Annotated in this window: 829 protein-coding genes, 12 tRNA genes, 16 pseudogenes and 2 riboswitches (2 of these 859 only partly in view); of the genes and pseudogenes, 475 read left to right on the top strand and 382 right to left on the bottom strand. The window is 65.5% G+C overall.

The features are described from left to right. Positions 1-309: the final stretch of a dipeptidase gene (locus LK459_RS06820; RefSeq protein ID WP_227922338.1), read on the top strand. Its footprint begins 1053 nt before the window's first position; 309 of the gene's 1362 nt are visible here — the last part of the coding sequence; its start codon lies off the left edge, out of view; the stop codon is at positions 307-309. A 4-nt stretch (positions 310-313) separates the two neighbouring features. Here the strand turns inward: LK459_RS06820 and mdlC are convergent, their stop codons facing one another. The 4 genes from mdlC to LK459_RS06800 form a co-directional block, all read right to left on the bottom strand. Next, positions 314-1948 (bottom strand): benzoylformate decarboxylase, encoded by a 1635-nt coding sequence (gene mdlC / locus LK459_RS06815; protein WP_007238567.1) that lies wholly within the window; start codon positions 1946-1948, stop codon positions 314-316. Between the two features lie 59 nt (positions 1949-2007). Beyond that, a complete protein-coding gene (locus LK459_RS06810; RefSeq protein ID WP_007238566.1) occupies positions 2008-3060 on the bottom strand; it encodes an acyl-CoA dehydrogenase family protein in 1053 nt (350 codons plus the stop codon). Positions 3061-3124: 64 nt separating this feature from the next. Next, positions 3125-3757, bottom strand: a complete 633-nt coding sequence (locus LK459_RS06805) for a lipocalin family protein (RefSeq protein WP_007238565.1) — start codon at positions 3755-3757, stop codon at positions 3125-3127. A gap of 179 nt (positions 3758-3936) precedes the next feature. Continuing rightward, complete coding sequence (locus LK459_RS06800) at positions 3937-4344, bottom strand: DUF7144 family membrane protein (protein ID WP_007238564.1); 408 nt, start codon at positions 4342-4344, stop codon at positions 3937-3939. A gap of 317 nt (positions 4345-4661) precedes the next feature. On the opposite strand from LK459_RS06800, the gene LK459_RS06795 reads away from it, so the two are divergent. Next, positions 4662-4735: transfer RNA gene (locus LK459_RS06795), tRNA-Pro, on the top strand. Positions 4736-4872: 137 nt separating this feature from the next. Here LK459_RS06795 and LK459_RS06790 read toward each other — a convergent pair. Next, on the bottom strand, positions 4873-5898 hold the full coding sequence (locus LK459_RS06790) for a metallophosphoesterase (protein WP_007238563.1): 1026 nt from the start codon (positions 5896-5898) through the stop codon (positions 4873-4875). Positions 5899-5978: 80 nt separating this feature from the next. Continuing rightward, a complete protein-coding gene (locus tag LK459_RS06785) occupies positions 5979-8432 on the bottom strand; it encodes a penicillin-binding protein (protein ID WP_039993910.1) in 2454 nt (817 codons plus the stop codon). Positions 8433-8823: 391 nt separating this feature from the next. Between LK459_RS06785 and LK459_RS06780 the strand changes: the two genes are divergently transcribed. After that, the gene (locus tag LK459_RS06780) at positions 8824-9135 is read left to right on the top strand and encodes a WhiB family transcriptional regulator (protein ID WP_039993908.1); all 312 of its coding nucleotides are present in this window, start codon (positions 8824-8826) and stop codon (positions 9133-9135) included. Positions 9136-9204: 69 nt separating this feature from the next. Here the strand turns inward: LK459_RS06780 and LK459_RS06775 are convergent, their stop codons facing one another. Together LK459_RS06775 and LK459_RS06770 are read right to left on the bottom strand one after the other, a co-directional pair. Further along, complete coding sequence (locus LK459_RS06775) at positions 9205-10308, bottom strand: ArsA family ATPase (protein WP_039993911.1); 1104 nt, start codon at positions 10306-10308, stop codon at positions 9205-9207. Beyond that, a complete protein-coding gene (locus LK459_RS06770; protein WP_007238559.1) occupies positions 10308-11351 on the bottom strand; it encodes an ArsA family ATPase in 1044 nt (347 codons plus the stop codon). Before LK459_RS06770 ends, LK459_RS06775 begins: the two co-directional genes overlap by 1 nt. A gap of 43 nt (positions 11352-11394) precedes the next feature. Here LK459_RS06770 and LK459_RS06765 point away from each other — a divergent pair, with 43 nt between their 5' ends. The 6 genes from LK459_RS06765 (at position 11395) to LK459_RS06740 (ending at position 15265) form a co-directional block, all read left to right on the top strand. Next, entirely contained in the window at positions 11395-11559 is a 165-nt protein-coding gene (locus LK459_RS06765; protein ID WP_005208255.1) for a DUF4177 domain-containing protein, read from the top strand. A gap of 10 nt (positions 11560-11569) precedes the next feature. Continuing rightward, a complete protein-coding gene (locus LK459_RS06760; RefSeq protein ID WP_007238558.1) occupies positions 11570-12046 on the top strand; it encodes a RidA family protein in 477 nt (158 codons plus the stop codon). 43 nt (positions 12047-12089) lie between these two features. After that, complete coding sequence (locus tag LK459_RS06755) at positions 12090-12854, top strand: sulfite exporter TauE/SafE family protein (protein ID WP_007238557.1); 765 nt, start codon at positions 12090-12092, stop codon at positions 12852-12854. A 71-nt stretch (positions 12855-12925) separates the two neighbouring features. Beyond that, a complete protein-coding gene (locus LK459_RS06750) occupies positions 12926-13144 on the top strand; it encodes a hypothetical protein (protein WP_007238556.1) in 219 nt (72 codons plus the stop codon). Positions 13145-13236: 92 nt separating this feature from the next. Beyond that, positions 13237-14358 carry a flotillin family protein gene (locus LK459_RS06745; protein WP_007238555.1) on the top strand — a complete coding sequence of 374 codons (1122 nt, stop codon included), beginning with the start codon at positions 13237-13239 and terminating at the stop codon, positions 14356-14358. A gap of 58 nt (positions 14359-14416) precedes the next feature. Next, complete coding sequence (locus LK459_RS06740; protein ID WP_227922337.1) at positions 14417-15265, top strand: MBL fold metallo-hydrolase; 849 nt, start codon at positions 14417-14419, stop codon at positions 15263-15265. Here LK459_RS06740 and LK459_RS06735 read toward each other — a convergent pair. The 4 genes from LK459_RS06735 to LK459_RS06720 form a co-directional block, all read right to left on the bottom strand. Continuing rightward, positions 15231-17645: a tetratricopeptide repeat protein gene (locus tag LK459_RS06735; protein WP_227922336.1), complete on the bottom strand. Its 2415-nt coding sequence runs from the start codon at positions 17643-17645 to the stop codon at positions 15231-15233. The two genes, LK459_RS06740 and LK459_RS06735, sit on opposite strands and share 35 nt — an antisense overlap. Continuing rightward, a complete protein-coding gene (locus LK459_RS06730) occupies positions 17642-18769 on the bottom strand; it encodes an AAA family ATPase (protein WP_007240065.1) in 1128 nt (375 codons plus the stop codon). Before LK459_RS06730 ends, LK459_RS06735 begins: the two co-directional genes overlap by 4 nt. Positions 18770-18901: 132 nt before the next feature. Next, entirely contained in the window at positions 18902-19576 is a 675-nt protein-coding gene (locus tag LK459_RS06725) for a Crp/Fnr family transcriptional regulator (protein WP_005171581.1), read from the bottom strand. Positions 19577-19824: 248 nt separating this feature from the next. Then, complete coding sequence (locus tag LK459_RS06720; RefSeq protein ID WP_005171585.1) at positions 19825-20037, bottom strand: hypothetical protein; 213 nt, start codon at positions 20035-20037, stop codon at positions 19825-19827. A gap of 279 nt (positions 20038-20316) precedes the next feature. On the opposite strand from LK459_RS06720, the gene nth reads away from it, so the two are divergent. The 4 genes from nth to LK459_RS06700 are packed head-to-tail and all read left to right on the top strand — an operon-like array spanning position 20317 to position 23802. Beyond that, positions 20317-21003 (top strand): endonuclease III, encoded by a 687-nt coding sequence (nth, locus tag LK459_RS06715; protein ID WP_007240066.1) that lies wholly within the window; start codon positions 20317-20319, stop codon positions 21001-21003. Continuing rightward, a complete protein-coding gene (locus tag LK459_RS06710) occupies positions 21003-21749 on the top strand; it encodes a TlpA family protein disulfide reductase (protein WP_227922335.1) in 747 nt (248 codons plus the stop codon). The genes nth and LK459_RS06710 overlap by 1 nt, the downstream gene beginning before the upstream one ends. Beyond that, the gene (locus tag LK459_RS06705; RefSeq protein WP_227922333.1) at positions 21746-22603 is read left to right on the top strand and encodes an NUDIX hydrolase; all 858 of its coding nucleotides are present in this window, start codon (positions 21746-21748) and stop codon (positions 22601-22603) included. The genes LK459_RS06710 and LK459_RS06705 overlap by 4 nt, the downstream gene beginning before the upstream one ends. Next, positions 22600-23802, top strand: coding sequence for a MarP family serine protease (locus tag LK459_RS06700; RefSeq protein WP_007237549.1), 1203 nt, complete (start codon positions 22600-22602; stop codon positions 23800-23802). The genes LK459_RS06705 and LK459_RS06700 overlap by 4 nt, the downstream gene beginning before the upstream one ends. Positions 23803-23818: 16 nt before the next feature. Here the strand turns inward: LK459_RS06700 and LK459_RS06695 are convergent, their stop codons facing one another. From LK459_RS06695 to acs, 5 genes are all read right to left on the bottom strand, one after another. After that, a complete protein-coding gene (locus tag LK459_RS06695; protein WP_007237550.1) occupies positions 23819-24775 on the bottom strand; it encodes an alpha/beta fold hydrolase in 957 nt (318 codons plus the stop codon). A gap of 3 nt (positions 24776-24778) precedes the next feature. Next, positions 24779-25300, bottom strand: a complete 522-nt coding sequence (locus LK459_RS06690) for a phage holin family protein (protein WP_007237551.1) — start codon at positions 25298-25300, stop codon at positions 24779-24781. Positions 25301-25407: 107 nt separating this feature from the next. Further along, positions 25408-26427: a HEAT repeat domain-containing protein gene (locus LK459_RS06685; RefSeq protein WP_007237552.1), complete on the bottom strand. Its 1020-nt coding sequence runs from the start codon at positions 26425-26427 to the stop codon at positions 25408-25410. Further along, entirely contained in the window at positions 26414-27079 is a 666-nt protein-coding gene (locus tag LK459_RS06680; RefSeq protein WP_007237553.1) for a HEAT repeat domain-containing protein, read from the bottom strand. The genes LK459_RS06685 and LK459_RS06680 overlap by 14 nt, the downstream gene beginning before the upstream one ends. 213 nt (positions 27080-27292) lie before the next feature. Beyond that, the gene (acs, locus tag LK459_RS06675) at positions 27293-29245 is read right to left on the bottom strand and encodes an acetate--CoA ligase (protein WP_007237554.1); all 1953 of its coding nucleotides are present in this window, start codon (positions 29243-29245) and stop codon (positions 27293-27295) included. Positions 29246-29495: 250 nt separating this feature from the next. On the opposite strand from acs, the gene LK459_RS06670 reads away from it, so the two are divergent. Beyond that, positions 29496-30251 (top strand): oxidoreductase, encoded by a 756-nt coding sequence (locus LK459_RS06670; protein WP_227922331.1) that lies wholly within the window; start codon positions 29496-29498, stop codon positions 30249-30251. Between the two features lie 462 nt (positions 30252-30713). Here LK459_RS06670 and LK459_RS06665 read toward each other — a convergent pair whose 3' ends face one another. After that, positions 30714-30908 carry a hypothetical protein gene (locus LK459_RS06665; RefSeq protein ID WP_138985175.1) on the bottom strand — a complete coding sequence of 65 codons (195 nt, stop codon included), beginning with the start codon at positions 30906-30908 and terminating at the stop codon, positions 30714-30716. A 676-nt stretch (positions 30909-31584) separates the two neighbouring features. Between LK459_RS06665 and ssd the strand changes: the two genes are divergently transcribed. The 7 genes and pseudogenes from ssd to LK459_RS06630 all read left to right on the top strand — a co-directional run bounded on the left by ssd (position 31585) and on the right by LK459_RS06630 (position 36477). Then, on the top strand, positions 31585-32646 hold the full coding sequence (gene ssd, locus LK459_RS06660; RefSeq protein WP_039993504.1) for a septum site-determining protein Ssd: 1062 nt from the start codon (positions 31585-31587) through the stop codon (positions 32644-32646). Then, positions 32643-33857 carry a TadA family conjugal transfer-associated ATPase gene (locus LK459_RS06655; protein ID WP_227922330.1) on the top strand — a complete coding sequence of 405 codons (1215 nt, stop codon included), beginning with the start codon at positions 32643-32645 and terminating at the stop codon, positions 33855-33857. The genes ssd and LK459_RS06655 overlap by 4 nt, the downstream gene beginning before the upstream one ends. Before the next feature lie 556 nt (positions 33858-34413). After that, on the top strand, positions 34414-34692 hold the full coding sequence (locus tag LK459_RS23220) for a hypothetical protein (protein ID WP_007237867.1): 279 nt from the start codon (positions 34414-34416) through the stop codon (positions 34690-34692). Further along, the gene (locus LK459_RS06645) at positions 34689-35306 is read left to right on the top strand and encodes a type II secretion system F family protein (protein WP_007237866.1); all 618 of its coding nucleotides are present in this window, start codon (positions 34689-34691) and stop codon (positions 35304-35306) included. Before LK459_RS23220 ends, LK459_RS06645 begins: the two co-directional genes overlap by 4 nt. Positions 35307-35422: 116 nt before the next feature. Next, positions 35423-35656: a DUF4244 domain-containing protein gene (locus tag LK459_RS06640; RefSeq protein WP_007237865.1), complete on the top strand. Its 234-nt coding sequence runs from the start codon at positions 35423-35425 to the stop codon at positions 35654-35656. A gap of 1 nt (position 35657) precedes the next feature. Further along, positions 35658-36034: pseudogene (locus LK459_RS06635) on the top strand (TadE family type IV pilus minor pilin). A gap of 41 nt (positions 36035-36075) precedes the next feature. Continuing rightward, positions 36076-36477: an Rv3654c family TadE-like protein gene (locus LK459_RS06630; protein ID WP_227922329.1), complete on the top strand. Its 402-nt coding sequence runs from the start codon at positions 36076-36078 to the stop codon at positions 36475-36477. An 86-nt stretch (positions 36478-36563) separates the two neighbouring features. Here the strand turns inward: LK459_RS06630 and LK459_RS06625 are convergent, their stop codons facing one another. Beyond that, positions 36564-37097 carry a hypothetical protein gene (locus LK459_RS06625; protein ID WP_007237862.1) on the bottom strand — a complete coding sequence of 178 codons (534 nt, stop codon included), beginning with the start codon at positions 37095-37097 and terminating at the stop codon, positions 36564-36566. 322 nt (positions 37098-37419) lie between these two features. On the opposite strand from LK459_RS06625, the gene LK459_RS06620 reads away from it, so the two are divergent. Beyond that, on the top strand, positions 37420-40293 hold the full coding sequence (locus tag LK459_RS06620; RefSeq protein ID WP_233425440.1) for a helix-turn-helix transcriptional regulator: 2874 nt from the start codon (positions 37420-37422) through the stop codon (positions 40291-40293). Positions 40294-40348: 55 nt separating this feature from the next. Here LK459_RS06620 and LK459_RS06615 read toward each other — a convergent pair whose 3' ends face one another. Then, the gene (locus LK459_RS06615; RefSeq protein WP_007237859.1) at positions 40349-42676 is read right to left on the bottom strand and encodes a LuxR family transcriptional regulator; all 2328 of its coding nucleotides are present in this window, start codon (positions 42674-42676) and stop codon (positions 40349-40351) included. Positions 42677-43004: 328 nt separating this feature from the next. On the opposite strand from LK459_RS06615, the gene LK459_RS06610 reads away from it, so the two are divergent. Then, complete coding sequence (locus tag LK459_RS06610) at positions 43005-44024, top strand: IS481 family transposase (protein WP_039993135.1); 1020 nt, start codon at positions 43005-43007, stop codon at positions 44022-44024. 1863 nt (positions 44025-45887) lie between these two features. Here LK459_RS06610 and LK459_RS06605 read toward each other — a convergent pair. Next, positions 45888-47510, bottom strand: a complete 1623-nt coding sequence (locus LK459_RS06605) for a hypothetical protein (RefSeq protein ID WP_138985202.1) — start codon at positions 47508-47510, stop codon at positions 45888-45890. A gap of 164 nt (positions 47511-47674) precedes the next feature. Then, a complete protein-coding gene (locus LK459_RS06600) occupies positions 47675-50050 on the bottom strand; it encodes a DEAD/DEAH box helicase (RefSeq protein ID WP_039993691.1) in 2376 nt (791 codons plus the stop codon). A gap of 402 nt (positions 50051-50452) precedes the next feature. Between LK459_RS06600 and LK459_RS06595 the strand changes: the two genes are divergently transcribed. From LK459_RS06595 to topA, 3 genes are all read left to right on the top strand, one after another. Further along, a complete protein-coding gene (locus LK459_RS06595) occupies positions 50453-50656 on the top strand; it encodes a cold-shock protein (protein WP_005171662.1) in 204 nt (67 codons plus the stop codon). Between the two features lie 159 nt (positions 50657-50815). Next, a complete protein-coding gene (locus LK459_RS06590) occupies positions 50816-51418 on the top strand; it encodes a hypothetical protein (RefSeq protein WP_007237855.1) in 603 nt (200 codons plus the stop codon). Between the two features lie 210 nt (positions 51419-51628). Beyond that, complete coding sequence (gene topA, locus LK459_RS06585) at positions 51629-54763, top strand: type I DNA topoisomerase (protein ID WP_227922328.1); 3135 nt, start codon at positions 51629-51631, stop codon at positions 54761-54763. Between the two features lie 117 nt (positions 54764-54880). On the opposite strand, the gene LK459_RS06580 is transcribed toward topA, so the two are convergent. After that, positions 54881-56425 (bottom strand): adenylate/guanylate cyclase domain-containing protein, encoded by a 1545-nt coding sequence (locus LK459_RS06580; RefSeq protein ID WP_227922327.1) that lies wholly within the window; start codon positions 56423-56425, stop codon positions 54881-54883. Positions 56426-56509: 84 nt separating this feature from the next. Between LK459_RS06580 and LK459_RS06575 the strand changes: the two genes are divergently transcribed. The 5 genes from LK459_RS06575 (at position 56510) to LK459_RS06555 (ending at position 61601) form a co-directional block, all read left to right on the top strand. After that, a complete protein-coding gene (locus LK459_RS06575) occupies positions 56510-57778 on the top strand; it encodes a DNA polymerase III subunit delta' (protein WP_007236727.1) in 1269 nt (422 codons plus the stop codon). 88 nt (positions 57779-57866) lie between these two features. Continuing rightward, complete coding sequence (locus tag LK459_RS06570) at positions 57867-58769, top strand: ABC transporter ATP-binding protein (protein ID WP_007236728.1); 903 nt, start codon at positions 57867-57869, stop codon at positions 58767-58769. Further along, on the top strand, positions 58762-59571 hold the full coding sequence (locus LK459_RS06565; RefSeq protein ID WP_007236729.1) for an ABC transporter permease: 810 nt from the start codon (positions 58762-58764) through the stop codon (positions 59569-59571). The genes LK459_RS06570 and LK459_RS06565 overlap by 8 nt, the downstream gene beginning before the upstream one ends. Next, positions 59568-60455: an ABC transporter permease gene (locus tag LK459_RS06560; RefSeq protein WP_227922326.1), complete on the top strand. Its 888-nt coding sequence runs from the start codon at positions 59568-59570 to the stop codon at positions 60453-60455. Before LK459_RS06565 ends, LK459_RS06560 begins: the two co-directional genes overlap by 4 nt. A gap of 66 nt (positions 60456-60521) precedes the next feature. After that, positions 60522-61601 carry an ABC transporter substrate-binding protein gene (locus LK459_RS06555; RefSeq protein ID WP_007236731.1) on the top strand — a complete coding sequence of 360 codons (1080 nt, stop codon included), beginning with the start codon at positions 60522-60524 and terminating at the stop codon, positions 61599-61601. 87 nt (positions 61602-61688) lie between these two features. On the opposite strand, the gene LK459_RS06550 is transcribed toward LK459_RS06555, so the two are convergent. Beyond that, positions 61689-62867, bottom strand: coding sequence for an NAD(P)/FAD-dependent oxidoreductase (locus LK459_RS06550; protein WP_007236732.1), 1179 nt, complete (start codon positions 62865-62867; stop codon positions 61689-61691). A 47-nt stretch (positions 62868-62914) separates the two neighbouring features. Next, positions 62915-63109 carry a ferredoxin gene (locus tag LK459_RS06545; RefSeq protein ID WP_007236733.1) on the bottom strand — a complete coding sequence of 65 codons (195 nt, stop codon included), beginning with the start codon at positions 63107-63109 and terminating at the stop codon, positions 62915-62917. Between the two features lie 138 nt (positions 63110-63247). Between LK459_RS06545 and LK459_RS06540 the strand changes: the two genes are divergently transcribed. Next, the gene (locus LK459_RS06540; protein WP_007236734.1) at positions 63248-64450 is read left to right on the top strand and encodes a PucR family transcriptional regulator; all 1203 of its coding nucleotides are present in this window, start codon (positions 63248-63250) and stop codon (positions 64448-64450) included. A 27-nt stretch (positions 64451-64477) separates the two neighbouring features. Here the strand turns inward: LK459_RS06540 and LK459_RS23215 are convergent, their stop codons facing one another. Continuing rightward, positions 64478-65890, bottom strand: coding sequence for a fatty acid desaturase (locus LK459_RS23215; RefSeq protein ID WP_007236735.1), 1413 nt, complete (start codon positions 65888-65890; stop codon positions 64478-64480). Between the two features lie 118 nt (positions 65891-66008). Continuing rightward, positions 66009-66911 carry a LysR family transcriptional regulator gene (locus LK459_RS06525; protein WP_007236736.1) on the bottom strand — a complete coding sequence of 301 codons (903 nt, stop codon included), beginning with the start codon at positions 66909-66911 and terminating at the stop codon, positions 66009-66011. A 127-nt stretch (positions 66912-67038) separates the two neighbouring features. Here LK459_RS06525 and LK459_RS06520 point away from each other — a divergent pair, with 127 nt between their 5' ends. Then, positions 67039-67248, top strand: a complete 210-nt coding sequence (locus LK459_RS06520) for a hypothetical protein (protein WP_007236737.1) — start codon at positions 67039-67041, stop codon at positions 67246-67248. A 32-nt stretch (positions 67249-67280) separates the two neighbouring features. On the opposite strand, the gene LK459_RS06515 is transcribed toward LK459_RS06520, so the two are convergent. Genes LK459_RS06515 through LK459_RS06500 form a run of 4 tightly spaced genes read right to left on the bottom strand, consistent with a single transcriptional unit; the run spans position 67281 to position 72466 of the window. Then, entirely contained in the window at positions 67281-68978 is a 1698-nt protein-coding gene (locus LK459_RS06515; RefSeq protein WP_227922325.1) for a dipeptide ABC transporter ATP-binding protein, read from the bottom strand. A 1-nt stretch (position 68979) separates the two neighbouring features. Next, positions 68980-69900: an ABC transporter permease gene (locus LK459_RS06510; protein ID WP_007236739.1), complete on the bottom strand. Its 921-nt coding sequence runs from the start codon at positions 69898-69900 to the stop codon at positions 68980-68982. 14 nt (positions 69901-69914) lie between these two features. Continuing rightward, positions 69915-70874, bottom strand: a complete 960-nt coding sequence (locus LK459_RS06505) for an ABC transporter permease (protein WP_007236740.1) — start codon at positions 70872-70874, stop codon at positions 69915-69917. Beyond that, entirely contained in the window at positions 70874-72466 is a 1593-nt protein-coding gene (locus LK459_RS06500) for an ABC transporter substrate-binding protein (protein ID WP_007236741.1), read from the bottom strand. The genes LK459_RS06505 and LK459_RS06500 overlap by 1 nt, the downstream gene beginning before the upstream one ends. 267 nt (positions 72467-72733) lie before the next feature. On the opposite strand from LK459_RS06500, the gene LK459_RS06495 reads away from it, so the two are divergent. The 3 genes from LK459_RS06495 to LK459_RS06485 all read left to right on the top strand — a co-directional run bounded on the left by LK459_RS06495 (position 72734) and on the right by LK459_RS06485 (position 76728). Continuing rightward, positions 72734-75076 carry a sulfatase-like hydrolase/transferase gene (locus LK459_RS06495; protein ID WP_007236742.1) on the top strand — a complete coding sequence of 781 codons (2343 nt, stop codon included), beginning with the start codon at positions 72734-72736 and terminating at the stop codon, positions 75074-75076. A 96-nt stretch (positions 75077-75172) separates the two neighbouring features. After that, entirely contained in the window at positions 75173-76156 is a 984-nt protein-coding gene (locus LK459_RS06490; protein WP_007236743.1) for a TauD/TfdA dioxygenase family protein, read from the top strand. A gap of 146 nt (positions 76157-76302) precedes the next feature. Next, on the top strand, positions 76303-76728 hold the full coding sequence (locus LK459_RS06485) for a hypothetical protein (RefSeq protein ID WP_007236744.1): 426 nt from the start codon (positions 76303-76305) through the stop codon (positions 76726-76728). Between the two features lie 31 nt (positions 76729-76759). Here LK459_RS06485 and LK459_RS06480 read toward each other — a convergent pair. Both LK459_RS06480 and LK459_RS06475 read right to left on the bottom strand, forming a co-directional pair. Further along, a tRNA-Thr gene (locus tag LK459_RS06480) sits at positions 76760-76832 on the bottom strand. Between the two features lie 87 nt (positions 76833-76919). Continuing rightward, positions 76920-77744 (bottom strand): esterase/lipase family protein, encoded by an 825-nt coding sequence (locus tag LK459_RS06475; protein WP_007236745.1) that lies wholly within the window; start codon positions 77742-77744, stop codon positions 76920-76922. 131 nt (positions 77745-77875) lie between these two features. Between LK459_RS06475 and LK459_RS06470 the strand changes: the two genes are divergently transcribed. The 3 genes from LK459_RS06470 (at position 77876) to LK459_RS06460 (ending at position 80693) form a co-directional block, all read left to right on the top strand. Further along, positions 77876-78577, top strand: coding sequence for a VOC family protein (locus LK459_RS06470; RefSeq protein WP_007236746.1), 702 nt, complete (start codon positions 77876-77878; stop codon positions 78575-78577). Positions 78578-78726: 149 nt separating this feature from the next. Next, a complete protein-coding gene (locus tag LK459_RS06465) occupies positions 78727-79431 on the top strand; it encodes a GntR family transcriptional regulator (protein ID WP_007236747.1) in 705 nt (234 codons plus the stop codon). Beyond that, positions 79428-80693 (top strand): MFS transporter, encoded by a 1266-nt coding sequence (locus LK459_RS06460; protein WP_007236748.1) that lies wholly within the window; start codon positions 79428-79430, stop codon positions 80691-80693. Before LK459_RS06465 ends, LK459_RS06460 begins: the two co-directional genes overlap by 4 nt. 34 nt (positions 80694-80727) lie before the next feature. Here the strand turns inward: LK459_RS06460 and LK459_RS06455 are convergent, their stop codons facing one another. Next, positions 80728-81198 (bottom strand): MarR family winged helix-turn-helix transcriptional regulator, encoded by a 471-nt coding sequence (locus LK459_RS06455; protein ID WP_007236749.1) that lies wholly within the window; start codon positions 81196-81198, stop codon positions 80728-80730. Beyond that, entirely contained in the window at positions 81191-82594 is a 1404-nt protein-coding gene (locus tag LK459_RS06450) for an MFS transporter (RefSeq protein WP_007236750.1), read from the bottom strand. Before LK459_RS06450 ends, LK459_RS06455 begins: the two co-directional genes overlap by 8 nt. Before the next feature lie 228 nt (positions 82595-82822). Here LK459_RS06450 and LK459_RS06445 point away from each other — a divergent pair, with 228 nt between their 5' ends. Together LK459_RS06445 and LK459_RS06440 are read left to right on the top strand one after the other, a co-directional pair. Then, positions 82823-84886 carry a DUF6541 family protein gene (locus LK459_RS06445; RefSeq protein WP_007236751.1) on the top strand — a complete coding sequence of 688 codons (2064 nt, stop codon included), beginning with the start codon at positions 82823-82825 and terminating at the stop codon, positions 84884-84886. 710 nt (positions 84887-85596) lie between these two features. Beyond that, positions 85597-86988, top strand: coding sequence for an IS256 family transposase (locus LK459_RS06440; protein WP_005180727.1), 1392 nt, complete (start codon positions 85597-85599; stop codon positions 86986-86988). Between the two features lie 177 nt (positions 86989-87165). On the opposite strand, the gene galE is transcribed toward LK459_RS06440, so the two are convergent. From galE to rfbB, 3 genes are all read right to left on the bottom strand, one after another. Next, positions 87166-88185 carry a UDP-glucose 4-epimerase GalE gene (galE, locus tag LK459_RS06435; protein ID WP_039993073.1) on the bottom strand — a complete coding sequence of 340 codons (1020 nt, stop codon included), beginning with the start codon at positions 88183-88185 and terminating at the stop codon, positions 87166-87168. 322 nt (positions 88186-88507) lie between these two features. Beyond that, the gene (locus LK459_RS06430; protein ID WP_227922324.1) at positions 88508-89005 is read right to left on the bottom strand and encodes a hypothetical protein; all 498 of its coding nucleotides are present in this window, start codon (positions 89003-89005) and stop codon (positions 88508-88510) included. A gap of 241 nt (positions 89006-89246) precedes the next feature. Further along, positions 89247-90251: a dTDP-glucose 4,6-dehydratase gene (gene rfbB, locus LK459_RS06425; RefSeq protein ID WP_227922321.1), complete on the bottom strand. Its 1005-nt coding sequence runs from the start codon at positions 90249-90251 to the stop codon at positions 89247-89249. A gap of 72 nt (positions 90252-90323) precedes the next feature. On the opposite strand from rfbB, the gene rfbA reads away from it, so the two are divergent. Both rfbA and LK459_RS06415 read left to right on the top strand, forming a co-directional pair. Further along, complete coding sequence (gene rfbA, locus LK459_RS06420) at positions 90324-91202, top strand: glucose-1-phosphate thymidylyltransferase RfbA (RefSeq protein ID WP_007236755.1); 879 nt, start codon at positions 90324-90326, stop codon at positions 91200-91202. Positions 91203-91324: 122 nt separating this feature from the next. Further along, positions 91325-91951: a dTDP-4-dehydrorhamnose 3,5-epimerase family protein gene (locus LK459_RS06415; protein ID WP_007236756.1), complete on the top strand. Its 627-nt coding sequence runs from the start codon at positions 91325-91327 to the stop codon at positions 91949-91951. A 73-nt stretch (positions 91952-92024) separates the two neighbouring features. On the opposite strand, the gene LK459_RS06410 is transcribed toward LK459_RS06415, so the two are convergent. Both LK459_RS06410 and LK459_RS06405 read right to left on the bottom strand, forming a co-directional pair. Continuing rightward, positions 92025-92369 (bottom strand): DUF2304 domain-containing protein, encoded by a 345-nt coding sequence (locus LK459_RS06410; protein ID WP_007236757.1) that lies wholly within the window; start codon positions 92367-92369, stop codon positions 92025-92027. Positions 92370-92372: 3 nt separating this feature from the next. Next, complete coding sequence (locus LK459_RS06405) at positions 92373-93125, bottom strand: glycosyltransferase family 2 protein (RefSeq protein WP_007236758.1); 753 nt, start codon at positions 93123-93125, stop codon at positions 92373-92375. Here LK459_RS06405 and LK459_RS23150 point away from each other — a divergent pair. Together LK459_RS23150 and LK459_RS06400 are read left to right on the top strand one after the other, a co-directional pair. After that, positions 93124-93252, top strand: a complete 129-nt coding sequence (locus LK459_RS23150) for a hypothetical protein (protein WP_265416858.1) — start codon at positions 93124-93126, stop codon at positions 93250-93252. The two genes, LK459_RS06405 and LK459_RS23150, sit on opposite strands and share 2 nt — an antisense overlap. Before the next feature lie 9 nt (positions 93253-93261). Beyond that, a complete protein-coding gene (locus LK459_RS06400) occupies positions 93262-94134 on the top strand; it encodes a glycosyltransferase family 2 protein (RefSeq protein WP_007236759.1) in 873 nt (290 codons plus the stop codon). On the opposite strand, the gene LK459_RS06395 is transcribed toward LK459_RS06400, so the two are convergent. Together LK459_RS06395 and LK459_RS06390 are read right to left on the bottom strand one after the other, a co-directional pair. Beyond that, positions 94107-95342, bottom strand: a complete 1236-nt coding sequence (locus tag LK459_RS06395; protein WP_007236760.1) for a polysaccharide biosynthesis protein — start codon at positions 95340-95342, stop codon at positions 94107-94109. The genes LK459_RS06400 and LK459_RS06395 overlap by 28 nt on opposite strands. Before the next feature lie 21 nt (positions 95343-95363). Then, positions 95364-96719 (bottom strand): M1 family metallopeptidase, encoded by a 1356-nt coding sequence (locus LK459_RS06390; RefSeq protein WP_007236761.1) that lies wholly within the window; start codon positions 96717-96719, stop codon positions 95364-95366. Between the two features lie 227 nt (positions 96720-96946). On the opposite strand from LK459_RS06390, the gene LK459_RS06385 reads away from it, so the two are divergent. Then, a complete protein-coding gene (locus tag LK459_RS06385; protein WP_007236762.1) occupies positions 96947-97366 on the top strand; it encodes a DoxX family protein in 420 nt (139 codons plus the stop codon). 23 nt (positions 97367-97389) lie between these two features. Here the strand turns inward: LK459_RS06385 and LK459_RS06380 are convergent, their stop codons facing one another. Further along, entirely contained in the window at positions 97390-97947 is a 558-nt protein-coding gene (locus LK459_RS06380; RefSeq protein ID WP_007236763.1) for a hypothetical protein, read from the bottom strand. Between the two features lie 92 nt (positions 97948-98039). On the opposite strand from LK459_RS06380, the gene LK459_RS06375 reads away from it, so the two are divergent. The 3 genes from LK459_RS06375 to egtD all read left to right on the top strand — a co-directional run bounded on the left by LK459_RS06375 (position 98040) and on the right by egtD (position 101066). After that, positions 98040-98570: a DUF5709 domain-containing protein gene (locus tag LK459_RS06375; protein WP_007236764.1), complete on the top strand. Its 531-nt coding sequence runs from the start codon at positions 98040-98042 to the stop codon at positions 98568-98570. Between the two features lie 217 nt (positions 98571-98787). Continuing rightward, positions 98788-100110: an ergothioneine biosynthesis protein EgtB gene (gene egtB, locus LK459_RS06370; RefSeq protein WP_007236765.1), complete on the top strand. Its 1323-nt coding sequence runs from the start codon at positions 98788-98790 to the stop codon at positions 100108-100110. Further along, entirely contained in the window at positions 100107-101066 is a 960-nt protein-coding gene (gene egtD, locus LK459_RS06365) for an L-histidine N(alpha)-methyltransferase (RefSeq protein ID WP_227922316.1), read from the top strand. The genes egtB and egtD overlap by 4 nt, the downstream gene beginning before the upstream one ends. A gap of 53 nt (positions 101067-101119) precedes the next feature. Here egtD and LK459_RS06360 read toward each other — a convergent pair whose 3' ends face one another. Next, a complete protein-coding gene (locus LK459_RS06360; RefSeq protein WP_227923592.1) occupies positions 101120-102154 on the bottom strand; it encodes an LLM class flavin-dependent oxidoreductase in 1035 nt (344 codons plus the stop codon). Between the two features lie 121 nt (positions 102155-102275). Here LK459_RS06360 and LK459_RS06355 point away from each other — a divergent pair, with 121 nt between their 5' ends. Then, entirely contained in the window at positions 102276-102662 is a 387-nt protein-coding gene (locus tag LK459_RS06355) for an SHOCT domain-containing protein (RefSeq protein ID WP_007236768.1), read from the top strand. Positions 102663-102760: 98 nt separating this feature from the next. Here LK459_RS06355 and LK459_RS06350 read toward each other — a convergent pair whose 3' ends face one another. The 4 genes from LK459_RS06350 to thiC form a co-directional block, all read right to left on the bottom strand. Then, a complete protein-coding gene (locus LK459_RS06350) occupies positions 102761-103780 on the bottom strand; it encodes an IS481 family transposase (protein ID WP_039993135.1) in 1020 nt (339 codons plus the stop codon). A 114-nt stretch (positions 103781-103894) separates the two neighbouring features. Further along, on the bottom strand, positions 103895-104701 hold the full coding sequence (locus LK459_RS06345) for an HAD-IIA family hydrolase (protein ID WP_007237343.1): 807 nt from the start codon (positions 104699-104701) through the stop codon (positions 103895-103897). Between the two features lie 93 nt (positions 104702-104794). Further along, entirely contained in the window at positions 104795-105664 is an 870-nt protein-coding gene (gene thiD / locus LK459_RS06340; RefSeq protein WP_007237342.1) for a bifunctional hydroxymethylpyrimidine kinase/phosphomethylpyrimidine kinase, read from the bottom strand. Beyond that, positions 105661-107346 carry a phosphomethylpyrimidine synthase ThiC gene (gene thiC, locus LK459_RS06335; RefSeq protein ID WP_227922314.1) on the bottom strand — a complete coding sequence of 562 codons (1686 nt, stop codon included), beginning with the start codon at positions 107344-107346 and terminating at the stop codon, positions 105661-105663. Before thiC ends, thiD begins: the two co-directional genes overlap by 4 nt. Then, positions 107340-107450: riboswitch (TPP riboswitch) on the bottom strand. Its footprint overlaps the gene before it by 7 nt. A 58-nt stretch (positions 107451-107508) precedes the next feature. On the opposite strand from thiC, the gene LK459_RS06330 reads away from it, so the two are divergent. The 3 genes from LK459_RS06330 (at position 107509) to LK459_RS06320 (ending at position 108695) form a co-directional block, all read left to right on the top strand. Beyond that, positions 107509-107838: a hypothetical protein gene (locus LK459_RS06330; protein WP_007237340.1), complete on the top strand. Its 330-nt coding sequence runs from the start codon at positions 107509-107511 to the stop codon at positions 107836-107838. Next, positions 107835-108008: a hypothetical protein gene (locus LK459_RS06325; RefSeq protein WP_007237339.1), complete on the top strand. Its 174-nt coding sequence runs from the start codon at positions 107835-107837 to the stop codon at positions 108006-108008. The genes LK459_RS06330 and LK459_RS06325 overlap by 4 nt, the downstream gene beginning before the upstream one ends. Positions 108009-108347: 339 nt before the next feature. After that, positions 108348-108695 carry a GNAT family N-acetyltransferase gene (locus LK459_RS06320; protein ID WP_007237338.1) on the top strand — a complete coding sequence of 116 codons (348 nt, stop codon included), beginning with the start codon at positions 108348-108350 and terminating at the stop codon, positions 108693-108695. Between the two features lie 104 nt (positions 108696-108799). On the opposite strand, the gene LK459_RS06315 is transcribed toward LK459_RS06320, so the two are convergent. The 5 genes from LK459_RS06315 to LK459_RS06295 all read right to left on the bottom strand — a co-directional run bounded on the left by LK459_RS06315 (position 108800) and on the right by LK459_RS06295 (position 112011). Further along, positions 108800-109102 carry a GlsB/YeaQ/YmgE family stress response membrane protein gene (locus LK459_RS06315; RefSeq protein ID WP_007237337.1) on the bottom strand — a complete coding sequence of 101 codons (303 nt, stop codon included), beginning with the start codon at positions 109100-109102 and terminating at the stop codon, positions 108800-108802. A 219-nt stretch (positions 109103-109321) separates the two neighbouring features. After that, a complete protein-coding gene (locus tag LK459_RS06310; protein WP_007237336.1) occupies positions 109322-109870 on the bottom strand; it encodes a barstar family protein in 549 nt (182 codons plus the stop codon). Next, positions 109867-110337 (bottom strand): ribonuclease domain-containing protein, encoded by a 471-nt coding sequence (locus tag LK459_RS06305; protein ID WP_039993366.1) that lies wholly within the window; start codon positions 110335-110337, stop codon positions 109867-109869. The genes LK459_RS06310 and LK459_RS06305 overlap by 4 nt, the downstream gene beginning before the upstream one ends. Beyond that, positions 110337-111383 carry an N-acetylglutamate synthase, CG3035 family gene (locus LK459_RS06300; protein ID WP_227922311.1) on the bottom strand — a complete coding sequence of 349 codons (1047 nt, stop codon included), beginning with the start codon at positions 111381-111383 and terminating at the stop codon, positions 110337-110339. The genes LK459_RS06305 and LK459_RS06300 overlap by 1 nt, the downstream gene beginning before the upstream one ends. Before the next feature lie 19 nt (positions 111384-111402). Continuing rightward, a complete protein-coding gene (locus LK459_RS06295; protein ID WP_227922309.1) occupies positions 111403-112011 on the bottom strand; it encodes a peptide deformylase in 609 nt (202 codons plus the stop codon). 249 nt (positions 112012-112260) lie between these two features. Here LK459_RS06295 and LK459_RS06290 point away from each other — a divergent pair, with 249 nt between their 5' ends. The 5 genes from LK459_RS06290 (at position 112261) to LK459_RS06270 (ending at position 115986) form a co-directional block, all read left to right on the top strand. Continuing rightward, on the top strand, positions 112261-112626 hold the full coding sequence (locus LK459_RS06290) for a DUF3263 domain-containing protein (RefSeq protein ID WP_007240192.1): 366 nt from the start codon (positions 112261-112263) through the stop codon (positions 112624-112626). Positions 112627-112671: 45 nt separating this feature from the next. Further along, positions 112672-113151 carry a LytR C-terminal domain-containing protein gene (locus tag LK459_RS06285; protein ID WP_227922308.1) on the top strand — a complete coding sequence of 160 codons (480 nt, stop codon included), beginning with the start codon at positions 112672-112674 and terminating at the stop codon, positions 113149-113151. Positions 113152-113208: 57 nt separating this feature from the next. After that, positions 113209-113880: a superoxide dismutase[Cu-Zn] gene (gene sodC, locus LK459_RS06280; RefSeq protein ID WP_007240190.1), complete on the top strand. Its 672-nt coding sequence runs from the start codon at positions 113209-113211 to the stop codon at positions 113878-113880. Between the two features lie 80 nt (positions 113881-113960). Further along, positions 113961-115082 carry a glutamate--cysteine ligase gene (locus tag LK459_RS06275; protein WP_039994347.1) on the top strand — a complete coding sequence of 374 codons (1122 nt, stop codon included), beginning with the start codon at positions 113961-113963 and terminating at the stop codon, positions 115080-115082. A 166-nt stretch (positions 115083-115248) separates the two neighbouring features. Further along, the gene (locus tag LK459_RS06270; protein WP_007240188.1) at positions 115249-115986 is read left to right on the top strand and encodes a hypothetical protein; all 738 of its coding nucleotides are present in this window, start codon (positions 115249-115251) and stop codon (positions 115984-115986) included. Between the two features lie 81 nt (positions 115987-116067). On the opposite strand, the gene LK459_RS06265 is transcribed toward LK459_RS06270, so the two are convergent. From LK459_RS06265 to LK459_RS06235, 7 genes are all read right to left on the bottom strand, one after another. Then, a complete protein-coding gene (locus LK459_RS06265; protein ID WP_007240187.1) occupies positions 116068-118368 on the bottom strand; it encodes a diguanylate cyclase in 2301 nt (766 codons plus the stop codon). Positions 118369-118513: 145 nt separating this feature from the next. Beyond that, the gene (gene mnhG, locus LK459_RS06260) at positions 118514-118846 is read right to left on the bottom strand and encodes a monovalent cation/H(+) antiporter subunit G (RefSeq protein WP_007240186.1); all 333 of its coding nucleotides are present in this window, start codon (positions 118844-118846) and stop codon (positions 118514-118516) included. Between the two features lie 13 nt (positions 118847-118859). Next, positions 118860-119123, bottom strand: coding sequence for a monovalent cation/H+ antiporter complex subunit F (locus LK459_RS06255; RefSeq protein ID WP_007240185.1), 264 nt, complete (start codon positions 119121-119123; stop codon positions 118860-118862). Beyond that, entirely contained in the window at positions 119120-119908 is a 789-nt protein-coding gene (locus LK459_RS06250; RefSeq protein ID WP_039994338.1) for a Na+/H+ antiporter subunit E, read from the bottom strand. Before LK459_RS06250 ends, LK459_RS06255 begins: the two co-directional genes overlap by 4 nt. Next, positions 119908-121515 carry a Na+/H+ antiporter subunit D gene (locus LK459_RS06245; protein WP_007240183.1) on the bottom strand — a complete coding sequence of 536 codons (1608 nt, stop codon included), beginning with the start codon at positions 121513-121515 and terminating at the stop codon, positions 119908-119910. Before LK459_RS06245 ends, LK459_RS06250 begins: the two co-directional genes overlap by 1 nt. Then, positions 121512-122249 carry a Na(+)/H(+) antiporter subunit C gene (locus tag LK459_RS06240; protein ID WP_227922305.1) on the bottom strand — a complete coding sequence of 246 codons (738 nt, stop codon included), beginning with the start codon at positions 122247-122249 and terminating at the stop codon, positions 121512-121514. The genes LK459_RS06245 and LK459_RS06240 overlap by 4 nt, the downstream gene beginning before the upstream one ends. Next, on the bottom strand, positions 122246-125164 hold the full coding sequence (locus LK459_RS06235; RefSeq protein WP_227922303.1) for a Na+/H+ antiporter subunit A: 2919 nt from the start codon (positions 125162-125164) through the stop codon (positions 122246-122248). Before LK459_RS06235 ends, LK459_RS06240 begins: the two co-directional genes overlap by 4 nt. A 75-nt stretch (positions 125165-125239) precedes the next feature. Between LK459_RS06235 and LK459_RS06230 the strand changes: the two genes are divergently transcribed. Next, the gene (locus LK459_RS06230; protein WP_007240180.1) at positions 125240-125656 is read left to right on the top strand and encodes a hypothetical protein; all 417 of its coding nucleotides are present in this window, start codon (positions 125240-125242) and stop codon (positions 125654-125656) included. Between the two features lie 142 nt (positions 125657-125798). After that, the gene (locus LK459_RS06225) at positions 125799-126389 is read left to right on the top strand and encodes a hypothetical protein (RefSeq protein WP_174299158.1); all 591 of its coding nucleotides are present in this window, start codon (positions 125799-125801) and stop codon (positions 126387-126389) included. A gap of 37 nt (positions 126390-126426) precedes the next feature. Here the strand turns inward: LK459_RS06225 and LK459_RS06220 are convergent, their stop codons facing one another. The 4 genes from LK459_RS06220 to moeA all read right to left on the bottom strand — a co-directional run bounded on the left by LK459_RS06220 (position 126427) and on the right by moeA (position 131970). After that, on the bottom strand, positions 126427-128760 hold the full coding sequence (locus LK459_RS06220; protein WP_227922301.1) for an AAA family ATPase: 2334 nt from the start codon (positions 128758-128760) through the stop codon (positions 126427-126429). Then, the gene (locus LK459_RS06215; RefSeq protein ID WP_007240177.1) at positions 128757-129818 is read right to left on the bottom strand and encodes a CDP-alcohol phosphatidyltransferase family protein; all 1062 of its coding nucleotides are present in this window, start codon (positions 129816-129818) and stop codon (positions 128757-128759) included. Before LK459_RS06215 ends, LK459_RS06220 begins: the two co-directional genes overlap by 4 nt. Position 129819: 1 nt before the next feature. Continuing rightward, positions 129820-130632 (bottom strand): phosphatidylserine decarboxylase, encoded by an 813-nt coding sequence (locus LK459_RS06210; RefSeq protein WP_007240176.1) that lies wholly within the window; start codon positions 130630-130632, stop codon positions 129820-129822. 93 nt (positions 130633-130725) lie between these two features. Beyond that, positions 130726-131970 (bottom strand): molybdopterin molybdotransferase MoeA, encoded by a 1245-nt coding sequence (gene moeA, locus LK459_RS06205; protein WP_227922299.1) that lies wholly within the window; start codon positions 131968-131970, stop codon positions 130726-130728. Between the two features lie 100 nt (positions 131971-132070). Between moeA and LK459_RS06200 the strand changes: the two genes are divergently transcribed. Further along, the gene (locus tag LK459_RS06200) at positions 132071-132871 is read left to right on the top strand and encodes an HAD-IIA family hydrolase (protein ID WP_007240174.1); all 801 of its coding nucleotides are present in this window, start codon (positions 132071-132073) and stop codon (positions 132869-132871) included. Positions 132872-133014: 143 nt separating this feature from the next. Here LK459_RS06200 and LK459_RS06195 read toward each other — a convergent pair whose 3' ends face one another. The 4 genes from LK459_RS06195 to LK459_RS06180 form a co-directional block, all read right to left on the bottom strand. Next, entirely contained in the window at positions 133015-133494 is a 480-nt protein-coding gene (locus LK459_RS06195; protein ID WP_007240173.1) for an SRPBCC family protein, read from the bottom strand. A gap of 107 nt (positions 133495-133601) precedes the next feature. Then, the gene (locus LK459_RS06190) at positions 133602-133982 is read right to left on the bottom strand and encodes a DUF350 domain-containing protein (RefSeq protein ID WP_407648784.1); all 381 of its coding nucleotides are present in this window, start codon (positions 133980-133982) and stop codon (positions 133602-133604) included. 129 nt (positions 133983-134111) lie between these two features. Then, positions 134112-135455 carry an NtaA/DmoA family FMN-dependent monooxygenase gene (locus tag LK459_RS06185; protein WP_227922296.1) on the bottom strand — a complete coding sequence of 448 codons (1344 nt, stop codon included), beginning with the start codon at positions 135453-135455 and terminating at the stop codon, positions 134112-134114. After that, positions 135452-136657: an LLM class flavin-dependent oxidoreductase gene (locus LK459_RS06180; RefSeq protein ID WP_227922294.1), complete on the bottom strand. Its 1206-nt coding sequence runs from the start codon at positions 136655-136657 to the stop codon at positions 135452-135454. Before LK459_RS06180 ends, LK459_RS06185 begins: the two co-directional genes overlap by 4 nt. 169 nt (positions 136658-136826) lie before the next feature. Between LK459_RS06180 and LK459_RS06175 the strand changes: the two genes are divergently transcribed. After that, a complete protein-coding gene (locus LK459_RS06175; RefSeq protein ID WP_083835955.1) occupies positions 136827-137033 on the top strand; it encodes a hypothetical protein in 207 nt (68 codons plus the stop codon). Then, positions 137030-138181 carry an LLM class flavin-dependent oxidoreductase gene (locus LK459_RS06170; protein WP_007240168.1) on the top strand — a complete coding sequence of 384 codons (1152 nt, stop codon included), beginning with the start codon at positions 137030-137032 and terminating at the stop codon, positions 138179-138181. Before LK459_RS06175 ends, LK459_RS06170 begins: the two co-directional genes overlap by 4 nt. A gap of 31 nt (positions 138182-138212) precedes the next feature. Here the strand turns inward: LK459_RS06170 and LK459_RS06165 are convergent, their stop codons facing one another. From LK459_RS06165 to LK459_RS06145, 5 genes are all read right to left on the bottom strand, one after another. Next, positions 138213-139337: an acyl-CoA dehydrogenase family protein gene (locus LK459_RS06165; protein WP_007240167.1), complete on the bottom strand. Its 1125-nt coding sequence runs from the start codon at positions 139335-139337 to the stop codon at positions 138213-138215. A 28-nt stretch (positions 139338-139365) separates the two neighbouring features. Then, on the bottom strand, positions 139366-140535 hold the full coding sequence (locus LK459_RS06160) for an acyl-CoA dehydrogenase family protein (protein WP_007240166.1): 1170 nt from the start codon (positions 140533-140535) through the stop codon (positions 139366-139368). 70 nt (positions 140536-140605) lie between these two features. Continuing rightward, entirely contained in the window at positions 140606-141925 is a 1320-nt protein-coding gene (locus LK459_RS06155; protein ID WP_007240165.1) for an acyltransferase family protein, read from the bottom strand. After that, positions 141922-143991 (bottom strand): glycosyltransferase family 2 protein, encoded by a 2070-nt coding sequence (locus tag LK459_RS06150; protein WP_169315830.1) that lies wholly within the window; start codon positions 143989-143991, stop codon positions 141922-141924. Before LK459_RS06150 ends, LK459_RS06155 begins: the two co-directional genes overlap by 4 nt. 509 nt (positions 143992-144500) lie before the next feature. After that, entirely contained in the window at positions 144501-145748 is a 1248-nt protein-coding gene (locus tag LK459_RS06145) for an MFS transporter (RefSeq protein WP_039994337.1), read from the bottom strand. A gap of 87 nt (positions 145749-145835) precedes the next feature. Here LK459_RS06145 and LK459_RS06140 point away from each other — a divergent pair, with 87 nt between their 5' ends. Both LK459_RS06140 and LK459_RS06135 read left to right on the top strand, forming a co-directional pair. Continuing rightward, on the top strand, positions 145836-146417 hold the full coding sequence (locus LK459_RS06140) for a TetR-like C-terminal domain-containing protein (protein WP_007240162.1): 582 nt from the start codon (positions 145836-145838) through the stop codon (positions 146415-146417). A gap of 70 nt (positions 146418-146487) precedes the next feature. After that, positions 146488-147903 (top strand): amidase, encoded by a 1416-nt coding sequence (locus LK459_RS06135; RefSeq protein WP_227922292.1) that lies wholly within the window; start codon positions 146488-146490, stop codon positions 147901-147903. A 90-nt stretch (positions 147904-147993) separates the two neighbouring features. Here LK459_RS06135 and LK459_RS06130 read toward each other — a convergent pair whose 3' ends face one another. The 6 genes and pseudogenes from LK459_RS06130 to LK459_RS06105 form a co-directional block, all read right to left on the bottom strand. Next, positions 147994-149637: a solute symporter family protein gene (locus LK459_RS06130; RefSeq protein ID WP_227922289.1), complete on the bottom strand. Its 1644-nt coding sequence runs from the start codon at positions 149635-149637 to the stop codon at positions 147994-147996. Further along, the gene (locus LK459_RS06125; RefSeq protein ID WP_039994280.1) at positions 149634-150005 is read right to left on the bottom strand and encodes a DUF485 domain-containing protein; all 372 of its coding nucleotides are present in this window, start codon (positions 150003-150005) and stop codon (positions 149634-149636) included. The genes LK459_RS06130 and LK459_RS06125 overlap by 4 nt, the downstream gene beginning before the upstream one ends. 257 nt (positions 150006-150262) lie before the next feature. Then, positions 150263-152011: a sodium/solute symporter gene (locus tag LK459_RS06120; RefSeq protein WP_007239867.1), complete on the bottom strand. Its 1749-nt coding sequence runs from the start codon at positions 152009-152011 to the stop codon at positions 150263-150265. Continuing rightward, positions 152008-152442 (bottom strand): hypothetical protein, encoded by a 435-nt coding sequence (locus tag LK459_RS06115; protein ID WP_007239866.1) that lies wholly within the window; start codon positions 152440-152442, stop codon positions 152008-152010. Before LK459_RS06115 ends, LK459_RS06120 begins: the two co-directional genes overlap by 4 nt. Beyond that, positions 152439-153215 (bottom strand): LytR/AlgR family response regulator transcription factor, encoded by a 777-nt coding sequence (locus tag LK459_RS06110; RefSeq protein WP_007239865.1) that lies wholly within the window; start codon positions 153213-153215, stop codon positions 152439-152441. The genes LK459_RS06115 and LK459_RS06110 overlap by 4 nt, the downstream gene beginning before the upstream one ends. Then, positions 153212-154490, bottom strand: a pseudogene (locus LK459_RS06105) (sensor histidine kinase). Before LK459_RS06105 ends, LK459_RS06110 begins: the two are co-directional and overlap by 4 nt. Before the next feature lie 95 nt (positions 154491-154585). Between LK459_RS06105 and LK459_RS06100 the strand changes: the two are divergent. Together LK459_RS06100 and LK459_RS06095 are read left to right on the top strand one after the other, a co-directional pair. Then, entirely contained in the window at positions 154586-155533 is a 948-nt protein-coding gene (locus LK459_RS06100) for a dipeptidase (RefSeq protein ID WP_007239863.1), read from the top strand. Positions 155534-155761: 228 nt separating this feature from the next. Then, a complete protein-coding gene (locus LK459_RS06095) occupies positions 155762-156610 on the top strand; it encodes an SDR family oxidoreductase (protein ID WP_227922286.1) in 849 nt (282 codons plus the stop codon). 12 nt (positions 156611-156622) lie between these two features. Here LK459_RS06095 and LK459_RS06090 read toward each other — a convergent pair whose 3' ends face one another. The 6 genes from LK459_RS06090 to LK459_RS06065 all read right to left on the bottom strand — a co-directional run bounded on the left by LK459_RS06090 (position 156623) and on the right by LK459_RS06065 (position 162045). Continuing rightward, positions 156623-158257, bottom strand: coding sequence for a polyamine aminopropyltransferase (locus LK459_RS06090; RefSeq protein WP_007239860.1), 1635 nt, complete (start codon positions 158255-158257; stop codon positions 156623-156625). Further along, complete coding sequence (locus LK459_RS06085) at positions 158254-158685, bottom strand: DUF350 domain-containing protein (RefSeq protein ID WP_007239859.1); 432 nt, start codon at positions 158683-158685, stop codon at positions 158254-158256. The genes LK459_RS06090 and LK459_RS06085 overlap by 4 nt, the downstream gene beginning before the upstream one ends. Before the next feature lie 57 nt (positions 158686-158742). Further along, positions 158743-159222, bottom strand: coding sequence for a DUF4247 domain-containing protein (locus LK459_RS06080; RefSeq protein ID WP_039994276.1), 480 nt, complete (start codon positions 159220-159222; stop codon positions 158743-158745). 218 nt (positions 159223-159440) lie between these two features. After that, positions 159441-159968 carry a DUF2617 family protein gene (locus LK459_RS06075; RefSeq protein ID WP_007238094.1) on the bottom strand — a complete coding sequence of 176 codons (528 nt, stop codon included), beginning with the start codon at positions 159966-159968 and terminating at the stop codon, positions 159441-159443. Further along, positions 159965-160600, bottom strand: coding sequence for a DUF4178 domain-containing protein (locus LK459_RS06070; RefSeq protein WP_007238093.1), 636 nt, complete (start codon positions 160598-160600; stop codon positions 159965-159967). The genes LK459_RS06075 and LK459_RS06070 overlap by 4 nt, the downstream gene beginning before the upstream one ends. 245 nt (positions 160601-160845) lie before the next feature. Further along, positions 160846-162045, bottom strand: a complete 1200-nt coding sequence (locus LK459_RS06065; RefSeq protein WP_007238092.1) for a hypothetical protein — start codon at positions 162043-162045, stop codon at positions 160846-160848. A gap of 329 nt (positions 162046-162374) precedes the next feature. On the opposite strand from LK459_RS06065, the gene LK459_RS06060 reads away from it, so the two are divergent. The 9 genes from LK459_RS06060 (at position 162375) to LK459_RS06020 (ending at position 170822) form a co-directional block, all read left to right on the top strand. Further along, on the top strand, positions 162375-163151 hold the full coding sequence (locus LK459_RS06060; RefSeq protein WP_007238091.1) for an ABC transporter ATP-binding protein: 777 nt from the start codon (positions 162375-162377) through the stop codon (positions 163149-163151). Next, entirely contained in the window at positions 163151-164071 is a 921-nt protein-coding gene (locus LK459_RS06055; protein ID WP_227922284.1) for an ABC transporter permease, read from the top strand. The genes LK459_RS06060 and LK459_RS06055 overlap by 1 nt, the downstream gene beginning before the upstream one ends. A gap of 32 nt (positions 164072-164103) precedes the next feature. Continuing rightward, complete coding sequence (locus LK459_RS06050) at positions 164104-165147, top strand: isopenicillin N synthase family dioxygenase (protein ID WP_007238089.1); 1044 nt, start codon at positions 164104-164106, stop codon at positions 165145-165147. 13 nt (positions 165148-165160) lie between these two features. Further along, positions 165161-165817 (top strand): GntR family transcriptional regulator, encoded by a 657-nt coding sequence (locus tag LK459_RS06045; protein WP_007238088.1) that lies wholly within the window; start codon positions 165161-165163, stop codon positions 165815-165817. Continuing rightward, a complete protein-coding gene (locus LK459_RS06040) occupies positions 165814-167010 on the top strand; it encodes an alkaline phosphatase family protein (protein ID WP_007238087.1) in 1197 nt (398 codons plus the stop codon). Before LK459_RS06045 ends, LK459_RS06040 begins: the two co-directional genes overlap by 4 nt. 181 nt (positions 167011-167191) lie before the next feature. Then, positions 167192-168817 (top strand): chaperonin GroEL, encoded by a 1626-nt coding sequence (groL, locus tag LK459_RS06035; protein ID WP_007238086.1) that lies wholly within the window; start codon positions 167192-167194, stop codon positions 168815-168817. A gap of 203 nt (positions 168818-169020) precedes the next feature. Beyond that, positions 169021-169431 (top strand): hypothetical protein, encoded by a 411-nt coding sequence (locus LK459_RS06030; protein WP_007238085.1) that lies wholly within the window; start codon positions 169021-169023, stop codon positions 169429-169431. Between the two features lie 48 nt (positions 169432-169479). Continuing rightward, positions 169480-170157 (top strand): DsbA family oxidoreductase, encoded by a 678-nt coding sequence (locus LK459_RS06025; RefSeq protein ID WP_039993764.1) that lies wholly within the window; start codon positions 169480-169482, stop codon positions 170155-170157. 149 nt (positions 170158-170306) lie between these two features. Beyond that, complete coding sequence (locus tag LK459_RS06020; protein WP_007238083.1) at positions 170307-170822, top strand: hypothetical protein; 516 nt, start codon at positions 170307-170309, stop codon at positions 170820-170822. 6 nt (positions 170823-170828) lie between these two features. Here the strand turns inward: LK459_RS06020 and LK459_RS06015 are convergent, their stop codons facing one another. After that, positions 170829-171581, bottom strand: a complete 753-nt coding sequence (locus LK459_RS06015) for an esterase/lipase family protein (protein WP_007238082.1) — start codon at positions 171579-171581, stop codon at positions 170829-170831. A gap of 162 nt (positions 171582-171743) precedes the next feature. Between LK459_RS06015 and LK459_RS06010 the strand changes: the two genes are divergently transcribed. Together LK459_RS06010 and LK459_RS06005 are read left to right on the top strand one after the other, a co-directional pair. Further along, the gene (locus tag LK459_RS06010; RefSeq protein ID WP_007238081.1) at positions 171744-172880 is read left to right on the top strand and encodes a DUF4331 family protein; all 1137 of its coding nucleotides are present in this window, start codon (positions 171744-171746) and stop codon (positions 172878-172880) included. A 91-nt stretch (positions 172881-172971) separates the two neighbouring features. Beyond that, the gene (locus tag LK459_RS06005; protein ID WP_227922282.1) at positions 172972-173784 is read left to right on the top strand and encodes a tyrosine-protein phosphatase; all 813 of its coding nucleotides are present in this window, start codon (positions 172972-172974) and stop codon (positions 173782-173784) included. Positions 173785-173821: 37 nt separating this feature from the next. Here the strand turns inward: LK459_RS06005 and LK459_RS06000 are convergent, their stop codons facing one another. After that, positions 173822-174313: a PaaI family thioesterase gene (locus tag LK459_RS06000; protein ID WP_007238079.1), complete on the bottom strand. Its 492-nt coding sequence runs from the start codon at positions 174311-174313 to the stop codon at positions 173822-173824. A 147-nt stretch (positions 174314-174460) separates the two neighbouring features. Here LK459_RS06000 and LK459_RS05995 point away from each other — a divergent pair, with 147 nt between their 5' ends. The 8 genes from LK459_RS05995 to LK459_RS05960 all read left to right on the top strand — a co-directional run bounded on the left by LK459_RS05995 (position 174461) and on the right by LK459_RS05960 (position 180790). Continuing rightward, a complete protein-coding gene (locus LK459_RS05995) occupies positions 174461-175066 on the top strand; it encodes a TetR/AcrR family transcriptional regulator (protein WP_227922274.1) in 606 nt (201 codons plus the stop codon). A gap of 154 nt (positions 175067-175220) precedes the next feature. Continuing rightward, positions 175221-175898 carry a DUF4166 domain-containing protein gene (locus LK459_RS05990; RefSeq protein ID WP_039994333.1) on the top strand — a complete coding sequence of 226 codons (678 nt, stop codon included), beginning with the start codon at positions 175221-175223 and terminating at the stop codon, positions 175896-175898. A gap of 52 nt (positions 175899-175950) precedes the next feature. Continuing rightward, positions 175951-176391, top strand: a complete 441-nt coding sequence (locus tag LK459_RS05985; RefSeq protein ID WP_007240131.1) for an SRPBCC family protein — start codon at positions 175951-175953, stop codon at positions 176389-176391. Positions 176392-176578: 187 nt separating this feature from the next. Next, positions 176579-177097 (top strand): DUF6764 family protein, encoded by a 519-nt coding sequence (locus tag LK459_RS05980; RefSeq protein ID WP_007240132.1) that lies wholly within the window; start codon positions 176579-176581, stop codon positions 177095-177097. A 171-nt stretch (positions 177098-177268) separates the two neighbouring features. Continuing rightward, a complete protein-coding gene (gene ppk2, locus LK459_RS05975; RefSeq protein ID WP_007240133.1) occupies positions 177269-178216 on the top strand; it encodes a polyphosphate kinase 2 in 948 nt (315 codons plus the stop codon). A gap of 52 nt (positions 178217-178268) precedes the next feature. Beyond that, positions 178269-179081, top strand: coding sequence for a hypothetical protein (locus LK459_RS05970; RefSeq protein ID WP_007240134.1), 813 nt, complete (start codon positions 178269-178271; stop codon positions 179079-179081). A gap of 55 nt (positions 179082-179136) precedes the next feature. After that, on the top strand, positions 179137-180033 hold the full coding sequence (locus tag LK459_RS05965) for an alpha/beta fold hydrolase (RefSeq protein WP_227922272.1): 897 nt from the start codon (positions 179137-179139) through the stop codon (positions 180031-180033). Between the two features lie 73 nt (positions 180034-180106). Then, on the top strand, positions 180107-180790 hold the full coding sequence (locus LK459_RS05960; RefSeq protein WP_227922270.1) for a rhomboid-like protein: 684 nt from the start codon (positions 180107-180109) through the stop codon (positions 180788-180790). Here LK459_RS05960 and LK459_RS05955 read toward each other — a convergent pair. Further along, the gene (locus LK459_RS05955) at positions 180729-182792 is read right to left on the bottom strand and encodes a prolyl oligopeptidase family serine peptidase (RefSeq protein ID WP_007238707.1); all 2064 of its coding nucleotides are present in this window, start codon (positions 182790-182792) and stop codon (positions 180729-180731) included. The two genes, LK459_RS05960 and LK459_RS05955, sit on opposite strands and share 62 nt — an antisense overlap. Positions 182793-182915: 123 nt before the next feature. Here LK459_RS05955 and LK459_RS05950 point away from each other — a divergent pair, with 123 nt between their 5' ends. Further along, positions 182916-185465: an excinuclease ABC subunit UvrA gene (locus LK459_RS05950; protein WP_007238706.1), complete on the top strand. Its 2550-nt coding sequence runs from the start codon at positions 182916-182918 to the stop codon at positions 185463-185465. Position 185466: 1 nt separating this feature from the next. On the opposite strand, the gene LK459_RS05945 is transcribed toward LK459_RS05950, so the two are convergent. Beyond that, positions 185467-186675, bottom strand: a complete 1209-nt coding sequence (locus tag LK459_RS05945) for an oxidoreductase (protein WP_007238705.1) — start codon at positions 186673-186675, stop codon at positions 185467-185469. A gap of 232 nt (positions 186676-186907) precedes the next feature. Here LK459_RS05945 and lpdA point away from each other — a divergent pair, with 232 nt between their 5' ends. Then, positions 186908-188293, top strand: coding sequence for a dihydrolipoyl dehydrogenase (gene lpdA / locus LK459_RS05940; protein WP_227922269.1), 1386 nt, complete (start codon positions 186908-186910; stop codon positions 188291-188293). A 62-nt stretch (positions 188294-188355) separates the two neighbouring features. On the opposite strand, the gene LK459_RS05935 is transcribed toward lpdA, so the two are convergent. The 3 genes from LK459_RS05935 to LK459_RS05925 all read right to left on the bottom strand — a co-directional run bounded on the left by LK459_RS05935 (position 188356) and on the right by LK459_RS05925 (position 191807). After that, positions 188356-189210 (bottom strand): universal stress protein, encoded by an 855-nt coding sequence (locus tag LK459_RS05935; protein ID WP_007239136.1) that lies wholly within the window; start codon positions 189208-189210, stop codon positions 188356-188358. A 90-nt stretch (positions 189211-189300) separates the two neighbouring features. Further along, a complete protein-coding gene (locus LK459_RS05930) occupies positions 189301-190668 on the bottom strand; it encodes an FAD-binding oxidoreductase (RefSeq protein WP_007239137.1) in 1368 nt (455 codons plus the stop codon). 104 nt (positions 190669-190772) lie between these two features. After that, positions 190773-191807 (bottom strand): linear amide C-N hydrolase, encoded by a 1035-nt coding sequence (locus LK459_RS05925; protein WP_007239138.1) that lies wholly within the window; start codon positions 191805-191807, stop codon positions 190773-190775. Positions 191808-192026: 219 nt separating this feature from the next. Here LK459_RS05925 and LK459_RS05920 point away from each other — a divergent pair, with 219 nt between their 5' ends. Continuing rightward, positions 192027-192911 (top strand): DNA-3-methyladenine glycosylase family protein, encoded by an 885-nt coding sequence (locus LK459_RS05920; protein WP_007239139.1) that lies wholly within the window; start codon positions 192027-192029, stop codon positions 192909-192911. A gap of 71 nt (positions 192912-192982) precedes the next feature. Here LK459_RS05920 and LK459_RS05915 read toward each other — a convergent pair whose 3' ends face one another. Continuing rightward, the gene (locus LK459_RS05915) at positions 192983-193543 is read right to left on the bottom strand and encodes a carboxymuconolactone decarboxylase family protein (RefSeq protein WP_007239140.1); all 561 of its coding nucleotides are present in this window, start codon (positions 193541-193543) and stop codon (positions 192983-192985) included. 26 nt (positions 193544-193569) lie between these two features. Between LK459_RS05915 and LK459_RS05910 the strand changes: the two genes are divergently transcribed. Further along, entirely contained in the window at positions 193570-194037 is a 468-nt protein-coding gene (locus tag LK459_RS05910; protein ID WP_007239141.1) for a MaoC family dehydratase, read from the top strand. A gap of 29 nt (positions 194038-194066) precedes the next feature. On the opposite strand, the gene ramB is transcribed toward LK459_RS05910, so the two are convergent. After that, a complete protein-coding gene (gene ramB / locus LK459_RS05905; protein WP_007239142.1) occupies positions 194067-195485 on the bottom strand; it encodes an acetate metabolism transcriptional regulator RamB in 1419 nt (472 codons plus the stop codon). A gap of 78 nt (positions 195486-195563) precedes the next feature. Between ramB and LK459_RS05900 the strand changes: the two genes are divergently transcribed. The 4 genes from LK459_RS05900 to LK459_RS05885 all read left to right on the top strand — a co-directional run bounded on the left by LK459_RS05900 (position 195564) and on the right by LK459_RS05885 (position 200342). Beyond that, positions 195564-196334, top strand: coding sequence for a hypothetical protein (locus LK459_RS05900; RefSeq protein WP_039994098.1), 771 nt, complete (start codon positions 195564-195566; stop codon positions 196332-196334). Positions 196335-196908: 574 nt separating this feature from the next. Then, positions 196909-198195 (top strand): isocitrate lyase, encoded by a 1287-nt coding sequence (gene aceA, locus LK459_RS05895; protein ID WP_007239144.1) that lies wholly within the window; start codon positions 196909-196911, stop codon positions 198193-198195. Positions 198196-198412: 217 nt separating this feature from the next. After that, positions 198413-199303, top strand: a complete 891-nt coding sequence (locus LK459_RS05890; RefSeq protein ID WP_007239145.1) for a 3-hydroxybutyryl-CoA dehydrogenase — start codon at positions 198413-198415, stop codon at positions 199301-199303. Positions 199304-199505: 202 nt separating this feature from the next. Continuing rightward, positions 199506-200342, top strand: coding sequence for a prolipoprotein diacylglyceryl transferase (locus LK459_RS05885; RefSeq protein ID WP_007239146.1), 837 nt, complete (start codon positions 199506-199508; stop codon positions 200340-200342). A 142-nt stretch (positions 200343-200484) separates the two neighbouring features. Here LK459_RS05885 and LK459_RS05880 read toward each other — a convergent pair whose 3' ends face one another. After that, entirely contained in the window at positions 200485-201021 is a 537-nt protein-coding gene (locus LK459_RS05880; RefSeq protein WP_007239147.1) for a helix-turn-helix domain-containing protein, read from the bottom strand. A 72-nt stretch (positions 201022-201093) separates the two neighbouring features. Between LK459_RS05880 and LK459_RS05875 the strand changes: the two genes are divergently transcribed. Beyond that, the gene (locus LK459_RS05875) at positions 201094-202296 is read left to right on the top strand and encodes a benzoate/H(+) symporter BenE family transporter (protein WP_007239148.1); all 1203 of its coding nucleotides are present in this window, start codon (positions 201094-201096) and stop codon (positions 202294-202296) included. A 14-nt stretch (positions 202297-202310) separates the two neighbouring features. On the opposite strand, the gene LK459_RS05870 is transcribed toward LK459_RS05875, so the two are convergent. Beyond that, on the bottom strand, positions 202311-203177 hold the full coding sequence (locus tag LK459_RS05870; protein ID WP_007239149.1) for a PPK2 family polyphosphate kinase: 867 nt from the start codon (positions 203175-203177) through the stop codon (positions 202311-202313). After that, positions 203170-203967: a TetR/AcrR family transcriptional regulator gene (locus LK459_RS05865; protein WP_174299139.1), complete on the bottom strand. Its 798-nt coding sequence runs from the start codon at positions 203965-203967 to the stop codon at positions 203170-203172. The genes LK459_RS05870 and LK459_RS05865 overlap by 8 nt, the downstream gene beginning before the upstream one ends. A gap of 43 nt (positions 203968-204010) precedes the next feature. Between LK459_RS05865 and LK459_RS05860 the strand changes: the two genes are divergently transcribed. From LK459_RS05860 to LK459_RS05840, 5 genes are all read left to right on the top strand, one after another. Beyond that, the gene (locus LK459_RS05860) at positions 204011-205360 is read left to right on the top strand and encodes a DUF445 domain-containing protein (protein ID WP_407648733.1); all 1350 of its coding nucleotides are present in this window, start codon (positions 204011-204013) and stop codon (positions 205358-205360) included. Between the two features lie 110 nt (positions 205361-205470). After that, entirely contained in the window at positions 205471-205968 is a 498-nt protein-coding gene (locus LK459_RS05855; protein ID WP_227922267.1) for a helix-turn-helix domain-containing protein, read from the top strand. 10 nt (positions 205969-205978) lie between these two features. Continuing rightward, the gene (locus LK459_RS05850; RefSeq protein ID WP_007239153.1) at positions 205979-206293 is read left to right on the top strand and encodes a DUF2516 family protein; all 315 of its coding nucleotides are present in this window, start codon (positions 205979-205981) and stop codon (positions 206291-206293) included. 90 nt (positions 206294-206383) lie between these two features. Continuing rightward, positions 206384-207295, top strand: a complete 912-nt coding sequence (locus LK459_RS05845; RefSeq protein WP_007239154.1) for a MerR family transcriptional regulator — start codon at positions 206384-206386, stop codon at positions 207293-207295. 74 nt (positions 207296-207369) lie between these two features. Then, on the top strand, positions 207370-208470 hold the full coding sequence (locus LK459_RS05840) for an alpha/beta fold hydrolase (RefSeq protein ID WP_227922265.1): 1101 nt from the start codon (positions 207370-207372) through the stop codon (positions 208468-208470). A 2-nt stretch (positions 208471-208472) separates the two neighbouring features. Here the strand turns inward: LK459_RS05840 and LK459_RS05835 are convergent, their stop codons facing one another. Continuing rightward, the gene (locus LK459_RS05835) at positions 208473-209627 is read right to left on the bottom strand and encodes a UDP-N-acetylmuramate dehydrogenase (protein WP_373279025.1); all 1155 of its coding nucleotides are present in this window, start codon (positions 209625-209627) and stop codon (positions 208473-208475) included. On the opposite strand from LK459_RS05835, the gene LK459_RS05830 reads away from it, so the two are divergent. The 6 genes from LK459_RS05830 to LK459_RS05805 all read left to right on the top strand — a co-directional run bounded on the left by LK459_RS05830 (position 209626) and on the right by LK459_RS05805 (position 214657). Continuing rightward, positions 209626-210120, top strand: coding sequence for a DUF2505 domain-containing protein (locus LK459_RS05830; protein WP_007239157.1), 495 nt, complete (start codon positions 209626-209628; stop codon positions 210118-210120). The two genes, LK459_RS05835 and LK459_RS05830, sit on opposite strands and share 2 nt — an antisense overlap. A gap of 92 nt (positions 210121-210212) precedes the next feature. After that, on the top strand, positions 210213-210722 hold the full coding sequence (locus LK459_RS05825) for a DUF2505 domain-containing protein (protein WP_007239158.1): 510 nt from the start codon (positions 210213-210215) through the stop codon (positions 210720-210722). 93 nt (positions 210723-210815) lie between these two features. Continuing rightward, positions 210816-211517 (top strand): hypothetical protein, encoded by a 702-nt coding sequence (locus LK459_RS05820; RefSeq protein ID WP_007239159.1) that lies wholly within the window; start codon positions 210816-210818, stop codon positions 211515-211517. 76 nt (positions 211518-211593) lie between these two features. Further along, positions 211594-212388 carry a carbon-nitrogen hydrolase family protein gene (locus LK459_RS05815; RefSeq protein WP_007239160.1) on the top strand — a complete coding sequence of 265 codons (795 nt, stop codon included), beginning with the start codon at positions 211594-211596 and terminating at the stop codon, positions 212386-212388. Between the two features lie 59 nt (positions 212389-212447). Next, positions 212448-213722, top strand: coding sequence for an LmeA family phospholipid-binding protein (locus LK459_RS05810; RefSeq protein ID WP_007239161.1), 1275 nt, complete (start codon positions 212448-212450; stop codon positions 213720-213722). Between the two features lie 110 nt (positions 213723-213832). After that, a complete protein-coding gene (locus LK459_RS05805) occupies positions 213833-214657 on the top strand; it encodes a hypothetical protein (protein ID WP_007239162.1) in 825 nt (274 codons plus the stop codon). 82 nt (positions 214658-214739) lie between these two features. Here the strand turns inward: LK459_RS05805 and purU are convergent, their stop codons facing one another. Further along, the gene (gene purU, locus LK459_RS05800; protein WP_138985281.1) at positions 214740-215618 is read right to left on the bottom strand and encodes a formyltetrahydrofolate deformylase; all 879 of its coding nucleotides are present in this window, start codon (positions 215616-215618) and stop codon (positions 214740-214742) included. A gap of 27 nt (positions 215619-215645) precedes the next feature. On the opposite strand from purU, the gene deoC reads away from it, so the two are divergent. Continuing rightward, complete coding sequence (deoC, locus tag LK459_RS05795; RefSeq protein ID WP_007239164.1) at positions 215646-216323, top strand: deoxyribose-phosphate aldolase; 678 nt, start codon at positions 215646-215648, stop codon at positions 216321-216323. Positions 216324-216357: 34 nt separating this feature from the next. Here deoC and LK459_RS05790 read toward each other — a convergent pair whose 3' ends face one another. The 3 genes from LK459_RS05790 to LK459_RS05780 all read right to left on the bottom strand — a co-directional run bounded on the left by LK459_RS05790 (position 216358) and on the right by LK459_RS05780 (position 218904). Beyond that, positions 216358-217332, bottom strand: a complete 975-nt coding sequence (locus LK459_RS05790) for an NAD(P)/FAD-dependent oxidoreductase (RefSeq protein ID WP_039994100.1) — start codon at positions 217330-217332, stop codon at positions 216358-216360. Continuing rightward, complete coding sequence (locus tag LK459_RS05785; protein ID WP_227922263.1) at positions 217329-218204, bottom strand: class I SAM-dependent methyltransferase; 876 nt, start codon at positions 218202-218204, stop codon at positions 217329-217331. The genes LK459_RS05790 and LK459_RS05785 overlap by 4 nt, the downstream gene beginning before the upstream one ends. Positions 218205-218277: 73 nt before the next feature. After that, complete coding sequence (locus LK459_RS05780; RefSeq protein WP_039994109.1) at positions 218278-218904, bottom strand: TetR/AcrR family transcriptional regulator; 627 nt, start codon at positions 218902-218904, stop codon at positions 218278-218280. Between the two features lie 326 nt (positions 218905-219230). Between LK459_RS05780 and LK459_RS05775 the strand changes: the two genes are divergently transcribed. The 11 genes from LK459_RS05775 to LK459_RS05725 all read left to right on the top strand — a co-directional run bounded on the left by LK459_RS05775 (position 219231) and on the right by LK459_RS05725 (position 229905). Further along, a complete protein-coding gene (locus tag LK459_RS05775; RefSeq protein ID WP_051997974.1) occupies positions 219231-219944 on the top strand; it encodes an MlaE family ABC transporter permease in 714 nt (237 codons plus the stop codon). After that, the gene (locus LK459_RS05770) at positions 219941-220792 is read left to right on the top strand and encodes an ABC transporter permease (RefSeq protein ID WP_007239169.1); all 852 of its coding nucleotides are present in this window, start codon (positions 219941-219943) and stop codon (positions 220790-220792) included. The genes LK459_RS05775 and LK459_RS05770 overlap by 4 nt, the downstream gene beginning before the upstream one ends. 5 nt (positions 220793-220797) lie before the next feature. Next, positions 220798-221970: an MCE family protein gene (locus tag LK459_RS05765; RefSeq protein WP_007239170.1), complete on the top strand. Its 1173-nt coding sequence runs from the start codon at positions 220798-220800 to the stop codon at positions 221968-221970. After that, the gene (locus tag LK459_RS05760) at positions 221967-223001 is read left to right on the top strand and encodes an MCE family protein (protein WP_227922261.1); all 1035 of its coding nucleotides are present in this window, start codon (positions 221967-221969) and stop codon (positions 222999-223001) included. The genes LK459_RS05765 and LK459_RS05760 overlap by 4 nt, the downstream gene beginning before the upstream one ends. After that, a complete protein-coding gene (locus LK459_RS05755) occupies positions 222998-224050 on the top strand; it encodes an MCE family protein (protein ID WP_007239172.1) in 1053 nt (350 codons plus the stop codon). The genes LK459_RS05760 and LK459_RS05755 overlap by 4 nt, the downstream gene beginning before the upstream one ends. Continuing rightward, the gene (locus LK459_RS05750; RefSeq protein WP_007239173.1) at positions 224047-225288 is read left to right on the top strand and encodes an MCE family protein; all 1242 of its coding nucleotides are present in this window, start codon (positions 224047-224049) and stop codon (positions 225286-225288) included. Before LK459_RS05755 ends, LK459_RS05750 begins: the two co-directional genes overlap by 4 nt. Further along, a complete protein-coding gene (locus LK459_RS05745; protein WP_227922260.1) occupies positions 225285-226466 on the top strand; it encodes an MCE family protein in 1182 nt (393 codons plus the stop codon). Before LK459_RS05750 ends, LK459_RS05745 begins: the two co-directional genes overlap by 4 nt. Before the next feature lies 1 nt (position 226467). Continuing rightward, positions 226468-227829 carry an MCE family protein gene (locus tag LK459_RS05740; protein ID WP_007239175.1) on the top strand — a complete coding sequence of 454 codons (1362 nt, stop codon included), beginning with the start codon at positions 226468-226470 and terminating at the stop codon, positions 227827-227829. Next, positions 227796-228581 carry a hypothetical protein gene (locus LK459_RS05735; RefSeq protein ID WP_007239176.1) on the top strand — a complete coding sequence of 262 codons (786 nt, stop codon included), beginning with the start codon at positions 227796-227798 and terminating at the stop codon, positions 228579-228581. The genes LK459_RS05740 and LK459_RS05735 overlap by 34 nt, the downstream gene beginning before the upstream one ends. After that, positions 228578-229312: a hypothetical protein gene (locus tag LK459_RS05730; protein WP_007239177.1), complete on the top strand. Its 735-nt coding sequence runs from the start codon at positions 228578-228580 to the stop codon at positions 229310-229312. Before LK459_RS05735 ends, LK459_RS05730 begins: the two co-directional genes overlap by 4 nt. A gap of 74 nt (positions 229313-229386) precedes the next feature. After that, positions 229387-229905: a MarR family winged helix-turn-helix transcriptional regulator gene (locus LK459_RS05725; protein WP_227922258.1), complete on the top strand. Its 519-nt coding sequence runs from the start codon at positions 229387-229389 to the stop codon at positions 229903-229905. A gap of 27 nt (positions 229906-229932) precedes the next feature. On the opposite strand, the gene LK459_RS05720 is transcribed toward LK459_RS05725, so the two are convergent. The 5 genes from LK459_RS05720 to LK459_RS05700 all read right to left on the bottom strand — a co-directional run bounded on the left by LK459_RS05720 (position 229933) and on the right by LK459_RS05700 (position 235828). Continuing rightward, on the bottom strand, positions 229933-230787 hold the full coding sequence (locus LK459_RS05720) for an SDR family NAD(P)-dependent oxidoreductase (protein ID WP_007239179.1): 855 nt from the start codon (positions 230785-230787) through the stop codon (positions 229933-229935). A 6-nt stretch (positions 230788-230793) separates the two neighbouring features. Next, positions 230794-231888 carry an LLM class flavin-dependent oxidoreductase gene (locus LK459_RS05715; protein ID WP_007239180.1) on the bottom strand — a complete coding sequence of 365 codons (1095 nt, stop codon included), beginning with the start codon at positions 231886-231888 and terminating at the stop codon, positions 230794-230796. Positions 231889-231951: 63 nt separating this feature from the next. Continuing rightward, positions 231952-233352, bottom strand: a complete 1401-nt coding sequence (locus tag LK459_RS05710) for an acyl-CoA reductase (protein WP_227922257.1) — start codon at positions 233350-233352, stop codon at positions 231952-231954. Further along, positions 233352-234497 carry an NAD(P)H-dependent amine dehydrogenase family protein gene (locus tag LK459_RS05705; RefSeq protein WP_007239182.1) on the bottom strand — a complete coding sequence of 382 codons (1146 nt, stop codon included), beginning with the start codon at positions 234495-234497 and terminating at the stop codon, positions 233352-233354. The genes LK459_RS05710 and LK459_RS05705 overlap by 1 nt, the downstream gene beginning before the upstream one ends. Continuing rightward, the gene (locus LK459_RS05700) at positions 234494-235828 is read right to left on the bottom strand and encodes a hypothetical protein (RefSeq protein ID WP_007239183.1); all 1335 of its coding nucleotides are present in this window, start codon (positions 235826-235828) and stop codon (positions 234494-234496) included. Before LK459_RS05700 ends, LK459_RS05705 begins: the two co-directional genes overlap by 4 nt. Before the next feature lie 370 nt (positions 235829-236198). Between LK459_RS05700 and LK459_RS05695 the strand changes: the two genes are divergently transcribed. From LK459_RS05695 to LK459_RS05670, 6 genes are all read left to right on the top strand, one after another. Beyond that, positions 236199-237113: a hypothetical protein gene (locus LK459_RS05695; protein ID WP_007239184.1), complete on the top strand. Its 915-nt coding sequence runs from the start codon at positions 236199-236201 to the stop codon at positions 237111-237113. 63 nt (positions 237114-237176) lie between these two features. Next, positions 237177-238031, top strand: coding sequence for a mycofactocin-coupled SDR family oxidoreductase (locus LK459_RS05690; protein WP_007239185.1), 855 nt, complete (start codon positions 237177-237179; stop codon positions 238029-238031). 72 nt (positions 238032-238103) lie between these two features. Further along, positions 238104-239231 (top strand): NDMA-dependent alcohol dehydrogenase, encoded by a 1128-nt coding sequence (locus tag LK459_RS05685; RefSeq protein ID WP_227922255.1) that lies wholly within the window; start codon positions 238104-238106, stop codon positions 239229-239231. Next, a complete protein-coding gene (locus LK459_RS05680; RefSeq protein WP_007239187.1) occupies positions 239228-240106 on the top strand; it encodes an SDR family oxidoreductase in 879 nt (292 codons plus the stop codon). Before LK459_RS05685 ends, LK459_RS05680 begins: the two co-directional genes overlap by 4 nt. A 39-nt stretch (positions 240107-240145) precedes the next feature. Next, positions 240146-240763 (top strand): helix-turn-helix domain-containing protein, encoded by a 618-nt coding sequence (locus LK459_RS05675; protein ID WP_039994101.1) that lies wholly within the window; start codon positions 240146-240148, stop codon positions 240761-240763. A 72-nt stretch (positions 240764-240835) separates the two neighbouring features. Continuing rightward, positions 240836-242080 carry a L,D-transpeptidase gene (locus LK459_RS05670; RefSeq protein WP_007239189.1) on the top strand — a complete coding sequence of 415 codons (1245 nt, stop codon included), beginning with the start codon at positions 240836-240838 and terminating at the stop codon, positions 242078-242080. 39 nt (positions 242081-242119) lie between these two features. Here the strand turns inward: LK459_RS05670 and LK459_RS05665 are convergent, their stop codons facing one another. Then, complete coding sequence (locus tag LK459_RS05665; protein WP_227922253.1) at positions 242120-242929, bottom strand: SDR family NAD(P)-dependent oxidoreductase; 810 nt, start codon at positions 242927-242929, stop codon at positions 242120-242122. Between the two features lie 91 nt (positions 242930-243020). On the opposite strand from LK459_RS05665, the gene LK459_RS05660 reads away from it, so the two are divergent. The 3 genes from LK459_RS05660 (at position 243021) to LK459_RS05650 (ending at position 246212) form a co-directional block, all read left to right on the top strand. Then, positions 243021-244139: an ROK family transcriptional regulator gene (locus tag LK459_RS05660; protein ID WP_039994102.1), complete on the top strand. Its 1119-nt coding sequence runs from the start codon at positions 243021-243023 to the stop codon at positions 244137-244139. 131 nt (positions 244140-244270) lie between these two features. Beyond that, the gene (locus LK459_RS05655) at positions 244271-245095 is read left to right on the top strand and encodes a transglutaminase-like domain-containing protein (protein ID WP_007239192.1); all 825 of its coding nucleotides are present in this window, start codon (positions 244271-244273) and stop codon (positions 245093-245095) included. Positions 245096-245099: 4 nt separating this feature from the next. Further along, on the top strand, positions 245100-246212 hold the full coding sequence (locus LK459_RS05650) for a zinc-binding metallopeptidase family protein (protein WP_227922251.1): 1113 nt from the start codon (positions 245100-245102) through the stop codon (positions 246210-246212). Positions 246213-246230: 18 nt separating this feature from the next. Here the strand turns inward: LK459_RS05650 and otsB are convergent, their stop codons facing one another. The 4 genes from otsB to LK459_RS05630 form a co-directional block, all read right to left on the bottom strand. Further along, positions 246231-247010 carry a trehalose-phosphatase gene (gene otsB / locus LK459_RS05645; protein ID WP_007239194.1) on the bottom strand — a complete coding sequence of 260 codons (780 nt, stop codon included), beginning with the start codon at positions 247008-247010 and terminating at the stop codon, positions 246231-246233. Then, positions 247007-248572, bottom strand: coding sequence for an alpha,alpha-trehalose-phosphate synthase (UDP-forming) (locus LK459_RS05640; protein WP_051997975.1), 1566 nt, complete (start codon positions 248570-248572; stop codon positions 247007-247009). The genes otsB and LK459_RS05640 overlap by 4 nt, the downstream gene beginning before the upstream one ends. Before the next feature lie 198 nt (positions 248573-248770). Then, the gene (locus LK459_RS05635; RefSeq protein ID WP_227922249.1) at positions 248771-248932 is read right to left on the bottom strand and encodes a hypothetical protein; all 162 of its coding nucleotides are present in this window, start codon (positions 248930-248932) and stop codon (positions 248771-248773) included. 152 nt (positions 248933-249084) lie between these two features. Beyond that, positions 249085-250524, bottom strand: coding sequence for a threonine/serine exporter family protein (locus LK459_RS05630; protein ID WP_227922247.1), 1440 nt, complete (start codon positions 250522-250524; stop codon positions 249085-249087). A 4-nt stretch (positions 250525-250528) separates the two neighbouring features. Between LK459_RS05630 and LK459_RS05625 the strand changes: the two genes are divergently transcribed. The 8 genes from LK459_RS05625 (at position 250529) to LK459_RS05590 (ending at position 259394) form a co-directional block, all read left to right on the top strand. Next, positions 250529-250600: transfer RNA gene (locus LK459_RS05625), tRNA-Thr, on the top strand. Positions 250601-250771: 171 nt separating this feature from the next. Then, positions 250772-252346 (top strand): carboxylesterase/lipase family protein, encoded by a 1575-nt coding sequence (locus LK459_RS05620; protein ID WP_051997835.1) that lies wholly within the window; start codon positions 250772-250774, stop codon positions 252344-252346. 136 nt (positions 252347-252482) lie between these two features. After that, on the top strand, positions 252483-253739 hold the full coding sequence (locus LK459_RS05615) for a hypothetical protein (protein ID WP_007236873.1): 1257 nt from the start codon (positions 252483-252485) through the stop codon (positions 253737-253739). After that, a complete protein-coding gene (locus tag LK459_RS05610) occupies positions 253736-255109 on the top strand; it encodes a lipase family protein (protein WP_051997836.1) in 1374 nt (457 codons plus the stop codon). Before LK459_RS05615 ends, LK459_RS05610 begins: the two co-directional genes overlap by 4 nt. A 132-nt stretch (positions 255110-255241) precedes the next feature. Continuing rightward, on the top strand, positions 255242-255643 hold the full coding sequence (locus LK459_RS05605) for a RidA family protein (protein ID WP_039993158.1): 402 nt from the start codon (positions 255242-255244) through the stop codon (positions 255641-255643). Between the two features lie 10 nt (positions 255644-255653). Beyond that, positions 255654-256847, top strand: coding sequence for a winged helix DNA-binding domain-containing protein (locus LK459_RS05600; RefSeq protein WP_007236876.1), 1194 nt, complete (start codon positions 255654-255656; stop codon positions 256845-256847). 295 nt (positions 256848-257142) lie between these two features. Then, positions 257143-257877, top strand: a complete 735-nt coding sequence (locus LK459_RS05595; RefSeq protein WP_051997837.1) for a response regulator transcription factor — start codon at positions 257143-257145, stop codon at positions 257875-257877. Beyond that, positions 257877-259394: a sensor histidine kinase gene (locus tag LK459_RS05590; protein ID WP_007236878.1), complete on the top strand. Its 1518-nt coding sequence runs from the start codon at positions 257877-257879 to the stop codon at positions 259392-259394. The genes LK459_RS05595 and LK459_RS05590 overlap by 1 nt, the downstream gene beginning before the upstream one ends. A 147-nt stretch (positions 259395-259541) precedes the next feature. Here LK459_RS05590 and LK459_RS05585 read toward each other — a convergent pair whose 3' ends face one another. Together LK459_RS05585 and LK459_RS05580 are read right to left on the bottom strand one after the other, a co-directional pair. Then, positions 259542-260381 (bottom strand): hypothetical protein, encoded by an 840-nt coding sequence (locus LK459_RS05585; protein ID WP_007236879.1) that lies wholly within the window; start codon positions 260379-260381, stop codon positions 259542-259544. Positions 260382-260397: 16 nt separating this feature from the next. Further along, a complete protein-coding gene (locus LK459_RS05580) occupies positions 260398-261537 on the bottom strand; it encodes a DNA adenine methylase (RefSeq protein ID WP_227922245.1) in 1140 nt (379 codons plus the stop codon). 80 nt (positions 261538-261617) lie between these two features. On the opposite strand from LK459_RS05580, the gene LK459_RS05575 reads away from it, so the two are divergent. Next, positions 261618-262043, top strand: a complete 426-nt coding sequence (locus LK459_RS05575; RefSeq protein ID WP_005207423.1) for an HIT family protein — start codon at positions 261618-261620, stop codon at positions 262041-262043. A gap of 417 nt (positions 262044-262460) precedes the next feature. On the opposite strand, the gene LK459_RS05570 is transcribed toward LK459_RS05575, so the two are convergent. After that, on the bottom strand, positions 262461-263693 hold the full coding sequence (locus tag LK459_RS05570) for an HNH endonuclease (protein WP_227922243.1): 1233 nt from the start codon (positions 263691-263693) through the stop codon (positions 262461-262463). Between the two features lie 673 nt (positions 263694-264366). Then, a complete protein-coding gene (locus LK459_RS05565) occupies positions 264367-266568 on the bottom strand; it encodes a DEAD/DEAH box helicase (protein WP_227922241.1) in 2202 nt (733 codons plus the stop codon). A gap of 115 nt (positions 266569-266683) precedes the next feature. Here LK459_RS05565 and LK459_RS05560 point away from each other — a divergent pair, with 115 nt between their 5' ends. From LK459_RS05560 to purD, 4 genes and pseudogenes are all read left to right on the top strand, one after another. Then, positions 266684-267949 (top strand): bifunctional glycosyltransferase family 2/GtrA family protein, encoded by a 1266-nt coding sequence (locus LK459_RS05560; protein WP_007236884.1) that lies wholly within the window; start codon positions 266684-266686, stop codon positions 267947-267949. 76 nt (positions 267950-268025) lie between these two features. After that, positions 268026-270244, top strand: a pseudogene (locus LK459_RS05555) (ArnT family glycosyltransferase). A gap of 140 nt (positions 270245-270384) precedes the next feature. Further along, positions 270385-271598: pseudogene (locus tag LK459_RS05550) on the top strand (low temperature requirement protein A). A gap of 54 nt (positions 271599-271652) precedes the next feature. Beyond that, entirely contained in the window at positions 271653-272906 is a 1254-nt protein-coding gene (purD, locus tag LK459_RS05545; protein WP_227922239.1) for a phosphoribosylamine--glycine ligase, read from the top strand. Positions 272907-272918: 12 nt separating this feature from the next. On the opposite strand, the gene LK459_RS05540 is transcribed toward purD, so the two are convergent. The 3 genes from LK459_RS05540 to LK459_RS05530 are packed head-to-tail and all read right to left on the bottom strand — an operon-like array spanning position 272919 to position 274600. Next, positions 272919-273878, bottom strand: a complete 960-nt coding sequence (locus LK459_RS05540; RefSeq protein WP_227922238.1) for an alpha/beta hydrolase — start codon at positions 273876-273878, stop codon at positions 272919-272921. Positions 273879-273904: 26 nt separating this feature from the next. After that, the gene (locus LK459_RS05535) at positions 273905-274297 is read right to left on the bottom strand and encodes a DUF302 domain-containing protein (RefSeq protein ID WP_227922236.1); all 393 of its coding nucleotides are present in this window, start codon (positions 274295-274297) and stop codon (positions 273905-273907) included. 36 nt (positions 274298-274333) lie between these two features. Continuing rightward, complete coding sequence (locus LK459_RS05530) at positions 274334-274600, bottom strand: metal-sensitive transcriptional regulator (RefSeq protein WP_005207431.1); 267 nt, start codon at positions 274598-274600, stop codon at positions 274334-274336. Positions 274601-274751: 151 nt separating this feature from the next. On the opposite strand from LK459_RS05530, the gene LK459_RS05525 reads away from it, so the two are divergent. From LK459_RS05525 to purB, 3 genes are all read left to right on the top strand, one after another. Then, the gene (locus LK459_RS05525) at positions 274752-275363 is read left to right on the top strand and encodes a TetR/AcrR family transcriptional regulator (protein ID WP_227922232.1); all 612 of its coding nucleotides are present in this window, start codon (positions 274752-274754) and stop codon (positions 275361-275363) included. Between the two features lie 94 nt (positions 275364-275457). Beyond that, positions 275458-275847, top strand: coding sequence for a hypothetical protein (locus tag LK459_RS05520; RefSeq protein ID WP_007236891.1), 390 nt, complete (start codon positions 275458-275460; stop codon positions 275845-275847). Positions 275848-275910: 63 nt separating this feature from the next. Then, positions 275911-277338 (top strand): adenylosuccinate lyase, encoded by a 1428-nt coding sequence (gene purB / locus LK459_RS05515; protein WP_227922224.1) that lies wholly within the window; start codon positions 275911-275913, stop codon positions 277336-277338. A gap of 25 nt (positions 277339-277363) precedes the next feature. Here the strand turns inward: purB and LK459_RS05510 are convergent, their stop codons facing one another. After that, entirely contained in the window at positions 277364-277642 is a 279-nt protein-coding gene (locus LK459_RS05510) for a SelT/SelW/SelH family protein (protein ID WP_007236893.1), read from the bottom strand. Positions 277643-277696: 54 nt separating this feature from the next. On the opposite strand from LK459_RS05510, the gene LK459_RS05505 reads away from it, so the two are divergent. Then, positions 277697-278587, top strand: a complete 891-nt coding sequence (locus tag LK459_RS05505) for a phosphoribosylaminoimidazolesuccinocarboxamide synthase (RefSeq protein WP_227922222.1) — start codon at positions 277697-277699, stop codon at positions 278585-278587. A 7-nt stretch (positions 278588-278594) separates the two neighbouring features. After that, on the top strand, positions 278595-280769 hold the full coding sequence (locus LK459_RS05500; protein ID WP_227922221.1) for a S9 family peptidase: 2175 nt from the start codon (positions 278595-278597) through the stop codon (positions 280767-280769). A 74-nt stretch (positions 280770-280843) separates the two neighbouring features. On the opposite strand, the gene LK459_RS05495 is transcribed toward LK459_RS05500, so the two are convergent. Both LK459_RS05495 and LK459_RS05490 read right to left on the bottom strand, forming a co-directional pair. Further along, positions 280844-282403, bottom strand: coding sequence for a DHA2 family efflux MFS transporter permease subunit (locus tag LK459_RS05495; protein WP_227922217.1), 1560 nt, complete (start codon positions 282401-282403; stop codon positions 280844-280846). Further along, entirely contained in the window at positions 282400-282981 is a 582-nt protein-coding gene (locus LK459_RS05490) for a MarR family winged helix-turn-helix transcriptional regulator (RefSeq protein ID WP_227922215.1), read from the bottom strand. The genes LK459_RS05495 and LK459_RS05490 overlap by 4 nt, the downstream gene beginning before the upstream one ends. A 128-nt stretch (positions 282982-283109) precedes the next feature. Here LK459_RS05490 and LK459_RS05485 point away from each other — a divergent pair, with 128 nt between their 5' ends. The 4 genes from LK459_RS05485 (at position 283110) to LK459_RS05470 (ending at position 285977) form a co-directional block, all read left to right on the top strand. After that, positions 283110-283598 carry a glutathione peroxidase gene (locus LK459_RS05485; protein ID WP_227922214.1) on the top strand — a complete coding sequence of 163 codons (489 nt, stop codon included), beginning with the start codon at positions 283110-283112 and terminating at the stop codon, positions 283596-283598. A gap of 116 nt (positions 283599-283714) precedes the next feature. After that, the gene (gene purS, locus LK459_RS05480; protein ID WP_007240141.1) at positions 283715-283954 is read left to right on the top strand and encodes a phosphoribosylformylglycinamidine synthase subunit PurS; all 240 of its coding nucleotides are present in this window, start codon (positions 283715-283717) and stop codon (positions 283952-283954) included. 29 nt (positions 283955-283983) lie between these two features. Beyond that, a complete protein-coding gene (gene purQ / locus LK459_RS05475) occupies positions 283984-284664 on the top strand; it encodes a phosphoribosylformylglycinamidine synthase subunit PurQ (protein ID WP_227922213.1) in 681 nt (226 codons plus the stop codon). Between the two features lie 5 nt (positions 284665-284669). After that, on the top strand, positions 284670-285977 hold the full coding sequence (locus LK459_RS05470; RefSeq protein ID WP_227922212.1) for a M18 family aminopeptidase: 1308 nt from the start codon (positions 284670-284672) through the stop codon (positions 285975-285977). 66 nt (positions 285978-286043) lie between these two features. On the opposite strand, the gene LK459_RS05465 is transcribed toward LK459_RS05470, so the two are convergent. From LK459_RS05465 to LK459_RS05445, 5 genes are all read right to left on the bottom strand, one after another. After that, the gene (locus tag LK459_RS05465) at positions 286044-286859 is read right to left on the bottom strand and encodes a lytic transglycosylase domain-containing protein (RefSeq protein ID WP_227922211.1); all 816 of its coding nucleotides are present in this window, start codon (positions 286857-286859) and stop codon (positions 286044-286046) included. A gap of 197 nt (positions 286860-287056) precedes the next feature. After that, a complete protein-coding gene (locus tag LK459_RS05460) occupies positions 287057-288361 on the bottom strand; it encodes a hypothetical protein (RefSeq protein WP_227922210.1) in 1305 nt (434 codons plus the stop codon). A gap of 96 nt (positions 288362-288457) precedes the next feature. Next, positions 288458-289801 (bottom strand): VOC family protein, encoded by a 1344-nt coding sequence (locus tag LK459_RS05455; protein ID WP_227922208.1) that lies wholly within the window; start codon positions 289799-289801, stop codon positions 288458-288460. Further along, the gene (locus tag LK459_RS05450; RefSeq protein ID WP_007240147.1) at positions 289798-290313 is read right to left on the bottom strand and encodes an RNA polymerase sigma factor; all 516 of its coding nucleotides are present in this window, start codon (positions 290311-290313) and stop codon (positions 289798-289800) included. The genes LK459_RS05455 and LK459_RS05450 overlap by 4 nt, the downstream gene beginning before the upstream one ends. Positions 290314-290475: 162 nt before the next feature. Next, positions 290476-291030, bottom strand: coding sequence for an LppP/LprE family lipoprotein (locus LK459_RS05445; RefSeq protein ID WP_227922206.1), 555 nt, complete (start codon positions 291028-291030; stop codon positions 290476-290478). Positions 291031-291197: 167 nt separating this feature from the next. Between LK459_RS05445 and LK459_RS05440 the strand changes: the two genes are divergently transcribed. The 9 genes from LK459_RS05440 (at position 291198) to LK459_RS05400 (ending at position 300315) form a co-directional block, all read left to right on the top strand. Continuing rightward, positions 291198-291968, top strand: coding sequence for a VOC family protein (locus tag LK459_RS05440; protein ID WP_227922205.1), 771 nt, complete (start codon positions 291198-291200; stop codon positions 291966-291968). Between the two features lie 41 nt (positions 291969-292009). Then, positions 292010-292603: a dihydrofolate reductase family protein gene (locus LK459_RS05435; RefSeq protein ID WP_227922203.1), complete on the top strand. Its 594-nt coding sequence runs from the start codon at positions 292010-292012 to the stop codon at positions 292601-292603. Positions 292604-292859: 256 nt separating this feature from the next. Further along, positions 292860-295406 carry an ATP-dependent Clp protease ATP-binding subunit gene (locus LK459_RS05430; protein ID WP_007240151.1) on the top strand — a complete coding sequence of 849 codons (2547 nt, stop codon included), beginning with the start codon at positions 292860-292862 and terminating at the stop codon, positions 295404-295406. Positions 295407-295654: 248 nt separating this feature from the next. After that, on the top strand, positions 295655-295990 hold the full coding sequence (locus LK459_RS05425; protein ID WP_007240152.1) for a hypothetical protein: 336 nt from the start codon (positions 295655-295657) through the stop codon (positions 295988-295990). Between the two features lie 37 nt (positions 295991-296027). After that, complete coding sequence (locus LK459_RS05420) at positions 296028-296963, top strand: aldo/keto reductase (protein ID WP_227922201.1); 936 nt, start codon at positions 296028-296030, stop codon at positions 296961-296963. Positions 296964-297074: 111 nt separating this feature from the next. Continuing rightward, positions 297075-298163 carry an enoyl-CoA hydratase/isomerase family protein gene (locus LK459_RS05415; RefSeq protein WP_227922200.1) on the top strand — a complete coding sequence of 363 codons (1089 nt, stop codon included), beginning with the start codon at positions 297075-297077 and terminating at the stop codon, positions 298161-298163. Continuing rightward, positions 298156-298932 (top strand): enoyl-CoA hydratase, encoded by a 777-nt coding sequence (locus LK459_RS05410; RefSeq protein WP_007240155.1) that lies wholly within the window; start codon positions 298156-298158, stop codon positions 298930-298932. Before LK459_RS05415 ends, LK459_RS05410 begins: the two co-directional genes overlap by 8 nt. Before the next feature lie 84 nt (positions 298933-299016). Next, positions 299017-299937, top strand: coding sequence for an SGNH/GDSL hydrolase family protein (locus LK459_RS05405; protein WP_039994336.1), 921 nt, complete (start codon positions 299017-299019; stop codon positions 299935-299937). Between the two features lie 174 nt (positions 299938-300111). Continuing rightward, positions 300112-300315, top strand: a complete 204-nt coding sequence (locus LK459_RS05400; RefSeq protein WP_005172335.1) for a cold-shock protein — start codon at positions 300112-300114, stop codon at positions 300313-300315. 70 nt (positions 300316-300385) lie between these two features. On the opposite strand, the gene LK459_RS05395 is transcribed toward LK459_RS05400, so the two are convergent. The 4 genes from LK459_RS05395 to LK459_RS05380 form a co-directional block, all read right to left on the bottom strand. Continuing rightward, complete coding sequence (locus LK459_RS05395; protein WP_227922198.1) at positions 300386-301717, bottom strand: acyltransferase; 1332 nt, start codon at positions 301715-301717, stop codon at positions 300386-300388. A gap of 294 nt (positions 301718-302011) precedes the next feature. Next, entirely contained in the window at positions 302012-303283 is a 1272-nt protein-coding gene (locus tag LK459_RS05390; protein ID WP_007240158.1) for an MFS transporter, read from the bottom strand. 31 nt (positions 303284-303314) lie between these two features. Then, complete coding sequence (locus tag LK459_RS05385; RefSeq protein ID WP_227922196.1) at positions 303315-303791, bottom strand: TspO/MBR family protein; 477 nt, start codon at positions 303789-303791, stop codon at positions 303315-303317. Between the two features lie 10 nt (positions 303792-303801). After that, positions 303802-304467, bottom strand: coding sequence for a TIGR03086 family metal-binding protein (locus LK459_RS05380; protein WP_227922194.1), 666 nt, complete (start codon positions 304465-304467; stop codon positions 303802-303804). Between the two features lie 106 nt (positions 304468-304573). On the opposite strand from LK459_RS05380, the pseudogene LK459_RS05375 reads away from it, so the two are divergent. The 3 genes and pseudogenes from LK459_RS05375 (at position 304574) to LK459_RS05365 (ending at position 306746) form a co-directional block, all read left to right on the top strand. Further along, positions 304574-305555 (top strand): annotated as a pseudogene (locus LK459_RS05375) (helix-turn-helix transcriptional regulator). A gap of 14 nt (positions 305556-305569) precedes the next feature. Continuing rightward, on the top strand, positions 305570-306229 hold the full coding sequence (locus LK459_RS05370) for a GntR family transcriptional regulator (RefSeq protein WP_227922192.1): 660 nt from the start codon (positions 305570-305572) through the stop codon (positions 306227-306229). An 88-nt stretch (positions 306230-306317) separates the two neighbouring features. Then, positions 306318-306746: a MarR family winged helix-turn-helix transcriptional regulator gene (locus LK459_RS05365; protein ID WP_227922191.1), complete on the top strand. Its 429-nt coding sequence runs from the start codon at positions 306318-306320 to the stop codon at positions 306744-306746. Here LK459_RS05365 and LK459_RS05360 read toward each other — a convergent pair. The 5 genes and pseudogenes from LK459_RS05360 to LK459_RS05340 form a co-directional block, all read right to left on the bottom strand. Next, entirely contained in the window at positions 306743-307594 is an 852-nt protein-coding gene (locus LK459_RS05360) for an alpha/beta fold hydrolase (RefSeq protein WP_227922189.1), read from the bottom strand. The two genes, LK459_RS05365 and LK459_RS05360, sit on opposite strands and share 4 nt — an antisense overlap. Then, positions 307591-308397 carry an HpcH/HpaI aldolase/citrate lyase family protein gene (locus LK459_RS05355; protein ID WP_227922188.1) on the bottom strand — a complete coding sequence of 269 codons (807 nt, stop codon included), beginning with the start codon at positions 308395-308397 and terminating at the stop codon, positions 307591-307593. The genes LK459_RS05360 and LK459_RS05355 overlap by 4 nt, the downstream gene beginning before the upstream one ends. Next, a complete protein-coding gene (locus LK459_RS05350; protein ID WP_227922187.1) occupies positions 308394-309260 on the bottom strand; it encodes an FAS1-like dehydratase domain-containing protein in 867 nt (288 codons plus the stop codon). The genes LK459_RS05355 and LK459_RS05350 overlap by 4 nt, the downstream gene beginning before the upstream one ends. A gap of 103 nt (positions 309261-309363) precedes the next feature. Further along, a pseudogene (locus LK459_RS05345) lies at positions 309364-310503 on the bottom strand (CaiB/BaiF CoA transferase family protein); the annotation flags it as partial. A gap of 31 nt (positions 310504-310534) precedes the next feature. Continuing rightward, complete coding sequence (locus LK459_RS05340; RefSeq protein ID WP_227922186.1) at positions 310535-311692, bottom strand: acyl-CoA dehydrogenase family protein; 1158 nt, start codon at positions 311690-311692, stop codon at positions 310535-310537. A gap of 201 nt (positions 311693-311893) precedes the next feature. On the opposite strand from LK459_RS05340, the gene LK459_RS05335 reads away from it, so the two are divergent. The 11 genes from LK459_RS05335 to LK459_RS05285 all read left to right on the top strand — a co-directional run bounded on the left by LK459_RS05335 (position 311894) and on the right by LK459_RS05285 (position 327716). Further along, a complete protein-coding gene (locus LK459_RS05335; protein ID WP_227922185.1) occupies positions 311894-312976 on the top strand; it encodes an alpha/beta hydrolase in 1083 nt (360 codons plus the stop codon). Positions 312977-313191: 215 nt separating this feature from the next. Continuing rightward, the gene (locus tag LK459_RS05330; RefSeq protein ID WP_227922184.1) at positions 313192-314676 is read left to right on the top strand and encodes an MFS transporter; all 1485 of its coding nucleotides are present in this window, start codon (positions 313192-313194) and stop codon (positions 314674-314676) included. Beyond that, positions 314673-317237, top strand: a complete 2565-nt coding sequence (nirB, locus tag LK459_RS05325) for a nitrite reductase large subunit NirB (protein ID WP_227922183.1) — start codon at positions 314673-314675, stop codon at positions 317235-317237. Before LK459_RS05330 ends, nirB (LK459_RS05325) begins: the two co-directional genes overlap by 4 nt. Next, the gene (gene nirD / locus LK459_RS05320; protein ID WP_227922181.1) at positions 317234-317617 is read left to right on the top strand and encodes a nitrite reductase small subunit NirD; all 384 of its coding nucleotides are present in this window, start codon (positions 317234-317236) and stop codon (positions 317615-317617) included. Before nirB (LK459_RS05325) ends, nirD begins: the two co-directional genes overlap by 4 nt. Continuing rightward, complete coding sequence (locus tag LK459_RS05315; RefSeq protein WP_007241129.1) at positions 317617-318819, top strand: uroporphyrinogen-III synthase; 1203 nt, start codon at positions 317617-317619, stop codon at positions 318817-318819. The genes nirD and LK459_RS05315 overlap by 1 nt, the downstream gene beginning before the upstream one ends. Then, complete coding sequence (locus LK459_RS05310; protein ID WP_227922179.1) at positions 318809-319543, top strand: sirohydrochlorin chelatase; 735 nt, start codon at positions 318809-318811, stop codon at positions 319541-319543. Before LK459_RS05315 ends, LK459_RS05310 begins: the two co-directional genes overlap by 11 nt. Before the next feature lie 56 nt (positions 319544-319599). Further along, positions 319600-323727, top strand: a complete 4128-nt coding sequence (locus tag LK459_RS05305) for a bifunctional nitrate reductase/sulfite reductase flavoprotein subunit alpha (RefSeq protein WP_227922178.1) — start codon at positions 319600-319602, stop codon at positions 323725-323727. A 52-nt stretch (positions 323728-323779) separates the two neighbouring features. Next, positions 323780-324133 (top strand): hypothetical protein, encoded by a 354-nt coding sequence (locus LK459_RS05300; RefSeq protein WP_007241126.1) that lies wholly within the window; start codon positions 323780-323782, stop codon positions 324131-324133. Next, complete coding sequence (gene nirB, locus LK459_RS05295; protein ID WP_227922177.1) at positions 324133-326604, top strand: nitrite reductase large subunit NirB; 2472 nt, start codon at positions 324133-324135, stop codon at positions 326602-326604. The genes LK459_RS05300 and nirB (LK459_RS05295) overlap by 1 nt, the downstream gene beginning before the upstream one ends. Continuing rightward, positions 326601-326912 carry a Rieske (2Fe-2S) protein gene (locus LK459_RS05290; protein WP_007241124.1) on the top strand — a complete coding sequence of 104 codons (312 nt, stop codon included), beginning with the start codon at positions 326601-326603 and terminating at the stop codon, positions 326910-326912. The genes nirB (LK459_RS05295) and LK459_RS05290 overlap by 4 nt, the downstream gene beginning before the upstream one ends. Positions 326913-327065: 153 nt before the next feature. Beyond that, a complete protein-coding gene (locus LK459_RS05285) occupies positions 327066-327716 on the top strand; it encodes a LysM peptidoglycan-binding domain-containing protein (RefSeq protein WP_227922175.1) in 651 nt (216 codons plus the stop codon). A 39-nt stretch (positions 327717-327755) separates the two neighbouring features. Here the strand turns inward: LK459_RS05285 and kstR are convergent, their stop codons facing one another. Beyond that, positions 327756-328478: a cholesterol catabolism transcriptional regulator KstR gene (kstR, locus tag LK459_RS05280; RefSeq protein ID WP_227922173.1), complete on the bottom strand. Its 723-nt coding sequence runs from the start codon at positions 328476-328478 to the stop codon at positions 327756-327758. Positions 328479-328609: 131 nt separating this feature from the next. Here kstR and LK459_RS05275 point away from each other — a divergent pair, with 131 nt between their 5' ends. The 8 genes from LK459_RS05275 to LK459_RS05240 all read left to right on the top strand — a co-directional run bounded on the left by LK459_RS05275 (position 328610) and on the right by LK459_RS05240 (position 338930). Further along, a complete protein-coding gene (locus tag LK459_RS05275) occupies positions 328610-330802 on the top strand; it encodes an acyl-CoA dehydrogenase (RefSeq protein ID WP_227922171.1) in 2193 nt (730 codons plus the stop codon). Between the two features lie 117 nt (positions 330803-330919). Continuing rightward, positions 330920-332014: an acyl-CoA dehydrogenase family protein gene (locus tag LK459_RS05270; RefSeq protein WP_227922169.1), complete on the top strand. Its 1095-nt coding sequence runs from the start codon at positions 330920-330922 to the stop codon at positions 332012-332014. A gap of 67 nt (positions 332015-332081) precedes the next feature. Then, positions 332082-333245, top strand: a complete 1164-nt coding sequence (locus LK459_RS05265; protein ID WP_227922167.1) for an acyl-CoA dehydrogenase family protein — start codon at positions 332082-332084, stop codon at positions 333243-333245. Between the two features lie 11 nt (positions 333246-333256). Then, positions 333257-334333, top strand: a complete 1077-nt coding sequence (locus LK459_RS05260; RefSeq protein ID WP_322590815.1) for a bifunctional MaoC family dehydratase N-terminal/OB-fold nucleic acid binding domain-containing protein — start codon at positions 333257-333259, stop codon at positions 334331-334333. Next, entirely contained in the window at positions 334330-334740 is a 411-nt protein-coding gene (locus LK459_RS05255; protein ID WP_007241117.1) for a MaoC family dehydratase, read from the top strand. Before LK459_RS05260 ends, LK459_RS05255 begins: the two co-directional genes overlap by 4 nt. Further along, entirely contained in the window at positions 334740-335915 is a 1176-nt protein-coding gene (locus tag LK459_RS05250) for a lipid-transfer protein (protein ID WP_227922165.1), read from the top strand. Before LK459_RS05255 ends, LK459_RS05250 begins: the two co-directional genes overlap by 1 nt. Before the next feature lie 95 nt (positions 335916-336010). Continuing rightward, positions 336011-337657, top strand: a complete 1647-nt coding sequence (locus LK459_RS05245) for an AMP-binding protein (RefSeq protein WP_227922163.1) — start codon at positions 336011-336013, stop codon at positions 337655-337657. A 67-nt stretch (positions 337658-337724) separates the two neighbouring features. After that, a complete protein-coding gene (locus LK459_RS05240; RefSeq protein WP_227923589.1) occupies positions 337725-338930 on the top strand; it encodes an alpha/beta hydrolase family protein in 1206 nt (401 codons plus the stop codon). A gap of 15 nt (positions 338931-338945) precedes the next feature. On the opposite strand, the gene LK459_RS05235 is transcribed toward LK459_RS05240, so the two are convergent. Continuing rightward, entirely contained in the window at positions 338946-340271 is a 1326-nt protein-coding gene (locus tag LK459_RS05235) for an SLC13 family permease (RefSeq protein WP_227922162.1), read from the bottom strand. 20 nt (positions 340272-340291) lie between these two features. Beyond that, positions 340292-341980 carry an MFS transporter gene (locus LK459_RS05230; protein ID WP_227922157.1) on the bottom strand — a complete coding sequence of 563 codons (1689 nt, stop codon included), beginning with the start codon at positions 341978-341980 and terminating at the stop codon, positions 340292-340294. Between the two features lie 159 nt (positions 341981-342139). Between LK459_RS05230 and LK459_RS05225 the strand changes: the two genes are divergently transcribed. Beyond that, complete coding sequence (locus LK459_RS05225) at positions 342140-342280, top strand: hypothetical protein (protein ID WP_169315823.1); 141 nt, start codon at positions 342140-342142, stop codon at positions 342278-342280. A gap of 22 nt (positions 342281-342302) precedes the next feature. On the opposite strand, the gene LK459_RS05220 is transcribed toward LK459_RS05225, so the two are convergent. The 3 genes from LK459_RS05220 to kstD form a co-directional block, all read right to left on the bottom strand. Continuing rightward, on the bottom strand, positions 342303-342734 hold the full coding sequence (locus tag LK459_RS05220; protein ID WP_007239709.1) for a DUF6918 family protein: 432 nt from the start codon (positions 342732-342734) through the stop codon (positions 342303-342305). Positions 342735-342875: 141 nt separating this feature from the next. Further along, positions 342876-343739 (bottom strand): MaoC/PaaZ C-terminal domain-containing protein, encoded by an 864-nt coding sequence (locus tag LK459_RS05215; RefSeq protein WP_227922155.1) that lies wholly within the window; start codon positions 343737-343739, stop codon positions 342876-342878. A 3-nt stretch (positions 343740-343742) separates the two neighbouring features. Beyond that, on the bottom strand, positions 343743-345479 hold the full coding sequence (gene kstD / locus LK459_RS05210) for a 3-oxosteroid 1-dehydrogenase (protein WP_227922153.1): 1737 nt from the start codon (positions 345477-345479) through the stop codon (positions 343743-343745). A gap of 246 nt (positions 345480-345725) precedes the next feature. Here kstD and LK459_RS05205 point away from each other — a divergent pair, with 246 nt between their 5' ends. Then, the gene (locus LK459_RS05205) at positions 345726-346526 is read left to right on the top strand and encodes a mycofactocin-coupled SDR family oxidoreductase (protein ID WP_227922151.1); all 801 of its coding nucleotides are present in this window, start codon (positions 345726-345728) and stop codon (positions 346524-346526) included. Next, positions 346523-347353, top strand: a complete 831-nt coding sequence (locus tag LK459_RS05200; protein WP_227922149.1) for a mycofactocin-coupled SDR family oxidoreductase — start codon at positions 346523-346525, stop codon at positions 347351-347353. Before LK459_RS05205 ends, LK459_RS05200 begins: the two co-directional genes overlap by 4 nt. Before the next feature lie 85 nt (positions 347354-347438). Here the strand turns inward: LK459_RS05200 and LK459_RS05195 are convergent, their stop codons facing one another. From LK459_RS05195 to LK459_RS05185, 3 genes are read right to left on the bottom strand one after another with little or no spacing between them, the layout of a single operon-like run. Continuing rightward, positions 347439-349118 carry an FAD-binding protein gene (locus tag LK459_RS05195; protein ID WP_227922147.1) on the bottom strand — a complete coding sequence of 560 codons (1680 nt, stop codon included), beginning with the start codon at positions 349116-349118 and terminating at the stop codon, positions 347439-347441. Next, a complete protein-coding gene (locus LK459_RS05190) occupies positions 349118-349507 on the bottom strand; it encodes a nuclear transport factor 2 family protein (protein ID WP_227922146.1) in 390 nt (129 codons plus the stop codon). The genes LK459_RS05195 and LK459_RS05190 overlap by 1 nt, the downstream gene beginning before the upstream one ends. A gap of 49 nt (positions 349508-349556) precedes the next feature. Next, positions 349557-351092, bottom strand: coding sequence for an FAD-binding protein (locus LK459_RS05185; protein ID WP_227922144.1), 1536 nt, complete (start codon positions 351090-351092; stop codon positions 349557-349559). Positions 351093-351287: 195 nt separating this feature from the next. Between LK459_RS05185 and LK459_RS05180 the strand changes: the two genes are divergently transcribed. Both LK459_RS05180 and LK459_RS05175 read left to right on the top strand, forming a co-directional pair. Further along, positions 351288-352925, top strand: a complete 1638-nt coding sequence (locus LK459_RS05180) for a flavin-containing monooxygenase (RefSeq protein WP_227922142.1) — start codon at positions 351288-351290, stop codon at positions 352923-352925. Between the two features lie 12 nt (positions 352926-352937). Next, positions 352938-353606, top strand: a complete 669-nt coding sequence (locus tag LK459_RS05175; protein WP_407648730.1) for a PadR family transcriptional regulator — start codon at positions 352938-352940, stop codon at positions 353604-353606. 13 nt (positions 353607-353619) lie between these two features. Here LK459_RS05175 and LK459_RS05170 read toward each other — a convergent pair whose 3' ends face one another. From LK459_RS05170 to LK459_RS23255, 5 genes and pseudogenes are all read right to left on the bottom strand, one after another. Next, positions 353620-354483: an IclR family transcriptional regulator gene (locus LK459_RS05170; protein ID WP_227922139.1), complete on the bottom strand. Its 864-nt coding sequence runs from the start codon at positions 354481-354483 to the stop codon at positions 353620-353622. 178 nt (positions 354484-354661) lie between these two features. Continuing rightward, positions 354662-355567, bottom strand: a complete 906-nt coding sequence (gene bphC, locus LK459_RS05165; RefSeq protein ID WP_227922137.1) for a biphenyl-2,3-diol 1,2-dioxygenase — start codon at positions 355565-355567, stop codon at positions 354662-354664. 35 nt (positions 355568-355602) lie between these two features. Then, on the bottom strand, positions 355603-356784 hold the full coding sequence (locus LK459_RS05160; protein WP_227922135.1) for an acyl-CoA dehydrogenase family protein: 1182 nt from the start codon (positions 356782-356784) through the stop codon (positions 355603-355605). 21 nt (positions 356785-356805) lie between these two features. Continuing rightward, positions 356806-357597: pseudogene (locus LK459_RS23145) on the bottom strand (3-ketosteroid-9-alpha-hydroxylase); the annotation flags it as partial. A gap of 8 nt (positions 357598-357605) precedes the next feature. Continuing rightward, a pseudogene (locus LK459_RS23255) lies at positions 357606-358118 on the bottom strand (Rieske 2Fe-2S domain-containing protein); the annotation flags it as partial. Between the two features lie 299 nt (positions 358119-358417). Between LK459_RS23255 and LK459_RS05150 the strand changes: the two are divergent. The 8 genes from LK459_RS05150 (at position 358418) to dmpG (ending at position 366271) form a co-directional block, all read left to right on the top strand. Then, entirely contained in the window at positions 358418-359536 is a 1119-nt protein-coding gene (locus LK459_RS05150; protein ID WP_227922129.1) for a ferredoxin--NADP reductase, read from the top strand. Positions 359537-359565: 29 nt separating this feature from the next. Beyond that, the gene (locus LK459_RS05145; protein WP_227922122.1) at positions 359566-360540 is read left to right on the top strand and encodes an alpha/beta hydrolase; all 975 of its coding nucleotides are present in this window, start codon (positions 359566-359568) and stop codon (positions 360538-360540) included. Between the two features lie 94 nt (positions 360541-360634). Next, a complete protein-coding gene (locus tag LK459_RS05140; RefSeq protein WP_227922116.1) occupies positions 360635-361168 on the top strand; it encodes a flavin reductase family protein in 534 nt (177 codons plus the stop codon). A gap of 368 nt (positions 361169-361536) precedes the next feature. Next, positions 361537-362376 carry an alpha/beta fold hydrolase gene (locus tag LK459_RS05135; RefSeq protein WP_227923587.1) on the top strand — a complete coding sequence of 280 codons (840 nt, stop codon included), beginning with the start codon at positions 361537-361539 and terminating at the stop codon, positions 362374-362376. 19 nt (positions 362377-362395) lie between these two features. Next, complete coding sequence (locus tag LK459_RS05130; protein ID WP_227922115.1) at positions 362396-363268, top strand: SDR family NAD(P)-dependent oxidoreductase; 873 nt, start codon at positions 362396-362398, stop codon at positions 363266-363268. Positions 363269-363408: 140 nt separating this feature from the next. Beyond that, entirely contained in the window at positions 363409-364197 is a 789-nt protein-coding gene (locus LK459_RS05125; RefSeq protein WP_227922113.1) for a 2-keto-4-pentenoate hydratase, read from the top strand. 50 nt (positions 364198-364247) lie between these two features. Further along, the gene (locus LK459_RS05120) at positions 364248-365168 is read left to right on the top strand and encodes an acetaldehyde dehydrogenase (acetylating) (protein ID WP_007239704.1); all 921 of its coding nucleotides are present in this window, start codon (positions 364248-364250) and stop codon (positions 365166-365168) included. Further along, positions 365165-366271, top strand: coding sequence for a 4-hydroxy-2-oxovalerate aldolase (gene dmpG, locus LK459_RS05115; protein WP_227922111.1), 1107 nt, complete (start codon positions 365165-365167; stop codon positions 366269-366271). The genes LK459_RS05120 and dmpG overlap by 4 nt, the downstream gene beginning before the upstream one ends. 108 nt (positions 366272-366379) lie before the next feature. On the opposite strand, the gene LK459_RS05110 is transcribed toward dmpG, so the two are convergent. From LK459_RS05110 to LK459_RS05105, 3 genes are all read right to left on the bottom strand, one after another. Then, a complete protein-coding gene (locus LK459_RS05110) occupies positions 366380-367126 on the bottom strand; it encodes a hypothetical protein (protein ID WP_322590814.1) in 747 nt (248 codons plus the stop codon). Then, positions 367123-367302 (bottom strand): hypothetical protein, encoded by a 180-nt coding sequence (locus LK459_RS23210; protein ID WP_322590813.1) that lies wholly within the window; start codon positions 367300-367302, stop codon positions 367123-367125. The genes LK459_RS05110 and LK459_RS23210 overlap by 4 nt, the downstream gene beginning before the upstream one ends. 146 nt (positions 367303-367448) lie before the next feature. After that, on the bottom strand, positions 367449-368252 hold the full coding sequence (locus LK459_RS05105) for a VOC family protein (RefSeq protein ID WP_227922110.1): 804 nt from the start codon (positions 368250-368252) through the stop codon (positions 367449-367451). Between the two features lie 131 nt (positions 368253-368383). Here LK459_RS05105 and LK459_RS05100 point away from each other — a divergent pair, with 131 nt between their 5' ends. Then, positions 368384-368950, top strand: a complete 567-nt coding sequence (locus LK459_RS05100) for a hypothetical protein (protein ID WP_227922108.1) — start codon at positions 368384-368386, stop codon at positions 368948-368950. Here LK459_RS05100 and LK459_RS05095 read toward each other — a convergent pair. Together LK459_RS05095 and LK459_RS05090 are read right to left on the bottom strand one after the other, a co-directional pair. Then, the gene (locus tag LK459_RS05095; protein WP_007240234.1) at positions 368884-369300 is read right to left on the bottom strand and encodes a hypothetical protein; all 417 of its coding nucleotides are present in this window, start codon (positions 369298-369300) and stop codon (positions 368884-368886) included. The two genes, LK459_RS05100 and LK459_RS05095, sit on opposite strands and share 67 nt — an antisense overlap. Before the next feature lie 2 nt (positions 369301-369302). Then, a complete protein-coding gene (locus tag LK459_RS05090) occupies positions 369303-370538 on the bottom strand; it encodes a Rieske 2Fe-2S domain-containing protein (RefSeq protein WP_227922106.1) in 1236 nt (411 codons plus the stop codon). A 302-nt stretch (positions 370539-370840) separates the two neighbouring features. Here LK459_RS05090 and hsaA point away from each other — a divergent pair, with 302 nt between their 5' ends. Genes hsaA through LK459_RS05055 form a run of 7 tightly spaced genes read left to right on the top strand, consistent with a single transcriptional unit; the run spans position 370841 to position 377412 of the window. Next, positions 370841-372043, top strand: coding sequence for a 3-hydroxy-9,10-secoandrosta-1,3,5(10)-triene-9,17-dione monooxygenase oxygenase subunit (gene hsaA, locus LK459_RS05085; protein WP_227923585.1), 1203 nt, complete (start codon positions 370841-370843; stop codon positions 372041-372043). A gap of 13 nt (positions 372044-372056) precedes the next feature. Next, positions 372057-372971: an iron-dependent extradiol dioxygenase HsaC gene (gene hsaC / locus LK459_RS05080; protein ID WP_227922105.1), complete on the top strand. Its 915-nt coding sequence runs from the start codon at positions 372057-372059 to the stop codon at positions 372969-372971. Between the two features lie 20 nt (positions 372972-372991). Continuing rightward, positions 372992-373564 carry a 3-hydroxy-9,10-secoandrosta-1,3,5(10)-triene-9,17-dione monooxygenase reductase subunit gene (gene hsaB, locus LK459_RS05075; RefSeq protein WP_007240230.1) on the top strand — a complete coding sequence of 191 codons (573 nt, stop codon included), beginning with the start codon at positions 372992-372994 and terminating at the stop codon, positions 373562-373564. Beyond that, the gene (locus LK459_RS05070) at positions 373561-374817 is read left to right on the top strand and encodes a hypothetical protein (RefSeq protein WP_227922104.1); all 1257 of its coding nucleotides are present in this window, start codon (positions 373561-373563) and stop codon (positions 374815-374817) included. The genes hsaB and LK459_RS05070 overlap by 4 nt, the downstream gene beginning before the upstream one ends. Before the next feature lie 5 nt (positions 374818-374822). Further along, the gene (locus tag LK459_RS05065; protein ID WP_227923584.1) at positions 374823-375638 is read left to right on the top strand and encodes an SDR family oxidoreductase; all 816 of its coding nucleotides are present in this window, start codon (positions 374823-374825) and stop codon (positions 375636-375638) included. Further along, positions 375631-376770 (top strand): sulfotransferase family protein, encoded by a 1140-nt coding sequence (locus LK459_RS05060; protein ID WP_227922103.1) that lies wholly within the window; start codon positions 375631-375633, stop codon positions 376768-376770. The genes LK459_RS05065 and LK459_RS05060 overlap by 8 nt, the downstream gene beginning before the upstream one ends. Positions 376771-376779: 9 nt before the next feature. Further along, the gene (locus LK459_RS05055; protein WP_227922102.1) at positions 376780-377412 is read left to right on the top strand and encodes a TMEM175 family protein; all 633 of its coding nucleotides are present in this window, start codon (positions 376780-376782) and stop codon (positions 377410-377412) included. 39 nt (positions 377413-377451) lie between these two features. On the opposite strand, the gene LK459_RS05050 is transcribed toward LK459_RS05055, so the two are convergent. The 6 genes from LK459_RS05050 to LK459_RS05025 form a co-directional block, all read right to left on the bottom strand. Then, complete coding sequence (locus LK459_RS05050; protein WP_227922101.1) at positions 377452-378570, bottom strand: acyl-CoA dehydrogenase family protein; 1119 nt, start codon at positions 378568-378570, stop codon at positions 377452-377454. Continuing rightward, complete coding sequence (locus LK459_RS05045) at positions 378567-379538, bottom strand: acyl-CoA dehydrogenase family protein (RefSeq protein WP_227922100.1); 972 nt, start codon at positions 379536-379538, stop codon at positions 378567-378569. The genes LK459_RS05050 and LK459_RS05045 overlap by 4 nt, the downstream gene beginning before the upstream one ends. Positions 379539-379541: 3 nt before the next feature. Further along, positions 379542-380708, bottom strand: coding sequence for an acyl-CoA dehydrogenase family protein (locus tag LK459_RS05040; protein ID WP_007240223.1), 1167 nt, complete (start codon positions 380706-380708; stop codon positions 379542-379544). Between the two features lie 3 nt (positions 380709-380711). Continuing rightward, positions 380712-381629, bottom strand: a complete 918-nt coding sequence (locus LK459_RS05035; protein WP_227922099.1) for an enoyl-CoA hydratase — start codon at positions 381627-381629, stop codon at positions 380712-380714. Positions 381630-381736: 107 nt separating this feature from the next. Beyond that, entirely contained in the window at positions 381737-382222 is a 486-nt protein-coding gene (locus LK459_RS05030; RefSeq protein WP_007240221.1) for a hypothetical protein, read from the bottom strand. 38 nt (positions 382223-382260) lie between these two features. Continuing rightward, positions 382261-382782, bottom strand: coding sequence for a hypothetical protein (locus LK459_RS05025; protein ID WP_227922098.1), 522 nt, complete (start codon positions 382780-382782; stop codon positions 382261-382263). A 208-nt stretch (positions 382783-382990) separates the two neighbouring features. Here LK459_RS05025 and cysC (LK459_RS05020) point away from each other — a divergent pair. Then, a pseudogene (gene cysC / locus LK459_RS05020) lies at positions 382991-383563 on the top strand (adenylyl-sulfate kinase); the annotation flags it as partial. A 120-nt stretch (positions 383564-383683) separates the two neighbouring features. Continuing rightward, positions 383684-384460, top strand: a complete 777-nt coding sequence (locus tag LK459_RS05015; protein ID WP_227922096.1) for a 3'(2'),5'-bisphosphate nucleotidase CysQ — start codon at positions 383684-383686, stop codon at positions 384458-384460. Positions 384461-384487: 27 nt separating this feature from the next. Here LK459_RS05015 and eccA read toward each other — a convergent pair whose 3' ends face one another. Next, positions 384488-386275 carry a type VII secretion AAA-ATPase EccA gene (gene eccA / locus LK459_RS05010; RefSeq protein ID WP_227923582.1) on the bottom strand — a complete coding sequence of 596 codons (1788 nt, stop codon included), beginning with the start codon at positions 386273-386275 and terminating at the stop codon, positions 384488-384490. A gap of 163 nt (positions 386276-386438) precedes the next feature. Between eccA and purL the strand changes: the two genes are divergently transcribed. Together purL and LK459_RS05000 are read left to right on the top strand one after the other, a co-directional pair. After that, positions 386439-388760, top strand: a complete 2322-nt coding sequence (gene purL, locus LK459_RS05005) for a phosphoribosylformylglycinamidine synthase subunit PurL (RefSeq protein ID WP_007240215.1) — start codon at positions 386439-386441, stop codon at positions 388758-388760. Positions 388761-388905: 145 nt separating this feature from the next. Beyond that, positions 388906-389547 (top strand): hypothetical protein, encoded by a 642-nt coding sequence (locus LK459_RS05000; protein ID WP_227922094.1) that lies wholly within the window; start codon positions 388906-388908, stop codon positions 389545-389547. A gap of 60 nt (positions 389548-389607) precedes the next feature. On the opposite strand, the gene LK459_RS04995 is transcribed toward LK459_RS05000, so the two are convergent. After that, positions 389608-390483, bottom strand: a complete 876-nt coding sequence (locus LK459_RS04995; protein WP_227922093.1) for a glycerophosphodiester phosphodiesterase — start codon at positions 390481-390483, stop codon at positions 389608-389610. A 62-nt stretch (positions 390484-390545) separates the two neighbouring features. On the opposite strand from LK459_RS04995, the gene LK459_RS04990 reads away from it, so the two are divergent. Further along, complete coding sequence (locus LK459_RS04990; RefSeq protein WP_227922091.1) at positions 390546-391673, top strand: NAD(P)H-dependent amine dehydrogenase family protein; 1128 nt, start codon at positions 390546-390548, stop codon at positions 391671-391673. Positions 391674-391744: 71 nt separating this feature from the next. Here LK459_RS04990 and LK459_RS04985 read toward each other — a convergent pair whose 3' ends face one another. Beyond that, on the bottom strand, positions 391745-393253 hold the full coding sequence (locus LK459_RS04985; protein WP_227922088.1) for a glutamate--cysteine ligase: 1509 nt from the start codon (positions 393251-393253) through the stop codon (positions 391745-391747). Between the two features lie 6 nt (positions 393254-393259). On the opposite strand from LK459_RS04985, the gene LK459_RS04980 reads away from it, so the two are divergent. From LK459_RS04980 to purM, 3 genes are all read left to right on the top strand, one after another. Next, on the top strand, positions 393260-393685 hold the full coding sequence (locus tag LK459_RS04980; protein WP_407648728.1) for a sterol carrier family protein: 426 nt from the start codon (positions 393260-393262) through the stop codon (positions 393683-393685). A 185-nt stretch (positions 393686-393870) separates the two neighbouring features. Further along, positions 393871-395457, top strand: a complete 1587-nt coding sequence (gene purF / locus LK459_RS04975; protein WP_227922082.1) for an amidophosphoribosyltransferase — start codon at positions 393871-393873, stop codon at positions 395455-395457. 105 nt (positions 395458-395562) lie between these two features. Next, entirely contained in the window at positions 395563-396720 is a 1158-nt protein-coding gene (gene purM, locus LK459_RS04970) for a phosphoribosylformylglycinamidine cyclo-ligase (protein WP_227922080.1), read from the top strand. 144 nt (positions 396721-396864) lie between these two features. Here the strand turns inward: purM and LK459_RS04965 are convergent, their stop codons facing one another. The 3 genes from LK459_RS04965 to ygfZ form a co-directional block, all read right to left on the bottom strand. After that, complete coding sequence (locus LK459_RS04965) at positions 396865-397041, bottom strand: DUF3073 domain-containing protein (RefSeq protein WP_007240207.1); 177 nt, start codon at positions 397039-397041, stop codon at positions 396865-396867. A 149-nt stretch (positions 397042-397190) separates the two neighbouring features. Further along, complete coding sequence (locus LK459_RS04960; protein WP_227922078.1) at positions 397191-397841, bottom strand: MOSC domain-containing protein; 651 nt, start codon at positions 397839-397841, stop codon at positions 397191-397193. Next, positions 397838-399013: a CAF17-like 4Fe-4S cluster assembly/insertion protein YgfZ gene (ygfZ, locus tag LK459_RS04955; RefSeq protein ID WP_039994354.1), complete on the bottom strand. Its 1176-nt coding sequence runs from the start codon at positions 399011-399013 to the stop codon at positions 397838-397840. The genes LK459_RS04960 and ygfZ overlap by 4 nt, the downstream gene beginning before the upstream one ends. Before the next feature lie 41 nt (positions 399014-399054). Here ygfZ and LK459_RS04950 point away from each other — a divergent pair, with 41 nt between their 5' ends. The 6 genes from LK459_RS04950 to LK459_RS04925 all read left to right on the top strand — a co-directional run bounded on the left by LK459_RS04950 (position 399055) and on the right by LK459_RS04925 (position 407341). Then, positions 399055-399933: an aminodeoxychorismate lyase gene (locus tag LK459_RS04950; protein ID WP_227922076.1), complete on the top strand. Its 879-nt coding sequence runs from the start codon at positions 399055-399057 to the stop codon at positions 399931-399933. A 214-nt stretch (positions 399934-400147) separates the two neighbouring features. Next, on the top strand, positions 400148-401734 hold the full coding sequence (locus tag LK459_RS04945; RefSeq protein WP_007240203.1) for a cytochrome ubiquinol oxidase subunit I: 1587 nt from the start codon (positions 400148-400150) through the stop codon (positions 401732-401734). A 13-nt stretch (positions 401735-401747) separates the two neighbouring features. Further along, positions 401748-402824: a cytochrome d ubiquinol oxidase subunit II gene (cydB, locus tag LK459_RS04940; RefSeq protein ID WP_227922074.1), complete on the top strand. Its 1077-nt coding sequence runs from the start codon at positions 401748-401750 to the stop codon at positions 402822-402824. Positions 402825-402829: 5 nt separating this feature from the next. Continuing rightward, a complete protein-coding gene (gene cydD / locus LK459_RS04935; RefSeq protein WP_227922072.1) occupies positions 402830-404563 on the top strand; it encodes a thiol reductant ABC exporter subunit CydD in 1734 nt (577 codons plus the stop codon). A gap of 1 nt (position 404564) precedes the next feature. After that, positions 404565-406349, top strand: coding sequence for a thiol reductant ABC exporter subunit CydC (gene cydC, locus LK459_RS04930; RefSeq protein WP_227923580.1), 1785 nt, complete (start codon positions 404565-404567; stop codon positions 406347-406349). Between the two features lie 545 nt (positions 406350-406894). Then, the gene (locus LK459_RS04925; RefSeq protein ID WP_227922070.1) at positions 406895-407341 is read left to right on the top strand and encodes a hypothetical protein; all 447 of its coding nucleotides are present in this window, start codon (positions 406895-406897) and stop codon (positions 407339-407341) included. 15 nt (positions 407342-407356) lie between these two features. Here LK459_RS04925 and LK459_RS04920 read toward each other — a convergent pair whose 3' ends face one another. The 8 genes from LK459_RS04920 to LK459_RS04885 all read right to left on the bottom strand — a co-directional run bounded on the left by LK459_RS04920 (position 407357) and on the right by LK459_RS04885 (position 412989). Continuing rightward, the gene (locus LK459_RS04920; RefSeq protein WP_227922068.1) at positions 407357-408148 is read right to left on the bottom strand and encodes a DUF6297 family protein; all 792 of its coding nucleotides are present in this window, start codon (positions 408146-408148) and stop codon (positions 407357-407359) included. Further along, positions 408085-408567 (bottom strand): hypothetical protein, encoded by a 483-nt coding sequence (locus LK459_RS04915; protein ID WP_227922066.1) that lies wholly within the window; start codon positions 408565-408567, stop codon positions 408085-408087. The genes LK459_RS04920 and LK459_RS04915 overlap by 64 nt, the downstream gene beginning before the upstream one ends. Then, a complete protein-coding gene (locus LK459_RS04910; RefSeq protein WP_227922064.1) occupies positions 408564-409175 on the bottom strand; it encodes an ABC transporter ATP-binding protein in 612 nt (203 codons plus the stop codon). The genes LK459_RS04915 and LK459_RS04910 overlap by 4 nt, the downstream gene beginning before the upstream one ends. A 68-nt stretch (positions 409176-409243) precedes the next feature. Then, positions 409244-409582: a hypothetical protein gene (locus tag LK459_RS04905; protein WP_227922062.1), complete on the bottom strand. Its 339-nt coding sequence runs from the start codon at positions 409580-409582 to the stop codon at positions 409244-409246. A 10-nt stretch (positions 409583-409592) separates the two neighbouring features. Beyond that, on the bottom strand, positions 409593-410258 hold the full coding sequence (locus LK459_RS04900; protein ID WP_227922060.1) for an FABP family protein: 666 nt from the start codon (positions 410256-410258) through the stop codon (positions 409593-409595). 211 nt (positions 410259-410469) lie between these two features. Continuing rightward, entirely contained in the window at positions 410470-410775 is a 306-nt protein-coding gene (locus LK459_RS04895) for a DUF1416 domain-containing protein (RefSeq protein ID WP_005172564.1), read from the bottom strand. Between the two features lie 2 nt (positions 410776-410777). Further along, positions 410778-411617 (bottom strand): sulfurtransferase, encoded by an 840-nt coding sequence (locus tag LK459_RS04890; protein ID WP_227922058.1) that lies wholly within the window; start codon positions 411615-411617, stop codon positions 410778-410780. A gap of 400 nt (positions 411618-412017) precedes the next feature. Further along, a complete protein-coding gene (locus tag LK459_RS04885) occupies positions 412018-412989 on the bottom strand; it encodes an LmeA family phospholipid-binding protein (protein ID WP_227922054.1) in 972 nt (323 codons plus the stop codon). A gap of 150 nt (positions 412990-413139) precedes the next feature. Here LK459_RS04885 and LK459_RS04880 point away from each other — a divergent pair, with 150 nt between their 5' ends. From LK459_RS04880 to LK459_RS04865, 4 genes are all read left to right on the top strand, one after another. Beyond that, positions 413140-414039, top strand: a complete 900-nt coding sequence (locus LK459_RS04880) for a winged helix-turn-helix transcriptional regulator (protein WP_227922052.1) — start codon at positions 413140-413142, stop codon at positions 414037-414039. Then, positions 414023-414964, top strand: a complete 942-nt coding sequence (gene mshD, locus LK459_RS04875) for a mycothiol synthase (RefSeq protein WP_407648725.1) — start codon at positions 414023-414025, stop codon at positions 414962-414964. The genes LK459_RS04880 and mshD overlap by 17 nt, the downstream gene beginning before the upstream one ends. Further along, on the top strand, positions 414930-415913 hold the full coding sequence (locus LK459_RS04870) for an endonuclease/exonuclease/phosphatase family protein (protein ID WP_227922050.1): 984 nt from the start codon (positions 414930-414932) through the stop codon (positions 415911-415913). Before mshD ends, LK459_RS04870 begins: the two co-directional genes overlap by 35 nt. Positions 415914-415994: 81 nt before the next feature. Continuing rightward, positions 415995-417017: a glycosyltransferase family 2 protein gene (locus LK459_RS04865; protein ID WP_227922049.1), complete on the top strand. Its 1023-nt coding sequence runs from the start codon at positions 415995-415997 to the stop codon at positions 417015-417017. 27 nt (positions 417018-417044) lie between these two features. Here the strand turns inward: LK459_RS04865 and LK459_RS04860 are convergent, their stop codons facing one another. The 6 genes from LK459_RS04860 to LK459_RS04835 form a co-directional block, all read right to left on the bottom strand. Beyond that, a complete protein-coding gene (locus LK459_RS04860; protein WP_265416857.1) occupies positions 417045-419297 on the bottom strand; it encodes an AMP-binding protein in 2253 nt (750 codons plus the stop codon). Beyond that, a complete protein-coding gene (locus tag LK459_RS04855; protein ID WP_227922043.1) occupies positions 419246-419632 on the bottom strand; it encodes a hypothetical protein in 387 nt (128 codons plus the stop codon). Before LK459_RS04855 ends, LK459_RS04860 begins: the two co-directional genes overlap by 52 nt. Then, positions 419629-420945 (bottom strand): lipopolysaccharide biosynthesis protein, encoded by a 1317-nt coding sequence (locus LK459_RS04850; RefSeq protein WP_227922041.1) that lies wholly within the window; start codon positions 420943-420945, stop codon positions 419629-419631. The genes LK459_RS04855 and LK459_RS04850 overlap by 4 nt, the downstream gene beginning before the upstream one ends. Continuing rightward, entirely contained in the window at positions 420942-422093 is a 1152-nt protein-coding gene (locus LK459_RS04845) for an LLM class flavin-dependent oxidoreductase (protein WP_227922040.1), read from the bottom strand. Before LK459_RS04845 ends, LK459_RS04850 begins: the two co-directional genes overlap by 4 nt. Next, a complete protein-coding gene (locus LK459_RS04840) occupies positions 422090-423292 on the bottom strand; it encodes a 3-dehydroquinate synthase II family protein (protein WP_227922039.1) in 1203 nt (400 codons plus the stop codon). Before LK459_RS04840 ends, LK459_RS04845 begins: the two co-directional genes overlap by 4 nt. A 77-nt stretch (positions 423293-423369) precedes the next feature. Beyond that, positions 423370-424134, bottom strand: coding sequence for a 2-amino-3,7-dideoxy-D-threo-hept-6-ulosonate synthase (locus LK459_RS04835; RefSeq protein ID WP_265416856.1), 765 nt, complete (start codon positions 424132-424134; stop codon positions 423370-423372). A 145-nt stretch (positions 424135-424279) separates the two neighbouring features. On the opposite strand from LK459_RS04835, the gene LK459_RS04830 reads away from it, so the two are divergent. Beyond that, the gene (locus LK459_RS04830; RefSeq protein ID WP_227922033.1) at positions 424280-425098 is read left to right on the top strand and encodes an arylamine N-acetyltransferase family protein; all 819 of its coding nucleotides are present in this window, start codon (positions 424280-424282) and stop codon (positions 425096-425098) included. On the opposite strand, the gene LK459_RS04825 is transcribed toward LK459_RS04830, so the two are convergent. Beyond that, the gene (locus tag LK459_RS04825) at positions 425056-426285 is read right to left on the bottom strand and encodes a 4-hydroxybenzoate 3-monooxygenase (RefSeq protein ID WP_227923574.1); all 1230 of its coding nucleotides are present in this window, start codon (positions 426283-426285) and stop codon (positions 425056-425058) included. The genes LK459_RS04830 and LK459_RS04825 overlap by 43 nt on opposite strands. A gap of 197 nt (positions 426286-426482) precedes the next feature. Between LK459_RS04825 and LK459_RS04820 the strand changes: the two genes are divergently transcribed. Beyond that, positions 426483-427328, top strand: coding sequence for a glycosyltransferase family 2 protein (locus LK459_RS04820; RefSeq protein WP_007236711.1), 846 nt, complete (start codon positions 426483-426485; stop codon positions 427326-427328). Between the two features lie 35 nt (positions 427329-427363). On the opposite strand, the gene LK459_RS04815 is transcribed toward LK459_RS04820, so the two are convergent. The 6 genes from LK459_RS04815 to LK459_RS04790 are packed head-to-tail and all read right to left on the bottom strand — an operon-like array spanning position 427364 to position 434695. Continuing rightward, complete coding sequence (locus tag LK459_RS04815) at positions 427364-429568, bottom strand: hypothetical protein (RefSeq protein ID WP_227922028.1); 2205 nt, start codon at positions 429566-429568, stop codon at positions 427364-427366. Beyond that, on the bottom strand, positions 429565-430881 hold the full coding sequence (locus LK459_RS04810; protein WP_227922026.1) for a glycosyltransferase family 2 protein: 1317 nt from the start codon (positions 430879-430881) through the stop codon (positions 429565-429567). The genes LK459_RS04815 and LK459_RS04810 overlap by 4 nt, the downstream gene beginning before the upstream one ends. Beyond that, positions 430878-431705, bottom strand: a complete 828-nt coding sequence (locus tag LK459_RS04805) for a glycoside hydrolase family 16 protein (protein ID WP_007236714.1) — start codon at positions 431703-431705, stop codon at positions 430878-430880. Before LK459_RS04805 ends, LK459_RS04810 begins: the two co-directional genes overlap by 4 nt. Further along, a complete protein-coding gene (locus LK459_RS04800; RefSeq protein ID WP_227922025.1) occupies positions 431702-432391 on the bottom strand; it encodes a DUF998 domain-containing protein in 690 nt (229 codons plus the stop codon). The genes LK459_RS04805 and LK459_RS04800 overlap by 4 nt, the downstream gene beginning before the upstream one ends. Beyond that, positions 432388-433374, bottom strand: coding sequence for a glycosyltransferase family 2 protein (locus LK459_RS04795; RefSeq protein ID WP_227922023.1), 987 nt, complete (start codon positions 433372-433374; stop codon positions 432388-432390). Before LK459_RS04795 ends, LK459_RS04800 begins: the two co-directional genes overlap by 4 nt. A 55-nt stretch (positions 433375-433429) precedes the next feature. Continuing rightward, positions 433430-434695: a hypothetical protein gene (locus tag LK459_RS04790; RefSeq protein ID WP_227922021.1), complete on the bottom strand. Its 1266-nt coding sequence runs from the start codon at positions 434693-434695 to the stop codon at positions 433430-433432. A gap of 174 nt (positions 434696-434869) precedes the next feature. Here LK459_RS04790 and pstS point away from each other — a divergent pair, with 174 nt between their 5' ends. The 4 genes from pstS to pstB are packed head-to-tail and all read left to right on the top strand — an operon-like array spanning position 434870 to position 438855. After that, on the top strand, positions 434870-435991 hold the full coding sequence (gene pstS / locus LK459_RS04785; protein ID WP_039993063.1) for a phosphate ABC transporter substrate-binding protein PstS: 1122 nt from the start codon (positions 434870-434872) through the stop codon (positions 435989-435991). A gap of 42 nt (positions 435992-436033) precedes the next feature. Continuing rightward, on the top strand, positions 436034-437122 hold the full coding sequence (pstC, locus tag LK459_RS04780; protein WP_007236719.1) for a phosphate ABC transporter permease subunit PstC: 1089 nt from the start codon (positions 436034-436036) through the stop codon (positions 437120-437122). Beyond that, on the top strand, positions 437119-438048 hold the full coding sequence (gene pstA, locus LK459_RS04775; protein WP_007236720.1) for a phosphate ABC transporter permease PstA: 930 nt from the start codon (positions 437119-437121) through the stop codon (positions 438046-438048). Before pstC ends, pstA begins: the two co-directional genes overlap by 4 nt. A gap of 30 nt (positions 438049-438078) precedes the next feature. Then, complete coding sequence (pstB, locus tag LK459_RS04770; protein WP_007236721.1) at positions 438079-438855, top strand: phosphate ABC transporter ATP-binding protein PstB; 777 nt, start codon at positions 438079-438081, stop codon at positions 438853-438855. 22 nt (positions 438856-438877) lie between these two features. Here the strand turns inward: pstB and LK459_RS04765 are convergent, their stop codons facing one another. The 6 genes from LK459_RS04765 to LK459_RS04740 all read right to left on the bottom strand — a co-directional run bounded on the left by LK459_RS04765 (position 438878) and on the right by LK459_RS04740 (position 445326). Further along, positions 438878-439027, bottom strand: a complete 150-nt coding sequence (locus tag LK459_RS04765; protein ID WP_227922020.1) for a hypothetical protein — start codon at positions 439025-439027, stop codon at positions 438878-438880. Between the two features lie 124 nt (positions 439028-439151). Continuing rightward, on the bottom strand, positions 439152-439814 hold the full coding sequence (gene phoU, locus LK459_RS04760; RefSeq protein WP_039993068.1) for a phosphate signaling complex protein PhoU: 663 nt from the start codon (positions 439812-439814) through the stop codon (positions 439152-439154). A 79-nt stretch (positions 439815-439893) separates the two neighbouring features. Beyond that, the gene (locus tag LK459_RS04755; protein WP_227922018.1) at positions 439894-442155 is read right to left on the bottom strand and encodes an LCP family protein; all 2262 of its coding nucleotides are present in this window, start codon (positions 442153-442155) and stop codon (positions 439894-439896) included. A gap of 157 nt (positions 442156-442312) precedes the next feature. Next, positions 442313-443446 (bottom strand): tRNA dihydrouridine synthase DusB, encoded by a 1134-nt coding sequence (gene dusB, locus LK459_RS04750; protein ID WP_265416871.1) that lies wholly within the window; start codon positions 443444-443446, stop codon positions 442313-442315. A gap of 111 nt (positions 443447-443557) precedes the next feature. Continuing rightward, positions 443558-444550 carry an acyl-ACP desaturase gene (locus LK459_RS04745; RefSeq protein ID WP_007239271.1) on the bottom strand — a complete coding sequence of 331 codons (993 nt, stop codon included), beginning with the start codon at positions 444548-444550 and terminating at the stop codon, positions 443558-443560. Positions 444551-444732: 182 nt separating this feature from the next. After that, positions 444733-445326, bottom strand: coding sequence for a nuclear transport factor 2 family protein (locus LK459_RS04740; protein WP_227922012.1), 594 nt, complete (start codon positions 445324-445326; stop codon positions 444733-444735). A 166-nt stretch (positions 445327-445492) separates the two neighbouring features. Between LK459_RS04740 and LK459_RS04735 the strand changes: the two genes are divergently transcribed. From LK459_RS04735 to LK459_RS04725, 3 genes are all read left to right on the top strand, one after another. After that, positions 445493-446896 carry a WS/DGAT/MGAT family O-acyltransferase gene (locus LK459_RS04735; protein ID WP_227922011.1) on the top strand — a complete coding sequence of 468 codons (1404 nt, stop codon included), beginning with the start codon at positions 445493-445495 and terminating at the stop codon, positions 446894-446896. A 20-nt stretch (positions 446897-446916) separates the two neighbouring features. Further along, positions 446917-448938, top strand: coding sequence for an NAD(+) synthase (locus LK459_RS04730; RefSeq protein ID WP_227922009.1), 2022 nt, complete (start codon positions 446917-446919; stop codon positions 448936-448938). Between the two features lie 360 nt (positions 448939-449298). Next, the gene (locus LK459_RS04725; RefSeq protein ID WP_064862420.1) at positions 449299-450675 is read left to right on the top strand and encodes an IS1380-like element ISGbr1 family transposase; all 1377 of its coding nucleotides are present in this window, start codon (positions 449299-449301) and stop codon (positions 450673-450675) included. A gap of 454 nt (positions 450676-451129) precedes the next feature. Here LK459_RS04725 and LK459_RS04720 read toward each other — a convergent pair whose 3' ends face one another. Then, complete coding sequence (locus LK459_RS04720; protein WP_227922005.1) at positions 451130-452287, bottom strand: acyl-CoA dehydrogenase family protein; 1158 nt, start codon at positions 452285-452287, stop codon at positions 451130-451132. Between the two features lie 32 nt (positions 452288-452319). Beyond that, positions 452320-453516 (bottom strand): acyl-CoA dehydrogenase family protein, encoded by a 1197-nt coding sequence (locus LK459_RS04715; protein ID WP_227922003.1) that lies wholly within the window; start codon positions 453514-453516, stop codon positions 452320-452322. A gap of 214 nt (positions 453517-453730) precedes the next feature. Here LK459_RS04715 and LK459_RS04710 point away from each other — a divergent pair, with 214 nt between their 5' ends. Genes LK459_RS04710 through LK459_RS04700 form a run of 3 tightly spaced genes read left to right on the top strand, consistent with a single transcriptional unit; the run spans position 453731 to position 457756 of the window. After that, positions 453731-454867 carry a thiolase family protein gene (locus LK459_RS04710; protein WP_227922002.1) on the top strand — a complete coding sequence of 379 codons (1137 nt, stop codon included), beginning with the start codon at positions 453731-453733 and terminating at the stop codon, positions 454865-454867. Beyond that, a complete protein-coding gene (locus LK459_RS04705) occupies positions 454867-456537 on the top strand; it encodes a class I adenylate-forming enzyme family protein (protein WP_227922000.1) in 1671 nt (556 codons plus the stop codon). The genes LK459_RS04710 and LK459_RS04705 overlap by 1 nt, the downstream gene beginning before the upstream one ends. After that, complete coding sequence (locus LK459_RS04700) at positions 456530-457756, top strand: acetyl-CoA C-acetyltransferase (protein ID WP_227921998.1); 1227 nt, start codon at positions 456530-456532, stop codon at positions 457754-457756. The genes LK459_RS04705 and LK459_RS04700 overlap by 8 nt, the downstream gene beginning before the upstream one ends. A gap of 11 nt (positions 457757-457767) precedes the next feature. On the opposite strand, the gene LK459_RS04695 is transcribed toward LK459_RS04700, so the two are convergent. The 5 genes from LK459_RS04695 to LK459_RS04675 form a co-directional block, all read right to left on the bottom strand. After that, positions 457768-458655: a LysR family transcriptional regulator gene (locus LK459_RS04695; RefSeq protein ID WP_227921997.1), complete on the bottom strand. Its 888-nt coding sequence runs from the start codon at positions 458653-458655 to the stop codon at positions 457768-457770. Between the two features lie 10 nt (positions 458656-458665). After that, positions 458666-459607, bottom strand: a complete 942-nt coding sequence (locus tag LK459_RS04690) for a LysR family transcriptional regulator (RefSeq protein ID WP_227921995.1) — start codon at positions 459605-459607, stop codon at positions 458666-458668. A 44-nt stretch (positions 459608-459651) separates the two neighbouring features. Then, complete coding sequence (locus LK459_RS04685) at positions 459652-460413, bottom strand: crotonase/enoyl-CoA hydratase family protein (RefSeq protein WP_227921993.1); 762 nt, start codon at positions 460411-460413, stop codon at positions 459652-459654. Beyond that, entirely contained in the window at positions 460410-461513 is a 1104-nt protein-coding gene (locus LK459_RS04680) for an MBL fold metallo-hydrolase (protein ID WP_227921991.1), read from the bottom strand. The genes LK459_RS04685 and LK459_RS04680 overlap by 4 nt, the downstream gene beginning before the upstream one ends. A 69-nt stretch (positions 461514-461582) precedes the next feature. After that, complete coding sequence (locus tag LK459_RS04675) at positions 461583-462527, bottom strand: alpha/beta fold hydrolase (RefSeq protein ID WP_227921989.1); 945 nt, start codon at positions 462525-462527, stop codon at positions 461583-461585. Positions 462528-462630: 103 nt separating this feature from the next. Between LK459_RS04675 and LK459_RS04670 the strand changes: the two genes are divergently transcribed. From LK459_RS04670 to nrfD, 5 genes are all read left to right on the top strand, one after another. Continuing rightward, positions 462631-464205 carry an MFS transporter gene (locus tag LK459_RS04670; protein WP_227921984.1) on the top strand — a complete coding sequence of 525 codons (1575 nt, stop codon included), beginning with the start codon at positions 462631-462633 and terminating at the stop codon, positions 464203-464205. A gap of 167 nt (positions 464206-464372) precedes the next feature. After that, the gene (locus LK459_RS04665) at positions 464373-465182 is read left to right on the top strand and encodes an alpha/beta fold hydrolase (protein ID WP_227923573.1); all 810 of its coding nucleotides are present in this window, start codon (positions 464373-464375) and stop codon (positions 465180-465182) included. A gap of 139 nt (positions 465183-465321) precedes the next feature. Next, on the top strand, positions 465322-468660 hold the full coding sequence (gene fdh / locus LK459_RS04660; protein WP_227921982.1) for a formate dehydrogenase: 3339 nt from the start codon (positions 465322-465324) through the stop codon (positions 468658-468660). Between the two features lie 10 nt (positions 468661-468670). Next, on the top strand, positions 468671-469717 hold the full coding sequence (locus LK459_RS04655; protein WP_227921975.1) for a 4Fe-4S dicluster domain-containing protein: 1047 nt from the start codon (positions 468671-468673) through the stop codon (positions 469715-469717). Beyond that, positions 469714-470829 (top strand): NrfD/PsrC family molybdoenzyme membrane anchor subunit, encoded by a 1116-nt coding sequence (nrfD, locus tag LK459_RS04650; protein WP_007241198.1) that lies wholly within the window; start codon positions 469714-469716, stop codon positions 470827-470829. The genes LK459_RS04655 and nrfD overlap by 4 nt, the downstream gene beginning before the upstream one ends. A 12-nt stretch (positions 470830-470841) precedes the next feature. Here nrfD and LK459_RS04645 read toward each other — a convergent pair whose 3' ends face one another. Beyond that, entirely contained in the window at positions 470842-471918 is a 1077-nt protein-coding gene (locus LK459_RS04645; RefSeq protein ID WP_227921973.1) for a GGDEF domain-containing protein, read from the bottom strand. A gap of 132 nt (positions 471919-472050) precedes the next feature. After that, a complete protein-coding gene (gene selD, locus LK459_RS04640; RefSeq protein ID WP_227921972.1) occupies positions 472051-473061 on the bottom strand; it encodes a selenide, water dikinase SelD in 1011 nt (336 codons plus the stop codon). Positions 473062-473125: 64 nt separating this feature from the next. Between selD and LK459_RS04635 the strand changes: the two genes are divergently transcribed. The 6 genes from LK459_RS04635 to LK459_RS04610 all read left to right on the top strand — a co-directional run bounded on the left by LK459_RS04635 (position 473126) and on the right by LK459_RS04610 (position 479505). Beyond that, positions 473126-473221, top strand: a tRNA-Sec gene (locus LK459_RS04635). A 32-nt stretch (positions 473222-473253) separates the two neighbouring features. Beyond that, a complete protein-coding gene (selA, locus tag LK459_RS04630) occupies positions 473254-474612 on the top strand; it encodes an L-seryl-tRNA(Sec) selenium transferase (RefSeq protein ID WP_227921969.1) in 1359 nt (452 codons plus the stop codon). Further along, positions 474613-476403, top strand: a complete 1791-nt coding sequence (gene selB, locus LK459_RS04625) for a selenocysteine-specific translation elongation factor (protein WP_227921967.1) — start codon at positions 474613-474615, stop codon at positions 476401-476403. A 72-nt stretch (positions 476404-476475) separates the two neighbouring features. Next, entirely contained in the window at positions 476476-477435 is a 960-nt protein-coding gene (locus tag LK459_RS04620; protein ID WP_227921965.1) for a helix-turn-helix domain-containing protein, read from the top strand. Further along, positions 477432-477980: a dihydrofolate reductase family protein gene (locus LK459_RS04615; protein WP_227921963.1), complete on the top strand. Its 549-nt coding sequence runs from the start codon at positions 477432-477434 to the stop codon at positions 477978-477980. Before LK459_RS04620 ends, LK459_RS04615 begins: the two co-directional genes overlap by 4 nt. A 136-nt stretch (positions 477981-478116) precedes the next feature. Next, the gene (locus LK459_RS04610) at positions 478117-479505 is read left to right on the top strand and encodes an HNH endonuclease (protein ID WP_007241205.1); all 1389 of its coding nucleotides are present in this window, start codon (positions 478117-478119) and stop codon (positions 479503-479505) included. A 107-nt stretch (positions 479506-479612) separates the two neighbouring features. On the opposite strand, the gene LK459_RS04605 is transcribed toward LK459_RS04610, so the two are convergent. Then, positions 479613-479685 (bottom strand) — tRNA-Lys (locus LK459_RS04605). A gap of 216 nt (positions 479686-479901) precedes the next feature. On the opposite strand from LK459_RS04605, the gene LK459_RS04600 reads away from it, so the two are divergent. From LK459_RS04600 to LK459_RS04590, 3 genes are all read left to right on the top strand, one after another. Beyond that, positions 479902-479974 (top strand) — tRNA-Glu (locus LK459_RS04600). Positions 479975-480012: 38 nt separating this feature from the next. Further along, positions 480013-480089: transfer RNA gene (locus tag LK459_RS04595), tRNA-Asp, on the top strand. 29 nt (positions 480090-480118) lie between these two features. Continuing rightward, positions 480119-480192: transfer RNA gene (locus tag LK459_RS04590), tRNA-Phe, on the top strand. Positions 480193-480231: 39 nt separating this feature from the next. On the opposite strand, the gene LK459_RS04585 is transcribed toward LK459_RS04590, so the two are convergent. Together LK459_RS04585 and LK459_RS04580 are read right to left on the bottom strand one after the other, a co-directional pair. Continuing rightward, positions 480232-480771, bottom strand: coding sequence for a DUF1990 family protein (locus tag LK459_RS04585; RefSeq protein ID WP_007241206.1), 540 nt, complete (start codon positions 480769-480771; stop codon positions 480232-480234). Positions 480772-480844: 73 nt separating this feature from the next. Continuing rightward, positions 480845-481195: a hypothetical protein gene (locus LK459_RS04580; RefSeq protein WP_007241207.1), complete on the bottom strand. Its 351-nt coding sequence runs from the start codon at positions 481193-481195 to the stop codon at positions 480845-480847. A gap of 119 nt (positions 481196-481314) precedes the next feature. Here LK459_RS04580 and LK459_RS04575 point away from each other — a divergent pair, with 119 nt between their 5' ends. The 3 genes from LK459_RS04575 to LK459_RS04565 all read left to right on the top strand — a co-directional run bounded on the left by LK459_RS04575 (position 481315) and on the right by LK459_RS04565 (position 484500). Beyond that, on the top strand, positions 481315-481959 hold the full coding sequence (locus LK459_RS04575) for an NUDIX hydrolase (protein ID WP_007241208.1): 645 nt from the start codon (positions 481315-481317) through the stop codon (positions 481957-481959). Between the two features lie 116 nt (positions 481960-482075). Further along, positions 482076-482630, top strand: a complete 555-nt coding sequence (locus LK459_RS04570) for a YceI family protein (RefSeq protein WP_227921962.1) — start codon at positions 482076-482078, stop codon at positions 482628-482630. 157 nt (positions 482631-482787) lie between these two features. Further along, complete coding sequence (locus LK459_RS04565) at positions 482788-484500, top strand: adenylate/guanylate cyclase domain-containing protein (protein WP_007241210.1); 1713 nt, start codon at positions 482788-482790, stop codon at positions 484498-484500. Between the two features lie 11 nt (positions 484501-484511). Here the strand turns inward: LK459_RS04565 and LK459_RS04560 are convergent, their stop codons facing one another. The 3 genes from LK459_RS04560 to LK459_RS04550 form a co-directional block, all read right to left on the bottom strand. After that, complete coding sequence (locus LK459_RS04560; RefSeq protein ID WP_007241211.1) at positions 484512-486434, bottom strand: alpha/beta hydrolase; 1923 nt, start codon at positions 486432-486434, stop codon at positions 484512-484514. Continuing rightward, positions 486434-486784: a hypothetical protein gene (locus tag LK459_RS04555; RefSeq protein ID WP_007241212.1), complete on the bottom strand. Its 351-nt coding sequence runs from the start codon at positions 486782-486784 to the stop codon at positions 486434-486436. The genes LK459_RS04560 and LK459_RS04555 overlap by 1 nt, the downstream gene beginning before the upstream one ends. Before the next feature lie 100 nt (positions 486785-486884). After that, positions 486885-487514: an alpha-ketoglutarate-dependent dioxygenase AlkB gene (locus tag LK459_RS04550; RefSeq protein ID WP_007241213.1), complete on the bottom strand. Its 630-nt coding sequence runs from the start codon at positions 487512-487514 to the stop codon at positions 486885-486887. Between the two features lie 193 nt (positions 487515-487707). On the opposite strand from LK459_RS04550, the gene LK459_RS04545 reads away from it, so the two are divergent. Beyond that, entirely contained in the window at positions 487708-489942 is a 2235-nt protein-coding gene (locus LK459_RS04545; RefSeq protein WP_007241214.1) for an MMPL family transporter, read from the top strand. 18 nt (positions 489943-489960) lie between these two features. Beyond that, positions 489961-490617, top strand: a complete 657-nt coding sequence (locus tag LK459_RS04540) for a TetR family transcriptional regulator (protein WP_227921960.1) — start codon at positions 489961-489963, stop codon at positions 490615-490617. Here LK459_RS04540 and LK459_RS04535 read toward each other — a convergent pair. Then, a complete protein-coding gene (locus tag LK459_RS04535; protein ID WP_007241217.1) occupies positions 490606-491202 on the bottom strand; it encodes a TetR/AcrR family transcriptional regulator in 597 nt (198 codons plus the stop codon). The genes LK459_RS04540 and LK459_RS04535 overlap by 12 nt on opposite strands. Before the next feature lie 93 nt (positions 491203-491295). On the opposite strand from LK459_RS04535, the gene LK459_RS04530 reads away from it, so the two are divergent. After that, entirely contained in the window at positions 491296-491679 is a 384-nt protein-coding gene (locus tag LK459_RS04530) for a DUF1304 domain-containing protein (protein WP_007241218.1), read from the top strand. A gap of 67 nt (positions 491680-491746) precedes the next feature. Continuing rightward, positions 491747-492775 (top strand): NADP-dependent oxidoreductase, encoded by a 1029-nt coding sequence (locus LK459_RS04525; protein WP_007241219.1) that lies wholly within the window; start codon positions 491747-491749, stop codon positions 492773-492775. Positions 492776-492782: 7 nt separating this feature from the next. Here the strand turns inward: LK459_RS04525 and LK459_RS04520 are convergent, their stop codons facing one another. Beyond that, positions 492783-493934: a pyridoxal phosphate-dependent aminotransferase gene (locus LK459_RS04520; RefSeq protein ID WP_007241220.1), complete on the bottom strand. Its 1152-nt coding sequence runs from the start codon at positions 493932-493934 to the stop codon at positions 492783-492785. Positions 493935-494114: 180 nt separating this feature from the next. Between LK459_RS04520 and LK459_RS04515 the strand changes: the two genes are divergently transcribed. Together LK459_RS04515 and LK459_RS04510 are read left to right on the top strand one after the other, a co-directional pair. Next, a complete protein-coding gene (locus LK459_RS04515) occupies positions 494115-494348 on the top strand; it encodes a hypothetical protein (protein ID WP_227921959.1) in 234 nt (77 codons plus the stop codon). A gap of 49 nt (positions 494349-494397) precedes the next feature. After that, complete coding sequence (locus LK459_RS04510) at positions 494398-494676, top strand: hypothetical protein (protein WP_227921957.1); 279 nt, start codon at positions 494398-494400, stop codon at positions 494674-494676. A gap of 24 nt (positions 494677-494700) precedes the next feature. On the opposite strand, the gene LK459_RS04505 is transcribed toward LK459_RS04510, so the two are convergent. Continuing rightward, the gene (locus tag LK459_RS04505; protein WP_005174246.1) at positions 494701-496368 is read right to left on the bottom strand and encodes a DNA repair helicase XPB; all 1668 of its coding nucleotides are present in this window, start codon (positions 496366-496368) and stop codon (positions 494701-494703) included. Between the two features lie 230 nt (positions 496369-496598). Here LK459_RS04505 and LK459_RS04500 point away from each other — a divergent pair, with 230 nt between their 5' ends. Then, positions 496599-498104: an MFS transporter gene (locus LK459_RS04500; RefSeq protein ID WP_007241222.1), complete on the top strand. Its 1506-nt coding sequence runs from the start codon at positions 496599-496601 to the stop codon at positions 498102-498104. 29 nt (positions 498105-498133) lie between these two features. Here LK459_RS04500 and LK459_RS04495 read toward each other — a convergent pair whose 3' ends face one another. Continuing rightward, entirely contained in the window at positions 498134-499963 is a 1830-nt protein-coding gene (locus LK459_RS04495; RefSeq protein ID WP_007241223.1) for an Hsp70 family protein, read from the bottom strand. Between the two features lie 197 nt (positions 499964-500160). Here LK459_RS04495 and LK459_RS04490 point away from each other — a divergent pair, with 197 nt between their 5' ends. Further along, the gene (locus LK459_RS04490; RefSeq protein ID WP_227921956.1) at positions 500161-501363 is read left to right on the top strand and encodes a DUF7373 family lipoprotein; all 1203 of its coding nucleotides are present in this window, start codon (positions 500161-500163) and stop codon (positions 501361-501363) included. Between the two features lie 25 nt (positions 501364-501388). On the opposite strand, the gene LK459_RS04485 is transcribed toward LK459_RS04490, so the two are convergent. Next, on the bottom strand, positions 501389-503734 hold the full coding sequence (locus LK459_RS04485) for a helicase-associated domain-containing protein (RefSeq protein ID WP_007241226.1): 2346 nt from the start codon (positions 503732-503734) through the stop codon (positions 501389-501391). 54 nt (positions 503735-503788) lie between these two features. Here LK459_RS04485 and LK459_RS04480 point away from each other — a divergent pair, with 54 nt between their 5' ends. Genes LK459_RS04480 through LK459_RS04465 form a run of 4 tightly spaced genes read left to right on the top strand, consistent with a single transcriptional unit; the run spans position 503789 to position 505541 of the window. After that, the gene (locus LK459_RS04480) at positions 503789-504019 is read left to right on the top strand and encodes a hypothetical protein (RefSeq protein ID WP_227921955.1); all 231 of its coding nucleotides are present in this window, start codon (positions 503789-503791) and stop codon (positions 504017-504019) included. Positions 504020-504037: 18 nt separating this feature from the next. Next, positions 504038-504559, top strand: a complete 522-nt coding sequence (moaC, locus tag LK459_RS04475; protein ID WP_007241228.1) for a cyclic pyranopterin monophosphate synthase MoaC — start codon at positions 504038-504040, stop codon at positions 504557-504559. A 44-nt stretch (positions 504560-504603) separates the two neighbouring features. Continuing rightward, positions 504604-505101: a MogA/MoaB family molybdenum cofactor biosynthesis protein gene (locus LK459_RS04470; RefSeq protein ID WP_007241229.1), complete on the top strand. Its 498-nt coding sequence runs from the start codon at positions 504604-504606 to the stop codon at positions 505099-505101. Continuing rightward, positions 505098-505541 carry a molybdenum cofactor biosynthesis protein MoaE gene (locus tag LK459_RS04465; protein ID WP_007241230.1) on the top strand — a complete coding sequence of 148 codons (444 nt, stop codon included), beginning with the start codon at positions 505098-505100 and terminating at the stop codon, positions 505539-505541. Before LK459_RS04470 ends, LK459_RS04465 begins: the two co-directional genes overlap by 4 nt. A gap of 97 nt (positions 505542-505638) precedes the next feature. Here LK459_RS04465 and LK459_RS04460 read toward each other — a convergent pair whose 3' ends face one another. From LK459_RS04460 to LK459_RS04440, 5 genes are all read right to left on the bottom strand, one after another. Further along, positions 505639-506286: a transglycosylase family protein gene (locus tag LK459_RS04460; protein ID WP_007241231.1), complete on the bottom strand. Its 648-nt coding sequence runs from the start codon at positions 506284-506286 to the stop codon at positions 505639-505641. Between the two features lie 7 nt (positions 506287-506293). Further along, positions 506294-506470: riboswitch (cyclic di-AMP (ydaO/yuaA leader) on the bottom strand. A gap of 258 nt (positions 506471-506728) precedes the next feature. Continuing rightward, a complete protein-coding gene (locus tag LK459_RS04455) occupies positions 506729-506977 on the bottom strand; it encodes a MoaD/ThiS family protein (protein WP_007241232.1) in 249 nt (82 codons plus the stop codon). A 7-nt stretch (positions 506978-506984) separates the two neighbouring features. Beyond that, complete coding sequence (gene moaA / locus LK459_RS04450) at positions 506985-508073, bottom strand: GTP 3',8-cyclase MoaA (protein WP_007241233.1); 1089 nt, start codon at positions 508071-508073, stop codon at positions 506985-506987. After that, on the bottom strand, positions 508070-508630 hold the full coding sequence (locus LK459_RS04445; protein ID WP_007241234.1) for a flavin reductase family protein: 561 nt from the start codon (positions 508628-508630) through the stop codon (positions 508070-508072). The genes moaA and LK459_RS04445 overlap by 4 nt, the downstream gene beginning before the upstream one ends. Continuing rightward, complete coding sequence (locus LK459_RS04440; RefSeq protein WP_007241235.1) at positions 508627-508836, bottom strand: hypothetical protein; 210 nt, start codon at positions 508834-508836, stop codon at positions 508627-508629. The genes LK459_RS04445 and LK459_RS04440 overlap by 4 nt, the downstream gene beginning before the upstream one ends. Positions 508837-509070: 234 nt before the next feature. Between LK459_RS04440 and LK459_RS23205 the strand changes: the two genes are divergently transcribed. Beyond that, a complete protein-coding gene (locus LK459_RS23205; RefSeq protein ID WP_039994662.1) occupies positions 509071-509490 on the top strand; it encodes a cold-shock protein in 420 nt (139 codons plus the stop codon). Here the strand turns inward: LK459_RS23205 and LK459_RS04430 are convergent. After that, positions 509487-510083 (bottom strand): DUF2771 family protein, encoded by a 597-nt coding sequence (locus LK459_RS04430; protein WP_227921954.1) that lies wholly within the window; start codon positions 510081-510083, stop codon positions 509487-509489. The genes LK459_RS23205 and LK459_RS04430 overlap by 4 nt on opposite strands. 3 nt (positions 510084-510086) lie before the next feature. Further along, positions 510087-512063, bottom strand: coding sequence for an MFS transporter (locus tag LK459_RS04425; protein WP_007241238.1), 1977 nt, complete (start codon positions 512061-512063; stop codon positions 510087-510089). A gap of 119 nt (positions 512064-512182) precedes the next feature. On the opposite strand from LK459_RS04425, the gene LK459_RS04420 reads away from it, so the two are divergent. Both LK459_RS04420 and LK459_RS04415 read left to right on the top strand, forming a co-directional pair. Then, a complete protein-coding gene (locus LK459_RS04420) occupies positions 512183-512944 on the top strand; it encodes a DUF3027 domain-containing protein (RefSeq protein WP_039994663.1) in 762 nt (253 codons plus the stop codon). Between the two features lie 174 nt (positions 512945-513118). After that, positions 513119-515797 carry a sacsin N-terminal ATP-binding-like domain-containing protein gene (locus LK459_RS04415; RefSeq protein WP_007241240.1) on the top strand — a complete coding sequence of 893 codons (2679 nt, stop codon included), beginning with the start codon at positions 513119-513121 and terminating at the stop codon, positions 515795-515797. On the opposite strand, the gene LK459_RS04410 is transcribed toward LK459_RS04415, so the two are convergent. Next, positions 515745-516350 (bottom strand): TetR/AcrR family transcriptional regulator, encoded by a 606-nt coding sequence (locus tag LK459_RS04410; protein WP_007241241.1) that lies wholly within the window; start codon positions 516348-516350, stop codon positions 515745-515747. The genes LK459_RS04415 and LK459_RS04410 overlap by 53 nt on opposite strands. Before the next feature lie 113 nt (positions 516351-516463). Between LK459_RS04410 and LK459_RS04405 the strand changes: the two genes are divergently transcribed. Together LK459_RS04405 and LK459_RS04400 are read left to right on the top strand one after the other, a co-directional pair. Continuing rightward, entirely contained in the window at positions 516464-517618 is a 1155-nt protein-coding gene (locus LK459_RS04405; RefSeq protein ID WP_227921953.1) for an acyl-CoA dehydrogenase family protein, read from the top strand. A 133-nt stretch (positions 517619-517751) separates the two neighbouring features. Continuing rightward, positions 517752-518303: a phosphatase PAP2 family protein gene (locus LK459_RS04400; RefSeq protein WP_174299145.1), complete on the top strand. Its 552-nt coding sequence runs from the start codon at positions 517752-517754 to the stop codon at positions 518301-518303. A gap of 35 nt (positions 518304-518338) precedes the next feature. Here LK459_RS04400 and LK459_RS04395 read toward each other — a convergent pair whose 3' ends face one another. From LK459_RS04395 to LK459_RS04380, 4 genes and pseudogenes are all read right to left on the bottom strand, one after another. After that, the gene (locus LK459_RS04395) at positions 518339-519013 is read right to left on the bottom strand and encodes a TetR/AcrR family transcriptional regulator (protein ID WP_007239266.1); all 675 of its coding nucleotides are present in this window, start codon (positions 519011-519013) and stop codon (positions 518339-518341) included. A 48-nt stretch (positions 519014-519061) separates the two neighbouring features. After that, positions 519062-520207 carry an acyl-CoA dehydrogenase family protein gene (locus LK459_RS04390; protein WP_227921952.1) on the bottom strand — a complete coding sequence of 382 codons (1146 nt, stop codon included), beginning with the start codon at positions 520205-520207 and terminating at the stop codon, positions 519062-519064. Between the two features lie 20 nt (positions 520208-520227). Then, entirely contained in the window at positions 520228-521448 is a 1221-nt protein-coding gene (locus LK459_RS04385; protein ID WP_007239268.1) for an acyl-CoA dehydrogenase family protein, read from the bottom strand. After that, positions 521445-522545, bottom strand: a pseudogene (locus LK459_RS04380) (class I adenylate-forming enzyme family protein); the annotation flags it as partial. The pseudogene LK459_RS04380 and the gene LK459_RS04385, both read right to left, overlap by 4 nt. Positions 522546-522666: 121 nt before the next feature. Between LK459_RS04380 and LK459_RS04375 the strand changes: the two are divergent. Continuing rightward, positions 522667-524043, top strand: coding sequence for an IS1380-like element ISGbr1 family transposase (locus tag LK459_RS04375; RefSeq protein ID WP_064862420.1), 1377 nt, complete (start codon positions 522667-522669; stop codon positions 524041-524043). Positions 524044-524192: 149 nt separating this feature from the next. Here the strand turns inward: LK459_RS04375 and LK459_RS04370 are convergent. The 5 genes and pseudogenes from LK459_RS04370 to LK459_RS04350 all read right to left on the bottom strand — a co-directional run. Further along, positions 524193-524816, bottom strand: a pseudogene (locus LK459_RS04370) (AMP-binding protein); the annotation flags it as partial. 11 nt (positions 524817-524827) lie between these two features. Then, on the bottom strand, positions 524828-525577 hold the full coding sequence (locus LK459_RS04365; RefSeq protein ID WP_007238925.1) for an SDR family NAD(P)-dependent oxidoreductase: 750 nt from the start codon (positions 525575-525577) through the stop codon (positions 524828-524830). Between the two features lie 40 nt (positions 525578-525617). Further along, on the bottom strand, positions 525618-526424 hold the full coding sequence (locus tag LK459_RS04360; RefSeq protein ID WP_005174289.1) for an enoyl-CoA hydratase-related protein: 807 nt from the start codon (positions 526422-526424) through the stop codon (positions 525618-525620). A gap of 142 nt (positions 526425-526566) precedes the next feature. Next, a complete protein-coding gene (locus LK459_RS04355) occupies positions 526567-527520 on the bottom strand; it encodes an esterase/lipase family protein (protein WP_039994040.1) in 954 nt (317 codons plus the stop codon). Positions 527521-527582: 62 nt separating this feature from the next. Then, on the bottom strand, positions 527583-527831 hold the full coding sequence (locus LK459_RS04350; RefSeq protein WP_007238927.1) for a DUF2530 domain-containing protein: 249 nt from the start codon (positions 527829-527831) through the stop codon (positions 527583-527585). A gap of 24 nt (positions 527832-527855) precedes the next feature. On the opposite strand from LK459_RS04350, the gene LK459_RS04345 reads away from it, so the two are divergent. Beyond that, a complete protein-coding gene (locus LK459_RS04345) occupies positions 527856-529418 on the top strand; it encodes an NCS2 family permease (protein WP_007238928.1) in 1563 nt (520 codons plus the stop codon). Between the two features lie 164 nt (positions 529419-529582). After that, the gene (locus tag LK459_RS04340; protein WP_039994037.1) at positions 529583-530026 is read left to right on the top strand and encodes a MarR family winged helix-turn-helix transcriptional regulator; all 444 of its coding nucleotides are present in this window, start codon (positions 529583-529585) and stop codon (positions 530024-530026) included. A gap of 22 nt (positions 530027-530048) precedes the next feature. On the opposite strand, the gene LK459_RS04335 is transcribed toward LK459_RS04340, so the two are convergent. Next, a complete protein-coding gene (locus LK459_RS04335; protein ID WP_007238930.1) occupies positions 530049-531290 on the bottom strand; it encodes a GNAT family N-acetyltransferase in 1242 nt (413 codons plus the stop codon). A gap of 143 nt (positions 531291-531433) precedes the next feature. Between LK459_RS04335 and LK459_RS04330 the strand changes: the two genes are divergently transcribed. Together LK459_RS04330 and LK459_RS04325 are read left to right on the top strand one after the other, a co-directional pair. Further along, entirely contained in the window at positions 531434-532306 is an 873-nt protein-coding gene (locus LK459_RS04330; protein ID WP_007238931.1) for a TrmH family RNA methyltransferase, read from the top strand. Next, complete coding sequence (locus tag LK459_RS04325) at positions 532303-532653, top strand: DUF2537 domain-containing protein (RefSeq protein WP_007238932.1); 351 nt, start codon at positions 532303-532305, stop codon at positions 532651-532653. Before LK459_RS04330 ends, LK459_RS04325 begins: the two co-directional genes overlap by 4 nt. A gap of 33 nt (positions 532654-532686) precedes the next feature. Here LK459_RS04325 and LK459_RS23250 read toward each other — a convergent pair whose 3' ends face one another. From LK459_RS23250 to LK459_RS04305, 4 genes are all read right to left on the bottom strand, one after another. Beyond that, positions 532687-533907 (bottom strand): DUF6928 family protein, encoded by a 1221-nt coding sequence (locus LK459_RS23250; RefSeq protein ID WP_007238933.1) that lies wholly within the window; start codon positions 533905-533907, stop codon positions 532687-532689. A gap of 12 nt (positions 533908-533919) precedes the next feature. Further along, entirely contained in the window at positions 533920-534900 is a 981-nt protein-coding gene (gene sepH / locus LK459_RS04315) for a septation protein SepH (protein ID WP_227923568.1), read from the bottom strand. 199 nt (positions 534901-535099) lie between these two features. After that, positions 535100-536245, bottom strand: coding sequence for a phosphoserine transaminase (gene serC / locus LK459_RS04310; protein WP_007239017.1), 1146 nt, complete (start codon positions 536243-536245; stop codon positions 535100-535102). 110 nt (positions 536246-536355) lie between these two features. Next, positions 536356-537483, bottom strand: coding sequence for a citrate synthase 2 (locus LK459_RS04305; protein WP_007239018.1), 1128 nt, complete (start codon positions 537481-537483; stop codon positions 536356-536358). 176 nt (positions 537484-537659) lie between these two features. Here LK459_RS04305 and pdxH point away from each other — a divergent pair, with 176 nt between their 5' ends. Further along, positions 537660-538355, top strand: coding sequence for a pyridoxamine 5'-phosphate oxidase (gene pdxH / locus LK459_RS04300; RefSeq protein WP_051997966.1), 696 nt, complete (start codon positions 537660-537662; stop codon positions 538353-538355). Positions 538356-538384: 29 nt separating this feature from the next. Here pdxH and LK459_RS04295 read toward each other — a convergent pair whose 3' ends face one another. Then, a complete protein-coding gene (locus tag LK459_RS04295) occupies positions 538385-538795 on the bottom strand; it encodes a hypothetical protein (RefSeq protein WP_007239020.1) in 411 nt (136 codons plus the stop codon). A gap of 212 nt (positions 538796-539007) precedes the next feature. Between LK459_RS04295 and LK459_RS04290 the strand changes: the two genes are divergently transcribed. The 8 genes and pseudogenes from LK459_RS04290 to LK459_RS23245 form a co-directional block, all read left to right on the top strand. Beyond that, complete coding sequence (locus tag LK459_RS04290) at positions 539008-539850, top strand: hypothetical protein (protein ID WP_007239021.1); 843 nt, start codon at positions 539008-539010, stop codon at positions 539848-539850. A 399-nt stretch (positions 539851-540249) separates the two neighbouring features. Continuing rightward, complete coding sequence (locus tag LK459_RS04285) at positions 540250-541626, top strand: IS1380-like element ISGbr1 family transposase (protein WP_064862420.1); 1377 nt, start codon at positions 540250-540252, stop codon at positions 541624-541626. 352 nt (positions 541627-541978) lie between these two features. After that, a complete protein-coding gene (locus LK459_RS04280; protein ID WP_322590812.1) occupies positions 541979-543046 on the top strand; it encodes a hypothetical protein in 1068 nt (355 codons plus the stop codon). A 5-nt stretch (positions 543047-543051) separates the two neighbouring features. After that, on the top strand, positions 543052-543768 hold the full coding sequence (locus LK459_RS04275; protein WP_007239023.1) for a hypothetical protein: 717 nt from the start codon (positions 543052-543054) through the stop codon (positions 543766-543768). Positions 543769-543821: 53 nt separating this feature from the next. After that, positions 543822-545111: an MFS transporter gene (locus LK459_RS04270; RefSeq protein ID WP_007239024.1), complete on the top strand. Its 1290-nt coding sequence runs from the start codon at positions 543822-543824 to the stop codon at positions 545109-545111. Between the two features lie 57 nt (positions 545112-545168). Next, positions 545169-546254, top strand: a complete 1086-nt coding sequence (locus tag LK459_RS04265) for an isopenicillin N synthase family dioxygenase (protein ID WP_007239025.1) — start codon at positions 545169-545171, stop codon at positions 546252-546254. A gap of 244 nt (positions 546255-546498) precedes the next feature. Next, entirely contained in the window at positions 546499-547563 is a 1065-nt protein-coding gene (gene adhP, locus LK459_RS04260) for an alcohol dehydrogenase AdhP (protein WP_007239026.1), read from the top strand. Positions 547564-547660: 97 nt separating this feature from the next. Further along, positions 547661-547867: pseudogene (locus LK459_RS23245) on the top strand (hypothetical protein); the annotation flags it as partial. On the opposite strand, the gene LK459_RS04250 reads toward LK459_RS23245, so the two are convergent. The 3 genes from LK459_RS04250 to LK459_RS04240 are packed head-to-tail and all read right to left on the bottom strand — an operon-like array spanning position 547851 to position 550564. Beyond that, positions 547851-548948 (bottom strand): oxygenase MpaB family protein, encoded by a 1098-nt coding sequence (locus LK459_RS04250; protein ID WP_039994064.1) that lies wholly within the window; start codon positions 548946-548948, stop codon positions 547851-547853. The pseudogene LK459_RS23245 and the gene LK459_RS04250 sit on opposite strands and share 17 nt — an antisense overlap. Before the next feature lie 54 nt (positions 548949-549002). Then, positions 549003-549875, bottom strand: coding sequence for a 5-oxoprolinase subunit C family protein (locus LK459_RS04245; RefSeq protein WP_007239028.1), 873 nt, complete (start codon positions 549873-549875; stop codon positions 549003-549005). Further along, positions 549872-550564, bottom strand: a complete 693-nt coding sequence (locus LK459_RS04240) for a 5-oxoprolinase subunit B family protein (RefSeq protein WP_007239029.1) — start codon at positions 550562-550564, stop codon at positions 549872-549874. Before LK459_RS04240 ends, LK459_RS04245 begins: the two co-directional genes overlap by 4 nt. A gap of 72 nt (positions 550565-550636) precedes the next feature. Between LK459_RS04240 and LK459_RS04235 the strand changes: the two genes are divergently transcribed. The 4 genes from LK459_RS04235 (at position 550637) to LK459_RS04220 (ending at position 555050) form a co-directional block, all read left to right on the top strand. Beyond that, positions 550637-551581, top strand: a complete 945-nt coding sequence (locus LK459_RS04235; protein ID WP_007239030.1) for a carbohydrate kinase family protein — start codon at positions 550637-550639, stop codon at positions 551579-551581. A 387-nt stretch (positions 551582-551968) separates the two neighbouring features. After that, on the top strand, positions 551969-553291 hold the full coding sequence (locus LK459_RS04230; RefSeq protein ID WP_007239031.1) for a citrate synthase: 1323 nt from the start codon (positions 551969-551971) through the stop codon (positions 553289-553291). 46 nt (positions 553292-553337) lie between these two features. Continuing rightward, positions 553338-553706 (top strand): FKBP-type peptidyl-prolyl cis-trans isomerase, encoded by a 369-nt coding sequence (locus tag LK459_RS04225; protein ID WP_007239032.1) that lies wholly within the window; start codon positions 553338-553340, stop codon positions 553704-553706. A gap of 60 nt (positions 553707-553766) precedes the next feature. Next, positions 553767-555050, top strand: a complete 1284-nt coding sequence (locus LK459_RS04220) for a cryptochrome/photolyase family protein (RefSeq protein WP_007239033.1) — start codon at positions 553767-553769, stop codon at positions 555048-555050. Here LK459_RS04220 and LK459_RS04215 read toward each other — a convergent pair. Both LK459_RS04215 and LK459_RS04210 read right to left on the bottom strand, forming a co-directional pair. Continuing rightward, positions 555002-555421, bottom strand: a complete 420-nt coding sequence (locus LK459_RS04215; RefSeq protein ID WP_007239034.1) for an Lrp/AsnC family transcriptional regulator — start codon at positions 555419-555421, stop codon at positions 555002-555004. The two genes, LK459_RS04220 and LK459_RS04215, sit on opposite strands and share 49 nt — an antisense overlap. A gap of 40 nt (positions 555422-555461) precedes the next feature. Continuing rightward, on the bottom strand, positions 555462-556085 hold the full coding sequence (locus LK459_RS04210) for an AsnC family protein (protein WP_227921951.1): 624 nt from the start codon (positions 556083-556085) through the stop codon (positions 555462-555464). Positions 556086-556213: 128 nt separating this feature from the next. On the opposite strand from LK459_RS04210, the gene LK459_RS04205 reads away from it, so the two are divergent. Further along, on the top strand, positions 556214-557677 hold the full coding sequence (locus LK459_RS04205) for an MFS transporter (RefSeq protein WP_007239036.1): 1464 nt from the start codon (positions 556214-556216) through the stop codon (positions 557675-557677). A 614-nt stretch (positions 557678-558291) separates the two neighbouring features. Here the strand turns inward: LK459_RS04205 and LK459_RS04200 are convergent. The 5 genes from LK459_RS04200 to LK459_RS04180 form a co-directional block, all read right to left on the bottom strand. Continuing rightward, positions 558292-559539 carry an ABC transporter permease gene (locus LK459_RS04200; RefSeq protein WP_007239037.1) on the bottom strand — a complete coding sequence of 416 codons (1248 nt, stop codon included), beginning with the start codon at positions 559537-559539 and terminating at the stop codon, positions 558292-558294. Beyond that, complete coding sequence (locus LK459_RS04195; RefSeq protein WP_007239038.1) at positions 559536-560438, bottom strand: ABC transporter ATP-binding protein; 903 nt, start codon at positions 560436-560438, stop codon at positions 559536-559538. The genes LK459_RS04200 and LK459_RS04195 overlap by 4 nt, the downstream gene beginning before the upstream one ends. Further along, complete coding sequence (locus LK459_RS04190) at positions 560435-561067, bottom strand: hypothetical protein (RefSeq protein ID WP_007239039.1); 633 nt, start codon at positions 561065-561067, stop codon at positions 560435-560437. The genes LK459_RS04195 and LK459_RS04190 overlap by 4 nt, the downstream gene beginning before the upstream one ends. Before the next feature lie 3 nt (positions 561068-561070). Further along, the gene (locus LK459_RS04185; RefSeq protein ID WP_039994065.1) at positions 561071-561421 is read right to left on the bottom strand and encodes a helix-turn-helix transcriptional regulator; all 351 of its coding nucleotides are present in this window, start codon (positions 561419-561421) and stop codon (positions 561071-561073) included. Between the two features lie 61 nt (positions 561422-561482). Further along, positions 561483-562655: a flavin-containing monooxygenase gene (locus LK459_RS04180; RefSeq protein ID WP_227921950.1), complete on the bottom strand. Its 1173-nt coding sequence runs from the start codon at positions 562653-562655 to the stop codon at positions 561483-561485. A 158-nt stretch (positions 562656-562813) separates the two neighbouring features. Between LK459_RS04180 and LK459_RS04175 the strand changes: the two genes are divergently transcribed. Further along, positions 562814-563545 carry an enoyl-CoA hydratase gene (locus LK459_RS04175; RefSeq protein WP_039994067.1) on the top strand — a complete coding sequence of 244 codons (732 nt, stop codon included), beginning with the start codon at positions 562814-562816 and terminating at the stop codon, positions 563543-563545. Positions 563546-563721: 176 nt separating this feature from the next. Beyond that, positions 563722-565548, top strand: coding sequence for a purine-cytosine permease family protein (locus LK459_RS04170; RefSeq protein ID WP_007239043.1), 1827 nt, complete (start codon positions 563722-563724; stop codon positions 565546-565548). Between the two features lie 39 nt (positions 565549-565587). On the opposite strand, the gene LK459_RS04165 is transcribed toward LK459_RS04170, so the two are convergent. After that, positions 565588-566679, bottom strand: coding sequence for an XdhC family protein (locus LK459_RS04165; protein WP_039994068.1), 1092 nt, complete (start codon positions 566677-566679; stop codon positions 565588-565590). Between the two features lie 54 nt (positions 566680-566733). Then, a complete protein-coding gene (locus LK459_RS04160; protein ID WP_227921948.1) occupies positions 566734-567345 on the bottom strand; it encodes a TetR/AcrR family transcriptional regulator in 612 nt (203 codons plus the stop codon). Between the two features lie 253 nt (positions 567346-567598). Here LK459_RS04160 and LK459_RS04155 point away from each other — a divergent pair, with 253 nt between their 5' ends. From LK459_RS04155 to LK459_RS04145, 3 genes are all read left to right on the top strand, one after another. After that, positions 567599-568741, top strand: a complete 1143-nt coding sequence (locus LK459_RS04155; protein ID WP_007239046.1) for an MBL fold metallo-hydrolase — start codon at positions 567599-567601, stop codon at positions 568739-568741. Continuing rightward, the gene (locus LK459_RS04150; RefSeq protein ID WP_007239047.1) at positions 568738-571269 is read left to right on the top strand and encodes an HAD-IC family P-type ATPase; all 2532 of its coding nucleotides are present in this window, start codon (positions 568738-568740) and stop codon (positions 571267-571269) included. Before LK459_RS04155 ends, LK459_RS04150 begins: the two co-directional genes overlap by 4 nt. Positions 571270-571377: 108 nt before the next feature. Then, positions 571378-571671 (top strand): antitoxin, encoded by a 294-nt coding sequence (locus LK459_RS04145; protein ID WP_007239048.1) that lies wholly within the window; start codon positions 571378-571380, stop codon positions 571669-571671. Between the two features lie 83 nt (positions 571672-571754). On the opposite strand, the gene LK459_RS04140 is transcribed toward LK459_RS04145, so the two are convergent. Beyond that, complete coding sequence (locus LK459_RS04140; protein WP_007239049.1) at positions 571755-572366, bottom strand: DNA-3-methyladenine glycosylase; 612 nt, start codon at positions 572364-572366, stop codon at positions 571755-571757. Between LK459_RS04140 and LK459_RS04135 the strand changes: the two genes are divergently transcribed. Together LK459_RS04135 and LK459_RS04130 are read left to right on the top strand one after the other, a co-directional pair. Further along, positions 572344-572781, top strand: a complete 438-nt coding sequence (locus LK459_RS04135) for a type II toxin-antitoxin system Rv0910 family toxin (RefSeq protein WP_007239050.1) — start codon at positions 572344-572346, stop codon at positions 572779-572781. The two genes, LK459_RS04140 and LK459_RS04135, sit on opposite strands and share 23 nt — an antisense overlap. A 69-nt stretch (positions 572782-572850) precedes the next feature. Then, positions 572851-574749, top strand: coding sequence for a substrate-binding domain-containing protein (locus LK459_RS04130; RefSeq protein ID WP_227921946.1), 1899 nt, complete (start codon positions 572851-572853; stop codon positions 574747-574749). A gap of 8 nt (positions 574750-574757) precedes the next feature. Here the strand turns inward: LK459_RS04130 and LK459_RS04125 are convergent, their stop codons facing one another. Continuing rightward, entirely contained in the window at positions 574758-575663 is a 906-nt protein-coding gene (locus tag LK459_RS04125; protein ID WP_007239052.1) for a LysR substrate-binding domain-containing protein, read from the bottom strand. A 93-nt stretch (positions 575664-575756) separates the two neighbouring features. On the opposite strand from LK459_RS04125, the gene LK459_RS04120 reads away from it, so the two are divergent. The 10 genes from LK459_RS04120 (at position 575757) to LK459_RS04075 (ending at position 585143) form a co-directional block, all read left to right on the top strand. After that, on the top strand, positions 575757-576980 hold the full coding sequence (locus LK459_RS04120) for an acetyl-CoA C-acetyltransferase (protein WP_039994069.1): 1224 nt from the start codon (positions 575757-575759) through the stop codon (positions 576978-576980). Further along, a complete protein-coding gene (gene pcaD, locus LK459_RS04115; protein WP_227921945.1) occupies positions 576977-577753 on the top strand; it encodes a 3-oxoadipate enol-lactonase in 777 nt (258 codons plus the stop codon). Before LK459_RS04120 ends, pcaD begins: the two co-directional genes overlap by 4 nt. Further along, positions 577750-578568 carry a CoA transferase subunit A gene (locus LK459_RS04110; RefSeq protein ID WP_227921944.1) on the top strand — a complete coding sequence of 273 codons (819 nt, stop codon included), beginning with the start codon at positions 577750-577752 and terminating at the stop codon, positions 578566-578568. The genes pcaD and LK459_RS04110 overlap by 4 nt, the downstream gene beginning before the upstream one ends. After that, positions 578565-579206: a 3-oxoacid CoA-transferase subunit B gene (locus LK459_RS04105; RefSeq protein ID WP_007239920.1), complete on the top strand. Its 642-nt coding sequence runs from the start codon at positions 578565-578567 to the stop codon at positions 579204-579206. The genes LK459_RS04110 and LK459_RS04105 overlap by 4 nt, the downstream gene beginning before the upstream one ends. Before the next feature lie 417 nt (positions 579207-579623). Beyond that, entirely contained in the window at positions 579624-580562 is a 939-nt protein-coding gene (locus LK459_RS04100) for a LysR family transcriptional regulator (protein ID WP_007239921.1), read from the top strand. After that, entirely contained in the window at positions 580559-581662 is a 1104-nt protein-coding gene (locus LK459_RS04095) for a mandelate racemase/muconate lactonizing enzyme family protein (protein WP_007239922.1), read from the top strand. Before LK459_RS04100 ends, LK459_RS04095 begins: the two co-directional genes overlap by 4 nt. 21 nt (positions 581663-581683) lie before the next feature. After that, positions 581684-581968 carry a muconolactone Delta-isomerase gene (gene catC, locus LK459_RS04090; RefSeq protein ID WP_007239923.1) on the top strand — a complete coding sequence of 95 codons (285 nt, stop codon included), beginning with the start codon at positions 581684-581686 and terminating at the stop codon, positions 581966-581968. Between the two features lie 52 nt (positions 581969-582020). Further along, a complete protein-coding gene (gene catA / locus LK459_RS04085) occupies positions 582021-582899 on the top strand; it encodes a catechol 1,2-dioxygenase (protein ID WP_007239924.1) in 879 nt (292 codons plus the stop codon). Positions 582900-582973: 74 nt separating this feature from the next. Then, positions 582974-584581, top strand: coding sequence for an AAA family ATPase (locus LK459_RS04080; RefSeq protein ID WP_007239925.1), 1608 nt, complete (start codon positions 582974-582976; stop codon positions 584579-584581). 10 nt (positions 584582-584591) lie between these two features. After that, complete coding sequence (locus LK459_RS04075; protein ID WP_227921942.1) at positions 584592-585143, top strand: molybdenum cofactor biosysynthesis protein; 552 nt, start codon at positions 584592-584594, stop codon at positions 585141-585143. Positions 585144-585354: 211 nt separating this feature from the next. Here LK459_RS04075 and LK459_RS04070 read toward each other — a convergent pair whose 3' ends face one another. Continuing rightward, complete coding sequence (locus tag LK459_RS04070) at positions 585355-585543, bottom strand: hypothetical protein (RefSeq protein ID WP_227921940.1); 189 nt, start codon at positions 585541-585543, stop codon at positions 585355-585357. A gap of 93 nt (positions 585544-585636) precedes the next feature. Between LK459_RS04070 and LK459_RS04065 the strand changes: the two genes are divergently transcribed. Then, positions 585637-586338: a carboxylesterase family protein gene (locus LK459_RS04065; RefSeq protein ID WP_227921939.1), complete on the top strand. Its 702-nt coding sequence runs from the start codon at positions 585637-585639 to the stop codon at positions 586336-586338. Between the two features lie 282 nt (positions 586339-586620). Here LK459_RS04065 and LK459_RS04060 read toward each other — a convergent pair whose 3' ends face one another. The 8 genes from LK459_RS04060 to LK459_RS04025 all read right to left on the bottom strand — a co-directional run bounded on the left by LK459_RS04060 (position 586621) and on the right by LK459_RS04025 (position 595266). Beyond that, positions 586621-587571, bottom strand: coding sequence for a proline dehydrogenase family protein (locus LK459_RS04060; protein WP_007239928.1), 951 nt, complete (start codon positions 587569-587571; stop codon positions 586621-586623). A gap of 3 nt (positions 587572-587574) precedes the next feature. Beyond that, the gene (gene pruA, locus LK459_RS04055; protein WP_007239929.1) at positions 587575-589218 is read right to left on the bottom strand and encodes an L-glutamate gamma-semialdehyde dehydrogenase; all 1644 of its coding nucleotides are present in this window, start codon (positions 589216-589218) and stop codon (positions 587575-587577) included. Between the two features lie 157 nt (positions 589219-589375). Then, positions 589376-590173, bottom strand: coding sequence for an ABC transporter permease (locus LK459_RS04050; RefSeq protein WP_007239930.1), 798 nt, complete (start codon positions 590171-590173; stop codon positions 589376-589378). Then, complete coding sequence (locus LK459_RS04045; RefSeq protein WP_007239931.1) at positions 590173-591054, bottom strand: 2-aminoethylphosphonate ABC transporter permease subunit; 882 nt, start codon at positions 591052-591054, stop codon at positions 590173-590175. Before LK459_RS04045 ends, LK459_RS04050 begins: the two co-directional genes overlap by 1 nt. After that, entirely contained in the window at positions 591051-592229 is a 1179-nt protein-coding gene (locus LK459_RS04040; RefSeq protein WP_007239932.1) for an ABC transporter ATP-binding protein, read from the bottom strand. The genes LK459_RS04045 and LK459_RS04040 overlap by 4 nt, the downstream gene beginning before the upstream one ends. 1 nt (position 592230) lies before the next feature. Beyond that, positions 592231-593286 (bottom strand): 2-aminoethylphosphonate ABC transporter substrate-binding protein, encoded by a 1056-nt coding sequence (locus tag LK459_RS04035; RefSeq protein ID WP_007239933.1) that lies wholly within the window; start codon positions 593284-593286, stop codon positions 592231-592233. A 108-nt stretch (positions 593287-593394) separates the two neighbouring features. Next, positions 593395-594078, bottom strand: a complete 684-nt coding sequence (locus LK459_RS04030) for a phosphonatase-like hydrolase (protein WP_007239934.1) — start codon at positions 594076-594078, stop codon at positions 593395-593397. Positions 594079-594111: 33 nt separating this feature from the next. After that, positions 594112-595266, bottom strand: a complete 1155-nt coding sequence (locus LK459_RS04025; RefSeq protein ID WP_227921937.1) for a TIGR03364 family FAD-dependent oxidoreductase — start codon at positions 595264-595266, stop codon at positions 594112-594114. Positions 595267-595364: 98 nt separating this feature from the next. Here LK459_RS04025 and LK459_RS04020 point away from each other — a divergent pair, with 98 nt between their 5' ends. After that, the gene (locus tag LK459_RS04020; RefSeq protein ID WP_007239936.1) at positions 595365-595925 is read left to right on the top strand and encodes a hypothetical protein; all 561 of its coding nucleotides are present in this window, start codon (positions 595365-595367) and stop codon (positions 595923-595925) included. Next, complete coding sequence (locus tag LK459_RS04015; RefSeq protein WP_007239937.1) at positions 595922-596626, top strand: GntR family transcriptional regulator; 705 nt, start codon at positions 595922-595924, stop codon at positions 596624-596626. Before LK459_RS04020 ends, LK459_RS04015 begins: the two co-directional genes overlap by 4 nt. Before the next feature lie 77 nt (positions 596627-596703). Here LK459_RS04015 and LK459_RS04010 read toward each other — a convergent pair whose 3' ends face one another. The 3 genes from LK459_RS04010 to LK459_RS04000 form a co-directional block, all read right to left on the bottom strand. Further along, positions 596704-598329, bottom strand: coding sequence for a PucR family transcriptional regulator (locus tag LK459_RS04010; RefSeq protein ID WP_007239938.1), 1626 nt, complete (start codon positions 598327-598329; stop codon positions 596704-596706). Between the two features lie 135 nt (positions 598330-598464). Then, complete coding sequence (locus LK459_RS04005) at positions 598465-600636, bottom strand: glutamine synthetase III family protein (protein ID WP_227921936.1); 2172 nt, start codon at positions 600634-600636, stop codon at positions 598465-598467. Positions 600637-600821: 185 nt separating this feature from the next. Continuing rightward, positions 600822-601976: an FUSC family protein gene (locus tag LK459_RS04000; protein WP_227921934.1), complete on the bottom strand. Its 1155-nt coding sequence runs from the start codon at positions 601974-601976 to the stop codon at positions 600822-600824. Positions 601977-602010: 34 nt separating this feature from the next. Here LK459_RS04000 and LK459_RS03995 point away from each other — a divergent pair, with 34 nt between their 5' ends. The 5 genes from LK459_RS03995 (at position 602011) to LK459_RS03975 (ending at position 606056) form a co-directional block, all read left to right on the top strand. After that, a complete protein-coding gene (locus LK459_RS03995) occupies positions 602011-602550 on the top strand; it encodes a MarR family winged helix-turn-helix transcriptional regulator (protein ID WP_007240699.1) in 540 nt (179 codons plus the stop codon). Between the two features lie 103 nt (positions 602551-602653). Then, positions 602654-603085, top strand: a complete 432-nt coding sequence (locus LK459_RS03990; RefSeq protein WP_007240700.1) for an SRPBCC family protein — start codon at positions 602654-602656, stop codon at positions 603083-603085. 118 nt (positions 603086-603203) lie between these two features. Continuing rightward, a complete protein-coding gene (locus tag LK459_RS03985) occupies positions 603204-604148 on the top strand; it encodes a type IV toxin-antitoxin system AbiEi family antitoxin domain-containing protein (protein WP_007240701.1) in 945 nt (314 codons plus the stop codon). A gap of 410 nt (positions 604149-604558) precedes the next feature. Next, positions 604559-605539, top strand: a complete 981-nt coding sequence (locus LK459_RS03980) for an alpha/beta hydrolase (protein WP_007240702.1) — start codon at positions 604559-604561, stop codon at positions 605537-605539. After that, positions 605532-606056, top strand: coding sequence for a hypothetical protein (locus LK459_RS03975; protein WP_227921932.1), 525 nt, complete (start codon positions 605532-605534; stop codon positions 606054-606056). The genes LK459_RS03980 and LK459_RS03975 overlap by 8 nt, the downstream gene beginning before the upstream one ends. 28 nt (positions 606057-606084) lie before the next feature. Here the strand turns inward: LK459_RS03975 and LK459_RS03970 are convergent. The 3 genes from LK459_RS03970 to LK459_RS03960 form a co-directional block, all read right to left on the bottom strand. Then, a tRNA-Arg gene (locus LK459_RS03970) sits at positions 606085-606157 on the bottom strand. Positions 606158-606413: 256 nt separating this feature from the next. Next, positions 606414-607604 (bottom strand): hypothetical protein, encoded by a 1191-nt coding sequence (locus LK459_RS03965; protein WP_227921930.1) that lies wholly within the window; start codon positions 607602-607604, stop codon positions 606414-606416. Positions 607605-607921: 317 nt separating this feature from the next. Continuing rightward, positions 607922-608815 (bottom strand): tyrosine-type recombinase/integrase, encoded by an 894-nt coding sequence (locus tag LK459_RS03960; protein WP_227921928.1) that lies wholly within the window; start codon positions 608813-608815, stop codon positions 607922-607924. 146 nt (positions 608816-608961) lie between these two features. Between LK459_RS03960 and LK459_RS03955 the strand changes: the two genes are divergently transcribed. Both LK459_RS03955 and LK459_RS03950 read left to right on the top strand, forming a co-directional pair. Next, positions 608962-609285 (top strand): helix-turn-helix domain-containing protein, encoded by a 324-nt coding sequence (locus tag LK459_RS03955; RefSeq protein ID WP_227921927.1) that lies wholly within the window; start codon positions 608962-608964, stop codon positions 609283-609285. Positions 609286-609789: 504 nt separating this feature from the next. Beyond that, positions 609790-610182: a hypothetical protein gene (locus tag LK459_RS03950; RefSeq protein WP_227921926.1), complete on the top strand. Its 393-nt coding sequence runs from the start codon at positions 609790-609792 to the stop codon at positions 610180-610182. On the opposite strand, the gene LK459_RS03945 is transcribed toward LK459_RS03950, so the two are convergent. After that, positions 610120-610410 (bottom strand): helix-turn-helix domain-containing protein, encoded by a 291-nt coding sequence (locus LK459_RS03945; protein ID WP_227921925.1) that lies wholly within the window; start codon positions 610408-610410, stop codon positions 610120-610122. The two genes, LK459_RS03950 and LK459_RS03945, sit on opposite strands and share 63 nt — an antisense overlap. A 124-nt stretch (positions 610411-610534) precedes the next feature. On the opposite strand from LK459_RS03945, the gene LK459_RS23135 reads away from it, so the two are divergent. After that, on the top strand, positions 610535-611068 hold the full coding sequence (locus LK459_RS23135; protein WP_265416855.1) for a hypothetical protein: 534 nt from the start codon (positions 610535-610537) through the stop codon (positions 611066-611068). A 24-nt stretch (positions 611069-611092) separates the two neighbouring features. On the opposite strand, the gene LK459_RS03935 is transcribed toward LK459_RS23135, so the two are convergent. The 3 genes from LK459_RS03935 to LK459_RS03925 form a co-directional block, all read right to left on the bottom strand. Continuing rightward, positions 611093-611608 carry a hypothetical protein gene (locus LK459_RS03935; protein ID WP_227921924.1) on the bottom strand — a complete coding sequence of 172 codons (516 nt, stop codon included), beginning with the start codon at positions 611606-611608 and terminating at the stop codon, positions 611093-611095. Between the two features lie 91 nt (positions 611609-611699). Next, positions 611700-612746: a helix-turn-helix domain-containing protein gene (locus LK459_RS03930; RefSeq protein ID WP_227921923.1), complete on the bottom strand. Its 1047-nt coding sequence runs from the start codon at positions 612744-612746 to the stop codon at positions 611700-611702. Then, entirely contained in the window at positions 612743-613363 is a 621-nt protein-coding gene (locus tag LK459_RS03925; RefSeq protein WP_227921922.1) for a hypothetical protein, read from the bottom strand. Before LK459_RS03925 ends, LK459_RS03930 begins: the two co-directional genes overlap by 4 nt. Before the next feature lie 207 nt (positions 613364-613570). On the opposite strand from LK459_RS03925, the gene LK459_RS03920 reads away from it, so the two are divergent. The 6 genes from LK459_RS03920 (at position 613571) to LK459_RS03895 (ending at position 619420) form a co-directional block, all read left to right on the top strand. Further along, positions 613571-614389: an MspA family porin gene (locus LK459_RS03920; RefSeq protein WP_227921921.1), complete on the top strand. Its 819-nt coding sequence runs from the start codon at positions 613571-613573 to the stop codon at positions 614387-614389. A gap of 751 nt (positions 614390-615140) precedes the next feature. Then, positions 615141-616553, top strand: a complete 1413-nt coding sequence (locus LK459_RS03915) for a hypothetical protein (protein ID WP_227921919.1) — start codon at positions 615141-615143, stop codon at positions 616551-616553. Between the two features lie 58 nt (positions 616554-616611). Then, positions 616612-616902 (top strand): hypothetical protein, encoded by a 291-nt coding sequence (locus tag LK459_RS03910; protein ID WP_227921917.1) that lies wholly within the window; start codon positions 616612-616614, stop codon positions 616900-616902. Positions 616903-617669: 767 nt separating this feature from the next. Then, positions 617670-618383 (top strand): hypothetical protein, encoded by a 714-nt coding sequence (locus LK459_RS03905; protein ID WP_227921916.1) that lies wholly within the window; start codon positions 617670-617672, stop codon positions 618381-618383. Further along, positions 618383-618781: a hypothetical protein gene (locus LK459_RS03900; protein WP_227921914.1), complete on the top strand. Its 399-nt coding sequence runs from the start codon at positions 618383-618385 to the stop codon at positions 618779-618781. The genes LK459_RS03905 and LK459_RS03900 overlap by 1 nt, the downstream gene beginning before the upstream one ends. Before the next feature lie 153 nt (positions 618782-618934). After that, the gene (locus LK459_RS03895; RefSeq protein WP_227921912.1) at positions 618935-619420 is read left to right on the top strand and encodes a hypothetical protein; all 486 of its coding nucleotides are present in this window, start codon (positions 618935-618937) and stop codon (positions 619418-619420) included. Positions 619421-619719: 299 nt separating this feature from the next. Here LK459_RS03895 and LK459_RS03890 read toward each other — a convergent pair whose 3' ends face one another. The 3 genes and pseudogenes from LK459_RS03890 to LK459_RS03880 all read right to left on the bottom strand — a co-directional run bounded on the left by LK459_RS03890 (position 619720) and on the right by LK459_RS03880 (position 622811). Further along, on the bottom strand, positions 619720-621111 hold the full coding sequence (locus LK459_RS03890) for an IS256 family transposase (RefSeq protein WP_227921910.1): 1392 nt from the start codon (positions 621109-621111) through the stop codon (positions 619720-619722). Positions 621112-621156: 45 nt separating this feature from the next. After that, a pseudogene (locus LK459_RS03885) lies at positions 621157-621987 on the bottom strand (IS256 family transposase); the annotation flags it as partial. Positions 621988-622583: 596 nt separating this feature from the next. Continuing rightward, positions 622584-622811 (bottom strand): hypothetical protein, encoded by a 228-nt coding sequence (locus tag LK459_RS03880; RefSeq protein ID WP_227921908.1) that lies wholly within the window; start codon positions 622809-622811, stop codon positions 622584-622586. Between the two features lie 642 nt (positions 622812-623453). Between LK459_RS03880 and LK459_RS03875 the strand changes: the two genes are divergently transcribed. From LK459_RS03875 to cobF, 3 genes are all read left to right on the top strand, one after another. Beyond that, positions 623454-623726, top strand: coding sequence for a hypothetical protein (locus tag LK459_RS03875; protein ID WP_227921906.1), 273 nt, complete (start codon positions 623454-623456; stop codon positions 623724-623726). A 419-nt stretch (positions 623727-624145) separates the two neighbouring features. Next, a complete protein-coding gene (locus LK459_RS03870; protein ID WP_007240704.1) occupies positions 624146-624967 on the top strand; it encodes an SDR family oxidoreductase in 822 nt (273 codons plus the stop codon). Positions 624968-624974: 7 nt separating this feature from the next. Continuing rightward, complete coding sequence (gene cobF, locus LK459_RS03865; RefSeq protein WP_007240705.1) at positions 624975-625733, top strand: precorrin-6A synthase (deacetylating); 759 nt, start codon at positions 624975-624977, stop codon at positions 625731-625733. A 14-nt stretch (positions 625734-625747) separates the two neighbouring features. Here the strand turns inward: cobF and LK459_RS03860 are convergent, their stop codons facing one another. Next, positions 625748-626488, bottom strand: coding sequence for a 3'(2'),5'-bisphosphate nucleotidase CysQ (locus LK459_RS03860; RefSeq protein WP_227921904.1), 741 nt, complete (start codon positions 626486-626488; stop codon positions 625748-625750). Positions 626489-626513: 25 nt separating this feature from the next. Between LK459_RS03860 and LK459_RS03855 the strand changes: the two genes are divergently transcribed. The 3 genes from LK459_RS03855 (at position 626514) to LK459_RS03845 (ending at position 629081) form a co-directional block, all read left to right on the top strand. Beyond that, positions 626514-627404, top strand: a complete 891-nt coding sequence (locus LK459_RS03855; protein WP_007238647.1) for a DNA-formamidopyrimidine glycosylase family protein — start codon at positions 626514-626516, stop codon at positions 627402-627404. A gap of 131 nt (positions 627405-627535) precedes the next feature. Beyond that, entirely contained in the window at positions 627536-628327 is a 792-nt protein-coding gene (locus LK459_RS03850) for a N5-glutamine methyltransferase family protein (RefSeq protein ID WP_007238648.1), read from the top strand. Between the two features lie 10 nt (positions 628328-628337). After that, positions 628338-629081: an SDR family oxidoreductase gene (locus LK459_RS03845; RefSeq protein ID WP_007238649.1), complete on the top strand. Its 744-nt coding sequence runs from the start codon at positions 628338-628340 to the stop codon at positions 629079-629081. Here the strand turns inward: LK459_RS03845 and LK459_RS03840 are convergent. Beyond that, positions 629062-631758 carry a cation-translocating P-type ATPase gene (locus tag LK459_RS03840; protein ID WP_007238650.1) on the bottom strand — a complete coding sequence of 899 codons (2697 nt, stop codon included), beginning with the start codon at positions 631756-631758 and terminating at the stop codon, positions 629062-629064. The two genes, LK459_RS03845 and LK459_RS03840, sit on opposite strands and share 20 nt — an antisense overlap. A gap of 110 nt (positions 631759-631868) precedes the next feature. Continuing rightward, entirely contained in the window at positions 631869-632531 is a 663-nt protein-coding gene (locus LK459_RS03835) for a hypothetical protein (RefSeq protein ID WP_039993946.1), read from the bottom strand. A gap of 18 nt (positions 632532-632549) precedes the next feature. Here LK459_RS03835 and LK459_RS03830 point away from each other — a divergent pair, with 18 nt between their 5' ends. Continuing rightward, positions 632550-633083, top strand: coding sequence for a hypothetical protein (locus LK459_RS03830; protein WP_039993947.1), 534 nt, complete (start codon positions 632550-632552; stop codon positions 633081-633083). Between the two features lies 1 nt (position 633084). On the opposite strand, the gene pgi is transcribed toward LK459_RS03830, so the two are convergent. Together pgi and LK459_RS03820 are read right to left on the bottom strand one after the other, a co-directional pair. Next, entirely contained in the window at positions 633085-634761 is a 1677-nt protein-coding gene (pgi, locus tag LK459_RS03825; protein ID WP_227921902.1) for a glucose-6-phosphate isomerase, read from the bottom strand. 99 nt (positions 634762-634860) lie between these two features. Further along, on the bottom strand, positions 634861-635166 hold the full coding sequence (locus tag LK459_RS03820; RefSeq protein WP_373279023.1) for a chorismate mutase: 306 nt from the start codon (positions 635164-635166) through the stop codon (positions 634861-634863). A 113-nt stretch (positions 635167-635279) separates the two neighbouring features. Here LK459_RS03820 and LK459_RS03815 point away from each other — a divergent pair, with 113 nt between their 5' ends. Further along, positions 635280-637280: a hypothetical protein gene (locus tag LK459_RS03815; protein WP_407648716.1), complete on the top strand. Its 2001-nt coding sequence runs from the start codon at positions 635280-635282 to the stop codon at positions 637278-637280. Positions 637281-637313: 33 nt separating this feature from the next. Continuing rightward, a complete protein-coding gene (locus LK459_RS03810) occupies positions 637314-639848 on the top strand; it encodes a UvrD-helicase domain-containing protein (protein ID WP_007238656.1) in 2535 nt (844 codons plus the stop codon). A 128-nt stretch (positions 639849-639976) separates the two neighbouring features. On the opposite strand, the gene LK459_RS03805 is transcribed toward LK459_RS03810, so the two are convergent. Beyond that, on the bottom strand, positions 639977-641122 hold the full coding sequence (locus LK459_RS03805) for a M23 family metallopeptidase (RefSeq protein ID WP_007238657.1): 1146 nt from the start codon (positions 641120-641122) through the stop codon (positions 639977-639979). A gap of 459 nt (positions 641123-641581) precedes the next feature. Between LK459_RS03805 and sucC the strand changes: the two genes are divergently transcribed. From sucC to LK459_RS03770, 7 genes are all read left to right on the top strand, one after another. Next, positions 641582-642745, top strand: coding sequence for an ADP-forming succinate--CoA ligase subunit beta (gene sucC / locus LK459_RS03800; RefSeq protein ID WP_007238658.1), 1164 nt, complete (start codon positions 641582-641584; stop codon positions 642743-642745). Positions 642746-642757: 12 nt separating this feature from the next. Further along, positions 642758-643660: a succinate--CoA ligase subunit alpha gene (gene sucD / locus LK459_RS03795; RefSeq protein ID WP_007238659.1), complete on the top strand. Its 903-nt coding sequence runs from the start codon at positions 642758-642760 to the stop codon at positions 643658-643660. Between the two features lie 107 nt (positions 643661-643767). Then, positions 643768-644577 carry a hypothetical protein gene (locus tag LK459_RS03790; RefSeq protein ID WP_007238660.1) on the top strand — a complete coding sequence of 270 codons (810 nt, stop codon included), beginning with the start codon at positions 643768-643770 and terminating at the stop codon, positions 644575-644577. Further along, positions 644564-645157 (top strand): RDD family protein, encoded by a 594-nt coding sequence (locus LK459_RS03785; RefSeq protein WP_007238661.1) that lies wholly within the window; start codon positions 644564-644566, stop codon positions 645155-645157. The genes LK459_RS03790 and LK459_RS03785 overlap by 14 nt, the downstream gene beginning before the upstream one ends. Positions 645158-645229: 72 nt before the next feature. Then, positions 645230-647095, top strand: a complete 1866-nt coding sequence (locus LK459_RS03780; RefSeq protein WP_407648782.1) for a carboxyl transferase domain-containing protein — start codon at positions 645230-645232, stop codon at positions 647093-647095. A 117-nt stretch (positions 647096-647212) separates the two neighbouring features. Continuing rightward, positions 647213-647833 (top strand): nitroreductase family protein, encoded by a 621-nt coding sequence (locus LK459_RS03775; RefSeq protein WP_007238663.1) that lies wholly within the window; start codon positions 647213-647215, stop codon positions 647831-647833. Between the two features lie 58 nt (positions 647834-647891). Next, on the top strand, positions 647892-648536 hold the full coding sequence (locus LK459_RS03770; protein WP_039993951.1) for a TetR/AcrR family transcriptional regulator: 645 nt from the start codon (positions 647892-647894) through the stop codon (positions 648534-648536). Between the two features lie 374 nt (positions 648537-648910). On the opposite strand, the gene LK459_RS03765 is transcribed toward LK459_RS03770, so the two are convergent. Next, positions 648911-652546 carry an indolepyruvate ferredoxin oxidoreductase family protein gene (locus LK459_RS03765; RefSeq protein WP_227921899.1) on the bottom strand — a complete coding sequence of 1212 codons (3636 nt, stop codon included), beginning with the start codon at positions 652544-652546 and terminating at the stop codon, positions 648911-648913. Positions 652547-652856: 310 nt separating this feature from the next. Between LK459_RS03765 and LK459_RS03760 the strand changes: the two genes are divergently transcribed. The 19 genes and pseudogenes from LK459_RS03760 to LK459_RS03670 all read left to right on the top strand — a co-directional run bounded on the left by LK459_RS03760 (position 652857) and on the right by LK459_RS03670 (position 677862). Further along, complete coding sequence (locus LK459_RS03760) at positions 652857-654404, top strand: carboxyl transferase domain-containing protein (RefSeq protein WP_039993952.1); 1548 nt, start codon at positions 652857-652859, stop codon at positions 654402-654404. A 62-nt stretch (positions 654405-654466) separates the two neighbouring features. After that, positions 654467-656539 carry an acetyl/propionyl/methylcrotonyl-CoA carboxylase subunit alpha gene (locus LK459_RS03755; protein ID WP_039993953.1) on the top strand — a complete coding sequence of 691 codons (2073 nt, stop codon included), beginning with the start codon at positions 654467-654469 and terminating at the stop codon, positions 656537-656539. Beyond that, complete coding sequence (locus tag LK459_RS03750) at positions 656539-657684, top strand: acyl-CoA dehydrogenase family protein (protein ID WP_227921898.1); 1146 nt, start codon at positions 656539-656541, stop codon at positions 657682-657684. Before LK459_RS03755 ends, LK459_RS03750 begins: the two co-directional genes overlap by 1 nt. Then, entirely contained in the window at positions 657681-658190 is a 510-nt protein-coding gene (locus LK459_RS03745; RefSeq protein ID WP_007238669.1) for a MaoC family dehydratase, read from the top strand. The genes LK459_RS03750 and LK459_RS03745 overlap by 4 nt, the downstream gene beginning before the upstream one ends. Before the next feature lie 51 nt (positions 658191-658241). After that, positions 658242-659165 carry an HpcH/HpaI aldolase/citrate lyase family protein gene (locus LK459_RS03740; protein WP_007238670.1) on the top strand — a complete coding sequence of 308 codons (924 nt, stop codon included), beginning with the start codon at positions 658242-658244 and terminating at the stop codon, positions 659163-659165. A 104-nt stretch (positions 659166-659269) separates the two neighbouring features. Continuing rightward, positions 659270-660959, top strand: a pseudogene (locus LK459_RS03735) (AMP-binding protein). Continuing rightward, positions 660959-662965, top strand: coding sequence for an acetoacetate--CoA ligase (locus LK459_RS03730; RefSeq protein WP_007238672.1), 2007 nt, complete (start codon positions 660959-660961; stop codon positions 662963-662965). The pseudogene LK459_RS03735 and the gene LK459_RS03730 overlap by 1 nt, the downstream one beginning before the upstream one ends. 99 nt (positions 662966-663064) lie before the next feature. Then, the gene (locus tag LK459_RS03725; RefSeq protein ID WP_007238673.1) at positions 663065-664417 is read left to right on the top strand and encodes a hypothetical protein; all 1353 of its coding nucleotides are present in this window, start codon (positions 663065-663067) and stop codon (positions 664415-664417) included. A gap of 235 nt (positions 664418-664652) precedes the next feature. Beyond that, positions 664653-666212, top strand: a complete 1560-nt coding sequence (locus tag LK459_RS03720; RefSeq protein ID WP_227921896.1) for a cell division protein PerM — start codon at positions 664653-664655, stop codon at positions 666210-666212. Between the two features lie 53 nt (positions 666213-666265). Next, positions 666266-666847 carry a phosphoribosylglycinamide formyltransferase gene (gene purN / locus LK459_RS03715; RefSeq protein ID WP_227923563.1) on the top strand — a complete coding sequence of 194 codons (582 nt, stop codon included), beginning with the start codon at positions 666266-666268 and terminating at the stop codon, positions 666845-666847. Next, positions 666844-668424, top strand: coding sequence for a bifunctional phosphoribosylaminoimidazolecarboxamide formyltransferase/IMP cyclohydrolase (gene purH, locus LK459_RS03710; protein WP_007240306.1), 1581 nt, complete (start codon positions 666844-666846; stop codon positions 668422-668424). Before purN ends, purH begins: the two co-directional genes overlap by 4 nt. 69 nt (positions 668425-668493) lie before the next feature. Beyond that, positions 668494-669237 (top strand): sulfite exporter TauE/SafE family protein, encoded by a 744-nt coding sequence (locus tag LK459_RS03705; protein ID WP_039994242.1) that lies wholly within the window; start codon positions 668494-668496, stop codon positions 669235-669237. A 103-nt stretch (positions 669238-669340) separates the two neighbouring features. Next, the gene (locus LK459_RS03700) at positions 669341-670210 is read left to right on the top strand and encodes an ABC transporter permease (RefSeq protein WP_007239716.1); all 870 of its coding nucleotides are present in this window, start codon (positions 669341-669343) and stop codon (positions 670208-670210) included. 6 nt (positions 670211-670216) lie between these two features. Beyond that, complete coding sequence (locus LK459_RS03695; RefSeq protein WP_007239717.1) at positions 670217-671296, top strand: taurine ABC transporter substrate-binding protein; 1080 nt, start codon at positions 670217-670219, stop codon at positions 671294-671296. Beyond that, the gene (locus LK459_RS03690) at positions 671274-672107 is read left to right on the top strand and encodes an ABC transporter ATP-binding protein (RefSeq protein ID WP_007239718.1); all 834 of its coding nucleotides are present in this window, start codon (positions 671274-671276) and stop codon (positions 672105-672107) included. The genes LK459_RS03695 and LK459_RS03690 overlap by 23 nt, the downstream gene beginning before the upstream one ends. Positions 672108-672411: 304 nt before the next feature. Further along, positions 672412-673332 (top strand): TauD/TfdA dioxygenase family protein, encoded by a 921-nt coding sequence (locus LK459_RS03685; protein WP_007239719.1) that lies wholly within the window; start codon positions 672412-672414, stop codon positions 673330-673332. Between the two features lie 121 nt (positions 673333-673453). After that, positions 673454-674899, top strand: coding sequence for a sigma 54-interacting transcriptional regulator (locus LK459_RS03680; RefSeq protein ID WP_227921894.1), 1446 nt, complete (start codon positions 673454-673456; stop codon positions 674897-674899). 37 nt (positions 674900-674936) lie between these two features. Continuing rightward, on the top strand, positions 674937-676937 hold the full coding sequence (locus LK459_RS03675; RefSeq protein WP_227921893.1) for a vWA domain-containing protein: 2001 nt from the start codon (positions 674937-674939) through the stop codon (positions 676935-676937). Positions 676938-677103: 166 nt separating this feature from the next. After that, positions 677104-677862, top strand: coding sequence for a DUF1707 SHOCT-like domain-containing protein (locus LK459_RS03670; protein ID WP_227921891.1), 759 nt, complete (start codon positions 677104-677106; stop codon positions 677860-677862). Between the two features lie 73 nt (positions 677863-677935). Here LK459_RS03670 and LK459_RS03665 read toward each other — a convergent pair whose 3' ends face one another. Continuing rightward, positions 677936-678874, bottom strand: a complete 939-nt coding sequence (locus tag LK459_RS03665; RefSeq protein ID WP_007239723.1) for an AEC family transporter — start codon at positions 678872-678874, stop codon at positions 677936-677938. Positions 678875-679028: 154 nt separating this feature from the next. Between LK459_RS03665 and LK459_RS03660 the strand changes: the two genes are divergently transcribed. The 3 genes from LK459_RS03660 (at position 679029) to LK459_RS03650 (ending at position 681012) form a co-directional block, all read left to right on the top strand. Then, on the top strand, positions 679029-679862 hold the full coding sequence (locus LK459_RS03660) for a DUF4190 domain-containing protein (RefSeq protein ID WP_227921890.1): 834 nt from the start codon (positions 679029-679031) through the stop codon (positions 679860-679862). A gap of 231 nt (positions 679863-680093) precedes the next feature. Continuing rightward, a complete protein-coding gene (rpmF, locus tag LK459_RS03655) occupies positions 680094-680267 on the top strand; it encodes a 50S ribosomal protein L32 (RefSeq protein ID WP_007239725.1) in 174 nt (57 codons plus the stop codon). 106 nt (positions 680268-680373) lie between these two features. Further along, entirely contained in the window at positions 680374-681012 is a 639-nt protein-coding gene (locus LK459_RS03650; protein ID WP_007239726.1) for a trimeric intracellular cation channel family protein, read from the top strand. Positions 681013-681057: 45 nt separating this feature from the next. Here LK459_RS03650 and LK459_RS03645 read toward each other — a convergent pair whose 3' ends face one another. Further along, positions 681058-681828 carry an SDR family oxidoreductase gene (locus LK459_RS03645; RefSeq protein ID WP_007239727.1) on the bottom strand — a complete coding sequence of 257 codons (771 nt, stop codon included), beginning with the start codon at positions 681826-681828 and terminating at the stop codon, positions 681058-681060. A gap of 213 nt (positions 681829-682041) precedes the next feature. On the opposite strand from LK459_RS03645, the gene LK459_RS03640 reads away from it, so the two are divergent. Further along, positions 682042-682986 carry an AurF N-oxygenase family protein gene (locus tag LK459_RS03640; RefSeq protein WP_227921888.1) on the top strand — a complete coding sequence of 315 codons (945 nt, stop codon included), beginning with the start codon at positions 682042-682044 and terminating at the stop codon, positions 682984-682986. Further along, positions 682986-684581: a 4Fe-4S binding protein gene (locus LK459_RS03635; RefSeq protein WP_227921886.1), complete on the top strand. Its 1596-nt coding sequence runs from the start codon at positions 682986-682988 to the stop codon at positions 684579-684581. The genes LK459_RS03640 and LK459_RS03635 overlap by 1 nt, the downstream gene beginning before the upstream one ends. 73 nt (positions 684582-684654) lie before the next feature. Here LK459_RS03635 and dctA read toward each other — a convergent pair whose 3' ends face one another. Beyond that, positions 684655-686091, bottom strand: coding sequence for a C4-dicarboxylate transporter DctA (dctA, locus tag LK459_RS03630; RefSeq protein WP_039994238.1), 1437 nt, complete (start codon positions 686089-686091; stop codon positions 684655-684657). Between the two features lie 165 nt (positions 686092-686256). Between dctA and LK459_RS03625 the strand changes: the two genes are divergently transcribed. The 6 genes and pseudogenes from LK459_RS03625 (at position 686257) to LK459_RS03600 (ending at position 692853) form a co-directional block, all read left to right on the top strand. Then, positions 686257-686943 (top strand): response regulator transcription factor, encoded by a 687-nt coding sequence (locus LK459_RS03625; RefSeq protein WP_007239731.1) that lies wholly within the window; start codon positions 686257-686259, stop codon positions 686941-686943. Next, positions 686943-688433, top strand: a complete 1491-nt coding sequence (locus tag LK459_RS03620; protein ID WP_007239732.1) for a sensor histidine kinase — start codon at positions 686943-686945, stop codon at positions 688431-688433. The genes LK459_RS03625 and LK459_RS03620 overlap by 1 nt, the downstream gene beginning before the upstream one ends. A 216-nt stretch (positions 688434-688649) precedes the next feature. After that, entirely contained in the window at positions 688650-690020 is a 1371-nt protein-coding gene (locus LK459_RS03615; RefSeq protein WP_227921883.1) for a S1C family serine protease, read from the top strand. A gap of 98 nt (positions 690021-690118) precedes the next feature. After that, positions 690119-690772 carry a MogA/MoaB family molybdenum cofactor biosynthesis protein gene (locus LK459_RS03610; protein WP_007239734.1) on the top strand — a complete coding sequence of 218 codons (654 nt, stop codon included), beginning with the start codon at positions 690119-690121 and terminating at the stop codon, positions 690770-690772. A gap of 688 nt (positions 690773-691460) precedes the next feature. Next, positions 691461-692100, top strand: a pseudogene (locus LK459_RS03605) (MspA family porin). Between the two features lie 75 nt (positions 692101-692175). Then, the gene (locus tag LK459_RS03600) at positions 692176-692853 is read left to right on the top strand and encodes an MspA family porin (protein WP_227921882.1); all 678 of its coding nucleotides are present in this window, start codon (positions 692176-692178) and stop codon (positions 692851-692853) included. A 588-nt stretch (positions 692854-693441) separates the two neighbouring features. On the opposite strand, the gene mscL is transcribed toward LK459_RS03600, so the two are convergent. Then, a complete protein-coding gene (mscL, locus tag LK459_RS03595) occupies positions 693442-694281 on the bottom strand; it encodes a large conductance mechanosensitive channel protein MscL (RefSeq protein ID WP_227921880.1) in 840 nt (279 codons plus the stop codon). A 184-nt stretch (positions 694282-694465) separates the two neighbouring features. Beyond that, positions 694466-695155, bottom strand: a complete 690-nt coding sequence (locus LK459_RS03590; protein ID WP_407648715.1) for an SAF domain-containing protein — start codon at positions 695153-695155, stop codon at positions 694466-694468. Between the two features lie 214 nt (positions 695156-695369). Between LK459_RS03590 and nhaA the strand changes: the two genes are divergently transcribed. Next, positions 695370-696728 carry a Na+/H+ antiporter NhaA gene (gene nhaA / locus LK459_RS03585; protein WP_227921878.1) on the top strand — a complete coding sequence of 453 codons (1359 nt, stop codon included), beginning with the start codon at positions 695370-695372 and terminating at the stop codon, positions 696726-696728. Positions 696729-696741: 13 nt separating this feature from the next. Here the strand turns inward: nhaA and LK459_RS03580 are convergent, their stop codons facing one another. Beyond that, complete coding sequence (locus tag LK459_RS03580) at positions 696742-698289, bottom strand: alanine/glycine:cation symporter family protein (protein ID WP_227921877.1); 1548 nt, start codon at positions 698287-698289, stop codon at positions 696742-696744. Between the two features lie 248 nt (positions 698290-698537). Here LK459_RS03580 and LK459_RS03575 point away from each other — a divergent pair, with 248 nt between their 5' ends. Both LK459_RS03575 and LK459_RS03570 read left to right on the top strand, forming a co-directional pair. After that, positions 698538-698876: an FmdB family zinc ribbon protein gene (locus LK459_RS03575; RefSeq protein WP_083835939.1), complete on the top strand. Its 339-nt coding sequence runs from the start codon at positions 698538-698540 to the stop codon at positions 698874-698876. 140 nt (positions 698877-699016) lie between these two features. Then, entirely contained in the window at positions 699017-699553 is a 537-nt protein-coding gene (locus LK459_RS03570) for a hypothetical protein (RefSeq protein ID WP_227921875.1), read from the top strand. Positions 699554-699652: 99 nt separating this feature from the next. Here the strand turns inward: LK459_RS03570 and LK459_RS03565 are convergent, their stop codons facing one another. Continuing rightward, the gene (locus LK459_RS03565; protein WP_227921873.1) at positions 699653-700231 is read right to left on the bottom strand and encodes a 5-formyltetrahydrofolate cyclo-ligase; all 579 of its coding nucleotides are present in this window, start codon (positions 700229-700231) and stop codon (positions 699653-699655) included. Positions 700232-700390: 159 nt separating this feature from the next. Here LK459_RS03565 and LK459_RS03560 point away from each other — a divergent pair, with 159 nt between their 5' ends. The 5 genes from LK459_RS03560 to LK459_RS03540 all read left to right on the top strand — a co-directional run bounded on the left by LK459_RS03560 (position 700391) and on the right by LK459_RS03540 (position 705895). Next, on the top strand, positions 700391-701347 hold the full coding sequence (locus LK459_RS03560; RefSeq protein WP_227921872.1) for a UTP--glucose-1-phosphate uridylyltransferase: 957 nt from the start codon (positions 700391-700393) through the stop codon (positions 701345-701347). Between the two features lie 117 nt (positions 701348-701464). Then, positions 701465-702778: a molybdotransferase-like divisome protein Glp gene (glp, locus tag LK459_RS03555; protein WP_007239745.1), complete on the top strand. Its 1314-nt coding sequence runs from the start codon at positions 701465-701467 to the stop codon at positions 702776-702778. Between the two features lie 75 nt (positions 702779-702853). Next, positions 702854-703510 (top strand): GNAT family N-acetyltransferase, encoded by a 657-nt coding sequence (locus LK459_RS03550; protein WP_227921871.1) that lies wholly within the window; start codon positions 702854-702856, stop codon positions 703508-703510. 28 nt (positions 703511-703538) lie between these two features. Further along, the gene (locus tag LK459_RS03545) at positions 703539-704219 is read left to right on the top strand and encodes an SIMPL domain-containing protein (protein ID WP_007236540.1); all 681 of its coding nucleotides are present in this window, start codon (positions 703539-703541) and stop codon (positions 704217-704219) included. 215 nt (positions 704220-704434) lie between these two features. Further along, positions 704435-705895 carry a gephyrin-like molybdotransferase receptor GlpR gene (locus tag LK459_RS03540; RefSeq protein WP_227921870.1) on the top strand — a complete coding sequence of 487 codons (1461 nt, stop codon included), beginning with the start codon at positions 704435-704437 and terminating at the stop codon, positions 705893-705895. On the opposite strand, the gene LK459_RS03535 is transcribed toward LK459_RS03540, so the two are convergent. Next, positions 705852-706634, bottom strand: coding sequence for a hypothetical protein (locus LK459_RS03535; protein ID WP_227921869.1), 783 nt, complete (start codon positions 706632-706634; stop codon positions 705852-705854). The two genes, LK459_RS03540 and LK459_RS03535, sit on opposite strands and share 44 nt — an antisense overlap. A gap of 121 nt (positions 706635-706755) precedes the next feature. On the opposite strand from LK459_RS03535, the gene LK459_RS03530 reads away from it, so the two are divergent. Together LK459_RS03530 and LK459_RS03525 are read left to right on the top strand one after the other, a co-directional pair. Continuing rightward, a tRNA-Ala gene (locus LK459_RS03530) sits at positions 706756-706831 on the top strand. 161 nt (positions 706832-706992) lie between these two features. Then, positions 706993-707547 (top strand): hypothetical protein, encoded by a 555-nt coding sequence (locus LK459_RS03525; protein ID WP_227921867.1) that lies wholly within the window; start codon positions 706993-706995, stop codon positions 707545-707547. Positions 707548-707557: 10 nt separating this feature from the next. Here LK459_RS03525 and LK459_RS03520 read toward each other — a convergent pair whose 3' ends face one another. Both LK459_RS03520 and LK459_RS03515 read right to left on the bottom strand, forming a co-directional pair. Beyond that, positions 707558-707881 carry an AzlD domain-containing protein gene (locus tag LK459_RS03520; RefSeq protein WP_007236534.1) on the bottom strand — a complete coding sequence of 108 codons (324 nt, stop codon included), beginning with the start codon at positions 707879-707881 and terminating at the stop codon, positions 707558-707560. After that, on the bottom strand, positions 707878-708699 hold the full coding sequence (locus LK459_RS03515; protein ID WP_227921865.1) for an AzlC family ABC transporter permease: 822 nt from the start codon (positions 708697-708699) through the stop codon (positions 707878-707880). Before LK459_RS03515 ends, LK459_RS03520 begins: the two co-directional genes overlap by 4 nt. Before the next feature lie 18 nt (positions 708700-708717). Between LK459_RS03515 and LK459_RS03510 the strand changes: the two genes are divergently transcribed. Next, positions 708718-709368: a helix-turn-helix domain-containing protein gene (locus LK459_RS03510; RefSeq protein WP_227921864.1), complete on the top strand. Its 651-nt coding sequence runs from the start codon at positions 708718-708720 to the stop codon at positions 709366-709368. A 283-nt stretch (positions 709369-709651) separates the two neighbouring features. Beyond that, a complete protein-coding gene (locus LK459_RS03505; RefSeq protein WP_227921862.1) occupies positions 709652-711145 on the top strand; it encodes a DEAD/DEAH box helicase in 1494 nt (497 codons plus the stop codon). Here LK459_RS03505 and LK459_RS03500 read toward each other — a convergent pair. The 4 genes from LK459_RS03500 to LK459_RS03485 form a co-directional block, all read right to left on the bottom strand. Then, positions 711117-711932, bottom strand: coding sequence for a maleylpyruvate isomerase N-terminal domain-containing protein (locus tag LK459_RS03500; protein WP_227921860.1), 816 nt, complete (start codon positions 711930-711932; stop codon positions 711117-711119). The genes LK459_RS03505 and LK459_RS03500 overlap by 29 nt on opposite strands. Before the next feature lie 206 nt (positions 711933-712138). Continuing rightward, positions 712139-712639: a hypothetical protein gene (locus tag LK459_RS03495; protein WP_227921856.1), complete on the bottom strand. Its 501-nt coding sequence runs from the start codon at positions 712637-712639 to the stop codon at positions 712139-712141. A 17-nt stretch (positions 712640-712656) separates the two neighbouring features. After that, positions 712657-714171, bottom strand: a complete 1515-nt coding sequence (locus tag LK459_RS03490) for a 4Fe-4S binding protein (RefSeq protein ID WP_227921854.1) — start codon at positions 714169-714171, stop codon at positions 712657-712659. A 70-nt stretch (positions 714172-714241) separates the two neighbouring features. Further along, the gene (locus tag LK459_RS03485) at positions 714242-715264 is read right to left on the bottom strand and encodes an AurF N-oxygenase family protein (protein WP_227921852.1); all 1023 of its coding nucleotides are present in this window, start codon (positions 715262-715264) and stop codon (positions 714242-714244) included. Positions 715265-715435: 171 nt separating this feature from the next. On the opposite strand from LK459_RS03485, the gene LK459_RS03480 reads away from it, so the two are divergent. Beyond that, positions 715436-717295, top strand: coding sequence for a cation:proton antiporter (locus LK459_RS03480; protein WP_227921850.1), 1860 nt, complete (start codon positions 715436-715438; stop codon positions 717293-717295). Between the two features lie 94 nt (positions 717296-717389). On the opposite strand, the gene rpsR is transcribed toward LK459_RS03480, so the two are convergent. The 5 genes from rpsR to LK459_RS03455 form a co-directional block, all read right to left on the bottom strand. After that, the gene (rpsR, locus tag LK459_RS03475; RefSeq protein ID WP_005179663.1) at positions 717390-717647 is read right to left on the bottom strand and encodes a 30S ribosomal protein S18; all 258 of its coding nucleotides are present in this window, start codon (positions 717645-717647) and stop codon (positions 717390-717392) included. A gap of 116 nt (positions 717648-717763) precedes the next feature. Beyond that, complete coding sequence (gene rpsN / locus LK459_RS03470; protein WP_007236525.1) at positions 717764-718069, bottom strand: 30S ribosomal protein S14; 306 nt, start codon at positions 718067-718069, stop codon at positions 717764-717766. Beyond that, on the bottom strand, positions 718069-718233 hold the full coding sequence (gene rpmG / locus LK459_RS03465; RefSeq protein WP_007236524.1) for a 50S ribosomal protein L33: 165 nt from the start codon (positions 718231-718233) through the stop codon (positions 718069-718071). Before rpmG ends, rpsN begins: the two co-directional genes overlap by 1 nt. Next, positions 718233-718418: a 50S ribosomal protein L28 gene (rpmB, locus tag LK459_RS03460; RefSeq protein ID WP_227921848.1), complete on the bottom strand. Its 186-nt coding sequence runs from the start codon at positions 718416-718418 to the stop codon at positions 718233-718235. The genes rpmG and rpmB overlap by 1 nt, the downstream gene beginning before the upstream one ends. A 68-nt stretch (positions 718419-718486) precedes the next feature. Then, positions 718487-719878, bottom strand: coding sequence for an IS256 family transposase (locus LK459_RS03455; RefSeq protein WP_227921847.1), 1392 nt, complete (start codon positions 719876-719878; stop codon positions 718487-718489). Between the two features lie 212 nt (positions 719879-720090). Here LK459_RS03455 and mrf point away from each other — a divergent pair, with 212 nt between their 5' ends. The 3 genes from mrf (at position 720091) to LK459_RS03440 (ending at position 723818) form a co-directional block, all read left to right on the top strand. Next, entirely contained in the window at positions 720091-721485 is a 1395-nt protein-coding gene (gene mrf / locus LK459_RS03450) for a ribosome hibernation factor-recruiting GTPase MRF (protein ID WP_227923557.1), read from the top strand. Further along, positions 721482-721742 (top strand): type B 50S ribosomal protein L31, encoded by a 261-nt coding sequence (locus LK459_RS03445; protein ID WP_227921845.1) that lies wholly within the window; start codon positions 721482-721484, stop codon positions 721740-721742. The genes mrf and LK459_RS03445 overlap by 4 nt, the downstream gene beginning before the upstream one ends. Before the next feature lie 255 nt (positions 721743-721997). Then, positions 721998-723818 (top strand): HNH endonuclease signature motif containing protein, encoded by a 1821-nt coding sequence (locus LK459_RS03440; protein ID WP_227923556.1) that lies wholly within the window; start codon positions 721998-722000, stop codon positions 723816-723818. Positions 723819-724009: 191 nt separating this feature from the next. Here the strand turns inward: LK459_RS03440 and LK459_RS03435 are convergent, their stop codons facing one another. Further along, positions 724010-724372 (bottom strand): hypothetical protein, encoded by a 363-nt coding sequence (locus tag LK459_RS03435; RefSeq protein WP_227921843.1) that lies wholly within the window; start codon positions 724370-724372, stop codon positions 724010-724012. Positions 724373-724590: 218 nt separating this feature from the next. Here LK459_RS03435 and LK459_RS03430 point away from each other — a divergent pair, with 218 nt between their 5' ends. From LK459_RS03430 to LK459_RS03405, 6 genes are all read left to right on the top strand, one after another. After that, positions 724591-725454, top strand: a complete 864-nt coding sequence (locus LK459_RS03430; RefSeq protein WP_007241302.1) for a universal stress protein — start codon at positions 724591-724593, stop codon at positions 725452-725454. Positions 725455-725561: 107 nt separating this feature from the next. Further along, positions 725562-726008 carry a redox-sensitive transcriptional activator SoxR gene (soxR, locus tag LK459_RS03425; RefSeq protein ID WP_007241301.1) on the top strand — a complete coding sequence of 149 codons (447 nt, stop codon included), beginning with the start codon at positions 725562-725564 and terminating at the stop codon, positions 726006-726008. Positions 726009-726083: 75 nt separating this feature from the next. Beyond that, positions 726084-727073: a patatin-like phospholipase family protein gene (locus tag LK459_RS03420; protein ID WP_227921842.1), complete on the top strand. Its 990-nt coding sequence runs from the start codon at positions 726084-726086 to the stop codon at positions 727071-727073. 4 nt (positions 727074-727077) lie between these two features. Then, positions 727078-728304, top strand: coding sequence for an MFS transporter (locus tag LK459_RS03415; protein ID WP_007241299.1), 1227 nt, complete (start codon positions 727078-727080; stop codon positions 728302-728304). A gap of 55 nt (positions 728305-728359) precedes the next feature. After that, positions 728360-729595, top strand: coding sequence for an arginine deiminase (locus LK459_RS03410; RefSeq protein WP_227921840.1), 1236 nt, complete (start codon positions 728360-728362; stop codon positions 729593-729595). Positions 729596-729603: 8 nt separating this feature from the next. Further along, positions 729604-729969 carry a GntR family transcriptional regulator gene (locus LK459_RS03405; RefSeq protein WP_007241297.1) on the top strand — a complete coding sequence of 122 codons (366 nt, stop codon included), beginning with the start codon at positions 729604-729606 and terminating at the stop codon, positions 729967-729969. A 140-nt stretch (positions 729970-730109) separates the two neighbouring features. On the opposite strand, the gene LK459_RS03400 is transcribed toward LK459_RS03405, so the two are convergent. Beyond that, complete coding sequence (locus tag LK459_RS03400) at positions 730110-731732, bottom strand: dolichyl-phosphate-mannose--protein mannosyltransferase (protein WP_407648713.1); 1623 nt, start codon at positions 731730-731732, stop codon at positions 730110-730112. Positions 731733-731761: 29 nt separating this feature from the next. Here LK459_RS03400 and rsmI point away from each other — a divergent pair, with 29 nt between their 5' ends. Then, the gene (rsmI, locus tag LK459_RS03395) at positions 731762-732637 is read left to right on the top strand and encodes a 16S rRNA (cytidine(1402)-2'-O)-methyltransferase (protein WP_227921836.1); all 876 of its coding nucleotides are present in this window, start codon (positions 731762-731764) and stop codon (positions 732635-732637) included. A gap of 611 nt (positions 732638-733248) precedes the next feature. Here rsmI and LK459_RS03390 read toward each other — a convergent pair. Genes LK459_RS03390 through metG form a run of 3 tightly spaced genes read right to left on the bottom strand, consistent with a single transcriptional unit; the run spans position 733249 to position 737236 of the window. Next, positions 733249-734454, bottom strand: coding sequence for a GAF domain-containing protein (locus tag LK459_RS03390; RefSeq protein WP_227921829.1), 1206 nt, complete (start codon positions 734452-734454; stop codon positions 733249-733251). A gap of 10 nt (positions 734455-734464) precedes the next feature. Beyond that, on the bottom strand, positions 734465-735646 hold the full coding sequence (locus LK459_RS03385; RefSeq protein ID WP_227921826.1) for an aminodeoxychorismate synthase component I: 1182 nt from the start codon (positions 735644-735646) through the stop codon (positions 734465-734467). An 18-nt stretch (positions 735647-735664) separates the two neighbouring features. Then, complete coding sequence (gene metG / locus LK459_RS03380; protein WP_227921825.1) at positions 735665-737236, bottom strand: methionine--tRNA ligase; 1572 nt, start codon at positions 737234-737236, stop codon at positions 735665-735667. Positions 737237-737368: 132 nt separating this feature from the next. Between metG and LK459_RS03375 the strand changes: the two genes are divergently transcribed. Continuing rightward, complete coding sequence (locus LK459_RS03375) at positions 737369-738484, top strand: alpha/beta hydrolase (RefSeq protein ID WP_039994162.1); 1116 nt, start codon at positions 737369-737371, stop codon at positions 738482-738484. A 6-nt stretch (positions 738485-738490) separates the two neighbouring features. On the opposite strand, the gene LK459_RS03370 is transcribed toward LK459_RS03375, so the two are convergent. Continuing rightward, entirely contained in the window at positions 738491-740845 is a 2355-nt protein-coding gene (locus tag LK459_RS03370) for a glycoside hydrolase family 65 protein (RefSeq protein ID WP_007239410.1), read from the bottom strand. Next, complete coding sequence (locus LK459_RS03365; RefSeq protein WP_227921824.1) at positions 740842-741552, bottom strand: HAD family hydrolase; 711 nt, start codon at positions 741550-741552, stop codon at positions 740842-740844. The genes LK459_RS03370 and LK459_RS03365 overlap by 4 nt, the downstream gene beginning before the upstream one ends. Positions 741553-741712: 160 nt before the next feature. On the opposite strand from LK459_RS03365, the gene LK459_RS03360 reads away from it, so the two are divergent. The 4 genes from LK459_RS03360 to rsmA all read left to right on the top strand — a co-directional run bounded on the left by LK459_RS03360 (position 741713) and on the right by rsmA (position 745906). Next, entirely contained in the window at positions 741713-742570 is an 858-nt protein-coding gene (locus LK459_RS03360) for a PhzF family phenazine biosynthesis protein (protein ID WP_227921823.1), read from the top strand. 179 nt (positions 742571-742749) lie between these two features. Continuing rightward, a complete protein-coding gene (locus LK459_RS03355) occupies positions 742750-743727 on the top strand; it encodes a TatD family hydrolase (RefSeq protein WP_227921821.1) in 978 nt (325 codons plus the stop codon). A 215-nt stretch (positions 743728-743942) separates the two neighbouring features. Next, positions 743943-745028 carry a resuscitation-promoting factor gene (locus LK459_RS03350; protein ID WP_227921819.1) on the top strand — a complete coding sequence of 362 codons (1086 nt, stop codon included), beginning with the start codon at positions 743943-743945 and terminating at the stop codon, positions 745026-745028. Continuing rightward, positions 744992-745906 carry a 16S rRNA (adenine(1518)-N(6)/adenine(1519)-N(6))-dimethyltransferase RsmA gene (gene rsmA / locus LK459_RS03345; RefSeq protein WP_227921817.1) on the top strand — a complete coding sequence of 305 codons (915 nt, stop codon included), beginning with the start codon at positions 744992-744994 and terminating at the stop codon, positions 745904-745906. The genes LK459_RS03350 and rsmA overlap by 37 nt, the downstream gene beginning before the upstream one ends. Positions 745907-745964: 58 nt before the next feature. Here rsmA and LK459_RS03340 read toward each other — a convergent pair whose 3' ends face one another. Beyond that, positions 745965-746954 carry a TIGR03557 family F420-dependent LLM class oxidoreductase gene (locus LK459_RS03340; protein WP_227921815.1) on the bottom strand — a complete coding sequence of 330 codons (990 nt, stop codon included), beginning with the start codon at positions 746952-746954 and terminating at the stop codon, positions 745965-745967. 82 nt (positions 746955-747036) lie between these two features. Here LK459_RS03340 and LK459_RS03335 point away from each other — a divergent pair, with 82 nt between their 5' ends. Then, complete coding sequence (locus LK459_RS03335; protein WP_227921814.1) at positions 747037-747705, top strand: HAD family hydrolase; 669 nt, start codon at positions 747037-747039, stop codon at positions 747703-747705. Between the two features lie 77 nt (positions 747706-747782). Here the strand turns inward: LK459_RS03335 and LK459_RS03330 are convergent, their stop codons facing one another. Together LK459_RS03330 and LK459_RS03325 are read right to left on the bottom strand one after the other, a co-directional pair. Then, a complete protein-coding gene (locus LK459_RS03330; RefSeq protein ID WP_227921812.1) occupies positions 747783-749183 on the bottom strand; it encodes an MFS transporter in 1401 nt (466 codons plus the stop codon). Positions 749184-749368: 185 nt separating this feature from the next. Further along, on the bottom strand, positions 749369-750103 hold the full coding sequence (locus tag LK459_RS03325; protein ID WP_227921810.1) for a GntR family transcriptional regulator: 735 nt from the start codon (positions 750101-750103) through the stop codon (positions 749369-749371). A 151-nt stretch (positions 750104-750254) separates the two neighbouring features. Here LK459_RS03325 and LK459_RS03320 point away from each other — a divergent pair, with 151 nt between their 5' ends. From LK459_RS03320 to LK459_RS03295, 6 genes are all read left to right on the top strand, one after another. Beyond that, entirely contained in the window at positions 750255-750938 is a 684-nt protein-coding gene (locus tag LK459_RS03320) for a hypothetical protein (protein ID WP_227921808.1), read from the top strand. Position 750939: 1 nt separating this feature from the next. Beyond that, entirely contained in the window at positions 750940-751854 is a 915-nt protein-coding gene (locus LK459_RS03315) for a PDR/VanB family oxidoreductase (protein WP_227921806.1), read from the top strand. A gap of 90 nt (positions 751855-751944) precedes the next feature. Next, a complete protein-coding gene (locus tag LK459_RS03310; RefSeq protein WP_227921805.1) occupies positions 751945-752922 on the top strand; it encodes a 4-(cytidine 5'-diphospho)-2-C-methyl-D-erythritol kinase in 978 nt (325 codons plus the stop codon). Between the two features lie 46 nt (positions 752923-752968). Next, positions 752969-754105: a lipase family protein gene (locus LK459_RS03305; protein WP_456071402.1), complete on the top strand. Its 1137-nt coding sequence runs from the start codon at positions 752969-752971 to the stop codon at positions 754103-754105. Positions 754106-754439: 334 nt separating this feature from the next. Next, on the top strand, positions 754440-754712 hold the full coding sequence (locus LK459_RS03300; RefSeq protein ID WP_227921801.1) for a hypothetical protein: 273 nt from the start codon (positions 754440-754442) through the stop codon (positions 754710-754712). Positions 754713-754870: 158 nt separating this feature from the next. Then, positions 754871-756706 (top strand): ABC-F family ATP-binding cassette domain-containing protein, encoded by a 1836-nt coding sequence (locus LK459_RS03295; protein WP_007239423.1) that lies wholly within the window; start codon positions 754871-754873, stop codon positions 756704-756706. A gap of 30 nt (positions 756707-756736) precedes the next feature. Here LK459_RS03295 and LK459_RS03290 read toward each other — a convergent pair whose 3' ends face one another. Next, entirely contained in the window at positions 756737-757654 is a 918-nt protein-coding gene (locus LK459_RS03290; RefSeq protein ID WP_407648711.1) for an SGNH/GDSL hydrolase family protein, read from the bottom strand. Positions 757655-757766: 112 nt separating this feature from the next. On the opposite strand from LK459_RS03290, the gene LK459_RS03285 reads away from it, so the two are divergent. Both LK459_RS03285 and LK459_RS03280 read left to right on the top strand, forming a co-directional pair. Then, a complete protein-coding gene (locus LK459_RS03285) occupies positions 757767-760070 on the top strand; it encodes a carbon starvation CstA family protein (protein ID WP_227921799.1) in 2304 nt (767 codons plus the stop codon). After that, the gene (locus LK459_RS03280; RefSeq protein ID WP_227921798.1) at positions 760067-760261 is read left to right on the top strand and encodes a YbdD/YjiX family protein; all 195 of its coding nucleotides are present in this window, start codon (positions 760067-760069) and stop codon (positions 760259-760261) included. The genes LK459_RS03285 and LK459_RS03280 overlap by 4 nt, the downstream gene beginning before the upstream one ends. A 45-nt stretch (positions 760262-760306) precedes the next feature. Here the strand turns inward: LK459_RS03280 and LK459_RS03275 are convergent, their stop codons facing one another. After that, positions 760307-761059 carry an alpha/beta fold hydrolase gene (locus tag LK459_RS03275; RefSeq protein ID WP_227921796.1) on the bottom strand — a complete coding sequence of 251 codons (753 nt, stop codon included), beginning with the start codon at positions 761057-761059 and terminating at the stop codon, positions 760307-760309. A 74-nt stretch (positions 761060-761133) separates the two neighbouring features. Beyond that, positions 761134-762672 (bottom strand): ABC-F family ATP-binding cassette domain-containing protein, encoded by a 1539-nt coding sequence (locus tag LK459_RS03270; protein ID WP_227921795.1) that lies wholly within the window; start codon positions 762670-762672, stop codon positions 761134-761136. A 226-nt stretch (positions 762673-762898) separates the two neighbouring features. Between LK459_RS03270 and LK459_RS03265 the strand changes: the two genes are divergently transcribed. Further along, entirely contained in the window at positions 762899-763900 is a 1002-nt protein-coding gene (locus LK459_RS03265; protein ID WP_227921793.1) for an enoyl-CoA hydratase/isomerase family protein, read from the top strand. Positions 763901-763904: 4 nt separating this feature from the next. Here the strand turns inward: LK459_RS03265 and LK459_RS03260 are convergent, their stop codons facing one another. The 7 genes from LK459_RS03260 to LK459_RS03230 all read right to left on the bottom strand — a co-directional run bounded on the left by LK459_RS03260 (position 763905) and on the right by LK459_RS03230 (position 772079). Continuing rightward, complete coding sequence (locus tag LK459_RS03260) at positions 763905-764720, bottom strand: hypothetical protein (protein ID WP_227921791.1); 816 nt, start codon at positions 764718-764720, stop codon at positions 763905-763907. Positions 764721-764741: 21 nt separating this feature from the next. After that, a complete protein-coding gene (locus tag LK459_RS03255) occupies positions 764742-766352 on the bottom strand; it encodes a peptide chain release factor 3 (RefSeq protein ID WP_007239917.1) in 1611 nt (536 codons plus the stop codon). A 93-nt stretch (positions 766353-766445) separates the two neighbouring features. Then, positions 766446-767462 carry a beta-ketoacyl-ACP synthase III gene (locus LK459_RS03250; RefSeq protein ID WP_007239916.1) on the bottom strand — a complete coding sequence of 339 codons (1017 nt, stop codon included), beginning with the start codon at positions 767460-767462 and terminating at the stop codon, positions 766446-766448. Positions 767463-767719: 257 nt separating this feature from the next. Then, positions 767720-768790 carry a beta-ketoacyl-ACP synthase 3 gene (locus tag LK459_RS03245; protein ID WP_227921789.1) on the bottom strand — a complete coding sequence of 357 codons (1071 nt, stop codon included), beginning with the start codon at positions 768788-768790 and terminating at the stop codon, positions 767720-767722. A 114-nt stretch (positions 768791-768904) separates the two neighbouring features. Continuing rightward, a complete protein-coding gene (locus LK459_RS03240) occupies positions 768905-770725 on the bottom strand; it encodes an SLC13 family permease (protein ID WP_227921787.1) in 1821 nt (606 codons plus the stop codon). Between the two features lie 116 nt (positions 770726-770841). Next, complete coding sequence (pth, locus tag LK459_RS03235; protein ID WP_227921785.1) at positions 770842-771408, bottom strand: aminoacyl-tRNA hydrolase; 567 nt, start codon at positions 771406-771408, stop codon at positions 770842-770844. Between the two features lie 44 nt (positions 771409-771452). Continuing rightward, complete coding sequence (locus tag LK459_RS03230; RefSeq protein WP_007239912.1) at positions 771453-772079, bottom strand: 50S ribosomal protein L25/general stress protein Ctc; 627 nt, start codon at positions 772077-772079, stop codon at positions 771453-771455. A 392-nt stretch (positions 772080-772471) separates the two neighbouring features. Here LK459_RS03230 and LK459_RS03225 point away from each other — a divergent pair, with 392 nt between their 5' ends. Both LK459_RS03225 and LK459_RS03220 read left to right on the top strand, forming a co-directional pair. Continuing rightward, positions 772472-772924 carry a hypothetical protein gene (locus tag LK459_RS03225; protein WP_227921783.1) on the top strand — a complete coding sequence of 151 codons (453 nt, stop codon included), beginning with the start codon at positions 772472-772474 and terminating at the stop codon, positions 772922-772924. A gap of 125 nt (positions 772925-773049) precedes the next feature. Further along, the gene (locus LK459_RS03220; protein ID WP_227921782.1) at positions 773050-773535 is read left to right on the top strand and encodes a limonene-1,2-epoxide hydrolase family protein; all 486 of its coding nucleotides are present in this window, start codon (positions 773050-773052) and stop codon (positions 773533-773535) included. Between the two features lie 21 nt (positions 773536-773556). Here the strand turns inward: LK459_RS03220 and eutC are convergent, their stop codons facing one another. From eutC to eat, 3 genes are read right to left on the bottom strand one after another with little or no spacing between them, the layout of a single operon-like run. Further along, complete coding sequence (gene eutC / locus LK459_RS03215; protein ID WP_227921780.1) at positions 773557-774360, bottom strand: ethanolamine ammonia-lyase subunit EutC; 804 nt, start codon at positions 774358-774360, stop codon at positions 773557-773559. Next, positions 774357-775763: an ethanolamine ammonia-lyase subunit EutB gene (locus LK459_RS03210; protein WP_227921779.1), complete on the bottom strand. Its 1407-nt coding sequence runs from the start codon at positions 775761-775763 to the stop codon at positions 774357-774359. Before LK459_RS03210 ends, eutC begins: the two co-directional genes overlap by 4 nt. Continuing rightward, positions 775760-777199, bottom strand: coding sequence for an ethanolamine permease (gene eat, locus LK459_RS03205; protein ID WP_007239907.1), 1440 nt, complete (start codon positions 777197-777199; stop codon positions 775760-775762). Before eat ends, LK459_RS03210 begins: the two co-directional genes overlap by 4 nt. Before the next feature lie 210 nt (positions 777200-777409). On the opposite strand from eat, the gene LK459_RS03200 reads away from it, so the two are divergent. Together LK459_RS03200 and LK459_RS03195 are read left to right on the top strand one after the other, a co-directional pair. Next, positions 777410-778903, top strand: a complete 1494-nt coding sequence (locus LK459_RS03200) for an APC family permease (RefSeq protein ID WP_227921777.1) — start codon at positions 777410-777412, stop codon at positions 778901-778903. A gap of 43 nt (positions 778904-778946) precedes the next feature. Continuing rightward, positions 778947-779684 carry an IclR family transcriptional regulator gene (locus tag LK459_RS03195; protein ID WP_227921776.1) on the top strand — a complete coding sequence of 246 codons (738 nt, stop codon included), beginning with the start codon at positions 778947-778949 and terminating at the stop codon, positions 779682-779684. 4 nt (positions 779685-779688) lie between these two features. On the opposite strand, the gene arsC is transcribed toward LK459_RS03195, so the two are convergent. Genes arsC through glmU form a run of 4 tightly spaced genes read right to left on the bottom strand, consistent with a single transcriptional unit; the run spans position 779689 to position 783809 of the window. Continuing rightward, positions 779689-780063 carry an arsenate reductase (glutaredoxin) gene (arsC, locus tag LK459_RS03190; RefSeq protein WP_007241159.1) on the bottom strand — a complete coding sequence of 125 codons (375 nt, stop codon included), beginning with the start codon at positions 780061-780063 and terminating at the stop codon, positions 779689-779691. Positions 780064-780073: 10 nt separating this feature from the next. Next, positions 780074-781273 (bottom strand): MFS transporter, encoded by a 1200-nt coding sequence (locus tag LK459_RS03185; protein WP_227921774.1) that lies wholly within the window; start codon positions 781271-781273, stop codon positions 780074-780076. A 25-nt stretch (positions 781274-781298) separates the two neighbouring features. Beyond that, on the bottom strand, positions 781299-782276 hold the full coding sequence (locus tag LK459_RS03180; RefSeq protein WP_005175641.1) for a ribose-phosphate diphosphokinase: 978 nt from the start codon (positions 782274-782276) through the stop codon (positions 781299-781301). 57 nt (positions 782277-782333) lie between these two features. Next, positions 782334-783809 carry a bifunctional UDP-N-acetylglucosamine diphosphorylase/glucosamine-1-phosphate N-acetyltransferase GlmU gene (glmU, locus tag LK459_RS03175; RefSeq protein ID WP_227921772.1) on the bottom strand — a complete coding sequence of 492 codons (1476 nt, stop codon included), beginning with the start codon at positions 783807-783809 and terminating at the stop codon, positions 782334-782336. 197 nt (positions 783810-784006) lie between these two features. Between glmU and fabG (LK459_RS03170) the strand changes: the two genes are divergently transcribed. Further along, positions 784007-784762 (top strand): 3-oxoacyl-ACP reductase FabG, encoded by a 756-nt coding sequence (gene fabG / locus LK459_RS03170; RefSeq protein WP_005175638.1) that lies wholly within the window; start codon positions 784007-784009, stop codon positions 784760-784762. A 226-nt stretch (positions 784763-784988) separates the two neighbouring features. After that, positions 784989-785060 (top strand) — tRNA-Gln (locus LK459_RS03165). Between the two features lie 787 nt (positions 785061-785847). On the opposite strand, the gene LK459_RS03160 is transcribed toward LK459_RS03165, so the two are convergent. Further along, entirely contained in the window at positions 785848-787074 is a 1227-nt protein-coding gene (locus LK459_RS03160; protein WP_227921770.1) for a hypothetical protein, read from the bottom strand. Positions 787075-787266: 192 nt separating this feature from the next. On the opposite strand from LK459_RS03160, the gene LK459_RS03155 reads away from it, so the two are divergent. The 5 genes from LK459_RS03155 (at position 787267) to LK459_RS03135 (ending at position 793493) form a co-directional block, all read left to right on the top strand. Further along, positions 787267-788733: a hypothetical protein gene (locus LK459_RS03155; protein WP_227921768.1), complete on the top strand. Its 1467-nt coding sequence runs from the start codon at positions 787267-787269 to the stop codon at positions 788731-788733. Between the two features lie 494 nt (positions 788734-789227). After that, a complete protein-coding gene (locus tag LK459_RS03150; RefSeq protein WP_227921766.1) occupies positions 789228-789719 on the top strand; it encodes a hypothetical protein in 492 nt (163 codons plus the stop codon). Between the two features lie 245 nt (positions 789720-789964). Beyond that, positions 789965-790381, top strand: a complete 417-nt coding sequence (locus LK459_RS03145; RefSeq protein WP_227921764.1) for a hypothetical protein — start codon at positions 789965-789967, stop codon at positions 790379-790381. Between the two features lie 305 nt (positions 790382-790686). Next, a protein-coding gene (locus tag LK459_RS03140) for an IS3 family transposase (RefSeq protein WP_373279128.1) occupies positions 790687-791831 on the top strand; the annotation gives its coding sequence in 2 pieces (ribosomal slippage) (positions 790687-790954 and positions 790954-791831; 1146 coding nt in all). Between the two features lie 873 nt (positions 791832-792704). Further along, entirely contained in the window at positions 792705-793493 is a 789-nt protein-coding gene (locus LK459_RS03135; protein WP_227921763.1) for an MFS transporter, read from the top strand. Positions 793494-793508: 15 nt separating this feature from the next. Here the strand turns inward: LK459_RS03135 and LK459_RS03130 are convergent, their stop codons facing one another. Both LK459_RS03130 and LK459_RS03125 read right to left on the bottom strand, forming a co-directional pair. Then, positions 793509-794888, bottom strand: coding sequence for an aspartate aminotransferase family protein (locus LK459_RS03130; RefSeq protein ID WP_227921762.1), 1380 nt, complete (start codon positions 794886-794888; stop codon positions 793509-793511). A gap of 33 nt (positions 794889-794921) precedes the next feature. Beyond that, positions 794922-796415, bottom strand: coding sequence for a CoA-acylating methylmalonate-semialdehyde dehydrogenase (locus LK459_RS03125; RefSeq protein ID WP_227921757.1), 1494 nt, complete (start codon positions 796413-796415; stop codon positions 794922-794924). A 158-nt stretch (positions 796416-796573) separates the two neighbouring features. Between LK459_RS03125 and LK459_RS03120 the strand changes: the two genes are divergently transcribed. The 5 genes from LK459_RS03120 (at position 796574) to LK459_RS03100 (ending at position 804444) form a co-directional block, all read left to right on the top strand. Next, positions 796574-798163, top strand: a complete 1590-nt coding sequence (locus LK459_RS03120; protein WP_227921755.1) for a PucR family transcriptional regulator — start codon at positions 796574-796576, stop codon at positions 798161-798163. 176 nt (positions 798164-798339) lie between these two features. Then, positions 798340-799038, top strand: a complete 699-nt coding sequence (locus LK459_RS03115; RefSeq protein ID WP_227921754.1) for a YceI family protein — start codon at positions 798340-798342, stop codon at positions 799036-799038. A 182-nt stretch (positions 799039-799220) separates the two neighbouring features. Continuing rightward, positions 799221-800828 carry an ABC transporter substrate-binding protein gene (locus tag LK459_RS03110; protein WP_227921753.1) on the top strand — a complete coding sequence of 536 codons (1608 nt, stop codon included), beginning with the start codon at positions 799221-799223 and terminating at the stop codon, positions 800826-800828. Next, positions 800825-801790: an ABC transporter permease gene (locus LK459_RS03105; protein ID WP_007239534.1), complete on the top strand. Its 966-nt coding sequence runs from the start codon at positions 800825-800827 to the stop codon at positions 801788-801790. Before LK459_RS03110 ends, LK459_RS03105 begins: the two co-directional genes overlap by 4 nt. After that, positions 801787-804444, top strand: a complete 2658-nt coding sequence (locus LK459_RS03100; protein WP_227921751.1) for an ABC transporter ATP-binding protein/permease — start codon at positions 801787-801789, stop codon at positions 804442-804444. Before LK459_RS03105 ends, LK459_RS03100 begins: the two co-directional genes overlap by 4 nt. A 12-nt stretch (positions 804445-804456) precedes the next feature. Here LK459_RS03100 and LK459_RS03095 read toward each other — a convergent pair whose 3' ends face one another. Next, positions 804457-804804 carry a UBP-type zinc finger domain-containing protein gene (locus LK459_RS03095; RefSeq protein WP_227921750.1) on the bottom strand — a complete coding sequence of 116 codons (348 nt, stop codon included), beginning with the start codon at positions 804802-804804 and terminating at the stop codon, positions 804457-804459. Positions 804805-804931: 127 nt separating this feature from the next. On the opposite strand from LK459_RS03095, the gene msrB reads away from it, so the two are divergent. Together msrB and msrA are read left to right on the top strand one after the other, a co-directional pair. Further along, positions 804932-805414, top strand: a complete 483-nt coding sequence (msrB, locus tag LK459_RS03090) for a peptide-methionine (R)-S-oxide reductase MsrB (RefSeq protein WP_007238014.1) — start codon at positions 804932-804934, stop codon at positions 805412-805414. Continuing rightward, the gene (gene msrA, locus LK459_RS03085) at positions 805411-805965 is read left to right on the top strand and encodes a peptide-methionine (S)-S-oxide reductase MsrA (RefSeq protein ID WP_227921748.1); all 555 of its coding nucleotides are present in this window, start codon (positions 805411-805413) and stop codon (positions 805963-805965) included. Before msrB ends, msrA begins: the two co-directional genes overlap by 4 nt. 73 nt (positions 805966-806038) lie before the next feature. Here msrA and LK459_RS03080 read toward each other — a convergent pair whose 3' ends face one another. Next, positions 806039-807556, bottom strand: a complete 1518-nt coding sequence (locus tag LK459_RS03080) for a DHA2 family efflux MFS transporter permease subunit (RefSeq protein ID WP_227921744.1) — start codon at positions 807554-807556, stop codon at positions 806039-806041. Between the two features lie 99 nt (positions 807557-807655). Between LK459_RS03080 and LK459_RS03075 the strand changes: the two genes are divergently transcribed. Beyond that, positions 807656-808342, top strand: coding sequence for a TetR/AcrR family transcriptional regulator (locus tag LK459_RS03075; protein WP_227921742.1), 687 nt, complete (start codon positions 807656-807658; stop codon positions 808340-808342). Positions 808343-808369: 27 nt separating this feature from the next. Here LK459_RS03075 and LK459_RS03070 read toward each other — a convergent pair whose 3' ends face one another. From LK459_RS03070 to LK459_RS03040, 7 genes are all read right to left on the bottom strand, one after another. After that, positions 808370-809143 carry a DUF4396 domain-containing protein gene (locus LK459_RS03070; RefSeq protein ID WP_227921741.1) on the bottom strand — a complete coding sequence of 258 codons (774 nt, stop codon included), beginning with the start codon at positions 809141-809143 and terminating at the stop codon, positions 808370-808372. A gap of 32 nt (positions 809144-809175) precedes the next feature. Beyond that, positions 809176-810471: a DUF2254 domain-containing protein gene (locus tag LK459_RS03065; RefSeq protein WP_227921739.1), complete on the bottom strand. Its 1296-nt coding sequence runs from the start codon at positions 810469-810471 to the stop codon at positions 809176-809178. Between the two features lie 127 nt (positions 810472-810598). Further along, positions 810599-811525 carry an AurF N-oxygenase family protein gene (locus tag LK459_RS03060; protein ID WP_227921737.1) on the bottom strand — a complete coding sequence of 309 codons (927 nt, stop codon included), beginning with the start codon at positions 811523-811525 and terminating at the stop codon, positions 810599-810601. 692 nt (positions 811526-812217) lie between these two features. Further along, positions 812218-813213, bottom strand: coding sequence for a glycine betaine ABC transporter substrate-binding protein (locus tag LK459_RS03055; RefSeq protein WP_227921735.1), 996 nt, complete (start codon positions 813211-813213; stop codon positions 812218-812220). Further along, positions 813210-813950 carry an ABC transporter permease gene (locus LK459_RS03050; protein WP_007237975.1) on the bottom strand — a complete coding sequence of 247 codons (741 nt, stop codon included), beginning with the start codon at positions 813948-813950 and terminating at the stop codon, positions 813210-813212. Before LK459_RS03050 ends, LK459_RS03055 begins: the two co-directional genes overlap by 4 nt. Continuing rightward, positions 813947-815233 carry an ABC transporter ATP-binding protein gene (locus LK459_RS03045; RefSeq protein WP_227921733.1) on the bottom strand — a complete coding sequence of 429 codons (1287 nt, stop codon included), beginning with the start codon at positions 815231-815233 and terminating at the stop codon, positions 813947-813949. Before LK459_RS03045 ends, LK459_RS03050 begins: the two co-directional genes overlap by 4 nt. Continuing rightward, complete coding sequence (locus LK459_RS03040; protein WP_007237973.1) at positions 815230-815877, bottom strand: ABC transporter permease; 648 nt, start codon at positions 815875-815877, stop codon at positions 815230-815232. Before LK459_RS03040 ends, LK459_RS03045 begins: the two co-directional genes overlap by 4 nt. A gap of 266 nt (positions 815878-816143) precedes the next feature. On the opposite strand from LK459_RS03040, the gene LK459_RS03035 reads away from it, so the two are divergent. Together LK459_RS03035 and LK459_RS03030 are read left to right on the top strand one after the other, a co-directional pair. Beyond that, positions 816144-816896 (top strand): TetR/AcrR family transcriptional regulator, encoded by a 753-nt coding sequence (locus tag LK459_RS03035; RefSeq protein WP_227921732.1) that lies wholly within the window; start codon positions 816144-816146, stop codon positions 816894-816896. A 99-nt stretch (positions 816897-816995) separates the two neighbouring features. After that, on the top strand, positions 816996-818195 hold the full coding sequence (locus LK459_RS03030; RefSeq protein WP_227921731.1) for a DUF5685 family protein: 1200 nt from the start codon (positions 816996-816998) through the stop codon (positions 818193-818195). A gap of 12 nt (positions 818196-818207) precedes the next feature. Here LK459_RS03030 and LK459_RS03025 read toward each other — a convergent pair whose 3' ends face one another. Continuing rightward, positions 818208-818999, bottom strand: coding sequence for a dioxygenase family protein (locus tag LK459_RS03025; protein WP_227921730.1), 792 nt, complete (start codon positions 818997-818999; stop codon positions 818208-818210). Between the two features lie 189 nt (positions 819000-819188). Here LK459_RS03025 and mfd point away from each other — a divergent pair, with 189 nt between their 5' ends. The 6 genes from mfd to cysC (LK459_RS02995) all read left to right on the top strand — a co-directional run bounded on the left by mfd (position 819189) and on the right by cysC (LK459_RS02995) (position 829109). Then, positions 819189-822779 carry a transcription-repair coupling factor gene (gene mfd, locus LK459_RS03020; protein ID WP_227921728.1) on the top strand — a complete coding sequence of 1197 codons (3591 nt, stop codon included), beginning with the start codon at positions 819189-819191 and terminating at the stop codon, positions 822777-822779. 16 nt (positions 822780-822795) lie between these two features. Continuing rightward, positions 822796-823686 (top strand): MazG family protein, encoded by an 891-nt coding sequence (locus tag LK459_RS03015; RefSeq protein ID WP_227921723.1) that lies wholly within the window; start codon positions 822796-822798, stop codon positions 823684-823686. A 120-nt stretch (positions 823687-823806) separates the two neighbouring features. Beyond that, on the top strand, positions 823807-825297 hold the full coding sequence (locus LK459_RS03010) for a sulfatase family protein (protein ID WP_227921722.1): 1491 nt from the start codon (positions 823807-823809) through the stop codon (positions 825295-825297). Positions 825298-825388: 91 nt separating this feature from the next. Further along, the gene (gene stf0, locus LK459_RS03005; protein WP_227921720.1) at positions 825389-826174 is read left to right on the top strand and encodes a trehalose 2-sulfotransferase; all 786 of its coding nucleotides are present in this window, start codon (positions 825389-825391) and stop codon (positions 826172-826174) included. Next, positions 826171-827148, top strand: a complete 978-nt coding sequence (gene cysD / locus LK459_RS03000) for a sulfate adenylyltransferase subunit CysD (RefSeq protein ID WP_407648708.1) — start codon at positions 826171-826173, stop codon at positions 827146-827148. The genes stf0 and cysD overlap by 4 nt, the downstream gene beginning before the upstream one ends. A 104-nt stretch (positions 827149-827252) precedes the next feature. Then, the gene (gene cysC / locus LK459_RS02995; RefSeq protein ID WP_265416868.1) at positions 827253-829109 is read left to right on the top strand and encodes an adenylyl-sulfate kinase; all 1857 of its coding nucleotides are present in this window, start codon (positions 827253-827255) and stop codon (positions 829107-829109) included. Between the two features lie 373 nt (positions 829110-829482). Here cysC (LK459_RS02995) and efeB read toward each other — a convergent pair whose 3' ends face one another. The 3 genes from efeB to efeU are packed head-to-tail and all read right to left on the bottom strand — an operon-like array spanning position 829483 to position 833682. Further along, a complete protein-coding gene (efeB, locus tag LK459_RS02990) occupies positions 829483-830823 on the bottom strand; it encodes an iron uptake transporter deferrochelatase/peroxidase subunit (protein ID WP_227921711.1) in 1341 nt (446 codons plus the stop codon). Positions 830824-830827: 4 nt separating this feature from the next. Then, positions 830828-832021, bottom strand: a complete 1194-nt coding sequence (gene efeO, locus LK459_RS02985; RefSeq protein ID WP_227921709.1) for an iron uptake system protein EfeO — start codon at positions 832019-832021, stop codon at positions 830828-830830. Further along, positions 832018-833682, bottom strand: coding sequence for an iron uptake transporter permease EfeU (gene efeU / locus LK459_RS02980; RefSeq protein ID WP_227921708.1), 1665 nt, complete (start codon positions 833680-833682; stop codon positions 832018-832020). Before efeU ends, efeO begins: the two co-directional genes overlap by 4 nt. Before the next feature lie 128 nt (positions 833683-833810). Here efeU and LK459_RS02975 point away from each other — a divergent pair, with 128 nt between their 5' ends. The 5 genes from LK459_RS02975 to LK459_RS02955 all read left to right on the top strand — a co-directional run bounded on the left by LK459_RS02975 (position 833811) and on the right by LK459_RS02955 (position 838228). Continuing rightward, a complete protein-coding gene (locus LK459_RS02975) occupies positions 833811-834554 on the top strand; it encodes a lytic transglycosylase domain-containing protein (RefSeq protein WP_039993731.1) in 744 nt (247 codons plus the stop codon). Between the two features lie 129 nt (positions 834555-834683). Beyond that, on the top strand, positions 834684-835967 hold the full coding sequence (gene eno / locus LK459_RS02970; protein ID WP_007238002.1) for a phosphopyruvate hydratase: 1284 nt from the start codon (positions 834684-834686) through the stop codon (positions 835965-835967). A 13-nt stretch (positions 835968-835980) separates the two neighbouring features. Continuing rightward, positions 835981-836679, top strand: coding sequence for an FtsB family cell division protein (locus LK459_RS02965; RefSeq protein WP_227921706.1), 699 nt, complete (start codon positions 835981-835983; stop codon positions 836677-836679). Between the two features lie 32 nt (positions 836680-836711). Further along, positions 836712-837269 (top strand): DUF501 domain-containing protein, encoded by a 558-nt coding sequence (locus tag LK459_RS02960; RefSeq protein ID WP_227921704.1) that lies wholly within the window; start codon positions 836712-836714, stop codon positions 837267-837269. Then, positions 837266-838228: a Ppx/GppA phosphatase family protein gene (locus LK459_RS02955; protein ID WP_227921702.1), complete on the top strand. Its 963-nt coding sequence runs from the start codon at positions 837266-837268 to the stop codon at positions 838226-838228. The genes LK459_RS02960 and LK459_RS02955 overlap by 4 nt, the downstream gene beginning before the upstream one ends. Positions 838229-838302: 74 nt before the next feature. Here LK459_RS02955 and LK459_RS02950 read toward each other — a convergent pair whose 3' ends face one another. The 5 genes from LK459_RS02950 to LK459_RS02930 all read right to left on the bottom strand — a co-directional run bounded on the left by LK459_RS02950 (position 838303) and on the right by LK459_RS02930 (position 842311). Further along, positions 838303-838815, bottom strand: coding sequence for a DUF4395 domain-containing protein (locus LK459_RS02950; protein WP_227921700.1), 513 nt, complete (start codon positions 838813-838815; stop codon positions 838303-838305). 186 nt (positions 838816-839001) lie between these two features. Further along, a complete protein-coding gene (locus LK459_RS02945; protein WP_227921699.1) occupies positions 839002-839301 on the bottom strand; it encodes a hypothetical protein in 300 nt (99 codons plus the stop codon). A gap of 6 nt (positions 839302-839307) precedes the next feature. Next, positions 839308-840495, bottom strand: coding sequence for a fatty acid desaturase family protein (locus LK459_RS02940; RefSeq protein ID WP_227921697.1), 1188 nt, complete (start codon positions 840493-840495; stop codon positions 839308-839310). Between the two features lie 3 nt (positions 840496-840498). Next, positions 840499-841569, bottom strand: a complete 1071-nt coding sequence (locus tag LK459_RS02935) for a ferredoxin reductase (RefSeq protein ID WP_227921695.1) — start codon at positions 841567-841569, stop codon at positions 840499-840501. 223 nt (positions 841570-841792) lie between these two features. Then, positions 841793-842311: a MarR family winged helix-turn-helix transcriptional regulator gene (locus LK459_RS02930; protein ID WP_227921693.1), complete on the bottom strand. Its 519-nt coding sequence runs from the start codon at positions 842309-842311 to the stop codon at positions 841793-841795. A 122-nt stretch (positions 842312-842433) separates the two neighbouring features. Here LK459_RS02930 and LK459_RS02925 point away from each other — a divergent pair, with 122 nt between their 5' ends. The 7 genes from LK459_RS02925 (at position 842434) to LK459_RS02895 (ending at position 850696) form a co-directional block, all read left to right on the top strand. Next, positions 842434-844242 carry an ABC transporter ATP-binding protein gene (locus LK459_RS02925; RefSeq protein WP_227921691.1) on the top strand — a complete coding sequence of 603 codons (1809 nt, stop codon included), beginning with the start codon at positions 842434-842436 and terminating at the stop codon, positions 844240-844242. 316 nt (positions 844243-844558) lie between these two features. Further along, entirely contained in the window at positions 844559-845542 is a 984-nt protein-coding gene (locus LK459_RS02920; protein ID WP_227921690.1) for an NADPH:quinone oxidoreductase family protein, read from the top strand. Positions 845543-845622: 80 nt separating this feature from the next. Further along, on the top strand, positions 845623-846306 hold the full coding sequence (locus tag LK459_RS02915) for a TetR family transcriptional regulator (RefSeq protein WP_007237991.1): 684 nt from the start codon (positions 845623-845625) through the stop codon (positions 846304-846306). Between the two features lie 157 nt (positions 846307-846463). Continuing rightward, the gene (gene sfnG / locus LK459_RS02910) at positions 846464-847573 is read left to right on the top strand and encodes a dimethylsulfone monooxygenase SfnG (RefSeq protein ID WP_227921688.1); all 1110 of its coding nucleotides are present in this window, start codon (positions 846464-846466) and stop codon (positions 847571-847573) included. A 2-nt stretch (positions 847574-847575) separates the two neighbouring features. After that, positions 847576-848853 carry an SfnB family sulfur acquisition oxidoreductase gene (locus tag LK459_RS02905; protein WP_407648706.1) on the top strand — a complete coding sequence of 426 codons (1278 nt, stop codon included), beginning with the start codon at positions 847576-847578 and terminating at the stop codon, positions 848851-848853. A gap of 204 nt (positions 848854-849057) precedes the next feature. Continuing rightward, on the top strand, positions 849058-849810 hold the full coding sequence (locus LK459_RS02900) for a hypothetical protein (RefSeq protein WP_227921686.1): 753 nt from the start codon (positions 849058-849060) through the stop codon (positions 849808-849810). Further along, positions 849800-850696 (top strand): hypothetical protein, encoded by an 897-nt coding sequence (locus LK459_RS02895; protein WP_227921685.1) that lies wholly within the window; start codon positions 849800-849802, stop codon positions 850694-850696. The genes LK459_RS02900 and LK459_RS02895 overlap by 11 nt, the downstream gene beginning before the upstream one ends. A 124-nt stretch (positions 850697-850820) precedes the next feature. Here the strand turns inward: LK459_RS02895 and gjpA are convergent, their stop codons facing one another. Then, the gene (gene gjpA / locus LK459_RS02890) at positions 850821-852518 is read right to left on the bottom strand and encodes an outer membrane porin GjpA (RefSeq protein WP_227921677.1); all 1698 of its coding nucleotides are present in this window, start codon (positions 852516-852518) and stop codon (positions 850821-850823) included. 389 nt (positions 852519-852907) lie between these two features. Between gjpA and LK459_RS02885 the strand changes: the two are divergent. The 3 genes and pseudogenes from LK459_RS02885 (at position 852908) to LK459_RS02875 (ending at position 856194) form a co-directional block, all read left to right on the top strand. Beyond that, positions 852908-854755: pseudogene (locus LK459_RS02885) on the top strand (fatty acyl-AMP ligase). Between the two features lie 27 nt (positions 854756-854782). Beyond that, positions 854783-855211: a hypothetical protein gene (locus LK459_RS02880; protein WP_227921676.1), complete on the top strand. Its 429-nt coding sequence runs from the start codon at positions 854783-854785 to the stop codon at positions 855209-855211. A gap of 80 nt (positions 855212-855291) precedes the next feature. After that, a complete protein-coding gene (locus LK459_RS02875) occupies positions 855292-856194 on the top strand; it encodes a hypothetical protein (RefSeq protein ID WP_227921674.1) in 903 nt (300 codons plus the stop codon). Between the two features lie 28 nt (positions 856195-856222). Here the strand turns inward: LK459_RS02875 and LK459_RS02870 are convergent, their stop codons facing one another. Continuing rightward, a complete protein-coding gene (locus LK459_RS02870; protein WP_227921673.1) occupies positions 856223-857662 on the bottom strand; it encodes a YibE/F family protein in 1440 nt (479 codons plus the stop codon). A gap of 76 nt (positions 857663-857738) precedes the next feature. Next, complete coding sequence (locus LK459_RS02865) at positions 857739-859214, bottom strand: LLM class flavin-dependent oxidoreductase (protein WP_227921671.1); 1476 nt, start codon at positions 859212-859214, stop codon at positions 857739-857741. Between the two features lie 188 nt (positions 859215-859402). On the opposite strand from LK459_RS02865, the gene LK459_RS02860 reads away from it, so the two are divergent. Then, positions 859403-859903, top strand: a complete 501-nt coding sequence (locus LK459_RS02860) for a mycothiol transferase (protein ID WP_227921669.1) — start codon at positions 859403-859405, stop codon at positions 859901-859903. Positions 859904-859948: 45 nt separating this feature from the next. Here LK459_RS02860 and LK459_RS02855 read toward each other — a convergent pair whose 3' ends face one another. The 6 genes from LK459_RS02855 to LK459_RS02830 form a co-directional block, all read right to left on the bottom strand. Next, on the bottom strand, positions 859949-860368 hold the full coding sequence (locus tag LK459_RS02855; protein ID WP_227921667.1) for a DUF6764 family protein: 420 nt from the start codon (positions 860366-860368) through the stop codon (positions 859949-859951). Positions 860369-860462: 94 nt separating this feature from the next. Further along, positions 860463-861077 carry a response regulator transcription factor gene (locus tag LK459_RS02850; protein WP_227921665.1) on the bottom strand — a complete coding sequence of 205 codons (615 nt, stop codon included), beginning with the start codon at positions 861075-861077 and terminating at the stop codon, positions 860463-860465. Continuing rightward, positions 861074-862180: a sensor histidine kinase gene (locus tag LK459_RS02845; protein ID WP_227921664.1), complete on the bottom strand. Its 1107-nt coding sequence runs from the start codon at positions 862178-862180 to the stop codon at positions 861074-861076. Before LK459_RS02845 ends, LK459_RS02850 begins: the two co-directional genes overlap by 4 nt. Before the next feature lie 69 nt (positions 862181-862249). Then, positions 862250-863056, bottom strand: coding sequence for an ABC transporter permease (locus LK459_RS02840; RefSeq protein ID WP_007237256.1), 807 nt, complete (start codon positions 863054-863056; stop codon positions 862250-862252). A 47-nt stretch (positions 863057-863103) separates the two neighbouring features. Further along, positions 863104-864048 carry an ABC transporter ATP-binding protein gene (locus LK459_RS02835; protein ID WP_227921663.1) on the bottom strand — a complete coding sequence of 315 codons (945 nt, stop codon included), beginning with the start codon at positions 864046-864048 and terminating at the stop codon, positions 863104-863106. An 83-nt stretch (positions 864049-864131) separates the two neighbouring features. Next, entirely contained in the window at positions 864132-866003 is a 1872-nt protein-coding gene (locus tag LK459_RS02830; protein ID WP_227923550.1) for an APC family permease, read from the bottom strand. A 382-nt stretch (positions 866004-866385) separates the two neighbouring features. Here LK459_RS02830 and LK459_RS02825 point away from each other — a divergent pair, with 382 nt between their 5' ends. The 3 genes from LK459_RS02825 (at position 866386) to LK459_RS02815 (ending at position 868898) form a co-directional block, all read left to right on the top strand. Next, the gene (locus LK459_RS02825) at positions 866386-867066 is read left to right on the top strand and encodes an MspA family porin (protein ID WP_007237259.1); all 681 of its coding nucleotides are present in this window, start codon (positions 866386-866388) and stop codon (positions 867064-867066) included. A 36-nt stretch (positions 867067-867102) separates the two neighbouring features. Then, positions 867103-867783, top strand: a complete 681-nt coding sequence (locus LK459_RS02820; RefSeq protein WP_007237260.1) for an MspA family porin — start codon at positions 867103-867105, stop codon at positions 867781-867783. Positions 867784-867905: 122 nt separating this feature from the next. Beyond that, positions 867906-868898: a cation diffusion facilitator family transporter gene (locus LK459_RS02815; protein ID WP_227921661.1), complete on the top strand. Its 993-nt coding sequence runs from the start codon at positions 867906-867908 to the stop codon at positions 868896-868898. Positions 868899-868922: 24 nt separating this feature from the next. Here LK459_RS02815 and LK459_RS02810 read toward each other — a convergent pair whose 3' ends face one another. Then, positions 868923-869372: a nuclear transport factor 2 family protein gene (locus LK459_RS02810; RefSeq protein ID WP_227921659.1), complete on the bottom strand. Its 450-nt coding sequence runs from the start codon at positions 869370-869372 to the stop codon at positions 868923-868925. Between the two features lie 94 nt (positions 869373-869466). Between LK459_RS02810 and LK459_RS02805 the strand changes: the two genes are divergently transcribed. Next, positions 869467-870393 carry an LLM class F420-dependent oxidoreductase gene (locus LK459_RS02805; protein ID WP_227921658.1) on the top strand — a complete coding sequence of 309 codons (927 nt, stop codon included), beginning with the start codon at positions 869467-869469 and terminating at the stop codon, positions 870391-870393. A 16-nt stretch (positions 870394-870409) separates the two neighbouring features. On the opposite strand, the gene LK459_RS02800 is transcribed toward LK459_RS02805, so the two are convergent. The 5 genes from LK459_RS02800 to LK459_RS02780 all read right to left on the bottom strand — a co-directional run bounded on the left by LK459_RS02800 (position 870410) and on the right by LK459_RS02780 (position 875369). Then, complete coding sequence (locus tag LK459_RS02800) at positions 870410-871210, bottom strand: pirin family protein (RefSeq protein WP_227921655.1); 801 nt, start codon at positions 871208-871210, stop codon at positions 870410-870412. A 7-nt stretch (positions 871211-871217) separates the two neighbouring features. After that, positions 871218-871721 carry a MarR family winged helix-turn-helix transcriptional regulator gene (locus LK459_RS02795; protein ID WP_227921654.1) on the bottom strand — a complete coding sequence of 168 codons (504 nt, stop codon included), beginning with the start codon at positions 871719-871721 and terminating at the stop codon, positions 871218-871220. Next, complete coding sequence (locus LK459_RS02790) at positions 871718-872692, bottom strand: pirin family protein (RefSeq protein ID WP_227921653.1); 975 nt, start codon at positions 872690-872692, stop codon at positions 871718-871720. The genes LK459_RS02795 and LK459_RS02790 overlap by 4 nt, the downstream gene beginning before the upstream one ends. Before the next feature lie 176 nt (positions 872693-872868). Continuing rightward, positions 872869-874464, bottom strand: coding sequence for an ABC transporter permease (locus LK459_RS02785; protein WP_227921652.1), 1596 nt, complete (start codon positions 874462-874464; stop codon positions 872869-872871). Next, positions 874464-875369: an ABC transporter ATP-binding protein gene (locus LK459_RS02780; RefSeq protein WP_227921651.1), complete on the bottom strand. Its 906-nt coding sequence runs from the start codon at positions 875367-875369 to the stop codon at positions 874464-874466. The genes LK459_RS02785 and LK459_RS02780 overlap by 1 nt, the downstream gene beginning before the upstream one ends. Before the next feature lie 101 nt (positions 875370-875470). On the opposite strand from LK459_RS02780, the gene LK459_RS02775 reads away from it, so the two are divergent. Both LK459_RS02775 and LK459_RS02770 read left to right on the top strand, forming a co-directional pair. Next, complete coding sequence (locus LK459_RS02775) at positions 875471-876091, top strand: TetR/AcrR family transcriptional regulator (RefSeq protein WP_227921650.1); 621 nt, start codon at positions 875471-875473, stop codon at positions 876089-876091. Between the two features lie 231 nt (positions 876092-876322). Further along, complete coding sequence (locus tag LK459_RS02770; RefSeq protein ID WP_227921649.1) at positions 876323-877693, top strand: LLM class flavin-dependent oxidoreductase; 1371 nt, start codon at positions 876323-876325, stop codon at positions 877691-877693. A 221-nt stretch (positions 877694-877914) separates the two neighbouring features. Here LK459_RS02770 and LK459_RS02765 read toward each other — a convergent pair whose 3' ends face one another. The 4 genes from LK459_RS02765 to LK459_RS02750 form a co-directional block, all read right to left on the bottom strand. Further along, the gene (locus LK459_RS02765; RefSeq protein WP_227921648.1) at positions 877915-879207 is read right to left on the bottom strand and encodes a low temperature requirement protein A; all 1293 of its coding nucleotides are present in this window, start codon (positions 879205-879207) and stop codon (positions 877915-877917) included. Positions 879208-879300: 93 nt separating this feature from the next. Continuing rightward, positions 879301-880434 (bottom strand): CoA transferase, encoded by a 1134-nt coding sequence (locus tag LK459_RS02760; RefSeq protein ID WP_227921646.1) that lies wholly within the window; start codon positions 880432-880434, stop codon positions 879301-879303. Positions 880435-880490: 56 nt separating this feature from the next. Then, on the bottom strand, positions 880491-881237 hold the full coding sequence (gene fabG, locus LK459_RS02755; protein ID WP_007237268.1) for a 3-oxoacyl-ACP reductase FabG: 747 nt from the start codon (positions 881235-881237) through the stop codon (positions 880491-880493). A 39-nt stretch (positions 881238-881276) separates the two neighbouring features. Further along, positions 881277-882467, bottom strand: coding sequence for an acyl-CoA dehydrogenase family protein (locus tag LK459_RS02750; RefSeq protein WP_227921644.1), 1191 nt, complete (start codon positions 882465-882467; stop codon positions 881277-881279). 143 nt (positions 882468-882610) lie between these two features. Here LK459_RS02750 and LK459_RS02745 point away from each other — a divergent pair, with 143 nt between their 5' ends. After that, positions 882611-883297, top strand: a complete 687-nt coding sequence (locus tag LK459_RS02745; protein ID WP_227921642.1) for a GntR family transcriptional regulator — start codon at positions 882611-882613, stop codon at positions 883295-883297. 5 nt (positions 883298-883302) lie between these two features. Here the strand turns inward: LK459_RS02745 and LK459_RS02740 are convergent, their stop codons facing one another. Next, positions 883303-884202 carry an SMP-30/gluconolactonase/LRE family protein gene (locus LK459_RS02740; RefSeq protein ID WP_227921640.1) on the bottom strand — a complete coding sequence of 300 codons (900 nt, stop codon included), beginning with the start codon at positions 884200-884202 and terminating at the stop codon, positions 883303-883305. Between the two features lie 116 nt (positions 884203-884318). Here LK459_RS02740 and LK459_RS02735 point away from each other — a divergent pair, with 116 nt between their 5' ends. Beyond that, positions 884319-885140 (top strand): SDR family NAD(P)-dependent oxidoreductase, encoded by an 822-nt coding sequence (locus tag LK459_RS02735; RefSeq protein ID WP_227921638.1) that lies wholly within the window; start codon positions 884319-884321, stop codon positions 885138-885140. Positions 885141-885215: 75 nt separating this feature from the next. Continuing rightward, on the top strand, positions 885216-886079 hold the full coding sequence (locus LK459_RS02730) for an alpha/beta hydrolase (RefSeq protein ID WP_007237273.1): 864 nt from the start codon (positions 885216-885218) through the stop codon (positions 886077-886079). On the opposite strand, the gene LK459_RS02725 is transcribed toward LK459_RS02730, so the two are convergent. Continuing rightward, a complete protein-coding gene (locus LK459_RS02725) occupies positions 886072-887307 on the bottom strand; it encodes an SAM-dependent methyltransferase (RefSeq protein ID WP_227921636.1) in 1236 nt (411 codons plus the stop codon). The genes LK459_RS02730 and LK459_RS02725 overlap by 8 nt on opposite strands. Before the next feature lie 125 nt (positions 887308-887432). Beyond that, positions 887433-888857 carry an aldehyde dehydrogenase family protein gene (locus tag LK459_RS02720; RefSeq protein WP_227921634.1) on the bottom strand — a complete coding sequence of 475 codons (1425 nt, stop codon included), beginning with the start codon at positions 888855-888857 and terminating at the stop codon, positions 887433-887435. 152 nt (positions 888858-889009) lie between these two features. Here LK459_RS02720 and LK459_RS02715 point away from each other — a divergent pair, with 152 nt between their 5' ends. Together LK459_RS02715 and LK459_RS02710 are read left to right on the top strand one after the other, a co-directional pair. Then, on the top strand, positions 889010-889330 hold the full coding sequence (locus LK459_RS02715; RefSeq protein ID WP_007237276.1) for a putative quinol monooxygenase: 321 nt from the start codon (positions 889010-889012) through the stop codon (positions 889328-889330). 220 nt (positions 889331-889550) lie between these two features. Beyond that, on the top strand, positions 889551-890702 hold the full coding sequence (locus LK459_RS02710; protein WP_227921633.1) for a TDT family transporter: 1152 nt from the start codon (positions 889551-889553) through the stop codon (positions 890700-890702). A 6-nt stretch (positions 890703-890708) separates the two neighbouring features. Here LK459_RS02710 and LK459_RS02705 read toward each other — a convergent pair whose 3' ends face one another. From LK459_RS02705 to LK459_RS02690, 4 genes are all read right to left on the bottom strand, one after another. Beyond that, complete coding sequence (locus tag LK459_RS02705; protein ID WP_227921631.1) at positions 890709-892250, bottom strand: phospholipase C; 1542 nt, start codon at positions 892248-892250, stop codon at positions 890709-890711. 139 nt (positions 892251-892389) lie between these two features. Then, positions 892390-892614, bottom strand: a complete 225-nt coding sequence (locus LK459_RS02700) for a hypothetical protein (protein WP_227921629.1) — start codon at positions 892612-892614, stop codon at positions 892390-892392. A 16-nt stretch (positions 892615-892630) separates the two neighbouring features. Then, positions 892631-893446, bottom strand: coding sequence for a PE-PPE domain-containing protein (locus LK459_RS02695; protein WP_227921628.1), 816 nt, complete (start codon positions 893444-893446; stop codon positions 892631-892633). A gap of 81 nt (positions 893447-893527) precedes the next feature. Beyond that, on the bottom strand, positions 893528-895021 hold the full coding sequence (locus LK459_RS02690) for an alpha/beta hydrolase (protein WP_227921626.1): 1494 nt from the start codon (positions 895019-895021) through the stop codon (positions 893528-893530). A 90-nt stretch (positions 895022-895111) separates the two neighbouring features. On the opposite strand from LK459_RS02690, the gene LK459_RS02685 reads away from it, so the two are divergent. The 11 genes from LK459_RS02685 (at position 895112) to LK459_RS02635 (ending at position 905475) form a co-directional block, all read left to right on the top strand. Then, positions 895112-896560, top strand: a complete 1449-nt coding sequence (locus LK459_RS02685; protein ID WP_227921624.1) for a dihydrolipoyl dehydrogenase family protein — start codon at positions 895112-895114, stop codon at positions 896558-896560. Between the two features lie 51 nt (positions 896561-896611). Continuing rightward, positions 896612-897442, top strand: coding sequence for a sulfurtransferase (locus tag LK459_RS02680; RefSeq protein ID WP_227921618.1), 831 nt, complete (start codon positions 896612-896614; stop codon positions 897440-897442). Between the two features lie 253 nt (positions 897443-897695). Beyond that, positions 897696-898154, top strand: a complete 459-nt coding sequence (locus LK459_RS02675; protein ID WP_322590809.1) for an N-terminal phage integrase SAM-like domain-containing protein — start codon at positions 897696-897698, stop codon at positions 898152-898154. Beyond that, positions 898042-898824, top strand: coding sequence for a tyrosine-type recombinase/integrase (locus tag LK459_RS02670; RefSeq protein WP_322590808.1), 783 nt, complete (start codon positions 898042-898044; stop codon positions 898822-898824). The genes LK459_RS02675 and LK459_RS02670 overlap by 113 nt, the downstream gene beginning before the upstream one ends. 245 nt (positions 898825-899069) lie before the next feature. Next, positions 899070-899330 (top strand): helix-turn-helix domain-containing protein, encoded by a 261-nt coding sequence (locus LK459_RS02665; protein WP_322590807.1) that lies wholly within the window; start codon positions 899070-899072, stop codon positions 899328-899330. Next, positions 899327-899845, top strand: a complete 519-nt coding sequence (locus LK459_RS02660) for a hypothetical protein (RefSeq protein WP_227921616.1) — start codon at positions 899327-899329, stop codon at positions 899843-899845. The genes LK459_RS02665 and LK459_RS02660 overlap by 4 nt, the downstream gene beginning before the upstream one ends. Before the next feature lie 149 nt (positions 899846-899994). Further along, positions 899995-901160, top strand: a protein-coding gene (locus LK459_RS02655; RefSeq protein ID WP_085948641.1) for an IS3 family transposase whose coding sequence is annotated in 2 segments (ribosomal slippage) — positions 899995-900279 and positions 900282-901160 — 1164 coding nt in all. Because the reading frame shifts where the segments join, the coding sequence is not laid out codon by codon here. Positions 901161-901510: 350 nt separating this feature from the next. Next, a complete protein-coding gene (locus LK459_RS02650) occupies positions 901511-901705 on the top strand; it encodes a hypothetical protein (RefSeq protein ID WP_227921614.1) in 195 nt (64 codons plus the stop codon). Continuing rightward, on the top strand, positions 901702-902442 hold the full coding sequence (locus tag LK459_RS02645) for a hypothetical protein (protein ID WP_227921613.1): 741 nt from the start codon (positions 901702-901704) through the stop codon (positions 902440-902442). The genes LK459_RS02650 and LK459_RS02645 overlap by 4 nt, the downstream gene beginning before the upstream one ends. A gap of 1162 nt (positions 902443-903604) precedes the next feature. After that, entirely contained in the window at positions 903605-903772 is a 168-nt protein-coding gene (locus LK459_RS23240; RefSeq protein ID WP_227921611.1) for a helix-turn-helix domain-containing protein, read from the top strand. A 326-nt stretch (positions 903773-904098) separates the two neighbouring features. Then, positions 904099-905475 carry an IS1380-like element ISGbr1 family transposase gene (locus LK459_RS02635; protein WP_064862420.1) on the top strand — a complete coding sequence of 459 codons (1377 nt, stop codon included), beginning with the start codon at positions 904099-904101 and terminating at the stop codon, positions 905473-905475. A gap of 156 nt (positions 905476-905631) precedes the next feature. Here LK459_RS02635 and LK459_RS02630 read toward each other — a convergent pair whose 3' ends face one another. From LK459_RS02630 to LK459_RS02615, 4 genes are all read right to left on the bottom strand, one after another. Then, complete coding sequence (locus tag LK459_RS02630; protein WP_227921609.1) at positions 905632-906681, bottom strand: hypothetical protein; 1050 nt, start codon at positions 906679-906681, stop codon at positions 905632-905634. Between the two features lie 907 nt (positions 906682-907588). After that, positions 907589-907852, bottom strand: coding sequence for a hypothetical protein (locus tag LK459_RS02625; RefSeq protein WP_227921607.1), 264 nt, complete (start codon positions 907850-907852; stop codon positions 907589-907591). Positions 907853-908101: 249 nt separating this feature from the next. Then, positions 908102-908175 (bottom strand) — tRNA-Leu (locus LK459_RS02620). Positions 908176-908247: 72 nt separating this feature from the next. Further along, positions 908248-908700, bottom strand: a complete 453-nt coding sequence (locus LK459_RS02615) for a hypothetical protein (RefSeq protein ID WP_227921606.1) — start codon at positions 908698-908700, stop codon at positions 908248-908250. Positions 908701-908794: 94 nt separating this feature from the next. Between LK459_RS02615 and LK459_RS02610 the strand changes: the two genes are divergently transcribed. The 3 genes from LK459_RS02610 to LK459_RS02600 are packed head-to-tail and all read left to right on the top strand — an operon-like array spanning position 908795 to position 912720. Beyond that, on the top strand, positions 908795-911128 hold the full coding sequence (locus LK459_RS02610) for an MMPL family transporter (protein ID WP_227921604.1): 2334 nt from the start codon (positions 908795-908797) through the stop codon (positions 911126-911128). Next, positions 911082-911825, top strand: a complete 744-nt coding sequence (locus LK459_RS02605) for a TetR/AcrR family transcriptional regulator (protein ID WP_227921602.1) — start codon at positions 911082-911084, stop codon at positions 911823-911825. Before LK459_RS02610 ends, LK459_RS02605 begins: the two co-directional genes overlap by 47 nt. Positions 911826-911856: 31 nt before the next feature. Continuing rightward, positions 911857-912720, top strand: a complete 864-nt coding sequence (locus LK459_RS02600; protein WP_007237288.1) for a Bax inhibitor-1/YccA family protein — start codon at positions 911857-911859, stop codon at positions 912718-912720. Between the two features lie 78 nt (positions 912721-912798). On the opposite strand, the gene LK459_RS02595 is transcribed toward LK459_RS02600, so the two are convergent. Together LK459_RS02595 and LK459_RS02590 are read right to left on the bottom strand one after the other, a co-directional pair. Continuing rightward, positions 912799-914022, bottom strand: a complete 1224-nt coding sequence (locus LK459_RS02595; RefSeq protein WP_039993349.1) for an acetyl-CoA C-acetyltransferase — start codon at positions 914020-914022, stop codon at positions 912799-912801. Between the two features lie 10 nt (positions 914023-914032). Further along, positions 914033-914707, bottom strand: coding sequence for a TetR/AcrR family transcriptional regulator (locus tag LK459_RS02590; protein ID WP_227921600.1), 675 nt, complete (start codon positions 914705-914707; stop codon positions 914033-914035). Positions 914708-914774: 67 nt separating this feature from the next. Here LK459_RS02590 and LK459_RS02585 point away from each other — a divergent pair, with 67 nt between their 5' ends. Then, a complete protein-coding gene (locus LK459_RS02585) occupies positions 914775-916166 on the top strand; it encodes an MDR family MFS transporter (RefSeq protein WP_227921598.1) in 1392 nt (463 codons plus the stop codon). Here LK459_RS02585 and LK459_RS02580 read toward each other — a convergent pair. After that, on the bottom strand, positions 916159-916920 hold the full coding sequence (locus tag LK459_RS02580; protein WP_227921596.1) for a LamB/YcsF family protein: 762 nt from the start codon (positions 916918-916920) through the stop codon (positions 916159-916161). The genes LK459_RS02585 and LK459_RS02580 overlap by 8 nt on opposite strands. Continuing rightward, the gene (locus LK459_RS02575; RefSeq protein WP_227921595.1) at positions 916917-917837 is read right to left on the bottom strand and encodes an SGNH/GDSL hydrolase family protein; all 921 of its coding nucleotides are present in this window, start codon (positions 917835-917837) and stop codon (positions 916917-916919) included. Before LK459_RS02575 ends, LK459_RS02580 begins: the two co-directional genes overlap by 4 nt. Positions 917838-917899: 62 nt before the next feature. Here LK459_RS02575 and LK459_RS02570 point away from each other — a divergent pair, with 62 nt between their 5' ends. The 3 genes from LK459_RS02570 to ilvA are packed head-to-tail and all read left to right on the top strand — an operon-like array spanning position 917900 to position 921753. Continuing rightward, complete coding sequence (locus LK459_RS02570) at positions 917900-919300, top strand: cystathionine beta-synthase (RefSeq protein WP_007237294.1); 1401 nt, start codon at positions 917900-917902, stop codon at positions 919298-919300. A gap of 41 nt (positions 919301-919341) precedes the next feature. Then, positions 919342-920496 carry a cystathionine gamma-synthase gene (locus LK459_RS02565; RefSeq protein ID WP_227921593.1) on the top strand — a complete coding sequence of 385 codons (1155 nt, stop codon included), beginning with the start codon at positions 919342-919344 and terminating at the stop codon, positions 920494-920496. A gap of 60 nt (positions 920497-920556) precedes the next feature. Further along, positions 920557-921753 carry a threonine ammonia-lyase gene (gene ilvA, locus LK459_RS02560; protein ID WP_227921591.1) on the top strand — a complete coding sequence of 399 codons (1197 nt, stop codon included), beginning with the start codon at positions 920557-920559 and terminating at the stop codon, positions 921751-921753. A 9-nt stretch (positions 921754-921762) separates the two neighbouring features. On the opposite strand, the gene LK459_RS02555 is transcribed toward ilvA, so the two are convergent. Beyond that, positions 921763-922278 carry an SRPBCC family protein gene (locus tag LK459_RS02555; protein ID WP_227921589.1) on the bottom strand — a complete coding sequence of 172 codons (516 nt, stop codon included), beginning with the start codon at positions 922276-922278 and terminating at the stop codon, positions 921763-921765. A gap of 70 nt (positions 922279-922348) precedes the next feature. Here LK459_RS02555 and LK459_RS02550 point away from each other — a divergent pair, with 70 nt between their 5' ends. Continuing rightward, positions 922349-922746, top strand: the 5' portion of a protein-coding gene (locus LK459_RS02550) for a BTAD domain-containing putative transcriptional regulator (protein WP_227921588.1). It continues 2878 nt past the right edge of the window; only the first 398 of its 3276 coding nucleotides appear in the window; the start codon lies at positions 922349-922351; its stop codon lies off the right edge, out of view.

The following is a 922746-nucleotide window of genomic DNA, read 5'->3' as shown; positions in this document are numbered from 1 at the left end:
AAGGTGTCGATCGAGCGCGAGGCGATCGGGGCGCCGTTCTCCGGTTCGACCGAGGGGCCTGCCTTCGACGCACTGGTCGACGCGATGGGGACCGCCTACGGGCGCGAGGTCGTGATGCAGGGGCAGGGCGGCTCCATTCCGCTGTGCACCGTGTTGCAGGAGACCTTCCCCGACGCCGAGATCATGCTGCTCGGCGTCGAGGAACCGTCGTGTCTGATCCACGCTCCGAACGAGAGCGTCGATCCGTCGGAGATCGAGAATCTCGCGCTTGCCGAGGCGCTGTTCCTGCGGGACTACGTCAAAAAGTAGCCGCTCAGAGCAGTGACGGAACAGTCGGATCCACGGGGACCTCGATGAGCGTGGGGCCCGTGCGGTCTGCGGCGTCGTCGAGGGCTCGGCGCACCTCGGCGGCGCTGCACGCCACCACGCCGGTGACGCCGTAGCCCTCGGCCAGGCGCGCGGTGTGGAGGCCGGGCAGATCGAGGCCGGGCACATGTGGTGACTTCTCCTGTGCGCCGAACGATTTGAGGATGGCGTACTCGGCGTTGGCAAGAACGAGGATGACCAGCGGCAGTGAGTGCTGTGCCGCGGTGTAGAGCGCCTGGATGGTGTACTGGATCGACCCGTCGCCCATCATCGCGAGCACAGGTCGATTGCGTCCCGAATCCCGTTCTGCAAGAGCAATTCCCACGCTCGCCGGCAGTCCGAATCCCAGGGCCCCGCTGGCAAACGTGAAGAACGAGTCGGGCGCGGTGATCGGCCATTCTGCATGGAGGTCGGCGAGATTCGACGGCGATTCCTCGACGAGCACCGTGTCGGCGGGAACGTGTGCGCGGACTATCGAGAACAGTGCCCTGGGCGTCAGCGGCGTGGTGTCGTCGAGGTTGCCCTCGACAGGTGGTTCGGCGCAGCGGTGCGGCGCCATCCGGTGTTCGCGACAGGTGATCGACGCGGTGGTCTCGCGCGGAGTGACCAGTGCGGCAAGTGATTCGAGAGCCAGCACCGGATCGGAGATCAGGCTGTCGCCGACCGGTGCTCGGGACGATTCGTCCGGATCGGAGGTGATATGGAGCAGCCGGGAACCCGCCGGGATGTAGTCGCCGGGAACCCACGGGTAGTAGCGGAAGACGGGAGCACCCACCACGACGATGACGTCATGGCCCGAGAGTGCGGTGGACAACGGTCCCTGTGCGAATGGTAGGCCACCTGCGTAGAGCGGGTGGTCCTCGGGAAACGGTGCACGTTCGGAGGCAGGTGCGGCATAGATCGGCGCTGCCACGCGTTCGGCGAGCGCGACGGCCTGCGCCCATCCGTCGCCGCGCGCGATGTCGGCGCCGTAGACCAACACTGGATTCTGGGCATGCGAAAGAGCGTGCGCGAACTCGGCGATGAGTGTCGGGTCGGGAGCGACTCTCGTGGTCACCTGCCGGATCACCGCGGGCGCAGCGACTTCGGCATCCCAGTCGTCGAGCGGCAGCGACAGGAAGACCGGGCCCGCGGGCGGTTGCAGCGCGGTGGCGATAGCCCGCATGAAGGCGGCGGGGATGTCCTGCGGGCGTACGGGCTGATATGCCCATTTGGTCCACGGACGCGTCAGCGCCTCGGGTGCGGGATTGGTCAACCACGGCTCGAGAAGCAGCATCTCGCGCGTCTGTTGACCCGCGGTGACGATCAATGGGGTGTGGTTGGCGGCAGCGGTGAGCAGACCGCCCATCCCGTTGCTGATCCCGGCCGCCGTGTGCACGTTGACCAGTACCGGGCGTCGCATCGCCTGCGCGTAACCGTCGGCGGCCGAGATCACCGTCTCCTCGTGCAGTCCGAGAACGAAGTCGAAGTCGTCCGGGAAGTCCTGCAGGAACGTTTCCTCTGTCGACCCCGGATTGCCGAACACCGTGGTGATCCCGAGTTCGCGCAACAGTTGGTAGGTCGCGTCCCGGACTGTGGTCATCGATGTTTCCCTTCGATGTGATCGATCACTGGTTCCCCGACACGCAGGCGCTCAGTCGGTCAGCCGTCGTCGTTCAGGCCGCTGAAACGTTGTAGCAGAAGATCTTTCAGTTCCGGTCTACTCGCGGCCACGAGAGTGAACGTGGCCTCGCGCGACAACCTGTCGGCGTCGCTGCCGGCGATGAGGGCGCGCCCGCCGTCGGCGGCGACGAGGGCTGCGGCAGCGTCGACCCCGAGTTGTGCGCCGTCGGCGCGGGCCGCGAGCAGAGCGTCGGCGTCGTCGAGCGAACCGTCGAGACGGGTACGGATCTCGCTCCCCCGCTCACGCAGTCGGCGTGCCTGGGCGGTCGCACCCGTACGGTCGAGCAGTGCCGTGCAGCGGCGGAGGATTCCGAATGGCAGGGCGCCGTTGAGCCGTATGCCGGTGTTCTGGGTGGCGAAGAAGTCGTCGAGTGCCACCTGGCCGACCACAAGGGCGTTCGGCACGGGCAGGGAGTCGATCCGCAGGCTGACAGTATGTGAGGCATTGCCCGCGGTGAGACGCATGGGGGAGACGGTGATCGCGGCCGACATCGGGTGCGTGGGCACGATCGCGGCGACGACGTCATCGGTGTCGACGTCGCGTGCCGAGATCTGGAGTACGTCGATGTTGCCCCACCCGCTGACGAACGGCGCGTAGCCGGAGAACACCCACCCGGCTTCGGTGCGGGTCGCGCTCATGCGTGGCGGCGTCGGCACAGCCCCGGCATAGGCGACGCCTGCACGAGTGCGGCCTGTCACCGTCTCCGCGAGAAGTTCGTCGCGGAGGGCCTGGTTCGACGTGTGCGCCAGCGAGATGACCACACCGTGATGCTGCAACCAGGTGAACGCTGTGGAGAGACAGCCGCTGGTCAGCGTCTCGATGATCTCGATGACCTGCGTGAACTCGAGTCCCGGCCCGCCTGCGGTCTCCGGCGCCGCAATCCCGTACAGTCCCGCGTCGGCAAGAGCGGTCCAGTGGTTGGCCGGGATCTCGCCGGTTCGGTCGACTTCGGCGGCGTCGGGAAACAGCAGATCGTCGGCGATGCGGTAGGCGGAGTCGATGAGCGCGGTCGTGCTTGGCCGAGTGTCCACTCGTCCAAGCCTAACCGCGGTATCGCGTCACGACTCTGTCACGAGACGCGGCGCCGCAGTGGTGTCAGACGGTGCACTGCGGCGAGTAGTCCGACCTGCCGCCGGTGATCGGCGAGATCAGGAACGTGCACGAATTGAAGCCCAACGATTCGGTCTTCAGGCGCAGCATGTGCAGTTGCGCATTGCTCACGACTTTCTCACGGGAAAGAACGAAACCCGACAACCGGAAGGGATCGCCGACAATGGCGTATTCATACGGGCCCGAGGGGTCTTTGCCATCGGCAACCCAGGCGATCACGTAATTGGGAAAAGAGCCGGTGTTGATCGTGTTCGGGATTCCCGGAAAGGAGACCGCCAGCGCGGCATTGCTCTTCTTGGGATCGACGACGGTTGCCTTCCCCTTGATGCCGTCGGGCTGGCCGGTGAAACTCGTGCACTTGTTGTCGACCCCGACCGTCGTCGGATTGATCAGGGTGTAGGTGGCGTTGGTGTCCTTCGCGCAGCGGAGACCGTAGAACGCCGGAATGGTGGCCTGCTGCCACCAGGTTCCGAGATAGCGCTCGACGTCGAGGTTTTTGACGGGCTGCAGTGTGGTGTCGGCCCGTGCAGGCGTCGTCGCCGACAGAAGTGCTGTCGTGACTGCGAGCAGTGAGGCGGCGACCACGACGAGGATCCGAACGGCGCGGGGCGTGTGCATCGGGTAACTCCTGGTGTCGGTGTTGTGAGCGCGGAACGATCCAGGATTCGACGCCGACGCCACCGTGGATGGGTGGTCGCCATCACGCGGCGCGACCCACCGGTCGACGACCCTGCTGACATGTCGGAGCGGACGGACCCTCGAGGGACCGTCCGCTCCTGGCCGTCGAGATCAACAGATCAGACGACGTCCGGTTCCCACGTCGAGACGGCCCAGATGACGACGAGGTCGAGGACGATGATCAGGATCGCCCACCAGGGGTTGTAGGGCAACCACAGGAACTGGGCGATGATCGAGAGCGAGGCGATGATGATCGCCGACACCCTCGCCCATCCGGAACCGACCGCCAGGCCGCCTGCGACGACGATGGCGATGATGCCGATGATCAGGTGGATCCAGCCCCACGTGGAGAGATTGAACTTGTAGATGTAGTCAGGGGTGGCGACGTAGACGTTGTCGCCCGCGATCGCGGAGATTCCGGCAAAGACGCCGACAATGCCGGCGACGAAAAGCAATGCGGCGGCGACGACGGTGATTCCGAATGCGGTACCTTGCTTTGCCTCGTACTTTTCGAACTCACTACTCATGTGCCCGTACCTTTCCCACTGTCGATTCCGATGAACTGGTCGCGCTGGTCAAAAGATGTCGTTCTGAATTGGACATTAGTGACCAGCGGGACGCATGTGCTCTTTTGCGGAACAGTGATGCCAAACCTTGTCTCAGAATCCGTTGTTCCGAGTCCTTGTGGTCGGGATGCGTGTTTGGTCACGCTGGCCGGGGCCGCATCGGAGTCCGGCGTCGTGGGCAGTACTTCCGAGCGATCGGATGTGCACCTCGTCGGCGGTGTTGACCAGGCGATTTAGTGGCTGGGCGCTCGCGGGGGTAAGCTATCGCAGGTTGCACACGGGGTGTGGCGCAGCTTGGTAGCGCGCTTCGTTCGGGACGAAGAGGTCGTGGGTTCGAATCCCGCCACCCCGACTGAGGATGACGGCATGTATCGCATCCGCTCGGTACTTCTTGTGGTTGAGAAGCAGTAGAAGCCCTGACCCGGAGAAATCCAGGTCAGGGCTTCCTTGTTGTGAGAGGCTTCGTCGTCTGCGGCCCCGGCGAGCTGATCAGCTCGTTTCGGATGCCAACTGCGGCAACGAGTGGTCTTCGTCGAATTCCGCGTCGCCGTGGGAGACGGGCGTCAGTGTGAGCAGACTCGCCTCCGGACGACAGCAGAAACGTGCAGGCGCCCACGGGGAGGTGCCGAGGCCCGCACTGACGTGCAACTTCATCGCCGTTCCCCAATTCGACGGTCCCTTGACGCGCGACCGATCGAGGTGGCAGTTGGTGACAATTGCGCCGACGCCCGGCAGACAGAGCTGTCCACCGTGCGTGTGGCCGGCCATGACGAGGTCGTAGCCGTCGTCGGCGAAACGATCGAGGACACGCGGCTCCGGGGAGTGTGTCAGTCCGAGACGCAGATGCGCGAGCGGGTTCGGTCGGCCGGCGATGGTGTCGTAGCGGTCGCGCTCGATGTGCGGGTCGTCGACACCCGATGCCACCACCCGGACTCCGGAGACCTCGAGCTCGCGGACGGTGTGCGTCGCGTCGAGCCAACCACGCTCGATGAACGCGGCGCGCAGATCCTGCCACGGCAGCGGAGTCCCGTGGGTGCGCTCGTGGTCGGTCTTGAAGTACTTGAGCGGGTTCTTGGGACTGGGGCCGAAGTAGTCGTTCGAGCCGAACACGAACAGTCCCGGGCGCGAGAGCAGGCCGCCGAGCGACTGGATCACCGCGGGCACGGCACCGGGGTGCGCGAGATTGTCGCCGGTGTTGACCACGAGATCGGGCTCGAGTGACTCGAGTTCGGACACCCACGCCTGCTTCAGTCGCTGGTTGGGCATCATGTGCAGGTCGCTGATGTGCAGTACACGCAGCGGTGCCGCGCCCGGTTCGAGAACGGACATGGTGGCGTGCCGCAACGTGAAGGCGTTGCGCTCGATCACTGTCGAATAGAAGAGCCCGCCTGCAGCGAGGCCTGCCGCCGCGCCGACGGAACGTGCGACGCGATGCGACGTCAGCGGCCGGCGAACCGACCCGGAGGAAAACGCGGCCCGCAATCTGGATGCGGCATCCGAGTGGACATCAGACATTCACCCAGGATACTCGCCAGCGCAGGAGCGCTACCACCTCGAAGGCTGCCATCTCAGCCAGTCGACGTCGGCGGCCCCACTCAGCCGGGAAGCTGGATGACCACCGGACCGACCCCGGGCACCTGCACGGTCGTCTGCGTCGGACCGGAATCGTCCCCGTTGTCGCCCTTGCGGCCGTTGCTGACGTAAATCGTGATCGTGCTGCCGGGCATCGCGGAGTCGGATGGCGCTGTGAACACCACCGTCCCCTGCTTGCGGCTGCTGTCGACCTCGAGCTGGTTCACCTTGAAACCGGCACCCTGCAGGCGTGAGGTCGCGTCACTCGCCGGTAGGCCGGTGACCTGCGGTATTCGGCCGCTGTTGTTGCCGTTCATGTACCGCGGATCGACGGGCGGAAGGCTGACGGGGCCGAACTTGGTGGCGATCGGCGTCAACGCCGAATACCACGTCCGCGCAGGTTCCATACCGCCGTAGATGTCGCCCTCGCCGCACAGCCGGGCAGGTCCCGAGCAGACGCCCGAGGGGTTGGGGCCGTCGGAGTAGACGTAGGTGGCCGCAGCCATTTGATTCGTGAACCCGACGAACGCCGCCGAGCGATGCGCCTCGGTGGTACCGGTCTTACCCGAGACCGGTAGGTTCCAACCCGCTGCGCCCGCTGCACCTGCCGACGTGCCGCCGCCCTTGTCGTCCTGGCTCATCAGGTTGGCCATCGTGTTCGCCATGCCGGGTTCGACGACGCGCTCGCAGGCAGGCGGATTGAACGCGACCGGGGTGGTCGCAGGCTTTCCGTCGGGGTCCATCACCGGGTTGCTGTACTGATCGCGCTTGATCCTGCTGATGGACTTGATCGGATTGGGCGGGCACCACATGCCACCCGAGCCGAGTGTCGCGGCCACGTTGGAGAGTTCGATCGCGTTGACCGGCCACGGACCGAGCGTGAAGGAACCGAGGTTGCCGTCCTTGACGTACTGCGCGATGCTCTTGTCCCCGTAACCGGACGACCCGGGAACCGTGTACGAGCGCATGCCCAGCCGGACCGCCATGTCGACCGCCGGCTTCACGCCGACCTGCTGGAGCAACTTGACGAACGCCGTGTTGGGTGACTGGGCGAGCGCCTGGGTGATCGACATAGATGCCGGGTACCTGCCGTCGTTCTTGACGCAGTAGTAGTTGGCCGGGCAGCCGAACGCCCCGCCGCTGTCACCCATGCCCTCGACGGCGACGCTGCCCGGGACAGGGATGTTGGAGTTGCCCGGCAGTCCCTTCTCGAGGCCGGCAGCGACGGTGAAGATCTTGAAGACCGACCCCGCGCCGTCGCCGACGAGGGAGAACGGTTGGGGCTGCACGGTCTGCGACGCGTTGGCGTTGAGTCCGTAGTCGCGGCTCGAGGCCATGGACAGGACGTCGTGCGACGTCTGGCCCGGCCTGATGACGCTCATCACGCCCGCGACCCCGTCGGCGTCCGGGCTCACGTTGGCCTGTGCGGACCGAACCGTGTTGCGCTGGACCTCCGGATCGAGAGTGGTCTGGATGATGTAGCCGCCACGCGTGACAGACGAGCGTGACATCCCGTTCTCGGCCAGGAACTGCAGCGCATAGTCGCAGAAGAAACCGTTGTTGTTGGCCCCGATGCAGCCCTGCACCGGAGTTCTCGGCTGAGGCAGAACGCCGAGAGGCGCCTTCTTGGCTGCTTCGAGTTCAGTCCGGCGCTCGGGGAAATTGGTGATCATCGTGTCGAGAACGGTGTTGCGACGCGTTGTCGCGGCCTCGGGATTGCTGTACGGGTTGAGCGCAGAACTCGACTGCACCATGCCTGCGAGCAGGGCGGACTCGCCGACGTCGAGGTCCTTGGCACTCTTGCCGAAATACGTCTGTGCAGCAGCCTCGATGCCGTAGGCGTTGTTTCCGAACGGCACGACGTTGAGGTAACGCGTCACGATCTGTTTCTTCGCCTCTTGCTTGGCCGCGGCGTCGTCGAGTCCCTTGCGCTTGGCCTCGTCGCGCAGCGACTGCTCCATCGTGAGTGCCATGCGCACCTCGCGCAGCTTGCGCGCCGGGGTGGTCTCGATGGCTGCCTGGCGATCGGCCTCGGTGCGTGCGAGAACCAGCAGTTGGTAGTTCTTGATGTACTGCTGATCCAACGTCGACGCACCCTGCTGGACCTCGCCGGACGAGGAGTTCTTGAGGAATGCGCGGATCGTGCCCTTCCAGTCGACGCCGTCGTGTTCGAGAAAGCGTCTGTCCTCGATGGAGATGATCGCTCGGATCATGTCCGGCGAGATGTCGTTGTATCCGACCTGATAGCGGTATTGGTCGAAAAGCCGTGCAATCGGAGTGCCCGCTGCATCGGTCATGGTGGTGACCTCGGGCAGCGTTCCGCTCAACAATTCCGACGAGACATTCTCGACTGCCGACGCCGCGCGATTCGACGCGATACCCACGCCGCTGGCCGCGGGATAGAGCAATCCGGCTACGAGCACGCCGGCCAACACGCATGCCCCTGCGAGCGACCACAGCTTCTTCGACTTCGGCACACCGGACAGGATACGTGTGATTTCTGAGACATCAGCGTGGCCCGCCGGTGAGGTCCCGGATGGTCGGGGCCGGCGCGCGGATTCGCTTGCCAATTGGGGTGCGGGTGACCGCCGCTGGAGCATTTTGTCGGTTTCCCTGCGGGTTTGCACGGTTGTGCCATTTTTCTGCGCGCCAGGGGTTGCGGAGGAATGCACAGATCCTTAGATTGAGTGCAGAATGTGACTCACATAACAACAGAGTCGAGAAGTGGTACGAGCATCTCTGAGTGGCTCGTCCTCACGGATTCGGCGACGTGGAGTGGGTCTGAGCATTCGACGGCAACGACGCAGGGGCGTCGTGAGGGCACCGGCCTCGCACGACGCGCAACAACACAAAGACAGGGGTCGGCTCATGGCGACATCGGCGGTATCGACCAACGAAACTCGATTGACCTGGGTGTCGCGGGCACGCTGCCGCGGGGAGGATCCCGATGAGCTCTTCGTTCGTGGCGCGGCGCAGCGAAAGGCCGCGGTCATCTGCCGTCACTGCCCGGTGCAACTCGAGTGTGGTGCCGACGCTCTCGACAACCGCGTCGAATTCGGTGTGTGGGGTGGCATGACCGAGCGTCAGCGTCGGGCGTTGTTGCGTCAGCATCCCGAGGTGACCTCGTGGGCGGAGTTCTTCGCCGCGCAGCGTCGACGCCGCGAGGTGTCAGCGGGCTGACCGGGGATATCCCTCGGTCCTCCTACGTACGGGGAAACCCTTGCGCAGGAACGAAGTACCGATTGCTGCTCAGCCCCTTCCGGTGATCTCCTCTGCGACAGCGTGTAATGCGTCGAGGTCGGCCACTTCGAACGGGAGCGACGGGACGCCGACGATCGGCACCGTCGGATGAGCTGCGGTGAACCGCTGCAGCAGATGCAGCTCGCGTTTTCCGGTTGCGGCCCGCGCGGCGTGGAGGCGCAGGACGCCGGCCGTGAGGTCGTCGGAGATCTTCTGCAGCGCGACGTGGGCCGCCTCTTCGGAGATGCTCGTGAGATTCGGGTGCGTGCGGTTGAGGATGAGCCCGGCCAGCGGCATCGACTCCTCGCTGAGCCGGTCGACGAAGAACGCCGCCTCGCGTAGTGCGTCGGGCTCTGCCGCCGCAACCACCGCGAACCGGGTGCCCGGCTGTTTGAGCAACTCGTAGGTGCGCAGTGCGCGTTCCTGGAAACCGCCGAACATGGAATCGAGTGACTGCACGAATGTCGCGACGTCGCGCAGCATGTCACCGCCGATGATCGTCGACACGCCACGCATGGCGAGACTCACCGCGCCGGTCACCATGCGGCCCACGCCGCGTCCGCCGCCGACGAGCACCTTCATGAGCCGTCCGGACAGGAACGAGCCGAGGCGCTGCGGGGCGTCGAGGAAGTCCAGCGCATTCCGCGACGGCGGTGTGTCGACGACGATGAGGTCCCAGCGGTCCTGCTCCAACAGTTTCCCGAGCTTCTCCATCGCCATGTACTCCTGCGTGCCGGAGAACGACGACGCGACGGTCTGATAGAAGGAGTTCTCCATGATCGCGGCGGCGCGTTCGGGCGTCGAATGCTCGAGCACCATCTCGTCGAAGGTGCGGCGCATGTCGAGCATCATCGCGTCGAGCGAGCCTCCCTCGACGAGCGGTACGACATCGACAGGCTGGGGGTCGTTGGTGAGTTCGGTCATGCCGAGCGACTGCGCAAGACGTCGGGCGGGGTCGATGGTGAGGACCGCGACCTTCCGGCCGTGCTCGGCTGCGTAGACGGCCATGGCCGCAGCGGTGGTGGTCTTTCCCACACCGCCTGCGCCACAACAGATCACGACGCGGGTCTCGGGGTCGGTGAGGACCGATCCCATCTTGAGATCGAGCGGCATCATGCACCGGCTTTCTGCAGCAGGTCGGCCAATTCGTACAGTGAGCCGAGGTCGATGCCCTCGTCGAGCAGTGGCAGTTCGAGCGTCGGCAACTCGACTTCGTCGAGTTGCGCCTTGGCGACCTGTTGCGCCTGCAGCCTGGTTGCGTGCTCGATGCTCTCGGTGAGCAATCCGGCGAGGTCGCTGTCGGAGACGGGCAGCTGAGCCTCGGCGAGACTGTTCGCGATCCGTGGAGCGTCGATGACCCCCTCGGCGATGGCGTCGATCTGGTCGGCGGGCAGGTACACCGGGCTGACCTTGTTGATGATCAACGTCCCGACTTTGACGTTCTTGGACTGCAATTCGCCGACGGCTTCGACCGTCTCCTGGATGGGCATGGCCTCGAGAAGCGTGACGAGGTGCACGACGGTCTCGTCGGAGTGCAGCAGCCGGGCGACCCCGTCGCTCTGATTGCGGATGGGACCGGTCTTGGCCAGGTCGGCCATGGCGGTGGTGACGTCGAGGAAGTTGCCGATCCGGCCGGTCGGCGGGGCGTCGACCACCACGGCGTCGTAGACGCGGTTCCCGGCTTTGTCGGTGTGGATGATGCGCTCTTTGATCTTGCCGGTGAGTAGGACATCTCGCAGGCCCGGCGCGACCGTCGTGACGAAATCGATTGCGCCGATTCGTTTCATCGCGCGACCGGCGAACCCGAGGTTGTAGAACATGTCGAGGTACTCGAGCAGAGCGTGTTCGATGTCGATGGCCAACGCCCACACCTCACCACCGCCCTCCGCGGTCGCGATCCGTGTGTCGTTGGGCGGAAGCGGCGGGATGTCGAAGAGTTGGGCGATTCCCTGACGCCCCTCGCATTCGACGAGCAGCACCCGTTTGCCGTCTGCGGCCAGCGCCAAGGCGAGTGCCGCGGCGACGGTCGTCTTACCCGTCCCGCCTTTACCGGAGACGAAGTGCAGACGCGCTCGCGAAGCGCTCTCCGGCCACGTGTTGTCCGCTACGTCGGCGGTCTCCTGGTGGGTGCCCCCGTCGGCTGTTCTGTCGGCCACAGGTTCACCTTAGACACTGCACCCCTCGGGATATGGTGGGTCCATGACTGAAGTGACCGCCTGGGAGTACGCGACGGTGCCGCTGCTGACGCACGCGACGAAACAGATTCTCGACACCTGGGGAGCCGACGGCTGGGAATTGGTCAGTGTGCTGCCGGGCCCGACCGGCGAGCAACATGTGGCATATCTGAAGCGACCGAAGGGCTGAGGGGCGATCCATGAGCTGGAGTGAACGGCTGCCGCAGATCGGCATCGTCCTGCCCCCCGCTGCCAAGCCGGTGGCCAATTATGTGCCCGCGGTACGCGTCGGAAACCTCGTCTACACGTCGGGACAACTCCCATTCGTCTCCGGCGCACTCGAGTTCCGGGGCAAGGTCCACGAGGGCGCAGACGGCACCGTGACCCCCGATCAGGCGATCAGTGCCGCAAGACAGTGCACGCTCAATGCGTTGTCGGCGATCGACGCGCTGGTCGGCCTCGACTCGATCACCCGCATCGTGAAGGTGACCGGGTACGTCGCCTCCGGACCCGGCTTCTCCGGTCAACCGCAGGTCCTCAACGGCGCGTCGGATCTCCTCGCCGACATTTTCGGCGACGCCGGAGTCCACGCACGTTCCGCGGTCGGCGTCGCCGAGCTTCCATTGGCATCGCCGGTGGAGGTCGAGCTGATCGTCGAGGTCGCGCCCGAGTCGTGAGGTCGCGGTCTGCGACGACGCTCGTACCGGGGCCTCGCGGTCGGTGAGCGTCGACGTCGTCGCGCTGCTCGTCGCTGCGGTCGCGGCAGGATGGGTCGACGCCGTCGTCGGTGGCGGTGGCCTCATCATGATCCCGGCGTTGTTGATCACCAACCCCGGACTGGTGCCAGCGACTGCGCTCGGGACCAACAAGCTGATGGCGATCTTCGGGACGTCCTCGGCTGCCTGGCGTTACTCCCGTCGGGTGCCGATGGATGTTCGACGCCTCGCTCCGGTCTTCGCCTGCGCGGTGATCTTCTCGGCTCTCGGTGCATTCGTCGCAGGCTTGTTGCCCGCCGAGGTCTTCACTCCGATCGTGCTTGTACTGCTCGTCGCGGTCGGTCTGTTCGTCGCGCTCAATCCGCGTTTCGGCTCGCACGACGTGGCGGGGAAGTCGCGGTGGTCCGTCATCCTCGGGCTGGTGGTCTGCGGTGTCGTCATCGCCTTTTACGACGGCGTGCTCGGCCCGGGCACCGGGACGTTTCTGATCATCACGCTGACCGCGCTTGTCGGAACGAGCTTTCTGGAGAGCTCCGCGATGGCGAAGGTCATCAACACCGGCACCAACCTGGGCGCCCTCGCGGTGTTCGCGGCGCAGGGCCACGTGCTGTGGCTACTCGGGCTGATGCTGGCGGTCGGGAACATCGTGGGCGCGCAACTCGGGTCGCACATGGCACTGGGCCGGGGGAGCTCGTTCGTGCGGTGGGTGCTGCTGGCCGTCGTCGTGGTGATGGTCGCGAAGCTCGGGTACGACCTGTGGAACGAATGAATGCCCCTCAACCACCGTGCCGGGTTGTCGGGTCGCTCCGATAGGGTCGGTGCACCGAATCGAAGTCGGGGGTGAATGCGGTGGTCGGCGCGATCGGTGTGGTGACACTGGGCATCGGCGGCGGTGACTCGCTCGGCGAGGTCGAGCTGCGTATCGCCGGCGGAACCGAGCGGTATCTCGCGCAGGCGCGCGAACCGATCGACGAAGGCGAGGACATACTCGTCATCGGTGTGCTGCCCGGGCGCGTTGTCGACGTCGAACGGTGGATCGCACCACCCGACAGAACCTGACCCGCGCCGAGTCGGACGAAGGAACGACGAGACCGACGCAACGACTTCGACTACGTCATGCTGTACCCGTCCCAACGCAGGAGGAGTGTTCGATGCTCGGCTATCACGTACCCGAACCAGACGAAGCGATGTTGATCTCGGGCAAGAAGTCCGGTGACGAAGGCGCTCCGTTCGTGGTGGTCGTCGGACACGGCAAATGGGTGATGCCGTTCTTCCGCAAGGTGCGTTATCTGTCGATGGCGTTGCACGAAGCGTCTATTCGCGAGGTCTGCGTGACGACGCAGGGCATCCAGTTGAACGTGCGTGCGGTGATCGCACACAAGGTCGGCGGCGACGTCGCGTCGATCGTCAACGCGGGCCAACGCTTCATCTCCGAGCAGGAAGCCGAGATGAATCAGCTCACCGGGCAGGTCTTCTCCGGTCATCTGCGTTCGATCGTCGGGTCGATGACCGTCGAGCAGATCATCCGTGAGCGGGACACGCTCGCCCGCCAGGTCCTCGAGGCGTCGAAGCGGGAGATGGGATCCATCGGGTTGGTCGTCGACTCGTTCCAGATCCAGTCGATCGACGACATGGACTCCGGGTACATCAATGCTCTCGCGGCGCCGAACATCGCCAAGGTGCAGCGTGAGGCTGCGGTCGAGCGGGCCCGCGCCGATCAGGAGGCGGCCAAGGCGCAGCAGGAATCGTTGCGAAACCAGGCCGACTACGAGCGCGAGACGTCGATCAAGCGCGCGGAGATCAAGTCCGAGACCGACAAAGCCAACGCCGAGGCCGCGCAGGCGGGCCCGCTGGCCGAGGCGCGCGTGAACCAGGAGATCATCCGCGAGCAGTCGGTGTTGGCGCAGGCGCAGGCCGATCTCCGTGAGCAGCAACTGATCTCGGAGGTCGTCAAGCCCGCCGAGGCCGAGGCCCGACGTACTCAGATCCTCGCAGAAGCCGAGGCCAAGGCTGTCGAGATCTCCTCGGAGGCCGCGGCGAAGAACAACCGCATCGCTCTCGACCAGCAGTTGATCGACCAGTTGCCCGAGCTCGTCGCCGAGGTCGCCAAGGGACTCGGTTCTGCCAACCTCACCGTGTTCAACGGCGCGGAGGGTGTCAACGAGATCATGACCGGGGTGATCACTCAGGGCGCCGGACTGCTGCGGAGCCTTCAGGAGCAGCTTCAGGCGGGCCCCGTCGTCGAACAGAGCCCGAACGGCTCGGTGCAGTAGGAGCACATTGCCACGGGCGGTGCGATGTGGTTGATGTGAGCCGCATTACCCTGTGTCCATGATGAGTTCAGGCGATCGGGATGACCTTGCCGACACCACATCCGATGCCGCGACGCATCCGGCCTACGGGGTGCTGCGTGAGGTGACGCCGTTCGCGTCGGTGTTGCTGTGCGAGAACCCCGGGATGATGGAGCTCGACGGCACCAACACGTGGGTGCTCCGCGCACCGGGCAGCGACCAGTGCGTGGTCGTCGACCCCGGGCCGCGCAAGCACAAGAAGCACGTCAAGCGGATCGCCGAGCAACCGGGTATCGCGCTCACGCTGATCACCCACCGCCACGGTGACCACACCGGCGCGATCAAGTCGCTGCACAAGCACACAGGCGTTCCGACGCGGGCGCGGCTGGCCGAGCATTCGCGGGGTGCTGCGCCGTTGGCCGACCGCGAGGTGATCGATGTCGCGGGGTTGACGATCACGGTGTTGCACACGCCCGGCCACACGGGTGACTCGGTGAGCTTCCTCGTCGACTGGCGGGGGCAGCGCGCAGTTCTCACCGGCGACACGATCCTCGGAAGTGGTACCACCGTGCTCGATCCCAGCGACGGGACGCTGCGCGACTACCTGAACTCGTTGAACCGCTTGATCGTCGAGGGCGAGGGTGCGACTCTGCTGCCCGCGCACGGGCCCGATCATCCCGACCTGGGTCCGGTGGCGCGCTACTACAAGAAGCACCGTGAGGACCGGCTCGACCAGATCGTCGCCGCGCTCGACGACATGGGTGTCTCGGCGAAGAAGGCGAAGCCGATGAAGGTGGTGCGCAAGGTCTACGCCGACGTCGACAAGAAGCTCTGGCCTGCCGCGAGGATGTCGGTCAAGGCGCAGTTGGAGTACCTGCGGGAGGCGTGACCGACGGGGCTTCGGCGACGATGGTTTTGAGCTTTGCTGCGACATCTTTCAGCTCATCCGGAAGCCTCACATATGCTTCCTCGTCGCCATGCGCGGCGTGCCAAAGAACGTCGAATCCTGTCGGCGCCGACGGCAGGCGCATCAGCGCGATAAGCAGGTGCGCCGGCATGATCGGGGGCTCCCGCAGTGCAATGTCCAGCGCGTGCTCGGGCTCATCGGAGTCGACCAGAATCGCGATGACTGACTGTCGGGTGGTGAGGGTATCGGGGTGGTCGGGGCCGAGGATGCGGGTGTGGTCGTCGAGGAATTGTTGGTAGAGGGTGAGTGCGGTGTCGGGGTGGCCGGTTTCGCCGGTGTAGTAGGCGATCAAGCCGCGGATGGTGAGGGTGTTGCGGTGGTCGGGGCCGAGGATGCGGGTGCGGTCGTCGAGGAGTTGTTGGTAGAGGGTGAGTGCGGTGTCGGGGTGGCCGGTTTCGCCGGTGTAGTAGGCGATCTGGCTGCGGGTGGTGAGGGTGTCGGGGTGGTCGGGGCCGAGGATGCGGGTGTGGTCGTCGAGGAGTTGTTGGTAGAGGGTGAGTGCGGTGTCGGGGTGGCCGGTTTCGCCGGTGTAGTAGGCGATCAAGCCGCGGGTGGTGAGGGTGATGAGGTGATCTTCTCCCAGCACTTCCAAGACCTCGTCCAGCATCTGCGTCAATTCGTCAAGCGCTTGTCGAGCTGATGCGCGTCCGCTGCATCCGGCAATTTCGAGACGGATTGCGAAGTCAAGTGGCGCGTGTCCCCCGGTCTCCGCCAATGCGGAGTGCAGCAACTCAACGGCTGCGCTAGGGTCGATATTCTGTAACCAGCCTCCCGCAACCAGCAGCAGCCCGGCTTTGGTCGGCCCTGTGGTCGACTCGGATGCGGCAGCCAAGAGGCCGACCAGCGACTCTCTGTTGGTGGAGTCGAGGCAGTGCGCTACGGCACTGTCAGTGGCCGCCAGTGGTGGCCGAGAACCCATGTGCTCGGCGGGCAACACGTCGTCGCCGCGATACATCAGGACGCAGAGTTCGACGTAACGCCCGCAGTCGGCGGTGTAGACATCGTCCTCGCCATCGATCCACCGCCGAGCTTCGGCGAGAAGATCCACGAGGCTAAGGGTGCTGTAGCCGAAGTCGAACGTCGGTACTTGAGACTTGAGCGATTGCACCAGGTATCGCTCGGCGGGCGAATTGGGTGCAGCGCCCGCCAGCTGCGTTCGGAGTGCTCCGGGTTGATACCACTCGCGCAGTAGCTCGACGACGAGCGCCAGAGGTTCGCCGCGACCGCTACGCCACTGGAAATGGTGCCTCAGCATCGGCTCTCGAAGGGAGTACCAGGTCTTGCGTTTGTCGCCACCAGGCACCTTCTCTGCTGACACCCATCGACCGCTCCGGAGCAATTCCAGTGCCTTGCTGACTGTCTGTTGGGTGAGTCCTGTTGCGTCGGCGATTTCTTTCGTGCTCTGCGCGGCAGCCGCCCCTTCCGCAAGTTGGCGCACGATCGCCTGCTGGTTCGGCGCAAGATCCCAGAGCAACTGCTGGTAGTAAGGCACGAGCCCTTCGACCAGGTCCTCGACCGCAGGGATCAGTTGGTCAAGGGAGTCGACAGTGAGACATTCCGATAGGACCATCCAGATGCGCGGAGAACCGCCGGTGAGTGTTCCGACGGCGTTGACGCGAGCTGCACCCACGTCTGAATCGAGGAATGTTGCGAGTGCGGTGTCGCCCCTATCCTCTGCAAGGCGTGTGAGCAGCTTGCGCCCGTCCTCTGTGGAGAGACCGTCGAGTGGAGTGGTGATGAGCCCACCAAACCACGGCTCCGTGCGGTCATGCACTCCCACGAAGAGGGACGGCGTTGCCGCGAAAAGCAGTATCTGGCCCGATGTTTCGACCCAAGAACGTAGATTGCGTTGACCAGCAGTCGAAATCGACGCGAACACCCGGTCGAGGTTCTCGATCACCAACACGAGCGTGCGATCGGCGGTCGCGTCGAGTATCTGTCCTTCGAGGTCGGTGGTGTTGCTCCTTCGCGCCAGCTGTAGGCCGATGGTCACACCGATTTCGTACAACAGGTCGTCGTATCGTGTGATGCCCATGGCATCCTCGGGTATCTCGGCCACAAGTAATCGCGCGGCGGTCTCCGAATCCTGTGCCATGCGGTGCAATGCCACTCGGAGCAGGTGGGATTTTCCCGAACCGCGTGGCCCGACGAGAAGTGTGTGGGGGCGCGATCGCGTGGTCGCAGCTGTTATGAGGCGTTGCGTCAACGTGTCCAGGAGGCGACCTCGACCGACGGTCCGTTGGTCGAGGACGGCCGGGTCTTCTTGTGCCGGCGTGAAGGGCCGCGGGTGCGATCGAGTCATCTCAACCTCCGGTGCGTCCGCCAAATGCGTTGTAGTAATTGGGAGGACATGCGATCAGTCATCGATTCGCGCGTCAGGTAGTGGTCTTTCTCGAGCAGGCGGAGCATTCGCAAGAGATCATCGCGATCGGGGGCAGCTCCGAGGACCGCACTCAGCGGCGCAGTCAGAGAGTCGACATCCAGTGCGTCGTTCATTGCCAATTCATCGAGCACAGCTCGGGCCAGCCGGGCGTCGTCGCGACTGAAGTAGTCATCAAGTCGTGAGTCGTAATGCTCGGTGTTCCAGAGATTTTCATTGATGCAATAGTCGACGATGTCATTCACGGTGCGATCAGGGTCGTCGGCAAGCTGTTGTACGACAGCTTGGACGTAGTAGGGGATGCCGCTCGTGGCCTGGAGGATCTCGGCCTCCAGTGCGTGTGTCCACTCGACGCCGACCCCGAGTATCAGTCGGTTGACGAGTTCGGACGCCTCTTCACTGCTGAGTGCGCCGACGTTCACTTGCCAGAGGTCGTTGATCACGCGGGTGTCTGGAAGCGCGTGGTGTAGCCCGATGGAGCCGGAGATGACGACGGCAAGCGGTCGTTCACTCTGCCTGTGGGCGCGAAGGTCGCCGAGAAAGGCGGTTGCACTTTCGGGGCCAAGGGCGTTGCACAGCACAGTGATCTCGTCGATGATCAACACCGCTCCTCTGGGGCCTGAGGTGGCGGAGAGTAGCTGCATGAGGTCGAGCTCGACTGGCTGGTCGTGCCCCCTCTTCGCCTTGCCTGACAGTTTGAGCCCACTGCCGAGAAACTTGAGTGCGAACTCGCCGCCGAGCTCCTTCTCCCACTTCGCAATGCCGCGTGAGATAAGGCGGTGGGTGCGGAGTTCTTGCAGTAGTCGTTCGGTGAAGGTGTCGATCCGATCGGTCTCTGCGCTGAGCCGGATGACGACCCGTCCTGCCTGTTCCAGTTCTGAATGGAGCTTTCTGAGGATCGAAGTCTTGCCCATCCGACGCTCGCCGGTGACGTACGCGCCGCCGCTTCTGGAGATCGCCTCGTTGATCTTGAGTAGTTCCGCGTCACGACCGACGAGGTCGTCGGGATCGACCACACCGCCGGGGTTCGGGAAGAGGGGGCGCATGGGCGAAGCCTACGTCACGGATGACGTACGTCGCAATAAACGTACGTTATATGTGACGTAGGTACACTGAGTAGCGCAAAAAAGGTCCCGCACGCTGCGTTGCGTACGGGACCTGTCAAGCTGCTCGGGAAGCTACCGTGCCCGTCGGGCGAGGCGCTCCGAATCGGCGATGAGGACGCTCTTGCCCTCGAGTCGCAGCCAGCCGCGCTGCGCGAAGTCGGCGAGGGCCTTGTTCACGGTTTCGCGGGATGCGCCGACGAGTTGGGCGATCTCTTCCTGGGTCAGGTCGTGGGTGACGCGCAGTGCGCCGCCCTCCTGGGTGCCGAAGCGCTGTGCGAGCTGCAGCAGCTGCTTGGCGACGCGCCCGGGGACGTCGGTGAAGATCAGGTCGGCAAGGTTGTTGTTGGTGCGGCGCAGGCGTCGGGCCAGCACGCGCAGCAACTGCTCGGCGATCTCGGGACGATCCTTGATCCATGCGCGCAGTGCGTCGCGATCCATCGAGACGGCGCGAACCTCGGTGACCGTGGTGGCCGACGAGGTGCGGGGCCCCGGGTCGAAGATGGACAGTTCGCCGAACATGTCCGACGGTCCCATGATGGTCAGCAGGTTTTCGCGTCCATCGGGTGAGCGTCGCCCGACCTTCACCTTGCCCGAAAGAATGATGTACAAGCGGTCGCCGGGCTCTCCCTCATGGAAGATGACGTGCCCGCGTGGAAAATCAACGGGCTGTAGTTGCTTGGTCAGCGCCGCGACAGCGGAGGGCTCCACACCCTGGAAAATTCCCGCCCGCGCCAGTACTTCCTCCACCTAAGGAACCTTTCTCATCGTCCGCGTGAAACGGCACACGCACTCCGCAACGCTACTCTCGCTTGAAGCATATGTGTTGAATGGGTCACTGGCGCCACTTTGCGGTCCGTGTTGCGTGTGGGGAATCGACGTTTCGATGCATTCGCGTGAACCGCGCCGACCGCGATTGCGGCGGTTGTGTCGTCGAGGAGAGTTCGATCAGAGAAGGCTCGGGAGAGTCGTCCGGTGCGGACGAGCCGGGCGTGCGATCAGCTCGCGCGGCGCTCCCGCAACTCGTCGAGAGCTGCGGGAAAACCGTCCCTGGCCAGCGTGTCGACGTGCTGGGACTCAGCGGACTGCAGGAACTCCTCGACGTTGTCACGGGAGACGCTGAGTCGGTCCGTGTGGTGTTGCACCTTCTCCATCGCGAGTGCGAAGAGCATCAACACAGCAGGGAAGAGCAGTGCGGCGAGTCCTTGCATACCGATCAGTAAACACCGATCGCCGAGGAGGCTCCTAACTGGAATCGTCGCCTTCACTGACTTGTTATCAAGCCGTCGCGAACCACCCGGTCGCAGTCGATCGCTAACCTGAAACGTGTGAGTGCACGTAAATCGGCTGCCGGAGCTGCGGCTCCGCGGGAGGCCGGGGCAGCGGACGCGGTGTCGACCCCCCCGGCGTCGACGAGAAGGTCGTCGAAGAGTCCTGCGTCGAAGTTCAGGAACGAAACCCATCTGGGCCTGGTGCGTCGTGCTCGCCGGATGAACCGTGAACTGAAGGTCGAATTCCCACACGTCTACTGCGAGCTCGACTTCACCAACCCACTCGAACTGTCCGTGGCGACCATCCTGTCGGCGCAGTGCACCGACGTGCGCGTCAACATGGTGACCCCCGCCCTGTTCGCCAAGTACCGCACTGCTGCCGACTATGCGGGCGCCGACCGTACCGAGCTCGAAGAGATGATCAGGACGACCGGCTTCTACCGCAACAAGGCCAACTCGATCATCGGCCTCGGCCAGGCGCTGGTCGAACGCTTCGACGGCGAGGTTCCGCACACCCTGAAAGAACTCGTCAGTCTGCCGGGCTTCGGCCGCAAGACCGCCAACGTGGTGCTGGGCAACGCCTTCGACATCCCGGGCATCACGGTCGACACGCACTTCTCGCGACTCGTCCAACGGTGGGGATGGACCACCGAGACCGATCCGGTGAAGATCGAGCACGCGGTCGGCGAGCTGTTCGAGCGCAAGGAGTGGACCAACCTGTCGCACCGCGTCATCTTCCACGGCAGGCGCGTGTGCCATGCGCGCAAGCCCGCGTGCGGGGTGTGCGTGTTGGCCAAGGACTGTCCGTCGGTCGGACTCGGCCCGCTCGACAAAGCCGAGGCGGCCAAGCTCGTCAAGGGACCGGAGACCGACCACATCCTCCAACTCGCAGGGATATCCGCCTAGTGAGTTCTTCAGCGACCACGTCCGGTCCGGACACACCGACACCGCCGGACGACGAGCCGTCGAGCGAGCGCCGTCGAAGCCGTTTTCCCACGCCACTGCGCTGGACCCTCGTGTTCTTCGTGGTGATGATCGCGCTGATCGTCGCCATCTGGCCACGCGATTCAGGTTCTGACGGCACTGCCTCGCCGACTGCCGACCCCGGCGTCGCCGCGGTGCCGGATGCCAAGGTCGACGACGCCGCACTGGCCAGGGCGCGCGCTGAGGCAGCTGTGCAGCCATGCCCGAACACCGGGCTGCCCGCGTCGAACAACGCGGCGCTCGCAGGAGTCGTTGCTCCATGTCTGTCGGACGGGAGCGCCTACGATCTCGGCGCCGGAACCGCGGGCAAACCCGTGTTGGTCAACATGTGGGCGGTGTGGTGTCTGCCGTGCCGCCGTGAACTCCCGGTTCTCGCTGAGTACGCGCAACGCGCAGGCGATCGGGTTACGGTGCTCACCGTGCATGCCGAACAGGGGGCGGGCAATCCGTACGCGGTCCTGACGTTCCTGCGCGAGATCGGCGTCCATCTCCCGACGGTCCTCGACGTCGACGGCAAGGTCGCCGCCGCGTTGCGGGCGCCGAGGGTCTTTCCGTCGACCATCCTGATCCGGCCGGACGGCACCATCGCCACGACCCTCCCGAAAGAGTTCGGCAGCGCCGACGAGGTCGCCGATGCCGTGCGCGACGCCACCGGTGTTGCCACGTGACCCATACCGATCATCCCGCGCGGGAACCTCATGTGGGGCAACTCGTCGACACCGAGCAGGTTCCGCCGTGGCTACGGCAGCTCACCGGCAACGTGACGGCCGTGACCGACAGCGTCCTCGGCCGCGGCGGCGATCGCACACGGTGGGCGTCGATGCTGCGTCGTGACCGCCGTGCGGCGTCGGTGCTGATCCTGTTCTCCGGCTCGTGGGATGCCGACCCCGATTACCCCGGTGGACTGCCGGCAGACGCCGAGGTATTGCTCACCGAGCGTGCGCCGACGCTGCGTCAGCACAGCGGGCAGGTGGCTTTCCCCGGCGGCTCGTTCGATCCGGGCGACGACTACCCCGTCGGCACCGCGTTGCGGGAGGCGACGGAGGAGACCGGACTCGACCCGCGGGGCGTCGACGTGCTGGCCAATTTGCCGAGCTTTCCCGTGCCGGTGTCGAACTTCGAGGTGATACCCGTCGTCGCGCACTGGCGAGAGCCCGGACCGGTCGGCGTCGTCGACCGTGCGGAGACGTCGCGTGTGGCTCGCGTGAACCTGCGGGAGATGTTGGCACCGGAGAACCGCTTCCAGGTACAGCGCTCGGTGCTCGGGGCCCGTGCCTACCGCGGTCCCGCGTTCTTCGTCGACGGGTTGCTGGTGTGGGGTTTCACCGGTGGACTCATCGCGGCGGTCAGCGACGCGTCGGGGTGGGATGTCGGGTGGGACCACAACGACATCCGGCCGCTGGAGGAGATGATCGAGCGAGCGGGGTCGCAGCAACTCAGCGGCTTCCCCACGGTGCGTGACGAGTCGCGTGCCGGTGACGACGGTCGGGGTGCGAAGACCTCCGAGGACACCTCACGGTGAGCGGGTCGACGTGGGTCGACGTCATCGTCATCGCGATCGCGTTGTTGGCTGCGCTGAGCGGCTGGCGTCAAGGTGCGGTGGCTTCGGGGCTGGCCGTCGTCGGCGTGATCCTCGGCGCGATCGCCGGCATTCTGATTGCGCCACATGTGCTTTCCCGCATCGACGATCACGGGATGCGGCTGGTCGTCGGAGTCGCACTGCTCGTGGTGCTGGTCATCGTCGGCGAGACGTCGGGAATGGTGCTCGGACGAGCAGCGCGCGGCGGCATCAGGTCGACGGCACTGCGACACGTCGACAGCGTGATCGGGCTGATGCTGCAGGTGATCGCGGTGTTGGTCGCGGCGTGGCTGCTGGCGATCCCGCTGGGTCGGTCGTCGTCACCCGAGATCGCCAGTGCCGTGCGTGGATCCACCATCCTGGGCGGCGTCGACTCGATTGCACCGACGTGGCTGCGCGACTTCCCGACGCGAGAACTCGGCCCGATGCTCGACGACTCGGGGCTTCCCGAGGTGATCGGTCCGTTCGTGCAAACCCCGGTCGCCAGCGTCGATCCTCCCGATGTGACGCTCGTGAATTCGCCCGCGGTGTCGCAGGCGCAGCCGAGTGTCGTGAAGATCGAGGGTGTCGCCCCGAGCTGTCAGCAGGCGTTGGAGGGCAGCGGTTTCGTCGTCTCGCCCGAACGGGTGATGACCAATGCCCACGTGGTCGCCGGTACGCGTCGACTGAAGGTCGAGACCCAGGCGGGCGACTCGCTCACCGCCAGAGTGGTCCTGTTCGACAGCCGCAACGACATCGCGGTACTCGACGTCCCCGGACTTCGCGCGAGTGCCCTGCAGTTCGACGATTCGTCAGCGAAACCGGGCACGGACGCCATCGTGCTCGGCTATCCCGAAGCCGGGCCGTTCAACGCCACCGCGGTGCGCGTGCGCGAAACCATCAACCTCTCGGGACCCGACATCTACCGGACAAGCCAGGTGCTGCGTGAGGTGTACACGGTGCGTGGCTCCATCCGGCAGGGTAATTCCGGTGGGCCGATGATCAACTCGGACGGCGACGTGCTCGGCGTCGTGTTCGGCGCCGCGGAGGACACCGCGGATGACACAGGCTTCGTCCTCACCGCCAAGCAGGTGAAGTCCGACCTCGACGCGTCGGAGCAGCGCACCGCTCGTGTGAGCACCGGGGAGTGCGTGCACTCGTGACAGGCCAGGGGCGGCGTCAGTTGTCGCCTGGTGCAGCCAGCAGATCGGCGAGCAATTTGCTCACCTCCACCGGACGTTCCTGGTGGGCGAAGTGGCCACTGACCGGGATGGGACGGTAGTCGAAGTCCGACGCCCACTCTGCGCTCGCAGCAACCGACTCGTCGGTGATGTACGGATCGTCGACGCCGCGTATCGCGAGCACGGGGATGGACAACCGCTTCTCCATGAGGTCCATGAATCTGACGCCATCCGGACGGAACTGCGAACGGAACACCCAGCGCTGGTACTCGAGACTGCAGTGCGCGGCGCCCGGTATCTGGATTGCCGATCTGTTCTTGTCCACGGTGTCGGCGTAGTCGGCGGTGTCGCGCCACAGCGGTCCGGAGCGCTCGGCGAAGTACTCGGCGACGAATGCGCCGTTGCGTCGCGTCAGGCGACGCTCCGCCAGGCGGGGCACCTGATTGCTCAGGAAGTTACCGAGGAACGACGACCGTTGGTCGGGGTCACGCAGGACGTCTCGTCGTAGCACTCGAGGATGCGGTGAGGACACGACGGCGATTGCGCGCACCGCTCGAGGGTGCAGGGTGGCTGTTGCCCAGCACCCCAGCCCGCCGTCGGCGTGGCCGACGAGCGTCGCGCGGGTGTGGCCCAGTGCGCGGATCAGACCGTTCGTATCGCCCGCGAGGGTCCAGCCGTCATATCCCCGCGGGGGTTTGTCGCTGTCGCCGAAGCCGCGCAGATCCACCGCGACCGCGCGGTACCCGGCTTCGGTGAGGTCGACGAGCTGGTGTCGCCAGCTCCACCAGAACTCTCCGAAACCGTGGAGCAGCAACGCGAGCGGGCGGTCGGGATCCGACTGCGCGGCGCCCTCGTCGACCTCGACCGCGTGGAACCGCACGCCGTTGGCGCGGACGTCGAGGTGACGCCAGGGCCCGGAGAACCGGACGCTGGACGGGTCGGGGGCCGCGGCCAAATGTCAGGCCTCGCGCGCGGGGGGTATCGCCGGATGGCTGCCGTCCTGTGCGGCACCGGCCTCGTGACGACCCGGCAGGACCGTCTGCACTTCTTTGACGCTGTTGATGGTCTTCTTCGGCCCGCGGACCTTCTTGAACACCACGTAGCCGACGAACGCCGCGATGAGCGTGATCAGAACGAGGATGCCGAACACGATCAGGAATGCCGCCCAGCGCGGAACCCACTCGTCGAGAAGTTCTGCGAGGAAGAAGAAAAAGAAGAAACTTGCGTAGAGCGCCATCACGCCCGCGACGATCAGCAGCCCCGTGCCGGTGCCGGCCTTCTTCGCGTCGTCGACCAACTCGGCCTTGGCCAGAGCGACCTCGGACCGGAAGAGCGTCGACACGCTCGCGGTGGCGTTCTTGACCAGACTGCCGACGCTGGCTTCACCAGACGAGTCGCGGTCGGCATCACTCAGCGGGATCGACGGTGTCTTCCCCCCGGCGTTGCGGTAGTCGGACCGGCCGGACTCGTTTCCACTCACAGCATCCTCCGTCTTTGGGTTCTCCTGCCATATGTTGCCATGCGCGGCTCGCAACGGTTGTGCCCGCCGCCGCGTCGACGTGGCGTGTGTTGGATGAGTCTCCGGGGTCACGGGGTGCCGGCGTCCGCCTCGGAACGCCGTTGTCGCAGCGTGGCAAGGGCGGCGACGGCGGGCTCGACGTCGTCGACGTGGGCGACGAGAATGCTCGCTGCGACCGGACCTGGCAGTTCCACGAGCGCCTGGGCCACCCTGCTGCGCGCCGATGACTCGAGGTTCCCGTTCTCGAGGAGTCGGCCGAGTCGGGTCGCGATCGAGTCGGACACCGACGCGGTCTGCGCGAGCTCGCTGAGGATGTCGGCGGCGTCGACGTCGTGTGCGCCTTCGACGATCATCGTCACGAGTGGTTCGAGTACCTCGAGGTGTCCTCGGGCTCCGAGAGCCAGAGCCGCGGTGTTGCGGACCGCAACGTCGGCGTCGGTGAGCGCGCTCCGCAACACCTCGACGGCGGAGTCGGTGTGCAGTTTCGCGATTGCCTCGACCGAGCGGCGCCGCACCTCGGGCTGCGGTGAGTCGAGGCCTGCGGCGAGTGCCGTCTCGGCTGCTGGGTCGGCGGCGTCGGCCAGGGCCCAGAGGAGAGCGCCCGCGACATTGGTATCCGTCTCTGCCAGAACGGCTTTCGCGAGCGCCTCCGCCGAGAGGCGACCATCGCTCGCGGCCAGTGCTGCGCGTTGACGGCGCGTGGCCGACCCGGAGTCGAGGTCCTGCAGGATCCGGACCGTTTGCAGCACGTCCAGCCAGTCTGCGGGTGCGGAGTCGGCGATTCGGGTCAGCAGGGTGAGCAACTCGGTGTCGCGCGAGAGTCGTCGGCGGGTCTGATCGATGAGGTCGTCGACCATCGCGGTGGGCTCCGTGGATTCCGGTGTGTCCAACAGCGCTGCCATGCTGGCCAGCGGCACACCGAGCGCGCGCAATCCGATGACTCGGAACAGTCGTGCGATGTCGTCGGGGGAGTAGTCGCGATAGCCGCCCGACGTGCGCGTCGTCGGGCTCACCAGGCCCAGTCGGTCGTAGTGCCGCAGCATCCGGACGCTCACGCCCGAACGCCGCGACACCTCACCGATGAGCATCGGGGTGCTCGATCGGTGCGCCTTGAAGTGTCGCAGCCCTGCGTGCCTGCTCGACCGCGGCGGAGAAGTCGGCGTCAGGGTCGGCCAGCAACCGTCTGGTCGCTAGGGCATGTACGCGGACGGCTTCGGAGTTGCTCGACGCCGCGACTGCGAGCGCATCCTCCGCAGCGGTTCCCAGTTCGGCGAGGGCGCGGCTGAGGCTGCGCCGGACCTCGTGATCCCCACGGCCCAGCTCGGTGACCAGTTCCGCGGCGAGGTCGGGCGCGCCCTCTTCGGACACCAACGTCACGGCGGTGCGCCACGCGGTCCGCGCGACCTCGTCGTCCCGATCGTGCAGTAGCGCGGCGACGCGCTGGTACACGGCGCGATCGCCGAGTTTGGACAGTGTGTGCAACGCCTGACTGCGTGCTTGCGGCGCTGGGGAATCGAGCTCCGCGACGACGCGTGGCACGGTGAGTGCCGCCGCCTGCCTCGTGATCGCCCAGGTCAGCATGTCGCGGACGAAGAAGTCGGGCTCGACACTGCTGCGTCTGACCAGCTCGTCGACCACCGTGGTGTCGGTTGTGGCGGGTGCGGTCCCCGCTGCGAGCGCGGCCCGTAGCCGAGTCGACGAATCCGGCGCCGACAATGCGTCGATCAGTGTGTGAGTCATCGCGATCACCTCCGGAATCCAGTCAAAACCCTGTCATCGTGTCAGGGTCAAGCCCGGAATCGCCGTGATCGCCGATCCCACGGAAGCGGCTCGCCCGTTTCCACTCATTTTCTTGCTCACCGACGGCGCCGACCTGGTCCTTTGCCGGTGGGCGCTGTGGAGAGTGACTGGAATCGGGCGAGCCGTCGGGATGTCGTCGTATTCGGTGTGCGCTCAGACCCGTCGGCTGCGGATCGCCTCGAACACCGACGGATCCACGAGCGTCGAGGTGTCGCCGAGTTCGCGGCCCTCGGCGACATCCTTCAACAGGCGTCGCATGATCTTGCCCGAGCGGGTCTTGGGCAGTTCGGGAACCACGTTGATCTCGCGCGGCTTGGCGATCGGGGAGATCTCGACCGAGACCTGCTCACGGAGTTCGGCGATCAGTGCGTCGCCGGTGTTCTCGACACCTTCGCGCAGGATCACGAAGGCGACGATGCCCTGGCCGGTCGTCTCGTCCGCGGCACCGATGACCGCCGCTTCGGCGACGCCGGAGTGCCCGACCAGTGCCGATTCCACCTCAGCGGTCGAGATGCGGTGGCCGGAGATGTTCATGACGTCGTCGACTCGGCCGAGGACCCAGAGCGCACCGTCCTCGTCGTAGCGCGCACCGTCGCCTGCGAAGTACCAGCCCTGCTCGGCGAACCGTGACCAGTAGGTGTCGCGGTAACGCTCCTCGTCGCCCCAGATGCCGCGCAGCATCGACGGCCACGGCTGATCGAGGACCAGGTATCCCTGCTCGCCTGCACCGACGGGCTTGCCGTTGTCGTCGACGATGTTCGCCGAGATGCCCGGCAGCGGAGCCATCGCCGAACCGGGCTTGGTCGTGGTGACGCCGGGCAGCGGCGAGATCATGATCGCGCCGGTTTCGGTCTGCCACCAGGTGTCGACGATCGGCGCCTTGTCGCCGCCGATGACCTCGCGGAACCACTTCCACGCTTCGGGGTTGATCGGTTCGCCGACGCTACCGAGCAGACGAATCGACGACAGGTCGTGGGCGTCGGGAATCTCGCGTCCCCACTTCATGAAGGTGCGGACGAGCGTCGGGGCGATGTAATAGGTTGTGACGCCGTATTTCTCGATGATCTCAAAGTGGCGGTGTTCGTTGGGCGAGTTCGGGGTGCCCTCGTAGACCACCTCGGTCGCGCCGTTGGAGAGCGGCCCGTAGACGAGGTACGAGTGCCCGGTGACCCAGCCGATGTCTGCACCGCACCAGAAGACGTCGCGGCCTTCCTTGTGGTCGAAGACGTAGTGGAAGGTGTAGCTGGCCTGGGTGAGGTATCCGCCGGAGGAATGGACGATGCCCTTCGGCTTGCCGGTGGTGCCCGAGGTGTAGAGCAGGAACAGCGGATGCTCGGCGTCGAAGGCTTCGGGTTCGTGGTGATCAGACGACTCGTCGACGGTGTCCTCCCACCACACGTCGCGGCCGTCGACCCAGTTCAGATCGGGATCGTGGTTGGTGCGGCGCACGACGAGGACCTTCTCGACGGACTTCGCGGCGTCGTCGCCGGTGCCGAGTGCCTCGTCGACCGCGGTTTTGAGAGGTGCGGGCTTGCCGCGGCGGAACTGGCCGTCGGTGGTGATGACGAGTTTGGCTTCAGCGTCGTCGACGCGAGAACGCAACGCACCGGCCGAAAAGCCCGCGAAGACCACGGAGTGGGTCAGGCCGAGACGCGCACACGCCAGCATGGAGATCAGCGCTTCGGGCACCATCGGCATGTAGATGGCGACCCGGTCGCCCGCGACGAGTCCGATCGAGGCGAAGTAGTTGGCTGCCTTGGAGACCTCGTCTTTGAGCTGGCTGTAGGTGATGTCGCGCGAATCGCCCGGTTCACCGACCCAGTGGATCGCGACGCGGTCGCCCTTGCCCGCGGCGACGTGGCGGTCGACGCAGTTCACCGAGACGTTGAGCTTTCCGCCGACGAACCACTTGGCGAACGGCGCGTCCGACCAGTCGAGGACCTGGTCGAAATCGGTGTCCCAGTCCAGTCGACGTCCCTGCTCCGCCCAGAATTCGAGACGGTCTGCGTTGGCGTGGTCATACAGCGCCGCCGTGCCGTTGGCCTGGGCGACGAACTCAGGCGACGGCGGGTATGCCTTGGCAGTGGGTTGTGCAGTGGTGGACATCTTTGAACAGTGCCTTTCGCTCTCGGTACGCGTTCGGTGTGGCCTGCCGACGTGAGGTGAGACGGGCCGGGGTCTCATAGTGAGGGTAGTCACGTTGGGGTGGCGTTGCACCGGCCCGGGGGGCGGCTGCGCCGAGGTGTCGGTTCGCTGCGACGAGCGGTCGTGGGGCAGTGTGCACCGACAGTGCGTCGCCAACCCGTGGATGGGGGTCGGCAGGGCGCGTGCGAGTGATCGATTACCGTGGCGACCTGTGACCACCGATCCTCTCGCGCCGCTCGTGGAGTTGCCCGGCGTGCGCGAGGCCGCCGATCGTGCCCGCGATGCGCTCGGCGCCGTGCACCGGCATCCGGCGAACCTGCGCGGCTGGAACAACACCGCGACGGAGGCGTCGTGGCGAGCGGGTCGATCGTCTGCGGCGATCGACGGGGGGAGCGTCGAACTCAGGCGCGACGGAGACTTCGACGACCCGATCCTTGCCGGCGCGATGCGCGTGGCCCAGGCGCTCGACGGTGATTCGCTCGAGCAGTTGACCTCGGTGTTCCGCCGTGCGCCCGCGCAGGCATTCGCGCGGTTGCACGTGCTCGCCGCCAGCGATCTGGTCGAGGACCCGGAACTACTCGGACGGCCTCGGCCCGGTGCGCAGGTGGCGGCGCGGCTCGACCTGCTCGGCCAGTTGATCACCGGCGCGACGTCGGCGCCTGCACCGGTGGTGGCCGCAGTGGTCCACGGCGAACTGTTGACGCTCGACGCATTCGGTAGCGCCAGCGGTGTTGTCGCCCGTGCGGCATCGAGACTGACGTCGACGTCGAGTGGACTGGATCCACACAACCTCGGGGTTCCCGAGGTGACGTGGTTCAAGAAGGTCGGCGAATATCGTTCGTTGGCAACGGCATTCGGCTCCGGTGATCCGGCCGCACTGGCCGCATGGATCGTGTTCTGCTGCGAGGCGATGGTGGCGGGAGCGACCGAGGCGAAGTCGATCGCCGACGCCGCTCGCGCGGGATGAACTCCCCCGCAGTCGATTTCAGGCGTTGAATCCGGTTGTGGTGATTGGGTCCGAGGGCCCGACCCCGGACAGCACTGCGGGCGGCCCACCTGTCTGTCGACAGGTTGCCGCCCGCGTAGCACGGACCCAAGTTACCAAGCGTGCTGCGGTGGGTTGTGGTCACCGCCTCGGCGAGGAATCGCTTCCGCGAGAACAGGTCTCCTTCGTCGCGCTGCCCTTGCTCTCTGGTCCGCTCACGGCATCCGTCGATGTCGGTGCCGGACGAACTCTCGGACCAGGCGTGGCGCTGCAGGTGTCGGAGTTGTTGCTCGTAGCCGCGATGTCGCAGGCGCACAACACTTGTGCCTAATGCGGCGTGCTCCGCGTGGGTGCTTGCCGCCCGTGCTGGGAGTGCTCGTCGGGGGGTTCGGTCCTTCTCTTCCGGCTCGAACTTTGCTCGACGAGGTTTCCGTGATTTACGTTCTACACCGTGATCGACGTCACATCAAGCCCTCTCATCAGACTGATCGACGGCACTGCAACGCGGATGGGATTCGACGCGGTGTGCGCCGGGGTGTGGGCGACACGTCTGCGCAGTAGTGCGCCATCGGCCGGCCGTGCGCTGTAGCGCACCATCCCGTGGCTGTGGCGCACCATCCCGTGGCTGTAGCGCACCATCCCGCGCGTGTGGTCGGGCAGCTTCGTGAGGCGACTTCCCGTTGACGCGAATGAACATCCGACAGCAATGACCGACGCCGGCGAGACCCGCCGGGGCGCGCGATCAGCCCGATTCTCGGGTGACATCCGGTTAGACATCTTTAACTGCGTCGTGTGCAACGCTTCGCGCACTCAGTGTTTTCGCAGTTCAGGGCGGTGTGTGTCGCAGTTCGGGGACTGGCGACGCCAGCGCATGACCAAATATCGTAAATGCGCGCGATGAGTGTTCTCACCTGCGGTTGGAGTGTGTATAGTCGGTATCACCCGGTTCTTGATTGAGCCGGTGCCTTTCAGCCCGACCCCCCGGGGCTGAAACGCGACAACCCCGGCCCCCTCCCCCCCTGGCCGGGGTTGTACTCTGTCTGGGGGTCGTTTGTCTTTTCAACTTCTTCTGCAGATCAGCGCCTTCCGCGTCCGACGTGGGTGTCTGCGCGGCGACTCTGTGAGATTACCCCTTTGAAGCCGCTATTCACCACACCAAAGCGCGGTGCGTGGGAAAATGTGCTGACCATCACGATGAACAAGCATACGTTGTCGGTCACGCAAGTTTATCCACAGTGGCAGGTATGTCCACAGATTCGGGCGCAGTGAGCGCGTCGAGATCCGGAGCCGGTACCCGCCGCACATGCTGACATGCATGTCCGACCACCTGCTCTCCCTCGTAGAAGACCCTCTGCTCGACGACGTCGCACGATGTGCGGCGGCGGCCGGGTACAGGATCGTCTCGGGCGACGCCCACGACTGCCGACGTGACTGGTTGACAGCACGAGCAGTCCTGGTCGACCCGCCCGCGGTCGCAGTACTCGCCGAAGGACCACTGCCCCGGCGTGGTGGTGTCGTGCTCATCTCCGACGTAGAACCCGCGTCGCGCACCTGGCGCGATGCGCTCGACCTCGGCGCCGTCGACTCCGCCGTTCTGCCGATCGACGAAGCACATCTCGTCCGCATCCTGACTGAACTGCGGTTGCCGGCACCGCAGCAGGCCGGGGCCTTCGCATTCATCTCCGCCCACGGAGGGGCCGGTGCGTCGACGCTCGCTGTCGCGAGTGCCCTCGCCGCGGTCGACAGCGGCGAGCGCGTGTTGCTGCTCGACATCGACGACCTCGGCGCGGGATTGGACCTCACGCTCGGACTGGAAGGGCGGGAGGGCCTGCGCTGGCAGGATCTGTCGTTCGACGATGGTGCGGTCAACGGTGAGTCACTCCGCAACGCACTACCGCGCTACAACGAGATGCTCGCGGTGGTGACGGGGCGACGTGACGGCTCCCGACCACTTGCCCTGAGCACAGTGCTTGCCGCGGTCGATGCGGGCCGCGCACACGGAGACCTCGTGATCGCCGACCTCCCGCGCGCCGACACTCCCGTGGTCCGTGCCGTTGCCGAATCTGCCGAGTTGGTTGTCGTGGTGACGACACCGACGGTCGCGGGTACCGCGGCCGCCCGACTGCTGATCGATCGATTGTTGACGACGTGTGCACGGGTCGAACTCGTGATCCGAGGGCCCGCTCCCGGCGGACTGCGTGCGGCCCATGTCGCCGATACCGTCGGTGTGCCGCTGATCGCGACGATCCGTCCTGATCCGCGATTGCCCGCCCGCCTCGAGGCCGGTCGAATGCAGGTGGCACCGCGCAGCCCACTGGGTCGAGCAGCGCGGTCGGTTTACGCCCGGTTAGCTGACGCCAGGGCGGTGGGCCTGTGAGTAGCGCAGCGCCACAGAGACCACTGCGTCCTCAGGACGGTTCCGCGCCCTCCGACGAAGCCCTGATCGACCGCGTGCGTGAACGGCTCGCGGCTGAGTCGGCCGAGCCGACTGCCGCGGTGATCGCCGAAGCCATACGTGCCGAGTCGGGTGGAGTACTCGGCGACACCGACCTGCTCGCAGCGTTACGCCATCTCCAGACAGAACTCACCGGCGCCGGACGACTCGAAGTACTCCTCTCCGAACCGGGCGTCGCTGACGTGCTCGTCGTGGGGCCGACGCGGGTGTGGGTCGACCGTGGCAGCGGTCTCGAACCCACGGACGTCACGTTCGACGACGATGCGGCCGTCCGACGACTCGCCGCACGGTTGGCACTCGGCGCGGGAAGGCGACTCGACGATGCACAGCCGTGGGTCGACGCCCAGTTGACCTCGCTGGGTCGGCGTGGACTGACAGTGAGACTTCACGCTGTCATCCCACCTCTGGCGGCCGATGGCACCTGCATATCGCTACGAGTGTTGCGTACAGCGGGAATGGATATGCGGGGCCTGATCACCTCGGGTGCGATCCCCGACGAACTGGTCGGCGTGCTCGAGGCGATGGTTGCCGCGCGCCTGGCCTTTCTCATCGTCGGCGGCACGGGTTCGGGCAAGACCACGCTGTTGAACGCGCTGATCGGCGCAATGGATCCGGCCGATCGTGTGCTGTGCGTCGAAGACGCGCTCGAGCTCTCGCCTGCACATCCGCACGTGGTCCGTCTCGTCGCACGGACGTCGAATGTCGAAGGGCGAGGTGAGGTCCCGGTGCGGGTACTGGTGCGCCAAGCGCTGCGAATGCGGCCCGACCGCATCATCGTCGGTGAGGTTCGCGGTGCGGAGGTCATCGATCTGCTCACCGCGCTCAACACCGGCCACGAGGGCAGTGGCGGAACGTTGCACGCGAACTCGACGTCGGAGGTACCCGCTCGCATGGAAGCTCTTGCGGCTCTGGGTGGCATGAATCGAGAGGCGTTGCACTCGCAGCTCGCGGCGGCGGTGCGAGTGGTCGTCGGGGTCAGTCGGACCGCCGGTGGCGCGCGGGGCGTCGTCGAGGTCGGTCTCGTCTCGCGCAACACCGAGGGCTGGGTGACGATTCTGCCGATCTGGTTGCGCAGCAGTGGGTTCACCGAGCATCGTGCGGAGTTCGACGCACTCGTCGAGGAGCGCCTGTGAGTCTCGTGCTCGCGGCATTCGCGATCGCTGTGACGTGGTGGCCGGCGAGTCGGATCGAGAGTCGCATGGAGTCGGTGGCCGGACGCGTTGGTGCACAACGAATCCGTGTGTCCCCGGCCGTGCTCGTTCTGCTCTGCGCGCCGATCGTGGCGCTGTCGGTGGGCGGGTTCGCAGGCGCAGGGGCGTCGTCGATCGTCGTGGCACTTGTCGTCTGGCTGCGTCGGCGTAGGCGTCGGACGGCCGAACACGAGGAACAGCGCGACGACATGCTGACCGCATTGGGGTTGATGATCGCCGAACTTTCCGTGGGGGCACCCCCGGCTCGCGCGTGTGCTGAGGCAGCACAGGAGCTCTCGCGTCAGCGCGGTGCGACCTGCGAGGTCGCCGAGGGGCTTACGGTATTGGCGGCTCGCGCCGAGCTGGGCGGTCGCATCGTCGTCGACCAGGACGACGCGCATGGCGTTTCACGGTCCCGGCAGTCCGCCTCGACGTCGACGTTGCAGTCATGGCGGCGTATCGCGGTCGCGTGGCAGACCGCTGAGCATCGGGGGTCCCCATGGCGGACCTGCTCGAGGCGCTACGAGCCGATCTGGTCGCGCGACGCGCATTCACCGAGCGCACTCGCGCCGGGCTCGCCGGGCCGAGGGCGACTGCGGTTGTGCTGGCCGGATTGCCTCTCCTCGGAATCGGTCTGGGTCAGGCAACCGGCGCGCAGCCCGTTCAGGTGCTTCTCGGCGGAGGTCTCGGTGGTGCGCTGCTGGTGATCGGGACCGCACTGGTGGCTGCGGGCATGATCTGGACCGAGCGCATCACCGACAAGGTCGTGCGCGGATGACGGCGACATCGCTGGCGTTGATGCTGCTCGCCGCCGCAGCATGGCTTCTGCCGCCCCAGCGCTGGTTGCTGTATCGGGTGGTCGAGCCTCCCGTGCGCCCGCGAGGTGAACCACGGTGGCTCGGTGCATCGCGTGACGTCGACGACCCATTCGCCGTGGCGGCGGCGCTCGACCTGTTCGCGGTGTGCCTGCGTGCGGGGCTCACGGTGCCAGCAGCGGCGGTCGCGGTTTCGCACACAGCGCCTGCGGCATTGGCGCGGCCGCTGACGGAGACCGCGGAACTCCTCGAACTCGGTGCCGAACCCGAGCGCGCGTGGTCGACGCAACCGGTGGGTGAGGGTGCTCGTCGCAAAAAAGGCGCGGCGGATCATTTCGAGCAGTTGTCGATGCTCGCGCGCCGGTCGGCGAGGGCGGGGTCGGCGCTGTCGGTGCAGGTATCCGAACTCGCCACGGAGACCAGGCGTCGCGCTCACGACGATGCGCATGCACGCGCCGAGCGCGCCGGTGTGCTGGTGAGCGGTCCGCTCGGTCTGTGCTTCCTACCCGCGTTCGTCTGTCTCGGCATCGTGCCCGTGGTGATCGGTCTGGCAGGCACCACGCTCGCCGGGCTCTAGACATGCACTCCGTCGAGACGTCGCCAGGTTTTTCCAACCCGATGGATCTCTCGCCGGGGTCTCAACGTCAAAGCACCACCACACCAATCAGTTCCACCCGAATGAAAGGTCGACCCATGAAGATCAACGATGCCACCCGTACCGCGGCGCAACGATTCACCACCCGCACCAATGCCACTCTGACCAGACTGATGACCGACGACGAGGGGATGAGCACGGCCGAGTACGCGATAGGCACGATTGCTGCCGCCGCTTTTGGTGCGATTCTGTACACGGTGGTCAGCGGCGACAACATCGTCAGTGCGTTGACCGGAATCATCACCAAGGCGCTCAACACGTCGGTGGGCTGAGATGCGTCTGCGACGGATGGTCGACGACGAGTCGGGGATGGTCACCATCGAAGGGGCGTATGCGATTTCGGCTGTCGTGGGGTCGTGATCCTGGCGGTCGGCGTGATCACCGCGGTGACGGCGCAGATTCGCTGCGCCGATGCTGCGCGTGAGGTGGCCCGGTTGACGGCTGCCGGTGATGATCACGCGCGTGCTGTGGGTGAGCAGATCGTGCCCGGTGCGCAGATCTCCATTGCGGTGCAGGCCGACCGGGTCGTTGTCGACGTCCGCCGGAGCGCTCCGATGATGCCGGGATTGACGTTGTCGGCGCGGGCGGTCGCGGTGCCCGAACCCGAGGGCACTGATCAGGTGATCATCGCGCCCGGAGTGTCGCGGTGAGGTGGCCACGTCGCTGCCTGTCACCCCGATGCGCGGAGAGGATGTGTGCCGAGCGACTGCCTGTGTCGATACGACACATCCGGCTGCTTCGCGACGACGACGGCTACGCGACCGTGGCAGCGGCAGGTGCGATCGCCGGTATCGCGGCGCTGCTCGTGTTGGTGATCTATGTCGGCGCCGCGACCTTGGCGCGGCACCGAGCGCAGTCGGCGGCCGACCTCGCGGCATTGGCTGCCGCGGCCGATCATTTTGCGGCGCGGGCTGATCCGTGTGCTACTGCCAGATCGGTCGTTGGAGAGCAACGACCGCGCGCCGAGGTGTTCGAGTGCAAGGTCGTCGGCGACGACGTGGTTGTCGGTGCTCGGGTATCTGTCTCGTTGGGGGCCTTGGGAATCCACGCCGCGTCCGCCCGCGCCCGGGCAGGGCCGGTCGATGACCCGTAGACGTCCTGGTTGCACCAGGTGAGCGAGTGTCCCGCGGCCGCGAAGCCTGACATCTGCAGCACCGACACGTGAGGGGGATGGTGGTGTCAGAGCGCGTCGTCGCCGATGTGGATGCGCTTGGGGTACACCCGCGTCGAATCCATCGGGGCGAACCACACATGGGAGAACGAGACCTCGGCGTCACCCCGATAGGCGAGGCGCAACCGCTCGCCCCTGGTGTTGGGGATGCGTGGCTGCACGGCGTCGACAAAGGGCGCCCAGTGCACCACTTCGCTTTCGGTGAGGAAGGCGCCCGCGGCGGCGTGGACGTCGCCGGAATCGCTGTCGGCAGCGAGGTAGACCTCGCCGAGTGCGGTGGCGATTCGCGGACCAACCATCGCACTCTGCAGGTACCACTGCGCGTTGTCGACGAGGTCGGCATCCAAACGTGCCGTGCACCACGCGAAGTGGATATCGAGCGCGTCGAGGGCCTGAGCCTCTGAGAAGAAGACGTCGGTCTCGCCGATCGACGCAGGCAGCTGATCGGCGGAGCCCGTCGGGCGCGCCAGCAGGAAGAACGCGGGACGCGCACGGGTAATGAGTGGCGACGGTGTCACGCGGTCGGGGGTCCCCTCATGCATCGTTCAAGTATCCCTGAGAACAGCCTGTGACAGGAGGTCATGGCGGGATTCGGTCTTTTTCGAGTCTTCGCGCGACCACACAGGAATCGGATCGATCGGTCTGCCGAGACCGCGAAGACCGCGAATACGCTGGTCATCGGTGGCGACGGCGAGGGTGGTGAGATCCCCACCCGTTCGATCGGGCAGTGGCCCAACCGGCGATGACGCAGGCGGCGGGGGTGGTCCGATATGTCCGCGATAGGCTGCGTGAGCAGCGGTCGGGTGCTCTGCGGGGAGTGCCTGTCCCGGTCCGCTCTCGTCGATGTCGTCTGGCCTGCGGGAGATGAACGGGGTGTCAACCGAAACCGTCACAGAGTCGTCCGGCAACGTCGCCGACGCTGTCGCCCGAGGTGCGTGCGGCCAGATGAGGCGGCTCGGGTCACTGATCGGTCGTGAAGGTGAGCAGGCGGCGCTCGCCGATCTCGTCGCAGCTGTGATCGCCGGCGATCCGTGCGACGCACTCGTCCGGGGAGCGCCCGGTACGGGAAAGACGGCGCTGGTGACGGCCGCCGCACACGAAGCACGACGAGCTGGTGCGATGGTTCTCCATGCGCGTGCGGTCGCTGTCGAACAGAGCCTGCCCTACGCAGTGCTCCAGGTGCTGCTGCTGCAGCATGTGGACGGACCGGCGTACGCCCGGCGACCCGATGTGCGACCGGACTACGTCTCGACCATTCGCCTCGCACTCGGACTCGACGTCGGACGGGTTCCGTCCGCAGCGGAGACCGGGTCTGCAGTCCTCTCGCTGGTCACCGAAATCGCCTCCGATACTCCGGTTCTCATCGTCGTCGACGACCTGCACCACGCCGACGAGGAGTCGGCAGTAGTCCTCGAGAGCATCCTGTCGGCACGATTGGCGAGGGTCGGTGTGCTGGCCGCGGCGTCGACAGACATTCGATGCGCCACAGGGCCGAGCACCTATATCGACGTCGGACCGCTCGACAACGATGCGGCGGCTGTCGTGCTGCGCCGAGCTCATCCGCTCATGGCTGCGCAAGTTCGGCGCCGCATCCTGCTGAGCGCCGGAGGCAACCCGCTGGCACTTCGCGCATTACCCGCGGAGCTACGCCACGATCAGCTCGACGGCTCGGCGTCGTTGCCCACGGTGCTACCGATGTCGACTGCATTGCGCACCAGACTGTTTCCGGACACCCCGGTGCTCCCGAGCGCGACGCGACGCATGCTCCTGATGCACGTCATCGACCCTGCTCTGCCAGTGGACGAACTCGTGACTGCCTTCGACGGGGCGTCGTTGCCGGAGCTCATCGCGCCAGCCGCGCGCGCAGGACTCGTCGAGGCGCACGGGTTGGCGTCGACCGCGGGGCCGGGTGCAGCCGAATTCCGTTTCCGGCGACCGCTCCTCGGCGCAGCGCTGATGAGTGCGGCCACCGACGACGAGCGGTCCTCTGCCTATCGTTCGCTCGCACGGTGCGCGCGACGAGCCACCACGGACGGGTTCGAGACGCACCTGGACGAGCTCGAGAGCTGTGTGATCACGGGGTTCGACGACGCGTCGGCTGCTCGGCTGGAGCGCGACGGCGAAGCCGATCTGTGGACAGGGAATTGGTCCCGAGGCCTGTTCCGGTTGCGACGTGCGAGCGAGCTGACCAGTGACCCTCGCGAACGTCATCGCAGACTCGCGCGTGCCACGCAGATTGCCGCGCGCGTCGATCACGCTGCTGCACAGCGGATGTTCGTCGACATGCAGACAGGGCAGCGACACTTCGAGGACTCGATGACCGACGCACTCGCAGCGTCGGCGATCATCGTGACCGACGACGACGGCGACGTCGACACCGCCTATCGGATGCTGCGGGAGGCACTCGAACGCACTGCCCCGCACGACCCCGACGATCCGCTCGTCGTCGAGGCGGTGGAAGCTCTTCGTGAGTTGTGCTGGCTCGGTGGGCGGACGTCGTTGTGGGAGGGATACCGACAGGTCGTGGGTGCCTCGTCGTCGAGTTTGTGGTCGGCGATCTGGAATGGGCCGGCGACGCTGTCGACCGACCGTCGCAAGTCCCTCGACATGCTGATAGCCCGACTGTCGGTTGAGGATTCGCCACTGCGGATCGCCGGGATTGCAGAGATGGCGGCGACGTTCGATCGGATCGACGAATGCCGCGGAGTGCTCGAAGACCTAGTCAGCATTGTCGACAGCGGTATCCGCAGTAATCTTCGCACTCCTGTCGGCGCGTCGATCGCTGCCGTCTGGGCGATGTTGTTGCTCGCGCAGGACGCTTTCCACCGGGGTGAATGGGACAGGACGACGGAACTGGCGCAGCAGGCCAGGTATGTCTGCGATGTCGACCGGCGCGCTTATCTCGGATGGCTCGCCGACTATGTGCTCGGCACGGTCGCCGCCGCGCGAGGAAACGTCGACGAGGTGGAGGATCTGGCCGCTCGCATGTGCTCCTGGGCCCTTCCGCGACGCGCATTCGTGTTCATCCGACTCGCTGAACACCTGCGGGCGCTGGTCGCCGGTGGGCAAGGAGATGTGGGCTCGGTCTACATCCATGCGACTGCTGTCAGCCCCGTCGCAGAGCTCGACCCCTACGTCACGATGTCGGCAACGGTAGCGTTCGATGTCGTTCGATCGGCGACACGCACAGGCCGCGACGACGAGGCGCGAGCACATGTCGCTGCCATGGACGAGATGCAGCTGTGGCGAATCTCGTCCCGGACGGCGATGATCCACCTCGCATGCCGAGCACTCGTCAGCAGCAGCGACCCGCGTCGGTTGTTCGAGCAGGCACTCGCAGTTCCCGGGGCGGAGCAGTGGGTGTTCGAGTACGCGCGCATCCAGTGCACCTACGGCATGGAGCTGCGTCGTGGACAAGAGCTCGTCGCAGCGAGACGCCACCTCGAGGCTGCGCGGTCGACGTTCGAGTCGCTCGGTGCGACCTCGTGGGCTGCGCGGGCGCAGGCGGAGCTCGACGCCACCGCCCCCACGCGCAACGTATCCGTGGATGAGCCTGCTTTGACCGCATACGAGCGGCGTATCGCGTCGATGGTGACGTCAGGGCTGTCGAACAAGGAGGTTGCCGAGCGCCTCGACATCTCTCACCGAACGGTCGGAAACCACCTGTACCGGATCTACGCCAAATTGGGTGTCGCGTCTCGCGTGGAGTTGCGCGACGCTCTTGCCGCGTCGAGGTAGGCCGGCGAAACGACGGCCCAGGGCGCGAGAGGCCGGGTGATTCGGTGTCGCCAGATCAGGCGAACACTGCGCAGTCACGCAACGCGGTACGAGACCGTACGCCCACGGCACGGTAAACGTGTGAGAGGTGACTGCTGACCGTGCTCGGGGAGATGCCCATCCGGGATGCTATGGCGCGGTTCGACATTCCCGACACCGCCATCTCTGCGATGCGTCGCGCGGTCGCAGAGATCTGGGGAGACGAGCCAACCGACGAGATGGCGGCAACCGGCTCGCCGAGCAGGCGCAGTTCACCGCTCGCGCGTGCCGACCAGTGTCCGGCTCCCAGCACGGTGAAGGTCGAGAGCGCTTGGTGGAGTTGCTCTCTCGCGGCTCGGACATCGCCGCTCATGCGCAACCGGTGACCGAGGTGCAAACGCACTCGCGCGAGGTCGAACGGCCAGCGATCGGCGCCGGGAGTACCGACAGCGCGCGCAGCCACCTCGCTGTCGTCGGTGAGGATCGCAGACGAACACAAGCGCAGAAAGGACAGGCGAGGGTCCGCGGTGTCGGCGACGTCGCTCAGCCCTGCGAGTATTGCCCGCGTGGCCGACTGTGATCCGGTTTCCCGCGCGGCTTCGGCCAGATCGATCATTCCGCGGTCGCCGCGGGCGATGATGTCGACCGGCCCGTCCTTTCCTGCGCGGAGCAGTCGTAGTGCTCGTCGTGGATTGCCGGTACCGATCGCTGCTGCGGCGTACAGAAGGTTTCGATGCCGCATGACGCCGACACCGTTGGCCATCCAACCGGGGGCGGTGCTCGTGAGCAGTGCGATGTCGAGTTCACCGCGGTAGGCAGCCAACAGATGGCGCGATCGTGCCAGGTAGGCGTGCGCGTACAGTTGCAGACCCGACGCCGCGCACAGGGCCATTCCGTCGTCGAGTATTCGCTGTGCCTCGTCCCAGCGACCCGCACCGAGATAGTGCGAACCGAGCATCCATGCTGCGCACACCGACGACGTCACGGATGACCGTGGATCCGACCACACCCTGTGCAGTGCTGCACGCCACCAGTAGCTACTACTGCGGGAGGTGGCGACGAACGCACTGCGCACTATGTCGGCCGCGTCCGCGGTGTGCTGCAGTGTGGCGATGAGTCGATCGAGCCAGTTGTCGAGAGGGTCCGCTGATGCCGGGGAACTCGAACACATCTGTGCCGCAACGCGTGCCCACTCGGGCGCCACAGCTTCATGCTGTGCGACGAGTGCCGCGAAGTCCGCCCAGAACTCGGGCCGGTCACCGAGATGGCACAGTTGCAGAAGTGACCAGAGCGCGTCGTCGAGCATGCGATCGCCGGGGCCCGGCGGGTGCGCGCGGATCGCTGTCGCGAACGTGCGCTGCGCCTCACGGATGGATTCGGGGGCCTTCGCCGACAGATATGAGCGTGCAACGACCGCCTCGAGTGACCGGGTCGCACTCGGGTCGACACGGAGCGCCTGCTCGAGAAGAGATGTGGCGGTGGGGATGTCGGCGTTCGCGGCGGACACGAGCGCCGACGCAGCAGCAAGTCGCCGAGCCTTCGCAGCAGGATCGACGGTGCTGGCGGCACTGAGTCTGAACGTCTTTGCGGCGGTGTGGGAATCGCCGTGTCGCAGTGCTTGCGCTGCGCAGCGCTGTAGCAGGTCGGGGCTTCCATCGTTGCGGAGTCCCACACCGGCGTGTTCGCTCCCGACTGTCGCCGACGAGGTCGCTGCGATCGCGAGGTAACCGGCACGAACGAGTTCACGCGGAAGGCCGTCGGAGCGGCGAGTGATAGAACGTCGCGTGGGGGCGTCGATTGTAGGAAAATGCTGTCGCAGGAACAGATCTGACGCATGCCCGTCTAGCGAAGTGATCGGCAGCGCGACGTCGACTGCGTGTCTGGGCAAGCCGACGGCACCGGGCGAGCATGCCGTGACCAGTTTGACCCCGGTTCCCGCAAGTCGGCGACTCAGATAGGAGAGGGTCTGCGCGGCAGCGTCGTCGAGCCTGTCGGCGTCGTCGAGACAGATCATCAGGCGATCAGAACGTGTCGTGCGTGCCAGGCTCAGGAGCATCTGGCGCGATGTGATGTCGGTTGCGTCCGAGTCGTCCCCGCACCGCGTGGGTTGCACCGGGACAGGATCGGCGGAGTCGCGAAGTTCCGCGGCCACCGCTGTCAGCGCCGCGTGGGAACCCTCTCTCGCGTCGATTCGTACGACGCGTGTCCCCGCGTCGGCTGCCATACGTTCCGTCGCGAGCAGCAGGGTGGTGAGTCCGGTCCCCGCCACGCCGACGAGTGCTGCGGAGTGGTCCGTCGTGGACGTGACGAATTCGGCCAACTGCGCCAGCACATTGTCGCGCCCGACGAGACCGTGTGACTCCACCGATCACCACCCGTGCATGTGAGTCAAGTTACTTGTCAGTACGAATCACAAGATAGACCACAGCGACGGTGGCGAATTGTCCGGGTTGGTGACCGTGCGGGCAGGACAGACATGCGACGGTGCCCACGACCTTCCCGAGCAGGTCGTGGGCACCAGATCGCGGGTCAGTCCGACGCAGATCCGCCAGACGATCCGCTGGTGCTCGCCGCGCTAGCTGTACTGACCCGGGACGTTAGGTACGGCGTTCGGCGAGTCGACGTGACATAGGGAAGACCTCCGAGTGAGGTGTGGAGCTGTCTAGGAACCGCTCCTCAACCCGGAGGTCTTCGTGTCTCACCGTAATTCACCGTTGTCCCCGACTGGCCGGTTGCGTCTGGCTCGGTGTGTTGTCGAAGATGGGTGGCCCTTGCGCCGCGCGGCTAACCGGTTCAACGTGTCGGTCACCACGGCCAAGCGATGGGCGGATCGCTACCGCGAATCGGGGCCGGCCGGGATGGGTGATCGGTCCAGCCGGCCCCGATCGTGTCCGCATCGCACCCGCCGGCGCCGGGAACGCCGAGTCGTCGGGTTACGCGTCTCCCGTCGCTGGGGGCCGGCCCGGATCGCGTTTCACCTGGGCTTGAACGTCTCCACGGTGCACCGCATCCTGACCCGGTACCGATGCCTGCGGTTGTCGTGGATCGACCCGGCGACCGGGGCGCCGGTACGTGCCCGCCGGCGCGAGGTCCGCCGGTATGAACGTGAAGCGCCCGGAGACTTGATCCACGTCGACATCAAAAAGCTCGGGAGAATCCCCGACGGAGGTGGACATCGCGTACACGGCCGCGCCCAGGGCGCCCGCAACTCCAGTGCCCACCGCGAGCCTGGGCGAACCCGCAAAGTTGCTGGCCGCCCGAACCTGGGGTACGCGTATCTGCATCACGCCGTCGACGACCATTCCCGCTACGCCTACTCCGAGATCCTCGCTGATGAGAAGAAGGAAACCGCGACCGCGTTCATGACTCGGGCGTTGGCGCACTTCGCCTCGATCGGTGTCACCACCGCGCGAGTGATGACCGACAACGGCTCTTGTTACCGGTCCCGGGTATTCCGGGACTTGTTGGACGAAAACGGGATCAAGCACAAGTGGACCAGACCGTACCGGCCGCAAACCAATGGCAAGGTCGAACGATTCAACCGGACCCTCCAGGAGGAATGGGCCTACGCCCGTCCCTACCTCAGTGAAACCGAACGCGTCGCAGCCTTCCCCGAGTTCCTTCGCATCTACAATCACGAACGCGGCCACACCGCACTCCGAGGCAACTCACCCGCCGACCGCGTACCCAACCTGGCGGGTCAGTACAGCTAGCCGTGGTGGGAGATGCGTTCGAGGACGCGGGAGGCTCCGCCGAAGTGCGGCCACTCTCTGCCGCTCCGCGGTACGCCGACCCTGCGTCCGCCGAATCGCTGGGTGCCGGGGTAGCAGACTCGGGCGAAGCTTTCTCGCTCGCGGAATCCCCGGCGGAGGACTGCCCGGTCTCGGAGATGCCGGCGTCCGGGGTGTCCGTCGCGGCAGTTTCTGGCATGGTCGCCGTCTGCGATGTGGCGTTGTCCGACTCGGCGCTACTCGAGTCGGTGCGTTCCCGGTCGGCATCGTTCGACGCCGGATCGTCGGATGTCGACGTTGTGGACGGCGAGTTCGACGGCACGGCAGATTCCGGTACGGAAGTCGACTCCGATGTGATTGTCGAATCCGAAGTGACTGCGGAATCCGATGCTGCTGAGGCAGAGTCGGCGGCTTCGTGTGACTTCTCACCCGACGTCGCGACGACGGGTGAGCTTGCGACGGCCGATGCGTCGACCGTGTACGAGGACGTCGACGAGCTCTGGGGCGCCAGGGCGTCGGCGATTCTGCCCTGGATGTACTGCAGCGCACCGAGTGTGCCCGGCAGGAAGATCTTGATCTCGCCGTCGTCGAACGTGATGTTCAGTTTCGGACCCAGCAGGCCGCCGTTGACCACCGGGTAGTCGCCGAGGCCGATCATGTCGCCGACGCTCGGGCCGTAGCCGCCGTTGAGGAGACCGTCGAGCATGACTCCCGGCGCCTGCAGCAGTGCAGAGGCGACAGCATCCATATCCCCGGCAGCAACGCCGTCGACGACGGTCTGGACGGCGTGCCCAAGGGCACCGATGCCGCCACCGAGCGGGCTGATGATGCCCATGCCCGCGAACAGAGCGACTTCCTGGAGTTGGCCGACGACCCGCTTGCCCGCGTTGAACGGTTCGGACAATGCCGCACTGATCTGATCGTTGGGAACCGCTCCGGCCAGTGCCAGACCCAGATCGAGCGGCACGTCCAGGATCTTCCCGAGCGCAGGCAGCAACGGGCCCGACGAGGGATTGATCGCCGCGAAGATCGGAACCACCGCGACCATCAGCATGTTGTTCATCGCGGATTCGATGTCGCCCGCCCGTAGCGCATCGGTGACCGCCTCGAGCAGCGGCGGAACGTCGTCGCGCAGTGCGTCGGCCACGTCCTGTCCCGCGCCCGTCAGCCCCGTGCCGAGGTCGGTGACCGATGCGGTTGCTTCCTTCCACAGGGCAGCGAAGTCGGGCGACTTGCCTGTCGTCCACTTGCCGTCGGCGACCCCGCCGGCGACGCCGGTGATCAGGTTGAGCTGGTTCTGCAACACCTGGCTCAGGATCGGGAATGCCTTGTCGGACGAATTGGCCTGCAGTTGTTTGATGTTCGCGAGTGCCCGCTCGACGGCGTCGGCGTAGATCCCGGCCGGGTCGACCGCGGCCTCGGAGGCGAGCGCCGCTATGCCCGTGGACCCGGACAGAGCAATGCGAGCCGGTGACGACGCTGTCACGGGCTTGTCGGCGATCGTCGCCGCCTGGCTCATGGTCGGTACTGCTGCGATCACCGCCGCACTCGCGACGGACATTCCGGCGAGGGCCAGTGCGCCCACCCCCGGGCGAACGGCAACGTTTCTCATGCTCACTCCTAGTCAGCGGTGACAGAGGTCTGATCCGCGTCGGCCCCCGACCGTCCGCCGCTCCACCGCGTCCCGTCACCACCCGGACGCGTCGACGTCGAGAATGCATCGTTAGCGCAACAAATTGAGTCGGAATCTGGAAGCGCGTAGCCGTATGACTCAGCTTGTGGCCCACAACTCGGCGCCCACGACAAGAGGTCGCGGGCGCCGAGATACTGATAGAGGGGGTGCGATCAACTCCTCGTGGCGGAACCACTTGTCGACGACGAGGCGGTACCTACCGACGTGCTGCTCGACTGTGTACCGCTCACCGACGTGTCGTTCGACGTGCTGCTCGACGACGTGCTGCTCGGTGGAGTGCTGCTCGATGACGTGTCGTTCGACGTCGACGGTGAAGCATCGGACGAACTGCCGCCGCTCGGGGACTCGACGGCCGGGGATTTCACGTCGCCGCCTATCGCGGAGTTCGTACCGGACTCGGATGTCGAGGTCGTCGGCGCGGTGGCGGTGGAGGCCGGTGAGTTGGACTTGTCGGCGCTCGATGATTGCGAGGTCGAATCCGTGTGATCGCTTGTGGCGTCGGCAGATCGGCTCGTAGCTGCGGACTCGTCGGCGGCGTTGCCGGGAGTGCCGGGTGCATCGGCGACGGTCACCGTCGGCAGCACCGTGTTGTCGGCGGTCTGTGCCTTCACCAGCGCGCCCATGTCGGCGCTGACGGTCTTGGGCGGAACCGGCGTGATGGCCTTCAGAATGTCCTGCTGGATCCTCTGCAGTACCCATCCGGTGCCCGGCAGGATGGCCGCGCGGTTGCCGTCCGCGTCTTTGCCGAAGAGTTGCATCGGTCCGCCGAGCAGACCACCGCTGACCACGCGGAGGCTGTCGCCGAAGCCGACCAGGCCGGCGACACTCGGTCCGTAGCCACCGTGCAGGAAGCCGTCGAGCGTGATGGCGGGCGCCTGGATCAGCGCATTCAGCGCAGCATCGAGGTCGTTGTCTCCCAGCGCGTTCACCACGTTCTGCACACCACGACCGAAGCCGCCGAGTCCGCCCGCCACCGGGCTGATGAGGCCCATGCCGATGTAGTTGAAGTCGTCCTTGAGCACGACATCGAGCACCTTCGACGCGTTCTTCAGTGGTTGTGACACCGCGCCGGCGATGTCGGCGTTGGGAATCACGCCGGCCGCGAGAAGCCCGGCGTTGAGCGGGATGTTGAGGATCTGTAGGAGCGACGCCGTCGCACCGCCGTTCACTCCCGGCTTGATCAGTGCGTATACGGGCGTGATGACCGCCATCATCAGGTTGTTCATCGCTCCTTCGATGTCACCTGTGGCAAGTGACGTCGATACAGCGTCGAGCAGCTTGGGGAGTTGCTCCCCGAGTGCTTTCGTCACGTTGTCCTTGATCACGGTGCCAGCGACGTCGAAACCGTCGAGAACCGCCTGGATCTGGGTTTGCAGTGACGAGAAGTCCGGAGCCGCCCCGTGAGTCCATTCTCCGGCGACCGCACCGTCGACGACTCCGTCGACAAGCGCACTCTGGTTCGCCAGCAACTGGGTGAGAATCGGGTACTCGTCTTTGGGGGCTGTCTTCTGCAGCTTGTCGATGGCGGTCTGAGCCTTGGCGAGCACCGTCTGATAAATCGCGAGCGGATTGGTGGCGGCCGCAGGTGCTGCGCCGGCGAGTGTGGCCGCCGCTGTCGTAGTGGCGGTGTTCAGCGCCGTGGCCGCGGGCGAGGCCGTGGCGTATGTGGCTGCCTGGCTCATCGATGGGACGGCCCCGATCACCGCGGCGCTCGCCACGGAGACCCCGGCGAGGGCCATCATGCTCGCCCGAGGGCGAACGGCAGCGTTCGTCATTGTCACTCCTTGAAACCGGTGGCGTGCAGTCGAGACGTCGACGTCTCGATGCGGACGCCGACAGGTTGGGGGGCCGTCGCCACATCCCGGCGCCTCACCGCCGATGACTGTGCACGGCGGACTGCCAGAAAGGACGAATCGCCGCAAGCGCGTGGACGAATGACTCAGCTTGCGAGGTGAGTCATACCCCGGATCAGGTGTGTGATAGATCGCAGTACGTCCAGGGCGCCGGCCTTGTCGAGCGGTTCGTTGCCGTTACCGCACTTGGGTGACTGCACGCACGACGGACAGCCCAGCTCGCAGCCGCAATCGGCGATGGCATCCGCGGTCGCGGCGATCCAGGTCGCGAACTCGCCGAACCCGCGTTCGGCAAAGCCGGCGCCGCCCAGGTAGCCGTCGTAGACGAAAACGGTCGGTAGTCCCGTGTCGGGATGCAGGTTGGTCGAAAGTCCGCCGATGTCCCACCGGTCGCACGTCGCGACGAGGGGGAGCAGGCCGATGGCGGCGTGCTCGGCGGCGTGCAGGGCGCCGGGCAGTCGCGTCGCATCGATGCCGATGTCGGCGAGGGTCTCCGGGGTCAACGTGTACATGACCGCGCGCGTGTGCAGGGTCTGCCGCGGCATGTCGAGTTCGACCGCGTCGAGCACTTCGCCGGACGGAAGCTTCCGCAGATAACCCACCACCTGATGGCTCACGTCGACGGCGACGAAGGCGACGGACAGTGGCCCGTACGACCTCGATTCGATCACCGATGTCACCGACACCTCGGTGGTCTCACGTGCCGACGTGGTCCAGTCGGGTTCCTCGGGGTGCGCCAGCGCAAGCCCCTCCTCGAGGTCGAGTTCGTCGACGACGTAGCTTTCGCCCTGGTGGATGTGGACGGCACCCGGATGCACCGTCGCCGGTGCGCGACCGGCGTCGACCGTGCCGAGCAACTCCGATGACGACTGGTCGACGATGAGTACCTGCCCGCCGATGCCGCCGCGAATGTCGATGTCGCCGTGGGGTTCCACGCCCGCCGCGGGATACCAGCCCGCCTTGCGTTTGCGGAGCAGGCCGTCCGCGGCGAGTTCGGCCACTGCCTCGCTCGCTCCCCACCGTTCGATCTCGTTGTCGCCCAACGGATACTCGGTTGCCGCACACAGCAGGTGGGGTGCGAGGATGTAGGGATTTGTCGGGTCGATGACGGGTGCTTCGACCGGGGTGTCGAGCAGTGCGTGCGGGTGATGCACCAGATAGGTGTCGAGCGGATCGTCGCGGGCGACGAGCACCACGAGGGCGTCACCTGATTCACGTTGTCTGCCAGCACGTCCCGCTTGCTGCCAGAACGACGCGATGGTGCCCGGGTAACCGGCGATGATCACTGCGTCGAGTCCGGTGATGTCGACGCCGAGTTCGAGTGCATTGGTGGTGGCGACTCCGACAAGACTTCCGTCGGAGATGGCCGTCTCCAGCCGACGCCGATCGTCCGCCAGGTACCCCGCCCGGTAGGCGGCGACCTTCTCCACGAGCTCGGGAGCGCTGTGCGCCAGTAGATTACGGGCACCCAACGCTGTGATCTCGACGCCGCGTCTGCTTCGTCCGAAGCTCAGTGTGCGCGCGCCCTCGATGACGAAGTCGGCCAACAGGCGCGCCGACTCGGCGCCCGCGGATCGGCGTACCGGAGCGTTGTTCTCGCCGGTCACGCCCGGCAGGAAGTCGGGCTCCCACAGTGCGACGGTACGTTCGCCCCGCGGCGATCCGTCGTGCGTCACACCGACGGCAGGCTCGCCGATGAGTCGTTCGAGCGCTGCGGCCGGATCCGCGACGGTGGCGCTGGCGGCGATCACCGTCGGCTCCGACCCGCACGCACGTGCCAGACGAAGCAATCGACGCAACACCATCGCCGTGTTCGACCCGAACACCCCGCGGTAGTGGTGACATTCGTCGACGACGACGTAGCGCAGGTGCGCGAAGAACTGTCGCCACTGCCCACGCGACGGGCCGCCGGTGTGCGTGCCGGGCGTGGCGACGCCGGTGAGAATGCCGAGGTGCAGCATGTCGGGATTGGTGAAGATCCACCGTGAATGCGCTCGCGCCCACTGCCTGATCTCGGTCTCGGTGTCGCCGTCGTAGGCGCACGGTTGAAGATGAACAAAGTCTCGGCGTCCGGAGATGATCGACGTGAGTGCCTTGAGTTGATCGGCACCGAGTGCTTTGGTCGGACTCAGATACAGTGCGGTCGACTGTGGTTCGGCGAGAAGAGTCGTCAGAATTGGCATCTGGTACGACAATGATTTGCCAGATGCTGTTCCGGTGGCAATCGATACATGCCGACCTTTGAATACATGATCCGCGGCCACCGTCTGGTGAATCCACGGTTGCGTGATTCCACTATCGATCAGTGCGCTGCGTACCTCGTCTGACAACCATTCAGGCCATGGCGCGAAAGTCGGTGGGCGGGAATCGATTACCGAGAGGTGGGTTACCGGACTGGAGTCCGGATCGGTACCGGCGAGCGAGCGCCGAAGAAGTTCGGTGCCGAAAGTGGAGTGGTGCATAGACGAAATGTCGTGGTGACCGGGCGATCTCGGTGTCCGAGGACCCAACGGGTTCGAGCTCGTGATTATGTCCTATGGGCGGCCGGATTTCAGTGCACCTGATGTTACCTTTCGGTCTCGAAGCGCCGAAAATCGGGTGGTTTTGACTCAGAGTGATTGCGACGACTATCCAAGTCGCCACGAACATGATTGACTGATCTCGGCCGCAGCTCCCGGGCGGCCATCGCTCATTGCGGTGATCGCGCGGGATCGGGTTGCAGCCGTGGTACTGAAGTTGTCAGGCGGAGCGGTGTTCGTCCACGAACTCTCCCATCCGCGTTCTCCGAGGTATGGCGGTACGACCGGCCGCGACACGTGACCAGCGTGTCGGGACAGTTTGAATGTATGTAAAGGATTGCAGGAATGGCACAGGGGACTGTGAAGTGGTTCAACGCGGAGAAGGGCTTCGGCTTTATTGCTCCCGACGAGGGCAATGACGACGTGTTCGTCCACTACTCGGAGATCCAGGGCAACGGATTCCGTACCCTCGAGGAGAACCAGCGCGTGGAGTTCGAGGTCGGACAGGGCACCAAGGGTCCGCAGGCGACCGGCGTCCGCGCCGTCTGAGACTTCGGCTCATCTGACGAGCTTGATCGACACAACGCTCCCGTCCTCTCATGAGGGCGGGAGCGTTGCGTTGTCCTGACCCGCACATCCATCAGCAGTCCCACCCCGAGTTCTGCGCACCTCCCGACCGGCGCCGGTGCGGCACAGTAATCTCGTGCCGTGGGCCAATTGGCGTTCTTCTCGGCGGAACTCGACGAGCCGTCACTCGACGACCTCGGCGGCCTTCTCGCAGCGCACGGACAGTCGTCGCGCGTTGCCGGTAGCGGCTCCGGTGTGGGTGGTACGCGCGTATCGATCGTGCTCTCCGCACCGTGGCGGGCCGGCGCCGTCGTCGAGGAGATGCGCGCATGCGGCCTCGACACCGAGGTCTCGGAATCCGACGAGGGAAACCCGCTCGCCCGCAGTCAGGTCACCCCGCTCCTCGACGCCCTCCACGCCACATGGTCGCGAGGTGCGGTGAAGGCCGTTCCGAACGGATGGGTGCCGAGTGCGCGTGCGCTGCGGCTCTGGACCATCGCGGCAGGCTCCCACGACGCCGGGCACTACCAACTCGGACTCGACCCGCACGCGCCGGACACTCACGCCCAGCTCGCGACTGCGCTGATGCGAACCGGTATTGCCCCTACTCTGGTTGGCACACGAATCCACTCGCCTGCATTGCGGATCTCGGGTCGGCGTCGACTCGCCCGCCTCCGTGAGTACGTTGGTGAGGCGCCCTCGTATCCGGGAGCACGCGCTGCGTGGCCGGATAGCGGGGACTGACGAACGCCACATTCGTTCGCCCTCGGCATATTCGGTACTGACCTGGCGTTTTGATGGACGGCGTCGTCGAGTGCGGGGCCGAATGGTCGCTCATCGCAAATTCTGATGTGCAAATGGCGCTATACATAAGGTACAAACCTCAGACGAGACGAGACCTCACCCGTCGGCCGACCGGCACACGACGGGCAGGTCCAAAGCGAAGGACACCCGTTGGCCGAGACCAGCACCACAGCACCCCACACGGGAGACGCGATCCGACGACTCGTGATCGTCGAGTCGCCGACGAAGGCGCGCAAGATCGCGGGGTATCTGGGGGGCAACTACGTCGTGGAGTCGTCGCGCGGACACATTCGTGACCTGCCGCGCGGAGCTGCCGACGTACCGGCGAAGTACAAGGGTCAACCGTGGGCGCGACTCGGTGTCAACGTCGACGACAATTTCGAGCCGCTGTACGTGGTCTCGGCAGACAAGAAGTCGACGGTCTCCGAACTGAAGTCGTTGATGAAGGACGTCGACGAACTCTATCTCGCCACAGACGGCGACCGTGAGGGCGAGGCCATCGCCTGGCATCTGCTCGAGACGCTCAAGCCGAAGATCCCGGTCAAGCGCATGGTGTTCCACGAGATCACCGAACCCGCGATCCGCGCTGCGGCAGAGAACCCGCGTGACCTCGACATCGACCTCGTCGACGCTCAGGAGACCAGGCGCATCCTCGACCGCCTTTACGGCTACGAGGTCTCACCCGTGCTGTGGAAGAAGGTCATGCCGAAGCTGTCGGCGGGCCGCGTGCAATCGGTCGCGACGCGCATCATCGTCGAACGCGAGCGGGAGCGCATGGCTTTCGTGTCGGCGGAGTACTGGGACGTCGACGCGACGCTCGACGCCGGTGAGTCGACGACGCCGCGCACCTTCTCGTCGCGGTTGGTGTCCGTCGACGACGCGCGGGTCGCGGCAGGCCGCGACTTCGATTCGCGAGGCAACCTGAAGCGCGCGGACGGTGTCGTCGTGCTCGATCGCGAGCGGGCGACCGCGCTGGCCACGGCCCTCGACGGCGCCGACATGACGGTCACGTCGGTGGAGGAGAAGCCCTACACGCGCAAGCCGTATGCACCGTTCATGACCTCGACGCTGCAGCAGGAGGCCGGTCGCAAGCTGCGCTTCACCTCCGATCGCACGATGCGCATCGCACAGCGGCTGTACGAGAACGGCTACATCACCTACATGCGTACCGACTCGACGACGTTGAGTGAGTCGGCGATCAACGCTGCGCGTGCCCAGGCCCGAGACCTTTACGGCGCCGAGTTCGTACACGCAACGCCGCGGCAGTACAACCGCAAGGTCAAGAATGCGCAGGAGGCGCACGAGGCGATCCGTCCCGCGGGTGAGACATTCCGAACCCCGGGGCAGGTGGCCGGCCAGCTCGAGGCCGACGAGTTCCGCCTCTACGAGCTGATCTGGCAGCGGACCGTCGCATCGCAGATGGCCGACGCGCGCGGAACCACGTTGAGCCTTCGTATCGCCGGAACGGCGAGCGGTCCAGGCGGCAACGGTGAGCGCTGCACCTTCGCGGCGTCGGGCCGGACCATCACGTTCCCCGGTTTCCTCTCGGCATACGTCGAGACCGTCGACGAGCAGGCCGGTGGTCAGGCCGACAACGCCGAGACGCGCCTGCCGCAGCTGACCGAGGGACAGCACCTCACCGCGACCGACCTCGAGGCCGACGGGCACTCCACCAACCCGCCCGCGCGCTACACCGAGGCGTCGCTGGTCAAGGTGCTCGAAGAGCTCGGGATCGGCCGACCGTCGACCTACGCGTCGATCATCGGGACCATCCAGGACCGCGGCTACGTCGTGAAAAAGGGCAGCGCGCTGGTGCCGTCGTGGATCGCGTTCGCTGTCGTCGGGCTGATGGAGGCGTACTTCGAGAACCTCGTCGACTACGACTTCACGGCGTCGCTCGAGGACGACCTCGACCAGATCGCCAACGGCAACGAGAACCGCACCCGCTGGCTGACCGAGTTCTACTTCGGCGACAAGGCTGCAGACGAATCGACCACCGGCACGCAGGGCGAGCAACCAGAAATCTCAGGCTCCGACATCGCCAAGCACGGGGGTTTGAAGAAGCTCGTCGGGGTGAACCTCGAGGAGATCGATGCTCGCCAGGTCAACTCGATCAAGCTGTTCGACGACGAGCAGGGACGTCCGGTGTACGTGCGGGTCGGTCGATTCGGGCCCTACCTCGAACGGAATCTCGCCTCCGGGAGCGCAGCGAGCGGAGCGAATGTCACCGCCGGGAGCGGGGCGGATGCCACCGCCACGGCGTCGGATGCGGAGCCGGATCTGCAGCGGGCCAACCTGCCCGCGGACATGACTCCCGACGAGCTCACGCTCGAGGTCGCCGAGAAGCTGTTCTCGACACCTCAGGAAGGCCGGTCGCTCGGCGTCGACCCGGTCAGCGGCCACGAGATCGTCGCGAAGGAGGGGCGTTTCGGCCCGTACGTGACGGAGATCCTCCCCGATGAGGACGACGGCGATTCGGGCGGGGCTGCGCCTGCCACGATCCCTGCGGGTCCGACCCCACGCGACGGCGGTGAGGGTGGCGTGGTGCCGCTCGACGACGCACCAGCGGGCGGCGGGGGCACCGCGACCAAGACCGCTGCCAAAAAGACCGCGAAGAAGGCTGCCAAGAAGGCGGGTCCCAAGCCGCGGACCGGTTCGCTGTTCAAGTCGATGGACATCTCGACGGTGACGCTCGACGACGCGCTCAAGCTGCTCTCATTGCCGCGTGTCGTCGGTGCCGATCCCGAGTCGGGTGACGAGATCACCGCGCAGAATGGCCGCTACGGGCCGTATCTGAAGAAGGGCACCGACTCACGGTCGCTGGCCAACGAGGATCAGATCTTCGGGATCACGCTCGACGAGGCGCTCAAGATCTACTCCGAGCCGAAGCGTCGGGGACGGCAGGCAGCCGCGCCGCCGCTGCGCGATCTCGAGAAGAACGACGAGGTCAGCGACAAGCCGATGGTGATCAAGGACGGCCGCTTCGGACCGTACGTCACCGACGGTGAAACCAACGCCAGCCTTCGCAAGGGCGACGACGTCGCGACCATCACACCTGAGCGGGCGATGGAACTGCTCGCCGACCGTCGCGCCCGCGGACCGGCGAAGAAGGCCACGAAGAAGAAGGCGGCACCGAAGAAGACCGCGGCCAAGAAAACTGCGGCCAAGAAGACTGCTGCCAAGAAGACCGCGGCAAAGAAGACCGCGGCAAAGAAGACCACGGCGAAAAAGACAACGGCCAAGAAGACTGCGGCAAAGAAACAAGCACCGCCGGCCGAGGACTGATCTCGACAAGCTCGATCAACGGGTGGGGCTCGATCAACGGGTGGGCTCGATCAACGGGTACCCCCGCTGGTTGAGCAGGCCGCGAGCGCAGCGAGCTGCCGTGTCGAAACCACGCCGCTACCGCCGGTACGGCGACAGGTGTGGGCGGGCCAGCAGCGTCTCGATGCCCCGTCCGCGGAGTTCGACGCCCTCGCCGATGTCCCAGTTCTTCGCCTCTTCCGTGGATGAGAGGAACACCGCGCGGGCTGAACCGAGTACGCGGGTCGGTTCGTCCTTGGCCAGTTCGGTCAGGCGGGCGGCCTCGTTGACCGGGTCACCGATCACCGTGTACTCGAGGCGCTGTTCCGAGCCGATATGGCCCGCGATCGCCTTGCCCGCCGACACCCCGATGCCGATGTCGGTGTCGCCCAGCGTCTCGTAGAGTTCCTGCCGCATCTCCCGGGCTGCGGCAAGTGCCTTACCCGCAAAATCGTCGAGATTCAGGGGCGCGCCGAAGATCGCGAGCGCGGCGTCGCCCTGGAATTTGTTCACGAATCCACCGTGGCGTCCGACGACCGCGACGACGACGCGGAAGAACTGGTTCAGTAGGTCGACGACCTCTCGTGGCGGACGATTGACCGCCAGCCGCGTCGACCCGACGATGTCGACGAACAGCACACCGACGTAGCGCTCCTCGCCGCCGAGTTCGGTCCCGGTCTCTATGGCCTTACGTGCTACGTCCTCGCCGACGTACCGACCGAACAGGTTGCGCAACTGTTGTCGCTCGCGGAGATCGGCGACCATGTCGTTGAATCCGGCCTGTAGAAGCCCGAGGTCGGAGCCGTCGTAAATCTTGACCGAGGTGTTCAGGTCACCGTCGCTGACTCGTGTCTGCGCGCCACGGAGTTGCTTGATCGGGTCGTTGATGGCGCGGACGACGCGCACGATCGCCAGCAGACTGAACGCCAATGACGCGAGACACATCCACAGGATCGGGCGCAGCAAACCGACGGCGTCCGTGGAGATGAAGTGGATGCGCTGCAGCAGGATCAGTCCGACGATCACCACCATCGGCGCGACGACGCTGATCACCCAGAACACGGCGATGCGCGTCGTCACACCCGGAGCGATCGCCGAATCGGGATTGTTGGCCATGGCGGCGACCGTGATGGGGCGCAGCACCTTCTCCGACTGCAGGAAGCTGAGCACGCAGGTCACGAGTGCGCCGATCGCGCTGGCAACAGCGACGATGAAGGCGTCCTTGTGGGAGACGGTCAGATTGACAGCCGTGAAGAGAATGCCCCCGATCACCCAGAGCCCCATGTTGACCAGCGACAACGTCACCGGCAGCCGCAGCGCTCGCTTGCGGGCGAGACCGTTGTCGAGGCGGGTCCGCCGTCGATGCCAGACGAGCACCGGCAGCGAGAGCTTGATACTCAGCGCACCGCCCACGATCATCGCGAGGATGAGGTAGGTGAGGAAGATGCCCTGGTTGAGTGCGGTGATGTCGTCGAACTGAAACGAGTCCTGCGAGGGCATGCCGAATCGAAGGAACGCGAAGGTGAACAGAGCGCCGACCAGATTGGCGCGCAGCAGGTCGAGAGCGAGGATCGGCCACGGAGTGTGCGCCAGCCATTTGGCCAGGTGCAAGCCGTAGGACAGCCTGGATCGACGTTCAACCACGCACTCAAAGGTATCTGGCTGCTTGCAATTGTTAAACGTTCATCCACAAGCTGGGGTGTCCGAACTGCGGATTACGCTTGCGGTGTGACAAATGTCTTCGACCGGCTGACCGGGCAGCATGCGGTGGCCGAGGAGCTCACCGACGCCGCGACGGCAGCCAGAGCGCTCGCGGCACGACTCGACGCCACGGCCTCAGGGCTTCCCGACGAGTTCGGCGACGCCGCACCATCGGGCTCACCCGAGTCGCGTGCGTCGATGACCCACGCGTGGCTGTTCACCGGGCCGCCGGGAAGTGGTCGGTCGGTGGCAGCCACGTGTTTCGCGGCTGCACTGCAGTGTCAGCATCCCGACATCGTGGGGTGCGGTGAGTGTCGCGCATGCGTGACGGTGATGGCTCAGACCCATGCTGACGTCCGGCACATCGTGCCGCAGGGATTGAGCCTCTCGGTCGACTCGATGCGCGAGATAGTGCAAGCCGCCGCCCGTCGACCCGGGACCGGACGCTGGCAGATCGTCGTCGTCGAAGATGCCGACCGACTGACCGAGCAGGCCGCCAACGCCCTGCTGAAGGTGGTCGAGGAACCGCCGTCGCGCACGGTGTTCCTCCTGTGTGCCCCTTCCGTCGACCCGGAGGACATCTCGGTGACCCTGCGCTCGCGGTGTCGACACGTGCCGCTGACGACCCCGACCATCGCCGACATCGAACGCGTCCTCATCGACCGCGACGGACTCGACGCCGACGCCGCTCGCTGGGCGGCATCGGTCTGTGGCGGACACATCGGGCGTGCCCGACGTCTCGCCACCGACCCAGAGGCACGCGAGCAGCGCGACAAGGCGCTGGCGCTCGCCCGGGCCGCGACGCGTGATTCGACGGCCTACGCGGCGGCAGAGGAACTGGTGAAGACGGCGGATGCCGCGGCGAAGGCGATCAGCGCCGAACGCGACGAAGCCGAGACCGAGGAGATGAAGACCGCTCTGGGCGCGGGAGGTACCGGCAAGGGCACCGCCCGCCCGCCCCGCGGGACCGCAGGAGCGTTGAAGGAACTCGAGAAGCGGCAGAAGTCGCGCGCGACCCGCGTCGGTCGCGACACTCTCGACCGTGCGCTCGTCGACCTCGCGGCGCTCTACCGTGACGCACTCGTGGTCTCGATGGGTGCGCAGGTGACGCCGATGCACCCCGACAAGGCCGCCGACATCGCCGTGCCGATGGCGACCTATGCATCGCCCGAGCAGTTGCTCCGCTGCGTTGAAGCAGTATTGGAATGTCGCGAAGTCCTTGATCAGAATGTGAAGCCGAAGTTCGCTGTCGACGCGATGGTTGCCACCATCGGAGAGGTCATGCGCTCGCAATGATCCGGCCGGCCGCGACCCGCGGTCGGTGGCGTTCAGGGTAACCGTGAGGTAATCACGGTGAAACACAACGCTTCTAGCGTGGCAACCCATGACATCTGCACAGGGGGAGACGTCTCGCGCGTCGCAACGTCCGCCGGGTACCGGCATCGACATCTCCGGGCTCACCAAGACCTTCACCACGAGGTCGGTGCGCGGGACCAGCACGGTCACCGCGCTCTCCGACGTGTCGTTGAAGACCTCCGAAGGCTCCTTCCTGTCGTTGCTCGGCCCGTCGGGATGCGGGAAGTCGACGGTGCTGCGCATCCTCGCCGGTCTCGAGGAGCCCACCTCGGGTACCGCGCTCATGAACGGTCAATCGCCGAGTGAACTGCAGCGCCACCACTCGCTGGGAATCGCGTTCCAGGACTCCGCGTTGCTGCCGTGGCGGACCGTCGAGTCCAACATCAAGCTGCCGCTACAGGTCGGGCGCATGCCCGCAGACGACGGGCTGGTGTCCGACCTCATCGAACTCGTGGGCCTGACGGGTTTCGAGAAGGCGAAGCCGGCGATGTTGTCCGGCGGTATGCGACAGCGTGTGTCGATCGCGCGCGCTCTGGTGGTGCGGCCCACCGCACTGCTGCTCGACGAACCCTTCGGTGCCCTCGACGACATGACACGTCAACGGCTCAACGTCGAACTGCTCCGTATCTGGACCGAGAAGCCGGCGACAACCCTGATGGTCACGCACGGGATCGCCGAGGCGGTCTTCCTGTCCGACGTCGTCGCGGTGATGAGTCCGCGCCCGGGACGCGTCATCGAAGAGGTACCCATCGACCTTCCCCGACCGCGCGTTCCGGAGATGATGCGCACACCGGAGTTCCACGCGCTGCACGATCACCTCTCCGGTCTGCTGTTCGGCGGCACCAAGACCGACGCCGACGCCGCGCAGCCGGACATGGACGTCCCCGACACCGAGGATGCCGACGCCGTCTCGGAGGCGACGAGTGGCTAGCGTCGCCGTGGAGCGTACGTCCGCCCCGCGGATCCCTCTCGGTGCCGATCGGTGGCTCGCCGGTGTCATCGGCATCGTCGCGGTACTCGCGCTCTGGACGATTGCCGGTGTGCTGCAATGGTTTCACGGAACCATCCCCACTCCGTTGGCTGTACTCTCCACCATTGCCGACACCGGATGGAGCTACTACTCCGAGAACTTCTCCGCGACGATCGGACTGGCGTTCCGTGGCTTTCTGTGGGGAAATCTCCTGGCAATCCTGTTGGCGCTGTTGGTGATTCTCATACCGCCGATCGAAGGTCTCGCGACGCAACTCGCCATCATCTCCTACTGCACGCCGATCATCGCCGTGGCACCGATCATCCAGGTCGCTTTCGCCCAGGTGCAGACGATGATCGTGTTCCTCGCGGCCATCTCGGTCTTCTTCACGACGATGATCGGTACCCTCAGCGGTCTTCGTTCCCCGAACAAGACGAGTCTGGATCTGATCAGGGTGTACGGCGGGGGCCGTATGTCGCAGTTGCGACGGGTGCGGCTGGAGTCTGCATTACCGAACACGCTGGCCGCCATCAAGATCGCGGCCCCTGCCGCGGTCCTCGGTGCCGTGCTCGGCGAGTTCCTGGCGATGCCCGACAAGGGTGCCGGACCGGCGATGATCGTGGCGCAGCAGCGCGGCGACATCCCACAGGTCTGGGCCATCGCGCTGATCTGTGGTGCGGTCGCCGGAATCGGCTACGCGATCGTCGCCGTGATCGCACGCTTCGCCACCAGGTGGGCGGCGGGCAAGGAGGTGCTGGGATGAGCGCGCCCACAACGGTGTCGACGACCGACGTCGTCGTGACCGAGTCGGAGGGCCCCGGGCAACCCGCCACCACGTCACGAGGTCCCGAGATCACCGGATTGCTCTGGCAGATCACCAAATTCCTCGGTTCGCTGCTCATGTCGTTCGTCTTGATCCTGGTGATCTGGTGGCTGTTCCTACTGGCCTACCCCGACATCGGGCCGATTATCGGACGCACACCTGTGCAGGTTTTCCAGTACCTGTTCACCGAACCGGGTGCTGCGGACGCGCGGTCGGAGATCTTCTCGAATCTCTGGATCACGCTGACCGACGCGGCCATCGGGTTCGTCGTCGGCATGGCCGCGGCACTGATCACCGCAGCGCTGTTCGTCGTCTCGCGGCCGGCTGCCCAGACGTTCATGCCGATCGCGATGCTGCTGCGCTCGGTGCCGCTCGTCGCCATGACGCCACTGATCACTCTCGTGGTCGGGCGGGGTGTCGGCGTGGTCGCCGTCATGGGCGGCATCGTGGTCTTCTTCCCCGCACTCGTCATGATCATGACCGGACTGTCCAACGCGCCCAAGCAGATCAACGACGTCATCGCGGTCTACGGTAGAAATCGGTGGACCGCCTTGCGGCGCGCGGCGATTCCCTCGGCGGTGCCGTCGCTGTTCAGCGCCGCCAAGATCTCGGTGCCCGGAGCACTGGTCGGTGCGACCGTCGCCGAATGGCTCGGTACCAACAAGGGACTCGGCGCCACACTGCAGCAGGCGTTACCCGCGGCCGCCTACAACGAACTCTGGGCGTCCGTGCTGGTCATCACCGTCGCATCGATCATCCTCTACGCGATCGTCGGCGTAATCGAATCAATCGTCCTCGCCCAGATGGGTATGCAGCAGCACTGAGTTGCTGGTCGGGGTCAGCCCGATCGGGTGGTTTCCCGCCCGATCCACGTGAAAGGAACAACATTCATGAGCAATTCCCTGCGTAGCGGCGGGTTGGATCGCCGCTCGTTCCTGCGGTACACGCTTCTTGCCGGCGGCGCCGCGGGCGCGTTGGGTGTGTCCGGGGCGCTCGCGGCCTGCAGCAGCGGCAGTGACTCGTCGTCCGGGGCGTCGTCGACCGATCCCAAGGTGCAGCTGTCATGGCAGAAGAACATCGAATTCGCCGGTGAGTACTGGGCGTTGGAGAAGGGCTACTACAAGGACGGGGGCCTCGGCACACCGCAGCTGATCACCGGCGGCGGCGCGGGTACCGGCGTGGAGACCGGGCTGACGTCGAACAAGGTCTGGATCGGCACCACCGCACCGCAGCTCACAGCGCCGGTCATCCTGCAGGGCGCCAAGCTGATGACCGTGGCCGCCACCTACCAGAAGAACCCGTTCTGCATCGTCTCGTCCGCGGAGAAGCCGATCAAGACTCCACAGGACATGGCGGGCAAGAAGATCGGCGTGCAGGCATCCAACGAGAACGTCTTCAAGGCGCTGCTGACCGCCAACGGCATGAAGGAATCCGACGTCCAGAAGATCTCGGTCCAGTACGACCCCACCCCACTCACCAAGGGTGAGGTCGACGGGTGGGTCGCCTATGTCACCAACGAGCCGATCACCCTGGCCGAGAGCGGTTTTGCGAACAGCAATTTCCTCTTCGCCGACTTCGGTCTTCCGCTTGTCGCCGAGACGCTCGTGGTCCGACAGGAGACCATCGACAACGAGCGCGACAAGCTCAAGGCCTTCCTCAAGGCCGAGATCCAGGGATGGAACGACGCTGTGGCCGACCCGGCCGGTTCGGCGAAGCTGGCCGTCGATAAATACGGAAAGGACCTGAACCTCAACCTCGACGAGCAGGTGAAGGAGGCGACGGCGCAGAACAGCCTCGTCGTGTCCGAGGACACCAAGCGCAACGGGCTGTTGACGATGACCGACGCGTTGATCGCGCAGAACATCGAGGCCCTCGGCAAGGCCGGTTACTCCATCAAGCCCGAGCAGATCTTCGACATGTCGCTGATCAACGAGGTCTACAAGGAGAATCCGGGACTCATCAAGGCGTGAGACCGGTATACACCGGTCGGGGGTGGTGACGCGCGACGCGTTGACCGCCCCCGACCTGTGTCATCCGGCTCCGACAGGGCCGTCGGGTCAGACGCCCGTGGCAACGAGCTCTGCCGACAGCGTGCGACGGATTCTGGCGATCCGCCCCGGGGCGTCGATTCCCACCGCTCCGACCACACGCCCGCCATCGCTGTAGAGCACCACGCCATCGTCGACGGTCTCGCTGATCGTTCCCCGTGCGTCGGTGGTCGTCGTACCGACCAGTTGGATACGGTGGCCGTGCCACGACGACCACGCGAACGGCACTCCTGAGTACTTCTGTTGTCCTCCAACAGCGTTCGACCCGGCTATGAACCCCTGGGCGGCAGCCGACGTCCAATGGGCACCGGCCGCGCCCGAGACGACGGCGACGTCGCCGGCCGCCCACACCGCAGGTGCGCTGGTGGCCATCGTGGGGTCACAGACCACACCTCGGGACGACGCGTCGAGAGTGATCCGGCTGGTCGACAACCACTCGGTGGCCGGCGACGAGCCGATACCGACCACGACGGCGTCGACGAGGAACTCGCGTCCGCAGGACGTGCGCACCGACCCGATCCTGTTGTCGCGTGACGTCACATCGGACAGACCGGACCCCGAGAGCAGGGTGACGCCCGCGTCGTCGTGCAGAGCGGCGAGCATCGCTCCTGCCACTGGGCCGATGCCGCGGCCCAGAGGATGGGTAGTGGTTCCGATGAGCGTGACGTCGATTCCACGTGCGGCTGCTGCCGAGGCGATCTCGGAGCCGATGAACCCTGTCCCGATCACCAGGAGACGGGTTGCAGTGCACAATGTTTCGCGTATGACGAGTGCATCGTCGAAGTGTCGGAGCGTGTGCACGTTGTCGAATCCGGCGAGTTCGTCGAGGCTGCGCGCACGATGGCCCGTGGCGATCACGAGTGCCCGGTAACCGATCGGCTCGGACGTGGTCAGAAGGATTTTTCGGTCGACGTCGACCGCGGTGGCGGCCGTCGACGTCATCAGCTCGACGTCGAGTGCCTCCCACCCCTCAGCCTGCCGCAGCAGCGGAAGGGCCGGCTCCGTCTCGGCGTCGAGCAGCGCCTTCGACAGTGGCGGACGGTCGTACGGAAGGTGGGGCTCCTCGCCGACCATCACGATGCGACCGGTCCAGCCCTGCGCGCGGGCACCCTCGGCGGCGCGCACCCCCGACAGGGACGCGCCGACGATGACGAGGGGGTCGTCCGCACGTGCCGAGTGCTCGGGCATGATCGCTCCGTTCGGTGATGGATCGGTGTGGTGAGGGTGTCGGCGAGTCAGTCGACGATGCGCAGCGCCGACACCGGGCAGGAGTCGACTGCGGCACGGACGTAGGCCTTGTCGCTATCGGGAACGTCCGGTGTCGCCACCTCGACGAGGCCGTCGTCGCCGATCTGGAAGTACTCGTTGGCCTGTGTTTCGCACATGCCGATCCCCTCGCACGTGCGGCGGTCGGCCTGGATGTGACTCATGATGCTCTCCTCTGATCGCGGGCTGTCGATGACGATCTCCTGTCATCTTGACCGGGACATGGGTCACATTCACTGGCATCTGGCCCCAAATCGGTGCACTCGACTGTGTGATCACACAGTTTCTGGCATGTTTGGCTGATGACCGAGATCGTCGACTGGCTGCAGGGGTTCGTCGTGGACCAGCAGAGCCCGACAGCGGTGACCGACTGGGTGTCGACAACCGCCGACGCGATCATCGGCGACGTCGAGCTCCCCGATGACATCCGGCCCATCCTCATCGCCGCCATCGAGGAGCACTGGCTCGCGTTCCTCGGGGGTGTCGCGGTCGACGACGCCGGGGCCACCGAACTCGTGCCCGCCGCCGGGGATCTGTCGGTGCAGATCGCCCGCCACCACCTCGGGCTTCCGGTGCTGTTGAAGATCTATCAGAGCGCACAGGAGGCGTCGTGGGATTTCGCCGTGGACGTGGTCGGGCACGCTCCGCCCGACCTCGACCACGAATCGTTGCTGGTGTGGTTCTGGACGAAGGCCAACCGCTGGTTCGCCACCTCGGTCGAGCTGTCGGTCGCGCTGTATCAGGAGGAGGTCGACCGGATTCGACGACGCGGCGATGCGCGCCGCTACGAGCTCGTCGCCGACGTGCTCGCCGGTCGTAGCGTCGGCTCGACGGAGCTGTCGGCCGAACTCGGTGGTCATCCGATTGCGGGTGTCGCACAGGTCGCAGTGATCGCGCATGCGATGGATGCCGACTCCATCGAGGGCCTCGAACCGGCGCTCGTGCGCCTCGCGTCGTCGATTGCCGGTGCACGGCTCGCCGTGGTTCGGCCGGGTGGCCGTGAGCTGTGGGGTTGGCTGGCCGTGCGTACCACGATCGACTCGGTCGACTCATTCGAATGGAATTCGCGTGGAACCGATCCCGCTCAGATCCGGTTCGCGATCGGTGAGCCTGCCAACGGTATCGACGGATTCGTCAGGTCGCACCGCGACGCCAGGGCGGCACAACGCGTCGCGCTCGCACCGCGTCGAAGTAGTGCGGTCACGACCTACGAGGACGTGGCCGCGTTGACGCTGTTGACCCACGACCCCGACGCCGCCGAGCGGTTCGCGCGCACGGTCCTGCGCGGACTGGCCGCAACAGAACTCGCCGAGCTCCGCGACACCGTGCGCCATGTCCTCACCACGGCCGACAGTGCCGACCAGGTCGCGAAATCGCTTGGTATACATAAGAACACCGTGCGATACCGCACCCAGCAAGCAGAACGCCTGCTCGGACACCCCATCAGGGAGCGAGCAGGCGATCTGGTGTTGGCGTTGGATTACTTCACCGCGTTCCTCACGTGAAAGCCGCGCGGGATGAATCGGGGAGATTCAGGCGCTGGTCTCGGTGAGGGGGATGAAGTCGACCTTCTCCCGCACGCCGCAGTCGGGGCAGGTCCAGTCGTCGGGAATGTCCTTCCACGCCGTTCCCGCGGCAAAGCCTTCGAGTTCGTTGCCGACGGCGACCTCGTAGGTGTAGCCGCACCCCGGGCAGCGTGCAGCGGGCACGTCGTCGTCGCATGCACCGGGGGTGGTGTCCTCGAGGGGCGACTCATCGAGGACGGCATCGGCGGGCAGTCCGAACCGCCGCGTCAGGCGATCGAGTTTGCCGGGTGCCACGTTCGCGAGTCGGACGTCACCGTCGAAGTGTTCGACGACCCGGTGGTCCATCACGCGACGCCACAGCGGCGGGAACAGTGCGAGCAGGATCATTCCTGCGTAACCGGTTGGCAACGAGGGCGATTCGCGGTAGTCGCGCAACGTCTGGTAGCGGCGCGTGGGATTCGCGTGGTGGTCACTGTGCCGCTGGAGGTGATAGAGCAGGACATTGGTTGCGATGTTGTTCGAGTTCCACGAGTGCATGGGCAGCACACGCTCGTAGCGCCCAGAGGTGGTCTGCTGGCGCAGCATTCCGTAGTGCTCGAGATAGTTGACCACCTCGAGCAGCGAGAACCCGACGACCGCCTGTAGCACCAGATAGGGCAGGATGCCGACACCGAGCCAGATGGTCAGCGCGGCCCACAGTGCGATCGTCATCAGCCAGGCGTTGAGCACGTCGTTGCCGATGTGGAACGGGTGGGTGTTCCTGCGGCGGTAGCGCTTTGCCTCGACCTGCCATGCGCTGCGCAACGATCCGAAGACCGTACGGAACCAGAAACGATAGAAGTTCTCACCGAGTCGCGACGAGGCAGGGTCTTCCGGGGTCGCGACGCGCACGTGATGTCCGCGATTGTGCTCGATGTAGAAGTGGCCGTAGAAGCTCTGTGCCAGTGCGATTTTCGACAACCAGCGCTCGTGGCTCTCCTTCTTGTGTCCCAACTCGTGTGCGGTGTTGATTCCGATACCGCCGATGAAGCCGAGGGTCACTGCGAGACCGACCTTGTCGATGACGGGCCAGTCACCGGTCGCGATGAGATACATCGCCCAGATGAAGCCTGCGTACTGGACCGGCAGGAACGCGAACGTGACGTACCGATAGTACTTGTCGTTCTCGAGTTCCTCGATCACATCGTCAGGGGGATTGGTCGGGTCGAATCCGATGCAGAAGTCGATTGCCGGGACGACGCCGAGCACGACGATCGGCCCGGTCCACAGGAAGACGCTCCAACCGGTGAGTTCGTATCCGCCGATCGCGATGAACGCAAACGACGGGACGATGAGACCGATGAGCCAAAGGTAGCGCTTGCGGTCGCGCCACCTCTCGGTGCTTCCATCGGCGACGGTGCCACTGGCCTCCAGTGCCATGATGTACCTCCTGAACGCGGGCTGGATTACTGAGCTGTTTGTCAGAATCCACGCGTTCTGCATCACAATCACGGTGCGATCCACCCAATGTGTGGCCATCTGCTGTGCGATCGCACAGTCATGTGGTGGACGCGAGTGCCACCTCGAGAAGTTCACGCGCAGGCCCGCGCACCGTGATGTGCGAGGACCAGACGGCTCGGAGCGGCCGGATCATCGACACGCCGTCGACCTCGATGCGCTTGAGTCGTCCGGCCGCGATGTCGTCGGAGATCGACAGGCGTGACAGCACCGTCGCACCGTTCGACGTCAACACAGACGAACGGATCGCGGTGACCGACCGCAGCTCGATGAGGGGATCGACGGGCCGCAGGCCGAGCTCGGCGAGTGCATTCTCGAAGGTGACGCGCGTACCCGAACCCGGCTCGCGCTGGATGAGTGGTGTCGATGCCACTTCGCGGGCAGACACCGTGCCCGTCTGCGCCCACGGGTGGCCGGGAGCCGCCACGACATACAGTTCGTCCGTGGCGACGAGCGCGGCGTCGAGGTCTGCTGTCTCACCGGGACTCTCGATGAACCCGAGGTCGGCGTCGCCGGAACGGACGGTCTCGATGACCTCTGCGGAGTTCATGGGGCGGACCGAGATCCGTGTCCCGATACGTGTGGTGAGGGTGGTCAGCCAGCCGGGAACGAGATACTCCGCGACGGTCATCGACGCGGCGACGACCAGCGTCGCGTGCCTGTTGCCGACCAGGGTGTCGACGCCTGCGACGAACTCCCCGGCGCGATCGACCAGCGCACTGGCCCATTCGAGTAGAAGCCGTCCGTTCTCCGTCGGTTCGACGCCGGCGGGCGAGCGCACGAAGATCTCGACGCCGAGTCCGTGCTCGACGCCCCGCACGCGCGAGCTGACGGCCTGTTGGCTGAGTCCGAGATCGCGGGCCGCGGCGCCCATACTGCCGAGCCTGCCCACGGCGACGACCACCTCCAGCGCGGCGATGTCCGGGAGGCGACGGGCTGGCATGTCGACGACGCTAGGCGCTACGACGTCGGGTCACAAGCGGCGTCTGTGGCCGGGCCGGACCCTTGTAAGGTGGTCAACAGCGCGTGGCCGTGGACGAGCCGCGCACAACGTCGGGACGAGGAGCGAGATGTCGGACTTCATCAAGAAGATCAAAGACGACGCGAAGGCCGTCGGTGCTGCGATCGACAACGAGCTGACCGTGCTCGAGGGCGTCCCCGGCTACGATCCGCTGGCCGACGAGGACGACGACAAGCAGCAGCCCGCTGCCGAGGAGTCCGGGGCAGGCGACAAGCCCGAGTCCGCTGCCGAGGAGTCCGAGGCAGGCGACAAGTCATAGGCTGCAGCGCCTGTCGCACGTGCCCCGATCGCTCACACCTGCGCGACTGCCCTGCGGCGCCGCGGATCGGGATAGGGGACCGCGTCGAGCAGAGCGCGCGTGTAGTCCTCTTTCGGTCTCGTGAGTACGTCACGGGCGAGCCCGCTTTCGACGACCCTCCCGTTACGCAACACGTAGACCCGGTCGGAGACCTGTTCGACGACGGCGAGGTCGTGGCTGATGAAGAGCGCGGCAAAGCCGAGCTCGCGCTGGAGTTCGGCGAACAAGTCGAGAACGCGGGCCTGCACCGACACGTCGAGTGCGCTCGTCGGCTCGTCGGCGATGAGGAGCTTGGGCCGCACCGACAGCGCACGTGCGAGCGCGACGCGTTGACGCTGTCCGCCGGACAGTTCGTGTGGAAGCCGGTCGGCGAAGGATTGCGGCAGGTGCACGGCGTCGAGCAGCTCGGTTACTCGCTCTGATTGCTCTGCGCGCGTGCCGATGTGCTGGATGTCGAGTGGTTCCCGTATCGACTCCGCGACGGTGAAGCGAGGGTCGAGGGAGGCGGTCGGGTCTTGCGGCACGAACGCGATGCTGTGTCGCAGCGCGCGCAACCGTGCGCGGTCGACGGCGTCGAGGTCGTGTCCGTCGATGAGGATTCGGCCACCGGTCAGATGAGTGAGACCGCCGATCGACCGCCCGAGAGTTGTTTTACCCGAACCTGATTCACCCACGACGCCGACCACCTCGCCTGCGCCGACTTGGAGTGAGACGTCGTCGAGTGCGACAACGGGCTTCCGTCCGAAACCGCCACGATGGACCGCGGTGACGTGCTCGACCGCGACCACTGGAACAGCTTCCTCGTCGTCGTCGGCGGTGGCGGCACCGGTCGTCGCGCCCGCCTCGCCGTGTGCGCTGTCGCCGGACGGCAGCTTCGGAACGGCGGCGAGCAACTGCCGCGTGTACGGCTGTGTGGGGCGGGCGAAGATGTCGAAAACCGTACCGCGTTCGACGACCTCACCGAGCTGCACGACGACGACACGGTCGGCGATGTCTGCGACGGCGCCGAGATTGTGTGTGATGAGCAGGATTCCGGCGTCGATCCTGCCCCGCAGGCGCAGCAGCAGGTCGAGGATCTCGCGCTGCACAGAGACGTCGAGCGCTGTCGTCGGCTCGTCGGCGAGCAGCAGGGCCGGATCGTTCGCCAACGCGAGCGCGATCACCACACGCTGCTTCTGGCCGCCGGAGAGTTGATGAGGATAGTAGTCGACGCGCTGCTGCGCGTCGGGGATCTCGACGAGAGACAACAAGTCGACGGCGCGGCGTCGAGCATCGCTTCGTGAGATCGACTGATGCGTCCGTAAAGCCTGCCGCAGTTGCCATCCCACGGTCTGCGCAGGATTGAGCGCGGTCTGTGGCTCCTGGAAGATCATCGCGACACCGGTGCCACGGATCGCATTGAGTTCGCGTTCGGAGGCGTTCAACACCTCGACGCCGTCGACCTTGACCGAGCCGGTCGCGACTGCGTGCTCGGGGAGCAAGCCTATCGCCGCACGTGCGGTCATCGTCTTGCCCGAGCCGGATTCGCCTACCAGAGCGACGATCTCGCGACGGTTCACCCGCAGGCTGATGTCGGAGACCGCTGGTCGGGGGTAGTCGAAGGTGACCCGGAGGGAGTCGACTTCCAGAGCCGGGACCGGCGTCGACGCCGTGGTGTCGTCGGTGCTGTGGTCATGTGCAGCGTTGGTCATCTCACTGCCTCCTGCTACGCGAAATGGACTGGGAAATGAGGTAGAAACCGAGGACTAGTGCCGAGATCACGATCAGTGGCGCCACGGAGAACCAGGGGTTGGTCTCCAGATAGCTGTTGCCGGAGGACAGGATGCTGCCCAGTGACGGCGTCGGTGGTGTGACGCCGATGCCCAGGAAGCTTAGTGCGCCTTCGACGAACACCGCAAGCGACAGTGACAGCGCGAACTGGACGCCGAGCGACTCCACCGAGTTGGGCAGAACGTGCCGACGCAGCACGTAGATGTTTCGCGCACCGCTGACCCGCGCCGCCTCGACGTAGGGCAGTTCCCTGACCCGGAGCACCGACGTGCGGGCGAGACGGCCGAAGATGGGGATCTCGGCGAGCACGATGACGATCCCGATCGTGCTCGCCCCGGGCGACAGTACGGCGGTCAGTGCGATGCCGAGGACGAGGGCGGGGAACGCGAGGATGACGTCGAATGTGCGCTGGGCGATCACATCTGAGACCGGGTGAGACACCGTGAGCACGCCGATCAGGGTGCCGAGGACAGCGCCGATGGGTACCGAGATGAAGATGATCAACAGATCCACCCGGATGCCGTACAGCACCCGTGTCGCGACGTCGCGGTTGAGATCGTCGGTGCCGAACCAGTGGTCGGCACTTGGCGGCAGCAGGTATGCGCCGTCGATCTGCTGGTCCGGTCCGTACGAGGTGAGTACCGGCGCGACCAGTGCGAGGGCCACGATGCCCAGCACCAGGATGCTTCCGACGAGTCCGACTCCGGTGAAGAGGCTCCGCGAGAGCGGGGGTCTGACCCGACGCCGCTCACGATCGGTGGGCGACTCGGGGATGAGGCCGGGCTCGATGTCGGCGGCGGTGGGCGACGCTGCGCCGGTCGAGGTGGTCAGCGAGGTTGTCATCAATGTCCTGCCAATCAATTCGATGAGTTCAGGCGGATTCGGGGATCGAGCCAGGCGTGGAGAACGTCGGCGACTAATTGGAGTACGACGAACACCGCGACCGACAGCAGGACAAGGACCTGGACGAGGGGGTAGTCGCGGGCGAAAATGCCTTGTTCGGTCAGCAGTCCCAGGCCGGGCCAGCCGAAGATGGCTTCGACGAGGATTGCACCGCCGAGCAGTCCGCCGGTGACCAGCCCGAGCGCGGTGAGACTTGGCGGCAGAGCATTGCGCAGTGCGCTGTGGATCACGATGTCGCGCTTGGGTACTCCCAGTGCCCGTGCGGTGGTCGCATACGGCTGACGCAACTCGGTCCGCAGCGCCTCGGTGAGGAATCGAGCGAGAGTCGCGCCCGCGGGTAGGGCCAGGGCGACGGCAGGCAGCAACAGATACTGGGCGGTGATCCCCGGATCGGTGAACAGGCCCTCCGGTGGTGTCCCGCCGGCGGGAAGCAGTCGCCAGTGGACCCCGAACAGCAGGATCAGCACCGTGCTCACGACGAACGTCGGCACGGCGATCGCGACCGCATTGACGCCGGTGACAGCAGCATTGACGAACCGGTTGTCGACGATCGTCGCTGCCAGACTCAGTGCAAGTGCCAGGAGGACGGCGAGCACCAACGCGGTGACGGTGAGCAACACGGTGTGCACGAGTCCGAAGGACACGAGCGATCCGATGTCGCCGCCGACCTGATAGCTCTTGCCGAGATCGAGGGTCGCGATGCCCGCGATCCACGTGGCGTACTGGGCGAAGAAGCCACGATCGAGTCCGAGGTCGTGTCGGATCGCCGCCAGCTGCTCGGGTGTGGCGTCCGGACCGGCCAGCGCCGATTCGGGTCCGCCCGGGATCAGCCGGACAATGGCGAAGATCAATACCGACGCCACGAACAGCACCAGGATCGCCGTGGGTATGCGGCGCAACAGATATCCGGTCATCAGGAGTTCCGTCCTTGTGTGTTGAGGTAGGTCTCGCCGAGATGCAATTGAGCACGCCTGTCCCAGTCGATGTTGCCGACTGCGGGTGACGCCGCGGATTGCTGGAACACCACGCCGATCTCGACGAGGAACAGATCGTTCAACCAGATGTCGTCGAGTTGCCGATAGGCGGCGAGGGCTGCGGGCGACGTCGGGTCGGGAGCGTTCCAGGCAGCGTTGGCCGCCTTGGCGTAGTCGGGGTTGACGTAGTTCGACGAGTTCTTCGCTGCGTTGAACGGGTAGGCGGAGACTGCGAGGGTCGACGGTGTGAACTGAGCAAACCCATGCTGCAGCAACCAGATTCCATCGAACTTGCCACCGATCAGCTTCGACGACTGCACCGTGTTGTCGTTGGGACGCAATTGAACAGGAATGCCGACGTCTTTGAGGTTGGACTGCACGATCTGCGCCACCACGCGATCGACGCCCTGGGTGGAGTAGTCGAGAGTGATAGGCGCAACCGGTCCGTGCTCGGCGACGAGTCGTCGTGCCTTGGTCACATCGCGTGTGTAGGTCGTGTTCTTCGACGCGTCGTAGGCCGGGGACCACTTGGGCCAGGGCAGGTTCACGACGTAGCCGCTCTTGCGGAAGACGTCGTTGATGATGCGTTCGCGGTCGATCGAGAATGCGATCGCCTTGCGAAGGCGAACGTCGGACAGCGCGGGGTTCGACACGTTGATGCCCACGTACTCCTGACTTTCGGCGCCGGTGTACGTGATGGCGCTGAAGCCGTATCGACGCGTCGCCAGCTCCTGGTCGTGGTTGTTGAGGCCGTATGCCAGATCGATCTGGCCGGTGCGCAGTCGTGTGTAGAGGGCCTGTTGGTCGGTGATGATGTCCAGGTCGACGCCATCGAGGTTGGCGCGCGGACCCCAGTAGGAGTCGTTGCGAACCAGGTGAACGTCGGAGTTGGGTTGCCACGAGGCGAATCTGAAGGGACCGGTTCCGTTGAACACCTTGCCTGCGCGCAATCCGTCGAGTGTGTTGCCGTCGATGATCGGTGCCGAGTCGAGCAGGTCGAAGATGTTGCTCAGCGGGTGGTCGAAGGTCAAGACCACGCGATGCGGGTTGCTGGTGTCGTAGCCGGTGATGGCCGCGGCGGTCCGTTTGAACTGCGGAGTCCACGGTCCAGCGGTGTAGGCCTTCAGCGAGCTCTCGACGTCGGCGGAGGTGAAGGCGCGACCGTCGTGGTAGCGCACGTCGTCGCGCAGATCGAGCGTCAGCGAGCGACCGTCCGGAGCGAGCTGCCAGCGTGTCGCCAGCGACGGCCGGACGGTCAGATCATCGCGCGAGTACCGGATGAGGGTGTCGAAGACGTTCGACACCACATGACCGTTCATGCTGCCCGTACCGATCTGCAGGAAGGTCTTCGGGCTCAGATCGTTGAGGACGCCTACCCGAAGGGTCCCGCCCTGCGGGGGCTTGTGTCCCGGTGGCAGCGCGGTCGCCGTCGAGTTGTCCTGTTGGGCCACGGCAGAGGTGCAGGCTGTCGCCGTACCCATCGTCAACAGTGCGACGACAGCGAGAAGCGCGGCTCGTGTGCGTATGGGCATGGTGTTCGGAGTCTCTTCCGTCCGAGGGACTGTGGGGGTCGCTCGTGCCGCAGCGGGGGCCGAGGCGTCGACCGGACGACGTGTGGCCTGGTCGGCGTACGGCGTCGGATAGCAGCAACTGTGCGGGGTTGCGGGCGACGAATTCAAGCCGAACGCGACTTTCCCGGCAGCGTCGGAGAAAGGGTTGACAGACCCGACCGTCGTGCCAATGGTGTGTGGGGCACAACCGCGGACAGCGATGACCGTGCGACATCCAAGGAGTAGGTGATGACCGGAAGCAGCGGCGAAATACCCGACTATGCACGGGGATACGAGGGATTCGGGGGTCGAGTTGGTCGCACCTCGTCGCAATCGACACCCTGGTGGAAGCCCGAACCGAGTGCACCGGCAGGAGCGCCGAACATCGTCGTCGTACTCATCGACGACATGGGCTATTCCGATATCTCGCCGTTCGGTGCGGAGATCGACACACCCAACATCGCGGCGCTCGCCGACCGTGGATTCCGGTTGTCGAACTACCACACGACGCCGGTCTGTTCGCCGGCCCGCGCCGCGCTGCTGACCGGACTCAACCCGCACCGCGCGGGCTACGGCAGTGTGGCGAACTCCGATCCGGGTTATCCCGGCTTGCGTCTCGAACTCGCCGACGACGTGCTCTCGCTGCCGGAGATCCTGCGCGCCAACGGCTACGCGACCTACGCCGTCGGTAAGTGGCATCTCGCGCGTGACGCGAACATGAGTCCGGGTCGCACCCGCGACTCGTGGCCGCTGCAGCGCGGGTTCGACTCGTACTACGGCTCGCTCGAAGGGCTGAACTCGTTCTTCTACCCCAACCAGCTCATCGCCGACAATTCAGTCGTGGACGTCGACGAGTACCCCGATGACTACTACGTCACCGACGATCTCACCGAACATGCTGTCGCGCAGATCAAGTCGCTGCGCGCGCACGATGCGGAGAAGCCCTTCTTCCTCTACTTCGCGCATATCGCCATGCACGGCCCGCACCAGGTCAAGAACTCCGATCTGGAGAAGTATCGCGGACGATATGCCGAGGGATGGGATGTGTTGCGTCAGCGACGATTCGACCGCCAGGTCGCAGAAGGACTGTTCGACCCGGATACGCCGATCGCCGAGCGCAACACCGAGCCCGGTTACGACGCGCCGCCCTGGGATGAACTCGATGTGTCGGAGCAGCAGCGGTTCGCGAAGTACCAGGAGGTCTATGCGGCCATGGTCGATTCGGTCGACCAGAGTGTCGGGCGAATCGTCGACACGCTGACCGAACTCGGAGAGCTCGACAACACGATCATCGTCTTCACCTCTGACAACGGAGGTACCGCCGAGGGCGGACCGGTCGGAACCCGTTCGTACTTCAGCCAATTCGTGCACGGACCGGTGCCGTCGGACTGGGAGCGCGACGTTCCGCACGATGAGGAACTCATCGGCAGCGCGGCTCTCGGGGTGCACTATCCGCGCGGCTGGGGCCAGGCGTCGAACACGCCATTCCGTTTCTACAAGGGGCAGACATTCGCTGGTGGTGTGCGGGTGCCGTTCGTGCTGTCGTGGCCGCAGGGCCTGCCGCGGGACGCTGCCGACAACGGTGTCCGCCGCCAGTATGCGTACGTGACGGATCTGGTGCCGACGCTGCTCGAGTTGGCAGGGGTCGAGGCGCCGAACGAGCGGCACGGCAAGCCGGCACAGTCGCGCGACGGCCTCAGTGCTGCAGCGTTTCTGCGCGATCCCGCGGCGAGCTCGGACCACACCGAGCAGTACGCGGAGTTCGGTGGCCACCGCGGGTACTACCGGGACGGGTGGAAACTGCTGTCCCTTCACCGGGCACCGGATCGCGTCGACGATCCCGAGTGGGAACTCTACGACGTGACCACCGACCCGGCGGAGACGCGCGACGTGGCTGCCGAGAATCCCGAACTCGTCGCCGAACTGGCGCGCGCGTGGGACGAGGCCGCCTGGCGCAACACCGTTTTCCCGCTCTACGATTCGCCCGCCGATCAGGTACGTCGACGACCAGACGAAGACCGTTACAGCGACCCCGTGCGCATCCTCGCGGGTACACCGACACTCGAGCGGTATCGCTCGAGCAAACTGATCGCCTACCGAGACTTCGACATCGAGGTCGAACTGCGCGACTGGACTGTCGGCGACGAAGGCGTGCTGGTCGCGCACGGTGATCCGCAGGGCGGGTACGTGTTGTACGTCGAGGATGGGACGGCGCATTTCGTGTTCAACAGTTATGGCCGCATCGCACGCGCGTCCGGCGAGTTGCCCGCGGGCGTCGACACGATAGTGCTCCGTGCCGTTGCCACACCTCAGGTGCGCTGGGATTTCGTACTAGAGACGTCGGCCGGTGGTCAGGTCGAGGTGATCGCCAAGTTGGACAACCAGTTCCAACTCGTGGGAATGGCCCCATGGACGGGCATCTCGGTTGGTCTCGATGCGCGCGGGCCAGTCGACGTCGAGCTGCGGGCGCGGCGGGGAGTGTTCCGCTTCGGTCCTGCGCTGCGGGCGGTGAACTATCGGCCGGGTGCGGTGCGTGTGCCCGCGGGCATTCGTCGTGAGATCGACGAAAGCGCGGAGTACCACGCCGATTGATCGGCGCAAGGTTGTGATCGTCGTGAGCGTGAAGCTTCTCGCACGCGCCGATCGATGAGGAAATCGAAAGACGACATCAGCTCAAGGAGTGCAATAGTGACACTGACACAGATCGACGAACGTAACGACAGCGAGACTGCGGCACAACAGATCTACGACGCCGGATCGATCACCGTGACCAAGCTCGGCGAGAACATCGGTGCGAAGATCGACGGCGTTCGGCTCGGCGGCGACCTCGCCGACGAGCAGATCGAGGCCATCCGCACTGCTCTCGCGGTCAACAAGGTGGTCGCGTTCACCGGACAGGACCACCTCGACGACGAGACGCAGTACGCATTCGCCTCACTGCTCGGTGAGCCCACTGCGCCGCACCCCACCGTGACATCGCGTGGCGACCAACTGTTGACCATCGAAGGTGCGGCAAATAGTTGGCATTCGGACGTGACGTTCGTCGATCGCATCCCCAAGGCGTCGTTGCTGCGGCCGATCGTGCTCCCGACGTACGGCGGAGCCACCACCTGGGCGTCGACCGTCGCCGCCTACCAGCAGTTGCCCAAGCCGCTGCGTTCGCTGGTCGACGATCTGTGGGCGACACACTCCAACCTGTACGACTATGTGGGACAGAAGGAACCGTCGGGCGGCGTCGACGTCGCGCAGAAGGCCGAGCACTACGCGGAGTTCACCAGCTCCGAGTACGAGACCCTGCATCCCGTGGTCCGTGTGCACCCGGAGACCGGTGAGCGCAGCCTGCTGCTCGGACACTTCGCCAAGGAGTTCCGCGGCCTGAAAGCGTCGGAGTTCGCGAATCTGTACCAGCTGCTGCAGGCTCGGATCACCAAGCTGGAGAACACCTTCCGCTGGAACTGGAGTTACGGCGACCTGGTGATCTGGGACAATCGTGCCACCCAGCACTACGGTATCGCCGATTTCGGCAACCAGAAGCGTCAGCTGCATCGGATCACGCTTGCGGGCGACATCCCCGTCGACATCAACGGTCACCAGAGTCAGGTACTCAAAGGCGATGCGTCGCACTACTCCTCGGTGGAGGATTCGAAGCGACTGCGCGCCTTCGCTGCTTGATCCGCCTGCCGGACACCGTCCGGAGAGCGCGAGATGCGGTCGGACCATGGACTGGGTCCGGCCGCATCGTGCGTCCACGGATCGCGTCGCCGGGTCTGTGGATGACGTGGGTGGCGTGACGGACTTGTCGCACTAAACTCCTCCGCATGTCGATGAGCGCGAAGTTCGGAGTCTGTTGTGGTGCCCTCGCGGTGCTGGCCCTTGCGGGCTGCTCGTCGTCGGGCCAGCCTGTGGCCGAGGGGGATTCCGGCGGCGCGTCGAATTCTGTTCCAGCGGCACCCGAGAGTACGGCGGCCGTGCAGCCTACCGGCCCCGCGGTCGGGACCGCGACGATGAAGGTCCTGGGGGGCTCGGCCCCTGTCACCATCCGTTACCGGATCAACGGCGGACCGGAAACCACCGAGACCTCGGTGACCCTGCCGTGGAGCAAGGACTACCCCGTCTACAACGAGGTGTCGTCGAGCGTCAGTGTCACCGGCGGCGAGGTCACCTGCACGATCATGATGGGCAGCAACCTCGTGTCCTACAAGACCGAGACGAATCCGACCTGCGAGTTCGCGTACTACGGGTGAGATGGCGGGGGAACAAACCCCCGCCCTGCGGAGCCGCCTAGGAGAATCGAACTCCTGACCTATTCATTACGAGTGAATCGCTCTACCGACTGAGCTAAGGCGGCGTGCTGCGCGAGGCAGCGCTCACGAGTGTAGCGAGCGAGCTCGGAGGAACCAAAACCGGGCGTCGTCGATGTCTCGGAGTCTGTACCTCAGAACGGGAAGTCCCGGCCACACGGAACTGCGACGGGTGAGCTCGGATCGAGCGCGTTCTGCACCAGCGCGGCCACCGTCGGCGAGTAGATCATGCCGAGGTGTCCGACCTCCGACGCGGGGCACACATCCTGTACGACGGTGTTGGTCACGTTGGATGCGGGCTCCATCAGCGCGTTGTGCAGGGGGAACACGACTTCGTCGTGGGTCGTGGCCAGGTTGACGTAGCGGATGTTCGGGTGGTTGGGCCCGTTGTCGCCTTCGCCCGGAGGTGGTGGTGTTCCACCGAACGAGTAGCCGCGGTTGGCTCCTGACACGTTGACCATGGTGCCGATCTGCTCGGCTCTTCCGGGCAACTGGGTGACCGATTGTGCGACTGCCGCACCCTGGGAATGGCCGACCAGGTCGACGGTTGTCGCGCCGGTCGTCTTCCTCACCTGGTCGATGAAGTCGGCCAACTGTTGGGTCGACGTCACCCTCGGGCCGAGTCCGCCGACCGATCCGCTGCCGGGCACCTGACCAAAGGTGAACGTGTAAACACAGAAACCGGCGTTGGCCAGGGTCGGCGCGAGAAACGACCACGCCGACGCCTGATTCGACGCGGTGCCGTGCACCAGGATGACCGGATCACGGGCGTAGCGATCCTCACAGCCGGGCCGATTCGCCCCGGCGGGGGCGGCATCGGCGGGGCCGGTCAGCCCATCACGTTGCGCGGCCACCACATCTGTGGTGACCGGATAGGCGGCGACAGCCGCACCGGCGCCGAACGTCATCCCCAAGAGAGTTGCCGAGAGCACCAGCGCCGCGCGTACGCGTCTGCGCATGCGTCGATCTTCCCAGAACCGGGCACCACGCGAAAGATGACGAGACAATTGCATGAACACCTGACAACCGGTTCGTCTCGATCGGGCACAAAGCATGAGCCAGGAGCGGTGATCGGCCGTACCGTCGGCGTATGGCACCCTCTCCGCGAAAGCCCGTCACCGCAGCAGACGCCACCGCCCGACTCTCCGATCCCTGGCGGGTCATCGGCAACAGCGTCCGAGCCGGGTACGACACCGGATCGATGGCGCGCGGCGTGCGTTTTCTGCATCGGATAGCACAGGAAGCCGAGATTGCCGACCATCATCCCGACATCGATCTCCGTTACGGCACAATCCATCTCACCATCGCGACGCACAGTAGCCATCGCATCACCGAAGCCGACGTCGCGCTGGCGAACCTCATCGCACAGATCGCGCGTGAACTCGAACTCGAACCGCTCTCCCTGCCTGAAGCGCGCTTCGACGTCGCCATCGATGCCCTCGACATCGACAGCATCCGACCCTTCTGGATCGCCGTGCTCGGCTACACGGAGCTCGACGGCGAGGCGCGCGAGTTCGAAGCCGCGGATCTCGTCGACCCGGCGGGCCGCCTGCCGGCGGTCTGGTTCCAGCAGATGGACACCGAGCGGCCACAGCGCAACCGCATTCACATCGATCTATGGGTTCCGCACGACGAGGTCGACGCACGCCTGAAGGCCGCGCAGGACGCGGGCGGCACCCTGGTCAGCGACGAGTTCGCCCCTTCGTGGTGGGTGCTCGCCGACGCGGAGGGCAACGAGGTGTGCTTGTGCACCTGGCAGGAGCGTGCGGAGAAGGAATTCGTCGGCGCCTGACCACCGGAGACCGGAGGCGAAGGTTTGGGCTGAAACGACTGAAAACGGGCGAGGCCTTATTGCCGCGCGGTCGGCTCCCGCTCGGCGACGCCGCCGATCTCGTCACAAAGATTCGACTCGCTAAGCAAACCGGTGTACAACTTGTATCTATGTTGGATCTGAGTGCTGCGTCCGCGGCCGATCGGGTATACGGCGAGGTCAAGGAACTGATCCTGACCAACGCCATTGCCGGGGGCGAGCTCATCAGCGAGGGCGAGGTGGCCCAGCGCTGCGAGGTCAGCCGCACCCCGGTCCGTGAGGCGTTCCTGCGGCTGCAGGCCGAAGGCTGGATGAGGCTCTATCCCAAACGAGGCGCCCTGGTCCTCCCGGTCACCGACACCGAGGCCCGCGACGTCGTCGACGCGCGGATCCTCATCGAAACCCACGCGGTTCGCACAGTGGTGGCCAGCGGAAGGGTGACCGGAGAGTTGATCGCGAACCTCCGCCGGAATGTGGCCCTGCACGCGAAAGTGGACGCCGACGACATCGCGACCTTCGCCCGGCTCGACGCCGAGTTCCATCAGTTCATCGTCTCGGCAGGACACAACGGCGTGCTCGCCGACTTCTACCTCGGTCTCGCCGAACGCCAGCGGCGGATGACGACTGCCAGTGTGCATCGCGAGCCGACGGTCACCCCGCGGATCATCGCCGAGCACACCGCGCTCGCCGACTCGATCGAACGCTGCGACGCCGACGAGTTTGCGACGTTGCTCGTGGATCACGTCGCGGGCGTGCACCGGATCGACGACGTCCACGCCGTACACGTTCAGGCCGGCACAGCTTCGATGACTTCAGCTCTGGAAGGACAACAGTGACGACCACCGCAGCAAACGCACCATCCACAGCAGCCGGCTCGACGGTCCGTCGTACCGCGTGGATCGCCGTGGCACTCGCGGTGTTCGCGTCCGCCTGGGGTGGAAACGAATTCACCCCGCTGCTCGTGATGTACCGCGAGACCGGCAATTTCGGTGCCGTCGCGGTCGACGCGCTGCTGTTCCTCTACGTGGTGGGCATCGTGCCGTCGTTGCTGATCGGAGGTCCGCTCTCGGATCGGATCGGACGTCGCCCACTCATGCTTCCCGCGCCGGTCTTCGCGGCGGTGGGGTCGTTGCTCCTGGCTTTGGGTGCGAATTCCATAGTGCTGCTGTCCATCGGTCGGGTGTTCAGCGGTATCGCGCTCGGTCTGTCGATGGCGGTCGGCGGTAGCTGGATCACCGAGTTGTCCGTCCGTGGCGGTGACACTGCGGCATCCGGTGCGCGCCGCGCCGCGATGAGCTTGACGGCCGGGTTCGGGATCGGCGCAGGTGTGGCCGGTGTGCTTGCGCAGTGGGCTCCGTGGCCGCATGTTCTGGCCTATGTCGTGAACATCTCGCTGGCAGCCTTCGCGATGGTTCTGCTTCTGCTCCGTGCACCCGAAACGCGTTCGGCCAGTGCTACTCCCGGGCGTCTTGTCGACGATCTGAAGATACCGTCGGCGGGCCATCGTCGGTTCCTGTTCGTGGTGTTGCCGGTCGCGCCGTGGGTGTTCGGTGCGTGTGCGTCTGCGTACGCGATCATCCCCGCATTGATGTCTGCACGGACCGCGGGTGCGCCGATCGCGTTTGCGGCATTGTGCTGTGTGCTCGGGCTGGCCGCCGGCTTCGGTATCCAATCACTCGGCCGTCGGATCGACAATCCCGACGGGGTGCGCGGGGTCGTGACAGCTCTGACGGTGCTCGCCGTCGGCATGGCACTCGCCGCGGTCGCCGCGCACATGTTGACGATCTGGATGTCGCTGATAGCGGCCACCGTTCTCGGCTGCGGCTACGGCATGGCGATGATCTCGGGACTGCTCGAGGTCCAGCGCATCGCCGCGCAGACCAGCGCGAATACGGGCCGCAATGACCTCGCCGGTCTGACGGCGGTGTTCTACAGCGTCACCTACCTGGGGTTTGCTATTCCTGCGGTGCTCGCGGTGATCACGGAGTTCTGGCACGCCGTCACCTATACCCACATGTTCATCTTCGGAATCGTCGCGGCGCTGCTCTGTCTCGCCGTTGCGATGTACGGACATCGGAGGCACACCGCAGCTGTGTGAGGGCGCCGGTTCACCAGTCAGGTGCTTTGCAGCGTCACTCGTTCGGTGGGCGTCGGGAGAACATGTCGTGTAGCAGTTGCAGTTCCGACGTCGATGCCCGAGTGAGGACGTCCGGGGCCGGATCGTCCACCGACCAGACCTCTTGTAACACCGATCTTCCGGCGTCGGTGATACACACCTGCTTTCGTCGACGATCCGTTGACGACGCTTCGCGCACAACATATCCCGCGGCTTCGAGGTCGGACACCGCTACCGAGGCGGCAGGGGCGTCGATCGTCGCGGCCTGGGCGATCTCGGTGATCGTCAGCGGACCGTTGCGTAGTCGCTTCAACACGCGAATCCTGCTAAACGGCAGCCCGGTTGCGGCGACGACGGCGCGTCGCCAGGCGTCGCGGGAATCCGTGACGAACGACGTCAGTTCGCGCCAGACCTGAGTGACGAGCTCGTCGTGGCTCGTCGATTCGGCTGCTGTCAGGCGGTCGGCTGGGTCGTCTCGATCAGGCATCGGCCATCTCCGGTTCGATCAGTCGCTGTGACACCCTGCTCGCGGTACGCAGTGCCCAGGGCGTCGTGGACATGATGCCGAGCACCAGAATCGCTGCGCTGAAAGCGATCACGATCCACCACATCGCCGTCATGGCGGTCGAGAAGTCGACGGCGGTGTGCGCCGCGGCCAGCCCTGTGACGCTACCGGCAAGAGCCACGCCGAGACTGACACCGATCTGGCGACTCGTCGACGCCACGGCACTCGCGGCACCCGCTCGGTGTCGGGGCATGCCTGCGACGGCAGAGTTGGTGATGGGTGCGTTGATCATCCCGAAGCCCAGCCCGTAGATCAAGAACATGAAGGCGAGCAACGGAATCGGGGTGGCATCGTCGATGAAGAGCATCATCGACGAACTCACCAGGAGTGCGATCCCGGCGATCACCAGCGACGGTCGGGTGCCCCAGCGGCCAACGGCTCGTCCGGAGAGCGGTGAGCAGATCAGCACGGCCAAGGCCGGAGGCACGAGCATGGCGCCGGTGCCGACCGCGCTGAATCCTCGGTCCTCCTGCAGATAGAGCGACATCAGGAACAGGAAGCCGCCCCAGTTCGCGAACGCGCAGATCGCGATGACGGTTGCAGAGGCAAAGGGCACGCTACCGAAGAAGCGGAGGTCGATGAAGGGATCCTCGTGACGCCGCTCCCAGATCAGGAAACCGACGAAAGCGGCTGCGGCTACTACGAACACGGTGATGGTTCGGGTCGATCCCCAGCCGTGGCCCGGGCCTTCGATGAGACCGTAGACGGTGCCGCCCAGGGCGATCATCGCCAGAGCCTGGCCGACGGGATCGAGAGTGCGCATGATGGGCGAGCGCGATTCCGGGACGAGGATGGCGGTCAGCACGAACGCGAGGAGACAGATCGGCAGGTTGATCCAGAACACGGCACGCCATCCGACGGTGTCGATGAGCACGCCACCGACGATCGGGCCGGCCGCCATGGAGATGCCGACCACCGAACCCCACACTCCGATGGCACGGGCACGCTCGCGCGGATCGACGAAGATCTGCGTGATGATCGACATCGCGACGGGGTTGAGCATCGACCCGCCGATGGCCTGCAGTGCGCGGGCGGCGATGAGGACGCCGACAGTCGGTGCGAGGCTGCAGGCGAGCGACCCGATGGCGAAGGTGAAGAGTCCGATCTGGAACACCCGTCGTCGACCGTAGCGGTCGGCGGTGGCGCCCGACGCCATCAGCAGGCTGGCCAACACCAACGTGTAGATGTCGATGACCCACTGCAGCGACGACACGCTCGCGTTCAGATCACTCCGGATCGCGGGAAGTGCGACGTTGACGATCGTCGCGTCCATCGACACGATGAGCAGGCTCATGCAACAGGTGGCGAGGATCGCCATCTTCCTGCGCGGCGTCAGCTCGACAGAAGTGGTTGTGGACATACAAAGATTGTAGAACTACAAGTATCTGGCGTCCAGGGTTGTGCCCGGGTGAGTACGGTGACGGGCGGCTACGGGGACGAGGGTCACATCGTGTGGGCGCGGTAACCTGCACGAGGTCGACCGGTATGTGGGCGCGGGACGTTTCCGACGCATGCCGTCATCGGATGAGTGAAAGGACGGCTGTCAGTGCTGCTCGGGGCGTGGGTGAGTGTGGTGACCGTCCTCCTACTCCTTGTCCCCGGAGCGGTCGTCGGGCGTCGGATGACGTTGACGTGGCCGGTGGCCATCGCCGCGGGCGCGCCCATCACGTTCGCCATCGTGAGCGTGTTCACCGTGCTCTTCGGTGCGATCGGCTTCGAATGGAACGTCATCAGCGCACTTGTCGCGCTGCTCATCTCCTACGCACTCGCCTGGATCTATTCTGCGTTGCTCGGTACCCGGGCGGGACGTCGAATCGCACCTGCACCTGCTGCGACGTCGACGAATGAGACAGTCGACGCCCCGCTCGGTCGTGCTGCTGCGTTGCGGGGAGGCATCGGCATTGCACTGGGGGCGATCATCATCGCGATCACCTGCATCCGCCCCGTTGCGAAGACCGCATTCGCGGGTCTCGACAACATCCCGCAGGTGTGGGACTCACTCTGGCATGCGAGTTCGTTGCGCTGGATTCACGACACCGGCGTCGGATCGTCGCTGCGCATGGGCGAACTGATGAACTACGACACGCACGGATTCAACTACTACCCGAACACCTGGCACGCGCTCGGGGCCTTGGAGATCCCGTTGACCGGTGCGAATCCGGTGCAGCTCTACAACACCTATTCGCCCGCGACCTTGGCTGTCACCGTGACACTCGGCGTCGCCTCGCTGGCCTACTGGTTCGCGCGGCACCGCTTCGACACCTCCGCGTCGGCGCTGATCGCCGGGGTCGCCGGTGCGGTCGCGGCGCTGTTCCCGTCGCTGCCCTACGTTGAAGTCCAGTTGACGTCGGTGCCCAACGCCGTGGGTGTGTCGATGGCGCCGATCGCTGCGGTGTTGACGATCAGTGCGGTGCGGGATCGCCGGCGGGTGCTGCCCGCGGCGGTCGCGGTGTCCGGAGTGACGGCGACGCACCCGTCAGGGCTGATCCTCGTCGGGGTGATCGTCGGATTCTGGTGGTTGTTCGAGGCGTTGCGTCGACCTGTGCACAGCCGGGTCGGGGACTTCCTCACGCTGGTCGTGGCGGGTCTGGTGACGGTGGTGCTGGTCTTCCCGGTGGTGTTGGGAACGATCAAGGTCGCAGACACGAACGAATTGCCCTTCTTCGACTTCCGTGTCGACACGGTCGGCGTGCTGGAGGGGCTCTCGCAAGCCCTGTTCAACGGCACGGTGCCGTTGCAGACGCAGGACTACCCGGTGTGGGGGCTGGTGATCTTGACCGTGCTCGGTGCCGCCGCGTTGTTGTGGCTGCGGTGCTGGGGTGGCCTGGTGACCTGGGCGGTGTTCGTGTTGGTCACCGCCAATTCGGTTGTCTCGCTTGGGCCGTTGTCGGGGCCACTCGGTGTGATCGGTGGCTACTTCTACAACTCGCCGCACCGTCTGACGTTCGTGGTGTCACTGTTCTCGGCTGCTGCGGTCGGCGTCGCATTGGGTATCCTTGCGCTCGCTGTCGCCTGCCGGATCGCGAACGCCGGCTCTGCTGATTCCGTTGCGACGCAACGTCGTTGGGCAGTACCGGCGGTCTTCGCCGTACTGCTGGTTCTGGTCGCGGGCGCCGGCGTCTGGCGCTATCCGCCAAATGCGCAGATCGCGTCGAAGGAACGGGGCGAAAAGCTCGTCGGTCGAGACGACCTGGCTGCCTACCACTGGTTGGAGCGCCAACCTGATGCACACGGTGCGCTGATCCTGAACAACCTCGATCAGGGCACCGGCTGGCTGTATCCGGTCACCGGACTGACGCCGCTGTTCTCCTTCTACCGTGCCAACGACTTCTCGCCACGTCAGCGCGATCTGTTCTGGGGCACCGCGCAGATCGGCAGCGATCCTCACGTCGATCAGATCGTGCGGGACATGAACGTGCACTACGTGGTCGACAGTCCGCCGAGCTACTGGCCGTTCCAGAACGGCGTACCCGATCCGGAGCACGGCGTGCAGGGCGATCCGTTCCTCGCGTTGCGCGAACACGGCGCACCCGGGCTGACCGAGGTGTTCCGGCAGGGCACCGCCACCGTCTATCGAGTGAACGAGAGCGTGCTGCGGCCCGGCGGGTGAGTCGCGACGGGCCGGGTGCGGTGGTGCGCAGGCTGCGGCCTCCGGCGCGGTGGTCGGGGGGCTGGGGGTGCTGCAGAAAGTGGGGGAAGGAGTTCTTCCCCGGGTTTTGGTCGTTTCCGCGGGTTGTTTCTGGGGGAAGGGGATGGAGCTAGGGGAAGGGTCCGTGGGCGGCGCAGAAAGTAGGGGAAGAGGCCCGGGGGCGGATGTGTGCGGGGTACTTCAGAAGTGTCCTGCGCCGCGGTGGTCGGGGGCCGCAGAAAGTGGGGGAAAGAATTCTTCCCCGGGTTTTGGTCGTTTCCGCGGGTTGTTTCTGGGGGAAGGGGATGGAACAAGGGGAAGAGTCAGCGGGCGGCGCAGAAAGTGGGGGAAGGAACCGGTGGAGGTGCGGAAAAGCCGGGAGAGGCCGTCGCGGGGCGGGTGTGCGGTGCCGGGTGCACACGCTCGGCGCTCGACTGATCCGGCGCTGCGGAAAGTGGGGGAAAGAACTCTTCCCCTACTTTTGGTCTTTTCCGCGGGTTGTTTCTGAGGGAAGGGGATGAAACCAGGGGAAGGTCCCGTGACCAGCGCAGAAACCAGGGGAAGTGGCTGGAGTCGCTGCAGAAACTAGGGGCAGGTCCCGCGTGCCGAGCAGAAACCAGGGGAAGAGCCCGCGACCGGGGGGTGTCAGATGGTCTGTGTAAGTCCAGTGCTCATTAGTGAGAGGAAGATTTATGAGCATGGCGTTAGACGACAAGCAGCAGGACAACGACGACCACCCGCAGCTGCCTGAGCTCGCAGAGCCGCGTTCGACTGCGGAGGTGGCCGAAGCGTTGCAGGCCTCGGGCATGGTCGATGAGTTGTTGGCCCAGATCGATTCGGGTCAGGTGCAGGTCACCGGGGACGGTGGCTTGATTCCGGGCTTGATCAAACTCGCCCTCGAACGCGGTTTGAAGGCCGAGCTGACCGATCACCTCGGCTACGAGAAGGGCGACCCGGCAGGCCGGGAACTGCCCAACGCCCGCAACGGATCAACCCCGAAAACGGTGGCGTCTGAGGCGGGGCCGGTCGAGCTGAAGGTCCCTCGTGACCGTGACGGCACCTTCACCCCACGTCTGGTGCCGAAGGGATCGCGTCGGCTCGGCGGCCTCGATGACATCATCATCTCGCTGTACGCCGGAGGCATGACGTTACGCGACATCCAACATCATCTGGCCGCCACGGTGGGCACCGATCTGTCGCATGAGACGATCTCCAAGATCTGCGACGAGGTTTGCGACGCGGTCGATGAATGGCAGAGCCGGCCGCTGGAAGCGTTGTATCCCGTCCTCTATCTCGATGCCCTGGTGGTCAAGGTCAAAGACGGTGCTCACGTTCGAAATAAGCACGCCCACATAGCTATTGGTGTCGACATGGCTGGCGTCAAGCATGTGCTGGGCATCTGGATACAGGCTGAAGAGGGCGCGAAGTTCTGGGCCGGGGTGTGCGCGAATCTGGCCAACCGCGGCGTCAAGGACGTGCTGATCGTGTGCTGCGACGGGCTGACCGGATTCCCCGAGGCGATCGAGGCGACGTGGCCTTTGGCCACCGTACAAACCTGCGTCGTGCACCTGATCCGCAACGCGATGCGGTTCATCAACTACAAAGACCGCAAACAGGTCGCCCGGGCGATCAAACCGATTTACACCGCCCCCGACGCCGAGACCGCGCGCCGAGAATGGGAGATCTTCCGAGATTCGGCGTTGGGTGTCACATATCCGAGTGCGGCACAGGCTTTCGACCGCGCCTGGGACAGATTCATCCCATTCCTGGCCTTCCCACCCGAGTTGCGCAAGGTCATCTACACCACCAACTCGATCGAGTCGCTGAACTATCAACTCCGCAAGGTCATCAAGAACAGGGGACACTTCCCCAACGACGTCGCGGTCCGCAAACTGCTCTGGCTGGCTATCTGCGACATCGAGGACAAACGAGCCAGGCAACGCGAGAAGGAACGCGGCAAGCCAGCCAGTCAGCGTAAAGCGCCCGGACGACTCGTCGAAGGGCAAGTCGTGACCAGCTGGAAACAGGCCCTCGGACAACTCGCCCTGGCCTACCCCGACCGCATCGAACCCCACCTCAACTAGACACCGAAAGCGAACCCAAGAAATCAGGAGTTACGTTCTTACACAGACATCTTGACAAGCTCCGCGACCGCCGCAGAAACCAGCCGCAGAAACCAGGGGAAGAGCCCGCGACCGCCGCAGAAACACCGCAGGAACGAGGCAAAGACCCCGCGGCCGACGCGGGACCCTGCGCCCGGCTCATGCGTCGGGGTAGCCCTCCGGGTTGTTCGACTGCCAGCGCCAGGTGTCGACGCACATGTCGTCGATCGTCTTGCCCGCGGACCAGTTCAGCTCCTTGTTGGCCTTGGTCGGATCGGCGTACGACGCCGCGATGTCGCCTGCGCGACGCGGTGCGATCTCGTAGGGGATCGGGCGGCCGCTGGCGCGTTCAAAGGCCTGCACCACCTGGAGCACCGAAACCCCTTGCCCGGTACCGAGGTTCCACGTCGACATGGGGTCGCTGCCGGCGCTGATGCGCTCGAGGGCTGCGACGTGTCCCGCGGCGAGGTCGTCGACGTGGATGTAGTCGCGGACGCCGGTGCCGTCCGGGGTGTCGTAGTCGTCGCCGAAGATCGAGAGCTTCTCCCGACGCCCGACGGCGACCTGCGCGACGAACGGCATCAGGTTGTTGGGAATGCCGCTGGGGTCTTCGCCGATCTGTCCGCTCGGATGTGCGCCGACCGGATTGAAGTAGCGCAGCGCGGCGATCCGCCACGCGGGATCACTGGCGGCGACGTCGCGCAGCACCTGCTCGATCATCACCTTGGTCCAGCCGTAGGGATTGGTCGCCGACGTCGGGGAGTTCTCGGTCATCGGCAACACCGGTTCCGCCCCGTACACCGTCGCGGACGAGGAGAAGACCAGCCGATGCACATTGTGGCGTTGCATCGCGCGGAGGAGCGAGAACGTGCTGCCGAGATTGTTCTGGTAATACTCGAGCGGCTTGACCACCGATTCGCCGACAGCCTTGAACCCCGCGAAGTGGATCACGGCGTCGACGGCCTCGTCGTCGAAGAACTTCTCGGTCTTGTCGACGTCGGTGAGGTCGAATGAGTGCACGGGGATGTGGGTGCCGGTCAGTCCCTCGAGCCTGCCGACCACCGTCGGCTTGGCATTACTGAAATCGTCGACGACGACGACGTCGTGTCCGGCTTCAACGAGTCGGATCACCGTGTGTGAGCCGATGTAGCCGGCTCCTCCGCTGACGAGTACGCGCATGACGACCACGGTAAAGTGCGCGCCTGGGAGTCCACCAGCGGGGACCTGTGTGGCGTCCGCGAAGCGCGAGCGCTGCTATCGCGCATGACACAGCCGCTGTCGTGCACCGCACATGGCCAGTCGCATCGAGGCGCTCGTCAACGACGACACGAGCGCCTGATGGACCTACGTCGATGATGCCTTCGACGACGTGGTCTCAGGCCCTGTGAGACAGGCTTCCGCACTCGGAGTTGTGCTGCTGCCGCGCGACGTGGGGCGGAAACTGCACGCAAGCCGCGCGTGACCGACGGTGTGGCGACCGAGCAGCGTGGCGTCGTATCGATCACGTCGGACAGGCTCGGGTCACCACGGCGCCGCCGACGAGGGTGCCCACCGTCCCGACCGTCGGAGGCGACAGACACTGCATCACGCCGCCGAGCGTGGGCGTGAGGGTGCGCGGGTCGAACTGGAACGTCCAGCGCAGGTGGAGATCAGACGACGGGCGACGACCGGGATACATGCCGAATGCCTCGGGCAGCGTGGACCCTGGCCCCCGCCCCACGAAGGCATATCGCCTGTTTCCAGGTGTGCCCTGGTTGGCGTTGTGGAGCTTGCGCAGGACGGTGAAGAAGTACGGTGCGCTGAACGGGCTGTCCTGGCGGTAGATACCCGCGAACTCGTAGACCTGCACGTTCGCGGCGAAAAGCGCCTGGTAGGGGAGGTTGGCGAGGTCGTCGACGAGGGACGCCTCGGTCGGTGCCGGCGGTGTTGCGTCGGCCCTGGCGGCAACGGAGGCCGACACCGCGCCGCAGGCGACGATGACGCTGATCAGTGCCGCCACGATGCGACCGCGAACTCCGCGGCACACGCATCGACGGGAGCGCGGGACGCGAACCGAGCCCATGCAGACCTCCGTTGGTCGGTGGCCCCCGGCGGTCCTCCCTCACTGTCCAGAGTGTCGCGGGACTGCAGAACTGTCATCCTCGCCGACCCAATGAAACGAACCTGCAATCCGCGACGGTCACCTGTCGGGTGTTCGTGACCGAAGGGCAATGTGCCTCTGGCGGGGCGACGTCGAAGTCTCAGCCGACGACCTTCTTGGTGACCGCGTACTTCTGCTCGACGCCGTCCTTGGCCGGCTGCCACCAGCCTGCGTTGTCGCGGTACCAGTCGATCGTCGCCGACAGGCCGGACCGGAAGTCGGTATAACGCGGTGACCAGCCCAGTTCGGTCCTCAGGCGCGTCGAATCGATGGCGTATCGGCGGTCGTGTCCTGGCCGGTCGGTGACGAAGTCGAAGGCGTCCCGGGGCTGCCCGAGCAGTTCGAGGATGGTTTCGACGACGGTCCGGTTGTCGACCTCGCCGTCGGCGCCGATCAGGTAGGTCTCGCCGATCTGCCCCTTCTCGACGATCGTCCAGACGGCATCGTTGTGGTCGTCGACGTGAATCCAGTCGCGCACGTTGCGTCCGTCGCCGTACAGCTTCGGGCGCACCCCGGAGAGCACATTGGTGATCTGGCGGGGGATGAACTTCTCGACGTGCTGATACGGCCCGTAGTTGTTGGAGCAATTCGAGATGGTCGCGGGCACGCCGAACGAGCGCACCCACGCCCGCACCAGCAGGTCACTGCCCGCTTTGGTCGAGCTGTACGGGCTCGACGGGTTGTACGGGGTGGATTCGGTGAAGCGCGCCGGGTCGTCGAGGTCGAGGTCGCCGTAGACCTCGTCGGTACTGATGTGGTGATACCGCACGTCGTGGCGCCGCACCGCCTCGAGCAGGGTGTACGTGCCCACCAGGTTGGTCTGGACGAACGCCGACGGGTCGGCAAGCGAGTTGTCGTTGTGCGACTCCGCGGCGAAATGCACGACGAGGTCGGCGTCGGCGACGAGACGGTCGGTGAGCGCCGCGTCGGCGATGTCGCCCTCCACGAGGTCGATGCTGTCGGCGACGGGTGCAAGGGTCGACGGACTAGCCGCGTATGTGAGCTTGTCCAGAACGCGTAACTGCACGTCAGGCCGCTGCTCGAGTGTGCGGAGCACGAAGTTTGCGCCGATGAACCCGGCTCCACCGGTGACCAGAACCCGCATGCGCTCGTGACCTCTCATCTGTGGCGTGCGATCCGAATTGCCGCCTCGCCGTCGGCGTCTACCCTATTCGACATGCGCGGAATCATTCTCGCCGGCGGAACGGGGTCGAGGTTGCACCCGATCACGCAGGGTGTGAGTAAACAGCTGGTGCCTGTCTATGACAAGCCGATGATCTATTACCCGTTGTCGACGTTGATGTTGGCAGGTGTTCGCGACATCTTGGTGATCACGACACCGCAGGATTCCGCGGCGTTCTCGGGGTTGCTGGGCGACGGCAGTCAGTTCGGGGTGAACATCTCGTATGTGACGCAGGCGTCGCCGGATGGTCTGGCGCAGGCGTTCGTGCTGGGTGCCGATCACATCGGGAACGACTCGGTGGCGTTGGTGCTGGGCGACAACATCTTCTACGGCCCCGGTCTGGGTTCACAGCTGCAGGGGTTCGATGCGATCGACGGTGGTGCGATCTTCGCGTACTGGGTGGCCAACCCGTCGGCATACGGGGTGGTCGACTTCGACGCCCGGGGTAGGGCGGTGTCGTTGGAGGAGAAGCCGACCGCGCCGAAGTCGAACTATGCGGTGCCGGGCCTGTACTTCTACGACAATGACGTGATCGAGGTCGCCAAGGGTCTGCAGCCCAGTGCGCGTGGCGAGTACGAGATCACCGATGTCAATGCGCATTATCTGGAGCAGGGAAAGCTCGCGGTGAAGGTGTTGCCGCGTGGGACGGCGTGGTTGGACACCGGGACGTTCGATTCGTTGCTGGACGCGGGTAATTTCGTGCGCACCGTCGAACAGCGGCAGGGGCTCAAGATCGCTGTGCCAGAGGAGATCGCGTGGCGGCAGGGGTATCTGTCCGACGACGAGTTGGCGTCGTGCGCGGAGAAGTTGCGCAAGTCAGGATACGGCGATTACCTACTCGACGTGCTGGCGCGCGGCAAAGGTTTCGAGTAAAAAACAGGGGTTTCGAGTAAAAAAACAGGGGTTCGAGTAAAAAACAGGGGTTTCGAGTAAAAAACAGGGGTTTCGAGTGAACAACAGGGGTCTCGAGTGAACAGCATGGTGGGGGAGTTGGCGTGACGATTCGTCCGTTGTCGATCGACGGGGCATGGGAATTCACCCCCGTTCAGCACGGTGACCCGCGCGGGTTGTTCGCCGAGGTGTTCAAGGGTGACGTGCTCGCGGAGGTGATCGGTCACCGCCTCGACCTCGCCCAGGTGAACCTGTCGGTGTCGGCTGCCGGGGTGCTGCGCGGGGTGCATTTCGCCGACGTTCCGCCCGGGCAGGCAAAGTATGTGACGTGTCCGAAGGGGGCGATACTCGACGTCATCGTCGACATCCGCGTCGGGTCACCGACTTTCGGCACGTACGACACCGTGCTGCTCGACGACTCGGATCGGCGCGCGGTGTACCTGTCCGAAGGGCTCGGGCACGCGTTCTGTGCACTCGAGGACGGGTCGACGGTCACGTACCTGTGCTCGACCGGCTACAACCCCGGCGCCGAACACGGCATCAACCCGCTCGACCCGGAACTGGGCATCGACTGGCCGACGCTCGCGCGCGACGGCTCGCCGCTGACCTACGAACTGTCGGATAAGGACACCGCAGCACCGGGATTGACCGCGGCGCGGGAGTCCGGCCTGCTGCCCGATCACGCCGAGGTGACGGCATATCTGCGGTCCCTCGCCGAAGCGGCGTCGTAAACGCGGCTCGAGTTGGTGAACGCGGCCGGTACACCACCGGCGTTCACCGGTTCGGGCCGCGTCTGCGCGGGGTTCAGTCTCGACTGTTCTCGATCTCGGCGTTCTGCAGCGCGACGGCGCGGGCGAGACGTGCGTAGCGTATCTCCAGCTCGCGGAACCTGAGATACGTTGCGACAGTGGTGAATGCGAAAGCGATGACCAAGCAGTAGAGGACGAGGTCGGTGCCGCGCCCGACGCCGACCCAACCCGCGACGGTCGTCAGGTCATTGGGCCGGAACATCGCGTAGACGCCGAACACCACGAACGCGACGAACAGAAGTTTCACGCCTGCAGACGATCTCGCGTTACCGCGGTTGGTCACGAAGAACCACACCAGTCCGAGGGCCGCGAGTAGAAGAAGGATCTGGATGACGATCATGGGCTATCTCCTCATGCGTCCGTGCAGCAGACCGTCGGCGACGATGTTGACGCCGTTGATCAGCGACTGCCCCTTGGCGCGCGAGTAGTCGGTGTAGAGGATGGTGACCGGTTGTTCGGCCACCCGCCAGTGATGGTGGTCGATGAGTGCCACGAACTCCGACGCGTGACTCATGCCCGCCATCAGCAGGTCGAGTTGGTCGGCGACGGTCCTGTTGAACGCCCGCAGCCCGTTGTGCGCGTCGGAGAGCCCGAGTCTGCGGGTGCGTGGACTCAGGAAGACGACGGTCCGCAGCACGATGCGACGCAGGAGCGGAACCGACTCGCTGCGACCGTCGGCGAAGCGGGTTCCGACGATGATGTCGACGGGCTCGGAGCGGAGTCGGTCGATCATGGTCACCACGTCGTCGACGCGGTGCTGGCCGTCGGCGTCGAAGGTGACGAAGTAGCTGGCGCCGGGCCGTGACCGCGCATATTCGACGCCGGTCTGGATCGCTGCACCCTGCCCGAGGTTGACCGGATGGCGGACGACGTGAATACCGGTGGATGTCGTGTGTTCGTAACCGTCACGTGCCCGATCGACTTCGGCTGCGGCTTCTCTGATCCGGGCGACGGAGTCATCGGAGCTGCCGTCGTCGACACACACGATGTTGGGGAAGGTCTTCGCGGCCTCGACGAGGACGTCGCGGATCACCGCCCCCTCGTTGTAGACGGGGATCACCAACCACACGTCGTCGTTGGTCGAGCGGTCCGTCATGGGGGTTACCCTATCGGAGCAGGTGCGCAGCACCGGCGAGTGGACGCTCGGGGGTGGCGACCGTTTCGACGTCACGGGCTCGCTCTGGTGTCAGGTCGCCGAACGCAGCCGGATCGCCGGCGTCTAGCCTGTTGGGGTGCCGATCGACGTCATGATGCCCTTTTACGGCGACGTCGATCAGTTCAAGCAGGCGGTCACGAGTGTTCTCGAGCAGTCCGATCGCGGCTTTCGGCTGGTGGTCGTCGACGACGGCTATCCCAGTGACGAGCCGCGTGAATGGTTGGCCGCCCTCGCCGACGACCGCGTGCAGTACCTGCGTAACGTGCAGAACCTCGGGGTGAACGGCAATTTTCGACGCTGCGCCGAACTCGTCATCGCCGACCGCTTCGTGGTCATGGGGTGCGACGACGTGATGCTGCCGGGGTACCTCGCCGCCGTGCGTGCGCTGTCGGCCGCGCATCCCGACGCCGCCGTGATCGCGCCGGGTGTCGAGGTGATCGACACGGACGACCGCGTGGTCCGTCCGCTCGGGGACCGGATCAAGGCTGTCCTCGCGCCGTCGTCGTCGACGGTCTTGCAGGGTGAGGCTATGGCGACCAGCCTCTACCGCGGTAACTGGACCTATTTTCCCTCGCTGCTGTGGCGCACCGAGGCGGTGCGGAAGGTCGGATTCAGGGAGGGACTCGACGTCGTCCTCGACCTCGCACTCCTCGTCGACCTCGCGTTCGCGGGGGAAGCGCTTGCCTACGACCCGCGAGTCGTCTTCCGCTATCGACGTCATGAGGCATCGGTCAGCTCGGTGCAGGCGGTGGATGGCAGGCGTTTTGCGGAGGAGAACGCCTTCTTCGCCGCGGAAGCCGCTCGGTGCAGCGCCCGCGGCTGGCCTCGTGCCGCACGCGCGGCACGACTGCACCTCACATCGCGGCTGCACCACGCGATGGCGCGGATCGGCGGCGCGGCGACTGTGGTGTCGGCCCGGGTTCAGACCCGCACGAGACGGGCCAGGTGAACTCCGACGCCAGCGAGCGGCCCGAGGACGAGCGACAGCGCGACCCGGTCGGTCACCTCGATCGGAACGACGAGCAACGCCGCACACGCGACCGCTGCCGCCCACCAGCCGGCGGCATACCAGCGATGCGCCCCGACGGACAGCGTCGCAGCGCCGGTGACGGTCAGCAGCCCCAGCGCCGTGGCACCGAGCATGAACAGTGCGATCGCCGCGCCACCGAGGGCAAAATCTGCACCGAAGATGTGTGTCAGCAGCCAGGATCCGATCGCCCACGCCGCAATCGCGCCCACGGCCCCGACCACCACCACCGCTGCGAGCGGCACAGCCAGCGACCGCATCAGCGTTGCGCGGGCGGCGACGAATCGGGTGATCAACACTCCCTGAAAGCTGTTCAGTGGCACCAGGAGTGGTGCCCGCGTGAGCGTGACAGCGAGTATGACGGCACCCACCACGCGGGAGTCGTCGCCGGGTCGTGCTGTGATGTTGATGAGGACCGGAAAGCCCATCACCACGACGGCCGACGCCAACGCGGCGGCCATGGCCGTGAGTGTGTTCGAGGCTAGTCGTCGATCGTCGACGTCGCCGGGCAGACCGACCACGCGTCGAGCGGTCGCCGACAGCGAAAGCACCACGATCCACGAGACCGAGCCGAGCACCGTGATCATCAGGAAGGCCGGCACACCCCAGTCGAACGCCACGGCGATCGCCGCGCCGAACAGTCGGATGAGTGCGTCGATACTCAGCAGCATGGCGAAGGGCGACCACGACAACGAACCCGACAGTGCGCCACAGAGATGCGCGTACACAGCGAAACTCGCAACCCCGACGGCGAGCAGTACCACCGAGAGTGTGCGGTACTCGTCGAAGACGTGACCCGCCCACAGCGGGGACGACGCCGCTACGACAGCGGCCAGCCCGACCCCGATGGCCAGATTGACGACCACCGGTCTTCCCCGGGCGACTACGGATTCCGATGCGGCGCGGACCGTCCTGGTCGTCTCCTGCAGCTGCCCGTTCTGCGCGCCGGTCACCAGTCCGTACGCCGCCCAGAACACGGCGAACACGGCGTAGCCCGTCGCACCGAGCTGGCGTGCCGCGAGGAGTAGGACCAGATATCCCGACGCCGCCGCGATCACCGTCGCGATGGTGACGCGGCCGACGGCCCCGCGGCTGCCGACCGTGGACTCGGGTTCAGACCCGGACGTCATCGACACATCGATTGCCGCGTGTCAGGACGGTTCCGGGAAGGCCGGCAGCTCGGGGGTGAACAGCCAGGCCTGCCACAGGTCGTGCAGCGGGGTGTCGGAATAGTTCGCCGCGAGTGCGATGAAGTCCTCGGTGCTGACGGTGCCGTACCGATACTTGTCGGTCCAGCGGTGCAGCAGAGCGAAGAAATTGCCGTCACCGATCCGAAGTCGTAAGGCGTGCAGCGTGATTGCGCCACGCTTGTAGACCCAGTCGTCGAACATCTTGCGCGGCCCCGGCTCGGTGAGCGGAACCCGGACAGGGTTCGCGGCGAGCTTGGCGTAGTAGTGCTTGGCCCACTCACCGGCGCTTCGACCGCCCGACCGTTGGCTCCACAACCATTCGGCGTAGCACGCGAATCCCTCGTGAAGCCAGATGTCGTGCCACTGGTCCAGCGTCACCGAATTGCCGAACCACTGATGTGCGAGTTCGTGTGCGATCAGTCTCTCGGCATTGCGACTGCCGTCGCAGTGGTTGGCTCCGAAAGTGGAGAAACTCTGTGCCTCGATGGGGATTTCGAGCGGATCGTCGGTTACCACCACGGTGTATTTGGCAAACGGGTAGGGGCCGAACATCTCGGTGAACGCCTCGACCATCTCCAGTTGCCTGCCGAAGTCGATGCGGAAGTTCTCCTTCAACCGCGGTGGCAGAACGGCTTCCACCGGAACGGGTTTGGATGCGAGACGGAGCTGCTCGTACGGGCCGACCTGGATCGACGCGAGGTAGGTCGACATGGGTTCGATCTGCTCGTACACCCACGTCGTCTGTGCTGCACGCACGCGCTTGGACTCGAGAACGCCGTTCGCGAGGGCGTAGTACGGGCTGTCGGTGGTGATCGAGATGCGGTAGGGCGCTTTGGCGCTGGGGTGGTCGTCGCAGGGGAACCACGACGCTGCGCCATTGGGTTGGTTGGCACACAGTGCACCGTCGGTGAGTTCCTCCCACCCGACGGTGCCCCACGGACCACGGATCGGACGAGGGGTTCCGCTGTAGCGGATCACGATCGTCATCGCGCCGCCGGGCGGGATGGGCGACGACGGCGTGACGACGAGTTTGCGCTGTCGGTGGCTGTACCTGACGCGCATGTCGTTGACGGTCACCTTGCTCACCTTGAGGGTCGACGCCATGTCGAGACTCAGGCGCGGCAGTTCGATGTACGACGTTGCCGTCAATGTCGCGGTGCCCTCGAGTCGGTTGCTGGACACCTTGTATTCGAGGTCGAGATCGTAGCGGGAGATGCGGTAGCCGAGGTTGCCGTTGTCGGGCAGGTAAGGGTCGACGCTGTCGGCGGGAGTCCCGAGTACCGGTTGCCGTGAACTCTTCCCCGACTTTCCCGGCACTCAACGGCTCCTGTCTCTTGCTCTACGTGTCTGTCGAATTCTCTCGGACGGATGTTCTCGGCGCCGCATTCTCGGCGCCGTTTCCTCGATCCGGACGCGAGAACTCACCCTACCCGTAGCGTTGGCTTCGTGAGGCGCGCCATGTTGTAACCGGACCATGGTCCGGTTAGATTGATCTCGACACATACACAGCAGGGGCGGGTGACCGCCCCGTGAAAGGTTGAAGCATGTACCCGATCCGTAGTCTCGGACTCTTCGCCGCGCGAGTGATCCTCGGCATCATCTTCATCGCCCATGGTTGGCAGAAGCTGCACACCTGGGGTCTCGACGGAACGAAGGCGAGCTTCAGCAAGATGGGCGCGCCCTTCCCCGAGTTCTCGGCCTACTACGCGACCTGGGTGGAACTGATCGGCGGCATTCTGCTGATCGTCGGTGTGCTGCTCCCGCTGGTGTCGGTGCTGTTGATCATCGACATGATCGGAGCGATCTTCGTCGCACACATCGACCAGGGTTTCTGGGCCTCCGACGGCGGCTACGAGTTCCCGCTTGCACTCATCGCGGGCCTTCTCGCTGTCGGCTTCGCCTCGGCGGGTGGTCTGGCGTTCGATACCCATGTGTTCCGACGCCGGAACCGCGTGGCCGACTGACCCGCGGTCAGTGCGGCGTCAGCTCAGCTGATCAGGCCGTCGATCGTGACCTGCGGCCAGCGATGTGCGTCCGCCGATCTGGTCGTCGAGACCAGATCGGCGAGCGCGGTCCCCAACGCTCTGGCGTGGCGAATCGCGACGCCGTCGACGCGTTCGTCCGACAGCAGAGTCGTCGGGTCGCTCCCGTTGCGGTGCGCGGCTGCCGCGCCGAGCAATCGGCGGGCCGCAACCGGATCGGTCTCCCACAACGCGTCGGCGGTCAGCAGGTAGAGGCGCAGGGCGTGGGCGTAGTCGGCGAGGTGCACCAGCGCCCACGCCCAGTGCTTGGCGACGTCGACTGTTGCTGCTTCTCCACGCCCGTGCGTGTGCACGTATTTGCCGTACAACTCACGGCACAGCGGATCGGAGTCGGCCCAGAGTTCGAGTGCTGACATGCAGCGCACGCAGTCGTGGACGTTCGCGAGGTACGACACCGAATACGGTCCCTCGCGTCGAGATCGCATCTCGCGCAGGACCGAGAACTCGGCGAGGGCGTGGTCGTACTCGCCGGCCGCGTAGTGCGCTTCGGCGTCCTGTTGCATTTCTGCCAACATCTCCACAGTTTCCCCGATCGAGCGTCGCCACGTGCGGTCTTTGCCGTTTCGACGTCCGACGCTGCGCCTATCGTGGAGGTGTGAGCGACGAAAACGAATCCATCATCGAAGGTGACAGCGAGTACGCACTCGACCCCGACGATCAGTTGCAACCGCAGGACACGCTCGACGATCGGGGCGTCGAAGACGTTCTCGACGAGGGATACTCACCGCCCGATTACGAGCCCAAGGCCGCGATGCGCGGGCTCACCGCCGAAGAGATGCGTGAGGGCGAGTCGCTCGACGAGAAGCTCTCCGAAGAAGAGCCCGACGTGTGGCAGAAGGACGATCCGCTCGACGAGATCGAGCGCGACGAGAATGAGGACTGGCAAGCGCACGAGAGCGATTCGAGCCCGGAGTTCGTCGAGGACGATCAAGTGGGTGACCGACGCGCAGGCCGACTCCTCGCCCCAGACGAGGGTGGCGTCGTCGACTCGGAATCGGAGGCCGTGGCCAGCGACTGCGGTATCGACGGTGCCGGTGCGAGCGCAGAAGAGGCTGCGGTGCATGTGGTCGACGAGGGTGAGGACGCCGCCGACGCGCAGTGGGAGGACGAAGAAGAGGGTCGCTGAGCACAGGGCGCCGCCGGCCTGGGACTGCAGGGCGTCGGGTTCCCCGCTTCGCGGCCGGCGATGTCAGACCCCTGTGCTGGACTGGGCCAAGGGTTGTGAACCGCCTGCTCGGCGCGTGCGGCGTTGACAGGATCCGAGACCCTGGCAACGATGGTGTTGTCGGCGCGCGACCACTCGGTCGCCCGTCCCCCGACGATCAGCCACCGGAGGTATTCCAGTGAGCATCACCAATCGCATGTCCGCCGAGCAGGTTTCGGCACCCACAGACGAAGCGTCGAGAACCCGACGATTCCTCGACATCAGGGCGTTGACCGATCGACTGACCTCCACACTGTCGGCCGAGGACCAGACCCCGCAGTCGATGACCGCTGCCAGCCCGACCAAGTGGCATCGCGCGCACGTGACCTGGTTCTTCGAGGAATTCATCTTGCGCGGCGACCCGTCGTACGTGGTCTATGACGAGGCCTTCCGCTACCTCTTCAACAGCTACTACGAGACGGTCGGCGAGCGGCACCCCCGACCCGACCGCGGTCTGGTGACCCGTCCGGGCATCACCGACATCACCCGCTACCGCGAGTACGTCGACTCGGCGATGTGCGATCTGCTCGAGCGTGGCGACCACGACGAATCGACGCTCGCGCTACTGGAACTCGGGTGCAACCACGAGCAACAGCATCAGGAACTGATCCTGATGGACCTCAAGCATCTGTTCTCCACACACCACTTCGACCCGGTCTACGTCGACCGGCCGGTGGACGTGCCGGGTTCGCCCGAGTCCCTGACCTGGCGAGCCGTTGCGGGCGGTGTCGTCGAAGTCGGAACACCGTTCGCGGGCTCAGGCACCACGCCCGACACATTCGCCTACGACAACGAGGGACCGCGTCATCGCGTGTTCCTGGAGGATTTCGAGATCGCCGAGCGGGCGGTCACGAACGCCGAGTGGCTGGAGTTCATGGCGGACGGCGGCTATGGGCGACACGAGCTGTGGTTGTCCAACGGTTGGGCCCATATCAACGAAACAGGCTGGCGTGCACCCGGCTACTGGTCTTTCGACGACGGAGAGTGGACGACGTTCACACTGTCGGGGCGTCGGGCCGTGGTGCCCGACGAACCGGTCATGCATGTGTCGTTCTACGAGGCGGACGCCTTCGCACGATGGGCAGACGCTCGTCTGCCGACCGAATTCGAGTGGGAGTACGCGGCAACCGGCGCGCCGAGCGTGCCGGGCGGCCCGAACCCGGCGGGAGTCGGCGGCGCGCGTGGACAGCTGCTCGATCCGGCACGATGTCACCCGCGTCGAGCTGGTTCGGCGATGATCGGCGACGTCTGGGAGTGGACGTCGAGTGCCTATCTGCCCTATCCGGGCTTCGCGCCCGCGAACGGGGCCGTCGGCGAGTACAACGGCAAGTTCATGTGCGATCAGCACGTCCTTCGCGGTGCCAGCGCGATCACCCCGCCCGGCCACGAACGGGTCAGCTACCGCAACTTCTTCCCGGCCGATTCACGCTGGGTCTTCTCGGGATTGCGTCTGGCCCGATGACCTCGACCACCGCCGACTCGGCGCTCGCAGCCGATGCAGCAGAAGGCCTCTGGCAGGACCCTCCCGTGCTGCCGACGAAGTGGCTCTACGACGAACGCGGCAGCAAACTGTTCGACGAGATCACCTTCCTGCCCGAGTATTATCCGACGCGTCGTGAGACGGCGATCCTCACACGCCACGCCGCCGACATCGCGTCGACGACGGACGCGACGATGATGGTCGAGCTAGGCTCGGGAACCTCTACCAAGACTCGACTTCTGCTCGACGCTTTTGCCGCCAACGCCGCCGAGCGCGGGCGCACTTTCACCTACGTACCCGTCGATGTCAGTTCCGAGATGCTGCGCAGCACAGCCGACGTCCTGGCCACCGACTATCCGTCACTCGTCATCGAACCGGTGCTCGCCGACTTCACCGAACCGGGACTTCGCCTACCCGAGACAGACGGGTCGCGACTCGCCGCGTTCCTCGGGGGAACCATCGGGAACTTCGACGACGCCGCGCGCCACGCGTTCTTCGCCCGACTGTCCGAAGCGCTGAGCCCGGGCGACTACCTCCTCCTCGGAGCCGACCGCGTCAAGGACACCGGTCGACTTGTCGCCGCATACGACGACAAGGCCGGTGTCACAGCAGATTTCAACCGCAACATGATCGAAGTGTTGCGTCGGGGTCTTGATGCGACAGGTCTGTTCGTCGACGATTTCGACCACATCGCCCGCTGGAACCCCAAAAAGCACAGGATCGAGATGTGGCTACGCGCACGGCGCGATGTCGACGCTCACTTCGGGGCACTGGATCGCGACTGGTCGCTGCCCGCAGGCGCGGAGATCCTCACCGAGATCAGCACCAAGTTCGCACCCGACCAACTCGCCGACGAACTGTCCGCGGCAGAGTTACCTGTCGTGACCACGTGGACCGACGACGCCGACGACTTCCAGGTGACCTTGAGTCGTCGATAAGCGGACCGTCGACACACGGAGTCAGGTGGCGGCACCTCCCATGAGATGGCCCCTCAGGACTCCAACAGCTCGCGCACCCGCGGGATCACCTGTGTGCCATAGAGTTCGACGCTACGCATGAGCGCGGAGTGCGGGAGTGTGCCGTGTGAGTACTTGAGATCGAACCGGCTCAGTCCCAACGCCTTCGCAGTGTTCGCGATCTTTTGCGCCACCGTCTCCGTGGACCCGACGTAGAGCGAACCGTTGGGTCCGGTCGACTGATCGAACTCGATGCGTGTGGGTGGCGGCCAGCCGCGTTCGGCGCCGATGCGACCGACGCTGACGCGGTAATGCGGCCACAGTTCGTCGCGTGCCTGTTCGTCGGTGTCTGCGACGTGCCCGGGGGAGTGAACTCCGACGGGGAGATCGGTTGGCTTGTCGAGTTGTTCGAGGGCACGACGATAAAGGTCGACGTACGGTGCGAACCGCAGCGGATCGCCACCGATGATCGCGAGCATCAGCGGGAGGCCGTAGCTCGCGGCCCGAACCACCGATTCCGGGCTCCCACCCACTGCGATCCACGTGGGCAGCGGGGGATTCTCCAGCAGTGGGTAGACCGATTGGTCATCGAGCGCAGGCCGCAGAGTGCCGCTCCAGGTGACGGGCTGACCGGTCCGCAGCTCGGCGAAAAGCGAGAGCTTCTCGTTGAAGAGCTCTTCGTATTGGTCGAGCTCGAACCCGAACAGCGGAAACGACCCGGTGAACGAACCGCGCCCGAGAATCACCTCGGCGCGTCCCGACGAGATCGCGTCGACGGTCGAGAAGCGCTCGAACACCCGGATCGGGTCGTCGGAACTGAGCACGGTGACGGCCGATCCGAGTCGTATGCGTCGGGTACGCGCCGCTATCGCGCCGAGCACGACATCCGGTGCCGAGACCGCGTAGTCGTCGCGGTGATGCTCACCGAGTCCCAAGAAGTCGACGCCGACGGAATCGGCGAGGACGGCTTGCTCGAGTACGTTGCGGATCGTCTGCGCGTAGGAGACGGTGTCGCCGGAGTCGTCGACGGTGACGTCGCCGAAGGTGTCGAGTCCGAGTTGGAGGGTCATAAGTCCCATCCTGCCCGACTACGCGGACGAATCCACTGCGCCGGCCCTCAGCCATCCACGAATGCCTGTACCTTTAGGCACGGCCGAAATAGTCGGTTCCCGCCAAGCTAGGAGAAACCAAATGTGGGAAGGCTTCTGGAACTTCCTGTGGACGATGGTCGTGATCTTCGCGTTCGTCGCCTACCTGATCGTGTTGTGGTACATCATCGCCGACCTCTTCCGCGACCATAAGTCCTCGGGGTGGGCCAAGGCAGCCTGGGTCATCTTCCTGATCATCTTCCCCTACATCACGGCCATCGTGTATCTGCTGGTGAAGGGCAGGGGAATGCAGGAGCGCGCGCAGGCCGCCGCCGCGGAATACAAGAAGGAATCCGACACGTACATCCGCGACGTCGCGGGTACCTCTCCCGCTCAGCAGATCGCGGACGCGAAGTCGCTTCTCGACTCCGGCGCGATCACCCCCGAAGAATACGAACAACTGAAGTCGAAGGCTCTCGCCTCGAACTGAGTGCACTGAATTCTCGACAGCACAAGCACATACAGCGAACTGCCCGTCCCCCAGGGGGCGGGCAGTTCGCGTGCGCGAATGCCGGTTGTCCGAGCCGACTAGCTGTACTGACCCGCCAGGTTGGGTACGCGGTCGGCGGGTGAGTTGCCTCGGAGTGCGGTGTGGCCGCGTTCGTGATTGTAGATGCGAAGGAACTCGGGGAAGGCTGCGACGCGTTCGGTTTCACTGAGGTAGGGACGGGCGTAGGCCCATTCCTCCTGGAGGGTCCGGTTGAATCGTTCGACCTTGCCATTGGTTTGCGGCCGGTACGGTCTGGTCCACTTGTGCTTGATCCCGTTTTCGTCCAACAAGTCCCGGAATACCCGGGACCGGTAACAAGAGCCGTTGTCGGTCATCACTCGCGCGGTGGTGACACCGATCGAGGCGAAGTGCGCCAACGCCCGAGTCATGAACGCGGTCGCGGTTTCCTTCTTCTCATCAGCGAGGATCTCGGAGTAGGCGTAGCGGGAATGGTCGTCGACGGCGTGATGCAGATACGCGTACCCCAGGTTCGGGCGGCCAGCAACTTTGCGGGTTCGCCCAGGCTCGCGGTGGGCACTGGAGTTGCGGGCGCCCTGGGCGCGGCCGTGTACGCGATGTCCACCTCCGTCGGGGATTCTCCCGAGCTTTTTGATGTCGACGTGGATCAAGTCTCCGGGCGCTTCACGTTCATACCGGCGGACCTCGCGCCGGCGGGCACGTACCGGCGCCCCGGTCGCCGGGTCGATCCACGACAACCGCAGGCATCGGTACCGGGTCAGGATGCGGTGCACCGTGGAGACGTTCAAGCCCAGGTGAAACGCGATCCGGGCCGGCCCCCAGCGACGGGAGACGCGTAACCCGACGACTCGGCGTTCCCGGCGCCGGCGGGTGCGATGCGGACACGATCGGGGCCGGCTGGACCGATCACCCATCCCGGCCGGCCCCGATTCGCGGTAGCGATCCGCCCATCGCTTGGCCGTGGTGACCGACACGTTGAACCGGTTAGCCGCGCGGCGCAAGGGCCACCCATCTTCGACAACACACCGAGCCAGACGCAACCGGCCAGTCGGGGACAACGGTGAATTACGGTGAGACACGAAGACCTCCGGGTTGAGGAGCGGTTCCTAGACAGCTCCACACCTCACTCGGAGGTCTTCCCTATGTCACGTCGACTCGCCGAACGCCGTACCTAACGTCCCGGGTCAGTACAACTAGCCAGCCGTGTCCTGCGTGTCGGCCTCGTCGAAGGGATCGCCGGTGTGGCCGACGAGATCGTTGACCGACTCGCGGATGAGGGTCGGGCGGTAGGGATATTTTTCGACGGACCCCCGGCTGGAGATCCCGGTGAGCACGAGAATGGTCCGCATACCCGATTCGAGGCCCGCGATGATGTCGGTGTCCATCCGGTCGCCGATCATGAGGGTGTTCTCCGAATGAGCACCGAGACGCCGGAGTGCCGACCGCATCATGATGGGGTTGGGCTTGCCCACGTAGTACGGCTCACGGCCGGTCGCCTTCGAGATCATCGCGGCCACGGCGCCCGTCGCCGGGATGGAACCGTCATGCGACGGCCCCGTGACGTCCGGGTTGGTGGCGATGAACTTCGCGCCGCGTTCGATCATCCGGATCGCAGTGGTGATCGCCTCGAACGAGTACATGCGGGTTTCGCCCAGGACCACGTAGTCGGGGTTGGTTTCGGTGGTAACGAAACCCTTCTCGTACAGCGGCGTGGTGAGGCCCGATTCGCCGATGACGAACGCGGTGTCGCCCTGGTCCTGTGACGCGAGGAAGTCGGCGGTCGCCATTCCCGACGTCCAGATCGATTCCTCGGGAATGTCGAGCCCGATCTGCAGCAACCTGGCGTGTTGGTCGCGTGCCGTCCGTATCGAGTTGTTGGTGAGGACGGAGAACGGAATACCCTTGCTGCGCAATTCCGCGATGAACTCGTCTGCACCGGGTACGAGGTGTTCCTCGTTCGTCAGCACGCCGTCCATGTCCATGAGATACGTCCAGCCCATGGGTTTCACCCTACGGCGCGTGTTGCGATGTTCATCGAGGGATGGTGCGGACTGTTATTCGTCCGCGACATCCTCCGTGACCGCGACGTCACGTCATGCACGCGCAGTGTTCTCGCTCGAATCGACCCGCCACAGCGGATTGACCGGGCCGTGTCCTGAGCCGAGCGGGTAGGCAGAGCTCAGGCCCCGGGTGACCCACTGTTTCGCGAAGTCGACGGCGCCGGGCACCTCGTGTCCGTGTGCGAGCGCGCACGCCATGGCCGCTGCCAGGGTGTCGCCGGCTCCGTGATCGTGCGGGGTGTCGACGCGTGCTCCGGAGAACTCGAGGAAATCGGTGCCGTCGAAGAGAAGATCGGGGCTGCTCGCGCTGGAACGCAGGTGGCCGCCCTTGACAAGCGCCCACTGCGGTCCGAGCGCGTGCAGTTCGCGAGCTGCCTTGCGTTGCGACTGTTCGTCGACGACGTCGATGCCGGTCAAGAGCCGTACCTCGTCGAGGTTGGGTGTGACGACCGTTGCCAGTGGAAAGAGGCGGTTGCGCAACACATCCAGTGCGTCGTCGGCCAGTAGTTGATCGCCGTGCATCGACGCGCAGACCGGATCGACGACCAGAGGTGTGTGTCCGCTGCTCCCGATTCCGACCTCGTTGCAGACGTCGGCAACGGCGTCGATGATGGCTCCCGAGGCCAGCATGCCGGTCTTGGTGGCGCTGGTACCGATGTCGGTGACCACGCTGCGCACCTGGGCGGCGACGACATCGGGCTCGATCTCCTGAAAGCCGCTGACGCCGACCGAGTTCTGTACGGTCACGGCCGTGACGGCGACGAGACCGTGCAGACCCAGCAATGCGAATGTGCGCAGGTCGGCTTGGATCCCGGCACCACCGCCGGAATCCGATCCGGCAATGGTCATGACGCGAACCGGTGCGACACCCGGCGCCGCGGTGGGCAGCAGTGGTGCTGTCATGATCTGCCCGGCGCTCCCGATGCGGCGTCGATCGGCAGATAGACACGGTTCCCAGCTTCTGCGAACTCGGCTGACTTCGTAGCCATTTCCTGTTCGAGTCGCCTTTCGATGTCTTCTGCCGTCACCAGATTGTGTTCCTCGGCATAGGCCCGTACGTCGGCGGAGATGCGCATCGAGCAGAACTTCGGACCACACATCGAGCAGAAGTGCGCGGTCTTCGCGGGTTCGGCGGGCAGCGTTTCGTCGTGGTAATCGCGTGCCGTATCCGGGTCGAGTGCGAGATTGAACTGGTCGGTCCACCGAAACTCGAAGCGCGCCTTGCTCAGTGCGTCGTCGCGTTCCTGTGCGCGTGGGTGTCCCTTCGCCAGGTCGGCGGAGTGTGCTGCGATCTTGTAGGTGATCACACCGACTTTCACATCATCTCGATCGGGCAGGCCGAGGTGTTCTTTCGGCGTGACGTAGCAGAGCATCGCCGTTCCGGCCTGTGCGATCATGGCGGCGCCGATCGCTGACGTGATGTGGTCGTAGGCGGGTGCGATGTCGGTCGCGAGCGGACCCAGAGTGTAGAACGGGGCCTCCTCGCAGAGTTCTTCTTCGAGACGGACGTTCTCGACGATCTTGTGCATCGGAATGTGGCCCGGGCCCTCGATCATCACTTGCACGCCATGGGATTTCGCGATCCCTGTCAGTTCCCCGAGGGTACGTAGCTCGGCGAACTGCGCTTCGTCGTTGGCGTCGGCGATGGACCCCGGCCGCAGTCCGTCGCCGAGCGAGAAGGTGATGTCGTAGCGGCGGAAGATCTCGCACAGCTCGTCGAAATGCGTGTACAGGAACGATTCCTCGTGGTGGGCCAGGCACCATGCGGCCATGATCGAACCGCCCCGCGAGACGATTCCGGTGACCCGACGCGCGGTCAGTGGGACGTAGCGGAGAAGCACGCCCGCATGCACCGTCATGTAGTCGACGCCTTGCTCGGCCTGCTCGATCACCGTGTCGCGGTAGATCTCCCACGTCAGCTTGGTCGGATCACCCTTGACCTTTTCCAGTGCCTGGTAGATCGGGACGGTACCGACCGGGACGGGGGAGTTGCGCATGATCCACTCGCGGGTGAGGTGGATGTCGTCGCCGGTCGACAGATCCATGATGGTGTCGGCACCCCAGCGAGTCGCCCACACCATCTTCTCGACTTCTTCTGCGATGGAACTGATGACTGCCGAATTCCCGATGTTCGCATTGACTTTCACCGCGAATGCCTTGCCGATGATCATCGGTTCGGATTCGGGATGGCGATGGTTGGCGGGTATGACCGCTCGACCCGCCGCAACCTCGGTACGCACCAACTCGACATCGACGCCCTCCCGGGCGGCGATGAATCGCATCTCGTCGGTGATGATTCCGGCCCGTGCCCAGGCCAGCTGCGTCGACGCCCCGTCGACCGGCTCGGGCCGCTGCCACTCGTCGCGTGTGCGTGCGAGTCCTGCCTCGACGTCGATCATTGCTGTGTCGTCGGTGTACGGGCCAGAGGTGTCGTAGACGTCGAGGTGTTCGCCGTTGGTGAGAGCGATGCGTCGTTGTGGGACACGGAGGTCGCCGACGGAGAGGTAGTGCTTGGTGCTGCCCACGATCGGGCCGGTGGTCAGGATGTCGGTGTCGACGGTGTGCGTGGATACAGGTGTGCCCATGAGATTCTCCCTACGCCGGCATTACCCGGACAGGTTCATGCGGTCGGCGGCCGCCTGCCGCCATCTCAGCCCTCGGTCACGTGAGAGCCCCCGCGTTGATTCGGTTGTCGTGCGTTCCTCACTGTACTGGCTCGACGCCCGTCGGTCACGAAACCGGGCACAGTGGTCGCGCGCGGCACGCCAGAACAACTCAAACATCAAGCGGGATCGGCCATCTGCGAGATCACTCTGCTCGACGCCGGGGATGTTTCGCTGGCCCGCGGCGCGCTGCGCGATCACGTTTTCCTCGACGCGCCGACCTCGGCGGAACCGAGGCCCGTCCTCGTCGTCGGGGCGCCGGGTGAACTCGACACGGTCGTCGCGGTCGCATCGACGCTGTGCAGTGAGGGGCTTGCGGTGTTCGATATCGCGCTCCGTCGGCCTTCGCTCGACGAGGTGTTCCTCCAACTAACGGACGAGAACCGTTCTGCTGCTGAGGAAGTTGCCCGATGACCGCGGCCGCGGAGCTCGCCGGACTGGTCGATGCGCCGCCGCTACGGACATCGGTGACCCGATCCACGGCGTTCGCGGTGCTCACTCGGAGGGGCATCGGGTCCGCAACCCGTAGTGGACTCCTGTTCTTCGCGGTGGGATCGCCGATCGTCTTCTTCACCTGCTTGTAGTGGCGCCGGTGTGTCTGACCCTCGGCTGGGCTGCAGGATTCGCGTTGATTCTTGGTGTTCTGCGCGATGCGCGGATACCGGCGGGCCGTCGGAGTGGCGGCGTCGTGATGTGGGCCTACGAGCGCGCGGCGTACATCACGGAACGATGAATCCCTGGTGAACGGTCGTGGGGGGCGCCGTCACGATTACGACGATGTCGGCTCAAAGTCGGCGAACCTACGGTTCCGCAGGTTACGATGTGACTGCGATCACATACAGTGGTGCCCGGAGGGGAACCGGACGCAGCGTCGTGAGCTGCGCAGACGCTGCGAACGAAACCTGGAAGGGGATGGACGAGGCATGCACCGGAAGAATCATCAACGGCCGACACAATCGGCGCGATCGATACTGCAACAGATCGCGCAGGTCGTGCACAACCCGACCCGGGACCGATTCGAACTGTGGGTCGCGGGCGACCTGGTCGGCGTCCTCGGCTACTCGACCGAGACAGTCGACGGCCAGACGACGCTGACCGTGCTGCACACCGTGCTCTACGACGAGTACACCGGCCACGGACTCGGAACGGGTCTCACACGCAGTGTGATCGGCTTCGCCCGGAGCCAGGGTGCGCAACTCCGACCGGTCTGCACCTTCACCAAGCACTACCTCGACGGTCACCCCGGCGTGGTACAGCTCGCGCCAGCCTGAGACTCAGGCGGGAGTAGCAGAACGCCGGGCCTGCATCACAGGCCCGGCGTAGATGACTCGGCGTAGGTTCGGCGTCGACGACGATGTCAGCGTCTGCTCTTTGATTAGCGTCTGCTCTGCACCAGTCCCACGATCCACAGCAGGATGACGGCGCCGAGCACCGCGGTGAAGAGTGTGAACCACCAGCCGCCGGATGCGGTGTCGACGAAGAAGCTGAGTAGGAAACCACCGATCAGCGCACCGACGATCCCGATCACGATGTTCATCAGGATGCCGGAGCCGCTACCCTTGACGATCTTCCCGGCGATCCAGCCGGCGATTGCGCCGATGATGACGTAGCCGATCCAGCCGACGCTCGTTGTCGTCGTCGATCGGGCGAGTACCTCGGTTGCAGCGAGAATGGTCATGATCGACTCCTTGTATCGGCCCCGACCGGTTGCGGGACTCGTTGCCAACGTAACCCGCTGTGCCGTGGCGTACCAAGCAAATCCACACACCGGCAATTGCACACACCGGCAATCCAACACACCGGCAATTGCACACACCGGCAATTGCACGCCTGTGATCGTGTCGTCCTGTTGAGGCAACCGGCCGTCGTCGACGAGGTGCCGCAGGCGTGAGGCGCGTCAGCGTCGATGGTCGGTGGCGACGGTTGCGACGGCCACACCCGCGCGACGCCACCGGGCGATCAGGTCGTGTCGCCTGCTCTCCGACGTCTCGAGCAGCACGGCGAAGATTCCGCGGGGCACCGCGACGTCGCGGTAGTGCTCCCGGTAGCGCAGCTGCGATCGAGCGAACCACTCGAATGCCTCGGGATCGTCGCCGAGTGTCCGATCGGCGTCGACTATGGCGGTGAGGTAGCCCGCAGGTACCGCGGAATCGTTCTCGATGCCGCTCTCATCGAGTTCGCGCATGCATTCGTCGAACGCATCCCTGTTGCGGCCGAAGTAGTCGGGGAAATCCCAGGCCCGCGCGTAGGTGTCGTACAGGCCGTCGAGCGTTGTCATCGCCCGACCACTGATCTCGCGGAACTCGATACCCACGGGAGCGAGCGGTGGCCGATGTCCGACCCACAACCCGACAGCGGGGCCGTCGTTTCCGGCGGATTCGAGGAATTCGCTCAGCGAGATGGCGGGCCCTTGTCGGCTGCCGCCGGGGCTGTCGTCGCGCGTCATGGGTTGGGACCTCGGATTCGGACGAAGGTGTTGTAGTGATCGGCGGTGTACCACGCCGATCCATCGCTGCCGGTCACGATACGTTCGGCGTCGCGACTCCTGCCCGGTTCGCGACGATTGACGTCCCACTCCGTGTAGGTGATCCGCTTGCCCGACGCCGCCTTCGTGGGCAGACGTCCCTCGTAGTTGCCGAAGTTGGTGCCGCCCTTCGTGCCGGGCGCATCGGCCGGCGGCCACGTGCCCGCGTCGATGCGTGCCAGCGTCTTCGTCACCCGTGGCGGAACCGACGTCGACGCGGCGGCCGCGCTCAAGGCGCCGGGACGTGCCGTCGGGGTGGATGTGGAGTTGTCGGACGACCCGTTGATCAACCACGTGGCAACCACGACGAGCCCGATCACCACGAGCGCCGCCGCTGAGAGTACTGCTTGCCGACGACGCTGCGTCACCGTCTGCCTGCGCGCTGACATCAGTCGACCATCTCGTAGTGCGATGTGTGGTGCAGAGCGAATCCCCTTCTGCGGTACCAGCGTCCGGCAATCGCGTTGTCGGCCTCGACCTGCACGTAGGCGACCTGTGCGCCGTTGTGTGCGCCCCACGCCATCAGCCGGGTGAGCACGGCGTCGGCGATATGACGACGGCGGTGCGCCGTCGCGGTCCACAGTGCGGTGATGCCGAGCCATGCGACGCCGCTCGGATCGACGGTGACCGCTGCGCGCCCGGTCGCGATCACCGATGCGGTCTCATCGACGACGGTCGCGAAGGTGACAGGGCCGCGCGCTGCGCTGACGACCGCAGCCACCTCCTGCGTATCGGTGCCCGACCTGCCGTAGGACAGCGACCATGCAGTGCTCGGCGTCGGGTCGAGTGCGATGTCGACGCCGATCGACCCACGCGTGCCGTCGGTGGGGTCGAGGTCGCGTGTCAGCACGTGGATCGTCGGACTCGCCGGTGTGCCCTGCACGGTCCGTGGGGTGATCAGCCTCTCGGGCAGTGCCAGTAGTACGGGGAGGTCCCTGGCGCGGTACCACGCGGCGATGTCGCGCAGTGTCGACGCATCTGCCCTGGCCGAACGGTCCAGTGGTACAGCCGAATTCGCGCGACGCGAGAATCCTGCGCCTGCGCGAACGAGCCAGCCGGCGATCCAGGCCGACTCCACGCCCGGCCACGCGAGCGCCGCAGCGTGTTCGAGATCGCGGATCTCGCTGTTGCGCACGGGTCGAGCCGACAGCAGGCGGACGGATACCAGCGCAGTGCGGGGGACCGACTCGATGACTCCGTCGCGCTCGATGTGCAGCGCCGTCGAGTCGCCATGCGGGCTCTCGCCGCCGCTGCCTCGCTCGACCACGAATCCGGTGATGTCGGACATGGTCGGCGCGCCCGCCGGGCCGGGCGATGGGTTGGGTGCGCGACGCCAATCGGCGGGCGCATCCTCGTGCAGGAGATAACGCACGACGACGCGATCGCCCGGGTATGCGTCTGACGGGAGATCGGGAATCGGAGGCCTCCCACTCATCGCGCGATCCTGCGGCAGGTCAGTCGTCGTCGTGGCCGAATGGGTCGGCCTGCTCGCCGGGTACCCAGGCCAGTCCCGGGACACCCCACTTGTGCTTCTTGATCGCCTTCTTCGCCGCCCGCGCGTTACGTCCGATCAGGACGTCCACGTAGAGGAAACCGTCGAGATGCCCGGTCTCGTGCTGCAGCATGCGGGCGAAGAAGCCGTTGCCCTCGATCACCACCTCGTCGCCGTTGCGGTCGACGCCGGTGACGCGTGCCCAGTCGGCGCGTCCGGTGGGGAACTGCTCGCCGGGCACCGACAGACAGCCCTCCTCGTCGTCGTCGGGGTCTGGCATGGTCTCGGGGATCTCCGACGTCTCGAGGACGGGGTTGATCACTTCGCCCCGACGTCGCGCCGACGCCCGTCCCGCCTCGCCGTCGGGGCAGTCGTAGACGAACAATCGCTTGCCGACGCCGACCTGGTTGGCGGCCAGCCCGACGCCGTGGGCGGCGTCCATCGTCTCGTACATGTCGTCGAGAAGGGTGACGATCTCGTCCGAGGGGCGACCCTTGTCGTCGAGTTCGACCAACTCGGTGGGCCGGTGCAGTACCGGCTCGCCGACGATGCAGATCGGAAGCACAGGCATGAGAGAAAAGAGTACTGCGCGGTGTGAAGGCCGACGGCGCTGGCCCGTCACGGGCAAGCCGGAACCGGGCGAGTCACGCACGGTCGTCGGGTACCCGGCGTGGTTAGATGGTCCGTGAACCACATCGGTGTCATTCGATTGCGTCGCACGCACACGTCGCTCGCATTCGTGCCGCCGTCGGTGGTACGCCGATTGACCCGGTCGAGAAGTCGATTCGGGTAGGGCCGGAGGCGAGCGTGAGGGAGCAAGATGGACGGCGCAGCAGCGCGTAGTCAGAAGCACGGCGAACAACCCGAGAACGCACCCGAACCGACGCAGAACTCGGCCGGACATTCCGTCGATCCCCACGAGGTGGGTCCGGATGGCCTGTCGCGTCGCGAGCACGACATCCTGGCGTTCGAACGCCAGTGGTGGAAGTACGCGGGGGCCAAAGAAGAAGCGATCAAAGAGCTCTTCGGACTGTCGGCGACTCGGTACTACCAGGTGCTCAACGCGCTCGTCGACCGACCCGAATCGCTTGCCGCCGACCCGATGCTGGTGAAGCGTCTGCGCAGGCTGCGTGCATCGCGCCAGAAGGCGCGCGCCGCGCGGCGACTCGGCTTCGACATCACGTAGCGCTGAGCGCGGTTGCCCGCCGCGCGTGCGTTAAGGTCATCGGTGATGAATGCTGATCGCGAGCCCAATCGCCTTCCCCTGCGGGCTGGGGCAATGCTGCTCCTCGCGGTGGCTGTCGTGTTCGTCGGACTCGGTTGGCACTCGGCGGCGACGTCGGGTCAGAGCCCCGACGAGGGGCTCCGCGACGCCGAGGCCAGTGTCGCCACCACGTCGGCTCCTGCGACGTCGTCGGCCACGGCGTCGGCTGGCGATGCCCGACTGTGCGTGATCAACGCCGGCTCCATCTCGGGTCTGGCCTCCGAGGTCACCGACGAGCTGAAGGCGAAGGGGTTCACCACAGCGGACCCCGCCAACTACAACGGCGGCAGTTTCACAGAGAACACCATCCTCTACCGTGATTCGTCGCAGAAGGCGGAGGCACAGAAGGTGGCGACAGCACTCGGCTCAGACGCCAGCGTCGAGCAACGCCCCACGTCGTTCACCAAGTGCCGCGATGGCCTCGCGGTGGTGGTGGTCACCCGGTGAGTTCTCGCTGACAAGATTGTTCACCCCGACGGCCCAACCGATCACTAGGAGCGTTTCATGACCGGCAGTTCGACACTCGGCTCGAAGACCGTGCGCAGCGTGCTCGCGCTGGGTGCTGCGGGCGCCATCGCAGCGGCCCTCGCGGGCTGTACTCCCGACGAGCCACGGTCGGACACCCCTGGAACCACCCCCTCGGTGGTGACCGGTAACCAGGCGCCTCCGGGAAGCGTCGACGACGCCGACAACATCCCGAACTCGACGAAGGAGTCGGCCACCGCCGAACTCAAGGACACCAAGGGGCAGACCGTCGGAACCGCGACCTTCACGCCGAGTGGGTCGTCGCTGCGCGTCGACGTGCGGGTGACCGAGGGGATTCCGGCGGGCTTCCACGGGATGCACATCCACGAGAACGGCGTCTGCCAGGCGAGCGGTTCGACACCGTTCTCCTCGGCAGGCGGTCACCTGCAGGTCGACGGGCACACCGGTCACCCGTCGAGCGGCGACCTCGTCTCCATCAATGTGTTGGCCGACGGCACGGGCGAGACCGTGACCACGACCGACTCGGTGAATCTCAATCAGGTGGCGGGCAAGTCGATCATCATCCACGAGAAGGCCGACAACTTCGCCAACATCCCCACCAGGTATGCGCCGGCACCGGACGCCGAGACGATGAAGACCGGCGACGCGGGTTCGCGCCTGGCGTGCGGTGTCATCTCCGTCAAGGGCTGACGGAGGCAACGATCCCGCCGACAGGGTGTGGCAGCGTTCGGCGACCTGATCGCGTACGGAAGGCGTGAGCTGTGCCGAAGATCATCCCGATCGAATTCGCTGGGTCGCCCACACCGACGCTGGGGGTCGAATGGGAGTTCGCGCTCACCGACAAGGTGACCGGTGACCTGTCGAATTCGGCGGCCGAACTGTTCGGACGGGTCGCCGACCGCGCACCCGACCGTGCGGGCAAGGTTCACAAGGAACTGCTGCGCAACACCGTCGAACTGGTGACCGGTGTGTGCCGCACGACGGGCGAGGCGATCGACGACCTGTCGGCGACGCTCGATGCCGTCCGTGCGATCACCGACGACATCGGCGTCGACCTCTACGGAGCGGGAACGCACCCGTTCGCCGAATGGTCGACCCAACTGTTGACCGAGGGTCATCGGTACGCGGAACTGATCAACCGGACCCAGTGGTGGGGCAGACAGATGCTGATCTGGGGCGTCCACGTGCACGTCGGCATCGACCGGCGTGACAAGGTTCTGCCGATCCTCACCTCGTTGCTCAACTACTACCCGCACCTGCTGGCCCTCTCGTCGTCGTCGCCGATGTGGTCGGGTCAGGACACCGGTTATGCGAGTAATCGCGCCATGATGTTCCAACAGTTGCCGACGGCGGGGCTGCCGTTCCAGTTCCAGACGTGGCACGAATTCGAGGCGTTCGTCGCCGATCAGAAGACGACCGGGATCATCGACCACATCAACGAGATCCGCTGGGACATCCGGCCCTCGCCGCATCTGGGCACCATCGAGGTGCGGGTGTGCGACGGCATGACCAATCTCGTCGAACTCTCCGGTGTCGTCGCACTCATCCACTGTCTTGTCGTCGACCTCGACCGCCGACTCTCGGCGGGCGACGAACTTCCGCACATGGCGCCGTGGCTCGTGCAGGAGAACAAGTGGCGTGCTGCGCGTTACGGTCTCGACGCGATCGTCATCCTCGACTCCGACTGTGACGAACGACTTGTCACCGACGATCTCACCGTCCTACTCAAGCGTCTCGAACCCGTCGCCGAAGATCTCGGCTGCCTCGACGACCTCGCGCGCGTCGTCGACATCGTCGATCACGGGGCGAGCTACCAGCGCCAGCGCTCGGTACACGACCGCACCGGGGACATGCGTGCCGTGGTGGCCTCTGTGGTCGCCGAATTGGACTGATTTTTCCCGACGATTTCTGTTGCGGGAGATTCCGCAACGAAGCGGTTTGATCGCGTAATTGTCGTTGGGCTAGCGCTGTGGCGATTGTCTATTCGACAATTCGGGGTAGTTTGCCTGCACAATCAGATGTCCCCTCCATCTTCACTTTCTTGTCGAAGGACCCACTATGAATTCTGTCGTCGCCATGCCCAGCCCTGCACCGATCATCATCGATCACGCCGCACCGATCGTTGTGCCGGACTCGGTGAGTGATCTGACGCTTGTGGTGGCGTCCCCGGAGTTGATCCCCGGTCTGTGGGACGAGTACCTCGACGGTGCGCGGGCCGCGTACAGCGCGCGCGGCGTCGAGGAGGCCCTGCAGTACGAGGACATCCGCGACGGAACGGGCACCCGGGTGTTCTGTGCGGTGATCGACGCGGCCGATCGTGTGGTCGGTGGGTTGCGGGTTCAAGGCCCCTATACCCAGGCACGTGAATCCCACGCGGTCAGCGAGTGGGAAGGCCAGCGCGGCCAAGCAGAATTGATCGCGGCAATCGGTCGCAGAATCCCGAGCGGACTGATCGAAGTGAAATCTGCGTTCATCGACGCCGCGTCACACGATGCCGCGGCGGGCGCAGGCCTTCTCGCCAGGACACCGTTGATCCTCATGGCGGCGACCGGGACCACACACATGCTCGCAACCGCGGCAGACTACGTGCTCGCGCGCTGGGAGTCGGGTGGTGGTCGCGTCGATTCCGCGATCCCGTTCACCCCGTATCCGGACGACAGGTACCGCACGCAGGCGATGTTCTGGGATCAGCAGACTCTTGCCGGTTTCGCCGAACCCGAGGTGTGGGCAGCGATGTGTGCCGAGTTCGCGTCTGCCGGGGGCCTTGTCGAGCGCGAGTCGGCCGACGTTGCGTGAGGCGGGCACCCGGAAACCATCGACGGCCCTGCCCGCCGGTGGCCGGGTGCCAGTCGGTCGCGCTACGGGGTGGACTGTGCGCTACGGGGTGGACTGTTCGGAACCGTCGGCGCCGAACACCGCTGCAAAAACGTCCGGAGCGAGCTCGTTCCACTGGAACTCGCCGTACTCGCTGGGCAGCAGCAGCATGCTCTCGACGTCGATGACGTAACGCCCGGAGGCGACGCGCCCTCGTCCGCAGACGATGTTGCGGGCCGCTGCCGCGGCGAGCCCACCGGATATCGACGCAGTCGACCCCAGCTGCGGCCACGACGCGAGACTGCGACCGACCTGACTGGCCGAGAACGCCATGCGTGAGGTGAGGTTGTCACCGACGATCGACATCGCCATCTCGAGGCGCTGTGCGGGATCGGCGGCGTCGGCGGCAGTGAACTTCTCGCCCCGGCCGTGGAAGATCGGGTAGTCCGGCTCGAGGTCATATCGTTCGACGTCGAGCATGACGTTCTCGCCGATGTCCGTCACACTGACGACGGGAATGCGTGCTGCTCGTGCGCGTCTACGCATGTCGATCTTCATGGCGATGTCGTCGATCTCCTCGATGACCACCGAGACCGGACGACCGGACGAGATCCCGAGGAAGTCGTCGGCGACCTCGGTCGAATAGCCCTGTGGGTACCGTGACACCGACGAATACGGATCGCCCTCGAGGATGCGGCGCTCGGCGAGTTCGATCTTGGTCACCCCGACATCGCACACCGAACCGACCATGCGGTTCAGATTGGTGGGTGACATTCTGTCGGCATCGGCGATGTGGAAGTTGCGCACTCCGGTCACCGCGCAGGCGGTCAGGGCCGACGATCCGACGCTCAAACCGGCCACGGCGACAGTGGCGTCGCGCCACAGATTCTGTTCAGCCGTGGTCAGCAGGAACCTGTTTCGCGCCGTCTTCAACCGGTAGAACAACTCGGCGTCCGGCATACGTGCGACCGTGTTCCGCCATTCGAAGTGGACATACCGGGTGTGGGCGTCGACGACTGCCGGGTCGGAGAGATCGAGCCGAGGCGCGGGCGTGACGCCGGGCTCGACAGGCTCCAGGGCGTCGAGGGTACGCAGTTCCTCGCCCGCGTACGGCCACAGATCGACGAGCTGCATGGTCGGCCCGTCGGTGAGCTGGGCGATCCTCGCGGTGTCGTGGTAGGGGTGAAGGATCTCGACCATCTGCTCGTCTCTCTGGTGTTCGGCCGGTTTCTGTGCGTTACCCGGGGTGCTCAGTGGAAGAACTTCGTCGTGGAGCGCACCTGCATCAGCCGCTCCCGATGCGTCATGTGAGGTTTTACGGCCTGCTCGCCACGTGAAATCGGGCGCCGTGCTCACCACCGCCCGGTTCCTGCCGAGGTGTTTCGCGGCGTAGAGCAGCCGGTCAGCCGGTGCGACGAGGTGGTCGATGCCGTCGCGTGAGGCCAGGTCGTCGCGCTCGTCCGGGTTCTCGTGCGAGAAGGCGACCACACCTCCGATGCTGATGGTCACGCCGGCGCTCGCGTCAACGGTCAGACACAGGCGTGAGGCGATGTCACGGAGTTGTGCCTCGTCGTCGACGACCAGCAGGACGGTGAACTCTTCGCCGCCGGTGCGCGCGACCAGCGAGCCCCGTGGCACGTTGTTCTCCAGCAGCGACGTGACCTCGACGAGCACGGCGTCTCCTGCCGCATGGCCGTTTGCGTCGTTGATGAGCTTGAAGTTGTCGATGTCGATGACCAGCAGCGCCGTCCGTTTACCTGCCCGCTCAGCGTCACGGAACATCAGCGGCGCCCCGTCGAACAGGCCGCGCCGGTTGTAGGCCCCGGTCAGTGGATCTGTGACGATCAGGCGCGCCTGATCTGCCAAGAGCGTCGACAGTGTGCGCCGCAGCATCGTGACCATCACGGTGGGGACAAGGATGGACATCAACACGGCGCCCCCGCCCACCGCGAGAGCCGTGATCGAATGTGCCCTCGGTGCGACGACCGCAATGGCGAACACCGCAGCGGCGACGAGGAAGCTGAAGACGATGCGTTGCGGCGATGCCATCGCGGCGAGGGCCGGAATCGCTGCGAGGAGGACCACGACGGCGATCGCCGACGCGTCGTCGGCGACGACCGCCGCCGACGCCGCAACCCCGAGCATCCCGCCGAAACCGACTAGCGCGAACCAACGGTCGTCGAGCCTGCCGGCGCGTACCGTGACCACGATCGAGAAGAGTGTGTAGACGCCGACGAGCGCGAGGACCCAGTGCATTCCCGGGAAGATGAAGGTGTTCGAGGCCAGACCGAGTGCCAAAAGCGGGACGGCGCCGACCTGGCTGCACAGCATCGCGAGTGAACGTTGGTCAAAACGCTCAAACACAGGCGGGCTCCTGATCGTAGATGTCCCCCGACAATGCTCCAGGTAAATGTAACTGTTCACTGAACTCCGCGCGAGCCGCAAGTTCCGACGTCAATGCAGGCTGAACACGGTGTTTGCCGAAGAACGCCGGCGCATTCCTACCGCATCAGTCGATGTCGCCGCGATCCATTCTTTCCTTGGCGATCAACCCGTCCTGTGCGCGTTGTTCCTGATACACGAGGCGTCCGATCCGGTGTGCAATCACAGGTGCAGTGATGATGGCGAACAATCCGGCGAGAATCAGCATACCGACGTCGACATTCTTGCCGAGTTGGATGATCGCGCCGACGAGGATCTGCAACAACCCGAACGTCTGCGGTTTGGTAGCCGCGTGCATTCGGCTCAGGGTGTCGGGGAAGCGGAACACGCCAAGAGCCGCGGTGAAGGCCATCACCGAACCGACGATGAGGAACACCGAGCTCACGATGTCGACGATCATGATCGCGGCCCCCTCATGTCTGGTCGTCCCGGACACGGAATCGGGCGATCGCGATCGACCCGACGAAACTCAGCAACGAGAGCGCGACGATGCCCGGCACCACGGTCGTGTCACGGCTGTAGGCCGCCCAGGCCGCGAGACCGCACATCGCCAGCGCGATGAGCGTGTCGAGTGCAACCAGACGGTCGAGCGTTGTCGGGCCCATCAGCGCACGCGCCGCGGTGAGCACTGCCGCAATGAGCAGCAGCGCGGCGACGATTACCCAGACGACGCTCATCGCTTCTGCTCCGCGGTGATCGCCGCGCGTTCGGCGTTGCGCACGTGGTGGTAGTCGTCGTCGATGCCGTGGTACGGGCTCGGGTGCCATTCGCTGTCACGCTCGAACGCCTTGATGAACATGCGCTCGACGAACGCGACCTGCTTGTGGAAGGCGCGGACCTTCTTGTCGGACCGGACGTCGAAGACGTGCACGTAGATGAGTCGACGACGGTGATCGATCTCGAGCACCATCGTGCCGGGCACGAGATTGAGATAGTCGACGGCGAGCGTCAGGACCATGTCGGACTTGATCGCGACCCTGACGCGGATGACAGCACCGAGTGGCCGATAGCCAGGTCGGATCGCCGCCCAGGCCACCTGCGCGCTCGACACGAAGAAGTCGATGATCAGCCGGACGAGGAGCCAGAGGACCGAGACGGGGTGGATGCGGCCCTCGACGGGCACACGTGGCAGCGGCAGCAGGATCGAGATGGCAAGCGCGAGCACCACACCGCCGATGATGTTGGCCCATGACACCGTTCCCCACAGCAACACCCACACGAACGTCAGCCACGCGACCACCCACAGTCGGACGGCCAGTTCGCGGCCGTCGCCCGCGATACGCCCTGGGATTCGGACGTGTTCACGGATCCATACGAACACGCGGACGACGTTCCAGAAGATGAACAACAACGAGACGCGCCAGGCGTTGACGAGGAAGGATCGGACGGGCCCCTTCCCGGGTGCACGGACCGCACCGGCTCGGGTGTTCTGTGTGGCTGGATCGGGGTTGTCGTCGCTCATCAGTCGTCACTTCCCAGCACGCTCATGATGTAGTTACCGCGGTCGGTGATGTTGTCGGACGCACTGTCGGTGAAGCGCAGGATCGGCCCTGCCCAGAACGTGAGCACCAGGCCGGCGGCAACCATCAGCGCCGTCGGTATCACCATCGAGACCGGCATCCGGCCGACATCCTCGCGGTCGTCGAAGGAGATGTCCGAGCGCTCGTCTATGAGAGCAGACGGCGCGCTGTCGGCGAGTTCGCCCTCGGGTGCGTCGGCGCGGGGCCTCCAGAACGCCTTGGTCCACACACGGGCCATCACGTAGAGCGTCAGGAGACTGGTGATCACCGATCCCGCGACCAGGAGCCACGCGAGCACCGATCCGTCGCGGGTACCCGCTTCGAGCAAACCGACCTTGCCGATGAACCCGGAGAACGGTGGGATGCCACCCAGATTGAGTGCCGGGATCAGGAACAGGCCCGCGAGCAGCGGGCTGGCGATGAGCCCACCGAGGCGTCGCAACGACGCCGAACCCGCTTGTCGCTCGATGAGTCCGACCACGAGGAACAGCGTGGTCTGCACCAGGATGTGGTGCGCGACGTAGTAGATCGCCGCGGACAGACCGAGCTTCGACGACAGCGCGATGCCGAAGATCATGTAGCCGATGTGCGAGACGAGTGTGAACGACAACAGACGCTTGATGTCCGACTGGGCGATCGCACCGAAGATACCGATCAGCATCGTCAGCAACCCTGCGACCATGAGGACCGAATCCATCGAGCCGCCAGGGAAGAGCAGCGTGTGGATGCGCATGATCGCGTACACACCGACCTTGGTGAGCAACCCGGCGAACACTGCGGTGACCGGTGCAGGGGCGGTGGGATAGGAGTCGGGTAGCCACGACGAGAGCGGGAAGACCGCTGCCTTGATCCCGAAGGCGACGAGCAGCACCGCGTAGAGCGCGTTGCGGGTGCCGTCGGCGACGGAGTCGAGCCGCAGGGCCATCTCGGCCAGGTTCAGTGTGCCGGTCGTCGCGTACGCGAATGCGATGCCGGACAGAAAGACCAGCGACGACAGCATCGAGACCATGACGTACGACGCGCCGGCGCGTACCCGCTCGCCGCTCGCGCCCAGTGTCAGCAGCACGAAGCTCGCCGACAGCAGGATCTCGAACGACACGAACAGGTTGAACAGGTCGCCCGCGAGGAACGAGTTGCAGACGCCAGCGCAGAGGATGAGGTAGGTCGGCAGGAAGATCGACACCGGCTGCTGCGACGTTCCGTCGCGGATACCCTGACCGATCGCGTAGCTCACGACGCACAGCAGCACGACCGTCGACACGACGAGCATCAACGCTGCGAGCGGATCGACGACGAGCGTGATCCCGAGCGGACCGTTCGGATACCCCTTCGACCCCCAGCCGCCGATGTGCACTGAGAACGTCCCGTGCTCGTCGGTGAGGTAGAGCATCATGCCCGATGCCACGAGCGCGGTGCCGATCGCCACGAGCGCGACAGCACGCTGGAGGATCGGACTGCGTCCGGCGAGCAGCGAGATCGCGGCACCGAGCAGCGGTACGAGCGTCGGCAGGGTGATGAGTACGGGAATCCATGAGGGTTGGGGAGTCATCGATCATCCCCCTGCCCCGCCGGCGGGCCCGGCTCGTCGCGGCCCGCGTCAGGCGGGGGCTTCCGCGGATCCGCGGTACCGGGGTAGGGCTTGTCGGGGTCCTGGAGGTCGTTGCCGAGCGTCCAGGTCATGTCGACGACCTCGGCGTCGGCCTCGGCGAGTGCTGCGTCGACCTCGTCCTCCTCGCGCGAGACCTCGTCGATGACGTCGTCGTCCTCCGGCATGAGGTCGGTTTCGATCTTGGCCCTGTGCAGCGCGGCGTACTCCTCCGGGGTGAGCGGGTTGCCCTCGTCGTCGAAGAGGTCGCCCAGCGGTGTGTCGGCACCCGTTTCGGGGTTGTCGCTGCGGTCGCGGTCAGGCGCGTCCTTCAGACTGGACTCGAGCACCTTGCGATCCTCGAGATCGTCTTCGACGTCGTCGTCGTCGCGGTTGAGCACGAAGAGCCGGTAGACCATCGCGAGGATGAACGCGCCGACACCCATCGTGATGACGATCGCCGTGAGCACCATCGCCTGCGCCAGCGGATCGGCGTCCTGGGTGCGGTGATCCGACGTCCTGCCCATGATGGGCGGGTTCCCGGGTGGTCCGGCGAGAGTGATGATCAGCAGGTTGATGGCGTTGCCCACCAGCAGCAGACCCAACAGCATGCGGATCAGGCTGCGCTCCATCAGGAGGTAGGAGCCGCAGGCGGCGAGGACCGCCACGATCGCCAGGAGTCCGAGGTTGACGCTCATCGTCGCGCCTCCTCGACGACCGGCAGGGTGGTGCCTGCCGGGATCGTGTTCTCGACGTCGAGTCGTGCGCCGAGACTGCGCAGGATGTCGAGGACGAGCCCGACCACGATCAGGTAGATGCCGAGGTCGAAGAAGAGTGCGGTCACGATCTTGACATCGCCGAGGAGCGGCAGGGTGACCTTGAGGACGGCCGACGACAGCGCCGGGGCGCCGAGCAGCATCGACGTCGCGGCAGTTCCCGCGGAGATGAGCAGTCCCGCGCCCAGGAACTTGCCGGGTTCGACGGGCAGGGCCTCGCCGAGTTCGTAACGTCCGCCGGCCAGGTAACGCAGCACAAGCGCCAAGCCCATGGTGAGACCGCCGGCGAATCCGCCGCCGGGTGCATTGTGGCCTGCGTAGAAGAAGTAGACCGACAGCACGACCATCGTCGGGAAGATCAGACGCGTCGTCGCCTCCAACACCATCGACCGGTTGCGCGGATCGCGGAACTCGCTGCCGCGAAGCCATGTGGTGCGGTCGGGCGGGATCGGATCGTCGTCCTCGTCGCCGTGTCCGTTGGCGAGCAGGCGCGCGGCGTCGGAGACACGGGGGGCCGCGCCGAATCGGCGGTTGCGGAACACCATCGACGCGACGCCCGTCGCAGCGACGATGAGAACACTCACCTCGCCCATCGTGTCCCAGGCGCGGATGTCGACGAGCAGCACGTTGACCGCGTTCGCGCCGTGACCCCACTTGTAGGCGGCCTCGGGGATGTCGATCGACACCGGCTGGGAGTTGCGCGCGGCCGCGGCGAACAGGCCGATCACGACCAGGCTCACGCCGACGGCCGCGCCGATCAGTGCGCGCAATGCCTTGAATCCCGTCGCGTGCCGGGGTTCGGGTTCGGCGGGGAGCTTGCGCAGGACGAGCACGAAGATGACCAGGGTGAGCGTCTCCACCAGGAACTGGGTGAGCGCGAGGTCGGGAGCTCCGTACAGCGCGAACAACACGCCGCAGCCGTAGCCGGTCACGCCGACGATGAGTGTCGCGGCGAGTCGGTTACGCAGGATGACCGCTGCGACAGCGGCGGCGACCATGATGCCGCCGATGACCAGTTCGACTGCGGAGTCGAATCCGCGAACCGAGAGTCGATCGCGGGAACCGAGGAACAACACGGTGATGGGCAGGATGATCGCGGTGCACATGATCACGCCCTGCGTGATCGGCAGCGAGCCTCGCTGGGTGTTTCGGGTCAGCGTCAGCGACAGCGTGTCGGCGGCGCGCAGCGTCGCGTCGTAGATGCGGTCGGCGTTGAGGAGTGGGCGATAGCGGAACAGGAGATCGCGCAGTCGTCTGATGAGCAGGAACAGTGCGGCGCCACCGACGATCACGATGATCGAGAAGACCACCGGCAGACCGAAGCCGTGCCACATGCCGAGGTGTTCGATCTCGTGACCGTACGACGGCAGGCTCTCCGCGTACGGCTCGAAGACCTCGCCTATCAGCGGGCTCAGGAAAGCGGTCACGACGCCGAGTGCGGCGAGGATGGCAGGTGGGGTCTGGAAGGCGACCGACGGTGGATGCATCTGCGCGACGACACGACTCGGGAACTGCCGTACCTTTCGACCGAATGCTCCCCACAGGAAGCGCGTCGTGTACGCCATCGTGATGATCGAGCCTGCCACCAGCACGTAGTCGACGGTCTCGGCCTGCCAGTGTTGCATCGAACCGGTGTCCCAGACCGACGCGAATGCCGTCTCCTTGCCGACGAAACCCATGGTGAACGGCAGACCGGCCATGCTCGCACCCGCGACGGCTGCGATGGCCGCGAGCCAGGGGAGACGATGACCGAGTCTTGCCAGTTTGCGGATGTCGCGTGTGCCGGTCGAGTGGTCGATGACGCCGACGACCATGAACAGCGCAGCCTTGAACATCGCGTGTGCGACGAGCATCGCCAGCGCCGCCATCGCCAGCGCCGCCATCGCCACGTTGGCGTCGCCCATGCCGAACAAGACCGCGAGAAAGCCCAGCTGGGAGACGGTACCGAACGCGAGAATGAGCTTGAGGTCGAGTTCGCGCAGCGAACGCCAGCCACCGAGCACCATGGTGAAACAGCCAAGGCCGATGGTCATGACCTGCCAACTGGTGAGGCCCGAGAAGCCGGGCGCGAGGCGACCGATCAGGTAGATGCCCGCCTTCACCATCGCGGCTGCGTGCAGGTATGCGCTGACGGGTGTGGGCGCCGCCATCGCGCCCGGCAGCCAGAAGTGGAACGGCACGATCGCCGACTTGCTGATGGCGCCGATCAGTACCAGCACGATCGCGACGTCGACGAAGACGCCGCTCGACGGCGGGTGCGCCACGAGGTCGGAGAGCAGATAGGAACCGGTCCGTTCGCCGAGCATGATGATGCCGACGAGCATTGCCAGTCCGCCCGCGGTGGTCACCAGCAGCGCCTGCGTCGCCGACCGCCGCGAGGTGGCGCGGACGTGATAGAAGCCGACGAGCATGAACGACAACACCGTGGTGAGCTCCCAGAAGATGTAGAGCATCAGCATGTTGTCGCTGGCCACGAGCCCGAACATGGCTGCGGCGAACGCGATCATCTCGCCGCCGAAGATGGCGACGCGGGGACGGGCGTCGTCGAAGTAGTTGGCGCAGTAGCACAGCACGAGCGCGCCGACACCGAGGATCAGTACCGACATGATCGCCGTGAGGGTGTCGAACCGCATGACGAAGTCCATGCTCAGCGTCGGTGCCCAGGAGACGGTCTCCACGCGGGGAGCGTGGTGGGCCTGGGGCCAGTTGAGGAGAACCCAGACGAGGGCGCCGAGCGGAGCGAGCGCGAGGACGTAGAACCCCTTGGTGCCGAGCGTACGGACGATGGCAGGTGCGATGAGCGCACACACGGCCAACGCGGCCAACACTGAGATCAAAGGGCACTCCGTCTTTCGTCGATTGGCGGGGTGTCACGGAGCAACTGCCCGCTTGTTTATCTTACCGTTGCAGTCATGTCGCGCTTAGTCAGGTTCACCGTCGTCCTGTTGACGTGTGCGCTTGCCCTGGTCATCGGCGGTTGCTCTGCGGATAAGGACAGCGGTCTCAAAGGAGTGGCACTACCGTCTGACTTTCCGACCGATCAGGTCCCGCTGATCGACGGCACTGTGCTGAGTGCTTCTGGTGCTGCGGGAAAGGGATGGTCTGTGACGGTGCAGGCTCCCGCGAGCGACTCGAACGTCCTGGACTCCGCGGTCAAGAAGCTCACCGATGCCGGGTACACGGAGTCACAGCGGACATCGCAGAACGGGCAATCCGTGGTGGTGTTGACCGCGGACAAGAGTGGCACCACCTACTGGGTCAGCGCGGGTGTGACACCTGCTGCGGCGTCGGGCGGGTCGTCCGTGTTCTACACGATCACGACCAGCTGACCCGCACAGCCGATTCCCAGAGGGCGCGCAGTCGGGCGCAAGGCGTCGTCGGCACCGTGGACGGCACTGTTGATGCGATGTGAGCGCGTGCCGGAGGTCGGTGCTCGCTCACCGCGCACCCGAGATGAGGGAGAACCCCGCGATGTCCGCACCCACCACCCCCGAGAATTCGATCAACCCCGAGAACTCCGGCGGTCCCGCGAATGCTGCCGGCCCCGGATATTTCGAGAACACCGAGCGCGTGGGCGCCCGGGCCGCAACCGCACCCGTTCAGCCGCAGGTCGCAGGTCAGCCGCCGGTACAGGAGGGCGCAGAGCCGGTGACCGCGGGCTCGGCCGCGCGGCAGGTACCGCCGAAGGTCAAGAACGCGATCATCGCCGGCGGCATCGGGCTTGCCGTCGGCTTCGGTCTCCTCGGTTTCGGCGCGGGTTACGTCGTCGGCCACGACAACTCGTCCGGCCAGAGCCAGATGGGTGGCCCCGGCGGCAACGGTGGCGGCATGCCGGGTATGAACGGCGGTGGGATGGGGCAGAACGGCGGTGGGATGGGGCAGAACGGCGGTGGGATGGGGAGCAACGGGCAATCACCGTTCGGACAGCAGGGCCAGGCGCCCAACGGTCAGACGGGTCAGCTTCCCAACGGCCAGGCGCCCACCGGGCAGCTTCCCGGTGGCCAACAGGGTCAGACCAGCCAGCAGGGTCAAACCGGCCAGGCGGGCACACAGACTAGTTGATCGCGGCTGTTCGCCGGGCGGGCCGTGCGGCGACCGATCATTCCTTACGACGGTCGGCGTAGGCGCGTAGGTTCTCGACCTGGGCAGCGTCGAGCGACGGTCTCACGCGTTTCCGCGCGTCGGCGACGTCGTCGGCAGTGACGGTCGCCGCGTCGATGTCCCGGCGCATGGCCGCCAGCGCCGCCTCGCGAAGCAGTGCCGAGCAGTCGGCTGCCGAATAACCCTCGAGGTCGTCGGCCAGCGCGTCGAGGTCGATACCGTCGGCAAGCGGCACCTTGCGGCCCGAGGTCCGCAGGATGTCGGCGCGCGCCTGTGCGTCCGGCGGCGGCACGAACACGAGTCGCTCCAACCGACCCGGGCGCAGGAGTGCCGGGTCGATGAGGTCGGGCCGGTTGGTCGCGCCGAGGACGACGACATCCTGTAGCGGTTCGACGCCGTCGAGTTCGGTCAGCAGCGAGGCCACCACGCGATCGCCGACACCCGAGTCCGTCGACTGGCCGCGGCGCGGTGCGAGGGCGTCGACCTCGTCGAGGAAGATCAACGAGGGTGCCGACTCCCGCGCCGCGGCGAACAGGTCGCGCACTGCCTTCTCCGACGAACCGACCCACTTGTCCATCAGTTCGGCACCCTTGACCATGTGAACCGAGAGCATGCCCGACGCCGCGAGTGCACGGACCACGAAGGTCTTGCCGCACCCGGGTGGCCCGTAGAGGAGTACGCCGCGCGGTGGTTCGACGCCGAGTCGGGTGAAGGTGTCGGGATGCTGGAGCGGCCAGAGCACGGTCTCGGTCAGCGCCTGTTTGGTCTCGGTCATGTCGCCGACGTCGTCGAGCGTGATCGATCCGACGGCCACCTCGGGCGTCCGAAGACGTGAAACCGGACGGATGACGTCGAGTGCGCCGACGAGGTCGGCGTCGGTCAGTGTGGGTGCCGTGTCCGTCGAGCTTGCCCTGGCCGCAGCGCGCAGTGCCGCCTCGCGCGCGAGGGCCGCGAGGTCTCCCGCGACGAAACCCGGCGTCCGAGAAGCGATGTCATCGAGATCGAGCGCGCCGTCCGTGGGTACCCCGGTGAGGATCACGCCGAGTATCCGAGCGCGACGTGCAGCGTCCGGCAGGCCGATGACGAGCTCCCGGTCGCACAGGTCGGGTCCGCGTAGACGTTCGTCGAGGCCCGCAGGTTCGGCACTGGTCACGATCAGGGCGAGGTGGTCGGGCTGCGTACCACCAGCGTCGGCGGTGACCGGCGGCGCGATCGCAGCACGCAACTCGTCGAGGATCAGTGTCGAGACCGGTTCGGGTTCGACGGGCAGCAGCGCGTCGACGTCGGTGATGAGCAGTACGCCCGACCCGGTACGACGAAGGTTTGCGATCGCATCGGTCACCGCTCGCAGGCGCGCCGATGCCTCCAGCGAGCCGACAGTTGGGCCGTCGATGGTGGTCAGTGTTCTTGCGGCACAGACGGATCGGACCAGTGTGGCCTTTCCGGATCCCGCCGGACCCGAGATCAGCACGCCGAGACGTGGTGTGGCGCCGAGAGCACGCAACACCTCGGGCTCGTCGAGCGTGATGTCGAGCCACTCGGTGAGCTTCGCGACCTGCGTGTCGACCCCGACCAGCTCCGAGGCCGGCCGCACGCCGTGCCCCGGTGACGGGATGCCGGGCAGCGTCGTACCCCAGCCCCGCCCTGACCCGCCGACGGCACCGGGTTTCCCGCCGAGGGCACCGGGATTCGCGCTGACGGCACCGGGATTCGCGCTGACGGCACCAGGATTCGCGCCGACGGCACCGGGATCAATGCCGAGGGCATCGTCGGATCCGCCATCCGCCCAGAGCACAGCGGTAGAGGGTTGGACGCTGACGGGCGAGACCGGGGCGGTGGCGGTCACGGTCAGCAGCTCGTTGGTCCACGTGATCCCGACCGACAGCGTCAGCGCGCGCGTCGCGGCGCTCGCGGTGAGTTCAGGGCCGAGGTCGCGCGGCAACAGCGAGACCGCGTCGCCGACCGACAACACCTTTCCGAGCAGCGCGCGTCGCAGCGTCGCCTCGTCGACGCCCCTGCTTGCGACTGCCGAGCCTGTCACGATCACCCGTGACGCGCCGGAGACCGTGACGGCGGAGATGACCACCGACGCGTTCTCTTTGATGCCCGCATTCGAGAACGTGATGTCGTCGAGCAACAACGTGCCGGTGGGCGTTCCCGACGGTGCTGCGGCGACCACGGCCGCGGTCACGCGTGCGCCGGTGATCGACACCGCGTCCCATTCACGTAATCCCAATGCGGTCAACGCCTCGGGATGTGCGCGGACGATGCCCCGACGCGAGTCGGCGGCGGACGTGTTGAGGCGCGCGGTCAACGACAATTGCGCGCTCACCGGCTACCCCCGGTTCCCGAGTCGTCGGTTGCCCCCGCCCCGGCCGCGGGAGGCTCGCCGATCGTCGTCTCCGGGATCGTCCCTGCTCCCGGTTTGTGCAGGCCGAGCCTGGCGGTGGATTTCCGCGGCGGCAGTACACGTCGGGGCTGGCTACGTGCGATCGCCCGACGTTCGGCTCGACGTTCGGCCGGCAGCGCGTCCCAGTGCTCGGGCCTGGCTTGTACCCAACGCCGACTGCGCCACGCGAATGGGATATGTGCGACGTAGGCGGCAACCAACACGATCATCAACACGTACGGGTAGGTCAACAGCAGCGCAGCCCCGATGGCCACGAGGATCAGCAGTCCGGCGAGCATCCGCGGATGCACCGACGATGTCTTGAGCGATGCCGTCGGGATGCGGCTGACCGCCATGAGCGCGACGATGATCAGCCAACACCCCACGATCAGCGGTGACGTCCACCAGCCGTCGCCGAACTGCTGGGCGAGACCGATCGGGAGTAGTGCGACGAGTGCCGCAGCCGGCGCGGGAACTCCGACGAAGAAGTCGCGGGTGTAGCGCGGAGCGTCGGTGTCGTCGAGCAATGTGTTGAACCGAGCGAGGCGCAGCACGATCGCGCAGCAGTAGATGAGCGCGAATCCCCAGCCCAGGTCGTGCCCGCGGAGCAGGTAGAGATAGACGATCAGGGCGGGAACCACGCCGAAGTTGATGGCGTCGGCGAGTGAGTCGATCTCGGCGCCGATCTTGGTGGTCGCCCCCATGAGTCGGGCCACCCGCCCGTCGATTCCGTCGAGCAGGGCCGCCGCGACGACGAGTGCCATGGCGAGGTTGACGTTGTCGTCGATGACAGCACGCACCGCCGTCAGGCCCGCACAGATCGCGAGAATCGTCAGCGCCGACGGCACGAACATGCGGCCGGCGGCCGCTTGGCGTCTCAGGCTTCTCTGCTCGACGTCCGACTCGGCGCGATTCGGTGTGCGACGACGCGTCGATCGGATCGACGGATTGCGGTAGTGCAGCGGCGTGCGGTCGACACCGACTCGATTGGTGTTCGGCATGTCACCCGCCGTCGCCGACAGGTGTCGTCCCCGACCCACCGAGTACCGCGAGCGGGGTCTCGGCGCCGACGGTGCGCTGCCCGATCAACACACGCTGCTGCGTGTTCGGTGGAAGGTAGACGTCCACGCGCGAGCCGAATCTGATGAGCCCGTACGTGTCGCCTATGGCGAGGTGGTCGCCGACCTCGGGCTCGCACACGATGCGACGTGCGAGCAGACCGGCGATCTGCACGACGGCGATGTCGGTGTCGCGCGGGGAGGGGTCGTCGGGCGAGGGTGTGCCGTCGGGTCGCAGCACCATCGTGGTGCGCTCGTTCGCCGAGCTCGCCTCCGGAAGGTCGGCCGAGACGAACGTCCCCGGCGTGTGGGTCACCGACAGCACCGTGCCGCCGATGGGCACGCGCTGCACATGGACGTCGAAGATCGACAGGAAGGTCGACACGCGTGGCCGGGGCTGTAGTCCGAGGCCGGACTCCGGTGGCGGGACGGCCTCGTCGACGAGGCTGACGATTCCGTCGGCCGGGGCCACGACCACGCCCGCCTCGGTCGGCGGTACTCGTGAGGGATGTCGGAAGAATGCGGCGCAGGCACCGGCCGCAGCGGTTGCCGGTACGGCTACCCACCGTCGCCGTCGCCCGGCGAGCGCCACCGCCGACGCAGCCGCCACGAACGGCAAACCCGCGGGATGGATCGGGGGAAGGGTCTCGCGCGCAAGGGCGAGTAGATGCGTCGGGGTCAGGCCGGAGCGCAACGGGCCGTCGGATTCGGTTGCCGGATGTTGCGCTGATGCGTCCGGTCGCGGGCGCCTGGCCACCTGATCATCCTCCCGGGTCGGTCGCGTCGGGCTTGTCCGTCGCGTCCGTTCAGCTTAGCGACGCCCGACCCGGCCGACTCGACGCAGCCACTCTCAGAGAACGACGACGTCGACGACCGAACCGGCAGGCAACGACGTGACCTCGGCAGGGATGTCGATGAGGGCGTTGGCCCCGGCGAGATATCGCAGGTGATGTGAGCCGGGGGGCCCGATCGGCTCGACCACGGGTGGGACGTCGGACGCATCGTGTACGACGACGCCGCGCAGAAACTGTCTCTTGCCCTCCGGCGAGCGGACGTCGGAGCCGAGCCGGGCGGAAAATCCCGGCCGGTGGGCGGGCAAGCCCATCGCCGCGCGCAGCGGAGGCCTGATGAACACCTCGAACGACACCAGCGAACTGACCGGGTTTCCCGGGAGTGTGATGATCGGAACCGGACGCCCGGTCGGGTCACGGTGATGGCCACACCCCTGCGGCATCCCGGGCTGCATCGCGACCTTCACGAACTCGACGCCTCCGTCAGTGCCACGGAGTGCGTCCTTGACCACCTCGTAGGCCCCGGCGCTCACACCGCCGGACGTGATGATCAGGTCGGCGTCTGCCGACGCCTCGTCGAGGCGCTCGAGGAAGTCGGTGACGTTGTCGGCGACGAAGTGCACATGCCGCGCTCGTCCGCCGGCCTCGGTGACCGCCGCGGTCAGCATGGCGCCGTTGGACTCGTAGATCTGCCCGTGCCGCAGGGGTTTTCCCGGTTCGACCAGTTCTGATCCGGTCGAGAGCACTACGACGCGTAACTGGCGTGCCACCTCGACGTCGGCGATGCCGAGTGCCGACAACAAACCGATCTGCGCGGCGCCGAGCACCGTGCCTGCGGGGAGAGCGATCTCACCTCTCGCGATGTCGGAGCCGGCTCGACGGATGTGCTTGCCCGCGTCCACGGCCGAGGTGAACCCGACCGTCGATTCCGCCGCGGCGTCGACGGCGAAGTCGCCGTCGGTGAGCTCGACCTGCACCACGGCGTCAGCGCCGTCGGGCAGCGGTGCGCCGGTCATGATCCGCGCCGCCGTGCCCGGCGCGAGTGTCACCCGCCCGGTACGGCCGGCGGGGATGTCGTCGGCGACGGGCAGCCGGATCGGATCGGTCGGCGTTGCGGTCGCGATGTCGGCCGCGCGCACCGCGTAACCATCCATCGCGGAATTGTCGAAGGCGGGCATCGCGAGGTCGGCAAGGGTGTCGTGGACGGTGGGCATTCCCAGCGCGTCGGGGACTGCGACCCGGACTGCTTCGGGTGGTCCGAACAACTCCCACACGATCGAACGATGGTCGGCGACGGAACGCATCAGCTCAGCATGCCACGCGAATCGGACGCCGATGAAGCAGCTGTGTCGGTGGGGCGTTCCCCGCTCTGCGCTCGCGCTCGACCCGCACTAGATTCGGAGCATGGCGCTGGGTCTGCTGCTCGACATCGACGGGGTGATGGTCACCTCGTGGCATGCGCTGCCCGGCGCCGTCGAAGCGATCGAGGATCTCGCCGAGCGTGGGTATCCGCGAATGTTCTTGACCAACACCACCTCACGATCTCGTTCACAGATCGCCGAGGCGCTCGCCAACACTGGATTCGACGTCGAGCCGCACGAGATCCTGACCGCGGCCAAGCTCACCGCCGAGTTTCTCGCCCGGAACTATCCGGGCAAGCTCACCTGGGTACTCAACGAGGGGCCGATCGCCGAGGACATGACCGGTGTCCCACTGACCGACGACCCGGCAGAGGCCGAGGTCGTCGTACTCGGGGGCGCCGGTCCGGTTTTCACGCACTCCGCTCTGTCGACCGTGCTGGAGAAGATGCTCTCGGGTACGCCGGTGGTGGCGATGCACCGGTCCATGATCTGGTCGACCGAGCGGGGGCTGTCGATCGACACCGGCGTGTACCTCGAGGGTCTGGAGAAAGCGTCGGGCCGCAAGATCCGTGCGATCGGCAAGCCGTCACCGTTGGGATTCCGCGCCGCGGTCGAGTTGATGAATCTCGAACCGACCCAGGTGGTGATGGTCGGTGACGACATGCACAACGACGTCCTCGGAGCCCAGGCGTCTGCGCTGATCGGCGTGCTCGTCCGGACCGGCAAATTCCGTGAGGAGGCCCTGCGGGCGCTGCAGCGCGACGAGTTCGGTCCGGTTCCCGATCACGTGATCGGCTCCGTCGCCGACTTACCGGCCCTCATGGAGAAGCTCGACGGCTCGTGAGGTGCACAGTCGACGCCAGGGGGCGCCCACTCGACGCCAGGGAGTGCACAGTCGACGCCAGGGGGCGCCCACTCGACGAGTGACCCCGCCGACTGTGCGCTTCTGGTCGTCGACTGTGCGCTTCTGGTCGCCGACTGTGCGGGTCAGGCAGCCCGCACGGAGCTCGACTCGGCCGCGCGCTTGATCTTGCCTAGCGTCTCGGCCATTCCGACCTTGAGTTCTTCCTCGAACGAGTCGGCCCCGCCGAACACGGCGTCGACCAGGGTGGACGACACCTTGGTTGTCTTCCCGCCCGCAGCTTCCCGACGCTCGGTCACCGTCACGCCGCCGGCCTTGTTCGGTTCGATGGTGTAGCTCCACACCGTGTGGTTCTCGGCGACGCGGAACCCGATCTCCTGATTCGGTGCGAACCGCACGACCTTCGCCGTCGTCGGCCAGACGAGCGGTCCGCGACGGTTGATGTTGATGGTGCGGGTGCCGAGCTTGACCTGGCCGCCGAGGATGAACATCTTTGCGCACTGCGGGCTCCACTCGCCCATGCGGGCGAGGTCGGAGATCACCGCCCAGACCTGAGCTGGCGTCGCGTCGACGTCGATGGACTCTTCGAGCAGTGCGGCGGTCATGGTTCCCCCGGGTTCTGTGGTGGCGGCAGAGAAGACCGGTCGACGGTGTCGCCGGTCACAGGTCTGCATCACCCTAGAACGCCTATTGTCGGACAGTCAATAAGCGCTCACACGATCAGCACGGTGCTGAACACCGCAGCAACGCCGACGAAGACCGCCGCCGAGATCCAGCCCGCCGGATGTGTGTCGTTCTCGAGGAGGATCGTCCCGAGCTTGCCGGGGGTGAGCCAGTCGATCAGTACGAACGACCACATCATCACCGCGATGGTCAGCACCACGTAGGCGAGCGAGTAGAGGAGTGCCTTCCACAGCACCATGCCTGCGGTGTCGACGACGGACGCGACGAGGACGAACGAGATACCGACGACCATCGACGTCGTGAGGATCATCGCGTTGCGGTTGTTGTCCACCCAGACGAGCTGCCGAAGCCGCCCCGGTGTCACCAGATCGAGGGCGCCGAAACCGACGACCAGCAGGGCAACACCCATGATGCTGAACGACGCGCCCCAGGCCAGATTGTCGCCGAACACTGCGTCCACCTGTGATCTCCCCTCGTCGCCGACGCGTGGTCGGTGAGGTACTCAGAGGTGCACGCGGGCGCGACACCCACGAGAACCCTAACCCGCGACGACGTCGGCGAGTCCGAGGTTGTGCCGCAGTGTCCCGCCGGGGTAGGCGGTCCGGTACACCCCGAGGTCCTGGAGCTCTGGGATCACCTCGTCGACGAAGCGGTCGAGTCCGCCCGGAGTGAGGTGCGGGACCAGGATGAATCCGTCGCTCGCGTCGTGCTGGACGAAGCGGTTGAGCTCGTTCGCGACGGTGCGCGCCGATCCGACGAACGCCTGACGGCCGGTGACCTCGATGATCAGTTCGCGCGTGCTGAGGTTCTTCGACTCCGCGAGGGCTCGCCAGCGAGCTGCGACGTCGCGGGGATCCTCGCGGATGCGCACACTCGCGCGGCCCTTGGCGATGGTGTTCTCCCCGGGCAGGGGGTCGACGGTGGGCAGGGGGCCGTCGGGATCGTGGTTGCTCAGGTCGCGATTCCACAGCTGCTCGAGGAACTTGATCGCGGTCTGCCCGCTCACCTGCGCGAGCCGGATCTGGTGGGCGAGGTGGGCCGCGTCCTCGTCGGTGTCGCCGACGACGAACGTGGCCGCGGGCAGGATCAGCAGATCGTCGGGGCTACGTCCGTACGCCGCGAGACGCCGTTTCACGTCGGTGTAGAACGTGCGGCCCTCGTCGAGTGTGGAGTGCCGCGAGAAGATCGCGTCCGCGCGTGCCGCGGCGAACTCGCGCCCCTCGTCGGAGTCTCCCGCCTGGAAGATGACCGGACGTCCCTGAGGGCTCCGCGGCACAGGGAACGTCCCGCTGACGTCGAACTGCGAGTCGACGCGTGCGAACCGCCCGGCCTGCGGTCGGCGCAGGAACTCACCCGACGAACGGTCGGCGATCACGTCGTCGTTCTCCCACGAACCCCACAGCTCGACGGCGGTCTCGAGGAACTCTCGAGCCCGCACGTAGCGTTGATCAGCCGCGAGGTATCCGCCTCGGCGGAAGTTCTCGCCGGTGAACGCATCCCACGAGGTCACGACGTTCCAGGCTGCTCGACCGTCGGACAGGTGGTCGAGGGTCGCGAATTGTCGTGCCACTTCGACGGGTTCGTTGAACGTCGAGTTGATCGTGCCCGCGAGTCCGAGATGCTCGGTGACCGCCGCGAGCGCCGCGAGGATCGTGAAGGTGTCGGGTCTGCCGACGACGTCGAGGTCGTAGATCTGTCCGTTCTGTTCCCGCAGTCGTAGCCCCTCCGCGAGGAAGAGGAAATCGAACAGCCCGCGTTCTGCTGTCTGCGCGAAGTGGGTGAAAGACGAGAAGTCGATGTGGCTTCCGGCGGCGGGGTCACTCCAGACGGTCGTGTTGTTGACCCCGGGAAAATGTGCTGCCAGGTGAACCTGTTTGGTCATCGGACACCGCCTCCGACGGCTGCGCGTGCATAACGGTTGGCCGGGCGCACGAGTCCCAGCCGGTCTCTGAGGCTTTGTGGGCCTGCAGGATTCGACGCCGCGTCCACGACGAGGCTGCGACGGAGGAGTTCGGGCGCCAGGTCGTCGGCGATGCGAGCCAGATCGTGGGTGATCGCTGCCGGATGCAATCGGATTCCCGACGGTCGGCCCCCCAGCTCGTTGCGCTCCTCGATCAGGTCGGCCAGTCCGGTGGCGGTGCCGACGAATGTCTGCGTTACGTCGTCGAATTCGGCACCGAGCCAGTCGTCGTAACACGCACGACGGTCCGACGCCGCCTGCTGCGTGTCGTCGAGGTACACCACGAGATCGTCGTAGCGGCGCAGACCCTCGCGGTCACTGTCACCGGCTGTCGTGTCGGACGCCGCGCGGTCCTCGGCATTCGGAAAGAACCCGATGTCCGCACTGCCATCGAGGAATTCACGCGACGACCGCTCGCCGGCGGACGCCGTCGCCGCGATGGGAGGTCGGCCCTGCGGTGGCCGCGGTGTGATCGACGGCCCGCGAACAGCGAAGAATTCGCCGTCGAAGTCGATGTGGTGCACCCGATCCCGGTCGATGAAGCGACCGGTCGAGGCGTCGCGGATCTCGGCGTCGTCCTCCCACGAGTCCCACAGCCGACTGAGCACCTCGGCGTAGTCGGCGGCTTCGCGGTGTAGCGCAGACCTGTCCGAAATCGTCTCCGCATCACGCCGTCCGAACAGCCGGACGTTGTCCGGACTGTCGTCGACGGCCAGCAGGACTCCTGCGCGACCGCTGCTGACGTAGTCGAGCGTGGCGATTGCCTTCGACGTGTGGAACGGCTCGCTGTGCGTGACCGTCACGGTGGGCAGGAGACCGATCCGCGTGGTCAGCGGCGCGATGCGCGCCGCGACCAGCACGGTGTCGAGTCTGCCGTTGACGAGGTCCGTCCGCACCGGCCGACCGCTGGTCGACAGCTCGTGGGGAAGCGGAGGCCGTACCCCGAAGCCGTCGTCGAGGGTCACGAAGTCGGCACCGGCGCGTTCGGCGGCGACAATGGCCTCACGCCAGTATCGCGCGGTGAACAGTGCGTCGGGGCGCGCCTCGGGGTCTCGCCATGCGGCCGGATGTCGACCAGCGCCTTGCAGTCCGATGGCCAACGACAGCGACGTTGAATCACTCACGAGGAGTCCTAACGGCTGCGTCGCCGGCACATCTTCCCGACCGGCGGTCAAAAGATCAGCGTGAGTGCAACGGTTCTCCGTACCGACGAACGGGTGCTTACTGGGAGATCGCGGCTCGAAGACCGTTGGGCCGCACCAGACGGGAAGACGACCTGTCGGGGATCAAGCCATGGGAGTGACGATGAGTTGGTTGTCCAGGGTGAGCGCGGTGTCGCAGCTGGTCGACACGCACCATCAGATGCTGTTGCGTGCAGCAGCAGGTCTCACCCCCGAATCGTCTGCTGCGATGTACGCGTGGTCGGATGACTCCGGCGTCACGTCCGCTCACGGGTACGACGGTGCCACCGCTCTGTCCACCCGCGAGACGGGCCGATGAGCACGGGACGGGCTGCGCCGCTGCCGCTCTCGGTCCTCGACCTCGCCCCGATCAGCGCGGGCTCGTCGCCCGTGGAGGCGATCCGCAACAGCATCGCACTCGCACGCGCGGTCGAGGAATGGGGCTATCGGCGCTTCTGGCTCGCCGAGCACCATTTCGTCGCGGTGGGTTCGTCGTCGACTGCCACCCTGATAGCACTGGTCGCTGCCGCGACGCAGTCGATCCGGGTGGGTAGCGCAGCGGTCCAACTCGGTCATCACAGCAAGGCATCGGTCGTCGAGGCCTTCGGGACCGTCGACGCCGTCTTTCCCGGCCGCCTCGATCTCGGACTCGGCCGCTCGGGGCAGCGTCGTACCGAATTGCTCGACGCCGCACGCACACCCACGGCGCAGCGGCCATCCGCGGAGCCTGAACGTGTCGTCGACGGGCTACTCCTTCCGCAGCCGTTCGCCGCCGCGGAGGTACTCTCGTCGCCCCTGATCGGTGCCACTGCAGCAGCGCTGGAGTTCGACGGTGCGATCCAACCCGATTTCGGTGACGCGGTTTGCGACGTCCTGGCATTCCTCGACGGCGGACTTCGCGTCGGCGACGTCGAATTGCATGCAGTGCCCGGGGAGGAGGCCGACGTGCAGGTCTGGGTGTTCGGCAGTAGCAAGGGCCAGAGCGCCCAGGTCGCCGGTGCCGAGGGGCTGCCGTTCGTCGCGAACTATCACGTGAGTCCCGCAACCGTTCTCGAGGCCGTCGATGCCTATCGTGCGCATTTCCGGCCTTCGGGGCGGCTGTCGCGGCCGTACGTGGTGGTGTCCGCCGACGTGGTCGTCGCTGACAACGACTCGGCGGCAACACATCTCGCGTCTACCTACGGCCACTGGGTGCACGACATCCGCACCGGTCGCGGGGCGCAGCCCTATCTCGATCCGACGACAGCGTCGCCGCTCACGGCCGAACAACGCGCTGTTGTCGACGACCGGATCCGCACCCAGTTCGTCGGATCGCCGTCGACGGTCGCCGAACGGCTCGACACACTGGCCCGGGTGACCGGCGCCGATGAACTGGTGATCACTAGTGTCACATACGATCTCGAGGACAGGCTGCGCTCCCACCAGCTCCTGGCAGCAGAATGGGGGCTCACCGACTCGAGTCGGTGAACCCCCACGCCGCCACGCTCTGACGGTCAGCTCAGTTGACCGTCACCATCTCGTACTCGCCGAGCCTGCTCGCGAGAGCGCTGACGTGTTCGTCGGCGTCGCCGAGCGTGCGTGATATCGCAGTGAGACGTGCGACGTAATGTCCCACAGGGTATTCCGCGGTCATGCCGATGCCGCCGTGCATCTGGATGGCCTCCTGGCCGACCTTGCGTGCGGAGCGGCAGATCTGGAGCTTCGCACGGCTGTAGACCGACGGATCGTCGACACCGTCGTTCAGTGATGCCGTCGCGTACAAACTCATGCTGCGCGCCAACTCGAGTGCCACGTACACGTCCGACGCACGCTGTGTGAGCGTCTGGAACGTCTTGAGTGGAACCCCGAACTGCTTGCGTGACTTGAGGTAGTCGGTCGTCAGTTCCATTGCACGCTCCATCGCGCCCACGGCCTCGGCGCACTGGGCGGTCTGCGTGAAGATCTCCGCATAGGAGAGCGCAGCGGACTGGTCACCGTCGGCGAGTTCGACGGCTGGGGTGCCCGCGAACGTGACCCGCGCGCCACGACGATCGTCGTAGGTGCGGAAACCGTCGACAGTCACCCCGGACGCGTCGGCGTCGGCGAGGAACAGTCCGACGGTTCCGTCCTGACGTCGGGCGCTGACCACGAACTTCTGTGCCACGTCGCCCGCGAGGACGGGATACTTGACGCCCTCGAGGGTGACTCCGTCGCTCGCGCCGGTCGCCGTGGTGGTGACCCCGGCTGCGGGCCAACGATCTTCGGGCTCGGCGTGTGCATATCCGAGCAGCAGTCTTCCCTCCGACACCTCGGTCAGCAGACTGGTCCGGCGATCACCCGACGCGACGCGGTCGATGACGACACCAGGAAGCAGCGCGCCGTACAGGACAGGCTCCGGCGCAAGACTCCGCCCTATCTCGCCCATCAGTGAACTGACCTCGACCGGTCCCGCGCCCGTTCCGCCGGCATCCTCGCTGAACGGCAGCCCGAGAATGCCGATCTCGGCGAGCGACGCCCAGATCGAGGGCGACCATCCGCTCTCGGTCTCCGAGACCGCGCGGATCTTCTCGATGTCATAACTCTTGAACACGCTGCGGACGGTGTCGCGCAGCAGTGCCTGCTCTTCGGTGAGCTCGAAATCCATTGTGTTACTCCAGGTTCTGCTGGGCCGACTACAGGCCGAGGATCGACGACGAGATGATGCTGCGCTGTACCTCCGACGACCCTCCGTAGATGGTGACCTTGCGGTAGTTGAGGTACTCGGGTACGGCGAGCTGGGCCCATTCCGGTGTCCCGACGCCGGGTGCGTCGACGGCAAGGCCGCGCGCACCCGCGACGTCGGCGAGCAACTCCGTCGCCGACTGCTGCAGTTCGCTGCCGCGCAACTTGACCAGCGACGAGATCGGGTTGGGCTTGCCGTCTGCCGAACCGGCGACGACGCGCAACTGGGTGACCTCGAGTGCGAGCAGTTCGGTCTCGAGTTCTGCCAGGCGTGCCGCGAACAGCGGGTCCTCGAGCAGAGTGCCGTTCGCGGTCTTCGTCGCGGCGGCGAGTTTCTTGGCCTCGGCGAGCTTGGTCTTGGTCCAGCCGACGCGTGCGATGCCGGTGCGCTCGTTGCCGAGGAGGAACTTGGCGTAGGTCCAGCCCGCATTCTCCTCGCCGACGAGGTTCTCGACGGGCACCTTGACGTCGTTGAAGAACACCTCGTTGACCTCGACGCTGCCGTCGATCAGCTTGATCGGGCGCATCTCGATTCCCGGGGTGTCGAGGTCGATGAGCAGGAAGCTGATGCCTGCCTGCTTCTTCACGTCAGGGTTGGTGCGGACGAGGCAGAATATCCAGTCGGCGTACTGCCCGAGGGTGGTCCACGTCTTCTGACCGTTGACGATGTAGTGGTCGCCGTCGCGCACCGCCCTGGTCTTCAGCGACGCGAGGTCGGAGCCCGCCTCGGGCTCGGAGAAGCCCTGACACCACCAGATGTCGAGGTTGGCCGTCGCCGGGAGGAACCGCTCCTTGATTTCCTGTGAACCGAACGTCGCGATGACCGGGCCCACCATGTTGACGTTGAACGTCAGCGGATCGGGGACGAAGTTCAGGCTGAGCTGATCGTGGTAGATGTTGCGCTGGATGGGGGACCAGTCACGGCCACCCCACTCCTTCGGCCAGCCCGGCGTCGCCAGGCCATCGGCGTTGAGAATGCGCTGTGTGGTGACGATGTCGTCGGGCAGGTTCAGCGTGCCTGCTGCTGCACGCTGACGGATCTCCTCGGGGATCTTCGTCGTGAAGAAGCTCTGGAGTTCTTCGCGGAACTTCTGTTCATCTGAATCGAACTTCAAGTGCATGTAACCAGTCTTACCCTTTAGCACCTGTCGTGCGAAAGTACGGGCACGATGGTTGGCGCCCGATCGTGCCCTAGTCGTGCGATCCGGCGGAGGCTGACGTGGCCGTCGAGAGTTTGCGGTTGTCCGGTAGTTCGGCCGTGTCAAGCGTGCGGGAGTAGTACTCGCGGAACCTGCCGCCGGTCTCGAACGTCGACAGGATGCGCATCGCATTCGACTCGACGTAGTTGAAGCTGAACCTCGCGGCAAAGATCGTGAGAGTGAGCACGACGGCAGCCGAACCGATGAAACCGCCGATCCCGAGGTCGCCAGGGAGCAGTACACCCACCCACCGTGCGAATCGCATGAGTGGTTCGTGCAGCAGATACATCCCGTAACTGAACACGCCGAGTGCGACCAACGGTCGCCAGGTCAACCACCGCGGTACCTGACCGGTCGTCATCACGATCGAGGAGATGAGTGCTGCTGACGCCACTCCCAGTGCGAGGCGCCACAGTTGGTCGGAGGTGTTCAGCGGGTCGCGGAGCGTGGCGACCAGGACGAACACGCCCAGCGCTCCGAGGGCGAGTGATCGACGAACCCACGCGCTCCGCAATTCGACGCCTCCTGCCACCGCGACCGCCAAGGCCATGCCCATGGCGAAGATGGACATCATTCCCAGTGGGCCGAACCACACACTCCAGCGGTCGTGCGAATAGGTCCGCACAGCCCACATCAGATAGACGACGCCCGCGACAGCGAGGACCGCTGGGAATGCCGACATCCGTGCGATACGAATACGGGGCGAATGGCTCTGGATCGCCCATGCCGTGGCGAGGGGCGTCACGATCGCCATGAGAACGTAGAAGTGGAACTCGACGGCGAGCGACCACGCGGGGCCATCGGTCCAGAAGATGTAGCGGTCGCTGTAAACGTGCAGCATGGACATGTGTAGCAGGAGGTCCTGCCACGTCCCTGGAAGCCGGGTGTTGGTTGCTGACCACACGACGAGCACCACGATGAAGTACAGCGGTAACAGACGCACGATTCGGCGCAGCAGCATGTCCTTCCACGTCGTCGAATTCCTGCCCGCCATCGCGGCGCGGGCGGCAGGCAAATACAGCACGAATGCACTCAGGACGAAGAACACCGTCACCGACGCGTCTGCGAACACTTCGAGCGTGTGATTGAGGCGGACCTCACCATCGCTCGGATGGGTGATGGTCAGCAGTTGGTTGCTGTGCACATGCGTCACGATCACCACCATGGCCGCGATCGCGCGCACCGGATCGAGCGGGAACCGTCGGCGGTGGGCCGGGGCGACCGGATCAAACCGTGCGACGAAGGGTATCGCACTCCTGGGTGACCGATGACGAGCGAAAGCTGTTGCGTCCGTGGTTGTATGCTGGGTCATGCGAGGCTCCTGTCGGCGGTCACAGGTGCGGTCACCGCGCCTGCGATGATCTGGCGATGTGGCGCCACACCGGTCGAGCCCGACTGCGGATCACCGGCTGTCGACGGTACGAATGCCCGCATGGTCCCTCGAGGAGTGACATGCCATTCGTGTTCTCCCATGATCTCTTTCACCTGTGCGACGCGTGCGACGAGGTTCTTCCACTCGTTGTAGATCGGAGACGCGATGAGCAGATACCAGACGAACCACCACTTGCGTTCTCGTACCTCCGGCACCGAGAGCCGCCAGGCGAACATGATCTGGATCGGTCCGGCGGCCAGCGTGTACAGGGTGGTCAACAGGAACAATGGCGACGACCATGACAGGCTCCCGTCCCGCCACCAGAGGAAGGCGAGTACTCCGATGATCATCGGTGAGATCCACGGGTAGACCTCACGCCACGCGAACAGCACGAACATTCCGAGCCGTTGACGCACACTCACCGAACGGCACGTCATCGCCGATGGGAGTTGGCGCATGGACACCTGAAACCAGCCCTGTGCCCAGCGCATCCGCTGCCGCCACAGCGCAGAGAGCGTGACCGGGGCGAGTTCTCGACTGATCAGCCCGGGATCGCTGACGATACTGGCGCCGGTGAGGATCGAGCGGATGGACGCGTCGATGTCCTCCGTCAACCGGTCGACCCGCATACGCACCCGGCGAAGCGTTGTCGCACGCCAGTAGCCATTCGAGCCACCGAAGATGCCGAAGTCGTGCAAACTGCTACGTCCTGGATGGCTGACCGCGTAGATCTGCTCGAACTCGATGGTCACTGCACGAGCGATGAGCGAGTCGTCTCCGTTGCGCACCACACAGTGGCCCTGCACGACATCGGCGCCGTCGGCGATCCAGTGCCATGCGCGAGTAAACGATCCGGGGACGGGATGATGATCGGCATCGAAGACACCGATGAACTCGCCGCGAGCGATCTGCAACGCCGCGTTGACATTCTGCGCTTTCGACGTGCTGTCACCTACCTTGAGGATCTCGAGCTCTGGGTGGACTCGCACCAGCTGTCGTAGTTGCGCTTCCACCGGGAGCTCTACTGGGGAGTTGTAGGCGAGAATCACCTGTAGCTCACCCGGGTAGTCCTGTCCCAGGACGTGTGCGAGTGTCTCGACGATGGTGTCCGCCTCGTTGGGGAGGTAAGCCGCAACGATGGCTGTCGCCACTGGCGGCCGGGTCTCCGGAGTCGGTGGCAGCGTCATCGGCGTCAGTGCGTGTAGCGATTCCGTCCAGATGAGAATTGCGGTGAAGGCAAGGGCCACAACGACTCCGACGTAAAACAATGTCGCGCTGTCGAAGCCGAACGCATAGGTCAATCGCATGATCAGGAACGGTCCCACAGTGCTGAGGCAGAGCACTGCGATTATCTGCAGCGGAAGGCGTAAGCGAGATGGGAGGAGCGTCCAATGGTGTGCCGTCCGTTGCGGACCGAGGCATACCAGATCGCGCCGGGTGAGTGACTGCTGAGCGGATTTGGCAGTGGTGGAGGCTATTTCAATTGCACGGTCGGCCGTGATCGTGTCCGGAATCCGGGAGTAGCCCGCTCCCAGGTCTACCCGATGAGTGCTGCCGTCGGTGAGCGACCACGGGACATTGGTCAGTGAATCGCAGATCGACGTGACTCGTGTGCGCAGTTCACGAGCGTTCTTCGCCGACATCAGTGCCACGACGATGTGCTGCTCGGTGTCGACCCACACGTTCTCCAGGTGAAGCAGGCTCGCTGCCACCTCGCTGCGCAGTCCCTGAGCCAGCGCGCGGAGCAGGGCTGGGTCGCGCAGTGTGCCGTACTCGTCGTGGTCACCGGGAGTGAGGACGACGAGGAACCGCGGGCGTTCCCGTTTGTGGGAGTCGGAGACCACCGGTTGGCCCAGATGTGAGACCAGTGCCTCGACGACTTCGATTTCGGACTCGTCATCAGCGGGCCGATGATGGTGACGCGGCGGGCGTGCAAGCTCCGGCGGGGCCGGCATGGCATGGCTTGCCGGTGGCATCGCGACGGACGTCGCAGGTTCTTCGGGCATGGCGGATGGCCTCCGGATGAGTTGGAACTCAGCGGTTTCAGGGATGACGACGCTTCCGGGATGACAACGTTTCCGGGATGACAAGCGGAGCGCAGTGCGGACGGTCATCGGCATGTCTCGTTGGCGATGACGGACCAAGAGGGGGAGTAGATCGTGTGTGCCGATCGGCGTTGACCGTGGTGGCGGTCGCGGGTGGCCCCCCACGTCCCGTGGCTCGAGATTAGCGTTCATCAGACGCGTGTGCCATCAGGACTTGGTCGTATCGGACGAACGGAGGACAGAGCGCGTATACGCGAGTTACATTAGACGCCAGTATTTTTCGTCCGTCGAACGAAGGTCGTCGTCTGGACTGCGACGGTCGACCTACTGGGCGCTTTCGAAATACGCTGTGTGACAGCTTGTTCGGTGATCGACCTCGCGTTGGTGGTTCATCGGATTGCGGCGCTCACCTCTGGCGCCGTACCCGCAGGGGTGATCTGTCGATCCGTGCTGGCGCAATGTGATTGCGCTCACTCGCCTTCTTGGCCCCGCCTGCGCCGAGTCCATGCGGTGACGCCCGCGCCGAGCACCGTGACGACGAGTACGTACGCCACGTAGCAGACGACGGTTTCCTGTAACCCGATGTGCGACACAACGAGCCCCGCGATCACAGCCGGCACGCTGAACGCGATGTAGCTCGTGATGAAGACGGCAGAGAAGACCTGCCCCCGCTGATGCGGTGGCGTCTGATCGCTGATGCTGTCCAGCGCGCCGAGGAATGTTCCGGCAAAGCCCGACCCCGCGATGATCGACCCGATGATGTAGAGCGGGAGCAGCGAGGTGAGCACACCTGCCAGGGAGATGATCGCGCCGCCGGCGAGTGCCGGGTAGCCGAACGTGAGCTTCGTATCGGCACCCCAGGCTGTGATGGTGAGGGACGTGACCGCGCCCGAGGCGAAGAACACGAACAGGACTGCACCGGCGGCGCCGTGGTTGGCGATGCCGAACACACGTGCCACCACCGACGACCCGAGGGAGAGATAGAGGCCTCCCATCGACCAGGTGGCCACGAACGCGGGGATCGCCGTCAGGAACAGACGCTGCAGGGCCGACGGCACCGACGCCTGGGGGACGAGGGTTCGCCACATATGGCGGTGCGAATCGAATCCGACGCGTTGTGACGTCTCCGGGACGATCAGAAGTGCGACGAGCAGGATCGCGAATGCCGCGAGGGTCAGCTCGTACACCAGAAACCTCGGCTGGGGCGCGTACTGAACGAGTATTCCGGCGACGACGACGCCTCCCGCGAGTCCGACCGTCGGTCCGGCTCCGGTGATCGCCGAACCGAGGCGCTGGGACGGTTGCATGTCGACGACGGTCGCGGTCAGCGTGCCGATCGCCGCGCCGGTTGCCAGGCCCTGCAGTGCGCGGGCGGCGATCAGGAGTCCGACGCTGTCGGCGACGACGAACAGCACCATGCTGGCGATGAGTAGGACGAGGGCCACGGCGAGGACTGGCCGTCGTCCGATGTGATCGGAGAGTGAGCCGACCGTGAGCAAACTGACCAGCATCGTCGCCACGTAGACCGCGAAGACGACGGTGAGGGTGAACGGCGAGAAGTCCCACAGCTGTTGGTAGACGGGGTACAGCGGTGACGGCGCCGCGGAGGCGAAGAGCACCGTGATCATGGTTGCCGTGACGATCCAGAATGCGCGGTGGGGGTGCAGCGGACGAGCGCCGCGGCGTCGTCGAGTAGCGGTTTCCGCTGTGGCCGTCACGGTGCCTCCTAAAGCAATCCCGATTGCATTAAGCTCAATGTATGTGGGGCTTGCCCTAAAAGCAACAAACTTTGCAATAATGGTCGCATGGCTGGAACGTCGCAGGCAACCGCTCACACGCACGGCAAGCGCCCGGGTGGACGCAGTGCCCGTGTGCAGAGCGCGGTGTACACGGCGGTCGGTCAGCTCGTCGGTGGCGGTGAACGCGAGACCATGACCATCCCGCAGGTCGCAGAACTCGCCGGAGTGAACCCCACCAGCATCTACCGCAGATGGGGGACCATCGGCGACCTGCTCGAAGAAGTCGCGGTGGCTGCGCTGACGCAGGGGGAGGAACTGCCCGATCACGGCATACTCGCCGATGATCTCGGTGACTGGTCACGCATCATCGCTTCCGACATCGCTCGGCCGAAGCGCCGGGCCTATCTGCGTGCGATGGCGTCGGCACGTGACGGCATCGTCGAAGCGTGTCCGTGCTGGGAGATCAGGCGGGAGCAGGCGACGCGGATGATCGAGCGCGCCGCTGCGCGCGGAGAACAGACGCCCAGTGTGCGGCAGGTACTCGATCACATCATCGCCCCGCTCTACCACCATGCGGTCTTCGCGCTGCCGATCGACGACGACTACGCCACCGACCTCGCTGCAGATGTCATGGCTATGGTGCGGTGAGTAGACGCACCTGAGACCGGTTCTGTCGGTCCTGCTCTGCGGGCCGCCCTCCATGACTAGGCTTCGGCCCATGCAGCATGTACATGCCTTCCGCGACGACGCGCTCGGCGAACTCGACGGGGTGGGTGTCGGCGCGACCATCGCGGCAGGCGAGATCTCGGCGGTCGAAGCGGTCGACGCCGCGCTCGATCGCATCGACTCGGTGAATTCCGCGCTCAATGCGGTCGCCTTCGACGACCGTGAGCGCGCCCGCAAGCGCGCCGTCGATGCCGACTTCGGAATGGGCTCCTTCGCCGGTGTCCCCTCGATCGTGAAGAACAACACCGGATTTGCAGGGATACCGACGCGCAACGGTTCTGCTGCGACGCCTGATCGATCAGCGACGGAGACCGAACCACTCCTCGAGCAGTTCTGCTCGACCGGCGTCAACGTTGTCGGTGCATCCACCCTTCCGGCGTTCGGGCTCACTGCGACAACGGAATTCGTGGACAGAGAGCCGACGCGCAATCCGTGGGACACCGATTACTCCTGCGGTGCGTCATCGGGCGGATCGGCGGCGCTGGTCGCCGCGGGAGCGCTGCCGATCGCTCACGCGAACGACGGTGGCGGTTCGATCCGTATCCCTGCGGCAGCATGCGGTCTGGTGGGATTCAAGCCGAGCCGTGGTCGGCTGCTGTTGACGGCGGAATCCGAGCAGATGCCCATCGATCTCATCGCCAACGGAATCGTGAGCCGATCGGTCCGGGACACCGCGCACTTCCTCGCCGATGCCGAGAAATTCCACCCCGCACGAGATCTCCCGGGAACTGGACTGGCCGACACTCCCATTCGTCGTCGCCTGCGCGTCGCGATGATGACCGAACCGATCACCGGACAACTTCTCGACCGCGACACCGAGAATGCGGTCGCGAGCGTCGCCCAGCTACTCGAGTCACTCGGCCACGGCGTCGAGCATGTGCCGGTTCCGGTGGACAGGCGCTACGTCGACGACTTCACCGAGTACTGGGCGCTGTTGGCATTCTTCATCGACCACTTCGGAAAACGTTCCTACGGCAAGGAGTTCGACCGTTCGAAGCTCGACGCATTCACGCTCGGGCTCTCTCGTAAGTACCTGCGTCGGATGTGGCACACACCTTCGATGATGCGCGCGTTGAAGCGATCGACCACAGCATTCCGAGAGCTGTTCACCCGATTCGACGTCGTGCTGTCACCGACGCTCGCGCACACCACCCCGGAGATCGGATACCTCGATCCCGCAGGCGACTTCGACGTCATCTTCGATCGACTCATCCGCTATGTCTCGTTCACTCCCATCAACAACACCTCCGGTACACCCGCCGTCAGCCTGCCGCTCGCGCAGTCGTCGACGGGCCTGCCGATCGGCGTGCACTTTTGTGCCGACCTCGGCGACGAGCGCACACTGCTCGAGCTGGCTGTCGAACTGGAGGCGGCCTGCCCGTTCGCGCGAATCCAGGACGTCCGCTGAATCGAGTGTCGAGATCGCCCGTCCGCCGATCACACGAGACCGCCGGGCACTCGAGTGTCTCGAGTACCCGGCGAGCTGTCACCGTCGAGGTCAGTGCGCCACAGCCTTTTCCGCGCCGATACCGGTGAGGGACCGTACCTCCATCTCCGCGTTGCGTTCGGGTGTGCCGCGGTCCTTCGGAGCAGTGAGGGTGCCGACGATCCCGAGCAGGAACGCGATGGGTATCGCCACGATGCCGGGGTTCTCCAGCGGGAACCACGCGAAGTCGGAACCGGGGAGCATCGATGTGGCCTTGCCCGACACCGCAGGAGAGAAGATGATCAGGATCAGCGTCAGCCCGAGTCCGCCGTAGATGCTCCACAGCGCGCCGCGCGTGTTGAACCGCTTCCAGTACAGCGAGAACAAGATCGTCGGCAGGTTCGCCGCCGCGGCGATCGCGAACGCGAGTGCGACCAGGAATGCCACATTCTGCCCGTTCGCCAGGATGCCGAGAACGATGCCCAACACGCCGAGCGTCACCGCCGCCACCCGGGACACGCGAACCTGGTCGGCCTCGCTTGCCTTGCCGCGCTTGATGACACTGCCGTAGATGTCGTGCGCGAACGACGCTGATGCCGTGATGGTCAAGCCGGCCACCACCGCGAGGATTGTCGCGAAGGCGACAGCGGAGATCACTCCGAGCAGCACCACACCGCCGAGTTCGAAGGCGAGCAACGGTGCCGCGGCGTTCTCCTTGCCCGCAGCGGACATGATGCGATCGGGACCGACGATGGCTGCGGCGCCGTAACCGAGGACGAGGGTGAAGAGGTAGAACGCACCGATCAGTGCGATCGCCCAGACCACCGACCGGCGGGCCTCCTTGGCGGTGGGCACCGTGTAGAAGCGCATCAGCACATGCGGCAGTCCTGCGGTGCCGAGTACGAGGGCGATGGCCAGCGAGATGAAGTTGATCTTCGACTCGAACGACCCGCCGTACTTGGCGCCGGGCGCGAGGACATCGCGGGAGGCGATCTTCTCACTCGACGATCCCGAGATCGCATGCTGAGCAGAACCGAGGATCTCCGAGAAGTTCATCCCGAACTTGCCCAACACGATCGCGGTCATTATCGCCGCACCCGCGATGAGTAGGACGGCCTTGATGATCTGGACCCACGTCGTGCCCTTCATGCCGCCGACCAATACGTAGACGATCATCAATGCGCCGACGACCGCGATCACGATCGACTGGCCTGTCCGCGACTCGACGTCGAGCAGAAGAGCAACGAGGCCACCAGCGCCGGCCATCTGAGCCAACAGATAGAACAGCGAGACCACGAGAGTCGAGATCGCTGCGGCGAGCCGCACCGGCCGCTGCCGCAGTCGGAAGCTCAAGACGTCGGCCATCGTGAACTTGCCGGTGTTGCGCAGCAGTTCGGCCACCAGCAGCAGTGCGACCAACCATGCGACCAGGAATCCGATCGAGTACAGGAAGCCGTCGTATCCGTAGACGGCGATGGCGCCGGCGATACCGAGGAAGCTGGCCGCGGACAGATAGTCACCCGCGATCGCGATTCCGTTCTGCGGGCCGGAGAAGGCACGACCTCCGGTGAAATAGTCCGCGGCAGTGGAGTTGTTGCGGCTCGCTCGGATCACCACGAACATCGTGATCGCGACGAATGCGATGAAGATCGCGATGTTGGCGGCCGGGTTGCCCACCGTTCCGGCGGCGAGATGCAGGGTCGACGACGAGCTCACCGGGCCACCTCCTCGTTGGCCACCTCGGTGTCCATCTCCGCGCGCAGAGCGGCGGCCCTGGGATCGAGTTCGCGGTTGGCGAAGCGGACGTATGCGCCCGTGATGACGAATGTGGAGACGAACTGCAGCAGGCCGAGGACCAGACCGACGTTGATGTTGCCCCACACCGGCGTTGCCATGAAGTCGTGGGCGAAGGCGCCGAGCGCCACGTAGATGCCGTACCAGACCAGAAAGAATGCGGCCATCGGAAAGACGAAGCGACGCAACGTCCGACGGAGATCCTGGAATTGTTCGCTGTGCTGCATCTCGAGGAACTGTTCACCCGTCGGCGCATTCTGCGCCTGCGGTACTCGTTCAGTGGTTGACACGGTGCCTCCGAAGGAATTCGTGTGATGTGGATACCCGGTAACCATGAAAGAGAGGTAGATCACCCGCAATGGGGTGTCGTGGATCACACGACGAAGCTCGCTGATCGTGCGCCGAACGGTCGGTCAGCGCAGACGAGCGGTCAGCGCAGACGAGCGGTCAGCGCAGACGAGTAGTCAGCGTAGACGAGTGGTCAGGGCAGACGAGCGGTCAGGCGAGGTCGTCCCGTATCCGTTGCCGCTCCGCGTGGGACGCGATCTCACTGACCGCGTGGCACTCGTTCGACACCCATGCCGAGACGTTCCGGCACATGCATCCGCGCGAAGATGCGTGAGACGTCGGTGGGTCGGGTTCGACGGGTCGCCGCGCTCACGCAGATCATGGTGGCGAACGCCAGTGGCACCGTCACGGCGGCCGGATATCCGATGATCGCCGCCGGCCATCCGTGACCGGCAGCGTCGTCGACGACCCCGGCAACGGCCAACGACGTCGCGACGCCCGACGACACACCACCGACCGCGAGACCTGCAATGGCACCTGCGGGGGTCAGGCCCCGCCACCAGATGCCCAGCATCAGAAGCGGACACAGCGTCGACGCGGCCACTGCGAAGACGAATCCGACGGTGCGCGACAACTCGAGTCCCGACGCCGCGAAAGAGATGCCGATCGCGAGGACACCACCGATCGCGGCTGCCAGCCGGAAGTCACGGACCCGCCCGGGAAGCACATCCGTCGACAACGCACCGGCCACACTGATGAGCAGCCCTGACGACGTCGCGAGGAACGCGGCGATGGCACCCGCAGCGACCAGTGCGGCGAACAACTCACCGGCGATACCGCCGACCGCCGCGCTCGGCAGCAACAACACGGCCGCGTCGGACGTCCCGGTGATCAGGAGTTGCGGTACGTAGACCCTCGCCAACACGCCGAGCAGAAGCGGGAACAGGTAGAACACCGCGAGCAGAACGATGACAGTCAGTGCCGTGCGGCGTGCCGAGCGCCCGTCCGGGTTGGTGTAGAACCGCACCAACACGTGCGGCAACCCCATCACACCCAGAAACGTCGCGACGATCAGCGAGAAGACGGCGTAGAGCGCATGCGGGCCGCCGAATCCCCCGCCGGACGCGAGCCAGCGCTCGCCTGTCGTTGGTGCGCCCGCCACCACCGGCGTCGCCGCGCCTGCCTGTAGGTACAGCGTGCTGCCTGCCGAGACGGTGTGCTCGCCCGCGGTGGGGAAGGGGGCGTCGTGTACGGGTCGGCCGTCGAGAGTGCCGGTCACCTCCACGCCGATCGTCTCCGGAACGGCAACGACGACGTCGGTGGTCACCTCCACGGTTGTCGCCGCGGAGACACGCGGTGGCGCGGGCTCGCCCAGCGCCGGCCGATCGGCGAAGAACACGGCCACCAGAGCGATCGTCGGAATGCCGATGGCGGTCAACTTCAGCCAGTACTGGAAGGCCTGCACGAAGGTGATGGAACGCATGCCGCCACCGATTACGTTGACGACGACGATCGCCCCCACGACCACGACACCCACCCACACGGGGGCGCCGAGGAGGATGTTGAGCGTCAGTCCCGCACCCTGCAGCTGCGGAATGAGGTACAGCAGACAGACGACGACCACCACCACCATCGCTGTGCGCCGTGCTGTCCTCGAGCCGAGCCTGAACTCCGCGAAGTCGGGCACGGTGTAGGCGCCCGAGCGACGCAACGGCGCCGCGACGAACATCAGCAGGCCGAGATATCCGGCGGTGAAGCCCACCGGGTACCACAGCGCGTCGGCGCCGTACTTCGCGACCAGTCCCGCTACTCCGAGAAACGACGCCGCGGAGAGGTATTCGCCGGAGATCGCCGCCGCATTGCGTCGCGCTCCGACGGCTCGCGAGGCCACCAGGAAATCGGAGGTGGTACGTGAGCGCCTGCCGCCGTACGCGCCGACGACGACCGTCGCGACCGCTGCAGCGAGCAGCGCCAGCGCGGTGAGAACACGAATGCCGTTGTCGGTCATACAGTCTCACCGTCACTGTCGTCGTTCGCGACGTCAGAGTCGACTTCGGCCGAGCTCTCGGCATCGTCGTCGACGAGTCCGAGGAAGTCGTCTTCGGCCTGGTCGGCGAACCGGACGTACACGCGCCCGACCAGATAGAGCATCGGATAGATCAACACACCGAGCACCAGCCAATTCAGTTGGATTCCCAGGAATCTGGCGGTGCTCAGGGTGGGAAACAGTATGCCCAGCAGCGGGATGACCGCGATCAACAGCGACGTCGTGATACCGAGCCGCAGCGCGAGCCCGAGCTGTGCGCGCATCAGGCCTCGTACCAGTGCATCGCCGACCTCGGTCTGTTCCTGCACCTCGATTCTGGTGCGGACCATGCGCGCACCACGGCGTTGTGCAAGGACAACCCGTTCTCGGCGAGGAGTCGACGGTTGACTCATGCGTCCTCACCAGCGGACGCCCGATAGGCGCGCAGCGGGTCGTGTACCAGTCGTTCCTTCAGCTCCCGCGACTGACGTCGACTCACCGGAAGCTCCACTGCCGGCGACGTACCGTTCGCTCGTATGCAGACGACAGTCGCCGATCCACTCGTCCGCATCCCGCTCACCATCGGCAGATGCACCAGATAAGAGCGGTGGACCCGTGTGAAACCGTGTTCGCTCCAGCGGGATTCGAGTGTCGACAACGGAATCCGCACCAGATGTGCTCCCGAGTCCGAATGCAGGCGGGCGTAGTCGCCGACCGCCTCGACCCACGAGATCGAGTCGCGTCGAATCAGCGAGGTGACCCCGGAGAGCTCCACCGGGATCACGTCGTCTGCTGCATCCTGACGAGCAGCCGGGGCCACTGATCGCGCGGCGACCACACGGTCGACTGCCTGCCCGAGGCGTTCCTCGCGAATCGGTTTCAACAAGTAGTCGAGTGCGCCGACGTCGAATGCATCGACAGCGCGGTCGTCGTGTGCCGTGACGAAGACGATCGACGGCGGATCGGAGTATCTGGCCAGAACCCGAGCGAGTTCGATGCCGGACAGCCCTGGCATGTTGATGTCGAGGAAGATGGCGTCCACCCGATGATCGGCGAGTTCACGCAACGCAGCGGTGGCATCCCCTGCGCGGACGACCTCGCCGACCTCGGATCGACGAGCGAGTAGATATGCCAACTCGTCGAGCGCTGGCGGCTCGTCGTCGACGGCGAGAACGGTGAGGGTCATCGCGGACCCGCCTCCTGACTCTGTGCGGCAGCCTCTGTCTGTCTCGGTGGCGTGGGCGAGGAGTGCTGTGCGCGCACGCCCGCGCGGAACTTCGGCACGCGCATCCCGACTTTCGTGCCCGCTCCGATTCCCGTCTCGACCACAAGACCGTAGTCGTTGCCGAACGCCGCGCGCAGGCGGTGGTCGACGTTGGTCAGGCCGACACGCGCGCCCGAGGTCTCACTCGACGGTGCGGTCGTTGACGCGTCGAGTGCATCGATGTCTCCCGAGCGTAGCACCTCGGGATCCATCCCCACGCCGTCGTCTTCGACGGTGATGACGCAGTCGGAGCCTTCGTCACGCGCGACGATCGAGATCGTTCCCCCGCCTCGTGCTGCGACACCGTGGCGCACGGCATTCTCCACGAGCGGTTGCAGGGCCAAGAAGGGCAGCACCACGCCGAGTACCTCCGGGGCCACCTGCAACCGCACATCGAGCGCGGCTCCGAAGCGTGCACGCTCGAGCGTGAGGTAGCGATCGATGTTGCGCAGTTCGTCGGCGAGCACCGTGTACTCGCCCGCGGCGCGGAACGAGTACCGGGTGAAGTCGGCGAAGTCGAGGATGAGCTCACGCGCACGGTCGGGGTCGGTGCGTACGAACGATGCGATCGTGCTGAGAGCGTTGTAGATGAAGTGCGGACTGATCTGTGCGCAATGCCAGCACCTCTGCACGGTCGAGGCGGGCACGAGATGCGTCGAGATCGGCGAGTTCGAGTTGGCTCGACGCATAGCGGGCGACCTCGGCGATCGCCCCGAGCATGCCGGGGCCCGGACGCCTGGTACTCGCGACGACCAGCACGCCGACACCGCGGTCGTCGACGACGATCGGTTCGGCGACGAGTGCGCGTAGCCTCGCGTCCGCGCCCACGGGATCGGTCAGGAGGACGCGACGCAGTTCGGTCGCGGCAGTGGTGGCGATCTCGTCGGCTCGGTGGAGGAGTTGCTCGTCCCAGGCATGGGGTTCGCCGTCGCTGGCCAGACGCGTGCCGTCTCCGTCGTAGAGTGCGATCGCATCGGTCGCGGTGAGTGCTCGTAGTGGCCCGAGTGCCTGGTACGCAGACTCGGCGGTCAGGCCGCGGCGCAGCGGACGAGCGGCCTGTGACGCGGTGTTCAGCGTGGCGTGTACGGCGCGTTCAGTCGGTGATGCAACGACGCGCCTGGTGCGTAGGAGCACGACGACCACCGCCACCGCGGCGAGCACGAGTACCGCGAGCAGGACCGCCATCCCGTCAGGCATCGCGTGCGCGAAGAAGGTCGGTGTTCATGCGACCATTCTCGCGAGGACGCGTCCCGCGTGCGGCGGAAACCACTGTTTGACCGGAAGGAACCCGGATGACTCTTCTCTGGGACCAGCACGCTTGTCTGCCGTTGCAGCCCGATGCCGACGTCGGGTATCTGACCAGGTTCTCCCGGCCAGGATCGACGTACGTGTCGGTCAACGTCGGATATTCGCCGCAGACCTTCGCGGACTCGACGAACCTGTTGCAGCACTTCAGGTCTGCCATTGCGGCCCACCCGCGTCTCGCGGTGGCCTCGTCGCTCTCCGACATCGATGCCGCCGGCGGTCGCGGGCAGATCGCCGTCGCCTTCGACCTCGAGGACTCCAACCCTCTCGACGGCGACCTCGACAACGTGCACCGCCTCGTCGAACTCGGCGTGCGAACCATGTTGCCCGCCTACAACCACGCGAATCCCGCCGGTAGCGGCTGTCTCGACACCACCGACACCGGCCTCACCGCGTGGGGTCGACGACTCGTCGGCGAACTGAACACCGCGGGAGTGGTCCCGGACGGGTCGCACTGCAGCGCACGTACGGGGCTCGACCTCTGCGAGGTATCGACCAAGCCTGTCGTCTACAGCCATTCGTGCATGCGCTCGGTGTGGGACCATCCACGCAACATCACCGACGAGCAGGCACGCGAATGTGCCCGCACCGGCGGCGTCGTCGGTATCACCGGCGTGGGGATCTTCCTCGGCCCCAACACACCGACTCTCGAGGCGATGACACGTCACCTCGAATACGCCGTGGAACTGGTCGGGATCGACCACGTCGGCGTGAGCACCGACCATTCCTTCGACGCCGACGACTTCCTGGCCGAGATCCGCGATCACCCGGAGTCGTTCGACGACTCGTACACGCGCTGGGGGCCGATCGAATGGATGGCCCCGGAAGTATTTGTCACCCTCGGCGCACACCTCTCGCAGCGGGGATGGTCGGACGCCGACGTCGTCGCGGTGACCGGCGGCAACTTCCGGCGCGTGGCTGCGGCGAGCTGGTGACGCAGCGGTACGCGACACATCCGGCTTGGCGTTGCCGACCAAGCCGACCGAACGCTCGGTCTTGACGTTCGCCAGAGGATGTGCGAGCCTGCTCTCGGGAGAAACCCGGCATGGCTTCGAGCTGAGCTCGGGTGTGATTGTGCAGGGCGCACAACAGATTTCGTGTACACAGTGCGCTTCTGACATGGGATCGCCGACCCACGGAATCGACACAGGAGAGGGGCCACGGTGGCCACAGAAACGTCTACAGGGTCCGAGCAGACATTTGCCGGGCGCACCGCCGTCATCTCAGGCGGTAGCCGGGGGATCGGGCTGGCGATCGCCACCGCGCTCGGCACACGCGGCGCGAACATCGTGCTGCTCGCCAAAACCGACGCGCCACACCCCAAGCTGCCCGGGACGATCCACACGGCCGTCGACGAGATCGAGGCTGCAGGTGGCACGGCCACGGGTGTCGTGGGCGACGTACGCAACGAGGACGACGTCACCCGAGCTGTGCACACCGCCGTCGACACCTACGGTGGCGTGGACATCTGCATCAACAATGCGAGTGTGCTCAATCTGACGGCCACGGAAGACCTTCCGATGTCGCGTTTCGACCTGATGCAGCAGGTCAACGTACGCGGCACCTTCCTGCTCACCCAGAAATGCCTGCCCTACCTGCGCAAGTCCCCGAGTGCTCATGTCTTGACACTGTCGCCACCGCTCAACATGAGCTCTGAATGGCTCGGTAAGCATCCGGGGTACATGCTGGCGAAGTACGGAATGACGCTTGCGGCACTGGGTTTCGCTGCCGAATACGCCGACTCGGCGGTCGCGAGCAACTGTCTGTGGCCCGAATCGACCATCGCCACTGCGGCGGTGCGCAACCTGCTCGGTGGTGACGACGCCGTCGCGCATTCGCGGTCACCACAGATCATGGCCGACGCGGCCGTCGCCGTACTCGGACAGGACTCGACTAACACCGGCCGGTGCTACCTCGACGTCGAGGCGTTGGCCGAAGCCGGCGTCACCGATCTGTCCGTCTACGGCGGCCAGGAGCCCGTCGAGTACGACATCTTCGTCGACCCTCGCTGACTGCGCTGGGAATCAGTAGGTTGCCCACTCTCCCTGTGCGTAACGGAGTATCCGCGGATCCATCAACGTCGACGGCGGCATGTCGAGTGGCGGACGGTCCAGCGGGAATACCGCAGCAGCCGTCAACTCGGGTTCACTGAGAAAACGCATCGGCCCCGGCGGTGTGACGTGCAGGCGCGGAGGTACCCCCTCACTCGCGGCGAGGAAGAAACCCCAGTCACCGAACGACGGGACGTCGACATGGTAGGGCGTCACTAAGAGCCCCGCCGAACGGAGCGTGGACCCGATGCACCAGTACGACTTCGGGGCGAAGTACGGCGAGCCCGCCTGAACGACGATCCGCCCGCCCGGCGCGGAATGCGCTCTGACGAGTGAATAGAACTCTGTCGAATAGAGCTTGGCCGTGGCTGATTCGTCTGCGTCGGGCATGTCGACGATGATCACGTCGAATCTGTCGTGCTGGTGCCGCAGCCAGGTGAATGCGTCGGCGGTGACGACATGCGCGCGGGGATCGTTCATGGAGCCACGGTTGAGGTCGGCCAGTCTGGCATCCGTGCGCGCGAGGCGAATCATCTCGGGATCGAGTTCGACGAGTGTCGGACGGGCATCGGGATAGCGCAACACCTCTCGCAACGCGAGGCCGTCGCCGCCGCCGAGGATGAGCACGGACAACGGCGATCGCTCGCCGGCGGCGCCGGTATTCAGTGCCGCGGCGTCGGCCATGGCGGGATGGACAAGCGCCTCGTGATACCGGTATTCGTCGCTTGACGCGAACTGGAGGTCGCCGTTGAGATACAGCCGCGTGTCGCGCCCGGACCCGACGCGTCGCTCGGTGATCACGATGTCCTGGTATTGGGTACGTTCTGCCGCGACGATCGGATCGCGATACATCGCCTGTCGCGCGGTCACCTCGAAGCGGTCGGCGTAGACGAGTGTGGCGATCAGTACGGCGATCACCGCGACAGCGGCCACGCCGAGAGCGGCGAACCCGATGCGCGTCAGCGACTTCCGGAACATCACGAAGACGAGGAAGCACCCCGCGACGGCGTTGACCAGACCCACCACGATCGCCCCACGCAACTGACCGAAGACGGGCAGCAAGACGAAGGGGAAACAGAGCCCGCCGATCAGGGCCCCGATGTAGTCGGCGGCGAACAGATCGGCAACCGCGGAACCGGCCTCCTGCTTCCGTATTCGTTGCAGCATCACCATGAGCAATGGGATTTCCGCACCGATGAGCAGACCCAGCACGAAGGCGACGACGACGAGCGCCTGGGTGTAGAGCGAGACATAGGCGAACGCGGCGTACAGCGCGAGCACCGACAATCCGCCGAGCAACGCAAGCGCGAGCTCGATCGCCGCGAACGCCGTGACCGCGTGCTTCTGCAGCGGTTTGGCGGTCAACGAACCGATGCCCATCGCGAACACCATGACGGCCAGAACGATCGACGCCTGGGTGGCCGTGTTGCCGATCAGGTACGAACCCAGCGACACCAACGCCAGTTCGTAGACGAGACCACAAGCCGCGCAGACGAACACGACGGCGAGGAGTCCGACTCGCGCGAGTCGTGAGCGGGGCGCGGCGTCGCGGTCGGCGTTCGGTTCCGAACGGTCGGCCGGGTCAATCCCCGAGTCGGCGAGCGTCACAATATCGCTGCGGCGACGATGACGGCGATGCCCAGGTGAAAGACAGCCTGAACCCAGACCGCGGGGTGGCTCTCGGCGCCGATCACGATCTCGCCGAGTTTGCCGGGAGTGAACAGGTCGATGACGACGAACGCGATGCACATCACGGCGAGCCCGATGAACGTGTAAACGATGGTGTACACCAATCCGGTGCCGAGTCGGCCTTCGCTCGCCGCTATCGCAGCGGCGACGATGATCGCCACCGCGACCAGATTAGAACCGACCAGGATTCCGGCGTTGCGGTTCCGGTCGACCCACAACTGGTGCCGCAGGTTGCCCGGCGTCAGAACGTCGATGACAGCGAATGAAATCAGCATCAGCAACACCCCGACGCCCGCGTAGGCAGCAGCGGAGTAGGCGTTGGTGGCAATCGCGTGGGCCGAGATCATGTGTGTACTCCCGTGTCTGGTGCTTGCTGTGGTAGTTCTGCCGTGTTCGGGCAGATGTCATTTCCCGGTGCCACTGCCGCCGCCACGGTTGGAACTGCCCGACCCCGAGTAGTCGGGCGTCGGTACCCAGAATCCGCCGACATAGCTGTGGTAGTGGTTGTAGCCGGAACGGTAGTCACGGCTCACCATCACCTTCGTTTTGCCTGCCGCATAGGGGAACAGCCCGATCAGATAGTCGGGGTACTGGAGAAACTGCGTTCCCGTAACGTTTCCGGCGCCCGACGTGTCTCCGGCACGCTGGTCGGTCGGGCTCTGTGCGGACGTGAGTTGTGCCGACACGGTCGACGGATCACCGTCGGCGACATAGGCATCGACGTCTGACTCATCGAGTGAACTGTCGCGCTGATAGTGGGACTTCACGTACGCACGTGCGTCACCACCGGACGACCCCCGGAGCGCACTCAGCCCGCACGACCCGAGCGCGATCAACGCGGCGAGCACGATCACGGCGATGATGAAGTTGCGGACCCGCCGCATCGACCTCGCCGGGTCGGGCTTTCCCGGGCCAGTCGGCTGTTCCCCACCGGACGAACCCCCCGGATGTCCGCCGCCGGGATATCCGCCGCCGGGATGTTGACCGCCCGGATATCCGCCGCGTGGCTGCTGGCCGAACCCTTGGCCGCCCTGTCCGTGGCCGCCCCGGCGCGGATCCTGGGCTCCGTCGTCACCGGGGTAGGGGCCCTGGGGTGGGTAGGTCACGACAGCACCGCCAATGCGCCGCGATCGAGTCGGCTCGAGGTGATGACCACTTCACCAGCCTGCGGATAGGTGTGCCATGTGCGCCAGGTGAGCGCGTCGTCGTCGAAATCGCCGGTCACCGCGGTCACCGCGAGTGCGCTGCCGGGGAATCGGCCGAGCAGCGCGGGGAGCCCGGCGTTCGCGTGACTTTCGATCTCCGTCTCGATCTGCCCGAGCATGTCGGCCATCGCTCCCGGTGTGCACTCGATGACCCGCGACGAGAAGACGTAGCCGTCGGTCTGGAAACTATCCGGCAGTGCCGAGGTGATGTCGGGAAGGCAGGCGACTGTCTCACAGAGTTCATGGGTGTCGTCGTGCACCACGACCTGGTGGCTGGCACCGAGTAGTCGGATCGAGAACGTCAGCGAGCCGACAGTGTGGTCGGCGGTCGCCAGCGCCTCCCGCTGGTCTGCGGTCAGCGAGAATCCGAGCTCGCCCGCCCGCGAGTCGGTGAACGCGACAGCGAGGTCGGTGAACGGGCTCACCGCTGCTCCGGGCCGGGGTTCGACGGGTAGATGCGGTACTCCGAATGCGAGAGCACCTCGCCGCGCGCGCACTCCCAGCCGCTGCCGTAGTCCTCGAATGACAATCGGTCGTTGCCCGCCTCGTAATCGTGGTAGCGCATCCGGCCGACCTGGGCGAGCCCGGTTGTCCCGAAAGACGTGAACTGGGCGCTTCCGGCCTCGTCATTGACGAACCTTCGGCCCTCGAGGTCAACGTAGGCGGGTCCGGGCGCCACCGTCACCCCGGTGAGTTCCTGCCACACGACCACCTCGAGGTCGGGATCGTCTTCCACGGAGATCCAGACCTTGCGGCCGAGTCCGGTGTCGAGGAAGTTCTCGGCCCACGAGAAGCCGTCCTGCGACAAGCGCAGCGTGCCGCGCACCGCAAACGTCTCTCCCCGGATCTCGATGAGGTCGCCGGGCTTGAGTTGGCGCGGATCACCGCGCACGGCGTCGTCGTCGGCAGAGGAGAAGGGATCGCGTGGCTGGTAGGTCCGTGAGTACAGCGCCTCCCGCTCGGCTTGCTCGCGCTTGCGTTTACTCAAGACGTTGAAGACGAGCACGACGACGATGATCGCCAGCAAAGCGATGACGATGATCAGCAGGAATTCCATTGCTCAGAGGATAGTGGGTGGGTCATTCCGGACATGTCAGCACTGTCGGCGTACCGAATGACGCCACCCGCGACCGATCACTGCGAACCCAGGTCATCCGGTCGTTTCACATCACCGGTGCCGGCCGCGGCGCGTGGATCGCCGCCACGTGGCGCGCGACATCGGGATCGGTGAGGCGCGGATCGAGTTGTCTCTCCGCGCCTCCCGAAACACTTCCCGCTGCCGGGCTCAGATCCTCCCGCGACTCAGCGGATCTTGGTGTCGATGAACTGCGTCGAATAGATCTCGGTCGCCGGGATCTGTCCGGGCAGATCCGAGCCCGACTTGTTCAGCACAGGGATGAGCTCGTCGATGGACGTCTGTGCCTTGGTCATGTCGTATCCGCCCCAGACGCCCGCGGTGTCGGGTCCGATGACGCCCTTGTCCTTGAGGATCGTCGCCGAGTAGGAGGCCTCGCCCGCGCTGTAGGGAGTGAACGACACGTCCTGCGACACCCAGTCGGTGATCGTCTTGTTGATGGCATCCGGGGAGTTCACGTAGTTCTTGCCGGTCTGCTGGATCATCGGGACCAGCTTCTGCAGGCACGGTGCCAGTTTCTCCTGCTTGTCCGGCCGGACACTGACGTTCGACGCATACACGTCGTAGCCTGCGTCGCGCACCATGGCGTAGGCGACGGGCTTGTTCCACGACGGGGTCTCGTGCTCGTAGGTGTACGGCTCGGAGTTGGCGAAGCCCTGCTGCGCGATGGACGGGTCGCCGACGAACCTCGCAGGTGCGCCGTCGTATCCGGTGTCGAGCTGGCTCTGCTTGATCAGCCCCTTGGCGACCAACCACTGCGGGAACACCTGCTCCTTGGACACGAGAACGGTCGCGTTCGACTTCCCGATGTCGGCGATCGTCTTCCATTCCGGATGCGTCTTGGGATCCCACATCAGGATCGACGGGTTGTACTGCAGCAGCGGTGTGAGTGCGACGACTCGCTGCTTGGCCGCTGCGGAGACGAGTTGGTCGCCGTGGACGAGCCCGAGGTCGATGCTGTCGTCGGCGTACATCGCTGACGGCACGGACTGGAAACCGATGGCGGGACCGCCTGCACGCAGGGTGATGTCGACTCCGGTGTCCTTGCCGTCGTAGACGAGTGGGCCGGTGGCCGACTTCTGGTTGGCGTCGACGCTGTAACCGGGACCCATCAATCCGATCACGCCGGCCATGTCGGACTGCGGCTGCCACTGGAGCTGAACCACAACGTCTTTCGGGCACACCGACGCCAGGTTGAACTCGGCGGGTGCCGGCGGGAGTGAGGTCGCCGACTGCGAGGTCGAACTCGAATCGGTACAGCCTGCGAGGGCTGCGACGCATGCAGATGCGGTCGCAGCGACGACGGCGGCGCGCACGGACAGCGTGCGACGAGTCGACGAGACACGTGATGACGGACGTGGGGACATGGTGATCTCCTGCTTGGGAATCGGTGAACGAAAGCCGACGGCGTCGGCCGGGTGGACTGGATTACATGTAAATGTAGGGGCTGCGACGCGAGAGCGCGAGTTGTCTGCATGTAAGTCGTAAACAACCGCAGGAGTAGTCAAAAACACTTCTGACATGCGTCTATTACTGTATTGATCAGTCAAAACCGGCCGTCGGACGCTGGTATGTCACACACTGTTTACGCAGCGACACCTCAGCGCAATACATGTAAACAAGAATCTAAATACGAAATACCGTCCACCTCTACATGTAGGCACTCCCAGATGCCCCGGCTCCGATGGATACACCCATGAACCTGATCGACACCGTCAATGACGCAGACGCCAGGCATCTCACCAAAGGTGTGATGATCTCGGCGTCGGGCGTTTCGAAGCAGTTCGACTCCGGCACCGTCGCCCTGGCCGATGTCGACCTCGACATCGCTCGCGGCGACTTCGTCGCGATCGTCGGGCCGTCCGGCTGTGGCAAGTCGACCCTCCTGCGAATGGCCGCGGGACTCGAAGCACCGACGACAGGAAGCGTCGCCCTCGCCACCGACTCGGTCGGAGTGATCTTCCAGGAACCCACACTGCTGCCGTGGCGATCGGTGCAGGCCAACGTCGAACTGTGCGCAGAGCTCGCCGGAGACTCGCGGTCGGTGCGTCGCGAACGGGCGCAGACCGCCATCGATGCGGTCGGGCTCACCGGCTTCGAGAAGCAACTCCCGCGCACCCTGTCGGGTGGCATGAAGATGCGAGTGTCGTTGGCGCGCATGCTCACCAAGGAGCCGGAAGTCATGCTCCTCGATGAACCGTTCGGAGCTCTCGACGAGATGACCCGCCTCGACATGCAGGCAGAGTTGCTGCGTCTCTACGGCGATCGCGGATTCACCGCACTGTTCATCACCCACTCGATGTCGGAGGCGGTATTCCTAGCCAACCGCGTGATCGTGATGTCGGCGCGCCCGGGGCGTATTGCCGCCGACATCCGAATCGACCTGCCCTATCCCCGCCAGCCAGAAGTGCGCTTCGATCCGACCTTCACGTCGTATGTCGCCACGATCTCCGAAACCCTCCGAGGTGTCTGATGACCATCACATCGACTGTAACGACAAAGAATTCGACGTCGAAGGCTGTCGGCGCTTCCGCGGCCGGGACGTCGGCCGCCCGCCCGTCGACGGTCCCGCCGACCGGAGGAGGGTCGACGCCGGGCACGAACCGGTCGTCGGCGAGATCCCGACTGCGGCGTGTGCTGCGCATGGTCGTGCCGCCCGCGGTGTCACTGGCCGTGGCGATCGGCCTCTGGTATCTGGTCAGCATGGTGATCCTGAGTCCGCAGCGAAGGTTTCTGCTGCCTCCGCCGCATGAGGTGCTCACCAATTCGCTGCTCGACAAAGCCCACGTCAACCCGATGCTCGATGCACTGTGGGTGACCGCGAAGGTGAGCCTCGTCGGATTCGTGTTCGCCGCGCTGATCGGCGTCGCGGTGGGCGTGTTGATGAGTCGTGGCTCGTTGATGGAACGAGCCATCTATCCCTGGGCTGTTGTGCTGCAAGTCATTCCGGTACTCGCGATCGTCCCGCTGATCGGCCTGTGGTTCGGCTACGGCATGGTCGCGCGGACCATCGTGTGCGTCATCATCGCGATCTTCCCGATCATCGCCAACACACACTTCGGACTCACCTCCGTCGACCGCGGCATGCACGAATTGTTCACCCTGTCGAAAGCATCCCGCATACAGCGACTGACCAAACTGGAGTTCCCCGCGGCACTTCCGGCAATGATGACCGGGTTCCGCACGGCATCGGGGCTCGTCGTGGTCGGTGCGATCATCGGCGACATGTTCTTCGCCAAGGGCGAGCCGGGCATCGGAACCCTGCTCGATGTGTATCGCGCACGACTGCAGTCCGACGATCTCATCGGCGCGATCGTCCTCGCCTCGTTGTTCGGCATCGCCGTCTTCGCGGTGTTCAGCGTCCTCAACTCGGTAGTCGCGCGTCGTCGCTGACCTACTGCCCCACACCAGAGAAGAGTCGAAACATGTTCAGCGTTCCCATCATCGACATCTCCGCGTACGTGAATCCGGAGGGTACGTCCGACGAACGTGCCGAGGTCGCCCGACAACTCGACGAGGCCGCGACGAACGTCGGCTTCATGCAGATCGTCGGACACGGTATCGATCAGCGCGTGATCGACGGGCTCACCGGCGCACTCGACGCCTTCTACGAGTTGCCGCTCGAGGTCAAGAAGAACTACACCCGTCCCGGCGAGAACCGGGGCTACAGTCCGCCCAAGAGCGAATCGTTGAGCATGAGTCTCGGTGTGGCAGCTGCCAATCAGATGAACGACTTCTACGAGGCGTTCACCGTCGGGTCCGAGCGCTCGTGGTATGCGGCCGACGGCCTTCCCGAACCGAGCTATCCCGACAACACGTGGCCCGACGATACGGTGGCGACCTTCCGGCCAGCCGTCGAGGAGTGGTTCGCCGCAGCGCGAGGGGTGTCGCGAGTGTTGTTGCGCGCCTTCGCAGAAGGGCTCGGTCTCGCTGCCAACTACTTCGACACGATGACCGATCACTCCATCGATGCACTCAAGATGAACAATTACACCCTGCCCGAAGGTGAGATCGAGCTCGCCGGGGAACTCACCGGGATGGGGCCGCACACCGACTTCGGTATCGTGACCGTGCTGTGGGCCGACCAGGTCCCGGGGCTTCAGGTGCTCGACCATGAGGGTGTGTGGCACGACGTGCAACCCGCCGATGGTGCGCTGATCGTGAATCTCGGCGACGCGATGGCACGGTGGACCAACGACCGGTGGCGCTCGACCATCCATCGCGTCGACCCGCCGGTCGTCGACGGACGCATCATCAGACGTCGCTCGGCGGCCTTCTTCTTCGACGGCAATCACGACGCTGTCATCGAGACGCTTCCCGGTTGCTCGCGGACCGACCAGCCCGGCTACCCACCGATCACCATCGCCGACAACATCAACGCCAAGCTCGCAGGCATGAAGCAGGGCATCGCACCCAAGGATGCGCAGCGCGAGGCTCAGCGACTGACCTCGGCGCATTCGGGCCGGTAGGGCATTACGCTCGATGACCGTGACGGTTGCAGGTGGCGAGGGTGCATTGCTTACACAGTCGGTCGTGCGCCGGCTGCGCGACGAGATCTTCGCAGGCCAGATGGCGCCGGGTACCCCATTGAGCGTGCCGGGTCTCGCCGCGCGACTCGAGGTGTCGCGGAGCCCGGTCCGCGAGGCTGTGCAGCAACTCGTCGTCGAAGGACTCGCCGAGTACACGCCGCGCGTCGGCGCGAAGGTGGCGGTGCTCGACGAGGACAGCCTCCGACACGTCTTCGAGGTCCGTGAGGTGCTCGACGGTCTGGCTGCCCGCCAGGCCGTCGAACGCCTCACGTACGCCGACATCGACGACCTCTGGAAGCGCATCCGTGCGCAGGAGGATCTACTCACGGGCCCCGCCGACCACAAGCGCGACGCCCAACTCGACCTGGAATTCCACACCGCGGTGCGATCGCTGTCGGGCAACAAACCACTGTGCGACGCATTGCTGAAACTCGACACACAGTCGCACCTGTACCGCTCCGACATGTGGGGCCACGATGTGAACAGGCGTCTGTCGGTGACCGAACATCGGCGGCTCGTCGCGGCCCTCGAGGCGGGTGACGCCGAGGGGGCGCAGGCTGCGGCCCGGGCGCACGCCGCGGGTGTGCTGGTGCGGCTGCTGCGGTCGTGATAACAGAACTGCCGCCGAGCCGATGGCGTGAGCATCCCGACACACTCGCCGACCTCCTGCCGTGGATCGGGCGCGCGCTGGGCGTCGACGTGGGCAGGGTGTCGGGCACTCTCCCCGAACTCGACGCCGCTTCGACCGTGCTGCTGCTCGTCGACGGCCTCGGCGATCGGCAACTCGACGCGCACGCGCACCTCGCGCCCACGCTGGCCGCACTGCGCGGACCGGTACTGCGCGCAGGCTTCCCGACGACGACGGCAACGTCGATCACCAGTCTGATGCGCGGCGAACCCGCGGGCGAGCACGGGATCATCGGCTACAGCTTCGTTCCCGACGCCGCGGCGCGGCGGCACGGTCCCGCGCGCACACTCAACATCCTGCGCTGGACCTTGGACAGCGCCGACGGCCCGTCGGCCTACGACGTCTATCCGCCGAGCGCGGTGGGCCCCGGTGGTGAGGGTGTGCTCTCGATGCTCGAACGATCCGGGGTGCGGGTGTTCGAGGTCATGCCGGGCGAATTCAAGGACACCGGTTTCACCACCGTCTCGTCCGGGAACGCCGGCAGACACCTGCCCGCCAAGACCCCTGCCGAGATCCGTGCGGGTATCACCACCGCGCTGACCCGGTCGCTGCCACGCTCGCAATGGCCGCGCTTCGTCTACGCATACCTCTCTGATCTCGACACCGCCGGCCACATGTACGGGCCGGGTTCGGACCCCTGGTGCGCTGCGCTGCGCAGCGTCGACGCCTTCGTCGCCGACATTCTCACCGACCTTCCCTCCGACGTCGCGCTCGTCGTGACCGGCGATCACGGCATGCTCGAGGCCGGAAATGTCGTCGACCTCGATGCGGAGCCGTCGCTGGAGGCCGGCGTGGCCCGCATCGCGGGTGAGGCGCGGGTACGACACGTCTACGCGGCCGACGGCGCCGTCAACGACGTCGCGGACACCTGGCGGGAGTTGCTCGGCGACGACGCGCTGGTCGCGCCGCGAGAGCAGGTGCTCGCCGAATGCTGGTACGGACCGCGCACGCGTAGCGCGGCCGCGGCACGCATCGGCGACCTCGTTGTGGTTGCACGCGACCGCACGATCCTCACTCGTCCGGGCGCCGAGCCGGGGGAGTCACGCATGGTCGGCCACCACGGCGGATGGACCGCGGACGAACTGTTGGTGCCGTTGCTGGTTACGGCGCATTGACTCGCCCTCGACCTTGCACTCACCCGGGTCGAGTGCTAAAACGGACCTTGGCACTCACGGATCGTGAGTGCTAGGTCGGGACGGTGAGATCGGTACCGAATGACACACCGGTCGTCCGTCGCGGGCACCGAGTCCGGCCATAGAAACCTAGTGTCACCCCCTATCGGAGGATCACTTACCCATGGCCAAGCAAATCGCGTTCGATGAAGAGGCCCGTCGCGGCCTCGAGCGGGGTCTCAACACCCTCGCCGACGCAGTCAAGGTGACGTTGGGCCCCAAGGGCCGCAACGTCGTTCTGGAAAAGAAGTGGGGCGCCCCCACGATCACCAACGATGGTGTGTCCATCGCCAAGGAGATCGAGCTCGAGGACCCCTACGAGAAGATCGGTGCCGAGCTCGTCAAGGAGGTCGCCAAGAAGACCGACGACGTCGCGGGCGACGGCACCACCACCGCAACCGTTCTGGCTCAGGCACTCGTGCGTGAGGGCCTGCGCAACGTCGCTGCAGGCGCAAACCCGATGGGCCTCAAGCGCGGCATCGAGCAGGCTGTCGACGCAGTCACCGAGTCGCTGCTGAAGAGCGCCAAGGAGGTCGAGACCAAGGAGCAGATCGCTGCGACCGCTGGTATCTCGGCAGGCGACCCCTCGATCGGCGAGCTCATCGCCGAGGCGATGGACAAGGTTGGCAAGGAAGGCGTCATCACCGTCGAGGAGTCCAACACCTTCGGACTCCAGCTCGAGCTCACCGAGGGCATGCGCTTCGACAAGGGCTACATCTCGGGTTACTTCGTGACCGACCCGGAGCGCCAGGAAGCCGTCCTCGACGACCCGTACATCCTGCTCGTCTCGGGCAAGGTCTCGACCGTCAAGGACCTGCTGCCGCTGCTGGAGAAGGTCATCCAGTCGGGCAAGCCGCTGCTGATCATCGCCGAGGACGTCGAGGGCGAAGCCCTCTCGACCCTGGTGGTCAACAAGATCCGTGGCACCTTCAAGTCGGTTGCCGTCAAGGCTCCCGGCTTCGGTGACCGCCGCAAGGCCATGCTCGCCGACATCGCCATCCTCACCGGTGGCGAGGTCATCAGCGAAGAGGTCGGCCTCTCGCTGGAGGGCGCCGGTCTCGAGCAGCTCGGCCAGGCTCGCAAGGTCGTCGTCACCAAGGACGAGACCACCATCGTCGACGGTGCGGGCGACGCAGACGCCATCGCCGGACGCGTGTCGCAGATCCGTACCGAGATCGAGAACAGCGACTCCGACTACGACCGTGAGAAGCTGCAGGAGCGTCTGGCCAAGCTGGCCGGCGGCGTTGCAGTCATCAAGGCGGGCGCGGCCACCGAGGTCGAGCTCAAGGAGCGCAAGCACCGCATCGAGGACGCCGTCCGCAACGCGAAGGCTGCCGTCGAAGAGGGCATCGTCGCCGGTGGTGGCGTTGCACTCCTGCAGTCCGAGCCTGCCATCGACTCGCTGACCCTCGAGGGCGACGAGGCGACCGGTACCAACATCGTGCGCGTCGCGCTGTCGGCTCCGGCCAAGCAGATCGCCGTCAACGCGGGCCTCGAGCCCGGTGTTGTCGCCGACAAGATCCTCAACTCGCCGCTGGGCACCGGCCTCAACGCCGCCACCGGCACCTACGAGGATCTGCTCGCCGCAGGCATCAACGACCCGGTGAAGGTCACCCGCTCGGCCCTGCAGAACGCAGCGTCGATCGCGGCCCTGTTCCTCACCACCGAGGCCGTCGTCGCCGACAAGCCCGAGAAGAACCCGGCCCCGGCCATGCCCGGCGCCGACGAGATGGGTGGAATGGGATTCTGATCCCTCCCGCTTGTCGAGCAGTTTCTCGAAGCACCCGAAGGCCGGTCATCCGCAAGGATGGCCGGCCTTCGGCCTTCTGCGTCGATCGTGCGTCTCCTGCCGTCGACTGTGCGTCTCCTGCCGTCGACCGTGCGGGTTTCAACGCCGCAATGTGAGTAGTTTCGCGGTCCTCGACGCCCCGCGCCACGGCTATCGTCGCGTTCATGTACGTGCCACCGCAGCCGCAGCGCGGCCCATCGTTCTATCCATATCCCGATCCCGACATCTGGCAGCCGGTCCGCCCGCGTGAACGGTCCACCGTCGACATCGTGCTCACTGCAGTGTTGGGGTGCATTTATCTGTTCGTTGCATTCGTTTCTGTCTGGTTCAGCCTCTTCTTCGCGATGGCGACCGATGTCTGCTCTTCCGGTTCGCCCTGCGACACCTCCGGTGTCACCCGCGCCTACCTCGTCACCGACGGTGGGGCGGTCGTGCTGTTCCTGTGTTCCACCGTCGCGCTGGTGGTCATGGCCGTCCGTCGGTGGCCCATGTTCTGGATTCCGCTGTGTGCCGGTCTGATCCAGATAGGGCTCGTCGTCATCGGGGCTCATCTGGCGGTCGTTCCCACCCCATGAGCATCGCGCGGCGGAATGCCGAGGCGACGCCCGCACGTTGCACCTGACATGAGTCCTCTTTCCATCGACGTCTGGTCCGACATCGCGTGCCCATGGTGCTACATCGGCAAACGCAACCTCGACGCCGCACTCGCGCTCGTCGACGACGACCCCCGCGACGCCCGCCCCGGCTCCGAAGCTGTCACCGTGGATTTCCACAGCTATCTCCTCGCGCCTGACACGCCTGCCGACACCAACGCCCCCGAGATCGACTTCCTCGTGCAGAGCAAGGGGATGCCGGCCGACCAGGTGCGACAGATGTTCGCTCACGTCACCGGGGTGGCCGCCGACGCCGGCTTGCACTACGACTTCGATATCGCTCGCCACGCCAATACGCGCAAGGCGCACGAGCTACTGCACTATGCGAAAAGCGTTGGCCGGCAGTCTGATATGGCCGAGCGACTCTTCGCCGCGCACTTCACCGAAGGCAAGTACGTCGGTGGCGTCACCGAACTCGCCGACCTCGCGGCAGAGATCGGTCTCGACCGCGACGCCGTCGAAGACGCGTTGCGTGCGGGTACCTACGCCGACGCGGTGGACGCCGATCTCGCGCAGGCTGCCGCCTACGGCATCACCGGTGTGCCGTTCTTCGTCATCGACGGCAAGTACGGGGTATCGGGTGCTCAACCGCCCGAGGTGCTCGCCCAGGCCATCAGACAGGTAAGCGCCGAGCGCGCGCAGGCCTGACGACTTCGCAGGATCACCGGCCCCACACGGCAATTCGCCATGTAGTCCGATCGAATCACTTTGGCGCACTTTCGTACCTTCGGGTGACACGGCTCGACGCTGCGGGTCTTTACCGTGGGTGGACATCAACTCTCCACCGAAGGGGTTTCATGTCCGCCAACGGATTTCGACGTCTCGCTGTGATCATTGGACTGGCCACCGCCGCAGGCGCGCTGAGCGTGCCCGGCGTATCCGCCGCTGACCCCTCGACGGGGAGCAGCGTCGACTCGGGCTCTGCCGACGACCTGCTGAAGGTGGTTCCGCCGGAGGTCCTCGAACAACTCGGTCTCGGTAGCCTCGGGGGCGGTTCGCCGAAGATCCAGCAGTGCAATCAATCGACGAAGTCCGGCGGCCAGGGCGTGACCGAGACCAAGCACATCCTCGGACGCACCGGACCGACGTCGTTCACGCTCGCGTACGACACCCGTATCCAGCCCGACAAGATCGACGTGTACTACCAGGGTCGGCTGATTCGTAGCACCGGTTACGTCGGGGACCGGATCAACAAGGGTAAGGGCAGTGTCGTGGTCGACGTTCCTCCCGGCATCGCCAACTACGTGACGGTCAAGGTCACCGGCCCGGAGAGCGGCACGGTGTGGGACTACACCGTCAATTGCCCCCGCTGAAGCGGATCAGCGTTGCGGGCGTAGTGAGTTCTTCGCGGTGAGCTGCCCGTCGGGCTGGTCGACGAACTCGCCGTCGCAATGCCCGGCGGCGGCTCGCGAGACCGCGCGGAAGACGTCGGGGTTGACCGCCTCGGCGGTGTGCTCGGTGTAACCGGTCGGCGCGACGAACGCGCGCAACGGTGTGACCCGGCACTGTCCGCCGTCGAGGTCGCCGGTCACCCACTCGTAGGCGCTGCGGATGCGGTAGTACTTCGTCGGGCCGGGGGTGTCGTCGCCTGCGTTGAGGTCGCGCAGAAAAGCGCTGCCGGGGCACAGTTGACCGTCGGTGCCGGGTTGGTTGCAGGCGCCGGGGGATCCGTACTCGGGTGTCCCGATGGCGATCACGTTGGTCACCTTCGACGTTCCGCCGAGCTTCTTCACGTAGTAGCGCGTGGTCACACCGCCGACGCTGTGTCCGACGAGCGAGACGGGCGTCGTCGGACGCGTCTTCTTCTCGGCGTCGACGGCACGTCCGATCGCGCGGGCGTCCGAGCGCAGCCGGGTTCCCTGGAGATCGAGTACGCGCACGCGGTAGCCGTCCGCGCGCAGGGCGTCGGCCATCGGGGTGTAGGGCAGCGCGCCGAACGACTGACCGGGAACGATGAGCAGTGTGCCGCGCTCGGCGCCGGGTGCGGCGTGCGCGTTCGGTGTCGGATGTGCGACGACGGTGGCGGCGACGGCGAAAGCGACGATCGCGGTGAGGCGGCGCAGGATTCTCATGAGCGGATGATAGCCCTTTGCTTAGCCTCACCTATCTTGAGGTGGAGGGTGTTTCCCGGGGTGCCGATCCCTCGGACCGATTCCGTTCGGACGACTCGGGCCGACAACCCTGGGTACCGTTGCCCCGGAAGGCCGATCAACGGCCCGGTGAGGGGAACCCGTATGTCACACCACAATTCGGGGCCACGCGCCCATCAACTACCCGAAGCCGACATCACCGACATGTATGCGTTCACGGTCCCGCAGTCGCTGGGCCGACTCGGTCTCGTTCTCAATCTCGTGCCGTGGACACCGCCCGACGGCCGATTCTCGGACGCGCTGATCTACCGCTTCCGCATCCGACCGATCACGGTCGCCACCGGCGAACCGGCACTGTTCGCGGTGGCGGACGTCGACGCCGAGATCACGATCGACTGCACCTTCACCGAAGTCGACGAGGCGGGTGGCGCACAGACCGGAAGCTGTACGGCATCGGTCGGCGGCCGATCGGTCCGGACCGTCACATTCGACGTCGACGACGAGGCCGGTGGTGCGGTCGACGGGTTGCGCGCTTTTGGCGGCCCCCGGTGGGATCCCTTCTTCAGCGACGCCGCGGCACTGGTCAAGACGACTTCGACGGGAACGCTCGCGTTCACCGATCCCGGAACGATCCTCGGCGACGGCAAGAACGTGATGAGTATCGTCGTCGAGGTCGACCTGGAGTCACTGCTGGGTGGACAGGGGTCGGTGGCCGTGGTGGGGGAGAGCGTCATCGACGGCAAGATCCCAGTCCGTTGGGAACACTTCGGGCGGCCCGAGTTCGAGAATGCGATCCTCGGGATGAAGAATTACGACGCGGTCAACCGAGACCTGGAGATCCGCGACCTGTTCAACGCCGAGGATGCATTCGACCTCGGTCCCGACTACCTCGGTGCCTACCATGCGCGCCTCAACGCCAACCTCTCCTACTGGGATGGCCTCGACGGCAGCGTCGACTGGCCGCTCGACGCACAGGGGAATCACCCGCTGGCGGCGATGATGCTCGCCGACCACATGATCGTAGATCCGTGGAAACCGTTCGGTGACAACACATTTCTCGAGATCGAGCGCGCCGCCCGCGAGGGTCGGCCGCATGAGACCATGGGTGGCCGCTCGCTGAATGACGACTGCATGGACACCCTGTACACCTACCTGGTGAATGCGGCGAAGGGGCCTCGGATCAGCGATCACGTCGATGTCCCGACGAAACTCGCGAGCCGGACCTTTCCCTATCTCGCTCCCGCGAACACGAATCCTCCCGAGGCGCCCGGTCACCACTGAGTGGCCACCAGGTGGGCGGCCTGTCGGGGAGGAGGAGCGTCTGGGTGACGTTGCGCGGCGAGGGCGGCAAGAGTTCTGGAACACTGGCCCCATGCCCACTGAGCCCGGTGCACCGAGTCCTGTAGTCAGCCTCCCCAACCTGCGCGATCTCGGCGGTTACCGCGGATATGACGGCAAACTGGTCGTGTCCGGCCGCCTCTTCCGGTCGACGGATTTCCGTTCGATGGCGACGGCGGATCTGCCGTCGTTCGAAAAACTCGGCGTGCGCACGATCTACGATCTCCGCTCGGAGGCGGAACGGACGGCGCTTCCCGACCCGGCGCTGCCGGAGGTTGCCGACGTCCATCTCGACGTGCTCGCCGACGCGGAGACCGCGATCCCGGCCAATCTCGCGCAATTCTTCTCCGACCCGGAGACCGTGCGGATGGCCTCGCAGGAACTCTCGGGCGGCAAGGCCAGGGACGCTATCGCGTCCACCTATCGCGGGATGGTGTCGCTACCGAGCGCCAAGGAGGCGTATGGCGCCTATTACCGGGGACTCCTGGGAGAGCACCAGGGGCCCGCGCTCTTCCACTGCACCACTGGTAAGGATCGCACCGGCTGGGCGGCGGCGTCGTTGCTGACGTTGCTCGGCGTCGATGAAGATGACGTCTATCACGACTATCTGCTGACCAACGAACGACTCGTGCCGGCGCTCAAGCCGATCTTCGACGAGTTCGCCGCCGCGGGGGGCGATCCCGACGTGTTGCTGCCGGTCCTCGGTGTCGACGCCGGCTATCTCGACACTGCGTTCGACGAAGTCCGGGAGAAATACTCGGACATCGAGGGGTACTTCGTCACTGGGCTCGGATTGGACGCCGCCGCTCTCGACGCACTCCGTGAGACCTATCTCGTCGCCAACTGACGGTGGCGACGCCCGGAGCGTCGAAACGGTGTGTCGTTCAGCGAAAAACGATGCAGGTGGTGCTGCCGTGCGCGACCAGCCTGCCGTCGGCAGAGAACACCTTGCCCTCGGCAGTGGCGGTCCTGCCGCCGAGGTGGATGATCTCTCCGACACCTGTCAGTTCGGCGTCGTTCGTCTGTACGGCACGGATGTAGTTGACCTTCAACTCCAGCGTCGTGTAGCCGACTCCTGCGGGCAGGGTGGTGTGGACGGCGCACCCCATCACGGAGTCGAGAAGCGTCGCGCAGATGCCGCCGTGGACGGTTCCGAGCGGGTTGGCGAAATCGGGTTGCGGAGCCACCGAGAAGCTGACCGAACCCTCGTCGACCCGGACCGGGCGCATTCCGAGGAGCCGTCCGATGCTCGGGCGTCCGTCGTCGGGATTGTCGGCCCAGGCGCGCAGAAGTTCCAATCCCGACATCGTCGTGGGATCACGCGGCGACTCAGAGGTGTCGGCTGTTGCGGCGGAATGTGCGGTGGATGACTCCATGACTATGTATCCTTGCATAGAACACGAAGATTATGAAGACCAACATAGTCATGGCTCGGCGAGGCCGCTCCGACGGAGGGGATGGTGTCGAGTGCTGGGTGTGTGTCGATGGTGGATGTGACGTCAAGACAGAAGGTGTGATCAACGATGTCGTTCGAACGCGACTCGACGACAGCGCGCGAGGTCGAGCTCGGTACACGGGATCGGATGATCGTGCACGCCGCCGATCTCATCGGTCGCGACGGCGTGCCCGGAACGTCGATCGGTGACGTGTTGACTGCCAGCAGCGCGCCGAGGGGATCGATCTACCACCATTTCCCCGGTGGCAAGTCTGAACTGATGACCGAGGCGGTGCGCTACGCGGGCGACTTCATCTCCTCCCGTATCGCCGCCAGTCGGGAGGGATCTGCAGCCGACTCGGTGGCGTCCATCGGAGACGTCTGGCGCAAAATGCTGGTCAACAGCGATTTCCAGCGCGGCTGCCCTGTGCTGGCAGGTGGTCTTGCCCGACGCGTGGAGCCTGCCGTGGCCGACGAAGCCGACGAGATCTTCGGACGTTGGCGCCGACAGATCGCCTCACGCCTGGTCTACGAGGGGGTCGACGACGCGCGCGCCGACTCCTTGGCCAATCTGATCATTTCCGCTGTCGAGGGGGCGGTGAGCGTGTCGATCACCCAGCGCAGCGTCGAACCTCTCGATCTCGTGATCACCGAACTTGCTCGGTTGTGCGAATCCGCTGTCGTCGCCGGCTGACGCCCGCATCACCGACCCGCGACGCAGCGACCGCGACGCCGTGATGACCACGTGAGGTAAGAGGTCTCTACACGGTGGTCTGGGCCACATAGTAGGTTCTCCCACAAGCACGGGGGCAGGGGTTGCCGTCGGCATGGCCAGGGGAGGTGGAATCGTGACGCCGGTGTATCGGGAGGCGCTGGGTTCCGACTTCGACAATTTGCACCCCAACATCGCCTGGCGTTACTCGATCGACTCGACGTCAGGCGTGGCCCAACTCGGCAGCGGGATCTACGAGTCGGTCTACGTATCGTCGGCTCTGCCGCCTCCGCTCGTCTGGTTCTACGCCAAACGCAATGCGTTCCCCGCGAGGTCGAGTCGCATGGTGCCGTTCAGCCAGAATCAGTACAGCTATGTCGACGAGCTCGGTCGGGAATCGTTGGCGGTGCTCCGGACCTTCTCGTACACCAACGGCGACCGCGCGCTCAATTCACTCCTCGTCGACGGTCGCTCCGGGCTCGTCGACTACTTCGGTGACGGTCCCGACCTTCTGTGGCCCATCGAACCGTCGGTGACGCGCGCCGGCGAACTCCTGCTCGAGAGTGGGCCGATGCGATGGCTCGGTCGCGGCCCCAAGGTGGGCATGAAGGGCCTGTTCGCCTCGCAGATGAAATACATCGAGGGCTGGGACGACGAACACGAGCGTTTCCGCTGCGACGCCACGGTGCGCAATCCCGTGCTCGGCGAGATCATCCATTTCCGCGGCTGGTTCACCGCGGTCGACGTCGCCTGCGGTCTACGGGACATTCCCGATGAGGCCTGGCCACTGCACCTCGTCGAGCGCGAGGACTGACGTATGAGGATTGACGTCGTCTCGGCCTCGGGCACAGGGTAGGTTGCTCACCATGGCCGTCTCAGCAAAGACCGAATTCGACATCGCCGCACCGCTATCGGTCGTGATGGAAGTCCTGATGGACATCGAGTCACTTCCGGAATGGTCCGGTCCCCACAAAGCAGCGGAAATCGTGAGTACCCACGATGACGGCACGCCCGACGAGGTGTCGATGACCGTCAACGCGGCGGGCATCAACGACGACCAGAGCGTCAACTACTCGTGGACCGACACCACATGCGAATGGACTTTGATCAAGTCGACGACGCTGTCGGAGCAACAGGGAAAGTACACGTTGACCGACAACGGTGACAGCACCCATGTCGAGTTCGAGTTGCAGGTCGACCTCAAGATCAAGCTGCCCGGACTCATCGTGAAGCGGGGTCAGAAAGTCGCCGTCGACACCGCCCGCAAGGGTCTGACCGCAGAGGCGGAGCGTCGCGCGAAAGCCTGAACCGCACGGCTTTTCGCCGCTTCGACGACGACGTCGGAATCCCGTATCGCGGGTTCCGGCGTCGTTTTCTATCCGTTACCTGAGAACGTGCGCTCCGCGGTATTCGTCGCGGCGAACGCGGGGTACCCTGACAGGGCTGTCCGCGTCCGCGGGAACGCCCCATCACTTCGCCTGGAGGCCAAATAAATTGCGTATCAACACTTTTGCCGTCCGTGTCTTCGCTGTCGTGTGCGGAGGCGCCGGATTACTCGCCGGGTTCACGCTCGGCGGTGGTGATGCGCACGCGGCCACCGACTGCAATGCGGCGAACGGACAGTCGGTGCAGCACATCTCCGGGACGAGCGGCTGCGGCGCACGAGCCGGCGCCGGCAGTTCGGCCAGCGCCACCGACGCGTCGTCGAGCGGCACCGCAGTGGCCGTCGCTGACGGTGGCGGCCACGCCCGCGCACACAACCTGCAGCCCGGTTCCACCGCCCTGGCGGGAGCGAACTCGGGTGGCAACGCGTACTCGGTGACGACCGGACCGGGCGCGATGTCCATCGCACAGGCGCATCGTGGGAGCAACTCCGTCGCCGTCGGCGGCTGGGGTGGCCAGGCCGTCGCCACACCGCAGGGCGTCGCGTGCACGGGCGGGTTCGCGGCAGCAGCAGACTCGGGCAGTGGCAAGGCCTGCCTGCGCTCCGGGTCGGTCAGCCTGCGCAACTGACGTGTGATCGCTGCGAGGACTGCCGACGTTCGGAACACTGAACGTCGGCAGTCGTCGTTCGGGTGCCTCGTTCGCTGCGCACATCGTCATGTGGCCTCGGCAACGGTGTCGACCATGCCCAGTTCACCTCATTGCTACGCAGTGTTTGCCCGATACGCATATCGTTGGGTAGTGACCGAGTTACACGATCTCGAAGCCGTCGGCCCCGATTTCAGCAAGTTGAACGGCCGGGAGGCCCTCCAACAGCTCGTCGATCTGAAAGACACCACGCAGTTCACGGTGAACGACGATGACGACGACGACCCGATCCTCCTGACGCTCCCCGAGCGCAACGTCGTCGACACCTGGCGCGAGGACTACCCGTACGACGAGCGCATGAGTCGCCGTGAGTACGAGATCACCAAGCGTCGCCTGCAGATCGAACTGTTGAAGATGCAGAAGTGGTCCAAGCAGACCGGACAACGCCACCTGTGGTTGTTCGAGGGTCGCGACGCCGCAGGTAAAGGCGGCACGATCAAACGCTTCAACGAGCACCTCAATCCGCGCGGCGCCCACACCGTTGCGTTGGAGAAGCCGAGCGAGCGCGAATCGACCCAGTGGTACTTCCAGCGGTACGTGCAGCATCTCCCCGCAGGTGGCGAGATCATCTTCTTCGACCGCTCCTGGTACAACCGTGCGGGGGTCGAGCGGGTCATGGGGTTCTGTACCGACGAACAGTACGAAGAGTTCATGCGGCAGGCCCCGGGTTTCGAGAAGATGCTCGTCGACGACGGCATCAGCCTGGTGAAATTCTGGTTCTCGGTGACCCCCCTCGAGCAGCGAACCCGATTCGCGATCCGGCAGATCGACCCGGTGCGACAGTGGAAACTCTCGCCGATGGACCTCGCTTCGCTCGACAAGTGGGACGCCTACACGGCGGCCAAGGAGAACATGTTCGAGCGCACCGACACCGACCATGCCCCGTGGACGGTAGTGAAGAGCAACGACAAGAAGCGTGCCCGGATCAACGCGATGCGTTACGTACTGTCGCTGTTCGACTACGAGGGCAAGGACGAGGAATTCGTGGGTCAGCCCGACCCCCTCATCGTCGGGCGTGCCCGCGATCTGGTCGGGGAGTGACGTGCGCTGAGCACTCATCGAGAGGTCAGCATCGACCGGTAGCGTCGTAGCCGTGCGAACCTTCCTCAGTGGTCTGGCGACGATCGTCGCGTTCGTGGCCATCGTGCTTGCAGTGCCGACAGTCTGGATCAGCGAACGAATCGTCGACGACGACGGGTTCAGCTCACTGATCGAGCCGGTGGGGCACGACCAGGCCGTCAAGGACTACCTCGCAGGACAGATCACCGATGAGATCGCGTCACGCACGCCGATCTCGGGAGCTCAGTCTGTTGTCCGCCCGCTGGCCAACGCGTATACCAACAGCTCGCAGTTCCCGGCGGACTTCGCCGATGTGGCCAGACAGCAGCACCAGTGGTTGTTCGACGAAGCCTCCGACCCGAACGCCGAGATGCAGCTCGACATCACGTCTATGGTCAACCGAGTGTTGGCGAGCGCGAATGTCGGCGTCAGCGTCTCGGGTCCGATCACGATTCCGGTCTCCAACGGCGAGACGGGTCTGCACGCCGGCGCCTATCACCGTGCCGGTGAGCAGATCACGACGGTCGGCAAGGTGTCGGCGATCGTGGGGATCGTTGCCGCGATCATCGCTCTGTTGGTAGCACGACGGCGCGGGACGGTGATCGCATGGCTCGGTATTGCGACGGTCGTCGCGGGTCTCGTGTGCTGGGCTGCCGCAGCGCTCTACGGGTCGTATCTGAAAAACGACCTCTCGTCGTCGGGTAACACCGCGAAACCGGTTGCCGACGTCGTCATCGACACCATCTCGCACGAACTGCAGTGGACCGGCGTCATCTCGATGCTCGTGGGGGCCGGAATCCTGGTGTTCGGAATCATCATCCGGCTCGCCTTCGGTGGACGGCGATGACGGCGCGCTTTCGGCGGACGGTGATGACGGCGCGCCTTCGGCGGACGAGGGCGGCGTGGTGACTGCGAACACCATTGACTTCTCCGTTCCGCAGCGTGCGCCAGATGTCGTCGACGACATGGTGTTGGCAGACGGCACCCGTACACCGGTGCGGATCTTCCGCGCCGAGGCCGACACCGCCGGGCCGCTGGTTGTCCTGTTTCCCGGACTGGGAACCCCCGCGAGCTACTTCGACCTGTTCGCCACTCGCTGTGCTGCTGCCGGGGTGTCGGTGGCGTGCGCCGACCTGCGCGGGCAGGGCGCGAGCAGACCCCGCCCGTCGCGCTCAAGCACGTTTGGTCAGCAGCAGATGGTCGTCGACGACGTGCCCTCGGCGATCGCTGTCGCGCGGCACCACGTCCCCGAAGGGGCTCTGTTCCTTGCCGGACATTCGATGGGCGGCCACATCGTGTCGCTCTACGCCGCGCGACAGGCCCGCCTCGGCGCCGACGACGCGCACCGCCTCCGCGGACTCATCCTGATCGCGTCCGGCGTCCCGTTCCACAAGCTGTACCACGGCGGTTCGGGCCTGCGGGCCTCCCTGGGGCCGCTCGCGATGCACCGGATCTCGCGTGCCGTCGGATTTTGGCCGGGAACCGTCGTCGAAGGCTACGGCAGACAGTCACAGGTGCTCATCCGAGATTGGACGTACCTGAATCGCCACGGCCGGTTCAGCCCTCGTGGTGCGGACATCGACTACGAGGCGGCATTCGCCGAGATCGACCTTCCGGTGCTCGCGGTGACAATCGGAGCCGACTCCGACGCACCGCCTCCGGTGATGGGCGCATTGACGGCGAAGTTCACTCACAGCGCCGTCGACCATCGACACATCGCCGCACCGCTCGGTCACAACCGTTGGGCGCGTGATCGGGCCGTGCCGCAACTGGTGACCGAGTGGCTGCATGGACTGTGACATTGCTGGGAGGACCAGCACGCTCGCGTGATGGATGCGCGTGTCGGTCGGCGGTGCGTCACACTTGACCACGATGACGCAGGTACCGGGTGAGACGAAAGATCGACCGCGCCGACGCGTGGCCGCCCGAGTACTCGGCTGCCTGCGTAGTGCGCCACTGACGTTCGCGTGGATGACCGTTCTCCTGGGGACGACAATCGCCCAGCGGCACATGAGTCCCGGCGATCTCGATCGGGTGCTCGGAGCGCGTTCCACCAATCTCGAACACCTCATGCACGATCCGTTTCACGTCCTGTGGACGAGCCTGTTCTGGATCGACGGTGCCTTCTGGTTTCCGTGGGCTGTGGCCTTCTGCATCTTCCACGTTCCTGCCGAACGGTGGCTGGGGTCGCTGCGATGGCTGGTCGTTGGCTTGTCTGCTCACGTGGTCGCGACCTACGTGAGCCAGGGCGTGTTAGCGCTCGCGATCCACGAGGGGGTGCGCAGCCTCGACATGATCCACGTACAGGACGTCGGGGTGAGCTACTTCTTCGCCGGGATCGCCGCGGTGCTCACGTACCGGATCGCCCGCCCCTGGCGCTGGTTCTACCTCGCGGGCGTGACCGTCTACTACGTCGTGCCCGTCATCACCGAGCTCACGTTCACCAACATCGGGCATCTCAGCGCGGCTTTGGTCGGACTCGCCTGGTATCCGATCACTCGGCGACGTCGTCAGCCAATGTCTCCCACAAGAACTCGTAGGCAAGCGCAGACTTGAACGCCGCCTGCTTGTTGTCGGCCGCGCCGCCGTGCCCACCCTCGATGTTCTCGTAGTAGTCGACGGTGTGGCCGTTTTCCTCCAGTCGCGCAACGAGTTTGCGCGCATGGCCGGGATGCACACGATCATCACGGGTCGACGTCGTCACCAGGATCGGTGGGTACTTCACGTCGCGCCGGATGTTCTGGTAAGGCGAGAACGGCTCCATGAACGCCCACTCCGCCGGATCCTCGGGGTTGCCGTACTCGGCGACCCACGACGCTCCCGCGAGCAGGAGGTGGTAGCGGTACATGTCGATGAGTGGCACCTGACAGACCAGCGCCCCGAACAACTCCGGATACCGGGTGAGCATGACACCCATCAGCAGACCGCCGTTCGAACCGCCTTGTGCACCCAACTGCGCTGGCGTGGTGAAGCGTCTGGTGACCAGATCCCTTGCGACGCTTGAGAAATCCTCGTAGACCAGGTGGCGTCCCGACTTCTGTGCCACCGTGTGCCATGCCGGGCCGTACTCGCCGCCGCCGCGGATGTTGGCGATGACGTAGATGCCGCCGCGTTCGATCCATGCGCGTCCCGCGACGGTGAGATAGCCCGGTGTGAGCGCATTCTCGAATCCGCCGTATCCATAGAGCAGGGCCGGTCCGTGCGTGACGTCCGTACGCCGGACAACGAAGTAGGGGATGAGGGTGCCGTCGTCGGACGTTGCGAAATACTGCTCGGTGGTCACCGACGACGCGTCGAAGAACTCGGGACTGCGTTTGATCACGGTGGCGTCACCGGCACCGATGGTGCCATGCAACAGACTCGGCGGTTCGGTGAACGAGGTGGCCGACCAGAACACCTCGTCGCTGTGATCAGGATCGGTGTCGAGGACGGAAATCGTTGCCATGTCGGGTAATCCGTTCACCTCGACGGGAGTCCAGTCTCCAGCGGTCAGCACGGCGATCGAGGTGTGTACGTCGTGCAGCGTCGTGATGATCAGGTAGTGCTCGGTGAATGCGAAATCGACGAGGCTCGTGTGGGCGTCGGGTTCGAACAACACGACGGCGTCGCGGTTGCCGTCGAGGTAGCTCGGATAGTCGAACACGAGCAGCGTGCCCGGATCGTACGTCGGGCCCTCGGGCCCCGTCGGCGACCACTGTGAACGCGTCATGACCAGCAACCAGTCGTGTCGCACGCCCGCATAGGCATCGGTCGGGACATCCACGAGCACGAGGTCGCCTGCACGGTTCTCGTACAGCAGGGAATTGAAGAAATCCGTTGAACGGGAGATGAAGTGACGTTCGAAGCCGGGAGTATCGTCGTAGACGGCCCGGATCGAGATGTCCGACGGTTCGCCGACGAAAACGGTGACGGCCTCGTCCAGCGGCGTGCCGCGCCTCCAACGCTTGGCGATGCGTGGATACCCGGAGTCGGTCAGCGAACTATGGCCGTCGGGGGCTATGCCGAAGTCGGTGCCGACGTAGACGTTGTCCTCGTCGATCCAACTCACCGAGGACTTGTTCTCGGGCAGCGTGAAGCCGTCGGTGACCCAGGAACGTGTGGTGAGGTCGAATTCGCGGACCACCGCGGCATCGGCGCCGCCTCGGGACAGCGAGATCAGTACGCGGCGATAGTCGGGCCGCAACGCCGTGGCGCCCTTCCAGACCCAGTTCTCGTCCTCGTCCTTCGCCAACTGGTCGACGTCGATCAACACGTCCCACTCCGGGGCGTCGGTGACATAGGACTCGAGCGTCGTGCGCCGCCACAGGCCACGCGGGTTGGCGGCGTCGCGCCAGAAGTTGTACAGGAACTCGCCGCGGCGTCGGACGTAGGGAATTCGATCGTCGGTGTCGAGGGCTTCGAGGGTTTGTTCCTCGATCTCGGCGAATCGCTTCGACGTCGTCAGCCGTTCGACGGTGGGTGCGTTGTGTTCGCGAACCCAGTCGAGGGAGCGGTCGGCGGTGACTTCTTCGAGCCAGAGATAGGGATCGTCGGTACCTGTGGTGGCATCGGATGTCATCGTGCGCAACCTCCCGTCGGCGATGAGTGGGTCTGCTGGTCACACGGACCCATTCGCCAACCTAGCGGAGTGCCGCCGGTCTCCGACGCAACGGACCGACGTCGCGTCGATACCCTCGAACAGGTGAGCCGTACCGCCGACCGTGCCGTGCCCGCCGACATCGTGCCCCGCAACGCCGAGCCGGATCAGATCTCGGTGCGCGGCGCACGGGTCAACAACCTGCGCGACCTCGACGTCGACATCCCGCTGCGTGCGCTCGTGGGCATCGCCGGTGTGTCGGGGTCGGGCAAGTCGTCGCTGGCTCTCGGCGTGCTCTACGCGGAGGGCTCGCGCCGCTACATCGAAGCGTTGTCGACTTACACGCGCAGGCGCATGGCGCAGGCCGCTCGCGCGAACGTCGACTCCGTGGAGCACGTCCCGGCCGCGCTCGCCCTGCGTCAGCGACCAGCGCCGCCCGGCGTGCGCTCGACGTTCGGCACATCGACCGAGCTGCTCAACGTGTTGCGGCTGATGTTCTCGCGGCTTGCGTCGCATCGCTGCCCCAACGGCCACTACGTCCCACCGACGATCGACGTCGCCGCCGAACGCCCCTTCTCGTGCCCGGTGTGCGGCGCACAGGTCCACGCGCCCGGTGCCGAGGACCTCGCCTTCAACTCACGCGGCGCATGCCCGACCTGCAGTGGCACAGGGGTGGTTCGCACCGTCGACGACGCCGCGCTCGTTCCCGATACCGAGAAGACTCTCGACGAGGGAGCGGTGGCGCCGTGGAACATGTTCGGCTTCAACGTGCAGCCGGCCATCGCGCGCGAGTTCGGTGTCCGCACCGACGTCCCGTGGCGCGACCTCACCGACGACGAGCGACAGGTCGTGCTCGACGGTCCCGCGGAGAAGAAACACATCACGGTCACGTCGAAAAAGGGGCTGCACGATCTCGACTTCACCTTCCGCAATGCGAGACTCACCGTCACCGAAGAACTCAAACGCGCCGACAACGAGAAGCGACTCGCGCGGGTCAGCCGGTTTCTGACCGTCGGAACCTGCCCGACCTGCGAAGGTACTCGGCTCAGTGAGGCGGCCCGCGCACCGAGAATCGGTGAGAGCAACCTCGCCGACATCACCGCGCTCTCGCTCGACGACGTCCTCGCCTGGGCGCCGAGTGTGTCGACGACGCTCCCGCCCGAGATGCAGCAGATGGCCACGGGCCTCGTCGACACGCTGTTCGGGATGGCCAGGCGGTTGGTCGAGTTGGGATTGGGATACCTCACCCTCGACCGCGCCGGGGCGACCCTCTCGACGGGGGAGCGTCAGCGGGTGCAACTCGCGCGCGCCGTGCGCAACCGGACAACCGGCGTGCTCTACGTACTCGACGAACCGTCGATCGGGCTGCATCCGGCGAATATCGAAGGATTGGTCGGGGTGATGAACGACCTTCTCGCCGATGGGAACTCGGTGGTGTTCGTCGACCACGACGTACAGATCCTGCGCCGGGCGCAATGGCTCGTCGAGATCGGGCCCGGATCGGGAAGTGACGGTGGCAGGGTCATCGCGCAGGGCACTGTTCCGCACGTCGAGGACGATCCGGACTCGCGACTGGCCGGATTCCTCACTGGCGCAGCAGATGTGGTGGTGCACGAGCAGTGTGCGACCGACGAGGTGTTCGCACTCGGTACGTTCCATCTCGAGACCTCCGCGATCCACACCGTGGCACCGTTGACGGTCGACCTCCCGCGCGGACGCCTCGTCGCGGTCACCGGTGTGTCGGGGTCGGGAAAGACCACGTTGATCCTCGAATCCTTGGTCCCGGCGCTCGTCGCGTCGTCCACCGAGCCTCCGGGAAGGATGCCGGCGCACGTCCTCGCTCTCGACGTTCCCGACCATCCCGCGGGCAAGCGATTTCATGCACAGGTGGTCGACGCCACGCCCATCGGTGTCAACGTACGGTCCACTGTCGCCACCTATTCGGGAGTGATGGACGATCTGCGTCGCGCCTACGCCGATACCGACACCGCACGCGCAGCAGGACTCACGGCCTCGGATTTCTCCTACAACACCGGTTCGTTGTCGTGTCCGAGATGTGAAGGAACAGGCGAGGTCTCACTCGACGTCCAGTTCCTCCCCGACATCGATATCGTGTGCCCCGACTGCAAGGGCAGCAGATTCGCGCCACGGGCACGCGAGTACACCCGCGACGGGATCTCACTGCCGGAACTCCTCGGACACACGATCCGCGACGCCGTCGACGAGGTATCGGGTCTGCCACGAGTAACCAAGCGCCTCAAGGCTCTTGACGAGCTGGGATTGGGATATCTGACCCTCGGCGAGTCGACACCCGCGCTGTCCGGCGGCGAGGCCCAACGTTTGAAACTGGTCAACCAATTGCACCGCGACCAGTCCGACACGGTTTTCGTCCTCGACGAACCGAGCGTCGGACTGCATCCACTCGACGTACGCACACTTCTCGCTGTACTGACCAGACTGACCGAGCGGGGAGCAACGGTCATCGTCATCGAGCACGACCTCGATGTGATCGCCAACGCCGACTACGTGATCGACATGGGGCCGGGCGGGGGTGAGCAGGGTGGTCGGATCGTCGCCACCGGCACACCGGAGCAGGTGGCGCGGAACGATGAGTCGGTGACAGGGCGCTATCTCGCCGACCACCTTGGCCGGTGAGCTATGGCCGCGCTTCTGCCGACTCACGCAGCGGGCATCGCGTGCGCGAGTAGATCGTCGGCATGCACAGATTGCAGTGTGTGCACTGCGAGCTGACAGTCGGATCGTCGGCGATGCGCAGGGGCAGGTCGGGCTCGCGCAGCAGCGCGCGACCCATCGCGAGGAAATCGAAGCCCTCGCCCAGCGCCGCATCCATCGTCGTGCGGTCGGTGATGCCGCCGAGCAGGATGATCGGCAGATCGACGCTCTCGCGAAGTCGGCGGGCCAGCGGCATCAGATAACCGGGGTGGTAGTCGTAGTGCTTCAGGAAGAACGGGCCCGCGGCCTTGAGGCCCCAGCGCATCGCGCCGTGGAAAGCGTCGGCGAAGGCCTCCCGGGGGGCGTCGCCGTGGAAGAGGTACATCGGGTTCAGTAGTGAACTGCCCGCTGTCGGCTCGATGGCGTCGAGGTGGCCGTCGGCTTCCAGGAGCCGGGCGACCTCGCACGCCTCGTCGACGTCGAATCCGCGCATGCGCCCGATGCCGCCGACGCCGTCGTACATGTTCAACTTGACCCACACGGCAGCCGAGTCGCCGACCTCCTCACGCACCGACTCGACGATTTCGCGCGCTAGACGCGCCCGATTGACCAGCGAACCGCCGTAGCCGTCGCGGCGATGATTCAGCAGCGGCGAGAGAAAGCAGCTGATCAGATAGTTGTGGCCACAATGGATTTCCAGTCCGTCGAATCCCGAGTCCACGGCTATCCTGGCCGCCCGGCGAAACGTCGCGCGCAGTTCGGCGATGTCGTCCACCGAGATCCTTCGGGTGACCGACATTCCCATGGGGGCTGGGATACGCGACGGCCCGAGGGCTTTCGCGCCGTTCGACACCGAGTTCGCCACCGGTCCCGCGTGGCCGAGTTGTGCTGCGGCGAGCGCGCCTTCGGCGTGGATGGCGTCGGTGAGTCGACGAAGCCCCGCAGCGGCGTCGGGACGCATCCAGATCTGGTGTCGGTCGGTGCGACCCTCGGGACTGACCGCGCAGTACGCGACGGTGCTCATCGCGACGCCGCCCGCAGCGACCTCCCGATGGAACTCGACGAGTTCGTCGGTGACCAGCGCGTCGGGAGTCGCGCCTTCGAACGTCGCGCACTTGATGAGCCGGTTGCGCAGGGTGAGCGGTCCGAGTTGCGCCGGCGCGAAGGGGTCTGTGCTCGACGATGAGGTCACGTCTGATCCTTGGGGTGTGGGAATCCAACTGCTTCAGCTGTCATGGTTCAGGCCGGGGAGCCTGACCACCAGCGGGTGGTCCCGTTGATCGAGACGCAATCACACGGCGATTCAAACACCGTGTGTGACGGCTTCGCGCAGGATTCGCGGAGAACCATGGATGTAGGGCGATTACCGACCAGTACGGGGGACGTTCTGCGCGCACGATCACCAGCGTCGTAGGCTGGCAGTCGTGGCTGATCACTTTGAAACAGTTGTCCTGGGAGCAGGTCCAGGTGGGTACGTGGCCGCGATCCGGTCCGCCCAGTTGGGCATGAACACCGCCATCATCGAAGAGAAGTACTGGGGTGGCGTGTGTCTGAACGTTGGATGTATTCCGTCCAAGGCGCTGCTGCGCAACGCCGAACTCGCCCACATCTTCAACCATGAGTCGAAGACTTTCGGCATGTCAGGAGATGTGAGCTTCGACTACGGGTCGGCATTCGACCGCAGTCGTAGCGTCGCCGACGCGAGCGCCAAGGGTGTGCACTACCTGAACAAGAAGAACAAGATCACCGAGATCGAGGGCTTCGGCACTTTCGTCGACGCCAAGACCATCAAGGTCGGCGACCGCGAGATCACCTTCGACAACGTCATCATCGACACCGGGTCCGTGGTCAAGCTCTTGCCCGGCGTCGAACTCTCCGACAACGTGGTCACCTACGAGACCCAGATCCTCACCCGTGACCTGCCCGACTCGATCGTCATCGTCGGCGCGGGTGCGATCGGTATGGAGTTCGGCTACGTCCTCGCCAACTACGGCGTCGACGTGACGATCATCGAGTTCCTCGACCGCGTTCTGCCCAACGAAGACGTCGACGTCTCCAAGGAGATCGCCAAGCAGTACAAGAAGCTCGGCGTGAAGGTACTGACGTCAACAGGCGTGCAGACCGTCACCGACAACGGCAACGACGTGACGGTGACCTACAAGGACGCCAAGGGCAACGACGGCGAGGTCACCGTCGACCGCGTCCTCATGTCCGTCGGGTTCGCGCCGCGTGTCGAGGGCTTCGGCCTCGAGAACACCGGCGTCGAGCTCACCGATCGCGGTGCCATCGCGATCGACGACTTCATGCGGACCAACGTCGACGGTATCTATGCGATCGGCGACGTCACAGCGAAGCTCCAGCTCGCGCACGTCGCGGAGGCCCAGGGCGTCGTTGCGGCAGAAACCATCGCGGGTGCGGAGACCATGACGCTCGGCGACTACCGCTTCATGCCGCGTGCCACGTTCTGCCAGCCGCAGGTCGCCTCCTTCGGACTCACCGAAGCGCAGGCCAAGGACGCAGGGTTCAACGTCAAGGCAACCACCTTCCCGTTCAGCGCGAACGGCAAAGCACGCGGAATGGGAGAGACTGCGGGCTTCGTCAAGCTCCTCACCAATGCCGATACCGACGAACTGCTCGGCGCTCACCTCGTCGGCGACAACGTCTCCGAGATGCTGCCTGAACTCACCCTCGCGCAGAAGTGGGACCTCACCGCCAAGGAACTCGCCCGCAACGTGCACACCCACCCGACCATGAGCGAAGCCATGCAGGAAACGTTCCATGGCGCGATCGGGCACATGATCAACTTGTAGGACGCGCGTTTCGTCGGGGTGGCCATGGCGCGATCGGGCACATGATCAATCTGTAGAGCCCGTCAGGGCACGATGATCAGCGGGCAGCGCGCCGAGTACAACACGCCCTGGCTCGTCGAGCCGAGCAGCAGTCCCGTGAAGCCGCCGCGGCCACGGCTTCCGACGATCAGCAGATCCGAATCGTCGGAGGCCTTGGCCAACGCGGCAACCGGAGCATCGTCGATTACCTGGGTCGTGATCCGCAGGCGAGGCAGTCGTCGCTTGATCGCATTGACATGCACGGCCAGTGCGCTCTCGATCTCGCGTTCGGCGTCGGCGAATGCCCGGTCCGACTGCTGGAACCCCGTCGAGTTCCATGCGGAGATCACGGAGAGCTGTGCGGCCCGATCGGTGGCTTCGTGGGCCGCCCAATCGAGAGCCTCCAGCGATTCGGGAGAACCGTCGACACCCACGGTCACGCGTCCGGTGGGTCGTGGCGGTTCCCCGTTGTCCTTGATGATCGCGAGGGGACAGACCGAATGGGAGGCGAGCGCGGTCGCGACCGACCCCATGAGGGCGGCGGTGAGACGTCCGGTTCCCGACGAGCCGACCGCGACCATCGACGACGAGCGAGACCGGGACAGCAGGGCGCCGCGCGCGGAGTCGACGACGACGTGGGTACGGATCTCGATGTCGGGGCTCTCCGTCTCGGCTACCTGCACTGCCGTCGCCACAGCCGCTTTCGCATACAGTCGCGCGGCGTCGAAATACACTTCCGGCACGGCATAGTCGATGAGTGGGGGCGCCGCGGTCTCCAGCGCGAACACGATGTCGAGGGTGGTCTGATGAATCGTCGCGGCGTGTGCTGCCCAGCGGACCGCGCCCAGTGCATTCGATGAACCGTCGATGCCTACGGTTATTGCTTCTGAGTACCTCATGGATCGAGTGTGCGCCGCTGCCGGCCTGCGGTAACGGGGCCAAGGTCCCATAGGGGCCGGGTCGGTGTCCCCACACCAGAACTCCCCTGATCAGCGGGGCAGCACGTCCGGATTCAAAATGCCACTCGGGTCGAAGGCCGCCCTGATCGCACGCATCGCCGCGAGATCGGTTGCGTCGCGGGCCAAGTCGATCCACTCCAGCTTGGCTCTCCCTATGCCGTGTTCTGCGCTGATGCTCCCGCCGTGTGCGACGACCAGCCGCAGCACGTGGTCGGTGACCCGCTCCCGCTCGTCCGCGGCGACGTCGAGCAGGTTGACGTGCACGTTGCCGTCGCCGGCATGCCCGAACACGATCGGGCGGACCGTCGGGAACTGTCGACGCAGTTCTGTGCCGAGCTCCGAGACGAACTCGTCGAGTTCGCGCAGCGGCGTCGACACGTCGAGTTTCACCGGCGGGGTCGTCGACGACGCGCTGATGGATTCGGTATGGCTCTCCCGGTATGTCCACAAGCGTGTGGCCGGACCCGGTTCGGCGACGGCGTCGAGTACGAGTTCGCCGCATTCGGCAAGAACTTCCACGAGGGCGTCGGTGGGATGTCCCGGGCCGGAGACCTCGACGAGGAAATACCACGGAGCGTCGACGTCCAACGGGGCGCGGAGGTCATGGTGTCGTCGAACCAGATCGATCCCGTCGGAACCCATGAGTTCTGAGGCCTCGAGCGTCAGTCCGGCGTGCGCGAGTCTGTCGGTCAGAGTCAGGCCCGACGCGATGTCGGGTACCGCGACCAGTGCGACGGCGGTCGTCGATGCGGGAGTCACCAGGTGCATCAGCACGCGGGTGATCACTCCGAGGGTGCCTTCGGCGCCGGTGAACAATCCCGGGAGATCGTAGCCGACGTTGTCTTTGACAAGGTGTTTCCACCGCAGGAGCACGCTGCCGTCGGCGAGGACCGCCTCGACTCCCAGCACACGACTTCGGGTGCCGCCGTATCTGATCATGCGGACACCGCCCGCATTGGTCGAGACGATCCCACCGAGTGTCGCCGAGTCGCGTGAGGCGAGATCGGTACCGAGCGCCAGGCCGTGCTCGCCAGCCGCGGCGTCGGCCTGTGCGACGGTGACCCCGGCACCCGCGGCGAGTATGCGGCCGACCGGGTCGATCTCCTCGATCGTGCGTAAACGTGTTGTGCTGAGGACGATTTCACCGTTCATGGGTATCGAGCCGCCGACCAGTCCGGTGTTTCCGCCCTGTGGGACGACCTGCACCGACGCGCGATGACATGCCGCGAGTACGGACGACACCTCCGTGGTGTCCGCGGGTCGCACCACCGCCGTGGTGTGTCCGATCCAATTGCCGGTCCAGTCGGTCACGTAGCCCGCGACGAGATCGGGATCGGTCAGTACATTGGCAGAGCCGACTATGGAGTTCAGCTCGTCGACGATGGCGTTGTCGCTCACGTTCGGCCCTCCGGAGACGCGCGGACGCTACGCGCCCGCTGCCAGCGTTACGTCATCAACGCTTCCGGTGGAAGCCTATAAGTTCGCCTGAGTCGACGCGCGATTCACTTCTTGGTTGGCTGTGTCTTCTCTGCGTCCTCGAGTTGCTTGAGCAGTGCGAACGAGAGGAACGTCATCGGACCGTGGTCCTCGAAGTCGCCTGCGACATTGCCTGCGATGCCGCCCTCGAGTGCGAGCTTGCTGGTCAGCTCGAGTTTGAGCTGTGGCGAGCCCTCCTTCAGATCGAGCTCATCGAGATCGACCCACACGATGTTCGGCCGTGTCGTCGACTCGAATACATAGCGCTTGTTTGTCAGGTCGAGAACGACCTGCCAAATCGTCTGCGAGGCATCGGGTTTGCCCGGGTCGGGGATGCGGAACGGCTGTGCAGCGTTGCGGATCACGCTGAACATGCTTGCCACCGACTCGAGTTGCGAACTCGGCTTCGGCAGACGCGACGAGTAGTAGGCGGCCCGCGCGAAGCGGTGCTCGGCCAGGGTGTCGCCCGGTAAGGTCTGGTCGCCGCCGAGACCTTCCCATTGCTTGAGCAACTCGATTTGTTGGTCGTAGGTGGGTGAATTGGTCATCACGTGATACCGCTTGTTGTGATAGACGTGCGGCTTCCCATCGAGATACTCGATGATCGCCGAGTCACCGGCCGCGTCGTCGAGCGCGAGGTGGATGGTCGGGGGCGTGCCGCCCGTGGGGTCTGGCATCTGGATGACCTGGACGTCGGTCTTCTCGATCCACTCCACTGCGTCTGCGACGGTTGCGAAGTTGTCGAGGAAGTACTGCAGCCAGATCGCCTGGCTCAGCGCAGGGCGTGATTCGTCGTACTCGCCGTAGGTCGACTCGGCCAGCCACAGCACGTGGCCGGCAAGGCCCACCTCGTTGAGACCGTCGACCGAGATGATGTCGAATGCCGCGGCGATCACACTGCCGTACTTCGACGTCCAGGTGAGCTCTCCCTTGACTCCGTCGTCGCGGCTGATACCGCGGGGTTGTGTCCACAGGTTGGATTTCAAATCCCTGTGAAAGTCCATGTTGCGGCCCACGACCACCGCTCCGTTGGCGTCCGGCCAGATAACACGTGTGCACATGTCGATGTCCTTGGTGTCGGATGTGGTGTTCTCAGAATCTGACACTAGGCCTGGCTGCGCTGGTCGGGTGGCCGTTCGCGACCTGGGGAGGCATTTTGGTCTCAGATCGGCAGGTTTTGGCGCTCGGATAGCCGCCGGCCGTGTCCCGAGATGGCGACGGCCGGTCGGACATGTCACACGCTACGACTAGAGTCGACGTGCTCGACCTAGGAGAACTCGATGGGCTGGACAGAACTGACGCGGTCATGGACGCCGCCGTGGTCCGTCGACATCCGCTCGACGCTGGGGCTACACCGGCGCGGCAGCGGTGACCCTGCGTTCCGGTACGCACCGGACGGCTCGATCTGGCGCGCCGTCCACACACCGGAGGGTCCTGGCACGTTGGCTGTCTCGGCCGACGGATCGTCGATCACCGGACGCGCCTGGGGGGCAGGGGCATCCTGGTTGCTCGACCAGATGCCCGACATGCTGGGCGCCGCCGACAATCCGGAAGAACTGACGCCGCGCGACGACGTCGTGGCCTCGCTCATCGCGTCGTCGGGCGGCTTACGTATCGGGCGGACCGGGCGCATGTGGGAGGCGTTGGTGCCCGCGATTCTGGAGCAGAAAGTGGTCGGCACCGAGGCGTGGCGAGCATGGCGTCATCTGCTCCGGCGGTACGGCGCGCCCGCGCCAGGTCCCGTTCCTCGTGACATGCGTGTGCCTCCGCCGCAGCGGGAGTGGGCCGCGATCCCGGTGTGGGAGTGGCACCGCAGCGGTGCCGAACCCGTGCGGATGCGGACGATACGAGGTGCGACGGCGATGGACGTCGATCGGCACCCGGACAAACTAGAGGTGCTCCGGGGGGTTGGTCCGTGGACGGTTGCCGAAGCGCGTGCACGCGCCGTCGGTGACGCCGATGCCGTGCCCGTCGGCGACTACCACATACCCGCACTCATCGGGCACACGCTGATCGGCGAGCCCGTCGACGACGCCGGAATGCTCGAACTGCTCGAACCCTATGCGGGACATCGCTATCGGATCGTGCGGATGGCAGAACTACATGGCACGTGGGCGCCGCGTCGCGGACATCGCATGTCCGTCCGCGACTACCGCGCCATCTGATCGGGGCTCACCCGATCGGGGCAAGAATACGCACTCGGAGCGCATCGAGACGGAGTGGATGAGTTCGTCTCTCAGACGCGGGTGTCGCGCTGAACCCGCAGCGTGTGCAGTGTGGTGGCCAGTGAGTCGTACTGCAGGGCCAGCAGGATGAATGCGATGACACGACGCTCGTCGAGGTGCCTGCGAAGCGATGTCCAGGTGGTGTCGCTGATGTCCTTGTCGGCGATCAATTCGTCGACGGCGCGTAGCATCCACCTCTCGCGGTCACCCCAGCCTGCGTCCGGGCCCGAAATGATGCGGGCGAATTCGGCGTCGTCGATTCCGGCGCGTTTGCCCAGGCGACGGTGATGATCGAGTTCGTACTCGCTGCCCCGCAGGTGTGCGACACGGATGATGACCATTTCGGAGTCGCGACGTGACAGCGAACCGAAGGGCATCAGCCGACTGGAGTAGAGCAGCCACGAGCGGAAGAGGCCGCGCGTGCGCCCGAGGGTGGAGAAGACGTGCGCGTCCCGAACCCCGATCACGCGGGCAGCGCCCCGGGCGAACACCCAGTTGAGAATTCCGAGCTCGCCCAGTGTGCCTGGCGCAACACGCGGACCCGCTGGCGAGCCACCGTCACTTTTCGTCATGGGCGCAACGGTAGACTACTGAATTCATGACCGACATCACACCACGGACCTTCAACAGCGTCGATGAAATGACGGCGGCGATCGGCGAGGATCTCGGGTACGGCGACTGGCTGGAGATCACCCAGGAGCGTATCGATGCGTTTGCGGACGCGACGGGTGACCACCAGTGGATCCACGTGGATCCCGAGCGGGCGAAGGACGGGCCGTTCGGCAAGACTGTCGCGCATGGCTATCTGACTCTGTCGCTGCTCCCGCTGCTCGCCGGCGGCATCTTCACCGTGAACGGCCCCAAACTCGTGATCAACTACGGCCTGAACAAGGTCCGCTTTCCCAGCCCTGTCACCGTCGGCTCCAGAATTCGTGCCAACGCGGAGATCGTGTCGATCGACGACAGTCCCGCCGGGATCTCCATGGTGGTGCGCAGCACGGTTCAGATCGAGGGCAGCGAGAAGCCTGCCTGCGTGGCCGAGACCGTGCGAGTACTCGTTTACTGATCGGCGGGTACCCGACGGGGCGTGGGAGTTCAGAAAGACATGTAGGGCGAGACGCTGCTGCGGTGCGAGTCGATACGCAGACTCGAGCCTAGTGGCGGGAATGCACGCTGCGCGCAGTTCTGACGTTCGCACACACGGCAACCCGCGCCGATGGGGGTGATGCTCGCCTGCGGGCCGATCTCGAGTCCATCGGAGTAGATCACTCGTGCCGCATGGCGCAGTTCGCAGCCGAGGCCGAGCGCGAATGTCTTGCCCGGCTGTCCATATCGCACGGCGCGACGCTCGACGGTGCGTGCGACCCAGAAATAGTCGCGGCCGTCCGGCATCTCGGCGATCTGTGTGATGATCCTGCCCGGGTAGGCGAAGGTCTCGTACACGTTCCACAGCGGGCACGTTCCGCCGCTCGACGAGAAGTGAAAACCCGTGGCGGATTGACGCTTTGACATGTTTCCCGCACGATCGACGCGAACAAAGGACCACGGCACACCGCGTAGATTCGGCCGCTGCAGCGTCGACAGTCGGTGGCAGATCGTCTCGTAGGAGACGGCGTAGAAGGCCGATAGGCGTTCGATGTCGTATCGGAAATCCTCTGCCGCCCCGTGGAACTGGGTGTAAGGCAATAGCACTGCCGCGGCGAAGTAGTTGGCCAGTCCGGTCTTGGCCAGTGCCCGTGCCTCGTCGTTGGTGAAGTTCGCCTCGTCCACCAGCTCGGTGAGCAGGTCGTCGAACTCGAGCAATGCGAGCTCGGCGGCGAGCTTGAATGCACGCTGTCCGGCAGACAGTGCCGCCGAGACCTCGAGACGCCTTGTGGCGGGGTCGAATTGGTGTAGGAGATAGTCTCCGAGGTCGACGCGGGGCGCGATCGTGACGCCGTGGACGCGTTCGAGACGATCGGTGATCTCTCGTCGGACGTCGCCGGAATGCATACGCATGCGTGCGTTCAGCTCCTCGGCCGCGACGTCGAGGGCGTGAATGTAGTTGCGTCGCTGATAGAAATAGTCACGCACCTCTTCGTGGGGTGCCGTGATCGATCCGCGCATCGCGCGGTCGCTGCGTTCGTCGGTTGCGGCGGCGAGCTGATCGATCGCAATCCGATAGCGGCGATGCAGATTGACCATCGCCTGTGCCATGTCGGGATGGGCGGAGACGATCGCCGTGATCTCCTGTGGGTCGATGGTCGTCGGTGGGGCCTCGACGTCATCGTCGAGCAGCGCCTCACGCAGTTCCGCAACGAGCCGGACGTCGTCTTGTGAGTCGAAGAACCCGCCGTCGACCCCGAAGGCCTCGGTGATCCGCGCCAGTACGGAAGCGGTGAGCGGGCGGGCATCGTGCTCAATCTGATTGAGATACGACGCCGAGATGTTGAGTGTTTGCGCCAGCGAGACCTGCGAGAGCCCGCGCTCGGAGCGCAGTTGGCGGAGGCGGGAACCGACGTAGGTCTTGCTCATCTGCCACCTTCTTGCACAGTTTCGACCGTCGAGGAATGACGACGTCTCGTCGGACAATCCTCAGGGTACGGTGACCCCGTGCGTGGGCGGTGGGATCGACGGTGGGTGCTGGCGGCGGTGGTCGCGTGCACGGTGTGCCTACCGGTCGCCTGTGGTGATGACGCCGCCGCCCCGACCGCGGCAGACGCCGTTCCCGCCGACCTACTGCTACGGCCCGCGCAGTTGCCCTCCGGCTTTGCGACGACCCAACTCAGTATCTCCGATCTCACCGGCGCCGATCGTGCGCAACTCGCTGTCGCCCGAGGCGACCGGGTGGTTCCCGACGAGTGCCGACCGGCAGCGGACGCAGCTTTCGTCGACGCGCTCACCGCGTCGAACTCCGCGGTGCTCGCCGCGAGTGCCGCCGACATCGGGTTGGTCCAGCTGGTGTCGACCGTGCGACGTGACATCGACGACGACATCCGCACCAGGACCGGGCGGTGCCGCAGCACCACGACCATGGTCGCGTCGGGTGCCCTCGCAGGCGCGAGCGTCAGGACGGAATCGACGACGCTCCCCGACCCTCCTGAGGTCGCACAGGGTGCGGGTCGCGGGGTCAGCGTCGAGCGGTCGTTCCTGTCCCGGTCGGACGTCTCAACGACGCTGGCCGACTCCACGGTCAGCACACAGATCGGGTACTCGGGGTACGCGTTGGTGAGGCGTCCCGGCGGAACGGTGTTCACGGTCAGCCTGACGGTCAACGGTCCAGCGAGCCGTGCGCAGAATCCAGCGCCCGACGCGGTGGTTCCGATGCCGTCTGCCACGTTCGTCGACCTCTTCGGGACCGCGTTGAGAGCCGCCGCGAGGTAGTCGGCGACAACGGCGCCGCGGTCCGCAGTGACGGAGCGGTGGTTGCATGCCATCGGAAAGTCGCCGCGCAGTGCTGTGGAGCCGGGGCAAACCGCGCGGCTGGGTGTGAAACACACCACATACGTGGTGTCGGGATTGGTGTGGATCGGCGGCAGGCTTGCGCTCGAACGCGTGACGGGTGGGCACAAGGCGCCACGAAAAAACGCAGTACGCGCGTACTTTTTGGCAGTGGCGGTGCGACTCTTCACATCACGAGATTTGCAAAATTAGCAAACTCTCGCCACCTGATTGGCCTGATTTTGCATCCAAAGGGGATTGGACCTGCGTGTTTTCGGTGTGGCACCCTTGGTTCAGGCGTTTCCGGGAAGTGCCGAAGAGTTCGCAAAAGGAGATCCTCGCCCGTGGCTGGGATCACATTGGCGGACACGACGCAGCTCGGAGGCCTGACACCACCCGGCCTGGGTGCGCACCCTGGCAGCTTCGGTCGGGATCAGAAAGGCCCCGGCATCCAGAGCCGGACAAGCATTCGTTCCGGGCGATCGGGACGAGCAGCACAACGAAAGCGAAGTGGCTAATGAGCAACGTCGGAAAGCCCCGCACCGCCGCGGAAATCCAGCAGGACTGGGACACCAACCCGCGGTGGAAGGGCATCAAGCGCGAATACACTGCCGAGCAGGTTGCCGAACTCCAGGGCAGCGTCGTGGAGGAGCACACCCTCGCACGCCGTGGCGCCGAGATCCTCTGGGAGGGCGTGAACGGCGACAACTACATCAACGCACTCGGTGCCCTCACCGGTAACCAGGCCGTCCAGCAGGTGCGTGCAGGCCTCAAGGCCATCTACCTCTCGGGTTGGCAGGTCGCGGGCGATGCGAACCTCGCAGCGCAGACCTACCCCGACCAGTCGCTCTACCCGGCCAACTCGGTTCCGGCCGTCGTGCGCCGCATCAACAACGCCATGCTGCGCGCCGACGAGATCGCCCGCGTGGAGGGCGACAACTCGGTGGACAACTGGGTTGTGCCGATCGTCGCCGACGGTGAGGCAGGCTTCGGCGGTGCCCTCAACGTCTACGAGCTGCAGAAGGCCATGATCCAGGCCGGCGCTGCCGGAACCCACTGGGAGGACCAGCTCGCGTCGGAGAAGAAGTGCGGCCACCTCGGTGGCAAGGTGCTGATCCCGACCCAGCAGCACATCCGCACCCTGACCTCGGCTCGCCTGGCTGCCGACGTCGCCAACACCCCGACCGTCGTCGTCGCACGTACCGACGCCGAGGCCGCAACCCTGATCACCTCGGACGTTGACGAGCGCGACAAGCCGTTCATCACCGGCGAGCGCACCTCCGAAGGCTTCTACAACGTGAAGAAGGGCATCGAGCCCTGCATCGCGCGTGCGAAGGCCTACGCTCCCTACGCCGACCTCATCTGGATGGAGACCGGCAAGCCCGACCTCGAGCTGGCTCGCCAGTTCGCCGAGGCCGTCAAGAGTGAGTACCCCGACCAGCTCCTGGCCTACAACTGCTCGCCTTCCTTCAACTGGAAGCAGCACCTGGACGACGCGACCATCGCGAAGTTCCAGAACGAGCTCGGCGCGATGGGCTTCAAGTTCCAGTTCATCACTCTCGCCGGCTTCCACGCCCTCAACTACTCGATGTTCGACCTGGCTTACGGCTACGCCCGCGAGCAGATGGCCGCTTACGTCGACCTGCAGGAGCGCGAGTTCGCTGCTGAGGCTCGTGGCTACACCGCCACCAAGCACCAGCGCGAGGTCGGTGCGGGCTACTTCGACCGCATCGCCACCACGGTCGACCCCAACACCTCGACCGCCGCTCTGAAGGGCTCCACCGAGGAAGGCCAGTTCCACTAGGAACCAGTCAGCCTCTCCGGGGTTTGAGCGAATCGGCAGGCGGCCCGCGACTCACGTTGCGGACTAGACCGCCTCTCCGGGGTTTGAGCGAATCGGCAGGCGGCCCGCGACTCACGTTGCGGGCCGCCTGTTGGCATATTCGGCACTCGTGGGCGTTCCCGACGAGTTACCCATGTGCTCGCGAAATCAGTTGTCACGTAATGGAATCTGAGCGGAGATGAGTGTGTCTGAGGCGTGGCGGGTCGGCGTTGTCGGCGCGGGCCAGATGGGTGCCGGAATCGCCGAGGTGTGCGCCCGCTCCGATGCGGACGTCGTGGTCTACGAACCCACACGCGAGCTCGTCGTCGACGGTCGCTCGCGGATTCTGCGGTCGCTCGACCGAGGGGTCTCGAGCGGCAAGCTCACCGAACGGGAGCGCGAACAGGCGTCGTTGCGGTTGCGCTTCACCACAGAGCTCGGCGATCTCGCCGATCGTCAGGTGGTATGCGAGGCTGTCGTCGAGGACGACGCCGTCAAGACCGAGATCTTCGCGGCCCTCGACAAGATCGTCGCCGAGCCGGATGCGGTGCTGGCGTCCAACACGTCGGCGATACCGATCATCACGCTCGGTATGGCGACGCAGAATCCCTCGCGGGTGATCGGATTGCACTTCTTCAATCCGGTCCCGGTGCTGCCCCTGGTCGAGCTCGTGACCACTCTGCACACCGCTCCCGACATCGTCACGCGTGCAGAGTCGTTCGCCAACGTGGTACTCGGCAAGCAGGTCATCCGGTCGGCCGACCGCTCGGGATTCGTTGTGAACGCGATGCTCGTGCCCTACCTTCTGTCGGCAATTCGTCTGGTGGAGAACGGATTTGCCACAGCCGAGGACGTCGATCGGGGAATGGTTCTCGGGTGTGCACACCCGATGGGTCCGCTTCGGCTCGCCGACCTCGTCGGGCTCGACACCGTCAAGGCGATCGCCGATCGCATGTACGAGGAGTCCAGGGAGCCGCTGTACGCGCCGACCCCGCTGCTGTTGCGGATGGTCGCTGCCGGCCATCTCGGCGAGAAGTCGGGGCAGGGCTTCTACCGGTACGTCGAGGCGGATCGGCCGGCGATGCGCTGACCGTGTTGCGGATCACAGGTTCTGCGCAATCCAGTGCTAGCAGATTGCTTGCAATAGCTAGCAAACATGGCATACTGGTCTGTGGAACCACTAGAACGCTGGTGCGGCACCTATCGAGAGCGGGAGCGACAGCGCGGTTCGCTTCTTCGATATGCCGTGTGCCGCAACTTCGTCTGGTGACCAATTGACTAAGGAGATCACCATGACCACCACCACCGAGCGTAACCTCCCCAGCCCGTTCTATGCCGTGGTCGGCGCGGGTGACCTGGCACTCAAGCAGGTGAGCGATGCCGTCGCGCAGATCAAGGAGCGCACCGAGGCTGCTAGCGAGACCGCACAGACCCGCTTCGAGGAGACACGCGGTCGTCTGAACGCGCTCCCCGAGGAGCTTCCGGGCACCATCGAGTCGACCATCGACGACCTGCGCACCAAGCTGTCGCCGGAGGAGCTGCGCAAGCTCGCCGACAGCTACGTCGAATTCGCCACCACCGTCTACACCTCGCTCGCCGAGCGTGGCGAAGAGGCTGTCGGACGTCTGTGGCAGCAGCCGATCGTCCAGGAGGGTCTGACCCGCGCGGAGAAGACCTACAACGACGCAGTCGATCTCACCGAAGACGCCCTCGGCGTCGTCTCGCATCAGACGCGTGCGGTCGGCGAGCAGGCGTCGAAGATTGCGACGCTGGTCAGCACCCGCGTCGGAGAGGCCGGCGACGCCCTCGACGATGCTGTCGACGACCTCGGCGACAAGGTCGATGAGGCCGCGCTCGAGGTGAACGAGAAGCTCGACGAGGCGAGTGCAGCTGTCACCGAGGCAGGCAAGACCGCCAAGGAGCGCAGCGCTGTCGCCGCCGCCAAGATCGACGGCGCGGCAGGCGCAGTCGAGGGCAAGGCGCGCACCGCCAACGCGTCGCCGGCCAAGAAGATGGCCGCGAAGCGGACGAGCACCACGCCGACCAAGTCGACCACTGCGTCGAAGTCGACTGCGACCAAGTCGACCCCGGCCAAGAAGACGACAACCGCCAAGAAGAGCACCAGCTAGTTTCTGGCTACATCCACTCGCATTCCCGCGAACTCGTTTCGTTGCCGCGACCGAAATCTCGGTCGCGGCAACGGAGACGGTTCGCGGGAATGCGCATTTGTGGGGGTCATGGCTGCGTGGCGGAGTCGCGTCGGGCACTGCGCTACGCGGGTGAGTCGATGGTCAGCACGGCCAGGACGTTGTCGTCTGTGCGGTAGGAGTGTGGCCGGTCGCTGATCCAGTGCAGGGATTCTCCTGGTCCCGCAGGCTTCTCGTCGCCTTCGGGACCCGCGATGAGATGTCCGCGCACCACTCGGACATGCTCGACGACGCCCGGCCCGTGCGCGGGCGACCGCCGCACCCCGCCGGATGTCACGTGAAGCCAGAAGACTTCCGTCGTCGCGCCGTCGTCGTGATGCTCGACGTGGAGCAGGCGTGCGGTGAGATGGGTGCCGTCGCCCTCGGTTCCCGACGCCTCGCCGAGAAGCGCAGTCAGAGGTACACCGAGTGGCCCGGCCACGGAATAGAGCGTGTCGAGCGTGGGATTGCGTTGCCCCGCTTCGAGTTCGGAGAGCGACCCTTTCCCGATTCCCGCAGCGCGAGCGAGTGCGGACAGGCTCAGTCCGCGTTCGGTGCGTAGCGCACAGATCCGTTCGCCGACCTCTCTGCGCCGATCGTCGCGCGCCGGTTCTGCGACCACGTGGTCGACACCTACCTTTCGCGGGGTCGTCACGACACCCGAATGGTGTTCTGTTTACGGAACGATACCGCTATGCTGGCCGTCGTGACCACTCCGGAGCGAACGGCGAACAGTGAGCCGATAGTCGCAGGCATCGTGACCGCGCTCGTCGGCTTCACGTCGTCGTTCGTGGTCGTGGTCGCCGGACTGCGCGCAGTGGGGGCGACTTCGACGCAGGCGGCGTCGGGACTGCTGGCACTGACTGTGACGTTCGCGGTCGGCATCATCGTGTTGTGTCTTCGCTACCGCATGCCGATCACTCTCGCATGGTCGACGCCCGGTGCGGCGCTGCTTGCCGCGATGGGAGCGAATTACCACTCGGGTTGGCCCGCCGCGGTCGGGGCGTTCGTGATCGTCGGTGTGCTGATACTCGCCACCGGACTCATTCCCGCGCTCGGTGATCTGATCGCGCGGATTCCGACGCCGATCGCGCAGGCGATGCTGGCCGGTGTGCTGCTGACCCTGTGCCTCGCGCCGATCAAATCCCTTGCCGTGCAACCTCTGCTGACCATCCCCATCCTCGTCGTGTGGTTGGTCGCGACGCGATGGCTGCCGCGCTGGGCGCTCCCGCTCGCGTTGGTCACCGCGCTCGTCGTGATCGGCGTCTACCTCGCGGTGCACGGCGTCGACAAACAGGCGCATACCGCGTGGTTCCCGCAGATGGCCTGGACCACACCACATTTCGACCTTTCCGCGATCGTCGGAATCGCCGTTCCGCTCTACGTGGTCACGATGGCGTCGCAGAATGTGCCCGGGGTCGCGGTACTGAAGTCGTTCGGTTATCACGCCCCCTGGCGGGCGTCGATGTACGTCACCGGTGCCGGTACGGTTGTCGGCGCACCCTTCGGTGGGCACGCGATCAACCTCGCGGCACTCTCGGCAGCGCTCGCCGCAGGTGGCGAGGCGGGACCCGACCGTTCGCGTCGGTGGATAGCCGGTGTCTCGGCAGGTATCTCGTATCTGGTCCTGGCGGCATTGTCCGGAGTGCTGGTCACCATCACGTCGATCGCGCCGAATGGACTGCTCGAGACCGTCGCCGGTCTGGCGCTACTGGGGACCTTCGCGCATGCGCTGCTCGGGGCGTTGTCGCAGGAGGAGTACCTGTTGCCCGCCGCGCTCACGTTCGTCACCGCCGCAGCCGGGATCTCGTTCTGGGGAATCGGAGGAGCATTCTGGGCGCTCGTCGTCGGACTCGTTGCACACGGCGTGCTCCGACGACGCGACGACTCGACCTGACGACGTGAACGAGCTCAGGCGGAGGCGGCGAGACGCTTCTTCTGGACGTCGACGTCGAAGTCGGCTGCGGGCCAGCCGAGATCGAGGCTGTCGAGTGCCTCGATCAACAACTCGCAGACCGTGAGTCGGGCGTACCACTTCTTGTTGGCGGGTATGACGTACCACGGTGCCGAGTCGGTATCGCAGCGATCGAAGATGGCCTGATATGCCTCGAGGTAGTCGTCCCAGTAGGCGCGCTCGTCGATGTCGTCGGGATTGAACTTCCAGTACTTGTCGGGCCGGTCGAGTCGCTCGGCGAGGCGCTTGCGCTGCTCTTCCTTCGACACCACCAGTGCGCACTTGATCACGGTTGTCCCGGTCTCGACCAGATCCTGCTCGAACTCGTTGATCATCTCGTAGTGCTTTTCCCATTCCGACTCGGGCACGAGATTGTGCACACGGACAGGGAGTACGTCTTCGTAGTGCGAACGGTCGAAGATCCCGATATGACCTGCGGGCGGCACTGCTTTGCGGATGCGCCAGAGGAAATCGTGCTCGAGTTCCTCTGCCGTCGGCTTACCGAAAGCCTTGATGGACAGCCCCTGCGGGTCGGCGAGCCCACCGACATGGCGCACGATGCCGCCCTTGCCCGCGGTGTCCATGCCCTGCAAGACCAGCAGCACCGACCGGTGATCACCGGATCGACCGTTGGCGTACAACATGTCCTGCAGGTCGTCGAGCGCTCGGCCGCGCTCGACGAGTGTCTTCTCGCCGAGCGACTTGTCGCCGTCGAATCCCGGTGTCGACCCGGCGTCGAAGTCGGCGATGGGGCCGGTGTTCGACGGACGTAGCGCCACCGAGGGGCGCTCGGTCCACGGTGAATGCTCTTGGTGCTCAGCCATCGAACCTGACCTCCTGCGGTGCAGCGACTTCGGGAAGCGGCGGTGGGTCGGTGACGAACACCTCCCGGGACCCGTTCGCTCCGGCGATCCCGATGATCGCACTCCACACCATCATTGTCAGGTAATCGATGAGTTCGTCGGCCGAGACGTCGCGATCTGTCATCCACCAGTCGACGGCTCGCTGGATGCCGCCGACCAACACGTGTGACCACACCTTCGCGCCGGAGGTGTCGGCCGACCGTTCTTCCATGCGCATCACGATGGCGGCGGTCAGGAGTTGGGCGACGAGACGTTCCGACTCGACCGACCCGACCGACGATGTCGGCGAGTTGGTGAGTGCGAAGCGGTACAGCGCCGGATCGTCGGCGACTGCTCGTACGTAGACGCCGATGACTGTTCTCGTCAGGGTGTACTCGTCGGCGTCGTCGGAGATCGCCTCGGCCAGTCGTGGCATGAGTGTGGTCTCGAAAAAGCGGACGGTCACTGCGGTGCCGAGGTCGTTCTTGTCGCTGAAGTACCGGTAGAGGACGGTCTTCGACACACCGATGTGCGTGGCAATCTCGTCCATTCCGGCGTCTGCTCCGAGGGTGCGCACGGCGTCGATCGTGCCGTCGGTCAACTCGCTTCGCCGCTCGCGCTTGTGCTTCTCCCATCGTTGGCGGCGACCATCGGGTTTGACCGGGTCGTCGGTGACCGCACTCAACAGCGCTTGCTCGACCCCTCGTGTCACATGGGCTGCAGCAGACAACGCGTTGCGCGCCGCGGCTGCCGGGTTGGGTCGATTGGCCATCACCCGGCCAGCCTAATGCCCAGGAGAGGGTAGAACTTATGGAGTGTCGACAGTCATTCCGGACGTATCCGGCCCGGAGGAGCAGCAACCCGTGAAGTCGACGCGGTCAGCACCGGGGTTCGGTGCCACCGACTCCGCGAGCGACGTACGACGACGCCGCGATCTCCGGAAGATGAAGGTGGTCTCGACCGGGTTCCTGGTCGTTGCCGCGATCGTCTACCTGTGCATGCGTTACCTCGAACACCGCGACGGAGCCGACGTCGCGGCATGGGTGGGATATGTGCGGGCGGCGTCGGAGGCAGGCATGGTCGGCGGTCTCGCCGACTGGTTCGCGGTGACCGCGTTGTTCAAGCACCCGCTGGGCATCCCGGTCCCACACACCGCGCTGATCCGCAAGAAGAAGGACGAGATCGGCGACCAACTCGGCGAGTTCATCGAAGAGAACTTCATGACACCGGCCGTCGTCGTCGAACGCGCCGAACAACTCGACATGCCGCGCAGGATCTCCACGTGGCTGGCTGATCCGGCCAACACGCCGAGGGTCTCCGACGAGGCCGCACGCGCGATCAAGCTCGCGTCGGAGATGTTGGGCGACGAAGACATCGAGCAGTTCATCCAGGCGGTCCTGCGGTGGGCCGCGGAGCCCGAGTGGGCGCCACCCATCGGGCGCATCCTCGAACAGCTGATCCACGAGGACCGACTCGAACCGGTCTTCCAGCTGCTGTGCGACCGCGCATACGACTGGGCCGTGGGAAGTCAGGATCTCATCGATCGTGTGGTCGATCAGGATGTGGGTCCCTCGTGGAAACCCAAGTTCGTGACCAATCTCGTCGGCGACAAGATCTATCGCGAACTCGTCGACTTCACCTACAAGGTCAAGACCGACACCGATCACGACATGCGGCGTTCGATGCACCAGTTCGTCGAGCAGTTCTCCCACGACCTGCAGTACGACCCGCAGATGATCGAGCGGTTCGAGGGCATCAAGCGCGACCTGGTCGGAAGCGACGAGGTCGCCGACGCGGCGTCGACGGCGTGGAACACCGGCAAGGCAGTGATCGCCCAGATGCTCGAGGACCCCAACAGCACGCTCCGCAACACGTTGACGGACGCGGTCATCAGACTGGCCGTCAGAATCCGCGACGACCGGCCGCTACAGGAGAAGATGAACGGGTGGGTGGCCCGCGTTGCCCACCACGTCGCCTCGAACTACGCCCGCGAGATCATCTCCGTCATCACCGAGACGGTGCGCAGCTGGGATGCGGACGATACGAGCCGCAAGATCGAGCTGCAGGTCGGCCGCGACCTCCAGTTCATCCGCATCAACGGAACGGTCGTCGGCTCGCTGGCCGGGTTGGCCATCTACACGGTGTCGGAGCTGATCTTCGGCTGACGTGGGGTGTCGGTTGTCGACTGAAGGCTGGGCCGGTCGTCGGCCTTCGGCTGCTTGCACGAGCTAGCACGCGCGCCGATACTGGGCATGCCATGAATTTCGGGAGTGACATGTCTGCAGAGAACGACCACGCGGCGCCGGGCGCCGACGAACACGGCAGCGGTGGTGAATCGACCACGGAGCCTGAGGGCTCGAGCAATCCGGTGGAAACAGTGGCCAATGCGGCACAGGACGTGGTCGCAACCGCTGCGCAGGACATCGGTTCGTTCATCCGCTCACAGCGTGTGGCGGCGGAGGTCTCGCTGCGTCAGCTCGCCGACCGCGCCGGAGTGTCGAACCCCTACCTGAGTCAGATCGAACGCGGTCTCCGCAAACCGTCGGCCGACGTGCTGGCGCAGATCGCCAAGGGTCTGAGATTGTCTGCCGAGGTGCTCTACGTGCGGGCGGGAATCCTCGAGGAACGCCCGGCGAGTCCGGTCCGCGATGCGTTGCTGATCGACACCTCGATCAGCGAACGGCAGAAACAGATGCTGCTCGAGATCTACGAATCCTTCCAACGTGAGAACCGCGAGAACAGCGCCGAGTCCTCGCACGCCGACCCCGATTAGAGTGTGACTTGTGAACTTTGTGAGTTTCATGGCCGCGGGCCAAAGCCTGATCCTCTGGATACTGACGATCGTCGCGGGCGTCGCTTCGCTGGTGTGCCTGATCCATGCGTCGATGCAGCGCGCGGACGCCTTCCCCGCGGTCGGCAAGCAGACCAAGGTCATCTGGGTCCTGATATTGCTGGCCGCGACCCTGTTCATCTGGTTCTTCCAGGCGCCGTCGTTGTTCTACCTGATCGGGGTCGTGGCGATGCTCGTCTACCTGGTCGATGTGCGTCCGCGCGTCGACGAGATCCAGGGCAAGTCCTGGTTCAGCAAGCGTCGCTGAGTTCGCGGCAACCCGCGAGCACACTCGCACCCCGGCTTCTTCGGTCGGTGCTGCGTCGGGTGCGGATACCTCGGGAATACACTTGTCGCCGTGGCTGAGTATCGGATCAACGACCTCGCGGAGGCGTCAGGGGTCAGTGTCCGCAACATCCGCGTCTACCAGGACCGGGGGCTGTTGCCGCCGCCTGCCATCCGTGGCCGCACGGGTTGGTACTCCGACGAGCATCTGGTCCGCCTCAATCTGATCTCCCGCATGCTCGAACGCGGCTACACGTTCGCGACGATCAGCGAGTTGCTCCATGCCGCCCACTACGGGATGAAGGTCGAGCACGTACTGCGCGCTGAACCCCGGGGCGGTCGGTTTCGCAACTTCAAACGCGCCGCGACGATCACGATCACCGAGTTGCGCAAGACGCTCAACGCCTCCGACAAGTCGATCGCGCTCGGACAGAAACTCGGACTTCTGGTCAAGGACGGCGCGCACTACGCTATCAAGAACCCCGAGGTCCTCGAGGGCGCCGAAGTACTGGTCAAGAGCGGCATCGACATCGACGTCCTGCTGGACCGCTTCGTGCGCGTGCAGGACGACCTGGAGGACGCCGCGCGCAGCTTCGTCTCGATCATCACCGACAAGTACTTCGACGAGAAACTGCCCGAACTCGGCGAGGCCAACGTGAGCAAGATGGCCGAACTCATCCAGACGGTCCGGCCCATGGCCCATGACATCGTCGAGACCACGTTCCGCAAGGCGCTCGACGACGAGATCTCCAAGGCGATCGGCGAGGCCTCGACCTACTTCGACGCCGCAGTAGATGTCCCGGACGCTGATGTCCCGAACGCCGATGTCCCGAGCGCTGGCGGCGACGTCGCGTCGACCGGTGATGATGCTCCTCGGATGGATGCAGAAAGAGACCCGGATGTGACAACGGGTAGTGTTACATCGAATGATGTCGTCCGGGAGGGGCGGTCGTCGTCCGGTGTCCGCGAGGATCTGACCGACTAGGTCTCATCGCGTCGACGATGCGACGCCCGACCGGGCGGTCACCGGTGGGTCCACAGTGCGACGGATGGAGAGGTATGAAAACGCGGAATCTGGCGCTCGGTGCCGCAGCGCTCGGGCTCGGCGGCGTGGCCGTCGGGGCCGGTACGAATGTCGCCGGGATCGCGCGCGGGGTGTTGTCCTCTGCTCCCGCCGTCGACGACGGACCCGACGACCTGCTGGCCGACCCCACGGCACCGCGGGTACAGCGTCGGGTCACCAGCGTCGACGCCACCACCCTCAACGTCGAGATCTACGGGCCGGAACCCACAGCTGCCGATACCGGCGACGTGATCGTCGCGGTGCACGGGTGGACCTGCAACACCCACTACTGGAATCCGCAGATCAACCATTTCGCGGAGAAGCGGACCGTTGTCGCCTACGACCAGCGCGGGCACGGTTTGAGTGAACTCGGCCGTCGCCGTCCGACGATCGACACCCTCGGGCAGGATCTCGATGCCGTGCTCGGTGCCGTCGTCCCGCCGGGTCGCCGCGCGATCCTCATCGGGCACAGCATGGGCGGGATGACGATCATGTCCTGGGCCAAGCAGCATCCCGAGAAGGTGTCGACGACGGTGTCGGCGGTGGTGCTCGCATCGACCGCGGCACAGGCGGTGGTCCAGAATCATCTGCTCATCCCCGAGGGATTGCCGCGCTACAGCAAACCGTTCGTGCCCGCGGTCAGTCGGCTCGTCACCAGCGCGTCGACCCCGTTGCCGCACGGACCCTTCACCTCGCGGGTCTCCCAGTACGTGGCACTCGGGTCGTCGGCGCGCGCATCACACGTCGAGTTCGTCGACAAGATGATCATGTCGTGTCCGCCACGCGCGCGTGGGCGGTGGGGTGCCGCGATGGGGCGTCTCGACGTCGCAGCGGGCCTCGATGCGTTGACGGTGCCCACGACCGTGCTCGTGGGCACCGATGACAGGCTCACTCCGCGCAGGCATGCAGACGAGATGTCGGAGATCCTGCGCCGCAGAGGTTCTCTGCGCGATGAGATCGTCTTCGACGGTGTCGGTCACATGTCGACGATCGAGGCTGCCGGGCGGGTCAACGCCATGCTCGACGAGATCGTCGACGAGGTGATGGCTCCGGCCGTCACGAGTCGGATCAGTCCGTCAGCCGGGCACCAGGTCTGACCTCAGAACGAACAGTTGACGAGTACGGGTTCAGGATGCAGTGTGACGCCGAACGCCTGGTGTACGCCGTCGCGTACGTCGCGCGCGAGGTCGAGGAGTTCGTCGGCGGTGGCCGATCCCCGATTGGTCAGTGCGAGAGTGTGTTTGGTCGACAGTCGGGCAGGTGACGAAGGGCCGGGGTACCCCTTCGCGAAACCCGCGCGCTCGATCAGCCACCCTGCGGACAGTTTCACGCCGTCGGCCACCGGGAATGACGGCATCGAGATGTCGGAACCCACACGTTCCCGGATGCGCGACATGATCGCGGGCGCGTCGACGGAATCAAGGATCGGATTGGTGAAGAACGAACCGGCGCTCCACGTGTCGTGGTCGTCGGCGTCGAGCACCATGCCCTTGCCGCGGCGGAGACCCAGCACCGTGTCGCGGACGAGTCTCGCGTCGACTCGTGAGTCCCGAGCGACGTCGAGTCGATCAGCGAGATCGCGATAGCGCAGTGGCTGACTGAGCCGATCCTCGTTCAGCCAGAACGAAACTGCGACGACGACGAAGTCGTTCCGGTATTTGAGGGTGCTGGTCCGATAACCCAGTCCGAGTTCACCCGGTGAGACCCAGCGCAGGGTTCGCGCTCGCCGGTCGAGTACTTGTACGCTGCGCAGGACGTCGGCGACCTCGACGCCGTAGGCTCCGACATTCTGCACCGGGGTGGCGCCCGCAGCGCCGGGTATGCCCGAAAGGTATTCCAGCCCACCAAATCCCGCATCGATGGTGGCGGCGACGAGCGAGTCCCAGACGACACCGGCGTCGGCGGTGACGTATGGACGTCCCGACTCGCGGCCCGTGCCGAAATCGATCCGCTCACTTTCGATGACGACCGCGGTGCCGTCGAACCCGTCGTCGGAGATCAGTAGATTCGATCCACCGCCGATGACGAGTACCGGTTCCGACTCGGCGTCGAGCGCGGTGATCTCTTCGACGACGCTGCGCGTGTCCCGGCAGTGCACGATGGCGTGCGCCGGACCTCCGACCCGCAGGGTGGTCAGATCGGCGAGTGGCGCGGACTGCAGGGCGGAGGGGTTGTCGATCACCGTGTAACGGTAACCGAGCCCGCGTCGCCGGGGCCGATGGTGCGTGGTGGCTCGGGTAGTCTGCTCTGTCATGGCGAGCACGCTGAACCACACCGTGACCTACCCGTTCTCCACCACGCGGTACTGGGAGATCATCACCAACGAGCAGTACTGGCGTGACTTGCTCCAGATCATCAACTCGAGCCACGGGGAGCTCGTGTCGTTCGCGCTCGACGGCGACACCGTGACCGTCGAGATGAAGCAGGGAATCCCCGAGGACAAGCTGCCGTCGATGATCACCAAGGTCCGACCGGGCGACCTCGAGATCCCGCGACGCAACGAGTTCACTCGGAATGGCGACACCATCAGCGGGACCATGACGGCGTCGGTCACGGGGGCACCCGCGACGGTCGAGGCAACGGTGTCGGTCACGGGTGATCCGGCGGCGATGCAGTACTCCGGCAGCGCGAACGTCTCGATCCCCTTCGTCGGCGGCAAGATCGAGAAGGCCGTCATCGACGAGTTGACCAAGCTGCTCGACGCCGAGCACGACGAGACCGTCACCTGGGAAAAAGCAGGTCACTGAACGCGGCTCCGGCACTCGGTGAGTGCTGCGGTGCAGGTGGGCGGTCGTGCCGGCTTTTGGTGGCCGAACCGTGCTCGGTTAGCCTGAAACCCATGGCACGACGGCTCAGTTACTCAGCGCGCTACTCCCATCCCGTGGAGAAACTGTACGAAGCGCAGAGCACAAAGCAGTACTGGGACGACATGATGGCCGGGTTCCAGATGATCTCGCCGCACTGCGAGGTCGAGGATTTCCGATCCGACGAGACCGGCCTGCGCGTTGTCCTCAAGCAGACCATCGGACGCGATCAACTGCCCGCGCTGGCGCAGACGGTGCTGATGAAAGACATGGTCATCACCCGCGAGGAATCGTTCGGCCCGTTCGATCCCGACAACACCAAGGGCGACTACACCGCGTCGATCCCGGCCGGACCGGGCAGCCTCAACGGGTGGCAGGAGCTGTTTCCCACGGAGACCGGCTGCACCATCCGCAAGACCACAGAGGTCAAGGTGTTCATCCCGTTCGTGAACGGCAAGCTCGAGCAGCTCATGCTGGTCAATCTCGTCGATCTGTTCCGCGCCGAGGCGGAGTATGCGGCGGACTGGGTCAAGAAGAACCTCTAGCCTCCCGTGAGCCGGTCCGGCTCGGGTAAGCCAACAGGCCGAATCACTCGCGGTACGACGAACATCAATCGTCTGCGTCGTGTGGATCGGTGGATGGCCAACGACCCGACCGTGCGTGCTGCGTTGCGCAGCTCGGATGCGCCGCTCGTCGTCGACCTCGGTTACGGTGCCCGACCCGATACCACTGTCGAGATGGCGCAGCGGTTGCGCACCGTGGCACCCGACCTGGAGATGGTCGGCCTCGAGATCGACCCCGACCGCGTGGTGGAATCGCGCGACGGTGTCCGATTCGGCCTCGGCGGGTTCGAACTGGCGGGGCTGCGACCGCAACTCGTGCGAGCGTTCAACGTCCTGCGCCAGTACGACGAGGACGAGGTCTGGCCCGCCTGGCGTGAGCTGATGGAACGACTGGGCCCCGGCGGGGCGATCGTGGAGGGAACCTGCGACGAGCTCGGCCGTCGGTGCACCTGGGTCCTTCTCGACGCCGACGGACCGCGCAGCCTCACACTCAGCTGGGCGCCCGCGTACACGAGCCGACCTTCCGACCTCGCTGAACGGCTGCCAAAGGCACTCATTCATCGCAACGTCGACGGTGAACCCGTGCACGACCTACTCGTCGCCGCTGATCGCTGCTGGGATGTGGCGGCGCCGCACGCACCGTTCGGTCCACGGGTGCGATGGAGGGAGACGCTGCGGCTGATGGCAGAGTCGGGCATTCCCGTTGTGCGACCGCGCAAGCAGACCACCGACAACGTGCTGACGGTTCCGTGGTCCCTCGTTCGACCCACCACATAGAAGGTGGGCCCGGCACGCGCACGAGATCCCCTGCGCGAGGTGGTTTCGGGGTCGAGGACGCCACTAGGCTTGCCGCATGCGCATCGCAATGGCACAGATCAATTCAAGCGATGATCCGAGTGCGAATCTCGTCGTCGTCGCCGAAGCCGCAACACAGGCCGCGGCCGATGGCGCCGACCTCGTCGTCTTCCCCGAGGCGACGATGTGCCGGTTCGGGGTTCCACTCGGCCCAGTCGCCGAACCGCTCGACGGTCCCTGGGCGACCCGCGTCGCGCAGATCGCGGTCGACGAGAAGATCGCCATCATCGCGGGCATGTTCACCCCCGCCGATGACGACCGGGTGTTCAACACGCTGCTGATCGCGCATCCCGACGGCCGGATCGACTCCTACGACAAGATCCACCTCTACGACGCCTTCGGGTTCCTCGAGTCGCGGACTGTCGCCGCGGGAGACAAGCCGGTGACCGTCGAGATCGGGGGCACCACGGTCGGCGTGGCAACCTGTTACGACATCCGTTTTCCCGACTTGTTCACCACCCTCGCCGAGAACGGTGCACGGGTCATCGCCGTGCCCGCGTCGTGGGGTGCGGGCCCCGGCAAGGTCGCGCAGTGGGAGGTACTCGCGACCGCGCGAGCACTCGATTGTTCGTCGTTCGTGGTGGCCGTCGGACAAGCGGAACCCGACGATCCGGATCTGCGCGAGGGCAGTGCTCCAACCGGGGTGGGCCACAGCCAAATCACAGATCCCTTGGGTACGGTGGTCGCCGCGTACGGGTCCGGAAAATGTGTCCGGGCTCACGACATCGACCTAGCGGCGGTGGAGACGGCACGGACGCGCATCGCCGTCCTCGCCAACCGGAAATCCATCTGACCGGTCTCGGCACACGAACCGAAGAGGTAGAGACCGACGACCACGGACTGAAGGTGCTCATGACCGACAACGAGAACGAACCGCACTCGCGGCCAGGCGACATCGACGGCCCTGCCAGTCCTCGAGAATCGGCAGCACCGTCGAATGCGGAGACCCGCTCGGAGCCGACGGCGGGGCGCAGCGATGGCCATGCGGGTGCGCAGGATTCCGGTAGCGAATGGGTCCCGGTCGCAGACCGGGGTCCGGCGCCGGAGCCGACCGGACCGACATCATCACCCGCGGGCGGACCATCACCCGCGGGCGGACCATCACCCGCGGGCGGACCATCACCCGCGGGCGGACCGTCGCCCGCGCCCGGCGATCTGCCTTCGACCGATCACTCGCCCACGCAGCGTTTCGCCGCGGCGCCGACAGAGCCGGGACCGCGGGCGTACTCGGCGACCTCAGGTGGCACCCGGTCATTCGAACCCGGTGCGGCGACAACGGTCATCGACCCCCCGAACGAACCGGTCCTCACCTCGCCCGTGCGGCGACGTCGTACCGGCAAGATCATCGGAATCACCGCCGCTGCACTCGTTCTGGTGCTCGTCATCGGAGCGGTGGCTTCGGAGTTGATCCTGCGCAAGCGTGTGACCGACTGTCTCGACCAGCAGTTCAGCAGTCTCACCGGTGTGCCGACGAGCGTCTCGCTCAGCAAGAAGCCGATGCTCCTGCAAGCCACCGGAAGTGAGATCCCGTGGGTTCAGGTCGACACGCAGAACGATTCGGGCGGTACCCGACTACACATACGTGCCGACAGGATCGACGCCGACGGCGACACGACGAAGGTCGGCTCGCTCGACGGCACCGGCTACGTGCCCTTCTCCCACGTCGTTGATCTGGGCAAGCAGGAGATGAGTGGTGGCGGGTCCGGGACAGGGACAGGTGCTGGGCCCGACCAGAGCGGCGCGGGCGGCGCGATCGCGGGCGCGAGCATCGAATCCATCACCGGCAACGAGGCCGACGGCACCGTCGACGTCAGTACGTCCTTCAATCTGGGCATCATCCCGATTCCCGTGAGCGCGACCATCAAACCAACGGTCGACGCCGGACACATCAAGTTCGAAGTGGTGAAGGCGAGTGCGTTCATCTTCGGTATCCCCTCCGACTACGCGCAGCAGATCGTCGACGGAGTGTCCAAGTCGATGTTCGGTCCATTCTTCGACCAGGTGAACGTCAAGAATCTGAAGGTGACCAACGACGGCGTCGACTTCGCGGTCGACGGTGAGAATCTCTCACTGACCAACTCCGCCACGGGTGCGGACGGAAACGCGGGGACCTGCAACGTGCTCTGACGGGTGGTGACAGCGTCGTCGCCGACCCGACACGTCCGACATCGGTACTCTCGAAGAGGAATGTCCGATTTTCCCGGGGCCGATCACGTCCCCGCATGCTGGAGGAGAACATGAGCGCGCTGCTCCTGATCATCATCGTCGTCGTCCTCGTGGTGGGGGTGGTGGTGATTTCGCAGCAGCGGTCGGGCGCGAGCAAGGCCCGCAGCCTCGACGACGCGAAGGCCGACGCCCGTCAGGTCATCGAACGCCTCGGCGGTCAGGTGTACATGCTGGTCGGTGACTCGCCCGCGTCCAAGCAGGCGTTGGCGGACGCCGGTGAGCGTTACACGGCCGCCGGGTCGCAGATCGAGCAGGCCAACTCGCCCGCGCAGGCGCGGCTCGCCAAGCAGACCGCGATCGAAGGGCTGTACTACATCCGAGCTGCGCGGACCGCGATGAACATGGACCCGGGGCCGGCCATTCCGGAACTCGACGGCCAGCGCAGCGCGGGCGCGGTGACAGAGGACCGCACGGTCGATTTCGACGGACGTCAGGTCGAGGCGTCGCCGAGTCCGTCGTCACGCACCCCGAACTACTACCCGGGCGGTCGTGTCGCGGGGCGTCCGGTTCCTGCGGGCTGGTATTCGGAGCCGTGGTGGAAGCCCGCGCTCGTCGCAGGTGCCTGGGGCGTCGGTTCGATGCTGCTCTTCTCGACGCTGTTCTCCGGCATGCACGGCGTTCCCTACGACGCAGCCGCGTTCGAGAGTGGGGCGGGCGACGGCTCGGACATGTCAGGTATCGACGGCGGTGACGGTGGCGGCGACTTCGGCGGAGATTCCGGCGATGGTGGCGGCGGCGACTGGGGCGGCGGCGATTCGGGTGGCGACTTCGGCGGAGGTGGCGACTGGGGCGGTGGCGACTTCGGTGGTGGCGACTTCGGGGGCTTCGACTTCTGACCGTCGACCGTGCGCTCTCTGCGGCCGACTGTGCGCCCCGTGCACCCGACCGTGCGCTCTCTGCAGCCGACTGTGCGCGAGGTCAGTTGAACACGACGGTCTTTCGGCCGTGCACCAGCACGCGGTCCTCCAGATGCCACCGCAGTCCGCGTGAGAGGACCAACGTCTCGATATCCCGACCCTGACGGACCATGTCGCTCACGGTGTCGCCGTGGTCGATGCGGGTGACATCCTGCTCGATGATCGGCCCGGCGTCGAGGTCTGCCGTCACGTAGTGGCATGTCGCGCCGATCAGCTTCACGCCACGCGCGAATGCCTGGTGGTACGGGCGTGCTCCGACGAAGCTCGGCAAGAAGCTGTGATGGATGTTGATGGCTCTGCCCGCCCAGCGGTCACACAACTGAGGCGGGACGATCTGCATGAATCGTGCCAGCACCACGGCGTCGGGATCGAGGTCGTCGACGATCGACGCCACGGTCTCGAACGACTTCTGCTTGTCACCGGCCGGAAAGGGCACGTAGTGGAAGGGCACTCCGAACCGTGTCGTGAGTCCCTCGAGGTCGCGATGATTCCCGACGACAGCCGCGATGCGGGCGGGCAGCTCGCCGCGGTCCGCGCGACCGAGCAGATCGGTGAGACAGTGCCCCTCTCTGCTGACGAGTAGCACCGCTGACTTCTGGGCGCCACTGTCGGTGAGCTTCCACACCGTGTCCGGTCCGAAATCGGCGATGGCCGCGGCGAACCGTTCGCGCAGCTCGTCGATGCCGCTTGCGATGGAGTCGGCGCGCACCGCCTGGCGAGTGAAGAACCAGCCCGTGTCGGGGTCCGAATGGTAGGCGGCCTCGGTGATCCAGCCGCCGACATCGGCGAGGAAAGTCGAGATGCGTGCCACAATGCCTGTGCGGTCCGGACAGCCGAGGGTCAGGACGTAACGGCGGCCGGAGGTGTCTGCGAGAGTCACAACCGACAGTGTGCCAAGCTCGCCTATGTGACCAACACCGACCTCAGACGTGCCGACGTCGCCGCAATCGTCGACCACACGCTGCTGAAGCCCGAAGCCACCCGTGCCGATGCCGAGGCCACCGTCGCCGAAGCCGCCGACCTCGGCGTTTACGCGGTATGTCTGTCTCCCTCGATGCTGCCGATCCGGACGGGTGAGCGGAAGTCGTGTGTGGTCGCGGGCTTCCCGTCAGGCAAACACCATTCGCTGGTCAAAGCCGCAGAGGCGCGACTGGCCGTCGACTCCGGCGCCGACGAGGTCGACATGGTCATCGACGTCGGTGCCGCGCTCGCCGGTGACTTCGACGAGGTGTTCACCGACGTGCTCACGGTGCACGAGGCGATCGGCGACTCCGCGGTGCTGAAGGTCATTGTGGAGTCAGCGGTACTTCTCGATGTCGCAGGCCCTGAGACGCTTGCCGAGGTGTGCCGCCGCGCTGTCGCCGCCGGAGCCGCCTTCGTCAAGACCTCGACGGGCTTCCATCCGGCGGGTGGTGCGTCGATCGAGGCCGTGCGGATCATGCGCGACACTGTCGGGCCGACGGTCGGCGTGAAGGCCAGCGGTGGCATCCGGTCGGCCGACTTCGCGGCCGAACTCATCGAGGCGGGCGCGACGAGGCTAGGACTCTCCGGGAGTAGGGCCGTGCTGGAGGGCTTTCCCGAGTAGGACGGTGGCCTCGTGGTCGTCGTCGTCCGCCTCCTCAGGTGGCGCTGATGGTCGTCTCACGGGCCACCGCTGCCCGTGCGTCGGTGGCCGCGAGGTCGGCGTTGATCATGCCGCCCGCCTGTGTGCCCGCCGCAGCGGACGCGCCGACCATGGCAGCGAGATCTGCGGAATTGCCGGCCGCCCACACCCCGTCGATCGGACTGCGACCTCCGGGACCGGTTGGTATGAACCGGCCCATCGGGGTCTCCGTCAGCCGGCCGCCGAGCGACTCGTACAGTTCGCCGCGGGCCACGAATCGCGGTGCGACCACAAGTGTGTCGAGCTCGAGTTCGCGCCCGTCGTCGAATACCGCGGCACGCAGACGTCCCGACGTGTTGGTCGCCAGTTGCCTCATGCGACCAGCGACGAGATCCACGCCGAGTGCGTTGAGTTGTGCGCGCTCGTCGTCGGAGAGTGGTGGCATGCCCTGATCGATCAGCGCCACGCGTGGGCTGAGTTGGCGAAACAGCAGCGTCTGATGCATCGCCGAGGGACCCGTGCCCAGGATGCCGATGCGCGTGCCGCGCACTTCGTAGCCGTGGCAGTACGGACAGTGCAAGACATCTCGTCCCCACAGCGGCGCGAGGCCATCGACGTCCGGTAGTTCGTCGACGAGGCCGCTGGCCAGCAGCAGGCGGCGGGCACGCACTGTCGATCCGTCGGCCAGAATCGCGTCGAACGCGACGTCGGTGCCGGACACGACACGGGTGACGGAGTTCACCTCGCCTGATACGATCTGTGCGCCATAGGATTCCGCCTCTCGACGGCCAGCTCGGAGCAGTTCGAGCGGCGCGATGCCCTCCCGGCCGAGGACATTGTGCGCACCTTGCGCAGAGGCGTTGCGTTGGTGTCCCGAATCGATCACGCTCACCGAGCGCAGTGACCGCGCCAGTGCGATGGCTGCGGCAAGTCCGGCTGGGCCGCCACCGATCACAAGGGTGTCGATGCACGGTGTGGAAGCGAAACTCATGGCAAGATCTCCGATCTGTCGTCGGTGTACTCGGTGATGTCCCGCGGCTCGGTGGTGTTCCGCGGCTTGGCGATCCACATGGTGCGACCGCCGCGTACGGCGAGGTCGGTGCGGCGGCGGATGGAGCCGGGCGACTCGGCGGAGACCAGTGCGTCGAGCGTCGCACGGTCGTCCTCGGAGAGTTCGTCGGCAAGTCCCAGCCGTACACGTGAGAACCATGCGTCCGCATACCGGAACACGTTGTCGGACAACATATCCACCTCGACGGTCAGGTCGACACGGTCGACGACGTCGAGTCCGGCCTTCTCGATGGCGCCGGTCCAGTCGGGGAATGAATTCCACTGCTGAGTGTCCATTGCGGCCACGATGTGCACTTCGAGTGGGTCGTCGCCCGGGAGAAACCTTGGCGGGCCGGTCATTTCGATGACCGCCAACACGCCGCCCGTCCGGAGGTAGGCGGCTGCTTCACGCAAGAAGACCTCCGGAGCCGCGACGTGATGCAGCGAGGACGACGCCCAGATGATGTCGGCGGTCGGAACCCCTGCGGGCCAACCGTTGTTGACGTCGGCCGTGACAGTCCGGACGTTGTCTGGCGCTTGCGACCCCGCGCGGATGGCCATCTCGGGCGAGGCGTCGACGCCGAACACCTCAGAATCCGGAAAGGCTCGAGCCAGAGCGCGAAGCCCCACGCCGGTTCCGGCGCCGACGTCCACGATCACGGTTGGCTCGCGGTCGAGGGCGTGTCTGATGTGAGCGATGGCGGTGTCGAGGTAAGCACCCATCACCGCGGCGTCGAGTTCCAGCATGTCGCCAACAGCCGAGTCGTCCGGATCGTGCTCGTGCGGGTGGGAATGGTACGCGGAGTGCTGCATGAACGGCAGGGTAGCGGCTTTGTGCACCTTACGCATCTACTCTTGCGTCTGACGCAATACCGAAGTACCCATCCTAGGCAGGTGGGTGCGCTGTGCCGTTACTCATTGCCGTGATCGAGGGGGCGAGCCAGGTACGCAGGAACGCTCGGATCTCTGATCCGCCCGGGAATTCGCCCTGTTGCCGACTGGCGAATCCCTCGAAGATCAGTAGAAGCCACGCCGCCAACTCGTCGAGACGATCGTCGTCGATGCCATTGGCTACCCAGTCGACGTCGAGATGCCGGAGGACGTCCACGGTGAACTCACGAGACGCGGAGCCCGTGACCGCGACCACGGGATTGGTTGGGGCCGAACGTGTCAGACCGTCAGCGACAACAGGATTTGCACGCACCGTCTCGATCGCGGATGCGAGGAGTTCGACGATCGCGTCGACGGGGTCGGTGATTCCCGCCAACTGGGATGTGAGCATCTCGCCGATCTCGGTGCCGATGTCGATGGCGACGGCATTCGTCAGCGCCTCGACGCCCGGGAAGTAGCGGTAGACGGTTTGACGAGTGATCTGCAGTTCGCGCGTCACTTCACTGACGGATGCCGCGCGACCCGTTTCCTCGACGATGCGGCGCGCCGCCGCGACAATGCGCTGCGCCGCCTCATCGTCGTCGGCGGGCAGTGCACCGCCCCAGCCGCTTCTTCGTGCCACGTCACCACCTTGACAGACGCCATCGATCACCGGAGTGGGTTGGGTCCCTGCACAACCGGTCGTCTCGACCCATTGCGTTCCGGGTGAGAACACGTTCTAATAATCCTGCTCGATCTGAACACACAGTGTGATGCTAACTGTATGCTCTGGACCAATCGAGGGTGGAGTTGCTGATGGCGATCAAAGAAGCCGTCTCAGGCGCTGCGGGCGCTCGGGGCGTACGCGACGGCGGCGGCCGTACTGCCGCGTCGACAGCTCGATCCGGATGGAATTCTTTGCAACGCAGGGTATCCGGTGGTGTCGACGGTGTGGGTGGCTTCTTCGCGATGACTCTGGACACCTTCCGCTACACGTTCGCGCGGCCGGTCCAATACCGGGAGTTCGTCGATCAGGTGTGGTTCATCGCGCGGGTGTCGACCTTCCCGACCGTGCTCGTCGCCATCCCGTTCACCGTGCTGGTCACGTTCATCCTGAACATACTGCTGCGCGAGTTGGGTGCTGCTGACCTGAGCGGCGCGAGTGCTGCGTTCGGCACGATCACGCAGATCGGCCCCATGGTCACCGTGCTGATCGTCGCGGGTGCAGGCGCAACCGCACTGTGTGCCGACCTCGGATCGAGAACGATCCACGACGAGATCTCCGCACTCGAGGTGATGGGAGTGGATCCGGTCAAAAGGCTTGTCGTGCCGCGGGTATGGGCGTCGGCGTTCGTGGGTGTCCTCCTCAACGGGTTGGTGTGCACGATCGGTATCCTCGGGGGCTTCGCCTTCTCCGTCCTGTTCCAGGACGTCAATCCCGGAGCCTTCGTCGGAAATCTGACGCTGTTGACCGGGCTGTCTCAACTGCTGATCGCAGTCGTCAAGGCCGGTCTGTTCGGCCTGTTGGCCGGGTTGGTCGGTTGCTATCGGGGCCTCACCGCCAGAGGCGGTGCGAAAGGCGTGGGCGAAGCGGTCAACGAGACAGTCGTGTATGCGTTCATCGGTCTGTTCGTGGTGAACATCCTCGTCACCGCGGTCGGCGTGAAGGTGGCGGGCTCATGATGGTGGCCGGAGCCGATCTGACGATTCGTACTCGACGACGAGCCGCCGCGGCATCGCACTCGGTCGACCGGGTCGGAGCGGAGGTCGAGTTCTTCGTCGAAGCGCTGCGCACGGTGCCCGTGGCGTTGCGTCACTATCGCAAGGACGTGCTCCGATTGATCGCCGAGATCGGCATGGGGACAGGCACGTTGGCGGTCATCGGGGGAACCGTGGTCATCGTCGCCTCGCTCACGTTGTTCACCGGCGGGACCATCGCGATACAGGGCTACAGTTCGCTCGGCGACATCGGTATCGAATCGCTGACCGGCTTCCTGGCGGCTTTCATCAACGTCCGGGTCGCCGCACCCGTGGTCGCGGGAATCGGATTGTCGGCCACGATCGGTGCAGGCTCTACCGCACAACTTGGCGCGATGCGAATCAGTGAGGAGATCGACGCCCTCGACTCGATGGGTATCCGCCCGCTCCCATATCTGGTCAGCACCAGGATCATCGCAGGCACGCTTGTCGTCGTGCCGTTGTACTCGGCGGCGATGATCGCCTCCTTCTACGCGTGCCGATTCGCCACCGTGACGGTGTACGGCCAATCCGGCGGTCTCTATGATCACTACTTCCGGACGTTCCTCCAGCCCGTCGACATTCTGTGGTCGTTCCTGCAAGCGCTCGCGATGGGGATGGCGGTGATGCTGGTGCACACGTACTACGGGTACACGGCCAGTGGCGGACCCGACGGCGTCGGCCGCGCGGTCGGCCGCGCGGTGCGCACCTCGCTGATCGTGGTCGTCAGTGTGACCCTGATGATCTCGCTCGCCGTCTACGGTGCGAGTGGCAACTTCCATCTCGCCGGGTGACCTGGATGGGACGTTTCCGGTTGAAGTTCTATGCGCTGGGCCTCGTGGTCGTGCTCGCGCTGGGGGTGATGATCACCGCCATCTCCTTCTCCGGTGGCTTCACAAATTCGTCGACGGTGACCGTCGTCGCACCGCGTTCGGGCCTGCTGATGAATCCCGGTGCCAAGGTCACATTCCGGGGTCTGCAGGTCGGACGGGTGGCGGCGGTCGAGTCCCACGACGACGGTGTCGCCATCGTCCTCGCCGTCGACGCGAACGAACTCGACGAGATCCCGGACAACGCTCGCGTCGATATCTCGTCCTCCACGGTGTTCGGTGCGAAGTATGTCAATTTCATTGCTCCGCAACAGCAGTCGTATTCTGCACTCCGACCTGGAGCGACGATCAACACCGACGACGTGATGGTCGAGATCAACACGGTGTTCCAGAACCTCACAGGTGTCCTGCGTCAGGTGGAGCCCGAGAAGCTGAACGAGATACTCGGTGCACTGTCGGGGGCACTCGGTAACGGTGGCGGTGCGAGCCTCGGCACGACCATCGACGAGGTGACCGCACTCCTCACCCGACTGAACTCCCCGCGCACCCGACTCGGTCCGACGCTCGACGCCGCGGCGGACGCGATCATGGCGTACGCGCCGAGCGCGCCCGAACTGGAGTCGCTCGTCAGCCACGTTCGATCGACGGCGTCGACGGTCACCGACAAGAACCCGGAGATCGACCTGATGCTCGCCGGTGTCATGGGGTTCACGCGCACGGGGACCGACTTCCTGAAGAACAACGGGGACAGAACAATCGAAGCGCTACGAGTACTGAATCCGACCACCGACCTGCTCCGCGTCTATGCGCCGGCGTTCACCTGCACGATCATCGGAATGGATCACGTTCTGCAGACGGGGCTGCCGGCATTGGGGTCCAAGGACTACCCGGGGATCCACCTCGACATCGGGTTCCTGCCCGGGGTCCGACTCTACGGCTATCCCGACAATCTTCCCGTGGTCGGCGCATCGGGTGGTCCACGCTGCTTCGGGCTCCCCGACGTCCCGATGGGCACCAACGCGCCCTATCTGGTCACCAACACTGGTGTGAATCCCTACCGGGGCGAGCCGAAATCGCAGACGGTGCAACCGGAGAACCTGTTGACAAGTCTGCTCGGCCAGACCAACGGAGGTCGGCGATGAGCTACGCCGCCGGCCGCGCACCCTACTTGAAGGTCGGTTGTTACACGGTGGTCATGCTGATGATTCTCGGTGGGCTGATCGTCGTGTTCGGTGACTTCCGTTCCGGCACAACCGAGTCGTACTCGGCCGTGTTCGCCGATGCGTCGGGGCTGAAGAAGGGGCAGAAGGTGCGCGTCGCGGGGGTTGAGGTCGGAAAGGTCTCCGACGTCGAGTTGCAGTCGGACGCCTCGGTCCGTGTCGACTTCACTGTCGCGTCCACACGGCCTCTCGACACCGCGACTCGCGCGCAGGTCCGCTACGAGAACCTGACCGGCGACCGCTACCTCGACATCGGCAAGGGGGCTGACACGCAACAGGTATCGACGCTCGCACCCGGCGGTGTGATCCCGGAGGCGAGCACGTCACCGGCGCTCGACATCGATTCTCTCGTCGGTGGTTTCAAGCCGTTGTTCCGCTCGGTGACCGGCGACGAACTCAACAAACTCACCGCCGCACTCATCGGGACACTGCAGGGGCAGGGCGGTGAAGTGCGCACACTGCTCGACACGGTCGGATCGTCGACGTCGATGCTGGCCGAGCAGGACTCCGTTATCGGGGAGTTGGTCGACAACCTCAACACCGTGTTGACAGTGGCGGACAAGCGCCGCGACGAACTCTCGCAGTCGATCGGCGACCTCCAGGCGATAGTGAGTCAGTTCGCGAATCAGGCCGATCCGATGGACCAGATCATCGATCATCTGGAGGGGGCGACGCTGGCCGGCGGCGGATTGCTGGGGAACATCCGACCCGATATCCGCGAGTCGGTGATCCACCTCGACACCACCACCGCGAATCTCGTTGACGGGCAGGAGATGCTCGACAGCACGCTTTCGAAGCTGCCGGAAGCGTATCGGCGTCTCGGACGCATGGGCGGCAGTGGCGCGGCCTTCCAGATGTACGCGTGCCAGGCAATTCTGCGACTCACCGGTACGGACGGCAAGGACATCGACATCCCACTTCTCGACCAGACCACGGGGCGGTGCGCCAAATGAGGCGGCTCGACATCCCGACGTTCCGCGAGATGTCGCGCCGGCGGGTTGCGGCGATCGGACTCCTGCTCGTCGCGATACTCGTGGTCGGGTCGTTGACGTACGACAAGATCCCGGGGTTGTTCTCCGACAACCGGTATCGCGCCTACTTCGTGGAGGTCGGCAACCTGCGGCCCGGCGACGCAGTCACGATATCGGGTGTCGAGGTCGGCAAGGTGTCGAGCATCGCGCTCGACGGGAATCGGGTCCTCGTCACGTTCGGAGTGGACGGTCCGGTCCCGCTGCGCGACGCGACACGAGCCGCGATCGTCACCACGTCGGTCCTCGGTAAGAGGGGATTGAAGGTGACCTCCGCAGGTGTCGGCGAGCTGTCGCACGACACGCCGATCCCGCTCGGCCGGACGACCCCGCCGTATTCGTTGACCGATGCACTCGACGACGCGGGCTCGACACTGTCGGAAACCAGTGGTGCCCAGCTCGACACGGCGATCAGGGCGGCGACTTCGACCCTCGACGCGGCATCCCCCTCGCTGGCCGATGCGATGGCAGGGGCGTCGGGGCTGTCGCAGACGATTGGTTCCCGCGACCAACAGTTGCGTGAGCTGTTGCGCCGCACCCATTCACTGTCCGGGGTACTCGCGGATCGGAGTGCGCAGCTCACCACGCTGGTCCGGGACGCGACCGCGCTACTCGGTGAAGTACAGTCCCGCAGGGACGAACTGCAGCGGCTCATCATCGGGACGCGCTATCTCGCCGACCAGCTATCCGGAACGATCGCCGAGAATCAGCAGCAGGTCGGTCCGGCTCTGACTCAACTACGCACCGTACTCGGGGTGTTGGAGAAGAATCGCGACAACATCAGCAAATCGATTCCGGGACTGCGCAGTTTCGCCATGGCACTCGGTGAGAGTGTCGGAACGGGGCCCTTCTTCACCGCACTCGTCGGAAACCTGGCTCCTGTTGCCTACCTGCAGCCACTCGTCGACGCGATCGTCGCCAACTCGCCACCGGGTGCCGGTCCCACAGCTCCCGCAGGCGGTGGTCCCCGATGAAGAAGGGCATGTTCGTGATCGCCGTGATCGTGGTGGTGGCAGCCCTGGTCTGGGCAGGCGTCGCCCACGGCGCGCGTGAAGACGGACCGAACATCGTGACCGCCCGCTTCACGTCGGCCACGGGGATCTATCCCGGCGATCAGGTGACTGTACTCGGTGTCCCGGTGGGGAAAGTGGAATCCCTGCATCCAGCAGCTGGTTTCGTCGAAGTGCGGATGTCGGTCGACGATTCGGTCAGGATTCCCCGGGATGCGCGGGCTGCCCTCGTCTCGCAGAGCCTCGTGGCCGGTCGCACGATCCAGTTGACACCCGCGTACACCAGTGGTCCCACGCTGGGTTCCGGGACCATCCCGTTGCAGCGGACGGTGGTTCCCATGGAATGGGACGACATCAAGAACTCCCTGCGCGACATCACCACCGAGGTCTCGAGTAAGGGGCCCACAGATCCGGGCTCGGCGAAGAAACTCGTCGACGCAGCAGCAGACGACCTCGCCCCGCACGCCGACGACGTCAACAACACGATCACCAAACTCTCGCAAGCCATGACGGTCGTCGCCGATGGGCGCGACGACCTGTTCGCCGTCGTCCGCAACCTTCAGGTCTTCGTCAGCGCGATGTCGGGCAGCAACGACCAGGTGGCCGTACTCCATCAGCGACTCGCGACCATCTCCCAGGTGCTCGGCAGCAGCCGGACCGACGTCGCCGGGGCGCTCCGATCTCTCGATCGCACCATGGACGACGTCACGACGTTCATCTCGCAGAACCGGGATGCGGTGTCGTCGAATCTGCGTCAAGCGGCGGACCTGGCCAGCGTGATCCAGTCGCAGAAGGCGGCAGTGGAGGGAATACTCCACCAGGCGCCCACCCAACTCGCCAATTTCTACAACATCTACAAGCCGTCCGTCGGAGGCATGACAGGTGTGTTCACCGCAGCCAATTTCGAGAATCCGGTGCAGGCCGTTTGCGGAGGGTTCGCATCCATCGGAACCCAGAACAGTCAACGAGGTGCGGATCTGTGCACTCAGTATCTCGGCGCCTACCTCACGACCCTCAAGACGTCGTATCCCAACTTCCTGACCTCGCCGACCTCAGCTGGGTTCGCCGACTCAGGACAGCAGATCGCCAGTGAGCCAGGGGTTTTGACGTCCGTGCCCGGTCTCACGGGCCCACCGCCGCAGAACCGCACCGTGCCGCGGTCGCTGTCGGCACTGTTGTTGCCGGGAGGTGGGAGTCGATGAGAACGATCGCCCGGTGTGGGCCCATCGGCCCAGCGATCCGGTGGCGCGCACTAATCGCCACCGCGTCGGCGGCGTTGGTGGTGTGTGTGGCGTCCGGCTGTGGATGGCACGGCGTCGAATCCGTCCGGTTGCCGGGCGGTCAGGGGACGGGTGCCGGGGCGTATTCCATCACAGTGGACATGCCGGATGTCACCAACATCACCGCCAACTCTCCCGTGTTGGTCGACAATGTCGAAGTCGGTCGGATCACGTCCATCTCGCTGGTGGATTGGCATGCACGGCTGCACCTTTCGCTCAATGGTGAGGTGAGTCTGCCCGCGAATGCGGTGGCCTCGATCGGCCAGACGAGTCTGTTGGGATCCCAGCACATCGAACTCGCACCACCGCCGGGTACCGCTCCGATCGGCCATCTGGAGCCGAACGCGGTGATCCCCATCGAGCGGGCAGGGGCGTATCCGACCACCGAGCAGACGCTTTCGGCGCTGTCGGTGGTCGTCAACGGCGGTGGGCTCGCCCAACTGGGTGACATCGTCGACGGTGCGAACGATGCGCTGGCCGGTCGCACCGACACGGTGAAAGATCTCGTCGCACAACTGACCAAGACCTCCAAGACGATCGAGGCGCGGCGAGGTCAGATCAGCACTGCACTCAACGGGCTCGACCATCTCGCATCCGTGTTCGCCGACGACGCGCCGACACTCGACGACGCGATCTCGCGGATCTCTCCCGCGTTGACAGAACTGGTCTCCCGTCGTCAGCGTCTCAGCGACGCACTCACCGCGCTCGACCGGTTCTCCGACAGTGCAGAACATGTCATCACTGCGAGCGCTTCCAACGTCAGGAGCGTCGTGTCCGACGTGGCTCCGTTTCTGAAATCTCTGGCGGACTCGGGTGGTTCGATCACGAAGTCGCTCGACATGGCATTCACCCTGCCGTTCCCGGTGTCCCGCCTCGACCGGATCGTGCGAGGCGACTACGCGAATCTCTTCGCGCTCCTCGACTTCACGGTCCCGCGCATGCGATCCGATCTCCTGCGCGGTACTCCGCTCGGAATCACCGTGTCGGGCCCGTCCGGTGCGCTCGGAGGCAACGCCGGTAACGGGGGAGAGGCGTCAGATCCCATCACGGGGCCGTTGAAGACGCCCGCGCCCTCTGCTGCTTCCTCGGGAGGTCGGTGACATGAGGCCGTTGGTCAGGTTCCAACTCGCCGTTCTCTTGGTGGTTGCGGTGGTCGCGGTATCGATCATGACGTTCTCCTACATCCAGGTGCAGTCCGTCGTCGGAGTGGGGAAGATGACCGTGACCGCACTCCTACCCAACGGTGGCGGACTCTACGAGCGGTCCAACGTGACCTACCGCGGCGTCACCATCGGACTGGTCAAGAGCATCGGCCTCGACGGTGATCGCGTTTCGGCGCGCATGGAGATCGATGACGACGTCGAGATTCCCCGCGACGGTCTGAAGGTCAACGTGCACAGCATGTCCGCGATCGGCGAGCAGTTTCTCGACCTGGTGCCCACCCGCGATTCCGGGCCGCTTGTCTCTGATGGCACTGTGCTTCCCGAGTCGAATGCCACCATCCCCGCCCAGATCGGGCCGGTACTCGACCAGGCCAATGCGCTCCTGGCGTCCATACCCCAGGACCGGTTGCGCACAGCACTCGATGGTGCGTTTCGCGCGTTCGTGGGAACCAGGGATGACCTCGTGAAGCTGGTGTCCTCCGCACGCCGGATCGTTGACGCGGCCAACCAGAACTCCGACGAGACCGTCGATCTCGTCACGAGGCTGGGTCCGTTCCTGCGGCCTCAGGGACAGTCGCGGGAGGCGATCCAACAGTGGACGAAGGGATTGTCCGACTTCGTCGTCGAACTCGAGAAGTCCGACGGACATGTGCGTTCGATCATCGACAGATCACCGGCGGCACTCTCGCAGGCGCAGAAGCTGTTCGACGATCTCGCACCCACGATGCCGATCCTGCTGCGAGATCTCGTGAGCCTGGGCCAGGTGGCGGTCACCTACAACGCGGGCATCGAACAGATGCTCGTGCTGACTCCTCCGTTGGTCGCAGCGGTGCGGACGATGGTCAACCGGGGTCTTTCCGACCAGGCGGTCACCGCTCAGTTCCACACCATGGCGGTCCCGCTCTGCACCACCGGCTACCTCCCAGCCGATCAGCGACGAGACCCGGGCGACACCTCGTACGCTCCGCTGCCCGCCAGCATGTATTGCGCAGTACCGCAGAACTCGCCCGTCGTGGTCCGCGGTGCGCGGAATCTGCCGTGCATGGAGGTTCCCGGGAAACGAGCGCCGACCCCGGAGGCGTGCCGCGATCCGCGGCCGTACCAACCGAAGGGCGAGATGCCGTCGAGTATCGACGGCTCCGGTCGACCCGACAGGCAGGGTCTGGCGGGTGCGATCCCGCAGCCCGCCTATGAACCGTCGAGCGGCAACTACGTCGCTCCCGACGCGAATGTCTACCAGTACAAGACGATCAAAGGAGGCTCCGGATGGCAAAGCCTGCTGAACACCCCACAAGGGTGACGGGTGCCGATGAGGCACGCGTGACGGACCGACGAGATTCTGAGGACGCGACCGTCGTTGCACGCGATCGCGGCGCCGTGGGTGTCATCGACCCACCCGAGCCGACCGATCCAGATGATCTGGTGGGTTCAACCGATCCCGGCGATGCACCCGATCCCGTCGATTCACCCGAAACCGCCGACTCGTCCGAGGGCGGAGATCGTTCCGCAGTGGTCTACGGGACCGAGGCCACCACCGACGAGCACCGCGGCCTGGCGCGGCGGTCTGTGCTCGCCGTGCGCGCACGCTGGATTCCCATCGTCGCCGTGCTGCTCGTCGCGGGGAGCCTGGCTTTCGCGTCGTACGAGTTCTGGCAGCACCGCGAACTCGACAGCGCCGATGCGCTGCGCGGTCAGTACATCGACACCGCACGCACGGGGGTCGTCGCGCTGACGACCATCAGCTCGGCGTCGGCCGAGGCCGACGTGAAGCGCCTCGCGAATCTGTCGAGCGGCTCGTTCAAGACGGACTTCACGAGCCGCTCGGGGTCGTACACGCAGATCGTGAAGGAAGCGCAGGTCGCGTCCAAGGGCACCATCATCGCGGTGGGTGTCGAGAAGATCAGCGACACGTCGGCGACGATGCTCGTCGCAGCACACGCCGAGGTGACCAACGAGGGAACCAAGACGCCGGAACCGCGTGACTACCGCTTCCGCGTCGTCGTGTCCAACGGCGATCCCATGACCATCACGAAGGTGGATTTCGTCCCATGAGCTCAGTGAATCTCGGTCGATTCGGCCGTATCACCATCACTCGCGACAACACCGACACCAATCGCGACACCGACGGCGACGCTGCCACGGAGGAGGCGCCCACCGAAGACGCGACCCCCTCAGCCGAGCGCGACGACATCAGCACCGACGTAAAGCGTGCAGTCGAGAGCACTGCAGAACAGGGTTCAGCCGAATCGGGTGACGAACCAGCGGACGAGTCCGGCGGCGTGGCCGGATCGAGGCCTCGGCCATTGGCAAGGGTGATGCTGCTGGCCGTGACAGGAGTCGTCGTGATCGCGGCTCTGACGATCGGCACCGTGCTCGCCGTCGCGAACCAGCGCCGGACCGATGTCAACGCTGCAGCGGGCGAGGTGACGTCCACAGTCGATCGCCAGGTCACGGCGATGCTGTCCTATGACCATGCCACTGTGCAGAAACAACTCGATGCCGCAGGTAGCGGGCTCACACCGCAGTTTCGACCGGAATTCTCGAGACTGGTCGCCGATGCGGTCATCCCAGGCGCGCGCGAGAAGCAGATCAACACCAAGGTGATCGTCGCGGGAAGTTCGATCGTCTCGCTCGAGCGTGATCGCGCGGAACTGTTGATGATGCTCAACCAGTTGACCACGTCTGCCGCGGCACCCGACCCGTCGACCACAGGCAGTCGTGTCCTCGTGACAGCCGTGCGCAGTGGTGACACGTGGCTCGTCGACAGTCTCAAGCCCATCTGAGCGAGGCCTGTCGCCTCAGCGACGTCCCAGGCGTGCGCCTGCTCGCGTACGCGTGGGTATAGTTGTAACTCGTGGTGGCGCAGAGTGTTTCGAACGACGATGATTCCGAACGTCCGGCGGCGGATGCCGAGCTGACCCCCGATGTCACCGAAGAGGTCCTCGTTTCGCTGCTGCGCGTCATCAACAAGATCCAGCTCGGCCGCCGCACCACACATTCCTACGGTGAGAACGGCATTCCGATGACGCTCGTCGAGGCTGAGATGTGCGCGCTGATCAACCGCAACCAGGGAATCACCGGAGGTGAACTGTCGACGCTCCTCGGTGTCACCAGATCAGCGACGTCACAAGTCATCTCGAAGCTCAAGGCTCGTGGGTTCGTCGTCGACATGACTCACCCGGGTGACGCGAAGCGGCGGCGTCTGTATCTCACAGATCAGGGCAAGATGGCTGCAGACGTCGCAGACCATTATTCAGAGTTGTTGGTCAGCAGGCTTTTCGAGGGTGTGAGTGGCGCGGAGATCACGGCATACCTGAAAGTGATGCGGAACCTCGAAGCCTTCCACGACGAGATCAGCCAGCACAAACGACTGTGAGAAGGCCGACCTCGTCATGGAAGGCGGTCATCGGTCCCGGTCGGCTGCCAGAGCCTCTGAGAGCTCTGTCATCTCACTGTCGAGCATCGTGACGAACGGATCGCCCTCGTGGGGCAACACCCAGAAGCGCTTGTGTGCGAGCGCGTCGAGTACATCGGCTGCGACGGCTGCGGGCGCGACACCTGCCTCGTTGAGCACCCGATGGCCACCTTCGACGAGTTCTTCGGGCAGGGCCGCGGATTCGGGAGCAGACGTCGCGGAGGTGCGGATCAGGTTGGTGCGCACCATCCCGGGGTTCAACAGAGCGACATGGATGAAGGGTGCCGCGACGGCAACCTCGGCGCGCAGTGCTTTGGCCAGTGCGACTGCGCCCGCCTTGCTGGCGCCGTAGGCGCCGCTGTACCCCGACGCCACGATGCCGGCCATCGATGCCGTGATGACGATGTCGGCGGGCGTCCCCTGGTCGACGAGCGGCGGCACGAGTGCGCGGATGGAATTCTGCAGGCCGCCGAGGTTCACCGACATCACGAAGTCGAACGTCTCGTCGGTGGTGTCCCAGAGGGTGGATCCGGTACTCGTCACACCCGCGTTCATGCACACGGTGTCGATCCGTCCCAGTGCGCGCGCTGAATCCGCGAGTTCTGCAAGGGATGACCGATTGCGCACGTCGACGGCGTGTGTCTGCACCCGAAGGCCCAGATCACGGAGCTGGGTGGCCGCTGCAGCCAACGCCTGCTCGTCACGATCGGCTATGAGGACGTGTTGACCGCGTGCCCCCAGCGCCGCGGCGAGAGCGAATCCGATACCGCTTGCGCCGCCGGTGACGACTGCGACCCCCGCTCCGGTCGCGTCACGGTCGTAGCCGGGATTCTCGTCTGCCACGTCCACCTACCGATAACTCGGGATGAGCTCGTTGCCGATCAGTTCGATCGACTCCATGATGCGGTCGTGCGGGGTATCGCCCATCTGCATGTGGATGATCACCTGATCGACATCGCTCTTCGCGAATGCATCGAACACCGTCGCGCAGTCGTCGGGATTGCCCGCCATGACGAAACCACCCTCGGTCATCATGGTCTCGAGTGCGTGCCGGTCGGTCTTGATGAGGTCATTGACCATTTTGGTGACGCCGGAGTTGAGATGTTCGAAGCTCGGGCTCGGCTTCCCGTCGGGCCATCCGTTGAGCATGTGTTCCGACCCGTGCAGTGTGTGATCGACGACCTTCTGTACGGCCAGTTGTCGAATGGCGTCGCGGTCATGGCTGCACAGTCCGTTGATGAAGCCGGCGGTCTGCTTGTTCACCACACCAGCGATGGGTTGGGCATTGTCGATGTTCGCGTAGTACGCCTCCGTCGACGCCTTGAGCAGTTCGTAGTCCACCGACTGGGCGAAGAACAGCATTCCCAAACCCTTCGCGGCCGCGCGTTCGGCGTTACCCGGACCTACACCCCCGACCCACAGCGGCGGGTGCGGGGTCTGTACCGGTCGGGGCACGACCGTCCGGCTGGGGATGTTGACGTATTCGCCGTCGAAGCTGACCGGATCGTAGGCGAGGCAGTGGACGACGGCCTCGAGGCCCTCGTCCCACTGCGCGCGTGACTGCTCGGGATCGAGGCCGAAACCGTACAGCTCGGCAGGCGTCGTCGAGCGTCCCGAGCCGAGGTCGACCCGGCCGTCGCTGAGGCAGTCGAGCATCGCGACCTTCTCGGCGACCCTGACCGGGTGGTTGTAGGCGGGCGGAGTCAGTGCGAGACCGAAACCGAAACGAATGTGTTGCGTCTGATAGGCGGCGGCGCCGAAAATCACCTCGGGTGCCGACATGTGCGAGAAGCCCTGCAGGAAATGATGTTCCGAAAGCCAGACGTAGTCGAATCCATGCCGATCGGCGTGCACGATCTGGTCGACGGTCTGCCGGACGATGCGCGCCTCGGCGTGCGGATCGTCCGGCGACACCGCCATCTCGTAGAACAGTCCGAACTTCATGGGTGTACTCCTCTTCGTGTGTGAGATCACTGATGTAGTGGTGAATAGTGTTGTGTCGCAGTGTCAATGACCGGACATTGTCTGTGAGTCATCGAGGACCCACCGCATCACTCGACGTAGCGGATAGAAGCCGTCGTGTGGCAGCCCCTCGATGTTGGACGCGACGGCCCCGAGCCCGACCACTCGCTGCACCCCCATCGAGGCGAGCGCGTCGCGCAGACCTGTGATGCGGGACGCGGGATAGACGCCGACCGTCTGGGTTGCCACGTTCGCATGCCGGACGGCCTCGGCCAGGCTGGGTACGGTGACCACATTCACGGTCTTCGACGTGGGATAGAAGTCGACCGGTTCATCCGAGCGCACCACGAGTCCGGAGCCGTCGTAGTCTCCCCAGACCCGGTAGACGGGTTCGAGCCCGCGCAGCACGTCGATCTCGTTGCGGATCTCGTTGCCCAGCGGCGTCGCGTATGCCGACGAGAGCGGCCGTTCGGCACGGAGTTCGTCGGCGAGGGCTCCGCAGAATGCATCGACCTGAACATCATCTCCCTCGATGTAGACGAAACGACTTGCCGCGCAGGCATCCTGATTGAACAACGACACGTCGGTCGCTGCGGCTGCGGCCGCGGCCGCGCGGGTGTCGTCGGACTCGTGGGCTTCGCGTCCGACGAATGACATCGACACCTTCGGATCGAACGACACGATCTCGAACCCGGGCCCGGCGTAGCGATGCGCACTGCGAATGGCCGAGTCCGCACCCCAGACGACGAGTTTGTCGAAGAACTGCGGGCGGAAGATCGCGCTCTCGACCCTCGTGTCGCCGCCACGCCAGTACACGGCGGAGAACGATCGAGTGGTGGGGTGATCGGGGTCGACGTCGGCCATGGTGCGCAGTACCGCGCCGGCGGTGAAGAGGTCGTTCGCGGGAACCTTCAGAAGGTGCACACCCTTGCTGAGAGCACCACGAACGATCGTGGTGACCGCGACGGCGGGGGTGTTGCCTGCGGTGATGTGGGCCAACCGCGGTGGGAATGCCCGAACGTGGGCAGCGGGCAGTCCATGTGGCCGATCGATGGGCGCCCACCCGTCGATGGCGTCCCAGCCGACGTCGGTGGCGATCTGGAACTCCAGATTCGTGCGGTCGAAGAACAGGGGCATCGCCCGATAGGTGTTCTCCAGGATACGACGTTCGAGAGTGTTGAAGACGAGCGAATGCTCAAGTGCCTCTTGGAGATAGGGGTTCGAATCGAACTGCAGGCGCGTACCGACCTCCACGAGGAAGTCGATGACGTCGGCGACAGGGGTGTCGAACGCTGGCCCCGGCTCGCGGCGCGGCCACACCAGCGCATCAATGTCGAGCGCGGGTGTGCTGAATCCTCTGTGGTCGACATCGGCCCCGACGACCGTGCGTCCCTTGATGACGTGCGGCACCGCGGTCGCGGTACTCAGGTGGGTCGGAGCATTCATCAGACGCCTGCCTGTTCTCGAACTGCGGATCGCGCCACGCTGTCGGCCACGGGAAGGTAGCCGCCCGCGTGCAGTCCGAGATCCAGTCGTGTGATGATCCCGGGTGGTGCAGCGCAGACCGGTTCGACGGCATTCACCGCGTGCATCGCGGTGGCGATGGATGTGCCGCGACCGGACGGCGACGTGATGTCGAGTCGCACGTCGATGCGGGGGTCTCCCTGTAGGGACAGCTCGTAATGCGCTGCCCCGGAGGGCCATTCAGGTGCCACGTCGTCCGAGACGCGCCATACCATGTGATAGCCGAGGCGTCGTGTACCATCGACGATTCCCTCGATGTCTATTCGACGCGCAGCCACGGTGCCTGCGTCGATTGTGCCCCACGGCAGGGTCACCGGGACGGGTGTGGTGGCCTTCTCGCACGTGATGGCGAAGTCCTCGAATGTGACCGAAAAGGCTTGCTGTAGCAGTGCTATACACGCGTAGTAGGGACTCCACGTGACATCGGTGAGGAAGTCCATCGGTGCGAGCGTGTCGGGGGAGAGACCCATGCCGATCATGTCCCGCACCACCGAGGCGGAGTCGTAGCCCGACATGTCGACGAGTTCGGTGATGTCGATCGAGTCGATTCGGTCTCCGATCGTCGACACCACGACCGGCAGGATGTCGAAGGCGAATCCCGGGTTGACGCCCGAACTGTGGAAGCTGGCGTTCCCGGCAGCGCAGGCGGCCGAGATCCGATCGGCGACACCCGGCGGCATCGACGCGGGGTGGATGTGGGTGCTCACCGCGGTCGACACCACGTTCTTGCCCGACGCGAGTAGCGCGCAGATGTCGTCGACGCATTGTTCGGCATCGCCGGTGTCGCCGAGGGCGTTGTAGACCACGGCGTCCGCGTCGAGAGCCAGAATGGCCTCCCGGTCGTGTGTCGCCCGCAGGGCTGCGGGCGCGAGACCCGCGAGCTCACCGACGTCGCGACCCTCCTTGTCGTCGGAGTAGACGTAGACGCCGACGAGGTCGAATGCCGGATTGCCGATCAGTGCACGCAGCGACGCCTGTCCGACGTTGCCCGTCGCCCACTGGATGACGCGCAGCGGGCGGGTGGCTGCTGATGAGGAGTCTGCTGACGACTCGCTGACGGAGGTCATTCGCCCACCGCGCCGCGGACGAAGGAATCGATTGTGCCCGCACAGGTGAGCTTGTCGTCGCCACCCTCGAGTTCGGAGTAGCGGGCGATCTCGGTCACCGCGGGTACGGCGCGTCCGGTTGGACTGGCGTCGTAGTCGATTGTGACGCGGTCACCGCTGATGATGCCGCCCCAACGACCGTCGATCGAGACGTCGAAGAGCGCCATGCGTCCGGTCGAGGTGCCGCTCGACGCGCGCTGGAGTCTCTCCCCGGAGTCGTCGAGCAGCAGCGGCACGATCCATCCGGGGAATTCGTAGCGGCCCCACTCGTTCATCCGGGCACCACTGCTCGCCTCCTGCATGCCGTAGCCCTGGGTGAAATTCTTCAGATCGATGCCGAGGAACGTCATGATCTGCTGCACGTGGTCGGCAGGCAGGTTCACACCCTTGGCTCCACCACCGCTGATCACCTGCGTGTCTGGGTGGAAGGTACCGTCGGGGACACCACGTTCACGCGCGGTCTCGACGATGCGATAGAGCTGCGGTGTCAGGCCCACGAGGAGCATGGGCTCGTTCCGGTAACTCAGTACCTTGTCGACGAGGTCGACCGTCATGGCGTCGGCGAACTCCTGGCGTAGCTTCACATTCGCCTCGAACTCGGCGATCTCCGACGGTGTCGCGGTGCCGTCGCCGATCCGGCGTCGCATCCGCGTCATCTGCGAGAGGTCGGTGATAGTCAGCTCGGCATCTGTCAGGAAGTACACGGCATCTTCTCGACCGCACACCGACACGAGGTTGGTGAAGGTGGCCGACGCCCGGTTGGGTGCCCGGCGTGGTCCCAGCACGAAGATGGGGAGTGAGTTGTCCGTCGGTAGACCGGGCGGAATCGTTGCGGCATTGGCAAATTCGACGTCATGTGCGCTCTGATTGAGGAACGAGTTCTTGCCGCTGGTGCCGCTCGTGGCGAAGACGTGGTGTCCAGCGGCATGACACCTCTCGATCCAGTCGTCGGCATTCCGGATCCCGTCGACGTCGACTCCCTCGACGGGATTGACCGAGAGTGTGTCGAGCCAGAGATTCATCCGGTCCCACCGTCCGTTGTCGATGAAGGACTCGGGGTAGCTCTTGTATGCCGTGTGCGCGAAGAGCAGCGGAACGACGTCCTCGAGTGAACCGATCGTGTCGATCCCTGCGCGTTCCGCGAGCTGGTCGAGGATCTTGATTCTCGGTCGGCACTGCTGGAAGCGCTGGTTGATGGCATCCACCCAGAGCTCCTCGAGTTCTGCGTGTGGCGTGTTGAACGGATCGTCGGCGTTCGCCAATGCGGTGAGCGTCTCGATGCTGTCGGCCATGTGAGGTCCTCTCGGCGGTGATGGGAGCCGGTGACGGGTCGTCGGATGTCGACGAATCAGACACGTCGGCGGGGGGTGAGTCGGCGCAATAGTTAAGGAACTTAATCAAGGACGCTAGTGCTATTGATCGAGGGGTGTCAATAGGTTTGCGCTCCTTTGGGGTGGCCGTTTATGCAGTTAGAGGCGATTAACCAGAAACGCGAGGCATTCCATCGCCTGCTGTTCTTGGATTCGTTCGGGTGATCCTCTTGCGTGCGTGTGTACTCTTTGTTAAGAACTATACAAAAGTTTGTGGCCACTTCTGGCCCTTCGCATCTGGACGGGACGGGCGGTCTGTCTTCGACTCGGGACCGCGTGAAAGAGAGCATTCATGACCCAGGCGCCTGCCCACGAGGAGCGTGCCGAGGTGGCTGAGTCCGCTTCGCGCGACTTTCATTGGTTGTCGGCCAATCCCGGTAAACGACGAACCGAGATCATCTACCTGATCTGGTTCCTCGTGACGGTGCCGATCCAGGGCGCCATCGTGATGACCTTGAGCTACGACAGCTACAACGACGTCGCGTTGATCGCGCAGTCGCTCGTCATGGGCCTCGGAACGCTACTGTTGCCCTTGATCTTTCGCGCACCGCAGGACAGGGGGGTGCCACTCACTGAGCTCTATGGATTCCGGATGGGCGTGTTCCTCGTCATCTGGGCGGTGCTCGGTGGATTCGTCGGAACCGATCCCTGGTACGAGGTGCTCCACGGGCACTTCGCGTTCAACACCGCGGTCAACCCCAACGGCGTCCCGCTGTTCATGCTGTTCATGACCATCTCGGTCTTCGGGTTCTACTCGGTCATCCTCGGCACGCTATACCGGGTGATCACCCAGCTCCTCGACCGCACATCCGGCTACCTCGGTCGTGACAGCATCCTCCGTCACGGGTTGGTGTGCCTGGTTCTCGCGCCCCTGATGCCCCTCGTGGAGACCTTCGCCTACACCTCGGCGGTGCCGCACAACTACTGCTTCGACAACGGGATAGGGATGTGGGGACTCAACGTCCTCGTGTACGGCGCGTGGCATTTTTCGTCGCTGATCTTCTACACGAAATTCGACACTCAACCGGGGCTACGCACCCCACTGTCGATCGTGATGCTCAGCGGCTTCGCGACCATCGGCATCCTCATCTGCATCATGGCCGTGACGAAGACATTCATCGCACCGCACTTCGTCGAGGTCAATCACGGCGTACGCATGCTCAACGACTGGAGCCCCGACAACTGCCTGGGTCCCAAACCCTCCTGAGTACAGCGTGTTTCGCTCATGGCCACTCCTCGGTAGACACACACCACGAATGAGAGAAGACGTATGGGACTCCTCGACGATCGCGTAGCACTGATCACCGGAGCAGCTCGTGGGCAAGGACGAGCGCATGCCGTGACCTCGGCGCGGGAAGGTGCGGATGTCGTCCTCGTCGACATCGACACGCAGATCTCGACAGTGAGCTACCCACTGGCCGACGCCGACGACATGGCCGAGACCGTGCGGCTGGTCGAGGCGTTGGGGCGCAAGGCCGTCGCGATCACGGCGGACGTCCGCGAGCAGTCTCAGCTCGATGCTGCCGTCGCCACGGCGATCACGGAGCTCGGCCACATCGACATCCTCATCGCCAATGCGGGCATCTGGACCAGGGAACTGTTCTACGAGATGACCGAGCAGATGTGGCGGGACATGATCGACGTCAATCTCAGCGGAGTGTGGCGGTCGGCGAAAGCCGTTGCGCCGCACATGATCGAACGGCAGACAGGGTCCATCGTCATCACGTCGTCAGTCAACGGAATCGAGCCGGGTCCGACCTATGCGCACTACACGTCGGCGAAGCACGGTGTCCTGGGGCTGATGAAGAACATCGCGCTCGAGTTGGCCCCGCACGGTGTGCGGTGCAACGCCGTCTGCCCAGGTGCGGTGTTGACCCCCATGGTCGACCAGCCTGACACCTGGAACATCTTCGCAGGCGGATCGGGCGGAACCCACGAACAGATGATGGAGGGCGGTCACCACTACGGCGCGTTGAAGGCGACGACCTTCCTGCCGCCGGAGGCCATCGCCGATACCGCCCTCTATCTCAATTCGGATCTCGCCGCCTCGGTGACCGGGGTGACCATTCCGGTCGAGGCGGGTCATCTGCTCCTGACGGGAGTCAATCTCGCTCCGACCCGCTGAGGCGGCATCGACGCGACACCACGCCTCGAGGACTCGCCGGGATATGACGAAAGACGAAGAAAGGCACGACAAGTGAAGACCAAAGGTGCCCTCCTGTGGGGCCTGAACGAACCGTGGTCGGTCGAGGAGATCGAGATCGGTGATCCGCGCAAGGGTGAGGTCAAGGTACGCGTGGAAGCTGCGGGCATCTGCCACTCCGATCACCACCTGGTGACCGGTGCGTCACCGATGCCCGCGTTCCCGATTCTCGGTGGACACGAGGGTGCAGGCGTGGTCACCGAGGTCGGCGAGGGAGTCGACCGCTATGTGCCCGGTGATCACATCGTGTTCTCGTTCATTCCGGCATGTGGGCACTGCCCCGCGTGTCAGGAGGGATACCGCAACCTCTGCGATCTCGGCGCCGGGCTGCTCATGGGAGCGTCGATCTCCGACGGTTCCTTTCGTATCCGGGCTCGCGGCGCAGACGCCTACCCTATGTCGCTGCTCGGAACCTTCTCGCCGTACGCGGTGGTGCATCAGGATTCGGTGGTCAAGATCGACCCGACCATTCCGTTCGAGTACGCCTGTCTCGTCGGTTGCGGCGTCACAACGGGTTTCGGGTCCGCGGTGCACACCGCAGACATCCAGCCAGGGCACGACGTGGGCGTGATCGGCATCGGAGGCGTCGGCGCCGCTGCCATCCAGGGGGCGGTTCGGGCGGGCGCACGAAACATCGTCGCCATTGATCCGGTGCCCTGGAAGTTGGAGCAGGCCAAGAAGTTCGGTGCAACCCACACCTTCGCTTCCGTGGCCGAGGCGATGGGACCCGTTGTCGAGCTGACCCACGGCAGGATGCTGCGCAAGGTCATCGTGACCGCGGGTGACGTGAAGGGTGCAGAACTCGATTCGTGGATGTCGATCACGAGTAAAGCGGGCGACTGCGTGCTCACCGGCGTCGGAAATCTGCTCGATTCCGATGTGACACTGACGTTGTCGATGCTCACGCTCATGCAGAAGAGTCTCCGCGGATCGATTTTCGGGGGAGCCAATCCACAGTTCGACATCCCGATGCTGTTGTCGCTCTACCAGAACCAACAACTCGACCTGGAGGGCATGGTCACCAGGACGTACACGCTCGAACAGATCAACGACGCTTTCGACGACATGTTGGACGGCCGCAACATCCGTGGTGTCATCCGCTACGCCGAGGCTGATTGGTGAACGCGAGTTCCACATTCGTCGTCACGGGCTCCGCGTCGGGAATCGGGGCGGCGGTCGCGGCACGGTTGCGCGGTGGCGGCCACACCGTGATCGGTGTGGACCTCCACGATGCCGATGTCGTCGCCGACCTCGCGGCGCAGTCGGGGCGCCGAGCTGCGATCGACGGCGTTCTGGCGCTGTGTGGCGGCCACCTCGACGGGGCCGTGATGGTGGCGGGCGTGGGGCCCGGCGCAGGCGCCGAGGATCAGATTGCCACGGTCAACGTCCTCGGGGTCACCGACTTGTTGTCGGGCTGGCGCGATGCCCTGTGTGCCGACGGAGGAGGCAAGGTCGTCGTCTTCGGTTCGAATTCGTCGACGACGACGCCGTTCGTCCCCGAAAGTGCGGTGCGGCGACTCGTGCGCGGCGAGGTCGATGCCGCCGTGGCACAGATCCGCAGGCGCAAAGGACTCTCGGCCGCCATCGCGTATGCGGCGTCGAAACTGGCGGTGACGCGTTGGGCGCGCACGCAGGCGGCGAGTCCCGCGTGGGCGGGGTGCGGCGTGCGTATCAACGTGGTGACCCCGGGGCCGGTGTTGACGCCGATGCTGCGTGCACAACTCGACGGGCCGGAGGGTCGTCGGGTTCGCGCCTTTCCGGTTCCCGTCGGAGGCTTCGGCGATCCCGAACAGTTCGCGGCCGTCGTCGAGTTCCTGTTGTCGCCGGAGGCCGATTTCATCGCGGGAGCCGTCCTGACCGTCGACGGCGGGACCGAGGCTCTGCTCCGTGACGACTGGCCACGTCGTCTCCCCGTGACGAAGCTTCCGCGGTTGCTGATGTCGATGCGCTCGCGCCGGTCGTCCCGTGGCCTCCTGGTGGGATCGTCGTCGGCCTGACGGATGAGCGAAACGCGCGAGAGGCATAGACTCTTGCGCATGGAGCAAGAGCTTGACGACGTCGTGCGCCGGCGCATCAGAGGTCTGCGCATGGCGAAGGGGTGGACGCTGGATTCGCTCGCCTCCCGATGCGACATGAGTCCGTCGACCCTGAGTCGCATCGAGACGGGTGGACGACGCGTCGCGCTCGATCAGATCGTGGCGATCTCCCGCGCGTTGGGAACCACCGTCGACCAGCTGATGGAGCCCGCCGCCGACGAGGACGTAGTGATCCGACCCGAACCACACTCAGCTGCCGACGGTGTGATCGTGTGGCCGCTGTCGGGGTCGGACACACCCGGAGGTGTCTCGGTCGCCAAGATGCGCATCGATCCCGGACGTCCGATCGACCCGAAGGCACTCGGGGTGCACCCTGGCAGGGAGTGGTTCACCGTGCTGTCGGGCACCGTCGAGCTCTGGCTGGGTGACCGCGTCATCCTGATTCCCGCAGGCCAGGCGGCGGAGTTCGCGACGATGATCCCCCATGCGATAGGCGCGCGTGGGGGACCGGCCGAGATCGTGTCGATCTTCGACCACGACGGCGAACGCGCCCATTTGGGTCCGATTCGTCGGGCTCGCCGCGACGGGCGGACACCCCGACGGTCGTCGGAAATCTGAGGGAGATCACAGGTCTTCGACGGCGAGCCCTCATATGCGATCGCTATTGTGTATTCGATGTCCGAGAACACAATGCCCACTCGTCGTGCGGTGCTCGTCACCGGCGGCCTCGCCACGATGGCGGGACTCGTCGTTGCCGCGTGCGGTCGGTCGAACGACACGCAGAAGGCCAGCGGCCCTGCGAAGCCCACGGTAGGCGTCCAGTACACGCCGTCGCTGACCGACGAGAAAGCGCCGAATCCGACCGCGAAGGTCGAGGTCAAGGCCACCGACGGGGTGCTCAACCCGGACGTCAAACTCCTCAACCCGGCAGGCAAGGCCGTCGCCGGGACGATGTCGGACGACCGTAAGACGTTCACCATCACCGAGGCACTCGGCTACGGCACCACCTACACCTGGCAGGGCAGTGCCACCGGATACGACCGGGTCAGCACACCGGTGGAGGGCAAGTTCACCACTCTCGACCCGAAGACGCAGCTGAACGTCGTCGTCAACATCGCCGACGGCCAAGAGGTGGGCATCGCGGCACCGTTGATCCTCAAGTTCGACGGCACAGTCGACGACAAGGAAGCCGTCGAACGTGCGCTGACGTTGACCACCGAGCCGCCGACCGAGGGTGCCTGGGCGTGGCTCGGTGAGGACAACGGTTCGCGTGTGCACTGGCGCTCCAAGGAGTACATGGCACCCGGCACCAAGATCCACATGTCGGCGAAGCTTTACGGACTCGACCACGGCGACGGCGCCTACGGGGCCGCCGACGTCACGAGTGACTACACCGTCGGACGGTCGCAGATCGTGAAGGCCGACGCGGGAAGCCACCAGATCGTCGTCGTCCGTGACGGCGCGACGTTGATGACGCTGCCCTGCAGTTACGGACAGGGCGACGTCGACCGCAACGTCACCCGCTCCGGTATCCACGTGGTCAGCGAAAAGCACGAAGACTTCTACATGAGCAATCCTGCCGCGGGGTACTTCAACATCCACGAGCGCTGGGCTGTGCGTATCTCCAACAACGGCGAGTTCATCCACGCCAACCCGGAAACCGTTGGTGTGCAAGGTGCGTCGAACGTCACCAACGGCTGCATCAACCTCTCCCTGGAGAACGCGCAGCAATACTTCAACACCGCTGTCTACGGCGATCCGGTAGAGGTGACCGGTACCCGAATCGATCTGTCGGAGGCCGACGGCGACATCTTCGACTGGACCTACGACTGGCCGACGTGGAAGTCCATGTCGGCGATCAAGGGTGAACCGCGAACCGCGTCGGCGCCCGCGACACCGAAGGGCGCCCCGACCTCGGTGGGCGCGCCGAACTGACTCGATTGAGATCCCGGGTCACCCGTGCGGGGTCGGCGGTCAGCCGGTTTTGACGTTCCGGCGTGACGACGCCTGGTCGCGCGGACGGATGATGATCTGGTCGAGATCGACGTGCGGCGGCCGTGAGGCGACGAATCCGACGACCTCTGCGATGTCGTCCGCCCGCAGTGGTGTCATCCCCGAGTAGACCGCGTCGGCGCGCTCCTTGTCGCCGCCGAACCGCACCAGCGAGAAATCCGTCTCGACCATCCCGGGGCAGATCTCGGTGAGCCGGATCGGCTTTCCCAACAGCTCGAAGCGCAGCGTGCGGTGCAGCACGCCCTCGGCATGCTTGGCCGACGTGTATCCCGAACCGTTGTCGTAGACCTCGAGCGCGGCGGTCGAGGTGATCGTGACGATCAGCCCGTCGCCTGACGCCTCGAGCGCGGGCAGGAGTGCCTTGGTGATGCGCAATGTGCCCAGCACGTTGGTCTCCCACATCCAGCGCCAGTCGTCGAGGTCGGCGGTCGCGACGGGGTCGAGTCCCTTCGCGCCGCCCGCGTTGTTGACCAGGACGTCGACGTGGCCGAGGCCGTCGACGAACCGAGCGACCGACTCGTCGTCGGTGATGTCGAGTTGTCTTCCGGTGCCACCGATTTCAGTCGCGAGTTCGGTGATGCGGTCGACGCGTCGCGCGCCGACCACCACGTGATAACCCGCGGCGGCGAGCGTGCGGGCCACGGCTTCGCCGATACCGGAGCTTGCGCCGGTCACCACGGCGGTCTTCGCGCCGTCGGTGGTCGACGCCGGGTGGTCGGCACCCCCGTTCGGTCTCGCTACAGAAGTCGGGTCGTCGGAGGATGTGGTCATGGTTCAACCCTAACGACAGCAGCGGTGGCGTGAGCAGGTGTCGTCGCGTGGGTGTGCCTTGTCGATCGCCCGCCGCTGCTACATTCAGCGCATGCTGCGAGGAGTCGTCCCGGCGACATTGCAGATCGGCTCGACGCCCGCTGCGGCCGTGCTGCACGCGATCCGGGTTGGTGCGCCGGTCACCCGTGACCGGCTGGCCGACATCACCGGGCTGTCACCGGCAACCATCAATCGGCAGGTCACAGCGCTCGCCGGACTGGGGCTGATCACCGAGCGACCAGATCTCGTCAGCCCGGGCAGCATCGGACGTCCGAAGAACCCGCTCACCCTCGATCGCGATGCTCTGTGTGCGGCGGGCATGCACATCGGCGCGCGGCGGACCCTGCTGACCATCGTGGACATGGGTGGACGTCCGCTCTACAGCCACGCCGTCCTGACCCCGCAGGGCGACGCCGACGCCGCGCTCGACGAACTCTGCGGACAACTGCGCGAACTCGCCGACCGTTTCTCCGGACGACGCCTGCTGTGGGGTGGGGCGGCGATCGGCGGGTCGGTCGACGCGGTGTCCGGCCACGTCGATCATCCGATCCTCGGATGGCGTCGGGCGCCACTCGGCACCGTCCTGGCCGACGCGCTCGCGGTACCTGTCTCGGTCTGTGAGCACGTCGAGGCCATGGCTGCCGCCGAGTTGCTACTCGGCCAGACGATCGTCGACGCCGCGTCGGGCCTGTTCTTCTACGCGCGCGAGACCACCGGCATGGCGATGACTCTCAACGGTCGTGTGCACATCCCGGTACGGGGCGCGGGCAGTATCGCGCACATCAGGGTCGACGCCCCGGTGCTGTGTCCCGGCCCGGGTGCGACGCTCTCCGACGTCATCGGCAGCGAGGCGACGCTGCGTGCCGCGCACCGGCTCCGGGTCGCGCCCGACGCGTCGCCGATCGTCGACGAACGGGCGCGCATCCTCGGTGAGGTGGTCGCGACATTCCGCGATGCGCTCAACCCCGATTCCGTCGTCGTCGCGGGCGACGCCTTCGCGGCGCATCCGCACGGACTCGCCCCGGTGCAGGCGGCGTTCGACGCCGCGTCGAAAGTCGGCTGGCCGCTGGAACTCACGCCGTCGCTCTTCGGGGTCACAGTGCCCGAGGGCGCGGCAATCGTCGTGGCGCTCAGCGTGATCTACGCCGACCCGGTCGCCTCGCTCACGTAGGCGATACACGTCCGAAGCCGAGGTTTTGGGCTACTTGGACGGCGCGCCGCCTGTGTCGACACCGCACGTGTTCACGTCGTGTCCAACCGTCGATTGCGCGCCCGCGCCAATTCACCCTTACAGTGAGCGACATGTCGACTTCTCCCCTCACGCTTCCGCGCGACGTCTCAGCAGCCATGACGATCTCCGTCACCGCCCCCACCGAACTCGAGATGCAGATAGCCGTGGCACGTATGCCAGGACTCGAACTCGACGAGAAACTCGTCGTCGCCGTCAACGGCGACGAGATCACACCCGACGAGATCATCGATCCGCACGGTGGTCGTATCCATCGCATGAAGGTCGAATCGGGTGTCGTCGCCATCAACTACAGCGCTGCGGTGACCGCTCCGGCCAATCCGGTCGCGGTGGAACCGACCGATCGCTCGATGTATCTGCGGCCCAGCCGATATGCAGAGTGCGACAAGTTCTTCGGCTTCGCCGCCGGACAGTTCGACGCAGGCCTTCCCGACGGCGAACTGCTCGACCAGGTGACCGCCTTCGTCGAAGACCGCCTCGATTACATCCCCGGCGCCAGCGACCCCATCGACGGTGCCGTCGACACACTCCTGGCCGGCGCGGGTGTGTGCCGCGACTACGCGCACCTCGTCGTCGCGCTGCTGCGCGCCTTGAACATTCCCGCCCGGCTGGTGGCGGTCTACGCACCCGGCTGTGACCCGATGGACTTCCACGCCGTCGCCGAGGCGCTCATCGAAGGGGAGTGGGTCGTGGTCGACGCGACACGGCTGTCTCCGCGGCAGAGTCTCGTGCGCATCGCGACCGGCCGCGACGCAGCCGACACGGCGTTCCTCGACAATCACAGCGGCTCGATCTCTCTGGACAACTACCAGGTGCTCGCGACCGTCCGCGGAGATCTGCCTGTTGACGATGGCAAGGAGCGCATCAGCATACGATGAACTCATGCATGCGCTGACATGTCCCATCTGCAATGCGCTGTCGGATTTCCTCGGGCAGCAATGTGCCAACTGCGGCACGACGGTTGGCTTCCATCTGCCGAGTAGAACGCTCGTCGTCGCGTCCGAGGACGGTGTCGACATCGACGGCACCCGATGGGTGCGCTGCATCAACTGGGCCAGCGGCTGCAACTGGATGACCCCGGCCGAGTTCTCCGAAGAGAATGCGGGGATGCGCGGCCGGTGTTTCCCCGATTCGCTGCTGCGTCGGATGCCGGACGCCGACGACCCGATCGGGCGGGAGAAGCTACCGTCGGCGCTGTCGGATCTGCGGATGCTCGTCTACCAGCTCGTCGACCTCGGGCTGCCCGTCGAACCGTTCTGGCGCAGCGAGGGCGGGCTGGCATTCGACCTGCTGTCGAGTCAGACGCTCGGCCGACCCGTCACGATCGGGCACGCGAACGGTGTCGTCACCATCGACATCTCGGAGACACAGGATGCCTACCGCGAGCGGCTGCGCGTGGATCTCGGGGAGGCCTACCGGACGATGCTCGGCCACTTCCGGCACGAAGTGGGTCACTACTACGAGAGCATCCTGGTCGAGAACGGCGACGGCGTCGACCGCTATCTCGACAGGTGTCGGCAGCTCTTCGGCGACGAGCGCGCGAGTTACAGCGACGCCATCGATCGGCACTACAAGTTCGGTGCGCCTGCGGACTGGGCCGACTCGTACATCTCCGAGTACGCAACGATGCACCCGTGGGAAGACTTTGCCGAGTGCTTCGCTCACTACCTGCACATCACCGGAACGATCGACACCGCACGTGAATCGGGCGTCCGACTGGTCAACGAGCAGGTGCGTTTCGCCATGGACCGCGACATCATCCCCCTGGAGTCATACGCAGATCAGCCCATCGAACGGCTGCTCTACGACTGGAAGTGGTTGGGGACCATGTTCAATCGCGTCAACCAGTCGATGGGTGCGCGGCCGCTGTACCCGTTCGTCATCCCGCAGCCCGTCGTCGGCAAGCTCGGCTTCATCCACAAGGTCGTCCGCGAGACGGATAAGCGCTCGACGCACGACGACCCGCTCGTCGATCCGGTTCCCACTCCCGCGTGAATCGTCGCGCAGGCGGGGTCAGAGAGCCTTCCGGCGGGATTCGACGACGAACTCGAGAAACGTTGCCACATCGTCGGTGTCGGCGATGCGATAGTTCGCTGCGGTGTCGCCGTCGCCGACTTTGACGCTGACGTCGTTGCTGCCCGTGAGGTGGCGGAAGGCCTTCTCGTCTGTGACATCATCGCCGATGTAAATCGTTGCGTCCGAGCCGAATTCAGTTTCCAGCTGGCCCAGTGCATGGCCTTTGCTGGTTTCGATGACCGCGAGTTCGATCACCTTCTTGCCCTCGGTGACCTGGACGCCCGGCCATGTGGCGGGGCCGGATCGCGCCTGGTCGAGGGCATCCTCGGCGACGTCGGGCTCGGCGTTGCGTACATGGAGCGCGGCGCTGATGGGTTTCACCTCGACCGTCGCCCCCGGATGGCTGGCGGCGATCGCCTCGAAGGCCGCGACGATCCGATCGAGTAGGGCACGCTCGTCGTCGGTGACCTTCTCACGGAAGCCGTTGTTGAACTCGCTTCCGTGGCTGCCGACCAGAGTGACCGAATCGTCGTCGAGACCGGACAACGAGCGGAGATCGTGCAACGAACGGCCCGAGATGACCGCCGCCTCGGTGTCACGCAGCGTCCCGGCTTCCCGGATGGCGGCGATCGACGTCTCGTTGGGCTTGGCGTCCTGCGGGCGGGACACGATGGGCGCAAGGCAGCCGTCGTAGTCGCTGGACACCAGCAGGCGTGACACCGTCACCGTCCGCGCCACGGCCGCACGCAGTGCATCCGGAACGCCCTTCTCGCTCACTGCTTGTCACTCCCGCTTCCGTCTGCGCTGCCGGTGTCCGTGCCTGCTGTGTCCTGGACTTCGGCGCTCTCGCTGTCGAACGGGCCGTCGTCGCTCTCGCTGTCGAACGAGCCGTCGCTGCTGCTCGACACCAGCTGTACTCCGCGGTTGGCCGACGAGGTCGTCTCGGTTGTCGCGGTGAGGGTGTCGAGGAAGCTCTTCGCCCACTTCTCGACGTCGTGTGTGAGTACCTGCCTGCGCAGTGCGCGCATGCGACGCTTGCCTTCGGCCTGGCTCTGCTCGACGGCCGCGACGATGGCGTCTTTTACACCGTCGAGATCGTAGGGATTCGCTTGATATGCCGTGCGCAGTTCCGCCGCGGCGCCGGTGAATTCGCTCAGAACGAGCGCGCCACCGAGGTCGCTGCGGCATGCGACGTACTCCTTGGCGACGAGGTTCATCCCGTCGCGCAGCGGCGTCACGAGCATCACGTCGGCCACGACGTAGTAGGCGAGGAGATCGTTGCGAGGCACCGAACGGTTGAGGTACTCCACCACCGGGTGGCCGACCTCGCCGTACTGGCCGTTGATGTTGCCGACGAGTTGCTCGATGCCCGCGCGCATGCGCACGTAGCTCTCGACACGCTCGCGGCTCGGTGTCGCGAGCTGGATCATCACCGTCTCGTGCGGGTCGATACGACCCTCGTCGAGCAGCTCCGACAGCGCGCGGAGACGCACGTCGATGCCCTTGGTGTAGTCGAGTCTGTCGACGCCGAGCAGGATTGTCCTCGGGTTGCCGAGTTCTTTGCGGATCTCGCGGGCCCTGGCACGGATGTCCTTGGACTTGGACTGGGTGTCGAGGTCACCGGAGTCGATCGAGATCGGGAAGGCTCCGACGCGAACCGTCCGGAATCCGACCTGCACGACGCCGAAGCGTGAGCGGACTCCGACGGTGCCCTTGCTGGTGGCCTGCCCGGCGAGGCGTCGGGCGAGATAGAGGAAGTTCTGCGCACCACCCGGCAGATGGAAACCGATGAGGTCGGCGCCGAGAAGGCCTTCGATGATCTCGGTGCGCCACGGCAGCTGCATGAACAGTTCGACCGGCGGGAACGGGATGTGGAGAAAGAATCCGATGCGCAGGTCGGGGCGCAGCATGCGGAGCATCTTCGGGACGAGCTGCAGTTGGTAGTCCTGGACCCACACGATCGCACCCTGGGCGGCCACCTCCGACGCCGCCTCGGCGAATCGTCGGTTGATCTCGACGTAGGCGTTCCACCACTCGCGGTGATACTCGGGCTTGACGATCACGTCGTGGTACAGCGGCCACAGCGTCGCGTTGGAGAAGCCTTCGTAGTACTCGGCGATCTCGTCGGCCGACAGCGGCACCGAGCGGATGCTGATGCCGTCGACCTCGGCTTGCTCGGACTCCGACTCGGCCGAACCCGACCAGCCGACCCAAGCGCCCTTGTGCTTACGCAGGATGGGTTCGAGCGCGGTGACCAGGCCGCCGGGACTGCGTTTCCAGGAAACGTTTCCGTCGGCGTCGGTCTCCTTGTCGACCGGAAGTCGATTGGCGACGACCACGAATTCCGAACCTTCGGGGTGGTCGGGAGAGACAGGGCGATCAGGCGACGCGGAATGCCGGGCGCCGAAGGTGGCTTCCGAGTTGTGTAGAGACGCGTCGGTGTTGGAGCGCTCGGGCAGGTCGGCGTGATCGGCCGCTGCGATGCGCTCGGATGAGTGGGAACTCTCGGATACCTCTTCGGATCCCGGGTTCACGACTCAGGCGTTCTCGCCCGGAGCGATCCCCAACATGGCCAGCAGCATCCGGCACTCGTCGGCGTCGGTGGCGTACGCGGCGACGACGCGGCGCGCGGAGTTGGCGGTCTCGTCGGCCACCGGCTCCAGTTCTTCGTCGGCGGTGTCCGTGGTCTTCGGGGGCATCTCGTCCTCTCGGTTGCTGCGGCGGGGTCGGGCAACGGAGTTGTGCTCCGCCGTCGGGCCGGTCGTCGGCCGCAGTGCGGGGTTGTGGCGCGAGGTTGTGTCTTGCGCAACACCCGATCTTACCCGCTCGCGACGAGCCGTACTGCAACAGCTCACCAGCGGCGTCGTGCAGCTCGTGCCTCACGTCGTCGGCGCGCCCAGTCGGGCGCCACGGGCAGCCGCGGCCTGCGCAGAGTGCGTGCGACGAACTCGCCGAGGGTGACACCCGCGGCGAGTGCACAGCCGACGCCGAGTGCCGCCGCCATCCAGGTCAGGCCGGTGAGCGTCTGGTCGTTGAGCACACCGTAGAGCGCGCGGTAGACCGCCAGACCTGGGAGCAGCGGGGTGATGCCCGCGATGGCGACGACCAGAGGCGGGACCAGTGCGCGTCGGGCGAGCAGGCCGCCGACCAGGCCGACGCAGGTGGCGGCGAGGCCACCGGCGATCACGTCGCCGACCGGCAGGAAGACCGTGATAGAGGCGACACCCGCACCGATCAGGCCGCCGAGGAACGCGATCGGCAGGGCTCGACGCTCGGCGTAGCTCGCCAACGCGAACGCGAAGGCGGCGACGGCGCCCGCCGCGACGCGGATGGGGACGTCGACCGGAGCGAACTCCGTCGAGGTGGTGATGGTCGGTAGATAGATGCCCACCGAGCTCATCAGGCGCAATCCGATGCCGACGCCCGCGATGATGCCGCCGGTCATGAGCAGGAGTTCGAAGAACCGTGCGACGCCGGTGATCGGGGCGCCGGTGATGGCGTCCTGGACTGAACCGACCAGCGACAGCCCAGACAACAACACGACGATCCCGGCGGCGATGACCTGTGAGGGCGTGATGGACAGGCTCTGCAGACCTGTCTTCTGTCCGAGTTCGTACACCAGGGCTGCGGGGACGACGGCGATGAATCCACCGGCGACCTGCTGGAAGAAGATCGGCGTGCCGATTCTGTTGAGGCGTCGGTTGAACGTGACCGTCACCACGGTGGTCAGCCAGGCGAGCAGGGCCACGACGACGTCACCGCCGAGGAGCACCGAGATACCGGACGCCATGAGTCCCCAGGCGAACGTCGACACCCAGTACGGGTAGGGATGCTTGGCGGCGATGATCTGGTCGACGATCCGATGCGCCGTCGACGGCGTGATCGCCGAATCCCTGATGCGGCGGACCAGTCGGTCGACGGCCGCCAGGCGGGTGAAGTCCAGCGACCGGTAGTGCACCGTCTGCATGGTGGTGATCGGGGGCAGGGTCGCACCGCGCCGGGCGACGACCACGATCGTGTTGTACGTGACGTCGACGTCGACGTCTTCGACGCCGTAGACGCTCGCGACGAAGCGGATCTGCGACGAGGTGTCTATCGCGCCGGTTCCGGAGTCGAGCAGTACCGCGCCGATCTTCGTCGCGAGGTCGAGCACCTCGGTGATCGCGCCGACGTCGAACCGGTCGATCGGGCGACGCGGCGCCACCATGATGCTGCCCGGTTCGATCGTGTCGATCGTCGCCTGCCTCGTCCCGGTGAGGCGTCGGACAGCGCGCCCGATATACTCACGCACGCATGCCTCCTTAGCTCAGTGGTAGAGCACTCGCCTTGTAAGCGAGCGGTCGTCGGTTCAATCCCGACAGGGGGCTCTGACGCCCGGTCGGTCTCCCGGCCGCCGGGCCCCGCGCATCCCACCCCCGCGGTAAGTGTGGGGTCGAAGGATCATCTGGCACAAACCGCCAGTTCCGCGCCCCAACGCGCGGCTTCGGTGTTCCGATCACACCGTCGTCGACAGGCCGCGGGACTCCTATCATTGCCGCGTGAGCGATGTAGTCCGGGAAGAGCCAGTGCACGCGGTGTCAGGCGCCACGACGTATCGAGGGCTGGCGACGCGTGGCGTCGACACGTGGTGTGGAATCCGGTATGCCCAGGCGCCGATCGGCGCACTGCGGTGGCGGCGCGCGCGGATGCTCGAGCCCGAGGCGGGCACGATCTCGGCGACGGCCTTCGGCGCTGTCTCGCCGCAAGAACCCAATCCCGGTGTTCCGCTGCCGTCGGGCGCTGTCCACAGCGAGGACTGCCTGTTCCTCAACGTCTTCTCGCCTGCGGGCGCCGCCGCCGAGAACCGCAGACGACCGGTGATGGTGTGGGTTCACGGAGGCGCATACGTCTTCGGTGCGAGCAGTCAGCCGCTGTACGACGGGGCGCACCTCGCGAGCACACAGGACATCGTCGTGGTGACCGTCAACTACCGGCTCGGCGCGCTCGGGTTCGCCGACCTCGGTGCGCCCGATGGCACGACATCCGGGGGACGGTACGAATCCAACGCGGCGCTCAGCGACGTGCTGGCGGCTCTGCGATGGGTCGCCGACACCATCGACGCGTTCGGCGGCGACCCCGACAACGTGACGGTGGCGGGCGAGTCCGCGGGCGGCGGCATCGTCACGACGTTGGTGACCATGCCGGCGGCCAGGGGACTGTTCCACCGGGCGATCGCGCAGAGTTCGCCGGTGACCTCGGTGTACGACCGGGCGCGCGCCGCGTACGTCGCCGAGCGACTACCCGCAGCACTCGGCGGCGGGTCCGGTGACGTCGAGAGCTTCGCTGCGGCGGACACCGACGATGTGGTCGCCGCGACGATGAAGGCGTTCGCGGGCGTTCCCGAATCGCGTCCCGGCACCATCGCTTTCGCGCCCGTCGTCGACGGTGATCTGGTGCCGCGGCACCCGGTCGATGTCTACCGCGACGGCGAATCGTTGCCGGTGCCGCTGCTCATCGGCACGAACCGCGACGAGGCGTCGCTGTTCAAGCTCATGAAGTCACCGCTGATGCCCATCACCGAACCCGCGATCATGCAGATGTTCACGGCGATCGCCACGGAGTATCCGGAGGTCTCGCTACCGACCCCCGAGCGGGTGGCCGCAGCGTATCCCGGCACCAAGCCCAAGTCCTTGGGCCTCGGTGTGGCCCGCGACATCGCATTTCGTATGCCGACGGTGTGGGCCGCCGAGGGCCACGCGGCCGTCGCGCCGGTTCATCTCTACCGATTCGACTGGACGACGACGCTGTTGCGCCTCATGCGCATCGGCGCCTCCCACGCCACGGAACTGCCGTACCTGTTCGGCTACCTACCCACGGGTAAGGCGGGCTTCCAGTTCTGGCTCGGTGGTCGACGTACCGGCGAACGCGTCGCTGCCGACATGCAGGCGCGGTGGGGTGCGTTCATCCGCGACGGCGATCCCAACTCCGGCCTCGATTCGTCCGCGCCCGTGTGGCCTGCCTTCGTCTCGGATCGTCGGGCCACTCTTGTGATCGACGCCGACGATCGAGTCGTCGACGATCTCGACGCCGACCTGCGCACGGCCTGGGGCGACGAGGTCCTCGGATTTCGCTGACCGACCTCCACGACGTCAGGTCAACGATTGTTCACGAGAACGTAACGGATTTGCATACTCGGTTGAGACAGCATTACCCTCCCGTCTCAGGCTCTGCTTACTCGCGGGTAAGGAGTTCGTGTCGTGGAGGGGAACAATGCGTAGATTCTGGGGTACATCGCTGCTTGCCGTAGCGGTCATCACACTCGGGCTCGTCGGGATGCTCGTGGCGACGCCGCAGGCCTCGGCGAGTGATCGCCTCGACCGCTATCTGAACCTTCCGCTCGTCAACCGCGACGCGTCGCAGGGGCCCGGTGGTGTGAATGCCACACTGCCCACCGATCCGGCCGTGCTGCGCTCGCTGCTCGCCGAGGCGCGTCATCGCTCGCTCGACCCGTCGTCGTATCAGGCGTTGCTCTTCCAGTACTGGCTCGCCGACACCACCAAGGCCGCGGGTATCGACCTCGCCTCGTGGAATCCGAGGGCGGGAGTGAGTGCCAACCGTCAGAATCTGGTCCGCTCGTACCGCTTCTACGAGAACCTGCAACTCTCGCATCGCGAACTGCAGTGGGCCGGGATGGGTGGACTGGTCGGCGCCGACTTCGGTGGCGGGCTACTCGATTTCGAGCTCGCGACCAACGTCTACGACTTCGCCCGACTACAGCCCATCGCGAACGCCATTGTCGGACAGACCAACAAGACTCTCGGCCCGGTCTTCGTCGACAAGCTCCCGCGTGGTCTGCGCGCCCTGGCCCGCGTCGGCGCGACCATCTCGGCGGCAGACCTCCGCACGATTCAGGGCGACATCCTGGTGATGCAGAAGAACATCTTCTCCGACCTGATGCCGATGCACCGCGCCTACATGGTCGGCGGAGTGCCTGCGCTCGAGGAAATGTACCGCGCGGGCCTGTTCAACGGCGAGATCCTGAACGCCTGGAAGCAGATCGCGTCGAAACAGCCGGACGCGGTCGCCGCGGGCAATGCCCGACTGCTGCGCCGTGAACAGGGCGAGGTCATCAAGGACCAGTGGGACGCCACCCGCGCCTACAAGGGTGATGTCGGGGAGGCGATGACCTACGCGAGCACGGTGGCGGGCTCGCCCTCGGTTGCCGGGGTCATCCCGCCGCGATCGTTCCGGTCGATCCAGGTCCATGGGGCGGCACCGGATGGTCGTCGCGCGACATTGACTGTGCCGCTGCCGGATTGGAACTGGTCGGTCTATCCCGAACGGTGGGCCTACATCACCGATCAGCTGCTGCCCAAGTACAAGGACCAGGTCAACAATCACTGGCCGGAACTCGAAGCGACGCTGCGCAAGCCCTACGATCAGCAGCTCGAAAGCCACCGGCCGATGTGGAACATCGCGCCGATGCTGCAGTCCGCCCTGGAGACGACGAAGGTGACCTACTCATGAGTTCTTCGAGTGACGCGCGAAAAACAGTGCGCCCCAATCGACGACGTGGCGTGCTCGGGGTGGTGCTCGCCGTCGCTGCGTTGGGAGCAGCCGTGCTGTCGGCGACCGCCGCACACGCCGCGCCGCCCAACCGGACCCCGGGACTCGACGAGGTCTTCAACGGCTACGTCGTGGGCACGTTCAGCAAGGGCAGGCTCGCAAGTCCCGAAGAGGTGATCAAGCCACTCACCTCCGGCGACCCGTTCTACACAGAACCGCGGCTGCGCGGTGACGAGAAGCCCGGCACGGTGCTCAAGGCCAAGAGGGTCGACGTGCAGTTCACCGGCTTCCGGCCCGGCAACCTCGACGCCTACAAGCTCATGTACGTCACGCGTGGACTCCACGACGAGCCCGAGATCAGCACCGGAATCCTCATGGTGCCGGTCGACGGCCGCGACAACGCGACAAGGCCCCTCGTCGGATACCAGTTCGCCAACGACAGCGTCGGCGCCTACTGCCATCCCTCGACGATGTGGACCGGTGGCGATCCACTCGACGGGGCGTCGTGGTCGGCGCTCGGTCCGCTCGCGCAGATGTTCGGCAAGGGCTATGCGGTGATGATCAGCGACGTCGGCAACGACGGTGATCCGAATCCGCACGGCGTCTTCGCGGGCAAGTTCGGCGGGAACGCCCTGCTCGACGGGATGCGCGCTGCCCTCGCGCATCGTCCGGCGAAGCTGTCGAAGGACGCGCCCAAGGCGATCTTCGGTATCGCAGGCGGCGGCGTCGGAGCGGCGTTCGGTGCCGAGAAGGCCGCTGCCTATGCACCCGAACTGCACATCAAGGGCACCGTGCTCGAGGGCATGGTGGTCAATCAGCGCAACTTCATCCGCACCTCGGACGGCTCGGTGGGGTCGGGCTTCGCATTCGCGACGCTGCTCGGACTCGAGCCGCGCTACCCGGAGATGAAGATCGACGACAAACTGACCCCCGCGGGTAAGGCGCTGGCCGACGTGTTCCGCACGCAGTGCCAGACACCCGCGTACTTCGGCACGCCGTTCCTGCCGTTGAATACGCTGTTCAAGGGCGGCAAGAGCCCCGCAGACATCCCCGAATTCCAGCACGTCTACCGCGACAACGAACTCGGCCACCAGTCGCCGTCGGCGCCGGTGCTGATCGCCTCCTGCGCCAAGGACGACTCGCCGATGTCGCTGGTGCCCGCTGCCGACTCACGCAAGCTGGCCGCCACGTACCGCGCAGGCGGTACCCGCGTCGACTATCAGCCCACCGACTGCAGCATGCTGCGCTTCCTGACGAACATGTACGGCTGGGGTACCGATCTGTTCGGCATGCAGACGATCGACTGGCTCGACGCGCGGCTGAAGAGCTGATCGTCGACTCGACTACCGAGGGCAGCGTCGTCACTCCCACCTCATCTGTGTGCAGCTACCTTTCGCAGTGCCGAAGGTGGCTGTACGCAGATGAGGTAGCTGCGCATGTGCGGTGACGCATACGATCGGTTCATGACCCGAATCACGCTCAACGGCTCGTCGGTTCTGCACGACGGCGGGTTTCCCTACAGCGCAACCGTGACGTCCGGGCCGCTGCTGTTCACCGCGGGCATCGCGCCACTCGACACACAGGGGGCGATCGTCGCCGCCGACGACGTGGTCGGCCAGACCCGTCGTTGTCTGGAGAATCTGCGGGCGCTTCTCGCCGAGCAGGGCGCAACCATGGCCGACCTGGTCAAGCTGACCATCTACGTTGCCGAGCACCTACAGGCCGATCTCGCGGTCGCGTGGGAGGCCGTCGTGGCCGAGCTCGGTGAATCGGTGCCACCCGCGATGATGGCCGGGGTGACGGTGTTGCCCTACGACCAGCAGGTCGTCGAGATCGAGGCGATCGCCGCACCGTCGTCGGTGTAGCGCTGCGTCGATGACCACCAGCGCGCGACCTCACGTCACCGACGACCAGCGCCGCGCGCGGTTGATGCTCCGTCATCGCCTGGCCCCGGGAGCCCGGGCGGCGTCGCCACTCGAGGCAGCCGATTCGATGGTGGGACTGCACGCGACCAGCCCCTCGACGGTGTATCTGTCGACCTGGGCGCGTGTGCCCGGCTTTGTGCCCGTGGACATGGACCGCGCGCTCTACGACGACCGCAGTCTGGTCCGCCAACTTGCCATGCGCCGCACCATGTTCGTGATGCCGACGCCGACACTGCGCGACGCCGTCGGTGCGGTCGGGCCGCGCGTCGCGGCCTCCGAGCGGACCAACATGCTCCGCGATCTCCGGCGGAGCAACGACTTTCCCGATCCCGACGGCTGGATCGACGCGGCACGGGATGCGGTGGCGCGATTGGTCTGCGACGGTATCCCGCGTAGCACGACTCAACTGCGCGTCGCCCTGCCGGAACTCGATGGTCGCGTCACCGTCGGCGCGGGAAAGTCCTGGGGCGGAACCATGTCCATGGCTCCGCGGCTACTGAACATGATGAGTGCCGCAGGTGACATCGTCCGCGGCACCAACGACGGTCCCTGGCATCGGTCCAAGCCGTTGTGGGTCGGTATGGAGCAGTGGCTAGGCCGACCGCTCGATCCTCCTGACGTGGCAACGGGCCACGTGCGCATGATCGACCGGTGGCTGAGAGCCTTCGGACCAGGCACCGAGACCGACCTCGTCTGGTGGCTCGGCAGCACCAAAACGGCTGTGCGGGCCGCGCTGACGCAGCTCGACGTCGTCGAGGTCGACCTCGATGACGGGTCGGTCGGCTACGTACACACCGACGACATCGGGCGAGATGATCCAGTCGAACCGCAGGCGCTCCTGTTGCCAGAACTCGACCCGACGACCATGGGTCACAAACAGCGCGACTTCTACCTCGGGGAGCACGGAGCGCACGTCTTCGACTCCAACGGCAATGGGGGCCAGAGCGCGTGGTGGAACGGGCGGATCGTCGGTGGATGGTCGCGTCGCCCGGACGGATCGGTGCAGATCCACCCGTTCGAGAAGCTACCGCGTGCCGCGACGAAGGCTCTCTCGTCTCGTGCAGACGAACTCGCCGCCTGGCTGGGCGACGTGACTCCGCGGCCGGCCTTTCCTGCGCCGTTCATGCGTGGTGCGCCTCGATGAATGCGTACGGCCCCGGGCAGTCGCCGGGGGCGTGCACGCAGAGGAGATCGCGGGGCCGCAGCGCGGGGAACTACGTACACAATCGGGTCGTCAGCGCGAGGCCACGACAATAATTGTCGCGACGTCCCGCAGACGTCAGGGTTGTGTACGTGCGCGGGGCCTGAAGCCCATGGCACACGAGTGTCGGGGCGGGCGAGCAACTCTCCTGATCGCGCAGGTCAACGCTCACAGGGAGCTGCCAGCTCATCTCCAGACTGATGGCAGGCTGGAGGGAGAAGGTGTATCTGTGAACGAGATGGGTCAGGGAACAAGCCAGTTGATCAGCAAGGGCACCGGAGCCGGGCCCCGGGTACTCGTCGTCGACGACGAAACCAACATCCGCGAGCTGCTCTCGGTGTCGTTGAAATTCCAGGGCTACGACGTCGAGGTGGCGGCGGGCGGCCCCGAGGCCATCGACAGGTGCCGCACGTACAAACCCGATGTCCTGATCCTCGACGTGATGATGCCCGGCATGGACGGGTTCGGACTGCTCCGCCGGCTACGGGCAGACGGCATCGACGCCCCCGCACTCTTCCTGTCGGCCCGCGACTCCGTCGAGGACAAGATCAACGGGTTGACCATCGGTGGCGACGATTACGTCACCAAACCGTTCAGCCTCGAAGAGGTCGTCGCCCGTCTGCAGGTGTTGTTGCGTCGCAGTGGATTCGACGCGCAGGCCAAGGATTCGGCTCGGGTCACCTTCGCCGACATCGAACTCGACGACGAGACCCACGAGGTGTGGAAGGCGGGCAAGCTCGTCTCGCTCTCGCCGACCGAGTTCACCCTGCTCCGCTATTTCATGGTGAATGCGGGAACGGTCCTGTCCAAACCCCGCATCCTCGACCATGTCTGGAACTACGACTTCGGCGGTGAGGTCAATGTGGTCGAATCGTACGTGTCCTATCTGCGTCGCAAACTCGACTTCGGCGAGAAGCCGCTCATCCACACGCTGCGCGGCGTCGGGTACGTGATGCGAGAGCCACGCACCTGATGGTCGCCGTCGGGGCGCAGTCCGGCGCCGCAAGAGCTGTCGCCGCGGAGAAGTCTGAACCGGTGGCGGGTGCTGTGGTCACCAGGGCCAAGCGCGGAGTGCCGCTACGTGTTTCGTTGGTGGCACTGACGGTTCTGCTCGTGGCCGTCGGACTGTTGGTGTCCGGGATCGCGGTGACGTCGGCGATGAAGAGCGACCTGATGTCGCGCACCGACACGGGCCTGGTCACCGCCGTCGACACCTGGGCCAAGCCCAAGATGCGGATCAGCGAGTCGCCGGGCCCTCCACCGGGACCGCGTAGGCCGCCGTCGCCCTACTTCGTGCAGAGCACCTTGTACGACGGCAGCGTGATCTCCAGCAATGACTTCGACGACCAGCCGGCGATCTCGACTCTTCCAGCGGGTGACTACGGCCCGGCCACCGTCACGTCGGCAAACGACGACGGTCCGCAGTGGCGGGTGATCAAACGGTCGAGTCCGGAGGGACAGTCGATCGTGGCGATCCCGCTGACCGACGTCAACAAGACCATCTCGCGTCTGCAGTGGCTCGAATTCGGGATCGGTGCCGCGATCGTTCTCGTGATCGGAGTGCTCAGCTATCTGCTCGTCCGCTCCTCGCTGCGTCCGCTACGTCGGGTCGAGGAGACCGCGCATGCGATCGCTGCCGGAAATCTCAACATGAGAGTGCCGTCGGCCGCACCGAACACCGAGGTCGGCAGCCTGTCGTCGTCACTGAACACGATGCTGGGACAGATCCAGCACGCGTTCGCGACGACCGCCGCTTCCGAGCAGCAGGCCAGGGCGTCGGAGGAGAAGATGCGGCGCTTCATCGCCGACGCGTCGCACGAACTGCGCACCCCGCTGACGTCGATCAAGGGATTCGCCGAATTGTCGCGTAGCGGAGCGCTCCCCGACACAGGCGATGCTCTGCGCCGGATCGACGACGAGGCAGGCCGAATGGCGCTGCTCGTCGAGGATCTGCTGACCCTTGCGCGTCTCGACGCCCACCGCCCACTCAACTCGGAACCCGTTGACGTCCTGTCGTTGGCCGCCGACGCGGTGCAGGCGGCACGCGTCGCGGCACCGCAGCGGAGTATCCGACTGCAGTTCGGTGACTCCGACGAGCCGCCGATCGTGCTGGGCGACGCCTCGCGTTTGATGCAGGTCATCCGCAACCTGGTGAACAACGCCGTGGTGCACACGCCGAAGGACGCATCGATCACCGTCGGCGTCGACGTCGACAGCGGTGACACCGTCGGTGTCGGAGGCAGCCACGACGATGTGGTGATCACCGTCGCCGACACGGGCCAGGGGCTCGACCCAGCCGACCTCGAGCACGTCTTCGAGCGGTTCTACCGCGGCGACAGCTCGCGCTATCGCGGCGAGGGCGGCGGCAGTGGACTCGGTCTGTCGATCGTGGCTGCGCTCGTCGACGCGCACGGTGGTCGGGTAGGCGTCGAGTCGACGCCCGGCCAGGGTGCGCGCTTCTGGGTGCGACTGCCCCGGCTCACATCCTGAGCCGAGACTGCCGACTGTGCGCCCCCTGCCGCCGACTGTGCGCCCCTTGCCGTCGACCGTGCGCCCCTTGCCGCCGACCGTGCACTGCCTGGCGTCGACTGTGCGCCCCTTGCCGCCGACCGTGCACTGCCTGGCGTCGACCGAGCATCACACCAGTCGGCGCAGCCGCGCGAACTCGGTGACGTCGTCGCGGAAACGGTCGAGTGTCCCCAGCGTGTACATGCCGTCGATCTGACGATTAACCCACAGCTGATGGATTCGGCGCAGATCCGCCTGACGTGACTTCCAGCCGATCCCGTCGATCACCGCGAGTACCAACTGTCTCGGCAGACGTACCTCCGCCATCTCCTCGATCTCGCGGACCGCATCGGTCAGTTTCGATCCCGTCGAATCGAAACCCTTTGCCGCGACGACGATGTCGGGTGCATGAGGGTCGCCGACGATGAGGTCGGCCGGGGCATCGCGACCGTTCCGGCCGACGAAGCGCCCCCGGACCGTGTAGGTCAGGCCGAGCTGCTCGGCAATGGCTTCTATCTCGTCTTCGATTCGACGACCCGACGCCCCCGCCCGGGTGGCGGTCTGCCGGGTACCCGAGCGGGCGACGAGGATGTCGGCGAACGTATAGGTGCGGTTCAGTTGCGCGTGCAATGCGCGGACGACATCGAACTCCTCGTCCATCCACGTGACCAGCGCAACGGGCTGGGTGCGTGCGAGTTTCCGCCACGACGACGTGCCGAACCGATGGCGCAGGAGGTTGTTCAACTTCTCCTGTGACAGCCCGACCGAGAGCCGCAGGATGCTGTCTTCGTCGGGGTGTTCCCGTGCCCACACGGCCAGGCCGGTGAGGTCGGTGTCGAGCATCTCGCCGAGCGACGCAACGGCGTCGGCGATTCGGGCCGATTCCTCGGTGGCCACCGTGGGATCGACGTGAGGGGTCAGCTGTCCCAGCGAGTCAAGGTACTCGTCGAAGTCGGGTGCGTCGCTCATCGAGACGGGTTGTCGCTCAATCTCGTCCGATGAAGAGGTACTCACTCACATCGCGCCGGGTGGCGGCGGCGTGCGTGCCGAAGCTGTACTTGTGGTCGATGGCGATGACCTCCACCGACGGCTTGACCTTGCCCAGCAGGTCGACGATGCGGTCAGCGCCGGGTAGTGCGTTCGACGAGTACGACAGCACGATCGCGCCCGCATCCTCGAAGTGCTCGAACGTGCGCAGCAGCGCGTCGTCGATGGTCCGTTTGTAGGCGAACGGCGTGAACCGCTTCGGTAGCTTCTTGGTCTTGGTGTTCTCCATGATGGTCATGCCCTCCCAGTAGACCGACAGGCCCTCGAGGAAGTGGTAACGCTTGATGTAGTCGTTGTCGTCTGTGGGCGGGGCGTACGGGGGGTCGAGGTAGACGAGGTCGGGCGCGGCGTCGAACAGGGGACTGACGTCGAGGTCGAAGATGTCGCCGCAGGTGCTGCGATGCTTGGACCCGTTGCTGAAGACCGTCGAGTTGTACTCCGACGCCGCGCGCAGTTTGAAGTGGTCGCGCAGCGACATGCGTAGGTCGCGTCGGCCGTCGGCATAGCGGGTGGCGTCGGTGAACGTGAAGACACCGCGCGGCTGTTTGCGCGCTGCCGAGAGCACCAGTGCCGAGATGGCGAGGTCGCGTCGGTATCCGCGCAGCCGGGCGATGTGCGACCACGCCGAGTCGAGGAAGGCACGGTCGGCGGCGTCGAAGTAGAGGCCGTCGAAGGTCCGTCGGATGAAGTCGCGGTCGTCGGCAGGCGGACCGCAGATCTCGTCGATCAGATCGGGCTCCAGGCGTACCGAGGAGTTGGCCACCGTCGCGCGGGTGATGATGTGCGGGAAGTTCAGGAAGTCGTTACTCGCGACGGAAAACCCCTGGGCCTTGAGCAGATACGAGACCACACCGGATCCGGAGAATGCGTCGACGGCGGTCGTGCCGCCGATGTCGGCGAATGTGCGCTCGAGGTGCGGGAGGAGCCGATACTTGGAGCCCATATACCGCAACCGGGGGAAGCGTTGGGCGCGTGCCACCACCTCTGCGGAACCGATCGACCGGGCCCCGGACGACGCTGCAGTCGAGGGTGCAGACTGCGTCGCGGGCGCGGCGTCGGTGAACTCTCGACGACTCACAGGAAAAGAATGTCACGCCGCACTGACAAGATCGCAGCCAACACGTCGGGGCCGGCGTCGATCAGACCTAGACTGTCTCCATGGCATCGGTATTCACCAAGATCATCAACGGAGAACTACCCGGTCGTTTCGTGTGGAAAGACGGGCAGGCCGTCGCATTCCTCACCATCGAGCCGGTGACCGAGGGCCATGTTCTGGTCGTACCGCGTAAAGAGGTCGATCACTGGGAGCAGATGGACACGGCGTCGTTCACCCATCTCGCCGACGTCGCGCAGCAGGTGGGCAGGGCCGTCAAGGCGGCATTCGACGCTCCGCGGATGGGTCTGCTCATCGCGGGCCTCGAGATACCGCACGTGCACCTCCACGTCTTCCCGGCCAAGAGCATGGAGACGTTCGACCTCAGCAAGGCCCGCAAAGACATCACCCCGGAGGAACTCGACGCCGACGCCGAGAAGATCCGCGCAGCCCTGCGCGCCACCGGGTACGGGGAGTACGTCGCCGACTGATCCGCCCATGACTGCACCCATCGGCCGGTGATAGAACACGAGTCGCCCTGGCCGACCCAGCACTCACCTCCTTGACGACGCTCGTCACGTGATGCTCTGCGAGTTCGTAGTGTCGCAGGCTCGAGGCCGGTGGATGCGCGACAGCGCACACGTGTCAGTGGGGTCGACCTGGAGGTCTTGCGCGTGCTGAGGCGTGCCGTCGTGTCGCCGCATCCGAGGCGATGTATGGAGTTCTCAAGGGTCGTGTGTCCGGCGCCGACGTGACGCCGGACAGTAGGTGCCTTACAGAGAGCGCACGCGTCACGTGCCGGGTAGAGCACGCGGGATACGGGCAGTGTCGATGAGGTGGGGGGTCGATGAGGTGAGGGTCGATGAGGTTAGGCGACGGAGGTTGTTGTGTGCTGCCCGGCGGCGGGTTCAGGCGGCGACGTCGTCGAATCGCATGGTTCGTCGGTTGTAGGCGGGTAGTGGTGTGAGGTGGGGGTCGACGCTGGCGGGTGGGATGAGCCAAGAGTGGCGGTCGTGGCCCATCACGACGTCCCAGTCGCTGGCGTGGATGTGTGCGTGGCAGGAGGGGCAGAGTAGGCAGCCGTTGTCGAGATCGGTTGCGCCGCCGTCGATCCAATGGTGGATGTGGTGCACGTGAGACCACGAGGCGGGGCCTCCGCACTTCACGCAACATTCGTCACGGATGACGATGGCCTTGCGTAGGTGGTGTGGGAACAGTCGTTTGGTGTGGCCCATCTCGAGCGGCACTGTCTCGCCGTTGATGACGACCTCAGTGAGCGAGGCGTCGCATCCGAGCGCTCGCGCGGTCAGTTCGGTGATCGGTCCTACCCAGGGCAGGCGGGCCGGTTCTGGGGTGTCGGCGTGGACGAGCAGCGCCAGGTTGGTTCGGGGCGCAGTGACGAAGGGTGTGTCGATCGCTGCGGCGAGGTCGAGGATCTGTTCGAGGGCTTCGGTGCGTCGCTGTCCGACCGAACGTCTGTCAGGTGAGCCGTCGGGTTCAATGCGTTCGGCTGAGAGTGAATCGATTGCGGTGTTCAGCTTTTCGGCGATCACCACATCCACGTCGCCACGAATCTCGGTGCGCCCCTCACCGTTCTGTGTGATCGAGAGAGTGTTGATGGTTCGGTCTTCGGCTGCGGGGATGCCACCATTCTCTCGCACGTGCTCGTTTGCTCGACCGCGTGCGACCAACGCGATCTCTCGCGGTGTGGCCCCCGACAAACCCTGTGCGATGAGTGCGCGTTCGTGGTCGAGTCGCTCGTCATTCGAAAGCCTTTCCGCAGAGCGCTTCTCGATGTGGGCGAGTCCGGACACCATCGCCGACGTGTGCTCGCTCGAGAACACGCCGTCTTCAACGTAACCGGGCAGTCGCTGCAACGTCGCCATCGCCATGCCGATCTGCAACCAGCGCGTGGCGGTTGCAGGCGCCGCGCCCATCTCCATGAGCAGAACGCGCGTCCTGCCACCCGGCCCCGCGACCTTGAGTCTGTCCATGGCGGCAGCATGCGTGGATATCAGGAAGTCGATGACATTGCGCATCGTCATCAATGTCTTTGTCGCATCGTAGATCTCGCGGCCGGAGGCGTCGTTGTCGAGGCGGATCTCGCGGAGTCTCTCGAGGAGAGTGGGGAGCGAGGGCATATGTCCATTATGTGTAGAACGGTTGTTCGAGTCAAGGGATCGGATCAAGAAATATCAGCGAAAAATACTGCACAGCAACATGATTCGATCACGCACATTTGCCCCGCAACCAATTGTAGCGACCGCCTATGACACTTTCGGAGCGTCGAATTCGGTTATCCACAAGCGGCGTCGACCCTGTGCGGCTCGATCACATCGCCGCAGCGCCGATCGCTGTGAAGCCATTTCATGTGATACGTCGTGTCGTGGTGGCGTTGATCGCTTGTGCGGCAACGGTAGTGGGCGTGCTCGTGACGGCGCCCGCGGGCGCATGCAACGACATCCGTCGGCGCGACTGCGCAGGGTTACGGTGCGGTACCCGCGAACTCCCGCGGCCAACGGTCCGATAGGTCCGTCGACGAGTCCTGGTGACTGCACAAGGACTGGCGCACAGTTTCTGCGACGCGAGCCGTCGGATTGCGATGCGCTGCGTGCGTCACCGCGACGGATACGTCTGCCATCCGGGATGCGTGCGAACGGTGGCATAACGCGCGTCGGCGACCTGATTGCAGATACACGTGTTGTCGACAGACGCGAGTGAAGTTCTCCGCGCATCTGTCAGGAACACGTGTATCTGCGCGCCACAGCAGTAGCTGTCGGCACACTCGCCCACATACTTCGCGTTATGGGCGGATCAGACGCTCCGGTGGATGAGCAGCGGCATGACGGCGGTGGCGCCCGCCTCGCGCAGCGCCGCGGCGGCCAGGGTGATCGCCCACCCCGACCGCGACTCGTCGACGACGAGCAGCACCTTCTGACCCGCGACCTCGGCTGGAGGTTCGCCGAGATGGTCGCGCCAATACCTCGCCTCGACTGCGCCGGGGGCATCCCGATCGGGTGGGTTGCCCTGCCGAACGGGTAGATGTCCGCCCGGTCGCTTCCCGACGATGCGCAGATGCTCTGCCAGTTGGTCGGCCAGGTTCGTGCCGGTCAGACGCAGCGACATGATCATGTCCGGCCGCTGTCCGGACTGGCGTACCCACGCCGAGAGCGTCGACACCGCGGCGTCACCGAGGTCGCCCAACGCCTGCCGGTCGTTGTCGCGGGCTGCCGCCAACAGATCAGCCCATTCCGGGGCATCGGCATGCGCCAGTACCCGTCCGGGTTGGGCTGCGAGGTCGTCGGCGATTCGTCCTCGCCGCCCGAAATCGCCGCCAGGCCACATCTTTCGCGGTTCGAGGATCTGTGCGGAGCGGCGGAGTTCGCCGGTGATGGTGCGCACGACGGCAGGATCGACATCGGCGGTCAGCGGTGGCGTCAAGCTCCCTGTGCACACCGAACACCGGCCGCACGGTTGCGCCTGCGGATCGTCGAGCGACTCGGTGAGCAACTGCATCAGACACCGACGGCCTGCGATGTAGTCGCGCATGATGTCGGCCTCCCGACGCCGGACCTCGACCACCCCGTCGTAGTGCGCGGCGTCGTAGGTCCAGGGCACACCTGTCACAGACCAGCCGTCGGGGCCGCGTTCGGTCGCGCCGTCGACCGCGAGTTGTTTGAGCATCAGCTCGATGCGTCCGCGCCGCTGCCCGGTCGCGGCCTCCAGGGATGGCACCGACATCGGTTCGTCGGACCGGCGCAGTGCGTCGAGCACGGTGTCCATCTTCGCCGGATCGGGGATGGTCGCGGTCGCGAAGTATTCCCACACAGAACTGTCCGTATGAGATGCCAAGAGCATCACGACGGCGTCGTCGAGCGCACGGCCCGCACGCCCGACCTGCTGGTAGTACGACACCGGTGACGGCGGCGACCCGACATGCACCACGAAACCCAGATCCGGTTTGTCGTATCCCATCCCGAGCGCCGAGGTCGCCACCAGGGCTTTCACCTGGTTGTGCAGCAAGGCGTCTTCGAGGTGGTGGCGACGGTCGGCGTCGAGCTGCCCGGTGTACGCCTCGACGGCGAGTGAGTCGCCGTGCACTGCACGGATGGCATCGACGAGCCGTTGCGCGTCGGCGACGGTGAGCACGTACACGATCCCCGAACCGGGAAGCTCGGGCAGGTGCTGGGCGACCCAGCCGTATCGGTCGATCGGCGACAAACCGTCAATCACGTTCAGGTGCAACGAGCTACGCGCAAGCGGACCGCGCAGTACCAGCGTCTCCGACTGCCCGCCGCCCGCGCTCAGCTGCGCCGCGACGTCGTCGGTGACCCGACTGTTGGCCGTGGCAGTGGTGGCGAGAACAGGCGTCTGGGGATTGAGTGACTGCAGGACGTCGGACACCCGGCGGTAATCGGGCCGGAAGTCGTGACCCCAGTCGGAGATCGCATGCGCTTCGTCGATGACGAGCAACCCGATCTCACCGGCCAACGCGTCGAGCACCCGCCTGCCGAACCCGGGATTGGCGAGACGCTCGGGCGAGACGAGCAGCACGTCGAGGTCGCCGGAGCGCAGCGAGGCCTCGATCTCTGACCACTCGTCGACGTTCGACGAGTTGAGCGTCGCCGCACGCAACCCGGCCCGCTGAGCTGCGGACACCTGGTCGCGCATGAGGGACAACAGTGGCGACACGATCAGCGTCGGCCCACGCCGATGCGATCGCAGGATCGCCGTCGCGGTCCAATACACCGCCGACTTTCCCCACCCCGTCGCCTGCACCACCAGAACACGTGGCCCGCTCGCTTCGCTCCCGGCGCCGGGCACTCGCGGCCCGCTCGCTTCGCTCCCGGCGCCGGGCACTCGTGGCCCGCTCGCCCGGTCGGTCGATCCCACCAACCCCGCAACCGCGCGGAGCTGGTCGTCGCGTAGGCGGGCGCCGTCGCCCGCGAGACTGGTGATCACGGCGTCGGCGACAGCCTGGTCGTCGTCGGAGAGCTGGAGGGGTGTGCTCGTCATGCCCGCCAATCTAGTGACGGGTACCGACGACAGCCTTTTCCCAGGCCAGACGTTCACAGGAAGCTGGCAGGGTTGACGCAGAGTGGACGAAGTTTGCCCCTCGAATCTGTTAGTCATGACGACAGAAGCCCTCCCGCAGGCCGCTGCACCCGTGACGATCGTCGCCGACACCTCGCCCGATGCTCCGGTACTCGACATCGTCGTTCCGGTCTACAACGAAGAGGCCGACATCGCCGACTGCCTCCGCCGATTGCACGACCACCTCCGCGCCCACGTCCCGTTCACGGCACGCATCACCGTCGCGGATAACGCCAGCACCGACAACACAGTCACGATCGCGGCCGAACTCGCCGGTGAACTCGGTGGCATCCGCGTCGCGCATCTCGACCAGAAGGGTCGCGGGCGGGCACTCAAGGCGGTGTGGATGCGTAGCGATGCGCGGATCGTCGCCTACTGCGACGTCGATCTCTCCACCGATCTCAACGCACTGATGCCGCTCATCGCGCCGCTCGAATCGGGCCACTCCGACATCGCGATCGGTTCGCGACTCTCCCGCGGATCGCGCGTCGTGCGCGGACCGAAGCGCGAATTCATCTCGCGCTCATACAATCTCATCCTCCGCACGACGATGCGCGCGAAGTTCTCCGACGCCCAGTGCGGGTTCAAGGCCATGCGCACCGATCTAGCGCGTCAGGTCCTGCCGTACGTCGAGGACACCGGATGGTTCTTCGACACAGAGTTACTCGTGCTCGGTGAGCGGATCGGCCTGCGCATCGCCGAGGTCCCGGTCGACTGGGTCGACGACCCGAACAGCACCGTCGACATCGTCTCCACAGCCGTCGACGACCTCAAGGGGTGCGCACGTGTGGGCTACGCGCTCGCGCGCGGCCGCCTGCCGATCGCGGAAATGAGGTCGACGGTCGGTCGCGCACGGACCGCCGGTCCCGATATCGCGGGCGTGCCCCACGGCATGGTCGGCCAACTCGTTCGATTCTGCGTCGTCGGCGCGGCGTCGACGGCCGCCTACGCCGTGCTCTACCTGCTGCTGCATTCGATCCTCGGCTCGCAGGTGTCCAATTTCGTCGCCCTGGCGGTGACCGCGGTCCTCAACACCGCGGCCAACCGAAAGTTCAGCTTCGGGGTGCAGGGTCGCGAGGACGCGCTCAAACACCAACTCTTCGGTTTCGGCGTCTTCCTCTTCGGCTGGGTGGTCACCGCGGGTGCGTTGGCGGGCCTGCACTCGTTCGCCCCCGGCGCCTCCAAGCACGTCGAACTGCTCGTGCTGATCGTCGCGAACCTCGTAGCCACCGCGACCAGGTTCGTCGGTCTGCGCTGGGTGTTCCGCGCGCACCTGAGACGCACGGCCGAGGCAGCGGAGTGATGTCCCCGCACATGAACGGTCACCGCAAGCGCCAACCACCGCAAGACCTGAGCACCTCTGAGCGAGAAGCGAGACGATGACAAGCACCACAACCGCATCGGTGACGGCCCCGGATTCCCGGGGCCACGCCCGCGTCGACGACCATGCTGCGACGCCGGTCCGCGCCCGCCTCTGGCAGCGACTGTCGCTGGGCGCGCTGTTGATCGCGACGACGATCATCAACCTGTGGAACCTCTCGGCCAACGGCTGGGCCAACTCGTTCTACTCCGCCGCCATCCAGGCCGGCTCGCAATCGTGGAAGGCGTGGTTCTTCGGGTCGTCGGACATGGCGAACTCGATCACCGTCGACAAACCGCCCGCGTCGCTCTGGATTCCGGCACTGTCGGTGCGGGTCTTCGGGCTGAACTCGTGGGCGATCCTGGTGCCCAACGCGCTGATGGGCGTGGCGGCGGTGGCGCTGCTGTATTGGATGACCCGTAAGTACTTCGGGCACTGGGCGGGCATCCTCGCGGGCGCGACGCTGGCGCTGACGCCCGTCGCGGCGATGATGTTCCGGTTCAACAACCCGGAGGCGCTGCTCATCCTGTTGATGATCGCCGCGGTCTGGGCCTGCCTCAAAGCTGTTGAGACAGGACGGCTTCGGTGGATGATCCTCGTCGGAGTGTTCGTCGGCTTCGGCTTCCTCACCAAGCAGCTGCAGGTGATGCTGATCGTGCCGGGCCTCGCCATCACCTACTTCGCGTTCGGACCCGGCGGTTGGGGCCGACGCCTCGCATACTGCTTCGCCGCGCTCGGCGCGATGATCGTCAGCGCGGGATGGTGGCTGCTGGCCGTCGCACTCTGGCCGGTCTCGTCCCGACCCTGGATCGGTGGCTCCCAGCACAACTCGGTGATGGAACTGACGCTGGGTTACAACGGCTTCGGGCGCCTGAGCGGTAACGAGACCGGGAGTGTCGGACCGGGAATGGGGCGTGGCTCCTACGGTGGCGCCGCCTTCGGGCCCGGCGGGATGGGCGCCGACATCGCAGGCGGCGGTGGCCCCGGCGGTCCGGGCGGGCGCGGCGGCATGTGGGGACAACCCGGTCTGCTGCGTATGTTCCAATCGGAGCAGGGCGGTCAGATCGCATGGCTCATCCCGTCCGCGCTGCTGCTCGGTATCGCCGCACTCTTCATCATCGGTCGCGCAAGGCGCACGGACACCCGTCGTGCATACATAGTGGTGTGGGGACTGTGGCTGCTGGTCACGATGGGTGTCTTCAGCTTCATGGCGGGCATCTTCCACAGCTACTACACGGCGGCGCTCGCTCCGGCGGTGGCAGCGGTACTCGCCGGCGGTGCTGCAGTCGCCTGGCGTGCGCGAGACCACGTCTGGGTGCGTTGCGTCCTGGCCGCGGCGGTATGGATCGCCGCGATCTGGGGGTTCGCGCTGCTCGCGAGGTCGTCGGACTTCGTGCCGTGGCTGCGCTATGTGGTGTTGTTCCTCGGGATCGTGGGCGGGCGGCCATGCTGTTCGCGCACCGCGCGTATCTCGGTGCGCTCGCCATCACGATGTCGGTGATCGCGGCGATGGCCGGTCCGTTCGCCTACACCGTCGACACGATCACGACGGCCAAGCAGGGATCGATCATCAGCGCGGGACCTCGCGTCGACGGTGGCTTCGGCCCGGGTGGGGGAATCCGCATGGGTCGCGCGGGCTTCGGGGGGACACGCGGCATGTCGCCCATGGCGGGCGGTCCCGGCCAGCTCGGTCAGGCGGGCCAGCAACCCGGGCAGCCCGGTCAGGCGGGCCAACAACCCGGGCAACCGGGTCAGGTGGGCCAGCAACCCGGACAGGGCCAGCAGGGGCAGACGTGGCAGCCCGGGCAATCCCAGAACGGTACGGGTTCCCGATTTGCAGGCGCGCGGGGCGGGATGGGAGGCCCCGGCGGCGGGCTGCTCAACGGATCGAAGCCCAGCGCGCAGATGCTGGCGCTGCTGAAAGCCGATGCCGGGGACTTCACCTGGGTGGCTGCGGCGGTCGGGTCGAACACGGCCTCGGGCTACCAACTCGAATCCGGGTATTCGGTGATGCCGATCGGCGGATTCAACGGCACCGATCCGTCGCCGACGCTCGCGCAGTTCCAGAATCTGGTGAAGCAGAGGAAAATCCACTACTTCATCGGTGGTGGCGGTTTCCCGGGCGGACGCTCCGACAGCACCAGGCCGTCGAGTCAGATCACACAGTGGGTGGAGCAGAACTTCACCGCGAAGACGGTCGATGGTGTGACCGTGTACGACCTGACGGCACATAACTAACGGCAGGCAGGAGTAGCGGGGCCCGATCGACAAGCGCAGATTGGAATCATTCCAGTGTCCGTTGTGCGAACTGCCGTTGCCGCCTGGTGACATTAAGGTTCATCAACGTGGCAGTGACGATCGGACATCGGCTGAGCCGGATGACGGGCCGCGACCCTCACGAGGAGCGACGCGCAGCGACCAACCTGGAATTGTTCTTCGACCTCGTCTTCGTGGTGGTCTTCTCGGTCGCCGGGACTCAGGTCGCCCACTACCTGGCTGAAGGGCATTGGCGTACAGCCGTCTTCGGATATGTGCTGTGTACCTTCGCGGCGATCTGGGCGTGGATCAACTTCAGCTGGTTCTCGTCGGCCTTCGATACCGATGACTGGTTCTTCCGCGTCATGGTGTTGGTGCAGATGGTCGGCGTGGCGATCCTCGCCTTGGGCGTCGCGCCGGTGTTCTCGTCGATCGACCACAACGAGCACGTCGACATCCGGGTCCTGGTGACCGGATACGTGGTGATGCGACTGGGGTTGCTGACGCAGTGGCTGCGAGCGGCCTCGCAGAGCACGAGGTATCGCAGGACGTGTCTGACCTATGCGCTGATGATCTTCATCGCCCAGGTCATGTGGGTGATCGTTGCGATTGTCGATCTCGCGTTGTGGCCCACCATCGTCGCGATCCTGGTGTGTGCATTCGTCGAGATGCTCGGTCCGTGGATCGCCGAGAACAAGATGAACCGACGCCGTGGCACCCGCACCACATCGCCGAGCGGTACTCGCTGCTGACGATAGTCACCCTCGGCGAGGGGGTGGTCGGGACCGTTGCCGTACTGCAAGCCGTCGTCGAGGAAGAGGGCTGGACGACGTCGTCGGCGGTCTTCGGTCTCTCTGCCATGGTCATGACCTTCGCCATGTGGTGGATCTACTTCACGGTTCCCGTCGGCGACGCCCTGCACACCAACAAGGCCAAGTGCTTCGAGTGGGGGTACGGACACACGGTCATCTTCATGGCGGCGGCGGCGACCGGGGCAGGACTCGAGGTTGCTGCCCTGTGGACCGAACACGAGGCGACCATCAGCGCCGGGGCCGTCGTCGCCTGCGTCGCGGTGCCGCTGGGAATCTACTGTCTGTCCGTGATCGGCATGTACGACTATCTCGTCAAGTTCGATCCGACGTCAGTGTTGTGTGCGGTGGGAACCGCAGTCCTACTCGTCGCCGGGGTGTGGATGGCTTTTGCCGGGGTGTCGCTGACCGCCGCCATCGTGGTGGTCACCTTGGCACCGGTGTTCGTCTTGATCGTCGACGAGGTGTTCCGCGTGCCCCGGCGCGCGCGAGTGTTGCTGGCGATGGGGGTCGACGCCGCGGTCTAGAACCTGCGCAACCTGTGCTGCTCGCCGCGGTGTCCACCCACTAGAGTCGTGGGCGTGCGCGTACTAGTCATCGGCTCGGGCGGCCGTGAACACGCCCTTCTCCTCGGCTTGTCCCGCGATCCGTCGGTCTCCGATCTGCACGTCGCCCCCGGTAACGCGGGCACCGCTGCGCTCGCCACCAACCATGCCGTGGACGTCGCGTCGGCCGACGCGGTGGTGGCACTCGCGCGCGAGGTCGCGGCTGAGCTCGTGGTCATCGGCCCCGAGGTTCCCCTCGTCCTCGGTGTGGCCGATGCCTTGCGGGAGGCCGGTTTCGCGACTTTCGGTCCCGGGGCCCGGGCGGCGCAGATCGAGGGCTCGAAGGCCTTCGCCAAGGACGTCATGGCCGCTGCCGGGGTACGGACCGCGCACAGCGAGGTCGTCGACAACCCAGCGAAACTCGACGCCGCTCTCGATCGTTTCGGACCCACCTGGGTGGTCAAGGACGACGGTCTCGCAGCGGGTAAGGGTGTCGTGGTCACCACTGATCGCGCCGCTGCGCGCAGCCACGCCGCCGAATGCCTGGAGATCGGACATCCCGTACTGCTCGAGAGTTTTCTCGACGGACCGGAGGTCTCACTGTTCTGTCTCGTCGACGGCGACACCGTCGTGCCGCTGATCCCGGCGCAGGACCACAAGCGTGTCGGCGACAACGACGCGGGCCCCAACACGGGCGGTATGGGCGCGTATACGCCGCTGCCGTGGTTGCCCGACGACGTCACGCAGCAGATCGTCGACGATGTGGTGAAACCCGTTGCCGCGGAACTGGTGAGACGGGACACCCCGTTCTCCGGCCTGCTCTACGCCGGGCTCGCCATCGGCGCAGACGGACCGGCTGTCGTCGAATTCAACTGTCGCTTCGGCGATCCCGAGACGCAGGCGGTGCTCGCGTTGCTGAAGTCCCCGCTGGGGCAGGCGCTCAACGCGACGGCAACCGGGACCCTCGCCGACCTCCCGCCGCTGGAGTGGGAAGACGGTGCTGCGGTCGTGGTGGTGATCGCGGCGGAGAACTACCCGGGAAAACCGCGCACCGGAGACGCCATCATCGGCGCTGGCGGGGAAGGTGTGCTGCACGCCGGGACGGCCCTCGACGCCGCAGGGCAGGTCGTGTCATCCGGTGGACGTGTGCTCGGGGTGCTCGGCGTTGGAGCCGACCTCGCCGAGGCGCGCGCGCAGGCCTACGAGCGGATCGAGGCCATCAAGTTGCCCGGTGCGCACCACCGGACCGACATCGGCAGGGCCGCGCTCGACGGCGAGATCAGTATCTGACCCCGGCTGAATTCACCGGGCCAGTTCTCGACCGAGGAACGCCACCTGGTCGGGAAGCACGCTGCGCCAGTACCGGTTGGTGTGGCCACCCGCTGCGGTGCCGAATGCTGCAGGCGGATGGAGCCCCGCGGCCCACTGGCGCGTGTAGGTGTAGAACTGGTCGCTCGAACCGATGTTGATCAGCAGTGGGATCTTGTCGAATGCCCGCTGCTGTCCGAACAGCGAATTCTGCTGGTAATCCTCGAAGCTGTCGAACGCGCGGGCCGGGTAGTTGCTCGGGTCGGCCCACAGCGCCGGTGAACTGACCGCGATTGCGGCAACCCGCGGGGAACCGAGCATCGCGCCGAGACGGAGCGCCCCGTAGCCGCCCATCGACCAGCCGAAGAGGCCGATGCGTTCGGTCGACACATCGAGGTCGGAGTTGCCGGCCAGCATGGGGATGAACTCGTCCAGAACCATTGCGCCGCCGTCTGTTCCGTCTGCTCGTGCGTGCCAGTAGTTGCGGGCGCCGTCGGCGGCGGCGATCGCGAACGGCGGGTTGCCGGCGTCGACGTACTCCTGGAGCACGTTCTGGATACTCAGCTTGCTGGTGAAGATCGACTGCTCGTTGGTGTTCAGTGCGTGGAGCACGACGACCACCGGAAGCGTCCCGCTCACGCCGGTTGGTCGGGCGAGTGCCCAGCGCGTCGGGCGGCCGCCCATCTTGGCGGAGACGAAGCTACCGGTGACGACCTCGGGTCCCTCGGCGATGGGTGCGGGCGAGGTCTCGCTCGGCAGTTCGTCGTCGGCCGAGCGCGGCGCTGCGCGTCGCTGATCGACGGTCACCGCGTCCGACCGCGAACATGCCGACACGGCGCCGACCGCCGCGAGTCCCAGCACCGACGAGAGCACGGCACGCCGGGAGACCCGGTCCGGCGTGGTGCGGGGCGAGGACGGGAACTCGGAAGCGAGGGGTGGGCGGTCGGTGCTCATCGAGTTCACAGGATAGTTGGCGCGATCTAGATGGCGGCGATCGCCGCCTTCAGTTTCGTGGACGCCTCTGCTGCGACCTCGGGCAGCCCAGGAGCGTCGGCGACCTGAACCATGATGTCGGGGTTCATGGCCTCGACGATCACCTCACCGTCGACATCGGGGTTCGCGCGGACCACCACGTTGCACGGCAGCAGCAGGCCGATCTGGCGTTCGACGCCGAGTGCGCGGTGGGCCAGCCCGGGATTACAGGCGCCGAGAATGAGATACGGCTCGATGTCGGCGTCGATCTTCTTCTTGAGCGTCGCCGTGACGTCGATCTCGGTGAGCACGCCGAAGCCCTCATCGGCCAATGCGGCGCGGGTGCGTTCCACCGCGTCGTCGAAGTCGGTGGTCACAGTGGTGGAGTAGCCGAGTTGCATGCGCAGTCCTTTCTCGGGTGGCGGTCTGACTCTGTGTCAGGCCAGAGCGAGGAACAGCTTCTCGAGCTGTTCCTCGGTCATCGGTTCGGTTGTCGCTTCGTCGCCGGTGAGGCATTCGCGCAGACCGGTGGCGACGATCTTGAATCCTGCGCGATCGAGTGCCCGCGACACGGCGGCGAGCTGCGTCACCACGTCCTTGCAGTCGCGCCCCTGCTCGATCATGGAGATCACTCCTGCGAGTTGTCCGTGCGCGCGGCGCAGTCTGTTGAGTACCACCGTGATGGCCTCGTCGTCTCCGACCATGAAGTCACTCTCCTCGCTCCGTGTCCGAATCGCCGTGATGATGACGGGACCTGCGCCGTTCGTCTTCTCTCATCATACCCCCGGGGGTATATGGCGATCGTGAGGCCGAGATTCGCGAAAGCCAACCACGTATCGCCGGTCGCTTGGCAGCATGGGGACCATGACGGCGGCGACGACTCCCAAGGGAGAACGCCGACGGTCGCGCCTGATCGCGGCCGCCGGAGAGTTGTTGCTGGAAGGCGGCTTCGACGCCGTGCGTCACCGGGCGGTCGCCGATCGCGCTCAGCTGCCGCTGGCGTCGACGACCTACTATTTCGGATCGCTCGAAGACCTCATGGCCGAGGCGGCGGCGTTCGTCTCGCGGGCCGACGAACAGGCCGTCATCGACCGCGGTGACGCCGTCGCCCGGCGTCGGCGCGGCGGCCACGCGACGGCGGAGACCCTCGCCGACGTCTTCGTCGGGTCGGCCACGCCGAACGACGAACTGGCCGCCCGGTACGAGATGATCGCCCTCACGCCGAGATATCCGCGGCTCTACGACGTCGTCGCCGCGCGACACGCGACTCTCGCAGGCGTGCACCTGCAGGTCCTCGAGAAATCCGGGCGTGCGGCGCGCGCGAGCCACGTCGAGAACCTGATCGCGATCGAGGACGGAGCGGTTCTGGGTGCGCTCGGACGCGGATCGTCGCCGGTCGACGCCACGTGCGATGCGCTCGTGGAGGTTGTCGACGTCTTGGCCCCGCGGCTGGATGAGCTCAGATGATGCGATGGGATGGCTGGTGGGGACACCGTGGGGAGGAACTGACGTGCGGAGATCGGTGAAGGACCGGAGTATCGACGTTGCGCGATGCAGCTCGCTGGAGCGGCTCGCGGTGACCGTCGTGGTCGCTGTGGGTGTGTTCGTCGGTGCGTTGTCGGCGCAGGGCTCGGCGTCGGCCGAACCGGTGCAGGCCCCCGACCCCGGGGTGCCGTTCTCCTCGGTCGTGTACGGGACAGGGTGCACCTATTGGCTGACGGGACTCGTGAACTCCCGCGGAACGGTGACGTTCTGGGAGGGACGGAAGGGCTACACGCCGCAGCTCATCGGGAGTGCAGAGCCATCGGGCGGCCAGGCCACGGTGCGTTGGATTCCGCGGCGGACCGGCGACAGGTATCTCTACACGAAACAGAACGGTGCCCGTTCGACGCTGACGCTGGCGCGGGTGCACCAGGGCTACGGATCCGGCGGGATGTGCATCGCGCTCTGAGCCGATCGTGAGACCCCGGCGCCCGTAGGAGGCGGCACTCGCACGCACGATTAGACTGTTGACGTGTCGAAACCTGCCATCACCAATGTTCTGGCCAGCCGATATGCATCTGCCGACCTCGCCGAGATCTGGTCGGCGACCAACAAGATCGCACTCGAACGCCGCCTGTGGCTGGCAGTGCTGAAGGCGCAGCAGGACCTGGGAATCGATGTTCCAGATTGCGCGGTCGCCGACTACGAGGCCGTGATCGACCAGATCGACCTCGGGTCCATCGCCGAGCGCGAGCGCGTGACCCGCCACGACGTGAAGGCACGCATCGAGGAGTTCAACACGCTCGCCGGCCACGAGCAGATCCACAAGGGCATGACGAGCCGCGACCTCACGGAGAACGTCGAGCAGTTGCAGATCCTGCAGTCGCTGCGCCACGTGTACGCGCACGGGATCGCGGTGCTGGCCCGTCTCGTCGAGCACGCAGCGCAGTACAGCTCGACCGTCATGGCCGGACGCAGCCACAACGTCGCTGCGCAGGCCACCACGCTCGGCAAGCGGTTCGCTTCGGCCGCCGACGAGCTGATGATCGCCCTGCAGCGCGTCGACGAACTCATCGACCGCTATCCACTGCGCGGCATCAAGGGGCCGATGGGGACGAGTCAGGACATGCTCGACCTGCTCGGCGGCGACGCGTCGAAGCTCGCCGAACTCGAGACCCGCGTTGCCGGGCACCTCGGATTCGCGCGGTCGTTGACGTCGGTGGGACAGATCTATCCGCGTTCACTCGATCACGACGTGGTGTCGGCGCTGGTCCAGGTGGGTGCCGGACCGTCGTCGCTCGCGCACACGATCCGGCTGATGGCGGGCCACGAACTGGTCACCGAAGGATTCCAGCCGGGACAGGTCGGGTCGTCGGCGATGCCGCACAAGATGAACACCCGCAGCTGCGAGCGGGTCAACGGTCTGCAGGTGGTGCTGCGCGGCTACGGCTCGATGGCCGCAGAGCTCGCGGGTGCCCAGTGGAACGAGGGTGACGTGTTCTGCTCGGTCGTCCGACGTGTCGCGCTGCCCGACGCGTTCTTCGCGATCGACGGCATGCTGGAGACCTTCCTGACCGTGCTCGCCGAGTTCGGTGCGTACCCGGCCGTCATCGAGAACGAACTCGACCGGTACCTGCCGTTCCTGGCCACCACCAAGGTGTTGATGGCGTCGGTGCGCGCGGGGGTCGGTCGCGAGACCGCGCACGAGGCGATCAAGGAGAACGCTGTCGCCGTCGCGCTCGCGATGCGTGAGCAGGGTCGCGAACCCGACCTGCTCGATCGCCTCGCAGCCGACGACCGCATCCCTCTCGATCGCGCCCAACTCGACGCGCTCCTCGAGGACAAGGAGGTGTTCGTCGGTGCCGCGGGTCGCCAGGTCGCCGACGTCATCGCCGCTGCGGAGAAGCTGATCGCCGACAACCCCGAGGCCGCCAACTACGTACCCGCACCGATCCTGTAGTTCACGCCCTGCTGGTTGAAACCGCTCACTTCTTCTCAGAATGCCCGAGCTGCCAGTCGGGCAGTGCGGTATCGCGCAGACGTCGCTTGAGTTCCGCTGCATCGGGGAACCCGCCGTCGGCCTTCCGTTCCCAGAGCTGCGTTCCGTCGACGTCGATCCGGAAGACCCCACCGGTTCCCGGTACCAGGGTGACCGAGCCGATGTCGGTGCCGAAGGTGCTGAGCACTTCCGAGGCCATCCAGCTCGCACGGAGCAGCCAGTTGCATTGCGTGCAGTACGTGATGGTGATCGCGGGAGAGGCCATCCCTCTACGCTCCCACATGCGTCGTCGCCACACCGGAGCATCTAAGGTCGAGGTATGCGTCCAGCTCTCGATTCGTACACCTTTGTGACCTCGGGCAAGGTGCGCGAGATCTATCAGATCGACTCCGAAACCCTGCTCATGGTCGCCAGCGACCGTATCTCGGCGTACGACTTCGTGTTGTCGCCGGAGATTCCCGACAAGGGGCGCATCCTGACCGCGATGAGCTTCTTCTGGTTCGACGCGCTCGGCGTGCCCAACCATCTCGCCGGTGGCCCCGACGACGAGCGCATCCCGGCCGAACTCGTCGGCCGGTCGATGGTGGTGCACAAGCTGCCGATGGTGCCGGTCGAATGTGTGGCACGCGGATATCTGACGGGGTCGGGACTCCTCGACTACAACAAGACCGGCGCGGTATGCGGGGTGGTGTTGCCGTCGGGTCTGCACGAGGCCGACAAGCTGCCGGAGCCGATATTCACGCCTGCGACCAAGGCCGAGCAGGGTGATCACGACGAGAACATCACCGTCGAGCAGGCCGCAGAGCTCGTCGGTGCCGACCTCGCCGATTCGCTGCGCACCGCGACTCTCGACATCTACGGCAGGGGCGCCGACCTCGCCGCCAGCCGCGGAATCATTCTGGCCGACACCAAGTTCGAGTTCGGTCAGGCGCCCGACGGTTCGCTGGTTCTCGCCGACGAGGTGCTGACCCCCGACTCGTCCCGGTACTGGGATGCCGCCTCGTACACGCCGGGACACGTGCAGCCGAGTTTCGACAAACAGATCGTCCGGAACTGGTTGACGTCGGCCGCCTCGGGGTGGGATCGATCGTCGGACGACCCGCCCCCGAGCCTGCCCGCCGACGTCGTCGAACGCACGCGCGCACGGTACATCGAAGCCTACGAACTGATTTCGAAGAAGTCGTTCGCAGACTGGCCCGACCACGCATAGGAGACTCGTGACCGACACCACCCCCGGCAACGCTGCCGCGCTCACCGCGCCCGCCGCCAAGAAGGTACGCACCGAACGTGTCCACCACGGCGACACCTTCGTCGACGAGTACGAGTGGTTGCGCGACAAGGACGACGCCGAGGTGATCGCCTTCCTCGAAGCCGAGAACGCCTACACCGAGGCGCACACCGCGCAACTCGCGGACCTGCGGGCCACGATCTTCAGGGAGATCAAGTCGCGCACCAAGGAAACAGACATGTCGGTGCCGAGTCGACGTGGCGGCTACTGGTACTACGGCCGGACGCAGGAAGGCAAGCAGTACGGCATCCAATGTCGTTGCCCCATCGGCGATGTCGACGACTGGACGCCGCCGGAGGTCTCCGACGACGCTCCGCTGCCGGGTGAGGAGATCCTGCTCGACGCCAACGTCGAGGCACAGGGACACGAGTTCTTCAGCCTCGGAGCGCTCGCTGTCAGCCACGACGGCAAGTGGCTCGCGTTCAGCACCGACGTCGTCGGAGACGAGCGGTATACGTTGCGCTTCAAGAACCTCGAGACCGGCGACCTGCTTCCCGATGTCATCACCGACACGGCGGGAGGGGCGTCGTGGTCACTCGACGCCAAGCACGTGTTCTACCAGACGGTCGACGCCGCGTGGCGCCCGGATACGGTGTGGCGCCACGACATCGGCGCCGGAACCGACGACGTCAAGGTCTTCCACGAGCCCGACGAGCGCTACTGGGTCGGCATGGGCTCCACGCGCAGCGACAAGTACCTGATGATCGTGACCGGCTCGAAGATCACCTCCGAGTGCTTCGTGCTTGCCGCCGACGACCCTACGGGCGAATTCCGCAGTGTCGCCCCGCGCGTCGAGGGTGTCGAATACTCGGTGGAGCACGCCGAGATCTCCGGCCGCGATTACTTCCTGATCGTGCACAACGACATTCGCGACGGGGAGAAGGCGGAGGACTTCGCGATCGACATCGCCCCCGTCGACGATCCCTCTGCCCGAACCGAGTTCATCGGCCATCGCCGCGGTGTACGCATCGAGGACATCGACGCCTTCCGCGACTACCTCGTGCTGTCCTACCGTGCCGATGCGCTTCCGCGGGTCTCGATCGCAGACCTGCGTCGGATCGACGGAGTGCCGGTGGCAGAAGACTTCATCGAAGTCGCTGTCGCACAGGAGCTGTTCTCACTCGGGCTCGCGGGCAACCGCGAGTGGACGACGCCGCGCCTGCGCTTCGGTTACGGCAGCTTCATCGAGCCCGCCGAGTTGTTCGAGCTCGACGTCGAGACCGGTGAACGCACCCTGCTCAAGCGTCAGCCCGTGCTCGGCGGATACGACCCCGACGAGTACGAGCAGTCCCGCGAGTGGGCCACGGCAACAGACGGAACGCGGATTCCGCTGTCGGTCGTGCGGCGCAAGGGCGTCGGAGTCGCCGACGACGGTCGGCCCACACCTGCGCCACTGTTGATCTACGGATACGGCTCGTACGAGGCGAGTTTCGATCCGGGTTTCTCGGTGTCGCGGTTGTCGATGCTCGACCGCGGCGTCGTCTTCGTGCTCGCGCACGTGCGCGGCGGCGGCGAGATGGGGCGCCACTGGTACGAGAACGGCAAGACGCTCACCAAGAAGAACACCTTCACCGACTTCGTCGACTCGGCGCGGTATCTGGTCGAGAAGGGCTGGACGACTCCGCAACAGATGGTGGCAGAGGGGGGCTCGGCCGGCGGTCTGTTGATGGGTGCGGTGGCGAATCTCGCGCCCGAGCTGTTCAACGGCATCCTGGCGTCGGTGCCGTTCGTCGACGCGCTGAACTCGATCCTCGATCCGTCGTTGCCGCTGACGGTGATCGAGTGGGACGAGTGGGGCGATCCGCTGCACGATCCCGAGGTCTACGAGTACATGAAGTCGTACTCACCCTACGAGAACGTGACCGCGCAGCCGTACCCGTCGATCCTGGCGGAGACGTCGCTCAACGACACCCGCGTGATGTACACCGAAGCGGCGAAATGGGTTGCCAAACTTCAGGCATTGAGCACCTCCGACGCCCCCATCCTGCTCAAGACGGAGATGTCGGCGGGCCACGGTGGCGTCAGCGGGCGCTACAAGCAGTGGGAGGAAGTCGCTTTCGAGCTGGCGTGGATCCTGCAGCAGACCGGTGCGCTGACCGACTAGCGGTCGCAGAACGAAAGGTTGCCCCTGGCCGCGGATATCGCAGCCAGGGGCAACCTGTATCGGTGGGGCTCCGATCAGTGCATGACGATCGGTGCGCGATCGACGTCCTCTTCGACGAGCGGCGAGGCGATCTTCCTCCGCGGCAGGAAGAACGCCGGGATGATCGTCACCGCGATCAGTGCGACCGCCACGATGAATGTGGCCCCGAACGCCTCGGCGGCCCAACTGAACCACTGGCCCGGCGGGTCCTGTGGCGCCTGCCCGGCCTTGACCAGGAGGTCGTACTTCTCGGGCGCGGCATTCGACGCGATCGCCAGTTGCGATTCCGCGTGCGCCTTGAGGTTGGTCGCCAGGATCACCGAGATCACCGCGGTACCGATCGACGAGGCCGTCTGCTGGACGACGTTCATCAGCGTCGAACCGTCGGGAACCTGCTTGTTGCTCAAGGTCGCCAGCGCGGCCGACATGATCGGCATCATGGTCATGCCCATGCCGAGACCCTGGACGAACAGTGCGCCACACAGCAGCCAGTACGGGGTGTCGGCGCCGAGGAACATGAACGTGCCCATGCCGACGGCCATCAGGACGATGCCGACGAGCACGAACTTGCCGGGTCCGATCTTGTCGGTCATCTTGCCGGCCACCGGCATGGTGATCATCGCGCCGATACCCTGCGGGGCCAACAGCAAGCCTGCCGCGAGGGTGCTTTCACCGCGGATACCGATGAAGTACTGCGGGTACAGCAGCGCCGCACCGAAGAAGGCGATCATGAAGAACGTCATCGTGATGACGGCGATGGCGAGTGTCTTGTTCTTGAACAGACGCAGGTCGAGCAGTGGGTGGTTCGTGTGCAGTGCGTGCCAGACGAATCCGATGATCAGGATCAGCCCGATGATCGACGTGGTCAGGACCTTGGTGTCGATGAACGTGCCCGCCTCGGTACTCGACGAGATGCCGTAGAGGAACAACGCGAGGCCAGGGGACAACAGCAACAGGCCCACGATGTCGATCTTCGGCTTCGACTTCTCGTCGTCGTTGCCCAGCGCGAACCACGAATAGACAAGCGCGACAACACCGATCGGCACGTTGATGAGGAACACCCAGTGCCAGCTGGCCTTCTCGATGAGCAGGCCTCCGAGAATCGGGCCCGCGATGGGGCCGAGCAGCATCGGGATACCGAGAACGGCCATCACGGAACCGACACGCTCAGGTCCGGCAGCCTTGGTCAGGATCATCATGCCGATCGGCATGAGCAGACCACCGCCGAGGCCCTGGACGACGCGGAACGCCACGAGTGAACCGATGTTCCACGCCAGCGCACAGAGTGCAGATCCGATGGTGAACAGGATCAGCGACATCATGTAGACGTTCTTGGTGCCGAAACGTGCTGCGGCCCAACTCGACAACGGGATCACCGCGGCCAGCGCGAGCGTGTAGCCGGTCATGGTCCACGCGGCACCTGCGGCGTCGGTGTTGAACTCGTTCTGGAAGGTGTTCTGCGCGACCGACACCACGGTGACGTCGAGGATCGACATGATCGCGCCGAGCACGACCACGCCGGCGATGACCAGCACGTGGCGATCGAGCTTGGTGTCCGGGGCGTGCGTTGGCGCCCCGGCGGGTGAACTCGTCATGAGGATGCTTTCGCTTTCGGTTCGGTGGTGGACGATTCGGTGATGGACGCCCCGGAGGACATCTCGGAGGTCAACGGTGGCGCAGCAGTGCTTCTGCGGTCGAGGTTCCTGCGGTCGAGATCGAAGTAGTCGACGTCGGCGTCGACGATGTCTCGTAGTGCAGACGTCAACGCGGCCCGGAATTCATCGGGCAACCCGTCGATGAATCGTCCGATGAGGTCGCGCTTGATGTCCAACTGTTTTTCGACCGCCACATGGCCGGAGTCGGTCATCGTGATGAGTTTGACCCGACGGTCACCGGGATCCTCACGGCGGTCGACGAGGCCCGCCTGGACGAGGCGGTCGACGGTCCGGCCCGCTGTCGCGATCGACAGGTCTACTCGATGAGCGATTTCGTGCACCGGTATGGGGGCATCGTGCATCGATACGACGAACAGCGCTCGGAACTGCGTGAACGTCAGCTCCGACGCCGCGAGGGTGTCCATCGCCTCTGCGGTACCGAGACACGAGAGACGTTCCAGGAAGCAACCGAGCGCATCGTAGGCTGCGTCGTTCTGGACAGGGGAGGGTGCGGACACTGGGAAATGCTAACGACCATGCAACCTTCTCGCCAATGCAACTGTCTGTGAGATGCAACATCTGCGGACAGGTGTGTGATTCGCGACACTGAGGTCCAGTGTCTGCCGGGGTGACTAGGGTCGACACCATGGCGGAAACCAGCATCAAGGACATCCCTGTGAACGCGCTCGACGGGTCGCCGTTGAGCCTGACCGACTTCTCCGGGCCGCTGCTCGTCGTGAACGTCGCCAGCAAGTGCGGACTCACGCCCCAGTACGCGGGCCTCGAGGAGGTCGCCGAGAAGTATGCCGACCGCGGCCTCACCGTCGTCGGGGTGCCGTGTAACCAATTCATGGGACAGGAACCGGGCACCGCCGAGGAGATCGCGACCTTCTGTTCGACGACTTACGGTGTGACCTTCCCGCTGCTGGAGAAGACCGATGTCAACGGCGAGGATCGGCATCCGCTCTACGCCGAGCTCACCAAGGCGACCGACGCCGACGGAGAAGCGGGCGACGTGCAGTGGAACTTCGAGAAGTTCGTGGTCGACTCCGGCGGCACCGTGACGGCGCGCATCCGACCGCGAACCGAGCCGACGGATCCGGTCGTCATCGAGGCCATCGAAGCCGTCCTCTGAAGGGCAACCTGCAACCTGTCGCGGCAGGTTGCAGGTTGAACGGTAAGGTGAGAGCCGTCGGAAATCCGCTGTGTGAGCGTGACGCGCGGATCCCATGAGAAGAGGAGCGCTAGCCGATGGCACGAGTGGTGGTCGACGTGATGCCCAAGGCCGAAATCCTTGATCCGCAGGGACAGGCCATCGTCGGAGCCCTCGGTCGGCTCGGCTTCGACGGCGTCTCGGAGGTGCGGCAGGGCAAGCGGTTCGAGCTCGAGGTCGACGACTCGGTCGACGACGTCGCCCTCGGACGGATCGCCGAAGAACTGCTCACCAACACGGTGATCGAGAACTTCAACATCTCCCGTATCGCCGACTGACGGCCCGAGATCGAGTCGAGTAGGACCACATGACTGCACGTATCGGTGTCATCACCTTTCCCGGCACACTCGACGACGTCGACGCGTCGCGCGCGGTGCGTATCGCGGGCGCGGAGGCCGTCGAACTCTGGCACGGCGACGCAGACCTCAAGGGCGTCGACGCAGTGATCGTGCCAGGCGGCTTCTCCTACGGGGACTACCTGCGCGCCGGTGCCATCGCCAGGTTCGCGCCGGTGATGGGATCGGTGATCGAGGCCGCTGAGCGGGGCATGCCGGTTCTGGGGATCTGCAACGGATTTCAGATCCTGTGTGAGGCGGGCCTGCTGCCGGGCGCCCTCACCCGCAACGAGGGGCTGCACTTCATCTGCCAGGACCAGTGGCTGAAGGTCGAGAACAACGCGACAGCATGGACGTCGCGGTTCGACGCCGGCGCAGAGATCCTCATTCCGTTGAAGTCCGGAGAAGGCCGCTACGTCGCGCCGGAACGCAAACTCGAAGAACTCGAGGGCGAGGGCCTCATCGTCTTCACCTATGCGGGAGGAAACCCCAACGGCTCGGTGCTCGACATCGCGGGTATCTGCAGCCCGAACGGGCGCGTCGTCGGACTCATGCCACACCCCGAGCATGCGACAGAAGCGCTGACCGGACCCAGTGACGACGGGCTCGGACTGTTCTACTCCGCGATCGACGCCGTGCTCGCCAACGTCTGAGGCCGATGCCGACCCCGTCGCTGGCAACGTCTGCCACAGCCGAGGAGCAGGCTGAGTTCATCGACGCCTCACCGTCGCCGTTCCATGTCTGTGCCACCGTGGCCGCTGAGCTCGAATTGGCGGGGTTCCAACGCCTTTTCGAGGATCAGGACTGGTCGTCTCAGGAGGACATGGCATTCGAGGGCCTGTCCGACGACGCCGGTCGTCGCTTCTACGTCATTCGCGGTGGATCGATCATCGCGTGGGACCGCGGCGACGGCGACGCCTTCCGGATCGTCGGCGGCCACACCGACAGCCCCAATCTCAGGCTCAAGCAGAACCCCGACCGTGAGTCGGTCGGACTCGCGACAGTTGCGCTCGAACCGTACGGGGGAGCCTGGCTCAACTCGTGGCTGGATCGGGATCTCGGAGTGTCCGGGCGTCTGGCGTACCGCTCCGGGCGCAGCGTCAGCAGCGTTCTGGTGAACGTCACCGAACCGATTCTCCGTGTGCCGCAGTTGGCGATTCACCTCTCCGAGGACCGTAAGGGCGTGACGCTGAATCCGCAGCGACACCTCGACGCGATCTGGGGGGTCGAGACGAGCGAACCCATCGTCGACTGGGTGGCGGAATACGCGGGCGTCGACCCGGATGCCGTATTGGGCTGGGACCTGATGACACACGATGTCTCGCCGTCGCGGGTGATCGGCGTCGACGACGAGTTACTCAGTGCGCCAAGGCTCGACAATCAGGGCACGTGCTACGCGGGTCTGCACGCACTGCTCGACGGTGAGCCGTCGATCCACACGCGTGTGCTCGCACTGTTCGACCACGAAGAGGTCGGCAGTGGTTCGGAACGCGGAGCCGCGTCGGACTTCCTGGCGACGACGCTGGAACGGATCGTGCTGTCGCAGGGTGGTTCTCGCGCCGACTATCTGAGGGCGATGGCCTCGAGCGTGTGCGTGTCCGGCGACATGGCCCACGCGACACATCCGAACTATCCCGAGCGGCACGAGCCGTCGCACCGCATCGCGGTCAACGGCGGCCCCGTGCTCAAGGTGAACCAGAATCTGCGGTACGCGTCGGACGCGGCGGGGGAGGCGATCTTTGCGCTTGCCTGCGACACCGCCGGTGTACCGATGCAGCGCTACATCCACCGTGCCGATCTGCCGTGCGGCTCGACGATCGGGCCGATCACGGCGACGCGCACAGGGTTGCTGACGATCGACGTCGGTGCGCCGCAACTCGCCATGCACAGCGCACGCGAACTCATGGGAGCAGCCGATGTGCCGATGTACTCCGCCGCGCTGCAGGCGTTCCTGAGCGGGGAGTGATCTCGACAAGCTCGATCAACGAGGTGTGGGCTCGAGCGCGGATCACTCGGCGGGGCGAACGGTCGGTCAGTAGCTGCGTGCGAAGCCGAGGACGTTGTTCACGTAGTCCATCGAGTTGTTGTAGCGAAGCACGGCCGTCGCCTCCGATGCCTGGTTGCGCAGGTCGAGGTGTCCGTCACAGAGATAGCGGGCGGTGGTCAGCGCGGCGTCGAAGAGGTTCTGCGGGTCGATCTTGCCGTCACCGTTGCCGTCTGCACCGTACTTCTCCCATGTCGAGGGAATGAACTGCATCGGGCCGACGGCGCGGTCGTGCGTCGAGTCGCCGTCGAGTCGTCCACCGTCGGTGTCGGTGATGACCTGATTGCCCGCGAGCGAGCCGTCGAGGACAGGCCCGTAGATCGGCGACTTCAGTATGCCGTCGGGTGTGGCGTCACCCTCGTTGGCGTGGTGCGATTCCACCTTGCCGATGCCTGCGATGAGCGTCCACGGAATGCCGCACTGCGGCTGATCGTGCGCCATGGCGTCCGCGGCGTGGCGGTACGCCTCGAATGCCACCTGCGGGACCGCGCCGTCGGTGACACTGGCGGGCAGCGGCGGGGGTGGCGGGGGCGTCGCGGTGACCTCGTGGGTCGCGACGACAGGTTCTGCGTGGGTGGCGGTGTGGGCCACAGGCGCCTGATCGGCCGTGCTGGGACTGGCGGCGGCCTGGGTGTGGGTCGGCGTCGGCTGAGCGGCTCCGAGAGCGCCCTCGTCTGCGTTGGCGCCGGCTGCGACGGTCATGGCGCCGACGATCGGTATCAGGGCTGCCCCGATCAGCGGCCCCCGAGACCTGGTGAACGCGTGCGGCAGAATGGTCTGCCGCGGCTTCGAATGCTTGCCCAAAACTGATCCTCACACGTACCTCGGTGGATGTACCGAAAGAGACCGTACATGTGGGCGTGTCCTTACTGTTATCTGAGCGTTATCGAAAACTGTGTGATCGCTGAATTCGCGCTGCGATATCGCTGGTCGTTACGGGGATGTTTCATCGCCTGTGACGTCCGACACATAGTGTCCTCGGACCCTCCCGTCTCAGCGAGTCAGTTCGGTCGCAACACCGACAGCGTGGTGCCCTCCGTGAGCACGATGAAGCCGTCGACGTCGGCTGCGCGCCCCAGGATCGGCCTGGTCCACGAGACCGTTCCCGAGGGGACGTCGAACGCGGAGAGTTGGCCGCTGCTGCCGAACACGAGGTGGTCGCCGGACGATCCGACGCAGTGCACCAGGTCGAGGTTGGTGTCGGGATCGTCGATGCTCGGTACGGGCAGGATTCCTACGCGCTTGCCGTCGTCGAGGCGGTAGATGACGCGGGAGCGGTCCATTCGCGCGAAGGCCACCATGGAGCCGCATGGTCGTGTGTTGGATTTCGACAGCCGTGGATCGGTGATCTGCCAGAGCGCATCGCTGCGCGCAGGATCGCGGACCTGGTAGAAGCCCTGAGTCGCCTGCATCGCGGCGTCGCCGACCGTGGTCAGCACGGGCAGCGTCGACGGACCGTCGACAACCTGCGCCGACGGCGACTCCGACGTCGGTTCTCGAGTGGGTGTGCCGCCCACGACCGCGTAGGTCTCGACCGATCGCCGTGCGTCACCACGCTGCACGACGGCGAGGCCCGACGAATAGGTCAACACGTCGCAGTCCTGACACCTCAGTGCGTCTGCGCCTCGCGAATCGATGACGAATCGGCTGCCGTCAGCGGTGGAGACGACGAGTATCTGGTGCTCGTAGGTGGCGTGCGCCGCGGACGCGAACGTGCGGCTCCACACGCGCTTACCGGTTGCGGTCCGCATCGAGACCTCGTAACCCGCCTGATCGACGCGTACGAAGTTCGACCCCACCCCGACGACCTGAGCGGTGTCGTCGAGTGCCGACCGTGAGTGGAGGTTGCCCGCATCGTCGACCATGTAGAAGCCGTCCGGCTGGTCGCCGAGTTTGAGTGCGCACCCGACGTTCCCCGCGGCGTCGAATGCGCACGAGCCCAATCCCGCGACCACGGGCTCCGGCCAGAGTGCACGTCCGGTGTAGCGGTCGACCATCTCATACGCGCGTCCGATACCGCGCGGATACGACAGCAGCCACTGATCGGTGTGGGTGTCGGCGACCTCGATGTCCCCGAGCTGGTTGTAGCCGGGCAGCGTGCCGCTCGACGCCGTCCATGCGACCTCTGGCTGGCGGTCGTAGCCACGCAACTGGGCATTCTCATACGTCCGTGCCACCGTTGGTGTGTCGATGGACAGGACTATCCCTACGCAGGCGACGAGCAGTGCGGCCGAGACGACCGTGACCGTGCCCATGCCGAACGGGACGTGCGCACGGACGCGCCTCATGGCCGAGCGGACAGACATGCGGATCAGTCAATCACGGGTGTGGTCGCCGAGTTGCGTGGGATCCACGGGGGCGATTCTGTACCCGTGGATCCCACGCAAGTTCCGTTCGGACGGTCAGAACAGCTGTCCGAGGTAGAACTGTGCTCCCTGGTCGTCGGCACACAGTGCCACGTTGCCGTACGCCTGCCGATCGGGTCCGGTGATCACTCGACCGCCTGCGTCGCGCACGCGTCCGACGGCGGTGCCGATGTCGTCGACGTTCCACATCGGCACGGCCACAGCGGAATCCGACCCGCCCGCGATACCGACCTGCGGGTGGGCGTTGTCGACCTCCCAGCCGTCGTCGATGCGTCCCGGGGTGAACGTCCAACCCAGTGCTTCGCCGTAGAACCGGCGGAAACGCTCGCTACTGGGGGTGTGAACGGTCAGATACGACATGTCGCCGACACCGGTCGGATGCTGGTCGGGACGTGTCTCCTCCGGTGCCGGTTCGTACGCACAGAACTCGACGCCCGCATCGTCCACGGCATCGAGGGTCATCCGGCCGTTGTGGTCGTACGGCTCCCGGCTGATCCGTCCTCCCGCTGCGACGATCCGGTCTCGCGCCTCGCCGATGTCGTCGACGGCGTAGCCGCAGAACAGTGTCTGCGGCCCGTCGGTCTCGAAGACGATCAGCGGCCGGTCGACGGTGATCACGTGCCGGTCGTCGGCATCGAATCGCCAGCCGAGAACCGCACCGTAGAACGCGCGAGCGCGTGTGGCGTCAGTGGTGTTGACCGAGATGAATCCGATGTCGCCGTGCCGTATTCGACTGTGGGATGCCGCAGCCGTCAGCACCGGTCCCGTCAGCATCCACCGATGTCCGAAGGGATCGACGACGGTCGCGGTGCGTGTTCCGTAGGCCTCGTATGGTTCGCGCGTGACGGCTGCACCGCCTCGTTGTGCTCGGCGTAACGCCTCGTCGGTGTCTCCGACGGCCAGCATCAAGCTGACCGAGACCGCGCCAGGTGCGGGCGCACGCATTCCCATATCCGGGAACTCCTCGGCCAGGTAGATCGCGCCGCCGCCGATCTCGAGCTCGGCATGCCCGATCCTGTTGTCGTCCATCAGGATCGGCTCGCCGCGTAGCGTCGCTCCGAGATGCTCGACATACCAGTCGATCGCCGACCGCGCGTCGCGCACCGTGAGGTACGGCAGCGCTCCCGGACGCTCGACGAGTGATGGCGTCGCGCTCGGAACTCCCGAATGGGTCGAGTCCTGCGGGGTCAGTTCGTGTTCGAGTTCGATGGTGTCCATCTCGATTCCTTCGGGTAGAGAGGCCCCACGCTTGAGTCGTCGACGCAGTCTGTCGGCGAAATCGGTTGTGGGCTCGATGGGCTCGTCCCAGCCCGGCGTCGAGGAGGCACGCAGAACGGTGAACGGATCGTGCGGCGGCGATGCCGTGTCGTCGGTGTTCATGAGAGCCCTCCCTTCGCGGACCGGTCCAACGGATAGGCTTCGCGAAACGCGCGCTTGGCCCTGGTGAGCAGTGCCTCGGTGGCGCCGACCGTCCGGCCGAGGATGCGCGCACAGTCGGCGACGGGGAGATCGTCGACGTAGCGCAGCGTCAGCGCCGCGCGGTTGATCGGCGCCAGCTGAGCCAGCGTCGCGTGCGCGACCATGCGGTCGAGGTGCGCGTCCCAGTCGTCGTCGACGACTTCGGGCGGTTCGTCGACCGGTTCCGGGGTGCGTTGCGCACGTCGCCAGTGATCGGCGAGCTTGTGCCGGGCGACGCCGATCAGCCAGCCGACGCTCGGTGGCGCGGTCTGGTCGCGGCGCATCGTGTCCATCGCGGCCAAGAACGTCTCCGAGGTGACGTCTTCGGCAATCCGTCGATCCGCGCAGCGTCGAAAAACGTACCCGTAGACGGCGGGTAGCGCCTCGTCGTAGACCTCGAGAATGCCCTCGGGGCCGGTGTGTTCGCCGCTCACACAGTCATCATCGTCGGCGGTGGCCGAAACCCGACGGTTATCGAGCGACCTCTTGTCGACCACGCGGCCGCCTGACAGCACACCGCCCCGCGGCGGCAGGCGCTGCGGGGCGGTGGATCGGCCAGGTGGTCTGGGTGACTGCTGATCAGAGCATGGCGGTGATCAGGCCCGCGGCGGGAAGTGACCCGCCCGCACGATGTGAGTGCCCACCGTGGATGCCGTGACATAGGTCGGGCCGCCGCTTGCGCAGCAGAACGGGTCGGACGGCTTGAGCCAGCGATAGCGAACCGTCACCGAGTTCTTGGTGTACTTCGCGACGCTGGTGTACGAGTACGGCTTGGGGTCGACCGTGCCGATGAATCGACCGTGCTTGAACAGCAGGACGCGTGACTGATAGGTGGCATCGCCGATTCCGTTGCCGTTGACCAACATCCAGTCGAGGTTGCACCCGTTCTGGAGTGGATTGTCGCTCGCGGAGGCCGGAGTCCAACCGCCGCCGTTGGCGTCGCGACCGATCTTGGACAGCGACGACTGCGCCAGCCCGGAATTGATGTCGAAGCAGAGGCCGTGGCCGCTGCCGTAGGGCGGGGCGGCCGACGCCTCGCCGGTTCCGAGTGCGGTTGCGCCGAGCGTTCCCGCGATCAGACCGGTGAGGGTCAGAGCGAGGACCACGAGACGTCGGGTTCGGTGGGTGATTCGGGTGGCGAGAGAGTGCATGGTGGTGCCTTCCGATCGAGGAACCAGTCGATGCTGGTCGCAGACCGTGCGATCGGCCCGCTGTAGGTGTGATCGAAGAAGGCGGGACAGGTCGTTAGCAAGGGTCATTCATCGGTGGGACGCGTGACGACCGATGAGTTCTCCGCTCCCGGAGGGTCGATATCCGCATGGCAACAGCAACGATCTCCTCCATGCTCCTGTCCACCGACGACCCGAAGCGGCTCGCGCACTGGTACGCCACGGCGTTCGAGGCCGAGCCGATGACCACACCGGGCAGTCCCGGCTACATCGTCGTCGAACTCGACGGCTTCTACCTCATGTTCGACAAGCGCGACGACGTCTCCGGGCGCACTCCGCAGGGCGCGCGGATGCTGCTCAATGTCGAGGTCGACGATCCGGCCGCAACCGCTGCGCGGCTCGACTCGCTGGGCGCCACCTGGATCAGCCCGCTCGAGGAGCGCGACGGCAATCAGTTCGCGACCGTCGAGGATCCCGACGGCAACTGGCTACAACTCGTCCGACTCTCCGACGAGCACGAGGCACAGATGAGCCGACCGACGTCGGCGTACTCGGGGTTCGCGGTCCGCGACACGGCAGCGACGGAGGACTTCTACCGCGGGGTCCTCGGCATGCGTGTCCTGCGTTTCCCCATGGGCGACAGCGACATCCTCGGTATCCGCATCAACCGTGGCACGACAGTCCTGGCCTACCCGAAGCCCGACCATCAACCTGCCTCGTACACCGTCCTCAACATCCCGGTCCCCGACCTCCCCACGCGCATCGACGAGCTGACAGCGCGCGGCGTCGAATTCCTGCACTATGACGGATTCGATCAGGACGAGCGTGGAATTGCGCACGGCCATGGCATCGGGCCCGACATCGCCTGGTTCGCCGATCCCTCAGGAAACGTCATCGCACTCATGGAGCAAGACCGGTGACAACCCGGCATTCGACGCCGGATTCGTCGTACTCTCGCGCCATGCGGCCCCTGCGTTGCTCGATCAACATCACCGTCGACGGCTGCGTCGACCACACGGCCGTCACGCCGACCGAGGCGATGCATCGCCATTCGGCCGACCTCCTTGCCGCTGCCGACGCGCTGCTGTTCGGCCGGGTGATCTACGAGATGATGGAGGCCGGCTGGCGTGAGGTCGCGCGAAACGACGAGCTGCTCGACGGCCGACCCGAGTGGATGCTGCCCTTCGCCCGCGTCATCGACCGCGCGCCGAAGTTCGTCGTCTCCGACTCGCTCACCAATGTCGACTGGAACGCAGGACTGATACGTCGTGACGACCTGGAGTCGACGGTGCGCGAGCTCAAGGCACAGCCGGGCAACGGGATCGTCACCGGAGGTGTGACGCTTCCTCTGGCCCTTGCCGAACTCGACCTCATCGACTCCTACGAGTTCATCGTGCATCCGCGGATCGTCGGCCACGGGCCGAGGATCTTCGAGGGGCTTTCCGACCACGTCGACCTGCGCCTGGTCGAACGTTCCGAACTCGACGTCGACATCGTCGTGCTGCGTTACGAGCCGGTCCGCCCGTCGGCAGGATCTCGTTCGCTCTCGGCGTAGCCCACGTCACCCCTGCCAGGAACATGCTCGTGTCCTGCGGAGTTGTAGCTGTCAGATCCCCGCCGACATCCGTTTTCGTTGCACGCTGTGCAGACGTTAAGTGCAGGTGCACTCCTGTTGACCACTACAGTGGAAGCCAGGCTGGTCGTCGTCTATCCGGTTGGCATATCCAGTTGGATTATCGGCACCACCGCAGTTGTCGCCAAGAGGCTTGAAGACATCGACGGCCGGGGCGCTAGCAATGTGAGGGAGAACAATGTTCGAACGGTTCACCGACCGCGCACGCCGGGTTGTGGTTCTGGCCCAAGAAGAGGCGCGGATGCTCAACCACAACTACATCGGCACCGAGCACATCCTCCTGGGTCTGATCCACGAGGGTGAGGGCGTCGCCGCCAAGGCACTCGAATCTTTGGGAATCTCCTTGGAAGGTGTCCGCAGCCAGGTCGAGGAGATCATCGGCCAGGGGCAGCAGGCGCCATCGGGGCACATCCCGTTCACGCCGCGTGCGAAGAAGGTTCTCGAGCTGTCGCTGCGGGAAGCGCTGCAGCTCGGACACAACTACATCGGCACCGAGCACATCCTGCTCGGCCTCATCCGAGAGGGCGAGGGTGTTGCCGCTCAGGTGCTCGTCAAGCTCGGCGCCGACCTCAACCGGGTCCGCCAGCAGGTCATCCAGCTGCTGAGTGGTTACCAGGGCAAGGAGCCGCAGGAAGCAGGCACGGGAGGTCGGTCCAGTGAGTCCGGCACACCGTCGACCTCGCTCGTGCTCGACCAATTCGGCAGAAACCTGACCGCAGCCGCCGCCGAGGGCAAACTCGATCCCGTCATCGGGCGCGAGAAAGAGATCGAGCGCGTCATGCAGGTGCTCAGCCGCCGCACCAAGAACAACCCTGTTCTGATCGGCGAGCCGGGCGTCGGCAAGACCGCCGTCGTCGAAGGACTTGCCCAGGCGATCGTCAACGGCCAGGTGCCCGAGACACTCAAGGACAAGCAGCTCTACACCCTCGACCTCGGTTCGCTGGTCGCGGGCAGCCGCTACCGCGGCGACTTCGAGGAACGCCTCAAGAAGGTGCTCAAGGAGATCAACACCCGCGGCGACATCATCCTGTTCATCGACGAGCTGCACACGCTCGTCGGCGCAGGTGCCGCCGAGGGCGCGATCGACGCCGCCAGCATTCTGAAGCCGAAACTGGCGCGCGGTGAGCTGCAGACCATCGGTGCCACCACCCTCGACGAGTACCGCAAGTACATCGAGAAGGATGCCGCGCTCGAGCGTCGCTTCCAGCCGGTGCAGGTCGGCGAGCCGTCGGTCGAGCACACGATCGAGATCCTCAAGGGTCTGCGCGATCGGTACGAGACGCACCACCGCGTGTCCATCACCGACGGTGCACTCGTCGCCGCCGCGACTCTGGCCGACCGCTACATCAACGACCGCTTCCTTCCGGACAAGGCGATCGACCTCATCGACGAGGCGGGCGCGCGCATGCGTATCCGTCGGATGACCGCTCCGCCGGACCTGCGCGAGTTCGACGAGCGCATCGCCGACGCCCGCAAGGAGAAGGAGAGCGCGATCGACGCGCAGGACTTCGAGAAGGCCGCAAGCCTGCGCGACAAGGAGAAGCAGCTCGTCAACGAGCGCGCCGAGCGCGAGAAGCAATGGCGCAGTGGCGACATGGACGTCGTGGCCGAGGTCGACGACGAGCAGATCGCCGAGGTCCTCGGCAACTGGACCGGTATCCCCGTGTTCAAGCTCACCGAGGAGGAGACCACCCGTCTGCTCCGCATGGAGGACGAGCTGCACAAGCGGATCATCGGCCAAGAGGATGCTGTCAAGGCCGTCTCCAAGGCGATCCGCCGTACGCGTGCCGGACTCAAGGACCCCAAGCGTCCCTCGGGCTCGTTCATCTTCGCCGGACCGTCGGGTGTCGGTAAGACCGAGCTGTCCAAGGCGCTCGCGAACTTCCTGTTCGGTGAGGACGACGCTCTCATCCAGATCGACATGGGCGAGTTCCACGACCGCTTCACCGCGTCGCGCCTGTTCGGTGCCCCTCCCGGGTACGTCGGTTACGAAGAGGGCGGCCAGCTCACCGAGAAGGTGCGCCGCAAGCCGTTCTCGGTGGTCCTGTTCGACGAGATCGAGAAGGCCCACTCGGAGATCTACAACACCCTGTTGCAGGTTCTCGAGGACGGACGTCTCACCGACGGCCAGGGTCGCACGGTCGACTTCAAGAACACCGTCCTGATCTTCACCTCGAACCTCGGTACCTCCGACATCTCGAAGGCCGTGGGACTCGGGTTCACGAAGGGCGACGACTCGACGTCGAACTACGAACGCATGAAGCTGAAGGTCAACGACGAGCTCAAGAAGCACTTCCGGCCCGAGTTCCTCAACCGTATCGACGACGTGATCGTGTTCCACCAGCTCACGCAGGACGAGATCATCCAGATGGTCGATCTGATGATCGCGCGTGTCGAGACGCAGCTGAAGAACAAGGACATGGCGATCGAGCTCACCGACAGGGCCAAGTCGTTGCTGGCCAGGCGCGGCTTCGATCCGGTCCTCGGTGCACGTCCGCTGCGTCGCACCATCCAGCGCGAGATCGAGGATCAGCTCTCGGAGAAGATCCTGTTCAACGAGCTGACCCCGGGCCAGATCGTGCTCGTCGACGTCGAAGGTTGGGACGGCGAAGGAGACGGCGAAGACGCCAAGTTCACCTTCACCGGCTCCGACAAGCCCCGCGAACTGCCCGACGCTCCTGTCGAGCTGACAAAGGCGGGCGAAGGCCAGGGCGACGCGAGCTGATCGCAGGCCGACCGAAGAACTGAATACGAAGAACCCGGCACCTCGAGGTGCCGGGTTCTTCGTATGGACCGTGTCAGCGTCGACCGCGCGTGGTGATCGCGCCGCTGCCGGCCGTGACGGTGGTGTCCCGCTCGAAAAAAATACATTCGATGAGGGGGAACATTGCGGTGGTCGGGGTGCATCCAATGTAATGACAACGCTGAACGAGCGTTGACAACACCACAGATTCCCTCGAAAGGACCCAGATCATGACGACAGCAGGCTACGACACCAACGGCGACGGCTACGTGGACGTGCAGCTCACCGACACCGATGGCGACGGCTACGCCGACGTCGAACTGCAGGACACCGACGGTGATGGCTACGCCGATGTGCAGTACACCGACACCAATGGCGACGGCTACGCCGACGTGCAGGAGAGCGACACCAACGGCGACGGCTACACGGACGTGCAGTACGCCGACACCACCGGTGACGGCTACGCCGACGTCGAGTCCTACGACACCGACGGTGACGGGTACGTCGACGTGCAGTACACCGACACCGACGGCGACGGGTACGCCGACACCAGTTACCACGCGTAGGCGGGGCGCGACCCGCGGTGCGCCTACGATCGGCTGAGTGAAACGAATCCCGCTCGGCGCCACCGATGTCACCGTGCCCAACGTGGCGCTCGGCATGATGCGTATCGAACACAAGTCCGACGACGAGATCCGCGAACTGGTGCACACCGCGCGCGATGCCGGGATCGACTTCTTCGATCACGCGGACATCTACGGCGATGAGCCTGCGCACGGTTGTGAACGCCGATTCGCCGAGGCGCTGCGGCTCTCGCCATCGCAACGCGACGAGGTCACCATTCAGTCGAAGACGGGCATCGTGAAAGACGGTCCCTATTACGACTTCTCGTACGACCACATCGTCGATTCGGTGCACGGGTCACTGCGGGCACTCGGGACCGACTACCTCGACGTGTTGCTCCTGCACCGACCCGACCCCCTCGTCGAACCCGACGAGGTGGCCCGTGCCTTCGACGATCTCGCGCAAGCGGGCAAGGTCCGTCGGTTCGGCGTGTCCAACCACACGCCACGTCAGATCGATCTGCTCAGGAAGTCGGTGACACAGCCGATCGTCGCCAACCAAGTGCAACTGTCGATCACGCACGCGCCAGTCGTCGCGCAGGGTGTCGCGGCGAACATCGTCGGCGAGGAACAGGCGTACACGCTCGACGGCGGGGGAGTCCTCGACTACTGCCGTCTCAACGACATCACGGTCCAGGCGTGGTCGCCGTTCCAATCGGCATCCGCCGGTGTCTTCCTCGGCTCCGACCGCTTTCCCGAGCTGAACGGCGTGCTCGACCGGCTCGCCGACAAGTACGACGTCGCGCCGATCGCGATCGCGACGGCGTGGATCACGCGCCATCCCGCCCAGGTGCAGGTGGTGCTCGGCACGACCACGCCGGCGCGCGTCTCGGCTGCCGCGGCCGGCTCCGACATTCCCCTCACCCGTCCGGAGTGGTACGAACTGTTCCGCGTCGCGGGGCATCGAGTGCCCTGACCTCGCTGGCATCCCGATACTAGGATGTGCAAGTATCTGGGAGGGCGGCGCGGTATCCAACGGCGTCGACGCGCACGTAGGTCCCGGGCAGAAGAGCGAGGAGTGGCACTCATGACGGACGAACCGACGGTTCTCGCCGAGGTGGTCGGGCGGATCGGGCAGGTGACCCTCAACCGCCCGTCGGCGATCAACGCGCTCGACCATGACATGGCGCGTGCGATGCACGTGGCGCTGCGGGCCTGGGCGAGCGATCCGGCTGTCGACGCCGTCGTCGTGTCGGGTGCGGGCGAGCGGGGTCTGTGTTCGGGTGGCGACATCGCCGCCATCCACCGCGACGCGTCGACGCTGTCGGCCGACGGTGCAGGCGGCGATGCCGCTGCCGCCGACAGTCCGTCCGGCCGATTCTGGGCCGACGAGTATCGGCTCAACCTGGACATCTCGACCTACCCCAAGCCCTATGTCGCGATCATGGACGGGATCGTGATGGGCGGCGGCGTCGGAGTGTCTGCGCACGGCGACACCAGAATCGTCACCGATCGCACCCGTCTGGCGATGCCCGAGGTCGGCATCGGATTCGTGCCCGACGTCGGCGGAACACACCTGCTCGCGCGTGTGCCCGACGAACTCGGCACCTACGCAGCGCTCACCGGCGGGACGTTGTCGGGAGCTGATGCGATCGTCATGGGTCTGGCCGACCATTACATGCCGTCGGAGCATCTCGGCTCCTTCCGCGACGCCGTGGTCACCGACGGCGTCGACGCCGCGCTGGCGGCCCACGCGGTGCAGCCGCCGGAGTCCGCGCTGGACGTCGAACGCGAGTGGATACGTGAGGCTTTCGCCGCTGACACGGTGTCGGAGATCATCGAGCGGTGTCGCGCTGTTGGCACCGAGTCGGCGCAGCGCACCGCGGACAGGATCGCGTCGAAGAGTCCCATCGCGCTCGCGGCGACCCTGTACTCGCTGCGCCACAAGGAATCCGATCTCGCAGACACGCTGCGTCGGGAGTTCCGGGTGTCGCTGCGGTTCCTGCAGCACCCCGACATGGCCGAGGGAATCCGTGCGCAGGTCATCGACAAGGACCGCAATCCGGTGTGGACCTCAGACCACGAGCCGGCGCTCGCGTCGATCGACGCCGTCTTCGCCGCGTTGCCTGCGGATACCGAACTCATGCTCGACATCATGGAGGAGTCGAATGTCTGACCACGAGACGATCATCGTCGAGACCTCGGGACGCGTCGGTGTGATCACACTGAACCGACCCAAGGCGCTGAACGCCCTGAACACCGCTCTGATGAATGAAGTGGTTGCCGCTGCCACGGCATTCGACACGGATCCCGACATCGGTGCGATCGTCATCACCGGTTCCGAGCGTGCGTTCGCCGCCGGTGCCGACATCAAGGAGATGGCCGACAAGACGTTCAGCGAGGTCGTCACCGAATCCTTCTTCGGTGCCTGGGACGAACTCTCGCGACTGCGCACCCCCACCATCGCCGCGGTGACCGGGTATGCGCTCGGCGGCGGCTGCGAGCTCGCGATGCTCTGCGACATCCTCGTCGCGGGCGACAATGCCGTGTTCGGCCAACCAGAGATCACTCTCGGTGTGATTCCCGGGATCGGCGGCTCGCAGCGACTGACCCGCGCCGTCGGCAAGGCCAAGGCGATGGACCTCATCCTGACCGGGCGCCAGATGAAGGTCGACGAGGCCGAGCGTGCAGGTCTGGTCTCGCGTGTCGTACCGGCCGCCGAATGCCTCGCCACCGCGAAGGACATCGCCGAAACCATCGCGAACAAGTCGTCCGTCGCGACGGGACTCGCAAAGGACGCCGTGAACCGAGCATTCGAGACAACACTCACCGAGGGCGTGCGGGCCGAACGCAGCCTGTTCTACTCGACGTTCGCCACCGAGGACCAGACAGAGGGAATGGCCGCTTTCGTGGCGAAGCGTGACCCGACCTTCCGTAACCGCTGAAAACGGCGGGCGCTGTCGTCCGTGTGATCGGGTCGACGAGCGGCATCTGACGGTATGACCCGCGCATGTGGGAAGATCGCAGTCGTGTCTCGACGTCTCCTTCGCCGCGCGGGTATTGCCGTGGGGGTGCTCATCGCTGCCGCCGCAGTGGTGGTGCCGGGGGTCGGCGGCGACGACAACCCGTCGGGCCCGACGATCAAGCCCATGGTGCGTGCGTCCGCGGAGACCCCGGCGACCTACGTGGCGTTGGGGAGTTCGTACGCGGCGGGCCCCGACGCGGTGCCGACGCGGCTGAACGTGTGCTTCCGCAGTAGCAACAACTATCCGAACCAGGTTGCCCGGGCGCTGCGTCTGAGGTTGGTGGACGCGACGTGTTCGGGGGCTACCACGGAGAACATCGTCGACAGACCGCAACGCTTCCTCGCGCACAAGCAGATCGACTCCGTCACCCGCAACACGTCGTTGGTGACCATCACCAGTGGTGGAAACGACGTCGACTACATCGGCCGTCTGCTCGCCATGAGCTGCAACAACGTCGCCGCCGGGATCGACAAGGCGCTCGGCCCCGCGGCGCGCAGCTGCCACCTCGGTCATCACGTCGCACCAGAACCCACGACTGCCGACTACGACAGGGTCACCCGTACGCTGATCCAGACGGTGCTCGAGATCAGGCTCCGCGCGCCGAAGGCGCGGGTGGTGCTCGTCGACTATCCGCCGGTCGTGGTCGCGGGCGAGACACCCTGCGATCTGTTGCCATTGAGTCAGCAGGAAACGGAACTGACAATCCGCGTGTTCGACAACCTCGCTGCGGCAACCGCACGGGCCGCGCGGTTGACCGGAACCGACCTCGTGCAGGCCTCGGTCGCGGGCGCCGGCCACACGGTCTGCTCAGCTCAACCGTGGCTCCGTGGGTTCGCGCCCCCGATTCCGTATCACCCGACGACGCGCGGCAAGACCGGCGTCGCGGATCTTGTTGTCGATTCGCTTGGTGGTCCCACCGCCTGATCCGACGACAGCGCCCCGCATCCGAGGCTGACGGCGCGCACGCGTCGACGACGGCGAGTGTGCACAGGCAATTCAGATTCCTGTGATCGTGGGGTCGCAGCGACGGCCGAATGTGTGACACACTGGACAACGAGTCGTCGAACTGACGGCTTTTCAATAGGAAGAAGAAATTGCATGACACAGGGCACCGTCAAATGGTTCAACGGCGAGAAGGGCTTCGGCTTCATTGCTCCCGATGACCAGGGACAGGATGTGTTCGTCCACTACTCCGCCATCACGGGCAGCGGCTTCCGCAGCCTCGAGGAGCAGCAGCGCGTCGAGTTCGACGTCGAGCAGGGCGCCAAGGGACTCCAGGCGACAAACGTGACCGCTCTCTGATCTTTTCAGACACCGGTAGAGAAGGCCCCGACGGAATCGTCGGGGCCTTCTCGCGTCAGTGAACTGCTGGTCAGACCTGCTGTTCGGTGAACTCGTGGTCGCGGTTGCGCCACTGGTGCCAGGCGACGAGAAGTGCGGAGATCACGAGCAGGGCACCGGTCGCGATGAACAGGTACCCGCCCCACACGTCGAAGACCCCGGACACGATCACGCCGCCGACGATCGCGACAAGTGCCACGATCAGCGACCTGCCCGCGTTCTGTGACCGCCAGTCGATGCGGTTGCGGCCCGTCGTGATCAGGCTGATCGGGCTGCGGCGCAACACTTCGACCACGAAGATCGTCCCGGCGACGGTCATCGCATAGGCGAACAGCACCCGCGGGAAACCCGGCCACGATGCGGGGGCGATGGTGGGCAGCAACGCGCTCAGGGCTAGCGGATGTGCCAGGTAGATGCCGAACGAGCGGTCCGACGCAGTTCGCAGCACCTTGTCGGGGACCGAACCGGGAGTTCGACGTTGCTGCCAGATCGTGCCGAAGCAGTACAGCATCATGATGATCGCGATGAACGCGTACACGTTGTGCGGCAGGAACACGTTGGTGGCCCGGGCGACGCTCGTCCCGGTCGACGTGATGTGCAGGAAGTACACGAGGGTGCCCGCGATGGTCGCGATACATGCCGCGAGAAGTGGCCACCGCCAACGGATCACGAACGCCTGGAAAGCCTCGTAATGCATGGCGGCTACACAACCGGCGAGAATGAAGAACTGGTACGGGAGGATGGTGATGACCAGGTGGGTCCACACCACACCCGGTGCGCCGTGTGTGAAGAAGTGGAGTGGGGGACGAACCATGAGGTACATCAACCCCACCTGGATCGCGAAACTCACGACCAACTGGTAGCGATGAGAACCCCACGTGCGCTTGAGGATTGCGAGGATCAGTGGGAAGAACAAATAGATCTGCATGCTCACCGACAAGAAGTACAGGTGATACATCGCGTTGCCGGTGATGAGGTCATACGCGATGCTCTTGGCGGCCGTGACCATCGAATGCTGGTCGGCGACAATGCCTCTGAGTGTCTCCAGGCCGCCGATCCGGTATCGCCCGTACACCCAGTAGAACAGCGTCCACGCCACAAACGGGAGGCCGATGAGTTTGAATCGTCGGCGCCAGAAACTGATCGGTTCGAGTGAGCGATTGCGGTACTGGTAGGTCAGCACGAAACCGGTGAGAGCGAAGAACCCGTAGCGGGTGTACCGCAGGAACACCTCGACGGAACCCGCGGCCACGCTCGTTGCGGCCGTGACGCCGATCATGACGTGATCGAGGATCACGCCGCCGAACGTCACCAGGCGTACGAGGTCGATCTGGTAGAGGTGGCGGTCGCGTCGGGGCTTCATCTCGCCGGTTGAGGTCGCCGGCGCCGTCTGAGTCGAATCGTCAGCACCGACGGCGGTGTCGCTTTTGCCGTTTTCGGGGCGTCCCTCGGGTTCTGGAAGCCGTGGCGTCGTCTGCTGGCTTACGATTGCTCACCCTCCGTTAACCCGACGCTCATAGATCATGAGTCGCTCTAATGGTGTAGTGCCTCGGGGAACGGTACTCCCTGATCCTGTGATTCTTCCTGTGATTCTTCCTGTGAGACCGCTGTCGCGGCTCGTCGGCGCCCGGATTACGTGGTATTCGGCTTTTGTCGCTCATCGTGTGCGGCGCCACACCGCGAGCCCGATGGCGGCCGCGATGAAACACGATGCCGCGCCCACCGCAAGTCCTGTCCGTGCCCCGGCCGCCTCGGTGATCGCGCCGATCAAGGGTCCGCCGATCGGCGTCGATCCCATGAATGCGACCGACCACAGGGCCATCACCCGCCCCCGCATCTGAGGTCGCGAGTTGAGTTGGAGCGTCGCGTTGCCGGTCGACATGAACGACACGCTGAGCCAGCCGACGAAGAACAGAGCGACGATCGCCATCCACAGGGTGGGTGCCGCGGCGGTCACCGCGATGGTGACTCCGAATCCGGTGGAGGTCAGGATCAGGGTGCGCAGTCCGGTCGTACCGCGTGCGGCGACGATGAGCCCGCCGACCACAGCACCGACGCCCATCGACGACGTCATGAACCCGAATGCCTGCGGACCGCCGTCGAAGACATCGCGCGCCGCAACGGGAAGTGACACCTGGAACTCGTAGGCGAGTGTGCCCACCAGCGCCATCATGACCAGCGGCACCCACAGGACGGGCTTGCTCCGCACATAACGCAGACCTTCGCGGAGTTGCCCTTTGGCGCGGGGGACGGGGATCTCATGGGAGATCTCCGAGGTCCGCATCGCCAGCAGGGAGACCACGACGGCCACGAAACTCGTCGCGTTGATGACGAAACACCAGCCGGCCCCCACCGCGGCGAGGAGCACACCTGCGACCGCAGGGCCGATCGCACGGGCGGCGTTCACCATCACAGAGTTGAGGGTGACCGCGTTGCGGATGAGCGATTCGCCGACGATCTGATGGATGAACGCCTGGCGCGCCGGGTTCTCGAACGCATTGTTGAGTCCGAGAAGCAGCGCGAGGATCGCGATCTGCCACACCTCGATCCAGCCGCCCAGCGTGAGGATCGCCAGCACCAGAGCGAGCACACCCATGATCGACTGGAGGAAGATCATGAGCAGTCGTCGGTTGACGCGGTCGGCGACCACGCCCGCGTACGGCCCGATGATCAGGATGGGCAATGCCTGCAGTGCGACGATCACGCCGAGAATCGACGACGAGCCACTCAGCGTGAGCACCAGCCATGCCTGGGCCGTGGCCTGCATCCACGTGCCGACCAGCGACACTGCCTGCCCACCGAAGTACAGCCGGTAGTTGTGCACCGACAGCGATGCGAACGTGCCGGTCGACTGGACCGGTTGCGGGGTGGTGACCGTGTCCGACGTTGCGCCCGTACTCATCTGCGGTCGCGCGTCGTCGTCTCTCATCGACGCCAGTCTAGGAGCCCCGCCTGTGAGCTCAGCGGTTGAGCCGCCACACGTCCGTCGACAGCTTGGTCGCGAAGGCGCACCACAGTGGATACGGGACCAGGGCGGCACCCGCGGCAGTGTTGACGTTCGCTGTTCGGCGGGCGAGGTCGGCGCTGCTCAGCGTCAGGGCAAGCGCCGTGATCGCCGAGGCGCCGAGGCGATGTGCGCCGAAGAACAGCCAGCTCCAACCAGCATTGAGTGCGAGGTTGGCGCCCAGCGCCGCAACGTACTTCTTCGCCTCGGCGGCATCGTTGTCGCGGAGTTCGTCGATGCTGATCGCCGACGTGACAGCGAGGTCGGCGTGGATCGCCGTCCACACGATCGGAAACGCCAGGTCCGGGGGCACATACGACGGTTTGGTCAGCTTCGGGTACCACGATTGCAGTGCCGACTTCGATGCGAGGCTACCGACGGTCGCTGCAGCGGCGGTGCCCAGGCCGGTGACGAGGAGTGTTTTCAGACGCACACCATCGACGTTACCGCCGCCACGCGCGACGGCCCGACCAGTTGGCGAGCTGTTCGGTGGGTCCCGCGTCCGGATGTGGCTCGACGACCGGACCGAAGGGGACGTCGGGGAGATCGCGGATCTGGGCGGGAATGAATTGCCGGGCGATGACGAGCGCCGCGGCAGCCACGTCCGAATCGCCTTCGGCGGGCTGCCCCGTCGCCACCGCGAGATCCCATGCGTGCACCATGGTTTCGTTCACATATCCCCACAGCGCACCGGCGCCGGGGACCTCGCCCCACGGAACCTTCACCAGCGCAGCCAGTTTCGCATCATCGCGCCAGAGCTCTATCGCCTCTGCGACGGCGTCGGCATACGCCTGCGGATCGTGGGTGTCGGCGACACTCGGGATCGTCGTCACGTCGACGCCGCTCGCGAGAGCCACGGCTCGACGCCCGGTTCCCACGACGTGGGCGGACAGGGTGCGCACGTCGAACCCGGTGCAGGGCGTCGGGGCGTCGAGTTGATCGGGGTGGATGCCCCGCAGGATCTCGGTGAGCCACGATGTCGCTACGGCGTAGGCGGCCCGGGGGTCGGCCGGCGCCGACGTGGAAGCGGTACCGGTGTTCTCGGTGTCGGTGGTCTCGGTGTCGGTGGTCTCGGTGTCGGTGGTCTCGGTGTCGGCAGGGGTGTTCATGTCGTGCCTCTCGGTTCGGAGGACGTCGCCGTGCGCGACGTCGCAGCTCGAGTACACGAGGAATACACGACACCCTCTGTCATGATTTGGCGGAGAATTGGCTTTCATGCGCGCCGAACGACTTCTCGCTGTGGTGATGCTGCTCAAGACGCATGGCAGGATGACCGCGGCGCAACTCGCCGCCGAACTCGACGTCTCGGAGCGGACAGTGCTGCGTGACATCGACGCGTTGTCGGTGTCGGGTATTCCGGTCTACGCCGAGCGTGGCCGTCACGGGGGCTTTGCACTCGTCCCCGGCTATCGAACCGATCTGACCGGGCTGACTCCCGCCGAGGCGGCGTCTTTGCTCGCCGGCGGCGGTCGATTGCACTCGCCGGAACTCGCCAGTGCGATGCGCAAGGTGGCCGCCGCGATCCCCGATGCCTACCGGCCCGACGCCATGCGCGCGGCCACGCGAGTGCTCGTGCGACCCGAGGGGTTTGTGCGTGCGGCCGAACCACTCGGCGCTCGGTCCGGTGCAGCAGGCCGTCTTCGACGGTCGTCGGATCCGCATGCGCTACCGGAGACCGGGAGCCGACGCCGCGACCGAGCGCACCGTCGACCCGGTGGGTCTCGTGGTCGCCGGAGATGTCTGGTATCTGGTCGCCAATTCCGCAGGGGCGGAGCGGATGTACCGCGTTTCCCGGATGTCCGACGTCGAGGTTCTCGACGAACGGGCCGAGCGTGACGACGACGTCGATCTCGACGCGATCTGGGAACGTCGACGCACCGATTTCCGTGCCGGATTCGAACAGGTGTCGGTGCGGCTGATGTGTGCCGACGACAGGTCGCTGAGCGCCATGCAGGCGAAGGCGTACAGCACGGTCGTCCACGAGGTCGGTGACGACGGCACAGTTCTCGCCACGGTGACGTTCATCGGTGAACGACACGCCATCAATGTGCTGTGGTCAGCGGAGTTCGACGTCGAGGTGCTCGAACCCGCGCAGATCAGGGACGCGCTGCTCGACCGTGCGCGTCGACTCATCTGCAGGCATGGTGACGAGCCGCCAGATTGCGGCGCTGAGTCGGGGGAGCGTCGAACTCAATAGACTATATTGTTTCCATGAGCGCCGAGGTTCCCGCACGTTCCCGCAGACGCCGCCCTCGGCTGTCCGACGAAGCGGCCGAGCATGTACGCGAACTGATCGTCTCCGGGCAACTCGAACCGGGGCAGTTCATCCGTCCGGAGACGATGGCAGCCGAACTCGACATCTCCGCGACGCCCATGCGTGAGGGGCTGTTGACGCTGCAGAGCGAAGGATTGCTGCGCGTCGAGCCACGTCGGGGATTCATGGTCGCGCCGTTGAGCGCCGCCGACATCGAGGACGTGTTCACCGGTCAGTCGCTGCTCGCAGGTGAACTCGCTGCGCGCGCGACGTCGCGGATGGGCGACGACGACCTCGACGCCCTCGCCGCGATCCAGGCCGAGCTCGAACACGCAGCAGACACAGCCGACTACGACGAGGTGGAGCGACTCAACCACGTTTTCCACCGGATGATCTATTCGGCTGCGGACTCGCCGAAATTGTCGTGGATGATCAAGGGCTCGCTCAACTACGCGCCGCGTCGATTCTTCGCGTCGGTCGAGGGCTGGCCACAGGCGTCGGCTGCCGATCACCGGGCCATCATCGCCGGGTTGCGCGCCCGTGACGCCGATAAAGCACGTGCGGCTATGGTCGCCCACATCAGTAACGCCGGACACCTTCTCGCCGCGCAGCGCTGAGCAGCGAACGGCGGCAGAGCCGCAGGACAGTTCGGGCGGCAGAGCCGCGCATTTACGGACTCTGTGCAATCCACATAGGATGCCAGACATGTCCGCAGCCGAACCGACCGCCGAGGCCGCTGCTGCGCTGTTCGATCTGTTGACCCACACCCTGGAACGCAGAACGCGTGAGCTGAGTATCGGTGGTGCGGCGACGCTGTTCACGCTGTGGCGCAGTGGTCCCCGACGGGCGACGACCCTCGCGACGATCGAGGGTGTCACCGCGCCGACGATGACAGCGTTGATCACCTCTCTCGAGCGCGACGGGCTGGTCGAGCGACGCGCCGACCCCGCAGACGGCCGCGCGTCGATCGTTGCCATCACCGAGTCCGGGTCGGCATACATCGAAGCGAGACGAGATGCGCACATCGCTGAACTGGCGGCAGGAATCGATGAACTCCCACAGCCGCTGAGGACCGAATTGGTTTCGGCCGCTGATGCTTTGGCGGCACTGGTGCACCGGCTCGGCGACACCTAGCCCGTCGTGTGAACCCCGGGCGCGTCGTCGAGGAAGTCGAGAACGAGTGGGCTCGCCTGCGCGCGGTACTCGTCGAAGTACGCGTGGCGCGCGCCGTCGAACACGTGGGTCGTCGCATCGGGGATGGCATCTGCCAGAATCTGGGCGTTCACGACCGGTGCGAACTGGTCGTCGGAGCCGTGCAGGATCAGTGTCGGTGCGGCGATCTCGGGAAGTCGTGCCCATGCGTCGTGGGAATCGCTGGCACGCAGATGTTGTCGGCGTGCCCGCGCCGACATCGTCGGATCGCCGAGCACGGTGTACGGGCCCGGATGTGTGGCCTGCCAAGCGGGCGTGTACATCAGATCGGTCATGACCTGCGTGGCGTCCGGGCCGGCCAGGGCGCGTCGGATATCCGGATCGCGTTCGCGCGCATGACGTCCGCCGGGCGTGGTACAGCCGAGTACGAGTCGACGGACGCGATGGGGCGCGGCGATGGCAATCCATTGGGCCGTGCGCCCGCCCATCGACGTTCCGTAGACGTCGAATCGACCGATCGACAACGAATCCAGAACAGAGAGAGCATCTCTCGCGAACAGTTGCGTGCTGTAGTCCCCGTCGGGGGAGTCGCTGTCGCCCGTGCCGCGGTAATCGAAGGTGACGGTCGTGTGATCGCGGGCGAAATCGTTACGGGTACGGTCCCACCAATGGTGGTTGTTGGCCTGGCCCGGCAGGAGCAGCAGTACCGGACCGCTACCGCGCACCTGCACGGCCAGACGCGTGCCGTCGGAGGTTCGTGAGATCTCGTGGTACTCCTGCACGGGCACCAGTCTTCCAGTGAGTGGTCCGTCGGTGAGCGACGCGGTCATGGGCGTGCCGCTGCGAGGATCTGCTGCGCACGGGCGACCACCGGTGGATCGACCATGTGGCCATCGACCGCGACCGCAGAACCATCCGAGCGCGCCGTCTCGACGATCCGTTGTGCCCACGCGATCTGCTCGGTCGACGGCGCAAGGCACTCGTGAGTCGTCGAGACCTGACCCGGATGGATACAGAGCTTGCCGCGCATGCCGATTCGTGCTGCGTAACCCACGTCATCCGAGAGTTTGTCGACGTCGCGTAGGGCGGTGGTCACCCCGTCCACGGGGGAGCCGAGGTGTGCCGCGGCCGACGCCAGGACGAGTGTGGAGCGCGCGAGCAGGAGCGCCTCGCGATCATCGGGGTCGACGCCGAGTTCTGCCGCGAAGTCGATGGCGCCGAACGCGAGGCGTGCGACACCGGATACCGCAGCCAGTTCGGCGGCGCGCAGTATGCCGACGGCCGTCTCGACGAGCGGTATGACCGAGGTCGACGAGTCGGCCACCGACGAGATCGTCGCGGGATCCTCGGCCTTGGCCAGCATCGCCGGGGCGCCGGTCGGGCCGAGCATGGCGACGTCGGCGTCGAACCACTCCGTGTCTGCCCCGTTGATCCGGACCACTGCCTCGTGCCCATCGGAGAGCCACTGCGCGACGGCGTCGCGCGCCGAGGTCTTGTCATCGGGCGACACCGCATCCTCGAGGTCGATCACGACGAGGTCGGCTCCGGCGGCGTGCGCCTTGGCGAATCGATCGGGTCGGTTTCCCGGGACGAACAGCAGTGTGCGGGCTGTGCGTACCGCGTCGAGGTTCATGCGAATTCACCTCGCCCGCTGACATGTACGGTGTCGACGCCGCTGACGATCCGGAGGTCGACGGTGTCGCCATCCGGGCGTCCCTCGGCTCGGAAGGCGTCGCCGAGGAACAGTGGCTTGCGTAGCCGGAAGTCGAAGGCGCGCAACGATCGTCCTCCACTCTGTGACCGGACCAGCTCGGCGAGATAGGTGGCCAGCAGCGGGCCGTGCACCACGAGGTCGGGGTATCCCTCGACCTCGGTCACGTACGGCTGGTCGTAGTGGATACGATGCGCGTTCGACGTCAGCGCCGAGTAGCGGAAGAGTAGTGGGGTCGTCGGAGTCGGCTCAGCGGTCCACGGAGCGTCGGTCGGACCGAGTTCTTCGACCTCCCGCGTGAACGGACGTGAAGCACCGGAATCGCTGCGGTACACCAGATCCTGGTCTTCGACGAGTACCACCTCGCCGTCCTGTGAGTACTCGCTGCGGACGGTGACGAAGAGCATGTCTCCGGTGCGGCCGTGCTTTTCGGTGACCGACTCGAGGCTCGATCGCTTCTGTGCGGGCACGCCGAGTCGAAGTGGGCGCGTCATCCGCATCGACGATCCCGCGAACATGCGCCTGCGGTCAGGTATCGGGGGGAGGAAATGCCCGTCGGATGGATGCCCGTCTGCGTCGAGCTCGCTGCTGCGCGGCCACTCGGAGAAGTACACCCACTGCCACGTCATCGGCACATGCGAACCGGCAGAGAAGGTCTCGTTCAGGTCGAACGTGGCTGCCAGTCGTGTCGCCTGCGCCGGGTCGAGCTCGTCGTGCTCTACGACGGGTTGCGGCGACCAGTCCTCGACGAAGCTGCTCAATGTGGTGGTCGTCGTGTCGGTCACGGGGGCCTCCCTGGACTGTGCTGGTGTCGTGTGCGTTCGTGCTTCGCACCTGGTCCGAACCGTGGGTGCCGAGAACCCCTGACGCGACGAGGTCGTCGATCTCGTCGTCAGAGACACCCAACTCGCGGGCGATCGTCACGCTGTCGGCGCCGAGCGCGGGCACCGGGTCCATGCGGGGCTCGTCGCCGAAACCGATGGGCGGCAACAGCGCTCGGATCGGTCCGCGTTCGGTCTCGACGCTGCGCCAGCGGTCGCGTCCCGCAAGAACCGGATGATCCAGGAACTCCGAGACCGTGTTGACGCCGCCGAACGCGATCTTCGCCCGCTTCAGCAGTTTGGTGAGCTGGTCGGTGGTCCTGCGACCGAAGTGCTCGGTCACCGCCGCGTCGACCGCGTCCCTGTTGGCGACGCGCAGCGTGTTCGACGCGAACCGCGGATCGGCCGCGAGCGCGGCGTCGTCGAAGACGATCTCGCAGAGCCGCTGCCACTCGGGCTCGTTCTGTATGGCGAGGAGGAAGGTGTGTCCGTCGGCGGCCGAATAGGGGCCGTAGGGGGAGATGGTGGCGTGTGCCGCACCGAAGCGTCCCGGTTGCCGGCCCGCTCCGGCGGTGAAATGCGCCGGCTGGCCCATCCATTCGCTGAGTGCCTCGAAGAGCGAGACCTCGAGGGTTGCGCCCTCGCCGGTGACCTGCCGTTGGTAGAGCGCGGCGAGCACGCCGGAGAACCCATACATCCCGGCGGCGATGTCGGCGATGGAGACGCCGACCTTCGCGACGTCGTCCGGCGTTCCGGTCATCGACACGAGGCCTGTTTCGCATTGCACGAGAAGGTCGTAGGCCTTGCGATCGGCCCATGGGCCGGTGCTGCCCCAGCCGGTGATCGACAGCACGATCTTTCGGGGATCGCGGCGGCGCACATCCTGCGCACCGAGCCCGAGTCGTTCCGCGGCACCGGGGCCGAGGTTCTGCACGATGACGTCCGCGTGATCGGCCAACCGGCGCAACATCTTCGCACCCGATTCCGATTTCACGTCGAGCGCGATCGACTCCTTGGAACGGTTGAGCCACACGAAGTAACTGGCCAGGCCGTCGACGGATTCGTCGTAGGCTCTGGCGAAGTCGCCGGTGCCCGGTCGTTCGACCTTGATGACGCGTGCGCCGAGGTCGGCGAGTTGTCGGGTCGCGAAAGGTGCGGCGACTGCGTGTTCGAGTGACAGGACCGTCACTCCGGATAGGGGAAGCACGGGCTCACCTCCAGTGGTGTCGGGCCGGTGATCAGATGTCGAGTCCGCCGCGCTTCACCAGTTGCTTGGCGATCACGTTCTGCTGGATCTCGTTGGTGCCCTCACCGACGATCATCAGCGGCGCGTCGCGGAAGTATCGCTCGACGTCGTATTCGGTGGAGTATCCGTACCCGCCGTGGATACGGACGGCGTCGAGTGCGATCTCCATCGCGGTCTCGGAGCAGAAGAGCTTGGCCATCCCTGCTTCCATGTCGGCGCGTTGCCCGGTGCCGACGCGATCGGCGGCGTCGAGCAACAGGCTGCGCGCAGCGGCGAGCTTGGTGCCCATCGTGGCGAGCATGTTGCCGACGGCCTGGTGCTTCCAGATCGGGACGCCGAAGCTCTCGCGGTCCTGGGCATAAGCCAGCGCGTCGTCGAATGCCGCTCGCGCGACGCCGGTTGCGCGAGCAGCGACCTGGATGCGACCGGTTTCGAGGCCCTTCATCATCTGTGCGAATCCCTTGCCCTCTGCACCGCCGAGCACCGCATCGGCGGGCACGTGGGCGTCGACGAAGTTCAGTTCGCAACTCTCGACGCCCTTGTAGCCGAGCTTCGGCAGGTCCTTGGACACCTCGAAGCCGGGCACCTTCTCGACGAGCAGGATCGATACGCCGGTATGGGCGGGCTGTGCCTTGGGGTCGGTCTTGCAGAGGAGTGCGACGAGGTCTGACTTGCGTGCGTTCGAGATCCACGTCTTAGAGCCGTTGATCACGTACTCGTCGCCCTCGCGGGCAGCGACGGTGCGCATCGCCTGGAGATCCGAGCCGCCACCCGGTTCGGTCAGCGCCATCGTCGCGCGTATCTCGCCCGTCGCCATCCGTGGCAGATACTTCTCCTTCTGCTCGTCGGTGCCGAACGCGAGGAGCAGTTTGGCGACGACGGTGTGGCCACCCATGGCGCCCGCCAGACTCATCCAGCCGCGTGCGAGTTCTTCGGTGACGCGCGCGTAACAGGGCATCGACACCTGCGCGAAACCGTAGGGCTCGGGAATCGCGAGTCCGTAGATACCCATCTCCTTCATCTGCTCGATGAGGTCTTCGGGATAGGTGTTCGAGTGCTCCAACTCGCGGACGACAGGCCGGACCTGCTTGTCGACGAAGTCCTTGACGGTCTTGATGATGGCTTCTTCTTCTACGGACAGTGTGGTCACGGTGACTCCTTCGACTGAGGTCTATGGAAAATAGTCTATAGAGTTTGCCGACACTTGTCACCTGTCGATGTGGCCGGATGGGCGCGGGGTAGCTATATCCCGTGGTCACAACTGCCTAACGACCTCCGCGGGCATTTGGTGAGAAGGGAATGAGGTCAGTAACATCTGAGGCTGTTGTTATTTATGGGACTAAAGGGGCTGATGGTGCGACTTCGTCGAGTTCGGTGTGTGTCGGCTCTGACCGCGCTTGCGGCCGTGGTGGTCGGTGCCGCCACGATGAGCGGGGTGGCCGCCGCCGACCCGACGCCGGTGGCACCTGACCCGGCATCCTCGAGCATTCAGACCGTCGTGCACGACTCACCGCTGCAGACGACGCTGATCGTGTACTCGGCGTCGATGGGCAAGGCCATTCCCGTCACGGTCCTGCATCCGAAGGACACTAGTAAGCCGGTGCCGACCCTGTATCTGCTCAACGGTGCAGGCGGCGGTGAGGATTCGGCCACCTGGGCAGCCAAGACGTCCTACGCGCAGTTCTTCGCCGACAAGAACGTCAACGTGGTCACCCCGATCGGCGGCGCGTTCTCGTATTACACCGACTGGCAGCGCGACGACCCGGTCCTCGGCCGCAACAAATGGCAGACGTTCCTCACCAAGGAACTGCCCCCGCTGATCGACAAGGAATTCAAGACCACCGGCGCGAACGCGATCGCGGGAATCTCGATGGCGGGCACGTCCGTGCTCAATCTCGCAATTGCCGACCCCAAGCTCTACAAGGCTGTCGCGGCGTACAGCGGATGTGCACGAACGAGTGATCCACTCGGGCTGCAGTACATCCGGATGGTGGTCGGCGACCGTGGTCGCGGCAACATCGTCAACATGTGGGGAGTCCCCGGCGGTCCCGGATGGCGCGCGAACGACCCTTACCTCAACGCGGCAAAATTGCGCGGCACCAAGGTCTACATGACCAGCGGCACAGGACTGCCCGGCCAGTACGACAGACTCGATTCCCCGCTGATCAACGGCGACCCCGTCACGCTCGCCAATCAGGTCCTGCTCGGCGGAGTCATCGAGGCGGCCGTGAACAACTGCACCCAGCAGATGGCGCAGCGCATGAAGGAACTCAACGTGCCCAACAAGGTGCTGACCCGATCAGGCGGCACGCACTCCTGGGCATACTGGGAGCAGGATCTCCACGACACCTGGCCGATGATCGAGGCCGACCTGAACGCGAAGCCCGCGCCTGCCGCCAAGCCTGCGGTGGCCAAGGCTCCCGCGAAGAAGTAGGTTCGCCACAAGGCGTGTTCGGGTGGATTCTCTCCCCGAACAGGCACCGCGGACTTCTCACATCCCGGTCATTCGACCGGTGAGCAGACTGTGACGGAAGGGTCACGCGGAGAAAACTTCCTGCAATAGCGGTTTCCTACCGTTGGGAACACATCGGATCGCGGCAGCGCAGCACGCGACCGGCCAGCCCCGACTTTTCAGGAAGCAGCACCCCCATGAGCTACACGTACACCCGCAAACACCACATCACCGGGTGGGACCCGGAAGACCGGCAGGCGTGGGACGCAGGCGGCGCCCAGATCGCCAAGCGCAACCTGGTCTGGTCGATCATCTGCGAGCACATCGGGTTCTCGATCTGGTCGCTGTTCTCGGTGATGGTCCTGTTCATGTCGCCGAAGTACGGCATCAGCCTCGACCAGAAGTTCGCGATCACCGCGACGGCGACGTTCGTCGGTGCATGTCTGCGCATTCCCTATACCCAGGCGACGGCGAAGTTCGGCGGCCGCAACTGGGCGATCTTCTCCGCTGTCGTGCTCCTCATCCCGACCGGCCTCGTGTTGATGCTGATGATGAACCCCGGCAAGTTCGGGTTCGGCTGGTTCCTGTTCGTCGCGGCGCTCACCGGTCTCGGTGGCGGCAACTTCGCCTCATCGATGACCAACATCAACGCGTTCTTCCCGCACCGACTCAAGGGCTGGGCGCTCGGGCTCAATGCCGGTGGCGGCAATCTCGGTGTCCCGGTCATCCAGTTGATCGGTCTCCTGGTGATCTGGCTCTCGTCCGACAAGCCCGAGATCGTGTGTGCCATCTATCTGGTCGCCCTCGCGTTCGCCGCGATCGGTGCAGCCATCTTCATGGACAACCTCGACCATCAGACCGCAAGCTACCGTTCGATGGTCGACTGCCTGAAATACCGTGACACGTGGCTGATCTCGCTGCTCTACATCGGTACGTTCGGTTCGTTCATCGGCTTCAGCTTCGCGTTCTCGCAGGTGCTGCAGATCAGTTTCAAGTCATCGGGTGTCGGGAACGCCGCACTCGCCGCTGCCCAGATCGCATGGATCGGACCGCTTCTCGGTTCCATCGCCCGCCCCTACGGCGGAAAACTCGCCGACCGCTTCGGCGGGGGCCGCATCACCTTCGTGTGCTTCCTCGCGATGATCGCGTCGTCGGCACTGCTGGTGATCTCCGGAATGGCTGCCGACGCCCACGTCCACCACAAGATCGGCACCGCGCAACTCATCGGCTTCATCGTCGGGTTCATCCTGCTGTTCTTGATCTCGGGTATCGCCAACGGTTCGGTCTACAAAATCATCCCGACGGTCTTCGAGCACAAGGCCCGCAACCTCACCGGTCTGACCACCATGGGCCGCGTCATCTGGTCCCGCAAGATGTCAGGCGCGCTCATCGGCATCGCAGGCGCAGTCGGCGCGCTCGGCGGAGTCGGTATCAACCTCGTCCTGCGGTCGAGCTACAAGGCCAATCAGTCTGCGACAGCAGCATTCTGGGTGTTCCTCGGCTTCTACGTGATCGCGGCGATCATCACCTGGTTCTTCTACGCCCGTAGCGAGATCGTCCTCGAAGAGCGCGAAACCACCGACATCCCGGTCACCGACGAGACGTCCGGACCTGCCGATGGCGAGCCCGCCGTCGACGACACCGAGCTGTCCCCGAGTCCCGCGCAGGGAGCCGCGAAATGACTTCGGAGAACATCACCGACACCCGAACCTGCGTGGTGGTCGGTCACGGAATGGTCGGACACCGGTTCGTCCAAGAACTGCGCGAACGTGACACCGCGGATCGCTACCACGTGATCGTGCTCAGCGAGGAGCCGGTTGCCGCATACGACCGGGTGGGCCTCTCGAGCTACGTGGGCTCGTGGGATCCCCTGTCGATGGCGCTGCCGGACAACACCTATGCGGGCGACGAGGTCGTCGAACTCCGTGTGGGTGAGGCGGCCGCCACGATCGATCGCGAGCAGCGTCGTGTCATCACGTCGTCGGGTGACGAAATCGATTACGACGCTCTGGTTCTGGCCACCGGCTCGTATCCGTTCGTGCCGCCGGTCGAGGGCCGCGACAATCCGCGCAGCTTCACCTACCGGACACTGGCCGATCTCGACGCGATCCGCGCGGTCGCCGAAGCCGCGCCCCCGGGGGCGCCGGGTGTCGTGGTCGGTGGAGGATTGCTGGGGCTGGAAGCTGCCAATGCCCTCCGGCTGCTCGGAATGACCCCGCACATCGTCGAATTCGCGCCCCGCCTCATGCCGCTGCAGGTCGACGACGGCGGTGGCGCACTGCTCGCCTCGCTCGTCGGCGACCTCGGGCTGCACGTACACACCGGGGTGTCGACGACAGCGATCGCCGACTCCGACGACGACTTCCTCGCTGTCACGTTGTCGGACGGAACGGTTCTCGACGCCGCGCTCGTGGTGTTCTCGGCCGGTGTCCGGCCACAGGACGCGCTCGGCCGCCAAGCCGGACTCGACGTCGGCGAACGGGGCGGAATCATCACCGACACCGGATGCCGCACAAGCGATCCGTCCATCTGGGCCATCGGGGAGGTGGCAGCCGTCGAGGGTCGTTGTTACGGCCTCGTGGCGCCCGGTTACACGATGGCCGAGATTGCGGCAGACGGGATTCTCGGCACCTGCGACTCGCTGTTCCCCGGTGCCGACATGTCGACCAAGCTGAAGTTGCTCGGCGTCGACGTCGCGAGTTTCGGCGATGCGATGGGAGTCACCGAGAACGCCCTGGAGATCGTCTACTCCGATCCGGTCGCGGGCACGTACAAGAAGCTCGTACTCTCCGACGACGCGTCGACGCTGTTGGGCGGCATCCTCGTCGGCGACGCCGAGGCGTACGCGATGCTCAAGCCCATGGTGGGGCGCGAGATTCCGGGCGATCCTTCGTCGCTGATCGCACCCGCGGGCGCCGAGGGAGCCGGTATCGGACTGTCGGCACTACCCGACGACGCCGAGATCTGCTCATGCAACGGCGTCTCCAAGGGTGCGATCTGTGGGGCCATCGGCGAGGGCGCGTGCTCGGTCGCCGACATCAAGGCCTGCACATCGGCCGGCACCACATGCGGCGGATGCGTGCCCTCGATCACCCGGTTGCTCGCCGATTCCGGTGTCGAACTGTCCACCGCGCTGTGCGAACACTTCACGCAGTCGCGCGCCGAGTTGTTCGCAATCGTCGCCGCGACGGGTATCCGGACGTTCTCCGAGTTGATCGGGCGCTTCGGCGCCGGCGGTGGATGCGAGATCTGTAAACCCACCGTCGCGTCGATCCTCGCCTCGACGTCGAGCGACCACATCCTCGACGGCGAGCAGGCGGCCCTGCAGGACACCAACGACCACTTCCTGGCGAATCTGCAGAAGAACGGGACCTATTCGGTGGTTCCGCGGATGCCCGGCGGCGAGGTCACCGCCGACCAGCTCATCGTGATCGGGCAGATCGCCAAGGACTTCGGGCTCTACACCAAGGTCACCGGTGGCCAGCGCATCGACATGTTCGGTGCCAGGGTCGAGCAGTTACCCGAGATCTGGCGCCGACTCGTCGACGCCGGAATGGAATCGGGGCATGCGTACGGCAAGAGCCTGCGCACGGTGAAGAGCTGCGTCGGATCGAGTTGGTGCAGGTACGGCGTGCAGGACTCCGTGGCGATGGCCGTGCGCCTCGAACACCGCTATCGTGGGCTGCGCTCACCGCACAAGATCAAGCTCGGTGTGTCCGGATGTGCTCGCGAGTGCGCCGAGGCGCGGGGCAAGGACGTCGGCGTGATCGCGACGGAACAGGGCTGGAACCTCTACGTCGGCGGCAATGGCGGCCAAAGTCCTTCGCATGCAAAGCTTCTTGCATCGGGGCTCGACGACGAGACGCTCGTGCGCTACATCGACCGCTACCTCATGTTCTACATCAGGACCGCGGACAGGTTACAGCGCACCGCACCGTGGCAGGAGAGCTTCGCCGGAGGGCTCGATCGGTTGCGGGAGATCGTCTGTGACGACATCCTGGGTATAGCGGGTGACCTCGAAGACGCGGTCGCCCGACACGTGGACGGCTACCGCGACGAGTGGGCCGCAGTGCTCGACGACGAAGAGAAGCTGCGCCGATTCGTTTCCTTCGTGAACGCCCCCGAGACACCCGACCCGACCATCGCCTTCGACGACTCGTCGGGGCGCAAGGTCCCGGTGCTTCTCGGTCTACCGACCCTGCCCGTCGGGGACACCACCCAGGTCAAGGAGACAGCATCATGACCGCGTTGGACGACGCACCCGCCACACCGACCACAGCGCGTTCCGAGGAGACCTGGGTGGCCATCTGTCCGCTCGACCGGGTCAGCGTCGGCCGCGGTGTGGCCGCACTGATCGGCGACACCCAGGTGGCTGTGTTCCGGCTGACCGATGGCCCCGAACCCGACCTGCGGGTCGTCGACAACATCGATCCGTTCGGGCGTGCTGCCGTGATGTCCCGCGGGTTGGTCGGCGACAGGGCAGGCGTGCCGACGGTTGCGTCGCCGCTGCTCAAACAGATCTTCTCGCTCGACACGGGTGTCTGCCTCGACGACGAGTCCCGTGCGCTGCGGATGTACCCGGTTCGCGTCGTCGACGGGACGATCGAGGTCTGCGCCCCCTGATGACTCAGTCCGACCCGACCACGACGCCCCCGACCTCCCCGGACAGGACCGCCAACCCCGAGAAGACCCTCATCGGTTTCACCATCGGCGTCACCGCCGCACGTCGCGCAGACGAGTTCGCGGCGCTGCTCGAACGGCGAGGCGCGACGGTGGTCCATGCGCCCGCCATCCGCATCATCCCACTGGTCGACGACGACGAACTCGAGCGCGCAACCCAGGCGATTCTCAACCAACCCCCGGACATCCTCGTCGCGACGACCGGCATCGGGTTCCGCGGATGGGTGGAGGCTGCCGACGGATGGGGGCTCGCCGACGATCTCGTGGACACTCTCGGCGACGTCCGGTTGTTGGCGCGGGGGCCCAAGGCCAAGGGCGCCATCCGTGCCGCAGGTCTGCGCGAACAGTGGTCTCCACCGAGTGAGTCTTCGAGCGAACTGATCCGCGAACTGCTCGAGGAGGGGGTGGCCGGGCTGCGGGTGGCCGTGCAACTACACGGCGCCACGACCAGTTGGGAGCCGCTGCCCGATCTGTGTGATGTGCTTCGGGAAGCAGGCGCCGACGTCGTGCCCGTTCCGGTCTACCGGTGGACGCCACCCGACGACACCGAACCCATGAGCAGGATGATCGACGCGGTCATCAACCGTGACCTCGACGCCGTCACGTTCACCAGCGCACCGGCCGTCGCATCCATGCTCGGACAGGCACACCGCGCGGGTGCACTCGAGCCGCTGCTGCATGCGATGCGCACAGCCGTACCCGCGATGTGCGTGGGCAACGTGACCGCTGGTCCCTTGCACGCACTGCAGGTTCCGACGTTGCAGCCCAGTAGATTCCGGCTCGGTGCGCTGGTCAGACTCATCGCCGACGAGCTCCCGCGACGTGCCACCGTGCTCCGTGTCGCCGGACACGACCTGAGCCTTCGGGCATCGGGTGTGGTGGTCGACGGGTGCTACCGGCAGGTGACCGGATCGAGCATGGCTCTGCTACGTGTGCTGCATCGCGTTCCGGGGCAGGTTATTTCACGCAAGGCGATGCTCGACGAACTCCCCGGCGGCGGAACCGACACGCACGCCGTCGAGATGGCGATCACCAGACTGCGCACCGCGCTGGGCGATTCGAAGATGATCCAGACCGTGGTCAAGCGGGGCTATCGCCTCGCAGTCGACCTCGAATACGACGAGAACGATTCCGATGACACCTGAACCAACCCGCGGCCGCGCGGCACCTATCCTCGTGGCGCACGGCACCCGCTCGCTGGCGGGAGTCGACACCATCGGACGCATCGCCGCCCTGGTCGGCCAACGCATCGGTCAGACCCGCGTTGCGTTCGTCGACGTCCTCGGCCCGTCGCCGTCGGAGCTGCTCGCCGAGACCGACGACGCCGCGCTGGTGATCCCCGTGTTCCTGGCCGCTGGTTACCACGTGCGGCGCGACATCCCCGCGCACGTCGAGGCGAGCGGACATCGCGACGTGACGATGTGCGACAACCTCGGCCCCGATCCCGTGCTGGCAGAGGTGATGCGCGACCGTCTGCGGACAGCAGGATGGCGACCGGGTGATGCGGTGGTGATGGCGGCGGCCGGGTCGTCGGATCCGCTGGCACTCGGCGAGGTGGAGAAGGCCGCCGCCTACCTGAGCGATCTGATCGGGGACGACGTGCCCGTCGGCTACATCGCGACGGCGACGCCGCGAGTGCCCGAGGTGGTCGCCGAGGTGCGCAACTGGCGCCGACGCGTCTTCATCGCGTCATACCTGTTGGCGCCCGGTCTGTTTCATTCCAGACTCGCCGAGTACGGCGCCGACGGCGTGGGCGAACCGCTCGGCGCCGACCCTCGCATCGCCGATCTCGTCGTCGACCGGGTGCGGGCCGCCGTGGACGGCTCCGCGACCTCACACGCGCGACCAGGCAATGTGAGAACCATGTGATCGACCGGTAACGAGCTGTCACGGACCTCGAAACATGGGCGTTCGACCATGGAGTCATGGCCGAGACCACCACCGTCGACACTCTCTGCGCATACTGCGGGGTCGGGTGCGGAATGGTCCTGCACGTGTCGGCGCCCGACGGCGATCACCTGCCGCTGGTGACCAAGACCACCGGACGCAAAGACCACCCGACGAACTTCGGTCGGCTGTGTACCAAGGGCTCGACCACGTCTGACCTGCTCGCAGCACCGGGCCGGATGGAGAAGGCGTCGATGCGGACCAGTCGCGACGGCGAGCGGGAGTCCGTGGGCATCGACGAAGCCATCGGCTTCGCGGCGCGGCGCATGCGCGCGATCGCCGACGAACACGGCCCCGATTCTGTCGCGGTGTACGTCTCGGGTCAGATGTCGACGGAAGCCCAGTATCTGTCCAACAAGTTCACCAAGGGCTTCCTGCACAGCATCAACATCGAATCCAACTCGCGGTTGTGCATGGCCAGCGCGGGAACCGGATACAAGCAGTCCCTCGGCGCCGACGGGCCGCCAGGTTCCTATCAGGATTTCGACAACGCCGACCTTTTCCTGGTCATCGGCTCCAACATGGCCGACTGCCACCCGATCCTGTTCCTACGGATGATGGAGCGGGTCAAGGCGGGCGCGAAGCTCGTGGTCGTCGATCCGCGACGCACGGCCACCGCCGCGAAGGCCGACCTCTACCTTCAGGTGGCGCCGGGCACCGATCTCGCACTGTTGAACGGGCTGCTGCATCTGCTGATCGAGGCCGATGCGGTCGATCACGACTTCGTCGCCGACTACACCGAGGGATTCGACGCCACCAAGGAGTTCGTCGCCGACTACACGCCCGCGCACGTCAGTGAGATCACCGGCATCCCCGAGTCCGACATCCGCACTGCCGCCACCTGGATCGCCGAGTCCGCCAACTGGATGAGCTGCTGGACGATGGGTCTCAACCAGTCGGTCCACGGGACCTGGCACACCAACGCGTTGGTCAACCTGCACCTGGCCACAGGTGCGATCTGCCGTGTCGGTAGCGGACCGTTCTCACTGACCGGACAGCCCAACGCCATGGGTGGCCGTGAAATGGGTTACATGGGGCCGGGACTTCCCGGCCAACGGGCGGTGCTGTCGGAAGCCGACCGTGACTTCTGCGAGGACGTCTGGGGAGTTCCACGAGGCTCCATTCGACCCGATGTCGGCGCAGGCACGATCGACATGTTCGACCAGATGGCGGCAGGCGAGATCAAGGCGTGTTGGATCATCTGCACCAATCCCGTTGCCAGCGTGGCCAACCGGTCGAAGGTGATCGAAGCACTGCAGCGATGTGAACTCGTCGTGGTGCAGGACGTCTTCGCCGAGAACGAGACCCTGCCGTACGCCGACGTGGCTCTGCCCGCCACGCTGTGGACCGAGTCCGACGGCGTGATGATCAATTCCGAACGCAATCTCACCCTGTTCCAACGTGCGGTGTCGCCGCCGGGAGATGCTCTGCCCGACTGGGAGTTGATCTGCCGGATCGCCGCCGAGATGGGTTACCGTGACGGATTCTCCTTCGAGACGGCAGAAGAGGTATTCGACGAGATCAGGAGATTCTGGAACCCGAAGACCGGCTGGGACATTCGTGGCGCGAGTTACGCGCGGCTGCGGGAAACGCCGTTGCAATGGCCGTGCCCACCCGACGACGACGCCGACCGTCATCCGGTGCGCTATCTCAACGACGGTCGGAGCCAGACCAGGGTGACCCGAGCCGACGGCTCCGTCCCCGACTTCGTGTTCCCCACGCCCAGTGGCCGAGCCGTGTTCCACGCGCGCCCGTTCCTTCCGCCCGCAGAGATGCCGGACGACGAGTTCCCGCTGATCCTCAACACCGGACGACTGGCACACCAGTGGCACACCATGACCAAGACGGGACGTGTCGCGAAGCTCAACAAGCTCAATCCGTCACCCTTCGTCGAACTGCATCCCGACGACGCTGCAGCGCAACAGATCTCGGAGGGCGACTCCGTACGCATCCGGTCCCGGCGCGGTGCGGCGGTGCTTCCCGCGGTGATCACCGATCGGGTACGGCCGGGCAACTGCTTCGCGCCCTTCCACTGGAGTGACATGTTCGGCCCCGACGTCGCCATCAACGCCGTCACCAACGACGCCGTCGACCCGGCGTCGTTGCAACCCGAGTTCAAGGTCAGTGCTGTGGCGCTCGAGAAGGTGCCGACGCAGCTCGCCGCGCAGGTAACAGAAGCGACGCCCGCTGCCGATTCGAGCCTTGCCGTGGCGCTGGGACTATCGACGGCACCTGCTCCTCCGGAACTGTCCGAGGTCGAGCAGGCGTACGTGGCCGGTGTGTTGACCGGTCTGCAGAGCGACGAATCCGTGGTGGGAGTACCGGTGCTGCCTGCACAAGCACCGCTCTCCACGCAGCACCGCGCGTGGGTCGACGGCGTGCTGGCCGGCGCCTTCTCGCGCGTTGCGGGGACCACAGGGGAGCAGCGTCCGGCCACCGAGGGGGCCGACGAACCCGGTGCGTCGGCGCCGACGGTCGAGGTGCTGTGGGCATCGCAGACCGGCACGGTCGAGGACTTCGCCCCGACCGTGGCGGATTCGCTGGCGGCGACCGGAGTCACTGCGGTCACAAGGACGCTCGACGACGCGGGTGTCGATGCTCTGACGTCCGAGGGGACCGTCCTGATCGTCACCTCGACCACCGGCGACGGCGACCCGCCGGACAACGCCAGCGCCTTCTGGGACGCTCTCAGCGGCGACGGCGCGCCGTCGTTGGCCGGGCTGCGGTATGGAGTCCTCGCCTTCGGCGACCCCAGTTACGACGAATTCTGCGGTTTCGGAAGGAAATTGGACGATCGACTCGCCCAGCTCGGCGCCACCCGGCTGGTGGAGCGAGCCGATTGCGAGCCGGACTTCGAGACCACCGCGCAGGGTTGGCTCGACGCGGTCACAGGGGAACTGGCAGCCGAGGTCGCGGCATCGGGGGGTGTCGCTACACCCGCGGCGCCCGAGGCCACACCCGCCGACACCGCCCCGAGTGCGCAGCCCATTCCGTACGGCCGCAAGAACCCGCTGGTGACCTCTCTGATCCGTAACACGAGACTGAGCGGACCCGGGTCGAGCAAAGACGTCCGTCAGTTCGGATTCGCACTCCCCGACGACACCCTGACCTATGAGGCGGGCGACGCCTTGGTCGTCTGCCCACGCAACAGTCCCGCCTACGTCGAGGAGTTCCTCGCACTCACCGGACTCGACGGCGATCAGATCATCACCCTCGGTGACGAGGAGATGCTGCTCTACCGCGCGCTGTACGAGCGGCTCGACATCGCACGGATCACCCCGGGATTGTTGTCCTTCGTATCCGATCGTCATCGGTCACCCGACCTCGCCGAACTACTACGTCCGGACAACCGTGACGTGCTCGACGACTGGATGTGGGGGCGACTGTCTGCCGACCTGCTCACCGCCTTCCCTGTCCGCGCGGCGGTCGACGAATGGCTCGATGTCATCAAACCCCTTGCTCCGCGCCAGTACTCGATTTCGTCGAGCCCGAAGGAGAACCCGAACGAGGCGCAGTTGACGGTGTCCGCGGTGCGCTACAACGTGCACGGTGTAGCGCGCCACGGCGTCTGCTCGACCTATCTCGCCGACCGCGCCGACGGCGACCCGATCAGTATCTGGGTGCAGCACTCGGCCCATTTCGCACCGCCCGCCGACCCGGACGCGCCGATGATCATGGTCGGTCCCGGTACCGGGATCGCACCGTTTCGCGGATTCCTGCACGAGCGTCGAGCGCTCGGACACACCGGGCGCAACTGGCTCTTCTTCGGTGAACAGCATGCGGCGACCGACTTCTACTATCGAGACGAGATCGAATCCTTCCGTGCCGATGGCTTTCTCACCGACCTCGACCTCGCGTTCTCGCGGGATCAGGAGCGCAAGGTCTACGTCCAGGACCGCATGATCGACAAAGGTGCGCAGTTGTGGCGTTGGCTCAACGAGGGTGCCTACTTCTACGTGTGCGGTGACAAGGCACGGATGGCGCGCGATGTCGACGCCGCGCTGACCCGCGTCGTCGCCGAACACGGAAAGCTCTCCGGTCCCAGTGCCGAGGCCTACGTCAAGGCGCTCGCGGCCGAGAAACGGTACGTCCGAGACGTGTACTAGCAGTTCGTGAACAGCCCCACAGCATTACCGACCAGAGAGGCACCTTCCGCCCATGAGCGACACCAGCACTCCGCGATTCCTCCAGGGACGATTCCCCTTTGTCGGAAAGGGGTTCGAGTCCCTCGACGCGATCGACGCCTCCCTGGCCATCACGGTTCCCGACGGTGCCACGCTGCAGGCGGTGTACTTCCGCGGAGGTAACAGCACCGACTCGATGATCACGGTGGCGCTGATGCACAACGGTGAACCGGTGCGCTACTTCCCGATTCCGGCACAGGGCGCCACCCACGTACCCCTACGACTCGTCGAGGACTTCATCGAGGGAGCCGAACTGTCCCTGGCGCTGACCGCACCCGCGTCGACGCAGGGGACGGTCGTCATCGACCTCGGATTGGTGGAGTTCTGATGCCGATGAGCTCGCTCGTCGTCGTGGGCAACGGTATGGCGGGCGCGCGGACGATCGAGGAGATCATCGCCAGGGGCGGGGCGTCGCAGTTCGCGATCACCGTGTTCGGCGACGAACCGTATGGCAACTACAACCGCATCGCACTCTCGCATGTGCTCGCAGGCACCGATGCCCCCGACGACATCTACCTGAACACCGTCGACTGGTATCGCGACAACGACATCGACCTGCGGGCGGGCGTGCGGGTGGTCCGGATCGACCCGTACGCCAAAGTCGTGTTGGCCGACGACGGTTCGAGGGTCGGCTACGACAAACTCGTCATCGCGACGGGCAGTCGGGCGTTCTTCCCGCCGATCGACGGACTCTGGGTCGACGACACGACACTGCTCGGCGGGGTCTTCGGCTTCCGCAGTCTCGACGACACCAACGCCATCATCGAGCACGCGGGCGACGCAACGCACGCCGCGGTCATCGGTGGTGGGCTGCTCGGGCTCGAAGCCGCCTACGGGCTGCACGGTCGGGGACTCGACGCCACTGTCGTCCACTCGGGACCGATCCTCATGAACGCCCAACTCGACGACACCGGTGGTGCGGTCTTGCGCAGCGCGATCGAGTCAACAGGGCTCGAGGTGGTCACCGGTAAACGTACGACACACGCCTATGCCGACGCCGGTAACGCCATCACCGCGGTCGGATTCGCCGACGGGGAGCGGCTCGACTGCGATCTCTTGGTTCTCGCCACCGGGATTCGTCCCAACGTCGGTCTCGCTCGTGGTGCTGGTCTCACCGTCGAACGCGCGATCGTCGTCGACGACCACATGCGATCGATCGACGACGACGACATCTACGTCGTCGGCGAGTGCGCACAGCATCGTGGTCAGGTGTACGGGCTGGTCGCACCGCTGTGGGAGCAGGCGAAGGTGCTCGCCGATCACATCACCGCAGCGGATGCGTCGGCGTCGTATCGCGGTTCGCGGACGTCGACGAAACTCAAGGTCGCAGGGGTCGATGTGGCCCAGATGGGCGTCAAGGCACCAGAATTCGACGACGACGAGTTCCTGCAGTTCTACGAGCCGAGGCACGGCGTGTACAAGACCGTCGTGATCCGTGACAACAAGCTCGTCGGCGCCACGCTCGTCGGGGACGTCAGCAAGGTCTCGTTCCTCATGCAGGCGTTCGACCAGCGCAGCGAACTGCCAGACGAACGGCTCTCGCTCATGTTCGACATCGGAACACCGGACGCCGCGACAGGAGTCGCCGAACTGTCCGACGACGCCCAGGTGTGCAACTGCAACGGAGTCGACAAGGCGACGATCGTCTCCTGCGTCGCAGACGGCACCACGTCGGTGTCCGGCGTGATGGCCGCGACACGTGCGGGCAAAGGCTGCGGGTCGTGCAAATCCCTTGTCGCGCAGGTCGTCGAATGGGCTGCCGGAGGCGTGGTCACCGAGGACCCTTCTGCGAACTGGTATGTGCCCGGTATTCCGTACGAGAAGCCGGAACTGATGCGGCTCATCCGAGAACTCAAGCTGTACTCGGTTCGGTCGGTGTTCGCCGCGCTCGCCCCGGACGGCAAAGAGGACGCCAACTCCAAGATGGGTCTGTCGTCGCTGCTCGAGATGATGTGGGGCGCCGACTTCATCGACGAACGCGCCGAGCGGTTCATCAACGACCGGGTGCACGCGAACATCCAGCGCGACGGCACATTCTCTGTCGTGCCGCAGATGAAGGGCGGTGTGACGAGTGTGGATCAACTACGCAGGATCGCCGATGTCGCCGAGAAGTACGACGTACCGATGATCAAGCTCACCGGCGGTCAGCGCATCGATCTGCTCGGCGTGCGCAAGGAGGATCTGCCGAATGTGTGGGCCGATCTCGACATGCCGTCGGGATATGCCTACGGCAAGAGTTTCCGGACCGTGAAAACCTGTGTGGGCAGCGACTTCTGCAGATTCGGTGTCGGCGACTCCACTGCTCTGGGAATTGCGCTGGAAGAGCGATATCAGGGAATCGCGGGTCCTGCCAAGATGAAACTCGCGGTCACCGGGTGCCCGCGCAACTGCGCCGAAGCCCTCTGCAAGGACCTCGGCGTCGTCGCGATCGACGGCGGCAGGTGGGAGATCTACGTGGGCGGCGCCGCGGGCGCGCATATCCGCAAAGGTGATCTGCTCGCGACCGTCGACAGCCCCGACGAGGTGATGACCCTGACCGGGCGATTCCTCCAGTACTACCGGGAGAACGCGAAATGGCTCGAGCGCACCTACGCCTGGGTGCCGCGGTACGGTATCGAGAAGATCCGGGCCGTCGTCGTCGACGATGCCGAAGGCATTGCGCAGCAACTCGATACCAACATGCAGCGCTCCGTCGACGCCTACCGCGATCCGTGGCAGGACGGCAAAGAGCCCGCCACACCCGGCCAGTTCCGTTCTGCACTGCCATTGTTGCCGCTGCCGCAGGTGCCGGTCCGATGAGCGAGGTCAGCATCGGCAACATCGCCGACATCCCACGCGGAGAGGGGCGCGCCTTCGGAGTGGCCGGCACCCAGGTGGCCGTGTTCCGACTGCGCGACGATTCGCTGCGTGCACTCGACGCCGTGTGCCCACACCGCGGTGGTCCGCTCGCCGACGCCCTGATCGACGATTGCGTCGTCGTCTGCCCGCTGCACAATCACACCTACGACCTGTCCACGGGCGACGAGGTCGCGTTCGGTGGGGCAGGTGTGCGCGCGTATCCGGTACGCGCCGATGCCGCGGGCGAGATCTCGGTCGACCTCGACTGATCGGGTAGGTCGGCCGACGCGATTCAAGTAGCCGACTACCCGATCGGTCCTGTTGTCGCCGCGTCACGCTGTGAGTCGGACCACGTCGCCGACGTGCGTCATCCCCTCCCATGGCGGGGTCGACTCCAGCCTGGGTGACACCGAGGAGAACCCATGAAGAAGTACACGGTCGTCGCGGGCGACACGCTTTCCCGGATCGCCGAAACCGAATACGGCGACGCTGATCTCTATCCGGTCATCGCGGCGTCGAACCAGCTCGCGAATCCGGACCACATCGAGGTTGGGCAGATCCTCGACATCCCGTATGTGACTCGCAGGCTTCAAGTGCGCGTCGTCGACCATCCGGCGTTGCGGCAGGAGATCACGCAGTTGGCCTACGGCACCACGGATCCCGCGACTCAACTGATGTGGGAGATCGCCAACGGGGTGGCTCAGCATCCCATCGAGAACCGTGCCTGGCTGAGGATGCCGGATCTGGGTGACGAGGCAACCACGTACACGTCACCGTTCGACCAGACACTGACCGTCGTCGCGCAGGAGTTCTACGGCGACGGTGATCTGGCGGGCGTCATCAGAGCGGTCAATGGTCTCGGCTCCCAAGAGCTGTCGAAGGGTCAGGTCCTGCGTATTCCGGGACTCAACCAGCGCGTGAGCGTCGGAGGCGAGACCATCTTCGGCATCTGCTCGGCGCAGTACGGATCAGACGACGACATCGACACGTGGGTGCAGGTCGTCGCCGCCGCGAACAATCTGGCATTTCCCTTCACGCTGGTCTCGGGACAGACGCTGCTGATGCCCTCATGAGGGCGCCGTGGTCGAGGCCGCCCGCGTGCACCGACCCGATCAGGCGTCGGCGGCGACCCTGTCCTTGAGGAGCAGCCGCACGGTGAGCTCGAGTCGATTGGTGACGTCGGTGGCTGACGCGCGGCGGGTGAGCCACTGCACCAGATTCGACATCCACACATCCGAGAGCACCCGGGCGATGGCGAGTTCCTCGTCGCTCGGCTCGCCCTCGTCGACGATCGCACCGGCGAAGAGGCGGTCGATGATCGAGGCGACCTGGTCGACCTCGGCGGTCGCCGACGCGTCGGCGAACATGAATGCACGGGTCATGGCCTCGGTCAGCAGCGGGTCGCGCTGCATGGCGAACGTGATCATGTCGAGCACGTGCCGAAGTCGTTCGATCGCGTTGTCGCCCTGCAGCTGCGAGCGGTCGACGCGTGTCTCGACGCGCTCGAATTCGCGCGCGAGCGCGGTCACCAGCAGGTGCACCTTCGACGGGAAGTAGCGGTACAGGGTGCCGACTGCGACGTCGGCCTTCTCGGCGACGGTCCGCATCTGCACGGCGTCGTATCCGCCCTTGGAGGCGAGTGCGAGAGTGGCGTCGAGAATGCGCCGTCGACGGTCGCGTTGCGCAGCGGAACCGCTTTCGGTCGTCGACGTCGCGCCGCCCGAGGGTGCGGACGGCTCAGTGCTCGGCTTCTGGGGGGCCGCCTTCGACGAGGTTCCCTTGCTCGGACTCGGTGCCGACTTCTGTGGCACGGCATCTTCGGACGACCGGGTCATGTGTAGGCGACATCCTCATCTCGTACCCTCCGACGCCCGCGGGTGTCGAAAGCCTGGTGGACAAATACCCCCGTGGACTATTAGAACAGGTTCTAATTCTTCGCCACAACCGACATGCAGAGGATTTCAGCGTGAGCCTTGCCACGTCCGCCGAACAGCTCGCCGTCTGCGAGGCCATCTCCGGGTGGGCGACACGACGCCGCACCACCGACATCATACGTGCCGACCTGGAGAAATCGCGCGATCAGTGGCGCGAGCTGTTTCCGGAGCTGGCCGAACTGGGACTGTTCGCCGCACTGTTGGACGAATCACAGGGCGGGGTCGGCGCGACGTTCGCCGACGTGGCCGCGATGGTCGAGCAATGTGGCACGAGTCTGGTGCCGGGCCCCATCGGCGAGACCCTGGTGGCGGCACTCGCGGTGTCGATGTCGGTGGAATCCCACGCGGCGGGGTTGCTCGACGCATTGGCGTCCGGACAGGTCGGTGCTGCGGTACCGGCGCTCGCACGGGCTGGTGCCGAGGCGGTCGTGTCCGATGGCGGGGTGGATCTCGGCGTCGTCGTTGGATATGTGGACGGCAGCGCGGTGCTCACGAGACTCACCGGCACGGGCGTCGAGGCCGGCTGGCACGTGATCCCGCCGGGTGTTGGCGAGCGGGAAGTCGTGCCGATGGCGAGTGTCGACGGTCGGGGATCGGTGAGTCGTCTGTGGATCACCGGGGTCGACCCCGACGATCTGCTCGTCGTGGACGACGGTGACCTGATCACTGGTGCGTTGTCGGCGACTGCGGCGGCGTACGTCAGCGGAGTGACGCGGTGGGCGCTCGACACCGCCGTCGCCTACGCCAAGGTGCGTACCCAGTTCGGCGCGCCGATCGGTTCCTTCCAGGCGGTCAAGCACATCTGTGCCGACATGCTCTGCCGCAGCGAACAGGTCACGGCCGCGGCATGGGACCTCGCGCGTGCGGTCGACGACGCGCTGGCGGCTCCACCTGGTGCGGATGCCGGGGAGTCCGTCCGCGACCAACTCGCGTTCAGCCGACTCGCCACCGATGTGCTGATCGCGTCGTTGCCCGTCGCCACCGCCGAGGACTGTATCCAGGTGCTCGGCGGCATCGGATTCACTTTCGAGCACGACGCTCACCTCTATCTGCGCGCCGCATTGTCGATGCGTGCGGCAACGGCGGCGGCGTCGGCGCAGCGTGAGCACCTCGGCCGTCTCGGCATGCTCGGCGGCCGACGACGCTTCGAACTCGACCTCAGCTCCGTCGAACACCGACGCGACGCCATCCGGGCCGAGATCGCCGAGATCGCCGCGGTCGCACCGGAGGGGAGGCGACAACTACTCGCCGAATCCGGTTATCTCACACCGCATTGGCCCCCGCCGCACGGACTCGGTGCCGACCCGGCACTGCAGTTGCTCATCGATGCGGAATTCGAACGCGCGGGCATCGAGCGGCCCGACCTGGTGATCGGTGCCTGGGCGATCCCGACCATCCTCGAACACGGAACCGATGAGCAGCGAACGCGCTTCGTGCGCCCGACCCTCGTCGGGGACATCGTCTGGTGTCAGCTGTTCAGCGAGCCCGAGGCGGGCTCCGACCTCGCGTCGCTGCGGACGAGGGCCACCCGCGTCGACGGCGGGTGGAACCTGTCGGGTCAGAAGATCTGGACATCGCAGGCGCACAACGCGCAGTGGGGGATCTGTCTGGCGCGCACCGATTCCGAGGCGCCCAAACACAAGGGCATCACCTACTTCCTCGTGGACATGTCCTCGAGCGGTATCGACATCCGCCCGCTACGCGAGTTGTCGGGGCAGGCGAACTTCAACGAGGTCTTCCTCGACGACGTGTTCGTTCCCGACGAGTGCGTCGTCGGTGAGCTCAACGGTGGCTGGCGGCTGGCCAGGACGACGCTCGCCAACGAACGTGTGGCGATGGGTGGGTCGGGTCTCGGCAAGGAGATGGATGCGTTACTCGGTCAGATCGAATCGATGGACCGGGAACTGACCGACGACGAGCTGCGGCGGCTCGGCGAGTTGGTCGCCGACGCGCACGTCGGACGCGTCCTCGACGCTCTCGCGGTCGCCAGGCGGTTGGCGGGCCACGATCCCGGTGCGGTATCGAGCGTGCGCAAACTGATCGGTGTCGCGCACCGCCAGTCGGTGCCCGAGTTCGGTCTCGATCTACTCGGTGTCGATGGAGTCGGGGCGAGTGACGCTGCCGACCAGCTACTGCAGAACAGGTGCCTGTCGATCGCGGGCGGCACCACGCAGATCCTTCGCACAGCGGCTGCGGAACGAATTCTCGGTCTGCCCCGTCACTGAAAGGTCGTCGTTACGGGGAATCAGCAGATCAACTGCCAATTCGCCCACGCGCACGGTCCAGTCTGATACAACTAGAACGAGTTCTAGTTTTGTAGGTGGGTCGAGAAGGGATCGTCGGTGGATTTCGGCATGGACAGCCCGGCACAAGCGGTCGCCGATGTGGCCCGAGACGTGTTCGCGCGACACGAGCCCGACTGGACCTCACTCTTCGGAGGACGTGCCGTTGCGGGCGAATCGACCGAGCAGGTCGCACAGCGCGAGGACTTCGACCGTCCGCTCTGGACGTCGTTGCGCGACGCCGGGTTGTTGTCCCTGCCGCTCCCGGAATCTCTCGGCGGCGACGACCTCGGCGTCGCCGAGCTGTTGCCGTTGCTCCGCCAGTTGGGTTCGGCAGCCGCGGTCACGCCCGCGCTCGGCACTCTCACGTCGGCTCTGTTCCTCCAGACACTCGACGATGCCGCGCGCGACCGCTGCTCACCCACGTGTGCCGGCGGCACGTGGCATGCCGTCGCCATCGGCGAGCCGGGCGACGCGTTGACGTCGACGCCGCGCACCACGCTGCGTGACGGTCGGCTGTCGGGCACCAAGACCGGTGTGCTGCATGCCCACGGTGCGTCGACACTGCTGACCGCGAGTGATGCGGGGGTGGTTGCGGTTGCTGCCGACGCAGACGGGGTGTCGATCACGCGCACACCGGCCTCGAGCGGTTGGGGCGAGTACACCGTGCGCTTCGACGACGTCGGGATCGACGACACCGATGTGCTGTGCAGCGACGTCGCACCGCTGCGCGACCGGTTCCGCCTCGCGTTGACCGCGTATGCCGACGGCCTCGCCGCGGGCGCCACCCGCATCACCGCCGACCACGTGTCCAACCGCAACCAGTTCGGTAAGCCGATCGCGCTCTTCCAGGCGGTGGGCCAGCAGCTCGCCGACATCTACGTGGTGGGCCGCTCACTCACGTTGTCGACGACCGCAGCAGCATGGCGACTGTCCGAAGGTCTCGACGCACAACAGGATCTGGGAATCGCCTCGTATTGGACGGCAGCAGAGATCCCCGCGGCGATGAGGACGATGACTCACCTGCACGGCGGCGTCGGGGTCGATCTCACATATCCGCTGCATCGCTATTTCTCGATCGCGAAGGACCTCGCCCGACTTGTCGGGGGAGCGAACGCACGCCTCGACGAACTCGCCGGGACGTCGAGTTCCTGACCATGCCACCAGGATTCGGTCACCACACGTACGTCGTACAGAACACACCGCACAGGGGACGCAACCGATGTTCATAGACCTCACGCCGGAGCAGAAGCGACTGCGCGCCAAACTGCGTGAGTACTTCGCCGACCTGGTGGGCCCGGGGGCCGCGAAGATCATGCTCACGGAGCGGCACGGACCCACGTATCGGGACGTGATCGCACAGATGGGACGCGACGGTTGGCTCGGTGTCGGTTGGCCGAAGGAATACGGCGGCAAGGGTTTCGGCGAGATCGAGCAGCAGATCTTCACCAACGAGGCTGTGCGCGCCGATGTGCCGCTACCCGCGGTGACCCTCCAGACCGTCGGGCCTACCCTGCAGGCACACGGAACCGATGAGCAGAAGGATCTCTTCCTGCCCCGAATTCTCGCCGGCGACGTGCATTTCGCGATCGGCTACACCGAGCCGGAGGCGGGCACCGACCTGGCCTCGCTCGCCACCGCTGCGGTGCGCGAGGGCGATCACTACGTGGTCAACGGCCAGAAGATCTTCACCACGGGTGGCCACGACGCCGACTACATCTGGCTGGCCGTGCGCACCGACAAGTCGGCACCGAAGCACAAGGGCATCTCGATTCTCATCGTCGACACCTCGGATCCCGGATTCAGCTGGACGCCCATCATCACCGCGGACGGCGCGCATCACGTGAATGCCACGTATTACAACGACGTTCGTGTGCCGGTGTCGATGCGGGTGGGCGACGAGGGCGACGGGTGGAAGCTCATCACCACCCAGCTCAACCACGAGCGGGTGATGCTGGGGCCCGCCGGGCGCATCGAAGGCCTTGCCGCCCGCGTGCGGGAGTGGGCCTCGCGGCCGGGTCCCGACGGCACGGTGATCGCCAAGCACACCGACGTCGCACGCGCACTGGCGGAGATCGACGCTTACGCGCGCATCAACGAACTGCTCAACTGGCAGGTCGCCTCGACCGGCGAGGCGATCTCCATGGCCGACGCGGCGGCGACCAAGGTCTTTGCGACGGAACGGGTGCAGAAGGTGTGCCGGATGGTCGACGAGATCGTCGGCCGCTACGGCGACTTCACCGATCCCGACACCGCGGCACTCGTCGAATGGCTAGACGTGCAGGAGAAGCGGAACGCTGTGATCACGTTCGGTGGTGGGGTGAACGAGGTGATGAGAGACATGATCGGCACCGCAGGACTCGGATTGCCCAGGGCCAAGCGATGACGGGTGAGGCGATGACGGGTGAGGCGATGACCGGCGACCGCTCCGTCGAGACCATCCGTACCGCCGCGCAGGCCATCATCGATGCCGGTGCGAGCCGCCCGGTGTACGGGCGCGATCCGGTGAACCGACCGATGATCAACAACTGGGTCGAGGCCATCGGCGACACCAACCCCGTCTACGTCGACGACGACGCCGCTCGAGCAGCCGGACACCCCGGGATCGTCGCACCACCCGCCATGGCGCAGGTGTGGACGATGCGCGGGCTGCACGGGATGCGCGCCGACGACGATCCTCTGGGGCGGGCGTCGGAGCTCTTCGACGAGGCGGGATACACGTCGGTGGTCGCGACCAACTGTGACACCACCTATCACCGCTATCTGAGTGTGGGCGAACAGGTCTCGTTGTCGGCCGAGCTGGTTGACATCGCCGGACCCAAGCAGACAGCCCTCGGGGAGGGATGGTTCTTCACCACGCGTAACACGTGGTCGGTCGGCGACGAGGTCGTCGCCGAGATGGATTTCCGCATCCTGAAGTTCAGGCCACCCGAGTCGGCGCCGTCGGAGATCGGGGCCGAGGGCGTACCCGCAGATCTGGATCCTGCACACATGTTGCGGCCCAGCGCGTCCGGTGACACGGCATTCTTCTGGGAGGGCGTTGCCGCCCACGAACTGCGCATCCAACAGACGGCCGACGGTTCGCTGCGTCATCCGCCGATCCCCGCGACGTGGAAGCCGCGGGACTCCGACGGCACAGTGCCGACGACGGACTACGTGGTAGCTCCTGGCACCGGCACGGTGTACAGCTACGTGGTGCACCGTGCGCCCAAGGTGCCCGGACGTGAACTCCCCTTCGTGGTCGCGCTCGTCGAACTCGACAGACCTGATGCCATCAGGGACGAGGACTGCGCGGGCAAGCCGCTCGCGGCGCCCATCCGCATGCTCGGTGAGCTGCGCGACACCGACCCTGCGGACGTGCACATCGGCCAGCGCGTCGAGGCGATGTTCCTCGACTTCCCCGCCGACGAGGCATCAGGAACCGACGCCTGGACGCTGTATGCGTGGCGCCCGACAGCAGAGGAGACGCAGTGACCACGAGCGCAGTTCCGACCGTCGAGGTGGGAACGACGTTGCCGCCGCTGACGATCGACGCGACTCCTACGTTCATCGTGTCGACGGCGCTGGCGACCCGCGACTTCCAGGACGTACACCACGACCGCGATCTGGCGCAGGCCAAGGGGTCCGAGGACATCTTCGTCAACATCCTCACCGACACAGGACTCGTCGAACGCTTCGTCACCGACTGGGCGGGTCCGACGTCGAGAATCCGGTCGATCAGACTCAAACTCGGTGTGCCGTGGTATGCCTACGACTCGTTGACATTCAGCGGTGAGGTGACCGAGGTCGACGGAGATCTGGTCACCGTGGCCGTCACCGGAACCAATGCGCTCGGCAAACACGTGATCTCGACGGTCACGCTCACCTGGGGAGGTCACTGATGGGTAGCCTGTCCGGTGCAACGTCGATCGCCGGGATCGGTGCCACCGAGTTCTCCAAGAACTCCGAGCGCAGCGAACTGCGATTGGCGGCCGAGGCGGTACAGTCGGCTCTCGCCGACGCGGGACTGACCCCTGCTGACGTCGACGGTCTGGTGAGCTTCACCATGGACACCAACGCAGAGATCGCGGTCGCCCGAGCGGTGGGAATCCCCGAACTCACCTACTTCTCGCGCATCCACTACGGCGGGGGTGCAGCCTGCTCGACGGTGCAGCAGGCAGCGATGGCCGTGGCCACGGGAGTCGCCGACGTCGTCGTGGCATATCGGGCGTTCAACGAACGGTCGGGATTGCGCTTCGGACAGGTCAACTCGGCTGTGGCCAATCAGGAGAACTCGTCGGGGACCGACAACGCGTTCAGCTATCCCCATGGCCTGTCGACCCCGGCGGCATTCGTCGCCATGGTCGCACAGCGATATCTGCACGAGTTCGGCGCCACCAGTGAGGATTTCGGACGCATCGCCGTCGTCGATCGTCAGCATGCCGCCAACAATCCCGAGGCCTTCTTCTACGGCAAGCCCATCACGCTCGCCGATCACCAGAATTCGCGTTACATCGCCGAGCCGCTGCATCTGCTCGACTGCTGTCAGGAATCCGACGGCGGTGTGGCCATCGTCGTCGTGTCGGCCGAGCGTGCCCGGGATCTGCGCAATCCGCCCGCGGTGATCTCGGGAGCGGCGTCGGGCAGTGGGGTCGACCAGTTCATCATGACCAGCTACTACCGTGACGAACTGGCAGCGCTTCCGGAAATGGGACTGGTGGGTAGGCAACTCTGGGCACAGTCGGGATTGCGACCCGACGACATGGACGCGGCGATCCTCTACGACCACTTCACGCCGTACACGCTGCTGCAGTTGGAGGAATTGGGATTCTGTAGCCGCGGCGAGGCGCCGGATTTCGTTCGCGAACCGGGCGCGTTGGAGGTGGGCGGTCGACTCCCACTCAACACCCACGGCGGGCAACTGGGCGAGGCCTACATCCACGGGATGAACGGCATAGCGGAGGCGGTACGTCAAGTGCGGGGAACGTCGGTGAACCAGGTGCCGGGAGCCCAGCGGGTGGTGGTGACAGCCGGAACGGGCGTCCCGACAAGCGGTTTGGTGTTGACGGCGGCATAGGAGAGTTGGCGGCGTGAGCGCCGCGCCCGCGCGGTGAACGCAGGACGGACAACGACATGGGTCGACAAGCAGTGCAGCAAGAGGAGCCAGAAGCAATGAAATTCAACCTCGCCGACGTTTTCGAGACGGTCGCCGATTCTGTCCCCGAGCGGATCGCCCTCAGTTACGGCGGGCGCCAGATCAGTTATGCCGAACTCGACCGACTCGCCAATCAGGTCGCGCACCTGTTCGCCGCGCACGGCATCGGACTCGACGACAACGTGTCGCTGTTCCTCAAGAACAGCGTCGAACACGTCACGAGCCTGCTCGGTCTGCTGAAGGTCCGAGCGGTCCCGGTCAACGTCAACTATCGCTACACCAATGCCGAGCTCGGCTACATCTTCGACAACTCCGACTCGCGGGGGATCGTCGTCGAGGAACCGGATCATCAGCGTAGCGTCGCCACTCTTCTCGCCGAATTACCTCTGGTGCGAACGGTCTTCGTGATCGGAGACATCATCGACGAGCTCAGTGCCGCCGCGCGTGACCTGCCGGACGGCCGGACAGTGGAGATCGTGTCGTTCGGCGAGTCCGAGGAACTCCCCGACAAGAGGGACTTCGAGGAGCGCACCGGTGACGAGCACTACCTGCTCTACACGGGCGGTACCACCGGGTATCCGAAGGGTGTCATCTGGAGTCACGACGACTTCTTCCGCAAGCCGATCTCGGGCGGCAACCCGTACGGTGAGGCACGCAAGGACCTCGCCGAGATCGGTGCCGCGGTCAAGGACTTCCCGTCGATCGCCTTCAACATCGCCGCACCGCTGATGCACGGCGCGGCGTCGTATTCGTTGTTCACCTTCCTCACGCTCGGTGGGCGGTTGGTGCTGATGCGCGATTTCGATCCCGAGGCCATCGTGTCGGGTATCGAGTCGGAGCAGATCCAGATCATCCTCATCGTGGGCGACGCGATGGGTATGCCACTCGTGGACGAACTCGAACGACGCAAGGGTGAGGTCGATCTGTCGTCGTTGTTCTCCATCACCTCCGGCGGGGCTATCTGGTCACAGCACGTGCGGGAGAGAATGGCCGCGGTCAAACCCGATCTGGTGCTGCGCGACAACTTCGGGGCCTCCGAATCGGGCAACGACGGCGAGATCGTGATGGACGACGACGGGAATCTCCGCGTGCCGCCGACAGACAAGATGATGGTCGTCGACGAGTCACTGAGCGAAATCGTTCCCGGCTCGGGCGATGTCGGGTACATCGCCCGCATCGGCAACGTCCCTCTCGGCTACTACAAGGACGAGGCGAAGTCGGCCAAGACATTTCCGACGCTGCCGGACGGTCGACGCATCTCGATCCTCGGCGACATGGGAACGGTCGAGGCCGACGGCACGATCGTGTTCCTCGGACGTGGTTCGCAGTGCATCAACACCGGGGGCGAGAAGGTGTACGCCGAAGAGGTCGAGGCGACCCTCCACGCACACCCCGCCGTCGCCGACGCGTTGGTGGTTCCCGTACCGGACGCCAGATACGGCCAGAAAGTCGGAGCGGTGGTAGCGGTCGCCGACGGCGAGCCCGAGCCGACCCTCGAAGACTTGCAGCTGCATTGTCGCGAATCGCTTGCCGGCTACAAGGTTCCGCGGGTCGTCGTGTTCGTGGACGAGGTCAAGCGGACTCCCGCGGGCAAGGCCGACTACAAGTGGGCGAAGGCGACCGCCGCTGACGCGCCCGCGACGCCGGAATCGGCTGGGGTGTGACTCTCGGCGTGGGTGCATCCGATCCGCTTTCGTGAATGCACGCCATCCGCTGCGCGTCGCCCGGTCAATGTATACGGTGTTCAGCGTGAGTGAACGCAGCAGAGTCGGACGTCGGGTGGGCGTATTGGTGACGGCCGTGGCAATCGCCGTGGGAACCACGGCGGCGGTCACGGGTGCTCCGCCTGCGGACGCAGCGCCAACCGGGGCGCCGGGCGCCGTTGTCTCGACCGCGCCGCTGCCCGCACGGATCACCGTTCCCGGTGCCGTCGACGCCAAGCGGATCACCTACTGGACCAAGGGCGTACGCGAGGCGCCCGCGTTGTCGAGTGGCGCCGTGTACCTACCGCCGGGAACGCCTCCCAAGGGCGGCTGGCCCGTCATCGCCTGGGCACACGGAACGACGGGTCTCGCCGACCACTGCGCGTACTCGATCGGGGGACCTGTTGCGGTCGAGCGTGACTGGGACTACCTGCACTCGTGGATGTCTCAGGGCTACGCGGTGGTCGCGTCCGACTACGTCGGGTTGGGTACTCCCGGCAACCATCCGTATCTGAACGGCCGGGTCGAGGCACACAGCATCGTCGACAGTGTGAAGGCCGCGCGAGCGGTCTACCCGCAGTTGTCGCGGAAGTGGGCGGTCGTCGGGCAGTCGCAGGGTGGCGGTGCCGCGATCACCACAGCGCGGTACGCAACCGAGTTCGGCGGCAAGGACCTCGACTATCGCGGTGCCGTCGGGACCGGTGTGCCCGCCTACATCGAGAATCTGGTCGCCGCGCTCGGGCGCCCGTCGCCGGTCCCGCTCGGCGGGGTGTCGCCCAACACCACGATCTACGTGATGTACATCCTGTCCGGCCTGCGAACGACGTTCCCCGAGTGGAACATCAACTCGTTCCTGACGCCGTACGGGCGTTACTGGGTGGACAAGGCCGAAACGCTCTGCGACTCCGACGACGAACTCGGCGGGCTGGTGCGTTCGCAGAAGGTCGACCCCGGAAAGCTGTTGAGCCGCCCGCTGACCGAGATCCCCGGCTTCCAGGCCACGCTCACCGAGTACATGGGCATCCCCGAATACGGATACGACAAACCGTTCTTCATCGGGCAGGGCGGCCGCGACACCGACGTCAACACACCAGGCGTGCTGCTGCTCGTCTCGCGGCTCAAAGCGAACAATCAGCCCGTGACCTTCCGCTTCTACCCCGACAAGGATCACAGCGGCACGGTCAACGCGTCGAAGGTCGACTCGATCCCGTTCGTGGCGAACCTGTTCCGCTGATCCAACCCGTCGAGGTCAGCCGAACGCGCTCAGCCCCGCCCACAGCGCGAGCACGGTGGTGATCAGTGTCAGCGGTACCGACACGGCGCCGAGTTTCAGGTACACGTGCGACGACGTCGACGCCGAGTGCTGGCGCATCACATCGCGCCACAGCAGGTTGGCGAGTGATCCGAACACCGCGAGGTTGGGTCCGATGTTGACGCCGAGCAGTACGGCGAGAACCAGTGCGGGCTGACCGGACACCAGCGGGACCAGCAGCAGTGTCGCCGGAAGGTTGTTGAAGAGGTTCGCTGCCACCGCGGCGATGATCGCGGCGCACAGCAGCGCCACGAGCCCGGTACCCGACGGCATCAACGTCGAGAAGAGATCACCGACCGGTCCGTTCCGCACGGGCAGGATGATCACGCCCAGTGCTGCCACGAAGATCAGGAACGCGACGTTGACGGCCCGTGCGGCGCCGACAAGCGCGACGCGCGGTGCGCGCCACAGCGACGGCAACAGCATCACCACCGCACCGATCCCGGCGACAGCGGCCAGCGGCACGCCGAGTGGTTCGGCAGCGACGGACCCCACCAACAGTGTCCCGACGGCGGCAAGCGTCACGACCGGTGCCCGCATCGTCGATCCGACTGCGCGCGAATCGTGCCGCGCCGTAGCCTCAGGCGACTGCGACTCCGAGACTGGCCTGTCGTCGACGTCGATCCCGCGTCGCGGCGTCGACAACTCGGCGGCGAAGAACCATCGGAAGACCAGATACTCGACGACGATCGCCACAACCCACGGGCCGGCCATGAGCGCGCTGAAGCGTGTGAAAGACACGCCCGCGGCGCTGAACGCCAACAGATTGGTGAGGTTGGACACGGGCAGAAGCGTCGACGCGCTGTTGGCCATGTGATTGCTCGCGTACGCGACAGGTGCGACCCTGGCCCCGATGTGCCGGGCGGTCAGTACGGCCACCGGCGTCAGCAGCACGATCGTCGTGTCGAGGGACAGCACCGCGGTCGTGACAGCGGCGACCACGAACACGATGCGCAACAGCCCGACCGCGGTGCCTCGGCTCCATCGGGCGAGCGCGACTCCAACCCACGTGAATACTCCTGCGCGTGAGCAGATTTCGGCGACCACCAACATCGCGGCGAGGAACCCGATCGTCGGCAGCATGAACGCGACCTCCGCCACGGCGGCGTGCCAGCCGACGAGGCCGAGCGCGACTACGAGGAGTGCGGCCGGAACCGCGACCACGGCGGGCGGGACCCGCGCGGCCGACACCGTGGTCACGATCGTCACCACCAACACGACAACCGCCACCGCGGTGCCGAGTGCGCTGCTCGCCTCGATCATCGGGAGCGAGCCTACGCTGCTCAGCCCTTGCTGCGACCGGTCGAGGGATCCGGCTCGCCGTCGGTGACATGGGACGGCCCGCCGTCGGTGACATGGGACGGCTCGCCGTTGGTGCCGAGCGGGACCACGCGTCGTGGAGTCAGCCAGATCAACACCGCGGAGCCGACGAGAAGGACCACGCCGAGGACGACACATGCCTGGTTCATCGGAGTGACGAATGCGTCCTGCGCGCCGTCGAGGATGGTCCGCGAGAGAGCGCCCGCCTGCGAGGGCAGGCGATGGGCTACTTCGGTGGCCTCGGCGAGTGACCTGCCGATGCGGTCGGACACCTCGTCGGCCTGAGCGAGCAGCGCCTGACCGCCCGCCGTGTCTCCGGCGGCGACGCGCTGGCGTCCCGCAGCTTCGAGCTGATCGTGCGCAAGCGTGCTCGTCGTCCCTATGCGCGCCGAGTAGCCGGCGGCGAGCAGCGAGCCGGCGAGAGCGATTCCTATCGCGGCGCCGAGTTCACGCGCGGTGTCGTTGACCGCCGACCCCACCCCCTGGTTGTCCATCGGCGTGTTCGCCATGATGGCGGTGGTCGACGGTGCGGTGGCGAGGCCGATACCGACGGCGACGACCGCGGTGATCCCCGCAAGCGTCGGATAGGAGTCGTAGTCGACGAGCCCCAACAGCAGCATTCCGATGCCCGCGACCAGAATTCCGCCGGCCAGGACAAATCGCAGCGAATCGAAGCGCACCGCGAGCCAGTTGCCCACCAGCGCGAAGACGCTGACGCCGACCACCATCGGCATCAGCGCGAAGGCCGACTGCAGCGGTGAGTACCCGAACACGAGCTGCAGCCGCTGCAGCAAGAGGTAGAAAGCACCGAACGAAGCGAAGAACTGCAGACAGACCGAGAGCGCGCCCGAGCCGAACGCACGGTTGGTGAACAAACGCACGTCGAGCAGCGGGTCTGTGATGCGGAGCTCGACGAGGCAGAACGTGCCCAGCAGAACGATCCCGCCGATCAGTGCGACGAGGACGAGCGCGTCACTCCAGCCGCGGTGCGGGGCTTCGAGAAGACCGAACACGATGCCGGTCACGCCGAGGACGGACAGCGCGGTCCCGGCGAAGTCGAAGCGTCCCGGATTGCTGTCACGAGAGGTGCCGATCGTCAGGCACAGGAGTGCCGTCAGCAGAGCCGACGCCGCGAATGTGATGAATATCGAGTGCCACGAAAAGAATTCGAGCAGGACACCCGTGACGAAGAAGCCCGCGATTGCACCCGCCCCGGCCACCGCGGCCCAGATGCTCACGGCGATGCTGCGTCGATCAGCGGGGACGCCGGAGGTGATCAGCGACAGTGTCGTCGGCATGATCAGCGCAGCGGCCACACCCGCGAGGATGCGGGTGCCGATCAATTGGGTGGGGTTCGTGGTCCAGATCGCGAGGAGCGAGGCAACGGCGAAGAGCACGAGGCCGACGATGAGTATCTCGCGGCGCCCGTACCGATCACCGATCGCGCCTGCCGGGAGCAACAGTGCCGCGAGCGCCAGTGTGTATCCGTCGACGATCCACGTCATCTGGCTCGAGTCCGCGCCGATGTCGACCGCGATGTCGGCGAGCGCGGTGTTCAACGCTGCCATGGCGGCGACCACCATGCTGACCGCGGCGCAGGCGATCAAGATGAGCCATGCGGCGCGAACGTTCTCTCGAGTCATGCGAGCCATGTGGTCCTCGTCGGGGTCACGTCGAGGATATCGGCGACACGCTGCCGCGAAACACCCCAAACTCCTGCAACATGTGACACATTTATCACTGTTGTAACAGACTGGGAGCACTCGACCAGACCGTTGGACGGTGTCCCGGACGATCGAAAGTGAGAGATCATGGCCTCATCCCAGGTCGCATCTTCACGAGCAACCGACCCGACACCGGTCCGCCTGCACATCTGGCGAGTGCTGTCGATGCTGGCCGCGCTGATCGCGGTAGGTGTGGTGTTGGTTCTCATCCTCACCTCCGCGGCCTAGCGCGACCAGCCGTCACCTCAACTCAACTCGCGTACTTGTCGACGACGGCGCCGACTCGCGGAAGTGCAGCGGCGACATAGCCTTTCGCCTTTCCGCGCAGCGAGTTGTATGCCTTCGCCAGTGCGGGCTTCGCGTCTGCGACCTGATCGTCGGTCACCTGCAACAGGGCTTCGGCCGCCGCGTCCGAGTTGGCCGCGAGGTGATCGCCGAAGGCAACACCGGCAGGCTTGTTGTCCCAGAACGGTTGCAACGCTGCGAGAAAGTCCGGGAGCAGTTGATCGGTTGCCCGCGTCACGATGTCGGGCTTGATCCTCTGTACGGCGCCGTATGCGGCCTTGACGGCCGCGCCGCCCAGACCCTTCTGCTCCGACACCTCGGCATCGATCACACCGACGAAATCCTGGACCACTGCGGGGCGGTTGGCCTCGAGCAGTGACTGCAGCGAATCGCTCATCGAATCTCCTTCATGGGCCGTGGACTGGCCACGACAACAGGTAGCGGGAATGACCGTCAGTGACCTTATCGGTTCACGGACCGGCGCGGCGCGGTGGCGGCGTGACGCAGCCTCATGCCCGCGTGAGTCCATCCGCTCCCGTCAGCCCCGCGTGCCGAGGACCACATTCGCGAGAGCGGGCGCCCCGTCGCGGTCGGCCACCGCCGCCGTCACCAGCAGGCGGTCCGAGTCCTCCCAGACCGCCACGTCGAGCGTCTCGCCGGGAAAGACGACGCCTGCAAACGTTGCGGAGAAGTCGTCGACGGCGGTGACGTTGCCGTCGAGCATGTCGTCCACCACGGCTCGGCAGACCGAACCGTACGTGCACAACCCGTGCAGGATCGGCCGCGGAAACCCGGCACGCGCGGCGAACGCCGGGTCGGAATGTAGCGGGTTGCGGTCGCCGCAAAGGCGATACAGCAGTGCCTGATTCGGCAGGGTTGGCACTGTCAGTCTGCGGTCGGGATCGCGGTCGGGGTAGACGACCTTGCTCGACGCCCCGCGCTCGCCCCCGAATCCGCCCTCCCCCTTGGCGAAGATCGACGATCGTTCGGTCCACAGCGGTTCGCCGGTCTCGTCGACCGTGACGCCCTCGGAGATGATCACCGCTGCCGAGCCCTTGTCCTGGACCTCGACGATCCGCTTGCGGGTCGTCGCTTTGCCCTGTGGCGGCAGCGGTCGGTGCGCGGTGATCTGTTGGCTGCCGTGCACGACTTTCGCCAGGTCGATGTCGATACCGGGAAACGACACCGTTGGCGCCTGCGTCGCATGGAAGGACGCGGCAACCGTCGCGAACGTCGGCAGCACCTTGGGGTTCGCGTCGTCGACGTAGCGCAGACCCTCGACGCCGAGTGGATCGCGCGCGGCCCCGACGGCGAGATGATAAAGCGCGACGTCGGAGGCCGACCACGAGAAGGTGACCTCGGGGAGTTCGGCTCCGACTGCGACTGCAGGATCGATCGCCATCGGTCAGGCTCCTGCGCTCGTCGACGATGTGGTGGTCACGCCGGCGTTGGCTGCCGCGTCGAGTGCCGCGAGGTAACCGAAGACCAGAGCCGGGCCGATCGTCGCACCCGGACCCGCGTAGGTGTGGCCCATGACCGGAGCGCTGGTGTTGCCCGCGGCGTAGAGGCCCTCGATGACCGAGCCGTCGGGTCGCAGCGCACGTCCCGTTGCGTCTGTTTCGATACCGCCCTTGGTGCCGAGATCACCCGGCACCATCTTCACCGCGTAGAACGGCGCCTTACGAACAGGACCGAGGCTCGGATTGGGTTTGTTGGTGATGTCGCCGTAGTAGTGGTCGTATCCGCTCTCACCTCGATGGAAGTCTGCATCGACGCCGTTCTTCGCGAAGCCGTTGAATCGCTCTGTCGTCGCGTTCAGGGAGTCGGCGGGTACGCCGATCTTGTCGGCGAGTTCGGTGATCGTGTCGGCCTTGACGACAACACCGGACTCAAACCACTTCTTGGGCAATGGCTGTCGCGCATTCACCCCGGCGAAGAGGTATCGGTTTCTACATGTCTGGTCGAAGATCAACCACGACGGAACATTCTCTCCCGGACCGTCGCCGAGCCCGAACTCGCCGCCGTACATCTGGTGGACCGCCTCGACGTAGGGCAGTGACTCGTTCATGAATCGCTCGCCGCGCATGTTCACGATGAATGTGCCCGGGACCGAGCGCTCCGAGAGCGCGAACCACGGGCCGCGGGGGAGTGGGATGGTTGGTCCCCACCAGGCGTCGTCCATCAACGACACAGCCGCGCCGATCTTGAGGCTCGCGTTGATCCCGTCGCCGGTGTTCGACGGCGCGCCTGTCGTCCAGTCGGAACCGATCGGTTCGCGCTGATACTTCCGGCGCATCTCGGCATTGCGCTCGAAACCACCGCACGCCAGGATCACGCCCCGTTCGGCGCGGATGTCGAACCGTCGGCCGTCGGACTCCGCGGTGACACCGACCACCCGGCCGTCGTCGGTGAGGAGGTCGACCAGACCCGTGTTGAGCCGAAGTGGCACCCCGGCCCGCCGTACGCCGAGCAGCAACTCGGCAGCGAGAGCCGCACCCATCGCAATGAGCTTCTTGCCCCGCGAGCGCGCCCAGAAGAACCTCCCACCGACCTTCGCCATGCGTAGCGGTCCGCGCCAGTGACGCATCCCGGTGTTGAGCCAACGGTAATCCGATTGCAGCACAACCATGTTCAGCGGGGCTTTGGTGTACTGCGGATGAAGCGTGTCGAGGTCGTCGCCCAGTGCGCGCGCGTCGAACGGACGAGGTTCGACGCTGCGCCCACCCAGCCGACCACCCGGTGCTTCGGGGTAGTAGTCGGAGTAGCCCTTCACCCATTCGAGATCCAGCGGTGCGTGCTTCATCAGGAACTCGAGCGCCTCGGGGCCTCGGTCGATGTAGGCGTCGATCCGATCCTCGCGGGCGTGTTCGCCGATGATCGCCTTGACGTACTCGCGTGCGCGCTCCGGTGTGTCGTCGACTCCATCACGCTCGAGCACCGAGTTGTTGGGAATCCAGACACCCCCGCCCGAGCGTGAGGTCGAACCGCCCCAGTACGGCGACTTCTCGATGATCACCGTGGACAGGCCCTGTGCGGCCGCCGTGATGGCAGCACTCAATCCCGCAGCACCCGCGCCCACCACGACGACGTCGTACGTCTCGGTCTCGGGTGCTGGTTGTCCTTGCTCGCGCTCGCCTGCCATCGGGTTCCCTTCGTGCTCCGCGGTGGAACGTGTTCTATATACGAATTAGAACACGTTTCAGATTTAGGTGGAAAGGGGTGTTCGCAGAACTCCACTCCACCGCGAGAAGGCAGTGGTCGTGAGGCTCCTTCCTACTGATCGGGATCGGCGCCGTCCCGTGTCCGCTGGTCGGTCACCGACAGTGTCAAGGGCGTTCTGATGGCCTTACGTTGACACCTTCGAAAGGTCTCGCGATGGAGGTTTGAGGTGAATCGGATGCACGATCGGGTGGTACTCGTGACGGGCGCCGCGAGGGGAATGGGGCGTAGCCACTGTGTACGCCTCGCAGAAGAAGGTGCTTCGGTGGTCGCGGTCGATCTCGCCGACGCGGACGACGACCTGCAGCGAACCGCGGAAGAGGTCGGCTGGGTCGGAGCCCGGTGTGTGACCGCGCACGCCGACGTGCGCGATCCTGCCGCAATGGAGGCGGCAGTTGCGCGCGGGATCGACAGGTTCGGGGGTCTCGACGGCGTCATCGCCAGCGCCGGGATCTATCCGCCTGCGAGGAGATCGTGGGAACTCGACGACGAGCTCTGGCAGCGCGCGCTCGACGTCAACCTGACGGGCGTATGGCACACGGTGAAAGCGACGGTGCCGCGTATGACACCCGGCGCGGCGGTTGTTGTCATCGGATCGACCAACGCTCTCAAAGGGACCGCTGGTACATCGCACTACTGCGCGAGCAAGCACGCTGTGGTCGGGCTGGTTCAGACCCTCGCCAATGAACTGGGTGCCGCTGGTATCCGGGTCAACGCGGTACATCCTGGATCGGTGGGTACGGCCATGATCCTCAACGATGAGGTCTTCGCCAAGTTGCGACCGGACCTGTCTTCGCCCGGCGAGGAGGATGCGGCCAGAGCATTGGCGTCGCGCACTCTTCTCGGGGTGTCATGGGTGGATCCGGTCGACGTGAGCAACGCCGTTCTGTATCTGATATCCGACGAAGCGCGTTACGTCACGGGTGCCAATATCGTGGTCGACGCCGGACTTGTGGCGAAGGCGTCATGACGGGGCGGTTGTCGGGCAAAGTGGCCCTCATCACCGGAGCGGCCCGGGGTATCGGAAGAGCGCAGGCGGTGCGATTCGCGGCAGAAGGTGCTGACGTGATCGCCGTGGACGTCTGCGACCACATCGACACAACAGTCACCCCCGCGTCCACCGTCGACGATCTCGCGGAAACCGCGCTACTCGCCGAGAAGGAGGGTGCTCGTGTGGTAACCGATGTCGTCGACGTGCGGGACGGGGATGCGTTGACTGCCACCGTCATCAGTAGAGTCGACGAACTCGGAGGCCTCGACATCGTCTGCGCGACAGCCGGTATCACCTCGAAAGGTCCTGCAGTCGAGTTGACGGAAGAGTCGTGGCAGACCATGCTCGACGTCAACCTCACCGGTGTGTGGCGCACCTGTAAGGCGTCGATCCCACATCTCATCGAGCGTGGTGGGGGATCAGTCGTCCTCACGAGTTCGATCGCCGGATGGCGAGGATTGCCTGGCGTCGCCCACTACACTGCCGCAAAACACGGGCTTGTCGGACTGATGCGATCGCTCGCACATGAGGTCGCACCGTACGGAATCCGTGTCAACACGGTGCATCCCACAAATGTCGACACACCCATGATTCAGAACTCGATGGTGCGACGATCATTCCGCCCCGACCTGGCCGATCCGACGCGAGACGAGTTCGCTGCCGCCGCGCGGACGATGAACATGTTGGCTATCCCGTGGGTCGAGCCCCACGACATAGCCAATGCCGCACTGTTTCTGGCGTCAGACGAGGCGCGCTATATCACCGCTGTCACACTGCCCGTCGATGCGGGCGCCACACAACTCTGACCGACTATCGCTGATACGCCCCCGGCCGAGACCGGGGGCGTATCAGTGTATGAGTCGAGTTACTCGACGTGGTTACGGTGCCCGATCATTCTCTCTGTCGGCGGGGGAGTTCACCCGCGGCGACTCGCGCGGCGACGTATCCGAACACCATGGCGGGACCGATCGTCGCACCCGCGCCGGCATAGTCGTTGCCCATCACGGCGGCCGATGTGTTGCCGGTGGCGTATAGACCATCGATCACTGAGCCGTTCTCGCGAAGTACCCGTGCGGACGAGTCGTAGACCAGCCCGCCCTTCGTACCGAGATCTCCGACGCGAATCCGCAACGCGTAGAAAGGTCCTCGATCGATCACGTCCAGCGTGGGTGTTCGCAGACTCGGGTCGCCGTAGTAGTTGTCATAGGCGCTGTCACCACGTCCGAAATCGAGGTCACGCCCCGATCGGGCGAAACCGTTGAATCGTGCGACACTCTCGGCGAGCTCTGCGCCGTCGATGCCGACCGATGCGCCGAGAAGTGGAAGCGATTCCGCGGTGTGCACCAATCCGCTGCTGATCCACTCCGCGGGGAATGGCTGTCCGGGCATGATGCCACCGATGGGATACCGGTTCTTGGCGGTGCGATCGAAGATGAACCAGGCCGGGTCGTGATCCCCGGCGATCTGAGCGTGGACGAAGGTGACGTACGGCGCGGCCTCGTTGGTGAAGCGCCGCCCGCGGCTGTCGACGACTACAGAACGAGGAATCGATCGCTCAGACACGAGAACCTGCTGGATTCCGTCGGGACGTTCGAACGAGGGCATCCACCATGCGTCGTCCATGAGGTCGACCGCTGCTCCTATCCTTTGTCCAGCACGTATCCCGTCGCCGGTGTTGTCGACGGACGCGGCACTGTAATCGTCGGTGCCACCTCGACGCAGATACTTCTTGCGCATCTCGTGATTGTGCTCGAACCCGCCGGTGGCCAACAGAACTCCACGACGGGCACGGATATGCAACGGCCGTCCCGCGTGTTCGGCGATCACTCCGAGAACGGCGCCCGAGTCGTCGGTGACCAACGACTGTAGCGGCGTATCGAGTAGGAGCGGCACGTCAGAATCACTGAGTGCCAGCCGAAGACGAGCGATCAATGCTCTGCCGAGAGTGTCCATATGCCGTCTCAACACGATTGCCTTAGCGGCGCGAATCCCCGCGATCAGGGCCGCTCGGCGCCCCCTCCAGGTGCGCATGACCATGTTGAGGGCGACGAAGTCCTTGGAGGTGATGAACAAACCCGGAGGAGTGGCCAGGGCAGCAGGACGTAGCCGGTGCTCGTCGGCTCCGAGCTTCTTCAGATCGACGGGGAGAGGTTCGATCGACCGTCCTTCGGGGCGCCCACCTGGTTGCTCGGGATGGTAGTCGGAGTATCCGGGGCACCACTGGAATCGCATGTGGACGCTGGTGCGTTCGAGGAAGTCGAGCATCGCTGGGCCTTCGTCGATGAACACATCGAGGTTGTCTGACGGAACCCGTTCGCCAACAACGGCATCGAGGTAGGCGCGTACGTCAGCGCGTGCGTCAGTGATACCGGCGCGGCGGAGGGTGGGGTTGTTGGGGATCCAAATTCCTCCGCCGGAGAGCGCAGTGCTCCCGCCGTAGACCGCTGCCTTTTCGATGACGAGGGTCGAAAGACCGCTCGCCGCGGCCGTGATCGCAGCCGTCAGGCCTCCTGCTCCGCTTCCCACGACGAGGAAGTCGACCTCGCGGTCCCACAGCGGTTGTGTTGACATCAGTTGGGCTCCTGCCGGGGTGCGACAGCCATGTCGTCAGGAGACCACACCGCGCGCATGCTGGTGATTCGTGCCTCGTCGTCGAAGGTCATGACGTCGATGGGTTCGATGATGACGAGTTGGTCGGGTGTCCGGGTGGTGACGCGGAATGCGAACGCGGCGGTGTCGCCCGCGACGCGTAGCGTCAGCAACTCGGTGTCACAATCCACACCCTCGAGTGCGCTGTAGAACGTACTGATTGCGTCATGACCGATTCGAGCCCCGGAGCCAACCGGATCCTCCACTCGTGCTTCCGGCGCGTAGAGCGCGACGATGTCGGCGGCCTTGCCCCCTGCAACAGCGGCAAGGTATGCCTCGACGCGTTCGCGGATCGTGTCCTGCAACGTCATGGCCAGTCCTCTCTGGTTCGGCTCTTGGGCAGTGTTATTCGCTGCTCGATCAACGGCATGCGAGCATGTCGAGCACTGCGAGATGGCTGAAAAGCACCGAAGCGCCGATAGGATTGCCGCCGCCGGGATAGGTCGTTCCGCTGACCGCGGCCATCGTGTTGCCGGCCGCGTACAGTCCGTTGATGCGGTTGCCCTCGTGGGTGAGTACGGCACCGGCCGTGTCGGTTCTCAGACCACCTTTTGTTCCGAGGTCGGAGATTCCGAAAGCCGCTGCGTGATAGGGCGGTTCATCGATTGGCGTCATGGGTGAATCTCCGCCGGAGAACGCCCTGTCGTAGGCCTCGTCACCGCGGCCGAAGTCGTTGTCGACACCGTCGGCCACCATCTTGTTGTACCGTGCGACCGTGGCGACGAGCCCAGCTGCATCGATGCCGAGCGTCTCCGCCAACTCCTCGAGCGAGTCTGCCGTGTGCCACAGTCCTGCATCCTCGTACTTCGAGGTCTCCACCATGGACACGTTGGTCGCCTTGACCGGCGGAACCGTTCCCTCTCTGTCGTCGTAGATCATCCAGAAGGGCAATGCGAGGCCATCGGAGTCGAGTGCAGCGATGATCTCGCGCCCGAGCCGGTCGTACGGTGCTGATTCGTTGACGAACCGTCGGCCCAGTTGGTTGACGAAGATGCCACCGGTAAACCACAGCGCAAACGCCGACCGTCCGTCTGGATGCGTCATCCCCGGCGACCACCATGCCTGGTCCATCAGGTCGGTGTCGGCGCCTACGTCGATCGCTGCGGTGTGAGCCTTGCCGAGGTTGCCGCAGGGCCCCATGGTGTCCCGCGCCGCACCGGGGACGCCGTATTCATCGCGCATCGCCTGGTTCTGCTCGAATCCGCCTGCTGCGAGCAGCACACCCTTGTCTGCGCGGATGGTTCGCCGCGTATCGCCGCGGTCCACCACCGCGCCGACCACACTGCCATCCTCGACCACTAGTTCGGTCAGCGCCGAGTTCAGGTGCATGGCTGCGTTCGGAAAGCGGCTCAGCGCCTTCAGGAATCGACCGATCAATGCCTGACCGCCGATCAACAGATCGGGTAGGGGTGCGCCCAGACGATCCGTGTCGAGAGGACCGCGCAGCGTGTTGCGCAGTTCGCCGAGTTCGTCGGCCGGCAGCGGTGTCGGGGTGATGTGGCGCTGTCCGTCGAGGCGAGCGCCGGGTACCTTGCCGAAATAGTCGGGCCACGGGTACATGTCGAACGAGAGGTCCGGGTCGCTCTCGAGGTACTCGATGACGTCCGAGCCGCGCCGGACGTAGGTGTCCTGCAGTTCGCGCGGGGTGCGGTCGCCGACGACCTCGTGGTAGTAGCGCAGCGCGTCGTCGATGGTGTCGTCGGTGCCGGCTCGTCGCAGCGCGGGATTGCAGGGGAACCACATTCCGCCGCCACCGGAATATGCTGTGGTCCCGCCGAACTTGTCGGTGGCCTCTATCACTGCAACCCGCAGCCCCTCTCGGGCAGCGGTGTAGGCGCCTGCCAGCGCACCACCCGAACCGACCACGAGTACATCGACTTCTTCCTCTGCCTGCATGCCATGTCCCTCCTGTTGATGACCGCAACCGTAGATCTCGATGTCGTGCGACGAGGTCCCCGATCCCGTTGATCGGGAACATGACTCGCCAGATCGCTCGGTCATGCCGACCAGCGGGAACCTCGCCTGGTGTGCGCGCGGCGGTCTGCTTAACGTCGTCCTGCCCGAGTCGAGAAGAAGTCGGAAGGTGAATTCATGAGCGCGTTGGATCGCTGGTCTGCCCTAGCGGACGCGGACCGTGCACGGCAGGTCGACGCGGTAGTCATTGGTGCGGGCATCGCTGGCCTGTATGCGCTGCATCGGCTTCGGGAAGACGGCCTTTCTGTGCAGGTTTTCGAAGCGGGCAGCGGCGTCGGTGGAGTCTGGTATTGGAATCGCTATCCCGGTGCCCGGTGCGACGTCGAAAGTGTGGATTACTCGTATTCATTCGACGAGGCGCTCCAGCGGGAATGGGAGTGGAGCGAGAAGTATGCCACGCAACCCGAGATCTTGAGGTATCTCGAGCACGTTGCTGATCGATTCGACCTACGTCGAGACATCGCTTTCGATACCAGGGTCGTCGACCTGACGCTCGACGAGTCCGGGTTGCGCTGGGCGGTGCGGACCGATACCGGCGAGACCGTCAACGCGCGATTTGTGGTCCTCGCCGTTGGGCCGCTCTCGAGCGCGAACGTCCCGGAGATTCCCGGCCTCGGGTCGTTCTCCGGTCCCGTCTATCACACCGCTACATGGCCGCACGGCGGTGTCGACTTCACCGGTAGGCGAGTCGGAGTGATCGGCACCGGTTCGTCGGGAATCCAATCGATCCCGAAGATCGCAGAACAGGCGAGCGACTTGTTCGTATTCCAGCGCTCTGCGAACTACAGCATCCCGGCCGGCAACGTCCCGATCGACGAGAAGACCAGAGCGAAGTACAGATCCGACTACGCTGAGCGCCGCCGTCTCTCGATGGAAAGTGGTGGTGGGTCACCGCATCAGGCACATCCGAAGTCAGCCCTCGAAGTCGGCGAGGCGGAGCGATGCGCGGCATACGAGCGGCGCTGGCAACTCGGTGGCGTGTTGTTCAGTAAGACCTTTCCCGACCAACTCACCGACATCGAGGCGAACAGGACGGCCCGGGAGTTCTGGGAGGCAAAGATCCGCGCGGTGGTCGATGATGAACGTGTCGCCGAACTCCTGATTCCCAAGGATCATCCGATCGGGGCCAAGCGGATCTGTACCGACGACCACTATTTCGAGACCTTCAACCGCGACAACGTTCACCTCGTCGACCTGCGCAGTACGCCCATTGAGCGAATCGCCTCTATGGGCGTGGTGTTGGCGGACGAGCTCATAGAGCTCGATTCACTGGTTCTGGCAACAGGATTCGATGCGATGACGGGTGCTATCGACAGAATCAACATCGTCGGACGCGATGGCGTGTCACTGAAGCAGGCATGGGAATCCGGCCCGAAGACCTACCTGGGTCTCGGTGTGTCAGGGTTCCCGAATCTGTTCAACGTGACCGGTCCCGGCAGCCCGTCGGTGTTGGCGAATATGGTGCTCCACTCCGAACTCCACGTCGACTGGATTGCGGGTGCCATCGCAACGATCGAACACAGTGGCGTCCGCGCGATCGAGGCGCGTCCCGAGGCAGTCGAGGAGTGGGTGGACGAGTGCGCGCAACGCGCCGCCAAGACACTCATGCCAGCTGCCAACTCGTGGTACCTCGGCGCGAACATCCCCGGGAAACCCCGCGTTTTCATGCCATTCGTCGGTGGCTTCGGTACGTACCGGAACATCCTGCTCGATGTGGCCGCCGATGGCTATCGAGGCTTTGACCTGGTTGATTGATACGATGTCCGGGTGACCTCGACCCCCTCGCGTTTCGAGGATCTGCCTGCGCTGCCACCGACCAGTTGGGCGGTCCTGTGCATGCTGGCATACGAGGAAGAGGTCTCGGGCTACGACCTCAAGAAGTGGGCCGACTGGAGTATGCGGCACTACTACTGGAGCCCGTCGTTTAGTCAGGTATATTCCGAGCTCAAACGCATTGAGCAGCAGGGATATGCGACGTCTCGAATGGCTGATGGCGATGGACGCAACCGTCGGGTGTATAAGATTACCGACGACGGGCGGCGCGCTGTGCGTATCTGGGCGCTGTTTGCGCCTGTGGATCCGCCCATGCTGAAGCATCCTGTGGTGTTGAGAGTGGCCTTCGGGCACTTGAGCACCCCGGACGAACTGAAGTCGGTGTTGCGCGAACACATCGACAGGATGCGCGAACTCGAACGGCGCGTCGCGATCGACGCGGCAGCTGCGGATGCCGAGCCAGCGTGGGCATTCGCGCAGATCGCCATGCGCTGGGCGCAGCGCTACTATGCCAGCGAACAGGTACTTGCTCGAGAGCTTCTCGATGACATCGACTCTGCCGCTGCGCGATTGGCGTCTGGCGAACGAAGCGAGACGTTTCCCCGCCCCCGGCCAGGTCACTGGCGTGAGGTGGAGAAACAACTCGCAGACAACGAAGATTGATGCTCAGTCATGCTCAGCTGATCAGCTCGCTTGGCCGAGGAGAAATCGGTGCTGTTCGTGCTTGGGTGCGAAGTCCGTTCGGACGCAGTCGCTGTGGTCGTTGCAATGTCGGTGCCACGCGCGCTGATCCGCTATCGAGACTCCGCCAGATCGAGAGAGCTGTCATCCGGACGGGGGCTGCCAATTGATAGTCGAAGTTCATCCGGTCGGACCTGCCACAGACCGACACGGCTGCTATCGCGTCGTCGACGTCGCCGATCGGTGCTGCTACACAGCCGATTTTCGGAACCGACTCTTCACGTTCGTACGCGATATTGAGCGCTCGCACCTTCTGTAGTTCCGCATGCAAGGCTGCGTGGGTGGCAATGGAGTACCTGGTCTTACGAGGCAGAGGTGTCTGAGTATCGACTGCGCTGGACGAATCGCGACAGGCGAGAATTGCTTTGCCGACCGCGGTACAGTGGGCAGGTTGGCGTCCTCCCACGCGCGTCGGTATCGCTTCGCCCAGTGCTCCGCCGATCTTCTCCAAGTAGACGACGTCCGCTCCGTCGAGGATTGCCAGGTGCACGACGAATCCCGTTGCACGATGCAGCTCGTGCAGATAAGGCATTGCTGCGCGGTGTAGCCGGTCCTGATGTACCGCGATCGAGCCGAGTTCCATCAGGCGTATGCCGAGCTCATAGTCGTGTTCGTGACGACGTAGCCATTTCAGTGCAACCAGTCGGTCGAGTAGTCGGTGAGCCGAGGAGCGGGGGAGCCCTGTGCGGCGGACTATCTGCGCGAGTGTGAGTCGTCCCGGGCCGTCGAAGGCGTCGAGCACGAGTGATGCTCGGTCGAGCACGTTGTTGGGGGTCGCGGATTCGATGTCGATGGTCATGAGTTCTCCAGAGGGCTGAGGACGATATGACTGTTAGGCATATGCCGATTAGAAATATACGATGTGCTTGGCATCACAACAACCCCTTTGCGTATGTGCACTATGCCGAACGTCCCGTACCGGCTGGCGCGGTACGGGACGTTCGGCAGATCGTTCAGCGGGCGAGAATCCTCGTCGACTACATCGCAGCCAAGGGCTCGCTGCTGGACCAATCGTGGCCCCAGTAGCTGTCCGCCGTGATCTCCTCGGCTGTGTAGTGCGCCTCATCAACGCGCATTCCGTCCGTGCCGAACTCGATGTCCCAACCTCCGGGAGCACGGACATAGAAGGAAACCATCTTGTCGTTGGTGTGGCGTCCGAGCGTCGACGAGACGGAGAAGCCGTCCTTGACGACGCGATCGAGCGCTTGACCGACGGCGTCGAGCGAATCGACCTCGACCATGACGTGGATGAGGCCGGGGGCGCCACCGTGCGGGGCGGGGCACAGCGCGAGGCTGTGGTGGCGTTCGTTCACGCCGAGGAACCGGATGCGCATCGGGCCGAACTCCGGGGGCGCGGGCAGCCGCATCGCGCCGCGGGGCAGGAAGCCGAGGACGTCGGTGTAGAAGTCGAACGCGCCGCCCGGATCCATGGTCGGCAGCACGACGTGGCCGAGTCCCTGATCCCCGGTGACGAACCGGGCGCCGAACCTGGTGACGACGGGACTGTGGTCGAGGATCGGTCCGTGGAAGATCTCGACGGTGGCACCGCACGGGTCGGTGAACGAGATCGCTGACTCGACGCGACGTGCATCGGCCTCCTCGACCGACAGCGGCTTCACCGCGACGCCGGCACCCTCGAGGGTCTCCTGAACGCGTGTCAGCGCCGCGGCATCGCGCACCTCCCAGCCGATGTCGATGACCTCGTCGCTCTCGCCCGGCACGACGACGATGCGTGCGGCCCGCTCGTCCATCCGCAGGTACAGCGCGTTCTCGTCGGGACCGCTGCCCTCGGCAAACCCGGGGACGTCGAAAGCGAAAGTGCGCCAACGGTCCATGTCGTTGGTCTGGATCTTGATGTAGCCGAGACCCTTGATCTCTGTCATGAGTGTTCCTTCGGTGAGTGGTGAGAAGTGGTGGGTCAGATCATCGATCGCAGGTTCTCGGGCGGCTCGATGCCCAGCGAACTCAGCGCCGACGCGTGGTAGACGGTGCTCGGCACGTGGATGGCGTGGTTGAGTCCGGCATGTGCGTCGCGCCAGAACCGCTGCAGTGGCTTGTCCATACGCAGTGCGTTGCCGCCGGAGCGCGCAAAGATCTGATCAACGGCCATCACCGCACGCCATGCGGCTCGCACCTGCGTGCGACGGCCAGTGGCGCGCTCCTCGAATGAGACCTCGGCGCCTGAGTCGACGAGATCCCACATGGTGTCGACGTTGGCAAGTAGTTCCTGGCGCGCCGCGTTGATGTCGGCTGCGGCTTCGCCGATCGCGAACAGCACGTAGGGATCGTCCTTGATAGCGGTGCCCTGTGCTCCCACCCGATTTCGCTGGTAGTCGAGGTGACAGGCCAACGCACCTTCGGCGATACCGATTACGGCGGAGGTGATTCCGAGAGGAAACATGTTCGACCACGGCATCCGGTACAGCGTCTCCGTGGTCCCGTACTCGCGCTGTGCGGTGCCGTCGATGACGTGATCGCCGTTCATCACGCGGTACGCAGGCACGAAGGCATCCTTGACGATGATGTCTTTCGAGCCCGTGCCCTTGAGGCCCACCACGTTCCACGAGTCGTCGACGATCTCGTAGTCACTGCGGGGCAGAATCATGTGCAGCATGGTCGGTGGCTGTGCGATCTCACCGTCCTGTGTTCCGAGCATGGCCCCGAGAAAGATCCAGTCGCAATGATCGGTACCCGAGCTGAATTGCCACCGGCCGTTGAAGACGTAGCCGCCGTCAGTGGGGACGGCGATACCGGTCGGTGCATATGGTGATGCCATCCACGTGTCGTTGTCGTCTCCCCACACCTCCTCCTGGACGCGAGGGTCTGCGAAGGCGAGCTGCCAGGGGTGGACGCCGACGATGCCGCAGACCCATCCGGTGGCGCCATCGAGAGCGGCTGCGGCCATGACGGTTTCGGCGAAATCGCGAGGGTGAGCCTCGTAACCGCCGTACTTCTTGGGCGCCAGCATGCGAATCGGCCCTGCCGCCTTCAGCTTCTTGGCGGTATCGGCGGGCAGTTGGCCCAACAGTTCCGCTTCGTCAGCCTGTGCGCGGATGTCGTCGGCTATTGCCGCGAGGTTGTCGAGTACTTCGTGGGACATGGTGTATCTCCTATGCGGTGGTCAGCTGGTCTGCAGGGTCTTGCCGGATGCGATGTTCTGGGCCACTTCGGCTTCCCAACTCGCGACGGCGCGTTCGGTGTCGATCTCGAACTCGAACCGGTTGGTCATCTCTGGGGTGACATCCTCGGCGTCGACATAGAACTGTTCGTACCAGCGGCGAAGCTGATAAACCGGCCCGTCCTCCTCCGACAGGAGCGGGTTGTCTATAGCGGCCTTGTTCTTCCAGATCTCAACGTCCTGCTCGAAACCGATCTCGACGCCCCGCGCGAACTGCGCTGCCATACTGTCGGCCATCTCGTCCGACATTCCCTCAGGCTTCTTCACCATGGCTCCGTACTGCAGCACAAAGGAATTCGAAGTGACCGGATAGTGGCAGTTGATCAGAACCGTCTCGATGGTCATTCCCTGCGCTTCGCTCCAGAGCCAGTCGATCATGTACGACGGTCCGAAATAGGACGCATCCGAACGCAGAGTCGAATTGGGGTCGTCGTAGTTGGTGCCGACTTCGATGTCCTGCCGTGGTGTCGACCGCATGTACTGCGTGGCGGTGTGGCCCTCGAAGACGTTCTTGAAGTACCTCGGAAAGGCATAGTGAACGTAGAAGAAGTGCGCCATGTCGACGACGTTGTCGACAATTTCGCGACAGTGAGAGCCTTCGACCAGAAGCGAGTTCCACGTCCAGTCCGTCCACTCAGGAGTGCCGTAGCCTGCGATCTCGGGGATCGTCACTTCGTCGGTCGGCTTGGTGCCCTGCGGGTCGTGCCATACATACAGTTGCCCGTTGCGTTCGAGTTCCACGTCCAGTCCGTCCACTCAGGAGTGCCGTAGCCTGCGATCTCGGGGATCGTCACTTCGTCGGTCGGCTTGGTGCCCTGCGGGTCGTGCCATACATACAGTTGCCCGTTGCGTTCGAGCGTCGGCCACGACCTGGTGCGGGCCAGCGGTGGAACCCGCCGTGCGTACGGGATCTCGGTGCACCGACCATTGCCGCCCCAGCGCCAGTCATGGAACGGGCACGCGATGGAATCGCCTTTGATTGACCCCCGTGCCAGGTTCCCGCCCATGTGTCTGCAGTATGCGTCGAGCACATGCAGTTCGCCGCTGGTTTCGGACGCGAAAACGACCAGTGTGGTACCGAACGCTTTGACCTCGTGCGGCTTTCCATCACGAAATGTCCTCAGCAGCCCGAGGCAGTGCCAGCCTCGGGCGAACCGAGTTGGTGCCGCTCCGGCTTCGATTGTCCTGAATTCTTCTGTGCCCGAGGAGACTGTCTCTACCCCGGTGGGGGTAAATCCATTCTGAGAGTGCGGCATCGAGACCTCCAAACCCTGCGCCGACATGTGGTGTGACGTGGTCGATCGTGGGGGCTCACAGAGGGCGGTGGAGGAATCGGTCCTGTCCAGCGGGTGACCGCGTGCACATGTCTCACTCAGCGGACGTGAGTGCTGAGACCGGGATCGCCACGCGAACCCGAGCCTCCCGGTCAGCGGCACAACGCCCTTCTGCGGCGATCGCGGCGTCGTTATCGTCGAGTCCCCTGCAGGTCCGATCCCGCGGTCGTCGGCAGCCGGTGACGTGCAGTAGCCCCCTCGCCCATCGAATGAGGAGTGATATGTCGAGCGAATCCGCAGCGAGCCTGGTGCCCGCGCCGGCAGCGAGCGCGATCGTGCCCGAGATTGAACACAATGACCGAACTCGTCGTGTCATCGTGACATCCATCGTCGATGAGACCGTCGATGCCCGGTCGTTCACGATAGAGCCCGAGCGGTGCTCGGATAGTCAGTTCGTATATACAGCAGGGCAATTCATCACGGTTCGAGTTCCGTACGGAGACGGTCTGGCGCGCTGCTACTCGTTGTCGAGCTCGCCCGAGGCTGACGGAGGGCGGTCGTTGACATTCACCGTCAAGCGTGTCGTCGGCGGTGTGGCCTCGAACTGGATCTGCGACCGGATCAAGGTTGGGGATCGGCTCGACGTGCTGGCGCCGACCGGAGTGTTCACCCCGGCGTCGCTCGACGATTCGGTGGTGTTGGTGGCGGGAGGAAGCGGGATCACCCCGATCATGTCGATCGCCAAGTCGATTCTCCACGCCGGAACCGGCCATGTACTGCTCGTATACGCGAACCGCAATGAGTCATCGATCATCTTCACCGCCGAGTTGCGTGCTCTCGGGGAACAGTTCGGCGAGCGGATCACCGTGGTGCACATTCTCGAATCGGTGCAAGGGTATCCGGTTGCACACCAACTTCGCTCACTGATCGCACCGATTGTCGACCGGCATGTCTACGTGTGCGGGCCCGAGCCGCTCATGGACTTGGTCGAATCGGTCTCACTCGGTGCCGGGATACCGCGCGAGCGGTTACACGCGGAGCGGTTCGTATCCCTCTCGGGCGATCCGTTTGCGTGCGCCCCGCTGACCGGAGACAAGGGCGATGGCGGTGCAGGCGTCGACGCGTCCACTGTCGCCACGGTCGCCGTCGACCTGTACGGCGAACACGTTTCGCTTCAGTGGCAGAAGCCGCTTCGTCTGCTCGATGCACTCTTGAACGCAGGCGTGGAGGTGCCATTCTCGTGCCGCGAGGGGTCGTGCAGCGCCTGCGTGTGCACCCTTCGATCGGGTGAGGTGCGGATGGCTTCCAATGAGGTACTCACGGACGATGACATCGCCGACGGTTACATACTCCCGTGCCAGGCCGAGCAACTCACCGAACAGATCTCGATCGAGTACTGATTGCCATCAAGGCCCTGACGAGGAGACATATGACTCACCGACCCGCCGACCTGGAACCGGAAGTTGCCGCGATGCTCGACACCCTCGAGGCCGGATTCCCTGATGTCACACAGTATCCGCCGGAGGAACTGCGCCAGATCTTCCGATCGAGACGTGGATCGCCGACGACGAAACCGGCCATGACGATGGTGCGTGACCTCGACATCAAGGGCCCCGGTGGAAGGGTACCCGTGCGGGTGTACGTGCCTGACCGCGCTGCTTCGGAATCACTTCCGGTCGTGGTGTTCGCGCACGGTGGTGGCTTCGTATTCTGCGACCTCGATTCGCATGACGAGCTCTGCCGTTCGATGGCCGCCGAGGTAGGCGTGGTGGTGGTGTCCGTCGACTATCGGCTCGCGCCCGAGAATCGAGCGCCGGCAGCGATGCTCGACGTGTATGCGGCGGTGCAGTGGGCAGCTGAGCAGATCAAGGAGTACGGCGGCGATCCGAGTCGGATCGCGGTGGCCGGCGACAGTGCGGGTGGCAACCTGGCTGCGGCCGTCGCCTTGCGCGCCGCGCGATCTGACGGTCCGCGGGTGGCTGCACAGATTCTGTTCTATCCCGTTGTGGACACCGACTTCGACACGCCGTCATACCGGGAATATGGCGTCGGCTACTACAACACGACTATCGCGATGCGTTGGTACTGGGACCAGTACGCACCAGGTGATCGTGATCGGGACGACCCCGACGTGGTCCCGGCTCGCGCCGAGAATCTCGCCGGATTACCTGCGGCTCTTGTGGTCACCGCAGAGCTTGATCCGCTCCGCAGCGAGGCCGACCGCTATGCGCGGCGGATGTCAGACGCCGGTGTACCAGTACTGACGCAACGCTTCGACGGACTGTTCCACGGCTTCCTGACGCTCCCGTCGCTACCGCAGGCCGCTCGTGCCCGCAATGAGCTGTGGAACTCGATGCGCCGCGTGCTCTCTGAATGCATTGTCCAACAACAAACTTCGGAATGACGTGCGACAACACGATTCTGTCCCGGCCACCGGGAGATGCGATCAGACACAATCCGACAGCGCGCTACGGTCAGTGCGATATCGAGGAGGATGCATGGCGACTGCAGCGAATTTCACCGATCTGGATAAGGATCTGACAGAAGCAGATCCGCTGGAGATGCGTAAAGTGCTCGGGCACTTCGCTACCGGCGTGGTCGCTATCACCGGAATCGACGCCGACGGCGTGCCGACCGGTCTTGCAGCGAACTCGTTTACCTCTGTGTCGCTCGAGCCTCCCCTGGTGGCATTCTGTGTCGCGCGGACCAGCACCTCGTGGCCGCGTCTACGCTCGAACGACGCCGTGGCGATCAACATCCTTTCCGACGGTCAAGAGCACGTTTGTCGACAATTGTCGACACGCGGCCCGGAGAAGTTCAGTGGTCTCGGGTGGTGTCCGTCTCCCAGCGGAGCACCGATACTCGACGACTCGCTGGCCTGTTTGGAAGTGACCCCAGAGGTCGAGCACCCGGCAGGTGATCACGCCATTGTTGTCTGCAGGGTGCGCCGCGTCCGGGCATCCGCCCTCGCGCCGTTGATCTTCTTCCGCGGCGCGTACGGCGAGTACACAAGTACCGCTGCAGGGAGGTGAGTCGATGGCGATGAGACCTTTGACCTGCCGATCCTGCGGCTGCGAGTTCCTCGTCGAGAAATTCAGTGCAGCACACACATCCATCCAGTGGACGTCGGATGCCGACGACTGCCCGATGATTTCCGCAGCGCATCACGGTTACGGCGAACCAGACCGGACTTGCGTCGAACTTCGATCGACGGTGGATGCCGCGGTTGCCGATCATCGCATCGAAGAATCGCGGATCGAGCTGCCCGTGGGCGACGCGATTCCGCGCCTTCACTGAACCGCACGACCACATCACATTTCGAGGAGACACGACGTTGACAGAGACCGCAGCGCAGCATCGGGCGCCCGAAGACTCAGGCCGGACGGCGCCCCCGGCGGAACTGCCACTGCGCGAACTCAGTTCCGAGCGTGGAGTGTTGCGCTATCGGGAAGCGGGGGAGGGGCCGCCCCTGCTCCTGCTGCACGGTTCCGGGCCGGGGGTAACCGGTTGGCGAAACTTCCGCGGGAACATCTCGTTCTTCGCCGAGCATTTTCGCACGCTGATTCTCGAGTTCCCCGGCTTCGGCGTCAGTGACGCGTTCGACGACGCGCATCCGATGCTTTCCGCCCAGCATGCAGTTCCGCTCTTCCTCGACGGACTCGGCATCGACCGGGCATCGATCATCGGCAACTCGATGGGCGGAGGCGTCGCAATTGACTTCGCGATCAAGCACCCCCATCGCGTTGATCGTCTCGTCACCATCGGAGGTATCGGGGGCAACCTGTACAGCCCCTTCCCGGGCGAGGGCATCAGGCTCCTCAGCGAGTTCACCGAGAATCCGTCTCGTGAGCGATTGATCGCCTGGCTGCAGGCTACGGTCTATGACCCGGCGCTCGTCACCGAAGAACTGATCCAGGAACGGTGGGAGCAGGCGACGGACCCGGCAACGTTGGCGAGCGCGAAGCGAATGTACGGCAGAGCGGCCGTCGACGGTCTGGCTGCCGCACAACGCGAATCAGTCGAACCACCTCAGTGGGCGCATCTGCGGGCGGTCACGGCTCCGACCCTGGTCACCTGGGGCCGGGACGACCGGGTCAGCCCCCTCGACATGTCGGTGATCGCGATGCGACTGCTCCCACGCGGTGAGGTGCACATCTTTCCCGACTGCGGTCACTGGGTCATGATCGAGCAGAAGCAGGCATTCGAATCGACGGTGTTGTCATTCCTGACCCGTGAGTGAGGCGGTAATGGTGAGTGTGGTGTCGGAGGCTACAGCCGCGCCGAGGGTGGCTGTCGTCACCGGTGCGAGCAGGGGTGCGGGCAAAGGTATCGCGCTCGCGCTCGGCGATACCGGGGCCAAGGTCTACGTGACCGGACGAACCCGCCATGACGGTGAGGCCGACCTGCCCGGCTCGGTGCAATCGACCGCGGACGAGGTGACGCGGCGGGGCGGTCTCGGTATCCCGGTCGTCTGCGACCACGCAGACGATAATGCCGTGGCCGCGCTCTTCGATCGGGTCGCCGACCAGAACGATGGCGAACTCGACATCCTGGTCAACAACGCCCTGGCGCTGCCAGACGCGCTGACGCGGAAGGGGCCGTTCTGGAGCAAGCCGCTGTCGCTGACCGACCTGTTCGACGTCGGCATGCGCTCGACGTACGTGGCAAGTTACTACGCCGCACCACTTCTGGCGAAGCGCGGCGGTGGTCTCGTCGTGAACACGTCGTCCTTCGGCGGCGCGTGCTACATGCACGGACCCGCGTACGGCGCAGGCAAGGCCGCGGTCGACAAGATGGCACACGACATGGCCGTCGACTTCCGGCCCTTCGAAGTCTCGGTGATCTCGTTGTGGATGGGCTTGCTGATGACCGAGCGCACCCGCGCCGCCTTTGCCGACCATCCTGACGCCTACGAGGGATTGGCGGCGAGTGCTGAATCGCCCGAGTTCGTAGGCAGGGTGATTGCCGCGCTTGCCGTCGACGCGGACCTGATGTCGAGAAGCGGGCGCGTCCTCATCGCTGCTGAGCTCGCCGAGGAATTCGGGATCGCCGACCTCGACGGGCGCCGACCGCCATCGCATCGCGCGATGCTCGGCGACCCGCCGTCGTTCAGTCCGGCGGTGATCGAATGAACGGACCGTCGCGCGAATAGACCACATCACGGGTCGGCGGGGTCTGCCACAAAACTGGAACATGTTCTAAACTGAGACGAAATCAGGCCGGGTGAGGTGTCTGATCTCTCCCGACGATCGACAGTGAAAGCGACAACGACATGGCGGTTGACCAGGCAATTCGCGAGCGAATCGCCGCAGATCTGTGGACCGCGGAGCAGACTGCTACCGCGATCGACCGGCCGACCGACGCCCATCCAGAACTAGACGTCGTCGACGCGTACGAGATCCAACTCATCAACATTCGTAAGCGCCTCGACGGGGGAGCCAAGGTCGCCGGGCACAAGGTCGGCCTCGCGTCGGAGGCGATGCAGAAGATGATGGGCGTCGACGAACCGGACTATGGGCACCTTCTCGATGACATGCAGTACTACGAGAAGACCCCGATCGACACCGCCAGACTCTGTTTTCCGCGGGTCGAGGTGGAGGTCGGGTTCATCCTCGGTCAAGACCTGCCCGGCGAGGGCTGCACCAACGACGACGTCATCGACGCGGTCGAATGGGTGGTTCCGTCGATCGAGCTGATCGATTCGCGGATCAGGGACTGGAAGATCACCCTCTGCGACACCATCGCCGACAACGCGTCGTCGTGTGGGTGGATTCTGGGTGAGCAGCGAGTGGCGATCGACGACATCGACACCGGCGATATCGACGCGCAGCTGACCCGCAATGGTGAGGTCGTCGCGAAGGGTAATTCCTCTGCGGTGCTGGGACATCCGCTGAATGCGGTGAGTTGGCTTGCGCGCAAGGTGGAGGCGTTCGGGGTTCGTCTGCGCAAGGGTGACGTGATACTCCCGGGTACCGCGACGCGGGCCTTCGACATCGCGCCGGGTGACCACTTCGTCGCGGAGTTCGCGGGTCTGGGCACTGTCACGCTCGACTTCGACTGAGTTGGAACAAGTTTCGTAAGGAATATGACCACACACACCCAGGAGGCACCGTGGCGGCAACGCTGACCGCAGCCATCATCGGGTCGGGCAACATCGGCACCGACCTCATGTACAAACTCGAACGCAGTGAGGTCATCGACCCGCGCTGGATGGTCGGTATCGACGCCGACTCCGAAGGCATGAAGCGCGCCGCGGACCACGGACTGATCACGATGAGTGGTGGCGCGGACGAACTGTTGGCGTCGTCGGAGAAGCCCGACCTGATCTTCGAAGCGACCTCGGCCTACGTTCACCGCGAGTATGCGCCTCGCTACGAGGAAGCGGGCATCGTCGCGGTCGACCTCACGCCCGCTGCGGTGGGGCCCGCGGTGGTCCCGCCTGCGAATCTGCGGGAGCATCTCGACGCTCCGAACACCAACATGATCACCTGTGGCGGCCAAGCGACCATCCCGATGGTCCATGCGGTGAGTTCCGTTGTGCCGGTGCCGTACGCGGAGATCGTGGCGTCGGTCGCCTCGGTATCTGCCGGGCCGGGCACACGTGCGAATATCGACGAGTTCACCCGCACGACGTCGAAAGGGATCGAGACGATCGGCGGCGCCCAGCGCGGCAAGGCGATCATCATCCTCAATCCGGCCGACCCGCCGATGATCATGCGCGACACCATCTTCTGCGCGATCCCCGAGGATGCGGACACCGACGCCATCGCCGCGTCGATCCACCAGCGCGAGAAAGACATTCAAGCGTACGTGCCTGGATACCGGCTGCTGCAGGAACCGCAGTTCGATCCACCGAGCGTGCTCAACGGAGGTCACGCCCGGGTCTCGATCTTCGTCGAGGTGGAGGGCGCCGGTGACTTCCTGCCACCGTACGCGGGCAACCTCGACATCATGACCGCAGCCGCAACCAAAGTCGGCGAGGAGATCGCGCGACACAAGATGGATGTGCAGAAGCAAGGGGTATCGGCATGACCGCGGCAGGATCGAGCACGGTGACAACAAGTACGGTGACAACGGATTTGATGGCGAACGCGCGCAAGTACTCCGACGAACTCGACATCCGGATCACCGATTCGTCGCTGAGGGACGGCAGCCATCACAAGCGACACCAGTTCACCGTCGACGAGGTGCGGGCGATCGTCGGCGCCCTCGACGACGCCGGTGTTCCGGTGATCGAGGTGACGCACGGTGACGGCCTCGGCGGGTCGTCGTTCAACTACGGTTTCTCCAGGACCCCCGAGCAGGAACTGATCAGGGCGGCAGCCGAGACCGCCCAGCGCGCGAGGATCGCGTTTCTCATGCTGCCGGGCCTCGGCACCAAGGACGACATCCGGGCCGCGCAGGACAATGGCGGCCAGATCTGTCGCATCGCCACGCACTGCACCGAGGCCGACGTGTCGATCCAACACTTCGGACTCGCTCGTGACCTCGGTCTCGAGACCGTCGGGTTCTTGATGATGAGTCACAGTCAACCTCCGGAAGTGCTTGCGGCACAGGCACGGATCATGGCCGACGCGGGGTGCCAGTGTGTCTACGTCGTCGACTCGGCGGGTGCGCTGGTGCTCGAGGATGTGACGGTACGGGTGCAGGCGCTCGTCGCAGAGCTCGGCGACGACGCCCAGGTCGGATTCCACGGGCACGAGAACCTCGACATCGCGGTGGCCAACTCCGTCAACGCCGTCCGAGCCGGCGCGCAGCAGATCGACGGATCGATCCGGCGCTTCGGTGCGGGCGCGGGCAACACGCCGACCGAGGCATTCGTCGGTGTCTGCGACAAGCTCGGCATCACCACCGGCGTCGACTTCATGAAGATCGCTGACGCCGCGCAGGACGTCGTGCGACCGGCCATGCCGTCGGAGTGCCTGGTGGATCGCTCGTCGATGATGATGGGCTACGCGGGCTGCTACTCGAGCTTCCTCAAGCACGCCGAAGGGCATGCGGAACGATACGGCGTCTCGGCGGCCGACATCCTGCTCGAGGCAGGTAACCGCAAGCTCGTGGGTGGTCAGGAAGATCAACTGATCGACATCGCCCTCGAACTCAAGAAGAAGATCGACGCGAACGCCGGCGTCTGAGGGGTTGTAGGCGTTCGCACACGCGGTCCGAACTTGCAGACGCGGCTGGTACACCGACCGCGTGTGCAAGTTCGAGCCGCGTCTGGGACCGGCGCTGTGTGGGGCAGCTCAGGCGGCGCCCAGTTCCAGCGTGGTCAGCCACTGTCGGACCGTAGCGGCGACCGTGCCGCGTTCCAGGTCGGCCCAGGTCCAACGGATCACCATGACGCCGAGTCGGCGCAGCCTGTCCTCGCGCTTCTTCTCGCGCACCACGGCGTCGGTGGCATCCTCTCCTTCGCGTAAGTACTTCTGATACTTCACCTTTCCGTCGAACTCTCCGACGAGCCTGCCTGCCCAGTCGAAGTCGGAACGTGCGACGAACCCGTCGCGATCCCGGAACTCGTGCTGCAGACGTGGCATCGGCAGGCCTGCCTCGATCATCTGCGCGCGGCACCACGACTCGCCCGGGCTCTCTGCGTTCGGATCGGCGTGGGCGAGCGCGCGACGCGCTTGTCCCACGCCGCGCCGCGTGGCCCGCAGCATCTTCCGCATGACCTCGCGGTCGGCACCCATGCGCAGAGCGGCGTCGAGCACCGCGAGTGCGCCTGCGAAGCCCATCGGGGTCGTGCATGCGATGTCGACGGCTGTTCGCTCGAGCGAACTGACCTGGACTCCGTCGATCTCGACGATCTCGTCGGGCGCGACCACGCCGACGTGCGTGTGCCTGGTGGCGGTGCGGCAACCGTGGTTGGCGGTGCCGTCGGTGACATGCAGGCGTGTGAAGTTCGGCTTGAGCATCGGCAGCTTGTGCATCGCGGCGGCCGACTGATGGGTCACCACACCCGCGACAATGCCGAGCACTGCCGACGCGATCACGGTGAGCCGGTGCGCGTCCTCGGGTGTACGAACGTCGGCGGGTGCGAAGGCACCTCTGACGACGCGGACGATCTCTCCGCGTCTGAGCGCGGTCGCAGGTCGTCGTCGGTGAAGCCGTTGGCCAGTGCCTTCTTGCGGTAGATGATGCCGTGGTCGTCTGCGATGAACGGGGTCATGACAGCTCCGACGCGCGCGAGCGCCCGGCGGTTCCCTTGCGCCTGAACGCGGCCCGAACTGGTAGACGCGGCTGGTACACCGACCGCGTCCACAAGTTCGAGCCGCGTCTGGCCGTGGTCGTGCCCCGGGGGGCCGACGCCCCGCGCTACATGCCTGCCGGCGGGTGCCCCAGCGAGATCAGAGCCCCATTGGGATCGTGCACCGTCGCGAGTGTTCCGTACGGCGTGTCGGTCGCGGGCATCATGACCGACCCGCCGATCTCCTCGGCACGCTTGACCGTGGCGGGCACGTCGTCGACGCAGACGTAGATCTGCCAGAACGAGGGCAGCTCGGGCGGAAACAGGTTGACGGCGTCCATGATTCCCGCGTAGGACATGTCGCCGAAGAACACCTGCGAGTACCGCAGCGGGTTGCCCGGCTCGACGATCTCGACGGCACTGTTGTCGATGACCGTCTCGACGCGGGCGCCGACGACCTCCGGATAGAACACGACCGACTTCGTGTAGTCCTGGCTCACGCACTCGAACCAGTAGGGTGCGCCGTGCACGCCCCACTCGGCGAAACCCTTGTGCCTGTTCGGTTTCCAGAAGCCGATCACGGCGCCGGCAGAGTCCACCGCGACGGCCATCGTGCCCTCCTCGCCGACGTCCATCGGGGGAAGCATGACCGAGCCGCCCGCGGCTGTGACCAGCTCGAGCGTCGCCTCGGGATCGTCGGACCGCAGGTACGACGACCACACGTTGGGTACTGCCCCTTCGCCCATGGCCGGCATCAGACCGGCGACGCGGTGTCCGTTGAGGGTGAAGTTCTGATATCCGCCGAAATCCGGGTTGGGTTCCTCGACCTGCCAGCCGAACAGGTCGCCGTAGAAGTCGATGGCCTTGGCGGTGTCGCTGCTCATCAGGTCGAACCAGACGGGAGCCCCGGGCGGAGCGGTGTACTCGGTCATGACAGTGGCCCTTCTGCTGTGCTGGTGTGAGACGCCGGTACTGACCTCCATCCTCGCGAAAAGTCATCGGTGGCGTCGCCGAACGTCGGAGGTCGATGCGGGAGTGACACATCGGGTGGCACGCTTGACCCATGACAGACCGTGTGCGTGCATTCGCGTGGCCGTTGTTCGCTGTGTCGGCTCTGCTGATCGTCGGGTTCAGTCTGGTGTCGTGGGGGGACTCCGATCAGGGCATCGACTCGAAGATCTCAGGCGTCGGGCGTGTGTCGGTGCCAGGTGCGCAGCCCGAGGACGTTGCGTTCCTCGAGGCGCACACGCAACGACCGGCGCTGGTCACGATCGTGCTGGGGGCGGTGATCGCGCTCGCGGCGCTCGCGGGGTGGTGGCGTCCTCGCCTGCGGTGGACAGCGCTGGCCGTGATCGGACTCGCGGCAGTCGGCTCGGCCGTCGCCGCGGGAATCGTGCTCGCAGACCCCTCCGGTCAACTACTCGACGCCGCGGTGACCAACACCCTGGATCTCGCCCGGGGCGAGCAGGTGCTCCACCCGGGTTACGGAGTGATCGCGGTGCTCGTCGTGGCGATCATCGTGTTCGTCGGCGTGATAGCCGTCGTCGTCACCACCGGGCGTCGTCACCAGTACCCGTCGGGGTCGGATTCCGGCGACTCCGACGGAATGATCCCCTCGGCGACGCCGTGATCGATGCTCGCCGACAACCGTGAGCATGTCGGGACGAGTGCCGGGTTTCCGCCCTGCGCGCGAATGCGGGCGAGTTCGGTGCACCGCTCGCGGGCGTCGGGGTTCCACTGCACGCTCGTGTGGTGTGCGCTCGTCTTCTTGACGAGCACGCACGCGTGGCATCCGCGACACTCGATCTCGGTCATCCCGCCGCGGAGGTAATGCTCACGGTCGCGGGCCGTCGACTCGTGCACAGCGGCTCGGCGCTGCGGGTCGTCGCCGAAGTCGGGAGCCTTGGACCACCCGGCGAGCGCGGGCGAGTCGCGCTGCGGCAGCCCGTCCGTGTCGATGCGATCGGTGGCCCTCGTCATGGTCAGACTCGCGTGTCGGTATCAGACGACGTCTCCGATACAGAAGACCCTGACAACTCGGCTTCCGCCCTCTCGCGCGCCTGCTTGCGACGCAGGTTCTCGGCCACCTCGATGTTCCAGCTCTCCACAGCCTTGGTGGTGTCGATCTCGTACTCGAAGCGCTGGGTCATCTCGTCGCTGACCTCGGCGGAGTCGACGTAGAACTGCTCGTACCAACGGCGAAGCTGGTAGACCGGCCCGTCCTCCTCGACCAGCAGTGGGTTGTCGATGCGGGTCTTGTTCTTCCAGATCTCGACGTCCTGCAGGAAGCCGACCTCGACACCCTTGGAGATCTTGTGCGCCATCCGCGACGCCTGCTCGCCGGTCATGCCCTCGGGGACCTTGGCCATCACGCCGTACATGAGAACGAACGAGTTGGCGTCGATGGGGTAGTGGCAGTTGGTGAGGATGGTTTCGATCTTGAAGTCGCCGTAGAACTGGACCATCGGGTTGAGCATGTACGACGGACCGTAATACGCGGCCATCGACTCGAGTCGGCTCTCGGCGTAGCCGCTCCCGAAGTCGATGTCGGGCCTGCCGTGGGAATTCATGTACTGCGCGGCCGTTTCGCCTTCGAAGACGTTCTTGAAATAGTCGGGCAGCGCGTAGTGGACGTAGAAGAAGTGCGCCATGTCGACGACGTTGTCGATGATCTCACGGCAGTTCGACCCCTCGATCACGAGGCGATTCCACGTCCACCCCGTCCAGGCGTCGCTCCCGACCTCGTCGAGTGCCGGGATGATGCAATCCTCCGGCGGCGGGTTGCCCTCGGGGTCGTTGTACACGAAGACCTGCCCGTTACGGACCATCGTCGGCCACGAACGGGTCTTGGCGAGTTTGGGATTGCGTTTCGCATACGGCACGCCAGCGCAACGCCCGTTGCCCTTCCACATCCAGCCGTGGAATGGGCATGCGACGTTCCCGTCGCGTATCGAACCCTGGCTGAGATCGCCGCCCATGTGTCTGCAGTAGGCGTCGAGGATGTTGACCTCACCGTCATGTACCCAGAGCGCGAGCTTCGTACCGAAGACGGTGATCGAGTGGGGCTCGCCGTCGTCGAACTCGGAGAGCAGTCCCAGGCAGTGCCAGCCCCGCGCGAACCGCGTCGGTGGCACCCCGGTGTCGATCTCGCGCACGTCACTGTCGCGTGCACCACCGGATGAACCGGTGTTCGCAGCGGGTCGTGGGGTGACGGTCATCTCCGGTGCTCCTTGATCGAGGGCTGTTCGACTGCGGCCGGCGGTGGCGCCGAGCCGCGCGGCCGCTGAGCGGTCCGCTGTACTTCGAATACTAGAACAGGTTCCAGTATTCGTGTCCACATCGACTCTGCGTCACACGATCGCACCAGTACATGGGGCCAAGGTCCCGTCTGCGCCAAGATCTCGACAAAAACTAGAACCTGTTCTAATCTCAGATCTGAAACGGAAGTCTCACGACCGTGAATCGACAGGGTAGGAGCCGGGCCAAGATGTCAGCACATGAGCCGTCAGCACAACAATCGATGTCGTCGGGCGCGCAGAGGCGCGACGACCCGGCGCAGGCGGCAGCACAGGTGCTCGAGAAGATCAACGCGTTGCTGCCCGAGATCGAACAGCGTGCCCAGCAGACCGAGGATCTCCGTCAGATTCCGGACGAGACGGTCTCGAGCCTCGACGACGCGGGCTTCTTCAAACTGCTGCAACCGGCACAGTGGGGCGGTTACGAGGCCGACCCGGTCACGTTCTACGAAGCGGTGCGTCGGATCGGCAGTGCATGCGGATCGACGGGGTGGGTCTCGGGCATCATCGGCGTGCACAACTGGCATCTCGCGCTGTTCGATCAGCAGGCGCAGGAGGAGGTCTGGGGTGTGGACCCGTCGGTGCGCATCTCCTCCTCGTACGCACCGATGGGTGCCGGTCAGGTGGTCGACGGCGGTTACATCGTCAACGGTTCGTGGGCGTGGTCGTCGGGCAGTGGTATCGCCGACTGGGTGTTCGTCGGTGGCCCGGTCATCAAGGACGGAAAGCCCGTCGACTTCGTCAGCTTCCTGATCCCGCGCGAGGATTACACCATCAAGGACGTCTGGAACGTGGTCGGTCTGCGCGGCACCGGCTCGAACACGATCGAGGTCAAGGACGTCTTCGTGCCACGGCATCGCATGCTGAGTTACCGCACGATGGGGATGGGCCAGGCGCCGGGTCTCGAGCGCAACACTGCCCCTGTCTACAAGATGCCCTGGGGCACAATTCATCCCAGTACCATCTCGACGCCGATCGTCGGCATGGCATACGGGGCGTACGCCGCGCACGTCGAACATCAGGGCAAGCGCGTGCGCGCCGCGTATGCGGGCGAGAAGGCCAAGGACGACCCGTTCGCCAAGGTCCGGATCGCCGGAGCCGCAAGCGATATCGATGCGGCATGGCGCCAACTGTCCGGGAACCTCGCTGCCGAGTACGACCACATCCTGCGTGGCGAGGAGGTGCCGATGGAATTGCGCCTGGCCGCCCGACGCGACCAGGTGCGCGCCACAGGGCGGGCGATCGCGTCGATCGACACGCTGTTCGAGAACTCGGGCGCCCACGCGCTCGAGAACGGCACCCCGATCCAACGCTTCTGGCGCGACGCCCACGCAGGCCGCGTCCACGCCGCCAACGACCCGGAGCGGGCATACGTGGCATTCGGCAACGGGGAGTTCGGTATTCCCGTCGGCGACACGATGGTCTGAGCGGGGCGTCCAGATGAGCGACAGTCCGATCAGTTCCCTCGGCTACATGCGCATCGAGGCCACCGACATGGCCGCGTGGCGTGAGTATGGCCTCAAGGTCCTCGGCATGATCGAAGGGCAGGGTGCCACGCCCGACGCCCTCTACCTGCGTATGGACGACTTCCCCGCGCGGCTGGTCATCGTGCCGTCCGATCGCGACCATCTCAGCAGTACCGGCTGGGAATGCCGAAATGCGCACGGGTTGCAGGAGGTCCGTGACCGGCTCGCAGCGGCAGGTGTGATCTTCCGCGAGGGCAAGGACGAGGAGTGCGCCGACCGACGGGTCGACGAGATGATCATCTTCGACGACCCCGCAGGCAACACGCTCGAGGTCTTCCATGGCGCAGCACTCGAGCACCGACGTGTCGTCAGCCCCTATGGTCACTCCTTCGTCACGGGTGACCAGGGCCTCGGTCACGTCGTCCTCACCTGCGATGACGACAAGGCTGCACTCGAGTTCTATCGCGATGTCCTCGGTTTCACGTTGCGCGACTCGATGCGTCTCCCTCCCCAGGCCGTAGGCAGGGAGGAGGGCGACGAGATCCCGTGGTTGCGTTTCCTCGGGTGCAACCCGCGGCACCATTCACTGGCTTTCCTGCCCATGCCCAATGCGACGGGTATCGTCCACCTCATGGTCGAGGTCGGCGACGCCGACGACGTCGGGCTCTGCCTCGATCGGGCTCTGCGCCGGAAGGTGCCGATGTCGGCGTCGTTGGGTAGACACGTCAACGATCTGATGTTGTCGTTCTACATGAAGACGCCGGGCGGATTCGACGTCGAATTCGGTTGCGAGGGAAGACAGGTCGACGACGGCGACTGGGTGGCCAGGGAGAGTACCGCGGTGAGTTTGTGGGGCCACGACTTCACCGTCGGATTCAAGAACCAGTGAACGGAAGGGCGAGTGCCCAGATGGCGCAGACACCGTACGGGTCAAGCGATTTCGACACACGTCAATTCCGGACCGCGATGGGGCAGTTCTGCACCGGCGTCACAGTCATCACCACGCTGACGGCCGACGGCGCGCCGTCGGGTTTCGCGTGTCAGTCCTTCGCGGCGCTCTCGCTGGATCCACCTCTGGTGCTGTTCTGTCCGCAGAGGACATCGCGGACCTGGAAGGTGATCGAGCAAAACGGGAAGTTCTGTGTGAACATCCTGTCCAACCGGCAGCAGGATGTCAGTGCCGCATTCGGTGCGCCGGGCGACGACAAGTTCGCGGGAATAGCCTGGGACCCGTCACCTGCGGGACTGCCGGTGATAAGACACGGCTTGACCTGGGTCGAGTGCTCGGTCGAACGTGTCGACGACGGCGGTGACCACCACATCGTGATCGGACGAGCCCTGACACTCGGAGAAGTGTTGCAGGACAAGCCGCTTCTCTTCTATCGCGGCGGATACCTGTCCACCGAGCACCCGCGGGTCACCCCCGCGCAAGCAGAACTCGAGAACTTCTTGACCTGGACCGGAGGGGACACCTGGCTATGAGCGGCGATGCCGAGACCGCGGTGACGGCAACGACGCCGCGTACCGCGTCGGTCGCGACAGTTGAGCAGGAGCGGATCGTCGACGTCACCGGGCCTCTCACCGATGCCATCTCCCGGGCGCAGGCGCTGGTGGCCGGTGCCGACTTCGTCCGCACGGACGCCGACCTCGCCGAGGGCTTCGACTACCTGGCCGGGAGCATCGCCGCGACGGTGCAACTGGCGAGGGCTCGCAGCCGTACCCATCCGGGTTTCGTGACCTCGACCGGTCCGAGTACCAAGATGGGTCTGGACAACCCCGACACCCTCTATCTGCACGCAGACATCGAGCCGACCGCCACCTATCGCGTCTGGGGGCGGCGCGGCAGCACAACCGATCTGAGCTTCCAGGTACTCCGCGGCGACTACACACCCAGCCAGGTTCCGGGTGGTGACGACGCGTTCGACGACCGTCGGATACCGATCGGCGACGACGGCACATTCGAGATCATGTTCGGGCCCGACCAGGCCGCGGCGTCCGAGCGAGCCGACTACTTCGGCCTCGGTGACGGTGCGTCGATGCTGGCGGTGCGCGAGGTGTACTCGGACTGGTCGCAACGCAGGGGCGAGATAGCGATCGAGCGTGTCGACACCGTCGGTACTGCGCCGCCCGACCTCGATCTCGAGCGGGTACGTCGACGTTATGCCACCGCGGGGAAGATGCTCCTGGCGCGGCTGAACACCTGGTTCAACTTTCCCAAGTGGTTCTACCTCGACGAGCCGGTGAACACCTTCACGCCTCCGCGACTCACACCCGGCGGCCTGTCGACCCAGTACTCGTCGGTCGGTCATTTCAGACTGAGTCCGGACGAGGCGATGATCATCACGGTGCCGAAATCCGCAGCGCCGTACCAGGGTTTCCAACTCGGCAGTATGTGGTACATCTCGCTCGACTACGTCAATCACCAGACGAGTCTGAACTCTTCCCAGGCGCAGGTCGACGCCGACGGTATGATCCGCATGGTCGTCGCGCACCGCAATCCCGGCGTCGCCAACTGGATCGAGACCACCGGACACGAGACCGGGATCATGCAATTCCGTTGGCAGCGGACAGATGTGCCGATTCCACCCGAGCAGGGTCCGACAGCACAGATCATCGATGCGGGCGACGTCGCCGACCATCTGCCGTACCTTGTCGACAACACGATCGACGCCGCCGGATGGGCGTCACGAATTGCCCTGCGACAGCGTGGTTTCGCAGAGAGGATGCTGGGGTGACCGACATGACGGGTCACGGACTGCTCGGCGACAAGGTGGTCGTCGTCTCCGGCGTGGGCCCGGGACTCGGTAGATCGATATCGGTGCACGCGGCACAGCAGGGCGCGCGCGTCGTTCTCGCCGCGCGTACAGAGTCACGTCTGAAAGAGGTCGCCGCCGAGATCGACGCAGCCGGTGGCCGATCGCTGGTCGTGCCCACCGACATCACAGACGACGACGCCGTCGAGCAGCTCGTGTCGGCCACGGTCAGCGAGTTCGGGCGGGTGGACGCCGTGGTGAACAACGCCTTTGCGCTCCCGTCGATGAAACCTTTGGCGCGCACAGATTTCGAGCAGATCACCGCGAGTGTCGAACTCACGGTGCTCGGCACGCTACGCGTGGTCAGGGCCTTCACCGGTCCGCTCGCCGACGCCGCGTCGAAGGCGGGGTCGCCGCGGGCGACTAGTGCGATCGTCAACATCAACTCGATGGTGATCCGGCATTCCGAGCCCCGTTACGGCAGTTACAAACTGGCGAAGTCGGCACTGCTGGCGATGTCGCAGACTTTGGCGACGGAGCTGGGCGACAAGCGGATACGGGTGAACTCGGTGGCCCCCGGCTATATCTGGGACGATCAGCTGAAGTGGTATTTCGGCGAGGTCGCGAAGAAGTACGACATCGGCGAGGACGATGTGTATCCGCAGACCGCTGCACGTTCCGACCTCAAGCGACTACCCGAGCCCGACGAGATCGCCGAGGCCGTGGTGTTTCTCGCGTCCGACGCGGCCAGCGCGATCACCGGGCACACCCTCGATGTGAACTGCGGGGAATACCATGACTGACCGTGCAGGCAGGCGCAACGTCGGAACCATCGACGACCTTCACGAATCTGCGATCAGGACAACGGGTCTCGACGATTTCGGCGACGACGACTATCTCGAACCACTCGGGGTGCTGCTCGAGTCGTACGCGAACGAAGCAGGACTCACCGAACTGGGCAGCAAGATGTTCCGCTACTTCCTCAAGGGCGCGCTGGTGGCACGGCTGATGAGTGAAGCGTCGTGGCAGGCCAACCCGTCGTATGCCGACGTCGCGATCACCCGACCGGTCTTCGTCACCGGCCTGCCCCGCACCGGCACGACGGCCCTGCATCGGTTACTCGCCGCCGACCCTGCACACCAGGGACTCGAGATGTGGCTGACAGAGTTTCCGCAGCCACGGCCGCCGCGCGAACAGTGGGCGTCCAATCCGGTCTATCAGCAGATCGACGCCGGCATCGCGCAGCACCACGTCGACAACCCCGAGTTCATGGGTCTGCACTATCTCGACGCCGGTGAGGTCGAGGAGTGCTGGCAGTTGTTGCGGCAGAGCATCATGTCGATCTCGTACGAATCGCTCGCCTACGTGCCGACGTACTCGAGGTGGCTCGCCGAACAGGACTGGACACCGGCGTACGCGCGGCATCGTCGAAACCTGCAATTGATCGGCTCGAACGAGCCGGGCAAGCGGTGGGTGCTGAAGAATCCGAGTCACCTGTTCGCACTCGACGCGCTGATGGCCGTCTACCCGGACGCTTTGGTGATCCAGACACACCGGGCCCCGGAGACGATCATCGCGTCGATGTGCAGCCTCGCCGAGCACGCCACGCCCGGATGGTCGACGGTGTTCGTCGGCGACACGATCGGGCGCACCCAGCTCGACCTGTGGTCGCGCGGCCTGCGTCAGTTCTCGCAGGCCCGAGCGCGATACGACGCCGCGCAGTTCCTCGACGTCGAGTTCGACGATCTACGTGCCGATCCACTCGGCACCGTCGAACGCGTGTATGCGGCGCTGGGGACCGAGATGTCGGACGAGGCACGCGCGGCGATGGTGGCACTCGACGCGGAGAGCAGGTCCGGCGCACGTCGCCCACAGCACCGATACGACCTGGCCGATTACGGATTCACGCAGGCGGAGGTCGCCGCCGCGTTCTAGAGTCTGGGCATGGCAGTACCCAACGGTCGACGCACCGCCGAGGGTTTTCGACGGTTGATTGCGTTCGCCGACGCGGTTGTCGCCATTGCGCTGACCCTGCTGGTGTTGCCCCTCGCCGAAATCGGCAAGGAACTCGGTGGCGACACGACGGTCCCGGCCGTGTTCTCCGACCATTCCGGTGAGATCATCGGCTTCCTCATCAGCTTCCTCGTGATCTGGGTGCTGTGGTGCAATCACCATCGGACGATCGAGTACTTCGAGGGCTACGACAGGGTGCTGTTCGATCTGCATCTGGTGTGGCTGCTGACGATCGTCGTCCTCCCGTTCGCAACAGTGCTGCTGAGTGGAAACGGACTGAAGTGGGCCACCGCGTTCTACGTCGCGGTGCTGTTCGTCTCGGTGACGACGCTGGTCGCGATGGGTGAGTGGGGCAGACGGCATCGCGCGCTTCTCGCGACCGGGCCCGACGTCGACGAGTGGGTGGCGAGTGCACCGGACGTGGGCACCGTGGTGGTGCTCGTCGTTGCACTCGTCGGTTCGCTGGTCGTCCCGCAATGGGGGACCTGGTGGCTGGTGGTGCTGTTCCTCGCGGGACCTGCCGACAAGATCCTTACCGCGCTGAGGCACTCGCGCCGGGAGTGACCGGCACCTCCGGCTTACCCGATCAGCGGACTCACTCGATCAGCGGACGGACTCGACCATCTCGGCGACGATCTCGTGCGGCTGACCGAAGAGTTGCGCGCTGCCGTGTGCGCGTTTGAAGTACAGCTGGATGTCGTGTTCCCACGTGATCCCGATACCGCCGTGGATCTGGATCGACTCACCCGCGACCGTGGCGAAGGCATCCGAGCAGTAGACGTGCGCCGACGCCGCCAGCTCAGTGGCTTCCGGATCGCCGGATACGACGGCGTCGACCGCGGCGCGGGCCAGGGACCGGGACGACTCGACCAGCGTGTACATGTCGGCCATGCGATGCTTCAGAGCTTGGAACGAGCCGATGATCCGCCCGAACTGTGTCCGCGACGATGCGTGCTCCACGGCGAGTTTCAACGCACGGTCGGCGCCACCGACCTGCTCTGCGGCCAGCAGCGCGAAGGCCAGTGTGCGCAGGCGCGCCACCAGGTTGCCGTCTGCGGTGACGGCAGTCGCCGCTGTGTCGTCGAACGTGACACGGGCCAGTGGCCGAGTCGGGTCGACGGTGGGCAGTGCGGTCACTTCCACACCGTCGGTGTGGGCGTCGACGACGTGGAGGGTGATGCCCGACGGTGTGCCCGCAAGGACCACGAACTGATCTGCGGATTCGCCGTCGATGACGAAATGCGCCGTGCCCGTCAGCAACCCGGCCTCGCTCGCGACGCCGGGGGTACGCCAACCCGTGGCTCCCGCCCAACACAGTGCGGCGTTTCGTGTCCCGGAGGCGATGTCGGGCAGGAATCGCGCGCACGCGTCGGCGTCACCACTGAGCAGCAGTGCGCCGGTTGCCAGTGCCGTCGAGAAGACGGGCACCGGACTCAGCGCGGCACCGAGCTCCTCGAGAACCGTTGCGGTCTCCACGAACGACGCCCCGGCCCCGCCGAACTCTTCGGGAACGGCGAGCGCGGCAACGCCGATCTCGTCGCACAGTGTGCGCCAGAGCTTGTTGTCGATGCGCCCCGGCGCGCCCATCGCAGCTCGTACCTCGACGGAACCGGATCGCTTCGTCAGCAGGTCGGCAACCGAACCACGGAGCGCTTCACGGTCTTCTGGTGAGACCGCACTCGGCGAGATCGTGGCATCCGGCAGGTGTGTCGTAGCACTCACAGCGACTCCAGGATTCGTGCGCGATGCTGCGCCGGCGTGCCCCACGCGGTCATCAGGGCGCGGGTCTTGGTGATGTACAACGACACGTCGTGCTCCGCGGTGTAGCCGATGGCGCCGAGGACCTGAAGGGCTCGCCGCGACGCGAGATAGGCGGCGTCTGCTGCGGCGACCTTGGCGGCGGAGATGTCGCGATCGACGACGACGCCCGCGGGCACCGCGCCATCGACGCCCAGTGCCGCAGCGTGTACCAACGGACGCGCCATCTCGAGCGCGATCGCCACGTCGGCGAGATGATGTTTGACCGCTTGAAACGAACCGATCTGGCGACCGAACTGTGTGCGCGACAACGCATACTCCGACGCGATCGTGAGCATCGCCGCGCCGAGTCCGAGCAGCTGGGCCGCTGTGCCGAGCGCTCCGACCTGCGCGGCGCGATCGCCGTCGACGCCCTCGGCGACGGGCTCGGCGGCACGCACGGTCGAGACAGTCCGCGTTGGGTCGACGGTCCGCGCCGTGCTCTCCACAGTGGCAGTCGACAGGGTGTCGTTCTCGGCCACGTAAATGCGATCGGCGACGTCGGCGTCCGCGGCGCGCGGTGACATCGGTGCTGCGGCGGCGGAACCGAGGCCGCCCTCCGCGATCGCCCGTAGCTGCTCTTCGGCGTCGGTGTCGCGGAGCAGAACAGGCAGCACTGCTACGGATTCGACGATCGGCCCGGGCAGCGCGTGACGCCCGACCTGTTCGAGCGCGACGACCATCTCGACCGCGCCGGCTCCGGCGCCGCCGTGCCCCTCGTCGATCAGCAGGCCGAAGACCCCGATGTCGGCGAGTTGTCCGAAGACCCCCTTCGCGGGTGCGCGGTCACCAGCGGCCCACGCGCGTGCGAGGGCAGGAGCGTCGGCCTTGGTGAGGAGTGCGTCGACACTCGAGGCGAGGTCGTCGTGGATGTCGGACAGCAGGAAGTCCATCGCTCACCTATCCCCACGCGGAAGGCCGAGGAGACGCTCCGCGATCACATTGCGTTGAATCTCGTTGGTGCCGGCGTAGATCGGCCCGGACAGGGAGAACAGGTAGCCGTCCATCCAGGAGTCGTCGATCTCTGCCTCGGTGCCCTGCAGGTCCAGTGCGGTTTCGTGTGCTGAGATATCCCATTGCGACCAGAACACCTTGTTGATCGACGACTCCATGCCCAGCTGGCCACCCGCCGCGAGCCGACTGACCGTCGCGTACGTCGACAACTCGTAGGCGCGCGAGCCGATCCACGCGTCGGCGACACGACCATCGACATCAGAACTCGATGGCGCGTCGCGGCGTCGCGTTTTCCACAACTCGACGAGACGGTCGGTGGTGGCCAGGAACCGGCCCGGCGAGCGGAGCGACAGTCCGCGCTCATTGGCGGCGGTACTCATCGCCACCCGCCAGCCGTTGTCCACCGCGCCGATGACCCCGGAGGCGCCGGGGTCGGCAGGGTCGTCGGGAACGAAGACGTTCTCGCAGAACAGTTCGGCGAATCCCGGCTCACCGTCGAGCTGGGGGATGGGTCGGACGGTGACGCCCGGGCTGTGGAGATCGAACATGAAGTAGGTCAATCCGCGATGCCGCTGCGCCGCTTTGTCGGTGCGGAACAGGCCGAAGGCCCTATCGGCAAAGCTCGATCGTGAGCTCCATGTCTTCTGCCCGTTGAGTAGCCAGCCGCCGTCGGTGCGGGTGGCCGTCGACCTGAGTGACGCGAGGTCGCTGCCGGCCTCGGGTTCGCTCCAGGCCTGACCCCAGATGTCATCGGCGCGCGCCATTCGCGGCATGATGCGTGCAAGCTGATCGGGATGCGCGTGTTCGAAAAGGGTCGGTGCGAGTAGAAAGATACCGTTCTGACTCACTCGACCCGGTGCACCTGCGCGGTGATACTCCTCCTCGAACACGACCCAGTGCAGCAGCGGGGCGTCGCGTCCACCGAACTCTTCCGGCCAACTGACCACCGACATGCGGTCGGCTGCCATGGTGCGCTCCCACTCGCGGTGGGCCTCGAACCCCTCCGCGGTATCCATCGACGGAAGCGGTTGTGCCGGAACGTGATCGGCGAGCCAGGCGCGGACCTCGGAGCGAAAGGACTCCGTGGCGGCGTCGAAGGTGAGGTCCATCGGTCAGCTCCTGTTCGACGTGGAGCCGGCTGACGCCTTCATGGACTTCGCGTCCATGCCGCCGAGGGAGTCGCCACCGGAGGATTCGGCGTTCGCCGAGTGGGCGAAGTGGTGCCACCCGAACACCGAATCCATCGCGGTGCGCATGCCCATCTGGTCCTCGCAGATGTTCACCGCTTTCTTGGACAGGAACAGCCCCTGCATCGGCATGGCGACGATCTGCTCGCAGATCGCGTCGACCTTGCCGGACAGCGCATCTCGCTCGACGACATGATTGACCATGCCCCACTGCGCTGCCTGCGCGGCGGTGAACCGCTCACCGGTGAACAGGATCTCCTTGGCGCGGCGGGGTCCGAGCACGTAGGCGTGTGCGAAGTACTCGACTCCGGGGATGCCCATGCGTGCAACAGGGTCGGAGAAGAATGCGTCGTCGGAGGCGACGATGAAGTCGCACACCCAGGTGAGCATCAGGCCGCCGGCGATGCACGCGCCGTGTACCGCGGCGATCATCGGTTTGGGGATCTCCCGCCACCGACGGCACATGCCGAGATAGACCTCGGTCTCCCGGGCAAGCCGCTGATCGGCCCCGGTCTTGTCCGTGTGATCCCAGTGCAGGGCGGCGACGTTGTCGTAGTAGGTGTCGAAGTCGCGTTCGGGAGTGCCGATGTCGTGGCCGGCCGAGAAGTGTTTGCCATTGGCACGCAGCACGATGACCTTGACGGCGGCGTCGTCGACAGCCCTGCGGAAGGCCGCGTCCAGCGAGTACGTCATCACCGAGTTCTGGGCGTTGCGGTACTCGGGCCGGTTCAGCGTCACGTACGCGACGGCTCCGTCGGGTCCGCCGACCTCGTAGGCGACGGGAGACGTGTCCGGGCCGAGGTCGTCGGGGCCCAGCGGGGTGGGGATCACGGCATCGCTCATGCTCACGAGCCTAACCTAGCAAATGCTTGGTTGGTAGCCTCGACCGTCTCGGCGAGCGCACCCACTCCCGGTGGCGCCGGTTGCGGGAGCCGGCCGGCGCACGTGGTTCAGGGAATGCTGATGGTGGCGGTGCAGGAGTTCGTGGGGATCGACCAGAGACCGTTGCTGTTCACGGCGCTCAACGTCACCTTCACCCGTCCTTTGCCGGGTTCGTTGCGTGGGAAGCCGAATCCGAGGGTCCCGGTGTTGGGAGGCTTTGCCACTCCATGCGATCGCATGGTGCCGTGCTTCCCGTTGTCGAGGTGTTTCCAGGTGAGGGTGGCGTCGGAGACGTAGCCCACGCCGAGCCACACACTCGAGAATGTGACGAGCAGCGTGGTGAAACCGTCGTATTGGGTGACGTTGATGCCCGGGGGCGCGAACGGGACGTCGATGATGTTCGGGCTCAGTCCGAAACATTGCGAGAGCGGGAACGAGCGGTTGTAGTCGGCTGATGCTGTGCCCGCTCCGTGTGCGAGACCGGTGGCTCCTCCGGCCACGATCGCCGCGGCGGCCATGCATGCGGTGGTGGTGCGAATTCGATTGCGAATCATGTCTGTGTTCCTTTCGTGAGGGTTAGGGGCGCAGCGTGTCAGCTGAGGACCAGGGTGCCGCTGCACGACGTGGCCGGGATGGACCACAGCGCATTGCGGTTGACCGACCGGAGCGTGACCTTGACCGCGCCCGGCGCTGCCTCACCCGGTGTGAAGACGAAAGTGTGCACACCGGTATTGGGTGGCACGACTCTGGAATGCGAGACCTTCGTGCCTCGCTTGTTCCCCTGCTGCCACTCGAGCCACGCGGTTGAGTCGTAACCGACGCCGATCCACAGGCTGCCGTAGGTGACCGTCACCCAGTTCGTTCCCTGATAGGAGCCGACAAAGATGCGATTGGGCATGTACGGGGTGTCGACGATGTTCGGGCTCGGTCCGAAGCACTGCGACAGCGGATACTCGCCGTCGGCCGACGCCGTGCCTGCACCGTGGGTGAGACCGACGAGCGTTCCCGTGGCGAGTGCGACCGCAGCGGCGATGCCGACGAGCCTGCTCGTGCGCCGACGGCCGGGCGTCGAGGCGGCGTCGTGTGTTGTCGGGTGGGTGAAGCGCCTGGACATGGTGTACTCCTTCGGTAGAAGGTCGATCGGACGCGAGTGTGGTCTTGGCGATCCGAGAGGCGAGTGCCACCAGGCGGGTTGGTTGTGTTCGACGACACTCACTGACTACACCGGGCAAAGCGGACGTTTCGTTAGCAGGAAAACCGATCCGTTACGCCACTGTGATCCTTCGGTAGGCGGCGGAACGTGGAAGGGGCGGGCAATGGATGACCGCAACGTGGTGTGGCAGTCGAGCAAAGTGTCTCGCGAGCAGCGCCCACATCGCGGTGGCACGCTGTGGATAACCGGGCTCTCGGGATCTGGAAAATCCTCCGTCGCAATTGAACTCGAGCGTCGACTGGTTGCGCAGGGGCGCCCGGCGTATCTGATGGACGGCGATAACCTCCGGCACGGGCTCAACTCCGACCTCGGCTTCAACGACGACGACAGGCGCGAGAACATCAGGCGCACAGCTGAAGTCGCCGCTCTGTTCGCCGATTCGGGCTCGGTTGCGATCGTGTCGCTGATCTCCCCGTTCGCTGACGAACGTCGTCGTGCCCGAGAGATCCACGAGGAACGCGGGCTCCCGTTCTACGAGATCTTCCTCGACACCTCGCTGCAGGAGTGCGAGCGTCGCGACCCCAAGGGTCTCTACGCCCGTGCGCGGCGCGGCGAGATCAGGCACTTCACCGGGATCGATTCGCCCTACGAGCGTCCGGAGAAGCCGGACGTGGTGATCAGGCCCGCCGACGGCTTGCCCGCGGACACCGCCGCCGCTGTTCTCGCCGAGCTGGGTTTGTGACGTGCGGACACCGCGAGCAACACGACGACCCCGCGGTGAAGAATTCTCGGTGAGCATCGGTACCGTCGTCGTGTGCGGGCCACCTGCCTGCCCGAAGGTGTAGTGGGAAAGGGGACACGAGTGGACGATCGCAGCCTGGCCGGAGAACTGGCAACCGCGGCAGGGGAGTTACTCCTCGACATCCGCGCCAACAGCGGCCTCAGCGGGCGCGCGCTCGGCGACGCCGGTGATCGACGCTCCGACGACTACATCCTCGGCCGACTCGCGCAGTTGCGACCCGACGATGCCGTGCTCTCGGAAGAGTCGGCCGACGACAAAGCGCGACTCATCGCGCCGCGCGTGTGGATCGTCGACCCCGTCGACGGCACGCGGGAGTACGGGAACGTCGACGACTCCGGCGAAGGCCGTAGGGACTGGGCGGTGCATGTCGCGCTCTGGTCGTCGACCGGCGGTGGAACGTTGATCGCCGGTGCTGTGGCGCTGCCCGCACTGGGCGTCACCTACCTCGACGATCCGACGCCGATCGCGCCGAGCGAGGGGCTGGCAGACGTTCCGCGCGGCGACAAGCCGCGTGTCGTCGTGAGTGGCTCCCGTCCGCCCGCGTTCTCGCAGGCCGTTGCCGACGCCCTCGGCGGTGAGGTCCTGCAGATGGGGTCGGCGGGTGCCAAGGCGATGGCCGTGGTGCGAGGCGAGGCCGACGCCTACGTCCATGCCGGCGGGCAGTACGAGTGGGATTCGGCCGCGCCGGTGGCCGTCGCGCAGGCACAAGGACTGTGGTGCAGCCGAATCGACGGATCGCCGCTCGTCTACAACCAGGACGACACCTACCTGCCCGACCTCGTGATCTGCCGACCCGAGTTGCGGGACACGATCATCGCGGTGACCGCGGCGGAGTGACGCGGGGACGCTTGGTGGTCGGCCGCGTCACCTCGCCAACCCCGACATCAGGTTCGTGATCGCGGTGCGCACGTCACGCGCCTCGATTCTCATCAGATCCTCCTGCGACAGTGAGGTCAGATCGCCTGCGGAAAGGCGATATTCGCGCTCCTCTTCCGCGGACTCGATGATGTTCCGCACGAATCGTCCGTTGCCCGCGAGATCGATGCCGCGGCGGACGCCCGAGTCGTTCTCGCGCACGTCGTGGTAGAGCGGGGTGCAGGCCTGCTCGATTGCCGCCACTGCCTCGGGCGTCAGCGTCGAATCACGACGCTGCGCGAGGTACTCGCCGATGCGGGCCAACTCGTCGGGTGTGTACGACTCGAATCTGATGCGCCGGGCGAAACGTGAGGCCAGGCCGTCGTTGGACGCGAGGAATCGGTCGATCTCGGCGTCATAGCCCGCGATGATGACGACGAGGCGGTCGCGGTTGTCCTCCATCCGGGCCAACAGCGTGTCGACAGCCTCGCGTCCGAAGGCATCTCCACCCGAGAGTCCTTGCTGGACAAGCGTGTACGCCTCGTCGATGAACAGCACGCCATCCATCGCGGAATCGATCAGGGTCGAGGTCTTGATCGCGGTGCTGCCCAGGTGCTCGCCGACCATGTCGCGTCGGGTGGCCTCGACGACCTTGTCGGACTTGATGAATCCGAGGCCGCAGTACAGCTTCGCGATCACCCGGGCGACAGTGGTCTTGCCCGTCCCGGGCGGCCCCGTGAACGCCAGATGCAGACTGCGCGCCGAGGTCGAGAGTCCCCGGTCGGCGCGAATCCTCGCCAACGTTGCGGCGGACTGGAGCTTGGCGACCTGTTCTTTGACCGATGTCAGGCCGATCTGCGCCTCGAGCTCCGCCTGTGCCGTCGTGACCAGGGCGTCGGCGGTGTCTGCCTCGGCGTCGGAGATATCGGTGGCTGCGAGGACGGTCGGTGTCGACGGCACCGAGGCGGGATCCCAGGGGTCCGTCCGTGCCGCGATCTCGTCGGCACTCGTGATGGTCAGCCGGATCGACGGCGTCCGCAGCGCCTCGGCTGCTGCGGTGAGGGAGGGGTCGTTGGCGAAGGCCTGCTCGAGCAGCGGGGTCGCCTGTGCTTCCTTTCCTTCTCCGCGCAGTGCGAGCCCGTAGGTGTACATCGCGCGACTGGCGCATGCGGGGATCGCGCACGTCATCGCTCGTTCGAGGCGTCGGATGGCTTCGGCCGTCATGCCGAGTTGGGCGCACGCGGTGCCCGTGAGGTAGTCGGCGACGGCAACCATGTAGGGGTCGTGCCACTGTTCCGAACGTGCGAGCGTCGACAGGACATCCGGCCAGCGCCCGGTGCGGAAATAGAGCACGGCTTCGATGAACGAGACGATCGTCGTTCGACGCTCCGGCCCGATGGCATCGAGGACGTGGCGGGCGCCCGCGAAATCGTCGCCCGCGATCAGTGTCGCCGCATATGCGGTGCTGGCCTCGACGGCGTCGGACAGGGGGTAGTCGATGAACATGCCCGTGTACCACCGCCCGACGAGTGTTCGTGGTGGCAGGCCGAGTCGTCGTTGCTCCGCACCGATGTGGTCGCGGTGCCGGAACAGCGCGAGGAACACCTCGTTGGAGGTGTCGCCGCAGGCGAGACGGCCGAGCCAGGCGTCGGCAAGTCCGGGATCCCATTCGCTGGCACGCGTGAACGCCTTGGCGGCCTGCGCCGGATCGTTCACCGGATCGGTGCCCTCGACGGAAATGCCCAACGAGAGCACTCCCAACTCGAAGAGCTGCCTCGCCTTGCGGACGTCGGCCATCATCCCCCCACTCAGTCTGATTGAACCGCTTCGCGTAAGTCCGATTGAACCGCTTCGCGTAGATCAATCACGGTAGCGGGTGCGTACGGCGATCGGGCGTGAAGTATTCGTTGTGGACTCAGAGCCGGGTGCGTGGCTCGACACAGTCCGAGGTCGGCACGGCATGGACGGTAGAATCTGGCGGGTGAGCGATCCTGTGGAGACCGTGTCGGTGGATTCAATCGAGCGTGCTGTTGCCAGCCCCGATCAGCCCCAGCCCTACAAAGAACTCGGGCTCAAGGACGACGAGTACGAGCGCATCAAGCAGATCCTCGGTCGTCGGCCCACCGATTCCGAGCTCGCCATGTATTCGGTGATGTGGTCGGAGCACTGCAGCTACAAGTCGTCGAAGGTGCATCTGCGGTACTTCGGCGAGACGACCACCGAGGAGATGCGCTCGGGCATGCTCGCCGGAATCGGCGAGAACGCGGGCGTCGTCGACATCGGCGACGGCTGGGCCGTCACGTTCAAGGTCGAATCGCACAACCATCCCAGTTACGTCGAGCCCTACCAGGGCGCTGCGACCGGTGTGGGCGGCATCGTGCGCGACATCATGGCGATGGGTGCACGCCCGATCGCGGTCATGGATCAGCTCCGCTTCGGTCGCGCGGACGCGCCCGACACCCGTCGTGTGCTCGACGGTGTGGTGCGTGGTGTCGGCGGATACGGCAACTCGCTCGGCCTGCCCAACATCGGCGGCGAGACCGTCTTCGACTCCAGCTACGCGGGAAACCCGCTCGTCAACGCTTTGTGCGCGGGGGCGTTGCGCACCGAGGACCTGCAACTGGCGTTCGCGTCGGGAACCGGCAACAAGATCATCCTGTTCGGTGCACGCACGGGACTCGACGGCATCGGGGGCGTATCGGTCCTCGCGTCGGAGACGTTCGACGACACCGGCGAGTCCGGTCCCAACCGCAAGAAGCTACCCAGCGTTCAGGTGGGCGATCCGTTCACCGAGAAGGTGCTGATCGAGTGTTGTCTCGAGCTCTATCACTCCGGGCTCGTGGTCGGTATCCAGGACCTCGGTGGTGCAGGTCTGTCCTGCGCGACGTCGGAGTTGGCCTCGGCGGGCGACGGCGGCATGCGGATCGAACTCGAGAAGGTGCCGATGCGCGCGGAGGGTATGACCCCGGCCGAGGTGCTCTCCAGCGAGTCGCAGGAGCGCATGTGTGCCGTCGTCACGCCGGAGAATGTCGACGAGTTCCTCGCCGTGTGTCGCAAGTGGGATGTACTCGCCACTGTCATCGGAGAGGTCACCGACGGCGACAACCTCGTGATCACTTGGCACGGTGAGACTGTTGTCGACGTTCCGCCGCGCACCGTCGCGCACGAGGGCCCGGTATACGAGCGCCCCGTTGCCCGACCCGAGTGGCAGGACGGCGTGATTGAGTCGACCACGGAGGCGTTGCAGCGACCGTCGACGCCTGTCGAACTGCGTAAGACGCTGCTCGACATGTTGGCATCACCCGCTCTGTGCAGTCGCAAGTTCATCACCGATCAGTACGACCGATACGTGCGCGGCAACACCGTCCTCGCCGAACACGCCGACTCCGGCGTAATCCGCATCGACGAAAAGACCGGTCGTGGAATAGCTTTGGCCACCGATGCCTCGGGCCGCTACACCTTCCTCGATCCGTACCGTGGTGCGCAGCTCGCGCTCGCCGAGGCCTACCGCAACGTGGCGGCGTCGGGTGCCACACCGCGCGCGGTGACGAACTGCCTGAACTTCGGTTCGCCCGAGGACCCCGGTGTGATGTGGCAGTTCCAGCAGGCCGTCCACGGCCTCGCCGATGGATGCCGACAGCTCGGCATCCCCGTGACGGGCGGCAACGTGAGCTTCTACAACCAGACCGGGTCGACGCCCATCCTGCCGACACCGGTCGTCGGCGTGCTCGGTGTGATCGACGACGTGCATCGTCGGCTCCCCACCGACTTCGGTACGGAGCCGGGCGAGACGCTGATCCTCCTCGGTGAGACACGCGACGAATTCGACGGATCGATCTGGGCCGAGGTCGCCTACGACCATCTCGGCGGAGTGCCCCCGACGGTCGATCTCGATCACGAGAAACTGTTGGCTGACATCCTGACCGCGGCGTCGCGCGACGGGTTGGTCTCTGCCGCACACGATCTCAGCGAGGGCGGGTTGATCCAGGCCGTCGTCGAATCGGCTCTTGCAGGCGAAACCGGCTGTCGGATACTGCTACCCGAGGACGCCGATCCATTCGTGTGGTTGTTCTCCGAGTCGTCGGGTCGAGTCCTGGTCGCCGTGCCGCGTACCGAGGAGTCGCGATTCACCTCGATGCTCACCGCTCGTCAGATGCCGTGGACGCGCATCGGCGTCGTCGATCAGGGCTCGGATTCGGTGACCGTGCAGGACCAGTTCGAGGTGACCCTCGACGAACTGCGAGCCGTGTACGAGGGGACGCTGCCGGCGCTGTTCGGCTGATGCCCGACCCGTTCGGCTGACCCTGGCCGGTGGGCTGATGCCCCCGTCCGCGGGGATCGAGCGGCCGGGATGATCTACTGTCCGGGTCCTCATCACATACGAGACCGTGGTCGACGCCGTGAAGCCCGACCACCGCGGAGAATCCATGTCGAATCCTGTTGACCCGTACCGCGGGCAACCCCAGTTCGGGCAGCCGCCGCAGTATGGCCAACCCCAGTATGGCCAACCCCAGTACGGGCAGCCCCAGTATGGCCAGCCCCGGTACGGATACCCGATGCCCGGCTACGGGCAGCGCAGCGCCGCGGCTTCCGGGGTCACTGCCATCGTCTCGTCGGTGCTGGCGATCCTCGGCGCCGCGTGGGGTCTGTTGGTGATCATCTCGACGGCCGATGCGCTCTTCGACAACGCCAGGTACCTCAGCGGTAGCTACTACGCGTGGATCGTCGTCGATCTGCTCTTCGGGATCGTCGGTACAGCATTGCTCGCGACCGGTGCAGTCATGGTGCTGCGTCGGAAGGCACTCGGCCGATGGCTGATCGTCGGCGGGTGCACAGTCGGAGTTCTGGTGAGCGTTGTCAATGTGGTGGTCAGCGCCGTCTCGCTGTCGTCCCGCTACTCGGGACCCGCGATTCACATCACTCCCACGCTCGTCAGTCTGACTGTGCTCGTCTTTCCCGTTGCCACCGCGATCCTCGCGCTGGTTCCGGCCACCGGTGCGTGGTGTGCCGATCGTGCGCGCGCGCAACAGGTTTCGTTCGGCCAGCCCATGGTGAATCGTCGCTGGTGAGACGGCGCTGACAGCTCGTTGACCGCGGCGAGTCCGCACGGGCGCCACACTCATGCGGCCTCAGTTCGGCTGCACCGATCCGGCAGCGTGGAAGCCCTCCGGATCGTCGGTCGTGATCTGATCTGCACCTCGTTCGACGAGGCGCCAGAACTGCGCGAGCGTGGTCGCGTCGGCACTTCCGAGCGTGTAGGCGTCGACCCGTCGTTGCATCGCATGGAATGCCGCGATGAGATCGGCACCCCTGTCCGCTGCGGCCAGTACGAGGCTCTGGTCGAGGTAGATCATCTCGGCGCGCGGCGAATCGCGGCACGCTGTGAAGACGAAACCGCGAAAGTCGCCCGAGCGCAACACCCGACCGATCGCGCCGTGGTGGCACGGGTCGTAGCCGACGTGGATCCCAGGTGCGGCGTCGCACAGAATTCTCACCGCGTCGGCGTCGCCGCACGACAGGATCGCGTTGTCCGCGAAGGGAGTCACCGCCGCAGCGAACACCTCGACGGCCGCCTCGTCGAGCGCTGCAGCGTCCTCCTTGAAGTCGAGTTGCAGCATCGAGTCGTCGGCGACGTCGATGTTCTCGAGCAGAGCCGCGAGGTCTTCGAGGAGGACGACTTTCTCGTGGGTCGGCGTCCCGGTGGCATCGCGCAACGACAATCCGCGGAGGTAGGACGCCGACGCCTGCGCGACATTGCCGTGTCCCGTCGTCGCCTGCGCGATGTCGCGATCGTGCAGCAGGGCGAAGCCGCGGTCGGCGTGGATCACGAGGTCGACCTCGACGCTCGCTCCGACCCGCAGCGCTTCGACGATCCGCGACGCGGTGAACGGCGTGTCCGACGGCCGACGGCGGGCGCGATGCCACTTGAGTGTGGTTCGACGGCCATCGCGCGACACCGAGATCGGCGGCGGAGAGGATGCGGCGGACGGTTGGGGGCTCGACATCGATGCCGACGTTACCCGCGAAACAGTGCTCACCGATATGGAACGTGTTCTAGTTTGATGGCATGAGTCTGCGCGTCGTCGAATGGTCGACCGGAACCGTCGGAAAGCACGCCATCGCGGGAATCGATGCCCATCCCGATCTGGAACTGGTCGGTGTGTGGGTGTCCGATCCGGCCAAGGTCGGTCTCGACGCGGGAGAGCTCGCCGGACTAGGCCGTGAGCTCGGTGTCGTGGCGACGTCGGATGTCGACGAACTGCTGGCAACGGCTCCCGACTGCATCGTGCACACCGCGATGACCGACGACCGCGTGGTCGAGTCGATCAACGATCTGTCGAGATTCCTCGAGGCGGGAATCAACGTGGTGTCGAGCGGCCCGGTGGTGTTGCAGTTCCCGCACGGCATCCTGCCCGCCTCGATGATCGAGCAAATCGAGGCGGCGGCACGCAGTGGTGGTGCGACCCTGCACGTGAACGGCATCGATCCGGGATTCGCCAACGACGTCCTACCGCTGTCGATGACGAGTCTCGCGCAGCGCATCGACGAGGTCAGGTGCATGGAGATCGCCGACTACTCCACCTATTACCAGCCGGTGGTCATGCGCGACCTGTTCGGATTCGGTCAACCCATGGACAGCACCCCGGTCCTGCTGACGCCGGGCGTCCTCGGGATGGCGTGGGGGAGCGTCGTACGTCAACTCGCGGCGGGGCTCGGCATCACGCTCGACGAGCCGCTCGTGGAGCGCGTCGAGCGGGTCGCTGCCGATCGTGACTATTCGACGGTGTCCGTCGACGTGCCGCGGGGCACGATGGCCGCGCTGCGATTCGAGGTCGTGGGACAGGTCGACGGCGTCGACCGGATCGTGCTGGAGCACGTCACGCGGACACACCCCGACCAGTGCCCACAGTGGCCCAAGCCCGCGCGCGGAGACGGCTCCTACCGCGTCGTCATCTCCGGGGAGCCGCAGATGACAGTCGAGTTCGGTCACCACGGTGAGAACGGCGACCACAACGTCTCGGGCATGATCGTGACGGCGATGCGCCTGGTCAACGCCGTGCCCGCGGTCGTCGCGGCACCCGCGGGGCTCGCGACCGCGCTCGATCTGCCGCTCGTCACCGGACGTGGGCTCGTCGCTTGCGCGAACGGGGTGTCGGCGACACCGGTGGGTGACGACGTCGTCCACGCGCGCTGAGTCCTCGTAACCGCACCCGTCGACGACGAAGCGCCGAGTGGTGATCAGTGGCCGGTCATCACAGGGAGTGATCACAGGGGCCAGGTGTGCACGGGTTCGCCCTCGTGCATCAACGCGACGTAGTCGGCGAGCATGCCGTGGAGCGCTGCGCTGCGCGTGTCGCCCGCGGCTTCGCGGGCGGCCACCGCACGGCGCTGCCACACCGAACCCGACTGACGAGTGATACACCGTCCCTCGATGACCGAAAGATACCGTGAGCGCGCCTTGTCGGAGACCCCGAACGAGCGCAGCCCGGCGTCGGCCAACGGCAACAGGCGCCGGAGCGTGAGCTCGTCAGGACGTATCCAGCCGACGCCCGGCCAGTAGAGCTGGCTGTCGAAGCCGGCCCGTGCGCCGGCATGGAGATTTTCTGCAGCCGCGTCGAACGACATCTGCGACCACAACGGCAGATCCTGTTCGACGAGCCCGCGCACGAGGCCGTAGTAGAACGCCGCGTTGGCCATGGTGTCGACGACGGTCGGCCCCGCGGGTAGCACCCTGTTCTCGACGCGCAGGTGTGCATGACCGTCGACGACGTCGTAGACCGGACGGTTCCAGCGGTAGACGGTCCCGTTGTGCAGACGTAACTCGTCGAGCGCCGGAATCTCGCCTGCGTCGAGTGCGGCGAGGGGATCCTCGTCGGAGGACACGGGCAGCAACGCCGGGAAGTACCTGGTGTTCTCGTCGAAGAGATCGAAAATGGTGTTGATCCAACGCTCACCGAACCAGACACGCGGCCGGACGCCCTGGTTTTTCAGTTCGAGCGGTCGGGTGTCGGTTGCCTGCTCGAACACCGGGATCCGACTCTCGTGCCAGAGGGCGGTGTCGGCGAGGAACGGGGCATTGCCCGCCAGGGCGACCTGAACTCCCGAGATGGCTTGCGCCGCATTCCAATGCGGAGCGAAGTCTTCTGGTGCGACGCGCAGATGCAATTGCAGTGACGTGCAGGCGGCCTCGGGAAGAATCGAATCGGTCGAGGTGTGCAGATGTTCTGCGTCGTGATGTTCGTCGAGTGGCACGCCGGTAATGTCGAGTTCGATGTCCTCACCGCGAGCGTCGAAGATCTGCCGGTTCAGGAGGTCATACCGGGGGTTGGCCGAAATCCAGTGGTGGGCAAAGTGTTCGGATCGTAATGTCGGGAGCATGCCGATCATGACGAGGTGACTGTCGGTGGCCGCGGCCCGCTTCTCCGCCCGATTGAGCGAGGTGCGCAGGGCCTGCTCGAGTGAGATGGTGTCGTCGGTGGTGAAGGGGCGGGGAGACACGTTGATCTCGATGTTGAACTGACCGAGCTCGGTCTGGTAATCGGGGTCGGCGATGGCGTCGAGGACCGCGGCGTTGGCCATGGCGGGATTCATCGCGGCGTCGACGAGGTTGAGCTCTACCTCCATACCCAGAAGTGGTTCCGGTGGCGCACCGTGATCGCTGAACAATCCTTCGGCGAGCATGCGCGCGATCGCCTCCGTGCCACGCGAGACCTGGCGTCGGAAACGGACCCGGTCGGCGCCGGTGAACTTCTGATCGGGCACGTCGGTTCCCATGGGTCAATGGTGCCCGACGCCGCGGGGTCCGGGCATCATTGCGGGGTGCCCGCGCGAAAACCGATCGATCCCGCAGCCGCGCGCGCAGCGGTTCTCGCTGTGACGCCCTGGCTGCGCGACGACACCCAGCCAACCCCTGCTCGAGCCGACCTCGCCGCGGCGGTGCGGCTGACCGCGCGCACCCTCGAGGACATTGCGCCCGGAAACTCGGTCGAGGTGCGTGTGCCACCGTTCGTCGCCGTGCAGTGCATCGAGGGCCCGCGCCACACCAGGGGAACCCCGCCGAACGTCGTCGAAACCGATCCGCGCTCGTGGTTGCTCCTGGCCGTGGGCGACGCCGACTTCGACGCCCTGGTCGCCGACGGCGCGGTCTCGTCGTCGGGCAGCAGAGCGGGCGAGGTCGCATCGTGGATGCCGCTCGTTCGGGTATGAGGGCCCGAATCCCACTCCAGTAGGTTCAGTGCGCTGGCTCACAGCCGGAATAACCGCAGGTGCCGCGCCGCTGCACAAGTGGAAATAGAGGGCTACCGGCACGTAAACTCGCTGGTGGTTCTCTTCGTCACGCGAAGCCATCGACCAGGCCAGCGCCGCCACGTCCAGCCCAGGGAGCTCGTCGTATGCCGGATCTTTCGATCACAAGCACCAACTTGTTGGCTCCTACCCAACACAACTGTCCCGCACGTGACGCGATGGACGAACCGGAGAACGAACCGCGCGAGGAATGTGGCGTCTTCGGCGTATGGGCTCCGGGCGAAGATGTCGCCAAACTCAGCTACTACGGTCTCTACGCCCTGCAGCACCGCGGCCAGGAAGCTGCGGGAATCGCGGTGGGAGACGGCTCCCAGGTGCTGGTGTTCAAGGATCTCGGGCTGGTCAGTCAGGTTTTCGACGAACAGACCCTCGGTGCGATGGTCGGGCACGTCGCGATCGGGCACTGCCGATACTCGACGACCGGGTCGACCACCTGGGAGAACTCCCAACCGATCTTCCGCACCACCGACGCCGGTAGCGGAGTTGCGCTGGGACACAACGGCAATCTGGTCAACACAGCCGATCTCGCGAGCAGGGCGCGTGACCTGGGCATCGCCAGCGGTGCCGCGACGTCGGACTCCGACATCGTCGGCGCGCTGTTGGCACACGGCGCAGCCGACAGCACGATCGAGCAGGCGGCGATGGAACTGCTACCGACGCTGCGCGGAGCGTTCTGCCTGACCTTCATGGACGAGCACACCCTGTATGCCGCGCGTGACCCCCACGGGGTTCGCCCGCTGTCACTCGGACGACTCGACAGGGGATGGGTCGTCGCGTCCGAGACCGCAGCGCTCGACATCGTCGGCGCCTCGTTCGTCCGCGACATCGAGCCCGGCGAGCTGCTTGCGATCGACGCCGACGGCGTGCGCAGTTCCCGCTTCGCCGAGCCGACGCCGCGCGGCTGCGTCTTCGAGTACGTCTACCTCGCCCGACCCGACAGCGTGATCCACGGTAGGTCGGTGCATTCGACGCGCGTCGAGATCGGTCGACGGCTCGCCAGGGAGTTCCCCGCCGACGGTGATCTGGTGATCCCTGTCCCGGAGTCGGGAACACCGGCTGCCGTCGGATATGCGCAGGAATCGGGCATTCCCTACGGCCAGGGTCTGATGAAGAACGCTTACGTGGGGCGTACCTTCATCCAGCCGTCGCAGACCATCCGTCAGCTCGGTATCCGGCTCAAGCTCAATCCACTCAAGGAAGTGATCCGCGGCAAGCGCCTGGTGGTCGTCGACGATTCGATCGTCCGTGGCAACACCCAGCGTGCGCTGATCCGCATGCTGCGCGAGGCAGGTGCGGCCGAAATCCACGTCCGCATCGCGTCGAGCCCTGTCCGCTGGCCCTGCTTCTACGGGATCGACTTCGCGTCTCCCGCCGAGCTGATCGCCAACGGAATGGAGTCAGAGGAGCACCTGGTCGAGGGCGTGCGGCAGGCCATCGGCGCCGACTCGCTCGGGTACATCAGCATCGACGAGATGATCGCTGCCACCGACCAGCCTGCATCGTCGCTGTGTGCGGCGTGTTTCGACGGCAACTACCCGATCGAACTCCCGAAGGAGACGTCGATGGGCAAGGCGGTCCTCGAGCAGATGCTCGCCAACGCTGCGGCAGGGGACGCGCGTATCGACCCGCTGACCGTGCCGAACGACAACGCGAATGCTGTCCTGCGTCCCTGATCGTCAACCCCTGTGAGTACTCCCCGCCTGTGACGACTGCCCGCACGCTCTCCGGTAGCGTGTGACCCGACCATCAGCGATTGCGAGCAAGGGGTACGCGCCTACATGTCCGACGAAGGTACGGCGGCCAACGGCCGCGATTCGGCAGCTGAAGGCCAGGAAACCGCAGCCAACGACCGCGGCACGACCCCTACGGACTCGGGTGCGTCGTACGCAGCTGCCGGAGTCGACATCGACGCGGGTGAACGCGCCGTCGAGTTGTTCGCCCCGCACGCCAAACGCGCCACGCGTCCCGAGGTGCTCGGCGGGCTCGGCGGATTCGCCGGCCTGTTCGCCCTCAAGGGCAACTATCGGGAGCCCGTCCTCGCTGCGTCGAGCGACGGTGTCGGTACGAAGCTCGCCGTCGCCCAGGCAGTCGGCAAGCACGACACCGTCGGACAGGACCTCGTCGCGATGTGTGTCGACGATCTGGTCGTGTGCGGCGCGGAACCACTCTTCCTGCAGGACTACATCGCGATCGGCAAGGTGATTCCCGAGGTCGTGGCCGAGATCGTCTCGGGTATCGCGGACGGTTGCGTGGCGGCGGGTTGTGCGCTGCTCGGTGGCGAGACGGCGGAGCACCCGGGCCTGATGTTGCCCGATCACTACGACCTGTCGGCGACCGCGGTCGGCATCGTCGAGAACGACGAACTGTTGTCGCCCGAACGTGTGCGCGCAGGCGACGTGGTGATCGCGATGGGATCGTCCGGGTTGCATTCCAACGGCTATTCACTTGCGCGCAAAGTGCTCCTCGAGTGGGGACACATGGATCTCGGTGGACATGTCGAGGAGTTCGGGCGCACCCTCGGCGAGGAGTTGCTCGAGCCGACGCGGATCTACGCGCGTGATTGCCTGGCGTTGGCTGCCGAAACCGACGTACGGATCTTCGCGCACATCACCGGTGGTGGACTCGCCGAGAACCTGGCGCGGGTGATCCCGGACGGCCTCGTAGCCGAACTGGAACGTGGAACGTGGACTCCCGCACCGATATTCGCACTCATCTCGCAGCGCGGCCGTGTCGAACAGGCGGAGATGGAGCGCACGTTCAACATGGGTGTCGGAATGGTCGCGATCGTCGCGCCGGAGGACACCGATCGTGCACTGGCCGTGCTCACCGCGCGCCACGTCGACAGCTGGGTGCTCGGCTCGATCAAACGCTCGCCCGAACCCAAGAACCACGGTGTCGGGAAGGTGACCGTCGTCGGAGAACACCCGCGTTTCTGAACTCTCGCGGCGCGCCGCGCCGAGTGAGTCGAACGCGCGGACCCGACGCCGACAGACGAGTTTCGTCGGTGGCATGTCCGGGAATGCCGGGCACGCCACCGACGAAACAAAGGTCGTGCGGGTTACCGCAGGAGAAGGTGCGCGTCAGGCGCGCTTCCACTCCTCCTCTTCGGCCCACTCGTCCACCGGATCCGGACGGTCTGCCGAATCACTCGACCCCGACAACTCGCGCTGCAAGCTGTCGAAGTCGGTGTGGGGAGTGGAGTATTTGAGCTGACGAGCAACCTTCGTCTGCTTTGCTTTCGCCCGGCCGCGGCCCATATGGGACCCCCTCGCACAATGACGGGGCGGCCAAACAAGTGGCGGCCCCGTTCTCTAGGTAGTGAATCTGTCGTGCAACCAGTCTAGCGCGCCCGCAGGGATTCTGTGGATTGCCCTGCCTTGCCACGCCGACGCGGTGGCGGGGACGACTACGCGCGTGCCAGCTTCTTGGTGGCCTCGCGGCGGACCTTGGGGGCGAGGTCGTCGATGGCGAGCAGTTCGCGCAGCGAGTCGGCGTCGGTCCCGGTGATCAGGTGACGGACGCGGACGCGGTGGTCCGGACGATGCACGACCCGGATGTCGTCGCCTGCCCCAACCGTGCCCGGCCGAAGAACGCGCAGGTAGGTGCCCACATCGCCGCGGTCGTGGAAGCGTTTGATCCACTTGGTCTCGTCGGCCCATACGGCGAAGGTGCGGCACGGGGTGCGGGGGATCGTCGTCTCGAGCAGCAGTCCGTCGTCGCCGATTGCCCACTGTTCCCCGACCAGTGCATCGGTCACCGGGAGTCCGGTGACGCGAAGATTCTCCCCGAACCAACCGTAAGGCAGCTCACGCCCCAGGGTTGCGGCCCAGTGGTGCGCTTCGGCGTGATCGTAGGCGTAGACGGCCTGGTCGACTCCGCCGTGATGTTTGGTATCGCAGACGTGGTCGGTGACGAGTCCTTCTGCGCCGACCATAACCCTGCCCTGCTGGGGTCGCTTGTCGATCGCGCTGGCGCCGATCGAAGGAAGGTCGACGTCGTGGTCGGCGACACAGACCGCGATGACATGGCCGAGGAGTGAGGGCGACTGCTCGCTCACCGACCACGCAGCCTGTCGATCGCGGCACGCCCTGCCTGCACCCGCGCGTCGGTCCGGATGGAATCGGGGTCGATGCGCGCCGGCACACGGTCGCCGACCTCGAGCTCGACGTCGGGACCGATTCCGTTCTTGACCAGGGCAAGTGCGATCGGGCCGAGTTCGAAGTGGTCGATGACTGTTCCCACACGGCCGACCGTGCGGCCGCCCGCTGTCACTGCGGCGCCGGGCTCGGGCTTGTCGTCGGCGCTGCCGTCGAGATGAAGGAGGACGAGTCGGCGGGGCGCCTTGCCCAGATTGTGGACCCGCGCCACCGTCTCCTGCCCGCGATAGCACCCCTTGTCGAGGTGTACGGCACCGAACTCCTGCGGTCCGCCGATCCAGTTCACCTCGTGTGGGATGGTCCGTTCGTCGGTGTCGATACCGAGGCGGGGGCGCGTGCCCGCGACACGCAGTGCGTCGAATGCCCAACTTCCGGCGGCGCGCCCACCGGCGTCGATCACGGTGTCCCACCAGCTCACGATCTGCGACTCGGGGATGACGAGGTCGACGACCGGAAGGGCACCGGACGCGTGCGGCCCCTCCGAGAGCGGCGGCATGATGCGCCAGAAGCCGAGAGGTTCCTCCTCGTGATGGGATTCGGGGAGATCGCCTGCCGTGTAGGGGAGCGCGTCGGGATCGATCTCGAGAGTCTCGGCGATGGGGCCGCGCAGTACGTCGGGGCCGATGAGTGTCAGCACCTTCATGTCCGGCCGCGCCGCGGGGGCGACGTCGGCCCAGAAGACCATCTTGGTGAGGAAGTCGAGAAGCGGAGCTCCGCGGTAGCCCTCGGTGTCGATCCATGTGACCTCGTCGACGTCGCTGACCACGAAGTGGTCTTCGATGCGACCGTTCATGTCCAACGACAGTGATTCCGCACTGCGTCGGTCGGGCAGCTGACGCAGGTCCTGGCTGCTGATGTTGTGCAGCCAGGTCAGGCGTTCAGGGCCGGGTACCTCGATCACCGAGCGATCGGACCGGTCGACGATGACCGCCCCACGTACCGCCGCACGCTGTTCGCCGAGCGGATCGCCGTAGTGCCACGCGACGGTCGTCGACGAATCGTCGTCGGGCGAGTGCGGGTCGGCAACCGCGCCCATGGTGGAATACCTGGTCAAGATCGAAGAGGGCGCCACCCCTGAGATTCTACGCAGCCGACGCATTAGCCTCTTGGAGTATGTCGCACTCGATCCTGATGACCCTCGACGGTGAGCGCCACGACCCCGACGCACCGTTTCTGTGCGCCGACGACCTCGCCGCGGTGCGTGGCGACGGGATCTTCGAGACGTTGCTCGTCCGCGGAGGGCGTGCACGATGTGTGGCGCTGCATCTCGAACGCCTCGCGCGTAGCGCGGCAATGCTCGACCTGCCCGAGCCTGATGCCGATGCGTGGCGGGAGGTGATCGACGTAGCGGGCAAGCAATGGACGGCAGACGCGCCGCGCGGCGCGGAGGGACTCATGCGCCTCGTCTATTCGCGAGGCAGGGAGAGTGCGGGTCACGATGCGTCGCCGACGTCCTATCTGACGGTCGGCCCTGTCGCCGACAGGGTGACCGCAGTCCGACGGGACGGGGTCTCGGTGGTCACCCTCGACCGCGGTTACTCGATCGATGCGGCGTCGAGTTCTCCGTGGCAGCTCCTGGGAGCCAAGACACTGAGCTACGCGACCAACATGGCTGCCCTGCGGCACGCGACGGCACAGGGATTCGACGACGTCATCTATCTGAGCGCAGAAGGTGCCGTGCTCGAGGGTCCGCGGTCGACGGTGATCGCGGTGTACGACAAGACACTCGTCACGCCGCCGAGCGAGGTGGGCATCCTTCCGGGGACAACGGCCCGGGCGACATTCGAGCTGGCCGAGAAAGAGGGCTGGGACACCAGTACCCGTGTGCTGCGCACGGCAGACCTCATTGCGGCGGATTCCTTCTGGCTGGCAAGTAGCGTCACGCTGGCCGCGCGAGTTACCGCATTGAACAGATACGTGACGCCGGTAGCTTCGAATACCGAGCAATTCGCCGATTTGGTGAACCGGGCGATCGGCGATGACACAGAATAGTCACGTCTGTCACAGTGATTTGTGAGGCGAACAGACAGCGTGAGACACAGCTCATAACTTCATCCCGACGACGGGACCTTTGGCTGCTTGTCCCCGTGATCGGCCCAGCGTAGCGTCGTCGACAACGGACTACTACGTGCCGTCGTAGAAGTCCGCGCTCTGCTACCAGACGCGTCTCCCAGCCCGGGGGCGCGGCTATGAGATTCGAGGCGCGATGAACGCTCTGGATTTGTCCCGATGGCAGTTCGGAATCACGACTGTCTATCACTTCATTCTTGTCCCACTGACCATCGGCCTCGCGCCGATGGTCGCAATCATGCAGACGGTGTGGCACAGGACCGGAAATGAGCAGTGGCTACGCGCCACCAAATTCTTCGGAAAACTCTTCCTCATCAACTTCGCACTCGGTGTGGCGACCGGCATCGTGCAGGAATTCCAGTTCGGGATGAACTGGAGTGAATACAGCCGCTATGTTGCCGACGTCTTCGGTGCGCCGTTGGCGCTCGAGGGGTTGATCGCCTTCTTCCTCGAATCGACGTTCCTCGGCCTGTGGATCTTCGGGTGGACGAGGTTGCCGCGGCGTGTGCATCTCGCGACCATCTGGTTGGTCACGATCGGCGTGACGGCGTCGGCCTACTTCATCATCGCGGCGAACAGCTTCATGCAGCACCCGGTCGGGGTCGCCTGGAGTGACGTGCGTGAGCGTCCTGCGATGAACAACTTCTGGGCGGTCATCACCAACAACACGACGCTGGTTGCCTTCCCGCACGTCATCGCCGGATCCTGGCTCACCGCAGCCACTTTCGTCGGTGCGATCGGTGCCTGGTGGATGACACGCAACATGATCCGCGCGAAGAAGCTCAGTGCTGCCATCGAGACCGGTGACACCTCCGACATGCCGAAGACCACGTCGCCGAGTCAGATCGACGCGACCCCGCAGGATCTCGAACGCGACGCGCGTCGGTTGTGGCGGCCTGTCACGAGGTTCGCGTGCTGGTTCGCGATCGTCGCAGGCGTCCTCGTCATCATCACCGGCGACATGCAGGCACAACTGATGTTCAAACAGCAGCCGATGAAGATGGCCGCCGCGGAATCGCTGTGCGATACCGAGCAGCCCGCAGGCTTCTCCGTTCTGGCGGTCGGTCGGCAGAACAACTGCGACAACATCGAGCACGTCATCACCATCCCGCGCATGCTGTCGTTCCTCGCCGATCACCGCTTCGACAGCGAGGTCAAGGGCGTCAATCAATTGCAGGAGGAGTACACCCAGAGACTCGCCGGGACACCGGGTGTCGAGCCCGGGCAGAACTTCGCGCCCAACCTCTTCGTCACCTACTGGGGCTTCCGCGCGATGATCACGTGGGCGCTCGGCTCGGTGATCGTGGCGCTCGGCGGATTGTGGCTGACGCGTAAGAACAAGGTGATCACGTCACGCAAGTTCGGTCTGCTCGCGCTCTGGATGATCCCGACGCCTTTCCTGGCCAACGCATCCGGCTGGATCTTCACCGAGATGGGACGTCAGCCGTGGGTGGTCGTGCCCAACTGGGCCGACGATCTCGATCCCACTCGCATCCACATGCTGGTGCAGAACGGTGTCTCCAATCACACGCCGCCGATTCTCTGGGTGACGCTGATCGGATTCACCGTCCTTTACGGCGCGCTCGGCGTCGTGTGGTTCCTGCTGCAGCGGCGCTACATCATCGAGGGCCCCGGACCGCACGACGACGTTCCGCCCATCGTCGACGAGGATGTCACCGACTCCGATGCCGACGGCCCCAAGCAACTGTCGTTCGCGTACTGAGGAGTTAAGGGACATGCTCGGAAATCTCTGGTTCGTCATCGTCGCGATCCTGTTCGTCGGGTACTTCGTGCTCGAGGGCTTCGACTTCGGCGTCGGCATGCTCATGCCGTTCCTCGGCCGCAGCCACACCGGTGGCGACAGCAAGGTGTCGGCGAAGGACGACGCCGCCGACAACGACAAGCGACGTCGCGTGCTGCTCAACACGATCGGACCCGTGTGGGACGGCAACGAGGTGTGGCTCCTGACGGCAGGCGGTGCGTTGTTCGCGGCGTTCGGCGGGTGGTACGCGACGATGTTCTCCGCGTTGTATCTGCCGCTGTTCCTGATCCTCGTGGGCCTGATCGCCCGCGTCGTATCGATCGAATGGCGCGGCAAGATCAACAATCCCAAGTGGCGTCAGTGGTGTGACTTCGGTATCGGACTCGGGTCGTGGATTCCGGCGATCCTCTGGGGCGTCGCGTTCGCGAATGTCGTACGGGGACTTCCGATCGACGAGCGGCATCAGTACACCGGCGGATTCTTCAACCTGCTCAATCCCTATGGACTGCTGGGTGGGCTCACGACGCTGCTGGTGTTCCTCACACACGGCGCGATCTTCCTGAGTATCAAAACGGGAGGCGTGCTCGAGGAGGACGCCAAGAGGTACGCCAAGACACTGGCCATCCCGACACTGATCGTGGCAGCGGTGTTCCTGCTCTGGACCCAGTTCGCGTACGGCAACGGGTGGACCTGGATTCCGGTGCTGATCGCGGCGGTCGCCGCCGTGGTCATGGTCATCGCCACCCAGGCCGAGCGTGAGGGCATCGCGTTCACCGCCAACGCGATCGCAATCGCAGGTACGGTCGCCTCGCTGTTCGCGTGCCTGTTCCCCAACGTGCTCCCGTCGACGACGAATGCGGCGTGGAACCTGACGGTCGAGAACACGTCGTCGAGCGACTACACGCTCACGGTGATGACCATCGCCGCGGTCATCGTCACGCCGATCGTCATCGCCTACCAGGCCTGGACCTATTGGGTGTTCCGCAAGCGGCTGTCCGTCGACCAGATTCCCGAGTCGATCGGCTTGTCGTCGCTGAAGGCGTGGCAATAAGTCCTGTGGGCGCCCCGGCCGATGGTCGGGGCGGCCCGCAGGCGAGCCCGGTCACCGAACGTCGAGGCGGACCACCGCTCGATCCGCGCCTGCTCAAGTACTCGCCGACCACCCGCAGATACGTTGCGGTCACCGCGGTGTCGGCGTCCATCACGACTGTCGCGATGATCGTCGCGGCCGCGATGACGGCGTCGATCCTGTCCGAGATCATCGTCGATCCGACCACGCGGTCGTTGTCGGCACAGTCCGCGCATCTGTGGGTTCTCGGTGTCGCTCTTGTTGTGCGAGTGGGGACATCCTTTGCCCATGACCGTTACGCGCACCGTGCGTCGGCGACGACCATCGCCGAACTGCGTGCGCGTGCACTGCGGGCGCTCACCGATCCGGACCGAACGCCGACGCGAGAACTGTTGCGTCGCAGAGAGCACGCCACGACGGTGTTGCTGCGCGGGCTCGACGCACTCGGCCCGTATCTCTCCGGGTACGTTCCGGCACTGATCGTGACGGTGTTGGTGACGCCGACGGTGGTCGTCGTGATCGGGCTGACCGATTGGCCGTCGGCGCTCATCATCATCATCACGCTGCCGCTCATTCCGTTGTTCATGATCCTCATCGGAGTGATGACCCGGGACAGGACCGAACGCAAGCTCGAGACGATGAGCACTTTGAATTCCCAGGTGCTCGACCTCATCACCGGCTTGCCGACGCTCCGTGCTCTCAATCGTGCCAAGGCGCCTGCCGCGCGGGTCGCCGACCTCGGCGCAGAACACAAGCGCAGCACGATGGCGACGCTCCGTGTGGCCTTCCTGTCGGGCGGTGTGCTGGAGTTCCTCGCCACGCTGTGCGTGGCGCTCGTCGCCGTGGGTATCGGTCTCCGCCTCGTCTTCGGGGACATGAGCCTCTACGCGGGAGTTCTGGCGCTCATCCTCGCACCGGAGGCCTACCTGCCACTGCGGCAGGTGGGTGCGCAGTTCCACAACTCCGCCGACGGTGTCACCGCCGCACGTGAGGTGCTCGAACTCATCGAGACCGGAGAAGGCGACGCGACGCCCGTGCATCGTCGCACGCGGACCTGCACCGTTGCGGGACAACCGATTCGCTTGCTCGACGTCGGGGTACACGGCCGCGACGGCTGGGCGCCGTACGGGTTGTCCGCGACCGTGGAGGCCGGGCAGCTGACGTTGTTCACAGGCCCCAACGGGGCGGGCAAGTCGACCGCCATCGCGACGATCCTCGGACTGATCGCACCAGACAACGGGTCGGTTCTCGTCGGGTCGATTCCGGTGGCAGAACTCGACCCCACCGCCTACCACGAGCAGGTGATCTGGCTCCCGCAACAACCGGTCATCGTGCCCGGGACGGTCGCCGAGAACCTCGCGCTGTTCGGGACGCTCAACGCCGATGCCTACGATTCGGCAGCTGCGGCAACGGGTTTCGACGTGGTGCTGTCGAGTCTTCCCGACGGCGTCGAGACCGAGTTGGGTGCGGGTGGAGTGGGGCTGTCTGCCGGACAGCGTCAGCGCTTGGCGTTGACCAGGGCGCTGGCATCCCCGGCGCCGCTGCTGCTGCTCGACGAGCCGACCGCTCACCTCGACGCCGGATCGGAGGCGTCTGTCCTGGCTGCGATCGCGCGGCGTGCCGCGAACGGAGACACGGTCATCGTGGTTGCGCACCGGCCCATCGCCAGGGCTTATGCCGATTCGGTTGTCGATTTTCCGGCGGTGATCGGCGTTGGCTGACATGAAGAACGGTCTCGTGAACGATCCCCTTGTGCGGGCACTCGGTTTCCTCGGGTTGACGTGGCGTCCGGTCGCGAGGTCGCTGCTCCTCGGTATCGCGGGGGCGATGTCGGCGCTCGGTCTCGCCGCGTTGTCGGCGTGGCTCATCACCCGCGCCTGGCAGATGCCGCCGGTGCTGTACCTGTCAGTCGCGATCACGGCGGTACGCGCGCTGGGTATCTCACGGGGCCTGTTTCGCTACCTGGAACGGCTGGCCACCCACGACCTCGCACTCGGCGGGATGTCGACGGCGCGGGAACGGCTGTACCTGGCGTTGGCCACCGGTTCGCCCGCGTACTCGGTCACGTTGCGTCGTGGCGACCTGCTCACCCGAACCGGCGACGACATCGATGAACTCGGAAACGCGTTGATCCGCGGACTGATCCCCATCGGGGTCGGATTCACGACATCGGTCGCCGCGGTGGTCATCATGGCGCTGGTCTCGGGGTGGGCTGCGCTGGTGTTGGCTGTCGCGTTGATCGTCAGCGGTGTGATCGCCCCGTGGCTGGCCGCACGCGGCTCGGCGCGCGCGATCGCCGATAGTGCAACCGCGACCGCCCGTGCCGTCGACACCGCGGCCACAGCACTGTGGCATGCGCCGGAGTTGATCGTCGGCAGGCGTCGTGATGCGGTGCTCGCCGACGCTCGGGCTGCCGACCAGGCAGCCATCTCCGCCGCCGATCGTGGGGTGCGGGTGCAGTCCGCAGCGGCGGCCGCGACACCGCTCGCGCTCGGCGCCTCGTTGATCGCGGCCTGCCTCATCGGAATACACCTGGCCGCACAGACATCCGGTTCTCTCTCCGACGTCGCGAGCGGCCACGGACTGACCCCGATGATCCTCGGTGTGCTGATCCTGTTGCCCCTGTCCGCATTCGAGTCCACCGCCCCGCTGACCGAGGCCGGGATCCAATTGGAGCGCAGCCGTCAGAGCGCATCACGCGTGATGGCTTTGGTCGATGGTGCTCGCGCCGAAGGTGCTGACATTGATGGTGCCGACGTCGGTGCTTCTGCGGATGGCGCCGATGACATCGACGTGCCAGTACACGCTGGGCCGGTGACGATGCAGCTCGATCAACTGAGGTGGGGGTGGCCCGCCTCGGCCGACGCCACACCGCGGACGCTGGGACCCGACCAGGGCATCTCCCAGGTTCTTCCGCCGGGATCGCGGCTTGCCGTCGTCGGCCCGAGTGGCATCGGGAAGTCGACGCTGCTGCTGACGATCGCCGGCTTGCTCGAGCCGCGTGCTGGTTCGGTGACTGCGACCGACCAGGACGGCACTCCGGTCGCATTGCGCTCGGCCGCATGTTATTTCGCCGAGGAAGCGCACATCTTCTCGACGACGCTCGGTGAGAACCTGCGCGTGGCGCGCGGCGACGTGACCGACGACGAGATGTGCGAGGCGCTGGCGACCGTCGGTCTCGGCGATTGGCTTGCGGGTCTGCCCGGCGGCCTCGACACGGTACTGACCGGCGGCGCCGAGGCGATCAGCGGTGGGCAGCGTCGTCGACTACTACTTGCCCGTGCACTGCTGCACCGAGCGCCGGTGGTGCTGCTCGACGAACCCACCGAGCATCTCGACGCCACAGATGCCGAGCAGTTGCTGGCCCGCCTGCTGACGCCGGTGGGTGGCATGTTTGGTCCCGAGCGGACCGTGGTGGTCGTGACGCACCAACTGCCCGCGGGCGCTCGCACCGGAGCACTCGACGCAGACGTCGTCGACCTGACCCCGCTGGACGCCCTCGGATAGCGTGCCGAGCGCGGTTCACCCGGTGCGGCGGGGTCCGAGGAGCTGGGTACGTACACAATCCGGTCGTCAGCGGAGAGCGGCGACAATAATTGTCGCGGCCTCGCTGTGACGTCGCAGTTGTGTACGCAGCGGTCGGTGGCGGGCCATCAGTGGACTGCGCGAAAACCCGTTGCCGAGCGCCGGGTAGTGGGCGTACTTTCGTTCGTACACGGGAAAGGAGGTGGTCTGAAGTTGTATGACATACGGACACGTGAGGTGGCCATCCGCTGACGGCGGACCGCCTGTGACTTAGGCCGATTCGCTTCGCGGCGAATTCCAGATGGCCACCCGACCCCCGCACCCGACCAGTCCGGTCGCCCGGCCCGTCCCAGACGGGTGGTGCGGGGGTCGTTCCATGTCGCGGACGGGTACCAGTGCGGGGTGCGGCCGGAGATCGACGACAACGAGTAGCGCGCTACGCATGTGGACATCGGCGCCAGCGGGTGAACTTGGTGGCAGACGACACCGCGTGCACAGCGCGGGGCCCTGCAGAAAGGTCGGAGCCGATGAGAACAGCCAGCGCGGTCAGGACCCTGCATTCACGAATGCACGCCTCGTCGAACCGCACCGTCGCGGTACGCCGCAGATACCTCACCCCGGACGATCCCGAGTGGACGAACGACGGTCCGACCAACTGGATCATCGGCAGAGTCGAGCGCCTCGGGTACAGCAGGTTCGGCGTCGCGGGCTCCGTGATCGGGCATCTGGTGCTGCACAACGGCGGCGACGATGATCTCGCCATTCTCTCGACACCAGGTGTGAGCGGCACCGACGGCACGCTGTTCACTTTCCTGCCGAGCGGTGCGTCGCGCATCCTGCCCGACACCGTGTTCCACATCGTGCAGGGCGAGCGCTGCGACGGGCGGCCCGTGCTGGTCGGTGAGATCGTCGACGACGGCCCAGGAGGCCCACAGTTCTTCTTCGACGGTCCGTCCCCGCAACCGCGTTGGTGACTCGACGTTGCTCGGTCACAGCAACCCGACGATCGCGGCGGTCACGAGCACGGCAACCGTTCCGCGCATCATCGAGGTGAGTAGTTGTGGTTGAATGACCGCACCAGTCACCAACGGCTCGCTCATGGCAGGCGAGTCGTAGGGAAGGGGCGGGCGGGTCGCGCGTCGATAGACCGCGAACAGTATGCCGCACAACATGAGTGCTGCGGAGGCCATCGGCAGCGGCCAGGCCACGACGGCAACACCGCCGGTCACGATGACCCCGACCGACGGTATCACCATGTGTGCCAACATGATCGGTCGATCTGCGAGACCGAAAGCCCGTCGCAGCGCCGGGGTGCCGGCCACCGAACGAAGGCCGCCGGTCAAGCTGTTGCCCGCGCTGTAGACCAGCATCGCCAGGACGAGTATCGCGCCGTGGTGAATGGTGACCAGCTGCGGCACAACAGCAATCATCGCAGTGCAGATCAGCCAGCGGACACAGGCATCGGGATGCCGGAGCAGTCGTCGCCGATCGAGTTCGACGGCGGCACCGAACCACGACGCGGGCAGCGCTCGCCTCGGTGCGGCCATGCGTCGACGCTGCCACCGCACCACGCGGTTGTCGGTCAGCCACGTGGTGTCGAGCATGCTCGCGGCGAGCTGCAGCGCATCCGCGTACCCGTCATGGGGTGCGAAGCTGTTGCGGTGCAGCCACTTCGGTGAGAGCGCCCGTTCCCGCGGCAGCCGTCGCCGATCCTCACTCAGCTGACGCGCATACGCCGCACCCAGTGCCAGCAGTCCCGCTGCCGCACCGGCCGGCACCACGACTGCGATCGATGCGGGATGCAGGGTCGCCAGTATCGCAGACTCGCAGCGCAGCATACGACCATCGAAGCGCCGACTGCGAGGAGGCGTCGGGCGAGTGGGCGGGTGCGGTCGTCGGGACCGGACAGAACCCACCGTGCCGTGGCCCGGCCGACGCGCACCGGTCCCCAGATCGTCGACCAGTGATGTACGAGCACGCCGACCGCCGACACGGTGAGGATCAGTGCGGCAGTAGGATGATCGGCCGCGGCTCCCGATAGTTCGACGACCATCGACACCCGTGACGGGGCCAGCAGCGTGACCACCCCACCACCTAGGACCGCAGCGCAGAAGACGAGCTCGACCCAGCTGAAGTCGTAGCGTCGCATCCACCGGAAGCGCAGATCGGGGACACGGCGCGGTCGGGTACTCGTGTTCATCGGCCGATCTCCACGACGATGTCGGCGCACCGCTCGACCAGTGTGGGACTGTGGGTGGCGACCACCATCGCGAGACCGGACTGTCTGGCGGTCAGCAGCTTATCGGCCACCCACTCCTGGCCTGCGAGATCGAGTCCGCGCTCGGGTTCGTCGAGGACGAGCAGGCGTGCGGGTCGAAGTAATGCTGCCGCCAATGCGAATCGTTGGCGCTGCCCGGTCGAGAGCGTGTGCGGATAGCGGTCACCGAGATCGCCGAGACCCGCGTCGTCGAGTGCGGCCTCCACGTCGGCGGAATCCATGCGATGTGTACGAGCGAGCAGGTGGAGGTGCTCGATCAGTGTTGCATCGAAGAACGTTGCCTCGTCGCCGATCTCGGCGGAGACGAGACCGCGAAACCGCGGCGAGCGATCGTCGGGGTGCAGGCCGAACACGTCGATCGTTCCGGAGTCGAGTCGGTCGTCGTCGACGACGCAGCGCAGGAGCGTCGATTTGCCCGCGCCATTGGGGCCGATGATGCATGCACAGTGGCCGGGCCTGACCTCGAGATCGAGGTCGTCGAACAGGGTCTGGGAACCGAGGGTGCGTCGAGCACCCGAAATGGACAGCACGGGAGAACATCCTTCACACGTAGGGGAGGGCGGGCAGATCTGGCCCGGACGTGCGAGGCGTCGGGCCGTCAGAGGACGGCCGGAGCGCGCGGTGCTACCGCGCCAAAGGTGTGAATATGTTGCCGCAGTGAGATTCTCGTGTCGTCGCGGCGTGGCGGAGGGCTGGTGGAGTGGGGCGTTCGCGGCTGCACCGAGCGCAGGATCGTCAAGACCTGCACCATGAGTCGACGCGTACGCGCGCCGACCCGGGCATCATCTGCGACGAGGGCGATCACCAGCGCGGCGAGGATCGACGCGAACAGTGTCGTGGACATCTGACCGAACAGCAGCGTCGAGAGCACCGGAAGCCAGACGAGGGCGAAGTAGACCGGCAGTGAGCGTGGGGCGCCGGTGTGGTCGCGCAGCATCGCGGTGGGACTATCCCACGAACCGACGCAGCTTGGCCGACAGGCGCGGGGTCAGGTCGCCGTCGGGGTCGACACGTTCCTCGACGTAGGCGAGGTCGCCGTCGGGGACGATGCCGTAGAGCCGCTTGGCGTTACCGGTGGGCACCGAGGTCTCCGAGCGCACGACGGCATCGGTGGTGAGATTCCACGACGTCTGGTTCAGTGGGCGGCCGTAGAAGAGTTCGACCCAGCCCTCGGCGTGGGCGAGTAGAAGCTCGATGGAATCGTCCTCGGTGATGCGCCAGTAGCCGGTCTCGCGTTGATCGGGACGGAGGAACTTCGCGTCCTCGTCGATGACCCACGACCGCGACTCCCAGTTGAGGAAGTTCTGGCCGTCATGGCTCACGACGATCTGTTGCGCGAAGTGGTAGTCGGTGCCGGTGACCGGGTCGTGCCCCTCACCCTCGCCACGCCAGACACCCACGAGCGGAAGCAACGCGAGCAATCCCTGATGGAGATCGGCGCCGAGCCGAAGGTTCGCTGTGTCCGCCTCGAGCGGCAGATCGTCCCACGCGGGCACGTTGCGCTCGCGGCTACCTGACTCGGCAGCGCGCGAATCGGCCTGGCTGATCGCCTCGTCGCCCGATCTGCGGGCGCCGACGGCGTCGTCTGGCTGTCCGTCCTCCGGGGAGGTCACGATTCGTCTGTGACCAGTCGGTAGAGCACGTACAGCGCGAACCAGGTGATCAGAACGGCCGCGAGGACCAGCAGGATTTCGAAGAAGATGACCACGGGATAGATTCTAGCCCTCCGTGAGGACGCTGTGCTCAGGGGCTCTGGGTGCCGGCACACAAAGGCCCGGCACCCCACCGTGGGTGCCGGGCCTTTGTGTCCCGAGGAGCGTTGCGCTACTTCGAGACGGTGATGTCCTTGTCATGCACGCCGGGGCCCTCGGGGCTGACGGTCACGTCGCCGTTGCCCTGCGAGCTGAGCGCGCGGAGCGTCCAGGTGCCGGGGGCGGCGAAGAAGCGGAAATCGCCGGTGGGGCTGGCGACGACCTCGGCGGTGAACTCACCGGTGGAGTCGAGCAGCCGCACGAACGCGCCCGCAACCGGGTTGCCGGAGCCGTCGGTGACCTGTCCGGTGAGAACGGTCTCCTTCTCGACGTCGACGCCCGCGGGCAACTTCTGTCCCTGTTTGGGTGCAGCACACATGATTACTTACCTTCTCCCAGTTCAACCGGAACGCCGACCAGCGAACCGTATTCGGTCCAGCTGCCGTCGTAGTTCTTCACGTTCTTCTGTCCGAGCAGTTCCTGCAGCACGAACCAGGTGTGGCTCGAACGCTCGCCGATACGGCAGTAGGCGATGGTTTCCTTCGACCCGTCGAGGCCGGCTTCGGAGTAGAGCTCGGCGAGCTCGTCGTCGGACTTGAAGGTGCCATCCTCGTTGGCGGCCTTGCTCCACGGCACGTTGATCGCGCCGGGGATGTGGCCTGGACGCTGGCTCTGCTCCTGCGGAAGGTGTGCGGGAGCCAGGATCTTGCCCGAGAACTCGTCGGGGCTACGCACGTCGACGAGGTTCTTGGTGCCGATGGCGTCGACGACCTCGTCGCGGAATGCGCGGATCGAGTTGTCGGGATCGGCGGCCTTGTACTCGGTCGCGGGACGCGAGACGGCGTCGGTCGACAGCGGACGGCCGTCGAGCTCCCACTTCTTGCGGCCACCGTCGAGCAGCTTGACGTCCTGATGGCCGTAGAGCTTGAAGTACCAGTACGCGTAGGCGGCGAACCAGTTGTTGTTGCCGCCGTAGAGGACGACGGTGTCGTCGTTGGCGATGCCGCGCTCGGAGAGCAGCTTGGAGAACTGCTCACGATCGACGAAGTCGCGGCGGACCGGATCCTGCAGATCGGTCTTCCAGTCGAGCTTCACGGCGCCCTCGATGTGGCCGCCGTCGTAAGCGCTGGTGTCCTCGTCGACCTCGACGAAGACGACCTTGTCGTTGTTGAGGTTCTGCTCAGCCCAATCGGCGCTGACCAGGACGTCGGAACGTGCCATGTCTGGTTCCTTCCAGAGGTGGAATTTCTCGGTGGAGTTGTCCGGTCACCAGAGATGTAGAAAGCGGGCCGGACGTCGATCAAATGACGGGCGAGAAGATGACGGCGGCATCTGAAGCGATGCGGACTTGCGATGTCACGAGCGCGCACACTGCACACACCGGCCGTCACCTGTGGTGAACGTGCCGAGGCGGCGCGATCACCGGACTAGAGACAGCAACAGTCGGCGACGCGACAGAAGTCGATCGCCCGCCGACGAGTGAGCAGGAGCTCACGGCGCAGTTGCATGCCACCGAGGGTACAACAGGCACCCTGCAGGCCCCCAACGGTGGCCTGCGTTCGGCTGTAGGTGGGTGTGAATACCGGCATCACCCAATCGTTCGACGGTCGGCGGGACCGGTTCAGAAGTCTCTGGGGCGTAGCTGACGCGGGCCGGTGTCGGCGACGAGCAGCACGTCGCTTCCCTCGCTGTGGGCACCGGTCGGGATGATCCCCCAGGGCAGGGGCAGGCGCGGAAGGGTCGTCGTGAATCGATCGAGCACGGCTGCCCGCAATGCCGCGTTCTCGTCACCGTCGAGCTCCGGTGCGCTCTCGTGTTCTTCCGGGCCGGTGTAGAAGCCCGTCGCCTCCAGGTGCAGTCGTCCGGCGCGGATGGACAGGTCGACGCTCACGCTCACCTTCGCCCTGCGACCCCGATACTCCGACGCCGACGGTGTGTCCGCGGGGAACGGGGTGGTCTCGGAGCCCGTTGACGGCAGTGGATGCGCGGACGGCGGCAGGGCAACGGTTCCGGTGAGCAGCACCCCGGAGGATCGGTGCAGCAGACCATCCTGGGGGCCGCCGCCTCCCGCCTTGCCCTCGGGCGCGGGGGTGTTGACGGTCAGGTCGAGGATGTCGAGGAATCGCCCGAGGTTCACCGAGTCCAGTCGTGTGTACGCGTCGACAGATGCGGTGTGGATCGCGTCCGACGGTCCGATGTTCCAGCCGTTCGGCACGGTCAGCGTGCCCAACCGGGCGCCCAGTTCTGCCGTGCAACCCCGCCGGATGCGGCAGCCGTCGACCGTGACGCCGCGCGCGGTGATCGTCGCACCGGAGAACTCGCCTCGCGACGCATGCGTGACGTAGGGGAACCCGCCGAGGGTGACCTCCGGGTCATAGGTGATCCGCGGCGAGGCCAGCAACGATCGAGACATGCGGTACTCGCCGCGAGCGGCGGTTGCCATGTCGGCGAGAAACGCGACGACCAGCATCATGAGGACGACACAGACACCGACGACGACCGCGCGACGGGCGCGGAAAGTGCCGCGTGCAGGCGTGCCCGATGCCGCGTCGCCGCTCCCATCGGCTGCCTTGTTAACAGCGGAACCCGACATTGGGGCTATTCTGTCATCTATCGCGCACATGGCGGTAAGCCGACGTAAACAATGGAGTTCGTTCGTGTGCGAAGCTGGCGTCCCGGCGAACTCCTCCCCGACGGTCGCGGTTGTGGTGTTCAGGGTGGGAAGACGAGATCGGAGTAATACGTGGATCTCTTACTGTTGACAGCCGATCCGAATCCGGAAGCGGTGCTGCCGTCCCTTTCGCTGCTCGCGCACACGGTCCGCGTCGCACCGACCGAGGTCTCCTCGTTGATGGAGGCGGGCAACGCCGACGTCGCCATCGTCGACGCCAGGACCGACCTCGCCGCGGCACGCGGACTGTGCCGCCTGCTCGGCAGCACCGGTTCGGCGGTCCCGGTTGCCGCTGTCCTGACCGAGGGCGGTCTGGTCGCTGTGAACGCCGACTGGGGACTCGACGAATTCCTCCTTCCCGCGACCGGCCCTGCCGAACTCGACGCGCGGCTCCGACTGCTTGTCGTCCGGACGAGGGGTGTGGGGACCGAAGAGGCTTCGGGCAAGGTCACGCTCGGTGAACTCGTGATCGACGAGGGAACCTACACCGCGCGACTGCGCGGGCGCCCGCTCGATCTCACGTACAAGGAGTTCGAACTCCTGAAATACCTCGCGCAGAATGCGGGACGGGTCTTCACCCGCGCACAACTCCTTCAGGAGGTGTGGGGCTACGACTTCTTCGGCGGCACCAGGACAGTCGACGTCCACGTCCGACGCCTGCGCGCCAAACTCGGCAGCGAGCACGAGTCACTGATCGGCACCGTGCGCAACGTCGGATACAAGGCGGTGCGCCCGACGCGCGGTCGCAACGGTGGTGCCGAGTCTGCCGGCGACTTCGTGGGTGAGGGTGACATCGGTGACGACCTCTCGGACGACGCCGACCTTGACGATGGTGATCTCGATCTCGACGAGCGCCTGACCGACGACGACCTGACCGACGACGACACCCCGACCGACCGCCACGCCCCGACCGACCGCGACTCCTTCGATACCTCGGGAGTCGGTGAGGAGTTCAGTGCCAGCGGAAGCTGACGCGATCGGCAACACCCCGATCGTCCTCGATCGACTCGACGCCGCCGGGGTCGAGCACGCGCATCGCCTTGTCGCGGACGCGACCGTCGTCGACGGCGTCGCGCCATTGTCCGAGCAAGCGGTACTCGCCATCGACGCCCCAGAGCGCACCGACGACGACGCCGCGCATGCGCGACACGTCATCTCGACCGCCGGGTACGCGAACATCACACCCGGACGCGACGGCGAGCCGTCGATGATCGAGGCGGTCATCGACCCCGAACTGCGCAGACGCGGGCACGGGAGGGCATTGCTCGACTCGGCGTTCGCCGAGGCACGCGAGGTCTCCGACGCCGACGGACCGTCGCCGAGGGCGTGGGCGCACGGCGACCTCCCCGGGGCGCAGGCGCTCGCCGCCAGTATGGGACTGCGAAAAAAGCGTGAACTGCTGCAGCTACGACGTGACGTAGCCGCGGACGGCTCCGATCTGCCGCCGCTCGTCGTCGATCCGTCGATCGAGCTGCGCACATACTCCGGACCCGACGACGACGGGGAGATCCTGCGCGTCAACAACGCGGCATTCGAGTGGCATCCGGAGCAGGGCGGCTGGTCGTCGGCGCAGATCGACGAACGCACCTCCGCCGACTGGTTCGACCCGGCCGGACTGTTCCTCGCCTACGACGTCGACGACCCGTCGACCCTGCTCGGCTTCCACTGGACCAAACGGCAGGATGCCGACCTCGGTGAGGTGTACATCGTGGGTGTCGACCCGGCAGCCCAGGGGCGTGGGCTCGGACGGATGCTCACACTTGCCGGACTGCACTATTTCGCCGACCGGCGCATCGGAACCGTCATGCTCTACGTCGAAGGTGACAACACCGCTGCGCTGCACACCTACGAGAGGCTCGGGTTTGCCCGATACGCCGTCGACGTCGCGTACGGCTGAGTCGAGCGCGGCGCGCCGGGCGGTGACGGTTCTCGGCTGCCTGCTGGTAGCGGCCGGACTCCTCGGCGTGATCGCGCACGCCGTTCCGTTCGTCAGCAACACCTGGGCTCGACTGGCCGCTGGAACGCCCGTACTGATCGTGATCGGCATGGTCGGACTGGTGCTCGTGCTGGCGTCACGTGCGTGGATGTGTGCCGTGATCGGCGCGATGGTTGTTGTCATCGGCATCGGCACGCAGGTACCGCTCTACATCGGCACCGACGAGAAGCAGGCTGCGACCGACATCAACGTCATGCAGGCGAACATCTATCTGGGGCAGGCGGACGTCACATCGATCGTCCGTGATGTCCGGCACAACCGGATCGACATACTCACCGTCGTCGAACTCACCACCGACGCCGTCGGCAGATTCGACGCCGCAGGCATCGCGGGCGATCTGCCCTACCGGTTCGTCGTGCCCAGACCGGGTGGGGGCGGAGCGGGCATCTTCTCGCGCTACCCGCTGTCGGACGAATCCCGCATCGGCAAGATGGCCATGTCGAATCTGCGCGCCGTCGCCGACATCCCCGGCGTCGGGCGCCGCGCCGTGTACGCACTCCACCCCATACCGCCGTGGCCGGAACCCGCGTGGCGCTGGGCGTACGAGGTCGATCTCCTCTCGTCGACTCTCGGCGGGGAGCAACTCCCGCTGATCCTCGGCGCCGACTTCAACTCGACCTACGACCACGCGCGCTTCCGCAGACTGCTCGCCACGCCGCCGGGCCTGGTCGACGCCGCGGAGCACCTCGGCTACGGGATCGTCGCCACCTACCCCGCCAACAGACGCTTCCCGCCCGTCCTCGCCCTGGACCGCGTGATGACGCGTGGCGGTCCGATGCCGACGAGTTTCCGTCGCGTCGAACTGCCCGGTTCCGACCACGACGGCGTGATCGCGTCGGTCCGGCCCTGACCCATACGGCCCCGCGCAGTCAGGCCACCGGTAGTTAGGTTACCCTTACGCAGACGAGTCGTGAGGGGAGCGCGCTGCGCGATGTATCAATCCGCCACCGGCAGGGAACGGCTGACGGCGCAGACCGTGTCGGTCTCTGTCGTGGTGCCGGTCTATCGCAGCGCCCGCTACATCGATGCGTGCATGCATTCGCTTCTGGGACAGCAGAGTTCGGTCGACGAGATCGTTCTCGTCGACGATCGTGGCGGCGACGGCTCGATCGACCGTGCGCAGCGAGTGCTCGCGGGGGGCGCGGTCGACCACCGCGTCGTGCGCATGCCGCACAACAGTGGTGTAGGGCCCGCGCGCGACGCCGGATTGGCGGCGGCATCCGGAAACGTCATCTGGTTCTTCGACAGTGACGACATCGCCGAGCCGGAGTTCACCACCGACATGCTCGACGCATTGATCGGAACTGATGCCGATTTCGCCACCTGCACAACTCGTTTCGCGGACGAGACGGGGACTCCGACGGGCGTCCTCACCCCCGCGTTGGCGGCCGGTACCGTGACGGGCGAACGCTACGCTCAGCTTCTGTTGCGCAGCAAGGCTCGATCGTATGCGAGTGGAAAGCTGTTCCGGCGCGACATTCTCGGCGACGAGCCGTGGGGATCCCGACGAGCTTATGAGGATCTGTCAGCCGCCGCACGGGTATCGTTGCGCTCACGCACGGTGGCGACCGTGGCGCAGCCGTTGTACCTGTATCGGCTGCGCGCCGATTCGGTATCGCACCGGGTCACGGCCGACACCCGGGCCATCTTCGAGATGGGCGACGAGGTTCTCGAAATGCTCGATTCGGTACCCGACACCCGGCAATGGCGTTCGACGGCACGGTCGTTCGTGTACCGCGAAGTACTGATTCCCGCCGCGCACATGGCGATGCGTGCGGAGCACGACGGTGAACGGAGTGCCGTCACGCAAGAGCTGCTGCAGGTCGCGCGTGAGCGCGTATCTCGGCGCGACATACTCCCGTTGCTGGCGGCGCGCGAGGTGAGATCGGCCGTCTTCGCCGCAGCGATGTTGACGTCACCGAGACGCTACTCCAACATGTTGCGCCACTGGTGATCTGGCCGCGCGTCCACTGACGAGCTGTCACGGGAGGGCGTCGACGAAGTGCGCCACGACCTCGGAGATGTGCGGTTCACGGACGATCGACATGTGGTCGGCGGCCGATCGGGCAATCGAGACGTCGCCCGGCGTCAGGTGCTCTGTCCACACCCGTTCGTCGTGATGGTTGTCTGCACCGAGCACCACGAGTACGCGCCCGTGATACGGAACAGGCCGGTGGAACCTACCGACTCGCCAACCGACCTGCTCCATCGCACGTGCTGAGTCGACGGGTCGCTCGGTGAGGAAGCCGGCTCGTAGCAACTGAATCCGGTTGCGCCACAGCTGTGAACGTGACTGTGTCGCCTCGGTGGCGGGCACAGACACTCCCGACCGAACTGACGACTCGGTGGCGCGAGCGATCGTGTGCGGCACGAACGTGTCGAGCGTCATCACCAGATCGACCTGCTCGCCGGCATGGCGCAATCTCCGTGCGACCTCGAGGGCGATGAGTCCGCCCAACGAGTGACCGAGCAGCACATAGGGTCCGTGCGGTTGGATGCGACGGAGATCGCGGAGATGCCTTCGCGCCGCGATACCGACCGTCCAGTCGGGGAAGCCGCGATTCTCCAGGCCGTGCGGCTGGAAGCCGTAGATCGCGCCGATGCGGGGGTCCCGCGCGAGATGATCCGCGAGCGCGACGAACACCAACGCCGATGCACCGGCACCGGCGAAGCAGAAGACAGTCTGTCCCAATCCGTGTCGCAGTGGAACCGTCGTCGGTGCGAGCGCCTCGCGCCACACCGCGGAGTTGTCCGGTCGCAGCCGTGAGTCCAAGGTGCGGGCCATCTCCGCCACGGTCGGCGCCGCCGCGGCGTCGGCCTGAGTGAGCGCGACACCGAACCTGCGCGTGACACCGACGAGGATCTGCGCAACGGTCAACGAGTCGGCGCCGATGGCGTAGATGTTCTCGTCACGGCCGACCTCGTCGAGGCCGAGTGCATGCGTCCAGATCGATGCGACGGAACGTTCGAGGTCTCCGGTGGGTGGATCGATACGTCGGCTGAGCGCCGGAAGTGCGGACCGGTCGACCTTGCCTCGCGCGGTTCGCGGCAGCGAGGACAGCTCGATGAGGTGCGCGGGAATCATCCACTCGGGCAGACGTTCTCGCAGACGGTTACGGATCTCCGCGGCGGGCGGGGTTCGGCCGCCCGGGATCGGGGCGACGTAGGCGATCAGTTCGGTGCGTCCGGAACCCGAGTCCGTCCGTGCGATGACCGCGGCCTCCGAGAGGTCGCCGTCAGACATGATCGCGCGGTGTACCTCTGCGGGTTCGACCAGGTATCCCCTGATCTTCACCGCGTCGTCGACGCGACCGGTGAGTGTGAGCGCTGTACCGTCCCACCTTCCGCGGTCTCCAGTACGGAAACTCGACAGTCCCGCGGCGTCACGCGTGAAGCGGCCCCGGTCTGCGCTCGGGTCCAGATAGCCGAGGGCCAGATAGCGCGACGAGATGACGACTCTCCCGTCGTCGTCGATGGTGATTGTCTTGTGCGGAGCAGGACTTCCCGCGGGAAGAGCACCCGCGGCAACGATGTCGCCCGCGCGGAGATCGAAGTAGGCAAGTGCCGAGGTCTCCGACGACCCGACCCAGTTGGTCACGGTGGCGTCGGGGGCGTGGGCCAGCACTGCCTGCGCGACGTCGGCGGTCAACGCTTCACCGGTGGTGATGATGCGGCGCAGCGACCTCCACGCCGGGTGGCTCGCGGCATCCTGCGCGCCGCTGAGGGCACGGAGCAATGCCGGTGCGAGGAAGGCGATCTCGGCTCGGGACTCTGCGAGCGCGTCGAGTACTGTCCCGGGAGCGCGATTCCGCGCATCGATGGCCGCGATGTCGGCGCCGTTGATCAGCGATCCGATGAGGACGTTGAGTCCGGCACCGAAACTGATCGGCAGACACAATGCGACACGTCGTCCGGGGATGACACCGAATCCTGTTCGCATCAGCTCGGAGTCGCACAGCCACATGCCGTTCGGGTGTAGCACACCCTTGGGTATTCCCGTAGAGCCGGACGTGAACTGGATTGATGTGACGGTATCGGTGGTCTCGGTACGTCCTTCGCTGAAGGTACGCGCGGGTCGATCACCGGGGCTCGCGGTCATGACCGCGTCGAGTCCTGCGAGCGGTAGATCGCGCTCGCCGGCCAGATCATGCACGGCGTCGAGGTGTTCGGCGTCGGCGACCATCATGCGCGCGGGTCGGCCGTGCCTGTCGAGCTCGGACAGAATCGTCGACACACGTTCGCCGGGCAGCTGCGGATCGAGTGCGACGAGGGGATGGCCGGACAGGACACGCCGAGGACCAGTGCCACCGCATCGGCTGAGAGACCGACCTGGACGACAACGGGATTCGACGTGTTCGCGTCGCGCGCCGCGATCGAGTTCGCGGCGATGCCCGCGCGGTCGACGAGTTGGCCATATGTCATCGCGTCGGCGCCGGGCCCCGAGTACGGCGCCATACGTACGGCGGAACGGTCGGGGAAGCGTCGAGCACTCGCGATGATCGCCGCGCGCACCGAGCGTGCCGCAAGTGCCGACGGGTCGGCGACTGTGGGGTCTGCAGACGTGGTCACGAGGCGGCTCCGATGAACGAGGCGAGAGTCGTCTTCGGATCCGTGGCCTGACGGATCAGCCGGATCCCGGGAACGAGGAGGAACAGTACGACGGCGACGTCGGCGATCAGATAGACGTAGGCGACGCCCATGATTCCCCAGCGGTCCGCGGCTGCGGCGATCCCGCAGACCACGACCACGCCGAAGACGATCTGGGTGGCCACCGCGAGTCTGAGTTTTCGCTGTACCCGCGCGAGACCGCCGTAGACCACCACGAATGCGACGGTGGGCAATGTGAGGGCCATCAGACGGATCAGTCCGGTGCCCTCACGGGCGTACTGCGGCCCCATGATCGACAGAATCCAGGGCGCGAGTGCGATCAGCAGAACGCATCCGACGACAGCTGCGCCACCACAGAGTGCGATGAAACGCAGTGTGGTCGCGCGCAGGTCGACGTCGGGCTCGGCCGACGCCGACACGAACGGTGCGCATGTGGCGTTGAGCAGGATCGCCGCGGTGCTGATCACCAGCCAGCAGACCGAGAAGTATGCGTTCATCTCGGTACCGAGCTGGGCGACGATGACAAGTGGGACAACCAGCGGCACAACCACTCCCACTGCGGTCATGGCCAGCGAGCCGGCGTAGAAGTGCGCGATCTCCCCGCGCCGGGGAAGGGTTCCGGGACCGGTCATCGCCCGGGCGGTGGGCCGCACTGCGCTCAGCCCGATCCAACAGGCGATCAGCGCAGCGGGGATGACCCACGCGGCGACGATGCCGAATCCGGACGCGAACGGGATGAGTGCGGCGACCAGGATCAGTTTGATGGTCGACTGCGTGACGTTCTTGAGCGCGACGGTGCGCGATCTCCCCAGACCTATCAACAGTTGGTCTTGGACGGCGAAGACACCCAGGATCGCGACGAACACCGGATAGAGCCACGGCTCCGCCGACGAGGTGAACAGTGCGTCACGGGGGCCGAGCACGACGTACGCGAGCCCGAACAGCAGCGCGGTCACGACGACGACCGACCGCCCGATGGTGATGAGCCTATGGGCCTTCGCCCCCGCGATCGGGAGAAAGCGCTCGTACAGACTGCCGAGACTGAGATTCGACAGGGTCGCCATCAGCGTCGCGGAGGTGATGATCGCCGACGCCCTGCCCACCTCGGCGGTGGAATAGCCGCGTGCCGCGATGGTCCAGAAGACGAATCCCAGTGCGCCCGTTGCGACACTCGAGGTCATCACCGCGACGATGTTGATCCCGACACCGGTGTCGTCGTCGCGGAACAGGGTGAGGCGTCGCTGGCTGAGGCTTCGCCTGTCGGTGGCGGTCACCGGGCGGGCGCGGCGTCGACCAGTGGAGAACTGTGGTCGGTCGCCAGTAGCGGCAGCAGCAACTCGGCGGTGATCTCTGCTTCGCGGGCCAGTGGCCACCCCGACAGGATCCAGATGTCGATGCCTGCTCGCCGTGCGACCGACGACATCGCGCTCGCGACGTTCTCGGCACTTCCGACGAAGTAGGTGCCCGTGCCCTTGCCCGCGATGTCGAACGGTGGTTCGGCTGCGGTCCAGGTCGTCAGTCCCGCAGCCATGTTCGGTGCGAACTCGAGCAGTTCCCGGCCCGGGATGCGACCTGCGCGTAGGGCGTCGATGCGTGCCTGCACCTGGGGATCGGCGCTGGTGATCTCGTCGAGACCCGGGTATCCGAAGCTACGTAGGTTGCGATCCGCTGTCGCCAGGACGGTGTCGGGACGTGTACGCGCGAGTTGCTCGGAGAACCGGCTCCATGCCTCGTCCTCGGTGTCACGGACGATCACACTCGCGAGTACCCCGTAGCGCAACGATCGTCCGCGCTCGGCTGCGGCGGCACGGACCTTGTCGAACAATGTTGTGAGGGAGGAGGGTTCGGACATGAACGACAGATAGACGTCGAGAACCTCTGCTGCGTGTGCGATACCTTCTGGCGACGCGCCGGTGCCCCACACCTCGATGCCGCCGGGCTGTCGGGGGCCGGGTATCGCCGGCTTGTATCGCGGTCCGTACGAGAAGAATTCGCCGTCGAAGGCCTCGGTGTCGTCAAGGTAGAGCCGTTTCACCTGTGTCCAGAACTCGGCGGACATGCGGTAGCGCTCGGCCTTGGACTCGACTCTTCCGTATCGGTGCAGCACCGGGCCGGCCCCGTTGACCTGGTTGTAGATGAGTCGTCCGCCGGAGTACTGGTCGAATACCTGTGCTTCTTCTGCCATCAACACCGGAGGCTTGACACCGGGGTACTCCGGGATGAGGAACCGAAGGCGTTCGGTGTCGCCGACGAGCGAGATCGCCTCCCGCGCCGTCGTCAGTGCTCCGTGGTAGCCCAGTCGGTCGAGCGTGCGCGCCTGATGGCGGAGCGCATCGAACGTCGGCGCGATGCGGTACTCCGGCTCCCACGGCACATCACCGTCTGTGGGATTGATGTACCACAGGACGTCGGGACCGCTCATCGTTCGTCGCAGAACTCGGTGATCGGCAGGCCGACGTGGCGCGATTCCCTCGGCGCATACCCCAGGAGCCGGTCGCCGGGAACCAGATCGGTCACATTGTTGACCGAGCCGCCCGGGCCGAGCAGACGGACGTGCCAGTCGTCCTGTGCGATCACGTTGATGGTGCGACCGTCGGGCGCGGTTGCGCTCACCGAGATGAGCGGGCGACGTTCGATCTTGACCCTCCCGATGCGCACCTCACGGACCTCACCGGTGCTGCGAACCGCGAGAATCGGCTGTCCGGCGGCGAGCTCGCTGACATACCGGGTCCGGTTGTCGGGGACCAGCACATACGAGTGCACGGCACCGGCGTTCCACCGGAACGGGCGGGTGGGCATGTACGGCAGCGGGTGGGTCTCGCTGCAGGACAAGAACATCCCGGTCGAGAACGAGCCGATGAGGCATCCCTCATCCTGCGCGAGCAGTGAGCAGGTGTCGATACATGCGCGTTCACCCATACCGATGTGCTCGACCTTGGTGACGGTCAGCTCGGTCAGCTCGATCCGATCGGCGGACGGACGGATCACGTCGGCGAGCGTGGCGATGTCCTCGACGCTCTGCGGGGCGAGCAGCAGACCGTCGGATCCGTGCTCGAGCACCAGTTTGACGATCGCGGCGTCTTCGATGTCGTTGACCACGGTGACGGTGCGCCCACCGGAGTTCTCTGCCGCGGCGATCACGATCTCGAGGGGGATCTTGGTGGGATCGGTGAACGTCAGCAGGGTCCACGGTGCGCGTCGTACCGTCTCACACGCATCCCGCAGTGTGTCGGCGTCGGAGACGACGACGTGCACGGCGGTCTCCGCGCCGGTGCCGGTCGCGGGGGCCGGGTCGCCCGACTCGCCGTGGGGGATGAGCACGATGTCGGCGGACACGTGATCGCCCGAGATGTCGACGGTGGAATGCCCCGGTGCGTAGATCCGTCGCACGGTGGGCGGCAGACTGTCGAGTAGGTCGATGTCGGCCAAAACGATGCCGTCGATGCGCTGATGGATGGCGGCGGCGACCATGGCGTCGAGAGACCCGGACGCAACCGTGCGGAGGTCGACCCACGCGAAATGCTCCCGCGCGGGCTGCTTCTCGGGCGAGTCCGACGCGCGCTCGGCGGTCGCCTCGAGGGGGGTGATGTCGTCGGTCACGATGTCGGTGGTGTGGCTCATGTGCTTTCTACCTCGATGGTGAAGGGGGAGTGGGCTTCTCGTCGGTTGTCGGATCTCATCCGCGAGGTGCGACCGGGTCAGGCCAGCTGCAGGGCACGGGGATCGTGATCGTGCAGATGTGCCGCGAGAGCGGTCGCGACATGCGACGGGTCGTCGGCGTCGAAGATCTGGCGGCCGAAACTGAGCCCTGCGACGCGTGATTCGGCGACCCGGCAGCCGAGTTCGACCGCTGCGTCGTCGGAAGCCGCCGCGGGACCACCGGCGACGAGGATCGGGAGCGGGCACGAGTCGACGACCTGATCCATCGCCTCCGTGGTTCCGGCATAGTCGAGTTTCACGACGTCAGCCCCGAGGTCTGTGGCAATCGCCGCCAGATGAGCCAGGGTGCGCCCTGACGTCGCCTCGGGCGAGGTGGTCGCCCCGCGCGCGTACATCATTGCCAGCAACGGCATCCCGAGTCGCTCGCACTCGTGCGCGACCCTACCGAGATCGGCCAGCTGCTCGGGCTCTGTGTCGGACGAGACGTTGACGTGCACGCTCACCGCGTCGGCTCCGAGACCGAGACACTCCTCGACCGAACCGACCAGAACCTTTCCGGTGGAGTCCTTCGCGAGACTGGTTCCCGCAGAGAGGTGGACGATCAGTCCGAGACCGGTGAACCGGCGGGGATCGATGGTCCGGGCTCTGCCCTTGTGGACGATGAGAGCATCGGCGCCCGCGTCTGAGAGCATGGCGGCCGTCTGGTCGGCATGATCTGCGTGGCCGAGCGGACCGATCGTGACCGAATGGTCGATCGGCACGACGAGCGCGCGGCGTGATGCCGACGAGAACAGGCGTGCCATGCGAAGGGCCTTGCCGGACAATGTTTCCCGTCTTTCCCCACGGCGGTCGTGCATGCTGGGACTCCGATCGTGATGACTGATCACGCTGGGCGGCGTGATCGACCACCCCCGCTGATCAAGATGAGGGTAGCCTATCCTTCTTGCTGTGACCAAGCTGAATGTGAGATTCCCGACCGACGCATATCTGCGGCGCATCGGCGTGGGCCGTGACATCGTCGAGAGTCTGACGATCGAGCCCGGTGACCTCGGTGCCATCGACGCTCTCGCGCGCAGCCAGCACCGGTCGATACCGTTCGAGAATCTCGACATCCACCGCGGTCACGTTGTCGACGTGGCGCCAACGGCCATCGTCGACAAGGTGATCACTCGACATCGTGGCGGCATCTGTTACGAACTGAACGGCGTGCTTCTGCTCGCGCTCGACGAGATCGGCGTTCCGGCACGGGCTGTCGGAGCACAGGTGCGCACGGATGCGGGATTCGGTCTGCCACTCGGTCACATGGCCGTCGCCATCGGCACCGGTCACCGCGTCCATCTCGTCGACGTCGGCTTCGGTGGCGACATGGTCACCGCGGAGATCGACCTCGATGATCCACGGACGTGGGACGTGCGAAGTGCAGGCGGCGGCTACGTGCTCGACGGGGCGGTCCGACCACTCCACGAGTTCGCCGCGATGGCACGGTGGCACAGCACCGACCCGGCGTCGAGATTCACCGGATCGGTGATCTGCACCCGTGACGACGGTGAGCGTCGCTACACCCTGACCGCACGCCCGGGAGAGCGCGGATACCGACTGGTGACCACCGGATCCGACGGAACGCGGGTGACCGAGCCGGTGATGATGAACGAATCGGTCGCCCTGTTGCGCAACGTGTTCGGAATACATCTCGATCACCCGGTGGCCGCCCGCGACACCGGGGCTCACGAGAACCGCCACGACGTCGGGAATGGCAGGCCTAGGTAGACCTCGCCGAGTGCGCGTTGCTCGTCGAGGGATGACGTCCACCGCAATAGGCGTGCGCGACGGAGTTCCCAGTCGAACGGGTCGTCGGAGAATTTGTGGAGGAGTGACGTGAGATTCCACGAGAACGACTGCGCCTGCCAGATCCTCGGCAGGGCGCGGGCGGTGTAGGCGTCGAGTTCTTCACGCTTGCCCGTCGCGTAGAAGGCGCCCAGTGCATGGGAGAGCACGCACGCGTCCGACACCGCAAGGTTGAGTCCCTTTGCGCCGGTGGGCGGGACGATGTGCGCGGCGTCGCCCAACAAGAACAACGAGCCGAGTTGCATGGGCTGGGTCACGACGCTACGCAGTGGGGCGAGGCTGCGGTCGATGATCTCACCGGTCTGCAACGGCGGATGGTCGTCGGCCGCGCTGCGCCGCGCGAGCTCGGTCCAGATCTGTTCGTCGGTGAAGTCCGTGAGTCGGGTGTCGGCGGGCACCTGCAGGTACTGTCTGCTCAATTGTGGTCCGCGCATGCTGTGTACGGACAGACCATCCGGGTGGGCGCAGTACATGCCTTCTTCGGTGACCGGGGTGGATCGCGCGAGAATCCCCAGCCAGGCAAAGGGATACGTGCGTTCGAGAGTCTCCGTGTATGGCGCGAGTGTGGCCCGGCCGACGCCGTGGAAACCGTCGCAGGCGGCGATGACGTCGGCGTCGACGCGGTGTCTGACGTCGTCGAGCATGTACTCGACAGATGGCGCGGTGCCGTCGAAATCGTGCAGTGACACCTCTTCGGCGCGGAAGACCGGCTCACGTCCCACGGCGCGGAGTCCGTCGATGAGATCGGCCACGATCTCGGCCTGGCCGTAGACGTATGCGTTGCGGCCGCTGAGCCGATGGAAGTCGAGATGATGGGTCGTGCGGTCGAGGCGGATATAGAAACCGTTGTGCACCATGGCTTCACGGTGGAGACGGTCGGCGACGCCGAGTTCGGTGAGGACGTCGACGGTCGAGTTCTCGATGACGCCCGCGCGGACTCGTGAACGTACGTGGTCCTCGGTCTGTCGCTCGAGTACCACGGCGTCGATGCCCTGACCGGCGAGCATGTGGGCCAACGTGAGGCCTGCGGGGCCAGCACCGATGATCGCAACCTGGGTCCGCGTCGAATGTTGTGGCGTGTCAGATGTTCTCACGGTCCCCCTCCGCATCTCGTTCTGAGACGTCTGATCGTGTCGTCCGCTCGGATGATCGGTGGCAACTGTGAGCACGGTCGCAACGACAAGTTTTCTCTTCAGGTTTCGTAAGCCTACCCTTATCTAGTACGGTTGGGCGAGCCGGGCAACCGGAGTGCGGTCTGGTGCCGATACCGCGACGATGACCACGACCTCATACGAAGGGGAGATCGGTGACGGACACGTACAACGGGGATACTCCGCGCGCGGTAGACGATGAAATGACCGAATTCGAGCACGAATTCGAGCCGGAAGCGCCCGACGACCCGGGTTCGGACGCGCCTCAGGCGCCCACCGTGACCGTCGTCATCCCGGCGCGCAACGAGGCTCTGAACCTGCCCTACGTCGCCGAGCGGATGCCCGCTGTCGACCAGATCGTTGTTGTCGACGGGAACTCTGTCGACGACACGATGCGGGTCGCGCGCAGGCTCTGGCCAGACGCCGTGATCATCTCCCAGACCAGGGCGGGCAAGGGCAACGCACTCGCATGCGGTTTCGCTGCCGCGACGTGCGACATCATCGTGATGATCGACGCGGACGGCTCCACCGATCCTGCAGAGATCCCCCGATTCGTCGAAACACTCGTCGGCGGTGCAGATCTCGCGAAGGGAAGCCGCTTTTCCCATGGCGGTGGCAGTGATGACATCACGACGTTCCGCCGACTGGGCAACAAGGGGTTGAACTTCCTCGTCAACCGTATCTTCGGCACCACATTCGCCGACCTCTGCTACGGCTACAACGCCTTCTGGCGTCGGCACCTCGTGGTGCTCGACCTCCCCGACACCGCGCTCGTCGACCATCAGTGGGGTGACGGCTTCGAGATCGAGACGGTCATCAACGTGCGCATGGCACGAGGGGGCCTGTCCATCAGCGAGGTCGGCTCCCACGAGAGCTGCCGAATCCACGGGCGCAGCAACCTCAATGCCTTCAGTGACGGGTTCCGTGTCCTCCGCACCATCGAGTACGAGCGCCGAACACACCGCGCGGTGCGGCGCGCCCGGGTCGCCGACCCGGCCTAGGACGGGACAGCCCCGCTTCCCGGCCGCGAGTCCGCCTATCGGGGTGCGGCCGTCGGATCATGCTCGAGCACAAGGGTGTCGGAATTCTCGTAGATGGTCCGCCAACCCGGTGTCTGACGCATGATGTCCTCGAACTCGGCCGGCGCGCCAGGTCGGTACTCTCCGTAGTACTCGATGACCCGTCGCGACTGTGTCGTGAACGCGACGATAGTCGGCTTGTCGGTCTCGCCGACTTTCCATTCGAGCCAACCGAGCTGCTCCGGAGTTGGGAAAGTGCCACGGGTGTCAGCCAATTCGTACGACAACGGATAATCGAAGTAGGGATTGGCGAGCGTCAGCGGCGCGTAGTTGTCGTTGATCCGGGCGGGCAGTCCCGCCCCGTACAGCATGATGATGCGCGTGCCGGGCGGAGTGTTCGCGGTGATGCGGTCGATGGCGTTCACCTGCTCCCGCGTCTCTACCACCGTCGGCCACAGGGCGAAGTACGAATAGGCGCCGGCGAGTGCGGCCACGACGACGGCGAGCGCAGCGGCCGCGGCGAGAAGACGACGTCGACCGTCCCGAAAACCGTCTAGAGCCGCAACGACATACGGTGCGACGAGCAACCCGCAGCCCAGCAGTGAGTACAGGTAGACGCGGAAGATTGCCTCACCCCCGTAACTCTGCCCGAGCAGGAGCGCGAGAGGAGAGAACGCCACGATCGCGCAGGCGATCACGTACGGACGTTTGTTCTTCCACCCGACGACGGCGGCGAGACCAGCGAGGAGCAGGACGCCGGCAGACAGAGCCCGACAGACCAGCGAGGTGATCTCCTTGGCAGGCACCCCGGAAGCGGTGACGTTGCTGGTGGCATTGCTCACCGGATTGCCTCCCGAGAGGATTCCGTATGGTGCCACTGCGTCGAAGTTGAGGGCCAGGTATGCGCCCGCTATACCGATCATCACCGCCACCGCCCACCACGGTCGCATCTGTCGGAAGATGACGAGCGCGACGGCGGCGGCGAGCGCCCAGAACGGGGTGAGTTGATGTGTGGGAACGATCGCGGCGAAGGGGATGATGGCGAGAACGCCCATCTGCCGGTGGTGCCGTGAGGCGATCAGCATCGTCAGCAGCCCATAGGCGATGACCAGTGTCCACGCCTGTGGTGAGAAGTAGTCCTGAGCAACCCAGTTGACCATCTCGACGCAGAATGCCGCGGTGACCGCCACACGCCTCGATGCCCCGATGGTCCGTGATGCCGAGTACACGATGACCGCGATGAGCACGTGGATGACCGGCGCGAAGGCATGCGCGAGGGTCATGGGATCGAGGCCGGTGACGTCGGAGAACCAGGCCGTCGTGACGAAGAATGCCGGCCACTGGGCATAGATGTCGGTGCCGTTGGGCTGGATGAGGTCGTGTGCCAGCACGTACCGCACGACAGCGATGTGTTTGTAGGTCCATTCGTACAGCGGCACTTCGGTTCCGAGCCAGGTGGTACCGCGCTCGATCACGATCAGCGCGACCAGCGCCGCCACCGCGGTCGGTGTTCGACGCCGCGCGATAGCGATCACGAATGCTGTGGCGACGAGAACGACCGCGGGGATGAGTAATGTGCCCGCGCCGGAGAAGAGTAGACCGAAGAAGCTGGCGTCGACGCCCGGAAGCCCGATCGACAACGCGACCACCCAGAGGATCACCGCGAGACCGAGGAAGACGACGGACACGTCGAATCCGATGCTGCGCAACGAACTCAGCGCGCGTGACGCGAGATCGGCGGGCCACTGACGTAGGGGCGGTGCCGAACGCGTGCGAACGTACGATGAGAGGCTGCTGCACAGAACTGCCAGACATCCGACGACCAGGATGGACGTGGGATGCCAGCGATACGACCACATCGCGCCGATGGCGACGATGGTCGTCACCGACATGCTGAGCGTGACGATGACGGCAGGAAGAACACGTCGTGGTACCTGCACCCAGGTGGCGATCGCCGCCCCGGGGCCGATGAACACGAACGCTGCGACGAGCAGCGCACGCACCGCGGTCGGCAACGGCACGAGACCGAGGAGGCCGAGCAGCGCTGAGATGAGCGCGACGTCGGACAGTCGATACGTGACCGCCTGTCTCCGTTCGGTCGCCGTCGTCGACGGCGCCGGTGAGTCGACGGCGTCGGTGCGTGCGCTCGATGCTTCTGAGTTCGATGCCGACCCGTTCGGAGTCGGTGCAGTCGGTGTCGGCGTCGCCGCTGTCGGTGTCATGTGCTCGCTCCGGTGTGTGTCCTGCGACGGCCGCCCGCGAGTAGCGGTGTCGCGTTCCTGCGCGTCCATCGGCCTCGCGCAAGTGCCAGCGGTCCGCGTAACACCGAGAACACCTCGACACGGCCGACCGAGGCCGAGATGTCGACGAGGACGCTGTCGGGTGGGCGGCAGACACCGCCGTAGGCAGCCGATGCGCGTGAGACCGCGCGAAAACGCCTGCGCAGTACGGAGAAGGCAAGTCGCCGGTGTGCGGCATCGCACGCGATCTTGGTCAACACGGCGCCGAGACCGGCGCCGTAACCTCGCGCCTGGGAGAGAAGGGCGTCGTTGTCGCTGCGATGTCGGTGCCAGACGATCGCCGACGGCTCGGACACCAGGCTGTACCCGGCTACGAGAACGCGGAGGAACATGTCGAGATCCTCGCCGCCCATCGTCTTCGTGCCTGCCCCCAGCGCCTCGTCGAACCCGCCGAGGCGCACGATGCGATCCCGGTGGACGGCGAAGTTCGCTCCGGTCCCGTAGATACCGACCTGGTACGGGAACAGCGGGACGTCCTCTGGCGGATCGTCCAGGGAGTACCGTCGTGCGGTGATGTTGTCGGCCCAGGAGACCCGCCAGTCGAAGTATGCCTGTGCGGGCGTGCGTAATTCGCCGCTGGGAACGAGTCCGCACACGCAGGCGACGTCGTCTGCGCGTGCGAAACCCGCCAGCAGGCCCGCGATCCAGCGGGGGTCGACCACCACATCGTCGTCGGTGAACGCGACTATCTCGTGAGAGGCCGCCACCAACCCTGTGTTCCGTGCGGCCGACAGACCCGGCACCGGTTCGGTGACCAGCCGCACACGCTCGTCACCGAACTGCTCGACGACCCGAGCGGTCGCGTCGGTCAGGGGTGCGTTGTCGACGACGATGATCTCGAGTGAGGGATGCGCAAGGCGCGCGAGCGATTCCAGGGCGAATCGCAGATCCGCAGGGCGCTCGCGCGTGCACACCACGATCGACACGGGTTGATCGGACACTGCGGGGATACTCGCCTGTGTCGCCGGTGGAATCGACACGGTCGCGAGCCCGTTCTGCAGCGGCGTCTCCGCGAAACGGACGGGCACACCGGAATCACGGATGAGTATCCGCGCACGGGTGTACCCCTCGGCGTCGACCGGACGACAGACGACGGTATCGCCGACCGATCGTCTCGTGTGTGCGAGCTCTGCTGTGTCGAGTTGCCCGATCCAGGTCGCATCGGGCCATTGCGGTCCTCCCGTGCTGGGCATGACCGGGTGCAGTTCGACTGGCGCCGTGAACAAATCGGTCATGTGCCGGAGCTCCGTTCGGTTGTGGTCACCCGAATCCAATCGACCGTCATCGTGGCGGGGAAGGTGGTGTCGGCTGACGGCGGGCCGGGCCAGTCGCCTCCGACGGCGACGTTGAGGAGGACGTGGAAGGGGGCGTCGAACACCCATTGGGAGTCCGCGGCGAGATCGGACGGTGTCACGGAGAACAGCTCGCGGTCGTCGATACCGGTGACGATGTGACCGGGCGACTTGCGTATCCAGTAGGTGTGAAATGTGTCGGCGAGCGGGAAAGGTGCGGGACCCGAAGCCGAGAGATTCTGTCCGCGAGGGTCGGAGTCTGCAGGCGTGTGGATTCCGGTGTGGTAATCGGTTGCGGCGTTCAGTGTCTCGATCACGTCGATCTCTCCTGCGCGTGGCCAGCCGACCTCATCGAGGGAGTCGCCGAGAAGCCAGAACGCCGGATGCAGTCCCTGACCGGACGGAAGCGAGATGCGCGCCGAGACGGTGCCGTAGAGCAGGGAGTACTTGCCGCGGGTGGTGAGGCGGGCCGAGGTGATCGTGTCGCCGTCGCGCCGCGCGGAGATCAGCAGATGACCCTTGCCGTCGAGCCTCACGTTGTCCGTGCTGTCGGTGTAGACCTGCTGTTCTCCGTTGCCCCAGCCCCCACCTCCGGTCTCGGCCGTCCACACTCCGCCGATGGGGCCCGCTGGACCGTCGAATTCGTCGGAGACGACGTGCGTATCGGCGGTGTCCGTTGCGGGATCGGCGGTTCCGCGCGGTAGCGCGCATGCCGTGAGCGAGAGGGCGAGCATGCCGGTGACCGCGCACACGAGTTGGCGTTTCATCCGCCGGTCACCGGCGCGGGTTGGATCGGCTCTGCGCCCGCGGCGCCGCTCGACCGATCTCGGGGAGCGCGGACCCGTCCACTCGACACCCCGGCGACGACGACTGCCACGAGGATCGGATAGATGATCATTCGCTGGGTGCCGCCCGAGCCGAACCATCCGGTGAGACCCGTTGCGTAGGAGACGAATGCGACCGTCGCGACGGTTCCGGCAAGCGCCGCGATCGCGCGGATACCCGGCGTCAAGCGTGTGGAACCGGAGAATCCGACCATCGCGATCCCGACCGACGCGAGGACGAAGAACGTCGTGAGTGCGGCCGAATGATGTTGATAGTCGGCCTTCTCGGTGATGATTCCGCTGACCGCCAGTCCGACCCCGGAAATCACCAACGCGCCGGCGTGGGGGAACGTGACGATGCGTCGTAGCGCCCAACTCGCCGCAACGGTCGAGATGGCGAGGCCGGTGAGGACCAGGCTCACATTCATCACGGGGTAGAGCGCACTGCAGGGCCAACTCCCCTGTGGTCCACAGAATTCGAGCCCGAGTGGTCCGAGCTGATCGGTCCGGTACGAGTAGTGACCACGCCACGTGGCCGACACCACCCATTCGGCGGCGAAGTACTGCAGCACGACCAACGCGGCGACCAGCGTGATGCGTGGGTCGGCGAGGAGTCGGAGGATTCTCATCTGACGGGACTCACTTCTCTGGAGGGCTCGCTGGAGTTCACAGGTGCGCCGCGTCGAAGCGCACCCACCGTACCGACGGCGAATCCGGCGCAGGTCGCGACCAGTCCGGCAACCAGTGCGCCGACGCGTGTCGGAGTTCGGCGTGAGCGCCAGATGCCCGCCGGGAGAGTGCGGGTCGCGTATCCGCGTTCGGCAGCCAGTGCCGCGTCGGTAGAGGTCAGTCGAGACAACGTCGCCTTGGACCGCCCTTCCTCGTAACACCGACGGGCAAAGTAGGAGAACCGGTCCCGGCCGGTGGAGACCGCGTGATGCACCAGGAAACCGGTGTTCCGAACGATCGTCGTACCCGGGAAGCGCTGGTAGAGGGCGATTCCCATCAGGGTTTCCTCGCAGCCCGCGGGTAGGTCGTTGCGACGTCCCAGGAGCGCGGAAAAGCCGCCGATCGCGTCGAGTCGATCACGACGCACGGCCATCGCCGCTCCGATCGGATTGCGGATCCGCGCGCCGTCGGCCGGAAGTCCGCGGTAGTCGCATCCGACGACCCATCCGAACTCATCTGGGAACCATGTCGGTTGTGGTACAAGCCAGTTCGCCTCGACTGCGCCACCGATGGCGCTGACGTCGTCATCGGCGAACCTCGTCCGGATCGCTTCGAACGACCCAGGTGCGGGCTCGGCATCGTCGTCGATGAACACCAGGACGTCGCCGCGCGCTGTCGTCGAGCCGGTGTTGCGGGCCCCCGACAGGCCACGAGGTCCCGACGACGCGGTGACCCTGACAGCCGTGCCGTCGAGTCGCGCTTGCAGTGCGGCGAGCAGATCGTCGTTGTGATCGACAACGACGACAAGCTCGTCGCCGTCGCGTAGTTGGGCACGTGTCGCGGAGATGGACCTGTCGAGAAGCTCGTTGCGTGCAGAGGTGTAGCAGCAGATGATCGCCGACAGAGAGGGCGTGGCGGGGTGCTGCGGGTACGGGTGCGGCAACTTCGACTCCGGACGGCATGCGGGGCAACGGACCCCGGTAGCCTAACCCATGGGATTAGGGAAGGCTAACCAAACCACCCAGGGTCTGCGCCGGAAGGTCGGCGAGTGCGGCGGCGACCGCTTCCCTGGCGACGACATCAGGGCGGAAGGTGGCGGTCAGGCACAGACTCCCAGCGGCCAACGTGCTGGTGACGGTCAGCCCGGTAGGAGCCGGAGGGTCGGCGACACCGATGACGAACGCCCGGTCGTCGTCGACGAAACGCCAGCGGCCGTCCCGCCCGGGAACCACTCCTCCCGACGAGTGCAGGAGGTCGACGGCGGCCTCTCCGGTCGGCGCGACTGATCGCTGGTCCGGGAGCCCGGAACGACCACGGTGTTGCTCGAGCCGCGACTTCAGGGCTGTCACAAGCAAATTCGCCACTGGTCGTCCCATCCTCGCCGCCGATGCGAGTTGGGCCTGCAGGGCCGCTGGTGGGGTATCGGGGAGGACGACGAAGTCGAGACCGGCCGCGAAGTTCGCCATCGTGCGCACGGTGCCCGGCAGGTAGGCCCTCGCGTCGAACGGCAGTGTGACCATCGGATTGACCCGCACTCCCGCGGCCGTCAGCGCACGCACCAGAGCGACGGTGTGAATGGTGAACATCCCGACACCGGGGGCATGTGCTCTCCGCGCCGCGCGCATCGACTCCACCACGTCGGCGCCGATCCGTACGAAGACACTCGTGGTCTCGCGTGGCGGATCGACCCGACCCATCTCGCAGGTCTGCGGCGCACGGTAGTCGCGGGACCGATGCATCCGCGCGAGCGCGACGATCCGTCGTGGATCGCACAGCGTCGCCGCACCGGCGATCGCCAATGCGCGCGTCGATGTGCGGTGCCGCGACGACGCGAGGTCCTCGTGATCGGCGACGCCGAGCAGGACGTCGACGATGGTGTTGAGCAGGGTGGTGTCGCCGAGTCCGTGATCGTAGTCGATGGCCACGTGATCGCCGCTGAGGATGACGCGGAGCTGGTCTGACGGGAGCGTCGACAACGCGTCGAGCAGCGTTCGGGGTTCGTCGGTCGGGGGCACCGTGTGTACGGCGGAAGCGAGTCCTCCGGGTGCGAAGAACCACCCACGACGGTTGGTCGACGGGTGCAGTCCGATCCGTGTCTGTGGGCCGATCTCGGCGAAGCGGAGGAGTCGAGCGGTCGCGGTGCCGGCGTCCGGGAGATCGAGTGGGCCGAGGACGATGGCACTGCGTCGAGCAGCGTGGTGCACGTCGATGGCCCCGCCGGTCACGGGGCGTGGCGTCTCGAGGTGGGGGGCCGGGCAGCTCATTACCGGAGACTTTAACAAAGCCTTACCTAATAAGGGCGGCTGCCTCGAATGTCCAATTCATCTTCCGTTCACCTTTGGTGTCCGGGCCGTCCACCAGCGCACCCTACTGTCAGTGCGACCGGGCAACGCCGCACGGCGGAACTGCCATGTTCTGATGCTGGAGGGAACCAGAAAGTGAAATTGAGTCGTACAGGAGCTGCTGTCGCCGTGATGGCGGCCAGTTCCGCCCTCGTTCTCGGTGCGTGTAGCAGCAACGCGGACAAGGGGGGCACCAGCGCGGCGCCCGCATCCGCGGTGACCGACATCAAGTGTGAGGGCAAGCAGTCGCTCAAGGCGAGCGGTTCCACAGCCCAGGCCAACGCCATGAAGATCTTCTCCACGTCGTTCGCGAAGACCTGCCCGGGTCACGAACTCGCCTACGGCGGCGGTGGTTCGGGTCAGGGCGTGTCCGACTTCACCCAGAACCTCACCGACTTCGGCGGCTCCGACTCGCCGCTCAAGGGTGACGAGATCCAGAAGGCCGCGCAGCGTTGCGGTTCCGAGGCGTGGCAGCTGCCGCTCGTCTTCGGACCGATCGCCGTGACCTACAACATCGACGGAGTCGACGACCTCGCGCTCTCCGGTCCGACGCTGTCCAAGATCTTCAGCGGTGAGGCCAAGACCTGGAACGACCCTGCGATCGCCGCCGACAACCCGGGCAAGACCCTGCCCGCCACCCCGATCAGCGTGATCTACCGCGCCGACCAGTCGGGAACGACCGACAACTTCCAGAAGTACCTGACCGCCGCGGGCGGCTGGACCAAGGGCGCGGGCAAGACCTTCAACGGTGGTGTCGGCGAAGGTAAGCAGGGCAACCCCGGTGTCGGTTCCGCAGTGAAACCGACTCCCGGCTCGATCGCCTACGTCGAGTGGGCGTACGCACAGTCCAACAAGCTGTCGATGGCCAAGATCATCACCGACCAGGACAAGAGTGGTGTCGCGCTGAACGCCGAGACCGGCGGTAAGACCATCGAATCGGCGAAGCTGAAGAACGGTCCCGAGAACCACAACATGGTCATCGACACCGAATCGTTCTACAAGCCGACCACCGCGGGCGCCTACCCGATCGTTCTGGCAACATATTCGATCGTGTGCTCGAAGTACGCCGATACTTCGGTAGGACAGGGAGTCAAGACGTTCCTGTCGGTCGCATCTGCACCTCAGAACCAGGGCCAGGACCTGATCAACGCGGGCTACATCCCGCTGCCGAGCGACTTCCAGCAGAAGCTGACGTCGTCGATCAACGCCCTGCAGTAGTAGCAACACACGAAGATCACCGACTGAGAAGCGATATGAGTTATGTCTGTGGATGACACCACCGGTGTGGGCCGGGGGAAGGCGGAGACCCCGCCCGAACCCGGCGCGCAGCCCCCTGAATCGCCCGAGCAGTTGCCCGCCGACTCCGACGAGCAACTCGACGAGCAGATCCACCCGGGCCTGCGTAGTCACCGCGGTGCCATGGGCGACCGCATCTTCTCCTATCTCGCCCGGGGTACGGGCTTCTTCGTCGTCGTCCTCGTCGCCGGTATCGGCATTGCGCTGATCATCAATGCCATACCGGCGATGGTGGCGAATCACGGCAACTTCATCTTCTCCTCCGACTGGGACGTGAGTTCGTCGAACTTCGACAACGACACCGTGCGGTTCGGTATCTGGGAGTTGTTCCGTGCGACGGTGCTGACCTCGCTGTTCGCCCTGGTCATCGCCACGCCGATCGCCATCGGGATCGCGGTGTTCCTGGTGGAGTACGCACCTCGACAGATCGCCCGACCGCTCGCGGCAGTGATCGACCTGCTCGCCGCGGTGCCGTCGATCATTTTCGGACTCTGGGGCATCTACATCCTCGCTCCCGTCATCGCACCGGTCGCCGGATGGCTGAACGACGTCCTGGGTTGGTTCTTCCTGTTCTCCGCCGGGAGCACGTCGGTGCGCGGTGGAGGCACGATCTTCACCGCCGGAGTCGTGCTCGCGATCATGATGCTGCCGATCATCACGTCCATCACCCGAGAGGTGCTGCGGCAGACGCCACCGGGGCAGAAAGAAGCCGCTCTCGCGCTCGGCGCGACCAAATGGGAGGTCATCCGGATGACGTCCTTCCCGTACGGTCGCTCCGGCATGATCGCCGCGGCGATGCTCGCCCTCGGTCGTGCTCTCGGCGAGACGATCGCGGTGATGATCATCCTGAGTGCGGCGGTCGGTCGTCTCAAATGGTCGCTGTTCGAGGGTGGCGACACGTTCGCGTCGAAGATCGCTCGCGACGTCGGCGAGTTCGTCGGTAGCCAGGACACGCAGAGCGCCTACATCGCCGCCGGACTGGTGCTCTTCCTCCTGACGTTCGTGGTGAACGCGATCGCCCGCGTGGTCGCAGGCGGAAAGGTCAACGGATGAGCATCGCACTGGACAAAGGCGCGGGCGGCGGACCCGTCAAACAGCACCCGTCCGCGTTCCGAGAGATCTCACTGAGCCGTCGAATCCGGAACAACGGAGCGCGCATCGCCTTCTTCGCCTGCTTCGCCCTCGGCGTGATCCCGCTGGTGTGGTTGCTGTGGACCGTGATCTCCAACGGCGCGAGTGCCATCACCGATCCGCACTGGTGGTTCGGTGATGCGTATGCGGTGGACACGACGACCGACTACGGCGCGGGTATCGCCCCGGCGATCGTCGGCTCGGTCATCCAGGCGCTCGTCGCGACGATCATCTCCGTCCCGATCGCGGTGCTCACCGCGGTCCTCCTCGTCGAGTATCCGACGTCGAAGCTGGTCAAACCCGTCAGCTTCATGGTCGACATCCTCGCCGGCGTTCCGTCGATCGTGGCCACCCTGTTCATCTTCACGGTGTTCGTCATCGGACTCTCCATGGGACAGAGCGCGTTCATGGTGAGTCTCGCGTTGATCCTGCTGATGGTCCCGATCGTCGTGCGGTCGTCGGAGGAGATGCTCAAACTGGTTCCCGACGAACTGCGCGAAGCGTCGTACGCGCTCGGCATCCCGAAGTGGAAGACGATCATGCGCGTCGTGATCCCGACCGCGCTGTCGGGCATGCTCAGCGGCATCTTCCTGGCGATCGCGCGCATCATGGGCGAGACGGCCCCGGTGCTGATCCTCGCGGGTCCGGCGAGTTCACTCGTCAAGACCAATCCGTTCGAGGGTGGCATGAACTCGCTGCCGCTGTTCATCAAGGACATGTGGGCGGCCAGCCAGCCGGCGTCGTCGTTCTACTACTGGGGCGCGGCTCTCACGCTGATCATCATCATCGCCGTTCTCAACATCATCGCGGCACTGCTCGCGAAGTACCTGGCGCCCAAATCCAGGTGACGCCCCCCACCAGCACGAGAAAGTAGTGCCATGGCCAAGCGCCTCGACATCAAAGATCTGAATATCTACTACGGCAAGTTCCACGCGGTGAAGGACGTGACGCTCGCCGTCCCGCCGCACAGCATCACGGCTTTCATCGGCCCGTCGGGCTGTGGCAAGTCGACGGTCCTGCGCACGCTCAACCGCATGCACGAGGAGATCCCCGGCGCATACGCGGTGGGCAGCGTGATGCTCGACGGCGAGGACATCTACGCCAAAGAGGTCAACCCGACCAGCGTCCGCACGACGATCGGTATGGTCTTCCAGCGCCCCAATCCTTTTCCGACGATGTCGATACGCGACAACGTCGTCGCGGGTCTGCGGCTGCAGGGCATCCGCAACAAGAAGCAGCTCAACGAGGTTGCCGAGCGCAGCCTGCGCGGTGCCAACCTGTGGGAAGAGGTCAAGGACCGTCTCGACAAGCCCGGCGGCGGACTGTCGGGTGGCCAGCAGCAGCGACTGTGCATCGCGCGTGCCATCGCGGTGTCGCCCGACGTCCTGTTGATGGACGAGCCGTGTTCCGCGCTCGACCCGATCTCGACACTGGCGATCGAGGATCTGATGGGTGAGCTCAAGAAGGATTTCACCATCGTCATCGTCACGCACAACATGCAGCAGGCGGCGCGTGTCAGCGACCAGACCGCGTTCTTCAATCTCGAGGGCGTCGGACAGCCGGGTCAGCTGGTGGAGATCGGCGACACCGAGACGATCTTCACGCACCCCACCAAGCGTGAGACCGAGGACTACATCTCCGGTCGCTTCGGCTGAGTGCGAGCCGTGTGGCGCGGGCTCACATGTTGAGCAACAGGATGACCAGGAGCGCCAGCAGCGACAGCGTCACCCCGACGTAGACGAACAGCTGCCGCCGACCGAAGTGTCGCTCGGCCTCGTCGTCGGGTACGGCGTTGAAATCGGGTTCCGCCGGATAGTGCACGCCCATGGCGACCAACCCTAGACCGCCCGACCGTCAGCCGTGAAGTCAGGCGCAGCTCATCAACGCAAAACGTCGGCGGATCACAACCCGAGTCCGGGTGTGATCCGCCGACGTCGTTGCGTCGAGTGTGTCAGGAAGCGTCTTGGAACTGCTCGGGTGTCTGGCCGGTGGCCTGGAACACGACGCGGCGACCGATCAGGACGGCGTGGTCGGCGAAGCGCTCGTAATAGCGGCCGAGCAGGGTGACATCGACGGCTGCGGCGACGCCGTGCTCCCAGTCGCGATCCATGAGGACCGTGAACAGATGGCGGTGCAGATCGTCCATCGCGTCGTCGTCCTCCTGCAGACGCGCTGCGGCCTCGGGATCCTGAGTGTCGAGAACCTCGCGGGCATTGGCAGCCAACGCGACAGCGAGCCGGCCCATCTCCGCGAAGTATCCGTTGACCTCTTCGGGCAGTGCCTTGGCCGGATGGCGACGCCGGGCAACCTTGGCGACGTGCAATGCGAGCGCACCCATACGGTCGACGTCGGCGACGATCTGAAATCCACTGACGACACCGCGTAGGTCGCCGGCGACGGGAGCCTGCAGCGCGAGAAGTGCGAATGCCTGCTCTTCGGCGCGCGCGGACAACTCGGACAATCGGTCGTTCTCTGACAGCACTTCCTCGGCGATGGCGAGATCGGCCTGTAGCAGGGCCTGGGTGGCTCGGTCCATGGCTGAACCCGCCAGATCGCACATTTCGCCGAGCACCGCATTGAGTGAATGCAGCTGTTCTTGATACGCGGTACGCATGTACTCAAGGGTACTGTGCGTGCGCCAGATCACCGTCTCGAGCGTGGTGAACACACCGTGAACGCCGGGTGAGGGTTGTTCAGGAGCAGGTGGTGTCGCCTGCGTTGGTCACGGCGAGGTCGTTGGGCAGGTTGCTGGTGTTGGTCGCCGCGGGCAGCTGTTCGGCCGAGAGTGTCTGCCCGACTGCCGGGACCGTCCCCACGCTTCCGCTGAAGTCACTGCCGAGAATCACCTCGACACCGGACTTGACGGTCTTGTCGCTCTGGATCTTCGCGCCGGGGAACATCGCTGCCAGGGTCGCTGCCGAATCCTGTTCGCCGGGGCCGTATCGCACGACGGTGTCGCTGCGGTTCTCGGACGCGTCGGCGACGCCGCGGACGTCGAACCCCTGCGCGGTCAACTGGTCGGAGGCGTCGGAGGCCTGGCCGGCCCTGCCCGTGCCGTTGAGCACGCGAACTCCGACGTTGCCGGGGTTCTGCGCGGTCGCCGAGACCGCGGTCGGCGTCTCCGACGTACTGGTCGTCGTGGCGCCTGCGGCAGTGGTCTGCTTCTTCGAGGAGCTGCCCGACTTCTTCTTCGCGGCCTGCTCGCCGGGGAGCGGCTGGTCGTCGATGATCGCATTGAAGATCGCATTGATGTCGTCGGTGCGGGGGATCTCGTTGTTCGACCCATCCGTGGCGGTACCCGACGTCGGGATGGTCAGGAACGTCACACGGCCCGCTTCGATGCCCTGCATCGAGTCGGCGAGTTTGAGCAGCGACTGGGTGTCGACGCCGTCGACGTAGCTGTACTGGATGAAGGTGTTGACGATGCTGTTGAGTTTCGACGGATTCGACAGGACGTTGCCCGAGAGCGTCGACCGCAGTAGCGACGACATGAACAGCTGTTGGCGTTTGATGCGGCCGTAGTCGCCATTGCCCTCTGTCGACACGGTGCGGGCCCGCACGTAGTTGAGTGCCTTGCGACCGGTGATCGTCTGCTTGCCCGGCTTGGACAGGATCTGACCGAGTTCGTAGTCGTAGAGCGGCGTGGTCGAACAGACCTCGACGCCGCCGACCGCGCGCACCACCTTCTCGAACCCGTAGAAGTCCATGCCGATGAAGTGGTTGATGTTGAGACCGCTCATCTCGGTGATGACCTTCACGAGGCACTTGGGTCCGCCGTCGGCGTAGACACTGTTGAGTTTGACCTGGTCGGCACCGGGGAGATCGGCTGTGTAGGTGCCGGAGCTGTTGTCCCACTGCTGGCAGTCGGGGCGATTGACCTGCAGATCGCGCGGGAACGAGACCGCGACGACGCGGCTGCGGTTGGCGGGGATGTTGACCAGGATCACCGTGTCAGAGCGGGCACCCTCGGCGTCGGCGGTGGTACCGGCGCCGACCTTGCCGTTGTTGCCGCTGCGGGTGTCGGTGCCGACGATCAGATAGTTCTCGTCGCCGTACTGTGCGTCCTTGTTGCGGATGTTCGCGTCGTCGGGATCGACAGCGGCGATGGTCCGCCAGTTGCCGTTCCACGACTTCAGGTAGCCCCAGACGAAGCCGGTGCCGACCAATGCCATGACACAGGCGATGGCGACGAGGATGCGGCCCGTGAACGTCGCGTTCTGCCGCAGGGAGCGTTCGCGGCGTCGTCGTCCCACACGTTGCGGTCGCGAACGTAGTGCGATCGTCTCGGTGAGATCGGGTGTCGGCTCGAGCGGCGGGCCGTCGGGCGCCCCGTCGGAGTCGGGGATCGGGGTGGCGGCAGGAGGCGGCGCCGCAGCGGTGGGCGTCGGGGCCGACGTCGGCTCGGCGGTCGTCGAGCCGGGGGCTGGGTCCTTCTCGCCGGCGGGGGACGTCGATTCGACGTGAGACCCCTGGGCCCGTGACTCCTCGACGACGCGCTCGGTGGTCGCCTTGTCGCTGAGGTCGACGACGGGCTCCGGTGTAGCACCGACGATCGGGATCTTGCGCGTGACCTCGCCGGCTCCCGGCTGTTCGGGTGGCCGTGGCCGTGACCGGGGTTCGTCGGGGCGGGGGGCGTGATCGGAGGCGCCGCGTTGAGCTCGACGACGCCCCGGACGATGACCGGTGATGCGGGGGATGGCTTCGGTGGGCGACGAGTCGTCGACCGACTGTCCGGGCCGCGCATCCGGGTCTGCGTTCATCTGCTCCATGAGCTCGCGGACGGTCATCCGACTGCGCCCGCGGACGTAGCGGTCGGTGGAGCGTGGCTCGCGAAGCCTGCCGTACGTGGGGTCGTTACGGTCGGGGCTGCCGGAAGAAGAGGAATCGTTCGTCGGCCGTGCGCCGCCCCGGTCGCCCGGCTCGTCGCCGTGCGGCTTGGGTGTCCAACGACTCACGTGACAAATCCTCGTACCCCGGTGTGGACGCTGCCGCCCGTCGGGGCTGAACGCTGCGGCGCGCAGGAAGAACTGAGATCCCCCGGTGCGGGACCTTCGGACATAGTACTGACCGGTCCTGAGAAGAACCCGCTGAGTGCGGTTCGACGCACCGGCGCTAACCGCCGGAGTGCATCACCTCTGCGCCCGCGGGGACGACGTCCTCGTCGGGGTCGTCGAGCCAACCGTCGGGCAGCGCGACCTTGGCGGGTGATCCCTGGCGGCCGCGCGGACCGTGCCCGTCGTCGGGGAACGGTGTGTCAGCGGGCAGGGAACCGACCAGTTCGCGCAATTCGTCGAGCGTCGACACGAGTGACATGCGCGAACGGATCTCCGACCCGGCGGGGAATCCACGCAGATACCAGGCGACGTGCTTGCGCATCTCGCGCATGCCCTTGTCCTCGCCGTGGTGGTCGGCGAGCAATTCGCCGTGCCTGACGATGATCTGTGCGACTTCACCGAGATTCGGTGCGGCGGGTGCGGGCAGTCCGTTGAGTTCCGCGGCGAGTTCGGCGAAGAGCCATGGCCTGCCAAGGCAACCGCGTCCGACGACGACTCCGTCGCACCCCGTCTGCGCCATCATGGCCACGGCGTCACGCGGTTCGAAGATGTCACCGTTGCCGAGGACCGGGACGTCGGTGACGTGATCCTTCAGGCGTGCGATCTCAGACCAGTCCGCCTCGCCGGAATAGCGCTGCGACGCTGTGCGGGCATGGAGCGCAACGGCTTTCGCGCCCTCGCCCGCGGCGATGCGGCCGGCGTCGAGGTGGGTGTGGTGTTCGTCGTCGATACCGATGCGGAATTTCACCGTGACGGGGATGTCGGTGCCCTCGGTCGCCTTGACCGCCGCGGCGACGATGCGTCGGAACAGCGTGCGCTTGTAGGGGATGGCCGATCCACCGCCCTTGCGGGTCACCTTCGGGACCGGGCAGCCGAAGTTCATGTCGATGTGGTCGGCGAGGTTCTCGTCGACGATCATCTTCGCCGCTTCGTAGGTGTAGCGCGGGTCGACGGTGTAGAGCTGCATCGACCGAGGGTTCTCGTCCGGACCGAACGCGGTCATGTGCATGGTGACCGGGTGCCGTTCGACGAGTGCGCGTGCGGTGACCATCTCGCAGACGTACAGGCCGGACACGGTGCCGGTGCGAGACAGCTCGAGTTCACGACACAGCGTGCGGAATGCCACATTGGTGACGCCTGCCATGGGCGCGAGCACGACGGGACTTGCCAATTCGATCGTGCCGATCCGCAGTGGGGTCGCGCGGGCAGCCGAGCGCGCACCGGCGCCCCCGGTGGACGTCGAGGGCGCCGGTGCGGCTGAAGAGGGGATCGTGGCGGTCAAATCAGGGTCACACCGATCGGGTCAGGAAGCCTGACGCTCGCGCTTCTTGGCTTCGCGGGCGAGGGCGCGGTCGCGCATCTCCTCGAATTTGATGGTGTCCTTCTCGAGTTGCTCGAGGAACGCGGCGAGCTCCTCGCGAGTCTGCTCGCCCTCGGCGGAGAAGTCGTCACGGTCGAAGACATTCCACTTGCGCAGGACCGGCTGGATGACCTCTTCGAGATGCTGGCGCAGGTCGTAGATGCCGTGCTTGGCCATCAACACGCCGTGACGGCGGAAGTTCGGCATACCCGCACCCGGCATCTGGAAGTTGGTGACGATGTCGGTCACGGCACGCAGTGTCTGGTCGGGAGCGATGTCCATACCCGCGCCGCAGATGTTGCGGTAGAAGATCATGTGCAGGTTCTCGTCGGCGGCGATGCGCTGAAGCATCTTGTCGGCGATCGGGTCGTTGCAGGCCTTACCGGTGTTGCGGTGGCTCACGCGGGTGGCGAGTTCCTGGAAGGTGACGTAGGCGACGGAGTGCAGCAGGCCCATCTCGCCGCCCTTCTCCATCATCTCCTCGACGCGGTCGCCCGCGGCGGCCTCAGGCGAATAGCCGTTGGTCATGTGGACCATGCGGTCGGCCTCGAGCTGGGCGGGATCGACGCCGCGAGTCACCACGAGGTAGTCGCGCATGACGATGGAGTGCCGGTTCTCCTCGGCGGTCCAGCGACCGACCCAGTAACCCCATGCGGAGTCCATCGAGAAGTTGTCGGCGATGACCCGGTGGTAGGAGGGCAGGTTGTCCTCGGTCAGCAGGTTGGTGATCATCGCGGCCTTGGCGACCTCGTCGAGTTGCGACTGCTCGGGCTCGTAGTCGACACCACCCAGTGCCGCGTAGTTGCGGCCCTCGTCCCACGGGACGTAATCGTGGGGGTTCCAGTTCTTGGCGATCTTGAGGTGCCGGTTGACGTTCTCTTCGGCAACCGGTGCCAACTCGCGAAGCAGATCGAGCTGAGTGAGCTCACGTGCCATAGTTCGTTCCTCCGAACGGTCCACATTAGAAGGTGGGTGGGAAATCGGTGATCCGACCGCCTTCTCTGGTTGTCATGCCTGGCTCGGTCACCGACATGGACGCAGTCAGTCAATTAGGGTACGGCACCGAGCAGGCGTTACCCAAGTACGTACTTACGGTGTCGTAACCTGGCTCGCGAGCGTTACCCCCGAAACGCTCGGCCGAACGTCGACGCCCACTGAGCAGCGTCGTCGTCAAGGGTACCGAGTTCACGCGCTCTGTCACACCAGCGCTTCGCCGCCGCGCCGAACTCCATCGGGTTGTAGATGTCCTCTTCGCAGCGCCAGAGTCGGTCGCCCGCGTAGGTGACGATCGAGAGGTTGGTTGCGGTGATGACGCTGCCGTCTCCGGGATCACACATCGGGTTGTCGACCTCGAAGATGACGCGGCCGGTGGGTGCGTCGAACACTTTCCACAGGTTGGGAAAGGCAACCATGTGATCGCCGGGGAATCGCGTCATCGTCTTCACGATCCACGGCCGGATCTCCTCCCGTCCGTGCATCGTGCCGAGGGCGTGCTCGATGTAGTCGGCGTCCGGTGTGAACAGGTCGGCGAACCGCGTCCATGCCGACGGCCCGGCCGCTCGATCGGCGGCCGCCTCCGCGGCGATCTCCGCGACCGTTGCCTCGAAGACGTCGAAGGCCTCGGACAACTCGTCGAGCGAGAAGGGGGTCGGCGAGAAGCGGGAATCTGCTAGTCGGGCATCTGGGGCAGGTCCGGCGTTGTCGGTGCGCATCGGGCTGATCGTAGGGAACTATCAGGGGTTCGCGAGGCGTTATCCACAAGGAGCGGGATGAGTGAACGTTTCACCCGCTTCGACTGCGTCGACGACCGTCCACGGGGATGATCGACACGTGGGCCGCCGCGACGGTGCGGGCGGGCAGAGGATGTGGAGGAATTCGATGGAACGGCTCAGCGGTCTGGACGCCTCGTTCCTGTACATGGAGACGCGATCGCAACTGATGCAGGTGATCGGTCTGATCGAGGTCGACCCGTCGACCATTCCGGGCGGCTACTCGTTCGGCCGCGTGCGCGATCAGATGCGCCAACTCGTCCGCGCGACGCCCAAGTTCCGCCGCAGACTCGACAATTCGTTGATCAACATCGACCATCCGGCGTGGGTCGAGGACGATCACTTCGACATCGACCGGCACGTGCATCGCGTTGCCGTGCCTGCACCGGGCGGCATCGGAGAGGTCACCGAACTCTGCGGCCACTTGGCTAGTCAGACTCTCGACCGCGCGAAGCCGCTGTGGGAGTTGTGGGTGATCGAGGGCCTGTCCAACGGGCGCATCATGATCATGCTCCGGATGCACCACGCCGCGGTCGACGGAGTCGGCAGCGCCGAGGTGCTGGCCCAACTGTGTTCACTCTCGCCTGAGCAACCCGACCTCGAGGCCGATCTTCTGAATCAGTCCGCGGGCGGGTCGTCGCATGCGATGCTGGCGGCGACCGGTGCTGTCCACTACCTGATCCGACGTCCGATCGCGATGGCCCGGCTGCTCCCGGAGACGGTCGCGGTGCCGATCGCCTGGTTCCGGCGAGCGCGATCGCACGAGGCGATGCCCGCGCCGTTCCAGGCGCCGCGGACCCGGTTCAACGGTCCGATCAGCCCGCACCGTTCGATCGCGCTCACGCAGCTCTCCCTCGCCGACATCAAACGCGTCAAGAACCGCTTCGGCGTGAAGGTCAACGATGTCGTCCTGGCGATCACCGGCGGAGCGTTACGCGAGTATCTGCTCGCGCACAACGAACTACCCGACCGCCCCCTGGTCGCCATGGTGCCGGTGTCGGTGCATGGAGCAGACGACAGCGGTTTGATGGTCCAGGGCACGAACAAGGTGTCGGGGATGTTCACGCAGCTGGCATCAGATGTCGCCGATCCCGTCGAACGAATCGAGCGGGCCGCGGAACTCTCGCGCAAGGCGAAGGCCCACCATGCCGACATCGACGCGAACATCCTGCGGGCGTGGGCGCAGTTCGCGCCGGGCACCACGATGTCGACGCTGATGAAGTTCTACGGCGACCGCAAGCTGTCGCTCAAGCATCCGCCGATCTTCAACGTGACGGTGTCGAACGTCGCGGGCGCCGACATCCCCGTCTACTTCTGCGGCGCACGGGTCACCGGGGTGTATCCGCTCGGGCCGATCTTCCATGGCCTCGGGTTGAACATCACCGTGTTCTCGGCCGACGGCATGCTCAACGTCGGCATCCTCGGCTGCACCGACCAGATCCCCGATATCGACGTGCTCGCCCACGCATTCGACGAGCAACTCAAGACACTGCTCGAGGTGTGCGGCGACTGAGCCACACTAAGCTTTGCGCTGTGTCCATCTATCGCCACGGATTCGCCCGCATAGCGGGCGCCGTCCCCGTCGTCCGAATCGCCGACCCGGCCGCCAACGCGCAGGCCACCATCGACTTGATGCGGCAGGCGAGCGCCGAGGGTGCGGCACTTGTCGTGTTCCCCGAGATGGGGCTCACCGGCTACAGCATCGACGATCTGGTGCAACAGGATGCGGTCATCGACGCTGCCCTCCAGGCGCTTGCGGCGGTGGTGGCGGCGAGCGAGGGACTGCGTCCACTGGTGGCGGTCGGACTGCCGCTGGTCGTCGACGCCGGGCTCTACAACTGTGCGGTACTGCTGCGTGACGGACGCATTCTCGGTGTCGTGCCGAAGGCGTTCCTACCCAATTACCGCGAGTTCTACGACAAGCGATACTTCAGCGCGGCGCGCGACGCCGTCACCAAGAACGTGACAGTCCTCGGACAAACGGTGCCCTTCGGCACAGACCTGATACTCGACGCCGTCGACCTACCCGGTTTTGCCCTGCATCTCGAGGTGTGCGAGGACGCATGGGTGCCGATTCCTCCGAGTACATGGGCCGCACTCGGTGGTGCGACGGTGCTCGCCAATCTGTCCGGCTCGCCCGTCACGATCGGGAAGGAGTCGTATCGGAAGTCGTTGTGCACCAGCTTGTCTGCCCGATGCATAGCTTCCTACGTCTACGTTGCCGCGGGCTACGGCGAATCCACCACCGATCTCGCGTGGGACGGTGACGCGCTCATTGCGGAGAACGGCGGACTGCTCGCTCGCAGTACGGGATTCGAGACCAGCGAGCAGCTCATCGTCGCCGACGTCGATCTCGACAGGTTGCGGCAGGAACGTATTCGCATGGGCAGCTTCCACGACCAGGTGGGCGACCTCAAGGAACAACTGAAGTCGTTGCGCCACATCGACTTCGAGTTCGGCGACCTCGACGTCGACGACGACCTGCGCCGTTCGGTTGCACGCTTCCCGTTCGTACCCGCCGACGCGGGCGACCGTGACGAACGATGCCGCGAGGTGCGCGACATCCAGGTGCAGGGCCTTGCCGCCCGACTGCGTGCCACGGGTATCGAGAAGGTGATCATCGGCGTGTCCGGTGGTCTCGACTCGACGCTCGCGCTGCTCGTCGCCGTCGACACCTTCGACCGACTCGGCCTGCCGCGCACCAACATTCTCGCGTACACGATGCCGGGGTTCGCGACGGGCGGAGCGACACTGCGTCGCGCACACGTGTTGATGGATTCGCTCGGTGTCAGTGGAACCGAGCTCGACATCCGTCCGTCGTGCGAGCAGATGCTCGCCGACCTCGGCCATCCATATGCCAGGGGCGAGAAGGTCTTCGACGTCACCTTCGAGAACGTGCAGGCGGGCGAGCGCACGTCGCACCTGTTCCGCCTGGCCAACTTCCACGGCGGCATCGTCCTCGGGACCGGCGATCTGTCGGAGCTCGCGCTCGGCTGGTGCACCTACGGTGTCGGCGATCAGATGTCGCACTACAACGTCAACACGTCGGTCCCGAAAACGTTGATCCAGTACCTGATTCGGTGGATGATTTCCACCGGCCAGTACTCCCGGGAAACCACCGACACCCTCGCCGAGATCCTCGACGACGTGATCTCGCCCGAGCTCGTGCCGCCGGGAGAAGACGGTGCGATCCAGAGCACCGAGGACACCGTCGGCCCCTACGAACTGCACGACTTCTTCCTCTACTACCTCACCCGCTTCGGCTATCGCCCCGACAAGATCGCCTACCTGGCCGGGCAGGCGTGGGGCGACCGGGAACGCGGCGCGTGGTCGGAGCTGATCGCTCACGAGCGTCGGAATGCCTACGATGCCGCGACCATCGACCACTGGCTCTCGACCTTCCTCAAGCGGTTCATGAGCAACCAGTTCAAGCGCACCGCGATGCCGAACGGCCCCAAGATCGGCTCGGGTGGGTCGCTCTCGCCGCGCGGCGACTGGCGCTCGCCGTCGGATGCCTCCGCCCGCACCTGGCTCGACCAGCTCCACGGGCGCTGAGGGCGCGGCTGCTGGGCCGCGGCGCCGCCAAACCCCGCCCACGGCACCGGGAATTGTGTCGACGGCACCGCCGAGCCCGGCGGCGGCGCGGTGAGGCGCGCCGTGGTGGGTGCGGGCCCGGAGGCCGAAAGTAGGGGAAGGGATTCTTCCGCGGGATTTTGCCCGTTCCGCTAGTTGTTTTTAGGGGAAGGGGCGGGAAGTAGGGGAAGGGTGGGCCGGTGCGCCGACGGCACCGCCTAAGCCTCGATCCACCGATTTGCTTGTGATCGGTCGGTGAGGGATAAACGAAATGCCCTGTCTGAGTGACAGAATGGGACTTCTCTAGGGTTCCATCCACACACACAGGAGGGCATGTCGTAGATGCGATTGTCTCACACTCACCCGGTCCGGTCTGCATCCTGTGACGATCCGAATCTCCTCGCCGCTGCGGGGGTGGTGCCGGTGATGGCGCTGGCCGAACGCGCCAGCCTGTCGGAGTTGGCCCGCGAGCATCTGAGCGTGCCCACCGACAAGGGCGCCCATCCGGATCGGAAAATGTTTTCCCTGGTGGCGGGGATGGTGGCGGGCGCCGACAGCATCGACGACATGGCCGTGTTGCGACACGGCGCGATGGGCAAGGTGTTCGACCATCCTTACGCCCCGTCGACGTTGGGATCGTTTCTTCGCGAGTTCCGGTTCGGGCATGTCCGCCAAGCCGATGCGATCGCCACCCGGCTGTTGGCGGGACTGGCTCGCCATACTCCGGTGCTGGCGGGGATCGACGGGCCGGTGATGATCGATATCGACGACTCGATCATCGAGGTCCACGGCCCGGCCAAGCAGGGCGTCGGATTCGGCTACACCCGAGTGCGTGGGCTGAACTCGGCGATCACCACCCTCACCTGTGGTGACGGTGCGCCGGTGATCGCCGCTCAACGCCTGCGCAAAGGGGCGTGTAACTCCGCGCGCGGGGCGCATCGGTTGATCGCCGACACCCTGGCCACCGTGCGGCGGCTACGGTCGTCCGATGCGTCGGGACCGATACTGCTGCGAGCGGATTCAGCGTTCTACGGCCATCGCGCGATCACCACCGCGCTCCGGGCCGGTGCGCAGGTGTCGGTCACCGTGCGTCAGGATTCCCACGTCCGAGCAGCGATCAGCGAGGTACCGGCAGATGCATGGACGCCGATCGAGTACACCGACGCCGTCTTCGACGAAGACAGCGGCCAGTGGGTCTCGCGGGCCGAGGTCGCCGAAGTACCGTTCACCGCGTTCACCTCCAAAGCCAAGCGCCTGCAGGTATCCGGACGGCTGGTGGTGCGCCGTATCCCTGACTTCGCAGCCGAGGGAGACGGCTTGTTCGACGTGTGGCGGTTTCATGCGTTCTTCACCACCAGCGACCTGGACACCGTGACCGCCGACAAGACTCACCGCGGTCATGCGATCATCGAGCAAGTCCACGCCGACCTCAAAGCCTCCGCATTGGCGCATCTGCCCTCGGGAAAGTTCTGCGCGAACGCCGCATGGCTGGTGTGTGCGGTCATCGCGTTCAACCTGACCCGCGCCGCAGCCTGTCTCGGTGGACAGCGTCTGGCGAAGGCGACTACCTCCACCATCCGACGCACCCTGATCTGCATACCCGCTCGAATCGCGTCCTCAGCGCGGCGCATCACGATGCATCTACCCGCCCGATGGCCGTGGGAACGCGAGTGGAACCTGTTGTTCAACAACACGATCAAACGACAACACTCAGCCTGACCCCTAACCATCGGCCAGAACCGGCCCCGACACGAAACCCAGTGAAACACGCCGACACCAGAGATCGGCGACTCACCCACGCCCACCGCCACCCCGAACATACACAACACATTTCACGAGACATCAAAAAGCCGATCGGTGGATCGAGGCTAAGTCGTCGACGGCACCGGGTTTCGCGCCGACGGCACCGCCGAACCCGCCGACGGCACCGAGAGTGGGGCTGGCGGCGCGGTGAGGCTCGTTGACGGCACCGCCAAGCCCGGCGGCGGCGCGGTGAGACGCGGCAGGGGCGCGCGCCCCGGAGGCCGAAAGTAGGGGGAAGGGTTTTCCGCGGGTTTTTGCCCGTTCCGCTAGTTGTTTCTAGGGGAAGGGGCGGGAAGTAGGGGAAGGGTGGGCCGGTGCGTCGACGGCACCGGCATTCGCGCCGACGGCACCGCTCAAACCGCCGCCGGCCCTACAGTCCCAGGTCCTTGGCGATGATTGTCTTCATCACCTCGTTGGTGCCGCCGTAGATCCGGGAGACGCGTGTGTCGGCGTACAGCCGGGCGATGGGGTATTCGGTGATGTACCCGTACCCGCCGTGGAGTTGTAGGCACTTGTCGATGACGCGCCCCGCGGTCTCGGTCGCGAAGAGCTTGGCGCGCGCGGCGTCGGCGACCGACAGTTCGCCCCGGTTGTGCAGAATCAGTGCCTGGTCGACGAACTGCTGCACCGCGGCGACGTCGGCCGAGCACTCCGCGAGGACGAACTTGGTGTTCTGGAACGAGGCGACGGGCTTGCCGAAGACATCGCGCTCACGGGTGTAGGCAAGGGCATGCTGCAAAGCCGCATTCGCGGTGGCCGACGCTCCGATGGCGATACTCAGCCGCTCCTGAGCCAGATTGTGGGTGAGGTAGGAGAAACCCTTGCCCTCCTCGCCGAGCCGGTCCTCGACGGGCACGCGTACCGACGTGAACGACAGCTCCGCGGTGTCCGACGCCTTGAGGCCGATTTTCTCCAACTTCCGCCCCACGGCGAAGCCCTCAGAGGTGGTGTCGACGACGAGAATCGACAGCCCGGCACGACGGTTGTCCGCATCGAACGGTGCGGTACGGCAGACCACGAGGATGCGGTCGGCCAGCGCGCCGCCGGTGATGAACGTCTTCGCGCCGTCGAGTATGTAGTGGCTGCCGTCCTCGGAGAGTTTGGCCGTCGTCGAGATGTTGGCGAGGTCGGAGCCCGTGCCCGGTTCGGTCATCGCGATGGCGAACATGATGTCGCCCGAGGCGAATCCGGGCAGCCAGCGCTGCTTCTGCTCGTCGGTGGCGTACTCCATCAGGTACGGCAGAATCAGATTGGTGTGCACCGACTCGCTGCCGAAGGTTACGCCCGCGAGCGCGGTTTCCTCCGACACGACAAGCGAATACGTGAAGTCCTGCACACCACCGCCGCCGTACTCCTCGGGCACCTCGATGCCGAGCACCCCGAGTTCGCCGAGCTTGCGGTAGAAGTCGCGTGGCGGATGCCCCTGCTGCTCCCACTCGTGGTGAACCGGAACGACCTCCTTGGCGATGAAGTCGCGAATCGTCTTGCGGAACGTCTCATGGTCTTCGTTGAATACGATGCGCTGCACGGTTTTCCCTCCGTAGTCGTATGTTGCTTCGTTCAGTGGACGGCGTACTCGCGCAGCAGTCCCTTGCTGATGATCTGCTTCTGGATCTCACTCGTGCCCTCGCCGATGAGCAGGAACGGTGCCTCGCGCATGAGCCTCTCGATCTCGAACTCCTTCGAGTAGCCGTAGCCCCCATGGATGCGAAACGACGCCTGGGTGACCTCGGAACAGTATTCGCTGCACAGATACTTGGCCATGCCCGCGGCGACGTCGTTGCGTTCACCTGAGTCCTTGAGCCGCGCCGCATTCACCATCATCAGGTGCGCGGCCTCGACCTTGGTGGCCATCTCGGCGAGGCTGAACGCGATCGCCTGGTGCTCGGCGATCGGTTTGCCGAAGGTGGAGCGCTGCTGCGCATACTCGATGGCGAGTTCGAAGGCGCGCTGCGCGACCCCACAGGCACGCGCGGACACATTGACCCGCCCCACCTCGACACCGTCCATCATGTGCGTGAAGCCGCGGCCGGGCACTCCGCCGAGGATGTCGTCGGCCGACGCCCGATAGTCGTCGAAGATCATCTCGGTGGTGTCGATGCCCTTGTAACCCATCTTCTCGATCTTGCCTGGGATGGTCAGTCCGGTGACCACCTCGCCGAATCCTGCGGGCTTCTCGATGAGGAACGTGGTCAGATTGCGATGCGGCTTGTCGGCGCCCTCGTCGGTGTGCACAAGGGCCGCAACAAGAGTCGACGACGCTCCGTTCGTCAGCCACATCTTGGCGCCGTTGACGGTGTACGAACCGTCGTCGGCGAGCTTGGCGTTCGTCTTGATCGCGGCGACGTCGGATCCGAGGTCTGGTTCGCTCATCGAGAATGCGCCTCGAACCTCGCCGGTGGCCATCCGCGGCAGGAATCGTTGCTTCTGTTCGTCCGTGCCGTGCTGACGGAGCATGTAGGCGACGATGAAGTGGGTGTTGATCACCCCCGAAACGCTCATCCACCCGCGTGCGAGTTCTTCGACGCAGAGCGCGTACGTCAGCAGCGATTCGCCGAGACCGCCGTACTCCTCGGGGATCATCAATCCGAACAGACCGAGTTCGCGCATGCCGTCGACGATCTCCTGCGGATAGGTGTCGTCGTGTTCGAGCTGCTGCGCCGTCGGAATGATCACGGTGTCGACGAACCGCCGCACCGTGGCGACGATCTCCTCCTGGGTGTCGGACAGACCGAGGGTGCCAGCGAGACGTGCCATGGTCCCAGGGTGCACCAACGACCCGGCGCGCAGGAACGGGGAGATCGGCTAACAGACCGATAGGACAAGACAATGTCACGGCTCATAGGCCGCGGCTATGACCCCGTGAACGCGAATCTACTTGTGATCACACAGGCGAAGTGGTCGGCTCGAAGTGACCGCAGGAGCCCCGTGATGGACGTAACCACCGGCGGCGGAACGAAGGGACACCCCGATGTCAGATGCAGTGATCGTCGACGCCGTGCGCACTCCGATCGGGCGTCGTAACGGCGCGTTGTCGGGGATTCATCCGGCCGATCTGTCGGCCCACGTGCTCGAGGCACTCGTGGAGCGGACGGGGATCGAGCCGTCGGCGATCGACGACGTGATGTGGGGCTGCGTGAGCCAGCACTCCGAGCAGGCGGGCAACATCGCCCGCACAGCCGTGCTCGCGGCGGGATGGCCGACGACGGTGCCCGGCACCACCATCACCCGCGCGTGCGGTTCGAGTCAGCAGGCGCTGGCCATGGCAGCGGCCGCCGTGATCTCGGGGCAGCTCGACGTCGTGGTCGCAGGAGGGGTCGAATCGATGAGCAGGGTCCCGATGGGAACCGCAGCCCCCAACGGCGAAAGCCAACCGGCCACTGTGCTCGACCGATTCGGCGTCGACCGCTTCAGCCAAGGCCTGGGTGCCGAGGAGGTGGCGCGACGCTGGGGCCTGGATCGAACCCAGCTGGACGAGTACTCGTTACGCTCGCACGAACTCGCAGCTGCCGCTACGGATTCGGGTGCGTTCGACGGTCAGCTCGCCACACTGCCCGGCATTCTCGAAGGCGATGAGGGCATCCGCCGTGGCGGAACGCTGGAATCGCTCGGCAAGCTCAAGACGGTATTCGACGAGCACGGCGTCATCCACGCGGGCAACGCATCGCAGATCTCCGACGGCGCCGGTGCATTGTTGGTGATGTCGAGTGAGACCGCGGCTTCGCGCGGATTGACACCACTGGTGCGGATACACACGACCGTTGTCGCGGGGGATGATCCGGTGATCATGTTGACCGGACCGATCCCCGCCACGGCCAAAGCGCTTGCACGGTCGGGCCTCTCGATCGACGAGATCGGGGCATTCGAGGTCAACGAGGCCTTCGCTCCGGTGCCGCTGGCATGGCAGATCGAAACGGGCGCGGACGAGAAGGCGCTCAACCCGCTCGGCGGTGCGATCGCCGTGGGGCACCCACTCGGTGGATCGGGAGCCATTCTGGCCACCCGACTTGCTCACCACATGCGCGACAACGGCATTCGCTACGGTCTCCAGACGATGTGTGAGGCCGGGGGAATGGCCAACGCAACGGTTTACGAATTGCTCGGCTGATGACACAACTGCATTACCCCGAGATCACGCTCGATGCTCTTCCGGCAAGTATGGCGGCGATGTACCCCGGCCGGAACGCCGTCATCGATGGCGACAGAGTGCTCAGCTACGCCGAATTGGACTGCCGGACAGCTGCAGTGGCCGCGGGCCTGTACCGTGCTGGTGTCGACGAGCGAGACGTCATCGCCCTGCACCTCGACAACAGCATCGAGTTCGTCCTGGCCTACTACGGTGCTCTGCGTGCAGGTGCAACGGTCACACTGGTCAACCCCGCGCAGCCGGCGCCGGGCCTGCGCGCACAACTCGACGACACGAACGCAGCGGCGGTGTTCACCTCCAGCGGGCACCTCGACGTGCTCCGTGAGGCGCTCGGCGACGACTCGCTCCTCACGATCGTCGTCGACGGCTCGCCCGACGAGCACACGACCCTGGACGAGATCGAGACCGGCCACGCGACAACCGAACCGACCCCGCTGACGATCAGTTCCGACGACGTCGCTCACCTCGCGTTCACCGGCGGTATCACCGGCGTGTCGAAAGGGGTTGCGGTACTGCATCGCAACGTGATCGCCAACGTGACACAGATGATCGCATGGCGCGCGGGTCACGCGGTCCGGGACAACGGCACCGGTCTGGTGGCACTCGAACCGCGCGGTGGCGCCAACCGGGGCGTCGTGCCGGGGCAGGCTGCGACGATCGTCGTGTCGCCACTGTTCCACGCGCACGCGTTGATCAACATGTCGTTTCTGCTGATGTGCGGTGCCACCCAGGTCCTCGCGGGAGGTCGACATGGTGTCAGGTTCGATCCCGGCCGCATGCTCGAGCTGATCGAAACCCACAGGGCGACATACATCACCGGTAGTCCGACGATGTGGGCAGCTCTCGTCGCTCATCCCGACGTCGCCACCCGCGACCTCGGCTCCGTGGCCGTGGTGTCGTCGGGTGCCGCTCCGATCGATCGGGTGACCCTCGACAGGCTTGCGACGGCGTTTCCGCACGGATCGGTCGTCGAAGGCTACGGATTGACCGAGGCGACCTGCCTGGTCACGTCTGCACCGCTCGTTGCGACCGAGGAGGACGGGCTCGGTGGCTATCGGTTCGGGAGTGTCGGTGTACCCACCTTCGACACCGAGATCGAGATCCGATCGCTCACCGACCGCACGACCCCGGTCAGTCGGGGTGAGCGCGGCGGACTCTGGGTTCGTGGCCCCCAGGTGACGGCGGGTTACCCGCATCACCCGGACATCACCGCGCAACAGTTCGTCGACGGGTGGCTCGACACCGGCGACATCGCCTACCGCGACGAGGACGGCTACGTCTACATCGCAGACCGCGCCAAGGACATGCTGATCTACAAGGGGTACAACGTGTACCCGCGCGAACTCGAAGAGATTCTCGTCACCCATCCGGACATCGCGTCGGCAGCCGTCGTGGCGCGCGATGCGGGCGTTGTCGGTCAGGAACCGGTCGCCTTCGTGGTCGCTGAAGAAGGCCACGACATCGATGCACAGACTGTGATGACTTTCGTTGCCGAGAAGGTGCTGCCGTACAAGAAGATCCGCGACGTCTTCACCGTCGACGCACTGCCGACGTCGGCGGCGGGCAAGATCCAGAAGGTCGCACTTCGTGAACTGGTCTCGACATCGAAGGAGCCCGCTCGTCATGCGTGACATCGTCATCTGCGAACCCGTGCGCACGCCGATCGGTCGTTACGGTGGGATGTTCCGCTCGGTGACCGCGGTCGACCTCGGCGTCGCTGCTCTGACCGGACTGCTCGAACGCACCGGCCTGCCGCACGACGCGGTCGACGACGTCATCCTCGGCCACTGCAACGGCAACAGCGAAGCACCGGCCATCGGACGGGTGGTGGCACTGGACGCAGGCCTGCCGACGACGGTGCCGGGCATGCACGTCGACCGCCGTTGCGGTTCCGGTCTGCAGGCGGTCATCCAGGCCGCCTACCAGGTGGGCAGTGGCGACGACGATCTGGTCATCGCGGGCGGCACCGAGTCGATGAGCAATGCGTCGTTCTACTCGGTGGACATGCGCTGGGGAGGTGCTCGCACGGGAATCACCATGCACGACAGCCTTGTTCGTGCCCGATCGACAGCAGGTGGACGTGATCATCCCATACCCGGCGGCATGATCGAGACCGCGGAGAACCTGCGCAAGCAGTACGGCATCTCCCGCGAGGAGCAGGACGAGTTGGCCGTCGAATCACATCTTCGTGCCGTGCGCGCGCAGAAAGATGGTGTCCTCGCCGAGGAGATCATCCCGGTGACGGTGCGCACCAGAAGATCCGAGACTCTCGTCGACACCGACGAGCATCCCCGCCCCGACATCTCGATGGAGTCCCTCGCGGCCCTCACTCCCATCATGTCGGCAGGCGACCCGGACGCGACCGTTACCGCCGGAAACGCCAGCGGACAGAACGACGCCGCGTCGATGTGTGTGGTCACCAGCTCCGACATCGCGGAACGGTACGGCCTGCAGCCATTGGTTCGTCTGGTGTCGTGGGGATCGGCCGGAGTGCCGCCGGAGACCATGGGGATCGGACCGGTGCCCGCGACCGCCCGTGCTCTCGACAAGGCCGGGATCACACTGTCCGACATCGACGTCATCGAACTGAACGAGGCATTCGCCGCCCAGGCGCTCGCGGTGACACGCGAATGGGGTTTCGGTCGATTCTCTTCCGACAGCGCCGATTTCGCGCGAACCAACATCCATGGTTCGGGAATCTCGCTCGGACACCCCGTGGGAGCGACTGGCGGGAGAATGCTCGCGTCCCTTGCGCGTGAGCTCGTCCGACGCGATGCCCGGTACGGTCTCGAGACGATGTGCATCGGTGGTGGGCAGGGCTTGGCCGCCGTGTTCGAACGGGTGCACTGACCCCTGGGCCGTCAGGGTGTCGGCGCGACGCATCGGGCGATCGTCAGAAAGGCCTGGGCCGCCGCCGACAGTGCCGTCGGGTCGTACATCAGGACGAGTGAGCGGACGAAGCGTGGGCGGACCGGGCGGACGGTTGCACGGTCGGCGACCGATTCGGCGACCCGACGTTCGAGGAGCGTTGCGCCGACGCCGGCCAGGACCATCGGCAGTCGTTCCTCGCGATGCTCGGCAAGCACCGCCACCGGTGGTCGCACCCCGGCCTCGCGCATCGCACTCTCGATCTCGTCGGCGACGCTGCCCCCGCGGGGCACGAACACCATCGGAATCCGCGGCAGGTCCGCGATGTCGATCGGACCGTCGGGCAGGTCGGTACCCGGCGGACACACGAGCCAGAACTCCTGCTCTCCCAACATGATCACCTCGAGGCCGTCGGCTCGTGCGTCGAGAGTGCCGAGGTGGGTGACGACGAACTCACAACGGCCCTCCTCGATCATGGCCGATGCCGCCGACTCGTCGTGCATGTCTCGGACACGGACACGTGCCGCGGGATGCTCGGCAACGAACGCGGCGAGAAGATCCGCGAGGCTCGCACCGTCGATGAAGGGCGATGCCATTATCTCGATCCGACCGGTGATCTCCTCGGCACCGACCGCCAGCGCGTCCTGTACAGAACCGACGTCGCGGACCATCTGACGTGCGGAACCAACCAGTGCCCGACCGGCGGCGCTCGGTACCATTCCGCGTCCGATCCGGTGGAAGAGCTGCACCCCGAACTCGCGCTCGAGGGCGCGCAGAGCCTGTGAGACGGTCGGCTGTGTCACGCCGAGCGTTGCCGACGCACCACCGATACCGCCGTGGTCGACGACGGCGAGGAAGTACTCGATCTGACGGAGTTCCACCGGTGTCCGCCTATCCGAGGTCGTCCGCGTCGAGGGTGGCGTCGACAGCGCTCAGCGCGTCGTCGTCGACTCGTGCCGGTGCGCCACAGGTACGACGCGCCACAGCGATGAAAGCGGCCCCTGCCGGGGACGGTTGGCCCGACCGGACGAGCATGCCGAACTCGTGATGGAGCGGTGGGGTCATCGGGTAGGCGACGGCGCCGGGGATCTGTTCGGCAACGGAGTCCCGCGGCAGGATGGTCGCGCCCACGCCGCGGTTCACCAGTTCACGCACCGTGGGTGGATGCGCGCAGTCGACGACCACGTTGCGCGCGTCGTCGCCGATGACGTCGGTCAGTTGAGTTCCCATCGTCTGGTCGGACAGATCGATCACCAGGGGTAGCGATCGAACGGACTCTCGCGCCAGCGCACCGTCTGTGGTGTCGACCGACAGCGACGGCGGCGCCGCCAGTACGAGTTCCTGCGTGCCCAGGGGGGCGAAGACAAAGGTCGAATGGTCTGCGGCCGAACCGATCAGACCGATCTCTGCCTCACCGTGCCGGAGTCGATTCACGATGCCGGCGGGCCCGTCGGCGGCGAGGATGCGGACGGCGACCTGGTTGAACCGTGCGCGGAAGTCACGCACGATCGATACCAACGGTGTCACGGCGAACATCGAATCGGTGACCACATCGACGGTGCCCGAACGCAACTCGCGGACTGCTGCGACGCGGTCGCGTGCGCGGTCGACGTCGGCGAGGACACGACGCGCGACCACCTCGACGCGTGCTCCCGCGTCGGTGAGTTCGAGTCGACGCCCCGAGCGGTCGAACAGGGTCACCCCGAGGCGGCGTTCGAGGGTACGGATCGCCTGCGAGAGCGACGGCTGAGAGATGTAGAGGGCCTGCGCAGCCTTGGTGATACCGCCGTGGTCGATGACCGCGACGAAATAGGTGGCGAGATGCAGATCCACCACCTGATCGTAGGCGAGCGTCTGCGAGCTGCGTCACGCCCGGGTCAGTGACCCGTCCACGTCGGTGCACGCTTCTCGGCGAATGCCCGTGCACCCTCCTGCGCGTCGTCGGAGGCGAAGACCGGGTCGAGGATGCCGCGCTGCGCGGCGAACAGCTCCGGATCTGTGTACCGGATGGCCATACTGACGACCTGCTTGGTCGCACGCACGGCGAGGGGGCCGTTGGCGGCGATCCGACCCGCGAGTTCGCGCGCGGCGTCGAGAGCTCCGTCCGACGGCGCCAGCGTGTTCACCAGGCCGAACTCGTGCGCGCGGACCGCGGTGATCGGATCGCCGGTGAGCGCGATCTCCATCGCGAGTTGGTACGGCAGTATCTTGGGCAGGCGCAGTAGACCGCCCGCGGCGGCGGCGAGTCCCCGCTTGACCTCGGGAAGACCGAACTTCGCGTCCTCGGCGGCGACGATCAGATCCGCGGACAGCGCCAGCTCGCAGCCACCTGCCAACGCCCACCCCTCGACGGCCGCGATGAGTGGTTTGCTCGGCGGTGCGGAGGCGATCCCGCCGAATCCGCGACCGGGGACACTGGGAAGTTCGCCCCGCGTGAACGCCTTCAGATCCATGCCTGCACAGAAGGTTTCGCCTGCGCCGGTGAGGATTCCGATGGTGATGTCGTCGCGGCGCTCGAATTCGTCCATCGCGGCGGCGAGTTGTTGCGCGACCTCCTGATCGACGGCGTTCCGCGCGTCCGGCCGGTCGATGGTCACAACGGCTATGCCGTCGGCGAATTCGGTGTGCACCGGGGTCATCGCAGGGATCCTCTCGTGGTTGCGGATTCGACGTCGAGGTCATCGGGCAGGGGATCCGTGATCGTCCAGCGGATCGGCTCGTGACCCGCCGACGAGATGACACCTCGCGCCTCGAGGACGAGTAGATGTGCGTTTGTTTCGCGCAATGCCATGCGCGACAGGGGAATCGACAGCTCGGAGAACGGTCGCGACCACGTCACCGTGCGCGTCACCTCCCACGCTGTCGCGCCGGGTTGGTCGGAGACGGCTTCGGTGATCTCGGTGAGCCGCTCCTCGTGGTGGGAGAGAAGATCCGTCACCCGGTCGGCGAGCCCGCGGAACCGGTACTCATGGCTGGGCATCGCCTCGAGGTCGCCGATGTGCTCGGTCCGCGCGAGAGAGGTGAGGTAGTCGGCCAACGGACTCGGGGTCTGGAACGGATTGGTCGACACGTTCGGGCTGATCCGGGGGAGCAGGTGATCGCCGGTGAAGATGACCCCGGCGTCGTCGTCGGCGAAACAGAGGTGGCCCGCCGTGTGTCCCGGCGTCCAGACCGCGCGCAGATTCCAGCCGGGGACGTCCAGCGGTGAGCCGTCGTCGAGTTCGACATCCATCGTGCGGCCGTCGGGGAGGCGGACGAACTCGAGTAGGCCGGTGTCGGCGACGTCGGTCGGCGCGCCGAGGATGCGCAGGTCTTCCTGGGCTGCCTCGAACTCGCGAGCCTGCTCCGCCTCGGAGTGGAACCGCAGGTGACGTGCGTCCGCGGTGTGCATGGCGACCTGCGGATCGACGTGCTCGAGGAGTCGGGGTACGAGTCCGAAGTGGTCGGGGTGCAGGTGCGTGACGAAGACGTGCGAGACGTCGGTGAGGTCGTGCCCGGTCGCGTGGATGCCGTCGACCAGCATCTGCCAGCCCGCGTCGGTGTTCCACCCGGTGTCGATGAGTGCCAGTCGACCGTCCGCCGTCGCCAGCGCGTACACGAGGATGTAGCGCAACGGGTTGCCGGGCATGGGCACCGGAATCGACCAGAGGCCAGGACGTACTTCTTCGACGGGCGGCAGTTCCTTGCGACCCCACGCCTCGCGCTGACGATGCCCGGTGACCACGATCGACGTACTCATCGTCTCATCCGACCACGGCGCAACCGAGCGCCACAAACACCCGTCGGCTCACGGGCCGTGAGGAAACCCCTATAGGTGATTCGCGCTGGGAACGGTCGCCTGATCCCACACGGCGAGTAGTTCGTCCATCACGTCCGTCGACATTCCGAACAGGCTCAGGTGGCTCTCGCCGTGCAGGCTGAAGAGTTTGGCGTCGGGCACTAGCGACACCACGTGCTCGCCGTGGGCGTAGGGGACGATGTGGTCGTGATCGCCGTGCCACCAGCGCACCGGGGTGACGACGTCGGCAACTCGGAAACCCCAGTCGCGCGAGAACACCCGCACGTCGTTGAACGGCGCCTCCATGCGGTGTGAACCGCCGCTGAGCAGGTCGTCGAGGAACATCGCGCGGAACTCGGGTCGGCTGAGCAACTCGCGGTCGGCGGCGGGGGAGAGCCTGCCGTAGAGCAGGATCGCAGGTTCGGCGATCGGACGTACGAATCGCAACGCCGTACTGATCGCCTGCCCGACCGGTGCGCCGACGAACGGGAGGATGGGTGCAGCGCGGCGGGCGAGTGCCACGGCGCCACCACCGATGGCCTCCGGCCCCACTGTCGGCGCCACACCACCGACGATTCCGGCGACGTGGACGCGCGGCCCGAACTCGTGCGCGACGGCCAGCGCATACGGGCCTCCACCGGACACCCCGATGACGCCGAAGTCGTCGATGCCGAGCGCATCGAGCACATCGACGAGGTCATCACAGAAATCCCGCACGCACTCGTACGGATGGGCCGTCGACGACCCGACACCCGGTCGGTCGATGCCGATGAGCCGGACGCCGCGGGCCGCGGCGTACTCGCGTGCTTCGATCGGGATCTGCCGACGAGCACCGGGAGTGCCGTGGAGCCAGAGGATCGGGCGTCCCGATGCTGAACCGAACTCCGCGAAGCCGATGCGGCGCTTCTTGCGTTCGAGCGATGATGTTCCGACTGCAACGGAGCCCTCGATCTTCGGGCGATCGACGTCGATCATGTGACCAGGATCTCATGATCGACGCTACCGTGGGCGTCAGGGTCCTCGACACCGTTCGCATCTAACGCGTGCCGTCTCCGACGAATGCAGGCATGGTTGAGCCATGGCCTCCGCCTGGCAACCACTGAAGAGTTCGGTCTTCCGGAATCTGTTCATCGCGCAGCTCGTGTCGAACATCGGGTTGTGGATGCAGTCGGTCGGCGCGCAGTGGTATCTCGTCGACCAGCACGCCGGCCCAGCGGTGATCTCGTTGGTGCAGACCGCCAGCCTCGCCCCCACGCTGTTGCTCTCGCTGGTGGCGGGTGTCCTGGCCGACAGCCTCGACCGCAAGTGGCTTCTCGTGGTGATGTCGGTGTACTCGACGGCGATCGGGGTGCTGATGGCCGTGCTGGCGTTCACCGGGCACCTCAATCCCGCCACCCTGCTGATCCTGACGTTCCTGCTCGGCGCGGGTGCTGCGCTCTCGTCACCTGCGTTCCAAGCGATCCAGCCCGAACTCGTCCCGCGTGACGAGATACCCGACGCCGCGTCGCTGGGCAGCGTGTCGGTCAACGCCGCCCGCGCGATCGGTCCCGCGCTGGCAGGCGTGATCTTCTCGTTGGGCGGAGCGGGCACGGTCTTTCTGCTCAACGCCATCTCGTATCTGGCCGTCGTGGTCGCCCTGTTGATGTGGAAACGCTCGGGACAGAGCTCCGACATCGTTCCCGAACGTCTGTCGGACTCGCTGTGGGTAGGGCTGCGCTATGTGGCGGCGGCGCCCATCGTGCGTCGAATCCTGCTGCGATCAGCGCTGTTCGCCATCCCCGCGTCGGCTCTGTGGGCTTTACTTCCGCTGATCGTTGCGCACTCCTTTCATCTCGGATCATCGGGGTACGGTCTCGTGCTCGGCGTGCTCGGCGTCGGCGCGATGATCGGAGTGGCGTTGATGCCGTGGATGCGGCAACACCTTTCGTCGGCGGCGATCCTCGCACTGTCGGCCCTGGTGTTCGCCATAGCGACCATCGGCGCGGCCTTTCTGCCGCTGTGGCCGTGTCTGGTGCTCTTCCTGTTCGCCGGAATCGCGTGGATCGCGACACTGACCACCCTGAATGCGGGGGCGCAATTGACGCTCCCGCAGTGGGTCCGTGCACGCGGGATGGCGGCCTATCTCCTGGTGTTCATGGGGTCACAGGGGATCGGCGCACTGATCTGGGGCGCTCTCGGCTCTGCCATCGGTACGCGGTGGGCACTGGTGATCGCAGGAGTGTGTCTGCTGCTGACCGCGGCGAGCGTGCGGTTACTCCCGCCGTCGCCGGTCACCGGCAAGCTCAGCCGCGACCTGTCGATGGCATGGCCGGTACCGACGTTGATCTTCGAACCCGACCCCGACGACGGGCCGGTCGAGGTCAGTGCGATCTACAACGTCCCGGCCAACCGCCATGCCGATTTCCTCGCCGCCATGCCCGCGGTGGCGAGATCACGCCGACGCACCGGAGCGCGCAACTGGCATCTGTACCGAAGCGCCGACGAACCCGACCACTACGTGGAGCAGTTCATCGTGCCGTCGTGGTCGGAGTATCAGCGTCAGCATCGTGAACGGTGGACCGAGTACGACCACGACAACGTCGCGCGAGTGCTCGCCATGACCGAAACCGGCATACCCGACGAACGGCACCTGTTCAGCACGGATGTTCGCTGAGCGCGCACGGACGGAAAACGCCAGCGTGACGGCGTACCGTTGTTCGGGTGAGTGCAGACGTTTCCCCGGCAACGCAGAGCTCGACGCCGTCGTCGATTCAACGGATCATCCGCGGTGTTCGCCACGTGGCCACGCCCTATCCCGTTCGTGATCTGCCCGTCGGTCGGATGGTCGAATTACCCGGCCGTGGAACCACATTCGTCACCGACTCCGGACCGGAGGACGCTCCCGCCGTCTTTCTGCTGCACTCGGTGCTCACGACGGGTCTGCTCTGTTGGTATCCGTCGATCCCGCAGCTGAACGGTCGCTACCGGGTCATCACACTCGACCAGCGGTGGCACGGGCGCGGAATCCAGGCGGCCGGGTTCGATCTGCGCGACTGCGCCGACGACGTCGTCGCGCTCGCCGACGTCCTCGGCATCGACCGTTTCATCGCCGCCGGGTTCTCCATGGGCGGCGGGATCGCGCAACTCGCGTGGCGCCGACACCCGGGCAGGGTATCGGGGCTCGTGTTGTGCTCGACGGGGCCGTTCTTCAGTGAGCGAGACCCGCATCGGCGCGGCCGCGACGCCCGCATCGGACGAATCCTGCGCCCGATCTACGAATCGCTACCGCGCCCATCGTCGGAGAGCCTCGATCAGCCCTCGAAGCACACCACCGTGTGGGCCTTCAAACAATTTCTGTCGACGCCGCTGTCGCACGCAGGCGATTTCGGCGAAGGCCTCGGCAACTTCGACTCCCGCCCATGGCTCGGCGAGATCGACGTCCCCACGTCGGTCGTCGTCTCGACCCGTGACCACACCGTCGAGCCGGAGCGACAACAATTGCTCGTCGACGGCATTCCTGGCGCACGCCGATTCGACGTCGATGGCGGCCACGCCTGCTGCGTGATCGGCGTCGAGAAGTTCCTCCCGCCCTTCGTCGCCGCCGTCGACGCGGCCGCCCTCGCGTCTCCGGTGCTCGTCAGTCGGGGCTGATCGGCGCGTCCGAACGTTCCGCTGAACGCCGTGGCAGACGATGCTGTCGGCGGCCCGCGGCCACAAGACCTTCGACGCGGATCTCGCCGGCGATCCCGACAAAGGCTCGCTGTGAGCAATCTGGAGTAGGGTCGGAATCGTGCCCTCCTTCAGCCCATTGGAGTGGCCGGTCTTCCGGCAGTTGCGCACCGGCGACAAGTACGGCCGCGGTCCGGCCGTACAGTCTCCGCGCACCCGCGCCACCGAGTCGAGGACCGCCACCGCCGATCGCGTGGTGCAGAGCGTGTGCCCGTTCTGCGCTGTCGGCTGCGGGCAGAAGGTCTACGTCAAAGACGATCGCGTCATCCAGATCGAGGGCGATCCCGATTCGCCGATCTCGCGCGGGCGGCTGTGCCCGAAGGGCGCCTCGAGCGAACAACTGGTGAACAACCCGATGCGGCAGCGCACCATTCGTTATCGCGCGCCGTATGCGGCCGAGTGGACCGATCTCGATCTCGACACGGCCATCGACATGATCGCCGACCGGTTCGTCGAGTCGCGGCGTCGGACCTGGCAGGACACAGATGACCAGGGTCGCGTGCTGCGTCGCACCATGGGCATCGCTTCGCTCGGTGGCGCAACGCTCGACAACGAAGAGAACTATCTGATCAAGAAACTCTTCACCGCGGCGGGCGCGATTCAGATCGAGAACCAGGCGCGTATATGACACTCCGCAACCGTTCCCAGTCTGGGAGCCTCATTTGGACGCGGCGGCGCCACGCAATCACTACAGGACATGGCGAACTCCGACTGCATCGTGCTCATCGGCGGCAACATGGCCGAAGCGCACCCGGTTGGATTCCAGTGGGTCGTTGAAGCACGCTCCCGCGGAGCGCGCGTCATCCACGTCGACCCGCGGTTCACGAGAACGTCGGCCAACGCCGACAAGCACATCTCGATCCGTGCCGGCTCCGATGTCGTGCTGCTCGGCGGGCTGATCAATTACATGATCACTCACGAGCGGTACTTCCGGGAGTACGTCGTCGCCTACACCAACGCCGCGACGATCGTCAACGACGACTACCGCGACACCGAAGACCTCGGCGGGTTGTTCTCCGGGTTCGATCCCGAGACCGGACAGTACGACCCGTCGACGTGGGCGTACGCCGACGCCGAGGACGGTCGCATCGAGTCGCCCGGCGGTGAGGAGCACGGTGACTCGGCGGCAGCGCGTGCGGCCGGCGACCAGCACGGTTCCGGAGGGCCTCCCCTCGAGCATGCGAAGGTGCTGCGCGACGACTCGCTGACCGATGAGCGCACCGTCTTCCAGATCCTGAAACGGCACTTCTCCCGGTACACCCCGGAGATGGTCCGCGACATGTGCGGCATCTCGATCGACGAGTTCACCTACCTCGCCGAGTCGATCGCCGACAACTCGGGCCGCGACCGCACAACGTGTTTCGGCTATGCGACCGGGTGGACGCAGCACACCCTCGGCGCGCAGTTCATCCGTACCGCCGCTGTCCTGCAGTTGCTGCTCGGCAACGTCGGGCGCCCCGGTAGCGGGATCATGGCGTTGCGTGGGCACGCGAGCATCCAGGGATCCACCGACATCCCGACGCTGTTCAATCTGCTTCCCGGTTATCTGCCGATGCCCTCGGTGGGTAAGCACGACACCTTCGAGCAGTACCTCGAAGCGGTGGGTTCGCCTGCGCAGAAAGGCTATTGGGCCTACGCCGATACCTACATGGTGAGTCTGCTCAAGGCGTGGTTCGGCGACGCCGCGACGGCCGACAACGACTGGTGCTACGACTATCTGCCCCGATTGAACGGTCCCGCTGGGACGTATCAGACAACGGTGTCGATGCTCGACGACGAGGTCGAGGGCTACTTCGTGCTCGGCCAGAACCCGGCGGTCGGGTCGGCGAACGGTAGGCAACAACGCCTCGCGATGAGTCACCTGAAGTGGCTCGTGGTCCGCGATCTGAACATGATCGAGTCGGCGACCTGGTGGAAGGAGGGCCCCGAGATCTCCTCCGGAGAGTTGCGCACCGAGGACATCGCTACCGAGGTCTTCTTCATGCCCGCTGCCACCCATGTCGAGAAGGCAGGCTCGTTCGCCCAGACCCAGCGCATGGTGCAGTGGCGGCACCAGGCGGTCACACCGCCGGGTCAGGCGCAGAGCGAACTCGACTTCTTCTACGAGCTCGGTAAGCGAATCCGGCAGCGGCTCGAGGACTCCGACGATCCGCGCGACCGACCGCTGCTCGACATGACGTGGGACTACCCGCTCGACGAGCACGGCAACCCCGAACCGGAGTCGGTGCTCTCGGAGATCAACGGTTACGTCACATCTGGCGAGCACGCGGGTGAGAACCTGACCAGCTACACACAAATGAAGGCCGACGGCTCGACGGCTGGTGGCTGCTGGATCTACACCGGCGTTTACGCTCACGCGACCAACATGGCTGCGCGACGCGTCCCGCACGGCGGCGACTCGGTGAGCCAGCACGAGTGGGGTTGGGTGTGGCCCGCCGATCGTCGAATTCTCTACAATCGTGCCTCGGCCGACCCCGAGGGCAAGCCGTGGAGTGAACGCAAGCGCTACATCTGGTGGGATGCGCAGGCGCACAAGTGGGTTGGCGACGATGTGCCGGACTTCCCGGTCGACAAGGCGCCCGACGCCCGCCCCGATCCTGATCTCGGTGGCGCGGACGGCCTCGCGGGCGATGACCCGTTCATCATGCAATCCGACGGCAAGGGTTGGCTCTTCGCGCCCAAGGGACTCGTCGACGGCCCGCTGCCCGCGCACTACGAGCCGCAGGAATCGCCGGTGGCCAATGCGCTCTACCCGCAGCAGCAGGCGCCCGCGCGAATCATCTTCGCGCGCACCGACAATCTCGACGCTCCGAGCGCAGGCGATGCCGGCTCCGAGGTCTATCCCTACGTGTTCACCACCTATCGGCTGACCGAGCATCACACCGCGGGCGGGATGAGCCGGTGGTCGCCGTACCTCGCGGAACTGCAACCGGAGATGTTCTGTGAGGTCTCGCCGGCGCTGGCAGCAGAGCGCGGGCTGGTCAACGAGGGGTGGGCGACGATCATCTCGCCCCGCGCTGCGATCGAGGCGCGTGTGCTGGTCACCGATCGCATGAAGACGTTGCAGATCAACGGGCGTGACGTCCACCAGGTCGGCCTGCCCTACCATTGGGGAATCGGCAGTGACGCGGTGGTCAGTGGCGACGCCGCCAACGATCTTCTCGGCGTCACACTCGATCCCAACGTGCAGATCCAGGAGTCGAAGGTCGGGTCGTGCGAGGTGATCGCAGGCCGTCGGCCGCAGGGCAGGGCACTTCTCGACCTTGTGCGGGACTACCAGCAGCGCGCAGGCGTGACACCGCAGACCGACAATGTGCGCATCACCGACCCAGAGCACGAAACAATCTATCCGCCAACCGATTCCGACGACACCGACGGAGAGGGATTCACCCGGTGGTGAGGAGTGCGAGATGAGCCATCAACTGTCCGGTCCCACCGACCCGAGTGCCGACGCGCACTGGGGCGACGCCGAGCGTGCACGCAAGGGCTTCTTCACCGACACCTCGATCTGTATCGGCTGCAAGGCATGCGAGGTCGCATGCAAGGAGTGGAACCACAATCCGCGCGACGGCGACCTCGAACTGACCGGCATGTCCTACGACAACACCGTCGCGCTCGGCGCGAGTACCTGGCGCCACGTCGCATTCATCGAGCAGGATCGCGAACGCATCGAGCAGGCACGTGAAGCCGGGCGCGCCCTTGTCGGTTTGGGGATGCCGACGATGCCGGGCGGCGCAGAGCCACAGCCCGAAGTGGACACCACCCCGCCCGATACTTCCCCACCCGATACTTCCCCACCCGATACTTCTCTTCCCGACACCCCCGAGTTCCGGTGGCTGATGTCGTCGGACGTCTGTAAGCACTGCACGCACGCGGGTTGTCTCGACGTCTGCCCGACAGGCGCGTTGTTCCGCACCGAGTTCGGGACCGTCGTCGTGCAGCACGACGTCTGCAATGGCTGTGGAACCTGTGTTGCCGGTTGCCCTTTCGGGGTCGTCGAACGTCGTTCCGACGGAACCGTCGAGCCGACAACACGAGAAGGGCAACGCAAAGGTGAGCAGCCTCCCGTGCCGAGGCGTGGTGTGGCACAGAAGTGCACACTCTGTTACGACCGTCTCGTCGACGACGAGACACCCGCATGCGCCAAGACCTGTCCGACGACGTCGATCAAGTTCGGCGATCACGACGACATGGTCGACACCGCACGCGAGCGCGTCGCGCAACTACACGAACAGGGGATGACCGAGGCTCGCCTCTACGGTGCGAATCCCAACGACGGGGTCGGGGGCACCGGCTCGGTGTTTCTGCTGCTCGACGAACCCGAGGTGTACGGTCTCCCGCCGGATCCGCGGGTGTGCACGGCCGACCTACCCACGATGTACCGCCGTGCAGGCGCTGCGGCCCTCGGCATGGTTGCTGCAGCGGCGGTCTCCTTCCTGACCGGTGGGAAGCGATGACCTCCGACTACGATTCGCTACGCCCACCGGAACCATCGGGGCGTCGAAAGCGTAAGGGCGGCAAGGGGCGTCGACGTAACTTCTTCGGTCAGGGCGACGGTGGGCGCGAGATGTCCATGGTGCCCGACGTCGAGTTCGAGAAGGTCGACGCCGACGGGCACGCGGGCTACTACGGGCACAACGTCGTCAAGCCTCCACCCTGGGACGACAAGGTGGCCACCTATCTGTTCCTCGGCGGTGTCGCGGGAGGGTCGGGTGTGCTCGCTGCCGGGGCGCAGTTGACGGGACGGAAAGTGTTGCGCCGCAACGCCCGCATCAGCGGACTGGCGGCAGCGGGACTCGGTGGGGTCGCCCTGATCGCCGACCTGGGCCGCCCGGACCGCTTCTACAACATGCTGCGGACCTTCAAGGTCACGTCGCCGATGAGCGTTGGCTCGTGGATACTGTCCGGCTTCTCCGGGGGCATCGGCGTGGCAGCCGCGGCGGAGGTCGATCGTCTTCTCCGAGAGCGACTTCCGCTCGGGCCACTACGTTCTGTGCTGCGCGTGGCCGAAGCGCCCGCCGGACTCGTCGGCGGGGCGTTCGGGCCGTTGCTCGCCGTGTACACGGCAGCACTGCTCGGCGACACGGCAACCCCGACGTGGAACGCGATGCACCGCGACCTGCCCTTCGTGTTCGTGAGTTCGGCGAGTCTTGCGGCTAGCGGACTTGCTCTGGTCACCACGCCGCTCGACGAGGCCGGTCCGGCCAGGACCCTCGCCGTACTCGGCGTGGTGGGCGATGTGGCGGCCACCCGGGTGATGGAATCGCGCATGGACCCCGTCGCCGCCGAACCACTCCACCACGGCACCCCGGGCACTCTGATGCGCTGGGCGGAAGGTCTGGCTGTCGCGGGAGGGGTGGGTGCGCTGCTCAGCGGCCGCTCACGTATTGCGTCTGCGGTCTCGGGGACAGCCCTGCTCGCGGCGTCGGCGTGCACCCGCTTCGGTGTCTTCCACGCGGGCATCGAATCGGCCAAGGATCCGCGATACACGATAGAGCCACAGAAGCGTCGCCTCGCTGCTCGTCGTGCCGCCGGTGTCACCGACGACTCCATCACGACTGCGGACTGACAGGTCGGCGCGTCAGCCGAGTCTGCTCAGCCGGGATGGTGTGCGGTGCGCGTGTCTCGCAAGCGGCCGATCGTCTCCGAGATCGGCGACGACAACCCGGTTTCCGCCCTGGCGCTTCGCTGCGTACATTGCGGCGTCGGCCGCCTCGAAAAGCCTGTCGACGTCTTTCGTGCCACCGCCGGAGGCCGCGCTGATGCCGATGCTCACCGTGACAGAAGGCGAGGTGTCGGCAGCGACGCCGACCCGGATACGTTCGGCCAGCGAGCGGGCCGTGCGTAGTTCGTCGTCGAGGATGACCGCGAACTCCTCGCCGCCGGTACGGGCGGCGACCAGGTTGCGGATTCCCGCCAGTCGATGACCTGCCTGCGTGATCCGACCGCCGACGCGCACGAGCACGAGGTCACCGATGTGATGGCCGTGTGTGTCGTTGATGGCCTTGAATCCGTCGATGTCGATGATGATCACCGACATGACAGTGCGGGAGTCGTCGAGGCCGGCAAGGTAGCGTTCCAGGCCGCGCCGATTGGCCATTCGGGTCAGCGCGTCGGTCCCGGCGTCGGAGGCATTGGTGCCCAGCACCCACAGGAAGTAGTGGACGGTCGGGAGAATGACCAGAACAAGGGCAAACGGCGCGATGCCTTTCGAGAGGGCGACCAGCAGCATGTCCTGCCCCCGATCGATCGCGACCAACACGATCAGCAGCACGGTGACGGCCGAGGCGAACACGCCGTGCAGAACGTGGGCACGCGAGGTGCAGAAGAACATCGCGAACACGCTCATGATCGAGAAGATCGTGACACCTGCGACGCCCAGCATGTGATCGTGATGCCCGAGGCATGCCACAGCGATCACCGCGTCGCTGAACAGGAGCACCGTCAGACTCTCGAGCCTGCTCGGCAACGGGAGCACCCACCAGCGCACCACGAGACTCGCGGTGACCAGAGTGGTCAGTACCAAGACCTGCGTGACATACGGAGCGAAGTCGGAGTTCGACGACGTCGCGGCCGCTCCGGCTGCGAAACCGAGCAGGGCTGTTCCGAGAGTGAGGACGAGTCGTTTGAGCGTTCGGCCGCCCAGTTGCTCGAACACGGGCACACGGCGTTGCAGAGATTGCCGATCGCGAAACCACGTCGAGACGGCGAAGCCGGGGCGCTGACGCGACATCATCCCCCCTAGAAATAGGCCCGTCGTCCACGAGAATAGAGTGAGCGCGCTTCGATGTCAGCGAACTGCGATCCCTGCACCTGCAACTATCTCGCCGATCACGGGATATCCGGGGACTTCGCCGACCAGCAGGAGGCCGCCGGACGTCTGGGCGTCGGCGAGCATCAGCAGATCGTTCTCGTCGATGCCGCTGCCGACGTCGAGGTGATCGCGAACCCACTCGAGGTTGCGTCGGCTGCCGCCGGAGACGTAACCGTCGTCGAGCGCGTCGCGGGCGCCGTCGACGAGGGGCACCGCGGAGGTGTCGACGACCGCGCGTACGCCCGACGCCCGGGTGAGCTTGTGGAGGTGGCCGAGCAGCCCGAAGCCGGTGACGTCGGTGCCGGCGCGGACTCCGGCGCGTAGGGCCGCGTCGGCCGCGTCGCGGTTGAGCGTCGTCATCACCTCGATCGCTGCGTCGAACACTTCTCCGGTCTGCTTGTGTCGGTTGTTGAGCATTCCGACGCCGATCGGCTTGGTCAGTGTGAGGGGCGATCCGACGGTCGCGGAGTCGTTGCGGATGAGGGCGTCGGGGGCAGCTATCCCGGTCACGGCCATCCCGTACTTGGGCTCCGGGTCGTCGATGCTGTGCCCGCCTATCACGGGGCAGTCGGCTTGTGCTGCGACTGCCAGCCCGCCGCGCAAGACCTCGGTCATCAACTCCATGGGCAGGACGTCGCGCGGCCAGCCGACGAGGTTGATCGCGACGACGGGCGAGCCGCCCATCGCGTAGATGTCGGAAAGTGCGTTGGCAGCCGCGATGCGCCCCCAGTCGTAAGCGTCGTCGACGACGGGGGTGAAGAAGTCGGCGGTCGAGAGGACGGCGAGGTCGTCGCGGATTCGCACGGCTGCGGCGTCGTCGCCGTCATCGAGGCCGACCAGGATGTTCTCGCCACTCTGGCCGGTCAACCCGGAGACTGCGGCCTCGAGCTCGCCCGGTGGGATCTTGCACGCGCATCCGCCGCCGTGGGCGTACCCGGTCAGCCTGATCGTCGGGCTCTGCGAGGGGCTCGTGTCGACGGTGCTCATCTGACACAGGGTAATCAGGGGTTCGAGCCATCCGAGGTGGGATTCGCTACGGTTGGGTCGGCGAGGAGGCGTCTGGGTTCCTGGTGGTCCCCCCGGTCTTCAAAACCGAGGAGGTCGAGTATCTCGGTCTGGCGGGTTCGATTCCCGTCCGCCTCCGCCACAGCGCCACCGCAGCGGAAAGGAAGGGTGCGGGTGAGTCAGGTCGACGGCACGCGTCCGGAGCGGCAGCAGTCGGATGCCCGACGTCGAATCCCGCGCACCGACCGACTGCTGAGCAATCCCGACATCGCGTCGGCTGCAGCACGACTCGGCGAGCAGTCGGTACGCGACGTCGTGCGTGAGGTCCAGGACTCGGCACGACGCGGTGAACTCGACCCCGACGAGGTGGAGTCGGTCATCTGCGAAGCCCTTGCCCGTCGCCGTGTCGGTTCGGGTCGGGGCGTGCTCAACGCCACCGGGGTGGTCGTCCACACCAATCTCGGCCGTGCACCGCTCTCGGGTGCCGCGTGCGACGCCGTTCTCGACGCCTGCGGCTACGTCGACGTCGAACTCGATCTGGAGTCGGGGACACGATCGCGACGCGGAGCAGCGACGCGCGCCGCCCTCCTGCGTGCCTGCCCCGCAGCGAATGACGCGTTGATGGTGAACAACGGTGCCGCGGCGATGGTGCTGGCCACGACAGCGCTCGCCGCCGGACGCGAGGTGGTCATCAGCAGGGGGGAGATGATCGAGATCGGTGCGGGATTCCGCCTGACAGACCTCATCGACTCGACCGGCGCGCGCCTGCGTGAGGTCGGCACCACCAACCGCACCCACCCGGGTGACTACGCGAGGGCCATCGCCGACGGCGACGTCGGGTGCGTACTCAAGGTGCATCCGAGTAACTATCGTGTCAGCGGGTTCACCGCGGAGGCGACTATCGCTGAAATCGCCGAAATCACTGTCGGGCAAGGTGTTCCACTGATCGCCGATCTCGGCAGCGGACTTCTCGTGCCCGATGCGACGCTGCCGGACGAGCCGGACGCATCGTCGGCGCTGACCGCGGGCGCGGATCTGGTGATCGCCAGCGGCGACAAACTACTCGGCGGCCCACAGGCCGGAATCCTGCTCGGCGACGTCGATCTCATCGCTCGGTTGGCCAAGCATCCGCTGGCGCGGGCCGTGCGCGCCGACAAACTGGCTCTGGCGGCGATGGAGGCGACGCTGACCGGGCCTACGCCACCGGTGACCGAATACCTCCACGCAGACCCGGATCTGTTGCGCGCCAGGACCGAGAGTGTCGCGACGGCCATCGGGGGCGTCGACGTGGTTCCGCACGACGGCAGGGTCGGTGGGGGAGGAGCGCCCGGAGTGCCGTTGCCCGGCTGGGCGATCCGACTCCCCGAGCGTGCCGCGCATGCCCTCCGTACAGGTGTTCCCGCAGTGCTGCCGCGAGTCCACGACGGCGCCTGCCTCGTCGACCTGCGTTGTATCCCGCACGCCGACGACGCGACCGTCGCCGCAGCCGTGCGACGTGCTCTCGATTCGGCCGGGCCGGGATCGGCCGATTAGATGTACGTCGTCGCCACTGCCGGTCACGTCGACCACGGCAAGAGTGCGCTGGTACGCGCGCTGACGGGTATCGAGCCCGATCGATGGGCAGAAGAGCGTAGACGAGGGCTCACCATCGACCTCGGGTTCGCCTGGACCACAACGCGATCCGGCGCAGATCTGGCCTTCGTCGACGTGCCGGGTCACCAGCGCTTCCTCGGCAACATGCTCGCGGGCCTCGGGCCGACACCGGTCGTGATGTTCGTCGTCGCCGCGGACGAGGGGTGGCGCAGGCAGTCGTCGGACCACCGCGACGCGATCGTCGCACTCGGCATCGACCGCGGTGTTGTGGTGCTGTCGCGTGCCGACCTCGCGGACAGGGGACGGATCGACGAGGTCGTCGCCCAGGTGGCCGACGAGTTCGACGGAACGGGGCTGGTCGACGCTCCCGTTGTCGTCACGTCCGCGCACACCGGGCACGGGATCGACGCCCTGCGTGACCGGCTCACAGACGTCCTCGAGGACGGACCGGTTCCCTCCGACGCTGCGCCCGTTCGGTTCTGGATCGACCGATCGTTCAGCATCACCGGAGCAGGTGCGGTGGTGACCGGAACCCTGTCGGCAGGATCACTCGGTCGGGGCGACACACTCGATCTGGTGACCGACAACAACGTACGGTCCGTCGGGATACGTGGGGTGCAGAGTGAGAACGCGCCGCGTGAGCGCGTCGGTCCGGTCAGTCGTGTGGCGGTGAACCTCAGGGATGTGTCCGCATCGGACATCGCCCGCGGCGATCTGCTGCTCACCCCCGGCATGTGGCGGCTGACCGACACCGTCGACGTTCGTCGGGTCAGCGGTCCCGGGTTAGACTCCGTGCCAACAGGTCTCGGCGTCCATGTCGGCACGGCCGCACCGCACGGTCGAGTGCGCCCCTTCGACGCCGAGCACGCGCGAATGACACTCGACCGCGCGTTGCCGTTGATCGTCGGCGACCGTATCGTCCTGCGTGACCCGGGCAGTGGACTCATCGGCGGGGGTGTCGTGCTGGACGCGGAACCTCCCGAGTTGCGGCGGCGTGGTGATGCGGCGCGTCGCGCAGAGGCGTTGTCGGACATGCGCACTGACGGCGACGCGCTCCACGAGGTGGTGCGTCGCGGCGCGGCGACCGTCGACCACCTCACGCGACTCGGGGTCGCCACCGCCGGCGAGAGTGCGCCTGCCGGAGTGCGGGTCGTCGGGGACTGGTGGGTTGACGAGTCTGCCTGGGAGATCTGGATCAAGCGGCTCCGGGCTGCTGTCGACGCTGTGGCCGTGGAGGATTCGATGTCGCGGGGACTGCCGAGGGCGAGCGTGGTCGGCGCGGTCGGCTTGCCATCGGACGCGCTGGTTGCCGCTCTCATCGCAGACGCTGGTCTCGATCATGCCGATGGCTACCTCACGAAGCAGGGTGCGGTCCCCGGACTCGGCGACGCGGAGGAGGCGGTCGCAGCGCTCGAACGCAGATTCGCCGACAACGCTTTCGCCGCACCGGAGGCCGACGACCTCTCAGCGCTCGGTCTGGGCCACAAGCAGTTGGCCGCGGCCGAGCGACTGGGGCGGTTACTGCGCTTGCGCGACGGGATCGTGGTGTCGCCGCGCTCTCCGGCGCTGGCCATGCGGGTGCTCGCGGGGCTGGAGCAACCGTTCACCACCAGCGAGGCCCGCAAGGCGCTGGGAACCACCCGCCGTGTCGCGATCCCGCTTCTCGAGCATCTCGATGCCCGCGGTTGGACGAGACGCCTCGACTCCGGTCACCGCGAGGTGGTGCGGTGAGGTTGTCGTGCGACCAGCGGGAGCGCAAGAACGGTCGGGCGATGAGCAGCTGACGGGCTCCATACTGGCCCTATGCCTACGCAAGGACGGGATCGACTCCGCGAACTGCTCGACGCAGTGCTCGCCGACGACAACTCGACACTCGGGAACATGGCCGCAAGTGTCTACTCGTCGCCGTTTCACTTCAGTCGACGAGTTGCACGGGACGTCGGCGAGCCGCCGGCCGCGCTCCGACGCCGCGTCCTCCTCGAACGGGCCGCATGGCAGTTGCGACACGGAGCGTCGGTGACCGATGCGGCCTTCGCCGCGGACTATGAGTCAGTCGAGGGTTTCAGCCGCGCGTTCGGGCGCGCTTACGGTCACCCGCCGAGCGCGATGCCGTCGGGCGTCGAGGGGCGCGGGCACTGGTTGCCTGCCCCGAACGGAATCCACTTCCATTCGCCGACAGTCCTCTACGTCGCGGGATCGAGCACGTTCGGCGATGGGACCACGGCGTCGAGCGGTGACCTGGTGTCGCTGCTCGTGCGCCACGACGTCGACGACATAGCCGCGTTGCTCGACGTAGCAAAGTCGTTGAGTGACGAGGACTTCGACCGGGTGCACTTGCCGGGAAACACGACGATCGCCTGGGACGGGCACGACGAGTCGTTGTCCGATGTGCTGCACCATCTCGTGTTCGCCACGGTGCCGTGGATGGCCAGTATCGACGGCGACGACCTACCCGACGTGGACATACGGTACAGCGCGGCGGAACTCGCCGACCGATACGACGACATCGCCCCGCGGTGGCTGGCGACGGTCCGTGAGATCGACCGACGCAAAGCGTGGGCGGACAGCATCGTCGACGCGCTGTGCGATCCGCCGGAATCCTTCGTGCTTGCCCACATCGTCGCGCATGTGCTGACGTTCTCGGCTCACCGTCGACAACTTGCCCGAACGATGTTCGCCCGGGTGGGGATCGACACCTCGGCGCCCGAACTCGACCCCGACCCGATCATGTGGCAGCGCAGGCAATTCGGAGGTGTCCAGTGAGTACGACAACGCGGTTTCGCTTCTACACGGCGACGAGTCTCGACGGCTTCCTCGCCGATGCCTCCGACTCACTCGATTGGCTGCTCACTCAACCGATCGACGACGACGGTCCGATGAACTACGCCGACTTCATCGGCGGTATCGGCTGCCTGGTGATGGGGTCGACCACCTACGAGTGGGTCGTCGAACACGAAGTGGAACAGGGTAATCCGTGGCCGTACGAGATCCCCGCGTTCGTGTTCTCCACGCGCGACCTCGCAACCGTCGCCGAGAGTGTTCGTGTCGTGTCCGGGGCACCGGGCGTTCACCGTCAGGCCCTTCTCGACGCGGCAGCTGGTCGCGATGTGTGGGTCGTCGGGGGCGGCGATCTCGCCGCCCAGTTCTTCGCGGCCGGGATGCTCGACGAACTCATCGTCTCGATCGCACCGGTCCTGCTCGGTTCGGGACGGCCGCTCTTCACCGCGCGGTGCGAACTCGAACTGCTCGACGTCGCACGTAACCGCGGATTCATCTGCGCGCGTTACGACGTCGCGGCGTTCCGCTGAACGCTTGTGCCTTGTCGGCGTTCAGCGGAACGCTTGTGCCTTGTCGGCGTTCAGCGGAACGTTCACTCCGAAACCCTGTCAGTACCCGCCGATACGATGCCCTTATCGAACACATCATCGATCTCCAGGGGTGGCCATGGCCGGCGGCAGCACAGACATATTCGACGAGGCTGATCCGTGCGAGCTGGCGGTGGGGGAGATCGCCGACCGGCTGGAAGGCTACGCGGGCCAGATCGCGAGTATGACTGCCCGGTTCCTGCTCCTGGTGTCAGAATTCGACCGACGCACCGGCTGGTCGGGTGACGGGATCATCTCGTGCGCACACTGGTTGACGTTGCGGACCGGGCTGTCGACGCGAACCGCGCAGGAGTACGTGCGGGTGGCACGCACCCTCGACGAATTGCCGAAGATACGTGTGGCGTTCGCGCAGGGGCGGTTGTCGTACTCGAAAGTGCGTGCACTGACTCGCGTCGTGACACCCGACCGCGAGGACGAACTGCTCAACGTCGCGTTGTCCGCCGACGCCGCCCAACTCGAGCGGGTGGTCCGGGCTATCCGCTCCATAGATCAGCGGGAGCGCGAGGCCACCGAGGGTGAGGTCGAATCAACCGCGTCGTGGGAGTGGAATTCCGACGGCACCCTGTCGGTGCGGATGCGTTTGTCGGCGGTAGACGGGGCGTCGTTCATGGCGGCGACGGTCCGCGCCGAGTACGAGCGCACGCGGACGTCCGGGTCCGACGACCGCGGTCCGACCGTCGCCGATCTCGTGGCCGCACAGATCGAACGAGCCGGTGGGGCAGATCGCGAAGCCGACATCGAGGAGGCCGGTCTCGAGCCTGCGGATAGACGGCTGTGGCGCCACACGCCTGCGAACATCGCACCCGCGGTGGTGCTGATGGCAGAGACGATGCAGTCAGCGATCGAGGTGCCCACGTTCACGCCGGGTGCCGAAGTGGTCGTCCACACGCATGAGCGCGGCGAGGGCGTAGCTGACCGCACCGCGGCAGTCGCTCCCGATGCGCACGTCGAGGGTGGTCCGGCCCTGTCGGCGGTGGAGGTGGCTGAGGTGTCGTGCTCCGGCACGACGACCGACGTCCGCCACGATCGGAGGGGGACGGTGACGTCGTGGGGGCGTCGAACGCGGGTGCCGTCGACGCGGACCTTGCGGGCGATTCTGGACCGTGACGGCGGGTGCCGCTACCCGGGATGCGGACGGACACGGCACCTGCACGCGCATCACGTCCGGTTCTGGTCGCGTGGCGGGGCCACGACGCCCGACAACCTGGTGCTGCTGTGTTCGTCGCATCACCGAGCGCTACACCGAGGCGAGTTCTCGATCGAGGCGCATGCGTTGCAGCAGTTCATATTTCATCGGCAGGTCGATGGGACCGTGATCGAGCGGGCGCCGTCGATCAGTGCGGCTCAGGGATGGCGGCCGGCAGCGATCGCCGACGGCGCGGTGGTGCCCGAGAACCCCGGACGGCTCGACCTCGGATACACGACCGAGGTCTTGTACGCCGCGTGAAGGTTCAAGCAGGCCGCCAGCAGTCGCGACGATTCGACGACGAGGACCTTGGCGGCGTGAGGGCGTTCAGCGGAACGCCGGCGTAGTGAGCGCCTCGCGATGACGAGTGCCCCCAGTAGGGCTCGAACCTACGACCTGCGGATTAAAAGTCCGTAGCTCTACCAACTGAGCTATAGGGGCGGGTGCCTCGACGCGGTGGCCGACGCAGGATGTGAGTTTACAGGTCTGCCTGGCAGCGGTGCGTTGACGGTCCGGATGGAATTGTCGATGCCCTTCACGCCCGAACCGGGTATGGTGTCCACAGGGCGCCTTCTCGCGCGAAATGCGGCCTGACCAGGCGATTTGTGAATTGCGCGAGCGGTGTCCTAAGCTGAGTCGGCTCCCAACGGAGAACCGGCCCCCTTCGTCTAGCGGCCTAGGACGCCGCCCTTTCAAGGCGGTAGCGCGGGTTCGAATCCCGTAGGGGGTACAACTGAGCCCCTACGGGGGAGCAGGAAAATTGAACATGGCCCTGTGGCGCAGTTGGTTAGCGCGCCGCCCTGTCACGGCGGAGGTCGCGGGTTCGAGTCCCGTCAGGGTCGCCAAAGGTTTCCGGTGTCGCACCGGACCTTCCGGCCAGGTAGCTCAGTTGGTACGAGCGTCCGCCTGAAAAGCGGAAGGTCGCCGGTTCGATCCCGGCCCTGGCCACTGAGAAAAACCACCTGGCAACAGGTGGTTTTCTTGTATTCAGGCACTGCGTTGCCGCGTCGCCGCTATATGTTCCACCGCGTTTAGGTAGCGCCGCGTCATCAGCGCCTGGACGGTACGCGCGATCGGTCCACCGAGTCGGGTATACCAACGACCAGGACGTGAGAAGGCGCAGATCGTCGCCACCACAGAGTCGTCGGCTCGCCATTCCACCGCGAACAATTCTTCGCCACTTTCGGGATGACCGGGTAGCGTGCCGTAGGCGAATCCGGAGCAATCGGGTTCGTCGACGACGTACACCACTCGGCACGGGACGCGGATGGGTCCGAGAAACCATGCGGAGCACATCATTACCGTGCCCACCCGGGCCGACGGGGTGCTCGCCCGTACGGTTAGTCCAGCACCTCGGTGCATTTCGTACCGAAGAATCGCGTCCCCGATGGTCCTGAAGTCGGATTCGCCTCGGCCGACGACGCGTTCTGCGCGGCTCACGTGGGCATCTGAAGGGAGCGTTCCGCGAGTAGCGCCGATCTCGTCGTAGGTGACTGACGCGCCGATCCAGTTGCCGAGGTCGGTCATACCGCGCACTGCCCTCGGTAGCGGAGTCCGCGGTATGCAGGCACTCGAGTCGGTCTGATCCGAGCGTCCGGTCTCATCCGAGTCCCCAGGTGAACCAGGACGCCACGAGGCCGACCATGCCGCCGGCAACAGCGAATGCGATGGCGTATCCCACGCCGAAGCGTCGGGTGCGTACCGGGATGATCAGCGCGATCGCAGGGATCATCAACACGACCCACGCGACCAGCCAGGGCAGCCAGTACGTGGCAATGAGTGGTCTGCTCTGCGGGTAATCCAGCGGGGCCGCGGTCGGCTCCGGGAGGCCGAGCCAGTCGCGGCTGATTCTCGCGAGCGGGGGCATCGCTACAAACGCGACGAGGACGCCTGCTGCCACGGCGATCGCATCGACGAGCTTGCGCGCGCGAACCGTCCGTACATCGGTCATCGCCTCATTCTAGGAACGCCGCGCGTGTGCGAACGACGACGTCCACCGCTCGTCGGCGTATCGTCAGCGCCCGGAGCCGCCCATCGTGAGCGAGTGTCGGGTCATGGTCAACTGGATGTGTGACATCCATCGATCGCACGATTGCCACTGATCGCCTGGCGGCGCTCGAGCGCCGCGTCGTCGACGATCCCGAAGCGCGCCCCGCTGCCGTCGCCATCGTGATCTCGAGTCAGGCGGACAGGCAGGGGATCTGGATCTTGCGACGCCCACTGACCATGCGCAAGCATGCCGCGCAGTTCGCCCTTCCCGGCGGGCGACTCGATCCGGGAGAAGGGGTCATCGACGCCGCACTACGTGAACTCGAGGAAGAACTCGGGGTCGCCCTCCATCCCGACGACGTACTCGGACTACTCGACGACTACCCCACGCGATCCGGCTTTGTGATGACGCCCGTCGTGTGTTGGGCACAGGATGCTTCGGCTCCGTCGCCTAGCCCGGATGAGGTGTCCGAGCTGTTCTTCGTACCTCTCGACGACCTGCTCGACGAACCCCGGTTCATCACCATCCCCGAGTCGCCCCGCCCGGTGATCCAACTCCCGATTCCAGGGCTGCGCCGCGACCCCGACGACCACTCGCCCAGCGGCCGCTCGGCGTTGCTCCATGCGCCGACCGCTGCAGTGATCTATCAGTTCGTCGAAGTTGTGCTGCGAGGGAGGGACACTCGGGTCGACGGCTTTGAGCAGCCGGTATTCGCCTGGAAGTAAAAAATCTGACCCATCGGAATGAAATCGGACCGCGGTCCGTTTAGAATGACTGATGGGCCGGAGAGACGGTCCACGGACCACAACGAGAAATCGACAAGAAGCCGAGGAGTTTCACCATGACCACAAGCACCGTCAAGGCCCCCATCGAGGCCGGCGTCTGGAACATCGATCCCACCCACTCGACCGTGGGCTTCGTCGTGAAGCACCTCATGGTGAGCAAGGTGCGCGGCAAGTTCGAGACCTTCAGCGGCACCATCACCGTCGCCGAGGACGGCACGCCGTCGGTGCAGGCCGAGATCGACGTCACGACCATCACCACCGGCAACCCGCAGCGCGACGGCCACATCAAGTCCGCTGACTTCTTCGACGCCGAGAAGTTCCCGAAGGCCACCTTCGTATCGACGAGCGTGCGCCCCGATGGTGACAACTTCGTGCTCACCGGCGACTTCACGCTGCACGGTGTGACCAAGTCGGTCGATCTCGCACTCGAGTTCAACGGCTCGAACGCGGGCATGGGCCAGGGAGAGGTCGCGGGCTTCGAGGCCAGCACCGTGCTCAACCGCAAGGACTTCGGCATCGACATCGAAATGCCTCTCGAGGGCGGCGGCGTCGTGGTCGGCGACAAGGTCACCATCAACCTCGAGATCGAGGCGGTCAAGGCCCAGGCCTGATCCCTCGTCAGACCACTCGTGCTCATCGTCGGATCATCGACGTCACGTGCGAGTTCGAAGCCGGCGCTGTTCCTCCGTCCCCTTGGAACGGCGCCGGCTTTTGTCTGCTGTCACAATGAGTAGTCTTTTGTGACAAAGCAGGCAGAAAGGCGTCACGGTGCAACCGCAACGCGACTCGGGCGACCATGACGACAAGTGGTCTCGCGCGCGGCGTCGATACTCGACATTCGTCTGGGGCGTCGAGCGGCCGCCGACGCTGCGCGAGTGGGGAGATATCGGTCGCGCCGAGCGGATCCGCCTCGCACGTCGCGCAAGCCTGATCGCGGGCTCCGCGATCGTCGGCAGCAATGTACTCGTCGGTCTCGAAACGTTCCTGCTGGTGCAACTCGCCTACAACGGCGGTCGGATGACGTTCGCCACCACGCTTGGCGCGCCCAACTTCCCGGCGGTCGTCGCTGCGATCGTGGTCGGGCTCATCGTCAACATCTTCTTCGTGCTCGGAGTGATGACGCCACAGCTGCGGTGGTTCATCAGCGGCAATCTCGCCGACCGTGCTCGTCGACGTTCCGTGCAGCGGATCCCGTTCGCGCAGGCGGCCGCGACGATGGTCGGCTGGCTGCTCGCAGTGCTGAGCTACGTGCTGCTGTCGTTGGACAAGCTCACCGCCGACGACCTGCTCGGCGTGGCGGTCGCCTTCGCCCTCGCCGGGGTGTCGATCGGATGCCTCACCTACCTCTTCGCCGAACGATCGGCCCGTCCGCTGCTGATCATCGCGCTGCAGGATCAACCCGCAACGCATGCCGTCCAAGGTGTGCGTGCCCGGATGGCGGCGGTGTGGGCGATCAGTTGCCTCGTGCCGATGACAGGACTGCTCATCATCAACATCGGACGATGGTCGGGACTCCTGCCGCCGGCCGTCGGCCGGATCGACTGGACGACCGTGGTCCTCGCCGCAGTCGGCCTCGCGGCAGGGGTCCGTGTCATCATGCTGGTCGGGCAGGCCATCATCGACCCGCTCACCGAACTGCGGCACGCCGTGCAACAGGTACAGGACGGCGACCTCACGACCCACGTCGACGTCTACGACTCCTCGGAACTCGGAGTGCTTCAGCACGGGTTCAACGAGATGGTCGAGGGTCTCGACGAGCGTGAGAGGATGCGCGAACTGTTCGCACGACACGTCGGCGACACCGTCGCGCGACTGGCGATCGAACACGGCGTGGGCATGCACGGGTCCAACTGCCAGGTCGGCGTGTTGTTCGTCGACATCGTCGGCTCGACTTCGTTCGCCGAGCACCGTGCACCCCAGGACACCGCCGCGCTGCTCAATTCGTTCTTCTCCGTGGTCGCCGACGTGGTGGACCGGCACGGTGGCTTCGTCAACAAATTCGAGGGCGACGCTGCGCTCGCAGTGTTCGGCGCTCCCGTCGAACTCGACGATCCTGCTGCGGCAGCGCTTGCCGCTGCGCGTGATCTGGCCAGGGGGCTGACCGAGGCTCTCGACATCCGGTGGGGCATCGGGGTCTCCTACGGCACTGTCTTCGCCGGCAACATCGGAGCCGAACGGCGCTACGAGTACACCGTCATCGGCGATCCGGTCAACGAGTGTGCACGATTGTGCGAATTCGCGCGCAGCGGTCGCTACCCGGTTCTTGCGAGTGGCGCCGCGATCGACGCGTCGGAGCAGGAGAGCGAGCACTGGACAGCGGTGGACCGCCGCGTCATGCGCGGACGTAGCGAGATCACCGAGATGTACGCCCCGATCGGACTCGACGGGCACACGCCGCTGTCGATCAGCGGCTTGATCTCGGGTCTGCTCGGCCCCGCCATCCGAATGGCGACCGGCTCGTCGAGGCATTCCGGCAACTGACCGGAAGTTCTTCATCGCGGTAGATGCAGCGGAACGTCGGGAACATGTGGCAGGTGGATCTGGCCGTTGCGGAGTTCGTCGATTAGTGCGACCAGCGGCGGCACGACGGTCTCGGCGACCTCCGCGGCATCGGCGGCGCGCCGGGCGTAGGTGTGTGCTGTGTCGCTGCCGGGCATGTCCGCCGCGCGTTCGACGTAGGGCGTCGGCGTCTCGCCGCGGACCACCTTTGCCATGTTCTCGAAGGCGTCGGAATCGGGATCGTTCCAGTACTCGCCGTGTCCCTTCAGCCCCTGCACCAACCCGTGTTTCTCCGAGTTGTGCTCGCCGTAGAAGCCGGTATCCATGCGTATGACGCCCTCGGCTGTGTCGGGATCGGCGCCGTGCGGGTTGCCGGGTAGCGACTGCGACGCCTGGATGAGATCGCCCGGCGCCGTCAGCGAATAGCGCTCGACGTCGCGGTCGCTCCACGGCGTATCGAACACTCCCGTGCCCGCGGACGACGCATAGATCACGCGGTCCGCCCGCAGCCCCAGCTGTTCGGCGGACCCGACGACGGATCCGCCGTAGGAGTGACCGATATAGGTGGTCTTCGCGCCCGGACATGTGGCCTCGATCTCGGCGTCGAGCGCGTGACTGAAACCCACCAACCCTGGTGCCATGTCGCGTGCGAGCTGCGGATCGAGAGCGGAGTCGTTGACCGACGAGGCCACCGCGGACACCGAACCCAGCACTGCCCCGGGAACGATTCCGGCCGGACCGAGCGCGCGTCCGCCCACCGCCCCACCAGCGAGAGCATCGGAGACAACCGTCGGCCAACCCTCGTATCCCACTTTCTGCGGGAGGTCGCCGTCGGCGTAGACGAAGACGGGGCCACCGGTGCGCTTCGACAGGTTCCACGCCGATTTCGTGTTCGACGTGCTGTCGTTCATGTTCGTTCCCGTTCCCGGTACGTACACCGCAGCGTTGGGTGTGCCCGGCGCCAATTGACCGATCATCTCGATGAAGTGACCGTTCTCGGTGTTGTCGAAGACGATGAATGATCGCTCGACCAGGTGATCGTCCGCGCCATCCCCTGCGCGCGGATCGTCGAAGCCTGCGGCCTGACGCGGATCGGGGATCTGACGCAGGAACTCGATCAGTCTCTTTGCGCGGGGGCCGTTCCCCCGACCGGCTTGCCGTTCATCGGCGAGGGCGTTGCGGATGTTGACCTCGTTTGCGTTGGCACGCAACGGGAATGGCACACCGTCGAGTCTGCCCATCGCGATCGGGTCGGCAGCGACGAGCCGACGCACATCGGAGGGACTCATGGCCTCGAGCGTCGCGCGTATCTCTGTTGGTCGCATCATCGACAATCGCCTGACCAGATCGTCGGCGTCGGTATACGTGCCGTCGGGGAGCCGGACATCGGGTTGCCCGTTGACCATCGTGGCGAGATCACTGGCGAGGTCGGCGATCCGGCTCCCATAGTCGGTGTCGTACGCGCCAACCGTGTTCAGTCCGTGCTGAATCTGGGCCTGCAGGCTCGAGGCCTTGTCGTTCTCGGCCGAGTCATCGTCGGCGGAATCATCTTCCGCGGAGTTCCCGACGCGGCTCACCTCTCCGGTGTCGGAGACGGTGAAGCCCTGGGCGAGTGCGCTCGCAACCTGGCGCAGGACGTAGTCGCGGGCATGCGCGATGTCGGCCGCGGCGTCTTTGGCCTCGTCGGCGATCTGGTTCAACACGTTGCGCACCTCATCGGCGTGATCGCGCTCCTGCGTCACGCGAACATGGGCGGCATCGTGTGTGGCACCCCGCCAGAGCATCGCCCCGTCGAATGCACGGGCGGTGGCATCGAGCGCGGCATCGAGAGTTGCGGCGGCGGACTGCGCAGCGTCGCCCGCGGCCGTCATCGAATCGGTGCTCCACGAGCGCAGTAGCGAGATGGTCGGAGACATCACCGCTCCGCGAGGCTGCGCAACGATGCTGCTGCGGCGGCATCGCCAGCGGTGGTCGAGTCGTTGAACGTCCGTAGGTGGTTGCCGAGGGTGCGTAGCCGCGTCGCGACGGACGCGAGGGTCGGGGACGCCGCAGAGTGTGCGCTGTGGAGTGCGGCCACGACGCTGCTTTCCGAACCGGTGGCGGCCGACAATGCGCCGAGTTCGATGTCGGCGACGGCGGAGCCCTGCGCGCGCCAGCATGCCGCCATCGACGTGATCTCGTCGGCGTCGACACCGAATCGCAGCTGATCGTGAATGCTGTCGGCCGTCTTCGTCACGAAGTCGGGCACGAGATCGCTCGGACTCATGGAGGCCCCCTGGGTCAGATGACTCCGCCGGCTGTCACCGGCGGCAGCAACTCTGACGCAGACGAAGCCGGAAAGGTTCCGCGCACGGACGCGGGTGGGATCACCAGACGCCGGGAGGTCGGAACTGCACGCTCATCCGTGCGCCGACCCCGCGAACCTTGGGTACCGCATGCTCCCAGGTGCGCTGGCAACTCCCGCCCATCACCAACAGATCGCCGGCCGACAGCATGAACTTCAACGACGTCCCGCCGCCGCGCGGCCGCAGCGCCAACGGACGTGGCGAACCGAGCGACACGATCGCGACCATCGTGTCGTGCGTGGCACCGCGACCGAACCGATCGCCATGCCACGCAACCGAATCCGACCCGTCGCGATACAGACACAGGCCCGCCGTGGCGAAGCCCTCGGGCAACTCGTCGCGATAGTGGGCGGTCAACGCCGACCTGGCGTCGTCGAGGAGTTGGTCGGGCAGTTCGTCGCCCGCTCGGTAATTGCAGACCAGCCGCGGAACGTCGACGACCCTGTCGTACATCCGACGACGCTCGGCTCGCCACGGCACTGCGGTACGCAGCGCGTCGAACAGGTCGACGCTGCCGGTGATCCATCCCGGTCGCAGATCCGCCCACGCGCCGTCGGTCAGTGTGCGTCGTTCGACGTGTTGTCCGAGATCGCCGAGACGAGGCGACTCGGCGTCGAGATCGAAAATCGATCCCTGGACTCCTGCGCTCATGCCCCGAAGTCTACACGTTGATCGAACAAGCGTTCGTATGCCGGATCCGGTTGATCGTGGGGAGGCGAGGACCGTAGGACGTCGATCACAATCTCCGCTCGGAGGTGGCGCGTCGAGATGGCCGTATGTATACCGGAGCACAAGTGTTAGTCACTAACAGTTCTTGCCACCGACAGTTCCAGGGAGATCGCTGATGGCGTCGTTGTTGTTCCGGGTGGGGCGATTCTCGTTCCGCCACAAGTGGTGGGTGATCGGCGCCTGGGTGCTGATCGCCGCTCTGTTGATCGGGCTCGTCGGTGCGCTGAACCCCAAGTTCGCCAAGGACTTCGACCTTCCGGGAACCGACTCGGGAACCGCGACGTCGCAGGTCGAGGAGTACTTCCCGCAGGTGATGAAGCAGCAGTCGCAGGCATCGACGAGCGTCCTCGTCGCCGCCGACGACGGACTCGCCAATCACTCATCGCAGATCGACGCCCTTGTCGCCGACCTGCACACGCTGCCCGATCTCACCGACGAGGCCACGGTGCTCAACCCGGTGACCGTTGCGGCCGCCAAACCCGAGCTCGCGTCCTCTGTCCTCGGCGACGGCGGCAAGGTGGGGCTGATCCAGGTGAGGCAGAACATCGAGCTGACGGACCTCACCGTCGACAACAAGAAACAGTTGACGGACATCCTGGAGAAGCATCGCGGAAACGGGTTGCAGGTCGAGGCCACCGGTTCGTTGATGAGTGTGATGGAGGCAGGCGGCAAGGCCGAGCTGATCGGATTCGCCATCGCGTTCGTGGTGATGATCGTCGCCTTCGGGGCACTGGTCGCCGCGTTCATCCCGCTGATCACCGGCCTGATGGGTGTGCTGATCACGATCATGCTCCTGCGGTTGTCGGCCGAGGTGTTGACCGTCAACGAGACCGCGACGGCGATTGTCACGATGCTCGGCATCGCGGTGTCGATCGACTACGCGCTGTTCATCGTGTCCCGCTACCGCGGCGAGGTGAAACGCGGTGGTGACAGGGCCGACGCCGCCGGTCGGGCAGTCGGTACGGCGGGCTCCGCGGTGGTCTTCGCGGGACTGACGGTGATCATCGCCGTCGTGGCGCTGATGGTCGTCGGTATCCCCTTGATCACGCAGATGGGCGCGGGCGCAGCGGTCGCGGTGTTCATGGCTGTTCTCGCGGCGCTGACTTTGATTCCCGCCCTGCTCGGTGCCGTCGGCCGGTTCGCGTTCACCCCGCGCATCCCGTGGATCAAGCATGCAGAGGAGTCCGACACCGCCGACACGAACGGAGTCCGGTTCGGTCGCATGGTGGTCCGACGGCCGATCCCGTTCATCGTCGCCGGACTTGCGGTGCTGGTACTCGCGGCGATCCCGGTCGGCAAGCTCCAACTCGGACTGTCGCTCTCCAGCGACGACGAAGCGCCTGCGCAGGCGCTGCTGCAGCGCGGATTCGGCGAGGGCATCAACGGGCCGCTGCTCGTGGTGTTGCACTCGGAGGGCGGCACGGTGGAGAACGCGGCCACCGAGACCGTCGCGCACATCAAGACGCTGCCCGACGTCGCCAACGCGTCGACGTTGACGTGGATCGGCAACGGGACACCGCAGCCGAACGTCGGCGCGAACTCCGCTCTGATCTCGGTCACCCCCAACAGCGCACCGTCGGACGAGGCGACGCATGACCTCATGGAACAGATCCGCGCGTTCAGCCCCGACGCCGAGCGGGCGGGTGCAGAGCTCCACGTCGGCGGTCAGACAGCCATCATGTCCGACCTCTCGGCCAAGCTCGACAAGGCGCTCATCCCGTATCTGATCGTGGTGGTCGGCCTCGCGTTCCTGATCATGATCGCGGTGTTCCGGTCGATCTGGGTGCCCCTCATCGGAACGGTCGGCTTCATCTTCTCGGTCCTGGCGACCTTCGGCGTCACGGTCGCGATCTTCCAGGAGGGTTGGTTCGGTCTGATCGACAACACCAAGCCGATCCTGTCGTTCCTGCCGATCTTCCTGATCGGTGTGGTGTTCGGCCTCGCGATGGATTATCAGGTCTTCCTGGTGACCCGCATCAGGGAGGAGTACATCCACGGCATGACCGCCAAGGACGCGATCGTCGCCGGCTACCGCCACGGTGCCCGGGTCGTGACCTCCGCCGCGATCATCATGATCAGCGTGTTCGCGGCCTTCATGCTCTCGCCGGACACGACCGCCAAGATGCTCGGCTTCTCACTCGCGATCGCGGTGCTGTTCGACGCTTTCATCATCCGGATGATCGTGGTGCCCGCGGTGATCGCATTGCTGGGCGATCGGGCGTGGGGTCTGCCACGATGGCTGGACAAGCTGGTTCCCAACCTCGACATCGAGGGTGAGAAGGTGCGCGACCGCGGTATCCCGCAGGAGAGCAGCGCCGAGTCCCGAGAGGTCGTCGCGGCGTCGAGCTGACCGCGAGAGAGGATTGCGATGACCGAGGCGTCGAGTACGGCAGCGGTGGCTTCCGCACCCGCCTCGGTCACGCACGTCGGGGATGTCGCCGACCGGCCGATCGGCTTGGGCGAGAAACACAAACGACGGACCCGTGCTGCGATTCGTGCTGCGGCGATGGAACTGTTCGACGCTCAGGGATACGCGCAGACGACCGTCGCCCAGATCGCCGAGGCGGCCGAGGTCTCCCACACCACGTTCTTCCGCTATTTCCAGTCGAAGGAGCAGGTCGTCGTCAGCGACGACCTCGACGAGGTGTGGCAGGACGCGCTCACATCGATCCCCCCAGGCCTCGGGCGCTTCGACCTGTTGCGTGCGATGGTGCGGACGCTCGTGGGACTCGTCCTCGCCGACGACTGGGCCTCGGACCCGGCACGGATGAAACTCATCCAGTCCGAGCCGGCGCTGCTGTTGGTCAACCAGGTCGAGTCCGACCGCGCGATCTCCGAGGCCGCCGACTTCATCGGCGACTACCTCGGCGTCGACCGTGACAGCCGGCGGCTGCGGGTGTTCATCGCAGCTGTGGGCGGGATGATGTTCCACATCGCCAACGACATCGAGGACCCGCGCGACGGGCAGCTGCTCGATACGCTCCTCGAGGCCATCGACCTCCTCGAGGCGGGTCTACCGGTCTAGCGCCGCGGCTCTCAGGGTCTCGGCTGCCGCGTCGAGCGTGCGCGCCGCCTCAGTGGAGTCGATGCGGGCCAAGCACTGTGCCGCGATGATCGCGGCCACGGTCAGCCGCGTGTGGTGGTCGACGTCGCTCGGTGTCGCATCTGGGAGCAGAGCCCGCACGCCGCGTAAAACCGCCGATGCGAGTTCGGCGCGATAACTCTCGATGACGGCGTGAACGGTCTCATCGGAGCCGATCGGAGTAGCCGACGCAGTGAGGATCAGACATCCCGCCGGAGCGCCGCCCGTCTGCGCGATCGTGAGAATGGCATCGCGGAGACCCGCGAGGTAGTCGATGAGCGCATCGGCGGAGACGTCGTCGTCGACGAGGCCGGCCAGGCGTGGTCGGACGACGGTGTCCAGATAGTCCTCGACTGCGGCGTCGAACAGTCCGCGCATGCTTCCGAAGGCGTGGTAGATGCTCGACCGTCCCACCCCGGTCGCCTTCTCGATGTCGGTCACCGACACCTCTCCGAAACCGCGTCGCCAGTACAGATCGCGTGCGACGCCGACGAGCTCGGCCTTGTCGAAGGTGGCGGTGCGGCCCACGGCGATCTCCTCGTTCGAGAACTTATTGCAACGACCATTCTACTATGCTTATAGTGTAATGACCAGTACATAATCGGAGTCAGGGAGAGTCGGATGATCGTGGCCGCAGTCATATTCGTGGGTGTGGCCGTCGCGCTGCACTGCTACATCTTCGTCATGGAGTCGCTGCGATGGACGGCGCCGGCCACCAGGCGCACCTTCGGACTCTCGGCCGACGAGGCCGCCAACACTCGTGACATGGCCTTCAACCAGGGTTTCTACAATCTGTTCCTCGCCGTGATCGCCGCGGTAGGTGCGGTGCTCGTCTTCACCCACCGCGACGTCGGTGCTGCGCTGATCTTCGCAGGTTGCGGCTCGATGGTCGCAGCAGGCGTGGTCCTGCTGGTGTCGTCGCCTGCGAAGGCGCGAGCCGCACTGACCCAACTCGCGACACCGCTGGTCGCGGTCGTCCTCTTGGCCGCGGCACTCATCGCATGATCCGAACGTCTGGTCCCATACCCATCCAACAGAACCCATGTAACCGAAATACGAGGAGAGTGGAGATATGAGCACAACGAGCACGCAGATCCAATTGGTGAATCGCCCGGTCGGCTGGCCGAAGGACAGCGACTTCCGCACGGTGCAGGTGACGCTCGACGACCTCGCGCCGGGTGAGGTCCGCGTGGCCAACGAGTTCGTCTCCGTCGACCCGTACATGCGTGGGCGGATGATCGACACCCGCAGTTATGTTCCGCCGTTCAAACTCGACGAGACGATGACCGGGGGTGCGGTTGGGCGGGTCGTCGACTCGCGTTCCGACGACGTGCCGGTGGGCGCGCTGGTGCTGCACCAGCTGGGCTGGCGCGACGTGGCGCAGGGGCCCGCCACGGCATTCACCGTCCTTCCGGAGCCGCCCACAGACGCCAACGGCGACAAGGCTTTCGACTCGTCGCTCTATCTCGGTGTGCTCGGCATGACCGGACTGACCGCCTATGTCGGACTGACCGAGATCGCGAACATGAAGCAGGGCGACGTCGTCTTCATCTCCGGCGCGGCGGGCGCCGTGGGGACCGCCGCGGGCCAGATCGCACGACTACTCGGCGCCAAGGCGGTCATCGGCTCGGCCGGTAGCGCCGAGAAGGTCGAGTTGCTCACTGGGCGTTACGGATTCGACGTCGCGCTCAACTACAAGGACGGCCCGATCCGCAAGCAACTCCGCGCCGCGGCGACCGACGGCATCGACGTCTACTTCGACAACGTCGGAGGCGATCACCTCGAGGCGGCGCTCGACGTCTTCAACGACGGTGGGCGTGCGGCGCTGTGTGGCGCGATCGTCGCCTACAACTCCACCGAGCGAATTCCCGGGCCCGACAACATGTCCAACATCATCACCCGAGGACTGACTCTGCGTGGCTTCACCGTCGGGCATCACTTCGACAAGGCGCCCGAGTTCACCGCGAAGATGTCCGACTGGCTGGCCTCGGGGGAGGTCGTCTACGACGAGACGGTCGTCGACGGGATCGACCACGCGGTCGATGCCTTCCTCGACATGATGCGCGGAGCGAACATCGGCAAGATGGTCGTGCGCATCTGACGCGTCATCACAGTCGACGCAGGCGTCGCGCGGCCTCCGTGATCACCTCGTCGCGCTTGGAGAACGCAAATCGCACCAGGTGGTTCCAGGGCTCTTTGTCGTCGGCGAACACGCTGACCGGTACCGCGGCGACGCCGATCCGTTCCGGCAACGTGAAGCAGAACTCGACGCCGTCGGAATAGCCGAGCGGGCGAGGATCGGCGCAGACGAAATACGTTGCTTCGCTGCGGTGTACGTCGAATCCGGAGTCGACGAGCGCCCCGGTCAGCAGGTCGCGTTTGGCTTCGAGCTCTGCTGCCGACCTGCGCACCCACTCCATCTCCGTGTCGAGCGCGCTGGCGACGGCGGGTTGGAACGGGCCGGAGCCGACGTAGGTCATGAACTGTTTCGCCGCACGCGCCGCAGCGACCAGTTCGGCAGGCCCGCTGATCCACCCGACCTTCCAGCCGGTGCAGTTGAATGTCTTCGCCGCGCTGGAGATCCGCAATGTGCGCTCACGCATACCGGGCAGTGTGGCCAACGGCGTGTGGGTGCGCCCGTCGAACAGCAGGTGTTCATAGACCTCGTCGGTCACCGCGACGACGTCGTGTTCGACGCAGAGGCTCGCGATCGCGGCGAGGTCGTCGTCGGAGAGCACTGTCCCGGTCGGATTGTGCGGTGAATTGATCAGCGCCACCGAGGTTTTCGGACCGAAGGCGTCGGCGAGTCGTTCCCGGTCGAGGCGGAAGCCGTGTCCGTCGGAGACGAGCGGGACGACGCGACGCACGCCTCCCGCCATCGCCACGGTCGCCGCATAGGAGTCGTAGTACGGCTCGATCATCACTACCTCGCGGCCCGGCTCGACCAGGCCGACGATCGCACCCGCGATGGCCTCGGTCGCGCCGACGGTGACGAGCACCTCGGTGTCGGCGTCGTAGTCGAGTCCGTAGTGTTCGCGCTGATGCCGGGCGACCGCTGCCCTCAGTTCGGGCACTCCGATACCCGGCGGGTACTGGTTTCGCCCCGCCGAGATCGCGTCCTTCGCAGCGGTCAGCATCGACGCGGGACCATCGGTGTCGGGGAAGCCCTGTCCGAGGTTCACGGCGTCGTGTTGCACGGCGAGAGCCGACATCTCGGCGAAGATCGTGCTGGAGAACGGTCTCAGGCGCTCGACGGTCATGGTCCCAGGCTGTCACACGTCGGATGTTCGATGCACCCGCCCGCGCCTCGAACGCCGAGTCCACGCTCGAACGCCAAGTCCACGCCGCAAACACCAAGTCGATGACAAGAACCCCGCAAGCTCACGGAGCGAATGTTGCCGTGGCGCCGACAGTCGGTGTCACCGTCGAGAGGATTCGCGATGTTCACTCCCCCCAGCACCCACGTCCTGCCCGGTCCGCTCTGGCGCATAGGGTGGCGCGTCGGCGCGGTCGGTGCCTGCATGGGCCTCACGCTCGTCGCCGCGTGCGGGGTCACGGTCGGTGACGACATCGTCGACGACGCCGCCGACGTCGACGTCGGCGGCGTCGTCGATCGGTGCGTCCACGGACGACGACGGGAACGTGAAGGCGACGCACACCGACTGTGGCGGTGACGATCTCACGTTCTATGTCGCTGCGAAGGTTCCGTCCGATGCAGGTTGCGTGAGCAAGAACAGTGCAGGTCTGACCTTCGACAAGGGCGACCAGAAGCTCTGTATGACACCGAATTTCATTACCGGACAGTGCTACCAGGTCCCGACACCCGGCGGGCGTCTCGTCGACTACCGTGAGGTCGACTGCGCCGCAACACCACACTCGGCGACGGTTGTCGCGCGCACGGTGCAACGTGCCGACGGCGGCGTCGAATGCGCAGACGACCTCACCAAGTGGGAGTTCAGCGAACCGCGCTCGATCGGGTACTGCCTCGAGGCATTGGCGTGAGTGAGCAGATCTGCACCAGCAGGATCAGCCCGCGGACTCCTCGCCGATGGCCGGGCCGAGCAGGTCGTCGGCGTCGGTGATGCGGTAGGCATAGCCCTGTTCGGCAAGGAAGCGCTGCCGGTGTGCCGCGTAGTCGGCGTCGAGGGTGTCACGCGAGACCACCGAATAGAAGTGCGCCTGACCACCGTCCTTCTTGGGACGCAGCAGGCGTCCGAGACGTTGGGCCTCCTCCTGACGCGAGCCGAACGTTCCCGACACCTGCACCGCGACCGACGCCTCCGGCAGATCGATGGAGAAGTTCGCGACCTTCGACACGACGAGCGTCTGTAGTTCACCGGACCGGAATCGGTCGAACAGGGCCTCGCGCTCCTTGTTCTTCGTCGAGCCCTGGATGACCGGAGCGTCGAGCTCGCGACCGAGCTCTTCGAGCTGATCGATGTACGCGCCGATGACCAGCGTCTGCGATCCGGCATGTTTGGCCAGGATCGATTTCACGACGTTGACCTTCGTGTGCGCCGTCGAACAGAGCTTGTACTTCTCCTCGTTCTCAGCGACGGCGTACTGCAGACGTTCCTCGTCGGTCAGGGTCACCCGCACCTCGATGCAGTCAGCGGGTGCGATCCACCCCTGCGCCTCGATGTCCTTCCACGGGGCGTCGTACCGCTTGGGTCCGATCAGGCTGAACACGTCACCCTCACGTCCGTCCTCACGGACGAGCGTCGCGGTCAGGCCGAGTCGACGCCGCGACTGGAGGTCGGCGGTCATCCGGAACACCGGTGCGGGTAGCAGGTGCACTTCGTCGTAGACGATGAGACCCCAGTCGCGCGAGTCGAAGAGATCGAGATTCTTGTACTCGCCCTTCGACTTTCGCGTCATCACCTGATAGGTGGCGATGGTGACGGGACGGATCTCCTTACGCTCGCCCGAATACTCCCCGATCTCTTCCTCGGTGAGCGACGTGCGCGCGATCAGCTCACGTTTCCACTGCCGTCCCGCGACGGTGTTCGTCACCAGGATCAAGGTGGTCGCCTGCGCCTTCGCCATCGCGGCGGCGCCGACCATCGTCTTGCCCGCGCCACACGGGAGTACGACGACGCCCGAACCTCCCGCCCAGAACGAGTCGGCGGCCATTTCCTGATAGTCACGCAGATGCCACTCGTCCTGTTCCAGAGTGATCGGGTGTGCCTCGCCGTCGACATACCCCGCGAGATCCTCGGCAGGCCAGCCGACCTTGAGCAGCACCTGCTTGAGCCGGCCGCGTTCGGAGGGATGCACGACGACCGTGTCGTCGTCGATCCGCGCACCCAGCATCGGGGCGACCTTCTTGTTGCGCAGGATCTCCTCGAGTACCGCACGGTCGAAGCTCACCAGGGTCAGGCCGTGCACCGGACTCTTCACGAGTTGCAGTCTTCCGAAGCGCCCCATCGTGTCGACGATGTCCATCAGCAACGGCTGGGGCACCGCGTAGCGCGAATAGGAGACGAGCGCGTCGACGACCTGCTCGGCGTCGTGGCCAGCGGCACGCGCATTCCACAGCGCCAGTGGCGTCACCCGGTAGGTGTGCACGTGCTCGGGAGCACGCTCGAGTTCGGCAAAGGGGGCGATCGCACCGCGCGCTGCCGCGGCATCGGGGTGATCCACCTCGAGGAGCAGCGTCTTGTCGGATTGCACGATCAGGGGTCCATCAGTCACCCGGTCGATTGTATGCGCGCGGCCGTCGGCGGTGGCGGGTCCGGTGGTCGGTACACGCGCTCCGGCGCTATGTCCGTAATGCGCCCTATGCGCGACTGTCGCAGGTGAGGGCCCCGGCGTAGGCTATCCGGAGTACGGACCTCCGGATAGTTCCACGGACCTCGAGACAAGCGAGTCACCAGCAGATGTCCACTTCTGAGTCTTCATCGACCACCGAATCGACCACTGAGATGTCGGCGACGGCCCGATCAGCCGAACCCGATCCCCGGCGCTGGAAGGCGCTCGTCTTCATCTGCATCGCGCAGTTGATGGTGGTGCTCGACGGTACCGTCGTCCAGATCGCGCTGCCCGACGCCAAGGTCGATCTCGGGATCAGCGACGCCAACCAACAGTGGGTGATCACAGCGTATGCGTTGGCGTTCGGCGGTCTGCTGCTGTTCGGCGGACGCATCGCCGATCTGTGGGGCCGCCGTCGTGCACTGATGGTCGGACTCGTGGGCTTCGCGCTGGCATCCGCCCTCGGTGGAGCCGCGGTGAACCAGGGCATGCTGTTCGGGTCGCGCGCGCTGCAGGGAGCGTTCGGTGCACTGCTGGCTCCGGCCGCGTTGTCGCTGTTGACCGTGATGTTCACCGAGCCCAAGGAACGTGCCAAGGCGTTCGGCATCTTCGGCGCGATTGCGGGCGGCGGTGCTGCGGTCGGTCTGCTGCTCGGCGGATTCCTCACCCAGGTGCTCGATTGGCGCTGGACGATGTACATCAACGTGGTGTTCGCCGCGATCGCGCTCTTCGGGGCGATCGTCGAGATCAAGGAACCGGCGCGTGCTCACAACCATGCTCCCGGGCTGGACGTACTCGGTGTGATCCTGGGCGGAGGCGGACTCGCACTCGTCGTCTACGGGTTCAGCCGGGCAGCAGAAGAGGGCTGGGGCGACACGGGGACCGTCATCTGTCTGACCGCCGCGGTGCTGTTGCTGGTGGCGTTCGTCGCATGGCAGGCACGCAGCAGTCATCCGTTGCTCCCGCTGCGTGTCGTTGCGAACCGTGCGCGTGGCGGCGCCTACCTCGCCGTCGGATTGTCGGTGGTTGCGATGTTCGGCTCGTTCCTATTCCTCACGCTGTACATGCAAGTGGTGCATCACTATTCGCCGCTGATGGCAGGTGTGGCCTTCCTGCCGATGGTCGGCGGCATGCTGGTCGGGTCCACCCAGATCGCGGTGCGGCTCATCACGCGCGTGCCGCCGCGGTTCCTACTCGTGCCCGGCGCGCTGCTCGCCGCATGCGGGATGCTGCTGCTCAGTCAGATCTCGGCCGAGTCGACGCGGTACTGGAGTGTGGTCTTCCCCGCACTGTTCCTCCTCGGCATGGGAATGGGCACGGTCTTCATGACGTCGATGAACCTGGCGACCTACGGTGTCGAACCGCGTGATGCGGGCGTGGCGTCCGCCATGGTCAACACGTCACAGCAGGTGGGCGGTGCCATCGGTACCGCACTGCTCAACACGATCGCGGCGACCGCGGCGGCGTCGTACGCGACAGCTCACCTGGCGTCGGTCCGCGGACCCGCCGACGCGAAAGCGATGCAGGCGCAGGCGCTCGTGCACGGGCAGAGCATCGGGTTCTACGTTGCCGCAGCCATCCTCGCGGGCGTCGCGGCTCTGACGGGCCTGCTGATCAACGTCAAGCGACCCATCGGCGACGCACACGACGCCGAGCCGGAGGCCGCGCTGGCGGGGTGACTCGCGAGCCGGCGTGAGTGGCGACGTTCTCACTCACGGATGAGTCCGCTGTTGGACAGGAACTGTCGAGCGGCGGAGACGTCCGCGATGCCATTGGTGGACACACCGAGCCCGCTGACCGTATTGGCATAGGTGATATCCGCTGTCGCGCCGCCGTCGATCTCGCCGGCTGCCGTACGTGCCGTGTTGGTGACCAGTTGATCGCCGAGTTCCCCATCGGAATTGTTGAGGATGGAATCGATGTTGTTGCGCGCCTCGGCGGTGCTGAGGTACGCAGAGATCCGGACTGAGGACGAGAGCCCGGTGCCCGCATCGCTGCCCGGTCGGACATAGCAATTCATCACAGCGGTCCCCGCCGACGTCTTCTGCTCCGTGAGTGTGCACTGCTGGACCGAGTTCCGAAGTGCCGACGGCATTCCCGCCTTGATCTCTTCAACGGAATTCCCGGAATCGCCACCGGCTGTAGGAGGCGCTGATGTCGGAGCCGCTGCGGCTGAATCGGACGCGGGGTCGTTACCGCCGCTCAGTCCGAAGTACGCACCGACGGCGACGGCAGCCGCAACCACGACGACTGCGGCGCCGATCATCGCGTATCGGGTCCGGCTCGTGCCAGTCGTCTGTGGTGCGGGGGCCGGTCCGGCGCCCGGGTCGGCTGCGGGCCCGGCGACAGGTGGCGCTGCCTGGCCAGTACTTCCCTGCTGCCAGGACGACATGAGGTCGGGGGCAACCGGCTGTGCCGCCTCTGAGTGGCGAGGCGTCTGCACCGCCACGAGTGCGCCTTGCGCGACAACGGTTTTCGGATCGTCCAGTGTGGCAACCGGGCCGACTTCCTGCAAGCGCTGGTGCACGAGCGGCACCCGCGACGACCCGCCGGTCAGGTAGAGGGCGTCGAGTTGACCGGGGTCGGTGATCCCGGCATCGGCGAGTGTTGCGCGGGCGAGTGCGACGGCTCTGTCGGCGACCGGTCCGATCAACTCGTCGAATTCGGCGCGGGTGATGTGGAACGTCTCGTGAAATCCCCCGCCTACCATCGAAATAGTGGCAGACGGCGCTTCCGACAACAGCTCCTTGGCCCGACGAATCGAGTCGTCGAGGGCCTGCTTCACGCTGGTCGGCGCCGACCCGCGCAGAAACTCGAGCGCGTCGGGGTTTCGCGTAGCGAGTTGCTGATCGACCCAGCCTCGAACGAGTGCGTCGAAGTTCTTACCGCCCATGCCATTGTCACCACGGGCAGCGAGGACGGTGAACCTCACCGCCGACTCGCCGCGATCGGTTGCGGGGGCTTCGGCCGCGAGGACGGCGATGTCGAGGGTTCCACCGCCGAAGTCGAAGACCGCGATGCGGCTCCCGGGCCGCATGGAGTGACTGCGGGTGTAATACTGCGCCGCAGCACGAGGCTCCGACACCGTCGAGATCTGCTCCGGGCGCATCCCGATCGACTGCGCGGCCTCGGTCAGCACTCCGACCTGTTGAGGGGACCATGCCTCCGGATGAGTGAGCACCAGTCGCGCGGGTCGGCGGCCACCGTGCGCGGCGACCGCACGTTTGACGACCGTCGCGAAGACGGCCGAAATGGGTACCGACAACGGTAACTGGCCTCCGTTCACCGCGACGACCGGTTGACCGATGAGACGTTTCGGCGCGGCGAGAAACCCGACCGGATCCTGTTCAGCAGCGTTGATGGCGACGTCGCCGACCGAGATGTCGTCACGACTGGCGATGTAGACCGCCGATCGCATCAGATTCGATGAATGCGTCAATGCCAACGTCTCGACTGCTCCACTCGTCGCCCCCGAGTGCGCGGCCGCGGTGTTGGAGGTACCGAAGTCGATACTCAACATCCAGTCAGTAATCGCCATACTCTCTCTCGAAGTCATCGTCTCTCGAAGTCGTCGTCACGCAGGTCACCCGAACTGTACGAATAAATGGTTACCCGAACAAACCCTCGATGTGCTCGATCAATACCATAGCGGCGTCGGTCGCCGTGTCGTGATCGCTACCCGCGCGCAGAACAGAGAGGACCACAGTGAAGCCGAGCGTCGGACTCAGAGGCCGAATGGGGATTGGAATCCTGGCTGCGGCCACTGTTCTGATCAGCGCATGCCAGGCGAGTGGTGATCCGACGTCTGGCAGTTCGGCGTCCATGGTCGAGAGCAGCGTCGACGTCGCCGCTCTGGATACCGGTGCGTATCCGACCGAACCCGCGAAGCCTTTCGGCTATGCGGATCCGGAACAACTCGTCGACGTCGAGGCGCAGCGAATGGCCGAGTTCGTCGTGCTCCCTTTCCAGATCGACGAATCGCTTGATCTGGGGACGAGTCCGACGACACCGATAAGGAGTGACCGCGAGCTGCAGACCGTATTCGGTCGCGCTGCCGAGGCGGCGAAAGCCGGTGCGGTATATGGATTCTCGACGTCGGCGAAGTCTTCTGCTGCTACCGACACCGGACGCGGGATCACCATCGCTGCAGTGCGCTACAAGACGGCGGACGCCGCAAAGAAGTCAGCAGCCGATCTCAGCGAAGCAGTCTCGAAGGACGCTCCGGCCGGGGTCGTGAAGAAGCGTGACCCCATTGCGACGAAGTCGGGAGCTTTCTCGGTGGTCAGCGCGGTGTCGGGTGACATCGCGGCTGCTGCATTCGTGCCGCATGGGCAGTATCTCGTGTATGCGCAATCGGTTGCGCGATCGAACGACACCGACTGGGCCGTCGATACGGCACTCAAGGCCACGACGTCGCAATCAAGCATGATCGACAAGTTTCCGGCGACACCGACACCTGATGAGAATCCCGACGACAACACGCGTAAGGTCAAGCTCGACCAGAACAACATTCTGATCTACGCACTTCCGCTCGCCGATACGTCCGACGGCATCGCCGCGGTATACGGCCCCCAGGGCATCGCGCACTTCACGACGCACCAGCGCGAGACCTATGCGAATGCAGCCAAGTTCGGTTCAGTTCACACGGCAGTGGCGAAATCCTTCGTCTACCGGGCGTCCACGAGCGACAACGGCGCGAAGTTGCGTGATGCCCTCGTGGCGGTCTGGACTGACAATGGTGCCCGACCCGTCGAATCCCCGGCGGGCTTGTCGAGCGCCAAGTGTGCGAAGAGTGGCACCAAAGAATCGTTGTACAACTGCGCAGTTCGTGTTGGCCGCTACGTCGGACTCGTGGCCGGGGATTCCCTCGCAGACGCCCAGCAGCAGGCGTCTGCGCAGTACGTCATTCTCACCAAGGCCGACCAGGACGCCAACTGATCCGGCTCGGTCGTCTGGCGTCGGGTCAGTTGTCGAGCAACTCGACGCTGGTGACGCGGTGCAGGGTGAAGTGCTGCTCGTCGTCGGAACCCTCCTCGGTGCCGACGAGTTGCCCGGCGCCGAGCAGCCGTGGCGTGACGACGTGTCTGCTCGCCGAACCGTGGGCGTCGACGTAGCCGACGAGCAGTCGGCGGTTGGCGCGCAGCGCCAATTGGATGAGGGCCGTGGTGGATTCGCCGCCGCCGACGGCGCGCACCGGGGCGGAGTCGGCCTTTCCCGATGCGGAGGGGGTGGCGCGGGTTGCTCGGTCGTGAGATCGCATGCGACTCACCACCGACAGCAATTGTTCGGAGGTGGGGTTCGAACGACGCGGCGTGGCGCGTCGGCGACCGCGGCTCGATGACACCCGGCTCCCACGCTCGCGCAGATCGACGAGCGAGCCCGACGAATCCTCGCCTGCGGGAGCGAATCCGGCATCGCGGAGTCGGTCGATCACGGTCCTGACCTCAGACGGCGACACCGCGACGGTCGGCGCCAGCGCCCGCAGCGCGAGCTGCTCGGCGGCGTCGCTGCGCAACACCGCAGCCAGCATGGTCGGATCCTCGCAGCGGATGAACGCCGACGCGATGCCGACTCTGAGCTGTCCGTGTTTGCGCGCGACGTCCTCGATCAGATAGGTCAGCGACTGCGGGACCGGCGTCGACGAGTGCGCGGTGAACATGGTGAGGAGTTCGCTGCTGGTCTTACCGGCATCGAGTGCGCGCCGCACACTGGATTCCGATACCCGGTACACCGATGCGGCACCACCGGATTCGAGGTCGGCGACCAATTCGACCTGGTCGCTGAGATCCGGCGTCATCGGACCGGGCACCGTCAGCGTCAGGTCGGCCTGGGTGAGGAAGTGGTCGACGGGTTCGGGCAGTGCCTTGCGCATGGCGGCGAGCACCTGCGAATCCACTGCGTCGGGATCGTTGTCCGACAACGCCACTCGACCGACGGAGGTCAACGACTGGTGCGCGGTGACTCCGAGGCTCTGCGCTTCGGCGAGGGTTTCACCAACGACGCGCGGCGAGAGCCGACGAATCCTCTGCGGGTACCGCCACGCCAGTGACGCCGTCACGGTGTCGGTGGAAAACGGTGTCGCACTGTCGAGTTCGGTAAGGAGCTCGAGGATGAGGTGCCGTTGAGCCGGTGCGGCCGAATCGTAGAGCTCGGACGACAGCGCAGGGTGGGCGTTGCCGTCGCGATCGGGTTCGCCGACCTGCCACGCCCGCCGCGGCATGGAGAGCCACGCGTCGAGCAGAGTGGCCCACTGCCTTTCCGGTACCGAATGCAGCCAGGTATCGGCGGCGTTCGTCGGTGCGAATGCCTGCTCGCCGCGGTCCCCAGCAGGCGGGGGGTCGGGGAACCCGACGTCGATGAGGCGGGCATGACCGAGGATCTCGACGAGGAATGCAACGCGTTTCTGCTCGAGGCCGGTGGCTTTTGCAAGCCTGCGGAGTTCACGGACACCGAGCGCACCCGAACGCAGTACCGCTGCAGGCGTTCGACCGAGCACGTCGAGAAGTTGCGTGGCGTGGCGGATCAACTCCAATGCCTCACCGCCGGCGGCGGCATCCACCGCGTGCGCGCCGAAACGCATGGTCGCGAGCTCGTCGGCGAGCGCGGGGGCGGCGAGAGTGTCTGTGCGCAAAGCGGGTTCCCCGCGGATGAGCGCGCCGACCATCGGTGGTAGCTCGACCGTCTGGTCGTCGATGCGTGCGAGAAGTCCGAGCGCGATCAGTCGCGCGACGGGGCTGTCGGGGTCGGCGCCCGGCGCGGCATCGCGACTGCGTCCGAGAGCAGGCCCGCGCGACAGTGTGGAGAGCAGGTCCCGTTGCCGATCGTCGACGCCGTCGATGAGTGCGCGGATCTCGTCGGGGGCGAGGTGGGCGAGCGGTCCGGTGAGATGCAGCGCCTTCCACGGCAACGTCGACGCCAGGTGGGCGCCGGCGTGAAGTGCATCGTTCGCGCCCCACAACACGGCGCGTCGGCGAAGGTCGTCGACGCGACCACGGATCTCGCCGGCCTCGGCCCGATCGGACAGAGCGCCCACCAGAGCTTCGCCGTCGACGGACGCCGGTACGCGCGCAACGTCGGGTCCGGTGGACAAGGCGATGAACTGTTCGATGACCGCCATGGTCAACAGGTCGAGTTGCTCACCCGCGAGAGCAAGTGACGCTGCGGCCAGCGCGCGCTGCGCCAGGACCGAGGTTCCCTGTGGCGGGGGAGAGGCGAGATCGGGGCGGAGGGACAGCAGATCGCGCAGATCGTCGTCGGTGCGCGCGGCCAGATCGTCGGCCAGGCCGATCCGCTGGTCGTCCGTGCTCATTCGATCAAGTCTAGTGGTCGCGGGAAAACGGCAGCCGAGTCACGACACCGCACGGTGCGACGGGGGGAGGCATGGCACAATACGGGCGTGGCTGAGAAGGAAAAGAAGAATCACTACGTCGACAACGGTTGGCCCCGCGACGGTGACGGCAGCGTTCCCGAGCATGCGGTGTCGGAATTCGCGGCGGAGATCCCCGGTGCACTTTCACCGTTCGGCGACGTCGAGTTCCCGCTGCCCTCCGACAAGGTCAACTACGTCGTACCGAAGACCGTCGTCAACCGCTGACCACGTCTCGGAGACCTGATGCCTCCCCGGCACGAGCGTAGGCAAGACGAGCCCTCTCGTCCTTCTCGCCTGTCGCACGTCGACTCCTCGGGTGCAGCACGCATGGTCGACGTCGGTGACAAGGCCGCAACGCGACGGCGTGCCGTTGCCGCAGGCACGTTCCACACGACCGCCGAGGTCATCGATCTCCTGCGTGACGCAGCGCTTCCCAAGGGAGACGTGCTGGCGACCGCCCGGATCGCCGGGATCATGGCGGCCAAGCGGACCGACGCGCTCATCCCACTGTGCCATCAATTGGCGCTTTCGTCGGTCGACGTGGACTTCAACATCTCCGACGACCACATCGACATCGTGGCCACCGTCGAGACCGCTGGCAAGACCGGCGTCGAGATGGAGGCGCTGACCGCTGTCGCGATCGCCGGGCTCACATTGCACGACATGACAAAGGCCGTCGATCGGCGGGCGAGTACGGGTGAGATCAGACTGCTCGAGAAGTCCGGCGGTCGCTCGGGAACCTGGAGTCGCGACGAGTCGCACTGACCCCGTGGTGACCGCGGGCGTGCGGAGATGAGGGAGTCGACACCTTGACACAACCGAAACCGGTCGCGCGTGTGGTGGTGGCCTCGACGCGGGCGAGTCGTGGTCTCTACATCGACAAGAGCGGTCCGATCATCGCCGAGTGGCTCACCACGCGCGGATTCGTCGTCGATGAAGTCGACGTGGTAGCTGACGGTGATCCCGTCGGTGAGGCGATCCGCGCCGGGATCTACGCGTCCGACTCGCTGGTGATCACGACGGGCGGGACGGGCCTGTCGCCCACCGATCGCACCCCGGAACAGACACGTGCACTGCTCGACGTCGAGATTCCCGGACTCGCGGATGCGATCCGCGGTGCGGGCCTGCCCGACGTGCCCACCGCCGTTCTCTCCCGCGGCACTGCCGGTGTCGCCGCCGGCACGTTGGTGATCAATCTGCCCGGGTCGACCGGCGGCGTGCGCGACGGACTCGGCGTGCTAGACGGCGTTCTCGCCCACGCGCTCGATCAGATCAGCGGCGGCGACCACCAGCGGAGCGACGGATGACCGTGCTGGTCGTCCGCGCCGCACTCGCCACCGACCCGATCGACCTTCCGTCCCACGAACAACTCGTCGCCGACGCCGCTGCGGGGACCGCAGGCGCGATCGTCGGCTTCGCGGGCGCGGTCCGCAACCACGACGGCACGCATGCGTCGTCGGTCACGAAGCTGTCGTACTCGTCGCACCCGAGCGCGCCCGCGGTGCTCGCGGAGGTGGTCGACGAGGTGTCGATGACGGTGACAGGAGTGCGTGCCGTTGCCGTGTCCCATCGTGTGGGCGATCTCGACGTCGGCGACGTGGCATTCGTCGTCGCCGTCGCGGCTGACCATCGGGCGCCGGCATTCGAACTGTGCGCGCGGCTCGTCGACGAGGTGAAAGCGCAGCTGCCGGTGTGGAAGCACCAGATATTCGCCGACGGTTCAGACGAATGGGTCGGATCGGCCTGACAAATGGAAAAGGACCCCGCACGGCCTCATGGCTACGTGCGGGGCCCTTCGTCTCGGGGTCCGGCAGTCATCACTGCCGGGACGCGGGCGAGATCGCTCAGGGGAGCGGAATCAGGCCCTTGTTCTGGTTGTAGAGCTTCAGCTGATCCGGCGTGAGCTGGTATCCGCTGTCCTTGGCGGCCTTCCAGAGGCTCTTGACCTCGGGGCTGACCTTGGCGTCATCGAGGGCGGTGTCGACCTGGCTCTTGACGTCGTCGGTGCTCTTGGCCTCGGGAGTCTTCTCCAGCGGGGTCTGCGGCTGCGCCTCGGGCTTCAGCTCAGGCTTGGGGGCCTGCAGCGGCTTGGGCGAGTCGGTGGGAGCGGTCCGCGGGGTCGAGCCCGACAGTCCGGTGCCACACACCGGCCAAGCGCCCTTGCCCTGCGTCGCCAGAACGCGCTCTGCGACGGCGATCTGCTGCTCCTTGGAGGCCTGATCGGCGCTCGGTGCGTAAGCGGTGCCGCCGTTGGCCGCCCAGGTACTCGGGCTGAACTGCAGTCCGCCCTGGTAGCCGTTGCCGGTGTTGATGGCCCAGTTGCCGCCCGACTCGCACTGAGCGACCTGGTCCCACTCGGAGTCGGAGGCTGCGTGAGCCGAACCGGTTCCGAGAAGGGCGGCTCCGCCGCCGAGTACTGCACCGGTGAGGGCGACCTTCGCGAAGGTCCTGGTGGTCGTGTTGGTCGTCGACTTGCGATGACGTCCGGCCATGAGTTGTCTATCCTCTCTCCACGCGCCTACGAAGTCAGCTGTCGGGTTCGAACGAGAGGTTGCTCGGTCCGTGGTCGCCGTGGCGGCCGGTGGACTTAACCCCAAGGACATCTGCTGATGTCCGTTATCTCCTGGGAGAAGGTGGGTTCCCCGTCCTCGTTCCTGAGTTTGTTGTTCGTCATTCGATCGGGGGAACGAGGCTTGGCGCGCCCGGTCGAATGTTGTGTTCTGTTGGCTGTCCTGTGATCTCCCTGGAGGAGACTGTTCGTACAGTACGACGTCTTTGCCGCCGAATCATCCCCGTCCGCAACCGAATTCTCGTGGTGCGAGTGGGACTTTGGGCCCGATTTTCCCGTCATCGCTGCTCAACCCGACGATGGTCGGTTCGTGTCCATCCCGTTATCGGGCTGTTATGTGACTAAGGTCACAAGCGTGGAGCGTGTCATCCGCCCGCAAACGGGGGGAGAACGTCGATCGTCGTGCAGTTGCCGAGAGTGCGGCTGCGGTCGCACAGGGCGACGGCATCGCGCAGGTATGAGCAGCGGGCGAGCACGCGTGCGAGGTCGGGTTGCCCGATGCTCAGGACACGTTCGAGGTCGCCGAGCGTGGCGTCGTCGGGCACGACGATCTCGGTCAGCTCGGTGCCCGCGGCTGCGCGTGCAGCCGCGAAAAATCGGACGGTCAGCGTCATCGACGGCTCACCCGCCGATGGCCGACATAGGGCGATCGGGCTGCCGGAAGTCCGTGGTGTTGACCGCGTGCCCGGCCTCTTTGCGCCACATGTCGCCGCGCCAGCGACGAGCGATCTCCTCGTCGGCGTCCGTCGACGCGAGCCCACTCCGCAACGCGGGCATGAGAGACGTCTCGGCGTCGGCGAACAGACAGTTTCGGAGCGCACCATCCGCGGTGAGCCTCGTGCGGTCGCAGTCGCCGCAGAACGGACGGGTCACCGATGCGATCACCCCGACCCGCGCGGGCAGCCCCATCGGATCGGAGTAGCCGCGCACGAGCCATGTCGCTGCCGGTGCGCCGCCGCGCGGTCGAGGATCGGGGGCGAGATCGAATGTGCACCGCAGGGTCGCCAGGATCTCGTCGGCGGTGACCATCTCGTTCCGAGCCCAGCGATGATCGGCGTCGAGCGGCATCTGTTCGATGATGCGCAGCTGATAGCCCTCGTCGAGGCAGTACCGCAGCAGGTCCGGAAGGCGTTCCAGGTCGTCGCGGTGCGGGACCACCGCGTTGACCTTGACCGGACTCAATCCGGCGTCGCGGGCCGCCGCGAGGCCGTCGAGGACGTCGGCGAGCCTGTCGCGGCGGGTGATCTGCGCGAAGCGCGTGCGGTCGAGGGTGTCGAGTGAGACGTTGATGCGATCCAGCCCCGCGTCGGCCAGGGCACGGGCTCGATGCCGTAGTCCGAGACCGTTGGTGGTGAGCGCCAACTCCGGCCGTTCCGGCAGGTTCGACGCCGCTCTGATCAGATCCTCGAGATCTCGTCGCAGGAGCGGCTCCCCGCCGGTGAACCGGATGCGGCGGATACCCAGATCGCGTACGGCGACGGTGAGCACGCGCACGAATTCGTCAGTGGTCAGCAGATCGTCGGAGGGCAGCCAGTCGAGGCCTTCGGTTGGCATGCAATACGTACACCGCAGATTGCAGCGATCGGTTACCGAGACCCGCAGATCGGTGGCCACGCGACCGAATGTGTCGACCAGCGTTCCCGACGAGGGGGCGTCGACGTCTCGTGAGGGCTTCGGTGTGGTGGGCAGCCCGAGGTCGGTGATACTCACGACGCACCTGGTAGCGGATGGAGGCCCGGACGCGCCTCGAGGGCACGGAATGTGCTGGCGTGAAAGACCAGCGGCTCGACGTCGGGGTCGCAGTCGAGCGCGTCGATCTGCAACAGGACGACGGTGTGGTCGCCCGCGGCGACCTCGCTGTGGATGTGGCACGAGAGGCGGGCGGCGGAGTCGGGAAGGAACAGCGCGCCGTCGTCGGCGATCTGAGGGGTGACGTCGTCGAACCGGTGCTCTGCAGGGCCCGCGAGCTGCCTGCACAACGCCGATTGAGTATGTGCGAACACGCTGACGCCCAGTGCGCGCGCGTCGCGCAGGCGCGGCCAGGTGGTCGAGGTGTTCTGGATACACACCGACACCAGTGGGGGATCGAGCGAGACGGTGGTGAAGGCCGACGCAGCCATGCCGAGCGGCTCCGAATCCGTGTCGCTGCAGCAGACCGCCACCACGCCGGTCGGAAAGCAACTGTAAGCGCGCTTGAGCGCGCCGGGCTCCGACGCCGGCGACAGCTGTGCGTGGCGGTCCGAGCTGCCCGATGCCGGGTCGGTCATTGCACGCGCCGCCCGGAGCGCAGCGCGTAGACGATGCCGAGCAGGAAGCCGATGGGCGTACACATCGCGAGGAGATAGACCCACGTGGGCGCTGTGCCTCCATCGTCGACGACCGGCATCACGAACAGCGTGATCAGCGCCAGGAGTCCGACACCGAACACCACACCCGCGAGCACAAGAAGACCCGTGGACGATTTCTTCTGCATACCTCAACGGTAGAGCACACCGCACGTGAGGCGAGATGACCGTTGTGTGAGGTGACCGTTATGTGAGATGACTGGGCAGCAGACGATTGGCTAGACTGGGTCGAACCAGGCGCCTTGCTCATTGTGATTGTCGTGGGTTGGGCGTCTTTTGTTGTGACAAGACTGTTGTTGTGACAAGACCGCTGTGCCAGAAGACTGCTGCAGCGAGACCGAGCGAAGATGAAGGTGAGCACAGTGCCTACCGGCAAGGTGAAGTGGTACGACGCGGAGAAGGGCTTCGGCTTCCTTGCTCAAGAAGATGGGGAGGACGTCTACGTCCGCTCATCTGCGCTGCCCGACGGCGTCGAGGCACTCAAGCCGGGCCAGCGCGTCGAATTCGGTATGGCTGCCGGACGACGTGGACCGCAGGCCCTGACGGTCACCGTGCTCGAGCCCGCGCCGAGCGTCTCGAAGAACGCCCGCGAGGCCGCGCGCAAGGAACAGCAGGCCAAGCGGCACAGCCCCGACGAACTGCACGGCATGGTCGCCGATCTGATCACGCTGCTCGAGGGCAAGGTGCAACCCGACCTGCGCAAGGGCCGCTACCCGGATCGCAAGACAGCGCAGCGGATCTCGGAGGTCGTCCGGGCCGTCGCCCGCGAACTCGACAGCTAGCCGGTTGCCGACGGCTCGTCGGGCTGCTGGGGCTGGGCGTTCTGCGTGGTGGACTGGCGCACCCTGAAGCCGTCGGGAGTGGTGTTCAGCGCGAGCACTCCACGCGCGACCTGGAACTGACCTCCGACGACGACGGCCGACAGCGGTTGAACCTCGATGTTGACGAGTACACGGTCGGGCGTCGAATGCAACGCGACCGTGTAGGTCGAGCCGCTTGCCTTGTACATGGGCTCGGGGTCGGGATCGATGAGCTTGCCGCTGCGGTCGGCGTAGAGCGCGTACAGCAGCCACGGGTGTTCGGATATCTCCTCCGACACCGACACCAGCGCGCTCTGGCCGACGGGCAGTGGCACGTGCTGGCCGCGCAGCGCCTGATCCTGGTCGGCGGTGCAGTGCTGCATCAGCACGTCACACCACTCCGTGGGTCGCACGGTGATCAGCTCATCGTCGATCGCGACGTGGAGATAGCCGCGTTCGTCGTGATGGTGACCCACGACCAGTGCACTGACCGTGCCGCCGACGACGGCCACGAACACCACCGCGACGATCGCGATGATCGCGACAACCTTCTTCTCACCACTGTTGAATTGCACGGTTCAATGATGACCTGTGTGGTGAGCCGTCGGGTGGACAGGTCCATGTGGCGGTCGGCTCGGTTGCGGACGCGTTGGTGCCTCGCTGGGTCCACGATGCGCGGATTCGTACCGTTCACCTGCGTGTTGCGCGTTCCCGCCGCGTGATGCGCCGGAGGCGTGGAAGGCGCGCTCGGTCGGATGGGTGAAGCGATCGGTGTCCGCGGCGGCGAATGAAACGGTGGGCGCCGCCTGTTCGGGCCGGTGGCCGCCGAGCCCCGGCACCAGCGTCGAACCGCGCGTGGTCATGACCGTCTGCGCCAAGCCGAGACCGAGCAGGACGGCGACGACGGTGAAGCCTATCCACAGCGTGGGCGGCAAGAGCACGCCGAGCGCGGCGCCGAGCACCCAGCAGAGCTGGAGCACCGTTTCCGAGCGACCGAAGGCCGACGCCCGTGACCGTTCGGGCAGGTCGTCCTGGATCGACGAATCGAGGCACACCTTGCCGATAGCGCTGGTGCCCGACGCGACGAATCCGGCGACGACGGCGAGCAGCACGTTGCCGAAGATCGCGGCGAGAACGGCTACGACGAAGCAGGCCGTGGTGGCCCACACGATCACCTTCGGCGGGTTCTTCAGTTCCAGTCGGGTCCCGACGCCGTTGCCGATCGCGTTGCCGACACCCGCGGCGGCACCGACCGCACCGAGCAGTGCGAGTTGCATCCACCCGCTGTGGGAGCCCTGGGCCTTGGCATAGAACGCGATGTAGAGCGTCATGAAACCGGTGAGGATGCGGATCGTGCCGTTGCCCCACAGACCTGCGACCACCGTCCGGCCCAGTGGCTGTCGCATGGTCTTGGCGATCTCTCGTGCGCCGCGTCTGGCTCGCGATGTGCGTCCCGCACCCGATCCAGGGGAGGGTCGGTGCGGCTGATGATAGGTCAGGGTGGTGGGCACCTCGCCCTCGGTGACCTCCACCCAGGACGGGATGCGCAGACAGAGGTAGGCGCCGAAAGCCGAGATGATCGCCAACCACACCATCGCGCCCGGGATGTGGATCGGCAGCGCCTTGGCCAGCACCAACTCGAACAGAGCCGCTACTGCGCCGCCGATGATGGTCCCTCCGATCAGCCCGAAGGTCGTCAACCGCGAATTCACCCGCGGAAGATCGATACTCGGCGGGACGACGCGTGGTGTCACCGCAGACTTCAGCACGCCGAACGACTTGGAGAGCACCAGCAGCCCGAGAGCGCACGGATAGAGCACCCACGGGTCGTATTGCAGCTGTTGGGTGGCGGGATTCCACGCGACGTTGCTGATGATCAGCAGTGCGAGCACGGTGCGCAGCCCGAAAGTCGCGGCCATCGCGATACGTCGACCGTGTTGCAGACGGTCCAGCATGGGGCCGATGACGGGGGCGATCAACGCGAAGGGTGCGATCGTCAGCGCCAGGTACAGCGCGACGTTGGTCTTCGACTCGCCGGTCGCCGCGGCGAAGAACAGCGTGTTGGCCAGCGCAACGGCCATCGCGGCGTCGACGGCGAAGTTGGCGATCACCGGCAGCGTCAGCGCGGTCAGCCCCGACTTGTCGGCGCCGTCGGCGGTCGCGGCCTGGTGGATCTTGTCGACGCCGCGCCCGGTCAGTTCCCGACCCCGCATCGCAGCCACGCGCATGACCGTGATCTTCTTCGGGCCACGATCGCGGCGTGCCTTCTCGGTTGCGGAGTCGTCGGGCATCGCGCGCGTCGAGCCCGCTGTGGTCTCGTCGAGAGGTGGAAGGTGGGGGTTGTGCGTCCGGGGCGGGAGGTAGGCGTCCCCGACCGAGGTGTGCGCGCGGCCGCGCGCCCGGGAGTCACCCGCCGGATAGTTGGCGCTGCCCGGATGGGCCGCAGGTCGTCTGCGGCTGAATTCGTCTGCGGCAGCGGTTTCGCTGCCGGGTACCTGCTGCGTCGGGGAGTCGTCGTTCGATCGGCCCCCGTCGGCCCGCCTCCATCGGATCACCTGACCAATTGTTCCTCATCGGTGTGACCAAGTGGCGTAACCGTCTGTCGTGCGGGGCGCCGCAGCGTCTCGAGGTGGGCGGTTGGCCGAGCGTGGCGACGATATTGCACACTGGAAACGTGATCGCAGTGACCGGAAACCAGCTCTTGCTCGACGCCGTCGAGTCGGCTCGTGCAGCGCTCGAGGCCGACGGAGAGCATCCGGGCGACCACCGCGCCGCCATCGCCGAGGGCGAGTGGGCTGTCGCCCACTACTTCGATTCCGACATCCCCGGGTACCAGGGGTGGCAGTGGTGCGTCGTGGTAGCCGGATCGCCCGACGTCGACGACGTCACGATCAGTGAGACCGCGCTGTTGCCCGCCGACGGCGCACTGCTCGCTCCCGACTGGGTGCCGTGGTCGCAGCGTGTCGAGTCCGGCGATCTCAATCCCGGCGACGTTCTGGCCGCCGACGACGACGATCCGCGCCTGGTGCCCAACCAGATCGACACCGGCGACGAGTTCCACACCGATTCCGACGACGAGGCCGCCGACATCGCGCAGGTCGCTGGTGAACTCGGGCTCGGCCGACGCCGGGTGCTGAGCCGCGAGGGCCGCGACGACGCCGCGCAGCGCTGGTACGACGGCGACTTCGGGCCGGGCTCAGAGATGGCGCAGGCTGCTCCGTTCTCGTGCGCGACCTGTGGCTTCTACATCCCGCTCTCCGGTGCGCTCCGAGCTGCGTTCGGCGTGTGCGCCAACGAGCTCTCCGCAGACGGCCGGGTGGTCTCCGCCGAGTATGGTTGCGGCGCGCACTCCGACGTCGAACCGCACCGCGGAGAGGGTTCGCCCGCATACGAGGCATTCGACGACGGAGTACTCGACATCGTCGCGACCTCCTGAGGACGGTCGGCCCTGACGACTGACGGGAGCGGCAACGACCCGTTCGGGACGGGACGGCTGCGGGCAGCGGCTCTCGACGCCTGGCGCTCGTCGCCAACGCGGCTGATCGAGGACAGCAATGCCGAGGCCGACCTCGTCACCGTCGGTTATCGCGATCGACTCTTCACCGAACTCGTGGTCAATGCCGCAGACGCTGCCGCGGCGGCGGGTTCGCGCGCACGCGTCGCCGTCTGGGTCGACGGAGGCGACCTGCACGTAGCGAACACCGGCGCGCCATTGAGTGCGAACGGGGTGCGATCGCTGATGGCGCTGCGGGCGTCGGCGAAGTCAGGCGACAGCGCGGGCTCGGGCGTGATCGGCCGGTACGGAGTCGGCTTCACGGCGACCGCCACCGTCGCCGACAGCGTCGAGATCCGTTCGACGACGGGCTCCATCCGGTTTGATCGTGCCGACACCCTCGCGGCGGTGCGCGATGCGGGGGTGTCGCATCGGGACGACTCGTCGGTGCCGCTGCTGCGGCTGGCCTGGCCCGTCGACACTGCGCCTCCCGACGGCTTCGACACTGATGTCGTCATGGCGTTGGCCCCGGAGGTCGATGCCGCGGCGTTGCTCGCCGACATTGCGGAGCAGGCGGCCGACCTGTTGCTGTCGCTGGAATCCCTCGACTCGATCAGTATGCCGGACAGGGAATTTCGCATCGAGCGCGAGGAAGTCGAGAGCAGCGACGTAGGTCCGGGGAGTAGCGTTCGACGGCTTCGTGTACTCGTCGGTGCCGACGGTGAGTACCGCGTCCACGCGTCCGCGATCGAGGTAACGCACACTGACGGCGATGTCGTGAACCGTTGGCTCGCACACCAGCCGGCCGAGGGGACGGCTTCCGCGGGCGGACGGGGCGTGTTGTACGCGCCGACGGCCACCGACATCGAACTCGGTATTCCGGCACGGATCATCACCTCGCTGCCGTCGACCCCGGATCGTCGTCACCTGAGCCCAGACGTCGACATCGCCTCCGCGGCAGCCGGATACGCCGATCTCATGCGCGCGGTCGACCCGCGGGATCGGCTTGCGCTGGTGCCCACCTCCCATCGGATGGCGAGTCTCGACGACGCCCGACTCACCGAGGCCATTCTCGACGAACTCCGCGACGCGCCATGGCTTCCGAGCGCGGACGGATCCGCCCTCGTGCCATCGCGGGCAGTTCTGCTGCCGGGACTGACGGACGAACTCGCGGACGTTCTCGGCGACCTCTTCGCCGATCTCGTGCATCCCGACCTTTCGACGCCGACATCGCTCGCCACCCTCGAACAGGTCGGGGTGACGTCGATCGGCCTTGCGGCGCTGGCCGATCGACTCGTCGGCGTCGACCGCCCCGCTGCCTGGTGGCGTCGACTCTACGGGGCACTCATGCCGCTGGTGCCGACCTCGCGTGAGGTCGAGGAGCTCTCGGCACTACCGGTCCCGCGCGCCGACGGACGCATGAACATCGGTGCCCGTGGCCTGTTCGTCGTCGCGGTGCCGCGCGCGTTGAGCTGGATTCGCAGCGTCGATCCGGACGCCGACCATCCGCTCCTCGAACGACTTGGTACACAGCGACTCTCGGTATCCGATGCGCTCAGAGACGATGCGCTGCGTGCGCTCGTCGACGACGCGGCCGACGAACCGTCGGCGGAGCTCCTCGACGAGGTCGCAGCGCTCCTCGAGGCCGATCCCGATGCGGCGGTTCCCGACTGGCTGTCCCGGCTGCCGTTGACCGCCGACGGCGAGTGGCGCGCTGCCGACGAACTGCTGCTGCCCGACGCCCCGCTGCTGGAGGTACTCGTCGACGACCATCCCTTCGGTATCGTCGACGAGGCACCGGTGGCGCGGGTCGGCGTCGATCTGCTGCGCAGGCTCGGCGTCGGCTGGGGGTTCACGACCGTCTCCGATGAGTTCCCGACCGGACCCGACCACGATCTCCCGGACGAGGAGATGTGGTGGGACGGGCTCGACGACCTACCGGAAAAGCTCACGGCTGTGCGCGATCTCGATCTCGTCGATGACGAGCGTTGGTCCGAGGCGCTCAGCTTGCTCGCGCAGGACGAGTCGCTGACACCGGTGCTGGCCGACCGCGACGGCTACACGGCGTGGTGGCTGCGCCATCACGCGCAGGTCGGCGGGCACCGGCTCGGGTGGTACCGCGCGCCGTCGGACACCGCCTTGGCCGGGGTGCGTGACGTCCTCGACCATCCGCATGCCGACTCGCTCAGCGCTGCACTCGGCGGCGGCGAACCGGAATCGGCCGCCGATGCCGACATCCTGCTGCACAACCTCGCCGACCCTGCCCGCAGCATCTCCGCCGGCGTCGCGACGACCACGTACGCCGCGGTCGTGCGCGCGTGTCGACGCGGCATCGTCGAACCGATGGATCTCGCTGTGCCCGAACGTGTTCGCGCCGTGTCGGGACGCGCGGTCGACGACGCGGTGGTGATCGACAGGCCGTGGCACGTGCAGGTCGTCGACGTCGATGCGATGGTCGTGTTGCCTTCGGATACCACGGATCTGGCCGCCGACGCCGCGCTGCTCGCCGACATCCTCGATCTCCCGACCTCGTCAGAGGTACTCGCGACGGAAGTCGTAGACGCGGGGGTGGCGTCGACGGAGGCGGGTACCGAGGCGGTGCTCTTCACCGCGGCGACTGGCCGCACGATCGCAGCGGGGGAAGTCCGTGTGCACGACGACCTGCGCATCGCCGTGACCCGCGACGGCGACGATCAGCACTCAGCGGAGTTCTCGGTCGACTGGTGGATCGACGAGCGCGGCGTCACCCACCTGCAACGTCGGGCGCGACCCGGTCGGCGTCGATCCCGCGGGTGAGGATCGACGCCAGCTGTCGGTAGGCCTGTGCGTCGTCGAGGCCGGTGGCACCGGCGACTTCGCGACGTTGGATGCGGCTCATCATGCTCGCGGCCAGGTCTCCGGCGAACGCGGCGTCCACGTGGCGGAACTCGCCCCCCGCCACACCCGTGGCGATCAGTTCGCGGACGCGCCCGGAGGCAGCTGCGGTGTTCTGCTCGTACAGCTCGCGTGTCGGCGCGAAGGCGTGCAGGTCTGCCATGAACTGTGCGGATGCGGGGGAGAGTGCGTCGCCGACGGCGATCAGATACTCGACGACGGACTCGCGTCCCGTCGGCGCGTCGGCAACCCGTGCCTCGACCTGCTCGGTCGCCGTCCGGAAGAAATGGGTGACCGTCTTGGTGACGAGCTGTTCCTTGCTGCCCGCGAGCGTGTACAGCGTGGAGCGCGAGCATCGCAGGCGCGCGGCGAGATCGGCGATCTGCAGGTGGGCGAAGCCCTCGGCGAGCATGAGCGCGAGCAGAGCGTCGAACAACTCCGTGCGACGCCGCGTGGCGAGCTCGGCTCGTGTCATCGGGCACCTCCTGCATCGGGTTCGAGACAGCATTGCGTTCGAGAGAAAATAGTACTAGGAACAGTACCTGAGTACTGTTACTCAGATCAGATCACGCCGACCTCGGAGGACCCATGCCCGTCGATCGACTCCTGCCCACTGACGAGGCTCACGACCTCATCGCGCTGACCAGGGATTTCGCCGACAAACGGTTCCTGCCGATCGTCGACGAGTACGAGAAGGCCGAACGGTATCCCGACGGCCTGTTCGCCGAGATGGGTGAGGCGGGTCTGCTCGGGCTGCCGTATCCGGAGGAGTGGGGCGGCGGCGGTCAGCCGTACGAGGTGTACCTGCAGGTCCTCGAGGAACTCGGTGCGCGCTGGGCGGCGGTCGCGGTCGCGACGAGTGTTCACGGACTCGCGTGCCACCCGCTGTTCACCTTCGGGACCGACGAGCAGAAGCAGCAGTGGCTGCCGGATCTGTTGGAGGGCAGGCTGATCGGTGCCTACAGTCTGTCCGAGCCACAGGCCGGATCCGACGCCGCGGCACTGAACTGCAAGGCGTCGTCGACCGACGGCGGCTACACCGTGACCGGGTCCAAGGCGTGGATCACCCACGGTGGCATCGCCGACGTCTACAACCTCTTCGCGCGCACCGGTGAGGGGTCCAAGGGCATCTCCTGCTTCCTCGTCCCGCGCGACACCGCGGGGCTCGACTTCGGCAAGCCCGAGGAGAAGATGGGGCTCGCCGCCGTGCCCACCACGTCGGCGACCTACGACGACGCGTTCGTCGACGAGGGGCGTCGACTCGGCGCCGAGGGGCAGGGGCTCCAGATCGCCTTCTCCGCACTCGATTCGGGGCGTCTGGGCATCGCCGCGGTGGCGACGGGTCTCGCGCAGGCGGCACTCGACGCGGCCGTCGACTACGCGCAGGAGCGAACGACATTCGGCCGCAAGATCATCGACCACCAGGGGCTCGGCTTCCTGCTCGCCGACATGGCCGCGGCCGTCGATTCGGCCCGGGCCACCTACCTCGACGCCGCGCGTCGTCGGGATGCGGGGCAGCAGTATTCACGTGCCGCCGCAACGGCCAAGCTCGTCGCCACGGACGCGGCCATGAAGGTGACCACCGACGCCGTCCAGGTCTTCGGCGGCTACGGCTACACCCGTGACTTCCGCGTCGAGCGGTTCATGCGCGAGGCCAAGATCACCCAGATCTTCGAGGGCACCAACCAGATTCAGCGCCTGGTGATCAGCCGCGCACTCGCCGCCAACCGGCCCGCTGGTTGAGCCTGCCCCGCTGGTTGAGCCCGGCCCGCTGGTTGAGCCCGCCCCGCTGGTTGAGCCTGCCCCGCTGGTTGAGCCTGCCGAAACCACCACCATCCTCGGCTGAAACACACCCGGCATCGGTAGTGTGGCCAGGATGATCGTGCAGATCACCGACGTCGACCAGCACATCACCGAATGGGTGGTCGACCACCGCGTCGAACCGTTGACGACGATCGTCCGTATCGTCACGGTGCTCGGCAACACCGTCACCCTGTGGTTGGTCGCCACCGTCGTGGTCGTCGTACTCGCTGCGCGCAGGCACGTCACCGAAGCTGTGTACGTCGGGGTGGGTGCGCTGACCGGCTCGCTGCTGATGGTGATCCTCAAGCACATCTTCGCGCGGGCTCGCCCGCCGCGCGACGACCGCCTGCTGCACATCGAGAGCTACTCGTTCCCTTCCGGCCACTCGATGATGACGATGGTCGTCTACGGGCTGATCGCGGTTGCGGCCTACCGACTGATCCCGTGGGTGCGCGCACACCCCTGGTCGATGGCACTCGCTCCGGTGATCTCGATCCTCGTCGGCCTCACGCGCATCTACCTCGGGGTGCACTGGACCACCGACGTCCTCGCCGGCTGGATCATCGGAGCGCTCTGGGTCGGGTTGTGCACGTGGGTGCTCTCGCTGTGGTTGTCCAGGGCGTAGGCGCCGATGTGCGCCCTATGCCGCCGACTGTGCGCCTACAGCGCATCCAGGTATCGCGGTAGCCGGCTTGCGACGACCAGCGACGGCAGCGCGAACCGCAACTGCGCGTCGATGTAACTCTCGAGGTCGAACTCGGGCCCGAAATGCCAGTGCTTGAGCGCCCATCCATGTGCCAGCATCATCAGATCGAAGACGGCGAGGTCGGGGTCGACGGCGTTCATCACGCCCGCGTCGATCCCGGCGGTGATCGCCTCGCGCATCGGCGCAGACGTCTCCACCTCCAACTGCTTGATCCGGTCCCGCCCCTGGGCGTCGAGGGTTCGGCTCTCCCGGTAGGTCAGCACGACGGCGTCGCGATTCTCGTCGACGATCCGCGTGTACTGCCGGAAGCCCGCGATGAGCTGCTCGACGGGGTCGTCGCCGGCGAGGTCCATCGCGGGCTGCAACTGGTCGCGGAACTTCTCCAGGATGTCGACGATCGCGGCGAGCAGGATGTCTTCCTTGGAGCCGAAATACTTGTAGAACAGGCCGACGCTGACCTGGGCTTCGTCGGCCAGCGCCTGCATCGACATCTGGTGGAAGCCGGTGCGTTCCATCACCGCGACCGCGGCGTCGAGGAGCTGACGCCTGCGCGAGGAGACCCGGACCGCGCGGACGGCGTCCTCGACGGCCAGATCCGACGTCGAGCGTGCCGTTGCCGATTTCGCCACGAGTCCTCCTAGGTCGAACGGTGAATCACCGTTCATCACTGTAGCGGGTCAGATCCCGAGGTCCTTGGCGACGATCGTCTTCATGATCTCGGTGGTCCCGCCGTAGATGGTCTGGATGCGGGCGTCGATGAAGGCGCGCGACACCGGATACTCCCGCATGTAGCCATAGCCGCCATGCAGCTGCAGACACCGGTCGGCAGTGCGAACCTGTAACTCGGTCGCCCACCACTTCAGTCGGGCCGCGCGTGCGGCGCTGAGTTCACCGCGGATGTGTTCGGCGATGCAGTCGTCGAGGAAGGTCCGCGCGATATCGAGTTCGGTTGCCAACTCGGCCAGTACGAACTGCGTGTTCTGGAACGACGAGATCGGCGACCCGAATGCGGTGCGCTCCCTGACGTAGTCGAGTGTGCGCTTGAACGTGCCCTCCGCTGCGGCAACAGCACCCACCGACAACGACAACCGCTCCTGTGGAAGGTTTCTGACCAGTTGGTAGAACCCTTCGCCCTCCTCGCCGAGACGGTTGGCGACGGGTACCCGCATGTCACAGAACGAGAGCTCGCTGGTGTCCTGCGCGTGCAGCCCGATCTTGTCGAGGTTGCGGCCACGCTCGAAACCCGGTGTGTCAGCGTCGACGACGAGCAACGTCAATCCCTTGTGCTTGTCGGGGCTGGTGCGGGTGGCGACCACGAACAGGTCTCCGTTGCGGCCGTTCGAGATGAACGTCTTCGACCCGTTGACCACGTAGTGGTCGCCGTCGAGCACGGCTGACGTTGTGATGCCCGTCAGGTCGCTACCCGCACCGGGTTCGGTCATCGCGATCCCCAGCACCGTCTCACCGCTGACGACCCCTGGGAGCCATCGGGCCTTCTGCTCGTCGGTGGTCAACTCGGTGAGATAGGGGAGTACGACGTCGTTCTGGAGCGAGAATGCGATCGCTTCGGCCGCCGCGCCGGTCCGTGCGATCTCGTCGATCAGGATCGCGTTGTAGCGGAAGTCGTCGACGCCGGGGCCCCCGTAGGTCTCGTCGACCTCGAACCCGATGAGGCCGTTCTTGCCTGCCTCGGTGAACAGGGTCCGGTCCCACTGGCCTGCCTGCTCCCAGTTCTCGTGGGAGGGAGTGATCTGCTCGGCGACGAATCGTGCTGCGGTGTCGCGGAACTGCTTGTGCTCGAGGTCGTGCGTGAGTGCGCTCATGAGGTTCCTTGGTCGGGGTGTCAGCGGAAGGCGTTCTGACCGGTGAAGGCCTGGCCCAGCACGAGCTGGTGCATTTCGGGGGTGCCCTCGTAGGTGAGGACCGATTCGAGGTTCACCATGTGGCGGATCACCGGGTACTCCAGCGAGATACCGTTGCCGCCCAGAATGGTTCGCGCGGTACGGCAGATCTCGATCGCCTCGCGGGTGTTGTTGAGTTTGCCGAAACTGACCTGGTCGGGTCGTAGCCCGACCGAGTCCTTGAGGCGGCCGAGGTGATACGCGAGCAACTGGCCTTTCTGCAATTCGACGGCCATGTCGGCGAGTTTGGTCTGCGTCAGTTGGAATCCGGCGATCGGTTTGCCGAACTGCGTGCGCTGGGTGGCGTAGTCGAGCGCCGCCTGCCAGGCTGTGCGTGCCGCGCCGATCGATCCCCAGATGATGCCGTAGCGGGCTTCGCTCAGACTCGACAGCGGCGCCTTGATGCCTCTGCCCTTGTGTAGGTCGTCGTTTCCGGGCATGAGGGCATCCGCCGGCAGGCGCACGTTGTCGAGGACGATCTCGCCGGTCGTGGACGCCCGCAGCGACGCTTTGTGTTTGATCTCCGGGGTCGACACTCCAGGTGTGTCGGTCGGCACGATGAACCCGCGGACTCCGACGCCGCCGTCGGGTAGGTCGGTCTGCGCCCACACGACGGCGACGTCGGCGATGGGAGCGTTGGTGATCCACATCTTGCGGCCGTCGAGAATCCAGTCGTCGCCGTCGCGACGTGCCCGGGTCTTCATCGACGCCGGGTCGGAACCGGCATCTGGCTCGGTGAGACCGAAACATCCGACGGTCGTGCCCTCGGCCATCGACGGGAGCCAGTGATTCTTCTGCTCCTCGCTGCCGTTGTTGTAGATGGAGAACATCGCCAGCGACCCCTGCACCGACACCATCGACCGGATACCCGAATCGCAGGCCTCCAGTTCGAGGCTCGCCAATCCGTAGTGCACCGACGACGCTCCGCCGCATCCGTAGCCGTCGAGATGCATGCCGAGTACCCCGAGTTGACCGAACTGCTTGAACAGGTCGCGGGCGATCGGTATGCCGCCCTCCTCGAACCAATCGGCGATGTGCGGTGTGACGTGTTCGGCGAGGAAGCCGCGCACCGAATCACGCACGGCCAATTCGTCGTCGGAGTATCCGAGGTCGATGTTGAGCGGGTCGATGGCAGTGAACTTCGTCGTGGCGGTGGCACTCATCGCGTGGCTCCCTGGGTGGAGGTGGTAAGGGTTGCGGGAGCGTCGAATCCTCCCGCAGCCATATCGGCGGCAGCGGATTCGGTCGCCCGGTAGTGGAGTTTCTTGCCCGTTGCCGATACCGGCAGCGAATCGATGATGCGGTAGGCGCGTGGGCGTTTGAACTGTGAGAGCATCGGATGGTTTCGGCAATAGGCGTCGAGTTCATCCGGTGTCGGTGCACCTTCTTCTGCGGGTACCACGTAGGCGACGACGAGTTGCCCCCATCGCTCGTCCGGTACCCCGACGACGAGCGAATCGGCGACGAGGGGATGTCCGTTGAGCGCCTCCTCCACCTGCACGGGATGCACGTTCTCTCCGCCGGAGATCAGCATGTCGTCCTTGCGGCCGACGATGGTGACGAACTCGTCGGAGTCCCAGGTGGCGAGGTCGCCGATGTGCAGCCAGCTCCCGTTGTACTTGGCCTTCTCCTGCTGTGGTGAATCGAAGTATGCGGCAGCGCATTTGGGTGAGCGGATGATCACCTCGCCGACCTCGTTGCCATCGCGCGCGACGACGTCGTCGGGGTCGGCCAGTCGGCCGTCGTCGCGAACGTGCACGACCCGGACGTCGTCGTCGATACACGCCCGCCCCGCGGTGCCCGCATGGTCGGGAAGGTCGGTGGGACGCAGGAAGGTGTTCCAGAATCCCTCGGTGCTGCCGTAGCCGTTGAAGATCCGCGGGGTGAGCACCTTCTGATAGAGCAGGGCGGCGTCGCGTTCGAGCGGGGCGCCCATGGTGACGATGCCGTTGAGGCTGGAGAGATCTCGCGGCTGCCGTTGCTGTTCTGCTGCGAGCATGGCGAGATTTGTCGGCGCTCCGATGAGGAAGGTCAACCGGTAGCGTTCGACCCAGTCGAGGGTGGTCGCCGGGTCGAAGGTGCGCATCGGGACCAAGGACGAGCCGAGATAGAACGTGGGATTGGGCCCCGCGCAGTAGAGTCCGCCGCGATGGAACCACGGCGTCATGTTGAGCGTGCGGTCTTCCGGAGAGAGCGGGAACGCCATGATGACGTCGTGCGCCGAGAAGATCTCGATGGCACTGTTCATCGGAACTGCTTTAGCCTCGATCCACCGATTTGCTTGTGATCGGTCGGTGAGGGATAAACGAAATGCCCTGTCTGAGTGACAGAATGGGACTTCTCTAGGGTTCCATCCACACACACAGGAGGGCATGTCGTAGATGCGATTGTCTCACACTCACCCGGTCCGGTCTGCATCCTGTGACGATCCGAATCTCCTCGCCGCTGCGGGGGTGGTGCCGGTGATGGCGCTGGCCGAACGCGCCAGCCTGTCGGAGTTGGCCCGCGAGCATCTGAGCGTGCCCACCGACAAGGGCGCCCATCCGGATCGGAAAATGTTTTCCCTGGTGGCGGGGATGGTGGCGGGCGCCGACAGCATCGACGACATGGCCGTGTTGCGACACGGCGCGATGGGCAAGGTGTTCGACCATCCTTACGCCCCGTCGACGTTGGGATCGTTTCTTCGCGAGTTCCGGTTCGGGCATGTCCGCCAAGCCGATGCGATCGCCACCCGGCTGTTGGCGGGACTGGCTCGCCATACTCCGGTGCTGGCGGGGATCGACGGGCCGGTGATGATCGATATCGACGACTCGATCATCGAGGTCCACGGCCCGGCCAAGCAGGGCGTCGGATTCGGCTACACCCGAGTGCGTGGGCTGAACTCGGCGATCACCACCCTCACCTGTGGTGACGGTGCGCCGGTGATCGCCGCTCAACGCCTGCGCAAAGGGGCGTGTAACTCCGCGCGCGGGGCGCATCGGTTGATCGCCGACACCCTGGCCACCGTGCGGCGGCTACGGTCGTCCGATGCGTCGGGACCGATACTGCTGCGAGCGGATTCAGCGTTCTACGGCCATCGCGCGATCACCACCGCGCTCCGGGCCGGTGCGCAGGTGTCGGTCACCGTGCGTCAGGATTCCCACGTCCGAGCAGCGATCAGCGAGGTACCGGCAGATGCATGGACGCCGATCGAGTACACCGACGCCGTCTTCGACGAAGACAGCGGCCAGTGGGTCTCGCGGGCCGAGGTCGCCGAAGTACCGTTCACCGCGTTCACCTCCAAAGCCAAGCGCCTGCAGGTATCCGGACGGCTGGTGGTGCGCCGTATCCCTGACTTCGCAGCCGAGGGAGACGGCTTGTTCGACGTGTGGCGGTTTCATGCGTTCTTCACCACCAGCGACCTGGACACCGTGACCGCCGACAAGACTCACCGCGGTCATGCGATCATCGAGCAAGTCCACGCCGACCTCAAAGCCTCCGCATTGGCGCATCTGCCCTCGGGAAAGTTCTGCGCGAACGCCGCATGGCTGGTGTGTGCGGTCATCGCGTTCAACCTGACCCGCGCCGCAGCCTGTCTCGGTGGACAGCGTCTGGCGAAGGCGACTACCTCCACCATCCGACGCACCCTGATCTGCATACCCGCTCGAATCGCGTCCTCAGCGCGGCGCATCACGATGCATCTACCCGCCCGATGGCCGTGGGAGCGCGAGTGGAACCTGTTGTTCAACAACACGATCAAACGACAACACTCAGCCTGACCCCTAACCATCGGCCAGAACCGGCCCCGACACGAAACCCAGTGAAACACGCCGACACCAGAGATCGGCGACTCACCCACGCCCACCGCCACCCCGAACATACACAACACATTTCACGAGACATCAAAAAGCCGATCGGTGGATCGAGGTTTAGGCATGCCGGTGGTGCCCGAGGTGTAGAGGCGGGTGGTCTCGTTGAACACCCCGCGTGTCGCTCGCGGTGGTGGTCCGTCGACGGGGAGGTCGGCGAACCGGATCGACCTCGGTCCGGAGTCTCCTAGCCCGACGAGTTCGCCTGTGCCCACGCCGATCAGGACCTCCGGAGTGTGGTCGGCACGCTCGATCGCTGCGGTCACGGTGTCGGTGAGTTCGGTGTCGTAGACGTACACCTTGGGTCGGCTGACGTCGAGGATGACCGCCGTTTCGCCCGCGGCCAACCGGAAGTTCACCGGAGACCCGACCGCATTGGCTGCCTGCGTCGCGAGATACAGCTGCGCGAACTCGACGCCGTTGAACAACTGGTATCCGACGACGTCGCCGTCGGCGACGCCGAGCGCGGCGAGACCGGCGGCCAGCGAATCCACCGCCGCACCCAACTCCGCGTAGGTCCACTCGGTGTCGGTGGTCGGATCGATCAGCGCCGTGGCCCCGGCGTAGCGGGACACGTTGCGGCGGAAGCCGTTGAGGTAGGTGAACTCGTTCTCGAAAAAGGCACGGTACTGGTGAGCGTCGTAGACATAGGGCGCTTCGGCAGTGAAGTCGGTGGTGCTCATCGTGATCTCCGTCATCCGGCCATCGTGAGTCCGCCGCTGACGCTGATCACCTGTCCGGTGATGAACGACGCCGCGGGCGAGGCGAAGAACAGGACCGGCGCGGCGACCTCGTCGGGACGGGCGAGGCGTCGGAACGGAATCGCTTTCACGAGAGCCTCTTTGAGCTTGTCGGGCTGGGCTTGGAACAGTGGCGTGTCCGTGGGGCCGGGGCACACGGCGTTGACGGTGATCTGGTAGCGCGCCATCTCGCGGGCCAACGACTTGCTGAGTGCGATCACCCCTCCCTTGGCGCCGGCGTAGATCGATTCGCCCGCGCTGCCGACCCGTCCGGCGTCCGACGCCAGATTGATCACGCGACCACCCTGCCAGCCATCGGATGTCGACGCTTCGACCATCCCGGGCAGGAACGCACTCGCCATGTGGACCGGGCCGAGGTAGTTGATCGCGACGACCTTCTCCGCGAATTCGGTACTGGCATTGAGGAATTGGTCGGTGCGGTCCCAACCGGCCGCGTTGACGAGGATGTCCGGTACGCCGACCTCGGCGGTGACGGCGTCGCGAAGTGCGTCGACCGCGGTGCGGTCGGCCACGTCGACGGCCATCGGCACGATCGCGGAGTTCTGCTCCGCGGTGCGCTTGGCGGCGTCAAGGTCGAGGTCGGCGGCGACGACGGTGGTGCCCTGTTCGGCGAATGCGAGGGTGATGGCTTTGCCGATGCCCGAACCGGCGCCGGTGACGACGGCGATGTTGTTGGTGCTCATTGTGTGTGGCTCCTGGTGGTTGTCGCGGTGGCTTACGGCGTCAGGCGCCGACGTACTTGTTGAAGTCGGGTGCGCGCTTCTCGGCGAAGGCCTGTGCGCCTTCGAGCCCTTCCGGGGAGTGGGTGAAGAGGTCGAGTGCGCTCATCGCGAGGTTGGACAGCCCGGCCTGGTGGTCGGAGTCGGCGTTGAAGCTCTGCTTCAGGAACCGGAGGGTGGTCGGGGACTTCTCGGCGATCTCGGCTGCGACCTTCTTGGCCTCGTCGAGCAGGTCTGCTGCGGGGACCACCCAGTTGACCAGGCCCCAGCGCTCGGCGGTCGCGGCGTCGTACTGACGGCAGAGGTACCAGATCTCGCGGGCCCGTTTCTCGCCGACGACGCGCGCGAGATATGCGGAGCCGAACCCGGCGTCGAATGATCCGACCTTGGGGCCGGACTGCCCGAAGCGTGCGGTGTCTGCCGCGATGGTCAGGTCGCAGAGCACGTGCAGCACGTGACCGCCGCCGATCGCCAGGCCGTTGACCGCTGCGATGACCGGCTTGGGGATGTCGCGGATGACTTTGTGCAGGTTGCCGATCTCGAACATGCCCGACTCCGACGGTCCGTAGTCGCCGGTCTCGGCACGCTGCTTGACGTCGCCTCCGGTGCAGAACGCCTTCTCGCCCGCACCGGTGAGGATGACGGCCTGCACGTTGCGGTCGGCCCATGCGCGGCGGAAGGCGTTGATCATCTCCTCGACCGTCTTGGCGCGAAATGCGTTGTAGCGCTGCGGCCGATTCATCGTGATGATCGCGGTCGGACCTTCGACGACGTACTCGATGTCCTCGTAGGCTGCGGTGCTCTGGCTCATGTCGGTGCTCCTTCGCGGTGAACTCTGCCGATCGGTGACCGGAACTTCATAGTGAATGAACGTACATTCACTCCCGTGGGCGTGTCAAGGGTCACACCTCTGTTCGGTGGCTGTTGCTGCTAGCTGACCCGTGGGGTGCGCGTCAGTACGCGCTCCCGCTGAACGGCGCCGCGCGGTCGCACGGCACCGGCCGTGGATGCGTGGGATCGAGCGCGTTGAGCACGAAGAACGCCGCGCGCCGCGAGCCCGCGATGCCCGCATGCTCGGTGAGATCTGCCGGACATCCGTCCTGAACGACGATGTTGTGCACGTTGTGCCCGCCCGGCGGCAGGCCGAGTGTGTACGGGACGACGGCTTCGTCGTAGCGGGTCGCGATGTTGGTGTAGGTGATCTCGGGGTAGTAGTACCCGCCCGCCGCGATGATGCGCATGACCTCGGATGTGGGGTCCAATTCGGCACACCCCTGGCAGATCGGGGTCTGCGCCGCGGAGATCCCGAGCCGACGGACCGTCGGTAGCAGCTGGTCGGCGCCGGCGACTTTCGACCCACGCCAGGCGGGTGCGATGGACACCTGCTTGTCGATCTTGCCGCGCCCGCCGAGGACTTTCGCGTAGTAGGCGGGCACCACGGTGCCCTGCGAGTGTCCGACGACGTCGACCTTCGACGCGCCTGTCGCGGCGAGTACCTTGTCGACGAATCGCCCGAATTGTGCTGCGCTGTCTTCGATCAGCCCCATGCCGCCCACCGCGGGACCGGGCCACGGCAGATCGTCGAGTGCGCCGTAGGTGAGCGCGAAGACGCAGTAGCCCTCGTTCTTCAGTAGCGGAACGTATGCGCCCCAATTGGTTTGCTGCGACCCGCCGGTACCGTGTGCCAGCACGACGGGGTAGGGATGCTTCGGCGTCGGACGACAGGAGAAGTCGTTGGAACCCGGGAGTGAGCCGCCGTGGTGTGCCAACTCCCCGGGTATGCCCGAGAAGAAGTTGAACGTGACCGGAATCGGGGTTGCCGACGCGGTTCCCGCTGTCGTCGTTCCCACGATCGCCGCGAGCACCGCGGCGACCGCGGCCACCAGAGAGAATCCCCGAATCCGCATGAACACCGAACCTAGCAACTGCTTGGTCGATGCGCGGGGTTTGCGACGAACCTGTCCGCCTGCTAGTCCAGCCCGCGCTGGGCGGTACGGTCGCCGCGCCGTGACGCGGCGCGCTGGATGAGGAACACCCCCGTGCCCAGTACCCCGACCGCCAGACCCACGAAGCACACCGCCAGAGTGCGGCCGCCGCCCCAGCCGGTCGCCCACACGACAATCGTCGCGACGAGCCACGCGACCATGCCGACGACGATCACCGGCTCGGGAGCGCGGAGTGCGGGCGGCAGTTGGGGGATCTCGGGTTCATCGGCCACGCAGGACAGGGTAACTTCCCCCTTGTGCCAAGCGATCCCTCGAGTGAGCCGCCACAGCCATCGAATACCGACGCCCAGTCGACGCCCACAAGCGCCCAGTCGACGCCCGCAAGCGCCCAGTCGACGCCCGCAAGCGCCCAGTCGACGGGGCGGTTGGGTGCTGTCGACCGCTACTTCAAGATCAGTGAACGCGGCTCGACGCTGAGCCGCGAGGTCCGCGGCGGCCTCGTCACCTTCTTCACCATGGCCTACATCGTGGTGCTGAACCCCATCATCATCGGCGGGATCCCGGGCGAGTCCAAGAACGCCGACGTCCTCGGCAACGTGCTGCCCATCGCACAGGTCGCCGCGGTCACCGCGCTGGTCGCGGGTGTCATGACGATCATCTTCGGCCTCGTCGCCAACTATCCGTTCGCGATCGCCACGGGTTTGGGGATCAACAGCCTGCTGGCGGTGACCATCGTCCCGGAGGTCACCTGGCCGGAGGCCATGGGGCTCGTGGTCGTCGACGGCATCATCATCGTCATCCTGGCGATCACCGGATTCCGGACCGCGGTGTTCAACGCCGTCCCCGCAGAACTGAAAGCGGCGATCGCGGCGGGCATCGGCTGCTTCGTGGCGTTCATCGGCTTCGTCGACGCCGGGTTCGTGCGCCGCATCCCCGACGCCGCGAACACCACCACGCCCGTACAACTGGGCTTCGGCAACTCGATCACAACGGTGCCCACCCTGATCTTCGTGATCGGCGTCCTGTTGATGGGCGTCCTGATGGTGATGAAGGTGCCGGGTGGTCTGCTCCTGGGCATCATCATCACCACGATCATCTCGATCATTCTCGAGTCGACGCTGCATCTGGGATCCGGCGCGCAGAAGCAGGGCGGCTGGTCGCTGTCGGTGCCCAAGATCCCCGACTCCGCCGGAGGGTTGCCCGACCTGAGTCTGGTCGGCAATGTCGACCTGTTCGGCGCCTTCACCCGTATCGGCGTGCTCGCCGCGTGTGTCCTGGTGTTCGCACTCGTCCTGTCGAATTTCTTCGACGCCATGGGCACGATGACAGGACTCGGCCGTGAGGCCGGTCTGGCCGACGACAAGGGCAACCTGCCCGGCGTCGGCAAGGCGCTCGTCGTCGAGGGAACCGGCGCGATCGCCGGTGGTGTGGCGTCGTCGTCGTCGAACACGGTCTTCGTCGAATCGGCGTCTGGCATCGCCGAAGGCGCGCGGACGGGACTGGCCAACATCGTGACCGGTGGGCTCTTCATCGTCGCGATGTTCCTGACGCCGCTCTACGAGGTGATCCCGTCCGAGGCCGTCGCGCCCGCTCTGGTCATCGTCGGTGCGCTGATGATGGGTCAGGTCACGCGGATCGACTTCACCAGGTTCGAGTACGCACTCCCTGTGTTCCTCACGATCGTCACCATGCCCTTCACCTACTCGATCGCCAACGGTATCGGCGTCGGATTCATCAGCTGGGTCGTGATGGCGGCCGCGTCGGGCAAGGCGCGCAAGGTGCATCCGCTGATGTGGGGGATCGCGATCGTCTTCGCCCTCTACTTCGCGCGTGAACCCATCTCGAACCTCATCGGTTGACGTCCAGGCCTCTGACGATGTCCGTCGGGCCCGGATCTGACCGCGCAGTAAGGAAATGCCTTACCGCCGAGTAACATTCGGCGGGGGTGTGATTGTCGTCTGTTCGGGTACCAAAACGTCTGTCGACATCGGCAAATGTGGTCGGGCGAACTACTGTTGTCGTCGTGAGTACACCGAATGACGACGGGTTGTCGGGGGCCCTGGCGCTGGCGATCGTGCGCCTTGCTCGTCGATTGCGTCTTCGTCGACAGAATCAGCTTGTTTCTCTGACCCAATTGTCGGCCCTGTCGACGCTGCACATCGAGGGAGCCATGACGCCGGGTGCCCTTGCTGCAGCCGAACGCGTGAAGCCGCCGTCGATGACCCGGGTACTGGCCTCGCTCTCGGATCTCGGAATGATCGAGAGGGCCCCGCACCCGACCGACGGGCGCCAGGCGATCGTCACGCTCGCACCCGCCGGCGAGGACGTGATCGTCGCCGAGCACGCCGCACGTCGTGCATGGTTGTCCGATCAGATCGACGCGCTCACCGACGACGAGCGCGCCACCCTGCGGCAGGCCATTCCGGTGCTCGCGAAACTGATCAGCGAGACCGACGAGCCGACCTGAGTCGATCGCTGACGCCTCGCGGTCAGAAGAACGTCCCGGAGAACGGTGCCTTCTCGACCGCGAAAGCCTGCGTCAGCGCACGCAGTGTCTGCTCGGAGTCCGTCCACAGGCGATCGGCGTGTGCGAAGAGCGAAGGTGCCACGCCGCCGAGGAACAGGCTCGAAAGAACTGAAACATCCATGCGCACAGTAGGTTTCGATGTCGACGGTGCGATGATGGCGCCGCCACCACGGATCGAGACGTCGTACACTCCAGCGCGCTGGCGGTAACCGTCGGTGACCTCGAGAACCATGTCGAGGTCGGCCGAGTACTGGCGCGCGGCGAGCGCTGCGGGAACGTCGAGAATCGACACCCACATCTTGTCGGCGCGTCCGGTGACCGGAGCGGCCCGCAGATCGGTGAGTTTGGCGCGCAGCGGGTCGTCGACCGGAATCGACGCGGTCAACGAGGGCACCAGGTCGAGTCCGGTCAGCACCCGCCACAGTTCGGTGTGCGCGGCGTCGGTGACGGCGAACAGTTCCTCCACCTCGCCGCGCACCTGGCCGGCCGAACTCTTGTGGATCCGGTAGCTGGCGTATCCGTCCGGGTGCAGCAGGTAGTGCAGACCACTGGCGGCCGGAGGCCGTTCGGATCGGCGGTCGGCCAGGATGGGCGCCCACCACTGCGGGGTTCGTGCGAGTGCGCCGGGACGCGTGCGCGCCCACCGCGCGTGGATGTCGGGAATCGCAGCGGCGACCTGCTCCGGCGTGGCGAAATAGACCTCGGGATGATCGGGGGCGGCCGCGCGCAGGGTCGGTTGTCCCGGCGTGATTTCCACGCTCTCGGCGAAGCACGCCGGACCGAAACCGAACCGCTCGTATATGGTTCCCTCCGAGGCGGTGAGGATCGCGAACGCGAATCCCTCGTCCTCCCATTGGGTGAACAACTCGGTGATCATCCGCCGCAGGATGCCGCGACGTCGGTGCGTCGAGGCGACCGACACCCACGACAGTCCTGCCGCGGGCACCTGCGTGCCTCCCGGAACGGTCATCTGCATCCGATAGAACATCGACACCCCGACGAGCGGATGGGTGTCGTGCCAGGAGTCGCGAACGAGTACGACGTCGGAATCGGCAACCTTGCCACGGAGATCCGCGCGCTCGTCGTCGGAGATCGGGTTCCTCATCGCGAACGCCCGGGCATCTGTGGTGATGATCTCGTCCCAGTCGGCGTCTGTGCCTCGCGTCAGTTCGAGTGTGGTGGTGCGGGTGTCGGATTCGGTCACCTCACAACCGTGTCACATCGCCCGATGCCGTGTCTCCTGGGTATGAGGTTGTTCGCTGGGTCGAGTCGGTCTGTGCTCGCCGGTCGCGCCCACACGAGCACCCGTGTCGATCCTCGCACCTCGCGGCAGGCAGACTGGACCGCGTGCCCGAGCCCGTGTCCGCCCGCCCGCTGTCGGTCGACGTCATCGACATCGACGATGCCGACGACCCGCGTGTCGACGACTTCCGCGACCTCAACTCCGTCGACCGTCGGCCCGACCTTCCCACCCTGCCGGGCGGCCGGCCCGGAAAAGGGCTCGTGATCGCCGAGGGCGTTCTCGTGGCGCAACGGATGATCGCCTCCCGGTTCGCGCCGCACGCCTTCCTCGGCGTCGACAAACGCCTGACCGAGCTCGCCGACGATCTGCGTGCCCCCGGCCTGTCCGGTGTGCCGTTCTACCGCGCGTCGGCCGATGTGATGGCCCAGATCGTCGGGTTCCACCTGAACAGGGGAGTTCTCGGCGTCGCGCGCAGACCGGTCGGACTGCAGGTCGACGACGTGCTCGCCACCGCGCGAACCATCGCAGTGCTCGAGGGCGTCAACGACCACGAGAACATCGGCAGCATCTTCCGCAATGCGGCAGGCCTCGGGGTCGACGCCGTGCTGTTCGGCTCCGGCTGTGCGGATCCGCTGTATCGCCGTTGCGTCCGGGTGTCGATGGGGCACGCACTCCTCGTGCCGCACGCACGGTTCGACGACTGGCGCGGCGCGCTCGACCTTCTCGCAGAACACGGTTTCACGACGGTGGCACTCACCCCCCGAGAGTCCGCGGTCCCGCTGGCCGACGCGGTATCCGCCGACAAGGTGGCTGTGTTGGTCGGTGCCGAGGGACCGGGACTCAGCGAGGCCGCGATCCGCGGCTCGCACATTGCCGCGCGCATTCCGATGAGCCGGGGCACCGATTCACTCAACGTGGCCACCGCCGCGGCGATCGCCTTTTACGAGCGCGTCCGATCGGGCACGATTACCGGGTGAGCTTCGCCGAATACGACGACGAGTACCTCGGGAGCCCTGACTATTCAGTCGGGACCACAGGCGAGCCGACGCCATGGGCCACAGGTCTCCTGGTGGCGGCGGCCTGCGCCGTCTACTGTTCGCTGCTGCTCGTGGGCCTCTGGGCGCTCGTCGCCGACATCACGCCGTGGACGTCTGGGTCCCGGTGGATCGGGGTCGTCGTCGCCGTGCTCGTCGCGGGCGGGCTCGGCTGGACGCTGTGGGCGCTGCGTGACCGGCCGGTGTGGCGATGGATCGTCTGGGGTGCGCTGATCGGGTTCCTCGCCGGAGTCGGGTCGTCGGTCGCGCTCGCGGTGCTCAATCCCTGAGTCCGCGCGTGACCGGCACCCCGAGTCGAGGGTTCAGGTGCCGGTGCCGAACCCGAAGTACCGTGCGACCCGGCGCGTCCACCCCTCGGACTGGTCGGTCTCGACGTATTCGCTCTCGACCGATTCCTCATCGACGTCACCGACGTTGTCGTCTGCGATCGGCGGCACGGGCTCGGTCACCGCTTCCCTTACCGTTGCTTCGTCCCTCAGGGTGGTCTCGGGTGGCCGCTGGGTGGCCGGGTCGGAAGAGTAGTCGTCGGCGTGGGCGTCGATCGGTTCGGCGACAGGTATGCCGACCGCCGGGGTGTCCACGGGAACCGCGGGGGTGTCGACGGGAAGTGACGACGACGGGGGTTCGTCCGGTTGGTCACCCTGAGGTGGCGCCACGACGTCCGACGGCCGGCTCTGCTCCGGCGCCCGTTCCGGTTCGCCCGCGTCGTCTCCGAGCGCAGGTCTCGGGTCGTCGACCACGGCCTGCGCGACGGGCGGCTGCAGCTGTTCCCGGGCGTTCGCCGCTGCAGCGGTGGCGGCGGCGGTGGCAGCAGCAGCTGTGGCACTGGCCTCGCGATAACGCTCGGCGTCGGCGTCGGTCGGTTCGTAATCGGCCGGCCTGATGGCGAAACCGGTGACGGGGATCGAGAGCGGTTCCAGATCACTGGGCGCCAGCGGTCGGGTGAACCGGAATCCCAGCCACTCGCGGTTGCCCTGCTCGGCGAGTTGCTGCGGATGGAAAGGTAACGCCAGCGGGTCGGGTGCGACGCCCGGCGCATAGCGCAGCGGATGTTCGCCCGCCCAGAACGGCTTCTCGAACGGGTACGGCAACCCCTCGTCCTCGATGATGCTGACGGGGTCTGCGGCGAAGGACCGGCGCAGCGTGCCGCCTTCCCATCGTGCGAAAACACCTGTCGCCGAGTCGGGTTCGGTGTAGAGCAGCACTGCTGCCGCACTGTCGGGGATCGACGCCGCGGTGCGGATGGTCTCCACGGTGCGTGTCAGGGTGGACGGCTTCGACGTCGCGAACAGTGAGCACGACACCACCGTCAGTGGACCGTAGGAGCCCGCGAAGACCTGCGAGTCGTCGGAGTCCATGGCGGTGGCGAGATTGGTGTCGACGGACGGGACGAGAACGCTGTCGCCGTAGATCGCCGAGGAGATCTTCTTGGCGGCGTCGACGTCGTTGGTGACACCGGACCGGAGGACGTCAACAGGGGCGTCGGTGTCGATGAACCACAGGGTGACTGCGCGTGCGGACATGGAGGCCGGTGCTCAGCTGTTCCCGTTGCTGCGCACGCCGAGCAGCACGTCTTCCCATGCGGGCACCGCGGGCTTGCGCGACTTGCGTCGACGATGCTCTGCGGTCTTGTCGACGTTCGACGTCGAGGAATCGGAGTCGTCGCTAGCTTGCCCGGTCGACTGCTCGGGGGGTGCAGGCGCGCCGCGGTCGTCGTGCGGCTCCCGGGCCTCGTCGACGACGATCGGCTCCTGCGCGGCCTCGTCGTCGAGCCCGAAGTCGAGCGTGTACGTATCGTGCTCCACCCGCACCTCGACGTGTCGCGAGCGCTGAGCGCCGATCAACGCGTCGGCGTCGAAGGTGACCTCTTCGTGGTCGTCGTCGGCCGACGTCATGACGGGAGTACTGACCGGGATGAGTCGACGTCGCGGTTCGATGGTTTCCGGGTGGATGAGCTCCTCGGCGAGGTCGTCGAGCGGATCGGCGGTGCCGCCGTGCGAGCCCGGCATGAAACGCCAGTGTGCGTGGTGTTCGGTGTGGCCGACCTGCCAGTTGACCTGCACCACCCAGTGGCCGTCGTCGCCCTTCCATGCGTCCCAGGTGGCGTCGGAGGGATTCTGGCCGTAAGCGGCGAGCCCCTCGGTGACGGTGTCGCCGAGCGTCTCGGTCGACGGCCCGTCGTGGCGTATCGGATGTGCGAGTGCTCCGAGTTCGGTTGCCCGCTGACGTTCGAGCAACACGGGGTGGGCGAAGCGTTCGATCTTGTCCGTCGGCACTCCGGCGACCGCCGCGACCTCCTGGACGCTCGCTCCCGCACGGATGCGGGACTGGATTTCGCGGGGGCGCAGCGACGATTCCATTTCGATCTCGATCTGTCCGAGGCGGGAGAGGTCACCGCGTGCGGCAGCGCGGAGCCGCTCGTCGGCGTCGAGCTTGAATCGCTCACCGGATTCGGTGTCCTGGCAGATGACATGCGCGCCGTCGACATCAACGCCGACGACCCGAAGTTCACGCATCATCTGCTCCTCCTCTGGTGGCCATGAGTGCGGGCATTGTCGTCAGGTTAGACCACCCATCCGCCCGAGACGGCCGGGACACGCGGCAAATCCGCAGGTCGTACCCGAACGGGGCGTCAATCGCCAAACGCGGCCCGGACCGGCAGACGCGGTCGGTGTACCAACCGCGTCTGCCGACTCGAGCCGCGTTCGGCGAATTTCAGAGCTTGCCTACGACGTAGTCGATCGCGGCGGTCAGGGTGCTGACGTCGTCGGGCTCGATCGCCGGGAACATGCCGATGCGCAACTGGTTGCGGCCCAGCTTGCGGTACGGCTCGGTATCGACGATTCCGTTGGCGCGCAAGACCTTCGCGACCGCTGCGGCGTCGACGTCGTCAGAGAAGTCGATGGTTCCGACCACCTGGCTGCGCAGTGCGGGATCGGTGACGAACGGCGTCGCGAACTCGCTGGCCTCGGCCCAGGAGTACAGCCGCGAACTCGAGTCGGCGGTGCGTGCGACGCACCAGTCGAGGCCGCCGTTGCCCAGCATCCACTGGATCTGGTTGTCCAAGAGCAGCAGGGTCGCCAGTGCCGGGGTGTTGTAGGTCTGGTTCTTCGCGCTGTTGTCGACGGCCGTCGGCAGCGACAGGAACTCCGGGCACCAACGATCGGTGTGTGCGATCTGGTCGACCCGCTCGAGTGCCGCAGGACTCATCACCGCGATCCACAGACCGCCGTCGGAGGCGAAGCACTTCTGCGGCGCGAAGTAGTAGACATCGGTGTCGGCGATGTTGACCGGCAGGCCGCCTGCACCCGACGTCGCGTCGATGGCGATCAGCGCGTCGTCCGAACCTGCGGGACGGATGACGGGGACCGCGACACCGGTCGACGTCTCGTTGTGCGCCCAGCCGATGAGGTCGACGCCGCCGAAGTCGTCCACCGTCAGCGCGGCGGGATCCGGGGCGGTGCCCGGATCGGTCGAGATCACGGCCGGGGAATCCAGGAACGGAGCCTTCTTGGCGACGGTCGCGAACTTCGAGCTGAACTCGCCGTAGGTCAGGTGCAGCGAACGCTGCTTGATCAGCCCGAACGCCGCGGCATCCCAGAAGGCCGTGGTACCGCCGTTGGACAGCACCACCTCGTAGCCCTCGGGCAGCGAGAACAGCTCGGCCAGACCGGCGCGGATCGAGCCCACGACGTTCTTCACCGGTGCCTGGCGGTGGGAGGTACCCATCACCGAGGCGCCGATGTCGACCAGCGACTGCAGTTGTTCGGGGCGCACCTTCGACGGTCCGCAGCCGAACCGGCCGTCGGAGGGCAGCAGTTCTGCGGGGATGGTGATGGATTCGATGGCGACGTCGCTCATGGGCGCAATTCTAGGGTTGTGGCCTCGGCCACTACGCTGCGCCCCTGCTACGCGTGCTGCTGGTGCCTCCGTGCGGCGCGCCGATCTGGCCTCGCGTAAGCCCCTGCTCTCTACAACCCGGGCTTGACCACATCTCCCCAGCCCTCGACGTCCTCAGGTCGACGCGGGGCTGCTCCGGTGTAGAGCGCGGCGGGGCGGACCAGTTTGCCGAGGCGCTTCTGCTCGAGGATGTGCGCACACCACCCGGCCGTGCGGCCGCAGGTGAACATGGCGGGCATCATGTGCGGCGGGACCTCGGCGAAGTCGAGGATCACCGCAGCCCAGAACTCGACGTTGGTCTCGATCGCGCGGTCGGGTCGACGTTCGCGCAGTTCGGTCAGCGCCGCCTGCTCGAGTGCCGAAGCCACCTCGTACCGCGGAACGTCGAGTTCGGATGCGGTGCGGCGCAATACGCGCGCTCGCGGGTCCTCGGCTCGGTAGACGCGATGCCCGAAGCCCATCAGCTTCTCTTTGCGGTCGAGGATTCCCCTGACCAAACCCCTTGCATCACCGGTCTTTTCGACCTCTTCGATCATGGGCAACACCCGTGCCGGTGCGCCGCCGTGAAGCGGTCCCGACATTGCGCCGATCGCGCCCGAGAGCGCGGCTGCGACGTCGGCTCCGGTCGATGCGATCACGCGCGCGGTGAAGGTCGACGCGTTGAGGCCGTGCTCGGCAGCGCTCACCCAGTAGGCGTCGATCGCGGCGATGTGTCTGGGGTCGGGCTCGCCCTTCCAGCGCGTCATGAAACGTGCTGTGACGGTGGGGCACTCGTCGATGATGCGTTGCGGGACGGCGGGCTGGTGGATGCCGCGTGCCGACTGCGCGACGTACGACAGCGCCATCACCGATGCTCGCGCGAGGTTGGCGCGGGCCGTGGCGTCGTTGATGTCGAGCAGCGGCTGGTAGCCCCAGATCGGAGCGAGCATGGCGAGTGCGGCCTGCACGTCGACGCGGACGTCGCCGGTATGAATCGGCAGTGGGAAGGGTTCGGCGGGAGGCAGGCCGTCGCCGAATCGTCCGTCGACCAGCAGTGCCCAGACGTCGGCGAAAGTGACGCCGTTCTCGACGAGATCCTCGATGTCGACGCCGCGATACCGCAGGTTGCCACCGTTCTTGTCGGGTTCGGCGATCTCGGTCGTGAAGGCTGTGACGCCTTCGAGGCCGGGTACGAAGTCGTCGGGGATTCTGCTGGCCATCTCTAGCCCACCTCTCTCCACACCACACCTGAGGCGCCGGGCGCGGGCGCCGTCACCTGCACTCTAGGGCACCCGTGGGTGCCGGGCACCCGGGCGTCTGAGCCATCGGTGGGAGACGGGATCGTCTCCGGAGTAGCGTCTGCAGGGTGGACAACGACCCCATCGACCTGCCCGGAATGCGCGTCGGTTACGGCGGTGGCATTCCACCCAATGTCGGCGACGGTGATCGCGCGGCAGGCGCTGACGGTGTGCGCGACAACCTCGATCCGAGCTGGCTCGAGGGTGACCCGCCCTGGCTGGAGTTGTTCATGGTGTGGCTGCGGGAAGCCGTCGCGGCGCGCATCCCCGAACCCAACGCGATGGTCGTGGGCACAGTGGACCTCAACGGACTTCCGGCGACGCGCACCGTGCTGTGCAAGGGAGTCGACGCCGAGGGCGTCGTCTTCTTCACCGGATACGACTCCGACAAAGGTCATGATCTGGAGGCCAACCCCTTCGCTGCGGTGACATTTCCGTGGATCGCTCTGGAACGGCAAGTGCATTTCCGGGGGCCCGTCAACAAGGTGAGTGACGCCGAGACGCTGGCGTACTGGAACAACCGACCGCGGGGATCACAACTGTCTGCATATGCGTCGGCGCAGTCGCGCGAGATCGACAGTCGCGCCGACCTGGAGGCGAAGGCTGCGGCAGTGGCCGAACAGTTCGGGGGCTTCGACGACGGCGATCCGGTGCCCGTGCCCGAGAACTGGGGCGGCTACCGCATCGAGCCGGTCTTCGTGGAGTTCTGGCAGGGCCGCGCGAATCGTCTGCACAATCGCGTGCGCGTGACGATGGTTGACGGCTGTTGGCGGGTGGTTCGGCTGCAGCCGTAGCGGTTGGCTGGTGAGATGCTGCGGGTTGCTCAGCGCGGCTGGTTTGCGTGGCGGGTTGTCTTCTTGAGGTAGACGGTGCCGGTCGGGATGCCGCCATACGCGAATTGGCGTCCGACGTAACCGTTTCGAGTCTTGCGAAACTCCGTGCGGGTGAACCACTGTGACGCCGGATTGGTGTCGCCATACGAAATTATGCCGCCATTCTTGGTGGAGGCTATTCCGTAGGTGTAGGTATTTTGCGGCCCCACGCCGTAGTAGTCGGCAAACAGCTTGTTACCCACCACTTTTACGTTGGATTCGGGGGAGGGGACTGCACCGTAGACGATTGTTTGCATGACGTAGTGACCTGGCTCGATCTTGGCTTCGGCGTGACCGGCGCCGAGTCCGAGGCCCATGAGCGAGGCTCCACCGACGAGGACGCCTGCGATGATCTTCTTCACAGGAAGCGGAGCGTAGCCGATAGGACGACGAGAGTGAAGCCGCGTCGGCAATCCAACCGTGTCCACATGAGCAAGTTCTTCGCATGCGTTAAGCTTCCCGTCAGCATGACGGGGATGTCAGACTTCGGCGGTCCCACGCACCCTGATGGGCGTGGCTGAGGGGATCACGGCACTCCGACGAATCAGGCGCGCGCGCGGGGAGAGGAGGCCGATTGAGCGAGAGTGATGTCGAGCAGTGGTTCGCCGACCTCCCGCCCCGGCCTTCTCCGGGCACCACCCCCATGCATGATCTGGCCCGCGAGTCCTCCCGTGCGCTGGTGGGATCACACGCCGTTGGTCGAACCGAGTGGCCTGCCGAAGTTGCGCCGGACGCGCAGACGACCCGGCTCAGCGCAGCGACTCCGCAGCCGTCGGCAGCATCCCCATCGGGCGCTGATGATCTCGACTCGTTTCTCGACTCACAGGCGGAGCTCTGGCGCGAGAAGACCCGTCAGAAGCGGAAGGACTCAGATGTTTCGGCCGCTTGGCACACCAGGCGGGGAACACTCGTTGCGGCGGCCGCAGCGATTGCCGCGGTTGCCGTCGTTGCCACGGTCCTCGCTGTCACACTTTCCGGGTCCGACCCGTCCGAGTCGACCGTCGCGCAGCCGTCCTCAGTGGCGCCCACGCAAACCGGTTCGGCTACGGCGAAATGTCCCTCTTCGGTGAGTGGCTCGGTCACGACGGGTGCGGATGCGGGCGGCCAGACGTCGGGCCCGGGCGTGATCAAGGCGTTCAACTACGCGTATTACGTCGAGAGGTCTGCGGCGAAGGCGAAAGCGGTCACGACACCGAATGCGGTTGCCACCGAGGACGTGATGCAGAAATTCATTAACCAGCGCGGGGTGGGAACCACCCACTGCCTCTCGATCGCCGACCGTGGAAACAACACTTACGGTGTGACACTCACGGAATCGCCGCCCAACGGCGGGGCACCGATCGTGTACCAACAGACCATCAGTACTGTGCAGGCCGGTGGGAAGTACTGGATCTCCTCGATCAAATCCGAGAACTGATCGTCAACGCCACCAGGGGCTTCCCGGTCTTGGGGCCGGGAAGCGGAACGAAAGGGACAACACGACGATGACACGGTCGGCAAAGAACCGCGCTCGTGAGACGGCGGTGGACGTACGTCGGCCTTCGATGAAGGCGGCCATGACATCCGCGGTTCTTGTGGCCTCCATCGCAACGGCGATGGGAGCGGGCTCGGCGGCGGCTGTCGAACAAGGCGGCACCAACCCCAACGACTCCGCACCACAGCAAGGTGGCACCGCGCCGACGGACACTGCGCCTCAGCCTCGATCCACCGATTTGCTTGTGATCGGTCGGTGAGGGATAAACGAAATGCCCTGTCTGAGTGACAGAATGGGACTTCTCTAGGGTTCCATCCACACACACAGGAGGGCATGTCGTAGATGCGATTGTCTCACACTCACCCGGTCCGGTCTGCATCCTGTGACGATCCGAATCTCCTCGCCGCTGCGGGGGTGGTGCCGGTGATGGCGCTGGCCGAACGCGCCAGCCTGTCGGAGTTGGCCCGCGAGCATCTGAGCGTGCCCACCGACAAGGGCGCCCATCCGGATCGGAAAATGTTTTCCCTGGTGGCGGGGATGGTGGCGGGCGCCGACAGCATCGACGACATGGCCGTGTTGCGACACGGCGCGATGGGCAAGGTGTTCGACCATCCTTACGCCCCGTCGACGTTGGGATCGTTTCTTCGCGAGTTCCGGTTCGGGCATGTCCGCCAAGCCGATGCGATCGCCACCCGGCTGTTGGCGGGACTGGCTCGCCATACTCCGGTGCTGGCGGGGATCGACGGGCCGGTGATGATCGATATCGACGACTCGATCATCGAGGTCCACGGCCCGGCCAAGCAGGGCGTCGGATTCGGCTACACCCGAGTGCGTGGGCTGAACTCGGCGATCACCACCCTCACCTGTGGTGACGGTGCGCCGGTGATCGCCGCTCAACGCCTGCGCAAAGGGGCGTGTAACTCCGCGCGCGGGGCGCATCGGTTGATCGCCGACACCCTGGCCACCGTGCGGCGGCTACGGTCGTCCGATGCGTCGGGACCGATACTGCTGCGAGCGGATTCAGCGTTCTACGGCCATCGCGCGATCACCACCGCGCTCCGGGCCGGTGCGCAGGTGTCGGTCACCGTGCGTCAGGATTCCCACGTCCGAGCAGCGATCAGCGAGGTACCGGCAGATGCATGGACGCCGATCGAGTACACCGACGCCGTCTTCGACGAAGACAGCGGCCAGTGGGTCTCGCGGGCCGAGGTCGCCGAAGTACCGTTCACCGCGTTCACCTCCAAAGCCAAGCGCCTGCAGGTATCCGGACGGCTGGTGGTGCGCCGTATCCCTGACTTCGCAGCCGAGGGAGACGGCTTGTTCGACGTGTGGCGGTTTCATGCGTTCTTCACCACCAGCGACCTGGACACCGTGACCGCCGACAAGACTCACCGCGGTCATGCGATCATCGAGCAAGTCCACGCCGACCTCAAAGCCTCCGCATTGGCGCATCTGCCCTCGGGAAAGTTCTGCGCGAACGCCGCATGGCTGGTGTGTGCGGTCATCGCGTTCAACCTGACCCGCGCCGCAGCCTGTCTCGGTGGACAGCGTCTGGCGAAGGCGACTACCTCCACCATCCGACGCACCCTGATCTGCATACCCGCTCGAATCGCGTCCTCAGCGCGGCGCATCACGATGCATCTACCCGCCCGATGGCCGTGGGAACGCGAGTGGAACCTGTTGTTCAACAACACGATCAAACGACAACACTCAGCCTGACCCCTAACCATCGGCCAGAACCGGCCCCGACACGAAACCCAGTGAAACACGCCGACACCAGAGATCGGCGACTCACCCACGCCCACCGCCACCCCGAACATACACAACACATTTCACGAGACATCAAAAAGCCGATCGGTGGATCGAGGCTCAGCAAGGCGGCACAGCGCCCACTCCCGCCCCAGAGCCTTCGGAGCCTTCAGCACCGGCCTACGTTCCCGGGCCGGGATCGATTCCCGCGCCTCCTCAGGAAGCGCCGTACCAGCCGTACACCGCTGCGCCGCAGTACGAGGAGTCCGGCTACTCGGATCCCGGATACTCGACCTACTACAGCCCCGTTCCGGACGCTCCGTTGCAGGCTCCGAAGCCTGTTGCGCCGGTGCGTCCGATTGCGCCGCCGCCCAACAAGATTCGTGTCGGCAACTTCGTCACCGACATTCCGAAGGGGATGTCGAACAAGGACGTCAACTCCATCAACGCGTGGTCGGCCTACGGCGAAGCGAAGATCGCACAGAACCTGATCGCACTCGGCGTGCCCAAGGACAAGGCGTCCCGCCAGGCGGCTGCGACGATCATCGGTGTTGCACTCGGTGGCGCCACAGGTGCCGCGGTTGGCGCCGTGCCGGGTGCTATCGCCGGGGTATTGCCCGGTGCGATCGTGGGCGCGGGTGCTGGTGCAGGAATTGGCTTTGTCGTCGGTGGTGGCCTGATATCTCCACCTACCGCCGCGACCTCCACTGCTGGCGGCGCGCTCATCGGACTCGGTGTCGGTGCAGTCGGCGGAGCCGCGGCCGGCGCCCTTGGCGGCGCCGCACTCGGCGCAACGATCGGTGGCACGATCGGTGGCATCGCCGCGTACACGCTCGGCGCGGGCGACCCCGGTGCTCATCCGCAGGAACCGTGGAAGCTCGACGAGAACGGCAATCCCAGGCAGCCCAAGCACGCCAAGCCTGCTCCCGTCGACCCCAGCGTCAACCAGTTCGAGCTGTCGGTGCCCGCAGAGGCAGCGTCGAAGAAGGGGCTTCCCTCGGTCGACTACGTCGTCAACTACCGCGGCGACGTCACTGTCAAGGTCGGTGCGCAGACCGCGAAGTGGTCGGCTGAGCAGGCGCAGGCTCCGTACAAGGCACTCGGACCGCTCGGTGCGCAACTCGAGCAGCACTTCCGCGAGATGACCAAGCAGATGACCGGCGATCTCGACGCGCAGGTCCCCGGCTCTGAGGTCGTCTGGCCGCAGGAGGCTGCCGGTCGTCACGCACTGCCCGACGATGCAACGGCCACGGAAGCCGGTGCGCCGCAGTCGACTCCGGCAGCGGTCGCCGTCGATCTCCCTGCAGGCGCGAACCAGGCAGACACACCGACGGCCGACGATTCCGCTCCCACCGTCACCAAGGTGGGCCGGCACGCAGCCGACCACTGACCGTCATGACCGACAACCTGCAGGGAGCCACACCCCGAGCGGCTGCGCAATCCAGCGCAGTCGTCGTGGTGGGTTCTGCGGGTGGAGTCGGCACATCGGTGATTTCCGCGCTCCTCGCGGAGTACCGCGCAGCGACGACACTGGGCGCGGCATCCTGGTGGGTTGATGCATCAGGTAACGACTGCGACATCGAATTGCGCCTCCAGGGTCGCGGCGATCCGGCTCTGCTTCGTACCGAGCTCGGGACCGGGCTGCATCTGGCGCCCGAGGGCGTTCCACTGGTCGACACGGTCGAGGATGTCTGGCGCGTCGGGGCGTCGCCGGTCGTCGACGCTGGTGCCCGACTGCTCACGACGTTGGCCGACCTCACCGACGAGGTCTTCACGGCGAACACGGTCACTCCCGTCATCGTGCTCGGGCCGCGGCCCGATCTGCTCAACCGCGCGCGCCCCTTCCTCGGAGAGTGGCGCAAGGCGGGGGTGCTCGAGCGGGCAGTGGTCGTCATCAACAACCCTCTGCCCATCCCCGATCAGGGATCGCTGGGAAAGCTGGTGATCGACACTGTCGGCGCAAGTGTGGCGGCGGTCATCGGTTTCGAGTACGAGCCCGTGCTCGCCAGCGGGCTGTCCATGGGTCGTCCGGCGCAGGAGAAGTTCTCGCCCAGTACCTGGGTGTCGCTGCGCGAGCTCGCCGACGCGGTACAGGCTCCCGCTGTGCCGTAGCGCGAGCGTCGCCTCGATTCTGTTCCGGTCATACGTGCCGCTAAACTGCTTCGGTGCCCCGTCTGCTCGCCGATACTGCGCCCTTGCGCAACATCTACTTTCGGCGTCTGTGGGTGGCCAACATCGTCACCGTCATCGGTGCACAGCTGACGATCGTCGCGGTACCCGCCCAGATCTATGCCATCACGGGAAGTTCGGCGTACGTAGGACTGACCGGAGTCTTCGGTCTGGTACCGCTTGTCATCTTCGGTCTCTGGGGCGGTGCGCTTGCCGACGTTCTGGATCGTCGAATCCTGTTGATCTGCACGACGATCGGCTTGATCGCTTGTAGCGCGGCGTTCTGGGCACAGTCGGCCTTCGGTGTCGGAAATGTCTGGATAATCCTGTCACTCTTCGCCATTCAGCAAGCCTTCTTCGCGGTGAACCAGCCCACCCGGACGGCGGTTCTGCCGAGACTGCTGTCCGACGAGGAGCTACCCGCGGCACTGTCGTTGAACATGACGGTCATGCAGGCGGGAGCGATCGCCGGTCCGCTCGTCGGTGGCGCGCTGATACCGATCCTCGGCTACCCGCTCCTGTATCTGCTGGACACCATCTTTCTGATTCCGACGTTGGCTGCTGTCGTGATGTTGCCGGCGCTGCGACCGCTCAGCGGCGACGCGCCCAAGGTCCCCGGACTGCGTTCGGTGGTCGATGGTCTCCGCTATCTGGGTGCGCACAAGATCCTCATGGTGTCGTTCGTGGTGGATCTCATCGCCATGATCTTCGGCATGCCCCGGGCGTTGTTCCCGCAGATGGCGCACGAGAACTTCGGCGGTCCCATCGATGGCGGCTGGGCCTTCGCGCTGCTGTTCGCGTCGATCCCCGCGGGCGCGGTACTCGGCGGTGTGTTCTCCGGTTGGGTGAGCAGGGTGCAACGGCAAGGACTTGCCGTGATCGTCTGTGTGATCATCTGGGGTGTCGCGATCGCGGGCGCGGGCGTCGCCGTCGGATTCGCGAATGGCCACGCGTTGCCCATGCTGCCGATCGCGCTCGTCCTCCTCATGATCGGGGGTGCGGCCGACATGGCGTCGGCCGCATTCCGGCAGTCGATCCTTCTGGCCGCTGCCAACGACGATGTGCGCGGACGGCTGCAGGGTGTGTTCATCGTCGTGGTCGCGGGTGGCCCACGGATCGCCGACGTCGTCCACGGCGCGGTGGCGGTCTCGATCGGCGTCTCACTCACCACAACCGGCGGTGGCGTTTTCGTGGTGATCGGCACAGTCCTTGCCGCGCTTGCCGTTCCGGCATTCGTTCGGTACCGCATCGCGAGTCGGGTCACCGAGCAGGCCGCGGGACAGTAGTAGCGCCGAGGTCGCCGACGGTGCGCTGATCAGCGCACCTGGGGTTTCGATGCCAAGATGGAGCGCATGACTGCCACCGTCGAGGAATCCCGCAGCGACTTTCGGGTTCCGCTGATCGACATCACGCCCTACATCACAGGCGGGAGCGCAGCCGAACGGGCTGCCGTCGCCGCGCAGATCGATGATGCGGCGAGTTCTGTCGGGTTCATGCAGATCGTCGGTCACGAGATCCCCGCTGCGGTGATCGACGAGTTCACCGCAGTCCTCGACGACTTTTTCGCGCTCCCTCTCGACGAGAAGAAGGCGTACCGAACACCGCCTGAGATCAACCGCGGCTACGCGCCGCCGAAGTCGGAGTCGCTGTCGTTGTCGCTCGGCGTCGAATCGGCGAACCGCATGAACGACTTCTTCGAGGCATACAACGTGGGTGTCGAGGCCAAGGAGTACCCGGATCTCGAGCTTCCAGACGACCAGTACGCCGACAACACCTGGCCGCAGGTCGACCACTTCCAGGCGGCAGTATCGACCTACTTCGCCGAGGCGCGTCGGGTTGCACACACGCTGACCAGGATCTTCGCCGACGCGCTCGACCTTCCACCCGACTTCTTCGACGGCTACACCGATCACTCACTCGACGTACTCCGGATGAACAACTACGCGCTCCCGCCCGGCGAGGTGGAGATCGACGGTGAGTTGACGGGCATGGGGGAGCACACCGACTACGGCATCGTCACCGTGCTCTGGGCCGACCAGGTCCGCGGACTTCAGGTCCTCGACAGCACCGGGCAGTGGCACGACGTCGCACCCGAACAGGGGGCGTTGCTGATCAACCTCGGTGACCTCATGGCGCGCTGGACAAACGAGCGCTGGATGTCGACGCTGCACCGCGTGAAACCGCCGATCGTCGACGGCACAATCGAACGACGACGCTCCGCCGCGTATTTCCACGACGGCAACATCGACGCGACGATCTCGACGTTGCCGTCGTGTGTCGGTGCCGGTAGCCGATACTCACCGATCACCGTCGGCGAGCACATCGGCGCCAAGCTTGCGGGATCGCGTGCAGGACAAGCTAATCCGTACGCAAAACGCGAAGCTGCCCGAGTGCAGCGCGCGATGCAGCGGGGACTCGGGCAGCAGTGAGAGCTTGCTGGAGTCCGAGTTGACGGACACCTGCGATCGTCGGTGGGAACCCTGCCGAAGGGCTTCGCGTCGTGCCTGTGGCTGATATAACGGTCACGAGGGTTACGCACGTCGGGGTGAGTTGGTGACCGGGTGGTCACCGATCCGGATAGTCGGTCGGCGCGCACCTTCTGGGGCGGGAGATCAGGACGATACGGCCACGCCACCACGTCCGGACGCTGACGCGAGATCGCGCAGGAGAATCATGAACGCACCGTCGGAGACCACCCCCACCACCATGCAGGCCGCTGTCGTCCACGACTTCGGCAAACCACTGAGCGTCGACTCGATCGATGTCCCGAGCCCAACCGGCTACGAGGCGCTTGTCCGTGTCGACTACACCGGTGTCTGCCATACAGATTTGCATGCGGCCCATGGTGATTGGCCGGTCAAGCCTGAACCTCCATTCGTTCCCGGGCACGAGGGTGTCGGTACGGTGGTGGCCGTCGGTGATGACGTGACGCGCATCAAGGTCGGCGACGTCGTCGGTAACGCATGGCTGTGGAGTGCGTGCGGCGAATGCGAATGGTGTGAAACCGGCTGGGAGACACTGTGCCCCTACCAGAAGAACGGCGGCTACTCCGTCGACGGTTCCTTCGGTCGCTATATGCTGGTGGACTCCCGCTACTGCCCGATCATCCCCGAAGGCGCCGACCTGGCCGCCGTGGGACCGATCCTCTGCGCAGGCGTCACGGTGTACAAGGGTCTGAAATGCACGGACACGAAACCCGGTGAGTGGGTGCTCATCTCCGGGATCGGTGGACTCGGGCATATCGCCGTGCAATACGCGATCGCGATGGGCCGTCGGGTGGCGGCTGTCGACGTCGACGACGAGAAGCTCGAACTGGCCCGACACCACGGTGCCGAGATCACCGTCAACGCCGCAACGGCCGCCGACCCCGCAGCCGAACTACAAGAGGCAACGGGCGGAGGAGTGCATGGTGCGTTGGTGACCGCGGTCAACAAGCATGCGTTTCCGCAGGCGGTGGGATCGCTACGGCGCGGCGGCACCGTTGTTCTTGTCGGCCTGCCGCCAGATCAGTTCCCCCTCGACATCTTCAGCACGGTGCTCCTGGGACTCACCGTCCGCGGGTCGATCGTCGGTACCCGCAAGGACATGAGCGAGGCCCTCGACTTCTACGCCCGGGGGAAGATCACGCCGACGTACTCGGTGCGCAAGCTCGGCGACATCAACAACGTGTTCGACGAGATGGAACACGGGAAGATCGAGGGCCGCGTGGTGATGAACATGGCCGAGAGCGACATCTAGCAGAGCCCGAAGTGACGACCTCACCTCGCATCTCGACGCCGTCCATGTTGGCTCTGCACTCGGGCGCAGCGTCAGGGCACTGAACCACCGCGGCAAAGGGGCGCTGCTGTGCCCACGATGCCACGACGACGTGCATCACCGCGGGTGGGAGATCAATCTCGGTAGCGACAATCACCCGTGGCTCGTTCCGCCTGCCACCCGCGTGAGTGCCCGGACGCGGGACTCGTCGGGCAAGGCCCCTCGACCCCGCCCGACGAGTCCCGCCCGCGGCTCTCAGTCGGCGGCACTCAATCGGCGGGGGTAACCCGCCCCGGATACGTTGCGGTCCTTGCGGCGTGGACTGGGCAGTAGTGCATGGACTTCCCATGCTCGGATTCCGGGGGCAGGTTGCGTGAAGGCGTTTCGACCAGCGGAGCGTCGACCGGGACGCGACCATTGACCCTGTCCCACGCGTCCCGCCCGCGTGGATGTCGCCAGAGGCGCGTGGGCATCAACCGATGGAAGACCAGGTTGTAGCCCTTGCCGAGAATGCGGAAGAGTTTCTCGTCGCGGTCGCTCCAGGGTAGTGCCATCATCTCGCGGATGGCCTCGTCGTAGAAGCCGGTGGTGAGCCAGATGAGGTTGCGAGCCACCACCGGTGCAATCACCGTGCGCCAGATGCGGTCGGGAATGAAGGACAGGGATGGCGGGGCAGGCAGCGTCGAGATGTCGAGGACGGTCCGTACGGACTCATGGTCGCGTAACACGTTGCGACACATGTGGTCCCAGTAGTCGAGAAACTCCTCGTAGGTGTCGGGCACGGGACGCATACTGACCCCGTACATGGCATACCAGTTCTTGGACTCCTCGAACAGCTGTCGCTTCTGGTCCTCGGAGAGCCAGGGACCGAACCGTTCACACAGACGCACATTTCCGTACCAGAACGTCGCATGGGCCCAGTAGAAGACATCGGGGTCGAGTGCGTGATATCGAGAGCCGTCGGGCATCGTGCCCTTGATCTGGCGGTGATAGTCGCGGACCTCTTTGCCGGTCTCGAAACCGAAGTACTCGTCATAGACGACGCCGCCGATGGGATACAGCGACCGCATCAATCGCTGCCATCGTTCGCCGAAGAAGTCGGAGTGATCCCAGACGGCCTGGCCGAGCTTCGGGTGCATGTTCTGCATCGACCCCGCCCACAGTCCCTGGATCATCCCGGTCCAGGTTCCCCACACCTGCCAGGTCAGGGAGTCGGGGCCGAGCGGCGGGTACTCCTGCCGCTGGGGGTGCGCTCCTGTGCCGGGATCACCATCGACAGCAAGGCGGTCGGAGGTGCTCGAGTTGTCGAGATCGACGCGGGCGCCGGGGTCGAGGGGCGCGGTGTTGGTGTCTGTGACGTGCGTCATGAGACTAAACACTAGGTTCGTCTCACCGAGTGTGTCAACGGCACGTGTGTGGGATCAGGCGCTGCGGAAGCGAACCCGGTTGCCTGCGACGAGTTGAGCGGCGCCAGACACTGCCGGCGCCGACAGCACGGCGACGACGGGATAACCGCCGGTCACGGGGTGATCTGCCAGGAAGATCACTGGTTCGCCCGCTGGTGGCACTTGTATCGAGCCGTGGGCAACGCCCTCGGAGAGGAGTTCGGCGAGGTCGTCGCGATGGCGGAGGGTCGGGGACGAGTCGTCGTCGGGGCGTCGAAGTCGGACGCCCACGCGATTGCTGGCAGGGGTCACCTCCCACGTACCGGCGAAAAGGTTGTTGGGGGCGACGAGGCGAGGGGCGCGAGGTCCCGGATATGTCTCGAGCTCGACGACCGGGCGAGCACGGTTGTCGGTGGGCGCGACCAGTGTCGCGGGCCACGGACCGAATTCCCCACCGACGTCGAGTACATCGCCGGCTGACAGCGGGTCCGGGCCGGTTCCCGACAGTGTGTCCGTCGAACAGGAGCCCAAAGTCGGGGATGCGGCGATTCCGCCACGCAGCGCAACGTAGTTGCGGCATCCCTGCGACGGGGTACCCACTGAGACCTCCGACCCCGCGTGTGCCACCACCGCGGTGTTCACGCCCACGGCGACGCCGTTGACGACGACGTCCGTCAGGGCGCCGGTGACGGCGATCAGTATGTCGGTGTCGCAACGGAATACGAGGCCGCCAAGCGTCGATTCGATCGTCGGAGCACCCTCGGCATTTCCGACGAGTCTGTTGGCGAGGGTCATCGCCGAACGGTCCGCGGCACCCGACCGTGGAACGCCGAGGTGCTGGTAGCCCGGACGACCGAGATCCTGGATCGTCGACAGCGGACCGGGTGCCACGATCGTGACGGCTCTCATCGCTGCTCCCCGGTGTCGTCGGCGCGCGGAGCGTCGTCGATCTCGGCGTCGGTGAAGCGCACGACGGTTCCGGGCGCGAGGAGCGCCGGGGGTTCGCCAGATTCATTCCAGAGCTCGACATCGGTGCGTCCCAACAGATTCCATCCTCCGGGGCTGTCGCGTGGGTAGATCGCACTGTAGCCCGCTGCGATCGCGACCGAGCCGGTCGGTACCCGCGTCCTGGCGTGGGAACGTCGTGCGACCGACAGCAGGGGATTGGTGGTGTCCTCGGCGGGTACCAGGTAGCCGAAACCCGGTGCGAATCCCATGAATTGGACTCGCCACCGTGACCCGCGATGCGCCTCGATCACGTCGTCGACGCTCAGGCCGAGCGTTGCGGCTACGTCGTCGAGGTCCTCGCCGTCGTAGTGCACCGGTATTTCGACGTGGCGCACGGCTTCGTCTGCGGTGCTTGGTCGGTCCGCCGCTCGAAGGACCCGATGGATTCCGAGTACATCGACGCCACCACCGGTGCTGCCTTGCACCAGGATTGACGTCGCGCTAGGGATCAGGTCTTCGACTCCGACCAGATGCCCGTCGTTCATGGCACCGCGTAGCGCGGCGGCAACATCGAGCGCAGTTCGTGCGGGATCGGCCTCGTCGGTGAAGTCGAGAAGCACCGCATCGGGGCCCGCGGACAACTCCTGCATAGCGATCGAATCTACCGCCGATGCCGCGTCGGGATGGCACACTGGGCGCGTGCCACACATGGGAGTCGCCCGGTGAGAGAAATCGTCGTTTGCGGTGAGGCGCTCGTCGACGTCGTCTCGACAGCCGCTCCCGGTGCTGATCCCGCGCACCTTCCGCCGCTGCAGCCCGCACTGGGCGGCGGCCCGTTCAACGTCGCGATAACACTAGGTCGACTCGGTAGCGCTGTCTCCTTCTGCTCGGCGGTGTCCACCGACACCTACGGTGACGCGATCATGGCTGCCCTCGCGGCGGGCGGTGTCGGCACCACCCTGGTCCAACGTCGGCCCGAACCGACGTCGCTCGCGTTGGCGACGATCGGCTCCGACGGCGGCGCGCACTACTCGTTCTATGTCGAGGGCACGGCCGACCGACTGGTCGCCGAGCCCGGCGACTTCGCGGCCACGGTCTCCGCGGTGTGCTTCGGGACGCTGTCGATGGTTCTCGAACCGGGAGCGAGTGTGTACGAGCTGGTGATGCGCAGAGCGCACGACGCCGGACGGCTCATCGCACTGGATCCCAACATTCGTCCGGCAGTCATCGACGATCCGGATTTCTATCGCCGACGGTTCCTCGACTGGTTGCCGATGATCGACGTCCTCAAACTCTCCGACGAGGACGTGGATTGGCTCGGCAACGGCGTCGACGGGTCGTCGGTCGACGATTGGCTGCGCGAAGGTGCGGGCGCTGTCGTGATCACGCATGGAGGCGACGGAATCTCCGTGCGCACAAGCGAATTCAGCGTATTGGCCCCGGCTCCCGCGACCGATGTGGTCGACACCATCGGCGCCGGCGACAGCGTTCTGGGCGGCCTGCTCCACTTCTTCGACGAGTCGGGAGACCTGTCCGCCGCCGCAGTCCGTGCACGCGACGCCGACTACTGGACGCGTGCTGCCGAGTACGCAGCACGGGTCGCCGCGGTGACCGTTTCCCGTCCGGGCGCCGACCCGCCATGGTCGAGCGAGCTCGACGCGTCCTGAGTGGCAGCGAATGCCTCGGCGCCGACGGTCCGGCGAGCCTCCGGTGCGGTGCAGAAACCCTCCGGTGCGGTGCAGAAACTAGGGGAAACAATCCTTCCGCTGGTTCCGTCCCCTTCCGCGAGTTTCTTCGCGGGGAAGGGGCAAAGAGTAGGGGAAGGACCGAGCCGGGCATGCTCGCATTCGTTCGCAGGTCACGGGTGGTTGTGCTGGAAACGTGAACCGTGCTGCGCCCCGGATGATGCGCAACCGGTGCCCGGCGATGGACCCGGCTTTGGACCCTCCGTGGGCGCGCATGTCGATAACCGACTACGTTTAGTAACGGAGAGTCCGACTCACAGTGCGTCACATGCACCTGTGGGTCTCATACCTGAGTAAAGGGGTTTTGGAGTGTCCGCTGAAACAGCTCCCGCCGACTCGGCATCGGATACCGCCTCGTCGACGTTTACTTACCCCGGTGGGCAGCTCGAGCTTCCCATTCTCAAGGCCACCGCGGGCAGTGATTCGGTTGCACTGGGTAAGTTCCTCGCAGAAACGAATCTCACGACGTTCGACGGCGGCTTTGTCAACACAGCAGCCTGCAAGTCCGCGATCACCTACATCGACGGCGAAGCAGGAATCCTGCGTTACCGGGGTATCCCGATCGACCAACTGGCTGAGAAGTCGACCTTCATCGAGGTCAGTTACCTGCTGATCTACGGCGAACTGCCGACACCGAGCCAGCTCGAGGAGTTCAACAACAAGATCCAGCGGCACACACTGTTGCACGAGGATCTGAAGCGCTTCTTCGACGGCTTCCCGCGCAACGCGCATCCGATGCCCGTGCTGTCGAGTGCGGTCAATGCGCTGAGTGCGTATTACCAGGACTCGCTCGATCCCAAGGATCCCGAGCAGGTCGAACTCTCGACGATCCGTCTGCTGGCCAAGCTGCCGACGATCGCCGCGTACGCCTACAAGAAGTCGGCGGGCCAGCCCTTCCTGTACCCCGACAACTCGCTGTCGTTGGTGGAGAACTTCCTGCGGATGACCTTCGGCTTCCCCGCTGAGCCCTACGTGGTCAATCCCGAGGTCGCCAAGGCCCTCGACATGCTGTTCATCCTGCACGCCGATCACGAGCAGAACTGCTCGACGTCGACGGTGCGCCTGGTCGGTTCGTCGCAGGCCAACCTGTTCACCTCGATCTCGGGTGGCATCAACGCACTGTGGGGACCGTTGCACGGCGGCGCCAACCAGGCTGTCCTCGAAATGCTCGAGGACATCAAGGCCTCCGGTGGCGACACCAAGGCGTTCATGACCAAGGTCAAGAACAAGGAAGACGGTGTGAAGCTCATGGGCTTCGGACACCGCGTCTACAAGAACTACGACCCGCGTGCCGCGATCGTGAAGAAGACGGCTGACACGATCCTCGAATCGCTCGGTGTCCAGGACGATCTGCTCGACATCGCCAAGGGACTCGAAGAAGTCGCCCTCAACGACGACTACTTCATCTCACGCAAGCTCTACCCGAACGTCGACTTCTACACCGGCGTCATCTACCGGGCGATGGGCTTCCCGACCCGCATGTTCACGGTGCTGTTCGCACTCGGACGGCTGCCGGGCTGGATCGCTCACTGGCGTGAGATGAACACCGATCCCGCAACCAAGATCGGCCGTCCGCGTCAGCTCTACACCGGATACCCCGAGCGCGACTACATCACGATGGGCGACCGCTGAGTTCGTCGCATCGACTTGACCGCCCGACGACTCAAAGGAGAGTCCCGTGACCAGCACCGAGAAGCCAGAAGTCGAGTTCCAGGAGGGCCCTGCGCCCACTGAGCTCGAGATCGCCGACATCATCGTCGGCGACGGCGAGGAGGCCAAGCCGAGCGACGTCGTCGACGTGCATTACGTGGGTGTCGACTTCGAGTCGGGTGAAGAGTTCGATTCGTCCTGGGATCGCGGCCAGTCGGCCAACTTCCCGCTCGACCGGCTCATCCCGGGCTGGCAGCAGGGCATTCCGGGGATGAAGGTCGGTGGCCGACGCCGACTGACCGTCCCGCCCGCGCTCGCCTACGGCCCCGAAGGCGCAGGTCACCGACTTTCGGGACGGACCCTGGTGTTCGTCATCGACCTTCTGGGCGTGGGTTAGATCGCCTCTCAACGCAAGAGCGCCGGTGCATCGGATGTCGATGCACCGGCGTTGTGCTGGTTGAGGCGAGATCTTCGTCTCAACGATCTGCCGGCACTCGGCGAGGCGATCGGTGACGGCAAGCGCCAGGTGCTCGTGTGTTTCGTGCTCGACCCTCGTCTCGAGAAGTCGTCGGGCGAGCGACGTCTCGCCTTCCTCTACGACTCGCTGCGCGAGTTGGACGCCAAGCTCGACGGCAACCTGCTTGTCGTACGTGGACGACCGGACGAGGAGATCCCGCGACTCGTCGACGCCGTGTCTGCGGAATCGGTGCACGTCAGCGAGGATTTCTCGCCTTTCGGTCGACGCCGAGACGATGCCGTCGCGCAGTCGCTGGAAGCGTCAGGGGCGTCGTGGCAGCCGGTCGGCTCGCCTTACCTCGTCTCGCCCGGCAGGGTGACGAAGTCCGACGGCACACCGTACAAGGTGTTCACACCGTTCTTCCGCGCCTGGGGCGACCACGGATGGCGGTCGCCCGCGACGACCGGCGCGCCGTCGAATCTGCTGAATCCCAGCGACATTCACCCGTCGGGCCGCATCAGGATTCCGGCCGCCCCCGTCGACCTCGACCTTCCGGCGGGCGAGGACGCGGCACTTGAACGCTGGCGTGCCTTCGTCGACGACGATCTCTCGGGATACGACTCCGACCGCGACCGTCCCGATCTCGACGCGTCGAGCAGGATGTCGGCATACCTGAAGTTCGGCAACATCCACCCGCGCACGATGGCCGACGACCTGGGCAGGTCCAAGTCCGCGCAGGCGTATCTCCGAGAACTGGCATTCCGCGACTTCTACGCCGACGTCCTCTATCACTGGCCGAAGAGCTTGTGGCACAACTGGAATGATCAGTTCGACGACATCTCGCTCGACACCGGTAAAGCCGCCGAGAAACGGTTCGATGCCTGGCGTGAAGGCCGAACCGGCTTTCCGCTCGTCGATGCCGGGATGCGCCAGTTGAGCGAAACCGGATTCATGCACAATCGGGTGCGCATGATCGCGGCGTCGTTCCTGGTCAAAGACCTGCATCTGCCGTGGTGGTGGGGTGCACGGCATTTCCTCGATCAGCTCACCGACGGCGACATGGCGTCGAACCAGCACGGGTGGCAGTGGGCGGCGGGCACGGGAACCGATGCGGCACCGTACTTTCGAGTGTTCAACCCGGAAACGCAGGCCAAGAAGTTCGATCCCGACGGGGACTACATCCGCCGCTGGATTCCGGAGTTCGAGACCGACGACTATCCCGACCCCATCGTCGATCACAAGGCGGAACGTGAAGAGGCGCTTCGGCGCTTCGGCGAGATCTGAGACGTCGACACCTTCGGCGGTGCAAGGCGATCCCCACTGACGAGCGAGCCGGCGTTCTTCACGCGTGCCAGAAGTGGAAGCATCTCGTATCCGGTGACGCCGTCGAGTGATCCGAGTACGTCGGTGACGAATTCGTACAGTTCGTCGGTGTTCCGCACCATCACGCTCGCCGACAGGTTGGCCTGTCCGGTCACGGCGACCGCGAACGGAACGTCGGGATGTGCTGCCAACGCTTCGCCAACGGCAGCCAGATGTCGGGGTTGGACCGTCAGCCAGATCGCGATGGCGTCCCGCCCCATCGCGGCGGCGGCGAGGTCGACGTCGAAGTAGGCGATACCCGCGAAGACGAGTCGTTCAACGCGGCGGGTCACCTTTCCCGGCGTCGAACCGACTGCTCGTGCGAGGTCGGTGTTACGACGTGCGGCCGTCGCGGCTCAGGACATCGATGATCGCGCGATCGGCGCGGTCGATGGTCGTCGACGACGCCCCGTCCTTGGGCCCTCGTGGAATCCTCGTCGCGGCAAGCGCATCCGCTTCCGGACGGGTCAGTGCGTCGTGCCAGCCCTCCCAATCCGTCGGTGCACCACCGGCATACGTGTGCAGCACGACTGCTGGGCGCACGTCGAGGACGGGTGCTGCCTTGGGGAGGGTGCGGGTCAGCAGTTCCATGCCTCCGTAGGGTTCCGCCGCGCGCAGGTTGAAGACGATCTCCCAGCCTGCCTCGTAGATCGAGACCCACGACACGTCGTCTCGTGCTGCGAGTGCCGCGGCGATCGCGTCGGCTCCCTCGGGGCGGCACCGGACCCGCACGAGCCACGTCGAGTTGCCGGTCGCGCGCGGATCGGTCGCCATGGTGACCCGCAGGAGGCCGTCGCGGCGTAATCGCCGATAGCGACGGGCGATCGTCTGCTCCGCCACTCCGAGGACGTCGGCGATCTCACGGAACGACGCGCGCGGAGACAGTTGGATTGCGCGAGCGATTCTCGTGTCGAGGCTGTCCAAGATGGAGGATTCCGGCGACGTTGTGGCTCCCACGTCCATGATTTTACGGAATCAAGGTGCCTTTGCGACTTACCGCCGAGTCGAGATCACACTTGAGTCATGCCGCTCGACGTGCGCTGACGCACGGATTTCGGGCCAACTTCTCGAAAGGGACTCAACTCATGGAACGTAAATGGTGGACGCTTGTCGTCGTCTGCGCGGCGACCTTCATGCTGCTGCTCGACGTGACGATCGTCGTCGTCGCTCTTCCTGACATCAAGACGGCACTCGGTGCGAGCTTCAGCCAGTTGCAGTGGGTCACCGATGCCTACGCACTCGCGCTGGCGTCGTTGCTGCTGACGTCGGGGTCGATCGCCGACAAGTTCGGTAGACGGCGGATCTTCTCGATCGGACTGGTGATCTTCACCCTCGGTTCGCTGCTGTGTGGCGTCGCCCAGGACCCGGTCATGCTGATCGTGTCGCGCGCGCTGCAGGGCGTCGGCGGAGCGGCACTGTTCTCGACGTCGCTCGCACTGCTCGCGTCGACCTTCCACGGTCGCGAACGCGGCGTCGCGTTCGGTGCGTGGGGAGCGGTCACGGGCGTGTCGACGGCTCTCGGCCCCATCCTCGGCGGCGTGCTGACCACCGGGGTCAGTTGGCGGGCCATCTTCCTGGTCAACCTGCCCATCGGTATAGTCGCGCTGCTGATCACCTGGAAGTTGGTTGACGAATCGCGCTCGCCTCATGCGCGACGGATCGACTGGCCGGGCGTCGTCTCGTTCACCGCGGGCCTGGTTGCTCTGGTGTACGGCTTCACCGAAGCCGGTCAGCACTCGTGGAGTGATGGCGTGGTGGTCGGTTCGTTCATCGCCGCGGCGGTGTTGCTGGTGGTGTTCGTCGTCATCGAGTTGCGAGTCGACGAGCCGATGTTCGACCTCTCGCTCCTGCGCATCCCGACCTTCACCGGCGGACTGATCGCCGCGTTCGCGATGAACGGCTCACTGTTCGCGATGCTGCTGTATGTGGTGCTCTACCTGCAGGACGGCCTCGGCTACTCCGCACTGCAAACGGGTCTGCGCCTGCTCGTGATGTCGGGCTGCACGATGGTCAGTGCCACGATCGCCGGGCGTCTGTCGGAGAAGATGCCGGTGCGCTGGCTGATCGGCCCCGGCCTGATCATCGTCGGCGTCGGCTTGTTCGTGATGGCCGGACTCGACCAGAACTCGTCGTGGACACATCTGATTCCCGGCCTGATCGTCGCGGGTATCGGCAGCGGCCTGGTCAACCCACCGCTCGCCGCGACCGCGGTCGGCGTCGTCGACGTGCACCGCTCCGGCATGGCGTCGGGCATCAACACGACCTTCCGTCAGATCGGCATCGCCGTCGGTATCGCGGTGTACGGCACGGCGTTCAGCTCGCAGCTGAGCTCCTCGATGCGCGAGAACCCCGCCGGCGGCAAGCACGCTGCCTACGCCGACGCCCTCAACACGCTGTTCTGGATCAGCGGCGCCGTCGCGCTCATCGGGGGTGTGGCAGCACTGCTGCTGATCCGCAGCCGCGACTTCGTACCGCACGGCCCGGCCCCGACCCCCGACGGCCGGGGCGACTCGTCGAGCGAGGGCGCCGGGGTGTCTGCCGTCGCGTGATGCCCCGCGTCCGGGCCGTCGTACGTGTTGGTGGGGACCTACGCCAGCTGCGGCGGAAGGTGGGGGGCGGGTCTGGGTGCGGAAAGTGGGGGGAGGGTCGGCTCGGGCTGCGGAAAGTGGGGGAAGGGGCGGCTCGGGCTGCGGAAAGTAGGGGAAGGGGCGGCTGTCGCCGCAGAAAGTAGGGGAGGGCCGGGCTCCGGCCGCAGAAAGTAGGGGAGGGATCTCTTCCGTGGGTTTCTGACCCTTCCGCGGGTTGTTTCTCGGGGAAGGGTCAGATTCTCGGGGAAGGATTCTTTCCGCGGGTTCTGGCGCCGCCCTGGGGTCCGCGCCGAGCCGAGAGTCGGCTCTGACCCGCGAGCCCCCGCCCGAGAGCTGCCCCGGGCCCGCGCCTAGCCGAGAGCCGGCTCTGACCCGCGAGGCCCCGCCCCGAGAGCTGCCCCGCGCCGACCTCGCCGGAGAGCCGGCTTTGACCCGCGAGCCCCCGCCCGAGAGCTGCCCCGCGCCGACTCCGCCGGAGAGCCGGCGAGCCCCCGCCCCGAGAGCTGCCCCGCGCCCACCCCGCAGCCAGCCGCCCACGCCCCGCCCGGAGCCCCGAAGCCCCGGAGCCTCGCGCCCTACCGCGCCATCGACAGCACCTCGGACCACTTGACGCGGCTGCCGGTGCGCAGGATCGACTGCTGGTAGATGCGCGCGGCGAACCAGGTCGCGGCGGCGCAGGCCAGCAGCATCAGGACCAGTGTGATGACGATCTGCATAACGTTGGTGTCCCCGGTGGCGATCCGGATCGGCATCAGCACCGCCGAGAACGGTGGAATCCACGTCAGTACCTCGATGAACGTCGACTGCAGCGCCTGCACCCCGAAGATGCCCGCGTACATCACGGCCAACGACAGCACGGTCAGCGGCATGATCGTCGAACCGAGTTCTTCCTGTCGGGAAACCAGTGCTCCCGCAGCGGCATACAGTGTCGCGAAGAACAGGTAACCGAGCAGGAACCACACCAGCACTGCGAGGAACATCCAGATGGCAGTGCCCGCGATCGTCAACATCCCGGTGGCCAGGCCGGCGATCAGCGCGGTCGCCCCGAGTATCACCACCTGTCCCAGCGCGACCGCACCGATCCCGAGGATCTTGCCCCACATCAGGTGCAGCGGTTTGACCGTCGCGAGTAGGAGCTCGACGATCCGCGACGTCTTCTCCTCGACGACACCCACCGCGATCATGTTGCCGCCCAACATGATCGCTGTGATGAGCAAAATGGCGCCGACGAGCGCGATCACGATCCGCTGTGCTTGGTCCGGTTTGTCAGGTGTGGTTTGGGCGGTGTCGACCTTCGGCGTCGGCAACGACGACGCGTCCACTCCGCGTGCGGCGAGTCCCTCCGACAACGCATTCTGCTGAATCGATCCCTGGAGAACACCGGAGAGAGCATCCGAGAGTCCCGTTTTGCTGACGACCGTGTACGAGTCGCCAGCGCCGCGCACCACAGCGGCGTCGAGGTCGCCCGACTCGACGCGGTCGCGCGCTTGCGTCAGCGTGTTGTCGCCGGAGATCGCGATGACGGTCACCGGTGTGCCGCTTGCCTGACCGGACTGCTGGATGGTCGACGACAGCGCGGCGTCGCCGGAGAGTCCCACGCGTTCGGGGTCGGTGCCGCCGCCGGCAATCGCCTTCCAGACGATCAATCCGACGACGATGACGAGCATCAGGACGACGGTGCTGATGACGAACGAGCGGGTCTTCGCGCGGGTGGCGATCTCACGTTGTGCCACGAGCCGAATCGACTGCAGCGCACCGGCCCCCTCGGACGACGACCGCGTGCTGTCGGTAGATGTGTGGTTGCTGGACGTGGGCGCGGTCATGCCGTCACCACCTCTCGGAACAGTTCGGTCAGATCGGGTGTGGTCCGGGCAAAGCGGTGAACCGGCCCGTTGTCGAGCGCACGACCGAGCACCGCCTGGTCATCGAGCGCAGTGGGGTCGACGCGGAGCCGGGCACCGCCGGTTTGATAGTCGGCTTCCAACACACCGGGGCAGTCGTCGGCCCAGCGCGTCGTCGAATCGGGGCCGTCGATTTCGAGGATGACACCGGCACGCGTGCGGAGATCGTCGACGGCGCCTTCCGCTCGCATCCTTCCCGTGGCGACGATGCCGACGCGGTCGCACAATCGCTGCACGAGATCGAGCTGGTGGGACGAGAAGATGACCGGAATACCTTCGGCTGCTTTCTCTTTCAGCACATCACTCATCACGTCGACGGCGACCGGGTCGAGTCCGGAGAACGGTTCGTCGAGGACGAGTACGTCCGGATCGTGTACCAGCGCGGCCGCAAGCTGCACACGTTGCTGATTGCCGAGCGACAGGTCGGCGACGTTGTCGTCGTAGCGTTGGTCGACGCCGAGGCGCTGAGTCCACCGTCGTGCGCTGTCTGCGGCGGCATCGGCGCTCATACCGTGCAGGCGCGCGAGAAAGACGAGCTGTTCGCCGACCTTCATCTTGGGATACAGTCCGCGTTCCTCCGGCATGTAACCGATTCGACGTCGGGTGCGCAGGTCTATCGGTGCGTCGCCGAGTGTTACCCGACCTGAATCCGGTTCGAGCACACCGAGGATGATGCGCATCGTCGTCGACTTGCCTGCACCATTGCTGCCGACGAAGCCGAAGATCTCGCCGGGGGCGACGGTGAAGGTCATGTCGTCGAGCGCGACGACGTCGCCGTATCGCTTGGACAATCTGTCCACCGTGAGCGCTCCTGCGTTCATGGCGAAGTCCTCCCTTGGTTGGTGTGAAATCCGGGGCCGCTGTAAAGGTCTGTGTCGCCGGGTAAGTCGAGATCCTCCGGGTCGGCGTCGGCCATCCACCACGCGGTGAGCATCGACGGGATGAAGACCGCACCGAGCACCAGTGCGATGAGCAACATGCCGGTCCCGTAGACGTACTGGCCACGCACCTGATCGAATCCACCGAGTGTGACGAGAATGGCGTACGGGATGAACATCAGCGTGAAGAGCGCGAAGTAGGCGATGGAACGTGCCGAATTGCGCTGCGCCAGTTGGATCTCGTCGAGCGCGGACACGGGCGCGTCACCAACAGAGCCGGTGACGATCCGCAGCAGCCGCTGGCAGACGAGTGCACCGATGATCCCTGTCGCCAGCGGGATGATGAACCATTCGCGTGACCAGAAGGCGACGAGTGCGCCGATCAGAACGAGTAGAGCGCAGATGGCCTGTACGACGACGAGCCGGCGATAGACAGTACGCCTGCGCCAGCCGACGAGCTTGCGCGCATTGCGTTCGTTGAAACGACGATGCCGTTCACCTCGCCATTCGTCGTAGCGCAGCCACAGTGCGGGTTTGGCGTCGTCGGGGATCGCGGAGTTGGGGTCGTGCATCGGTCAGACCTCCGTAGACGTGTGTGAAGTGGACGGGTCTGAAGCGGACGGATCGGGTCCGGGTGGGGCCGTGCCCCGGCGCGAACTGTCTGCCGGGCGGCCGTACAACTCCGCCGACATCGCGGTGAACTCGGTGCGGCTGAACACGGCCTCTACCGGTAGGCCGAAGACGTCGCAGATGCGGAAGGCGAGGTCGAGGCTCGGATAGTTGTCGCCCCGCTCGAGTGCCCCGACCGATTGGACGTTGACCCCGACCAGTGCTGCCAGGTCCGCACGCGACATCCTGCGCTCGGCGCGGAGCACGCCGATCCGGTTGTAGATGGGAAGCTTCTCTCCCCGTCGCACTGGGCTCACACGACATAGTGTTGTGAAAACACAACACTATGTCAAGAATTCACGATGAAACTCTGCGCGATCAGCCGGTGGCCAGGAGGTTGACGACGTTGCGCGCCGCCTCCCGGCCCGCTCGGTTGGCGCCGATCGTCGACGCCGACGGGCCGTACCCGAGCAGTTGGATACGCGGGTCGTCGGCCACGGTGGTCGCGAGCCGACCGGTCATCACGATCCCGCCTCCCGGACCCCGGAGATGAAGCGGGGCGAGATGATCCAGCGCGCTTCGAAACCCGGTGTTCCAGAAGATGACGTCGACCTCGAGATGCTCGCCCGCGGACACCTCGTCACCCGCCGACCCGCCCGCACAGTCCCAGCAGACTCCGGTCTCGGTGATCCGGGTGAACATCGGTCGCCAGCCGTCGAGAATGCCGTCGCGCTGGGCGGCCTCGATCGTGGGCGTCAGGGCGAGCCCGGTCACCGACACCACTGACGTCGGTGGCAGACCCGCACGGACACGACGCTCGACGCGCGCAACGGCTTCGCGTCCGAGCTCCGGCGAGAACGGATGCGGATCGAATCGCGGCTTGGTACGCGAACACCAGAACGTCCGCACACCGGGGGCGCGTCGAGCGATCTCGATCAGCAGCTGGACCGCCGAGATCCCTGCGCCGACGACCAGCACGCGTTGACCTGCGAACTCGTCGGGACCCGTGTAATCGTGGGTGTGCGGTTGCCTGCCGCGAAAGTCTGCGGCGCCGGGTATGTGCGGGATGAACGGCCGTTCCCACGTTCCGGTCGCATTGATCAACGTGCGCGTGGTGATTTCCCGCCCGCGCAGTCGGCCGCCGAGAGTCACCCGGAACATCTCGCCGTCGCACTCGACCGACCGCACGTCGACTGGCCGACGCACCCGCAGTCCGAACCTCTCCTCGTACTTCGAGAAGTATTCGGGCACCGTCGACGACGCCGGGTACTCACCGCGCCCATCGCCGACCGCCTCCTCGAGTCCGTATCCGGGAAGATCGTGGACCCTGTTGGTTCCGGCAAGCGTCAGCGTGGGCCACCGGAACTGCCAGGCGCCGCCGGGGCCCGGCGCGTGGTCGAGGAGTTGGTACCGCTCGTCGAGTCCGAAGCGCTGCAGGAAATACGCCGCCGACAGCCCGGCTTGCCCTCCGCCGATGACCAGCGCGTCGGAGTGCGGGTCCGGGAGGTGGTCGGCGTCGACGACCGTGCCATGCGATGCAGCGCTCACCACACTGACCGTACTTGGGTCGTATCGGCGGATTCGGGTTACAGCATTCACCGCACGCCGCGCGTGCCAGCCGTCCACCGCACGCCGCGCGTGCCAGCCGTCCACCCCGTCGTGACGGCCCACGTCCACCGCGTCGCGCCGGTCGTGGGTACTCTTCGCCCATGATCCACTCGCATGCAGAAGGTTCGGTGACGACGATCGAGCTAGATCGTCCGGACAAGCGCAACGCACTCAACGAGGACATGGTCTCCGGACTCGCCACGGCGTTCGCCGATGCCGTCGACGCGGGCAGTAGGGCCATCGTGGTCACCGGCCGCGGCAGTGTGTTCAGCGCGGGCGCCGACCTGTCGGGTCCGGTCTACGACCCGGGCTTCCTGGAAAAGCTCATCGCCACGCTCAGGCAGATCGAGTCGGTTCCCGTCCCCGTGATCGCCGCGCTCAACGGTTCCGCACTCGGCGCGGGACTGCAGTTGGCGATGGCCGCAGACCTGCGCGTCATGGCACCCGACGCCCTCGCGGGTATTCCGGCCGCGAAACTCGGTGTCGCCGTCGACGAGTGGACCATTCGACGCCTCGTCTCGCTCGTCGGGGCCGGCCAGGCACGCGGCATGCTGATCGGCTGCGATCCGCTCTCCGCCGATCGTGCACACGCGCTCGGGTTCGCCAACCGGATCGGTGACCTCACCGACGCTCAGCACTGGGCAGCCACCATCGCCGAATTCGCCCCGTTGACGCTGCAGCACTACAAGTTGGTGCTCAACGGCGACGGTGCCCGCGACGAGGCGCCGGCTGACCGCCAGGCCGCGATGCGACGAGCGTGGGAGAGTGCAGACCTCACCGAGGGGCGCGTCGCGCGCTCCGAGAAGAGAAAGCCGAGATTCACGGGAAAGTAGATCGGACAACACGTTTCGCCAACAGGGGCGACCTCCGCACGGTGCACGAAGTCGTGCCGCGGAGGCGTTCTGCGTGTGATGTCTAGTTTTCCTGCGTGAAACATTCCGAGTAACTCACCGAAACATGGCGTCCGTACGTTGGGCCGGTCTGTAACTCGGATCACGCAGGAGGGCCGATGGCCACCGATAAGCATCACGAACCCGTCGGCGAGGTCGCCGACGAGGTCGGCGAGATTGAGAACGCCGAACACAGCATCATCGCCACAGGCGCGCAGGCCGCGGCCATGCGTGAAACCCTGGAGGACTACACACTTCGTTTCGCCCCCCGCAGCTACCGTAAGTGGGGACCGGGCGTCGTCGCCATCTCCGCGCTCGGTGGCATCGCCTACCTCGCCGACTTCGCGATCGGCGCCAACATCGGCATCGCCAACGGAACCGGAAATGCCCTGTGGGGCATCCTGTTCTTCGCCGTGGTCATCGTGGTCACCGGTTACCCGCTTGCCTTCTACGCGGCGCGGTACAACATCGATCTCGACCTCATCACGCGCGGAAGCGGTTTCGGCTACTACGGCTCAGTGCTGACGAATGTCATCTTCGCGTCGTTCACCTTCATCTTCTTCGCCCTCGAGGGCTCGATCATGGCGCAGGGCCTCGAGCTGGGGCTGCACATTCCGCTGTGGATCGGCTATCTGCTCTCCTCGGTGCTGATCATCCCGCTCGTGATCTACGGCATGAACACCCTTGCGAAACTGCAGGTGTGGACCACCCCGCTGTGGCTGGTCATGATGGTGCTGCCGTTCATCTATCTGGTCATCAAGCACCCGTCGGCCATCGGCGACTTCTTCGCATTCAGCGGTGTCGACGGTGACGGTAACCCGGCGGGCAAGGGCGTCAGCTTCGCGGGCACGATGCTTGCCGCCGGTGTCTGTCTGTCCCTCATCGCGCAGATCGCCGAGCAGGTCGACTACCTGCGCTTCATGCCGCCCCGCACCCCCGACAACAAGCGGAAGTGGTGGGCCGCAACGCTCATCGCCGGTCCGGGCTGGGTGTTCTTCGGTGCTCTCAAGCAGATCGTGGGCCTGTTCCTCGCCGTCTACCTGATCGGCATCAGCGTCGACAATGCAGGCATCGCGAACCAGCCCGTCCATCAGTTCGTCGAGATCTACCAGGACTTCCTGCCGCACTGGCTCGCCTTGACCCTCGCCGTCATCCTCGTGGTGATCAGCCAGGTCAAGATCAATGTGACCAATGCCTACTCGGGCTCGCTGGCATGGACCAATGCGTTCACACGCGTCACCAAGACCTACCCCGGCCGACTGGTCTTCCTGTTCTTCAATGTGATCATCGCGATCATCCTGATGGAAGCCAACATGTTCAGCTTCCTCAACAACCTGCTGAACTTCTACGCCAACTGCGGTATCGCGTGGATCGCGGTGGTCGCCTCCGACATCGTGATCAACAAGTACATCCTGGGCATCTCGCCCAAGCAGCCCGAGTTCCGGCGCGGCATGATCTACAGCGTCAACCCGGTCGGATTCGGTTCGCTCCTGATCTCGGCGGGTGCGTCGATCCTGGTGTACTTCCATGTGTTCGGCGACGCGATCCAGCCGTACTCGCCGCTGGTGGCGCTGGTGCTCGCGATCGTTCTTCCTCCGATCTTCGCGATCGCGACGAAGGGCAAGTACTACCTGCGCCGCGTCGACGACGGCATCGACATCCCGATGTACGACGAACACGGCAACCCCACCGACGAGAAGCTGCTGTGCTGCGTCACCAACATCGAGTTCGAGCGTCCGGACATGATCGCCTCGGCGGTACCGGGACCGAACGGTGAGAAGCAATACATCAGTTCGCTTGCGCTCTCGTGCGACAAGACCGGTAAGCATGTGCTGCCCGCACAGGACGTGATGTCGATGACCACCGACATTCCGGCGTCGAGCACCGAGAGTGCGACATCGTCGACGTCGGGCACGCCCGCGGAGGCTCCGAAGGAAGACGCGTAGAACCACTGCGCTGTCGATCAACTCGACGTCGGGTCCGCTTCAGCGATGGAGCGGACCCGACGTCGTGTGCAAGGCTCTCGTCGAGGCGTCGTGACGCTCGGCGATCAGTTGTGCTGCGATCGACACGGCGACCTCGGCAGGTGTGTGTCCACCGAGATCGAGTCCGAGCGGCGATCGTAGACGCGCCAACTGTGCTGCGGTGACTCCTGATTCGACGAGTCGCGAGTTGCGATCGGTGACCGTCCTACGTGATCCCAGGGCTCCGACGAACCCCACGTCTGTACCAGCGAGGGCAACCCGCAGTGTCGGGACGTCGAACTTGGGATCATGCGTCATCACGCACACTGCAGTGGTCGCATCGACTGCCCCGGAACGGATTTCGGACTCCAGGTAGCGGTGCGGCCAGTCGACGACTATTTCGTCGGCATCGGGAAAGCGTGCGCGTGTGGCAAAGACGGGGCGAGCGTCGACGACGGTCACCCGGTAGCCGAGTGCCCGACCGACACCGCACGTCGCCCGCACGAAGTCGTTGGCGCCCACCAGGATAAGCCGTGGTGGGGCGGCGAAGGTGTGTACGAACGTCCGCGGCCGGGAGCCCTCGAACGGTTCTCCGGGTGGTTCATCGCAGTCGTCGACGCCGATGATTCCGCTCCGTCCCGACGCGAGCAGATCGGCGACGTCGCGGTCGAGTCGACGCCACGGGGGGCTGGTCGGCGACGTCACGAAGTGCCACTCGGGCGCGGCTGCGAGAGTTGTCGCCCATGCCACCCGACGGTCGGCTGCGAGGTGTCCGACGAGTTGTTGCACTGCTGGACGACGGAGAGCATCGACCCGTTCGACGAGCACATCGAGCGTTCCGCCGCAGGTCAGGCCTATTTCGATACCGTCGGCATCGGCGATACCGAAGTGCTCTACGACGGCTTCGCCATCGTCGAGCACGGCGGTGCAGGTGTGCACCAGCGCAGACTCGACGCATCCACCGGAGATCGACCCGATGACCTCTCCGTCGGCTGTCACGACCATCGCCGCACCGACACCCCGCGGAGTCGGTCCACTCGTGCTGATGATGCGGGCCAGGGCCACCGGCCCTCGGCTCAGCCCGTCGAGCATCCTCGCCAGCACATCACGCATCGTTCCAGTGTCGGCGTCGATACGGCGTTGCGCCAATCGAGACCGGCGGAATACTCAGCGAGGTGCCACGTGTGTCATCACCTCACGCACCAGTGACTCGGTGATCGTGCCCAGCGCGCTGTCGTCGGCTGTGGACAGGTAGACGAGCGTGATTGCGATGATGTTCGCGATGAAGGCGGGGGCGATCTGCTCCACCGGAGTCCGCCACGCAATCTGCGCATGCTCGCCGGCCGCGCGCAGTCCTTGCGCCGCAAGGCCATAGAGGTGCTCGTACATCTGCTTGCCTGCGGGCTGCAATTCCGGATGATTGTGCGCGTAGATGCCGAGCGAGATGGTGGCTTGCAGTCGTCCCGGGTCCGCTTTGAGGAGCATGTAGAACGCGTCGAGTTGTTCGAACATCTTCGCTCGCATGGCGTCGACCCCCGTCGCCGTCGACCCCCCGACCGGCAGCAGCGACTCCAGCATCAACGAAACATCTTCGGGCACAGCCTTTTCCATCACCGCCCAGAGCAGTGCGGTGCGGCTCTCGAAGGCGTAGTGGAAGCTGGCGAGTGGCATTCCCGCGTGTGCGCAGATGCGTCTGGTTGTTGCGCCTTCGACGCCGTGGTCGGCGATCACGCGATACGCGGATTCGACCAGTGCTGTGCGTCTGTCGTCGACGGACATCCGAGCCAACGGACCGTTCACTCCCCAGTTGAAACGGATAGATGTCCCGAAGCCTATCAGTGACGTCGTCGGGTCGACACCGTTTGCTGCGGTCGGTGAATCCGGTGACCAGCGCTGACCTCGGAGGTCGGGACGGTCTGGTTCCCGTGGATCGCGTCTGCGGACGATAGTGTGGCGGAATGGTCGCTAGGAGCGTTCGCCCGATGACGGATTCGATGAGCGTTGGCATCCGCGTATGTAGGTTGGTGGTCCGATGATCGGTCGCCTCGTCGAGACGGGTAACCGCGTCGCCGACACCGCGACCGGGGCGTTGGCCGCGGCGGGCCTTCCCGCGGCCCGTGCGCTCGGTGCCGACCGTGACGCGATCGCACCGTTCGTGGCGTCGTCGGATCATCTCGTCGACGGCGTCTTCGCGAATCCTGAGCCGTCGGCATTCGGCGTGTCACCCGACACGAATGTGTTCCTCGAGATGGCACGCGGTCCGGGCCGCCCGAGTCGTCCCGTTCTCGTCACGGTGCCCAGGTTCGACGCCGAGGCGGGCGCACTCACCGTGACGTGGCTCGGGCACGCGTCGGCACTCGTCGAACTCGACGGCATGCGCATCCTCACCGATCCCGTGTTCAGCGAGCGGTGCTCGCCGACGAAGTTCGTCGGACCTGCGCGGATGCACCCGTCACCCGTCACTGTCGCCGACCTCCCGGTCATCGACGTCGTGCTCCTCAGCCACGACCACTACGACCACCTCGACATGGAGTCGGTGGTCGCGCTGGCGGCGGCGTCACCCGACGCCGTGTTCGTCGCACCGATCGGTGTGGGCGCCCACCTCCTCTCATGGGGCATTCCGCTGGAGAGAATCCTGCAGGCCGACGTCGGTGAGAATGTCTCGGTACGGCGCGGTACGTCGGGCGAGCATGTGGAGTTCTTCTGCGGTCCCGCGCGACATTTCTCCGGACGTGCGCTGGTCCGCAACATGACCCAGTGGGCCAGTTGGGCAGTCGTGGGGCCGCGCCACCGCTTCTTCTTCTCCGGAGACACCGGTTACACCGAACGATTCGAAGAACTCGGTGCCGAGCACGGTCCGTTCGACCTGACGCTCATCGCCGTCGGTGCCTACGATCCCGTCTGGCCGGACGTCCACGTGGACCCGGAAGAAGCTCTCGCCGTGCACAGCATGGTGTCGTCGGCCGCGGGTGCCGATTCCGTGTTCCTCCCCATCCACTGGGGCACGTTCAGTCTGGCCCGGCACTCGTGGGCCGACCCGATCACCCGCCTACTTCCTGCCGCGCAACGGCAAGGCACCACCGTCGTCGTGCCGCAGCCCGGCGGCACCGTCGACGTCGTCAACCGTGAGGGCACGGGCACGCGCACTCCGAACTGGTGGGAGAGGTCCGCGTGAGCGAGCAGAGCGCCACGACACCCGAGCGCGGGCTCACCGCCGACGAGGTCGCGCAGCGGGTCGCCGACGGCAAGGTCAACGATATGCCCGACCGCTCGGGACGTTCGGTCGGCGACATCATCCGGTCCAACGTCTTCACGCGGATCAACGCCATCCTCGGCGTGCTGTTCGCGATCGTCGTCTTCACCGGGTCGCTCATCAACGGACTCTTCGGCCTGCTGATCATCGCCAACAGCGGTATCGGCATCATCCAGGAGATCCGCGCCAAGAGGACCCTCGACAAACTCGCCATCGTCGGACAGGCCAAACCACGCGTGCGACGCGATGGCGAGGTCTCCGAGATCCCGCCCAACGAGGTCGTCCTCGACGACATCATCGAGATCGGTGCGGGCGACCAGATCGTCGTCGACGGCGAGATCGTCGAGTCGTATGTCCTCGACGTCGACGAGTCGCTGCTGACCGGCGAGGCCGATCCCATCGACAAATCCGTCGGCGACAAGGTGCTCTCGGGAAGTTTTGCGGTGTCGGGTGCCGGGGCCTACCGCGCGACCAAGGTCGGTTCGGATGCCTACGCGGCTCAATTGGCGTCCGAGGCGTCGAAGTTCACGCTGGTCAAGTCGGAGCTGCGTTCAGGGATCAACCAGATCCTTCGGGTCATCACCTGGCTACTGATTCCCGCCGGCTTGCTGACCATCGTCAACCAGTTGTTCATCAGCAACAACGGACTACGCGCGTCGCTGCTGGGCATGGTGGCCGCGCTCGTGCCGATGGTCCCCGAGGGGCTCGTGCTGATGATGTCGATCGCGTTCGCTGTCGGTGTCATCCGGCTCGGCCAGCGACAGTGCCTGGTCAACGAGCTGCCGGCGATCGAAGGGCTGGCCCGCGTCAACATCGTGTGCGCCGACAAGACCGGCACCCTCACCGAGAACGGGATGCGCCTGTCCGAGCTGCGGACGATCGACGAGAACGGTCACGTCGACGACGGCACGGCCCCCACTGAGCGTCGAACCCGGGCCGAGCAGGCGCTCGCGGCACTGGCGAAGAACGACCGCAGCCCCAACGCGAGCATGCAGGCCATCGGCGAGGCCTACGCCGACGCCCCAGAGTGGTCGACGTCGGCCGTCGAACCGTTCACCTCCGCCAAGAAGTGGAGTGGCATGTCGTTCGTGGATACCGACGGCCACGACGCGGGCAACTGGGTCCTCGGTGCGCCCGACGTGCTGCTCGACGACGAATCCGAACCCGCGCGGGTCGCGAGCGAACTCGGCTCGCAAGGGTTGCGCATCCTGCTCCTCGCACGCCTCGACGTCCCGGTCGACACCGAACCCGAGTCGGGCTCTGCCACTCCGGGCCACCTGACACCGGTCGCGCTCGTCGTTCTCGAGCAGCGCGTGCGATCCGACGCGCGACCTACCCTCGACTACTTCGAGGAGCAGGACGTCGCCGTCAAGATCATCTCCGGTGACAATGCCCGCTCCGTCGGGGCCGTCGCGGAGTCCCTCGGCCTCGGCTCGCCCGACACCTCCGTCGACGCCCGCGAACTGCCGACCGAACCGAACCAACTCGCGCACGCCGTCGAACAGGGTGTGACGTTCGGTCGGGTCAGGCCCGACCAGAAACGTGCCATGGTGCGCGCGCTGCAATCCGACGGCAACAACGTCGCGATGACCGGCGACGGTGTCAACGACGTGCTGGCCCTCAAGGACGCCGACATCGGGGTCGCGATGGGTTCGGGCAGTTCGGCTGCTCGGGCGGTGGCGCAGATCGTGTTGTTGGACAACAAGTTCGCCACCCTGCCGTACGTGGTCGGGGAGGGCCGGAGGGTCATCGGCAACATCGAGCGCGTCTCCAACCTGTTCCTCACCAAGACCGTCTACGCCGTGCTGCTCGCACTGTTCGTCGGCATTGCCGGGCTCGGGGCGAAGCTGTTCGGCACACCGTCGATCAGCTACCCGTTCCAGCCGATCCACGTGACGATCGCCGCGTGGTTCACCATCGGTATCCCCGCGTTCATCCTTTCGCTGGCACCCAACAACGAGCGGGCGCGTCCTGGTTTCGTGCGGCGTGTGCTCACGCAGGCGGTGCCGAACGGCATCATCGTCGGACTCTGTGCCTTCGTCACGTATCTGATCGTCAATCCCGGTGGTGAGGGCAACTCGCTCGGCGGCGACTCGGTGGAGCTGTCGCCGCATCAGACACAGGCCGCGACCGCAACGCTGATCACGTTGATCGCGATCGCGGTGTACGTCCTTGCCGTGGTGGCCCGCCCGTACACGTGGTGGAAAGTGCTGCTCATCGCGGCCTCGGCGGGTGCCTACGTGCTGATCTTCTCGTGGCCGTTCACCCAGCACATGTTCAAGCTCGACTCGTCGAATTGGCAGATGAACTCCGTGGCGTTCATCTCGGCGGCGGTCGGCATCGTCGCCGTCGAGATCATGTCGCGCATCGGGCCGCGCATCGTCGCGAAACAGGAGGCTGCCCGTATGGAAGCCGAGGAGGTCGCCGCGGGCAGCCTTGCGGGGTCATAGCCTCGCCGCCTCGATGGTCCTAGACTCGACGGCACTGTGACGTGGCCGACCGGGCTGCGCGAACCCGACCCGCAGAGCGATGACGCAGAGCGGTGACGAGGAGAAGACATGGATCTCAAAGGACTCGTGGACAAGGCCAAGGAAGCGCTGCGGGGTAACCCGAGCCTGATCGACAAGGGCGGCGACGCCATCGACAAGGCGACCGGTGGCAAGTACGCCGACAAGGTCGACAAGGCGCAGGAAGCAGCGCGCAAGGCTGTCGGCGCCGAGGAGGACAAGCCCGCGCAGCAGAACCCGGCCCCGCAGAACCAGAACCCCCAGAGTCCGGCCCCCCAGAACTCAGCCCCGCAGAACCCGGCGGAACAGAAGCCCACGAACGAGCAGCCCCCGGCCAACGGCTGAGCGTCTTCGAACCAGGTTGCGGTTGCGATCGGTGTCACCACGGGTGACCGATCGCAACCGCAACTTTTGTCTCTGCGCTCGCTCTAGTCGGCCCGGGGATGACGTCGGTAGGCCGACACCGTCGGATCGTCGGTGATCCAGTAGCGCCACGCGACGTGGGCATTGCGTCGCACCCCGACGCGCGGACCCGAGCTGATCGCGAGCGGTGTCGACACGGGGCCGTCGATCTCACCAGGGGTGAGGAGTCGGACGCCGCGTGACCCGACAGCGTCGAGGTCGACGCCGAGATCGGCCATCGTGATCCCGAGCGCCCGGGTCAGATTCCCGGGGCCGCGAGCGAGTTTCGACGCCGCGATTTGTTCGCCGCGTCGGCGAAGCGCGACGTCGAGGCCGTCGACGACCTCACCCGCACGAAGCAGCACGGCCGACGCCTCGCCGTCTGGTCCGGTCACCACGTTGGCGCAGTGATGCCCATGGATGCGGTACACGTACAGCCGCGACGGCGGTCCGTACATGATCTCGGAGCGGGGCGTGCGGACGTAGGCGTGCGACGCAGGGTCGTGCGGGCCGGCGTAAGCCTCGACCTCGGTGATCCTGATGGTCACGTCGTGTGCGCGCAGAAATCGGCCCAGTAGGCACCGGGCTGCGGTGGTGACGCTAGGCTGACGAACCATGGCTAAGACGAGCGGCTCCATCGAGGTCGATCTCTCTCCGGAAGATACCTGGTCAGCAGCATCGGATCTGAGTCGGTACTCGGAGTGGCTGATCCTGCACGACGCCTGGCGCTCGCCGCTTCCCGAGCCGGGTGAACTCGCGAAGGGCACCGAGATCTCGTCCGTCGTCATCGTGAAGGGAACCCGGATTCGATTCGACTGGGTCGTCGACGCCTTCGAACCCACCCGCCAGGTCCGGCTCAAGGGCAGTGGCAAGGGTGGGATCAAAGCAAAACTCGATCTCGCCATTTCTCCCACGGACGCCGGTTCGTCAGTAGTCTTCACTGTTGATCTGGGCGGTCTGCCGTTGATCGGACCCGCGGGTAAAGCCGCGGCCATGGCGGTCTCGGGCGACCTGAACAAGTCACTGGCGACGTTTCGTGAGGTGTTTGCGTAGCGGCCGGACGGGGTCGGCCGCACACAGACCCGGCGCGGTGGCGCCGATGACACAGGGGGACGCACGACCATGGGGCGGCATTTTTCCGACTCCGATTCCGAGTTCGACGGTTCTCGGTCCGACAGCTCTGGGCTGAGCGACTCCGGGCACGGCGCCGATGATCGACGCCAGAGCCCTGGTGCGCCTGCCCAGGGCACGGTTGGCCCGGGCGGGCCAAGCCGGCTACGCGCAGGACAGACGCCGTCGGGCCGGCAGGCGGCTCAGCCCGGGTCGGGCCGAGCCGCCGCGGGTGGCCGGGGCGAGCAGTCGACGTCTCGCGGTAACAGGGCGACGCGCAAGGCGGGTTCGGGTGACGGCTTCGGATTCGAGCATCGTGAGGCGCGCAGTGGGCGTCGCGGGGTGTGGCTGTGGAGCGCTGCGGCGCTGCTGGTGATCATCGCGATCGTCGGCGGGATCGCGATCTGGAAGTCGGGAGTCGTCGGCGGATGCGGCGACCGGACACCGGTGAACATCGCAGCCGATCCGTCGATCAGGGACGCGGTGGCCGACGCGACGTCGAAGATGTCGTCGGATTCCTGCTACGACTACACCGTCACCGCGGTGGCGGGCGCCGACGTCCCCGGGCTGCTGACGAGCGGCGACAAAACACCCGACCTGTGGGTGCCCGATTCCAGCCAGCAGGCACGGCGGGTGACCACGCAGGTGCGCCGAGAGCTCGACACCGTGTCGCCGTCGATCGCCGCGACACCGACGGTCGTGGCGGGAACGCGGGTCGGGCGCCTGTCCAACTGGGTCGAGGTGATGAAGCTCGACGGTCTGCGCGCAGGCAACCCGATCGACACCAGCACCGGAGACGCACCCATTGTCGGCGCGCTCGCCGAGGTCGACGCGGGCAAGCTCACCAACGACGATCTCGTCGACGCGATGACCGTCCTCGCGGTCCAGCAGAACAACGCTCGTCTCGCCAACGACAACGAGGGCACCCGTCTCAACCTGGCCAACACGTCGTCGACGCCTGTCGTCACCACCGAGCAGCAATTGACGCTGTTCACCCGAACCCATCCAGGCTCGAAGCTCACGTCGTCGATCCCCGCTGACGGCACCGTGATGCTCGACTATCCGCTTGTGAACACCGCACCGTCGTCGCGCTCGGAGACTGCGACGGCAGCCGGGAAAGAGCTCGCCGACACGCTCACGTCGGGCGACGGCGCGTCGTCGATCACCGACGCGGGATTCCGAAAGCCCGGGGACACCAAGGGTTTGACGGTGTTGGCGCTCAAGGACCCCTCACAGGTCGACAAGGCGCTACGCCAATGGCAGGTGCTCGGTGTGCCGATCCGCACGCTCGTCGTGGAGGACACATCCGGATCGATGGCCGAGAAGGACGGCGACGAAACCCGTGCCCAACTGACGATCGGCGCGTCGCTGATGGGCCTCAAGCTCTTCCCCAACAACACCGAGATCGGTGGTTGGGCATTCGGCGTCAACAAGGGCGGACCGGGCCAGGACTGGAAGGAACTCTCGCCCATTCGTCGTCTCGACGCGACGTCGGCAAGCGGGGGAACTCACCGCGACGAACTGGCCGCCGCGGTGCGAGCCGGTCTCGCACCGTCGGAACTCGGAGGTGGCACCGGCCTCTACGACACGACGCTCGCGGCATTCAAGAAGGTCCAGGACAGCTACGACCCGAGTTACTCGAACAGCGTCATCATTCTGACCCACGGCCAGAACGAGGACCCCAACAGCATCACCCTCCGGCAGTTGCTGTCGCAGCTGAAGCGCCTCGAGGACCCGGCCCGTCCGGTACTCGTGCTCACCATCGGGATCTCCGAGGACGCCGACACCGAGTCGCTCGAGCAGATCGCGCGGGCGACCGGCGGGACGTCGTATGTGGCGAAGACGGCCAACGACATCCAGACGGTGTTCGTCGACGCCATCCGCGCCCGCGTGGAGGCTGCCGGGCGGTGACCCGACGCTCAGGTCGGTAGCGAGGAACCGTCGTCGGCGACATCGTGCAGTACGCGCAGTGCGCGGTCGACGAGCGGTGCGTCGGCTCTCACAAGTCTGGCGGCGGCGAGGTCGACGGGCTCGGGTTCGGGTGTCAGCGGGCGATAGCAGACACCAGCGACGCCCAGCGCCGCGGTCGGCGCGGGTACGACCGCGACGCCGAGTCCGGCGGCGACGAGTGTGACCAGCGTCGAGGTCTCCTGCACCTCGTGTCGGATCTGCGGGACGAAACCTGCCGCCGCGCACAGCGCCGCCAACTGTGTGTGCATCACCGAACGTCCTTGTCCCGCATGGGAGATGAAGTCGTCGTCGTTCAGGTCGGCAAGGGCGACGGCGGGCTGCTCGGCGCGTGCGTGACTGTCGGGGAGGGCGATCAGGAGTCGATCGCGACGTACGGGTGTGACGGTGACCTCGGGAGCTGTGATGGGAGGGCGCAGCAGCGCGAGATCGATGTCGCCGGCCAACAGTGCCGCGATTTGCGCAGGTGCGAGCATCTCACCGCGGACACTGACGTCGACGTCGGGAAGCTCCTCGCGCAGAGCTCGCACCAGGCGGGGAAGCAGTGAGTACGTCGCCGATCCGACGCATCCGATCGCGAGACGTCCCTGTGTGCCCTCGGCGATTCGCTTGGCATGTGCGCCCGCGTGGTCGACGGCGTCGAGAATCGCGACGGCTCGTTCGAGGTATGCCTTACCCGCGGGGGTGAGTTCGACCGTGCGGGTGGTGCGCACCAGCAGTCGGAATCCGAGTTCGTCTTCGAGCTGTCTGATCTGCTGCGACAGCGGTGGCTGTGCGATGTGCAGGCGTTCGGCGGCGCGTCCGAAGTGCAGTTCCTCCGCGACGGTGCGGAAGTACCTGAGGTGGCGGAGTTCCATGCGCTCAGGCTATCCCAATTGATATCTGTGAAGTCTTATTCGATCGCAAATGAATACTTCTCAATATGGCTGTCGGTTCGTAGGGTTGACGACATGAACGCCCCCACAGATGTCGTGATCTGCTCCCCGCTGCGAACGCCGGTCGGCCGCATGGGAGGTGCTCTCTCGTCGATGTCGGTCGCCGATCTCGCCACCGGATTGCTCCGTGAACTGACCACGCGTACCGGCCTCGGCGAGGGCGATGTCGACGACGTGATCCTTGGGCAGGGCTATTCGAACGGTGAGTCGCCGGCTCTGGGCAGAATCGCGGCGCTCGACGCGGGCCTCGGCGTCGGAGTCCCCGGCATGCAGGTCGATCGACGCTGCGGTTCGGGCCTGCAAGCGGTGCTGAACGGTGCCGCGCAGGTCGCCACCGGAGGCGCAGGCCTCGTGATCGCGGGCGGCGCCGAGTCGATGTCAAACGTCGAGCACTACGCCCTCGGCCTGCGCACCGGTGTGCGCGCGGGAGGCGTCGAGCTGATGGACCGTCTCGAGCGTGGACGACTGACCGCGGGCGGGCAGTCGCATCCCGTGCCCGGCGGAATGATCGAGACCGCGGAGAATCTGCGTCGTGAGTACCGGATCGGTCGGGACGAACAGGACGAGTTGGCAGTGCGCTCCCACCATCGTGCGGTGGCCGCCCAACAGGACGGCAAGTTCGACGACGAGATCGTCGCCGTGACCGTGCCGGGGCGGCGCGGCAAGCCCGACGTGACAGTCGATCGTGACGAACACCCGCGCGCAGATGCCAGCGTGGAATCGCTTGCCGGACTTCGCCCTATCCGACAGCGCATCGACTCCGAGGCGACAGTCACGGCGGGTAACGCGTCAGGTCAGAATGACGGCGCGGCCATGTGCGTCGTCACGACACGGGCCGAAGCGGAGCGTCGTGGCCTCGATCCCATGCTCACCCTGCGTTCGTGGGCGGTCACCGGCTGCGCGCCGGAGACGATGGGCATCGGGCCCGTCGCCGCCACCGCAGCCGCTCTCGCCCGCGCCGACCTCACACTCGACGAGATCGACCTCATCGAACTCAACGAGGCATTCGCAGCCCAGGTGCTCGCCGTTCTCGCCGAGTGGAAGGTCGACGCCGAGGACGACCGCCTCAATCCCAACGGATCCGGCATCTCCCTGGGCCATCCGATCGGCGCGACCGGTGGCCGCATCCTCGCGACGGCCGCTCACGAGGCGCGGCGTCGCGACGCCCGCTATGTGTTGGAAACCATGTGCATCGGTGGCGGGCAGGGGATCGCCGCGATCTTCGAGGCCACCCGATGAGCGCCGTCGAGGTCAGCGCGCACCTCTCGGGTAAGCCGGGAGCACCGGTGGTGGTGCTGTCGAATTCGCTGGGATCCACACATCGGATGTGGGACCCGCAATTGAGTGCTCTCGAGGAGCGATTCGCCGTGTTGCGCTACGACACGCGCGGTCACGGAGCGTCGCCGGTGCCGACGGGGCCGTACACCATCGACGACCTCGCCGACGACCTCGTCGGGGTACTCGACAGATTCGACGTCGCGTCGGCGCATGTCGTCGGACTCTCCCTGGGCGGGCTGACCGCGATGCGAGTGGCGATCCGCAATCCCGAACGCGTGAACAACCTGGCCCTGCTGTGTACCTCAGCCCATTTCGCGCCCGCGCAACCGTGGATCGATCGGGCCGCGACGGTGCGCGCCGACGGGGTCGGCGCCATCGCCGACGGCATCCTCACCCGCTGGTTCACCGCGGAATACCTCGCGGACGAGCGTCACGCCGAGTCGATCGCGTGGTATCGCACGATGATCGCCGACACGCCTGCCGAGGGATACGCGGCCTGCTGTGAGGCGCTGGCAACCGCCGACGTGCGCGACGACCTCGGTTCGATCAAGGCGTCGACACTCGCCGTCGCGGGAACCGACGACCCCGCCACACCGCCCGAGCGCCTCGCCGCGATCGTCGACGCCGTACCCGGCGGACGTCTGGAGGTGGTCGCGCACGCGGCCCATCTGGCGAATGCCGAACAGCCGCAAGTGATCACATCCCTTCTTCTCGAACACCTGGAGCACTCATGACCAACGCGAATCCGTCTGCGCGGTACAGCAAAGTGGCCGACTCGGCCGCGGACGCCGTGGCCGACATCCCCGACTGCGCGAGTCTCGCGGTCGGAGGTTTCGGACTCTCCGGGATCCCCAAGTTCCTCATCGACGCCCTGCTGGCGCAGGGTGCGAGTGGCCTGACCATCGTGTCGAACAACTGCGGCGTGGACGGTGCAGGCCTGGGCCTGCTGCTCGAGGCGCGTCGGATCGACAAGGTGATCGCCTCCTACATCGGTGAGAACAAGGAGTTCGGCCGACAGTTCCTCGCGGGAGAGGTGACCGTCGAACTCACCCCGCAGGGAACTCTCGCCGAGCGTATGCGCGCGGGCGGCAGCGGAATCGGCGCGTTCTACACACCGACCGGCGTGGGGACACCCGTCGAGGAGGGCGGCCTGCCGTGGCGGTACAACTCCGACGGTTCGGTGGCGTTGGCGTCGCCTCCGAAAGAGGTGCGCACGTTCCACGGCAAGCAGATGGTGCTCGAGGAATCGATCATCACCGACTACGCGCTGATCCGGGCAGCCGTGGTGGACACCGCGGGCAACTGCTGCTTCCACGCCGCCGCACGCAATTTCAACCCGCCTGCGGCCATGTCGGGACGCATCACGATCGTCGAGGCCGAACGAGTCGTCGAGGTCGGCGAACTCGATCCCGACGAGGTGCACCTGCCCGGCATCTTCGTGCAGCGCGTCGTCGAACTGACACCGCAGCAGGCGGTCGACAAAGGTATCGAACATCGGACAACCCGCCCGCATCCCGCGGCGGTCGGCGCAGCGGAGGCGACATCATGAGCTGGACTCGTAACGAAATGGCCGCGCGCGCAGCACAAGAGCTGCGTCCCGGCGACTACGTCAACCTCGGTATCGGATTGCCGACGTTGATCCCCGACCAGATGCCCGACGACTCGGGCATCACCCTGCATGCCGAGAACGGCATCCTCGGTGTCGGCCCGTTTCCCTACGACGAGGATGTCGACCCCGACCTCATCAACGCGGGTAAGCAGACCGTGTCGACGCTTCCCGGGGCGTCGTTCTTCGACTCGGCGACCAGTTTCGCGATGATCCGCGGTGGTCACGTCGACGTCGCCGTACTCGGTGGGATGCAGGTGGCCATGAACGGCGACCTCGCGAACTGGATGGTGCCGGGCGCGATGGTCAAGGGCATCGGCGGTGCGATGGACCTGGTCAACGGTGCCGAACACGTCATCGTGCTGATGGAACACGTCACCAAGAAGGGCGACCCGAAACTCGTCGCCGACTGTTCGCTTCCACTGACGGGACGTGCGGTCGTGGGTCGCGTCATCACCGACCTCGGGGTCTTCGACGTGGCAGGCGATGGATTCGATCTCGTCGAGCTGGCGCCGGGCGTCGAGCTGGCCGACGTCGAGGCCAAGACCGGTGCGCCGGTGCGGACACAGGTGACCGCGTAGGTTCGGCGGCGTTGCGGCGCCGGTGCAAAAGTAGGGGAAGGGTTCTTTCCGCGGGTTTCGTCTCCTTCCGCGTGTTGTTTGGCGGGGAGGGGTGTGGATCTAGGGGAAAGGCTCCTTCCCTTAGTTTCTGCGCGCGGTCGTGGCCCCGTGCACTAGGTCCTGCGGCGCACCCCGCGAGCCGCTTGACAGCACGCGCCCCCACTACAGGCTGACCCGCCACTCTGACCGTCACATGAGGACTCTTGCCACCACCGTCCAATTGATCGACACCATCGATCAATCACGCGAATATGAGTCCTTGTCTTGTATGGATCAGGCTCCTACCGTGGATCCCGGAAGTGGCGGCAGTCACATGGCGCCAGGGGAGTGACTCAGCCTTCGCTTCGTCCGGGGAGTTGGCACGAGAGGAGTGGTGACATGGAGCTACGGCATCTCCGCTATTTCGCTGCGGTCGCCGAGACCTGTCACTTCGGTCAGGCTGCGGCGTTGCTGCACGTGGCGCAGCCGGCACTGTCCTACGCGATCCGCCAGCTCGAGGCGGAACTCGACGTGACGCTGCTCAACCGCACCACCAGACAGGTCTCGCTGACACCCTCCGGGCACTACCTGAAGGGCGAGGCCGAACGCATCCTCGCCGACGTCGACGGATGTGTCGAGGAGGTTCGCCGTATCGCTGCGGGGCGCAGCGGACTGGTGCGTCTCGGGTTGACCGGCATCGGGGCCTTCTCTCATCTGCCGCGCATCGCCCGCGCCGTGAAGCAACAGTTGCCCGACGTCGAGCTGTCGATTTCGGCCGATATGTTGACACCTGTCCAGCGCGAAGCCCTCGAGGCAGGCGATATCGATCTCGGCCTCCTGCGTCCGCCCGTCGCGGGCGACGGCATCGAGGTCCACACGATCGACGTCGAACCGCTGGTGCTCGTCGTGTCCTCCGATCACCGTCTCGCAACCGAACCCGTTGTGGCGCTGTCAGATCTGCGCAGTGAGCCCTTCGTCATGTACGACAGTCGCGATTCCGCGGTCAACGATGCTGTGCTGCGCGCCTGCGGCAGCGCGGGTTTCGCTCCGCAGCGCGCCCATGATGCGTCGGGTACGCCCGTGTTGCTCGCGCTCGTCGCAGCGGGACTCGGCGTCGCGGTGTTGCCGGGGTCCGTGCGCTCCTTGTCGTCGGCGGGCGTCGTCGTACGTGATCTCACCGATGCCGGGTCCATCGAGGTGGCTCTCGCATGGCGTGCCGACGACGACAACCCACTCGTGGCCACCGTCTCCGACGTGATCACCGCAGCATTCGGGTCCGCTGCGACCCGTCGGCATGACACAGCCCCCGAACTCTCCGCTCAAGGAGCCACATCGTGAAAATCACCGAGGTCGAGGCGATTCCGTTCGCCATCCCGTACTCCAAGCCGCTGCGGTTCGCGTCCGGTGAAGTCCATGCCGCCGAGCACGTGCTCGTACGCGTGCACACCGACGAGGGGATCGTCGGTGTCGCCGAGGCCCCACCGCGTCCCTTCACCTACGGGGAGACACAGGACGGCATCGTCGCGGTCATCACCAAGGTGTTCGCGCCACAGATCATCGGACTCACGCTTCTCGAACGCGAAGTGGTCACCGAGCGACTCGCCCGCACCGTCGGTAACCCCACGGCCAAATCCGCAGTGGACATGGCGATCTGGGATGCACTCGGCAAGGTGCTCGGGCTCTCGGTCGCCGATCTTCTGGGCGGCTACACCGATCGGATGCGCGTCAGTCACATGCTCGGGTTCGACGAGCCGTCGGTCATGGTGAACGAAGCGGCCAGGATGCGCGACACCTACGGCATCACCACGTTCAAGGTGAAGGTCGGACGTCGACCGGTATCCCTCGACACCGCCGTCGTGCGGGCGTTGCGCGAGAGTTTCGGCGACGCCATCGACTTGTACGTCGACGGCAACCGCGGCTGGTCGGCGTCGGAATCCATGCGCGCCATGACCGAGATGGCCGACCTGGGACTGCTGTTCGCCGAAGAGCTCTGTCCCGCAGACGATGTGCAGGGCAGACGGTGGTTGGTCGAACGACTCGACGTTCCGTTCATCGCCGACGAATCGGTTCCCGACCCCGCCGACGTGACCCGCGAGATACTCGGGGGATCGGCGACGGCGATCAGCATCAAAACGGCGCGAACGGGTTTCACCCGATCACGTCGCGTCCACCACCTCGCAGAAGGTCTCGGCATCGAGGTGGTGATGGGCAACCAGATCGACGGACAGCTCGGCACCGCATGCACACTGGCGTTCGGTACCGCCTTCGAACTGACCTCGCGGCAGGCGGGCGAACTCTCCAACTTCCTCGACATGAGCGACGATCTGCTCACCGAACCACTGCAGATCTCCGAAGGAGTGCTGCACCGCTCCGAGGCGCCGGGCATCGGCGTCGAGATCGATCCCGACAAGCTGACCCGCTACCGACTCGACCGCTGACGCGGTTTTCAGGAGACACAGATGCTTTTCCACGTACGCATGGACGTCCACATCCCGCACGACCTCGATCCTGATGTCAGGGCCGAGACCGTGGCACGGGAGAAGGCGTACTCCCAAGAGCTGCAACGGAAAGGCACGTGGCCACACATCTGGCGCATCGTCGGCGAGTACTCGAACATCTCCATCTTCGACGTTGCCGACAACGACGAGCTCCACACGATCCTGTCCGGCCTCCCGTTGTTCCCCTACATGGCCATCCGGGTGACACCACTTGCCACCCACCCATCAGATATCGCTGCGGGCTGACCGGCCCCACCCGCAGTGCAGCCTTCCGGCCATCGCACAAGGAGTACCCATCATGACAAAAGCCATGGACGCCAGCTTCGACGCTGAAGTCACCGCAAAGGCATCGGAATCGGGCGCGAACGCCTCGGCTCGATTCCGTGAGCGCATGTCCACCGGCGGTCCCCGCGCAGGCGTGGTCGACACGGCACGCGTCGACTATCTGGCCAGCAAAGCGGTGAAGGCGCTCAACGACATCATCCTCGAAGACCGCGTGAGCTACGCGGAGTACAACGCTCTCAAGGCGTGGCTGATCAAGGTCGGCGAGGACGGCGAGTGGCCGCTGTTCCTCGACGTGTGGCTCGAGCACTCCGTAGAAGAAGTCGCCAACGAGCACCGCGAGGGCAGCAAGGGCACCATCGAGGGCCCCTACTACATCGAGGGTTCCCCCGAATTGCCCTGGAATGGCACGATTCCCATGCGCGACGACGAGCCGGGAACCCCGATGGTGTTCTCCGGGCAGGTCCGCGCCGTGGACGGTACGCCGCTGTCGGGTGCCCGGTTGGAGCTCTGGCATGCCGACGACCTCGGCTTCTATTCGCAGTTCGCTCCCGGCCTTCCCGAGTGGAACCTGCGTGGCACCTGGGTCGCCGACGACGAGGGGCGGTTCGAGATCCACAGCCTGCAGCCCGCGCCGTACCAGATCCCCACCGATGGTGCGTGCGGGCAGCTCATCGAGGCCGCGGGCTGGCACGCGTGGCGGCCCGCACACCTGCACTTCAAGGTGAGCGCGCCCGGATATGAACTGATCACCACTCAGCTCTACTTCCCCGGCGACCCGCACAACGACGACGACATCGCCTCGGCGGTCAAGCCGGAGCTGATGCTCGATCCGCAACCTGTCGAGGGAGGCGTCGCCGTCGAGTACGACTTCGTTCTCGATCCGGAGGCCTGAAAGTTCCATCCCGACTGCGATCGGACGCCCCGTCCACTGCGGAGCGTCCGATCGCCGACCATCGGAGGTCGACAATGCTGGTTGCGCCAACGACACTCGTCGCGAACACGTCGTCGGACGACCTGGCACGCGTGCGCAGCCAGGCTTCCTCGTGGCGATCCCCAGAGATCGCCATCTCCGACCGCGATCTCAGCGACGCCGCACTCGATGACCTGATCGTGACCGCGGAGAACACCGGAGAGGACTCGTTCGCCCGCGCGGTCGCCGCGATTGCTTCGGCACGCTCCGGCGACTTCCCGGCCATTCCCCATCTCGACGCCGCCGTCGAGGTGTTCCGTACATTCCTTCGACACGAGATGATCGACGGTTGGCTCTACGTGCGTGAATCGGACGGTTACCTCCACCCGTATCTGGTCATGGACATCTCGCTCGAGCACGGCGATCGCACCCACGGCCCCCGGATCAAGTTCACGACCGAAGCCGACAACGCCACCGTGAAGCGGCCCTCGCGTAAGCCGCGGGTCCTCTACTTCGAAGACACCGAAGTTGTCGGCAAGACACCGGCCGATGTGCTGCTGGCGGGCGGCGCCTACAAGGAGAGTGTCGACCTCAAGGCCGAGTATGAGGCGCGTCGGGATCGCTACCAGCAGATCATCGACACCGGTTTCGGGCAGCAGTACACGTTCACAGGCACAGTGATGCGCGCCGACGACTACCGCTCACCGAACGCGCGCAAGAATCGCAAGGTGGTCCACGACGTCGCGCCGGACGAGATCGCACCGCTGCGCATGGTCGCGGCCTCGGTGCTCTACGACGGTTCCCGCTACGGCGGGGACGACTTCGGTCCCGTGCCCGTCACCACGGCGGTCCGCGTGTTCGACCTCGGCGCGCAGGACTTCCTCGACGTCAACACCGCCGACCTCACCGAGTACACCTACGACGCGCATCTACAGGACAAGTTGGTGCTGCCCGACGATCAGCGCGAACTGTTGAACATCCTCACCACCGACATCTCTGTGTTCACCGGCGACATCATCGACGGCAAGTCGGCGGGCAACGTGATCCTCGCGAAGGGACGGCCAGGCGTCGGCAAGACGCTGACCGCCGAGGTGTATGCGGAAGTCACAGGCCGACCGCTGTATTCGATCCACTCCGGCTCACTGGGCATCACCGCCGAATCGGTGCGCAAGAACCTCGAGGTGATCTTCGACCGCGCCAAGCGGTGGGATGCGGTGCTGTTGCTCGACGAAGCCGACGTCTTCGTCATGGAGCGCGGGCTCGACCTAGCCCAGAACGCGATCGTAGCCGAATTCCTGCGCACCCTAGAGTATTTCGACGGGCTGCTGTTCCTCACCACCAACCGCATCGACGGCGTCGACGAGGCCATCCTCGCGCGGTGCGCTGCGATCATCTCCTACGCGCCACCCGGCCCGAAGGACGCGCGGCAGGTTTGGCAGATCCTCGCAGCCGGCAACGACGTGATCCTCGGCGAGGATCTGCTCGACGACCTCGTCGGCGGCTTTCCCGACATCACGCCGCGCGACATCAAGATGTTGCTGCGCCTCGCGCTGCGTATGGCGCGGCATCGCGACGTCGAGCTCGACGCGTCGGTCTTCGCCAGCAGCGCGGTGTTCCGCGGATTGCGCTACGTGCCCCAGAGCGAGCGACAGGTGCAGCAGTAGCCTGGAGGGCATGGAGTTCGAGTACGACATCGAGATCGTCACGTTTGTCGTCTCGCCTGCCCACGCCTACTTCGGGCGGCCCAAGGACGGCCCGGCCGGCGACGTGGTGACCATCTCTCCGGAGGCGGTGGACATCGTGGCGGACAAGGGGATTCGCGGCGACAGGTTCTTCGGGGTCCGTGCGCACACCGAGGCTGCGGTGACGTTCCTGGCGCTCGAGGCGTGGGAGGTGGCCGCGGGTGAGGTCGATCCGGTGGTGGCGCGGCGCAACGTGGTGGTCCGCGGGTTGGAACTCGATCCACTACGGGGCCGCGAGTTCAGCATCGACACCGGAGACGGACCTGTGCGATTTCGTGGCGGGCGCCCGGCGCACCCGTGCTCGTGGATGGACGCGATGGCGGGTGACGGTGTGCGCAAGGCGCTGATCGGTCGCGGCGGGCTGCGGGCGCAGCCACTGACGTCGGGGACACTACGACTTGGCACGGCCTCGATCATCACCGATATCGAACTCGACGCTGCCCGCGCCGCCGCACAGGTTACGCGCGCGCAACCGCTGCGGTGAACCCCCGCTGGTTGAGCCAGGGGAGAGTGCCCGGCTCAACGAGCGGAAAGGAATCGGCGTTCTGAGCGGAGTACCACGCGGAAGCGGGGGCGTCCCACACCGGCAACCTACCGGCCGGACGTCAACGCACAGTCGACGTCGAGATGGTTCACAGGAGGAGAGTCGAGACTGAGTAGGTGACCACGACTCGAAGCCTGACCAAGCCGTTCCGCTATTTCATCGCCTTGCTGACCACCGTGACCATCGTTTCCGCGTGTTCAACTGACACCTCCTCCTCGTCTGGAACCTCCTCGTCTGCTTCGGCAGTGTCGAGTTCGGCTACCGACGCCTCTGGGCTCGATGCAGGGTTGGAGACAACCCCGGTGTCGACGTTGTCGAAGGAAGTGGGAAGCAAGTTCACGCAGGCCACTTACACCGACGCCAAGACCGGAAAGACGCTGCCGTATAACATCTTTCTTCCCGAAGGGTACGACCCTCCAAGAAGTACCCGCTGGTGCTCTACATCGGTGACTCGAGTCTTGTCGGCAAGGCAGTGACGACGCCCCTTTCGCAATATGGGGCGCTGATCTGGGCGAGTCCGCAAGAGCAAGCAAAACACCAGGCCATCGTCGTGGTCCCGGAGTACCCCGAGGTCACGATCGACGACAACAACGGATCGCAGACAACCACGCAGTGGATCAATACCACCACCGGTCTCGTGTCGCATATCCAGCAGACGAAGAGCGTCGACTCGGCCCGAATGTATGCGACGGGCCAGTCCATGGGAGCCATGATGTCGCTGTACATGGCTGCTCAGAATCCCGATCTGTTCGCGGCGGAGTACTTCGTTTCCGGGCAGTGGGACATCTCCGAGATCCAGGGTCTGACGAAGAGCAAGTTCTTCTACGTGACGGCGGCTGGTGACACGAAGGCGACGACTGGACAGAGCGAGGTCAAACAGATGCTGGCGGCCGCGAAGGTCCCGTATGCTTCTGGCACCTGGGACGCGACGTGGAACAGTGATCAGACGGCGGCAGCGTCGACCCAACTGTTCGCCCAGCACGCGACGGACTACTTTGTCACTTTCAAGGCCGGAACTGTCCTCCAGGCAAATCCGAGCGCGGGTTCGATGGAGCACATGGCGTCGTTCGAACCCGCCTATCGGCTTACGGCAGCACGCAACTGGTTGTTCGACCAGCAGCGATCCGCGACGTAGATGGCTTTGCTTCCGCTGGTTGAGCCGGCGCGAGAGTGAGCGAGTTGCCGCGTCGAAGCCTGGGGCGGGGGTGCTGGTTTCGACTCGGGCCTGCGCTGGCGCTTCGGCCCGGCTCAACCAGCAGATGGGGGCTCGGCTCAACCAGCAGATGGGGGCTCGGCTCAACCAGCAGTTGGGGCTCGGCTCAACCAGCAGTTGGGGCCCGGCTCAACCAGCAGTTGGGGGCTCGGCTCAACCAGCAGTTGGGGGCTCGGCTCAACCAGCGGCTGGAGGCCGACTCACTCAGCCGGACGTCAACGCGCGCAGGAAGAATCCCAGATTCGCGGGCTTCTCGGCGAGGCGTCGTACGAAGTAGCCGTACCACTCCTGGCCGTACGGGATGTAGACGCGCACGGTGGCTCCCGTCGCGGCGAGGCGCCGCTGCTCGTCGGTCCGAATTCCGTAGAGCATCTGGTGTTCCCAACTTCCCGGGTCGCGACCGAACTCAATCGCCATGAGTGCTGCCGCGGAGATCATCGTCGGATCGTGGCTCGCCACCATCGGATACCCGTTGCCTTTCATCAGGATTCGCAGGCAGCGTAGATAGGCCTCGTCGATCAGGGAGCGTTCGGGGTAGGCGACTGAGGCCGGTTCGGCGTAGGCGCCCTTGCACAGTCGGATACGGGCGCCGGAGGCCGCGAACTCGCGGCAATCGTCTTCGGTGCGACGGAGATATGCCTGCAGAACCGTCCCCAGATCGGGATAGTCGGCGCGGAGGGTGCGAACGATGTCCAGCCGTTCGTCGACTGTCCCGTGATCCTCGGCGTCGACGGTCACCAGCACGCCTGCGGCTGCGGCCGCACCACAGATGGTGTGCGCGTTCTCCTCGGCGATCTTGCGTCCGTGCCGGGGGAGACACTGTCCGAGAGCAGTCAGTTTCAGCGACACCTCGAGCGCTCCTGGTGGAGCGGTGAACGCCGACATCCGCTGGATGAGAGACACATACGCCGCCACCGTCGCAGACGCCTGCGACTCCTCGGTGGTGTCCTCGCCGAGATGGTCTATGGTCACCGACAGCCCGCTGTCGAGCGCGGTCGTGATCGCGCCGAGGACATCGGGCTCGGTCTCACCCGCGACGAAACGATCGACGACGCGCTCGGTGATCGGCAGTCGTTGCGAGGTCGCCTTGATCCGCTCGCTGGCGGCTGCGCGCGTGATCACCGGGCGCAGAACGGAATCGAAGAGTGTACTCATCGTCTACTCACCTGTCTCTGTCGTCATGTGCGGATACGACGAATGAGTCGGCGGCACGAACGTTTCCTTGATCGTGCGCGTCGACGTCCAGCGCATCAGATTCGCCTTCGAACCCGCCTTGTCATTGGTGCCAGACGCCCGTCCGCCGCCGAACGGTTGCTGTCCGACGACGGCGCCTGTCGGTTTGTCGTTGATGTAGAAGTTTCCGGCGGCGTTGCGCAGAACGTCCGACGCCGTTGACACCGCTGCGAGGTCGTTCGCGATGATCGACCCGGTGAGCGCGTAGCGGGCGGTCGAATCCACCAGGCGCAGCGTCGAGTCGAAGTCGGCGTCGTCGTAGACGTGGACCGAGAGGATGGGTCCGAAGTACTCGGTGGAGAACGCCTCGTCGGACGGGTCGTCGCCGAGCAGGACGGTCGGTCGTACGAAATAGCCCTCGCTGTCGTCGCACTGTCCGCCGACCGCGACGGTCATCGATGCGACGGTTTTCGCACGATCGATCGCCGCGACCTGCTTGTCGAAGGCGCGGCGGTCGATGACAGCACCACCGAAGTTGGACAGGTCACGCACGTCGCCGTAGCGCAGATCTGCTGCCTCGCTGAGGAAATCGTCGCCCATGCGGTCCCACACCGAACGCGCGATGTAGGCACGCGAGGCCGCTGAGCACTTCTGGCCCTGGTACTCGAAGGCGCCGCGGATCAGAGCAGTGCGCAACACGTCGGGATCGGCGGACCGGTGGGCGACCATGAAGTCCTTGCCGCCGGTTTCGCCGACGAGTCGCGGGTAGCTGCGGTAGCGGTCGATGTGTGTTCCGACCTCTCGCCAGAGATGCTGGAAGGTCGCGGTGGAGCCGGTGAAGTGGATGCCTGCGAGGTTCTCGTCCGTGAGCGCGACGTCGGACATTGCGCGTCCGTCGCCGTTGACGAGGTTGATCACGCCGGCGGGGAGTCCGGCCGCTTCGAGGAGCCTCATGGTGAGGTAGGCCGAGTAGGCCTGGGTGGGTGAGGGTTTCCAGACGACGGTGTTGCCCATGAGCATCGGCGCGGTCGGCAGGTTTCCGGCGATGGCCGTGAAGTTGAACGGTGTGACGGCGTAGACGAATCCGTCGAGCGGTCGATGATCGAGACGATTCCACACCCCCGGCGACGAGACCGGTTGTTCCGCGAGGATGTCGCGTGCGAACTCGACGTTGAACCGCCAGAAGTCGACGAGTTCGCACGGCGCGTCGATCTCGGCCTGCTGCACCGTCTTCGACTGTCCGAGCATGGTGGCGGCGGCGAGCCTCTCGCGCCACGGACCGCTGAGCAGGTCCGCTGCGCGCAGCAGTATGGCCGCGCGGTCGTCGAAACTCGTGTGTGCCCACGAGTCGGCGGCGGCGAGCGCCGCGTCGACGGCCGAGCGCGCGACGTCGTGGGTCGCGTTGGTCATCGTGGCGAGCACCTCGCGGTGCGCGTGGGGTTGGACGACGTCGATGCGTTCGCCGTCGCCGATGTGCGGGGACCCGCCGATGATGTGCGGCAGTTCGGTTGGGTCGGCGGACGACTGTCTGGCGAGTTCGTCGACGATGCGTGCGCGTTCGGGGGTGCCGGGGGCGTAGGTGTGCACCGGCTCGTTGGCCGGGCGTGGGGGTGTGGTGATGGCGTCCATCAACCCAGTTCAGCCGACCGCGTCGACTACGAACATATCCAGTTGACCAAATCAAAGGCCCGATGTGTTATCGGATCGGCCAAGAGGGGCGCGCGTACCGACTGCGGTAGGCGCGCCCCAGAGTGTGTGCCGAGGAGGTGTTCTCGCGGTGTGACGGTCAGCGTGCGGCCGATCGCGTGCGAATCCTTCCGAGAATCGAGAGCGCTATCAGCGTGGTGGCCAGCAGGACGGTTGTGCACGCTGCGGCGGAGAACACCTGTCCGCGGTCGGAGAGACCGAAGATGGTGACGGGCAGCGTCTTCCAGGTCGCCGGATACACCATCACCGTGGCGCCGAGTTCGCCCATCGACAGGGCGACCGCCAGTCCGGCTGCCGCGCCGAGCGCTGGTGTCAGCATGGGCAGGGTGATGCGGGTCAGGACGCGCAGCGGGCTCGCCCCCAACGACTCCGCAGCCTGCTTGTACGCGGGATCGAGGCGTTCGAGCGCAGCCGAGACCGCACTGAATGCGAACGCGAGGACCAGCACGGTGTGGGCCACGATGACGATCCAGCGGGTACCGCCGAGTAGCAGCGGCTTGGCGTTGAAGCTGATCAGCAGTCCGAGCCCGACCGCAACCGACGGCACGGCGATCGGCAGGTGAAAGACCGCGTCGGTGAAGCGACGTACCGGGGCCGGTGCCTCCCGCGATGACAACGCGGCCCAGGTGCCGAGGATCAGGGCGATCACACCGGCGATGAACGCCGTCTGCAGGCTGACCGAGAGCGACGCCAGGTTCTCTCCCGACATCGCGTCGCCGAAGTGCGCGAAGCCGAGGTTCGACGGCAGCGGTCCGGTCCAGGAGCCTGCGAAGCCGGCGATCACCACGGTGGCGATCGGTGCGACGAACACCACGAGCACGACGACGGCGAAGACGATCCAGGTGATCATCCGGCTGGTGCGGGTCCAGAACAACATCAGATCTTCTCTCGACGAGTGGTGACACGGGCGAAGAGCAAGCGGTACGCACCGTAGAGCAGCAGCGACAACGCGACCTGGACTGTGGCGATCACGGCGGCTCCTGGTAGGTCGAAGGTGACGATCCCGCGGGTGTAGATGAGCACCGGGAGCGTGGTGACGTCCTTGGCGCCGGTGAACGCGACGATGCCGAACTCGTTGAGCGTCAACAGCAGGACCAGGCTGCCGCCTGCTGCGAGTGCGGGCCATGCCTCAGGGAGGATCACCGAGCGCAGTACGCGCAGCGGTGAAGCACCCAGGGAGGCGGCGACATTGAGTTGATCGGTCGACATCACCGCGAACGACGCCAGCAAGGGGCGCACGACAAACGGTGTGAAGAAGGTGATCTCGGCGAGGATCACACCCCACGGCGTCGTGAGGAAGTGCAGTGGCCGTTCGCCGGTGATCGCGGCGATCGCCGAATTGACCGCTCCCGCGGACCCGTACAGAAACGTGAACGCCAGGGTGATCAGGAACGACGGTAGCGCGAGCACGGTGTCGATCATGCGGGCAACCAGACGTGATCCGGGGAATGGGACGAAAGCCAGCACCACGGACAGGAAGGTGCCGAGTACGACGCAACCGATCGTCGATGCCACAGCGATCCACGCCGTGGTGCCCAGCGAACGGAGGAACACCTCGCTGCCCAGCACCGCGCTCCAGGTGCTCTGCCCCTGTCCGCCGGCCGATTCGGCGAGCATCCGGATCAGGGGGTACACCGCGATGACCACGATGATCACGACCGGTGGAAGCGCCCATACCGTTGCAGAGATCCGACGTGGCGCCGGATTCACCGGTGGGGTCGTCGGCGGCGCAGGGTCGGTGAGCGTTGCCGAGGTCATCGCGGGCCTCCCGCTGTGTCGACGAGGGTGCCCGCGGGATCGGGCAGCCTGACGCCGACGACCTCGTCGACCGGATGATCGGCGCGGCCCGCGACGTCGGCGTCGACGAGTTGGTCGGGCAGACCGTCGACGGCGAGCGTCAGTCGCGTCGAGGCACCGCGCCAGACCGACGAGGTGACCCGCGCGCGCAACGATCGGTGTGCGCCGGCGGCGGTGACCTCGATCTCGTGCGGGCGGATGCACAGGTGTGCCGGAAGTCCCGGCGTCCAGCGTGATACCGGATCGGGGGCGGCGGCCGACAGCATCTTGTCGCCGACCTCCACGAGCGCTGTCGAGCCTGACACCCGGCCCACCCGGCAGGGCAGGAGATTTGCGCCACCGAGGAACGACGCAGTGAATCCCGACGGCGGACGAGTCCACAACTCCTCGGTGGTACCGATGTCGACCAACTGCGCGTCGCGCATCACCCCGATCCTGTCGGCGAGCGCCAGGGCTTCGGTCTGATCGTGTGTCACGTACAGCATCGTGGTGTCGGGCAGCGCATCTCGTAGGCGCTGCAGTTCGCCGACCATCGACTGTCGTAGCGCTGCGTCGAGAGCCGCCAGCGGTTCGTCGAGCAGCAACACGTCTGGCCGGATCGCCAGTGCGCGTGCGATCGCGACCCGCTGCTGCTGGCCGCCGGAGAGTTCCCGCGGCAGCCGTGAGGCGTAGTCGGACATGCTCACCATGGACAGCGCTTCGTCGACGCGTTGGCCGATCTCCCGCTTGGGCACTCGTTGTGCCCGCAGTCCGAAGGCCACGTTGTCGCGAACCCGCATGTGCGGGAACAGTGCGTAGGACTGCACCACCACACCGATCCCGCGGCGCGCAGGGGGAAGGTCGGTGATGTCGTTGCCGGACAGCCGAACCCGTCCCGACGTCGGACGGACGAATCCGGCCAGTGCCTTGAGCGCCGTCGACTTGCCGGAGCCACTGGGTCCGAGCAGGGCGACGGTTTCGCCACGTGGCACCCGCAGGGTGAAGTCGCGCAACGCGTCGGTGACATTCTTGCCGCGCCCGTAGGTGACGGACACCCTGTCGAACGCGATGGCGGGCTGGGTGGCGACCGCACCGGCACGCCCAGGCTCGATGTCGTCGGTCTGTACTGCTCTGCGTGTCAGGGGATTACGGGCCATGTCAGCTGCCCGTCGCCTTCTGGTACGCGGCGACGTCGGAATCGAGTGAACCGAGCACCGACTTCCAATCCGGTCGCCAGATGGTCACGCCCGCAATGGTCGCGGCAGGGCTCGGGGAGGTGGTCGGGGCCGTGACGTCGGTGCGTACCGAGACGCCGAGGGCGTCGGGTCCGACGGTGTTCTGCACGTCCTTCGACAGCAGGAACGTCAGAAGCTTCTTGGCCTGGTCGGCATGCGGTGCGCCCTTGGTGATTCCGGCGAAGTACGGCAGCGACACCGTGGTGCGCGATCCGTCGGGCATCGCGGGGAAGAAGAGGTCGAACTTCGAGCCGTCGTCGCGTATCGACGCCAGATTCATCTGTACGTCGCCGTTGGCGACAAGGAGTTCGCCGTTGCTGACCTTGGGCTGTAGCTTGCCGGTCGAACTCGACGGCCCGACGTTGTTCGACTGCAGCTTGGCCAGGTAGTCGAGCGCGCCCTGCTTGCCCATCAAGTGCTGCAACAGGAGCAGAACGGCGGTCCCGTCACCTGCCTGGCCCGGCGTCGAGTACTGGATCTTGCCCTTGAAGCGCGAGTCGAGCAGGTCGTTCCACGACGCGGGAGCAGGCTGCGCAGACGGGTTGCGGATGAAGGAGAGGTAGTTGTCGACGATCGCTACGTAGTTGCCGCCGGGTCCGATGGCCGACGGGTCGACGCCCGAGGTTTCGGCGCCATTCGCGACGAGCAGCCCGTCCGCGTCGGCCTTCTGGATGAACGGGGGCAGCGTCACCAGCAGGTCGGCCTGCGGATTGGACTGCTCCTTCTGGACACGTGAGACCACCTCGCCCGAACCGGCTTCCACGACGTTCACCGCGATGCCGGTCTGGTCCTTGAACTTGGCGAACTCGGTTTTGTACCACGAGCCGAGGCCGTCGGCGGTGTAGACGGTGAGTGAGTTGCCGTCGGATGTATCCGACGATCCGGTGCCGCCGCACGCAGCGGTCAGCGTGACCGCTGCCACCGTTGCGGCGAGGGCGATGGCCCGCGTCGACGAGCGGGTGAGTCGGGACAAGCGCATGAGGGAACCCCCTGGGAGTGATGACGTGAACGAGATGCGTTGTGTGCGCCGATGCAGCACATCGCGGAGGGATGGATGGAGCGTCGAGTTGAGGTGTCGGTGGGGTGATCAGTTGCGGAATAGTGTTGCGGCAGCGCGGATATCGGTGACGACATCGGTCGCGCCTGCAGCGCGTAGAGCGTCCTCGTCGTGTGCTCCGGTGAGCACGCCGGCAACGATGCCCGCGCCTGCCCGGATGCCGCTGGTGATGTCGTTGGCGGTGTCGCCGAGTACTGCCACTTGACGCACGTCGTCGACGCGCAGGGTGATCAGGGCCGACAGGATCATGTCGGGGTACGGGCGTCCACGCAGCGTCTCCGACGGCGCGATCACCAGGTCGGCGATGTCGTGCCAGCCGAGCGAATCGATGAGCAGCTTCTGGGTCGATGCGCTGAAACCGGTGGTCAGTGCCACCTTGATCCCCGCGTTGCGGAGCTCGGAGATCGCCTCTGCCGCACCGTCGATGGGCGCCACAGCGCCGTCGACGATCGCGGCGTCGTAGGCCTTCTCGAAGGCGGCGTTCGCGGCCTGCGCGCGGGCTTCGTCACCGTCGACGAGATGACGGAAGACGATGATCTTCGACTGTCCCATCGTCTCGAGGACGTAGCGTCGGATCTCGTCGTGTTCCGGGCCTTCGGTGGGCAGGCCCACGGCGGCGGCCGCGGCGTCGAATGCGGCGAGGACAGTGCCGCCGTCGGCGACCGTCGTGCCTGCCATGTCGAGTGCAGCGAGGGTGATCTGGTTGTCGGACAAGGGATTCTCCTTCGAGAAGATGGTGTCGGGGGTCTATAGGTTGATCAGGTCGGCGGTCTGCTCGCCGATGGCCGGTCCGAGCGTCATACCGCGGCCTCCCGGGCCGGTGACCGCCCAGATACCGGGGGAGGTCTCATGTCGATAGACCAGTTGCGTCGGGTCGAGGCACTGCGAGTACACCCCGGCCCAGCGGCGGGCGATCGGGGGCAGCGAACGCCCGAGGAGGCTCTCCACCACACCGACGAGATGCTCGTAGGGCTCCTCGGTGACATCGAATCCGAACACGTCGGCGTCGTCGCCGTCGGCGGTGCGGTCATAGGCGTGGGTGTCGCCGATGGTGAGTCCGCCGTCGAGCCGCTGCACGCACAGCAGCTGCATGTGATTGCCTGCAGCCACAGGAGTCTGGGGTTGGATGCCTGCGAGGTGATCGAGTGCGTCACCCGCGAACGCGGGGTAGTAGCGGAAGCTGTCACCGTCGGCGATGGCCGTCGTCAGCTTCTCGTCGAGTGGGGCGGTTTGCATCATCTGCAGGCGAACGCGCCGCACCGGCGGTTCCTCGCCGACGAGGTCGCGCAGCAGCCCGGCGTGTGCGGCGCCGGTGCACACGATCGCCTGGTCGGCGTGGTGGGTCACGCCTCGGTCGTCGGTCACCCGCACCCCTCCGGAGGTCGACTCGACGGTGCGTACCTCGCGGCCGCCGAGGAACTCGAAACGTCCTGTGGCGGCGAGGAAGGCGCGCAGGGCGGGCAGCGCCACCCTGGACTCGACAGCGCCGTCGCGTGCGCAGTGCAGCCCGGCCACATAGGTGCCGCGCAGTGCGGGGTTGAGTGCGCGGACCGCGGCGGGATCGAGCAGCGAGAACTCACGCTCGGTGGAATCCGCGCGTGCCACAGTCTCTTCCGCCACGGCCAACTCGGCTTCGGTGCGCACGAGTGTGATCGAGCCGCACGGCCGGAAACCGATTCCGGGGACGTCGGTGCCGATTTTCTCCCAGAGATCGCGGGAGCGTTGCGCCGCCGCGAGTTCACCGGAGGAACGGCCGGAGACCCAGACAAGGCCGAAGTTGCGGACCGTGGCGCCGCGCGCTTCACGTTCGCGTTCGATGAGCAGCACGTCGTGCCCACGCTCGACGACTGCCAGTGCATGAGATGTGCCGAGGATTCCGCCTCCGACGATGATCAACTTCATGTGGACCAGTCTGACTCATTGGTCTAGACCAAACGACGACAATTCGGAGAACACTGGGTTAACTCTTGGTCTAGACCGAATTGAGTAGCATGAATCGCATGCTGCCGGATGCGAATGCCCCCGCTGAACTCGACGGCGTATTGCGTTCGCTGCGGGGCGTCTGGGACGAAGAGGCCGTCGACGAGCTCGACCACGCGCTGCAGGCCGGGTGGCAAGCACTGCGCGCGTCGTGCGACGACGAAGTGGTCCTTGCTGCGGCCCTGCACGACGTCGGCCACAGTCCGCTCGTCCGATCGACCGGATGTCACGACACTGATGCCAGGACCTGGCTGACCCCGCGATTCGGCGAGCGTGTCGGATGGCTCGCCGGCTCGCATGTTGCAGCAAAGAAGTGGCTGGTGGCCACCGAACCCGGCTACGGCGAAGGACTCAGTGCGACGTCGATCGACTCCCTTGCGCTACAGGGCGGGGCGAGCGGTGTCGGCCCCGAATGGACCACCCACCGTTGGTGGGGTGAGGCCCTCGCCCTGCGTCGATTCGACGACGCCGCCAAAACCCCTGGCGCGGCGGCACTCACGATCGACGACGTGGTCGCGGTGGCGCGCCGCGTGGTCGATGCGCGGGCTCGCGGCGTCGACCCATCCGAGGAACGCCGATGACAACCGATGCCCAGCCGAAGTACCTACGCGTGCGTGCCGAACTCGAGAGCGTCCTGACCGGGCTCGCGGAGGGTGACGCAGTGCCCTCCGAACGCGCGCTGTCCGAACGGTTTTCGGTGGCACGGGAGACCGTACGTCAGGCGCTGCAGGAACTGCTCGTCGAGGGGCGCATCGAACGTCGGGGGCGGGGCACCGTGGTGTCGGCGCCGAAGATGGTGCAGCCGTTGTCGTTGAAGTCCTACACGGAGGGCGCACGACAGTTCGGTCGGGTGCCGAGCCGTATCCGGATCTCGTTCGACGACGTCGTACCGGACGAATCGGTCTGTGCCGGGCTGGGCGTGGCGCCGGGGTCGACCGTGATGCACCTCGAACGTGTGCTGCTCGCCGACGGTCAGCGGCTCGGCCTGGAGAGCACGTTTCTGCCCGTGGGGCGATTCGGGCACTTCTATGAGACCTTCGACCCGGAAACGTCGCTGTACACAGCGATCCGTGCCGAGGGGGTCACCTTCGCCAGCGCCGAGGAGCGAATCGAGACGGCACTGCCGAGTCCACGGCAGGCGCGCCTGCTCGAGACGACGACCGCCATGCCGATGCTGATGCTGCGCAGACGATCCCTTGACCAGAACGGCGAGCCGATCGAGGTGGTCTGGTCGCTGTTCCGCGGCGATCGTATAGCGTTCCAGGCCACCTTGCGGGAGTGAGTGGGCGGGTGTGCTGGTTTCGGCACCGATGCTCGCTGCGCTCGCGCCGGGCTCAACCAGCGGCTTGGGTAGTGAGCTCAACCAGCGGGCGGGGTGCGGGGTACCCGCAACGTGAGGGCGACGACGAGCCTTGTCGCCGGATCGTCGAGGTCCATGCCGGTCAGTTCCTGGATGCGGCGGATTCGATAGCGCAACGTGTTCGGATGGACGTGCAGGGCGGTGGCTGCGGCCCGCACGTCGCCGAAATGGTCGAGATAGGCGCGCAATGATCTCGTCAGGTCGCTGCCGGATTCCTCGTCGCGCTGCGCGAGGTCGAGAACGCGCGCGTCGATCAACTCGGGATTGTCCTCGATGAGGGCGACGATCTCGCCGAGCAGTACTCCCGTCGTCGACGCCGACACCGTCGTGACGGCTTCGATCAGGTCGGATTCGCGTTGTGCCGCGTCGAGGACACGATCGGCCTGCATCCGAACCGTCGGCACAGACGCGAGTCCCGTCGCGGGGCCTGCCACGACTGCACGTGCACCGACGCCGAACTGTCGCCGGGCCGCCGCAACCGCTGAGCGGGCCCACGCCACGGTCGCCTCCTGTTCGGCGGCGGGAAGTACCACGTAGGCGCGCGGGCCGATGGTCGTCGTCACCGACAACGGGCTGAAAGCGCTGGCGTGCAACGTGAGTGCCGAGACCATCGCGGGCATCGGGGTGGAAACGGTCGGGTCGGTGAGCAAGCCGCCGAATGCGACGGCCAGCACATCGACGTCGGGTGCGATACCGAGCTGGGCACCGAGGAATGCGGCGTCGATCGTGTCACCGCGTGCCCCGAGAAGCCTGCGTACCAGCTCGTCATGACCGCTGCCCGCACTGCGGCGTCGTGAAATGATCCGGGCGGCAACGGCAGCGGCGCCCAGAAGTATGTCGGGGGTGTTGTCGGCGAACCGGCTTCGACCCTGCTGCAACCAGATGGCGCCGAGGTAGTCGCCGACTCCGTCTGCGTGCGGGGCGCGGATCGAGATGGCCAACCTCGGGCGCAGACCCAGCTCGTGCCGCTCGTCGACGGAGACGAGCGCCTCGGTGGTGCGGAGTGCGTCGAGTACGCCCCACTGACGCAACCACGCGAGCATCTCCGGTGGTCCCTCGCGTCCGAGGATGGAGAGCCGACGCAGTTCGTCGGCCTCGTCACCGGCGCTGCTGTAGGCGAGCACGTGCGAGCGTGCGTCCTCGATACTCACCAGGCCACCGGTGCGTCGGGCGACCTCGGCGGCGAGTTCGAAGAGGTCGCCGATGCCACCCGCCTGCATCGACTCGGCGCCGAGCTGAGCGGATTCCGAGGCGTCGAGGACCCGCAGCACCATGCGGTAGATACGCTCCCATCTCGCGTGTGGGTCGACGTCGATGACCGCGACCGAGAGATCCGCGATGTGCGAGACCGCTGCGGGGGACGGCGATTTGAGCATGACTGCGACGGGCATCCGGGGGCCGAGTCCGCTGAGCCACCCGACAACATCGTCGGCGTCGACGCCGACCATGAGGAACAGGTCGGCGTCGCGCGCCGAGGCGTGCAGTGGCAGGTGCAGGTCATCCGGGTCGATGAGTGCGACCGAGGCGATCGCGACGTCGAGGCCGCGGGGTGCGGCCGCAAGTGACGCCAGCGTCGCGTCGAGCGCGAGCAGCAGGCGCCCCACACCGATTCCGGGTTCGTCCATGTGGACAAAGATACTGCGTGCGCTTGGCTGATCGGCTTACTTGCGAGTGGGGGCTGTCACGGCAGTGGGCCCGCCGGGAACATGTCCGGGCGGGCCCACCACGCGTTGCCAGGCGGTGCCCGGTTCAGCTCATCGTCAGAGGATGGTCAGCATCTCGTTGTAGGTCGGAAGCGGCCACAGGTCGTCGGCGACGATGCTCTCGAGTGCGTCCGACACCTCTCGCACGCCGGTCATCGCGGGGATCAGCGAGCCGAGCGCGTACTCCGACTCCGCTTCGACGGTGTCGCCGTGGAAGCCGTCGATGGCCGCCTCGAGCGCATCCATCGCGGCGTTGAGTTCGCTCACCTTGCCGGTCATGGTGGCCAGCACCGGGGTCTCCATGTCGATTCCGGCGGCCTTGAGGCTTGCCGCGGTGCTCGCCAGTTCACCCATGTACCGGGTTGCGGCGGGCAGGATCATCGTCTTGGCGATCTCGAGGGTCTCCTTCGCCTCGACGAGGAGTGCCAGCGAGTACTGTTCGAGCACAACCTCTTTGCGTGCTTCGAGCTCGCGCTCGGACAGGATGCCGTACTTGCTGAACACCTCCTTGATCTCCGGAAGGTCGTACTGTGCCATCGCGTCGACGGTGGTGCGCAGGTTGAGCAGTCCGCGCGACTCCGCCTCCTCCTGCCACTCGTCGGAGTAGCCATTGCCGTTGAAGACCACCTTGCCGTGCTCGGTGATGATCTCCTCGAGAAGCTTCTGGACGGCGCCGTGGAACTCGGTGCCCGCCTCCTTCTCCTTCTCGAGGAAGTCGGCGACGTACTCGAGCGAATCGGCGAGCATCGCGTTGATCGCGATCATCGGATCGGCGATCGACTGGTTGGAACCGGGCGCGCGGAACTCGAATCGGTTGCCGGTGAACGCAAACGGGCTGGTGCGGTTGCGATCGCCCGCGTCGGCCTTGAACGGCGGAAGGGTGTCGACGCCGAGTTCGATGACGCCCGTCGACTTGCTCTCCTTCGCGCCGCCCTTGGCGATCTGGTCGAAGATGTCGGCGAGCTGCTCGCCGAGGAAGATCGAGATGATCGCCGGGGGAGCCTCGTTCGCTCCGAGGCGGTGGTCGTTCGATGCCGAGGCGATCGACGCGCGCAGTAGTCCGCCGAACTTGTGGACACCGCGGATGATCGCGGCGCAGAACACCAGGAACTGCTCGTTCTCGTGCGGGGTGTCGCCGGGGTTGAGCAGGTTGCCCTGGTTGGAATTGCCCATCGAGAAGTTGACGTGCTTGCCCGATCCGTTCACGCCTGCGAAGGGCTTCTCGTGCAGCAGCGCGACCATGCCGTAGCGCTCGGCGACCTTCTTGATCGTGGTCATCATGAGCTGCTGGTGGTCGTGGGCGATGTTCGAGCGCTCGAAGACCGGCGCGATCTCGAACTGTCCCGGAGCGACCTCGTTGTGGCGGGTCTTGGCCGGGATGGCCTGCTTGAACAGCTCGCGATCGAGCTCGATCATGAACGCGAGCACACGGTCGGGGATGGCGCCGAAGTAGTGATCGTCGAACTCCTGGCCCTTGGACGGCTTGGCGCCGAAGAGCGTCCGGTTCGTCGTCATCAGGTCGGGTCGGGCGAAGTAGAAGTGGCGGTCGATCAGGAAGTACTCCTGCTCGGGGCCCGCGTAGGAGACAACGGTGTCGACGTCCTCGTGACCGAAGAGCTTGAGCACACGCATGGCCTGCTTGCTCATCGCCTGCTGACTGCGCAGCAGCGGCACCTTCTTGTCGAGGGCCTCACCGGTCCACGAGATGAAGATCGTCGGGATGCACAGGGTGTTGCCGTTCGGGTTCTCGAGGATGTACGCCGGGCTGGTCACGTCCCACCCGGTGTAGCCGCGGGCCTCGAAGGTGCCGCGAAGTCCGCCGTTGGGGAAGCTCGAGGCGTCGGGCTCGCCCTGCAGCAGCGTCTTACCTGCGAATTCGGCCAGTGAACCGTCGGCGCCGTCCGGCTCGAGGAACGAGTCGTGCTTTTCGGCGGTGAATCCGGTCAGGGGGTAGAAGACGTGCGCGTAGTGCGACGCGCCCTTCTCGATCGCCCAGTCCTTCATCGCGGCTGCGACGTAGTCGGCGAGGGTCGGATCGAGCGGGACGCCGTTGTCGATGGTCGCCGCGACAGCCTTGAAGACGTGCTTGGGCAGCCGGGTCTTCATCGCCGAGAGGGTGAAGACGTTGCGGCCGAAGGTGTCTGCCAGGGGCTCGGGGAAGCCGTCGCATTCCATCTCGTATGTGGTCACGGCCTCGATGGCCTGACGGCGGGACATGCTGCCACTCATACATAAACTCCTGGGTCGGCTCTCCGGTTGCGACGCGTCTGCGTCCGCCGTGGCCGGATGGCCCCGAAGAGTGAGTGTCGTTGATCAAGCGATACGACGCTATGAGCACGACGTACCCAGGTCATTGCCTCCGTGTGACGCCCGTGAAAACACGCTTCACAATGGCGCGCACTCCGAACAGATCGCTACGACGTGTGCGTGCGGGGTCCGCGAAGCGCCGCGAGGTCGTGTGCGCGGATCGTCAGCGCTGCCACCACGATGCCGACGACGATGCCGATCGCGGTGTCGAGGACGCGGTCGATTGCGGCGTCGGGGCTCAGTCCTGCGCTCAGCCCCGTGAGCAGCAGTGCCATCGGGGTGACCGCGAGTGAGCACAACGCGTAGTTGACCGTCGACAGGATCTCGGCGAGCACCTGGAAGATGATGATGCCGACGATTGCGCCCCAGTAGCCGAGGGGGATGGCGAGGAGTAGTCCCGCGATGAGTGCACCACCGAGGTTGCCGAGCAGACGCTGTACGCCGCGTCGGACGGTGAGGTGATACTCGACGCCCTGCATCGCGGCCACGGCACCCATCGCGGCCCACATCGGATGATCGAGGTGTGCGGCGACCGCGATGATCGCGGCGAGCGCCGCGGCGACGGCGATGCGCACTGCGGTCACGGCGAGATGGCGCCGGTTGGCCGGCGCGTGCCCGCCCGCGAGGGTCACCCACAGTGACTCGCGGCGGGCCGTCTCGGTCGAGGCGGCCCGCGTGCCACCCACGCGTACCATGACCCAGGTGCGCAGCCACGGCGCCAGCGCGATGACGATGCCGATGACGGCACCGATCGCCGCGGCCAGCACCGCGCGTCCGATGTCTTCTGCGTCGTGTGCGAAGCCCGCCGCGCCGGTCGACGCGAACACGAAGATGACGGCGCCGGGTCCGACGATGCGCAGTGCGGACACGAAGTAGCACGCGATGCCTGCCAGCAATGCGGTCACGGTGATCTCTGCGGCGATCGAGTTCGCGTACACGCCCATGGTCGCGCCGACGGCGATCGCCACGCAGATCCCGATCCCGAGTGCGACGAGACGGGGAGCTCGGACGGGGTAGGGGTCGGGACGACAGAAGGCGGAGACGAGTGCGCCGAGGGCGGCGAGTCCCGCCAGGTCGCGGTAACCGAGCAGTGCGCCCACGACCAACACGACTCCCACGGCCACGCCGACCCGCAGCGGGGCCGCCACCCCTGCTCGGCTGAAGTCGACACGGAGCGCGTCTCGCCAGGTCGTCGGCGTCACGGCGTGCTGCAGGGCTGCGCCGCTGGTGCGGATGTAGGGAGTGAGGAGTGAGCGCTGCATCCCAATACTTTATCACTATTTTAGTAGTGAAATAATGTCAGGCGATGGTTATCATCGTCACGTGAACAGCTCCACCCCCGACTCCCGGCCCGGCCGCGATCTGGTCGACCGGATCGAGGCGGAGTGGGCGCAGTCGTATCCGGATCTCGACGTCGCGCCGATTGCCATCCTGGGCCGAATACAGCGGATCGCCACGGTGTCGAATCATCGCCTCGACCGAAAACTCGAGGCGCACGGAATCGGGCGGTCGGAGTTCGACGTGCTCGGTGCCCTGGCCAGGTCTGATCGTCCACTCCGCGCCAGCGAGGTGGTCTCGACGACGATGCTGAGCGGGGCGTCGATCACCAAGATCAGTGAGACGCTCTCCCGACGCGGGCTACTCGAACGTCGCAGGTCCGAGCGCGACGGGCGCGTGGTGCTCCTCGAACTCACCGCCGAGGGGCGAGCGTTGGTCGACGCCGAGCTTCCCAACAGGCTGGCCGACGACGCCGACGTACTCGCGCCGTTGAGTGCTGACGAGCGCGGACAACTCGTCGATCTGCTCCGTCGGATCTCGATGGACCTCGGCGACTGACTTCCTCAAACGCCTACCCGGTGGTCGACGTCGACACCGGGTAATGGAACAGTAGGCGTAGTGCGTCCACCGCCGTCCAGGCGGAACAACACGAGGAGTGCAGATGCCCGGGGTCAGCCACACGGCCACCATCGACGTGCCACGTCAGACCGTCTTCGAGTACGTGAACACCTACGCCAACGTGCCGCACTACATGTTCGGGATCACCCGGTTCGATCCCGTTACCGAGCACACGTCGGGGCTCGGTGCCACGTTCGCTGCCGAGATGAACGTCGGTCCGAAGACGTTGAAGTCCACCGTGGAGACCCAGGAGTGGGTCGAGGGCGAGCTGATCAGGCTCGTCTCTGTCGACGGTTTCCCGGCGAACACCACCTGGCGTTTCGCCGACACGGAGGGCGGCACCGAGGTGCAGGTCGAGTTCGAATACAAGTTGCCCGGCGGACTCGGCGGCCGCGCGCTCGGGGCCATCCTGGAGCCGTTCGTCGGGCAGGCGATCAAGCAGACCGACGGCAACCTGCGGTCGCAGCTCGCCTGAGCGTCGGGTCTGCAGTTGCGTGGGATCCTCGGGGGCATTTGTGTACCCCTGGATCCCACACAACTGAGCCTGTGGATGGATTTCCGACGCCTCTCGGCATTTCCTACATCCTGTACCGGTGCAACCGGACAAGGGGTGGGTCGCGCTCGCGCGTCGACAGGACAACATCGTCACGCGTGCGCAGCTCGCGGATGCAGGAGTGGACAAGCGATCCGTACGGCGGCGCATAGCAAACGGTGAGTGGCAGGCCTTCGGTGCGAGGGTCGTCATGCTCGCTCCGGGAGTCCCCACGGAGGCACAACGAGTCGGTATCGGCGCGTTGTACTCTTGCGGCGCAACATCTCTCGCAGGTCGCGCGGCTCTGGAGGTGCACGGCCTGAGGGGTTGGTCCGAGGGTCCGGTCGTATTCTTCGTCGGAGCAGGCGATCGCAGTGCCAGGACCCCGCCGGAGGGAATCACCTATGTGCGCACGCGCCATGACCTGACCGCGCTGTCGGTCGAGCGGGCGGGGAGGGCGACACTGCGTGTCGAGCCCGCAGCGCTCACGCTGGCTTCTGCGCTCGCTGCAGGGTCGTGGGGTGAGCACCGGTCGGCACGATCGGCCGGCGGGCTCGTCGCCGCGGTCGTGCAGCAGCGGCTGACCACGGCCGAGGCGCTGCTCACGTGGTGCGACAAGCTTCCGCGCCTGCGCCACAAGCCCCTGCTGCGCGGCTTCCTCGACGACATCTCGGGCGGGTCCGAGTCGATGGCCGAGATCGACCTGGTCAGGACGTGCCGCGAGTACTCGCTACAACCACCGGTGCGTCAGCGGCGTCGCACCGACAGCGCGGGTCGGACTCGGTACACCGACGCCGAATGGGATCTGCCCGACGGATCGACACTGGTGCTCGAGGTCGACGGTGCATTTCATCGCACCCACTCGTCCTGGGAAGACGACCTGCGGCGACAGCGCCGGTTGGTTGCTCGAGACCGACGTGAGCTCCGCTGCACCGCCGTCGAGTTGCGTACCGAACCCGAAGAGGTGGTGCGCGACCTCATCGACGCCGGCGTCCCGCGCATCTGACGGGTAATCGTGTTGCGTGGGATCCTCGGGGGCATTTGTGTACCCCTGGATCCCACGCAACTCGGCTGACGCACCTGTGAGAATCGGTCACGATCTCTCAGGCTGCGGTGCGCCACCTCTCAGGATCTGTTCATTCCGAAATGTCCTCCTGTGAGTCGCCCGGAAGCGACCTGGGAGTTCGCCTATGACGAGACTCACAACGGCGACTTCTCTTGATGTACAAAACCTTTCGGAATCCGATGCTCTCAGCTCACTCCGTTTGCCGGGGTAACGATCGGTCTTGGTCGCTCGATCAACTCTGCGTGGTCCGCGTTGCCTGGTGCGTGGATTCTCGGTGTTGAAACCAGGTTCGAGGAGTGATGTAGGTGGGAGCTTCGCGCCGTTGGTGGCCGGGGTCAGGGCTCAGACGTATGGGACGTCGGTTGGGGGTGGCGGCAGTGGCCGTCATGACTGTCGGAGGTGTCGTCGCGGTCGGGGAGGGTACGGCGCACGCGGCGCCTGCGGCTCAGACCTGGTGGATCAACGGGTGTGGCATGCCGACGCAGAGTCCGGGGGGTCCGGCCGGGACGGTCAAGGTGCGCGCGTGGACGCGTCCGCAGAACAAGAAGACCGTCGTGATGCTCGACGGCTTGCGGGCGACCAACGACGTCAGCGGGTGGGAGCACAACACCAACGTCGCGCAATTGGCTGATCACGGGGTCAACGTCGTACAGCCGGTCGGCGGATACATGAGCTTCTACACCGACTGGAACGCGCCGGACAACTTCAGCAACCAGGGCTACACCTACAAGTGGGGCTGCGTGATCAACAAGAGCCTTGTCGCAGCGATGGACCAACGCGGATTACGTGGTCCGTCAGGGCATTACGCGATCATGGGATTGTCGATGAGTGGCAGCTCGGCGTTGATCACAGCGGCCAACAACCATCGCGACTTCGACGCGGCGGGATCGCTGTCGGGCATGCTCAACCTGTCTGCGCCCGGTATGCGTGAAGCGATCCGCGCCGCAATGATCTTCCCGATGCTCGACGGTGGTACGCCCGCGATGAACGCCGACGCGATGTGGGGCCCGCCGTGGAGCACCCGATGGCTCGACAACGATCCGTTCGTCCAGGTGAACAAGCTGCACGGGATCCGTACCTTCATCTTCACCGGCAGTGGGATACCGGGCTACACCGCGACGCCACAGGCGTTGCTCGCCAACCCGGCGTTGATTCTCCAAGGGGCGCCGCTCGAACTGCTCTCGTCCGCATTGACGCATGTCTTCGACGTCCAGACCATGGTCAACCGGCTGCCCACGATGACCGACTTCCCGGTCCAAGGCCTGCACGACTGGCCCTACTGGCAGGACGCCGTGTGGAATGCTCTGAACAGGGGGTTCTTCCGTGTCTGAGCGTCATGTTGCTCGCCGTCGTCGTATCTCGGCGGTGATGCTCGGGCTGGCCTGCGCCGGTCTGGTCGCCGCATGCGGGACCGACGACACCTCCGCCTCCGGCGACAGGTCGGCCGCGACGGCGTCGAGCTCAACGGCAGCGTCGAGCTCAGCGGCGACGACGAGCTCTGTGGAGAAGTCTGCGGGCCCGTCGACGACGCCCGCTGCCCCGAAGCCGAGCGCACAACCGCAGGCAACGCGACCCGCCGAACTGCCCACGAACGGGTCGGTGGAGTCCGTCGCGCCTCCGCAGCCGGCCCAGCAGTCCGCGTTCGAGCGGAAGCTGAGGGAGGGTGGACTCGAGATCGACCCGAGCGCTGCGGCGTCACTGGGCGACGCGGTCTGTCGAGTGGGTGCGAGCAGTGGGCAGGACAGTGCGAAGAAGTACGCTGCCGCGCTCCTGCAGGCCCAACTGCACAGGGCTGCGAGCGACAAGGAGGTATCAGTGTTCGTCGATGCGTCGAAGTCGCTCTGCTGAGAGTGCGAGGCCGACAAGGATGTCACAGTGCCCCAGGCAGGATTCGAACCTGCGACCCTTCCTTTAGGAGAGGAATGCTCTATCCCCTGAGCTACTGAGGCGGGGACTGGCGGACATTGTGGCGGAAATTCCTTGGACGTAATTTTCCCGGGGAAGATTCTGCGTGTTGATGTCCGTTTCAGCCCACTCGGTCACCGCGTTGTGGCGTGGTGACCGACATCGGGAGTCTACGTCACCGATCTACGCGCATATCGCAGCGCCCCTGCACTGGAGGTGGGTGCGGGGCTCGCGGCGAGGTGGTGTTCTGGGGTTCGAGTATCGCCTTGGTCGATCGGAGATGTGACAGGTTTCGCGAGGTCAAGCGATCGCGGGAGGATCGGCTGGGACGTCGTCGTGTTTCCAGAGGGCGTCGGCGATGGCGTTGCGGGCGATGGCATGCCCGATCATGGCGAGGAATTCCCGGTCGATGGTGTACGAGATTGCCCGCCCACCTCGAAACGTACGTTCGATGATGTTGTTGATGGACTCAGCGTCTTCCCTGCGGCCATAGTGCTGCCTGTAGTGGTCGCCGGGGTCTTCATCGTCGCGGGCCGACTGCCGTAGACGTTCGATCCGGAGTGGCGCGCCGTCGCGGGCTGGTTCGTTGATCCGCAATCGGTTGCTGCTCCCACAGGGCAGGGTGATCACCACATACCAGTCGTAGCGGTTCGCCGATGCCCGGTGCTGGCGGACGGGCGGTTTCGATGGGCAGCGTTGCATCGATACGGTGCCATCCTCGTCAATGGTCCGCACTGCGACATGACCGTCCTCGGTGTACAGCTGGTGGCGAGTACCGCAGGTGCAGCTGCCGTCGGTGAGTTCGAGTGGGTGGGGCTTCGCGGTGGTGCCGTGGGGTGGCGAAAACACCAGATAGCCGCTGTCAGCAAGGGGTTGCAGGTGCATTCCGCGCATCGCGCCGTCGTAGCAGACAGTATCGGCGCCGGGTTCGGTCTGCGCGAGTTCGGTGAGCGATGCGACGGCTAAGCCTGCCTCCCCGCCGTAGCCGGAAATGGGGACATACTGCATGTCAATGATGATGCGCGAGTTGCGTTTGAGGTCCGGCCGGACACAACTGTGGCAGAACTTCATGCCGTGCTTGGGAGTTCCGTCGTCACCGCCCTGCTGATGGAGGACGCCGTCGATGGTCTGGCCGCTTTTTCGACGTTTCTCCACGGTGGCGGGATTGACAATGGTCGCCTTCACTTTTCCGTCCGTGCACACCGTGTTGGGGCGTGCGGGCCGGGCGGTGGAGTGCAGATTCGGATCAAAGCAACCGTGCCGCTTAGCCATTGCGCATGATTCGGATCTGAAGACGGCCCGGATTTCTTCGAGTATCGGTGATGCCCGTCGCTTCTTCGTGTCCGACGAGGAGTCTGATTTTGGCGGTTTCGGGCAGATACGATCGCGGGCATCTTCGCAGTTGCATCGCAGCGGTGGACGCTCCCATAGGTCGACGCCACGTTGTGCGGCGAAGTGGCGAATGATCTCCCAGTAGGCGGGTTCTTCCATGATGGCTGCGCCCTTACGCCAGGTCCCGGCACCTCCCGCAAACGCCGCGTAGAAGACGACGAGGACTTCCGGGTAGTAGCGATCCTGCCCCGGCGATCCCTCGGGTTTCGGTGGAAGCGCCGCGCCAATCGCGTAGACAACGTCCGAGTCGGCGACGGCCTCGACGAGTGCGATCTCGGTGAGCGCTTTGTTGCGCCCAGTTGTGCTCGGGCGCTGCGAATTACGTAGAGCAGCTTTCGCAGTAGCAACAACACTGTTCTTGCGCGCGTGTGTGGACCTGCGCGCATTATTTCTGGCCTTGGCCCGTGATCGCTTGGTCACAGCGAGGGGTCCTGCCAGTCGAAGCCGATCAGCGTAGCGGCACTGTCGAGGGAACGGGCACCCATGACACGGGCGGCGTCTTCGATCAGGCCGGTTTGCCCGAAGGCCTGCGCTCCGGCGTAGGCGGTCAACGATGTTGGCGTGATCGCGGGGTCGACCGACAGCCCAGCAGCGCGCAGGACGGCTCCCACGGTCATCCCCACTCGTGCTTGGCGCGCCGCGTCTGATCCAGTTCCTGTATCGCACAACGGTTGTCGCGGGTCACCTCCGAGATGGGCAATACGCGCCTTGAGCACCATGGCGGCGTGATCGTCAAGCGGCACGACGCGCTGGGCGTACTTGACCGAACCGGGCAGGCGCGCGGCCTTCTTGTTGGCGTCGATGTCGCCGACGGTGAGGTGTCCAATTTCGCCTATCCGCGCACCCGCCAGCAACAATGCGACTGTCGACGAGTGTCGTTTGTGCGCACCGAGGTCGGCGAAGAACCGTACGAGTTGAGCTTCGTCTGGGGTCAGCGCCCGTCGATGCCCGGGTCGACCACGGCCGGGCAAGTCGATGACCGCTGTCGGGTCGTCGCAGCCGATGCCGAGTGAGCGTGCGGTACGGAAGAACACCCGGAGTGTGGATAGCCGAATGTGTTTGGTGGCCAACGAAGGTTCGACACGTTCACCCGAGCGGTCACGGCCCCGAGCGTGGACGAAGTCCTCGACGACGGTTGTGGTGATGTCGTTGATCGACTCGATACCGTGCGCGGTGGCGAAGCGGCAGAAGCGGTTCACCAGCAACGAGAACTTGGTGACTGTCTGTTGTGACATCGCACCCGTGTCGGCGGCACTGTTCCACGCGTCGAGCACAGCATCCGCGATGGTCGCCAGGCGTTCGTCACCCACGATCGACCACCGCAACGCGAGGCAGAGTTGATGGCCGGTTACCACCGGTCACCGCCACACTCCGCCGCATGGTGCTCATGGGCACCATGATGGATCATGGGTATGACATTTTCCGCGTCGACACGCCACGGCGGTAGGCTTTGGTTGTGGTTTCCACACACCCACGAGCCCCAATTGAGTACGTCGCTGCTGGCGTGTGGCCGGAGGCGTCGTTGCGTGCTGACGCGCCCGTCCAGGTGCAGGCCGCTCAACTGTTCGCCCGCAACCTGCGTGCCGCTCTCGATGCGGAGGGGATCGGGCTGCGGACCCTCGCGAAACGAGTAGGCATCAATCACGCCACTATCAGCCGCGCGCTGGCAGGGCTGCGGTTCTGCGACGCCGCGACCCTGGCACAGTTGGAGTCGGGTATGGACACCGCACTGTGGCCCACCTACGAGGCCACCATCGGATACCGGGCGACGACGAACTGAACGAACTAGGTGGGGCCGTGCTTCACACACCGGTCCGGCGCACCAGATCGGATAGTATGAGTCGCACGGCCCGTAAGGGCCTACACTCAAAACAGCACTCCTGACTTTCTCATTGCGGGTGTGTGTTGGTGGCCCCAGCGGTGAACTGGGACCGATCTTGGAAGGCCCTCCGCCCGGCAAGGCGGGGGGCCTTCGTCATGTCCGGTCCGGGCTCCGGCCCTTCGTGTGCATGACTCTCGCGCGATCAATCGTTGCAGGAATGGCACCCATGACACGTTTTCGATACAGCCAAATCGCCGATCCGCACAGAAGATTGTCCTAATTCCCCGATCAACCTTGCTAGTTCTGTCCCTTGAACAGATATCTGGGTGCTCAGTGCACATACACACCTGATTTGGTGGTAGCGTCCGACAAGTGCCGTCCAGCTTCGTGCCTCGCCGGTGGTGTGTGAGGGACACTGACTTCGGGCGTCGTGCTGTAGTCGAGTTCAGGTCGGCAGTGGCGGTGACCAGCGACGAACCCACGAGCGTCGCCGAAATTCTCCAAGGGACCCCACGATTGCTTGCCGCGATCACTCACCATCGACTTGTGTACGAAATGCGGCTGGCGCTGTTCAAGATCGATATGGCCAACGAGGCTTATGCGCGACGGGCACGCTACTCAGCGAACCCGTCGAGCAACCGGGTCAGCCAACTCTTCAGCGGTCGATTGCCGATCAAACTCGACGACATCGGCCTCGCGTACACCATCCTCGGCGACCACCTACCGCCCCTTGATCCACGAGGATGGGCCTCGGAGATGAGCTACCGCCATACACCGTCGCGCGGTGGCGAGTCACCCGTCGACTTCTCGCTCCCCGGCGATCTGTTCGGTCTGCCGGATCAGTTCGACAGCTGACACGTCGAGCGCGGAAGCTAACGCCCACAACCGATCTAGCGTGATCGTGTTGATTGATCCCTCAATCCGGGCGATCGTCGGCCGCGACACTTCGGCACGTTCAGCTAAGGCCTCCTGAGTCAGACCGCGATCCTCGCGTGCCTGACGGATCACGTCACCAAACGCCCGCCGATGCGCAGCGCGGCGCGCAACCTCGGCATCGGACGGCAACGGATCGGGAGTGGGCATCCCGACAACACTCCGATGCCGACCACACCCGAGTCTGTATCAAATGTGATACAACTACCGCCGAGTGAGGTGTCCTTGTCAGCCTCCTCAACCCACGTCACCGACAGCACGGAGAAGCACACTCATGATGCCGCCGACCACGCCCGCCGCCACCTATCGGCAGGCCCGCTCGATCGGGTTCACCCGCCGCGACATCTTCAAATACGCTGCCCTCGCCTCCGGTGCGATGATCGTTGCTGCCTGCTCCGGAAGCGATCCTGGTGCCCAACCGGTCAAGAAGTTCGCCCAAGGCACCTGGACGATCACCGTCACCAGATCGCCAAGCACCAACCCCAACGTGACCAGCGAACCCGCCGGCCCGCAAACCTTCCAGATCACCATCGCCGACGGCACCTACACCGCCACCGACAACAGCTGGGTCCCCACCAGCGGAACCTGGACGTGGAACGACGGCGGCACCGTCCAGATCGGCGCGAGAAAGCCCAGCGCCGCCACCGGCATCCCCGACACCATCACCGGGTCCAAGCAGTTGGCGTGGCAGTACGGCAACGACCGCTTCGCCGTCCAAGCCTCCTGGAACAGCGACAGCAGTACCCTCACGCTTATCGGCACCGACGGCGACGGCAACCCCCTCCCGATCAGCGCCGTGAAGCAGTAGTACTGCTCGGGCAGGCTTCCTGCCTCAGTTGCCGATGCGGACGGAGTTGCCGCCGGTAGGGTCGGTGCACTGGAGGTAGGAGTCGGCGTGGCTACGACCGGGGACGTACGGCAATGCGCAGTCCCACCCCCGGATCGTCGCAAAAAGTCCTTGCCCCTCGGGTTCTCCACGATGAATCGCAGCCAAGTAGTCGCGTGCAACCGCGAGTGCTTCCGCACAATTGACGCTGCCCTTGATGACAACCACCGGTTCTGAAGTATTGGTGTTCGGGTTGGCCACCAGGTCACATACGACGTCTACTGGCGTGAGGTGGGTGGACGACGGGACTGTTGGGGGTAGTTCGGAGGTGTCCAGCGACGTGGACGAGGAGAGCGTCTCCGATGCGGTCGAGGATGGTGTACGTGCTGTCGTGCTGGCGTCGTGCGATGACGAACCCCGCGCGGCGGTGTCGAGAGATTGCGAATTTGCCGCGCACCCGCCAACAAGAATGATTCCGGCGACGATGACGCCAGCGCGAATGATCCGATCGATAGCCGCCATGTCGACTCCTCCGATGAGTTTTCCGGCCACACTTTGCGGTCCACGTACACCGTAGTAAGCCAGTTTTTCGGTGCGACGCATTCCGTACGCGCTACACGGTGCGCAACCGCCGGTCTGGGGAGAGAAAGATTGTCTCTTCAGCAGAACTACTGCGCCCACACAGACGGGCAACCTCGGAACGGGACAGGCCTCCACGGGTGACCAACGCATCACCGATACTCTCCGCCAGCCGAGGCGTTTCCGGAGGAATTAGCTCGTCATCAGGCTCGTTGGCCTTCCAGCCGCGTGAGTTCATCGAGCGATAGAAGCTTGTCCGTTCAGTCGCGCTGACCATTCCCATCCGGTAGGCGCGTTCGAAGATGGCTTGCATGGAAACGCCCCAAACGCGCTTCATGGCCCGGAGTTTGGCCGGTTTGAGCGCCGTCAGTTCAGGTCGAATCACATGTTCGGGCATCAGCAGTTCGGCAGCAAATTCATTAGCCTGCTGTTCGACATCTTCGGTGGCGAACTCGCTGTGGAGCACCAGATGGCCTAGCTCGTGCGCAAGCGTGAGTCGTTTGCGGGGCGTTGGCCGTGTGCTGTTGATGATCACGACGGGATAGTCCGCCGCCCACTGGGACATCCCGTCGATGCGTTGAGTCCCGAAGTCGTATTCGATCACCAGGATGCCTGCTGACTCCACCCAGGCCGTCAGGTTTCGCACCGGACCGATGGGAAACTTCCACTGCGCCCGCACGAGCCGGGCCGCATCGGGGGGCGACGTATCGAGCGGATCGAAGGTAGGAAGATGATTCTCCGGCCGCATACCAACCCGGGCCAGCAGGAATGCCGATCGCATGCGGATGAGGTTGAGCTGAGCCTCGATTCTGCGCCAGTCGCTGACCTTTGCCGTCTTCTGTCGACGCATGTGCGCATCAGCAGCGATGGCGCCCCGTAGACCGAACGCATGGGTCAAGAAGTCTGTCGACAGATCAAGCACACGGCCCAGTGCAGCCAACGTCGGAGGGTCGACATCGCGCTGACCGTTTTCGTATCGCGACAACGCAGCCTGAGTGACGCCGAGTCGCGCAGCGAGTTCTTCTTGTGTGATCCCAGCAGCTCGGCGGGCCGTGATGATCACGTCGCCGACATTGTTCATGCTCCGCTTTCGGTCCCATCTTCGTCCGCTTCGACGATCTCGCGAAGATCGAGCTGGGGCAGGTTCGGCTCCAGAGGTGTCCAGTCAATTGGAGCAGGACCCGATCCAGCGGCCTGGACTGGGTTAGCGTCCAACAAGACCGACCACAATGGGCGATCAACCTCTGTGCGGTAGGACAGGAGTGCACCCTTCACGGCAGCTTCATCGACATCCCATAGGTAGCCGAGTGCGAGGCTATGGGTCTCTGTGCCGGGGATCATGGCCTCATTGGTCCAGAAGGCCAACGCACCCGAAGTCGGATACGTGCTGATCTTCAAGTTGGTCCGGTGGCGCTTGAATCGGATCACGTACCGACCAATAATGATCTGCCGAGTCGGCTCGTGATCGATGATCTGAACCTCTGATTCGTCAGTGACCTCGCGAACCATTCGGTCCCACATGCGCTCATGGATGAAGTTCGCGACGAACCGTTTGGAGAAGGTGACGAACCAGGTAGGAAACGCGTCGCGGAATGCCTCCAGGTCGACCGCGGCCCCGTCGACTGCCTGAATGAATGCTCCAAGGAGCTTGTCGCCGAGGTCATCCACAACCTTCTGCGCATCAGGGTATGAATTCATACCGGAAAATATACCAGAGACGGCCCTGTTCTGCTGGAATGCTGAAGGCCAAATCTGGCTCGGCCATCGCGCGCCCGGAAGTGCCCTACGTGTCACTCTCGCGCCGACTCTGCCAGCATCCTTCTGGGAACCGGCTTCGTGGCGGGTTGTCGCATCCTGGTTTGGGCCTACACCACGGTCCCGTGGTTGCCATTCGGAGCTGGACGCGTGGCTCCGTCTGCCCGTTGGCGGCGCACGGTTTGTGCGAGCAAATCAATGGGTCATTGGCTTGCAAATCTGCTAGTCAAATTGGCGAAGGTGTTGCGGGCACACAGTTTGTGTGACAACCTTTCGATTCACTACAGCAAACTATTGGTGTTCATAGTCGGATTGGGGTGGATAGTGGGTCGAGCAGTACGGGCAATGGTGTCGATGGTTGTGGCGATTGCAGCGGTTGGCGGTGTCGCGTCGGCGGTCGCTGGTGGCGCTGAGGCCGCCCCGAATTCGTTTGCTGATCGGTCGGTGTCGAAGGTGACCGCTGATGGGTGGCGGATTACCGCCACCAAAGCCGGGGAGCGCATCCGGAGTGTGCCGCCGTTGAACCAATCCCCCTGGACCCGAGAGGGTTTTTTGTCGCTGGACGGTGAAGCATCGATCTCCGGGTCGGGGAAGGTCGCGGTGACAGCTGGAACGGTGTCGTCTGGTTGGCAGCTGGGCTGCAACACCGATGTCACCTCTGGTGTCACGTTGGGGGTGACGGCGGGGCCGACAGCGCAGATGTCGATCACCTATCCCCCCGCTCTCGTGTTGGGAGCCCAAGTGCTGCCCAACATTTCGGCCACGTTGAAGCCGGGCACGATCGCCGACATCCCGTTCGGAACGAAGAAGCTGGCGACATCCACAGCGGGTACCGAGCTCGATGATGTGCACGTCAAAGTTGATGGCTGTCTAGGTCCGGTCTCGTTGAGAGCGTATGTGACGGTCGCGGTGTCCACACCGACACATGACACGACGATCAACGTGTACGGCCAACCCCACTACCTGTAAACCCCGCTGCCCCCTTGTAACTCGTTGTCCAGCACAGAATTTGTCGGGAGACTGTGAGATGACCCCCACCCGCCACGCCGCCGCTGACGAGAATGTCGATCCGAATGCCGAAGAACGGCAGCCGATTTCATCGTTAACGATCGCTCTATTCGTGCTTGGTTGCGCGATGCTCGTTGCTGAGTCTGACGCATCTGACCGAGTGGACACAACGATGGGGAGAGGTCCCCGTCTTTCTTGCCCTGTTCTTGGTGTTGTCGTTGGCGGGTCGCTGGTTTTGGGCCGGAGTTGACGCGTTCATCGCCGCGATCCGGCATCAGTCGTGACCATCCCACACGACGGCTCGTGTAGGAGGTCGCGCAGCCGTTTTCGCCGCATCGCTGTTGGTGTGCTGGTAGCTGTGCTCAGTGGGGTGGGCGGCGTCATGCTGATCGTGGCCTCTGCTGTGGAAGCCCCGGCAGCCGCGCATGCGGATGCGTTGTGTGATCAGATGCGCGCCCAGTACGGGCCGAGTTGGCCATGCATCAGCGTCCCCACCTACAGTCCGCCGCCGACGATGAACACGCCAGCGCCTACCGCGATTGCTCCCGGCGACACATCTACGGGTGGACCACAAGTTGGTTCGAACGCCGGGCCCGGTCCGGGCGACGGCGACGGCACCCCGATCGCGCCGACTTCCCCACAAACACAGCCGGAGGCGCAGACTGGTGCACCTTCCCCAACAGCGACCCGGCCCCCTCTGACGTCACGACCGATGTCGAGTCCGTCGCAACCGTCGGCCGTGTCCACGCCCTCCCCGACCACTGATCCCGATACGCGTAGCGACACCCCGCAGCCCGCCCAGCATCACCAGAACTCGACGACTATCGGTGGACGACCTCGTGTGTCGGTGGGTGTGTCGGCGTTGCGGGCGTCACCTGATGCGCCGGAAACGGGTATTCCCGCCGCTGTGTGGTTGCTCGTCGGTGCTGCGGCATTGGCAGTAGGCACACCTCAACGGTTGCGGAGCATATTGACCGGCCCGGCATCGATCACACCCGCCCAAGCCGTCGATGACGCGCGCCTGGCGACGATCCTCGCCGACTACGAAGCGACCCACACAGTTCCGGTGATGATCGACGGAGTTGTTGCGGCACTGCCCGATTCGACCGACAAGGCTTCGATCCGCCAAGCCCTCCATGACGGTGTGCGGTACGCCAACGGCTACATCACGGGAATCCGATTCGTCGTCGACGACCTACCGGAGGGAACACCCCAGTTCCCGCTCTACCCCAACCATTCCCTGAGTGGCCGTGAAACACGCATCTTCTACCTCAACGGCGACAAAGCTATTCGAGCGCTCTCTGAACAACTCGACGACGAAGACCTACCCGTCGAAGCAAGGGCACGCATCCTGTTCGAGATGCGCAACGCGCTGCGCTCCAAAGCCCGCGACCTCATGGCCGACAGCGGCACCGCAGAAGACCTTAGGCGAGATGAACCGAACAAGACATGGGACGAAATGGTGGCCCACAAACGAGCTAAACTGCGCGCGAAGGGCCTCGACGACAGCGATGACGCTGTCTACGAGGACATTGCCAAAACGTCGTCGACCAGTCGTGGAACCGTCAACGACGCATATGGTTTCGACCCAGATAATCCGCCACCTATGACGCCGATCGAACCCGAACAATTGGCACCTGAGACTGAGTCACCACAGCCAGCCCCAAGTACTGACGACAGTTCCTCAGCCGAGTCGGAAGGCTACAGTCCGCCCGCTGGTGAGCAGAGCGAACCCGTTGGGCCAGAGTCCGACCCGCAAACGTCGGTGCCTAATCCTCCGGCAGTGTCTGATCCCGAGCCGCCGCCAGCCGCAGCACCGTCGGAGAACTCGACTCCCGCCGAGCCGCCACCGTTCGCGCAGTGCACACCCGACGATCCCGACGGCAACGGAGTCCCCGGATATCAGGGCCCCAACAATGATGGCCACGGAGGCACCAACTGGCAGCCCCAATCGGATGACAGTGAACACTCGCCCGGACGCGGAGGTTCCGGACCAACAAGCGACAACGAGGGAATCATCGGCGAAGACGGCCAACCCGAATCACCCCGAGGCCCAGACGAACTCCCCGGAGGCCGCGCACCGGAAGAACTACCCGAAGGCGGCATCCTTCCAGAAATTCCATAGTCAGACCGGCCACGACTTCCACGACATCGGCCTCCACGACCAAGGGAGAAGCACCGTAGTGAATCCGCACGACGTCGTCGACAACCTCGACGAACTCCTCAACGAACCGCTCCATTTCCAACCTGATCCACACGACAAGGGATGGCTCTCTGCTATCGCGCCGAACGGGAGAACGGCGTGGCTGCGCATGGACTACGACTTCCCCGACGTGAATCTGTGGTCGCTCTGGCTTGGTCACGGCCGCTGGTACGAGATGGAAGACCTCCCCGAGAAGTGGAGCAAAGGCTCTGGATGGCCCGACGACGCTCGCCCCCAACTACCCAAGGGCGAGTTCTACCAGACGGACTGACCCCACCTCGCGCGCCGAAGGACACAACCTCGCATCCGCGCGTACTCCGTTCCTTGGCCACAACGACCTGAAAGTAGGAGGGAACGAGCATGACACGACGGCACAGAATGCGTGTGCGGCTGGTCCTGGTCTGCAGTTCGATACTGCTGGCCGCTACCCCTGCCGGGGGCCTACTCGGAACTGTCCCGCCGACCGCGCATGCCGATGCGTTGTGTGATCAACTGCGCGCCCAGTACGGGCCGAGTTGGCCATGCATCAGCGTCCCCACCTAGAATCCGCCGCCGACGATGAACACCCCTGCCCCGACAGAAGCCGCTCCCGGCGACACCTCCACGGGCGACCGCAAGTCGGTTCGAACGCCGGACCAGGCCCGGGCGAGGGAGACGGCACCCCGATAGTGCCAGTGCCACACTCAGGAACGGGAACCGCTGATAGGTCGGGAGTCAATCCAGGACCGCCTGCCCGTCCGTCGGTACAACCTGGTGTGTCTGATCACCAGTTCCCGACGACGCCGTCAGCACCAGCCCCATTGCAGCAACGAGAGCCCGCTGTAGTACCAAACCCGCGAACGTCGACACCTTCGGCACAGACGGGAGGGCGTTCTCCTATCCCAGAGTCTGCCGCCGTAGGCACACCGAAAGCACCTGTCGAGCCGACGGCGCCTCTCGCTGCGTGGATCATTGCCGCAGCCGCCGCGATCGCGGGAGCAGCCTTCCCCCGGAGTCCGGTCGCTATTACGTGCGTCACCGACGCTGGCTGACGCCGAAGTGCCCTTCCCGATCACCGACGGGATTGACTACATCTCGGAGGGCCACAGCGCTCCGCTGAATGGAACATGGGGAGGCGCACAAGCACCCGACGTTACCGGGTCCGACGAAATGACATACACCAACACGGGACCGAAGACCGGCCGCGTCGACTTCTACGACACGATCCGGCCCGTGGGAACGGGGTCGACGAAGACCACATCCAACAAGATCGGCGTGTGGGTGAACGGCAAAGACGTCACCGATCAAGCTCAGATCACGCGGACCGGGAACGGCATCAGGGGCAGCATCAACGTGTCCGAGACCGATACTGTTCTGGTCCGCCATCAGATGACCACACAGTGGACCGATCAAGCCGGGACGGCGCAGCTCGACAGAGCGAACAACACCGATATCGAAGGCATCGTCAAAGTAGCCAACGACCACAATGTGATGGAGGACGCGCATTCCATCGCCTACAACAGCCATTCGTGGGCAGCGCATGAGGGACAGATTCCGGGTGTAACTACCCAAAACGACTACGAGAACATGATTTACAAAACGATGCGCTGGGCTCCACCGCAGGACCACAAGACACTGCCTCGCGGCCGCGAGGCATGGTGGGATGGGCAACGCGGTGTCATCGTCATCTACGACGGCTGGTCACAGGATGCCGGCACGGCATTCCGCCCAGACGATGGCCGCGCATACTTCGACAAACTGAAAGGAGTCTAATGACCGACAATGCAAAGTTGATCCGCCTAACTTTAGAGCAGGTAGGAATGCTGCACTCGGCCTGGCGCGAAGCCCACGAACTTGTTCCCGGACCCTACGTCAAGCACGTGTTCGGATTCGACAAATCACAACTCGACACCTACCTCGCTCCGCTCGATGACATGGCCCCGCGAGCCCTCACCGACGCCGAGAAAAGCGATGAAACACGTGTCGAACCGGAGCTGCGCGATCCTGTCGTCAGCGCGGAACAACTCCGAATTGGCGTCGAGTGTATGAAGCTTGTCTTCATGTTCATGCCAAGAGGTGAATTCTCTACTCGCACTGGATACTTGAAGAAAGAGTATCTGGACTTCATTATCGCGGTCGACCTTACCGGTAACCCGCCGACCTCCCCTTGACGGCTCCCGACACGAAGTAGTTCAGGGTGCGGTAGCTGCTTGCGGCAGCGAACTCGGCATGGTGCGGACGCTGATGGGTATGGGGCGGACCCGACGAAGGTCACGCGCGTCCGTTCCCGCATAACCTGGCTCTTGAGAGTAGGTGAGTTAGATATGGCAGTTCCGACGCACGTGGTCAACGCAATGGACTACGAAACCTGGATTGGACCGGACAAGGCGCTCTACTCGTTTCGCACGCCGCTTGATGCGCTCGATGGGCGAACGCGTTACGCACGGGTCATGTGGCGGTTGCCCCGTCCCGGTTGGGAGCAGGACTTCACGGACGCGGAAATCGCTGACGCTAAGACAGCTTTTCTGCAAGTGGGCGGCAGCGCTCAGGAGATGACTGTCGAGGTTCGTCTACCGGGCGGACAAGGCCGTACGGGACTATTCACGGTGGGTCGGTCTCCGGCAGCGGACTTGACGTCGCCGCCCTCAGTGACCATCCATGTGGGTGAGTACCCGACGCGGGTTTATCCGAACGAGGTTTTCGCTGCGGCCGAAGCGGCCGACATTTGGTTCTACTACTACAAAAACGGCACGGTGCCCCCGTCGTATGCGCTGCGGCCCATCGGGAACGGTGAAGACCAGACCGGGTGACACGCCCTAGGTCCGAAGTGTGACAGTGATGCGAATGTAGGGCTCGACTGATGTGGAACATGCCTGTCCACCTGGTCGACCGCTTTGCCGGCACTCTGACAGGTGCTGATGGCTCCGATCAGGGATCGTTCACCATCGGTTCGGTCCGGACGGAACTGTCGTGTTCCATGCAGGCCCGGACACACTGCACGATCTCGGGTTAGACAGCCGCACCATCACCATCAATCCCGACGGATCGAGCTTGTCAAGATGTCTGTGTAAGAACGTAACTCCTGATTTCTTGGGTTCGCTTTCGGTGTCTAGTTGAGGTGGGGTTCGATGCGGTCGGGGTAGGCCAGGGCGAGTTGTCCGAGGGCCTGTTTCCAGCTGGTCACGACTTGCCCTTCGACGAGTCGTCTGGGCGCTTTACGCTGACTGGCTGGCTTGCCGCGTTCCTTCTCGCGTTGCCTGGCTCGTTTGTCCTCGATGTCGCAGATAGCCAGCCAGAGCAGTTTGCGGACCGCGACGTCGTTGGGGAAGTGTCCTCGGTTCTTGATGACCTTGCGGAGTTGATAGTTCAGCGACTCGATCGAGTTGGTGGTGTAGATGACCTTGCGCAACTCGGGTGGGAAGGCCAGGAATGGGATGAATCTGTCCCAGGCGCGGTCGAAAGCCTGTGCCGCACTCGGATATGTGACACCCAACGCCGAATCTCGGAAGGTCTCCCATTCTCGGCGGGCGGTTTCGGCGTCGGGGGCGGTGTAGATCGGTTTGATCGCCCGGGCGACCTGTTTGCGGTCTTTGTAGTTGATGAACCGCATCGCGTTGCGGATCAGGTGCACGACGCAGGTTTGTACGGTGGCCAAAGGCCACGTCGCCTCGATCGCCTCGGGGAATCCGGTCAGCCCGTCGCAGCATACGATCAGCACGTCTTTGACGCCGCGGTTGGCCAGATTCGCGCACACCCCGGCCCAGAACTTCGCGCCCTCTTCAGCCTGTATCCAGATGCCCAGCACATGCTTGACGCCAGCCATGTCGACACCAATAGCTATGTGGGCGTGCTTATTTCGAACGTGAGCACCGTCTTTGACCTTGACCACCAGGGCATCGAGATAGAGGACGGGATACAACGCTTCCAGCGGCCGGCTCTGCCATTCATCGACCGCGTCGCAAACCTCGTCGCAGATCTTGGAGATCGTCTCATGCGACAGATCGGTGCCCACCGTGGCGGCCAGATGATGTTGGATGTCGCGTAACGTCATGCCTCCGGCGTACAGCGAGATGATGATGTCATCGAGGCCGCCGAGCCGACGCGATCCCTTCGGCACCAGACGTGGGGTGAAGGTGCCGTCACGGTCACGAGGGACCTTCAGCTCGACCGGCCCCGCCTCAGACGCCACCGTTTTCGGGGTTGATCCGTTGCGGGCGTTGGGCAGTTCCCGGCCTGCCGGGTCGCCCTTCTCGTAGCCGAGGTGATCGGTCAGCTCGGCCTTCAAACCGCGTTCGAGGGCGAGTTTGATCAAGCCCGGAATCAAGCCACCGTCCCCGGTGACCTGCACCTGACCCGAATCGATCTGGGCCAACAACTCATCGACCATGCCCGAGGCCTGCAACGCTTCGGCCACCTCCGCAGTCGAACGCGGCTCTGCGAGCTCAGGCAGCTGCGGGTGGTCGTCGTTGTCCTGCTGCTTGTCGTCTAACGCCATGCTCATAAATCTTCCTCTCACTAATGAGCACTGGACTTACACAGACCATCTGACACCCCCGGGGAATCCGGTCAGCCCGTCGCAGCATACGATCAGCACGTCTTTGACGCCGCGGTTGGCCAGATTCGCGCACACCCCGGCCCAGAACTTCGCGCCCTCTTCAGCCTGTATCCAGATGCCCAGCACATGCTTGACGCCAGCCATGTCGACACCAATAGCTATGTGGGCGTGCTTATTTCGAACGTGAGCACCGTCTTTGACCTTGACCACCAGGGCATCGAGATAGAGGACGGGATACAACGCTTCCAGCGGCCGGCTCTGCCATTCATCGACCGCGTCGCAAACCTCGTCGCAGATCTTGGAGATCGTCTCATGCGACAGATCGGTGCCCACCGTGGCGGCCAGATGATGTTGGATGTCGCGTAACGTCATGCCTCCGGCGTACAGCGAGATGATGATGTCATCGAGGCCGCCGAGCCGACGCGATCCCTTCGGCACCAGACGTGGGGTGAAGGTGCCGTCACGGTCACGAGGGACCTTCAGCTCGACCGGCCCCGCCTCAGACGCCACCGTTTTCGGGGTTGATCCGTTGCGGGCGTTGGGCAGTTCCCGGCCTGCCGGGTCGCCCTTCTCGTAGCCGAGGTGATCGGTCAGCTCGGCCTTCAAACCGCGTTCGAGGGCGAGTTTGATCAAGCCCGGAATCAAGCCACCGTCCCCGGTGACCTGCACCTGACCCGAATCGATCTGGGCCAACAACTCATCGACCATGCCCGAGGCCTGCAACGCTTCGGCCACCTCCGCAGTCGAACGCGGCTCTGCGAGCTCAGGCAGCTGCGGGTGGTCGTCGTTGTCCTGCTGCTTGTCGTCTAACGCCATGCTCATAAATCTTCCTCTCACTAATGAGCACTGGACTTACACAGACCATCTGACACCCCCGACGGATCGGCAACCACCACCGATCACGTCGGCACCGGCGGTGAGGCCGTCACCCATCCGACCCTGTATGGGGAGTTGCCGTGGCAACCGGCGATCACCCCACAGAAAGGTCCGCAACAATTCGGCACCGTTGCCAGCGCGATCGGGAGAGGCCTCTGGCATCCGTTCGGGGTCCTCGGCGACGAAGTCCTCAACAACTTTTACGGCCAACCCGAGCAGTTGATGACCAACCCAACAGTGCCGTACCAGCCCCCGCCCGACCGGCAACACAGCCTCGCAGAAGTTGGGCTTTCCACCGCCGAAATCGCCACCCTACTCACTCCACTGCCGAAAGGGTGGGGAGCCCTCGGCCGGATCGGTGAGGATGCAGGCGCACTCGCCGGGGCCAGCCGAATACCCGACCCGAGCGTCGGGGTACCACAAGGCCTGCCGTCATCGTTGCTGGCCAACCCCAGCTGGCACAACCTTCACACCGCACCACCCATACCCCACAACTGCCCCAAGACATCGCCATCAGCCCGAAAGCGCCAGACCCCCTGCAACTAAATCGGCCCGTCGGCAACAGCCCGACGCAGAACGCGTTCGTCCAGAACCGCATCCAGGAGCTCACCCGTTCTGGTCTTGCTCGTGATCTTCGAGTCAACCAGCAGCAACTCGACCAACTCGGCGAGCGGGTCGGCATCAACCGACCCGACCTCCAATACACCTACGGCGGACAGCGATTCGCCGAAGAATTCGATATACCATCCTCCGCACGCGGCCTCGTCCACCTCGGACGACTACTCGCCAACGACCCCAGCCTGATCGTCGGACTCTTCACCGTGAAATGAGAACCTTTACCGACGAGATAGCGTCAAGCGACGTCCACTCGCCGCATCAGCAACACCGCCGACGGCAACCGACCAACTCGCACGACCAAGCGACGAACTTGAAGAAAGGCACACTGACGTGACGGCCGATGACGCTGAAAAGACGCATTACCTGTTCGATGGGCAATTCGCGCCCATCACCTGGACAATCGGCTTCTTCAAAGCACCAGCTCGACAGTTGCCGCCGGGTTTGCAGACTGGCGCGGCGAGTACCTGGGCAGGGAGCGGGTCACGTCTACTGCTGTTGGCGATGGGTTGAGTGCCATGCTTTCACGGGTGCAACCCCTCTATCGAGGAGGCTTCACTCCACCTGAACTCCTCGTTGCGACACGTAATTCGGAGTGGACCGCATACTTCTCTGGGGGCTTCAGCGGTGTGGATGAGGGCCCGATGGGCGGCATGGCGCGCCGACTTGCGTGCGAAGCGGTGTTGGTGCATCTCGTTCCGGAGTGCACACCGTCGAATCCAAAACATCCCAATGGGGGCCGCTCGATTCTGTTGATGGCCGATCATCAGACAGACTGGCTGAATTACGCTCGCGGCGTGGCGGTCGGGCAGGACGGTGCACGGTGGCGTTTCGAGCAGCAGGGCGAGCCGTTACCCTTCGAGGACACATCGGCATATCAACGGCGTCGAGTGAAGGACCGGTTCACCGAGCAGATGCTGCTGGATTTCGCCGCCCACCTCGGCCTGTTCCCGATGGACGAGGACTTCTATGCCGACCACGGGGTGTTGGTGACGACCCGACATGACGCCGATGCTGACCGGTTTGCGATGACGTTGGCTCAAGTCCGCGCGAAATACGGTCTGTCATAAACTCGCCTGACGGCAGCGGGCAGCGTTCTTCTGCGTCGCCATCACCACGGTGACACAACAGCGAAAGGGCGCGGTCCAAGGCTGGACCCGCATGGCCCCAGGTCATCACCTCACAGTGGCAAGACGCTAGATCAACGTCGGGCGACAGTCACGATCACGAGAGCTTGACCGTGTTACGAAAACAGTCGAATCGTGTTACTACCCTCTGCGCTCCAGATGATCAACCTGCGCAGACAGCAACTTCCTCCAGTCCCACTGAGGCGACGTGTGGAGTCTACGGCAGCGGTAGTCCGCGACGGCAATGCACCTCGCGCCTCGATCGGCGTGAGGTGCATTGCGGGCTGCCGACGATGTAGGCGGGTTCGGCGCCGTATCACCCGTTCACCCGCGACCGCGTGGGTAGGCGATACGGTGAACCGGTGACCACAGCATCGTCTCCGCTCACCGTCCTCGTCACCGGCGCCACCAGCGGCATCGGTGAAGAAGTCGCCCGCCAGTTCGCATCGGCGGGCCACCGCGTGTACGGGACCAGCCGCCATCCCGACAGTGTGGCCGACCCCATCGCCGGAGTGACCTACGTCCGGCTCGACAACGCCGACTACGACAGCGCCGCAGAGTGTGCGCGCGAGGTCGGCGACGTCGACATCCTCATCAACAACGCGGGAGAGTCGCAGGCGGGCGCGTTGGAGGACACCCCGATCTCTGCCGTGGAGGATCTGTTCCGTGTCAACGTCTTCGGCCCCGTCGCGATGACCAAGGCCGTGCTTCCGGGCATGCGTGAACGGCGTCGCGGAACCGTGGTGATGGTCGGGTCGATGCTGTCGAGTTTCCCCGTCGCATTCCGATCGAACTATGCCGCAACGAAATCCGCGCTGAAGGCGTACGCCTTCGCCACCCGCCGTGAGGTCGCGCCGTACGGCATCCGCATGATCAGTGTCGAGCCCGGCACCATCGCGACCGGCATCGGTGACCGGCGCAGCGTCTACATCGGCGACGACTCGCCGTACCGTGCCGAGTACGAGACCCTCGCCGCCGCGACCCGCCACAACGAGGAAGAGGGCATCTCGGCATCGGAGATGGCACGGGTGATCGTCGACGCCGCACTCGCAGAGCATCCGAAGCCGTTCTACGCCAAGGGCAACTCCGCAGGCCTCGTGTTCCTGATGCGACGTCTGCTGCCGCGGCAGTTCATCCTCGATATGACCGCGCGTAAACATGGTCTGCGACGAGTGAAGATCTGAGTCGACGATGCGACTGGCAGTGCGGGTCATCGGAATCGGTCCGGGTGATCCCCGGCAGATCACGCTGCAGGCGATCGAGGCCATGGCCGATGTCGACGTGTTCGTCGCTCTGGAGAAGGGCAGTGCCAAGACCGGGCTCCTCGACGCACGCAAGGAGATCCTTGCGCGCCACGCCAGTTCTTCGCACCGACTCGTCGAGATCGTCGATCCGCCACGTGACCGGACTCCCGCGGACTACGACGCCGAGGTGCGCCGCTGGCATGCCGCCCGCTCGGATCTGATCGCGACGACGTTGCGCGACGAACTCCCCGACGGCGGCGTCGCCGCGTTTCTCGTCTGGGGCGACCCGGCACTCTACGACAGCACGTTGCGCATCGTCGACGACCTTTCGGCGCGACCCGACATCACAGTCGACGTCGAGGTCATCCCGGGTGTGACGAGCGCCAGCGCGCTGACCGCAGCGCACCGGGTCGTCGCCAACCGCATCGGCGAACCGATCCACATCACCACCGGTCGTCGGCTCGCCGACACCCCCTCGGGCGCGGATGCGAATCAGATGGTCATGCTCGACGCCGACCTCGCGTTCCGGAACACCGCCGACCCCGACGACCACATCTGGTGGGGCGCCTATCTCGGCACGCCGGACGAGATGCTGATCAGCGGGCGGGTGGGCGACGTGGGGGAGCAGATCGCGGAGCAGCGGGCGGCTGCCCGTGAGCGGATCGGCTGGATCATGGACATCTACCTGCTGCGCAAGAATCGCTGAGCAGCGGTACGGGACTACCAGACCCGGGCGAGGACACCGAGCAACTCGTCGGCGATCTCGGAGCGGCAGATCACGAAGTCGGGCATGTACGGGCGCGGCCGGTTGTAGACGATGGGCGAGCCGTCGAGTCGGCTGCAGTGCAGGCCTGCGGCCAGCGCGACGCCGACCGGAGCGCAGTTGTCCCACTCGAACTGACCGCCGGAGTGCACGTAGGCGTCGACGTCCCCGCGGACGACGGCCATGGCCTTGGCACCCGCCGAGCCGATCTCGACCGGTGCGAGACCGAGCGCCCGCGACACCGCCGCCACCTCATACGTTCCGCCCCAGCGGGACACTGCCATCCGATGTCGCAGCGGTCCGCCCGTGGGCTCGACGGTGTCGGTGCGGAACAGTTCACCGGTCGCGGGCAACGAGACCGCCGCCGCGGTCACCGCGCCGCCCTCGGTCAGCGCGACGTGCACAGCCCAGTCGGCGGTTCCCGACGCGAATTCACGGGTGCCGTCGAGTGGATCGATGATCCAGACACGGTCGGCGTTCGCGCGGTCGCCCACGTCGTCGGCTTCCTCCGAGAGCACAGCGTCGGAGCCGCGGTGCCGATGCAGGACCTGTGCGATCCACGCCTGCGCCATGGCGTCCCCGACGTCGCCGAGCTGTCGACCGGCGAGCAGCTGCCCCGAGCGCACTCCGACGAGAATCTCTCCAGCCCCGCTCGCGATCCGGGCAGCGAGCTCGGCGTCGGAATGTGCGGAGATCATCCACTTACTAGAGCACACTGGAGGTATGCCCGAACTGCCCGAGGTCGCCGCGATCGCCGACTACGTCGACGATCATGCGGCAGGATTCCCCATCCGACGAGTCGACGTCGCGTCGCTGTCGGTGCTCAAGACCGCCGACCCGCCCTACAGCGCGCTCGTCGGACGCATCGTCGACTCGGCCACGCGCATCGGCAAATACCTCGTGATCACCACCATTCCCGGCAGCCCCGAGCAGATCGACGAGCCGACGATCAGCGTGGTGATCCATCTGTCGCGCGCGGGGTGGTTGCGGTGGAGCGAGGACCTGTCACCGCGGCCACTGCGGCCCGGCGGCAAGAGTCCGATCGCGCTGCGGGTGCACTGTGGTCTTCCCGGTGAGGGATTCGACGTCACCGAGGCCGGCACCCAGAAGCGGCTCGCGGTCTGGGTGGTGCGCGACGTCGCCGACGTCGATCGCATCGCGTCACTCGGCCCGGATGCGATGGCGGTGACCCGCGACGAACTCGCGGAAATCCTGCGCGGAACCGCTGGACGCATCAAGAACGTGCTCACCGATCAGCGGGTGATCGCGGGTATCGGCAACGCCTACTCCGACGAGATCCTGCACACCGCGAAGCTGTCGCCGTTCGCGTCGTCGAAGACGTTGTCCGACGGCCAGATCGACACCCTCTACGACGCGATGCGCGGTGTGCTGACAGATGCCACCGAGCGACTCGAGGGTCTCGGCGTGGCGAAACTCAAGTCGGAGAAGCGAACCGGACTGCGGGTTCACGCGCGCACGGGCATGCCGTGTCCGGTGTGTGGTGACACGATCCGCGAGGTGAGTTTCACCGACCGGTCGTTCCAGTACTGCCCGACCTGTCAGACCGGCGGAAAGGTGCTCGCCGACCGCCGGATGTCGCGGCTGCTCAAGTGACGGACGCACGGTCGGCGGCAGGGAGCGCACAATCGGCGGCAGGGGGCGCACGGTCGGCGGCAGGGGGCGCACGGTCGGCGGCAGGGAGCGCACGGTCGGCACTGGCGGGGAGATTGCGGGCGGCAGGATGTGTGTTCGCGGAGGAGGAGGCGGCGATCCTTCTCGATGCCGCGCGCGACTGTGGCGATCTCTCCGAGATGACCGCTCGACGATGCGCGGGCGAGCCCCTCGAGCATGTGGTCGGCACGGTCCGGTTCGGTGCTGTCGACCTGCGCGTGGGACCGGGCGTGTTCATTCCGCGACAGCGATCGCTGCTGCTCGCCGAAGCAGCGCGTGACGCGGTGCGGAACCGCGCGTCCTCCCGCCCGGCACACGGCCGAGCAGGCGCGAGCGATGCGCAGTTGTGCGACCGACCCGTCGTGGTCGAGGCATACTGCGGGGTCGCGCCGATCGCGGCGTCTGTCGCCGACCGAGTCGCGGGCACGAGAATCCATGTCGTCGACGTCGATGCGACTGCGTTGGAGTACGCGCGCCGAAACCTGCCCACCTCGGCGCGGATTCATCGCGGCGATGGACTGTCGGCGCTGCCGGACGAGTTGCGGGGACGGGTCGACGTGATCGCCGCGGTGCCCCCGTACGTCCCCGACAGGGCCGTCGAATTCCTGCCGCACGAGACCGAGCACGAACCGCGGGCCGCACTGTTCGCGGGCCCCGAGGGGCTCGACCACATCCGACGACTCGCCCTCGAAGCGGGGGACTGGCTCGCCGACGGTGGCGTGCTGCTGATGGAGATGAACGCGGCGCAGGCCGAGCAGCTACTCGCCGAGACGAGCGACGTCTGGGGCGGCGCGCACAGCGTGGTGGGGGCCGACGAGCAGACCGCGGTGGTGCGGCTGGTTCGGCGCCACCGCGCGGCGGGGTAGGTTGTCGGGCGTGACGACCCGACAGAAGATCCTGATCACCGGCGCGAGTTCCGGACTCGGCGAGGGAATGGCACGAGAATTCGCGGCGCGCGGCCGTGCGCTCGGCCTCGCCGCCCGCAGACTCGACCGCCTCGAGACCCTCGCAGACGAACTGCGCCCGAGCGCTGCCCAGGTGGCGGTGAGCTCGCTCGACGTCACCGACGTCGACGCGGTGCCCGTCGCCTTCGGCAAGCTCTACGACGAACTCGGCGGCCTCGACCGTGTGATCGTCAACGCGGGTCTCGGAAAGGGCGCACCGATCGGCACGGGCAAAGCGCATGCCAACATCGAGACCGTGCAGACCAACCTCGTCGGCGCGCTCGCGCAGGCCGAGGCCGCGCTGGAGATCTTTCGCGCGCAGAATCACGGCCACCTGGTGTTGGTCAGCTCGATCAGCGGAATCCGCGGGTTGCCCAAAGCGCAGACAGCGTATTCGGCGTCGAAGGCCGGTGTCACGGCGATCGGGCAGGGGCTGCAGGCCGAATTCGCGAACTCGCCGATCACGGTGTCGGTCATCGCACCCGGTTACATCGAGACCGACATCAACCGCGGAGTGAAGACCGCGCTGATGGCTGACACGGAGTCGGGCGTCGCCGCGATGGTCAAGGCGATCGAGGCCGAGAAGTCGTACGCCCCGGTGCCGCCGTGGCCGTGGACACCGATCGCAGCCGCGCTGAAGTATCTACCCGGCTTCCTCACGCGCCGGATGATCTGACCGGATCGGCGCGCCGCGCAACCGCTTTCGCCAGTTCGATCACGAGGAAGATCACGACGCCCAGTGCGATCGGCACGACCCAGCCGACACCGGTCAGCGACGCCGACCCGAACCAGGTGTGCATGAACGGTGCATAGACGAAGACGAGTTCCAACACGACCAAGGCCCCGGATGTGTACCACACCATGGGGTTTCCGCGCAGAGCGCCGAGTCTGATGCTCGAGCTGTTGAGGTATCGGCAGTTGAACAGGTAGGCGAGCTGTCCGAACACCAGCATGTTGACCGCCGCGGTCTGCGCCACCGCCAGGGGGTGCCCACCGGATTTGGCGACGAAGTACACGGCTATGGTCGCAGCGGCCACGAGGACCGAGACGAAGGCGATCATCACCAGGTCGCCGCCTGCGATCAGCGGTTCGTCCTTGGAGCGTCGGGGACGGGTCATGATGCCCGGTTCGGCGGCCTCGAAGACCAGCGCGAGCGACAGCGTCACCGCGGTGACCATGTTGACCCAGAGGATCTGGACGGGGGTCAGTGGAAGCGAGAAGCCGAACAGTATCGCGACGAGGATCACCAGCGACTGCGCACCGTTGGTCGGTAGCAGGAACAGGATGGACTTGCGGATGTTGTCGTAGATCCGACGTCCCTCTTCGACCGCGCGCTCGATGGTGGCGAAGTTGTCGTCGGCCAGGACGATGCCCGCGGCCTCCTTCGTCGCCTCGGTGCCCTTGATACCCATCGCGACGCCGATGTCGGCGCGGGTCAGCGCCGGTGCGTCGTTCACGCCGTCGCCGGTCATCGCGACGTTCTCGCCCTGTGCCTGGAGAGCGGAGACGATCCGGAGTTTGTGCTCAGGGCTGGTGCGCGCGTAGATGTCGACGTCGCCTGCGACCTCACGCAGCCGTGTCTGGCTCATCTGCTCGAGTTCTGCGCCGGTCAGTGTCGGGGCCGCGGGATCGGTGACGATGCCCATCTCGACAGCGATGGCCCGAGCGGTACCCGAGTGGTCGCCGGTGATCATCTTGACCCGGATGCCCGCGGTGTGACACTTGGCGATTGCCGAGATCGCCTCCGGGCGCGGCGGATCGACGATTCCGGCGACCCCGAGGAAGGTCAGGCCGGTCGCGACGTCATCGATTGTCAGCGCCTTGAGGTCGGGAGCCGGTCGCGTCGCGGCGGCAAGTACCCGCAGCCCCTGTGCGCTGAGTTCGTCGATGATCTGCTGCCAGCGGGCGCGGTCGAGCGGCTCGGGTGTGCCGTTCTCGTCGAGTTGGCTGGTGCTGCGGTCGAGCAGCCGGTCGGGTGCGCCCTTGACGAGTACGGCGCGTGTGCCGTCGGGTAGATCGGAGAGTATGGCCATGAATTTGTTCTCGGACTCGAAGGGCACCTCGTCGAGTCTGGGCGCGTCGTCGTCGAATCCGGCCTTCAAGGCGAGCGTTCGCAGCGCGCCCTCGGTGGGTTCGCCGACGAGCTGCCAGCGGCCGTCGATCTCGGAGACACGTGCGTCGTTGCACAGGCCCATGACCTCGACGAATTGCGTCAGGTCGGGGTGATCGCCGAGCGAGACGGCCCCGCTCTCGTCGGAGATCGATCCATGCGGGTCGTAGCCGGTTCCCTCGACCGAATACTGACTCCTTCCGGTGACCACGGTGCGCACCGTCATCTCGTTCTGGGTGAGCGTTCCGGTCTTGTCCGAGCAGATCACGCTGACCGAACCCAGGGCTTCGACCGCGGGGAGCTTGCGCGTGATCGCGTGTCTGCGCGCCATCTGTTGAACGCCGAGAGCCAGGGTGATCGTCACCACCGCCGGAAGCCCTTCGGGTATCGCAGCGACTGCGAAACCGATTGCGGCCGAGACCAGTTCGTCGATGGTGAAGTCGTGGGCCAGTTTCCCGATCACGATGATGACCGCGGCGAGCACGAGAATGGCCACGGACAGTTGCCTACCGAACTGTTCGAGTCGCCGCGTCAGCGGTGTATCGACCTGCTCGATGTCAGACACCATCGACTGGATGCGGCCGATTTCGGTCTGCTGCCCCGTGGCGGTCACCACGCCCACACCGGTACCGGCCGCCACGATCGTCCCCGAGTACGCCATGGAATGGCGGTCACCGATGCCTGCCGCGGCGTCGGCGGCGATGGTGTCCTTGTTCGCCGGAACCGACTCCCCGGTCAGCGGCGACTCCTCGATACGCAGGTTCGTGGCCTCGAGAAGTCGCATATCGGCGGGGACGCGATCGCCCGACCTGACCGACACGACGTCGCCGGGCACGACGGTGTCGGCCTCGACGTCGACCCAATCCCCGTCACGGCGGACCCGCGCGTGGAGCGACAGCATGCTGCGGATACCTGCCAGCGCGCTTTCGGCCCGACCCTCCTGGATGAATCCGACGACCGAGTTGATCACGGCGACAGCGAGGATCACGGCGAAGTCGATCCATTCGCCGAGGATCGCCTTGAGGACGCCCGCACCGATGAGGATGTAGATCAGGATGTTGTTGAACTGGGCGGCGAACCGGAGGATCGCCGGACGTGATCGTGCCTCGGCGAGCCGATTGGGACCCACGCGCTCGAGGCGCTCCGCAGCGGCGACGCTGCTGAGTCCGTCTGCGGAAGACCCGAGGGCAGCCAGCGTCTCTCTGCGTCCCTTGGCGTACGACTCGGAAACCGGCTGTGTCAACGTGAGATCCTTCGGGATCGGCGGGTGACGGACCCCGCCGTTGTCACGCTACTACCCGGGACCGCGCGGGGCGCGCCGAACGAGACCCGTCCGATACCGCCGCGACCGGGTCAGCCGGCCGGCGACGGGGCGGGAGAACTGCTGGCGACGTCGGCAGGGTTGCGCCACACGACAGGTGACGCCTTGTAGTTGAGCGCGTCGTCGCCGGTGGTGTCGGCCCAGTAGATGACCTGACGGAGCTTCTGCCCCTCGTCGGCGTAGGCGACAAGGCACGTGGCGTAGGACTCTCCGCGGCGCATCGTCTCGGGAGGTTTCGGATTGGCGCAGTCGGCGAGTGACGTCGACGGTGGCATCGTCAATGCGGCTGAGCGTCCGTCCACGGAACCGGCGAACCCGAGAACCCCGGGTGCAGGTGCCGGCCTGGCAGCCAATGACGTAACCGTCACGTACACGAAATAGGCCGTGCCACCACGCGTCTGGGCGCTCGGGACGTCCTTGCCAGGTGTGATCCCGGTGACCGTGTACATCGCCGTCGCCCCTTCGGCACGGTAGGCGTCCGCGGGCAGCACGGCGGATGCGCCGAAGTCGAGGGTGGTGCCCGGTACGGTGCGCGCCTGCTGTCCAGGGGGGACGGTCACCGCTGCCGAGCGGGGGACCGAGGTGGCTGTTTCGCCGGTGCCCGCCGAGTCCGAGGAACACGCCGCGAGACCGAGTAGCCCGGCGACACAGATCAGCGCTGCCCCGAGACGTAGCGGCGATACGGTAGTTCTCACGTGCGTAAGGTATCGGATGTGGGTTCCAAACAGGGACAAGTGGTGGCCAATGGCGCGTTCGCGCTCTTCTCACGACGACGCGCGGACGACATGAACGAACTGTTGGAGTCGATCTTCGGTCGAGAAGACATCAGGGCCGTCGGTGCCGACTGGCGCGGCATCGTCTACTTCACTCTCGACGATGACGACGAACTCGCTCCCGACACGGTCGTCGGTTTCGATCCGTCGAGCGGAGCGTCGGGGCCGCTGGCCACGCTCGACGAGGTTCGCGCGGCAGTCAACGACGGAGAGATCGCCGACGCCGTGGACGTGGCCGGGTTCGACGCCTGGCGCAGCGCGACGGGTACTCGTGATCTGGCGATGGGCGACTGCGTGCCGCCGCTGGTTCTGGAATTCCTCGGCGGCGACGCGGGTGACCGCGCCGACGAACCGCAGGATCTGATCACCTACGTCGCTGTCGCGGCAGCGCTGATGGGTCGACTAGAGGCGCTCGGGGTGCAGCCGGGTGACGAGATCCCACCCGAGGTGTTCGACGACGAGCGCTGGACCTGACTCAGGCGGTGCGCCCGCGCTCGGCGCGGTACCAGCGGACCAGGGCGTCGGTCGACGAATCTGCTTGCTGCGCCGGGGCTTCGGCATCGGTGATGACACCGAGTAGCTCCTTGGCCTGTGTCTTGCCGAGCTCGACGCCCCACTGGTCGAACGAGTTGATACCCCACAGCGTGCCCTCGACGAAGACCTGATGCTCGTAGAGCGCGATCAGCTGGCCGATCACCGAGGGCGTCAACTCGCGCGCGAGGATCGACGTCGACGGACGATTGCCCGGCATCACCTTGTGCGGCACCACTTTCTTCTCGACGCCCTCTGCCTCGATCTCCTCGGCGGTCTTGCCGAATGCGAGCACCTTGGTCTGCGCGAAGTAGTTGCTCATCAGCAGATCGTGCATCGAGCCGGTGCCGTCCGAAGTGGGGAGGTCGTCGGTGGGGTTGGCGAAGCCGATGAAGTCGGCGGGTACCAGACGTGTTCCCTGATGGAGCAGTTGGTAGAAGGCGTGCTGGCCGTTCGTTCCCGGTTCGCCCCAGAAGATCTCGCCGGTGTCTGTGGTGACGTGCTCGCCGTCGGCCTTCACCGACTTGCCGTTGGACTCCATCGTCAACTGCTGCAGGTAGGCCGCGAAACGTGCCATGACATTGGAGTACGGAAGCACCACGCGTGACTGGGCGTCCCAGAAATTCGAGTACCAGAATCCGATCAACGCGAGGAGCACCGGCGCGTTGCTCTCCAGTGGCTGTGTGCGGAAGTGCGTGTCGACGGTGTGGAATCCGGCGAGGAACTCGGCGAAACGTTCCTTGCCGATCGCGGCCATCACCGACAATCCGATGGCCGAGTCCACCGAATAGCGTCCACCGACCCAATCCCAGAAGCCGAACATGTTGACCGGATCGATCCCGAAGTCCGACACCGCCTGTGCATTGGTGCTGACGGCGGCGAAGTGCTTGGCGACGGCGTCCTCGCCCGCACCGAGTTTGTCGAGGAGCCAGCGTTTGGCCGCCGCCGCGTTGGTCAGCGTCTCCAGCGTCGTGAAGGTCTTGGAGGCGACGATGAACAGGGTCTGCTCGGCGTCGAGGTCGGCGAGGGTCGCCACCATGTCGGCCGGGTCGACATTGGAGACGAAGTGGCAGCGGATGTCGGTGTCCACGTAGTGCCGCAGTGAGCCGTACACCATGACGGGACCGAGGTCGGAGCCGCCGATTCCGATGTTGACGACGTCGGTGATGGGTTTTCCGGTGTGTCCCTTCCACTCACCGCTGCGCAACTTGTCGGTGAATGCGCCCATCGCGTCGAGGACCTCGTGGACGTCGTGAACGACGTCCTGGCCGTCGACCACGAGCTGGGCGTCGGCGGGCAGGCGTAGCGCGGTGTGCAGCACGGCGCGGTCTTCGGAAGTGTTGATGTGCACGCCCGCGAACATGTCGTCGCGGTGGTGTTCGAGGTTTGCCTCGCGCGCGAGTGAGAGGAGGAGATCGATTGTCTCGGAGTCGATGCGGTGTTTGGAGTAGTCGATGTGGAGGTCTCCGACATCGATCGTGAACTCGGTACCACGCGACGGGTTGTCGGCGAACAGATCACGGAGATGTCGCGCGGCGACCTGCGGCTGGTGCGCCGCCAGCGCCTGCCAGGGTTGAGTCGCTGTGATGTCCTTGCCGCTGCTGGAGACGTCGGTGCCCATGGGTCCACACTATGTGCTCGGTGGTTCGTGCGTGCCCTGATGAGGGTTCGGGGAGACGTCTCGTTACCGTCGGTTCACCATCGTGGAACCGACACGGCATCATCGACCGAGCGGACCCCTGCCGAGGCGCAGCAACAACATGGCGAGGGTGTGGCCTTCCTGGCCGAGGTCGGCGAAGCGGTCGATGACCTTGACCTCACGGGAATGCACGAGTCGGGGACCACCCGACGCCATCCGTGTCGCGCCGACCTTCTTCGACACTGCGGTTCTGCGCTTGATCGCGGCGAGGATGATGGCGTCGAGGCGGTCGATCTCGACCCGGAGGTCGTCGATCTCGTCGGACAGACCCTCGATCGAGGGATCGAGTTGGTAGTAGTCGAGGTCGATGGACTTCTCGAACGGCACCGACGACGAACCCGATGACGAATCGGGGGTCTTCGCAGGGGTCTGATCGTCACTCGCATCGCTCACCGGGGTGATTTTGCCACGCGCCACCCGCGACGGTTCTACTAGATCCCATGCCGAGCAGCTCGACGGTGACGTCGCATTCACGCACACCCGACGAGTCGGGTCGACGAGGCTCGCTCACAGGTCGGATCGGTTACATCACGATCGTGACGGCAATGGTGTTGATCGTCGCGCACCTGGTGATCAGGGCGTGGTTGGTGGCCACAGGCAACTTCTACTGGGACGACCTCGTTCTCATCGGCCGCGCGTCAACACAATCCGTGTGGTCGTGGGACTACCTCGGGCACAGTCATGACGGTCACTTCATGCCCGCCGCGTTCCTGGTGGCGGGCATCTCGACGCTCGCCGCGCCGGTCAACTGGTTGGTTCCGGCCGTGACGCTGGTGGTTCTGCAGGGTCTCGCATCGCTGTCGGTGTGGCGGATGATCCGCGTGGTGCTCGGGGCAGCGGGCGATCGGCTGGGTGCGCGACGTCCCGCGATCGAGGTGGGTGCTCTGGCCGCCCTGGCCTTCTATCTGTTCACACCGCTGACCGTGCCCGCGTACATCTGGTGGGCTGCCGGGCTCAATTCGCTGCCCATGCAGGCGGCGATGGCGTGGATCGTCGCCGACGCGGTGTTGCTGTGCACCGGTCGCGTGTCGGATTCGTCGCGCAGGTTCGTCGTGATCAGGTCGACGGTGATCTTCGTCGTGGCCCTCGCGTTCTTCGAGAAGTCGCTGTTCATCCTGCCTGTGGCCTTCATCGCCGCCGTGTTGACCGTGCGTGTCCCCACGGGCTCCGACGGCACCGGCAACACGGCCGACGGCACCGGGAAAACCGCCGACGGCACCGGTGACGGGGTGCCGCGTACGCCGCTCGTCGTCGCGTTCACGCGTGGGCGCGCTCTCTGGACGCCGCTGGCCGTGGTGTTCGTGGTGTGGGTCATCGTCTATTTCTCTGTCTCCGACGCGACGGCAGGCACCCACTCGGTGACGCAAACCGCGCAGCTGGTGTGGCGGTCGATCAACAAGGCGCTGGTGCCCTCCCTCATCGGAGGTCCGTGGGACTGGGAACGCTGGGTGCCGAGTCCGCCCATGGGTTTCCCCGCCGTGTGGATGATCGTCGTCGGGTGGGTTGTGGTGGCCGGGTTCGTCCTCTGGGCGATCAGGACGCGGGCCGGCGCGATCGGCGTACTGATCGCCATGGCGCTCTACGTCGTGGTCGCGCAGATCCCGCCCATGTGGAACCGGTCGAGCGCCAACACCCCACTCGAACTCGCGCAGACCATGCGCTATCTGCCCGACGCAGCGTTGGTGTTGTCCCTGGGTTTCGTGCTGCTGCTGGTGTCGCCGGCGCGGGTGCCCTGCCCGCGCGCCGGGGTCTCGGCCAGGCACGCCCACGGCGCGGACACCTCGACCTCACCTCTGGTGCTGGCGGGGGTGATGGCGGTGGCGTTCGCGGTCGCGTCGTCGATCATCTCCACCGCGGCCTATTCGACGTCGTGGCGCGACGATCCGACCGGTCCCTACCTCGCGAACGCAAAGCGGGCGCTCGCCGCGAACAAGGACACCACGATGTTCGATCAGGCGCTCCCGCTCGAGGTGCTGCTGCCGGTGGCCTACCCCGAGAACCAGATCAGCCACACGTTCGGGCGGCTGCGTGACCGCCCGACGTTCGGCGACCACACCGACCGCCTCGTGGTGCTCGACAACTCGGGCAATGCGGTGCCGGGCGCGGTGACTCCACGACGGAGCATCCCTGCCGGGCGCGGTTCCTGCACGAAACCGGAGCTCGACGGCCCGCGTCGCCTCTCGCTCGACGGCCCGTTGATCCAGTGGCGATGGACGATCGCGTTGGGGTACTGCGCCAATTCCGCTGGCCAGCTGCGCCTTTCGCTAGACGGTGGGGCGCCCGTGACGGTGCCGGTGGACGCTGGTCTGCACGTGGTCTATGTGCAGCTCGACGGCCACGGCACCGAACTCGACGTGCGGCCCCTCTCGCCGGGGCTCGCCGTGCACACCGGCGCGGGACGGGTCGGAGAGGTCGTCGACGCGCGACTCCTCGGCGGCTGAGGTGTCGGTGGGGGCGGGTAACCTGGACTCTCGATGACCAGTTCCACCCGCCCCACTCCCGACGCCGGTAGCCGCACACCCGTCACCCACGCCCAGGCAGCACGCTCCGACGACGCTTCCGCACGCCTTCTGGCAGGACTCAATCCGCAGCAACGTGCAGCGGTGCTCCACAGCGGATCGCCGCTGCTGATCGTCGCAGGTGCGGGGTCGGGCAAGACGGCGGTGTTGACACGACGCATCGCCTACCTGCTCGCCGAGCGCGACGTGTCGCCCGGTCAGGTCCTCGCGATCACCTTCACCAACAAGGCCGCAGCCGAGATGCGCGAACGCGTCATCGGTCTCGTCGGTCCGCGCGCCAACTTCATGTGGATCTCCACCTTCCACTCGACGTGCGTGCGCATCCTGCGTGCACAGTCGGCTCTGCTCGAAGGGCGCAACTCGAACTTCTCGATCTACGACGCGGACGACTCCAAGCGTCTGCTCGGCATGATCATCAAAGACCTCGACCTCGACCCCAAGAAGTTCGCACCACGCGGCGTCTCGGTGATCGTTTCCAACTACAAGAACGAGCTCGTCACCCCCGACGAGGCGATCGCCGCGACGGCCGACGGCGACCCCACCGAACAGGCGATCGCGCAGATCTACGCCGAGTATCAGCGCAGGCTGCGCACCGCGAACGCCTTCGACTTCGACGACCTGATCGGTGAGACCGTCGGACTGTTGCAGCGGCACCCGGAGGTTGCCGAGTACTACCGTCGACGCTTCCGTCACGTACTCGTCGACGAGTATCAGGACACCAACCATGCGCAGTACGTGCTGGTGCGTGAACTGGTGCTCGGCGGTGGATCCGACGATTCGCCCGGGGAGCCGGGCGTGGGCGGACGGGCGGTCGACCCGTCGGAGTTGTGCGTCGTCGGCGATGCCGATCAGTCCATCTATGCGTTCCGTGGTGCGACGATCCGCAACATCGAGGAGTTCGAACGCGACTTCCCGAATGCCGAAACCATTATGCTCGAACAGAATTACCGCTCGACGCAGACGATCCTGTCTGCTGCGAACGCGGTGATCGCACGCAACCCGAATCGTCGTGAGAAGCGTCTGTGGACCGACTCGGGCGACGGCGAACTGATCGTCGGGTACGTCTCGGATTCCGATCGCGACGAGTCGATGTTCATCGGCACCGAGATCGAGCGGCTCACCGACCACACGATCGGTGGAGTGTCGGAGTCGTACAAATACTCCGACATCGCCGTGTTCTACCGCACCAACACCGGTTCGCGACCGATCGAAGAAGTCTTCGTGCGCCACGGGATTCCGTACAAGGTGGTCGGCGGGACCAGGTTCTACGAGCGCAAGGAGGTCCGCGACGTCGTGGCCTATCTGCGCACCGTCGCCAACCCCGACGACTCGGTGAGCCTGCGCCGCATCCTCAACACCCCGCGACGCGGGATCGGCGACCGCGCCGAGGCGTGCGTCGCGGTACATGCCGAGAACACCGGTGCCAGCTTCTACCAGGCGCTGCTCGACGGTGCCGACGGCAGGGTTCCGCTGCTCAATTCGCGTGCGGTCAAACAGATCAGCGGGTTCGTCGAGCTGATCGAGGGATTGCGGCGCGACTTCCTGACCACCTTCGGGCAGGCCGACGATGAGGCGACCGACGTCGCGACGGTCTCTGACGCGACGGAGGAGGGTGCCGACATCGGCGAGCTGGTGGCCGCGATCGTCGACCGTAGTGGATACCGCGCCGAACTGGAGGGCTCGAGCGACCCGCAGGATGCCGCACGACTCGACAACCTCAACGAACTGATCTCTGTCGCAGCCGAATTCAGCATGGAGGCGGCTGCCGAAGCGGAGGTCGACGACGGTCTGGACGTTGGCGAGGATGTGGGTGGCACCGATGGCGAACCCGAGCCCGGATCGCTCGCGGCGTTTCTCGAGAAGGTCGCTCTCGTCGCCGACGCCGATCAGGTGCCGGACGAGGGTGACGGTGTTGTCACGCTGATGACCCTGCACACCGCCAAGGGTCTCGAGTTCCCGGTTGTCTTCGTCACCGGCTGGGAGGACGGGCATTTCCCGCACATGCGTGCGCTGGGCGATCCTGCGGAGTTGAGTGAGGAACGTCGACTCGCCTACGTCGGCATCACCCGCGCGAAGGAACGGCTGTATCTGACCCGGTCGATGACCCGCGCGTCGTGGGGGCAGCCGGTCTCGAATCCGGAATCCCGGTTCCTGCAGGAGATCCCGCAGCACCTCATCGACTGGCGGCGCACCGAGCCCAAGCGCGGCATGCGTGGATTCGGTTCCAGCGGAGGAGTTTTCGGACGCTCGGACGGCGGATCGTCGCGTACGCTCGGCCGTTCGCAGTACTCGACCGACCCCAATCGGGGTCGCAACAGGCAGATCCATCTCGACGTCGGCGATCGACACAACCATCCCAAGTACGGGATGGGCAAGGTGGTCGGCAAAGAGGGCAGTGGGGCCACCGAGCGCGTGGTCATCGACTACGGCGGTAGCACAGGGCGCGTCACGCTGTTGACGGCAGGCGGAATCCCCGGGGAGAAGCTCTGAGCCGCGCTGGACGGCGTTGCCCGGAGTTCAACCCTGGCGGGAGGCTCACTCCAGGGGCCGGGCGTGCGTCTAGGGGCCGGGAGTGTCGCTGTAGGTAAGAGAGAGTGGCTAAAGGGCCGGGGTGTCGGTCAGCCCGTGTAAGCCGACATCCGGACGCCGTGCTCGGCGAGCCACGGAGCCGGGTCGATCTTGGTGGTGCCGTTCTTCCAGACCTCGAAGTGGCAGTGCGGGCCCGTTGACTGGCCGTCGGACCCGACGAGTCCGATGACGTCGCCCGCCTTGACCGTCTGGCCCTTCTGGACGAGTACGCCGCTCGAGTACATGTGGCCGTACACGGTGACGGTGCCGTCCGATGCCTGGACCTGAATCCAGTTGCCGAAGCCCGACGCGGGGCCGGCTTCCTTGATGACGCCATCGGTCGCCGCGTGAATGGGAGTGCCCAGCGGCGCGGCGAAGTCGACGCCTCCGTGCATCGACCCCCAGCGCATCGCGAAGCCCGAGGTGAATTGGTAGATGCCGAGTGGGATCGGCGACTCGAAGTATGGCCGGCTCGCGGCAGCCTTGCGAGCGGCCTCGTCCTTGACGAGCTGTTCGCCCTCTGCGAGCTGAGAGGTGAACACGCTCATGTCCTGCGAGGAGGTGTCAGCCGCAGCGATTCCCGGCCCGAGGTCGGGAGTGGGTGCTGCGTTGTCGACATTCGCGGCGTTGGCGGGCGACGACGACGGTGCCGGCGCCTTGTCGGCGGTGCCGGCGTGAGCGGCGGCGGCGACGGCTGCGCCTGCTGCCATGGCGATGAGCGCGGCACGACCTCCGCGGAGGGCGGTCGGCGGGGCCGCGAGCCGATGCTTGCCGCGGGTACGTGTTCGACCGGGCCCGGGTATCTGCCGGAACGGCTTCTCGGCGGGCCGCATGTCGATCTCGCCGCTGAGGGGCGAGTCGACGTCGGCGTGGGGGAACGAGTCGAGCTGTGCGCCCTCGCTCTCGAAGGGGTCGTCGGCGTATGCCTCGAAGCCACCCTCGGGGATCAGGATGTCCTGTGTCAGCTCAGAGCGCGTCGGGCGGTAGTACGGCTCCCATGTCGACGGCGACCACGACTCCTGGTCTGCGGCGCTGTCGACGGCCCAGGGATCGTAGGAGTCGAGCTCGTCGATCGGAATGATCGCGGTCATCTCTTCGGCCGGGATGTCGTCGTACGTAGTGCCGCGTCGTGATGTCGCGGTGACGACCGTCGACGTCGACCTGCCCGGAGCTCCGCGTTCCGCCAAGTCGCCCACCTCGATTCCTGTTTCTTCGCTCCCGATATCGGTCGTTGTTACTGTTCGTGACCGATTCGTGATCCGTTCTGCTCGACTGACGGTAACGAAACGATTGCGGCAAGTCCAACGATCAGAGGAAAGAACCCGTCCAAATGTGAGCTGGGTCACCGTTCAACGGGTGCTGTGTACCTATCCCGAACATGATGTTCTCGATGTTGAATCTCGCCCAAATCCGTTGCGCTACGCCCTTCTTGCCGACTTCGTGCCCGGATGTTCCGAACCGGAGGCAGACTCTATACGAGGAGCGCGGCGCAGCGATCGAGGGCTGGTCGCCTGCGGCCCGATCACAACCGAACGAGTGATCTGTCGCACAAGGCGCGGAGGTCCTCTCTATGGCTGTATCCGGCAGGTTTAGAGTCCGATATGGCCCGTGTTACACCCAACATCAGCGGGCACAACGACGAAATGGTGAGCTGAATGGATCTCTTCGAATACCAGGCGAAGGAACTGTTCGCCAAGCATGGGGTTCCCACCACACCCGGTCGGGTCACCGACTCCGCCACCGATGCACGCGCGATTGCCGAGGAAATCGGTAAGCCCGTGATGATCAAGGCGCAGGTCAAGACCGGCGGACGTGGCAAGGCAGGCGGCGTGAAGTACGCCGCGACCCCTGACGACGCGCAGACCAACGCAGAAAACATCCTGGGCCTCGACATCAAGGGGCACATCGTCAAGAAGCTCCTCGTGGCAGAGGCGAGCGACATCGCCGAGGAGTACTACATCTCGTTCCTTCTCGATCGCGCCAACCGCACCTACCTGGCCATGTGCTCGGTGGAAGGCGGCATGGAGATCGAAGAGGTAGCAGCGACCAAGCCGGAGCGCCTGGCCAGGATTCCTGTCGACGCGGTCAAAGGCGTCGACGTCGCAACCGCGCGATCGATCGCCGAGCAGGGCCACTTGCCCGCCGAGGTACTCGACGCCGCCGCGGTGACGATCGCCAAGCTGTGGGAGGTCTTCGTCGGAGAAGACGCCACGCTGGTGGAGGTCAACCCGCTGGTCAGGACGCCCGACGATCAGATCCTCGCGCTCGACGGCAAGGTGACGCTCGACGAGAACGCCGACTTCCGTCATCCCGATCACGCCGAGTTCGAGGACAAGGACTCGACGGATCCGCTGGAGCAGAAGGCCAAGGAGAACGACCTCAACTACGTCAAGCTCGACGGACAGGTCGGCATCATCGGCAACGGTGCGGGTCTCGTCATGAGCACCCTCGACGTGGTCGCCTACGCAGGCGAGAACCACAACGGCGTCAAGCCCGCCAACTTCCTCGACATCGGCGGTGGCGCCTCGGCAGAGGTGATGGCCGCCGGTCTCGACGTGATCCTCGGCGACGACCAGGTCAAGAGTGTTTTCGTGAACGTCTTCGGTGGCATCACGGCGTGTGACGCCGTCGCCAACGGCATCGTCGGTGCTCTGAACAAGCTCGGCGACGAGGCGAACAAGCCCCTGGTGGTCCGTCTCGACGGCAACAAGGTCGAAGAGGGCCGCAAGATCCTGGCCGATGCGAATCACCCGCTGGTGACGCTCGCCGAAACAATGGACGCCGGCGCCGACAAGGCCGCCGAGCTGGCGAGCAAGTAAGGGGCCGCATCAATGTCGATCTTTCTGAACAAGGACAACAAGGTCATCGTCCAGGGCATCACCGGTGGCGAGGGAACCAAGCACACCGCTCTGATGCTCAAGGCGGGCACCAATGTCGTCGGCGGCGTGAACGCACGCAAGGCCGGAACGACCGTCACCCACAAGGACAAAGACGGCAACGACATCGAACTGCCCGTCTTCGGAAGCGTCGCCGAGGCGATCGAGAAGACGGGCGCCGACACGTCGATCGCATTCGTTCCGCCGAAGTTCTCCAAGGACGCGATCATCGAGGCGATCGACGCGGAGATCCCGCTGCTGGTCGTGATCACCGAGGGCATCCCGGTGCAGGATTCCGCCTACGCGTGGGCCTACAACGTGGACAAGGGCACCAAGACGCGCATCATCGGTCCGAACTGCCCGGGCATCATCACCCCGGAGGAGTCGCTGGTGGGGATCACCCCGGCGAACATCACCGGTAAGGGCCCGATCGGTCTCGTGTCGAAGTCGGGCACCCTGACCTACCAGATGATGTACGAGCTGCGTGACCTCGGCTTCTCGACCGCAATCGGTATCGGCGGCGACCCGGTCATCGGCACCACGCACATCGACGCGATCGAGGCCTTCGAGAAGGACCCCGACACGAAGGTGATCGTGATGATCGGCGAGATCGGTGGCGACGCCGAGGAGCGTGCTGCCGAGTACATCAAGGCCAACGTCTCGAAGCCCGTGGTCGGATATGTCGCGGGCTTCACCGCGCCCGAGGGCAAGACGATGGGTCACGCCGGTGCGATCGTGTCGGGTAGTTCCGGCACCGCGCAGGCGAAGAAGGAAGCCCTCGAGGCCGCAGGCGTCAAGGTCGGCAAGACGCCGAGCGAAACCGCGAAGCTGGCTCGCGAGCTGTACGAGAACCTGTGACCGCGTAGTCTCCGATTCTCCGGGCACCCCCGGTGCGGCCATTCGGGCCGCACCGGGGGTGTCTTGTTGTCGGCGTGCTGTGGTCTCTCGGGTGAGATACTGCACGGGTGACCAACGATGCCGCGGCTGCCAAGGCGGGCCAGAGTGCGGTACTCGGCGTGATGAGGCTTCCGTTCCGCGCCGCGTCGGCGATGGTCGACGCGGCCGAGCGCGTGCCGCTGGCGGGGTCGGTTGTCCGTGATGGCCGACGCGCAGTGCACACCGCGATCGAATCCGCGGAGGCGTTGGCAACCGTTGGCACGCGCACCGGTCTGGCGGCGCTGATCCGCGAGGTCGTCGATGCGTTCACCTCCGAAATCGACCTCACCGCGCTGGTGCTCGACAACGTGGACCTCGACAGGATCATTGCTTCGGTCGACATGAACGCGATCGTCGACCTCCTCGATCTCGACGCCATCGTCGCGCGGGTCGATCTCGATGCCGCAGTCGCGCGGGTGGACCTCGATGCCGCAGTCGCGCGGGTGGACCTCGATGCCGCGGTCGCGCGGGTCGACGTCGACAAGATCATCGACCGCGTCGATGTGGACAGGGTGATCTCGCGCGTCGACATCGAGGCGGTCATCGCCGGCGTCGACCTCGACGCGGTCATCGATACCGTCGACCTCGACCGTGCCGTTTCGCACGTCGACATCGACGCCGTGATCAACCGCGTCGACCTCATCGGGCTCGCCGATGTCATCATCGACGGTGTCGACCTGCCCGGAATCATCCGCGAGGCGAGTACCTCGGTGACCTCGGACGTGATGACCGACGTGCGCAGTACCAGTGAACGAGCCGACGACGCCGTCGCCGACATGGTGGGCCGTCTGCTGCGCCGACGTGTGGTTGCGGAGGTGGAGTCCGGTGAGCGTGACTGAATCTCACCCCGATTCCTCCCAGCCCGATCCTTCCCATTCCGATGTGTCCGGGCAGGGGACGGGCCACGAACGCGACGGCGCGCGCGACTCCTCCGACGTCGTGTCCGGTGATCGGGCTGTACGCCGCGAGGCGCGAAAGAACCAGTTCCACGCCGTTCACGACACCTCGAAGTCGGCGGGGATCGTGAGCCGCGGGGTAGGCGCGGTGATCGACCTGATCGTCGTGCTGGTCATCATGAGCGCCATCTATCTGGGAGTCGTGATGGCCAGGCTCCTCTACAACGTCCACGACTTCTCGATGCCGAGCACCAACGGGTTCTTCACGATCGGCGCGTTCATCGTCGTGTCGATCGTGTATCTCGCCAGCTGTTGGGCTGTGTCGGGCCGGACGCTCGGCAGCGTGGTGATGGGGATTCGTGTGGTGAACCGCAAGGGAAACCGTCTACGCCCGACAATCGCCGTGCTGAGGTCGGTGATCTGCGTGTTCTTCGCCATCGGCCTGTTGTGGGTCGGTGTCGACAGCAGACGACGGTCGGTGGCCGACGTGCTGCTGCGCACGCGAGTCGTGTACTCGCGCTAGCTCTGTCACCCCGGGTGAGAACACGACTACCGTGACTGTGTGGGCGAATCGGATCGGCTTTCGGCAATCGACATGGTGACCACACTGGTCGACGAGGGTACCTGGCGGTCTTGGGACACAGCGCCCGCATACGTCGCACTCGATGCCACGTATGCGGCCGCGCTCGGCAGGGCGCGCAGACGTACCGGTGTCGACGAATCGGTGATCACCGGCGTCGGGGAGGTCTCCGGTAGCCCGATTGTGCTGGTGGTCAGCGAGTTCGGATTCCTGGCCGGCTCCATCGGGCAAGCGGCCGGGGAGCGAGTGGTCGCCGCCGTCCGCCGTGCGACTCGTGAGCGGCTGCCGGTCTTGGCACTGCCGGCGTCGGGTGGAACCCGGATGCAAGAGGGAACGGTGGCTTTCCTACAGATGGCGGCCATAGCCGAGGCCGTCGAATGTCATCGGCGGGCGGGCCTGCTGTATCTGGTGTATCTACGCGATCCGACGACGGGCGGTGTGTTCGCATCGTGGGGATCCATGGGGCACATCACCTGGGCCGAACCCGGCGCGCTCATCGGCTTCCTCGGCCCGCGCGTGTTCGAGGGGCTGCACCACACAGCATTTCCCGAGGGCGTGCAGGTGTCGGAAAACCTTGCTGCACAAGGCATCGTCGACGCGTTGGTGCCGGTGGACGAGCTCGCGCAACGCGTCGGCAGCGTCGTCGACCTGCTCGTCGAGACCGACGATTCTCCCGCGGAGCCGATTTCGTCGCCCGCGGAGCCGACTTCGTCCCAGCCGGAGCCGACTTCGTCGCTGAGCGGGTCTGCCGCGATGAGCTCGTGGGACCACGTGCGCGCGACGCGCGCTCCCCACCGACCTGGGCTGCGGCAACTGCTGACCGACGAGACAGCGGTGATCCACGACGTCGGACCGATCATCTTGGCGCTGAGTCGATTCGGGCGGACCACGGCTGTCGTGATCGGTCAGGATCGGGCAGTCCAGGCGCAGGGGCGGCTCGTCGGGCCCGCGGATCTGCGGGTCGCGCGTCGAGGCATGGTTGTGGCCACAGAACTGCGGCTGCCCGTCGTCACGGTGATCGACACCCCCGGCGCCGACCTGTCCGTCGCCGCGGAGGAGGGCGGACTCGCGCGTGAGATCGCGCTCTGCCTGGCGGATCTCATTGCGGTCCCGCGTCCCACGGTGTCGGTCTTGCTCGGTGAAGGGGCCGGAGGCGCGGCACTTGCGTTGTTCCCCACGGATCGTCGACTTGCTGCACACGACGCGTGGCTGTCGCCCCTACCGCCCGAGGGTGCGAGTGTGATCGTGCACCGCGACACCGCCCACGCACCTGAACTCGCTGCGGCACAGGGCATTGTCGCCACCGACCTCGCCGACCGGGGCGAGATCGACGATCTCGTGTACTGGGGCCCCGACGCCGCAGAGGGTCTCCGTGCGCATATCGGGCGGACGCTGACGGGACTCGCGCCCGATCGTGCACGGCGCGTGCATCACTCGACAACCGTGAGTCGGAGCCGCACCCTCGCCGTTGGCGCAATCATCCGCGACGACCGCGGCCGCTTCCTGCTGGTCCAGCGCCTGCGTGACCCGCAGGCGGGGCGGTGGACGGTACCCGGCGGGAAGGTCGACCCGGTGGATACCGTCGGCCCGAACGGAATCCGTGACGATGCGGACGTGCTCGTCGCAGCAGTGATTCGCGAGATCGCCGAGGAGACGGGAATCGACGTCATGGTCGGCACCGAGGCCTGGGTGGTCGAGATACCCGACGGGAAGGGAGGGGTGTTCGAGATCCACGACTTCGTCGCCGTCCCGGTCGGGGGTGCACTGCGCGCCGCCGACGATGCGGCGGACGCCGGGTGGTTCACCGTCGACGAGATGCGCGCACTGCCGCTGACCGACGGACTGATCGAGCACCTGACGGCGGGCGGGTTCATCGAATGAAGCCGCTCCGATTCGCCGTGAACACAATCCGGCAGGCGGGCCAGTACTTTGGGAACTGGCTGGCTCGCCGCGCACGCCACCGATGACACCGCGCGGCACCGACGACCGAGGAGCGAGATGACCGACCTTCTGCCTCTGGACCCCGACGAATTGCTCACGACGACCCGCTCGGTTCGCAAGCGACTCGACCTGGAGCGACCTGTTCCGATCGAGGTGGTCCGCGAAGCGCTCGAGGTCGCGATCCAGGCCCCGACCGGGTCGAACGCGCAGGGGTGGCATTGGATCGTCATCACCGACACCGACCTCAAGCGTCAGGTCGCCGACTACTACGCCCGCTCGTTCGCCGCATATTCGGCGCAGCGGACGGTGTCGACCGAGACCGCCCGACGAGTCGCGGCCAGTGCCCAGTACCTCGCCGACGTGATGGGTGAGGTACCCGTGTTGGTGCTGGGCGCGATCAAGACGGGCGGCGAGTTGCCCGAGGGAAATCAGGCCGGGGTGTGGGGATCACTGCTTCCCGGCGCCTGGAGTCTGATGCTGGCACTGCGGGCACGCGGACTTGGCTCGGCGTGGACGACCTTGCACCTGACCTACGAGCAGGAGGTGGCCGACCTGCTCGGTATCCCCGACGGAGTACACCAGGGCGTACTCCTGCCGATCGCCTACACCCAGGGCACCGACTTCTCACCGGCGCAACGCAAGCCGCTCGACGACGTCTTGCACGTCAACGGTTGGTGATCGACGCGGCGGAACACGTCGCGTGCTCGACCGTCCCGACGGTAGATTCGATGGCACCATGAGCCCAGCAGACCCCGTCGAGGCCCCAACGCGCGCAACACCGGTCACCCCGCCGCTCACCAAACGTGGTGAGGCGAAGGCTGCTCGGCGTCGGGAAATGCTCGACGCCGCTGCGCGCCAGATGGCCGCCAGGGGATTCGCCGGGGTGCGTCTCGAGGACATCGGCGGCGCCGTCGGTGTCAGCGGACCCGCGATGTATCGACATTTCGCGTCGAAGACCGACCTTCTCGACCAGATGCTGCTCGACATCAGCCACCGGCTCCGCGACGGGGGCGCCGAGGTCGTCGACCGCGGACTACCGCCCGCCGAGACGCTTGAGGCGTTGATCCACTTCCACATCGACGTCCTGGTCAGTAAACCCGACCTGATCGTCGTGCAGGATCGAGACCTGCACAACCTGACACCCGCAGCCAATCACGAGGTGCGGTCGCTGCAGCGCCGCTACGTCGAGCAGTGGGTGGACGTCCTGCTCGCACTGATGACCGAACGCGGTGTGACTCTGGCGCGGCAGGAGGCCCGCGTTCGTGTGCACGCGATGTTCGGCCTGCTCAACTCCTCGCCGCGACTGCCCGCGCTCGACAGCGATCGCCTGCGCGCCGTCCTGACGGCGATGGCCACCGCCGCGCTGGAGTCCGCGCAGTAGCGCGGTGGCTCCGGGGGTCGACCCTGCTTCAGGGCCGGCGCCGCGCCGAAAGTAGGGGAAGGCGCTGAAAGTAGGGGAAGGGATGTTTCCGCTAGTTTTGGGCGTTTCCGCGGGTTGTTTCTGGGGGAAGCGTCGAAAACCCGCGGGAGGGTTCAGGGCGGGCCCGTGCTGAAAGTAGGGGAAGGTTCTGCGCTGGGTTCTTCCGCTGGTTTTGGGCGTTTCCGCGGGTTGTTTCTAGGGGAAGCGTCGAAAACCCGCGGAAGGGTCCAGCGGGACAGCGCTGAAAGCAGGGGAAGGGTCCGCGCCCGACCCTTCCCCTACTTTCCACCCCACCCCACCCCAGTCCGGGCAGCCACCCCGGTCGGGCAGCGGTGTCAGATGCCCAACTCGGCTCGGCGCCGCTCGACCTCTGCGCGATACTTCGCGACGTTGTCCATCTTGATCTGCTCGTAGCCGCGGACCATGTCGGGTAGACCCGCCAGCTCGACGAGCGCAGACAGTCGGCCAGGCTCGGCGGTCGCGGAAGCGAGGGCACCGAGAATGGCGTCGACGAGATCGGAATACTCGACGACGAGCTCGCGCTCGGTGCGTCGGATCTCGGTGTAGCCGAACGGATCGAGGCGCGTGCCGCGCAACTTCTTCATCTTCGCGAGCCCGGCGAGCACGGGCGCGGTGCGGGCGCCGAACGCCATCTTCTCCTTGCGGCCCAGTGCACGCAGCAGCGGGGGGTGCAACCGTACGGCGACTTTCGCGTCGTCGCCGTACTCGCCCGCGATCTGCGCGGCGAATGCCGGGTCGGCGGTCAGTCGTGCCACCTCGTACTCGTCCTTGTACGCCATGAGCTTGTACAGATTACGGGCGACGGCGTCGACGAGTTCGGGACTACCCGACTCGCGTGCCACCCGGCCGACGACGTCGAGATATGCACCGGCGTAACGTTCGTCGGCGTAGACGACGAGCTCGTCGACGCGGATTCCGACCGTATAGGCGAGGTCGTCGCTGAGGCCGAGGTGCGCAATCTGTCCACGAGCGAACGAACTGGGCTCCACCGCAACGGGTTCGACACCCGCCGCGGTGATCTCGTGCGAGACCGCCTCCGGGTCCTCGATGACCTGGCGTCCGCGTCGGAATGCCTGGAGGTTGGCCGCGACGGCGACGCCGTTGAGTTCGACGGCGCGTTCGATCGCCTCCGCCGAGATCGGTAGTGCGCCGGTCTGATACGCCGCGCCCACCATCACCATGTTGGCGAACTGCTCGTCGTCGAACAGCTCGGTCGCGAGCGCGCCCGCGTCGAGATAGGCCGCCCGCGACACCCTGGCGTCGATCGATTCGTGCACCGAGACGTCGGCGGGGAAGCCCACCGACGTGTCGATGACCATGGCGCCGGTGGGGATTCGGGTCGTCGAGACCACCGCGACGGTGCGGTCGGGTGCGGTCACCTTCAGATTCGCCGGATCGGTCCCGACGATGGAGTCGCATGCGAGGTACAGGTCGCAGGTGTCGGCCGCGGCCTTGGCGGCCTGTTCGATGAGGCGCAGGTCGGCTCGACCAGCGTCGGGACCGGCCGAGGACAGCGCGGAGACCTTGATGTCACTGACCACGGCACCGCCCTTCTGCGCGAGGCCGGTCATGTCGACGGTCCTGGCCGCATGTCCGTCGAGGAACGCCGCGGTGGCGAGGATCTGCGACACGGTGACCACCCCGGTACCGCCGATTCCCGTGATACGCATCGTGAAATCGGTGCCCGCCGTGACTGGCCGTGAGGTCGAGGGAGTGGGGATTGCAGCGGCGTCGATCTCGGTTGCGCGGCGCGACTCCGGCGTGTGACCCGGCGTGACGGTGACGAACGACGGGCAATCGCCCTTGAGACAGGAGAAGTCGAGATTGCACGAACTCTGGTCGATGCGCGTCTTGCGGCCGAACTCGGTCGAGACGGGATGTACCGACAGGCAATTCGACTTCTCGCCGCAGTCACCGCACCCCTCGCAGATGCGTTCGTTGATCACGACACGCTGCGTGGGGGTGGACATCTGACCACGCTTGCGTTTACGTCGCTTCTCCGCCGCGCAGTGCTGGTCGTGGATGAGGACTGTGACACCGGGGATCCCGGCGAGATCGCGCTGTATCTCGGCGAGGTCGGACCGGTCACGCACATCGACGCCGTCCGCCAGGTCTGCCGATCGCGTGCGTGACGGATCGTCGGAGGTGACGACGATGCGCGACACACCCTCGGCGGCGAGCAATCGTGTCAGCTGTGCGAGGCTGAACTCGCCCACCGGATCCTGACCACCGGTCATCGCGACGGTGCCGTTGTAGAGCAGTTTGTAGGTGATGTTCTCACCCGATGCGACGGCGGCACGCAGGGCGAGCGACCCCGAATGCGTGAACGTCCCGTCGCCGATGTTCTGCACGAAGTGGTCGGCGGGTACGAACGGTGCCATGCCGAGCCACTGCGCGCCTTCGCCGCCCATCTGGGTGACTCCGGCGATGTCGCCCACCTGCTGCGGGTCCATCATCAGAACCATGGCGTGACAACCGATTCCGCCGCCGACGAGGGTTCCCGGACTGACCTTGGTGGAGCTGTTGTGGGGGCAGCCCGAGCAGAAATACGGGGTGCGTACCGCGAGAGGGAGCTCGATGCGAGTGGGAGATCGACGCGCATTATGTTGATCGAGCCACGTCTGTGCGGCGTCGAGGTGATGGTGTCGGGCCAGCCTCGTCGCGAGCCCGAGAGTGACTGCGTCGACGTCGAGTTCACCGAATCGGGAGAACAACGTCGACCCGTCCTCGTGGACCTTGCCGACGATGCGCGGGGCGCGGGGGTGGCGATAGAGCATGTCGCGCATCATGGTCTCGATGAAGTCGCGCTTCTCCTCGACGACGATGACCTCGTCGAGCTGACCCGCGGCGGTGTCGGTGATGAAGCGTTCGAGGATGTCGCGGTCGAGCGGATAGACCATGCCGAGCTTGAGGATGCGAATACCCGCGCGCTGCATGTCTGCTTCGTCGAGACCCATGAGGCGCAATGCATTACGCAGATCGAGGTAGGTCTTTCCGGCGGCGACCAGACCGATCCTGTCGTCGCCGCTTCGCACCGCGATCCGGTTGACGCCGTTGAGTTGCGCGTATGCGAGCGCGCGCGGGATGCGGGTGGTGAGCTGATTCTGCTCGAGCTCCATGAGATTGGCGCCGAGTAGCTTGCCGCTCGGTACGTGCGGACTCCGACCGAGATCGCCGTAGACGGGTAGTACGCGGTCGGGGTGCACCACGGCGGTCGACGAACCGTCGGCCACGTGCGCGGAGATCTTGAGCGAGGTCCACAGACCGCTGACCCGACTCATCACTGCAGCGTGCACCCCGAGGTCGAGGATGTCCTGGGAGTCGGCGGGGTAGAGGGTCGGGATGTAGAGGTCTGCGAGCGCCATCTCCGAGGTGCAGGGGACCGTCGAACTCTTGGCGGCGGGATCGTCGCCGACGAGGGCCACCGCGCCACCGTCGGGATGCGTGCCGATGAGGTTGGCGTGGCGCAGTGCGTCCGACGCCCGATCGAGGCCCGGTGCCTTGCCGTACCAGTAGCCGACGACCCCGTTGCGTAGGTGACCGTCGTCGTCGGCCGCCAGTGGGCCTAGGGTCGGTGCCAGTTGCGATCCCATCACCGATGTCGCTGCGAGCTCCTCGTTGAGCCCTGGTCGGTGCACGACATCGAAGGGTGCGAGGAGCGACTTTCTGCGCATGAGTTCGAGGTCGAAGCCCGCCAGTGGTGATCCCTCGTAGCCGGAGACGAACGACGCCGTGCGGAGATTCTGCCTGCGGTCGATACGTGCGCGGTCGGCGATCATCCGGACGAGCGCTGTGATGCCACCGAGAAAGATCGGACCCTCTTCGCGGGTGTAGCGATCGTCGAGTGTGAAGTCACCGGGGCGCATCGACGCGCGGGGTGCTGCAGCTGCTGATGTCTTCGCGGTGGTGTCGCGCCGAAATCGGTCGGCTCGATCATCTGCGAGGGTCACGGGTTCACCTGGCCTTCGTGTTGTGTCGGCGTCGGCACCGGGTGTGGCCGACGACCTGTGGGCTGGGTCCGGGGTGGTGGACCGCACCCTCAACAGTACGAAATTGCGTGACGCGCGTCACGCTAGACCCGACAATGACTGGTAGGTGACAGCGTCCCAGCAATCGGCTAGAGTCAATTCAGTTAATTGCAGCTAACTGAAAGGTCTGACTGTGACGAGTGTGGTCTCGACAGGCTCGACCAGCGGTGGCGGCTCGACCAGCGGTGGCGGCTCGACCGGCGGAAGTGGTGCGCATCCGACCGGCCGCGAGGTGCACGAATCCCACGTCGCGACGCTGCGCGAGCGTCTCGAGCGCGTCGCGGTCGGCGGTGGTGAACGCGCTCGTGAGCGCCACATCTCCCGGGGCAAGCTACTGCCACGCGACCGGGTCGACGGTCTTCTCGACGTCGGGTCACCGTTCCTCGAGGTCGCCCCGCTCGCGGCATTCGGCATGTACGACGACAAGGTTCCGTCGGCGGGCGTGATCGCCGGTGTCGGGCGTGTGGCTGGTCGCGAATGCATGATCGTCGCCAACGATGCGACGGTGTCGGGCGGCACCTACTACCCGATGACGGTCAAGAAGCATCTGCGTGCGCAGGAGATCGCCGCAGCGAATCGTCTGCCCTGCATCTACCTCGTCGACTCGGGCGGGGCGATGCTGCTCCAACAGGACGAGGTGTTTCCCGACCGCGAGCACTTCGGCCGCATCTTCTACAACCAGGCAACCATGAGTGCCGCGGGCATCCCGCAGATCGCCGCGGTGCTCGGGTCGTCCACCGCCGGCGGCGCCTATGTACCCGCGATGAGCGACGAGACCGTGATCGTCCGCAACCAGGGCACGATCTTCCTCGCCGGTCCGCCACTGGTGAAGGCGGCGACGGGCGAGGACGTCACCGCAGAGGACCTCGGTGGCGGTGCGATGCACTCGTCGGTGTCCGGTGTCACCGACCATCTCGTCGACAACGACCAGCAGGCGCTGGCCAAGGTGCGCGAGATCGTCGCCACGCTCGGCCCGCGTGACCCTGCACAGTGGGAAACCATCGCGCCACGCGAACCCGTACGCAGCCAGACCGACATCTACGACGTGGTCCCCACCGATGCCCGCACACCGTACGACGTGCGCCAGGTGATCGAGATCATCAGCGACGCGGGAGAGTTCACCGAGTTCAAGGCGAACTACGGCACCACGCTCGTGACCGCATTCGCGCACGTACACGGACACCCGGTCGGCTTCGTCGCCAACAACGGCGTGCTGTTCAGCGAATCGGCGCTCAAGGGAGCACATTTCATCGAACTGTGCGACCAGCGTCGAATCCCGTTGGTGTTCCTACAGAACATCACCGGGTTCATGGTCGGGCGCGCCTACGAGGAGGGCGGCATCGCCAAGAACGGCGCCAAGATGGTCAACGCCGTCGCGTGCGCGCGCGTGCCGAAGTTCACCGTGATGATCGGCGGGTCGTTCGGCGCGGGCAACTACTCGATGTGCGGCCGTGCGTACTCGCCCCGATTCCTGTGGTCATGGCCGAACGCACGCATCTCGGTCATGGGTGGACCGCAGGCCGCCGACACCCTGGCGACCGTGCGTCGCAATCAGATCGAGCGGTCCGGCGACGACTGGTCGACCGACGACGAGGAGGCGTTCAAGGCGCCGATCCGGAAACAATTCGACGAGCAGTCCGATGCCTATTATTCGACTGCGCGACTGTGGGACGACGGCATCGTCGATCCGGCACAGACCCGCACACTTCTCGGCTTGGCGCTCGAAACGGCACGCCACGCACCGCTGGCGGAACCTCGTTACGGCGTGTTCCGGATGTGACCACGCGATCGATGCGAACCCAGACCAACGAAGCGATTCCAGCGACCATGGATGCGAGTGACATGACGACACCGACACCCCGCCCGATCCGCAGTGTTCTCGTCGCCAATCGTGGCGAGATCGCGTGTCGGGTCATCGAGACCTTGCGTCGCATGGGGATTCGCAGCATCGCCGTCTACTCCGACGCGGATGCCGACGCCCTGCACGTGCGGATGGCCGACGTCGCCGTGCGGCTCGGACCCGCGCCGGCCGCGCAGAGCTACCTCGACATCGACGCCGTGGTGCGGGCCGCGCAGCAGACCGGAGCCGACGCGGTGCATCCCGGCTACGGATTTCTGTCCGAGAACCAGAAATTCGCGGCAGCGCTCGATGCCGCCGCCATCACGTTCATCGGACCGCCCGCAGCGGCGATCGCGACGATGGGCGACAAGATCACCGCGCGCGCGGCTGTCGTCGAACGCGATGTCCCGGTGGTTCCCGGCCTGTCACGTCCCGGCCTGTCCGACGACGATCTGATCGCCGCGGCACCCGACATCGGATTCCCGGTACTGATCAAACCGAGCGCCGGTGGTGGCGGCAAGGGCATGCACCGTGTGGAGGACCCCGAGGAGCTGCCCGCCGCACTGCAGCGTGCGCGTCGTGAGGCCGGATCGGCATTCGGCGACGACTCGCTGTTCCTCGAGCACTTCGTCGACACGCCCCGCCACATCGAGGTGCAGATCCTCGCCGACAAGTACGGCAACGTGATTCACCTCGGTGAGCGCGAGTGTTCGCTCCAACGCCGACATCAGAAGGTCATCGAGGAGGCACCCTCGGCACTCCTCGACGAGGCGACACGCGCCAGAATCGGTGAAGCGGCATGCGACGCCGCGCGCAGCGTCGGCTACACCGGAGCGGGCACCGTCGAATTCATCGTGTCCGCCAAGCGGCCGGACCAGTTCTTCTTCATGGAGATGAACACCCGCCTGCAGGTGGAGCACCCTGTGACCGAACTGGTCACCGGGATAGACCTCGTCGAGCAACAGGTCCGGGTGGCACGCGGCGAGAAACTGGCGCTTACCCAGGGCGACGTCAAGCTGTCGGGGCATGCGATCGAGGCGCGGGTCTACGCCGAGGACCCCGCGCGCGGTTTCCTGCCGACGGGCGGCACGATCGTCGCTCTCGACCAGCCCGACGACCGGTCCGACACGAGTGGACACCGCGGTGTACGTGTCGACTCCGCGATGTTCGCGGGCATGGTCGTCGGCAGCGACTACGACCCCATGCTGGCGAAGGTCATCGCCTACGGCGGTGATCGGGACGAAGCGATCGAACGCCTCGACCAGGCGCTCGCACACACCCGAGTGCTCGGTGTGGTGACCAACATCGACTTCTGCCGATTCGTGTTGGCGCAGCAGCGCGTCCGCGACGCCGACCTCGACACGGAGCTCCTCGACCGACTGGTCGTGGATTACACTGCACCGCAACCGGTTCCGGAGGCCCTGGTTCTGGTCGGCGCTGCTCGGACCGGGTTCCGTGCGTCGGGAGACGTGTGGCGCACCGAGGTCGGCTGGCGGATCGGCGCGCCCGCGCCGGTGGTGACCCGCATCGTCGACGGCGAGGGGAGACATTGGACGGTCACGCTGCGCGTCGACGCCGCAACCGACGAGACACTTCGCGGGCACGCATCGGTCACCGGCGATGTCGACGGAGACGACGAACCGTGGGAAGCAGACGTTGAGTACCGTCGGATTACGCAGAGCGGCAACGATTCCCACGTCGATCGATTAATCGTCGACGGTGTCAGCCAGTCGTGGTCACATGCCGAGGTCGACGGATCATGGTGGGTATCGGGTCCGCACGGAACGTGGACGCTCGAACTCGCCCGGCCGATTCTCGACGAGGCCGCCGACGAGCAGGCAGGGGAGATCACCTCGCCGATGCCGGGAACCGTCGTCGCGGTGTCGGTCGCCGACGGTGAGGCGGTGGAGGCAGGCGTCCCCGTCATCGTCGTCGAGGCGATGAAGATGGAGCACACCCTGACCGCGCCGACGGCCGGTGTCGTCGCACTCGCCGCGAAGGTCGGCGACAAGGTCGCGGCCGGTCACACACTTGCACAGATAACAGACGAGAACTCGATGGAGCAGGCGAACTGATGGAACTCAGCCAGGAATACACCGACCTGATCGGCAGCGTGCGGGACTTCGCGCAGTCGGTTGTCGCGCCGGTCTCAGCCACACACGATGCCGAACACAGCTTCCCGTACGAGGTCGTCTCGCAGATGGGCAAGATGGGACTGTTCGGACTGCCCTTCCCCGAGGAGTACGGCGGGATGGGCGGCGACTATTTCGCGCTGTCGTTGGCACTCGAAGAACTCGGCAAGGTCGACCAGTCGGTCGCCATCACGCTCGAAGCCGGAGTCAGCCTCGGCGCGATGCCCATCTACAAGTTCGGCACCGAGGAGCAGAAGCAGCGCTACCTACCCGACCTGACGTCGGGCGTCGCACTCGCCGGCTTCGGTCTCACCGAACCGGGGGCGGGATCGGATGCGGGGGCCACCGCAACCACTGCCCGCGACGACGGTGACAGTTGGATCATCAACGGCGCCAAGCAGTTCATCACGAACTCCGGAACCGATATCACCTCGCTGGTCACCGTCACCGCGGTCACCGGTGTGAAGGAGAACGGGCGCAAGGAGATCTCCACCATCATCGTGCCCTCCGACACCGCCGGGTTCACCGCGGAACCGGCGTACAACAAGGTCGGTTGGAACGCCTCGGACACCCATCCGTTGACGTTCACGGACGCGCGCGTGCCCAAGGAGAATCTGCTGGGAACCCGTGGTCGCGGGTACGCGAACTTCCTGTCGATCCTCGACGAGGGCCGCATCGCGATCGCGGCGCTCGCGACCGGTGTCGCCCAGGGATGTGTGGACGAGAGCGTGAAGTACGCCAAGGAGCGTCAGTCCTTCGGGCAACCGATCGGCAACTACCAGTCGGTGTCGTTCGCGATCGCCCGGATGGAGGCCAGGGCGCACGTGGCCCGCACCGCCTACTACGATGTCGCGGCGAAGATGTTGGCGGGCAAGCCGTTCAAGAAAGAGGCGTCGATCGCCAAGATGATCGCCAGTGAGGCCGCGATGGACAACGCGCGCATGGCGACACAGATCCACGGCGGCTACGGCTTCATGAACGAGTACCCGGTGGCGCGTCACTATCGCGACTCGAAGATCCTCGAGATCGGGGAGGGCACCACCGAGGTTCAGCTCATGCTGATCGCGCGCGAGTTGGGCTTCTCATGAACGACGACACGCAATCGTCCACGTCGACGGTGCGCAGAGTGATACAACGCGGACTGTGGTTCGAGGAATTCGACGAGGGCACGGTCTACGAGCACCGGCCGGGTCGAACCGTGACCGAGGCCGACAACGTGTTGTTCACCACGCTCACCATGAACACCCAGGCGCTGCATCTCGACGCCGCATGGTCGGCACAGCAACCGGGTTTCGGCGGTCAGCGACTCATCAACTCGATGTTCACGCTGTCGACCATCGTGGGTCTGTCGGTGTCGCAACTGACGCAGGGGACACTCGTGGCGAACCTCGGATTCAGCGAGGTCGCTTTTCCCGCACCGCTGTTCGCAGGCGACACGCTGTACGCGGAGACCGAGTGCACCGGCAAGCGCGAATCGAGGTCACGGCCCGGCGAGGGAGTGGTCAACCTCCTCCACATCGGCCGCAACCAGGACGGGGTGGTCGTCGCACGTGCTGCGAGGGCCACACTGGTACGGAAGCAACCCGACGACTGACCCGCGGGAGACACACCTCCGCGGGGCGTCCGACGAACAGGAGTGAGAATCGTGACCACCGGCCCGATCGTGCCACCCAATCAGTTTGGTGTTGCCAGCCAGATCGGCAACGAACCCCAGATGCTGGCCAACGCATGGCTGCCATCCGGTCCCGCGATGCTCTTCTGTCCGGCCGACCGTCCCGAGCGCTACCAGAAGGCGCTGGAACGGGCCGATGTTGTCATCCTCGACCTCGAAGACGCCGTTGCCCCGGAGAACCGCACCGACGCCCGAGAAGCGTTGATCGCCAATGCCATCGACCCCGACCGCACAGTGGTGCGAATCAATCCGGCGGGCACCGGTGACTACCGACGTGACCTGGCCGCCCTGAGCGACACCAACTATCGAGTGGTCATGCAAGCCAAGGCGGAGACCGCCGAGTCGGTGATCGAAACAGCGTTTCAGACGATCGCCCTCATCGAGACGCCGCTCGGAGTGGTGAATGTCAACCAGATCGCGCAGGCGGTGAACTGCATCGGATTGATGTGGGGTGCAGAGGATCTCGTCGCGGGTCTCGGTGGTAAGTCGAGTCGCTTCGCCGCCGGTGAGCCGGGCGCCGGCACGTACCGCGACGTGGCGCGTTACGCCCGTGCGATGGTGCGCATCTCCTCGGCAGCCGCCGGTATCTTCGCAGTCGATTCGGTGCATCTCGACATCCCCGACACCGACGGGCTCGCCGCCGAGGTGCGTGACGCCGTGGCACTGGGCTACGCCGCGACCGCGTGCATCCACCCCTCGCAGGTGGAGGTCATCCGCACCGGGTACAGCCCCGACCCCGACGAAGTCGATTGGGCGAAGAAGGTTCTCGAGAAGTCCGAAGAGTTCGGGGGCGGTGTATTCAGCCTCGACGGCCAGATGATCGACGGTCCGGTGTTGCGTCAGGCTGAGGCCGTGCTGGCCCGCGCTGCGGCCGCGGAGAATCTGACAACACCATGACCGCCACCGACGGCGCAGGCTGTGAGCCGGTCGACGCCGGTCGGGCTGGACTAGACCACCGCCTGTGAGCACATCCCAGAGTCCGCGACAAGAAAGTGACCGAAATGGACGAGCAGACCGTCGAACTGTCTTATGCCCGTGGTGAAGACAGCCCACCGCTGCTGACCGAGCCGATCGGTGCGACACTGGCACGCACGACCGAGTCCTTCCCCGACAATCTCGCGCTCGTCGACGCGCCCACCGACCGCACCTGGACCTACCGCGAGTTCCGCGCCGACGTTCTGGCGCTCGCCGCGGGTCTGCTCCGACTCGGAGTGGGCAAGGGTGACCGCGTCGGACTCTGGGCGCCCAATCGCCCCGAGTGGGTGGTCACCCAGTACGCCACGGCGGAGATCGGTGCCATTCTCGTCAACCTCAACCCTGCGTACCGGCAGAACGAACTCGACTATGCGTTGACGCAGTCGGGAACCAGCGTCGTCCTCGCAGCAAAGCGGTACAAGGACTCCGACTACAAGGGCATGCTCGACGCTGCACGTCCGTCGGCGCCGGAGTTGCGTGAGGTGATCTGCTTCGAGACGCCTGCATGGCAGGAGTTGGTCGCGCAACCGTCGAACGACGAGTTGTCGGCTGTCGCAGAATGCGCGGCGACACTCGAACCACACGACCCGATCAACATCCAGTACACCTCGGGCACAACGGGTTTCCCGAAGGGTGCGACCCTCACGCACAGCAACATCAGCAACAACGGCTACCTGGTGGGGGAACTCCTCGCCTATACCGACGCCGACCGGATAGCCATCCCGGTGCCCTTCTATCACTGCTTCGGCATGTGTGATGGGCAATTTGGCGGCCACGAGTCACGGTGCGGCGATGGTCATCCCGTCACCGACGTTCGACCCCGAAGCCGCGTTGCGTGCTGTCGCCGAGTATCGCTGCACCAGTTTGTACGGTGTGCCGACCATGTTCATCGCGGAATTGGCGCTGCTCGACCACTCCGAGCCCGGGCAGTTCGATCTGTCGAGCCTGCGCACCGGGATCATGGCGGGCTCGCCGTGCCCCGAGCATGTGATGCGGCAGGTCGTCGACCGGATGCACATGGGTGAGGTCTCCATTTGTTACGGCATGACCGAGACATCGCCGGTGTCGTGTCAGACCCGTGTCGACGATCCACTGGAACTGCGCGTTGGCACCGTGGGACGGGTCGGGCCGCATCTGGAGATCAAGGTCGTCGACCCGATCTCGGGAGAAACGTTGCCCCGTGGGGAAACCGGAGAGTTCTGCACGCGCGGATACAGCGTGATGAGCGGGTATTGGAACGAGCCGGTGAAGACAGCCGAGGCCCTCGACGCCGACGGGTGGATGCACACGGGCGACCTCGCCGTCATGGACGCCGGGAGCGGAGCGAGCGGGTCGAATGTGACCGACGCCGGGAGCGGAGCGGGGTACGTGCGTATCACCGGGCGGATCAAGGACATGGTGATACGCGGCGGCGAGAACATCTACCCGCGGGAGATCGAGGAATTCCTCTACACGCATCCCGATATTCTCGACGCGCAGGTCATCGGAGTGCCGGACGAACGCTACGGTGAAGAACTGATGGCATGGATCCAGTTGCGCGACGGGGTCGCCGATCTCACTGCCGACGATGTCCGCGAGTTCGCGACCGGCAAGATCGCACGGCACAAGATCCCGCGCTATGTGCACGTGGTCAAGGAGTTCCCGATGACGGTCACCGGCAAGGTGCGCAAGGTGGCCATGCGGGAGGAATCGGTCGACTTGCTGGGGTTGTCGTGATGGGATCGTCGACGCACAGCGATACCGCCAGTCGCATCGACGATTTCGCGCGGCAGGTGGCAGCGCGACACGGCGTCGACACGGCGTCGTACGACGCGTTGTGGTCATGGTCGGTGGAGCAGCCGGCGCAGTTCTGGCGCGCGGTGTGGGAGTACTTCGAACTCGACGACATCGCCGGTCCGTTGGCCGATGGTGACGACGCCGTGCTCGCGTCGACGACCATGCCTGGAGCGCAGTGGTTTCCGGGTGTCACCCTGAATTACGTCGACCAGGTCTTCCGCAACGCCGACGAGCCCGGCGCGGCCGACCGTGCGGCGATTGTGGGCGTCGACGAGGACGGCGCACGGGTGACTCTGAGCTGGACGCAACTGCGAGAACAGTCGTTGGCGTTCGCGCAGCGACTGCGCGAACTCGGTGTCGGTGTCTCTGACGTGGTCGCCGCGTACCTGCCGGACATTCCCGAGGCGTTGGTGGCTTTCCTCGGTACCGCTGCGGTCGGGGCTATCTGGTCGGGGTGCGGCCAGGACTACGCGCCATCAGGTGCGGCGGGACGACTGGCTCAACTCGGACCGAAGGTCCTCGTGACAGCCGATGGGTATCGCTACAACGGTAAGGACATCGACAAAGCCGCCGACAGTGCAGAGCTCGCGGGCCTTCTCGACGACTTACGCGCGCACGTTGTCGTCGGCGACCCGTCGCGTCAACCCACCCGCGACATCGATGTCGTCGACTATGAGTCGGTGGTGGCGCGGCCGCGTGAGGTCGACGCCGACATCCCTGTCAAGGTCGGTTTCGACCACCCACTGTGGGTGTTGTTCAGTTCCGGGACCACCGGTCGGCCCAAGGGGATCGTGCACGGGCACGGTGGCGTCGTCGTCGAACATCTCAAAGCGGCCGGGCTGCACGCTGATCTGTCTCGCGACGATGTGTTCTTCTGGCACACCGCATTGAGCTGGATGATGTGGAACTTCCAGGCGGCTGGTCTGCTCGTCGGCGCGGAGATCGTGTGTTACAGCGGTTCTCCGCTTCATCCCGACGCCGATCGGCTCTGGGGACTGGTGGCCGCCGAGGGCGTCACCTACTTCGGCACCAGTCCGGGGCAGCTGCAGGCGAGCCGCAAAGCCGGTCTCGTTCCCGGTCGCGACCACGACCTGTCCGCGCTGCGCGGTATCGGGAGCACTGGTTCGGCGTTGTCTGCCGACCTGTTCGAGTGGATCGACGAGAACGTGCGTCCCGGCCTTCCGGTGTCGTCGATCAGTGGCGGCACGGACGTGGTGACCGCGTTCGCGGGTGGTTCGTCGGGACAGCCGGTGGTGCCCGGTGAGCTCTCGGTGCGCTACCTCGGGGTGGCGTTGGAGAGCTGGGCTGCCGACACCACGCCGCTGATCGGTGAGGTGGGTGAGATGGTCGTCACCGCACCGATGCCGTCGATGCCGGTCAGCTTCTGGAACGACCCGGACGGCGCCCGATACCGGTCGGCGTACTTCTCGCACGAATGGTCGACGCCGGACGACTCCGATCCGCACGCGCAGGATGTCTGGCGGCATGGGGACTGGGTGACAGTCACCGACCGCGGCTCGCTGGTCATTCACGGCCGCAGCGACGCGACGCTGAACAAGCAGGGCGTGCGGATGGGATCAGCCGACATCTACGAGGTCGTCGAAAGCCTCGATGAGGTGGCAGAAGCCTTCGTACTCGGTGTCGACGGGCCAGACGGCACGTACTGGATGCCGCTGTTCGTGACCCTCGTGCCGGGCGCGATGCTCGACGACGCCCTGCGCACCCGGATCGCTTCGGCGATCCGCACACGACTGTCCCCACGGCACGTTCCGGACGAGGTCGTCGAGGCTCCCGGAATCCCGCACACACGCACGGGCAAGAAGCTCGAAGTGCCTGTGACAGCCATCCTGGCGGGCCGGTCGGGCGTCGACGTCGACCCCCGCTCGATCGACGATCCGGACCTCATCGAGTGGTACGCGGCCCGCGGTCGCGAACACCGGTGGTGAGGGATCCGTCTCACACCGATGTACTAGCGTGGTCGGGGAACTGCCGTCCCCGCCGACGCTGGGGAACGGTTCGAATGCTTCGAGCAGGAGATGTGACGTATGAGCTATCAGCCGGGGGGCTCCGGTTTCGGAGCCTCTGAATCGAGCCAGGGCTATGGTCGGTCGGCCGGTCAGTCCGCCGGTCAACCAGGCGGGCCCGGCTCGGGATATCCCCAGGCCGGCAGTGGCCAGCACAGCCAGGACCAGCAGACTCCGCCGCAGTACGGATACGGCCAGCAGTCCGCTGGACAATACGGTTACGGCCAGACGCCCGGATACAACCAGCAGGGAGCCCAGGGCTACGGGCAGCCGCAGGGTTACGGCGAACAGGGCTATGGCGAACAGGGGTACGGCCAGCAAGGCTATCCCCAGAGCCAATACGGCCAACCGGAGTACGCACAGCCGGGCTACGGTCAGCAAGACCCCAGCCAGTATGGATACGGGCAGGGCCAGTACGGCTACGGATCAGCGCAGAAGCCCGTTGGCCAGGGCCTTCCGGCAAACCTCCCGGTGATCCTGGGGATCGCCCTGAGCGCGCTGTCGGCGGTGAATCTCCTGATCGGCTTCTGGAACGACGGCACCGGTCTGATCAACGGAGTCATCGTCATCGTGCTCGCGTTGCTCGCGGCGCTGGTGCCCACCAAGGTCGGGGTGAACGCGATCGTCCCCGTGGTGGCCGCGTGGACCAGCGCGGTGGCGATCGGCCACATCTATTCGATCATCCATCTCGCGGTGGGTGACTTCGGTCCGTACTCGCCGACCACCCCTGCGATTGACTACGTACAGCTCGTTCTCGAACTGTTCATCGCAGGACTGGCGATCTTCTGGCTGCTCGTTGTTCTCGGCCAGGTCAAGGTCGCACCGGCTGCTGGCGCGACGTCGGGGTCGATCCCTGCAGGGTCGACGGTGACCGCTGCGGAGCAGACCACCGTCATATCCGCGACCGCGCCCGCCACTCAGGCATACGGACAGGCGTACGGGCAGGGGCAGACGTATGGGCAGTCAACCGCTGCCGGATACGGCGATGCTCAGGCGTCGGGTAAGGCTCAGGCGCCGGTGGCGTCGAATTACGGCCAGTCCGCGTACACGTACGGCCAGTCGCCCAGTTCTCAGTCCGGTGCGACGTCGTCCTACGGCGCGGGCGCCCCGTCGTCTGCACCCACTCCATCCGTGCCTGGTGCATCAGCGTCTTCGGCATCTGCGCCTGGTGCATCTGCGTCCAGCCCATCTGCGCCGTCCGGCGACCAGTCGACCGGTCCCTCGGCTTCCACGGAGCCGCGCAGTGCGGCGTCGCCCCCCGCCTCGCCCACGTCGAGCCCTTCGGCAGCAGCGGGATACGCGGACCGCACCTCGGCGTTCACCAAGCCGGGGCCGCATGATCAGCCGGGGCAGAGCGGCTCGTCGCAGAGCTGACCTCGCCTGGCGATCGGCGGCGATCTGCTGAGAATCGCATCACCACGTATGGAGGGCTTCGCCGGACGGCGGGGCCCTCCACGCGTCTCATACCCGCTCGTGTCATTCGGTGCGTGTCGTGAGCATCACCCCTCGGCGCGTCTCCGACTCAACTGCAGTCACTCGTGTCACGCTCGTAACGATGTCGTCGATCAGGTCTGTGTCCTCAGAAAGTCTCTCCGCACGCTTGCGCCAGGTGCGGCGGGCGACCCGCGCGCAGCGGGTCGGCACCGAGGGCACGGCGCGTGAACTGGTCCTCGTGGCGTTCGGGGTTCCCGTCGTCACGGTGATGGTCGTCCTTGTCTGCGTGCTTGCCGTTCTCCTCATGTCCGGGGGTGACATGTCGGGGATCGCGAGTTCGATCTCCGCGTGCTGGCTCGCGATCCACCAGGTGCCGCTGACGATGAACGGCGTGACCCTCGGCGTGCTGCCCTTGTTGCCGACGCTGCTCGTCGCTGCGGGGACCGCAGGGTTCGCCTCGTCCGCCAGCCGGGTGGGGCGATCGCCGTCGGAACTGGCCGCTATCGCAGCAGCCGCCGTGGGCGGACCGCTCGTCATCACGGCCATGGCGTTGGCTGTGCTCATGGACGGGTCGTCGGACATGCCCGTCGCCGCGCCGAATGCGTTGTTGGCCTTCGGGTGCACGATCGCTCTGCACGGGATTGCGACCGCGGCGGGTGTCGTCTGGCGACGACGCCGGGATCTCGCCACCCAGGCGTCGGTCACGGCAGCCGACCGTCGAGGATTACGTTTCGGTCTGCTCGCGGCGGTGGCACTTCTCGCGGCGGGTTCGATCCTGGTGCTGGTCCGCCTGCTGCTGAGTTTTTCCGAGGTCGGGCACCTCATCAGCGGTGGCTACCGATTCGATGGCTATCTGGGGCTCACGGTCCTGTCGATTCTGTACCTGCCCAACGTCATCGTCGGCGCAACGGCGGTGCTGGTCGGGGCGAGCGCCCACATCGGGACGATGTCTGTCGACCTGTTGTCGGTGCGCAGCGGCCCGATGCCTCCGGTGCCGTTGCTCGCCGCGCTCCCCGAGACCGACCACGGTTCACTCGGGATCCTCGGATTCGTGGTGCCCGCAGCCATCGCCGGTTACGTCGGTTGGCGATGCCGGTCCCTCGACCCGATCGCCCATGTGCGCTCGGTCGGCGTCGCCGGTGCCGTTGCGGCGTCGATGATCGTGTTACTCGGCTGGCCCGCGGGTGGCCAGCTCGGTGAGATCGGCGCGACCGGCATCAACGTCGCCGCCGCAGGCGTGTTCACCTTCGGCTGGATCGCCGTGGTCGGACTCATCGTCGCGCTGGTCTATGGCTGCCTTCCGTCGACCCGGCAGGCAAGGCTGCAGCCCGATCTCCACGACGACCTCGACGCGTGGTTCGACGACCAGGAACTCGACGACGCCGGATACGACGACGACTACGTCGTAGAGTCCTGGGACGTCGATCGTCCGCAGAGCGACACCGACCTGGATCGCGATGAGGGTGACGAGTGGGGCATGGACGACGAGTCGGACATCGACGAGATCGGGGATGACGCCGACGGCACCGAGGATCTCGTCGACGGCACCGGCTTGGACGTCGACGGCACCGACTTGGACGGCGACGGCACCGCCTTGGATGCCGACGGCACCGCCTTGGACGCCGAGGGCACCAGCGCGGACGGCGACGGCACCGAGGATCTCGTCGACGGCACCGTCGGCGCCGCGCCTCGCTCACAACGGGCGAACAGCGATCCATTAGGCTCGCAGATGTGACCCGAACTCCCATCGACGCTGCCGGCAACCCGGTACGCGTCCCCATCGTCGTGATGGCGTCGGGAACGGGAACACTGCTCGAGTCGCTCATCGACCGCGCCGACGGACCGGACGCCGCCTTCGAGGTGGCCGCTGTTGTCGTCGACCGCGACTGCCGCGCAGCGTCGATCGCGCAACGCCACGACATCCCGGTTGTCGTCTGCCGTGTGTCCGATCACGCCGATCGAGCGCGCTGGGATGAGACCCTGACCGAACAGGTGTCCGCGGTTGCGCCCGCATGGGTCGTCACAGCGGGTTTCATGAAAATCCTCGGCCCGGCGTTCCTGTCCCGCTTCGGTGGCCGCATCGTCAACTCGCATCCGGCGCTGCTGCCGTCGTTCCCTGGCGCGCACGGCGTCGCCGACGCTCTCGAGCACGGAGTGATGGTGACGGGTGCGACCATCCACCTCGTCGACGAGGGCGTCGACACCGGACCGATCCTCGCGCAGGCGCCGGTGATGGTGTCACCGAGCGATACCGAGGAGACATTGCACGAACGCATCAAGTCGGTCGAGCGCTTCCTGCTCGCCGACGTTGTGGCGAAACTCGTCACCCGAGGAGTCGTCATCGACGGACGAAAGGCCCGGATTCCGTGAACGCAGCCAACCCCGCAGACACCGGTCGACGCCCCATCAAGCGCGCTCTGGTCAGTGTCTACGACAAGACCGACCTCGCCGACCTGGCGTCTGCGTTGCACGAGGCGGGCGTCGAACTGGTGTCAACCGGATCGACGGCGAAAACCATTGCTGCGGCGGGCTTCCCGGTGACCGAGGTGTCAGAGCTGACCGGGTTCCCGGAGTGTCTCGACGGACGGGTCAAGACGCTTCATCCGAAGGTCCACGCGGGAATCCTCGCCGACAGTCGCAAGGAATCGCACGTCGCTCAACTCGACGAACTTGGCGTGGCCCCGTTCGATCTCGTCGTGGTCAACCTCTACCCGTTCACCGAGACCGTGGCGTCGGGTGCAACGCCCGACGAGTGCATCGAACAGATCGACATCGGTGGACCGTCTATGGTGCGCGGCGCGGCCAAGAACCATCCCACGGTCGCCGTGGTCGTCGACCCGATGGACTACGAGAAGGTTTCGGCAGCTGTTGCCGACGGCGGTTTCACTCTCGCCCAGCGACGCGAGTTGGCCGCCAAGGCATTCCGCCATACGGCCGATTACGACGTCGCCGTCGCGTCCTGGATGTCGAAGGAAGTGGCGCCGGCCGCCGACGGATCGAAGTTCCCCGAGTGGTCCGGATTCACGTGGGAGCGTTCCGACGTGCTGCGCTACGGCGAGAACCCTCACCAGGCAGCTGCGCTCTACCTCTCCACCGCGGCGCCCGAAGGCCTCGCGTCGGCAGAACAGCTGCACGGCAAGGAGATGAGCTACAACAACTACACCGACTCCGACGCCGCGTGGCGCAGTGCGCACGACTTCGATGCTCCGGCCGTCGCGATCATCAAGCACGCCAACCCCTGTGGGATCGCGATTGGTGAAACGATCGGTGAGGCACACCGTCTCGCCCACGCCTGCGACCCTGTGAGCGCCTACGGAGGCGTGATCGCGGCGAACCGCGAGATCACCGTCGAGATGGCCGAGCAGGTCGCCGAGATCTTCACCGAGGTCATCATCGCTCCCGGGTTCGCCGACGGCGCACTCCCGGTCCTGCAGCGCAAGAAGAACATCCGCATTCTCCGTGCCATCCCGCCGGTGCGTGCAGGGCTCGAGTTCCGCCCGGTGTCCGGTGGGCTGCTCATGCAGGATCGCGACATCCTCGACGCCGAGGGCGACAACCCCGAGAACTGGTCGCTGGTCGCCGGTCCGCCGGCCGACCCCGACACCTTGGCCGACCTGGAGTTCGCTTGGCGCGCCTGTCGTTCGGTGAAGTCCAACGCGATCCTGCTGGCCAAGGACCGCGCGTCCGTCGGAGTCGGAATGGGACAGGTCAATCGCGTCGACTCCGCGCATCTGGCCGTCACCCGAGCAGGGGACAGGGCCAAGGGCAGCGTCGGCGCATCGGACGCCTTCTTCCCCTTCCCGGACGGGCTGCAGGTGCTGATCAACGGGGGAGTCTCGGCGGTCGTTCAGCCCGGAGGATCGATTCGCGACAACGAGGTCATCGAAGCCGCAGCCGAGGCAGGTGTCACCCTGTACCTCACAGGTGCACGGCATTTCGCGCACTGACCCGGCCGTCACCATGCGGGACGTCGGTCACTCGATCGGGTTGCCGCTCCTGCTGATCGCGCGCGGGCGATGAGCGTCCTCGACTTCGCGCTCCTGCTCGTGGCCGGGTTCGGCGCCGGGCTGATCGGGTACGTAACAGGTCTGGCGTCGGTGGTCAGCTACCCAGCACTGTTGGCTGTCGGGCTGAGTCCGATCGCAGCGAACGTCACCAACACGGTGTCGCTCGTCGCGGTCGGGGCGGGGAGTCTCGGCCAGTCCGGCAAGGTGTTGCTCGCAGGCGATCGTCGCCCCCTGTACGCCGGTGTCGTCGCCTCGTTGATCGGCGGCACGATCGGCGCGGTGATCCTGTTGCTTTCACCACCCGAGAGTTTCAAGGTGATCGTGCCGTATCTGGTGGCTTTCGCCGCAGTCGCGCTCCTCGTGCAACCGCAGTTGCGACGCCTCGCCTCGCGCCACGCCGACCGCCCCTGGGTGTTCGTCGTCGGTCTCGGCGTCATCTCCATCTACGGCGGCTACTTCGGTGCTGGTGCCGGAATCGTGCTGCTCGCACTCACCCTGGTGGTCACGAGCGAACCACTCTGGCGTGCAACACTGTTGAAGTCGCTGTTTCTGGGGGTCGCGAATCTCGTCGCCGCCGTCGGGTTCATGATCTTCGGCCCGGTCAATTGGGTTGCGGCCCTTGCCATGGCGATCGGCTGTCTGATCGGCGGGTGGTGCGGTCCGCCCGTGGTGAAGCGACTGCCCGCCGGTCCGTTGCGCATCGCAGTCGGACTCGGGGGTCTCGGGCTCGCCGCCTGGCTGGCCGTGAGTTAGTTTGCAGAGCAAGCGGTCTCGAGCGGTGCCGCACGACATCGGTGTTTTCCTCACGCTGACGTAAAGGATGGTTCTCGGGTCGGCAGGCGGCTAGACATAGCCGGTGACTTTGTTCGTCGACATATCTCCCGAGGAGCGCCAGGGCGGCCAACCCGGCGTCGAGAAGACCTCGACCGGCAGCCGACTTCGTTCTCTCGCACTCAACGTCGGTCTCCCGGTGCTCTCGGTCGTCCTGTTTCTCGCGGTCTATCAGGCTGTAGCCCTCAGCGGTGTCTGGAGCGAGACATTCGTGCCGCGGCTCGGTTCCGTATGGCACGCGTTCGTCGAGATGTCGACGACGCACAACGGCGTCGTCGGGTACGCCGGCTACTACTGGTGGGAACACCTGTACATGACGCTTCGACGTGTGTTCGTCGGCGTCGTGATCGGAGTGGTGGCCGGTGTGATCCTCGGTCTGATCATGGGATCGATCCCGTGGGTCAGAAGGCTTCTCGAACCCTGGCTCACATTCCTGCGTGCCCTGCCTCCGCTGGCGTACTTCTTCCTGCTGGTCATCTGGCTGGGAATCGACGAGGCACCCAAGATCACACTCCTGGCCCTCGCAGCGCTACCGCCGGCGGCCGTGGCGACGACGACGGCCGTAAGCGCCACCCCGATCGCGCTGATCGAGGCGGCGCGCGCACTCGGCGCGAGTCGACGCGACGTCGTCACCGACGTCGTGATCCCGGCCGCGCTGCCCGAGACGTTCACCGGCATCCGACTGTCCGTCGGTATCGCCTACTCGTCGGTGGTCGCGGCAGAGCTCTTCAACGGAATCCCCGGCATCGGTGGCGTGGTCAAGGATGCCAGCAACTACAACAACACTCCCGTCGTGCTCATCGGGATCGTCCTCATCGGACTCTCCGGGCTGATCATCGACGGCATACTCCGATTCATCGAGCACCGAGTGGTGCCGTGGCGTGGAAAGGCCTGAACGACAATGACATTCCTGACAACGAGCGCGTCTCGTCGACCGCGGCTGCGCTCGCTCGCGGTGACCGTCGGCGCTCTCGCCGCAGCCGCGACCATGGTGCTCAGCGGCTGCTCGGTGGACAGATCCGGCGGTGACAGCGACAAGCCGACGATTCGCCTTGCCTACCAGTCATTCCCGAGCGGCGACCTGATAGTCAAGAACAATCGCTGGTTGGAAGACGCGTTGCCGAACTACAACGTCAAGTGGACCAAGTTCGACTCGGGCGCCGACATCAACACGGCGTTCGTCGCCAAACAGATCGACTTCGGCGCCATCGGGTCGAGCCCGGTGGCACGCGGGCTCTCTGCGCCGTTGAACATCGGCTATCAGGTGGCCTTCATTCTCGACGTGGCGGGCGACAACGAAGCACTGGTGGCGCGCAACGGAACCAACATCAACTCCGTCGCCGACCTCAAGGGCAAGCGCGTGGCAACGGCATTCGCGTCGACCTCGCACTACAGCCTGCTCGCCGCGCTCGACCACGCAGGCGTGAACCCGAAGGACGTCGACCTCATCGACCTGCAACCGCAGGCCTCGCTGGCCGCGTGGCAACGCGGAGACGTCGACGCCGTCTACACCTGGCTGCCGACGCTCGACGAGCTGCGCAAGACCGGCAAGACCATCGTGACCAGCCGCGAGGTTGCCGCGTGGGGTAAGCCGACGCTCGACCTCGGTGTCGTCTCGTCCGATTTCGCCTCGCAGCATCCCGACGTGGTCGACACCTGGCGCAAGGTCGAGGCCCGGGCACTCGAGCAGATCCACGACGATCCGCAGGCTGCCGCCAAGGCTGTTGCCGCACAGCTGAACACGACAGCTGAAGACGCTGCCAACCAACTCAAGCAGGGCATCTACCTGACGCTCGACGAGCTGACCTCTCCGCAGTGGCTCGGCACCGACGGCAAGCCCGGCAACGTCGCCGACAATCTGCACAGCGCGGCAGAATTCCTCGCGGAGCAGCAGCAGATCCCGTCGGCGCCCGCGCTGTCGACGTTCCAGAACGCCATCTACACCAAGGGGTTGCCCGGTGTCCTCACCGCGACGCAGTGACACGAAGGTCGACGCCGCGCAGGGAACGGGCGGTATCAGCCTGCGTGGGGTGACCCAGCGGTACGGCAAGGGCGCCGAGGCCGTGACCGCGGTCGGTCCGGTCGATCTCGAGGTGGACCCGGGGGAGGTGCTCGTTCTTGTGGGACCGTCGGGGTGCGGCAAGTCCACTCTGCTGCGACTCATCGCGGGTTTCGAGCAGCCGACGTCGGGCAGCGTGACGGTGTCCGGCCGAACTCCGGTCCCCGGTACGTCGTCGGGGGTTGTGTTCCAGCAGCCGCGGCTGTTCCCGTGGCGCAGCGTCGGCGGCAACGTCGACCTCGCTCTGAAGTACGCCGGGGTGCCGCGCGCCGACCGTCCTTCCCGCCGCGACGAGTTGCTCGCGCGAGTAGGCCTGTCCGACACCGCGAATCGCAAGATCTGGGAGATCTCCGGCGGTCAGCAGCAACGCGTCGCAATCGCGCGCGCGTTGGCGGGCGACACATCGCTGTTGTTGCTCGACGAACCGTTCGCGGCGCTCGACGCACTGACCCGGGAGACGCTGCAGGAGGATCTGCGCACAGTGAGCGCCGAGCTGCGTCGAACGAATGTCTTCGTGACCCACAGTGCCGAGGAAGCCGCGTTCCTCGGGTCGAGGATCGTCGTGCTGACGAGCCGACCCGGACGGGTCGCACTCGACATCTCGTCGCCGATCCCACGGACCGGACTCGGCGCCGACGACATCCGAGACTCCGCTGAGTACACGGTGTTGCGCACCGAGATCGCGGCTGCGGTCAAGAGTGCGGCACGCAGCGAAACGGTCACAAGGGACTGAGCATCGGGGGTTATGCTCGCGCTGCGGCTAACCCTGTGCGGTCCGCGCGTCGATGGGTAGACAAAGGGTGTGACCGCACAATCCCACCGCTTCGCACTCACCGGTACGCCTCGCGCTGCCGATCGGTGTCGTCTGTGGGATTCTGTAGCCGACAGCCGGTCGGCGCGGACCACGGCCTCACACCAGCAGCAAGGTTACGCGCGAATGATCCACCGGATGACCTGGTCAGAGGGCAGCCACCACGGCTCCCCGCCGCCTTCTCTCGGACTCGACACCACACACGACTCCCCGAGAAGGAACACCCATGACCATTTCACTCCCTGATTCCCCACGCACGCCGGCCGACTCCGGGTTCGGCGATGTTGCCCCGGTCTCGTCCGGTGTCGAGTTCGACATCGACGAGTTCGGCCCTCGATTCGGTGCCGAGATCCGCGGCGTCGACGTCGCCTCAGCCTCGGACGACGAGATCCGCGCAATTCGCTCGGCGCTGATCGATTACAAGGTGATCGTGCTCCGCGATCAGCACCTCGACGACGCGTCGCACGTCGAGTTCGGGCGCCGCATCGGCGATCTCACCGCGGGACACCCCGTGTGGAACAGTGGCGACGTCCCTGCCGAGGTGTATTCGCTCGACAGCACCGACAACGGGTTCGCCGACGTCTGGCACACCGACGTGACGTTCATGCCGCGACCGCCGATGGGATCGATCCTGCGTCCGGTCGTGTTGCCGCGCAACGGAGGCGACACCAACTGGGCCGATGCCGAGCTGGCCTACGAGTCGCTGTCGAAGCCGGTGCAACGACTCGTCGACGATCTCACCGCGAGTCACGACGGTAATCGCGAGTTCGGCTACTACCTCCAGCAGCGTCGCGGTGGCCGCGGAAACGTGTGGGACGGTAAAGAAGTCACCGAACTCGTTCCGGTGTCGCACCCCGTCGTGCGGGTCCACCCGGAGACGGGCCGAAAGTCGCTGTTCGTCAACCCGGGCTTCACATCCCACATCGAGGGCGTGTCGGACGCCGAGAGCCGGGGCATCCTCGACCTCCTCTACGCGCATCTGACGAAGCCGGAACACATTGTGCGACACCGCTGGCGTCTCGGCGACCTGGTGCTGTGGGACAACCGCAACACCCTGCACTACGCCAACCGCGACTACGGCGACACTCGCAGAGTGATGCACCGCATCACTCTGCGAGGTGACGCGCCGGTGGGGCCGTCGAGGTAACCCGGTGACGTCCTTGTGGTGACGCGGTCCGCCCGGCGTGGGACGCTGACATCGCACGGGTACCGGGTCGCATCGGTCATCCCGTAAACACGCGGGTGCGGTGCGCGCTGGTCGGAGTACCGTGGAGAAGGTGCCAGAGGAGAACTTCACCGCGTCCAACTCCCAAACCACCGAAAGCCGCCCACCCTCACCGCGGACCGTCGGCGAGTTGCGCGCGAGTGGCCACGTTCAGCGCAGCGTGCGTGACGAGATCCGCAACAACCTGCTGACAGCTCTTCGCGAGGGCGATGATCCGTGGCCGGGCATCGTCGGGTTCGAGGCAACGGTCATCCCGCAACTCGAGCGTGCGCTGATCGCGGGTCACGACGTCGTCATGCTGGGCGAACGCGGTCAGGGCAAGACGCGCATCCTGCGCACCCTGGTCGGATTGCTCGACGAGTGGACACCGGTCATCGCAGGCTCCGAGCTGGGTGAGCACCCATACGAGCCGGTCACCCCGGCCTCGGTTCGACGCGCTGCCGCACTGCTCGACGACCTACCGATCGAGTGGCGCCACCGCAGTCAGCGATACAGCGAGAAACTGGCGACACCCGACACGTCCGTGGCCGATCTGGTGGGCGACATCGATCCGATGAAGGTCGCCGAGGGGCGCAGCCTCGGCGACCCGGAGACGATCCACTTCGGACTGATCCCGCGTGCGCACCGCGGCATCGTCGCCATCAACGAGCTACCTGACCTCGCAGAACGTATCCAGGTGGCGATGCTCAACGTGATGGAGGAGCGCGACATCCAGGTGCGTGGCTACACGTTGCGGCTCCCGCTCGACGTGCTCGTCATGGCCAGCGCGAACCCTGAGGACTACACCAACCGCGGCCGCATCATCACCCCACTCAAGGATCGCTTCGGCGCGGAGATCCGCACGCACTATCCACTCGAACTCGACGACGAGATCTCGGTCATCGAGCAGGAGGCCGATCTCACCGCAACGGTTCCGACGTTCATCACCGAAATCCTCGCCCGCTTCACTCGCTATGCGCGCGACCATCCGTCGATCGACCAGCGCTCGGGTGTGTCCGCGCGGTTCTCGATCGCCGCCGCCGAGACCGTTGCGGCTGCTGCACTGCACCGAGCCACCGTGACCGGTGAGGACGTCGCGGTCGCGCGCGTCGTCGACCTCGAATCGGTGATCGAGGTGCTGCGGGGCAAGATCGAATTCGAGTCGGGTGAGGAGGGTCGCGAACTCGAGATCCTCGAGCATCTGCTGCGCAAATCGATCGCCGACACCGTGCGTGCGCATCTCGGCGGCATTGACATGGCCCCGCTCGTCGATGCGTTGGAGAGCGGCGAACCGGTCGTCACCGGAGACCGTGTGACCGCCGCCGACTTCCTCGCCTCGATCCCGTCGCCGGAGACCACCGCGGGAGTCGTCGACGGTATCGCCGAACGTCTCGACGCCGAGGCCGACGGTGAGCGTGCGAGCGCACTCGAACTGGCCCTGGAGGGGCTCTTCCTGGCCCGTCGTATCGGCAAGGAAGCCGACGACGAGGGGCAGACCATCTACGGCTGATTCGACGCCGTACCGACCTCGGGCTGGACGCATACACATGGCTCAGAAGAACTTTCACCGTTCGCGATATCAGCGGTACACGGGCGGACCCGATCCGCTCGCGCCGCCCGTCGACCTTCGCGAGGCACTCGAGGAGATCGGCGACGACGTCATGGCCGGCGCGTCGCCGCAGCGGGCGCTGCGCGAGTTCCTACGGCGCGGAACGTCGGACATGCGTGGGCTGGACAAACTTCGCGAACAGGTGAACCGTCGACGCCAGGAACTGTTGAAGCAGCGCAACCTCGACGGCACCTTCAACGAGATCCGCGACCTTCTCGACCGCGCGGTACTCGAGGAGCGTAAGCAACTCGCCCGTGACCTCGACGACGACGCGCGCTTCGCGGAGATGCAGATAGGAAGTCTCCCGCCGTCGACCGCGCAGGCCGTCGAGGAACTGTCTGAGTACAACTGGCGGAGCCCGCAGGCCCGCGAGGATTTCGAGAAGATCAAGGACCTGCTCGGTCGGGAACTGCTCGATCAGCGGTTCGCCGGCATGAAAGAGGCGCTCGAGGGCGCGACCGAGCAGGATCGGGAGCGCATCTCGGAGATGCTGTCCGACCTCAACGCGCTGCTCGACGCCCATAACCGCGGCGAGGACACCGGCGAGCAGTTCGACGAGTTCATGTCCAAGCACGGCGAGTACTTTCCCGAGAATCCCCGTAACACAGAGGAACTCATCGACTCGCTTGCGCAGCGAGCCGCCGCGGCGCAACAGTTCTACAACTCGCTCACACCCGAGCAGCGAGCCGAACTCGATCAACTGGCGCAGCAGGCCTTCGGGTCGCCGGACCTGATGAACCAACTCGCACAGATGGATTCGGCGTTGCGAGAGGCACGACCGGGTCTCGACTGGGACAACGCCGAATCGTTCTCGGGCAACCAGCAGATGGGTCTCGGTCAAGGTGCGGCAGCGCTGCGCGACATCTCTGAACTCGATGCCCTCTCCGAGCAACTCTCGCAGCAGTACGCGGGTGCGCGAATGGACGACATCGATCTCGATGCCCTCGCACGCCAGTTGGGCGAAGAGGCGGCCGTCGACGCGAGGACACTCGCCGAACTCGAGAAAGCGCTGAACGAACAGGGTTTCTTCGATCGCACGTCCGACGGGACACTGCGCTTGAGTCCGAAGGCGATGCGACAGCTGGGACAGACCATCTTCCGCGACATCGCCGATCAGATGTCGGGGCGCCGGGGTGACCGCCAGACCAGGAAGTCGGGGCTGCTCGGCGAGCCCACCGGTGCGACCCGCGAATGGCAGTTCGGCGACACCGACCCGTGGGATGTCACGCGCACGGTCTCGAATGCCGTGCTGCGCACAATCTCCGAGAGCCCCGACCCCACGCATGCGCCCTCGACTATGGCGCGCGACGGTGTGCACATCTCCGTGCGCGACGTCGAGGTCGCCGACACCGAGGCACGTACGCAGGCCGCGGTGGTCCTGCTGGTCGATACGTCGTTCTCGATGGAGATGGAGGGTCGCTGGACGCCGATGAAGCGCACTGCGATCGCTCTGAATCACCTGATCTCCACCAGGTTTCGCAGCGACGAGCTCGAGGTGATCGCATTCGGCCGTTATGCGCGCAGTATCGACATCGCCGAACTCACCGGGCTGCAACCGCGGATGGAGCAGGGCACCAACCTGCATCATGCGCTGCTGCTCGCGCAACGGCATCTGCGGAGGTTCCCCAATGCACAGCCCGTCGTGTTGGTCGTCACCGACGGTGAACCGACTGCACACCTCGATCCGAGCGGGGAGCCGTTCTTCTTCTACCCGCCGCACCCGCAGACGATTGCGCTCACGGTTCGCGAACTCGACCACGTGTCGCGGATGGGAGCTCAGGTGACCTTCTTCCGCCTGGGCGAGGACCCTGGACTCGCACACTTCATGGACCAGATCGCCCGCCGTATCGGTGGGCGGGTGGTTGCGCCCGACGTCGACGGTCTCGGTGCCGCGGTCGTCGGAGACTATCTGCGGTCACGACGTCCGCGCCGCGGGTGAACACGGGCCGCGCTGGTCGTCGTATGTACCGGTGAACAGGTGACGGCCGGGAGCCGTCCGATCGGGGCACACGGTTCGATACACCTGCCCCGTGGGCCGAAATCAGGGCGCGACTCAGGGTATTTCAGGGTGTCGCGCGACGGCGACGGTCACTAGCCTCGACAATATGAGCGTTCCCGCGCAGCCACAGCCCGAACCCGTCGAGCAAGGTCCTGTCGGGCCGGAACCCGCCGAGCAAGGGCCCGTCGAGATGGAACTCGTCGAGTCGGATTCCGTCGACTCCGGGCCGGCCGCGTCGAAGTCGGCCGCTGCCGGTTCGCCCGCGCCCGATCACCGGCTCAGGGCTGCAGACGCCGACCGCGAACTCGTGCATCAGATCCTGTCGGCGGCGATGTCGAGCGGTGCGCTCACTCCGAGCGAGTACGAGGAGCGTGCGCTGAAGGCTTCCACGGCGAAGACGTTCGGTGATCTCGACGCGCTGACCGACGACCTGCCCGTCGCCCAGCTCGGTGTGCCGCTACCGCAGCCGGGAGATCCGTATCCCACAGGCGTGACGCGTCCTGGCACGGGGTCGGGACGCACGCCGGTGCGCCACCGCCTCGCAATCATGTCCGGTTCCGAGTTGAAAGGCCCTGCAGCCGTTGCCGATCAACTCGAGGCGACAGCGATCATGGGCGGGGTCGAGATCGATCTGCGCGAGGTCGAGTTCACCGAGCCGCAGCTGACCGTCCAATGCGTGGCGATCATGGGCGGCGTGGACGTCGTCGTTCCCCCGGACGTCACGGTCGAGGTCGGTGGATTCGCGATCATGGGAGGTTTCGAGAGCAGGATCGACGGGCCCGGGCGTCCCGGCGCGCCGACGGTGCACGTGACCGGATTCGCGTTGATGGGCGGCGTCACCGTCAAGCGCAAAGAACGGCGGTGAGACCCTCTCGGTCGAGTTGTGTGGGATCGGGAGGTACAGAAATGCCCCCGAGGATCCCACACAACTCGACCGATCAGGCCAGCAACCAGGCGATCACCACGATGACGGGGATCGACACGATCGTGGTGAGCAGTGCGGTGTCTCGCGCGAGGACCTGACCCCGTCGGTATCTCGTCGCGTAGACCAAGACGTTCTGCGCGGTCGGGAGCGCCGCGATGACGACCTGGGCGAACAACTTGTGTCCCGACTCCCCGAAACCCCACCGGGCGATCACGTACACCAGCGCGGGCATGAACAGCATCTTGAGCACGGTGGCGAGCGCGACCTCGCGCCGGGGACTCTGGCCCTTCTTGAACAGGGGGACGCCGGTCAACGACATGCCGAACGCCAGCAGCGCCGCGGGCACCGACGCGCTGCCGAGCATCTTCATCGGCTCGAGAACCGCCGTCGGCGGATGCCACCCGATCACGGAGACGACCACTCCGATCAACCCGCCGATGACGATCGGGTTGGTCAGCGGGAGCCGCACGGTGTCGCGCAGCGCCGAGCGCCCCGAGTTCCGGTCCAGGGCAGTCACGTCCAGCACACCCAGTGCCAGTGGCGAATAGATGAGGATCTGGAACAAGAGCAGCGGAGCGATGAACGACGCGTCATCGAGCACGAAGATCGCAATCGGAAGGCCGAGGTTGACACTGTTGACGTACGACGACGACAACGCTCCGACGACCAGTTCAGGGATCTCACGCCGGCGCAACACCCATCGCGCCACGACGATGTAGAGCGTTCCGGTGGCGAACGCCGACACTGCGGCGATGACGAGTGTCGAGGAGAAGATCACCGACAGGTCGGAGGTCACCAGCGACGTGAACAGCAGTGCGGGCGTGCACACGAAGAACACCAGGCGCGAGAGGACGTCGTGGGCGTGTTCGCCGAGCACCTGCGTCCGTCCCAACACGAATCCGACGCCCACCAGGATGAAGATGACCGTGAAACCGGAGACGACGCCTGACACCCGGTTGAGTGTATGCAGGCCGCCTTGCGCGTCCTTCACTAAACTGGCCACCAGGATCCGGTCGTCTCACCCGCACGCCGGGACGTCCCGATCCGTGACAACCTGGTCGGTGCGGCGATGATGCCGACGGCGAATCGCAGAAAGGTGAAGGCAGATGTCCACTCCACACGGAGGCTCGAACACACCCGATCCAGAACGCTCGGACGCATCCCCGACCGGCCCCGACGCATCCCCGACCGGTCACGACGCAGCGTCGTCCGGCCCCGATACGTCCGGCTCCAGCGGCCCGGCCGGGCAGGCTCCGCACCATGGTTCGACGCCCGACTACGGCTCTGCGGGGCAGGCTCCCCAGTACGGTTCGGCACCCGACTACGGCTCTGCCGGGCAAGCTCCCCAGTACGGGTCGACTCCCGACTACGGCTCCGCCGGGCAAGCTCCCCAGTACGGTTCGACACCCGATTACGGCACTCCGCAGGGGTTCGGGCAGACATCCGGTGAACCTGCATCCGGCCAGTCTCCCTACGAACAGCCTTCGTACGACCAGCCCACGTATGGGCAGCCGCCGACCGCGCAGCCGGGCTATGGGCAGCCGGGATATGGCCAGCCGCCGTACGAGCAAACCGCGTACGGCCAGCCCGGCTACGGGCAACCCGAGTATGGCCAGCCCGCATACGGCCAGCCTGCATACGGTCAGCCCGGTTACGGTGGCTACCCCGTCGCGAAGTCGACGAACGGGCTCGCGATCGCATCGTTGGTGTCGTCGATCGTCGGCCTGTTCTGCTGCGGGATTCTGTCGGTGGTCGGGCTGGTGCTCGGCATCGTGGCGAAGAAGCAGATCAGAGAGTCCAACGGAACCCAGTCCGGTGACGGCATGGCCACTGCCGGGATCATCATCGGTGGGATCTTTCTCGTGATCTGGGCGATCTACTGGATCCTCGTCGCGGCGGGCGTGGTGCACATGAACTTCAACGACGGTTCCACGATCTGAGCTGCCCTCGGCAGTCGACGCCGGACCAGATAGGCGTCGTTTTGGAGGTTGACGGCACGACCGGTAGTCTAGAGAGGTTGCGTGCCGCGCCCGAGGGCTGCGTGGGACGCCCATGCCGGTCGACACCTCACCCGTGACGACCCGAGGACACCAGTCCGTGAGGACACGAAGCACCGTCCTTGAGGATGTGGAGACACAGGCCGCAAGGACTCAGTAGAGAAGGGCACAACCATGGCTGTACCGAAGCGCCGGATGTCGCGGGCCAATTCCCGCAGCCGTCGTTCGCAGTGGAAAGCGGACAACCCCGCGCTGCAGGAGGTCAAGGTGAACGGTGTCGCTCAGCGCATTCCGCGTCGGCTGGTCAAGGCTGCGCGCGCTGGCATCATCGATCTCGACCGCCGCTGATCGCGACATAACCTCAGCGTTTTAGACGCACAGAACTGCCGCAACGTCCTCGACGTTGCGGCAGTTCTGCTGTTCTGTGAATGCAATACGGTGAGAGCGGGGTGCAATGCTGCTGCAGATCCTGAACGTCCTGGGGATCGGGGTGTTTGCTGCCTCGGGAGCGCTCGTCGGTATCCGCAGAGACTTCGACATCTGGGGAATCGCGACCGTTGCGGTACTCACCGGCGTGGGCGGTGGCATTCTGCGTGACGTGCTGCTCGGCATCACGCCACCTTCGGCGCTCGACAACTGGGTGCCGGTCACGGTTGCCCTGATCTCAGCGCTGGTGACCGTGGTCTTCCATCCGTCGTTCGCGCTGCTGCGTCGGACCATCGTCTTCCTCGACGCGATCGGCATGGGACTGTTCGCGGCGACAGGTGCCAGCATCGCCATCGACCATCACACCCGTGCGTTTGCCGCAACGTTGATCGGCATGCTCGCGGCGATCGGAGGTGGCGTGCTCCGTGACGTACTCGCCAATGAGGTGCCGTTGCTCCTTCAGCCGGCCGACCTCTACGCGGTCCCTGCTCTGGTCGCCGCGGCCGTGGTGGCCGTCGGCAGGACCTACACCGACCTTCCGTCCCAGGTCTGGGTGATCACCGGGCTGATCGTCGGAGCGTTGCTGCGGCTGGTGTCGCTCGTGCTGGGGTGGCGCCTCCCCATGGCGCCACGAGGTGTCGGTTACCGGTGGCGTCGCGGGGAGTGACGGTCGACGCTCACGCCCATAGGCGCTTGCCGTCGACGCGCGCCACTACTGGGCGATGACCTTGTTCACCAGGCGGTTGAGCGAGTTCGGGATGAACTTCGCCGCGTTGCCCAGGAACAGTGTCTGTGTGCCGACCGAATAGCTCGTGCGGTGCAGTCGGAGATCGTTCTTGGTGGGATGTACCGACTCCCAGACCTTGTCGGCAACCTGCTCCGGGGTGATGCGGACCCCGAGTGTCTTCGTCGACTTCGCATCGTTCGCCGCAAGTGCGGTCTTCGCCCACAGCGGCCAGATGCTGACCACGCGGATATCGTCAGGTTCCCACTCCAGTTCGAGTGCCTCGGTCAGTCCCGCCACATAGAACTTGCTCGCGCTGTAGGTCGCGATCCCCGGCTGGCCGTAGATCGCCGACGCCGACGCGATGTTCACGAGGTGCGAACCCGGCGTCTTCTTGAGGTATTTGTGCGCCGCCTGCGCGCCGAGCGTCACTCCGAGGGCATCGATGTCGATCTGGCGGCGCACGGCGTCGGGCGAGATGTCGGCGAGATTGCCCTCGGTGAGGACACCCGCGTTGTTGTCGAGCACGTCGAGGGTGCCCCCGGTGTGCGAGGTGAAGTCGGCGAGGGCGTCCTCCCACTCTTTCGGGTCGCGGACGTCGATCTTGCCGGTGATGAAGGCGGGGTGGTTCGCCTTCACCTTGTCGAGGGCATCGTTGTCGACGTCGTACACGCCGACGGTCCAGCCTTCACGGGCGAAACGCTCCGCTGTCGCCAGTCCGATCCCGGCTGCACCTCCGGTGATGAAGATCGATGCCATCTGATGCCCTAACCCTTCTGACCTGCTCCGATACCGTCGCGTCCGAACCTTACTCGCCAGTATATGTGTCCGAGTTGTTTACTACGTCACACCACGGTGCTATCTTGACAACAAGCGTTGATATGACATCGAATGTTGTCACTGAACTTCAATGTTGTCACTGGAATTCCAGGTCGCCAAATCCCGCCGAAGCGGAGATGGGAGTCGAGCACCATGACTGCAGCAGTGGACCGTACCGATCCGACCACCGACGTCGCCGACAATGTCGTCAGCATCCGCGACGAGGGCGCCGACGCCGTGTCCGAGCGTCTCCTCGCTTCCGCGGCGCGTCTGTCCCGCAATGCGATGACCGAGATCGACTGGGACCTCCCGATGGATCCGGAGAAGTACGGCTGCAGTCCCGAGTGGTCGTCGCTCTACGGCACCGACTACTGGAACGAGATGACCGAAGAGCAGCGCATCTCGGTGACCCGTCACGAGTTCGCGTCGATCATGAACATCGGCATCTGGTTCGAGATGATCCTGCAGGAGATGGTGGTCCGCGATCAGTACCTCGGCGCCTACCACAGCCCTGAGTTCCAGTTCGCGCTGACCGAGATCGCCGACGAGTGCAGGCACTCGATCATGTTCGCCAAGGCGTCGGAGAAGATGGTCGGGACCTCGTACAAGCCGACAAGGTTCGTCGGCAAGCTGGGGAAGCTCTTCAAGGCGACTGCCAAGAACGAAGTCGCCTACGCGGGAATCCTGGTCGCCGAAGAGGTGCTCGACGTCTTCCAGCGCGGATGCATGCGCGACGATCGTGTGCTGCCGTTCATCCGCACGGTCAACGAGATCCATGTGCTCGAGGAGTCACGCCACATGAAGTTCGCGCGTGAAGAGGTGCGCGAATCCATGAAGGGGATCGGCTGGTTCCGTCGTCAGTTCAGTGCGCTCTACGTGGCACTCGGCGGCTACTTCATCGTGTCGAGCCTCGTTCAGCGTCAGGCATTCGTCGACGCCGGGCTCGACGCCGATCGCGCGATGGCGGAGATGAACTCGAACTCCCACTTCCACGCAATGATCCGCAGCAGCTGCGCGCATCTGATGGAGTTCCTCGACGAGGTCGGTCTGCTCACCAAGCCCGCCATGCACTACTACCGGAAAGTGCACATGCTCTGATGTTCGTCATCACCCAATCCTGCTGCAGCGACGCAGCATGTGTGTCCGTGTGCCCGGTCAACTGCATCCATCCGACACCGGAGGAGCGCGGTTTCGGGACCTCCGACATCCTGCACATCGATCCCGAGGCCTGCATCGACTGCGGCGCATGCGCTGACGCCTGCCCCGTCGACGCGATCTTCCCGGCCGAGAACCTGGGAACCAGGGACAAGGTCTTCATCGAGATCAACGCCGACTACTACAAGAACAACCCGGACGTGAAGTCGGGCTGGTCGGACGTGGTCTACCCGGAGATCCCCAAACTGCCTGCGGGACTTCGCGTTGCGCTCGTCGGTACCGGGCCGTCGGGTGGCTATGCATTACGTACCCTGCTCGACCGTACCGAGGCGTCGGTCACCGTGATCGACAGACTGCCCACTCCTGGCGGTCTGGTGCGTGCGGGCGTCGCCCCCGATCATCCGGGCACCAAGGGTGTGCTGCGCGGCTTCGATCTGCTCTACCGTGATCCGCGTGTCACGATGGCCACCAATGTCGAGGTCGGTGAGTCAGAGGGGCAGATCACGCCCGCCGAGCTCGCCGAGCACTTCGACGCGGTGTTCTACGCAGTGGGTGCGAGTGAGTCACGGCGCCTTGGTATTCCGGGTGAGGACCTACCCGGCTCGACGTCGGCGACCGAGCTCGTCGCGTGGTACAACGCGGTTCCCGGTGCCGACGCGGCTCCGCCGCTCCGCCGCTCGAGCGACGCCGATCCCGCGAGCGGACGGGCCGTGATCGTCGGTACGGGAAACGTCGCACTCGACGTCGCACGGATCCTGGTGTCGCCGCCAGAACTGTTGGCCACCACAGACATCGCCGACCGTGCGCTGGAGATCCTGCGCGAGCAGAACGTCCACGAGGTGGTGTTGCTCGGACGGCGCGACCAGGCACATGCCGCATACACGTCGGCCGAATACCGTGCGTTGTCGACGATCCCCGGCGTCGAGGTGGTCGTGGTCGACGATGCCGATGGTGCGGGACTGCCTGACCTGACCGGACCGGCCGACCCCGAGAATCGCCGAATCGTGTTCCTGTTCCACAGCACTCCCGACAGCATCGTCGGTGAGGACCGCGTCGAAGGGGTCACCGTCACCACCGGCGGGAAGACACACCGGATCGACGCGGATCTCGCGGTGCGAAGCATCGGATACCGCTCGGTACCCATCCCTGGGCTTCCCTTCGACGATGCGCACGGAGTGTTCCCGAATGTCGACGGCCGCATGGTCGACGACGCCGGGCAGATCATGCCCGGCTCGTATGTGGTGGGGTGGGCCAAGCGGGGCCCGAGCGGAGGAATCGGCGCGAACAAGAAGTGCGCGCAGCTGACGGTCGAGGATTTCATTCGCGACGCCCTCGACGACAAGCTCGTCCGTTCCACCCGTGACCCAGGTGAGTTCAGTTCCCTGCTGCGCAAGCGAACCCGTCACATCATCGGCTACCGCGGCATGCGGGCGATCGACCGGATCGAACGTCGACGCGGTTCCGAGCAGGGGCGTCCGCGCGTCAAGTTCACGCGCGTGGGCGACATGGTCGGCGCTGCCGGCTGGCGCAAACGGTAATCGACGGTATCCGGGCCCGGCGCGAACGCAGGAGAACCACCCGCGTTCGCGCCGGGCGCGGTGCTGACCATGGTCAGTCGGCCTGTTTCGCGGCGTCGAGTTGCTTTGTCTCGGATTCGACGGTGTGCAGACCGAGTCCCTCTTCTTCGGGGAGCAGTTCGCGCTCGCCGGTCATCGGATTGGTCTCCTCGAGTGGTGGCACAGGCTGACCGTCGAGGACGAGTTTCATTCTCTCCTTGTCGAGTTCGCCCTCCCAGGCGGCAACGACGAACGTGGCCACGCAGTTTCCGATGAGGTTGACCGAGACGCGCATCGAGTCCATGATTCGGTCGGCGCCGAGCAGCAGGGCAACGGCCGCAACGGGAATCGAGCCGTGGCCGATCGCCGAGACCGTTGCCGACAACGCCAGGAACGACGAACCCGGCACTCCGGCCATGCCTTTCGACGTCAACATCAGGACGAGCATGGCGGTCAACTGCTCGCCGAGACTCAGGTGCACGCCCATCGCCTGCGAGAGGAACAGCACGCAGATCGACAGGTAGAGCGTCGCGCCGTCGAGATTGAAGGAATAGCCGGTCGGGACGACGAGGCCGGTGGTCGACCTCGAGCAGCCCGCGTAGGTGAGCTTGGTCATGATCCGGGGGAGCACCACCTCCGTCGAGGCGGTGCCGAGCGCCACGAACAGTTCGTCCTTGATGTAGACGATGAACTTCCACAGATTGACCCCGGCGAAGATCCGCACGATCCCCGCGAGCACCAGGATGAACAGCACCGCGGCGAGGTAGCAGCACGCGATGAGTTTGCCGTAGCTGCCCAGCGACGAAATGCCGTACTGGCCGATGATGTAGGCCATCGCGCCGAACGCACCGAGTGGGGCGAGCTTCATGATCCAGCCGATCATGGTGAAGAAGACGTGGCTCGACTGGTCGACGAACCCCAGCACGATGGGCGCTTTGCTGCCGATCTTGGCCAATGCGAGACCGAAGAGCACGGCGAAGAACAGCACCTGGAGCAACTCGTTCTCGGCGAACGCAGAGATTGCCGACGTCGGGATGATGTTCATCAGGAACTCGACGGTGTGGGGGAGTTCGCCGTTGCTGGTCTTCTCCGCGACCGCCTCGGCACCCGTCGCGAGTGTCTGAGGGTTGATGTCGAAACCGGCGCCCGGCTTGACGAGGTTGCCGATCACCAGGCCGAAGATCAGCGCGAACGTCGTCACGGCCTCGAAGTAGATGAGTGCCTTGATCCCGATGCGGCCGACGGCCTTCATGTCGCCGACGTGCGCGATGCCCAGCACCACGGTGCAGAAGATGATGGGTGCGATCAGCATCTTGATGAGCTTGATGAAGCCGTCGGCTAGCGGTTTGAGGCCGGAGCCGAAGTCGGGCCACACAGCGCCGATCACGATGCCCGCAATGATGGCCACGATCAGCCACGTGAACATCGACTTGTACCAGGGTGTCTTGGTGCGCTCGGCGGGAGCGTCGGGGAGTGCTATGTCTGTCGTCACCGCGCAAGTGTCGGACAAGTCGGATTCGTCGTTGTGAGCCAACTGTTGCGCCTTGGTAAACGTTTGCGATCTGCATGCGCGAATTCAACGGACCCGCGTCACGATGTTGCGGGATTCCGCGCGTTGCTCAGCGGTCTCTCAGTCGAAGTGGATAAGACTGTCTACATGCGCATTCTTGTTGTCGACGACGACCGCGCGGTCCGCGAGTCGCTGCGCCGGTCGCTCACGTTCAACGGCTACACCGTCGACACCGCGGGTGACGGCATCGAAGCGCTGGAGAAGATCGTGGCCGAGCGCCCGGACGTCGCGATTCTCGACGTGATGATGCCTCGGCTCGACGGACTCGAGGTGTGCCGTCGACTGCGTTCCACCGGCGACGACCTGCCCATACTGGTGCTCACTGCCCGGGACACCGTTTCTGAGAGGGTCTCCGGTCTCGACGCGGGCGCCGACGACTACCTGCCCAAGCCATTCGCACTCGAAGAACTGCTCGCACGCCTGCGTGCACTGCTACGGCGTGCCGCCCCCGAGGATGACGCCGATTCGGAGGCATTGACCTTCGCCGATCTGTCGCTCGACCCGGTGACCCGTGACGTCTCGCGCGGCGAACGACAGATCAGCCTGACCCGGACCGAGTTCGCGCTCCTCGAGATGCTGATGGCGAACCCGCGTCGCGTGCTCTCCCGCAGTCGAATCCTCGAGGAGGTGTGGGGCTACGACTTCCCGACGTCTGGCAACGCGCTCGAGGTCTACGTCGGATATCTGCGCCGCAAGACCGAGGCCGACGGCGAATCGCGGTTGATCCACACCGTCCGGGGCGTCGGCTATGTGTTGCGAGAGACGCCGCCGTAGTGCCATCCGTGCTTCGTCTGCGCCTCGCCCGGCTCTGGCTGAGAGTGCGACCGAAGGGCGGGGCAGGCGAGATGCGCGACCCGATGCCCCTGACCAGGTTGGTCTCACTGCGTCTGCGCGTCACTCTTCTCTCGGCAACGGTCGTGTTGGTTTCAGTGGGTCTGATGGCGGGGGCAGCGTATTTCGTGGTGTACCGCGCCATGTACAACGAGGTCGACAATCAGCTCGAGAGCCGTGCCGACGGCATGACCGCGCTCGCGAAGATGGGCACGCTCAACGACCGTCCCGAGGCGTTGGTCGCGGGAACGGTCTTCTCGACCAACATCTCTCTCGCCCTGGTGAAGCCGAGCGGACAGACGTATCTCGTGGGATCGGTGCCCTTCGAAGACGTCGAGCGCAAGATCGCGCGCTCACCGTCGAATCCGGGTAACAACCTGCAGAGCCTGCGGACCGTGAACAACCAGCGGGTTCTCGCGCGCAAGCTCGACGACGGCAACACGCTGATCCTGGCGCAGAGTCTGTTGCACACCGATCGGGTGCTGAAACGGCTCGCATGGGTGTTGTTCGTCGTCGGATGTGGCGGCGTCGCGCTCGCGGCGGTGGCGGGAACGACGGTGGCGCGTGCCGGACTTCGACCCGTCGCTCGGTTGACCCGTGCGACAGAGCGTGTTGCACGTACCCAGGACCTCACCCCGATGCCGGTCGCCGGCAACGACGAATTGGCCCGTCTCACCGAGAGTTTCAACACCATGTTGCGCGCGTTGGCGCAGTCTCGTGACCAACAGGCCCGCCTGGTTGCCGACGCCGGTCACGAATTGCGTACTCCGCTCACCTCATTGCGGACCAACCTCGAATTGCTGATGGCAGCAAGCGAACCCGGCGCACCGGCGGTCCCCGCAGCCGACATGATCGAACTCCGCTCGGACGTCATGGCGCAGATCGAGGAGTTGTCCACGTTGGTGGGCGATCTCGTCGACCTCGCGCGTGAGGACACCCCCGAGGTGGTCTTCGAGGAGGTCGACCTCGACGAACTCGTCGAAACAGCACTCGAACGCGTACGCCGACGCCGTGTCGACGTCGAGTTCGAGGTGCACCTCGAGCCGTGGTTCGTGTTCGGGGAGCAGCACGGGCTGTCGCGGGCCGTGGTCAACGTGCTCGACAACGCCGCGAAGTGGAGTCCGCGCGGGCGCTCGGTGCTTGTGACACTGAGACAACTCGACGCCGGCACCGCCGAGTTCTCGGTCTCCGACGCCGGTCCCGGAATCCCACCCGAGGATCGCGAATTGGTGTTCGAGCGCTTCTATCGGTCGACGCAGTCGCGGTCGATGCCCGGATCGGGCCTCGGCCTCGCGATCGTGCGGCAGGTCGTCGACCGGATGGGTGGAACGGTCAGCGCCGACCAGTCCAGCCTCGGCGGTGCGATGATCACGATGACGCTGCCCGGACGACCGACACCGGTGGAACCTTCACCACGCGTGGTTCGTCAATAGTTCCGAGGCATGTGAGTTCCGAGGCATGTGCACCGCAGTGGTGGTTTCGGGGCACGGGTTTCGCGGCGACACTTCGGGCCCATCGCCCGCTCACGCGGATGGTGAGTCCCATAGGGTTGAGCCACATGGTGTGCGCGTCGGACGAGATGTGGAGTCCGAGGTGGGAACGGTCGACAGGCGTGATGGCCTGCACAAGACGAGGGAAGAAACACGACGATGACAGGTGGAGGCCCGCACGGGGGGAATCCGTACGGAAACGACCCGCAGACAAGCGGATTCCCCGCTTACGGATCGGGTCGCGGCGACGGCGGACAGCAACCCGGGTACGGTGCTCCACCGACTCAGCCCTATTACGGACCTCCCGCAGGTCAGCAGGCGTGGGGCGCGACCGGCACGACGGACAGTGGGCTGCCTCATGGCGGATTCGACCAGGGACCCGGCGGGTCTGACCACGGGCCGCGCACCGCGACGCAGCAGAAGAAGTCCCGGGGCGGACTGATCGCCGCGCTTGTCGCTGGTGCTCTCGTGGTCGGGCTCGTCGCCGGCGCGATCGGCGGAATCGTCGGCGCGAAGGCCACCGACGACTCGTCGTCGAGCAGTGCGCTACCGCTCGGCGGCGATCCGAACACCGGCAGCGGCAACAATGAGCCGGCAGCGCCCGCCGGCTCCATCCAGGAGGTCGCCGCCAAGACCCTTCCGTCTGTGGTGTCGATCGATGTCATCAGTGGATCGGAGGCGGGTGAGGGCTCCGGCGTCGTCCTCAGTGACGACGGCGTCATCATGACCAACAACCACGTCGTCGCGGGAACCTCCGGCAACGCACGGGGATCGCAGATCCAGGTGAACTTCCAGGACGGTTCACGCGCGGCGGCACGTCTGGTCGGTGCGGATTCGATCTCCGACATCGCGGTGATCAAGGTCGACAAGCGCGGGCTCACCCCGATCAACGTCGGAACGTCGAAGAACTTGGCCGTCGGTCAGTCGGTCATCGCAATCGGTGCGCCGCTCGGCCTACAGGGCACGGTGACCACCGGCATCATCAGCGCACTGAACCGGCCGGTGTCGACGTCTCGCGAAGGCGGCACGACGTCGGTGATCGACGCCATCCAGACCGACGCCGCGATCAACCCCGGCAACTCGGGTGGCGCTCTGGTCAACGCGCGAGGGGCATTGATCGGCATCAACACGGCGATCGCGTCGCTCGGTGCCTCGGAACAGCAGCAGAGCGGCAGCATCGGGTTGGGCTTCGCGATCCCGATCGACCAGGCCATCAGGGTCGCCAACGAACTGCAGAAGACGGGCAAGGCGTCGCATGCGAGTCTCGGTGTCCAGGTGCGACCCAACAGCCCCGCGGAGACGCCAGGAGCGGTGGTATCCGATGTCACGGCGGGTGGCCCGGCCGCGCAGGCGGGTATCCCCAAGAACGCGATCGTGACGAAGCTCGACGACCGCAACATCGCCTCGGGCGACGCGCTGGTCGCGGCGGTGCGTTCACACGCGCCGGGCGAGAAGGTCACGGTCACCTACGTGGCGAACGGTCAGACGCGAACCGCGTCGGTGACGCTGGGAACCCTCACGACCAACTGATCGACCCGAGTGGATCGACAACCGACTCATCATCGAGGCCCCGGATCTGAGACCATGAGCACGGGGCGAGAACAGGCGAGAACGAGAAAGAGGCGAGCATGATCGAATCAAGCCGCAGTCCGCAAGGCTCCACCCTCACCGACGATGCGTCGAGCGTGATCGATCCCATCGCGTTGGAGCCTTCCGAGGTCGATCCCGCCGATGTGGTCGCCGCCGACGCCGCCGCACGCGAATTCGTCGCTCGCCACATCGGCGAGGCAGCACAGGCTTCGGGCGACGAGATCGGCCGGGCGTTGGTGGTCGTTGTCGACGACCAGATCGCTCATGGCGAGGTCGCCGATTCACTCGGCCCGCTGGTGGGCGAGCTCCTCAACGAGGCAGGTTTCCACGTTGACGCGACGCTCGCGGTGTCCGGCGACGAGATCGAGATCCGCAATGCACTCAACACGGCGGTCATCGGTGGCGTCGACCTCGTCGTTTCCGTTGGTGGCGTCGGAGTCGGCGCTCGTGACGTGACGCCCGAGGCCACCGAGCCGCTGCTCGACCGACGGCTGCGTGGCATCGAGGAGGCTGTCCGCAGCTCCGGTCTCGCCGCCGGAGCAACCGACGGCGGCCTGTCTCGCGGACTCGCGGGCATCTCCGGGCAGACGCTGGTGGTCAACATCGCCGAGTCGCGCGCAGCCGTACGCGACGGAATGGCAACTGTGGCACCGCTTGCGAAGCACGTGATCGAGTCGATCAGCGAATTCTGAGACGCCAACCGCGCGTATCTATCACCAAATGCAGCTCAACGCATGAGTTGGATTCACGTGCTGTTCACCAGAAATTCGCCGAACGTCCTTCTGTCCTGATGAGACGAGATTCCTGATATGTCGCGTGACGACGAAAATCGCGTAACCGGAGCTGGTGCCCGACGGAAATCGAGAAAACGTCGTCGGATCGACGACGTTTTCGGTGACGATCTTCCTGAGACCACATCCGACGAGAGTGGCGAAGGTCACAGCGCGACTTCTCAGGAGTGGTATCGCGCCCAGCGGCCACCGCATTACGAGTGAGCTGCGTCTTCCCAGGCCGAAGGCGCAGCGTGTTTTCCTTCTGTTAACAGTAATTCTGTTAATAGAGTGAACTCCGACTGCGGAATCGTGTAAGAGTTTGTTGAGATCCAGCTGAGCGTTGCTGTTGCTCGTTTTGATATAGCTCGGATAACGTTCGCTGCGACAACACTCGGTCCCCTGGGCGACCGGGAGCGTGGTCCTGCGGTCTGGCGTATGTCGGGCGGCAGCAGTGGAACGAGGGGGCTGGGAGATTAACGTTCCGGTGAGCATGACGAAACGCCGTGTTAACCGGAGCGGACGATGATTCCCGCGAGCCGCCAAGGTCAACCCGAGGGAACGAGTTCGTCTCCCTCGGATAACAGCCGAATCCTGTGAGAGGGAACGAATGAGCAAGTTCAGCAAGCTTGGGCGCCGCGGAGCTGCTGCGGTCGCCGTCGCCGCTGCCGCGGTGATTGGCGCAACCAGCATGGGGGGCGGGGCACGCGGAGGCCGGCAAGCTGGCCAATGGTTACAAGAAGGCGACTGGCGTCGATGGCGAGGTCGTGCAGACGTGGCGTAAGAATGAGTCCGCGTACGCGCTGCCTACGGTCGCGAACGTCCCCACCCAGCGCTCGGCGGAGCTGTCGGGTACCTACTCGGCGCAGCTGAGCAAGGGTGTCGCCGGAAACGTTGCGCTCAAGTACATCGTCGGTTGCCAGGTGAACGTAGAAGGCTTGTCGCTCGATCTCGGTGGCAGCTTGTCGCTGAGCTCCGCGGGCCTGAGTGGCTCGTTGAGCCTGCCGCTCACTCCCGGCCAGGTGGCGGTGGTCAGCGTGACCGACAAGGACATCGACGCAGGCGGCTCGGGTGCTATCCAGGTGTCTGACTACACCATTCTTCTGCCGAACTGCGCTGGCTACGCATCGGCCCGCTCGGCGGTGAAGGTTGTCGCCGCTACCGGCTACAGCCCGAAGGACGGAACCCTCAGCGGAACGGGAAGCTACGTCCAGTCGACCCTGTACGGCCAGCCCTTCAGCCTCAACTGAGTGGCAGCAGACAAACCAGCAATCATCTGAGATTTCTCTGCTTCCAAGCAGATTGACATTCCACAAAGGGGAATCATGAAGAAGATCAACACGCGTCGCGTGGCTGCTGCCGTCGGCGTCGCCGGCGCTGCACTCATGGGCCTGACCAGCCTCGGCGCTGGCGGCGCCGCGGCCGGTCCGCTGCCGGGCGCATCCGCGACGAAAACCCTCGCCGACGGCACACCCGTCACGATCAGGTTGTACGACGAGTCGGTCAACATCCAGCGTGCGGTCACCAACGTGCAGACCAGCCGCGAAGCCTGGTTGTCTGGCAAGATCAAGGTGAACGTCGGCGGTAAGGCCGAGGGCGCCAGCATCCAGTCCGGCTACATCTTCGGTTGCCAGGTCAACTTCGGCGCGAGCGCGGGCGGCGGCGCAGGGGCCGAAGCTGCGCCTGACCCCACGAATGGCGCAACTGTCACACCGTCGGCGAGTTCCAACGCAGGCGTGACCCTCGGCCCAGGCCAGGCGAAGACCGTGTGGCTCATCGACAGCACCTCGAGCAACATCAGCAACACCGCCGACTCGAACTACTCGATCAGCGATTACACGTTCACCGGCAACAGTGGTGGCGTGGCCTACAGCCAGGAGAAGGTCGGCGTCGACGGCTGCGCCGGTTACGCTTCGGCTCAGGCGATCATTCAGGTGAAGGTCAGCACCGACTCGGTGAAGGGCATCGTCACCTTGCGCGGCAAGCCGTTCAGCCTCGGCTGATCGCGCGTCTCGCACAACGCAACAGAAAGCCGCAGGGCGGGAACCGGATGGTTCCCGCCCTGCGGCTTTCTGCCTTGAGCGGGCCTACCTTCGTGGCTGTGGCTCAGGCAGATCAGGGCGGGAACCGGGGGCCGGTTCCCGCTCTGTGAGCGCTGCGGCGCCGATAGCTCGGGGATTGGCAATCGGCGAGCAGAACCCCGTTCTGTGGTGACGCGTCGGACGTCACCGATCGGTTCAACTACCGGCTGGTTCAGCTTCCGAAGAACGGGAACGGGAACCAGGGACGGGGCCGAGGGCGCGGCTGGGGCTGCGGACGACCGTGGTTGTTCTGGCCGGGTCGCTGGTTGCCGTGAGGCTGAGGCATCGTTGCTCCTCCATCGTGTTGTTGTGCAATTCAGTCGACGTACTCCCGATCGCGGTCGGCGCCAACGGGTCTCAACGTAGAAACGAAACCTTGGGGCCCGGTGGGCGAATCGCTGTCAAACGTCTGGACGTCGTCGCCGCGACGACTGCGGTATCCCACGACAAGCAGAACCGGCCACACCCGAGACGGGCGTGGCCGGTTCTGCTTGTCGTGGGATACCGCAGTCAGCGTGAGTGACGTCCCGAGTCGGGCGGGTAGTCGCCGGGGAACTGCGACCCCGGCGGGGGGTAACTGCTCGGTGGGTAGTTGCCGGGCGGCGGGTAGTTGCCGGGTGCGGGGTTCGGGGTGGGATAGCCCGGCTGCGATGCTCCCGACTGTCCGGGCGGATACGTCGGGGGATTCTGCTGCGGCTGCCCTGAGGGGCTCTGATACGACGGGGGATTGCCGTACGTCGAGGGGGCCTCGTAGGGGGCCTGAGAAGCCGGTGGTGGCGTTGTCAGGCGCTGGGTCGGCTGTGCGGTGTCGGACGACGCGGATGAGGACGACGGGGGTGTGGACGCGGACGAATGCGTGTCGGGTGATCCCTGGTCGCCGGAACCCGATGATCCGGCGTCGCCGCCTCCCGACTCGCTCAGGTGATCGGGCAGGTTCTTCTCCGCATCGGCCTTGGCCTTCGATGCGCCGTCGGGATCCATGAGGTCGCGGATCTCGGTGAGGAGTGCAACCTCGGTGACCTCGGCCTTCTTGCCGAAGCCGCCCAGCTCGGCGAGCTTGTTGTACGGCAAGATGATGATGAAGTAGACGACTGCGGCGATGATCAAGAAGTTGATGACCGCGGTGAGGACTCCGCCGAGATTGACGAACGTCGACGACTTACCGCTGACCAGTTCGAAACCGAGGCCGTCGGCCTCGTTCGGGCTCCACGGAATGGTGTTGATGATCGGCTTGATGATGCCGTCGGTGAACGCCGTGACGATGGCGGTGAAGGCAGTGCCGATGATGACGGCCGTGGACAGATCGACCACGTTGCCCTTCATGATGAAATCCCTGAAACCCTTGAGCACTTTCCGTTCCTCTCATCGGTCGGGTGGGGACGTGCCTGGTGAGGTGCGACGGAATCTGCTCAGTGGTGCACAGTCCGTTCTTTGTGATGTTAATGGAGTCAGCCTGTGACGTTGCGGAACCGAACGATGTTGTGTCCCGTGCAACTACCGTTCATCCCGCTCGCTCTGATGCAGAAAGCGCAGTTCAGTGCACTATTACAGCAAGGGCGACGTCGAGGCCCGCTGTCGCGACGCGCAGTGCTGATTTCTGATCCATCGCGAGTACGACGGGCGCCGACGCCTGATTTCGCGCAGCCAGGGCGCTCGACGTCGGCCGCTCGGTCCCCAGTGCGACGACGGCGCGCCTGGCGAGTACTTCCGCCTCTGGGCCGATCACGTCGACGACGTCGCCCGCGCGCAACAGCGCCGACACGGCGTCGTCGGACAGTCGCACCGGCACGAGGCGTGCATCGGCAGAACCGGTCAGTTGCTGGGGCAGGCGTGGCGACAGGAGTCGGGCGTCGGTCAGGATCTCACCGGCCCTGACCAGACCGGTCACCGTTCGACCCGACCCGTCCCGCGACATACGTAGTGCCCCGGATGGAACGATCCCTGCGGCCACCCGGCGGGCGACCAGGTCGCCCGCCGTCAGTTCTGTACCCGGCAATAGGTCGTGCGACGCGACCATCACTGAGTCGGTGTTTTGTTCGGCGCCCCCGAACGCGGCCACGCCGAGGGCGGCTGCGACGAGTAGTGCCGCCGCGGATCGTCGAATCAGAACCGACCGCGCCCAGCCCGGGCGCACGGCCGCTCCCAGACGGTCGACGAGACGCGGACTCAGGCGGTCTCGGCCTCGACGATCAGGGCGGGTCCGATCTCCACGCGCTGGTCTCATGGGCGAAACGTAGTCGCCTCCGGGCATGTGTGACCGTGCCCTCGACGAGGTTGTGGACAACCGCTCCACGGTGAGCGGTCGGTGGATAACGTCGTGTTCCGTTAGAATGGACAACGGTGTGCCGGGAAGTCTGGTCGGCGATCCGGATCGCGATCCGGATGCACAATCGACCCCTCTCGGCCTCGCTGCCGGGACAGCCCGACAGGATCACCGCATGCCAGAGCATTCTTCCGAGGGACACATCTCGGGGAGCGACGCGTCGCTCGACGCAGCCCTCGATACTTCGGCCCCCGAGTCGACCACGTCGACGGGGACACCGGATCGGACAGGACCGCCAGGCTGGCGCCGACACAATCGTCGGGAACGCTTTCGTCGAGTTCTCTCACTCGACACCACCAGCGGCGCGCTTCTCCTGATCAGCGCCGCACTGGCCGTCCTCATCGCCAATTCCCCGTGGCGGGAGGGCTACCACAGTTTTCTGGCCTACGAGATCGGCCCGGAGTCGCTGCACCTCCATCTCTCACTCAGCGAATGGGCCGCCGACGGGCTGCTCGCGATCTTCTTCTTCGTCGTCGGTGTCGAATTGAAGCAGGAGTTCGTCGCCGGAAGCCTTCGTGACATCCGGCTGGCAGGTGTGCCGATCGTCGCTGCCGTGGCCGGGATGATCACGCCGGCACTCTGTTACGTGGCGGTGGTCGGCGCACTGGACCCGGAAGCCTTGCGTGGCTGGGCGATTCCCACCGCCACCGATATCGCCTTCGCGCTCGCCGTCCTCGCGATCTTCGGGCGGGGACTCCCGCTGGCGCTACGCACCTTCCTGCTCACTCTCGCAGTCGTCGACGATCTCCTCGGAATCACGGTGATCGCAGTCTTTTACACCGAATCCATCAACTTCGTCATGCTCGGCTGCGCCCTGCTGGCGATCATCGCCTTCGGTGTCGTGGTCCGGCTGTCCCGCTCCTATCGGTGGCTGCTGCTGCCGCTGGCTGTCGTTGCGTGGGCGTGCATGCACGCGTCCGGAGTGCACGCCACCGTCGCCGGTGTCCTGCTCGGGCTTGTCGTACCTGCACTCACGATTCGAGGTGAGCGGCTCTCGCGCACCGAACTGCTCGACGAGACCGTACGTCCGTGGTCTGCCGGAGTGGCTCTGCCGCTCTTCGCGTTCGCCGCGGCCGGTGTGTCGGTTGTCGGTGCGGACGAACCGTTGGTCCAACCGGTCTCCATCGGAATCGTGGTGGGGTTGTGCGTCGGCAAGATCGCCGGGGTGCTCGGCGCGACTGCGCTCATGACGCGTCTGACTCCACTTCGGTTACCCGATTCGATCGGACTGCGCGACCTCATCCCGGTGGGCATGCTCACCGGCATAGGCTTCACGGTCGCCCTACTGATCGCCGAACTCTCCTTCGGCGAGGCCGATCACGCCGCACCCGCCAAGGGCGCGATCCTCATCGGATCGGTCATCGCGGCGTGCGTCGCAGCGATCATGCTCCGCTGGAATGCGCACAAGGCGCGTGACCCCGACATGAACCGCGACGGCGTCGTCGACACCGACCTCGACGTGATCGGCGGCTGAGCCCACGACGGTCTCAGACGTCGGCCTCGACGGGGCGTCGTCGTTTCTCGACCGGCTCGTAATCCTCCCAGAACGTCGCTCCGGTGATGCCGAGTGCCACCGGGTCGAAGGTGGGGTCGAGGCCACGCTTGCGCTGGTGCTCGTAGTCACGCAGCGCCTTGAACGCCGGCTGTTGCAGGATCAGGATGCCGATGATGTTGAGCCACGCCATGAGTCCGACGCCGATGTCGCCGAGCGTCCACGCCTCGGTGGCAGTCGATACCGCACCGATCACCACGGAGACCAGGATCAGCACCTGCAGACAAATGGTGGCGTTCGATCCCACGGTGCTGCGCAGCGGTCGGACGTAGACGGTCGACGCGCGGCCCAGCAGGAACCGGAGATTCGTCTCGGCCATGTAGTAGTAGGCGATGATCGTCGTGACGCAGAAGAACAGCAGCGAGATCGCGACGAACGACGATCCGGCGCCGCTCCAGAGGGTGTCGAAGCCGGTCTGCACGAATGTCGGGCCCACCTCGGCGTCTGCCGGGAGGTTCCCACCTTCGGCGATTACCGCACCCGACTCCGACTCGCCCTCGAAAACTCGGTATGCACCAGTCGACAGGATGAGGAATCCGGTGGCGGAACAGACGAAAAGGGTGTCGATGTAGACCGCGAACGCCTGAACGAGTCCCTGCTTGGCGGGGTGCGACACCTCCGCGGCTGCTGCTGCGTGCGGCCCGGTGCCCTGCCCGGCTTCGTTGGAGTACAGGCCTCGCTTGACACCCCACATGATCGCGGCGCCGATGATCGCACCGAAAGCGGCGTCGGCGCCGAAGGCGCTTGCGAAGACCGTGGAGATCACGTTCGGGACGACTGAGGCATTCATCGCCACGATCACGATCGCGACGATGATGTAGATGATCGCCATGAAGGGCACGACGATCGATGCGAAGTTCGCGATCCGCTTGACGCCACCGATGATCACCAGCGCGAGCACGATCACCGTCGCCACCGCGAAGACCCATTTCTCGATGCCCCAAGCGTTTTCAGCGGCGATGGCCATCGAGTTGGACTGCACGCTGGGAAGCAGCAGGCCGCACGCGAGAACGGTCACGGCGGCGAAGAGGAGCCCGTAGAGCTTGAAGACCGGCGCGGCCTTCGTGTGTGCGAAGGCTCGGCTGAGGTAATAGGCCGGTCCGCCGCGGTACTCACCGGTGAGGCGATCGCGGGTCTTGTAGATCTGAGCGAGGGTGCACTCGACGAACGACGTCGACGCTCCGAGGAACGCCACGAGCCACATCCAGAACAGTGCACCCGGCCCACCGAAGGCAATCGCGGTGGCGACACCGGCGATGTTGCCGGTGCCGACGCGTCCGGCGAGTGACATGGTGAGAGCCTGGAAGGACGAGACCCCATCCGGAGAGCTCTCCCCGTGGAACATGAGCTTCACCATGTCGGGTATTCGTCGCAGCTGGACGAGGCGCGACCGTATCGAGAAGTACACGCCTGCGCCCAGGCAGAGAAAGACGAGAGCGTTGCTCCAGACGTATCCGTTCACCGAGTCCAAGAAGTCGGTCATGGGTCCTTCCGGGTAGCGATACCTCGGAGGACATCGTTCGCCCGCCAAGGCTTTGGCAGACGTTTACCTTTCCATGGTTCTTCGTTTACTGCGCGGCGAACGGTCAACTGGCGTCCGGTGGTGGAGGTCGTCAACCTCGTGACCTCGGGTGTTGGGTCAGAGATCCGAAGTCTTGGCACTCGGAATGTACGAGTGCCAGAGTTGGTTAGAATCTATGGCGAATCACTTCACAGTCTTCGGAGGTACCGGTGCCCACCTACTCGTATGCGTGCACGGAGTGCGACAACAAGTTCGACATTGTTCAGTCGTTCTCCGATGACTCGCTGACCGAATGCCCGCAGTGCTCGGGCCGGCTACGCAAGTTGTTCAACTCGGTTGGCATCGTGTTCAAGGGCAGCGGCTTCTACCGCACGGATTCGCGCTCGGGTTCGTCGAGCTCCGAGTCGGCGTCGTCGAGCAGCAAGTCCGACAGCGGCTCGTCGTCGTCGGAGAGCTCGTCGTCCACGAGTTCCTCGTCGAGCGACAGCGGATCGAACGCGTCGTCGTCGAAGAGCGACTCGAAGAGCAGCGCGCCCGCCTCGGCCTGACGGCTCATCCCCACTTGGCGTCGGCTCTGAGCGCATTCGGACAGCACCGTGTGGTCCGTTCGAAGGGTTATTTTGTCTCTTTCTTTTAACCCGATCGTTCGTGTTGCCTGCTCACCTCTTTTTGCTACCGTAGGACCGGTTTGAAACCGATCCAGTGCCGCAGAAACAGTCATTCTGCGCTGGAACAGCATGAGGAGAAATCGGCAATGGCTTCAAAGATCACTCGACTTCGTATCGCAGGCGCCAGCGGCGCCCTGATCGGCGCCGGCGCGTTGGCCGTCGCGCTGGCCGCACCTGCCTCGGCGGCGGTGACCGGAGTCAGCATCACAACGCCTGCGGGGTATGGTCCGGCAGGTATCGGTTACGGGACGGGCTGCTCTTACACCGTTTCGGCTTCCGTCACGAACTCCGACCCCAACAACGCAGTCGAGTTTACGATTTCCCCTGTGGGCGGCGGTGCAGTCGACCCGGCATCTGTGCAGCCCAGCACTCAGACGAATAAGGCGACCACGACGTGGAAGCCGACGAAGGTCGGCACCTACAAGATCACTGCGCAGCAGGGTTCTTCGTCTCAATCCGTCACTGTCAAGGTTGGTGGCCGCGGCATCCAGACCCCGACTATCGGTCAGATCAACTCGTCGCTGACCAGCGGAACCTGCATCGTTCTGCCCTTCTGAGCAGTACCGTTCTGAATTCTCGTAACAACAAAGGTGCCGCGGAGTAATCCGCGGCACCTTTGTCGTTGTGAGCATGTGGTGTCGCAGCAGACCGCGGAATTACCGCAATTCCCGGAAACCGTGCGCCGGAGTGAGTACCCACCCGACCGGAATGTCGTAATTGCCCGACGGAAGTGAATCGACGACCTCGTCGTCGTAGACGACCGCGACGAGCTCGGCGGAACTTCCGACCAGGGTGCGGTCGTAATACCCCGCTCCGCGGCCGAGTCGGACGCCGGTCTTGTCGACCGCCAGCGCGGGCAGCAACACCACCGCGGCTGCATGCACGGCTTCGACGCCGAGGCGCTCGCCGGTTGGTTCGAGAAGTCCCCAGCGTCCGGGCTGAAGTGTGGTCGCGCCGTCGTAGCGGACCCAGTCGAGTGGCGCAGGATCGCCGTCGGGGACCACCGGCACGAGTACGCTCACACCCCGATCGACCAGTGCGTCGAGCATGGCGGGCGAACCGGGTTCGGACCCCACAGGAACGTAGGCGGCAACGGTGACGTCGTACTCGAGTCGAAAGGGCGCGGCGTAGATCCAGTCGGCGAGGTCGCCAGCAGCTTGCTCGCGTGCAAACGGCGACATCGAGCGGCGTCGGGCAGAGATCTCGTCACGCAACTTGTTCTTGAGCGTTGCCACCGCGGTCGTCGCCTTCCCCAGAAGTTTGAGCGTTTCACTGTGATCTGACCCGCACTGTAGTGCCCAAAGGTGACGAATTGGTGGGCACATCGTCAGCCGGTCAGGTGATCCACAACGCTTCGCGGGGACGTCGTCAGACTCCGACATTATGGTGTCCGTATGACGTCCAGCGTGAGCAAGTCGAGCACCGTCGAATTCACTGAGTACTCCTCGGTCCCGAATACCCCGCCGATCCCGCGTACCGCTGTGGTTCCCGCAGCAGGCCTCGGCACCCGGTTCCTGCCTGCGACCAAAACAGTGCCCAAGGAGTTGCTGCCCGTCGTCGACACCCCCGGCATCGAACTCGTCGCCGAGGAGGCGAAGTCCGCGGGCGCCGAGCGGTTGTTGATCATCACCTCGCCCGGCAAGGACGGCGTGGTGGCGCACTTCGTCGAGGACCTGGTCCTGGAGAACACACTGGCCACGCGCGGTAAGGCCGCGATGCTCGCCAAGGTGCGTAAGGCGCCGTCGCTGTTGGAGGTGGCCTCGGTCATTCAGGAGAAGCCGCTGGGCCTCGGGCACGCGGTGGGGTGCGTCGAGCCCTACCTCGACGAGGACGAAGACGCCATCGCCGTTTTGCTGCCCGACGACCTCGTCCTGCCCGGCGGGGTGCTCGAGGTCATGGCGCGCACCCGGCAACGTCGAGGCGGATCGGTGCTCTGCGCGATCGAGGTGCCAGAAGACCGGATCAGCGCCTACGGCGTGTTCGACGTCGAGGAGCTTCCCGACGCCAACAACCCCAACGTGATGAAGCTCAAGGGCATGGTCGAGAAGCCCGATCCGAAGGATGCGCCGTCGAATCTCGCCGCAGCGGGCAGGTACATCCTCGACCTCAAGATCTTCGACGCCCTGCGTCGGATCAAGCCCGGCGCGGGCGGCGAGTTGCAGCTCACCGACGCCATCGCACTGCTGATCGAAGAGGGCGAGCCGGTGCACGTCGTCGTACACAAGGGCACCCGACATGATCTCGGAAACCCAGGTGGCTACCTCAAAGCGGCCGTCGACTTCGCGCTCGACCGCGACGATTACGGACCTGACCTGCGTGAATGGTTGACGGAGCGGCTCACGAAGGACTGAAGCACTCGCCGGTGCGCACGTCGGTGTTGTGGCTCCTCCGCGCGCCTGCCACCTCTGGGTCGGCGCGCAGACTAACGTCATGAACCGACGTATGTCGTTGCGAGGCAATGAGGTGAGATGCGGTCCGTCGAAGATCATCTGACGCTGGTGACCGCTGCGGCGGTCGCTCCGCGGCCGGTGCGAGTGGCCATCTCCGAAGCGCAGGGCCTGATGTGTGCGGAGGAGGTCGTCACCGAGCGACCGATGCCCGGTTTCGATCAGGCTGCCATCGACGGTTATGCGGTGCGAGCCGTCGACGTGGCACTGGCCGGTGTGCCTGCCCCCAGCGATCCCGACGAGTTCGAGGAGTTCGACGCCGGTGGCGCCGAACTCGTCGACCCCGAGGCCGGTGAGCCGATGATCGTCTCGCTCCCGGTGGTCGGTGAGGTCGCGCCGGGTGCGCGCACTCCCACACGGCTTCAGCCGAGGCAGGCGGTGCGCGTCGAGACTGGTGCCCCGATGCCGACGCTGGCCGACGCCGTCGTGCCCCTGCGCTGGACAGACGGTGGCGAGCAGAAGGTCAAGGTCGGGCACGGCGTCGACAGCGGTGATTACGTTCGACGCATCGGCGACGACGTCCAGCCAGGCGACGTCGCGGTGCGCGCAGGCTCGATCATCGGTCCGGCACAGGTGGGACTGCTCGCAGCGGTGGGACAGTCGCGGGTGCTGGTTCATCCCAAGCCGCGACTGTCGGTGATCTCGGTCGGCAGTGAGCTCGTCGACATCGACCGCACACCCGGTCCCGGCCAGATCTACGACGTCAACAGCTACGCCCTTGCCGCGGCGGCGCGTGACGCCGGTGCCGACGTGAACCGTGTCGGGTTGGCCGAACGCGAGTCGTCTCGGCTACGCGAAGTGGTTGAGGCGCAACTCATCCGGTCGGAGATCGTCGTGATCTGTGGAGCGGTGGGCGGAACGGCGTCGCGTGCCATCGCCGACGCGTTGGCCGACCTCGGCGACCTCGAGATCGTGCGAGTGGCCATGCATCCGGGGTCGGTCCAGGGCTTCGGCCGACTCGGCCGCGACGAGGTCCCCACGTTTCTGCTGCCTGCCAATCCGGTCAGTGCGCTCGTGACGTTCGAGGTCATGGTTCGACCCCTGATCAGAATCGCGCTGGGCAAACGCCAGCCGATGCGACGCATCATCACGGCCAGGACGATCGGGCCGATCGCCTCCGTCGCAGGTCGCAAGGGATATCTCCGCGGGCAGTTGATGCGCGACGAGAAGTCGGGGGAGTACCTGGTGCAGGTACTCGGGGCGTCGCCGACGGGATCGTCGCATCTGCTGGCCGAACTCGCCGACGCGAACTGCCTGATCATCGTCGACCCCGACGTCGAAGAGCTCGGCACGGGTGACGAGGTTGAGGTCGCTTTCCTCGCTCAGCGGGGATGAGCAGACGCGGAGGCTCGATCAGCGCATGTGCGTGAGCCGGTCACGTGACAACGTTCACCGAATAGACTCGTCGACGTGTTCAGATGGTTGAGCGGTGTTCCGGCCAGTCCTGGGTGGCCGGCGACGTTGGGACCATTGGTTTCTCGCGGTGGCGCCGTGACGTTGCGTCCGGTGCGTGTGCGCGACGCCAAGAACTGGAGTGATCTCCGGATACGCAACCAGAACTCTCTGCTGCCGTGGGAGCCGACAGGTGTGGGGAGTTGGGCCGAGCGTCATCAGCCTGCGTCGTGGCCGCCGCTCTACGCGGTGCTCAAATCCGAGGCCAAGCGCGGCACCATCCTGCCGTTCGTCATCGAAGTCGACGGGCACTACGTCGGGCAGCTCACCGTGGGGAACATCCAGCGGGGCGCAGTGCGCACCGCATGGATCGGATACTGGATCGACCAGGACCACTTCGGGCAGGGAATCGCCACTGCCGCAGTCGCATTGGGGGTCGACCACTGTTTCGGCCCGGTGGGCCTGCATCGTCTCGAGGCCACCGTCCAGCCGTCGAATGCGGCGTCGCAGGCGGTGCTGACCAAGCTGGGCTTCCGGCGTGAAGGTCTTCTCGAACGCTACATGGACGTCAACAAGCGCTGGCGCGATCACATCCTGTTCGCGCTGACCGCCGAAGAGATCCCCGAGGGCGCGGTGGAGCGTCTGGTGCGGTCCGGACGCGCGAGCTTCCTGTAGCCGCCGCCCGCCTGGGTAGGGTCACGGTATGGCCGAGTCAACACGTGGTGCGTCGGAATTACTGGAGATCGTGGTTCGCGGCAATGCTCGCGGCAGCTACCCGCCCGAGCGTGCGTTGCTGTCGCTGTCGGTCGACTTCTCCGGCCCGGACCGCGAGACGGTGTACACCGACGCCGTGGAGGTACAGGCGCGGATCGCCGAGTCGCTGACAGACCTGGACGAGCGGGGAGCGGTGTCGAAGTGGCACAGCGAGTCGGTGCACGTGTGGTCGTATCGCCCTGTCGACCCCAAGGGGAAGCCGCGAGAGTTGCTGTACGTCACGCAGATCCGTGTGCGAACAGAGTTCGTCGACTTCGACGAGCTGGGCACGTTTATCGACACGTGGGCCACCGTCGAGGGAGTCGATGTCGGGGGTGTGCGCTGGGACGTCACCGACGAGGGGCGGCTCGAGCACGAAAGGGATCTCCGTCGGCAGGCCGTCGACGATGCCGTCGCCAAAGCACAGGCCTACGCCGACGCGGTCGGTCGTGGACCGGTGCGGGCGATCCAACTCGCCGACCCGGACATGCTCTCGAACTCGGCTGAACCGATGAGTCGCATGATGGTTACCGGTGCGCCCGCCGCGGGCGGTGCTGCGCCGACTCTCGAACTGCGGGCCGAGGACATTCACATCGCCGTCTCCGTCGACGCGCGCTTCGTCGCCGGTTAGGGCACCGGGGTACCGGGTTTCGCGTCGACGGCACCGGGTTTCGCGCCGAGGGCACCGGGTTCCCCGTCGACGGCACCGCGACGGGCTGGCTGAGAAAGCCGTATGAATCAGGGCAATCTGCCCGGCGTCCGGCGCGTCTGCGCAGTTCGCGCGGGATCCGCACCTAAATTGTTGGGTGGTCCGGTGTAACCAGCGTGAGTGAAGGGAGAGGTCGAATGCCGAACTCCGTGCTGTGGGTCTGCCTCGTCGTGGTGTGGCTTTTCGTCCTCGTCCCCATGGTCATCAAGGGTCGGCCCCAGATGCGCAAGTCGACCGAAGCGGCACGTATGACGCGGCTGCTGCACCGTGGCGGAACCAAAGCACGGTCGGTGACGTCGCGACGCTCCGCGGGTGCACACCCGCACGACCCCTCATGGACGTCGAGGCGCTCGTCGCGTTCGACGACCCGCACTGCGACGGCCGTTCTGGACGAGACCGAGGTGGATGAGACCGAGGTGGATGAGACCGAGGTGGATGACCTGACGATCGAGTCCGACGACGCCCCGACCTCCCGCCGCGCAACCTTCAAGCGAGCGACAGGTGCCAGAGTGCACGCGCCAGCGGCGGATTCAACGGCCGACGTCGCGGCCGACGTCGACGATCGCGATGCCGACCTCGACGATGCCGACGGGTCGGACGACGTCGCGGTGACCGGTGAACTCATCGACTCCGAGGATGTCGACGACGTTTCCGACTCGGCGGATGATGTCGTCGATGTTGAGATCGATGCCGACGACAGCAGTGACACCACAGACACGGACTCCGACGACGCTGAGCTCCATGGCGACTCGGACCTCGAGCACGACGTCGACGACCGCGATGACAGCGCGGAACTCGATGACGAATACGACGCCGATGACGAGTACGACGACGACCTCGATGACGAGTACGACGAAGTCGAGGACGAGTACTCCGACGACGAATATGACGCGGTCGACGAGTACGACGCAGAGGACGACGTCGATGAGTTCGACGACGACGCTGACTACGATGACACCGACTACGACGACGCTGACTACGACGGCGCCGACTATGACGACGAGCTCGAGGATGACGCAGACGACGACTTCCTCGACGACGTCGACGGCTACGAGAATGCCAAGCCCCGCGAAAAGCCCGCTGCTGCAGCCGAACCGGAGGTTGCGAAGCCTGTCAACCGTGGCCGCACACGCGATGCTAGGCGCTCGGGGACCTCATTCGAGGAACGAGACAGGAAGATCCGGTACCGCGAGCGTCAGCGGGTGGCCATCGCGCTGCTGACACTCGTGCTCGTCGCTATCGTGCTCGGCGTCGTTCTCGGGCCGGTCGGCTGGGTCGCGACGGGTGTCACCGTCGTGATGCTGGCGGCCTACCTCGCGTACCTGCGCAGCGCTGTCCGCAATGAGCAGCGGCTACGCGCGCAGCGTGCAGCCCGTATGGCGCGCCAACGCCGCCAGGACGAAGAACGTCGACGCCGCGAGATGTCTGCACCACAGTTCGTCCCGGTGGTTGAACCGGCACCCCAGATGCGGAGGCCGGGCGGTGCCGTCGTCGTCGAGATCGACGACGAGGACCCGATCTTCGATCACATCCCGCCGTTCCAGCGGCGTCGGGTCATGCGTGAGGACGACGACTTCCGTCGGGCTGCTGCTGGCTGACGCTGATCGCATCAGGGTGGTTCTTGATCCACTTGGTGGTGTCAGCGACCGCACGGCGGAGCGCAAATCTCTCGCCCACGTAGGTGATGGGCGCGCCGACGACGGGGATGTAACTGAGCATTCCGAGGAGCTTGGGCGGCCCGGGTCGACGATCGAGTTCGTCGTTGAGCTTCCGCAGGATCTGCGCGACCTCCCACAATCCACTGATCACCGACCACCCGCGACGCTTCTTTCCCGACGACTCGTCTGCGAACGGATCGGTGTCTGCCGCCGCGTCCGCACTCAGTTCTCTGTCGCTGAGCACTGACGCCAGGAGGCGCACCTGATCATTGCGGTCGGTGACCCCGTACTCGCGGGCGACCGCCGTGAGGACGATGGCCTGATTGGCGTAGCCGAGCGCGCTGGTCAGTGGCAGCGCCTTCGCCCACGCGCCGAACACGCCAGGGTAGGAGACGGCGACGGTGTTGAGCGCCCCGATGCGATTGACCCACCACTTGGCGCGCTGCTCCAGCGACAGCTCCGACCATCCGTGGGTGCCCGGCCAGTCGGCCACGTCGAGACCGTGTGCGACGACGTGGCGAAGTTTGTCGATCCGGGAACGTTCCTGCGGCTCGTCGTCGAATGTGCTGGCCTTGATTCCCAGCGGATCCGACGTGGCGAGTGCGTCGAGGATCGGATTGATGATGCCGATCGCGCGGTTGAGGGCAGTTGCGAGTTCTGTATCGGACATCGTGGCCACGGATTGCAGCGTAACCGAAAGTCGGTTCGATCCACGTCTGCCGCCACGTCGACGAGGCGTTTGTGACCTTCCCCGCGCCGACTGCTAGAGTGTCCTACGGCTGGTCACGCAGTGATCACCAGGGGCTATGGCGCAGTTGGTAGCGCGACTCGTTCGCATCGAGTAGGTCAGGGGTTCGATTCCCCTTAGCTCCACCACAGACAGCTCAGGCGGCGTAGTTCTCGGGTCTGGCAGGAGTCAGCTCCCAGACGCGTCCTCACACTCGGCGGTCTCCCGCACGGTTCAGTCCATCCCGGAGCGTGCAGCTTTCCTGCGCGGAAGGGTAAGACTGGACCGTGCACGCAGGGAGACGATTGCCATGACGCAGAGTGTCTTGTCCGACGACGTGATTGCGGGACTCACCGCCGACGAACGTCGAGAGCTGATCGCCAGACTGTCGCGGCCGCTCGAGGACGTCGCGCCTAGTCCGGTAGTCGTGAACCGTCTGTGTGCGGTGCGTATCGGGCTGATGGCCGGCGGGGCGATCGCGCTGATCCCGTGGATCGTGTTCCTGGGGTTCACGCTTCCCGTCGATTACGTGGCGCACAACTGGTCGGTCACGTGGATCGGCTTCGACATCTTGCTGGTCGCGATGATGGCGGCGACCGCGGTCCTTGGCATCATGCGGAAACAGTTGCTGGTGCTCGCGGGTTTCACCACCGGGGTGCTGCTCATCTGCGACGCCTGGTTCGACATCATGACCGCTGCACCGGACGACCGGTGGGTGTCACTGCTCACGGCGTTCTTGGCGGAGCTCCCCTTGGCCGGCCTGTTGATTCTCGGGACCACGCGCATCATCCGTCTGAATGCAGTGCGTCAGTGGCAGTTGGAGCCGCACGCACCCTTGTGGCGGTTACCCGTCATGTTGGGGTGAACGACGAAACTCAGGAGATCCCCGCGGCACGCAGCCCCGCCGCAACTCCCGCAGCCAGCAGGATGACGACGATTAGTGGTGCCTTGAGTGCAGCGGCGATCACTCCGGCCGCGACCCCCGCCGGACGTGCCCACCCGGCGAGATCCTGCCCGGCGTACAGTGCTCCGGTCGCGGCGACGGCGACGAGTAGGACCAGAGCCGCGCGGTCGATGACCGAACGCACTCTGTCCGACACCGTGATTCGCGAACGCAGCAGGGGGCCGGCGAGCCGCAGGGCGTAGGTGCCCGCGGCCAACACCGCGACGGCGATGAAGAGTTGCGTTCCGTGCGTCATGGGGCACTCACTGCTGAATCTGTTCTCCGAAAGCGACTCTCGGCGGACCAGGCCGCACGGTCGGCGGTCCGAGCCGCACGCTCGGCGGCAGGGAGCGCACGGTCGGCGGCAGGGAGTGCACGCTCGGCGGGGTCGCGGCGGGGGAGTCGCGCCCCGGCGAGGAGGCCTGCGAGAGCGAGCAGTACCGGCACTCCTGACGGAACGTAAGGTGTTGCCGCAACGGCGATCACCGCGCCGACGATCAGGGAGGCGCCGAGGCTCCCGCGCTCGGATCGGTGGGCCCGCAGGGCCGAGATCGCGAGTGCGCCGAGAAGTGCGGGGAACGCGGCGTCGAGTCCGAGTGTTTCGGGACTCGAGATGATCTGTCCCGCAGCAGAACCCACAGCTGAGCCGGCGGGCCACGACACCAGAACCCCGATGCCGCACCAGAGGAAAGCCGCCCGCCCCTGTTCGGCGTTGGGGGCTGCTGCGGTCAGGGCCGCGGTCTCGTCGTTCACCATGTGCGCACCGATCAGGCGGCGCACGCCCGACCCGAGATACGGTCCGACGGACAGTCCGTACCCGAGGTTTCGGGTGTTGACGAGCAGCCCGGCGAGCGCGCCGACGATCGGTAGCCCACCGGTGGCGAGGATGCCGACGAAGACGAACTCACTCGATCCCGCCATCACGACGCAGGCGATGGTCAGGATCTGCCACCAGCTCAGACCGGCGCTGTGTCCAGCCACTCCGTAGGAGCACCCGATGACGAACACGGATAGCGACATCACTGCGACGCTCCGCAGCGTGTCATAGCCGAGTGTTTCCCATGACGAACGCATGAACAATATAATGGACACATGACACCTGTTCGTCAAGATGAACACTCGGACGATTCGTCGAACGATGATCGCGCCGACCATCTCGGCCGCGCCGGCGGAGATGTGCCCGTTGACGGCGCGTCGTCGGGCCCGACGGCGATCATCGCCGCGGCACTGAAGCGAGAGCGCGCCCGCGTCGGGCTCTCTATCGGCGAGCTCGCGCGTCGGGCAGGCATCGGAAAATCCACGTTGTCGCAGCTCGAGCAGGGTCTTGGCAACCCCAGCATCGAGACAGTCTGGGCGTTGAGTGAGGCGCTCGGCCTCACGTTCTCCGATCTCGTCGACACTCCACCGCGTCGTGTGGAGGTGATCAGGTTCGGCGACGGCCCGGCCATTCCCTCCGCGACAGCCGAGTACATTTCGACGCTCCTGTCGGCGGCGTCCCCGTCCTCGCGGCGCGACATCTTCTTGCTGCGCGCCGAACCGGGGGAGGCGAAGGTGTCGCGACCCCACGCACGCGGCGTCGTCGAGCATGTCGTGCTCTGTGCCGGTCGGGCGCTGGTCGGTCCGACCGACGACCCCGTCGAACTCGCCCCCGGCGACTTCATCTCCTATCCCGGCGACGCCGACCACGTCTTCGACGCCCTCGAGCCCGGGACGTTCGCGGTGCTGGTCAGCGAAGCTTTCTGAGGTCCGCCCGGCGCCGAGCGGTGCGCATCCGGACGTGAGCGTGCTCACCTTGATTCGACCATGTTGTCGATGGTCGCGTACGGTGTACCTATTGGCATGCCACGGCATCGCCGACGCGTCGTAGATCGCAATTCTCGCGGCGGGTCCCCCGACACAGACAGGGGTCGACCTCCGCTCTTTGACTTCATACGGCGAAACGACTTCGCGCACCCGCGATTTCGCCACCACAGCACACCGGCCCAACGGGTCCTCGAGTGCTGTTGAGCATTAGAGAGATACCTCAATGACCACATTTGCCGAACTCGGTGTACCCGCCGAGATCGTGAAAGTACTTGTCGCGGACGGAAAGTCCGAGGCATTCCCCATCCAGGTCGACACGCTGCCCGCCACTCTCGACGGCGGTGACGTGCTCGGTCGTGGCCGTACCGGTTCCGGTAAGACACTTGCGTTTTCGATCCCGCTCGTTGCCGGGCTCGCCGAACTCGACGTCGACCGTGTCCCTGGTGCGCCCACCGGACTGATCCTCGCCCCGACTCGCGAACTCGCGACGCAGATCGCCACGGCGGTCGAGCCGCTCGCGAAGGCGGTCGGCCTCACAGTCACCACCATCTTCGGTGGAGTGAAGCAGGCACGTCAGGAGCAGGCACTCGGGCGCGGCGTCGACATCGTCGTCGCATGCCCCGGTCGTCTCGAAGACCTGATGCAGCAACGCATCGTGCGTCTCGACAACGTCGAGATCACGGTCATCGACGAGGCCGATCACATGGCAGACCTCGGCTTCCTTCCCGGTGTCACCCGAATCCTCGCAGCGACACCGTCCGACGGTCAGCGGATGCTCTTCTCCGCCACCCTCGACCGCGGTGTCGACAAACTGGCCAAGCGCTTCCTCCACAATCCGACTATGCACTCGGTCGACGAGGCCACCTCGCCCGTCGAGGCCATGACCCACCACGTCTTCGAGATCGAGCACGCCGACAAGAACGCCATGGTCGCCGAGCTCGCCTCGGGAGCGGGACGTCGAATCCTGTTCACACGTACCAAGCATCAGGCTCGCAAACTCGCGAAGAAGCTGACGGCCGACGGCATCCCCGCCGTCGATCTGCACGGCAACCTCTCCCAGCCGCAACGCGATCGCAACCTCAAGGCATTCGGTGAGGGTGGCGTGCGCGTGCTCGTGGCGACCGACGTCGCTGCGCGCGGTGTGCACGTCGACGACATCGAGCTCGTCGTCCACGTCGACCCGCCTGCAGAGCACAAGGCATATCTGCACCGCTCAGGCCGTACAGCACGTGCGGGCAACGCCGGTGACGTCGTCACCCTGTGCCTGCCCGATCAGCGTCGCGACGTTGCGGGACTGCTCGGCAAGGCGGCCATCAAGGTCAAGCCCGTCCGGGTGCGCCCGGCATCGTCGGAGGTCGACTCGCTGGTCGGCGAGCGAGCCGAGCGCGTCGAGCCCACGGCAGAGCCCGTTCGTCCGGCAGGGCGACCCCGGCAGGGTGCTGCGGGTGGACGCGGTCGTCCCGGCTCGAACGGGTCGCGCCGCCGTGGCAGCGGCCAGCGCGATGCACGCGGCCAGCAGAGCTCGCGCGGCTCGGACCAGCGCGGTTCAGGACACGAGAGCTCGGGCCGAAACGGCTCGGGTGCACGCGGCTCGGGCCAACGCAGCTCGGGCCAGGGACGCGGCGGTCAGTCGCGTGGACAGCAGGGTTCCAACACGCAGGGACGCGGTCAGCAGCGCGGTGGTCGTGTCAGGAATCAAGCGGCGCGAACCGCTTGACCAGATGAGTCGCGAGCCATGGGCTGGGACCCCAGGCCATGGCTCGCCCCGTCAGCAGAGCGCGAATGGGTGACAAACGGCCGTAGCCGATGAGTACGCCCGCCGCCGGCTTGACGCTGACGTACAGGTCGGGGTCGGCGTGTTCGCCGGGATTGATCTCCAAATGTCCGTCGGTGAACTGGTAGACGAAGCGTTCGTCGGTGCCGCGAAAGCGGACCTCGTAGGTGGCGTCGGGCGACGTCTCGGTGAGGTGATCGATCCAACAGGGCAGGAGCTGGTGTCGACCCCGAGCGACGAGCGGTGCGATGTCGGGATCGAGATCCCAGTGTGTCCCGACGGCCCGCGCGATGTCGTGTCCGTGGACGGTCATCTTGCCGATCAGGATGCCGAGCGCGGAGTCGGCGCGAACGCCGCGACGATCACCCTCGACGGCCATGACCGGCACCCGCGCGCCGAAGTGGCTGACCAGATGCAGCAACTCCTCGAGGTCGTCGAGCAGTCTGTCGGCAAGTTTGCGCACGTCGCGCGTGGTGAGGTTGGCGATCTGCTTGGCGTAGATGTCTTTGAGATCCGAAGGCCGACTCGGCCACGCGGTCGCACCGCTGGCCAGGTCGAGATAGCGCGCCGGCTCACTGGCCACATGTCCGACGCACTCGGCGACAGTCCACGTCGAGCGCCTGCTCAGCGATATGTCCGGATTGTCGATGCTGCACACGAGGTCGACGAAACTCTGGGCCGTCGTGCGTGCAGCGTCGACATAGGCAAAGCGTGAAAGTGTGTTGCTCATCCCCAGGCCACCCCCATCGCGGGATGACGATACTCGGGGCTGCATGTCCATGCGATGCCCAAGCGGGGTCATTCGAACGTAGGAAACCGAATTGTGACATTGCCTCGATTCAGATACCGACGGTCTCGACCGGCTATCAGTGAAACCGCAGTTCAGCGCGTTCTTTGGGAAGAACGCCAAATCGCGGCGCGGCTTGCGACGAACTGTTAAGCGGCTCCCAGAATCGCCGCACGGACCGCCGCGAAGCAGTCGTCGGCTTCCGACTCGGGACCGAGCCCGATGTGGCACACGTTTCCGAGTGGGCCGTCGTCGGGGAATCCGGACACCGTGAATGCGCGTGCGGCCGGGTCGGTCGGGAGTGTGTCGGTCGGCGACAGCGATGCCCGAGCCAATGGCACCGACGTCACGACGACACCTTTGCTCGACCCCACCACCTCGACGATCAGATGGGTGGGGGTCACCACCACCAACGTGCCGAAATCGGTGTCGTCGGTGTCGGGTTCCGCACTCGGCGCTGCCAGCGGTCCCGGCTGCACCGACTGTGAACTGCGCGTCACCCACGCCGGAGACCGGTCGTCGAGTTCGAGTCCCTCGTCCTTCACGTACTCGCGGAGTCCGAGGCGCATCTCCGTCGCGAGTAGCGGCAGAGTGGCCTCGGTCGTCGTGCGGTCGTATTCGGCCTGCTGAGTGGGTTTCGTGGGACTCATACCCGCGAATCTACCGGTCAGCGCCCGGTGCGGAGGAGCGTTACGCGGCGCCTGCGCGCAGGTCTCGGGAGACGACCGGCCTCGAGATCGACCAGCAACGATGCCACGGTCTCCCCGGAATCGGTCTTGTTGGTGCCGATGAAGCCAGACGGCCCGCGCTTGATCCACCCGGTCACGTACATGCCCGGAACACGACGTCCGTCGTCGACGACGCAGCCCGCCTCGTTCGGGATCACGCCGCGCGCGGCGTCGAACGGTAGCCCCGCGACTGGTCGTCCGCGGTAACCGACCGAGGTGAGGATCAGGCCAGCGGGCAGCGTGGCGACGCCGCCATCCGGGCGTGACACCACGAGTCCATTCGCGGCACCGGAGTCGTCGACGGACACGGACTGCGGCGTCCGGTGGAACGCGAGTCGGATATGGCGGCCCGATACCGGCTCGGTGGTGGCGACTTCGGTGAGGAGATCCAGCTTCGTACGCGTGATCGGGTCGACGTCGAGGTCACGAGTGCCCACGAGGTCCTCGGGGTCGGTGACCACCCGCACGCCGTCGTCGACGAGTCCGACCAGTTCGGGCAGCGTGAAGGCCGCATGTGCGGGTCCGCGGCGTCCGAGGACGGTGATCTGCTCGATCGACGACGACCGCAGCGCGTCGAGTGCGTGCGGTGCGATCGACGTGCCGACGAGATCCGCCGGGTCCTTGGCCAGGATGCGGGCGACGTCGAGGGCGACATTGCCGTTGCCGACGACGACCGCCGCGCGGTTCGAGAGGTCGGGGCGCAGCGCCGCGAAGTCGGGGTGGCCGTTGTACCACCCGACGAATGACGTGGCCGACCCGACGCCAGGCGCATCGACGTTCTCGATCTCGAGTCGACGATCCGTCGGGGCGCCGCCAGCCCAGATCACCGCGTGATGTCGCGCGCGGAGGTCGTCGAGGGGGAGGTCGCGGCCGATCTCGGTGTCGAGCAGGATCTCGACGCGCGGATGGCGCGCGATGTCGTCGAACAGGTTCATGACGCGTCTAGTGCGTGTGTGATCAGGGGCGACGCCGTAGCGTGCGAGGCCGAACGGTGCCCGGAGCCGCTCGTAGATCGTCACCGACACTGCGCTGTGTCGCAGCAGGTCGTCGGCGGCGTACATGGCCGACGGCCCCGAACCCACGATGCCCACTGACACCTGCTCGTTGGCCGCCAGCGCCCGAGGATGCTCGATCGGTGCGAGCGGGAGCCGATGGACCGGGTTCACGGGGAACCGCGCATCGGTGAGGCCGAACTCTCCATCAGCGGCATAGGCGAGTGCGTTGATGTCGGCGAAACGCTCCTGACCCGCGGGAATGCGATGCGACGGAGCGATCGCACCGACGGGGCACGCGCTGACACATGCGCCGCAATCGACGCAGGTCGACGGGTCGATGTAGAGCATCTCCGAGGTTCCGAAGTCGGGCTCGTCGGGGGTCGGATGGATGCAGTTGACCGGGCATGCGTAGACGCACGAGGCGTCGCCGCAGCACGACTGGGTCACGACGTGGGGCATGGGTGGCGGGTGCTCTCGGTGTCGTCAGCGGCGGTGGCGTCGAGGTGGTCGGCGTCGAGGTGGTCGGCGGTCAGGCCGCGGTGTAGGTCGGTTCGCTGCGGAACCGCGATGACCGGCCCGAGATCCCCAGCGCCCGCCACGTCATGCGCGAAACCGGGTTCATCAGGCCGCACTGCTCGGCAAGCATGCGGACATCGCCGAAGACGTTGCGACGCACACGCTTCGACGACTCTGCGCGCCAGAAGATGTCGCGCATGACCTCGCGCGGGACGTCGAATTCATGCACGAAGCTGCGGGGCGGGACCATGATCGCGCCCAGCAGGATGCGCATCGCCAGCGGGAACATCAGTGAGAGCACGAAGCGTTGAAACCGTCCCTTGCGCGCGACGTTCTCGCGCAGGTGGTGGTGTGCGAAAGAGATGTGTCGCGCCTCTTCGGCGACGTGTAGCTGCATGACGGCGGCCATCGCCGGGTGCAGGTCGGACCGCATGCGCAGGAAGTCCTTCTGCAGGTGGTCGATCGGCTCTTCGCCGCCGAGGATGCCGAAGAAGAAGACGGTGGGAAATGTCGTCGAGACGAGCGGTACGAGCGGGGAGATCAGTCGGTAGCCGAGCTTGGCCCCCGGCACATCCATGCCGATCCGATTGACCAGTTCCTGGAACATCAGCGTGTGGTTGCACTCTTCTTTCGATTCGTGCGTGGTGTAGCGGAACTCCTTGGCGCCGTTGGGGAGTTTGAAGCTGTACTGCATCAGTCCGCGGATCAGGATGGACTCGAACTGCAGCCCGACCTTGGCGACGTTCGCCTGCCGCCACATCCCGATGCGGATCTGCTTCTCCAGAGGCTGCTGCTGATACCAGGGATGACGTCCGATCGGATCGACCTCGTAGTTGAGCACCCAGCGCGGATCGTCGGCGACGACGGCCATCTCGGGGGCGTCCCAGTCGATGTCGAGGTAGGGGTCGAAGTTGCGGTGCACCGACGCCGACGAGAGGTCGTCGAGGACCACCTCGTACTCGGCGCGGCGGAGTCCCGGAGTGCTCTTATCCGGCGAAGTGGACTCGCTCGGGGTGTACCTCAATGCCTTCGTCATGGCTGTCGCCTTCCGCACAGTTGGTGGTCGTCTCGGCCGCTGACGTGACGTGTGGGCCGCACCACGTCGTAGGCTTTCGACGGTAAAGCGGCACGAATATGTTGTCAATACTCAATGGCACAATCATGGATGGGATTGTGGCGGCGAGTACGTGAGGAGGCGAGATCTGACATGGAAAAACTGCTGATCGTCGTCGCAGCAGTCCTGTTCATCGCGCTCGTCACCGACCTCGCCCCGCGTATCCACGTTCCGGCTCCGTTGGTATTGGTGTTCGTCGGCGCGGTCATCGGCATCATGCCGTTCGTACCGGCTTTTCACGTCGACCCGGAGTGGATTCTCGTCGGAGTGCTACCGCCGCTGCTGTACTCGGCGGCGATCGGTATGCCAACCATGGACTTCCGCCGCGACTTCACCGCGATCTCCACCTTGTCGGTGGTGTTGGTGATCATCTCCGCGCTGGTCGTCGGATGGTTCATCATGCTGGTGATCCCCGGGGTCCCGCTGGCCACCGGCGTCGCGCTCGGCGCGATCGTCAGTCCCACAGATGCCGTGGCGACGTCGATCGCCAAACGGATGGGTGTACCGCCGCGGGTCGTCGCGGTCCTCGAGGGCGAGAGCATGTTCAACGATGCTTCTGCGCTGGTGCTTCTCCGTGCGGCCATCGCGGCCACAGCCACCACGATCTCGTTCTGGGGCGTCGCACTGAACTTCGCGTGGGCGGTCGCCGGTGCCGTGGCGATCGGTGCGGCGGTCGGCGTGGCGAATCTGTGGGTGCGCTCGCGGATGCGTGACGCGACGGCGAACACGGTCATCTCGTTCACCGTTCCCTACATCGCGTACGTTCCCGCCGAAGCGATCGGTGCATCAGGACTCGTGGCCGCGGTGACGGCGGGGCTGATCACCGGCGCGGGCGCCGTGCGGTTCCTCACTCCACAGCACCGGATCTCCGACATGCAGAACTGGCGTGTCGTCGAACTGATCGCCGAGGGTGCGGTCTTCCTGCTGATGGGCCTCGAACTGTTCACGCTCATGTCGGACGTACACAACGACCACGAGGGCGTGCCCAACGCCGTGTGGATCGGTCTGGCGGTCCTCGGCGTCGTGCTGGTGGTGCGCGCCCTCTACGTGGTTCCGCTGGCGTGGTGGCTCGACCGGAAGCGACGGCGGGGCGATGAGATACGGCCCATGCTCGCCGATTTCACCGTGACACCGAGCGACGACGTCGATCGCGGGCAGGAGCGGCGCAGCCGCCAGTGGTGGCGGAGAGCTTTTCGGCGTCGACGAACCCGCGACGCGACCAGGCTCGCCAACGGTGAATTGCCACCGGTCTCGACCGACACAGCCGCACGAATCAATTCGCGGATCACACGCACGCTCGCCGACATCGACTATTACGCCGAGGCGCCACTCGGGCCGAAGGAGTCGACGATCATCGTCTGGGCCGGCATGCGGGGTGTCGTCACGGTCGCGGCAGCTCAGACGTTGCCGCTCGATACTCCCGGTCGGCCGTTGCTGGTGCTGGTGGCGTTCGTCGTGGCTGCGGCGTCGCTGCTCATCCAGGGAGGTACGTTGCCCTGGCTGATCCGAACTCTGCGGATCAGCAACAACGCCGAGGAGATACTCGCCGAGCGCCGTCGACTCCGTGCCGAACTCGACGCGACGGTGCAGCAAGTGATGAGCGAGTCCGACACGGTCAGGCAGATTCCGTGGTTGCGTCCGCGCCTCGAGCAGGCCAGTCGCGAGGCGGACGAGGACGCAGAGGCCGACGCGGTGACCGATCCCGACGATGCCCCCGGAGGGTCCGGGGCGGCGGCGGCCGGTGTCGTCCCAGGCGGCGCGAGTACCCCGTACGGCCTGAGTTTCGAGGAGCGGGTCCAGATCCGCAGGATGCGTCGCGAGATCATCGCGGCCCAACGCAAGAGATTGCTGAGGTTGCGCAGTCAGGGCGCCTACAGCTCATCGGCGCTGAGCCGCGCGCTCGGGCAGCTCGATGCCGAGGAGATCAGCCTCGACATGCAGCGGGGGTCGTGAGGCAGGCGCGGCTCGCCGAATGTTCCGGTTGCCCAGACGCGCGGATACCGCACCTGTGGGCAACCGGAACCGAAGATTCAGCCGTGTCGCAAAGTCAGCGTCGGGAAATGAACGGCAGCAGTGCCATCTCACGCGCGTTGCGGATGGCCGTGGCCACCTGGCGCTGCTGCTGCGGGGTCAGACCCGTGACCCGTCGACTGCGGATCTTGCCGCGATCGGACAAGAACTTGCGCAGCAGGTTGACGTCTTTGTAGTCGACCTCGGTCACGCCGAGTGCGTTGAGTTGGTTGCGCGTCTGCTTCGGCTTGGTGTCGGCACCAGGCCGAGGACGGCGCGGTGTTCGCTTCGCCATCTGCTCGAATCCTTCGTTGTGAACCGTTGTTTCTGTGGACTGTCGTCGAGAACGGTCGGGGTGTCACCCTCGGGGCGACGACACCGGATGTCGGCGTCGCACACCCTCGACGGTACTCACCAACTCGACTTGTGGATGCCCGGTAGTTCGCCGCGATGGGCGAGTTCACGGAACCGGACCCGCGATACGCCTGCCTTACCCACGTAGCCGCGTGGTCGTCCGTCCACGACGTCGCGGTTGCGGACCCGCGTCGGACTGGCGTTGCGGGGAAGCGCCTGCAGATCGCGCTGGGCCTGAGCGCGTTGCTCGGGCGTCGCGGCGGCGTCGACGATGGTCCGCTTGAGTGCAGCCCGTCGTTCGGCGAAGCGGGCCACTGTCTCGCGGCGCTGTTCGTTGCGGATGATCTTGGACTTCTTGGCCATCAGCGATCCTCGCGGAATTCGGTGTGTTGCTTGGCGATCGGGTCGTACTTGCGGATCACCATGCGGTCGGGATCGTTGCGACGGTTCTTGCGGGTGACATAGGTGTACCCGGTTCCGGCCGTCGACCGGAGTTTGACTATGGGGCGGATCTCGTTGCGAGCCATCAGACTTTCTCTCCTCGTGCGCGAATCTGTGCGACCACGGCCTCGATGCCCTTGTGGTCGATGGTCTTGATGCCCTTGGCGCTCACGTCGAGCGTCACGAACCGGCGTTCGCTGGGCAGGTAGTAGCGGCGTCGCTGGATGTTGGGGTTCCAGCGGCGTGAGGTCCTTCGGTGTGAGTGCGACACCTGCTTGAGCTTGTCAAGATGTCTGTGTAAGAACGTAACTCCTGATTTCTTGGGTTCGCTTTCGGTGTCTAGTTGAGGTGGGGTTCGATGCGGTCGGGGTAGGCCAGGGCGAGTTGTCCGAGGGCCTGTTTCCAGCTGGTCACGACTTGCCCTTCGACGAGTCGTCCGGGCGCTTTACGCTGACTGGCTGGCTTGCCGCGTTCCTTCTCGCGTTGCCTGGCTCGTTTGTCCTCGATGTCGCAGATAGCCAGCCAGAGCAGTTTGCGGACCGCGACGTCGTTGGGGAAGTGTCCTCGGTTCTTGATGACCTTGCGGAGTTGATAGTTCAGCGACTCGATCGAGTTGGTGGTGTAGATGACCTTGCGCAACTCGGGTGGGAAGGCCAGGAATGGGATGAATCTGTCCCAGGCGCGGTCGAAAGCCTGTGCCGCACTCGGATATGTGACACCCAACGCCGAATCTCGGAAGGTCTCCCATTCTCGGCGGGCGGTTTCGGCGTCGGGGGCGGTGTAGATCGGTTTGATCGCCCGGGCGACCTGTTTGCGGTCTTTGTAGTTGATGAACCGCATCGCGTTGCGGATCAGGTGCACGACGCAGGTTTGTACGGTGGCCAAAGGCCACGTCGCCTCGATCGCCTCGGGGAATCCGGTCAGCCCGTCGCAGCATACGATCAGCACGTCTTTGACGCCGCGGTTGGCCAGATTCGCGCACACCCCGGCCCAGAACTTCGCGCCCTCTTCAGCCTGTATCCAGATGCCCAGCACATGCTTGACGCCAGCCATGTCGACACCAATAGCTATGTGGGCGTGCTTATTTCGAACGTGAGCACCGTCTTTGACCTTGACCACCAGGGCATCGAGATAGAGGACGGGATACAACGCTTCCAGCGGCCGGCTCTGCCATTCATCGACCGCGTCGCAAACCTCGTCGCAGATCTTGGAGATCGTCTCATGCGACAGATCGGTGCCCACCGTGGCGGCCAGATGATGTTGGATGTCGCGTAACGTCATGCCTCCGGCGTACAGCGAGATGATGATGTCATCGAGGCCGCCGAGCCGACGCGATCCCTTCGGCACCAGACGTGGGGTGAAGGTGCCGTCACGGTCACGAGGGACCTTCAGCTCGACCGGCCCCGCCTCAGACGCCACCGTTTTCGGGGTTGATCCGTTGCGGGCGTTGGGCAGTTCCCGGCCTGCCGGGTCGCCCTTCTCGTAGCCGAGGTGATCGGTCAGCTCGGCCTTCAAACCGCGTTCGAGGGCGAGTTTGATCAAGCCCGGAATCAAGCCACCGTCCCCGGTGACCTGCACCTGACCCGAATCGATCTGGGCCAACAACTCATCGACCATGCCCGAGGCCTGCAACGCTTCGGCCACCTCCGCAGTCGAACGCGGCTCTGCGAGCTCAGGCAGCTGCGGGTGGTCGTCGTTGTCCTGCTGCTTGTCGTCTAACGCCATGCTCATAAATCTTCCTCTCACTAATGAGCACTGGACTTACACAGACCATCTGACACCCCCACCTGCTTGCCGAATCCCGGTGCTCTCCCGGTGACCTGACATCGTGCGGCCACGACACAACCTCCTTGTTGGGAACGATTGGCATTAGTGCGGTATTCCACGCTATCGTGACCTGACGCTAAATGGAAATCATTGCCAACAATCAAGTCGGTGAGGAGATGATCGTGCACGCCGATTCAACTGGTGGTCGACGCCGCGAACAGGCGCCGTCGAGACCGCGTACGCCGCTGACGCTGGTCACTGGACTCGACAGGGATGTGGTGGCACGGACCACCGATGCGCTCGCGATGGCAGGCACCACACTGGTCCACCACGATCTGTCGTCCCTGCCGAGCGGACGGGTGTTGCGCACGATGCGCTCGATCGACTTCGACGGCGTCGAGCACTGTGACATCCGTGAGATCTCGCTGGAGCACGGCTGCGTCTCGTGCACGCTGCGTATCGATCTTCTTCCGCTGCTGCGGCGCCTGCATCAACGGACGACGGTCGAACGCATTGTGCTGCAGCTCGATCCGCTCATCGAGCCGGAGGCACTGTGCTGGTCGATCGAGCATGTCGTCTGCTCCGACATGCCGGGCTTTCTCGACGCTCCGGCAGGCGATGACGTGGTCGTGGACGCGACGATCGCATGCGTCTCGGAGTCGGACTGGCTCGATGCTGCGAGTGGCGACGTCACACTCGGGGAGGCGGGGGTTGCCGACGTCGACGACGAGCGGACGCTTGCCCAGGTGGCGGTCGGGCAGGTCGCGTTCGCGGACGCGCTGGTACTCGCGGGCGCCGATCCGATGTTTCGCGATGCGTGGTCGTCGGCGCGATTGATGGAGGTGCTGCGTCGTCTCGCACCTGGCGCGCCGATCGTGATGGAACTACCCCAGCGACCGATCAGGCCGACTGTCGTGATGCAGTTGCTGAGGGCGATCGGTTCGAGCGCCCGTCGGGGAGCGGTCTTCGGACCACACGATCCACTGCTGCGTGGCGCACCGCCGTTGACCACCGAATGCGGTGTGACGCTCGCGTTGTTCGAAAGCGATCGACCGTTCCATCCCACACGTCTGCACGACGCGCTCGATCACCTGCTCGAAGGCGTGATCTGTTCACGCGGTCGCCTCTGGTTGGCCAGCCGGTCCGACGAGGTGTTCTGGCTGGAATCCGCGGGCGGGGCACTGCATGTCGAGGAGGCGGGGCGGTGGCTTGCGGCGATGTCGGCCGACGAGCGCGCCGAAGTCGATCCGGAGCGCCTCGCCCACGCAGCGATGAGGTGGGATGAACGATTCGGCGATCGGCACAGCGCGTTGACGATTCTCGCGCACCGCGCGGACGTCACCGAGATCGTGCAGGTGCTGACCGCCGCCACGCTCACCGACGCCGAGATGTCGGCGGGTCTGAGCGCCTGGAACTCCTATGCCGACCCGTTCGGGACCTGGCACGAGGATCCCTGTGCGGACAGCGTGCTGCCCGAACCCGGGCTGCTGTCGATCGCCGACCGGCTCGACTCCGACGGCACCGCGCACGACGGAAATGACACCGACTCCGAGAAAGAGGACCACTCATGAAACCAGGCATTCATCCCGACTATCACGCCGTTGTCTTTCGCGACGCCTCGACGGGTACGCAGTTCTTCTCGCGATCGACCGCGACGTCGGCGCAGACCGTGGAATGGACTGACGGCCTGCGCTATCCGTTGATCATCGTCGACATCACGAGCGATTCACACCCGCTGTGGACCGGCACTGCCCGCGTCGTCGACACCGAAGGGCGGGTTGAACGCTTTCGTCGTAAGTACGCGGGGCATGGGAGTTACCGCGGATAGTGCTGCCGGACAACGTAACTGACTTCTGAGAGCATCCTTGTAGGTCATCGCGAGAGTTCTCGCGAGCGGTCGACAGTGTCCGATTCGTCGGGTAGTGTAGAACACATATTCGAACGATCGATTCGACGCAACAGCGGAAGGTCTTGGGGGTGAGGACGCGTGAGTGCTGGCCATGACGACGCGGACGGCCACCAGGGTGATGTCCAGAGTGGTTGTGCGCCTTCGTTGTTGGATGCTGCTGGGTTGGGTTCTGCGGTGGTGGGGTCGGCGGATGCTCGGGTGGCGGGTGTGTTGTCGCGGTTGGCGTCGGTGATTGATGAGTTGGCCGGCTGTGATGTGTCGCAGCTTTCGGATGCGGGTGTGGTGGAGGCGGCCGCGGTGGCGGAGCGTTTGGCGCGGCGGACTGCGGCAGCGGTGACTGATCGGCTGGTGGTGGAGGCGTCGGATCGCAATCTGCCACACGCGTTGGGGTACCGCGATGTGCGGGACTTTCTCGCCCACCGGCTGGGTGTCGGCGACCCGGCGGCCCGACATCGACTCATCGCAGCAACCGGCTCGTTCACATCCATCGTGGGTGAGAAAGGCGATCCGCAGTGTCCGACGTTGGCGCGTCACTGGGGGCAGGGGCTGATTGCACCCGCTCGCGCACGGGCAGTGCTCGAAGTACTCGATCAGATCCCGCATCAGATCCCGGCCGACGTGCGTGTCGCAGCGGAAGCGCAGATGGCTGGTTATGGGGTGCAGTTCACGCCGAAAGAAATCACCAATCTCGGCACTCGATTGATGGCACATCTCGATCCCGACGGCGCGGTCACCGACGACACCGACCGCAAACGACGTCGCCGGTTGTGGGTGAACCGGCAGGGTGCGGATCTGATGTCGCGGTTGACTGCCGATCTTGATCCGGCGACCCGCGCCCGCCTGGATGTGGTGTTGGACGCCTGGGCGAAACCCGGCATGAACAATCCCGACGACGCCGACTCGCCTGTCGGGCCGGTCACGGCCGCGACTGCCGAACAGGTCGCCGAGGCAGCCAGCCGGGACAACCGGTCGCAAGCCCAACGCAACCATGATGCGTTTTCCGCGTTGCTGGCGCGGGTGGTGGAGTCGGGCATGCTCGGCGGCACCCACCGCGGGTTGCCGATCCAGGTGATCGTGAAAACCACGCTGGCCGAGTTGGAGGCACAGGCCGGGGTGGCACAGACCGCATCCGGGACGCTATTGCCAATACCGGATCTGATCGAAATGGCCGCCCGGTCGGCGAGCGGGGTGCAACCGTATCTGGCGGTCTTCGCCGAGCACACCAGCGTGCCCTTGTATTTGGGGCGGTCGAAACGGTTAGCGTCGCCAGGTCAGCGGTTGGCGTTGTTTGCTGCCGAGGGTGGCGGCGTGTGTTCAGCCCCTGGCTGTACTCAGCCGGCGTCGCGGGTGGCGATGCACCACGCCGCCAAGGACTGGGCTGCTGGTGGGTGCACCGACATCGACCAGTTGGCACCGGCGTGCGATGTACACAACAATCGGGTCGGACCCAAGCCCGGCCAGTACACGACCCGCATCATCACCGACGGCCCCGATACCGGGCGGGTGGCGTGGCGGTTGAACGCCGCCCCCGGTATGCCGCCGAATCCTGAACACGTCAACCGGGCTGCGGATGTGGCCGCCGATTTCCGTGATTATCTCGCCACCACACGCGTCGAAACGTCGGCCACCACCGGCACCATCACCAACCTGGCAGACCGACGCCGCCGACACACACGCATAAGCACAGGCACAGATGGTGCAGGTGCTGTGCGGGAGGGCGTCGACCGCGGCGACGTGACCGCGTCGGCCGATCAGCGCGACGCGCGTGACACTCCCGGCGACCCGCCGACGCCCTACTCGATCAGCATCGTCGATCACCGGCTCCTGACCGCGCTGCTCGACACCACACCCGAGCGCACGGGTGAGCGGCGCGTCGACATCACCTGGAACCCACCCCGCCGGCTCGATCTCGACCCCGACCCACCACCCGGCGACGATCCACCCGGCGGAGAACCACCCGGCGGCATCGACCCGCCGCTATCCGACGCCGCCTGACCAGCCCTGCCTGCACGACCCGGCCACGGGCCACCCCACCACCCGCCACCAGAACAGGTGGCGGGGCGCCGGCGGTTGTGGCAGCAGTGATTGTGATGTCAGCTGTCGCTGGTCGTGGAACTGCTCGTGGAAACGGGAGAGTCGTTTTCGCACTGACTGATTCGTGTCATCACAGCGCGGTGATGCGTACCTCAGTCCACCAGCAGGGGCGCGGTGCTGAACAGCACGATGATGAAGAAGGCGAGTTCGAACCACATCGCACCCTGCCAGATCTGCCAGCGGCCGCCCGCGCGCCAGACCCTGTACGTGCGTACCGCTGTCACGAGTCCCGCGATCAGCACCACGAGCGGCGCGAGAATGAGCAGCAAGGTCTGGAGTGCACCGGACGACGCCGCTGCGACCAACACGATTGCGACTGCGAAGAACACGACGACGACCACCGAGGTCACCGCGCGACGAAAGTCACTCGGCTCGGACGGGGACGGTCCGCCGACCGATCCGTGCTCCGGATGGTCGGGGCGATCGTCCGGCGAATTGTCTTGTGGTCCAGTCATCGTGGGGTCAGCGCCAATCGGTTCGGGCAGTGCGGGTGATTGTTCGGGGTACAGGCGGTGATTCACCCACCGTACATCTGCACGTCATATCTGCACGTCGCCGAGTCGGGCATCTCCGGCGTGATCGGGACCTTCTTCCATTGCCCTCGCATCGGTTGACGGGCACGATGGAAGGTGAGGATAAGTGACGGAGACAGTTGTGAGGAGTTGGAGTACAGATGAACGCGATTCTCGTCGGCGTTGATGGTTCCGAGGCGGCAACGGCCGCGGTTCGGTGGGCTGCCAAGGAAGCACAGCTCGAGCACCTCGACCTGAAGCTGGTCGGCGTCTACGACGCGAGCACCAGTGACTACGCGCCGGGACTCATCATCCCGCAGGACGTGATCGATGCGATCCGGCAGGACGCCACCGACGCGGTGCACAGTGCCGCGTCCGTCGCCAAAGAGGTTGCCTCCGACGTCACCGTGCACACGTCCATCGTCGACGGCGACGCCGCGCGCGTGCTCCTCGAACTCGGTAAGGACGCGTCGATGATCGTTGTCGGCACGCGGAAGCTCGGCAGCGTGAGAGGTCTGTTCCTCGGCTCCGTCAGCATCACCGTCGCAGCGCACCATCACGGTCGCGTCGTCGTGATCGACGGCGAGGGCAACGTCGACGGTCCGGTCGTCGTGGGTATCGACGATTCGCCGGTGAGTGATGCCGCGGTGAAGGAGGCGTTCCGGCAGGCATCGCTGCGTAACGTCCCGCTCGTCGCAGTACACACCTGGACCCCGCTCGACGTCGACGCACTGCACGGTTACGGCATCGATCCCGACGAGGTCAGCCGGATGTCGCAGGACGCGGTAGAGGCTCTCGCCGAGCGACTCGCGGGCTTCGCGTCGGACTACCCGGACGTCACGATCGAACGCAAGGTGATCCCCGAAGACCCGGCCAAGGCCGTGCTCGATGCCGCAGGCGACAAGGCGGCGCTGATCGTGGTCGGTAGCCGCGGTCGCGGTGGCTTCAAGGGCTTGCTGTTGGGCTCGACGAGTCAGAAGGTGCTCCGCGAGGCCGACGCCCCTGTGATGGTCGTCCGTAGCTGATCGACCGCGCCGGCTCGTCACTCGGCGCAGTACCCGGCTGATCGAGCTCGTCGAGATCACCGACATAGGCGACTTCAAGTGAACTTGAGGTCGCCTATTGTCGTCATATGGGCTTGAAGAAGATCGAACTGTCCGTCGGAGAACTGGCCCAGCGTGCGGGTATCGCTCCCTCGGCCGTCAGATTCTACGAGGACCAGGGCCTGATCTTCTCGCGCCGTACGCCCGGCAACCAGCGTCGATACCACCGTGCGATGCTGCGTCGGGTGGCGTTCATCCGCGCGTCGCAGGCTGCGGGGATTCCGCTCGCCGTGATCGGTGAGGTGTTCGCCGAACTCGGTGATCACGAGTCGCCCTCACGCGCGATGTGGGAGGCCGCGTCGCAGCGCTGGATCGCCGACATCAATCACCGGATCGAGCTCCTCGAGACCATGCGCGACATGATCGGCTCCTGTGTCGGGTGCGGATGCCTCTCACTCGGGGCATGCCACCTCCTGAATCCGGGCGACGAACTGAACCGTCAGGGCGCAGGCCCTCGTCGGCTGCCGATCGAGTGAGCGTCCGTCCAGTGGGTGGGTGCATACGGTGAATGCGTACATGCGACCGCAGACCGGATCGATAGGCTGAACACCATGGCCAGACCGTCTCGCGTGGCCCTCGCTCTGGGCAGTGGGGGAGCTCGCGGCTACGCGCACATCGGGGTCATGAACGAGCTCGACGCCCGCGGGTACGAGATCGTGAGCGTAGCCGGATCGTCGATGGGGGCGCTTGTCGGTGGACTGTACTGCGCCGGGCGTCTCGACGACTATGTCGACTGGATCAGCGGGCTCTCACAGCTCGACGTCATGCGGTTGCTCGACGTCTCACTGTCCAAACCGGGCGGAATGATCGGTGCCGAACGCATCCTCGCCCGGGTCCGGGAGATCCTCGGCGACACCACGATAGAAGACCTCGACGTCCCGTTCACCGCGGTCGCCACCGACCTCGCGGCCGGACGACCCGTGTGGTTCCAGAAGGGCAGTCTGGTCGACGCCATCCGTGCCTCGATCGCCATTCCTGGCGTGATCCGACCTCACGAGGTCGACGGTCGGCTGCTCGCAGACGGTGGAATCCTCGACCCATTGCCCGTAGCGCCCACCTCCGCGGTCAGCAGCGATGTGACAATCGGCGTCGTGCTCGACGCCGACGACGGAGCCGAACATGGTGCCAGTCGTGCCCCGAAGACAAAGGGTGTGATTCGTCGGAACATCACCCCGCTCCTCGAGAACGACTGGGTGCGGTCGGTACGGGAGCGCTTCGGCGTCGAAGCCGATGTCACCGCGCACGAGTCGACGACCGCGGACGAATCGGCAGACGACGAGGCGCAGCCGCCGAGCGCAGATGCCGACGACGATGCCGCCAGGGCCGCTCCGATGGGCAGGATCGAGATCCTTCTGCGTTCCCTCGACATCATGTCGATCGCGCTCACCCGCTATCAGATCGCTGGCTATCCTCCGGACATCCTGATCCGGGTGCCGCGGAAGGCCGTGCGTACCTTGGATTTCCACAAGGCCACGGAGATGATCGAACTGGGGCGCTCCCTGACCGCCGAGGCGCTCGACAAACTGCCCGAGGAGCCGTGATCGGGTGAAGCAGATTCCCCGCGGAATCTGGGTGTTGTTGTCCGCCAACGTGGTCATCGCACTCGGGTTCGGTCTCATCGCGCCGGCCCTGCCGACCTTCGCCCGCAGTTTCGATGTCGGCTACACCGCTGTGTCGGCGGTCGTGTCCGCGTTCGCGGTGATGCGATTGATCTTCGCCCCCGCCACCGGGCGCCTGGTCACCATCCTCGGTGAGCGTCGGATCTACCTGACCGGTCTCCTCATCGTCGCGGCCAGCACGCTCGCCTGCGCGTTCGCGCAGAACTACATCCAACTCCTCCTGTTCCGCGGCGCAGGTGGGATCGGTTCGACGATGTTCACTGTGTCGGCGATGGCACTGCTGATCAGGCTGTCGCCCAACGAGATCCGCGGCCGCGTGTCGGGATTCTTCTCCGCGGGCTTTCTGATCGGCAACATCACCGGACCGCTGATCGGCAGTGCGCTGGTCGGCTTCGGTCTGCGGATGCCGTTCGTCGTGTACGCGATCGCCCTGCTCGTCGCCTCGGCGGTCGTCGCAACACAGTTGCGCGACACGGCTGAACCGGTGACGTCCGACGCTCCGCAGCGCAGTGCGATGTCGTTGCGTGCCGCCTTGCGTGACAGCGCTTATCGCGCGATCATCGCGTCGAACTTCACTCAGGGCTGGGCGTCGATGGGTGTGCGAGTAGCGGTGGTGCCACTGTTCATCACAGAGGGACTCGACCAATCGGCCGCGATGACCGGAGTCGTCCTCGCCGTCTACGCCGCGGGAAACGTCGCCGCGATCCTGGTGGCGGGCAGGATGTCCGACCGACTCGGCCGTCGACCCGTGATGCTTCCCGGCCTGGCGATCATGGCGATCTCGACGGCGCTGCTCGGCTTCTCGCCGAACATCGTCGCCGCACTTGTGTTGTCGCTGTTCGCGGGTGTCGGGTCAGGCCTGTTCGCGCCGACCCATCAGGCCGCGCTCGCCGACGTTCTCGGTGCACGTCGGCAGGGCGGATCGGCGCTCGCCGCCTACAGCATGTCGTCTGACCTCGGCGCGGTGACGGGGCCGATCGTCGTCGGATTCGTCGCGGGAAGCGTGGGCTTCGGTCCGGCCTTCGTGTTGACCGGAGCGGTCGCCGCAGTCGCCTTCGTTGCGTGGCTGTTCGCGCGCGAGACCGCGCCAGAGGTCGTGGGCGAGGCGCCACGTCTGCACCCGACCGACCAGGCCGAACCCGACAGTCCGTGAGCACGCGCGCGCTCCGTGCCGAGCGTCCGGGTTTCCGGACGACTAGATTTGTCCCATGCCTGCGTCGACTGCCAGCGGTGATTACACACTCGGCTCCAACACCGAGGTCGGCCGCCTTCGGGCGGTGATGTTACATCGCCCCGGCGACGAACTGCTTCGCCTCACGCCACGCAACAGCGATCAACTGCTCTTCGACGGGCTGCCCTGGGTCGCGCGCGCTCAGGAGGAGCACGACGAGTTCGCCGCCGCACTCACCGAGCGCGGCGTCGACGTCTTCCTGCTCGGCGATCTGCTCACCGAGACGCTCGCGCACAGCGGGGCCGCGCGCATCCAGGGGATCGCAGCGGCCGTCAACTCCCGACTGCTCGGGCCGCACCTGGCCGAGGAACTCGCAGGCTATCTCCGGGGGCTGGCCGCGGCAGAACTCGCCGACATCCTGACCGCCGGCATGACATTCGACGAACTGCCGCTGAGTCCGACGGCCGAGGCGTCGTCGTTGGTGCGTCGGATGCACTACGGTCCTGAGTTCGCGATCGCGCCCCTACCGAACCTGTTGTTCACCCGCGACAGCTCGTTCTGGATCGGCCCGCGTTTCGCCATCACCTCGCTCGCCCTGCCCGCGCGGGTGCGCGAGACGTCGCTGACCGATCTGATCTACGCCCACCACCCGATGTTCAACGGTGCGCGACGCGCGTACGAGTCGCAGGTCGCGCCCGTCGAGGGGGGCGACGTGCTGTTGCTGGCACCCGGGGTCGTCGCAGTCGGAGTCGGCGAGCGGACAACCCCTGCCGGTGCAGAAGCCCTCGCCCGCAGTCTGTTCGCCGACGGCCTGGCACACACCGCTCTCGCCGTCCCGATCGAACAGCAGCGCGCATTCATGCACCTCGACACCGTCTGCACGATGGTCGACGCCGACGCGGTGGTGATGTACCCGAACATCCGCGACTCGATGTCGGCATTCACGCTGCGCGATCTCGGCGACGGTGATGTGAAGGTCACCGGCGCCGAACCGTTCGTCGAGGCCGCCGCGGAGGCAATGGGTATCGATAAACTCCGTGTGATCGACACCGGCCTGGACCCGGTGACCGCCGAACGCGAACAGTGGGACGACGGCAACAACACGCTGGCGATCGAGCCGGGCGTCGTCGTCTCCTACAACCGCAACGTCGAGACCAACCGGCGTCTGATGGACTCGGGGATCGAGGTCATCGAGATCGAAGGCCGTGAACTCGGGTCGGGCCGCGGTGGGCCGCGGTGTATGTCGTGCCCACTGTCGCGGGATCTGCTCTGAGGTCGACGATGGAACTCGCCGCGAGACTTCGTATCGACCCCGACGCCGATCGCGCACCATTCGAGCAGATCCGCGTGGGCGTCATCGACCTCGTGTCGCGTGGTGAACTACTTGTCGGGGAACGACTTCCGACGGTGCGCGCACTGGCGGCCGATCTCGACCTGGCCCCGAACACCGTTGCCCGCAGCTACCGCGAACTCGAAGCCGCGGGAATCATCGAGACCAGGGGGCGTCGGGGTTCGTTCATCCGGGCGGGCTCGAACACCACACTCGACGACGCGCAGCGCGCCACTGTCGAGCACGTCGCTGCGTTGCGCGCCATGGGGATCGACGACGCGACGATCGTCGACCTGGTCCGACGCTCGGTCGGCTGACGAATCATGAAGTGAAACCGTAAGTATCTCCAGCGGTATCGACAGCAAGGTGCGAGACCGCGCAATCGGCTGTCTGTCGCAGGGCGGCGGGGTCGTCAACGACATCCTGGAGTTCCTGACGCCGTGTCTGCCATGCGGCCTCAGCCCCAGCTGGGCAGCCAGATCTGCTGATGCCACTGCTCGGGGGAGATCGGACTTGCGGTGAGGATGGGCCACAGCCAGGCGAAGTTCGCGACGACCAACCCGATATAGATCGCGACGACGATGATGCCGAGGGTCTGGCGTTCGGGTCGTGGCTTGCACGGAGACGACCTGGTCGCACGGAGCACGTCGCCGCAACACAGGGCCAGACCCATCACCAGGAACGGCGCGAGGACGGTCGCATAGAAGAAGTACATCTGGCGGTCCAGATCTCCGAACCATGGCAGAAATCCCGCTGCGTAGCCGACGACGACGGCGGCGTAGCGCCAGTCACGTCGGACCAACCAGGCCCACAATCCCCACAGCAGCATCGGTATCGCCAACCACCACATGGCGGGCGACCCGATCAGCATCTGCGCCCGTACACACTGGCCGCCGCCGCACTGGTCGGGGCCGTTCTCGAGGGCGTACAGCATCGGCCGCAGACTCATCGGCCAGGTCCACGGCTTGGATTCCCACGGGTGATGGTTACCCGCGGAGTTCGTCAGGCCCGCGTGGAATTTGAGAACACCCGCCTCGTAGTACCAGAGCGAACGCCACGCACCGGGCACCCAGGCGAACGGCCCATCGGTGCCGATGGTGTTGCCGACCTGGTAGCGATAGACCGAGGTCTCACTGGTGAACCACGGCACGAAACTCGCGAAATAGATGGCGATCGGCATGACGACGAGACTCGCGACGCCGGGCACGGCGTCGCGGACCAGAGCGCCGACCCAGGGGCGTCGAACGTGATAGGCCTTGCGGGCTGCGACGTCGAATCCGATCACCAGCAGCCCGAAGAAGATGACGTAATAGATGCCCGACCATTTTGTCGCGCATGTCAGGCCGAGCATCACTCCCGCAGTGAAGCGGTACCACCGGAAACCCAGGCGAGGGCCGAAGGGCGAGTCGTTGATCCGACCGTCGAGGTAGACGGTGAACATGCGCTCGCGCACCTGGTCGCGATCGGCGATGATCGCGGTGAACGCGGCGACCACGAACAGGCACTGGAAAATGTCGAGCATTCCCATGCGTGACTGCACGAACAGCACGCCGTCGCAGATCGCGAAGACCGCGGCGATCGCCCCGACCAGCGTCGAACGCGCCATTCGGCGCACGACGCGGTAGATCATCACCACGATCGCCACACCGGCGAGAGCGGACATCACCCGCCACCCGAGCGGCGTGTATCCGAACATCCACTCGCCCGCCGCCAGCAACCATTTGCCCACGGGCGGGTGCACGACGAGCCCGTACGCCGGATTGTCCTCGATCCAGTTGCCGCCGGTCAGTACCTGCCAGCCCTGCGGCACGTAGTGCTTCTCGTCGAAGACGGGCGTGCCCTGGTCGGTGGGGTGGGTCAGGCCCCAGAAACGTGTGGCCACGGCGGCCAGGGTGATGATCAACCCGACGATCAGTCCCCGCCTGCGGTCGGGCGCCCCGAACAGCGGTACCTCGATCTCCGGATCGGGACGCACACGCGTCGAACGAAGTGCAGCCACCTGCATCATGCGTCCCCGAAGGGGCGTCGGATCGGCGGCGGGCGCAGCTACGGGTCCGTCGACGATGGTCACTCGGCCCATCGTAATGTCCCGCTCGTACAGTGATTCGCATGAATCCCGCTCCCGAGGCGACCGACACCGGCGCGACGAGTGGACGACTCGTCCTCGCCGCGACCCCGATGGGTCAGGTCGACGACGCCTCGACGCGTCTGCGACAGGCGCTCGAGACCGCCGACATCGTGGCAGCAGAGGACACACGACGCACCCGTGCGCTGGCACAGTCGCTCGGCGTGACGATCACCGGCAGCGTCGTCAGCTACTACGACCAGGTCGAGGCCGCACGCACGCCCGCGCTGCTCGACGCCATCCGCGAGGGTCGCACCGTGCTGCTGGTGACCGACGCAGGCATGCCGTCGGTCAGCGACCCAGGACACAAGATCGTTGCCGCCTGCGCCGCGGCGGGTCTGCGTGTCACTGCCCTGCCGGGTCCGTCCGCGGTGACGACGGCGCTCGCGGTGTCGGGCCTGCCGTCCGACCGGTTCGGTTTCGAAGGATTCGCGCCACGCAAGCGTCAGGCGCGACTCGACTGGCTCGGCCAGCTCGTCGACGAACCGCGCACCGTCGTCTTCTTCGATTCACCGCACCGCCTCGCCGACACGCTCGCCGACGCGGTCGAAGTACTCGGCCCCGACCGGGAGGCCGCGGTCTGTCGGGAACTGACGAAGACCTACGAGGAGATACGTCGGGGTCGGCTCGCCGAACTCGCCGAGTGGTCGGCGCAGGGTGTCCGCGGCGAGATCACCGTCGTCCTTGCGCCAGGCGAACGCCGGGTTCCCGCCGTCGACGACCTCGTCGAGCAGGCAGAACAGCTCGTCGCCGGGGGCTTACGTCTCAAGGAGGCCTGCGCGCAGGTCACCGAGGGGACGGGCGTCTCGCGCCGGGACATCTACGAGGCCGTGCTGGCCGCGAGGTCGGGGTCTGACTGACCCCGCGGCTGGGGGTTCTCCGGGCCCGCCGACGGCACCGGGTTTCGCGCCGACGGCACCGGCTTCTGCGCTGACGGCACCGGGTTCCGCACCGACGGCACCGGGTTTCGCGCTGACGGCACCGGGTTCTGCGCTGACGGCACCGGGTTCTGCGCTGACGGCGCCGGCTTTCGCGCCGACGGCACCGGGGGCGGTGCAAAAAGCCGGGGGAGGGGTCGATGGCGGGGTTCTTCCCCGGGTTTTCGACGTTTCCCCGCGAAGTTTCCCGCGGAAAGGATCGAAACTAGGGGAGGGATCTCTTCCCTTAGTTTCTGCACCTCAGGCCCGTTGAGGGCGCGCCAGCTTTCGCGCCGACAGCACCGCCCGACCCGCCGACGGCACCGGGTTCTGCGTCGACGGCACCGGCTTTCGCGCCGACGGCACCGGGGGCGGTGCAAAAAGTCGGGGAGGGGTCGATGGCGGGGTTCTTCCCCGGGTTTTCGACGTTTCCCCGCGAAGTTTCCCGCGGAAAGGATCGAAACTAGGGGAAGGATCTCTTCCCCTACTTTCTGCACCGCCAGACCCGCCGACGGCACCGCCCGACCCGCCGACGGCACCAGCCGGCGGCGCGGTCAGTCCGGCACGACGGTGAGTGTCACCTCGGCGGCCAGCCGGTACGGACGACTCGAGACCAGGGTGCCTACGACGCGTCGCAGGCGTGACATCTCGGCACGGACCGATACCTCGTGGGTGGTGTCGCCGAACAGGAATCGGCTCAACTGCGCGGAGGTGAGTCCGGCGCGCCCGGCGTCGGAGAGCAGCAGCAGGATCTGGGCATGCCGCCGCGTGAGAACGATGGTGAGCTGGTCGGCGCCGTCGATCAGGTGGATCGACGGCTCGCCGCGCAGGTCGAGTTCGATGAGGATCGGACCCGACGGTCCGGCTGGGCGGACGACCCAGCCGCCCGGAACACGTTCGGCGACGCACACGCCCAGACCCGCGACGAACTGCAATTCGCGCTCACTGGGCGGCGCGATCCGAGTCGGTGCGATGACCCCGCGGCTGTCGGCGACGAGGCCGTCCTCGTCGACGAGCAGCGCTGCCTTGAAGGCCGCCAGCTCTTTTCCGCTCGTTTCGCGCAAGGCGCTGAGCGTGCGTTGGTGTTCGTCGGCGATGTCGCGGGCGCAGAACTCGGCGACCGACGCGGCCAGCATGAGGGTTGCCGGTTGCACGGCGCTCGCGCGGCCTGCGAAGGCGATCACGCCCACCAGGTCGCCGCTGATCCGGTCACTCACCGGGGCTCCCGCGCAGTACCAGTCACCGAGTGCGTACGCGTAGTGCTCGGCCGGATAGACGCGTTGTGGCCGCGGATCCGCGAGCACCTGACCGACGGCTGTCGTCGCAGCGGACTCCTCGTCCCACCGGGCGCCCTCGCTGATGTGCAACGCCTGTGCCTGCTCGCGCAGGCGGGAATCGGACTGTCCCCAGAGCATCACTCCGTCGGCGTCGAACATGCCGTACACGAGGTCGGACTCTTCGGCGCTCGCGTCGACGACGGCCCGGGCGGCCGGCGACGCGTTGCGCAGCGCGCTCCGTTCGCGTCTGCGGTCGAGTTCGTCGTCGCTGACGACCGTCGGTTGGTGGGTGTCGCGTCGCTGTCCGCGTTCCCGTGCGCGTGCCCACGATTCGAGGACGGGCGTGGGCGGCGTGTAGCCCTCGGGGTAGTAGTGCTGTGGCGCGTGGGTCGACCCGATTGCCTGGTCGATGATGGAGAGACGGATATCGGCGAGATCGGCCGTCGTCTCAGCTGCCTGCCTCACCGCAGCGGCCCGGTCCATACGGACAAGGTTAACCGAGCACCCTCGGGGGTGCGTTGACCACGCTGGCCGCTTTGTCGAGGCATTCCTGCCACTCGCGGACCGGGTCGGAGTCCGCGGTGATACCGCCGCCGACGCCCAGCGCGATCGCACCGTCGGCAGTGATCTCGACAGTTCGGATCGCGACGTTGAGATCGAGCAGACCATCGGGGCCCGCCAGCCCGACGGCACCGCAGTACACCCCACGTGGATCGCGCTCCCATTGCGCAAGCAACTCCATGGCCCTGAGTTTGGGTGTTCCGGTGACGGATGCCGGCGGGAACGTCGCGTCGAGCAGGGCGAGGTTGCCGACCTCGGGCGGGACCTGCGCCGAGACGCGGGAAACGAGATGCCACACGCCCGGCGCGCCGACCACCTCGAGCAGCTTCTCGACGCGCACCGATCCGGTGCGTGCGACACGCCCCAGATCATTGCGGACGAGGTCGACGATCATGACATTCTCGGCGATGTCCTTCGACGACGCCGCCAGCACGGTCGGGTCCTCGTGGGCGGCGATGGTTCCCTTGATGGGGGCTGAGACCACGCGGTCGCCACGTCGGGACAGGAACGTCTCGGGTGAGAAACTCGCCACCGAACCCCAATCGCCCTGCAGGAAAGCCGATTTGGCCGGCCGGGTACGCGCGGCCAGGTCCGCGAAGAACGCGGACGCCGAGCCGGTGAGTGTGCCGGAGAAACGGGTACACAGGCATGCCTGGTAGATTTCACCCGCCCCGATGGCGTCGAGACACCGCCTGATCGCACCGACGTGTGGCCGGGCGTCGGGCACGTTCCAGTTCGCTACCCACTCCTGTACTCGCGGTTGGCCTGTGGTGCCGGTCGCCGCCACGGCGTCGACCACCCAGCCGGGTAGCGGCTCCTCCGACGTACTGACGTGATGCCACCGTCCCGCCCGCAGCACCAACAGGTGATCGGTCAGTCCACCGGCAACCGTCGGTAACGCCGATTCGACGCCGCGCACCGGAAAACCCAGGTATCCCAACCAGAATCGGTCCGGATGATCGGGAGGTGCGAGGTGCGGTCGCACATCGACCGACGGGGCGATGACCGCGTCGGCATCCCACCAATCGCCCACAAGTGCTGCAGGCGGAGGTAATCGGCGACGTGTGGTCGCCGCGTGCAGGGATCGCAGCAGATCGGTTGCGGTCGGCGTCACCGCGTCGTCACACCTCGCTCAGGAATCGCGACGAGGAAAGACGACCGTCGGTTTGGGCAATTCGGTTCCTGGCACGAGTCGGTCGGCGACGGCAGTGAAATCGCGGTCATCGCCGACGGCCAGCAGATCGAGCAACGTGTTGCACGAGGCGGGCATGACGGGTGCGGCCAGCAGGGCCACCACCCGGACAACTTCCGCACACACGTAGAGAACCGTGCCCGTCCGCTCGAGGTCGGTCTTCGCGAGCTTCCACGGCTCCTGCGCGGAGATGTACCGATTCGTCTGCGCCAGAACCGACCACAGAGCCTCCAGGCCGAGGTGGATCGCCTGGACGTCGAAGTGTGCACGCACCCGCGGCAGCAGTTCGCTTGTCGCGTCGAGGATCTCGGCGTCGGCGTCGGTGTACGCGCCCGGCGTGGGCACGGCGCCGTTGAAGTACTTACCGATCATCGACAGCGTGCGTTGCGCGAGATTGCCGAACTCGTTGGCGAGGTCGGCGTTGACGCGTGCGGTCATGCTCTCCGCCGAGTACGAGCCGTCCTGGCCGTAGGGCACCTCCCGAAGGAGGAAGTAGCGCAACTGGTCGAGGCCGAACTCGTCGATGAGGTTGTCGGGGTCGACGACGTTGCCGATCGACTTGCTCATCTTCTCGCCCTTGTTGAACAGGAACCCGTGCGCGAAGACCCGCTTGGGCAGTTCGATTCCTGCGCTCATCAGGAACGCGGGCCAGTACACGCAGTGGAATCGGATGATGTCCTTGCCGATCACGTGCAGATCGGCGGGCCAGTACTTGTCGAATATCGCCTGATCGTCAGGGAACCCCACACCGGTGAGGTAGTTGGTGAGGGCGTCGACCCAGACGTACATGACGTGGTCGGGGTGGCCGGGAACCGGAACACCCCAGTCGAATGTGGTGCGCGAGACCGACAGATCGGTCAGTCCGCCCTTGACGAAGCTGATCACCTCGTTGCGCCGCACGTCGGGGCCGATGAACTCCGGATGCGACTCGTAGAGGTCGAGGAGTTTGTCCTGGTACTTCGAGAGTCGGAAAAAGTACGTCTGTTCCTCGGTCCAGGTGAGCACGTGACCGTTGTCGGAGGCGACGCGCTCGCCGGCGTCGTCGACCGTGGTGTCGGCCTCGGCGTAGAAGGTCTCGTCGCGGACGTCGTACCAGCCGGAGTAGGTGTCGAGATAGATGTCGCCCGCGTCGGCCATGCGCTGCCAGATCACCTCGGACGCCCGCTTGTGGTCGTCGTCGGAGGTGCGGATGAAGCGTTCGTAACTCGAGCCGAGGCGGTCCTGGAGCTGCTGGAACCGGTCGGAGTTGCGCCGCGCGAGCTCTGCGGTCGGGATGCCTTCCTTCTCCGCGGTCTGCTGCATCTTCTGCCCGTGCACGTCGGTACCGGTGAGGAACCGCACGTCGAATCCGTCGAGCCGTTTGAACCGGGCGAGAGCGTCGGCCGAGATGTACTCGTATGCGTGCCCGATATGCGGAGCGCCGTTGGGATAAGCGATCGCCGTCGTGATGTAGTACGGACGGCCCGCCCCGTGTGATGTACGCGTGTCGGTGCTGGTCAGGTCAGTGGGCATAGTGCCTGTCAGGATACTTGGTGGCGCGCGACGCCGGTCGGTGGCGTCGGCCGGCGGCGTATGACCCCCGGGCTCGGTGCAGCGTGTGACGAGGCGGGCGTCGGTGACGTCCACCTCACGTATCCTGACGCCATGGTGATGGCAGATCGACCCGAGGTGGAGACCGCATCCAAGCCGATCGCGGCGTTGACGATGGTCGGACTCGGGGAGAGTCTGCTCAACGGCCTCGCCCGTGTGCCCTTCTCGAAGCCATGGAAGGGTCCGTCGGGGCTTCTCGACAACATCGGCCAGGCCGTCACCCGAAACACGATTCGTGCGTTCATGGGCTACTCGATGGGCCTGCCCATCGAAGAGTTCCGATCCATGGAAAAGGCCCTCGACGACATCTGCAACACCATTCTGCCGCCCGTCATCGAACTCGCGGGCAAGGTCGAGATCACCGAGGACACCATCAACGGCGTTCCCGGCATCTGGTGTCGAGCCAAGGCGAGTTCGGACGCCTACGTCGACGACGACGAGAGCAAGGAAGCGATCGGCGCCACCATCCTGTATCTGCACGGCGGCGGATATATCGGTACCTCGCCCATCATGTACTCCGCGTTCGCCGCAGCGCTCGTCCGCATCACCGGCTTCGAGATCTTCATCGCCGACTACCGCATGGCGCCCGAATTCCCCTTCCCCGCAGGTGTTCTCGACGCCGCTGACGTCTACCAGGGGCTACTCGACAGAGGGATACCCGCCGAGCACCTCATGGTGGCTGGCGATTCCGGCGGCGGTGGTCTGGCGACCTCGCTGATCAGCTACCTGCACAACAAGGACATGCCGCGGCCCGCCGCGTTGGCGCTGTTCTCACCCGAGATCGACCTCGATCTCGACAACGCGTCGGTGACCGAGAACGCCAAGTACGACATCCTTCCGTGGAGCATTCCCGTCACGCCCTACCTCCACGGCGTCCAGCCCAACGACGTGCGGGTGTCGATCGTCTACGCCGATCCCAGCCCGGACTGGTTCCCGCCGACGTTCGTGTGTTGGGGTGAGGACGAGATGTTCCGCGACGGCATCCGTGAGTTCGTCGGGAAGCTCGAGGCCAACGGGGTTCCGGTGTACGGCATGGAAGGACGCGGAATGTTCCACGTCTTCCCGATCCTCATGCCGTGGGCAGAGGCCTCGAAGGACGTACTGCGCAGTCTCCGCGAGAGGATCGCGCGCAACATCGCCGCCGATCCCGAGGCCAAACCGACCCACTGACGCCGTTTAGTCGCGGTGATAGGGCTCGCAGCCGACCGGGGCCTTCGGTGGCTCACGGTGCTCGATCTCGGCGATGTCCTTGGTGACGGGATGCTCGTCGGTCAGGGTGAACTTCTCCCCGTGGTGTGAGAGGTCGATCTTCGGACCGGACAGCAGCCGGTAGGTTGCCGTCTGCTTGTCGACGGCGACGACGATCTTGGAATCGCGCACCGTCATGCGGAACGACATGTACGTCAGCCGTGGTGGGAGCCGCGGCGCGAAGGTGATGTGTCCACCGAAGTCACGCATCCCACCGAATCCCGCGACGCAGTCCATCCACGCGCCCGCGAGGGCGGCGATGTGCAACCCGCTGCTCACGTTGTTGTGCAGGTCGTGGAGGTCGGTGAACACCGACTCCGCCAGCAGGTCGTAGCTCAGGTCGAGGTACCCGACCTCTGCTGCGGTGACCGCTTCGCAGCACGCCGACAATGACGAGTCGCGAACTGTGAGCGGGTAGTAGTAGTCGAAGTTGCGGAGCTTCTGCTCCTCGGTGAACGCCCGTCCGAACATGTACATCGCGAACACCAGGTCGGCCTGCTTGACCACCTGCTTGCGATAGAGGTCGTAGTACGGATAGTTGAGCAGCAGAGGGTATTTGCCCACCGACGCTGCGAAATCCCATGCCCCCAGGAGTGTGAACGCCTCGCACTGCTGGTGCACACCGAGCGCTTCGTCGAAGGGGATGGTCATGTCATCTGCACACGATTCCCAGTGCGCCGCTTCGGCATTCGTCACACCGTACTTCTGTGCGAGGTCGGGCCGGCGATGGACCCACGCCACACCGTCGCGCAGCGCGAGCTGTGCCGCGAGGTTGGTGAACACGTTGTTGTTCACGACCGCGGTGTACTCGTCGGGGCCGGTCACACCGTCGAGGCGGAATCGTCCGTTGACGTCATGGTGTCCGAGGCCGGCGAATAGGCGTGCGATCTCGACGAGAAGTTCGACGCCGCACTCGGTTTCGAACTGCTCGTCGTCGGTGGCGCGCATGTACCGTGCGGTCGCGTTGGCGATGTCGGCGCTGACGTGCACGCCTGCGGTGCCGGCGGGCCAGTAGCCCGAACACTCGTCGCCGTTGATGGAGCGCCACGGGAACATGGCGCCACGTTGCCCGAGCTCGGCTGCGCGCGACTTCGCCTTGTCCATCGTCGAATGGCGCCACCGCAATTCCTCACCTGCCGCGGCCGGCACGGTGTAGGTCAGCATGGGCAGGATGAAGCTCTCGGTGTCCCAGAACGTGTGGCCGTCGTATCCGGGGCCTGTGAGTCCTTTCGCCGGGATGGCACGTGACTGTCCGCGGGCTCCCGCCTGCAGGACGTGGAAGAGGGCGAACCGCACCGCCTGCTGGACCTCGGCGTCGCCGTCGAGTTCGATGTCGGCGTCGCGCCAGAAATCTTCCATGTAGGCGATCTGCATGGCCTTGAGCGATTCCCAGCCGGTCTCCATCGCCATGGCCAGCGCGGCGTCGACCTGGGCGCGAAGCGCGGGCACCGACCGCCGTGCCGACCACCCGTAGCCGATGTACTTGGTCATCTTCAGCGTGGTGCCCTGCGGGACGTTGGCTGCGATGGTGAGTCGGGCCAGATCGTCGTCGGCGCGGATGAAACTGTCTGCGGCGCCCGGAAAATCGATCTGGTGATCCATGCCCGCAGCCATGTGGAGTCCGGACTGTTTGGTGTGGTGCACCAGAATGCCCCAGTAGTTGCGGCACGTGGCGAGGTCGGAGACCAGCGGCGACTCCAAGGCGGCGGCCAGCCGCGGATCGTTGCCGGGAATCGGAATCGGCTCGTTGGCAAGCAGATCCGACTGCAACACGAGCTTCATGTCCTCGCCGATAGGCTCCACCTCGTAGTGGATCGCGGCGATTGTGCGTTTCGTGAACGACACGAGCCGCTCGGACTTGATGCGCACGGTGCGGCCGGTCGGCGAGGTCCAGAGGGTGTTGCGCCGTAAGGTGCCGGTCCGAAAATCGAGGGTCTGCGAGTGCTCTTCGGTCCTCCCGTACCGCAGATCCATCGGCTCGTCCTCGACGAGCAGTCGGATGATCTTTCCGTCGGTCACGTTCACGACAGTCTGACCGGATTCCGGGTAACCGTAGCCACTTTCGGCGTACGGCAGGTCACGCAGCTCGTAGAAGCCGTTCAGATAGGTGCCGGGATGATCGACAGGCTCGCCCTCCTCGAAGCTGCCACGAAGTCCAATGTGGCCGTTGGAGAGTGCGAACAAGGTCTCGTTGCGGCCGAGCGCGTCGAGATCGACTCCACGCCAGTGCAACTGCCAGGGATCGATGTCGAATCCTGTGGTCTGTTCAGTGGTGCGGCTCATGCGGGGATCATCTCATCGAGGTCGTTGACGACGACGTCGGCTCCTGCAGTGCGCATGGCCTGCGCCTGATTGCCGTCGACCCGGTCGATGCCGACGACGTAGCCGAAGTGCCCGGCCACACCTGCCTGCACCCCCGAGATCGCGTCCTCGAAGACGGCGGCTGCGCTCGGTTGGACCCCCATCAATTCTGCCCCCAGTAGAAACGAGTCGGGCGCGGGTTTTCCGCGCAGTCCACGTGCGGCCGTCTCCTGGCCGTCGACACGCACTTCCACGAATTTCGCCAGGTCCGCAGCGTCGAGCACCGCTTCTCCGTTCTTCGACGAGGTGACCACCGCTATGCGTAGACCCGCATCCTGGGCCGCTTGCAGGTAGCGCACCGACCCGGGATAGGGATTCACGCCGTCGGATTCGAGTGTGGCCAGGAACATCGCGTTCTTGCCCGATCCGATCTTCTCAACCGTCGCGTCGTCGACGTCGTCGATTCCCCGTGACGAGAGAAACGCCCGCACGCCGTCTTCGCGCGGACGACCGTCGACATAGTCGAGGTAGTCCTGATCGGTGAACGGGACGAAGTCGTCGCCGTCGCGGGCGCGCAGGAAGTCGTCGAAGGCGGCCTTCCACGCAACGCGATGCAGGACGGCAGTACTCGTGAGAACGCCGTCGAGGTCGAATAGGGCGACCGAGATCTGTTCTGGCAAACCCAACACGTCCGACACGCTACCCGTCCGGGGAGTGCATGGCGCGGTATGCGCGCCGAGTCGATGTCGGCACTGCGGTCGCGAGGCGGTCCATCGAGATGTTCACGGTGTGGGGCAGTCAGCGGCAATTCGCTTTACAACGTCCGTGTGCGGCGGTGAGCATGGAGTCATGTCTTCGACGCAGGGATCGCGGCGTTTCGCCCAGGTGGATGTGTTCAGCTCTAAACCGTTGCGCGGCAATCCCGTTGCGGTGGTCATCGACGGCGACGGGGTCTCCGACGACGAGATGGCGGCGTTCGCTCGCTGGACTAACCTTTCGGAGACCACATTCATCCAGTCGGCCACCGATCCGGCGGCCGACTACAGACTGCGCATCTTCACGCCCGCGGGTGAACTCCCGTTCGCCGGCCACCCCACCCTCGGCTCGGCGCATGCCTGGCTGGCCGCAGGAGGTGCGCCGCGCGGGTCGAGCATCGTCCAGGAGTGCGGTGTCGGACTGGTGTCGGTCAGACGCGACGGTGATCGGGTCGCTTTCGCGGCGCCGCAACTGCGACGGTCGGGGGCCGTCGAGGAGGCGCTCGTCGACGAGGTCCTGCCTTCGCTCGGTCTGTCCCGCGAGCACGTGCTGGCGGCCGAGTGGATCGACAACGGGCCGCCGTGGTTCGTCCTTGAACTCGACTCGGCGCAGCGGGTGCTCTCCGCGGAACCCGATCTCGCCGCGCTCGCGGCCTACGACGTCGGGCTCCTCGGTCGATACCCGTCTGGCCACCCGGACGATCCGAACGTCGAGTTCGAGGTCCGCGGCTTCGCCGGTGGGGCAGGCGTCGGAGAGGACCCGGTGACCGGAAGCCTCAACGCAGGCATCGCTGTCTGGCTCCGCTCGACCGGGCGGGTCGGCGAGAGCTACGTGGCCTCGCAGGGCACCGCACTGCAGCGCTCGGGTCGCGTCTACGTCGACGACGACGGTGGGAACATCTGGGTCGGCGGCCACTCGACCACGGTCATCAGCGGGACTGTGCACCTCTGACCGCCGGGGCACCGGTTGACCACCGAGGGCACCGGGCAGGTCGTCGAGGGCACCGGTTGACCATCGAGGGCACCGGTGAAGCGTCGGCGATTCCCGGTGCTGTCGGCGCGCAGCGTGGTGCTGTCGGCGTGATCTGTGGTGCTGTCGGCGTTAGGAGCGTCACCTCTAGAGTCGTGACCATGACGGAGGAAGCACAGGATTCAGCCCGTCCGGCCGGTTCGAAGTCTGTCGCACCGCAGGACCCCGACCCCGCGCAGGACCCCGACACCGCGCAGGCCCCCGACAGCGCAGAGCGCACCGAGAGCGCGAAAGCGGCGAAGAAGCGTCGTCGACGTGAGCCGCCGCCGGACCCGACGCCGCTGTACGGGCTGATCGACGCGCACACTCACCTGGCTGCATGCGGCGGACGTTCACCGGAGACCGTCCGCGCGATCGTCGATCACGCCGAGAGCGTCGGGGTCGAGACGGTGATCACAGTTGCCGATGACATGGTCGACGCCCGCTGGGCGGTATCCGCCGCGGACTGGGACGACAGGGTCTACGCCGCGGTCGCGCTGCATCCGATGCATGCGGACGATCTCGACGACGCGACCTCACGCGAGTTGGCACAGATGGCCGAGCACCCCCGGGTGGTCGCCGTGGGGGAGACGGGCCTGGATTACTATTGGCCCGCCCGGTCCGACGACTGCGCGAAGCCCGAGATCCAGCACGAAGCGTTCCGCTGGCACATCCGGCTCGCGAAGAGCATCGGGAAACCGCTGATGATCCACAACCGCGAGGCCGACGGCGATGTGTTGGACATCCTGGCTGATGAGGGCGCTCCCGACACCGTGATCATGCATTGCTTCTCCGGTGACCAAAACGTTGCCCGCGAGTGCGTCGAACGCGGTTACTACCTGAGCTTCGCGGGCACTGTGAGCTTCGCCAATGCCTCGTCGTTGCGTGACGCCGCTCGCGTCGTCCCCGACGAGCTCATCCTCGTCGAAACCGACGCCCCGTTCCTGACGCCGGATCCGTATCGGGGACAACCCAATCAGTCATACTGTCTGCCGTACACGGCCAGGTCGCTCGCGTCGACGCGTGGAGTCGACGCCGAATCGTTCGCCAGGACGCTCGGAGACAACGCGCGACGCGCCTACCAGCTACCTTTGCGGTAATCGCCCCGCCTCGTTATCGTATTGTGATCCCGCGTGAAGGTGGGCGTCGATCGACCGGATGACCCGGTCATCCTCGGGAGTGATCTCGAGGTGATGAGGCCGCATGACGAGCCTCGAGGGACACGCCCCTCTGACGCCTGATGCGGGTTGACGTTGTTGCCGATCAGGATGCCTGGACCTTGTCTGTACTTGCCAAAATCCACAACTCAGAATCGATGCGCGCCCGTGTGGCCGTCGGTGCCGTGCTCGCCACCCTCACTGCGGGTGGCATCGCCGGTGTCGCGATGCACAAGAACGTGACGCTCGACGTCGACGGGCACACGATGAAGATCTCGACCATGTCGATGTCGGTCGACTCGGTGCTCCGCTCGCAGGGCTACACGCCAGCCGCGGGTGACCAGGTCAGCCCCGGGCCCGATTCGGGATTCGGTGACGGCAGCACCATCACCATGAAGCGACTCAAGACCGTCGTCCTCGACGTCGAGGGCCGCAAGGAGCAGGTCAAGACGACTGCGGTGAAGGTCGACGAACTGCTCGCCGAAAAGGGTCTCGCCCACGGCGAAGAGGACGCCAACTTCTCGGTGGACGGGTCCATCCCGGTCAGCGGTGCCGTGGTCGATGTCACGCTGCCCAAGCCGGTCACCGTCGTCGACGGCGGAACCCGCTTCACGACGACCGTCCCCGCATCGACCGTCGCCGAGGCATTGACCGCAACCGGCAAGCCGCTGTCCGACGAGGACAAGGTCACGCCAGCCGCGGACACCAAGGTCACGCCGAACATGGTCATCGACGTCACCCGTATCCGCACCGAGCAGGACACCGTGCTCGAAGACGTCGCACCGCCCGAGAACAAGCAGGACGACCCGACCCTCGTGCGCGACAAGAAGGTCGTCGTGAACCCGGGCAAGCCGGGACGCGCGAATGTGACCTACAACGTAACCATCGTCAACGGCAAGGTGGTCAAGCGCGACAAGGTCTCGGCAGATCAGATCGCAGCCCCCGTCGCCGCAACCGTCAAGATCGGCACCAAGGAAGGCGCTCCCGACGTGCCGGACGGCTCGGTGTGGGATCGTCTCGCGCAGTGCGAATCGACCGGCAACTGGGCGATCAACAACGGTAACGGCTTCTACGGTGGCATCCAGTTCGACCAGAACACCTGGGACCGCTGGGGTGGCCAGGAGTACGCACCGCGTCCCGATCTCGCCTCGCGCGAGGAACAGATCGCGATCGCACAGAAGACCCTCGCGGCACAGGGGTGGGGCGCGTGGCCGGCCTGCTCGTCGAGTCTGGGCCTGCGCTGACGGACGACGCCGCGGGCGGCGCGACCGTCCCGAGGCTGCTCGGTCCGGCACAGATCCGACAACTCGCCGCCGAGCTCGACGTCCGTCCCACCAAGACCCTGGGTCAGAACTTCGTCCACGACGCGAACACTGTTCGACGCATCGTCACGGCATCCGGAGTCGGTCCTGACGACACGGTTCTCGAAGTCGGTCCCGGGCTGGGTTCGCTCACACTCGCATTGCTCGGCACAGCAGGCCGGGTGGTCGCCGTGGAAATCGATCCGAAGCTGGCGCGGCGACTACCGCGCACTGTCGAGGAGTTCGCTCCGCAGCGTGTCGATGCACTCGACGTGGTCACCGCCGACGCCATGGCGGTGACCACCGCAGACCTTCCTGTCACTCCGACTGCACTCGTCGCCAACCTGCCGTACAACGTCGCGGTGCCTGTCCTGTTGCATCTCATGGCCGAATTCCCCACGATCGCAACGGCACTTGTGATGGTGCAGGCCGAGGTGGCCGATCGTCTCGCTGCCGGGCCGGGTTCCCGCGTCTACGGGGTGCCGAGCGTCAAGGCGCGCTACTACGGCGACGTCGCTCGTGCCGGGGCGGTGGGGCGCAACGTGTTCTGGCCGGAGCCGAAAGTCGAGTCAGGTCTCGTGCGCATCACGAGAACAGACCCCTACGTGGACGAACCAACCACGCGGGCAGAGGTGTTCGCTGCCGTCGACGCCGCTTTTGCGCAACGTCGCAAGACGATGCGCTCCGCGCTGGCGACATGGGCCGGCTCTCCCGCCGAGGCCGAACGACGATTGCGTGCCGCGGGTATCGACCCGCAGATCCGCGGCGAGAAACTCGACGTCGGCGATTTCGTGCGTCTCGCGGCCGTCGAACCCGCCTGAGCTGCCGAGTGGGCGCTCGGAACCGTCGACCGTGCGCTCGGGACCGTCGACAGGGCGCTCAGCCCGCGGCTGACCGCAGCTTCGCGAGCAATGGTTTGGCGGCCTCGTCGAAGAAGGCCTGCTGCGAGTCGGCGCCGATCTGGACGAGTGCGACATCGGTGAAGCCCGCTTTCCAGTACGCGCTCACTGACTCGACGATCGCATCGAGGTCGGGTCCACACGGGATCGACGCCGCGACGTCGTCGGGGGTGACGTACTGTGTCGCGGCGGCGAACCCGGCGGTGGTGCGCAGGTCGGCGTTGACGTCCCAGCCGCCACCGAACCAGCGGAATTGTTCGTGCGCGCGCTTTTTCGCGACCTCGGGATCAGGATCCCAACAGATCGGGATCTGGCCGATGGCCCGCGCGTCCGCACCGATCGTGGGCGCGTCGTCGACGTCGTTCCACAGGGAGATCAGCGACTCCTCCGGTTGTACGGCGATGAGGTGGTCGGCGATCGGCGCGAACTGCCCGATACCGCGTTCGCCCGCGACGGCGACCCCGATCGGCACACCGTCGTCGGGGACGTCCCACAGACGGGCGGAGTCGACCTGGAAGAACTCGCCCCGGTAGTCGAGCAGACCGCCGTCGAGCAGTGCACCGATGATCTCGATCGCCTCAACCAGCATCTCCTGCCGATCACCGACCGACGGCCAGCCCTCGCCGACAACGTGCTCGTTGAGGTTTTCACCGCTGCCGAGTCCGAGGGTGAATCGCCCCTCCGCGAGAAGCTGCAGCGTCGCTGCCTTCTGTGCGACGACGGCCGGGTGGTAGCGCATCGTCGGACAGGTCACATAGGTCATCAGCCCGACGCGCTCCGTGGCGTGCGCTATCGCGCCGAGCACAGTCCACGCGTAGGGAGCGTGGCCCTGCGCCGACAGCCAGGGGGAGTAGTGGTCGCTGGACACCTCGAAGTCGAAGCCCGCGGCTTCGGCGCTCACCGCATCCCGGACGAGTTGTCGGGGTCCGGCCTGCTCGGTCATCAGGGTGTAGCCGAATCGAATTGCCATGTCGTGAACTCCATCGGTCGCGATCGTCGAGATTCTGACAGGGTGGGAGAGGGGGCCGCCTGCTGGACCGTGAGGAGAATCGATGACGAAAGATGTCAGCTCAGATGCCGTGGACACCGTGCTCCTCGATGTCGACGGTACGCTCATCGATTCGACGTACTGGCACGCTTACGCGTGGCAGCGTGCGTTCGCAGGGCGCGACTTGACGCCTCCGTGGTGGCGGATTCACCGTGCCGTCGGCATGGGTGGCGACCTGCTCGTCGGAGAATTGTGCGGGCAGCAGGTCGAGGACCAACTCGGTGACCAACTTCGCGACGAGTGGGCCGATCGATACCGCGAGGTACTCGACAAGGTGCAACCGTTTCCGCGGGTGCGTGAACTGGTCGCAGGGCTGACCGACGCGGGCTACACGGTGGCACTCGCGTCCTCGGGCGCACGCGAATTCACCGATGCCGCTCTGGAATTGATCGGCATGACCCGCGACGACTTCGCTGCGGTGACCAGCTCGGACGACGCTGAGCAGTCCAAACCCGCCTCCGATCTGCTCCATGCGGCTCTCGATGCTGCGGGCGGGTCTCGCGCGATATTGGTTGGTGACAGCGTGTGGGACGTCGCCGCGGCCAACCGGCTTCCCGGCCCGTGCGTGGGGGTGAAATCAGGCGGCATCGCGGCGGCAGAACTCCTCGACGCCGGGGCGGCGCTCGTCGTCGACGACGTCGCAGCGCTCGTCGAGCGGCAGTGGCGCCCCTGACGCCGCCTGGATGTCGACATTACGACTCACCAGGATCTCAGGCCAAGAAGGCTAAGAACGTTTAGGTGACGCAGTCTTCATTTCGTATTGGCGGCAGCGCGACTGTCTTCACGCACGGTAATTGAAGAGTCTCTGACCGCGGGGTCCGACGTTTCTCGTACGGCTTGGGTAATAATGGTGTCGGTGGTTACTGCATCTAGGTCCGCACCTACGGATTCCCGCATCGTGAATGTCGTCAGTACACCCACAAGTCCGACGAGAGCGAGGTAGGCAGCGGGGATTAGCCCCCACGACGTCAACGAGGATAGCCAAGTCATCAGGAAGGGCGTCGTGCCTGCAAAGATCGCGGCGGTCAGGCTGTACCCGACGCTCAATCCTGCCTGGCGAACGGGAGTCGGAAACAACTCTGCAAAAGTGGTGGCGTGGACGGCCAAGACTGCGGCGACCAGAACTCCGAGTAGAACAGTCGCCGCGATCATCCCGGCGGTACCGCCCTGTTTCATCCATACGAACAGGGGGAACGCTGCGATCACCATGCCAACGCCTGCTGCTAGCAGAATTGGTTTGCGGCCGACGCGATCAGAGAGATGCCCAAACGCTGGGACCAGAAGACAGCCTGCGAGCGACGCCAGGGTTGATGCCAGAGCTGCCTTGCCTGCATCGAAGCCAAGTTGTTCGGTCTGGTAAGTAACCAAGTAGACCAGAACGAGATAGAACGAAACGTGCTGCATGATCTCGATGCCGAACATCCGGAACAGTGTGAGTCGGGTGGAACGGTCAGCCACTAGCTCGGTTAGAGGTGCCTTGGACTTCTGCGACGTCTCCTCGAGTTCGAGGAATGCCGGGGTGTCCTCAGTGCATCGACGAATGAGATATGCTGCGATGCCTAGGGGTGCTGCCGCGAGAAACGGAATGCGCCATCCCCACGTCTCCAATTGGTCGGTCGTAAGTGTGGTGTCAAGAACGAAGACGACCAACGACGCTGCCAGGAAACCGAGTAGGCTGCCCACTTCAAGCCCACTGACACAGAAGCCGCGGCTTTTTCTTGGCGCGTGCTCTGCGAGAAATGTCGCAGCGCTTCCGAATTCGCCCCCGGCGGCGAGACCTTGTAGCAACCGCGCCGAGATGAGCAGAATCGGGGCCGCGATGCCGATCGTGCTGTAGCCGGGCAACAGGCCAACGACCAACGTCGCCGCCGACATGATCGTCACAACCAGAACCAGGGAGCGCTGTCGGCCTATTCGGTCGCCCAGCGGTCCAAATATGAGTGCACCCAGTGGCCGCACAGCGAACGAAACGGCGAAGACGGCGAGTGCCGCCAACACGCCGGCGACGTGATTGTCGGATGGGAAGAAGACATCGGCGATAGTGCCAGCCAGATACGCGTATGCAGCCCAGTCGAACCAGTGGACGAATACGCCGACCGAACCGCCGATCAGGTTGATCGGACGAATGCGGGGGGTTGTTGTGTCGCTCATGTCGGTCTCCTCGTGACCTAGGCGCTGTACAGCCTCTGAGATGTGAACCCACACGGCGCACGGAGTGCGATGAGTGAGTGCTGCCGGTTGGGGCGCTTCCCGGTTCTGCCAATCGTGCACAAGGAGGGGGGCTCGGTCGAACACCTATTTCCGACTATCTGCATCGGTTTTTCAGATGGACCTGGTCAGTTCTCTGGGTAGCCCTGGGCGCGTAGGTACTCCGTGAGCATCTCCAGCGACGCTGAAATGTGGCCTCGCATCGCCATGCGGGCCGACTCCTGGTCTCCCGCTGCCAGTCGATCGAGTAACTCGGCGTGGTCGCTGACATAGAGCCTTAGTAGATCCTCAGAGCTACGGATGGCACGGAAGACCGCATCTTTGGGGAAAAGTCTGGTGAGCGAGGCAATTTCGTCTACGAGGCGCGAATTGCCGGATTCGTTGTGGACCAGAGTATGGAACTCGTCGTTGAGCGCGCGTAGCTGTTCCACGGTGTTCGGGGGGATGGTCGCAATGTCGCTCGGTTGCGCTAGCGCGCCCATCACGTCGTTGATCCTGTGCTGGGTTGAAATGAGGCGTGCGACCGAGTCGGGATCGCGCCTACGCGCAACGCGGGCAGCCGCGAGCGCTTCAAGTTCAGCGCGAATCTCGTATACCTCGGCCAACTGCTGGAGCGTGGGAAGGTCAATGACGGCAGACTTGTTAGGCACCAACCGAATCAGGCCGGAGCCGTGAAGCCGGTTGAGGACGTCGCGCGCCGGCGTGCGGCTGACTCCGAAGCGTGAGCAGATTTCTGCTTGGCGCAGCTGATATCCACGCGGATATACGCCCTGCAGGATCTCGTCGGAGTAGACGGCTGCGATTTGGTCTACGACGCCGACTGGCGCGATCGTGCTGCGCACGGGGTCTGTATTGCTCGCCATCGGACGATCGTATGCCGCAAGCGACGTCCATCCATCGAGGCCCGAACGGAAATGGGGGGTTGATCGGGGGCGAGAGAAATTGTATACATGTATCCAATCGGGCCCAATATTTGCTGGCGCGACCACACACACTCGCTCTCAGGAGGAACCCATGGCCAACGTCCGCAACATCCGCGGTGGTAACGGCATCGACGAAATTGCCGACGAACTCGATGAACTTCTCGACTCCGTGCAGAAGTCCACACACCGTGCGACGAGCGCGTTCTTCGAGTCGTTCGATCTCGACCCCAATCCGGCTCGGCTCGCTAAATGGCTCGCGCCGCGGTGCTGGCGTGAGATCGACTACGTGTTTCTTCTGAACGAGGAAATCGCCAGGTACGGAATGCAGTTCGACCGCAAACACATAACCCTTCTTGCGAAGCAGTCTTTCCAAGAGGCCGAGCACTACGAGATGGTTGGACGCGCGATCGAATCGCTTGGTGGTGAGGTGCCTACGACAGTTCCCGAGGAGGCTGTGCCATGGAGCAAGTTCATGTGGGAGTGCCTCGACCGACATCCACTCGCTGCGATCGCTGCGTGGAACCTTTCGGAGACCTCTGCCGAGGGCAGCTTTGAAGCAACGTTTCAGGGAACAGAGCGCCACGGTCTCGATGAAGTGACGCGCATCTACAAACAGATCGAGCGTGACGAGAAGTTCCACGTCGGGCTTGGTCGTCAGATGCTCAGCCGATACGCCCACACGGATGCCGATCGTGCAGAGATTCTGCGTGCGATGCAGGGTATGCACGACATTGCGTGGACGGTCTTTACGCCCGAATCGGCCGGAGTTCACTGACATGGTGTCGGCGACAGTCGTCGACAAGCGTGTCGTGGCAACCGATGTCATCGAACTGATCCTTCTGCCGGAGGGCGGCAAGGTGTCGTGGCAGCCTGGTTCTCATATTTCCGTCGACCTAGGATCGCTGGGTATCAGGCAGTATTCACTGTGTGGACAAGTCGATGCCGAGACTCTGACAATCGCCGTCCGCAACTCAGGCGGTGAAGTCTCGAGCGCGCTACACCACGGTGTTGCGGTTGGAGACTCGTTGGATGTCGCCGCTCCCGTCAATGCATTCGAGCTTGAGGAACACGCCGACTACGTCTTCATTGCTGGCGGAATCGGGATCACGCCACTCATCCCAATGATCAGGCACGTCGACGCTGCCGGTGCCCCTTGGCGCCTCATTTACACGAATCGCGGCGCGGACCGCATGGCATACCGAGACCTTTTCGTTCACGATCCACGGGCGCGACTTTTTACAGAGACGCGTCCGGTATTGAGCGACGTTCTTGAGGGCTCATACGAAGGCACCGGGGTTTACGCGTGCGGGCCGGTCGGCATGCTCAATGAACTACGACTCGGGTTTGAGTGCTTCGACTTCGCTGGGGCATTGCGAACTGAATCGTTCGAGCCAGCGTCTGCGGCGCCATCAGGAGATGACGCCGATTTCGTGGTGCGCGTCGGTTCCGGTGGTCGCCCGCTGAATGTTGCTCCGTGGGAGAGTGTGCTCGATGTTCTTGAGAGAGCGGGCTACGAACTCGCGTCGTCGTGTCGAGCAGGCATCTGCGGCACCTGCGAGGTGAGGGTGCTGGCTGGCCTCCCGGATCATCGCGACGACGTACTTTCTGACGACGAGCGGGAAGTGGGAGCCGTGCTGCTTCCCTGTGTGTCGCGCAGTCTCACCGACACTCTCGTTATCGATATCCCATGATGAACCGTCCGCAATCGTCCACCGCTGATTGGTTTGTCGCCGAGATCGTGATTGCCTCACCTGACTCACGGTCCATTACGCTGGAACATTGTGTCTCCTACGTCGTTGTCGGTCGTGTCCGACGCCGTCCGCGTGCGGGTGCCCGCCAAGGTCAACCTGCACCTCGGCGTCGGACCGCTGCGCGCCGACGGCTACCACGATCTCGTGACGGTCTTCCAGGCGCTCTCGATCTACGACGACGTCTCTGTCGCGCCGGCGACGGACCTGAGTGTGTCGGTGACCAGGGACAACGGCAAGGGTGTCGGCTCACGTGAGGTGGCCGACGTTCCGGTCGACAACTCCAATCTCGCTGCACGCGCGGCCGTCGCGCTCGGTGCGTACGTGGGTAGGGAGCCCGCCGTCTCGATCGACATCGTCAAACGCATTCCGGTCGCCGGCGGGATGGCGGGCGGCAGCGCCGACGCCGCGGGAACCCTCGTCGCCCTGGCAGATCTCTGGAAGCTCGACATCGAGCGCGCAGAACTCGTCGAGATCGCCGCGGGACTCGGCAGCGACGTCCCGTTCTCGTTGCGTGGCGGGACGGCACTCGGCACCGGGCGCGGCGAGCAACTGGTGCCCGTCCTCGCCCGCGGAGAACTGCACTGGGTGCTGGCGCTCGCGCGAGACGGGTTGTCGACGCCCGCGGTCTACCGCGAGCTCGATCGGCTGCGCGACAACAGCTCTCAGGAGGTCGCTACCGGCGACATCGATCCCGAGACTGCGCATCCCGACGCACTCATAGCCGCGCTGGCCTCCGGTGACGCCCGCGCTGTCGCAACTCATCTGCACAACGACCTGCAGCGAGCCGCGCTGAGCCTGCAGCCGACGCTGCGTCGAACACTGCGCGCAGGTGTCGATGCGGGTGCACTGTCGGGAATCGTGTCCGGTTCCGGACCGACGTGCGCATTCTTGTGCGCCGACGAGATGTCGGCGGTCAATGTCGCAGCCGAACTGTCGGGTGCTGGCGTCGCGCGCGCGGTGCGCACCGCGAGTGGGCCGGTTCCCGGGGCGCGTGTGAGCGATGAGTGAGCGTCGCCGCCGCTATCCTGTGCGGGTGCGAGCGCGACGGAGGTGGTTGGGGCGCGGGGTCGGCGCACTCGTGACCTCTCTCTTCTGCGCGTCGGGTCTGTTCGCGATCTCGCCCCACGCGACCGCCGACGATCTGCCCGCGGGCGGGACGATCATCACCCGCGATCGGGTGCCCGCGGCACAACTACCGCCCGGCGCCGCTGCCGCCGAACGCGTCGAATATGTGACGCGTGATCAGGCCGGACGGATCGCGCCGTCGTCGGGGATCTATTGGATTCCGCAGGGCACGCCACCGCCCGGTGGGTGGAAGATCGTCTCCTGGGCACACGGCACCACCGGGATCGGCGAAAACTGTGCACCCAGTAAGACCAAGACCGGCTCGGGAGTCGACGCCGCGGTCACCGCAGCACTGAAGGCGGGTTACGCGGTCACGGCAACCGACTACGCGGGCCTCGGCACGGCCGAGCAGACCGAGTACCTCGGTGGACGCGCGGCCGCGCATTCGGTTCTCGACATGATTCGGGCGGCGCGCTGGGAGGAATCCCGGTTGAGCAACGACTGGGTGTCGATGGGTCACTCGCAGGGCGGGCACGCGGCCCTGTTCGCCGGTCACATGGCGCGCAGCTACGCCCCGGAACTGCGTCTGCACGAGGTGATCGCGGCAGCGCCCGCGTCGGGCATCGAGTCCGTGTTCAGCGCCTTCACACCGCGTGTGCCGAGCTTGGGCAAGGGGAACGTCGTCGGTGGACTGTTGCTGTTCATCCTCGCAGGGCTCGATCACGCACGCCCCGATCTACACGTCAGGGACCATCTGACGACCGAGGGCGAGAAGTACCTCGAACTCGCGCACGAGAAGTGCTCGGGTGACTTCTCCGAAGCGATGCGGGCGGTGTCACCGGGCTCGCTGGTTGCGCGTGCCTTCACCGACAAGACCTTCACCGACGCTCTCGGGGACTACATGTCGATACCGACAGATGGGTGGAAGGTGCCCATCCGCATCGACCACGGAATTTTCGATCCCGTTGTCCCATACGCGTTTTCAGCGGCCCTGGTTCATCGGCTACGTGCGTCGGGTGCCGACGTCTCGTTCGTCACGCATCCGCGAGCCGATCACACCAGCGTCGTCACACAATCCCTCGACGACGAGATGCGTACGGTTTCGCAGGCGTTCTCGCGGGACTAGCAGTCGTCGGGAGCCGGTCGCTCGGCGTCTCGAGAAGTTCGGTCAACCGGGCGGCAATGCTTGGTCGATGTAGGCCTCGATGCTCCCGCGTGGCGCGCGATTGCTTGCCAACCCCTGTTGGAGCTCCCCTCACGGCGGACGTGTTCCACGAGGGGTGATCGTCACGGTGGAAGCCGAGTCCGGTCGCTGAATGCGCAGATCGTGCTGCCGGATATATGCACATCACCTACATGCCGGACTCGCCGGAGTATGCTCGCGGGAGACGAAGAAATCGCGGTAGACAAAGAAATGGTGGTCCACTATGCGAGAAGCTTTGCGTCGACTTCCTTTATCTATGATCGGCTATGTCCTCCTGCTGGCAGCGGCTATGCTGCTCGGCGCATTCGTCTCACTGTTGGCCACCGAAGGTGGGGGTTTGGCCTGGGCATTTGGCGCAGCGATGCTGATCGCACTGATCGTCAGTGCGGTCTGCTTCCGAATCGAGTACGTCGAGAGCAAAGACAACGAGCCGGGTGACGAGACGATTGTCAACGCTCAACCGCTTATTCCTCCCGAGGAGCGGTCGGATATTTCTCAGTACAAATCCGAGCACAAGCGAAATGTGTGATCTAAGCTTTCCGTAAACCGCACATCGCCTCGGCATGTTGGTAGGTGCATCGCGGCAGTGTCGGCGGCACCGACGCCGCGTGCGGAGACGGCGGGTTCGGAGTTGCGCTGCCGAGTCCGCCTCCCGGCCACCCCGCCCGACATTGGTAGCCTCGACCGGTGCCACCTGCCTCGACCTCCGCGCTGATCAACGCGGACCGCATCAGCAAGAGCTACGGAATCAAGCCGTTGCTCGACGAGGTGAGCCTCGGTGTGCACGAAGGACAGCGGATCGGCGTCGTCGGACTCAACGGCGGCGGTAAGACCACCCTCCTCGAGATCCTCGGCGGCGTCACCGAACCCGACAGCGGTCGTGTGTCGCGCACGGGTGGGACGCATGTTGCGGTGGTCACTCAACGCGGCGAACTGCCCGCGGGTGCAACCGTTTCCGACGTCGTGGTCGGCGATGACACCGAGGTCCACGAGTGGGCGGGCGACGCACGTGTGCGCTCCATCCTCGCCGGGATCGGTATCGACGGACTGTTGCACGCGCGCGTCGACGAACTCTCCGGCGGGCAGCGGCGTCGTGTTGCGCTTGCGGCGGCACTCGTCACCGATTCCGATGTGCTGATCCTCGACGAGCCCACCAACCACCTCGACGTCGAGGGGGTGCAGTGGCTTGCAGAACACCTCGTCTCGCGGCGCGGAGCGCTCGTGGTGGTCACCCACGACCGCTGGTTCCTCGACACCGTGGCGACCAGGACATGGGAAGTCCACGACGGGCAGGTCGACGAGTACGAGGGCGGCTACAACGACTGGATCTTCGCCCGCGCGGAGCGGGCGCGCCAGGCCGACGCCGCGGAGGAACGTCGGCAGAACCTCGCACGCAAAGAGCTCGCGTGGTTGCGACGCGGCCCACAGGCGCGTACCTCCAAACCGCGCTACCGCGTCGAAGCGGCAGAGAAGCTGATCGCCGACGTTCCGCCGCCCCGCGATTCGGTGGCGCTGTCGGCGTTTGCGCGGCGTCGACTCGGGCGCGTGGTGATCGAACTCGAGGACGCCCACATCGAGACACCCGCGGGCGAGCACGGCGAACCCGGCAGAGTGCTGCTCGACGATCTGACCTGGCGCCTGGCGCCGGGCGAACGCGTCGGACTCGTCGGAGTCAACGGATCAGGAAAGACGACGCTGCTGCGCGCATTGGCGGGCGAGGTCGACGTCGCGCCGGGTCGTCGCGTCGAAGGCCTCACCGTGAGCCTCGGGTGGCTGAAGCAGGAGCTCGACGACCTCGACCCGGACCAGCGCGTCATCGACGCGGTCGAGTCCGTGGCCACACGAATCATGCTGGGCGACAAGGAGATTTCAGCGGCACAGCTGGCTGAGCGGCTCGGATTCCCACCCGCACGCCAGCGCACACCGGTCGGCGACCTCTCCGGCGGCGAGCGACGGAGGCTGCAGCTCACCCGCATCCTCATGGCGGAGCCCAATGTGCTCCTGCTCGACGAGCCGACCAACGATCTCGACATCGACACACTCCAGCAACTCGAAGACCTCCTGGACAGTTGGGCGGGCACCCTCGTCGTGATCAGCCACGACCGCTACCTCATCGAGCGCATCGCCGACAGCACCTGGGCGCTCTTCGGGGACGGGAAACTCACCAACCTCCCGGGCGGCATCGAGCAATACCTGCAGCGGCGCAAGGAGATCGCCGCATCCAGTACCGGAGACAACCGGTCCGCAGTGCTCTCCGGAGCGGGCGGAGCGACCGGTGCCGATGACCCGACGCCGCCGACGATCAGCGCCGCCGAACACCGCGAGGCGCGCAAGACGATGAACCGGCTCGAGCGTCGCATCGCGCAACTGACGGCCAGGGAAGAGCAACTGCACGTCGAATTAGCCGACGCGGCAACAGATCCCGATCGACTCGTGACGTTGGGTGCCGAACTGCGTGGTGTCGTCGACGAGAAGGACACCGCTGAAATGGAGTGGCTCGAGGTCGCCGAGCAGCTCGAATAGTAGTGCGGGCGTGTCTGTTCGAGCGCCTCGTCAGCGTCGGATCGCCGCATTGACCAGGGTCGCGACACCGATCGACCCGGCCTTGTTCAGGTGGTAGGGATACGCGATGCGGTTGCTCAGACTTGATTCGTACCACGACGCCAGGCTGCACGGATCATGGCCCGCAGACGCACGATTGACGTCGACGAACCGGCCGTCGACCTTCGCGGTCGCGCGAGCCAGCGCCCGATTGGCCTGTACGAACACGCCGTTGAGCCACCGGACGTCGGGATCGCTGATCGGTACGAGTGGCCAGCACCCGTGCGTACCCATGAAGCCACCGATACCCACGACCACGATCTGAGCGCGCGGGGCCTTGCGACGGACAGCGGCGAGTGCGGGCGTGACGGCGTCTTCCATGATCGAGATGCGCCTGTTCGCGAGCGCAGCCAGGGCGCGGTTGGAGCGGCAGTGTCTGTCGCCGAGCGGCTGAATACCGCACGGACCGACGATGCGGCCCCACGCCATGTCGTTGCCGCCGATGCTCACGGTGACGAGCTGCGCATCGGACGGCACCGACCGCACCTGGGGCGGCTTGTATCCGCCACTGGTCTGCTGCCCGACGCGGTAGAGCTGCTCCGACAGCGCGCCTGCACAGGAGACATCGACGAAACGCCGCGGCAGCGTCAGCGCCGCGACGACCGTCGGATAGTTCAGCGCCGACCGCTTGCATCCCCCGAAGTAGCCGGGCGTCGGGGTGAAGAAGCCGCCCGACGCCCGGGAATCACCCAACGCGACATAGGTGCCGCCGGAATAGCGCACGGGAGTAGCGCTGGCAGGTGCCGCCTCGGCCGATGGTGAAGCGAATCCGCCCGTCCCCAGCAGGGCAGCGGCGATCAGAAGTACGAGGGCGATCGTGGCGAACGGTCTTCTCGGAAGTCGCGAGGAAGTGAGCTCACCATGTTGCACGCAATGAACTCTAGTTTGCGGGGCGCACAATTTTGGGATGCGGCGTGAATCACATCCCCCTGAGTAGAGTGAGCCCCGGCATATCCGTTCTCTCCGGGAAGGGTGGTGTGCGATGACAACCACATCAGAACCGTCGACGACGACGCGTGACGAGTTCCCCGACGTCGAGTTCGTCCAAACGGACCGGGACCTGCCCCCGGTCGCGGTGATCGACCGAAGCCCGATGACCCCCGCGAAGAAGGCCCTGTTTGCGGTGATCGGGCTGCTGGGGGCCGTCGCATGGGTGATCATCGCAGTCGTCCGGGGTGAATCGGTCAACGCGGTGTGGTTCGTCATCGCAGCGCTGTGCACGTACGTCGTGGCATATCGCTTCTACGCGCGGCTGATCGAGATGAAGGTGGTGCGACCACGCGACGACGTCGCGACGCCCGCCGAGGAGTACGACAACGCCCGCGACTACATGCCGACCGACCGCCGGGTGTTGTTCGGCCATCACTTCGCGGCGATCGCAGGCGCTGGCCCACTTGTCGGGCCGGTGCTCGCCGCGCAGATGGGTTACCTGCCCGGGACGATCTGGATCATCATCGGCGCTGTGGTCGCCGGTTGCGTGCAGGACTACCTGGTGCTCGCCATCTCGACGCGCCGCAGAGGGCGCAGCCTCGGCCAGATGGCCCGTGACGAACTCGGCTCTGTCGGGGGCACGGCGGCCATCGTCGCGGTGCTCGTCATCATGGTGATCCTGATCGCGGTGCTCGCACTCGTCGTAGTCAACGCGTTGGCCGAGAGTCCGTGGGGCGTCTTCTCGATAGCCATGACGATCCCGATCGCACTGTTCATGGGCGTCTACCTGCGGTATCTGCGGCCTGGCAGGATCAGCGAGGTCTCGGTGATCGGCGTCATCCTGCTCTTGTTGGCCATCGTCGCCGGACGCTACGTCGCGGAAACGTCCTGGGGGCAGGACTGGTTCAGTCTGTCGCCGGTGGTGCTCAGTTGGGCGATCATCATCTACGGCATCGCCGCCGCAGTGCTGCCCGTGTGGTTGCTGCTCGCACCGCGCGACTACCTGTCGACGTTCATGAAGGTCGGCACCATCGCACTGCTGGCCATCGGCATCCTGGTTGTCCGACCGGTCATGAAGGCGCCGGCGGTCAGCGATTTCGCCTGGAACGGTAACGGACCGGCATTCGCCGGAGCATTGTTTCCGTTCCTGTTCATCACGATCGCCTGTGGCGCACTGTCGGGATTCCACGCGTTGATCGCGTCGGGGACGACACCCAAGCTGTTGGCCAAGGAGGGGCAGGCGCGGATCATCGGGTACGGCGGCATGCTCACGGAGTCGTTCGTTGCCATCATGGCGCTCATCACCGCATGCATCCTCGATCAACACCTGTACTTCGGGATGAATGCGCCCAAGGCGCTGACCCAGGGCACCGACCAGGGAGCCGCCGATTACGTCAACGGACTCGGGCTCAGCGGAAAGCCGGTCGACGCACAGTATTTCGCCGACGCCGCAGCGGGCGTCGAGGAGAAGTCGATCGTCTCCAAGACCGGTGGCGCGCCGACCCTCGCGATGGGAATGTCGGAGACTCTCCAGCGTGGGTTCGGCGGGGACGCTTTGCGCGCCTTCTGGTATCACTTCGCGATCATGTTCGAGGCGTTATTCATCCTCACCACGGTGGACGCGGGTACGCGTGTCGCCCGCTTCATGCTGTCCGACGGCATCGGCAACCTGCCGGGCGCACGACGCTTCAAGGATCCGTCGTGGCGACCCGGGGCCTGGCTGTGCACCGTGATCGTCTGTGCCGCATGGGGTTCGATCCTGCTGATGGGTGTCACCGACCCGCTCGGCGGTATCAACACGTTGTTCCCGCTGTTCGGTATCGCCAACCAGCTGCTCGCCGCCATCGCCCTGACCGTCGTGACAGTGGTGCTGATCAAGCGAGGTCAATGGAAGTGGGCGTGGATACCGGGCATCCCACTGGCGTGGGACCTCATCGTCACCATGACCGCGTCGTATCAGAAAATCTTCTCGTCGAACCCGGCGATCGGATACTGGGCGCAACACCGCGCCTTCGTGAACGCGAAGAACGACGGACTCACCACGTTCAAGACCGCCAAGAGTGCGTCGGAGATCGATGCCGTCATCCGCAACACCTTCATCCAGGGGACGCTGTCGATCATCTTCGCCGTGCTGGTGCTGATCGTGGTGGCAGCCGGCGTGTGGATCGCGGTGAAGGCGCTGCGCGCGGGCGGGCTCCCCACTACCGAGGAGAAGCCCGTCCCGTCGAGGATCTTCGGGCCGCGCGGGTTGTTCGCGACGCGTGCGGAGAAGGCCGTCCAGCGGGAATGGGACGACTACTATGCGGCCAACGGTGATTCGGGTCGGGGGAGCAGACACGAGAAGGTGTCGACGTGATCGACGTTCTCACCCGCGGCTGGCGATCGGTGCGGTGGTACGTCGGAAGCGTGATGGGCGACCGTGATTACGAACGCTACCTCGCACACCACGCGTCGGCCCACGGGTCGGCGACGCCACTGTCCGAGCGCGAGTACTGGCGGCAACGCTTCGCCGATCAGGATCGCAACCCGCAGGGGCGCTGCTGCTGAACGTTGGCTCACCGCGGGGTCGAATCCCACCCGCTCTGTGACCAGCTACCTTCCGCGGTGCCCAAGGTGGATGTCGGCAGATGAGGTGGAGTCCACGCGCTCGGCGAACTCGCCGATCAGCCTCGCGGTGAACTCCGGCTGGATCAGCGGAAACAGATGCATTGCTCGTGGGACGACGATGAGCGTGCCGTCTTCCGCTGCCTCGACGAATCGCCTCTCGTGCAGCCGGAACTGATCCCACGCGCCGTTCACGAACAGTGACGGTCCCGGGTAGACCGCGACAGCAGCGAGTGCGTCGAAGTCGAGGACCTCACCGACCACGTCGCGAATCGAGTGCAGTGCAAGGCCACCGGCCTCCATGTCGTCGGACACGTCGCGACCGACGACGACGCGGGTGAGCATCCTGCTGATCTGGGCTGCTTCGGCGGGCAGGACGCTGGTCGCCGCTCCGAAGAGTCGGAAGGGGGCGGCGAGAAGCCGACTCGGCTGCGCGGTGGCGCACAAGACTCCGAGTCCCGCGACCCGATCGGGCTGCGCCGCCGCTGTCGCCATCGCGACGTAGCCGCCCATCGACATACCGACGACGACCGCAGTGCCCCCGACGGAGTCGATCGCATCCGTCACAGCGGCGACGGCTCCGTCGATGGTGAAGACCTCGTCAGCGCGCGAGCCGTGGCCCGGCATGTCAGGACAGACCACTTCCCGGTCGGGGACCGCGGCGGCGACGCGTCGAAACGTCTGGCCGCTCACGCGCAGGCCGTGCACGAGTACCAGAGGTGTGCGCGAATCGGTGCTCATCGGGAGTCAGTATCCACGGCGAGTTGTGTGGGATCCACGGGTACATATATGCCCCCTGGATCCCACACAACTCGTCACCGCAGCGTCACCTCCCGGTCAACTCCCACGCGTTCGCGGAACCCGGCGTCGTGGGACACCAGCAGTAGCGCACCCGACCAGTCCTGCAGCGCGGAGATCAACTCCTCCGTCGTGTCGATGTCCAGGTTGTTGGTCGGTTCGTCCAGAATCAGCAGTGTGGGCGCGGGGTCGACGAGCAGTGCAGTGGCCAGCGCAACCCGCAGGCGTTCGCCACCCGACAACTCGCCCAGGTGCCTCTCACCGCGCGACCCGCGGAACAGGAACCGCGCGAGGTGTGCACGAACCTGCTGAGCGTCAATATCCGGATGTTGTCCGGACACATGGTCGACGACGGTCTGCTCCGGATCGTCGAACACGATCTTCTGGGGTACCAGCGCGAACGAAACCGCCACGCCCCCCGAGGCGATCACATCGCCGATCAGCGTCGACTTCCCGGCCCCGTTGGGGCCGGTGATCGCGACCCGTTCTGGTCCGTCCATGCGTAGCCGGTCGTCGACGATCACCTGCGCGGAGGTCGAAAGCGTGGCCTGCGGCATCGTGATGCGCGTCGTCCTGTCGGCGCGGATGTCGTCGCGCGCGGCATCGAGTCGCCCCGACGCGGCCACGACGTCGTCTCGATGTTCGTTGCGGAACCGACCCGCCGATTTCTCCGCGGCATCGCGTCGCAGGTGCGCGGTGATCTTCGGTACGCGCTTCTCACGTTCGGCCTTCGCCGCGGTGCGTGCACGTCGATCCAGCATGATCTGCGCTAGCGTCATCTCCTTACGTTGTCGGCGAAGATCGTTGGCCGCGTTGGCCACTGCGGCCTCGGCTGTCGCCTGCTCGGCATCGATCGTTTCGCGGTAGTGGGAGTACGGACCGCCGAACACGCGCACCTGTCCGTGGTAGAGCTCGAGTGTGGAGTCGACGAGCTCGAGTAGCTCCAGGTCGTGCGACACGATGAGCGAGGTTCCCGCGAACTTGTCGATCATCTCGAAAACCCGTGCGCGTGAGTCGGTATCGAGGTTGTTCGTCGGTTCATCGAGAAGCAGGACGGCTGGACGGTGAATCACTCGCGACACGATGGCCAGCAGCGTGGCCTCTCCGCCGGACAGCGTCCCGACCGTCCTGTCGAGGTCCGTCGGCAGTGCCAGCGCCGCAAGTTCAGACACCGCGCGAGCCTCGATGTCCCAGTCGTCGCCGACGGTCTCGAAGTGCGCTTCGTCTACCGATCCCGCCTCGATGGCCGAGATGGCAGCGCGGATTTCATCGATGTTCAGCGCCGAGGCGACGGTCTGGGTGGCGTCGGCGAAGGCGTGCTGGGGTACGAGTGCAACGTCGCCGGTGATGATGGTTCCGGACACGGGAACGAGTCCGCCCGCGATCAGCCGCAGAAGTGTCGTCTTGCCCGCGCCGTTGGCGCCGACAAGCGAATACACCGCACGCGGTACGGAGAACGAGAGGTCGTCGAACACCGGTGTGCCGTCGGGCCAGGCGTACGACACGTCCGACAGCGTGATCGAGGGTGTGAGGTCGACAGATGAGGGTGATGCCATGAGCAACTCCGAGAGGTCGGTGGGTGCATGCGGCGTCGGAGCGACGCGGCTGCGTGAAACCAACCTCAGCTGTTCATGACTGTGAGCACTCCTGATCGTCGATGAACTCGTGATACGCGGCGGTCCGCCACCACGAGGGATCCATTCACGATAACGCGCCCTCGCGGCCTGCTGTCAACCGAGTTCTTGTCGAAGACGTGCACGACAACGCGCTACCGTGAAGTCCATGTCCTTCATCCGCACCCAGGTCGGCAACGGCGTCGGCGAGATCATCCTCGACCGCCCCAAGGCACTCAATGCGCTCGATCAGACGATGATCGACGACATGCACGACGTCCTCGGACGGTGGGGCGACGATGAGTCGATCGAAACGGTTCTGGTGACATCCGCAAGCGACCGCGCGTTCTGCGCGGGCGGCGACATCCGGGCTATCCGCGACCACGCCGTCGCGCACGAGTACGACGAGATCAAGAACTACTTCGCCTCCGAGTATCGGCTTGACCAGATGATCGCGCACTACCCCAAGGCCTATGTCGCGCTGATCGACGGTTTGGCGATGGGAGGCGGACTCGGGATCAGCGTCCACGGCGAGGTCCGTGTCGTCACCGAGAACTCACTGATGGCCATGCCCGAGACCGCGATCGGGTTCTTTCCCGACGTCGGCGCAACCTACTTTCTGCCGCGCCTACCGCGTGGAGTGGGAATGTGGTTGGGCCTCAGCGGTTCCCGGGTGCGTGGAGCCGACGCCGTGCATCTCGGTCTGGCCACCCACTTCGTGCCTGCAGCCGAGTTGGATTCGGTCGCCGACGCCGTACGCGCGGGCGACTCGCTCGTCGACATCCTCGGCGGCAGAAGCGACTTGCCGTCCTCCGACCTTCCGATCGCGAAAATCGGTGAGTACTTCGGCGACGACAACGTCGCGGCCATTCTCGGAGGACTGCGCGGGGCGGCGGGCGACGAGTGGGCCGCGGAGATGGTCAAACTCCTCGAGGGTGCATCTCCGACGAGCCTGTGGGTCACCGCAGCGCTTCTCGACGCCGGGCGGGATTCGACGCTCGACGAGTGCTTCGACCGCGAACTGCATGCGGCCACGCAGATCACCAAGACGAACGACTTCGCCGAAGGCGTGCGGGCGATGCTCGTCGACAAGGACCGCAGTCCGTCGTTCGAGCCGTCGACCATCGATGCCGTCGATCAGTCGGTGGTCGCGTCGATCGTCGAGGACTGACCTATCACGGTCGCAGATCGAACCATCCGGCGAGTTTGACCGGAGCGCCCTGCTCGGCGGTGGGTGTCGCGCCGGGCGCGGTCGCCACGGCAGTGTCGTCGTCGGCTACCTCGTCGTCGGGCGCAAGTGGATTCTGTTCTGCGACCGTCGATTCGGCGCATTCGAACGAACCCGCGGCCCGTTTCGACGACATCGCTGTCACCGTCAACCTACATGCCGATGACGACCGGTACATGCCTCTTTCCGAGAGACCGACGCTCGCGGTGATCGGTGTCGTGAGCGGACCGACGGGTGGACGTGGTCCGTCGGTCGGTGGGAGATGCTCGCCGGTCAGCTCGCCGACCGGGAACTCGATCTGCGCACCGTCGGTGCCCTCGCCCTTGAACACGAACAGCAGGGTGTCGGGCGGTACGTCCGGCTTCGGCTGGCCCCACCGAGCGAACTCGTAACACGCTGGTGCAGAGGACATCTGCTGCGCAGCTGACGTCGTGGGCAGCGGGGGCTGTCCCGGTTGAGCGCTGGGTGCGGTGGTCCGCCCGGACGCGATGAGGATCTGTCCACGGGTGAAGCTGAGATCGAAGCCCTGCCGGTCAATGGTTCCCGAGGGTGGCTTCTCGGTACACCGAGCGGGGTCCTGCGGCACGGACGCCACGGCTACGGCCGACGACGACTGTGCCGCGCGGGTCGCCGATGTCGAGTCGGCACATGCCGCGATGGTCGACGCGAGCGCAGCCGCCGCGATGGCGACGACGCCGGTCCGCACGCTGCGTGCGCTGGGCACCACGGGGAGACGACCCCGTCGGCTCGATGTGCGAGTCACCGTATCGACTGTCCGCACCGGTCAATCAGCGGTCGCGACAAGCGGTTCGAGTGTCAGGTCGGCGTGTTCCTTCTCGATGTACTGCAGCCGCCACTTGTCGCTGAAGAGGGCGAGCACCGCGCCGTCGGTGCGCGTGAACACCTCGACGCCGCGCTGACGATTGAGTTCTGCTGCGCTGTCCGCGTCGGTGCGTCGCGCAAGGCTGTATCCCAACGGCTCGATCACGGTGTCGACGTTGAACTCGGTCTTCATCCGCGCGGTGACCACCTCGAACTGCATCGGTCCGACTGCGGCGAGCACTGGCGATGCGTCGCCGCGGGTGTCGTTGCGCAACACCTGCACGACACCTTCGCTGTCGAGCTGATCCATCGCCTTGCGGAACTGCTTGTATTTGTCGGCAGTGGTGACGCGCAGCGTCGAAAAATGTTCTGGCGCAAAGGACGGGATCGGTGGGTACTGCACTCGCGGGCCGTCGTAGAGGGTGTCGCCCGGGGCGAGTGCCGTCGCGTTGACCAGGCCGACGACGTCGCCGGGATAGGCGGTGTCGACCGTCGACCGATCGCGGCCGACGACGGTGTGAGCGTACTTGGTGGCGAACGGTTTTCCGGTCTGCGCGTGGGTGACGACCATGCCGCGCTCGAATTCGCCGCTCACGATGCGCATGAAGGCCAACCGGTCGCGATGACTGGAGTCCATGCCGGCCTGGACCTTGAACACGACCGCGCTGAACGGATCGGTGACCTCACGCACGGTGCCGTCGACGGCTTCACGGCCCGACGGCGCGGGCGCGAGTGCGACGAGTGCGTCGAGTAGTTGACGCACACCGAAATTCAGCATGGCCGACGCGAAGATCATCGGCGACGTCTGGCCGGCGAGGAACAGCTCCTCGTCGTGATCCTGACCCATCTCCGAGAGTAGTTCGCTCTCTTCGACCGCCGCGATCCACGCGTCGCCCTCACGGTCGAGCGCGGCGTCGGCGTCGAGCACTTCCTCTGGTGCGATCTTCGCACCGCCCGCGGTCCGGGTGAAGTGGATGTACTCGCCGGTGCGCCGGTCGAGGAGCCCGCGGAAGTCGCCTGCGATGCCGACGGGCAGGAAAAGGGGAGTGGGGATCAAGCCGATGCGCTCGCTGATCTCGTCGATCAGCTCCAGCGGCGTTCGGCCGGGCCGGTCCCACTTGTTGATGACGGTGATGACCGGGATGCCGCGGTGGCGACACACCTGGAAGAGCTTGAGTGTCTGGGGTTCGAGACCCTTGGCGGCGTCGATGAGCATCACCGCGGCGTCGACCGCGGTCAGCACCCGGTAGGTGTCCTCGGAGAAGTCGGCGTGGCCCGGGGTGTCGACGAGGTTGATCACCGCGCCAGGCCCGTCCGTGCCCTCGAGGGCGTAGTTGAACTGCAGCGCGGTCGAACTCACGGAGATGCCGCGCGCCTTCTCCATCTCCATCCAGTCCGACACCGTCGACTTGCGTCCGGCCTTGCCGTGGATGGCGCCCGCCTCGCTGATCACGTGCGCGTGCAGTGCCAAGGCCTCGGTCATCGTCGACTTACCCGCGTCGGGGTGGGAGATGATGGCGAAGGTACGTCGACGCTGGGCCTCGAGCCGCAGCTCACGCGCGTCAGAACTCACCAGACGAGGGTACTCACCGGGCGAGCGTCGGAGCAAAACGCTCGCATGCCACCCGCGACGCGACGGCCTGGTCGACCGTGCTCAGCGCAATCACTACTCGAACGGAACCGGCGGCATCTTGACGACCTGCGCCGCATAGCTGAGGCCTGCCCCGTACCCGAGGAGAAGCGCGGTGTCGCCGGGCTTGGCCTTGCCGGTCGAGAGCAGGTCCTCCATGGCGAGCGGAATCGACGCCGCCGACGTGTTGCCGGTGTGTTCGATGTCGTTGGCCACCGGCGTGCCCTCGGGGAGGTGCAGGGTCTTGGCGAGGAGGTCGTTAATTCGGGTGTTCGCCTGGTGCGGTACGAAGACGTCGAGGTCTTCGGAACCGATCTTGGCGGCCTCGAGCGCGCGCTGCGCGACCTTCCCCATCTCGAACGCTGCCCAGCGGAACACCGCTGTGCCCTGCAGGCGGACGTAGGGCCGTTGGGTGCGGTCGCTGTCGAGGAAGGTGACCCAGTCGATATCCTGGCGGATGGCGTCGTACTGGGTGCCGTCGCTGCCCCAGATGACCGGTCCGAGCTGCTGGTCGTCGGTGGGGCCGACGACCACGGCGCCCGCGCCGTCGCCGAAGATGAAGCAGTTGCTGCGGTCGGTCATGTCGAGCGTGACCGAGAGTTGCTCGGCGCCGATCACCAGCACGTGCGTGGCGCTACCGCCGCGCACCATGTCGGCTGCCAGGGCCATACCGTAGCCGAACCCGGCGCAGCCGACGGTCACGTCGAACGCCGGTACGCCATTGGCGCCGAGCTCGGTCGCCACCTTGGTCGCGCCGGCCGGGGTCATCAGCAGGTGGGTGTTGGTGGCCAGGATGACGGCGTCGATGTCGGAGCCGGACAGCAGAGCGTTGGCGATGGCTGTGCGTCCAGCCTTGATTCCCATCTCAACGACGTCCTCGTCGCGGCGCGCGAAGCGTCGGGACTTGATGCCGGTACGGGTGTAGATCCACTCGTCGGAGGAGTCGATGTACTCGCAGATCTCGTCGTTGGTGACGACGCGTTCGGGCCGGTATGCCCCGATGCTCAACATCCCGATGTTGTTGGTGCCCGACCTGTCCGCGATGGTTGCCATGGGTGTCCTTCCGCTATGCGACCCGACATAGACCGTCTCACATCGCGGCGCTACTCGGAAGTAGGTGCGCGTCGGTGCGACGTCGACGATGCGTATGACAGATTCACCGGAATATCGGCGCTGGCGTCATACGGAACGACGCGGTCAGCGCGAGCCGTCGTCGAAGCTGCTCACCTTCGGCGCCGGGGGCAGCTTTACGGTGTTACCCGAGGTCGTCGAAGCTGCTCACCTTGGGCGCCGGGGGCAGCTTTACGGTGTTACCCGAGGTCGTCGAAGCTGCTCACCTTGGGCGCCGGGGGCAGCTTTACGACGGCCCCGGCGTAGGAGAGACCCGCACCGAATCCGAGCAGCAGAGCGGTCTGTCCGCCCTTGGCCTTGCCGGTTGCGAGCATCTCCTCCATGGCGAGTGGGATCGACGCCGCGGACGTGTTGCCGGTGTTCTCGATGTCGTTGGCCATCGGCATGTCGTCGGGGAAGCCGAGGTTCTTCTTCATCAACTCGTTGATGCGGGCGTTGGCCTGGTGGGGGACGAAGACCTCGATGTCGTCGGCGCTGATGCCGGACCGCTCGATCACCGACGTCAGCGCCTTGGGCAGCGTGATGGCGGCCCAACGGAATACGCGCGGACCCTGCATCGTGACCACCATGCGGCCGACAGGATCGGTCTCCGGGTCCTTGTGCTGATACTCCTGCGCGCGGTCCATGTACTCGGGAATGTCGTAGTTCTGGCCAATGGCCTCGGCGTTCTCGCCGTCGGAACCCCAGACCGTCGGGGAGATCCCGTTCTCGTCGCTCGGACCCACCACGACTGCACCGGCTCCGTCGCCGAAGATGAAGGCGGTGTTGCGGTCGGTCGGTTCCATGACGACCGACATCGTCTCGACCCCGACGACCAGCACGTACTCGGCCGAGCCCGCGCGCACGGTGTCGGCGGCAACGCCGAGGGCGTACCCGAAGCCACCGCACCCCGCGGCGATGTCGTATGCCGGGATGCCGTTGAGGCCGATGTCGTAGGCGACGATCGGGCCACCGTGGGGGATCTTGGTCTTCCAGCTGTTGGTGGCCAGGATCAGTGCGCCGATCTTGTCCTTGTCGATACCGGAGTTCTCGATCGCGCGCTCGGCGGCGGCTGCGGCCATCGTCCGCGCGGACTCGTCGCCGCTGATCCACCGGCGGTTGCGGACACCGCTGCGGTCGAAGATCCACTCATCGGAGCTGTCGAGGACCTCGCACACTTCGTCGTTGCTGACCAGCCGTTTCGGTCGGTACGCGCCGATGCCCAACATTGCGACGTTCTGATGGCCGGTGTTGGCGGCGATGACGCTCACGAGTAACTCCCTCTACACAAGTGCGTGGTCTCAGCCTAGAAGCTGACCCTGGGCAGAAAGTGTAGGCGCGGCGGCAACACGCCCATGAGGACACCCGTAATCGTCGTCGTGGAGTCAACCGTCGATCGGCCAGAACACCGGGACAAGCGTCACCGCGACGATCAACCAGCAGACCATCAGCACGATCCCGAGTCGCCAGTAGTCGCCGAAGCGGTATCCGCCGGGATTCATCACGATCATGTTCGCTGGGGTGGCGATCGGAGTGAGCAGCGACGCCGCAGCGGCGACACAGACCACCATGAGCACTGTGTGGGCGTCGACTCCGACGTCGGCTCCGGCCACGAGCGCGATGGGTATGACGATCAGCGCCGTGGCGACGTTGGAGATGAACTGTCCGAGTAGTGCCGTCAGCACGAACAGCATCGCGAGCAGCAGATACGGGCTGCGTCCGGAGACGAGGTCGACGATCGGGCCGGCGATCAATTCGGCGCCCCCGCTGCTCGTGATCGCCGACGACATCGGGATCAGAGCGGCGATCAGCACGAGCGTCGACCACGGGACGGCGCGATAAGCCTGCTCGCTCGAGAGCACGCGGAACAACACCATCGCGCCAGCACCGAGCAACCCCGCGACGACCGGGGGCACGACTCCACTGGCGAGCAGCGCGATGGTCGCCACCAGGATGACGGCTGCGCGGGGAGCGCTTCGCCCAAGCGGAACGGTCTGGCGTCGAACGGTTTCCGACGACGCCACCACCAGGACGTCCCGGTCGTCGGCCAGGGCGTCGAGAGCACCCCACGGGCCGTACACCAGCAGGGCGTCGCCCTCGTGCAGCGTGTTCTCCCGCGAGGTGACGTCGTCGTTGCGCCTGCGCACCGACAACACGAGCAGTCCGTCCTCCGCGCGCACCATTCCGCCGAACGCGGGCCGTCCTATCCACGATGAGCGCGGCGGGATCACCAACTCGCAGATCCCGTTGTCGCGGTTGATGAGACCCGTGCGTCTGCCGATCGTGTCCTCGACGGTGAGGTCGGCCTCGCGTGCGAGCGTCTGAACCGCGGTCCCCACACCCGAGACGACGAGGACGTCCGACGGTTCGAGGCGGTGCGTCGAACTCAGTACCCGACCGCGTTCGGACTGGCCGGCCACGGTATCGATCGCGTCGTCGGTGATCGCAGCGCGGACTGTCTTTCCTACGAGCGTCGACGCGGCTCCGACGTGGAGGCGAAACGTACGTACGCCGGTCGTCGCGAGCCCGGACAGTTCGTAGTGGTCGACGACGTCGCGTTGATATCGGCTGAAATCCTCGGGTAGTGACTGCGACTCTCGTCGCGGAATCAGCCGGTCGCCCACGAGCGCGATGACGACCAGCGTCACCACCACCAGCGGGACACCGATGAGCGAGAAGCCGAAATAGCCGATGGGGGAGCCTGTTTGCTCAGTCGCGACCTCGTCGATGATGACGTTCACCGGACTTCCGCTGAGGGTGAGCAGCGAACCAGCGCTGGCAGCGAATGCGAGAGGCAGCAGGACCCGGGAAGGCGACAGAGACGCCCGTCGGGCTACCGCGACACTGACCGGAACCAACGCAGCGGCCGCCCCGTTGATGGTGATCAGCGGACTGAGCACTGCGGCCAGAACCATGATGGCCAACACAACCCGTGTGCGGGTGCGGCCCGCGACTCGCGCCAACACGCTGCCCAGCCATGCGGTGATGCCAGAAGCATCGAGCCCCTCGCTGATCACGAACAGTGCGGCGATGAACGCGATGACGCTTTGACCGAGTCCCGCGGTCAGGCCCTCGAAGTCGACGAGTCCGAGAAAGTAGAGCGCGAGCGCGGAGCCGATCGCGACGAGTCCGACCGGCAGCTTGTTGACGATGAACAACACAACCGTGACACCGAGCACGATCAGGCTCAGCGTGGCGTCCGACATCTGCCCATCGTCGCACCGCGGCGGCTCGCGCGCTGCGGGTCGAGAACGCGGGCGGTATGCGTCAGATCTGTGACGGGACGCTCAGGTTGGGGACCCGACGCCGTCGACGACCCGTGTCACCAGGTATGGACGACGTTCTGCGCGGCTTCGAGACCGGAGGAAATCAGGGACTCCGTGGCGTCGGCGCCGTGCTGGATCAGTAATTCGACGTCGGCTCGTGCAGCCGACGGGAAGGGTTTGAGGACGTAGTCGGCGGGATCCTGACGGCCGGGTGGTCGGCCGATGCCCAATCGAACGCGGTAGTAGTCACGCGATCCGACCGCCTGGCTGATCGAGCGGAGCCCGTTGTGCCCGCCTTCGCCGCCGCCGAGCTTGAGCCGGACGGCGCCGAAGTCGATGTCGAGTTCGTCGTGCAGCACGATGAGGTCCGACGGCCCGATCGAATAGAACTTCGCGAGTGGGCCGATCTCGCGGCCCGTGGTGTTCATGTACGTGCGTGCACGTGCCACCAACACCGACTGGCCGGCGAGGGTGATCGGTGCGACCATCGCGACTGAGCGCTTGTGCACCTTCCACCGTTCGCCGGCCGTCGTGACGAGATGGTCCGCGACCATCGCGCCGATGTTGTGACGCGTCCGCTCGTACTTGGGGCCCGGATTGCCTAATCCGACAACGAGTTTCATGGGTCCTGTTGGTTGGTGGGGAGCGGGGCGTCGGAGAAGCCGGATTACTCGGCCTCGGCCTCCGCAGCGGCGGCGTCGGCTTCTGCCTGCTCCTCGTCGGTCTCTTCCTCGAGCTCGGCGGCGGTGGTCGCCTCGTTGACGGCCACGATCAGCGTCTCCGGGTCGGTGATCAGGTCGACGCCCTCGGGCAGTGCGAGATCCGATGCGTAGATCGAAGTGCCCACTTCCTTGCCCTCGACGTCGACGACGATCTGCTCGGGGATCGACAGGGCGTCGGCCTCGATCTCGACGGTGTTGGCGTCCTGGGTGACCAGGGTGCCCGGCGCTGCGTCACCCTCGACGACGATGGTGACCTCGACGGTGACCTTCTCGCCGCGCTTGATGACGAGGAGGTCGACGTGCTCGATGTAGTTGCGGATCGGGTGGACGTCGACCTGCTTGGTCAGCGCGAGCTGCTTGGTGCCCTCGATGTCGAGGTCGATGACGGCGTTGGTGCCGTTGTTACGCAGGATCGCGGCGAAGTCGCGTGCCGGGAGGTTGAGGTGCTGCGGGTCGGTGCCGTGGCCGTAGAGCACGGCGGGCACGTTGCCCTCGCGGCGGGCGCGACGAGCGGCGCCCTTGCCCTTCTCGGTGCGGGTGGTGACGGCCAGTGCGTTCGCCTGGGTTGCCATGTGAATCTCCTTCGTGGTTCGGCCACGGGTGGCCGGGTGGTCGGTGCTCGGCGTGGCGCTGATTTCGCGGGCCGACAATCCACGACCACCTGCGGAAACGAGGTCCCACCAGGAGATGTGCGATGGTCGCGCCGATCACGGTGACAAGTCACCCTCGCCGAGACAACCCGTCAAGAATAGCCGACGACCTGCGGTGAAGTCACATCGCGAGGGGTCGCGGGTCACCGTCGGGTCGCGGACGGATCGACGCGCTGGGGTCGTTCGTTGATTTGACAGGCGTAACACTTCGGGCCGCCGAAACGCTGAACATGACAGGGGGAACGTTCTTCACGGTTACACCAGCTACACGGTCACATCAACTACACGGTCACCATCAACCAAAGGACCATGCCATGAAGCTTTCCCGTGTTTCGTCCACTCTCGTCGGCCTCGGCCTCGCAGTGACAGCAGCAGTCGGTCTCGGGGCGGGTACCGCGAACGCGGCCCCTGCGAAGCCGTTCCAGAGTTTCACCATCGGTCAGGAGCTCGCGCTCGGTAGCTCGTGCGTGGGTCGGGCAACCGGCAACGTGTTGGTTCAGCCGGCCAGGGGCCACGCGAACATCGACGTGTATTGGATCGGTCAGACCCCGTTCAGTCCGTGCACCGAGCGAGCGACGGTCCACTGGTACAACCTCAACACACACCGCAGCGGAGTCGTTGGCGGACCGCTGACCTACCGATCGATGTGGCAGCAGGGGGTCGCCTCGGCGGACGTGTTCGTCGGGTCGGGTCCGGTGCGGTTCACTCTCACGGCCGATCGTCCCCTGCAGTTCCCGCCGGCCCCGTTCACCCTCGTCATGCCCTGAGTCCTCGTCATGCCCTGAGTCCTCGACATGCCATGAGGTCTGGCCCTGCCCGGGTCGGATCGCGCGGTCGCTGATCGCGCGATCCGACCTCGGCGGCCCCACTGCCGTCGGCATACTGGAACACCATGACCTCTCGCACACCTGAACGCATCGTCACCGATTTCCTCGACGCCCTCGCCCGTGGCGACAGCGCCGCAGCGATGGCCGACGTCGCCGAGAACATCGTCTACAGCAATGTCGGATTGCCGACGATCCGCGGCAAGCGCGGTGTCGCCAAGATATTCGGTGCGATGGACAAAGCGTCGTACGCCGGCTTCGACTACCGCATGATCAACATCGCCACCGACGACACGGTCGTACTGACCGAACGTATCGACGAGATCCGGCTTGGACGCGTACGTATCCGCTTCTGGGTGTGCGGGCGGTTCGAGGTGGTCGACGGCGCGATCGTGGTGTGGCGCGACTACTTCGACTTCCTCGACTGCACCAAGGCCACCGTGCGGGGACTGATCGGCGTGGTCGTTCCCTCTGCGGTGCGTGCGTTGCCGCCGCGCCGAGAGCGTGTGGTCTCAGCTGTTGCCGAGCCCCCGAATAAGGCTGCAACCGAGTAGGGCCCGCTGCCGAGTAACACCTCAGCCGAGCTCGCCCTGCGCCGCCGCCTCTGCGACCGCCGGATCGGCCGACGACGTGTCCTTGAGCGCGACGCCTGAGGCGCCGAGTGCCCGCGCGCCCACCACCAGCGCCCCGACGATTCGCGCCGCGTCGCGGTAGCCGAGTCCGTCGGGTGGGTGGATGTTGGAGATGCAATTGCGTTCGGAGTCGCGACGACCGCGTTCGGGTCGATACGTCAGATAGATGCCGAGGCTGTCGGCCACCGACAGTCCGGGGCGCTCGCCGATGATGACGAGTAGGATCTCCACCCCGAGCGCCTCACCGATGTGATCGCCGAGTGCGACGCGCGCCTGCGTGGCGACGACCGGCGGTGCGATCGAGAACCGCGGCGACAGTTCCGCGGCGATCGTCTCGACGAGCGCGACGGCATGTGTGTCGACAGCCGTCGCCGACAATCCGTCGGCGATCACGAACCCGATGTCGGCGCCCGAATGGTCGATGGCTCCCAGATCCTCCGGTACCCGTCCGAGGTCGGGGCGACGCAGGTACTCAGCCCGCGACGACGCCTGGCTGGTGACGACCACCGGGTCGCCCAACTCCAGAGCCCGGAGACCCTCGACGACGCCATCGGCATCCATCGGGGTGTGCACGGCGTCGCGAGCGGCGGCGTGGTCGGCCTGGAACTGCAGGACGTCGGCACTCGACAGAGCATTTCCGCTGCGCTGCAATCCGATTCGGGCCTGGGTCAGACCGCGCATGGCGGTCCACGGATCGTCGGCGGGAGTCGCTGCAGACGACCCCGGCCGGATGCTGTGGGTGCTCACGACGCCGCCAATCCGCGCAGGGGTGAGGTACCCGGGTCGAGTGGCACCACATGGCCGCCGGCGTCGGCCATACCGATCGTCTGCATCCAGGCCTCGAACTCGGGGGCTGCGCGCAGTCCGAGGACGTCGCGTAGGTAGAGCACGTCGTGGAACGACAGGCTCTGGTAGCCGAGCATGATGTCGTCGGCACCCGGCACGGTGATGACGAATCCGACGCCTGCCATGCCGAGCAGGCTCAGCAGGGTGTCCATGTCGTTCTGATCGGCTTCGGCGTGGTTGGTGTAGCAGACGTCGACGCCCATCGGCAGACCGAGCAGCTTGCCGCAGAAGTGGTCCTCGAGACCTGCCCGGATGATCTGCTTGCCGTCGAACAGGTACTCGGGGCCGATGAATCCGACGACGGTGTTGACCAGGAGCGGTTCCAACGACCGTGCCACCGCGTAGGCGCGCGCCTCGAGCGTCTGCTGGTCGACGGGCCGCCCGCCGGTTCCCAGATGAGCACCGGCCGACAGCGCCGACCCCTGACCGGTTTCCAGATACATCACGTTGTCGCCGACGGTCCCGCGGTGCAGTGACCGACCCGCCTCGTTGCCCTCGTTGAGTACCGCGAGGTCGACGCCGAATCCCCGGTTGGCGCCCTCGGTACCCGCGATGGACTGGAAAACCAGGTCGACCGGCGCGCCCGCCTCAACGAGGCCGATGGTCGTGGTCACGTGGGAGAGCACGCACGACTGCATCGGGATCTCGAAACGCTGGCGCACATCGTCGAGCAGTTCCAGCAATGTCGACGTCGCCTGCGGCGAGTCGGTGGCCGGATTGATCCCGACGACCGCGTCGCCGCAGCCGAGTAGCAGCCCATCGAGCAGACCGGCGGCGATACCCCTCGGATCGTCGGTCGGGTGGTTGGGCTGCAGTCGGGTGGCCAGTCGTCCCGGCAGCCCGATGGTGGTGCGGAATCCGGCGGTGACCTCCATTCGCCGCGCGACCGCGATCAGATCCTGATTGCGCATCAGCTTGCTGACAGCGGCAACCATCTCCGGGGTCAACCCGGGCGACACCGACTGCAGCCGCTGCGTCCCCCCGGGCGCAACGACCTGTTCGAGCAGCCAGTCACGCAGGCCGCCGACCGTCAGGTGCGAGATGGGTGCGAATGCCTCGCGGTCGTGGGTGTCGATGATCAGGCGCGTCACCTCGTCGGACTCGTACGGGACGAGCATCTCCTCGAGGAAGACGGTGAGCGGGAGGTCGGCGAGCACCCATGCCGCTGCCGCGCGCTCGGCGTCGGATTGTGCTGCGCACCCGGCCAATTCGTCGCCCGAACGTGCCGGCGTGGCTTTGGCCATCACGTCGATGAGATCGGCGAACTGATAGGTGTGTCCGCGAAGTGAATGGCTGTGAGTCACGAGAGTCCCTCTTCGGCGTCGGCAATGGCCTCGAACTCTTCGTCGGCACTGGCGAAGACCAGCCGCTTGCGGCTGTAGAGGCCAAAATACGCCATGAAGAGGGCGAACACGATGAGACAGCCGGTTGCCGCCTTGATGTCGACGAGGAAGGTGGCCACGAGCGCGAGCACTGCGATGACGAGCGCGAACGCCGTCGTCACGATGCCGCCCGGCGTCCGGTACGGGCGTGCGAGTTCGGGCTCCCGAATGCGCAGCACGATGTGGCTGATCATCATCAGCACGTAGCTCAGCGCCGCACCGAAGACGGCCATGTTCAGCAGCATGGCGCCCTGCCCGGTCAGCGACAGGAGGAAGCCGACGATGCCGGGCACGATGAGCGCCAGCGTCGGGGACTTGCGGGAGTTGGTCACCGACAACGACTTCGGCAGGTAGCCCGCGCGCGACAGTGCGAAGAGCTGGCGCGAGTACGCGTAGATGATCGAGAAGAAGCTCGCCACCAGGCCGGCGAGACCGATGTAGTTGACGACGGTGTGCGCGGTGCCGCTGCCCAGTGCTTCGACCAACGGGTTGCCCGAACTCTGCATCGCCGACGCCCCGCCCGCGCCGGGCACCAGGAACAGCACCAGCGCGCACGTGCAGATCAGCGCACACATGGCAGCGATGATCCCGCGCGGCACGTTGCGGGCCGGGTTCTTGGCTTCCTCGGCGGCCAACGGCACACCCTCGACGGCGAGGAAGAACCAGATCGCGAACGGGATGGCGGCCCAGATGCCCAGGTAGCCGTGCGGCAGGAACGAACTCGCGCCTGCGGCGTCGGAGGGCGCGATGTCGGTGAGGTTCGACCACGAGAAGTCGCCGATCGCCGCGATCGCGAACACGATCAACCCGGCGAGTGCGATCGCGGTGATCACGAACATCACCTTCAGTGCTTCGCCGACACCTGCGAGGTGTACGCCGATGAAGATGGCGTAGACCACGAGGTACACCCACCAGCCGTCGGTGATGCCGAACAGGTGCAGTGACTCGACGTAGGCGCCGATGAAGGTGGCGATGGCCGCCGGTGCGATCGCGTATTCGATCAGGACCGCGGTGCCCGTGGCCATGCCGCCCCACGTACCCAGCGCGCGACGGGCGAAGGTGTAGCCGCCACCGGCGGCGGGTAGCGCCGAACTCATCTCGGCCATGCCGAGCACCATGGCGAAGTACATCGCGGCGATGATGACCGCGGCGATCGCGAGACCGCCGAAGCCGCCCTGCTCGAGGCCGAAGTTCCACCCCGAGTAGTCGCCGCTGATCACATAGCTGACACCGAGACCGGCGAGCAGCACCCATCCGGCCGTGCCGGTTTTGAGGCGGCGTTTGTCGAGGTAATCGGCGGAGCCGCCGGTCGACGACGCGGTCGTCGGGCTGCTGCTCCCGGAGTCGATTGTGCTCATGAACGGACCTTTCGTGCGGTGGCGAGATCACCGTCGGTCTCGCTGATTACTCGATTCCGGCATGACGGTACGGAGTGTGTGTCACCTCACAGTGGCGTCGACGTAAGAGCGTGTGGGAAACCGAGCGTCGAGATTTCTCACGCGCGTTAACACGCTGGAAACACGAAAACGATGCGTCGCAACGAGCGCTCCGTCACGGTAGAGAGCGCTATGCCGTCCACATCCTCAGCTGCCGTGTCGTCGGCGCCCGCCGCAGCGTCCCCATTGGTCGCCGACGAGTCGCCGGTGAGTGGATTGACGCGGCGTCAGCTTCCCTTCATACCCGTGTTCGCGCAGTCGGTGGCGGCCATCGCCCCCGCCGGGACGTCGGCGGTCACCCCGCTGTTCGTGATCGCTGCGATGAGCGGCGCGGGCGGTGTCATCTCGTTCGCGGTGGCGATGGTCGTCGTCATGATGATCTCGGCGTGTATCCGGCCCATGGCACAACGCCTCGCGGTCGTCGGTGGTCTCTACTCGTACGTGGCGCAGGGGCTCGGGTCGCGGGTTGCGCTCCCGACCGCGTGGTCGGCCGTCGTCGGATACGGCTCGGTGAGCATGGCGGGTCTGCTCGCAGTCGGCTTGTACCTCAACCACATTGCGGTCAGCGTCGGGGTGTCGACATCGGTGTGGCTCCCTGCCGTCTGTGCGATCGTGGTGGTCGCCGCGGCGCTCATGACAGTCCTGATGGTGCGCGGGATCAAGGTCTCGGCCACGGCGACACTCGTCATCGAGGTGGTCGCGGTGGTGATCCTGGTCGGATTGATGGTGTGGCTCGGGATCACCCATCATTCGGCCGATTGGTCGCAGGTGTTCGCCCCGCAGGTCGACGTCGGCTCGATGGGTCTGATGATCGTGGTCGCTGTCAGTGCGTTCGTCGGATTCGAGAGTGCGACAACGCTCTCCGCCGAAGCGCACCGGCCGTTCCGGAGCGTCCCGCGGACGCTGCGGTGGACGCCGATCGCCGCAGGGGTCATCTATCTGCTCGCTGTGACGACCCAGTCGCTCGCGATGTTCGACGCCCCGGCGGGCGTGCGCGAGAGTTCCACACCGCTGGCCGCACTGTTCCTATCCGACGGAACACGCGTCACGGCGGTGATCCTCGACATCGGAATCGCGACGTCGTTCTTCGCCTGCGCGCTCGCGTCGGTCAACGCGCTCGTGCGGGTGCTGTTCACATTGGGACGTGAACGCGTGGTCCCCGAGGCGTTCGGACGCACTCATCGCCGCTTCCACACGCCTGCCGTCGCGACGGTCTGGGCGATGGCGATCGTGACGCTCGGACCGCTCGTGTTCCTCTGGTGCGGCGGCAACCCGCAGGACGGCATCCGCGACTTCCTGACACTCAGCGCACTGGGCTACATGGGCAGTTACCTCACCGCGTGTCTCGCCTCTCCAGTGCTGCTCGGCCGAATCGGGGAACCCAGCAAGCGCATCATGGCGCTCGGTGTGGTCACGGCGGTCATCCTCGGAGTGTTGTTGGTGACCGCCTTCGGTACCGGCGTCGGGCACGGTCGGGTTCTCGGCGTCGTCTACGTCGCGTCGATGGTCGTGGTGACGGCGCTCGTGCTGTTCGTCTCGCGGCGTAGTCCTCGACTGCTCGCCGGTGTCGGTGTCTTCGATGCGACGACGAGCGCCGACATCCTCACCACGGCGACGCTGCGGTGAGCAGGGGAGGGAGTCGGTCGTCGAACCGGGGTGAGGGGGCGAGATGGCGATAGGTCGTGCGCCGAAATCGGATTCGGTGGTGCGCGCGCTGCAGATCATCGAGACCGTCGCAGACCTCGGCATCGGTACGACGGCCCGCGACATCGCCGAGCGCCTCGAACTCCCGTCCGCGAGCACCTACCGTCTGCTCAACAGCCTCGTCGCCGACGAGTTCCTCGTGCGGACAGCTGATTTGCGCGGGTTCGCGATCGGTACCCGTCTCGCCTCCTTCATCGACGGTGTCGCAACGCCGCCGGTTTCGGCTCGCGCGGCCGAGCGCCTGGACGACTTCCGGGGCTCGGTACGCTTCGCCGTCCACCTGCTCTACTTCCGGCCCGCCTCGGTGCGTGTCCTCGACGCCGATCCCGACCATCCACTCGACGGCGTCGGCGAGCTCATGCGCTATCTCCACGCGTCGGCCGCCGGCAAGCTCCTGCTGGCGTCGCTGTCGCAGTGGCGTGACGTGCTGGAGCTGCCCCTCGTCCCTGTCACGCCCGCAACGATCATCGATCCCGCCCGACTCGAAGAGCAGATCGTCGAGATACGACGCACCGACATCGCGGTCGACGACGGTGAACTCGTGGTGGCGCACGCCCATCTCGCCGTGCCGATCTACGACGTCGACGGTGCGGTCCGCGGTGCGGTGATGATCGGCGGGGTGTCGAGCAGGCTGGAGGCGATCTGCTCGCTCACCGACGCCGCGCGCGGGCTTGCGAATACCGTCGGACCGCTGCTGTTCTGAGCGGTCAGAGGATCTCGTCGAGCTTCTCGAGTGGTCGTGCGAGACGGGTTCCCTTGTCGGTCACCACGAACGGGCGCTCCACCAGGATCGGGTGCGCGACCATCTCGTCGAGCAGCTTCTCGTCCGACGCGGCGTCGAGCTCGAGTTCTTTGTAGAGCGCCTCGCGCTTGCGGGCGGCCTGACGGACGGTGATTCCGGCGTCGTCGAACAGCGTCTCCAATTGTGCGCGGGTGTACGGCTCGTCGAGGTACTTGACGATCGTCGGCTCGATGCCCTCGTCGCGCAGTCGTTGCAGGGCTTTGCGCGAAGTCGAGCACTTCGGGTTGTGGTAAATCGTCGCGGTCTCGGTGTTGCCAGTCGCCTCGCGCCCAGTGTTCATGGCGGCAACCTTACCCAGGCACTGCGGCCGGATCGTCGGGCCTCACGCGGGTGGGGAGGGTGAGTGCGACGGCAAGCGCGACCGTCGCGCACACGGCTCCGACGATGACCGGTGCGAGCGCGCCTCCGCGCTCGATCGCGAGGGCACCGAGCAGAGCCCCGACACCGATCGAGAAATTGAACGTCGTGGAGTACAGCGTCGTCGCCGATTCCCGGTAGGCGGGCGCAACGCGGAAGACCGTCGTCTGCAAGCCGATCGGTGCCGCAGCGTACCCCGCCGCCCACACGAGGAGGCCGACCAACGCGGCTGGCAGCCACAGACTGGCGACCGGGGTGACGATGAGTGCGCCCGCGAGAACCGCGATGATCGTCGCCAGCGACCACCGCACCGACGGCGTGCGGTTGAGGAAGGCACCCGCCGCGAAGTTGCCGGTCACCCCCGCCACACCCATCACGAGCAGGACGACGCCGACCAGCTCGGCGTCGATGCCGAGGATCTCCACGATGAACGGGGTGACGTAGGTGTAGGCGGCGTAGGCGCCGGTGATGACCAGTGCGGTGACGATGAGAGTCGTTCTGAGATTGCGCATCCGCAGCAATCGGGGGAGTCCGCGAAGCCCGATCGTCTCGCTGTCGCCGGGTACCGATCTCAGCAGTACGGCCAGTGCGGTCAGGGTCACCGCGCTCAATCCGGCGAGTGTCCAGTAGGCCGCACGCCAGCCGAAGGCCTGGCCGATGACGGTACCGACGGGCATGCCCAGCACCGACGCCAGCGAGACCCCGGAGAACGCGATGGTGGTTGCACGCACGGCGGCGCTCGGCGGCACCAGGCGTACCGCGGTCGCCGCGACGATCGCCCACATCAGTCCCAATGCCATGCCGATCGCCATCCGGACGACGACGAGCATCACGTAGTTGACCGCGAGTGCGGTGAGCGTGTTGCCGACGACGAAGGCAGCCATCACCGCGAGCAGGATCGGCCGACGGTCGAGCAGTCGCGTCGCGGTGGACAGCGTCGGTGCGCTCAGCGCTGCGACGAAGGCGAAGAATGTGACGGTCAGCCCGATACTGCCCTCGGAGACGCCGAGGTCGTCGGCCATCGGACGCAGCAACCCGATCGGCATGATCTCTGTGGTGGTGATGGTGAACACACCGAGACCAAGCGACACCACCGCCGCCCAGTCGCGACGGGCGGCGGTGGTCGTCAACATGGTTCGTTGATCGAGCTGGTCGAGATCAGGCGTTGCCGTCGAAAAGGCTTGTCACCGAGCCGTGTTCGAAGACCTCGCGGATGGTCTGCGCCAGCAGCGGGGCGATCGAGATCACTGTCAGCTTCTCGAAACGCTTCTCCTGCGGAATGGGCAGGGTGTCGGTGACGATCACCTCGTCGGCCTCGGAGTTGGCGAGGCGCTCGGCTGCGGGATCGGAGAAGACGGCGTGCGTGGTGGCGATGATGACGTCGCCCGCACCTGCTTCCTTCAGCTTCGAGACAGCGCCGACGATGGTGCCGCCGGTGTCGATCATGTCGTCGATGACCACACAGGTGCGTCCCTCGACCTCACCGACGACGCGGTGCGCGACGATCTGGTTGGCGACCATCGGGTCACGGGTCTTGTGGATGAACGCGACCGGCGCGCCGCCGAGAGCGTCCGACCACTTCTCGGCCACGCGCACACGACCCGAATCCGGCGACACGACGACGAGGTTGTCGATGCCGTACTTGCCGCGCACGTAGTCCGAGAGCTGCCCCTGAGCGTGCATGTGGTCGACGGGGCCGTCGAAGAAGCCCTGGATCTGGTCGGTGTGCAGGTCGACGGAGATGATGCGGTCGGCGCCTGCGGTCTTCATCAGGTCGGCGATCAGGCGGGCCGAGATCGGCTCACGGCCGCGGGCCTTCTTGTCCTGGCGTGCGTACGGATAGAACGGCAGGATCACGCTGATGCGCTTGGCCGATCCGCGCTTGAGGGCGTCGATCATGATCAGCGCCTCCATGACCCACTCGTTGAGCGGGGCGGGGCAGCTCTGGATCACGAAGGCGTCCGAACCGCGGACCGACTCCTCGTAGCGGACGAAGATCTCGCCGTTGGCGAAGTTCCGCGCGGTCTGCGGGGTCAGCGTGATGCCGAGTTCGTCGGCGACAGCCTGTGCCAGATCGGGGTGAGCGCGCCCCGAGAACAGCATCAGGTTCTTCTGGTTGTCCGTGGTCCAGGTCATGGAAACTCTTCTACTCGATCGTCGGCCGGTGGGTGGCTCCGCCGGTGGGTGGCGTGGCTAGGAGCCGGGCTGTTCGGGCCGGGTATCGGTCGCGCCCGCCTCGATCGCGGCGCGCGCGGCTGCCGTGTCGGGGCGTTTGCGGGGTACCCAACCGTCGATGTTGCGTTGTGGACCCGACGAGACCGCGAGGGCGCCGGGCGGGACATCGTCCCGAATGACCGTACCTGCCCCGGTATAGGCGCCGTCACCGACCTGCACCGGAGCGACGAACATGTTGTCCGAGCCCGTCCGACAATGCGACCCGATCACCGTCTGGTGCTTGTTGACGCCGTCGTAGTTGACGAAGACGCTAGACGCCCCGATGTTGGACTCCTCGCCGATCGTCGCGTCGCCGACATAGGTGAGGTGCGGGACTTTGCTACCTGCGCCGATGGAGGCCTTCTTGGTCTCGACGAAGGTGCCGATCTTGCCTCGCGCACCCAAGTCGGTGCCCGGGCGAAGGTAGGCGAACGGGCCGACGGACGCGTCGTCGCCGACGACCGCCTCGGAGCCGTGGGTACGGATCACCGACGCCCCGCGCCCGACCACGACGTCGGTGAGGGTGGTGTCGGGGCCGACTACGGCATCCTCGGCGATGCGGGTGCGACCGTGCAACTGGGTACCCGGTTCGATCCGGACGTCGGACTCGATCTCCACGTCGACGTCGATCCACGTGCTTGCCGGATCGATTACGGTGACGCCCGCGAGCTGGTGACGTCGGACGATCGTCGCGTTGAGGGCGGCGCCGAGTGCGGACAGTTGTGCACGGTCGTTGCAGCCCGCGACGACGAGCGGGTCGTCGACGATGTGCGCGCGGACGGTCTTGCCCGCCGTACGTGCGATCTCGATGACGTCGGTCAGGTAGAACTCACCCTGCGCGTTGTCGGTGGAGAGCTGTTGCAGGGCGGTTCGCAGCGCGTCGGCGTCGAAAGCGTAGATGCCCGCGTTGACCTCGGTGATCGCGCGCTGCGCGTCGGTCGCGTCCTTCTCCTCGACGATGGCCTGCACCGATCCGTCGTTGGTGCGGATGATGCGTCCGTAACCGGTCGGTTCGTCGGCGATGAACCCGGTCAGCGTGACTGCCGCACCCTCGCCTGCGGTGTGTGTGGCGACGAGATCCTCGATCGTCTGGCCGTCGAGGAGCGGGATGTCGGCGGCGGTGACGATCACGGTGCCGGCGAAGTCGTCGGGGAGTGCGGTCAGACCTGCACGCGCTGCATCGCCTGTCCCGGCGGGCGAATCCTGCACGGCCACAACGACCTCGGTGCCGAGCTCGTCGGCGATCTCGTTGACGGCCGCAGTGACGCGTTCGCGCTCGTGGCCCACGACGGCGACGAGACGATCAGGGGATGCGGCTGCCGCACCGTGCAGCACATGGCCGACGAGTGAGCGTCCGCCGATGGCGTGCAGGATCTTCGGGGTCTTGGACTTCATCCGAGTGCCCGCGCCTGCGGCGAGGACGATCACGGCTGTCGCTGCTGACTTCTCTGTCATATCCACCTCTTCCGAGGGTCGGGATCATGCGGCCGCATCCGCCTCAGACCACCGTCTCGACGCGCGACGGCCCGATACTACTGAGTAGCCCGCGCGTCGCTGACTTCGGTGCAGGTGGTGGAGGTGCCGCGTGTGTCGACTGATAGAACCGAAGGGACGCACGTCACAGTAGGCGCACACGTAATGAAGGAGTTCGGATGAGCGCGCAGAAGACAGCAATCGTGACCGGTTCGGGACGCGGCATCGGCGCGGCGGTGGCCAAGCGCCTCGCCGACGACGGTCTGGCCGTCGCCGTTCTCGACATCACCGAGGAGGCCGCCACCGAGACCGCGAAGGCCATCAACGATGCGGGCGGCAAGGCGATCGCCGTCGGGGCCGACGTATCCGACGAGGCGTCGGTCACCGCTGCCGTCGAGAAGGTGGCCGCCGAACTCGGCGCGCCGACCGTGCTGGTGAACAACGCGGGCATCCTGCGCGACAACCTGCTCTTCAAGATGAGCGTCGACGATTGGAACGCCGTCATGGGCGTGCACCTGCGCGGCGCGTTCCTGATGAGCCGCGCCTGCCAGAAGTACATGGTCGACGCCGGGTGGGGTCGCATCGTCAACCTGTCGTCGACGTCGGCTCTGGGCAACCGCGGTCAGGCCAACTACTCGGCCGCCAAAGCAGGCATGCAGGGCTTCACCAAGACGCTCGCCATCGAGCTCGGCAAGTTCGGCGTGACCGCCAACGCCATTGCGCCCGGTTTCATCGAGACCGACATGACCGCAGCCACCGCCGCCCGCGTCGGCATGGACTTCGAGGAGTTCAAGAAGCTCAACGCCTCGGCGATCCCTGTCGCCCGCACCGGCAAGCCCGAGGACATCGCGCACACCGCGTCGTTCTTCGTCTCCGAGGGCGCGGGCTTCGTCTCCGGCCAGGTCATCTACGTCGCCGGCGGCCCGAAGGACTGAGGGTCGGTCGGCCGCGGGCCGGTCTCGTCCCGCAAACGCGGGCCGTTCTGGAGAACGCGGCTGGTACACCAGCCGCGTCTGCCAGTTCGGCCCGCGTCTGCCAGGTCGTCCGGCGTCTGGCGTCGGGTCCGCGGCGCCGGTCGCGCGGCGTGTGCTGTGTGAGATCGTCGCGGCCACCCATGGCACAATCGTCAGCCGTGCCTGTGGCACACTTCTAGGCGAGTAATCCCCCATGGTGTAATCGGCAACACTTCTGATTTTGGTTCAGGCATTCCAGGTTCGAGTCCTGGTGGGGGAGCAACAGCAACGGGTTGTTTGCGGAACTGACGGCTCCATGTTTGCGGAACTTGCAGCGGCCGCCTTGCGCAATACGAAACCCGCCTGAACTGGACGTTCGGGCGGGTATGCGCTGCACTTGATTGGAATTTGCACTCGTTTGGCGGCTGGATGGTGCCAGTCCGCAACGCACTCTGCCGCCCCGCCGAGATGGCGGGACGGCAGGGAGCGAGGTTTAGCAGTGTGGCCCGTCGCAGGACGCCGAACCGTCGGTTTGGCGCCGCGCGTAGTCCGACAGTGTGTGCTTTCGCTTGCGGCCGTCGGTTGATCGGCCGCGCTGTTGCGGACTTCTTATCGGGGTTGTCGTGCGACGCCTGTCCGCGGAGGAAGCTGCGGATCTTGCTGATGTTGATCGCGGCAAGCATCAAAGCGACGAAGATCGTCTGCGCCGTGCGGCCTCGGACTCGACGGCGGCCTGGGGAGGCAAACGCCGCAGTTGCGTCGTTTTTGAGCAGACCGTTGAGGCCTTCGATTGTGTTCCGTGGTGAGTGGTAGAGCTTCCGCCACTCGGGCGTTTTGTAGGGGACCTTTTGCGCGTACTTGAGGCCGTGCTCTGGTCCGAAGAAGACCGACTCTTTGTTTGTGCATATTCGTGGTGGCACGTCTGGCACGTTTGTGGTCGGCGGTAAGATTGGCATTCCGAGACCTACCGTCCCAGATCGTGGCTTGAGTATGCAGCTCACTGTTGGTGCGGGACCTGCTGCGGGACAACGCATTGCCACGACACCATTGGCGTCAGGGCTCGACTTCTACTGAAGCTGGTAGCGGCGTCGCTCTTCGACACGAGTCATGTACACCGCTTCGCTAATCCTGTTGTCTAGAAAGTCGATTGAGGCATTGGCGAGCGCGTCGGGTAAGCACGGGCCGTATGCAACACCTTCGACATATACCGCACCGGCATGCTGTCCTTTGATGCCGAGCTGGTCCTTGCGGTAGTCGCTTACGATTGCGATACCGCGCGCCTTCAGGGGCCCTTGTAGCTTGGTGACGTCGGTGCTGGGCGCGTATGCGCGGTCCCCCACAAAAAGGGTCGGTCGGTGTCCTCGATCGATCATTGAATCGATTGCCGCCATGGCATTTTCGGCAGGGCGTGAGGCAGGTTTGTCGATCGACATTCCGACGGCCAGAAGTGGATGTGGACCAGCTTCACCGAGAGGGTTCGCAGCAACGGCGATGGTTGTCTCGTACGCCCATTCAGCCTTCCGTAGATCTTTGCCTGAAGGCTTTCCACCATTTGCTGTGATCCCTGACTCGCTGTGGTCCTCGGTGGTTCGTACGTACCATGCGGCGTCGTAGTCCGGCGTACACTTCGCCTTCGGACCCTTCTTCGCCTTGGCTGTTATCCCGCGTTTTCCCCACACGGGCATGGCCGTTGCATCTACGCAGATTGTGCCGTCCCACCTGTTCCAGGTTGAAGGTTCGACCAAGCGGACAGATGCCTCGATGAGTAGATTCGATACCACATGGAGGCGAGGCATCTTTCGATCGCTTTCCACCGAGGTTCTGGATGCTACAACCTTTTCGATCTCGCTATAGGGCAGGGGTCTGCGTGTGGGTCCTGGAAATGGATCGATTCTGTTTGAGAATCGCGAGAAGGCCCTGTTGATTGCCGCGTATGAGATGGTAGTCCGGTCGTCTCCGCGAACGCCAAGGATGACCAGGGATTTGTTGTTGAGCTCGTGCCGGAGGATGCGTTCGACGTGGGTGAGTAAGAGTGGGCGGTGAAGCACCGCGAGGAGCATCAACAAAATCAGGACCTGTCGAGTGGTGAAGGTTGCTGGCCGCCCGCCTCCGTGTTTGTCCTCCCGTTCTTCGGCCGCCCATCGGGCATCCCACTCGAGAACTCCTGAGTGGTCAACCATTATCGCGACGGCCTGGACTAAGTTAGCACTCAGAAAGGACTGCGCGGGAACATCATCAGGCTTCAGCTCGTAGTCTTCAGGCACTTTGTCGGACTCGTGTTCGTTGCTGAACATGAGAAACCGTGACAACCGAGCTACCTCGTCCTCGTGAGTGTTCCTGCCTTCGTCTGGGTCCTCGGGCTGCTCATTGTCGTCCCGCATCTCGCAGCATCGATCGATACGTGTTCGGATCGCTGAGAGGGACGAACGGGAGTAGCCGCTCAAGCCCGTCGAGTCCGATTGCCCCCGCAACCATAAGATTGGAGAATGCAACGATCTTGCGCGGATTTTGCGCCGACATGGGTCGCTGAGACCCTGTGTGAACCGTTCGGTGAGTTACCCGACCAGGGCGGTTCGTTCATCGTTCAGTTTGCGATCCAATGGGCCTGGATACTCATTGTCGTCGCGTTGGTCTGGATCGCGCTTGGTCTAACCTGGGAGCTCGCGTCCCAGCGCATTGGCGGTCGAATGCGCGCCCGTTCGGAACGCCGCGCGCAATCTGCTACGACTCTCAAGGACTTCAGGACCAACGCCGTTGTTACACGATTTTGGTCCGAGGCTTTGCGGCGTAGTCGATGGTGGACGGGCATCGGGTATGCCACAGGGGAAAAGGACCCCGACCATGCTCGTCGTCCCGTGCCTGTGGTGGTGAAAGGCGTCGTTGTTGGCGTGCTTTCTTTCTTGCTCGCCAGCCCGTTCGGTATTCTTACAGGGGTTCTCGCGTTGGGAATCGTCGTAACTCAACGCGGGGGGATTGGCATTGACCTGCTTGGCTGGCTCCAAGACCGTCCGCTCGCGCAGGTCTCGGTCGCGGTCGCCGCTGTCGGACTTGTTATAGCCGGTATCAGCCTTTTCGCCTCACGCACCTCCCCGCATACTCGCGGACTCGCGAAGTGGCGCACCGACAGGGCCGCCGAGGAGTTTGAACGCCTGGATCACCTACGCAAGGGTGCCGTCGAGATGGACGAGATTCTTGATGAAGGAATCAAGGATTGGTACCGCGTCTGCTTTCCGGGGTACGGCTTCCCGATGCATGACAGGACGAAGGGCTGGGCCAGTGCAAATGAAAAACTCTCGCGAACGAGGTTTCGTCGCGACTACGCGGCCATCGCGAAGATTGTGGCGAACGTGCCAGCCCCGTTCAGCTTCACTCGCGATGTTAGGCGATCGTTGCCGCGCGATGCATGGCTGTATTTGGTTGAGCTGGGGTTTGGCGACGAGCCGGGAGCGCTCATGATTCGATCGCGCTGGTCTTGTGAGGCTTACGTTCAAACAGGAATTGCCAACGCAAGGAGGGACAGTTTGTATTCGCTTGCAGAGAGGATTGCTGACGAGGCTCGACGCTTGCGGGAAATCGCGGGGTCTGCGTCGGCAGGGTCACATCTCGCCGAAGAGGTCAACTCCATTGCGACGATTCTTGCGCGAGTGACGCGCCAGATGTCGCCTCTAGATCGATCGGTCGCGCTGAGCCCGTTGAGGCGCGAGACCGACGATGCGATTAGTACTTTGCACGGCATGCAGGACGTCGATCCCGCAGACTACGAAGTCCTACTCGATTGGTGCCTCGGGGTTAGAGATCTGGTCGACGCCTTGGAGCTTCTCGACGGCGGCATCCGGACTTCGATGAGCTCGCTATGCGAGCTCCAGCTAATCGCGGAGGCATGCCATCGATCACTACAACAGCATCTGTGGCCCGAGAGCAAGCTCCAGCGACTCCGCGCGCGACTGAGCTAGGTGTAGCTCTGTGAAGACATAGGTTCGGCACCACCCGCAACCTCGCTGCTTTCACACGACGTCGACAGGCTGTCGCTGTCCTTGCATGGGGTCTTGCGCGTTCAGCAGCTCTGCCTGAGGTTTGAACAAGAACCGAGATTTGCGTGAATAAATCCAGGGCGGTTCACTGCGTGCCCGACGGACCCACAAGTGTCGGGCTGCTTCTCAACACAAAAACCGCCGACCCATGGGCCGAGGATGTCTTCGGCGCCGAGCCCAACAACGACAACAGCCGCGCACCGGCTCGCGCTGTGAGGCTTCTGCGGTTGTGAGGTGTGACGGCGAATCTCAACCACCATCGTGTCGCCTCGACGACGCCGAGCACGCCGGGGTGGACGATTACTCGCTGAGTGGGCCCCGCGTGCGACGTAGCATCTCCAGCCGTGGCGGAAATTGGATCACTCAGAGGTATCGACCTTCACGGGATTGCGGGAGCAGTCTTCCAGTGTCGGGTCGTGCGCGCGAGCGAGGGCAACAGCATGCGGACGGTGTCGCTGGACGGATGGACAACCACGGTGACCGGTGGGGGGGATCTCGTCACGACGTTCACCGAGTCGCCGGTCCCGATTGATGACGTCGAGGAGATGGCTCGACGCCGAACCAACGAAGCGGTCGACTACTTGTGCGCCGTCCAGTTCCTGGATGCGCTGCTGTCCAAGGCCGACAGCGATTTCATCATCTGGGGTACGGACCCGAACTCGGGGTCGGTGGCTCTGCGGGTTTCGGTAATCGCGAGCGGCTCATTTGAGTTCAGCGCCGAGGTGCGAATGTTCGACGAGAACGGCGTTGCGATCTTCCAACCGCGCCCGGCACCGAGACCGCACGCGGCGATGCGATTTGTCCGGATTGCGCGAACTGCGAACTCGCGCCTCGACGCCTACCGTAACCTGTGTTTAGCACTGGAGTCCTTGCTCCACAAGCTGCACCCCCACGTCCGTAAGGGGTAGGAAGCCAAGGCGAAGGTGCGTGGTTCAGGGACGCTCTCGCAGTCGCCGACCAGCAAGCCTCGATTAGTCAGCTCGCACCCGCCGGCGAGTCGGAGCCTGTCTAATGGATATACGACTATCTTTACCGCGAGTTTCGCTCTGGCCTGATGCACGCGAAGGGCGATTCCCATATGCCGGGCGATAGTTACCGGCAGTCTGAGTTCGAGGAACTGTTCGTCAACTTGTGGCGGTAAGTCGCGGCGCTGATGCAGGCCGTGCTCGATACCCCTAGCCGGGGTTCACTCACAACAGCCGCGATATGGACGGGGTTCGGTGAGAAGTACTTCGATAATGTCCGCGCAGCAGTCACGAACGACGCCGATGCGTACACGAATCCGGAAGTGTTTGCGCCAAGCGGGGGTACCGTCGTTCGGCTCCCCATGGGGGAACTGACTCACCCAAGTCGCGGGGTCATCCTCTGCCTTTCTGGGTGCCCGGCCGACGAGGTGCGCGCGCTCGGGGCGCTCACCGGAATAGGGACCGTCAATACTGATGGCTCTCCGCTGACCGCGTCGGCGCTCCCCACGCCGCTGATCGTCGGAGACTCGGTGGAGACTTTTCAGGTTCAGACCGGCTTCCGACACGCAAACGAGGGCGGAATCAACACCCGGTTCGACTGCTGACAGCGCTGTTCCCAGCCGCACCCCTCCCCATCCGCCGTGCGCAGCCGCGCGGGCGGTTCCTGTTGGGCTAACCGTCGTACTCCGCCGCCTGGCCATCCTGGGCTGTTAAGTGGACGGCCGACGATTGCGCCTGGCGAAGAACTGGTTCCAGCGCACGGTAATGCACGGAGTCGGCGACGGGTATTAGCACGCTGTCAGCAGTGAGTCACGGCGGGGAGAAGAGTGGCGTGTCCCCCGTGAGCCGGTCCGGGTTGTTTTAGAGTCCTGATTGCCCTGATGAGGGCGGAGAAGGGACGATGAAGAACATGGCAGGACGCAAGCGTCACTCGGCGGAGGACATCGTGCGCAAATTGCGCCGGGCCGATGAGTTGGCCGCGGAAGGCAAGACCGGCGAGGAGATCGCTGCCGATCTCGAGGTGTCGGCGGCCACGTTGTACAACTGGCGCCGCCAGTACGGCGGTATGGACGGCGACGCCGCGAAGGAACTCAAAGAGCTGCGCGAGCAGAACAGCCGACTCAAGCGGCTGCTCGCCGATGCCGAGCTCGAGAAAGACGCGCTGCGGGAGATCGCCAAGGGAAAATTCTGAGCCCGACCGCCAAACGCGCCGCCATCGACATGCTCAAGGACGTCAAGAACATGTCAGAACGCATGGCGTGCAAGGTAGTTGGGCTTTCCCGTTCCGCCTATCGACGGCTGCCGCAAGCGCACACCCCGGCCGACCCCGACGCCGCACTGCGCGAGCAGCTACGCACGTATGCCCGCAAGAACCCCCGGCACGGGTTCCGGCGCGCGTGGGCACACCTGCGCTTCGACGACGGCATCGAGATCAACAAGAAGAAAGTGCATCGGTTGTGGAAAGAAGAGGGCCTGCAAGTGCGGCGCGCTCGGCGCCGCAAACGCGCCGGCCAGTCATCGGTCCCGGTCGTTGTCGCGGACGCACCGAAAGTGGTGTGGGCATTGGACTTTCAGTTCGATTCCACCGTGGATGGGAAGAAGATCAAGATCGCGTCCATGGTTGACGAACACACCCGGATGTCGTTGCTGAACATCGTGGACCGCTCGATTCCGGCTGAGCGGTTGATCGAGGAGTTGGAGAAGACGTTCGCGATCTGGGGTGGCCCGCCGATGGTGCTGCGCATGGACAACGGCCCTGAGTTCATCTCAGAAGCCCTGCAGGCGTTCTGTGCAGGGTCGGTCGGGATCTCCTACATTCCGCCCGGCACACCGTGGAACAACGGGTTCATCGAGTCGTTCAACAACCGGTTGCGCGACGAGTGTTTGAACCGCAACTGCTGGCCCACACTGATCGAGGCCCGCGTGGTCATCGACGACTTCAAAGACGACCACAACCACCGACACCGGCACTCAGCGCTGGGCTACCAAACGCCGGCCGAGTACGCTGCCGGATGCACCCACCAACATCACCCCGTGGGCTGCGAGATCGACTGACGATCACAACAAGGAACTGGCTCTAGAACTGCCTGGACCGGTTATCGGGGACCTGCCAAGAGCCGGAACCAATCTGGCGCGGTCGACTCCTTGCGGTCGAAGACGTCCGCGTAGTCGTTTGCCTCGATCGACAGAGCCGCGATTTGACAGAGCCACCGCGAGTACGGCCCTCGAGGTTGGCTGTCTGCGTGCGAATCAAGCTCGCCCATGCGCCCGCCTGCGTTCGATCTCTTGACCTGGGCTTTAGATAAGAATTGTTAGATGTATGGACAACGTTGTGGGGAATAGACGCCGTTGTGCCTGTTAGAAGAGTTTCGCAAACACCCCGCAACGATGACCGTCCCAACGGGAACGTTGCACGTCCTCTGATCGCCGTCGCTGTTCACTCCGCTCGAATCACCTCGTTCAGTCGACGCCGTGGCGATTTCGAGGCATCGCGCGCGGGATATCCGAGGCGAAACGAGACGAGGTGCCCGCCGCGACGATCCCACGCACCCCTTTCTCTGACTTTCCAGGACGACCACAGCTCGTACGGCGAACCCTCGCCCGCGTCGAAGGCGCCGTTGCCAGGGCGCGGATCGTGACCACACCACTTACAGCGACGATGTCCAACGCGCCGATTCATATTCCCTTGAGCACCGCTCGTCTATTCGGTTGCCAGGAAGCGTCTTTCGACGATGCGGTCGCGGCGTGAGTGACTTCCTGCGGGAAGGGGGAGTCCGAGGCTCTTCGTCCCTGAATGTCGCGGGGCCCGTGGTCATGGGTGCTCACTGGTTGCGGTTGCGATACGTCACGCTCGGCGAGGCGAATCGCAACCGGAATGCAGCTCAACGACGAGGTTGGGGAGCTTCTTTGATCCGTAAACTCGGACATATGACTCCCGACGTCCGACAGTCCTCCCAGATCTCGACACCCGCCGCGTGGGCTGTCCTGATTCTGTCCATCACGCAAGCGGTGGCGGTGTTCGTCCCGCTCGCACTCTTCGACGGCCAGCCCAACGACGACGGCGTCGACTTGTTCATCAGTCCCGCCGGCTATGCGTTCGCGATCTGGAGCGTCATCTATGTGCTGGCGATCATCACCGGTGTCGTCTTCGTTCGCGAACGGCAGTCCGGTACACAGTTCGGGCAACGCCTCGCCGTCGACCTCGCCATCGCATGCGGTGCAGCCACGCTCTGGCTGATCGTGTCGGCGGCGTCGATCGACTGGCTGCCGTCGATCCTGCTCACGGTCATGGCGATCGTGCTTCTCGACGCCGCGCGTATCGCGGCAATGCCGGTCGACGAATCCTCGTCGACCACAACGCTTGTACGCATCACGATCGGCATCTACGCGGGGTGGGCGACGGCCGCGGTGTTCGTCAACTGGGCGTCCGACATCGCGCGCAGCGGTATCGCCGACGAGTCGTCGGTCGGGTGGCAACTCGTCGTGCTGATCCTTGCCGCGCTCGTCGGGATCGCGGTCACCTATCTGTACGGCGCCGCGCTGCCCGCACTCCCGATCACCCTGGCGTGGGCCTTGGTCGCCATCGTGGTGAACGCGTGGTCGTCGTCGACTCCGGTCGTGGTGATCGGCGTGGTCGGTATCCTCGCGCTCGTACTCGCGTACGTGGCGTCGAGGCGACGCAACGCCTCGACGCCCGCGGTCGCGCTCACGAACTGACGCCGACCTCGGCGCTCACAGCGATCGGTCGGCCACCTCCAGGGCGGCGTCGAGGATGGCGAGCCCTTCGCGCGCCTCGTCGTCGGTGACGATGCACGGCGGGACGACGTGGATGCGATTGAAGTTGGCGAACGGGAGCATTCCGCGCTTCTTGCAGTCGCCGATCACCGCGTTCATGGCGTCGCTGCTGCCGCCGTAGGGCGCGAGCGGCTCACGGGTTTCCTTGTCGCGCACCAGCTCGACGGCCCAGAACACCCCGGTGCCGCGCACCTCGCCGACGCTGGGGTGACGCTCGGCGATCCGGGCGAGCTCGGGCCCGATGACCTCGGCGCCGACGCGTGCGGCGTTCTCGACCATGCCCTCGTCGGCCATGGCGTTGATCGTGGCGACCGCTGCTGCGGTGGCCAGCGGGTGGCCCGAGTAGGTCAACCCGCCCGGGTAGGCCCGCTCGGCGAACGTGTCGGCGATCTCGGGGCTGATCGCGACGCCCCCGAGCGGGACGTAGCCGGAGTTGACGCCCTTGGCGAACGTCATGAGGTCGGGCACGACGGGACCCTGCTCGTCGTCGCCGTGTTCGATGGCGAACCACTTGCCCGACCGCCCGAAACCGGCCATGACCTCGTCGGCGATGAACACGATGCCGTACCGGTCGCAGATCTCGCGCACGCCGCGCAGGTAGCCGGGTGGCGGGACCATGATCCCTGCGGTGCCGGGGATCGACTCGAGGATGATCGCCGCGATCTGCGACGGACCCTCCATGCGGATGGTCTCCTCGAGATGGTCGAGCGCGCGCTCGCACTCCTGCGCTTCGGTGGTGGCGTGGAAGCGTGACCGGTACAGGAACGGTCCGAAGAAGTGGACGACGCCCGCATCGCCGTAATCGTTGGGCCAGCGCCGAGGATCGCCGGTCAGGTTCACCGCGGTGTCGGTGCCACCGTGATAGGAACGATAGCGCGACAACACTTTCCGACGACCCGTGTGCAATCGCGCCATACGCACCGCGTGCTCGACGGCGTCGGCACCGCCATTGGTGAAGAAGACCTTGTCCAGCTCGCCCGGGGTGCGTTCGGCGATCAGTCGCGCAGCTTCCGAGCGGGCGTCGTTGACGTGTGCCGGGGCTACCGTGCACAGCTTCGCGGCCTGCTCGGCGATGGCTGCGACGACCTTCGGGTGCTGGTGGCCGATGTTGGTGTTGACCATCTGCGAGGAGAAGTCGAGCAGTCGGTTGCCCTCGCCGTCATAGACGTAGCAACCCTCGCTGGCGGTGATCGTCATCGGGGTGAGCTTCGCCTGCGCCGACCACGAATGGAAGACGTGCTTGCGATCGAGCTCGTACGCCCGCTTGGCAGCATCGAGATCGATGGCGGGGCTGGTTCGCTCAGATTGAATGGTCATGTGCAGCAATCCGTTTCGAAGGTCGTTGGGTGCTCAGGCGTTCTGGGGGAAGCCGAGGTTCAACCCTCCGTGGCTTGGGTCGAGCCAGCGGGTGGTGATGGCTTTGGTGCGTGTGAAGAAGTGTATTCCCTCGGAGCCGTGGGCGTGGCTGTCGCCGAACAGCGACGCCTTCCAGCCTCCGAAGCTGTAGTAGGCCATGGGGACGGGAATGGGGACGTTGATGCCGACCATGCCGACCTCGACCTCGTTGCCGAAGCGTCGGGCGGCGCCGCCGTCGTTGGTGAAGATCGCGGTGCCGTTGCCGTAGGGGTTGTCGTTGATCAGCGCGAGAGCCTGGTCGTAGGACTCGACGCGCACCACCGACAGGACGGGGCCGAAGATCTCGTCGGTGTAGATGGACATGTCCGGGGTGACATGGTCGAAGAGAGTGGGCCCCAGCCAGAAGCCATCGGCCCCACCATCGGCGTCGACGTCGCGGCCGTCGAGAACGACGGTGGCGCCGGCCTTTTCACCGGCGTCGACGTAGCCCGCGACCTTGTCGCGGTGGGCTTTGGTGACCAACGGTCCCATGTCGGAGTTGCGGGTGCCGTCGCCGGTGACGATCGTCCGGGCACGCTCGGTGATCTTGGCGACCAACTCGTCGGCGATGTCGCCGACTGCCACGGCCACCGAGATCGCCATGCAGCGCTCACCGGCAGAACCGAATCCGGCGTTGACCATGGCGTCCGCGGCGAGATCGAGGTCGGCGTCGGGCAGGATGATCGCGTGGTTCTTCGCGCCGCCGAGAGCTTGGACGCGTTTGCCCGCCGCGGTGGCCGTGGCGTAGACGTACTGGGCGATCGGGGTGGACCCGACGAAGCTGATCGCCTTGATGGCCTTGTTGGTCAGCAGTTCGTCGACGGCGGTCTTGTCGCCCTGGAGCACATTGAACACGCCGTCGGGAAGCCCGGCTTCCTTCCACAGTTCGGCAAGCCAGATCGACGCCGACGGGTCCTTTTCGCTGGGCTTGACCACCACGGTGTTTCCTGCAGCGATGGCGATGGGGAAGAACCACATCGGGACCATGGCGGGGAAGTTGAACGGCGAGATGATGCCGACCGGTCCGAGTGGTTGGTGTACCGAGTGGATATCGACGTTGGTCGAGGCGTTCTCGGTATAGCCACCCTTGAGCAGATGCGGGATACCGCAAGCGAATTCGACGACCTCCTGCCCGCGGCTGATCTCACCGAGGGCGTCGGAGAGCACCTTGCCGTGCTCGGCGGTGATGATCGCCGCCAACTCCTGCTTGCGCTCGTTGAGCAGTTCACGGAATCGGAACAGCACCGCCGTGCGCTTGGCCAACGACGTATCGCGCCACGCGGGGAACGCGTCGGCCGCGGCGGCGATGACGGTGCGCGCATCTGCGTCGGACGCCAGCGCGACCTCTGCGGTCACGATGCCGGTTGCCGGATTGGTGACCGGGGCGGTCGCCGTCGAATCCCCGGCGAACGCTTTGCCGTCACACCAGTGCTGCACGATTTGGGCCATGTCGTCTCCTCCACGCGGAAGTCGGTCCTCGGGTGAACCGAGGCAGAGTGCTCTCGGCTTCCAGTGTCGGGCATCTTCGACCAGTTGGCGCGCTACACTCTGTCAGTGATCGACGCGATTGACTTACAGTTCGTAATCATCGATGATGCGGGCTCGCGGTGGGCCTGACGGTGGGCGACGTCGTGGCACTCCCGGTGATCCAGGCGGGTGCCCCCGACGTGCTGAGCGGAGTCGGTATGGCGCGGACGGTTCGGTGGGTGCACGTCAGTGACGTCAGCGACGTGGGGCGTCTCCTCGAGGGTGGCGAACTCGTCCTCACCACCGGGGATGCTCTTCGCCGAGCACCCCGCACCTACCTCCAGGGGCTGGCAAGCGCAGGCGCGATCGGGGTGATCGCGGAGTTCGACGCAGAGTCTCCGGTGTCGAGCGAGATCGGCTCTTGCGCTTCGCAGTTGGGGCTCGCGGCCGTCGCACTGCACAGGGAGATCAAGTTCGTCGAGGTGACCGAGCAGGTGCATCGCAGCATCGTCGCGGAGCAGTACGCGGAGGTCGAGTTCGCGCACCGCACCCACGAGACCTTCACCCAACTCACCATGCGGCGCGCGTCGGCTGCCGAGATCACCGACAGCGCTGCGGCCCTCCTCGATTCGCCGGTGGTGCTGGAGAACCTCTCTCACCACGCGGTCGCATCCGCGGGCGCTCCCGCGGCATCGCTGCTGAGGGACTGGGAACGGCGCTCCCGTCTGCATGCGTCGGGTTCCGGTGGGCCGTCTGAGCCGTGGACAACTGTCGACGTGGGGCGAGGTGCCGACCAGTGGGCCCGTCTGATCGTCCCGGAACCACATGCCGACCGCCGTCGGATCGACATGGTGCTCGAACGTGCTGCTCAGGCGCTCGTCATGCACCGCATGGCCGAGCAGGGCCGCGCAGACCTCGAACGTCAGGCGCAAGCGGGACTCATCGACGACGTGCTACAGGAACGCATCCGCGACGACACCGAGGTACAGGCACGCGCTTTCGCGCTCGGACTGCGCGAATCAGTCGAGTACGTCGCGCTTTCGGTGCGAGTTCCGAGATGGCCCGTCGACGACGACCCTGTCGACACGCGTCGTCGGACCGGGCAACTGCTCGACGTGGTGGTGCGGGCAGTGGGCGCCGAGGGGCACAGCGCTGTGTTCGCGGTGCGCGACGACGGCGAGCTCCTCGTTGTGCTCTCTGCGCCGACAGTGCGCGGCCGGTCGCGGAACCAGTCGCTGACCAGGCTGGCGTCGACGATACGTCGAGACATCGAACGAACCATGGGTCACGGTGGTGCCGTAGTCGGTGTCGGTGGATCCTCGCGACAGGTCGCGTCGACGATCCACTTGCTGCCGCAGGCGTCACAGGCGGCCGAGGTTGCTTCCGGGATGCCGGTGTCCGAGCGAATTGTGTTCGACGTCAACGACATCGGCATCCGAGGCCTCATCTCGCTGCTCCACGACGATCCGCGACTGCACCGATTCGCCGAGTCGCAATTGCGTGAGCTCGTCCTCGACGACATCACGACCGGCAACGGCCTCGTCGACGTCCTACGCGGCTACGTACGGTTCGTCGGCAACAAGTCGGCGCTGGCCGCATACCTGCACATGAGCCGACCGTCGTTGTACGCGAAGCTCTCTCGCATCGAAGAGATCCTCGGGGTCGACTTGTCCGACGGCGAGACGGTCACCTCGCTACACGTCGCGCTGCTGACAACCGAACGCCGTTGACAGCGCTGACGATTCGATTAGCCGGGTGAACTATTCGGACCGTGGTCCGTTTTGCAACGGAGTTTTGTCCGAATTTTCAGGGAAAGATCAGAAACCGATGGTGAGGTGAAATCCATGACACCTCCGACGACGCCCCGCGCCAGGACCTGTATGACCTCGATCGCGGAGGTGGTCCGATGAAACGAAAGTATCTCTGGTGGGGTCTCGGTACGTTGGTGGTGCTCGTGATCGTCGTCGTCGCTGCTGGGCCGTGGGCCTACTCCAAGTGGATCGCGGGCGATGCCGACGACGAGCTGGCACTCCCGTCGTCGACCCAGGCGGCGTCGGAGAGCGTCGACGGAACGTGGACCATCGTCCCCGGGCCATCCGCCGAGGCAACACGGACCCAAGCGGGCTATCGCGTCGACGAAACCCTGCGCGGGCAACCGGTTACGGTCAACGGTCGCACCACGTCGGTGACCGGCTCGGCCACGGTGGCAGCGTCGAAACTCGAAAGCGCCGACATCACGGTCGACGTCGCGTCCATCACCAGCCCCGAATCCATGCGCGACAACCGCTTCCGGAGTTCGATGATCATGGACACCGACAAATTCCCGACGGCTACGTGGAAACTGTCTGAGCCCGTCGATATTTCGTCGGTGCCGGAGTCGGGGGAGCCGCGCGCCGTCGAGGCCACCGGCGAGATGACGATCAAGGGAGTGTCGAAGACCGTCACCACGACGCTCAACATCCAGCGATCGGGTGCGTCGGTGATCGTGCAGGGATCGGTACCGGTCACCTGGACCGACTACGGCGTCACGCCTCCGTCACTCGGATTCGTCGACGTTCAGGACACCGGCACCATCGAGTTCCTGGTGAACCTCGAGAAGAAGTGAGGCCCTTGGGGGTTCTCGGCGAGTTCGACCAGCGCTGGCACCGAAAGCCTCCGGGTCTTGCAACCAGGTGCGGCGTCGGGACACGCTGAGAACCCCCTTACGCTTGCGAACCATCCGCAAGCGCGGCAGACTCCATCCCACGGATCGCAGCGTCTCCGCGGCGCGGGAGGGGTCACGACGCCATGGCCGATGAGGACCAGCAGCGCGCATCGTCGCCGCTCTCGATCCCGCTGAACCGGCGACGATTCTTCTCCCTGACCGCAGCTGCAGGGGTCGGTGTGGTCGGTGTGTCCGCACTCAGCGCCTGTGCACCGGGGTCGGGCTCGGGTCTGGCAGGCTCCGCCAACACCATTCGTGCCGCCATCGCGGGTGAACCCGACCAACTCGATCCGCACAAGACCTCCGCATACTTCTCCTTCGAGGTGCTCGAGAACGTTTTCGACACGTTGGTCGAGCCGAACGAGAAGTTGGAGATGGTGCCCGCGCTTGCGCAGGGTTGGCAGGTCAATCCCGATGAGACGCAATGGACGTTCACGCTTCGCCCCGGTGTCCGGTGGCACAATGGCGACCCGTTCGTCGCCCAGGACGTCGTGTACTCGTACCGCCGGATCATCGACGGAGAGTTGTCGGCGTCGTGGCGATTCGACAGCGTCGCGAGCATCGAGGCACCGGACGACGCGCACGTCGTGATCACCACGCACGCGCCGAGTCCCAACCTGCTCAGCAGCATCGGCGGATTCAAGGGGCTCGCGATCGTCAACAAGCGCAACGTCGAGTCGGGGCAGATCCTGTCGCGACCCATCGGCACCGGGCCGTTCTCGTTCGAATCCCGCTCACCCGCAACGTCGATTGTGCTGAAGGCCAATCCGGGACACTGGTCCGGGGGTCCGCATGTCGACGGTGTCGCGTTCAGCTTCATCTCACAGGGAACGACCGCGGTCTCGGCACTGCGCTCGGGTGAGGTCGACTGGACGGACGCGATACCCGCCCAACAGCTGCGCATCCTCGACGGCGAGGAGGAGATCACCGTCGGCACGGTCACCGCCAACGACTACTGGTATGTGGCGATGAACTTCGCGCGGAAGCCGTTCGACGATCGGCGGGTGCGGCAGGCAGTGGCGTATGCGATCGACCGGAAGTCGATCGCGCAGGTGGTGGGCTATGGAACCGCGACACCCAATCAATTGGCGATTCCCAAGACCAGCCCGTGGTTCACGCCCTACGACAGGTTCACGGCCGGCTTGGACAGGGCTGCGGCGGTGGACAAGTCGCGGTCACTGCTGCGCGACGCAGGGCATTCGTCGCTGTCCATGGGGCTGATGGTCTCCACCGAGTACCCCGAAACCATCACGGCCGCACAGGTCATCGCGTCGAATCTCGCCGACGCCGGCATCAAGGTGACCATCGAGCAACTCGACTTCGGTGTCTGGCTCGACCGCCAGTCCGCCGGGCAATTCGATTCGCTGTTGATGGGTTGGCTCGGCAACATCGATCCCGACGACTTCTACTACGCGCAGCACCACACGGGCGGAACGTCGAATTCCCAGAAGTACTCCAATTCCGAAGTGGACCGGCTACTCGACGCCGGACGAGCCGAACTCGACGTCGGCAGGCGTAAGCAGATCTATGCCGACGTCGCATCGCGGATCGCCGACGACGTCAGCTACCTGTACCTGTACAACCCATCGACAACGCAGGCGTTCTCGACGTCGGTGCGCGACTACACCGTGCGAGCAGACAAAGCCGTCCGATTCCGTGACGCCCGGCTCGACCGAGGAGGTGAGTCATGAGCGACTTCGGTTGGCCGCTGGTCAGGTTCATCCTGATCCGTCTGCTCTACACCGTCCTCGTGCTGATCGGTGTGACCATCGCGGTGTTCTTCCTCATGCAGATCGTGCCGGGCGACCCGGTCAAGATCGCGCTGGGCACCCGCTACACACCGGAATCCTATGAGGCACTACGCAGCGCGTCCGGCCTCGACAAGCCACTGTTCACCCAACTCGTCAACTATCTGGGCAATGCAGCGACCGGTGACCTCGGGGTCAGCTTCCGCAACAACGAGCCTGTCACCCACATGTTGATCGACCGACTTCCCGCCACGATCGCGTTGGCCGTCGCCGCCATCCTCGTGGCACTGGTGATCGCCATCCCGTTCGGGACGTGGGCGGCGCTGCGAGAAGGTCGGACCGCCGACAACACCATCAGGGTGGTGTCCCAGTTCGGGATCTCGGTGCCCGACTTCTGGATGGGCATCCTGCTGATCGCACTGTTCTCCACCTACCTCGGCTGGCTTCCGTCGTCGGGGTATCGTTCGCCCGCAGACGGATTCGTGCCGTGGATCTCGCACCTCGTGCTACCCGCGATCACCGTGGGCGCGGTGACGGGAGCGATCATGACGCGGTACGTCCGCACCGCGGTGCTCGAAGTCGCCAACGCGCCCTACATCACCACCGCCGAGTCGAAGGGGCTCACCCGTAAGCGAATCCTTGTGACCCACATCGGTCGAAATGCCCTGGTGCCGGTGCTCACGATCTCCGGTATCCAACTCGCCGGGCTTCTCGGTGGCGTGATCGTCGTCGAAGTGGTCTTCGCGTGGCCAGGGCTCGGCCGACTGGTGTACGACTCCGTTGCCGCACGCGACTATCCGATGCTGCAGGGAGCGATCCTTCTCATCGCGGCGATCTTCCTCATCATCAATCTGATCGTGGACATCCTCTACGCCGTCATCGATCCGAGGATTCGGTTGTCATGACTGATCTGCCCGAGCCCGAGCGCACCGTTGATACCGCACTGGCCGACGCCGGTGAGCCGACCGAGCAGGGTACGGGCAACACCGACTCGGCGTGGCGACTGCTGCTGCGCAACAAGGCGTCGGTGGTCGGTATCGTCGTCATCCTCGTGATGGTCGTCCTGGCCGTCTTCGGTTCCTTCATCGCCCCGTACGGCGCCAACGACATCGACGTTCCGAACGCTCTACAGGCGCCGAACCTCTCACATCTGTTCGGCACCGACGACCTCGGCCGCGACGTCTTCTCCCGGGTTGTCCTCGCCGCTGCGGTGAGTATGCGGGTCGCGGTGATCGCCGTGGCCATCTCGCTCGTGGTCGGTGTCATCATCGGGATGGTGTCGGGATTCGCAGGCGGGGTCACCGACACCGTGTTGATGCGCGTCATCGACGTCGTGTTCTCGTTCCCCGTGATGCTTCTCGCGCTGGCGATCGTCGCTATTCTGGGGCCTGGCGTGAACTCGGCGACCATTGCGATCGGCATCGTCTACATTCCGATCTTCGCCCGTGTCGCCAGAGCGGACACGCTTCGCGTGCGGGAGACGCAGTTCGTGCAGGCTGCCAGGACCATGGGGGTGTCGACGCCCCGCATCCTGTTCGGCCATGTGCTACCGAACATCTCGGGCCCCGTGGTGGTCCAGACCTCGATCTCGTTGGCGTTCGCGATCCTGTCCGAGGCAGCGCTGTCGTTCCTCGGTCTCGGTGTGCAGCCACCGGAACCGTCCTGGGGACGCATGCTCTACGACGCCCAGGGGTTTCTCACCAGCGCTTGGTGGATGGGGGTGTTCCCCGGTCTCGCGATCCTCGTGACGGTGTTCGCGTTCAACCTGCTCGGCGACGGTGTTCGCGACGTCCTCGACCCGCGGCAGCGAACTCTTCTGCGTAACAGGGGAAAGTCGCGACGCCCCCGAAGTGAGAAGACGACCACCAGGCCTCACCCGGCGTCGCGCAGTGCGGATGAATCCAGCAGCTCCGCACGGGTTCTCGACGTCAGCGACCTCGTCGTCGGTGTGGGGCCGAGAGAGATAGTGCACGGCATCGACTTTTCGGTGTCGAAGGGAGAAACCCTCGGCATCGTCGGCGAAAGCGGTTCGGGTAAGTCGTTGTCGGTGCTCTCGGCGACCGGACTCTTCCACGCACCGAGCTCCTACATCAGTGGGTCGTCGCGCATCGACGCGACAGAGGTGATCGGTGCGTCGCAGGCTGTCCTGCGAACCATCCACGGCGCGCGTGTGGGTTTTGTGTTCCAGGACCCGTCGTCGAGTCTGAATCCCTTGCTCACGATCGAGCAACAGCTGACCGAGGGGCCGCGTCGTCATCTCGGACTCAGTCATGCCGATGCCCGGGAGCGTGCACTCGGACTGCTCCAGGACGTCAACCTCCCCGACCCCGAAACCCGTTTGCGCGCATATCCGCATCAGCTCTCCGGCGGTCAACGCCAGCGCGTGATGATCGCGATCGCGCTGTCGTGCGACCCCGACATCCTCGTCGCAGACGAGGCGACCACCGCGCTCGATGTGACCACGCAGGCACAGATCATCGACCTCGTCGCACGCCTGCAGCGCGAACGCGGCATGGCGGTGGTGTGGATCAGCCACGACCTCGGTGTCATCGGACGCATCGCCGACCGGGTCGTCGTGCTCCGCGCGGGCACTGTTGTCGAAACGGGCAACGTCGCAGACATATTCGCCGATCCGCAGCACGAGTACACCAGGGAGCTCCTCGCCTCCCGACCACTGCTGTCGAAGGTCGACGAGCGCGGCGACCATCCGGCAGTGACCGATGACAAGGCCGACGCCGCAACACCTCTCGTGACGATCTCCGACCTCAGCGTCGATTTCGCCGTCCGGACATCGACCGGCCGCGACACCGTCCACGCGGTCAGCGACGTCGACCTGCAGGTGATGCGCGGCACCACCCTCGGCATCGTCGGCGAGTCCGGATCGGGCAAGTCGACCATCGCCGGAGTCCTGACCGGGCTGACGACCACCGGACACGGCACGGTGGTCCGGGGCTCGGCCCGTGTGTCGGTCGAGGGCAAGGAGATCGACGCAGTCGGCGTCCACGGGGCAGACGAGAAGGCGCTGCGTCGACGCGTCGCGATGGTCTTCCAGGACCCGGGGGCCTCACTCGACCCACGCATGACGGTGGCCTCGTCGATCACCGAGGCGCTACGCGCGCACAAGCTCGAATCTGGAAAAGACGCTCTTCGACGCCGCGCGGGCGAACTGCTCGACGACGTCAGTCTCGACAGCAACTTCCTCGACCGCTATCCGCATGAACTGTCCGGCGGTCAGCGTCAGCGTGTATGCCTTGCCCGAGCGCTCGCCTCGGACCCTGAATTACTGATCCTCGACGAGTCGACCGCGTCGTTGGACGTGACGGTGCAGTCCGCGGTGCTCGATCTGCTCACCGACCTGCAGCGCGAACGGAACCTGACGTACCTGTTCATCGCACACGACCTCGCTGTCGTCGAGCAGATCAGCGACACGGTCGCGGTCATGCAGAACGGAAAAGTCGTCGAATACGGCGAAGCGTCGAAGATCTTGCACGAGCCCGAAAGCGACTACACGCGAAAGCTGTTGGCCGCCATCCCACCGGAGACGCCTGCGCGGGCCTGACCGCGCGATCGGTCAGTGCAGCAGGTCCTGCCAGTTCGACGGCACCCGGTCGGCGGGCCCGGGGGCAGCCTGGTCGGCCGGATGACTGGTCGGCTCCGCGAGTTGCGGGCCTTCGGCGAACTGTGAGTCGGGGTAGCTCCAGAACCAGTCCTCGCCGGGTTCGAAGCTCTGGATGTAGGGGTGTCCGGTGTCGGAGGCGTGGTGGGAAGCATGCTGCGAGGGCGAGCTGTCGCAGCAGCCTACGTGTCCACATGCGGCGCAGCGTCGTAGATGAAACCACCAGCCGTCAGGGCCGGCGAGACACTCGACGCAGCCTGTGCCGGACGGGGGAACCGTGGGATCGAGCGAGTTGTCTGCCATGTCCCGACGCTACGCTCGGGTGGAGGGCTTATCGACTCTCACCGGATTCACAGACTCACGGGACCAAATTCGACGACGCCGCTGTTCTTGTATGTGACACCGCAGCCAGCGGTGGCAAGGAGGAGAAATGTCCCACGACTACCGCAAGACCACCGAGGCGCTCGAGCGCCTGACGCCCGACCAGTACCGCGTCACTCAGCAGGAGGGAACCGAGCCCGCGTTCCACAACGAGTACTGGGACAACCATCAGCCCGGTATCTACGTCGACGTCGTCTCCGGCGAGCCGCTGTTCACGTCGCTCGACAAGTACGACAGCGGAACGGGTTGGCCCAGCTTCACCCGCCCCATCAGCGACGACGCCGTTTCGACGCGCACCGACCGAACGCTGTGGATGAAGCGCACCGAGGTGCGCTCGGCGTATGCCGACAGCCACCTCGGGCATGTCTTCGACGACGGTCCGCGCGCGGAAGGCGGACGCAGGTACTGCATGAACTCGGCATCGCTGCGATTCATCCCCGCCGACGAGCTCGACGAGCAGGGATACGGCGAGTTCCGGCACCTGTTCGAGACCACCGACCATGTAGACAACAGGCAGGAGAACGCATCATGACCAGTGGAAGCAACGACGACGGACGCGTCACCTCGCAACCCGGCACCGAAACCGCGGTACTCGCGGGCGGATGCTTCTGGGGTGTCGAGGATTTGATCCGACGTCAGCCAGGAGTGGTCTCGACCCGCGTCGGTTATACCGGTGGCGACAACGACCACCCCACGTATCGAAACCACCCGGGACATGCCGAGGCCGTCGAGATCGTATTCGATCCGACGCAGACGACCTACCGGAACATCCTCTCGTTCTTCTTTCAGATTCACGATCCGTCTACGAAGAACCGGCAGGGCAACGACGTCGGTACGAGTTACCGGTCGGCGATCTTCCCTCAGTCACCCGAGCAGGAGCGCGTCGCGCGTGACACGATCGCCGACGTCGACGCGTCGGGGCTGTGGCCCGGCAAGGCGGTCACGACGATCGAGCCCGCGGGCCCGTTCTGGGAGGCCGAGCCAGAGCACCAGGACTACCTACTGCGGTATCCGAACGGCTATACATGCCACTGGCCGCGTCCGGAGTGGGTACTCCCGCACCGGGATGAGGCACACGCCTGACCTGATCGGACGACATACGGCCCGGTCACCGAGTTCATCGGTGGCCGGGCCGTACCCGTCTGCGGCCGTGTGATCAGTGCGCCATCGCCGGCGCCTCGTCGCCCTCGGTGACGGGGAGTGTGCCGTTCGGAATGAGGAGCGCCGAGATCACCGCTCCTGCGGCGAACACGGCGGCCGCGACCCAGAAGGCCGTGGTGTAGGAGTGCACCGCGGCGAGTTGCTGCAGTGCCATCGGATTGGCGACCTGCCCCGCGTGCGATGTCGCGTACGACGCTGCGGCGCTGGCGGCAATTGTGCTCAGCAGCGCGGTACCGACGGAACCGCCGACCTGCTGCATGGTGTTGACCGTTGCCGACGCGACACCCGCGTCCTCGGGCAGGACGCCCGAAACCGCTCCCTGCATGGCCGGAGCCATCGACGCGCCGAGTCCGACGCCCATGATCAGCAGCGCGGGCAAGACGTGCGCCGCGTACGTACTGGTGTCGGTCAGTTGGGTGAGCAGCACCATGCCCAGTGCGGCGATCAGCATGCCGCCTGCCATCAGCCAGCGAGGACCGAACCGAGGCAGCAACACACCGGTCGCCGTCGTCGCGGTGACGATCAGCATGGCGATCATCGGAAGGAATGCGAGTCCGGTCTTGATGGGGGTGAAGTGCAGGTTGACCTGCAGGTAGTAGGTCAGGAACAGGAAGATGCCGAACATTCCGATACCCACGATGAACACCGCAAGGTATGACCCGCCGCGGGTGCGGTGGGTGATGACCCGTAGCGGCAACAGCGCGTGTGGGGTGCGCGATTGCCACCACACGAATGCGGCGAGCAGCACGACCCCGACGGCGAGCCACGTGAGGGTGGCCCAGTCCGCCCAGCCGTTCGTCTCGGCGTTGGAGAAGCCGTAGACGATGGAGAACAGCGCGATCGACACCGTGATCACCCCGGGAAGGTCCAGCTTGGGGCGGTGCTCCGACTTGTGGGCACCGATGAACAGCACTGCTCCGACCAGTGCGATCGCCGCGATCACGAGGTTCACATACAGGCACCAGCGCCAGTCGGCCCACTCGGTGAGCATGCCGCCCAACAGGAGTCCCAGGGCACCGCCACCACCAGCGATGGCACCGAAGATGCCGAAGGCCTTACCGCGTTCGGCCGGATCGGTGAACGTGGTGGTGAGCAGGGACAACGCGGCGGGCGCCAGTAGGGCGCCGAAAATTCCTTGACCTGCTCGTGCGACCACCAGCATGTCGAAATTGACCGCTGCGCCACCGATCGCGGACATGACGGCGAAGCCGATCAAGCCGGCGATGAACGTGGCCCTGCGGCCGAGGAGGTCGGACAGACGGCCACCGAGAAGCAGCAGACTGCCGAATGCAAGCGAGTAGGCGGTGACGATCCATTGCCGGTCGGCGTCACCGAAGCCGAGCGATTCCTGCGCATGCGGGAGTGCGATGTTCACGATGGTTGCGTCGAGCACGACCATCAGCTGTGCGAGACCGAGCACACCGAGCACCACCCACCGCAGACGATGATGGCGTTCTTCTCGAGACTCCCCGTGTGCCGACAATCCGCCGGCCGTGTCGTAAGTTGTGGTCATCAGTCCTCCGGTGCGGAATAGTGGAGAAGTCTCCTCCGTTTACGAGGATGCCAACGAAGTAAATCCGGAGATGATTCCTCCGGTTGAGAGAATGTGACGATGACCACTCGAGCGGGAACAGGCGCAGACGCCGTACGACCTCTTCGGGCCGACGCCGAGCGGAACCGACGTCGAATCATCGCCGCTGCTCACGAGTTGTTCGCCGAGCGTGGTCTCGACGTCTCGCTCGACGACGTCGCCGCCGCTGCCGGGGTGGGAGTCGGGACTGTGTACCGGCGCTTCGCCAATCGAGACGAACTCGTCGTCGGTGTGTTCGCGGCGCACCTCGAGCAGGTGGCCGAGCAGACCGAGGACGTACTCGCCGACGACGGCGACCCGTGGACCGCAGTCGTGACGATGGTGACGACGGTGTGCACCGCCATGGCCGAGGACAGAGGTCTCGCCGCGATCATCATGCAGATCGACCACACCGATCCGGCCATTGCGACGGTGAAGGCCCGGATGACCGAACGGATGCGCGAGGTGTTCGACCGCGCTCACGCCGCCGGTGTGCTGCGCCCCGACGTGGTGCAGACCGATCTGTTCTCCATTTTCTCCATGGTGTCGGCGTACGCGGAGATCACCGAGGCAACGGTTCCTGGCACATGGCGTCGCTACCTGCAGTTGCTGCTCGACGCGATTCACGCCGCTCCGCCGAGCGGTCCGCTGCAGACTCCGCCGCTGACGGAAGAACAGATCCACGAGGTCCAGGCCTGTCGTATGGCGTTCCGCCGGGGCGGGGCGTGAGTAGACGCCCATCCTGAGCTCGGAGAGTCACATGCGTTCCTTCACGCCTGTGCTGATCAGCCACCAGTTGACCGGAAACGCGGTGACGAATCCCGCGAGCATGGCCAGTTGCATGACTGCCCAGAACACTGCGGTGTCGATCGCGACCGGTCCGCCCAACCAGGCCGGGAACACGACCAACTGCGCGATGGCCATCGCGCCGTACATCCCGACCTGCCACGCCGTCAGCGACAGGATGTCGGCACGTGCGGCCGCACGGAGATTCCGCAGGCGACCGCGATCGCTGTTCATCGGCGCGATCGCGAAGTACTGGAACGCGATGCCGATCACCAGCGCGGCAACATAGGCCAGCACCCAGCCGGCGAACAGTTCGTCGGAGAATGCCCGGCCGAGCCCGCCGACAACGGCGATGCCGGGCACAGCGAACAACAGCCATTCGACGACGAGATCGGCCAGGGTGCAACCGGCGCCGCAGTGGCTGGTCCCCACGAAAACCGAACTCGCCATGGGACGTGGTGTCGGTGCCCGACCCGTCGTCATGTCCATCTCGGTGTCGTCACCGGTCGAGGTAGAGGGCGACGTGTTTCTCGGTGCAGCCCTTCCCCATGCCACGTAGGCGGCCACCCAGATCACCGAGCCGAACAGCGCGCAGATCGGCCAGACCAGATTCATGACTGCCATCGGCTGTGGGTGACGAGTGATGTCGACGGCCAACACCAGCGCGCAGACCAGGCCGAGTCCGATGGCGACCCAACTGCACACCGTCAGCCATTCGGGGATCGAGCCGGTGGTCACGGTCATTCACGCCATGATCGCAGATTGGTGAGTCGCACTCATGCGGCGAGGATCGCGGTCCGAGCTGTCATGATCTCGCGACAGCAGAAGTCCGCGGCCACCGGATCCCCGTCGGAGGCACGCTCCGCGCTCTCGATGAGGTCCAGATGATGAAGCACTGCGTCTCGGACGTCGGGCTCGACTGCTGCGACACCGATGCGGCGCGCCAGCAGGATCGCTGCCCTCATGGCCACAGGCGCCTCCAGGGCATAGATGCGGACAGCTGTGAAGATGTCGTCGACCAGCTCTGTTGTCTGAATACGCGTGACGACAAGGCGGAGGTTTCCGTCGCGGTCGACGCGCCCGGGGCGCTGTTGCTTGCGTCGTACGAGCGGAACCATCCCGACGGCCAACTCGCTGAATGCATTGTGCGCCGTGTAGGGATCGTTCGTGCCGGGGGAGAGGGCGCGAACGGCCATCTCCACCAGTTGCTGCACCGCGAACTGGATGTCGTGCACCGGTGTCCGGGTATTGCCGAAACTGACCGCACGGCACACTTCCGAATCGATGTCGTCTGAGGCCGATGCGTGGTGGATACGCACCAGGGTCTCGCCGGCGACGATATGGTCACCGGGCCTGACGATTACTTCGATCAGACAGTCGTGACGACGCGCGATCTGCAGCAAGGCGTCCTCGTCGATGTCGAGTATGAAACCCGAGTCAACGCTGGGCACCTCGTCGGCTGTATCGCCGAGACCGGTCGCTGCACGTGCGTTGTGCGGTTGGTGCTCGGGATACAGGTTGTCGACGACGTCGTCGAGTTCGGTGCGCACTCGCGCCGACAACGTGGACACCTGGATCGACGTCGCGATGTGATTGATGAAGTACACGAGTACCGCGACGTCCGCGACAGCGAGGATGACCGCGAGGTTCACGGCGAGATTCGGGACGAACTGTCCTTCGGTCACCGTCTCGTCGCGGATCGACCGGAGCACGAGGAGCGCGTAGAGGAACGTGGCGCCGAAGAGGCCGAGGACGAACTGGTTGCCTCTGTCGTTCATGAAGTTTCGGACCAGCCGAGGTCCGTAGGTGGAACTGGCCGTGGCCAGGACAGAGATGGTGATCGAGAACGAGGTGGCCGCGACGCCGAGGATCGAGCCGGCGATCGCGCCGAGGATGTCGCGACTGCCACTGGCGCCCACGTGATAGAACAAGGTGCCCCAGGTGCCCAGACGCGTGTCACCGATGGCGCGGTCCAGTGAGATCAACCCCTGAGCGAGCAACACCGCAGTGATGCAGAGGATCATGGGGATGAACCAGAACCTGTGCGTCAGCCGCGACAATCTGGCGCTCATGGTCAGCGACTTCCCCGTTCCGTCGTCACGTCGAGTGATCTGGTGCCGGACTTGAGTGTATCGACGTGGCGAGTCGCCTGGATGGTGATCTCCTCGCTGCCGACGACGGCAGCGGTCGGGTGGCGTATCAGAGCATGTGTACCTTGCGGTAGATCGACGCGGCGGCCGGCGTCAGTAGACCGACCTCGTCGAGAAAGGCCATCAGGTGTGCGCAACTCGTGCGGACCATCGCCTGGAAGTGATGGTTTCGACGCATCTCCGACACCGCCCGGTACTTGTCGAGCCCGGCGTCGGCGTAGGCCTGCGGACGTACCAGGCTCGTGAAGATGTACGACGCCGCGAGGGCGGTGTAGGAGGCGCTGGCATGTCGTCGTATCGGTCCGACATCGGCCATCGACTCCCGAATCTGTTCACGCGCGAACCGCATGTGGCGGGATTCCTCGAGCACATGGATCTCGTTGACCGTCCGGATGAAGGGTAGGACGCGTTCGTCGCGCGTACACCCGCGCTGGAACACGTCGAGGATCTCCTCGGCCGCGAGAATGCCGCCGTACGCGATCTCGCCGCCGGTGGTTGCCGCGAACACCTTCGCCGCCTTGCCAATTCGGGGATGGGGCACGTACGACGTTCCGCACAGCTTCTGCGACGCCCTGGCGAACATCAGCGAATGCCTGCACTCGTCGGCGATCTCGGTCATCGCGAACCAGTACTCGGGGCGGTGGCGGTCGGCGAGGTACTGGTCACGGAGCACGAGTTGCTGCAGCAGCATCTCGAACCAGATACCGATCGACATCACCGAAGCCGTCTCGTGCCGGGTGAGGCGGATGCGCTGCTCCTCACTCATCTCGTTCCAGTAGTCGGTGCCGTACAGCGTCGACCACTCCGGGCTGCACCCGTAGAGCGTCGGGTCCAGGGGTGCGTCCCAGTCGATCTCAACCAGGGCGTTCCGTGACGAGCGCGCCGCCGAGTCGACGAGGCGTGCCGACACCTCGTCCGTGCCACGGTCGAGCTTGCTGATCTGCGGTGTCGAGTTGTCGACGACCTCTACCGACACAGGAGCCTCCTCCGACGATGACATTGAATGGTGTAACCGTAACACTGATCAATGGCAGAGTGGAGGGCCGCGTGCTCATCGGGTGGCCGGTGCCGGGCCGGGCGCCTGGCCGGGTCGCGGAAAGCGGGGGGTCTGGTGCCGGTGCAGGAAGTCGGGGAGGGGGTCCCGTGCGGTGCGGAAAGTCGGGGGAGGGGTCCGGCGCGGTGCGGAAAGTAGGGGAAAGAACTCTTCCGCTGGTTCTGGTGCTTTCCGTGGGTTGTTTCTAGGGGGAGCGTCGAGAAGTAGGGGAAGAATCCGGCCGCGCACTCTTCCCCTACTTCCACCCCGGCGGGGAGCGTCGAGAAGTAGGGGAGGAACCCGGCTGCGCACTCTTCCCCTAGTTTCGGGGGGGGGGTGGGCGGTGTCGGGGATGAGGGGGCTGGGTCGGGCCGTCGGACTTTTCCGCTGGTTCTGGTGCTTTCCGCGGGTTGTTTCTAGGGGGAGCCTCGAAAAGTGGGGGAAGGGCTCGGCCGCGGGCTCTTCCGCTACTTTCAGCTCCGGCTGGCAGTGTCGGACACTGGGGTCCGGCGCGGGTGCGGAAAGTAGGGGAAGAGCCCGCCGCGCACTCTCCCCCTACTTCCAGCCCGGCAGGCAGCGTCCAAACCAGGGGAAAGGCCCAACCAGCGCCACCCCGACCGCCCGCGCGACCCTGACTACTTTTCGGCGACGATGAGCTTCTCGCTGATCAGCCAGTCGTAGGCGACGTCGGCCGGGTCCTCTCCGTCGATGTCGACGCGGCCGTTGAGGTCTTGCATGACGTCGTCGGTGAGATGCTCGGAGACCGTCCCCATCAACTGCGCGATCTGAGGGTGCTGCTTGAGTACGGATTCGCGCACCACGGTCGTGCCACTGTAGGGAAGGAAGAACTTCTTGTCGTCCTGGAGCACGGTCAGGTCGAGATTCTTGATGCGTCCGTCAGTGGTGTAGACCATGCCGAAGTTGCACGGTGAGCTGTTGGCGGTCGACGTGTAGACCACGCCCGCGTCCATCCGTGTCACGTTGCCGAGCGGAACGCCGTTCGGGGCGTTGAGCGGCATTCCGTACTTCTCGAGCATGGGTTTGAAACCGTCCGGGCGCGAGAAGAACTCGTCGTCGACGCAGAACGTGCGGTCGGCGACAGGGAGTTTGGCGACGTCCGAGAGCGACTTCACGCCCAACCGCTTCGCGGTGCTGCTCGACGCCGCGAACGCGTAGGTGTCGTTGAAGTTGGCCGGAGGCAGCCACACGAGCTGGTTCTGCTCGAGCTCGATGTCGTGAACCTTCTGCCACAGTTCTTGCGGATCGGGGATCGTCTCGGTTTCGCCGTGGTAGTTGACCCATGCGGTTCCGGTGTACTCCCACAGGATGTCGGCGTCGCCGTTGAGCTGTGCCTGTCGCGACGACGCCGATCCCGGTGCACCGGTGAGGTCGGTGACCTTGGCGCCCGCAGCCGCGAGGTAGGTGGCGGTGATCTTGCCCAGGATCACCGATTCGGTGAAACTCTTCGACGTCACCGTGATCTTCGCTCCGTCGAGGGGACGGGAACCGTCGGGCAGCGAGGCCTGTCGGAACGTCCCCGACGAACTGACAAGGCCGCAGCCCGCGAGTGCGATGATCGCAACGACGAGAAGCGTTGCGACAGTGGCGAGTCGTGCTCGCGTCGCGCTCATGAGACGCCCTTCGGGGTTGCGATCAGTTCGAAGATCCGTCCGAGCCAGTCGATGATCATGGCGAGCAGGGCGACGAGGATGGCGCCCGAGATCAGCAGCTTGGGCAGGAACAGTGTGACGCCGGTGGTGATGAGCGTGCCGAGACTCGTGGCGCCGATGAAGGTGCTGAGAGTGGCCGTGCCCACCAGGATGACCAGCGCGGTTCGGACACCGTTGAGGATCACCGGAACCGCCAGCGGCAACTCCACCTGGATGAGCGTGCGGAATGCCGAATACCCGATACCGCGTGACGCCTCGATCGTGCGCTGATCGACCTGCCGCAATCCGACGATCGTGTTCTGCAGAATGGGGAGCACGGCGTAGACCACCAAACCGATGACGGCCGTGCGGAATCCGGTGCCGAGCCAGAAGGTGAACAGCACGAGCAGGCCGACGGCAGGCGCCGCCTGGCCGATGTTGGCGATGTTCACCGCGATCGGACTCAGCCACTTCATCGACGGTCTGGTCAGCAGAATGCCCAACGGGATCGCGATGACGATGACGATGACGGTGGCCACGAGCGTGAGTTCGATGTGGTCGATGATCGTGGTCTGTAGCGTCGACCAGCCGAGAGAGGCTTGCTCGGTTTCGGTGAGAGTCGTTGTCGCATACCAACTGAAATAGCCGACGGCCAGCACGATGATGACGAGTGGCTCGAACCACACGTCGATCGGGAGGTTGCGAAGTCGTTGTCTCATGCGCCCGCGTTCTGCTCGGGATCGTCGGCAGCGACCACCGGCGTCTCGATCGGACCGGTTCCCTCCGTGTGACTTTCGTAGGACCCGTCGTCCTCCTCGGGCCGTGAATCGGCGAGCTGACCGCGAATGATGTCCATGACCGACGCGATCGTCAGCATGCCGACGACCGCGCCGTGGCGATCGGTCACCAGCGTGCCGCCCTGGCTGGCGGCGAGCATCGAATCCAGCGCGTCGTTGAGCGTCGACGACTCGGCGACGACGGGCAGGCGCGGGTCGAGGTAGTCGGAGATCTCCGGCTTGGACGCGATCTCCTCGATCGACGGCCACGCGCGCGGCCGATCCTGCTTGTCGACCACCACGACCCAGCTCTCGCCTGCCTCGCGTGCTCGCGCGATTGCCTCGCCCGAGCCCTCCCCGACTCTCGCCGTCACGACGGAGTCGTGTTCGACGTCGCGTACCCGCGACAGCGTGAGCTGCGCGAGCGTCGCGCCCGAGCCGATGAATTCCTCGACGAACGGCGTAGCGGGATTGGCGAGTATCTCTTCGGGAGCGGCGTACTGCTCGATATGCGCCCCCTGCGACAAGATCAGTACCTTGTCGCCGAGTTTTGTGGCCTCCTCGAAATCGTGGGTCACCACCACGATCGTCTTTCCGAGTTCATGCTGGATCGCGATGAGGCTGTCCTGCAATCGGACTCGTGTGATGGGGTCGACTGCGCCGAACGGCTCGTCCATCAGCAGGACCGGGGGATCGGCCGCGAGTGCACGCGCAACGCCGACCCGCTGCTGCTGGCCGCCGGACATGTCCTTGGGTAACCGCTTGGCGAATTGAGCGGGGTCGAGACCGACGAGGTCGAGGAGATACTCCGTACGGTCAGCGATCCGCTTCTTGTCCCAGCCGAGGACCCGCGGGATGGCGCCGATGTTCTTCTCGACAGTCCAGTGCGGGAACAGGCCACCGGACTGGATGACGTATCCGATGGATTGACGCAGTTTGTCGGGGTTCTCCTTGGTGACGTCCCGCTCATCGATGAAGATTCGGCCCTCGGTGGGCTCGATGAGCCTGTTGATCATCTTGAGCGTCGTCGTCTTGCCACATCCGGACGGTCCGACGAAGGCGACGATGTGCCCGGCTTCGATATCGAGGTCGAGATGGTCGACTGCGGGCTTGTCCTGGCCTCGAAAGCGTTTGACGACATCGTCGAGTCGGATGGGAGCACCCGTCACCGTGGGGCCGGATGCGCTGTCGGCCCCTGGGGCCGGCGTGTTGGCTACGTCGGTCATGACAATCCTTTGGAGATGGTGAAGCGGCCGAGGAGGACGAGCAGAGCATCGAAGACGAGAGCGATGAGGACGATGAGGATGGTTCCGGTGAGTGCCATCTCGAGCGCGTTGGCCCCGCCCAGTCGAGACAGGCCGTTGAAGATCAATGACCCGAGACCGGGGCCGAGGACGTAGGCCACGATTGCGGCCACGCCGACGATCATCTGCGTCGAGACGCGGATACCGGTGAGGATCACCGGCCACGCGATCGGCAACTCGACGGTCAGCAGGATCCGCCAGCGCGGCAACCCGATTCCCTGCGCGGACTCGATCACGCTCGCCGGAACCGAGCGGAGTCCGACGATCGCGTTACCGATGACCGGTAGCGCGGCGAAGAACGCGAGCATGATGAACGACGGGACGACACCGAGACCGAACGGCACGATCAGCAGCGCGAGAAGTGCGAGTGAGGGGATCGTGAGCGCCACACGACTCGACGTGAGCGTGAGTGCCGAACCCAGCGGCCGTCGGTAGACGAGGACGGCGATGATGATCGCGACGACCGTTCCGACGAGCACTGTTTGAAACGACAGGGACGCATGCTGATAGGTGAGGAACGTCAGACTTTCGGCGTGCGCGTGGATGTAGCTCCACAAACTGCCCACAGCAATCCCCTCGTCGTGGCGAGCGTTGAGAAGTCTCAGACTACAAAGGGAAAGGGTGTTCGGAGGGGTTCCGCTCGATTCGGGGCCCGAGCCGACGGTCCGCTGTTGCGTCCGCCGGTGCGTTGACCGGTGCGTACGGGTTGCGCGAGTCGATGAAACCGCCGGGTCACGTTTCGATCACGGTGGTTGAAAGGGGCGGTTCGCGGGTAGGGCAGGTCATGAACGTGGGTGTCGTTCCCCCGATGCAGACCTCGTAGGCTAGGAACATGGCTGTCAGCCGTCCATCGGATTCCACCGGCGCGGTGAAGCGCGCCCCCCGCGCGCGGATGACCGGCGCCCAGCGTCGCCTGCAACTGATCGAGGTCGCCCGTGGACTGTTCGCCGAGCGCGGATTCGAGGGCACGTCCATCGAGGAGATCGCCCAGCGCGCCGGAGTCTCGAAGCCGATCGTCTACGAGCATTTCGGCGGCAAGGAGGGGCTGTATGCGGTCGTCGTCGACCGCGAGATGGAGACCCTGCTCGAGATGGTCACGTCGTCGTTGACCAAGAACCGGTCGCTGTACCGAATCCAGCAGGTGGCCTTGGCGCTGTTGACCTACATGGAAGAACGTACCGACGGCTTCCGCATCCTCGTCCGCGGCGACAGCGCGTCGGCAAGCGACAATGCGACGTACGGCAGTCTGCTCAACGACGCGATCAGTCAAGTCGAGCACATTCTCGCCGGTGATTTCGAACGACGCGGCTTTGATCCGAAGCTGGCACCGCTCTACGCCCAGGCCCTCGTCGGGATGGTGTCGGTGACAGCGCAGTGGTGGCTCGACGTCCGGGAACCGCCGAAAGAAGTTGTCGCCGCACACCTGGTCAATCTCTGCTGGAACGGTCTCACCCGCCTGGACCCGGATCCCGAACTCGTGGGGCCGGACTATGTCGAGCCGCGTGACCGTTCTGCAGCTGACGATTCGTCGAGTTCCGCGTCGACACGCGATACTTCCGCGCAGTCGGAGTCGGAGTCGGAGTAGCGCCGAGCCGGGCCGTCCGATCGGAAACCATCGCGCACACGAATGACCCGCGCGTGCGCCTGCTTTGGTGTGCGCGGCCGGTCGTGTTGAGATCGGCATGTGTTCGGACTGCTCACACCTTGTCGTCACACGATGCCCGACGAACTCGTCGCGCAGTGGCGGGCACACCTGTGCGGGCTGTGTCTGTCGTTGCGCGACAATCACGGTCACGCCAGTCGACTGGCCACGAACACCGATGCGGTGATGCTCTCGATTCTCGTCGCCGCCCAGCGCGACACCCCGCCGTCGTCGACGCGGGCAGGTCGCTGTCCGCTGCGGGGAATGCGGTCGGCCGAGGTGGTCGTCGTCGGCGACCCCGGAGTGCGGCTGGCCACCGGAGTCTCGCTGACCCTTGCGGCAGGCAAGGCGGCCGACGTCGTCGAGGAACAGCGATGCGGGTTGGCTCCGGTATCTCGGACGCGACGCATGGTGGCGGGCGGGGTCTCCGGGGCGCTGCGCACCCGCGCCGTCGACGATGGTGCCGTCGCGCGCCTGCTCGACGTCGATTCCATGCTCGCGCGATTGTCCGGTCAGGCCTTGGTCGAATCGCAGTCGCGAGATCTCGACGAATTGACGCGCGCATCGTCGGAAGCCGCGTCGCGTGTGTTCGCGGCGACGGCCGACATCGCTTGCGCGCCTGACAATCGCGAGCATCTCGCAGCAATGGGAGCCGATTTCGGGCGGCTCGCGCACCTCATCGACGCGATCGACGACCTCGCCGACGACCGTGAGCGCGGGACGTTCAATCCGCTCGACACATCGGGTACCACGGTCGACGACGCGCACGCCGAATGTCGACTGTTGGTTCGGGCGATCGCGCGGCGCTACGACGCGCTGCGGTTGCTCGACGACAGGCTGCTGCGCGCCGTGCTCATCGACGGGGTGAGGCACGCGGTGCGCCGCCGGACACCGCATCGCGTCGCCTGCGCGCAACATCGGCCGACGGATATCGGCTCGACTTCGCCACCAGATCAGCAACCGCTACCGGATCAGCAACCGCCGCCACCGTCGGACTATCCGAACGGCTGGCCCTTTCCGCCGCCATTTCGACCGAATCGGCCGTTCCACGAGCGTGTTCTGCCCTTCATGGGCAACACCTGTTGCGGGCCCGCGTGTTTCGCCAACCACTGGAACCACTGCTCGGATACGTGGAAACCCGCCCTGTGCGACTGCGACGACTGTTGTGAATGCGACGACTGTTGTGATTGCGGCGACTGCTGCGACTCTTGTGACTGCGGCGACTGCTGCAGCTGCAATTGACGAGACCCGGATTCAGGTCAGCACCAGCGACCGCTTGGCCAGGCCCATCCAGAAGCCGTCGATGACCTGATCGGCTCGTTGCTCAGGATCGTCGCTGGCGCCGAGCGCGACGAACAGTGGCGCGAAATGCTCGATGGTCGGGTGCGCGTAGGGCATTCCGGGGGCGGTCCGTCGGAAATCGATGAGTGACTCGACGTCGCCATCCGCGAAACGTTCGTGCGCCCAGGCGTCGAATTCCACCGACCAGTTCGGCGGCACGGCTTCTGCGCGATGATCGGTCAGGTATGGCAGCCCGTGGGTGGTGAATCCCGACCCGATGATCAGCACACCCTCGTCCCGCAGTGGTGCGAGTCGCCGTCCGAGGTTGAGCAGTTGCGCCGGGTCGAGCGTCGGAAGAGAGATCTGGAGCACCGGGATGTCGGCCTTCGGATACATGACCGTCAGGGGAACGTAGGCGCCGTGGTCGAGACGTCGGTGCTCGTCGCGGGCGATGGCGGTGCCGTCCGGCATCATCGCCGCGACCCTCGCCGCCAACTCCGGCGCGCCCGGCGACCAATATGTCGTGCGGTAGAACCGCTCGGGAAAGCCCCAGAAATCGTAGGTGAGGGGAGTGGTGGGGTCGGTCGAGCCGATGGTCAGCGGCGCGGCTTCCCAGTGCGCCGAGACCATCAGGATCGCGGTCGGACGATCGAGTTCGCTCGATAGTTCGGTGAGTTGGGAGACCCAGCGTTCACTGTCGACGAGCGGAGGCGCGCCGTGACTCAGGAACAGTGTCGGCTGGCGGGTGGAATCGGGGGCTGACATGCGATCATCGTAGCAAACGGACTACGGTCCGTTTAATTTTCGTGGGCAGAGACACGGTGTGCGGGAGTGTGCTGCGGCCTCGTGGTCGGCAACCGGATCGGCAGCCCGCCGCCGCAAGATGTGATGCCGCCTGTCGATAACGTGATCGGTCCGAGTCCGCCGGCCACCTCGTGCCCTAGAATGGCCGAAGTGTCGTCTACTCCCGCCCTTCACGGACTCGCATCCCTTGCCTGCGCGGACACGAGCATCGCGGCACTGCGTGACCATCGCGACGACCCGCAACTCGCGATCACGGCACCCGACGCTGCACGCCCGTTCGTGGTCAGCTGTCTCTCCGACGTCGCGACCTCCCCTCTTCTCGTGGTGTCGGCCAACGGTCGCGAGGCCGACGATCTGAGCGCAGAGCTGCGCGAACTGCTCGCCGACGAATCCGCGGTGGCCCAGTTCCCGTCGTGGGAGACGCTTCCCCATGAACGACTCTCGCCGAGTGCCGAGGTCGTCGGCCAACGTCTCGAGGTCCTGCACCGACTCGCGCACCCCGGTGATTCGCCACTGCGTGTGGTGGTCACCACGGTGCGCTCCCTCGTGCAACCGATGGCGCCGGGACTGGGTGACATGCGCGCCATCACCCTGCGCGAGGGGATCGAACTCGACTTCGACGCCCTGCTCACCGATCTCGTCGAGATGGCATACGAACGCGTGGACATGGTCGGTCGTCGTGGCGAATTCGCGGTTCGCGGCGGCATACTCGACGTTTTCCCCACCACCGCGGACTTTCCTGTGCGCGTCGAGTTCTGGGGGGACGAGATCACCGAGATGCGCGCGTTCTCGGTGGCTGATCAGCGCAGTCAACCCGAGGTCGACGCCTCGGTTGTGCTGATCCACCCCTGCCGCGAGTTGCTGCTCACTCCACCCGTCCGCGAACGCGCGGCCGCGCTCGCGGTCGAGAACGCGGACGATCCCTCACTCGTCGACATGCTGACCTCACTCGCGGAGGGCATTCCGGTGGCCGGGATGGAGGCGATGACACCCGCGCTCGTCGACGGCGAGATGCAGTTGCTGACCGAGGTGATGCCTGCAGGCACCCGCGTGCTGGTGCTCGACCCCGAGAAGGTGCGCACCCGCGCCGCCGACCTCGCACAGACCGGCGCAGAGTTCCTCGAAGCGTCGTGGAACGCCGCCGCGATGGGCGCATCGGCGCCGGTGGACACGAGATCGATGGCAGGCCCGACGGGGATCGACCTACAGGCCAGCGCGTATCGGCCCCTCGATGACGTCGAGAAGTCGACCCTGGCGGCAGGCCGGTCATGGTGGACGATGAGTCCGCTGTCCGCGGGGTTCGGCGAAGAATACGAACTCGACATCACGCCGGGGCCCGCGCCGCACGGCGACGACGAGGAGATCCGGATCGTCTTCGCCGGACTGCGTGCACACGTGAGCGCGGGCAACACAGCAGCGATCGTGGTGGCGGGCAAGGGCACCGCGGCACGCGTATGCGAACGACTCGCCGACGCGGAGGTACCGCACGCACTCCGCGACGAGGGCGCACGACCCGAGCCCGGCACCGTCTCTGTCTTCAACGGCACCCTGCGCCACGGAATCGTCAGTCCCAGTGCTGGGCTCGTTGTCGTCACCGAAACCGATCTCACCGGCAACCGCGTCGCCAGTGTGCGGGACGGAAAGCGGTTGCCCGCCAAGCGTCGTAACCAGGTGGATCCGCTGGCGCTCACCGCGGGTGACCTCGTCGTGCACGACCAGCACGGCATCGGCAAGTTCGTCGAGATGATCGAGCGGACGGTGTCGGGTGCGCGCCGCGAGTACCTGGTGCTGGAGTACGCGGCGTCCAAGCGCGGGCAACCCGGCGATCGGCTCTACGTGCCGATGGATTCGCTCGATCAGTTGTCGCGTTATGTCGGTGGTGAACAACCGTCGCTCTCGAAGCTCGGTGGTTCCGACTGGCAGAACACGAAACGTAAGGCGCGCAAGGCGGTTCGTGAGATCGCCGGTGAACTCGTCCAGCTCTACGCCGCGCGGCACGCCGCCCCCGGCTATGCCTACAGCCCCGACACCCCGTGGCAGCGCGAGATGGAGGACGCGTTCGACTTCACCGAAACGGTCGATCAGATGACGGTGATCGGCGAGGTCAAGGACGACATGGAGAAGCCCGTCCCGATGGACCGGGTGATCGTCGGCGACGTGGGGTACGGCAAGACCGAGATCGCCGTTCGCGCCGCGTTCAAGGCTGTGCAGGACGGCAAGCAGGTCGCCGTCCTGGTGCCAACGACCATTCTCGCGCAACAACATCTACAAACCTTCACCGAGCGCATGGCCGGGTTCCCGGTTCGTATCCGCGGACTGTCCCGCTTCACCGATGCCAAGGAGTCGCGCGAGATCATCAAGGAGATGGCGCAGGGTGAGGTCGACATCGTCATCGGCACGCACCGTCTGCTCCAGACCGGCGTCACGTGGAAAGATCTCGGCTTGGTGATCGTCGACGAGGAACAGCGATTCGGTGTCGAACACAAGGAACACATCAAGTCGCTGCGGACACACGTCGACGTCCTCACCATGTCGGCCACGCCGATACCGCGCACGCTCGAGATGTCGATGGCAGGTATCCGCGAGATGTCGACAATCCTCACGCCGCCGGAGGAGCGTCACCCTGTCCTCACCTATGTGGGCGCGTATTCGCCGAAGCAGGTGGCTGCGGCGATCCGACGAGAACTGTTGCGCGACGGACAGGTCTTCTACGTGCACAACCGTGTGTCGACGATCGACAAGACGGCACGCGACATCGCCGCCATGGTGCCCGAGGCGAGAGTTGCCGTGGCACATGGCCAGATGAACGAGGATCAACTCGAACGCACCGTCGCCGGGTTCTGGAACCGCGAGTACGACGTTCTCGTGTGCACCACGATCATCGAAACAGGCCTCGACATCTCCAACGCCAACACGCTGATCGTCGATCGCGCGGAGAATCTCGGCCTGTCGCAATTGCATCAGTTGCGTGGCCGGGTCGGCCGCAGCCGCGAGCGTGGTTACGCATACCTGCTCTACAGTCCCGAAAAGCCGCTCACCGAAACGGCATACGACCGGCTGGCCACCATCGCGCAGAACAACGAACTCGGTGCAGGCATGGCCGTCGCACTCAAGGACCTCGAATTGCGCGGCGCGGGAAATGTTCTGGGCGCCGAGCAGTCGGGTCACGTCGCCGGCGTCGGATTCGATCTGTACGTGCGACTCGTCGGCGAAGCTGTCGAGGCCTACCGTGCGGCCGCAGACGGGCAGCCCGTCTCGTCGACCGAACCCTCTGAGGTGCGCATCGATCTTCCCGTCGATGCGCACATCCCGGTCGAGTACGTCGATTCGGACCGACTGCGACTCGAGGCGTACCGCAAATTGGCTTCCGCCACCTCCGACGACGAGGTCGACGGTGTGATGACCGAACTCACCGATCGTTACGGGGAGCCACCCGAGGAGACCCGACGCCTGGCGTCGATCGCGAAGCTGCGTCTGGTCGCTCGCGAACGCGGGGTCACCGAGGTCGGCGCGAGCGGCACCAGCGTCAAGATCGCGCCGCTTCCGCTCCTCGACAGCGAGCAGGTCAGACTCAAGCGCCTGTATTCGGCGGCGTCGTTCCGCGCGACGACTTCGGTTGTCACCCTACCGATCCCGAGGACCGGAGGGGTCGGCTCGGCGCGGCTGCGCGACGACGAACTCATCGAGTACCTCGCGACGTTCCTGCGCACGCTCAAGCCGCTCGAGCGAGTCGCTGGGTGACAGAGCAGGAGTCCCGATGACGGTGGTGGTGCTCGGTCCGCGCAGCCCTGAACTGATCCCGCTCGCTGCCCGCTCGTCGCTGACGGGCACCGTGCTCGTGACCGAGGACGTGCCTGCGTCGGTGCTGTGGGAACTCGACCGTGTCGAACCCGTCGCCGCCGACTCCGACGACGCGCTCACCCTGCTCACCACCGACCCCCGCCATCCGGCGGTGCTGGCTCGTATCGCCAACGGCGACAGGGTTGTCGAGGTACCCCGGCAGTCGGGGCGCGAGCTGCTCGACGCCGTCGCACTGATGGACACGCTACGACGAAACGGACCGTGGGAGTCGACGCAGACGCACTCGTCGCTACGTCGTTACCTCCTCGAGGAGGTCTACGAACTGCTCGACGCCATCGACGGCGACGACCAGGAGAACCTTCGCGAGGAACTCGGAGATCTGTTGCTGCAGGTGTTGTTCCACGCGCGCATCGCGGCCGACGATCCGGTGGCACCGTTCGACATCGACGACGTCGCGCGCAGTTTCACCGAGAAGGTGCGCGGCCGAACGCCAGGTGTTCTGTCCGGTGAACACGCCGACCTCGAGACGCAGATCCGAGAGTGGGAGGAGCGCAAAGCAGCGGAGAAGAAGCGGGGTTCGGTGCTCGACGGCATCGCAACGACGGCACCGGCTCTGGCGATGACCCAGAAGGTTCTCGAACGCCTGACAGCCGCGCACTATCCGACCGAGACCATCGACCCGGACGTGCTGACGGTGACCGTCGAGGTGAACGACGACAGCGTCGAGGCGTCCGCGCGGGAGCGAACACTGCGCCTGATGGAGCACGTTCGTGCCGCCGAGGCGCGTGCCAAGAGCGACGGCATCGTGCTGGATTCACGCGAGGCATGGGAGTCGGTGCTCACGTGAGACCCGGATGCGGGCTGACTCGCAGAATGTGTGGGCTGTAGCAGCCACATCTTTCGATACGACCCACATTCAGTTGTAACCCGCGACCACATGGGCAAACGTCGGGTGCATCATGGGTGGATGCCTTTCGACAACACAGGCGGCCCCGCTGGCGCCTCGGATCCGACGCGGGAGAACGTCATCTTCGTGCACTGGCACGACCTGGGGCGTCACCTGGCGTGTTACGGCGCGGACGGCGTGGAGAGCCCGAACATGGACGCGCTGGCTTCCGAGGGGATTCTGTTCACCGACGCTCACGCCACCGCGCCGCTGTGCTCGCCTGCGCGCGGCTCGTTGTTCACCGGCCAGTATCCGCACCACAACGGACTCGTGGGTCTCGCACATCACGGGTTCGAGTATCGGGACGGGGTGCGGACCCTTCCGTCGCTGCTCGGTGAGGCCGGCTACCGCACCGTGCTCTTCGGCATGCAGCACGAGAGTTCCGATCCCCAGCGGCTCGGATTCGACACGGTCGACGTCTCCGACTCGCGCTGCGACCACGTGGTGGCAGAGTCGCAGCGGTGGTTGCGCAGGCACGTCGAGAAGTCGACGAATCAGCAACCAGCACAACCTTTCCTGCTGACCGCGGGGTTCTTCGAAACCCACCGGCCCTATCCCGTCGACGAGTACAAGCACCCAGACACCTCTGGCATCGAGGTCCCCGGCTTCCTACCGGACACCGACGACGTCCGCGACGACCTTGCCGGATTGCACGGCAGTATCGCCAAAGCCGACGCCGCAGTGGGGCGCCTGCTCGACACCGTCTCCGACCTCGGTCTCGACGACACCACCTGGATCGTCTTCATCACCGACCACGGACTGGCCTTCCCGCGCGCCAAGTCGACGCTCTACGCCGAGGGCACGGGCGTTGCGCTCATCGTCCGCCCTCCCACTGGGCGGGGGATCGAGCCGCGTGTGTACGACGACCTCTTCTCCGGGGTGGATCTCACCCCCACGATCCTCGATCTACTCGGTCTCGATGCGCCTGCCGACGTCGACGGTGTCTCGCACGCACCCGAGATCGCACGACGCGAACACGGCCCGATCCGCGGCGCGGTCTTCACCGAGAAGACCTATCACGACGCCTACGACCCGATCCGCGCGATTCGCACGAAGCGGTACAGCTACATCGAGAACTACGCTCACCGGCCTGCGCTGCTGCTGCCGCTCGACATCGCCGACAGCCCCTCGGCGCGCTCACTCGACACGTCGGTCATCGCGGCCGAGCGGCCGGCCGTCGAACTCTACGATCTCGACAACGATCCGTTCGAACGCACCAATCTGGCCGACGATCCGACTTATGCGCAGGTGCGCGCAGAATTGGCTGCGCGACTGACCCAATGGCGTGCCGAGACGGCCGACGCATTGCCCGACGAGGCGACGGGAACCGCCATCGCGGACCGGTTCATGACCCGGTACTTCGAGCAGGCCGACGACATACCCGCCGACGAGCAGGCACTTCCGTCGCGGCGTCCGCTGGGCAGGGAGCGTGATCTCACCGGCGAACTGCAGCGCGGTGACGTGGACGAGGAGGCGCGCGACTCCTCCGATGTCCCCGGTTCGCGTCGATGACGCACATGGCGGGAGTTTTGTAAAGGTTTTCGGCCTCGCGGCGTCTAAATTCCCAGGTTGCGGGCGGTTTTCGCCTGGCTACACTGAGCGGGTGCCGCCAGTCGACAACTACCTCGTATGTGCCAGCCAGCGCAGCGGGAGCACCTTGCTCGTCGAATCGCTCGCCGCGACAGGCGTCGCGGGAACCCCGGAGGAGTTCTTCCAGGAGTTCCCGTCGTCGTCCCATTCGCCGCAGCCGCGGGAGTGGTTCGCGGACGTCGACGATCCACAGATCCTGGATCTACTCGCCGAGGTCGACGACGGCGTGGTCGACGGGCGAACGTTCGCGCAGTGGCGCGCCGATGTTCTCGCCGAGGGCCGTTCGGCGAACGGGGTGTGGGGCGGAAAGCTGATGTGGAATCAGACGCCGCTGCTGATAACCCGTGCTCGTATCGGCTCCGGCTCGCTGCGTGCGGCCATTCGCGCACTCCTCGGTTCCGATCCTCTCTACGTGCACGTGTACCGGGAAGACGTCGTGCCGCAGGCGGTGTCGATGTGGCGAGCGGTCCAGACCCGTGTGTGGCGACACGACGGCGGGCAGGACGCCGGCACCGCGGTCTACCATGCCGAGGGTATCGCGCATCTCGCGCGAATTCTGTTGCAGCAGGAGCGATCCTGGCGTGACTGGTTCGTGGCCGAAGGCATCGAACCACTCGAGATCGAGTTCGCTGAACTCACCAAGGATCCGTCGGGAACCACCGCTCGGGTGCTCTCCGCGCTCGGGCAGGACCCCACCCTCGCGCCGCCACCACCGTTGAAACCACAGTCCGATGCCCGTTCCAAGGAGTGGGTCGAGCGCTACCGCGATGACGCGGTACGGAACGGATATCCCCAGTGAGCGCAGAGACGACCACCACAGCACAAGACACTGAAGCCTCGCCGGACAGCGTCGACGTCGAGCACGTGTCCGCGCTGCGTGTGCTGGAGGCCGAGGCGGTGCACATCATCCGTGAGGTTGCGGCCGAACTCGAACGACCTGTGCTGCTGTTCTCCGGTGGCAAGGATTCGATCGTGCTCCTTCGGCTGGCGGAGAAAGCATTTCGTCCACATCCCCTGCCGTTCCCGATCCTCCATGTCGACACCGGCCACAACTTCGACGAGGTCATCGAGTTCCGTGATCGCCGGGTCTCGCCGAATGACGACAATCCCGACGGCATCAAGCTTCTCGTCGCCTCGGTTCCCGACGCCATCGCGGCCGGGCGTATCGCCGAGTCGACCGACCCGTCCGGCTCGCGCAACCGCCTGCAGACACGCGTGCTGCTCGATGCGCTGGAGGAGGGAGGCTTCGACGCCGCATTCGGTGGTGCCCGTCGCGACGAAGACAGGGCGCGCGCCAAGGAACGTGTCTTCAGCTTCCGCGACGAGTTCGGCCAGTGGGATCCGCGGGCACAGCGCCCCGAGCCGTGGTCGTTGTACAACGGTCGGATTCGACGCGGCGAGTCGGTCCGTGTGTTCCCCCTGTCGAACTGGACCGAAACCGACATCTGGCGCTACATCGAACTCGAAGACCTTGAACTACCGTCGATCTATTTCGCGGCACAACGCGAGGTGTTCGACCGCGACGGCATCCTTCTCGCCGTTTCGCCGTATTCGCAACCTGATTCGCCGGCCGACGTGACGACCGAATGGGTGCGGTATCGCACGGTCGGAGACCTGACCATCACCGGCGCCGTGCGCTCGCGGGCGACGACCATCCCCGAGATCATCGAGGAGATCAGCGTCGCGACGGTGTCCGAGCGCGGCGAAACGCGTGCCGACGACCGAACGTCGTCTGCCGCCATGGAGGATCGCAAACGAGAGGGCTACTTCTGATGACCGAGACAGTGGCCCGGACAGCGCCGAACGGCGCGGCAACGACGGCTTCAGTGGCAGATTCCACTGCGACGCACAGCAACCCGCCGACACGTCGTCGGCAGATGCTGCGCCTGGCCACCGCGGGCAGCGTCGACGACGGGAAGTCGACGCTGATCGGCCGCATCCTGCACGACACCGGTTCGCTGCCCACCGATCATCTCGCCGGCGTGACGTCCGACGACGGCGACGTCGACCTCGCGGCGCTCTCGGACGGCTTACGCGCCGAACGAGAGCAGGGCATCACCATCGACGTCGCCTACCGCTTCTTCTCGAGTTCAACTCGCAGTTATGTTCTCGCCGACACGCCCGGGCACGAGCGTTACACGCGCAACACATTCACCGGAGCGTCGAACGCCCACGTCGCCGTGCTTCTGGTCGACGCGCGAAAGGGGCTGCTGCGCCAGACTCGTCGGCATGCGCGGATCGCCACACTCGTGGGTGTTCCGCACATCGTCGCAGCGGTCAACAAGATCGATCTCGTCGACTTCTCCGCTGAACGTTTCGCGGAACTGACCGCAGAGCTCGACGAGCTCGCGACGAATGTCGGTGCCGCCGAGATCACCGCGATCCCGGTAGCGGCCAAGCTCGGCGACAATGTCGTCCATCGGTCCGACAACACGCCCTGGTACACCGGGCCGACACTGCTCGAGTACCTCGAGGACATCGAGCTGCACGCCCCGAATCCTGTTGCGCGCGAACTACGTCTGCCGATCCAGTGGGTTTCCCGGCCGGGTCCCGACGGCAAGCGGAGCTACACCGGACGGGTCGCTGCGGGAACCCTCGACGTCGGCGACCGGGTCGTCGTGCTGCCGTCCGGCTCACGCACCACCGTGACCGCGCTCGACACTCTCGACCCGCAGAGGCCGACCGCCGTTGCGCCGCTGTCGGTGTCGATCCAGCTCGCCGACGACATCGACGTCGGCCGAGGCGATGTGATCGTCAGCGGACTCGACGACGCGCACCTTCCCGTTGCGGCTCGTGAACTGTCGGCGACGGTGTGCTGGCTGTCGGAAACACCGTTGCATGCCGGAGATCGGGTCGCTCTCAAACAGGGGGCGTCGACGGTACGCGCCACCGTCCAGGCGCTCGAACGCAAGCTCGACCCAGAGACGCTGCTCGAGCAGGTGGGGCCATCGGAGTTGGCGCTCAACGACATCGGCACGCTCACGTTGCGCACGTCGTCGGTGGTGGTCGCCGACCCGTACTCGAGCAACCGTGACACCGGTGCTTTCATCCTCATCGATGAGGCGTCGAACGACACGGTGGGAGCGGGCACGATCCTCGAAGCGCGCGAGGTGATTCCGGGCAAGGCGACCCGCAACGACATCAAGTGGCACCCGAGTGCGCTGAGCCGCCAGGAGAGGTGGACGAAGACCGGGCAGCGGGGTGCCACGGTATGGCTCACCGGATTACCCGCATCCGGTAAGTCGACCGTGGCCGTTGCGCTCGAACGCGAGTTGGTCAACCGCGCACGAGTGGCCTACCTCGTCGACGGTGACAACATCCGGCACGGAATCTCCGACGACCTCGGCTTCTCGCCCGGCGACCGTGCCGAGAACATCAGGCGCGTCGGGCATCTCGCGCGACTGTTCGCCGACGCCGGTGTGATCGCGATCGCGTCGATGGTCTCGCCACTGAGGTCCGACCGCGAGATCGCGCGCGAATTGCATGCCGCTGCCGACCTGGACTTCGTCGAGGTCCACGTGTCGACGCCGGTCCGCGAGTGTGAACGTCGGGATCCCAAGGGACTCTATGAGCGGGCACGGCGCGGAGAGCTCAAGGGGCTCACCGGGGTCGACGCACCCTACGAGAAGCCCGAGAGCCCGGATCTGCGGTTCGACACGACGGGTGCCGACATCGCCGAGCTCGCCGGGCAGATCGTCGACGAGTTGGTGCGGCGGGGCGTCTTGGAGGAGTGATCTCGACAGGCTCGAGCAGCGGGTAGGACTGCGGCCTACCGTCAGGCGCGTGTGGGAAGTGGGGGAAGGGTTTCTCCCGCGAGTTTCTGCACGGGGGTGTCGGGTTGCGCCGGGGGTAGGAAGTAGGGGAAAGGCTTCTTCCGTGGGTTATGTGCGCTTCCACGGGAAGTGTCGCGGGGAAACGTCAGAAAGTGGGGGAAGGATTCTTTCCCTCACTTTCTGCCACCGTGCGCCGCGCCTCGTGCCCCGTGCAGCCGCGCCTCGGGCCCCGTACGCCGCGCCTCGTGCCCTGGCCCTGCGCGCCACGCCCCACAGCGCGGCCCCGCGCAGGCCGTCCCACAAACCGGCGGACGGCCTCCTCGGCCAGTTCGTGCTAGTCCGTGTACCCGAACAGCTTCTTGCCGTACCAGTCGCCGATCTTGGCGAGGCCGGGCGGAATGGCGAACAGTGAGCTCGAGATGGGAGCTATGTATTCGTTGAGCCCGTCCTGGGCCAGGTTGTTCTGGATGCGGACGAATTGCTCGTGCGCATTCTTCTGGTACGCGATGAAGAACAGTCCGGCTGCGAGTGTTCCGGTGCGCGTATCGATTCCGTCGGTGTAGTTGTAACCACGCCGCAGTATCTGAGCGCCCCCGTTGTTGTCGGGGTGGGCCAACCGCACATGTGAGAACCGGTCGACTGCGAACTTCCCGGTGTCGAGCCGCTTGTGGAAGTCGACCGCGGTGAATTCGCTGCCGCCGGACAGCGGCGCGCCGTCGTCCTTCGACCGGCCGAAAATCAGCTCCTGGTCGGAGATGTCGTCGGAGTCCCATGCCTCGATGTGCATACGGATCTTGCGCGACACCAGGTATGAGCCGCCCTTCATCCACGGCTGGTCGGTCTCGTCGCCGACCCACACCCATTCTTTGGCGACGCTCGGATCCTCCGCCTTGATGTTGGCGGTTCCGTCCTTGAACCCCAGCAGGTTGCGCGGGGTCACCTGCGACGTCGAGGTGGCCGACGCCCGGCCGAACCCCTCCTGGAGCCAGCGGAGTGTGACGGTGCTGCGTCCGATTCGAGCGAGGTTGCGTACGGCGTGGAACGCGACCTGCGGGTCCTCGGAACACGCTTGCACGCAGATGTCCCCACCGCTGATCGACGGATCGATCGTCGTGTCGACCGCCAACTGGCCCAAGGGTTTCAGCGCGGCGGGCATCTTGTCGCGTAGGCCGAACCTGTCGTCGAACAGACTCGGGCCGAAACCCACCGTCACGGTGAGTTTGCTCGGTCCGAGATCGAACGCCTCGCCGGTGTCGGCAGGTGGTGAACCAGGCCGAGTCTCCACAGGTCCGACGGGTTTGCCCTCGGTGAGGAGGCTCGCGGCGGCCGCCCAGCGCGCGAGCATCACTTCGAGTTGCTGGGTCGTGACCGAGTCGGCCACGTCGAATGCCGCGAACACCAGCGAATTCTGTTGTGGAGTGATGATCCCGGCCTGGTGTTCGCCGTAGAACTCGACCGTCTCGGCAGCGGCGTCCGTCGGTTTCGGGGCGGCGGCATAACCGATGGCGCCACCCGCCGCGCCGCCGACGACGACTCCCGCGAGTCCGGCGACACCGAGAAATCCCCTGCGTCCCAACCGCGGTCCGCGTCCTCGGTCGTCGCCGGACGGTTGTGTGGTCTGGTCGGATGGGGTGGTGTCATCCGGTTGCTGTGGTGGAGTGTCGTCGGCGGCCATCACATCAGCTCGCTGCCGCGATCTTTCCGCCGGCCTGTGCCAGCGGATCCTTGACGGCGACGATGGCGGCCGCCATCTCGCGCTTCTGCTCGGCGGTCACCTGGGTGAAGTTCTTGAAGCCACCCGGTTCGTTGGGATCGCGGAACGTGTCGATGAGCGAGTCGACCTTGCCGAACGCATCGGTGATGGTCTGCGTGAGCTGCGGATCGATGTCCTTGAGCGCGGGCTTGACCACTGCGAACGCCTGCTCAGAGCCCTCGATGTTCGCCTGCATGTCGAGGATGTCGATGTGCGAGTACGCCTCTTCCTCACCGGTCAGCTTGGTGGTCGAGACCTCGTCGAGCAGATCGCCTGCACCGTTGACGATCTCGGCCGGAGCAAAGGTGAACTCGGGCTTGTTGACGACGGTCTTGAGTAATTCCACGTTCTTCTGCAGCTGGTCCGCGACGGGGCCCATGTTGGCGAGGTTCTTGTCCTGGTAGATCGCCTTCTCGAGGACGTGGAAGCCCTCCCACTTGTCGCCGGGACCGACGGCATCGGGGCGCGCGTCGATTGCGAAATCGAGACTGACCGAAGCGTTGTCGGAGCAGTCCGTCGAACCGTCGGTGCAGAATGCGCCCGCGATCGGCTCGATGCGCTCGTAGTAGGGACGGGCCTTCGGGTATGCCTCGGTGGCGCCCGCGAGGTCGTTCGCCTTGACCGCGGCGGTCAGCTTCCCGGTGTAGTCGGCGAGGCTACCCACCTGGGTGACGACGTAGGCCTTGTAGTCGGTCGACGCCGTCTTCAGCTTGTCTGCCACGGTTCCGGTCGCCTCCGCGGCCTTGCCGGTGACGGTGAACTGGGTCTTCTCGCTGGCCGCGCCGGGGCAGTAGAGCTCGTAGGTTCCGCCGTCGAGCTTGTGGGAGAACGACACCGACGCCATACCGGGAGCGATGTTCTCCCGCTCGGCCAGAATGCGGTTGTCCTTGATCAGCTCGACCTCGCTGACCGCGGCGGCATTCGTGTTGGTGATCTCGAAGGTGATGGGACCGGCGTCGACCTTGTCAGGAGCGGCTTTACAGCCCTGATCGGTGATCTCGACCTTGACGGTCTTCACATCCGACGACGAGTTCGACGAGTCGGAGCTGTCCGAACAGCCCGCGATCCCGACGACGGCGACGGCTGCCGCGCCGACGGCCACCAGTGGTCGCACCCTCATGTGGTTTTCTCCTTTGTGTGAGCGGGGTCGTCAAGAGCCCCTGCCTGCAAATCCTCGTGATCGTCCGGCTCGTCCACACGTCTGCGCGTCAGCAAGAGCGCACAGGCGACGATGGCGGCGATGACCGCGCACCCGGCAAGCCACAGCGGCAGTACGACCGAACGGAAGTGATGGTCGGAGCGCTGATCGACGGCCTGCTGCAATGCGGCGAGTTCGTCGGCGCCCGCGGTGTGCTCGGCGTCGAACATCGCGACCTTTCCGAGCACCACAGCCGCGCCCGACTCGGGTGTGGCCGTCGCTGTCACCACGTAGTGGACATCAGCGGCGACCGGCGTGTGGAAAGTCGGATCGACGCTCGTCGTGACCGTTGCGGTCACCGTGTAGACGACCGATGCGTCGACGCCGAAGGTCTGGGTGTTCAGACCGACCGGAAGTCGGCCGTTGTTGCCCGCCGCCACCTGTGCGGGGGTGACACGCGCCGGAGCGTCGGGGATCAACACGTCGATGTCGAGGTTCGGTGAGACGAGTTGCTGATAGGTCGGAAAGCTCGTTGATCCGATCTGGGCGTCGTCGGTCGCCGTGAGCTTGGGCAGCGGAGTCGTGACGGTGCCCGACGTGAGAGCCCCCGTGGCCAGCGACGCGTCGGCGGAGTCGATCCGCACCGACACGGGGTCGGGAACACGCACGCTCCGTCCCGCCAGCACTCCCGATGTCGACGGTGTGCCCGAGACGCTCGCGCGCAACGTGTCGGACGGGGCGGACGGTTGAGCGGGTGCCGTGGACAACACTGCGATCGCTGCCACCGCGAGCACTGCGGCGAGCGCGCCGCAGGCCAGCCCGGCCGCACGCCGGGGGAACGACTTACCGGCAGGCCACAGCACGATCATGCCGACCACCAGCAGGTACACCGCCCAGCCGACGACCTCGATGAGTACGGGTCTCGGTTGGATGCCCAGCACACCGGTCAGCAGTGAGGACTGAAGCGACCCGGGCTGAACGAGCCAAGTGAGATCGACAACCTGCTGCTGGCCGACGTTCAGCCAGCCGGCCTCGTGAGCTGTGCGGAATGCGGTCATCACGAGGCCTGCCGCGACGAGCGCCAACAGAAGACCGGTGACCTTGAAGAAGCGTGCGAGGTTGATGTGCACACCACCGCGGTAGATGCCGTAGCCCAGGATGACCGCGATGCCGATGCCGATGATCGCGCCCACTGCCGACGGCAGCGCGTTATGGCTTGCGTTGAATGCAGCCACCAGGAAGACGGAGGTCTCCAGTCCCTCACGCAGCACGGCCAGGAACGCCATCATCACGAATGCAACGGCGGAGCCCTCGTTCACTGCGTCGGTGGCCGCAGCCTCCAGGTCACCCTTGAGATCGCGGGCGTGTTCGCGCATCCACACGATCATGTAGGTGACCATCACGACGGCGATGGCGCCGATGACTGTTTCGAGGCCCTCTTGTTGGCGCTGCGGGAGGTCGCGGGACAGCACCTCGAGGCCGATGGCCACAGCCACGCAGATCGCGACCGCCACGCCGACGCCGACCCACATCCACCGCAGGGCGTCGGTGCGTCCCTGGCGTCGCAGGAATGCCGCGATGATGCCCACGATGAGCGCCGCCTCGAGGCCTTCGCGAAGGCCGATGATGAGGGTCGCGAACACAGTGATTCTCCGGATTGTCTGAAATGTACGTTTTGGCTGGTCAGCCCAGCCTTACCGTATATGAGCCAGCTAAGGCTACGCTCTGCGATGCGGGATCACCAAGGGACCAATGGCACCATGGTGAATCGATGATCACCGTTCGACGGGCACTCGCCTCGATTTCCGCTCTGACATGCGTCGCGATGATGACGTCTGCGTGCCTCGACCTCCCGTCGTTGAAGCGACCCGACATTCCCGACGGCATCCCGCCCGGTCTGGGTGCGCCCGTTCCCTACGTCGACATCAACGCAGCCGGCCGTACCGCTGAACAGCTCCGCGAGTGGGCGCGCCCTATTTCCGACGCCACCGGCATCCCGTTCGTCGCACTCGAGGCCTACGGCAACGCTGCGGAGATCCAACGGCAGCAGCACCCCGAATGCGGGATCGGATGGACCACCCTTGCCGGAATCGGCGGCGTCGAGAGCAAGCACGGTCGTCACCACGGCTCGGAGATCGCACCCAACGGTGATGTCAGGCCACCCATTCGGGGCGTGCCGCTCGACGGCACCCGGGGAAACATGGAGATCCCCGACACCGACGGCGGCAAGCTCGACGGCGATGCCACCCACGACCGAGCGATGGGCCCGTTCCAGTTCATCCCCGAGACCTGGCGGCGCTATGGCGTCGACGCCAACGGCGACGGTCGCGCTGATCCGGACAACATCGACGACGCCGCGTTGTCCGCCGCGCGCTACCTGTGCGTGTCCTCCGGCGGCGACATGACCACACCACAGGGCTGGGAGAAAGCGGTCAAGGTCTACAACAACTCGATGGCGTACGTGATCGACGTGCGCGACCACGCGAACGCCTATTCGATCAACGTGCGGTACTGACCGTCCCGCCCATCGGCGACGCTGTCAGCTCTCGATGCGTGACTGTTGCCTTCACCGACTAGGCTTTGTTCCCGTACCCGTCGGCTGCGTGAGGTGCCGCCGACATGTTCACCGATAGGGGCAAACACCGTGGCAATCATCGAACAGGTTGGTGCACGCGAAATCCTGGACTCGCGAGGCAACCCGACTGTCGAGGTCGAGGTCGTCCTCGACGATGGCACGTTCACTCGTGCCGCAGTGCCATCCGGCGCGTCGACGGGTGAGCACGAGGCCGTCGAACTGCGTGACGGCGGCAAGCGTTACGGCGGCAAGGGCGTGACGAAGGCCGTCGAGGGTGTGTTGAGCGAACTGGCGCCCGCGGTCATCGGAATCGAGGCCGAGGAGCAACGACTCGTCGACCAGGCACTCATCGACGCCGACGGAACTCCGGACAAGAGTCGACTCGGAGCCAACGCCATTCTCGGCGTGTCGCTCGCAGTGGCCAAGGGCGCCGCGGAATCGGCGGGTCTGCCGCTGTTCCGCTACATCGGTGGACCCAACGCTCACATCCTCCCCGTTCCGATGATGAACATCATCAACGGCGGTGAGCATGCCGACAACGGCATCGACTTCCAGGAGTTCATGATCGCCCCGATCGGAGCCCCCACCTTCAAGGAGGCGCTGCGCTGGGGAGCGGAGGTCTACCACTCGCTCAAGTCGGTGCTCCACAAGCGTGGCCTGAACACGGCCCTCGGCGATGAGGGTGGCTTCGCGCCCGACCTTCCCGACACGGCCTCGGCGATCGCGGTCATCGGTGAAGCGGTCGAGGCCGCCGGTTACAACTTCGGTCGTGACATCGCCATCGCGCTCGATGCCGCGGCGACCGAGTTCTACAGTGACGGCGCCTACAACCTCGAGGGAAAGAAGCTCTCGAGCGACGAGATGATCAGCTACTACGAGAAGCTCGTCGACGAATTCCCGATCGTGTCGATCGAGGACGGTCTCTCCGAGGACGACTGGGACGGATGGGTCAAGTTGACCGACGCCCTCGGTGACAAGGTGCAGCTCGTCGGCGACGATCTGTTCGTCACCAATCCCGAGCGGCTCGAAGAGGGAATCTCCAAGGGGGCGGCAAATGCGTTGCTGGTCAAGGTGAATCAGATCGGCACACTCACCGAGACGCTCGACGCCGTCGCGCTCGCCCACAACAACGGCTACAAGACCATGATGAGCCACCGTTCGGGCGAGACCGAGGACACCACGATCGCCGACCTCGCCGTCGCGTGTGGCTGTGGTCAGATCAAGTCCGGCGCACCTGCTCGCAGTGAGCGCGTCGCGAAGTACAACCAGCTGCTGCGCATCGAAGAGGGCCTCGGCGACGCGGCACGCTACGCGGGAGACCTCGCCTTCCCCCGATATTCGTACGGTTCGTGATTAGCTAGAGCCCATGGCACAGGGCTCAGCACGTCGGCGCACGCGTGCGTCGACCAGCGATCCCCGCTCCCGGGAGCGTGCCCGCAAGACACCCCGGCGCGAGCGGTCGACATCTCGTCGTTCGCCGGTCTCGGTCATCGAGACCGGCGAACAGGAGGTTTACGACGACGCGCCCCTGGATTTCGACGCAGAGATCACTGACAGCGCCGAGGACGTCGTCAGCGAGAACGGCGCGATCTCCCGCGTCCGCCAGGAACGCGAACGGCTGCGGGCACAACGTCGACGACGAGCGGGATTCACCGAACGACTCGCGCGACGACTGCACCGTGTCGATGCCAAACGCGCAGTCGTGTTGTCACTGGTCGTCGGGGTCGTCGCACTGACGCTGGCGATGCCGATGCGCACATACTTCTCGCAGCACTCCGAGTTCTCCCAACTGGAGCAATCGAATGCCCAGTTGCGTGACCAGGTCGCCGACTACCAGCAGAAGGTCAACGAGCAGAACGACCCCGCCTACATCGAGGCGAAGGCGCGGGAGCGCTTGAAGCTGGCCAAACCGGGCGAGACCCCGTTCATCATGTTGTACCCCGACGAGGCGGCCAAGAGTGCTGCGCGCGAGCGGGAAGCCGCGCACGAGGCCAACCCCTGGTACGGCAACCTGTGGCAGTCGGTGTCCACTCCGCCCGGCGCCGACGCGCCGGGGTCACACTGAGCGCGCAACGCCGAACTGGTAGCAAAGAGGACGTGAGTACACCCGACGCCAACCCGTCTGCCGGCCACCAGGTGAGCGACGAGGATCTGGCAACGATTGCCGCGCAACTCGGTCGCGAGCCGCGCGGTGTCATCGAGATCAGCTATCGAACGCCCGATGGCGTACCCGCTGTCGTGAAGACCGCTCCGCGGTTGCCCGACGGCACGCCGTTCCCGACGCTCTACTACCTCACGGATCCGCGGCTGACCGCGGAGGCGAGTCGACAGGAGTCGGCGGGCGTGATGAAGGAGATGACCGCTCGGCTCGCTGTCGACGACGAACTCGCGGCGTCGTATCGCCGCGCACACGAGTCCTTCCTCGCCGAACGCGATGCCATCGAGTCACTGGGCACCGACTTCTCGGGTGGGGGGATGCCGGATCGGGTGAAGTGCCTCCACGTCTTGATCGCGCACTCACTCGCGAAGGGGCCCGGCGTCAATCCGCTCGGCGACGAGGCGGTGGCTCTGGCTGCGGCACATGGATTGCGCGGCAGCGCTGTTCCCGACGACTGGCCCGACCTTGCCGTGGACGCGACGGGGGACGGAGAGTGACCGTCGTCGCCGCGGTCGACTGTGGCACCAACTCCATCAGACTGCTCGTCGCGGACGAGGAACCGTCCGCTGGTCGAGACCACCCGCGCCTGCGCGATCTGCACCGCGAGATGCGGGTCGTGCGGCTCGGTCAAGGGGTCGATGCCACAGGGAAGTTCGCCGACGAGGCGATCGACCGTACGCGCGTCGCGCTCGCTGACTACGTCGACGTCATGCGGTCGTTGGGGGTCGAACGCGTGCGGATGGTCGCGACCTCGGCCACGCGTGACGCGCGTAACCGGGACGTCTTCTTCGCGATGACCGCGGAGTTGCTCGGTTGCGTCGTCGACGGCGCGCAGGCCGAGGTGATCACGGGCGACGAGGAGGCGCGACTGTCCTTCCGCGGCGCTGTCGGCGAACTCGACCCGACCAGAGGTCCGTTCGTGGTCACAGACCTCGGCGGCGGTTCGACCGAGGTCGTCCTCGGCGACGTGGATGGAGTGACGGCTGCGTACTCCGCCGACGTCGGCTGCGTCCGAACCACCGAACGCGCCCTGCATTCCGATCCGCCGACCGACGGCGAGATCACGAGCGCGCGGCAGTTCATCCACGACCGTCTCGCGCTCGCATTCGACGCCGTACCCGTCGACCTGGCCGAGACATGGGTCGGAGTCGCGGGAACATTGACGACGATCGCGGCTGTGAACTCAGGGATGGAGTCCTACGACTCCGACGCAATTCACCTGTCGCGCATCGGGATCGACGATCTAGACCGCGTCTGTCACGAACTGGTCGCCATGACCCGCGCCGAGCGCGCAGCCCTGGGGCCGATGCATCCCGGCCGTGTCGACGTGATCGGCGGTGGCGCGCTCGTGACGCTGGAGTTGGCGCGTGTGCTGTCCGAACGCGCCGGAATCACCGAACTCGTGGTGAGCGAACACGACATCCTCGACGGGATCGCGCTCGGCCTGCTGGATTAGGTTGCGTTGAGTCACGACATACGGGTTCGAAACGCTACCTCTTCGACGATGCCGACCGATTCGTCGCGGGTAGCTCAGCGACTCGCGGGCGTCGCGTTCTCCGGGTCACGCAGCCAGATGTTGTTGCACGCCTCGCAGACGTCGGCGGGGATGACGCCGCGCTGCTGGAGGAAACCGAACGCGATGCAGCCCAGGCACACGCCGAACACCGATTCGAGCGTCGCCGCGACGATGAGCATTCCGACGACGATCTGCGCGGCGAGACCGTATCCGAGCAGGCTCAGGATGAGGGCCGTCGTGGAGAACGCGAGCCCGATGGCCTGCGCGAAACGCTTCGGCGGACCGGGAACCAGCTTCTCTCTGCGCCAGATCCTGGGCGCGATGACCCGCACCGACAGTTGTCCGAAAGGCGACAGCTTCGGTCCTGAGAGGACGCGCAGCAGGAAGCCGACTGCGAGGAGGGCGTACACGATCGGGTGATTCACGACGATGGCGACGACCGCCAGCACCACGACGAGTCCGGCAGTCGATCGGGCGGCGTACTCGTTGACAGGGTTGGGAAAGGTGAAGACGGCTGGTGTGGACACAGAACTCCCCGTGCAGATGTCGACATGCGAAACACGACAACACTACGGCGCGTCCGTCGCGGACCGCCAACATTGCGGTCACCGTGAACGCAACCGGTCTGACCTGTGCGGATACGCATCATGGACGCGACGCGGGGGCTGACCCTGTAAAGGATCAGCCCCCGCAGGGCCTGCCGGCAATTCGCCTCAGCTGCCGCGCTTCTCGTGGACGTCACGCTCTTCGACGGCGGTGATCGCCGCCTGCGTGGCATCCGCGTCGTCGATCTCGGCGACCAGTTCGGCGTCGACGATCTCGCGGTGCTCGTCCGCCCTGGCCTTACGTGCCGCATCACGCATCTCGAACCCGTCGGTGACGATGTCGCCGACCTCCCGCGCCACGTCGGCCACGGCTGTCGTGATGATCGTGGCGATCCGTCCGACGTGTGTCGCGGTGGATTCGACGATCTCCTGGACGATGTCCTTGTTGCGTTCGTAGCGGTCGATCATGGGCACTCAGGCTACTCCGGCAGGCTTCTGTCGTTCCACGATGACGGAGAGTTCGTTGTCGTCGGAGGTCATCGAGTTCGGCAGCGAGAGCTTGGCGATCTTCGACCAGGTCGACAGCAGCTGCTGATGCAGCGGTCCGGTGTTGTAGGGCAGACCGTACTTCTCGCAGATCTCCTGCACGTCCTCGGCGATCGTCGGATAACGGCTTGCGGGGATGTCGGGGAACAGGTGGTGCTCGATCTGGTGCGACAGGTTGCCGCTCATGATGTGGAACAAGCTGCTGCCGGTGATGTTGGCCGAGCCGAGCATCTGCCGCAGGTACCACTGGCCGCGCGTCTCGTCCTTGCATTCGTCGGCGCTGAACGTCTGTGCCCCGGTGGGGAAGTGGCCGCAGAAGATGATCGAGTACGTCCAGATGTTGCGCACCAGGTTGGCGCTGGCATTGCCGAGCAGCGTCGGTAGGAAGAACGGACCCGACAGTGCGGGGAAGACGATGTAGTCCTTGAGAACCTGCTTGCTCGCCTTACGCCACATGCCTTTGACCAGGCCCTTGATGTCGGACCACTTGCGCTTGCCCGCCACGATGTTCTCGGCCTCGAGGTCGTGGAGCATCACGCCCCACTCGAACAGCAGCATCAGCGCTGTCGCGTATCCGAGATTGCCGAGATAGTAGGGGTTCCACTTCTGGTCGCGGGCCATCCGGAGGATGCCGTAGCCGATATCACGGTCCTCACCGATGATGTTGGTGAAGGTGTGGTGCATGTAGTTGTGGCTGTGCTTCCACTGGTCGGCGGGACACACTGTGTCCCACTCGAATTCGCGCGAGTTGTAGGTGTCCTCGCGCATCCAGTCGTACTGGCCGTGCATGACGTTGTGCCCGATCTCCATGTTGTCGAGGATCTTGGACACGCTCAGTGCACCGACACCGGCGACCCAGGCCGGGGGGAACCAGCCGAAGAAAAGCAGTCCGCGACCGGCGATCTCGAATCCGCGCTGCGCCCGGATGATCGAGTACAGGTATTCGCGGTCCTTCGTACCGAGATCTGCGACGACCCTTGCGCGCACCTCGTCGAGTTCGCGACCGAGCGCCTCGACCTGCTCGTAGCTCAGATGGAGGGTGTTGGGATCGGCCTGCGCGCGCAGCGCAGGGGGGATGTTGGTGTGTTCTGGCGGGGTGATGGTGGTGACAGTCATTGCTCAAACCTCGATTTCCACGTCGCCGACCGGTGCATTGATGCACAGCTGGATCTGCTTGTCGGCTTCGGTGTCGGTGTCGCCGGTCAGCACGTTGCGTGTGCAGCCGGATTTCTTCGTTGCGACGCAGGAGAAGCAGATTCCCATGCGGCAGCCCGATGCCGGCGACAGTCCCGCCGACTCGGCCTGGTCGAGAATCGTGCGGCCGTCATTGGTCGCGCTGCGACCTGAGGCGGTGAACGTGAGTTCCCCTGACGCGGGTTCGTCGGGATCGCCGACCACCAGTGGCGCCGGGCGGAAGGACTCGCTGTGTATGCGGGCGGTGGGGTGGGCGTCCCCGAGATGGTCGGTGATCGCGTCCATCAGAGTTGTCGGGCCGCACACGAAGACGTCGGCGTCGTCGACGGGGACGTCGTCGAAGTGCTCTGGCACGAAGTGGCCGTCGGGCCCGCGGGTATAACGCAGTCTGACGTCGATGTTCGGGTGAACCGCCGCCAGCGCGCCGAGTTCGGTGGCGTAGGCGACGTCGTCGGGTGTGCGGGCGTAGTGCACGAAAGTGATCGGCCCGGTGTGCTCTGAGGCTACAAGTGTGCGCAGCATCGACAGTGTCGGCGTGACGCCGCTGCCACCGCTGACGAGCACGATCGGACTCGACGGGTCGTCGGGGAGGACGAAATCGCCGTCGGCTTGCTCGAGGCCGTAGACGTCGCCGACCCTCGCGTTGTCACGTAGGTAGGTGGAGACGAATCCGTCTTCGTGGGCCGTGATGGTCAGTTCGATCGTCTCCGATCGTCCCTGCGCATTGGCCGGCGAGAAGCATCGAACGTGCCTTACGCCGTCGATGACCACTTTGAGCTGGATGAACTGGCCGGCACGGTGGCCGCGCCACTGTCTGGTCGGTGCCAAGGTGAGGCGCACGGTTCGCGGTGTGGGTCGTGAGACCTCGACGACCTTCGCGCGCAGATCGCGCCAGGTGATCATGGGGTCGAGTAGTTCGAGGTACCGGTCGACGGGATGCGGCGAGAGGCCTGCCTCGACGATGGACCCGACCACTTCAGGTAAGCGGATGGTCATGGGGCTGTCTCCGTTCGGAGTCCGGCGTCTAACTATCTTGTCGAACACTCAGTGTACGAGTGTTCTCCCAATAGTGTTGCACGGGTTCGCCGAAAAGGGGAGTGCTGCGTCGCGATGCGGCGCGCCTCTCGGTCGACGCCCGACTGTGGCGTGCATCACAGTTGACGGTTGGGACACCGCGCAACTGGTCGGCCCTCGTATCCGGTAGGTGGCGGCTGGAGTATCACGTGTGCTGGTCGGCGTCCTTGATGTCGCTTCGGTCGCCGCGGCCGTGTCGATGATGCTCATGCTCGTCACCGTCGTGTGCGTCGGTCAGGCGCCGCAAAATGTCGCCGAGTTGTGCTCGCTCGGCATCGCTCAGGACCGCGAAGAAGTCGTCGGCGTCGACCGCCTGTGCATGCCGCAGTTCGTCGAGTACGCGCCGACCGGACTCGGTGACCCGAACACATCGGGCTCGACGATCCTGGTCGTCAGGCGAGCTCTCGGTAAGACCTCGCTGTTCGAGCCGGTCGATCACCTCCGTCGCCGAACGTGGCGCTATCCGTAGTTCCCGTGCGATCTCGCCGAGTCGAGGGTCCTGTCCGGTCCCGCCGCGTGCGACCACGCGCAGTGCCCGTACCTCGTGTGGGGACAGCTGCCATGGTTCCAAGGTCTCGAACCAGCGATGTCGAAGCCCACGTGCGGTCGTCATCACCAGGTCACGCAGTGAGTCTCGATCGCGCGCACCTCGGTCTACACCCATATAGATGAGGTTACCTCAATGATGCGCTACACTTACTGAGGAAACCTCAGTATTCTGTGTGAAAGGGGGTGGTTCGTCTGACGAGCCCCCAAACCAAGACATCACCAGGCAGACCTTCGGGTATGCCGCAGGGCGGCGGCAGGGGTCCCGCCCGACTCGACCCCGCCGACCGTGTTCAACTCGACGAGAAGCCGGTGAGTCTGCGTCGTGTCGCTGCGCTCTTCTCGACGTACCGACTTCGCATCGCGCTCGTGATGGCGTTGATCGTCGCGTCCTCGATCATCACTCTTGCCAACCCGTTTTTGGTTCGTGAGGTCATCGACCGTGCCATCCCGGAGCGCGACGTGACGCTGCTCGTGTGGGCGGTGGTCGCGATGATCGGTATCGCAGTGATCAGTTCCGTTCTCGGCGTCCTACAGACCTGGATCTCGACGTCCGTCGGGCAGCGAGTGATGCATGACCTGCGCACCCGCGTGTTCACCCATCTTCAACGACAATCACTGGGCTTCTTCACCCGTACGCGCGGTGGTGAGGTGCAGAGCCGCCTGACCAACGACATCGGCGGGATGCAGACCGTGGTCACCACCACCGCCACCTCGGTGGCCGCCAATCTCACGACGGTCGTGGGCACAGTAGTGGCCATGGTGGTCCTGAGCTGGCAGCTGTCACTGCTCTCGCTCATCGTGCTGCCGCCGGCCATCTGGCTGACTCGAACGGTCGCGAGGATGCGGCGCGAGATCACCACGAAGCGTCAGCGAACGCTCGCCGACATGCAGACCCAGATCGAGGAGTCGCTCTCGATCGGCGGCATCCACCTGGCGAAGACTCTGGGCGCCGGACCTGCACTGGCACAACGCTTCACCGATACCTCCCATACCCTCGTCGATCTCGAGGTGCGCTCGCAACTGTCAGGTCGCTGGCGGATGGCGACGATGAATCTCATCTTCGCGACCATCCCGGCGTTGCTCTATCTGGTCGCCGGATTACCGGCTACATCGGGCGGAATGACCATCGGCACACTGGTGGCGTTCACCGGTCTGCAGGCAACCCTGTTCCGGCCGTTGATGAGTCTTCTCGACGTCGGGGTCAGCATCACCAGTTCGCTGGCTCTGTTCAGCCGGATCTTCGAATACCTCGACCTGCCGGTCACCATTGACGACCCGGAACGCCCTGTCCCGCTGATGGATGTGGACGGCGCGGTCCGCTTCGACGACGTGTCGTTTCGCTATGAGGGTGCGGCGATCGATGCGCTGCAGCACATCGACATCGATGTCCCGGCGGGAGGTTCTCTGGCGCTGGTGGGTGAAACCGGTTCGGGAAAGACGACGTTGGCGTCGCTCGTCTCACGATTGCATGATGTGGACTCCGGGACGGTCAGTGTCGACGGCATCGACGTGCGAGAACTCGCACTCGCCGACCTGGCGAGGATCGTGGGTGTCGTCTCGCAGGAGACCTATCTGTTGCACGCGAGTATCCGTGACAATCTGCGCCACGCCAGGCCCGATGCGACCGACGAGCAGATCGAGCAGGCCGCCCGTGCAGCGCAGGTACACGACCTCATCGTGGCGTTGCCCGACGGATACGACACTCTCGTCGGTGCTCGGGGACACCGCTTCTCCGGAGGAGAAAAGCAACGCATCGCCTTGGCGCGCACCCTGCTGCGTGATCCTCGAATCCTCGTGCTCGACGAGGCGACCAGTGCGCTCGACAACGAGACCGAACGTGCCGTGCAGGCAGCGGTCGACGCCGCGAGTGCCGGCAGGACAACCATCACGATCGCTCACCGGTTGTCCACGGTCCGCGACGCCGACCAGATCCTGGTGCTCGACCACGGTCGGATCGCCGAGGCGGGTACGCACGCCGAACTGGTCGCCCGCGGCGGTCGCTACGCGCGCCTGCTTGCGCGTGGCGATTCGGTTGCCGCTGCGTGAGGCAGGTCGAGACGAAACGACGGCGCGCGCGTCACCTCGTCGAGACCGACCGTCGGTATGTGGGAGCGCACGTCGTCGAGCCGTCCGCGCATGGCCGGATGCACTGTCTCGGGAAGCGGCTGTCCACCGCGGTCACAGCCGATGGTGTTGAACCTGAAGTCAGATTCAACTATAGATGACTGCAGAGACGCCGGTCACGTCGATGGCCGGGTGCGAATGAACACTTGGCTGCGCATCCTGGCTCGGCGCGGAGTACCGACGCCGGCTGCAGCGGTCGGACCACGTCCGTCCCACAACCGATCCGGAGGAGAAATAGATGAAAGCCTGGCGTGTCAACGAACTCGGCGACCCGCGCGATGTGCTGACACTCGAGGAGATCGACGTGCCGGCGCCCGGCGTCGGCGAGGTCGTGGTCAAAGTACTCGCAACGCCTGCCAACTTCCCGGACGTGCTGCTCTGCCAGGGCAAGTACCAGATCAAGCCGCCGCTGCCGTTCACGCCGGGCGTCGAACTCTGCGGCGAGGTCGTCGCGGTGGGTGACGGCGTCACGCGCGCCGACGTCGGGGAACGGGTCGTCGGTACTCCGATCCTGCCGGGTGGTGCGTTCGCCGAATATGCGCTCATGAACCAGGCCAACGTATTTCACGCTCCAGAGGCACTCGACGACGCCGCAGCCGCGGCACTGACCATCGGCTACCAAACGGCTTGGTTCGCGCTGCACCGTCGGACACAGATCAGCGAGGGCGACTATCTCCTCGTTCACGCCGCGGCCGGCGGAGTCGGCAGTGCTGCGGTGCAACTCGGCAAAGCAGCGGGAGCGAAAGTGATCGGCGTCGTCGGCGGTCCTGAGAAGGCGCTCTACGCCAAGGAACTCGGTGCCGACCTGGTGGTGGATCGACACTCGGAGGGCTTCGTCTCCGCAGTCAAGGAATTCACCGACGGCCACGGCGCCGACATCGTGTTCGATCCCGTCGGGGGCGAGGCGTATGCGGGCTCGACCAAATGCATCGCTTTCGAGGGTCGCATCGTGGTCATCGGATTCGCCGGCGGAACGATTCCCACGCCCGCGCTCAACCACGCATTGATCAAGAACTACTCGATCGTCGGCCTGCACTGGGGTCTCTACCAGACCAAGAATCCGGCCGTCATCGACGAGTGTCATCGCGAACTGACCCGCCTGGCCGACAAGGGTCTGGTCACGCCACTTGTCGGTGAACGACTCGCATTCACCGATGTCGCCGACGGCGTCGGTCGCCTCGGCGACGGCACCACCGTCGGGCGAGTTGTGTTCGTACCCTGAGTGCTGACCCGTCGCGTGCCCATCTCGGATCGGCATGGCGGTCGGTCGGCGCTGACCTGCGGCAGGATAAACTCTCGGAGGTGACCAGGACCCGTCGATCTTCCACCTCACACGGTGCACGGTCGGCGGATTCGGAGAGTCGTGCCGACCGCAAGAACCGCACCCGGCAGGCGTTGCTCGACACGACACTCGATCTCGTCTCCGAACGTAGCTTCGGCAGCATCAGCCTGCGTGAGGTCGCACGTGGTGCCGGGATCGTCCCGACAGCGTTCTACAGGCATTTCGCATCCATGGAGGATCTCGGCGTCACGCTCGTCGAGGATTCGATGCGGGTTCTACGGCGAACCCTGAGGGAGGGGCGGCGCGACCTCGCTGCCCGCCAGGCTCTGCCGACCGCGAAGAGTTCGCTCGACATCCTGCTTCGACACGTCCACGACAACGAGCCGGCGTTCCGCTTCCTGATCCGCGAACAGCATGGCGGGTTGGCCGAGATCAGGCGCGCCATCGACACCGAGTTGCGACTGTTCTCGAAAGAACTCGCCATCGACCTCTCGCGTCTGCCCGACCTCGCCGAGTGGAGCGCCGACGACCTCGAACTCGCGGCCGAACTCATCGTGACGATCATGCTGACGGCGGTCGCCGACATCCTCGACGGTGAACATCGGGGCAGGGGCGCCGAATCGGCGATCATCGAGCGCACCCAACGCCAACTCGTCATCGTGTTCCTCGGAATGGCGCAGTGGGAGCCGTCCGACGAGCGCTGAGCGCCAACCCCTCGTCATCGAGCCACCATCGTCCGTGCGCCGATGTGCGCTGTCCAGTTGAATCCACTCGGATTTGAACTGTGGGCGACGCAAGTCGCGTCGTCGACACTGAACTCCATCTGTGTACCGCGGGTGCCCGCCGACCGACAGGAGTTGCATGTCCACCGAGAAGATCGCCGACGAGATCAAATTCGCGTATTGGGTTCCGAATGTGTCGGGAGGGCTCGTCACGAGCGACATCGAACAGCGCACCGGGTGGGACTTCGAGTACAACAAACGACTCGCCCGGACAGCCGAGAACAACGGATTCGAGTACGCGCTGAGTCAGGTGCGGTACGAAGCCAGTTACGGCGCCGAATTCCAGCACGAGTCAACGTCGTTCAGCCTCGCTCTGCTCGGTGCGACCGAACGACTCAAACTCATTGCGGCAGTACATCCCGGTCTCTGGCATCCGGCTGTGCTCGCGAAGTTCGGGGCCACCGCCGACATTCTGTCCGGGGGCCGCTTCGCTATCAACGTGGTGAGCGGATGGTTCAAGGACGAGTTCACGCACCTCGGCGAGCCTTGGCTCGAGCACGATGAGCGTTACCGCCGCAGTGCAGAATTCCTCGAGGTGATCCGAAAGATCTGGACCGAGGACAACGTCGACTACCGCGGTGACTTCTATCGCATCCACGACTTCACCCTCAAGCCCAAGCCACTCAACACCCCCGAACGCCCCAACCCCGAACTCTTCCAGGGCGGTAACTCCACGGCGGCACGCAACAACGGCGGTAGGTTCTCCGACTGGTACTTCTCCAACGGCAAGAGTTTCGACGGCGTCACAGAACAACTCGACGACCTGCGTGCCGTAGCGCGCGCACATGATCGTGAAGTACGGTTCGGCCTCAACGGATTCATCATCGCTCGCGACACTGAAGCCGAGGCTCGAGATACCCTCCGGGAGATCGTCGAGAAGGCGAACAAGCCTGCAGTCGAAGGATTCCGCAGTGCGGTGCAGCAGGCCGGCAGCGCGACCGGCGACAAGAAGGGAATGTGGGCCGACTCCTCGTTCGAGGATCTCGTGCAGTACAACGACGGCTTCCGCACCCAACTGATCGGCACGTCCGAACAAGTCGCCGAGCGGATCGTCGCGTATAAGAAGCTCGGGGTCGACCTCGTGCTCGGTGGGTTCCTACACTTCCAGGAAGAGATCGAGTACTTCGGACAGCGTGTGCTGCCACTCGTGCGTGAACTCGAGGCCGTCGATCGCAGCGCGACGGTGTGACAGTGTCGATTGCCGCTCACAAATCAAGGCCGACAGTCGATCTCGCGACAGTTCCCAGCAGTGCCGCGGCCGCACGGTCGAGGGCGCGGGAGGTCGCAGGGCGTATCACGGTCGACGCCGCCGAGCGCGATCGGCAGCGTCGACTCCCATACGCCGAGATCGACGATCTCACCTCCTCCGGGCTACTGGCGATCACGGTCCCGCAGCGTTTCGGTGGGCCCGACCTGGCGCCGAGCGTCGTCGCCGACGTCACTCGACTCCTCGCGGCAGCGGACCCGAACGTCGCGCAGATTCCGCACAGCCACTTCGTGTATCTGAATCTCGTGCGGCTGGCCGCGTCGGATTCGTTGGCGCAGCGCATCTTCGGAGACGTGCTCCGAGGTGGCCGGGTCGCGAACGCACAGTCCGAGCGCGGCGGGAAGACCGTGGCCGAGATCACCACCACGCTACGTCGAGATGGTGACCGATTCGTGCTCGACGGCGAGAAGTTCTACGCGACAGGCTCTCTGTTCGCCGACACCCTCGCGGTGCTCGCGCGGTTGCCCGACGACGGTGCTGAGTTCGAGGCGGGGGAGTACATCGCCTTCGTCGCCGCCGATGCTCCCGGGGTGACGATCGTCGATGATTGGGATGGACTCGGGCAGCGCACCACAGGGTCGGGCACAGTCGCGTTTGCCGACGTCGCGGTCGATCCGGGAGCCCTCATACCGAGGGCTCCCGCCGTGGCGCGGCCGACCGGTTACGGCGCATTCGCGCAGTTGCTGCACGTGGCGATAGACGTCGGTATCGCGCGGGGTGCGCTCGACGCCGCAGCCGACTTCGTACGGACAACGTCACGACCATGGTTCGAGGCCGGCGTCGACCGCGCCGACGCGGATCCGCTGACCGTGCAGCGCTTCGGTGAGCTGGGCGTCGAGGTCGCGACCGCTGAAGCGACTCTCGACGCAGCCGCTCGAGCCGTCGACGCTGCCACGGCGAACGCCCACCAGCACACCCGCGACGGGGGCCGCGACGACCAGCCCAATGACCTGGAATCGATAGCAGAGGCGTCGATCGCCGTCGCTGTCGCGAAAACTGTGGCCGACCGCGCCGCGAACAACGTGAGTTCTGCGCTGTTCGAGGTCTCGGGTACCCGCAGTGCCGCCGGCGAGCTCGCGCTCGACCGGTTCTGGCGCAACGCACGAACCCACACGTTGCACGATCCGGTTCGCTGGAAGTATCAGCACATCGGTCGATGGGTGTTGCGGGGCGAGCGGCCCCCGGCTCACGGTGTCATCTGAGCAACAGCTGGATGAGCATCGTCAAACCAGCCTGCGAGATCCGACATCACGGATATTCTCTTTCCTGTGTTCACTAATCGAACGAGGTGGTCTATCAGGCCCCCTCGGCTCGACGCAGTGCCCGGTTGTGTTGCCGATTCCTCGTTCGGAGCGGCAGGGCGGGGGTGCGGTTGAGCCGCACCGCAGGAACGGAGATGAGGAATCGTGGTTTCGACACCCCGAGATGAACCGGGGGAGGGCAGGCCGGAGGAGCAGGGCGACTTCGACCACTACGACGGTTCGACGAGTGAGTACACAGATCCGTCGATAAGCGGAACGTCGGCGTTCGGTGCGGACTACGAGGCGCCGCACCCTCCGTCTACCGGCCAAGCTCCGTACGAGCAGCCCCAGTACGCCGACTATGCGTATCCCTCATCAGGTCAGTCGTATCCGCAGCAGCCTTCCCAATCATCCATCCCACCATCGGCAGTTCCACCGATGACATATGCGCCGCCCAGATATCAGCCCGCGATGTATCCAACGTCTCCACGTCGCGACAGGTCGTTGATGATCGTGCTGATCTGCATCGCTGTGCTCCTCGTCGTCGGCCTGGTCATCGTCGGCGCGTATTTCCTACTCAATCGTGGTTCAGACTCTGCGACGGAAACACAGTCGACACCGACGGTGACACAGACGGTCAATCCGCCGCAGACATCGACCGTCACCGTCGCGCCCGCGGGCCCTCCGCCAGGTGCGGCGTCCTGTGGTGCGGGAGTGTCCGTGGGTACGTCTGTGACCAGCTGCTCATTCGCGCAAGCCGTTCGCGCCGAATATCTGCGCACCGGCGCACCGGGACAGGCCCGCGTGATCACCGCGTACAGCTCGGTCACCGGCATGAGCTACGTGATGTCGTGCACGCCCGACGGCGGCGCCGTTGTCTGCCGCGGCGGTAACGACGCGGTGGTCTATGTCTACTGACACCCGCCACCGTCGGCGGCTCGCGGGGGTGCTCGCTGTCTGCACCTTGGCTGTCGCGGGATGTTCGACGTCGCGTGGAGCCGAGGGCCAGGTCACCCCTGTCACCGTGACGGTCACCGCGTCGACCACCTCGCCGGTGGCCCCTCCGGCGACGTCGGAAGCGACTTCTGCCGGCCCGTTGTCACAGGGATTCGCGACGGTGGCGGCACAGGTCGGCATGCCGATCGGAGTCGCCATCGCACCGGTCGGCAAGGGAGCGGGGCGACCGATCATCCTGGGCGACAACTCCCCTCGCGTGGCGTGGTCGACGATCAAGGTGCCGCTTGCTGTCGCAGCCGAGCGTCAGAACGGACCGTCGACGGCAGAGTCGAATGCGATCATCAACTCCGACAACGCATCTGCCGAGTCACTGTGGTCCTCTCTCGGCAGCGACGCCGCCGCCGCACGCAAGGTCACCGCGGTGCTGCGGGAGGGTGGCGACACCCAATCGGCCGTACCCGCACAGCGATTGCGCGGCGGTTTCACCATTTTCGGCCAGACCGTGTGGCCGCTGCCCGCCGCTGCGACGTTCACCGCGCACCTCCCGTGCATGCCCGGAACCTCGCACGTCGTCTCCCTGATGGGGCAGGTTGCGGCTAATCAGCAGTGGGGTGTCGAGGTGATGTCGGCGCCCAGATCCACTGCGGTGAAGGGCGGATGGGGGCCTGATGTCGACGGTACCTACCTGGTCAGGCAGATCGGGCTGATCACATACCGTGATGGACGACAGAGTGCAGTCGCGATGAGCGCCGCGGGTGGCTCGATGTCGTCGGGTACCGCTGCGCTCAACGCGATCGCCAACTGGCTCGATCGCAACATCGCACGACTTCCTCGCGGGCGGTGTTGACAGCCCGAAATCGGTGTTGATAGCCCGAGATGAATTGTGCAGAAGAAGGGTCTGACTGCACGACCAGGGCGTCGAATTCGTGATCGAATCCGACGCCCCGGTGTGCCAAGTCAGGACCTGCGCCCTAGCTCCTCGCTGTCGAGTCCCCCGAACCGCCAGAGGAACTCGACGTCGAGCCACCGGTCGACGTCGAGCCGGATGGCGAGCTAGACGAGGCGCCGGACGACGTCGCGGATGCCTCTTCGCTGGAATCCGATGTGCCCGTCGATGCGGCTCCGGTGGCCGAACCCGAGGTCGGCGACGCGCCTGCGTCCGAAGGGGTCGACGACTCGGACGCGCCAGTCGACTTCTCTCCGCCGGTCGTCGATGGTGCCGAGGGCTCCGGCGTCGACGATCCGCCGATCGACGGAGTTGTCGACGACGTGTCTGCTGCCGACGATTCCGTCGCTGCAGTCGTGGCGCCCGCCGACTGACCGGTGGAATCCTGTTGATCCGCTTCGGCTTTTTCTCTTGCGGCAGAGGGACTCTGGTCCGTGGCGGCGACGGCTGAGTGCTTCGCCGACTCGGTGGCCTCGAGCTGCACTGCGGTCGTTGTCACTGCCGGAGCAGCGGTCTTGTCGTTAGTGGCTGTATCGCTGTCAGACGGTGTCGCGGAATCCTTGTTGCCCAACAGGGTGTCTGCCAGTTTCTGGATCGCTGCGGCCCAGTTGGCGGGGGCGTCATCGCTGACTGTGGGGAACTGGAGCCCCGACAGCGGAGGAACGACCTTGCCGCTCTTGCCATCCCAACCATCGCCCAGAAGAGCGCCGACGGTCTGGCCAAGACCTTGCATTGCACCGATTGGCCCAACTGCTTGCCCGGGAATCGGTATCTCGATTCCGTTGAGGTCGACTCCCAACCCAATGCTGTTCAAGATGGATCCGCCCGGCGCCGTGATCTTGGTGCCGTCTGGGCCCTCGTACGGATCGCGACCGATCGAGCCGGGTGTGAACAGGCCGCCGAAAGCCACATCAAGGGAGTTGAGCTTGGTGGTTCCCATGAGGCCGCTGTCGTTGATGAGCGGCGTGAGAGCGGTGAGATCGAGTGTGGCGCCGTTGAACACGGCACCGACTACGTTGGCCGGCGCGGAGAACACGTCGGAGAAGACAGCATCCGGATCGCCCGCCTGAATGGCCGCTGCGATGGCGATACCGCTGTTGAGTACAGCGACTGCCGGGCTGACGACCGGTCCGATGAGGCCCATGAGCACGCCACTCATCGGTGATGCCAGCACGTTGACGACTGCACTGATCGTTTCCGGATCGATTGCACCGCCTGCGGGGAGGAGTGATGGCAGCAGGGTCATCACGAGTCCGTGCAGCCCCTCAACGGAGTGGGTCTTCATGGTGTCGAGCGTGTCGCCGCTGGCACCGATTCCGGTCACACCGGCGATGACGGACTCGAGGTTGGCCCGCATCTCCTTGAGTACGTCGTCGGCCTTCGACGGATCGTTGAGGACCTCGTTGAGGTAGCGCGCTTGGTTGACGATCACCTGTTGAAGCGGCAGGCCCGGAGCCAGAAAGTAGTTGTCCGCCAACGTCGCAGCGTTCTTCGACGCCGTGTTGAACGCCTCGATGTAGGGTTCGAGCGGTTTCCAGTCGGCGGCGAGGCGCACGGTTGCCTCGGTCGCCTTGTATGCGGTGGGTACCTCGGAGTGGACACCTGGTGCGACCGCCAGGATGCTTGCCCCGGCGAGAGCGACACCGGCGGCGGCCCAGGTTCGAGAAAAGGACTTAGGAACTTCGACATCGCCTCGCAAGGCGACGGGAGCGGAACGCGGCACGGACTCTCCTCTGAATGAATACAACATCGTGGGTGCTGTCTGAACGTAGAGCCAGACGAAGCTGAGAGGACCCTGATTCAGGAAATTTCCTTTCGTGCACAAACGATTAACCAGTCATCGCTCGCCAATTTGTATCATTAAACATGCAGGTCAACGACCCTCCGCCGCTTAGCGATAGTTGGTCGATGATTCGCGATATTTCGCTACGGCTCGGTGGGTTTGCTGGCTCGTCTATCCCGGAAATCGAGGAATGTGCCTGTGCGCGGCCGATTGCCGGGTAACGTCCGTCGGTACCCGACGACCGTGGCCGCGCTCTCAGTGCGACACGAGTCGTCCCACGGAGCCGCGGGTGGTCGCGGTACCGAGATCACGATCGACAAAGGTGGCCGATGCCCAAGCATGCAAAACTCGCCGAAGACACCCTGCTCGAGCTGCTCCGGGAGCGTGCCGAGCGCTACGACGACAAGGTGGCGTTCGGCTTCTCCTATGAAGGCGACGGTGACCAATCGAGCGAGCTGACGTTCCGTGACCTCGACACCAAGGCGCGAGCGATCGCCGCTGAACTCTAGCGAAAGGGTGCCACAGGCGAGCGGGTGTTGGTGCTGTGTAGACCCGGATTGAACCATATCGCAGGGTTTTTCGGCTGCATCTATGCGGGAGCAGTGGCGGTTCCCGTGCACGAGCGCCTGGCACCGCGTCTCTCGTCTGTCGTGCCGGATGCGCGTGCCCGCTTCGCTCTGGGCGTGTCGGAGACGCAGCCCGCTATCAAATCCATGCTCGACACGTTGGACGAGGGTGGAGATCTGGTCTGGGGGCTGATGGACACAGTGTCCGCCGATGTCGAGAACTGGGTTGCCCCGGACATCGACGCCACGACGATCGCGATGATCCAATACACCTCTGGCTCGACCACTATCCCCAAAGGTGTTGTGCTGACGCATGAGAACCTCATGCGCAACATGGAGGCCATTCGTGCTTCGTGGGACAACAGCGACTCCGATGTCGGTGCATTCTGGCTCCCATCCCACCACGACATGGGTCTGATCGGCGGAGTGCTGTCGATGATCTACCTGGGCTGTACTGCTCACTTCATGTCGCCGACGGCGTTCATCAAGCGGCCGATGGCGTGGATGGAAGCGCTATCACGCTGCGGGGCAACGTATACGGTGGCACCGAACTTCGCCTACGAGATGTGTATCCAGCACAGCACGCCGGAACAGCGAGCGGCGCTGGATCTTTCACGCCTACACACGGCGATGAACGGCGCCGAGCCGGTGCAGGAGTCGACGTTGCGGCGGTTTGCCGATGCCTTCGCGCCCGCGGGGTTCGCCGCGGAGTCCTTCTCTGCGGTCTACGGATTGGCCGAGGCGACGCTCCTGGTATCCGGCCATCACACATCGACGCCGCCGCGTACTCTGCATCTAGATCGCATGTCGCTCACGGAAGACAGGGTCGTCGAGAGTGGTGATCCGACGCACGCGATGGCGGTTGTCGGATGCGGTACGCCGCAGGCCGGCGAAGTCGAGATCGTCGACCCGGTGACACGCATGCGGTGTCGGGAAAATGAGGTCGGTGAGATCTGGTGCGCGGGAACGAGCGTCGGCGCCGGCTATTGGCGTCGACCGGAGGAGACCGAGCATGCTTTCCGTGCAGTGATCGCTGATACGGGAGAAGGTCACTTCCTGCGCACCGGTGACCTCGGCTTCCTACACGACGGTGAACTGTTCATCACGGGGCGTTGCAAAGATCTCATCGTGATCCGCGGCGGCAACCATTACCCCAACGACATCGAGTTCACCGTGCAGGAATGTCACGCGGCTCTACTGCCCGGTCGGGGAGCGACCTTCGCGTTCACACCCGGACTGCGAGCGGAAGAACGGCTCGTCATCGTTCAGGAGGTTCAGGTGGACCAGGGTGAAGCCGGTGTGCTCGACGAACATGACCTGGCCGGAGTCATCGACAACATACGTATCGCCGTCGTCGACCGCTACGGCATCGATCCACATTCGGTTCTGCTCGTCCGGCCACAATCGATTCCCACGACCTCGAGCGGAAAGATCCAGCGCGGGCAGTGCCGACAGCAGTTTCTCGACGACGCCTTGGCGCAGGTCGCGTCGTGGCAGACAGCCTCGTCCGTTGACGACCTCGCGCGAGCGAGAGAACTCGAGAAAGCCGTGGCGGGCGCCGAACTGGTACGGCTCGCGATCGCTACCGGCGGCGTCGCCAGGGAGGGCTGACGCCGATCGCTGACAGCACCGGGATGTGTGCCGACGGCACCGTGTTTCGCCCCGACGGCACCGCGTATCGCGTCGAGGGCACCGTGTTTCGCGTCGACGGCACCGAGTTGTGCGTCGACGGGCACCGCGTCCCGCGTCGAGGGCACCGCGTCCCGCGTCGAGGGCACCGCGTCCCGCGTCGAGGGCACCGTGTTTCGCGTCGAGGGCACGTACATGTCCCGCGAACTCTGCGGAGTTGTGGCGGGAGGGACGGTGCTGTCGGCGTTGAATCTGGTGCTGTCGGCGATGAACCTGGTGCTGTCGGCGCGAAGTCTGGTGCTGTCGGCGTTGAACCTGGTGCTGTCGGCGTTGAACCTGGTGCTGTCGGCGCGAAATCTGGTGCTGTCGGCGCGAAATCTGGTGCTGTCGGCGTCGAAGCCGGTGCCGTCAACGCGGAATCCGGGGCCGTCAGCGTGATCGAGTTGTGATGCCCCTGGCATCGCGAGCTGCGCCTGAGCGTCGTAACGTCTGTTACTCAAGTGACCAGAGGGGCAGATGTGACTTTAATTCGACGCGCGGCCGTGGTGATCGTCGTTGCCGTGGCAGCGGTCGTTCTGGGGACAGGGGGAGCGCAGGCGGCCCCGCCGCCGTTTCGCCTTCCACCGCTTCCCGAGCCGATCGCGACGTGGTTACGGCCCCCGGTGCCACCTGCGAAGCGTCTTTCCGACAGTTGGGTGACCGCCGAGAAATCGATCCGCAAGGCGATCCCCGGGCAGGTGGGCGTTGCGCTCGTGCCCGTCGGCTCCGACGTCGCGCAATCGTTCGGGTCGCTGAAGACAGGTCGCGCATGGTCGACGGTGAAGGTGCCGGTCGCGCTGGCTGCGGAGCGCAAGAACGGCGCGGCTGTCCTCGCCAAAGAAGACAAGGCCATCACGTTCTCCGACAATGACGCAGCAGGCGACCTCTGGGGATCACTCGGTGGTGGTAAACAGTCGGTCGACGCGGTGACGTCGGTGCTTCGCGAGGGCCACGACATGAGAACGCGGGTGAGTTCGGAGATCGACACACCGCGCTCGTATCCCGGCTACACGCCGTGGGCCCTCGTCGACCAGGCTCGATTCGGAGCGCATCTTCCGTGTATGCCGAACACCGACAACATCCTCAGCCACATGGGGTCGGTGGCGCCCAACCAACGGTGGGGTATCGCCGACCTGGGGCCCAAGCGACACGCCGTCACGGCCGTCAAGGGCGGGTGGGGACCGGCGACCGACGCGTCGCCCGGCTACCTCGTCCGTCAACTCGGACTGATCTCGACGGACCAGGGCGAGGTGGCCATCGCGATGGCGGCGAGACCGAGGAGCGGAAAACTCGACGACGGCACCAAGATGCTGACCAGGATCGGTGACTGGCTCGGGCGGAACTTCACATCGATCCCCGCCGGGAAGTGCGGGCTTCTGTGACCGCTGGTCGTGCGGTGCAGCGCAACGCTCAGTCGGGCATCGAGTGACGTCCGGTACGGGGGCGTGCGATACCGGCGGGTCGATCGGATCGCGGTGCAGGCACAGCCGCCGCACGCTCTGAACTCGCCGCGATCGGTTCGTCTGCGCTGCGCGACGGGTGTGTGAGCGCAGCGGCAATGGCCGTGGTCAACGGCACCGAGAGCGCGATCGCGATACCGCCGACAAACGCGCGAGCAAGTTCCACAGCCACCGCATCGGTGGTCAGCAAAGACGAAAAAGGCTGCCGCGCAACCGAGAACAGCAGCAGCAGCGGCAGGGCGCTGCCCGCGTAGGCGAAGACGAGCGTGTAAACCGTGCTCGCGATGTGGTCGCGGCCGACACGCATCGCGGCGCGGAACGTCGCCAGGCGGGTCGGCTCTCCCGCGCCTGCCAGTTCGAACGCCGCCGACGCCTGAGTGATCGTGACGTCGTTGAGCACACCCAGCGTTCCGATGATGAAACCGGCCAGCAGCAGGCCGCTGATCGAGATGCTGCCCTGGTACACCTGCAGATTGGTGGTCTGGTCGCCCGACAGCCCGGTGAGGTGCATGGTCCTGATCGCGAGCCAGCTCAGTACACCCGCCAGCACGAGTGAGCTCAACGTGCCCAGCAACGCCGAACTGGTACGAAGGCTGACGCCGTGCGCGAGATACAGGACGACGAAGAGGATGGCGGCTGCCGACACCACAGCGACCGCGACCGGCGACTCACCGTCGAGAATCGCGGGCAACGTGAACACTCCCAGGACCGCGAACGCGAAGACGAGACCGATGATCGAGCGCAGACCCCGCCACGCCGCCACCAGGACGACGGCGCCCACGAACAACAACGCCCAGATCAGGGTCGGGATACCCCGGGAGAAGTCGAAGAACGTGTAGCGGGGCGCCCCGTCCGGGCCCGGCACGGTACTGAGCCGAATGGCGTCGCCGGGGGAGAGCGATGGCTGGCCTGCCTGCGGATCGTCGAGCGAAGCGGCGTCGGGTGTGACGCTGTCCGGGCCGCTGCCTGCTTGGGCCCGATTCGTCGGGATTTCGAGCAACGTGTATTTGCCTGTGTCGCTTCCCGACTCGAGCTTCACAGTGTTTTCGATGCACGGACCGTTCTGGGTGGGGGTCGTGCCGAAGTCGGGTGAATCCTGGGCTGTGCCGACGAGCTGGTTGAGGCATGCTCCGCGCGTCTGTCCGACGACCTTGCCCGACACCGTGGTGATGGCCCCGCCGTCGGCGCCGCGGAACTGTGGCGGGATCGGGTGGGTGTGACCGGAGGGCCACAGCAACACGATGCCCACCACCACGGCGATTCCGGCGATGGTCAGTGTGATCACCACGAATCGCTTGGCGAGCGGCGACAGTGCGGAGGGGATCTCCGACAGCGAATGGGTATGCGAATGTCCGCCGTGTGGGCGGTGGGGTCCGGAATCGCGACTCACCCAGACACCATATGCGGTCGTGTGCCGACGGCGTGGTGCTCGACAGAGCAGTCAGCGTCCCGGTCTCATCACGGCGTCACTTGCTGGCGCCGACGACCCTCGCGGCCTCCTCGCGTATGCCTCCCTGGTGTGAGGCGGCATCGTGAACGTCAGCCTCCCGTGCGGCGCCGTCACGCCTGGAGACGTCGCGTACGGAGTCGTCGATCGTCGAGCCGACGCCGCCGACCCGATACGACGCACCGCGGTGGCTGTCGGGTAGGAGATCTCCTCGACCGAACAGTTTGTGGCGCAACGTTCCCGGCGTGTACTCCCGTCGGTAGGCGCCGCGCCGTTCGAGTGCGGGGACCACGTGGGTGATGACGTCGGAGAAGGTCCCCGGGGTGACTGCGTACGCGAGGTTGAAGCCGTCGACATCGGTCTCCGCGACCCAATCGAGCAGGGCGTCTGCGACGTCGTCGCCCGAACCGATCAACACGGGGCCCATTCCGCCGATGCCGCCCCATGCCGCGATGTCGCGGACCCGCCACTGCTCGCCGGTGTCCGACGCCTGCTGGAATGCGGCGACTGCCGACTGGATCGCGTTGCTCGCAACGTTGCCGATCGGCTCGTCGAGGTCGTAGGAGGCGAGGTCGATGCCCATCCAGCCCGACATGAACACCAGCGAACCCTCGTCACTGGCCAGCCGCTGGTATTCGGCCGCCTTGGCGCGTGCAGCTTCTGTCGTCGCGTCGGTGATGATCGTCAGCAGCGTGTAGATCCGCGCGTCGTAGGGGTCGCGTCCGGCCAGCTCGAGTTCGTCCCTGATCTTGGCGACCGTGTCGCGCAGGATGTGCTTTGTCGGAGCTCCGACGAAGATGGCCTCGGCGTTCTGCGCCGCGAACCGTCGTCCGCGCGGCGACGCGCCTGCCTGGTAGATGACCGGCGAGCCCTGCGGCGATGGTTCGGACAGGTGGATGCCCGGCACGGTGAAGTGGTCACCGCGGTGACCGATGTGATGCACCTTCGACGGTTCGGCGAAGATGCCTGCGTCCCGATCGCGAAGCACCGCGTCGCGTTCCCACGAGCCCTCCCAGAGTTTGTAGAGCACGGTCAGGTACTCGTCGGCGTGGTCGTAGCGGCTGTCGTGCGCGAGTTGGTCGTCATCACCCATGTTGCGAGCAGCCGACGGCAGGTAGCCCGTCACGACGTTCCACCCGATCCGGCCCTTGGTGAGGTGGTCGAGTGTCGAGAGGCGGCGTGCGAACGGATACGGGTGCTCGAATCCGGTGCCCGTGGTGATCCCGAAGCCGAGGTGTTGAGTGGCGTGAGCCATCGCGGAGACGAGCAGCAGAGGGTCGTTGACCGGGATCTGTGCGCCCTGGCGGATGGCCGCCTCGTCGGTGCCCGCGTACACGTCGTAGGTGCCGAGCACGTCGGCGATGAACAGGCCGTCGAAACCCCCGGTCTCGAGCAGTCGGGCGAGGTCGACCCAGTAGTCGAGAGTGTTGTAGTCCCAGGACCGGTCGTCCGGGTGTCGCCACAGACCGGGCGACTGATGGGCCACGCAGTTCATGTCGAACGCATTGAAACGGACACGCCGCCGCGGGGAGGGGCCGGTTGACTCGGCGGGACGATGCGGCGCGGCAGAGTCGTGCACGGTAGAGAAATGATCACTGGTGGACACTCGGTTGATCGTGCGGGCTCCCGGCCAACCCCACCAGGTTTGTGCGCACGGCGGGTCGAAGGGGTACAGATGGGGAGATGAATGCCTCCGAAATTCTTCTCGACGGATTCAGCCGCATCAAGGACGGGGTGCACGGCGTCCTCGACGGGATCGATGAACAGCGACTGGCCCTCAGGGTGGCGCCGGATGCGAACACCATCGCCTGGTTGATCTGGCACCTCACCCGAGTTCAGGATGCGCAGGTTGCCGATGTCGCGGGTCACGATCAGGTCTGGACGACGGGCGGCTGGTACGAGAGCTTCGCCTTGCCGTTCGGTCCGGAGGCCAGCGGCTACGGGCAGTCACCGGAAGAAGTGCGGCGGGTCGTCGCAGAACCGGAGCAACTACTCGGCTACTACGACGCCACGCACGAGGCAACGGTCGCGTATCTGTCGACGCTCGACGACGACGATCTCGACCGAGTCGTCGACGACAACTGGGATCCACCCGTCACCCTCGGAGTGCGACTGGTCAGCGTCGTCGACGACGACGCCAAACACCTCGGGCAGGCCGAGTTTCTGCGCGGACTCGACGCCTGACAACAAGGCCTACCCGGTGTGCGAACTACTGGGATACGTTCTGGCTCACGGCTTCCAGCAGCCCTTGAGGGTCTGGAAGTCGCCCGCGAACGAGGTGCCTCCGACGCAGGTGGGTCCGTTCTTGCCGTCGACGGTGACCGTGGCGCCGGGCCCCGCGATACCGATGGCGAGTCCCGGTTTGATCCCGGTCATGGTGACAGATGCTTTGGGCCCCACGGCAATCGCCGCCGGACCAGCGTAGTTGTCGGCCTTCGATGAGGCCGTGCCGCCGTTGTCCGTGACCGCGAGACTCAGGCCGGTCGCACCCGATTCGGCCGTGCAACTCGACATGGTCGAACTCTGACCGGGCAGTGCCGGGCACACCTGCGGTGCGGCCGCAGCATTCGGTGCGGCGGCGAATGCGATGGCTCCCGCGCCGGCGGTGGTGATCATGGCTCCGAGCGCGATACGGGCTGCTTTCCGCATGGAATTCTCCTTGGTTGTCGGTGGACGATCACCAGCGATTCGGAACAGCGTCCGACGCCGGATGGGAGCCGTCGGGCAGAAATATGGTGCCGGGTCAGATCCACCCGCGGTCACGGGCGATATGGGCGGCTTCACCGCGGGTGGCACCACCGGTTTTCCCGATGGCAGACGACAGGTGGTTGCGCACCGTTCCTGCGGACAGATGTACCGTGGCCGCGATCGTTGCGACGGTTGCGCCGGACAGCGCTGCACGCAGTACGTCGGTCTCGCGCACTGTCAACGGATTCTCACCGCTGGTAAGGCTTTCTGTCGCAAGCATCGGGTCGACCACGCGCAGGCCTGCGTGTACCCGCCGGACGGCATCGGCGAGTTCGGCTGCCGGGGTGTCCTTGACGACGAAACCCGACGCTCCTGCGTCGATTGCCCGTCGCAGGTATCCAGGACGCCCGAACGTCGTGACGATCAGCGAACGTACCCCCGGCAGTTGTGTGCGAATGGCGGCTGCCGCCTCGATGCCGTCTGCGCCCGGCATCTCGATGTCGAGCAGGCACACCTGCGCATCGGAATCGCGCACGGCGTCGATCACCTCGTCGCCCCGTCCCACCTGCGCCACGACCTCGAGGTCGGGCTCGAGGTCGAGAAGCGCAGCGAGCGCTCCGCGGACGAGCGCCTGATCGTCGGCGAGTAGTAGCCGGATCGGGTCACTCATGAGATCTGCACCCGCACCGTCATTCCCGTTGAGTCGGAGTCAAAAATCACTATGCCGCCTGCCGATTCAACACGTTCGCGTAGGCCGCGCAGCCCATTGCCGTGTTCGGCGTCGCCGAGCCCGCGCCCGTCGTCGTGAACGGAGATCGAGGAGGCGTCGATGCGCACATCGCAGTGCCGCGCTCCGCTGTGTCTGACCACGTTGGTGACGGTTTCGCGCAACACCCAGGCGAATAGTTCGGCGTGTTCGGTCGCGACGGCGGTGTCCGGCAGTGTCGCCTCGATACCCGCGGCGCGTAGCGCGCTGTCGGCACCGGCGATGGTGTCGGGGAGATCGGGTGTCCGCATACGGCCGACGGTTGTCCGGACCCGCGCGAGAGCGTCGCGGGTCAAGTGGTTGATCTCGGCCAACTCGCGTTGTGCGCGGGGCGGATCGAGTTCGACGAGTCGCTGCGCGAGTTCGGTTTTCACGCTGATCACCGTCAACGAGTGGCCGAGAATATCGTGGACGTCACGAGCGACGCGTTCGCGCTCGGCGACGATGGCCAGTCGAGCATCGAGTTCTCGGCGGTGTTCTTCCTCGCGTTCGCGTTCACCCTCGCGAACGGCGATGAAACGAAAGCCGAGCATGGTCAATCCGACAGCGAGCAGTACGAGGACGATGCTGGCGTCCGTACCCCAGCCGAACAGGCGTGGCAGCGCAACCGAGGAGACGACGAGGGCGCCGATACAGAGCAATGCCCAGCGTGTGGGAAAGCAGAACGCAGCGACGACCATCAGGAAGGGCGCTGCGCCGAAGGCATTCTCGTTGATGATGGGCAGCAGCGCCACCATCAGGCAGGTCAGCAGCACGAAGAAGGGTACGCCCCGCAGATCGGTGGTGTTGCGGCCGGTGAGTAGATAGACGCTCGCCCACAGATATCCGCATGCAAAAACGGTGAGGATCGTGAGTCCGATCGTTTTCGTCACCGTCGAGTGACCGGAGGTGACGACGGCGGTGATCGGGTAGGCGAGGAAGATCATCCAGACAGCGGTGAACACCCAGCGCAGGTTGCGCCAGGGTGCCACCACGTCGCTGCCGAGACCGAACCGCCGCGCCATCATGGGCTCCCGATGGTCATGGGCCTCGTTTTCTCCTGCTTGTACATCGTTGGTCTGAGCTGCTGCCGTCTGCTACTGGCGTTGCGTACTGCGACTGTAGAAGACCGCGGCAGCAATGGAGAACACTGCGGCCCAGACGACCAGATTGGCGATAGCGACCCAGAGCCCGATATGCGTGCCGTAGACCGTGACACCGTGGTCGAGCGGGTAGCGGGCAAGCGTCACCACTCCGAACATCGGGGTGAACTGGGAGATGGTCAGCATGGTGCCCTTCAGCGGCACGAACACGTTGCCCGCGAAGGCGAGGAGAGCCAGCACGCCACCCATGACCTGCATGGCCCCGTCGGAGCGCATGATGCTTCCGACGGCCAGTCCCAGTGCGGCGAACACCGACGCCCCGATCCACCCGAGCAACAGGCACGCGATTGCGACCCCGATGGGTGCGTGAGCGCCGGTGGCCACTCCGGCGATGCAGAGCACCACGATCGGTAGTGCTCCCATTGCCAGGGCCACACCGACTTTCGTGGCTACATAGCCCGCCGGCTGCAGTGGTGTCATCATGAGCGTTCTGGTCCAGCCGGCTTGCTGTTCGATCGCCACCGAGGCCGCGTTCGTGGCGGCGGCGAGGATTGCCCCGTAGACGGCCATACCGATGAGTACGTAGAAGGCGACATTGCCCGATCCCACAGTGTCGTTCGTCTTTTGGGTCGCACCGAAAACGAGATAGAGCAGAGCGGGCATCGCCACGGTGAAGATCATTGCGCGGCGATTGCGCAGCACGCGGCGGATGTCGAGGCGTAGATAGGTGGGTGAGGGGAGAAATCCGCGCAGGGAGTCCGAACCGGACGTGGTCGGAGCGTCGGAAGTGTGCACGTTCATGATGGCGCGCCTTTCGGTGTGCAGGGTGTGTGTGCGATGGTCGTCGGTCAGTCTGTGGTGAGCGCGACGAACGCGTCTTCGAGGTTGTGGGTTGCGATCTCGAGCTCTCGCGCGTCGGTCGTGGTGAGCAGGCACCGCGCGAGTGCGTCGGAATCGTTCGCGGACAGATAGGTTCGTCCACCACGTCGTTCGACGACCTCGAGGTCGGGAAACTCGCGGGCGACGACGGACACGCTGTCCTCGTCGAGGATCGCCGAGACCACGCGTCGACTGGCGATGTTGCGGATCTCGGCGGTGGAACCGTCGGCGACGATGCGCCCGTGCGACACCATCACGATGCGGTCGGCGAAATCATCGGCCTCTTCCAGATAGTGGGTGGCGAAGACGACTGTGCGACCGGCGCCGGCGTCGGCGCGGATCGCCGACCAGAAGGCGCGCCGGGATTCGACGTCCATGCCCGCCGTGGGTTCGTCGAGAACGATGAGGTCGGGATCGGGCAGTGTCGCCAACGCGAACTTCAGGCGCTGCTGCTCGCCGCCGGAGCATCGGGAGACCTTGCGTGCCGCGATGTCTGCGACGCCGGCGCGAGCCATTGTCGCCCCGACGTCGCGCGTGCGGCCGTGCAGGTCGGCGATGATCCGCATGGTCTCCTCGACCGTGAAGTCGGGCAGGAGTCCGCCGCTTTGCAGGACCGCGGCGACCCGCCCCGTTCGCGCGGCCTTGCGCGCGGGCAAACCGTACACCTCGACAGTGCCCGAATCCGGTTGTGTCAGGCCGAGAACCATGTCGAGTGTCGTGGTCTTACCTGCGCCGTTGGGGCCGAGGAAAGCGACGACCTCGCCGGGATCGATCGTCATGCTGAGACCGTCGACGGCGGTGACGTCCGAACCGTTTCCGCTGCGGAAGGTCTTGGTGACGTCGTCGATGACGAGTGCGGGCACCGAGCGAGTGGCGCTCGGTGCCCGAGTCGCGGAGGGATCGATGTTGTTCATGACATCAAGACTGTCGCCGCTGCGGCGTCCGGACTCAGAGCAGATGTCACGTTTCGCCCATGACAATCGTCATGGCTCAGAGGTCAGCCCACGTGCACGACCGGACGCTCGGTGATGTCGGGCTCGGCTCGTCGAACCACTTCTCGTGTCACGGCGGCGACTTCGCCCTCGCCGATGAACAGGAACCTCAGGAGGTTGACCAGCGGATTGGTCTCGCTCCATTCGAAGTACACATTGGGCACGATGCCGGTCTGCTCCCGGATGGCGAGCAGCGTGGCGGCGATCGTGTTCGGCACCGCGGCGGAATCGACCCAGAGGATTCGGTAGCCGCCCTCCCGATAGCGTCCGTGGATCTCGAGATCGGTGGCAAAGTCTGACGAATCGGTCACGTTCACTTCGAGGAACACGATCTGATCTGCGTCCGGGATGTGGCTTTCGGCCCGCTGTTGCAGTTCTTTGTCGTGGTATTCGTGCAGCGATCGTTCGTCAGGATCATGGGTGACGATCTGGATCTCGCCGGAGGCGGCGGCCTCGTCGATGATCCGCTGCGCTGTCTCGTCGAAAGTGATCGCGCCACTTCGTAGCTCAAACGATCGATTGATTCGCGATGCGAACGACACGATCAGGATGGCCGCGATGAAGAACGCCGCGACCTGCACTCCCTCTGGGCGTTCGATGATGTTCGCGATCGTCGTGTAGATGAAGATCACCGAGATCGTCGTGAACATCAGGGTGAGCCGCCGATTGTGCCGCTTGCGGACGGAGAGCGTGACAGCGATGGCCGCGGACGTCATCAGTACCAGGACGCCGGTGGCGTATGCCCCGCCCTGGGCGTCGACGTTTGCGTCGAAATAGATCGTGACACCGAAGGCGATGACGGCGAAGACGACGACGAGTGGCCGCGTCGCGCGGGCCCAGTCCGGGGCCATCCCGTAGCGAGGTAGGTAGCGCGGCACCAGGTTCAGCAAACCGGCCATGGCCGAGGCGCCGGCGAACCAGAGGATGAGAATGGTGCTGATGTCGTAGACGGTGCCGAATCCGCTGCCGAGGTAGTCGTGGCCCAGATAGGCGAGAGCGCGCCCGTTGGCCTTGCCGCCCGGCTGAAACTCGTTCTCGGGGATGAGGATCGTGCATACGAGGCTGCTGGTGATGAGGAAGACGCTCATGATCAGGGCCGACGTCGTGAGCAGCCGTCGAGTGCCGCGGATTCGGGTGATCGGATGGTCGGGCGGGTCAGCAGGTGAACCGTCGACCTGTGGCATGACCGCGACACCCGTTTCGAAACCGGACAATCCGAGTGCGAGTTTGGGAAACACGAGGACGGCGATCGCGGCTACCATCCACGGATTGCCGTGTTCGGTGAACATTGCCGATTGCCAGTCGATGACCAGATGCGGGGCGTCGACGATGTGCCATAGTGCGGTGGCGATCACGACCAGGTTGAGGCTCAGGTACACGGCAACCAGCGCGACCGCGATGGTGATCGCCTCGGTGAAACCGCGTAGGAACACCGCGGCCAGCAGTGCCAGCAGGATCAGGGTGATCAGCACCGTGTGGTCCGAGAAACCCCGTGGGACGAGTGGATTCTCGACAAGGTGCGCCGTCGCGTCGGCCGCCGACAGGGTCATGGTGATCAGGAAGTCGGTGGCAGCGAATCCGAGGAGGACCAGCACGAAGATCTTGCCACCCCACTTGGGGAGCAGTCGCTCGAGCATGGCTATCGAGCCCTCGCCCTTCGGTGACTTACCTGCGACGTACCGATAGACCGGGAGCGCCCCGAACAGGGTCAGTGCGACGAGTACTAGCGTTGCAACGGGAGCCACGGTTCCCGCGGCGAGCGCAGCGATACCAGGCTGATAGCCGAGCGTCGAGAAGTAGTCGACACCGGTCAGGCACATCACCTTCCACCAGGGGTGCGTGTGCGATTCCTCGCTCGGGATCCGGTGCGGACCCATCAACCCCGCGGGTTCCGGCGAGATGTCGGACAACAACCATTGCCGTAGCCGGTGTTCGGAAACGTCTGAACTCACTCGTGAACACTAACCGGGTGAGGGCTCGGACGGTATGACAAAGGCGACGTCCACTTTCGGTGATCCGCGAACTGTCGCATATGACCGCTCTTCGACAGGACAAATCGTACAAATCGAAAGTTCCTGTCGTGCAATGGATTCGAAGATCACAAGTTGGTCAACGTGCCGCGCTGGAGACAGCTCCAGTTCATCGGTCGTTTGCCGAGATCTCAGTACAGTTCGCGCGGAGTTGCCGCTGGGGCGACCACCGGCCGTGCGCGTCTGATGCGAGCGGGCCCACGTGTGAACACATCTTTGAGGGGACTACATGACCACCAACGAGTCACGGATGCGGCGAGGTGCCGTCGGCGCACTGGCCATCGGCGCCGTCGCGACCGCAGTAGGCCTCGCCGCGGCTCCCGCGCACGGCGACGCCTTCGTCCGCTTGCCGGGAGGAACAGCTACCGGCGACGGGCTGACGCTCACCCGCAGCAACGAGTACGCGCAGATCTCGCCGTCACTCGCGGCCAACGGGCTGGGTCGTACCGCATGGGTGAGCGGCAACATCACCCTGAAGGCGCCCAATCTCAAGCCGTCTCCCGCAGGACCCAACAACGGTCCGCAGGGAGAGTCAGCCGCTCCCGGAACCGGAGGCGTCTCGACTGACGGTGCTGCCGCGACGCTGTCTGTGGGCTACATCGTGGGATGCCAGGTGAACATCGGCTCGATGACGGTTGGTGTCACCGGCAGCCTCAACGCGATCACCGGCGCGCCGACCGGTACCGGCAGCATCAGCCTGCCGATCAGCCCCGGGCAGGTCGTCTTCGCGCAGATCGACTACAAGGACGTCGAGAAGCCGGGTACGCAGTACTTCAACTACGACCGGGTCCAGCTCAACATCAACGGTTGCGCCGGCTACGCGCAGGCCCGCTCGTACGCGGTCGTGGAGACCACCGGCAGCGATCACCAGAAGGTCAACCTCTACGGCAAGCCCTTCTCGATCGGCTGACCGCCCCGCACGACACTCCAACACTCGAGGGAAGAAATGAACATCAGCTTGAAACGGCTCGTCACCATCGGGGCCCCTGCGGCATTCACGACCGTTGCCGCTCTGATGGCACCGGCCATCGCGCACGCCGACGTCCACGTCGCACTGCCGTCACAGACCGATCAGCAGACGCTGGGCGACGGCACCGTCGTCTCCGTGACGCGTAGCAACGAAACCGCCAACATCAATCCGTCACTCGGTGGCACGCCGTTGCACCGCAACGCCTGGGTGTCGGCCAGCTACGCGGTCAAGACCAGCAAAGACGCCAAGAAGATCAAGATCCAGGCCGGGTACATCGTCGGTTGCCAGGTCAACATCTCCGGAGTGACCGGGAGCGGCAACGGTTCGGGTACGGCGACGCCGAGCACCAGCGGCGGCGCTACGGTCACCGGCGCGAGCGCCGGTGCCGGCGGATCGCTGAGCATCGGACCCGGCCAGGCCGTGAACTACTACATCAACGACGTGGAGTCGGCCGACGACTTCGGCTCTGACAAGCACAGCAGCAAGGTCGGCTACAAGAACACCAACCACGCCAAGCTGAGCTACACCAACGAGACGATGCAGGTCAACGGCTGCGCAGGCTATGCGCAGGCGCGGTCGTTCGCCAACGTCTACGTCGTCACCAGCAACGCCGAGCAGGTCGTGACGTTCTATGGGAAGCCCTTCAGCCTCGGATAACCTCTCACCCGAGTCTGGATTCGACGGCCGCGCGGTGCACCTTCGGCTGGGGTGCACCGCGCGGTCATGTCCGGAGAGTGTGAATCGTCGCGGTTGCTCGCTTCCCGTGAGACGATCAGACGATGGCTGACACCGAGGCGTCACTGACCGACGAACAGCTCGCAGCACCTATCGACGATGGGGATTCGATGCTCACCGTGGTCATCGCTTTCGCCGCGAATGTTGCAGTCGCCATTGCCAAGACGATCGCGGCAGTCATCACCGGATCGGCATCGATGACCGCGGAGGCCATGCACTCGTGGGCGGATTCGGGCAATGAGATCTTCCTGCTGATCGCGGAGCGTCGGGGTAACCGCGGGAGGACGAGAAGCCACCCGTTCGGTCACGGTCGAGAAACCTACATCTGGTCGATGTTCGCGGCCTTCGGTCTGTTCGCCGTCGGCGCAGCGGTCTCGGTCGTGAACGGCATCACGGCGCTTGTTCATCCCGAGGAGGACACCAACTACACGGTCGGTTACATTGTTCTGGCGGTTTCTGCAGTGCTGGAAGGTATTTCGTTTCTACAATCTGTGCGGCAGGCCAAGGCGGGTGGTCGAAGGCTGTCGATGCACCCGTTGCGCTTTGTCAACAGAACCTCGAACACCACGCTGCGCGCTGTGTTCGCCGAGGACTCTGCGGCGCTGGTCGGTCTCGCGATTGCGGCAGCGGGCATGGCGTTGCATCAGATCACCGGCAACGCGGTCTGGGACGCACTCGGTTCGATCCTCGTCGGCGTACTACTCGGGTTCATCGCCATCTTCCTGATCAGACGAAACAGTGAGTTCCTGCTGGGTCAGGAGGCCATGGCGCCGATCCGCGACGCTATTCTGGTGCGGTTACTCGCCATGCCCGACATCGACCGGGTGACCTACCTGCACGCCGAGTACGTCGGACCGATGGAGTTCTACCTCGTGGCTGCCGTGGACATCACCGGCGACCTGGCAGAACACGACGTGGCATTCCGGCTACGCAGACTCGAGTCGACGATCGAAGAGCAGGACGTGATCGTGGAAGCGGTGCTGACCCTGTCGACTGTCGACGAGCCCTCACTGGTGCCCGCCGGACGGGTGGGGTAGCGCTCTCCCGAGCCGCCGGCGTTGTCACGGTGCTGCGGGCAGGGGAGTGACCTGGTAGGACAACATTCTCCAGCGGTCCGGGTGCCGGCGCCACACCACGAGCATCGACCACCGCACGCCTGCACTGGCGACTTGCTCAGCTACTTCGGGAGAGGTTCCCGGATCAGCGCCGTCGAGATGACCGCGCAATGTCTGCTTGCCCCAGCAGAGCGCGATGTCGCCGAAGATCTTGACCCGAAGGTCATCGAACTCCATCTCGAGGTCGCGCGAGTTCATGGTGGTGGTGATGTGCTCGTCGGCCGTGATCAGGGTGCCGGGTAATTCGGTACCCAGAAACTCTGGGTCGTGCAGATCGACGAGTTCTTCGAGGTTGCGGGTGAGGATCGCTGCCCGCATTCGCGGATACTCGGCGAGGACCTCGGACACGGCCACGGGATCGTCGACCGGGTTGGCTGACTCTGGATCTGATGACATTGTTTCCTCCGAATCGGTTGCGGTGGTCGGGTTCTGGTGTCGAGCGCTGAGCGTCGACGTGGGTTCGGTACTCCGACGCGTAAATTGGGGGCCCATGGAACTGCGAATCTTCACCGAACCCCAGCAGGGCGCCACCTACGCGACGTTGCTCCGCATTGCCCGTGCGAGCGAAGATCTCGGGTACGACGCCTTCTTTCGCTCCGACCACTATCTCGCGATGAACGCGGAAGGACTTCCAGGCCCGACCGACGCCTGGTTGACCCTTGCCGCTCTCGGGCGCGAGACCTCGACTATCCGACTCGGCACCCTCGTCACGTCAGCGACGTTCCGTCACCCGGGCCAGCTTGCGATCCAGGTCGCACAGGCCGACGAGATGAGCGGTGGCCGAATCGAATTCGGGCTCGGCGCGGGATGGTTCGCTGAGGAGCACGAGGCGTACGCGATTCCGTTCCCTGCTCTCGGTGAGCGATTCGAGCGCTTGACCGAGAACTTGGAGATCATCACCGGCCTGTGGTCGACGCCCGTGGGTGATCTGTTCGACTATAGCGGCAAGCACTTCGAGGTGAAGAACTCGCCTGCACTGCCGAAACCCGTGCAGTCGCCGCGGCCGCCGATCATCATCGGCGGCATGGGCAAGAAGCGCACACCTGCCCTTGCGGCGAGGTTCGCCGACGAGTTCAATGTTCCGTTCGCGCCTGTCGACACCGTGTCCGCACAGTTCGACGTCGTGCGCGAGGCATGCCGCGCAGCAGGTCGCGGACCCGATGAACTCACGTACTCGGCGGCGCTGACGGTGTGCGTTGGCCGCAACGACACCGAGGTGGCGCGACGTGCCGACGCTATTGGCCGCGAGGTCGGCGAACTGCGCGAGAACGGGTTGACGGGAACGCCTTCCGAGGTCGTGGAGAAGATCGAGACCTACCGAGCCATCGGGGTGAGCAGACTGTATCTCCAGGTACTCGATCTCGACGACCTCGAGCATATCGAACTCATCGCGAATGAGGTCGCGCCGCACCTCTGACGTTCGTCGACGCCGATCAGTGTCGTGGGGCGTCGAAGGAGGTGTGCATCTCCCAGAACAGGATCTCGGTAGGGGCGTCGGAGGTCACCGAGAGTTCGGCGTTGTCGACCGTACGTAGCGCATCGCCCTCATCGAGGGTGATGCGCTCGTTGACCCCCGCCTGCTGGTCGAGCCCGGTGACCGAGATGGTTCCGGAGACGACGAACAGGTGGCCGAACGGTGCGCGCGGAAGCGTGACCGGATGACCAGGTGTGAGCCGCGCGGCATGTAGCGCCACGTAGCTGTTGCCGATACGCAATGCGGGACTGTCGATGTCGCGCTCGAGACCGGACACGATGGTCACCAGATCGCCGCGTGTCAGCGCAGCGTTGACGTCTACTTCTGCGTAATGCGGAGTGCCCCCGGCGTATTCGGGAGCAATCCACATCTGCACGACGCGAAGTCGCTGGTTCTCGGACCGTGTCGACGCATTGCGTTCGGAATGCCTGATGCCCGAGCCCGCCGACATACGCTGGACGACGCCCGGGGTGAGCACCCCTTCACTCCCGTGTGAATCCTTGTGGTGCAGCGACCCTTCGACGACCCAGGTGACGATCTCCGCGTCGTGGTGCTGATGGGTGTCGAAGCCTGCACCGGCGTCGACGACATCGTCGTTGTGGACGAGGAGCATACCGTGTGCGTTGGCGACGAGGTCGAAGCTGCCCGTGGCGGGAAACGACTGCCGCGAGTCGATGGCCTCGTCGTTCCACATGTGGCGATCGGCCGCGCGGATCAGCCGCCAGGAGGAGGGGGCTTCGGTGGTGTGCTCTGCGCTCATGGTGTCGTCATCTCTGTGTGGAAGTGGATGCAACATCGGTGTCATCGACGTTGTCGAGGTGTGTTGTGAGTGTTTCCATGATGCTGCCGAGGTCACTCGCCTCGGTGTCTGACAGCGCGGAGGTGAACAGTCTGTCGACGGCTGCGCCGTGATCGTGTGCGGCTGCGGTGAACGCTGTACGACCGTCGTCGGTCAGCACGGCGTATCTGCCGCGCTTGTCCTCGGGGGCCGCTTCGCGACGCAGCCATCCGCGACGCACCATCGCGTCGATCTGGTACGAGAGCCGCGACGTCGAGAAGACCATGCGGTGGGACAGCGCGCGCATGCGAGCGCGGCCATCGGGGCACTCATGGAGTATCAACAGAACGTGATAATCCGCCAGTGACATTCGGCAGTGCGCTCGTAGTTCGTCGTCGAGCATGGTCTGCATACGAGCGCTGGTCTCCACGAAGAGCCGCCACGCCTGAGCCTTCGACGCGGCGGTCTTCGTCGAGGATTGGTCGGTGGTCATCGATTGCTGGTGTGCGGCATGATCGCGTCGGGCGGCACGTCGCCGAGACGACCGGCCTGGAAGTCCTCGATCGCTTCGATGAGTTGCTCGCGGGTGTTCATGACGAACGGTCCGTAGTGTGCGACGGGTTCGCGGATGGGCTGGCCACCTAGCAGCAGGACTTCGAGCGCCGGACGGTTGCTGTCCTGTCCGGGGTCCGCTGCGACGGTCAGTCGATCGCCCTTGCCGAAGACGGCGAGCTGACCCTGTTCGATCGGACGGGCTTCTGCACCAACGGTTCCGCGGCCCGACAACACGTAGGCGAGCGCGTTGAAGTCCTCGCGCCACGGCACCGACACGGACCCGCCCGGCGCGACGGTCGCGTGTGCCACCGTGATCGGGGTGTGTGTGGCGCCGGGGCCTGCGTGGCCGTCGAGTTCGCCGGCGATGATCCGGATGAGGGCGCCGCCGTCGGGGGAGGCAACGAGTTCGACGTTACCCGCCTCGAGGTTCTGGTAGCGCGGGGTGAGGAACTTGTCCTTGGCGGGCAGGTTCACCCAGAGCTGGATGCCGTGGAACAGGCCACCGGACTCGACCAGTTCCGCCGGAGGCGTCTCGATGTGCAGGATGCCGGAGCCGGCGGTCATCCACTGCGTGGCCCCGTTCTCGATCAGGCCTCCGCCGCCGGTCGAATCCTGGTGCTGGAAGCGGCCGTCGATCATGTACGTGACGGTCTCGAAGCCGCGATGCGGATGCCAGTCGGTGCCCTTCGGCTCGCCCGGCTCGTAGTCGACCTCGCCCATCTGATCCATGTGGATGAACGGGTCGAGGACGGCTGCTGGGACGCCCGCAAAGGCACGGACCACCGGGAATCCCTCGCCCTCGTAGCCGCGCGGGCCACGCGTCAACGACTTCACCGGCCGCTCGGTGGCGTCGAGGGCAGCGGATGTCAGACGAGGCAGGGTAGTGGCATCGGCGGTGATGGCAGGCATCGGGACCTCCTGGTTGGCTGTTTGCTCAAATCTGAGCAACTGTGTGGGTCAACCAGCGGGGCGTCGGGGATATTCCACAGTCGTCGTCTCTCTCTAGAGTGCGCGCCGCGGTAATTGCAGGCGAAAAGCCCTCCGGCACCTGCATCAGTCGGTTCTGGCTGCTGGTTCGGGTGTGGTCATGGTGTGTCACGGCGTCGGAATCCGGTGAATCCGATGATGAGGAAGCCGATGGTGAACAGACTGATCCATAGTAGACCCCACCAATTCTGTTGGGAGCCCGCGACTTCGGGTATGTGGTAGAAGGGGCTGATTCCCAGTGCCCAGGTGGGGAGTTTGAAGCTGGGGCCGAGGAGGGTGAGGACGAACGAGGCGAGCGCACCGATCCAGGAGGCGAGTTGGGCATGTGGTCGTGCGCCGATGACGGCGACCGCGATGGCGGTGACGGTCCATACGGCGGGGATTGTGACGATTGCCTGCAGCACGGTGTTGCTGAAAGTGATGCCGATGTCGGCGGTGGAGGCGAAGATGCCGACCACTACACCGGCGATGATGAGGAAGGCGGCGGTGGCACCGAACGCGACGATGACGCCCGCGCCGAGGTAGCGTGCCCTGCTGACGGCGGTGGCGAGGACTGATTCGGCGCGGTATTCGAGTTCTTCGGTGCGCATGCGGTTGATGATCTGCACACCGGCGATTGATGCGATGATGCCGACGAGGCTGAGGATGGTCGTGACGAACGCGGCGATCAGGTCGGTCGGGGCTGCCGCGCCGGAGGCGAAGATCTCCGTCATCGCGGGGTTGGCGCTGAAGAGGTCGTTGACCGAGCCGGTGAAGTAGCCGAATACGACGCCGAGGCCGGCGAAAGCGCATGCCCACGAGAGGATTTGGGCTCGGTTGAGGCGGAGCGCCAAACCCAGTGCGGTGTGGAGTGTGCCGCGTGGGGGGCCGGGACGTGGACTGATCAATCCCTGCCCGAAGTCGCGGGAGACCTGCAGTGTGAACCCGATGGCGGCGACGACGACGGTGAACGCGACGCCGAGCAGCAAGGGCCACCAGTGATCACCTGTGGCGGGTCGTGTCTCCTCGATCCAGCCGAGCGGGTTGATCCAGGTGGTCCACGTCGGCGCGTCCATGGAGAACAGGAAGCCACGCATCACGAACAACACACCGAACACCGCGACCGCGATCGTTGATGCGGTGCGGGCATCGGAGCCGATCTGTGCGGTCACCGTTGCCAGGGCTGCGAACATCCATCCGGTGACGGTGAATCCGGCGCCGAGCAGCATCGACGGTCCCCACCCGCCTCCACACAACGCGGTGACCACGCCGGAGACGACACCGATGGCCAGTGAGCACACCATCGCCAGCAGCAGTGCGGTGAGTAGCCGTGATTGGCGTCCGAGGACACCGGATGCCAATAGTTCGGCTTGGCCGGAATCTTCTTGGCCGCGGCTGGCTTTGGTGACGATGAAGATGGCGCCGATCGCCGCGATCAGTCCGCCCAGTGCCAGCGAGCGCCACGCGTTGAACCCGTCGGTGGTGCTCAGGTCATAGGCCGGGCCGAAGATCAGCCCGAGCGCCGGGTTGCCGCCGATGGTGGCGGCGAACGCTTTCCGGTCCTGCAGATCGGGGAACAGCAGCGGGTACACGATGACCGAGGAGACCGACAATGCTGTCGGGAGCAGAATCCAGGGCAGGAAGGATCGTGCTTCGTGTGTGAGTGAGGCACGCAGTAGTGGTGCGGTGCCGACAACCGCAGAGTTCTCGGCCATCACCGGCCACTGTTCGCGTCGTCGTCGTAGAGGCGCAGGAAGAGGCTCTCGAGTGACGGGGGTTCGACGGTCAGCGACCGTAACCCGAGTGGGGTCAACTCGGTCATCGCGTCGCCGATCTTGTCGGAATCGACTGTCGCGGTGAGTCGATGCCCGTCGAGTTCAACGTCGTGCAGCATCGACATCCGGTTGTCGTCGGGCAGTGTGTCCAGATCGGCGTGCACTGTGGTGCGGGTATGGCCGCGCAACTCGGCGAGAGTGCCGGTTTCGACGATCGCACCATCGCGGATGATGCTGAGCCTGTTGGCGAGTTCTTCGACCTCGGCCATGATGTGACTCGACAACAGCACACTCGTACCCCTGGCGACCGCTTCACCGACGACCTCCTGGAACACGTTTTCCATCAACGGGTCCAGTCCGGAGGTCGGTTCGTCGAGGATCAGTAACTCCACATCCGACGACAACGCCGCGACGATCGCGACCTTCTGCCGATTGCCCTTGGAGTACTGCCGACCCCGTTTGGTCGGATCGAGCTCGAAACGCTCGATGAGATCGTCGCGCCGGTCCTCGTTGAGTCCGCCGCGCAACGAGCCCAACAGGTCGATGGCCTCACCACCGGTCATGCTCGGCCACAACGACACATCGCCGGGCACATACGCCAACCGTCGATGCAGTTCGACAACATCGCGCCACGGATCGCCGCCGAGTAGTCGCACGGTGCCCGAATCTGCTTTCAGCAGGCCGAGCAGGACGCGGATCGTCGTCGACTTACCCGCACCGTTGGGGCCGAGGAACCCGAGGACCTCACCACGCCGGACCGTCAGGTCCAGACCGCGTAATGCCTCGAACTTCCCGAACGACTTGTGTAAACCTGCTACGTCGATGACGAGGTCATCGTCGGACATGGCGCCCTCCAAACGTCGGTGCTACCCGCGATGGTTCCACATTCGTAGAGATAATTCCACAGCTGAGGACATATTGGACGCCAGGCGCTACCCTTGCCGCTATGCACGACACGGCATCCGCCTCCGAGAAGCGGCGCCCCGGACGCCCCGCAGGCGACGGAGCCAACCGCGACGCCATCCTCGACGCAGCCCGGGAACTGTTCGCCGCACGCGGCTACGACGGTGCGTCGATGAGAGCCATCGCCGCACAGGCCGGTGTTGACCCGGCGCTCATCCGTCACTTCTTCACCGACAAACAGGGACTGTTCAGCGCCACCATCGCCGACCGCACCGTCATCGGAGATCGCATGTCCGGTGTGTTCGACGGCGATGTCGAGGGCCTCGGCGAGCGGTTCGCATCGGCCTATCTCGATATCTGGGAGGACCCCGACACCGGCCCGATGATGGGCGCTATGTTGCGGACTGCTCTGACCACCGAGCGAGCGGCAGAACTGTTGCGCGACATGCTCATGTCGAAGGTGACCAGCCATATGCCGACAGATCGAGACGTGCCTGACGACATCGTCGTACGGATACTGCTGGCCGGAGCGCACATGCTCGGCATCGTCATCGCACGCAACCTCGCGCAGGTGCCACCACTGGCCGACTACAACAGGGACCAGATCGTGCACACCGTCGCCCCGGCCATCCAGCACTATCTCGCCGAACCTCTTCCCGCGTAGTCCTTCCGAAAGCTCGGCTGATTTTTCGCGCGTGTCCGAATGGCGGGTCCCGAGCAGCTACGAATACCGCGTTCACACGGATCCAGCAGCCGCCGCCACGGCAGTCGCCGGTGAAGACGGCTAGGGCGCTGAGTGGCCGATCCGATCATGCCGATCCCAAACCTGGGCCGAGCGGGCACCGTCCGCGTTCACTGGTTTGGTCATCCGGCATCGACACATAAGGACTCATCAATGACCCGACAGTTGCATCTCGGCGGCTTCCTGATCGCCTCCCCGGTCACCCACTCGCACGCGGCGTGGCGGCATCCCGGTTCGGAGACAGACTATTTCGGTCCGGACCACTACCACCGCGTCGGGCGAATCCTCGAGCGCGGCAAGTTCGACTTCGCCTTTTTCGCCGATCTGTTGGCTGCCCCAGATCGCTTCGGTGGCGATCAGTCCGAACCGTTCCGCCGCGGGACGCAGGCCGCCGCGACAATCGATCCGAGTTTGGTCGCAGCGTCATTGGCTGCGGTTACCACTAGGCTTGGGATCGCGGTCACCAAATCCGCCACATACTTCCATCCCTACGAACTGGCCCGCATCTTCGGCTCACTCGATCACCTGACCCGTGGTCGCATCGCTTGGAACATCGTGACCTCGCTAACGCAGGCGGAGGCGCGAAACTTCGGCCACGATGTGCACGTCGACCATGAGGAGCGGTACGCGCGGGCCGAAGAGTTCGTTTCGACGGCCATCAAGCTGTGGTCGAGCTGGGATGCCGACGCTGTGACCGCCGACCGTGCTTCCGGGGTATGGGCCGATCCGACGAAGATCCACCCCGTCGACCATGACGGTGAGTACTACCGCACGCGAGGCCCGCTCAACCAGCCGCGTTCACCGCAGCATCGGCCAGTGCTGATCCAGGCCGGGTCGTCGGAGACGGGTAGAAACTTCGCTGCTCGCTGGGCAGAAGCGATCTTCGAGATCGATCCGACCCCGGAGGGCCGGCGCGCCTACTACGACGACGTGAAGTCCAGGGTCGTGGACTTCGGTCGCGATCCCGATCATGTGAAGATCTTTCCGTCGTTCATCCCCTTCGTGGGTGAGACCGAGTCGATCGCTCGAGAGAAGCAAGCTTTCCACAACGAACTCGCTGATCCGATTTCAGGATTGATCACGTTGTCAGTGCACACGGACCATGATTTCTCGCGCTACGACCTCGACGCACCTATCGAGGACGTCCAGGTGACCGGTACCCAAGGACTCTTCGAAGTGGCGCGTAGGCTCAGTGAACGCGACAATCTGACGCTGCGGGATATCGGCAAGCTGTACGCCCAAGGAGTGCTGTTGCCGCAATTCGTAGGTACCGCCAGTGACGTCGCTGACCAGATCGAGGAATCGTTCAGCGGCGGAGAAGCCGACGGTTTCATCGTGTCCAGTGCACAGACACCGGGGACGTTCAACGACTTCGTCGACTACGTGGTGCCTGAACTCCAGCGGCGAGGACTTTTCCGTCGCGAGTACGAGGGCACGACTCTCCGACAGCACCTGGGACTCGGTGATGCGCTAGAGAATCTCCCGGCCGATATTCGAGGTGAAGAGGAGCTATTGGTCGGCTGAGGGCCGAGAGGTCGACATAGCCGAACTCACACGAAACCCTCCGCGCAGCGCGGAGGGTTTCGTCGTGAACGCCAACAAGGTTCTCTGAATCTGCGGCGATTCTCAGAAGGGGAGGACTCCCTTGAGACTGCCCCAAGCGCCTCCGCTTCCGCCGTCCGGAGCCTGCTTGATTTCGAAACCCGAAGCGTCTTGGTTGTCTCGGAAGGTGCGCGGGGGGCTCCTCAGGCCCCACCCTCGATCACGCGATCGAGCCCTCGGGCAAGTCCGCGGTGCTCGAACGTCTCGTAGAACACGATCACCGAGAGCGGAGAGATCAGCACGATCAGCAGGCACGCCCACAGTGGTGCTCCATTGGCCGCTGCGACCATCGCGACCACCGGCATGGCGAAGGTGATCACGTGACCGGGATTGCGTGGAGGGGTGCCGAGTAACCACCACAGCAGTATGAAGACCACGGCCATGAAGACCAGTACCGGGACGGCGATCGCCGAGATCGCTGCAAAGGTGGTGACATGATAGTGCTCGTCGAACGCGTATCCGATGACGTGCAGCCCCGCCCCGACGGCAGCGATGGCCGCGAAGAGGATCAGGTGCAGATACGTCCACGGAATCACCTTGTCGCGCTGCACATCCAGGACGGGGCCGGACGGCAGGATGAAGTATGTCCACCAGAGGGAAAACGAGATCAGTACGCCCACCGCGATGGCGAGCACCGACTCCACCGTCCAGCCTTGCGCGGCGGAAATCATCTGTGCGGCAGAAAGTGTGCCGGTGATCGACTCGCCGATCGCAATGATCGCGAGGAGCCCGTAGCGCTCGGCGATGTGGTGTGCGTGCCACGGGAACCCCGACCCGTGACGACGCCCCTTGAACTCGGCCACGATCGGTCCACCGAGGTCGACGAGCCAGATGATCACGAGCCAGATCATGGCGGTGGTGAACGACATCGGTGTCAGAACCCAGATCACCCAGCCGATCTGGGCAAGCCCGACGGTCAGGGCATTTGTCGTGGCGAGGCTGCGTGCTGCTGGGTCGTCGTACGCGGCCCGCAACCACAACGCGACGACGCCGACCCGCATGATGACGTAGCCGGTGACCATGACTCCGACGTCGAACTCGTCGTGGTGCTCGACCGAGGCGAATAGATCTGGGATACCGATGGCCACGACGATGACGCCGGCCATCTGCAGCAAGGTGAGGACGCGGAACAACCAGTCGTCGTTGTCAAACGAGGTCGCGAACCACGTGTATCCCACCCACGCCCACAGAATTGCGAGCATCGCGATGACGAACGCGATGACAGCAGAGCCGGTGTGGCCTTCGGCGATACCGTGCGCTAGCTGTGCGCCGGCGACACCGAAAGCGCTGACGAAGGTGAGATCGAAGAACAACTCCAGCACGCTCGCGGTGCGATGGTGCTCACGGATGTCTCGTCCGGTCATCCGGCGTAACCCGTGCCGGTAGAAACGCTCGCCGGGGCTGAGTTCCGTGAAATCGTCTCGGGCCATCTGCATGGCCCCACAATAGGAAGTGTGTTGTTCGCCGGGGCGGTGACGCGCAGTGCAGGCAGCCGATTGGGGACCATAGGTCCGGTACCTGAACGGGACTCAGTCCGATCCGACACCCGATGTGTGGGTGACCGGCGTATGCACGCCCAGCTGTGGCGCAGGCCCCACGAAGTACTGCTCGCCGTCGAACGTCGCGGGTAGGCCGGCGGCGAGGTATCGCCCGATACCGGGCTGGTCGAGCTCGGCGAACAAGGGATTCGCTTCGAGCGCACCGGACGCCACCACCTCGTCGAACGTGCGGTAGCGCCCGGACAGTACCGACGAGGCGGCGAGCACGGAAGCAACCTCATCGGTGGAGCGCTCGGCAAACCACTTGCCGAACAGCGCATTCAGCACACTGCGATGAGCGAAGCGGTCGGCTTCGAGGGAGAAGTCGACGTCGAGCGCACGCTCGAGGGAGCCGATCGCCTCGCCTGTGTCGGTGAGCTGTACGAGATCGCGGAAATGGCGGGGCGTCAGTGCAACGATCATGAACCGGTCGCCGTCGGCGGTCGACACGTCGGTGCCATAGGTTCCGTAGACGTCGTTGCCGGTGGCCTCACGAGAGCGCGAATTCACCTGCGGCTCGGTGAGATATCCGAGGGTGCTGGCGATCGAGAGCGCTGTGTCCTCGAGCGGCAATCGTATTCGGCTGCCGACTCCGGTCAGTTCACGTCGACGCACGGCGGAGGTGATCGCGAGAGCCGCGTACAACCCGCAGATCACATCCCACGCCGGCAGGACGTGATTGACCGGACCGGCGTGGTCGACCGGCCCGGTGATCAGGGGGAAACCGAGTTCGGCATTCACCGTGTAGTCGACGGCGGGAGAGCCGTCGGAGCCGCCGAGTAGTTCCAGCGTGATCACATCGGGGCGAACCTGCTTCAGCGCCTCGTGACTCATCCACTCCCGACCGCCCGAGTTGGTGACGAGAATGCCGCCGCCGGGTCCGGACTCGGTGATCAGACTCCTCACCATTGATTGTCCCTCGGCTGAGCGCAGATCAGCGGTGACCGACTTCTTGCCCTTGTTGAGTCCCGTCCAGTAGATGGAGGTGCTGCCGTCGTCGGTGAGCGGCCATCGGTTGACGTCCGCAGCGCCGCCGATCGGATCGACACGGATCACCTCGGCGCCCAACTGGGCCAGAGTGAGCCCGCACAGCGGCGAGGCGACAAAGCTCGAGATCTCGACCACACGCACACCGTGAAGTGGTCGACGGGTGTCAGACCCGGTCTGAGTCTCCGCTGTGGTCACATGAATCGCCCGCCGGTGACCTCCATGACCGTCCCTGTCATGTACGACGACAGATGGCTGGCGAGAAACAGCGCGACGGTGGCGACTTCGCTGACTTCGCCTGCACGGCCCATGGGGATCTCGGCCATCTTCTGATCCCAGGCCTTCTGTGGCATGGCCTCGGTCATCGCCGAGCGGATGAGCCCGGGCTGGATGGCGTTGACCCGAACACCATGGTGTGCCATCTCTTTCGCGGCCGCTTTCGTCATGCCGACGACGCCTGCTTTGGCTGCCGAGTAGTTGGTCTGCCCGACCATGCCGACCTTGCCCGACAGTGACGACAGATTCACGATCGCACCGGACTTGCGTTCACGCATGATGGCCGCGGCCTTTCGGGTGCCGTTCCAGGTCCCCTTCAGGTGCACGTTGATGACCTGGTCGAACTGCTCCTCGGTCATGTTTCGCATCGTGGCATCGCGGGTGATGCCCGCGTTGTTCACCATCACATCCACGGGACCGAATGCGTCTGCGGCAGCTCCCAATAGCGCGTCGACGTCGTCGCTGACGGTGACGTCGCATCGCACCCCGATGGCACGCTCGGTGCCGCCGAGTTCGACGGCGGCCTTCTCGGCGGCCTCGGCGTTGACGTCGCCGATGACGACGCGAGCGCCTTCGTCGACGAACAGTTGCGCGATGGCGAATCCGATTCCCTGTGCGGCGCCGGTGATCACGGCGGTCTGGTTGTGCAGGAGTGGTCCGGGCATGGGCGTGGAATTCTCTCTCTCGATCGGGGAAGTGGAGTATCAGCTGTGTGTCGACGCTGCGCGAATGAGGTTGCCGCCGATGATGAGTCGTTGGATCTCGCTGGTTCCCTCGTAGAGACGCAGCAACCGCACATCGCGATAGATGCGCTCCACGGGTACCTCGCGCATGTAGCCTGTGCCGCCATGGATCTGCACGGCGAGATCGGCGACCTTACCGACCATCTCTGTGCAGAAGAGTTTCGCCGCCGACGGCGCGGTGCGCCGATCTTCGCCGGAGACGTACTTGGCGGCGGCGTCGCGCACCAACGCGCGTCCGGCCATCACGCCCGTCTGCTGGTCGGCGAGCATCGCCTGGACCAGTTGGAAGGTGCCGATGGGCTTTCCGCCCTGGGTGGCACTGGCTGCGTAAGCCACTGATTCGTCGAGCGCACGTTGTGCCTGGCCGACCGACAGGGCGGCGATGTGGACGCGACCGCGCGCCAGCGAGGTCATGGCGGCTTTGTAGCCCTTCTCCTCGTCGCCGCCGACGAGCGCCGACGCCGGCACGCGCACGCCGTCGAACGTGACGTCGGCGGTCCAGGCGCCCTCCTGGCCCATTTTGGAATCCTTCGGCCCCACCTCGATGCCTGGAGTGTCTGCGGGAACGAGGAACACCGCTATGCCGGTGCCGGATTCGTCTGCCGGACGGGTGCGTGCGAAAACAACGAACAGGTCGGCGATGGGGGCGTTGGTGATGAAGCGTTTCTGTCCGTCGATGACCCACTCGTCACCGTCGCGCACCGCCTTGGTGCGCAGTCCCGCAGGGTTGGAGCCAGCACCTGGTTCGGTGAGTGCGAAGGATGCGACAACCTCACCCGAGGCGATGCCTTCGAGCCACTGCTTCTTCTGCTCGTCGGTGCCGAAGTTGACGAGCACCTGCCCGGCGATGCCGTTGTTGGTCCCGAACATCGACCGTAGGGCGAGACTGGTGTAACCGAACTCCATCGCCAGTTCGACGTCCTGGGTCAAATCGAGGCCCAGCCCGCCCCATACCTGCGGGATCGCGTAGCCGAACAGGCCCATCTCGGCCGCCTGCGCTCGCAGGTCGGAAGGAATCTCGTTGGTCTGCATGATCTCGGCTTCACGGGGCACCACCTTGGTGCGGATGAAGTCGTGGACCAGCTGATGGATCTGTGCGAAATCCTCGGCGTCGACGGCTGGTCGGTGATCGTGTGCTGCTGCAGCGGTCATGTCTGGAAAATATCAAAAACACGCGGACGACACCAGGGGTGTGAACATAGAAGCAGCGTAGAACCCCCTTTGTCCTGTTAAGTGCTGCGGAAATGATATTAATTGCTGGGCAGAGGTAACTGACGACGCGCTACCATCGACCGGTGACTGTCAAGCCTCACGAGAAGATCGACACCGGGTCCGACGCCGTGGCGTCGGTGCGCAAGGAATCCGCAGCGCGCGAGATCCGCAGCCTCGTCTTCGCGGGAGAGTTGCGGCCTGGGTCGAAGGTCGACCAGGATGCGCTGGCGGAGCGCTTGGGGATGAGCAAGCTCCCGGTGCGGGAGGCGCTCATCGCACTCGCTGGCGAGGGCATCATCGAGACCATCCCGCGGCGCGGAGCTTATGTCGCCGACCTCTCGCGGGAAGACATCCGCGACCACTATTGGATGCTCGGGGTCATCTCCGGCCTCGCAGCCGAACGTGCCGCGGCAAACCTCTCCGACGATGACTTCGCCGACCTCGACGCTCTGGCGGCGCAGATGGAGGCGACCGACGACCTCCTCGAGATGGAGCGGTTGAACTCTGCATTTCACCGCATGATCAACAAGGCGTCCAGGTCGCGTCGGCTCATCGCCGAGTTGCGACTGCTCAGCCGCGCGATCCCGCCGAACTTCTTCGACTCCCACCCCGACGCGGTCGCCTCCTCACTGCGCGACCACCGCGAGATCCTCGACGCCCTGCGTGATCGCTCACCCGGCATCGTCCGCACGCTCATCGAAGGTCACTTCTTCCGCGGCGGACACCGCGCCGTCGAACTTCTCGAAGAAGCGGGTTTCTGGAGAGAGTGAGCAGGTCACGGGCGTCCCGCGTGACCCACGGCTACCCGAACCGCACGGATGGTGGCCTCTCGTGCTGCAGATCGTGCGTGCTCGTCGAAATCCGGCGCGCAACTGATGAACAAGGTGTCGTCGGCGCTTCCGCCGAGCATGCACGCGTATGCGCCTGTGCCGAGAGCAATCTCGTCGACGATCTCGCCGCCCTCCCGCACTCGGATGACACGAGAACCGACAGCGTCGGCGACCCAGAGGCACCCCTGTGCGTCGAGCCCGCATCCGTCGGGGGCGACGACGGCCATGCCCAAGGCGTCGGCAAGGGAGGGAGACGACGGCTGGTCGCCGAACCGCGCCCAGTCCCGACGCTCTCCGAGCGAGCCGTCAGCATGAATCGTGAACGCACTGATGCGATTTCCGAAAGTCTCGTCGACGATCAGCGTCGTACCGTCTGGTGTCACCACGCTACCGTTCGGAAAGTAGAGTCCCGACGCGACGGACGTGACGGTGCCGTCCGGGTCGATACGGAGCAGTGACGCAGGTTCGATGTCGGCGCCTGCCATGAGGTCGAAACCGAAGTTGCCCAGCCAAGCGCGGCCCTCGCCGTCGACGACCATGTCGTTCGGATGGCCGGTGACGTGCTCACTGACATCGGCGTGCACGACAACCGATCCATCGTCTTCGAGCCGAAGGATCGTACGATCCTTCATCGACACGACGAGCAGCCTGCCGTCGGGAAGCCAGCCCAACCCGGATGGCTGCGCGGGAACCTCGAGCTCTCTACGGAGCTCAGAGCCGTCTTCCTTCACCGAATAGACGGCATGTGTGTAGAAATCGACGAACCACAGCCGGCCGTCGTGCCATCGTGGGCATTCCGTGAACGACATGTCGGAGACGACGGTGCGCAGCTGTGGTGTGGTCATGATCGGAGTGTAGGAACCCTCGACCGACGACCGTGGCCACTCCGCGTATTCGGCAGCAACGTGTAGACCTGAGTGCATGTGTTCACGCCGCGCGCGGCGACCGACGAGGGGGCTCAGTGGCAGACAAACCGACGATCGTGATCACCGGTGCGAGCGACGGGATCGGCGCGGTGGCGGCGAGGGAACTCGCGGGTGACGATGCCGACCTGATCGTGGTCGGCAGGTCCCGTGAGAAGACCGAGGCTGTGGCCGAAGAGGCAGGCGCGACATGGTTCACCGCCGACTACTCGCGCCTCGACGACGTCCGGAAGCTGGCAGACGAGATCGCCAGTCACACGGCATCGATCGACGTTCTCCTGAACAACGCAGGCGGAACCTTTTCGCCATCGCAGCGCACCGCCGACGGCCATGAGCCGAATTTCCAGATCAACCACCTCTCCGGCTTTCTGCTCACCACGCTGTTGAAGGATCGCCTTGCCGCCGACGGCGGTGCCCTGGTGGTCAACACATCGAGCTTTGGGAATCTCGCAGGCAGTGTCGATCTCACCGACCTCGACTACGAACGCAGACGACCATTCGAGTTGCGCTGTTACGGAACGAGCAAACTGGAGAACATCATGTTCACCCGCGGTATCGCCGAGCGGTGGCGTGGGGACGGGATAGTCTCTGCCGCTGTGCATCCCGGAGTGGTCGCGTCCAGCTTCGGGAGAGACTCGGCATTCATCGGGTTGTTCTACCGCACACCACTCAAGCGGGTTGGCACCATCACACCGGAGCAGGGCGCGCAACCGCTCATCGAACTGGCCCGGCGTGGTGCCGATCCGACTATCAACGGTGTGTACTTCGATCGCTTCAAGCCCAACGGGAGAGAGAACAGACAGGCACGGCGCCGCGACCTCATCGACGGATTGTGGGCGGCGTCGGAGAGTCTGATCTGACCGAGGCGCCAACGCCCGGTCATCAACCGTGGTGATCGTCGTCGTTCGAGCGGCCCGGTGCGCAATAATGGCGCAATGGCTGACAGCGCAGACGGCACGCCCGGCGTCACGACGGAGGAGCGCACCTTCTCCGGCAAGCACGGCGAACAGATCTTCTACACGACCCTCACCCCCGCGGAACCGCGCGCTCTCGTCGTGATCGCCCACGGGCTCGGCGAGCACGGCGGTCGATACGCGCACGTCGCCGAGAAGTTCACCAGCGCCGGATACGCAGTGGCGATCCCCGATCACCTCGGCCACGGCAGATCGGGCGGAAAACGGCTGCGTATCAAGTCATTCAAGCAGTTCAGTGACGACCTCGACACCGTCATCACACAAACCGCGATCGACGGGTTGCCCACCTACCTGCTCGGGCACAGCATGGGCGGATGTATCGCGCTCGACTACGCACTCGATCATCAGGACATGCTCGACGGACTCGTACTCTCCGGCGCCGCCGTGATGCCCGGCGACGACATGCCCGGCCCGGTCATCGCGGTCTCGCAGATCCTCGGCAAGGTTGCCCCGTGGCTGCCGACGATCGCTCTCGATTCGACGGCGGTTTCGCGTGATCCCGCCGTCGTCGAGGCATACCAGTCGGATCCGATGGTCACGCGCGCGAGAATTCCCGCCAGACTCGGTGCGGAGATGCTGTCGACCATGCAGAGCTTCCCCGACCGGGTGGGGTCGCTGCGCCTCCCACTGCTGGTCATGCACGGTTCAGCCGATCGACTGACCAACCCCGCGGGCAGTGAGATGGTCGAGCGGCTCGCAGGCTCAGACGACAAGACCCTCGTCATCTTCGACGACCTCTACCACGAGATCTTCAACGAGCCCGAGCAGGAGAAGGTGCTGACCACGGTCGTCTCCTGGCTCGACGCGCACGTGCCCGCTACGTGAGCGGCCGTGTGGCAGTGATCTGTTCGACGCCCATGCGTCCGTCACGGAACGCCATGCGCCCACCGACCAGGTAGAGCCGCCATACCCGGGCCATCTCGTCGCCGACCAGATCGACGGCACGCGCCCAGTTCTTCTCGAATGTGTCGTACCAGACGTCGACGGTGCGTACGTAGTGCTCCGCCATCTCCTCGACGTCGTCGACTCGAAGTCCCGCGTCGGTCAGGTACTGCATCGTGCGTTCGACCGGCCGCATGTACATGTCGGGAGCGATGAACGACTCGATGAACGGGCCGCCTCCCGGGTGTTTGCCCTCCGGTCGTGACATCTGCTGCACGCACACCATGCCGCCGGGAACGACCTTGTCGTGCAACACCTGTGCGTAGGTTGCATAGTTCTGTTCACCGACGTGCTCACCCATCTCGAGTGATGCCACGGCGTCGAAGGGACGGTCGGGGATCTCACGGTAGTCCTGCACGCGGATTTCGACGCGGTCGGCGAGCCCGCGCTGTGCGACGCGTTCGTCGATGAACGCCTTCTGCTCGCGCGAGATGGTGACACCGACCACCTCGGCGTCGAAATGTTCTGCGGCGTAGAGCGACAGCGAACCCCAGCCACAGCCGATATCCAGGAACCGTTGTCCGGGTCGGGTATCGAGTCCCACTTTGCGGCACACCCGGTCGAGCTTGTCGGCCTGGGCATCGGCAAGCGTGTAGTCGGGATCGTCTGAGGTCCAGTAGGCGCTCGAATACGCCATGTGGTCGTCGAGGATCAGTTCGTAGAACTCGTTCGAGAGATCGTAGTGGTGACTGATCGCGGCTCTGTCGCGGGCGCGGGAGTGCAGACGTCCCCGCACACGTGCTTGCGTTGCTGGTGGAGCCTTGGGAAGGCCGAGCAGCCTGTAGCGCAAGGCCAACCTCGCGGCGTCGACCACGATTCGCGGTGACGGTCGGATGCCGGCGAGATGGCGTTCGCGCGCGACGCCCCACACATGGGTGAGCGCGTCGTCGAGGTCGTCGAGCACTTCGAGTTCGCCAGTGACGTACGCCTGTGCTGCGCCGAGTTCGCCGGGATGCCACACCAGTCGGCGTAGCGCATCGGCGCTGTAGATCGCGACGTGCGGCGCGTCGTCGGGGCCGGCGACACTGCCGTCCCACGCCGTGAGGTGCACGGGAATCTCGCCGCGCACATGACGTTCGATCACGTCGGCGATGTCACGGGCAACGGTCATCGGAGCTCCTTGCGTGGTCGACCTGGTACGACTGTCACCGATTCTTCGTTGGCCGCAGTGCATCCGGATGGGTGGCCGTGCCGGGTATCACCCATCCGGACGTCCGACGTCTAGGCCTCATACATCTAGGACTCGTAGCCGAGCAACGACTTCACCTCGAGGAACTCGTCGAAGGCATAATCGCTCCACTCGCGGCCGTTACCGCTCTGCTTGTAGCCGCCGAACGGCGCCGACGGGTCGAGTTGCGCGCCGTTGAGTGAGATCGATCCCGCCCTGATCCGTTCGCCGATTCGGCGCACCTCGTCGAGGTCCTTGCCGGACACGTATCCCGCAAGTCCGTACTCGGTGTCGTTGGCGATCTCGAGTGCTTCGTCGATGTCGTCGTACCCGATGATGACGAGCACCGGCCCGAACACCTCGGTGCGCGCGATCTCCATGTCGTTGGTGACACCGGAGAACACAGTCGGTCGTACGTAGTAGCCGCTGGGCAGATCGTCGGGCCTACCGGGTCCGCCGATGACCGGTGTCGCGCCGTCGTCGATAGCGCGCTCGATGAGTCCCTGGATCTTCTCGAACTGCGGCTCGGAGACCACCGGGCCGAGACGCACCTTGCCGGTCGGATCACCCACGGTCAGCGAGGGTTCGACCGACTTCACGGCCTCGATCACGTCGTCGAGACGCGCGTTGGGTACCAGCATGCGGGTGGGGGCGTTGCACGACTGTCCCGAGTTGGTCATCACCGTTGCCACACCGCCGGCGACGTTCTTCGCCAGATCGTCGTCGTCGAGAATGATGTTGGGGCTCTTGCCCCCGAGTTCCTGCGCCACTCGCTTGACCGTCGGCGCAGCGGTTCGTGCCACCTCTATGCCCGCGCGCGTGCTGCCGGTGAACGAGATCATGTCGACGTCGGGATGTGCAGCCAAGGCCGAACCGACACCCGGGCCATCACCGTTCACGAGGTTGAACACGCCTGCCGGAACGCCTGCGGCGTCGAAGATCTCGGCGACGATCGCGGCAGAGAACGGGGCCACCTCCGACGGCTTGAGCACCATCGTGCAGCCGGTTGCGAGCGCGGGGGCGACCTTGCACATCACCTGGTTGAGCGGCCAGTTCCACGGGGTGATGAAGCCGCACACGCCGATGGGCTCCTTGACGATCCGTGAGGTCCTACGGTCCTCCGCGAAGCGGTACTCAGGCAGTGATGCCGCGGCGGTCATGAGGTGTCCGAGGCCGATCGGTACCTGGGCGGCGCGTGCCAACCCGGACGGGGCACCCATCTCCTCGGTCACGGCGTCGGCCAGTTCGTCGGCACGCTTCTGATACTCGTCGATGATCGCGGTGAGGACCGCGACCCTCTCGTCGACCGAAGTGCGACCCCACGTCGCGAATGCGCGTCGGGCCGCGGCGACCGCGGCGTCGACATCGGCGGCGGTGCCCAACGCCACATGTCCTGCGGGCTTTTCCGTCGCAGGGTTGATGACATCGATGAGAGTGAGTTCAGCGGGTTCCACCCACTGGCCGTCGATGTAGAACGTGGTGATCTCGCGCATCGCTTCTCCTCCTGTGGTGCTGTGTGACCAAAGTTACGCCCGGACCATTCAGGTGAGGTGACTCGCCTCCCGGTACGTGCTGTCGAAGCGGTTCTCACAATAAGACGTCGCGGCCATTCCGCCTTGTCGTGTGGTCGACCTAGTCTTGGTGCATGATCCACATCGTCGCCAAATGGCAGATCAAACCCGAATATGCAGACCAGTGGCCCGAGCTGGTCGCCGAGTTCACCGAAGCCACCAGGTCGGAACCGGGAAACAAGTGGTTCGCGTGGTCACGCAGCCTCGACGACCCGAACGAGTACGTCCTGATCGAGGCATTCGACGACGATGCCGCCGTCGCGCACGTGTCGAGCGATCACTTCAAGAAGGCGACGGCCGACCTGCCGCAGTTCCTCGTCGCCACTCCCGAGATCATCAACACGACGGTCGACGCCGACGGATGGTCGGAGCTGGGGGAGATGTCCGTCGACTGACCGCACAACGGGCTGAACACAGCGCCCACTCGACCACCTACCGGTCGAGTGGGCGCTGTGTGCTGCCGACTGGGCGCTGCCTGTTGCCGAGTGGGCGCTGTGTGTTGTCGAGTGGGCGCTGTCTGGATCGGGGCCTGCATCTCTAGTCACAAGTGAGCCTTGTGACCCCACAATTTCGAGCCATCTTCCGGCGGTGTGCGTCACGGCCCATGCTCAGAGGATGACCGAGATCCTCGACCGCCAGCGTGCTCGCGACATTCGAGTCGACACGTCGTCGGCGGGGCGTCGGATCGGCGACGCCTTCGCGCACATCACCCCCAACTGGTTCGCGACGGTGATGGGCACCGGGATAGTCGCGACGTCGGCGATCAGTGTTGCCGGACAGCTGCAGACGGTCCAAGTGCTGGCGACCGCGATCTGGTTGCTGGCGGTGGTGCTGCTCGTATTGGTCTCCGTGGCATTCGCCGCCCATTGGCTCCGGCATCCCGTACACGCGCGTCACTACGCGATGGACCCGGTCATGGTGCAGTTCTACGGGGCCATCCCGATGGCGCTGTTGACCGTCGGGGCGGGCACGATCACCGTCGGATCGTCGCCCCTCGGGTCCGGGACGGCGGTTACCGTCGACGCCGTGCTGTGGTCGGTCGGAACCCTGACGGGCCTCGGCACGGCGATCGGGGTGCCGTATCTGATGATGACGCGTCATCATCGACGCACGGATCTCGTCGCGCTCCCTGCCTGGCTGATGCCCGTTGTGCCACCGATGGTGTCGGCGACGACGGGAGCGCTGCTCGTCGACCACGTCCCGGCCGGCCAATGGCGGCTCGGCTTCCTCGCGCTGTGTTACATGCTGTTCGGGCTGAGCCTGTTCCTCGGGATCTTCACACTGACGCTCATCTATGGTCGGCTGATGCGCGGAGGTGTGCCGACCGGGAGTGCCGCACCGACGATGTGGATCACGCTGGGTGTGATCGGCCAGTCCGTCACGGCGGCCAATTCTCTTGCTGCCCATGCCGACAACGCGTTGGCCGGGCGCACCGGTCAGCATGTGATCGGCATGGGTCTGATCGACGTCGGCGTCTGTTACGGTCTCGCCGCCACCGGTTTGGGTGCGGGGATGTTCGTGCTCGCGACCGCCGTCACGGTGCACAACGTGCGTCGTTCGATGCCGTTCGCCCTCACGTGGTGGAGCTTCACGTTCCCGATCGGCACCTGTGTGACGGGACTGGCTGCTCTGGGAACCGCGTTGCAGTCCACTATGTTTCGTGGTGCAGCCGTCGTGCTGTTCGCGGTACTCCTCGTCGTATGGGCACTTGTCTTCGCGCGCACCGTTGCAGCGGTTCTCGGCGGTCGCCTGCCGGCAGCCGCCTGAACGGGCTCAGACGACGCCGCTCGGTGACCTGCGTGTGCCCGGCTGCTGGCGCGGCATACGATTGGGCGGCACCGGATAGGGCTTGCCGTACCCGGCTGTACCGGCGGCGATGTTTGGACCGCATCTGACAAGCGCGTTCTGCGCCTTGGGATTGGGGTCCCCGAGCCGCGGTCGTGCCGAGTTGGGACGGTGTGCGAAATCGAACACCGTCGTCATGTCGCCGACGGTCTGTCTGCGCCACGCGGTCAGATTCGGAACGTCCACCCCGAATCGCTTCTCGATGAGCTTCAGCTGTGACGTATGGTCGAACGTCTCGCGCGCAACGAGCCCACCACGGCTGTACGGCGAGATCACGAAGCACGGCACGCGGTAGCCGAGCCCGATTGGACCGCGGATGCCCTTCGACGACGAGACCTTGTTGATGTTCGGCACGCTGACGTACTCGCCCTTGGTGCCGGGCGGTGCTGTCGGCGGGACGACGTGGTCGAAGAAGCCGCCGTTCTCGTCGTAGCTGATGATCAGGGCGGTCTTCTCCCACACGGCGGGATTGGACGTGAGGATGTCGAGGAGTTGCACGATGCCCACCGCGCCGAGAGCGGCGGGCAGAGCGGGGTGCTCGCATTCCATGGCGGGCGGGACGACCCATGACACCTTGGGCAGCCGGTTCGCTGCGACGTCGGCGCGAAAGTCGTTGGGGTAGGTGGGTGCGATACCGCGTCGGGCCAGCTCCGAATTGGGATCCTGTGCCTGCTTGAAGCAGCCCATCATGCCGTCGAGGACGACCGACGACACGGGGCCGAGATCCTTGTTGTTGTAGATCTTCCAGCTCACCCCCGCGTCGCTGAGGTTCTCCGGCATCGTGCGCCAGCTGTAGGCGAACTTTGGTATCAGCGTGGGTGTTTCGAGTAGTGGTCCCCCGTGTGCGCCCTCCGGGTCGAGCGTCGCGCTCATCCAGTAGAGCCGGTTGGGGTCGGTGGGGCCGAGAACGGAGCAGTGGTAGGCGTCGCAGATCGTGAATGCCTCGGCGAGAGTGCGGTGGATCGGGATGTCGTCGCGCTCGTAGTAGCCCATGAGTGCCGGCGCGTTGGCGGGACCGACCGATTCGATCGACATCGGAAGCCAGCCGTCGTTGCGCCCGTCGTTCCACGCCTTGTGCAGTCCTGCCCACGAGTGGTCGGGGTCGTTGATGCAACCGCCGTCGAGATTGGCGTCGTTCTCGGTGTCGAGGCGGAAGGGCATCGTGTATCCCGACTTCGTCGGCCCGACGCCCGGTGCCCATCCGTGCTGTCGCCACAGGGGCGTCGACTCGCCGAAGCCACGCACACCGGAGTAGGTGCCGAAATAGTGGTCGAAGCTACGGTTCTCCTGCATGAACAACACGATGTGCTCGATGTCGTCGAGTGAACCGGTGCCGGCCGGATCTGCCTGGGCATATGCCTTGTCGATGATCGGTGCGGCCCACGACGTGAGCAGCGCGCCGCCGCCGACTGCGGCCACTCTCGACAGGAACTCCCGACGACTCAGACCGCCAAAAGGCATCTCCGACATACACACTCCTGGTGGATGGATGGTGCCGTGAGGTGTCCGGGCGCGTCCCCCGCGGCAGAGCGTAACCGCCGAAGTCTAAACCCGCACTGTGAATGCCGCCGAGCTTTCGTGCGTATGCCGAGCGTCGAGGAGGTGGACGTCAGTGGATGCTGCTCATGACCGCGACGACGACCCCGGCGATCACCAGGACCCCGACGCAGCAGGCCATCACGATCGCGAGTCGACGCCGCCCGCGACTGATCGCATTGATACCCACGCCGATACAGATCAGGATCGCCGCGGAGTAGACGGCGATGGCCAACGTCAGTAGGGCTACCGCGCCCTGATCTGCGGCGAGAACCAGCGGTGTCGAGGACGGCGTCATACGTCGAGTAGATCATTCAGCCGATCGGCAGCACCCTGGTGTCCCCGAGCTTCGCGTAACCGCTGCGGTCATAACCTCTGTCGACGACCGGCTTCCATGTGCTGTTGCCCTGATCTGCCAGCCAACCGAGTCCCATGTTGCGCATACGTTCATACCGGGGCAGATACTGCGTCGGGACGAGCACGAACGTGTAGTTGCCCTTCCGCGTGACGAGATTCGACGAGGCGTTGACGTCGACAGCGGTGTAGTTCGGATGTATCGACGTGTACCCGTCCTGCGCGTTGACCACTGCGAGCGTGTTCCCCACGTCGTTCGGGTAGTCGGACATGCCGTCGTACTCTCGGCTGATGTCGATGGTCGTGTACTTCGTGTAGGGCGTCGGGGTGCCGGTCTTCTGCAGCGTGTTGCGTCCGTTGAGCGGGTGCTGAGGGTTGCCGAACAGGACGAAGTACATGTCGGAGGCCGCAGGCGAACCCGCGCTCCCCGCATTGCGTTTGAGCCATTCGGACGCGACGAGCGCACCCTGCGAGAAACCCATGACGGCCTTCTTGCCCGGGGTGGCGGCAATCGCCGTCGACAGTGCCGACACGCCGCTGTCGACGACGGAGCTCAGTAGACCCGACGTCTTGTACGACACCGACTTGCAGGTGTTGGGCGCCTTGCACATGACTCCCTGCAACTCACTCGACATCGGTGCCGACACCACGTTCGGGTTCGGTCCGACCGTCAGCACCGTGACGCCGGTGTCGGCTGTCGCGGTCGCCGATCCGAACCAGACCGCCGGCAGCAGCAGACACAGTGCACAGACAAACCCCACCAACTTCGACCGCATGCGATTTCCCCCCTGGAAATGTCAGATCGCGCTGTTGACCTTCGAGATGTTACTTCGGCCCCTCGACGCCCAGCGTTACCGTCACGGCGTCGGGACGGGTGTCGTCGTCGTGGTGGTCGTCGGCGCGTCTGGCGTCGACGTGGAGGTGGTCGAGTCGGCGGACGGCGACGGAGCAACCGACGACCACGGATTCTGCGTCGTGGTGGTCGTCGTCACCGACGAGGTGCCCGGCGTCGTCGATTCGGTAGCAGAAGTCGCCGATTCCGCGGACTCTGATGCCGATGGTGTCGTCGACTCCTGAGTGCTTCCGGAGAGTGCGGCGAGTACCGCGGGTGTCTCCACTGGTGCAGCCGCGGCGACGCGCGCGGCCGCGGTGGCCTTCGCGACGCCGTCGGGTTCCGGCGATCCCGCGGCGCTGACGAGTTGGGTCTTCGCGGTCACTGCGGGAGTCTTGTTGAGCGCGGCGAGGACGTCGTCTTTGCCCGCTCCGAGCCCCCGGTCCCAGTTGGCCCAGTTGTGCACCCCGTAGTTGGGCAGCGAGATCACCGACACACCGCTCTGCGCCAGCTGTAGCTGCAGCAGCACCGTCGAGACCGCCGACAGAATCTCCAGCGCCACCGCGTTGATCAGATCCGACTGCGAGAGCTTTGCCATGTCGGTAGGACTCGGGAACCCGTTGCCCGACGAGATGATCAACGTCTGGCCGTTCTGCTTGAGCTTGTCGATGTTCTTCGAAGGGTCGTTCGCCGTCCATCGGGCGCTGCCGGGGACACCCCACATGTTGACGATGCCGTTGGTGTAATTCGACACCAGCGTCTGAGTTGCGAGTACGCCGAGCGCGCCGATCGGGTTGTCGGTCTGGTAGTACCCCGACATCGCCTGCACGACCTTGAACTGTTCCGGGTGCCGCTCGGCGAGGGTCACCGCAGGCCCCGCCGACATCGAGAGGCCGACGATCGCATTGTCGGATTTACTGACACCGAAGTTGGTGGCGAGGTAGTCGGGCAGTTCCTGGGTCAGAAACGTCTCCTGCTTGATCGTGACCTTCTTGTCGCCCGCTCCGCCGTCCCAGTCGGTGTAGAACGACGACGCCCCGCCCGCGGGCATGACGAGCGTGGTGTCGCTCCTGCCGTCGTAGACCTTCGCAGCCTGGACGTCGGTGGTCCACGCCGAGCGGTCGTCACGCGCACGCATGCCGTCGAGCAGGTACACCCCCTTCGCACTGCCGTTGGATGCGCGTATCTGGACGATGACGAACTTGTGCTGGGACTCCGACCAGACCTTGCAGTTCTGCACGTAATTGCCCGACGAATCCCAAATGCATCCCTCGCGCAGGACCTCGGGATGACCGACCATGGCCGACGCCCGATTGTCCTTGCCGACCAGTGTCCCGAGGCCGAGTAGTGCTGCGGTCAGCGTCAGTACCGTTCCGACGCCGATCAGGCGGCGTCGAATACGCCGTGGTCCACGAGCCCGGGCAGCGGTCGGCGTCGGCTCGGCGGCCGTCGGAGCGTCGTCGTAGACAGTCCACTGATCGCGCGGATCACTACTCGGTGAATGGGGTGGGATGGGCATGTGGCTCCTGCCGTCTGTGGTCCCCGATGTCTAAGTGGTCGGTTTGCGCATCGACTCCGTTACATGCGATCCGCGTCTACCGTGGATTTCATGGCAGATTCGGACAGTTACGACGTCATCGTGATCGGCGCTGGACCAGCGGGCGAGAACGCCGCCGACTATGCGATCCGCGGAAGTTCTCGCCGCGCGGTACTCATCGAGAGTCAACTCGTCGGAGGTGAATGTTCGTACTGGGTCTGCATGCCGAGTAAGGCGCTGCTGGGTGCGGGCGCTGCGCTCGACACGGCGACTGGGCTGCCCGGCTCGCGGCCCCGTGTGGTCGACGATCAGCCCGACTCCGCGAGACTTTTCGCCTGGCGGGACTCGTTCACCGAGAACCGCGACGATTCATCTCAGGTGGAATGGGCGTGCGGAGCCGGAATCGACGTCGTACGAGGTGAGGGGCGTCTTGTCGGTGAGCGGGAGGTCGAGGTGGCCGGCCGGCGCCTGCGGGCTGGCGAGGCCGTCGTCGTGGCAACGGGTAGTGAGGCGTCGATTCCGCCCATCCCCGGACTCGCCGATGCCGCACCCTGGACGTCACGCGATGCGACGAACCTCGTTGAGGTCCCGCCACGGATCGCTGTGCTCGGCGGTGGGGTGGTGGCCTGCGAGGCCGCGACCTGGCTGGCCGAGCTCGGCAGCGAGGTGACGATGGTGGTCCGCGGGAAAGCGCTGCTGCCGTCGATGGAACCGTATGTCGGAGAGCGTGTCTCTGCGGGACTGCGCGACCGTGGCGTCGACATTCGATACGGCACCACGTTCGCGTCGGTGGCACGCCCCGGCGTCGACGACACCGGCTACGGACGGATTCACGGAGGGCCCGCGGCGGTCGACCTCGCCAACGGTGACGGCGACGTCGTCGACAGGCTCGAGGTCGACGAGATCCTGGTAGCCGCTGGTCGACGGCCCCGCACCGTCGACGTCGGATTCGAGTCTCTCGGCATCGATCCGAAGGCGAAGCTCGACGTCGACGATCGTCTGAATGTCGCGGGTCACGACTGGCTCTACGCCGTCGGTGACGTCAACGGCCGCGCGCCGCTGACGCACATGGGCAAGTACCAGGCGCGTGTCGCCGGTGATGTGATCGCCGCACGCGCTGAGGGACGTTCGCTCGACGGCGAGCGGTACGCGGCCACCGCCGATCATGCCGCCGTGCCGCAGGTCGTGTTCACCGAGCCGCAGGTCGGGTCGGTGGGTCTGACCGAACACGCCGCCCGCGACGCCGGGCTCGACGTTGTCACATCGGAGCTCGACATCGAGGTCGCGGGATCGGCGCTCGCACGCGAGGACTACAGCGGCCGCGCGAAGCTGGTCATCGACCGTGGACGAAATGTGTTGGTGGGAGCCACGTTTGTCGGCCCCGACATCGCCGAGCTGGTCCATTCGGCGACGGTTGCCGTTGTCGGAGAGGTGTCGATCGACCGGCTCTGGCACGCCGTCCCGTCGTACCCGACGGTCAGCGAGGTGTGGCTGCGACTGTTGGAGAACCTGCGCGGGTAGGGACTCGTCGGTCCGACGTCGCCGCGCGTACGGACCAGTAGCGTGGACTCCATGAGTACTCCACACCTCATCACGGCCTCGGACCTGCGTGAACTCGGCGACGATCCCAAACTGCGCATCGTCGATGCGACTGTGCATCTTCGATTCGGCGACGGCGCTCCCCAGATCGAGTCCGGACGCGAGTCGTACCTGGCCGGCCACATACCGGGCGCTACATTCATCGATCAATTGGTCGCACTCTCCGACCCCGACGGTGAAGCGCCCTTCGCAGTCGTCTCGTCCGACGACTTCGCCGCGGTGGTGGGGGATGCCGGCATCGGCGACGATTCGCGCGTTGTCGTCTACGACACGGAGAACGGTATCTGGGCGACTCGTCTGTGGTGGCACTTCGGCCTCGAAGGGTTCGACGAAATAGCCGTGCTCGATGGCGGGCTCCAAGCGTGGGTCGACGCCGGCTTCCCTATCGACAGAGGTGAATCCGGCTATCCACCCGCCGACTTCACCGCACGACGACGACCCGAACGGATCGAGTCGACCGACGAGGTGATCGCCGACGTCGACGACGATTCGGTGTTGCTGATCAACGCACTCGACCGCGACGCCTTCGCAGGAGGGCACATTCCGGGGAGCGTCAACGTCCCATTCGGTGAGTTGGTCGACGATCGCGGCAGGCTCAAGGACGTGCCCGCGCTCCGCGAGATCTTCGACGCCGTCGGCGCGCTGGATGCCGGTGTCCGCCCGGTCACCTACTGCGGGGGCGGAATCGCAGCCACCGCGGCCGCTTTCGCGCTCTCGGCGGTGGGACGCGACGACGCTGCGGTCTACGACGGCTCGATGAACGCGTGGACATCTGATCCTGCAAGGCCGCTGGAGAAGAGCTGACTCCACGTTGCGTGGGATCCAGGGGTGCAAAAATGCCCCCCGGGATCCCACGCAACTATCGGCGGGTGCCCCCAGTCGGACTCGAACCGACACTGTGCGGATTTTAAGGCCATTCAAGCGATCACTTAACACGATGGATTGACGCAGGTCAAGTCGCAGAAGGCTTGCAGGTGGAGCGTGATTCAGCTCGAGCCAGGGTCCAGGTCGTACCCACGAGTGGACACCGCATGAGGTCAATTTGCCATGCTCTGCCATGCAACTTGACCGGTGCCATGCGGGAGCGCACCCTACCTGTATGGCTTGGACTGAACGGAACCGCTCAAAGTCCTACCGGGCGATGTACCGGGACGAGAACGGCAAGCGTAGGAGCGCGGGATCGTTTGCCACTGAGAAGCAAGCTCTCGGTAAGGCTGTGGCGGCTGAGGACGAGGCGCGTAGGCGGCAACCGTCGTCCGATCTGACGTGGCGCGAGTGGTCGGAACGGTGGGTGCCTTCCCGCAAGGTGGAGCAGTCGACAGCCGCTCGGGACAAGTCCAGGATTGAGAACCACATCATGCCGCGTTGGGGAGACGTGCCGCTGTCCCAGATTCGTCGGCCCGATGTTCAGGCTTGGGTTGACAGTGACCTGTCGACGTTGGCTCCGTCCTCGGTGCACGGTGCTCGGTTCGTCACTTCGGGCCGCGATGAACGCTGGTCTCTTGTCCACGAATGAGGCTACGGCGTTGAACCTGCCAACGATCCCGCCTAGCCCGGAACGTTGGCTGTCGGGTGACGAGTTGGACGCGATACGTGCTGTTCTCGCGGAGTCGTACCTGTTCACGTTCGAGTTGCTAGTTGGGACAGGCACGCGTTGGGGTGAGGCTGTTGGACTGCACTACGACGACGTAGACCTTCACCGGAAGACGATCCGGATTCGATGGGCATGGGACCGTAGGAACCATCTGATGAAGTCGCCCAAGACTAGGCAGACGCGAACCGTGCCGATCAGTGACAGGCTGGCTAATCTCATCCAGGAGCGGTTAGATGCTGACGGACTTGGTACGCCTCCCGATGTTGAGTATCAGGGTGGGCGGCGTCCGTTGTACGGCCTCGTGCTGCGGGGCACTAATGGTCTGCCGGTCAACCCAACATCGTTCGCGCATGGGCTGACGGCTGCGGGTAATGCGGCGTTTGTTGGGGCAGAAGGCCGCAAGGATCGGCGGCGTGTGGGCGCTGTGCGGACCCATGACTTGCGGCATTCGTGGGCAAGTTCGCTTGTGCAGAAGGGTGTCCCGATTGACACCGTCAGCAAGCTCTTGGGACATAGCAACTTGACGACGACGCAGCGGTATGCGGATGCGGCTGATTCTCAATGGGATGCGGTGCGTAACGCTCTCGGGTGATGGTGCTCTAAGAGTACTTCGGTGCGGAGAAGTTCTACTCCGGCAAGGAGAACTCGTGCAACGTCAAGATGAACATGCAGAGGGCTGCGACCAGCAGTTCGGTGTTCTAGTTGTGTGAATCGCGCTCCGGCCATGGGCCGTCTAGCTGGACCTCTGCGGTCTGAATGTCTCTGACAGGGGTGGCCTGTCATGTCCTCTCGATAGTGTTCGTCGGGTCGGTAACGCACGGCAAGTCCCCTCACTAATTGTTCGAGGCGTTGGACCCTGCAACCGATCAACCCTCACAGTCGGCAGGGGTCGATCCTGTCCTAAACCCTTTGGAGCACAACACTTTGACGAACATTGACTGGCTCACCGTTGCTGAGGCCGCGCAGGAGGCGAAAGTCTCTGAGAAGACGATTCGGCGCTGGTATCGCTCGGGCCGTTTGCAGGCGGATCGGTTGACGCCGAGGACGATTCGGATTCGACGTTGCGAGTTGGCGGCTATGGCTGGGGCTGCGGCGTGAGCTACGAGGACGATGCGCAAGCGTTCGGGGATCACATTCGTCACGGCGGTGACTGGCGGTATGCGCTACTCGTCGCGCGGTGGGTGCGTGTCTCAGATGAGACAGCCAAGGTGTCGGCGCGTGAGTTCGCAACGGCGGCTGGCGTATCGCACGCAACAGTGTCTCGGTATCTGAAGGCGTGGCAAGCTGGCGCGGAGTCCGGTCTGGTCCCTGACGCTGCAAGCATCCAACCCGGTGACGACGTGCAACTAGAGGTCGACGCCGAGCAGTGGGCCAAGTGCTACCAGTCGGGCAACGCTCCGAAACGGGAACCAGCAGCGAAAGACCCGAAAGCGCCAGGGGCACGCAAGGATTTCTTCACCAAGCTTGCCCGCGTGATCGACGTGACGATGTATTCGCCAGAACATGTAGTTGAGCTACTGGGATCGAACCAGAGCGATTACGAACACATCGAGCAACAGGTTCTCGTGATAGCTGATTGGGTCAATCAGGTCCAGGAGGCGAGGGCGGCGTGACTGACCACGTGATCGTGTCCGCGCGAGGACCGAAGCGAATGACATGCATCCACGAGCCGGGAACGTACACCGTGCAGATGGGGCTGGTGCACGAGTAGGTGACATCTGATCTGGCTTGCCCTGCCGGGCGGCCTGGAAGGATGCCAGCTGTGCCCAAGCCCTATCCCCAGGAGTTCCGCGACGACGTTGTCCGCGTCGCCCAGAACCGTGAAGACGGTGTGACTCTCGAACAGATCGCTGCCGACTTCGGTATCCACCCGATGACCCTGAACAAGTGGATCCGCAAGGCCGACGTGGAGGCCGGGATCAAGCCCGGCACCACGTCGGCCGAATCGCGTGAGCTGCGCGAGGCCAAGCGGCGTGTGCGCCTGCTTGAACAGGAGAACGAGGTCTTACGCCGGGCGGCGGCGTACCTGTCCCAAGCGAATCTGCCGGGAAAAGGTGGTACCCGCTCGTGAGTGAGCTGGCCGCTGACGGCATCCCCGTCACGGTGGCGTGTCGGGTACTCAAGATCGCTCGCCAGCCCTACTACCGGTGGCGCAAGAACCCGATCACCGACGCCGAGCTCGCCGAGGCGTACCGGGCCAACGCCCTGTTCGACGCCCACCGCGAAGACCCGGAGTTCGGCTACCGCTACCTCGCCGACGAGGCCGAAGCCGCAGGCGAGAAGATGTGCCGGCGGACGGCGTGGCGGATCTGCTCCGCCGGCGGCTGGACCAGCACCATCAGCAAGAGAGGCCGCGGCAAGCACCGCAAGGCCGGCCCGCCTGTACACGACGATCTCGTCAAGAGAGACTTCACCGCGCCCGGCCCCAACGAGCTGTGGCTGACCGACATCACCGAGCACTGGACGGCCGAGGGCAAGCTGTACCTGTGCGCGATCAAGGACGTCTACTCGGGCCGGATCGTCGGGTACTCGATCGACTCGAGAATGAAGTCCCGCCTGGCCGTGGCCGCCCTGAACAGCGCTGTCGCCAGGCGAGGGGACGTGGCCGGCTGCGTTCTGCACAGCGATAGAGGGTCTCAATTTCGTTCGAAGAAGATGCAGAAGGCCATCACCCGGCACGGCATGCTCGGGTCGATGGGCAGGGTCGGTGCGTGTGGTGACAACGCGGCGATGGAGAGCTTCTTCTCGCTGCTACAGAACAACGTCCTCGACCGTCGATCCTGGGCCACCAGAGACGAGCTCCGGGCCGCCATCGTGCACTGGATCGAACGGACCTACCACCGCCGCAGACGACAGGACCGCCTCGGCAGATTGACCCCCATTGAATTCGAGACCATCATCAACCACGAGGCCCCTCAGGCCGCGTGACTAACCCTGTCACCTATCCGTGCACCAGGCCCCATCGAGTCCGACGAGCCATTCGAGTTGAAGGTGAGTGTTCGTCAGGTAGTGCGTCGTGTGACGCCTGCCGACGACGTGTAGGAGTCGTTTCCCGTGGGTTGGGAAACACGAGTTGAGTGTTCAGGGTTTGTGCAGGTCAGAGCGTTTCCCGTACCTGCAACCCCTAGTTGTGTAGAACCGGGAAACAAGAGTCAGCAGAAGCGCACGACGATAGGAGTCACGAGCCGATGACGGCGCCGACACACGATTCGAGACGACAAGGAACACGCACCGGATGCAAGGTGACGTGTCCGACATGCGGGCAAACGGAAGTGCAAATGAAGTGGCCCGATAGTGCAGGCGAGTGGAAGCTGTACCGGCACCGCCAACCGTCACCAAAGGAGGCTCTGGTCTGCTTCGGACCGAGCACGGGTCTACTCGATGTGCTGATGGACCAGGCGGGCTTGACTGTCGAGTTCCCTGACGCTGCCGACGACACCACGCCTCACGGGGCACAAGCAACCCTGTGGTGAGTGAACGCAACCCCACCAGATTCCACGGCACCTACGGTGAGGGGCAGAAGCTCTACATTCCCGTGCCGTTCGCGCTGCACCGCAATCCGGCGATCACACCAGCGGCGATCCGGGTGGCCGTGGCGGTGTTCTCCAACCGTGAGGGCTGGGAAGTGTCGATCAAGTCGATTGCTGCCGACTGCGGAGTATCTGAGGCACAGGTGCGGGCCGGTATCGCCACGTTGATTGCGCATCGGTGGATGGCTCGGGAGGCATTGACCAGGAACCGGTACGTGCTGCACGTGGCTAGGGTGGAGCCGTTTACCGAGGTAGAGCACGCGAAGCTCAACACGTACGTTCCCCCATCGGGTAAGGGTCCGAGACGTAGGGGTGCGAAACCCGAACCAGGGTGTCAGGTCGCGTCAGTGGGGGGTGGTGCGGAATCCGAACCCCTTGGGGGTGTCAAATCCGAATCCCTAGGGGGTGCGAAATCCGAACCAGAACCAAATCCATCCCTAAATAAATCCCTAAATATATCTTCTATGGATAGCTATAAGGATGATGGTCAACCGATTCGACTCCGAACGTTCGTTGACACCTACCGGTCGGAACTCACGGTGATAGCCGAGCAGGCTGGAAGCTATCTAGGTGGTCTAGGTGCCGCACTGGACCGTGAGGTTGTTGGTGATGATCGCACGGTGACCGAGTTTTGGGAGTTGACTCATCGTGTGGTTGCTGAGGGTTTGGTGCCTGCTTGACGGGATGCATGGTGACGCGCCGAGTTTGGTGAACGCATGTCGACTCGACTACGGGCGCGGCGCCTTCTGCCCGAAGGCTTAGGGTCGCTGCGCTCCGCTGAGGGGAGGGGATGGTTCCGGCTGTGATTGCTCCGGACCTTCCCCTTCCTTCTGGTCTTAGCCCCCGTCTTTGAACCAAGGTGATCCCCCGCGCCGACGCCGGGGATGCTGTCACGGTTGGCGCGGTAGTCAATGCATTGTGCGCGTAGGCAGATGACTCCGGAGCAGAAACGGCGTGTGTGGACGCGGGTGTTGGAGTCGGGTGGTTCTGTCGCTGAGGCCGCAGAAGCTACAGGATCGTCCGAGAAGGCCGGTTGGGGCATGGGTGACAGAGACTGATAAGAAATCCTCACCTGAGGAAAAGTTATCACCTACCGCCCAGAAGCGAGCCAAGATCGATGAGGCTATTAGGGCTGATCCGCACAAGTCTGACCGACAGATCGCCAAAGAAACCGTCAAGCTCTGAGAGCGATCCTAAGCGTTAACAGGCGTAAACCCTAGTGCTTATGCGTGTGGGCTTAGAAATGTTGTTAGCGTCGATTCTGGGCGGCAAGAATGGCCCATTCTGGACGAGCCTAACGATTAGTTGTCGGCTATTAGTGCCAGAACCCTGCCGTTAAGGCGAAAATGCCTGAACGGCGACCCAGCTAGGGAAAAATTGCCTGAACAGGCAAATCAGTTTGGTCGAGAAAGGTTAGGGCAAAATTGCCCGGACCTATTGCTGGACGGCGGGCTACCGACAAAGACGCGATCTCCGTTACGGCAAAGTTGCCGCAACGGGGCAAGGGGCGTGGCGGACGAGCAAAGTCTACGGCAGAATTGCCGCAAACTAACGCCGAGCACGAACAGGCTAAGCGCGGGCCAATGGCTACCGATGAGGCTGCGGAACAGTTCGGGGTCTCCGGAAGAATAGTCCGCGACGCCAAATATGTAGCCACAAACGATCCGGAACTGTTCGAGGTCGTCAACACTAACTAGATATAATGGACGTATCGGCAGGTTAACCACGGAATTAGTGATCCGATCCGTTAACGCGTAAACGTGAAGTTGGAGCGCGTTGCCAAGTAAATGCAATAATAGGTTTATAAGCGTTAATCAATCACACATCGGAGAGGGGGTGTACATGGCTGACACCCCTAGTGTCTTTCTTCCCGTCCGCGAACTGCAAACCGTTATCGGCTGCTCACGCACTGCCGCGATTCGACTTATTGAGTCTGGCGAGATTGACGGTAAGCGAATCGGGGCGCGTTATTACGTAAAAAGGAAGGCGCTCGAATCGCTTACCAGCTAACTAAAGACTTTCCCGGCTGGGCTTTGGAGTAGCAGAGTCGGGAATCAGAAGACACCCCCTCGGGTTGAAGCCGCGTCCTATCCCGCGCGCTCCTCGAAGGGGTGTTTTCGCATGTCAGGAGGCTAATGCGCATCTGTATCGAGGACGGGTGCGGACGTACAGCGACCAGGCGTTACCTATGCCAACCCCACTACCGACGCCGCTTAGCCTCGATCCACCGATTTGCTTGTGATCGGTCGGTGAGGGATAAACGAAATGCCCTGTCTGAGTGACAGAATGGGACTTCTCTAGGGTTCCATCCACACACACAGGAGGGCATGTCGTAGATGCGATTGTCTCACACTCACCCGGTCCGGTCTGCATCCTGTGACGATCCGAATCTCCTCGCCGCTGCGGGGGTGGTGCCGGTGATGGCGCTGGCCGAACGCGCCAGCCTGTCGGAGTTGGCCCGCGAGCATCTGAGCGTGCCCACCGACAAGGGCGCCCATCCGGATCGGAAAATGTTTTCCCTGGTGGCGGGGATGGTGGCGGGCGCCGACAGCATCGACGACATGGCCGTGTTGCGACACGGCGCGATGGGCAAGGTGTTCGACCATCCTTACGCCCCGTCGACGTTGGGATCGTTTCTTCGCGAGTTCCGGTTCGGGCATGTCCGCCAAGCCGATGCGATCGCCACCCGGCTGTTGGCGGGACTGGCTCGCCATACTCCGGTGCTGGCGGGGATCGACGGGCCGGTGATGATCGATATCGACGACTCGATCATCGAGGTCCACGGCCCGGCCAAGCAGGGCGTCGGATTCGGCTACACCCGAGTGCGTGGGCTGAACTCGGCGATCACCACCCTCACCTGTGGTGACGGTGCGCCGGTGATCGCCGCTCAACGCCTGCGCAAAGGGGCGTGTAACTCCGCGCGCGGGGCGCATCGGTTGATCGCCGACACCCTGGCCACCGTGCGGCGGCTACGGTCGTCCGATGCGTCGGGACCGATACTGCTGCGAGCGGATTCAGCGTTCTACGGCCATCGCGCGATCACCACCGCGCTCCGGGCCGGTGCGCAGGTGTCGGTCACCGTGCGTCAGGATTCCCACGTCCGAGCAGCGATCAGCGAGGTACCGGCAGATGCATGGACGCCGATCGAGTACACCGACGCCGTCTTCGACGAAGACAGCGGCCAGTGGGTCTCGCGGGCCGAGGTCGCCGAAGTACCGTTCACCGCGTTCACCTCCAAAGCCAAGCGCCTGCAGGTATCCGGACGGCTGGTGGTGCGCCGTATCCCTGACTTCGCAGCCGAGGGAGACGGCTTGTTCGACGTGTGGCGGTTTCATGCGTTCTTCACCACCAGCGACCTGGACACCGTGACCGCCGACAAGACTCACCGCGGTCATGCGATCATCGAGCAAGTCCACGCCGACCTCAAAGCCTCCGCATTGGCGCATCTGCCCTCGGGAAAGTTCTGCGCGAACGCCGCATGGCTGGTGTGTGCGGTCATCGCGTTCAACCTGACCCGCGCCGCAGCCTGTCTCGGTGGACAGCGTCTGGCGAAGGCGACTACCTCCACCATCCGACGCACCCTGATCTGCATACCCGCTCGAATCGCGTCCTCAGCGCGGCGCATCACGATGCATCTACCCGCCCGATGGCCGTGGGAACGCGAGTGGAACCTGTTGTTCAACAACACGATCAAACGACAACACTCAGCCTGACCCCTAACCATCGGCCAGAACCGGCCCCGACACGAAACCCAGTGAAACACGCCGACACCAGAGATCGGCGACTCACCCACGCCCACCGCCACCCCGAACATACACAACACATTTCACGAGACATCAAAAAGCCGATCGGTGGATCGAGGTTAAGAACTACCTAAGGTTGCGTGCGTTGGAAACTAGGGCGCGAAAAGTCTCGAGCGCTTTTGCGTCTGGATCTCGGAAAGTGAACGAAGAGCCAGACGGCCAAGCGATCGCTGCTCCGTATGAGTTGAACGCGGCGATCACGTGATCGGCGGGTTTCTGCGAAAGCAGGATGGTGGGAGTCGTGATGTCGACATTGATCTCCGAGTGACTGATGTAGTCCACGAGTTGGCCGTATGCTTGCCGGAGACTCGGTAGGGTGCCGAGGACTTTGGCTTCGATATAGCGGACTTCTTCCAACGACACATTGTCGACGAGGTCCGAGATGCGGCCCGTTCCGCGATCGATCCAGGTCTCGTGGCCGCGTGAACTGGCGTACTCCTGGTATTCCTGAACTAGCGCAGCTTCTGCCCTGTCGAAGAGTTGGGTCGAAGAGCCGATCCGGCGGACGCCGCGTTGAAACCTATGGGCAGGTACTTCGCTACGGGTCATCGTGTCAGTGGGGGAGTCGGCCAGGACGTCGGTAGCAGCGGCTTCAGCGTTGGTTTCATCGACATACCAGGCAAACGTGTCGGCGAAGAAGTCCTGCACTGCTTCAGATTGGGGATGAACGAACCGTCGATGTGAGAAGTCGTCCGATTTTCCCTCGGCTTGTCGAGCCGCCAGAGTGGGCACTTCATTGCCGCCACGTAGGTCGAAGAGGTTGTGCAGGCTGTAGACCGTGTCGTAGTTGTTCTCGTTGTCCCACAGGAGGTCTGGCAGGTCGGTGTTGCGGAAGGCGTAGCCGATGGTTGCGATGGCGTAGAACGACTTGTCGCCCTGGAAGACGACGCGGTCACCGAGGCTTGGGGGCTGTTTTACGAATCTGCTGTGGTAACCGAAGAACTGGCATCGACCGTCAGGGTATAGCCCTAGCAGAGACTGTCGTTGTCCGCGTGTGAGCGCGGTGTCGTATGGGCTCTCAGTGAATTCGACGGGCGTGGCGATCGTGCGTTCCCAGTTTCGGCGACCGCTGGCGCTTTTGGACAGCCGGAGAGACTGGATATAAAAGGTAGTCATGGACTCGGAGTGTGGCACGACGGTGTGACAGATTCCTGAATTGACTGTTCCGCTTGTCGCGTCTCAACCAGTGCGTCGGCGTGGACCCTAGTCTGGCAGGGAGGACCACCAAGCACGCCATTGTCTAGCAGTTGGATGGCGTATGCACCATAATGGTCGTTGCGGAGGATCGAGAGCGTGTTCGCGTTGCAGCGCAGAGCACACTCCCGACCGTCCGCTGTTTGGGTGTTCGGGAACTACCTGTGAAGGTCGATCCAGAACCGAACCAGAATGGCAATGACCCTGGTGATGTGGGTGAGGTCTGACAGCGTCCGTTCCCACTTCACCGGGGTCTTTCCGCGTTCATGGCGCATACCCGATGTACCTCCAATCTGGGCGCGGTGCGAGCGTCCTTGAGTCGCTCAACATTTCACCGCCCCTCGACCGGAGGTGCACATCGAATCTTAGTCGATGAATGACGAATTACACTGCGTGCGTACTCGGTCAGCTAACGCTCGGCTAAACGCTCGCCCAGCTCGTCACCAGGCTAGATGTCGGTGATTGAACTGTTTGGTGGAACCCTGACGGGTGCTCGCGCGTTGACCCCATCCCAGAATCACCCACGAAACCAAGCCCGTAATCGCGTCAGGCCACGACTGCTAGCACCATGCCCTCGTGGACAGGTGTGATCGTCATGGCACCTGCTCGTGTTTCGCGACGACAAGAGTGGTGGCCCTAGAGCACGGCTAGGGACTGGGCTACGTGCTGACCGCTGGTTTGCGTCGGGCTGGTCGATGACGACGGGCACACTAGTTTGGTTGGTGCGCTCGTGCCCTTAGCGGAGTCGAACCGCTATATAGACCGTCAGGGCTGCCCCATACGAGGGTTGAGAAGGATTCAGACGCAACAGGACTGCGTCCACGAGCAACTAGGCGGGTGGCGCTGTCAACGCATCCCAGAGCCGTGCAGCATCACCCAGTGCGGCTAGTAAGGCGTCCAACTGTTCGCGGGACTGCAACTCGACAGACCCATCGGGGCCGTCGATGAGGAGTGCCGGGGGATCAACGCGCTCGGTGCGCAGATTATGGCCGGTCATCAGGTTCACGTGGACGCCGTGACCGATGTTTCCGCGCATCCAGGTGGTGCATTGCCAGCCGTCGTCTTCTGGCGGGTCGATGTGTGGTGTGTTCATGCGTGCCACCCCAGCTCGAGGCAGAAGCGCATGGCGAGCAGCGGGACGATGTAGACGAGAGCTGCGAAGACAATCACAGCCGCGTAATGGCGGTGGGTCACGAGGTGTGTCCTTCCAACGGTTTCGAACCTGTCGGAATGACCTTGAAAACCACCGAGGGGACACCTCAGTTACTAGCGGTTGTCATGCAAGGTGTCTCGCATGGCAACCCAAGAGCATCAAAAACCACGTTTACCTGCGGTTTATGGGTGCCCCCACCGGGATTCGAACCCGGAACACGCGGATTTTAAGTCCGCTGCCTCTGCCAATTGGGCTATAGGGGCGCGCTGACAAGCATGCCATGCGCGTTCCCGCGCAAACGAGGGAAGTGCCCCATGGGGGGTGACGTTCTGCACTCACCGATGCAGACCCGCCTGGCGCACCGCCAGGCGGGCGGCGCGTTGGACGCACCAGACGGTCCAGACCGCTGATATCAACGCGATCACAAGTAGTTCGCTGGTCATCCAGACCAGGGCGTCGCCGCTGACGGTGTTCGACGGGTCCTGGACCATGAACACCACCGCCATCACCGACAGCAAGCCGATGACGGCTGACGGCCAGCCGGCGTGCGCCTCGAGGTGGTGCTTCTCTTCGATCACCTCGGCAGCGTGCCGCTGATGGTCGGCCCGCGAGTCGTTGAGCTCGGAAAGGGCGACGAACAGATCGGCACTACGGCGAGGCTGTGAGGATCGGTGGTAGGACAGCACCCAGGCTCCGACCGCGATGGCGGCGAGAGCAAGTGAGAGGTAGACCACACCCCATCGTAGCCCGTCGGACGGATGGCGCAGAGTGTGACGGCGACCGGCCAATGCGCATCTCCATCGAGCGATACACCCTTGACGCCCTGACTTAATGGCGATAACTTAACGCGGGTAAGTGACCATCACGCGCAAGGGGAACCGCATGCTGGCAAGACTCACCCGACTCGCGGTTTCGGCACCCAAACGTGTTCTGGCGGTGGCGTTTCTGCTGCTGGTGTTGTGCGGGATCTACGGAGCGTCTGCCTCGCAACACCTCCTCGCCGGCGGTTACTCCGACCCCAACAGCGAATCGGCGCAAGCGGCACAACAGATCAACGACACGTTCCAGCGTGGGGGATTACAAGTCGTTCTGAAACTCGACGCCCCCGCAGGCACCGACACGGAAAAGGACCCGCGGGCGGCCGCGGTCGGCAAGTCGCTCGTCACCGAGCTCGATGGCATTCCCTATGTGCAGCAACCGATTCTGTCGGTGTGGCAGGACCCGACGCTCGCCCCCGGTCTGGTCAGCAAGGACCGCAGCTCTGCCCTGATCATCGCCACGCTCGACGGCGGCGAGGCCGACGCGCCCGCGCATGCGAAAAAGGTTGCCTCCCGCTTCGAGGGGACCCGTGACGGCATCTCGATCCGTGTCGGTGGCGAGGGGCTGGTGTTCCAACAGGTCAACGAGCAGACGACCCGCGACCTCGCGCTTGCCGAGGGTATCGCGATCCCCGTCAGTTTCCTCGTACTGATCGTCGTGTTCGGGGGAGTTCTCGCGGCCATGTTGCCGATCGGGGTAGGCATCATCGCGATCGTGTTGACGTTCGCCCTGCTGCGGTTGATCGGCACCGTCACGGATGTGTCGATCTTCGCGCTGAACCTCACCACCGCAATGGGTTTGGCGCTCGCGATCGACTACACGCTGCTGCTCGTCACTCGCTATCGAGAAGAGGTCGCCGACGGTCGGGACCGGCGGTCCGCGATTCTGCGCACCATGTCGACGGCTGGCCGGACCGTCGCCTTCTCGGCGATCACGGTCGCCCTCGCGCTCGCCGCATTGGCGATCTTTCCGATGTACTTCCTACGTTCGTTCGCCTACGCCGGACTCGGAGTGGTTGCGATCGCCGCGGTGACCTCACTGGTGATCACGCCCGCCATCCTCATGCTCCTCGGCGACCGGATCGACTCGCTCGACGTGCGTCGCGGAGTTCGTAAGCTCCTGGGTCGACCCGAGCCGACACCGCGTCCGGTCGAGCAGGGCTGGTGGTACCGCGCGGCGTCGTGGGTTCTGAAACGGGCCGCGCCCGTCGGGGCTACCGTCGTCGCGATCTTGTTGGTGCTCGGCGCCCCCTTCCTGTCCATCAAGTTCGGCTTCCCCGATGATCGCGTCCTTCCGACGAGCGCGAGTGCGCATCAGATCCAGCAGGAGATACGCGACGACTTCGCCCAGAACCTCTCCTCGACAATCACCGTCGTCACGACCGGCGATGTCTCGCAGCAGACGAGGGCGCACTACGCGCAGGAACTCTCGCGCGTGGCCGACGTCAACTCGGTGTCGGGGGCGGGCGGCACCTTCGTCGACGGTCGGCCAGTGGGACCGGTCAACCCCGCGGACCTGCGCGGCGACGTCGGAGTGATCACCATCGCCACGAGCCTCGAACCGATGCAGGAGGCCGGCGAGCACCAGCTCGCCCAGTTGCGCGACGTGCCGGCACCGGACGGTCTCACAGTGAAATTCACCGGAACCGCTGCGACCAACGTCGACACCGTCGATTCGATCTACGCACACCTGCCCTGGGTGCTCGGGGTGATCGCGATCGCCACCTTCATCCTGTTGTTCCTGTTCACCGGAAGCGTCGTGCTGCCGCTGAAGGCGTTGGTGCTCAACGTGTTGTCGCTGTCGGCAACCTTCGGCGCCATGGTGTGGTTCTTCCAGGAAGGCCATCTCGGGGGACTGGGCACCACGGCAACCGGGTACCTCGCGGCAACGATGCCGGTGCTCATGTTCTGCATCGCGTTTGGTCTGTCGATGGACTACGAGGTGTTCCTACTCGGCCGCATCCGCGAATCGTGGCTCTCGTCGGACCGATCACGCGCGGCCAACGACCGGGCCGTCGCGCTCGGCATTGCCAGGACCGGCCGTGTCATCACCGCCGCAGCGCTGCTGATGAGCATCGTGTTCGCGGGAATCGCGGCGTCGGAGGTGTCGTTCATGCGTATGTTCGGTGTCGGGCTCACGCTCGCCGTGCTGATGGATGCCACCCTCATCCGGATGCTGCTCGTCCCGTCGTTCATGCGACTCGCCGGGCGCGTGAACTGGTGGGCTCCCGCGCCGCTGCGCCGTGTGCACGACCGCTTCGGACTCTCCGAGGAGGTCGAGGACGAGCAGCGGGGATCGCCCGCCCGCCCCGACGCGAACCCCACTCACGAAATCGAGACACAGGAGAACAGTGACGCCGACCTCTCGCAGGACCCGATCGCCCCGCGGATCAGGTGAGTTGCTGGCAGACGAGATCATCGACGCCGCCACGTCGCTTCTGCTCGACGCCGAGGCGGCCTCGGCAGTGTCGATCCGCGCGGTCGCCGAGAGAGTGGGCGTCACGCCGCCGTCGATCTACCTGCACTTCGCCGACAAGGACGCGCTGCTCGAGGCGGTGTGTGCACGGTACTTCGAGCAGCTCGACGAGAAGTTGGCCGAGGCGTCGATCGGGGTCGACGACCCGCTGGAGCGGGCTCTCCAGATGGGGATGGCCTACGTGCGATTCGCGGTCGACACCCCTGTGCTGTACCGCGAGGCCTTCCATCACGTATCCCCGGCCGAGCAGCGGACCAAGGTCGACGAGGTTCTCGCGGCATCGGCGTTCGTCCGGTTCACCGGGACTGTCGGCGAACTCGCGGAGGCCGGTGTGTTCAGGCCCGCCGAGGTGGGCGACGTGGTGCTGGAACTGTGGACTGCCGCACACGGTCTTGCGTCGCTGATGATCGCAAAGCCCGGTCTGGGGTGGGGTGATGACTTCGCCATCGCTGAACAGACGCTGCGCTCGGTGTGTCTCGGACGCGCGGTGCTCTCGATCCGCGAATATCGTGCACCCGATGCGGTCCGAGGCTTTCTCGACGCATTGAGCGCCACGTCGGATCCCCCGATTGGTCAAGAGAAGGTAAAGTCGGAACCGAAACGGGCCGATCCCCGTTGATGAGACGTACACGTCCATATAAGGAGCACCTGTGCGAGACAGCAGTAACCCGGTGATGCGCGGCGTCGTCCGCGATAACCAGAATCCCGGCGGATACGCCGGCTTCGGTTCCAACATGGCCGGGGCCGGGCAAGCCGCTATGTACAACCAGTACGGCCAGCAGGTTCCCCCGCAGTATGCGCCGCCGCAGGCCGCCGGACGCCAGCTGACCATCGACGACGTCGTCACGAAGACGGCGATCACTCTCGGCGTCCTGACCATCTCGGCGATCGTCAGTTACGTCATCAGTAGCTACAACAACGCGCTGGCAGGCCCGCTCATGGGTATCGGTGCGATCGCTGGTCTGGTCCTCGTGCTGGTCGCGTCGTTCGGTCGCAAGCAGGACAACCCGGCGATCGTGCTCGCGTACGCGGCCTTCGAGGGACTGTTCGTCGGCTCGATCTCGTTCGTGTTCGCGAATTGGATGGTCAGTGGTGACACCAGCGCGGGTGCGCTGATCGGGCAGGCGGTCCTCGGCACGTTCGGCGTGTTCTTCGGAATGCTGCTGGTCTACAAGATCGGTGCCATCCGCGTGACCCCGCGCTTCACGCGCATGCTGTTCGCCGGACTGATCGGCGTGATGGTGCTCATGATCGGCAACCTGATCATCGGGCTGTTCACGGGCGGAGCGGGTGTGCTGCGCGACGGCGGTCCGATCGCGATCATCTTCTCGCTGGTCTGCATCGCGCTGGCTGCGTTCAGCTTTCTCGTCGACTTCGACGCCGCTGATCGGCTCATCCGTGCGGGCGCTCCGTCACGCGCGGGTTGGGGAGTGGCACTCGGACTCACGGTCACCCTGGTGTGGCTGTACGTCGAGATCCTGCGACTGCTGAGCTACTTCAACTCCAACAACTAAGTAGTTCCAGCACGACATACATCGAGGCCCTGCACTCCGCTGGAGTGCAGGGCCTCGGTCGTCGAGCCAGAAGTGGGGTCAGCTCAGGCGCTCGAGCACCATCGCCATACCCTGCCCACCGCCGACGCACATCGTCTCGATGCCGAAGGTCTTGTCGTGGGTCTGCAGGTTGTTGAGCAGCGTGGTGGTGATGCGTGCGCCGGTCATGCCGAACGGATGCCCCAGTGCGATTGCGCCGCCGGAGACATTCAACTTGTCGTGGTCGATGCCCAGCTCGTTGGCCGAACCGAGGACCTGCACGGCGAATGCCTCATTGATCTCGAAGAGGTCGATGTCGGATAGCGACATCCCCGACACCCGCAACACCTTGCGCACGGCCTCGATGGGGCCGAGACCCATGATCTCCGGCGACAATCCCGTGGCAGCAGTCGCGACGACGCGGGCCAGCGGGGTCAGGCCGAGTTCCTTGGCCTTGGTGTCACTCATGACGACCAGTGCCGCAGCGCCGTCGTTCAGCGGGCAGGCGTTACCTGCGGTGACGGTTCCGTCGGGGCGGAACACCGGCTTGAGCTGCGAGATCTTCTCGTAGGTCGTCCCGGGACGTGGGCCGTCGTCGGTGCTGACGACGGTGCCGTCGGCCAGGGTGACCGGGTCGATCTCGCGCTCGAAGAAGCCCGCCTTGATGGCTTCCTCGGCGCGGTTCTGGCTACGAACACCCCAGTGGTCCTGATCTTCACGCGAGATGCCGGTGAAGCTGGCGACGTTCTCGGCGGTCTGACCCATCGCGATGTAGACGTCGGGCAGCAGGCCGTCCTCACGCGGATCGTGCCACGCCGGAGCGCCGCCCTCCGCGGTGCGTTCGGTGCGGGCGAGGGCCTCGTCGAAGACAGGGTTCTTGGAGTCCGGTGCGCCGTCGGCTCCGCCGGAGATGGCAAAGCTCGACACGCTCTCGACGCCGCCGGAGATGAACACGTCACCCTCGCCCGCCTTGATGGCGTGCAGGGCCATGCGGGTGGTCTGCAGCGACGACGAGCAGTAGCGGTTCACGCTGACGCCGGGGATGTGGTCGAACCCGAGTTCGACGGCGAGGACACGGCCGATGTTGTAGCCACCCTGGCCACCGGGCTGACCGATGCCCCAGTGGATGTCCTCGATGTCCTTGGGATCGAGTTCAGGGACCTTCGCGAGGAGTGCGGTAACCATCTGGCGCGAGAGTTCGTCCGGCCGGACGTCTTTGAGGGATCCCTTACCGGCGCGGCCGATCGGGGAGCGGGCATGGGCAACGATGACGGCTTCAGTCATGTGAAACACGTTACTGCACGTCGTCGACGCCAGATGAGCCGGATTTGTCACTCGAGCGCCGCAGGCTCCGCGCGGATGCCGGCGCGCCGCCGGGTTGGACGAGCGGAAGGAACACGTCGTCGACGATGCCACGCAACACGTCGTCGGAGACGGGCGCCAGCGACATGAGGACCTCGTACCGATAGAGGTCGGCTGGGAGTGCGACGGCGCGCTCGGTCACGTGCGCCGGATCGATCTCGCCACGTGCCACGGCGCGGTCGATGAGGGTGGGCATGATCGAGACGCGATCGCCGACGAACAACGCGCGGACCTCACGCGGACTGGTGTCCCCCTCGGCGAAGTACTCGCCGAGACTCGACGCCATCATCACCACGAAATCTGCGCGGGTGGCGTTCATGTCGCGCAGTGCGGCGAGCACGTCGTCGCGCAGGTTCCCGGTATCCGGCACGTCGACCGTGACCTGGCGCCCGCGGTGCGCGATCGCCGCGCGCAGCAACTCGCCTCGCGTTGACCACCGACGATAGAGCACCGGCCTACTGGTTCCCGCGCGGTCGGCGACCGCCTCGAACGTGAGACCGGCGTAGCCGCGCTCGAGCAATTGGTCCCACGCTGCGTCGAGGATTGCTGTTTCGAGTTCGGCGCCCCGGCGTCGGGTCACCGTAGACGCATTGTCCTCAAGGTCCACTTGCGTATCTTATCGCGCCCAGCTAGCGTCGCGATAAGATACATAACTGTTTCTTAAGGAGGTCGTCATGACTGCGACAGCGTCTCCGGCGCAGACCATCGACCCGGCGACGCGTCGCGTTGCGTGGGCGGTGATCGTCGGCCTGATCGCACCGATCCTCGACACGACGATCGTCACGATCGCGCTCGAGACGCTCGGCCGGGATCTCGATGTCCCGGTGTCGACGATCCAGTGGGTGAGCACGGGTTACCTGCTAGCACTCGCTGTCGCGGTGCCGCTCGCGGGTTGGGCGGCGACCCGATTCGGTTCGCGGGCGGCCTGGATCGCGGGGCTGATGATCTTCCTGCTGGGGTCGGTGCTGTGTGCAGTGGCGTGGAATGCGCCGTCGCTCATAGCTTTTCGTGTCGTGCAGGGTCTAGGTGCCGGGCTGATCATGCCGCTGATGACGTCAATCCTGGTCACGGCGAGTCGAGGCGTCGCACTCGGGCAGGTGATCGCCCTGGTGTCCATGCCGACGGCGTTGGGACCGATCCTCGGACCGGTGCTCGGCGGCGTGATACTGAACTGGCTCAACTGGCGGTGGCTTTTCCTGATCAACGTTCCGATCGTCGCCGTCGCGTTGTATCTCGCACGCCGCATCCCAGACGACCGCTCGACGGCCGACGCCGACGACCATCACGCACGACTCGATATCGTGGGGCTCCTGCTGCTCGCACCGGGGCTTGCGCTCGTCCTTCTCGGGCTCTCCAACGCGCACACGGGCCTGTTGCGGGTGAGCGTGCTGGTCCCGGTACTCCTTGGCGCGAGTGCGCTGGCCGCGTTCGTGGCACGTGGCGTTGTGTCGCAGCGAGCCGGAATCGTCGATATCCGAGTTCTTGCCCACCGCGCGGTCGCTGCGTCGGCTGCTGGACTGTTCGCGTTCGGCATCGCCTCGTTCGGCGCAATGTTTCTGCTGCCGTTGTTCTTTCAACAGATATATGGCGACTCGGTGCTGCGCGCCGCGCTTTATCTGATCCCGCAGGGGGTCGGCGCCTTCGTGACCCGTGGGCTCGCAGGGCGGCTCACCGATCGTTTCGGCGGACGCTGGGTGGCGCTATCCGGATTCCTGATCGTCGCCGCTGCGACCGTGCCGTTCGCGGTCGCGGATGCTGGTACATCGCCGTTCTGGTTGATGGTGGCGTTACTCTTCCGAGGTTTCGGTCTCGGGTTGTTGCTGTCGCCGATCATGGCTGCCGGATTCATCGGTGTACCCGATTCCGCACGTCAGGACACCAGCATGCTCACCCGGATCACGCAGCAACTCGGTGGATCGTTCGGCACGGCGATTCTCGCCGTGGTGGTCGTGTCGGCGGCCTCGGTGGGTGCGGGGTTCTCCGCCGCTTTCTGGTGGTCGGTGGTCCTCGCCGTGCTCGGCGCGGCCGTCGCACTCGCGTTGCCGCCCCGGCCGGAACTCAGGTGAACGGAACTATCTCGACGCCCGCAGCGACCAGGGATGCACGGGTCGCGATCGACATCGCCACCGCCCCGGGGCTGTCACCGTGCAGACACACCGAGTCGACGTCGATGCGTATGGTTTCACCGTCGACGCAGTCGACGACGCCGTCGGTGATCATCCGGACCACGCGCTCGGCGACGAGCTCCGGATCGTCGAGGACGGCGCCGGGCTCGCGTCGGGAGACCAGCGTGCCGTCGGAGTGATAGGCCCGATCGGCGAAAGCCTCCCGTACCGTGCGGATTCCGCGTTGAGCAGCGATCTCGAGCAGCAGTGAGCCGGGGAGTCCGAGTATCGGGAGGGCAGGGTCGACCGCGGCGACCGCGTCGACGACGGCTCGCGCGTGCTGTTCGTGGTGCACGGCTGTGTTGTACAGCGCCCCATGGGGTTTGACATAGGTGACCGCACTGCCGGCAGCGTGGGCGATGGCTTGGAGTCCGCCGATCTGGTACACGACGTCGTCGGTCAGTTCGGTCCGCGTGGCGTCGACGAAGCGTCGCCCGAAGCCGGCGAGATCGCGGTAGCTCACCTGGGCGCCGATGCGGACACCGTTCTCCCGTGCGCTGCGACAGGTCCGTGCCAGCGTGCTCGGATCGCCCGCATGGAATCCGCATGCGACGTTGGCGCTGGTGACCACGTCGAGCACGGCGTCGTCGTCGCCGAGTTGCCACCGGCCGAACGACTCACCGACGTCGCTGTTGAGATCGACCTGCGCCGTCATGTGACGGTCCGTGCGCGCCGCAGTAGTCGGGTCATGAACTTGCTCGTCGGCACCGTCTCCGACATCTCCGGCGGCTCGGGCAGCGGTGCGGGGCCCCACTCGCCGATCTCCTCGAGTACCGGTGGCGTGAGTATCGCAGCGGCGAGCTCGTACCCGGCTGCCGAGGGGTGGTAGTGGTCGGGCGAGAACATGTGGTCGGGCTCGGCTTTGAATTCCTCGGCGAGCAGATCGGCGAGCGGGACGGCCACCCCTCCTGCGCCGCGTACCGCCGACGCCTGACGGGCCGCGAGCCGCAAGCCCCAGATCCGTAGGACGGACCGCAGGGGTTGGGGGATTGCGGTGATGACACCGAAATCGGGACAGGTACCCACGACCACCACGGCGCCGGTGTCGCATAGTCGGCGGACGGCGGCGCCGAGACGGTTCGCGGACGCCCGGATGCCGTTGGTCGCGGTGACGTCGTTGGCGCCGACGAGAATCAGTGCCACGTCGGGCTGATGTCCCGCGATGAGCATCGCGTCGATCTGTGCCGCGAGTCCCTTCGACGTGGCCCCGACGATGGCCTTGTTGCTATAGCGGATGACTCGGCCGGTGTCGGCTGCGACACGGCGCGCAACGCGCACCCCCGGGGTGTCGTCGGCCGAGTCGACGCCGAGACCGGCGGCGGTCGAGTCGCCGAAGACGGTCAGGTGCAGCTCGCCGGGGCTGTCGCGCGTGACGCGCAATGGTCCAACGCCGTCGGGGAGGTAGATGCCGTCACCGTTGGGTGCGTTGTCGGTGCGATGGGGAATGGTGGTTCTGGCCTGCGGTGCCTGCCAGACCAGCACGTTGTAAGCCGCCCACGTGGCGCCGGCTCCCGCGGCTGTCGCGGTTGCAGCGGCACCGACATCGCGGAGGACGTGACGCGAATCGGACACGATTGCCAGCTTAGCGGTAAGTCGATTGTGGACGTCTCGCGACGCTCTGGGACCATGGAGGCATGCGCATCGCCAATCACGTCGTCGACCTGGTGGGCAACACACCACTGGTCAAGCTCAATTCGGTGACCTCGCCCGACTCCGGGCTGGTCGCGGCCAAGGTCGAGTACCTCAATCCCGGCGGCAGCAGCAAGGACCGTATCGCGGTGCGGATGGTCGACGCCGCGGAGAAGTCGGGAGAGTTGCGCCCCGGTGGCACCATCGTCGAGCCGACGTCGGGCAACACCGGGGTGGGGCTGGCGCTTGTCGCGCAGCAGCGCGGATACAAGTGCATCTTCGTGTGCCCCGACAAGGTGGGCGAGGACAAGCGCAACGTACTGCGTGCCTACGGCGCCGAGGTCGTCGTGTGTCCGACCGCCGTCGCGCCGGAGCATCCCGACAGCTACTACAGCGTTTCCGACCGGCTGGTCCGCGAGGTGGAGGGCGCGTGGAAGCCCAACCAGTACGCCAACCCAGCGGGTCCGCAGAGTCACTACGAGACCACCGGTCCCGAGATCTGGCGTGACACCGACGGAAAGATCACCCACTTCGTCGCAGGGGTCGGTACCGGCGGCACCATCACCGGCACCGGCCGCTACCTCAAAGAGGTGTCGGACGGGAAGGTCAAGGTGGTCGGCGTCGACCCCGAGGGCTCGGTGTACTCCGGCGGAACCGGGCGCCCCTATCTCGTCGAGGGGGTCGGTGAGGACTTCTGGCCGCAGGCCTACGACCCGAGCATCCCCGACGAGATCATCGCCGTCTCCGACGCCGATTCGTTCGACATGACCCGACGCCTCGCCCGCGAGGAGGGATTGCTCGTCGGAGGCTCGTGCGGCATGGCGGTCGTCGCGGCGCTGCAGGTGGCCGAGCGGGAGGGACCCGACTCCGTCGTCGTGGTCCTCCTGCCCGACGGCGGACGTGGCTACATGGCCAAGATCTTCAATGACGAGTGGATGAGCAGCTACGGGTTCCTGCGCACACCGCTCGACGGCGGCAAACCCGAGCCGCTCGTCGGGGATGTGTTGCGCGGCAAGACAGGCACACTGCCCGACCTCGTGCACACCCATCCGCAGGAGACCCTGCGCGACGCCATCGAGATCCTTCGCGAGTACGGCGTCTCGCAGATGCCGGTCGTCGGTGCCGAGCCGCCGGTGATGGCGGGCGAGGTGGCGGGTGCTGTGACGGAGCGTGACCTGCTCTCCGCGGTATTCGAGGGGCGCGCGAGTCTCGCCGACCCGGTGTCGGCGCACATGGGGGATCCGTTCCCGCTCATCGGTTCCGGCGAGCCCGTGTCGGCAGCGACCAAGGCGCTCGGTGAGTCCGATGCGCTCATGGTTGTCGAGGACGGCAAGCCGATCGGCGTCATCACCCGACACGATCTGCTGGCCTTCGTCAGCACACATCCCACGATCACCGCGGGCTAGCCGGCAAGCGTCCAGATTTCTACTCAGCGAGGAGTTCTCACGTGAAGAAGTACCAGCGGCCACGCGGCTTTTCGACAGACGCCATCCACGCGGGTTACGAGCCCGACCCGCAGACCGGAGCCGTCAACGTGCCGGTCTACGCGAGTTCGACGTTCGCACAGGACGGCGTCGGGGGGCTGCGCGACGGGTTCGAGTACGCACGTACCGGAAATCCGACCCGCCGGGCGCTCGAAGCGAATGTCGCAGCCATCGAAGGCGGTACGTACGGGCGCGGATTCTCCTCCGGGATGGCGGCCACCGACGCGATGCTGCGCGCGTCGCTGCGTCCCGGCGACCACCTCGTCATCCCGAACGACGCCTACGGCGGTACCTTCCGGTTGATCGACAAGGTCTTCACACAGTGGGGCATCGACTACTCGGTGGCGCCGGTCAGCGACATCGACGCCGTGCGTGCGGCGATCACGCCCAAGACCAAGCTCGTGTGGGTCGAGACGCCCACCAACCCGCTGCTCAACGTCGGCGACATCGAGCGGCTGGCCGAGGTCGCGCATGAGGCGAAGGCAAAGCTGGTCGTCGACAACACCTTTGCCACACCCTATCTCCAGCGTCCGCTGGACCTCGGCGCCGACGTCGCACTGCATTCCACCACCAAGTACCTCGGCGGCCACTCCGACGTCGTCGGCGGTGCGCTGGTCACCAACGACGAGCAACTCGACGCCGACATCGCGTTCCTGCAGAACGGCGCAGGCGCGGTGCCCGGACCGTTCGACGCCTACCTGACGATGCGCGGCATCAAGACGCTCGCGGTGCGGATGGAGCGCCACTGCGACAACGCGGAGAAGGTTGCCGACTACCTCAACCGTCACGAGAAGATCGAACGCGTCCTCTATCCCGGTGACCCCTCGCATCCGGGATACGAGGTCGCAGCCAAGCAGATGAAGCGATTCGGCGGCATGGTCTCGGTGCTGGTCTCCGGCGGCATCGAGGAGGCCAAGAAGTTCTGCGCGCGGACCGAGGTGTTCACGCTCGCCGAGTCGCTGGGCGGGATCGAATCGCTGATCGAACACCCGGGTGCGATGACCCATGCGTCGACCGCCGGCTCGCTGCTGGAGGTTCCCGAGAATCTCGTCAGGTTGTCCGTCGGTATCGAGGACATCGACGACATCCTCGCCGACCTGGAGCAAGCGCTGCAGTAGGTCAGACCGGGTGCGGTCGTGCTGCAGGGGCCGCGGCGACCGCGTACGTTGACGCTCATCATGCTGATCACACAGTCCGAGATCGACGACGCGGTGGCCACACTCGCACCCGTGATGCGGCGCACGCCGCTGGTTGCGTCGCGCGTGCTGTCCGAGCGCAGCGGCTCTGACGTCTGGCTCAAATGCGAGAACCTGCAGCGCACAGGATCGTTCAAGCCTCGTGGCGCGTTCTATCGGATCTCGCGGCTCTCGTCGGCCGAGCGCGCGGCAGGTGTCGTCGCGGCCAGTGCAGGCAACCACGCACAGGGGGTCGCATGGTCGGCCGCGCACCTGGGCATCACGTCACGCGTGTACATGCCGGTGGGTGCGGCGCTACCAAAACTCGCAGCCACCAAGGCATATGGGGCCGAGGTGGTGCTGACGGGTGAGACGATCGACCAATCGTTGGTCGCCGCACGCGAGTTCGCGGAGAACACCGGTGCCACCCTGATCCATCCGTTCGACCACCGCGACATCGTCGCGGGACAGGCGACGGTCGGCGTCGAGATCTGTCAGCAGATGCCCGACGTCGGATCGATCGTCGTACCACTCGGCGGCGGCGGACTGCTGGCCGGGATCGCGGCATCGGTGAAGGCCAGACGGCCACACGTGCGGATCGTCGGCGTGCAGGCGGCACAGGCAGCGGCGTGGCCGACCTCGCTGCAGGAGGACATGCCGGTCGCGGCCGAACACATGTCGACCATGGCCGACGGTATCGCGGTCGCGCTACCCGGCGCCGTTCCCTTCGCGCACGTCCGGGAACTGGTCGACGACGTGGTCACCGTCGACGAGGAGCAGTTGGCGACGGCCCTGCTGTTGATGCTCGAGCGCGCCAAGCTGCTCGTCGAGCCCGCCGGAGCCGCTGCTGTGGCTGCGCTGATGAACCTCGACCTCGACCTGCCGGGACCGATCTGTGTCGTTGCGTCCGGCGGCAACATCGATCCGCTCGTGCTGAGCCACGTGACCACGGCGGGGTTGACCGCCTCCGGTCGGTTCCTGACGGTCACCGCGACCATTCCCGACCGACCCGGCGGGCTGATCTCACTGCTCGAACTGTTGCGTGATCAGGGGGCGAGCGTCGTCGACGTCGTGCATTCGCGTGTCGCCGACGACCTGCAACTCGGCGAGGTACAGGTGACGGTCAGCGCCGAGACGCGGGGAGCAGAGCATCAGGAGGCGGTGCGCACCGCGCTCGCGGACGCGGGTTTCCTACGCTGACGTCGCGGATCAGACCTGTGGACGGAGCGTCGCGAAATGACGGATGGTGTCGTTCTCGACGGTCTTGAACACCGACGCAGCAGTCGGACCGCTGAACAGCTTGACGGGTCTGGCGGTGGTGTTGAGTGCGAGAGCGAATCTCCAGACGAGCCGACATCCGACGTCGGCGGCGCTGACTTCCGTCAGCTCGCCGAATCGCGTGAGCCCGGGCACCGTCACCGACGTTCCGCGGAAGGCGTTGCGGTAGTGGTGTTCCCCCGGCTCCTCGGTCCAGTCGAAGAAGTACTCGGAGAGCGCAACGCCCGGGCCGAGCTTGGCCTGACGGGTCGTGCCCACGCCGTACGGCGGCGGTGAGGTGAACTCGATACCTCTGATCGCCCGACACCAGTCGAGTGTGTGCTGGCGGGTCAGTTCGGCCCACGCACGTTCCGGCGTGACGGGGAGGTTCACGTCGATTCGATAAGTCACGGGTGCCGAGTCGAAGAAGCCGAGTTCGAAGGATTCGAGTGCGTAGCTGCGCGCCATCGTGCCATTCAAGCACGGCGCCACACCGTATCTCGGCGGTACGTGCGAGCGCGGGCGCTAACCTGGCACAGTGCCCGTCCCCGCAACCACCGTGATCGGTCTGCTCGGTCCCGTCGCCACAGGCGTCTCCGCGGCACCCGATTCGTCGGTGACGCCGGATGACCTGGTGACGATCCCGGGTATCCGCGCGAAGCGACTGCTGGCGTCGTTGGCGCTCGGCGGCGGACGAACGAGGTCGGCCGAGCGCCTCATCGACGACGTGTGGGCGGACGAACCGCCCCGCTCGCCCGGTGCAGCCCTGCACACCCAGATATCGCGCCTGCGCACCATTCTCGGCGCCGGACGCATCGAGGCGTCAGGTGGTGGATATCGACTTGTGGGCGGTCGTACCGACATCGACATCGTCGATGAACTGATCGCCGAGGGCACCGCAACCGCGCTCGACGACGCGGCGTCGTGGTGGCGGGG

The organism is Gordonia otitidis (assembly GCF_020735545.1).
Classification (GTDB): Bacteria; Actinomycetota; Actinomycetes; order Mycobacteriales; family Mycobacteriaceae; genus Gordonia; species Gordonia otitidis.
The sequence above is the reverse complement of the archived record's forward strand: the minus strand, read 5'-3'. Positions and strand labels throughout refer to the sequence as shown.

Coding starts and splice junctions, on each gene's coding strand:
- LK459_RS04005 (WP_227921936.1), bottom strand. CDS start 600,636: ATGAGTGGCAGCATGTCCCGCCGTCAGGCCATCGAGGCCGTGACCACA.
- LK459_RS03590 (WP_407648715.1), bottom strand. CDS start 695,155: ATGAGACCAGCGCGTGGAGATCGGACCCGCCCTGATCGTCGAGGCCGA.
- LK459_RS02815 (WP_227921661.1), top strand. CDS start 867,906: ATGGCTGACACCGAGGCGTCACTGACCGACGAACAGCTCGCAGCACCT.
- LK459_RS05495 (WP_227922217.1), bottom strand. CDS start 282,403: ATGACGAGTTCACCCGCCGGGGCGCCAACGCACGCCCCGGACACCAAG.
- LK459_RS05040 (WP_007240223.1), bottom strand. CDS start 380,708: ATGGACCTCACCTTCGACGCCGCCACGGAGTCCTTTCGCTCCGAGGTC.
- LK459_RS05745 (WP_227922260.1), top strand. CDS start 225,285: ATGAGAACGATCGCCCGGTGTGGGCCCATCGGCCCAGCGATCCGGTGG.
- LK459_RS03695 (WP_007239717.1), top strand. CDS start 670,217: ATGACATTCCTGACAACGAGCGCGTCTCGTCGACCGCGGCTGCGCTCG.
- LK459_RS02720 (WP_227921634.1), bottom strand. CDS start 888,857: ATGCGCGAGATCACCACGTTCTACATCGACGGCCAGTGGGTGGAACCC.
- LK459_RS05995 (WP_227922274.1), top strand. CDS start 174,461: ATGTCGTTCGAACGCGACTCGACGACAGCGCGCGAGGTCGAGCTCGGT.
- LK459_RS04175 (WP_039994067.1), top strand. CDS start 562,814: ATGATCCACTCGCATGCAGAAGGTTCGGTGACGACGATCGAGCTAGAT.
- purF (WP_227922082.1), top strand. CDS start 393,871: ATGCCGGATCTTTCGATCACAAGCACCAACTTGTTGGCTCCTACCCAA.
- LK459_RS03320 (WP_227921808.1), top strand. CDS start 750,255: ATGGCCAACGTCCGCAACATCCGCGGTGGTAACGGCATCGACGAAATT.
- nirD (WP_227922181.1), top strand. CDS start 317,234: ATGACCGCGTTGGACGACGCACCCGCCACACCGACCACAGCGCGTTCC.
- LK459_RS03180 (WP_005175641.1), bottom strand. CDS start 782,276: ATGACCTGGACCACGGACAACCAGAAGAACCTGATGCTGTTCTCGGGG.
- LK459_RS03705 (WP_039994242.1), top strand. CDS start 668,494: ATGAGCGTCCTCGACTTCGCGCTCCTGCTCGTGGCCGGGTTCGGCGCC.
- LK459_RS03945 (WP_227921925.1), bottom strand. CDS start 610,410: ATGCCCACTCCCGATCCGTTGCCGTCCGATGCCGAGGTTGCGCGCCGC.
- LK459_RS03780 (WP_407648782.1), top strand. CDS start 645,230: ATGGTGACCACACTGGTCGACGAGGGTACCTGGCGGTCTTGGGACACA.
- LK459_RS02705 (WP_227921631.1), bottom strand. CDS start 892,250: ATGTCGGAGATGCCTTTTGGCGGTCTGAGTCGTCGGGAGTTCCTGTCG.
- LK459_RS05525 (WP_227922232.1), top strand. CDS start 274,752: ATGGGGACCATGACGGCGGCGACGACTCCCAAGGGAGAACGCCGACGG.
- LK459_RS05105 (WP_227922110.1), bottom strand. CDS start 368,252: ATGACCGAGTACACCGCTCCGCCCGGGGCTCCCGTCTGGTTCGACCTG.
- LK459_RS06765 (WP_005208255.1), top strand. CDS start 11,395: ATGACTGAAGTGACCGCCTGGGAGTACGCGACGGTGCCGCTGCTGACG.
- LK459_RS03670 (WP_227921891.1), top strand. CDS start 677,104: ATGAGCGTTCCCGCGCAGCCACAGCCCGAACCCGTCGAGCAAGGTCCT.
- LK459_RS06310 (WP_007237336.1), bottom strand. CDS start 109,870: ATGACGCGCGACGACAGCCCCGGCGGCAGCCGACAAGGGCCCGCCATC.
- LK459_RS04365 (WP_007238925.1), bottom strand. CDS start 525,577: ATGAGCACCAACAACATCGCCGTCGTCACCGGCGCCGGTTCGGGCATC.
- LK459_RS04375 (WP_064862420.1), top strand. CDS start 522,667: ATGCGATTGTCTCACACTCACCCGGTCCGGTCTGCATCCTGTGACGAT.
- LK459_RS06080 (WP_039994276.1), bottom strand. CDS start 159,222: ATGCGGCGGGTCCGCAACTTCATCATCGCCGTGATCGTGCTCGCCGCG.
- LK459_RS02965 (WP_227921706.1), top strand. CDS start 835,981: ATGGCACAGGGCTCAGCACGTCGGCGCACGCGTGCGTCGACCAGCGAT.
- LK459_RS02740 (WP_227921640.1), bottom strand. CDS start 884,202: ATGACCACACCACAGCTGCGCACCGTCGTCTCCGACATGTCGTTCACG.
- sucC (WP_007238658.1), top strand. CDS start 641,582: ATGGATCTCTTCGAATACCAGGCGAAGGAACTGTTCGCCAAGCATGGG.
- LK459_RS06355 (WP_007236768.1), top strand. CDS start 102,276: ATGTGGGAAGGCTTCTGGAACTTCCTGTGGACGATGGTCGTGATCTTC.
- LK459_RS03485 (WP_227921852.1), bottom strand. CDS start 715,264: ATGACGAAGGCATTGAGGTACACCCCGAGCGAGTCCACTTCGCCGGAT.
- LK459_RS02795 (WP_227921654.1), bottom strand. CDS start 871,721: ATGACCACCGACCAATCCTCGACGAAGACCGCCGCGTCGAAGGCTCAG.
- LK459_RS04980 (WP_407648728.1), top strand. CDS start 393,260: ATGGTGCCCGACGCCGCGGGGTCCGGGCATCATTGCGGGGTGCCCGCG.
- LK459_RS05985 (WP_007240131.1), top strand. CDS start 175,951: ATGGCCGTCTCAGCAAAGACCGAATTCGACATCGCCGCACCGCTATCG.
- LK459_RS05185 (WP_227922144.1), bottom strand. CDS start 351,092: ATGCAGGCAGAGGAAGAAGTCGATGTACTCGTGGTCGGTTCGGGTGGT.
- LK459_RS05650 (WP_227922251.1), top strand. CDS start 245,100: ATGCATGCGCTGACATGTCCCATCTGCAATGCGCTGTCGGATTTCCTC.
- LK459_RS04125 (WP_007239052.1), bottom strand. CDS start 575,663: ATGGAACTCCGCCACCTCAGGTACTTCCGCACCGTCGCGGAGGAACTG.
- cydC (WP_227923580.1), top strand. CDS start 404,565: ATGAAGAACGGTCTCGTGAACGATCCCCTTGTGCGGGCACTCGGTTTC.
- LK459_RS06440 (WP_005180727.1), top strand. CDS start 85,597: ATGAGCATGGCGTTAGACGACAAGCAGCAGGACAACGACGACCACCCG.
- LK459_RS04355 (WP_039994040.1), bottom strand. CDS start 527,520: ATGCGGATTCGGGGATTCTCTCTGGTGGCCGCGGTCGCCGCGGTGCTC.
- LK459_RS06360 (WP_227923592.1), bottom strand. CDS start 102,154: ATGACCCTCCAACTCGGACTCGACACCTTCGGCGACGTCACCGTCGAC.
- LK459_RS03560 (WP_227921872.1), top strand. CDS start 700,391: ATGACGTCCAGCGTGAGCAAGTCGAGCACCGTCGAATTCACTGAGTAC.
- LK459_RS04995 (WP_227922093.1), bottom strand. CDS start 390,483: ATGTCGAGCCCCCAACCGTCCGCCGCATCCTCTCCGCCGCCGATCTCG.
- selD (WP_227921972.1), bottom strand. CDS start 473,061: ATGAGCACCGTCGACACGAGCCCCTCGCAGAGCCCGACGATCAGGCTG.
- kstD (WP_227922153.1), bottom strand. CDS start 345,479: ATGGCAGGCGAGCGCGAGCAAGGACAACCAGCACCCGAGACCGAGACG.
- LK459_RS05910 (WP_007239141.1), top strand. CDS start 193,570: ATGACCGACATCACACCACGGACCTTCAACAGCGTCGATGAAATGACG.
- LK459_RS05915 (WP_007239140.1), bottom strand. CDS start 193,543: ATGACGAAAAGTGACGGTGGCTCGCCAGCGGGTCCGCGTGTTGCGCCA.
- LK459_RS04925 (WP_227922070.1), top strand. CDS start 406,895: ATGAGAACAGCCAGCGCGGTCAGGACCCTGCATTCACGAATGCACGCC.
- LK459_RS06545 (WP_007236733.1), bottom strand. CDS start 63,109: ATGAGTCACATCCAGGCCGACCGCCGCACGTGCGAGGGGATCGGCATG.
- LK459_RS04010 (WP_007239938.1), bottom strand. CDS start 598,329: ATGGACGAACCCGGAATCGGTGTGGGGCGCCTGCTGCTCGCGCTCGAC.
- LK459_RS05655 (WP_007239192.1), top strand. CDS start 244,271: ATGTCGACTTCTCCCCTCACGCTTCCGCGCGACGTCTCAGCAGCCATG.
- LK459_RS06775 (WP_039993911.1), bottom strand. CDS start 10,308: ATGCCGCTCGATCTCAAGATGGGATCGGTCCTCACCGACCCCGAGACC.
- LK459_RS05200 (WP_227922149.1), top strand. CDS start 346,523: ATGACGGGGCGGTTGTCGGGCAAAGTGGCCCTCATCACCGGAGCGGCC.
- LK459_RS04045 (WP_007239931.1), bottom strand. CDS start 591,054: ATGACCTCGGCAACGCTCACCGACCCTGCGCCGCCGACGACCCCACCG.
- pruA (WP_007239929.1), bottom strand. CDS start 589,218: ATGGACGCCATCACCACACCCCCACGCCCGGCCAACGAGCCGGTGCAC.
- LK459_RS05535 (WP_227922236.1), bottom strand. CDS start 274,297: ATGCAACTCGGCTACTCCACCACTGTGACCACCGACTTCGACGACGCG.
- LK459_RS05505 (WP_227922222.1), top strand. CDS start 277,697: ATGCGTCCAGCTCTCGATTCGTACACCTTTGTGACCTCGGGCAAGGTG.
- LK459_RS04765 (WP_227922020.1), bottom strand. CDS start 439,027: ATGGGCGTGCACTATCCGGCGGAACCCGATTTCAACGCCGTACCCGAC.
- LK459_RS02775 (WP_227921650.1), top strand. CDS start 875,471: ATGCACGACACGGCATCCGCCTCCGAGAAGCGGCGCCCCGGACGCCCC.
- LK459_RS02850 (WP_227921665.1), bottom strand. CDS start 861,077: ATGAGTGACCCGATCCGGCTACTACTCGCCGACGATCAGGCGCTCGTC.
- glp (WP_007239745.1), top strand. CDS start 701,465: ATGCGGTCCGTCGAAGATCATCTGACGCTGGTGACCGCTGCGGCGGTC.
- LK459_RS23210 (WP_322590813.1), bottom strand. CDS start 367,302: ATGACCCCGTTCATCGCAGACGACCACGGCATCATCTACCGCAAGAAG.
- LK459_RS04745 (WP_007239271.1), bottom strand. CDS start 444,550: ATGGCACGTGAGCTCACTCAGCTCGATCTGCTTCGCGAGTTGGCACCG.
- LK459_RS03155 (WP_227921768.1), top strand. CDS start 787,267: ATGCAACGATCTTGCGCGGATTTTGCGCCGACATGGGTCGCTGAGACC.
- LK459_RS05875 (WP_007239148.1), top strand. CDS start 201,094: ATGCTGGCCGTCGTGACCACTCCGGAGCGAACGGCGAACAGTGAGCCG.
- LK459_RS03200 (WP_227921777.1), top strand. CDS start 777,410: ATGCCGTCCACATCCTCAGCTGCCGTGTCGTCGGCGCCCGCCGCAGCG.
- LK459_RS04545 (WP_007241214.1), top strand. CDS start 487,708: ATGGCGTCGTTGTTGTTCCGGGTGGGGCGATTCTCGTTCCGCCACAAG.
- LK459_RS02585 (WP_227921598.1), top strand. CDS start 914,775: ATGACTGCGACAGCGTCTCCGGCGCAGACCATCGACCCGGCGACGCGT.
- LK459_RS02820 (WP_007237260.1), top strand. CDS start 867,103: ATGAACATCAGCTTGAAACGGCTCGTCACCATCGGGGCCCCTGCGGCA.
- LK459_RS04905 (WP_227922062.1), bottom strand. CDS start 409,582: ATGCTGCGCGACCACACCGGCGCCCCACGCTCACTGCCGGTCTACTTC.
- LK459_RS05150 (WP_227922129.1), top strand. CDS start 358,418: ATGTCGAGCGAATCCGCAGCGAGCCTGGTGCCCGCGCCGGCAGCGAGC.
- LK459_RS03240 (WP_227921787.1), bottom strand. CDS start 770,725: ATGTCGGACGCCACGCTGAGCCTGATCGTGCTCGGTGTCACGGTTGTG.
- LK459_RS04205 (WP_007239036.1), top strand. CDS start 556,214: ATGGAACGTAAATGGTGGACGCTTGTCGTCGTCTGCGCGGCGACCTTC.
- LK459_RS03915 (WP_227921919.1), top strand. CDS start 615,141: ATGTCGAGTCCGTCGCAACCGTCGGCCGTGTCCACGCCCTCCCCGACC.
- LK459_RS04135 (WP_007239050.1), top strand. CDS start 572,344: ATGGCTAAGACGAGCGGCTCCATCGAGGTCGATCTCTCTCCGGAAGAT.
- LK459_RS02785 (WP_227921652.1), bottom strand. CDS start 874,464: ATGGCCGAGAACTCTGCGGTTGTCGGCACCGCACCACTACTGCGTGCC.
- LK459_RS05180 (WP_227922142.1), top strand. CDS start 351,288: ATGAGCGCGTTGGATCGCTGGTCTGCCCTAGCGGACGCGGACCGTGCA.
- LK459_RS06325 (WP_007237339.1), top strand. CDS start 107,835: ATGACCGCGGCCGCGGAGCTCGCCGGACTGGTCGATGCGCCGCCGCTA.
- LK459_RS05610 (WP_051997836.1), top strand. CDS start 253,736: ATGAGTTCTTCGAGTGACGCGCGAAAAACAGTGCGCCCCAATCGACGA.
- LK459_RS06800 (WP_007238564.1), bottom strand. CDS start 4,344: ATGAGTAGTGAGTTCGAAAAGTACGAGGCAAAGCAAGGTACCGCATTC.
- mrf (WP_227923557.1), top strand. CDS start 720,091: ATGATCGTGCACGCCGATTCAACTGGTGGTCGACGCCGCGAACAGGCG.
- LK459_RS06790 (WP_007238563.1), bottom strand. CDS start 5,898: ATGTCTGATGTCCACTCGGATGCCGCATCCAGATTGCGGGCCGCGTTT.
- rpmG (WP_007236524.1), bottom strand. CDS start 718,233: ATGGCTCGCAACGAGATCCGCCCCATAGTCAAACTCCGGTCGACGGCC.
- LK459_RS03340 (WP_227921815.1), bottom strand. CDS start 746,954: ATGGCAATTCGATTCGGCTACACCCTGATGACCGAGCAGGCCGGACCC.
- LK459_RS06620 (WP_233425440.1), top strand. CDS start 37,420: ATGAACGGGGTGTCAACCGAAACCGTCACAGAGTCGTCCGGCAACGTC.
- LK459_RS05400 (WP_005172335.1), top strand. CDS start 300,112: ATGACACAGGGCACCGTCAAATGGTTCAACGGCGAGAAGGGCTTCGGC.
- LK459_RS06100 (WP_007239863.1), top strand. CDS start 154,586: ATGACTCTTCTCTGGGACCAGCACGCTTGTCTGCCGTTGCAGCCCGAT.
- purL (WP_007240215.1), top strand. CDS start 386,439: ATGGACGGTAGAATCTGGCGGGTGAGCGATCCTGTGGAGACCGTGTCG.
- LK459_RS05595 (WP_051997837.1), top strand. CDS start 257,143: ATGGGTCAGGGAACAAGCCAGTTGATCAGCAAGGGCACCGGAGCCGGG.
- LK459_RS05090 (WP_227922106.1), bottom strand. CDS start 370,538: ATGACCGTCACCCCACGACCCGCTGCGAACACCGGTTCATCCGGTGGT.
- LK459_RS23215 (WP_007236735.1), bottom strand. CDS start 65,890: ATGGCACTGGAGGCCAGTGGCACCGTCGCCGATGGAAGCACCGAGAGG.
- LK459_RS04305 (WP_007239018.1), bottom strand. CDS start 537,483: ATGGCCAGCAGAATCCCCGACGACTTCGTACCCGGCCTCGAAGGCGTC.
- eccA (WP_227923582.1), bottom strand. CDS start 386,275: ATGGCCGACGTCCGCAAGGCGAGGCAGCTCTTCGAGTTGGGAGTGCTC.
- LK459_RS03135 (WP_227921763.1), top strand. CDS start 792,705: ATGACTCCCGACGTCCGACAGTCCTCCCAGATCTCGACACCCGCCGCG.
- LK459_RS03775 (WP_007238663.1), top strand. CDS start 647,213: ATGACCGACCTTCTGCCTCTGGACCCCGACGAATTGCTCACGACGACC.
- LK459_RS06030 (WP_007238085.1), top strand. CDS start 169,021: ATGTACGTGCCACCGCAGCCGCAGCGCGGCCCATCGTTCTATCCATAT.
- LK459_RS03455 (WP_227921847.1), bottom strand. CDS start 719,878: ATGAGCATGGCGTTAGACGACAAGCAGCAGGACAACGACGACCACCCG.
- LK459_RS23150 (WP_265416858.1), top strand. CDS start 93,124: ATGGGGGTTACCCTATCGGAGCAGGTGCGCAGCACCGGCGAGTGGACG.
- LK459_RS04120 (WP_039994069.1), top strand. CDS start 575,757: ATGAACGCCCCCACAGATGTCGTGATCTGCTCCCCGCTGCGAACGCCG.
- LK459_RS05435 (WP_227922203.1), top strand. CDS start 292,010: ATGCGGCCCCTGCGTTGCTCGATCAACATCACCGTCGACGGCTGCGTC.
- LK459_RS06165 (WP_007240167.1), bottom strand. CDS start 139,337: ATGGATTTCGAGCTCACCGAAGAGCAGGCACTGCTGCGCGACACCGTC.
- pgi (WP_227921902.1), bottom strand. CDS start 634,761: ATGGGCACCGACGTCTCCAGCAGCGGCAAGGACATCACAGCGACTCAA.
- LK459_RS02610 (WP_227921604.1), top strand. CDS start 908,795: ATGCTGGCAAGACTCACCCGACTCGCGGTTTCGGCACCCAAACGTGTT.
- rfbB (WP_227922321.1), bottom strand. CDS start 90,251: ATGCGGGTTCTGGTCACCGGTGGAGCCGGGTTCATCGGCGCAAACTTC.
- LK459_RS04950 (WP_227922076.1), top strand. CDS start 399,055: ATGTCGCACTCGATCCTGATGACCCTCGACGGTGAGCGCCACGACCCC.
- LK459_RS06000 (WP_007238079.1), bottom strand. CDS start 174,313: ATGGAGTCATCCACCGCACATTCCGCCGCAACAGCCGACACCTCTGAG.
- LK459_RS02940 (WP_227921697.1), bottom strand. CDS start 840,495: ATGACTGTCACCACCATCACCCCGCCAGAACACACCAACATCCCCCCT.
- LK459_RS05030 (WP_007240221.1), bottom strand. CDS start 382,222: ATGATTCGCAATCGAATTCGCACCACCACCGCATGCATGGCCGCCGCG.
- soxR (WP_007241301.1), top strand. CDS start 725,562: ATGGGCTTGAAGAAGATCGAACTGTCCGTCGGAGAACTGGCCCAGCGT.
- LK459_RS06070 (WP_007238093.1), bottom strand. CDS start 160,600: ATGGAATTCCTGCTGATCATCGTCATCGCTTTGCTGGCGATCATCGTC.
- cydB (WP_227922074.1), top strand. CDS start 401,748: ATGCTCGGAAATCTCTGGTTCGTCATCGTCGCGATCCTGTTCGTCGGG.
- LK459_RS03050 (WP_007237975.1), bottom strand. CDS start 813,950: ATGAGACAACGACTTCGCAACCTCCCGATCGACGTGTGGTTCGAGCCA.
- LK459_RS03925 (WP_227921922.1), bottom strand. CDS start 613,363: ATGAATTCATACCCTGATGCGCAGAAGGTTGTGGATGACCTCGGCGAC.
- LK459_RS23250 (WP_007238933.1), bottom strand. CDS start 533,907: ATGTCCGCACGCGCAGTCACCCTGTGGTTCATCGACACCGACGCCCCT.
- LK459_RS05215 (WP_227922155.1), bottom strand. CDS start 343,739: ATGGCGATCGATCCTGCAGTCGCAGTCGGAGCCGAACTCCCCGAGGTC.
- LK459_RS05670 (WP_007239189.1), top strand. CDS start 240,836: ATGCCCACTCGTCGTGCGGTGCTCGTCACCGGCGGCCTCGCCACGATG.
- LK459_RS06225 (WP_174299158.1), top strand. CDS start 125,799: ATGTCCGCACCCACCACCCCCGAGAATTCGATCAACCCCGAGAACTCC.
- LK459_RS03220 (WP_227921782.1), top strand. CDS start 773,050: ATGACCTCTCGCACACCTGAACGCATCGTCACCGATTTCCTCGACGCC.
- LK459_RS05565 (WP_227922241.1), bottom strand. CDS start 266,568: ATGACGAGCACACCCCTCCAGCTCTCCGACGACGACCAGGCTGTCGCC.
- LK459_RS04520 (WP_007241220.1), bottom strand. CDS start 493,934: ATGACCGTCGAGCGCCTGAGACCGTTCTCCAGCACGATCTTCGCCGAG.
- LK459_RS05575 (WP_005207423.1), top strand. CDS start 261,618: ATGGCATCGGTATTCACCAAGATCATCAACGGAGAACTACCCGGTCGT.
- LK459_RS04465 (WP_007241230.1), top strand. CDS start 505,098: ATGACCGTGCTGGTCGTCCGCGCCGCACTCGCCACCGACCCGATCGAC.
- LK459_RS05735 (WP_007239176.1), top strand. CDS start 227,796: ATGGCAAAGCCTGCTGAACACCCCACAAGGGTGACGGGTGCCGATGAG.
- LK459_RS03130 (WP_227921762.1), bottom strand. CDS start 794,888: ATGACCATTCAATCTGAGCGAACCAGCCCCGCCATCGATCTCGATGCT.
- LK459_RS03420 (WP_227921842.1), top strand. CDS start 726,084: ATGGCCAGACCGTCTCGCGTGGCCCTCGCTCTGGGCAGTGGGGGAGCT.
- LK459_RS05540 (WP_227922238.1), bottom strand. CDS start 273,878: ATGAGCACCGACCGCCCACCCCTCGCTTCCGAGTTCCCGTCCTCGCCC.
- LK459_RS06045 (WP_007238088.1), top strand. CDS start 165,161: ATGACCGTGACGGTTGCAGGTGGCGAGGGTGCATTGCTTACACAGTCG.
- LK459_RS23135 (WP_265416855.1), top strand. CDS start 610,535: ATGATGCCGCCGACCACGCCCGCCGCCACCTATCGGCAGGCCCGCTCG.
- LK459_RS06395 (WP_007236760.1), bottom strand. CDS start 95,342: ATGACGTCCGGGTCTGAACCCGAGTCCACGGTCGGCAGCCGCGGGGCC.
- LK459_RS04275 (WP_007239023.1), top strand. CDS start 543,052: ATGACCGACAACCTGCAGGGAGCCACACCCCGAGCGGCTGCGCAATCC.
- LK459_RS06680 (WP_007237553.1), bottom strand. CDS start 27,079: ATGACTCACACACTGATCGACGCATTGTCGGCGCCGGATTCGTCGACT.
- LK459_RS05060 (WP_227922103.1), top strand. CDS start 375,631: ATGACTGACCGTGCAGGCAGGCGCAACGTCGGAACCATCGACGACCTT.
- LK459_RS03375 (WP_039994162.1), top strand. CDS start 737,369: ATGGTGATGGCAGATCGACCCGAGGTGGAGACCGCATCCAAGCCGATC.
- LK459_RS03675 (WP_227921893.1), top strand. CDS start 674,937: ATGGCTCAGAAGAACTTTCACCGTTCGCGATATCAGCGGTACACGGGC.
- LK459_RS03995 (WP_007240699.1), top strand. CDS start 602,011: ATGTCAGGCGATGGTTATCATCGTCACGTGAACAGCTCCACCCCCGAC.
- LK459_RS04540 (WP_227921960.1), top strand. CDS start 489,961: ATGACCGAGGCGTCGAGTACGGCAGCGGTGGCTTCCGCACCCGCCTCG.
- LK459_RS05365 (WP_227922191.1), top strand. CDS start 306,318: ATGTCCGCAGCCGAACCGACCGCCGAGGCCGCTGCTGCGCTGTTCGAT.
- LK459_RS06345 (WP_007237343.1), bottom strand. CDS start 104,701: ATGGGCTGGACGTATCTCATGGACATGGACGGCGTGCTGACGAACGAG.
- LK459_RS05485 (WP_227922214.1), top strand. CDS start 283,110: ATGGCGGAAACCAGCATCAAGGACATCCCTGTGAACGCGCTCGACGGG.
- LK459_RS04685 (WP_227921993.1), bottom strand. CDS start 460,413: ATGACCCCGGTGCACACCGAATTCGCCGACGGCATAGCCGTTGTGACC.
- LK459_RS04890 (WP_227922058.1), bottom strand. CDS start 411,617: ATGGCACGTTCCGACGTCCTGGTCAGCGCCGATTGGGCTGAGCAGAAC.
- LK459_RS03930 (WP_227921923.1), bottom strand. CDS start 612,746: ATGAACAATGTCGGCGACGTGATCATCACGGCCCGCCGAGCTGCTGGG.
- LK459_RS04655 (WP_227921975.1), top strand. CDS start 468,671: ATGAGCCATCAACTGTCCGGTCCCACCGACCCGAGTGCCGACGCGCAC.
- LK459_RS03360 (WP_227921823.1), top strand. CDS start 741,713: ATGTCTTCGACGCAGGGATCGCGGCGTTTCGCCCAGGTGGATGTGTTC.
- LK459_RS04810 (WP_227922026.1), bottom strand. CDS start 430,881: ATGACCGATTTGTTCACGGCGCCAGTCGAACTGCACCCGGTCATGCCC.
- LK459_RS03315 (WP_227921806.1), top strand. CDS start 750,940: ATGGTGTCGGCGACAGTCGTCGACAAGCGTGTCGTGGCAACCGATGTC.
- LK459_RS05225 (WP_169315823.1), top strand. CDS start 342,140: ATGGCCTCATCCCAGGTCGCATCTTCACGAGCAACCGACCCGACACCG.
- hsaC (WP_227922105.1), top strand. CDS start 372,057: ATGAGCGACAGTCCGATCAGTTCCCTCGGCTACATGCGCATCGAGGCC.
- LK459_RS05760 (WP_227922261.1), top strand. CDS start 221,967: ATGAGCTACGCCGCCGGCCGCGCACCCTACTTGAAGGTCGGTTGTTAC.
- LK459_RS04835 (WP_265416856.1), bottom strand. CDS start 424,134: ATGGCACGCCTGTTCTCGTCGGCATCACGCCGCGCGCTCGTCGTGCCG.
- LK459_RS05445 (WP_227922206.1), bottom strand. CDS start 291,030: ATGCACTCTCTCGCCACCCGAATCACCCACCGAACCCGACGTCTCGTG.
- LK459_RS03745 (WP_007238669.1), top strand. CDS start 657,681: ATGAACGACGACACGCAATCGTCCACGTCGACGGTGCGCAGAGTGATA.
- LK459_RS04400 (WP_174299145.1), top strand. CDS start 517,752: ATGATCGTGCAGATCACCGACGTCGACCAGCACATCACCGAATGGGTG.
- LK459_RS03640 (WP_227921888.1), top strand. CDS start 682,042: ATGACTGCAGCAGTGGACCGTACCGATCCGACCACCGACGTCGCCGAC.
- LK459_RS05660 (WP_039994102.1), top strand. CDS start 243,021: ATGCTGCGAGGAGTCGTCCCGGCGACATTGCAGATCGGCTCGACGCCC.
- LK459_RS05960 (WP_227922270.1), top strand. CDS start 180,107: ATGACGCAGGTACCGGGTGAGACGAAAGATCGACCGCGCCGACGCGTG.
- LK459_RS06720 (WP_005171585.1), bottom strand. CDS start 20,037: ATGCAAGGACTCGCCGCACTGCTCTTCCCTGCTGTGTTGATGCTCTTC.
- rpsN (WP_007236525.1), bottom strand. CDS start 718,069: ATGGCCAAGAAGTCCAAGATCATCCGCAACGAACAGCGCCGCGAGACA.
- LK459_RS02765 (WP_227921648.1), bottom strand. CDS start 879,207: ATGCAGATGGCCCGAGACGATTTCACGGAACTCAGCCCCGGCGAGCGT.
- LK459_RS04735 (WP_227922011.1), top strand. CDS start 445,493: ATGGAACGGCTCAGCGGTCTGGACGCCTCGTTCCTGTACATGGAGACG.
- LK459_RS06215 (WP_007240177.1), bottom strand. CDS start 129,818: ATGCCGAACACCAATCGAGTCGGTGTCGACCGCACGCCGCTGCACTAC.
- LK459_RS03185 (WP_227921774.1), bottom strand. CDS start 781,273: ATGTTGACGACCACCGCCGCCCGTCGCGACTGGGCGGCGGTGGTGTCG.
- LK459_RS02635 (WP_064862420.1), top strand. CDS start 904,099: ATGCGATTGTCTCACACTCACCCGGTCCGGTCTGCATCCTGTGACGAT.
- LK459_RS06740 (WP_227922337.1), top strand. CDS start 14,417: ATGATGAGTTCAGGCGATCGGGATGACCTTGCCGACACCACATCCGAT.
- LK459_RS04675 (WP_227921989.1), bottom strand. CDS start 462,527: ATGATCGACGTCGATCGCCCGAAGATCGAGGGCTCCGTTGCAGTCGGA.
- rfbA (WP_007236755.1), top strand. CDS start 90,324: ATGCGCGGAATCATTCTCGCCGGCGGAACGGGGTCGAGGTTGCACCCG.
- LK459_RS05235 (WP_227922162.1), bottom strand. CDS start 340,271: ATGATCGAGGCGAGCAGCGCACTCGGCACCGCGGTGGCGGTTGTCGTG.
- LK459_RS05865 (WP_174299139.1), bottom strand. CDS start 203,967: ATGGCCAATCGACCCAACCCGGCAGCCGCGGCGCGCAACGCGTTGTCT.
- LK459_RS03730 (WP_007238672.1), top strand. CDS start 660,959: ATGGGATCGTCGACGCACAGCGATACCGCCAGTCGCATCGACGATTTC.
- LK459_RS23220 (WP_007237867.1), top strand. CDS start 34,414: ATGGCGGACCTGCTCGAGGCGCTACGAGCCGATCTGGTCGCGCGACGC.
- LK459_RS06630 (WP_227922329.1), top strand. CDS start 36,076: ATGTGTGCCGAGCGACTGCCTGTGTCGATACGACACATCCGGCTGCTT.
- LK459_RS06450 (WP_007236750.1), bottom strand. CDS start 82,594: ATGGCGATCCTCGCCACCTGTTGCATGAGCCTGCTCATCGTGTCGATG.
- LK459_RS04145 (WP_007239048.1), top strand. CDS start 571,378: ATGGATCTCAAAGGACTCGTGGACAAGGCCAAGGAAGCGCTGCGGGGT.
- LK459_RS04815 (WP_227922028.1), bottom strand. CDS start 429,568: ATGACACCGACAGCGGCGACGCCGACACCGACTGCACCGACTCCGAAC.
- LK459_RS03430 (WP_007241302.1), top strand. CDS start 724,591: ATGAACGCGATTCTCGTCGGCGTTGATGGTTCCGAGGCGGCAACGGCC.
- LK459_RS06665 (WP_138985175.1), bottom strand. CDS start 30,908: ATGGTGCGCTACAGCCACGGGATGGTGCGCCACAGCCACGGGATGGTG.
- LK459_RS05260 (WP_322590815.1), top strand. CDS start 333,257: ATGACGGGTGAGGCGATGACCGGCGACCGCTCCGTCGAGACCATCCGT.
- LK459_RS04140 (WP_007239049.1), bottom strand. CDS start 572,366: ATGGAGCCGCTCGTCTTAGCCATGGTTCGTCAGCCTAGCGTCACCACC.
- LK459_RS06050 (WP_007238089.1), top strand. CDS start 164,104: ATGTTCAGCGTTCCCATCATCGACATCTCCGCGTACGTGAATCCGGAG.
- LK459_RS03285 (WP_227921799.1), top strand. CDS start 757,767: ATGACAACCACATCAGAACCGTCGACGACGACGCGTGACGAGTTCCCC.
- LK459_RS04790 (WP_227922021.1), bottom strand. CDS start 434,695: ATGAGCTGCCCGGCCCCCCACCTCGAGACGCCACGCCCCGTGACCGGC.
- groL (WP_007238086.1), top strand. CDS start 167,192: ATGGCCAAGCAAATCGCGTTCGATGAAGAGGCCCGTCGCGGCCTCGAG.
- LK459_RS04195 (WP_007239038.1), bottom strand. CDS start 560,438: ATGAACGCAGGAGCGCTCACGGTGGACAGATTGTCCAAGCGATACGGC.
- LK459_RS02555 (WP_227921589.1), bottom strand. CDS start 922,278: ATGGCGCGCAGCTACGCACTCGAATCCTTCGAACTCGGCTTCTTCGAC.
- LK459_RS05285 (WP_227922175.1), top strand. CDS start 327,066: ATGAAGAAGTACACGGTCGTCGCGGGCGACACGCTTTCCCGGATCGCC.
- LK459_RS05245 (WP_227922163.1), top strand. CDS start 336,011: ATGAAATTCAACCTCGCCGACGTTTTCGAGACGGTCGCCGATTCTGTC.
- LK459_RS04360 (WP_005174289.1), bottom strand. CDS start 526,424: ATGAGCCAGAGCACCGCAGCCTACGAGGACATCGAGTACGTCGTCGAA.
- LK459_RS05240 (WP_227923589.1), top strand. CDS start 337,725: ATGTATACGGTGTTCAGCGTGAGTGAACGCAGCAGAGTCGGACGTCGG.
- LK459_RS06190 (WP_407648784.1), bottom strand. CDS start 133,982: ATGGGTGTTGCCCTGCTGGTCGTCGGTTTCGGCGCCCTCGATCTGGTG.
- LK459_RS06270 (WP_007240188.1), top strand. CDS start 115,249: ATGAATTCTGTCGTCGCCATGCCCAGCCCTGCACCGATCATCATCGAT.
- LK459_RS03300 (WP_227921801.1), top strand. CDS start 754,440: ATGATCGGCTATGTCCTCCTGCTGGCAGCGGCTATGCTGCTCGGCGCA.
- LK459_RS04000 (WP_227921934.1), bottom strand. CDS start 601,976: ATGCAGCGCTCACTCCTCACTCCCTACATCCGCACCAGCGGCGCAGCC.
- LK459_RS05530 (WP_005207431.1), bottom strand. CDS start 274,600: ATGGTCGGAGACGACGAGGCCATCACGGTGGTACTCAACAGACTGCGC.
- LK459_RS05100 (WP_227922108.1), top strand. CDS start 368,384: ATGACAGACCGTGTGCGTGCATTCGCGTGGCCGTTGTTCGCTGTGTCG.
- LK459_RS05835 (WP_373279025.1), bottom strand. CDS start 209,627: ATGACAGAGCAGACTACCCGAGCCACCACGCACCATCGGCCCCGGCGA.
- LK459_RS05765 (WP_007239170.1), top strand. CDS start 220,798: ATGGGACGTTTCCGGTTGAAGTTCTATGCGCTGGGCCTCGTGGTCGTG.
- LK459_RS04570 (WP_227921962.1), top strand. CDS start 482,076: ATGACCACAAGCACCGTCAAGGCCCCCATCGAGGCCGGCGTCTGGAAC.
- LK459_RS02825 (WP_007237259.1), top strand. CDS start 866,386: ATGACCACCAACGAGTCACGGATGCGGCGAGGTGCCGTCGGCGCACTG.
- LK459_RS03505 (WP_227921862.1), top strand. CDS start 709,652: ATGACCACATTTGCCGAACTCGGTGTACCCGCCGAGATCGTGAAAGTA.
- LK459_RS06320 (WP_007237338.1), top strand. CDS start 108,348: ATGCACCGGAAGAATCATCAACGGCCGACACAATCGGCGCGATCGATA.
- LK459_RS05305 (WP_227922178.1), top strand. CDS start 319,600: ATGGCCGAGACCACCACCGTCGACACTCTCTGCGCATACTGCGGGGTC.
- LK459_RS04585 (WP_007241206.1), bottom strand. CDS start 480,771: ATGACCGACCTCGGCAACTGGATCGGCGCGTCAGTCACCTACGACGAG.
- LK459_RS06195 (WP_007240173.1), bottom strand. CDS start 133,494: ATGACCGCCGCACTGCTCGAAGAGTCCATCGACGTCGACGCGACGCCA.
- LK459_RS04490 (WP_227921956.1), top strand. CDS start 500,161: ATGGGGATTGGAATCCTGGCTGCGGCCACTGTTCTGATCAGCGCATGC.
- LK459_RS06295 (WP_227922309.1), bottom strand. CDS start 112,011: ATGCCTGTGCTTCCGATCTGCATCGTCGGCGAGCCGGTACTGCACCGG.
- LK459_RS06465 (WP_007236747.1), top strand. CDS start 78,727: ATGTTGGATCTGAGTGCTGCGTCCGCGGCCGATCGGGTATACGGCGAG.
- nhaA (WP_227921878.1), top strand. CDS start 695,370: ATGCCAGAGCATTCTTCCGAGGGACACATCTCGGGGAGCGACGCGTCG.
- LK459_RS02595 (WP_039993349.1), bottom strand. CDS start 914,022: ATGACTGAAGCCGTCATCGTTGCCCATGCCCGCTCCCCGATCGGCCGC.
- LK459_RS03890 (WP_227921910.1), bottom strand. CDS start 621,111: ATGAGCATGGCGTTAGACGACAAGCAGCAGGACAACGACGACCACCCG.
- LK459_RS04610 (WP_007241205.1), top strand. CDS start 478,117: ATGGCCGGCGGCAGCACAGACATATTCGACGAGGCTGATCCGTGCGAG.
- eat (WP_007239907.1), bottom strand. CDS start 777,199: ATGAGCACAATCGACTCCGGGAGCAGCAGCCCGACGACCGCGTCGTCG.
- LK459_RS03600 (WP_227921882.1), top strand. CDS start 692,176: ATGAAGAAGATCAACACGCGTCGCGTGGCTGCTGCCGTCGGCGTCGCC.
- LK459_RS06230 (WP_007240180.1), top strand. CDS start 125,240: ATGTCGCGCTTAGTCAGGTTCACCGTCGTCCTGTTGACGTGTGCGCTT.
- LK459_RS02865 (WP_227921671.1), bottom strand. CDS start 859,214: ATGAACTGCGTGGCCCATCAGTCGCCCGGTCTGTGGCGACACCCGGAC.
- galE (WP_039993073.1), bottom strand. CDS start 88,185: ATGCGCGTACTCGTCAGCGGAGGAGCCGGCTACATCGGCTCACACACG.
- LK459_RS03100 (WP_227921751.1), top strand. CDS start 801,787: ATGACTGATCTGCCCGAGCCCGAGCGCACCGTTGATACCGCACTGGCC.
- LK459_RS05145 (WP_227922122.1), top strand. CDS start 359,566: ATGACTCACCGACCCGCCGACCTGGAACCGGAAGTTGCCGCGATGCTC.
- LK459_RS03770 (WP_039993951.1), top strand. CDS start 647,892: ATGAGCCCAGCAGACCCCGTCGAGGCCCCAACGCGCGCAACACCGGTC.
- serC (WP_007239017.1), bottom strand. CDS start 536,245: ATGAGCGACGTCGCCATCGAATCCATCACCATCCCCGCAGAACTGCTG.
- LK459_RS04915 (WP_227922066.1), bottom strand. CDS start 408,567: ATGAACACGAGTACCCGACCGCGCCGTGTCCCCGATCTGCGCTTCCGG.
- LK459_RS04460 (WP_007241231.1), bottom strand. CDS start 506,286: ATGGCCGGACGTCATCGCAAGTCGACGACCAACACGACCACCAGGACC.
- LK459_RS06250 (WP_039994338.1), bottom strand. CDS start 119,908: ATGAGCGACGACAACCCCGATCCAGCCACACAGAACACCCGAGCCGGT.
- LK459_RS03270 (WP_227921795.1), bottom strand. CDS start 762,672: ATGGCATCACCCTCATCTGTCGACCTCACACCCTCGATCACGCTGTCG.
- LK459_RS04165 (WP_039994068.1), bottom strand. CDS start 566,679: ATGCGTGATGTGCTGGCGAGGATGCTCGACGGGCTGAGCCGAGGGCCG.
- acs (WP_007237554.1), bottom strand. CDS start 29,245: ATGTCCACCACTGCACAACCCACTGCCAAGGCATACCCGCCGTCGCCT.
- LK459_RS04105 (WP_007239920.1), top strand. CDS start 578,565: ATGAGCTGGACTCGTAACGAAATGGCCGCGCGCGCAGCACAAGAGCTG.
- LK459_RS04965 (WP_007240207.1), bottom strand. CDS start 397,041: ATGGGCCGCGGCCGGGCGAAAGCAAAGCAGACGAAGGTTGCTCGTCAG.
- LK459_RS06150 (WP_169315830.1), bottom strand. CDS start 143,991: ATGCCCGAAGAACCTGCGACGTCCGTCGCGATGCCACCGGCAAGCCAT.
- LK459_RS06185 (WP_227922296.1), bottom strand. CDS start 135,455: ATGACCAAACAGGTTCACCTGGCAGCACATTTTCCCGGGGTCAACAAC.
- nrfD (WP_007241198.1), top strand. CDS start 469,714: ATGACCTCCGACTACGATTCGCTACGCCCACCGGAACCATCGGGGCGT.
- LK459_RS04440 (WP_007241235.1), bottom strand. CDS start 508,836: ATGCAGAAGAAATCGTCCACGGGTCTTCTTGTGCTCGCGGGTGTGGTG.
- pstB (WP_007236721.1), top strand. CDS start 438,079: ATGGCCAAGCGCCTCGACATCAAAGATCTGAATATCTACTACGGCAAG.
- LK459_RS03660 (WP_227921890.1), top strand. CDS start 679,029: ATGTCCACTCCACACGGAGGCTCGAACACACCCGATCCAGAACGCTCG.
- LK459_RS05805 (WP_007239162.1), top strand. CDS start 213,833: ATGAGCGCGCTGCTCCTGATCATCATCGTCGTCGTCCTCGTGGTGGGG.
- LK459_RS05665 (WP_227922253.1), bottom strand. CDS start 242,929: ATGACCACATCCTCCGACGACCCGACTTCTGTAGCGAGACCGAACGGG.
- LK459_RS06010 (WP_007238081.1), top strand. CDS start 171,744: ATGTCACACCACAATTCGGGGCCACGCGCCCATCAACTACCCGAAGCC.
- LK459_RS03335 (WP_227921814.1), top strand. CDS start 747,037: ATGACGAAAGATGTCAGCTCAGATGCCGTGGACACCGTGCTCCTCGAT.
- LK459_RS05395 (WP_227922198.1), bottom strand. CDS start 301,717: ATGAAGCCCCGACGCGACCGCCACCTCTACCAGATCGACCTCGTACGC.
- LK459_RS03510 (WP_227921864.1), top strand. CDS start 708,718: ATGACACCTGTTCGTCAAGATGAACACTCGGACGATTCGTCGAACGAT.
- LK459_RS03935 (WP_227921924.1), bottom strand. CDS start 611,608: ATGGCGGCTATCGATCGGATCATTCGCGCTGGCGTCATCGTCGCCGGA.
- LK459_RS05035 (WP_227922099.1), bottom strand. CDS start 381,629: ATGAGCGATGCCGTGATCCCCACCCCGCTGGGCCCCGACGACCTCGGC.
- LK459_RS04895 (WP_005172564.1), bottom strand. CDS start 410,775: ATGTGTGCTGCACCCAAACAGGGACAGAAGTTGCCCGCGGGCGTCGAC.
- LK459_RS05790 (WP_039994100.1), bottom strand. CDS start 217,332: ATGAGTTTCGCTTCCACACCGTGCATCGACACCCTTGTGATCGGTGGC.
- LK459_RS05045 (WP_227922100.1), bottom strand. CDS start 379,538: ATGGACTTCCTGCTGTCCGACATCCACGACGACCTCGCCTCGAGTGTC.
- LK459_RS03075 (WP_227921742.1), top strand. CDS start 807,656: ATGACCACTCGAGCGGGAACAGGCGCAGACGCCGTACGACCTCTTCGG.
- LK459_RS05730 (WP_007239177.1), top strand. CDS start 228,578: ATGAGCTCAGTGAATCTCGGTCGATTCGGCCGTATCACCATCACTCGC.
- LK459_RS05870 (WP_007239149.1), bottom strand. CDS start 203,177: ATGGCTGAGCACCAAGAGCATTCACCGTGGACCGAGCGCCCCTCGGTG.
- LK459_RS04885 (WP_227922054.1), bottom strand. CDS start 412,989: ATGTCGGGTTCCGCTGTTAACAAGGCAGCCGATGGGAGCGGCGACGCG.
- LK459_RS03500 (WP_227921860.1), bottom strand. CDS start 711,932: ATGAGCAACACACTTTCACGCTTTGCCTATGTCGACGCTGCACGCACG.
- LK459_RS06470 (WP_007236746.1), top strand. CDS start 77,876: ATGGCACCCTCTCCGCGAAAGCCCGTCACCGCAGCAGACGCCACCGCC.
- LK459_RS03610 (WP_007239734.1), top strand. CDS start 690,119: ATGATCGAATCAAGCCGCAGTCCGCAAGGCTCCACCCTCACCGACGAT.
- LK459_RS03645 (WP_007239727.1), bottom strand. CDS start 681,828: ATGGCATCGATCTTCATCACCGGAGGTGCAGCCGGGATCGGACTGGCG.
- LK459_RS05840 (WP_227922265.1), top strand. CDS start 207,370: ATGAAAACGCGGAATCTGGCGCTCGGTGCCGCAGCGCTCGGGCTCGGC.
- LK459_RS05000 (WP_227922094.1), top strand. CDS start 388,906: ATGTCGAATCCTGTTGACCCGTACCGCGGGCAACCCCAGTTCGGGCAG.
- metG (WP_227921825.1), bottom strand. CDS start 737,236: ATGCCCACTGACCTGACCAGCACCGACACGCGTACATCACACGGGGCG.
- LK459_RS03750 (WP_227921898.1), top strand. CDS start 656,539: ATGGAACTCAGCCAGGAATACACCGACCTGATCGGCAGCGTGCGGGAC.
- LK459_RS02780 (WP_227921651.1), bottom strand. CDS start 875,369: ATGTCCGACGATGACCTCGTCATCGACGTAGCAGGTTTACACAAGTCG.
- LK459_RS03525 (WP_227921867.1), top strand. CDS start 706,993: ATGACGCAGAGTGTCTTGTCCGACGACGTGATTGCGGGACTCACCGCC.
- LK459_RS06485 (WP_007236744.1), top strand. CDS start 76,303: ATGTCGATGAGCGCGAAGTTCGGAGTCTGTTGTGGTGCCCTCGCGGTG.
- pstC (WP_007236719.1), top strand. CDS start 436,034: ATGTCTGTGGATGACACCACCGGTGTGGGCCGGGGGAAGGCGGAGACC.
- nirB (WP_227922177.1), top strand. CDS start 324,133: ATGCCGATGAGCTCGCTCGTCGTCGTGGGCAACGGTATGGCGGGCGCG.
- nth (WP_007240066.1), top strand. CDS start 20,317: ATGAACCGTGAACTGAAGGTCGAATTCCCACACGTCTACTGCGAGCTC.
- LK459_RS03435 (WP_227921843.1), bottom strand. CDS start 724,372: ATGACTGGACCACAAGACAATTCGCCGGACGATCGCCCCGACCATCCG.
- fabG (WP_005175638.1), top strand. CDS start 784,007: ATGAGCGCGCAGAAGACAGCAATCGTGACCGGTTCGGGACGCGGCATC.
- LK459_RS06055 (WP_227922284.1), top strand. CDS start 163,151: ATGACCATCACATCGACTGTAACGACAAAGAATTCGACGTCGAAGGCT.
- LK459_RS05195 (WP_227922147.1), bottom strand. CDS start 349,118: ATGTCAACACAACCGCTGTGGGACCGCGAGGTCGACTTCCTCGTCGTG.
- LK459_RS06455 (WP_007236749.1), bottom strand. CDS start 81,198: ATGCCTGATCGAGACGACCCAGCCGACCGCCTGACAGCAGCCGAATCG.
- LK459_RS04110 (WP_227921944.1), top strand. CDS start 577,750: ATGACCAACGCGAATCCGTCTGCGCGGTACAGCAAAGTGGCCGACTCG.
- egtD (WP_227922316.1), top strand. CDS start 100,107: ATGACCTCGACCACCGCCGACTCGGCGCTCGCAGCCGATGCAGCAGAA.
- LK459_RS03115 (WP_227921754.1), top strand. CDS start 798,340: ATGAAACGAAAGTATCTCTGGTGGGGTCTCGGTACGTTGGTGGTGCTC.
- LK459_RS06495 (WP_007236742.1), top strand. CDS start 72,734: ATGACCGGAAGCAGCGGCGAAATACCCGACTATGCACGGGGATACGAG.
- LK459_RS06385 (WP_007236762.1), top strand. CDS start 96,947: ATGTACCCGATCCGTAGTCTCGGACTCTTCGCCGCGCGAGTGATCCTC.
- LK459_RS05300 (WP_007241126.1), top strand. CDS start 323,780: ATGAGCGACACCAGCACTCCGCGATTCCTCCAGGGACGATTCCCCTTT.
- LK459_RS04445 (WP_007241234.1), bottom strand. CDS start 508,630: ATGACCGACCCGGCATCGGGCAGCTCGGACCGCCACGCACAGCTGTCG.
- LK459_RS04060 (WP_007239928.1), bottom strand. CDS start 587,571: ATGAGTACACTCTTCGATTCCGTTCTGCGCCCGGTGATCACGCGCGCA.
- LK459_RS03580 (WP_227921877.1), bottom strand. CDS start 698,289: ATGACCGACTTCTTGGACTCGGTGAACGGATACGTCTGGAGCAACGCT.
- LK459_RS02840 (WP_007237256.1), bottom strand. CDS start 863,056: ATGAACGTGCACACTTCCGACGCTCCGACCACGTCCGGTTCGGACTCC.
- LK459_RS06685 (WP_007237552.1), bottom strand. CDS start 26,427: ATGCTCATCGGTGAGGTGTCGCGGCGTTCGGGCGTGAGCGTCCGGATG.
- LK459_RS03810 (WP_007238656.1), top strand. CDS start 637,314: ATGACCAGTTCCACCCGCCCCACTCCCGACGCCGGTAGCCGCACACCC.
- LK459_RS05335 (WP_227922185.1), top strand. CDS start 311,894: ATGGTGCGACTTCGTCGAGTTCGGTGTGTGTCGGCTCTGACCGCGCTT.
- LK459_RS23240 (WP_227921611.1), top strand. CDS start 903,605: ATGGCTGACACCCCTAGTGTCTTTCTTCCCGTCCGCGAACTGCAAACC.
- LK459_RS03125 (WP_227921757.1), bottom strand. CDS start 796,415: ATGGCCCAAATCGTGCAGCACTGGTGTGACGGCAAAGCGTTCGCCGGG.
- LK459_RS06550 (WP_007236732.1), bottom strand. CDS start 62,867: ATGCCCGAGCACTCGGCACGTGCGGACGACCCCCTCGTCATCGTCGGC.
- LK459_RS05935 (WP_007239136.1), bottom strand. CDS start 189,210: ATGAGGTACTCAGAAGCAATAACCGTAGGCATCGACGGTTCATCGAAT.
- fabG (WP_007237268.1), bottom strand. CDS start 881,237: ATGCCCGGACCACTCCTGCACAACCAGACCGCCGTGATCACCGGCGCC.
- LK459_RS02690 (WP_227921626.1), bottom strand. CDS start 895,021: ATGCCCATCCCACCCCATTCACCGAGTAGTGATCCGCGCGATCAGTGG.
- LK459_RS06605 (WP_138985202.1), bottom strand. CDS start 47,510: ATGACGAACGCTGCCGTTCGCCCTCGGGCGAGCATGATGGCCCTCGCC.
- LK459_RS03540 (WP_227921870.1), top strand. CDS start 704,435: ATGCCGAACTCCGTGCTGTGGGTCTGCCTCGTCGTGGTGTGGCTTTTC.
- LK459_RS05955 (WP_007238707.1), bottom strand. CDS start 182,792: ATGACATCCGATGCCACCACAGGTACCGACGATCCCTATCTCTGGCTC.
- LK459_RS05560 (WP_007236884.1), top strand. CDS start 266,684: ATGACGACAGAAGCCCTCCCGCAGGCCGCTGCACCCGTGACGATCGTC.
- LK459_RS05755 (WP_007239172.1), top strand. CDS start 222,998: ATGAGGCGGCTCGACATCCCGACGTTCCGCGAGATGTCGCGCCGGCGG.
- LK459_RS03045 (WP_227921733.1), bottom strand. CDS start 815,233: ATGACCGACGTAGCCAACACGCCGGCCCCAGGGGCCGACAGCGCATCC.
- LK459_RS03145 (WP_227921764.1), top strand. CDS start 789,965: ATGCAGGCCGTGCTCGATACCCCTAGCCGGGGTTCACTCACAACAGCC.
- LK459_RS03225 (WP_227921783.1), top strand. CDS start 772,472: ATGAAGCTTTCCCGTGTTTCGTCCACTCTCGTCGGCCTCGGCCTCGCA.
- LK459_RS04015 (WP_007239937.1), top strand. CDS start 595,922: ATGACAACCGATGCCCAGCCGAAGTACCTACGCGTGCGTGCCGAACTC.
- LK459_RS04080 (WP_007239925.1), top strand. CDS start 582,974: ATGCTGGTTGCGCCAACGACACTCGTCGCGAACACGTCGTCGGACGAC.
- LK459_RS05070 (WP_227922104.1), top strand. CDS start 373,561: ATGAGCGGCGATGCCGAGACCGCGGTGACGGCAACGACGCCGCGTACC.
- LK459_RS04670 (WP_227921984.1), top strand. CDS start 462,631: ATGGCCTCCGCCTGGCAACCACTGAAGAGTTCGGTCTTCCGGAATCTG.
- LK459_RS06560 (WP_227922326.1), top strand. CDS start 59,568: ATGAGCGCGCCCACAACGGTGTCGACGACCGACGTCGTCGTGACCGAG.
- LK459_RS04825 (WP_227923574.1), bottom strand. CDS start 426,285: ATGCGGAGGGGGACCGTGAGAACATCTGACACGCCACAACATTCGACG.
- LK459_RS06760 (WP_007238558.1), top strand. CDS start 11,570: ATGAGCTGGAGTGAACGGCTGCCGCAGATCGGCATCGTCCTGCCCCCC.
- LK459_RS05470 (WP_227922212.1), top strand. CDS start 284,670: ATGCCGACCCCGTCGCTGGCAACGTCTGCCACAGCCGAGGAGCAGGCT.
- LK459_RS03635 (WP_227921886.1), top strand. CDS start 682,986: ATGTTCGTCATCACCCAATCCTGCTGCAGCGACGCAGCATGTGTGTCC.
- LK459_RS06510 (WP_007236739.1), bottom strand. CDS start 69,900: ATGACAACCTCGCTGACCACCTCGACCGGCGCAGCGTCGCCCACCGCC.
- phoU (WP_039993068.1), bottom strand. CDS start 439,814: ATGCGTACCGCGTATCAAGAACAGCTGCATTCACTCAATGCGGTGCTC.
- LK459_RS06640 (WP_007237865.1), top strand. CDS start 35,423: ATGAAGATCAACGATGCCACCCGTACCGCGGCGCAACGATTCACCACC.
- LK459_RS03490 (WP_227921854.1), bottom strand. CDS start 714,171: ATGCCCCACGTCGTGACCCAGTCGTGCTGCGGCGACGCCTCGTGCGTC.
- LK459_RS04040 (WP_007239932.1), bottom strand. CDS start 592,229: ATGGCCCGTAATCCCCTGACACGCAGAGCAGTACAGACCGACGACATC.
- LK459_RS03095 (WP_227921750.1), bottom strand. CDS start 804,804: ATGGCAGACAACTCGCTCGATCCCACGGTTCCCCCGTCCGGCACAGGC.
- LK459_RS04410 (WP_007241241.1), bottom strand. CDS start 516,350: ATGACACGAGCCGAGCTCGCCACGCGGCGTCGCACGGAGTTGTTCGAC.
- LK459_RS03350 (WP_227921819.1), top strand. CDS start 743,943: ATGCGCGCCCGTGTGGCCGTCGGTGCCGTGCTCGCCACCCTCACTGCG.
- LK459_RS06730 (WP_007240065.1), bottom strand. CDS start 18,769: ATGCGCCCCCTCTTCCCGAACCCCGGCGGTGTGGTCGATCCCGACGAC.
- LK459_RS05370 (WP_227922192.1), top strand. CDS start 305,570: ATGAGCGCCGAGGTTCCCGCACGTTCCCGCAGACGCCGCCCTCGGCTG.
- LK459_RS04025 (WP_227921937.1), bottom strand. CDS start 595,266: ATGAAGTTGATCATCGTCGGAGGCGGAATCCTCGGCACATCTCATGCA.
- ilvA (WP_227921591.1), top strand. CDS start 920,557: ATGCTGATCACACAGTCCGAGATCGACGACGCGGTGGCCACACTCGCA.
- LK459_RS02725 (WP_227921636.1), bottom strand. CDS start 887,307: ATGACCGTTGCCCGTGACATCGCCGACGTGATCGAACGTCATGTGCGC.
- LK459_RS05705 (WP_007239182.1), bottom strand. CDS start 234,497: ATGACCTCCGTCAGCGAGTCGTCAGCAGACTCCTCATCAGCAGCCACC.
- LK459_RS05700 (WP_007239183.1), bottom strand. CDS start 235,828: ATGGCCGACAGCATCGAGACGCTCACCGCATTGGCGAACGCCGACGAT.
- LK459_RS04035 (WP_007239933.1), bottom strand. CDS start 593,286: ATGCGCTTGTCCCGACTCACCCGCTCGTCGACGCGGGCCATCGCCCTC.
- LK459_RS04665 (WP_227923573.1), top strand. CDS start 464,373: ATGGTCGAATTACCCGGCCGTGGAACCACATTCGTCACCGACTCCGGA.
- LK459_RS05770 (WP_007239169.1), top strand. CDS start 219,941: ATGATGGTGGCCGGAGCCGATCTGACGATTCGTACTCGACGACGAGCC.
- LK459_RS03495 (WP_227921856.1), bottom strand. CDS start 712,639: ATGAGTCCCACGAAACCCACTCAGCAGGCCGAATACGACCGCACGACG.
- LK459_RS04945 (WP_007240203.1), top strand. CDS start 400,148: ATGAACGCTCTGGATTTGTCCCGATGGCAGTTCGGAATCACGACTGTC.
- LK459_RS03480 (WP_227921850.1), top strand. CDS start 715,436: ATGGAAAAACTGCTGATCGTCGTCGCAGCAGTCCTGTTCATCGCGCTC.
- nirB (WP_227922183.1), top strand. CDS start 314,673: ATGACTTCGGAGAACATCACCGACACCCGAACCTGCGTGGTGGTCGGT.
- LK459_RS04200 (WP_007239037.1), bottom strand. CDS start 559,539: ATGACCGCGCCCACGTCCAGCAACCACACATCTACCGACAGCACGCGG.
- LK459_RS03370 (WP_007239410.1), bottom strand. CDS start 740,845: ATGAGCCGCACCACTGAACAGACCACAGGATTCGACATCGATCCCTGG.
- LK459_RS03070 (WP_227921741.1), bottom strand. CDS start 809,143: ATGACCGTGACCACCGGCTCGATCCCCGAATGGCTGACGGTGTGCAGT.
- LK459_RS02700 (WP_227921629.1), bottom strand. CDS start 892,614: ATGACGCCGTCCTCGACACCGCTGGTTCTCGCCGCAGATCAGGGCGCG.
- LK459_RS06140 (WP_007240162.1), top strand. CDS start 145,836: ATGGCTGGAACGTCGCAGGCAACCGCTCACACGCACGGCAAGCGCCCG.
- LK459_RS03900 (WP_227921914.1), top strand. CDS start 618,383: ATGACCGACAATGCAAAGTTGATCCGCCTAACTTTAGAGCAGGTAGGA.
- LK459_RS02650 (WP_227921614.1), top strand. CDS start 901,511: ATGAAGTGGCCCGATAGTGCAGGCGAGTGGAAGCTGTACCGGCACCGC.
- LK459_RS05220 (WP_007239709.1), bottom strand. CDS start 342,734: ATGAGCGATTCGCTGCAGTCACTGCTCGAGGCCAACCGCCCCGCAGTG.
- LK459_RS03330 (WP_227921812.1), bottom strand. CDS start 749,183: ATGAGCGACACAACAACCCCCCGCATTCGTCCGATCAACCTGATCGGC.
- LK459_RS05740 (WP_007239175.1), top strand. CDS start 226,468: ATGAGGCCGTTGGTCAGGTTCCAACTCGCCGTTCTCTTGGTGGTTGCG.
- hsaA (WP_227923585.1), top strand. CDS start 370,841: ATGTCGTCGGGCGCGCAGAGGCGCGACGACCCGGCGCAGGCGGCAGCA.
- LK459_RS05510 (WP_007236893.1), bottom strand. CDS start 277,642: ATGGCCTCTCCCGCGATCACCATCACGTACTGCACGCAATGCAACTGG.
- LK459_RS03980 (WP_007240702.1), top strand. CDS start 604,559: ATGGGACGTCGGTTGGGGGTGGCGGCAGTGGCCGTCATGACTGTCGGA.
- mdlC (WP_007238567.1), bottom strand. CDS start 1,948: ATGACCACAGTCCGGGACGCGACCTACCAACTGTTGCGCGAACTCGGG.
- LK459_RS04155 (WP_007239046.1), top strand. CDS start 567,599: ATGATCGGTCGCCTCGTCGAGACGGGTAACCGCGTCGCCGACACCGCG.
- LK459_RS06625 (WP_007237862.1), bottom strand. CDS start 37,097: ATGCATGAGGGGACCCCCGACCGCGTGACACCGTCGCCACTCATTACC.
- LK459_RS03275 (WP_227921796.1), bottom strand. CDS start 761,059: ATGAGCACCGATTCGCGCACACCTCTGGTACTCGTGCACGGCCTGCGC.
- LK459_RS06135 (WP_227922292.1), top strand. CDS start 146,488: ATGCAGCATGTACATGCCTTCCGCGACGACGCGCTCGGCGAACTCGAC.
- glmU (WP_227921772.1), bottom strand. CDS start 783,809: ATGACAGAGAAGTCAGCAGCGACAGCCGTGATCGTCCTCGCCGCAGGC.
- LK459_RS05360 (WP_227922189.1), bottom strand. CDS start 307,594: ATGACCGCGTCGCTCACCGACGGACCACTCACTGGAAGACTGGTGCCC.
- LK459_RS04705 (WP_227922000.1), top strand. CDS start 454,867: ATGACACAACTGCATTACCCCGAGATCACGCTCGATGCTCTTCCGGCA.
- LK459_RS05715 (WP_007239180.1), bottom strand. CDS start 231,888: ATGAAGTTCGGACTGTTCTACGAGATGGCGGTGTCGCCGGACGATCCG.
- LK459_RS04700 (WP_227921998.1), top strand. CDS start 456,530: ATGCGTGACATCGTCATCTGCGAACCCGTGCGCACGCCGATCGGTCGT.
- LK459_RS06380 (WP_007236763.1), bottom strand. CDS start 97,947: ATGCAACAGGACGCCGAAGCGCACTACGCGGCCGGCGAGTACGACCAC.
- LK459_RS04525 (WP_007241219.1), top strand. CDS start 491,747: ATGAGCACAACGAGCACGCAGATCCAATTGGTGAATCGCCCGGTCGGC.
- LK459_RS04250 (WP_039994064.1), bottom strand. CDS start 548,948: ATGACGCACGTCACAGACACCAACACCGCGCCCCTCGACCCCGGCGCC.
- LK459_RS03195 (WP_227921776.1), top strand. CDS start 778,947: ATGGCGATAGGTCGTGCGCCGAAATCGGATTCGGTGGTGCGCGCGCTG.
- LK459_RS06015 (WP_007238082.1), bottom strand. CDS start 171,581: ATGAGAATCCTGCGCCGCCTCACCGCGATCGTCGCTTTCGCCGTCGCC.
- sucD (WP_007238659.1), top strand. CDS start 642,758: ATGTCGATCTTTCTGAACAAGGACAACAAGGTCATCGTCCAGGGCATC.
- LK459_RS02920 (WP_227921690.1), top strand. CDS start 844,559: ATGAAAGCCTGGCGTGTCAACGAACTCGGCGACCCGCGCGATGTGCTG.
- LK459_RS06595 (WP_005171662.1), top strand. CDS start 50,453: ATGGCACAGGGGACTGTGAAGTGGTTCAACGCGGAGAAGGGCTTCGGC.
- LK459_RS06505 (WP_007236740.1), bottom strand. CDS start 70,874: ATGACCGGATATCTGTTGCGCCGCATACCCACGGCGATCCTGGTGCTG.
- LK459_RS06515 (WP_227922325.1), bottom strand. CDS start 68,978: ATGACCAACGCTGCACATGACCACAGCACCGACGACACCACGGCGTCG.
- LK459_RS03010 (WP_227921722.1), top strand. CDS start 823,807: ATGCCTTTCGACAACACAGGCGGCCCCGCTGGCGCCTCGGATCCGACG.
- LK459_RS06155 (WP_007240165.1), bottom strand. CDS start 141,925: ATGACCCAGCATACAACCACGGACGCAACAGCTTTCGCTCGTCATCGG.
- LK459_RS05065 (WP_227923584.1), top strand. CDS start 374,823: ATGACGGGTCACGGACTGCTCGGCGACAAGGTGGTCGTCGTCTCCGGC.
- LK459_RS05775 (WP_051997974.1), top strand. CDS start 219,231: ATGACTCTGGACACCTTCCGCTACACGTTCGCGCGGCCGGTCCAATAC.
- LK459_RS02830 (WP_227923550.1), bottom strand. CDS start 866,003: ATGGGTCCGCACCGGATCCCGAGCGAGGAATCGCACACGCACCCCTGG.
- purS (WP_007240141.1), top strand. CDS start 283,715: ATGGCACGAGTGGTGGTCGACGTGATGCCCAAGGCCGAAATCCTTGAT.
- LK459_RS04580 (WP_007241207.1), bottom strand. CDS start 481,195: ATGACCGATGTACGGACGGTTCGCGCGCGCAAGCTCGTCGATGCGATC.
- LK459_RS04390 (WP_227921952.1), bottom strand. CDS start 520,207: ATGAGCGCACTCACGCACGACCTCGAGCACAAGCAGTTCCGCGACACC.
- efeB (WP_227921711.1), bottom strand. CDS start 830,823: ATGGCCGCCGACGACACTCCACCACAGCAACCGGATGACACCACCCCA.
- rpmF (WP_007239725.1), top strand. CDS start 680,094: ATGGCTGTACCGAAGCGCCGGATGTCGCGGGCCAATTCCCGCAGCCGT.
- pdxH (WP_051997966.1), top strand. CDS start 537,660: ATGCGCGTCGGTTACGGCGGTGGCATTCCACCCAATGTCGGCGACGGT.
- LK459_RS02935 (WP_227921695.1), bottom strand. CDS start 841,569: ATGACCATCCGCTTACCTGAAGTGGTCGGGTCCATCGTCGAGGCAGGC.
- LK459_RS06085 (WP_007239859.1), bottom strand. CDS start 158,685: ATGATCTCGGCCCACGCGATTGCCACCAACGCCTACTCCGCTGCTGCC.
- LK459_RS04485 (WP_007241226.1), bottom strand. CDS start 503,734: ATGAGCACGGACGACCAGCGGATCGGCCTGGCCGACGATCTGGCCGCG.
- LK459_RS05810 (WP_007239161.1), top strand. CDS start 212,448: ATGACCGACAACGAGAACGAACCGCACTCGCGGCCAGGCGACATCGAC.
- purN (WP_227923563.1), top strand. CDS start 666,266: ATGGCGTCGGGAACGGGAACACTGCTCGAGTCGCTCATCGACCGCGCC.
- LK459_RS04265 (WP_007239025.1), top strand. CDS start 545,169: ATGGAGCGCATGACTGCCACCGTCGAGGAATCCCGCAGCGACTTTCGG.
- LK459_RS05830 (WP_007239157.1), top strand. CDS start 209,626: ATGGCGAGCACGCTGAACCACACCGTGACCTACCCGTTCTCCACCACG.
- LK459_RS06240 (WP_227922305.1), bottom strand. CDS start 122,249: ATGAGCGTCAACCTCGGACTCCTGGCGATCGTGGCGGTCCTCGCCGCC.
- LK459_RS05025 (WP_227922098.1), bottom strand. CDS start 382,782: ATGTCCAGGCGCTTCACCCACCCGACAACACACGACGCCGCCTCGACG.
- LK459_RS06245 (WP_007240183.1), bottom strand. CDS start 121,515: ATGACTCCCCAACCCTCATGGATTCCCGTACTCATCACCCTGCCGACG.
- LK459_RS05785 (WP_227922263.1), bottom strand. CDS start 218,204: ATGCAGCACTCCGCGTACCATTCCCACCCGCACGAGCACGATCCGGAC.
- LK459_RS02685 (WP_227921624.1), top strand. CDS start 895,112: ATGGCAGATTCGGACAGTTACGACGTCATCGTGATCGGCGCTGGACCA.
- LK459_RS04710 (WP_227922002.1), top strand. CDS start 453,731: ATGTCAGATGCAGTGATCGTCGACGCCGTGCGCACTCCGATCGGGCGT.
- LK459_RS02580 (WP_227921596.1), bottom strand. CDS start 916,920: ATGACGGCGCAGGTCGATCTCAACAGCGACGTCGGTGAGTCGTTCGGC.
- LK459_RS03725 (WP_007238673.1), top strand. CDS start 663,065: ATGAGCTATCAGCCGGGGGGCTCCGGTTTCGGAGCCTCTGAATCGAGC.
- LK459_RS04075 (WP_227921942.1), top strand. CDS start 584,592: ATGGAGTTCGAGTACGACATCGAGATCGTCACGTTTGTCGTCTCGCCT.
- LK459_RS06305 (WP_039993366.1), bottom strand. CDS start 110,337: ATGTCAGCGCGCAGGCAGACGGTGACGCAGCGTCGTCGGCAAGCAGTA.
- LK459_RS02800 (WP_227921655.1), bottom strand. CDS start 871,210: ATGAGCGCAGAGCACACCACCGAAGCCCCCTCCTCCTGGCGGCTGATC.
- LK459_RS04100 (WP_007239921.1), top strand. CDS start 579,624: ATGGAGCTACGGCATCTCCGCTATTTCGCTGCGGTCGCCGAGACCTGT.
- LK459_RS06555 (WP_007236731.1), top strand. CDS start 60,522: ATGAGCAATTCCCTGCGTAGCGGCGGGTTGGATCGCCGCTCGTTCCTG.
- LK459_RS02975 (WP_039993731.1), top strand. CDS start 833,811: ATGATCACCGTTCGACGGGCACTCGCCTCGATTTCCGCTCTGACATGC.
- thiC (WP_227922314.1), bottom strand. CDS start 107,346: ATGGGCACACCTGTATCCACGCACACCGTCGACACCGACATCCTGACC.
- LK459_RS03990 (WP_007240700.1), top strand. CDS start 602,654: ATGCCCGGGGTCAGCCACACGGCCACCATCGACGTGCCACGTCAGACC.
- rsmI (WP_227921836.1), top strand. CDS start 731,762: ATGAATCCCGCTCCCGAGGCGACCGACACCGGCGCGACGAGTGGACGA.
- LK459_RS05820 (WP_007239159.1), top strand. CDS start 210,816: ATGGCCAACGACCCGACCGTGCGTGCTGCGTTGCGCAGCTCGGATGCG.
- LK459_RS02695 (WP_227921628.1), bottom strand. CDS start 893,446: ATGCGGTCGAAGTTGGTGGGGTTTGTCTGTGCACTGTGTCTGCTGCTG.
- msrA (WP_227921748.1), top strand. CDS start 805,411: ATGACCAGTGGAAGCAACGACGACGGACGCGTCACCTCGCAACCCGGC.
- LK459_RS06410 (WP_007236757.1), bottom strand. CDS start 92,369: ATGATCGTCATCCAGATCCTTCTTCTACTCGCGGCCCTCGGACTGGTG.
- LK459_RS03685 (WP_007239719.1), top strand. CDS start 672,412: ATGACCATTTCACTCCCTGATTCCCCACGCACGCCGGCCGACTCCGGG.
- LK459_RS05460 (WP_227922210.1), bottom strand. CDS start 288,361: ATGTCTGTCCGCTCGGCCATGAGGCGCGTCCGTGCGCACGTCCCGTTC.
- LK459_RS03405 (WP_007241297.1), top strand. CDS start 729,604: ATGGAACTCGCCGCGAGACTTCGTATCGACCCCGACGCCGATCGCGCA.
- LK459_RS05290 (WP_007241124.1), top strand. CDS start 326,601: ATGAGCGAGGTCAGCATCGGCAACATCGCCGACATCCCACGCGGAGAG.
- LK459_RS06500 (WP_007236741.1), bottom strand. CDS start 72,466: ATGCCCATACGCACACGAGCCGCGCTTCTCGCTGTCGTCGCACTGTTG.
- cysC (WP_265416868.1), top strand. CDS start 827,253: ATGCTGCGCCTGGCCACCGCGGGCAGCGTCGACGACGGGAAGTCGACG.
- LK459_RS02930 (WP_227921693.1), bottom strand. CDS start 842,311: ATGGGTGTAGACCGAGGTGCGCGCGATCGAGACTCACTGCGTGACCTG.
- hsaB (WP_007240230.1), top strand. CDS start 372,992: ATGGCGCAGACACCGTACGGGTCAAGCGATTTCGACACACGTCAATTC.
- LK459_RS04050 (WP_007239930.1), bottom strand. CDS start 590,173: ATGTTGTTCTGGACCCGCACCAGCCGGATGATCACCTGGATCGTCTTC.
- LK459_RS05570 (WP_227922243.1), bottom strand. CDS start 263,693: ATGCCCTCGCTCCCCACTCTCCTCGAGAGACTCCGCGAGATCCGCCTC.
- LK459_RS03515 (WP_227921865.1), bottom strand. CDS start 708,699: ATGCGTTCGTCATGGGAAACACTCGGCTATGACACGCTGCGGAGCGTC.
- LK459_RS04020 (WP_007239936.1), top strand. CDS start 595,365: ATGCTGCCGGATGCGAATGCCCCCGCTGAACTCGACGGCGTATTGCGT.
- LK459_RS03025 (WP_227921730.1), bottom strand. CDS start 818,999: ATGTCAGCCCCCGATTCCACCCGCCAGCCGACACTGTTCCTGAGTCAC.
- LK459_RS05125 (WP_227922113.1), top strand. CDS start 363,409: ATGGCGGTTGACCAGGCAATTCGCGAGCGAATCGCCGCAGATCTGTGG.
- LK459_RS04805 (WP_007236714.1), bottom strand. CDS start 431,705: ATGAAACGCCAACTCGTGTGCGCGGTCACCGGCATGCTCGCCCTCTCG.
- LK459_RS02835 (WP_227921663.1), bottom strand. CDS start 864,048: ATGAACAACATCGATCCCTCCGCGACTCGGGCACCGAGCGCCACTCGC.
- LK459_RS03160 (WP_227921770.1), bottom strand. CDS start 787,074: ATGTTCAGCAACGAACACGAGTCCGACAAAGTGCCTGAAGACTACGAG.
- mnhG (WP_007240186.1), bottom strand. CDS start 118,846: ATGATCGTCGACATCGTGAGCTCGGTGTTCCTCATCGTCGGTTCGGTG.
- bphC (WP_227922137.1), bottom strand. CDS start 355,567: ATGACAGAGATCAAGGGTCTCGGCTACATCAAGATCCAGACCAACGAC.
- LK459_RS04240 (WP_007239029.1), bottom strand. CDS start 550,564: ATGCAGGAGTTGTCCGCGGGCCCCGATGCGGTGCTTCTCGACTTCACC.
- LK459_RS05430 (WP_007240151.1), top strand. CDS start 292,860: ATGTTCGAACGGTTCACCGACCGCGCACGCCGGGTTGTGGTTCTGGCC.
- LK459_RS05410 (WP_007240155.1), top strand. CDS start 298,156: ATGTCTGACCACGAGACGATCATCGTCGAGACCTCGGGACGCGTCGGT.
- LK459_RS02715 (WP_007237276.1), top strand. CDS start 889,010: ATGATCCACATCGTCGCCAAATGGCAGATCAAACCCGAATATGCAGAC.
- LK459_RS05815 (WP_007239160.1), top strand. CDS start 211,594: ATGCGCATCGCAATGGCACAGATCAATTCAAGCGATGATCCGAGTGCG.
- LK459_RS04725 (WP_064862420.1), top strand. CDS start 449,299: ATGCGATTGTCTCACACTCACCCGGTCCGGTCTGCATCCTGTGACGAT.
- kstR (WP_227922173.1), bottom strand. CDS start 328,478: ATGACCCGGTCGTCCGAAGATGCCGTGCCACAGAAGTCGGCACCGAGT.
- LK459_RS05675 (WP_039994101.1), top strand. CDS start 240,146: ATGGAGCAAGAGCTTGACGACGTCGTGCGCCGGCGCATCAGAGGTCTG.
- LK459_RS03895 (WP_227921912.1), top strand. CDS start 618,935: ATGGCAGTTCCGACGCACGTGGTCAACGCAATGGACTACGAAACCTGG.
- LK459_RS02790 (WP_227921653.1), bottom strand. CDS start 872,692: ATGCCTGCCATCACCGCCGATGCCACTACCCTGCCTCGTCTGACATCC.
- LK459_RS04715 (WP_227922003.1), bottom strand. CDS start 453,516: ATGGCACGTCTCGCTGGCACCCTCGGTCTGTCCGACACCCAGGAGGAG.
- LK459_RS06110 (WP_007239865.1), bottom strand. CDS start 153,215: ATGACCCTCACCGTTCTCGCCGTCGACGACGAGCCGCCAGCGCTCGAC.
- LK459_RS05425 (WP_007240152.1), top strand. CDS start 295,655: ATGACGACAGCAGGCTACGACACCAACGGCGACGGCTACGTGGACGTG.
- LK459_RS02730 (WP_007237273.1), top strand. CDS start 885,216: ATGGCTGACAGCGCAGACGGCACGCCCGGCGTCACGACGGAGGAGCGC.
- LK459_RS02680 (WP_227921618.1), top strand. CDS start 896,612: ATGAGTACTCCACACCTCATCACGGCCTCGGACCTGCGTGAACTCGGC.
- LK459_RS05160 (WP_227922135.1), bottom strand. CDS start 356,784: ATGTCCCACGAAGTACTCGACAACCTCGCGGCAATAGCCGACGACATC.
- LK459_RS05315 (WP_007241129.1), top strand. CDS start 317,617: ATGACTCAGTCCGACCCGACCACGACGCCCCCGACCTCCCCGGACAGG.
- LK459_RS04555 (WP_007241212.1), bottom strand. CDS start 486,784: ATGAGTCCGAGCGATCTCGTGCCCGACTTCGTGACGAAGACGGCCGAC.
- LK459_RS04560 (WP_007241211.1), bottom strand. CDS start 486,434: ATGTCTCCGACCATCTCGCTACTGCGCTCGTGGAGCACCGATTCGATG.
- LK459_RS06405 (WP_007236758.1), bottom strand. CDS start 93,125: ATGACGGACCGCTCGACCAACGACGACGTGTGGTTGGTGATCCCCGTC.
- LK459_RS03250 (WP_007239916.1), bottom strand. CDS start 767,462: ATGGCAACCATCGCGGACAGGTCGGGCACCAACAACATCGGGATGTTG.
- LK459_RS02895 (WP_227921685.1), top strand. CDS start 849,800: ATGTCTACTGACACCCGCCACCGTCGGCGGCTCGCGGGGGTGCTCGCT.
- LK459_RS04285 (WP_064862420.1), top strand. CDS start 540,250: ATGCGATTGTCTCACACTCACCCGGTCCGGTCTGCATCCTGTGACGAT.
- catA (WP_007239924.1), top strand. CDS start 582,021: ATGACAAAAGCCATGGACGCCAGCTTCGACGCTGAAGTCACCGCAAAG.
- LK459_RS04990 (WP_227922091.1), top strand. CDS start 390,546: ATGAGTCTGCGCGTCGTCGAATGGTCGACCGGAACCGTCGGAAAGCAC.
- LK459_RS04455 (WP_007241232.1), bottom strand. CDS start 506,977: ATGACGCTGACCGTCCGATTTTTCGCGGCTGCACGCGCAGCCGCGGGC.
- LK459_RS02945 (WP_227921699.1), bottom strand. CDS start 839,301: ATGATCGACCGCTACGAACGCAACAAGGACATCGTCCAGGAGATCGTC.
- LK459_RS03265 (WP_227921793.1), top strand. CDS start 762,899: ATGTCCTTCATCCGCACCCAGGTCGGCAACGGCGTCGGCGAGATCATC.
- LK459_RS06570 (WP_007236728.1), top strand. CDS start 57,867: ATGACATCTGCACAGGGGGAGACGTCTCGCGCGTCGCAACGTCCGCCG.
- LK459_RS05890 (WP_007239145.1), top strand. CDS start 198,413: ATGAGTGTGTCTGAGGCGTGGCGGGTCGGCGTTGTCGGCGCGGGCCAG.
- LK459_RS04130 (WP_227921946.1), top strand. CDS start 572,851: ATGGGGCGGCATTTTTCCGACTCCGATTCCGAGTTCGACGGTTCTCGG.
- LK459_RS06175 (WP_083835955.1), top strand. CDS start 136,827: ATGGGAGTGACGATGAGTTGGTTGTCCAGGGTGAGCGCGGTGTCGCAG.
- LK459_RS04190 (WP_007239039.1), bottom strand. CDS start 561,067: ATGCACGACCCCAACTCCGCGATCCCCGACGACGCCAAACCCGCACTG.
- LK459_RS04985 (WP_227922088.1), bottom strand. CDS start 393,253: ATGGGAACCGACGTGCCCGATCAGAAGTTCACCGGCGCCGACCGGGTC.
- LK459_RS05140 (WP_227922116.1), top strand. CDS start 360,635: ATGGCGACTGCAGCGAATTTCACCGATCTGGATAAGGATCTGACAGAA.
- LK459_RS06525 (WP_007236736.1), bottom strand. CDS start 66,911: ATGCCAGCCCGTCGCCTCCCGGACATCGCCGCGCTGGAGGTGGTCGTC.
- pth (WP_227921785.1), bottom strand. CDS start 771,408: ATGAAACTCGTTGTCGGATTAGGCAATCCGGGCCCCAAGTACGAGCGG.
- LK459_RS05710 (WP_227922257.1), bottom strand. CDS start 233,352: ATGAATGCTCCGACCCACCTGAGTACCGCGACCGCGGTGCCGCACGTC.
- LK459_RS06025 (WP_039993764.1), top strand. CDS start 169,480: ATGAGTCCTCTTTCCATCGACGTCTGGTCCGACATCGCGTGCCCATGG.
- LK459_RS05925 (WP_007239138.1), bottom strand. CDS start 191,807: ATGTGCACACGTGTTATCTGGCCGGACGCCAACGGAGCGGTGGTCGTG.
- LK459_RS03230 (WP_007239912.1), bottom strand. CDS start 772,079: ATGGCAACCCAGGCGAACGCACTGGCCGTCACCACCCGCACCGAGAAG.
- LK459_RS05265 (WP_227922167.1), top strand. CDS start 332,082: ATGTTCATAGACCTCACGCCGGAGCAGAAGCGACTGCGCGCCAAACTG.
- LK459_RS04495 (WP_007241223.1), bottom strand. CDS start 499,963: ATGGCGATTACTGACTGGATGTTGAGTATCGACTTCGGTACCTCCAAC.
- LK459_RS05455 (WP_227922208.1), bottom strand. CDS start 289,801: ATGAACACCGACGACACGGCATCGCCGCCGCACGATCCGTTCACCGTT.
- LK459_RS06120 (WP_007239867.1), bottom strand. CDS start 152,011: ATGACCGACAACGGCATTCGTGTTCTCACCGCGCTGGCGCTGCTCGCT.
- LK459_RS04550 (WP_007241213.1), bottom strand. CDS start 487,514: ATGAGCGCAGGAGTCCAGGGATCGATTTTCGATCTCGACGCCGAGTCG.
- LK459_RS02925 (WP_227921691.1), top strand. CDS start 842,434: ATGCCGCAGGGCGGCGGCAGGGGTCCCGCCCGACTCGACCCCGCCGAC.
- LK459_RS02710 (WP_227921633.1), top strand. CDS start 889,551: ATGACCGAGATCCTCGACCGCCAGCGTGCTCGCGACATTCGAGTCGAC.
- LK459_RS03035 (WP_227921732.1), top strand. CDS start 816,144: ATGGCTGTCAGCCGTCCATCGGATTCCACCGGCGCGGTGAAGCGCGCC.
- LK459_RS04405 (WP_227921953.1), top strand. CDS start 516,464: ATGCCCGTCGATCGACTCCTGCCCACTGACGAGGCTCACGACCTCATC.
- efeO (WP_227921709.1), bottom strand. CDS start 832,021: ATGAGGGTGCGACCACTGGTGGCCGTCGGCGCGGCAGCCGTCGCCGTC.
- sodC (WP_007240190.1), top strand. CDS start 113,209: ATGACCGGCAGTTCGACACTCGGCTCGAAGACCGTGCGCAGCGTGCTC.
- rpsR (WP_005179663.1), bottom strand. CDS start 717,647: ATGGCGAAGCGAACACCGCGCCGTCCTCGGCCTGGTGCCGACACCAAG.
- sfnG (WP_227921688.1), top strand. CDS start 846,464: ATGTCCACCGAGAAGATCGCCGACGAGATCAAATTCGCGTATTGGGTT.
- LK459_RS03615 (WP_227921883.1), top strand. CDS start 688,650: ATGACAGGTGGAGGCCCGCACGGGGGGAATCCGTACGGAAACGACCCG.
- LK459_RS02630 (WP_227921609.1), bottom strand. CDS start 906,681: ATGACTACCTTTTATATCCAGTCTCTCCGGCTGTCCAAAAGCGCCAGC.
- LK459_RS03390 (WP_227921829.1), bottom strand. CDS start 734,454: ATGGACCGGGCCGCTGCGGTGAGGCAGGCAGCTGAGACGACGGCCGAT.
- sepH (WP_227923568.1), bottom strand. CDS start 534,900: ATGCGTGAACTTCGGGTCGTCGGCGTTGATGTCGACGGCGCGCATGTC.
- LK459_RS04680 (WP_227921991.1), bottom strand. CDS start 461,513: ATGAGTACGTCGATCGTGGTCACCGGGCATCGTCAGCGCGAGGCGTGG.
- LK459_RS06475 (WP_007236745.1), bottom strand. CDS start 77,744: ATGCGCAGACGCGTACGCGCGGCGCTGGTGCTCTCGGCAACTCTCTTG.
- LK459_RS05380 (WP_227922194.1), bottom strand. CDS start 304,467: ATGAACACCCCTGCCGACACCGAGACCACCGACACCGAGACCACCGAC.
- LK459_RS06540 (WP_007236734.1), top strand. CDS start 63,248: ATGACCGAGATCGTCGACTGGCTGCAGGGGTTCGTCGTGGACCAGCAG.
- LK459_RS05920 (WP_007239139.1), top strand. CDS start 192,027: ATGGGCTGGACAGAACTGACGCGGTCATGGACGCCGCCGTGGTCCGTC.
- LK459_RS06115 (WP_007239866.1), bottom strand. CDS start 152,442: ATGAGTCAACCGTCGACTCCTCGCCGAGAACGGGTTGTCCTTGCACAA.
- LK459_RS05250 (WP_227922165.1), top strand. CDS start 334,740: ATGGGTAGCCTGTCCGGTGCAACGTCGATCGCCGGGATCGGTGCCACC.
- LK459_RS06020 (WP_007238083.1), top strand. CDS start 170,307: ATGTCCGCCAACGGATTTCGACGTCTCGCTGTGATCATTGGACTGGCC.
- LK459_RS05170 (WP_227922139.1), bottom strand. CDS start 354,483: ATGACCATCGACATCGAATCCGCGACCCCCAACAACGTGCTCGACCGA.
- LK459_RS06520 (WP_007236737.1), top strand. CDS start 67,039: ATGTCGGACTTCATCAAGAAGATCAAAGACGACGCGAAGGCCGTCGGT.
- LK459_RS04245 (WP_007239028.1), bottom strand. CDS start 549,875: ATGAGAGCCGTCACGATCGTGGCACCCGGTCCGCTGTCGACGATCCAG.
- LK459_RS06780 (WP_039993908.1), top strand. CDS start 8,824: ATGGCGACATCGGCGGTATCGACCAACGAAACTCGATTGACCTGGGTG.
- LK459_RS06160 (WP_007240166.1), bottom strand. CDS start 140,535: ATGCACTTGAAGTTCGATTCAGATGAACAGAAGTTCCGCGAAGAACTC.
- LK459_RS03410 (WP_227921840.1), top strand. CDS start 728,360: ATGCCTGCGTCGACTGCCAGCGGTGATTACACACTCGGCTCCAACACC.
- LK459_RS05415 (WP_227922200.1), top strand. CDS start 297,075: ATGACGGACGAACCGACGGTTCTCGCCGAGGTGGTCGGGCGGATCGGG.
- LK459_RS03105 (WP_007239534.1), top strand. CDS start 800,825: ATGAGCGACTTCGGTTGGCCGCTGGTCAGGTTCATCCTGATCCGTCTG.
- LK459_RS02750 (WP_227921644.1), bottom strand. CDS start 882,467: ATGACCGCTGCAGCAGCACACGATCACCGACCAGCCGTCGACGCCGAG.
- thiD (WP_007237342.1), bottom strand. CDS start 105,664: ATGACAGCACCACTGCTGCCCACCGCGGCGCCGGGTGTCGCACCGGTT.
- LK459_RS05390 (WP_007240158.1), bottom strand. CDS start 303,283: ATGAGAGACGACGACGCGCGACCGCAGATGAGTACGGGCGCAACGTCG.
- LK459_RS02860 (WP_227921669.1), top strand. CDS start 859,403: ATGAATGCCTCCGAAATTCTTCTCGACGGATTCAGCCGCATCAAGGAC.
- LK459_RS04500 (WP_007241222.1), top strand. CDS start 496,599: ATGTCGGCGACGGCCCGATCAGCCGAACCCGATCCCCGGCGCTGGAAG.
- LK459_RS06645 (WP_007237866.1), top strand. CDS start 34,689: ATGACGGCGACATCGCTGGCGTTGATGCTGCTCGCCGCCGCAGCATGG.
- LK459_RS05310 (WP_227922179.1), top strand. CDS start 318,809: ATGACACCTGAACCAACCCGCGGCCGCGCGGCACCTATCCTCGTGGCG.
- pcaD (WP_227921945.1), top strand. CDS start 576,977: ATGAGCGCCGTCGAGGTCAGCGCGCACCTCTCGGGTAAGCCGGGAGCA.
- LK459_RS02670 (WP_322590808.1), top strand. CDS start 898,042: ATGTTCAGGCTTGGGTTGACAGTGACCTGTCGACGTTGGCTCCGTCCT.
- LK459_RS05190 (WP_227922146.1), bottom strand. CDS start 349,507: ATGACGTTGCAGGACACGATCCGCGAACGCGTCGAGGCATACCTTGCC.
- LK459_RS05055 (WP_227922102.1), top strand. CDS start 376,780: ATGGCAGTACCCAACGGTCGACGCACCGCCGAGGGTTTTCGACGGTTG.
- LK459_RS02625 (WP_227921607.1), bottom strand. CDS start 907,852: ATGAACACACCACACATCGACCCGCCAGAAGACGACGGCTGGCAATGC.
- msrB (WP_007238014.1), top strand. CDS start 804,932: ATGTCCCACGACTACCGCAAGACCACCGAGGCGCTCGAGCGCCTGACG.
- LK459_RS03445 (WP_227921845.1), top strand. CDS start 721,482: ATGAAACCAGGCATTCATCCCGACTATCACGCCGTTGTCTTTCGCGAC.
- LK459_RS06600 (WP_039993691.1), bottom strand. CDS start 50,050: ATGCACCACTCCACTTTCGGCACCGAACTTCTTCGGCGCTCGCTCGCC.
- LK459_RS03815 (WP_407648716.1), top strand. CDS start 635,280: ATGCCGAGCAGCTCGACGGTGACGTCGCATTCACGCACACCCGACGAG.
- LK459_RS05750 (WP_007239173.1), top strand. CDS start 224,047: ATGAAGAAGGGCATGTTCGTGATCGCCGTGATCGTGGTGGTGGCAGCC.
- LK459_RS05885 (WP_007239146.1), top strand. CDS start 199,506: ATGACCACCACCACCGAGCGTAACCTCCCCAGCCCGTTCTATGCCGTG.
- LK459_RS04385 (WP_007239268.1), bottom strand. CDS start 521,448: ATGAGTGCCACCGCCACGACGAAGTTCACTGCCATCGACCCGCTCAAC.
- selB (WP_227921967.1), top strand. CDS start 474,613: ATGTACGTCGTCGCCACTGCCGGTCACGTCGACCACGGCAAGAGTGCG.
- LK459_RS03755 (WP_039993953.1), top strand. CDS start 654,467: ATGACGACACCGACACCCCGCCCGATCCGCAGTGTTCTCGTCGCCAAT.
- LK459_RS02845 (WP_227921664.1), bottom strand. CDS start 862,180: ATGATGGCGCGGCGGTTCGGTCTCGGCAGCGACGTGGTGGCACCCTGG.
- LK459_RS03400 (WP_407648713.1), bottom strand. CDS start 731,732: ATGGGCCGAGTGACCATCGTCGACGGACCCGTAGCTGCGCCCGCCGCC.
- LK459_RS06285 (WP_227922308.1), top strand. CDS start 112,672: ATGAATGCTGATCGCGAGCCCAATCGCCTTCCCCTGCGGGCTGGGGCA.
- LK459_RS06060 (WP_007238091.1), top strand. CDS start 162,375: ATGAACCTGATCGACACCGTCAATGACGCAGACGCCAGGCATCTCACC.
- LK459_RS05330 (WP_227922184.1), top strand. CDS start 313,192: ATGAGCTACACGTACACCCGCAAACACCACATCACCGGGTGGGACCCG.
- LK459_RS03325 (WP_227921810.1), bottom strand. CDS start 750,103: ATGGCGAGCAATACAGACCCCGTGCGCAGCACGATCGCGCCAGTCGGC.
- LK459_RS05355 (WP_227922188.1), bottom strand. CDS start 308,397: ATGAACCTCGACGCGGTACGCACAGCCCGCACACTGCTGTTCGTCCCG.
- LK459_RS04845 (WP_227922040.1), bottom strand. CDS start 422,093: ATGAGCGGTCCCGACGTCCTGTGGTACATCAATCCCACAGACGGTGAT.
- LK459_RS06805 (WP_007238565.1), bottom strand. CDS start 3,757: ATGCACACGCCCCGCGCCGTTCGGATCCTCGTCGTGGTCGCCGCCTCA.
- LK459_RS05230 (WP_227922157.1), bottom strand. CDS start 341,980: ATGGCTCGCATGACTCGAGAGAACGTTCGCGCCGCATGGCTCATCTTG.
- dmpG (WP_227922111.1), top strand. CDS start 365,165: ATGACCGCGGCAGGATCGAGCACGGTGACAACAAGTACGGTGACAACG.
- LK459_RS05825 (WP_007239158.1), top strand. CDS start 210,213: ATGGCACGACGGCTCAGTTACTCAGCGCGCTACTCCCATCCCGTGGAG.
- LK459_RS02855 (WP_227921667.1), bottom strand. CDS start 860,368: ATGCGGAAAGCAGCCCGTATCGCGCTCGGAGCCATGATCACCACCGCC.
- LK459_RS05600 (WP_007236876.1), top strand. CDS start 255,654: ATGACCACCAGCGCGCGACCTCACGTCACCGACGACCAGCGCCGCGCG.
- LK459_RS06300 (WP_227922311.1), bottom strand. CDS start 111,383: ATGAGTGGGAGGCCTCCGATTCCCGATCTCCCGTCAGACGCATACCCG.
- LK459_RS02770 (WP_227921649.1), top strand. CDS start 876,323: ATGACCCGACAGTTGCATCTCGGCGGCTTCCTGATCGCCTCCCCGGTC.
- LK459_RS03855 (WP_007238647.1), top strand. CDS start 626,514: ATGCCCGAACTGCCCGAGGTCGCCGCGATCGCCGACTACGTCGACGAT.
- LK459_RS06170 (WP_007240168.1), top strand. CDS start 137,030: ATGAGCACGGGACGGGCTGCGCCGCTGCCGCTCTCGGTCCTCGACCTC.
- LK459_RS04530 (WP_007241218.1), top strand. CDS start 491,296: ATGATCGTGGCCGCAGTCATATTCGTGGGTGTGGCCGTCGCGCTGCAC.
- LK459_RS03545 (WP_007236540.1), top strand. CDS start 703,539: ATGGCCGAGTCAACACGTGGTGCGTCGGAATTACTGGAGATCGTGGTT.
- LK459_RS06200 (WP_007240174.1), top strand. CDS start 132,071: ATGGCGCTGGGTCTGCTGCTCGACATCGACGGGGTGATGGTCACCTCG.
- LK459_RS06005 (WP_227922282.1), top strand. CDS start 172,972: ATGCCCACTGAGCCCGGTGCACCGAGTCCTGTAGTCAGCCTCCCCAAC.
- LK459_RS03055 (WP_227921735.1), bottom strand. CDS start 813,213: ATGAGCGCGACGCGAGCACGACTCGCCACTGTCGCAACGCTTCTCGTC.
- LK459_RS03355 (WP_227921821.1), top strand. CDS start 742,750: ATGACGGAGGAAGCACAGGATTCAGCCCGTCCGGCCGGTTCGAAGTCT.
- LK459_RS05695 (WP_007239184.1), top strand. CDS start 236,199: ATGACCCAGGCGCCTGCCCACGAGGAGCGTGCCGAGGTGGCTGAGTCC.
- LK459_RS05615 (WP_007236873.1), top strand. CDS start 252,483: ATGCGTAGATTCTGGGGTACATCGCTGCTTGCCGTAGCGGTCATCACA.
- ramB (WP_007239142.1), bottom strand. CDS start 195,485: ATGAGCAAGACCTACGTCGGTTCCCGCCTCCGCCAACTGCGCTCCGAG.
- LK459_RS04865 (WP_227922049.1), top strand. CDS start 415,995: ATGTATCAATCCGCCACCGGCAGGGAACGGCTGACGGCGCAGACCGTG.
- LK459_RS06315 (WP_007237337.1), bottom strand. CDS start 109,102: ATGACCATTCTCGCTGCAACCGAGGTACTCGCCCGATCGACGACGACA.
- LK459_RS06255 (WP_007240185.1), bottom strand. CDS start 119,123: ATGAGCGTCGTCTGGGTAATCGTCGCCGCGCTGCTGCTCATTGCGGCA.
- LK459_RS02805 (WP_227921658.1), top strand. CDS start 869,467: ATGGAACTGCGAATCTTCACCGAACCCCAGCAGGGCGCCACCTACGCG.
- ssd (WP_039993504.1), top strand. CDS start 31,585: ATGTCCGACCACCTGCTCTCCCTCGTAGAAGACCCTCTGCTCGACGAC.
- LK459_RS04515 (WP_227921959.1), top strand. CDS start 494,115: ATGTTCACTCCCCCCAGCACCCACGTCCTGCCCGGTCCGCTCTGGCGC.
- pstA (WP_007236720.1), top strand. CDS start 437,119: ATGAGCATCGCACTGGACAAAGGCGCGGGCGGCGGACCCGTCAAACAG.
- LK459_RS03520 (WP_007236534.1), bottom strand. CDS start 707,881: ATGACGCACGGAACGCAACTCTTCATCGCCGTCGCGGTGTTGGCCGCG.
- LK459_RS03625 (WP_007239731.1), top strand. CDS start 686,257: ATGCGCATTCTTGTTGTCGACGACGACCGCGCGGTCCGCGAGTCGCTG.
- purQ (WP_227922213.1), top strand. CDS start 283,984: ATGACTGCACGTATCGGTGTCATCACCTTTCCCGGCACACTCGACGAC.
- LK459_RS06735 (WP_227922336.1), bottom strand. CDS start 17,645: ATGACTCGATCGCACCCGCGGCCCTTCACGCCGGCACAAGAAGACCCG.
- LK459_RS03650 (WP_007239726.1), top strand. CDS start 680,374: ATGCTGCTGCAGATCCTGAACGTCCTGGGGATCGGGGTGTTTGCTGCC.
- LK459_RS03110 (WP_227921753.1), top strand. CDS start 799,221: ATGGCCGATGAGGACCAGCAGCGCGCATCGTCGCCGCTCTCGATCCCG.
- LK459_RS05440 (WP_227922205.1), top strand. CDS start 291,198: ATGGCAACAGCAACGATCTCCTCCATGCTCCTGTCCACCGACGACCCG.
- LK459_RS04740 (WP_227922012.1), bottom strand. CDS start 445,326: ATGCGCACCGACAACGCCGGACCTGCCCCAGATGCCCGACTAGCAGAT.
- LK459_RS05590 (WP_007236878.1), top strand. CDS start 257,877: ATGGTCGCCGTCGGGGCGCAGTCCGGCGCCGCAAGAGCTGTCGCCGCG.
- LK459_RS04160 (WP_227921948.1), bottom strand. CDS start 567,345: ATGTCCGTCGACGACAGACGCACAGCACTGGTCGAATCCGCGTATCGC.
- purM (WP_227922080.1), top strand. CDS start 395,563: ATGTCCGACGAAGGTACGGCGGCCAACGGCCGCGATTCGGCAGCTGAA.
- LK459_RS06745 (WP_007238555.1), top strand. CDS start 13,237: ATGCTCGGCTATCACGTACCCGAACCAGACGAAGCGATGTTGATCTCG.
- cobF (WP_007240705.1), top strand. CDS start 624,975: ATGCGACTGGCAGTGCGGGTCATCGGAATCGGTCCGGGTGATCCCCGG.
- LK459_RS02570 (WP_007237294.1), top strand. CDS start 917,900: ATGCGCATCGCCAATCACGTCGTCGACCTGGTGGGCAACACACCACTG.
- LK459_RS05095 (WP_007240234.1), bottom strand. CDS start 369,300: ATGACGAGGGCCACCGATCGCATCGACACGGACGGGCTGCCGCAGCGC.
- LK459_RS05855 (WP_227922267.1), top strand. CDS start 205,471: ATGTCTGCAGAGAACGACCACGCGGCGCCGGGCGCCGACGAACACGGC.
- LK459_RS04620 (WP_227921965.1), top strand. CDS start 476,476: ATGCCTACGCAAGGACGGGATCGACTCCGCGAACTGCTCGACGCAGTG.
- LK459_RS05585 (WP_007236879.1), bottom strand. CDS start 260,381: ATGAGCGACGCACCCGACTTCGACGAGTACCTTGACTCGCTGGGACAG.
- LK459_RS05690 (WP_007239185.1), top strand. CDS start 237,177: ATGGGACTCCTCGACGATCGCGTAGCACTGATCACCGGAGCAGCTCGT.
- aceA (WP_007239144.1), top strand. CDS start 196,909: ATGAGCAACGTCGGAAAGCCCCGCACCGCCGCGGAAATCCAGCAGGAC.
- LK459_RS02675 (WP_322590809.1), top strand. CDS start 897,696: ATGCAACTTGACCGGTGCCATGCGGGAGCGCACCCTACCTGTATGGCT.
- LK459_RS06065 (WP_007238092.1), bottom strand. CDS start 162,045: ATGTCCCCACGTCCGTCATCACGTGTCTCGTCGACTCGTCGCACGCTG.
- LK459_RS05605 (WP_039993158.1), top strand. CDS start 255,242: ATGACCCGAATCACGCTCAACGGCTCGTCGGTTCTGCACGACGGCGGG.
- LK459_RS05635 (WP_227922249.1), bottom strand. CDS start 248,932: ATGCCCCCGAAGACCACGGACACCGCCGACGAAGAACTGGAGCCGGTG.
- adhP (WP_007239026.1), top strand. CDS start 546,499: ATGAACGCACCGTCGGAGACCACCCCCACCACCATGCAGGCCGCTGTC.
- LK459_RS04800 (WP_227922025.1), bottom strand. CDS start 432,391: ATGAGAATCCTCCGACTCCTCGCCGACCCACGCATCACGCTGGTCGCC.
- LK459_RS03065 (WP_227921739.1), bottom strand. CDS start 810,471: ATGAGCGCCAGATTGTCGCGGCTGACGCACAGGTTCTGGTTCATCCCC.
- catC (WP_007239923.1), top strand. CDS start 581,684: ATGCTTTTCCACGTACGCATGGACGTCCACATCCCGCACGACCTCGAT.
- LK459_RS04170 (WP_007239043.1), top strand. CDS start 563,722: ATGGCCACCGATAAGCATCACGAACCCGTCGGCGAGGTCGCCGACGAG.
- LK459_RS03965 (WP_227921930.1), bottom strand. CDS start 607,604: ATGGAAGAACCCGCCTACTGGGAGATCATTCGCCACTTCGCCGCACAA.
- LK459_RS02810 (WP_227921659.1), bottom strand. CDS start 869,372: ATGTCATCAGATCCAGAGTCAGCCAACCCGGTCGACGATCCCGTGGCC.
- LK459_RS03015 (WP_227921723.1), top strand. CDS start 822,796: ATGACGGTGGTGGTGCTCGGTCCGCGCAGCCCTGAACTGATCCCGCTC.
- LK459_RS03860 (WP_227921904.1), bottom strand. CDS start 626,488: ATGATCTCCGCACATTCCGACGCCGAGCTCGCTGCCCGGATCGCGAGC.
- arsC (WP_007241159.1), bottom strand. CDS start 780,063: ATGAACACTGGGCGCGAGGCGACTGGCAACACCGAGACCGCGACGATT.
- LK459_RS03080 (WP_227921744.1), bottom strand. CDS start 807,556: ATGACCACAACTTACGACACGGCCGGCGGATTGTCGGCACACGGGGAG.
- LK459_RS06290 (WP_007240192.1), top strand. CDS start 112,261: ATGGACGGCGCAGCAGCGCGTAGTCAGAAGCACGGCGAACAACCCGAG.
- moaC (WP_007241228.1), top strand. CDS start 504,038: ATGCCTCCCCGGCACGAGCGTAGGCAAGACGAGCCCTCTCGTCCTTCT.
- LK459_RS04840 (WP_227922039.1), bottom strand. CDS start 423,292: ATGAGCCACACCACCGACATCGTGACCGACGACATCACCCCCCTCGAG.
- moeA (WP_227922299.1), bottom strand. CDS start 131,970: ATGCGTTCCGTCGCCGACCATCGTTCGATCGTGTGGGAGTTGTTCGGA.